The organism is Candidatus Saccharibacteria bacterium oral taxon 488, assembly GCA_013100825.1.
GTDB lineage: Bacteria > Patescibacteriota > Saccharimonadia > Saccharimonadales > Saccharimonadaceae > Nanosynbacter.
This window is the reverse complement of record CP040001.1, coordinates 1-893660: the sequence shown is the minus strand read 5'-3', so window position 1 is coordinate 893660 and position 893660 is coordinate 1. Positions and strand designations below refer to the sequence as shown.

The 893660-nt window shown below is 50.4% G+C and carries 909 protein-coding genes, 43 tRNA genes, 3 rRNA genes, 2 other RNA genes and 6 pseudogenes; 589 read left to right on the top strand and 374 right to left on the bottom strand.

The features are described from left to right. The first annotated feature begins 220 nt into the window (after nt 1-220). From FBF26_04815 to FBF26_04800, 4 genes are read left to right on the top strand one after another with little or no spacing between them, the layout of a single operon-like run. A complete protein-coding gene (locus FBF26_04815) occupies nt 221-358 on the top strand; it encodes a 50S ribosomal protein L34 (protein ID QJU10547.1) in 138 nt (45 codons plus the stop codon). 52 nt (nt 359-410) lie between these two features. Beyond that, nucleotides 411-758: a ribonuclease P protein component gene (gene rnpA / locus FBF26_04810; GenBank protein QJU10546.1), complete on the top strand. Its 348-nt coding sequence runs from the start codon at nt 411-413 to the stop codon at nt 756-758. Nucleotides 759-782: 24 nt separating this feature from the next. After that, nucleotides 783-1733, top strand: coding sequence for a YidC/Oxa1 family membrane protein insertase (locus FBF26_04805; GenBank protein QJU10545.1), 951 nt, complete (start codon nt 783-785; stop codon nt 1731-1733). Nucleotides 1734-1742: 9 nt separating this feature from the next. Further along, complete coding sequence (locus FBF26_04800; protein QJU10544.1) at nt 1743-2204, top strand: KH domain-containing protein; 462 nt, start codon at nt 1743-1745, stop codon at nt 2202-2204. Here FBF26_04800 and FBF26_04795 read toward each other — a convergent pair. After that, entirely contained in the window at nt 2201-2569 is a 369-nt protein-coding gene (locus FBF26_04795; protein QJU10576.1) for a GtrA family protein, read from the bottom strand. The two genes, FBF26_04800 and FBF26_04795, sit on opposite strands and share 4 nt — an antisense overlap. Nucleotides 2570-2628: 59 nt before the next feature. Beyond that, nucleotides 2629-3642, bottom strand: coding sequence for a glycosyltransferase family 2 protein (locus tag FBF26_04790; GenBank protein QJU10543.1), 1014 nt, complete (start codon nt 3640-3642; stop codon nt 2629-2631). Nucleotides 3643-3680: 38 nt separating this feature from the next. On the opposite strand from FBF26_04790, the gene FBF26_04785 reads away from it, so the two are divergent. From FBF26_04785 to FBF26_04775, 3 genes are read left to right on the top strand one after another with little or no spacing between them, the layout of a single operon-like run. Continuing rightward, nucleotides 3681-4490: an ABC transporter permease gene (locus FBF26_04785; protein ID QJU10542.1), complete on the top strand. Its 810-nt coding sequence runs from the start codon at nt 3681-3683 to the stop codon at nt 4488-4490. A gap of 2 nt (nt 4491-4492) precedes the next feature. Beyond that, nucleotides 4493-5653, top strand: a complete 1161-nt coding sequence (locus FBF26_04780) for an ABC transporter ATP-binding protein (GenBank protein QJU10541.1) — start codon at nt 4493-4495, stop codon at nt 5651-5653. Nucleotides 5654-5663: 10 nt separating this feature from the next. After that, nucleotides 5664-7472, top strand: coding sequence for a glycosyltransferase family 2 protein (locus FBF26_04775; protein QJU10540.1), 1809 nt, complete (start codon nt 5664-5666; stop codon nt 7470-7472). A gap of 71 nt (nt 7473-7543) precedes the next feature. Here the strand turns inward: FBF26_04775 and FBF26_04770 are convergent, their stop codons facing one another. From FBF26_04770 to FBF26_04760, 3 genes are all read right to left on the bottom strand, one after another. Then, on the bottom strand, nt 7544-9241 hold the full coding sequence (locus FBF26_04770; GenBank protein ID QJU10539.1) for a VCBS repeat-containing protein: 1698 nt from the start codon (nt 9239-9241) through the stop codon (nt 7544-7546). Next, on the bottom strand, nt 9238-9825 hold the full coding sequence (locus FBF26_04765) for a hypothetical protein (GenBank protein QJU10538.1): 588 nt from the start codon (nt 9823-9825) through the stop codon (nt 9238-9240). The genes FBF26_04770 and FBF26_04765 overlap by 4 nt, the downstream gene beginning before the upstream one ends. A 61-nt stretch (nt 9826-9886) precedes the next feature. Continuing rightward, a complete protein-coding gene (locus tag FBF26_04760) occupies nt 9887-11893 on the bottom strand; it encodes a hypothetical protein (GenBank protein QJU10537.1) in 2007 nt (668 codons plus the stop codon). A gap of 134 nt (nt 11894-12027) precedes the next feature. Between FBF26_04760 and FBF26_04755 the strand changes: the two genes are divergently transcribed. From FBF26_04755 to FBF26_04735, 5 genes are read left to right on the top strand one after another with little or no spacing between them, the layout of a single operon-like run. Beyond that, nucleotides 12028-13125, top strand: a complete 1098-nt coding sequence (locus tag FBF26_04755) for a DegT/DnrJ/EryC1/StrS family aminotransferase (GenBank protein ID QJU10536.1) — start codon at nt 12028-12030, stop codon at nt 13123-13125. Beyond that, the gene (locus FBF26_04750) at nt 13115-14107 is read left to right on the top strand and encodes a Gfo/Idh/MocA family oxidoreductase (protein ID QJU10535.1); all 993 of its coding nucleotides are present in this window, start codon (nt 13115-13117) and stop codon (nt 14105-14107) included. Before FBF26_04755 ends, FBF26_04750 begins: the two co-directional genes overlap by 11 nt. A gap of 21 nt (nt 14108-14128) precedes the next feature. Continuing rightward, nucleotides 14129-15211 (top strand): carboxylate--amine ligase, encoded by a 1083-nt coding sequence (locus FBF26_04745; protein QJU10534.1) that lies wholly within the window; start codon nt 14129-14131, stop codon nt 15209-15211. Beyond that, a complete protein-coding gene (locus FBF26_04740) occupies nt 15211-16095 on the top strand; it encodes an NAD(P)-dependent oxidoreductase (GenBank protein ID QJU10533.1) in 885 nt (294 codons plus the stop codon). The genes FBF26_04745 and FBF26_04740 overlap by 1 nt, the downstream gene beginning before the upstream one ends. Next, complete coding sequence (locus FBF26_04735; protein QJU10532.1) at nt 16088-16738, top strand: HAD family hydrolase; 651 nt, start codon at nt 16088-16090, stop codon at nt 16736-16738. Before FBF26_04740 ends, FBF26_04735 begins: the two co-directional genes overlap by 8 nt. A 1-nt stretch (nt 16739) precedes the next feature. Here the strand turns inward: FBF26_04735 and FBF26_04730 are convergent, their stop codons facing one another. Further along, nucleotides 16740-17720, bottom strand: coding sequence for a glycosyltransferase family 2 protein (locus FBF26_04730; GenBank protein QJU10531.1), 981 nt, complete (start codon nt 17718-17720; stop codon nt 16740-16742). Nucleotides 17721-17740: 20 nt separating this feature from the next. Between FBF26_04730 and FBF26_04725 the strand changes: the two genes are divergently transcribed. After that, nucleotides 17741-18202, top strand: coding sequence for a GtrA family protein (locus FBF26_04725; GenBank protein ID QJU10530.1), 462 nt, complete (start codon nt 17741-17743; stop codon nt 18200-18202). Nucleotides 18203-18283: 81 nt separating this feature from the next. On the opposite strand, the gene rfbA is transcribed toward FBF26_04725, so the two are convergent. After that, nucleotides 18284-19132 (bottom strand): glucose-1-phosphate thymidylyltransferase RfbA, encoded by an 849-nt coding sequence (gene rfbA, locus FBF26_04720; GenBank protein QJU10529.1) that lies wholly within the window; start codon nt 19130-19132, stop codon nt 18284-18286. Between the two features lie 167 nt (nt 19133-19299). On the opposite strand from rfbA, the gene FBF26_04715 reads away from it, so the two are divergent. Next, a complete protein-coding gene (locus tag FBF26_04715; protein QJU10528.1) occupies nt 19300-20538 on the top strand; it encodes a YdcF family protein in 1239 nt (412 codons plus the stop codon). Here FBF26_04715 and FBF26_04710 read toward each other — a convergent pair. The 3 genes and pseudogenes from FBF26_04710 to rfbB form a co-directional block, all read right to left on the bottom strand. Next, nucleotides 20535-21972: pseudogene (locus FBF26_04710) on the bottom strand (NAD-dependent epimerase/dehydratase family protein). The gene FBF26_04715 and the pseudogene FBF26_04710 sit on opposite strands and share 4 nt — an antisense overlap. Next, on the bottom strand, nt 21969-22514 hold the full coding sequence (locus tag FBF26_04705; protein QJU10527.1) for an NUDIX domain-containing protein: 546 nt from the start codon (nt 22512-22514) through the stop codon (nt 21969-21971). The pseudogene FBF26_04710 and the gene FBF26_04705 overlap by 4 nt, the downstream one beginning before the upstream one ends. A 3-nt stretch (nt 22515-22517) precedes the next feature. Next, nucleotides 22518-23522, bottom strand: a complete 1005-nt coding sequence (rfbB, locus tag FBF26_04700; protein ID QJU10575.1) for a dTDP-glucose 4,6-dehydratase — start codon at nt 23520-23522, stop codon at nt 22518-22520. Between the two features lie 44 nt (nt 23523-23566). On the opposite strand from rfbB, the gene FBF26_04695 reads away from it, so the two are divergent. Continuing rightward, nucleotides 23567-24619 carry a mannose-1-phosphate guanyltransferase gene (locus tag FBF26_04695; GenBank protein ID QJU10526.1) on the top strand — a complete coding sequence of 351 codons (1053 nt, stop codon included), beginning with the start codon at nt 23567-23569 and terminating at the stop codon, nt 24617-24619. Nucleotides 24620-24694: 75 nt separating this feature from the next. Here the strand turns inward: FBF26_04695 and FBF26_04690 are convergent, their stop codons facing one another. From FBF26_04690 to FBF26_04675, 4 genes are read right to left on the bottom strand one after another with little or no spacing between them, the layout of a single operon-like run. Beyond that, entirely contained in the window at nt 24695-25801 is a 1107-nt protein-coding gene (locus FBF26_04690; GenBank protein ID QJU10525.1) for a glycosyltransferase family 4 protein, read from the bottom strand. Continuing rightward, the gene (locus tag FBF26_04685; GenBank protein ID QJU10524.1) at nt 25785-26927 is read right to left on the bottom strand and encodes a glycosyltransferase family 4 protein; all 1143 of its coding nucleotides are present in this window, start codon (nt 26925-26927) and stop codon (nt 25785-25787) included. The genes FBF26_04690 and FBF26_04685 overlap by 17 nt, the downstream gene beginning before the upstream one ends. After that, nucleotides 26927-28351 (bottom strand): exopolysaccharide biosynthesis polyprenyl glycosylphosphotransferase, encoded by a 1425-nt coding sequence (locus tag FBF26_04680; GenBank protein ID QJU10523.1) that lies wholly within the window; start codon nt 28349-28351, stop codon nt 26927-26929. The genes FBF26_04685 and FBF26_04680 overlap by 1 nt, the downstream gene beginning before the upstream one ends. Next, a complete protein-coding gene (locus FBF26_04675) occupies nt 28335-29831 on the bottom strand; it encodes a hypothetical protein (protein QJU10522.1) in 1497 nt (498 codons plus the stop codon). Before FBF26_04675 ends, FBF26_04680 begins: the two co-directional genes overlap by 17 nt. Nucleotides 29832-29876: 45 nt before the next feature. Here FBF26_04675 and FBF26_04670 point away from each other — a divergent pair, with 45 nt between their 5' ends. Both FBF26_04670 and FBF26_04665 read left to right on the top strand, forming a co-directional pair. After that, nucleotides 29877-30209 carry a hypothetical protein gene (locus FBF26_04670; protein ID QJU10521.1) on the top strand — a complete coding sequence of 111 codons (333 nt, stop codon included), beginning with the start codon at nt 29877-29879 and terminating at the stop codon, nt 30207-30209. A 41-nt stretch (nt 30210-30250) separates the two neighbouring features. Then, nucleotides 30251-30325, top strand: a tRNA-Asn gene (locus FBF26_04665). Between the two features lie 110 nt (nt 30326-30435). Here FBF26_04665 and FBF26_04660 read toward each other — a convergent pair. Continuing rightward, a complete protein-coding gene (locus FBF26_04660; protein ID QJU10520.1) occupies nt 30436-30735 on the bottom strand; it encodes a GtrA family protein in 300 nt (99 codons plus the stop codon). Nucleotides 30736-30861: 126 nt separating this feature from the next. Between FBF26_04660 and FBF26_04655 the strand changes: the two genes are divergently transcribed. From FBF26_04655 to FBF26_04635, 5 genes are all read left to right on the top strand, one after another. After that, nucleotides 30862-31938 carry a TIGR02391 family protein gene (locus FBF26_04655; GenBank protein ID QJU10519.1) on the top strand — a complete coding sequence of 359 codons (1077 nt, stop codon included), beginning with the start codon at nt 30862-30864 and terminating at the stop codon, nt 31936-31938. A gap of 203 nt (nt 31939-32141) precedes the next feature. Then, complete coding sequence (locus FBF26_04650; GenBank protein QJU10518.1) at nt 32142-32918, top strand: hypothetical protein; 777 nt, start codon at nt 32142-32144, stop codon at nt 32916-32918. A gap of 116 nt (nt 32919-33034) precedes the next feature. Beyond that, nucleotides 33035-35758, top strand: a complete 2724-nt coding sequence (locus FBF26_04645; protein ID QJU10517.1) for a glycosyltransferase — start codon at nt 33035-33037, stop codon at nt 35756-35758. Between the two features lie 19 nt (nt 35759-35777). Continuing rightward, nucleotides 35778-36170: a hypothetical protein gene (locus tag FBF26_04640; protein QJU10516.1), complete on the top strand. Its 393-nt coding sequence runs from the start codon at nt 35778-35780 to the stop codon at nt 36168-36170. A gap of 270 nt (nt 36171-36440) precedes the next feature. Further along, the gene (locus tag FBF26_04635) at nt 36441-36719 is read left to right on the top strand and encodes a winged helix-turn-helix transcriptional regulator (protein QJU10515.1); all 279 of its coding nucleotides are present in this window, start codon (nt 36441-36443) and stop codon (nt 36717-36719) included. Nucleotides 36720-36753: 34 nt separating this feature from the next. Here the strand turns inward: FBF26_04635 and FBF26_04630 are convergent, their stop codons facing one another. Both FBF26_04630 and FBF26_04625 read right to left on the bottom strand, forming a co-directional pair. Further along, nucleotides 36754-37527 (bottom strand): FAD-dependent oxidoreductase, encoded by a 774-nt coding sequence (locus FBF26_04630; protein QJU10514.1) that lies wholly within the window; start codon nt 37525-37527, stop codon nt 36754-36756. After that, a complete protein-coding gene (locus FBF26_04625; GenBank protein QJU10513.1) occupies nt 37524-38090 on the bottom strand; it encodes a TetR/AcrR family transcriptional regulator in 567 nt (188 codons plus the stop codon). The genes FBF26_04630 and FBF26_04625 overlap by 4 nt, the downstream gene beginning before the upstream one ends. Before the next feature lie 378 nt (nt 38091-38468). Here FBF26_04625 and FBF26_04620 point away from each other — a divergent pair, with 378 nt between their 5' ends. The 10 genes from FBF26_04620 (at nt 38469) to FBF26_04575 (ending at nt 47178) form a co-directional block, all read left to right on the top strand. After that, nucleotides 38469-38843 carry an ASCH domain-containing protein gene (locus tag FBF26_04620; GenBank protein ID QJU10512.1) on the top strand — a complete coding sequence of 125 codons (375 nt, stop codon included), beginning with the start codon at nt 38469-38471 and terminating at the stop codon, nt 38841-38843. A gap of 149 nt (nt 38844-38992) precedes the next feature. Continuing rightward, nucleotides 38993-39409, top strand: a complete 417-nt coding sequence (locus tag FBF26_04615) for a hypothetical protein (GenBank protein QJU10511.1) — start codon at nt 38993-38995, stop codon at nt 39407-39409. 116 nt (nt 39410-39525) lie between these two features. Further along, the gene (locus FBF26_04610) at nt 39526-40200 is read left to right on the top strand and encodes a response regulator transcription factor (GenBank protein ID QJU10510.1); all 675 of its coding nucleotides are present in this window, start codon (nt 39526-39528) and stop codon (nt 40198-40200) included. Continuing rightward, the gene (locus tag FBF26_04605) at nt 40197-41165 is read left to right on the top strand and encodes a cell wall metabolism sensor histidine kinase WalK (protein ID QJU10509.1); all 969 of its coding nucleotides are present in this window, start codon (nt 40197-40199) and stop codon (nt 41163-41165) included. The genes FBF26_04610 and FBF26_04605 overlap by 4 nt, the downstream gene beginning before the upstream one ends. Before the next feature lie 117 nt (nt 41166-41282). Next, the gene (locus FBF26_04600) at nt 41283-42188 is read left to right on the top strand and encodes an ABC transporter ATP-binding protein (GenBank protein ID QJU10508.1); all 906 of its coding nucleotides are present in this window, start codon (nt 41283-41285) and stop codon (nt 42186-42188) included. After that, nucleotides 42185-42964 (top strand): hypothetical protein, encoded by a 780-nt coding sequence (locus tag FBF26_04595; GenBank protein ID QJU10507.1) that lies wholly within the window; start codon nt 42185-42187, stop codon nt 42962-42964. Before FBF26_04600 ends, FBF26_04595 begins: the two co-directional genes overlap by 4 nt. Before the next feature lie 42 nt (nt 42965-43006). Beyond that, a complete protein-coding gene (locus FBF26_04590; GenBank protein QJU10506.1) occupies nt 43007-43546 on the top strand; it encodes a uridine kinase in 540 nt (179 codons plus the stop codon). A gap of 158 nt (nt 43547-43704) precedes the next feature. Then, nucleotides 43705-45840, top strand: coding sequence for a ribonucleoside triphosphate reductase (locus tag FBF26_04585; protein QJU10505.1), 2136 nt, complete (start codon nt 43705-43707; stop codon nt 45838-45840). Further along, complete coding sequence (locus FBF26_04580) at nt 45788-46531, top strand: anaerobic ribonucleoside-triphosphate reductase activating protein (GenBank protein ID QJU10504.1); 744 nt, start codon at nt 45788-45790, stop codon at nt 46529-46531. Before FBF26_04585 ends, FBF26_04580 begins: the two co-directional genes overlap by 53 nt. After that, nucleotides 46516-47178, top strand: coding sequence for a hypothetical protein (locus FBF26_04575; protein ID QJU10503.1), 663 nt, complete (start codon nt 46516-46518; stop codon nt 47176-47178). Before FBF26_04580 ends, FBF26_04575 begins: the two co-directional genes overlap by 16 nt. A gap of 502 nt (nt 47179-47680) precedes the next feature. On the opposite strand, the pseudogene FBF26_04570 reads toward FBF26_04575, so the two are convergent. Next, nucleotides 47681-47890, bottom strand: a pseudogene (locus tag FBF26_04570) (type I restriction-modification system subunit M). A 292-nt stretch (nt 47891-48182) separates the two neighbouring features. On the opposite strand from FBF26_04570, the gene FBF26_04565 reads away from it, so the two are divergent. Genes FBF26_04565 through FBF26_04520 form a run of 10 tightly spaced genes read left to right on the top strand, consistent with a single transcriptional unit; the run spans nt 48183 to nt 62857 of the window. Then, the gene (locus FBF26_04565; protein QJU10502.1) at nt 48183-49586 is read left to right on the top strand and encodes a hypothetical protein; all 1404 of its coding nucleotides are present in this window, start codon (nt 48183-48185) and stop codon (nt 49584-49586) included. A gap of 48 nt (nt 49587-49634) precedes the next feature. Further along, the gene (locus FBF26_04560) at nt 49635-51740 is read left to right on the top strand and encodes a DUF262 domain-containing protein (protein QJU10501.1); all 2106 of its coding nucleotides are present in this window, start codon (nt 49635-49637) and stop codon (nt 51738-51740) included. A 56-nt stretch (nt 51741-51796) separates the two neighbouring features. After that, the gene (radC, locus tag FBF26_04555) at nt 51797-52450 is read left to right on the top strand and encodes a DNA repair protein RadC (GenBank protein ID QJU10500.1); all 654 of its coding nucleotides are present in this window, start codon (nt 51797-51799) and stop codon (nt 52448-52450) included. Nucleotides 52451-52480: 30 nt separating this feature from the next. Further along, nucleotides 52481-53968, top strand: a complete 1488-nt coding sequence (locus FBF26_04550) for an SAM-dependent DNA methyltransferase (protein ID QJU10499.1) — start codon at nt 52481-52483, stop codon at nt 53966-53968. Beyond that, complete coding sequence (locus FBF26_04545) at nt 53968-54978, top strand: virulence RhuM family protein (GenBank protein QJU10574.1); 1011 nt, start codon at nt 53968-53970, stop codon at nt 54976-54978. The genes FBF26_04550 and FBF26_04545 overlap by 1 nt, the downstream gene beginning before the upstream one ends. A 36-nt stretch (nt 54979-55014) precedes the next feature. Then, entirely contained in the window at nt 55015-57012 is a 1998-nt protein-coding gene (locus FBF26_04540) for a sensor histidine kinase (protein ID QJU10498.1), read from the top strand. Continuing rightward, nucleotides 57012-58127: a restriction endonuclease subunit S gene (locus FBF26_04535; protein QJU10497.1), complete on the top strand. Its 1116-nt coding sequence runs from the start codon at nt 57012-57014 to the stop codon at nt 58125-58127. Before FBF26_04540 ends, FBF26_04535 begins: the two co-directional genes overlap by 1 nt. Beyond that, nucleotides 58112-58837, top strand: a complete 726-nt coding sequence (locus tag FBF26_04530) for a hypothetical protein (GenBank protein QJU10496.1) — start codon at nt 58112-58114, stop codon at nt 58835-58837. The genes FBF26_04535 and FBF26_04530 overlap by 16 nt, the downstream gene beginning before the upstream one ends. Continuing rightward, complete coding sequence (locus FBF26_04525) at nt 58831-59712, top strand: hypothetical protein (GenBank protein ID QJU10495.1); 882 nt, start codon at nt 58831-58833, stop codon at nt 59710-59712. The genes FBF26_04530 and FBF26_04525 overlap by 7 nt, the downstream gene beginning before the upstream one ends. 10 nt (nt 59713-59722) lie before the next feature. Beyond that, nucleotides 59723-62857 (top strand): type I restriction endonuclease subunit R, encoded by a 3135-nt coding sequence (locus tag FBF26_04520; GenBank protein QJU10494.1) that lies wholly within the window; start codon nt 59723-59725, stop codon nt 62855-62857. A 78-nt stretch (nt 62858-62935) separates the two neighbouring features. Here the strand turns inward: FBF26_04520 and FBF26_04515 are convergent, their stop codons facing one another. Next, nucleotides 62936-63454 (bottom strand): helix-turn-helix transcriptional regulator, encoded by a 519-nt coding sequence (locus tag FBF26_04515; GenBank protein ID QJU10493.1) that lies wholly within the window; start codon nt 63452-63454, stop codon nt 62936-62938. 165 nt (nt 63455-63619) lie between these two features. Between FBF26_04515 and FBF26_04510 the strand changes: the two genes are divergently transcribed. Next, complete coding sequence (locus FBF26_04510) at nt 63620-63850, top strand: DUF167 domain-containing protein (protein ID QJU10492.1); 231 nt, start codon at nt 63620-63622, stop codon at nt 63848-63850. A gap of 37 nt (nt 63851-63887) precedes the next feature. Here the strand turns inward: FBF26_04510 and FBF26_04505 are convergent, their stop codons facing one another. Genes FBF26_04505 through FBF26_04495 form a run of 3 tightly spaced genes read right to left on the bottom strand, consistent with a single transcriptional unit; the run spans nt 63888 to nt 66720 of the window. Then, nucleotides 63888-65399 carry a hypothetical protein gene (locus tag FBF26_04505; protein QJU10491.1) on the bottom strand — a complete coding sequence of 504 codons (1512 nt, stop codon included), beginning with the start codon at nt 65397-65399 and terminating at the stop codon, nt 63888-63890. After that, complete coding sequence (locus tag FBF26_04500) at nt 65399-66115, bottom strand: hypothetical protein (protein ID QJU10490.1); 717 nt, start codon at nt 66113-66115, stop codon at nt 65399-65401. The genes FBF26_04505 and FBF26_04500 overlap by 1 nt, the downstream gene beginning before the upstream one ends. Further along, the gene (locus FBF26_04495) at nt 66112-66720 is read right to left on the bottom strand and encodes a hypothetical protein (protein QJU10489.1); all 609 of its coding nucleotides are present in this window, start codon (nt 66718-66720) and stop codon (nt 66112-66114) included. Before FBF26_04495 ends, FBF26_04500 begins: the two co-directional genes overlap by 4 nt. A 201-nt stretch (nt 66721-66921) precedes the next feature. Here FBF26_04495 and FBF26_04490 point away from each other — a divergent pair, with 201 nt between their 5' ends. Genes FBF26_04490 through FBF26_04480 form a run of 3 tightly spaced genes read left to right on the top strand, consistent with a single transcriptional unit; the run spans nt 66922 to nt 70395 of the window. Beyond that, on the top strand, nt 66922-67464 hold the full coding sequence (locus tag FBF26_04490; GenBank protein ID QJU10488.1) for a PadR family transcriptional regulator: 543 nt from the start codon (nt 66922-66924) through the stop codon (nt 67462-67464). Continuing rightward, nucleotides 67445-68173: an ABC transporter ATP-binding protein gene (locus FBF26_04485; GenBank protein QJU10487.1), complete on the top strand. Its 729-nt coding sequence runs from the start codon at nt 67445-67447 to the stop codon at nt 68171-68173. Before FBF26_04490 ends, FBF26_04485 begins: the two co-directional genes overlap by 20 nt. After that, a complete protein-coding gene (locus FBF26_04480) occupies nt 68170-70395 on the top strand; it encodes an ABC transporter permease (GenBank protein ID QJU10486.1) in 2226 nt (741 codons plus the stop codon). Before FBF26_04485 ends, FBF26_04480 begins: the two co-directional genes overlap by 4 nt. A gap of 167 nt (nt 70396-70562) precedes the next feature. On the opposite strand, the gene FBF26_04475 is transcribed toward FBF26_04480, so the two are convergent. Further along, nucleotides 70563-72797 (bottom strand): AAA family ATPase, encoded by a 2235-nt coding sequence (locus FBF26_04475; protein QJU10485.1) that lies wholly within the window; start codon nt 72795-72797, stop codon nt 70563-70565. Between the two features lie 98 nt (nt 72798-72895). Here FBF26_04475 and FBF26_04470 point away from each other — a divergent pair, with 98 nt between their 5' ends. Further along, complete coding sequence (locus tag FBF26_04470; GenBank protein ID QJU10484.1) at nt 72896-73612, top strand: hypothetical protein; 717 nt, start codon at nt 72896-72898, stop codon at nt 73610-73612. Between the two features lie 89 nt (nt 73613-73701). After that, nucleotides 73702-74715 carry a UDP-glucose 4-epimerase GalE gene (galE, locus tag FBF26_04465; GenBank protein QJU10483.1) on the top strand — a complete coding sequence of 338 codons (1014 nt, stop codon included), beginning with the start codon at nt 73702-73704 and terminating at the stop codon, nt 74713-74715. 67 nt (nt 74716-74782) lie between these two features. Here galE and FBF26_04460 read toward each other — a convergent pair whose 3' ends face one another. Further along, nucleotides 74783-76357 (bottom strand): LTA synthase family protein, encoded by a 1575-nt coding sequence (locus FBF26_04460; GenBank protein QJU10482.1) that lies wholly within the window; start codon nt 76355-76357, stop codon nt 74783-74785. Between the two features lie 30 nt (nt 76358-76387). Between FBF26_04460 and FBF26_04455 the strand changes: the two genes are divergently transcribed. Genes FBF26_04455 through FBF26_04430 form a run of 6 tightly spaced genes read left to right on the top strand, consistent with a single transcriptional unit; the run spans nt 76388 to nt 80230 of the window. Then, complete coding sequence (locus FBF26_04455; GenBank protein QJU10481.1) at nt 76388-77212, top strand: basic amino acid ABC transporter substrate-binding protein; 825 nt, start codon at nt 76388-76390, stop codon at nt 77210-77212. After that, on the top strand, nt 77206-77871 hold the full coding sequence (locus FBF26_04450; protein QJU10480.1) for an amino acid ABC transporter permease: 666 nt from the start codon (nt 77206-77208) through the stop codon (nt 77869-77871). Before FBF26_04455 ends, FBF26_04450 begins: the two co-directional genes overlap by 7 nt. Nucleotides 77872-77911: 40 nt before the next feature. Next, a complete protein-coding gene (locus tag FBF26_04445; GenBank protein ID QJU10573.1) occupies nt 77912-78637 on the top strand; it encodes an amino acid ABC transporter ATP-binding protein in 726 nt (241 codons plus the stop codon). 11 nt (nt 78638-78648) lie between these two features. Continuing rightward, complete coding sequence (locus tag FBF26_04440) at nt 78649-79047, top strand: hypothetical protein (GenBank protein QJU10479.1); 399 nt, start codon at nt 78649-78651, stop codon at nt 79045-79047. Beyond that, nucleotides 79019-79261: a hypothetical protein gene (locus FBF26_04435; protein QJU10478.1), complete on the top strand. Its 243-nt coding sequence runs from the start codon at nt 79019-79021 to the stop codon at nt 79259-79261. The genes FBF26_04440 and FBF26_04435 overlap by 29 nt, the downstream gene beginning before the upstream one ends. Nucleotides 79262-79309: 48 nt before the next feature. After that, nucleotides 79310-80230, top strand: a complete 921-nt coding sequence (locus FBF26_04430; GenBank protein ID QJU10477.1) for a hypothetical protein — start codon at nt 79310-79312, stop codon at nt 80228-80230. 58 nt (nt 80231-80288) lie between these two features. Here FBF26_04430 and FBF26_04425 read toward each other — a convergent pair whose 3' ends face one another. Both FBF26_04425 and FBF26_04420 read right to left on the bottom strand, forming a co-directional pair. Next, entirely contained in the window at nt 80289-80756 is a 468-nt protein-coding gene (locus tag FBF26_04425; GenBank protein ID QJU10476.1) for an NUDIX domain-containing protein, read from the bottom strand. A 68-nt stretch (nt 80757-80824) separates the two neighbouring features. Further along, a tRNA-Pro gene (locus FBF26_04420) sits at nt 80825-80901 on the bottom strand. A 67-nt stretch (nt 80902-80968) separates the two neighbouring features. On the opposite strand from FBF26_04420, the gene FBF26_04415 reads away from it, so the two are divergent. The 5 genes from FBF26_04415 (at nt 80969) to FBF26_04395 (ending at nt 88269) form a co-directional block, all read left to right on the top strand. After that, complete coding sequence (locus tag FBF26_04415; GenBank protein ID QJU10475.1) at nt 80969-82783, top strand: ABC transporter ATP-binding protein; 1815 nt, start codon at nt 80969-80971, stop codon at nt 82781-82783. 179 nt (nt 82784-82962) lie between these two features. After that, the gene (locus tag FBF26_04410) at nt 82963-84780 is read left to right on the top strand and encodes an ABC transporter ATP-binding protein (protein ID QJU10572.1); all 1818 of its coding nucleotides are present in this window, start codon (nt 82963-82965) and stop codon (nt 84778-84780) included. A 122-nt stretch (nt 84781-84902) separates the two neighbouring features. Continuing rightward, nucleotides 84903-85475 carry a DUF1837 domain-containing protein gene (locus tag FBF26_04405; protein ID QJU10474.1) on the top strand — a complete coding sequence of 191 codons (573 nt, stop codon included), beginning with the start codon at nt 84903-84905 and terminating at the stop codon, nt 85473-85475. Between the two features lie 32 nt (nt 85476-85507). Continuing rightward, on the top strand, nt 85508-85723 hold the full coding sequence (locus FBF26_04400) for a hypothetical protein (protein ID QJU10473.1): 216 nt from the start codon (nt 85508-85510) through the stop codon (nt 85721-85723). Further along, nucleotides 85723-88269 carry a DEAD/DEAH box helicase gene (locus FBF26_04395; GenBank protein ID QJU10472.1) on the top strand — a complete coding sequence of 849 codons (2547 nt, stop codon included), beginning with the start codon at nt 85723-85725 and terminating at the stop codon, nt 88267-88269. Before FBF26_04400 ends, FBF26_04395 begins: the two co-directional genes overlap by 1 nt. Nucleotides 88270-88348: 79 nt before the next feature. On the opposite strand, the gene FBF26_04390 is transcribed toward FBF26_04395, so the two are convergent. From FBF26_04390 to FBF26_04380, 3 genes are all read right to left on the bottom strand, one after another. Beyond that, nucleotides 88349-88810, bottom strand: a complete 462-nt coding sequence (locus FBF26_04390) for a YbhB/YbcL family Raf kinase inhibitor-like protein (protein ID QJU10471.1) — start codon at nt 88808-88810, stop codon at nt 88349-88351. Between the two features lie 9 nt (nt 88811-88819). Then, entirely contained in the window at nt 88820-89554 is a 735-nt protein-coding gene (locus tag FBF26_04385; protein ID QJU10470.1) for a hypothetical protein, read from the bottom strand. A 198-nt stretch (nt 89555-89752) separates the two neighbouring features. Next, nucleotides 89753-90739 carry a hypothetical protein gene (locus FBF26_04380; GenBank protein ID QJU10469.1) on the bottom strand — a complete coding sequence of 329 codons (987 nt, stop codon included), beginning with the start codon at nt 90737-90739 and terminating at the stop codon, nt 89753-89755. Between the two features lie 119 nt (nt 90740-90858). Between FBF26_04380 and FBF26_04375 the strand changes: the two genes are divergently transcribed. The 8 genes from FBF26_04375 to FBF26_04340 all read left to right on the top strand — a co-directional run bounded on the left by FBF26_04375 (nt 90859) and on the right by FBF26_04340 (nt 99070). Next, the gene (locus tag FBF26_04375; GenBank protein ID QJU10468.1) at nt 90859-91476 is read left to right on the top strand and encodes a hypothetical protein; all 618 of its coding nucleotides are present in this window, start codon (nt 90859-90861) and stop codon (nt 91474-91476) included. 46 nt (nt 91477-91522) lie between these two features. Further along, nucleotides 91523-92551 carry a VanZ family protein gene (locus FBF26_04370; GenBank protein ID QJU10467.1) on the top strand — a complete coding sequence of 343 codons (1029 nt, stop codon included), beginning with the start codon at nt 91523-91525 and terminating at the stop codon, nt 92549-92551. 88 nt (nt 92552-92639) lie between these two features. Further along, a complete protein-coding gene (gene arcA, locus FBF26_04365; GenBank protein QJU10466.1) occupies nt 92640-93875 on the top strand; it encodes an arginine deiminase in 1236 nt (411 codons plus the stop codon). Further along, nucleotides 93876-94865, top strand: coding sequence for an ornithine carbamoyltransferase (gene argF, locus FBF26_04360; GenBank protein ID QJU10465.1), 990 nt, complete (start codon nt 93876-93878; stop codon nt 94863-94865). A gap of 34 nt (nt 94866-94899) precedes the next feature. Further along, on the top strand, nt 94900-96453 hold the full coding sequence (locus FBF26_04355; GenBank protein ID QJU10464.1) for a YfcC family protein: 1554 nt from the start codon (nt 94900-94902) through the stop codon (nt 96451-96453). Continuing rightward, nucleotides 96453-97406: a carbamate kinase gene (gene arcC / locus FBF26_04350; protein ID QJU10463.1), complete on the top strand. Its 954-nt coding sequence runs from the start codon at nt 96453-96455 to the stop codon at nt 97404-97406. Before FBF26_04355 ends, arcC begins: the two co-directional genes overlap by 1 nt. A 54-nt stretch (nt 97407-97460) precedes the next feature. After that, nucleotides 97461-98438 carry a magnesium transporter CorA family protein gene (locus FBF26_04345; protein ID QJU10462.1) on the top strand — a complete coding sequence of 326 codons (978 nt, stop codon included), beginning with the start codon at nt 97461-97463 and terminating at the stop codon, nt 98436-98438. A gap of 59 nt (nt 98439-98497) precedes the next feature. Further along, entirely contained in the window at nt 98498-99070 is a 573-nt protein-coding gene (locus FBF26_04340; protein QJU10461.1) for a hypothetical protein, read from the top strand. 49 nt (nt 99071-99119) lie between these two features. Here FBF26_04340 and FBF26_04335 read toward each other — a convergent pair whose 3' ends face one another. Beyond that, complete coding sequence (locus tag FBF26_04335; protein QJU10571.1) at nt 99120-99689, bottom strand: CHAP domain-containing protein; 570 nt, start codon at nt 99687-99689, stop codon at nt 99120-99122. Nucleotides 99690-99932: 243 nt separating this feature from the next. Between FBF26_04335 and FBF26_04330 the strand changes: the two genes are divergently transcribed. Next, nucleotides 99933-100697: an ABC transporter ATP-binding protein gene (locus tag FBF26_04330; protein QJU10460.1), complete on the top strand. Its 765-nt coding sequence runs from the start codon at nt 99933-99935 to the stop codon at nt 100695-100697. 1 nt (nt 100698) lies between these two features. Then, nucleotides 100699-101817: an ABC transporter permease gene (locus tag FBF26_04325; GenBank protein ID QJU10459.1), complete on the top strand. Its 1119-nt coding sequence runs from the start codon at nt 100699-100701 to the stop codon at nt 101815-101817. 36 nt (nt 101818-101853) lie between these two features. Here FBF26_04325 and FBF26_04320 read toward each other — a convergent pair whose 3' ends face one another. Further along, nucleotides 101854-102279 (bottom strand): hypothetical protein, encoded by a 426-nt coding sequence (locus tag FBF26_04320; GenBank protein ID QJU10458.1) that lies wholly within the window; start codon nt 102277-102279, stop codon nt 101854-101856. A 106-nt stretch (nt 102280-102385) separates the two neighbouring features. Between FBF26_04320 and lysS the strand changes: the two genes are divergently transcribed. From lysS to FBF26_04305, 3 genes are all read left to right on the top strand, one after another. Continuing rightward, complete coding sequence (gene lysS, locus FBF26_04315) at nt 102386-103963, top strand: lysine--tRNA ligase (protein QJU10457.1); 1578 nt, start codon at nt 102386-102388, stop codon at nt 103961-103963. 178 nt (nt 103964-104141) lie between these two features. After that, the gene (locus FBF26_04310) at nt 104142-105794 is read left to right on the top strand and encodes an MFS transporter (GenBank protein ID QJU10456.1); all 1653 of its coding nucleotides are present in this window, start codon (nt 104142-104144) and stop codon (nt 105792-105794) included. A gap of 36 nt (nt 105795-105830) precedes the next feature. Beyond that, the gene (locus FBF26_04305; protein QJU10455.1) at nt 105831-106751 is read left to right on the top strand and encodes a magnesium transporter CorA family protein; all 921 of its coding nucleotides are present in this window, start codon (nt 105831-105833) and stop codon (nt 106749-106751) included. Nucleotides 106752-107113: 362 nt separating this feature from the next. Here FBF26_04305 and FBF26_04300 read toward each other — a convergent pair whose 3' ends face one another. Further along, nucleotides 107114-107698, bottom strand: coding sequence for a DsbA family protein (locus tag FBF26_04300; GenBank protein QJU10570.1), 585 nt, complete (start codon nt 107696-107698; stop codon nt 107114-107116). 163 nt (nt 107699-107861) lie between these two features. Between FBF26_04300 and FBF26_04295 the strand changes: the two genes are divergently transcribed. Continuing rightward, nucleotides 107862-108896: a CBS domain-containing protein gene (locus FBF26_04295; GenBank protein QJU10454.1), complete on the top strand. Its 1035-nt coding sequence runs from the start codon at nt 107862-107864 to the stop codon at nt 108894-108896. Between the two features lie 27 nt (nt 108897-108923). Further along, nucleotides 108924-109781, top strand: a complete 858-nt coding sequence (locus tag FBF26_04290) for a PH domain-containing protein (protein QJU10453.1) — start codon at nt 108924-108926, stop codon at nt 109779-109781. Between the two features lie 16 nt (nt 109782-109797). Here FBF26_04290 and FBF26_04285 read toward each other — a convergent pair whose 3' ends face one another. Next, nucleotides 109798-110190, bottom strand: coding sequence for a type II secretion system protein (locus FBF26_04285; GenBank protein QJU10452.1), 393 nt, complete (start codon nt 110188-110190; stop codon nt 109798-109800). Nucleotides 110191-110277: 87 nt separating this feature from the next. Between FBF26_04285 and recA the strand changes: the two genes are divergently transcribed. From recA to FBF26_04265, 4 genes are read left to right on the top strand one after another with little or no spacing between them, the layout of a single operon-like run. After that, nucleotides 110278-111348: a recombinase RecA gene (gene recA, locus FBF26_04280; GenBank protein ID QJU10451.1), complete on the top strand. Its 1071-nt coding sequence runs from the start codon at nt 110278-110280 to the stop codon at nt 111346-111348. Beyond that, nucleotides 111348-111650, top strand: coding sequence for a hypothetical protein (locus FBF26_04275; GenBank protein QJU10450.1), 303 nt, complete (start codon nt 111348-111350; stop codon nt 111648-111650). The genes recA and FBF26_04275 overlap by 1 nt, the downstream gene beginning before the upstream one ends. After that, a complete protein-coding gene (locus FBF26_04270) occupies nt 111647-111871 on the top strand; it encodes a hypothetical protein (GenBank protein ID QJU10449.1) in 225 nt (74 codons plus the stop codon). The genes FBF26_04275 and FBF26_04270 overlap by 4 nt, the downstream gene beginning before the upstream one ends. 44 nt (nt 111872-111915) lie before the next feature. Further along, nucleotides 111916-112575, top strand: a complete 660-nt coding sequence (locus tag FBF26_04265; GenBank protein ID QJU10448.1) for a hypothetical protein — start codon at nt 111916-111918, stop codon at nt 112573-112575. Nucleotides 112576-112586: 11 nt separating this feature from the next. On the opposite strand, the gene FBF26_04260 is transcribed toward FBF26_04265, so the two are convergent. Continuing rightward, on the bottom strand, nt 112587-113852 hold the full coding sequence (locus tag FBF26_04260) for a hypothetical protein (GenBank protein ID QJU10447.1): 1266 nt from the start codon (nt 113850-113852) through the stop codon (nt 112587-112589). Between the two features lie 81 nt (nt 113853-113933). On the opposite strand from FBF26_04260, the gene FBF26_04255 reads away from it, so the two are divergent. From FBF26_04255 to FBF26_04210, 10 genes are all read left to right on the top strand, one after another. Further along, nucleotides 113934-114596, top strand: coding sequence for a hypothetical protein (locus tag FBF26_04255; protein QJU10446.1), 663 nt, complete (start codon nt 113934-113936; stop codon nt 114594-114596). A 63-nt stretch (nt 114597-114659) separates the two neighbouring features. Further along, nucleotides 114660-114866: a hypothetical protein gene (locus FBF26_04250; GenBank protein QJU10445.1), complete on the top strand. Its 207-nt coding sequence runs from the start codon at nt 114660-114662 to the stop codon at nt 114864-114866. A gap of 152 nt (nt 114867-115018) precedes the next feature. Continuing rightward, on the top strand, nt 115019-115381 hold the full coding sequence (locus FBF26_04245; GenBank protein QJU10444.1) for a hypothetical protein: 363 nt from the start codon (nt 115019-115021) through the stop codon (nt 115379-115381). 76 nt (nt 115382-115457) lie between these two features. After that, a tRNA-Met gene (locus FBF26_04240) sits at nt 115458-115533 on the top strand. 36 nt (nt 115534-115569) lie between these two features. Next, complete coding sequence (locus FBF26_04235) at nt 115570-115851, top strand: hypothetical protein (protein QJU10443.1); 282 nt, start codon at nt 115570-115572, stop codon at nt 115849-115851. Nucleotides 115852-116031: 180 nt separating this feature from the next. Further along, nucleotides 116032-116805, top strand: a complete 774-nt coding sequence (locus FBF26_04230; protein ID QJU10442.1) for a hypothetical protein — start codon at nt 116032-116034, stop codon at nt 116803-116805. A gap of 97 nt (nt 116806-116902) precedes the next feature. Further along, the gene (locus FBF26_04225) at nt 116903-117370 is read left to right on the top strand and encodes a hypothetical protein (GenBank protein QJU10441.1); all 468 of its coding nucleotides are present in this window, start codon (nt 116903-116905) and stop codon (nt 117368-117370) included. Between the two features lie 96 nt (nt 117371-117466). Beyond that, on the top strand, nt 117467-117907 hold the full coding sequence (locus tag FBF26_04220) for a hypothetical protein (GenBank protein QJU10440.1): 441 nt from the start codon (nt 117467-117469) through the stop codon (nt 117905-117907). Between the two features lie 28 nt (nt 117908-117935). Beyond that, a tRNA-Met gene (locus FBF26_04215) sits at nt 117936-118012 on the top strand. A 131-nt stretch (nt 118013-118143) separates the two neighbouring features. Then, nucleotides 118144-118548, top strand: a complete 405-nt coding sequence (locus tag FBF26_04210) for a hypothetical protein (protein QJU10439.1) — start codon at nt 118144-118146, stop codon at nt 118546-118548. A 40-nt stretch (nt 118549-118588) separates the two neighbouring features. Here the strand turns inward: FBF26_04210 and FBF26_04205 are convergent, their stop codons facing one another. From FBF26_04205 to FBF26_04195, 3 genes are read right to left on the bottom strand one after another with little or no spacing between them, the layout of a single operon-like run. Then, on the bottom strand, nt 118589-119968 hold the full coding sequence (locus tag FBF26_04205) for an FAD-binding protein (GenBank protein ID QJU10438.1): 1380 nt from the start codon (nt 119966-119968) through the stop codon (nt 118589-118591). Nucleotides 119969-119975: 7 nt separating this feature from the next. After that, on the bottom strand, nt 119976-120275 hold the full coding sequence (locus FBF26_04200) for a hypothetical protein (GenBank protein ID QJU10437.1): 300 nt from the start codon (nt 120273-120275) through the stop codon (nt 119976-119978). Further along, complete coding sequence (locus FBF26_04195; protein ID QJU10436.1) at nt 120275-121006, bottom strand: hypothetical protein; 732 nt, start codon at nt 121004-121006, stop codon at nt 120275-120277. The genes FBF26_04200 and FBF26_04195 overlap by 1 nt, the downstream gene beginning before the upstream one ends. A 438-nt stretch (nt 121007-121444) precedes the next feature. Here FBF26_04195 and FBF26_04190 point away from each other — a divergent pair. Both FBF26_04190 and FBF26_04185 read left to right on the top strand, forming a co-directional pair. After that, nucleotides 121445-121521, top strand: a tRNA-Met gene (locus FBF26_04190). A gap of 135 nt (nt 121522-121656) precedes the next feature. After that, nucleotides 121657-121977 carry a hypothetical protein gene (locus FBF26_04185; protein ID QJU10435.1) on the top strand — a complete coding sequence of 107 codons (321 nt, stop codon included), beginning with the start codon at nt 121657-121659 and terminating at the stop codon, nt 121975-121977. A 5-nt stretch (nt 121978-121982) separates the two neighbouring features. Here the strand turns inward: FBF26_04185 and FBF26_04180 are convergent, their stop codons facing one another. Next, entirely contained in the window at nt 121983-122780 is a 798-nt protein-coding gene (locus FBF26_04180) for a hypothetical protein (GenBank protein QJU10434.1), read from the bottom strand. On the opposite strand from FBF26_04180, the gene tilS reads away from it, so the two are divergent. The 18 genes from tilS to dnaK all read left to right on the top strand — a co-directional run bounded on the left by tilS (nt 122658) and on the right by dnaK (nt 142108). Continuing rightward, nucleotides 122658-123521, top strand: a complete 864-nt coding sequence (gene tilS / locus FBF26_04175) for a tRNA lysidine(34) synthetase TilS (GenBank protein QJU10433.1) — start codon at nt 122658-122660, stop codon at nt 123519-123521. The genes FBF26_04180 and tilS overlap by 123 nt on opposite strands. Nucleotides 123522-123548: 27 nt before the next feature. Further along, nucleotides 123549-125417: an ATP-dependent zinc metalloprotease FtsH gene (hflB, locus tag FBF26_04170; GenBank protein ID QJU10432.1), complete on the top strand. Its 1869-nt coding sequence runs from the start codon at nt 123549-123551 to the stop codon at nt 125415-125417. A gap of 36 nt (nt 125418-125453) precedes the next feature. Further along, nucleotides 125454-127085 (top strand): virulence factor MviN, encoded by a 1632-nt coding sequence (locus FBF26_04165; GenBank protein QJU10569.1) that lies wholly within the window; start codon nt 125454-125456, stop codon nt 127083-127085. Then, the gene (locus tag FBF26_04160; GenBank protein QJU10431.1) at nt 127085-128059 is read left to right on the top strand and encodes a GTP-binding protein; all 975 of its coding nucleotides are present in this window, start codon (nt 127085-127087) and stop codon (nt 128057-128059) included. Before FBF26_04165 ends, FBF26_04160 begins: the two co-directional genes overlap by 1 nt. Nucleotides 128060-128063: 4 nt before the next feature. Beyond that, nucleotides 128064-128711, top strand: coding sequence for a hypothetical protein (locus FBF26_04155; protein ID QJU10430.1), 648 nt, complete (start codon nt 128064-128066; stop codon nt 128709-128711). Between the two features lie 238 nt (nt 128712-128949). Beyond that, nucleotides 128950-129426 carry a hypothetical protein gene (locus FBF26_04150; GenBank protein ID QJU10429.1) on the top strand — a complete coding sequence of 159 codons (477 nt, stop codon included), beginning with the start codon at nt 128950-128952 and terminating at the stop codon, nt 129424-129426. Nucleotides 129427-129510: 84 nt separating this feature from the next. Beyond that, a complete protein-coding gene (locus tag FBF26_04145) occupies nt 129511-129822 on the top strand; it encodes a hypothetical protein (GenBank protein ID QJU10428.1) in 312 nt (103 codons plus the stop codon). Nucleotides 129823-130471: 649 nt separating this feature from the next. Then, nucleotides 130472-131461 carry a nitroreductase gene (locus FBF26_04140; GenBank protein ID QJU10427.1) on the top strand — a complete coding sequence of 330 codons (990 nt, stop codon included), beginning with the start codon at nt 130472-130474 and terminating at the stop codon, nt 131459-131461. A gap of 185 nt (nt 131462-131646) precedes the next feature. Further along, nucleotides 131647-133335, top strand: a complete 1689-nt coding sequence (locus tag FBF26_04135; protein ID QJU10426.1) for a hypothetical protein — start codon at nt 131647-131649, stop codon at nt 133333-133335. A 170-nt stretch (nt 133336-133505) separates the two neighbouring features. Next, nucleotides 133506-133982, top strand: a complete 477-nt coding sequence (locus FBF26_04130) for a hypothetical protein (GenBank protein QJU10425.1) — start codon at nt 133506-133508, stop codon at nt 133980-133982. 59 nt (nt 133983-134041) lie between these two features. Continuing rightward, entirely contained in the window at nt 134042-135001 is a 960-nt protein-coding gene (locus FBF26_04125; GenBank protein ID QJU10424.1) for a GTP-binding protein LepA, read from the top strand. 2 nt (nt 135002-135003) lie between these two features. Further along, nucleotides 135004-135462 carry a hypothetical protein gene (locus FBF26_04120; GenBank protein ID QJU10423.1) on the top strand — a complete coding sequence of 153 codons (459 nt, stop codon included), beginning with the start codon at nt 135004-135006 and terminating at the stop codon, nt 135460-135462. Between the two features lie 504 nt (nt 135463-135966). Then, the gene (locus FBF26_04115) at nt 135967-136479 is read left to right on the top strand and encodes a hypothetical protein (protein ID QJU10422.1); all 513 of its coding nucleotides are present in this window, start codon (nt 135967-135969) and stop codon (nt 136477-136479) included. Nucleotides 136480-136529: 50 nt separating this feature from the next. Beyond that, the gene (locus FBF26_04110; protein ID QJU10421.1) at nt 136530-137249 is read left to right on the top strand and encodes a hypothetical protein; all 720 of its coding nucleotides are present in this window, start codon (nt 136530-136532) and stop codon (nt 137247-137249) included. Next, the gene (locus FBF26_04105; GenBank protein QJU10420.1) at nt 137250-138650 is read left to right on the top strand and encodes a hypothetical protein; all 1401 of its coding nucleotides are present in this window, start codon (nt 137250-137252) and stop codon (nt 138648-138650) included. Between the two features lie 43 nt (nt 138651-138693). After that, entirely contained in the window at nt 138694-139404 is a 711-nt protein-coding gene (locus FBF26_04100; protein ID QJU10419.1) for a transcriptional regulator, read from the top strand. Nucleotides 139405-139549: 145 nt separating this feature from the next. Further along, nucleotides 139550-140074, top strand: coding sequence for a nucleotide exchange factor GrpE (locus FBF26_04095; protein ID QJU10418.1), 525 nt, complete (start codon nt 139550-139552; stop codon nt 140072-140074). Between the two features lie 141 nt (nt 140075-140215). Then, a complete protein-coding gene (dnaK, locus tag FBF26_04090) occupies nt 140216-142108 on the top strand; it encodes a molecular chaperone DnaK (protein ID QJU10417.1) in 1893 nt (630 codons plus the stop codon). A gap of 268 nt (nt 142109-142376) precedes the next feature. On the opposite strand, the gene FBF26_04085 is transcribed toward dnaK, so the two are convergent. Together FBF26_04085 and FBF26_04080 are read right to left on the bottom strand one after the other, a co-directional pair. Then, nucleotides 142377-142898, bottom strand: coding sequence for a hypothetical protein (locus FBF26_04085; GenBank protein QJU10416.1), 522 nt, complete (start codon nt 142896-142898; stop codon nt 142377-142379). A 131-nt stretch (nt 142899-143029) separates the two neighbouring features. Further along, nucleotides 143030-143533, bottom strand: coding sequence for a CYTH domain-containing protein (locus FBF26_04080; GenBank protein ID QJU10415.1), 504 nt, complete (start codon nt 143531-143533; stop codon nt 143030-143032). A gap of 82 nt (nt 143534-143615) precedes the next feature. Here FBF26_04080 and dnaJ point away from each other — a divergent pair, with 82 nt between their 5' ends. The 17 genes from dnaJ (at nt 143616) to ruvA (ending at nt 158955) form a co-directional block, all read left to right on the top strand. Continuing rightward, nucleotides 143616-144725 carry a molecular chaperone DnaJ gene (gene dnaJ / locus FBF26_04075; protein QJU10414.1) on the top strand — a complete coding sequence of 370 codons (1110 nt, stop codon included), beginning with the start codon at nt 143616-143618 and terminating at the stop codon, nt 144723-144725. A gap of 41 nt (nt 144726-144766) precedes the next feature. After that, nucleotides 144767-146269 carry a DUF1704 domain-containing protein gene (locus FBF26_04070; GenBank protein ID QJU10413.1) on the top strand — a complete coding sequence of 501 codons (1503 nt, stop codon included), beginning with the start codon at nt 144767-144769 and terminating at the stop codon, nt 146267-146269. A gap of 48 nt (nt 146270-146317) precedes the next feature. After that, a complete protein-coding gene (locus tag FBF26_04065; protein ID QJU10412.1) occupies nt 146318-146632 on the top strand; it encodes a hypothetical protein in 315 nt (104 codons plus the stop codon). A gap of 58 nt (nt 146633-146690) precedes the next feature. Continuing rightward, nucleotides 146691-146963, top strand: a complete 273-nt coding sequence (locus tag FBF26_04060) for a hypothetical protein (protein QJU10411.1) — start codon at nt 146691-146693, stop codon at nt 146961-146963. Then, on the top strand, nt 146960-147298 hold the full coding sequence (locus tag FBF26_04055) for a hypothetical protein (GenBank protein ID QJU10410.1): 339 nt from the start codon (nt 146960-146962) through the stop codon (nt 147296-147298). The genes FBF26_04060 and FBF26_04055 overlap by 4 nt, the downstream gene beginning before the upstream one ends. Before the next feature lie 39 nt (nt 147299-147337). Next, nucleotides 147338-147844, top strand: a complete 507-nt coding sequence (locus FBF26_04050) for a hypothetical protein (GenBank protein QJU10409.1) — start codon at nt 147338-147340, stop codon at nt 147842-147844. Nucleotides 147845-147846: 2 nt separating this feature from the next. Next, on the top strand, nt 147847-148764 hold the full coding sequence (locus tag FBF26_04045; protein ID QJU10408.1) for a RimK family alpha-L-glutamate ligase: 918 nt from the start codon (nt 147847-147849) through the stop codon (nt 148762-148764). Nucleotides 148765-148788: 24 nt separating this feature from the next. After that, entirely contained in the window at nt 148789-149277 is a 489-nt protein-coding gene (locus FBF26_04040) for a DUF192 domain-containing protein (protein ID QJU10407.1), read from the top strand. Next, nucleotides 149274-149765, top strand: a complete 492-nt coding sequence (locus tag FBF26_04035; GenBank protein ID QJU10406.1) for a hypothetical protein — start codon at nt 149274-149276, stop codon at nt 149763-149765. Before FBF26_04040 ends, FBF26_04035 begins: the two co-directional genes overlap by 4 nt. A gap of 69 nt (nt 149766-149834) precedes the next feature. Then, nucleotides 149835-149911, top strand: a tRNA-Lys gene (locus FBF26_04030). A gap of 98 nt (nt 149912-150009) precedes the next feature. After that, complete coding sequence (locus tag FBF26_04025) at nt 150010-151464, top strand: ComEC family competence protein (protein QJU10405.1); 1455 nt, start codon at nt 150010-150012, stop codon at nt 151462-151464. A 160-nt stretch (nt 151465-151624) separates the two neighbouring features. After that, the gene (locus FBF26_04020) at nt 151625-152620 is read left to right on the top strand and encodes a hypothetical protein (protein QJU10404.1); all 996 of its coding nucleotides are present in this window, start codon (nt 151625-151627) and stop codon (nt 152618-152620) included. A gap of 53 nt (nt 152621-152673) precedes the next feature. After that, nucleotides 152674-153390, top strand: coding sequence for a YebC/PmpR family DNA-binding transcriptional regulator (locus FBF26_04015; protein ID QJU10403.1), 717 nt, complete (start codon nt 152674-152676; stop codon nt 153388-153390). Nucleotides 153391-153510: 120 nt separating this feature from the next. Beyond that, on the top strand, nt 153511-155388 hold the full coding sequence (locus tag FBF26_04010; protein ID QJU10402.1) for a hypothetical protein: 1878 nt from the start codon (nt 153511-153513) through the stop codon (nt 155386-155388). Between the two features lie 75 nt (nt 155389-155463). After that, nucleotides 155464-155946, top strand: a complete 483-nt coding sequence (gene ruvC / locus FBF26_04005; GenBank protein QJU10401.1) for a crossover junction endodeoxyribonuclease RuvC — start codon at nt 155464-155466, stop codon at nt 155944-155946. A gap of 7 nt (nt 155947-155953) precedes the next feature. Then, on the top strand, nt 155954-158380 hold the full coding sequence (locus FBF26_04000) for a PBP1A family penicillin-binding protein (GenBank protein QJU10400.1): 2427 nt from the start codon (nt 155954-155956) through the stop codon (nt 158378-158380). Then, entirely contained in the window at nt 158377-158955 is a 579-nt protein-coding gene (gene ruvA, locus FBF26_03995) for a Holliday junction branch migration protein RuvA (protein QJU10399.1), read from the top strand. The genes FBF26_04000 and ruvA overlap by 4 nt, the downstream gene beginning before the upstream one ends. A gap of 5 nt (nt 158956-158960) precedes the next feature. Here the strand turns inward: ruvA and FBF26_03990 are convergent, their stop codons facing one another. After that, on the bottom strand, nt 158961-160298 hold the full coding sequence (locus FBF26_03990) for a hypothetical protein (GenBank protein ID QJU10398.1): 1338 nt from the start codon (nt 160296-160298) through the stop codon (nt 158961-158963). A gap of 203 nt (nt 160299-160501) precedes the next feature. Here FBF26_03990 and FBF26_03985 point away from each other — a divergent pair, with 203 nt between their 5' ends. From FBF26_03985 to aspS, 3 genes are read left to right on the top strand one after another with little or no spacing between them, the layout of a single operon-like run. Continuing rightward, a complete protein-coding gene (locus tag FBF26_03985) occupies nt 160502-160888 on the top strand; it encodes an HIT family protein (protein ID QJU10397.1) in 387 nt (128 codons plus the stop codon). A gap of 31 nt (nt 160889-160919) precedes the next feature. Then, nucleotides 160920-161921, top strand: coding sequence for a Holliday junction branch migration DNA helicase RuvB (ruvB, locus tag FBF26_03980; protein QJU10396.1), 1002 nt, complete (start codon nt 160920-160922; stop codon nt 161919-161921). Between the two features lie 8 nt (nt 161922-161929). Then, entirely contained in the window at nt 161930-163789 is a 1860-nt protein-coding gene (gene aspS / locus FBF26_03975) for an aspartate--tRNA ligase (GenBank protein QJU10395.1), read from the top strand. A 29-nt stretch (nt 163790-163818) separates the two neighbouring features. On the opposite strand, the gene FBF26_03970 is transcribed toward aspS, so the two are convergent. After that, nucleotides 163819-164187: a MerR family transcriptional regulator gene (locus FBF26_03970; GenBank protein QJU10394.1), complete on the bottom strand. Its 369-nt coding sequence runs from the start codon at nt 164185-164187 to the stop codon at nt 163819-163821. 65 nt (nt 164188-164252) lie between these two features. Here FBF26_03970 and FBF26_03965 point away from each other — a divergent pair, with 65 nt between their 5' ends. Continuing rightward, nucleotides 164253-165083 carry an SDR family NAD(P)-dependent oxidoreductase gene (locus tag FBF26_03965; protein ID QJU10393.1) on the top strand — a complete coding sequence of 277 codons (831 nt, stop codon included), beginning with the start codon at nt 164253-164255 and terminating at the stop codon, nt 165081-165083. A 129-nt stretch (nt 165084-165212) separates the two neighbouring features. On the opposite strand, the gene FBF26_03960 is transcribed toward FBF26_03965, so the two are convergent. Continuing rightward, on the bottom strand, nt 165213-165752 hold the full coding sequence (locus FBF26_03960) for a hypothetical protein (GenBank protein QJU10392.1): 540 nt from the start codon (nt 165750-165752) through the stop codon (nt 165213-165215). A gap of 36 nt (nt 165753-165788) precedes the next feature. Continuing rightward, nucleotides 165789-166655 (bottom strand): alpha/beta hydrolase, encoded by an 867-nt coding sequence (locus FBF26_03955; GenBank protein ID QJU10391.1) that lies wholly within the window; start codon nt 166653-166655, stop codon nt 165789-165791. A gap of 212 nt (nt 166656-166867) precedes the next feature. Here FBF26_03955 and FBF26_03950 point away from each other — a divergent pair, with 212 nt between their 5' ends. The 5 genes from FBF26_03950 to FBF26_03930 all read left to right on the top strand — a co-directional run bounded on the left by FBF26_03950 (nt 166868) and on the right by FBF26_03930 (nt 169309). Continuing rightward, on the top strand, nt 166868-167698 hold the full coding sequence (locus FBF26_03950) for an A/G-specific adenine glycosylase (GenBank protein QJU10390.1): 831 nt from the start codon (nt 166868-166870) through the stop codon (nt 167696-167698). Nucleotides 167699-167768: 70 nt separating this feature from the next. Beyond that, a complete protein-coding gene (locus FBF26_03945) occupies nt 167769-167990 on the top strand; it encodes a hypothetical protein (protein QJU10389.1) in 222 nt (73 codons plus the stop codon). 48 nt (nt 167991-168038) lie between these two features. After that, nucleotides 168039-168314, top strand: a complete 276-nt coding sequence (locus FBF26_03940) for a hypothetical protein (GenBank protein ID QJU10388.1) — start codon at nt 168039-168041, stop codon at nt 168312-168314. Between the two features lie 43 nt (nt 168315-168357). Then, nucleotides 168358-168900 (top strand): hypothetical protein, encoded by a 543-nt coding sequence (locus FBF26_03935; GenBank protein ID QJU10387.1) that lies wholly within the window; start codon nt 168358-168360, stop codon nt 168898-168900. Continuing rightward, entirely contained in the window at nt 168893-169309 is a 417-nt protein-coding gene (locus FBF26_03930; protein ID QJU10386.1) for a hypothetical protein, read from the top strand. Before FBF26_03935 ends, FBF26_03930 begins: the two co-directional genes overlap by 8 nt. A gap of 7 nt (nt 169310-169316) precedes the next feature. Here FBF26_03930 and FBF26_03925 read toward each other — a convergent pair whose 3' ends face one another. Further along, nucleotides 169317-170219 (bottom strand): mechanosensitive ion channel family protein, encoded by a 903-nt coding sequence (locus FBF26_03925; GenBank protein QJU10385.1) that lies wholly within the window; start codon nt 170217-170219, stop codon nt 169317-169319. A gap of 12 nt (nt 170220-170231) precedes the next feature. On the opposite strand from FBF26_03925, the gene trmB reads away from it, so the two are divergent. Continuing rightward, nucleotides 170232-170900, top strand: a complete 669-nt coding sequence (trmB, locus tag FBF26_03920) for a tRNA (guanosine(46)-N7)-methyltransferase TrmB (protein QJU10384.1) — start codon at nt 170232-170234, stop codon at nt 170898-170900. 28 nt (nt 170901-170928) lie between these two features. Here trmB and FBF26_03915 read toward each other — a convergent pair whose 3' ends face one another. After that, nucleotides 170929-172080 carry a hypothetical protein gene (locus FBF26_03915; GenBank protein QJU10383.1) on the bottom strand — a complete coding sequence of 384 codons (1152 nt, stop codon included), beginning with the start codon at nt 172078-172080 and terminating at the stop codon, nt 170929-170931. 88 nt (nt 172081-172168) lie between these two features. On the opposite strand from FBF26_03915, the gene FBF26_03910 reads away from it, so the two are divergent. The 15 genes from FBF26_03910 to FBF26_03840 all read left to right on the top strand — a co-directional run bounded on the left by FBF26_03910 (nt 172169) and on the right by FBF26_03840 (nt 183664). Next, complete coding sequence (locus FBF26_03910) at nt 172169-172867, top strand: NUDIX domain-containing protein (protein ID QJU10382.1); 699 nt, start codon at nt 172169-172171, stop codon at nt 172865-172867. Continuing rightward, entirely contained in the window at nt 172864-173205 is a 342-nt protein-coding gene (locus FBF26_03905; protein ID QJU10381.1) for a hypothetical protein, read from the top strand. Before FBF26_03910 ends, FBF26_03905 begins: the two co-directional genes overlap by 4 nt. Nucleotides 173206-173260: 55 nt before the next feature. Further along, nucleotides 173261-175042, top strand: coding sequence for a type II/IV secretion system protein (locus FBF26_03900; GenBank protein ID QJU10380.1), 1782 nt, complete (start codon nt 173261-173263; stop codon nt 175040-175042). Continuing rightward, a complete protein-coding gene (locus tag FBF26_03895; protein QJU10379.1) occupies nt 175043-176269 on the top strand; it encodes a type II secretion system F family protein in 1227 nt (408 codons plus the stop codon). It abuts the gene before it with no gap. Nucleotides 176270-176329: 60 nt separating this feature from the next. Continuing rightward, entirely contained in the window at nt 176330-177379 is a 1050-nt protein-coding gene (locus tag FBF26_03890; GenBank protein QJU10378.1) for a pilus assembly protein PilM, read from the top strand. Next, nucleotides 177372-177932: a hypothetical protein gene (locus tag FBF26_03885; GenBank protein QJU10377.1), complete on the top strand. Its 561-nt coding sequence runs from the start codon at nt 177372-177374 to the stop codon at nt 177930-177932. Before FBF26_03890 ends, FBF26_03885 begins: the two co-directional genes overlap by 8 nt. Further along, nucleotides 177929-178558, top strand: coding sequence for a hypothetical protein (locus FBF26_03880; protein ID QJU10376.1), 630 nt, complete (start codon nt 177929-177931; stop codon nt 178556-178558). The genes FBF26_03885 and FBF26_03880 overlap by 4 nt, the downstream gene beginning before the upstream one ends. Then, nucleotides 178555-178842, top strand: a complete 288-nt coding sequence (locus tag FBF26_03875; GenBank protein ID QJU10375.1) for a hypothetical protein — start codon at nt 178555-178557, stop codon at nt 178840-178842. Before FBF26_03880 ends, FBF26_03875 begins: the two co-directional genes overlap by 4 nt. 27 nt (nt 178843-178869) lie before the next feature. Next, the gene (locus tag FBF26_03870) at nt 178870-179454 is read left to right on the top strand and encodes a hypothetical protein (GenBank protein ID QJU10374.1); all 585 of its coding nucleotides are present in this window, start codon (nt 178870-178872) and stop codon (nt 179452-179454) included. Continuing rightward, nucleotides 179451-179927 carry a tRNA (adenosine(37)-N6)-threonylcarbamoyltransferase complex ATPase subunit type 1 TsaE gene (tsaE, locus tag FBF26_03865; GenBank protein QJU10373.1) on the top strand — a complete coding sequence of 159 codons (477 nt, stop codon included), beginning with the start codon at nt 179451-179453 and terminating at the stop codon, nt 179925-179927. Before FBF26_03870 ends, tsaE begins: the two co-directional genes overlap by 4 nt. A 23-nt stretch (nt 179928-179950) precedes the next feature. Continuing rightward, nucleotides 179951-180298 (top strand): hypothetical protein, encoded by a 348-nt coding sequence (locus FBF26_03860; protein QJU10568.1) that lies wholly within the window; start codon nt 179951-179953, stop codon nt 180296-180298. Between the two features lie 155 nt (nt 180299-180453). After that, entirely contained in the window at nt 180454-181944 is a 1491-nt protein-coding gene (gene rny / locus FBF26_03855) for a ribonuclease Y (GenBank protein QJU10372.1), read from the top strand. Continuing rightward, nucleotides 181944-182468, top strand: coding sequence for an NUDIX hydrolase (locus FBF26_03850; GenBank protein ID QJU10371.1), 525 nt, complete (start codon nt 181944-181946; stop codon nt 182466-182468). The genes rny and FBF26_03850 overlap by 1 nt, the downstream gene beginning before the upstream one ends. A gap of 20 nt (nt 182469-182488) precedes the next feature. Next, nucleotides 182489-183127 (top strand): 2,3-diphosphoglycerate-dependent phosphoglycerate mutase, encoded by a 639-nt coding sequence (locus FBF26_03845; protein QJU10370.1) that lies wholly within the window; start codon nt 182489-182491, stop codon nt 183125-183127. Nucleotides 183128-183130: 3 nt separating this feature from the next. Beyond that, nucleotides 183131-183664 carry an NUDIX domain-containing protein gene (locus tag FBF26_03840; protein ID QJU10369.1) on the top strand — a complete coding sequence of 178 codons (534 nt, stop codon included), beginning with the start codon at nt 183131-183133 and terminating at the stop codon, nt 183662-183664. Here FBF26_03840 and FBF26_03835 read toward each other — a convergent pair. Together FBF26_03835 and FBF26_03830 are read right to left on the bottom strand one after the other, a co-directional pair. Beyond that, entirely contained in the window at nt 183603-184217 is a 615-nt protein-coding gene (locus tag FBF26_03835) for a hypothetical protein (protein QJU10368.1), read from the bottom strand. The two genes, FBF26_03840 and FBF26_03835, sit on opposite strands and share 62 nt — an antisense overlap. 50 nt (nt 184218-184267) lie before the next feature. Then, nucleotides 184268-184894 (bottom strand): CPBP family intramembrane metalloprotease, encoded by a 627-nt coding sequence (locus tag FBF26_03830; GenBank protein QJU10367.1) that lies wholly within the window; start codon nt 184892-184894, stop codon nt 184268-184270. A 105-nt stretch (nt 184895-184999) separates the two neighbouring features. Here FBF26_03830 and FBF26_03825 point away from each other — a divergent pair. Together FBF26_03825 and FBF26_03820 are read left to right on the top strand one after the other, a co-directional pair. Next, nucleotides 185000-185076: transfer RNA gene (locus tag FBF26_03825), tRNA-Pro, on the top strand. Nucleotides 185077-185372: 296 nt separating this feature from the next. Continuing rightward, on the top strand, nt 185373-185771 hold the full coding sequence (locus FBF26_03820) for a hypothetical protein (protein ID QJU10366.1): 399 nt from the start codon (nt 185373-185375) through the stop codon (nt 185769-185771). A gap of 1347 nt (nt 185772-187118) precedes the next feature. On the opposite strand, the gene FBF26_03815 is transcribed toward FBF26_03820, so the two are convergent. After that, on the bottom strand, nt 187119-187763 hold the full coding sequence (locus FBF26_03815; GenBank protein QJU10365.1) for a hypothetical protein: 645 nt from the start codon (nt 187761-187763) through the stop codon (nt 187119-187121). A 147-nt stretch (nt 187764-187910) separates the two neighbouring features. On the opposite strand from FBF26_03815, the gene FBF26_03810 reads away from it, so the two are divergent. Beyond that, a complete protein-coding gene (locus FBF26_03810; protein ID QJU10364.1) occupies nt 187911-188300 on the top strand; it encodes a hypothetical protein in 390 nt (129 codons plus the stop codon). A 13-nt stretch (nt 188301-188313) separates the two neighbouring features. Here FBF26_03810 and FBF26_03805 read toward each other — a convergent pair whose 3' ends face one another. Together FBF26_03805 and FBF26_03800 are read right to left on the bottom strand one after the other, a co-directional pair. Next, on the bottom strand, nt 188314-189033 hold the full coding sequence (locus FBF26_03805) for a glutamine amidotransferase (GenBank protein QJU10363.1): 720 nt from the start codon (nt 189031-189033) through the stop codon (nt 188314-188316). Next, nucleotides 189030-190295 (bottom strand): DUF1727 domain-containing protein, encoded by a 1266-nt coding sequence (locus tag FBF26_03800; GenBank protein QJU10362.1) that lies wholly within the window; start codon nt 190293-190295, stop codon nt 189030-189032. Before FBF26_03800 ends, FBF26_03805 begins: the two co-directional genes overlap by 4 nt. A gap of 44 nt (nt 190296-190339) precedes the next feature. On the opposite strand from FBF26_03800, the gene FBF26_03795 reads away from it, so the two are divergent. The 3 genes from FBF26_03795 to FBF26_03785 are packed head-to-tail and all read left to right on the top strand — an operon-like array spanning nt 190340 to nt 194617. Continuing rightward, nucleotides 190340-190720, top strand: a complete 381-nt coding sequence (locus tag FBF26_03795; GenBank protein QJU10361.1) for a hypothetical protein — start codon at nt 190340-190342, stop codon at nt 190718-190720. Next, on the top strand, nt 190696-193185 hold the full coding sequence (locus FBF26_03790) for an ATP-dependent Clp protease ATP-binding subunit (protein QJU10360.1): 2490 nt from the start codon (nt 190696-190698) through the stop codon (nt 193183-193185). Before FBF26_03795 ends, FBF26_03790 begins: the two co-directional genes overlap by 25 nt. 37 nt (nt 193186-193222) lie before the next feature. Next, on the top strand, nt 193223-194617 hold the full coding sequence (locus tag FBF26_03785; GenBank protein ID QJU10359.1) for a hypothetical protein: 1395 nt from the start codon (nt 193223-193225) through the stop codon (nt 194615-194617). A 5-nt stretch (nt 194618-194622) separates the two neighbouring features. Here FBF26_03785 and FBF26_03780 read toward each other — a convergent pair. Then, a tRNA-Arg gene (locus FBF26_03780) sits at nt 194623-194699 on the bottom strand. A gap of 50 nt (nt 194700-194749) precedes the next feature. Beyond that, nucleotides 194750-194826 (bottom strand) — tRNA-Arg (locus tag FBF26_03775). Nucleotides 194827-194882: 56 nt separating this feature from the next. On the opposite strand from FBF26_03775, the gene murB reads away from it, so the two are divergent. The 5 genes from murB to FBF26_03750 all read left to right on the top strand — a co-directional run bounded on the left by murB (nt 194883) and on the right by FBF26_03750 (nt 198186). Beyond that, on the top strand, nt 194883-195902 hold the full coding sequence (gene murB, locus FBF26_03770; protein QJU10358.1) for a UDP-N-acetylmuramate dehydrogenase: 1020 nt from the start codon (nt 194883-194885) through the stop codon (nt 195900-195902). Between the two features lie 20 nt (nt 195903-195922). Continuing rightward, entirely contained in the window at nt 195923-196537 is a 615-nt protein-coding gene (locus tag FBF26_03765; protein ID QJU10357.1) for a prepilin-type N-terminal cleavage/methylation domain-containing protein, read from the top strand. Continuing rightward, a complete protein-coding gene (locus FBF26_03760; GenBank protein ID QJU10356.1) occupies nt 196507-196929 on the top strand; it encodes a prepilin-type N-terminal cleavage/methylation domain-containing protein in 423 nt (140 codons plus the stop codon). The genes FBF26_03765 and FBF26_03760 overlap by 31 nt, the downstream gene beginning before the upstream one ends. Beyond that, on the top strand, nt 196907-197572 hold the full coding sequence (locus FBF26_03755; GenBank protein ID QJU10355.1) for a hypothetical protein: 666 nt from the start codon (nt 196907-196909) through the stop codon (nt 197570-197572). The genes FBF26_03760 and FBF26_03755 overlap by 23 nt, the downstream gene beginning before the upstream one ends. Before the next feature lie 176 nt (nt 197573-197748). After that, nucleotides 197749-198186: a type II secretion system protein gene (locus tag FBF26_03750; GenBank protein QJU10354.1), complete on the top strand. Its 438-nt coding sequence runs from the start codon at nt 197749-197751 to the stop codon at nt 198184-198186. A gap of 80 nt (nt 198187-198266) precedes the next feature. Here the strand turns inward: FBF26_03750 and FBF26_03745 are convergent, their stop codons facing one another. Together FBF26_03745 and FBF26_03740 are read right to left on the bottom strand one after the other, a co-directional pair. Next, entirely contained in the window at nt 198267-198689 is a 423-nt protein-coding gene (locus FBF26_03745) for a type II secretion system protein (GenBank protein QJU10353.1), read from the bottom strand. A gap of 29 nt (nt 198690-198718) precedes the next feature. After that, nucleotides 198719-199990: a serine hydroxymethyltransferase gene (locus tag FBF26_03740; protein ID QJU10352.1), complete on the bottom strand. Its 1272-nt coding sequence runs from the start codon at nt 199988-199990 to the stop codon at nt 198719-198721. Between the two features lie 67 nt (nt 199991-200057). Between FBF26_03740 and FBF26_03735 the strand changes: the two genes are divergently transcribed. Further along, entirely contained in the window at nt 200058-201581 is a 1524-nt protein-coding gene (locus FBF26_03735; GenBank protein QJU10351.1) for a UDP-N-acetylglucosamine 1-carboxyvinyltransferase, read from the top strand. 24 nt (nt 201582-201605) lie between these two features. Here FBF26_03735 and glgP read toward each other — a convergent pair whose 3' ends face one another. Together glgP and FBF26_03725 are read right to left on the bottom strand one after the other, a co-directional pair. Further along, entirely contained in the window at nt 201606-203375 is a 1770-nt protein-coding gene (gene glgP / locus FBF26_03730) for an alpha-glucan family phosphorylase (protein ID QJU10350.1), read from the bottom strand. Between the two features lie 35 nt (nt 203376-203410). Beyond that, nucleotides 203411-203485 (bottom strand) — tRNA-Gly (locus tag FBF26_03725). 43 nt (nt 203486-203528) lie between these two features. On the opposite strand from FBF26_03725, the gene FBF26_03720 reads away from it, so the two are divergent. Together FBF26_03720 and FBF26_03715 are read left to right on the top strand one after the other, a co-directional pair. Further along, nucleotides 203529-203605: transfer RNA gene (locus FBF26_03720), tRNA-Arg, on the top strand. A 22-nt stretch (nt 203606-203627) separates the two neighbouring features. Further along, complete coding sequence (locus FBF26_03715) at nt 203628-204047, top strand: hypothetical protein (GenBank protein ID QJU10349.1); 420 nt, start codon at nt 203628-203630, stop codon at nt 204045-204047. 58 nt (nt 204048-204105) lie between these two features. On the opposite strand, the gene FBF26_03710 is transcribed toward FBF26_03715, so the two are convergent. Continuing rightward, a tRNA-Lys gene (locus tag FBF26_03710) sits at nt 204106-204182 on the bottom strand. 73 nt (nt 204183-204255) lie between these two features. Further along, a tRNA-His gene (locus FBF26_03705) sits at nt 204256-204332 on the bottom strand. Between the two features lie 56 nt (nt 204333-204388). Here FBF26_03705 and FBF26_03700 point away from each other — a divergent pair. Continuing rightward, nucleotides 204389-205222, top strand: a complete 834-nt coding sequence (locus tag FBF26_03700) for a bifunctional 5,10-methylenetetrahydrofolate dehydrogenase/5,10-methenyltetrahydrofolate cyclohydrolase (GenBank protein QJU10348.1) — start codon at nt 204389-204391, stop codon at nt 205220-205222. A 4-nt stretch (nt 205223-205226) separates the two neighbouring features. Here the strand turns inward: FBF26_03700 and FBF26_03695 are convergent, their stop codons facing one another. Then, nucleotides 205227-205598: a response regulator gene (locus FBF26_03695; protein QJU10347.1), complete on the bottom strand. Its 372-nt coding sequence runs from the start codon at nt 205596-205598 to the stop codon at nt 205227-205229. A gap of 1042 nt (nt 205599-206640) precedes the next feature. On the opposite strand from FBF26_03695, the gene FBF26_03690 reads away from it, so the two are divergent. Then, on the top strand, nt 206641-208995 hold the full coding sequence (locus tag FBF26_03690; GenBank protein ID QJU10346.1) for a hypothetical protein: 2355 nt from the start codon (nt 206641-206643) through the stop codon (nt 208993-208995). A 10-nt stretch (nt 208996-209005) separates the two neighbouring features. Here FBF26_03690 and FBF26_03685 read toward each other — a convergent pair whose 3' ends face one another. Both FBF26_03685 and FBF26_03680 read right to left on the bottom strand, forming a co-directional pair. Next, entirely contained in the window at nt 209006-209221 is a 216-nt protein-coding gene (locus tag FBF26_03685) for a hypothetical protein (GenBank protein ID QJU10345.1), read from the bottom strand. Between the two features lie 65 nt (nt 209222-209286). Further along, nucleotides 209287-210621 carry a DUF11 domain-containing protein gene (locus tag FBF26_03680; GenBank protein ID QJU10344.1) on the bottom strand — a complete coding sequence of 445 codons (1335 nt, stop codon included), beginning with the start codon at nt 210619-210621 and terminating at the stop codon, nt 209287-209289. Nucleotides 210622-210657: 36 nt separating this feature from the next. On the opposite strand from FBF26_03680, the gene FBF26_03675 reads away from it, so the two are divergent. From FBF26_03675 to FBF26_03665, 3 genes are all read left to right on the top strand, one after another. Continuing rightward, nucleotides 210658-210732: transfer RNA gene (locus tag FBF26_03675), tRNA-Glu, on the top strand. Nucleotides 210733-211148: 416 nt separating this feature from the next. Continuing rightward, nucleotides 211149-211715 carry a hypothetical protein gene (locus FBF26_03670; GenBank protein ID QJU10343.1) on the top strand — a complete coding sequence of 189 codons (567 nt, stop codon included), beginning with the start codon at nt 211149-211151 and terminating at the stop codon, nt 211713-211715. A 36-nt stretch (nt 211716-211751) separates the two neighbouring features. After that, nucleotides 211752-212090 carry a hypothetical protein gene (locus FBF26_03665; GenBank protein QJU10342.1) on the top strand — a complete coding sequence of 113 codons (339 nt, stop codon included), beginning with the start codon at nt 211752-211754 and terminating at the stop codon, nt 212088-212090. On the opposite strand, the pseudogene FBF26_03660 reads toward FBF26_03665, so the two are convergent. The 3 genes and pseudogenes from FBF26_03660 to FBF26_03650 form a co-directional block, all read right to left on the bottom strand. Next, a pseudogene (locus tag FBF26_03660) lies at nt 212067-212414 on the bottom strand (hypothetical protein). The gene FBF26_03665 and the pseudogene FBF26_03660 overlap by 24 nt on opposite strands. Continuing rightward, the gene (locus FBF26_03655) at nt 212392-212574 is read right to left on the bottom strand and encodes a hypothetical protein (protein QJU10341.1); all 183 of its coding nucleotides are present in this window, start codon (nt 212572-212574) and stop codon (nt 212392-212394) included. The pseudogene FBF26_03660 and the gene FBF26_03655 overlap by 23 nt, the downstream one beginning before the upstream one ends. A 29-nt stretch (nt 212575-212603) precedes the next feature. Further along, nucleotides 212604-212816, bottom strand: coding sequence for a hypothetical protein (locus FBF26_03650; GenBank protein QJU10340.1), 213 nt, complete (start codon nt 212814-212816; stop codon nt 212604-212606). Nucleotides 212817-213091: 275 nt separating this feature from the next. Here FBF26_03650 and FBF26_03645 point away from each other — a divergent pair, with 275 nt between their 5' ends. Continuing rightward, nucleotides 213092-213898 carry a hypothetical protein gene (locus tag FBF26_03645; GenBank protein QJU10339.1) on the top strand — a complete coding sequence of 269 codons (807 nt, stop codon included), beginning with the start codon at nt 213092-213094 and terminating at the stop codon, nt 213896-213898. Nucleotides 213899-214774: 876 nt separating this feature from the next. On the opposite strand, the gene FBF26_03640 is transcribed toward FBF26_03645, so the two are convergent. The 3 genes from FBF26_03640 to FBF26_03630 are packed head-to-tail and all read right to left on the bottom strand — an operon-like array spanning nt 214775 to nt 217384. Continuing rightward, the gene (locus FBF26_03640; protein QJU10338.1) at nt 214775-215266 is read right to left on the bottom strand and encodes an NUDIX domain-containing protein; all 492 of its coding nucleotides are present in this window, start codon (nt 215264-215266) and stop codon (nt 214775-214777) included. Continuing rightward, nucleotides 215266-216396 (bottom strand): aminotransferase class I/II-fold pyridoxal phosphate-dependent enzyme, encoded by a 1131-nt coding sequence (locus FBF26_03635; protein ID QJU10337.1) that lies wholly within the window; start codon nt 216394-216396, stop codon nt 215266-215268. Before FBF26_03635 ends, FBF26_03640 begins: the two co-directional genes overlap by 1 nt. Beyond that, complete coding sequence (locus FBF26_03630; GenBank protein ID QJU10336.1) at nt 216383-217384, bottom strand: Gfo/Idh/MocA family oxidoreductase; 1002 nt, start codon at nt 217382-217384, stop codon at nt 216383-216385. Before FBF26_03630 ends, FBF26_03635 begins: the two co-directional genes overlap by 14 nt. A 142-nt stretch (nt 217385-217526) precedes the next feature. On the opposite strand from FBF26_03630, the gene FBF26_03625 reads away from it, so the two are divergent. Further along, nucleotides 217527-218372 carry a hypothetical protein gene (locus FBF26_03625; GenBank protein QJU10335.1) on the top strand — a complete coding sequence of 282 codons (846 nt, stop codon included), beginning with the start codon at nt 217527-217529 and terminating at the stop codon, nt 218370-218372. 49 nt (nt 218373-218421) lie between these two features. On the opposite strand, the gene FBF26_03620 is transcribed toward FBF26_03625, so the two are convergent. The 3 genes from FBF26_03620 to FBF26_03610 are packed head-to-tail and all read right to left on the bottom strand — an operon-like array spanning nt 218422 to nt 221583. Beyond that, complete coding sequence (locus FBF26_03620; GenBank protein ID QJU10334.1) at nt 218422-219687, bottom strand: glycosyltransferase family 2 protein; 1266 nt, start codon at nt 219685-219687, stop codon at nt 218422-218424. Then, nucleotides 219680-220414: a hypothetical protein gene (locus tag FBF26_03615; protein QJU10333.1), complete on the bottom strand. Its 735-nt coding sequence runs from the start codon at nt 220412-220414 to the stop codon at nt 219680-219682. Before FBF26_03615 ends, FBF26_03620 begins: the two co-directional genes overlap by 8 nt. Beyond that, on the bottom strand, nt 220411-221583 hold the full coding sequence (locus FBF26_03610) for a glycosyltransferase family 2 protein (GenBank protein QJU10332.1): 1173 nt from the start codon (nt 221581-221583) through the stop codon (nt 220411-220413). Before FBF26_03610 ends, FBF26_03615 begins: the two co-directional genes overlap by 4 nt. Between FBF26_03610 and FBF26_03605 the strand changes: the two genes are divergently transcribed. Continuing rightward, nucleotides 221525-222010: a helix-turn-helix transcriptional regulator gene (locus tag FBF26_03605; protein QJU10331.1), complete on the top strand. Its 486-nt coding sequence runs from the start codon at nt 221525-221527 to the stop codon at nt 222008-222010. The two genes, FBF26_03610 and FBF26_03605, sit on opposite strands and share 59 nt — an antisense overlap. Here the strand turns inward: FBF26_03605 and FBF26_03600 are convergent. Continuing rightward, nucleotides 222005-222313, bottom strand: coding sequence for a hypothetical protein (locus tag FBF26_03600; protein QJU10330.1), 309 nt, complete (start codon nt 222311-222313; stop codon nt 222005-222007). The two genes, FBF26_03605 and FBF26_03600, sit on opposite strands and share 6 nt — an antisense overlap. 258 nt (nt 222314-222571) lie before the next feature. Between FBF26_03600 and FBF26_03595 the strand changes: the two genes are divergently transcribed. Genes FBF26_03595 through FBF26_03550 form a run of 10 tightly spaced genes read left to right on the top strand, consistent with a single transcriptional unit; the run spans nt 222572 to nt 233191 of the window. After that, complete coding sequence (locus FBF26_03595) at nt 222572-222913, top strand: hypothetical protein (GenBank protein QJU10329.1); 342 nt, start codon at nt 222572-222574, stop codon at nt 222911-222913. 7 nt (nt 222914-222920) lie between these two features. Next, nucleotides 222921-224438, top strand: coding sequence for a type IV secretion system protein (locus FBF26_03590; GenBank protein QJU10328.1), 1518 nt, complete (start codon nt 222921-222923; stop codon nt 224436-224438). Further along, nucleotides 224435-224941 carry a PrgI family protein gene (locus FBF26_03585; protein QJU10327.1) on the top strand — a complete coding sequence of 169 codons (507 nt, stop codon included), beginning with the start codon at nt 224435-224437 and terminating at the stop codon, nt 224939-224941. Before FBF26_03590 ends, FBF26_03585 begins: the two co-directional genes overlap by 4 nt. Beyond that, nucleotides 224913-225551: a hypothetical protein gene (locus FBF26_03580; GenBank protein ID QJU10326.1), complete on the top strand. Its 639-nt coding sequence runs from the start codon at nt 224913-224915 to the stop codon at nt 225549-225551. Before FBF26_03585 ends, FBF26_03580 begins: the two co-directional genes overlap by 29 nt. Continuing rightward, a complete protein-coding gene (locus FBF26_03575) occupies nt 225548-227326 on the top strand; it encodes a DUF87 domain-containing protein (GenBank protein QJU10325.1) in 1779 nt (592 codons plus the stop codon). Before FBF26_03580 ends, FBF26_03575 begins: the two co-directional genes overlap by 4 nt. Beyond that, entirely contained in the window at nt 227323-227925 is a 603-nt protein-coding gene (locus FBF26_03570) for a CHAP domain-containing protein (protein QJU10324.1), read from the top strand. The genes FBF26_03575 and FBF26_03570 overlap by 4 nt, the downstream gene beginning before the upstream one ends. Nucleotides 227926-227972: 47 nt before the next feature. After that, entirely contained in the window at nt 227973-230477 is a 2505-nt protein-coding gene (locus FBF26_03565; GenBank protein QJU10323.1) for a hypothetical protein, read from the top strand. A 47-nt stretch (nt 230478-230524) separates the two neighbouring features. Then, a complete protein-coding gene (locus FBF26_03560) occupies nt 230525-231259 on the top strand; it encodes an HNH endonuclease (protein ID QJU10322.1) in 735 nt (244 codons plus the stop codon). After that, entirely contained in the window at nt 231259-231498 is a 240-nt protein-coding gene (locus tag FBF26_03555; protein ID QJU10567.1) for a hypothetical protein, read from the top strand. Before FBF26_03560 ends, FBF26_03555 begins: the two co-directional genes overlap by 1 nt. Continuing rightward, complete coding sequence (locus FBF26_03550) at nt 231485-233191, top strand: DUF2326 domain-containing protein (GenBank protein ID QJU10321.1); 1707 nt, start codon at nt 231485-231487, stop codon at nt 233189-233191. Before FBF26_03555 ends, FBF26_03550 begins: the two co-directional genes overlap by 14 nt. A gap of 20 nt (nt 233192-233211) precedes the next feature. Here FBF26_03550 and FBF26_03545 read toward each other — a convergent pair whose 3' ends face one another. Both FBF26_03545 and FBF26_03540 read right to left on the bottom strand, forming a co-directional pair. After that, the gene (locus tag FBF26_03545) at nt 233212-233439 is read right to left on the bottom strand and encodes a hypothetical protein (protein QJU10320.1); all 228 of its coding nucleotides are present in this window, start codon (nt 233437-233439) and stop codon (nt 233212-233214) included. Nucleotides 233440-233441: 2 nt separating this feature from the next. Next, nucleotides 233442-234011: a hypothetical protein gene (locus tag FBF26_03540; GenBank protein ID QJU10319.1), complete on the bottom strand. Its 570-nt coding sequence runs from the start codon at nt 234009-234011 to the stop codon at nt 233442-233444. Nucleotides 234012-234176: 165 nt separating this feature from the next. Here FBF26_03540 and FBF26_03535 point away from each other — a divergent pair, with 165 nt between their 5' ends. The 10 genes and pseudogenes from FBF26_03535 (at nt 234177) to FBF26_03490 (ending at nt 243641) form a co-directional block, all read left to right on the top strand. After that, the gene (locus tag FBF26_03535; protein QJU10318.1) at nt 234177-234974 is read left to right on the top strand and encodes a hypothetical protein; all 798 of its coding nucleotides are present in this window, start codon (nt 234177-234179) and stop codon (nt 234972-234974) included. A gap of 402 nt (nt 234975-235376) precedes the next feature. Continuing rightward, the gene (locus FBF26_03530) at nt 235377-236330 is read left to right on the top strand and encodes a LysM peptidoglycan-binding domain-containing protein (protein ID QJU10317.1); all 954 of its coding nucleotides are present in this window, start codon (nt 235377-235379) and stop codon (nt 236328-236330) included. 64 nt (nt 236331-236394) lie between these two features. Next, nucleotides 236395-237711: a GTPase ObgE gene (gene obgE, locus FBF26_03525; GenBank protein QJU10316.1), complete on the top strand. Its 1317-nt coding sequence runs from the start codon at nt 236395-236397 to the stop codon at nt 237709-237711. Nucleotides 237712-237752: 41 nt separating this feature from the next. Then, a complete protein-coding gene (sbcB, locus tag FBF26_03520) occupies nt 237753-239168 on the top strand; it encodes an exodeoxyribonuclease I (protein ID QJU10315.1) in 1416 nt (471 codons plus the stop codon). Between the two features lies 1 nt (nt 239169). After that, nucleotides 239170-240114, top strand: coding sequence for a ketopantoate reductase family protein (locus FBF26_03515; GenBank protein QJU10314.1), 945 nt, complete (start codon nt 239170-239172; stop codon nt 240112-240114). A 49-nt stretch (nt 240115-240163) separates the two neighbouring features. Further along, nucleotides 240164-240706: pseudogene (locus FBF26_03510) on the top strand (PadR family transcriptional regulator). After that, nucleotides 240687-241403, top strand: coding sequence for an ABC transporter ATP-binding protein (locus FBF26_03505; GenBank protein QJU10313.1), 717 nt, complete (start codon nt 240687-240689; stop codon nt 241401-241403). The pseudogene FBF26_03510 and the gene FBF26_03505 overlap by 20 nt, the downstream one beginning before the upstream one ends. Then, nucleotides 241403-241984 carry a hypothetical protein gene (locus FBF26_03500; protein ID QJU10312.1) on the top strand — a complete coding sequence of 194 codons (582 nt, stop codon included), beginning with the start codon at nt 241403-241405 and terminating at the stop codon, nt 241982-241984. Before FBF26_03505 ends, FBF26_03500 begins: the two co-directional genes overlap by 1 nt. 99 nt (nt 241985-242083) lie before the next feature. Further along, a complete protein-coding gene (locus tag FBF26_03495; protein ID QJU10311.1) occupies nt 242084-242314 on the top strand; it encodes an ABC transporter permease in 231 nt (76 codons plus the stop codon). Further along, the gene (locus tag FBF26_03490) at nt 242286-243641 is read left to right on the top strand and encodes a hypothetical protein (GenBank protein ID QJU10310.1); all 1356 of its coding nucleotides are present in this window, start codon (nt 242286-242288) and stop codon (nt 243639-243641) included. Before FBF26_03495 ends, FBF26_03490 begins: the two co-directional genes overlap by 29 nt. Nucleotides 243642-243658: 17 nt before the next feature. On the opposite strand, the gene FBF26_03485 is transcribed toward FBF26_03490, so the two are convergent. Continuing rightward, nucleotides 243659-244078 carry a hypothetical protein gene (locus FBF26_03485; GenBank protein QJU10309.1) on the bottom strand — a complete coding sequence of 140 codons (420 nt, stop codon included), beginning with the start codon at nt 244076-244078 and terminating at the stop codon, nt 243659-243661. A 147-nt stretch (nt 244079-244225) separates the two neighbouring features. Between FBF26_03485 and uvrA the strand changes: the two genes are divergently transcribed. Beyond that, the gene (uvrA, locus tag FBF26_03480; GenBank protein QJU10308.1) at nt 244226-247060 is read left to right on the top strand and encodes an excinuclease ABC subunit UvrA; all 2835 of its coding nucleotides are present in this window, start codon (nt 244226-244228) and stop codon (nt 247058-247060) included. 42 nt (nt 247061-247102) lie between these two features. Here uvrA and FBF26_03475 read toward each other — a convergent pair whose 3' ends face one another. Both FBF26_03475 and FBF26_03470 read right to left on the bottom strand, forming a co-directional pair. Continuing rightward, on the bottom strand, nt 247103-247756 hold the full coding sequence (locus tag FBF26_03475; protein ID QJU10566.1) for a DedA family protein: 654 nt from the start codon (nt 247754-247756) through the stop codon (nt 247103-247105). 44 nt (nt 247757-247800) lie between these two features. Beyond that, nucleotides 247801-249564: an ABC transporter ATP-binding protein gene (locus FBF26_03470; GenBank protein ID QJU10307.1), complete on the bottom strand. Its 1764-nt coding sequence runs from the start codon at nt 249562-249564 to the stop codon at nt 247801-247803. 208 nt (nt 249565-249772) lie between these two features. Between FBF26_03470 and FBF26_03465 the strand changes: the two genes are divergently transcribed. The 4 genes from FBF26_03465 to FBF26_03450 all read left to right on the top strand — a co-directional run bounded on the left by FBF26_03465 (nt 249773) and on the right by FBF26_03450 (nt 252357). After that, nucleotides 249773-250360: a peptide deformylase gene (locus tag FBF26_03465; protein QJU10306.1), complete on the top strand. Its 588-nt coding sequence runs from the start codon at nt 249773-249775 to the stop codon at nt 250358-250360. A gap of 132 nt (nt 250361-250492) precedes the next feature. Then, complete coding sequence (locus tag FBF26_03460) at nt 250493-251203, top strand: NUDIX hydrolase (GenBank protein ID QJU10305.1); 711 nt, start codon at nt 250493-250495, stop codon at nt 251201-251203. Beyond that, nucleotides 251190-251606: a hypothetical protein gene (locus FBF26_03455; protein QJU10304.1), complete on the top strand. Its 417-nt coding sequence runs from the start codon at nt 251190-251192 to the stop codon at nt 251604-251606. The genes FBF26_03460 and FBF26_03455 overlap by 14 nt, the downstream gene beginning before the upstream one ends. A gap of 178 nt (nt 251607-251784) precedes the next feature. Continuing rightward, the gene (locus FBF26_03450; protein ID QJU10303.1) at nt 251785-252357 is read left to right on the top strand and encodes a hypothetical protein; all 573 of its coding nucleotides are present in this window, start codon (nt 251785-251787) and stop codon (nt 252355-252357) included. On the opposite strand, the gene FBF26_03445 is transcribed toward FBF26_03450, so the two are convergent. After that, complete coding sequence (locus FBF26_03445; GenBank protein QJU10302.1) at nt 252338-252790, bottom strand: hypothetical protein; 453 nt, start codon at nt 252788-252790, stop codon at nt 252338-252340. The two genes, FBF26_03450 and FBF26_03445, sit on opposite strands and share 20 nt — an antisense overlap. Before the next feature lie 80 nt (nt 252791-252870). Between FBF26_03445 and FBF26_03440 the strand changes: the two genes are divergently transcribed. Then, entirely contained in the window at nt 252871-253449 is a 579-nt protein-coding gene (locus FBF26_03440; protein QJU10301.1) for a uracil-DNA glycosylase family protein, read from the top strand. A 42-nt stretch (nt 253450-253491) separates the two neighbouring features. Here FBF26_03440 and FBF26_03435 read toward each other — a convergent pair whose 3' ends face one another. Beyond that, on the bottom strand, nt 253492-255456 hold the full coding sequence (locus FBF26_03435) for a 1,4-alpha-glucan-branching enzyme (GenBank protein ID QJU10300.1): 1965 nt from the start codon (nt 255454-255456) through the stop codon (nt 253492-253494). 39 nt (nt 255457-255495) lie between these two features. Between FBF26_03435 and tgt the strand changes: the two genes are divergently transcribed. Further along, entirely contained in the window at nt 255496-256698 is a 1203-nt protein-coding gene (gene tgt / locus FBF26_03430; protein QJU10299.1) for a tRNA guanosine(34) transglycosylase Tgt, read from the top strand. A 10-nt stretch (nt 256699-256708) separates the two neighbouring features. On the opposite strand, the gene glmS is transcribed toward tgt, so the two are convergent. Then, nucleotides 256709-258535 (bottom strand): glutamine--fructose-6-phosphate transaminase (isomerizing), encoded by a 1827-nt coding sequence (gene glmS / locus FBF26_03425; protein QJU10298.1) that lies wholly within the window; start codon nt 258533-258535, stop codon nt 256709-256711. Nucleotides 258536-258673: 138 nt separating this feature from the next. Beyond that, nucleotides 258674-259189 carry a hypothetical protein gene (locus tag FBF26_03420; protein QJU10297.1) on the bottom strand — a complete coding sequence of 172 codons (516 nt, stop codon included), beginning with the start codon at nt 259187-259189 and terminating at the stop codon, nt 258674-258676. A gap of 126 nt (nt 259190-259315) precedes the next feature. On the opposite strand from FBF26_03420, the gene tuf reads away from it, so the two are divergent. The 6 genes from tuf to FBF26_03390 all read left to right on the top strand — a co-directional run bounded on the left by tuf (nt 259316) and on the right by FBF26_03390 (nt 264109). Next, nucleotides 259316-260500, top strand: a complete 1185-nt coding sequence (gene tuf / locus FBF26_03415; GenBank protein ID QJU10296.1) for an elongation factor Tu — start codon at nt 259316-259318, stop codon at nt 260498-260500. A 133-nt stretch (nt 260501-260633) separates the two neighbouring features. Further along, nucleotides 260634-261560 carry an L-lactate dehydrogenase gene (locus tag FBF26_03410; protein QJU10295.1) on the top strand — a complete coding sequence of 309 codons (927 nt, stop codon included), beginning with the start codon at nt 260634-260636 and terminating at the stop codon, nt 261558-261560. A gap of 42 nt (nt 261561-261602) precedes the next feature. Next, nucleotides 261603-262217: a hypothetical protein gene (locus FBF26_03405; protein ID QJU10294.1), complete on the top strand. Its 615-nt coding sequence runs from the start codon at nt 261603-261605 to the stop codon at nt 262215-262217. 118 nt (nt 262218-262335) lie between these two features. Continuing rightward, complete coding sequence (rpsJ, locus tag FBF26_03400) at nt 262336-262653, top strand: 30S ribosomal protein S10 (GenBank protein ID QJU10293.1); 318 nt, start codon at nt 262336-262338, stop codon at nt 262651-262653. Nucleotides 262654-262765: 112 nt separating this feature from the next. After that, nucleotides 262766-263683 carry a hypothetical protein gene (locus tag FBF26_03395; GenBank protein QJU10292.1) on the top strand — a complete coding sequence of 306 codons (918 nt, stop codon included), beginning with the start codon at nt 262766-262768 and terminating at the stop codon, nt 263681-263683. A 93-nt stretch (nt 263684-263776) separates the two neighbouring features. After that, complete coding sequence (locus FBF26_03390) at nt 263777-264109, top strand: hypothetical protein (GenBank protein QJU10291.1); 333 nt, start codon at nt 263777-263779, stop codon at nt 264107-264109. Here FBF26_03390 and FBF26_03385 read toward each other — a convergent pair. Beyond that, nucleotides 264106-264639 (bottom strand): RNA methyltransferase, encoded by a 534-nt coding sequence (locus FBF26_03385; protein ID QJU10290.1) that lies wholly within the window; start codon nt 264637-264639, stop codon nt 264106-264108. The genes FBF26_03390 and FBF26_03385 overlap by 4 nt on opposite strands. A gap of 52 nt (nt 264640-264691) precedes the next feature. Here FBF26_03385 and FBF26_03380 point away from each other — a divergent pair, with 52 nt between their 5' ends. Next, nucleotides 264692-266314, top strand: a complete 1623-nt coding sequence (locus tag FBF26_03380; GenBank protein ID QJU10289.1) for a type II/IV secretion system protein — start codon at nt 264692-264694, stop codon at nt 266312-266314. Between the two features lie 74 nt (nt 266315-266388). On the opposite strand, the gene FBF26_03375 is transcribed toward FBF26_03380, so the two are convergent. Beyond that, nucleotides 266389-267522 (bottom strand): NADP-dependent malic enzyme, encoded by a 1134-nt coding sequence (locus FBF26_03375; protein ID QJU10288.1) that lies wholly within the window; start codon nt 267520-267522, stop codon nt 266389-266391. A 176-nt stretch (nt 267523-267698) separates the two neighbouring features. Between FBF26_03375 and FBF26_03370 the strand changes: the two genes are divergently transcribed. The 3 genes from FBF26_03370 (at nt 267699) to FBF26_03360 (ending at nt 269891) form a co-directional block, all read left to right on the top strand. Beyond that, nucleotides 267699-268220, top strand: coding sequence for a 50S ribosomal protein L19 (locus tag FBF26_03370; GenBank protein ID QJU10287.1), 522 nt, complete (start codon nt 267699-267701; stop codon nt 268218-268220). Between the two features lie 62 nt (nt 268221-268282). Continuing rightward, nucleotides 268283-268780 carry a hypothetical protein gene (locus FBF26_03365; protein ID QJU10286.1) on the top strand — a complete coding sequence of 166 codons (498 nt, stop codon included), beginning with the start codon at nt 268283-268285 and terminating at the stop codon, nt 268778-268780. Then, nucleotides 268764-269891 (top strand): ribonuclease HII, encoded by a 1128-nt coding sequence (locus tag FBF26_03360; GenBank protein QJU10285.1) that lies wholly within the window; start codon nt 268764-268766, stop codon nt 269889-269891. The genes FBF26_03365 and FBF26_03360 overlap by 17 nt, the downstream gene beginning before the upstream one ends. A gap of 23 nt (nt 269892-269914) precedes the next feature. On the opposite strand, the gene FBF26_03355 is transcribed toward FBF26_03360, so the two are convergent. Together FBF26_03355 and FBF26_03350 are read right to left on the bottom strand one after the other, a co-directional pair. Next, entirely contained in the window at nt 269915-270430 is a 516-nt protein-coding gene (locus FBF26_03355) for a hypothetical protein (protein QJU10284.1), read from the bottom strand. A gap of 130 nt (nt 270431-270560) precedes the next feature. Next, entirely contained in the window at nt 270561-273077 is a 2517-nt protein-coding gene (locus FBF26_03350) for a M1 family metallopeptidase (protein ID QJU10283.1), read from the bottom strand. A 21-nt stretch (nt 273078-273098) separates the two neighbouring features. Here FBF26_03350 and FBF26_03345 point away from each other — a divergent pair, with 21 nt between their 5' ends. The 8 genes from FBF26_03345 to FBF26_03310 all read left to right on the top strand — a co-directional run bounded on the left by FBF26_03345 (nt 273099) and on the right by FBF26_03310 (nt 279554). Continuing rightward, nucleotides 273099-273788, top strand: coding sequence for an HNH endonuclease (locus FBF26_03345; protein ID QJU10282.1), 690 nt, complete (start codon nt 273099-273101; stop codon nt 273786-273788). A gap of 63 nt (nt 273789-273851) precedes the next feature. Continuing rightward, nucleotides 273852-274304 (top strand): RpiB/LacA/LacB family sugar-phosphate isomerase, encoded by a 453-nt coding sequence (locus tag FBF26_03340; protein QJU10281.1) that lies wholly within the window; start codon nt 273852-273854, stop codon nt 274302-274304. Continuing rightward, on the top strand, nt 274301-274951 hold the full coding sequence (locus FBF26_03335; GenBank protein QJU10280.1) for a hypothetical protein: 651 nt from the start codon (nt 274301-274303) through the stop codon (nt 274949-274951). The genes FBF26_03340 and FBF26_03335 overlap by 4 nt, the downstream gene beginning before the upstream one ends. A gap of 6 nt (nt 274952-274957) precedes the next feature. Continuing rightward, the gene (locus FBF26_03330) at nt 274958-275818 is read left to right on the top strand and encodes a transketolase (protein ID QJU10279.1); all 861 of its coding nucleotides are present in this window, start codon (nt 274958-274960) and stop codon (nt 275816-275818) included. Further along, nucleotides 275815-276777: a transketolase family protein gene (locus FBF26_03325; protein ID QJU10278.1), complete on the top strand. Its 963-nt coding sequence runs from the start codon at nt 275815-275817 to the stop codon at nt 276775-276777. Before FBF26_03330 ends, FBF26_03325 begins: the two co-directional genes overlap by 4 nt. 262 nt (nt 276778-277039) lie before the next feature. Continuing rightward, a complete protein-coding gene (locus FBF26_03320; protein QJU10277.1) occupies nt 277040-277951 on the top strand; it encodes a class II fructose-bisphosphate aldolase in 912 nt (303 codons plus the stop codon). After that, on the top strand, nt 277951-278913 hold the full coding sequence (locus FBF26_03315; GenBank protein ID QJU10276.1) for a sugar kinase: 963 nt from the start codon (nt 277951-277953) through the stop codon (nt 278911-278913). Before FBF26_03320 ends, FBF26_03315 begins: the two co-directional genes overlap by 1 nt. Further along, nucleotides 278913-279554, top strand: a complete 642-nt coding sequence (locus FBF26_03310; GenBank protein QJU10275.1) for a hypothetical protein — start codon at nt 278913-278915, stop codon at nt 279552-279554. The genes FBF26_03315 and FBF26_03310 overlap by 1 nt, the downstream gene beginning before the upstream one ends. Nucleotides 279555-279571: 17 nt before the next feature. On the opposite strand, the gene FBF26_03305 is transcribed toward FBF26_03310, so the two are convergent. Further along, nucleotides 279572-280258, bottom strand: coding sequence for a TIGR00730 family Rossman fold protein (locus FBF26_03305; GenBank protein ID QJU10274.1), 687 nt, complete (start codon nt 280256-280258; stop codon nt 279572-279574). Nucleotides 280259-280347: 89 nt separating this feature from the next. Between FBF26_03305 and uvrB the strand changes: the two genes are divergently transcribed. From uvrB to FBF26_03255, 10 genes are read left to right on the top strand one after another with little or no spacing between them, the layout of a single operon-like run. After that, nucleotides 280348-282318: an excinuclease ABC subunit UvrB gene (gene uvrB, locus FBF26_03300; protein QJU10273.1), complete on the top strand. Its 1971-nt coding sequence runs from the start codon at nt 280348-280350 to the stop codon at nt 282316-282318. 31 nt (nt 282319-282349) lie between these two features. After that, the gene (locus FBF26_03295) at nt 282350-283195 is read left to right on the top strand and encodes a hypothetical protein (protein QJU10272.1); all 846 of its coding nucleotides are present in this window, start codon (nt 282350-282352) and stop codon (nt 283193-283195) included. Then, complete coding sequence (locus tag FBF26_03290) at nt 283188-285035, top strand: hypothetical protein (protein ID QJU10271.1); 1848 nt, start codon at nt 283188-283190, stop codon at nt 285033-285035. Before FBF26_03295 ends, FBF26_03290 begins: the two co-directional genes overlap by 8 nt. A 32-nt stretch (nt 285036-285067) precedes the next feature. Further along, nucleotides 285068-285355: an Asp-tRNA(Asn)/Glu-tRNA(Gln) amidotransferase subunit GatC gene (gene gatC / locus FBF26_03285; GenBank protein ID QJU10270.1), complete on the top strand. Its 288-nt coding sequence runs from the start codon at nt 285068-285070 to the stop codon at nt 285353-285355. After that, nucleotides 285355-286725 carry an Asp-tRNA(Asn)/Glu-tRNA(Gln) amidotransferase subunit GatA gene (gatA, locus tag FBF26_03280; GenBank protein ID QJU10269.1) on the top strand — a complete coding sequence of 457 codons (1371 nt, stop codon included), beginning with the start codon at nt 285355-285357 and terminating at the stop codon, nt 286723-286725. Before gatC ends, gatA begins: the two co-directional genes overlap by 1 nt. Then, nucleotides 286725-287144 (top strand): hypothetical protein, encoded by a 420-nt coding sequence (locus FBF26_03275; protein QJU10268.1) that lies wholly within the window; start codon nt 286725-286727, stop codon nt 287142-287144. Before gatA ends, FBF26_03275 begins: the two co-directional genes overlap by 1 nt. Next, nucleotides 287141-288646: an Asp-tRNA(Asn)/Glu-tRNA(Gln) amidotransferase subunit GatB gene (gene gatB / locus FBF26_03270; protein ID QJU10267.1), complete on the top strand. Its 1506-nt coding sequence runs from the start codon at nt 287141-287143 to the stop codon at nt 288644-288646. Before FBF26_03275 ends, gatB begins: the two co-directional genes overlap by 4 nt. A 55-nt stretch (nt 288647-288701) precedes the next feature. Beyond that, the gene (locus tag FBF26_03265) at nt 288702-289610 is read left to right on the top strand and encodes a UTP--glucose-1-phosphate uridylyltransferase (GenBank protein QJU10266.1); all 909 of its coding nucleotides are present in this window, start codon (nt 288702-288704) and stop codon (nt 289608-289610) included. Continuing rightward, nucleotides 289600-289941, top strand: a complete 342-nt coding sequence (locus FBF26_03260) for a hypothetical protein (protein ID QJU10265.1) — start codon at nt 289600-289602, stop codon at nt 289939-289941. Before FBF26_03265 ends, FBF26_03260 begins: the two co-directional genes overlap by 11 nt. 58 nt (nt 289942-289999) lie before the next feature. Beyond that, a complete protein-coding gene (locus FBF26_03255) occupies nt 290000-293767 on the top strand; it encodes a DNA polymerase III subunit alpha (protein ID QJU10264.1) in 3768 nt (1255 codons plus the stop codon). Nucleotides 293768-293772: 5 nt separating this feature from the next. Here the strand turns inward: FBF26_03255 and FBF26_03250 are convergent, their stop codons facing one another. Next, entirely contained in the window at nt 293773-295188 is a 1416-nt protein-coding gene (locus FBF26_03250; GenBank protein QJU10263.1) for a threonine/serine exporter family protein, read from the bottom strand. A gap of 78 nt (nt 295189-295266) precedes the next feature. Here FBF26_03250 and FBF26_03245 point away from each other — a divergent pair, with 78 nt between their 5' ends. From FBF26_03245 to FBF26_03190, 12 genes are all read left to right on the top strand, one after another. Further along, nucleotides 295267-296004, top strand: a complete 738-nt coding sequence (locus FBF26_03245; protein QJU10262.1) for a phosphohydrolase — start codon at nt 295267-295269, stop codon at nt 296002-296004. A gap of 18 nt (nt 296005-296022) precedes the next feature. Continuing rightward, nucleotides 296023-296376 carry a hypothetical protein gene (locus FBF26_03240; protein QJU10261.1) on the top strand — a complete coding sequence of 118 codons (354 nt, stop codon included), beginning with the start codon at nt 296023-296025 and terminating at the stop codon, nt 296374-296376. Then, entirely contained in the window at nt 296333-296827 is a 495-nt protein-coding gene (locus FBF26_03235; GenBank protein ID QJU10260.1) for a hypothetical protein, read from the top strand. Before FBF26_03240 ends, FBF26_03235 begins: the two co-directional genes overlap by 44 nt. Before the next feature lie 21 nt (nt 296828-296848). Next, a complete protein-coding gene (locus tag FBF26_03230) occupies nt 296849-298432 on the top strand; it encodes an excinuclease ABC subunit UvrC (protein QJU10259.1) in 1584 nt (527 codons plus the stop codon). Between the two features lie 2 nt (nt 298433-298434). Further along, nucleotides 298435-298803: a prepilin-type N-terminal cleavage/methylation domain-containing protein gene (locus FBF26_03225; protein ID QJU10258.1), complete on the top strand. Its 369-nt coding sequence runs from the start codon at nt 298435-298437 to the stop codon at nt 298801-298803. Nucleotides 298804-298828: 25 nt separating this feature from the next. Further along, on the top strand, nt 298829-299200 hold the full coding sequence (locus FBF26_03220; GenBank protein ID QJU10257.1) for a phage holin family protein: 372 nt from the start codon (nt 298829-298831) through the stop codon (nt 299198-299200). Between the two features lie 9 nt (nt 299201-299209). Beyond that, on the top strand, nt 299210-299446 hold the full coding sequence (gene secG, locus FBF26_03215; protein ID QJU10256.1) for a preprotein translocase subunit SecG: 237 nt from the start codon (nt 299210-299212) through the stop codon (nt 299444-299446). 9 nt (nt 299447-299455) lie between these two features. After that, nucleotides 299456-301249, top strand: coding sequence for a peptide ABC transporter substrate-binding protein (locus tag FBF26_03210; protein ID QJU10255.1), 1794 nt, complete (start codon nt 299456-299458; stop codon nt 301247-301249). Nucleotides 301250-301273: 24 nt separating this feature from the next. Next, nucleotides 301274-301361, top strand: a tRNA-Leu gene (locus FBF26_03205). A gap of 13 nt (nt 301362-301374) precedes the next feature. Continuing rightward, nucleotides 301375-301448 (top strand) — tRNA-Cys (locus FBF26_03200). A gap of 115 nt (nt 301449-301563) precedes the next feature. Continuing rightward, the gene (locus FBF26_03195) at nt 301564-301938 is read left to right on the top strand and encodes a hypothetical protein (GenBank protein QJU10254.1); all 375 of its coding nucleotides are present in this window, start codon (nt 301564-301566) and stop codon (nt 301936-301938) included. 401 nt (nt 301939-302339) lie between these two features. Then, a tRNA-Leu gene (locus tag FBF26_03190) sits at nt 302340-302425 on the top strand. Between the two features lie 72 nt (nt 302426-302497). Here FBF26_03190 and FBF26_03185 read toward each other — a convergent pair. From FBF26_03185 to FBF26_03175, 3 genes are read right to left on the bottom strand one after another with little or no spacing between them, the layout of a single operon-like run. Then, on the bottom strand, nt 302498-303247 hold the full coding sequence (locus FBF26_03185) for an ABC transporter permease (GenBank protein ID QJU10253.1): 750 nt from the start codon (nt 303245-303247) through the stop codon (nt 302498-302500). Then, nucleotides 303244-303969 (bottom strand): ABC transporter ATP-binding protein, encoded by a 726-nt coding sequence (locus tag FBF26_03180; protein QJU10252.1) that lies wholly within the window; start codon nt 303967-303969, stop codon nt 303244-303246. Before FBF26_03180 ends, FBF26_03185 begins: the two co-directional genes overlap by 4 nt. Next, on the bottom strand, nt 303966-304181 hold the full coding sequence (locus FBF26_03175; GenBank protein QJU10251.1) for an AbrB/MazE/SpoVT family DNA-binding domain-containing protein: 216 nt from the start codon (nt 304179-304181) through the stop codon (nt 303966-303968). The genes FBF26_03180 and FBF26_03175 overlap by 4 nt, the downstream gene beginning before the upstream one ends. A 158-nt stretch (nt 304182-304339) precedes the next feature. On the opposite strand from FBF26_03175, the gene FBF26_03170 reads away from it, so the two are divergent. The 9 genes from FBF26_03170 to FBF26_03130 all read left to right on the top strand — a co-directional run bounded on the left by FBF26_03170 (nt 304340) and on the right by FBF26_03130 (nt 311633). Then, nucleotides 304340-304909, top strand: coding sequence for a LemA family protein (locus FBF26_03170; GenBank protein QJU10250.1), 570 nt, complete (start codon nt 304340-304342; stop codon nt 304907-304909). Between the two features lie 72 nt (nt 304910-304981). Further along, nucleotides 304982-305857 carry a protease gene (locus tag FBF26_03165; GenBank protein ID QJU10249.1) on the top strand — a complete coding sequence of 292 codons (876 nt, stop codon included), beginning with the start codon at nt 304982-304984 and terminating at the stop codon, nt 305855-305857. A gap of 2 nt (nt 305858-305859) precedes the next feature. Continuing rightward, nucleotides 305860-306975: a hypothetical protein gene (locus FBF26_03160; protein ID QJU10248.1), complete on the top strand. Its 1116-nt coding sequence runs from the start codon at nt 305860-305862 to the stop codon at nt 306973-306975. Further along, complete coding sequence (ligA, locus tag FBF26_03155) at nt 306956-308986, top strand: NAD-dependent DNA ligase LigA (GenBank protein ID QJU10247.1); 2031 nt, start codon at nt 306956-306958, stop codon at nt 308984-308986. Before FBF26_03160 ends, ligA begins: the two co-directional genes overlap by 20 nt. Before the next feature lie 13 nt (nt 308987-308999). Next, a complete protein-coding gene (locus tag FBF26_03150) occupies nt 309000-309407 on the top strand; it encodes a hypothetical protein (protein ID QJU10246.1) in 408 nt (135 codons plus the stop codon). A gap of 432 nt (nt 309408-309839) precedes the next feature. After that, nucleotides 309840-310064, top strand: coding sequence for a DUF1653 domain-containing protein (locus FBF26_03145; protein QJU10565.1), 225 nt, complete (start codon nt 309840-309842; stop codon nt 310062-310064). A 2-nt stretch (nt 310065-310066) separates the two neighbouring features. Then, the gene (locus FBF26_03140) at nt 310067-310624 is read left to right on the top strand and encodes a non-canonical purine NTP pyrophosphatase (protein ID QJU10245.1); all 558 of its coding nucleotides are present in this window, start codon (nt 310067-310069) and stop codon (nt 310622-310624) included. 20 nt (nt 310625-310644) lie between these two features. Further along, on the top strand, nt 310645-310995 hold the full coding sequence (locus tag FBF26_03135) for a hypothetical protein (GenBank protein QJU10244.1): 351 nt from the start codon (nt 310645-310647) through the stop codon (nt 310993-310995). Between the two features lie 68 nt (nt 310996-311063). Beyond that, a complete protein-coding gene (locus FBF26_03130) occupies nt 311064-311633 on the top strand; it encodes a hypothetical protein (GenBank protein ID QJU10243.1) in 570 nt (189 codons plus the stop codon). Between the two features lie 7 nt (nt 311634-311640). Here the strand turns inward: FBF26_03130 and FBF26_03125 are convergent, their stop codons facing one another. Beyond that, nucleotides 311641-312528 (bottom strand): phosphate acetyltransferase, encoded by an 888-nt coding sequence (locus FBF26_03125; protein ID QJU10242.1) that lies wholly within the window; start codon nt 312526-312528, stop codon nt 311641-311643. On the opposite strand from FBF26_03125, the gene FBF26_03120 reads away from it, so the two are divergent. From FBF26_03120 to FBF26_03105, 4 genes are all read left to right on the top strand, one after another. Next, nucleotides 312501-312938, top strand: a complete 438-nt coding sequence (locus FBF26_03120) for a GNAT family N-acetyltransferase (protein ID QJU10241.1) — start codon at nt 312501-312503, stop codon at nt 312936-312938. The genes FBF26_03125 and FBF26_03120 overlap by 28 nt on opposite strands. Before the next feature lie 180 nt (nt 312939-313118). Continuing rightward, nucleotides 313119-314432 (top strand): hypothetical protein, encoded by a 1314-nt coding sequence (locus tag FBF26_03115; GenBank protein QJU10240.1) that lies wholly within the window; start codon nt 313119-313121, stop codon nt 314430-314432. 30 nt (nt 314433-314462) lie between these two features. After that, complete coding sequence (locus FBF26_03110; GenBank protein QJU10239.1) at nt 314463-315794, top strand: hypothetical protein; 1332 nt, start codon at nt 314463-314465, stop codon at nt 315792-315794. A 13-nt stretch (nt 315795-315807) separates the two neighbouring features. Further along, complete coding sequence (locus FBF26_03105; protein ID QJU10238.1) at nt 315808-318402, top strand: leucine--tRNA ligase; 2595 nt, start codon at nt 315808-315810, stop codon at nt 318400-318402. 1 nt (nt 318403) lies between these two features. Here the strand turns inward: FBF26_03105 and FBF26_03100 are convergent, their stop codons facing one another. Continuing rightward, nucleotides 318404-318802 (bottom strand): hypothetical protein, encoded by a 399-nt coding sequence (locus FBF26_03100; protein ID QJU10237.1) that lies wholly within the window; start codon nt 318800-318802, stop codon nt 318404-318406. Between the two features lie 373 nt (nt 318803-319175). Between FBF26_03100 and nusB the strand changes: the two genes are divergently transcribed. From nusB to FBF26_03005, 19 genes are read left to right on the top strand one after another with little or no spacing between them, the layout of a single operon-like run. Continuing rightward, the gene (nusB, locus tag FBF26_03095; GenBank protein QJU10236.1) at nt 319176-319631 is read left to right on the top strand and encodes a transcription antitermination factor NusB; all 456 of its coding nucleotides are present in this window, start codon (nt 319176-319178) and stop codon (nt 319629-319631) included. After that, complete coding sequence (locus FBF26_03090; GenBank protein QJU10235.1) at nt 319606-320109, top strand: NUDIX domain-containing protein; 504 nt, start codon at nt 319606-319608, stop codon at nt 320107-320109. The genes nusB and FBF26_03090 overlap by 26 nt, the downstream gene beginning before the upstream one ends. Next, nucleotides 320110-320826, top strand: a complete 717-nt coding sequence (gene rnc / locus FBF26_03085; GenBank protein QJU10234.1) for a ribonuclease III — start codon at nt 320110-320112, stop codon at nt 320824-320826. A gap of 46 nt (nt 320827-320872) precedes the next feature. Continuing rightward, complete coding sequence (gene pyk, locus FBF26_03080) at nt 320873-322297, top strand: pyruvate kinase (protein ID QJU10233.1); 1425 nt, start codon at nt 320873-320875, stop codon at nt 322295-322297. Nucleotides 322298-322309: 12 nt separating this feature from the next. After that, nucleotides 322310-323545, top strand: a complete 1236-nt coding sequence (locus FBF26_03075; protein ID QJU10232.1) for a phosphoglycerate kinase — start codon at nt 322310-322312, stop codon at nt 323543-323545. A 16-nt stretch (nt 323546-323561) separates the two neighbouring features. Next, entirely contained in the window at nt 323562-324326 is a 765-nt protein-coding gene (locus FBF26_03070; GenBank protein ID QJU10231.1) for a triose-phosphate isomerase, read from the top strand. Between the two features lie 9 nt (nt 324327-324335). After that, on the top strand, nt 324336-326441 hold the full coding sequence (locus FBF26_03065) for a hypothetical protein (protein ID QJU10230.1): 2106 nt from the start codon (nt 324336-324338) through the stop codon (nt 326439-326441). 5 nt (nt 326442-326446) lie between these two features. Then, on the top strand, nt 326447-328540 hold the full coding sequence (locus FBF26_03060; protein ID QJU10564.1) for an ATP-dependent DNA helicase PcrA: 2094 nt from the start codon (nt 326447-326449) through the stop codon (nt 328538-328540). A 42-nt stretch (nt 328541-328582) separates the two neighbouring features. Beyond that, the gene (locus tag FBF26_03055; GenBank protein QJU10229.1) at nt 328583-329782 is read left to right on the top strand and encodes a DUF348 domain-containing protein; all 1200 of its coding nucleotides are present in this window, start codon (nt 328583-328585) and stop codon (nt 329780-329782) included. Nucleotides 329783-329836: 54 nt separating this feature from the next. Continuing rightward, a complete protein-coding gene (locus FBF26_03050) occupies nt 329837-330898 on the top strand; it encodes a hypothetical protein (protein ID QJU10228.1) in 1062 nt (353 codons plus the stop codon). Next, the gene (gene rsmA, locus FBF26_03045; protein ID QJU10227.1) at nt 330899-331687 is read left to right on the top strand and encodes a ribosomal RNA small subunit methyltransferase A; all 789 of its coding nucleotides are present in this window, start codon (nt 330899-330901) and stop codon (nt 331685-331687) included. Then, nucleotides 331684-332424, top strand: a complete 741-nt coding sequence (locus FBF26_03040; protein ID QJU10226.1) for a polyphenol oxidase family protein — start codon at nt 331684-331686, stop codon at nt 332422-332424. The genes rsmA and FBF26_03040 overlap by 4 nt, the downstream gene beginning before the upstream one ends. 57 nt (nt 332425-332481) lie before the next feature. Next, nucleotides 332482-333993 carry a methionine--tRNA ligase gene (locus tag FBF26_03035; GenBank protein QJU10225.1) on the top strand — a complete coding sequence of 504 codons (1512 nt, stop codon included), beginning with the start codon at nt 332482-332484 and terminating at the stop codon, nt 333991-333993. Beyond that, complete coding sequence (locus tag FBF26_03030) at nt 333993-334814, top strand: TatD family deoxyribonuclease (GenBank protein ID QJU10224.1); 822 nt, start codon at nt 333993-333995, stop codon at nt 334812-334814. The genes FBF26_03035 and FBF26_03030 overlap by 1 nt, the downstream gene beginning before the upstream one ends. A 13-nt stretch (nt 334815-334827) precedes the next feature. Further along, the gene (locus tag FBF26_03025; GenBank protein ID QJU10223.1) at nt 334828-335199 is read left to right on the top strand and encodes a hypothetical protein; all 372 of its coding nucleotides are present in this window, start codon (nt 334828-334830) and stop codon (nt 335197-335199) included. Between the two features lie 3 nt (nt 335200-335202). Continuing rightward, the gene (locus FBF26_03020) at nt 335203-335706 is read left to right on the top strand and encodes a hypothetical protein (protein QJU10222.1); all 504 of its coding nucleotides are present in this window, start codon (nt 335203-335205) and stop codon (nt 335704-335706) included. A gap of 24 nt (nt 335707-335730) precedes the next feature. Then, nucleotides 335731-336894: a cysteine desulfurase gene (locus FBF26_03015; GenBank protein QJU10221.1), complete on the top strand. Its 1164-nt coding sequence runs from the start codon at nt 335731-335733 to the stop codon at nt 336892-336894. After that, on the top strand, nt 336891-337487 hold the full coding sequence (locus tag FBF26_03010) for a YdcF family protein (protein ID QJU10220.1): 597 nt from the start codon (nt 336891-336893) through the stop codon (nt 337485-337487). Before FBF26_03015 ends, FBF26_03010 begins: the two co-directional genes overlap by 4 nt. Further along, a complete protein-coding gene (locus tag FBF26_03005) occupies nt 337487-338650 on the top strand; it encodes a tRNA-specific 2-thiouridylase (GenBank protein QJU10219.1) in 1164 nt (387 codons plus the stop codon). The genes FBF26_03010 and FBF26_03005 overlap by 1 nt, the downstream gene beginning before the upstream one ends. Before the next feature lie 158 nt (nt 338651-338808). Here FBF26_03005 and FBF26_03000 read toward each other — a convergent pair whose 3' ends face one another. Together FBF26_03000 and FBF26_02995 are read right to left on the bottom strand one after the other, a co-directional pair. Continuing rightward, nucleotides 338809-339228 carry a hypothetical protein gene (locus FBF26_03000; protein ID QJU10218.1) on the bottom strand — a complete coding sequence of 140 codons (420 nt, stop codon included), beginning with the start codon at nt 339226-339228 and terminating at the stop codon, nt 338809-338811. Nucleotides 339229-339299: 71 nt separating this feature from the next. Beyond that, a complete protein-coding gene (locus tag FBF26_02995; GenBank protein QJU10217.1) occupies nt 339300-339521 on the bottom strand; it encodes a hypothetical protein in 222 nt (73 codons plus the stop codon). 137 nt (nt 339522-339658) lie between these two features. Between FBF26_02995 and rpsP the strand changes: the two genes are divergently transcribed. From rpsP to FBF26_02980, 3 genes are all read left to right on the top strand, one after another. Beyond that, entirely contained in the window at nt 339659-340021 is a 363-nt protein-coding gene (rpsP, locus tag FBF26_02990; GenBank protein QJU10216.1) for a 30S ribosomal protein S16, read from the top strand. A 108-nt stretch (nt 340022-340129) separates the two neighbouring features. Beyond that, nucleotides 340130-341680 (top strand): BspA family leucine-rich repeat surface protein, encoded by a 1551-nt coding sequence (locus tag FBF26_02985; GenBank protein QJU10215.1) that lies wholly within the window; start codon nt 340130-340132, stop codon nt 341678-341680. Nucleotides 341681-341722: 42 nt separating this feature from the next. Then, a complete protein-coding gene (locus FBF26_02980; GenBank protein ID QJU10214.1) occupies nt 341723-343627 on the top strand; it encodes an alanine--tRNA ligase in 1905 nt (634 codons plus the stop codon). A gap of 42 nt (nt 343628-343669) precedes the next feature. Here FBF26_02980 and FBF26_02975 read toward each other — a convergent pair whose 3' ends face one another. Then, entirely contained in the window at nt 343670-344512 is an 843-nt protein-coding gene (locus FBF26_02975; protein ID QJU10213.1) for a hypothetical protein, read from the bottom strand. A gap of 78 nt (nt 344513-344590) precedes the next feature. Between FBF26_02975 and FBF26_02970 the strand changes: the two genes are divergently transcribed. The 6 genes from FBF26_02970 (at nt 344591) to trmD (ending at nt 350208) form a co-directional block, all read left to right on the top strand. Beyond that, nucleotides 344591-345853: a hypothetical protein gene (locus FBF26_02970; GenBank protein ID QJU10212.1), complete on the top strand. Its 1263-nt coding sequence runs from the start codon at nt 344591-344593 to the stop codon at nt 345851-345853. Further along, nucleotides 345854-347467, top strand: coding sequence for a hypothetical protein (locus tag FBF26_02965; GenBank protein QJU10211.1), 1614 nt, complete (start codon nt 345854-345856; stop codon nt 347465-347467). Further along, nucleotides 347457-347861 (top strand): Holliday junction resolvase RuvX, encoded by a 405-nt coding sequence (gene ruvX, locus FBF26_02960; GenBank protein ID QJU10210.1) that lies wholly within the window; start codon nt 347457-347459, stop codon nt 347859-347861. Before FBF26_02965 ends, ruvX begins: the two co-directional genes overlap by 11 nt. Then, entirely contained in the window at nt 347858-348946 is a 1089-nt protein-coding gene (gene mltG / locus FBF26_02955) for an endolytic transglycosylase MltG (protein QJU10209.1), read from the top strand. Before ruvX ends, mltG begins: the two co-directional genes overlap by 4 nt. A gap of 61 nt (nt 348947-349007) precedes the next feature. Then, nucleotides 349008-349400 carry a KH domain-containing protein gene (locus FBF26_02950; protein ID QJU10208.1) on the top strand — a complete coding sequence of 131 codons (393 nt, stop codon included), beginning with the start codon at nt 349008-349010 and terminating at the stop codon, nt 349398-349400. A gap of 136 nt (nt 349401-349536) precedes the next feature. Next, the gene (gene trmD / locus FBF26_02945) at nt 349537-350208 is read left to right on the top strand and encodes a tRNA (guanosine(37)-N1)-methyltransferase TrmD (protein ID QJU10207.1); all 672 of its coding nucleotides are present in this window, start codon (nt 349537-349539) and stop codon (nt 350206-350208) included. Here the strand turns inward: trmD and FBF26_02940 are convergent. Then, on the bottom strand, nt 350205-351329 hold the full coding sequence (locus FBF26_02940) for a hypothetical protein (GenBank protein ID QJU10206.1): 1125 nt from the start codon (nt 351327-351329) through the stop codon (nt 350205-350207). The two genes, trmD and FBF26_02940, sit on opposite strands and share 4 nt — an antisense overlap. A 247-nt stretch (nt 351330-351576) precedes the next feature. On the opposite strand from FBF26_02940, the gene FBF26_02935 reads away from it, so the two are divergent. Continuing rightward, complete coding sequence (locus tag FBF26_02935) at nt 351577-352077, top strand: hypothetical protein (GenBank protein ID QJU10205.1); 501 nt, start codon at nt 351577-351579, stop codon at nt 352075-352077. Nucleotides 352078-352098: 21 nt separating this feature from the next. Here the strand turns inward: FBF26_02935 and FBF26_02930 are convergent. Then, nucleotides 352099-352173: transfer RNA gene (locus tag FBF26_02930), tRNA-Gln, on the bottom strand. Between the two features lie 4 nt (nt 352174-352177). On the opposite strand from FBF26_02930, the gene FBF26_02925 reads away from it, so the two are divergent. Genes FBF26_02925 through FBF26_02915 form a run of 3 tightly spaced genes read left to right on the top strand, consistent with a single transcriptional unit; the run spans nt 352178 to nt 354378 of the window. Further along, nucleotides 352178-352753, top strand: coding sequence for a phosphatase PAP2 family protein (locus tag FBF26_02925; protein ID QJU10204.1), 576 nt, complete (start codon nt 352178-352180; stop codon nt 352751-352753). Between the two features lie 41 nt (nt 352754-352794). Beyond that, complete coding sequence (locus tag FBF26_02920) at nt 352795-353289, top strand: hypothetical protein (GenBank protein ID QJU10203.1); 495 nt, start codon at nt 352795-352797, stop codon at nt 353287-353289. 18 nt (nt 353290-353307) lie between these two features. Continuing rightward, complete coding sequence (locus FBF26_02915) at nt 353308-354378, top strand: DNA recombination protein RmuC (protein ID QJU10202.1); 1071 nt, start codon at nt 353308-353310, stop codon at nt 354376-354378. 54 nt (nt 354379-354432) lie between these two features. Here the strand turns inward: FBF26_02915 and FBF26_02910 are convergent, their stop codons facing one another. Further along, on the bottom strand, nt 354433-355428 hold the full coding sequence (locus tag FBF26_02910; protein QJU10201.1) for a hypothetical protein: 996 nt from the start codon (nt 355426-355428) through the stop codon (nt 354433-354435). A 56-nt stretch (nt 355429-355484) separates the two neighbouring features. Here FBF26_02910 and FBF26_02905 point away from each other — a divergent pair, with 56 nt between their 5' ends. From FBF26_02905 to FBF26_02890, 4 genes are all read left to right on the top strand, one after another. Continuing rightward, entirely contained in the window at nt 355485-355721 is a 237-nt protein-coding gene (locus tag FBF26_02905) for a hypothetical protein (protein ID QJU10200.1), read from the top strand. 1 nt (nt 355722) lies between these two features. Beyond that, nucleotides 355723-356766, top strand: coding sequence for a phenylalanine--tRNA ligase subunit alpha (gene pheS / locus FBF26_02900; GenBank protein ID QJU10199.1), 1044 nt, complete (start codon nt 355723-355725; stop codon nt 356764-356766). A 31-nt stretch (nt 356767-356797) separates the two neighbouring features. Beyond that, nucleotides 356798-357724 carry a hypothetical protein gene (locus FBF26_02895; protein ID QJU10198.1) on the top strand — a complete coding sequence of 309 codons (927 nt, stop codon included), beginning with the start codon at nt 356798-356800 and terminating at the stop codon, nt 357722-357724. A gap of 64 nt (nt 357725-357788) precedes the next feature. Continuing rightward, nucleotides 357789-358184, top strand: coding sequence for a hypothetical protein (locus FBF26_02890; protein ID QJU10197.1), 396 nt, complete (start codon nt 357789-357791; stop codon nt 358182-358184). Here the strand turns inward: FBF26_02890 and cyaB are convergent, their stop codons facing one another. The 3 genes from cyaB to FBF26_02875 all read right to left on the bottom strand — a co-directional run bounded on the left by cyaB (nt 358185) and on the right by FBF26_02875 (nt 359825). Continuing rightward, a complete protein-coding gene (gene cyaB, locus FBF26_02885) occupies nt 358185-358748 on the bottom strand; it encodes a class IV adenylate cyclase (GenBank protein ID QJU10196.1) in 564 nt (187 codons plus the stop codon). 456 nt (nt 358749-359204) lie between these two features. Beyond that, nucleotides 359205-359543: a hypothetical protein gene (locus tag FBF26_02880; protein ID QJU10195.1), complete on the bottom strand. Its 339-nt coding sequence runs from the start codon at nt 359541-359543 to the stop codon at nt 359205-359207. 66 nt (nt 359544-359609) lie between these two features. Beyond that, nucleotides 359610-359825: a hypothetical protein gene (locus FBF26_02875; protein QJU10194.1), complete on the bottom strand. Its 216-nt coding sequence runs from the start codon at nt 359823-359825 to the stop codon at nt 359610-359612. Between the two features lie 304 nt (nt 359826-360129). On the opposite strand from FBF26_02875, the gene FBF26_02870 reads away from it, so the two are divergent. The 7 genes from FBF26_02870 to FBF26_02840 are packed head-to-tail and all read left to right on the top strand — an operon-like array spanning nt 360130 to nt 367615. Further along, nucleotides 360130-360585 carry an HIT family protein gene (locus FBF26_02870; GenBank protein QJU10193.1) on the top strand — a complete coding sequence of 152 codons (456 nt, stop codon included), beginning with the start codon at nt 360130-360132 and terminating at the stop codon, nt 360583-360585. Nucleotides 360586-360607: 22 nt separating this feature from the next. After that, nucleotides 360608-361114 carry a hypothetical protein gene (locus FBF26_02865; GenBank protein ID QJU10192.1) on the top strand — a complete coding sequence of 169 codons (507 nt, stop codon included), beginning with the start codon at nt 360608-360610 and terminating at the stop codon, nt 361112-361114. 18 nt (nt 361115-361132) lie between these two features. Further along, entirely contained in the window at nt 361133-363646 is a 2514-nt protein-coding gene (pheT, locus tag FBF26_02860) for a phenylalanine--tRNA ligase subunit beta (GenBank protein QJU10191.1), read from the top strand. Continuing rightward, the gene (locus tag FBF26_02855; GenBank protein QJU10190.1) at nt 363646-365445 is read left to right on the top strand and encodes an ABC transporter ATP-binding protein; all 1800 of its coding nucleotides are present in this window, start codon (nt 363646-363648) and stop codon (nt 365443-365445) included. The genes pheT and FBF26_02855 overlap by 1 nt, the downstream gene beginning before the upstream one ends. Nucleotides 365446-365475: 30 nt before the next feature. After that, nucleotides 365476-366153, top strand: coding sequence for a hypothetical protein (locus FBF26_02850; protein ID QJU10189.1), 678 nt, complete (start codon nt 365476-365478; stop codon nt 366151-366153). Then, the gene (locus tag FBF26_02845; protein ID QJU10188.1) at nt 366146-367078 is read left to right on the top strand and encodes a thioredoxin reductase; all 933 of its coding nucleotides are present in this window, start codon (nt 366146-366148) and stop codon (nt 367076-367078) included. Before FBF26_02850 ends, FBF26_02845 begins: the two co-directional genes overlap by 8 nt. 3 nt (nt 367079-367081) lie before the next feature. Then, complete coding sequence (locus FBF26_02840) at nt 367082-367615, top strand: inorganic diphosphatase (GenBank protein ID QJU10187.1); 534 nt, start codon at nt 367082-367084, stop codon at nt 367613-367615. A 326-nt stretch (nt 367616-367941) separates the two neighbouring features. On the opposite strand, the gene FBF26_02835 is transcribed toward FBF26_02840, so the two are convergent. After that, complete coding sequence (locus FBF26_02835; GenBank protein ID QJU10186.1) at nt 367942-369465, bottom strand: bifunctional (p)ppGpp synthetase/guanosine-3',5'-bis(diphosphate) 3'-pyrophosphohydrolase; 1524 nt, start codon at nt 369463-369465, stop codon at nt 367942-367944. A gap of 66 nt (nt 369466-369531) precedes the next feature. On the opposite strand from FBF26_02835, the gene gap reads away from it, so the two are divergent. After that, nucleotides 369532-370560, top strand: coding sequence for a type I glyceraldehyde-3-phosphate dehydrogenase (gap, locus tag FBF26_02830; GenBank protein ID QJU10185.1), 1029 nt, complete (start codon nt 369532-369534; stop codon nt 370558-370560). 74 nt (nt 370561-370634) lie between these two features. Here the strand turns inward: gap and FBF26_02825 are convergent, their stop codons facing one another. Further along, nucleotides 370635-370961 carry a hypothetical protein gene (locus FBF26_02825; protein QJU10184.1) on the bottom strand — a complete coding sequence of 109 codons (327 nt, stop codon included), beginning with the start codon at nt 370959-370961 and terminating at the stop codon, nt 370635-370637. 374 nt (nt 370962-371335) lie between these two features. On the opposite strand from FBF26_02825, the gene nusA reads away from it, so the two are divergent. The 5 genes from nusA to FBF26_02800 are packed head-to-tail and all read left to right on the top strand — an operon-like array spanning nt 371336 to nt 378211. Continuing rightward, nucleotides 371336-372457, top strand: a complete 1122-nt coding sequence (nusA, locus tag FBF26_02820; GenBank protein ID QJU10183.1) for a transcription termination/antitermination protein NusA — start codon at nt 371336-371338, stop codon at nt 372455-372457. A gap of 40 nt (nt 372458-372497) precedes the next feature. After that, a complete protein-coding gene (locus tag FBF26_02815; GenBank protein QJU10182.1) occupies nt 372498-374966 on the top strand; it encodes an ATP-dependent Clp protease ATP-binding subunit in 2469 nt (822 codons plus the stop codon). Next, nucleotides 374950-375927 carry a hypothetical protein gene (locus FBF26_02810; protein QJU10181.1) on the top strand — a complete coding sequence of 326 codons (978 nt, stop codon included), beginning with the start codon at nt 374950-374952 and terminating at the stop codon, nt 375925-375927. The genes FBF26_02815 and FBF26_02810 overlap by 17 nt, the downstream gene beginning before the upstream one ends. After that, nucleotides 375924-377276, top strand: coding sequence for a DNA repair protein RadA (radA, locus tag FBF26_02805; GenBank protein QJU10180.1), 1353 nt, complete (start codon nt 375924-375926; stop codon nt 377274-377276). The genes FBF26_02810 and radA overlap by 4 nt, the downstream gene beginning before the upstream one ends. Before the next feature lie 29 nt (nt 377277-377305). Beyond that, nucleotides 377306-378211, top strand: coding sequence for a hypothetical protein (locus FBF26_02800; protein ID QJU10179.1), 906 nt, complete (start codon nt 377306-377308; stop codon nt 378209-378211). Nucleotides 378212-378287: 76 nt separating this feature from the next. Here FBF26_02800 and FBF26_02795 read toward each other — a convergent pair whose 3' ends face one another. Continuing rightward, nucleotides 378288-380996 carry a penicillin-binding protein gene (locus tag FBF26_02795; GenBank protein ID QJU10178.1) on the bottom strand — a complete coding sequence of 903 codons (2709 nt, stop codon included), beginning with the start codon at nt 380994-380996 and terminating at the stop codon, nt 378288-378290. A gap of 73 nt (nt 380997-381069) precedes the next feature. On the opposite strand from FBF26_02795, the gene FBF26_02790 reads away from it, so the two are divergent. The 7 genes from FBF26_02790 (at nt 381070) to FBF26_02760 (ending at nt 387306) form a co-directional block, all read left to right on the top strand. After that, a complete protein-coding gene (locus FBF26_02790; GenBank protein ID QJU10177.1) occupies nt 381070-382299 on the top strand; it encodes a tyrosine--tRNA ligase in 1230 nt (409 codons plus the stop codon). Further along, on the top strand, nt 382299-383054 hold the full coding sequence (locus FBF26_02785) for an HAD-IIB family hydrolase (protein ID QJU10176.1): 756 nt from the start codon (nt 382299-382301) through the stop codon (nt 383052-383054). The genes FBF26_02790 and FBF26_02785 overlap by 1 nt, the downstream gene beginning before the upstream one ends. Beyond that, on the top strand, nt 383055-385097 hold the full coding sequence (recG, locus tag FBF26_02780; protein ID QJU10175.1) for an ATP-dependent DNA helicase RecG: 2043 nt from the start codon (nt 383055-383057) through the stop codon (nt 385095-385097). A gap of 10 nt (nt 385098-385107) precedes the next feature. Then, the gene (locus FBF26_02775; protein ID QJU10174.1) at nt 385108-385926 is read left to right on the top strand and encodes a hypothetical protein; all 819 of its coding nucleotides are present in this window, start codon (nt 385108-385110) and stop codon (nt 385924-385926) included. Then, nucleotides 385904-386467 carry a 16S rRNA (guanine(966)-N(2))-methyltransferase RsmD gene (rsmD, locus tag FBF26_02770; GenBank protein QJU10173.1) on the top strand — a complete coding sequence of 188 codons (564 nt, stop codon included), beginning with the start codon at nt 385904-385906 and terminating at the stop codon, nt 386465-386467. The genes FBF26_02775 and rsmD overlap by 23 nt, the downstream gene beginning before the upstream one ends. Then, the gene (locus tag FBF26_02765; protein ID QJU10172.1) at nt 386460-386837 is read left to right on the top strand and encodes a hypothetical protein; all 378 of its coding nucleotides are present in this window, start codon (nt 386460-386462) and stop codon (nt 386835-386837) included. Before rsmD ends, FBF26_02765 begins: the two co-directional genes overlap by 8 nt. A gap of 205 nt (nt 386838-387042) precedes the next feature. Continuing rightward, on the top strand, nt 387043-387306 hold the full coding sequence (locus FBF26_02760; protein ID QJU10171.1) for a hypothetical protein: 264 nt from the start codon (nt 387043-387045) through the stop codon (nt 387304-387306). Nucleotides 387307-387357: 51 nt separating this feature from the next. On the opposite strand, the gene FBF26_02755 is transcribed toward FBF26_02760, so the two are convergent. From FBF26_02755 to FBF26_02735, 5 genes are all read right to left on the bottom strand, one after another. Next, entirely contained in the window at nt 387358-388014 is a 657-nt protein-coding gene (locus FBF26_02755; GenBank protein ID QJU10170.1) for a hypothetical protein, read from the bottom strand. Nucleotides 388015-388093: 79 nt separating this feature from the next. Further along, on the bottom strand, nt 388094-389686 hold the full coding sequence (locus FBF26_02750) for a DUF3459 domain-containing protein (GenBank protein ID QJU10169.1): 1593 nt from the start codon (nt 389684-389686) through the stop codon (nt 388094-388096). 121 nt (nt 389687-389807) lie between these two features. Continuing rightward, nucleotides 389808-389883 (bottom strand) — tRNA-Gly (locus FBF26_02745). 49 nt (nt 389884-389932) lie between these two features. After that, nucleotides 389933-390008 (bottom strand) — tRNA-Phe (locus tag FBF26_02740). 49 nt (nt 390009-390057) lie between these two features. After that, the gene (locus FBF26_02735) at nt 390058-390957 is read right to left on the bottom strand and encodes a glycosyl hydrolase family protein (protein ID QJU10563.1); all 900 of its coding nucleotides are present in this window, start codon (nt 390955-390957) and stop codon (nt 390058-390060) included. Nucleotides 390958-391346: 389 nt separating this feature from the next. Between FBF26_02735 and FBF26_02730 the strand changes: the two genes are divergently transcribed. Further along, nucleotides 391347-391421: transfer RNA gene (locus FBF26_02730), tRNA-Gly, on the top strand. A gap of 79 nt (nt 391422-391500) precedes the next feature. After that, nucleotides 391501-392703: an alpha/beta hydrolase gene (locus FBF26_02725; protein QJU10168.1), complete on the top strand. Its 1203-nt coding sequence runs from the start codon at nt 391501-391503 to the stop codon at nt 392701-392703. A 62-nt stretch (nt 392704-392765) separates the two neighbouring features. On the opposite strand, the gene FBF26_02720 is transcribed toward FBF26_02725, so the two are convergent. The 4 genes from FBF26_02720 to FBF26_02705 form a co-directional block, all read right to left on the bottom strand. Continuing rightward, complete coding sequence (locus tag FBF26_02720) at nt 392766-393014, bottom strand: DUF4342 domain-containing protein (protein QJU10167.1); 249 nt, start codon at nt 393012-393014, stop codon at nt 392766-392768. 420 nt (nt 393015-393434) lie between these two features. After that, nucleotides 393435-394277, bottom strand: a complete 843-nt coding sequence (locus FBF26_02715; GenBank protein QJU10166.1) for an alpha/beta hydrolase — start codon at nt 394275-394277, stop codon at nt 393435-393437. A gap of 24 nt (nt 394278-394301) precedes the next feature. Further along, nucleotides 394302-395045: a slipin family protein gene (locus FBF26_02710; protein ID QJU10165.1), complete on the bottom strand. Its 744-nt coding sequence runs from the start codon at nt 395043-395045 to the stop codon at nt 394302-394304. A 24-nt stretch (nt 395046-395069) separates the two neighbouring features. Next, a complete protein-coding gene (locus FBF26_02705; GenBank protein ID QJU10164.1) occupies nt 395070-396104 on the bottom strand; it encodes a D-alanine--D-alanine ligase in 1035 nt (344 codons plus the stop codon). Nucleotides 396105-396169: 65 nt separating this feature from the next. Here FBF26_02705 and FBF26_02700 point away from each other — a divergent pair, with 65 nt between their 5' ends. Beyond that, nucleotides 396170-397009, top strand: coding sequence for a hypothetical protein (locus FBF26_02700; GenBank protein ID QJU10163.1), 840 nt, complete (start codon nt 396170-396172; stop codon nt 397007-397009). Continuing rightward, nucleotides 397009-398184 carry a replication-associated recombination protein A gene (locus FBF26_02695; GenBank protein QJU10162.1) on the top strand — a complete coding sequence of 392 codons (1176 nt, stop codon included), beginning with the start codon at nt 397009-397011 and terminating at the stop codon, nt 398182-398184. Before FBF26_02700 ends, FBF26_02695 begins: the two co-directional genes overlap by 1 nt. A gap of 1 nt (nt 398185) precedes the next feature. Here the strand turns inward: FBF26_02695 and treF are convergent, their stop codons facing one another. The 7 genes from treF to FBF26_02660 all read right to left on the bottom strand — a co-directional run bounded on the left by treF (nt 398186) and on the right by FBF26_02660 (nt 403631). Further along, nucleotides 398186-399784 (bottom strand): alpha,alpha-trehalase TreF, encoded by a 1599-nt coding sequence (treF, locus tag FBF26_02690; protein ID QJU10161.1) that lies wholly within the window; start codon nt 399782-399784, stop codon nt 398186-398188. A 94-nt stretch (nt 399785-399878) separates the two neighbouring features. Next, nucleotides 399879-401702, bottom strand: coding sequence for a translational GTPase TypA (gene typA / locus FBF26_02685; GenBank protein ID QJU10160.1), 1824 nt, complete (start codon nt 401700-401702; stop codon nt 399879-399881). Between the two features lie 150 nt (nt 401703-401852). Beyond that, nucleotides 401853-402092 (bottom strand): hypothetical protein, encoded by a 240-nt coding sequence (locus FBF26_02680; protein QJU10159.1) that lies wholly within the window; start codon nt 402090-402092, stop codon nt 401853-401855. A 132-nt stretch (nt 402093-402224) separates the two neighbouring features. Further along, nucleotides 402225-402629: a hypothetical protein gene (locus FBF26_02675; GenBank protein ID QJU10158.1), complete on the bottom strand. Its 405-nt coding sequence runs from the start codon at nt 402627-402629 to the stop codon at nt 402225-402227. Between the two features lie 270 nt (nt 402630-402899). Further along, nucleotides 402900-403436, bottom strand: coding sequence for a hypothetical protein (locus FBF26_02670; protein QJU10157.1), 537 nt, complete (start codon nt 403434-403436; stop codon nt 402900-402902). Between the two features lie 18 nt (nt 403437-403454). Continuing rightward, a tRNA-Val gene (locus tag FBF26_02665) sits at nt 403455-403531 on the bottom strand. A 15-nt stretch (nt 403532-403546) separates the two neighbouring features. Next, nucleotides 403547-403631, bottom strand: a tRNA-Leu gene (locus tag FBF26_02660). Between the two features lie 139 nt (nt 403632-403770). Here FBF26_02660 and FBF26_02655 point away from each other — a divergent pair. The 10 genes from FBF26_02655 (at nt 403771) to FBF26_02610 (ending at nt 413882) form a co-directional block, all read left to right on the top strand. Further along, on the top strand, nt 403771-405375 hold the full coding sequence (locus FBF26_02655) for an FAD-binding oxidoreductase (protein QJU10156.1): 1605 nt from the start codon (nt 403771-403773) through the stop codon (nt 405373-405375). A 60-nt stretch (nt 405376-405435) separates the two neighbouring features. After that, nucleotides 405436-405522 (top strand) — tRNA-Leu (locus FBF26_02650). Between the two features lie 119 nt (nt 405523-405641). Then, nucleotides 405642-406610 (top strand): hypothetical protein, encoded by a 969-nt coding sequence (locus tag FBF26_02645; GenBank protein QJU10155.1) that lies wholly within the window; start codon nt 405642-405644, stop codon nt 406608-406610. A gap of 185 nt (nt 406611-406795) precedes the next feature. After that, nucleotides 406796-407143: a VOC family protein gene (locus FBF26_02640; GenBank protein QJU10154.1), complete on the top strand. Its 348-nt coding sequence runs from the start codon at nt 406796-406798 to the stop codon at nt 407141-407143. A 293-nt stretch (nt 407144-407436) separates the two neighbouring features. Further along, nucleotides 407437-407964 (top strand): RNA methyltransferase, encoded by a 528-nt coding sequence (locus FBF26_02635; protein QJU10153.1) that lies wholly within the window; start codon nt 407437-407439, stop codon nt 407962-407964. Between the two features lie 69 nt (nt 407965-408033). Then, the gene (locus FBF26_02630; GenBank protein QJU10152.1) at nt 408034-409371 is read left to right on the top strand and encodes a histidine--tRNA ligase; all 1338 of its coding nucleotides are present in this window, start codon (nt 408034-408036) and stop codon (nt 409369-409371) included. Nucleotides 409372-409397: 26 nt separating this feature from the next. Further along, nucleotides 409398-410684 carry a trigger factor gene (gene tig / locus FBF26_02625; GenBank protein ID QJU10151.1) on the top strand — a complete coding sequence of 429 codons (1287 nt, stop codon included), beginning with the start codon at nt 409398-409400 and terminating at the stop codon, nt 410682-410684. A 93-nt stretch (nt 410685-410777) separates the two neighbouring features. Then, entirely contained in the window at nt 410778-412160 is a 1383-nt protein-coding gene (locus FBF26_02620) for a twin-arginine translocation signal domain-containing protein (GenBank protein QJU10150.1), read from the top strand. 51 nt (nt 412161-412211) lie between these two features. Then, a complete protein-coding gene (locus FBF26_02615; protein QJU10149.1) occupies nt 412212-412811 on the top strand; it encodes an ATP-dependent Clp protease proteolytic subunit in 600 nt (199 codons plus the stop codon). 132 nt (nt 412812-412943) lie between these two features. Next, complete coding sequence (locus tag FBF26_02610) at nt 412944-413882, top strand: thymidylate synthase (protein QJU10148.1); 939 nt, start codon at nt 412944-412946, stop codon at nt 413880-413882. Between the two features lie 60 nt (nt 413883-413942). Here FBF26_02610 and FBF26_02605 read toward each other — a convergent pair whose 3' ends face one another. Continuing rightward, on the bottom strand, nt 413943-414440 hold the full coding sequence (locus FBF26_02605; protein QJU10147.1) for a dihydrofolate reductase: 498 nt from the start codon (nt 414438-414440) through the stop codon (nt 413943-413945). Between the two features lie 113 nt (nt 414441-414553). On the opposite strand from FBF26_02605, the gene dcd reads away from it, so the two are divergent. From dcd to fusA, 10 genes are all read left to right on the top strand, one after another. After that, nucleotides 414554-415273, top strand: a complete 720-nt coding sequence (gene dcd, locus FBF26_02600; GenBank protein ID QJU10146.1) for a dCTP deaminase — start codon at nt 414554-414556, stop codon at nt 415271-415273. Then, nucleotides 415270-415917: a dTMP kinase gene (gene tmk / locus FBF26_02595; protein ID QJU10145.1), complete on the top strand. Its 648-nt coding sequence runs from the start codon at nt 415270-415272 to the stop codon at nt 415915-415917. The genes dcd and tmk overlap by 4 nt, the downstream gene beginning before the upstream one ends. 24 nt (nt 415918-415941) lie before the next feature. Further along, a complete protein-coding gene (locus FBF26_02590; protein QJU10144.1) occupies nt 415942-416604 on the top strand; it encodes a hypothetical protein in 663 nt (220 codons plus the stop codon). A 169-nt stretch (nt 416605-416773) separates the two neighbouring features. After that, entirely contained in the window at nt 416774-420142 is a 3369-nt protein-coding gene (locus FBF26_02585; protein ID QJU10143.1) for a DNA-directed RNA polymerase subunit beta, read from the top strand. 1 nt (nt 420143) lies between these two features. Further along, nucleotides 420144-423992: a DNA-directed RNA polymerase subunit beta' gene (rpoC, locus tag FBF26_02580; GenBank protein QJU10142.1), complete on the top strand. Its 3849-nt coding sequence runs from the start codon at nt 420144-420146 to the stop codon at nt 423990-423992. Between the two features lie 301 nt (nt 423993-424293). Then, a complete protein-coding gene (locus FBF26_02575; protein ID QJU10141.1) occupies nt 424294-424707 on the top strand; it encodes a 30S ribosomal protein S12 in 414 nt (137 codons plus the stop codon). Nucleotides 424708-424709: 2 nt separating this feature from the next. After that, on the top strand, nt 424710-425189 hold the full coding sequence (rpsG, locus tag FBF26_02570) for a 30S ribosomal protein S7 (protein QJU10140.1): 480 nt from the start codon (nt 424710-424712) through the stop codon (nt 425187-425189). 80 nt (nt 425190-425269) lie between these two features. Further along, complete coding sequence (locus tag FBF26_02565) at nt 425270-425764, top strand: YajQ family cyclic di-GMP-binding protein (GenBank protein QJU10139.1); 495 nt, start codon at nt 425270-425272, stop codon at nt 425762-425764. A 53-nt stretch (nt 425765-425817) separates the two neighbouring features. Further along, a complete protein-coding gene (locus FBF26_02560) occupies nt 425818-426729 on the top strand; it encodes a hypothetical protein (GenBank protein QJU10138.1) in 912 nt (303 codons plus the stop codon). Nucleotides 426730-426851: 122 nt separating this feature from the next. Then, nucleotides 426852-428939, top strand: coding sequence for an elongation factor G (gene fusA, locus FBF26_02555; protein QJU10137.1), 2088 nt, complete (start codon nt 426852-426854; stop codon nt 428937-428939). Nucleotides 428940-429008: 69 nt separating this feature from the next. Here the strand turns inward: fusA and FBF26_02550 are convergent, their stop codons facing one another. Next, nucleotides 429009-429263, bottom strand: coding sequence for a hypothetical protein (locus FBF26_02550; GenBank protein ID QJU10136.1), 255 nt, complete (start codon nt 429261-429263; stop codon nt 429009-429011). A gap of 270 nt (nt 429264-429533) precedes the next feature. Between FBF26_02550 and FBF26_02545 the strand changes: the two genes are divergently transcribed. From FBF26_02545 to rplO, 23 genes are all read left to right on the top strand, one after another. Further along, nucleotides 429534-430148 (top strand): 50S ribosomal protein L3, encoded by a 615-nt coding sequence (locus FBF26_02545; GenBank protein QJU10135.1) that lies wholly within the window; start codon nt 429534-429536, stop codon nt 430146-430148. After that, complete coding sequence (rplD, locus tag FBF26_02540; GenBank protein ID QJU10134.1) at nt 430148-430753, top strand: 50S ribosomal protein L4; 606 nt, start codon at nt 430148-430150, stop codon at nt 430751-430753. Before FBF26_02545 ends, rplD begins: the two co-directional genes overlap by 1 nt. Nucleotide 430754: 1 nt before the next feature. Continuing rightward, nucleotides 430755-431075: a 50S ribosomal protein L23 gene (locus FBF26_02535; GenBank protein ID QJU10133.1), complete on the top strand. Its 321-nt coding sequence runs from the start codon at nt 430755-430757 to the stop codon at nt 431073-431075. After that, the gene (gene rplB / locus FBF26_02530) at nt 431075-431914 is read left to right on the top strand and encodes a 50S ribosomal protein L2 (GenBank protein QJU10132.1); all 840 of its coding nucleotides are present in this window, start codon (nt 431075-431077) and stop codon (nt 431912-431914) included. The genes FBF26_02535 and rplB overlap by 1 nt, the downstream gene beginning before the upstream one ends. A gap of 6 nt (nt 431915-431920) precedes the next feature. Next, nucleotides 431921-432187: a 30S ribosomal protein S19 gene (rpsS, locus tag FBF26_02525; protein QJU10131.1), complete on the top strand. Its 267-nt coding sequence runs from the start codon at nt 431921-431923 to the stop codon at nt 432185-432187. A 2-nt stretch (nt 432188-432189) separates the two neighbouring features. After that, entirely contained in the window at nt 432190-432654 is a 465-nt protein-coding gene (locus tag FBF26_02520; protein QJU10130.1) for a 50S ribosomal protein L22, read from the top strand. Continuing rightward, on the top strand, nt 432655-433290 hold the full coding sequence (gene rpsC / locus FBF26_02515) for a 30S ribosomal protein S3 (protein ID QJU10129.1): 636 nt from the start codon (nt 432655-432657) through the stop codon (nt 433288-433290). After that, nucleotides 433291-433704, top strand: a complete 414-nt coding sequence (gene rplP / locus FBF26_02510; GenBank protein QJU10128.1) for a 50S ribosomal protein L16 — start codon at nt 433291-433293, stop codon at nt 433702-433704. Beyond that, nucleotides 433704-433910, top strand: a complete 207-nt coding sequence (gene rpmC, locus FBF26_02505; protein ID QJU10127.1) for a 50S ribosomal protein L29 — start codon at nt 433704-433706, stop codon at nt 433908-433910. Before rplP ends, rpmC begins: the two co-directional genes overlap by 1 nt. After that, nucleotides 433910-434221: a 30S ribosomal protein S17 gene (gene rpsQ, locus FBF26_02500; protein QJU10126.1), complete on the top strand. Its 312-nt coding sequence runs from the start codon at nt 433910-433912 to the stop codon at nt 434219-434221. The genes rpmC and rpsQ overlap by 1 nt, the downstream gene beginning before the upstream one ends. Continuing rightward, complete coding sequence (rplN, locus tag FBF26_02495; protein QJU10125.1) at nt 434218-434586, top strand: 50S ribosomal protein L14; 369 nt, start codon at nt 434218-434220, stop codon at nt 434584-434586. The genes rpsQ and rplN overlap by 4 nt, the downstream gene beginning before the upstream one ends. Then, a complete protein-coding gene (rplX, locus tag FBF26_02490; protein ID QJU10124.1) occupies nt 434586-434906 on the top strand; it encodes a 50S ribosomal protein L24 in 321 nt (106 codons plus the stop codon). Before rplN ends, rplX begins: the two co-directional genes overlap by 1 nt. Beyond that, the gene (rplE, locus tag FBF26_02485; GenBank protein QJU10123.1) at nt 434906-435490 is read left to right on the top strand and encodes a 50S ribosomal protein L5; all 585 of its coding nucleotides are present in this window, start codon (nt 434906-434908) and stop codon (nt 435488-435490) included. The genes rplX and rplE overlap by 1 nt, the downstream gene beginning before the upstream one ends. 163 nt (nt 435491-435653) lie before the next feature. Beyond that, entirely contained in the window at nt 435654-435923 is a 270-nt protein-coding gene (gene rpsN, locus FBF26_02480) for a 30S ribosomal protein S14 (GenBank protein QJU10122.1), read from the top strand. 20 nt (nt 435924-435943) lie between these two features. Further along, the gene (gene rpsH / locus FBF26_02475; GenBank protein QJU10121.1) at nt 435944-436345 is read left to right on the top strand and encodes a 30S ribosomal protein S8; all 402 of its coding nucleotides are present in this window, start codon (nt 435944-435946) and stop codon (nt 436343-436345) included. Between the two features lie 85 nt (nt 436346-436430). Then, nucleotides 436431-436949: an RDD family protein gene (locus FBF26_02470; GenBank protein ID QJU10120.1), complete on the top strand. Its 519-nt coding sequence runs from the start codon at nt 436431-436433 to the stop codon at nt 436947-436949. Nucleotides 436950-437141: 192 nt separating this feature from the next. After that, a complete protein-coding gene (locus FBF26_02465) occupies nt 437142-437639 on the top strand; it encodes a hypothetical protein (GenBank protein ID QJU10119.1) in 498 nt (165 codons plus the stop codon). Next, entirely contained in the window at nt 437629-438234 is a 606-nt protein-coding gene (locus FBF26_02460; GenBank protein QJU10118.1) for a hypothetical protein, read from the top strand. The genes FBF26_02465 and FBF26_02460 overlap by 11 nt, the downstream gene beginning before the upstream one ends. A 96-nt stretch (nt 438235-438330) precedes the next feature. After that, complete coding sequence (locus FBF26_02455) at nt 438331-439296, top strand: hypothetical protein (GenBank protein ID QJU10117.1); 966 nt, start codon at nt 438331-438333, stop codon at nt 439294-439296. Nucleotides 439297-439402: 106 nt separating this feature from the next. Continuing rightward, complete coding sequence (locus FBF26_02450) at nt 439403-439936, top strand: 50S ribosomal protein L6 (GenBank protein QJU10562.1); 534 nt, start codon at nt 439403-439405, stop codon at nt 439934-439936. A gap of 2 nt (nt 439937-439938) precedes the next feature. Continuing rightward, nucleotides 439939-440289, top strand: a complete 351-nt coding sequence (locus FBF26_02445; protein ID QJU10116.1) for a 50S ribosomal protein L18 — start codon at nt 439939-439941, stop codon at nt 440287-440289. A gap of 1 nt (nt 440290) precedes the next feature. Continuing rightward, nucleotides 440291-440881 carry a 30S ribosomal protein S5 gene (locus FBF26_02440; protein ID QJU10115.1) on the top strand — a complete coding sequence of 197 codons (591 nt, stop codon included), beginning with the start codon at nt 440291-440293 and terminating at the stop codon, nt 440879-440881. Further along, complete coding sequence (gene rplO / locus FBF26_02435; protein QJU10114.1) at nt 440881-441354, top strand: 50S ribosomal protein L15; 474 nt, start codon at nt 440881-440883, stop codon at nt 441352-441354. Before FBF26_02440 ends, rplO begins: the two co-directional genes overlap by 1 nt. A gap of 68 nt (nt 441355-441422) precedes the next feature. Here rplO and FBF26_02430 read toward each other — a convergent pair whose 3' ends face one another. Then, entirely contained in the window at nt 441423-442127 is a 705-nt protein-coding gene (locus FBF26_02430) for a hypothetical protein (GenBank protein QJU10113.1), read from the bottom strand. A gap of 138 nt (nt 442128-442265) precedes the next feature. Here FBF26_02430 and secY point away from each other — a divergent pair, with 138 nt between their 5' ends. The 20 genes from secY to FBF26_02330 all read left to right on the top strand — a co-directional run bounded on the left by secY (nt 442266) and on the right by FBF26_02330 (nt 455859). Beyond that, nucleotides 442266-443729, top strand: a complete 1464-nt coding sequence (gene secY / locus FBF26_02425) for a preprotein translocase subunit SecY (GenBank protein ID QJU10112.1) — start codon at nt 442266-442268, stop codon at nt 443727-443729. 38 nt (nt 443730-443767) lie between these two features. Then, nucleotides 443768-444034, top strand: a complete 267-nt coding sequence (gene infA / locus FBF26_02420; GenBank protein QJU10111.1) for a translation initiation factor IF-1 — start codon at nt 443768-443770, stop codon at nt 444032-444034. Nucleotides 444035-444085: 51 nt separating this feature from the next. Then, on the top strand, nt 444086-444214 hold the full coding sequence (locus tag FBF26_02415) for a 50S ribosomal protein L36 (protein QJU10110.1): 129 nt from the start codon (nt 444086-444088) through the stop codon (nt 444212-444214). Nucleotides 444215-444216: 2 nt separating this feature from the next. Further along, nucleotides 444217-444603 carry a 30S ribosomal protein S13 gene (gene rpsM, locus FBF26_02410; protein ID QJU10109.1) on the top strand — a complete coding sequence of 129 codons (387 nt, stop codon included), beginning with the start codon at nt 444217-444219 and terminating at the stop codon, nt 444601-444603. A 15-nt stretch (nt 444604-444618) separates the two neighbouring features. Then, nucleotides 444619-445008 (top strand): 30S ribosomal protein S11, encoded by a 390-nt coding sequence (rpsK, locus tag FBF26_02405; GenBank protein QJU10108.1) that lies wholly within the window; start codon nt 444619-444621, stop codon nt 445006-445008. A gap of 2 nt (nt 445009-445010) precedes the next feature. Then, nucleotides 445011-445631: a 30S ribosomal protein S4 gene (rpsD, locus tag FBF26_02400; GenBank protein ID QJU10107.1), complete on the top strand. Its 621-nt coding sequence runs from the start codon at nt 445011-445013 to the stop codon at nt 445629-445631. A gap of 21 nt (nt 445632-445652) precedes the next feature. Then, nucleotides 445653-446570 carry a DNA-directed RNA polymerase subunit alpha gene (locus FBF26_02395; protein QJU10106.1) on the top strand — a complete coding sequence of 306 codons (918 nt, stop codon included), beginning with the start codon at nt 445653-445655 and terminating at the stop codon, nt 446568-446570. 2 nt (nt 446571-446572) lie between these two features. After that, nucleotides 446573-446959, top strand: coding sequence for a 50S ribosomal protein L17 (locus FBF26_02390; GenBank protein QJU10105.1), 387 nt, complete (start codon nt 446573-446575; stop codon nt 446957-446959). A 1-nt stretch (nt 446960) separates the two neighbouring features. Next, nucleotides 446961-447392 (top strand): 50S ribosomal protein L13, encoded by a 432-nt coding sequence (gene rplM / locus FBF26_02385; protein QJU10104.1) that lies wholly within the window; start codon nt 446961-446963, stop codon nt 447390-447392. A 1-nt stretch (nt 447393) separates the two neighbouring features. Beyond that, complete coding sequence (gene rpsI / locus FBF26_02380; protein ID QJU10103.1) at nt 447394-447792, top strand: 30S ribosomal protein S9; 399 nt, start codon at nt 447394-447396, stop codon at nt 447790-447792. Between the two features lie 151 nt (nt 447793-447943). Continuing rightward, nucleotides 447944-448921, top strand: a complete 978-nt coding sequence (locus FBF26_02375) for an alpha/beta hydrolase (GenBank protein QJU10561.1) — start codon at nt 447944-447946, stop codon at nt 448919-448921. Further along, nucleotides 448851-449747, top strand: a complete 897-nt coding sequence (locus FBF26_02370; protein ID QJU10102.1) for an alpha/beta hydrolase — start codon at nt 448851-448853, stop codon at nt 449745-449747. The genes FBF26_02375 and FBF26_02370 overlap by 71 nt, the downstream gene beginning before the upstream one ends. Then, the gene (locus tag FBF26_02365) at nt 449665-450696 is read left to right on the top strand and encodes an RsmB/NOP family class I SAM-dependent RNA methyltransferase (protein ID QJU10101.1); all 1032 of its coding nucleotides are present in this window, start codon (nt 449665-449667) and stop codon (nt 450694-450696) included. The genes FBF26_02370 and FBF26_02365 overlap by 83 nt, the downstream gene beginning before the upstream one ends. 7 nt (nt 450697-450703) lie before the next feature. Further along, nucleotides 450704-451858 (top strand): tryptophan--tRNA ligase, encoded by a 1155-nt coding sequence (gene trpS / locus FBF26_02360; GenBank protein QJU10100.1) that lies wholly within the window; start codon nt 450704-450706, stop codon nt 451856-451858. Between the two features lie 93 nt (nt 451859-451951). Beyond that, entirely contained in the window at nt 451952-453133 is a 1182-nt protein-coding gene (locus FBF26_02355; protein QJU10099.1) for an RluA family pseudouridine synthase, read from the top strand. Continuing rightward, a complete protein-coding gene (locus FBF26_02350; protein ID QJU10098.1) occupies nt 453126-453956 on the top strand; it encodes a hypothetical protein in 831 nt (276 codons plus the stop codon). The genes FBF26_02355 and FBF26_02350 overlap by 8 nt, the downstream gene beginning before the upstream one ends. Nucleotides 453957-453959: 3 nt before the next feature. Beyond that, nucleotides 453960-454664 carry a tetratricopeptide repeat protein gene (locus FBF26_02345; GenBank protein ID QJU10097.1) on the top strand — a complete coding sequence of 235 codons (705 nt, stop codon included), beginning with the start codon at nt 453960-453962 and terminating at the stop codon, nt 454662-454664. Nucleotides 454665-454706: 42 nt separating this feature from the next. Next, nucleotides 454707-454783: transfer RNA gene (locus FBF26_02340), tRNA-Thr, on the top strand. A gap of 63 nt (nt 454784-454846) precedes the next feature. Next, nucleotides 454847-454931, top strand: a tRNA-Tyr gene (locus FBF26_02335). Between the two features lie 67 nt (nt 454932-454998). After that, the gene (locus FBF26_02330) at nt 454999-455859 is read left to right on the top strand and encodes a CPBP family intramembrane metalloprotease (protein QJU10096.1); all 861 of its coding nucleotides are present in this window, start codon (nt 454999-455001) and stop codon (nt 455857-455859) included. A 3-nt stretch (nt 455860-455862) separates the two neighbouring features. On the opposite strand, the gene FBF26_02325 is transcribed toward FBF26_02330, so the two are convergent. Beyond that, on the bottom strand, nt 455863-456390 hold the full coding sequence (locus FBF26_02325) for a TfoX/Sxy family protein (GenBank protein QJU10095.1): 528 nt from the start codon (nt 456388-456390) through the stop codon (nt 455863-455865). Here FBF26_02325 and FBF26_02320 point away from each other — a divergent pair. From FBF26_02320 to rpmG, 9 genes are all read left to right on the top strand, one after another. Beyond that, nucleotides 456239-456622 carry a hypothetical protein gene (locus FBF26_02320; protein ID QJU10094.1) on the top strand — a complete coding sequence of 128 codons (384 nt, stop codon included), beginning with the start codon at nt 456239-456241 and terminating at the stop codon, nt 456620-456622. The two genes, FBF26_02325 and FBF26_02320, sit on opposite strands and share 152 nt — an antisense overlap. 51 nt (nt 456623-456673) lie before the next feature. After that, nucleotides 456674-456973 carry a hypothetical protein gene (locus FBF26_02315; GenBank protein QJU10093.1) on the top strand — a complete coding sequence of 100 codons (300 nt, stop codon included), beginning with the start codon at nt 456674-456676 and terminating at the stop codon, nt 456971-456973. A gap of 36 nt (nt 456974-457009) precedes the next feature. Then, nucleotides 457010-457585, top strand: a complete 576-nt coding sequence (locus tag FBF26_02310; GenBank protein QJU10092.1) for a hypothetical protein — start codon at nt 457010-457012, stop codon at nt 457583-457585. Nucleotides 457586-457670: 85 nt separating this feature from the next. Continuing rightward, nucleotides 457671-457746: transfer RNA gene (locus FBF26_02305), tRNA-Thr, on the top strand. Nucleotides 457747-458008: 262 nt separating this feature from the next. Continuing rightward, nucleotides 458009-458821 (top strand): restriction endonuclease, encoded by an 813-nt coding sequence (locus FBF26_02300; protein ID QJU10091.1) that lies wholly within the window; start codon nt 458009-458011, stop codon nt 458819-458821. Between the two features lie 2 nt (nt 458822-458823). Beyond that, the gene (locus tag FBF26_02295) at nt 458824-459930 is read left to right on the top strand and encodes a DNA methyltransferase (protein ID QJU10090.1); all 1107 of its coding nucleotides are present in this window, start codon (nt 458824-458826) and stop codon (nt 459928-459930) included. A 141-nt stretch (nt 459931-460071) separates the two neighbouring features. Next, nucleotides 460072-460770, top strand: a complete 699-nt coding sequence (locus tag FBF26_02290; GenBank protein QJU10089.1) for a DNA alkylation repair protein — start codon at nt 460072-460074, stop codon at nt 460768-460770. Next, nucleotides 460767-461438, top strand: a complete 672-nt coding sequence (locus FBF26_02285) for an NAD(P)H-dependent oxidoreductase (GenBank protein ID QJU10088.1) — start codon at nt 460767-460769, stop codon at nt 461436-461438. Before FBF26_02290 ends, FBF26_02285 begins: the two co-directional genes overlap by 4 nt. Nucleotides 461439-461539: 101 nt before the next feature. After that, nucleotides 461540-461758, top strand: coding sequence for a 50S ribosomal protein L33 (gene rpmG, locus FBF26_02280; GenBank protein QJU10087.1), 219 nt, complete (start codon nt 461540-461542; stop codon nt 461756-461758). A gap of 97 nt (nt 461759-461855) precedes the next feature. Here rpmG and FBF26_02275 read toward each other — a convergent pair whose 3' ends face one another. The 4 genes from FBF26_02275 to FBF26_02260 all read right to left on the bottom strand — a co-directional run bounded on the left by FBF26_02275 (nt 461856) and on the right by FBF26_02260 (nt 466237). Continuing rightward, nucleotides 461856-463580: a hypothetical protein gene (locus FBF26_02275; GenBank protein ID QJU10086.1), complete on the bottom strand. Its 1725-nt coding sequence runs from the start codon at nt 463578-463580 to the stop codon at nt 461856-461858. Beyond that, nucleotides 463580-464797 carry an alpha-amylase gene (locus FBF26_02270; protein QJU10085.1) on the bottom strand — a complete coding sequence of 406 codons (1218 nt, stop codon included), beginning with the start codon at nt 464795-464797 and terminating at the stop codon, nt 463580-463582. Before FBF26_02270 ends, FBF26_02275 begins: the two co-directional genes overlap by 1 nt. After that, the gene (locus FBF26_02265) at nt 464788-465999 is read right to left on the bottom strand and encodes a glycosyltransferase family 4 protein (protein ID QJU10084.1); all 1212 of its coding nucleotides are present in this window, start codon (nt 465997-465999) and stop codon (nt 464788-464790) included. Before FBF26_02265 ends, FBF26_02270 begins: the two co-directional genes overlap by 10 nt. Nucleotides 466000-466162: 163 nt before the next feature. After that, nucleotides 466163-466237 (bottom strand) — tRNA-Trp (locus FBF26_02260). 145 nt (nt 466238-466382) lie between these two features. Here FBF26_02260 and FBF26_02255 point away from each other — a divergent pair. The 6 genes from FBF26_02255 to nusG all read left to right on the top strand — a co-directional run bounded on the left by FBF26_02255 (nt 466383) and on the right by nusG (nt 471502). After that, nucleotides 466383-467918 (top strand): DUF11 domain-containing protein, encoded by a 1536-nt coding sequence (locus FBF26_02255; GenBank protein ID QJU10083.1) that lies wholly within the window; start codon nt 466383-466385, stop codon nt 467916-467918. 96 nt (nt 467919-468014) lie between these two features. After that, the gene (locus FBF26_02250) at nt 468015-468608 is read left to right on the top strand and encodes an ATP-binding protein (protein QJU10082.1); all 594 of its coding nucleotides are present in this window, start codon (nt 468015-468017) and stop codon (nt 468606-468608) included. A gap of 9 nt (nt 468609-468617) precedes the next feature. Beyond that, a complete protein-coding gene (locus tag FBF26_02245; protein ID QJU10081.1) occupies nt 468618-469316 on the top strand; it encodes a M48 family metallopeptidase in 699 nt (232 codons plus the stop codon). A gap of 20 nt (nt 469317-469336) precedes the next feature. After that, entirely contained in the window at nt 469337-470470 is a 1134-nt protein-coding gene (locus FBF26_02240) for a hypothetical protein (GenBank protein QJU10080.1), read from the top strand. Nucleotides 470471-470554: 84 nt separating this feature from the next. Further along, a complete protein-coding gene (secE, locus tag FBF26_02235; GenBank protein ID QJU10079.1) occupies nt 470555-470944 on the top strand; it encodes a preprotein translocase subunit SecE in 390 nt (129 codons plus the stop codon). A 12-nt stretch (nt 470945-470956) separates the two neighbouring features. Then, nucleotides 470957-471502 carry a transcription termination/antitermination protein NusG gene (gene nusG, locus FBF26_02230; GenBank protein ID QJU10078.1) on the top strand — a complete coding sequence of 182 codons (546 nt, stop codon included), beginning with the start codon at nt 470957-470959 and terminating at the stop codon, nt 471500-471502. A gap of 39 nt (nt 471503-471541) precedes the next feature. On the opposite strand, the gene FBF26_02225 is transcribed toward nusG, so the two are convergent. After that, the gene (locus tag FBF26_02225; protein ID QJU10077.1) at nt 471542-472111 is read right to left on the bottom strand and encodes a hypothetical protein; all 570 of its coding nucleotides are present in this window, start codon (nt 472109-472111) and stop codon (nt 471542-471544) included. Nucleotides 472112-472176: 65 nt separating this feature from the next. Here FBF26_02225 and rplK point away from each other — a divergent pair, with 65 nt between their 5' ends. After that, complete coding sequence (rplK, locus tag FBF26_02220; GenBank protein QJU10076.1) at nt 472177-472602, top strand: 50S ribosomal protein L11; 426 nt, start codon at nt 472177-472179, stop codon at nt 472600-472602. Between the two features lie 24 nt (nt 472603-472626). Then, entirely contained in the window at nt 472627-473232 is a 606-nt protein-coding gene (locus FBF26_02215; GenBank protein ID QJU10075.1) for an L-threonylcarbamoyladenylate synthase, read from the top strand. Between the two features lie 52 nt (nt 473233-473284). Here the strand turns inward: FBF26_02215 and FBF26_02210 are convergent, their stop codons facing one another. Continuing rightward, nucleotides 473285-474574: a phosphopyruvate hydratase gene (locus tag FBF26_02210; GenBank protein ID QJU10074.1), complete on the bottom strand. Its 1290-nt coding sequence runs from the start codon at nt 474572-474574 to the stop codon at nt 473285-473287. A 159-nt stretch (nt 474575-474733) separates the two neighbouring features. Further along, a complete protein-coding gene (locus FBF26_02205) occupies nt 474734-475051 on the bottom strand; it encodes a hypothetical protein (protein ID QJU10073.1) in 318 nt (105 codons plus the stop codon). Nucleotides 475052-475134: 83 nt separating this feature from the next. Here FBF26_02205 and FBF26_02200 point away from each other — a divergent pair, with 83 nt between their 5' ends. Together FBF26_02200 and FBF26_02195 are read left to right on the top strand one after the other, a co-directional pair. After that, a complete protein-coding gene (locus tag FBF26_02200; GenBank protein ID QJU10072.1) occupies nt 475135-475968 on the top strand; it encodes a hypothetical protein in 834 nt (277 codons plus the stop codon). 466 nt (nt 475969-476434) lie between these two features. Then, the gene (locus FBF26_02195) at nt 476435-477121 is read left to right on the top strand and encodes a 50S ribosomal protein L1 (GenBank protein ID QJU10560.1); all 687 of its coding nucleotides are present in this window, start codon (nt 476435-476437) and stop codon (nt 477119-477121) included. A gap of 13 nt (nt 477122-477134) precedes the next feature. Here the strand turns inward: FBF26_02195 and FBF26_02190 are convergent, their stop codons facing one another. Continuing rightward, on the bottom strand, nt 477135-477395 hold the full coding sequence (locus FBF26_02190) for a hypothetical protein (GenBank protein ID QJU10071.1): 261 nt from the start codon (nt 477393-477395) through the stop codon (nt 477135-477137). A 58-nt stretch (nt 477396-477453) separates the two neighbouring features. Between FBF26_02190 and FBF26_02185 the strand changes: the two genes are divergently transcribed. The 13 genes from FBF26_02185 to FBF26_02125 all read left to right on the top strand — a co-directional run bounded on the left by FBF26_02185 (nt 477454) and on the right by FBF26_02125 (nt 489935). Further along, nucleotides 477454-477978 carry a 50S ribosomal protein L10 gene (locus tag FBF26_02185; GenBank protein QJU10070.1) on the top strand — a complete coding sequence of 175 codons (525 nt, stop codon included), beginning with the start codon at nt 477454-477456 and terminating at the stop codon, nt 477976-477978. Between the two features lie 160 nt (nt 477979-478138). Further along, nucleotides 478139-478516 carry a 50S ribosomal protein L7/L12 gene (locus FBF26_02180; protein ID QJU10069.1) on the top strand — a complete coding sequence of 126 codons (378 nt, stop codon included), beginning with the start codon at nt 478139-478141 and terminating at the stop codon, nt 478514-478516. A gap of 234 nt (nt 478517-478750) precedes the next feature. Next, nucleotides 478751-479266 (top strand): hypothetical protein, encoded by a 516-nt coding sequence (locus tag FBF26_02175; protein QJU10068.1) that lies wholly within the window; start codon nt 478751-478753, stop codon nt 479264-479266. 362 nt (nt 479267-479628) lie between these two features. Continuing rightward, entirely contained in the window at nt 479629-480198 is a 570-nt protein-coding gene (locus FBF26_02170) for a DUF2797 domain-containing protein (protein QJU10067.1), read from the top strand. 85 nt (nt 480199-480283) lie between these two features. Beyond that, entirely contained in the window at nt 480284-481816 is a 1533-nt protein-coding gene (gene dnaX, locus FBF26_02165; GenBank protein QJU10066.1) for a DNA polymerase III subunit gamma/tau, read from the top strand. Further along, nucleotides 481813-483171: a replicative DNA helicase gene (gene dnaB / locus FBF26_02160; protein QJU10065.1), complete on the top strand. Its 1359-nt coding sequence runs from the start codon at nt 481813-481815 to the stop codon at nt 483169-483171. The genes dnaX and dnaB overlap by 4 nt, the downstream gene beginning before the upstream one ends. Before the next feature lie 22 nt (nt 483172-483193). Beyond that, nucleotides 483194-484654: a glycosyltransferase family 39 protein gene (locus FBF26_02155; protein QJU10064.1), complete on the top strand. Its 1461-nt coding sequence runs from the start codon at nt 483194-483196 to the stop codon at nt 484652-484654. A gap of 40 nt (nt 484655-484694) precedes the next feature. After that, on the top strand, nt 484695-484985 hold the full coding sequence (locus FBF26_02150; protein ID QJU10063.1) for a YbaB/EbfC family nucleoid-associated protein: 291 nt from the start codon (nt 484695-484697) through the stop codon (nt 484983-484985). Continuing rightward, nucleotides 484985-485602, top strand: a complete 618-nt coding sequence (recR, locus tag FBF26_02145) for a recombination protein RecR (GenBank protein ID QJU10062.1) — start codon at nt 484985-484987, stop codon at nt 485600-485602. Before FBF26_02150 ends, recR begins: the two co-directional genes overlap by 1 nt. A 37-nt stretch (nt 485603-485639) precedes the next feature. After that, nucleotides 485640-486521: an ABC transporter ATP-binding protein gene (locus FBF26_02140; protein QJU10061.1), complete on the top strand. Its 882-nt coding sequence runs from the start codon at nt 485640-485642 to the stop codon at nt 486519-486521. After that, the gene (locus tag FBF26_02135) at nt 486514-488460 is read left to right on the top strand and encodes an ABC transporter permease (GenBank protein QJU10060.1); all 1947 of its coding nucleotides are present in this window, start codon (nt 486514-486516) and stop codon (nt 488458-488460) included. The genes FBF26_02140 and FBF26_02135 overlap by 8 nt, the downstream gene beginning before the upstream one ends. 42 nt (nt 488461-488502) lie before the next feature. Then, nucleotides 488503-489489 (top strand): hypothetical protein, encoded by a 987-nt coding sequence (locus tag FBF26_02130; GenBank protein QJU10059.1) that lies wholly within the window; start codon nt 488503-488505, stop codon nt 489487-489489. A 62-nt stretch (nt 489490-489551) separates the two neighbouring features. After that, on the top strand, nt 489552-489935 hold the full coding sequence (locus tag FBF26_02125) for a hypothetical protein (protein QJU10058.1): 384 nt from the start codon (nt 489552-489554) through the stop codon (nt 489933-489935). A 553-nt stretch (nt 489936-490488) separates the two neighbouring features. Here FBF26_02125 and FBF26_02120 read toward each other — a convergent pair. Beyond that, nucleotides 490489-492918 carry an HAD family hydrolase gene (locus FBF26_02120; GenBank protein ID QJU10057.1) on the bottom strand — a complete coding sequence of 810 codons (2430 nt, stop codon included), beginning with the start codon at nt 492916-492918 and terminating at the stop codon, nt 490489-490491. Beyond that, nucleotides 492918-493394 carry a hypothetical protein gene (locus FBF26_02115; GenBank protein QJU10056.1) on the bottom strand — a complete coding sequence of 159 codons (477 nt, stop codon included), beginning with the start codon at nt 493392-493394 and terminating at the stop codon, nt 492918-492920. Before FBF26_02115 ends, FBF26_02120 begins: the two co-directional genes overlap by 1 nt. A 55-nt stretch (nt 493395-493449) precedes the next feature. Here FBF26_02115 and FBF26_02110 point away from each other — a divergent pair, with 55 nt between their 5' ends. The 3 genes from FBF26_02110 to FBF26_02100 all read left to right on the top strand — a co-directional run bounded on the left by FBF26_02110 (nt 493450) and on the right by FBF26_02100 (nt 499961). Further along, on the top strand, nt 493450-496866 hold the full coding sequence (locus FBF26_02110) for an ATP-dependent helicase (protein QJU10055.1): 3417 nt from the start codon (nt 493450-493452) through the stop codon (nt 496864-496866). A 1089-nt stretch (nt 496867-497955) separates the two neighbouring features. Then, entirely contained in the window at nt 497956-498876 is a 921-nt protein-coding gene (locus FBF26_02105) for a hypothetical protein (GenBank protein ID QJU10054.1), read from the top strand. Between the two features lie 2 nt (nt 498877-498878). After that, the gene (locus FBF26_02100; GenBank protein QJU10053.1) at nt 498879-499961 is read left to right on the top strand and encodes a tRNA-dihydrouridine synthase family protein; all 1083 of its coding nucleotides are present in this window, start codon (nt 498879-498881) and stop codon (nt 499959-499961) included. A gap of 75 nt (nt 499962-500036) precedes the next feature. On the opposite strand, the gene atpC is transcribed toward FBF26_02100, so the two are convergent. The 10 genes from atpC to FBF26_02050 form a co-directional block, all read right to left on the bottom strand. Beyond that, nucleotides 500037-500462, bottom strand: coding sequence for an ATP synthase F1 subunit epsilon (gene atpC / locus FBF26_02095; GenBank protein QJU10052.1), 426 nt, complete (start codon nt 500460-500462; stop codon nt 500037-500039). 4 nt (nt 500463-500466) lie between these two features. After that, nucleotides 500467-501885, bottom strand: coding sequence for a F0F1 ATP synthase subunit beta (atpD, locus tag FBF26_02090; protein QJU10051.1), 1419 nt, complete (start codon nt 501883-501885; stop codon nt 500467-500469). Further along, nucleotides 501878-502387, bottom strand: coding sequence for a hypothetical protein (locus FBF26_02085; GenBank protein QJU10050.1), 510 nt, complete (start codon nt 502385-502387; stop codon nt 501878-501880). Before FBF26_02085 ends, atpD begins: the two co-directional genes overlap by 8 nt. Continuing rightward, nucleotides 502384-503265, bottom strand: coding sequence for an ATP synthase F1 subunit gamma (atpG, locus tag FBF26_02080; protein QJU10049.1), 882 nt, complete (start codon nt 503263-503265; stop codon nt 502384-502386). Before atpG ends, FBF26_02085 begins: the two co-directional genes overlap by 4 nt. Before the next feature lie 3 nt (nt 503266-503268). Then, entirely contained in the window at nt 503269-504795 is a 1527-nt protein-coding gene (locus FBF26_02075; protein ID QJU10048.1) for a F0F1 ATP synthase subunit alpha, read from the bottom strand. 8 nt (nt 504796-504803) lie between these two features. Continuing rightward, the gene (locus tag FBF26_02070; protein ID QJU10047.1) at nt 504804-505310 is read right to left on the bottom strand and encodes a F0F1 ATP synthase subunit delta; all 507 of its coding nucleotides are present in this window, start codon (nt 505308-505310) and stop codon (nt 504804-504806) included. A 2-nt stretch (nt 505311-505312) separates the two neighbouring features. Continuing rightward, on the bottom strand, nt 505313-505864 hold the full coding sequence (gene atpF, locus FBF26_02065) for a F0F1 ATP synthase subunit B (GenBank protein ID QJU10046.1): 552 nt from the start codon (nt 505862-505864) through the stop codon (nt 505313-505315). A gap of 12 nt (nt 505865-505876) precedes the next feature. Next, entirely contained in the window at nt 505877-506089 is a 213-nt protein-coding gene (locus tag FBF26_02060) for an ATP synthase F0 subunit C (protein QJU10045.1), read from the bottom strand. A 32-nt stretch (nt 506090-506121) separates the two neighbouring features. Further along, nucleotides 506122-506862, bottom strand: a complete 741-nt coding sequence (locus tag FBF26_02055) for a F0F1 ATP synthase subunit A (protein ID QJU10559.1) — start codon at nt 506860-506862, stop codon at nt 506122-506124. Between the two features lie 89 nt (nt 506863-506951). Next, the gene (locus FBF26_02050) at nt 506952-507224 is read right to left on the bottom strand and encodes an AtpZ/AtpI family protein (protein ID QJU10044.1); all 273 of its coding nucleotides are present in this window, start codon (nt 507222-507224) and stop codon (nt 506952-506954) included. Between the two features lie 39 nt (nt 507225-507263). Here FBF26_02050 and FBF26_02045 point away from each other — a divergent pair, with 39 nt between their 5' ends. Further along, nucleotides 507264-507500 (top strand): hypothetical protein, encoded by a 237-nt coding sequence (locus tag FBF26_02045; GenBank protein ID QJU10043.1) that lies wholly within the window; start codon nt 507264-507266, stop codon nt 507498-507500. Between the two features lie 62 nt (nt 507501-507562). Continuing rightward, complete coding sequence (locus tag FBF26_02040; protein ID QJU10042.1) at nt 507563-507850, top strand: NrdH-redoxin; 288 nt, start codon at nt 507563-507565, stop codon at nt 507848-507850. A 75-nt stretch (nt 507851-507925) separates the two neighbouring features. Here the strand turns inward: FBF26_02040 and FBF26_02035 are convergent, their stop codons facing one another. Then, the gene (locus FBF26_02035) at nt 507926-509797 is read right to left on the bottom strand and encodes an ATP-binding cassette domain-containing protein (GenBank protein QJU10041.1); all 1872 of its coding nucleotides are present in this window, start codon (nt 509795-509797) and stop codon (nt 507926-507928) included. A gap of 96 nt (nt 509798-509893) precedes the next feature. Here FBF26_02035 and FBF26_02030 point away from each other — a divergent pair, with 96 nt between their 5' ends. Genes FBF26_02030 through smpB form a run of 3 tightly spaced genes read left to right on the top strand, consistent with a single transcriptional unit; the run spans nt 509894 to nt 511258 of the window. Further along, nucleotides 509894-510139, top strand: coding sequence for a hypothetical protein (locus FBF26_02030; protein ID QJU10040.1), 246 nt, complete (start codon nt 509894-509896; stop codon nt 510137-510139). A 52-nt stretch (nt 510140-510191) separates the two neighbouring features. Next, nucleotides 510192-510770: a hypothetical protein gene (locus FBF26_02025; GenBank protein ID QJU10039.1), complete on the top strand. Its 579-nt coding sequence runs from the start codon at nt 510192-510194 to the stop codon at nt 510768-510770. Between the two features lie 8 nt (nt 510771-510778). Further along, nucleotides 510779-511258 carry an SsrA-binding protein SmpB gene (gene smpB, locus FBF26_02020; GenBank protein ID QJU10038.1) on the top strand — a complete coding sequence of 160 codons (480 nt, stop codon included), beginning with the start codon at nt 510779-510781 and terminating at the stop codon, nt 511256-511258. Here the strand turns inward: smpB and FBF26_02015 are convergent. Further along, entirely contained in the window at nt 511206-512528 is a 1323-nt protein-coding gene (locus FBF26_02015; GenBank protein ID QJU10037.1) for a glycosyltransferase family 4 protein, read from the bottom strand. The two genes, smpB and FBF26_02015, sit on opposite strands and share 53 nt — an antisense overlap. Further along, entirely contained in the window at nt 512519-513559 is a 1041-nt protein-coding gene (locus tag FBF26_02010) for a glycosyltransferase family 4 protein (GenBank protein QJU10036.1), read from the bottom strand. Before FBF26_02010 ends, FBF26_02015 begins: the two co-directional genes overlap by 10 nt. Before the next feature lie 42 nt (nt 513560-513601). On the opposite strand from FBF26_02010, the gene xth reads away from it, so the two are divergent. From xth to FBF26_01980, 6 genes are all read left to right on the top strand, one after another. Beyond that, complete coding sequence (gene xth / locus FBF26_02005; protein ID QJU10035.1) at nt 513602-514402, top strand: exodeoxyribonuclease III; 801 nt, start codon at nt 513602-513604, stop codon at nt 514400-514402. Next, nucleotides 514399-515283, top strand: a complete 885-nt coding sequence (locus tag FBF26_02000) for a D-alanyl-D-alanine carboxypeptidase family protein (GenBank protein ID QJU10034.1) — start codon at nt 514399-514401, stop codon at nt 515281-515283. The genes xth and FBF26_02000 overlap by 4 nt, the downstream gene beginning before the upstream one ends. Beyond that, entirely contained in the window at nt 515284-516102 is an 819-nt protein-coding gene (locus FBF26_01995; protein ID QJU10033.1) for a D-alanyl-D-alanine carboxypeptidase family protein, read from the top strand. Nucleotides 516103-516149: 47 nt separating this feature from the next. After that, nucleotides 516150-516884, top strand: a complete 735-nt coding sequence (locus FBF26_01990; protein QJU10032.1) for an HAD-IB family hydrolase — start codon at nt 516150-516152, stop codon at nt 516882-516884. Then, nucleotides 516850-517641, top strand: a complete 792-nt coding sequence (locus tag FBF26_01985) for a hypothetical protein (protein QJU10031.1) — start codon at nt 516850-516852, stop codon at nt 517639-517641. Before FBF26_01990 ends, FBF26_01985 begins: the two co-directional genes overlap by 35 nt. A 62-nt stretch (nt 517642-517703) precedes the next feature. Further along, a complete protein-coding gene (locus FBF26_01980; protein QJU10030.1) occupies nt 517704-518363 on the top strand; it encodes a hypothetical protein in 660 nt (219 codons plus the stop codon). Between the two features lie 82 nt (nt 518364-518445). Here FBF26_01980 and FBF26_01975 read toward each other — a convergent pair. After that, nucleotides 518446-518533 (bottom strand) — tRNA-Leu (locus FBF26_01975). 110 nt (nt 518534-518643) lie between these two features. Between FBF26_01975 and FBF26_01970 the strand changes: the two genes are divergently transcribed. Beyond that, complete coding sequence (locus FBF26_01970; GenBank protein ID QJU10029.1) at nt 518644-520080, top strand: sortase; 1437 nt, start codon at nt 518644-518646, stop codon at nt 520078-520080. A gap of 36 nt (nt 520081-520116) precedes the next feature. Here the strand turns inward: FBF26_01970 and FBF26_01965 are convergent, their stop codons facing one another. Next, complete coding sequence (locus FBF26_01965) at nt 520117-521604, bottom strand: PEGA domain-containing protein (GenBank protein QJU10028.1); 1488 nt, start codon at nt 521602-521604, stop codon at nt 520117-520119. 88 nt (nt 521605-521692) lie between these two features. Between FBF26_01965 and FBF26_01960 the strand changes: the two genes are divergently transcribed. The 6 genes from FBF26_01960 (at nt 521693) to FBF26_01935 (ending at nt 527378) form a co-directional block, all read left to right on the top strand. Then, entirely contained in the window at nt 521693-522637 is a 945-nt protein-coding gene (locus FBF26_01960) for a DUF4367 domain-containing protein (protein ID QJU10027.1), read from the top strand. Nucleotides 522638-522703: 66 nt separating this feature from the next. Then, nucleotides 522704-524137: a glutamate--tRNA ligase gene (locus tag FBF26_01955; GenBank protein ID QJU10026.1), complete on the top strand. Its 1434-nt coding sequence runs from the start codon at nt 522704-522706 to the stop codon at nt 524135-524137. Nucleotides 524138-524224: 87 nt separating this feature from the next. Further along, a complete protein-coding gene (locus FBF26_01950) occupies nt 524225-525364 on the top strand; it encodes a DUF3048 domain-containing protein (protein QJU10025.1) in 1140 nt (379 codons plus the stop codon). Then, a complete protein-coding gene (locus FBF26_01945; GenBank protein ID QJU10024.1) occupies nt 525316-526872 on the top strand; it encodes a HAMP domain-containing histidine kinase in 1557 nt (518 codons plus the stop codon). Before FBF26_01950 ends, FBF26_01945 begins: the two co-directional genes overlap by 49 nt. A 12-nt stretch (nt 526873-526884) precedes the next feature. Continuing rightward, nucleotides 526885-527259 carry a response regulator gene (locus FBF26_01940; protein QJU10023.1) on the top strand — a complete coding sequence of 125 codons (375 nt, stop codon included), beginning with the start codon at nt 526885-526887 and terminating at the stop codon, nt 527257-527259. A 44-nt stretch (nt 527260-527303) separates the two neighbouring features. Next, nucleotides 527304-527378 (top strand) — tRNA-Glu (locus FBF26_01935). A gap of 2011 nt (nt 527379-529389) precedes the next feature. On the opposite strand, the gene FBF26_01930 is transcribed toward FBF26_01935, so the two are convergent. Then, complete coding sequence (locus FBF26_01930) at nt 529390-529821, bottom strand: NUDIX domain-containing protein (protein ID QJU10022.1); 432 nt, start codon at nt 529819-529821, stop codon at nt 529390-529392. Nucleotides 529822-530032: 211 nt separating this feature from the next. On the opposite strand from FBF26_01930, the gene FBF26_01925 reads away from it, so the two are divergent. Continuing rightward, on the top strand, nt 530033-530308 hold the full coding sequence (locus FBF26_01925; protein QJU10021.1) for a hypothetical protein: 276 nt from the start codon (nt 530033-530035) through the stop codon (nt 530306-530308). A 17-nt stretch (nt 530309-530325) separates the two neighbouring features. On the opposite strand, the gene FBF26_01920 is transcribed toward FBF26_01925, so the two are convergent. Both FBF26_01920 and FBF26_01915 read right to left on the bottom strand, forming a co-directional pair. Beyond that, nucleotides 530326-530550, bottom strand: coding sequence for a hypothetical protein (locus FBF26_01920; GenBank protein ID QJU10020.1), 225 nt, complete (start codon nt 530548-530550; stop codon nt 530326-530328). A gap of 2 nt (nt 530551-530552) precedes the next feature. After that, nucleotides 530553-531122 carry a hypothetical protein gene (locus tag FBF26_01915; protein QJU10019.1) on the bottom strand — a complete coding sequence of 190 codons (570 nt, stop codon included), beginning with the start codon at nt 531120-531122 and terminating at the stop codon, nt 530553-530555. A gap of 149 nt (nt 531123-531271) precedes the next feature. Here FBF26_01915 and FBF26_01910 point away from each other — a divergent pair, with 149 nt between their 5' ends. The 11 genes from FBF26_01910 (at nt 531272) to FBF26_01860 (ending at nt 541713) form a co-directional block, all read left to right on the top strand. Further along, a complete protein-coding gene (locus FBF26_01910) occupies nt 531272-531661 on the top strand; it encodes a nuclear transport factor 2 family protein (GenBank protein ID QJU10018.1) in 390 nt (129 codons plus the stop codon). 159 nt (nt 531662-531820) lie between these two features. Beyond that, a complete protein-coding gene (locus tag FBF26_01905; protein QJU10017.1) occupies nt 531821-532324 on the top strand; it encodes a GNAT family N-acetyltransferase in 504 nt (167 codons plus the stop codon). A gap of 54 nt (nt 532325-532378) precedes the next feature. Then, nucleotides 532379-533101, top strand: a complete 723-nt coding sequence (locus tag FBF26_01900; protein ID QJU10016.1) for an ABC transporter ATP-binding protein — start codon at nt 532379-532381, stop codon at nt 533099-533101. Next, nucleotides 533098-534357, top strand: a complete 1260-nt coding sequence (locus tag FBF26_01895) for an ABC transporter permease (protein QJU10015.1) — start codon at nt 533098-533100, stop codon at nt 534355-534357. Before FBF26_01900 ends, FBF26_01895 begins: the two co-directional genes overlap by 4 nt. A 57-nt stretch (nt 534358-534414) precedes the next feature. Beyond that, nucleotides 534415-536424, top strand: a complete 2010-nt coding sequence (locus FBF26_01890; protein QJU10014.1) for a PAS domain-containing protein — start codon at nt 534415-534417, stop codon at nt 536422-536424. A gap of 45 nt (nt 536425-536469) precedes the next feature. Beyond that, the gene (locus tag FBF26_01885; protein ID QJU10013.1) at nt 536470-537684 is read left to right on the top strand and encodes a response regulator; all 1215 of its coding nucleotides are present in this window, start codon (nt 536470-536472) and stop codon (nt 537682-537684) included. Nucleotide 537685: 1 nt separating this feature from the next. Then, nucleotides 537686-538405: an rRNA pseudouridine synthase gene (locus FBF26_01880; protein ID QJU10012.1), complete on the top strand. Its 720-nt coding sequence runs from the start codon at nt 537686-537688 to the stop codon at nt 538403-538405. A 163-nt stretch (nt 538406-538568) separates the two neighbouring features. After that, nucleotides 538569-538766, top strand: a complete 198-nt coding sequence (locus tag FBF26_01875; protein QJU10011.1) for a hypothetical protein — start codon at nt 538569-538571, stop codon at nt 538764-538766. 151 nt (nt 538767-538917) lie between these two features. Next, a complete protein-coding gene (locus tag FBF26_01870; GenBank protein QJU10010.1) occupies nt 538918-539352 on the top strand; it encodes a hypothetical protein in 435 nt (144 codons plus the stop codon). A 48-nt stretch (nt 539353-539400) separates the two neighbouring features. Beyond that, on the top strand, nt 539401-541080 hold the full coding sequence (gene der, locus FBF26_01865) for a ribosome biogenesis GTPase Der (protein QJU10009.1): 1680 nt from the start codon (nt 539401-539403) through the stop codon (nt 541078-541080). 336 nt (nt 541081-541416) lie between these two features. Beyond that, nucleotides 541417-541713, top strand: coding sequence for a hypothetical protein (locus tag FBF26_01860; GenBank protein QJU10008.1), 297 nt, complete (start codon nt 541417-541419; stop codon nt 541711-541713). Nucleotides 541714-541904: 191 nt separating this feature from the next. Here FBF26_01860 and FBF26_01855 read toward each other — a convergent pair whose 3' ends face one another. Next, nucleotides 541905-542402 (bottom strand): NUDIX domain-containing protein, encoded by a 498-nt coding sequence (locus FBF26_01855; GenBank protein ID QJU10007.1) that lies wholly within the window; start codon nt 542400-542402, stop codon nt 541905-541907. 222 nt (nt 542403-542624) lie between these two features. Between FBF26_01855 and FBF26_01850 the strand changes: the two genes are divergently transcribed. From FBF26_01850 to FBF26_01840, 3 genes are read left to right on the top strand one after another with little or no spacing between them, the layout of a single operon-like run. Beyond that, the gene (locus FBF26_01850; GenBank protein QJU10006.1) at nt 542625-542870 is read left to right on the top strand and encodes a hypothetical protein; all 246 of its coding nucleotides are present in this window, start codon (nt 542625-542627) and stop codon (nt 542868-542870) included. A gap of 8 nt (nt 542871-542878) precedes the next feature. Then, nucleotides 542879-543580 carry a hypothetical protein gene (locus tag FBF26_01845; GenBank protein QJU10005.1) on the top strand — a complete coding sequence of 234 codons (702 nt, stop codon included), beginning with the start codon at nt 542879-542881 and terminating at the stop codon, nt 543578-543580. Between the two features lie 59 nt (nt 543581-543639). Beyond that, nucleotides 543640-545076 (top strand): cysteine--tRNA ligase, encoded by a 1437-nt coding sequence (locus FBF26_01840; protein QJU10558.1) that lies wholly within the window; start codon nt 543640-543642, stop codon nt 545074-545076. A gap of 11 nt (nt 545077-545087) precedes the next feature. Here the strand turns inward: FBF26_01840 and FBF26_01835 are convergent, their stop codons facing one another. The 4 genes from FBF26_01835 to FBF26_01820 all read right to left on the bottom strand — a co-directional run bounded on the left by FBF26_01835 (nt 545088) and on the right by FBF26_01820 (nt 548610). Beyond that, nucleotides 545088-546233, bottom strand: coding sequence for an AI-2E family transporter (locus FBF26_01835; GenBank protein QJU10004.1), 1146 nt, complete (start codon nt 546231-546233; stop codon nt 545088-545090). A gap of 3 nt (nt 546234-546236) precedes the next feature. Next, the gene (locus FBF26_01830; protein ID QJU10003.1) at nt 546237-547496 is read right to left on the bottom strand and encodes an ABC transporter permease; all 1260 of its coding nucleotides are present in this window, start codon (nt 547494-547496) and stop codon (nt 546237-546239) included. Next, nucleotides 547462-548169 carry an ATP-binding cassette domain-containing protein gene (locus tag FBF26_01825; GenBank protein QJU10557.1) on the bottom strand — a complete coding sequence of 236 codons (708 nt, stop codon included), beginning with the start codon at nt 548167-548169 and terminating at the stop codon, nt 547462-547464. Before FBF26_01825 ends, FBF26_01830 begins: the two co-directional genes overlap by 35 nt. Before the next feature lie 123 nt (nt 548170-548292). Then, nucleotides 548293-548610 carry a hypothetical protein gene (locus FBF26_01820; GenBank protein QJU10002.1) on the bottom strand — a complete coding sequence of 106 codons (318 nt, stop codon included), beginning with the start codon at nt 548608-548610 and terminating at the stop codon, nt 548293-548295. A 94-nt stretch (nt 548611-548704) separates the two neighbouring features. Here FBF26_01820 and FBF26_01815 point away from each other — a divergent pair, with 94 nt between their 5' ends. The 8 genes from FBF26_01815 (at nt 548705) to FBF26_01780 (ending at nt 554818) form a co-directional block, all read left to right on the top strand. Further along, the gene (locus tag FBF26_01815; protein ID QJU10001.1) at nt 548705-549379 is read left to right on the top strand and encodes a response regulator transcription factor; all 675 of its coding nucleotides are present in this window, start codon (nt 548705-548707) and stop codon (nt 549377-549379) included. Further along, the gene (locus FBF26_01810; GenBank protein QJU10000.1) at nt 549376-550335 is read left to right on the top strand and encodes a HAMP domain-containing histidine kinase; all 960 of its coding nucleotides are present in this window, start codon (nt 549376-549378) and stop codon (nt 550333-550335) included. Before FBF26_01815 ends, FBF26_01810 begins: the two co-directional genes overlap by 4 nt. A 114-nt stretch (nt 550336-550449) precedes the next feature. After that, nucleotides 550450-550911, top strand: a complete 462-nt coding sequence (locus FBF26_01805; GenBank protein ID QJU09999.1) for a hypothetical protein — start codon at nt 550450-550452, stop codon at nt 550909-550911. Nucleotides 550912-550997: 86 nt separating this feature from the next. Beyond that, complete coding sequence (locus FBF26_01800; protein ID QJU09998.1) at nt 550998-551654, top strand: response regulator transcription factor; 657 nt, start codon at nt 550998-551000, stop codon at nt 551652-551654. Beyond that, on the top strand, nt 551641-553026 hold the full coding sequence (locus FBF26_01795) for a HAMP domain-containing histidine kinase (protein QJU09997.1): 1386 nt from the start codon (nt 551641-551643) through the stop codon (nt 553024-553026). Before FBF26_01800 ends, FBF26_01795 begins: the two co-directional genes overlap by 14 nt. A 9-nt stretch (nt 553027-553035) precedes the next feature. Continuing rightward, on the top strand, nt 553036-553611 hold the full coding sequence (locus tag FBF26_01790; GenBank protein ID QJU09996.1) for a GrpB family protein: 576 nt from the start codon (nt 553036-553038) through the stop codon (nt 553609-553611). A 121-nt stretch (nt 553612-553732) separates the two neighbouring features. Next, on the top strand, nt 553733-554350 hold the full coding sequence (locus FBF26_01785; GenBank protein QJU09995.1) for a DUF421 domain-containing protein: 618 nt from the start codon (nt 553733-553735) through the stop codon (nt 554348-554350). Between the two features lie 93 nt (nt 554351-554443). Beyond that, the gene (locus FBF26_01780; protein ID QJU09994.1) at nt 554444-554818 is read left to right on the top strand and encodes a hypothetical protein; all 375 of its coding nucleotides are present in this window, start codon (nt 554444-554446) and stop codon (nt 554816-554818) included. A 41-nt stretch (nt 554819-554859) separates the two neighbouring features. On the opposite strand, the gene FBF26_01775 is transcribed toward FBF26_01780, so the two are convergent. Beyond that, nucleotides 554860-555135, bottom strand: a complete 276-nt coding sequence (locus FBF26_01775; protein ID QJU09993.1) for a hypothetical protein — start codon at nt 555133-555135, stop codon at nt 554860-554862. A gap of 525 nt (nt 555136-555660) precedes the next feature. Between FBF26_01775 and FBF26_01770 the strand changes: the two genes are divergently transcribed. After that, nucleotides 555661-555933: a DUF3850 domain-containing protein gene (locus FBF26_01770; protein QJU09992.1), complete on the top strand. Its 273-nt coding sequence runs from the start codon at nt 555661-555663 to the stop codon at nt 555931-555933. A 36-nt stretch (nt 555934-555969) separates the two neighbouring features. After that, nucleotides 555970-556455, top strand: coding sequence for an NUDIX hydrolase (locus FBF26_01765; protein ID QJU09991.1), 486 nt, complete (start codon nt 555970-555972; stop codon nt 556453-556455). 99 nt (nt 556456-556554) lie between these two features. On the opposite strand, the gene FBF26_01760 is transcribed toward FBF26_01765, so the two are convergent. After that, nucleotides 556555-557010 carry an NUDIX hydrolase gene (locus FBF26_01760; protein ID QJU09990.1) on the bottom strand — a complete coding sequence of 152 codons (456 nt, stop codon included), beginning with the start codon at nt 557008-557010 and terminating at the stop codon, nt 556555-556557. Between the two features lie 90 nt (nt 557011-557100). Between FBF26_01760 and folE the strand changes: the two genes are divergently transcribed. The 12 genes from folE (at nt 557101) to FBF26_01700 (ending at nt 569833) form a co-directional block, all read left to right on the top strand. After that, the gene (gene folE, locus FBF26_01755) at nt 557101-557667 is read left to right on the top strand and encodes a GTP cyclohydrolase I FolE (GenBank protein QJU09989.1); all 567 of its coding nucleotides are present in this window, start codon (nt 557101-557103) and stop codon (nt 557665-557667) included. Beyond that, the gene (locus tag FBF26_01750) at nt 557615-558400 is read left to right on the top strand and encodes a hypothetical protein (protein ID QJU09988.1); all 786 of its coding nucleotides are present in this window, start codon (nt 557615-557617) and stop codon (nt 558398-558400) included. The genes folE and FBF26_01750 overlap by 53 nt, the downstream gene beginning before the upstream one ends. Beyond that, nucleotides 558387-559316 (top strand): DUF2797 domain-containing protein, encoded by a 930-nt coding sequence (locus tag FBF26_01745; protein ID QJU09987.1) that lies wholly within the window; start codon nt 558387-558389, stop codon nt 559314-559316. Before FBF26_01750 ends, FBF26_01745 begins: the two co-directional genes overlap by 14 nt. Continuing rightward, nucleotides 559316-559918, top strand: a complete 603-nt coding sequence (locus tag FBF26_01740) for a hypothetical protein (protein ID QJU09986.1) — start codon at nt 559316-559318, stop codon at nt 559916-559918. Before FBF26_01745 ends, FBF26_01740 begins: the two co-directional genes overlap by 1 nt. Continuing rightward, on the top strand, nt 559893-561158 hold the full coding sequence (locus FBF26_01735) for a glycosyltransferase family 4 protein (protein ID QJU09985.1): 1266 nt from the start codon (nt 559893-559895) through the stop codon (nt 561156-561158). Before FBF26_01740 ends, FBF26_01735 begins: the two co-directional genes overlap by 26 nt. Nucleotides 561159-561180: 22 nt before the next feature. Continuing rightward, nucleotides 561181-561771, top strand: coding sequence for a hypothetical protein (locus FBF26_01730; protein ID QJU09984.1), 591 nt, complete (start codon nt 561181-561183; stop codon nt 561769-561771). A gap of 305 nt (nt 561772-562076) precedes the next feature. Continuing rightward, entirely contained in the window at nt 562077-563201 is a 1125-nt protein-coding gene (locus FBF26_01725; GenBank protein QJU09983.1) for a GNAT family N-acetyltransferase, read from the top strand. Nucleotides 563202-563407: 206 nt separating this feature from the next. Next, on the top strand, nt 563408-564790 hold the full coding sequence (locus tag FBF26_01720) for an ABC transporter permease (GenBank protein ID QJU09982.1): 1383 nt from the start codon (nt 563408-563410) through the stop codon (nt 564788-564790). A 9-nt stretch (nt 564791-564799) separates the two neighbouring features. Next, on the top strand, nt 564800-566038 hold the full coding sequence (locus FBF26_01715) for an FtsX-like permease family protein (protein ID QJU09981.1): 1239 nt from the start codon (nt 564800-564802) through the stop codon (nt 566036-566038). Between the two features lie 8 nt (nt 566039-566046). Beyond that, nucleotides 566047-566676, top strand: coding sequence for an ABC transporter ATP-binding protein (locus tag FBF26_01710; protein QJU09980.1), 630 nt, complete (start codon nt 566047-566049; stop codon nt 566674-566676). A gap of 255 nt (nt 566677-566931) precedes the next feature. After that, nucleotides 566932-569436: a cation-transporting P-type ATPase gene (locus FBF26_01705; protein QJU09979.1), complete on the top strand. Its 2505-nt coding sequence runs from the start codon at nt 566932-566934 to the stop codon at nt 569434-569436. After that, nucleotides 569423-569833: an NUDIX hydrolase gene (locus FBF26_01700; GenBank protein QJU09978.1), complete on the top strand. Its 411-nt coding sequence runs from the start codon at nt 569423-569425 to the stop codon at nt 569831-569833. Before FBF26_01705 ends, FBF26_01700 begins: the two co-directional genes overlap by 14 nt. A gap of 117 nt (nt 569834-569950) precedes the next feature. Here the strand turns inward: FBF26_01700 and FBF26_01695 are convergent. Further along, nucleotides 569951-570025: transfer RNA gene (locus FBF26_01695), tRNA-Gln, on the bottom strand. 79 nt (nt 570026-570104) lie between these two features. Between FBF26_01695 and FBF26_01690 the strand changes: the two genes are divergently transcribed. The 4 genes from FBF26_01690 (at nt 570105) to FBF26_01675 (ending at nt 573531) form a co-directional block, all read left to right on the top strand. Continuing rightward, complete coding sequence (locus FBF26_01690) at nt 570105-570578, top strand: hypothetical protein (GenBank protein ID QJU09977.1); 474 nt, start codon at nt 570105-570107, stop codon at nt 570576-570578. A gap of 19 nt (nt 570579-570597) precedes the next feature. Beyond that, nucleotides 570598-572142, top strand: coding sequence for a class I SAM-dependent RNA methyltransferase (locus FBF26_01685; GenBank protein ID QJU09976.1), 1545 nt, complete (start codon nt 570598-570600; stop codon nt 572140-572142). 168 nt (nt 572143-572310) lie between these two features. Further along, nucleotides 572311-572550, top strand: a complete 240-nt coding sequence (locus FBF26_01680) for a hypothetical protein (protein ID QJU09975.1) — start codon at nt 572311-572313, stop codon at nt 572548-572550. Nucleotides 572551-572619: 69 nt separating this feature from the next. Continuing rightward, nucleotides 572620-573531 (top strand): hypothetical protein, encoded by a 912-nt coding sequence (locus FBF26_01675; GenBank protein QJU09974.1) that lies wholly within the window; start codon nt 572620-572622, stop codon nt 573529-573531. A 631-nt stretch (nt 573532-574162) separates the two neighbouring features. Here FBF26_01675 and FBF26_01670 read toward each other — a convergent pair. Next, entirely contained in the window at nt 574163-575131 is a 969-nt protein-coding gene (locus FBF26_01670; protein ID QJU09973.1) for a hypothetical protein, read from the bottom strand. Between the two features lie 44 nt (nt 575132-575175). Here FBF26_01670 and FBF26_01665 point away from each other — a divergent pair, with 44 nt between their 5' ends. Then, the gene (locus FBF26_01665; GenBank protein QJU09972.1) at nt 575176-575781 is read left to right on the top strand and encodes an aminoacyl-tRNA hydrolase; all 606 of its coding nucleotides are present in this window, start codon (nt 575176-575178) and stop codon (nt 575779-575781) included. Between the two features lie 109 nt (nt 575782-575890). Here the strand turns inward: FBF26_01665 and FBF26_01660 are convergent, their stop codons facing one another. After that, nucleotides 575891-577012, bottom strand: a complete 1122-nt coding sequence (locus tag FBF26_01660) for a DUF475 domain-containing protein (protein QJU09971.1) — start codon at nt 577010-577012, stop codon at nt 575891-575893. A 49-nt stretch (nt 577013-577061) separates the two neighbouring features. Between FBF26_01660 and FBF26_01655 the strand changes: the two genes are divergently transcribed. Next, entirely contained in the window at nt 577062-578105 is a 1044-nt protein-coding gene (locus FBF26_01655) for a permease (protein QJU09970.1), read from the top strand. Beyond that, on the top strand, nt 578095-578868 hold the full coding sequence (locus tag FBF26_01650; protein QJU09969.1) for a TIGR03943 family protein: 774 nt from the start codon (nt 578095-578097) through the stop codon (nt 578866-578868). The genes FBF26_01655 and FBF26_01650 overlap by 11 nt, the downstream gene beginning before the upstream one ends. A 46-nt stretch (nt 578869-578914) precedes the next feature. On the opposite strand, the gene FBF26_01645 is transcribed toward FBF26_01650, so the two are convergent. Next, nucleotides 578915-579682: a hypothetical protein gene (locus tag FBF26_01645; protein QJU09968.1), complete on the bottom strand. Its 768-nt coding sequence runs from the start codon at nt 579680-579682 to the stop codon at nt 578915-578917. Nucleotides 579683-579749: 67 nt separating this feature from the next. Between FBF26_01645 and FBF26_01640 the strand changes: the two genes are divergently transcribed. Then, on the top strand, nt 579750-580199 hold the full coding sequence (locus FBF26_01640; GenBank protein QJU09967.1) for a transcriptional repressor: 450 nt from the start codon (nt 579750-579752) through the stop codon (nt 580197-580199). A 64-nt stretch (nt 580200-580263) separates the two neighbouring features. On the opposite strand, the gene FBF26_01635 is transcribed toward FBF26_01640, so the two are convergent. Next, nucleotides 580264-581247: a hypothetical protein gene (locus FBF26_01635; GenBank protein QJU09966.1), complete on the bottom strand. Its 984-nt coding sequence runs from the start codon at nt 581245-581247 to the stop codon at nt 580264-580266. A gap of 489 nt (nt 581248-581736) precedes the next feature. Here FBF26_01635 and dprA point away from each other — a divergent pair, with 489 nt between their 5' ends. From dprA to FBF26_01485, 30 genes are all read left to right on the top strand, one after another. Next, on the top strand, nt 581737-582636 hold the full coding sequence (gene dprA / locus FBF26_01630) for a DNA-protecting protein DprA (GenBank protein ID QJU09965.1): 900 nt from the start codon (nt 581737-581739) through the stop codon (nt 582634-582636). Nucleotides 582637-582683: 47 nt separating this feature from the next. After that, on the top strand, nt 582684-583028 hold the full coding sequence (locus tag FBF26_01625) for a hypothetical protein (protein QJU09964.1): 345 nt from the start codon (nt 582684-582686) through the stop codon (nt 583026-583028). Between the two features lie 687 nt (nt 583029-583715). Beyond that, on the top strand, nt 583716-584507 hold the full coding sequence (locus tag FBF26_01620) for a hypothetical protein (protein ID QJU09963.1): 792 nt from the start codon (nt 583716-583718) through the stop codon (nt 584505-584507). A 13-nt stretch (nt 584508-584520) separates the two neighbouring features. Next, on the top strand, nt 584521-585348 hold the full coding sequence (locus FBF26_01615; protein QJU09962.1) for an ATP-binding protein: 828 nt from the start codon (nt 584521-584523) through the stop codon (nt 585346-585348). Between the two features lie 10 nt (nt 585349-585358). Further along, nucleotides 585359-586165, top strand: coding sequence for a hypothetical protein (locus tag FBF26_01610; protein QJU09961.1), 807 nt, complete (start codon nt 585359-585361; stop codon nt 586163-586165). A 2-nt stretch (nt 586166-586167) separates the two neighbouring features. Beyond that, nucleotides 586168-586626, top strand: a complete 459-nt coding sequence (locus FBF26_01605) for a single-stranded DNA-binding protein (protein QJU09960.1) — start codon at nt 586168-586170, stop codon at nt 586624-586626. A 9-nt stretch (nt 586627-586635) separates the two neighbouring features. After that, nucleotides 586636-586923 (top strand): hypothetical protein, encoded by a 288-nt coding sequence (locus FBF26_01600; protein QJU09959.1) that lies wholly within the window; start codon nt 586636-586638, stop codon nt 586921-586923. Further along, on the top strand, nt 586920-587231 hold the full coding sequence (locus tag FBF26_01595) for a hypothetical protein (protein QJU09958.1): 312 nt from the start codon (nt 586920-586922) through the stop codon (nt 587229-587231). The genes FBF26_01600 and FBF26_01595 overlap by 4 nt, the downstream gene beginning before the upstream one ends. 844 nt (nt 587232-588075) lie before the next feature. After that, on the top strand, nt 588076-588333 hold the full coding sequence (locus tag FBF26_01590; GenBank protein ID QJU09957.1) for a hypothetical protein: 258 nt from the start codon (nt 588076-588078) through the stop codon (nt 588331-588333). A gap of 63 nt (nt 588334-588396) precedes the next feature. After that, nucleotides 588397-588624 carry a hypothetical protein gene (locus FBF26_01585; GenBank protein QJU09956.1) on the top strand — a complete coding sequence of 76 codons (228 nt, stop codon included), beginning with the start codon at nt 588397-588399 and terminating at the stop codon, nt 588622-588624. Then, nucleotides 588621-589265: a hypothetical protein gene (locus tag FBF26_01580; GenBank protein ID QJU09955.1), complete on the top strand. Its 645-nt coding sequence runs from the start codon at nt 588621-588623 to the stop codon at nt 589263-589265. Before FBF26_01585 ends, FBF26_01580 begins: the two co-directional genes overlap by 4 nt. 76 nt (nt 589266-589341) lie before the next feature. Next, the gene (locus FBF26_01575; protein QJU09954.1) at nt 589342-589821 is read left to right on the top strand and encodes a hypothetical protein; all 480 of its coding nucleotides are present in this window, start codon (nt 589342-589344) and stop codon (nt 589819-589821) included. 915 nt (nt 589822-590736) lie between these two features. Continuing rightward, nucleotides 590737-591120, top strand: a complete 384-nt coding sequence (locus FBF26_01570; GenBank protein QJU09953.1) for a hypothetical protein — start codon at nt 590737-590739, stop codon at nt 591118-591120. A 429-nt stretch (nt 591121-591549) separates the two neighbouring features. Further along, entirely contained in the window at nt 591550-591891 is a 342-nt protein-coding gene (locus FBF26_01565; GenBank protein ID QJU09952.1) for a hypothetical protein, read from the top strand. Continuing rightward, nucleotides 591884-592351 carry a hypothetical protein gene (locus tag FBF26_01560; protein ID QJU09951.1) on the top strand — a complete coding sequence of 156 codons (468 nt, stop codon included), beginning with the start codon at nt 591884-591886 and terminating at the stop codon, nt 592349-592351. Before FBF26_01565 ends, FBF26_01560 begins: the two co-directional genes overlap by 8 nt. Beyond that, nucleotides 592348-592785 carry a hypothetical protein gene (locus FBF26_01555; GenBank protein QJU09950.1) on the top strand — a complete coding sequence of 146 codons (438 nt, stop codon included), beginning with the start codon at nt 592348-592350 and terminating at the stop codon, nt 592783-592785. Before FBF26_01560 ends, FBF26_01555 begins: the two co-directional genes overlap by 4 nt. Continuing rightward, nucleotides 592782-593276 (top strand): class I SAM-dependent methyltransferase, encoded by a 495-nt coding sequence (locus FBF26_01550; protein ID QJU09949.1) that lies wholly within the window; start codon nt 592782-592784, stop codon nt 593274-593276. The genes FBF26_01555 and FBF26_01550 overlap by 4 nt, the downstream gene beginning before the upstream one ends. A 154-nt stretch (nt 593277-593430) precedes the next feature. Beyond that, entirely contained in the window at nt 593431-593715 is a 285-nt protein-coding gene (locus tag FBF26_01545) for an HNH endonuclease (GenBank protein ID QJU09948.1), read from the top strand. Next, on the top strand, nt 593702-593980 hold the full coding sequence (locus FBF26_01540; GenBank protein ID QJU09947.1) for a hypothetical protein: 279 nt from the start codon (nt 593702-593704) through the stop codon (nt 593978-593980). Before FBF26_01545 ends, FBF26_01540 begins: the two co-directional genes overlap by 14 nt. Before the next feature lie 150 nt (nt 593981-594130). After that, nucleotides 594131-594709, top strand: coding sequence for a hypothetical protein (locus tag FBF26_01535; protein QJU09946.1), 579 nt, complete (start codon nt 594131-594133; stop codon nt 594707-594709). Then, on the top strand, nt 594675-596234 hold the full coding sequence (locus tag FBF26_01530) for a hypothetical protein (GenBank protein QJU09945.1): 1560 nt from the start codon (nt 594675-594677) through the stop codon (nt 596232-596234). The genes FBF26_01535 and FBF26_01530 overlap by 35 nt, the downstream gene beginning before the upstream one ends. 78 nt (nt 596235-596312) lie before the next feature. Then, complete coding sequence (locus tag FBF26_01525; GenBank protein QJU09944.1) at nt 596313-599282, top strand: hypothetical protein; 2970 nt, start codon at nt 596313-596315, stop codon at nt 599280-599282. Nucleotides 599283-599482: 200 nt separating this feature from the next. After that, nucleotides 599483-600616 carry a hypothetical protein gene (locus FBF26_01520; GenBank protein ID QJU09943.1) on the top strand — a complete coding sequence of 378 codons (1134 nt, stop codon included), beginning with the start codon at nt 599483-599485 and terminating at the stop codon, nt 600614-600616. Nucleotides 600617-600619: 3 nt separating this feature from the next. Continuing rightward, nucleotides 600620-600997, top strand: a complete 378-nt coding sequence (locus FBF26_01515) for a DUF2190 family protein (protein QJU09942.1) — start codon at nt 600620-600622, stop codon at nt 600995-600997. A 13-nt stretch (nt 600998-601010) separates the two neighbouring features. Next, nucleotides 601011-601865, top strand: coding sequence for a hypothetical protein (locus FBF26_01510; protein ID QJU09941.1), 855 nt, complete (start codon nt 601011-601013; stop codon nt 601863-601865). Between the two features lie 9 nt (nt 601866-601874). Next, nucleotides 601875-602054, top strand: coding sequence for a hypothetical protein (locus tag FBF26_01505; GenBank protein QJU09940.1), 180 nt, complete (start codon nt 601875-601877; stop codon nt 602052-602054). Nucleotides 602055-602118: 64 nt separating this feature from the next. Next, on the top strand, nt 602119-602820 hold the full coding sequence (locus FBF26_01500; GenBank protein QJU09939.1) for a hypothetical protein: 702 nt from the start codon (nt 602119-602121) through the stop codon (nt 602818-602820). A gap of 3 nt (nt 602821-602823) precedes the next feature. Beyond that, nucleotides 602824-603231 carry a hypothetical protein gene (locus FBF26_01495; protein ID QJU09938.1) on the top strand — a complete coding sequence of 136 codons (408 nt, stop codon included), beginning with the start codon at nt 602824-602826 and terminating at the stop codon, nt 603229-603231. A gap of 12 nt (nt 603232-603243) precedes the next feature. Beyond that, nucleotides 603244-603753 (top strand): hypothetical protein, encoded by a 510-nt coding sequence (locus FBF26_01490; protein ID QJU09937.1) that lies wholly within the window; start codon nt 603244-603246, stop codon nt 603751-603753. Nucleotides 603754-603867: 114 nt separating this feature from the next. After that, nucleotides 603868-604863, top strand: a complete 996-nt coding sequence (locus FBF26_01485) for a hypothetical protein (GenBank protein ID QJU09936.1) — start codon at nt 603868-603870, stop codon at nt 604861-604863. 43 nt (nt 604864-604906) lie between these two features. Here the strand turns inward: FBF26_01485 and FBF26_01480 are convergent, their stop codons facing one another. Beyond that, a complete protein-coding gene (locus FBF26_01480; GenBank protein QJU09935.1) occupies nt 604907-606034 on the bottom strand; it encodes a hypothetical protein in 1128 nt (375 codons plus the stop codon). Nucleotides 606035-606141: 107 nt separating this feature from the next. On the opposite strand from FBF26_01480, the gene FBF26_01475 reads away from it, so the two are divergent. The 19 genes from FBF26_01475 to FBF26_01385 all read left to right on the top strand — a co-directional run bounded on the left by FBF26_01475 (nt 606142) and on the right by FBF26_01385 (nt 624979). After that, a complete protein-coding gene (locus tag FBF26_01475; protein QJU09934.1) occupies nt 606142-606420 on the top strand; it encodes a hypothetical protein in 279 nt (92 codons plus the stop codon). 217 nt (nt 606421-606637) lie between these two features. After that, nucleotides 606638-608581 (top strand): tape measure protein, encoded by a 1944-nt coding sequence (locus FBF26_01470; GenBank protein QJU09933.1) that lies wholly within the window; start codon nt 606638-606640, stop codon nt 608579-608581. A 9-nt stretch (nt 608582-608590) separates the two neighbouring features. Further along, complete coding sequence (locus FBF26_01465) at nt 608591-609430, top strand: hypothetical protein (protein ID QJU09932.1); 840 nt, start codon at nt 608591-608593, stop codon at nt 609428-609430. A gap of 3 nt (nt 609431-609433) precedes the next feature. Next, the gene (locus tag FBF26_01460) at nt 609434-610519 is read left to right on the top strand and encodes a hypothetical protein (GenBank protein ID QJU09931.1); all 1086 of its coding nucleotides are present in this window, start codon (nt 609434-609436) and stop codon (nt 610517-610519) included. Beyond that, on the top strand, nt 610512-611108 hold the full coding sequence (locus FBF26_01455; GenBank protein ID QJU09930.1) for a hypothetical protein: 597 nt from the start codon (nt 610512-610514) through the stop codon (nt 611106-611108). Before FBF26_01460 ends, FBF26_01455 begins: the two co-directional genes overlap by 8 nt. Further along, nucleotides 611101-611538 carry a hypothetical protein gene (locus FBF26_01450; GenBank protein QJU09929.1) on the top strand — a complete coding sequence of 146 codons (438 nt, stop codon included), beginning with the start codon at nt 611101-611103 and terminating at the stop codon, nt 611536-611538. The genes FBF26_01455 and FBF26_01450 overlap by 8 nt, the downstream gene beginning before the upstream one ends. After that, nucleotides 611535-611960, top strand: a complete 426-nt coding sequence (locus FBF26_01445; GenBank protein ID QJU09928.1) for a hypothetical protein — start codon at nt 611535-611537, stop codon at nt 611958-611960. Before FBF26_01450 ends, FBF26_01445 begins: the two co-directional genes overlap by 4 nt. 77 nt (nt 611961-612037) lie before the next feature. Further along, entirely contained in the window at nt 612038-612946 is a 909-nt protein-coding gene (locus FBF26_01440) for a hypothetical protein (protein QJU09927.1), read from the top strand. Between the two features lie 542 nt (nt 612947-613488). Beyond that, a complete protein-coding gene (locus FBF26_01435; GenBank protein ID QJU09926.1) occupies nt 613489-613875 on the top strand; it encodes a hypothetical protein in 387 nt (128 codons plus the stop codon). 14 nt (nt 613876-613889) lie between these two features. Further along, complete coding sequence (locus tag FBF26_01430) at nt 613890-614108, top strand: hypothetical protein (protein ID QJU09925.1); 219 nt, start codon at nt 613890-613892, stop codon at nt 614106-614108. Further along, the gene (locus tag FBF26_01425) at nt 614105-615223 is read left to right on the top strand and encodes a LysM peptidoglycan-binding domain-containing protein (protein QJU09924.1); all 1119 of its coding nucleotides are present in this window, start codon (nt 614105-614107) and stop codon (nt 615221-615223) included. The genes FBF26_01430 and FBF26_01425 overlap by 4 nt, the downstream gene beginning before the upstream one ends. Then, the gene (locus FBF26_01420) at nt 615220-615468 is read left to right on the top strand and encodes a hypothetical protein (GenBank protein ID QJU09923.1); all 249 of its coding nucleotides are present in this window, start codon (nt 615220-615222) and stop codon (nt 615466-615468) included. The genes FBF26_01425 and FBF26_01420 overlap by 4 nt, the downstream gene beginning before the upstream one ends. A 292-nt stretch (nt 615469-615760) precedes the next feature. After that, nucleotides 615761-616138: a hypothetical protein gene (locus FBF26_01415; GenBank protein QJU09922.1), complete on the top strand. Its 378-nt coding sequence runs from the start codon at nt 615761-615763 to the stop codon at nt 616136-616138. Nucleotides 616139-616424: 286 nt separating this feature from the next. Continuing rightward, complete coding sequence (locus FBF26_01410; protein ID QJU09921.1) at nt 616425-617294, top strand: site-specific integrase; 870 nt, start codon at nt 616425-616427, stop codon at nt 617292-617294. A 143-nt stretch (nt 617295-617437) separates the two neighbouring features. Next, nucleotides 617438-617815 carry a hypothetical protein gene (locus tag FBF26_01405; GenBank protein QJU09920.1) on the top strand — a complete coding sequence of 126 codons (378 nt, stop codon included), beginning with the start codon at nt 617438-617440 and terminating at the stop codon, nt 617813-617815. Nucleotides 617816-617924: 109 nt separating this feature from the next. Then, nucleotides 617925-618326: a hypothetical protein gene (locus tag FBF26_01400; protein QJU09919.1), complete on the top strand. Its 402-nt coding sequence runs from the start codon at nt 617925-617927 to the stop codon at nt 618324-618326. A 104-nt stretch (nt 618327-618430) separates the two neighbouring features. Next, on the top strand, nt 618431-620944 hold the full coding sequence (topA, locus tag FBF26_01395; protein QJU09918.1) for a type I DNA topoisomerase: 2514 nt from the start codon (nt 618431-618433) through the stop codon (nt 620942-620944). Nucleotides 620945-621184: 240 nt separating this feature from the next. After that, nucleotides 621185-622240, top strand: a complete 1056-nt coding sequence (locus FBF26_01390) for a hypothetical protein (GenBank protein QJU09917.1) — start codon at nt 621185-621187, stop codon at nt 622238-622240. Nucleotides 622241-622279: 39 nt separating this feature from the next. After that, nucleotides 622280-624979: a hypothetical protein gene (locus FBF26_01385; protein ID QJU09916.1), complete on the top strand. Its 2700-nt coding sequence runs from the start codon at nt 622280-622282 to the stop codon at nt 624977-624979. Nucleotides 624980-625040: 61 nt separating this feature from the next. On the opposite strand, the gene FBF26_01380 is transcribed toward FBF26_01385, so the two are convergent. The 23 genes from FBF26_01380 to FBF26_01270 all read right to left on the bottom strand — a co-directional run bounded on the left by FBF26_01380 (nt 625041) and on the right by FBF26_01270 (nt 648356). Then, the gene (locus FBF26_01380; GenBank protein QJU09915.1) at nt 625041-625331 is read right to left on the bottom strand and encodes a hypothetical protein; all 291 of its coding nucleotides are present in this window, start codon (nt 625329-625331) and stop codon (nt 625041-625043) included. A 1149-nt stretch (nt 625332-626480) separates the two neighbouring features. Next, complete coding sequence (locus FBF26_01375; protein ID QJU09914.1) at nt 626481-627398, bottom strand: hypothetical protein; 918 nt, start codon at nt 627396-627398, stop codon at nt 626481-626483. Next, nucleotides 627395-628558 carry a hypothetical protein gene (locus FBF26_01370; GenBank protein ID QJU09913.1) on the bottom strand — a complete coding sequence of 388 codons (1164 nt, stop codon included), beginning with the start codon at nt 628556-628558 and terminating at the stop codon, nt 627395-627397. Before FBF26_01370 ends, FBF26_01375 begins: the two co-directional genes overlap by 4 nt. After that, on the bottom strand, nt 628491-629774 hold the full coding sequence (locus FBF26_01365; GenBank protein ID QJU09912.1) for an FtsW/RodA/SpoVE family cell cycle protein: 1284 nt from the start codon (nt 629772-629774) through the stop codon (nt 628491-628493). Before FBF26_01365 ends, FBF26_01370 begins: the two co-directional genes overlap by 68 nt. Then, complete coding sequence (mraY, locus tag FBF26_01360) at nt 629767-630804, bottom strand: phospho-N-acetylmuramoyl-pentapeptide-transferase (GenBank protein QJU09911.1); 1038 nt, start codon at nt 630802-630804, stop codon at nt 629767-629769. The genes FBF26_01365 and mraY overlap by 8 nt, the downstream gene beginning before the upstream one ends. A 2-nt stretch (nt 630805-630806) precedes the next feature. Further along, nucleotides 630807-632555 carry a penicillin-binding protein 2 gene (locus FBF26_01355; protein QJU09910.1) on the bottom strand — a complete coding sequence of 583 codons (1749 nt, stop codon included), beginning with the start codon at nt 632553-632555 and terminating at the stop codon, nt 630807-630809. Nucleotides 632556-632590: 35 nt separating this feature from the next. After that, entirely contained in the window at nt 632591-632941 is a 351-nt protein-coding gene (locus FBF26_01350; protein ID QJU09909.1) for a hypothetical protein, read from the bottom strand. A 255-nt stretch (nt 632942-633196) separates the two neighbouring features. Then, nucleotides 633197-634114, bottom strand: coding sequence for a 16S rRNA (cytosine(1402)-N(4))-methyltransferase RsmH (rsmH, locus tag FBF26_01345; protein QJU10556.1), 918 nt, complete (start codon nt 634112-634114; stop codon nt 633197-633199). Between the two features lie 415 nt (nt 634115-634529). Further along, on the bottom strand, nt 634530-634943 hold the full coding sequence (locus tag FBF26_01340; GenBank protein QJU09908.1) for a hypothetical protein: 414 nt from the start codon (nt 634941-634943) through the stop codon (nt 634530-634532). A 221-nt stretch (nt 634944-635164) separates the two neighbouring features. Further along, nucleotides 635165-636424, bottom strand: coding sequence for a glycoside hydrolase family 1 protein (locus tag FBF26_01335; GenBank protein QJU09907.1), 1260 nt, complete (start codon nt 636422-636424; stop codon nt 635165-635167). 45 nt (nt 636425-636469) lie between these two features. Next, a complete protein-coding gene (locus FBF26_01330) occupies nt 636470-637990 on the bottom strand; it encodes an ATP-dependent endonuclease (GenBank protein ID QJU09906.1) in 1521 nt (506 codons plus the stop codon). 2 nt (nt 637991-637992) lie between these two features. Next, on the bottom strand, nt 637993-638970 hold the full coding sequence (locus FBF26_01325) for a DUF4868 domain-containing protein (protein ID QJU09905.1): 978 nt from the start codon (nt 638968-638970) through the stop codon (nt 637993-637995). A gap of 40 nt (nt 638971-639010) precedes the next feature. Then, on the bottom strand, nt 639011-639436 hold the full coding sequence (locus FBF26_01320) for a ribonuclease HI (protein QJU09904.1): 426 nt from the start codon (nt 639434-639436) through the stop codon (nt 639011-639013). 27 nt (nt 639437-639463) lie between these two features. After that, complete coding sequence (locus FBF26_01315) at nt 639464-641167, bottom strand: hypothetical protein (GenBank protein ID QJU09903.1); 1704 nt, start codon at nt 641165-641167, stop codon at nt 639464-639466. Between the two features lie 47 nt (nt 641168-641214). After that, nucleotides 641215-642375, bottom strand: a complete 1161-nt coding sequence (locus FBF26_01310) for a diaminopimelate decarboxylase (GenBank protein ID QJU09902.1) — start codon at nt 642373-642375, stop codon at nt 641215-641217. After that, the gene (locus tag FBF26_01305) at nt 642356-642970 is read right to left on the bottom strand and encodes a hypothetical protein (protein QJU09901.1); all 615 of its coding nucleotides are present in this window, start codon (nt 642968-642970) and stop codon (nt 642356-642358) included. Before FBF26_01305 ends, FBF26_01310 begins: the two co-directional genes overlap by 20 nt. Next, entirely contained in the window at nt 642967-643980 is a 1014-nt protein-coding gene (locus tag FBF26_01300; protein QJU09900.1) for a YvcK family protein, read from the bottom strand. Before FBF26_01300 ends, FBF26_01305 begins: the two co-directional genes overlap by 4 nt. Nucleotides 643981-644006: 26 nt before the next feature. Then, nucleotides 644007-644672 (bottom strand): SDR family oxidoreductase, encoded by a 666-nt coding sequence (locus tag FBF26_01295; protein ID QJU09899.1) that lies wholly within the window; start codon nt 644670-644672, stop codon nt 644007-644009. Nucleotides 644673-644767: 95 nt separating this feature from the next. After that, complete coding sequence (locus FBF26_01290) at nt 644768-645154, bottom strand: type II toxin-antitoxin system death-on-curing family toxin (protein ID QJU09898.1); 387 nt, start codon at nt 645152-645154, stop codon at nt 644768-644770. Further along, nucleotides 645154-645375 carry an AbrB/MazE/SpoVT family DNA-binding domain-containing protein gene (locus FBF26_01285; GenBank protein QJU09897.1) on the bottom strand — a complete coding sequence of 74 codons (222 nt, stop codon included), beginning with the start codon at nt 645373-645375 and terminating at the stop codon, nt 645154-645156. The genes FBF26_01290 and FBF26_01285 overlap by 1 nt, the downstream gene beginning before the upstream one ends. A 58-nt stretch (nt 645376-645433) precedes the next feature. Further along, a complete protein-coding gene (locus tag FBF26_01280) occupies nt 645434-645928 on the bottom strand; it encodes an NUDIX hydrolase (GenBank protein ID QJU09896.1) in 495 nt (164 codons plus the stop codon). A 110-nt stretch (nt 645929-646038) separates the two neighbouring features. Further along, entirely contained in the window at nt 646039-646656 is a 618-nt protein-coding gene (locus tag FBF26_01275; protein ID QJU09895.1) for a hypothetical protein, read from the bottom strand. A gap of 44 nt (nt 646657-646700) precedes the next feature. Then, on the bottom strand, nt 646701-648356 hold the full coding sequence (locus FBF26_01270) for a glycine--tRNA ligase (protein QJU09894.1): 1656 nt from the start codon (nt 648354-648356) through the stop codon (nt 646701-646703). Between the two features lie 54 nt (nt 648357-648410). Between FBF26_01270 and FBF26_01265 the strand changes: the two genes are divergently transcribed. Beyond that, nucleotides 648411-649421 carry a hypothetical protein gene (locus FBF26_01265; GenBank protein ID QJU09893.1) on the top strand — a complete coding sequence of 337 codons (1011 nt, stop codon included), beginning with the start codon at nt 648411-648413 and terminating at the stop codon, nt 649419-649421. Here the strand turns inward: FBF26_01265 and recO are convergent. The 8 genes from recO to FBF26_01225 all read right to left on the bottom strand — a co-directional run bounded on the left by recO (nt 649399) and on the right by FBF26_01225 (nt 654807). Then, nucleotides 649399-650076: a DNA repair protein RecO gene (gene recO / locus FBF26_01260; GenBank protein ID QJU09892.1), complete on the bottom strand. Its 678-nt coding sequence runs from the start codon at nt 650074-650076 to the stop codon at nt 649399-649401. The genes FBF26_01265 and recO overlap by 23 nt on opposite strands. Beyond that, nucleotides 650073-650444, bottom strand: a complete 372-nt coding sequence (locus FBF26_01255) for a response regulator (GenBank protein QJU09891.1) — start codon at nt 650442-650444, stop codon at nt 650073-650075. The genes recO and FBF26_01255 overlap by 4 nt, the downstream gene beginning before the upstream one ends. Beyond that, nucleotides 650438-651151: a HAMP domain-containing histidine kinase gene (locus FBF26_01250; GenBank protein QJU09890.1), complete on the bottom strand. Its 714-nt coding sequence runs from the start codon at nt 651149-651151 to the stop codon at nt 650438-650440. The genes FBF26_01255 and FBF26_01250 overlap by 7 nt, the downstream gene beginning before the upstream one ends. A gap of 85 nt (nt 651152-651236) precedes the next feature. Further along, the gene (locus tag FBF26_01245; GenBank protein QJU09889.1) at nt 651237-651905 is read right to left on the bottom strand and encodes a hypothetical protein; all 669 of its coding nucleotides are present in this window, start codon (nt 651903-651905) and stop codon (nt 651237-651239) included. A gap of 15 nt (nt 651906-651920) precedes the next feature. Beyond that, a complete protein-coding gene (locus FBF26_01240; protein QJU09888.1) occupies nt 651921-652445 on the bottom strand; it encodes a hypothetical protein in 525 nt (174 codons plus the stop codon). After that, nucleotides 652442-652651 carry a hypothetical protein gene (locus FBF26_01235; protein ID QJU09887.1) on the bottom strand — a complete coding sequence of 70 codons (210 nt, stop codon included), beginning with the start codon at nt 652649-652651 and terminating at the stop codon, nt 652442-652444. Before FBF26_01235 ends, FBF26_01240 begins: the two co-directional genes overlap by 4 nt. Beyond that, nucleotides 652638-653747: an exodeoxyribonuclease VII large subunit gene (gene xseA / locus FBF26_01230; GenBank protein QJU09886.1), complete on the bottom strand. Its 1110-nt coding sequence runs from the start codon at nt 653745-653747 to the stop codon at nt 652638-652640. Before xseA ends, FBF26_01235 begins: the two co-directional genes overlap by 14 nt. Continuing rightward, entirely contained in the window at nt 653710-654807 is a 1098-nt protein-coding gene (locus FBF26_01225) for a flippase-like domain-containing protein (GenBank protein ID QJU09885.1), read from the bottom strand. Before FBF26_01225 ends, xseA begins: the two co-directional genes overlap by 38 nt. A gap of 31 nt (nt 654808-654838) precedes the next feature. On the opposite strand from FBF26_01225, the gene FBF26_01220 reads away from it, so the two are divergent. Then, complete coding sequence (locus FBF26_01220) at nt 654839-656167, top strand: hypothetical protein (GenBank protein QJU09884.1); 1329 nt, start codon at nt 654839-654841, stop codon at nt 656165-656167. Here the strand turns inward: FBF26_01220 and FBF26_01215 are convergent. After that, nucleotides 656160-656843: a hypothetical protein gene (locus FBF26_01215; GenBank protein QJU09883.1), complete on the bottom strand. Its 684-nt coding sequence runs from the start codon at nt 656841-656843 to the stop codon at nt 656160-656162. The genes FBF26_01220 and FBF26_01215 overlap by 8 nt on opposite strands. A 106-nt stretch (nt 656844-656949) precedes the next feature. On the opposite strand from FBF26_01215, the gene FBF26_01210 reads away from it, so the two are divergent. Further along, complete coding sequence (locus FBF26_01210; protein ID QJU09882.1) at nt 656950-657222, top strand: 50S ribosomal protein L27; 273 nt, start codon at nt 656950-656952, stop codon at nt 657220-657222. A gap of 122 nt (nt 657223-657344) precedes the next feature. On the opposite strand, the gene FBF26_01205 is transcribed toward FBF26_01210, so the two are convergent. From FBF26_01205 to FBF26_01180, 6 genes are all read right to left on the bottom strand, one after another. Then, nucleotides 657345-657725, bottom strand: a complete 381-nt coding sequence (locus FBF26_01205; protein QJU09881.1) for a response regulator — start codon at nt 657723-657725, stop codon at nt 657345-657347. A 23-nt stretch (nt 657726-657748) separates the two neighbouring features. Then, nucleotides 657749-658927: a S41 family peptidase gene (locus tag FBF26_01200; GenBank protein QJU09880.1), complete on the bottom strand. Its 1179-nt coding sequence runs from the start codon at nt 658925-658927 to the stop codon at nt 657749-657751. 59 nt (nt 658928-658986) lie between these two features. Then, complete coding sequence (locus FBF26_01195; GenBank protein ID QJU09879.1) at nt 658987-660120, bottom strand: CHAP domain-containing protein; 1134 nt, start codon at nt 660118-660120, stop codon at nt 658987-658989. 82 nt (nt 660121-660202) lie between these two features. Next, nucleotides 660203-661204, bottom strand: a complete 1002-nt coding sequence (locus FBF26_01190) for an FtsX-like permease family protein (GenBank protein QJU09878.1) — start codon at nt 661202-661204, stop codon at nt 660203-660205. Continuing rightward, nucleotides 661201-661884 (bottom strand): cell division ATP-binding protein FtsE, encoded by a 684-nt coding sequence (gene ftsE, locus FBF26_01185; protein QJU09877.1) that lies wholly within the window; start codon nt 661882-661884, stop codon nt 661201-661203. The genes FBF26_01190 and ftsE overlap by 4 nt, the downstream gene beginning before the upstream one ends. Nucleotides 661885-661943: 59 nt before the next feature. Continuing rightward, nucleotides 661944-663023, bottom strand: coding sequence for a peptide chain release factor 2 (locus tag FBF26_01180; GenBank protein ID QJU09876.1), 1080 nt, complete (start codon nt 663021-663023; stop codon nt 661944-661946). Between the two features lie 35 nt (nt 663024-663058). Between FBF26_01180 and FBF26_01175 the strand changes: the two genes are divergently transcribed. Next, on the top strand, nt 663059-663688 hold the full coding sequence (locus FBF26_01175) for a hypothetical protein (protein QJU09875.1): 630 nt from the start codon (nt 663059-663061) through the stop codon (nt 663686-663688). A gap of 16 nt (nt 663689-663704) precedes the next feature. Then, the gene (gene hpt, locus FBF26_01170; GenBank protein QJU09874.1) at nt 663705-664244 is read left to right on the top strand and encodes a hypoxanthine phosphoribosyltransferase; all 540 of its coding nucleotides are present in this window, start codon (nt 663705-663707) and stop codon (nt 664242-664244) included. Here the strand turns inward: hpt and murD are convergent. From murD to FBF26_01105, 13 genes are all read right to left on the bottom strand, one after another. Next, the gene (gene murD / locus FBF26_01165; protein QJU09873.1) at nt 664235-665605 is read right to left on the bottom strand and encodes a UDP-N-acetylmuramoyl-L-alanine--D-glutamate ligase; all 1371 of its coding nucleotides are present in this window, start codon (nt 665603-665605) and stop codon (nt 664235-664237) included. The genes hpt and murD overlap by 10 nt on opposite strands. A 25-nt stretch (nt 665606-665630) precedes the next feature. Beyond that, nucleotides 665631-666908, bottom strand: a complete 1278-nt coding sequence (locus FBF26_01160; protein QJU09872.1) for an insulinase family protein — start codon at nt 666906-666908, stop codon at nt 665631-665633. A gap of 33 nt (nt 666909-666941) precedes the next feature. Then, a complete protein-coding gene (secA, locus tag FBF26_01155; GenBank protein QJU10555.1) occupies nt 666942-669566 on the bottom strand; it encodes a preprotein translocase subunit SecA in 2625 nt (874 codons plus the stop codon). Between the two features lie 191 nt (nt 669567-669757). After that, a complete protein-coding gene (gene raiA / locus FBF26_01150) occupies nt 669758-670132 on the bottom strand; it encodes a ribosome-associated translation inhibitor RaiA (GenBank protein ID QJU09871.1) in 375 nt (124 codons plus the stop codon). Nucleotides 670133-670347: 215 nt separating this feature from the next. Then, the gene (gene serS / locus FBF26_01145) at nt 670348-671643 is read right to left on the bottom strand and encodes a serine--tRNA ligase (GenBank protein ID QJU09870.1); all 1296 of its coding nucleotides are present in this window, start codon (nt 671641-671643) and stop codon (nt 670348-670350) included. Nucleotides 671644-671700: 57 nt separating this feature from the next. Then, nucleotides 671701-673755, bottom strand: a complete 2055-nt coding sequence (locus FBF26_01140; GenBank protein ID QJU09869.1) for a collagen-like protein — start codon at nt 673753-673755, stop codon at nt 671701-671703. Between the two features lie 141 nt (nt 673756-673896). Further along, nucleotides 673897-675255: an ABC transporter permease gene (locus FBF26_01135; protein ID QJU09868.1), complete on the bottom strand. Its 1359-nt coding sequence runs from the start codon at nt 675253-675255 to the stop codon at nt 673897-673899. After that, a complete protein-coding gene (locus tag FBF26_01130; protein QJU09867.1) occupies nt 675252-676097 on the bottom strand; it encodes an ABC transporter ATP-binding protein in 846 nt (281 codons plus the stop codon). Before FBF26_01130 ends, FBF26_01135 begins: the two co-directional genes overlap by 4 nt. 198 nt (nt 676098-676295) lie before the next feature. Next, nucleotides 676296-677138 (bottom strand): undecaprenyl-diphosphate phosphatase, encoded by an 843-nt coding sequence (locus tag FBF26_01125; protein QJU09866.1) that lies wholly within the window; start codon nt 677136-677138, stop codon nt 676296-676298. 69 nt (nt 677139-677207) lie between these two features. Continuing rightward, nucleotides 677208-678491, bottom strand: coding sequence for a PspC domain-containing protein (locus tag FBF26_01120; protein QJU09865.1), 1284 nt, complete (start codon nt 678489-678491; stop codon nt 677208-677210). Next, nucleotides 678491-678835 carry a PadR family transcriptional regulator gene (locus FBF26_01115; GenBank protein QJU09864.1) on the bottom strand — a complete coding sequence of 115 codons (345 nt, stop codon included), beginning with the start codon at nt 678833-678835 and terminating at the stop codon, nt 678491-678493. Before FBF26_01115 ends, FBF26_01120 begins: the two co-directional genes overlap by 1 nt. Continuing rightward, nucleotides 678825-679523 (bottom strand): ABC transporter ATP-binding protein, encoded by a 699-nt coding sequence (locus tag FBF26_01110; protein ID QJU09863.1) that lies wholly within the window; start codon nt 679521-679523, stop codon nt 678825-678827. Before FBF26_01110 ends, FBF26_01115 begins: the two co-directional genes overlap by 11 nt. 10 nt (nt 679524-679533) lie before the next feature. Further along, complete coding sequence (locus FBF26_01105; protein QJU09862.1) at nt 679534-680823, bottom strand: ABC transporter permease; 1290 nt, start codon at nt 680821-680823, stop codon at nt 679534-679536. A 148-nt stretch (nt 680824-680971) separates the two neighbouring features. On the opposite strand from FBF26_01105, the gene FBF26_01100 reads away from it, so the two are divergent. Further along, the gene (locus FBF26_01100) at nt 680972-681250 is read left to right on the top strand and encodes a hypothetical protein (protein QJU09861.1); all 279 of its coding nucleotides are present in this window, start codon (nt 680972-680974) and stop codon (nt 681248-681250) included. A gap of 385 nt (nt 681251-681635) precedes the next feature. On the opposite strand, the gene FBF26_01095 is transcribed toward FBF26_01100, so the two are convergent. After that, on the bottom strand, nt 681636-682592 hold the full coding sequence (locus FBF26_01095; GenBank protein ID QJU09860.1) for a DUF21 domain-containing protein: 957 nt from the start codon (nt 682590-682592) through the stop codon (nt 681636-681638). Between the two features lie 2 nt (nt 682593-682594). Continuing rightward, the gene (locus tag FBF26_01090; protein ID QJU09859.1) at nt 682595-684334 is read right to left on the bottom strand and encodes a DUF2207 domain-containing protein; all 1740 of its coding nucleotides are present in this window, start codon (nt 684332-684334) and stop codon (nt 682595-682597) included. Between the two features lie 108 nt (nt 684335-684442). Between FBF26_01090 and FBF26_01085 the strand changes: the two genes are divergently transcribed. Continuing rightward, nucleotides 684443-684850 (top strand): hypothetical protein, encoded by a 408-nt coding sequence (locus tag FBF26_01085; protein ID QJU09858.1) that lies wholly within the window; start codon nt 684443-684445, stop codon nt 684848-684850. A 178-nt stretch (nt 684851-685028) separates the two neighbouring features. Here the strand turns inward: FBF26_01085 and greA are convergent, their stop codons facing one another. The 7 genes from greA to FBF26_01050 form a co-directional block, all read right to left on the bottom strand. Continuing rightward, nucleotides 685029-685484, bottom strand: a complete 456-nt coding sequence (gene greA / locus FBF26_01080; protein QJU09857.1) for a transcription elongation factor GreA — start codon at nt 685482-685484, stop codon at nt 685029-685031. A gap of 174 nt (nt 685485-685658) precedes the next feature. Continuing rightward, complete coding sequence (locus tag FBF26_01075) at nt 685659-686909, bottom strand: prolyl-tRNA synthetase (GenBank protein QJU09856.1); 1251 nt, start codon at nt 686907-686909, stop codon at nt 685659-685661. A 1-nt stretch (nt 686910) separates the two neighbouring features. Continuing rightward, complete coding sequence (locus FBF26_01070) at nt 686911-687744, bottom strand: CPBP family intramembrane metalloprotease (protein QJU09855.1); 834 nt, start codon at nt 687742-687744, stop codon at nt 686911-686913. A 3-nt stretch (nt 687745-687747) separates the two neighbouring features. Next, nucleotides 687748-688914, bottom strand: a complete 1167-nt coding sequence (locus FBF26_01065; protein ID QJU09854.1) for a PDZ domain-containing protein — start codon at nt 688912-688914, stop codon at nt 687748-687750. A 2-nt stretch (nt 688915-688916) separates the two neighbouring features. Further along, nucleotides 688917-689612, bottom strand: coding sequence for a di-trans,poly-cis-decaprenylcistransferase (gene uppS, locus FBF26_01060; protein ID QJU09853.1), 696 nt, complete (start codon nt 689610-689612; stop codon nt 688917-688919). After that, on the bottom strand, nt 689605-690021 hold the full coding sequence (locus FBF26_01055; GenBank protein QJU09852.1) for a hypothetical protein: 417 nt from the start codon (nt 690019-690021) through the stop codon (nt 689605-689607). Before FBF26_01055 ends, uppS begins: the two co-directional genes overlap by 8 nt. Next, nucleotides 690021-690575 carry a ribosome recycling factor gene (locus tag FBF26_01050; protein ID QJU09851.1) on the bottom strand — a complete coding sequence of 185 codons (555 nt, stop codon included), beginning with the start codon at nt 690573-690575 and terminating at the stop codon, nt 690021-690023. Before FBF26_01050 ends, FBF26_01055 begins: the two co-directional genes overlap by 1 nt. A 267-nt stretch (nt 690576-690842) precedes the next feature. Here FBF26_01050 and FBF26_01045 point away from each other — a divergent pair, with 267 nt between their 5' ends. Both FBF26_01045 and recF read left to right on the top strand, forming a co-directional pair. After that, on the top strand, nt 690843-691352 hold the full coding sequence (locus tag FBF26_01045) for a hypothetical protein (GenBank protein QJU09850.1): 510 nt from the start codon (nt 690843-690845) through the stop codon (nt 691350-691352). Nucleotides 691353-691366: 14 nt separating this feature from the next. Then, nucleotides 691367-692422 carry a DNA replication and repair protein RecF gene (gene recF / locus FBF26_01040; GenBank protein QJU09849.1) on the top strand — a complete coding sequence of 352 codons (1056 nt, stop codon included), beginning with the start codon at nt 691367-691369 and terminating at the stop codon, nt 692420-692422. 54 nt (nt 692423-692476) lie between these two features. Here recF and FBF26_01035 read toward each other — a convergent pair whose 3' ends face one another. Together FBF26_01035 and FBF26_01030 are read right to left on the bottom strand one after the other, a co-directional pair. Continuing rightward, a complete protein-coding gene (locus FBF26_01035; protein ID QJU09848.1) occupies nt 692477-692839 on the bottom strand; it encodes a hypothetical protein in 363 nt (120 codons plus the stop codon). An 85-nt stretch (nt 692840-692924) separates the two neighbouring features. Next, entirely contained in the window at nt 692925-694283 is a 1359-nt protein-coding gene (locus tag FBF26_01030; GenBank protein ID QJU09847.1) for a hypothetical protein, read from the bottom strand. Here FBF26_01030 and FBF26_01025 point away from each other — a divergent pair. After that, a complete protein-coding gene (locus tag FBF26_01025) occupies nt 694244-694363 on the top strand; it encodes a hypothetical protein (protein QJU10554.1) in 120 nt (39 codons plus the stop codon). The genes FBF26_01030 and FBF26_01025 overlap by 40 nt on opposite strands. Nucleotides 694364-694505: 142 nt before the next feature. On the opposite strand, the gene tsf is transcribed toward FBF26_01025, so the two are convergent. From tsf to FBF26_01010, 3 genes are all read right to left on the bottom strand, one after another. Beyond that, the gene (gene tsf / locus FBF26_01020; GenBank protein ID QJU09846.1) at nt 694506-695102 is read right to left on the bottom strand and encodes a translation elongation factor Ts; all 597 of its coding nucleotides are present in this window, start codon (nt 695100-695102) and stop codon (nt 694506-694508) included. Between the two features lies 1 nt (nt 695103). Then, nucleotides 695104-695832 carry a 30S ribosomal protein S2 gene (rpsB, locus tag FBF26_01015; GenBank protein QJU09845.1) on the bottom strand — a complete coding sequence of 243 codons (729 nt, stop codon included), beginning with the start codon at nt 695830-695832 and terminating at the stop codon, nt 695104-695106. Between the two features lie 108 nt (nt 695833-695940). Continuing rightward, nucleotides 695941-696657 carry a hypothetical protein gene (locus tag FBF26_01010; GenBank protein ID QJU09844.1) on the bottom strand — a complete coding sequence of 239 codons (717 nt, stop codon included), beginning with the start codon at nt 696655-696657 and terminating at the stop codon, nt 695941-695943. 208 nt (nt 696658-696865) lie between these two features. On the opposite strand from FBF26_01010, the gene FBF26_01005 reads away from it, so the two are divergent. Beyond that, a complete protein-coding gene (locus FBF26_01005; protein QJU09843.1) occupies nt 696866-697252 on the top strand; it encodes a type B 50S ribosomal protein L31 in 387 nt (128 codons plus the stop codon). A gap of 84 nt (nt 697253-697336) precedes the next feature. Here FBF26_01005 and FBF26_01000 read toward each other — a convergent pair whose 3' ends face one another. Further along, nucleotides 697337-698107 carry a hypothetical protein gene (locus FBF26_01000; GenBank protein QJU09842.1) on the bottom strand — a complete coding sequence of 257 codons (771 nt, stop codon included), beginning with the start codon at nt 698105-698107 and terminating at the stop codon, nt 697337-697339. 186 nt (nt 698108-698293) lie between these two features. Here FBF26_01000 and FBF26_00995 point away from each other — a divergent pair, with 186 nt between their 5' ends. Continuing rightward, the gene (locus FBF26_00995) at nt 698294-699361 is read left to right on the top strand and encodes a peptide chain release factor 1 (GenBank protein QJU09841.1); all 1068 of its coding nucleotides are present in this window, start codon (nt 698294-698296) and stop codon (nt 699359-699361) included. A 21-nt stretch (nt 699362-699382) separates the two neighbouring features. Here the strand turns inward: FBF26_00995 and FBF26_00990 are convergent, their stop codons facing one another. Continuing rightward, nucleotides 699383-699802 (bottom strand): hypothetical protein, encoded by a 420-nt coding sequence (locus tag FBF26_00990; GenBank protein QJU09840.1) that lies wholly within the window; start codon nt 699800-699802, stop codon nt 699383-699385. Nucleotides 699803-699953: 151 nt separating this feature from the next. Here FBF26_00990 and prmC point away from each other — a divergent pair, with 151 nt between their 5' ends. Further along, nucleotides 699954-700778: a peptide chain release factor N(5)-glutamine methyltransferase gene (gene prmC, locus FBF26_00985; GenBank protein ID QJU09839.1), complete on the top strand. Its 825-nt coding sequence runs from the start codon at nt 699954-699956 to the stop codon at nt 700776-700778. Here prmC and FBF26_00980 read toward each other — a convergent pair. The 3 genes from FBF26_00980 to FBF26_00970 are packed head-to-tail and all read right to left on the bottom strand — an operon-like array spanning nt 700752 to nt 704388. Further along, entirely contained in the window at nt 700752-701921 is a 1170-nt protein-coding gene (locus tag FBF26_00980) for a PDZ domain-containing protein (protein QJU09838.1), read from the bottom strand. The two genes, prmC and FBF26_00980, sit on opposite strands and share 27 nt — an antisense overlap. Next, nucleotides 701921-702694, bottom strand: a complete 774-nt coding sequence (locus FBF26_00975) for a hypothetical protein (protein QJU09837.1) — start codon at nt 702692-702694, stop codon at nt 701921-701923. The genes FBF26_00980 and FBF26_00975 overlap by 1 nt, the downstream gene beginning before the upstream one ends. A gap of 20 nt (nt 702695-702714) precedes the next feature. Then, a complete protein-coding gene (locus FBF26_00970) occupies nt 702715-704388 on the bottom strand; it encodes a LytR family transcriptional regulator (GenBank protein ID QJU09836.1) in 1674 nt (557 codons plus the stop codon). Between the two features lie 75 nt (nt 704389-704463). Here FBF26_00970 and lepB point away from each other — a divergent pair, with 75 nt between their 5' ends. After that, a complete protein-coding gene (gene lepB, locus FBF26_00965) occupies nt 704464-705069 on the top strand; it encodes a signal peptidase I (GenBank protein QJU09835.1) in 606 nt (201 codons plus the stop codon). Between the two features lie 3 nt (nt 705070-705072). Here the strand turns inward: lepB and FBF26_00960 are convergent, their stop codons facing one another. The 24 genes from FBF26_00960 to FBF26_00845 all read right to left on the bottom strand — a co-directional run bounded on the left by FBF26_00960 (nt 705073) and on the right by FBF26_00845 (nt 725840). After that, nucleotides 705073-705951, bottom strand: coding sequence for a ParB/RepB/Spo0J family partition protein (locus FBF26_00960; protein QJU09834.1), 879 nt, complete (start codon nt 705949-705951; stop codon nt 705073-705075). Then, nucleotides 705948-706712, bottom strand: coding sequence for a ParA family protein (locus tag FBF26_00955; protein ID QJU09833.1), 765 nt, complete (start codon nt 706710-706712; stop codon nt 705948-705950). The genes FBF26_00960 and FBF26_00955 overlap by 4 nt, the downstream gene beginning before the upstream one ends. Nucleotides 706713-706799: 87 nt before the next feature. Further along, a complete protein-coding gene (rplU, locus tag FBF26_00950) occupies nt 706800-707105 on the bottom strand; it encodes a 50S ribosomal protein L21 (GenBank protein ID QJU09832.1) in 306 nt (101 codons plus the stop codon). Between the two features lie 119 nt (nt 707106-707224). Continuing rightward, complete coding sequence (locus tag FBF26_00945) at nt 707225-708049, bottom strand: hypothetical protein (GenBank protein QJU09831.1); 825 nt, start codon at nt 708047-708049, stop codon at nt 707225-707227. Nucleotides 708050-708058: 9 nt separating this feature from the next. Then, nucleotides 708059-709402 (bottom strand): DUF3137 domain-containing protein, encoded by a 1344-nt coding sequence (locus tag FBF26_00940; GenBank protein QJU09830.1) that lies wholly within the window; start codon nt 709400-709402, stop codon nt 708059-708061. Nucleotides 709403-709519: 117 nt separating this feature from the next. Then, on the bottom strand, nt 709520-713158 hold the full coding sequence (locus FBF26_00935) for an isoleucine--tRNA ligase (GenBank protein QJU09829.1): 3639 nt from the start codon (nt 713156-713158) through the stop codon (nt 709520-709522). Beyond that, a complete protein-coding gene (locus tag FBF26_00930) occupies nt 713155-713328 on the bottom strand; it encodes a DUF1768 domain-containing protein (protein QJU10553.1) in 174 nt (57 codons plus the stop codon). Before FBF26_00930 ends, FBF26_00935 begins: the two co-directional genes overlap by 4 nt. Nucleotides 713329-713440: 112 nt before the next feature. After that, a complete protein-coding gene (locus tag FBF26_00925) occupies nt 713441-714280 on the bottom strand; it encodes a hypothetical protein (protein QJU09828.1) in 840 nt (279 codons plus the stop codon). Beyond that, nucleotides 714277-715068, bottom strand: coding sequence for an inositol monophosphatase (locus tag FBF26_00920; GenBank protein ID QJU09827.1), 792 nt, complete (start codon nt 715066-715068; stop codon nt 714277-714279). Before FBF26_00920 ends, FBF26_00925 begins: the two co-directional genes overlap by 4 nt. Then, nucleotides 715062-715586 carry a hypothetical protein gene (locus FBF26_00915; protein QJU09826.1) on the bottom strand — a complete coding sequence of 175 codons (525 nt, stop codon included), beginning with the start codon at nt 715584-715586 and terminating at the stop codon, nt 715062-715064. The genes FBF26_00920 and FBF26_00915 overlap by 7 nt, the downstream gene beginning before the upstream one ends. Beyond that, nucleotides 715583-716092, bottom strand: a complete 510-nt coding sequence (locus FBF26_00910) for a ClbS/DfsB family four-helix bundle protein (GenBank protein ID QJU09825.1) — start codon at nt 716090-716092, stop codon at nt 715583-715585. The genes FBF26_00915 and FBF26_00910 overlap by 4 nt, the downstream gene beginning before the upstream one ends. 337 nt (nt 716093-716429) lie before the next feature. Next, the gene (locus FBF26_00905) at nt 716430-717107 is read right to left on the bottom strand and encodes a hypothetical protein (protein ID QJU09824.1); all 678 of its coding nucleotides are present in this window, start codon (nt 717105-717107) and stop codon (nt 716430-716432) included. Nucleotides 717108-717158: 51 nt separating this feature from the next. After that, complete coding sequence (locus tag FBF26_00900) at nt 717159-717770, bottom strand: vitamin K epoxide reductase family protein (protein QJU09823.1); 612 nt, start codon at nt 717768-717770, stop codon at nt 717159-717161. After that, nucleotides 717763-718020, bottom strand: a complete 258-nt coding sequence (locus FBF26_00895) for a hypothetical protein (protein ID QJU09822.1) — start codon at nt 718018-718020, stop codon at nt 717763-717765. Before FBF26_00895 ends, FBF26_00900 begins: the two co-directional genes overlap by 8 nt. Then, complete coding sequence (gene nrdR / locus FBF26_00890; protein ID QJU09821.1) at nt 718020-718472, bottom strand: transcriptional repressor NrdR; 453 nt, start codon at nt 718470-718472, stop codon at nt 718020-718022. Before nrdR ends, FBF26_00895 begins: the two co-directional genes overlap by 1 nt. Then, nucleotides 718473-719663, bottom strand: coding sequence for a cell division protein FtsZ (ftsZ, locus tag FBF26_00885; GenBank protein ID QJU09820.1), 1191 nt, complete (start codon nt 719661-719663; stop codon nt 718473-718475). A gap of 53 nt (nt 719664-719716) precedes the next feature. Next, nucleotides 719717-720940 (bottom strand): cell division protein FtsA, encoded by a 1224-nt coding sequence (gene ftsA, locus FBF26_00880; GenBank protein QJU09819.1) that lies wholly within the window; start codon nt 720938-720940, stop codon nt 719717-719719. 21 nt (nt 720941-720961) lie between these two features. Next, complete coding sequence (gene map / locus FBF26_00875) at nt 720962-721729, bottom strand: type I methionyl aminopeptidase (GenBank protein QJU09818.1); 768 nt, start codon at nt 721727-721729, stop codon at nt 720962-720964. Further along, on the bottom strand, nt 721717-722268 hold the full coding sequence (locus FBF26_00870) for an oxidoreductase (GenBank protein QJU09817.1): 552 nt from the start codon (nt 722266-722268) through the stop codon (nt 721717-721719). The genes map and FBF26_00870 overlap by 13 nt, the downstream gene beginning before the upstream one ends. Before the next feature lie 23 nt (nt 722269-722291). Further along, nucleotides 722292-722750 carry a GatB/YqeY gene (locus tag FBF26_00865; GenBank protein QJU09816.1) on the bottom strand — a complete coding sequence of 153 codons (459 nt, stop codon included), beginning with the start codon at nt 722748-722750 and terminating at the stop codon, nt 722292-722294. Continuing rightward, nucleotides 722750-722968 carry a hypothetical protein gene (locus tag FBF26_00860; GenBank protein ID QJU09815.1) on the bottom strand — a complete coding sequence of 73 codons (219 nt, stop codon included), beginning with the start codon at nt 722966-722968 and terminating at the stop codon, nt 722750-722752. Before FBF26_00860 ends, FBF26_00865 begins: the two co-directional genes overlap by 1 nt. A gap of 137 nt (nt 722969-723105) precedes the next feature. Then, nucleotides 723106-723702 (bottom strand): hypothetical protein, encoded by a 597-nt coding sequence (locus FBF26_00855; protein ID QJU09814.1) that lies wholly within the window; start codon nt 723700-723702, stop codon nt 723106-723108. Nucleotides 723703-723900: 198 nt separating this feature from the next. Next, on the bottom strand, nt 723901-725538 hold the full coding sequence (gene recJ, locus FBF26_00850) for a single-stranded-DNA-specific exonuclease RecJ (protein QJU09813.1): 1638 nt from the start codon (nt 725536-725538) through the stop codon (nt 723901-723903). Continuing rightward, a complete protein-coding gene (locus FBF26_00845; GenBank protein QJU09812.1) occupies nt 725538-725840 on the bottom strand; it encodes an ArsR family transcriptional regulator in 303 nt (100 codons plus the stop codon). The genes recJ and FBF26_00845 overlap by 1 nt, the downstream gene beginning before the upstream one ends. A gap of 166 nt (nt 725841-726006) precedes the next feature. Here FBF26_00845 and priA point away from each other — a divergent pair, with 166 nt between their 5' ends. Genes priA through fmt form a run of 3 tightly spaced genes read left to right on the top strand, consistent with a single transcriptional unit; the run spans nt 726007 to nt 729426 of the window. Then, nucleotides 726007-727950, top strand: coding sequence for a primosomal protein N' (gene priA / locus FBF26_00840; protein ID QJU09811.1), 1944 nt, complete (start codon nt 726007-726009; stop codon nt 727948-727950). A gap of 23 nt (nt 727951-727973) precedes the next feature. Beyond that, the gene (gene def / locus FBF26_00835) at nt 727974-728549 is read left to right on the top strand and encodes a peptide deformylase (protein QJU09810.1); all 576 of its coding nucleotides are present in this window, start codon (nt 727974-727976) and stop codon (nt 728547-728549) included. Between the two features lies 1 nt (nt 728550). Further along, nucleotides 728551-729426: a methionyl-tRNA formyltransferase gene (gene fmt, locus FBF26_00830; GenBank protein QJU09809.1), complete on the top strand. Its 876-nt coding sequence runs from the start codon at nt 728551-728553 to the stop codon at nt 729424-729426. A gap of 33 nt (nt 729427-729459) precedes the next feature. Here fmt and FBF26_00825 read toward each other — a convergent pair whose 3' ends face one another. The 5 genes from FBF26_00825 to FBF26_00805 form a co-directional block, all read right to left on the bottom strand. Continuing rightward, nucleotides 729460-729909, bottom strand: a complete 450-nt coding sequence (locus tag FBF26_00825) for a hypothetical protein (protein ID QJU09808.1) — start codon at nt 729907-729909, stop codon at nt 729460-729462. A gap of 220 nt (nt 729910-730129) precedes the next feature. Beyond that, on the bottom strand, nt 730130-731704 hold the full coding sequence (locus FBF26_00820) for a hypothetical protein (GenBank protein ID QJU09807.1): 1575 nt from the start codon (nt 731702-731704) through the stop codon (nt 730130-730132). Between the two features lie 245 nt (nt 731705-731949). Beyond that, nucleotides 731950-733716, bottom strand: coding sequence for a translation initiation factor IF-2 (locus FBF26_00815; GenBank protein ID QJU09806.1), 1767 nt, complete (start codon nt 733714-733716; stop codon nt 731950-731952). A gap of 69 nt (nt 733717-733785) precedes the next feature. Continuing rightward, nucleotides 733786-734856 carry a S1 RNA-binding domain-containing protein gene (locus FBF26_00810; GenBank protein QJU09805.1) on the bottom strand — a complete coding sequence of 357 codons (1071 nt, stop codon included), beginning with the start codon at nt 734854-734856 and terminating at the stop codon, nt 733786-733788. A 122-nt stretch (nt 734857-734978) separates the two neighbouring features. Continuing rightward, on the bottom strand, nt 734979-735419 hold the full coding sequence (locus FBF26_00805; GenBank protein ID QJU09804.1) for a hypothetical protein: 441 nt from the start codon (nt 735417-735419) through the stop codon (nt 734979-734981). 76 nt (nt 735420-735495) lie between these two features. Between FBF26_00805 and FBF26_00800 the strand changes: the two genes are divergently transcribed. Both FBF26_00800 and FBF26_00795 read left to right on the top strand, forming a co-directional pair. Beyond that, a complete protein-coding gene (locus FBF26_00800) occupies nt 735496-736299 on the top strand; it encodes an ROK family protein (GenBank protein QJU09803.1) in 804 nt (267 codons plus the stop codon). Then, nucleotides 736265-736741, top strand: a complete 477-nt coding sequence (locus FBF26_00795; protein ID QJU09802.1) for a hypothetical protein — start codon at nt 736265-736267, stop codon at nt 736739-736741. The genes FBF26_00800 and FBF26_00795 overlap by 35 nt, the downstream gene beginning before the upstream one ends. Before the next feature lie 44 nt (nt 736742-736785). Here FBF26_00795 and FBF26_00790 read toward each other — a convergent pair whose 3' ends face one another. From FBF26_00790 to FBF26_00750, 9 genes are all read right to left on the bottom strand, one after another. Next, on the bottom strand, nt 736786-737061 hold the full coding sequence (locus FBF26_00790; GenBank protein QJU09801.1) for a hypothetical protein: 276 nt from the start codon (nt 737059-737061) through the stop codon (nt 736786-736788). Between the two features lie 458 nt (nt 737062-737519). Further along, entirely contained in the window at nt 737520-739412 is a 1893-nt protein-coding gene (locus FBF26_00785; GenBank protein QJU09800.1) for a hypothetical protein, read from the bottom strand. A gap of 88 nt (nt 739413-739500) precedes the next feature. Continuing rightward, nucleotides 739501-739609, bottom strand: a 5S ribosomal RNA gene (gene rrf / locus FBF26_00780). Between the two features lie 191 nt (nt 739610-739800). Further along, nucleotides 739801-742911 (bottom strand): 23S ribosomal RNA (locus tag FBF26_00775). A 272-nt stretch (nt 742912-743183) separates the two neighbouring features. Then, a complete protein-coding gene (gene pyrD, locus FBF26_00770) occupies nt 743184-744323 on the bottom strand; it encodes a dihydroorotate dehydrogenase (quinone) (GenBank protein QJU09799.1) in 1140 nt (379 codons plus the stop codon). A gap of 20 nt (nt 744324-744343) precedes the next feature. Continuing rightward, the gene (locus FBF26_00765; GenBank protein QJU09798.1) at nt 744344-745192 is read right to left on the bottom strand and encodes a hypothetical protein; all 849 of its coding nucleotides are present in this window, start codon (nt 745190-745192) and stop codon (nt 744344-744346) included. Nucleotides 745193-745458: 266 nt separating this feature from the next. Then, nucleotides 745459-745535 (bottom strand) — tRNA-Val (locus FBF26_00760). A 78-nt stretch (nt 745536-745613) separates the two neighbouring features. Beyond that, nucleotides 745614-745690 (bottom strand) — tRNA-Ile (locus FBF26_00755). A 51-nt stretch (nt 745691-745741) separates the two neighbouring features. After that, nucleotides 745742-745818, bottom strand: a tRNA-Ala gene (locus FBF26_00750). A 64-nt stretch (nt 745819-745882) separates the two neighbouring features. Between FBF26_00750 and FBF26_00745 the strand changes: the two genes are divergently transcribed. Then, nucleotides 745883-746119, top strand: coding sequence for a hypothetical protein (locus tag FBF26_00745; protein QJU09797.1), 237 nt, complete (start codon nt 745883-745885; stop codon nt 746117-746119). A gap of 278 nt (nt 746120-746397) precedes the next feature. Here the strand turns inward: FBF26_00745 and FBF26_00740 are convergent. The 4 genes from FBF26_00740 to gyrB form a co-directional block, all read right to left on the bottom strand. Next, a 16S ribosomal RNA gene (locus tag FBF26_00740) occupies nt 746398-747878 on the bottom strand. 210 nt (nt 747879-748088) lie between these two features. After that, entirely contained in the window at nt 748089-748526 is a 438-nt protein-coding gene (locus FBF26_00735) for a divergent PAP2 family protein (protein ID QJU09796.1), read from the bottom strand. Nucleotides 748527-748530: 4 nt separating this feature from the next. After that, nucleotides 748531-751029, bottom strand: coding sequence for a DNA gyrase subunit A (gyrA, locus tag FBF26_00730; protein ID QJU10552.1), 2499 nt, complete (start codon nt 751027-751029; stop codon nt 748531-748533). A gap of 23 nt (nt 751030-751052) precedes the next feature. Beyond that, nucleotides 751053-753029 (bottom strand): DNA topoisomerase (ATP-hydrolyzing) subunit B, encoded by a 1977-nt coding sequence (gene gyrB / locus FBF26_00725; protein ID QJU09795.1) that lies wholly within the window; start codon nt 753027-753029, stop codon nt 751053-751055. A gap of 159 nt (nt 753030-753188) precedes the next feature. Between gyrB and FBF26_00720 the strand changes: the two genes are divergently transcribed. Both FBF26_00720 and FBF26_00715 read left to right on the top strand, forming a co-directional pair. Continuing rightward, a complete protein-coding gene (locus FBF26_00720) occupies nt 753189-754754 on the top strand; it encodes a hypothetical protein (GenBank protein ID QJU09794.1) in 1566 nt (521 codons plus the stop codon). A gap of 18 nt (nt 754755-754772) precedes the next feature. Next, a complete protein-coding gene (locus FBF26_00715) occupies nt 754773-755336 on the top strand; it encodes a hypothetical protein (protein QJU09793.1) in 564 nt (187 codons plus the stop codon). A 489-nt stretch (nt 755337-755825) separates the two neighbouring features. On the opposite strand, the pseudogene FBF26_00710 reads toward FBF26_00715, so the two are convergent. The 4 genes and pseudogenes from FBF26_00710 to ssrA all read right to left on the bottom strand — a co-directional run bounded on the left by FBF26_00710 (nt 755826) and on the right by ssrA (nt 760830). After that, nucleotides 755826-758408: pseudogene (locus tag FBF26_00710) on the bottom strand (ATP-binding protein). Nucleotides 758409-758412: 4 nt separating this feature from the next. Further along, nucleotides 758413-758823 (bottom strand): hypothetical protein, encoded by a 411-nt coding sequence (locus tag FBF26_00705; GenBank protein QJU09792.1) that lies wholly within the window; start codon nt 758821-758823, stop codon nt 758413-758415. 39 nt (nt 758824-758862) lie between these two features. Next, a complete protein-coding gene (locus tag FBF26_00700; GenBank protein QJU09791.1) occupies nt 758863-759243 on the bottom strand; it encodes a hypothetical protein in 381 nt (126 codons plus the stop codon). A gap of 1189 nt (nt 759244-760432) precedes the next feature. Beyond that, nucleotides 760433-760830, bottom strand: a transfer-messenger RNA (tmRNA) gene (gene ssrA, locus FBF26_00695). Between the two features lie 66 nt (nt 760831-760896). Here ssrA and FBF26_00690 point away from each other — a divergent pair. From FBF26_00690 to rplT, 4 genes are all read left to right on the top strand, one after another. Continuing rightward, on the top strand, nt 760897-762414 hold the full coding sequence (locus FBF26_00690) for an ATP-binding protein (GenBank protein ID QJU09790.1): 1518 nt from the start codon (nt 760897-760899) through the stop codon (nt 762412-762414). 90 nt (nt 762415-762504) lie between these two features. Further along, a complete protein-coding gene (locus FBF26_00685) occupies nt 762505-762999 on the top strand; it encodes a translation initiation factor IF-3 (GenBank protein ID QJU09789.1) in 495 nt (164 codons plus the stop codon). Beyond that, entirely contained in the window at nt 762999-763193 is a 195-nt protein-coding gene (gene rpmI, locus FBF26_00680; GenBank protein QJU09788.1) for a 50S ribosomal protein L35, read from the top strand. Before FBF26_00685 ends, rpmI begins: the two co-directional genes overlap by 1 nt. 3 nt (nt 763194-763196) lie before the next feature. After that, complete coding sequence (gene rplT, locus FBF26_00675; GenBank protein QJU09787.1) at nt 763197-763538, top strand: 50S ribosomal protein L20; 342 nt, start codon at nt 763197-763199, stop codon at nt 763536-763538. 49 nt (nt 763539-763587) lie between these two features. On the opposite strand, the gene rnpB is transcribed toward rplT, so the two are convergent. Beyond that, nucleotides 763588-763931: RNase P RNA component class A (gene rnpB / locus FBF26_00670), an RNA gene on the bottom strand. A gap of 170 nt (nt 763932-764101) precedes the next feature. Continuing rightward, complete coding sequence (locus FBF26_00665; protein QJU09786.1) at nt 764102-764749, bottom strand: site-2 protease family protein; 648 nt, start codon at nt 764747-764749, stop codon at nt 764102-764104. 85 nt (nt 764750-764834) lie between these two features. On the opposite strand from FBF26_00665, the gene rpmB reads away from it, so the two are divergent. Then, complete coding sequence (gene rpmB, locus FBF26_00660) at nt 764835-765050, top strand: 50S ribosomal protein L28 (protein QJU09785.1); 216 nt, start codon at nt 764835-764837, stop codon at nt 765048-765050. 54 nt (nt 765051-765104) lie between these two features. Here the strand turns inward: rpmB and FBF26_00655 are convergent, their stop codons facing one another. The 6 genes from FBF26_00655 to FBF26_00630 all read right to left on the bottom strand — a co-directional run bounded on the left by FBF26_00655 (nt 765105) and on the right by FBF26_00630 (nt 769967). Beyond that, a complete protein-coding gene (locus tag FBF26_00655) occupies nt 765105-765743 on the bottom strand; it encodes a Zn-dependent hydrolase (GenBank protein QJU09784.1) in 639 nt (212 codons plus the stop codon). A 10-nt stretch (nt 765744-765753) separates the two neighbouring features. Then, nucleotides 765754-766344 carry a transcriptional regulator gene (locus FBF26_00650; protein ID QJU09783.1) on the bottom strand — a complete coding sequence of 197 codons (591 nt, stop codon included), beginning with the start codon at nt 766342-766344 and terminating at the stop codon, nt 765754-765756. 24 nt (nt 766345-766368) lie between these two features. Continuing rightward, entirely contained in the window at nt 766369-767253 is an 885-nt protein-coding gene (miaA, locus tag FBF26_00645) for a tRNA (adenosine(37)-N6)-dimethylallyltransferase MiaA (protein ID QJU09782.1), read from the bottom strand. Next, on the bottom strand, nt 767235-767654 hold the full coding sequence (locus tag FBF26_00640; GenBank protein QJU09781.1) for a cysteine methyltransferase: 420 nt from the start codon (nt 767652-767654) through the stop codon (nt 767235-767237). Before FBF26_00640 ends, miaA begins: the two co-directional genes overlap by 19 nt. Next, nucleotides 767536-767907 carry a hypothetical protein gene (locus tag FBF26_00635; GenBank protein QJU09780.1) on the bottom strand — a complete coding sequence of 124 codons (372 nt, stop codon included), beginning with the start codon at nt 767905-767907 and terminating at the stop codon, nt 767536-767538. Before FBF26_00635 ends, FBF26_00640 begins: the two co-directional genes overlap by 119 nt. 248 nt (nt 767908-768155) lie before the next feature. Next, nucleotides 768156-769967 (bottom strand): threonine--tRNA ligase, encoded by a 1812-nt coding sequence (locus FBF26_00630; protein QJU09779.1) that lies wholly within the window; start codon nt 769965-769967, stop codon nt 768156-768158. A gap of 338 nt (nt 769968-770305) precedes the next feature. Here FBF26_00630 and FBF26_00625 point away from each other — a divergent pair. Beyond that, a tRNA-Val gene (locus FBF26_00625) sits at nt 770306-770382 on the top strand. Nucleotides 770383-770892: 510 nt separating this feature from the next. Here FBF26_00625 and FBF26_00620 read toward each other — a convergent pair. The 7 genes from FBF26_00620 to FBF26_00590 all read right to left on the bottom strand — a co-directional run bounded on the left by FBF26_00620 (nt 770893) and on the right by FBF26_00590 (nt 775290). Further along, nucleotides 770893-772575, bottom strand: a complete 1683-nt coding sequence (locus tag FBF26_00620) for a hypothetical protein (protein QJU09778.1) — start codon at nt 772573-772575, stop codon at nt 770893-770895. A 4-nt stretch (nt 772576-772579) separates the two neighbouring features. Then, a complete protein-coding gene (locus tag FBF26_00615; GenBank protein QJU09777.1) occupies nt 772580-772921 on the bottom strand; it encodes a hypothetical protein in 342 nt (113 codons plus the stop codon). A gap of 43 nt (nt 772922-772964) precedes the next feature. Then, nucleotides 772965-773040, bottom strand: a tRNA-Thr gene (locus FBF26_00610). Between the two features lie 73 nt (nt 773041-773113). Continuing rightward, nucleotides 773114-774136, bottom strand: a complete 1023-nt coding sequence (locus tag FBF26_00605; GenBank protein QJU09776.1) for a hypothetical protein — start codon at nt 774134-774136, stop codon at nt 773114-773116. Further along, on the bottom strand, nt 774111-774644 hold the full coding sequence (locus FBF26_00600) for a PH domain-containing protein (GenBank protein QJU09775.1): 534 nt from the start codon (nt 774642-774644) through the stop codon (nt 774111-774113). Before FBF26_00600 ends, FBF26_00605 begins: the two co-directional genes overlap by 26 nt. A gap of 7 nt (nt 774645-774651) precedes the next feature. Next, a tRNA-Arg gene (locus FBF26_00595) sits at nt 774652-774728 on the bottom strand. Between the two features lie 58 nt (nt 774729-774786). Further along, on the bottom strand, nt 774787-775290 hold the full coding sequence (locus tag FBF26_00590) for a nucleoside-diphosphate kinase (protein ID QJU10551.1): 504 nt from the start codon (nt 775288-775290) through the stop codon (nt 774787-774789). Nucleotides 775291-775397: 107 nt separating this feature from the next. On the opposite strand from FBF26_00590, the gene FBF26_00585 reads away from it, so the two are divergent. Further along, complete coding sequence (locus FBF26_00585) at nt 775398-776318, top strand: hypothetical protein (GenBank protein ID QJU09774.1); 921 nt, start codon at nt 775398-775400, stop codon at nt 776316-776318. A 12-nt stretch (nt 776319-776330) separates the two neighbouring features. Here FBF26_00585 and FBF26_00580 read toward each other — a convergent pair whose 3' ends face one another. From FBF26_00580 to FBF26_00505, 16 genes are all read right to left on the bottom strand, one after another. Then, nucleotides 776331-777485, bottom strand: coding sequence for a hypothetical protein (locus FBF26_00580; protein QJU09773.1), 1155 nt, complete (start codon nt 777483-777485; stop codon nt 776331-776333). Beyond that, nucleotides 777478-778212, bottom strand: a complete 735-nt coding sequence (locus FBF26_00575; protein QJU09772.1) for a prepilin-type N-terminal cleavage/methylation domain-containing protein — start codon at nt 778210-778212, stop codon at nt 777478-777480. The genes FBF26_00580 and FBF26_00575 overlap by 8 nt, the downstream gene beginning before the upstream one ends. Then, on the bottom strand, nt 778196-778756 hold the full coding sequence (locus tag FBF26_00570; protein QJU09771.1) for a hypothetical protein: 561 nt from the start codon (nt 778754-778756) through the stop codon (nt 778196-778198). The genes FBF26_00575 and FBF26_00570 overlap by 17 nt, the downstream gene beginning before the upstream one ends. Continuing rightward, a complete protein-coding gene (locus FBF26_00565) occupies nt 778740-779477 on the bottom strand; it encodes a type II secretion system protein (GenBank protein QJU09770.1) in 738 nt (245 codons plus the stop codon). The genes FBF26_00570 and FBF26_00565 overlap by 17 nt, the downstream gene beginning before the upstream one ends. A gap of 27 nt (nt 779478-779504) precedes the next feature. Beyond that, nucleotides 779505-780371, bottom strand: coding sequence for a hypothetical protein (locus FBF26_00560; protein QJU09769.1), 867 nt, complete (start codon nt 780369-780371; stop codon nt 779505-779507). A gap of 78 nt (nt 780372-780449) precedes the next feature. Beyond that, complete coding sequence (locus FBF26_00555) at nt 780450-780923, bottom strand: type II secretion system protein (GenBank protein ID QJU09768.1); 474 nt, start codon at nt 780921-780923, stop codon at nt 780450-780452. A gap of 65 nt (nt 780924-780988) precedes the next feature. Then, nucleotides 780989-782200, bottom strand: coding sequence for a type II secretion system F family protein (locus FBF26_00550; protein QJU09767.1), 1212 nt, complete (start codon nt 782198-782200; stop codon nt 780989-780991). A gap of 3 nt (nt 782201-782203) precedes the next feature. Beyond that, nucleotides 782204-783274 carry a type IV pilus twitching motility protein PilT gene (locus FBF26_00545; protein QJU09766.1) on the bottom strand — a complete coding sequence of 357 codons (1071 nt, stop codon included), beginning with the start codon at nt 783272-783274 and terminating at the stop codon, nt 782204-782206. Nucleotides 783275-783292: 18 nt separating this feature from the next. After that, complete coding sequence (locus tag FBF26_00540; protein ID QJU09765.1) at nt 783293-785056, bottom strand: type II/IV secretion system protein; 1764 nt, start codon at nt 785054-785056, stop codon at nt 783293-783295. Between the two features lie 12 nt (nt 785057-785068). After that, nucleotides 785069-785299, bottom strand: coding sequence for a hypothetical protein (locus FBF26_00535; GenBank protein QJU09764.1), 231 nt, complete (start codon nt 785297-785299; stop codon nt 785069-785071). Continuing rightward, on the bottom strand, nt 785296-785973 hold the full coding sequence (locus FBF26_00530) for a hypothetical protein (protein QJU09763.1): 678 nt from the start codon (nt 785971-785973) through the stop codon (nt 785296-785298). The genes FBF26_00535 and FBF26_00530 overlap by 4 nt, the downstream gene beginning before the upstream one ends. Further along, complete coding sequence (locus FBF26_00525; GenBank protein QJU09762.1) at nt 785973-786704, bottom strand: hypothetical protein; 732 nt, start codon at nt 786702-786704, stop codon at nt 785973-785975. Before FBF26_00525 ends, FBF26_00530 begins: the two co-directional genes overlap by 1 nt. Next, nucleotides 786701-787747, bottom strand: a complete 1047-nt coding sequence (gene pilM, locus FBF26_00520; GenBank protein QJU09761.1) for a type IV pilus assembly protein PilM — start codon at nt 787745-787747, stop codon at nt 786701-786703. The genes FBF26_00525 and pilM overlap by 4 nt, the downstream gene beginning before the upstream one ends. 40 nt (nt 787748-787787) lie before the next feature. Further along, nucleotides 787788-789797, bottom strand: coding sequence for a hypothetical protein (locus FBF26_00515; GenBank protein ID QJU09760.1), 2010 nt, complete (start codon nt 789795-789797; stop codon nt 787788-787790). Next, nucleotides 789798-791456, bottom strand: coding sequence for a hypothetical protein (locus tag FBF26_00510; GenBank protein QJU09759.1), 1659 nt, complete (start codon nt 791454-791456; stop codon nt 789798-789800). Further along, on the bottom strand, nt 791434-791928 hold the full coding sequence (locus tag FBF26_00505) for a hypothetical protein (GenBank protein ID QJU09758.1): 495 nt from the start codon (nt 791926-791928) through the stop codon (nt 791434-791436). The genes FBF26_00510 and FBF26_00505 overlap by 23 nt, the downstream gene beginning before the upstream one ends. Nucleotides 791929-791992: 64 nt before the next feature. Between FBF26_00505 and ychF the strand changes: the two genes are divergently transcribed. Continuing rightward, nucleotides 791993-793072, top strand: coding sequence for a redox-regulated ATPase YchF (gene ychF, locus FBF26_00500; GenBank protein QJU09757.1), 1080 nt, complete (start codon nt 791993-791995; stop codon nt 793070-793072). A gap of 69 nt (nt 793073-793141) precedes the next feature. On the opposite strand, the gene FBF26_00495 is transcribed toward ychF, so the two are convergent. The 5 genes from FBF26_00495 to rpsF all read right to left on the bottom strand — a co-directional run bounded on the left by FBF26_00495 (nt 793142) and on the right by rpsF (nt 796206). After that, a complete protein-coding gene (locus FBF26_00495) occupies nt 793142-793873 on the bottom strand; it encodes a TlyA family RNA methyltransferase (protein ID QJU09756.1) in 732 nt (243 codons plus the stop codon). A gap of 432 nt (nt 793874-794305) precedes the next feature. Next, on the bottom strand, nt 794306-794866 hold the full coding sequence (gene efp / locus FBF26_00490) for an elongation factor P (protein ID QJU09755.1): 561 nt from the start codon (nt 794864-794866) through the stop codon (nt 794306-794308). Between the two features lie 278 nt (nt 794867-795144). Beyond that, a complete protein-coding gene (gene rpsR / locus FBF26_00485; protein ID QJU09754.1) occupies nt 795145-795348 on the bottom strand; it encodes a 30S ribosomal protein S18 in 204 nt (67 codons plus the stop codon). 11 nt (nt 795349-795359) lie between these two features. Next, complete coding sequence (locus FBF26_00480) at nt 795360-795788, bottom strand: single-stranded DNA-binding protein (protein ID QJU09753.1); 429 nt, start codon at nt 795786-795788, stop codon at nt 795360-795362. A gap of 37 nt (nt 795789-795825) precedes the next feature. After that, entirely contained in the window at nt 795826-796206 is a 381-nt protein-coding gene (rpsF, locus tag FBF26_00475) for a 30S ribosomal protein S6 (GenBank protein ID QJU09752.1), read from the bottom strand. 115 nt (nt 796207-796321) lie between these two features. Here rpsF and FBF26_00470 point away from each other — a divergent pair, with 115 nt between their 5' ends. Beyond that, nucleotides 796322-797131 carry a prephenate dehydratase gene (locus FBF26_00470; protein ID QJU09751.1) on the top strand — a complete coding sequence of 270 codons (810 nt, stop codon included), beginning with the start codon at nt 796322-796324 and terminating at the stop codon, nt 797129-797131. Nucleotide 797132: 1 nt separating this feature from the next. On the opposite strand, the gene FBF26_00465 is transcribed toward FBF26_00470, so the two are convergent. The 9 genes from FBF26_00465 to FBF26_00425 all read right to left on the bottom strand — a co-directional run bounded on the left by FBF26_00465 (nt 797133) and on the right by FBF26_00425 (nt 807967). Then, nucleotides 797133-797594 carry a hypothetical protein gene (locus FBF26_00465; protein QJU09750.1) on the bottom strand — a complete coding sequence of 154 codons (462 nt, stop codon included), beginning with the start codon at nt 797592-797594 and terminating at the stop codon, nt 797133-797135. Beyond that, a complete protein-coding gene (locus FBF26_00460) occupies nt 797578-797964 on the bottom strand; it encodes a hypothetical protein (protein ID QJU09749.1) in 387 nt (128 codons plus the stop codon). Before FBF26_00460 ends, FBF26_00465 begins: the two co-directional genes overlap by 17 nt. Before the next feature lie 147 nt (nt 797965-798111). Continuing rightward, nucleotides 798112-800334 (bottom strand): hypothetical protein, encoded by a 2223-nt coding sequence (locus FBF26_00455; GenBank protein QJU09748.1) that lies wholly within the window; start codon nt 800332-800334, stop codon nt 798112-798114. A 71-nt stretch (nt 800335-800405) separates the two neighbouring features. Continuing rightward, nucleotides 800406-802574 carry a ribonuclease J gene (locus tag FBF26_00450; protein ID QJU09747.1) on the bottom strand — a complete coding sequence of 723 codons (2169 nt, stop codon included), beginning with the start codon at nt 802572-802574 and terminating at the stop codon, nt 800406-800408. Nucleotides 802575-802717: 143 nt separating this feature from the next. Beyond that, on the bottom strand, nt 802718-803296 hold the full coding sequence (locus tag FBF26_00445) for a uracil-DNA glycosylase (protein ID QJU09746.1): 579 nt from the start codon (nt 803294-803296) through the stop codon (nt 802718-802720). Nucleotides 803297-803359: 63 nt separating this feature from the next. Further along, nucleotides 803360-804238, bottom strand: a complete 879-nt coding sequence (locus tag FBF26_00440) for a hypothetical protein (protein QJU09745.1) — start codon at nt 804236-804238, stop codon at nt 803360-803362. A gap of 60 nt (nt 804239-804298) precedes the next feature. After that, the gene (gene pnp / locus FBF26_00435; protein ID QJU09744.1) at nt 804299-806416 is read right to left on the bottom strand and encodes a polyribonucleotide nucleotidyltransferase; all 2118 of its coding nucleotides are present in this window, start codon (nt 806414-806416) and stop codon (nt 804299-804301) included. Nucleotides 806417-806522: 106 nt separating this feature from the next. Continuing rightward, nucleotides 806523-807323, bottom strand: coding sequence for a hypothetical protein (locus FBF26_00430; protein ID QJU09743.1), 801 nt, complete (start codon nt 807321-807323; stop codon nt 806523-806525). Nucleotides 807324-807604: 281 nt separating this feature from the next. Continuing rightward, the gene (locus tag FBF26_00425; protein QJU09742.1) at nt 807605-807967 is read right to left on the bottom strand and encodes a hypothetical protein; all 363 of its coding nucleotides are present in this window, start codon (nt 807965-807967) and stop codon (nt 807605-807607) included. Nucleotides 807968-808088: 121 nt separating this feature from the next. Between FBF26_00425 and FBF26_00420 the strand changes: the two genes are divergently transcribed. Beyond that, entirely contained in the window at nt 808089-808682 is a 594-nt protein-coding gene (locus tag FBF26_00420; GenBank protein QJU09741.1) for a sortase, read from the top strand. Between the two features lie 60 nt (nt 808683-808742). On the opposite strand, the gene rpsO is transcribed toward FBF26_00420, so the two are convergent. The 4 genes from rpsO to FBF26_00400 are packed head-to-tail and all read right to left on the bottom strand — an operon-like array spanning nt 808743 to nt 812002. After that, nucleotides 808743-809009, bottom strand: a complete 267-nt coding sequence (gene rpsO / locus FBF26_00415) for a 30S ribosomal protein S15 (protein ID QJU09740.1) — start codon at nt 809007-809009, stop codon at nt 808743-808745. 51 nt (nt 809010-809060) lie between these two features. Further along, nucleotides 809061-809555: a prepilin-type N-terminal cleavage/methylation domain-containing protein gene (locus tag FBF26_00410; protein ID QJU09739.1), complete on the bottom strand. Its 495-nt coding sequence runs from the start codon at nt 809553-809555 to the stop codon at nt 809061-809063. A gap of 17 nt (nt 809556-809572) precedes the next feature. Continuing rightward, entirely contained in the window at nt 809573-810229 is a 657-nt protein-coding gene (gene truB, locus FBF26_00405; protein QJU09738.1) for a tRNA pseudouridine(55) synthase TruB, read from the bottom strand. A gap of 3 nt (nt 810230-810232) precedes the next feature. Next, nucleotides 810233-812002 (bottom strand): hypothetical protein, encoded by a 1770-nt coding sequence (locus FBF26_00400; protein QJU09737.1) that lies wholly within the window; start codon nt 812000-812002, stop codon nt 810233-810235. 170 nt (nt 812003-812172) lie between these two features. Between FBF26_00400 and rpsT the strand changes: the two genes are divergently transcribed. Further along, the gene (gene rpsT / locus FBF26_00395) at nt 812173-812541 is read left to right on the top strand and encodes a 30S ribosomal protein S20 (GenBank protein ID QJU09736.1); all 369 of its coding nucleotides are present in this window, start codon (nt 812173-812175) and stop codon (nt 812539-812541) included. Between the two features lie 51 nt (nt 812542-812592). Here the strand turns inward: rpsT and FBF26_00390 are convergent, their stop codons facing one another. From FBF26_00390 to polA, 6 genes are all read right to left on the bottom strand, one after another. Continuing rightward, a complete protein-coding gene (locus tag FBF26_00390; protein QJU09735.1) occupies nt 812593-813504 on the bottom strand; it encodes a hypothetical protein in 912 nt (303 codons plus the stop codon). A gap of 50 nt (nt 813505-813554) precedes the next feature. Next, nucleotides 813555-814436, bottom strand: a complete 882-nt coding sequence (locus tag FBF26_00385; protein QJU09734.1) for a hypothetical protein — start codon at nt 814434-814436, stop codon at nt 813555-813557. Between the two features lie 26 nt (nt 814437-814462). After that, nucleotides 814463-815440 carry a bifunctional DNA-formamidopyrimidine glycosylase/DNA-(apurinic or apyrimidinic site) lyase gene (gene mutM / locus FBF26_00380; GenBank protein QJU09733.1) on the bottom strand — a complete coding sequence of 326 codons (978 nt, stop codon included), beginning with the start codon at nt 815438-815440 and terminating at the stop codon, nt 814463-814465. 9 nt (nt 815441-815449) lie between these two features. Next, entirely contained in the window at nt 815450-816097 is a 648-nt protein-coding gene (locus tag FBF26_00375; protein ID QJU09732.1) for a hypothetical protein, read from the bottom strand. Between the two features lie 117 nt (nt 816098-816214). Then, on the bottom strand, nt 816215-817984 hold the full coding sequence (locus tag FBF26_00370; protein ID QJU09731.1) for a DUF262 domain-containing protein: 1770 nt from the start codon (nt 817982-817984) through the stop codon (nt 816215-816217). A 17-nt stretch (nt 817985-818001) separates the two neighbouring features. After that, nucleotides 818002-820536, bottom strand: a complete 2535-nt coding sequence (gene polA, locus FBF26_00365; protein ID QJU09730.1) for a DNA polymerase I — start codon at nt 820534-820536, stop codon at nt 818002-818004. Between the two features lie 34 nt (nt 820537-820570). Here polA and FBF26_00360 point away from each other — a divergent pair, with 34 nt between their 5' ends. Further along, a complete protein-coding gene (locus tag FBF26_00360; protein QJU09729.1) occupies nt 820571-821158 on the top strand; it encodes a dephospho-CoA kinase in 588 nt (195 codons plus the stop codon). Nucleotides 821159-821219: 61 nt separating this feature from the next. Here FBF26_00360 and rpoD read toward each other — a convergent pair whose 3' ends face one another. Together rpoD and dnaG are read right to left on the bottom strand one after the other, a co-directional pair. After that, entirely contained in the window at nt 821220-822185 is a 966-nt protein-coding gene (gene rpoD / locus FBF26_00355; GenBank protein QJU09728.1) for an RNA polymerase sigma factor RpoD, read from the bottom strand. Beyond that, on the bottom strand, nt 822182-823915 hold the full coding sequence (dnaG, locus tag FBF26_00350) for a DNA primase (GenBank protein ID QJU09727.1): 1734 nt from the start codon (nt 823913-823915) through the stop codon (nt 822182-822184). Before dnaG ends, rpoD begins: the two co-directional genes overlap by 4 nt. A 54-nt stretch (nt 823916-823969) precedes the next feature. Here dnaG and FBF26_00345 point away from each other — a divergent pair, with 54 nt between their 5' ends. Beyond that, nucleotides 823970-824590 carry a hypothetical protein gene (locus FBF26_00345; GenBank protein ID QJU09726.1) on the top strand — a complete coding sequence of 207 codons (621 nt, stop codon included), beginning with the start codon at nt 823970-823972 and terminating at the stop codon, nt 824588-824590. Nucleotides 824591-824661: 71 nt separating this feature from the next. Here FBF26_00345 and FBF26_00340 read toward each other — a convergent pair whose 3' ends face one another. The 3 genes from FBF26_00340 to FBF26_00330 form a co-directional block, all read right to left on the bottom strand. Then, complete coding sequence (locus tag FBF26_00340) at nt 824662-824997, bottom strand: MmcQ/YjbR family DNA-binding protein (GenBank protein QJU09725.1); 336 nt, start codon at nt 824995-824997, stop codon at nt 824662-824664. 15 nt (nt 824998-825012) lie between these two features. Next, nucleotides 825013-825717, bottom strand: coding sequence for a hypothetical protein (locus FBF26_00335; protein QJU09724.1), 705 nt, complete (start codon nt 825715-825717; stop codon nt 825013-825015). A 97-nt stretch (nt 825718-825814) separates the two neighbouring features. Beyond that, a complete protein-coding gene (locus tag FBF26_00330) occupies nt 825815-826369 on the bottom strand; it encodes an oligoribonuclease (GenBank protein ID QJU09723.1) in 555 nt (184 codons plus the stop codon). A gap of 43 nt (nt 826370-826412) precedes the next feature. Between FBF26_00330 and pyrH the strand changes: the two genes are divergently transcribed. Further along, nucleotides 826413-827117 (top strand): UMP kinase, encoded by a 705-nt coding sequence (pyrH, locus tag FBF26_00325; protein QJU09722.1) that lies wholly within the window; start codon nt 826413-826415, stop codon nt 827115-827117. Between the two features lie 112 nt (nt 827118-827229). Here pyrH and FBF26_00320 read toward each other — a convergent pair whose 3' ends face one another. The 10 genes from FBF26_00320 to FBF26_00275 form a co-directional block, all read right to left on the bottom strand. Further along, nucleotides 827230-827664 carry a hypothetical protein gene (locus FBF26_00320; GenBank protein ID QJU09721.1) on the bottom strand — a complete coding sequence of 145 codons (435 nt, stop codon included), beginning with the start codon at nt 827662-827664 and terminating at the stop codon, nt 827230-827232. A gap of 46 nt (nt 827665-827710) precedes the next feature. Further along, nucleotides 827711-828754 (bottom strand): hypothetical protein, encoded by a 1044-nt coding sequence (locus FBF26_00315; protein QJU09720.1) that lies wholly within the window; start codon nt 828752-828754, stop codon nt 827711-827713. A gap of 59 nt (nt 828755-828813) precedes the next feature. Continuing rightward, nucleotides 828814-830445, bottom strand: a complete 1632-nt coding sequence (gene argS, locus FBF26_00310) for an arginine--tRNA ligase (GenBank protein ID QJU09719.1) — start codon at nt 830443-830445, stop codon at nt 828814-828816. 239 nt (nt 830446-830684) lie between these two features. After that, nucleotides 830685-832286 (bottom strand): CTP synthase, encoded by a 1602-nt coding sequence (locus FBF26_00305; protein QJU09718.1) that lies wholly within the window; start codon nt 832284-832286, stop codon nt 830685-830687. Between the two features lie 49 nt (nt 832287-832335). Beyond that, complete coding sequence (locus tag FBF26_00300; GenBank protein QJU09717.1) at nt 832336-832737, bottom strand: hypothetical protein; 402 nt, start codon at nt 832735-832737, stop codon at nt 832336-832338. After that, nucleotides 832706-835153, bottom strand: a complete 2448-nt coding sequence (locus FBF26_00295; GenBank protein QJU09716.1) for an SGNH/GDSL hydrolase family protein — start codon at nt 835151-835153, stop codon at nt 832706-832708. The genes FBF26_00300 and FBF26_00295 overlap by 32 nt, the downstream gene beginning before the upstream one ends. Before the next feature lie 348 nt (nt 835154-835501). Beyond that, complete coding sequence (locus tag FBF26_00290) at nt 835502-835900, bottom strand: pyridoxamine 5'-phosphate oxidase family protein (protein ID QJU09715.1); 399 nt, start codon at nt 835898-835900, stop codon at nt 835502-835504. Continuing rightward, complete coding sequence (locus FBF26_00285) at nt 835897-836766, bottom strand: DUF84 family protein (protein QJU09714.1); 870 nt, start codon at nt 836764-836766, stop codon at nt 835897-835899. The genes FBF26_00290 and FBF26_00285 overlap by 4 nt, the downstream gene beginning before the upstream one ends. A gap of 9 nt (nt 836767-836775) precedes the next feature. Next, complete coding sequence (locus FBF26_00280) at nt 836776-837753, bottom strand: ribonucleotide-diphosphate reductase subunit beta (GenBank protein QJU09713.1); 978 nt, start codon at nt 837751-837753, stop codon at nt 836776-836778. 124 nt (nt 837754-837877) lie between these two features. After that, nucleotides 837878-840262, bottom strand: a complete 2385-nt coding sequence (locus FBF26_00275) for a ribonucleoside-diphosphate reductase subunit alpha (protein ID QJU10550.1) — start codon at nt 840260-840262, stop codon at nt 837878-837880. A gap of 216 nt (nt 840263-840478) precedes the next feature. On the opposite strand from FBF26_00275, the gene FBF26_00270 reads away from it, so the two are divergent. Together FBF26_00270 and FBF26_00265 are read left to right on the top strand one after the other, a co-directional pair. Continuing rightward, complete coding sequence (locus FBF26_00270) at nt 840479-840670, top strand: hypothetical protein (protein ID QJU09712.1); 192 nt, start codon at nt 840479-840481, stop codon at nt 840668-840670. 2 nt (nt 840671-840672) lie between these two features. Beyond that, nucleotides 840673-841596: a hypothetical protein gene (locus FBF26_00265; protein ID QJU09711.1), complete on the top strand. Its 924-nt coding sequence runs from the start codon at nt 840673-840675 to the stop codon at nt 841594-841596. 106 nt (nt 841597-841702) lie between these two features. On the opposite strand, the gene FBF26_00260 is transcribed toward FBF26_00265, so the two are convergent. Beyond that, nucleotides 841703-841794: transfer RNA gene (locus tag FBF26_00260), tRNA-Ser, on the bottom strand. A 74-nt stretch (nt 841795-841868) separates the two neighbouring features. Between FBF26_00260 and FBF26_00255 the strand changes: the two genes are divergently transcribed. Both FBF26_00255 and FBF26_00250 read left to right on the top strand, forming a co-directional pair. Continuing rightward, nucleotides 841869-843032, top strand: a complete 1164-nt coding sequence (locus tag FBF26_00255) for an ATP-binding cassette domain-containing protein (protein ID QJU10549.1) — start codon at nt 841869-841871, stop codon at nt 843030-843032. Continuing rightward, nucleotides 843029-844246: an ABC transporter permease gene (locus tag FBF26_00250; protein ID QJU09710.1), complete on the top strand. Its 1218-nt coding sequence runs from the start codon at nt 843029-843031 to the stop codon at nt 844244-844246. The genes FBF26_00255 and FBF26_00250 overlap by 4 nt, the downstream gene beginning before the upstream one ends. Nucleotides 844247-844341: 95 nt before the next feature. On the opposite strand, the gene FBF26_00245 is transcribed toward FBF26_00250, so the two are convergent. Beyond that, nucleotides 844342-845379 carry an SIS domain-containing protein gene (locus FBF26_00245; protein ID QJU09709.1) on the bottom strand — a complete coding sequence of 346 codons (1038 nt, stop codon included), beginning with the start codon at nt 845377-845379 and terminating at the stop codon, nt 844342-844344. A gap of 77 nt (nt 845380-845456) precedes the next feature. Between FBF26_00245 and FBF26_00240 the strand changes: the two genes are divergently transcribed. Together FBF26_00240 and FBF26_00235 are read left to right on the top strand one after the other, a co-directional pair. Continuing rightward, a complete protein-coding gene (locus FBF26_00240; protein QJU09708.1) occupies nt 845457-845927 on the top strand; it encodes a hypothetical protein in 471 nt (156 codons plus the stop codon). Nucleotides 845928-845983: 56 nt separating this feature from the next. Continuing rightward, nucleotides 845984-847909 carry a hypothetical protein gene (locus FBF26_00235; GenBank protein QJU09707.1) on the top strand — a complete coding sequence of 642 codons (1926 nt, stop codon included), beginning with the start codon at nt 845984-845986 and terminating at the stop codon, nt 847907-847909. An 87-nt stretch (nt 847910-847996) separates the two neighbouring features. Here FBF26_00235 and groL read toward each other — a convergent pair whose 3' ends face one another. The 4 genes from groL to FBF26_00215 all read right to left on the bottom strand — a co-directional run bounded on the left by groL (nt 847997) and on the right by FBF26_00215 (nt 851313). Continuing rightward, on the bottom strand, nt 847997-849640 hold the full coding sequence (gene groL, locus FBF26_00230) for a chaperonin GroEL (GenBank protein QJU09706.1): 1644 nt from the start codon (nt 849638-849640) through the stop codon (nt 847997-847999). A 20-nt stretch (nt 849641-849660) separates the two neighbouring features. After that, nucleotides 849661-849927: a co-chaperone GroES gene (locus tag FBF26_00225; protein ID QJU09705.1), complete on the bottom strand. Its 267-nt coding sequence runs from the start codon at nt 849925-849927 to the stop codon at nt 849661-849663. A gap of 74 nt (nt 849928-850001) precedes the next feature. Then, nucleotides 850002-850424, bottom strand: a complete 423-nt coding sequence (locus tag FBF26_00220; protein ID QJU09704.1) for a hypothetical protein — start codon at nt 850422-850424, stop codon at nt 850002-850004. A 28-nt stretch (nt 850425-850452) separates the two neighbouring features. Beyond that, nucleotides 850453-851313, bottom strand: coding sequence for a hypothetical protein (locus FBF26_00215; GenBank protein ID QJU09703.1), 861 nt, complete (start codon nt 851311-851313; stop codon nt 850453-850455). A gap of 141 nt (nt 851314-851454) precedes the next feature. Here FBF26_00215 and FBF26_00210 point away from each other — a divergent pair, with 141 nt between their 5' ends. Further along, the gene (locus FBF26_00210; protein QJU09702.1) at nt 851455-852741 is read left to right on the top strand and encodes a UDP-N-acetylmuramoyl-tripeptide--D-alanyl-D-alanine ligase; all 1287 of its coding nucleotides are present in this window, start codon (nt 851455-851457) and stop codon (nt 852739-852741) included. Next, the gene (locus FBF26_00205; protein QJU09701.1) at nt 852741-853271 is read left to right on the top strand and encodes a hypothetical protein; all 531 of its coding nucleotides are present in this window, start codon (nt 852741-852743) and stop codon (nt 853269-853271) included. Before FBF26_00210 ends, FBF26_00205 begins: the two co-directional genes overlap by 1 nt. On the opposite strand, the gene FBF26_00200 is transcribed toward FBF26_00205, so the two are convergent. From FBF26_00200 to FBF26_00175, 6 genes are all read right to left on the bottom strand, one after another. Further along, nucleotides 853260-853559 carry a hypothetical protein gene (locus FBF26_00200; protein QJU09700.1) on the bottom strand — a complete coding sequence of 100 codons (300 nt, stop codon included), beginning with the start codon at nt 853557-853559 and terminating at the stop codon, nt 853260-853262. The two genes, FBF26_00205 and FBF26_00200, sit on opposite strands and share 12 nt — an antisense overlap. Nucleotides 853560-853711: 152 nt before the next feature. Beyond that, a complete protein-coding gene (locus tag FBF26_00195; protein QJU09699.1) occupies nt 853712-854065 on the bottom strand; it encodes a hypothetical protein in 354 nt (117 codons plus the stop codon). 415 nt (nt 854066-854480) lie between these two features. After that, nucleotides 854481-854765 (bottom strand): hypothetical protein, encoded by a 285-nt coding sequence (locus FBF26_00190; protein QJU09698.1) that lies wholly within the window; start codon nt 854763-854765, stop codon nt 854481-854483. Next, entirely contained in the window at nt 854755-857946 is a 3192-nt protein-coding gene (locus FBF26_00185) for an SGNH/GDSL hydrolase family protein (GenBank protein ID QJU09697.1), read from the bottom strand. Before FBF26_00185 ends, FBF26_00190 begins: the two co-directional genes overlap by 11 nt. A 76-nt stretch (nt 857947-858022) precedes the next feature. Beyond that, the gene (locus FBF26_00180; GenBank protein ID QJU09696.1) at nt 858023-860179 is read right to left on the bottom strand and encodes a hypothetical protein; all 2157 of its coding nucleotides are present in this window, start codon (nt 860177-860179) and stop codon (nt 858023-858025) included. Nucleotides 860180-860182: 3 nt separating this feature from the next. Continuing rightward, complete coding sequence (locus tag FBF26_00175) at nt 860183-861481, bottom strand: UDP-N-acetylmuramoyl-L-alanyl-D-glutamate--2,6-diaminopimelate ligase (protein ID QJU09695.1); 1299 nt, start codon at nt 861479-861481, stop codon at nt 860183-860185. Nucleotides 861482-861521: 40 nt separating this feature from the next. Between FBF26_00175 and FBF26_00170 the strand changes: the two genes are divergently transcribed. The 3 genes from FBF26_00170 to FBF26_00160 all read left to right on the top strand — a co-directional run bounded on the left by FBF26_00170 (nt 861522) and on the right by FBF26_00160 (nt 866436). Next, a complete protein-coding gene (locus tag FBF26_00170; protein ID QJU09694.1) occupies nt 861522-862766 on the top strand; it encodes a tRNA (adenosine(37)-N6)-threonylcarbamoyltransferase complex transferase subunit TsaD in 1245 nt (414 codons plus the stop codon). 18 nt (nt 862767-862784) lie between these two features. After that, nucleotides 862785-863708 (top strand): peptidoglycan bridge formation glycyltransferase FemA/FemB family protein, encoded by a 924-nt coding sequence (locus FBF26_00165; GenBank protein QJU09693.1) that lies wholly within the window; start codon nt 862785-862787, stop codon nt 863706-863708. 172 nt (nt 863709-863880) lie between these two features. Next, nucleotides 863881-866436, top strand: a complete 2556-nt coding sequence (locus FBF26_00160; GenBank protein ID QJU09692.1) for a valine--tRNA ligase — start codon at nt 863881-863883, stop codon at nt 866434-866436. Here FBF26_00160 and FBF26_00155 read toward each other — a convergent pair. Further along, a complete protein-coding gene (locus FBF26_00155; protein ID QJU09691.1) occupies nt 866423-866776 on the bottom strand; it encodes a hypothetical protein in 354 nt (117 codons plus the stop codon). The two genes, FBF26_00160 and FBF26_00155, sit on opposite strands and share 14 nt — an antisense overlap. A gap of 195 nt (nt 866777-866971) precedes the next feature. Next, nucleotides 866972-867064: transfer RNA gene (locus tag FBF26_00150), tRNA-Ser, on the bottom strand. Between the two features lie 108 nt (nt 867065-867172). Between FBF26_00150 and FBF26_00145 the strand changes: the two genes are divergently transcribed. From FBF26_00145 to FBF26_00115, 7 genes are all read left to right on the top strand, one after another. Then, entirely contained in the window at nt 867173-867580 is a 408-nt protein-coding gene (locus FBF26_00145) for a hypothetical protein (protein ID QJU09690.1), read from the top strand. A gap of 31 nt (nt 867581-867611) precedes the next feature. Then, a complete protein-coding gene (locus FBF26_00140) occupies nt 867612-868142 on the top strand; it encodes a hypothetical protein (protein ID QJU09689.1) in 531 nt (176 codons plus the stop codon). Between the two features lie 107 nt (nt 868143-868249). Beyond that, a tRNA-Arg gene (locus tag FBF26_00135) sits at nt 868250-868326 on the top strand. A gap of 9 nt (nt 868327-868335) precedes the next feature. Next, nucleotides 868336-868423 (top strand) — tRNA-Ser (locus tag FBF26_00130). Between the two features lie 23 nt (nt 868424-868446). Then, nucleotides 868447-868536, top strand: a tRNA-Ser gene (locus FBF26_00125). Nucleotides 868537-868547: 11 nt separating this feature from the next. Next, entirely contained in the window at nt 868548-869420 is an 873-nt protein-coding gene (locus FBF26_00120; protein QJU09688.1) for a hypothetical protein, read from the top strand. Beyond that, nucleotides 869417-869872, top strand: a complete 456-nt coding sequence (locus tag FBF26_00115; protein QJU09687.1) for a 23S rRNA (pseudouridine(1915)-N(3))-methyltransferase RlmH — start codon at nt 869417-869419, stop codon at nt 869870-869872. Before FBF26_00120 ends, FBF26_00115 begins: the two co-directional genes overlap by 4 nt. Here the strand turns inward: FBF26_00115 and FBF26_00110 are convergent. Further along, nucleotides 869805-870569 (bottom strand): ComF family protein, encoded by a 765-nt coding sequence (locus FBF26_00110; protein ID QJU09686.1) that lies wholly within the window; start codon nt 870567-870569, stop codon nt 869805-869807. The genes FBF26_00115 and FBF26_00110 overlap by 68 nt on opposite strands. A 95-nt stretch (nt 870570-870664) precedes the next feature. Between FBF26_00110 and FBF26_00105 the strand changes: the two genes are divergently transcribed. After that, nucleotides 870665-871153 (top strand): Hsp20/alpha crystallin family protein, encoded by a 489-nt coding sequence (locus FBF26_00105; protein ID QJU09685.1) that lies wholly within the window; start codon nt 870665-870667, stop codon nt 871151-871153. Between the two features lie 107 nt (nt 871154-871260). On the opposite strand, the gene FBF26_00100 is transcribed toward FBF26_00105, so the two are convergent. The 6 genes from FBF26_00100 to FBF26_00075 are packed head-to-tail and all read right to left on the bottom strand — an operon-like array spanning nt 871261 to nt 873585. Next, nucleotides 871261-871641 (bottom strand): hypothetical protein, encoded by a 381-nt coding sequence (locus FBF26_00100; GenBank protein ID QJU09684.1) that lies wholly within the window; start codon nt 871639-871641, stop codon nt 871261-871263. 58 nt (nt 871642-871699) lie between these two features. After that, nucleotides 871700-872074, bottom strand: a complete 375-nt coding sequence (locus tag FBF26_00095; GenBank protein QJU09683.1) for a hypothetical protein — start codon at nt 872072-872074, stop codon at nt 871700-871702. 17 nt (nt 872075-872091) lie between these two features. Then, the gene (locus FBF26_00090; GenBank protein ID QJU09682.1) at nt 872092-872457 is read right to left on the bottom strand and encodes a hypothetical protein; all 366 of its coding nucleotides are present in this window, start codon (nt 872455-872457) and stop codon (nt 872092-872094) included. Further along, nucleotides 872454-872753: a hypothetical protein gene (locus FBF26_00085; protein ID QJU09681.1), complete on the bottom strand. Its 300-nt coding sequence runs from the start codon at nt 872751-872753 to the stop codon at nt 872454-872456. Before FBF26_00085 ends, FBF26_00090 begins: the two co-directional genes overlap by 4 nt. After that, nucleotides 872750-873208: a hypothetical protein gene (locus FBF26_00080; GenBank protein QJU09680.1), complete on the bottom strand. Its 459-nt coding sequence runs from the start codon at nt 873206-873208 to the stop codon at nt 872750-872752. Before FBF26_00080 ends, FBF26_00085 begins: the two co-directional genes overlap by 4 nt. Then, a complete protein-coding gene (locus tag FBF26_00075; GenBank protein ID QJU09679.1) occupies nt 873208-873585 on the bottom strand; it encodes a hypothetical protein in 378 nt (125 codons plus the stop codon). The genes FBF26_00080 and FBF26_00075 overlap by 1 nt, the downstream gene beginning before the upstream one ends. Nucleotides 873586-873683: 98 nt before the next feature. Here FBF26_00075 and FBF26_00070 point away from each other — a divergent pair. The 12 genes and pseudogenes from FBF26_00070 (at nt 873684) to FBF26_00015 (ending at nt 890951) form a co-directional block, all read left to right on the top strand. Next, nucleotides 873684-873761 (top strand) — tRNA-Asp (locus FBF26_00070). A 198-nt stretch (nt 873762-873959) separates the two neighbouring features. Then, nucleotides 873960-874880, top strand: a complete 921-nt coding sequence (locus FBF26_00065; GenBank protein ID QJU09678.1) for a hypothetical protein — start codon at nt 873960-873962, stop codon at nt 874878-874880. A 1730-nt stretch (nt 874881-876610) separates the two neighbouring features. Next, nucleotides 876611-876880: pseudogene (locus FBF26_00060) on the top strand (hypothetical protein). Between the two features lie 1290 nt (nt 876881-878170). Continuing rightward, nucleotides 878171-880786, top strand: a complete 2616-nt coding sequence (locus FBF26_00055) for a hypothetical protein (protein ID QJU09677.1) — start codon at nt 878171-878173, stop codon at nt 880784-880786. A gap of 9 nt (nt 880787-880795) precedes the next feature. Further along, the gene (locus tag FBF26_00050; protein ID QJU09676.1) at nt 880796-881686 is read left to right on the top strand and encodes a PrgI family protein; all 891 of its coding nucleotides are present in this window, start codon (nt 880796-880798) and stop codon (nt 881684-881686) included. A gap of 230 nt (nt 881687-881916) precedes the next feature. Continuing rightward, on the top strand, nt 881917-882771 hold the full coding sequence (locus FBF26_00045) for a hypothetical protein (GenBank protein QJU10548.1): 855 nt from the start codon (nt 881917-881919) through the stop codon (nt 882769-882771). Continuing rightward, nucleotides 882764-884626, top strand: a complete 1863-nt coding sequence (locus FBF26_00040; protein ID QJU09675.1) for a DUF87 domain-containing protein — start codon at nt 882764-882766, stop codon at nt 884624-884626. The genes FBF26_00045 and FBF26_00040 overlap by 8 nt, the downstream gene beginning before the upstream one ends. 15 nt (nt 884627-884641) lie before the next feature. Further along, nucleotides 884642-887857, top strand: a complete 3216-nt coding sequence (locus tag FBF26_00035) for a hypothetical protein (GenBank protein ID QJU09674.1) — start codon at nt 884642-884644, stop codon at nt 887855-887857. Continuing rightward, the gene (locus tag FBF26_00030; protein ID QJU09673.1) at nt 887854-888348 is read left to right on the top strand and encodes a hypothetical protein; all 495 of its coding nucleotides are present in this window, start codon (nt 887854-887856) and stop codon (nt 888346-888348) included. Before FBF26_00035 ends, FBF26_00030 begins: the two co-directional genes overlap by 4 nt. 8 nt (nt 888349-888356) lie before the next feature. Continuing rightward, entirely contained in the window at nt 888357-888824 is a 468-nt protein-coding gene (locus FBF26_00025) for a hypothetical protein (protein QJU09672.1), read from the top strand. Then, nucleotides 888809-890155: a CHAP domain-containing protein gene (locus FBF26_00020; protein ID QJU09671.1), complete on the top strand. Its 1347-nt coding sequence runs from the start codon at nt 888809-888811 to the stop codon at nt 890153-890155. Before FBF26_00025 ends, FBF26_00020 begins: the two co-directional genes overlap by 16 nt. Beyond that, nucleotides 890142-890951, top strand: a complete 810-nt coding sequence (locus tag FBF26_00015) for a hypothetical protein (GenBank protein ID QJU09670.1) — start codon at nt 890142-890144, stop codon at nt 890949-890951. Before FBF26_00020 ends, FBF26_00015 begins: the two co-directional genes overlap by 14 nt. 1 nt (nt 890952) lies before the next feature. Here FBF26_00015 and dnaN read toward each other — a convergent pair whose 3' ends face one another. Both dnaN and dnaA read right to left on the bottom strand, forming a co-directional pair. Then, complete coding sequence (gene dnaN / locus FBF26_00010) at nt 890953-892053, bottom strand: DNA polymerase III subunit beta (protein QJU09669.1); 1101 nt, start codon at nt 892051-892053, stop codon at nt 890953-890955. Between the two features lie 260 nt (nt 892054-892313). After that, on the bottom strand, nt 892314-893660 hold the full coding sequence (gene dnaA, locus FBF26_00005; GenBank protein QJU09668.1) for a chromosomal replication initiator protein DnaA: 1347 nt from the start codon (nt 893658-893660) through the stop codon (nt 892314-892316).

The window sequence follows — 893660 nt, the reverse complement described above, 5'->3', positions numbered from 1 at the left end:
AATACCTTCCCCCTCGGAACTACGTTGATAACCCTACTATAGCAAAAAATCAGACTTTTCCACAAGCACAGGCGCCATCATAAAATTCAGGGACTCTCGAGGTGATTTTTCCACAGCAATGAACCACCTCTGATAAATATGTGGAAAAAACAGCAGAAACGGTGGAAAGTTTATCCATGGCTTGCAAAAAATGTCAAAAAAGGCTACACTAAATGACGATATGCCAAAGCGAACATTTCAACCACACAAGCGACATCGCGCCAAGACGCACGGTTTTCGAGCTCGTGTTTCGACCAAGGCTGGCCGCGCTGTTCTGAAGCGTCGTCGCCTCAAGGGTCGCGCTAAAATCGCTATCTAGAACGCAAACTCCCGCCTCGCCTAACAGGGCGGGATTTTGCTATACTGGACCTATGTTACGTTACGTCAACCGATTTCATGGCCATGGTAGCCTGCGCTATGTCTATGCACGCGGGCGGGCAATTCGTTCATCGCAGCTCACCATGAAATATATTGCCAATCCGCGCCGTCGCCATGGTCGGTTTTCGGTAGTGATTAGTAAAAAGGTGCTTAAATCCGCCGTCAAACGCAACCGCGTACGTCGCCGAATTTACGAAATTATCCGACTCGAGTTGCCACATATTCGGGGCGGGTTTGATGTTGTTATTATGGTGTTTTCGCCGGAGGTGCTGGTGATGCCACATAGCGACCTAAGGACGGCAGTAAAACAACTCTTTTCACAGGCGGGGCTGTATAAATAGCGCCACCTCTGGTATAATGAGGACATGAACATGTTTGATGTGGTTATTGTGCAACCAATTTTTAACTTGCTGATGGCAATTTATGCGCTAATTCCAGGCGGTGACTTTGGGGTTAGCGTTGTACTGTTTACAATAATTGTGCGTTTTCTGTTGTGGCCGCTGGTTAAGAAGCAGCTCCATCAAGCCAAAGCGATGCGTAAGATACAGCCCGAACTTGCCAAGCTGAACAAAAAATATAAGAATAATCCACAGATGCGGGCGATGGCGATGATGGATGTGTATAAAAAGCATAACATCAAGCCGATGAGCTCTATCCTAGTACTCCTTATCCAGCTGCCAGTACTGATCGCGATTTACCGTGTGGTGCAGATATTCGTACTGCAGCGCTCAGAGCTCGCCAAGTACACATACGATGTAATGGAGCAGTGGGGGCCGGTCAAGCACTTGATCGCCAATCCAGATCACTTTAACCAGAATTTCTTGGGGCTGATGGACCTGACGAAGCAGGCGTTATCATCAAGTGGTGTATCAATTGGGTTGCTCATCCTTGCCTTGGTAGCCGCTGTTTTGCAATATTTATTATCAAAGCAGATGTCGCCAAGTTCGGACAACAAGAAGCGGTTGCGTGATGTGCTGATGGAGGCGGGCGAGGGTAAGAACGCTGACCAAACTGAGGTTAACGCCATTGTCACGCGCAAAATGATGAAGGTTATGCCGGTGTTTATGTTCCTTATTATGATCAGTTTGCCAGGGGCGCTGGCGCTCTACATGGCAACCTCAAACATCGCTGCTTATATCCAAAACGCCATTATTCTCAAGCAAGACGGAACGGAAATGCAACAAATTGCCGGCGAAAAGCGTTCGCCAAAATCTACGAGCAAGTCTGCCGCATCAGCAAAAAAATCAAAAGCCGCTTCGCAACGAGCGGCCACAGCGACTGAGGCGAACATCACGCGGATAAAAGCGAAAGACTAAGGAGGATGTATGGATCAAATCGCGACCATTGAATTTGTCAAGAAATATCTGGAGGACTTTCTGGCGTTCTTTGATCTCAATCTGGATGTCGAGGTTAGCGTTGAAGACGATGTTATCAAGGCTGTTGTGCCGTCGAGTGAGCGTAATAGCTTGCTGATCGGGCGAAATGCTGAGACACTGCGGAGTCTACAAACGGTGGTGTCAGCAATTTTGCGTAACCGTCAGGCGGCGCTGGTGCGAGTGAATGTTGATATCGCTGATTATAAGAAGCAGCATGCCGAAAAGATTGCTGACAAGGCGCGCGGCTGGATCGAAGAGGTGCGGCGGACGGGTGAGACGAAGATTATTGAACTAAATTCGGCTGATCGTTGGGTAGTGCACCATGTGGCGAGTGACTATAGCGATATTGAGACCCACTCTGAGGGCGAAGGCCGTGCGCGGCACTTAGTAATCTCGCAGAAGAGTTCTTAATCTTTGAAGACAACATTGGTGTAGAGCAGGTAGTTCCAGATGAGGCTGGCGACCGTGGCGATGAGCTTACTGGCGAATAGTGCTGTCGGCTGACTGAAATTAAAGCTAATGAAAATTGGCGCGAGTAGCGCAATAATGATCGTCTGAATTACCCAGAGACCAAACAGGGTGACGAGGGCAAAGAGGAGTAGCTGACGGCGAACATTGCCGGTGCGTGAGCGAAAGGTGAATGATCGATTGGCGACAAAGCTGAAACTAAAGGCGATGGTTGTCGAGATAATGTTGGCTAATTCTTTCGGCGTGCTGATAAACCAGGTCAACATAAACAACACACCAAAATCAATGGCGGTGTTGATGGTGCCGATGAGGAGGTAGCGGAACTTGGTGGCGTGTTTGGTTAACATGGTCGCATACTGCCATGATATTATCTCATTCTGAAAAACCGCTTAAATTTTAATAGCCCGGTTTGATTAGGTAACGGTCCATCATGAATAATGCCATGGATGTAGTCGACGGAAACCTTGCGGCTTCTCTGAATTGATACGCGTTTGTAGTAAGCGGCAGGCTTGTGAATGATTGAAACCAGCACACCTTTAAGCGCGGGCCAGCCGTTACCGTGGCGGACAGCGCTAGCGAAAATTAGCCAATATGCCAGGAAAAAGCGCAGACCAATATACCAAAATAACTTTCCTGGAACGTTTTTAATAAAGACCAACGGTAGGTTTTTGAAGGTGTTGTAAACGGCGAGACCTGGTACTTTCTTGCTGCTAGCGCCAACCTTGTGGTAGGCAACGGCTTCAGGTGTAAAGCGGACTTTCCAGCCAGCCAGCTGGGCGCGAAAACTAAGATCGACATCTTCGTAATACATGAAGAAGTCCTCGTCAAACATGTCAATGTCGTTAAAAATTGCTGCGCGGTAAATTGCCCCGCCGCCAGTTGCGCCAAAAACCTCGCCAGGTTTGTCCGGTGCATTTTTGATAGGTTCATCACGACCACGTGGACCAGGCAGGCCCCAGGTGGTATAAAAATCACCTGAAGAGTCAATAGTTTTTCCGTCTCGTCTGGCTAACAACCCAGTCACGATACCGCAACCATCATGACCAGACAGCTCGCTTAACAGGGATTTACACCAATTAGTATCAGCAACTGCATCAGGGTTAAGAACACCCACAAACTCAAACTTTTGGGTAAGTGCGTACCTCAGGCCAGTATTAATACCGCCGGCAAACCCTAGATTTCGTGGGTTTTTAATTAAAGTGATATCTTCTTTTTGATGAGATGCGATATAGCTTTCAAATATATCAACAGAATTATCACTCGAATTGTTGTCCACTATGATAATAGCAGGCTTTAGCGTCTGGCTCGTTAGTGACTTAATACACTCTATGGCATCATCTGAACCATTCCAATTAAGAACGATAATCGCAAGTCTATTCATAATACTCCTCTCGTATTGTATAATAAGTGATACAGATTATGAAATGGTTGGAAATTTTTAGTAGAAAAAACAGAATTCTCCTAAGGGAATTGGTTGTTACAGATTTTAAGTTGCGCTACCAGGGTTCTATGCTCGGATATGTGTGGAGTATCCTCAAGCCGCTTTTTCTTTTTTCCATATTATACATAGTGTTTGATAAGTTCCTCGGTGTTGGAAGAAATATCCAACATTTTCCGGTATATCTATTATTGGGTATAATCTTGTGGAATTTTTTTGTAGAAGCAACTAATCAAGGCCTGAATTCTATAGTAAGCCGGGGTGATCTGCTTAGAAAAATTAATTTTCCAAAGTACATCGTTGTTATCTCTGGGACAGTCTCCTCTCTGATAAATCTGTTTTTTAATATGATTGTTGTGCTATTATTCATTTTTGTTAGTGGTGTACAGCTGTCTTGGATGTCACTGCTTATTCTACCGCTTATCATTGAGCTATACATATTTGCGTTAGGTATCGCTTTTTTCTTGTCAGCTCTCAACGTTAAATCACGAGATACGGGTTATTTGTGGGAGGTGATTACTCAGGCTGCATTTTATGCAACGCCTGTTATCTATCCACTTCAAATGGTTTTACAAAAGAGTAGTGTTGCGGTTGATCTGCTTTTTCTTAATCCGGTTACGCAGATTATTCAGGACAGTAGATATATCCTCATTACTAAAGATACGATGGTGATGTGGGATCGGCTAAACATATGGATGTTATCAATACCGTTTCTCGTGATAGTGATAGTCGGTGTGTTTGCGATATGGTATTTTAAGAAGCGTTCAAGAACATTTGCGGAGGAGATTTAACGATGGACGATATTGCGGTGGCCGTTAACACGCTGACAAAAACATTCAAAATACCAACAGAAGCCAGTAACGGTATCAAGCAAAAAACAATCAATTATCTTAAAGGCAAAAAAGGGTATCGAGAGTTTACTCCCCTAAAAGATATTTCATTTGAGATTAAAAAAGGCGAGTTCTTTGGTATAGTTGGTAAAAATGGGTCAGGAAAGAGTACACTACTAAAATCAATCGCTCAAATTTATACGCCAACAGGGGGTTCGGTGCAGGTAAACGGATCTCTCGTTCCGTTTATTGAGCTTGGGGTTGGTTTTAACCCCGAGTTGACCGGTCGAGAAAATATATTTCTAAACGGTGCCCTATTAGGATTTAGCCATAAAGAGATGGAATTGATGTACGATGATATTGTCGAATTTTCCGAGTTGGCAGATTTTATGGAAGAAAAACTAAAAAACTATTCATCAGGAATGCAGGTTAGATTGGCGTTTTCAGTGGCGATTAAAGCCCGTGGTGACATCCTGATGCTCGATGAGGTGCTGGCTGTTGGTGACGCGGCATTTCAGCAGAAATGCTTTGATTATTTTGAAAAGGTTAAGCGAAGTGGTCAAACAGTAGTTTTTGTCACGCATGACATGAATGCTGTGCGGCGATTTTGTTCAAGAGCTATGTATATAGAGAGTGGTCGCATTAAGCATATCGGGTCTCCTCAAGAGATCGCTGACCTATATACCGAGATAAATATCGAGACCATCACCAAGGCGGAGGAGGAATCTCAAGACGATTCAGTGGAGATGATTGTTGATTTACCGGATAAAAAGTCTTTTACCCAAAAAGAAACACTTGATATTGGCGTTATTGTTGACGGTATCTCTGAGGACTTGTTTGTCAATATTTCTTTTGTATATGGTGGATTTGTGTTTGCTGATCGTAATTGCAGAGATACGCCGCAGCACTTTATCAAAAATGGAAGGGAGATTAATTTTAAGCAGCAGCTAGACTGTTTTAATCCTGGAAGATATGATATTCACATATCACTACATCGTCGGATTGACGACGGTATTGTCAAACATTTGCCACGCGCTTTCTCGTTTGTTATAAAAGGAAAGGACAAATTTCGTGATGGGCCGATGAAGTTGTTGGGAGAATGGAAATTATATGAAGGGAGATGAGTAAAGCAACATGAAAAATATGATTATCAATAGCGCAAAATTTGCTGTCCGCGCAACATTACATCCGTCATACGGTCGAAAACAAATTCGTCTGTATCGCGATCGTAAAATTGTAAATAAAAAGAGATACGATGAATACATTGAGTGGTTTGGCAAGCACACACTGACGGCCGAGCAACTTAGTGAACAAAAAGAGCAGTCTAAAAAGTTTCGTTACCGTCCGCTGATTAGCATTTTGCTACCAACATACAATACAAATCCAGAGTACCTTCGTATTTGTATTGATTCAGTGCTGGCCCAGAGTTATGATAATTGGGAATTATGTATTTCTGATGATAATTCTACGAACGAGCAGACGAAGCATGTTGTTAGGGAATATGTAAAAAAATATGACAACATTACAGCAACTTTCCGTAAAAAAAATGGTCATATAGCCGAGTCATCAAACACCGCCCTCGCTATGGCAAAAGGAGAATACATATCGCTTCTTGATCACGATGATATATTAGCGCCCAATGCACTGTTTGAGGCTGTTAATGTGATCAATAAGTATCCTGAGGTGGAGCTTATATACACTGATGAAGATAAAATTGATCAGGAGAACAATCATATAGAGCCGTTCTTTAAGCCGGACTGGAGCCCCGACTTTATGAATTCATGCAATATGGTCACTCATTTTGCAACAATGAAAACCAGCACCATGAAAAAGGTTGGCGGCTTTACGCCGGGTACACAAGGAGCGCAAGACTGGGATTTATTCTTGAAGATTGCCGCTCAAACAGATAACATTTATCATATTCCGAAGATCCTATATCATTGGCGCAAGTCGGAAACCTCAACCGCTATGAATGCCGGTAGCAAGCCGTATGCCTATGTAAATCAAAAGCGGGTAATTCGTGATAGTGTCAAGCAGAGAAAAGAAAATGCATCCATTGACGCTCATATTGCATTGGGTTTTTGGCGCAAGAAGTACGTCATACCGAATAATCCGCTCGTGTCAATTATTATTCCGACTAAGGATAACTTTACCTATATCAAGAACTGCGTCGAATCAATTATTGAAGACACAACGTATCCGTATTTTGAAATCGTCATTGTTGATACGGGGTCGACAGATAAGCAGGTTAAAGATTTTTACAAAAAGCTAACCAGTGGTCTTGAAAGCGTAACCATCGTTAATTATAAAAAGAAATTTAATTTTTCAGATGCTTGCAACCAGGGGGCAAAAGCTTCTCGTGGAGAATATCTTTTATTCTTAAATAATGACACCAAAGTTATTACGCACGACTGGATACAGGCACTGTTGGAACATGCTCAAAGGTCGGAAATTGGTATGGTTGGGCCAAAGCTATTGTTCGAAGATAAGACCATTCAGCATGCCGGGATTGTCCTGTCGGAACGAGATATAGCGTTTCATCCATTTTATGGCGAGGATCAGCGGGTTGATATATTTACCTATATTTACACGGCTAATATTCGCAATGTATCGGCCGTAACCGCTGCGTGTAGTATGGTGAGTCGGAAGAAGTTTGATGAGGTTGGCGGCTTTGACCCAAAGCTGCGGGTTACCTATAATGATGTTGATCTAAACCTTAAGCTGCGTAAAAAGGGTTACTACAATCTGTACACTCCTTATGCTGAACTATTTCATTATGAATCAAAGAGTGTTGGGCGCATCAATACGAGCGAAAGAGACAGCACCGAGCTACAAGAAGCGCAAAACGAGATGCGTAAAAGGTGGGGCGATTATTTAAAGCGTGACCCGTTCTATAACGATAATTTTGAGCAATTTGGACCGGGCTATCGCTTACCCAAATAAAACACATACCGCAATAGCCATCATCCCCGCCTTACTGGCGGGGATATTTGAAATACCTACACCCGAGAGACTTAGTATGTACCCGATGAGGTCGATATGTGGCTGTCCCACGATTGCTGATTATCGCCCCACCCATGAACCTCAATTTTATTATGAGGGGTGTCTCGGTATTTAATGTAATAGATCGTGTCTCTACCTCTACCAAACAGATCAGCTGCCACTATATCATTTGTAGCTACCACATAGCCGGCTTGCGGGTAATTGCTGGCGGTATGACGTACCCAGTTCTTTAATGATGAATCCCAAACATGAAACTCAACTCGTCCGCTCGAAGTGTTGCTGTATTTAACGTAGATAAACTCGTCCTTCTTGTCGCCATCAAGATCGGCAGCGATGACTCGACCTGTATTCATGCTGGCGGCGGGATGACTTGTCGCGGTATGTCGGAACCAACTTGTACCGTTATTACTCCAGCCGTGCACCTCAATCATTCCGGTGTTGGTCTGCTCGTAGTTAATTAAATAGTATTCATCCACCCCGTCGCCGTTAGTGTCAGCGGTAATAACCTCTGATAATCGTGGGTCTATCGGTCCGGCGGTTGTTGCGGTATGTGCTAGCCAGCGCAACCCGTCTTGAGTCCAGGTATGAAACTCAACTCGTCCACTTGCCGTACCATTATAGTCGACTTTCGTTAATACTGTATTCCTGTGATTTACTTTTTGCGAGATAACTTTACTGTATTGTTGATTGAATGTGTATGAATTTGTGGCGACATGTTGTGACCATGTTTGTAGGTGAGCATCTGCCCACGTGTGCATCTCCGCGCATTTACTGCCAGTGTTATTTGGTACGGTGATCGTTAATGTATCTCGGTTACCATTTATTCTGGTTGGTGCAATTCGAGCACCGGTTGCAACGCCGGGTAGATTTTGACCGTCTCGACAGGCGAAGGAGCTGCTTGAACGAGTACCGCCAAACCAATCAGTAAAATAATTGTAGAAATTACGATTTCCGTAGGCACTACAACCGTTCCCCGTGCCATAGCCGGCAGCTAAAGCTGCGGCGTTTGGTTGATATGGTGTATAGCTATAGAGTGCGGCAGTTGTCCAGTTTTGAATATTTACATGCGATCCACCGCAGGCTGCATTTGGACTCCAGCGGACAAAATTAACGCCGGTCGTATATGGGGAATACCAATTCGGATTACGAGTAATGATGTAATGGAAGTGTTTTGCGGCCCACTCTAGTTGGTTTTCTAAGCCAAAATATTTACTATCACAGGCGGCCGTGTCTGGACAGCCGTAGCCGGTTGCACTTCTAAATTGACCGCGCGTTGGCCAAACATCAGTCACTAACGCCTGCTCCTTTTGTAGAAGAACTATAAGAAGTTGAGGGTTGACGTGATATTTTTGGGCGGCATCAAAAATTAATTGAGCAGCACTTCTTCTATCTCCCGATCGGTAATCACGTAGACAGGTATACGGTGGACCATGCCAGCCGCGCAAAGAAGCATACTGAGCACGGCTAATGTCGGGCCTTCCGAACTCTCTTGCCGGTTGAGATCCGTTAGTGTCGCATTGGGGAACTTTGCTGTTGAGAAAAGCTTGAATTTGCTGCGCATTCATAGATCCATAATTGGTGGCAACTGTATCATCCATGATGTTGCCTGGATCAAAATCATTCAAGGTAGCCGACACTGGTAATGAAGTAAACAATACTCCCAGGCAGATTGATATCGACAGTCCTACGCTGAGTAGAAACTTTTTCATATAGTTACCTCCCCCTCGGCGCTACCAGTAACGGTAGCATCCTCATAGTGAATTGTTATTGTCCATTTTCCCGGGGTCAGTTGAGAAAGGGGTACATTAAAGCCCTTACAGCTGGAGGTGCTCGGTCCTGCCTGTGACCCGGCGCTACTTGAATATGTTCGTCCACTGCTGTGACGCATCGACAGGGTGCAGGTGCTGTTTGAAGAAATGGTTTGGATAAGACCGCGTACGTAAAGGGTAGCAGTAGACTTATCGACTGTTGCGGCGGTTATGCTCACTCCAACCGTCGACTTACCACCGTTTGGCGACGGAGTTGGCGCCGGGGAGGGGTCGCTACCTCGCGGTGTTTTGGGTTGCGGCGAAGATTTTTTATCTCCTGCTCCCTCGGTTGTGTTTTCTAATGACTTTTCTTTTATATTGTTGCCAGCTGTTTTTTGTTCCTCTGTTGCTTCAGTAAATTGATTTTTCGTAAAAGGCCAAAATTTAAACCCATAGGCCATTAAAGCGTACCCGGTTAATAGCAAAAACAACACAACCAATACCAAGACTATTTTTTTATGGTTTCGTTTTTTCTGTATTCTCATAATTAGTAGATTATTCCCTTTATGGTTAATCATAGCAAGTACTAATGATATAGTAAAGACTTTACGGGGTTCTTTTATAAAACATGATAGTACCACCACCCACCGTGGTTTGATCAATTAATTTGTAGCAGGGAAGTTGGAGGGGAGTCGTTGCGAGAACGTGAGTAATAGTTCTACCGAGATGGTTGTTGCAACTCAAGCGCGCAATGAACACATCTGGCTGCGTTAGCTTTAAGTCGTCCGTGATTGTGTCAGACAGCAGTACGTGAGCATATCTATTGTAAATAGTTTTGTCCTTGGATACTTTCGACCAAAAATCTTTATCAGGATACGTGTGAACCCCGGTAATTGATTTGCGATTGGCCATTTGTGGAAAATTCTCCAAAACAACCGTGCCAGATAGTCCCCATGCGTCATCAGGTGATGACAGCGAAGCTATTTTGTTGGTAATTATATTACTATTATAGCCACTGCCGAGGCCTTTGTAGAGGGGTTGGATGGTTATGGTTGACATAATGCAGAGAGCTGATAGCAGCAGTAAGCCAAGCTTTTCTTTGCCAATAAAAACAAGAGCTAGGCCACCAGAAAAGCTGATCGCGGCTATACCTAATATACGTAAGTCTCCGGCAAAATTACGATTAAATTTTATAATAAATACTATCGTTAGAATATACACAATAATCATGAGACCTGAATAGAGATATACCCATGGACGGTATTTTGACACAAGCTGTTTACTGTTGGCGATAACATAAAGTAACGAAAGAGTACCCACAAAGCCCAAGCCAAGCTGAAGCCTCGTTATTGGCACAAGATGCAGCATAAAGGGCTTTGCTATTGTGGAAAACCCCGGCAAGAATAGATGTGCAGCGAAGACTAGACAGGTAGTAACGATTGCTACACCCACCCAATCTACCATTCTTTTTTTGCGCCATTGATAAAGAAGTATAAGTAATATAGGAATAATAAAGGCAAAAGGTATGATGATAGACGCTGATAGTTCGCTCTGATTGATGCTACCCTTACTTGGATCAATCGAGCCAATGGACGAATTATCCTGTAGACGATACTGACTATAGCCTGCTAATCCAATGAGGTCGGCCTGTGACGGTGTGCCTGAGTGTACAAAGCGTGCTCCGGGATAGTCTGTGCCAGAGATGGCTCGCACCGCATCCAGCCTAGTGATTAAAAATACGCCGATGATACCAATGGCCACTAAGGTAGAGCCAGCCAGAACAACTGTGTTGATATACAGTCTCTTGCGTGTCTTTTTGGTAAGTTTCTTCCAGGTGTTTATGTAATAACCAAGAAAAACTAGACCTACCGTAATTACGACGGGAATCTGAAAAGCAGGGTATAGCAATAGAGCAAATCCTACTAGTGAATAAATGAGCGAACCAGACAGTATGAGCTGCGATATGATATTGCCACGCTTATAGTTAGCGAGAAATGAAAGAGGCCTATGTTCTATCAAGCGCATGGCTGTAAGCAGTATGACAATTCCCCAGACGATGCTCATGATGGTGATTGTTTGATACCACCAGAATATAAAAGGAGTAAATGAACCGACGATAGACAGCAGGCTCGCGAGCGAGTATTTGCCGGGAAGGAATTTTAAGGCTAGAAAATATATGCTCAGCAATAATGATGCGAGCAAAAACCACCATTTAAAGGCAAGGGCAAACTCAAATGGTATAATGAAAAAAGCGAGATTCTGAGGGCGGAATATAGTCGACCACTCTTTATAGGGCGCGTCGGAGACGAGGCTCATATTTTTTCCAGAATCACCGAAGTTCTTGTTGATGAGCGGATAACCGGCTGCTTTTTGTGCAATTGTAAACTGCGTAACAACCAGCCACTCATCGCTACGAATATGTCGGGTCTCACCAGCTATGAGATTTGACGACGGTTTCCCTTGAAGAAATAGATCGTAGTACGGGCCAAACGAAGACCCGGAAATTTTTAAGCCAGTTGCAAAAAGCAAACAAATGATAATCGCCGATGGAAACAGCCATTTTTTACACGAGTCGTTTTTAAGCCTTGTGAGTATAGATCGTAGTGATTGCATGGTATTAGTATACAATAAAAACAGGAAGCATAATGCTACTTCATGAAGCACATCTCTCAGAAACAAAAAATAAAAAACGAGTAGTATGCTATACTATTAAATATAGAATAGGAGTAAGAGAGGAGATTATATACATGATAAGTATAGCAGCGCCAGTTATCGAAGAGGAAGAGCGTCGGGCGGTAAATGAAGTTATAGAATCAGGCATGTTGGCTCAGGGGCCAAAGGTTGCCGAGCTAGAAAAGAACTGGGCGGAGTATTGCGGGGTAAAACATGCGTTAGCAGTAAACAGTGGTACGGCAGCTATTCACTGTGCCTTGTATGCTACTGGTGTGAGAGAAGGCGATGAGGTCATTACTACGCCGTATAGCTTTATTGCTACTATTAACCCGATAGTAATGTTGGGTGCTCGACCAGTCCTTGTAGATATTGATGAAGAAACGTTCAATATCGATGTTTCTAAGATAGAAGCTGCTATTACTGAAAAAACAAAAGCCATCGTGCCAGTTGACTTGTATGGTCAGCCATGTAATTGGGCCAAGCTACAGGAAATTGCCAAAAAGTACGACTTAAAAATTGTTGAGGATGCGTGCCAGGCCATTGGTGCAGAATATCAAGGAGTAAAAGCTGGCGCGTTGGGTGATTTCGGTTGTTTCTCTCTGTATGCCACCAAGAATATTATGTGTGGCGAAGGTGGTATCGTAACGACAAATAGTGATGAGGCTGCAGCAGCGATTCGTTCGTTTAGGCAACACGGTATGGTTGCGCCATACGAATACGCAGATTTGGGATATAACTATCGTATGTCAGATTTGCACGGTGCTATTGCTATTGAACAGTTGAAGAAGGTAGAATACTTCACAAAGAAACGTCAAGAAAATGCTCACAAATTAAATGATGCCTTAGCAGGCGTTGCGGGCATTAAAACGCCGACCGTTAGCGACAATCGAAACCATGTATATCATCAATACACCATTTTACTAGACAAAAACATACAACGAGATCAATTTATTGCCACCTTGAGGGACAAGGGTGTTGGGGCTGGTATTTACTATCCAAAGCCTTTGCACGTATATCCACATATCGCAAAGCTTGGCTATAAGGTCGGTGATTTCCCAGTGGCTGAAGACTTGGCGGCACGAGTTGTGTCTCTGCCGGTTCATCCAAAGGTTACAGATGAAGATATTGAGGTAATCGTTGCGGCGATCAAGGAGTCTATCAATGGCCAATAAACAAGAGGGGAAATTGAGGGTCGCCGTCATTGGTACTGGTAACATGGGCAGAAACCACGTTCGTAACTATTTCATGCTTCCAGAGTCAGAGCTAGTAGCAATTGCCGACGTAAATCCTGAGGCAAAATCTCTCGCTGAGGATTATAAGGCGAAATTCTTTACTGACTACAAAGAGATGCTTGAAGAGGCGCGACCTGATGCGGTTTCTGTGGTGGTGCCAACACCATTTCATCTTGAGGTGGCTACGGAAGTTATGTCGCGAGGTATTCACTGTATGCTTGAGAAGCCGATTGCCTCGTCGGTGGAAGAGGCTGACAAGTTGATTGCTTGTGCTAAGAAGAATAACGTTACCTTTACGGTTGGTCACATTGAGCGATTTAATCCAGTCATCAAGAAGTTGAAACAGATGGTTGACGACGATGCCATTGGCGAGATCACCTCGGTGGTATGTAAACGCGTTGGTGGATTTCCAGCGGTGGAGCCAAAAACTGATGTCATCATTGACTTAGCAGTACACGATGTTGATATAGCGAACTACCTTTTGGGCCAAAAACCAAAATCTATTTCTAGTCACGGCTCACGCACTCGCCACAGTAGAAAGATTGATTCGGCGGAGATACTAATGGATTACGGTCGGGCTTCTGGGTTTATTCAGGCCAATTGGCTCACACCAGTGAAGATTCGCAAAATTGCTTTGACCGGATCGCTCGGTTATCTGGAGGCAAATTATATTACTCAGGAACTTGTCTACTACAAACACAATATGAAAAAGATCGAAAAAGAAGGTTTCACAGAGTTTGTGTTGCAGGTTGGCGATCCAGAAAAGCGAATTATTAAGGTTGATTTTGAAGAGCCGCTCGCCGCTGAGCTAAAAGCTTTTCTGGCGAAGGCAATGGGCCGTACCGCCGCGATAGTTGATCCAAGTGATGCTCGTGAGGCGCTAAGGGTGTCGCTAGAGGCTATTGCACCATTTGAAAAATAGTAAGGAAAGGAGTTAAGTATTATGAAACGAATTTTAGTCACAGGAGCTGGCGGCTCGCCATCAGCAAACTTTATTCGTTCGCTAAGGGCGGCTGATGAAGAATATTATATTGTTGGCACAGATGCAGATAAGTATTATTTGCAGCGTGCTGAAGTTGATGCCAGGTACCTGGCGCCACTTGCGAGCGACCCAAAATATACTGATTTCTTGAACTACGTTATCGAAAAAGAAAAGATTGAATTTGTCCACGCACAGAATGATGTCGAGGTCGGTTTCTTGAGTGAAAATCGAGAAAAGATCAATGCCAAGACATTTTTCCCGGCTAAGGAAACGGTGAAAATTTTGCAAGATAAGTTTGAGTCATTTAAGCTCTGGGAAAAGGCTGGCATTAAGGTGCCAAAGACTAAGCTGATAGAAGGCCGAGATACTGACTTGGCTGCGCTCCTCGAGGAGATGGGCGGCTCGATGTGGATTCGGGCTATATCGGGCGCTGGTGGGCGTGGGTCGCTTCCGGTTCACGATGTTAAGAGCGCTAAAAACTGGCTTGATTTTCAAGAAAAAAATGGCTCATGGGATGGTAACTTTACTGTGTCTGAGTTACTTGAGCCAGAAACGGTTACGTGGATGTCTCTCTGGAAAGATGGCGAATTGGTCGTGGCGCAGGGCCGTAAGCGGCTATATTGGGAATTGGCAAAGATTTCACCGTCTGGCGTGACCGGCGCCACTGGTACGGGCGTTACGTATTCAAGTGACGAACTGGATGATATTGCACGTCGAGCAGTGTTGGCAGTTGATGATAAACCAGATGGTTTGTTTGGCGTTGATATGGCGTATGACAAAAATGGTATACCAAACCCAACAGAGATTAACATCGGTCGCTTCTTTACAACACACGAATTCTTTACTCAAGCGGGCCTAAATATGCCAGAAATGTTTGTGAAGCTTGGGTATGGCGAAGATGTACCAAAGCTAGACAAGAACACTAACCCGCTACCTGATGATCTAGTATGGATACGCGGTATGGACTTTAAGCCGGTTTTGTCAGATATGAAAACAGTTGAAGAGGGTGTTGCCGAGCGCGACCGTATTCTTCAGGAGTTGTAATGAAACTTCTTGTTACGGGAGCCTCGGGCTTCGTTGGTAGACGTTTCTTAGAAATGGCGCCGGCTGATTGGGGGATTGTTTGTTTGGGCCGGTCTCAACCAGCCAAGCTCACTGAGCGCTGGATCCAGTGTGATTTAGCAGATCAAAAAAGTGTAGAGTCAGCGGTCAAGCAGGTGAGCGATGAGGCATTTGATGCCATTGTCCATTTGGCGGCATTTGTACCAAAAACAGCTGCTGATGACACACTTGAGAATGCAAGACTGGGCAATATAGATGCAACAATTAATCTATTAACTTATTTTGGTGAGAAATCTGAGAAGATTATTATCGGTAGCACAGCAGAGGTATATGATCAATCAAAAATCCACGGCCCAATCACAGAGGATAATGTCGTCGCCGGCGGCTCGTACTACGGCTCTACTAAAATGGCTAGCGAGCTCATCGCTCAGTCGTACGCAAAAAAAATGAATAAAGAGTTAACCATTTTGCGGTTTTCGGTGATGTATGGTGGGTATGATCCTATCGCCCGAGCGATACCAAACTTTATTCGAGCAGCGAAAGCTGGTGATGATTTGACGATTCGTGGCGCAAATGTACTGCGTGATTATGTACATACTGATGATGTTGCCCGCAGCATTATCTGTGCGGTGAATGCGAACGGTGCTGGAGTTGTTAATATTGGTACGGGTCGGGGTATTTCTATTCGGGAGACGGCTCAGGCGATTGTTGATAGTACGCAGTCAACAAGCCGCATCACTGTTTTATCTGAAGACGGTGGTACTGATATAGTCATTGATATATCTCGAGCGGAGAAGTTGCTCGATTATCATCCCGAAGTATTTTTCCCAGATAAACTTAAAGAGATGGAGGAATTGTATGAATAATAAAAATACCTTTGTTGACTTTGACGGTACGTTGGTTGATATTGCCCCGCGACACTATCGGGTTTATGAAAAATGTGTTAAGGCGCTGGGCGGGACTCCGCTTAACAAAGAAGAATATTGGAAAATGAAGCGCGCTAACGTGTCTTGGGACAAGCTACTACCACTGAGCGGCCTGAGCATTAATGAAAAAGATGCATATCTCAAGCTGTTTATTGACCGGATCGAGTCGCAAGAAGAATTGGGTGCGGATGAACTCTTTAAGGATAGTTTGCGCATGCTAGAGCAGTTACGGGCAAACGGTAACAAGTTGTATCTATTAAGCTTGAGAAGAAATGCAGCTGCCCTTGATTGGCAGATTGAACATTTGGGAATTCGGCATTTGTTTGAAAAGATTTTGTCGGGTCATAGTGACACAAAAGAGGGAACGCTGCTGAAAAAGGCGGATATCGTCAGACAAACAGTGGACAAGCCAAGTGAAGTCGTTATCATTGGCGACACCGAAGCAGACATCGCGGCGGCTCAGCAGCTCGGTGCAACCAGCATCGCCCTTATGAGCGGTATTCGTAACGAGGAATTTTTATCAGCCATGCATCCAAACCATCTCGTTGATGGTATCGGCGATGTAAACAATATCAAGCTGTAGTTTATTTCTTAAAATTGTTGTTCTCATTAGAGACATCAATGGTGAGCGCCGTTAAAACTAGCTGTACGCTTAAGATGAATGGTAGTACAGCTAGCATAACGCTGCCAGCGGTCGGTGATTGATGAGCGAATAATTTAACATACAACAAGAAACCTGCAATCAGCAATGAGATGATCAAAAAGAACATGCCAGTAAACAAAAACAGTGCTACTGGATGGAAACCGTACAGAACGTACTTGTAGTAAATTCGTCGCCAAAAACCCTTCCATACAGCCTTGAGGTTACGCCAAGCGGTTGGGATTAGTTTAATAGTTGATTTCTCATCACCGTAATGAGCTGGTACGGCGTGGTCAATAACTTTAGCATTGACTATGGATAAGGCGGTCAGCATGCTGGTTTCATAGTCGTAGCGCTTTTCAACTATGGAGAAATCGACCTTTTCAATTATGTCGCGGCGTAGCCAACCGCAGCCATTAGTGATGTCTGTGATGGAATAATATCCAGTTGAGAATTTTGTCAGCAATGATATGAAAATATTGCCGAATTGGCGGTATTTTGGCATAGTCTTAAAGGCTTCTCGGTGGAAGAAGCGGCTAGCTTTCACGTAATCTGCCGATTGATCGATAAAATCGTCTAGCATCGCTTGCAAATATGAGGAATCGAATTGGTCATCTCCTGCCACGATGCCTATAGCGGTCGCTTTGGTCTGCTCGATAGCGTAATTATATCCTGAGATGAGAGCGCCGCCGACACCTTGATTTGTTTTGTTGTCAACGACAATCAGTCGATCATTTTGCTTTTTTAATTTATTTAGAACGCCAATGGTGTCATCAGTGCTGGCATCATTAACGGCTATAACATGATCAATGTACTTTGGTAATTTCTTGATCGTTTGAGTGATCATTTTTTCTTCGTTATAACAAGGTATAACAACTGCGGTCTCTAATTTTCTATACATACCTTTCATTATACTATAAAACATGTATCGTTGTTGAGTGTGCTATGATTAATAAAGGCAGTATGAAAAATATTAGTTTCCAGATATTTTTGTTTGGTGTTGTTGGCGGTGTAACGTTACTGATTGATACGTTGGTGACGTACATTCTTTATCACGGCGCTCACTTGCCGGTGTTTTTAGCAAGTGGTATTGGTTTTTTGTCTGGATTTTTCTTTAATTTCCCCATGAATCGTAAACAGGTTTTTCGCCACAACGAACATGACCGTTTCTCGCTAAAAACACAAATTATCCTCTATGTGCTGCTGAGCGTATTTAACCTGTTCGCTACTTCGGCGGCAGTTGATGCGCTCGTTAACTTCCATATATTAGAGATTCAGTGGGCAAAGGTTGTCATAACGGCAATTTTTGCGGTTTGGAACTTTCTAGTGTTTCGATTAGTTATTTTTACCAAGAGAAAAATATCGAAGAAAAGTAGCGGCACTGTTCCAGACTTGTTTATAGACTAAGCAGCCGTAAATAGTATGGCTGCTTAGTATACGATAAATCAATTTTACAGTAGTGAGTTACCAAAAATAGGGTAGAACATCCTAGACCAAGTATGTTCCATACCCTGATTTTTTGAGCGGTTTGGCAAGTTTCTCGAGCTGCTCGCGAGTAATCCAACCATTTTGAAAGGCAGTTTTTTCTGGACTACCAACGATTTGCCCAGTACGGGTTTGAACGACACGAACGAAGTCCTCGGCGTCGGTTAGGCTGCTGATAGTTCCTGTATCAAGCCAGACATCACCGTTATCAAGTGCTTGCACTTTTAATTTGCCACGGCGTAGGTATTCAGCGTTGACTGAAGTAATCTCTAGCTCGCCACGATCGCTCGGCTGAACGCCTTTGGCAATTTCAATCACATCGTTGTCATAGAAATAAAGTCCAACCACCGCAAAGTTTGACTTTGGCTGGGCGGGTTTTTCTTCAATTGACACTGCTTGATTGTCTTTGTCAAACTCGACGACGCCATAGCGTTCCGGATCAGACACCTCATACGCAAAGACGACACCGCCCTCCGGATCGGTACATGCCCGTAACGAATCATCAAGTGCCGCGCCGTAAAAAATATTGTCACCAAGTACCAAGGCCACCTTATCGTCACCGACAAACTCCTCACCAATGATGAACGCCTGGGCGAGACCGTCTGGGCTTGGTTGCACGGCGTATTGTAAGTTGATACCCCACTGTGAACCATCACCCAGTAGTCGTTGAAAGCCGCTTTGCTCTTCGGGTGTGGTAATAATCAAAATATCACGAATCCCAGCTTGCATCAGTGTTGTGAGGGGGTAGTAGACCATCGGTTTGTCGTAGATCGGCATCAGCTGCTTACTGATTGCCTTGGTAATTGGCCACAATCGTGTACCTGATCCACCCGCTAAGATAATTCCTTTCATAAACCTCCTTCGTGTTACATACCCACTATAACATATATTTCACCAAGTGATACAAGGAATCATCCTTGACTTTTTCCTCTAAATCTGCTAAAGTCTAAATCGTAAAACACGTATTGTATGAGATAGTCTTCAGCGAGAAGCTTCTATCTCTGAAAGGAAACTACTACATGCCGGAAAGAGACACATTTCATCACGGTAACACTGTTCTGTCTGAGGGACAGGCCACCGGCTCTCCGGAACAGACCTCGGTACCTAATACAGCAGTACAAGAGTCTGATCGGCAATATGAGGATTATGCCTTTCATCATCAGCTAATGTGCGAAGTTACCGAGGCGTTGGGCGGCAAACGCGACATTACTTACGTACCATTTGTGCCAGACAGTTTTGGTTATAATAATATTACCAGTGTTGACAGGAATAATGCGGCGGTGAAAGAGGCGCTCAAAACAGCGGGCGCAGTCATTTGTGTTGGTCGTGAAATTGTAGTTGATCCAAATCATGACCCAGCGTTTCCAGAGCGAAACACTACGGACACGGCATCCGCTCGGTCGAATGTTGCCACCTCAAGCGAGTTGTTTCATGAGGCATGTAAGCTAGGCAATGAAGATGTAAAAGTCATTCCTACCGCTTGGATGCACAACCGCTATATTGATATGATGTTTGCATTGCCAGTTCTGGCTGAGGCCGCTGGCGTGAATGTCGAGGACGTTACTCATATATCAGAGGAGCAGATGCTTCGGCTGTTGGCAGACAAGGATCTTGGTATTTTTAATGAAGTTGCCAAACAGATGCAGGTAAAATCCAAACTAGCGCACCAAGCGTTTCATAATATTATGGCCAAGCGTGGGGTCGATGCCGATAATAACTACGAGGTAGCAAAAGCATTTCTTAAAGAGTACAAAAGTTATCCACGAACTGGTGAGTCGGTACTTATGAAAGAGTCAGCCCTAGAACATGGCGTACCAGCGGATCGCGTGATAGAGGAACCCGATTCGGTTGATACGAATACTAACCTCCTCAATGTTGCGACTGCTATTGAGAATGGTGTTTATGGCTTTGAGTTTAGTGAGGAAACTCCGCTCGTGATCGTTGCTGGTCAAGATCACTTGCCGCGCACAATGTGGATTGCTGACAAGATATTTCCTCCGAATGTTCCACTCGTATTTGTTGAAAGTGATGCGGCGCTGCCGGATAAGGAAACTCTCCACGATTCGTGTAATCGTGAGCTTGCATCATTTAGAAAAGGCAGGGAGTGGCTTCGTAATGTCCAAGGTTCAGACTATCAAGATCACCTCGAAAAACTTGAACACGTTATTGGTGGTGGCTATTTTGGTAACGAAGATATACCAAGAAAAAATCTGGCTAAATTAGCAAAAGAGATTCAAGAGGAGGCAGCAGCCCGCTAGGCGTGGGCTGACTGCTGCTCGTTGTTGATATACTGACGAAGGTCTTCGGTCCAGTCGTGGCTAATGAAACCGGTTGCGTGTAGTTTGTCGAGACTCATATCGCTACCGAGCGGTCGAGGAGCAATGCCTTCTTTGCCAGCAAAGTACTCAGCGGTTGTCGTGTCAGTAACGGTGAGGTCGTCACGTCCAGCTAGGTTAAAGATACGGCGGGTGATGTCTGCCCAAGAAGCAAGCGGGCCATCGTTTGTGGCGTTGTATGTGCCGAAGGGTGCCCGTGTAGTTAACAGATGATCAATAATCCGAACGAGTTCGCTCGTGAATGTCAGGCGGCCAATTTGATCGCTAACCACCGTCGGCGAGATGTTCTTCTCGGCGAGTCCCAACATGGTACGAACGAAGTTTTTACCTTCGCCGATAACCCAGGTGGTGCGGAGGAGATAGAATTTTTCTAGCTGTTCAACAACGAGATCACCAGCAGCCTTACTCTCGCCGTAGACATTGAGTGGGCTAAACGGCTCATTTTCAGCGTGGGGTTCTTTCGTGCCGTCAAAGACGTAATCGCTGGAAATATGCACGAGAGTCATGTCGTGCTGGCGGCAGACTCGGGCAAGGTTTGCGACTGCTGATGCGTTTACTTTCCAGGCGGCAACGCGTCCTTCTGAAGCCTCGGCACCATCAACATTGGTGAAAGCGGCAGCATTCATAATGATCGAAATACCTGACCAGTCAAACGATTCAACTGAATTGCGGTCTGCAATATCAAGTTCGCCTACATCAGCAGATCGGCTGCCTGGGTATCGTTGTCGTAGTGCAGTACCAAGCTGACCATTGGCGCCGACGATAAAAATATGACTGTTATCCATGTTAAACCTCCATTGGGATTACGTTTGCAAGTAGCGGATGAGCAGCATCCTTTTCAGAAATAATTGCCTGGTCCTTGTTGATCGGCCAATCAATACCAAGCTCCGGGTCGAACAGATTCACAAAGGTATATTTAGCATCTGGTGACCAGTGAGCGTCAACAAGATAAGTATAAGCAACGTTGTCGTCTAATGTCTGAAAGCCATTCGCGACGCCATTCGGTACGAAGATAGCCGTGCCTGGGTTGATTTCGTGGGTAAAGACCTGACCAAAGCTGTCGCCTTGACGTAGATCACACCAAGCACCAAAGACGCGTCCATTGGCGGTGGAGATAAATTTGTTCCACGGCTCGGCGTGGAGGCCGCGGGTAGCACCGGCTTTATCGTTAAAGCTGATGTTGTTTTGCACAATGTCAAATGACGGCAGTCCCAGTGCTTCCATTTTTTCCTTTTGGTAGTTTTCTTTGAACCAGCCGCGATTATCACCGTGGACAGGCATTGTGATTACAAATAATCCTGGGATTGGTGACTCAGTGACGGTGAGTTCGTTATAATTTGATGGGTCAAAGTTCATACTTCCTCCTCCAAGAACTTTTTAAAACCTTTTCTAATATCATCATTGAACACGATCTCGGGGTTAATTCCGTCAAGCGGTAACGTGACTATTTCAGCAACGTCATCGCCTGGTTTCGGTTGTGCATCGGTATGCAGGATTGCCCAGAATAGACTGGTGAGGACTGGTAGGTCTTCACCCTGGAAATGATAGGTCGCAGGTACTGAGCAGAAGTAGGTGAGCGGGCTATACCATTCTTTCGTTAGCCCTGTTTCTTCGGTGATTTCACGATGTGTAGCATCCTCAATGCTTTCACCCGCTTCTAGGAAACCACCGATACAATCAACCATACCCTTACCGGGATTAATAGCTCGCCGGGACAATACGACATGTTGTCTGTCAGATGTCAAAAAGAATACCCCAGCAGTTGGCAGGGGATTGTTAAAAATACTATGCTGATTATCGCAGACCCAAAACCCGCCAGATGTTTGATTCAGTGCTGTGCCGCATCGTCGGCAAAAGTTCATTTCGCGCTGAGAATATATATCTTTTGTAGCAACCATTCTCTATTGCCCCTGCTTTGCATAAGCTGCCTCAACGGCCTCTTTTTGCGCTTTCCACCAATCTTCGTGATCGCGGTACCATTCAATGGTTTGCAGTAGACCGTCGTGCATGCCAGTTTGGTTATCGGTGTATTCAGGCCGCCAACCTAGTTCGCGGCGTAGTTTGCTGGAGTCCATGGCATAACGCATGTCGTGGCCGGGGCGGTCATTGACGTGCTCGTACCAATCTTTACCTTTACCCATCAGCTCGCAAATCAGTTCAATCACCATCTTGTTGTTGACGTGATCGTTGTCGGCACCAATGATGTAGGTGTCGCCCAGTTTGCCTTTTTCTAGGATGAGATGGACGGCAGCATTATGATCATCGACATGAATCCAGTCGCGAACTTGCTCGCCAGTGCCGTACAGCTTGGGCTTGATATCGCTCAAGATATTGGTGATTTGGCGCGGAATAAATTTTTCGATGTGTTGGTAGGGGCCGTAGTTGTTGGAACAATTGGAAATTGTCGCTTTGACATTGAAGCTGCGAACCCAAGCACGTACCAGCATATCGCTAGATGCTTTGGTGCTGGAGTAGGGGCTGGACGGATTGTACGGCGTATCTTCAGTGAAGCGGTTTGGATCGTCGAGTTCCAAGTCGCCAAACACTTCGTCGGTCGAGATGTGGTGTAGGCGCTTACCGTGCTTGCGGATAGCTTCAAGAATTGTGTAAGTACCGACCACGTTGGTTTCGACAAACGGCCGCGGGTTGCGCAGAGAATTATCATTATGGCTTTCGGCGGCGAAATGCACGATGATATCATTTTCAGCCACTAATTTATCCATCAACTCTGCGTCGCAAATATCACCTTCCACAAAGTCGATCTGGTCAGCCACTGGCTGTAAATTAGCGCGATTACCCGCATACGTTAGTTTGTCGATAACGGTGATGTCGTATTCTGGCTTATGTTTGACGGTATAATGCACAAAATTCGAGCCAATGAACCCCGCGCCTCCCGTGACTAGCATCTTTGTCATAGCCTCATTATACATGAGATGATGAATATTGTATAATGACCATTATGATTATCGTCATTATCGCCGGTGGCTCAGGCACGCGCCTCTGGCCACTCTCAACCTCCACTCAACCCAAACAACTATTAGCTCTCACATCAGAGCGCACCATGGTCCAACAAGCCTATGACCGGGCCAGAAAGCTTGGCGATACTATCTACGTGGTGACCGAGGCGAGCCACGCTGAGGCGCTGCGGGCGCAGCTGCCGGAGCTACCGGACGAGGCCTTTTTGATCGAGCCGGGACGGCGGGGGACGGCGCACTGTATCGTGTTGGCTCTGGATTATATCAATCGCCACCATGACCGGACTGAGCCGATTGCCTTTATTCATTCCGATCATAATGTACGTGACGTCCAGGGGTTTGCCCACTCGTTTGCTACAGCAGCGCGCATTTCTCGCGAGCGTGGTTGTATTACGCTTATTGGCATTGAGCCGACCTTCCCGTCAACTGGCTTTGGTTATATTCAGCGCGATGGGGTGATTGATGTTCAAGCGGGCGTCTATAATGTCGAGTCGTTCAAAGAGAAGCCTGATTACGAGACGGCGAAGCGGTATGTTGAGTCGGGAAATTATCTGTGGAATTGCGGCTACTTCGTTGGCTCAGTCGAGGTGTTTATGCGTGAAATGCAGCAGAGCGCTCCAGATTTGTGGTCGAACTATCAGACGCTGGCGTCAATTGCTGACTTTGGTAGCGAGGCCTATAATCACACATACCTGGCGCTAGATAATCAAGTGATCGATATCGCCCTGATCGAGAAGGCTCATAAACTAGCCATGGTATCGGCCAGCTTTGACTGGATGGACATCGGTAATTTCAAGGATCTACACGACGCGGTCGCCAAGGATGAGTCGGGTAATTACGCATACGGTGACAACATTCATACCATTGACGTCGCTAGTACCTATATTCGCAACGAGCAGCCGGATAAGCCGGTGGCGGTGATCGGCCTTGATAATGTAGTGGTGGTCAACACACCAGACGGTGTGTTGGTGGCGCGGCGAGATGTGGCTGCTAAGTGTGGTGACATCGCGAAGAAATTGCAAAAATAGCCCAGAAGTCCACGCAGCCTAAACGGTTATGACTACAGGCGTACGTGCCTAATGTGGATGGGCTGGGATTATGACCTATGAACTAGTGTCTTGGCGGCCGTACTGCTCATACACCGCCAACGTCTGCTCGGCCATCCGCTGCCACGAGAAAGTTTTGACGTGCTGTTTACCCTTCTTGATGAGGTCACGGCGTCGTTTCTCGTCAGTCAAAAGCTCATCAATTGCCCGCGCTATGTCCTCGACGCTATGCGGATCAAAGTAGTGAGCCGCCTCGCCATGCGTTTCTGGTAGGCAAGTGGCGGTGCTCGAGGCGACCGGTGCGCCGTGCAGCATGGCTTCGAGACCCGGCAGGCCAAAGCCCTCGCTCAGCGACGGGAAGCAATACACAGCCGTATGCTCGTACATCCAGCGCAGTTGCTCGTCCGACACAAAACCAGTGAAGATGACATTTGTCATGCCGCGTTCAGTAACATATGCCTCGTGGCGAGCGTAGTTACCGTCTTTTTTGCCAGCCAACGCCAGTATCAACTCAGGATGCTTCTGCTGTAGTAGTACAAATGCATCAATCAGCCGCCGCAAATTTTTATGCGGTGTCGGTCGGCCGATATACATGATGAACTTTTTTCCAACCAGCTCTTTGACCGGATCATTGCCCTTTGGTAGCTCGTCGGCGGACTCGAGTGTCACGGTAATCTTGTCTGGACTGACTCCGGTAAAATCCACCAAGTCGCGCTTCACAAACTCAGAAATAGTGATGATATGAGCTGATTTTCGAGCAACTTTTTTGTTGACCCATTTATAAATTTGCTGCTTCACCCAAAAGACTACCGGGTTCTTGTCGGGGTTGTTGAACCGAACGGTGGTGAGGTCTTGCATGGTGGTGACGACTGGGCTGGCGTGATAGCACACGGGCTGCTGAACCATTGCAAAATGCACGAGATCTGGGCGTAGCTCCTCCAGCTGTTTCTTAAAACCTCGTTGCTCGGCAAACGAAAATTCAGCAAATGGACAGGCGACTTTCTGAAAGCGCGAGTTATCGGCCTGCCAGCTGTCCATGTCCTTTGGCTTGAGTAAGATAATATAGTCATTTCTGTTGTCAATTTTTTGTAGATAGTGAATCAGCCGTTCGACGTAACGGCCGGTGCTTGTCCGCAATGTCCGAGCATCAATGGCGATGCGCATGAGTACCTCTCCTTTCGTTAGTCACAATTTTCTTTATAGCGAGTGTAAAGGCATGCTCGGCAAATGGTTTGGCGGAGGCGGCGATGGCCCGCGGCGAGACTCGCTGGTCGGGCAGTGTCTGGAGCGTTGCCACCAAGCTCTCAACGGTTTGCTCAGCAAAAAACCAGCCGTTCTTGCCGGGGCTGATATAATCCAGCGCGCCACCAGCTTGGTAGGCCACCACCGGCAGTCCAGCGGCCAAGGCCTCAACTGGTGCGACGCCAAAATCTTCGTGGGCGGTAAAGATAAATAAGTCGGCTTGTTGAATGGCGGCAGCCCGGGCCTCGTCACTGACGTAGCCAAGAAAGCGCGTCGATTCACCCGCCAACTTCTCCAGCCGCTCGCGATCAGGCCCATCGCCCATGATGTCGAGCGGCCAACCAAGCTGCTGGCAGGCCTGAATCACCAAGTCCAGCCGCTTCATCGGCACCAGGCGCCCCCATACCAGGCAGCGCGGTCGGTTAGGTAGCGTCACGGAGCGCGGCCTGGTTTTTGCGAGCGCCATAAACCTGGTTGTCTGCACCGGTGGAAAGACGACGATGCTGTCTCGGTCATAAAACTGCTTGATATCAGCCTGAATGGCGGTGGAATTGGCCAAAAAGACATCAACGTGCTGCGCCGCCTGATAATCACGCCGCCTGAGAGGTCGGACCAGTAGCCGCAGGCCCAGTCGCGCCAGCCACCGCGGTCGAAAGCTCGGCCGACGCAGGTATTCTTGGTAGTGCCGCCAATAAAAATGCGTCGGCGTATGACAATAGCAGATATGTCGTTGATCGGGGCGGGTTTGGATAAACTTGGCCTCACCATTACCAGAGCTGGAAATAATAATATCAAATTGCCCGAGATCCAGCCGCGCAAACCACCGCTGCCTGAGCACTGGCAGTAGTCGCCTGAGCTGGGCAAATGGCCAACGCTGCAAATACCCGGTCACTACCTTGTTATCAAGCTTCTCTCGCCACGTTCTCGAGCAGTACGAGGTATAAATCGGGGCGTCAGGATAGAGCTGATGTAGCGCCAAGACAACCTGCTCGGCGCCACCACCATACAACCAGTCGTGAACGATCGCGATGGTCGGCTGGGCGCGCATCACGACTCCTTCTTAAAGATGACCAGGCAGGTCTTGAGGAGGATGGTGATATCCAGCCACAAACTCCAGTTTTGCACATAATAGAGATCCAGCCGCCGCCGCTCTTCAAAGCCGATACTACGTCGCCCCGACACAACGGCCAGGCCAGTCAGGCCAGATTTGACCGTCAGCAGCGTGTGCTTTTTCTCGTAGTTACTCAGCTCGTGCGGCACCAGCGCCCGCGGCCCAACGAGGCTAATATCGCCCTTGATAACATTAAATAACTGCGGCAGCTCGTCGAGGCTAAACCGGCGAATGAAACGACCAACCGGCGTGACGCGAAAGTCGTGGTTGAGCCTATCACCGTTCTGGCGATACTCGTCGATCAGCTCTGGCTTGCCGATCATGGTGAACACTTCCTCGTCAGTCTTGCCGTCAAACTTGGCGTAGTGCGAGCGAAACTTATACACTTTGAACGGGCGATTAAACTGGGTCAAACGTCGCCGCTGCTGCCCATGCATCAGTACGGGGCCGCGCGGGTCGCCGAGCTTAACGGCGATGGCCACCAGTAGCATAATTGGCGAGGTGATAATAATGCCGATGGTCGCACCGATGAGATCCATCAGTCGTTTGACCACGCGTCCGTAGCCGGTAGCTAGCGGCGTTGGGTGAATGTATGCCAGCGGCACGGAATTGATAATCTCGACCGTATGGCGCGCCGTCATCAGGCCATCGAGGGCCGGTGCTTGATAAAAATCGAGATAGTGCTGCTCGGCCAAGTTATAGTGCGCTTCGCTGCGGGTGGTGTCGGTCTGGATAATGGCGTCAATTTTATCGCGAGTCAGCGCCGATGCCAGTGTCGAGCGCCGCAAACCCTTGAGTCGTGGCGGAATGAGCTCATCTTTGGATACAATAGCACTGAGGTGAAAGCCGGTTGAGGGGTGGGCACTGATAAATTCAGCTAGCGTCCGCGTCGATTCGGCATTGCCAACCAGCGCCACGCGCTTGATGCCAATGTTTTTGCGCAGCAGATGTAGCCTGACGATATTGGCAGCGCTACGCAGAATGAGCAAGATAATAAAGCTGATGATCAGCGCATAAATCACCACCATCTTGGCCGGAAATAGCGGTGTGTTGCTAAAGAAGCTAAAGGAAATCATCATCATAATGCCGCAAACTGCCGCCATGCCCAGCCGCCAAAACTCGCGCAGCGGATGAATGTAGTGCTCACGGTCGTATAGCCCAAAAAATGAGAACAAGACAACCCACAGCGGCAGCATTAGCACAATCGACGTGATAAACTCCAGTGCCCCGATTTGCACATGGAAGGGTCGCGTGTCGAGTGATACGCGCATGATGTATGCCGCCGTGAACGCACCAACTAGCGCCAGTACGTCCAGCCCGATCAACACCAATTTGAAGTAAAAATCAGAGTTCTTCTTCATGACCTTTGGGGTGATTATACAAGAAAATACCAATCCATGCAAGGCAATGTACCGAGTTGATCAAGCTGCCAAAAAACCAAAAGTGGATAGCGATAGCCGTCGTTAACAGTAAGGCAAATCGCCCCCACGGCTTTAGTAGCCATTGGCCGCTGCGCCATAGCGTGACGACGAGCAGCGCTAGTAGTGGTAGTATACCGACAACGCCGATATTACTCAGCAGCAACACGTAGAAAATATACACTGTATGATCGGTCGACACCGGTTGATGCAGCTGATGTTGGATAAAACTGCCGAGATTGCCAAGGCCAGTCCCAAAGAGTATGGTGCGCGGCCTTGACGCCCAGGCTCGGAGCGCCAGTCGAGCGGCGTCGAGTCGGTCATTAGCCGAAGCGGCGACGAAACCCGATGGCTGGAAATTGGCTGATGGTGCGAGCGGGTTTGGCTGGGTGGTGGGCGGTGACGGTGATGATTGCGGTGCCGTGGTCTCGTTGGTTGGTGGTGCTTGCGTGGCGGGTGGGTTGTCTGGCATAGTGGTAGTATTTTTTTGCGGTAATTTAATGCGGCCGAGCGACAGCTGGTCAAGCATGCTCACTGCAGTATTATAGGCAATGTGCGGCGTGTTGTGATAGCGAACCACCGCTGATACCAGCAGTAGAGTGCATCCAACCACAAACCCGGCCGTGATGATGCCGAGTTGACGCCACGTATCACGACGAATAGGCTCCACGGTGTCAATAGAACGAGACCCGCTTCTACACCGCTGCCACCAGCGGACGATACCATACACGATACCCGCACCAATTATCGCGATAAACGCGCCGCGCGAAAACGTCAGGCTGATTGCCACGCTGCTACCAAAAACGCTCCAGTCAGCCGGCCGCCGTCGCTCTCGCCAGCACAGTCCAACGAACAGGGCTGGCAGTAAGCTGCTTGCTAAAAATTGCGGCTCAGCGGCAAACAGATTGATCCTGACAAAGCCAAACACGCCAGCATGACAGCCCGAGCAGAGCGTACCAAACGCCGTTGGCTCAACGTGAGCAAAGATGAGCTGCAGCACCGCTAACACACCAAACACGATGCCGCTCCACAAGCCAATTGTCATGAGGCGCCGCCGATTGCCCGCCGATAGTGACCGGTACATCAGAGCAGCACATACCGCGGCCACCAGCAGCAATAAAAGCGATGCCGTATATAATGCGGTACGCGCTCGGACATAGGATAATAACAGCCCAACGATACTGGTGACAGCCAGCATACCAATACTCAGCCACCACCATCGCCCCCGAGGCCACAGTCGCTGGCGCACCATTATGCCAAGACCGCAGCCAACCACGCCGATCACCGCCACTTGATATAGTCCAATGCGGAATGATGGAAAATCGAGCATTGCCAGGCTGATGCTCGGCTGCAAGGACAGTGCGCCGCCAAACAGCACAATGGCCAGTAGCCACACATATATCGTCGATGATACTCGCTTCACCTCTTTAGTATAGCGCAAATAACTCGGGCGGGTTATACTAAAAGCATGCAACCAACGAAAAAGCAAAAAATACTGCTGGATTTCATCGATGGATTTATCAAGGGCAATGGCTATAGCCCGACGCTACGGGAAATTATGCGGGCGCTGGGGTATAAGTCGGTCTCAACGGTGGCCAAGCATGTCGATAATTTGGTGGCAGCCGGCATGCTCGATAAGCGTGATGGTGAGGTGCGGTCACTGGCGCTGTGCCTGTCGGAAAAAGAGGCGTGGTGGCAAAACTTGGTGAAGGAGATTAAGCAGCGGGAAGCGGTGGATGATGAGAAATCACGCCTGGAGGCAGCAATCTTGAAAAAAGCCCTGGCAATCGTCCGCCGGTAACTTTACAACCGCCATAAAACTCGCTATAATACGACAGGTATTCCGGGGTAGCTCAGCGGTAGAGCGGTTGGCTGTTAACCAATAGGCCGCGGGTTCGAACCCCGCCCCCGGAGCCATGAAAAGGCACTTCTACGGAGGTGTTTTTTCTTTGTTCCTTGAAATACAATTCGGTACCACACGAAATTCCACGCTGGGCTGACGCTAGTGGCGGCTAATTTTGCCACGCTCAAACCAAAGTGCTGGTTATCCCGAGCAGTTGGACGAGCAGCCATATGACGACTGGTTGCAAAACCCACAGGCCAGTGAGGGTGATGCCGATAAACTGAACAATTGGCTGGCGGTCGGTTTTGAAGGTGAAGCGTCTATTTAGAAAATAGCTGCAAATCATTCCTGCAGTGGTTGAAATGATGACGGCCAATAGTAGCGGTGCGGTGAGCCATATCAACAGAGTGTATATTGCGATGTCAATTGCGGTATTAAGAGCGTCGATGGCGGCAAAGGTGATGAGTTGCTTGCGAATAGTCATGTGGTGAGTATAGTGGATGGGGCTGTAAAAAGGCTGTAAAGAACTAAGACCTTCGACTATTTTAAAGTGTAATTCATGCTAAGTTATCGCTTTTCTGATTGATGTATAATCTAGGTGGAGATATGTATGAAAAATAGCGCACAAATACGGCTATTGAAAGCTCAGATTGATAAGATTGATGACCTTGAAAGGGTTGAAAACTATGATAATTATAAATTATGGCACATACAAACTAAGCTTTTGTTAAGAGATATATTAGGTGAAAAAGCTGAAGAAGTTCGGGAGTTCCATCTGCTCAGTGGTGAATATGGAGTTGTTATTAGCCCTAATCCTGATATTAATGCTAAGCGAAGGACCGAAGCTTATTTTAGAAATTTAAATAAGTGCCGCAGTCTCTTAATTGGTATTCTAGAATTTTTAAAGAGTAAAAAGGTGAGTAACACTGAGAAACCTACGAGCACTCAAGCTTTAGGGAATCTGCATAAAAATGTTAAACAAAAGTGCTCTAAACTGTACACAGACGGGCATTATCCAGAAGCTGTCGAAAAAAGTTTTAAGGTTGTTCGTGATAGACTCCGCGAGCTAACTACATACGAAACTGGATCTGAAGCATTTGGTAAAGGTGGTTTGTATATTAAAGGCGCGTCCGCAGAAAATGTTGACAATGATTTCCAGAGTGCCGTCAAATTCTTGACTATGGCTATTGATCGGTTTCGTAATGAAAAGAGCCATACATCAGATGGTAATATAAATGATCCAGTACGTGCCTATGAGTATCTCACGTTGAGCAGCTTAGCAATGCGTCTATTAGATAATAGTGAAGTGAGAAAGAAAAACGAACAGTCAAAAAGGCAAAATTTCAATAAAATTACGACTTTAAATCGTCAGCAAACAATTGCCTTAGATATACTACAAATGTTTATACTTAGGTTATTTGGGTCAATGACTGACCTTAGGGAGTTGGCAGTCGTTCGTCATATGGGCGGAAGCACAATACACCCCCTCGGTAGTGTAAGTAACCCCGAACTACTCAAAGAGCTTAATGATATAGATTCTGGAGAGCTTGAAGCTAACCTTGATGAGATGGTGTCGCTGGGTTTGCTAACACATGAATATAGCAGTCGAGGCACTCCTAAATACAAACTAGCAAAACGGGGGTGTGACATTATAAAACAACATCCCGAGCTAAGTACTGGGAGATGAACGTGCCGATATCTAGTGAAACATATATATGGGTAAAGATTACTACTCAGCCCAGTAATATAAATTTTTCAACGACAGTTTCCCTAAATGGCGAAAAGTGGAATGTTGCGTTTTCTAATAACTACATAAGGGCTGAGTCGCAAAAAACATATCCTCTCCCTCAGAATCATTCAATTAGTGACGATAGGGATATAGAAAATGTTATGAATCGTATTGTTGGACATATCAGGAATTTGGGCTACTTCAGTATGGAATTAGATATGAAATGGGGTTATGAGGGGGGTTATAGTGGGGTGTATGTTCATGCTGAAGGAGTAGATATTTTTCCTTCAATTCATCAGAATAGTTCAGTGAAGTACAGTAAATATAGTCTAGAGTTGGCAGAGCGAATAATAAAGGACATTGGAAGTAGTCGTAAAAAGGGTCTCAAGACAATGCTAAATTACTGGAGGAGAGCAAAAGAATTAGACAGTCTTGGTTTTGATTCAGAAGCTTATCTAAATTATTTTAAAGCCACAGAATGTCTATCTGAGCTTAATAACCCTCAATATAAGAAAATAGCTGAACGGTTTAGTCCTAGAGGAACACCACAGAAATCCTTATGTAAAAAATATAAAGCAAAAACAAAAGCAGACAAGAGGTGTTTAAACCGGCAAATATGTTTTGTTGCTAAAGCGCTCAGTGCCGCTGGAAGTGATTCACGCATAAAAAGAGGGCTTTTTGTGAAAGTGCTTGATATTGTGTACATGCGTCATCATTGGAATGTAGCTCATAAACTACTTCGTTCCAATCCATATGACAGTTATGATGCGATAGGTCAGCATAGTGATGAGTTCAGTCTTGTAATGATTGAAAATACTTATATTAGTATAATCACACAGCTTTTAGTGCTCCTTTATGTTAAACCTGGCCAATACGGGCTTTCCATGGATGGCAATATGCCCGTGATAGTATCCTTACCGGGAAAAGATAGGGTATGATCACTTTCTATACCCTTATCTTATAAGGGTTGGTATTTTTGAGAACCGTTAACGTGTTATTAAGTATAAAGTTTGTTTAAAGCAAAATTACAGACCCCTCATCTATAGTTGCTGGCATGACTATGAAAGCAGCAACCATACCCCAACCGCTGGCTCGGTCGCGACACCTCGCCGCTACTGAGAGCCAGCCGGCGTTTCGGGCGATTGCCCGTCCATTCATTGATGTTGTCGTGCCGGTGCTTAATGAGGAAAAAATCCTCCAGCAAAGTATCACGACGCTTGATGAGTATATGGCGAAACGCTTGCCGTATCGCTACCAAATCACCATCGCTGACAATGGCAGTCAGGACAAGACGCTGGAAATTGCCAAATGTTTGGCGGAAAAACACCAGTCAGTGCGGGTAGTGAGCCTAGCGGAGCGTGGTCGCGGGCGAGCGCTCAAACAGGTCTGGCAGAATAGCCCGGCTGACATTTTGACCTATATGGATGTTGATCTGTCGACTAGTCTAGATGATTTTCTACCGATGATTCAGCCGTTGGTGGCGGGCGAGGCTGGCGTGGCGATTGGCTCGCGACTGGCTCGGGGCGCCAAAACGATGCGTGGGCTGAAGCGGGAGTTCATCTCGCGGTGCTATAACAATATTATCAAATGGACGTCAGGTACTAAGTTTAGCGATGCGCAGTGTGGTTTCAAGGCGATCCGCCGGGATGTCGCTGCAAAATTCTTGCCGAAAATCAAAGACAATGAATGGTTTTTTGACACCGAATTGCTGATCAAAACCGAGCGAGCCGGTGTGCCGATTCACGAGCAACCAGTCACCTGGATTGAAGATACGGATAGCCGCGTGAAAATTGTGAAAACGGCTGTCGATGATCTGAAAGGACTGTACCGCGTCAACAGGGAACTGGACAAACGATCATGGTTGGAGAAGTGGACACTACCGGTGCTGTTGGCGCTGACTGGTGCGCTGTATTTGTTTGGCGCGCTCCATAATGGCATGGCGAATAGTTACTATGCAGCGGCGGTGCAGGCGGCCAGCCGGGATTGGACGGCGTGGCTGTTTGGTAGTTTGGATGCGGCCAATTATGTGTCGGTTGATAAGCCACCACTGGCGACGATGCTGATGGGACTAAGCGCTCGGTTGTTTGGTTTTTCGAGTTTCTCAATGTTGCTGCCAAGTGTGTTGGCGGGAGTTGGTTCGGTGTGGCTGGTGTACGGTGCGGTGAAACGGCAGTTCGGTTTCACCAGTGCTGTGATTGCTGGAGTGACACTGATGCTAACACCAGTGGCGGCGTTGATGTTTGGCTTCAATAACCCCGATGCGATTTTGACATTGATGCTGACCGCCAGTGGCTACGCGTTTTTACGCTCGCTGGAAGGGAAACGACCGCTGTTGTGGCTAGGTCTAGCGGGGCTATTCACGGGGCTGGCGTTTAACGCCAAGATGCTCCAAGGGCTGATGGTATTACCAGCGATGGCGGCGGTCTATTTGGTGTTTGCCAAGCCACCGATTGTGACGCGATTTTTGCATGTGATGTTTGCGGGTGTGATCACCACGATGTCAACGTTGTGGTGGAGCGTGCTGGTGTGGTTGACGCCAGCTGGTAGTCGGCCGTGGGTGGGTAGTACCAATGATAACAATATCTGGAGTTTGATTTTTGGCTATAACGGCTTTGGTCGACTGCTTGGTGGGCGTGGTGGAGGTGGTGGCCCGGGTGGTGGTGCGCCACCAAGTGGTGGAATAGGTGGTACTACAACACTTCAAACTGCTGGTAGTACCACGCAGACTATGGCAGATGGCGCCGGTATGATGCCGGGCGGAATGGGCGGCGGCCCTGGTGGCGGGCATGGTCCGGGTGGTACGGGCTTTGGTGGGCAAACGGGAATTTTCAGGATCTTTAACAATGATTTTGGGCCAAATATTGCTTGGTTGCTGGTCTTGGCGCTGGCGGGTGGTGGGCTGATGTTATGGATTTTGCGAAAAACACCCCGAACCAATCGTGGGCGAGCGGCAGTAATTTTCTGGATGCTGTGGCTGTTAATTCACATCGTGATTTTCAGCATGACTAGTGGTGTGATTCATCCGTACTACGTGGTGGTGATGGCGTCAGCGGTGGCGGCACTCGTCGGTATCAGCCTGCCGTTTCTGTGGGGCGCGTATACCAGACGTAAACCGTATGCGTGGCTACTGCCGGTGCTGGTTGGTGTGACGGCAGTGATAGCGGTGATTATCCTCGGTTACGCTGGCACGATGACGTGGCTGATATGGACGGTTGGGTTGCTGGGTCTTGCGGGGATGATTGGACTACTGGTAAATCTTTATGTGCCGCGGCAGTGGCTGCAAAACTTGGCGATTATCACTGCCATAGCCGCCTGCACGCTCGCCCCGATGGTGTATACATTAGCAACGGTCAATGTCGCGCACACTGGTAGTATCCCAACGGCTGGGCCGAATTCCACAGCGATGCGAGGGAGTAATAATGAAAGATCGCAAGCCGACAGCCAGTTGGTGCAGTATCTCGTAGAGCATCAACATGGAGCAACCTGGCTGGTAGCAGTAGCCAGCGCCAACGAATCAGCGGCAATTCAGCTGACGAGTGGCCAGTCAGTGATGGCGGTCGGTGGATTTAATGGTAGCGATACACCACTGACGCTGGAGCAATTTAAGCAACTAGTGAAGGCCGGCAAAGTTAGGTATTACGCCATCAGCTCACATGGCCGTGGTGGCGGCGGGCCAGGCGGCGGTAACAATGAAATCACGACATGGGTCAAACAGACTGGCACCGTCGTTAATTATGGAGGCAGCGATGTAACATTGTATGAATTATCGAGAGAGTAACGTAACGAAAGGAGAAATTATGGCAATTTCACAAACCAAGCAAGCACAACTCACCACACCAGAAGCGGTCTATGATCAGCCGCCTGCGCCGCGTCCAAACGGCACGAACTCTGGCAAGAACGGTTTAGGTGCCGGGGCAATTGCTGGGCTGACGATTGGCGGTGTGGTGGTCTGCGCGCTGAGCTTCGTCGTCGGTATGCAGGTCGGTGGCTCGCAAAACGGCATGAATAATCAAGCGGGCGGTCCGCCGGGCATGAGTCGAAGTCAAAATAGCCAGCAGGGCGGGCCGGGTGGACAAACGGGCGGCGCACCAGGCGGTAGCCAGAACCAGACTGGTCAAGGCTCCCAAACGCCAGCGACCAAGAATAATAACGGCACCGCGCAAAATAACCAAACCACGCCGTCGGGTTAAACCGACTCACCACAGCCGCCAACCACTAACACCACGCCGCAGACCAATTAGCTGGCGGCGAATAGTCATAAAGCAGCGCCTACTTCCTCGGGCGCTGCTTTTTCGTACGGTAATCTGGAAGGTGACCGCGGGCGCTACCTGGGTGATAGCAAGTTCTTGGCCTCGGCGCGCGGGTGAAACTAGCTATTGAGCAATATCCGCGCCGCAACCTTTTACAGCGAAATTACAGACCGTCTGGCTATCATATACTCACGATAACCATAAGAAAGGATGAGTATGAAGACGAGACAATCACAAGAAGTAACCTTAACCACCAACGAGGCGCTGGTGTTGCAGCAAGTCTACGAAGACGGCGGTGATGAGGCGGCTGTGTTGGCGGCACACATGGGCATGCCACGCCGAACGGCGATGCATGTGCTGGCGGATTTGCGGCGTAAGGGGTTGATGGCAATCGACCAGGTCTATGGCGACGCCTGGGTGCGGCTAACGGCTCGCGGCAAACGATTGGTGCAGCGCATTTGGCCAGAAGCGCAGGTGATGGCTGCCTAAGTATTACCTATCAGCAACCATGCAGTCATATTGACTACTTCAACCCCCGAAAAGTACTTGATTTGACGTTATCATACATCGCGTTGTCTCTAAGGAGTTTCTTCATCGTTTTCACATCGTCGGGCTGTCCTGCCACGAGATATTGAGCCTTGTTGCCATGTCTATCAATCGCCTGCTTGAAGCGTTCCTGGCTTTGAGAGAGGTTAGCACTGGTCTCATAAGTCATATTAGCTGTTTTGTTTGCTAGCTCTGAGAGTTCCTTGTCAAAGACCTTTACCCCCTTGTCTAGGTGATAGAGCATGATAGGACGTTTACCGGCCCACTGCCTGACAATTGGTCGCATTGCTGAGATACCGACATCAGAGGCGAAGCAAACCAGCGGCTCGTTGCCGTCTGTAACTGACAAAGAAGATTCCAGCCAACTCATCTTGACCTGACTACCTGCTGGTAGGCTCGTCAAAGCTTTTTTATAAGGACTACCGCTATTGTGGGTTAGGATAATAATTTCATTATCCTCAGGACTAGAGGCGATACTCAGCCAACGACTTGTCTGTTCGCCCTTATGATCATTCTTTTCACCATCAGATGCCGTACTGGGTAGCGTGATCTTGGCATAAGAGCCTGCCTTCCATGTCATATTATCAGGCTTTGCTAGGCGAATGACATGAAGGTCTCCGCTAGGGTTTTCGATAGATTTGACCAATAACGTTTGACTCCTCCCTAAGTAGGCGATAACACCCCAAGCGATAAGGCCTGTAGCCGCAAGAATAGATATAACGATGATTACCATTTTTTTACTCCTTTTCATGATGTAAAGATACCTTTAACAAAGTTAGTGGCAAGTATTTCCAGCGTCCCACTAATACCTGGAAAATCGCCTTCAGTGATATGCATATCCATGTAGTAAAACAGATTATAAACCTGTAAAATATCCTGAATTTTTTCCTCTGAATATCCTTCTGCTACCATGCGACCGGTAAAGGTTTCGACCAAAAATTGATGGAAGGTATTCGTAGCCTTACCCTTATCCGAAGAATAATAACCACGTAGTGTACGAGAGACGGCTGGATTATGCCATTCCGCTAGAATTTTATTGGACGAAACGAGGCTTCGTGACTGTTCAAAAATCTGTCTCACAAGTTCAACCAAATCCTGCTGCCAATCAATGTCGTCCATCATCGCTTGGCGAATGCGGTTGTTTTCTTCAATGTACACATCCAGAAAGATAGTTTCTTTGCCGTCGTAGTAGTTGTAAAAAGAACCGACTGCTACCCCAGCACGTTTAGCAATTTCTGAGATACCGGTCTCTTTATATCCCTTTTTTGAGAAGACATCATAGGCAGCTATTTTTAATGCTTGTTTTTTATCCAACGCTGGCAACCTCCTTCATGTTAACGATATGAATGAATAACTTTTTGTATTCATTCATATCGTATCGAATTATGACCATCGTGTCAATAGAAGGGTGGCTGTTGGTAGATTCGTGATGTCCAAGGATTGATGGCGATTGACCAAGCTTATGGCGATGCTTGGGTGCGGCTAACCACGCGCGGCAAACGACTAGTGCAGAGAATTTGGCCGGAAGCGCAGGCGATGGCTGTTTAAGATTTGCCTAATCTAAAGATTTTATTGTAGTTTGGTAGGCATGACTAGTAGAAACACTTTTATAGGCTGTGCTATAATTCTATGGCATCGCTGTTGGCAAGAAGTTAAGAAAAACTATAAAAAAGATACAACACTGTAGGAATTATGAAAATCTGGCACTCAGGACGAGAATCAAAATTACTTGACGATATTATCGCCGGGCGGAAGACGGTTGAAGGTCGATTGAATCGCGGAAAATTTGCCGAGTACCGAGTCGGCGATAAGATTCACCTGCGTCGCGATGTTCGCGATGCCGAAGGAATACTACACGACGGCAAACCAGATCAAGCACGCGTGGAGATTATCGCCATCCGCCACTACAATTCCTTTTTAGAAATGGTGCAGGCCGAGGGTTACCACCGTGTTATTCCGCATGCCACCAGTGCCGAAGCTGCCGCTGCCGAATACAACAAATATTATTCCGCTGCCGACCAAAAACATTATGGCGTGCTAGCAGTGGAAATTTGCTTATCGCTTTAATCTTTCAGTAAGGCTATGATATGCTGAAACTATGATGAATTTACTCTCAATCCATCATCATCTCCACGTGTAAGCAGGAGGTGTTTTATTGCTGTTTTATGCCTCCTGCGGGAGGTTTTTTGATTGATTAATTTTAGGAAAGAAAATATATGATACCAGATAAATTAAAGCCAGGCGATGAAGTGAGGGTAGTTGCACCGGCACGTTCAGCGAGCGATATTGATAAAGGGGTTTTGGAGCGAGCTAAAGCAGCACTAGAATCGCTTGGACTAAGGGTTACGTTTAGTAAAAATGCTTTTTCTCGGGATCAGCGAGGCTGCCCGACGGACGACGAAAAGGTTGAAGATTTACACGAAGCATTTATGGACGAAAACGTGAAGTGTGTTTTGGCGGCGATTGGCGGATTCAATTCAAATCAGTTGCTTGGTAAAATTGACTGGCAAATTATTAAAGATAATCCGAAGATCTTTGGTGGCTTTTCTGATATCACCGTTCTCAATCATGCGATTTTGGCCCCACTGACCCGAAGTTCACGTATCCTGTCGGTGGCAAGTGTAGGATTGTAGCGGGAGATGGTACTAGAATTGTCATTCGTTGCGGCGACTAAGCGACTTTTGAGTGGTGAGCTTTAAGCAATTTTTCAGATGCCTGTGCTAAAGTTGAAAAAGAGGATAGTTAGCTAATGAGAATTTTACTAGTAGAAGATGACACGGCGATTGCCCAGTCGCTGAAAGAAGGCTTGGAAGATGAAGCCTATGCGGTTGATGTGGCGCATGATGGCGACGAGGGTTATCGGACGGCGACGGCGGACGAGTACGACGTGATTATTCTTGACGTGATGCTGCCGGAAATGAATGGCTATGAGGTCTGTCGGGCGCTACGCAAAGACGGTAATCAGACGCCGATTTTGATGTTGACAGCGCGTGATGCCGAGCGGGATATTGTCGAAGGCTTGGATATGGGCGCTGATGATTATTTGGCGAAGCCGTTTAGCTTTGAGGTGTTGTTGGCGCGTCTGCGGGCATTGCTGCGTCGTCCGAACGAGAAGTTGGAAGAAGTCTTGCGGGTTGGTGATTTGACGCTTGATCCGAGTCTGAAAAAAGTAATGCGGGCGAATCAGGAAATTAACTTGACCGCCAAAGAGTACGGCGTCTTGGAATATCTGATGCGCAACGCTGGCAAGGTTTTGTCCAAAGAGCAAATCATCTCGCACGTGTGGGATTTTGATGCTGATGTGTTGCCGAACAATGTTGAACTGTTCATCATGTTTTTGCGCCGGAAAATCGACAAACCGTTTAGCTCAAAATTGATTCACACCGTCCCAGGCTTTGGCTATAAACTGGAGGATAAGTCATGAAACAGCAGCGCGTTAGGCGTCTAGCGCTGAGCTACTTGGCGGTGATTATGACGCTGTCGCTAGCCTTTAGTGTGATTATTTATGCCATCACTTCTGTGCAATTAAATCGTCCATTGCCGCCGAGCGAACATGCTCAGCAGCCACCAGAGCTCGTCGAACGTCAGTTTAGTCGCCGCCTGGAGCAGCGCAACCGCGAAACCCGTGGGTCGGTCGTTATGTCATTGATAGTGCTGAACGGCGTGATGTTGTTGATTGGGTATTGGTTGAGTTTGCTGTTGGCGCGGCGAACCTTGACGCCGATTGAGCGAGCAATGCGGGCCCAGGTGCAATTTGTGTCGGATGCTAGTCACGAGCTGCGGACGCCACTGACGGCGCTAATGACCACCAACGAAGTGGCGCTACGCAAAAAAACGCTGGATGAGAAAAAGGCGAGAGCGGTATATCAGCGCAATATTGACGAGGTTGAAAAATTGCGTGAGCTGACGGACAATTTGTTGCAACTTACCCAGGTCGATAATCAGCAGATTGAAAAACAGGCGGTCGATATGGCGAAACTTGTCCGCGACACGGTTGATCGCTATCAGCCGGTGGCTGACAAAAAACAAGTAGTGCTAGATATGCAAGTGCCGTCAGTAACGCACACGGTCGCAGTCGCGGCGGTGACGCAAATTTTGGGTACGCTGATCGATAATGCCATCAAATATTCGCCACTAGGTGGTACAGTAGTCATTCGGCTGGACGGCCAAACTCTCTCAGTTGTCGACCAAGGCATTGGCATCGCCAAACAAGACCAGGCGAAAATTTTCGACAGATTTTATCGTAGTGATGAAGCGCGTACGCGTGGGCATGGTTCGGGCTATGGACTCGGGCTAGCTATCGCTAAGGCGGTGGCTGACAAAAACGGTTATCAATTGAGCGTTAAAAGCGAAGCGGGTCAGGGCTCTACCTTCAGCTTGCATTTCTGAGGGTTGGCTGGCTGATACTACTTGCAATTAAAGAAAGTTACGTTTTGATCTGGTGGCGTAAAAGCCTACCATGCGATATACTGAAACTATAGCAAATGATGACCATAAGGAGTCGCTATGAGTGATACTTCACCGCTGATGTTACACGGGCTGACCAAGCGCTTTGGGCATAAGCTGGCAGTCAACAATGTGTCGCTGGAGCTGCATGAAGGCGAGGTGTTTGGTTTTCTTGGACCGAATGGTGCGGGTAAAAGTACAACGATTCGGTCGGTGATGGATTTCTTGAGGCCGACGGACGGCTGGGTAGAATTGCTGGGCGGCCGGAATTCTAAGGAACGAGCGGCGCTTCATGATCAGGTTGGGTATCTGGCGGGCGATATCGCCCTGTATGAAACTATGACTGGTCGGAAATTGCTGAAGTTTTTGGCGCGGACGGGTCGGAAGGTTGATTGGCACTATGTTGATGAATTGGCTGAGTGTTTTGAGGCGGTGCTGGATCGGCCGATTCGCCAGCTTTCCAAGGGTAATCGTCAGAAAATTGGCCTGATTCAAGCTTTTATACACCGCCCGAAACTATTGATTTTGGATGAGCCGACCAGCGGGCTGGATCCGCTGATGAAGCAGGTGTTTTACGAGTTGGTGCGCGAAGTTTCTGGGCAAGGCGCCACAGTATTTGTCAGTAGTCACGATCTGGCTGAAGTGCAAAAAATTTGCCACCGTGCCGGTTTTATTCGTGATGGAAAATTGATAGCCATTGAACACATCGCGACCATGAAGCACCTGTCAACACACCGCTACATTGTGACCTTTGCCAAAAAACCGTCCCTAGCGGCAGCCAGAAAACTACCGTCCATCACCGACGTTCAGCACCGTGGCGACGAATACGAATTTACCGTCAAGGGCGACGCGACGGAGTTTGTCTCGTTCATAGCCGAATACAAACCAAAACTATTGCGAGAATCAGAGCTAGAACTAGAAGAATTATTCATGCGGTATTATGAAGGCGAGGAGGCAAAGCGATGATGTGGCAGACGGTGCGGCAAAATTATAAGTTGCCGCTGTTTTTGGGTATTGGTATTAGTGTTGTGGCGGTGTTGTTTTCGGCGCTGTTCAATAAATTTAGCGATCAATTAAGCCCGTTTGTCAGCGTGATGCCGGCTGGCATGAAAGCGGTGGTTGGCGACTTGGCGATTGGCACCACGCCAGAAGGCTGGCTGAGCATTGAGCTATTTCCACTGGTGGCGATGGTCGGGGTGGTGATTACGGCGATCATTTTGGGTGCTGGGGTAATTGGCCGGGAAGAAGATTCGGGGACATTGGAGTTGCTGCTCGCTAGTCGACGAACTCGCGTGACGATTGTATTGCAGAAATATGCGGCGATGGCGGGATTGTTGGTGATTCCTCCCGTGCTGTTATGTATGACTATTGCGTTCATCGGTCCGCTGTTTGACTTTCACCCAAATCTCGCGCACGTTGTCGGGGCTTGTGTGAGTTTGTGGTTTTTGGGGCTTAGTTTTGGCAGTCTCACCTTTGTCACTCAGACAGTGACAGGTAGGCGCGGGCTGGCTGTCGGCGTTGGTAGTCTAATTTTTCTAGCAATGTACGCCCTGTCGATTACCGCCAAACTGATCGAAAGTTGGAAAGATTACGACGTTTGGTCGCTCATTCATTACTACAACATCCCAGGTACTTTGATGGACGGGTTGGACTTGGGGAAACTGGTAGTTTTAATTTGTGTGAGTTTGGCGGCACTCGGCGTGGCGGTGATCGGATTTTGTCGGCGAGACACGGGGGTGTAATACGGAGACTGTCGTTATAATCTATGATTTGTTGGAGCGTACATGACGAACTCTCATCCGCTGATAATTCTTCGTGGTAATTCTGGTTGCGGTAAAACCAGCACGGCGCGCCTGCTCCAGTGTCAGCTAGGCTACGGCACGATGCTGGTGTCGCAGGATATGGTGCGGCGAGAAATGCTTCGCGTGAAAGACAGTGAAAGCAACCCGGCGATTCAGCTGATTTATGATCTGTGCATGTACGGCAATAACGTTGGTTATACGGTGATTTTGGAAGGTATTTTGAGTCGTAAAAAATACGGCGCGATGCTGCATCGGCTGCTGAATGATTTTCAGGGCGAAAAATTGATTTATTATTTTGACATATCATTTGAGGAAACGGTGCGCCGCCACGCCACTAAGCCAAACGCTCATGAATTTGGCGAATCGGAGATGCGCCAGTGGTGGAAAGATCAGGACGTTTTGGACGTGCCAGGCGAGCAGCGAATTGGCGAGAAGTTGGCTCAGGCAGAAATTGTTGATATGATTTACCGCGACATTTTGGCGTTACCAGAGGGAACAAATACTTCCGCCTCTCATATGTAAATAATACAATGTATTTTCGTTGACAAACGCTATATATCGCGTGTATATTCTATATTAAGCACTAGATATGGTGTTTTAGAAAATAAATAACGTTTTTTGCAACACGAGCCCCTCGGGGAGGTTGGGGCTGGTTTGTTGTTGCCAGAATAAGGAGGGGTATGTATAAATCAATCAAAAAACGCGACGGTCGCACAGTCAAATTTGACCGTAAAAAAATTGAGAAAGCCATCGAGAAGGCGGGCCTGGAGACTGGCGAATTTGATGCCAAACAGGCCGTTAAATTGACTGACAAGGTGCTGGCGGTACTAGAAACCCGCAACCAAAAACGTCTGCCGGGTGTCGAGGATATCCAGGATGTCGTCGAGGATATTTTGATTGATTCCAAGTTTAAGAAAACTGCCAAAGCCTACATTATCTACCGCGACCAGCACAAAAAGCTGCGTGAAATTACATCCAACGCGCACGTCGATTTGATCGATAAATACGTCAATAACTTGGACTGGAAAGTCAAAGAAAATTCCAATATGGGCTATAGTTTGCAGGGCCTGAATAACTACGTTTCGGCGGAAATTACCAAGACCTACTGGCTGGATAAAATCTATTCGCCGAAAATCGGCCGGGCGCACAAAGAGGGTGATTTGCATATTCACGATCTGAATCTACTGAGCGTCTACTGCGTCGGTTGGGATCTGATGGATTTACTGCGCCAAGGTTTCACTGGCGTTAAAAATAAAGTTGCTTCCAAGCCGGCTAAGCATTTTCGTTCAGCTCTTGGGCAGGTGGTCAATTTCTTTTACACTCTGCAAGGCGAGGCAGCTGGCGCTCAGGCGTTCTCTGACTTTGACACCCTCTTGGCGCCGTTCATTCGCGCTGATAAGCTGAGCTATGACGAGGTTAAGCAAGCGCTGCAAGAATTCGTCTTCAATGTCAATGTGCCAACGCGGGTTGGCTTCCAGACGCCGTTTACCAACATTACGCTTGATTTGGAATGCCCGAAGCACATGGCTGGCAACCCGGTGATTATCGGCGGTGAGATGCAGGATACTAACTACGGCGATTATCAAGAAGAGATGAACATGCTTAATAAGGCGCTACTCGGGGTGTTGTCTGAGGGCGATGCCAACGGCCGAGTCTTTACCTTCCCGATTCCGACAGTCAACATTACCAAGGATTTCAACTGGGATAATCCGGTCATTGAAAATCTTTGGGAAGCCAGCGCCAAATATGGCATTCCGTACTTCTCGAACTTCATCAATTCCGACATGGATCCAGAAGATGCGCGCTCGATGTGCTGTCGCTTGCGGATTGACAATCGCCAGCTGGAGTATCGCGGCGGCGGCTTGTTTGGCAGTAATCCGATGACTGGCTCGATCGGCGTAGTGACGATTAACCTGCCACGCTTGGCACTGAAATCAAAGAACGAGAAAGAATTTTTCAAGGGCTTGGGCGAGCTGATGGATATGGCGCGCGACAGTCTGGAGACCAAGCGCAAGGTGCTGGAGCAGCTGACCGATTCGGATATCAGCCTGTACCCGTACACCAAGTTTTACCTGCGCGATATTAAAAAGCGCTTCAATGAGTATTGGAAAAATCACTTCTCAACCATCGGTTTAATCGGTACAAATGAAGCGGCGTTGAATTTGCTGGGTGTTGATATTGGCACTGAAAAGGGTAAGGCGTTTGCCGAGAAAACGCTTGACTTCATGCGCGACCGCTTGGTGGAGTACCAGAAAGAAACGGGCAATAATTACAACCTGGAGGCGACGCCAGCCGAGGGCACGACCTACCGCTTGGCACAGATTGATAAGGCCAGCTTCCCTGACCGAGCGCACTTTGCCAATGGTCTCGGCGCTGCGGTTAAGCATCCGTTCTATACCAATTCCAGCCATTTGCCGGTCAATTACACTGATGATTTGTTTGAGCTGATGGATTTGCAGGATAATTTGCAGACTAAATACACGGGCGGCACGGTGATTCACTTCTTCCTGGGCGAGCGTATGGATGATCCACAGACGCTGAAGAAACTGGTTAAAACGATTTGCGAAAATTATAGATTGCCGTACTTTACCTTTACGCCAAGTTTCTCAATCTGTGCTAACCACGGCTATATCGTCGGCGAACATCCGGCTTGTCCGAATTGCGGCGAAAGTACTGAGGTCTACTCGCGGGTGGTTGGTTTCTTGCGCCCAGTTTCCCAGTGGAATAACGGTAAGCAAGCTGAATTTGACATGAGGGAGCATTATGACGATGCCGCCGAACACCAGCGAGCTAGCGCCGTCGCTGTCCCAGCTTAAGGTGGCGATTGGCGGGATTCAGAAGCTGTCGCTAGTGGACTATCCAGGGCACGTGGCGGCAGCGCTGTTTCTCTCGGGCTGTAATATGCGCTGCGGTTATTGCCATAATCCGGAGCTGGTGCTGCCCGAACGTTTGGCGCCGAGCATCCCAGTTGAAGAGGCGATGATATTCTTAAAATCGCGTATTGGCCGGCTAGACGGCGTGGTGATTTCTGGCGGCGAGCCGACGGTTAACGAGGATTTGCCGGTACTGTGCCGGATGATCAAGAGCCTCGGCTTTGATGTCAAGCTGGATACCAACGGTACGCACCCTGACATGGTGCGTGGCATGATCGAGGAGGGGACGATTGACTTCATCGCTATGGATGTCAAGGGGCCGCTGGAAAAATACGTGGAGATTGCGGCGCGGCCGATTGATCTAGCGGCGATCAAAGACAATGTGCGGCTGATGATTGATTCGGGAATTGGCCATGAATTTCGGACGACGATCGTTCGCGAGCAGCTGGAGGTAGCGGATTTTGAAAAGATTGGCGAGCTAGTCAAAGGCGCCAAGCGCTTTGCCTTGCAGCATTTTCGCACCGGCACCACCATTAGTCCGAAGTTTGCCAACTATCACACGTTTACTGATGAGGAATTCAGGGCCGCCCAAAACATAATGGAAAGGTATGTCGAAGAATGCGTGATTCACTAACCGTTGAAATTGTGCGGGTGCGCCAGGAAAACCCCGAGGTGACGACGCTGTATTTTGCGCGGCCGTTTGACTTTATGGCGGGGCAATATATCACAGTGTTCATTGAGGGCAGCCAGGTGCGCGAAGGCAAGGCCTATAGTATTTCTTCGCGTCCAGATGAGAAATTGATGTCGATTACCGTGAAAAATGTGGGCGGTGAATTCTCCAGCTATTTGTGTTCGCGTCAAGTTGGCGACACGCTGCAGATTAGCCGGGCGTACGGCGATTTTAATCCGCAGACCAAGCGGCCATTGGTTGGCATCGCGGCGGGGTGCGGGCTGAGTCCAATTTGGAGTATTTTGGCGGACGCCAAGCAGTCGACTTTTCTCTATTTGAGTCAAAAATCGCCGGAATATATGGTTTTCTCGGAGGAGCTAGCAGCGTCGAATATTACGGTCAAAAAGTTTAGTACCCGCCAGCAGGTTGAGGAAACAGACGGCTGGCACAATGGGCGGTTTGAGGTGGCGAAGATTGTGAGCGAAGTGCCGAGTGAGGCGCACTTTCTGGTTTGTGGCAGCTTGCCATTTGTACGCGATGTTTGGCAAAAGCTAACCGCCGCTGGCGTCGATGAATCACATATTTCAACGGAGACATTTTTTGAGCAATGATTGGGGCGACGAGTACAGCAGAAGTATCACCGACAGGAATTGACGGTGATGGTTTTGACGTATTTTCGTCGTTGCGAGATGGTGCTGGTGGTGAGGATTTTTCGTCTGGTGTTGATGATATTGGCGAGGAGGTGAATGCTGATACGGACGAAACGACAAACCTTGATTTGGTGGCGGTGGCTAGTGGTGAAGAAGAACTACCTTCTACTGAGGAAGTATCTGCGTCAATTGGTCAAACGGCATGCGTGACATGTGTTGGCTGCCCATATCTTAGCCAGTGTGTAAAACCTCAGGCATTAGCCATGAAGCAGGAGTCAGAAAAACAGGAGAACATAGCTGCTGATATGAGTTCTGCAGGTGAAGAGGCGGTTCCTAATTTAATGGAAATGACGCCAAAACAAAGCTATCTGGAAAGATTGTTAGCTCCAGATGACTTCGATAGTCTGGATGAAAATGGACGTGGGGAATTGGTGATGGCGGGATATTCAGAACCTATCAATTATCAAGAATCTATTACCAAAAAAGCGCCTAAGCCAGTAGTAGCAGAGGCAAAACCCATAGATTTAACAACTAAGACAAATGAGCCAACCGAGAAAATCATACCGCAGGAACGAGAAGATGAAACTTCGACTAACCAGGCGGTTGAAGCTTCGGGCGAGGATGTGGATACTGAAGCAACAGAAACGCCATTCTTTGAGTTAAAAACAGCCCCAGAAATTGCTGCTGACGATACTACAGATGTCGGGAAAGTTCTGTCAGAAAGTGCTAGTGAAGTGCTCAGCGATACATCTGGCGAGGAGTATTTTACCGAACCAACAGAGGAAAATCGTCCGTCGATAGAAATAAAACAGCAGACTTCTGCTATTATCTCTGACGCAGTAGACAAAGAAAACCAGCAGCCAGCATTCGAATCTTCAGACATACCAACCCAAACGCAAACGAAAACTGTGCCGTCATCGCCAGCGGTAAGCAAGGATACTCAAACCGCTAACGAGAATAATACTTTGCCAAAAAATGAAACTGCTAACTTCTTGTCTGGCGAAGGTAAACCCGTCGATAGTGTTGTGGAAAATACATATGATGGCGATGAAACTACTGCGCCATCAAGTGTAAAAACACCATCAATTGAACGCCAAAAAGAAAAAGTTTTTGTTATAACAGGGTCAGAATCGGCCAATTCTGAGCCGAGCCGAGCAGCAGAAAATGATGAAAGTGCTACGCCAGTTTCCGAGCAGCAACAGTTGGCGGCGCAGTTTGACGCAGTAAAGGCGGATGAACCTGCGGCTACAGATCTAATTGATAATTCTGGCACGAAAGCATCAACAGACGCTCAACCTAGCGAGATTAGTATAGATGCGGCGCCGGATTATAATAATTTTGTCGAATCGACCGATGGCGTTGATGTCGAACAGCCCAAGCATGTAATTCCAACCGCATCTAATGTGTCGCCATATCAGGAGCAAGAGGACGCCGTTAATGTGTCGGCGGAATACGAAACAAACGAGACATCTACTGAAAAGATAGTTAATGCGGCCGAATCAATTCCAGCCAAAGAGCAGCCTGATCAGCCGGTGATTGTGTCATTATCAGCTCAAGATATCGTTGAATATGGCGAGGACAACGAAGCTTGGGCTGAGGAGGATATGGTGTTTTTTGTCGAACAACAAGCGCCGTCATCAGTAGAGTTGAACGTATCTTCGGCTGAAATGGTGACGATTGCGCTATCAATGGAGGCAACTACGGTGCGTGAAGAAGTCGATGATTTGAAACCCTCTGTGGACGACGAGATTAGTGTTGATATGGATTCCGCGGGGCAATTGGACAATTCTAAGGCGGTATCAGTTCCTGAAGTCACCAATGATTATGAGCCAGTAGAGCAGATAGTTATTCCTACCTCGCCGGCTATTGAGCTAATACCTGATGTCGAGCTGGATGAGCCAGTAGTGGAAATTTTAGAGGAGCGCATCATGCCTCGCGAGGAGCGTGACAATATAGTTATGAAAGCATCGGAAAAAAGCGATTTGTTGCGCCTGGATGCTGAAGTTGAAACTATAACTATGGATACTAGCGGCATAGAATCAGTCGTCGATTTGTCTGAAGCGCAAGCAGAACTTGCTGCTACTGAAGTGTCTGAGGCGGTAGAATCTGAAGTGGACGAACAGAATGATTTGGCGGTTGCCAGTTACGGTTATAATAGCGAAATGAGTGCCGTGAGTGACAATGTTTTGGTCGTAAAAAGCCGCCCATCTCCTGGCCTATGGCCGGACGACAGCCAGCTCAATCCGGAGGAAGAATTCACGACAACAACTCAATCAAGTGCAGACGACAGCTCATTAGTATCGCGGCTGGTTGGCATGTTTGTAGTGGCGATGTGCGTGGTGCGCGGCCGACAGTCAGTGAAAGTTTAGTAAACACATAGCCTAAAGAAGCAGCAATGAAGTAGTATAATTAGATATATGAAAGCGCTGCAAACTAACATTAAATTATTCTTATATACGCCAAACAAATTCTTTGAGATACCTAATTTTCAACGCCCTTATTCTTGGACAGCCGATAATGTCCAAATGTTTTTAGACGACCTTGAAGAGGTGAAGCGTGGAGATAAAAAGCATTATTTCGGCAGTATCGTGTATATCAACGACGGCGACCGAAGTATCATTATCGACGGTCAGCAGCGTGCAACGACAGTTTTGCTGATGATCACTGCAATTTACCATTTAGCGTTAGAGTCACCTGAAAAGCTTAGACTGGTAGCCGAGCAAATCAAGGACGAGTATTTATACAATAGATATGCAAAACAATATGGATCAGAGGAAAACCGTATCAAACTGCGGGCGGTAACTACTGACAATAAAATATTTGAGAAAATATTTAGCCAGGCGGAATTGACAGAATATGAGAAGAAAAGTAATTTGTATAAATCCTACCTCCAATTCTACGACTACTTTAGAAATCGTGATCATTTAGAACAATATATTGATACGCTTGATGACTTCGAGATTGTCACGATTATTCTAGACAAAGACGATGATAATCCGCAAAAAGTCTTTGAGAGCATCAATTCGACCGGCAAGCCATTGACAGATGGCGACAAAATCCGAAACTTCTCGTTAATGTTGCGCACCTCCGAAAAACAAGATTATGTTTTGACTAACTATTGGCAGTATATTGAAACATACCTAACCGATCCGCAGCGTGATGATATTACCGACTTCTTCCGCGTCTATTTGATTGCCAAGAACCAATCGGTCGTGAATACCGATAAAGTATATCCGGAATTCAAAAGAGTATTCACTAAAAGTATTTCTAATGACCAGTCATACGAATCGCTTGACGAATTTTACGGCGAGATTTTGAGAATACTAAAATATTATCGCTTTCTAAAGTTTGGCATAGACGAAAATAATGAATTTACAAAACTTAGTTCGGTGGCATTTACAATGCGTTATCTGAGGATTGAAGCGTTCTTCCCGTATGCCGTATCAGTCATGAAATATTGGCAAGCTGGATATTTGTCAGATGATGAAATTACCGAGGTATTTGATGTGCTACGTGTCTACTTTTCACGACGTATAGTCGTTAACTTATCGGCAACAGGCTTAGACAGCTATTTTGCCGGATTGCACAGAAGCATATTGTCAATTGTTGAACAGGACAATGCTGCATATCTCGAAGTACTGAAATACACCGTACTTTCGAAAAACGGGCGGATCCGATTGCCCCGAAATAATGAAATAGAGATGGCAATAAAGGCGAACTTCACCTACAATCAGCGCTCTTCCAATGTCATGTATCTGTTAACTGCGGTTGACGATGAGTCTAAAGACGTGTCGTTGCTAAGGCAGATTTACAACAAAGAGCTACATTTAACGATTGAGCACATTATGCCGCAGACTATAACCAAAGCTTGGCGGAGTGAGCTCGGCGAACGTGCCGATGAGATTCATGGCATTTATTTGCATGGACTAGCAAATTTAACGCTAACCGGTTATAACTCCGAATACTCAAATAAGAGTTTCCAGGAGAAATGTAATATGCCGAATGGGTTTGCCGATAGCCCGCTTAAGATTAATAGGACTGTTGCTAAATATAGTACCTGGAATGAGAAGACTATACTGGAACGTCAGCAGTGGTGGATTGATAGAATAATTAGTATTTGGCCGTTACCAACAAGTACATTTGAACCGCCGGTACTCGACACAAAAGTTAATATCTTCGACGATATTGATTTTACAGGAGCAGTGGTAAAAATATTCTATATCGGTGACGATTCGTATCCGGTAACGAGCTGGTCGCAAATTCTTGGCGTCTATTGCGAGTATCTGTACGACGAGAACTCTGATTTTACTGATCAGATTATGAACAGCGAAAAGACGAAAAATTGGATCAGTAATGATTCTAAAAGATTTTTTAATTCCGTAAAGATTCACGACACAGGGCTTGTGGTTGACGTAGCAACAAATACGAATCAAAAAATACGGCTCATGCGCGAACTAGCGGAGATGTTTAATGTTGATAAAATCTCTATGAATGTTGAATTAACAAAGCCGATTGAACAGTAGGTATGCGTGCGGCTTGGCAACTTTAGTTTAGTTAGGGTGCTTGCTATACTGTCTATATGAGGATCTCTGACCGTCATCCGCTGGACCGGCCGCGTGAAAAGTTGGCGCGTTACGGTACGGCGCGACTGAGTGATTTGGAGCTGTTGATGGCGATTATCGGCAGCGGTAATGCTCGGGCCGATGTCGGTAAAATTGCGCGCGAGGTGCTGAAAATTGTGCGTCAAAAAGGCGGTGATGTTTCGTATGATGATCTGCGTGGCGTGGTCGGTTTGGGCGAGGCGAAAATCCCGGTGGTTCTGGCGAGCTTGGAACTGGCGCGGCGGTATCTGCTGGATAGCGATCAGCCAATTATTGACAGCCCGGAAAAAGCCGTTGAGCTGCTGGCCGATATTCGCGATAAAAAGCAGGAATATTTCGTCTGTCTGACGCTGGATGGTGCGAATCGTTTGATCGCTAAGCGGGTGGTGACTATTGGCACGCTGACTGCCAGCCTGGTGCATCCGCGCGAGGTCTTCGCTGACGCCATCACCGACCGCGCGGCCTCGATCATCGTGGTGCATAATCATCCGAGCGGGAGCTTGGAGGCTAGCCAGGCTGATAAAGATGTCACGAACAGGCTGGCGGAAGCGGGGAAACTACTTGGCATTACGCTTAATGATCATATTATTGTCACGAAAACTAGCTACAAGGGCCTGATACATTCACAGTAAACGACCCCCGAATCTGATATAATTACACGTATGAATATGAGGGATCTTGAAAGGCAGCTATGGGCTGCGGCGGATAAATTACGGGGCAACATCAGCTCGTCGGATTATAAATATGTCGTGTTGGGGCTGATTTTTCTAAAATATGTTTCAGATGCGTTTTCGGTGCGATATCAGGCAGCGATTGATGAGAATTATGATCCTGAGGACCGGGATTGGTATTTGGCGGAGAATGTTTTTTGGATTCCCAAGGAGGCTCGTTGGGAGCACCTGGTGGCGAGTGCCAAGCAGCCAGAAATTGGCGTACTAGTTGACAGCGCCATGGAGGCAATTGAACGCGACAATCCAAGTTTGAAGGGTGTTTTGCCGAAAAATTATGCCCGCGAAGCTCTAGATAAGCGTCGCTTGGGTGAACTCATCGATTTATTTACAAATATCAAATTTGATACTGCCAGTTCCAAAGATTTGCTTGGTCAAGTCTACGAATACTTTATGGGTATGTTTGCTGATAGTGAGGGTAAGCATGGCGGTGAATTCTACACGCCGCGCTCCATCGTTAAGCTGCTGGTAGAAATGCTTGAGCCATACAGCGGGCGTGTGTATGACCCGTGTTGCGGTAGCGGCGGTATGTTCGTCTGGAGTGAGAAGTTTGTCGAGGAGCACGCAGGCCGCGTTAGCGATATCGCGGTGTATGGCCAGGAACTGAACGAAACGACTTGGCGACTCGCTAAAATGAATATGGCAATTCGGGGAATTGACGCGAATATCAAACGCGGCGACACCCTGGTGGATGACCAGCTTCTCGACCTGAAAGCTGATTATATCTTGGCCAATCCGCCATTTAACATCAGCGATTGGGGTCAAGAGCACTTGCAGGCTGACCCGCGCTGGAAGTATGGTCTGCCACCAAAGGGTAACGCTAACTTTGCGTGGATTCAACATATGATTCACCATTTGAGCCCGCGCGGTACTGCAGGCTTTGTGCTGGCAAACGGGAGTATGAGCAGTCAAACTGGCGGTGAAGGTGACATCCGCAAACAGCTGGTTCTTAATGATATGGTTGACGCTATCGTCACGCTGCCGAGCCAGTTGTTTTTTAATGTGGCTATACCATGCTGTCTGTGGTTTGTGTCGCGTGATCGTGCCAATCGTCACGGCAAAGTGCTGTTCATTGATGGGCGTAATTTGGGCAAAATGGTCACCCGTCGTAACCGCGAACTGACTGCGGAAGATATCGCCAGGGTAGCGAAGACATATCATGATTATAAAACCGCCAGCGCGGATTACACTGACCAGCCAGGTTTTTGCAAAGTTGCTGCACTAGGGGAAATCAAGCAGCATGATTACGTGCTGACACCCGGTCGTTACGTTGGTGTCGAAGAGGCCGAGGAAGACGATGAACTGTTTGTCGAGAAATTTGCTAGGTTGACGGCTGAGCTTGAAGGGCAGTTTGCGAAGAGCCGTGAGCTAGAGGTAAAAATAAAAGAAAATCTTGCCAAAATAGAGAAAGAAACCAAATGATGAATGGTAACAACCCGAACAGCGAGATGGTGGTGTATGTTGGCGATGATGGCAGGCCGCAGATTAATGTAAGGTTCCAAGGTAAAACAATATGGCTTACTCAAGCTCAGCTAGCCAATCTATTTGATACCTCGCGACCAAATATTACCATGCATATTAAGAATATTTTTGATGAGGGCGAGCTAGATGAGGCTTCAGTATGTAAGGATTTCTTACTAACTGCTACGGATGGTAAGAAATATACCACGAAGCACTATAACCTAGATATGGTAATAGCGCTTGGTTATCGTGTGAAGTCAAATACTGCCACGAATTTTCGTATCTGGGCCACCGAAAGACTGCGTGAATATATCACCAAAGGCTTTGTCATGGATGACAAGCGTCTCAAGGAAAATAGTGGCGGAAGTTATTGGAAAGAATTGCTTGAGCGCATTCGAGATATTCGTAGTAGCGAAAAAATATTGTATCGGCAAGTGCTAGACTTATTCACCACCAGTCAAGATTACAATCCGAGTTCCAAAGAGCAAATAGAATTTTTCCAGATAGTTCAGAATAAATTGCACTACGCTGTTAATATGTTGACTGCCGCCGAGGTTATTTACTCCAGGGTTGATTCTGACAAGCCATTCTTAGGACTCACGACGTTTCGTGGTCAGCAACCGACCAAAAGCGAAGCGCAAATTGCCAAAAACTATTTGACGGCCGACGAACTTAGCATGCTCAACCGTCTCGTTAGCGCCTTTTTTGACCTTGCTGAGCTCAAGGCTATCAATCATGAACCAATGCGCATGGCTGATTGGGTACGTGAAGTTGACAAATTTGCGGCTACCTACGGTAAGGGCGTCCTTGATAACCCGGGCAAAATATCACACAAAACCATGCTCACCAAAGTTGCCAAAGAGTATGAATCATACAAAGAACGTATGCGTAATCAAGAGCTGAGTAGTATAGAGCAGCAATATCTTGAGGAGTTGAGGGCTGTGCAGAAGAGGGTTGAGGGGAAGAGATGAATGAGATAGTAAAAAATAGGGCTGGGAGCATTTATAATGAGTAAAGTATTTATCCAAGGAGTTATTAATAATATTAGGGCTAAGTCCACCCCGTATACTCCTATTACAGAGGCAATAACTAATGCTATTGATGCTATAGATAAGTCAGGCCGAAATGATGGGGAAATCCGTATTCGGATTATTAGGAATCCGCCATTTGTATCAACGGACGGTGATAAGTTGGCAGATGTAACTTCTGTGGAAGTCTCCGATAATGGTATCGGTTTTAATAAAGAAAATCGCGATTCTTTCGACACCATATATAGCCAATTTAAAAGGTCGATAGGAGGAAAGGGTTTTGGTCGATTTTTTTATCTGCGGCATTTTAACGACGTACACATAGAAAGCACGTTTATTGAAGATAACAAATACAAACATCGTTCATTCGATTTTGGTAAGCAATATGACGTTATAGTTAATGATAAGGTTAGTAATTCACCTAGCGCGTCAGAGACTGGTACGATACTTCGACTTTTAAACATTAAGGGCGTAAAACTTGACAAAGATCCAGAAATTATCTCACATCGCATTCTGGAACAGATCCTTAGTTATTTTTCCGACCCATCATATACATGCCCGCAGATTGTATTTGAAGATGATGCGCTAGATATCCCAATAATCCTAAATGAGCAAATTGGCACAAGAGATGATTCTCTAATTCAGCTCAAGAAAAGTGATACTTTTATTGTTAACGGTATAGAACTAAGATATAAAATGTTTAAAATCCTTAAGCCTCGAAACCAAAAGAGCAAGATTGTTCTAACTGCACGAAACCAAGCAGTTACCGAGAAGAGCTTGGATGTGTATATTCCAGATTTCTACTCTGACTTTACCGAAGACGTACTGGTTGATGGAGAGAAGAGATCTCGTAACTACATAATAAGATTCTACGTTCAAGGAGAATATCTGGAGGATAATGTTACGGTAGAACGTGACAGTTTTAACTTTGGTGAAAAGCATGACCCACTATATCCAGTATCGGGAGAGGATATTGAAAAGGCTATTGCAGAAATCGCAAAAAAGGAATTTGAAGGTGTGGTTAGTCTAAGGTCAAAAGTAAAAAGAGAGAAGTTTGAGAAATATACCCAAAGTAACATTTGGTACAAGCCATATATTGACGACATAGATTTTGAAGCAATAAAGGCAAATCCTACCCAGGATGACATAGAGTTAATTCTACATAAGGCAAAGTATGAACGTGACTTAGAGATAAAGAGAAACATCTCTCAGTTGACTAGTAGAAACAGGAATTATATAGAAGCACAGTCGAATGCTAAAAAGCTGATTAGAGAAGTAAAAGACGCAAGCTATAGTGATTTAGCACAATATATAGCGTTTCGTAAATCTATCCTGGAATTATTTAAAAAGACTTTGGAATGGAATGATTTGGGAGAATACGATACGGAAAAGGCAGTTCATGATATAATATTTCCTACAAAATCAGATTCAAATGATACGATATATGATGGCCATAATTTGTGGATTATAGACGAAGGGTTAAATCTTACTCAGTATCTCAGTTCGGATAAAAACATATTTAATGAAAATAAGGACCGTCCAGATATCGCAGCATTTCATTATAATGTTGCGTATAGAGACGGCTCGGAGGCTTCTAATCCAGTAAGTATCTTTGAATTTAAACGACCTGGTAGAAATGACTTTGTAGATGCGTCTTCTAAAGAAGACCCTATACAACAAATAATTCGTTATGTTAACAGCATGAGAAATGGCGACTATAAGACACCAAAAGGAAGTAGGATTCATATCTCACCCACAACACCCTTCTATGGTTATATAGTAGCGGATGTTGATAATAAGGTTGAAAAATGGTTGATTGAAGAGAAAAACTTAAAATCAATGCCAGACAATAAAGGGTGGTTCTTAATACAGGACAATATTAATCTCAGAATTGAATTCGTAACGTGGGAAAAACTGCTAAATGATGCAGTTGTGCGTCACCGAATATTCTTTGAGAAATTGGGGTTAGAAGGATAATGAGAACAGCTGTTTTAAGTGATATCATCGAGCTCATAGGTGGCGGCACCCCGAAGACAAACAAACCCGAGTTTTGGAGTGGTGACATACCGTGGCTGTCCGTGGTTGATTTTGGGGGTGACAGACGCTGGGTGGATCAAACCGAAAAAGCAATCACTAGTCTTGGGCTGGAGAGCTCTAGTACGAAACTGCTAAACAAAGGAGATATAATCATATCTGCACGCGGTACTGTGGGCGAATTGGCTCAACTGAGGCGACCAATGGCTTTTAATCAATCTTGCTATGGAATTAGGGCAAAAGCAGGGGTTGATCAAAATTTTCTTTATTATCTATTGAAAAAATCTGTTAATGATCTAAGAAGGCAGTCACACGGTGGTGTATTTAATACGATAACTCGTAGCACTTTTGATGTTGTCAGTGTCAGTATACCAAATTTAGAAACCCAAAAGAAAATTGCCAATATCCTCGGCAGTCTTGATGAAAAAATCGAGCTCAATCGCCGCATGAACGAAACCCTCGAGCAGCTCGGTCAAGCTCTCTTTCGTCATTATTTTGTTGATAAAACTAAGCAGAGTAATGGTAATATACGGACCATACCTTTAGGGAAAAAGTTTCATCCAAAAAGAGGTAGAAGTTTGCAAGCTAGAGATATGATTTGTGGTGACACGCCGGTTATTAGCGGTGGACTGAAGCCAGCCGGATTTCACAATGAAGCAAATACGACCGCGCCAGTTATCACGATAAGTGCATCCGGAGCAAATGCTGGTTTTGTATCTGTCTGGGGTGAACCAGTTTGGTCGGCAGACTCTTCGTACATTGACTCAACAATTACCAAATATGTTTATACCTATTATTTGTTCCTCAAGAATAAGCAAAAAGAAATATACGATATGCAAACTGGCTCTGGCCAGCCGCATATTTATCCAAAGCACATAGAGCTTTTGGAGATTGCTGATTTATCAGATTGCGAGTTTAATGATTTCGAGCAGAGAGTGCGACCATTATTTGATATGATACATAAAAACAAGAAGCAAATAGATTATTTATCTAACATTCGTGATTTGCTTTTACCAAAATTAATTTCTGGAGAGATTGAAATATGGCAGCCGAACTAAAAACGAATAAACTATCAGTATATCTTATAAAGGACGGAATTGAAGATATAGCAGACATCTTTGACGATCCGTCGTCAATTAAAAATATATCTATCGATGACAATGCTACGCTTTACTATAGCAACTCCAGACCTAAGCCGCCTAGTTGGCTTTATAACTTTTTTGGCAAAGGTATTGCTGATAATCTGAATTCTGATCTTTATACGGCATATGTTAGCGCGGCGTTGATCATGAATGTGAAAATTGATGATATACAATCTCGTAAGTTTGCAGTAGCTTTTGGGTTGGGTGGTTGGCAGTTATTAAAACCTGGTTGTTATGAAGAGAGATTTGGTTTAATGACCACATTAAACTTAATAAAAGCCGACTCGATTCGCAGTATTGACAAGAGTAGTGTGGGGTTATTCCCAAAACAGGCTCGAGAGCAGGTTATTGTTGCTAGTGAAGCAGCAGATTTTGGAATTGATATAGAGCAGGATTTAGTACGCGCAGTTACTGGAAAATGCTTGAATCAAGACCACGGGTCAACGATAACGGGTAAAGACTCTCTTCATGTATCAGCTAAAGTTAATATATTTAACCTTAACGATAAACTTCGTGATTATTTTCTTGCTTCAAAGCTTAATGTCTATAAAGATAATTTTGATTGGATTGATCAAGTCGCTGAAGTAAAAGACCCTGTAAAAATCAACTCTTTAACGATATTTTAATTAGTAAGTTAAACTCTGAAGAGCATGGTGCTGTATGGTTAGCGGTTCCTGAAATTATTGATTGGAGTGATGTCAAAGGATTTTTATTTATTGGAGATGTGAATTCTTTTGATGATGATTTAGGTCTAGATAATCTACTTAACAGTTTGGATAACCGTGGCAAAGAAGTTAACCTTGATACTCTAAAAAAGCAGAAAATTGTTGCACTCAATGACAGTAATAACCAGGAGTTTAAGAGATGGGCAGCTTGGTCTTGTATTTATGCTGAGGTAAAGGATGAGTATGGTGGAATATATATTCTTAATAATTCAAAATGGTATTGTGTTGAAACAGACTTTGCAAAACTTATTAATCAAGAATATCTATCAATAGTGGAGGAAGAGGAAGTTTTGCCGCCCTTTGCAATAGAGGATTCTTCTGAAAATTCGTACAACGAAAGAGTAGCACGTATTAATGGGTTGACGCTTATGGATGCAAAAAATATACCGTATGGAGGTGGACATAGTAAGATAGAGTTTTGTGATCTATTTGATTACAATAATTCTCGTTTATACCATGTAAAAAATTACGGTGGATCGTCTGTCTTAAGTCATTTATTTAATCAAGGGCTCGTATCTGCGCAACTTATGCTTAGTGATGAGAATTTCAGAAAATCAGTAAATAATATATTGCCGGCTTCGGAACAATTTGATCCAGTAGAACAGAAGCCGGATGCACGGAAATATGAGGTAATATTTAGTGTTATCAGTGAGTCGTCTAACAAGTTAAATATACCTTTTTTCAGTAAAGTTGCCCTTAAAAATGTTAAGAGGAGTCTCGAGCTTTACGGCATTGGCAAAGTAAGGTTGATAAAAATCCAGAAAAGTAAAGGATAGGAATAGGAATATGACCGAATCCCAAATCGAACAATACGCGCTTGATATCCTGGCCAATCTAGGTTGGCAGATTTTACACGGGCCAGATATTGGTCCGGATGGTGCTGCGGCTGAGCGTGAGCTGCGGCAGGTGGTGTTGCTGGAGCGGCTGCGAAGTGCTTTGGCGCGGCTCAATCCGCACATTCCAGAACCGGCCTTGAATGAAGCGATGCGGCGTTTGACGCAGATTAGTAAACCAAGCTTGATCGAGAATAATCACGATTTTCATCAATTGCTGGTAGCAGGCGTGCCGGTGCAATATCGCATGCCAAGTGGCGAAGTGAAACATGATATCGTGCGGGTGGTTGATTTTACCTCGCCAAAAAACAATGATTTTGTGGCGGTCAATCAGCTGACGGTTTTGCAGGGCGACTATAATCGCCGGCCGGATATCGTGCTGTTTGTGAACGGCTTGCCACTGGTGGTAATCGAACTAAAAAATGCGGCTGACACGAAGGCGGATTTGGTAGCGGCGTATCAGCAGATCCAGACGTACAAGCGCGAGATTAGTGATCTGTTCCGCTTTAATGAATTATGTGTAACGAGCGATGGACTAGAGGCGGAGATGGGGACGATAACCAGTCCGCTGGAGCGAATGATGCCGTGGAAAACGATTAATGGCGAGAAAGAAGTTGGCAATGTGCCGATGCTGGAAGTGTTGCTGCGCGGTGCGTGTACGCCTGAACGCTTGCTGGATGTAGTACAGAATTTTATCGTATTTGAGCGAGGTGATGGCGATAAGTTGATCAAGAAAGTTGCTGCTTATCATCAATATTGGGTGGTGAATAAGGCGCTTGATCGAACGCTGACAGCTAGTAGTAAACGTGGCGATCAGCGGGCTGGTGTGGTTTGGCATACGCAAGGGTCGGGTAAGAGCTTGAGCATGGTGTTTTATACTGGCAAGCTGATGAAGTCGCGCGATTTGCATAACCCAACCATCGTGGTGGTGACGGATCGTAATGATCTTGATGGTCAATTATTCGGTACGTTTAGCGCCTGTCGCGAATTATTAGGGGAAGATCCGAAACAAGCTGATTCGCGCAGTGAACTCAGGAAGCTACTGCAGCGCCAAGCGGGTGGAATTATCTTTACGACAATCCAAAAGTTTTCGCCTGAGGATGAGGAGGACAGTCTGCCAGTCCTGACTGATCGACGCAATGTCATCGTGATGGCAGATGAGGCACATCGTAGTCAGTATGGTTTGAAGGCGCATGTTCGAGCCAGTGATGCTCAGCTGGTGTATGGCTATGCTAAGTATATGCGCGACGCTCTGCCGGGTGCGAGCTACATTGGCTTTACGGGTACGCCGATTGAAACGGATGATAAGTCAACGCCAGCAGTGTTTGGCGATTATATCGACATTTATGATGTCGAGCAGGCGGTGAAAGATGGCGCAACGGTGCCGATTTATTATGAGAGTCGGCTGGTTGATTTGAATATGGACGAGGCGACGCGGCAGTGGCTGGATAAGGAAGTTGATGATTTGCTGGAGGGTGAAGAATTGAGTCGTCAGGATGCGCTGAAGGCTGAGTATGCGCAAAAAGAAGCCATCGTCGGTAATAGCGAGCGGCTGAATACTATCGCTTTGGACGTCATTGAGCACTTTGAGGCTCGGCAAAGTGTCCTGAGTGGTAAAGGTATGATCGTGACGATGAGTCGCGGTATTGCGGCTGATTTGTATGAAAAAATTGTGGCGTATCGGCCGGATTGGCACAGTGACGATGACGCACGCGGTGTGATAAAGGTGATTATTACTGGTAGTGCTAGTGACCCCGACTACTTGCAGCCGCACATTCGTAACAAACAGCGAGTAAAAGCGATCGAAAAGCGCATCAAAGATCCAAATGACCCGCTTGAATTGGTGATTGTGTGCGACATGTGGCTGACGGGGTTTGATGTGCCAAACATGCACACTATGTATCTGGATAAGCCGCTTAAAGGCCATAATTTGATGCAAGCGATTGCCAGGGTAAATCGAGTGTTTCCTGGAAAAACCGGTGGTTTGGTGGTTGACTATCTGGGTGTGGCAGGGGCGCTGCGCGATGCTATTTCTGACTATACGCAAAGCGGTGGTCAAGGCGCACCGCAGCTTGATATTACTGAGGCAGTGGCACAGATGCAGATGCGTTACGAAGTGGTACGCGATCTGTTTGGCAACTTTGACTACCAGCGATATTTTACTGCACCAACCGACCAACAGCTGCAAATTATCTTGGATGCTGAGGAATATATTTTGGGGTTGGAAGACGGCGAGAAACGGTTGAAGCAGCATGTTTTAGAACTGAGTAAAGCATTCGCGCTGGCCATGCCCAGGCCCGAAGCGCTAGAAATTCGCGAAGAAGTGGCGCTGTTTCAGGCAGTGAAATCTCGGCTGGAGAAAGTATCGAGTTCGGTGGTGGTGACTGATGCTGAGTATCGTAGTGCGCTGAAACAAATTGTCGATAAAGCAATTGCGCCAGTTGGTGTAGTCGATGTGTTTGAGGCGGCAGGCCTGGAAAAGCCGGAATTGTCGATTTTAAGCGATGAGTTTTTGGCAGAAATTCGTAACATGGAGCGCAAGAATTTGTCAGTGGAAGCCCTGCAAAAACTGCTTGCTGATGAAATCAAGTTACGATTTTCGCGAAACTATGCCAAGGACACCAAGTTCTCTGACTTGCTTAATCAAGCCTTGACGCGCTATAGAAACGGGACGATTGAGGCAGCGCAGGTAATTGAAGAACTAATCAATATCGGACAGCAAGTGCGCCAGACTGTTGAGAATGGAGCGGTCGATGGTCTAAGTGAAGATGAGATTATCTTTTATGATGCGCTGGTTGAAAATGGCAGTGCTCGTGAAGTACTGGGTGACGCACAACTGCGCGATATCGCAAAAGTATTGTTGGAACAAGTTCGTCGAGATGCCACGATTGACTGGGCGGAGCGCAGGAATGTTCAGGCAAAACTGAAAGTTAACGTCAAAAAGACTTTGGCAAAATATGGCTACCCGCCAGACCAGCAGGCGTTGGCAACTGACATGGTATTGGAGCAGGCCAAGCGCTATGGTAACGAGTGGAGTCATAAGCGCGCGACGTATGACGCTGGCGGCGGAGCGAGCTTGCTCGATTAATTTATGGTTTTACAATAAACCCGCTTCGTCGATAGATAAAATCACCAACAGACAGCTGTTGACGCGGGAACGGTTTGGTTAACTCACGACGTTCAACGTATGTTTTGTAACTTCGACGATCCATGAGCGACCGGACTTTTCAACCAGATAATAGCGTCTATCGCCTTTAAGTTGTCCAATGGCTTCGCCGGAAAAAGCGACATCAAGCGTTCCAGCTCCTACGAAAAAGTCGATGATTTGTTGCCACCACGTTAGTCGTCTGTGGCGATTTAGTGATTCAATTTGATCGGCGTCGGCAAATTTGTCTGCAACTGCCAGGTCGGATGCTGAAAATCCTTTCGTATCTGTCGGGTAGGCGTCAAGATCAAGTGGTTCGCGTATGGCCGAAGCTAATCCTGCTCGTGTGTAGTCGAGTAGCTCATCCACACTAGTGTTAAATAATTTTGCTAGCGCTTGCACGTTGTCTATGTCTGGAAAGCCAGCACCTCGTTCCCATTTAGCAACTGCTTGTCGCGTAACGTTGAGTCGATCGGCTAGTTGCTCTTGTGACCAACCAGTTTGTTGACGTAATTGTTTAAGCTTTTTGGCAAAAATCATTTGGCGTCCTTTCGTTTATTTTCTAACAGCATAGCGTAATCTTAGTGTCTTGGCGAGCAACTTTGCGTTGCCTATCATGGGGTAATACAATACGCAAAGTTTGTTTTAAGGGGGTATAATAGGGCTAAGGAAAGGTAATATGATAAAGCCGGTAGGATGTTAACCATGAAAATCTCCGTCCACCTCAAACCCAACTCCCGTCACCGCGAAGAAGTGGTGGTTGGTGACGATGGTGTGCTGACAATTTACACCAAGGCGCCAGCCATTGAGGGGCGAGCGAATATGGCGGCGGCGAAGCTACTAGCGAAACATTTTGATGTGGCGCCGTCAAAGGTAAAATTACTGCGCGGTGCGACTTCGAAATATAAGGTGTTTGAGATAGATAAGGCAGGATAGTCGTTGTAACGAGCACCCGTAACACCCAGCTATAATTCTACGGATATCCAGCTCCTGGTGTCGTGGTGCCGAGTAATCCCTGCACGGTCACAAACGAATACCCTTGCTGTTTCAGTGCGTTGAGGATGCACGGTACGGCATTGACGGAGGTTTGGTGAATATCGTGCATCAAAATAATTGCTCCAGGGCGGGCACCAGCAACTGCGCGCGAGCAGACGATGTCGCTATTGCGATCAGCCCAGTCGCGGGTGTCGACCGACCACAAGATTGATGACATACTACGCAGGCGAAGTTGCTCTAGGACAACGCCGTTAACTGCACCATAAGGCGGGCGCAAGATGCTCGGCGTGACGCCGGTGGCTTGTTTAATGGCGTCGTTGGTACGGTCGATTTCGCTGGCAATTTGGTGAACCGGTAGCTTGGGTAGTTCTGGGTGCGACCACGAGTGGTTACCCAGTTGGTGGCCACGCGCATGCATACGCCGTAGCACATCGGCTTGCGCGGAAACCTTGCTGCCGATCAAGAAAAAGGTGGCTTTAGCGCCGTGCTGATCCAAGATGTCCAGTAGGTGTGCAGTGTATGGTCCCGGCCCGTCATCAAACGTCAAGGCGATCACTTTACCTGGGTTTACGGGTGTTGGCGCCGCAGGCGCTGGCTTTGGCTCGGGCGGCTTGGGGATGTTAGCCAGCTTCCGGGCTGTCGGATTTTGCAGATATTTGGCAACGGCGGCGATCGGCACTTTGATCGTCATTTCGCCGTAGGCTGACGGTAAGAGCGAAGCCTGTCCAATTGGCCAAGCCAAGGTGTTACCATCATCAGTGATGGTAAAGTTCGATAACGCCTCCTTGGTGATCATCTCATCAAGATTCGCTTCTGGTTGCTGGCGCTGCTTGATGGTTTGCGCGACGTCGTGCCGGGCAGCCGCCACGATTGCCTTGATGGCTTCCTCCGATTTCTCGGTCAAATTATCCAAGCCAATCACCTTGCCAGACTTCTTGTCAAACGTCCAAAAATGCGTCAGCGACACCGGATGCGCGCCGTGCATATCTTGTTTAATATTGACAATGATCGACAGAGCGGTCGAATTATTATGCGTAACTTGATAACTAATCGTCTCTGTCATTGGTCGGTCGAATGTCGGAGCGTTAGTGGCGGTGTGGCGGAAATCACCGTCAGCACGGTCGATTACTCGGGCGATGAGTTTGTTGATTTTGGAATTGCTGGTGATTGGATATTCAATTGAAACTTTCTCGTGTTTGGTGTCGCGCGTTACGAACTTGGAGCGGATGCCAGCATAGCGTGAGTCGGTGAAGTAATATTTTTCATCTTCCAGAACGGTTGGGCGCTGGACGGGTGGTTGTATGGATTGGAGATAAAATAACGCCGCCATGGCGACTACCGCCAACAAAAGTAGTATGGCGAATAAGACACCGCTTAGTTTTGATGTGCTTTGGGGAGCTGTGCTGGTTTTTGGCTCACGACGAGGCTGAGTTGACGGTCGTTCTTTTGATAATTTTTGAGATTTCGTTTGCGTTTTTTTGGCAGACATTAGTTCACTCCGCCAGCTTTCAAAATTGCTTTTAGGCCACTTTCACCACCAGCAAATCCACTGGCGACATAGTCATTGACTACCATGTATGGTAGACCGCTCACGCCAAGCGAAAGGGCTTTTTGGGTGCTGTCATCAATCTCTTTTTGGTGAGGTTTTTTGGTCATACAATCAGTAAATGTTGCCTCATCCATACCAACATGTTTGGCAGAAGCCAGGAAGTAGCCTAACGGCAGTGGTGGAATTTTTTGCGGTACGGCAACGTTTTTCACACCAATGCCTTTGTCAAAATAATCACGTTTGATGCGTGGCACGATGTCGTGTGTATATTGCCAATATTTGTCTTGGTCAGCGGCGCAAAAAGCAGCGTGAGCGCCAGTTTCTGTGTTGTCGGTAACTTCTTTGAGCAGCGTCACCACGCGGTGTTCGTAGCGAACTTTGCCTGATTTGAGATACTCATTTTTGAAGAAATCAGCGTTGGTGGCCGCTTCAACTTCGGCACAGAATGAGCAGAAATAATCAGTATAGTCAACGAATACGTGCTTGGCCTCAGTAGAGCCTTGCGACATCTTTTCGTTCCACGGCTTGCCGTCACCAATGTGGCGATTTGGCGGGCGATTGACAATACCATAAATAAATAGTGCTACAATTCCCGTGATCATAATCCCCAAGATGACCCAAATGAGTGCTATGCCGGCTGTTTTTTGTCGATTCATATGTCCCCCTGTTTTGCTAATTCGGTATACATAAAGGCGATTTGTCCAGACTTGTAGAGTGAAAAGAGGCTTAATAGCAGGGCTAGGATCAGCACGAGGGTGCTGGCGACAGTGGCGGCAGTGGCTGTGGCGGCGCCTGAGAAGAACACGGCAACGAGCGGCAGGATGAGTGACGTGCCGCAAGGAACGCAGCCCAAACCGATGGCGGCAGCCACGGAGGCCAAGCCGCTGAGTCCGACTTGTCGAGTGACCGACTGTTCATTACGCTTATTTTTCTTGGCAGTGAAAATGACGACGGTAATTGACAGTCCTTGGAGGAGTGACACCATGAGCAGTAGCGCGCCGTTTAGCGAGCTGAAGCCCTGTTTGAATATATCAATGAACATGGTTCCAAGAAGGGAGATTTTGTCTAATATTGGTAGTCGCGACATCATCAGCGGGCCATAAAAATTGGCGTTGATGGCAAAGAAAATAATGAGTGCAAACAGCACGAATAAGACAATTGCCAGTAGCAAGTAGGGTGGTAAGCTGAGAATTTTACTAACCCCCAACGCGGCCGACTTGACAGAGCGCCGTTTATTATACACTCGGCAAAATTGAACCATGCATCCATTATACGTCAAAATTGCATAATAGTATGCATTCTGGTGCAGTCTACTCGCGTTTGGGTGGCGGGCTACGGAATGAGGTGGCTGTGATGGGGTAGATCGTATAGCAAGAGAGCGGGTAGTTGGTCGCCAACACAAACTATACACTGAGTGTATAAAACTCTTGCAATAACTAAACATAGGGTGTATAGTAAGAGTATGAGCGTTCAATATACCCTGTTAGGTTTTTTAGCGGAAGAGTCAAATTATGGCTATGAGTTAAAGAAAAAATATGACGGCTATTTTGGTAAGGACAAGCCAATTTTAACCGGTCAGATATATTCAACTCTGGCGCGGCTCAAACGCGACAACAAGGTCAAAGAAATTACTGATACCAGCGAATCGGGCGGGCCGGATCGGGTTCGGTATGAAATTACCGACGAGGGTAAGCAAGATTTGCAGGCTTGGCTGGAATCACCAGAGGCGCCGTCGCCGCAACTGCAAGCGACGATGTATGTCAAAGCAGTGCTAGCTATTCTGAAGGATGGCGATGCGTCACCGTATTTGGATAACCAACGGCAGGCGCACATCCAACGGATGCGTGAGCTGACAGCTCAGCGGCGTGACAGCAATTTATCGGATATGCTGCTGATCGACCACGCGCTGTATCATTTGGAGGCGGATTTACGCTGGATTGAATTAACTATTTCGCGGTTAACGCGGCTAAAGGAGGAAATTTTGCATGAGCAAACCAATAATTAGCGCTAAAAATATTACAAAGTCGTTCGGGCAAACGCAGGCGCTGCGCGGTGTTAGCTTGGATGTCGAGGCGGGCGAAGTACTGGCGATTATGGGTCCGTCGGGTTCTGGTAAGTCAACACTGCTACACAGCTTGGCAGCGATTACCAAAGTTGATGGCGGCGAGATCGACTTCGACGGCCAGCGGATTGATAAGATGGGTGACGATAAGCGCAGTCTGCTAAGGCGCACCAGCTTTGGTTTTGTCTTTCAGTTTGGACAGCTAGTGCCGGAGCTAACGGCGCTGGACAATGTAGCGTTGCCATTGCTGCTCAACGGCGTCAAGCGAAACGAGGCCTATCAAAAGGCGAAATCATGGCTGAATAAGGTTGAGTTGGCGAGTAAAGCCGACAGTATGCTTGGCGAGTTGTCGGGCGGACAAATGCAGCGGGTGGCGATCGCCCGGGCCATGGTGATTGAGCCAAAAGTGTTGTTTGCTGATGAGCCAACTGGTTCATTAGATAGCCTGAACTCAGAAAAGGTCATGGAGTTATTCATTAAAACTGCCAAAGAGCACGGCACGACAGTCATTATGGTGACGCACGAGCCGACGATTGCCGCCTATGCTGATCGGGAAATCATCGTCCGTGATGGGCAGATTTCTGGCGCCGAGGCGGCGGTAAATCCAATGCGGGTGAGGCTTAATAAAACTAATGCGAGGATTATCCGATGAGCGTTAGTTGGATGTTATTGCAAAAGTCTGGCCGCCAGTCGTTCGCGCGTCTGGGTCTGACCACGGCGGCGGTGGCGCTGGGGATCGTGCTGGTGTGCTGCTTTACGGCTGGTATCAACGGGATAAAGGGGCGCGCTAGTGGGCTAGCAATTAATACGGCGACATATCAGGCGGCTCGCGGTGCGGCTGAACAAAAACCGATTGAGGGTGTTGAACCGCTGAAAATTGGTGGTACCTGGCGTGGTGATGCATCGAAATGGCGTGGTCAGTCCATCCAGTCTTATTCAATGTACGGCACGGCTAAATCGCCGCAATTTGCCAAGCTAAAAACGCCGCATCCTGGTGAATACTACTTATCAAAAGCGTTGGCCGATGCGGTTGCTCAGCATCCAGAGGACAATATCTTGGCACGTTTTGGTAAAAATACCAAATACCTTGGTGTAATTCCTAGCGAATATGTTGCTAGCCCGGATGCATTGATGATGGTACGTGGCGCGAGCGCCGAGGAAGTGGCCGAGAGCGATGCTTTTACCAAATCTCAGGGGCAGCCATCATACTTTGCTGATGTTTATCGGACGGACGCTAACGGATTAAAATCGGATGCTAAAATAGACCCAGTTGCCGTCATTGTATTTGGTGTCGGCGGGACGATCTTGCTGTTTCCAATCGTCATTTTCGTGTCAGTGGCGACACAGCTAGGTGCAGCACAGCGGGAAAAACGCTATGCTGCTTTGCGGCTGATCGGCGCGACTAAGCGGCAGGTGGGACGGGTGTTGATGTTGGAATCGCTATTGGCGTCGGTTGTGGGTGTACTAATTGGGCTGGGCGCGTTCTGGCTGCTGCAAGCGCCGCTGCAGGATTTCAGGATGGACGGCATGCGGTTTAATCCTGGCGATTTGGTGCTAACTGGCACGCAATATGCGTTGATTATCGGTTTGACGCTGGGACTAACGATGTTTGTCAACTGGCGGCGGATGCGCCGGGCGCAGATTTCGCCGCTGGGTGTGTCGCGTTCGGTTGAAAAGGTAAAGAAATTGCGCGCTTGGCGGGCGCTGGTGCCAGCACTTGGTATCGCGTTCTTTGCTTGGCTGTCGTCGAAGCCAGGGCGGGATTGGCTGGCGGCTAATAAAGAATCAGCTCTGCCGTCGGTACTATTGATGGCGGCGCTGCTGCTGGTGATGTTCGGCTTGATTCTGGCTGGCGGCTGGCTGACTAATAAGCTGTCGCTGTTGGCAGCGCGCTGGGCTAATAACGCTTCGATGTTGATCGCTGGTAAGCGTACGGCGGTGCATTCGCGGACAATTTTCCGCAGTGTCAGCGGCGTGGTATTGGCGCTGTTTGCGGGCAGCTTTTACTTGACAGCGACCAGCGGTATCGAGGGCTTAAATGCTCAGGCTGTCAAAGATAACGGTTTTTCACAGTTAAAGCGCGGCACAGCAATCGTCATCGGCCGCTCGCTGCCCGGCGATATGGCGGAGCAGCTGCAGCAAAAATCTTACATCACGTCGGTGGCGACGATCTATCCGCGCGAGGACGGTGACGCGATTCGCTGCCAGGATTTGGCGAAGTATACCGAGCACGCTTGCCCGAATAACGCCCGACCCGACCAATTTGCACTGCTGAATTTTGACGCGCCAGTGGTCAAAAACGTATCGTTGATTAACGACAAGGTTGATACGAACGGCGCCAAGGAATATTTGGTGACATTGAAGTCAGATAATGATATCGAGAAATTGCGTACCTTGGTGACGGCGAAAGCCAATCAGTACGATTTGACCTATGCCGTGAGCGGCACTGACTCTAAAAAGCCGCATATCAATCCGACGATTCGCGAATTTGCCGACTTAGCCTATGTCGGTATCGGCGTGACGCTGTTCGTGGCGGTGGCAAGCTTGATTGTCTCGACGATTGGCGGGCTGATGGAACGCCGCCGCTCGCTATACACGCTGCGGCTGAGCGGTATGCGCCTTGCTCAGTTGAAACGTTTGGTGATGGTTGAATCGGTGGCGCCGCTACTCACCACCTCGATTCTGTCGTGCGGTTTTGGCGTGTGGACGGGTGCAGTATTTACTAGCACGTTCTCGACGACGCTGAAGCCGGTGTTAACGCCAACTTACTTCGCCATCGTTGGTGTTGGCTTGGCGGCAGCGATTATCGGTATCTATCTAATTCTGCCGATGGTTGACAAGTTAACGCGGGCAGAGGCTAATCAAACCGAGTAGTGCGCCTCGGTCCGAGGATAATCTACCGAAAAGCGTTCCAGTTGGCGGCTGGGACGCTTTTTCTTGCGCTGCATTGATTCAGTCAAGACGAGACTTCCGGACGTTTGCAGTCAAATGCGGCTGTACGACGATGGAAGGTGTTAATCAGGGAAATAGGTGAAACTTAATTATTGTTTTTGGAACTTCACGCGGTCGTTAATTATATTCACTTTTACTGTCTCGCCGTCATGAATTCGCCCGTCGATCAGCTCCAGCGCCAGCGGGTCAAGCACCCGCTTTTGTACCAAGCGCTTCAGCGGCCGGGCGCCAAAGGCCGGGTCGTAGCCGTCGCGGGCCAGCATGTCGCGGACGCTATCGTCAAACTCTAGCGTGATGTCGCGGCTATCTTTGACTTGGCGGGCGACGCGTTTCAGCTGGACATCGACAATTGCTCGCATGGCCTCTGGTCGAATGCGGTCGAAGATAACGATGTCATCGATGCGGTTGAGAAATTCCGGACGGAAGTGTTGCCTGAGCACCTCAAACATTTGATTATCCAGTGCCGATAAATCGTCGCCAGAAAAATCCATGATTGTCTGCGAGCCGACATTGCTGGTCATGATAATTACCGTGTTAGAAAAATCGACTGTTCGCCCCTGGCCATCGGTCAGGCGGCCGTCGTCGAGCACCTGGAGGAGCACGTTAAAGACGTCGGGATGGGCCTTCTCAATTTCATCAAACAACACCACGCTGTAGGGGCGGCGGCGCACCGCTTCGGTGAGTTGTCCCCCTTGGTCGTAGCCGACGTAGCCTGGCGGCGAGCCAATCAGGCGGGCCACGGCGTGCCGCTCCATGTATTCACTCATGTCGATGCGGATCATGGCGTGTTCGTCGTCAAATAATTCACGGCACAGGCTGCGGGCCACTTCTGTTTTTCCGACCCCAGTTGGGCCAAGGAAGAGGAAGGAGCCGATCGGCCGGTTGGTATCACTGAGGCCAGCACGCGAACGGCGAATAGCACTGGCCACGGCGGCGATGGCCTTGTCTTGACCAATCACTTGCGTGCTAATATGCTCCTCCAATTTGGCTAGTTTGCTCGATTCGGTCTCCATCAGTCGCTCCACGGGAATGCCCGTCCAGCGCGCCACCACACTGGCGATGTCGTCGGGAGTGACTTCTTCACGTAGTAAGCGGTCGGCCGGTGGAATGGCAGCCAGTTCCTGGCGGGCGGCAGCCAGCTTTTTCTCCAGATCTGGCAGGTCGCCGTATTTGATGCGGCTGGCGGTGGCCAGGTCGGCGTCGCGCTCGGCGATTTCCAGTTGCGAGCGCAAACTATCCATGGTTTCGGTAGCGGTATTGACGGTCTGGAGGATATCCTTTTCGTGCTGCCATTTATTGTCAATCACCTCGGCCTGAGTCCGAAGGTCAGCGATTTGCTGATTAATCTCCTCTTTTCGGGCCTTGGCGTGCTCGGATTTGTCTTTTTTCAGCGCTGCTTCTTCAATTTCCAGCTGCAAGCGGCGGTTATTCAGCCGATCTAGCGCAATTGGCACGCTCTCCAGCTGCATCTTCAGAGCGCTGGTCGCTTCATCCAGGAGGTCAACGGCCTTATCAGGCAAAAAGCGATCGGGCAGATAGCGGGTGGACAGCCGCGCCGCCGCCACGATGGCATCATCAGAGATTTTAACGCCGTGATGCACCTCGTATTTTTCTTTCAGACCGCGCAAAATTGCCACGGTGTCGTCAAAACTCGGCTCGCCAACATAGACTGGCTGAAAGCGCCGCTCTAGGGCCGCGTCTTTCTCGACATGCTGGCGATATTCCGCCAAGGTTGTCGCGCCGATCATGTGTAGTTTACCGCGCGCCAGGGCGGGTTTGAGCATATTGCCGGCGTCCATGCTGCCTTCGGTTTTGCCGGCGCCGACCATGGTGTGAATTTCATCAACGAACAAAATAATTTCGCCGGCAGCTTCTTCAACTTCTTTCAAAATTGCTTTCAGGCGCTCTTCGAATTGGCCGCGAAAGCTCGCTCCGGCCAGCAAGCTAGAAATCTCCAAGCTAATCAGCCGCTTATCTTTCAGCGACGCCGGTACGTCGCCCTTGACGATACGCTGCGCTAGGGCCTCGACGATGGCGGTTTTACCGACGCCCGGCTCGCCGATGAGAACGGGGTTGTTCTTGGTACGTCGGCTGAGGATTTGCATGGTGCGGCGAATTTCTTCGTCGCGCCCGATGACCGGATCAAGTTTATGTTCCCTGGCGAGCGCCGTGATATCGGTGCCGAATTTCTCCAGCGGCTGCTCAAGCTCTTCTTGCATATTTGGTGGCATAGGTCCTCCTTTGATTTTTTGGGCTTTTCTGAGTCCGTATTTATGATGCGCCGCGGCGAGAGACAGAGCGGGGATAATTGATATGATTATCATAGCAAATTGGCACTCTCAGTGCAAGAGTGCTAGAAATATCATTTAAGATTTAACGATGATCTTGCGCGCCCCCAGCGGCTTATGTCATTATTAACCATATGAAATCATTACGATTTTTTACAGTAATGTGGCTGGCTTTTTTATGCGGAATAGTCTGGCAAATATTGCAGTTTATGCCACAGGAATGGAGTTTCGCTAAACAGCTGACAGATCCGTTGACAACAGTATTTATTCTGATTGGCGCTTGGCGCTACAATCGGCTACACGGTGCTGAAGCGAAAACATTGCTGGCAGCGTTAGTTCTATTTGTGATTGCCGGAGCAATTTTTGCGTTTTTGCCGTTTAGTTATTTTATCGCCGGCTTGGCGGTGTTTTTGCTGGCGCATGTGGTGCTTTGCGCCATCAATTTTAATCGGCTGCGTGCAGCTTGGCGGTCAGGCTGCCGACCGCGTCTGTTCATGGTTATTTTAGCAGCAATCTGTTATATAGGATTAGTAGGATTTGTATTGCAAACAGTATTACCGCAAGTTCGCGATGCCGTGCTCGCCAATGCGATCGCCGCGTATACCGCAGTAATTACCGTGATGGCGATTAGCGCGGCGGCAGCTGCAGCGGCACGCTATCAATCGCGCTGGTGGTGGGCGGCAATCGGCGGCGGCATGATGGCGATATCTGATGCTTGTCTGGCGCTGCGCATGTTTGGCGGCGTATCTGAAGCATGGGTTGGTTATGTCATCATGCCGTTATATTGGGGCGGCATCATATGCTATGTTGCTTCTGCTGCGCCGGCACGCCAAGAAAATAAAGCTAGCTGATCTTATTGAGGGTTTATTCACAAGCCAGTTTTATGGAAATAGCAGTGATATAATGGTGTTATTAGGAATCATAGCGAAAGGGGTACTTCATGAACATTCTCGTTACTGGCGGTGCTGGGTATATCGGCAGCCACACCATCATTGAACTGCTGGCGTCGGGTCACGGCGTGGTGGTGGTTGATAATTTGTCAAATTCATCCGCCGAGAGTTTGCACCGAGTTGAGGAAATTACCGGCCAAGCGGTGCCGTTTCGTGAGTTTGATCTACGTGATCGAGTGCAGCTGGCGGAGTTATTTAGATCTGAGGCAATTGATGCAGCGATTCATTTTGCGGGCCTGAAGGCCGTCGGAGAGTCGGTGGAAAAGGCGCTGCTCTATTATCAGAACAATCTGGAAAGCACATTGACGCTGCTGGATGTCATGCAGGAATTTGATGTAAAGAAGCTGGTCTTTTCCAGCTCAGCAACGGTGTACGGCGACCCGGCGCGGCTGCCGATTACCGAGGATATGCCGCTGTCGGCGACTAATCCGTACGGTCAAACCAAATTGATGATTGAGCAAATATTACGCGATGTGGCGGCGACCAAGCAGGGCTGGCAGTTTACCTCGCTGCGCTATTTCAATCCCGTTGGCGCTCATTCGAGCGGCCGCATCGGCGAGGATCCGTCGGGCATTCCAAACAATTTGCTGCCGTTCGTATCGCAAGTGGCAGTCGGCAAGCGCGATCACCTGAGCGTGTTTGGCAATGATTATGACACGCCGGATGGCACGGGCGTGCGCGATTATATTCACGTGGTTGATTTGGCGCGGGCGCATGTGGCGGCATTGGAACATTTGGGCGAGCCGGATGAGTATAAGGTGTATAACATCGGTACTGGTCGCGGTACGTCGGTGTTGGAATTAGTAAAAGCATTTGAAAAAGCGTCGGGCCGGGACGTTCCGTATCAAATCACGCCGCGCCGGCCGGGCGACATTGCCGCGTGTTACGCTGATCCGGGATTGGCAGAGGCAGAACTGGGTTGGCGAGCGGAATTGACAATTGAGGACGCCTGCCGCGACGCCTGGAATTGGCAGAGCAATAATCCGAATGGCTACGGCGCATAAGGTGCGTCGTACATAGCTCAATCCGGCGGGGTGACTCGTCGGATTTTTATGGGCAAGACGTGCTTATTTATGAATTGCTCAAGATCCGCCGTTCGTAGTAGGTTGAGCGTTTGCTGAGCTCAGTGTTAAGCTGATCGATACCACCAAATTGTTCAACCAATGTCTGGCGATTTGAGAACAAATTAGTACCCAGCCCCATACGGTCACCATCTACCGTCACGCCCAGTGCCGCCAGGGTCGATGGATACATGTCAAAGGTGGCAAATTGGCGGTTAGTGGCGCGAGTTGGCTGGATGGCGGGGTTGATAAAGGCGTTGTAAATGGTTCGTTGGTAAGGGGTACCCGCAATTTTCTCTTCATAATATGGTGTCTGCATGCCGAGGTGGTCGCCACTGATGATGATAGTGGTGTTGGCGTAAAATGGCTGTTGCTTGACCCACTCGACGAAGGACGCGATTTGTTTAGAGGCGCAGGCATGAACATTGTCGTATTTCGCTTCAAATTGCTCCTTGCAAACATCTTTATCCATCCAGCCATCGGTGAAGTGAGTATCAACAGTCAGCATCTGCAGGTTGAATGGCTTGTCGGATTTACTGAGGCGGGTGGCTTCATCGCGGGCAAATTGGAAAAGCTTTTTGTCTTCATAGCCCCACCATACTTTATAGTCCTGAGGAATCAAACCGTGCTTTTGGGCGTAGGTAAAGTCGATGATATTATAATTGCCGTGTTGCTCCAGTAGCTTATCGCGCCCACCAAAGGTTTTGTCTGAACCCATGACGAATGATTGGTTATAGCCAGCCTTTTCGAGCACCTGCCCGAGGGTGTAAGCGCCCGGCAAGAATTGATTAAAATCACCCATGCCGTTGCGGTCGCGGTCACCGAACACCCCGCCGTCTTTGAGCGGCACGCCAGCGGATTGAGCGGTCATGCCGGCTACCGTCCAGGTGGTGCCGTGTGCAGGCAGGGCGCCGCCAAGACCTGAGGCTTGGTGTGAGAATGAGGTGTTGGTCAGGGCTAATTTCTCCAACTCCGGGATGACTGATTTGTCGCTCATGCCGCCGTTGGCTTTGGAGGCCGGTGTATTTTCCAGCGACTCGACGTAGATATAAATTAAATTGCGTTTGGTACTAGGAAATGTCAATTTGACGCCGCGCGGATCGACATAATGCTGATCATAGATCTTTGACGATTGAGCAAGAGCGATGACGTAGGCGGGGATGCTGAAACTTTGAACTAACAGCGCTAGGCTGATCATGAATAGGCCGCCCGCGTAATACGCTTGGTGGCGTAAGCGGAGCGGTTGTTTTTTCCAACGTAGTTTGAGGATGATTGGTAGTAGTAAAATGATGAGCAGCCCAATGACGTAGGGGATATTTTCCCAGATGGCCGAGGTGAAACTGCTAGACTGCCCACCCGCCAGGCCGTTCTTGAAATAAAATAAAATCTCGTCAATTTTGGCGTCACGAAATTGCACAATTTTATAACGGCTAGCGACAAAGAAAACAGCGCTACATAGTAATAGCAAGACGATAGCCACGCGAATGATAATGCGGTTGTTGGCGCCGCGGCCAGACGGAGAGGTGCTCATAATGATATTATACAACGTTTGTCTGGGTACGTGGGCTGTTTGGGGGCTTATCATTTCTTTTCAAAGCGCGTATACTAAATAAGCATGAACAGAACGAAAGCGCATCATCGGGGGTTTGGTGTTAGTTGGTGGATAGGCCTGGGGCTGTTTGTGGCGTTGATTGGCTTTATGGCGTTTGACATTTTGCAGCGCGAAGGCGGGTTTGGCAAGAGTGATGACGTATTGGTGATGGGTACCAATGCCGGGTTCAAGCCGTTTGAGTACAAGCAGGGTAATGAAGTTGTTGGTTTTGATGTTGATTTGGCGAAGGAAATTGCCCGCAGTATGAACAAGAAGCTAAAGATTGAAGACATGTCGTTTGACGGATTGCTGCCAGCGTTAGAGTCGGGGCAAATTGACATGGCGGTGGCTGGTATGTCGGTGACACCGGAGCGCGCCAAAAATGCGCTGTTTTCCGAGCCGTATTATTCCGCCTCGCAGCGGATCATTGTCAAAAAAGGTAGCCCCATTCGCAATAGGTATCAGCTGACGGGCAAGAAGATTGGTGTGCAGTTGGGTACGACGGGTGATACGCTGGCCAGGAAGATTGTCGGCGCTAAGGTGTCGCAATTTCCAACCGCACCAAGTGTATTGACGGAGTTAAATGCTGGTGGCGTCGAGGCGGTTATTTTGGATGATGCGCCGGCTGCTCAGTACACGGCGGGCTTTCCGAACTTAGAGATTTTGCCGGGTGAGTTATCAAGCGAGCACTATGCGATTGCCATCAAAAATAATAATCACGACTTGCTGGAAAAGATTAACCGAGTGTTGGCGGAGATGAAAAAGGACGGCCGATATGACAATCTCGTCCGCAAGCATTTTGGTGTCGCAGCGCTTGAATCGATGAAGAAAAAGGAGCTTGAATCGTGAATTTCCTGGAAGTAATTTTCGGCGATGGCCGGTGGCTGTATTTGTGGCACGGCCTAGAGGTGACCTTGGTGCTAACAGTTCTATCATTGCTCCTCGGTACAATCATTGGCCTCGTGGTAGCGCTGCTTCGTACCTCGACGATCAAACCGCTCAACTGGATTGGCAAGATTTATGTCGACATCATTCGGGGCACACCGCTGCTGGTCCAGCTGTTAATCATGTACTACGTCGTCTTTGGCTCATATCAATTCATGCCGAAGATTTTTGTGGCAGCGATTGCCTTTGGTATCAATAGCGGCGCATACATCGGTGAGATTATCCGTGGTGGCATCGAAAGCGTTGACAAGGGGCAAATGGAAGCGGCTCGTTCGCTCGGTTTTAGCCGGTGGCAGGCTATGCGTTTGGTGATTTTGCCACAAGCGCTTAAAAATTCTTTGCCAGCGCTGATCAGCGAATTTATCGCTCTGTTGAAAGAGACCTCAGTCGTCGGTTGGATTGGGCTGAATGACATCATGCGTGGCGCTGACAATATTCGGTTTCAAACGGCCACGGCATTTCAGTCATTGTTTGCTGCAGCGGTGATGTACTTGGCGTTGACCGCCATATTTACCCGTGTGATGACCCGAGTAGAGAGGAGACTAAAAGATGGCAGTGAATAAGGTGAAGGAAGTGGCGCAACCGAGCATTGAGCACCCAGCAATTATCACGGTGGCTAACCTCAAAAAACAGTTTGGTAGTAACCGCGTGCTCAGGGATATTGATGTTGAAATTTATGAAGGCGAAGTGGTGGTGGTCGTTGGCTCGAGTGGCTCAGGCAAATCAACCTTTTTGCGCTGCTTGAATTTACTGGAGACGCCGACCGGCGGGCGCATTGTCATCGACGGCGTGGAAACGACAGCGCCAAAAGTCGATCTGAACGCTTTGCGCCAAAAAGTTGGCATGGTGTTTCAATCGTTCAATCTGTTCCCAAACTTGAGTGTGCTGGATAACATCAAACTAGCGCTGCGGAAACTGCGCAAACTGTCTGATCGGGCGGCGACGCGCCTGGCAAAGAAATTGCTCGCGGACGTGGGGCTGGCGGACAAAGCCAACGCCTTTCCTTCGCAGCTCTCAGGCGGGCAAAAGCAGCGCGTGGCTATCGCGAGAGCCCTCGCTATGGAGCCGGACATCATGTTGTTTGACGAGCCAACCTCAGCGCTTGATCCAGAGATGATTGGCGAAGTGTTGGACGTGATTCGTGAGGTTGCCGCCAAAGGTATGACCATGGTCATCGTCACGCATGAAATGAAGTTTGCGCGCGAAGTGGCTACGCGGATGATTTTCCTGGACAAGGGCGAGATTATCGAAAATGGTCCGCCAGAGCAGGTGATGGATCATCCGGTGACTGAGCGGGCGCGGAAGTTTTTTGGCGTCAAAGGGAAGTGAGGGAGGTTCGGATGAAACATACCAAGCTAGCCAAACGCCAGAACAAACGGCTGTGTTTGGCCATCGGTTTTGTTGGTATCATTGCTATCGTCATATGCGGTTGGTATATGTGGTCGCACCCGCAGACACCTCCGTCACCGCAGTCCTCAGACGCTGCTCGCTTCAAGGCCGCTTACTCCCGGGTGGCTAATGACAATCGCTTCGTCTTTGCTTCGGCTGGCGAGGTTTTGGAGAAATTTGAATCAGGCAGTGGCTTGATTTTCCTTGGCTTTCAGCAGTGCCCGTGGTGTCAGCAGCTGGCGCCAATTGTCGACACCGCCGCCAAGGCTGAGGGCTTGGACAAGATTTACTATCTCGACATTCGCCATGCCCGCGAAACCAATGACGATACCTACAAAAAAATTAGTTGAAAAGTTGAAGCCACATCTTCGCACCGACGAGAGCGGCCAACCGCGAGTCTATGTTCCTGATGTGACGGCACTAAAAGACGGCCGTGTCGTCGGTCATTTCCTACAGGAAACCACGGTTGATGGCGAGAAGGCCACCGCTGATACCTATTGGACACGTGAGCGCCGCGCTCGGGCGGTCGAGCAGCTGAGGCAGATGATTCGGGCTATGCGGTAGTACGATATAGCTATTTTCAAAATAATAATTTTATGTTATAACACAAATATGGATACCGAGCGTGGAGCAGCATGTCGCCTTTTGGTTGAGACAACTAGAAGGCCGTCTTTGCCTGACATGTCAGAGCAAGTTGATCATATGTCCAGGGAGTTTTATCCAGAGCTTGATTTAGACAATAAACCATTGCTGTATGTTACACCGAACTTTCCCCCTGTCACTACAGCTGAGCCACACAGAGATTTATCACGTGAAGGCTCGTCTCGTAACGGAGCATTTACCGTAGATGTGAAAACAGTTAGTGGCTCCAAGGAAGAGTTTGCTATTAAGCGGCTTCCACTGACAACTGCTCTTGCCGAGGTCGCCATGACCCAGTATGTTAGTACGCAGGGACTGGCCCCCTTCTCAATTCAAGCACTTATGATAGCAGGGAAGCCCATTAGTTCCAAGTACCGTTCGGCATGGATCATGACTCGATTCGATGAAAAAGCGGTCAACTTTGAGGGTCTTGCATGGCGTGAAATGAGCTCAGAGAATATCAAACAGCATTTAATGGATGCTCTTCTGGCATTATCTGCGTTGCATAAAATACATATTGCTCACAAGGATGCTTTTATGCGTAATCTTGTCCGGCTGTCGGGTTCTGACGGTGATAATTCTGCGACTCGCTATATTGACTTTGAATATGCGAGAAGTTTTCGTGGTTATGTTGAGCAAGTTGATCACGGTGAGGATATTCCTCGCGCGCAAGGATATATCAATAGATCAGTTCAGGGTGACCTCCGGTCGTTACTTATTGACGCTATATCAGTTTTGGCGAATCAGCTCAACCAGTCTCCAGCCGATAGGTGGAAGCTATTAGAAAAATGTCTGGGCAGTTACCGAGAGGTGGTGTCTGCGAGTGAAAATTCACCCGCACTTAAGGGGGCGGCCGTTCATGCAATAACCACCCTACAGCGTGACTATATGTAGCAAATTATCCAAAAACTGACTATAGCAAAATCTTTGGTAAATAGTCTTGGTAGGATTGTTACAATTCGCTCATCATCTGAACATCAGTCGATTCATTAACCAGCCAGTTTAGGTCAACCTCTGTTAGGTAGCTCGGCAAAATCCGTGTGGTTTTCGAATCGACAAAGCCGCACTCTGCTACTTCCTCGACGCCGTGCGATGTTTGCTCCAGGTCAATGTGCTGGTAATCACGCCAGTTGGTGATGGAGAAGAAAAACTCGAGCTGCTCAGTAACGCCGTGTTTAGACGAGGGGTTGGTGTCGGTAAATTGTTGGATGAATAATAGCTTGCCAATGGTTGGCTTGACGCCAGTTTCCTCAATCATCTCTCGGCGTAAACCGTCCAGTAAACTTTCACCCAACTCCAAACCACCGCCCGGTGCACACCAAAACTCTCGCCCCGTGCCGTTATTTGCGGTTAATTTCTGGCAAAAAATTTTGCCCTGATCGTTGATAATAATTCCGCGTACGTTAACTCGTCGCTGCATAGAGCCTCCTTTACTTTTATAGTTGCCAGAGGTTCTCGTTAGTGAACATACGCGTTAGATAATTCCCGTGGTCGGGGTGACTGGATTTGAACCAGCGACCTCACCGTCCCGAACGGTGCGCGCTACCAAACTGCGCCACACCCCGACGCTAAAAATAGTATAAGCCGAGCGGGTGATTTTGTCCAATCACCGTCCGCCAGGGTGGGGTTGGGATGTCGCTTCATGCTATAATAGAGGTTGGCTTTAGGTGGCAAAGGAATAAAATGAAACATATTTTACGGATTTTTAGTGGCTACTGGCTGATGTTTATCATCTTGGTCGGTTTTACCTACGCTATGGTCATGGCGAATTTGTGGCTGCCCGACAAGATGTCGGAAATCGTCAATAACGGCATCATCAAGCAAGATATGCCAGCGATTTGGCGCAACGGACTAGCGATGATTTTGGTGACGGCGGCGGGCGGACTGTGCTCAATTATCATAGGATTTTTGGCCTCCCGGATTGCCACTGGTGTGGCGCAGAAACTACGAATGGAACTATTTGAGCGGGTCGAGAGTTTTGCGCTGGCGGATTTTAATAAATTTTCGACCGCCTCGCTAATTACCCGATCGACCAATGATATTCAGCAAATTCAAATGACGTCAATTCTGCTGCTGCGCATGGCTTTACTGGCGCCAATTATGGCGGTCGGCGGTCTGCAAAAAGCCGTTCATAACGCGCCAAATTTGAGCTGGATTATCGCGCTGGCGGTGTCGGTGCTGCTGGTGGTCATTGCTGTGTTGTTTGTCATTGCTGTGCCTCGGTTCAAGAAATTGCAAACGCTGGTGGACAAACTAAATCTGGTGACGCGCGAAAACCTGGTCGGCTTGAAAGTCATTCGGGCGTTTCATAATGAAAAAATTGAGCAGAAAAAATTCCAGCAAGCCAACACCGAGCTGAATAAAATGAATTTATTTGTCAATCGGCTGATGATGCTGCTTGACCCAATCATGACGCTGGTGATGAACTTTTCTAGCGTGGCGATTGTCTGGTTCGGCGCCCATTTGATCAGTAGCGGCAATCTACAAATTGGTAATATGATGGCGTTTTTGGAATACGCCATGCAGGTGATTATTTCTTTCTTGCTGCTGTCGATGGTGTTTATCATGGTGCCGCGGGCGGCCGTGTCGGTGAAGCGCGTCGGCGAGGTGTTGGACACGCTGCCGTCAATTGTTGATCCATCGTCGCCGCAGCAATTGCCGAGCGGCGCTACCGGCAAAATTGAATTCAAAGATGTCACTTTCAGCTATCCGGATGCTGATCTGCCAGTGCTCTCTAATATCAATTTTACAGCCGAACCAGGGCAAACCACAGCGTTCATTGGCAGCACTGGCTCCGGCAAATCAACGTTGATTAATTTGATTCCGCGCTTTTATGATGTGTCGGCGGGACAAATTTTGCTGGATGGCGTGGATATTCGCCAGCTCAAACTAGAGGAATTGTACGATCAAATCGGCTACGTACCGCAAAAAGGCGTGCTGTTTAGCGGGACGATTGCCAGTAATATCAAGTACGGTAACGCCAAAGCCAGCCAAAAATTGGTCGAAAAATCCGCTAAAATCGCCCAAGCCACCGAGTTCGTCAGCGAGCTAAAAAACGGTTACAAAAATGAAATCGCTCAAGGCGGTAGCAATGTTTCCGGCGGGCAGCGGCAGCGTTTGTCGATTGCCCGGGCGATTGCTGTCGAGCCGAACGTCTACATTTTTGACGATTCATTCTCGGCGCTGGATTTCAAAACTGACGCCAAATTGCGTTTGGCGCTTGCCAAAGAAACCAAGCATAAAACTGTGCTCATCGTCGGTCAGCGCATCAATACCATCATGAACGCTGACAAAATCATTGTGCTGGACGAGGGTAAAATTGTCGGTCAAGGCACGCACCAGGAATTGATGAAAAATTGCGAAGTCTATCAAGAAATTGCCGCCTCCCAGCTTTCAGAAGACGATTTGCAGAAAATGTCGGCGACGACCGCGAAAGGAGCGGCGTAATGGCTCAGCAAAGCATGAAAAAACGCCAGCCAGTGAAGATGGGCGGTCCAATGGGCGGCGGTATGGGCGCCGGCGAAAAAGCCAAAGATTTCAAAGGTACGGTCAAGAAGTTAGCCAAATATTTGGCAGAATTCCGCTGGCAAATGCTCATGGTGGCGATTTTTGCGGTCGGTAGCACGATGTTTGCGATTATCAGTCCGAAGATTTTGGGCGGCGCCACCAACCAAATTGTCGAAGATTATGTCAGTATGAAGGCTTACGAAACCATCACCAGTAAGCTGCCAAATGGTGCTTCGTTGCCGGCGGGCACGACTGGTGCCGATGTCTTGCAAAAATTGCCCAACAAAGCCGAAATTGAGCGCCAAATTCCGTCGAGCCAGCTCGATACGATCAAAAAACTTGACCTCAGCCAGCGTCCGGAATTTCATTTTGATGCCATTTGGCGGATTGTGCTATTACTGGCCGGTTTGTACGTGCTTAGCGCCATTTTCCGATACATCCAAACCTGGCTGATGACCCAAGTCACGCAAACGGTCACCTTCAGAATGCGCCGGCAATTGTCCGAGAAAATCAACCGCCTGCCGCTGAGTTATTTTGACAAGCAAACTTACGGCGAAGTGCTCAGCCGCGTCACCAACGATGTCGATACCATCAGCCAAACACTCAATCAGAGCCTATCGCAAATCGTCTCCTCGACGGTGATGGTGCTGGGGATTTTGGCGATGATGTTTTCCATCAGCTGGCAAATGTCGCTGGTGGCGCTGCTGGTGCTGCCGTTGGCTGGCGGCGTAATCACGTTGATCGCCAAAAGCTCGCAAAAGCAATTCCTTCGCCAACAGACGCAGTTGGGAGAATTGAACGGTCACATTGAAGAAATGTACGGCGGCCATCAGGTGATGCGCGTGTTTAATGGCCAGAAAAAGTCGCTGGCTAAGTTTTCACGGATTAACAACCAGTTGCAGGAAAGCGCCTGGAAAGCTCAATTTTTGTCGGGGCTGATTTATCCGATCATGAATTTCATCGGCAATATCGGTTACGTCATTATGGCGATTTTGGGCGGTTGGCTGGCGATTAACGGCCGGCTGAAAATTGGTGACATTCAGGCGTTCATCCAATACATCGATCAGTTCAATCAGCCGCTGGTGCAAGTTGCTAACATCGCCAATGTGCTGCAATCGACCGCCGCCGCTGCCGAGCGCGTGTTTGAATTTTTGGACGAGCCGGAGGAAAAGGCGGAGGGTAGGGATTTGGTGAAATTGGCGCACGTCAAGGGCGAAGTCGAATTTGACAACGTCGTCTTTGGCTACCAGCCCGACCAAACCATCATCAAAGGTTTGTCGGCGCACATCAAGCCAGGTCAGCGCGTGGCGATCGTCGGCCCGACGGGCGCGGGCAAAACCACCTTGGTCAATTTACTGATGCGATTTTACGAAATTAACAGCGGCGCGATCAAAATCGACGGCGTTAATATCGCTGACATGAAGCGCAGCGACGTGCGGCAAATGTTTGGCATTGTGCTGCAGGACACCTGGTTGTTTAACGGCACGATTCGCCAAAATTTGCTCTATGGCAATCCAACAGCCAGCGAAGAAGAGATGGTCGCCACCGCCAAGGAAGCGCACGTTGACCATTTCGTGCGGTCGCTGCCGGGCGGTTATGACATGATGCTGGGCGAGGAAGCCACGAACATTTCACAAGGCGAGAAGCAGCTGCTGACGATTGCCCGAGCGATGCTGGCGCGTACGCCGATGCTGATTTTGGACGAAGCCACTAGCTCGGTTGACACCCGCACTGAAGTGCTCATCCAAAAAGCCATGGACAAGTTGATGCAGGGTAAAACTAGCTTCGTCATCGCCCATCGTCTGAGTACTATTCGCGACGCCGACCTAATCTTGGTCGTCCGCGACGGCAACATCATCGAGCAAGGCAAGCATGACGAACTGCTGAAACAGAACGGCTTTTACGCTGAGCTTTATAATAGCCAGTTTGCTGAGTGAGTGTGCGCTGACAAAGTTAGCATTCGGTTGTACTAATCACTAAAATGATATAATAAGTCATATAATTGAATTAAATCTTTTATTTTAGATAAAAAGATTATATATGGAGTATATTCAGTAGAATGTCTTTATCTGACGATATATTGTGTGTGAAAGGTGAATACGGTCATGTGAAGTATAGAATACTAAAGATTGATGACCATCATTTTGAGGACCTCAAAGAAATGATAAAGAATCAATTGGCAGAGGTTTGTTATGGTGTAGAGCCTATTGCTATTGAGCCTGATGAGTATACCTATCATGCCGCTTGTAGACAAATACACAAAAATCTATTGAGATATAAAGACGAGGCTAAATACGGGCTTATTGGTGAATTATTGATGCATATTCTAGCTCCAAACTATCTAGACTTTTCAGCTGAAAGCATAAGTAGAATATTTGCACTTCAAAATCAGAATATAAAGCAGGGTTTTGATTTAAATTTCTATGACAAGGGCTGTAGAAAAATATGGTATGGTGAGGTAAAATCTGGTTTAGTTGAAAAAAGTAATCGTAGAGGGTTAATTAATAAGGCACACAAGGGTCTCAAGAATTATTTTGATAACATTATGTCGAAAAAAGAGATCTCCACGCGGTACAGGTGGGAAGCTGCTAAAGCAGAGGTGGCGGTAATGTTTGCGTCTGAGAAAAAATAGAGCTAACTAAATTGCTGTCTAGTAGTAGAAATATGATCAGCCAACGAAAGGGGTCTAATCGTAACGCAATTCTTATGGCAGTTAATTTTGGGGATTTTGCTTATGATATAACAGATACAAAAGATATTATTAGGAAAATTGATGACATAAAGAAGACAGAGTGTTTTGATAATTTTATAATTATCTGTATTCATCGTAAGATGTTTGATGATATTATCGATTTCTTAGGGGTCGAAGGAGGGGTTTGATGCACAAGATTACTCTTAGTTCTTTAAGATCAGCATTAACAAGGAAAGCTGAGGATCATAATTTCTTATTTGCTAAAGTATACAAAAAAATAATATTGAGACAACGTCTAACTTGGGATGAGATGCAATTTACGTATAGAATCCTAAACTATTTTTCACTTTATGGTGATGAGGATGTGCAAAAAATGGCATATTCAATGGCCCTAAACTACGGGCTTCTTAGCAAGGATTTTTATGTGTTATCTGATTTTGCTAGCTTATTACGATACTATCCTGTTCTTATGCTCATAAAAGCTACGCAGCATAATTACATAACAGAATCGGAGACTATAGATGATATGGATAGCCTATTCAATAAGTCGCTAGCAGAATCGTACAAGGAAGAATATTACAAATCAGAGCAACAATTTAGACTGGGTCGTAGCGTTAGAAACTTCTCTAATCTTGCTGTTGTTGCGCCAACTTCTTATGGCAAATCTCATTTGATGGTGTCTAAATCTGTTGAAAAATTCAATGATGGTTTGTCTGTTTGTATAGTTGTGCCTACTAAATCATTGATAAATCAAACGGTATCGATGGTGTTAAATATAAAAGGAAATCGAACCGATGTTATAACTCATCCTGATATGTATGTTGAAAAATACAAACATAGCCGATTCATTGCTGTGTTAACGCAGGAGCGACTAATGGCATTATTGGCGAAACATGATGAGTTAATAATAGACTATCTATTTATTGATGAATCTCATAATTTATTTAAAGATGATGATAGATTCTTAACTCTCTCAAGGGCGATTATTATTGCTAGTAATAGAAAATCAAGCGTGGATATCGATTACTATTCTCCTTTTATTGTAGATCCAATATCAAGTCTACGCCTTGTAGGCGATGGGCAGAATTCAGAAGAAATACAGTCAAGAAAAATTACTGAGTATATGAAAATACCACGTTATTTTCTTTGGGATAATAATAGTCAACGGTTGGCTCTATTTGATCAGTTTACGGCAAATTTTTACGAAGTAACTGAATCGTCTACAGACTATTACCAAATATTATTTAGTAGAGGTGGGGATAAAAATATTATTTATGTTAATAAGCCAAGTGGAGTTGAAAAACTCGCCGATGCGCTAGCTGCTAGGGCGCCAGAAATTAAATACAGCCCCGAAAGTCAAATTATAATTGATGATGCATGTAATATATTATCAAGTTATGTCCATCCTTCCTATAATCTAATAAAGCTCGTTAAACACGGCATAGTTATCAGTCACGGTAAGATACCGGACACTATTAAGGAATATGTGGAGTTCTTGTATCGTAATATTCCTGAGATTAGATTCATTGTTACTACGAGCACGTTACTCGAAGGTGTGAATATTCCTGCAAGTAAATTATTCTTAATGAACTATTCCAAGGGGGCTAAATGCTTGGATATTCCTGACCTCAGAAATTTAGTAGGCAGAGTGGGTCGTTATAACATAATCTTTGATTTGACAAACCCAAGAATGGAATTATTAACACCAGAAATATATATAATTAAGAATGACGATTATATGGCGAAGAAGGCAAATGCTAGTAAATTCTTATCGGAGCATGCCAAGGAGGGAGTCATGGTTGAGGACAGTATCAATAACCCGCTCCTTGCTTCTTATAAAGGAAGCGATAAGGAATCTAGAATTGTTGATGAAGTTAACATACTTGCAAATATAGACAAAACAAGAGGAGACATGTATTCGCAAATTAACAACTCAAAGCCATTATTGGCGCAGACTGAGCTAGGTGCTAAGTGTTATGCCCATAACGTGAAAATATTTGATATTGTGAAATATGAACAAATCATCTCTAAAAAGATGGAGCATCTCTTGAACACTCAAATAATTGATGATGGTAATAAGTTATTAAATACGATTATTAGTGTTTTTCTTGAGGTGACATATCAGACAGGTCTCAGGATCGATAAGCATAAGTATGGGAATTGGATATATTTACTATACACAAAGCCGTCTATAAGGGATATTTATATAAGAATTATTGACGAAAAAGCTGATAATGAATCCAGCTTTTCTGCACTAATTGCAAGGTACGTTTCTATATGGCGTGGTGAAATCGGAAATCCAGTATATGTTGGCGATATAGGAAGTTGTGGTATTGATGGTAAAACCGGATTGTGGAATAAATATCATATATTTCAGCAGCAGACCCAAAACTTAATGCCAAGCTATGCGGCTGCTTTAGCTAAGGAGAATCTTGATAATGTTGACCATTATATTATTCCATTTCTTGAGATATTAAATGATTTTGGTGTAGTCGATGAATCGTTTTATAAACGTATAAAGTATGGCACTGATAATGACTTTAAAATTGCTCTTATTAGAGCGGGGATTGATTGTAGTTTAGCAAAAATAATTCACGAAAATAGTAATCTGAGAGCGCTTATCTTAATTGATCAAGAAAGTCCTGTGTGCACTGATAAGACTTCTTTCTTAAAAATCATGCACGAAGAAAGTATCTCGTTAATGTATATTAACCTAGTGCTTGAACTGTTATAAATTAAAAAATATAGATGACAGAATAGGATTGGCGGTGTCGTTTAATAGTCTGTAGACTTTCGCCCAGAGAAAGTGGTGCTTAATCCCGCCGCAAAATATCCAACACGCCAAACTTTCCAGTCAATACGGCCTGATCGATGATATGCGGCGTGAGAGCGGCGATGAGCTCTCTGGGCTTGGTGCTGTCTGGTAAATCTAACGTCGTGTCCAGCGCGTACACATAAAATTGGTAGCGGTGCGTGCCAAACGGTGGTTGCGGCCCGCCCCAGCCAGGCCGACCCCAACTGGTCATCCCTTCGACGGCGCCCGCGGGTAGTGATTCGCTGGTGATTTCAGTGGTTTTGGTTGGTAAATTCCAAACCGTCCAATGGTAAAATCCATCGCGCCCAGGCGCATCAGGGTCGTGGCAAATGATCACCAGGCTTTTGGTATTTGCCGGTACGTCGCTGATCTCGAGCGGCGGGCGTTGATTACCGCCGAGCTTGGAATAAATTTTTGGTATTTTAGCGTTTTCAGTGAAGGCTGGGCTGGTTATTTTCATGCTATGATTTTAGCATAGTGATATTTTTGTCGCTTCGGGTACGTGAAGGTCAAAATCAATATCGGTTTTCTGGACAATCTCGTAACAAGACGACACTGCTGAGTTGTCTGGTAATTCAATTATTTTTCCATCATTAAATAGCTGTCCTTGTCGGTAGATGTTGTGAATAAACGGCACATTTGGTTTTGTTTTTCTCAAGCGATATAACGCTGATTCATGCCGTGTTTCGCCATCTGTAACAACTTTGGGCTGCGTATGCCATTGTCCCATAATACATAATGTTGGTAGAGAGCCGTCAATTCCGAGGATATTTTTAGCTAGCTGCTCTTCTCGTTCTTGCGGGCTTGGTGGTATGATGGCATCCTCATCTAAATTGTCAAAAAATGTATCAATAAAAACGAGCTCTTTAAGTTGATTTTGCTGCAGAAGAATTGCTATCGTTTTTATCATCTCAAGAGATAGAACGCTTAAGTCAAAAAGGTCTTCATCAACTAAGGAAAAATCATAAGAATTGATCTTTACTGAATTGATGAAGTCAAACACAGTAGGGCTAGCTTCAATGGCCAATCGTTGTATGCAAGTTTTTTTAACCAAGGTATAGACGATATTGGCATTTTCTTTTATGCCGTGAATTTCACCATAAACAATTAGGTTTGACTTTTGTAAGGCAGGTAGCAGGAGATCGAGGTGTTTTATGTCTAATTGTTTCGGCAAGAATGTTTTGATGATTTTGTGCTTGTTCATAATATACTCTTTGATAGGTTACCCCGTGCCCTTGCAAAAACACAAGGGCACGGGGTGTGACGTGGGACTAGTCGTCCGTCGTCTTGGGCTTGCCGGATCGGGTCAGGAAGGTCGACGAGTCGACCTCCGAATCAACGATCGTGGCAACTTTCGCGGAAAAGATCTCGGCGTTGTTCATGCTTCACCTCCTTTCGATTGTCAGAGTAGACTTTTTTCCACCAGGCAGCACGCCATGTGTGCGGCTGCCGGTAGGCCTATTTCATCGGTGTAACCGAGCCACTGGCCATTTGGGTTTGCTTCAAGGAAATGCAGATCTCCGATTTCGTCTATCGCGAAATCAATTGCAGCAAAACCAAGACCTAGCGAAGTCAGCAGAGAACGAACCTTCCGCTCAATGTCTTCGGGAAGGACGTAGTCGATCACGTATCGACTGCCAGAATCTTGTAGAGATCTCCAGTCTACCGTGCTGGAGGTTTTCTCTTGTGGAATCTGACGGGCAACGAAGATCTGTTTTCCGATACAAGTGACCCGTAACTCACTTGTTTTTCTGATAAACCTTTGCAGAATGATCGGTTGTGATTTGATCAATCCCAAGGAGTCTATCAGCTCATCTGTCATGAGCGTGGTTTCTATCATGTAGCCTGTATCGTCAAGATCTAGGCTAGATACAGATACCGGTTTGAATACGGTTGGCGCTTCTAGACAGAACTGGCGAGCTGCGTCTGGATCTGATGTAATCAGTGTGTCGGGCATTGGCAGCCCAATACGCTTTGCAATCGACAATTGGTATGGCTTAATCCTAGCTGTATGAATGGAGCTAGGGTGATTAATCCAAAACTTGTCGCGTAGCAGAAAACACAGACCATTCAATACATCATGTATCTCTTTGTCTACGATAGACCTTTGAACTGGATCCTGGATACTCTCAAGGAATCCGTAGGTTTGACTGAACCCGAACGGCTTTCTGTACCATACGCTATCAATACTACGAAGATCTGTAATTTCTCCCAGTTGCTTGTATAGTATACTACCATTTGAATAGTCAAAAGAGATACTACATTGCCCTTGGATTAAAAGATCTGTATCAATCCGTATGATCCGATTGCTTTCTGAGTCAATATATTGGCTCACTGCCTCAACATGAGGGTTGTCCAGAGAATTGGTCAGTATGATAATTGTAGTCATGGTCTACTCCTGAACGAATAGATGATGGTAAAGAACGCGTTTAGAAATTCTCGACGCTTGTTTCAGCATATATATATCGATTATTTGTCAATACTCCGGAGGTTATTTATAATGACGTTATGAATAAAGTTGACCAACTCCTCGCCAGACATCCCATCATTTCCGACCAAGTTGATACCAAAGAACTCGGCATCTTGTTGCGAGAATTGGAAAAGGTGCTGCGAAGCAGCGCGACAGGAAACATTGTGGAGCTTGGCTGTTACGTCGGCACGACGAGTTTGTTCATTCGGCGACTGCTGGACGCCTATGATTTTACCGGTGAGTTTCATGTTTACGATTCGTTTATGGGCTTGCCAGAAAAAACTCAAGCAGACAGCAGCACTGCGGGCGAGCAGTTCAAGGCTGGCGAGCTGCTGGCGCCACGTAAAACCTTCGTTCAGAATTTCAAAAAGGCTGGCCTGAAACCGCCAATTGTTCACAAAGGTTGGTTTGCTGATTTCATTCCTGACGATGTACCGGAAAGTATCATCTTTGCATTTTTTGACGGCGATTTTTATGAGTCAATTGCCGATTCATTTCGCGTGTGTGACGGCAAATTTCAGGAAACGGCGACCATCATTGTTGATGATTACACCAATGAAGCTTTGCCAGGTGCCGCACGGGCGGTCGATGCATGGCTGAAGCGCCATCCGGCTCGGCTGATAGTCGAGGCATCCTTGGCGATCATTCGAGAATGAGGCATATTTGACGATAGCTAATTTTTCCTGCATAATAATTAAGGCTATGATGGCATTTTTTACTACATTCTCCTCGTCATTCCAGCTGGCGATATCATTCTGGCCATTTGCCGCACTGCTCTTGACATTTCCGCTGCTCGTTGTACAGTATATGCGATTACGACGGCTAGTAGTCGGCAGGATGGTCATGGTGTATCTGGTTGTATTGTATGCACTGGGACTCGTGGCGTTTACGCTCTATCCGATGCCAGATAATCCAGCATGGTTCTGTGCGCATCATGCAGTCTCACCACAACTACATCCGCTCGCATCAATTATGGACATACAGGCTGAAGGGTTGCGGGCTGTTCTACAGGTAGTGATGAATATAGTCTTTTTTATGCCGTTCGGTATGTTTTTACGAGTGATGTACCCTGTACGCTGGTACATGGTTGTACTATTAGGACTCGTTCTATCACTAACGATTGAAGTGACCCAGCTAACGGGTGCGTTTGGCTTGTATCCATGTAGTTATAGGCTGTTTGATGTTGATGACTTGTTGCTCAATACCGGAGGTGCTTTGGTCGGCTATTGGTGTGGTCGGTTGCTGCCGGATCTGCGCAATGTAAAGCATGGCGAGACCGTGACAACACAGCCGGGCCTAGTGCGGCGATTAGTGGCGTTTATACTTGATGTGGTTGTGGTGCTTGTAGTGAGGACGTGTATCGGTATTATATTGTATATCACGATGCCGGGTTTAGCGGGAAATACTGTTGCGGGACTGTCATATGGTATTCTCGCTGGCGGTGAGTTAGTAGTCCAGCTGATCATGCCGCTCATGATGAGTGGGCAAACAATTGGCGGCTGGATGACGGGAATATCATTGGATGATCGTGAACGTTCTTGGCCTCATCGATTGACAATGTATCTGCTGCGATTGGGGTATATTGGCTTGTTCATGTATGGCATTATACTGGGGCCTAGGGCCGGTATGCCTATTGTCATTGGCTGGCTTGGGGTGACATTAGTTAGCTGGTGGCGATACCGGCGTTTGCCGTATACGATTATTGATGCAGTTTGGCCTCGTAGGCGGTAATTCACACGGCTCGCTAAGCGATACTTGTGTTCTTGGGCGTATATGCTACTATTGTTAGTATAACCATAAACAAAAAGGGGATGGGGGTATGGATCCATTACATATTACATCAGAAATTGGCCGACTCAAGGCGGTGCTGTTGCATCGTCCGGGCGAAGAATTAGAAAACTTAACACCAGACTACTTGACTGATCTGCTGTTTGACGACATTCCGTATTTGCAGGTCGCCCAAAAGGAGCATGATGCGTTTGCTCAGGTGCTGCGTGATCACGGTGTCGAGGTGTTGTATCTTGATCAGCTGGTGACCGAGGCGCTACACACTGATCAATTACGTGAGCAGTTTGTTGATGAAATGTTGGCAAATTCGAAGCAAGGGTCACGCCGTGTTACCAGGGTGCTGCGCCAGTTCCTGCTAGACCTACCAACGAACGCGATGGTGCGTAAAATCATGGCCGGTGTGCGCAAGGACGAGATCACACTGCCGCCAGACCAGCACCAGCAGCTACACAATATGATCGAGAAAAATCACTATCCATTCTACCTCGATCCGATGCCGAACTTGTACTTTACGCGTGACCCGGCTGCAGCCATTGGTCATGGCCTGACAATTAACAAGATGCACTGGCCAGCGCGTCGTCGTGAGTCGCTGTTCATGCGCTATATCATTGATCATCATCCACGGTTTGCTGGTAAGAATGTGCCGGTGTGGTATGATCGCCATGAAAAATTCTCGATCGAAGGTGGCGATGAGCTAGTGTTGAGCAGTGAAGTGATGGCCATCGGCGTATCGGAGCGCACCACGGCTGAGGCGATTGAAAAGATGGCGACGAAACTGTTTGCTGGTTCTGGCTTTAAGAAGGTCGTTGCCATGGAAATTCCAAAGTCGCACGCCTTTATGCACCTGGACACGGTGTTTACTATGATTGATCGGGACAAGTTTACTATTCATCCGGAAATCCGCGATCGCGGCGGCAAGATGAATTGTTTCGTATTGGAAAAGGTCGAGGGACAGCCGTTCCCACGCATTACGCACGAGACGGATCTCGAGCATGTCTTGCGGGTGGCCTTGGGGCTGCCGAGTGTTACCCTGATCGAATGTGGCGGCGGTGATCCAATTGCGGCGGCTCGTGAGCAGTGGAATGACGGCTCGAATACCTTGGCGATTGCGCCGGGCGTGGTGGTAACCTATGACCGCAACTATGTGACCAACCAAAAATTGCGCGAACATGGCGTTGAAGTTATAGAAGTCAGTGGTGCTGAGCTTGGCCGCGGCCGCGGCGGTCCGCGCTGTATGAGTATGCCGCTGGTACGGGAGGATGTATAAATGGCACAAAGTTTGAAGGGGCGATCATTCCTAACACTGGGTGATTTTACCGCGGGTGACATTCGGTTGCTACTAACGACGGCGAATGAATATAAGCGGATGAAGTACGCTGGTACGCCGCATCGGATTCACGAGGGCAAGAACATTGCGCTACTATTTGAGAAAACCTCGACGCGGACGCGCTGTGCCTTTACGGTGGCAGCCAATGACCTCGGTATTGCGCCGGAATATCTCGGTAAAGACGATATTCAGCTTGGCAAGAAAGAGACGGTCGAAGACACCGCCAAGGTGCTGGGCCGGATGTTTGATGGCATTGAGTTTCGCGGTTTTGCGCACAAAACGGTAGAAGATTTGGCGAAGCACGCCGGCGTGCCAGTGTGGAACGGATTAACTGATAAGTTCCACCCGACGCAGATTCTAGCCGACTTTATGACTATCGAGGAGCACCTCGGTCGGCTGCACGGCGTCAAGCTGGTGTTTGTCGGCGACGGCCGCAATAACATGGCCAATAGTTTGCTGCTCGGCTCGGCCATCATGGGGCTGGATTTCCGGATTTTGGCGCCGCGTGAATTGTTCCCTGAAGAGGGCCTTGTCCATCGTGCGCACGAATTAGCGCATCAGAGTCATGGGCGGATTACTATCACTGATAATTTTGAGGAAGCCCTGCGCGGTGCCGATGCCATCTATACCGATGTTTGGGTATCGATGGGTGAAGAAGATAAGTTCGCTGAGCGCATCAATCAGCTGCGTCACTTCCAGGTTAATCGTGACATGCTGAACCTCACCGGTAATCCTGAGGTCAAGTTCATGCACTGCCTGCCGGCCTTTCATGATGCATTGACCACGACCGGTCAGCACATCAGGGACGACTTCGGACTGGAGTCAATGGAGGTGACGGATGATGTCTTCCGCTCGCCAAATTCGATTGTCTTTGACCAGGCGGAAAATCGTATGCATACCATCAAGGCGGTTATCGCTTTGACGCTGTAGATGTCGTAATACAGGAGTAAAGGAGGCTCCGGACATGGTAGAAAAAATGAAAAAAATTAAGAAAAAGCTGCGCTCGCCCTCAGCCTTTACCGTGCTGTTTGTGGTGATTGCCTTGATGGCAGTCCTGACGTGGATTATCCCGTCTGGTGTGTACAACACAAAACCAGATCCAAATGATGCGGAAAAGACAGTGCGCATCGCTGGTACGTATAAACAGACCGATAAAGTCACTACTAAAAAAGCCGATGACGGCACCGAGACAACCACCGACTCCCGCCAGGGTTTGTGGGATGCAGCACTTGCGCCGATCAAGGGCATGAGTGAGAAGCTCGACGTCATCGTCTTTGTGTTGATCCTCGGCGGCTTCCTCGGGGTGACGATGAAAACTGGTGCGCTGGATGCGACGCTCGGTGCCATGCTGCGCAAGATGAAGGGCAAGGAGAAATGGCTTATCCCAATTCTCATGACGTTCTTCGCTATCGGTGGTACCACCTACGGCATGCAAGAAGAGGCGGTGGCCTTTTATGCGCTGGTGGTGCCGATCATGATGGCGGCTGGCTACAACGCTATGACCGCGGTGATGGTGATCGTGCTCGGTGGTGGTGTTGGTGTGCTTGGCTCGACCTTGAATCCATTTTCGACTGGTATTGCTGCCAAGTCGGCTGACGTGCCGCTCGGTAATGTGTTGGGTCTTCAATCAATAATTTTGCTGCTCTGTTTGGTCGCAGCTATCGTGTTCACCATGCGATACGCGTCAAAGGTAAAGGCCGGTAAGTATAAAGATGATGTTCGGTATAAGCCAGCCACCACCGCACTTGATATGAGCAACGTGCCAGAGTTTACCGGTCCGCGTAAAGCAGTGATGGCGGTCTTTGGCGTCACCTTCCTATTGATGATCATCTCGCTGATCCCGTGGGGCAACTGGGGGATCACGCTGTTCGCTGATATCCATAAGTGGTTTGCGGGGCTACCGGTCGTTGGTGCTATCTTGGGTCTTGATCATGTCTTACCATTTGGTGAGTGGTACTTCAACGAGATCTCGACCCTGTTCCTGTTATCAACCTTAGTCATCGCAGCGATTTATTATCGCCAATTCAAAAAAGAGGAAGTCTTCGTTGTTGACACCTTCCTGAAAGGTACAGCCGATCTACTGAGTGTGGCACTGATCATCGCAGTAGCAGCTGGTGTTGGCGTGGTGATGCAGAATGGTGCCATCCAAGACACGATCATTAGCTGGGGTGAATCTGCACTGAAGGGCGCGGGTAGTTTCGTCGGTGTTCTCGCCTACATCTTCTACTTGCCGATGAGCTTTATCATTCCGTCGTCATCAGGTCTAGCGGCAGCGACTATGCCAGTTATCGCGCCGGTGGCTGACCTAGTCGGCTCCAGCAAGGAGATCATCGTTGTCGCATTTGCAACAGCATCGGGTCTGTTGAATATGATGGCGCCAACCATTGCTTCGTTGATGGGCGGTCTGGCCCTAGCCGGCGTGTCGTACCGTGCATGGTTGAAGCGCTCAATGCCAATCATGGTGGTCTTTGCGATCATTAGCCTCGTAGCTATCATGGTATACGGAGCCATCGCCTAATGAATCAGCAGCGAACCATTGTCGTCGCACTGGGAGGTAACGCCCTGCAACGTCAGGGCGAGGCCTCGTCCCAAGCGCAGCAGCGAGTGGCCGACGAAACAATCGCTCAGCTCCTGCCGCTGATTCAAGCTGGCCACCGCGTAGCCATTGTCCACGGCAATGGCCCGCAGGTCGGCAACATCGTCCTACACGAGGAAGCGATTAACACTGAGGCGGTGCCGAGCTTACCGCTGGAGGATTCTGGTGCGATGAGCCAGGGCCTCATTGGTTTTTGGCTGCAGCAAGCGATCCACGATGCGCTGGCGACTCGTGGTGTGCATGATAAGTATGCAGTGAGTATCGTTACCCAGACGGTGGTTGATCAAGCTGATCCGGCATTTCAAAATCCGACCAAGCCAATCGGGCCATTCTATTCAGAAGAAGAGGCCAAGAAGGTACAGGCCGAGCGCGGTTATACGGTGCGCGAGGACTCGGGTCGTGGCTGGCGGCGCGTTGTGCCATCACCAAAGCCTCAGGAGATTGTCGAGGCTCCCGTCATCAAGGCGCTGGTTGATGCCGGCGTGTTGGTGGTCTCGACTGGTGGTGGCGGCATTCCGGTGCTGCGTGACGCATCGGGCCAGTTAAGCGGCGTGGCGGCGGTGATCGACAAGGATTTTGGAGCTGCCAAGCTGGCGGACACACTCAGAGCGGATACACTATTGATCCTAACTTCGGTTGATGCAGCCAAGATCAACTTTGGTCAGCCAACAGAGCAGTCGCTCGGCGAGGTATCGGTCGAGGAGCTGCAGCAGCACATTGATGCTGGGCAATTTGCGGCCGGCTCAATGCTACCGAAAACCCAAGCGGCACTGAGTTTTGTGGCTGGTGCTTCGGGGCGCACGGCGATCATTACCTCGCTCGAAAAAACTGCTGATGCCATTAACGGTGCCGCCGGTACGCGCATCAAGAGTTAGCTCTCATATGAACACTCAAAACCACCAGTCGGATAGCTCGGCTGGTGGTTTTTGATGATGGCCTCCGAAGCTTATTGTCATCTAACCGGTACCAAAATATCTCAAATGAGCTATACTAAGAACATGATAGAATACCTGCATTCAACAGGCGAGGTGATCGCACCGATTCAGACATTGCGTAGCGGCAGTTGGCTGCGCTGCGAACGGCCAACCGAAGAGGAAGTGTCCGAGCTGCTGACGCTGGGGATGGATGAGGACATGATTAGCGACGCGCTTGACCCGCATGAGGTACCGCGTATTGAGTTTGATGATGAGTGGACGTACTTGATCGCCCGGCTGCCGGATACCGACGATGATTTTAATGATTTTACTACGCCAATTTTGTTCGGCATTCACAAAGAGTATGTGGTGACATTGTCGCGCGATAGTCTGGGTCGGCTGTGGCAGCCGTTTATTGATAAGACACGGGTACGGACGTCGCGGCGGATTGAACTGGTGGTGGCGATGATCGAGGCGGTGTCGGGTCAGTACCAGCGGCGGGTGGCGACCATCAATCGCCAGATGAGAGCGGCGACTGACGATATTCACACCTTGCGGGCGCGTGATATCGTCACCCTGACCGAGTATGAGCGCAAGTTAAATGACTACCTGGATGCCTTGCTGCCGATGAACTGGGCAATTGAGCGGTTGATCGCCAATCGCAGCTTGCGACTCAAGGACGACGACAAGGATGACGTCGAAGATATTTCCATCGACCTCGAGCAGGTGATTAGCCGGTGTAAATCGCTGCTGCGAACCATCACCAATGTGCGTGATAGCTACCGGGCGGTGATGGATACCCGACTGAATGAGACGATTCGGTTGCTGACGGTGATCACGGTGGCGCTGACTATCCCGACGATGGTGGCCGGGCTGTATGGCATGAATGTGCCCTTGCCGGCCGCGGAGAGCCCGGTGACCTTTTGGGTGGTTATTGGCGGTAGCGCGCTAGCGGCGCTGGCGATTGGCTATTATTTTTTGAAGCGGCGCTGAGATCCCTCGGGCGGGATGGCGCTTGTGCTTACCATTGTTTTTGGGTATAATAAAGCAACATGGACATCAAGAAACTAATTCACTTTTTTAAGGATAAATTAGCGCAGCTACCGGCTATGCGCGAGCTGCATGATCCTGAAAATTCGCGGTTCGTTGCCTGGTGGAGTGAGGTGATGGCGACCGGCGAGGAAATGGGCGACGCGTATATGCACCGAGTGATGCGGATCGAGTTTTTGCCGGCGATCGTTTCCGAAGGTGGGGATAATTCCGAGGAATTTGCTCAGGCCTATCAGCGTGGTATGGATGAGGCGGAAACGTTGATGCGGGCGACGATTGAAGGCCTGGAAAACCTCCAACGCAAGGCTGAAGCCGCCAAGCGCAGCCCCAAGCATGCGCACGAAGTGGTCTCGCCTTACGTTGCTCTTAGCGACGAGCAGGTCAAGCAAGTCACTCAGGCGATGCGCCTCGATCGGTATGATGGCCAGACGCAGCGGACGGTCAAGCGCCTCCTCGAGGAGCTCAAAAATGGTGGCACAAACAAGGATGCTATCGTTGACGCCGTAACGTGGCTGGCTGAGCAGCAGCCCGATGCATTGGTGGCGTTTCTGCTAGCGGCAAGTCACGCGGCGTAATGCGGCCACTCGGTTAGGCGTGGGCGATCCCGCATCAGACGGGCTAGGCTTATTCTGCTAGCACGCCATATCCCAGTAGTCCATCGTAGCGCTTATCGTGGTTGATGAATACGCGAATGCGGTTCATCTCATTACCGCCAACCGTCGTGAGAACGCCACTGTCATTTTTCAGTACAATATTAGTATGGTCACCAAACACCGGCGAATTGCGGTAAATTGCCACGTCACCGGGACGCGGTTGATAGCCAGAGCCAGCAGGTTTGAATCGACTGTCCGCTTCGTAATATTCACGCAGGGTAAATGTTCCCGGAATGCGCCAGCCGCCAGTGTGCGGATTCTTTAATGGCGCGCCCGCCTGCTGCATGATCCAGCTCACAAAATCGGCGCACCAGGCTTCACTGACGCCTTGGCTGAACTTGGTGCCGGCGGATTGTGCTTCGAACTCGGTTTTGGCGAGGCTGATAATTTTTTGCCGGGTCGGATGTAAATTTGTGGTATCAAGCTGCGGGAACGTCGCCTCGCCGCGTGATGAATCAATGCTGCCAGCGGCTGCTAGCGAATGAAGTTTATGAGTAATTTTTGGCCAATACAGCGCACCGAGACTGATACAAACAGCCATTAGCGGTACTAGTACCAACGCGAACACGTACCGTTTCTTGAGGCGACTGTGCGGCCGCGTGATAGAGAGGTGGGGCTTCTTTGGCATGTGGTTAGTATAACGGCATCGTGTCGGTTTGGCTAGCCCTCTCGGGTTGCATACCCCACGCAGAGTGCTATAATAACTAACTAAAGATAGGCTGGCAGGGAGTCGTTCTATCACTAAGGTATGCAGTGCTGAAACAGAGCGCGGAAAGGAGTTTGTATGGCTCAACCCGAACCAATCATAACAGTTGACCAACTCGTCAAGACGTACGATGGCAAGAATGTCGTCGACAGCGTGTCGTTTGAGGTCAAGAAAGGCGAGATCTTCGGCATCCTCGGCCCGAATGGCGCTGGTAAGACGACGACGCTAGAAATGCTCGAGGCACTGAGGACAATTGATGGCGGCACGGCGACCATCGACGGGATTAACGTTGCCAAGCAGCCGAAGCATATTAAAAACATCATCGGTATCCAGCTGCAATCGACGACGTTTTACGACAAGCTAACCTTGCGCGAACAACTGAAAATGTTTGCCAGCTTGTACGGACAAATGGTCGACGCCGATGCGCTGCTGGCCAAGGTGCAATTGACCGACAAAGCCAAAAGCTATGTCGAGCAGCTCTCAGGCGGGCAAAAGCAACGCTTCGCTATCGCTTCGACGCTGGTTAACAATCCGACGGTGCTGTTCCTCGACGAGCCGACCACTGGGCTGGATCCGCAGGCTCGCCGCAATCTCTGGGATTTAATCAAAGAGATTCGCGATGAAGGCATCACTATCGTGCTGACCACGCATTATATGGACGAGGCTGAGCTGCTGTGCGACCGCTTGGCGATTATGGATAATGGTAAAATCATCACCATTGACACGCCGCACAATCTGATCCAGCAGCTATTGGCGCGCGGTTTCAAGAAAAAGCAAGTTGTCGAGCAGGCCAATTTGGAAGACGTATTTATTGACTTAACAGGAAAGGCGATTCGGGATTAGTATGAAAAAATATTGGACTGGTGTATTCGGGCAAGTACGCGCCCAGCAAAAACGCTTTATCCGCGATAAAATGTCGCTGTTCTTTACCTTCCTGTTTCCGTTGCTATTCTTGTTTATATTTGGCTCAATCTTTAAGGATCAATCAACCAGCTTTAATGTGGCGATTATCAATAATTCACAAACAGAATTTGCGAAAAATTTTGTCGATAGCGCCAAGGGAAACGCTAAAGATTCGGTTCTCAAGATCAAAGATGTCAAGGATATGGACGATGCCCGTGAGAAGCTCAAGCGCTCGGAGCTGAACGGCATCATTGAACTACCGAGTAGTTTTGGCGAAGTAAAGGGAGAGGGCAATAATGCCAAGCCAGCCGGTACGATCAATGTGCTGTACGGCAAGGGATCGGAGCAGACTGGTAGTGCGCTGACGGCAGTGATGGGTCAGGTTGCTGATGAGATCAATAAGCACCTGGGCCAGCCGGAAGCACCAATTAAAGCCGCCGGTAAAGCAGTTGGCGATGAGCAGCTAAAATCGTTTGACTATACCTTTACGGGACTGCTCGCCTTTAGCTTGATGAGCATGGGTATCTTTGGCCTGGCTAATCAAATGCCGGCTGAAAAGCAGCGCGGCTCTTACCGTCGGCTACGGGCGGCACCATTTACCTCGGGTCAGCTGATTATCTCGATGGCGATTCATTATGTCATCATCTCGCTGTTGAGCCTCGTCATGATGGTGATTGTCGGTACATTCGTATTCCAATTTAATATGCGTGGCGATTGGGGGCTCTTCGTCCTTATGGCGGTGCTGGCGGCCTTTATGATGGTGGGCCTAGGTCTATTAATTGGTGGCTGGGCAAAGAATGAAAACCAGTCGGCACCGTTAACCAACCTCGTGTCCTTCCCGATGATGTTCTTGTCTGGTGCATTTTTCCCGCTCTACATGTTCCCAGAATGGTTACGCGGTGCTTCTCAGTTCATCCCGATGACCCCGATTACAGAAGGATTTCGCTTGATCATGACTGAGCACGCCAGTTTGATCGAGGTCCTACCGCAACTTGGTGCTGTGACTGCGTGGATTCTCGTTGTTTACATTGCGGCGATCAAGCTATTTCGGTGGGAATAATCGAGTTAGGTAGTTTGAGGGTGGATGGTAGGATAGCTACCGCTCCTGCTCTTGTCCTGTTAATCCAGACTTAATTCTATGTGCTGCTAGCCACGCATCGAGTTCGGTGTAAAACTTCTCAGGATTACAACCAAAGAATTGATGTCGCAATCGCGACGAAATACGCTCATGTAGGGAATGCGGTTGGTAGATTCGCAGACGCTTGAGCGGTGCCATAGCTATCGTACTCGAAATTCCATCCCATTGAGCTATTGGTAAAATTGATACGAGTTTGTTATCAATTGATGGATCAATATTACAGACTGATCCATCAATAAATACACGAAGCATAATGTGTCGCTCGTTTCGACATTGACGTAGTTTAAGAATACGATCAGGTATTGGTAAATCCTGCCAATTAAATACGCCAATCAACAACTGGCTTGCTATGTCAACTTTTTGTAATTCTCGCTGTAAATACACGCATTTTTGGTAGCAGGACCACATCCCACTATTACCACTTGTTCCGTATGGCAAGTCGCGGATCTTCTCGAATAAGATAATTGCTTTTTGAATATTCATAAGGCGAATGGTTGGGCTAATGCGCAGAGTAATATTTTCATGGTGTATAATAACACATATGAAGTGGCTTGATGATATCGTAGATCAGTTTCGAAGTGTAGATAAAGAAGTACTCGTTTCCTCGGGTGCATCGCCGTCGGGCGTGTATCATGTGGGGCATTTGCGTGAAATTGTTATCGCTGATGCCGTAGTGCGGGCACTGAAGCGGGCAGGCATCCGGGCGCGCCACGTTCACGTTTCGGATAACCTGGACGCCTTTCGTAAAGTGCCGGTTAATCTGCCGGCCAGTTACGAGCAGTACCTCGGCATGCCGCTCTGCACGGTGCCATCACCAGATGATCGGTATGATTCGTGGGGAGATTTTTGTCTGAAGCCATTCCTCGACAGTGCTGATAAAATTGGCATCACCATGGACGTGGTCTATGCCAGCGATAAGTATCGGAGCGGGTTTTTTGTGCCGGCCATCGAGCGCTCGCTGCGCCGCATTGACAAAGCTAAGTCAGCCATCCAGGAGGTATCTGGCCGTCAGCTGGATGATCAATGGTCGCCAATTCAGATCATGGAGCATGGTCGGCTAAAAAATCGCCGGTTTATCAGCATGGATAGCGATGCTAAAACGATCACCTATCGCAGCCACGATGACTCGGAGCACACGGTTCGGTACGATGACGGGCAGGTAAAGCTGGACTGGCGGCTGGACTGGCCGGGGCGGTGGTGGCTGCTCGGCGTTGATGTTGAGCCGTTTGGCCGTGATCACGCCACGAAGGGCGGCTCGTATGATACTGGCAAGCGGATCGCTCGCGAGGTTTATGACATTGAGGCGCCAGTACCGGTACCGTATGACTTTATCAATCGCACTGGCGATACCAAAAAGATGAGTGCCAGCAAAGGCACTGGCGTGAACGCGCACGATGTTATTGATATGTTGCCGCCTGAAGTGGTGCGCTATTTCATGCTCCGGTATTCGCCGGCCAAGCGACTGTATTTTGATGAGACCGATAGCCTGGTGCGGCTGGTTGACGACTTCGCGGCGATGAAGCAGCATCCACAAAATGAGCTTGATAAACAGCTATTATTCCTATGTACTGATGGGCTGAATCATCCAGCGGTCAGCTCAATTCCATTCTCGCATCTGGTCATTTCATACCAAGCAGCGCTGTGCGACACGGCAAAAACGGTGGAAATTTTGCGGCGCAGTCCGGAATACGCTCGCATCGTCGACGAGGAAGAGACGGTGATTATCACGGAATTAGGCTATGTCAGCCAGTGGCTGGAGCGATGGGCGCCTGAGTCATTGAAGTTTCGCCTAGCAGACGAGGTACATCCCGATGAGTTTTCGCCAGAGCAAAAAGAATACCTGCGGCAATTAGCTGACGATATCGCCGGGGCGCCGGCTGAGGCTGATGGTAATTGGTTTCATCAAGCAATTTACGCCTACAAGGAAAGCGGCCTGCTGCCGCCGCGGGAACTCTTCACCGCCATCTACCGCGTGCTCATTGGCAAAGATTCCGGCCCGCGCGCTGGCTGGTTCTTGTCGATCCTGCCAAGAGACTGGCTGGTTGAGCGACTACAGCTGGTGAAGTAAGAGTTTTGGCAAGGCCGGGTTGGGGCGGATTCTGTCCGTCTGGTATTTCTTGACACCAACCGCCCATCCAGTGTAAAATATTACACTTGGGCGCAGGATGTAATCGTACTAGGTAGGTGAGTTGGAGAGTTCTTACACTTTATGGGCTACTGATACTTGAATAACGTGAAAGGTAACAATGCTACACGAATTATCAATCAGAAATAAATTAATTGTCATGAGCGCGGTGATGAGCGCGCTGTTTTTGGTGGCGCTGGATCAAACGATTGTCTCGACGGCGCTGGCGGCGATTGTCAAGGAATTTAATAGCTTTTCGTCGCTTGGCTTCATCGTGACTGCTTACATGTTGACCACCACGGTGACCGTGCCGCTGGCTGGTAAGTTGAGCGACATGTACGGCCGCAAGCCGCTGTTGCTCGCCGGAGTGAGTATCTTTACCATCGGCTCGCTACTGAGCGGCCTGGCGCCGACAGTCGAGTGGCTGATTGCGTGGCGGGCGCTGCAGGGCATCGGTGGTGGTATCATCACTGCGAACGCCTTTACCATTGTCGGTGACCTCTTTCCGCCAAAGGAACGTAGTAAATGGCAAGGACTGTTTGGTGCAGTCTTTGGGATGAGTTCAGTAGCCGGGCCGTTAATCGGTGGTTGGCTGACAGATGGTGTGTCGCTGTTTGGCATGGTGAGTAACTGGCGCTGGACATTCTTGATCAATGTGCCGATCGGGGTGATCGCTACCATACTCATCATTCGCTACTGCCCGCAGATCAAGCACGACCGCACGCACAAGCCCGATTACCTCGGTGCACTGTTTATCACCATCGCTCTGGCGACGCTGGTGCTGGCGGTAGACAATACAGAGATGATCTTTAAGGGACTAATCGAGCGCGGTGTCAGCCTAATGCTGATTCAGGGCGTGCTGCTGACGATATCAGTACTGGCGGCGCTGGGCTTTATTGTGATTGAGCGGCGAGCCAAACAGCCGATTCTGCCACTACGGTTCTTTGCCAATCGGACATATCGTTTGATCATGGCGGCGGCTGGCTTGTTTGGCGCGGCCTTTATGGGGGCAATTTTGTATCTAACACAGTTCAATCAGCAGGTGTTTGGCGCCACTGCCTCGCAGGCTGGGCTGATGCTGCTACCGATGGTAGCAGGCAGTATAACAAGCTCGATAACTATTGGTCGGCTGGTTGCTAAAACCGGTGCATATAAACGCTGGATAGTGGCTGGTTTTGGGCTAACGGCGGTCGGTGTCGCCGTGCTAACAATTCTACAGCCAGAATCGCCATATTGGCACGAAGCTATCGTGGCGGTATTTGTTGGGCTTGGATTCGGCGCGGCGATGCCGATCTTGACCTTGGCGGTGCAGAATGAGTTTACGCAAAAAGACCTCGGTGCGGCGACCTCCAGCGTGCAGCTATTTCGTGGGCTGGGCTCGACGATTGGTGCGGCAGTGTTATCGGGCGTACTGACCGCCGGCATCCTAGCACATGTTGGCGATCCGCATCAGCTGTCATATATTCAGAGTTTACAGCGCTCACCGGCTGCCCAGCAGATGCTGTCCGGTGAGCTGAACGCTGACGTACTGCTGCGGCTGAATGCTCAAAAAGAGACGATCGCTCGGGCTGCAGCTCAAGGGTTTGAGCGACTACCGGCACCGGCCCGGGCCCAGGCAAAACAGCAATTCGGCCAGCAGCAGGACGAATTTACCAATGTCATCCTCCATGCGTTTACCGATGGGCTGCATCAGGTATTCTTGATCAGTTCGGGGCTGATGGTTGTTGCGATGATTGCGGTAATGCCGGTCAGGGAAAAGCGACTGCGCGGCTAATTGCCAGAGAGGTGTTTTCTGGGGTATAATTTTTGCATGACGGTGGGCTACTTTGAGCGGCGATGTGCGAGTGATTCGTTAGGGCGAACGCATCAGTTTCATCGTGGCGTGTGGGCGCATGTTGGCGGCACGCTGCGCCCAAGCGAACTCGCCGAGCAGTTCGGCCTCGATGAAAATATCGTCCGTGACGCGGCTGATGTGCGCGAGCTGCCGCGAATGGAATATAGCGGCGGCATTGAGTATGTCTTTGTGCGGCTACCGCTGGTTCGGGATGATATGGTCAAGACTGCGCCCCTACTGGCTGCGGTGTCAAAAACCCAGTTTGTAACGATTAATCCTGCCAATAATTTCTCGCCGCAAGCCGCCGAGCCGTTTCTCACGACCACGACCGACAAGCCTGGTGCGCTCCTCGCAGCGACTATCGCTTGTGTGGTGGCTGCGTATGAGCAGCAGATCCATGACCTTGCTGGTAATATCGCTGCGGCCCGGCATCGGCTGGCGCGCCACGAGGTAAAAAATGCTGACTTTATCGAGTTTGTGGCTATTGAAGATAGCCTCAACGAATTTCATTCGAGCCTCGAGGGGTTAGCGAGCGTGCTCGGCCAATTAGCGCTCAATCGTCGCGGTCTGTTCACACTACGCGACCTCGAGGCGCTGGGTGATCTGGTGCTGCACGTCAAGCAATTACTGGTCATGGTCGCCGCCAACAGCCAGACCATTACCAGCATCCAGAACGCCTATTCAACCATCGCCAATAATGTCCTCAACCAGCGGATGAAAGTCTTGACCGCCATCACCATTCTCCTAGCGATCCCGAATGTGTTTTATGGTATGTATGGCATGAATATTACCTTGCCGTTTCAGGGCGAGGCGTGGGCCTATCCGGTGATTACCGGGTTTACGGTGCTGCTCATCGGCATTGTATATATCTTCGCCAAGCGGCTGCGCTTGTTTTGAGGCTGGTATCAGGGGTCAGATCAGGGGTAGACCTGGCTTGACGTTCGTATCAGTCTTTGTTATCATGGCTGATGTGTCTCGCGCCGAAGCATGTCGCTGCTTATCATAAAGTGGGCAATAAAGGTCGAAGCGCGTGAGGCTGCACTAGTACAAAGGAGTACGAAACACATGCCAATAGCAATCAATGTTGTGTCGACCAGTCGACGCAAAAAGGTCGCAGTGGATGTGGTGCCTGCCAAATGGCAAACATACATAGCACAATAAGTGCGCCTGTCCTACAAAGGGACGGCATAAAAATCACCCCACAGGCACCGGGGTGATTTTTGCTTAGGCACTGGTTAGCGCTTTTGATTGATTTGATGTTATTTTTTTGTTTCATCAACTGCGACGCCGGCTTTTTTCAGGGCGTCTTTGACGGCGTTTTCGATAGAGCTAGCGTCGGTTAGGTTGAGCTTATTGCTATTAACAAAAAAGGTTGGTGTGCCGTCAATCTGTAGCTGTCGCCCGATCGCCACGTCAAAGTCAATTTTCTTTGTGACAGCACCGGAGGCTAGGTCAGCATTGAATTTATCGACATTCAGGCCCAGCTGCTTGGCGTAGCCACTGAAGACGTCGGTGCGTTCTTTGGCGCGGGCATTACTCCATGCGCCTTGGTTGGTGTAGAGTAGATCGTGCATTTCCCAGAACTTACCCTGCAGCCCAGCTGCTTCGGCGACCGCCGCCGCCGCTCGGGCGTTTGGATGGAGCGACGGGATCGGATAATTACGAAAGACCAGCGCGACGTGATCCTTGTATTTCTCGGCTACGCGCTTGGCTTCTGGTGCAGCGGTGCGGCAGCCCGGGCACTGGTAGTCACCGTATTCGATCATCACAACTTTGCCATTGGTGTTGCCGATAGTGTGCTCGCTAATGTCACCAGTGCGTGCTTCGGCCGGTATGATGCGCATAGCTGCATCATTTGAGATATCACTAACGTTCAAACGATTTTGTGTTGACAAATAAATCATACCGCCGACGACAGCCGCGACAACGATTGCAAAGATAGCCCAGGTTTTTCCGTTCATACTTCCTCCAAATTAACTCTGGCTATTATAGCATAAGAAGTATACAATGAACAGCATGAGCGATATTTTGCTAGGAATCCTGTATGTGGTGGTGCTGATATTGCTCGTAATGGTCATGGGCGTCCATCCGCAGGCCTCGTCACACAGTAAGTTCGAGCTGCAGCGGCGAGCACGTCGTGGTGATCAGGATGCGCAGCATCTGTTAAAGCGGCATGCGCTGATGCGGGATATTTTCTCATTGCAGCGGGTGATCGCAGCGGTGCTGCTGGTGACACTCAGTGTCATCGGTGTGGAGTTGTTTCATTGGCTACTGGGTATTATTATCTCGCTAGTGATCGCATTGGAGATAGGAGCAGTGGCGCGGATTTCATTATGGCAGCAATATTCTCAGCGGCTTTACGAGCGGTATGAGGGGCGAATTTTGGTGCTGATCGAGAAGTTTCCGACGTTATTTGCGATGATTCGCTCGGTGGCGCCAATGCCCAATGACGGCTATGATATTGAGTCGAAAGAAGAGCTCGTCACTATGGTCGAGCAGGCAGGTGAGGCGCTCAGTCGGGATGAGAAAAAGATGGTCATCGGCGTGCTATCGTTTGATACGGTGCCGGTCAAGGAAGTGATGACGCCGCGTAGCGTGATTGATACGGTGGATCAGGACGAGGTATTGGGCCCACTGGTGCTGGACGCGCTGCACAAGACTGGGCATAGCCGCTTTCCGGTGACCAAGGGCGATATTGATCATGTGGTAGGGGTGCTATACATTCAGGATCTACTGACAATTAACCGTTCGTCGACGAGCAAGCGGGCACGAACCGTCATGGAGAAAAAGGTGTATTATATCCGCGAGGATCAGACATTGCAGCACGCGCTGGCGGCGTTTTTGCGAGTGCGGCATCACTTGTTCATCGTGGTGAATGAGTTTCGCGAGACGGTTGGTATCGTCAGCCTGGAGGATGTGATTGAGCGGATGCTGGGGCATAAGATCATTGACGAGTTTGATGCGCACGAGGATCTGCGGCGGGTGGCGCAGCGTAATCCACGCCATAACAATCGGACAAAACATGCCCGTGACGTCGCATAATCCGGCCGATATGCTATACTAGAACTAATGAATCCGAACCAGACTAACCCCGAGCCTGATTATACCCAGCCTGTTGCCTATGATTCTGACGGTCGGCCGCTGTATCACCATCCGCCAGCTGACGTGACACCGCCACCGGTGACGACTGCGCCGCCTATTGAGCCACAGCCAGCCTCGCACGTCACCGTCCAGCCAGAGATGATCGAGGGGCAAAATTTCAATCCACAGATTCGTGCCCAATACGCTAACGAACCAAATGTTGTTCATGCGGCGCGGCCGCTTGAGCCGACCGTTCCCGCGGTCAGCCCAGAGACTAAGGCGCGTCACGACCAGTCCGTTCGTGACTATCCGCAGCTCAATCTCAGCGAGGGCGAGTATGTCATCCTCGACATCAAGCGCCATCCGATCGGCATGGTCATCCCGACGGCCATCACCCTCCTGCTGGTTGTCGTACTGCTGGTATTTGCGGCCTCGTTCTCGTCGCTCACCGCTAATATTCCGCTGTTTCCGGCGGTGAATCCGGGGGCAGTGCTGGGTATTGCGCTGCTGCTCGTTGCCTTGGTGGTGCTGGGCGGCGCGATCACCCTGTGGGTGTATCTACAGAATCATTTTTTCATGACCAATGAAAGCGTCATCCAGGAAATTCAACAGAGCCTCTTCGTTCGGCACGAGCAGACAGTCAGCCTCGGTAGTATCGAGGACGCCAGCTTTTTCCAGGCCGGCATCGCCCAGACGATCTTTAACTACGGCACCATTCGTCTCAGTACTGAGGGCGAAGAGACGACTTACATTTTTCACTATGTGGCCAATCCCAAGCATCAAGTGGCCATCCTCAACAACGCCATTGAAGCCTTCAAAAACGGCCGGCCAGTCTGTTACGATTAGTTTGGCTATGATTTAGCTATTTGTGGCGGCTGTCTTTGACGAAATCTGCCTCACCATCAAGCATGGCCCTGAGCGAATATGATTTACATTTACCGCTTTGGCAATTAGTCGGCTCGTAGCGATAGGCGCTGCCATTGTCGCCAAGCTTTTTACCACTTGGATCTGTGAGTAGCTCCTTATCCATGGTTGGTAGTGTCTCGTCGGTAATCTTTTCTGGATAAAAGCCGTGTCGTTTGTAATAGGCTTCCTCGAGGCTGTAATGCATGGCATTAATAGCGGTTTTTTTCCGGTCATTTTGGTGCTCGCGCTGGATTGTCACCAGCTGAGTGAATGCCACTGCGGTAGCCACGCCGAGAAATATAATTGCTACCAGCACCTCAATCACCGTAAAGCCTGCTTGTCGTTTCATGCGGTCTATTATAGCAAAGTTTCACCGCTCGCGGTAGGCGCTTGATTTATGGTATACTATACAGCATAAGATAACGGAGGGAGAGGTATGGCTAGCACAGCGAAAACCGATGACAAACATCAAACAGACGCCGCGACTGGTACGGCTCGGGTGACAGAGAAAAAAGTTGATGATGGGAAGTTAAAAGCGCTGGGCTTGGCTATGGATCAAATCACCAAGCAGTTTGGTGATGGCTCAATCATGAAACTCGGTGAGGCACATAAAGTTGATGTTGAAGTGATTCCGTCAGGCTCGCTAAGCCTCGATTTGGCGCTGGGCGGCGGTTACCCGAAAGGCCGTATCATTGAGATTTATGGCCCAGAAAGTTCGGGTAAGACAACTCTAACGCTCCACGCCATTGCCGAAATCCAAAAGCAGGGCGGTACGGCAGCATTCATCGACGCTGAGCATGCGCTTGACCCGAGCTACGCCAAGCGGTTGGGCGTCGACACCGAAAACCTGCTGGTATCGCAGCCAGACAACGGTGAGCAGGCACTGGAAATTACCGAAACCTTGGTGCGTTCAAACGCGGTGGACCTGATTGTGGTGGACTCGGTGGCAGCATTGACCCCGCAAGCGGAAATTGACGGCGACATGGGTGATTCGCACATGGGGCTGCAGGCGCGGCTGATGAGCCAGGCACTGCGCAAATTGACTGGTATCATCAACAAGTCGAAAGCGACGGTAATTTTCATCAACCAAATTCGCATGAAGATTGGTGTGATGTTTGGCAATCCTGAGACCACAACGGGCGGTAACGCGCTGAAGTTTTACGCTTCGCAGCGGGTGGATATCCGCCGGATTGGGCAGATCAAGGTTGGTGATGATATCCGCGGTAACCGCACCAAGATCAAGGTGGTGAAGAATAAGATTGCGCCGCCATTCCGCATCGCTGAGTTTGACATTATGTATAATGAAGGTATTTCTAAAACTGGCGATATTCTGGATTTGGCAGCCACGCACGGCATTGTCGAAAAATCTGGCGCCTTTTACAAATATAACGGCGAAACTATTGGTCAAGGTCGCGATAAAACCAAATTGTACCTGAAAGAAAACCCTGAGGTTCTGGCGGAAATTGATCAGAAGGTTCGCGACAAGACCAAAGAAGCAGACAGCTGATGCGCGCAGCAGAAACCGCATATCCAGTCAAGAAACATATGGTGTCAGTCAGTCTCGTCTTTGATGATGAACAGAATGCGTATCTTCGAGAATTGTCAGAAAAAATGAACCTTGACTTTGGTGAGTTTATCCCGCACGTGACACTGATTAACGTGACTGATCAGGATGTGCCACGCCTCAAATCAGCCGCTGCGGCACTACCTATCCTAAGTAAGTTGGTGCTTGATGGTGTTAGTTTCTTGCCAGACGAGGCCGGTAACTGTGTTTGGGTTGAGCTACGCACGCAGAAAATGCTTGGATGATTGAGGCGCGTCAGCAATTACTCGCGGCACTGGATGGTATTCACCCAGGGCTGGATGTTGATGGGTTCCGCCCGCACATTACGCTTGGTTGTGTCGAGGCCGGTACGCTTGACGACGTTAATATGAGCGCTATTCCAGGGCAACTGCCAGTTATCACTGAGCCGCGTGCCGCTGCTTGCTATAACGGAGTATACGGCAAGGTTGTCGAGATGGTCGAGTAGTCACTATAGTAGCCGGCCGGTTATCTTCGCGTTATAATAGTTTTATGAAAATCACTGACATCTCTCTTCAGGCTCGCGATAAAAACTGTGTTAATGTGAGTGTTGACGGCAAGTACCGCTTCAGTCTTGATATCTTTCAGGTGGGTGAGTTGGGGATTAAAGTTGGGCGCGAATACACTGATGAAGAATTGGCGGCGCTGGAGGACGAAAGCCAATTTGGTAAGCTGTACGCCCGCGCTATGGAGTATTGCTTGACGCGGCCGCGCTCGGCTAAAGAGATGCGCGATTATTTGTGGCGTAAAACTAGGCCAACCAAAAAGCGCTCGCCAAAGACTGGTGAGATTACCGAGCGTCCGGGCGTGAAGCCGGAAATTACCGAGCGGGTGCTCGCACGGCTGATTGAAAAAAAATACCTCGACGATGAAAAGTTTGCCCGTTTTTGGCTGGAACATCGTTTTTTACAGAAAGGCACTAGTGCCAGGCGGCTAAAATTAGAATTGGCGCAAAAGGGAATTGATCGCGAGACGATAGAGCAATTAATCAGCGAAAATATCCGCTCCGATGACGAAGAATTACAAAAAATTATCGCCAAAAAACACCATAAATACGCTGGCGATCAGCAAAAGTTCATGGCGTATCTAGCCCGTCAGGGATTTTCGTATGACGATATCCGGGCGGCGCTTGGTGGCGAGTCTGACGAGTAGGCGAACCATGATCAAGCGCTGTGGCCCAACTGCTCACGCAGCCACCCGTCGATTGTCCCGGCACCCATACCGAGTACCAACGCACCGCGCGCTCGCCATTCGCAAATCGCCTGCCATAGAGTGTCGTCCAATTGAGCGATATGTACCTTGTCCGTCGTCAGCTGGCGCGTCAATTCCTCTGGCGCCAGCACCGGCAGGTTTGGATCTTCGCGGGTCAAGTACGTCGGCAGCCAATATATCTCGTCAGCATGCATAAAAATCTCATCAGTGTAGCGTTCACGAACCTCGTGCTGGCGAATGTTTTGGTGTGGCTGATAAACGAGTACTACGCGGTCATTCAGCTCATGAGCCAGCTGCAACGTGGCGGCAATCTCCGACGGATGATGGCCATAGTCGGTGTAGAGATTGTCAGCTAGCTTTTCGAAGCGCCGGCCAGTACCCGGAAAGGCATTGAGCGCCGTGATAATCGCCTCATCCTCAATCTCGAGGGCAGCTGCCCCTCGCACCAGCATCGCTGCTCGTGCTGCCAGCGTGCCATTACGCCGGTTGTGTTCGCCAGCCAGCGTTATTTGTGGATCGGTCTGTTCAAGCACCGTTACATTGGTCGGAGTAAATACGTCAGCGTCCTCTCGCCAAGCGATCACCTGCGTTGACTGCTCACCAAATTGCCGAAACGCCGCCCGGTAATCGTCTGGCGTCGGAAAGGTGTCGGGGTGGTCGTAGTCAACTGAAGTAATGAGGCTCAGCCACGGCGAAAAGTGGAGGAAATTGCGGTCAAATTCATCGCATTCATACACCAAAAACTGGCTAGCTGGATCAAACCGACCGCTCGGGCCAAAACTAAGTGTCGAGCCAACTAGGTAGCTCACTGGCACGCCGAGCTGCTGCAGCGTCCACACCAGCATGCCGGTCGTCGTCGTCTTGCCGTGCGTACCGGTGACGGCAATGAGCTTGAGCTGCTTGTCGGCGATAATCTGAGCGAGTAGCTCGTCACGCTTGCTGGTGCGAATCCCTAGCTGCCTCGCCAGTACCAGCTCTGGATGATCCGCCGGCAGGGCCGCCGTATAGACGAACCAGTCAAAGGGCTCTCGCTGATGTTCGCTACGTAAAAACTCGCCTGACTGATCAAACGACACCGTGATGCCGGCTCGCCTGAGCGCCTCCGTCATCAAGCCGGCCGCTCGGTCAGAGCCACAGACCTCGTGTCCAGCGCCGATGGCCATTTCTGCTAGTGGTCCAATCGCCACGCCACCAATTCCCGAAAAATAAATTCTCATAGCGTCATTATACCACTGACGCTAGCCCCGTGTCGCATTCACCCAGTATCTTTGGTATAATGGACTTGAGAAAGGTGGGGAATGGCAGATAAGCGAGGCACGCGTCGGGCAATTCGGCGACTAGAAGAAATCAAGACATGGCAGCTAGTCATTTTGCTGGTGATGGCGTCATTTATCAGTGCGACATTCCTCAGGCTGAATAATATTGGCATGATCGAGCGCCGTGACGCCGTGATCAACGCTGACAAGGAGGGTGACGAGGGCGCGTTGGAGCGGCGGGTGTACGACTTGCAGCGCTACGTGGTTGCACACATGAACGCCGACCCGGGACGCATCGCGCTGGAGCACTCGTACAAGCGGGCCTACGAGGCGGCCTGGAAAGCGTTTGAGTCAAAGTCAGCTTCTCGTTCCAGCAACGACACGGTCGCCAAGGTCCGCCAAGTCTGTGACGCCCGAGCACAGGCTGGCGGCTGGGGGCGATTTTATGCTACAGCCGACCCGCGCTACGTCAGCTGCATCAATGACGAATGGGCGAAGTACCCGGCCGCTTCGTCGCTTGATCTCAAATTTACGCCGCCATCCACCGCGCCATATTATCAGACATTTGTGCCGCCGCTCTGGTCATCAGACTTGGCGGGCTGGTCATTGGCGGTAACAGGGGTAATTATGCTGATTATCATTGCTCGACTGGTAGCGTTGGTGGTATTGAAACTGCTGCTTCGGTATCGTCAAAAACCGCTCTAGGCTTGACAGGGGTTAACAGAGGCGCTAATCTAGAATAGTATAGTACTAACAGGAGGTATACGAATGGCTTATAAGCACACAAACTCAAAAGGCATTACATACTACTTGCATAAAACGGAAGTCACGCTGCGCGGTGGCAAAACGCAGACGATTTATTTTTTCGCCAAGGTTGAAAAGAACACCAAGGGCGAGCCATGCGACTTGCCAGATGATCGGATCGTTACCGAAAATCCACGCAACGGCTTTTTGACGATTAAAAAGAAGAAATAAGCACTTGCATTATACACCTGGTTGTCGGTACAATAGTATCAAACAAACAGGTGCCTCAAAGACTCTCGCTCATGCGGGAGTCTTTTTTGTGGTAGGGGCTGTGGAGTTGAGGTAGCCTTGCTTTTATAGGCAAAATGTGATATTTACTAATTATGAATGAACTGTTGCAGGTTGGTGATGAGTGGGACTGTGAATTGACCGCGGAGGAGTGGGAGAAGGTTGATGAACTTGTCGATAAAACAGGCTGTTCATATTATGGAGCGCGATGGGCACTTGGGCTTAAGCCGCCGTCTCGTCAGGATGTTCATGCGAATAGTCAGCCATTGTCTGGTCAAAATATCTCTGCGGATGAGAAGCCGCGACCTCGTCGGCGCAGTGATCTTGCAGCGTTTGATACACGTACTGGGGATGCTATGTTGGCCTATGCATCAGAGCAAGAGCCGTCGGATGATAAATGGGGAGAAATTAGTAGGCGTGGAGCTGCGATGGCGCGCGCTGCGCTCAGGAGTGCATGAGTAGCTTGACGGCCAGCAGTAGGGTAAATTGACGGCACTTCTCACTCGGCTGCTTTTACGGTATAATATCGCTCATGGGGGTGTAGCTCAGCGGTTAGAGCAGCGGGCTCATAACCTGTTGGTCGCTGGTTCGATCCCAGCCACCCCCACCACGAATATAACCCAAGCGAACGGAGATAGGAGATAATATGGAGGATTCGGAGCTTCCAGAGCAAAAATATGCCATGGCTTTTGGTGCTATTCCCGACAAAGCAGAGGAAAGAACCGTAATGCGGAATATCGAGGACATGTTGTACGAGGAGAATAAGCTTTATGCTAGCCTGTTTCAGGCTGCAACTAGGCTGTTGGATCAGAACCCCGGTATGCACTACAATGATTTGACTGCCGAACTCAAAAGAGAATTTCCAGAAGCGAGTATGTACCCGATCCGCTTCGCCGCTGATGATGCGCAGGAGTCTTTGAGGAGATAATTTCTGTGCTAGTCTAGTCGGCTGAGCTCTGACCAGATACAGGAATCATATATTCAGCGATCCAAGCTACCAAAAGTGTTGCGTCATGCCCTCGGCCTGGCGCTCTTCTTTCGACTGTAATAGTATCTTGGTAAAAGCATCTATGTGAGTTAAAATCATCCTAGGAGAATAAACACGACGATGCACCTGAGAACAAACTTGCAATGGGCAGAACGCCCGTTTGGTGACCCAGAGCGCCCGTTTAGTCGGGAACGAAGTCTCGTGGCTGCGCTTGATGTTGAGTGGACAAAGAATTTCCGGGTTCGGGGAGCGTCAAAACCGTTTTGCTACTCATGGGCCATCATTGACCTTGCACATCTTGACTCACTGGAGGATCAAAGTCTGCTTGAATTTGGATTCAAGTCAGTCTATCTGGAATCAGAAGACGAGGTACCGCGGCTTCTGGAAATGATCGAGTTAGATATCGCTTCCTCGCGGACATTGTCCAGCGTGACCTTTGCGGGTCACCAACTCTGTGCCGATTTGTCAGTGCTGAAACGGTCGTCGCCAATTGCAACGGAACAAGTGGATTGGCTGTACAACAAGTGGAGAGAGCGGCGGCAAAATCAAGCGGTCATTGACACGAGGTACGATATTGATCGTCTGACGCCGATAGCTAGCCGGCGCCTCGTCGATGTGGCTGAGGATCTTGGGCTTGACGTGACGCAGCCAGAGCTCGCGAAAGGTTCGATGACTAGGCTACACAAAACCTACCTCGAAACACATCAAGCGGATATTTTTGAAAAGCTTGCCGTGCTCAATCTTCGCCACAGCTTATCGACGGCGCTCATTGCCGCCATATATCTTGGCGCTGCGGTGCCGCGCCCCTTGAATGTTAACAACCTCCTGAGCGACCATCTGGCATGTGATTTTGACTATGTGAATTCTTCTGAGTTTGCGGAACTGGTGCACTGAGATCGTTTCAGGCCGTCGGAATGGACTGGTAATTTTGCCAGATTGCTACGAGCTGGTCTCTCCTAATTTTTAACCATCCATGCTACAATCAAGTATTATGACGGAGCATTTACAGCCAAATCAGTCAGCAGAACAAGTAGTCGATGATACAGGTGATCGATCTAGTCACGGCATCAAGACTCATGTCTATCATGTTGGACGGGTAGTTGTATGTTTGTCTAATCGTATTTGTTCCTCAGAGCAAGGTGTTTTAACGTGTGACGGAGGTAGCTCTCTACATTCTGGGGAAGCTGATACAGAAGAAGATTCACAGCACTCCCTAAAGGAGCAAGTGAAACGCATGTCTTATTCTGAAGATCCTAAAGGGGCGGTTCGTACTGTATTAGGCGTATTGACGCATGTCGCTCCAATGACCCTTGACGAGATTGCGGGGCTTACGCTTGATGATATTAATTGGGTCAGGCGAGATTTAGAGGTGTTAATCGCCGAGGGTCTTGTAGCTAAGAGGCAGTTCAAAGATTGTATTGCTTACCAAATGATACCTCCCGCTGATTCTACTACCTAGTAAGGTAATGAGTCTTTAGGGTTGCTTTGGTTATCTCATCTTGACTAACCCCACCCGACCCCTCATAATATAGCCATACCTTCTGATAAAACCAACATGAACATGCTGAAACTCAAACGATTTTGGTACCACGTGCGTCACGATTATTTGACGCTGAATAATGTTGTGGTTGCGGCGGCGGCGCTGATCGCGCTGAGTTGGGCGTGGGGGTCGATCGAGTCGATGCAGCGCAATTATGAACTGCAACAGATGGTCGATCAAAAAAAGTACCAGCTGACGGTCGAGAAATTGCGCACCGAGCTGCTGGCATATGAATCGAAATATTATGAAAGTGACGAATACCTCGATCTCGCGGTGCGCCAGCGTCTGGGCCGTGGCTCGCCCGGCGAAAAGCTGCTGATCGTGCCGTCAACCGACGCGGCCAAGCAGCAACCGACCGCTCACAATGCGCCGCAAAAACAACCGACCAGTAACTTCCAACAGTGGATTAATTTCCTCTTTGGCGCGCGGCGGACGAGTCAGAACTTGCAAAAATAATTCGTGTTTGCTAAGATGGACAATGTGCCGCGGGGTAGAGCAGCCTGGTAGCTCGTTTGGCTCATAACCAAAAGGTCGTAGGTTCAAATCCTACCCCCGCAACCATGTTTACTGATTTTTCGGCCTTATGAGTTGAGGTCGTTTTTATTTTTGATACATGTGAAGCTATGACGTAAATTGACCGCAGTGGCCTAGTTTCTGGCCTTTTTGACCTGGTCATGCTATATTAGAACATTATGACAGAGCACTTTAATCCAGCGTCTCAACCTACCGATAAGTTGCCAGTAGACCACCAGTCGGAGGATAAGACGAATAGAGAGATGGGCTCAAAAGAAAACACACGAGATGCAGTATGTAGGGGGGGTCAGTGGTGCACGTGTGCAAAGGAGCTTGAGGAACTAGCAAGAGAGGCGGTCGAACAGCACACCCCGCCCGATATGCGGGATGACTCGCTGCTAGACCTGAAACAACCGTTAGCAATTCCGCCAGAAACAAGGTTTTGGTCACAAGATACTCCCGAAAAGAAACTGCGAGATGGCATGCGCGGTAAAGACGGCGAATTTATGGTTGCCAGAATGCACTGGATACTTAGCGGTCTCCATGATGCGCTTGAGGCACGTCGTAATGATGGCGAGCGGTAGCCATCAGAAGTTTCATGGAAACGTAAAATCTCGGGAGCGCCTAATCAGCTGCCAATTTCCCCGCCGCAATGCGCACGGCCTCTGACCAGGCAATGAAGCAGTTTGGTGTGCTCATCAGTTGTTTGGCGGTCAGGCCGTGGCGGATGGCGAGGCTGAGGCCGGTCATCAAGTCGCTGGCGCCTGGTGCAACGATGGTGGCGCCGAGCAGGACACCTTTTTTGTCGCTGATCAATTTGACAAACCCACTGCGCCGGTCGGTGATGTTGCTGCGAGCGGTCAAAGTCAGCGGCGCTAAGGCGACATTTATCTTCAAGTCACGGCGCAGACAGTCGTCCTCGTCCAGTCCCGTCCGAGCAATCTGTGGATCGGTGAAGGCGATCGTCAAGCGCGGCGTATCGTCAAGTGCGATGAAATTACGGTGTAGTAAGTTGTGTGCAGCGGTGCGGCTGTGGCTGAGGATGGTGTGTGTCTGTGCCTGAAGGTCAACGACGCTGCCAGCCGCAAAGATGTGCCGCGCCGAAGTCTGCATCGCTTCACTGACTTGAATGCCATGTTCAGTATACGCTACGCCCGCATTTTCTAGCCCAATGTCGGTCGTTGGTAGGCGGTCGTCGGCGATGAGGATTTCATCAACGCGCACTGAATGCTGCTGGCCGCCACGAGCGTAGGTGACGCGCTTTGCGATACCGTCTTTCTGGACGGCGACCAGCTTTGTCTGGGTGAGGATGTTCATGCCGCGCTGTGCCTTGGCGTCAGCGGCGATCAGCTCGCCAACTTCTTGGTCAAACTCGGGCAAGATACGCCCAGCGGTTTCGGCGACGTACACCTTGCTGCCAAAAGTCGAGAACAAATATGCCAGCTCCATCGCCGTTGTGCCAGAGCCGACAACGAACAGCGTTTTGGGTGGGCGCTTGAGCGAGAGGATGGTTTGCGGCGTGTGATGAGCTACTTCGTCGAGTCCTGGGATGTGATCATCGCGCCAGGTTGAGCCGCTGGCGATCAGGAATTTGCGTGCTGATAAGTGGCGGCGATTAACGGTGATCTCGTTGGGACTGAGAAAGTGGGCGCTGCCGGTAAAGACGCTAATGCCTTGTTTCTCGTAGTAACTGCGATTGCCACCGGTGCCGGTGCGCTTGATGGCGGTGTCCTTCCAGGCGAGGAGCGACGGATAATTATAGCCGACCGTGCTGGTGCGCAGGCCGAACTTGGCCGCTGTTTTGGCCTCGTGGTAGACGTCGGCAGTGTAGAGTAGGGCGCCCGTCGGAATGTCGCCCCAGTTTGGGGATTCGCCGCCAAAGGTACCGCGCTCAATGATGGCGACCTTCTTGCCAGCGCGCGCCAAGACAGTTGCGGCCGGTGAACCGCCAGCGCCGCTGCCGATAACAATTACATCATAATCAAAAGTTGGTTTTTGTGCCATGTGCCCCCTACATTATCGTCTTATGGTGTTGATAAACAAATGCTGCGTCAGTGTGCAGTTTCTGCAGCAGCTGCGTCGCGCGGTGTCGGATGTCGTTTGTGGTAATTTCTGGTCGGGCCTCGCACCAGCTCATCACGCCGAGGGTGACTGACTTGGCGATATCATCAGCTTGGCCTTCGGGTGTGCGGATACTCAGGCAGGTCGCCATGATAGAGAGGTGGAGTTTTGTCGGATCAAATTCTTCGCTCGGTCGTTTGCCGCGCTTGATGACATCGATGATTGGTCGGTTTGGGTGCCCTTCTGACATCAAAAACCTCCGTAGCTGACGATGCCGAGCACTCGATCAACGAACAAAAAGCCACCCAAGATGATCAAGCTGCCGCCAGCTGCAAATTGCAAGAAACGTTTATGTGCCATCCGCCACTGTTGTAGGTGGGCGAGGGAATGGCCGCTACCGACCAGCACTAATACGACGACCAGTGATAGCAGCGATATGACGACGTAAAGGGTGATGGCGATGAGGCGCCACTCGGTTGATGGTAGTAGGACCGTCGCCAGCCCCGCCGCCGCCATCGGCCCGATGATGAACAGTAATTCAGCCACCACGCTGGCCATCCCGAGACTAAAGGCCTCGGCGCTGTGGCGTGTCGCTTTTGAGCGTTTTGATAGATAGGTCGCGAAGCTGCGCGGTAGCCACAAGGCTGTACCTTCGCCCCGTCGGTAGTACACCGCCCAAGTCGCCACACCCAGCCCGACCATCAGCCCACAGACGATGGCCGCCACTAGTTGCTCGGCCTGAGTAGCGTGATGAATGACCAGCGACAGATAGTAGACGATCGCCGATATTAGCAGCGCGGTCAGCACCAACACTCCACACACGAATCCATTCATCAGTCGCAATACTTTCCGGCGGGCGGTTTGCTTGCCGAGGGAATGGCCACTGAGCAAGGTCAAGACGCTGACGCTGAGCTGAAAACTAGCGTGGATCAGTGCCGAGAAGGCGATGATGGCAAGTGATGAGATAATAGCTGGGGTCATGTTTGTGTAAAATCCTCTCCCTCCAGTTTATCACAAGCGGTTTGGCGAGGGAAGCCGGTGGGAGCATTGGGCGGGTAATGATGCGAACTGTCATACTATTGCACTTATGTCAAATGTGTGCTATAGTAAAGCCACGGTTTAACAAACACAGAAAGGCAACAACATGGATATCACTGAGCACGAGCTTGGGCAATTTTTAGATGCGGTCAATAACGACCAGCTACGGACATGGCAGCGCCGGCGGACGTGCGAGGAGTTGCGTTCACTAGTGATGCGGCGACTGGAACTGCTGGACGAAGAAGGCGTGGAGCTAGCAGCTTAGTTGCCGGGGCGAAATCTGCTTGGCCTTATTTGATTAGCAGTTGAGGCCTCGCCTGATGAGTAGGCTTTCGAGGCGGTTGAGATTTTCTGATTCGTTTGGTACAATTGGTGACGTGTGGCACCGTAGCTCAGCTGGTTAGAGCGCAGGACTCATAAGCCTGAGGTCGGTGGTTCGGGTCCACCCGGTGCTACCAAAATTGTTTTTTATCCGCGGTCTGCATGGGCCGCGGTATTTTCATATGTGGATGACATATTACGTACTCTATTGCAAGAGTTGACGATAGGATGATATACTTGTGAAAATAATATTGAGGAGGATATAGATAGCTATGAGCGAGATACCACTAACTACACCAAGGAAGGAATTACCGCCTCAGGGACGTGAGGAATGGGATGCTCTACGAGAGGTTAGAGTTTCGCCGGAAGAGGCTAAAATTATTAGCAAAGTGGCAGAGTATATTCTACGTCGTGCCAGTGATGCCGGTATGGAAAAAGCTGATTTTTTCAAAAACCTAGCCTTTAAGGAGTTAACAGAGAAACAAATTTCCTCAGCACTGGAGACTGCGGCGACACCTATTTTTGAGGTTGGTGATCGAGTTTATTGGTTGGGGCCCAGCGAAATCGAAGACATCAAACTAACTGACGTTTGAGTATTCTATGCTATTTCGTGTATCATCTGGGCGATTGCTCGGGCAAATCGCTCGTGACCTGCTGCTGTCCAGTGCAACCCGTCTACACCGGCCTCGGCATATGTGTTGGCGTCGAAAAACGCAACACCATGCTTGGCGGCATAAGTTCGGATTTTTTCAGGCAGTGCAGTTAGTGTCGCCACGGCTGTATCATCAAAGTGCCACGCCGATCGCGGTACGATTGCCTCGTTGAACAGCCCAGTAGGGTCTGGAATGAGCGGCGCAACCAGCAGTGGTGTGACATCTGATTCGTGACAATACGTGATGTAGCGCGCTAGTGCCGTCACGATCGCCTCAACTGGTCGCTGGTGGCAAATCTGGGCATCGTTTGTTCCCAGCATGATGATGGCGATGTCGGGCTGATGACTGGCCAGGCACGGCGGAAAGTACATCCAGCCATTTCTCGATGGTTTGGCTGGGTCGGGATGATCAAGGTCGGTTCGCCGACCGCCCAGCCCCTCCTCAACAATATAATATTGGCGTGCCTCGTTCGCTAGCAGCGCCCCCAGTCGCCGCGGCCAGCGCACCGACTCGTCATATCGCGCGTTCACATCGGGTCGCTGTCCAAAGGTGTTGGAATCACCAAAGCAGAGGATGGTTATCTCGTGCATAGTGAGTATTGTATCACGTAGCCCCGCAGTATGTGTCATAATATCCTCATGAGACGACTGATTGCGGTATCGGGTGGGGTGGACAGCGTGGTACTCCTCGACAGCGTATTGCGGCATGGGCAGGACGAGGTAGTGGTGGCTCACTTTGATCATGGCATTCGGGCAGAATCGGCGGCTGATGCGCGGTTCGTGGCGGGGCTAGCGCGCCGGTGTAATGTGCCATATGTTATCAGGCGTGAGGAATTGGGGCCGGCAGCCAGCGAAGATGTGGCACGTCAGCGGCGGTATCAATTTCTCTTTGATGCGGCAGCACGCTGGGGTGGGCGGGTGACGACGGCCCATCACCAGGATGACGTGATTGAGACGATAGCACTCAATTTGCGGCGTGGTACGCGCTGGCGAGGCTTGGCGGCTATGGGCGATCAGCGGATTGAGCGGCCGCTATTGGAATGGACAAAGCAAGACATATATGATTATGCACTGTGCCACCGGCTGGAATGGGTAGAGGACGCGACAAATCAATCGAGCGCCTATCTACGTAATCAGCTGCGCCGACAGCTGCAGGCAAGGTTGACTGATCAGCAGCGGGCGGCGCTTGGTCGGTTATGGCGTCAGCAATGGCGGCTGCGCCAAGAGATTGACCAAGAAATAATGCGGTTGTCACCACGCCTCAGTAGTCGTTATTTTTGGGCGCATATCCCAATTGAGCCGGCGCGCGAGCTACTGCACCGAGAAGTGCAGCGACTGACTGGCGTGTCGCTACTCTCAGCACAGCTGGATCGACTGCTGATCGCCATCAAAACTGGCCGAGCAGGAACGGTGTGGCAGCCGGCCGCTAATGTGCGGGTGAAATTATCCGTAAAAAGTGTTACAATAAAACGAGTGACTCGCTAGGACGAAAGAGAAAGGATTATGTGACGTATGGCAGGAAAGACGCCAAAGAATACTAAGAAAGGGATCGGGCAGGTTGCTCGGCTGGGGTTGTTTTGGGCAATCATTGTGTTTCTTGGGCTGGCAGTGTACGCGGCGCTGTCACCAAATAGCAACTTGAAGAATGTGGCATTGACCGATGTAGTGCGACGGGCAAATGCCGGGGAAATTGCCAAGATTGATATCCAGGGCAATGATCTGAAAATTACTCCCAAAGGCCAAAAACAGCCGACCGAGAAATCAGTCAAGGAATCTGGCAGTACGATCTATGAGCAGGGCTTGAACAAGGACGCCAAGGTTGAGATTAACGTTCTGCCGCCATCACAGACCGGTGAAGTGCTGTGGAATCTGACGGTGATGATTGTGCCGGTGGTGATCATCGTGATCTTTTTCATGTTCATGATGCGCCAGGCCCAAGGGCAGAATAATCAAGCGATGGGCTTTGGCAAGTCAAAGGCGCGGCTGTATGGCGAGGACAAAGAGAAGGTGCTGTTTGAGGATATCGCTGGTAATGATAATGCCAAGCAGGATCTGCAGGAGGTTGTCGATTTCCTGAAGCATCCAAAGAAGTACAAGGAACTCGGTGCCAAGATTCCGAAAGGCGTCTTGCTGGTCGGTAATCCGGGTACTGGTAAAACCATGCTGGCTCGGGCAGTAGCTGGCGAGGCGGGCGTGCCGTTCTTCTCAATTTCTGGCTCGGAGTTCGTCGAGATGTTCGTCGGTGTTGGTGCTAGCCGGGTACGCGATCTCTTTTCAAAGGCCAAGAAAAATGCGCCGTGCATCATTTTCATCGACGAGATTGACGCGGTGGGCCGCAAGCGCGGTTCGGGCATGGGTGGCGGCCACGATGAGCGTGAGCAGACCTTGAACCAGATTTTGGTGGAAATGGATGGGTTTGACGGTGACACGAACGTGATCGTGCTGGCGGCGACCAACCGGGCGGATGTGCTTGATCCTGCGTTGCTGCGGCCGGGACGGTTTGATCGGCGAGTGACGATTACTCTGCCGGAGCGCAAAGATCGCGAGGCAATTCTGAAAGTTCATTTCAAGAAAAAGCCAACCGACGAAACGGTTGACCTCGATAAATTGGCCGCCAAGACAGCTGGCTCATCGGGGGCAGATCTCGCTAATATCGCCAATGAAGCAGCAATTATCGCCGCACGGCGTAATAAGAAGAAAATTACTAATGAAGAATTAACCGAGGCATTTGAGCGAGTGGCCATCGGCCCAGAGCGCAAGGCCAAGGTGATGAACGACCACGAGAAGGAGCTGACAGCGTACCACGAGGCGGGCCACGCCATTGTTGGTCACGTCTTGCCAGATTCTGATCCAGTTCACAAAGTGACGATTATTCCGCGCGGCGGCACTGGCGGTGTAACCTGGTTCCTACCGCCAGAGGATAAGAGCTACACCAACGTCTATGAGTTCAAGGATATCTTGGCTCGGGCCATGGGCGGCCGAATTGCCGAGCAAATTATTTACGGTGATGATGGTATCACCACCGGCGCTGGCTCAGACCTGCGTAAAGCCACCGAGATTGCCCGTGATATGATCATCGAGCAGGGTATGGGTAAGGGCCTACGCGACCAAGTATTTCACGAAGACAACGGCGGGCTGATGTTTGATAAGATGACCCGCGAGCGGCCGTACTCGGATGAGACTGCTAAACTGATCGACCAGGAAGTGTCGCAGCTGATCACCGAGGCTAAACAACGGGCAATGCTGGTGCTCAAAGCCAACCGTCCGTTCCTCGATAAATTGGCCGAGGCACTGCTCAAAGACGAAACCTTGGAGGAAGCGGCGGTGGATGAGATTCTTTCGGGAACGAAACTGCCAAAGGAGGCAAAGCTGCACGCATAAATTGTTATGGGGCGCGTTCGTAATGTTGTCAACAAGATCAATCAGCGGCTGACAGTCAAGTTAGCCGCCACGATTTTAGCGAGCTCGATGTTGCTGTCAAGCCTGCTGGGGCTGCTGCGCGATCGCTTTTTGAACGCGGCGTATTTTCCCAATGAGAAGGCTCACTTGGCTGGTTATCCGGTTGGGCTGGACGCTTATACGGCGGCGTTCATGGTGCCAGATTTTATGTTTGCGATTCTAGTGTCGGGGGCGCTGAGCGTCACTTTCATCCCGGTATTTAACGAGCGGTGGGTCAAAGGCAACAAGCAGTCAGCCTGGCAAATTAGTTCGAGCATGATCAATCTCATGGCGCTGGTGACGCTGGTGACGAGCGTTCTAATCATCATTTTTGCTGATCCGCTGATGAAATATCTGATCGCGCCGGGGCTAAGCGAGGCTGGTCACGCATTGGCGGTCAGTATGATGCGAGTGATCGCGGTAAATCCGCTGATCTTTGCGGTGGCAGCGGTGATTGCTAGCATCCAGCAAGCGGTCGGTCGCTTCACCTTCTATGCGCTGGCGCCGATGCTGTACAATGTCGGGATTATCATCGGTACGTTGTGGTTCACCAACGGCATCAACCTGTTCGGCTGGCAAATTTTTGACGGCGGCATTATGGGCGTGGCGCTTGGTGTGGTACTTGGGTCGGTGTTGCAGCTCATCGTCAGTGCGGTCGGGCTAATCGGACTCGGCTTTGATTATGATTTCAAGATTTATTGGCGCAATCGCGGCTTTCGTAAAGTTTTGTCGCTGCTGCCGGCGCGCTCGATTGATCAGGGAATGGATTATGTGGTCAGCCTGGCCGAAGTCAACTTGGCGTCGCGGATGGGTGATGGTATTATTCGTCGTTATAATCAAGCATTGACACTACACATGATGCCGATCAACCTCATCGGCGTTGCTATTTCCAACGCTGCCTTTCCACAACTAACTGAGCGCCTCGCCTCGGAGCGGCCGGATCTATTTCGTAGAGATCTGCGGTCATTTCTCAGGACGGTGATTTGGATGATTATCCCGATTTGTGTGGTGACGTTTTTCGCGCGTGGCTACGTGGTGCACTTTATCAATAATAATGGCGATCCGGTTATGGCGAACATTCTCGGTTGTCTGGTAATGGCAATTTTATTCAGGACGGTGTATCACATGGTGGCGCGCGGATTTTATGCACAGCAGGATACCAAGACACCGATGTATGTGTCGATTTTTGCGATTGTGTTGAATGTGGCGCTGGCCGTGATACTTGGCTACTATGCGAAGCTTGGCCCGTATGGCCTGGCATGGGCGCAGTCAATTGTCGCCTTTGTTGAGGTGGTGATTTTGTGCGTCATTTTAGGTCGGCGCATGCCACAGCTGTTTGACGCAACGTTTGTCAAAGCGGTCGCCAAGATGGCGTTAGCCGCGGTGCCACTAGCAGTGACGTGCTACGTCAGCGTATTGGTAATTCCATTTCGGGCGTCGGATGACAGCTTTTTGGGGGCGCTGCCCAAGTTTGGGGCGATTACGATTTTCAATTTTGTCGTGTATGGCGCGCTGTCCAAGTGGCTAAAGTTGCCAGAGATCGACCCGGTCTTGGCGCGAATGAAACGTCTGCTGTTTTCGCGATTTGATATGAGTAAGTTGAGGCGCTGATGAAACCGCTGACCAGTATTCGTAATTTTTGCATCATTGCCCACATCGACCACGGTAAGTCGACGCTGGCTGACCGGATGATGGAGATGACGGGGACGGTGGAGAAGCGCGAGATGAAGTCGCAGCTGCTGGATAGTATGGATCTCGAGCGTGAGAAAGGGATCACGATCAAGCTCGCGCCGGTGCGGATGAAGTATCACTATCGCCAGCCAGCGGCAATCGCTTCCTCTCAATCGAATGTCGCAGGCAACGCCAGCGACAGGGCTATCGATTCATCGGAAGGATTGCCGCTGGCTGGACCTTACGATCTCAACCTCATCGACACGCCCGGTCACGTTGATTTTAGCTACGAAGTTAGTCGCTCGTTGCAGGCCTGCGAGGGTGCGGTATTGGTGGTTGACGCCAGCCAAGGCATTCAGGCGCAGACGTTAGCGAATGTGTACCTGGCAATGGAACAGGACCTCACGATTATTCCTGTGCTCAATAAAGTTGATTTACCAGCTGCCGATGTGCCACGGGTGTCCAAGCAGGTGATTAATTTGCTGGGCTGCGATGAAAGCGAGATTATTCATATTTCCGCCAAAACCGGGCAGAATGTCGATCAAGTTTTGGCGGCGATCGTTGAGCGAATCCCGGCGCCGACTTCGCCACTGGCGGTCGAGCATCCTGATGTTGCGTTGGCTGATCTCCCAACTCGGGCGCTAATTTTTGATAGTTATTATGATGATTATCGCGGCGTGATTTTGTACGTCAGGGTGGTTGACGGTCAGATCAAAAAGGGTGAAGCGATTCATATGATGGCGACCAGTGCGAATGGGTTGGCATTGGAGGTTGGCCATCTCAGTCCCGGTATGATCCCCGACCCATCGCTCGATACTGGTGAAATTGGCTACATTGTCACCAACCTAAAAACCACCCGTGAAGCGCGGGTGGGTGATACGGTGACGCTAAAGAAATATATGACGAAGGAGTGAGAGGGTGGTAAAACAAAGTAGTCGGCATATTTCGTATATCGGTAATATTATATGGCTGATGAGCTTTGGTTTGCTTGCCACGGCTTGCATTAGTATCGCAGTGTCACTGCCGATACCCTCAGCAAACGCTCCAGGTGTGCTAGCGTGGGTGCAGCAACATCAGGTCGCCTTGCAGGCGGCAAGTGAAATGCTAGCATGTGGAGCGTCGATATTGTTAGCTGTCGTCGTGGTTTTGTACTCTAAACTGAGGGGGCGATATCCTGTTGGCATGGGTATCGTGCTTGCTCTAGGTATCGTTGTGGCAATTGGTGCATTTCATGCGATGATGGCGCTCGGACGCCTCGTTTATCCGGTGAATGGATTGCCGATTACTCCAGAAATAAGTGTATTATCTGCGAGTCAACTGTTCGCAGGACTGCACTGGATGGCACTGGCGTTGGCTGCATTTGTTGCTGCGGTAGGGATCATTACGAAATCTTGGATAGTTATATTAACGAGCGTGTGTGTTGCATTTCTAAAGATGGTCGGTACATACTATGCAGGTGAAGTCTCGGTACCGCTGACGGTGGTGTCGGAGGTGGCATTGTTTGGCTGGTCTATTGTGATGGTGGTGTGGCAGTTGAGTAAATTAGTGATAAGGAGTAAGCCATGAATCCACAAACAATTGGCCTAACTGAATTGCAAAAGCACCCCGCGGATACGTGTTGCGAAAAGGGCTGGGATAAAGTTTGGTCAATGTGGTCAGGTGGCCCATTTGACAAAAAGTAAGTGCTATCCCATAATTAAGTTTACTATGATGCTGGCAGGTTTTTGTATGGGCTTTCTCAGTTTTAAGATCCAGAAGGATTGGCGGCGTGTCATCTAGCGAGGTGCTTGTTCTACCAGAAAGAATGGCGCAATATGTTGATGCCGGTCGATTGCGCGATAATTTTCATAACCATCCGGAGAGTCAGAGAGATTTATCAGAGGGTGAGCAGTTAGCCGTTCGGGAGATACGAGCACGTCTTGAGCGATTGCCACTTTTGCACTATACTAACTCAGGTGATTTCCCTGGGCGGTTCATGGAGATGGGGATACTGCCGAGCAGTCAGTTATCAGGCCGTAGAACTAATACATACGGGCTTGATCGCCACTTTGGTCTTGACCAGTTCGTATTTTCGAGCCTTTATCCGAGCAATGCCTGTTACTATGGCGCAAAAATGGTATTTATAGATCCACGGCTAAAAACAATCGACATCATGCTCGTCACGCCTCATGACTTAAACGATACGGTGCTTACTGCCAAAACCGACCCAAATAACCTCAGTAAAGAAGATTGTAGAAAAATTGACGAGTATTTCGACTCGATGATGTTTGGGGCGGATTGACTCGATATTCTTGCTCGTCAAGCGCTGGATTCATTTGTAGAGGAGATGCGGACATCTAGAGATAAGGGGGGAGAGGGTGTGGAAATGGCTCTTCTGCCACTAGGTTTTGATTTTTGCTATGGGGAGTGGAAGCATTATGGAGCAATTGATCCAGGGAATATTGTTGATACATATGATTGCTCTTTTCCTATATTGGAATATCCATGTGCCAACGATGATGTCATAAGCATGGCATGGCTGCCGCATGGTTTTGTGTTCAGCAAGTACCGTCTACTAGATAAGGGCGCTGTGCCCAGCACGTGGCATGGTGTGCTTTCAAACTACGATATTGAAGGCGTAGACGTTAAGGATCTGCGTCAGTTTTGGAGGCATATTGGCGAGCTGGCGCTCTCATAAGTAATTTGTCGGTGAACCGTGATAATGTAAGCTATGGCGTGGCCTGATCGCTGAAAGAGAGTTGTAAAGCTTGCGGCCAACTAAGCTTTGCTTGACAATAATAGCTTATTTTGTGTAGTCGGTGCTGTCGTATAATATCAGAAAGAAGGGATATGAAAAAGGCAGGATTATTTATGGTAGGTATCGTGATGGCTATTGTGCTGTCTTTTGGATGACAATGGTGAAGTCAAGTACGACACACGCAAATCCAGCAAACTATAGCAGAATATACAGGTCACGGGGCCGGTGTAAGATAGCCAGGACAAAGATGAACCGGTATACGGCGGTGTTAAAATGTGTTCGGGTACAGATTGGGACTCCAGACGTGACATTTTGGACGTTCTACCTCCGTTCACCAATGGAGATATGATATAAGCGTATGTGTCACTACTAAGCGTATGATCCTTGGCTTTTCTCCCCTCGTCGTTGCTAGCTTCGGACGGGGGAGTTTTTTGTTTCCCCCGGTGCTGATAAGGTTTTCAAAGCGCTGAGCCTTGGCAGTGCGGATAGTAGAGAGTATCTTGGTCATAGGGGCTTTTATTTGACACCATTTTTTTGGTAAGTATACTGGGTTCAACAGTAACAATATGAGAGGGTATTTGAGAAGATTATGACGAAGAAAACAGGAAACATTATATCATTAGACGATTTTAAGTTTCTAGTTAAGCAGGCAGTCAAAGCACCGTCAGGGCACAATACCCAACCTTGGAAATTCCATCGCGACGGGTCGGTGGTAGAAATTCATCCTGATTTTGACAGGAAGCTGCCAGTAGTCGACCCTGACAATAGGGAGTTATTCGTGAGTCTGGGTTGTGCGGCCGAGAACTTCTGCTTGGCAGCGCAAACCAAGGGCTATGAGTCTACCGTTTCGGTTGGTGATACGGGAGTTATCACGATTTTACTTACAGAAGATTCTGGCGTCAAGCCGAGTCCATTGTTTGAACAGATAGATATGCGGCAGATTAATCGCAGCATTTACACTGGTGAGGAAATTGCTCCAGATGCACTAAAGAAATTACAATTTGTCCATAGTGAAAAGGGCGTCTCAGTTCATTATTACGCACATCAAACAGAGCAATTCAATGATATCGAGCAATGTGTCTTTCAGGGGAATATACGTCAAATGCAAAATGAGGCGTTTAAGGCTGAATTGAAAAGCTGGATGCGATTTAATAAGAAGCATCAAGATCAAACACTTGACGGGCTGAGTTATGCCGTGTTTGGTGCACCTAACGTGCCGCGCTGGATGGCTGAGCCAATCATGTCGATGGCTGTCAATACCAAGGCTCAAAATAGGGCCGACCGCAAGAAGATAGAATCAGCGTCTCATCTGGTTCTCTTTACAACAAGAGAAAATAGTCGGCGCGAATGGGTGGATCTAGGTCGGACGCTGCAGCGTTTCTTGCTGACTGCCACGGAGCTCGGGATCGCTCATGCCTATCTAAATCAACCAAACGAGCAGCCAGAAATTGCCGCAGAAATGGCAAAAACTCTTGATCTTGATGGGGAATATCCAACTATTTTGCTGCGCATTGGTTATGGCAAGCAGCAGGCCTATTCTAAACGTCGACCTGTTGAAGACGTTATTATAGAGGATTGAGCGCCCTCATTGACCCGATAATCCACCAATGAGAACTAAATTTTCAATTTGATAAAGACATAAGTGTGTTGTTATGGGGTTTAGTAAAGAATAAAGAATATGTGACCGGATTAGAGTGATTATTTGTAATTGAGAGGAAGAGTTTACCATTTACAATAATAGTATAAAATGCTATAATATAGGTCATGGAGCGACTCGGTAGTATTGATCATGGCAAGGACTTTGCAGGCAGCGTAGAGGAAATTATTAATCAACCGTTGACGGTCGAAAATATTGATACCTACGCTGAGGCTGCCTTGGATAAATTGATCCAGCTAATTGATGATATGGTGCAAGCATACGACCATCAGCCAACGATTTGGCTAGACAATCCTGCCCAAAGGGAGAACGCGACGTTTGCTTACTACGGCATAGAGGAAATCAATGAGCTGCTTGACCATATTGCTGCCAAAGCGGAGCAACTCATAGCTATTGATACGGCTATTGGCCAAATCGAATCGATTGGTGACGTCTTTGTGCCACCCGATGATCGGCCCGGGCCTACCACCAGTGCGTCTGAGGCGCCAAACCGTGAGAGCGTGACTCGCCAACCGCGGCTGAAAACATTGCTATTCGTGTTGGCGAATGAATTTGGTATTGAGCTGAGCAGCGAAGCATTACGGATTCGTCGCGGGGAAGTAGAGACAGCGATGATGCGCCAAGAGCCATACCATGAGGTGAATATCCCACCGCTCGAGCGGACGGTACTGATCTGTGACGCCTACGGTAATAGTACCTTTGTATTTGATACAACGCGGCTGCCAGAAGAAGAGCGGGCAAAGCTGACCGCATATACGAAAACACAGCTTATGGAGGTGATGGCACAGTATCCGGGCTGTGGTGCGATGGTGCGTTGTGATGATTACTTTGTTCCACACTTAGTGGGGGTATTAGCAGATGATCTGCGGCAACCAGTTGAGATGGGTAGGCAACGTCAAGGTAATTATTTGAGCCCTCGTCGAATGATTGAGGCAATGGGAGGCCTGACGATCAATGGGCTAGCAGATAAGCTCGGTGTGAAGTATCGTGTCGTTGCGACCATTGCCACCCAGTTGGAGCGGGATGGCTTCCTGGGGGAGGTGGCCAAGCGGGATTGGTGTGGCAAGCAGAAACCGGTTTTTACTAGAGAGCAGGCCGAATTGATAGAAGAATCGCTTAAGCAAAAAGGTATGTTTAATCTACCGCCACCAGAAGGGTATCTGACGCTCAAAGCTCTCGCCAATGTTCTGGGTGTAAGTGATATGACGATAGCAAAGATAGCGAGGAGTCTTAAAGAAGACGGTATCCTGTCTGAGGGTGCATGGCATCGTTCTCCTCAGGTTCGCGAGTTCTTTAGTCCAGAGCAGCAAGCGGTGATCATAGAAAAAGCACATGACAGGGGGTTGTTTGCGCCTCCGCCCCCGGAAGGATGTATTATGGTAAGTGCGGCAATGAAGCGCTTTGGGGTGTGTCGAAAGACAATTAAAAATGCCATGCACTCATTGGGCTTACAACCTTCAATCTACAGGTTTTCTTGTCAAAAGGGTCGGGTAAAAATTTGTGAAGGCCTTTTGCGGGAGCAAGTAGAGGCTATAGGTGACTATTTCTTAAAAAGAGGCTATATGCGCCCAGCTCCCGAAGACTATCTAGCAACGTCAGACCTTATGAACGCTTTGCACTGTGGATCACCAGCGTTTCAGAAGGCGATTAAGGTTTTGAATAAGGTTGATCCTGACTTCGGGGAACCACTGGCATGTCGTGGCAGAGGGTCGAATGGTGTGAATAGCTCAATAGGTTACTTTTACAGCCCCAAGCAACAGGCGAAGATTGCTGCGATACTGAAGAAAACTCGCTAGGGTGCTAGTGATAAGATTACTGAGTTATATCAGAATCAATCGCTGTCCAGCCCAGTACTGATTGCTCAGTGAGTTTGACAAACGGCGAAGCACTTACTATCAAATTAGCCACTAAATCACCAAAATGGCTGTGATTGACAAATCAATAATATTATGATAAAATTCAGACTATGAGTCAACTGAATTTTAATCGCTTGAGGAATGATATTGGGGAGCCTGTTGTCTATGATGTAGTCCCAGATTCAGAGAGAGAGAGTTATAGGTACTGGCGCGGCTTGAGCTTGGCGCGATTAGCGCTGGAGCTTTCACGAGGTAATCGTACCTTTCAGTTTGGTACGGATGGCGTCCATTTCGCAGATTTTCATTTATATGCGTACAATGTAGCGCGTGACATTGCTGCTGGTGCAAGTCCTTTGCAGACTCAGCCAGAAGATTGTTCCGCCATTCAGCAGGCTATTGGCGAACGGTTTACTAGTAAAACACCCCATCCAGCATTAGTTGTCGCATACGCGCGACCAAATGCTTATGTGGTGCCGTCCGATAGAGGACTGTGTCATGGTGTTACATTGTACGGTCAACTGACCGACTTGGATAAGCATTCCCAAGAGTTTGTTCAAGATTATTTTGGTCTCAGCTCGCTTACGTAGGAAACGAGCGAGCGGCGGTATTATATCACCTAGCAATTGATGGTATAATCATCAAATAGATGCCTAAAATTACCGTCCAACCCCTCCCTGGCTACAAAGAAGTCAAGCCCTTCGTCTACGCGGGCTTCTTTCCGGTGTCTAATGAAGATTACAATGACCTGAAAGAGGCTATTGAAAAGCTGAGCTTGAGTGATTCAGCGCTGCAGTTTGAGCCGGAGAATTCACCGGTGTTAGGTTATGGCGTACGGATTGGTTTTTTGGGATTGCTTCATATGGACATCATTCGCGAGCGGCTGGAGCGCGAGTATAATTTGGATCTCATCGTCACCAACCCGAGCACGGATTACCAAGTCAGCCTCACTAATGGCGAGGAACTGGACATCAAATCAGCCAGCGAACTGCCCGACCCGGCGCAGATCACCGAGGTCCGCGAGCCGTGGATCGACGGTGAAATTGTGGTGCCGCAAGACTACATCGGTGCGGTGATTCAGCTGATTGTCGCCAAGCGCGGCCGGCAGAAAAACCTTAGTTACATTGATGAGCGGGCGCTGATTTCGTTTACGGCGCCGCTGGCAAATCTGCTGACGGATTTTTATGATCAACTGAAGTCGGTCACCAGCGGCTACGGTTCGTTTAACTATGAGCTGGCGGGTTATCAGCCGGAAGATTTGGTACGGGTGGATTTTTATGTGGCGGGCGAAATGGTTGATGCGCTCAGTGTGATGTGCCACCGTTCGGAGGCGCCAGGCTTGGGTCGCGAAATCGTCAAAAAATTGAAAGAAGTCGTGCCGCGCCAGAGCTTTGAGGTGGCACTGCAGGCGGCGATTGGCGGCAGATTCATCGCCCGCGAAAACATCGGTGCTTACCGCAAAGATGTCACCGGCTATCTGTATGGTGGTGACGTCAGCCGTAAAAAGAAGCTCCTCGCCAAACAGGCTCGCGGTAAAAAGCGTATGAAACGCTTCGGTAAAGTTGACATTCCGTCAGAAGCGTTTACGGTGATGTTAAAGAGAGATTGATTATGAAGAAACCAATTATTTATCTTGACATGGACGGCGTGCTGGTCGATTTCATGTCGGCCACGACGAAGGTTCCGCCCGAGATGCTCGAGAAGTTTGCGGGTGAGTATGACAATATCCCGGGCGTTTTTGCGCTGATGGATCCGATGCCGGGCGCCCTCGAGGCGGTCGACAGACTAAAGGAAAAGTATGATCTATATATTCTCTCATCATCGCCATGGGAAAATCCGACGGCGCTGGGTGATAAGCTGGCGTGGGTGAAGAAGTATTTTGGCGGCGAGGGTCAGGAAAATATTTTCTTTCGCAAAGTTATTTTTTCGTCGATCAAACAGCTGAGCCGCGGTGATATCTTGATTGATGATCGGACGGCCAGGGGTGCTGCTGAGTTTGTTGGCTGGCACATCCATTTCGGTACTCCGCAGTTTCCTGATTGGCAATCGGTGCTGGATGAGTTGCTCTAGCGGCTCCGGCGGTTGGCCGCTTGAAATCACTGAGCATAACCAGTATAATGGTAACAGAATCAATCAGAGGAAGGAGGGTCATATCGACCAGCTGACCGTAATCATTTTCGGTATCGACATCTCCCGAGGGATGAGGTGGCGTTGATGAAGTTGACAAAGCTATTCAAAAAAGCCCGGCTCGGCAAACGCCGTAAGGGCGAGGTATCAGATGTTGATACTGAAGCCCCAGTGCCGCGTCAGCGCCCGGTGGCTACTTCAGTACCCGCCGCATCTCCCACATCACCCGCGCCACGTTCTCCTCACTCCGCTCCGGCTCGGCGTCATAGTATTCAACGGCAAACTGTAGCCGCGCAGCCAGCTCATCCTTCGGCTGCGTCTCGCGTTGTGCCGCCACAACCTTCTACTCAGTTACCTTGCTCGCGTTCTGCCGCTCCTCAAAAAACTCCCGCTCCCAATCCGCCGGCTAAACCCCACCCTAAAAAGCCGGCAGTCTTTCATGACATTATGCCGCCGCGTGGCGTCCAGCGCTCGCGAAGCACATCATTTACCAAGCCGTCCGTCAAGCCCCAGCCGCCAAAGCACGCCCTCTCGCCGTCACGCGCTTCACTGATCAAGCCCACTGCTTCGGCGCCAGCCCCGGCCAAGCGTCCGCTCAACAAACTTTCTTCCGTCAAGGCTCAGCCAGTCAAGCCGCTCTCATCACATCCGCCACACCCGCCGCTGACGAAGCCGCCGCTTTCATCTCAGCCTTCGAGTCCGACTCGTCCGCTCAATCCTGCGGCGGCCGCACCTCGTGCTAATGCACCACGCACCGATACGCAATCGACTGTCAAGCGCCCGCTATCCCAGCCACACCAACTGCCGACCCAGCCAAACTTACCGCCGCAGCCAAAGGAGCTGACCCACCCGCAAGTCACTGCTCATTCCCGCGCTCACATCGCCGTGCCGTCTCGCCGCCATCCTCAGCTAGCGCATCGTCCGCCGCATATTCGAGCGATGGACATGGTGCATAGGTAGGAAGTCGTAACTGCCCGGAAGCTTAGTCAATAATCTGGTATAATACTCATATGTCAGATCTTGAACGTGTCATCAGGGAGTACCAGCCGACCGAAGCGGCCGTAGCGCTGGTCCGAGATACTAAAATTGCGCTGCTAACCGGTATTTCCGGCGCGGGCAAGGATACCATCAAAAGGCGGTTATTGCGATCGCCGTCATTTCGTGATATCGTGTCGCACACCACGCGGGAGCCGCGGGCAAATAACGGTCAGCCAGAGCGCGACGGCATCGATTATCATTTTATTGATCAAGCAACCGCACTGACCATGCTCAGAAATCATCAGTTCATTGAGGCCAAGTTCGTTCACGGCAAGGTGTATGGTACCTCGACAGCCGAGCTGCAATTGGCGCATGACCATCAGCAAACGGCGATCACCGACATTGACGTACAGGGCGTGGCTGAGTATGAGCAATTGGCGCCGGGCTGTATCGCTATCTTTATCGTACCGCCGGATTATCCGACATGGCTGGAGCGATTGAAGCAGCGGTACGTAACGGAAGCAGAGTTTCAAGCGGCCTGGCCGAAACGCCGCCAGTCGGCCATCGCTGAGCTCAGTCATGCGCTGGAAGTGCCGTATTACCACGTGATTATCAATGATGATTTGACCCGAGCGGTGCGGGTTTGCGGCGAGATTATCGAGCGTGGTGACGTGTTTAATCGGCGTGATGACGAGGCGCGGTTGATAGCGCGGGACCTCCTTGATTATTTGATGGGTGAGGACGCGGCCTAGATGGCGACGAAGAAGTCGTCGTTTTCGCTCAGGCGACCGTTTTGGTCGTTGTCGGGGTTGCTTGACCAGATCTTTTTCTTATTAGCCGGTGCGGCGTCGTTCTGGCTGGCGTGGCTGGTGTGGCGTGAGGGCTGGCATTCGGGTGGCTGGTGGATGGTTGGGCTGTTTGTGGTAGTGTGGCTGATTACGGCTTACTTGGCACTGCCGCGGCTGCATCGTATCCTGAGCAGCTTGTATGTGCCGAATTATTTCATCGGGCGAACGCGGACGGCGGACGGGCTGCTCGGTGATCCTGTCAATCTGGCTTTGCGCGGCTCGGAGGCGCAGGTCCACCGGGCGATGACCGCGGCTGGCTGGACGTTAGCGGAGGAAATAACCGTGCGTTCATCGTGGCGGATGATGGTGGCAATATTGACGCGGCGTAGTTATCCGCAAGCGCCGGTTTCGTCACTATTTCTATTTGGGCGGCGGCAAGATTTTGCCTACCAGCAGGAGGTTGACGGTAATCCCGGCAAGCGCCATCACGTACGTTTCTGGCGTTGCCCACAGGGCTGGCTGCTGCCGGGTGGTCATCAGGTGGATTGGCTGGCGGCGGGAACATACGACAAGAGTGTCGGTCTTAGCTTGTTTACCCTACAAATCACCCATAAGGTTGATGAGAATACTGACATCGAGCGGGACTATATTGTCCAGTCGGCGCTCAAGGCACGCGCTTCAATCGAGGTGACTACTCTGAAAGATTTTTCCACCGGGTATCATTCGCGCAACGGCGGCGGCGATACCATCCAGACAGACGGTGATTTGCCGGTACTGGAGGTTGGGCGCGTGCGCGCCAACCAGTCCTTGATAGAGGAGCGCGACGAGGTGATTCTCGATGCTACTTCGCACGAGGTGATGCCAGTGGCGCACGATACATTGATACAACAATTTTGGAGTCGGCGGCCGCCACAGATCGCGTTTGGCGTGGTGGCAATGTTTGCGGCGCTGGCGGTCAGTATCATCAATACCGTTGTTGAATTACTTGCGATTGACCAATTTCATAGCCAGACGGTGGCTGAACTGATGGTGGACGGTCAGGTGAATGACGCGGCGGTGATTGCTAATTGGCTGATTGGTTCGTCAATTGTCCTCGGCGCAGTGTGGGTGATCACGACTATCGTGCTGGTGAATCGGACATTTAGCGGTAGCAATCGATTGCGGCTGGTATTGATGATGATATCCGGGCTGGCAGTTATCGCTAATTCATTCACCTTGACCATCGGCAAGATAACCTGGTCGACAGCCAGTACGCTGCTGTTCATCGGGCTGAATATTGTAGCGGTGCTAATGTTTTCGTCAGACGCCGCCCGGCGATTTACGCGGGCGCGTAGCCAGGCCAGGCGCGCGGCAAGGTCGCATTAGCACTCGCTTGCGATGAGTGCTAGATTCATGCTACAATGAGCCTATGACCGAACGTCAACAGGCTATCTTGGCCGCCATCATTGAACAGTACGCTGAAATTGCGGCGCCAGTTGGCAGCGTGACGCTAGCCAAGTTGTTTGGCGTATCCAGCGCCACCATTCGCAGCGAAATGGCTAAGCTTGAGGAAATGGGTTTTATTGAGGCGCCGCACACCAGCGCTGGGCGAATTCCTACCGACAAAGGGTACCGCGTGTATGTCAATGGCATCACCGACGCGCAGATGACCGAGCTGCCGAGCGGTATCGATCGCAGTGCGAGAGCGATCGAAGCGCATGTCAATTCGCACGTTGATACGTCCGACCGAGCAATTCGTAGCGCCGTTGACAGCTTGGTGGAGTTGACGGGTAACTTTGGTTTTGCGTCGTTTGGTACGCACTTGTATATGAATGGCATGACGCAGCTGTTTTCTCAGCCAGAGTTTGTCGAGGGCGGACACGTGCAGGCGATTGCCGGGTTGATTGATAATATCGAGCCGTGGCTGCATGAAGCAGCGCCGAACCAGCCGCTGAATGTGTTTATTGGCAGTGAAAACCCGATTGGTAAAAGTAGTGGCGCTACGCTGATTATTAGTAAATTCCGCTCGCAGTTTAGTGATGATAGCTATATCGGTGTCATCGGCCCGACGCGGCAAAATTACCGCCGAACGATGGAGCTGGTTAGGCGAACCGGTGCGATGTTAGAGGAGGTATTGTAATGGCTGAATGGATTGGCGGACTACTGAGCGGCTTGCCAACGTGGCTAGTAGTGATTATTTTGATTATTATTTTCATGGCTATGGTAGTGTCTTTTCCCTGTACGTATGGCGACGAGCCGTTTTGGCCGTTTAGAAGGAGGAAAAAATGACGAAGAGTAAGGCTAAAAAAACTGAAGATTTGGAGCAGCAGTTGGGCGAGTTGACGTTGGATTTGCAGCGGACGCGGGCGGATTTTGAGAACTACCGCAAGCGTGTCGAGGCGGAAAAACAGTCAGCGCATCAAATGGGTCAGGCTAAGTCAGTGATGAAGCTGCTGCCAGTGATCGACACGATTGAGCGAGCGATTGCCAATGTGCCGGAGGAACTAGCGGATAACGCCTGGGCGAAAGGTGTGGCTGGCCTGAATAAACAGCTTGATAAGCAACTGAAAGAAATCGGCCTCGAGCAAATCGACGCTAAACCCGGCACAGTATTTAATCCTGAACTACACCAAGCTATTCAATTTGACGAATCAGCAGAAGGCGACAAAGAAGTGATTGCTGAGGAACTACGTGCTGGCTATACACTAGACGGCGTAGTAATTCGCGACGCGATGGTTAAAGTGACGCGCCAGTCATCGGAATCACCGCAGGCGGATGTCAAAGTAAACGCTGACGTATCAGAGAAATAATTGGTCGTCACAAAATAATTAGCACTCTTGACACGGGAGTGCTAATTATTTATACTGAAATAGTTGGCACTCGTTAATAAAGAGTGCTAAAATGAATATAAGCAAAAACCAGATGTGATCAAAACAAGAAAGGGGAATCATATGGGTAAAATTATCGGAATCGACCTCGGTACAACCAACAGCGCCTTTGCGTACATGCTGGCGGGTAAGCCAGAAGTTATCGCTAACGCTGAGGGCAATCGTACGACGCCATCAGTGGTAGCGATTAATAAAAAGGGCGAACGCTTGGTTGGGCAAGTAGCGCAGCGTCAGCGTGTGACTAATCCAAAGAACACAATTTATGGTGTCAAGCGCTTTATTGGCCGTAAGTTTGATGACAAAGAAGTCCAAAAAGACCGTGGCCTCATGCCGTTTAAGATCGTCAAGAAAGGTGCGGGTGTGGCCGTGGAAATGGGTGGCAAGGAATACACGCCAGAAGAAGTTTCAGCCATGATCCTCGGCAAAATCAAGGCCGACGCCGAGGCGTTCCTGGGCGAAAAAGTCACCGAAGCCGTCATCACCGTGCCAGCCTACTTTGACGATTCGCAGCGTCAGGCGACCAAGGATGCTGGTAAAATTGCCGGTCTGGAGGTCAAACGTATCATCAATGAGCCAACGGCAGCTGCTCTGGCGTACGGCTTGGAGAAGGGTAAAAATGATGAAACCATCGTGGTGTTTGACCTCGGTGGTGGTACCTTTGACGTTTCCATTCTGGAACTTGGCGATGGCGTGTTTGAGGTGAAAGCGACCAATGGTGACACCCACCTGGGCGGTGAGGACTTTGACAATGTTATCGTTAATTACTTCCTGGATGACTTTAAGTCTAAAGAAGGCATTGATCTGCGTAAAGACAATGCAGCCATGCAGCGCCTGAAGGACGAAGCCGAAAAGGCTAAGAAGGAGCTATCAACGGTTACTGAATATGAAGTCAATATTCCGTTCATTACCGCTGACGCTGACGGGCCAAAGCACTTTGAGCTGAGCCTGACGCGGGCCAAGCTGGAAGATTTGGTGAAAGATCTGTTGGCGCGCCTTGACGGTCCAGTCGAAAAAGCGCTCAAAGACGCCAAACTCTCTAAATCAGACATCCAAAACGTGGTGATGGTTGGCGGTATGACTCGTATGCCAGCAGTGGTTGAGCGGGTGAAGAAGCTGTTCGGCAAAGACCCAATGCAAGGCGTTAACCCAGACGAAGTGGTGGCAGTTGGTGCAGCTATTCAGGGTGGTGTGCTAGCTGGTGATGTTAAGGATGTGCTGCTTCTGGACGTAACACCATTGAGCCTCGGTATCGAGACGATGGGTGGTGTGTCAACCAAGCTGATTGAGCGTAATACCACAGTGCCAACCAGTAAGTCAGAAGTATTCTCGACCGCCGCTGACAATCAGCCGCAAGTGGAGATCCACGTCTTGCAGGGCGAGCGTGAATTCGCCAATGACAATAAGAGCTTGGGTCGCTTTGTGCTTGATGGTATCGCACCAGCACCACGTGGTGTGCCACAGATTGAAGTGACGTTCAATATTGACGCGAATGGCATCCTCAACGTCACCGCCAAAGATAAAGGCACCGGCAAGGAGCAATCGATTACCATCCAAAACTCTGGCAACATGAGTAAGGAAGATATCGAAAAGGCGCAAAAAGAAGCCGAGCTGCACGCTGACGAGGACAAGAAAAAGCGTGAGACTGTTGACGCTAAAAACCAGCTAGAAAACGCCATTTATCAGGCAAAGAAAATGCCAGATGAGTTCAAGGATAAAATTTCTGACGACGACAAGAAGGCGATTGACGAAGCGGTCAAGGAAGCAGAAAAGCACAAAGACGCTGACGACAAGGACGAACTAGAAGCGGCAGCCAAAGCACTACAGGACGCTATCATGCCAATTGGCGCCAAAATGTACCAGCAAGCCGCTGAGGACAACAAGGCTGGCGAGTCGAAGGACGACAAAAAGTCTGACAAAGACGAGCCAGTCGAAGGCGAGGTGGTTGACGAGAAATAACAGAGTCTGATGTAGGCTAATATAATACCCCAAGTCTCCGGGGTATTATATTTTTCGCTGGACGATACAGTTGAGTGGTGGAATTTTGGTAGTCGGCGGCGTACGATCAACTACGACAAGATCTCGGACAAGGTGAGCGGTAAAAAGTTGATTAATCGCATAGATCATTGCATCTGTATAGCGCTTCTCATCTGGCGGCGGTTGGTAGTTAGGATGGCTAAAACCAGGCGTTGCCCAACAGGCGCTAACCTGCACATGACGAGTATCTTCACGCAGAAGAGATGGTGCTACGACCATGTCGGCGCAGATTTGATTGAGTTGAATATGGCTGCTGGAGTGTCTGAGTGGTTAGGGCGGGCCGAAAATTACCCTCTTCACTGAGCGTAAGAAGCCATTTTCGCGACTTTGTTTCACATTGGCCATTGGTGATCTTCACGAGAGTGTTATACGGCAATTCCGTATCACCACAAAAACTGGGTGTGCCGACCATGAAGTCGGCATTGGGTAGATCGTGTGAAATCTCACATAGCTGCAAAATCCTCTCGCCAATTTCTTGTCGAAATCTTGCCACTTTCTCAAATGGTATATCAGTAATGGTTATCAATTCTGGACTAATGACTTGTCCTGAAACTTTGCTTGGCAAATTTTCGATATGATCTAGATAATCTTCCCATGTCTGGGCTGATACACCCGTCACTGGCTCGTCGTCTGAGTTGGTGAAATTAAACAACCCATTCTGACGATACCAGGTGACTTCAAGATCGGGACGAGGCATTGTGCGGAAGATCATAGTAACTTAAATATAACAATAATATATAGTATGTCAAATCACAACTATACTAAATACAGACTGGGCTAAAGAAAGGTCAGCGTAGAAGGGCCCTATGTCGCTTGAATATCGTCACCATGCTCCAATAATCACTATACGAGCCAACCACTAAATCCATAGCCTTGATTACCAAGCTCACGCATGTAGTATGAGCATTGTTGCTCCAGCTGCTCGGCGTTTCGTTTACCGTCGGTATCAATAGCTTCAATTTCGACAAAATTCCCGAGGCCCTGAACAGTGTCGATATGAAACTTGACATTGTCGATGAAGTAAATCTCGCGCTGCTTATCGACAACCACACGTACACCGAGTGCCGCCGTTAGCACCTCACCAATAGTTGAGTCTGGCGCCACGGGTGATAAGTTGATAGTCGATTGTTTTGGCCCGTCGGTGTCCGCCCGCTGATAAAAGATAAGGTTATTTTCGATCGGCCCCTGGCGCAATTTCAGGCGCCCCTCGGGTACATGAAAATACGTGTCAATTTGATGGTCAGTCCCCTTAAAGTCTGCGCCATGCTCACGTAGATAGTGGCGCACTGCCTCTTGATCGGTACACCGAGCCTTAATTTCTGAATTGATAATTGCTGTCTGTTTCATAACACCTCCTCTGTGCTCAGTATAGTACGGTCAAGGCTAGCACTCTTGCATGTCGAGTGCTAAAAGCGTATAATGAATACATATGAGTAAGCGCGATTATTATGAAGTGTTAGGTGTGTCGAAAACCGCCTCTGAGGATGAGATCAAGAAGGCTTTTCGTAAGGCAGCGGTCAAGTACCACCCCGACAAAGAAGGCGGCGATGAAGCCAAATTCAAGGAGGTCAATGAGGCGTATGAAGTCCTAAGAGACAAACAAAAGCGCCAGCGCTACGATCAGTTTGGTCATGCTGGCGTTGGCGGCGCGGCAGGCGGTGGCTTTGGTGGTAATCCGTTCGAAGGCTTTGGCGGGTTTGGCGGCCAAGATATCCACTTTGATTTTGGTGGCGGCGGTTTTGGCGACATTTTCAGTCAATTTTTCGGTGGCGGCGCGACTAGTTCACAGGGTGGTGCGCGGCGTGGTCGTGATGTTGAAACTAATGTGACTCTGAGTTTTGAAGAGGCGGTGTTTGGCGCAGAAAAGAATCTCAATGTGACCTTGGACACCGAGTGCGAACATTGTCATGGCGATGGCGTCGAGCCAGGCCATAGTCTAAAAACCTGCGATGACTGCAAGGGTTCTGGTCAGCAGACTCGCGTCATGAACTCGATTTTTGGACAAATTCAGCAGGCGGTCACCTGTCCAACCTGTCATGGCCGCGGCAAGGTCCCAGAGCAAAACTGTTCAGTCTGTGGCGGCAAGGGTACAACTCGCCAGCGCCAGGAGATTACGGTCAAGATCCCAGCCGGCATTGATGATGGCGCGACGATCCGCCTGCGTGATCGCGGTGAAGCAGTTCAGGGCGGCCCGCGCGGCGATCTATACGTTCACATTCGTGTCAAGGCGCATAAGAAGTTCACTCGTGAAGGCGACATTATCCTGTCGGAAGAGCATATCTCGATGGTTGAGGCAGCGCTGGGAACGGAAATTGATGTCGAAACTGTGGACGGCACGGTGCGAATGAAAATCCCAGCCGGCACCCAGTCGGGGACTGATTTTAAGTTATCAGGCCACGGCGTGCCACACTTACGCGATGACTCGCGCGGCCCGCACATTGTTGGCGTCATCGTTGATACGCCAACCAAACTGAGCAAGAAGCAGCGTGAACTACTGGAACAGTTTGATGGTGCGAGGAGGCGCGGACTGTTTTCGTAATGCGTACTTGCTTTTTTACATAAATATGCTATCATGAAAAAATGAGTATAGCGTCTGAAATAGCACCGCGCCAACCGCGAACGATTGAAGAGATTATTAATCCTCACAATCTTCCTGAAGCCGGGTTTCAGTCGTATACAGAACTTGTTAATAATGCGCTCGATCAGCGAGAGGACTTTATCGCTGGGAAGTTTCGTAATCCTCGCTTTGAACACCGGCGTCTTCGCGATATGTCGGCACTAGATAAGGGTGTTATAGCACTTGGTCGAGCTCGTGAAGAGGCGACTGATCGTGAGCCTGACTCAGTATTCCGTGAGGCGATTGGTTCGTCGCTTGCGTTTCGCATGGCGGAAATGGAATATGTGAAGTTGCTCGGTCAGCTAGAGTTTTTACATCATGAAGGGGGAAATCAAGAAGAGTTGAGTGAGGTGCAGGAGCAAGCTCGACAGCTTGGTCATGAATTATACGGTCAGCCGCAGCCAGAGATTCGTGATGCGGCGCTTAATGAGCTGTGGAATATACTAGATAGCAAAACCTATCACCCGACCGCACAGGTTTTGTACGATGAGTTAGCGAATGGCTTTACCTGGCAGGGTCAAGAGATGTCGGCGATGCTCCGTGCTGAAGATGATGAAGCACGACTTCCTCGCTTTGAGGATAATCAGGCATTGGAGTGGGCTGGTGAGCAGATTATTGAGCACAATGCTGATATTCAGGCGCTGGTGCAGGAGTTATGGGGCCAGAAAGTCAAAGAATGTGGTGAAGAATATGTATGCGGTCCAGCTGATATCGTCGAAGCGTTTCAAGCAGTGATCAATCTGCGCGACCCTGATCATACCAGCGGCGTAACGGTGAAGCTAGTAGAAAATAAGACTGCGCTATCTTGGGAATCTCCAGAGATGGCAGTGGTGGTTGGTGGGAAGCGAGCGCCGATCAAGACAAGTGATGAGCTGTTTCGTAAGGTACTACACGAATTTGGAGTACATGGGCAGCGTTCAATCAATGGACTGAAGACAAAGCTACCGGTCCTCGGGATGGGTTTGTTCACTGATACTCCACGACCAGATTACCTGACCTTTGAAGAGGGGCTGGCGACGACGGTTGAGGAAATGATTGGTGATACTGTGCCGAAATGGACAGCTGCAAAACTTGGCCACTACATTAATATCTCGCTGGCGGAGCAGGGTGCAGATTTTCGCACGGTGTTCGAGACAGCGTGGCGATATCGTCTACTTGGGAAGTTAAAGGATAATCAAGAGGTGACGCAGGAGATGATAGATAAAGAGCAGCGAATGGCATATGGGTCCTGTGTAAGGATCTTCCGTGGCACGCAGCCTGATATGGCGGACCGCCAGCCTGGGGTAGCGCTGCTAACCTTTAATAAAGACCTCGCTTATCTTGAGGGGCGTGTTCTGGCAATGCGACATTTGGAGAGTCTATACGCTAATCAGGACGTTGATGGAGCTACTCGTCTCTTTGCTGGTAAATATGATCCGACTAACCCCGAGCAGCAAGAGTTGATGATGAGGGCGCTTGCGGCGTAGGTACAAGAAGAGTATTCTCATATAAGATAATAGAGGTACTATCACTGTATGACAAATCAACTACAAGGGACATCACTTGCAATCTATAATGAACTAAAGAAGCGCAGTATCCCGGTAGCCGGCTATAAATCCGGGGGGACGTCGTGTATCGCGTTTCGTTACGCAGGCCGCATGCGATTTATAATGGGCAGCTCACCAGATATGTCTAATGGTACTAGCCGATCAATTTCTGATAACAAAGAGCTGACTGGTAAGCTTTTGGTGCAATCGGGTGAATTTGATCAATGGTTAGCGCCTTCAATGGTAGTGGGCGACGCGGCTGCTGCTGAGCAGTTTTTAAAAGAGCAGAGTGTGGTATGGTGAAGCCTATTGATGCCGCACATGGTAATGGGGTAACGACAAATACCGCCATATAGATGAATTGCAACAGGCAGTCAAGAGAGCGCAACAATACGCAAGGAAAGAGGGTGTACTGCTGCAGCGTCACATTGAGGGAAATGATTATCGGCTTATCGTGATAGATAGTGAGGTGGTTGCGGCAATTCAGCGCTGTCCCGCAGAAGTCTGGGGCGATGGGGTGCATATAACTCGTGAGCTGATTGACCTGGATAATATGACAAATCCTCGTTGCGGTCAGCTACCTCATGAAAAGTCCATGAATCTAATTGACCCAGAGGCCGTGCGGGCTTTTTGAGCGATGTTGAGTTGCGATGTATTCCATCCGATGGGACACGAGTACAAGTAACTGGTGTAGCGAATATTTCTAGTGGTGGCTATGCGCTAGAGTGCCTCAATAAAGTACCGAATGAAGTGAAGCAGATGGCTGTGCGAGTTACTGAATACTTCGGCCTGTTTATCTGCGGTGTTGACATTATGGCTCCCGATAATTTCCAAGGGGCGAAGTTAATTGAAATAAATGCATCCCCGGGCCTTATGCCGTACTATGATCCACTTGTCGGCATGCCTGCTAATGTTCCGGCTGTCTACGTCGACAAGCTTCTGGCTGCCTACAAACGAGCAGCTTCGTAGCTTGACTGATGTAGGTTTTTAGATTATAGTATATGGTGCATGACAGCACAAAAAACCATCATTGGTCGAAATGTGAAGGTGGACTTTGGTCGGCGGGCGGTTAATGTGCCAGCTAAAGTTGACACAGGTGCAGACGGCTCATCAGTGTGGGCAAGTAATATCCGCGTTGATAAAGACGGTGTCTTGAAGTTCTCGCTATTTGGTAAAGGCTCACCGTATTATAACGGCAAGGTGTTTCGGCGTACCGATTATTCGGTAGCGATGGTTAAGAGCGCCTCTGGCCATGAAATTATAAAATATCGGACACATTTTACCATTATATTGGCTGGCAAGAAGATTAAAGCGTTATTTAGCCTGTCTGATAGGGCTGTGCATAATTTTCCAGTGCTAATTGGACGACGGACATTAAGCGGTAAGTTTTTGGTTGACGTAAGTATGAATGAAGTAAGGAACCAGAAGAAATCACAGACTATAAGGCTAAATAAAGAACTAGCTAAAAATCCTCACAAGTTTTATAAAAAATACCATAAACCAAAGGATACGTAGTTATGAATATTGCGATTCTATCTAACGGTAACATCAACTACTCCACCCTTCGCCTCAAGGAAGAAGCTGAAAAGCGTGGTCATCGAGTTAAAGTTATCAAGTATAAAAATTGTTATGTGTCAATTGATGAGCGGCATCCAAAGGTTATTTATCGCGGCAGGGAAATCGGTAACTTTGACGTGTTCATCCCGCGAATTGCTAGCTATATGACGCGCTACGGGACGGCAGTGCTGCGGCAATTGGAAATGGCGAATCCGCAAGCATTTTTTATGAATCGGTCTATCGCCATCAGTCGTTCGCGCGATAAACTACGATCGGTGCAGCTGCTGGCCCGGGCTGGGGTGTCGATCCCAAAGACGGTGTTCTCGCGCAATGAAACGGATATCGATGTACTGCTGGATGAGATTGGCGGTACGCCGGCGATCATCAAGTTGGCGCGCGGCACCCACGGCAATGGCGTGGTACTGGCGGAGACAATTAAAGCCGCTAAGTCGGTTATGCAAGCGTTTTACCTCAGTGATTCTGACGGCACAAACGTGCTATTGCAGGAATTTATCAAGGAGTCGGCCGGCACCGATATTCGGGCATTTGTGGTCGGTAGTCAAGTGGTGGCTAGTATGAAGCGGCAGAGTTTGGATGATGATTTTCGCAGCAATTTGCATAAAGGCGGCGAGGGGACGGTCGTCAAGTTGACGCCCGATGAGCGAAAAATGTGCGTCAAGGCCGCCAAGGCGATGGGGCTGGTAGTGGCCGGCGTCGACTTTATGCGCTCGAACCGCGGCGCGCTGGTATTGGAGGTGAACGCCAGTCCAGGATTTGGCATCGAAAAAGTCACGGGCCGCAATGTGGCTGGTCGAATCATCGACTATATTGATCGCAACGCCAAGCGTGGTAACAAAAAAGATAAAGTCGGCGCCTGAAGCTAAACTTGCTATAATGGGAGTATGAATGCGAAGTCGGCGTCGATAGTGCAGCGGATCATCGTTTGGGTGATCGTGCTCGGCGTGTTGGCCGGGATCGGCTACGGCGTATGGGCGGTGACGCGCCAGATGAATAAAACGTACACGACGGTTGATATTGGCAAGGGTACATTTCGAGTAGAGGTCGCTGATACGGACGAGACGCGGGCGCGAGGCTTGGGTGGTCGGCAGGAGCTGGGCAAGAGCGAGGGGATGTTGTTCGTGGCCGAGAAAGATGGTGATATACCAATGTGGATGAAGGATATGCGTGTCCCGATTGATATCATTTGGCTGGATGCCAAGAAAAAGGTCGTGCATGTCAAGCGTGATGTCTGGCCCGATAATGAGCCGCACGAAGTGTATCACACGCCAGTTCCGGCGCGGTACGTGTTGGAGCTGCCGGCAGGTAGTGCCAAGGAACACAGCATCAAACCGGGCGTGACTGCGCGGTTTACGACGGAGGGGAAGCGATGAGTGTAGTGTTGTTATTTGGTGGCGTGGCCGTGGTGGTGACGGCCTTGGCTTTTGTGTTAAATCGGCGATTTGGCGTGTTGGCGTTGGCGCTGGCGGCTGGCGCATTGCTGGCGGAGTTGTGGGCGGAGTGGCTGGCCGGGGTGATCGGTGGGCTGGGCATCAGTAACGTAGCAGGGCTACCGAATGGTGTCGTGGCGACGATTATCCTCACGGTGGGGCCGCTGGTGCTATTATTAATCACTGGGCCAAAGGGACCTGGCAAGTTGCTACGGCTGATCTCGGCGGTGCTGGTCGGTGTCTTAGTAGCGGCGGTGCTGGTGCGGCCGCTGGGCAAATTTATGACCTTGAACGCGGAGGCGATGCAGACGTACAAATTGCTGAGCGACTGGTGGTACTATGCGGCGACCGTTGGACTAGTGGCGGGGCTGCTTGACATGAGCTTGCCGCTTCATACCAAGGCGCCCGCTGCCAAGAAAACAAAGCGTTGAAAACGGAGTTCCTCTGTGATAAAATGTGAAAAGTCGCGTTCTCGCTTCGTTGCGCTGCGCGTCATGTGCGGGCCCATAGCTCAGTTGGTTAGAGCACCTGCCTTTTAAGCAGGGTGTCCCGGGTTCAAGCCCCGGTGGGCCCTCCAAGTGGAGTACAATCCTAGTTCATGAACTAGGATTTTTTATTGTATCCATTTCAGGTGATTTGATGTAAGTCTGGCCGCACTTCGCGTATACTAACTATATGAAGTCTCTCGGCCTCACCCAGCGTTTGCATGTGTCGTGGCTGTTGGCGGCAGCTGGTGTCGGCATCGTCATCGGCGTTATCAGCGTAATGCGAGCGCCATACGGGCTGTTTGCTGGCTGGATGTGGTTGGTGGCGGGAATGGTATTGACTGCGGCGTCGTTCATCGGGGCGCGGCGCTGGCTGATCATAGTGGCTCTAGTCGGCGGAGTGCTCATTGGGCTGTGGCGAGGTAGTTTTGGGCAGATTGGCCTGGAGCACTATCAAACACTGATCGGTCAAACGGCGCGGCTGAGCGGGCGGGTGCTGGAAGATCCTGATGTTGATAAAAAGGGGCAGACAGTGCTGCGCCTGGGCAATATTGTAAGCAATGATCGACGGCTGCCGGGTAGTGTCTGGGTGGTGACGAGGCATAGCCAGGCCATAAAACGCAGCGATGTGGTCACCGTGCGGGGTATGCTGAGCGATGGGTTCGGGGCGTTTGCGGCGCGGATGTCCAGGGCAGCGGTTGAACGAGTGACGCGCGAGCAACCGGGCGACGTGGCGGTGGGCGTGCGTGATTGGTTTGCGGAGCGGGTGCGACGGTACGTCCCGGAGTCGGAGGCGGCGCTGGGTCTCGGGTTCTTGATGGGGTTACGGCGGGCATTGCCGCTGGAATTGATGACGGCGCTGCAGGTCGCAGGCTTGACGCACGTCATCGTGGCGAGTGGGTATAACTTAACAATTTTGGTGCGGCTGGCGCGGCGACTGTTTGTTCGGGTGTCAAAATATCTGGCAGCACTGAGCGCTGGTGTGATGATCATCGGCTTTATGGCGATGACTGGTCTCAGTCCGAGCATGTCGCGGGCCGGGTTGGTGGCGGGCCTGAGCCTGGCCGCGTGGTATTATGGCCGGACGATTCATCCGCTGGTGCTGCTACCGGTCGCTGCGGCGATGACGCTACTCATCAATCCGCAGTTTGGCTGGAATGACCTCGGCTGGCAATTGAGCTTTGCGGCGTTTAGTGGGGTGATTATCCTGGCGCCGCTGCTGCAGCGATACTTTTTTGGCACGAAGTCGCCCGGGGTGATCCGGCAGATTATCGGCGAGACGGTGTCAGCCCAGATCATGACATTACCGCTGCTCGTAGCGTCATTTGGTGTGATCAGCAACGTGGCGCTGATCGCGAATGTGCTAATCTTGCCATTGGTGCCGCTGGCGATGCTGCTGACCTTTGTGGTTGGCGTGTGCGCGGATGTGCCGCTGGTGGCTGGACTCGTTGCCGCGCCGACGACGTGGCTGCTCCAGTATATGGTCGGCGTCGCCAGGTGGCTGGCCGGGCTGGACTGGGCGCAGCTGGAAGTAAACTTGAGCTGGCTGTGGGTGGTCATGGCCTACCTCGTTATTATCGGGGCGATGTGGTGGATGCGGCGACAGACCGGGCTGCGGCTACGCGAAAGTAATGTGGTTGAGTAGCGTGGACGATTGTGATAGGCTATCCCGCTCATGCTTGAGGAAACCTGATGGATGTACTACTATGGGTTCATTCAGCTAATCCCTCGGGGTGAGTGAGCGCGGGTTCGGCCCTCGGGCGGCTGGTGAGGCAACTATATATTACTTAGTTCGGAGGAGTGAAATGGGCAAAGAAAGAGTAGGTGGAAGTAACGGTAATCAAGGCTCAATGGATTCATGGAAGGGGCTAGCAGCCGCATCAAATAATGATGGTGAGCAACAGCCTGATGGGACTGAAGTCCATGAGGATGTACAGGGTGGTGATGAGGTGCAGAGAGAACAGGAGGTGGCTGCTCCGATGACGTTTGATGATCTTTGCCGAACAGTTACTGCAATGAACGACGTATATCGGGAATACAACAACAAGAAAGGCAACACCAAGCCGGGTACTCAACGGCAACGTGAGGAAATTTTGGCTGACCAAGCAGAACGAATCGAACAAGCTCAGAGAGAGTTTGACGAGCGGCGCAGGATAATTAGAAAGGCAACATCTGCGCGGCTGCAGCAAATTGAGGAATCGACGGAGGCTGCCCGGGCGTATGCCCAGGAGCTAGACCTGGTTCAAAAAGAGAGCTCGGCGCTCATGAATGAGGCGATAGCACCCCTCGCTGCAGCCGATAAGGCTAGCGATGAGAAATTACGTCAATTTATTCATGACTTTGATGAGCAGCGGGAGCGAGGCGAGCTAACACTTGATGACGTAGAGTTATGGTATTTTGTGGTGGCTATTGCCGAAAGGAACTCTTGGCAGCGAAAAAATGTCCTGCGAACCAGTGCAGACCTTGAGAGTGAAGAGGCCGCCCCCTGGGAAGTGAAGGTAGGTGAGAAATCTCCTGTAGCATACGCAACAAATGATCGTGAAGCTTTATCAGGGAGCCGCCGGCGTGCTGCTCTACAATTGCCGCTGGGTATTTTGAGGCGGAACAAGGACGTGATTGAGGGGTATATAAGAGGGGTCTTGGAGCCGTATGCTCGTGAGGGCATTATCTCTTCTCGATATAGTGTACATGTCGATGAAGAAAGCTATTACGACGGGGTACATATCAGGGAGGTACGCATAGAATCAAATTGTGGTGGCTTCGTTCTCTCAGAAGGCACTACCAACCAGCCTGATAGTTAACCCCTCGCCCGTTTTCTGCTATACTAAAAGAAACGAATTTTCTGGAGGCATACATGTCAGGACACAGTAAATGGGCGACGACGCACCGGCAGAAAGCGATTGTTGACGCGAAGCGTGGCGCAATTTTCACCAAGTTGGGTAATCAAATTGCCATTGCGGCACGCGGCGGCACTGACCCAGCGCTCAATTCGAGCTTGGCAATGGCGATTGAGAAGGCTAAGGCCGCTAACATGCCAAGTGCTAACATTCAGCGGGCGATCGACCGCGTGGCGGATAAGAGCGCGGCGGCGCTGGAGGAAATTACCTATGAAGGCTACGGCCCGGGTGGCGTCGGCATCATCATCGAGACGGCGACTGACAACCGCAACCGCACCTTGCCAGAGGTGAAAACGGCGTTGGTGAAGAACGGCGGGCGAATTGCTGACGCTGGTAGCGTGGCGTTTCAGTTTACCCGCAAGGGTGTGATCACCGTGGCGGGTACGGGCGAGGAATTGCTGCTCCAGATTTTGGATGCTGGCGCTGAGGATGCGGTTGAGGAAGACGGCGAGATTATTGTCTATACCGAACTGAAGGATCTGGCGAGTGTTAGAAATCAGCTGGTTGAGCAGGGTTTGAAGGTGAAAGACGCCGAGCTGCGCTACATCGCCAACACACCGGTTGAGATTGCCGATTCAGAAACTGCACAGAAATTGATGAAGGTGGTTGATGCGCTGGACGACCTGGACGACGTGGTGAATGTGCATACCAATGCCGATATCACTGCGGAGTGACCTGCGTTTAGGCCATGTATTGACGGTATATCGAGCGCCTCCGACGGCGCTCTTTTTGCGTTTCGGAGGAATTTCTTTTACAATATAATCAGTCAACATAAGCCGAGCAGGGAGTTCACAATGAAGGTTTTGACCCGCCTACTACTTATGTCAACGATAATTGCGCTGGTGTTTCAGCCGGTGGTGGCGTTTGCGAGCGACTCCCCGCCAGAGGCTGCACCTCCTGCTGGTGGCTCGACATCGGTTGCGCCAACGGACACGCCTGCGCCGCGTCCAGCCAATCCAGTGCCCAGCCCGGCAGCTCCGACCAGGCCATTAGCCCCAGCAGCGGCCACGCCGGACACAGCTTCTGGCAGTACGTCTACGTCTACGTCTACACCCGCTCCGTCAACACCCACACCAGTCAAGCCAACGCCTTCTGAACCTCCTGCACCGTCAGCTACGGCTCGCACATCGGCCAAACTCTTGATCACCAAAGTCGGCCTCGATACAGCGCGCGGCACCTACGTCGAACTCTATAATCCGTCATCGCAACCTGTCAATCTGACGGGCTGGACGCTGCAGTATGTTAATCAGAAGGGACAGGTGACGACGCTCAAAATAATCTCGACCGACCTAATAGTGCCGGCGGGCGGGGTATTGGTGATCGGTGATAGCCGGCTAACCGATGAGCAGACCGACCTGCGGTTTGATAGCCAGAAAGTGCTGGCAAAAACCGGCGGCTCTGTCAAATTGGTGAGGAGTGATGGGCAGGTGTCGGATCTGGTCGGCTGGGGCGCGGCGTCAGCGCGTGAGGGTAGCCCGATTACGCTGGGTGGCAAGCTACACGCCTGGCGCTGCCAAACAAATGGCGTGGTGACTGATACGGATAATAACGCCAGCGATTTTTCGGTCGGCGAGGCGCCGCGTCTACGTGAACTGCCAGCGTGCAGTGAGCCTGACGAGCCACGTCCGCCAGTTGATCCGACACCACCGAGTAATCGTTGCAGCGGCTTGAAGTTGCATGAGATTGCGACCAATGTTGACACACCGTTTATCGAGATCATTAACGCCGGGACCAGTGACCTCGACCTCACTGGCTGCACCATTCTCGTCAAAGGTCGGGGTAAGCACAAGGACACGACACATACGTTCAAGAATATTGAGCTGGCAGCCGGGGCGCTGCATGTCGTTCGGCTGGCAGAGACAAATCTCAAACTGACAAAAACCGGTGGCGGCGAGGTGTACGCGCTGGATGCTAGTGGCAATAAGATCGACCAGACGTTATTTGCTGGTCTGGCTAAAGACTCGTCGTGGAGTTTGCTTGACGGGGAATGGAAGGTGACATTTTCACCGACGCCGGCTCGGCCCAACGAATTCAAGCAGTGGCCAGATTGCAAGGCGGGCTATGTGCGTCACGAGCTCACGGGTCGTTGCGTCAAGGAGCCGGTGGAGCCAGTGCCGACGCCGTGCCGTCCGGGGCAGTACCGTTCGCCGGAGACGGGCCGCTGTCGTAATATCGTACGCGAGCCGGAACTCGCGCCGTGTAAGCCCGGCCAATATCGTTCACCAGAAACCGGTCGGTGCCGCAACATCAGCAAGCTCAAAACCCAAACGCCGTGTCGTGAAGGGTACTATCGGAGCGAGATAACCGGTCGGTGTCGGTCGATTGCAGCCGCAGCCGCCAAAACTCTGAAGCCATGTCCCGACGGTAAGTTTCGTAATCCCGCCACCGGGCGCTGTAAGAAAATTGCCGCTGATAGTGACGTGTTGAAGGAGTGTGCCGAAGGCTTTGAGCGCAATCCAAAGACAAAGCGCTGCCGCAAGGTCGCGCTGGCTACTGCACCAAAAACTGGCTTTGCGCCGGAGCAGGTCAAGCAGGTGACGGGCGCGATGTGGGGCTGGTGGGTGCTCGGCGGCGTCAGTCTGCTGGCGGTTGGTTATGCTGGCTGGCAGTGGCGCTGGGAAATTGGCCGAGCTGCTATGCGGCTGAAACACGCCATCACGCGCGGCAAGTGATAACTCGGCGAGGAGCTCGTCGAGGTGGCCGCCCGCATTAATTATTGTCACTCGGCCGGGTGCTATAATAAACGCATGAGAATTATTGGCATTGATCCAGGGACTGGCATTTTGGGTTTTGGCGTGATTGACACGAAGCAGGGCGGCTACCGGCTGGTAACGGCCGGCGTGATCAAGACGCCCGCCCACACGCCGCTAGACGAGCGGCTGGCGGAGATTTTTGACGGCCTGACGGAGATCATCGCTGAGACCAAACCTGAGGTGATGTCGATTGAAAAGTTGTTTTTTGCCCGCAATGTTACTACTGCTATCTCTGTGGCTCATGCTCGTGGCGTGGCGATGCTGACTGGACACAAGGCGGGTCTCGCGATCAGTGAATACACGCCGCTACAGATCAAACAGACACTAACCGGTTATGGTAAAGCTGACAAAAAACAAATCCAGGAAATGGTGCGCCTTAACTTAGGTCTCAGCCAGCCCCCCAAGCCAGATGACTGCGCCGATGCACTCGCGGCAGCCATCACCCACGCAGCGATGACGCGCCGTGGCGTGGTATAATTGATATATGGTGCAATTAGGCAAGGGAAAACGAGCTCCGATAAAGAAGCAGCCGCCGCACATGGGTCGGTATGCCAATCTCGGTCAAGTCAAGGCGAAATCCGGTAAATTACCGCGTCAACACAAACACTTTTTGTGGTTTTGGCGGCTGAGCCGGCCGAAAAAAATTATGGTGTGTCTGCTGCCGATTCTACTGTTTTTGATCATCGTGCCGATTGCCAGTTATTTTTATTATGCGCACGACATCGGCGATCAAGAGCGGCTGATGAACCGCAATAATACCGGTATCGTGCTGACTGACGCCAAGGATAAGGTGATTTATAGTGTTGGTAATGCCGAGCGGCGGAACTTGGTGCAGCTCAACGATATCTCCGAGAGTATGAAAAAGGCGCTGATCGCCAGTGAGGATAAAGATTTTTATAAGCACAGCGGCTTTAATGTCTTCAGTATTTTCCGGGCGGCGATCACGCGGCACGGCGGTGGCTCAACCCTGACACAGCAGCTGGTCAAGAATAACTTGCTCAGCAATGAACATAGCTTTATGCGCAAATACCAAGAGCTATTTATGGCCATCGCCATTGAGCAAAATTACAGCAAAGAGCAGATCTTGATGATGTACCTCAACTCAGTGTACTTTGGTGAAAACGCCTTTGGTATCGAGGAGGCGGCCAAGGTGTATTTCAATAAGTCGCCGAAGGATTTGACACTGGCCGAGAGCAGTATGCTGGTTGGTGTGCTGCCGGCACCTAGCCGCTATTCACCGATCAGCGGCAACGCCGAATACGCCAAGCAGCGCCAAAGGACGGTGCTCGGTCGGATGCAGACCGAAGGCTTTATCACCGAGGAACAGAAGCAGCAGGCGGAAGCTACACAGCTAGCATATACTGGTGGTGGCGCGGCTCACACAAATTCCGCAGCGCCGCATTTTGCCGAGATGGTCATCAAACAGCTCAGCGACAAATATGGCTACGAAAAAGTCATGCGCTCGGGCTACCGCGTCAAGACCTCGCTGAATCTCGACACCCAACAGCTCCTTCAAGAGAATATCGCTAAACAAATGAAGCAGATCAATCGCCTGGGCGGTACCAACGCCAGCGGTATCGTTATTGATCCAAAAACCGGCGAGGTGCGGGCACTGGTTGGCAGTGCTGATTACAATAACGCCGAGTGGGGCAAGGTCAATATGGTGACCACGCCGCGCCAGCCTGGTTCGAGCTTCAAGCCGCTGTATTATGCGCAAGCGATGGCTGATGGCGCCATCACGCCGGCGACAGTTTTTGATGATAAATTAACTGACTTCAATGGTTATGTGCCCTACAACGCTACTCGCCGCTGGAACGGCAAGGTGACGACGCGCAAGTCGCTCAGCTGGTCGCTGAATATCCCGAGCGTTTTGATCATGCAAAAGTATGGCATCAATCGCTCCATCCAAGCTGTCAAGAAACTCGGTATCAGCACGCTGGACGAAAACAAAAATTACGGATTGTCACTGGCGCTTGGCTCGGCCGAGGTGCGCCTAAGCGAGATGACAAACGCCTACGCGGCCTTTGCCAATGGCGGTACGCAGTACGAATCGCTCAATCTCATCACTGAAGTCAAGGACAAGTTCAACAAAAACGCGTCGTGGAAAACAGCCAGTACGCGCCAAGCGATTAGCCAAGGTGGCGCCTATCTTATCTCCAGCATTCTGTCGGATAACGCCGCGCGGGCGGGGATGTTTGGTAGCAGCCTGACGGTGGGCGGTAAAACGGTCGCGGTCAAGACGGGTACCACCAATGATAACCGCGATGCCTGGACGATTGGCTACACGCCGCAATACGCTGTCGGCGTGTGGGTTGGTAATAACAACAATAAGGTCATGAACAGCGGTGGATCGGATGTGGCAGCACCAATTTGGCGGGCGACGATGACCAAGCTGCTGGCAGGCGCAAAAACTGGCTTCGACGTGCCAAGCAGTGTTGTTCAGCGAAGTGTGTGCAGTAGTAATGGTGGCCTGGCTGATGATTCCAGCCCCGGTGCTTACAAAGAATATTTTCTCTCGAGCGCCATTCCGACCGAGAAATGTGATCAGACCAAGCCAAAGATCGAGGTCTGTAACCTCGCGATCAAGCAAATGGAGTCAATTTTTGAAGATCAATTTGACGCCGCTAAATATTCCAAGAACGCTGCTGATTGTCGGCAAACGCCCACCACTAAGCAGATCACCGTCTGTGACCTAGCTACCAGGCGGCTCATCACCATCAGCGAAGACAAATTTGATGCGACGAAACATTCGCGAAAGACTGCGTCGTGTGGTAGTACCGGCGATGACGACCAGAACCCGGGCGGCGGTAATGGCAGTGGTGGTGGCAGCGGTGGCGGTTCGGGTGGTGGCAGTGGCGGCACTTCGCCCGGCCCGACCAATCCTCCGGGCGGCGGAGACAGACGACCGTGATCGCCCATCTCTCAGGTACAATCGCTGAAAAATTTGGTGCCGGCAGCATCGTGATTGACGTTCACGGCGTCGGTTATGAAGTGAGCGTGTCGGCTGGTGATTTCGAGGCGGTGGCGCTCAGTCAAGACGCTAAGTTTTACACCTATCATCATGTGCGTGAGCAGACGGAAGAGCTATTCGGTTTTTCTAGTTTGGCTGCAAAAAAGCTGTTTGAAATGCTGATTACTGTTCAGGGCGTCGGGCCAAAGGCGGCGCTAGCCATCCTCAGCCTGGGCGATGCGGAGCACGTCCGTAACGCCATCGCTAACGCTGATCATGCGTTTGTGCAACAAGCTGCTGGCGTCGGTAAAAAAACCGCCGAACGCGTGGTGGTTGATTTGAGTGATAAAGTTGGCTTGCCAACGCAATATGGTCGAGCAGCCGCGCCAGTCCAGACTGAATTGAATACTTCCGACGAAGCGTTAGAGGCACTGATGGCGCTGGGCTATACCTTGGCTGACGCCACTAAGGCGCTGGAAAATATCGATGTCAATCTGCCGACGGCCCAGCGGGTAACTGAGGCACTGAAGAAATGATTTTATCACTTAAACGCTGTCATACGCAGCACAGCCTGCTTATTGACAAGCCGTGCGGTAACGCTGATGCCTAGCATACTATCATTGTAGATATATTGCGGTTTTTCACCAAATAATCCATCTGGTACTGTTGGCGAGTACGCCAACTCTTCAAATTTCGGTGCGTCTATCTCGATGAGGTTATTGTCCTGATCAACTGCAACTACATACGTTGTGAAGCCCGGGCTACCATTGATGGCCGAATAATATAAGTGATCAACACCAATGATAATACGGGTGACTGACTCGCAGCCACGAATGTGGCGGATTGGATGATCTTCTGGCACAGGAACGCGGATACCTTGAATATTGCGCACCTCAGGAGACACTACGAGGTTAACGGGAGTCTCTCGCAATGTTGCTGGGTCAACGTCACGGATCGGGAATTTTTCACTGTCGAGCCTGTTTCTTTCGGGCCCATTATAGACGTGAGTACAACTTTCATGCGTAAGACACCAGCTGTTAATTTCGTAATGATAGCCCATGACACTTGTTTTCCCGGATGCTGGATCGATGCTGCCATTTGCTTGCATGGGGAATTGACCGTAACCATTTCGCAAATCATTGGTGATATCGTAATCTTCTGGTTTGATATTATGCCATTCCTCATTTTTTAGGTCTGGGTGCTCAATTCTCAACCTTCTTACGTGTGGCAGTCCAAACAAATGTCCGGCTTCGTGCATGATAACGCCAGAGTTGATGATACTCATATTGTCTGATCTTGTGACGATGTCTCGTGTGTGATATTGGGCGTAGGCGCTGAACCGATTGTTGTTGCATAAATGAGGTGGCAGGATAAAATAGCGAATCGCTGTACCGCCGAGGGAGGGGATTTTATCGGCTACTTCTCGTATCTTTTCGACAGAGGGGCAGGGCTTTTTTGTTTCTGGATCAATTGGCTGTTCATCCATTGGCATGGTCACTGCTTCATAAACGGTGCTCTTGGAAACGTCCATGGTGGTAGCTAGGATGTTTTCAGCTCTATCAAGTTCTGCTCTTGCGCGTTTGTTTACTTCGGCAACATGTTGTTCTGTTGTTAAGGCGTCGGTGATGATAACAGGTTGAATATCAGGTAGGCTAAATGGCCCTTGTGCCTCTAGTGGCTCAGCCGGCTGAACGGTTTCGGTTATTATTGCAGTTGCAGTTGCAGGTTGAGGTTTAGGGCTACGATGAGCTATATGGTTATAACCCACAAAGCCCGTCACTCCTCCTATTATCCCGCCTAGTATTACACATGGAACTCTTACTCGTAATGGCAGTTCTTTCGGTTTATCACTAGTCGACACGCTGCTCTTTTCGCTCATGGTGATACCAATTCTACAATATAATTTATAATTATGCAATAATATGGTACTGAATGTAAACAGGTATTCCTTGTCGAGTGGTATAATCCATACCAGGAGGTATCATGAATACATGCACGACACAGAAGGAATGTGAAATCTGTCCGTTGCTCGTTGGCCAGACAACAGCCGACAACAATGTCATACTATAAACCGAACGTTGGGTGGCGGTGCTTGACAAGAATCAGTGCTATTTGGGTAAGTCATTTATCACCCTGCGTCAGCACAAGGAAACATTGTCGGATCTGGACGAGGTGGATTGGGCGGAGCTGTATCAGGTGATTCGTCAACTTGAGCAGGCAGTTAAAGAAGCGTTTGGCGCTGATGTCTGTAACTGGGAATGCCTGATGAATAATGCGGTTAAGGCTGGTCAGCCAACACATGTGCACTGGCATTTGTATCCGCGCTATCTCGGCGGTGCCACCTTTGCTGGCGAGGAATTTCCTGATCCAAAATGGCCACGGCACCTAGAGGATGCGGTACATATGGTGGGTGATGAGATCTTTCGTGAAATTATGCAGGCATTGCGTAGCCGGCTTGCAGGAGATTAGTTCGCTCCGCTGTGGATGATATAATGAATGTATGGCAATTGAGAGAATAGTCGATACCAGTTCGCATAGTGATGACGCCGAGGAGCAGCGGATTGAAGTCAGCCTGCGTCCGCAGAGTTTTAGTGAGTATGTCGGCCAGGAACGATTGAAGCGCAATTTACGCTTGGCAATTGACGCGGCCAAGAAGCGCGGTGAGCCACTGGATCATGTGCTGCTCTACGGCCCACCAGGGCTGGGCAAGACCACCATGGCGACAGTGATCGCTAATGAGATGGGGACGAACTTGCGTATCACCAGTGGCCCGGCGATTGAAAAGGCGGGTGATCTGGCATCGATTTTGACGAATTTGGCGGACGGCGATATTTTGTTCATCGATGAGATTCATCGGCTCGGTCGGGCGGTGGAGGAGATTTTATACTCGGCCATGGAAGATTTCAAACTGGACATCGTCATCGGCAAAGGCCCGGCTGCCCGGTCGATTCGGCTGGACTTGCCGCGGTTTACGGTCATCGGCGCGACGACGCGGACGGGTAGCTTGGCAGCGCCGCTGCGCGACCGCTTTGGGCATATTTATCGATTGGAGTTTTATGAGCCAGAGGACATCGCTAAAATCGTAACGCGGAGTGCGGCCATCTTGGAGTCGTCGATTCGGCATGAAGCAGCGAATTTACTATCGACGCGGGCTCGCTTGACGCCGCGCATCGCTAACCGCCTACTCAAGCGCGTGCGTGACTACGCCGACGTGAACGGTGATGGCATAATTGATGTGAAAACCACAACGAGTGCTTTGGAGATGCTGGAAGTGGATGAGCTGGGCTTGGATCCGGCTGACCGTAATTTACTACAATCAATTCTGGAAAATTACGGCGACAATCCGGTGGGACTAACGACCATTGCTGCCCTGACTGGCGATGAAGCGACGACGATAGAGGATTTCTATGAGCCGTATTTACTGCAAATTGGCTTCATCGAGCGCACGCCGCGCGGCCGTCGGGTGACGCCAAAGGCGAAAAAACACATCAATATGCTATAATAACAGATATGAAAAAGAGAGTTTTGGCGATACATACCCCTGATGACGTTGGAAAAAATATTACGGTGGCTGGCTGGGTGCACTCGCGGCGCGATCATGGCGGGCTGATTTTTATTGATTTGCGCGATCATACTGGCTTGGTGCAGCTGGTGATTAATCCTGATAGGGCGGAGGCCTTTCGTTTGGCGGAAAGCCTGCGCGACGAGTTTGTGATTCGTGCCAGCGGCGTGGTGACGGAGCGCGGCGAAGGCCTGAAAAATCCAAATATTGCCAGCGGTAATGTGGAAATTGTGGTGGAAAATTTGGAAATTCTCAATCACGCTGAAACCTTGCCAATCCAGCCGTTTGCCGAAGAAAATCAGGCAGGTGAGGACTTGCGTTTTAAATATCGTTACCTCGATCTGCGTCGTCCAAAGATGCAACAGATGCTGAAAAAACGCGCTGAAATGTACCGCCGGATGCATCAATATATGGACGACCGCGACTTCATCGAAATTCAGACGCCAATTTTGGCAAATTCTAGTCCCGAGGGCGCGCGTGATTTTCTGATCCCGAGTCGTTTGCAGGAAAATAAGTTTTACGCGCTGCCGCAAGCACCGCAGCAGTTCAAGCAGCTGCTGATGGTTGGCGGTGTGCCGCGGTATTATCAGCTGGCGGCGTGTTTTCGTGATGAAGATCCGCGAGCCGATCGACTGTACGGGGAGTTTTACCAGCTGGATTTGGAGATGAGCTTCGTTGAAGACGGCGAGGAAGTCCGCCAGGAAGTTGAGCCGTTGATGCGCCAGCTAGCGACTGAGTTTGCGGGCAAGGAATTGCTGGATTTGAGTGACCTGCCTGTTGGTGATGGCAGTTCAATTCCGCGCATTTCCTACCGCGACGCCATGGAGACGTACGGCTCGGACAAACCAGACCTACGTTTTGGCATGGAGCTGGTTGAGCTGACCGATGTGTTTACTAACACCGAATTTGGCGTGTTCAAAAATGCTGAATGCATCAAGGCAATTTGTGTGAAACATGGCGCTAGTCTCAGCCGTAAGCAAATTGATCAGTTCACTGACATTGCTAAAAGTGAAGGGGGCGGTTTGGCTCCCGTCAAGATATTGGACAGGTTGGTTAGAACGATTGACGGAGAGATTGTAGAAGAAACAGAAATTAGCGAAGAAAAGTTCCTTCAATCTGAAAATATAGACAGAATATTCTTTTCTCCGATAGCGAAATATTTATCTAAAAATGAGAAGGTAGACAGCATTAAAAGAACTAATGTGAAGCCTGGTGATGCGATTTTCTTCTGTGCCGACACACGCCCAGTCGTCAACGCCGTGCTTGGTCGCTTGCGAAACGAATTTGCTACTCATTTCAACCTGAAAGACCCGAGCGTGGTGGCCTTTGCCTGGATTATCGATTTTCCGTTCTACGAATGGGACGACCACGGCAAGAAGCTTGATTTTGGACACAATCCATTTGGTATGCCAAAGGGCGGTATAGAGGCACTGGAGTCGGCGACGACCGATGCCGAAAAACTGGCCATCGTGGCTGATCAATTCGACATGGTGATGAACGGCTACGAAATCTGCTCCGGCGGTGTGCGTAACCACAACCCAGCGGTGCTATATAAAGTATTCGATCTACTTGGCTTTAGCGAAAGCTACGTCGAGGAAAAGTTCGGTGCCATGCTGGGCGCCTTCAAATACGGTGCACCTCCACACGCTGGCTGTGCCTTTGGCATCGACCGCATCCTCATGGAACTTATTGACGAAACTAATGTTCGCGAGACTTTAGCCTTTCCAAAGAACGGCTCGGGTGTCGATGTGATGATGGACTCGCCGTCAATGGTTGATTCAGCACAATTGCGAGAATTAGGGCTGTAGAATCTACTCAAAAGTAGCTAGCAGAGTGCTCAATTACGGCAATGTAGCTGGGGGCGTAGCTGTGTTATCTTACTTTTTAATATCGCTTCTATTGCATCAAGTTCAGACTTTTTCTTTCGTACCATCGCAATCTTTTTGCGCAATATATCGATAGCTGTATCCGGTGTAATCTGTCCGTCGTTCCATTCCTTGATGTATTGCTTAATCTCCATCAGTGTAAATCCCGCCGACTTAGCGAGGCGTATTTCCGTGAGGTATTCGAGCGCACTCTCGTCGTAGTCTGAATAACTGCGGCTTCCAGCGGGACGTTGTGTTACCGGTAAAATACCGATTTTTGTATAGTAACGAATGGTGTCGATAGAAACACCAGATTTCTCGGAAAGTTGATGAATTAGCATGGTAAAACCTCCCTCGTTATGGCCTATTGACTATGGAGTATACTCCATAGATTATACTACTATTTATGAGTAGAAAAAAGTATAATTCAAATCATAAAGTAGTGTTAATTACTGGAGCGTCCAGCGGTATCGGAAGAGCGACCGCTGAGCTGCTTTTGCAGAAAGGTTACATAGTGTACGGACTTGCTCGAAACAGTGAGGCGCTTCAAAAAATTAAAGGCCTTCGGCTAATACCGGGTGATATGAAAGATGAAAAATCACTTGAGTCTGCGGTAAAAAAGATTTGTGATGAGCAGGGAAGAATAGATGTACTTATTAATAATGCCGGCTATGGATTACTGGGGGCGGTAGAGGATATTCCAATTGAACAGGCCCGCAGGCAGTTTGAGGTGAATGTATTCGGGCTGGCTAGACTGACGCAGCTTGTGCTGCCTAGTATGAGAGAGGCGGGCTCGGGCTTGATTATTAATATGTCATCGGTTGGAGGCAGAGTGTATTTTCCGCTCGGTGCCTGGTATCATGCTTCAAAGCACGCTATCGAGGGGTTTTCCGACAGCTTGCGGCTAGAGCTGCAGGAATACAACATCAAGCTTGTGATAATTGAGCCTGGCTTGATCGCTACAAATTTCTACAAATTAGCTGAAGAGCCACTTACTCGTTATTCGTCAAACGGCGCCTATAGCGGTATGGCAAAGGCAATATCGCACAACCTATCTCAGTCATACAGGACTATGTCACCGCCTAGCGTGGTCGCGCACAAAGTGGCGACAATTATCGAGAGTAAGCACCCACGACGTCGGTATCTTGTTGGTAAATTAGCGAGAGTTCTCTTCTACACACGGTACCTCTTGGGCGACGGCGTCTTTGAACAAATAGCTAAAAAACAGACGAGGTAAGTGAAGTTACTTGCTCGCTGGGGTCTAGGTTTGATGTAGCGATATTGATGTACGTAGCATCTAAACGACGATGGTTTTAGCTTATTGGGCAGGATAGTAATGCTGGCAAGATAGGGGCCTACAGGAAGGCTATAACCGAACACCCAGCCATGCCGCCAATATATCGCCGGCAAAGTACGCCAGTCCAGCGGCGACTGCGCCGAGGAGCAGAGTGATGATTGCTTCTCGCCATGGTGACTGCTTGCCAACTTTACCCTTGGTGAAGCCAATTGCTAGGAAGGTGACCGCCGTCAGTGCGGAGCTGACGTAAAACAGAGTAGTGCCTGGTACTTTTGAGCTTGCAATGACGTCGACTAGGTAGGGCAATACCGGTACGCTACCGACTACGACGAAGGCTAAAAAGGTGACTGCACCAATGATTTTGGGAGAGGCTCGCTTTTGGGTGTCGCGGGCCGACTCTTCATGTTCGGCACTGGCTGCGAGGTAAGCGCTGGAGCCCATTGAAAATCCATCAGCAATGAGGTTTGCAACGCCCAAAATGAGGATAACCGCGCTGGAAATACCGGCTCCGGCTGAAGCCGCCACTACGGCAAAGGTCGTGACTGTGCCGTCAACTGCACCATACACAAATTCTGAAATGTATCGTCTAAAAAATATTTTCATAGCCATACCAGTGTACCATACATGGTGCGATAAACAGAATAATTATTCAATATTGCGTACCTGGACATCCTGCCAGTCGCTGTTATGGCGTAGTTCTGCATTGGCGCCAGCAAAGACTATCTTCGCCTTGGTGTCATCTGTCAGCGTCCACAAGAACCAGGCAGTCATATATGCATCACCGTATTCTAGCACATCTTTATGACCAACTGATTTACGCCGTGCGATAACCCCCGGCTTATTTCCTTGCAATGCGTCAAAATTTTGTTTCAGATCATCAAGTGGACTGATGGCGATACTGTCGCTGGCACCGGTTCCTGCTATCATGAACACCGCTGTGTTAAGGCGTGAGACGTCGTATGTCCATCGATTGTTATTAGCAGTGCTGCGACTCACACCGCTAGCGGTGTAGAGCGAAGAATACTTATTGCTATTACTATACTTAGTAGCGGCATTGATCGCTCCTGCGCCACCTTGCGAATGTCCAGCGATCCCAATTTTATTAGTGTTGATTAGCCCGCGCACTGGACTCTCGTGGGTTGTATTGTACTGCAGAGCAGCATCAAGCATAGCTGCGGTCGATGCACCAGTACCAGCCCAGCCATCCTCATTGCCGATTACAACGAAGCCCCAGCTGGCGAGGTGCTCAAGAATTGGTGTGTAGGTGCTAGCTGGTGTTGCCGTGCCATTTACCACTACAATCAGTGGAAAAGTCTGGTTAGCATTCTGGCGCTCAGGGTAATAGAGACGATAGGCCTTAGAACCATCGGTATTATTTTGAATGTAGTGTGCTACTTTGTAGGGTCCGGTCTTGGTGTAATGTTGTTCGAGGTTGCCACTAGGGCTAAGCTTATCAGCGTAGCCAGTCGCTACACCATCATCTCCGGTAATACTTTGATTGAGATATTGCATGACTAACAGTAGAATCCCAAGGCAGATAATAAGAATGATAGTGATAATTCCGAAAACCTTGAATATTTTTCTCACAATTGCCCTTTCGCTAGGTAAATTATTATAAACAAGGCTTATTATACATCAAGTGTATAGTCACAGCAAACTAGCTGTACACTTGGTGTATGTAAGGATAGCAATTCAATCAGGCTGTCGTTCGGACCGATTATGCAATGATAACTAGTTCGAAATTAGGTATACTGGGGAGAATGAATGATAAAGACTCTCGCTTTCAGGCGCTGATCCACCAAAAAGGCCGCGAACTGTACCGGCCGATGCCGTGGCGTGATCAGCCGACCTTGTACTATGTGCTGGTGAGTGAGCTAATGCTGCAGCAAACCCAGGTCGCTCGCGTCTTGACGAAGTTCGGAGAGTTTACTGCGAAATTTCCAGATATTGAGTCACTGGCAGCGGCCGAGCTGACCGAGGTGCTCCGCGCGTGGCAGGGGCTGGGCTATAACCGCCGCGCTCAGTATCTTCACCGGGTGTCACAAGCCATTGTCGCTGGTGCCCCGGTGGCCACGCTAGATGACCTCGTTGAGTTACCAGGCATCGGCATCAATACCGCTGGCGCCATCATGAACTATGCTTATCAAGTGCCAACACCGTTCATTGAGACCAATATTCGTACCGTCTATCTCAATCATTTCTTTGCGAACCAGACGGCGGTAGCGGATCGTGACATCTTGCCTATTGTCGAGCGGACGATGGACCAGGCAAATCCGCGCCAGTGGTTCTGGGCACTGATGGACTATGGTAGTGAGCTCAAATCTCAGGGCAAGGGTAAATTATCCGCCAGTCGTCATTACACCAAGCAATCACAATTCACCGGCAGTCTCCGTCAGATGCGTGGCGAGATTTTGCGTCGGTATGTTGGCGAGCAGCCACTCGCTGAAATCACCACTGAATTACAGGACGATCCACGATTTGCGGCGGCACTGGATGGTCTGCAACGGGACGGTCTCATTGCTGCAAAGTGGCAGAATAGAGCGCTAAGCTATTGACATTTCAAACTGCCTATGCTATCATAGCCACAGTCAATACGACAAACATAAACAGTAACAAAGGAAGGGTATGGAAGACATGCAAACAGTTATTATACTGATGACCGTAGTGATCATTATTCACTCGGTGACGATTATTGTCTTGTTCGGTGTAATAATTTCACTGCTGACGAAGCTCAAGCGCCTCGTCAACCAGGCTGAAGCGGCGGTGTCTAACATCGCGCAAGCAACTGAGTGGCTGTCTCCAGTAAAGTTATTTACTGAAGTCGTGCAACTCTTTCGCAAAAAATAATTATCTGTTCCATATATCAATTTAATAAAAACAAACAAGGAGATATATATGAAAAAAGTATTAACAGTTCTCGGCGCGGCAGCGGCTGGTTTCGCGGCTGGTATTTTGACCGCACCAAAAAGCGGCAAAGAAACTCGCGCTGACATCAAGAAAAAAGCTGGTGAGCTAAAAACTGCCACTGTCAAAACTGCCAAAAAAGCCCAGGCTGCCGCCAAGGATGGTGCTGAGGCAGTCAAGGTCGGCGCTCAAAAAGTTGGCGATGTCGTTACTGGAACCGCTCGTACGGTCAAGGCCGACACCGAGAAACATTTCAAGAAGTCGTAGCAGCAGTTTGACCTAAACGCAAAAACGCGAGATAATAAGAAAGATGAAACATCTTCGTAGTCTCGCGTTTTTTGTGTGCAGTATTGGCTTGGCTGGCGCAACGGTGTGGTCAAGCCTTGCCGTGGCACAGACTGCACCAAGTTCGCCGCCACTCCATCTGATCCGCAGCCAGTGTCAGTCTATTCGTTCGACATTACAGCGGATTCAGCATAACGACGCCTTGCTGCGGGTTAACGCCGGCCAAGCATACAACACAATCTCGACTAATCTCATCGCCAAACTAAATAGCCGTTTGGCATTGGCGCAGGTTGACAGCTCGCGAATGGTGATGATCGCTCGCGACTACGAGGAGGCGCGCAAGGCGTTTGCCCAGCAGTACAATGAGTATGAGTCCAATTTGACGGCGCTGGTCAAGACAGATTGTGGTGACAAGCCGGGCGAGTTTTATGCACAGCTGATCAAGACGCGCGACGCACGTCGACAGGTTAGTGAATCGGTGACGACGATGAGCAAACTGGCGGCGGATTACCGCGTGGCGGTGGAGCAGCTCAAGGTGAAGCTTTCGGGCGGAGGTGGTCGTGGATAAGCTCAAGCAACTTAGTTGCCGGTTGACCAAGCTGGCTATGCAACACAAATTACTGACGATGGTAATTAGCGTAATTGTGGTGTCGATTGTGCTCGTTGGTATCTCGATGCACTTATACTATTCGTCAGATGCCTTCCGAGTGGATTTAAGCCGACCGGATTATGTGCCGTATCGGGCGCAGATTGATAACTCCAACGATCATAATCGGGATATGTTTGAAGCACAGGGCGAAGTTACGGGCAAGGTATTGAATGATTTCCTGCAAAAATACAAGCAAGAAGAAAAAAAGGCCGACGGTGCGCGGGCGTTTGCTAGCAATGTGTTGAGTGATGATCAGCTGGGCGTCAATGGTAGCGGTAATGGCACGGGTGGTGCGACGACACAAGGTCAAGACAGTTCGTCAGAGTGAGTTATGATTACTTTTTATGCGTTATCGCCGTTGGGATAACAGCTAGCTCGATTTCTTGTTTTTCAAATTCTTTGAGGAGTCGGCGGCGCATCTCTGAGGTAACCGCCCATTGATCTGATGGCTGGACCTTACCAGCAACGATCAATTCGACCGAGCGGCCGGTGATATCGCCGACGGAGACAAATTTTGGCGGTTCAATGATTTTCTTGTCCCAAGATTTTTCCTTGCTCAGTTGCTGGCCGGTCTCGTTGATGATATCAGCGGCGCGGCTAATGTCGCTGCTCGGATCAAGCTGTAAGGTAAAGCGCGACATGCTATACCCCATCGTTTTGTTGATGACATGCTGGATGGTGCCATTTGGTAAGTAGTGTACATTACCATCAGCATCGCGGAGTACCGTTGACCGGGTGCCGACACGCTCAACAGTACCGCTCGCTCCCATGACGTCAACCACGTCGCCGACGCGATATTGATTTTCAGCGATGATAAAAATACCAGCCAGAAAATCTTTGACAAGTGACTGCGCACCGAATCCGAGCGCCACACCGATGATGCCGGCGCTGGCAAATAGTGGCGACAAGTCAAAGTAGAATAACTTGCTGGCGACCATGGCGGCAATATAGGCAATAATGGTGATGCGCCAAAAACTACGAATCAGCTGCGTCAGCGTATTTTCGCGCTTTTCGATATCTTTGCGGTGCCACGAGCGGTGCTTGGCAGTGGAGTGGATCGCGTAACGGATTGCCCAGGTGATAAACATGCGGCCAAAATAATAAACGATAATCGCGCCGATGACGATGCTGACCGTTTCAACCATCCGCTCGCTCACCAGCCAGCCCAGTCCGTGTTCAATCATCCACTCGTCAACGCGCGACGAATTTAACAGTTGTTTGATAAGCGTATCCATCATGAGTTTAGTATAATGAAAAGTATGAGTTTTGTCGATCCAAATCAATTTGTCATTACCCGGCGACGCAAGAAGTATAAATTTGCATTATTTAATAATTCGCCACTTTGTTTTGAGTATGATGAGTGGACGCCGCGGCCGATTGACGTACTGGAGATTGGTGCGGGAACGGGACTGTTTAGCGTCGAACTAGCGACGCGCCGTCCCGAGCAGCGGTTTTTGGCGGTTGACGTCAAGGCCGATCGATTGCAAAAAGGGGCACGCGCGGCCGAGCGGTGCGGCCTCACGAACATCTGGTTTGTGCGGGCACGAGCAGATCAGCTGGGTGAGCTGTGTGAAGCTGGATCGCTTAGCCAGTTGTGGATCACCTTTCCCGATCCGTTTCCACGCCAGCGCTCCAGCGGCAGGCGCTTAACACACCCACATTTTTTAACGCAGTACGCAAAGTTGCTTGATGAGGGCGGTGAGCTACTGCTCAAGCATGATGATCACGACTTTTTCTGTTGGAGCTTGGAGCAGCTGGTGGTGACTGGCTGGCGGCTTCGGGAGCTAACGTTTGATCTGCACGAATCGGAGCGATTTAGCGAGCAGAGCGGTGCCCGGATCATGACAACCTACGAGCAGCGGTGGGTTGGTGAGGGGAAGGTGATTGGGTTTGTTCGTGCAGTCAGACCATCGGGTTAACGAAAGCCAAAGTGAGCCCTAATCCTCCTCAGGTATTGGTTGGTTGCTGTTGAGCACGATATGCTGGCTCGGCCTCACTCAATAAATAGAGTAGATTTTCCGAGGGGTCGCAAAATTGTGGACGTTCATTGAGGTCGCGCAGAATACGCCGACCGATACAGGTGGTGAGCGGGGTCGGTATCTCGTAGACGAGGCTATTGTCAGTGATAATGTCAGGTGATTTGGCGTAGATTCCCTCAACGATGATTATTTCTGCTGGGCTAAGTGTACCCGCTATATATGGCTCCGCAGTTTGCCAATTCATGTGGCGATGATAGATATCATTGCCGTTAATGAGGTTTTGTAGGTCGATGGCCATCGTTTCGGTGTCATATACAAACGGGTCATCCCAGTGCTGCCATTCCTGACGGTTGTTGTGATAATAGAGGTAGGTTGCGCCGCGGTGGTAGTCATCGGTTGACATAGTAATTGAGTTAATGTTGAGCTCCTCCAGCTGCTCACGGAGCTTTTTGACGACGGTTGACTTACCGGAGCCACTGCGGCCAGCGATATGGATGATGCGTGGAGAATCTGCGGTAGAGGTAAGAATATCAGAAACAATAGTATCAATGTCAAGTTCCGGCTGAACCGACAGCGCCTCGCGGCCTTCGTGTTCCCGCCGGAAGTTGTAGTGTGCTTGCCACTCGCTGGTGGCCATTATTTCACCGGTTATTTCCATGAAGGTATTACTAAACTGGTTAATGAACTCTTGCAGTGACCCATCATCTTCTACTTCAGCTTGCACTAGGTCGTCGTTTTCGAAAAAATCAATGATGACACCCGGCAGCGGTTTGGCACGTAGTTTGCGGATAATCGGCGTTTCGTCATTACGGTAGTATTCATATAGCTCGGGGCTAATCTCAGTCGTCACCTCTAGTCGACGCAAGCCATCATTGCCCTGGATGCCGTTGTCTTTGAGAGTTGCTTCGTAATGCAGCTCGCCGGTATCACGAGTTAAGGTTGAGCGGAGGCGTAGGCTGAATGGTTCGTCTGGGTGTGACAGATAAAACTGCTCAATCGGCTCAGCTTCTTCGCGCAGATCGGTGAGTTTTTCCGGAAAGATAGCCATGAATTTGCGCTCAGTTTCCACGGGCAATCTCCCTTCAAATTCGGGTGTGTGGATGAGTGATTCGATTGACATAAGCGTCGCTCCTTTAGTTGTGTTGATGACACTAGTGATTGTAGTGTAGAATTACTTGTATGAATAGCAAGTATAATTTGACTCAACTATGATTGACCAATTTATCCCCGAACATCACATTCAAAAGCATATCCTCGGTGTGTTGATGCATATGAAATATGCACGGTTTCGGGATATGCGGCCGCCAAAAGTCGATACTAATCTCTATACCTACCACTTAAATATATTGAAGAAGCGAGGATTCATCATCAAGACGGATGATGGATACTGTCTCGGGCGGGAGGGGTTGTCGTACGTCGATAGAGTTAGTATTAAATCGCTCAAAATTCGTACCCAACCAAAAATTATTACTATGATTGTCGTCCAAAATGCTAATGGCGATGTGCTGCTCCAGCGGCGCACCAAACAGCCGCATATCGATACCTGGACGCTGCCGTACGGCAAGTTACACATTGATGACGAGTCGGTACTCAGCGCTGCCCGGCGGGAGGCGCGCGAGAAATTGGCGGTGGAGCAGCTGCCACTGGTGCATGCAGGTGATTGCTATATTCGTGTACTTGTGGGGAAGGAAATATTATCATCAACGTTGGCGCACGTGTTTTATGGTGAGACTGATGAAGTCGTGGCGGGTGAAGAATTCGTATGGGCCCGCCCGCATCGACTGTCCGACTATGACCTGGCACCAGCAGTTGAGCAAATCGTAGCGCGGACATTCTTCCGCGACCCGTTCTTTTTTGAGGAATTTGTGGCAGAATTAAATGAGGTAATTGAAAGGAGAAATATATGACAATTGATGAGTACGCCAAGAAAGCCATCGCGACACTGATTGGTACGCATGAGTATGGGGAGGTTGATGCGCGACTGATGGCACAAGTGCTTGGACTGGTTGGCGAATCGGGCGAAGTGGCTGAAAAGTTCAAAAAGCTGGTTCGCGACAAGCAGGGAATACTGACAGACGATGACCGCACAGAAATTCTCAAAGAATTAGGCGATGTGCTGTGGTATGTTAATGCAGTGGCGCACCTGCTCGGTTCTAGCCTCGAGGAAGTTGCTCGGATGAACAACCAAAAACTGGCCAGTCGCCAAGCCCGCCAGCAGCTGCACGGGCAGGGCGATAATCGCTAATATTTCTCATTGAACTCCCATACGATATGCGCTATACTCAAGCATAAGGGTAATTATGCGCATTTCTGACAGTAGTATTGAGAAGATTTTGCGCCAGGGTGAGGTAATTTCTGAGTCACAGCTGGCTGAGTTAAAAATGGAGGCGGAACGTACGCACCATTCATTGCAGACGATTATCTTGGAGCACAGGGTTCTGAGTGAGGCGCAGCTTGGGCAAAAAATTGGTGAATATATCAATGTGCCGTTTGTGACCATCGAGCCAAAGGATATTCCTGATGACGTTCTCAAGCGCATCCCCGAGCACATCGCTCGCCAGTACAATGTCGTATTGTTTGCAGCTGATGATAATGGCGTCTTGAGCCTGGCGATGGAAGATCCGGATGATGTGCAGGCGCTGAACTTCATCCAGAAAGAGATTGGCTACAACATCAAGGTGTTCCTGGCGACAAAAAACAACATTCTTGACTGCCTGGAGAATTATCGCGGTAATATTACCGATGAGCTGGATGAGGTGGTGTCAATCCAGAGCGGTGCTGAGTCGGACTCACAAAACGTCTCTGAGGAGGAGATTTCTGAGAATTCGCCGATCGCCCAGACGGTTAACTTGCTGCTCGAGTATGCTATCAAGTCGGGTGCTTCAGACATCCACATTGAGCCGCGCGAGGATTTCGTCCAGGTACGCTATCGAATTGATGGTGTGCTCAAGGAAGTGAATAAATTGCCGCGCAATGTCCAAGGCGCGCTGGTTAGTCGTATCAAGATTTTGTCAAATCTAAAAATTGACGAACGCCGCGTGCCGCAAGATGGTCGCTTTAAGATCAAGGTTTCTGGTAAGCAATACGCGCTGCGTGTATCGACGCTGCCGATCGCTGATGGCGAGAAAATCGTCATGCGTATTTTGGACGAATCCAACCAGGCGGTTGCCCTCGATAGCCTCGGCTATTGGGGGTTGTCGTTGAGTACGCTCAAGGACGCCATGGCACAACCAAATGGTATGATCTTGGTGACCGGGCCAACTGGTTCGGGAAAATCGACCTCCTTGTTTAGTGTGCTGTCAGAGCTTAATACGCCGGATGTGAATATCTCAACTATCGAAGATCCGGTTGAATACAAAATCCCCGGGGTCAACCAGACCCAGACTAACGCCAAAGCCGGCATGACCTTCGCTTCAGGACTGCGCGCCCTGCTGCGTCAAGACCCGAACATCATCATGGTCGGAGAGATCCGTGACGGTGAGACCGCTAACCTGGGTGTGCAGGCAGCGCTGACCGGACACTTGGTGTTCTCAACCCTCCACACCAACAACGCCGCGACTTGTTTGCCGCGTCTATTGGACATGGGAATTGAGCCGTTCCTGATCGCTTCGACGGTCAAGGCGGTGATCGGCCAGCGCCTGGTGCGGCGATTGTGTATGCATTGTCGTCAGCAATATGTGCCGGACGCTGGGGAGCTCGCCTACATCGTTCAGATGTTTAATCTCAAGCAGGGCTCGATGCAGCGGCTGCACGCACTGGAGCAGCAGGCGGCGGCTGATAAGATTGGCGGCAATACACCGCTCGGCTCGACTGACGTGACGATTCAATATTTGTGGCGACCAAATCCTGAGGGCTGTGACGAGTGCGGCCATAATGGCTTCAAGGGGCGCGTTGGTATCTACGAGGTTCTCGGTATTTCGATTCCAATCCAAAAAATGATCACTGCCAATGCCACCAGTAATGAGATTCAGCAGCAGGCGATTACTGAAGGAATGGTAACGATGCAGACGGATGGTTTCGTTAAGTCGCTGCGTGGCGTGACAACGCTAGAGGAAGTTTTGAGAGCAACAAGGGAGCAATAAATGACAAAATTTAAATATATCGCAACTAAAAATAACAATCAGCCGATCAATGGTGAGCTAGAAGCTAGTAGTCGCGCCAGTGCCATCCAGCTCATTCAAGCTCAGGGTATGAAGTTGGTCGATCTCAAGGAAGCTGGCGATGAAAAGAAGGGCTTTCGCTTTGGGGGTGGCAAGAAGTCAGTGCCGACCGAGGAGCTGGTTAGCTTTACCAGACAGCTGAGCACCATGGTGTCTGCCGGCGTACCAATCCTCAGGTCACTCAACTCAATGGCGCAGCATGCCGAGAGTCCGCATTTTCGTGAGATTTTGAATGCAGTATCTAAGGAGATTGAAGGCGGTACCTCGTTCGCTGATGCGCTGAGTAAGCATCCTGAGGCGTTTAGTGATGTGTACGTGAACATGGTGCGTGCTGGTGAAACAGGTGGTATTTTGGACGATATTTTGAAGCGCCTGGCCCTGCAGCAGGAAAAGAACTCATCAATGAAAAAGAAGATCAAGAGCGCCATGACCTATCCAATGGTGCTGATCGTCATCACTATCGGGGCGTTCTTTGGTTTGATGATTTTTGTCTTGCCAATGATTGGCAAGACAATTAAGGATCTGGCGGGCGAGGACGCGGAGCTACCAGCCCTGACGCAGATACTGATGAGTATCAGCCAGTTTATGGTAAGTTTTTGGTATATTATTTTTCCGCTGTTATTTGGCGGTGTGTACGTCCTTCTTCGCTATATCAAGTCGCCAAAAGGCAAGGTTAAGTTCCATCATTTTGTCTTGAAAGCGCCGATCATCAGTAAGATTATTCGTAAGGTGGCAGTGGCGCGGTTTACCCGTACCTTCTCGGCGCTGATCGGTGCGGGTGTGTCGGTGCTCGAGGCACTGGAAGTGACGGCCCGGGCAGTCGGTAACACGGTGTATCAAGAGTCGCTGCTTGACGCGGCCAAGCGCATTAAGAATGGCGAGGTTTTGTCGCGGATTATCAATGAGCGCGAAGATCTCTACCCGCCAATCGTTGGTCAGATGCTGGCGGTCGGTGAGGAAACGGGGCAGACGGATAAGGTGCTGGTCAAGGTGGCGGATTTTTATGAGGAAGAGGTCGATGCGGCGATTAGCGGTTTGAGTTCGACGATTGAGCCGGTGATGATCGTCTTTATGGGTGGTATGGTCGGCTTGATCGCGGCGGCGGTGATGATGCCGATTACTGGATTAGCAAATCAAATTAAGGGGTAGTTGGTTTTTCAAAATGCTTATGCTATACTTAACAAAAAGAAGAGATGTGGGCAAACGATAGTGGCAAATATTTTCTACAAGTCAAAGCCGATCATCGGGCTTGATATTAACAAGGCAGGCGTTCGGGTAATGTCAGTCGATATGGCACGGATGACGGTGCATGGATACGGCGCAATTGAGCTGGATCCGGCGAAGGACGAGAGCGATGACCGGGCAGAGTATCTCTGCGGCAAGATCAATCAAATGTTTGAAAAAAATATTGTCGGACGGCTTGGCAGTAACCGCGTGGTACTGGGGTTGCCGACGACCAAGACGTACGCGCGCACCTTTGCGCTGCCGATCAAGCAGGAGAATAAGATTGAAGAGGCGGTGAATCTCGAGGTTGAGCAGTATGTGCCGATGCCGCTTGATTCGCTCTACGTCGATCATCAGATTATCAAGCGCGGCAAAGAGAATTTATCGGTATTGATGTGCGCGGTGCCGCAAAAGATCGTTGACGAGCAGCTAGCGATTGTTGAATCGTGCGGTATTGAGGTGGCGATGATTGAGCCAAGTATCAATGCGGTGGCGCGACTGCTTGAGCGAACCAAAGAGGGGGCGCTGCCAACGGTTATTGTCGATATTGGTCCAGCAACAACTGACATTGCTATTCTTGATGCAGCAATTCGCGTGACCGGTGGTCTAAACATTGGTGGCAATACATTGACGCTTGACATCGCGAAAAAATTGAACGTACCACTTGAGACGGCGCACCAATTCAAGGTGCTTAATGGCCTTAATACCGGCCCTCGCCAGGAAAAGATTACCGAGGCACTAAAGCCGAGCCTGCAGCGGATCATCGGTGAAATCCAGAAAGTTATTCGCTACTACACCGATCGCTTCCCGGATGAATCCCGCCTTGAACAGGTGTTGATCGTTGGTAGCGGTAGTAGTGTGCCAGGGCTTGGTGAGTACTTTACGGGCGAGCTGACCCTGCCAGCGCGGGTGGCCAGTCCATGGCAGTCGCTGAACTTTAATAATTTAGCGCCACCAGCCAAGCAACTGCGGCCGCGGTTTATGACAGCAGCTGGCTTATCACTGGTGCGAGCGGAGGAGATTTGGCATGATTAATCTATTACCGCCGAAAGTTAAACGTGAGATTGTCGCCGGCCGGTCAAATGTAATATTGTGGCGCTACTGTGTGGTGTCGTTAATCCTCGGCTTCTTACTCATTGTGGCGACAGTAGGTATTTATTTGATCATGGAGCATGCAAAAACGACTGCTCAACAGACGATTGAGACGGGTAACCGTCGGGCGTTGCAGTATCAAAAAGTCCAGCAGGATTATGACTCGTTTAGTGCAAACCTCAAGATTGCTAAAGCAATCCTTGATAAAGACGTGCGATATTCAAAGGTGGCACTCAAGATTGCCCAGGCGATGCCATCCGGAACAATTTTGCAAACGTTGACACTGGATAGCAAGAAGCTCGGCACGCCGATGACTATCAACGCACGCGGTAAAACGTATGGCGATGCACTGCGGCTCAAGGACAGTTTTCAGCAGTCAAACCTCTTTAAGGATGTTAATCTCGCCTCGGCGGTGGCCGAAAAAGAAAACAAGGACGGTTACCCGATCAATATTACAATTAATGTGACGATGGTGCCGGAGGTCGCGAAGCAATGAGTGAGAGAAAACGAGAAAAAATGACACCGGCGGTGACCATGCGGATCGTCTTTGCGCTGTCGCTGGTACTGATCTTGGTCGGCATGGGAGGGATCGTTTATTTCGGCTACACCATGCTGCAGGGTACCGCTGAGGAAGTCTCTAAGATTCAGACTGAGGCAAAAGCGGTTGATGCTAAGGTGCAAAATCTAGCGCGACTGGAAAAAGAGATGGAGAAATATAAGGATAGTGTTGCCAAGGCTCGGCAGCTAGTAGCAGAAACTCAGCAATATCAATATCAGAATCAGATCATCAATGACCTCACTACTTACGCCAATCAATCAGGCGTTGGCATTGCTGGGTTCACCTTCACATCAGGCTCGGCTGGAGCCAAGTCAAACTCGGGTTCATCAGGAACCTCGGGTACGAATAATAGCTCCGGTTCAAACAGCGCTGCCGGGCCAAAAAGCATGAAAGTGTCGGTCCGCCTCAACGAAAAAACAGATTACATGGCGCTGCTTCGATTTATGCATTTGATTGAGCAGAACTTGACGCGGATGCAGATCGCTAGTGTCAGCATGTCCAAGGCTGAGGGGGTAGGCCAAGTGAGTACGCAAACTCTGGATGTGGAGGTATATGTTCGATGAAAAATTCACCTGATATTTCACAAATTGGTACACTGGTGTCGCGGTTTTTCCATCGCTACCACGTTATCCTCTATACATTGACAGTGGTGGTTGGTGTGTCGGTGGCAATTTTCCTGCTCTACAGTCTACTCGCCTCGTCGAATCCAAAAGAAGATACCATCCAACAACAGACGACGCGATTTGACCAGAAGACGATTGACCAGATCAACAGTTTCCGCACGCGCGATACCGCCAACGCCAATTTTAGTCTGCCGGCGGGGCGGACGAACCTGTTTGCCGAATAGCGTGGATATCGCTATAATGTGAGAAGTATGCTAATTTCTGCTGAACGATTTGATAACGCACCGGTGATGAGCCTGCAGACTGGCTCGGAACTGGCACGGACATCGCGGGCGGTGATCGACCCGCGCAATTTATCGATCGTGGCGTATGAGCTAGAAGGGCCGACGCTTGATCAATCGCCGAGTTTACTGCGGATCGCCGATGTGCGGGAAATTGGGCCGCTGGGTCTGATCATTGATTCGGCGGACGAGCTGATTATGCCGAGCGACGTCCTGAAGATCAAGGAAGTGTATGAGTTTCAGTTCGCACTAGTTGGTAAGCGGGTCATTGATGAAAAAAATCATAAGGTTGGCAAGGTCATCGGCTACACGTTGGAGGCCGGTAATTTTGTCATTCAGCAGCTCCGAGTGCGGCGACCGCTACTCAAGAGTTTTGGCGATACTGAACTGCTGATTCATCGTTCGCAGATCGTTCGTGTGACTGATGAACACATCGTTGTCAAGACGCCAGAGATCCGCCACAAGGAGCCGGTTGTGCAGCCACAGGCAACGTTCGAAAATCCATTCCGAAAGGCGCATCCTGCGGCCGAAGCTGACGGCAGCGACGGCAAATGAGCCAGATTATTACCAGTATCACAGCGATGCAGCAGCTAGGTCAAACAATTGGGCGCAGTCTCAGGGGCGGGGAAGTCATCGAGTTAATTGGGGACATCGGCGCTGGCAAGACAACGCTAACGAAAGGTGTTGCCGAGGGGCTCGACATTACTGAACCGGTGCAAAGCCCAACATTTACTATTTCCCGCGTGTACCAGTCGCCGGGCGGCTTGACACTGGCTCACTATGATTTTTATCGATTGGGTGAGGCGGGTATCATGGCGGAGGAAATTCGGGAGGTAACCATGCAACCACAGACCGTAACAGTGGTTGAGTGGGCGGATGCCGTCGAGCAGGTGCTGCCGGCCGATCGACTGACAGTGAGGATTCTAGCAATTGACGAACAGTCGCGGCGTGTCACGTTGAGTGCTGGCGGGCCGACGAGCCAGGCACTCCTCGCGGCAATTAGTGCGGCGGACGAGGAGTTAGCGTGATTATTCTGCTCGATACATCGACGATGACGTGCCGTTTAACGATTGTTCAGGGTGATACCTGGCGAGACGTGGCTTGGGAAGCGGGTCGTGGTTTAGCCCGAGGGCTGCTACGATTTTTGGACGAGCAGACCGGCGGCATTCACCACATCAGTGGTATCGGCATCATGCGTGGGCCGGGTAGCTTTACGGGACTGAGGATTGGCTGTGCGGTGGCAAACACGTTGGCGGAGGGACTCGGCATTCCGATCGTTGGCAGTAGTGGCGATCACTGGCGAGATGACTGCCTGGAGCGGCTGAAGCGCGCCGAAAACGACACGATTATTCTCCCCGAATATGGCGGCGAGGCTCACATCACGACTCCGCGCAAATAGTGGTATTTTCATTCGCAATATCGTACAATAAAAGTAAGGCGGCTTTAGATTAGTGGCTCGGGCCGTTTTATTGCATCAGTTGAATATGGTCGGTCGTTGATACATTTCTCGGGGTGTATACCCGGGGCGACTGGTCAGAAAAGAAAGGAAATCATATGGTAGGAATAGTTATTGGCGGCTTGGTTGGCGCGGCACTTGGCGTGGGCGGTTTTTACGCCTATCAGCGAACACGGCAAGCTAATGGCAAGTCGCAAATTGAGCGTGACATTGCCGAGGCAAAAAGTAAGGCTAGCGACATTGTCCTGAAAGCTAAGGACGAAGCCTTAAAAATCGAAAATGAGCGCCGGCGCGAATGGCAAAAGACCGAGAACCGGTTGGCGGATCGCGAGCAGACGCTGGATCGGAAATTGGACGAACTAGACAAGCGGGCGGAGAAGCTGCGCACGCACGAAGATGAGGTTGACAATCTCAAGGAAGAGATTCGCACTATTCGCACGCGTCAGCAGGAGAAGCTCGAGAAGATTGCGGGCCTAAAGAAAAAGGATGCCGCTGACAAGCTCATGCAAATGACCGAGCGCGATATCAAGAACGACCTGGTCGGATTGGTGTCAAAATTACAACACGAGGCTATGGATGATGCCGAAGAGCGGGCGCAGATGATCTTGCTCACGGCGATGGAGCGGATGAGCAGCGAGGTGACGGCTGAGCGAACAGTCACGGCCGTCAAGCTGACTGATGATGAGATGAAAGGTCGGATTATCGGCAAAGAAGGCCGCAACATTCAGGCGTTGCAGCGCGAGACTGGTGTCGATATTTTGGTGGATGACACGCCGGGTATGATCGTGCTCTCGAGCTTTGATCCGATTCGCCGGCAGGTGGCTCGCCTTGCCTTGGAGATGCTGATGAAAGATGGTCGCATCCATCCAGCGCGCATCGAAGAAGTTGTCGCCAAGGCGAAAAAACAGATCGATAAAGAAGTCAAGCAGGCCGGCGAGGACGCCATGCGCGAAACTGGCGTCGTCGGCATCCCGAAGGAAATGCAGCGACTGCTCGGTGAGCTGAAATTCCGGACGAGTTACGGGCAGAACGTGTTGAAGCACTCGACTGAGATGGCCCAGATGGCTGGTATGGTTGCTGAGGAAATTGGCGCTGATGTGCGCATCACGAAAATCGCGACACTGCTGCATGACGTCGGCAAGGCGGTGACGCACAAGATCGAGGGCAAGCATCACCACATCGGCGCTGAGCTAGCGCGCAAATACGGCATGGACGAGCGGATCGTTCACGCCATCGAAGCGCATCACGATGATATCGAGGCGACGACGCCGGAGGCATTGATCGTACGAGTGTGCGACGCCGCCAGTGCTGCTCGGCCAGGAGCACGTAACATTTCGGCTGAGAACTTTGCCGAGCGGATGCGCGATCTAGAAAATGTGGCGACCAGCTTTAATGGTGTTGATAAAGCCTATGCAATTTCTGCGGGGCGCGAAGTGCGGGTGATTGTCCGGTCAGAGGATATTGATGATCTGAGCGCATTCAAACTGTCGCGCGATATCGCTACTAAAATTGAATCAACCATGCAGTACCCAGGCACTATCAAGGTTAATGTCATCCGTGAAACGCGGGCGATCGAGTACGCAAAATAATGAGAAGTGGTTGGTTGCCGCATGAGGAGTGGCTAAAGACGCAGGACACTCGGATCGCCAGTGCTGCGCTGCTGATCGAAAATTCAGCGGGTGAGCTGCTCACAGTCAAGGCGTATTACAAGACGCATTGGAGTCTGCCTGGTGGTATGGTTGACGCTGGCGAAACGCCGCTACAGGCAGCACTTCGCGAAACCCAGGAAGAGGTCGGGCTAGTGGTTACCGAGGAGGAAGTTTCGTTTTTCGCGGTGGCGTCACGCTCCAGCGACAAAGGACTGGCGCATCAATACATCTTTCGGGCGGTTTTGGATGATGCGCGGCTGGAACGAATTGTTTTGCAGCAGTCGGAAATTGATGCCTATCAGTTCCTGAGTCGCGACGCAGTGCTGGCAAGCAATGAAGGATTCGCGTGGTCGATACCACATTGGGCTCATCATCGGCCAGGCGGTTATGTCGAGACGCGAATCGTTGACGGCGATGACGAACGTCAAGAGGCGGTTACGCAATTCGTGGGATTTGGTTCGTAGGAAAAATAAACGGAGGAGGAATGATGGGAACATTGGTTATCAGTCGACACGGCGAGAGTGAATGGAATCTGCTCGGCAAGTGGACGGGCTGGACGGACGTGGGGCTCACGGAAAAGGGGCGGGCCGACACAGTACGACTGGGCGCGCTACTCAAAGACATCAGGTTTGATGAGGCGTATACGTCGGCGCTGCAGCGGACACACCAAACGCTGGACGCATTGCTTGAGGGGCGCGGTGAGGGCAGTTTACCGACGACACAGGCGGCCGAGCTGAACGAACGTGATTATGGTGATCTGACCGGTAAAAATAAGTGGGAAGTCAAGGCTGAGATCGGCGAGGAGGCATTCAATGGTATCCGACGCGGCTGGGACTATCCGGTGCCGGGCGGTGAAACGCTCAAAGATGTTTATGCGCGGGTCGTGCCATATTTCGAGCGGGAGATACTACCGAAATTACAGGCGGGTGAGAACATTCTATTGGTGGCGCATGGTAATTCTATCCGCGCGCTAATGAAGCACCTCGACCACGTGCCAGAAGCAGATATGGCCCATGTGGAAATGCCGTTTGGCCAGTTACTGGTTTATACCTTTGAGCCGACGTCTGATCTACCGACGAATAAAGACGTATTGTCGGTGGAGATTGAGGCGGTGAACGCGTAATTTATGTTCAAGGCTTGGCAAAAGGAAACGATTGAAGTTAAGTCGCTCGCCCAGCCTTATTTGGTCAAGCGGGATATTGATTATTTTGAATATCAATTGCCAATTTCTGTTAAGGCTGTCATCTCTCTTAACGGTCAGATTCCGCTCTTGCGAAATGAGCGTAACGAATGGGAGCTGCCGGGAGGAAAATTAGATCTCGGGGAAAGCCCAACAGCGTGCGTGCAACGTGAAGTTCATGAAGAATTGAACATTGATATATCAGTTGGGATGAATGTTCACAATTGGGTGTATACAATTTTTCCGTATCGTCACGTTTTTGTGGTTACATATTTTGCGAAAGCGGTCGAGGGTGCAACACCGCACTTTAGTCATGAACATAAAGAATTGATGCTTGTTTCTCCGGATGAGGTTAATGACCTCAACATGCCCGAGGGATACAAGGTTGCCATTGGTCGGGCTTTGGAGCTTGGTCTGTTCAAGCAAAAATACTATCTGCGCTCCAACGTGCATGAGGGACGTATCGGTCTGTGTGGATGAGTTCGTCGACGCGATCTCGCTCTTCGAGGACGAAGGTGCAGACTTTTAGCAAATCTTGATACTTTTCTTCTAGTAGATCATACTCGCTTTTTGACATTCTCTTGGTAGTGCGCTCCTCGTATGCCAAAGTCATCGCTTTGATGGTTCCAAGCTGCTCGATTAAATGAAAATACAAATCATTCCAAGCATCTCTCCGTTCTTCCATCTCTTTGCGAGTTGTTTCCGATTGCTTTAGTCCTGGAAGCAATTCCGCCGGGAAAGGGTACCGATAGAGCGAATCATCGAGATTGATATACGGGTATTGAATATCCTCTTCTGGCGAATTTGAATCTTGCCCAACCGCATTATCAGCTGGATTTTTGACCCTCCCGAGTAGGGCACACTTCACCGCTTCGGGGGAAAACTCGGATATCTGCCTGCGCTTTTCCCTCCTGCACCCAAGCAGGCTACCCATTGCTCGTGCCGCCCATCGTGCTAGTCCCGGTGCTTGATCTTGCTGCGCTTCGCAATCTGGCTGTGGTTCTTTTGTTCCTGGTCTTGATCCTTGTTCCATCCCTCTCATCTTGTTTACCATTAAACAAAATGGGGGGTAACTTGTCAATGTTAATCAATAATCCCCAGGGCAATCGTCATCACACCAAGCACCACGTGACTTATCGTTACACCGATGAGGTTTGATGAGCGCTGGTACGCTCGGTACCAGACAAGGCCAACAATGCTCATGATAACAACGGTGAGTACGTCGCCGTAGATGATATGTACATAACCAAAAAGGGCGGCTGCTACGCCAAGCTCCAGCACTCGGTGTAGCCGTAGTTCTTGTAGTATACGGCTGAGGATGCCGCGGAATAACAGTTCTTGCGCCGGACACGAGATGAGAATATAAAATACATAGAATCCTATTCCTTCGGTTGGTGAGAATCGAGGTTTTTCGAGGAGTAGAAACAGTCCAGCCGCGATAATGAGGGCTATGGTTATCGGTAGCACGGTTTTGAGTGAATAGATGGTACGCTGCCTCGTAATACCGATGTCACCATGCGTATTGCCGAGTATTCGCATCACTATGTACATCATCACTGCGCCGACAACGAGTGCCACGAACTTCATATTCCAGGGGATGACACCGATACAAATCAGGATGGGCGGCACGAGATACACGCAGACAATGGTGCAGAGATATATCATTTGTCGGCGGTGAGCTGTGAGGGTGATGCGATTAGTGCTGGCCATAATTTGAGAGTGTGTCTATATATTAACTCAAATCACTAATTATTGCTGTATTTAATGTGTAAAGTGTGGTAGAATGGAGCGGAGTGAGTAACGAGATTAGCTTCTCGGGGTGTGGCGCAGTTGGCTAGCGCGCGCGGTTTGGGACCGTGAGGTCGAAGGTTCGAGTCCTTTCACCCCGACCACACTCATCTTGTTCGAACACGTGCCCTCGGGGTTCCGCTCCGGGGGCGTTTTTGTCGATGTAGCAGGGGTGAGATAAATCGTCTTAATGAAATCCTTAAAGACAGGATTCTTGCTAAAGGAGAGGGCGTGTCGCCCCTTTGTCATCAGATTTCTGAGGGGACGAAGTCCAGTGTTCGGAGTGACCAGGGGTGAAGTGAGCGGAGAGAGGGAGCGGGGGTGGGTGAAACGGATCCGGAAACTACCCCCTTGTTTGCTAGTAACAGCCATGATTTAATAGATATAAGGAGGATATTACATGGACGAAATATTAGCGAAGATTGATACATTAACGGAACAGATGAATAAACAGTTTGAGAGTGTCGACAAACGCTTTGAAGCTATGGACAAGCGCCTGAACGATCTCGAGAAAGGCCAGGCCTCCGTCAGCGAAGACATCAAGGCCATCCGCGAAGACATCAAGAACAGCGACGACATCTTCCAGCTGTTTGAGCTGAAGACCGATCATAATTTCAAGAAGGTCATGGCCACCCAGAGTGACCTCAAGGCCGAACTGGCTTCGCTGCGCACCCGCTTATTCCTCGAGGAAGGCTCTCGCGAGCACGCCGACACAGTTGGCTGGGACACCCAGGACAAGAAATGGCGCGCGCTAGACAAGCGGCTGCACGCGGTTGAGGCTCACCTGGGGCTTGGGTAGGTAGCTTAGGGACTCTGTGAGGCCTGGTTCATAGGCAGTGTGTCGATCACGAAACTCCTAGTCAGGGTACGTTTGAGGGTGGCTGTGGGTAAGTCTCAGCATTGAATCCGAAGATCGGTTCCAGCGAGTACCCAAGAAGAGAAAGCACTCAGCAAGAGAGTATGTGTCCAGTCTTATCTACCGCTTAGTCCACCCGTCCTTTATATCAATGACATGCTTACTAGGAGGCCTTCCTACTCCAAACTCCACTCGCGCTGCGGGCTCCACATAAACGTCCATACGGACACTGTCGGGCTTGGTTTTCTCATGCACAAGACTCGAAGAGTCACCAACTCTGAAGGTATTTTCATACTTAACCGCCCCCCAAATGATACGGATAGTATGTTGTTTCCCTTCATTTGCTGAAGTTGGAATAATATTGATCCATACTCTACCAGTATACTCTTTATCATGCATATAGTAGTGGGGATTTTTTAGTTCATCAACGATCGGTGGTACCGAAGTCTCTGAGGGGACCGAACTAGGAGCATCAGTCGCCCTGTCTAACGAAGTTGTTGTTTCGGTTTCGGTGGGCTGTAAAGTTGTTGCCGAGGGCTCAACGGTCGCCGGAGAGCTAGTTGGCGTTCCGCCCCCTTCTTTACCGGGAGATAACGGCGAAGGAACTGCGACGGGTCCCTGACATTTATCAGGTTTATCCAATCCGAGAAAACATCGACCCTCTGGCACGACAAAGGTTGCGAGTATGCCAATAACGGTTACAACTACGCTTAGCACAGCGGCCACTGTGCTAATTTTCATATGCCGCGCATTATCCATCATTTACCACCTTTTTGTATAGACTTTTCGCAAAAATAGTGTATAATAACAGTCAGGAACATCTTCTCGCGTCGGGCTACTGGCTGCTTACAGATCAGGCCATCAGTAGCCCGACACAAGAGTGTCGAGTATCGCACCAGAGATTGGGGCTACTCATGTTCCTCCGCGTAATCTACTTCTTTTCTCTTCTCGCACTCCTGGTTGGAGTCTACGTCGGACTCCTCCTGTCAGATTTTGGCCGCGGGGAGTGCATTGCCATCGGCTGTCTCGGTTTCATGATTTTTTTGACAGGCAGCTGGGTAATCATCTTTGGAGATAGGAAGTGATTCCTCGCCCCGGACTAAGTCCGGGGCTTATTCACAAGCAGCACGTCGACCGATGAAGACTTTGATTAAAGCACGCTCGAGAATAACTATACATAATCCCAACTAGTTTCCTACCTCCTCCTTGAGATGTCAGCCAGCAACAAAACCTGCTACATCTTCCGTCACGTGTCCGCCGTAAGTTTGACGTCACTCCGATAAATATACCTCACACCCCGACCCCCATCTTCTGGAAGTTCCGCCTGAGTGCGGTACGCGAGACGCCCAGCTGCTCCGACACCTGACGCATCGACATGCCACGCTCGTGCAGACGCTTGGCCTGAGTGACGACCGCAGTTGGCAGAGATTTGGCACGAATCTGCACCCCTTGCTCACGCAGCAGCTTGAGCATGCCGTTCTTCGACACACCATGCTCAGCACCAAGCTCCGCCGCCGTCGCCCCCGTCTGGTAGCATTCCACAACCTGGGCAATGGCCTCAGGCGAAAGCCGGCGCCGCACCCGACGGGAATCCGAGGCACCGTCCCGCCGCCCAGACTTGACGCAGCAAGGATATTCATCCATAGCAGCTATTACCGGCTTGGACGTCACAGCAACATCATTCGGTACGCGCACAGCATCACGCTCCGCCTCATGGGGTGCCAGCTGAGCCACCTCCTCGATCATCAGGGCAGCGTTAGCCGATGCGTTCGTCGGCAGCTGTTCCGCTACCTCGATCATCGCTGCGATACCAGCTGGTGCGTCCGTCGGCAGCGACCCCATCACCTCAGCCAACCGCTGCAGCTCCGGCAGGGTCGGCTGGATGAGGAACGAGGACTCATTCAAGGGGTAGGGGACGTAGCCGACCACACTCATCTTGTTCGAACACACGCCCTCGGAGTTCCGCTTCGGGGGCGTTTTCAGTCTGTTGTGGTTATAATACACGCCCGTTCCTGTAATCTTACGCTACTAACCAGCTTCTGGTATAATCAAAACAGTGACTATAATGGAAGGAGCGTAAGAATGAGTGGAGGTCATGAGCAGATTTCTAAAAACCCCAATTTTAAGCGACTTGTCCCGATGGATGAATCACGCGCTGAACTCACTGAATTAGGCACCTCTGAAGAAGAGCAAGATAAGCGGCTGGGCCGTGAGGCAGCAGAGAAAGTTTTAGGCGAGGTCGCAGTTGGGGAATCAAAAAATACTGTATGTAAACACAGAGAGCGCCAAGCGACTGTTCGAGAAATATTACAGACTAACGGTGGAAGCATGTATTGGCCAGATCTTATAGACGTAATGACTAAGCCTCCCCACAGCTTTCTTGAAGGAGAAGCTGTTATGGCACTCCTTGATGACCCTAAGGGTTTTGAGGTTGATCATTTTAACCTCATCGTCTCCATCAGCGACCGCTAGATCACACTGAGATTTACCGCCCTCGCTCCATCGCCACCCGCTGTGCATGTTCTGCGGTGCGGTCGATTGGTAGAGCGCTGAGCTTATCGGTATAGCCTTTTCGTGTGAGCGCCGCGGTGATCAAAAAATCAGCAAGCCGTGGATTCTTTGGCAAGATCGGCCCGTGCAGGTACGTCGCTACGATGTTGTGCAGCCTCGCACCTTCGATTTGGCCAGTCTCGTCATTACCAGCGCCCCGCACCACGCGCCCGAGCGGCAACACTCCGTCGTCGAGCAGTGTCTGGCCGCTATGATTTTCATAACCGACGATCTGTCCGAATTCCTCGCTCTCGAGCGTGATATTGCCGATCAGTCGTTCTGCCTTGGCGTATGTTTCTAGCGGCAAGATCCCCGCACCGCGAATCACGCGTCCATCATGTGTGGTGAACGCTCGGCCAAATAATTGATACATACCACAGATCATCAGCATTGGCACGCCACTCTCTGCTAAGCGCCGTAGCTCATCCGCTCGCGCCAGCAAATCGTCCTGGATAATTTCTTGCCCGGCATCCTGGCCACCACCGCCGATGAAAATATCTCCCGCCGCAAAATCAGTCGTATCACCCGGATTATGATCGATAATACGGACCGTAAAACCGCGCCACTCCAGCCGCTTTTTCAGCGCCAGCGTATTGCCCCAGTCGCCATAGAGATTCATATCGCGCGGATACAATTGAATAATCGTGATCGTCATCGGATGGCCTCCACATCGGTTTTGATTGCTAATAATTTGCGCAGTCGCAGCATCGCCGTGTAGGTGCAGTAAATGTGTTTTGGTCTGCGTGGATGATGGGCCAGCAATTTCTCCAGCGCCGCCGCCAAATCTGGCTCAATTATTTCTGGCGTAATATCGTCGTACTCCAGCCGCAGTGCCATATCATGAGCGCGCACACCACTGACCACCGCCACCTGCTCGAGGCGCGAAACGTTCACGTCCCACAGCCAACTAACGTCGCGCCCGTCGGCATAGTTGTCGTTGATAGCAATCATCGTATCGGCTGTCCCGTCGGCAAATGACAGCAGGCTGAGCCGAAAGCCGCTCGGATTTTTCACGAGAATCAGTTCAATCGGCGTGCCGTCAATCACGATGGTCTCGCCTCGGCCAAATGCTGGCGCTACGTCTGACAGGGCGCCCAGTAGCGTCGTCAGCTCGGCTTTCTCCCCCATAATTTGCCGCACCAAACTCAGCGCCGCCGCCGCGTTCAGTAAGTTATACACGCCATTCAGCCGCATCCGTACCGCATGCTTGGCATTGTTGATCTGAAAGGTCGCCGTCTGCTTGTCGATGTCGGTGAGCAGCACGTCAGCTGGGGCCGTGTCATTTGCCTGAGCATGGCCAGTCTTGAGCGCATCGTCGGTTGGCATCAGCTCCAGTAGCTGGTCGGTCGTGCCAAAAAACGCTACGTTGGCCGCCGTCTGCTGGTGCAGGCGATAGATGCGCGGGTCGTCGCGATTGAGTACCACGGTATCAGTGGTTGCCTGGGCGATTTTTGCCAAGAAACCAGCTGCCGTGTCGATCTCGCCAAACCGATCTAGTTGATCACGCATGACGTTGAGTAGCAGGCTGTAGCGCGGTGGTACTAGCTGGACAAACTTGACTGCCCAGGCTTCGTCAAGCTCCAGCACCCCGATGTCGGCATCCAGCCGCCCGCGCATGTCCACTTCGCCGAGCAGCGCTGCCGCCACGCCGCGCGAGAAATTACTGCCCGTGCGATTGGTAAAAACCTTGAGGCCGGCCGCCTCGAGCAGTTCAACGACGATTTTAGTGGTAGTGGTCTTGCCGTTCGTGCCACTGATAACCACCACGCCGCGCGGTATTTGCGCCAGGGTACGAGCGATAAAGCCTGGATCAATCTTTTCGATAACTAACCCCGGGAGCGCCGAGCCACCGCCGCGCAGGCGAGCAGCTTGTTTGACGGTTTTGCCGATAAGTGTACTGAGAATCTGTCGTGACATATTTCGTATTATACCGCGCCCAAGCAGTGTGCTACAATAGAACTATGTTTTTGGTGGGTATTTTCCAGTGGTGGTATGGCGCAGGCTGGCGGCGGCATATCAAGCGAGTTGGTCTTGGCGTGCTGCGGACAGCTGATGTTTTCTCAATCGGCCTGTTGGTGCGGACGCTGTTCGATCCATTTCGCCAAATTTCTGCAGGGCAAATTCGTGCTCAAGCACCACTTACCGTGAAAATGCAAGCCTTTTTTGACCGGCTGTTCTCGCGGGCAGTTGGTGCGGTGGTGCGGCTTTTGGTGCTGCTTGCGGGACTGGTGGTTATCAGCCTGCGGGCGGTGTGGGCGGTCGGCAGCATCGTGGTGTGGGCGCTGTTACCCGTAACACCGGTGATAGGAATTATCTTGTGGCAGATGAGGGTGTTGGCATGAACGAGGTGCGGCCGGAGTTTCGCTATCACAGCTTGCGGGCGCAAAAGGCGCGGTTCACGGCACGGTTTGGTGCGGTCTGGCATGTCTTGGTGGTGCTCGTCGCTGTTGCATTGGGTCTGGGTGGCGTTTGGCTATTGATCAAGCACGGGCCGGTTGGCTGGTTGATGATTGGTCTGGTGGGGCCATTAGCGATGCTCAGCGTGTGGTGGCAGGGCGATCTCAAGACGATGGCAGTGAGCGCGCGGGCGGAGACGATTGATGATGTGACGGCGGCGGATGTGCTGGGCCGTTTGAGCCAGCGACCGTCGCCGAAAGAAATCGCCCTGGCGGTCGGTCAGTCGCGGGCCGGGCAATTCCTCGGAGTGCGGTTGGGTCTCACGCCGAACTTTTTGGCGAATATCGCCTCGGATGATCCAAATAACACGCCGGCCGTGTGGCAGTCAGCACTGCGAATTTGGCGTGATACCAATAGCCCAAAGGTAACAGGTGCGGTGTTGGCGGCGGCGATTGTTGAACAATTTCCGAATCATGACGCTCTGCTAGCAAATCTAAAAATTGATTTTCGCGATGTATTGGGCGGTATCATGTGGTATGAGCGCCTCAAGTCGTTGATCGAGCAGTTCAAGCAAAAGCCGCTTCACACCGGCGGTATCGCCCGCGACTGGTCGTTTGGCTATACGCCGCTCTTGAGCCGGTTCGCCCAAAACCTTAGCCTGCAGGTATCGGGCGGGACAATGATCGCGCAGCTGGACGCTCATCAGGCGGCGCTGGATCAATTGATGACAATTTTTGGCTCAAATGGCCGGCAAAATGCAGCGCTGGTCGGGCTCAATGGGGCTGGCAAAAGTACGGTCGTGGCGGCGTTCGCCGAGATGCTCATTGATGGACATAAAACCGTGCCGTCGTCGCTGCTCTATCGGCAGATTTTCCTGCTGGATGCCTCGTCGCTGATCTCGGCGGCGGCTGGTCGGGGCGAGCTGGAGGCGCTGGTGACGCAGATCCTCAACGAAGCATTTTTATCAAAGAATGTCATTTTGTGTCTCGATAATGCTCAGCTGTTTTTCGAGGAGGGCGTTGGTTCGGTTGATCTGAGTAATTTGCTGCTACCAATCTTAGAGGCGGGTAGGCTACGAATTATCTTGACCATGGATAGCCAGCGCTACTTGCAGATTTCTCAGCGTAATGCCCAGCTGGCGACGGTGCTCAATACCATCGTTATCGAGCCATCATCGCCGGAGGAGACGGTGCGAATTATGCGCGATCAGCTGCTTGGTCTTGAACATCGCCATAAAGTGACCTACATGTATCAAGCCATCGCTGAAGCCTACCGCGTCGGCGAGCGCTATGTCCAAGACGTGGCGATGCCGGGTCGGGCGCTCAAGGTGCTGGAGGCAGCAGCTCATTATGCGTCGTCCGGGCTGGTGACAGCTCAGTCGGTCGATGATGCGGTCGAAAAAACCATGGGCATCAAGATCGCGACTGCCTCGACTGATGATGAACGAGAGAAGCTCTTGAACCTCGAAGACCTGATCCATCAGCGCATGATCAATCAAACGCGTGCCGTCAGCGTCATCTCTGATGCCATCCGGCGAGCGCGTGCCGGCGTGCGCAACCCTGATCGGCCGATTGGTACGTTTCTGTTCCTTGGTCCGACTGGAGTTGGTAAAACTGAGCTGTCCAAAGCGCTGGCGGATATCTATTTTGGCGGCGAGGGCAATCTCATTCGGCTGGATCTCAATGAGTTTGTGCGGGCCGAGGACGTGGCGCGGCTGATCGCTGATGGGGCGAATGATCCGATGAGCCTGACTGCCCAGGTACAGAAGCGGCCGTTTTCGGTGGTGTTGCTCGACGAAATTGAGAAGGCGCATCCGCAGGTGCTCACGACGCTTTTGCAGTTACTAGACGAGGGAATTTTACGTGACGAGAAGAACCGCGATATTAGTTTTCGTGACGCCATTATTATCGCCACATCGAATGCTGGGGCCGAGAGAATTCGCGAATATATCGAGCGTGGCTACCAACTGGAGCAGTTTGAGCAAACATTTATCAACGAGCTGATTAATGCCAATCTGTTTCGTCCGGAGTTTCTCAACCGGTTTGATGAAATCGTGCTATTTCGTCCCTTGGGCAAAGAAGAGCTGCTGCAGGTCGTTGATCTCATCTTGGCTGGTATCAATCGAACGCTGGCGCCACAAAAAATCCAAGTTGCTGTCGAAGAGGCGGGCAAAAAATTATTGGTTGATGCTGGCTATGACCCGCGCCTCGGCGCTCGTCCGATGCGCCGCGTGGTGCAACGAGCTGTCGAGAATACCGTCGCCAAACAATTGTTGGCTGGCTCTGTCGCGCCGGGCTCAACGACGATTATCACGGTGGAGCAGATACGGGCGGTGGTCGGCGAGGCGGCTAATGGTAGCAGTATGGTGTCCCCAGGCCCGGGCGTGCCGCCGATGTCGCTTGAACAGTAGGGTTGCAAGTATATTTGTATTATTGTATAATAGCCACGTGGCTAAGAGTAGTATGGAGTTTTCCGGTCGTGGAAATGAGATTAAAAAGCAGTCACCTCATTCAATTGAGGGGCTTGTGGCGAGTGGTTTTATTGATGAAAGTGGACAACTAACCGAGCGGACACGTCGTGCCATACCGCGAGGGGGCGTGGAGGTATTGACTCCTGTTCGAATACAAAGATCAGGGGAGTCGACATATCTAGACCTGAATCACTCAAAAGAAATGCAAGAACCCTATCGTGTTGTTGCTGACAGGGTACTTCTAGGAGGATGTTTCACCTCTGACTTGTATTTACAAGCTGAGTGTAATGATCGTATCTTCAAACAAGGCTATATTACTATATGTCAGGATCCAGTACTTGTGGATATCATGAGGCAACTTGAGGGTACGACTCAGAATGACCGCCATACTAAACCGACACTGCGGGATATAGGTACCCTTGGTACTATTGGTCTTGGTAGTTTTATTACTGGCAGTGGCGCGTCACTGCTCAGCTCTGGTGAGCCACTTTTATCAGCAGCTGGGATTATGGTAGGTGGCGCAGTGAGTATATTAGGTACTCAACTGGCAGAGGCAAAGTGGCTTGAGAAACAGGTGATGTGCTTTAGTCAGGCAGTACACAGCTGTCCTGATAATATCATCATCGACCTTGATCGTATTAATGAGGAGCTGGAAAGGAGAACATTATGGTGGGCTGCCGGTTCGGATTGGTCTTCTCTTATAAGAAAAATCAATCCGAACCACACCGATCTAGATTATTGGGATCTTGACCTACGAAAGATAAATGTCAGAGATATTTGGTTTATGTTTAGTACGCCGCAATATAGTCCTGCTGCGCTTACGTTTGCTGACAAGTACCAAGAATATCAAAAGACATGTGATGCGATACAGTACGAACGGGTGGCGCGAGGAGTGCGCCGTAATATGGGTATGACAACTGACTTCAGCGAGCTAGAAACGCAGCAGGCTCATACCGATAGATTTTTGTCAACGGCTCTATTGCAGCTCTTTGATGACGTGCGGGAATTAGGACAAAAAGAGCAATCGCAGCGCGAGTTTGATGCCACGATAGAACGCCTCACGACCGTTACCGAAGAAGAAATTAAGTGTCAATCAGCGAAAGTATTTCATGATGAGTTGATGCGGTCTCTGAGCGGAGAAACGCTGATAGGTTTTAGTGGAGGCGAACAAGGCGTCTATACACCAGCAATAATATGGGCAATGGACTTCATCCATAAATTACCGCGGATGATAACCCCCAGCCTGTCGGTATATAAGGCGTATGATCATTTTCAAAGTAAAATCAAAGTCATGACAGACGGCAAGTTGACATTGCCAACAACTGATGAATTCCAACAAAAATACCCCGTTATCGACCAGGGTATCGTCTAGTATAGTGGTACCCCGCACAGGAATCGAACCTGCAACCTTTGGTACCGGAAACCAACGCTCTATCCAGTTGAGCTAACGGGGCATAACTAACGCGCTGATAGGAAAAGGTCCGGTAGGAAAGCGCGAAAATCATGGTACACCCGGCAAGATTCGAACTTGCGACCCCTTGGTTCGAAGCCAAGTACTCTAATCCACTGAGCTACGGGTGCACACGAGGGTATTATACCACGCGCCGCGCCTAAATAGAAATGATATAATGTATCATATGGAGATACGAACAGAGATTCCGTTGCAACAATATACGACGATGCGCCTCGGCGGCACAGCACGCTTTATGGCATCGGCGACGTCGGTGAATGAGGTTAGGGAGCTATATAAAAGTGCCAAGGTGCAGGGCATACCGATCTTTGTCCTCGGCGGCGGCAGTAATGTCATCGCTCGCGATGAAGGGTTTGAGGGGGCGGTGTTGCTCAATCGGATCAAGGGATTTGCAGTGCTGACTGATGATGGCCAGACAGCAACGATCAAGGTTGGTGCGGGTGAAATATGGGACGAGGTGGTTAAGCGCACAGTTGCCATGGGCCTGAGCGGCATTGAGGCGATGTCGGCCATCCCTGGTACAGCCGGCGCCGCGCCGGTGCAGAATGTCGGGGCGTATGGCCAGGAAGTTGCTGATGTGCTCACCGAGCTAGAGGCGTACGATTCGCTGACCGACCGAGTGGTAACCCTAGGCGCGGCGGAGTGCGGGTTTTCATATCGGCACAGTATTTTTCGCGGTGAAGCGAGCGGCCGCTACTGCATTCTCTCGATTACCATCAAGCTCCATCACGCAGCGCCAAAACCGCCGTTCTATGCCGGCTTACAGCGGTATTTGACCAACATGAACATCACGACCTTTACGCCGCAGGTGATCCGTGACGCGGTGATGGCGATTCGGTTTGATAAGCTACCCAATCCGACCAAGCGACCCAATGCTGGTTCATTCTTCAAGAACGCGCTGATCGAATCATGGCAGCTCGATGAACTTCGTGAACGGTATCCGGATGCGCCGTCCTATGACATGCCGGACGGCCGACACAAGGTGCCGACGGGCTGGCTGATTGAACAGGCTGGACTCAAGGGGGCACTGCTACACGGCATGCGGGTGCACGACAAGAATGCGCTGGTATTGATCAATGAGTCGGCGACTAGCTACCACGATCTGGCGGCAGCACGTAACGCCATTATCCAGGCAGTCTACGACAAATTCCACATCCAGATCCAGCAAGAACCGTTGGAAATTTGAGCCTCAAAACGCTTGCGCTTATGCATATTTCCGAGTATGATGGGGGTATGAAGGGACGGGGGTTTACGCTAGTCGAGCTGATCATTGCTATTGCCGTCATGGCGATTCTATTGGTGCTCGCGACATTAAGTTTTCGTAATTATCAGGCGGCGGCACGCGATAAGGAGCGTGAGGCCGATGTGCTAGCCTTGCAGAACTATCTCGAGAGCGTCTATCCACGGGAAATTCGTGACAGTGCCGGTAACGTCATCAAGCCTGCCGGCGGCTATCCGGCGTACGTTTCTGGTGCTAGTGGCGCTGGCAAGATGACTGCGGCGCAGTTTGCGGCAGCATTTGACGAACTGGGTGGTGCCGCCAAGACCGGCCCACTGGATCGAGAACGCCTCATTTCGGCGATTAACGGTACATTCGGGGTCAATCCAATAACTAATATTAGTCAACTGCTTGCCAAAAAAGACGATTACGAAAACACCAAGATCACGAACTATCCAAATGGTGCGTACATTTACGTTGCCGGCGCTAAGGATGGTGTATGTGATGAGGCGGGCGCAGCCTGTCGGCGCTATACGATTTTTTATCATTTAGAAACGAAGGAGCCGGGTAAATGGCAAGTACTCAACAGCAAACGCCTCTAAGGCATAAAGGTCATAAAAACGGCTTTACCGTCATTGAATTGATGATCACCTTGATTATTGCCGGGATCTTTTTAATGAGTGGCTACCAGTTGTACGGGGCGGTATTGGCACGTAATACCGAGGCTCGCCGCACCTCAGAAGCTGCCAATCTCGGCTACGGCATCCTACGTGAACGTGGCTTGTATAAAACAGTATCTGAGGTTTGTGGCAGCGGTGCGGTCAAGACTGAACACGTGACACCACCGACCACGCCAACATTGCCGGATCCAGTACGTGCTCGAGTCGAATATTGTAAAGTACCAAATAGCATCGCGGTCATTCGTGTTGCGGTAATTATTACTTATGGAACGCCAGCGCAGGAGGTGGTGCATGCGACGTATATTTCGGGCTAACGCTAATCGGCAGCAGAATAGCCAAGGATTTACACTCATTGAGATCTTGGCGATTGCGCCAGTCATTATTTTGGTGCTGGCGGGTATTATTGGCCTAATCATCAATCTCACTGGCTCGTCAATGGTCACCAGTGCCAAGTCACAGCTACAGAGTGATGTGCTAACGGCACTTGATCGAATTGAGGCAGATGTACGGCTCAGTACTACGCTTGAGGGAACAACATCCTCGTATGTGCGCATACATAGTCTCGCCACCAGCGACAACCCCTATAGCCCGACGCGACGGCTGATCCAGAAAAGTGATTGTGGCGTAGCGTGGGGAGCAGTTGCTATCGCCGACGCCAAGACATATACGACCGAATATTTCCAAAGTGGTTCAGAGCTCAAGCGCAAGACGATGTACGATGGCTCATGTCCGAGTGCCACCGACCGTATTTGGCAGTTGGACGGGGCAGTCGAAACGATCATCGACACCAGTACGGTGCTTAATTTCAATGTTTGCAAGATCAACGACGGTACACTTAAAGTCAGCCTCGGGGTAACTAAAACCGTTGCTGGTGAAAACATTCAGTACTCCAGCCAGCGCCTCGTCAAGTCAATCAATGTTCCTGTAAACGGCACTGCCGGCGCCTCGTGTCCATAGTGAATTTGGGCAGGTTTTCGAGGCTAAAGTGCCCTGGGCGGGAAACATCACCCCTGTTTTCACGGGCTATAGGGGCCGAATCGGGGAATTATTCGTAAAATGCTTGCGCTTTTATAATCGCTTTGCTACAATCAAGTTACAATAATAACTAACTAAAAATAGGGGGCAAATCAGAAATGATTTCTTCAAACAAAACTAAAGGTTTCACATTGGTTGAGCTCTTGATCGTTATCGTGGTCATCGCTATCTTGGCTGCTATTTCGATTGTGGCGTACAATGGTGTGACACAAAAAGCACGTGACGATGAGCGTCAATCAAATGCGCGTAACCTTGTGAATGCGGCTGCATCGTATAACTCTGAGAAAGACAAGTGGCCAACCGTCTCTGAGATTGGTTCATTTAATACCATTAAAGTTCCAAGCACCGTAATCTCGGCAACTGACGGGAACGATCCAACGGACGGCAATAAAAACCACTATGCATATCAATTCTGCAAGGATGGCGGCACTACTACTGTCCAGGATGAAGCAACAGGTGTCAAGGTGCGCTACTGGAAGGACATTGATGCGGGCACAAACCACGTCCAAGAAGTAACGAGCGGCAAGTGTTCATAGTATTCCTGTACTAAGAAGCAGTATCTAGTATAAAATAAATCCCGGCTAGTTCCGGGATTTATTTTATACTGCATTATCTTTCAACAACCGCTACCACTGCTGACTATCTTCTCATGAGGCTCATATCCATCAATAGCTTCTTTCCAATAGGTAACTTTTGCTCCAGTAGCGTTCGGACCAGTTCCGCACAACTCATATAGATACTTGCTTTTATCAGTTGGACTTGGTGTAGTGGTTCCGAGATTATTTTTGATTTGATCGGATAGCCTTATTGTATTAAATGACTCCAGCTCTGCTATTGTTGGCCAGTGGCCCTTTTCTGAGTTGTACACGGCGGCAGCGTTGATGATGTCGCGTGCACTGGCTAACCTTTCGCTATCCCGAGCTTTGTTGGATACACCATTGTACGCCACAATCGAAATAGCAGCCAAGATAGCGATGACCACGATAACGATCAAGAGCTCAACCAATGTGAAACCTTTAGTTTTGTTTGAAGAAATCATTTCTGATTTGCCCCCCAAGTTATTTAGTATTAGTTATATGGTAGCGGAAAACGCGCCGCAAGGCTAGTGGTTTGTTGCTTAATTTTTGCGTATTCTGCCGGGTCCTCCGTGGTTATCGCTGTAATAATCCACTCGGCAATCTGTTTGACTTCCGCCTCCGTCATGCCGCGCGTCGTCACCGCTGGCGTGCCGAGGCGCAGGCCGCTTGGACGGAATGGTGGTAGGGTATCGTTCGGTATAGCATTGGCGTTGGCGGTGATACCGCTGGCCTCCAGCCGTTCCTGAGCGGTTTTGCCGTCGATATTAAAGCTGCCGTAGACGTCCGCCAACACCAAGTGGTTACTGGTGCCGCCCGTCACTAACTTTAGACCGCCGCGCTTCAGCTCATCCGCCAGAACGGCCGCATTCTTTACGATTTGCTGGGCGTATTCCGTGAATTCTGGACGTAACGCCTCGCCAAAGGCCACTGCTTTGGCAGCGATGGTGTGCATGTGTGGGCCGCCTTGGGTGCCGGGGAAGACCGCCCGGTCAATCAATGTTGGCAAGTTTTCCAAGGTCTTTTCTGGTCGTTTCAAAGGATTGCCGACGACGCCTTTTGACAAAATCAGGCCGCCGCGCGGCCCGCGCAAGGTTTTGTGCGTGGTAGTGGTGATAACATGAAAGCCATAGTCAAACGGATTTTTGGCTACGCCACCGACAATTAGTCCAGCAATGTGGCTCATGTCTGCCATCAGCATAGCACCGACTTCGCGTCCAATCTCGGCAAACTTGGCATAATCTAGCTCGCGTGGATAGGCCGAAAATCCCGCCAAGATGATCTTTGGTCGATGTTTCAGCGCCAACTCGCGAATTGCTTCATAGTCAATCTCACCCGTCTCGACATCTTTGATGCCGTAGCGGACAAAGTTGTACTCACGGGCTGAGCGGGTGACTGGCGCGCCGTGTGTCAGGTGTCCGCCGTGTGCCAAATCCATCGCCAAAATGGTATCGCCCGGCTCGCACCACGCATAATACACCGCCTCATTCGCCTGGGCGCCGGAGTGCGGCTGGACATTGGTGTGATCAGCGCCGAATAGCTTTTTAGCGCGGTCAATCGCCAGCTGCTCAACTTGGTCGGTATTATCCTGACCACCGTAGTAGCGTCGGCCGGGGTAGCCCTCAGAGTATTTATTAGTAAAGACACTGCCCAGTGCTTTGAGTACGTCTGGTGAGACGTAATTTTCACTTGGGATCAGCTCAATTCCTCGTTGCTGTCGTTTTATTTCCGCCGCAATTAAATCGGCAATTTGTGTATCTTGCATAACACTCCCTCCTTTTCCTTTATTATAGCACTTTACATCATATATCATGTGTGATATATTGTACGCTATGAGCATGAATGACTATCTCCAAAAAATCGGCGTTATTATCAATGAAAATCGTAATCGTAAAGGCCTCACGCAGACGCAACTAGCGGAGGCTATTGGTACATCACAAAGTGCCATCAACCGTATCGAGAACGGCGGTCAAAATATCAGTGTCGAGATGCTAATGAGGATTAGTGATGTACTCAACTGTAACATCGTTACGCTCAATCACTCGGGCAAGATGAACTTTCGGGTGCATGGCGGTAAAAAACTTTCTGGTGATATATCGGTCAAAACGAGCAAGAATGCGGCCGTGGGGCTGCTCTGCGCCAGCTTGCTCAACAGGGGAAAAACGACGCTACGTCATGTGGCGCGTATCGAAGAGGTTAACCGGATCATTGAGGTGCTCAACTCGATTGGCGTTAAAACCCGTTGGCTGCGAAAGAACGACCTGGAGATTATACCACCGGCGCGGCTGAGGCTGGAGGATATGGATATCGCTGCCGCTAAACGCACGCGTACCGTGATCATGTTCCTTGGCCCGCTGCTTCATCAATACCATGATTTTCGGTTGCCGTTTGCTGGCGGCTGCAACCTCGGTAAGCGCACGGTAGAGCCGCACCTGTCAGGCCTGAAGCATTTTGGTATGCAGGTAGAGGCCGAGGGTGGGTACTATCATGCGCGCGTCGAGCCAACAACGGGCGATCGGATAATTTTATTGACTGAACGCGGCGACACGGTGACGGAAAACGTTATCATGGCGGCGGCGCTGTCACCAGACACCACCATCATCCGCAACGCCAGCCCGAACTACATGGTGCAGGATGTGTGTTTCTTCTTGCAGAAATTGGGCGTGACCATCGAAGGAATTGGTACGACAACGCTGAAAATCACGGGCCGGTCGCACGTCAATACAGCAGTTGATTATTGTCCGTCTGAAGACCCGATCGAGGCGATGAGCTTTATCGCGGCGGCCGTGGTGACTGATTCAGAAATCACGGTGCGCCGGGCGCCGATTGAGTTTTTGGAAATTGAGCTCGCAACATTGGCTGAAATGGGTTTGCAATATGAGTTAAGTGAGGAATATGCAGCCGATAATGGCCGAACTCGTTTAGTGGACATTACACTGAAACATTCCGAGCTGGTTGCGCCAAAAGACAAGATTCACGCGCTGCCGTTTCCGGGGATTAATATGGATAACTTGCCGTTCTTGGGGCTGATTGCGACCGTCGCTAAAGGTCGGACATTGGTGCACGATTGGAGTTATGAGAATCGAGCAATTTATTTCACCGAGCTGAGTAAACTGAATGCGCAGATTGAGCTGGTTGATCCGCATCGGGTGTATATCACTGGCCCGACCAGGTGGAAGTCCGCTGATGTTGTGGCACCACCAGCGCTGCGGCCGTCGGTTGTGGTACTGCTCGCTATGTTAGCGGCACCGGGCGTGTCAATCTTGCGTGATGTGTATTCAATTAATCGCGGCTACGAGGAACTAGCGCAGCGGCTTAATTCGCTGGGTGCAGAGATTGAAGTTATTACCGAATAGTTACGGAGTATGTTGCTGCCGGCCCTATTTGGTTGTATGCCGGGCGGGAAACAGAAACTTGAGGTAATCCTTGAGCATCCGTGCACCCGATATGATCGGTAGATAGGCCGTGAGCTGGCGATGAATGTACTGCATCAGTAGCTCATCGCTGGCGATAATTTGTGCCGCCCGCCGCATATTAGCGTAGAGCGAGGTGGTCTCGTCCTCTGGACTTACACCGCTCACCTCGAGACAGGCAATTGGCTTGATATCGGCAACGCCACCGTCGCTGGTGGAGATAAGCAGCTTGAGATTGGCAATGTCTTTTTCCCATGATGTACCGCAGGCCTCGAGGCCAATGATCGGCACGTTGATAGCAACATCTGAGCCAATCGCCAGCGCTCGTCCCAGGGTCTCGTCGTAATCTTGAATGTAGTGGACACGCTCACGCAGTGCAGGGTCGCTATCGACGAGTTTGAGGATGGTCAGGAGCTGCTGATACATATCATGATCGCCCTGATGAACTTTACCAGCAAGAATGTAGTGAGCGTTGCTATCGAGTAGAATCTGCTTGAGCACCTCTGGGCGCTCAAATGGTAGATGTGGTCGCTTGTAATTGGCAAATCGCCGCTTGAAGTCAAACACCAGCGCGTCTTCGGGTAGGTGAACTGGATTGTTGTATTGATCCTTGCGCTCCATAAGGACTCGGTTTAGCTCCAGCCGGCCCACGCGTTTGAGCGAGTGAATGGTGCTAGCGGGTAGCGTGGCGATCGCCTCTTGATACTGCTCTGTTGGCAAGCCAAATTTATCAAGGATGGTATGCTCACGATAGGCTTGCAAGATTTCCGGCAGCACCCATGTCTCGAGGTCAATGCCGTTGGTGATGGCGTGAAATTTGACTTTGTCGTTGTTGCGGTCGCGGAAATTTGCCACACGGGCGTGTAGTTTACTGACGCCATTTTTGGCTTCGGTCAGCTCAATTGCTAGCAAGTTTGGCCGCAAGCGGTCTCCCCGAAATTGCTCCATCAGCCAGCAGCGCACAGCATTGCTTTTGAGGTTTGGCAGTACCAATTTTTCAAATTGCGAGCGGTGGAATTCTGGTTCAGCTGCCTGGAGCAGGGTGTGGTTGGTGTAGAGCGTGTGTTTACGCACGTAGACGATTGCTTCATACAGATTCATGCCGTTGGCGCATAGCTCGTCCAGCCGAGCCAGTGCCGCAAAAATTGTTGCGGTTTCATTGAGCTGAATGACAGCTGGCTTAATGCCCAGTAGCTTCAAGGCCTTATAGCCGCCAAACCCAAGCGCCACTTCTTGGTAGAGCCGGTGATCACCCGAGCCTTCGCCTTCGTACAATTGCCCAAAGTTTGGCTCTGAGATGGTGACAAATTGCGTTGAGCCGAGTGTCTTGCGAAAGACGCTGAGGCTAGCGTCGGGAAAGCCGGCGGAGCTAACCGAAACCTCATCAATATAATGAAAGCCATACTCCTGGGGTGAGACCTTCTCAACGTATTCAGTTTGTGCGAGGTCGGTAATTTTTTGGTGTGACTCACTGCGGTAAAACGGTGTCACTACCACAAACGGCACTTCTAATTTTTCAGCCACCCGTCGAGTATCTGCCGCCAATACGCCCAGGCCGCCGCCGCCTTTGATGCCGTTGGCTTTGTCATAAATTTCCATTGTCCAGTAGACATACGGCCGCGACTCAGACAGTTGATGTGTTAGGCTGCTGCGCTCAATCACGTCATAAAATTCGGAGGCGTCTTCGATGTCCTGTGGCTGGTATGGTGAAGTGTTTGTGTATGAATATGAATCCATGATGCCCTTTTTCGCGGATTGAAATTATCTTGCATTGGTGCGGGTGGGGAGAATCGAACTCCCATCTCAAGTTTGGAAAACTTGCATACTAGCCGCTGTACTACACCCGCGAGCTTGCACTATTGTACCAGAAAGATGCTATAATGTGAACATGCCCTGATAGCTCAGCTGGATAGAGCAGAGGACTTCTAAGCCTAAGGTCGTAGGTTCGAATCCTACTCGGGGCGCCAGGAATGATCGAAGGAGGGTCGTATGGATGCTAGCGGTAAGCCACGAATGTCGCGTCGGTTGATTCAGCGCCTGACGGCACATCAGCCGCGAACACAGGCGGCATTTGGTAATACCGGTCGAAGTCGTCGAGTAAGCGACCGCAACTGCGATCGCCAGCGAATCGGGAATTATCAGTCATCAGCGCTGGGTGCGCGCGGCTATGTACCATCAGCAAGCACCGACGATATAGCGGAAGACCATGACACGACTAGCGACGTTCCGCTCTCTAATCGTACCTTTGTGGGTAATTCGCTGCGCCAAACAGAGCCGTCGTCGCCATCACAAAATATCCCAGGCGGTGCACCGCTGGGCGGTCCAACCGGTGGCAATAATACTACTCGCTCACAATCATCGCCTCGATTTCAAGAACCGCCTTCGCGTGGCCATGATCCATTTTCATAAACAGTATAATTTACCAGGCATACTAAAACCCCAGGCAAACTGGGGTTTAATAATTCCTTGGAGGGCCAGGAGGGGCTCGAACCCTCGACACCCTGCTTAAGAGGCAGGTGCTCTAACCAGCTGAGCTACTGGCCCAATCAGTCCAGATTATAGCATAATGAGCGTTAAAGGTAAACATAACGTCGCACCTTTTGCTACGGACAATGCTTGGGGCGAATGATGGGGCTCGAACCCACGGCCTCCGGAGCCACAATCCAGCGCTCTAACCAACTGAGCTACATCCGCCAAGCTTCCCGATTATACCACAGGCGGCTACCATCCTCAAGGCGCTCGACGTGCTCATGCTGATTTGCTACAATCAAACAATGAAATCTCTCAATGGTGCAGAACTCGCGTCGTTTATCAAGCAGCGTCAGGCCAAGCAAGTGCGCATGCTCCGTCAAGCGCACCACATTCAGCCGCGCCTCGCCATCGTCACCGATTCGGACAATCCGGTCATCGCCACCTACATGCGCCTCAAGCAGCGCTACGGTGCGGATATTTTGATTGAGGTAGAAATTTGTCGTGTGGCGACTCGTCAGCTACCGGAGACAATCGCGGCGCTGAACCAACGCGATGACGTCCAGGGAATCATCGTCCAACTGCCGCTTGCTGAACCAGAGCGGACTGATCAAATTGTGCGGCTGGTGGCACCGGAAAAAGACGTCGATGGCCTCAATTCTGAGCGAACGCTGTTTGACCCGGCGACACCGATGGCCATCAATTGGCTGTTAGCGGGCTATAGTGTGGAGCTAGCCGGTAAAAGGTTGGCTATTGTCGGGCGTGGGCGGCTGGTTGGTGCGCCGCTCGAGCGGATGTGGCGAGCGTCGGGGCTGGACGTAACGGTATTTAGTAGGGGTGATGATTTATCGCGACTACACGAATATGATGTCATCGTCACGGCAACTGGTGTGGCAGGACTGATTCAGCCGAATATGATCCGGCCGGGTGCAGTGGTGGTTGACGCAGGAACCGCCTCGGAGGATGGCAAGATTGTTGGTGACGTGGCACCGGCGAATCGGACGCGCACCGACATTCACTTGACACCAGAAAAAGGCGGCGTCGGCCCGCTGACAGTGAGCGCATTGTTTGATAATGTCATCACGGCGTGCCTGCGCCGGGTTAATATCCGGTAGAAACTCACGGCTTTGTAATGACTGATTTGACCTGGGCGACAACTTGGCGCGGGGTGAGGTTGGCCTTGACAATGTAGCCTTGGATGCCAAGTGAACGCATCTCGCGCGGGGCTTCTTCTTCGCCGAGGTTGGTCAGTACGATAACCGGTATGGTCTTGCCCCACGCATGTGAGCGAATATGTCGCAAGGCCTCGGCTCCATTCATCTCTGGCATCTGGATATCAAGCAAAATAACATCTGGACGAAACGATTCGACGAGCGCCACGCCAATTGTACCATTACTCGCTAGCCGCACGTCAAACCCATCAGCCTCGAACTTCATTCGGTACATCTGACTGATCGTCGCGTCATCTTCAACGATAGCAATTTTAACCATAATTGTATTATAGCAGGCAGTGGTGTATTGTAAAACTAGCACTAAAAGGTGGGCAAGATGACAATAGAGCAGCGTGAAAGCGTAACTATTCAGCCAGAGCGGTATGGTCAGGTTGAGTTGTCAGAGCGCAGGGCGGAACTTGAGATGGATCGGTGGCGGATTCATCCAGTGCCGACGTGTGACCGATATCAGACGCAATCCCACGAGAAGGTAGTGGTGGAGCTAGAAGAGCTGACTGGTATGGGCTTTCATGGTGATTGTGATCTTAACGCAGCGATTGGGCGTCAGCGAATGAGGATTGATGATACCAATCCAGCGACACGTGAGTTGATCGCTCGGGTTCCTGGCGTCGAGGATTGGCTGGAACTGATACCGACGGCGGCAGCACTGGACTTGTTATATGATCCGAGTATTGAGCAATTAGCGAATGGCAAGCCGGTTTCATCAGTGGTGCGCGACTGGGCTTGTAACATTTTGGATGCGCACGGTATTCGTAGTCGCGGTAAAATTGTTCAGGATATTCTTGCCGGGCATGTTATTGATCAAGCGTCTCTAGGCGCCACAGAGCAGCGGTGGGTTAGTCTAGCTTGCGGCGCTGCTCAGCCAGTTTGTCAGGCGCTCCGGCACATCAAAGAGAATGGTCATGCTGTGCCGCGAGTCACACTGGTTGATCTTGACCGGTCGGCACTTAGGGCTGCGCAAATGTATGCTCAGACAGCAGAGGTTGAGCAGTTCATTGATATTCTCCGTATGAATATTCTGCACCCTCAGGGTTTAGCCTTGCCCGCAGTAGACGCGCAAACGAACGTGGCAGCTCGAGCACTGCGGCGACGGGTTGGCCTTGAGGCAGCCGCATATGATGCAGTCGATGCTGTTGGAATTTTGGAGTATGTGCCCGAGGCGCTTTCAGATGAAAGTCCGACGGCGTTGCGGGTTAATGCCGCAACTTTCCTAGCTAATGCTGCCCAACTGGTGAAATCCGGCGGACTGCTGCTAGTCGGCAATATGCGCGATACGCATCCACAGCTAGGCTTTACGCTTAATGTTGTGCAGTGGCCACATATCCAGCCTCGGTCAATCGAAACAATGCAGCGGATTGTGGAGGTGGCGGGTCTGGGTGATTGGCGGGTTGATGTGTATTGTCCTGATGATGGTGTCTACGCAGTATATGCTATGCGTAGACCGGAGTTTGGTGATACACTATAGACATGATAGGGGAGTGGGCATGGAAATAGCGGGGCTGATCATTGCCGGGGTAATGTCGCTGATATTCGGTATTATGGTTGTAGCTAATCAACCACAACAGCCGGCAACCCGGTTCTTTTTTGTGCTGACGGTTGGCATTGCCCTGTGGGCACTAGGTGTTGCGGCATTTTTGGTGACCAATGATCTGGCGGCGGCACTGATATACCTGAGGATATATTACATCGGAGCAGCGCTAATTGCGGCAGCCATGATCTCGGTGGCGGCTCACATCGGTGCACGGCGAACAACGAAATACGTGCCAATCATCGCCTGGGTGCTATTTGGCATTGTTGCTTCGGTGATTATTGTGCGAGTTGACTGGCTGATAGTGCAGGTGGCGCTGAATGACCATACGGTTGTGATCCATCCGATCGGCTATTTCATCTATATGGCATATTTCATGCTGCTGTTTTTGGTAGCACTCATCATCCTCGCTCATCAAGCTCGTCGTCGCAGCGCCCTCTTGGTGCGCTCTCAGCTACGACTTATTTCCTATGCCTATGGCATTGCTGGCAGCGTAGGCATGGTATTTAATTTACTGCTGCCGGCTGTCGGTTGCTATGACCTCATCTGGATTGGGCCACTGAGCACCTTTATTTTTATACCGTTGGCGTACCTGACGATTGTCAAGCATCGTCTCTTCGGTCTGAAAGATGCAGCGGTACGAACAATTGCGTACGCCATGCTGCTAAGCTTACTAACGATCGTATACTACGTGGTAACCTACAGTATTTCGGCAATTGTCAGCGCATTGAGTGGTCATGATACCGGCGGAATATCGGGATTTTGGGGTGTACTGGCAGCATTATTTTTAGGATTCCTATTTCAGCCAACCAAGCAGTTTTTTGACCGGCTAACCGACAAGCTATTTTATCGGCAAGGTTATACTATCGAAAGCTTCGTTGATGAAATTGGTCAAATCTTACTCCATACGATGGGACTGCGGCTGCTGACGACTCGACTGGCAGCGTGTTTGACGCGACTTATCAAGGCGCGTCAGGTGATTTTTGCGGTGTATGATGATGGCCGGTTTCGGATATTTGGCTCGCATGGACATACCCGTCCGCCGCAGGTAGATCTAACGGAGTTAGCGGTGCAGTATCAGCTTGAGCAACTTGATGACGTAGCGGTCGTTGAGTCACTACCAGATCGCTTGCGACGGACGATGAAGCTACAAAAAATTGCTATTATCATGACACTATCATTGCAGGATGACATAGTTGGTTTTGTGTTGATCGGTGAGAGTCAAAAGAAGAACTACGTCGAGCGTGACCTCTCGATGCTTCGGGCAGTTCGTGGTGAGCTAGCGATTGCCATTAAAAATGCTCAGTCGATGGAGGAAGTGAACGAATTGAATACCGAGCTGCAGCAGCGTATCGAGGCAGCGACGCAGGAGCTGCGGATGAGCAACCAGCAGCTACAGCGGCTGGACGAGGCAAAAAATGAGTTTATTTCTATGGCATCACATCAGCTGCGGACACCATTAACCAGCATCAAAGGCTATCTCGACATGCTACTCCAAGGTGATCTCGGCCCAGTTCGTCCGACGCAAAAAGCTGTTCTGCGCGAAGCCTTTTCCTCGAGTGAGCGCATGGTGCAGCTGATCAATGACTTTCTCAGCATCTCTCGCTTACAGACTGGGACATTCACAATGAATCGTCAGCTGGCTAGTCTCAGCGATATTGTACAAAGTGAAATAGCCTTATTGAAGGTTGTCGCCAAGCAGCACACTATTACTCTATCGGTCCACATTGATGAGGATGTTCCGACCCTAGACATTGATGCTGAAAAACTCCGTCAGGTTGTCATGAACATGGTTGATAATGCGATCTTTTATTCTAAAGAACGAACAACTGTCAAGGTGTCGCTTTGCTGTGATACGCAGGAGGTAGTGTTTACCGTTGAAGACCAGGGTATTGGTGTGCCAAAAGCCGAGCAGTCTGGTGTGTTTGGTAAATTCTTTCGTGCCTCAAATGCTCGCAAGCGTCGTCCTGATGGCACGGGTGTGGGCTTGTTTCTGGCGCGTAAAGTTGTGTTGGAGCACGGCGGCTCAATGATCTTTACCTCGAAAGAAAATAAGGGCAGCACGTTTGGTTTTCGTCTGCCACTTGATAGGTCGGCCGCTAACAAGAAAAAGGTGACAAGTCGCTAAGAAATATTGATTATCGGAACAGACTAATAATACCCGTGATGATCACAATAACGATGATGACTATTACTACGCCGATGCCGACACCACGCAGTAATTTTTTGCGTTCGTATAGCCACTGACCGGCCGACGAGCGGCTGACCGCCTGGATGCGCGTGACACTGGGTCGAGTTGTTGCGGCGTCAACGCCAGAGTATTTCTTAGAGCGCTTTTTCTTCTGCTTTGCCATAATAATATTGTACCATGAAATACCCCTCGGGGTGCGAGGGGTATCCACGTTAACCAGAGTTATGATTACACATGACGTCGACTAATGAGGTAAGCAACCCCAGCAGTGAGCAGGGCGCCAAGACCCAGTCCACCAACGAGCGTGTCGGTGGCGTTACCAGTCCGTGGCAGTTCGCCAACGGTTGTCGGTGCAGCAGGTGGGTTGGTGGTTTGTGCGCTGCCTGATGTTGATGGTGACTGCTGATTGTTGTTGGCTGATGGCTGTTTCGGTTGGTCTGGTGTTTTTGGTTCAGGCACCGGTGTAGCCGGCCGAGTTGGATTTACTGGTTGGGTCGGTGTCGGCTGTTTCGGATCGGTCGGCGCTGGTTTTGGTTGCGGCGTTGGCTGTGGTTTTGGCTGCGGAGCTGGGGCCTGCGGCTTGGCCACCTCTATAGTAACACCACTGCAGTTGTTATGGCCCTCGAGCGAAATTTGATCACTCTTGATGCAGGTTGTACTAGTCAGTGTGCCCGCGACATATTGCTTGACAATAGCGTCGACAGTAAATGTTTTTGACTCATTTGGCTTGAGCTCACCAATCAGCGTCTGCCAGGTATTATTTTGAATTGTACCAGCGGATGCCTTTAGGTAGGCTACCCCTTGTGGTGCGGTATTGGTAACATACGTGTCATGTATAGTGGCGGTCCCTGTGTTGGTAACGGTTACTCGGTAGGTAAAGGTCTTATTGACGGTGACTTTTTTGTGCTGCGCGCCATCAACAGTAGTTCTGACGGCAAACCCCAGTGTAATTTTTGGTGGTTTATCTGGGATTGGTTCAGGTTTCGGATCAACTGGTTTCGGAATTGGCGTTGGCTTTGGTTTTGGATCCGGTGTTTCGCCAGGGACTGTGGCCTGCTTAGCGCAGGCATCGCTGGTCACCATTTCTTCTTTACCATTCACATCAACGACAATAAAGGCTTTGACCGTGTATGTGCCCGGTGTGAAGCCCTTGAATTCGTTACCAGTTTGATACACCTCTTTACCCTTAGCATCGTAGACCTTGTAGATCGTCGTTTTATATGTCGCACCATCACGGGCAGCGTACTTGACTGAAAACTTGAAATTAGTAGCTGAAAACTGATCAATACTGAGCGCATTACAACGATAAACTGGCGTAGGTTTCGTATTCGTCGGTGTTTGCGTATTGGTATTAGTCGAATGATTGGAATCTAGTGCCCATAATGTGGTTGGCACTACTGTCGCTACCGCAACCATCGCTAGAACTGCATAGTGGCGCAGTGACAATGAGCGGAATAGTGATGACAAATTTCGCATAACTTCCTCCTTTATCCTCGTAACTCTACGTAGAATACACCAAAATGATGAAAAAGTCAATTTTCGCATGACTGGATAGCTAGACATAATATTATCAATCTGCTACAATACGATCTGTTTAATGGCCTCATCGTCTAACGGTTAGGACACCAGGTTTTCATCCTGGCAATCGGAGTTCGATTCTCCGTGAGGTCACCATCAAAGGATTTATCATCCATCAGGATGCGAAACAGCTCGTTTACCTCTGGTAGCGGGCTGTTTTTGTGAGTTCCAAACTTTATTTCGTCGTAGGTTGGTGTTTTATTGAAAATGGTGGCGAAAAAGGCGGCTTTTCGCAGTGGATTACAGAGGTCAAGCAGTAGATCTGGCAGGTGTTCCAAAATATATTTGGCGTATTGCAAGACTTGGTCAAATTCGGCTTGTAGGTTGGGCTGATTGGCGATTTCTTTGTCTAGGTTTGCTAATTCGTTTTCGGCGCTAATAATATCCTCTTCCAGGTACGCAAGCGCCGTTTCGCTCGTAACAACGCGCATTCTGTCCACGGTCGCCCGAATTTGGTTTTGCAGGCTCTGGCGGTGCTCTAGGCGCTGCTGATTGGCTTCTAGCTGCTTTGCTTGGCGTTCGCGCCACAGCTCGGCAATAGCAGCGATAATGTCATCAACATACTCTGGTTTTACAGTAATAGTCCGCACAAAATCCTCAAGCGTCTTGTCGAACTCGGGCTTGGGTACGCGAAAATAATGCCCGTTGCGACTACAATGATACGCCGGATAATACGCGCCCATCTTGCCACGCGAAGCGCTGCCAGAAAGAGTTTTGCCGCACCTCGGACAAGCAACGACCTGTTTATACGGATATTCTGGATTGTAAATTTGTTTATTTTTCAAATACTCCGGCACGGCTCTACGCTTGATGGTTATCATGTCGCGACTGTCAATCTCCACAAAAATCCGCCCGCGATTCGCTTCATTAAAAAGCTCGACGCTAACCAATCCATCAAACTGCGCTTTGACCGGCTGGTCATGTGTCCATTTTTCTTTAATGATACCGCAATAAACCAGTTTACTGGCGTACTGGTCGATCATTTTGGCGGTCATTTGCTTGCCGCCAATTTGCCGCTTAATTTTCGTTCGGTCGTATTTGTCGCGCACAATCGTAACACGCGAGCGAAAGCCCATTGAATTTAGCTCGTCGGCGATTTGCTGATTGGTATAAATATGAGCGGCGCGCATTTCAAAAAGTTTGATGATAAATTTTGCCTCGTTCTCATCAGGCTTCAAAATCGTGTGCCGACCATTTTTCGTATCCACCTTGACACTGCGAAAACCATAGTGCGGACGGCGCATCCAATAACCGAGCTGCGTGTAACGAATCTCCGCACCAATCATCCGACTCATAATGTCGCGCATCTCATCTTTGGCGCGTTCCGCTTCCAAATACTCCGACTTTTGCGTCGGGTTAAACTCGCTCCAATAATACTTAAATCCAGTGTGCTCCAGCGTGTTTATTTGCTGCTTGCCAATCACGCCATACATATCCTCAAGGGCGATGCCTAGACGCGTCAACTGTCGTTTCAACGGCGAATAATAATCGCCGCCGCCGCGCGTAAAACGGTCGATTGACTTAATCAGCACAACTTGAAAACCTTTGCTTTTGTCCTTGCAAACGTCGATTACTTTTTGCATCGGCTGCGTTTCGTGCGACGCCGATTCAAGCAAAATAATCGTCTCGGTAATTATGATATTGTGTGCCTTGGCGTAAGCTTCGCCTTGCTCGCGCTGGGCTTCGGGCGAGTCACCATCAAGACCTTGCTTGTCAGAAGAAACGCGTATCGCCAACAAACCAATTCGCGGCTGATTATTTGGAGACATTTTTATCATCCTCCAGTATCGTAATTAACTTCTTGGCAAAAGCGCCGTCTTCGATGATTTTCTCGACGATTAAATTTGCCACCAGCCTAATCCGCTGCTCAATCGTGAACGAAAATTGCTCCACTAGCGGGGCTTTTGGTTTATTTTTACTTCCTTTTGGTCGCGCCATAATCCCTCCTGTCGCGACTCGTCATAACATCAACTAGACTTGGACTGCTGCGGACGTCCGCGCCCGGAACGCTCCTGCAAATCCTTTTCAATCAGCTGCTTCAGCTCTTTATCGCCAACCGTCGCTAGCGCTTTTAACACCAATTCTGTCAGACTCATGCCTTGGCTATAAGCAACGGCTTTGGCTCGGTTGCGCACTTCTTTTGACGTGTCGATTTGTAGTTGAACTCTTGATTGACTCATTAATCCTAGTATACTACACGGGATGATAACCAAAAAGCGCTACTGTTTGAAGCCTAGTTTTTCGTGTTATTAACGAGCCAGTTTTATGATTAAACCTCTACTTAAATTGTACTATTTGTACTACAAATATTCAATAGTTTTTAGCAATTTTATGATGTAAAATATACCGAATATCGATATACAGTATAATTCATCTATAAAACTACTGTTATATATTGCTATTTTTCTCTTCTTTCTATATAAATATACTAGAAAGGAATCGTGAAAGGCTGATAATGAAAATAGACAAACGTTCAGCGCTCAAGCAGGGACAGATAGACATCCTGGAAACGCTATACAAATATCGGTTCGGTAGTCGTCAATTGTTGGCAGATAGTCTGGGTATTAAGTCGGGTTCAAATTTGTTTGAAAAGTTGAATGTACTGATGAAACATGGTTTTGTGGCTAGACGATATGACAAAAGCTATAAATTGCGGGGTGTGCCGGCAGCGTATTATTTGACACCAAAAGGACTTAAGCAACTGCAATTGATTTACGGCAGCGAACGCGTTACTAACGCCATCATCAAGGCGAGCTACCGCGACAAAGTCGTTGGTCAATCATTCGTTAATCATGTAGTTAATGTGTATTCGTGCACCAATAAACTACAGCACCAATATCCACCGCTAAAAGTATTTTTGCGGCGCGAAATGGCGCTTTATAGCTATTTTCCGGCTAATCCGCCCGACGCATTTTTGTCGCTCAAAACAGCCGATGGGTTGCGGCGATTTTTCTTTGATGTCGTACCTAAAGACATGCCGCCTAGCGCCATCAATCGCCGTCTGGTAAATTATATGGAATTTTTCGATGATGGCGGCTGGGACGCGACGAACAGCAACCTACCGAGGTTCTTATTTTTGCTGGAAAATCCAGCCACAGAAAACCGCTTGCGGCGCGCTGCTCATGCCGTGCGCAGTCGGTTTGACTTGGATGATGAAGTTGAGGTATATACAGCGACGGCTGAGAACTTGGTGCGTGAGAGTTCTGCTATTTGGTCGAATATTGACGAGCCTGGTGAGCTTCTTTCCTTAGATGAGTTGTAAAATAATCTAAGGATACGTATATGTCAATCGGCCGTGCGATGATTGCAAGGCGCGCCCTCCGGCGAGCTTGCAATGGTCGCACGAAAGCCGCCGCATAACTTTCGGGGCGAGGCTTATTTCGCAAATGACAGACAGATGGCGCGTTTTGTGCGTCAGCGCAGTACGCGCTAGTTGGCTTGTCTTTTTGTGAAATAAGATAACGATTCATCAACTAATATTGCCAGCCTCCGACCTAGACTCGTTCATTCTTACCTCCGCTCATCTTGACTGCACCAGCAAGGCGCATGTCGAGTGAGCGAGGTAAGTATGGACGTTGTTGGTGATGTAAATTGAGTGTGAAATTAATAACTAAACTGTCTTTTTTCCTGGGCAGTTTCTCGTCGTGTCCAGGGACGGTGAAGCTAGCGATTATTCTCTATAATCTCTTGCCAACTGACACGACCGAGAGAGGTTGCAAGTAAGTCACCTAGTAAACTCGACTATTCTAGACTGCCTTTAAGCTCGTCTCGAATCAACGGCTCAAGTCGCTCGGCTTGTTCATATTCATCGTATGTTTTGATGATGCGGCGCGCCGTATCGCAAGTACATTTCGCCGTTCGCTAGCCGCAGATTCATTACCTACATCTCGCGATTACTCCACCCACTATAAGTGGCGATAGTTCCTACTTGCTTTGCTAAGATCGGCATACTTCCTCCTTTACTTTACGTAACGGAGTCTACGTACAGGCTCGCACGGCAAACCTGTCACGGGTGGAGGTTCCCCTGAAAATGCCACTTTAAAAGACGAAATGATTTTCATGGGCGAATACGACCTTGATAGGTTTGTACGAGCTGTATAATTGGGCGGTACGTGAAGTGAATGTGTATATGGGCTTATCACTTGAGCATGCTTCTAGCAAAACTCCTTACTGAGTCAAATGTGTCATATTCATCTATTAAACTCTTCCTTGTCACCCATCTAACATCGTGAACTTCCTTATACTGTGCGGTAATCTTGTCAGAATCATCAGCCTCAAGAGCAAATACCATATCAAGATGGATATGTTCAACATCTTTCTTGCTTTTTGGTATAATTTGATACATCAAAGCGTACGGTCGTGGAATTTGCGCCTCTTTTATACCTTTTAGGACTAGATCGTTTTCATCATCTTTTATCGGTATGGCCATTACGCCAGTTTCCTCGTAAACTTCGCGTATAGCTGCCTCATGCGGAACTTCGTTGTCTTCAATATGACCACCAGGGGGCAGCCACTTATTTAAGCCTTTATGATGGATAAGTAGCATTTTGGTACGGTTTTTATTAACAGTATATCCTGTCGCGGTAAAATGTTTTTTATGATCTTTAGTATTTTTGAAAATTGCTTTCATTATACGTTTGCCTCCATACTTTTTACTGATTTGACTATTAATGCTAAGTCGTCGCTCGTTAAACCTTCGTGAGTTGGTAGCGTAATAATTTTGCGTAGCAGACTTTCACTGTTAGGACAATCTGACGCAAATTTTTTAAATATTGGCATTTTATATAGAGGTTTAATTTTGAAACGGTATGTATCGGAGACAATACCACTATCAAATAGTCTTTTGCCAACACTACTATTATTGTAGTCCTCTGACGTAATCATCAATAGCATCGCATAGTAATTTGGTTGCGACTCATTTTTTATAGCGACCTCTCTTAACCAACCAATGTCACTGATACTTTCTTTAATTCTATTTGCATTCTTAGTTCTAGATTCTATCTTTTTATTTAATTTATCAATTTGAGCAATACCTATGGCGGCAGATAGAGCAGTAATTCGAAAATTCAAACCAAACAAATAGCCATATTCACCAATATGGTCTGGAAAACGCGACAATTCAGACACAGGTTTTCCAAAATCCCTAACCTCTATTAGGCGGTTTGCGACTTTGTCATCATTAGTAATGACAAAGCCTCCCTCTCCAGTTGAGATAAGTTTACGTTCTTGTGTGCTAAAAAAGCCCGCATCACAGAACGTCCCCATATATTTACCCTCGTCTATAGACCCATGGCAATGAGATACGTCCTCAATAAAAGGTATGTTTTGACTTTTGGCATAATCACGTATCTCGCCTGAATTGATTGCGTATCCCCACATAGGGACGGAAACTATCATCTTCGTCCTCTTTGTAGTCTTATTTTTCAAATCATCAATATCAAATCCAAAAGACTCTTTTGTGTTATCAACGAATACAATTTGTGCACCCACTGCCAATATAGGCAATGCTGACATGACGGGTGCGGATGGCGATAAAATAACCTCGTCACCTGGACCTATGTTATATGCATACAAAAGAGCATGTAGGGACGATGTTCCGCTTGAAAGAGCTATAGCATGCTTCACTTTGAAGAAAGCAGCCAACTTATACTCATATTGAGTGACTACTTCAGAGGTTCCGGCAAGTTTACGTGTCTTAAAAGTTTTTTGTATTTCGAACATCTCATATTTGTCGAAATTAATATACTTATTCTCCAACATACATATCCTCTAGCTGGTCAATTATTTTATAAATGGGGAGCATATCATGTAACTTATTATAATGCTCCGTCTCGCCTTCCTTGATTAATTTCACAAAGTCTCTAATCTCCTGCTCAAAGCCGGATCTTCTTCCGCCGCTCATCACCGGACTGCTGTTCCACGTTTTTTCCCACCATTTATCGTATAGAGTAGACCTTATGTGTAACTCGTTTAGTGAGTCTATGTCTGCAACGCCTTTACTTCCAAATACATTAACACTCCAGTTAAAGTAAGGGGCAGACGATCCCGTAACGATATTAGCCGTAAAAGGTTCTCCGTCCTTATTTTGCATGCTTATAATTATATTAAGAAATAGGCCATTGTCTTTTTTGAGTAACTGCGCATCAATCAGGCTTACGATTTTCCCAATTTCTAGTAATAAGCCTAACGGGTGTATAGCCTGCGCTAATAATATCGAACGTATAGTATTTAGCCCCCATAAAGGTTCTTTTGGTTTATCTGCGTAATGAGTCACGTTGACCAAAAGAGGGTCGCCAATCTTGCCTTGCTGTATGAGGCTATTTAGTTTTTGAAAGGATTCAGAAAAGCCAAAATTTAAGCCAACGACAACGGAGGATACTTCATGCTTATACTCCCTCAGAAGAGTTTCCAGTTGCTGAGTTGATTCGACTGGCGGCTTCTCTACTAACACAGGTAATTTCTTCTCTGCTGATAGCTTGATTACTTCATAGTGTACGCTAGGGTACGATACAGCGATAACCCCGTCAAGAGATTCTTTTGAAATCATCTCTTCAAATCTAGAATATCCTATGGCGTTTAGTCTATGAGATTGAAATGATAACCTATCACTATTTGTGTCACAAACCGATTTTATGCAAATATCTCCCACCGAAGATATAGCAGGCATTATGTTGTCTGCAAATTGTTCCCCAAGACCTATTACCCCTATATTTAATATCTGATTATGGTTTGAGCGATTAACCGACACAGCAACTACACCTTTCTACCAAAGTGTTATTTTTTAAGTTATGATCGAAGAACTTCATGTTCACCATTTTATCATGATTCTATTGTTCATAACTATTTGTTTTATCTGATGACAGCACCTAAAACTATGCTATACTTTTATCATGAAATCAGCAATCGCTATAATAGGCAATGGATATGTAGGCAGGGCTTACAGTAAGATGTTTCCAGATGCTATTATCTATGACGAACCTAGAGAAGAATTGTTACAAAATAAAGTGAACTACTGGGCTAATAAACAGAAATCACGGGATATTGTAAACTCTTGCCATATTGCAATAGTTTGCGTTCCAACGGAATTGGGCAGTGATGGTAAGTTGAATATGTCTATCGTTAACGATGTAGTGGATTGGCTGCAGACAGACCTTATATTGATTAAGTCGGCACTTCAGCCAGGTACAGCCGATAGGCTAGTAAAAACTACGGGTAAAAATATAGCAGTATCGGTTGAGCTTATTGGCATGGGCAATTACTATGTTGATCCTAGTGAATTCCCAGATCCCACTAATCCATCTAAACACAAAACTTTAGTGATTGGTGGAGATGAGGACACTGCAACTAGATGTGCTGAATTTCTATGGAACAAAATGCAACCAAATATAAAAATACATTTAGTTAGTGCTCTTGAAGCTGAGATTACAAAACTTGTAGAAAATTCATACCCAGCTCTAAAGGTTAGTTTTATAAACGCTCTTTATGAACTATGTAAAAGTGCCGATGCTAATTTTATCAAGGTACAACAAGCATGGTCGTCAGACTCCAGAGTAGATGGTTTTCATATGAGAACTCTCTCATGGAACAGGGGATGGTCATCTCACTGTTGGTCAAAAGATGTACCCGCCTTAGCCACTTATGCAGAAGAAGTGGGTGCAAAAACTATGTCATCAATTTTACGCACAATAATAGATGTCAACCAAGTTCATAGAAACCAGAATGTTGATATTAACTAGCTTTGTTCGTATATTTGGTTATTCGACGTGAGAACGGAGAGGCTTGTCTTTATCTTAGTTCGTATGGACTGACGCTTGTGTTATAAGACTTCAATTCCTTTATTCTTTTATACGTACTAGGTGTCGTTAGTCTATTTATAAAATTACGTAAATGAGGATTCTGTCTTTGACAGTCTGGTAATAGTTTACTTAAGTTGTTCGCCTCTGCCATATCCTCGCAGCTTTCGCTTTCTCGAATTAACCTAGCGACGCCAATTAAGTATTCTACTATTCGCTCTGCTACACCCTCATTTACTTTGAGTAGGCTTACAATAGCCGCTTTATTAAATCTGCTCAGCAAATTGTCTGGGTGGGCTGTAACCTGATCTATCTCTCTGTAGAAAAGCAACGTTAAAGACTTTAGATTCTCTTCAATTCTCAAGGGGATGTCTTTACTCATAGACACACCGTCTTTGGATAAATCATGGAAAGCAATTGCGTGCCTATTTATAACGTAAGCCATATTTTTACCCATCTCATTTGCTGTCATGCAGGTTGGTACATTAGACCAAACAGTAAAATCTCTAAGAAATAGATCTTTTTCGGAGTGCTTAGCGCTTACATTTTCTGCGAACGACCTTGTAAATAGATAGGCTCCTCGCATCATAGTGCTTAAGATGGCGTCATCTCGTCTGCAGCCAATCTCATCACCCAGCCTTCCGGGCATATCAAGTTTGGCTCGATCGCTCTGATTTTTTTCAATATTACCAATTGACTCAGACTCGTATGTCGGTCTAAGTGTGTTATGTGAATTGTATGTAGCTAGCGGCGGTGCACAAGCATCAATATCTGGATTGTTTTTCCAATAGTCAAAAAGTATTTCAAGAGCATCTGGGGAACAGTAAATATCAGAATCCCAGCTAGCGAGATACTGAGATGATTCGCTCGCTAAATCAATACCAATATTTCTTGCAACAGGAAAGGTTAGAGTTCGATCATAACAATACCTTAAGGCTATGGATCCAAGTACTCTATCTGTACTAAGTGTCCTTTCTAACACTTCGTGTAAGCCAGGATTGAAGCTGTTGTCCATAACTACTACCTCTGTAGGCATATGAGCATTAATTGCAGATTGCGCTAGCGAACGAAGCGTATTTATTGTTTTTGATGGACGCTCCATGGTGGGCATTATGATTGACAATTCTGTAGGACATTCAAGGACGGAGAGTTCTTTGTTTAGTGTGTTCGTGTCGCTGCTACAATCATTAAATACTTTTCTGCCATCAACATAGTCTACTATAGGCCAGTTAAGTGCTTTTTTATTGATTTCAGCCATCTAGATAATTTTCCCAAATTTCCTGTAAGTCCCTGCTAAACCCCGGCAAAAGCCGCTCGTTTTCGGCGCGGTTTTTGATAAATTCGTAGTATTTTCGCTCTTTTTCGTGGATGTCGCCCGCAAAAAATAGCTTTAGAATTTCATCATTGCCTTGTATGTCTAGCTCTTTATATATACTGTGCGGTGAGTTACTCGCCGCGTGTGCATTCGCCAGCTGCTCAATAAAGCCGCGGTAGCATTTGTACGCCTGCCAATTTTCGCCGCGACGGCGGTGCTTGATGTAGCGCAACGAGCCCATCATCACGTCGAAATAATCGTGCTCGGCGCGTGGTTCTGTCCATTTTTTGAATTCAATGCTAGGCTTCTGTGGTTGGTCGTTTTTTAAAATGAGTCTAGAGTTTGGAAAAAACTTGACCTCGCTAGGTAGCGAAAACCCAATGTCAATTTTATGAAACGGGCTCATACCGCTCAGACAAAAAGTTCGGGCAATTTCATGTTCATCATTCTTAATCGTGTAGACCGCGCTCAAGCCAAATTTATCCGCCAAACTTTTACGAGCGTAGGCTTCGGCGGCGGCTGGGTGCGGCGAGGTAGCGGTTAAGTCAATGTCAGAAAGTCCATCACTCTTTTCTATTGCTCGTGAGCCAAAAAGATGCAGTTCGGAAATGTGGGGGTTGTCGGTAAGCACTTTTATAACTTCATCTAATGATGTATGGCTATCTCTCATAGACCCTCTCTAACGTAATAGTCTCTCAGTTTGCTTAAATAAGTTACTATCTGAGCTCTGATGCCACTAACCTCGTGTCCGATGCCGATCGTTGCTCTCATAGAAGGATCTCCTACAAGATTGTTTCTACTAATCATAGAGTCGTCACCTCCGCCCTTTAAAATTATTGGGTAGTTTGTGTGCAGCCATCTATCTCCTCGTTTTAAGGCGTTGAGCATTATTTTTTGCGTTATTGCGTCGTCCTCAAAACTAAACTCCGCAGAGTAGCGAATATCCGGAATCATACCTCTTGACATTGCGGAAGCCAGAAAAATCAACCCTCTTTCATGAATATCTTTCATTCTTTCTACGCGAGGAAAATCAGAGCCCACATTAGCAGGGCAACTACTCATGTCAACACTACCGTCAGGGTTAATCATCTCCCATACCGCAAACCCATGTATTAAGGTCGCCGTTTGTCCGAGCTTTTCAGCTACAGAATTCAGTTTATTAAGCTCTCTAAGGCTTGATTTGTCATAGAGCTGATCATCTGAATCTATGTTCATAATCCATTTAGTCTTAGAACTGGACTTCTTAACAGCCAATGCTGCAACATCAAAACCGTAGTTGCGAACAGGGTAAGCACAGCCCGTTATTGCGGTATAGCTCAGCGCATGCACCCGTCTATCGCCCAGGCTATTTAGGCGTTCAATAGTATTGTCGCTTGATCCATTATCAACCACGATCCATGACCAGTCTCCATTATAGTCTTGTTCGCACAATTTATTGTAGGATGATATTATCTTATCTTCACGATTTTTTGTCGAGGTTACTATAACATATCCCGGAGAGAAGGAGGATATTTGTTCTATAGCATCACCCACTCTGCCCAGCTCTTCTTTTGGAGTTTGACTTTCTATGCGGCTCGCAATTTGTGATTCTTGACTCCCGCTCCCTGTATTCTTGTAGTAATTCATACGTGCAGCATGAAACGAATCATAGTTGCGCAGATAATTTGGAACTTTCATTTTAATATTATTGCAGGTGCTAGGCGGATGGTCAAGTACGGTCTGGTTTGATGCATTAAACGAAATAGTTGACTTAGCAGCTATCTTGTTGTATCTTGTAGGCATGAGGTTGTTGAGCGGTATCTCTGGAGGGCATCTCCAGAGATATTTTATATCAGCCATTTTTGCGCCAAATATACATTTACATCAACGGGAGGTAACCATGACAAAAACTACTGTATCTAAAAATCAGTACGCCGATTCGCGCGATTTCATGACAAGCCTGCTGTTTCGAAAATGGACTATCGCAATCATTCTTTCTCTCGGAGCTGAGACTAAGCGCTATTCTGCGCTGCACCGCTCCCTTCCGGGGGTGACTCAAAAAGTACTCACCGAGCACCTCAAGCAACTAGAACGCGCCGGCATCGTCCGGCGCTTTTTCTATCCGACGATTCCGCCGCGGGTTGAATATGAATTGACGAAAACCGGTCTTGAATTATTGAAGCTAACGGGCGACATAACCATGTGGTTTGATTCTCATTCTGAAGCCCTGCACAAATCCCAGAAAACTTACGACAAGAAACGCGTAACCGTGTTGCGGCGATTATAAGTTACGATTTTTCTCTATCGCGTCCAGTACTTCACGGTGCCGCAATTTTGCTTGTTTTTGCTTACGGCTACTCCGTCGCAGCAGCCGATATGGAATGAACAAAATTCCAAAAACAACATAAATCAGCACATACCAAAGCGCCACAAAAATCCAAGCAAACAAAATGAGCACGGCAGCCACCAAACCAAGCAGCGTCTTCACCGCTGGACTATCCACGTCTGTGATTTTCCAAATACGTTTTGCCGAACCACTAAACGATAGCGGCGAAGATATAACAACCTTTTCGGATTTTAGTTTGCTCATGTTTTTAGTTTACTTGTAATTTTTATTAGTGTAAAGTTAGCAGTCAAATATCATTTTTAGTAAGTTCGTTAATTTAATTTTTAGCTCAAAATAAAACATAGCTACACCTCTATAAATTCAACAAACCTCTCTAGAAACTAACATACTAATATCGCCGTAATAGACTTTTAAGTGCCGTCTTGCCAAGTAAAATGATGCCTGCTAACGTAAAAATAACAGAGGTAAACACAAAGTTCACGCTCTGGTGAAAGGGAGTTTATGGTGTCAAGAAAAACATATTGTTTGGCGGCAATATTTATCGCGGTTGGAGCGCCATTTGTGTTGGCGAACGTAGCCCTAGCTGCACCAGCGGGTGTCAGTAATGTCGAGAATTTTATACGAAGCGTCATCCAGGTGGTGGCGGGGCTAGCCGGTCTAGTAGCGACCGGCTTTTTTGTTGCTGGCGGTTTTACATATATCACTAGCTCGGGAAATCCTGAGCAGCTCGACAAAGCAAAGCGCACTATCACGTGGTCGGCTATTGGTTTGGCTATTGTCATCGCGGCGTTTGTATTGGCGAACATCGTAACGACCTTAGCGCGACAAGCTTTCGGAGGATAACCCGTCCATGTTCGACTTTGTCGATATTTTCACTAGTAATTTAGTGTTATTTGCCGATACGGCTGGCGCCATAAAAACCGTGCGCGACTATGTTTTGCCGACAGCCAAAATCTTATCGGGCATCGCGTCGCTGGCTTGCGCTTTCTTTTTGGCGCATGCTGGCTATATTTACATAACCAGCAGCGGCAAACCAGACCGCATGGAGCACGCTAAAAGTATCGCCAAGAAAGCGGTGATCGGGCTGGTCATCGTACTGGCTGCCGTGACAATAGTTTCTATCCTTAATGGTTCGTATCAAGCGGTGCAAAATCCAAATGACGCAAACCTACCGAACCTACAGGCAGTCACACCCAAATCAGAAAATAACGGCTTGATCGAAATGATCATCAAAGCCGTGACGGGGCTATTGTCATCAATCATCAACGCCATAGCCTCGCCATTTCTGAGCGCGTTAGAATTTTTCACCAAATCAACGCCGCTGATGGCGAGTAATAAAACCGTGTTTAATCTATGGCTGGTGATGGTTGGCATCGCTGATGTGCTGCTGATTTTAATCGTGGCGTTAGTTGGATTTCAAGTCATGAGTGCGTCAAGTTTTGGCTTTGATGAAGTTGAAGTTAAGCACTTGCTGCCACGCATAGCACTGATATTTTTACTAATGAACACTTCAATATTTTTGATTGACGGCATCATTAGTTTGTCTAATGTCCTCATCTCAGCCGTCAATCAAGTTTCGGGTGCATCGACCGTTTGGAGTACGCTCATCAAAGTTGTCGAAAAAACGTCTGGTCAGGGTGTGGCGGCACTGCTGATCATGGTGGTGTTTTTGATTTGCTCGGTCATATTATTGGTGTATTATGTTATGCGTTTAATTACTTTATTCATCGGCACTGTCTTATCGCCGCTAGTGAGTATGCTGTGGCTGGTGCCGGGGTTTCGTGATTTTGCCGAAACTTCGATGAAGACGTTCCTGTCAACAATTTTCGTTTTGTTTGTTCATGTGGTTATTTTGCAACTAGCATCTTCACTATTTTCTGGCATGGCGACCACTGGCGGCAACAATGCTCTGCCCGATACCTTGATGGCGATGGTAGCAGGCATAGCAACTATTCTGACTTTATTAAAAGTTCAAGGCGTGATGATGCAATTTAGTTTCGTTAGCATGGGCGCGCGTAATCTAAAGAAATTGGGTGGTCAGTTTATGAACGGCGTCAGCTACATGACGGGCACTGGCTCGAAAGTGGTACACAAAACTACCCAGCGCGTTAGGGATACTACTCACGCCGCCAAAAAAGCCCGGGTTCACTCGACTCTCGAAACGGTGGCGCGTCAAACAAAGTCGCCGATGAAAGTGAGTTATCTAAACAAAAAAGGCGACGCGGAAATCACCTACGCCGTAAATCCGCGCAGCAAAAATAATCCAACCGTTGTTAATATGCCCGAGTCAAAGCCACTCAAAACCGGCACAACTTACCGTGCCGGATCAAAAATAAAATCGACTAAACAGCGAGGTAAAAAATCATGAAAACGACAGTCGTTCCCGCGCAGGTTACCACCGTAGAAGATCGGATTATCGGCAAGCTCGGTTTTTCACAAATCGTGCTCTTGATGATTCCTGTTTTCTTTAGCGCGGGAGTTTTCGCGCTGCTGCCGCCGGTCATGAACGGTGCACTTTATAAATACGTTTTGATGGCGTTAAGTTTGATGATTTGTGGGATTTTGTCGGTTCGCATTAAGGGTAAAATCATCGCACTTTGGTTGGTGACGGTACTACGTTACAATTTACGACCAAAATATTATTTGTTCAATAAAAACACTACTGCGTTTCGTGATGAGTATAAAAGTACTCCGCGCGAGGATGAAGAACCCATAAATAAACCAGCCGAAAAGCCGCAAAAGCCAGAAAAATTAGACAACATATCAACCATCAAAACCCGCCAAATTATAGATGATCCAACCGCTAATGTTCGTTTTGAAACTGACAAGAAAGGAGGTTTGCATGTTCGGTTTACGAAAGTCAAACGCTAAATCTAGTGCTAGGCGACAGATTGTACTAAAGGGTGTGCGCGACGGAATTTTGTTATTACCGCAGAATAATTATCGGGCAATCTTGTCCGTTTCGGCGCTGAATTTTGAACTGCGTAGCGAGGATGAGCAAGACGCAATTATTGATACCTACGAAAGTTTTCTCAATTCAATTGGTTGGCCGATTCAAATTTTAGTACGTACGCGCGAAATTGATATGGACGGATATTTAGAAGATCTGAACTATCGACTGCAAAGCGAGACGATTCCTGTCTATAAAATTCAACTGAAAAATTACGATGAATTTATTCGTTCGCTCATCACCGACAACAAGATTTTGACGCGACATTTTTATATCATCATTCCTTTTCGACCGACCGACAACAAAGCTGATTTTGATTTAATTCGCGAACAACTCAAACTCCGCATCGATATTATCGCCAAAGGTATGGCGCGGCTCGGCATGCGCGCCGACCAGCTTGATAGCCTCGAATTGCTTGATTTGTTCTACAGTTTTTACAGCCCAGCGCAGGCAAAAATTCAACCGCTAACTGAACGCGCTTTGCAAACAATTCACACCGCGCTCATGCGAGACGGGAGCGAAATTAAATGATTAGAAAATCACGTACACCAATATTTATCAAAAGAATCAGCAACGCAATTAGCGCCCCGAAACGCCGTCGTGACCGCCAGCGCGAAGAGCGGCAAAAAGAACTCAATATCACGTTTGGCGAACAAGACACTCTGGATATTTTATCCTACGCTGGGCTGGAAGAAAATGTTGATTATCTTTGCATTGATGGCGTGTACATGCGCACGCTATTCATTTCTGGATATCCGTTCGTAGCGAGTTCGGATTGGATGGACAGCTTGATTCATTTTAATCACGACATCGACATTAGTTATCATCTACACGAAGTAGATGCCCGAGCGGCACTGCCAAAACTAAATCGTAAAATTACCGAACTTGAATCCATGCGCCGGGCGATGATGCGCGAAGGACGGATTGTTGGCTCGGAAATTACCGACCCACTTGAATCGGCGATTGATTTGCGTGATAAAATTCAGCGCGGTCAAGAAAAATTATTCCAAATGGCGATATACATTTGCATCCGCTCTGAGACTAAAGAAGAACTTGATAAAACCACCAAGTTGCTTGAAGCGAATCTATCGGCACGGTTGTTTTACTCAAAGGTAGCGCACTATCAGCAACTGGAGGCACTGCAATCAATTTTGCCGCGCGGCGAAGATCAGCTGGCGCAAAAGCGTAATCTTGATAGTTCCAGCGCCTCCCTGACTTTTCCGTTTATGTCATCAGAATTAGTCCAGGAATCGGGCATCCTTTACGGTGTCAACAAATCAAACAACTCGCTGGTTATTTTGGATAGGTTTAGTTTACATAATGCTAACTCAATCACATTTGCGCAGTCGGGTGCTGGCAAAAGTTACACCACCAAAGTCGAGATTTTACGCCAACTCATGCAAGGCACGCGTGTCATCGTCATCGACCCAGAGCGTGAATACAAGCGCCTCGCCGAATCAGTAAAAGGCACGTATATAAAATTATCCGCCAAGAGTAAGCAGAAAATTAACCCTTTTGACCTAGCGACGACTGTTCACGAAATTAGTGATTTGTCTGAACATACGCAAGATCTAATGGATGTAATTGGTTTGATGGCTGAAAGTTTAACGGCGCGCGAAAAAGCCGCCATCGACAAGGCGGTTTTGAAAATCTACAAAAAGTCAAAAACCAAACAGCCACTTTTAGAAGATTTATACGCGGAACTTAGGAAATTGGGTCAACTAAAATTATGTGAAAAGTTAGAAAAATATATTTCTGGCTCGTTGGCAGATGTATTCAACGCGCAAACAAATGTTAAATTAGACAACCGCCTGGTCATTTTCGACATCAAAGATTTGCCAGAAAATTTGCGCCAAATTATGATGCTGATTATCTCTAATTTTGTGAAAAATCAAGTCATGGCTAAGCCAGAAAAGCAGCTGTTGATTATCGACGAAGGCTGGATTTTGTTGCAGCACGAGGAATCGGCGCGATTCGTGGCGGGGCTGGTGCGTCGAGCTCGCAAATACTACCTCGGAGTGTCGATCATCTCGCAACAAGCCAATGACTTTCTCAAAAGTGAATATGGCCGCGCCATCGCTTCGCAGAGTGCGCTGCGAATTTTAATGCGCCAGGACACAACGACTATCAAGGGCGTGGTTAACGAATTCAACCTCAGTGAATACGAACAAAGTTTTCTGCTCACCTGTGAACGAGGCGATGCTTTGCTTATCGCCGACCAAAACCATGTTGCCGTTAAAGTTGTGGCAGCCAAGAAAGAGCATCCGCTCATCACTACCAATCCCGCGGAGTTATATTCATCATGAACGGCGCGGCAGTTTTGTTTACAAATTTCGGCTTCAGCATTAAGAAAATTATAGCTATAATCATCGCCACTTTACTGCTTATTTTGATGTTTCCGATTTTAGCTATTTCATCGCTTGGCTTACCGGCAATGAGCTTTTTAGCAAACGCGCCGAGCGCTAAAGCGGCGGAAGAGAGCGGCTTTTATAATGGCGGCGTGATGCCTGGAAACACTTACGCCTGGGGCAACTGTACGTGGTGGGCGTATGCGATGCGCCGGTGGGCAAACAGTCCGATTCCGAACACTTGGGGCAATGCTAATACCTGGGATGATAACGCCAAGCGTGATGGCTACATCGTCAACGATACACCAGCGGCTGGTGCAGTTTTTCAGACTGATGAAGGCCCTTATGGACATGTTGCGTATGTGATAGAAGTTAATCAAATCAGCGGTGATTGGAAAATTTCTGAAATGAACGCGCGCGGTTTGAACGTGGTGTCGCAGCGCACTTTTTCCAAAGAAGTCGCCAAATCGTATAAATTTATTCATAATAAACCAGGAGCACAGCCGTGGAATCCACAGCCGATTACCTCGCCACCGCCTTATGGCTTGGGTCGATAGTTTTAATCGTAATCACGCTTACGATTAGCGCGGTCATTTTGTGGTTGGTGATTCGTTTTGTTTTGAATCGTCGATATTTGCGAACACGAGGCATGGTTTGGCTGGAAATTACACCGCCTGCCACGATCGCCAAAACACCTGAAGCAACCGAGCAACTATTTTCGGTAATTCATGGACATCGGGCGGCGCGCTCACTCAAAGAAAAATTGCTCGGTCGGTCGCCAGTTATGAGTTTTGAAATTATATCAACTAAAGAGCATGGTGTGCGGTATTTGGTGCAGGTCGAACGGCGTCACGCTGCGAACATGCAAAAAGTGATTACCTCCTACATCGCCGACTCAAAGGTTCGCACAGTTGAGCGGAAGAGCGGTGATGATTATCAAGTTATTGAATTTCGAGAAACTGGGCATTACGTCTTGCCGTTAGCTATAAATTCGACGCTAGAGCAACGCGATCCACTCAGTTATGTGATTGGTGCGATGACCAGGTTGGATGACGAAGAGGAAATTATTTTGCAGCTTATAGCAACACCAGCGCGCTTACGTGAAGCAGAAATTTTGTCGCATAAAATTCTCGGCAATGAAAATATTTTGCAATATGTTAGCAGCAAAAATCTATCGATTATCGGCAAGCTGGCTAACTTCTTTGGTAAAATTTCTTCTGGCGTAACCGACCTCGTCAGCGAAATTCATGCTAGCATGACAACCAGTCATCGTAATTATTACGATTCAAAAACTACACCCTCACGGCAACAAACTAGAACGCCGCGAGACGACCGCCCGGCGCGCATGCTCAGCGCTTTTGAATTAGAACTAATGGGAACTATGCATCAAAAAGTGACTCGTTCGCTATTTCGCGTCAACCTCCGCGTCATGGTAAATAGCCCGGAGTCGAAGAGACATATCGCCGCGCTTAAGTCCGCGCTGGACGGTTTTAGTACGCCGCCATACCAATCACTCAAGGCGAAGTATCGTCTGCCGATTTTGAATAACCTGCTAATTCTTGCATCCATAAAGCGCCTGCCATCGCTGCATAAAAATAGCTCCATGATCCTCGCTTCAAGCGAACTTGCTAGCTTGTTTCATTTTCCTTCAAGTTATCATAGTAAAACCGACAATTTGATAACTTCGCTCAGCCGCACGCTGCCTGTGCCAATTTCACTCAAGCAGTCAGAAAAGTTCGATGTAATTATTGGTGAAAATCATCACCACAATACGGTGACGCCGATTGGCTTGACGGAAGCTGAGCGCGAACGCCACCAGTATATCATCGGCGGTACGGGCAGCGGCAAAACTACGATGTTACAATATCAAATCGTGCAAGATATTTGTAGCGACAAAGGCGTGGCTGTGATTGACCCGCATGGCGATATGGCAGAGACGGTTTTGCGGCAGGTTCCTCCGGAGCGTCTTGGCGACGTGATTTATTTCAATCCCGATGATTTGGATTATCCGATTGGTTTGAATTTATTGGAGCTAACGCCCGGGCTAGATGGCAGCGAGTTGATGCGCGAAAAAGATCTTATCACTGAGTCGGTCGTGTCGATTTTTCGGAAAATCTTTAGCGACGAGGACTCGGGTGGGCATCGTATCGAATACATTTTGCGCAACACCATTCAAACCGCACTCACGCAGGAAAATCCCACGCTTTTCACTGTGTTTGATTTGCTAAATGACCCGAAATATCGCCGCAGTGTTGTCAAAAATCTTGACGATACAAACTTGATAAATTTCTGGAAAAACGAGTTTGGTAAAGCTGGCGACATGCAGAAAGTGAAAATGTCGGCGGGAATTACGGCGAAAATTGGGCGGTTTTTATTTTCGGCGTCAGCTCGACAAATTCTCGAGCAACCAAAATCGACGATTGACTTTGACGATATTATCAACTCGGGGAAAATACTTATTTGCAATTTGTCCAAAGGTTTGCTCGGCGAAGACACATCTGAGCTATTTGGAATCACCGTACTTGCGAAGCTCCAGCTCGCAAGTCTCCGTCGCGCCCGCATCAAACAGGCGGAGCGGCGGACGTTCTACTTGTATGTCGATGAGTTTCAGAATTTCGCCACGACGTCATTTGTGCAAATGCTATCCGAGAGCCGCAAATATCACGTCTTTATGATTATGGCTGAGCAGTCCACTTCGCAGCAAAGCGACCAGCAAACGGTGAATATAATTTTGGCAAATGTCGGCACAATTATCTGCTTCCGAACTGGAAACCCGCAGGATGAACAGCGCTTGCTGCCGATGTTTAGTCCATACATTGAGCCGGGCGAGATCAGCAACCTGCCTGCATATAATTATTACGCTAGGCTGGCGGCGGTGTACGCGCAAGAGCCGCTATCTGGGCAGACTTTACTACTGGAAAATGAGGGCGATGAGTCGGTGCGAGATGAAATTGTTAAACACTCACGAAAGGAATTTGCCAGGAAGCGAGAAGAGATTTCTGGGGGAAAAAGTTCTAGCGGGTATCTTTCAAGAAAAGCAATCAAAACTAACAAGCGCCCGAAGAAGAGATCACAGATTAAGGCGGAGCCGATGATAGATGAAATCTGAGGCTTTAGCTAGGCACAAGCAGTATAGAGTGATACAATAATAGACAAATGAGCATTCCTCCATCAAGCGTGAAAATTCTATGGGCAAAAAGCGGTAATTGCTGTGCAATGTGTAACAATCCAGTGGTTGAGCGTCAAACTGACACCCTGATTCCTGTAGGAGAAATGGCTCATATTAAGGGACATAAGCCGAATTCTGCACGCTATGACGACGGTCAGAGTGATATCGAACGTCATTCCTATAATAATCTTGTCCTTCTCTGTCCAGCGTGCCACACTATTATTGATAAGAGTGTGGCAAAATACTCTGTTGACTATCTTCATGAAATCAAATCTTTGCATGAGGAGCGCATTGAGCGAGCCATAAAGAGAAGCTTACCGACAATCACATTTAGAGAACTCGAGGAAACTCTTCGGCACATAATAGATAACCCTCCTTTGAAATACGATAGCGAAGACTTTGGACTGATACCTATAAAGGATAAAGTGCACAAAAATAGTCTAAGTCCGCAGACAGAGCAAATGTTAAAAATGGGCATGGCTTCTGTATCGCTGATTGATGATTTTTTAAACAAAAATGCTAGCGAAGACTATCCAGAAAAATTAAGGATATTTTTTGTACAAAAGTATAAAAATTTAAGAAGAGATACTGATAACGGGGATGCTATATTTTACTCTCTAGTGCAAGCAGCCTCTAGCGACAGTAGCGACCCTCGTCATATGGCTGCAGCTTACGGAATAGTGGCCTACTATTTTCAGCTATGTGAGGTGTTTGAAAAATGATAATACTTCCAGATAAAACTATTCGCGTGGGGTTTTCGGTTGTTGGAGTTGGCGCAATACTTCTTCAAAACATAGATTCAGTTGAAACAGTGAGTTCGTTATGGAGCAAAGTGAAGGTATATGAAGAAATAGGTACGTTTGAGAAGTTTATTGCAGCTCTGGTGTTACTGTACTCCTCCGGAGCTATACTGTATAATAATGGAGTAATCGAAAAAAATAAAAAACATGAAATTAGTTAAATTAAGCGCAAACAAAAGCAGTTTTAAAACCATACAATTTCGTAGAGGTTTTAATATAATCATAGCCGACCGCGACCAAGACTCCAGCGACAAGCATTCCACTAATGGCTTAGGTAAAACGCTATTGCTTGAAATTGTAAATTATTGCCTAGGAGGTAAGCCGTCAAAAACTCTTAAAAAAGAAGAGATGAAAGATTGGGTATTCAGCTTGACTATTGAGATAGACGGAGAAGAGGTTGTTCTCAAGCGAGCAGTAAATGATCACAAAAAATACATAGTGGCGCTAGGAGTTGAAGATATTAGCGCAGATGAAGTTTGTCTAACCTTAGGAGAGAAATTGTTTGGTGTTAGTGTACGTGAAGTAAAAGACAAAAGCAATCACCCTACGTATCGCACATTAGCGTCGTACTTCATGAGAACTGATGATGGCGCATTCTCTGATCCTTTCTTATGCTTTGCTCGGCAGAAAGCACTATCTAGAGATAACAATACCGCTTTTCTGCTAGGATTAAATTGGCAGCTATCTGTCAAATTCTCGCAACTCAAATCTGAATTTAAAAAATTAGATAGTGCAAACAAAGCTATTGAAACGGGTGCTTTTGATGCGTTTGGAGGTACGGTGGGCGATTTGAACTCAGAGAAAATAGACGTTGAGTTGCAACTTGCGGAGAAGATGAAAAGACTAGAAAATTTTCAAGTTCACGAAGACTATAGAGATATACAGGCTAAAGCAGACACTTTAACTAAAGAAATCCACGATATTATCAATGAAATCACTATAAACTCTCAAATAGTAGAGAGATACAAAGACAGTTTAAAAAATGAAAACGGTGATGATATAAAAATAGAGCAAATATACGAAGCAGCGGGCGCCGTCTTTGAAAAATCCTCTCTACGCACACTCGATGAGGTGATTAATTTTCACAGAGACGTAGTACTTAACAGGAAAAATTATCTAGAAAGCGAGATCGAGCTATATGTAACAAAAAACAGAGCTTTGGATAACAAAATGGAAAAACTCTCAAATGAGAGAGCTGGCTATTTGAATATACTAAAGACACATGGAGCTCTTGATGAATATACAAAACTTCAAGATGAAGTCAACAAAAGCAAGGCCAAGATAGCAGACATAGAGAGCAGAATTTCTCGACTCACGGAGATTAAGTCAAGGATTGATGACATACGAATAGAGATTAGCGATGTTATATCAAAGATGTGGCAGGAATATAACGGAGACCAGCCGCTAATATCAACAGCTATACGTTTATTTAATTCAAACTCTCGATTTTTGTACGAACAGCCCGGGACACTCTCTATCGATGTAGATAAAGAAGGCTATAAGTTTAAAATTGATATTAAAAAAGCTGGCAGCGACGGCGTTAGTAGTATGAAGGTGTTCTGCTACGATCTTATGCTAGCTGAATATTGGTCTACTATACGTCACAGAGAATTTCCCTTATTCCACGATTCAAAAATATTTGCAGACGTAGATCCTAGACAGGTAGCAAAAGCTCTAGAAATTTCTAGTAGCAAAGCCGAGTCGTTAGACTTTCAGTATATTTGCTCCATGAATTCTGGGTATATGCCGTATGACTCTCTACCGGAAGAATTTACCGATAACCTTAACAAATACATTATCGCAAGGTTTAACGACAAAGACGAGCACGGCACATTACTGGGTGTAACTTTTTAGCACCGCCGCGTTGAAGTCTATTAAGAGGCACTGTCCTGTTTCTTGTACTTCTTCAAAAACCCCTCAAGATCAAAGTCCTCACTCCTGCTAGCGACATGCGCAAATCGCTGCATGAATTTCAGAAATCCGACCGCGTATTCGCGATTGGCATTGTCTGGGTCGTGAAGCTCCAGGTAGTGGATCGTTTTCTGAATCGTTTCTTCGTCTTCGTATAGATGAAGATCCTTGATTGTATCCTCGTCGTTCATGATTATTTCACCTCCATAAATTTATTTAAGCCGATAAAATCTATCAACATCTCCGCCTCCAGCGCGGATGCCGTCCTTCTCATTATCTCACAACTGTCGCGATATGAGAGAATATTTAGGCTACCTTCGTAAATAATTTCTCTGTCGATGATGGCTAATTTGCGGTGATGCTTGACTGTAAAAAGCACTTCGACGCCTGCTGATTGTAGTAAATTCAGAGATTTTTGGGCTTGTAGTTTGTATATTTCGTCGTGTTCTTCAAGTGGTTTGGTGTTAAGTAATATTGCAACGCCACGCTTTTTGAGTCGGTGGAATATTGGAATAAATTTTTCGACTCGGACAGTTCTGAGAAACGGACTTTCGATGATAATGCTTTTTCGGCCTTTTCGTAAATCGCGCATAAATTGGTCGTCGAAAGTATTTTGGTCATAGAGATTTGAGCCTGATTTTCGCAAATTAAACATCACGCTCCTCCAAATCCGGCAAATACACCTCGCCATTTTTAATAACCATGCCCAGCTCCTTGAAGCGATCCCGCAGCGCAAACAAATCGCGAAAAAGGAGTTCCACATTTATATTTGTAGGGTCACCAATACTTATAAGGATAGTTATCCCGTTTGAATTTGCAGTAGCTCGCTCAGTTTTGATAGCGAGCTATTTTTGTTGACGTCAAAACGAAAAATACTCTGGTATAATAGACAGTAGGATACTTCAAAAAGAAAGGGGAAAATCCTCGAATGACAAAGACGACGGCCATAAAGAATAAACCCAAGAAACAAGCTGCATCTTCACCAGAGCGTAACATTCGATGTGAGGCGGTCATTATTATCGAGGCGGCAATACTTGTTTGTTCAGCAGGGGTGTTCATAGGTCAGCTGCCGCTATTCTTTCGAAACCTTCAGGATATGCCGTTAGTACTGACTGTCATTGGCGTAGCTATCGCATCACTCCTCGTTCAAGGTCTCATTGTCTTGAAGCAGTCCCGTCGAACTGACCAGTACCGACAACGAATCGCTGCGCTCGCTATGACTGTGGTGTATCCGGTGGTGCAATTTATTGTGTTAGCACAATTTTATGTCTTTCAGGTTGGCCCATTTAGCTCAGCGCTTCGAGAAGCTACCCGTGCGATATTTAGTGCTACACTGGCCTTTAATAACTCGCTCCCGGCTATCTTGTTTATGGTGGCGTGTACGACTATTGGTTCACTGTGGCTATGGAAGATTATCATAACACCTGAGGGGGTATCATATTGGCAGCCACGTCCAGCCGACCAGCTATCTGAGGCGGAGAAAATTAAGCAGGAGCGGGGCCTGCGTTATCGCAAGATTGGCGTGACCTTGATGGTGCGAGTGCCGTTCGCACTCATATGTGCGTTCATGTTTGTCATAACACTTTTGTATATTGTTCGTGCTACCATTCTCTTTGCTGTAATGATGGCGATGTCTGCGGTGCTGCCATATGCAGTCATTTTGAGCTTTGTTGTTGGGCTGGTGTATATGCTAAAGGGTGAGGTGTATTACAGGGTAAAGCATTGACAAATTATGAGAGGATCGCGTATAATGGAAATAAGCTTGCGTTCATACAGGGTATACGCCGTGTAAGCGCGCGGGCCTACCAGAACGGTCGCACGGATGCGGAAAACTAATCGTTTAGCAATATCAACTAATTATTAGGTCGACAATGCATCCTGTTCTTGTGCGAGAAGAAAGACTCAGTACGGTAGTCAGCGTTGATGGAGACATTGACACGGGAGAAGCGTTATTCGTAACCAAGCATCTGCCCATCGGGGCAAAAAACTCAAGCTAAGCGCAATATCGGCGTATGGCGGAATCTTTCTATTAGTTATTTCATTTCTGGCACTAAGTTATCAGACAGGTGGCGTCGCTAGTCAGCAGGGCTCAGTCTCGGCCTCTCAGCCAGTCGCACCGTCTACTGGTGTGACACATGAGACAAATAAGGTTTCAGTAGATCAACTGGCGGCTGCTAATGCGGTAACCGATCTGGCTGAGACGGTCAATCTGCCAACTGCCGGTGATTTACGTGAAGCGACGGCAACGCTGTCAATCAAAAAAGAGTTGGCTCAGGGTGATACGGAGGTTATTTCTAAGCCACAGATTATCCAGCCTGAGAAATCAGCTCAGCGCGGCATCAAGACTTATGTCACTAAGCAGGGCGATACAATTGACTCGATTGCTAAGAAGTTTAATGTGACGGCCCAGACGGTGCGCTGGGCAAACAATACGACATCTGATGCGGTTGAAGCTGGCAAAACATTGATTATCCCGATGGTTGACGGCGTGGTCTACACTGTTAAGGACGGCGACACCGTCGAAAAATTGGCAGAAAAGTATAAAGCAAATCCTGAACGAGTGGCATTGTATAACGACTTGGCAAATGGGGCGGCACTAGCCAAAGATACACGAATTGTTCTGCCGGGTGGCGTATTGCCAGAAAATGAGCAGCCAGGTTACGTGGCGTCCCGCTCTGGCCGTCGGGGCTATGCAGGGCGGACAACGGGCGGCGCAGTCAGTGGTATCAGCTATGGTTACGCTCGAGCATCAGTTGGCAACCGATACGCTCTTGGCAACTGTACATGGTACGTGTACGAGCGGCGGGCAGCACTTGGTCGACCAATTGGTAGCTTCTGGGGCAACGCGACGTCGTGGGCAGCAAGTGCTCGGGCAGCCGGTTTTGTCGTTAATCATACGCCGGCACCAGGGGCAATCTTCCAGACAACATGGGGCGGTGGTGGTCTTGGTCACGTCGGTATGGTCGAGCGGGTTGAAGGTGGCACGATCTACGTTAGCGATATGAATTACGCTGGGTATAACGTCGTGACGCATCGAACGATCCCGATGTCTGAGGTTGGTCGATATAACTTTATTCACTAGGATGCTCTAAGGCAATAAAGCGCCTCCGCTATCTCTCGGGGGTGCTTTTTGATATACTAAAATTATGTTTGTAGATACAGCGAAAGTATTAGTGCGAGCTGGCAAGGGTGGTAACGGCGCAGTCAGTTTTCGGCATGAGAAGTATGTTGACAAAGGCGGTCCTGATGGCGGTGATGGTGGACGTGGTGGTGATGTGGTGTTTTTGGCGACCAAAGACCTTAATACACTGCTGAATTTTCGCCACAGGCCAGAACTAAAAGCAGAGAATGGCGGTGACGGCAGTAAGCGTAATAAGCGTGGCAAAAGTGGCTCGCCGCTGGTTATCAAAGTACCAATGGGTACATTGGTCAAGCGCGACGGCAAGGTAGTTGCAGATTTGACGGCAGACCAGCAACAAGCAGTTGTTGCCCGGGGCGGTGATGGCGGCTTTGGTAACGCGCACTTTACGTCCAGTACGCGCCAAGCACCAAAGATGGCTGAGCTTGGCGAGGCGGGTGAAGAATTTGAGGCTGAGCTGGAATTGAAATTATTGGCCGACGTTGGCTTGGTTGGTTTCCCTAATGCTGGTAAATCGACATTCTTGAGCGTGGTTTCTAATGCTCGGCCGGAAATTGCCAATTATGAATTTACGACCTTGACGCCAAATTTGGGCGTAGCGGATGTTGATGATGGTTCAGTGTTGATTGCTGACATCCCGGGGTTGATTGAAGGCGCTTCGGAAGGTAAGGGTTTGGGCGATCAGTTCCTGCGCCACGTTGAGCGGACAGCCGTGTTGCTCCACATGATTGATGCGTATAGTGACGACCCAGCGGAAAAATACCAGACTATTCGCCGTGAGCTGGAAAAATATTCCGAGGAATTGGCGACGCGCCCAGAGATTATCGCTTTGACGAAATGTGAAGGATTGGATGAAGAAATCATTGCCATGCAGTCGACAGCGTTACACAATGTAGCCAATGGTTCGTCAGTGGTGGTGATCTCCTCTCAGACGCATGCCGGCGTGACTGAGCTGCTACGCCTACTGCGTCGTGAGGTCACGAATTATCGAGTACGGGAAGCTGAGCGGACTGAAGAAGAGGGAGACGATTTGCCGGTAATCGCGCTGGACGCACAAGCAGCATCTGATGCCTGGACGGTAGAGCGGGTGGTCGGTGCGGAGCCTGAAAATGTAGACGATGAAGAGATGATTAGTTTTATTATCCACGGTGCTAAAATTGAAAAGTTTGCTCGCCGTACTAACTTTGATCAATTTGAATCGGTCAATCGCCTGCGCGACATCATGCGAAAAATGGGTATCACTCACGAGCTAATCCGTCAGGGTGCAGTCGGCGAGACCGTGGTGCAGATTGGCGAATCGAAGCCGTTTACGTTGGTTGAGTAGTAGGTTTGGGTGTCATCTCGTAGCTTTGCTATACTATAGGTATGGCACAGACATTCTTCTTCTACGACCTAGAAACCAGCGGACTGAATCCGCGGCAAGACCGCATCATGCAGTTTGCTGGGCAGCGGACGGACATGAATCTCGAGCCGATTGGTGAGCCGTATAATCTATTGGTGACGCTGAATGATGATACGTTGCCGAGTCCTGATGCACTAATGGTGACGGGTATCACGCCGCAAAAAACGGTTGAAGAAGGTTACACCGAGGCGCAGTTTGCCCGGATGTTGAGCGAGGAGATTTTTACGCCGGACACCATCGCGGTTGGCTTTAATAATATTCGGTTTGACGACGAATTTATTCGTCATTTGTTGTGGCGCAATTTCCATGATCCGTACGAATGGAGCTGGAAGGATGGTCGCTCGCGTTGGGATTTGCTGGATGTGGTGCGATTGACGCGGGCACTGAGGCCGGAAGGAATAAATTGGCCGCTTGATGCTAAGGGTGAGCCCAGCAATCGTTTGGAATTAATCACTAGTGCCAATGGTATTGCTCATGAAAATGCTCATGATGCCTTGGCGGACGTGACAGCGCTGATTGCCGTGACGAAATTGATTAAGCAAAAGCAGCCACAGCTGTATGATTACTTGCTAAAAATGCGTGACAAAAAAGCAGTCCAACAGCTGGTCAACGTGGATGACAAAAAACCGTTTGTTTACGCCAGCGGGCGTTACGACAAAGAGTTCGCCAAAACCACGGTGGCCTTTCCACTGACGACCAGTCGAAACGGCGGTGTGGTCGTCTATGACTTGCGGTATGATCCGATACCGTTTGTTGGGCTGAGTGCGGAGGAATTAACAAAGAAAATCTTTGCGTCGTGGGAGGAGCGGCAGGCTGAGGATTTTGTCAAATTGCCAGTCAAAGAGTTGCAGTACAATCGCTGTCCGGCGGTGGCACCGCTGGGTGTGCTGGAGCAGGGCGATGGCTGGCAGAAAATTTCGCTTAGCACAGAAATTGTCCAACAGCATCAAAATATTTTGCTGAATCACCCAGATTTTGCCGAAAAATTGCGCAGTATTTTTGAAAACAAGCCAGCCTTCAAAAAATTGCCCGATCCAGAAGCACAACTGTACGATGGCTTTTTGCATGACCGCGATCGTATCCGTGTCGAAGCGGTGCGCAATGCCGATGAGCGCGAGCTGGCTGATTTTCATCCAGAGTTCCAAGATGAGCGTTTGGCGCCGCTGCTACTACACTACAAAGCGCGCAACTTTCCGCGCTCGCTCAGCGAAGATGATTTAGTGCAATGGGAAACATGGCGGGCGCAGCACTTGCAGGCGCAACTACCACAATTTATGGCGTCTCTGCAGCGTCTAGCGCCGACGGCGACTGACGAACAGCAGTTTATCTTGCAGGAATTACAGCTATGGGCGGAGGCGATACTGCCCACTGAGGACTAAGATGCGGTACTTAATTTATGGTGCGGGAACAATCGGTCTGACGTATGCACATTTATTAGCGGTACACCATGATGTGGATGTGCTCGTATTGCCTGAGCGGTATGAAGAGGTGTCGCAAGGCGTGCCACTTGCTATAAAGGATTTGCGTCAGCGTGACAATACGTATCAGTCGACGGTATTTTACCCACAGTGTGTCACATCGCCAGTAGGTTATTACGACGTTATATTAGTAACGGTTAATCGCTGTCAACTTCAATCGGTACTGCCGATACTAGCAAAGTATCAGCCTAAGGCTAGGTGGATTGGATTTATGCAAAATAATTGGAATCTGGCCAGTGAGGTTGATCAATATATATCGCCTGATGATTATTTTATTGCCTTCCCTTCCAGTATTGGCGGTGGGCGAGATAATAATGGCGTGAAGGTTATTATATTTCCAACACCGACGCGGGTTGGTGGTGCAAGGGCGGGAGCAAAGTTATTCATGCAGCATTTAAAAGAAGCTGGGGTAGCGAGCAGCTATGATGCTCGTCTGCTTGATTGGATGAAAGTTCATTATCTCCAGCAATCAGCAACTGCTGGCGCCATAGCTAGTAGTGGCAGTTTTTCGGCATTAACGCATGATCCAGGGGCGATTCGTCAGCTAATTATGGCACTTCGTGACGGTATGTCTCTATGTCGTCACCAAGGTGTTGCGGTGTGGCGAGTTTTCCCTTTCAATGTACTATCAATGATGCCGCTAGGGGTAGCTACTGCAATAATGCGGCATGCACTTCAACAGCCCGATGTAGTCGATATGGTAACGGGTCATATGAAGCACGGATTTAACGAATGGCTAGCTGGGTATGATGAAGTATTGGCTGACGGCAGGCGGTTAGGGGTTTTGATGCCGGCATGGCAGGCATATAATCCGGCTGTTCAGCGCTATAAGACAACTATACACTAAGTTTATAATAACTCTTGCGATAGCTAGTCACGTGGTGTATAGTAAGAGTATGAATGCACAGTACACACTTCTTGGGTTTTTAGCGTAAGGATCAAACTATGGATATGAGTTAAAGAAGAAGTACGATGACTACTTTGGTAAAGATAAGCCAATTCTAGCCGGGTAGGTATATTCAATATTGGCGCGGTTAAAACGTGATGGCAAGGTTAAAGAAATTGTCGATACTGGCACCTCAGGTGGTCCAGATAGAGTTCGTTATGCTATCACTAAAAAAGGACATTATGAGCTACAAGAATGGTTGGAGACTCCCGAAGCGCCATCACCCCAACTACAGGCAACGATGTATATTAAGTCGGTACTCGCCATTCTCAAGGAGGGAGACGCCGCACCATACCTTGATAATCAGCGCACCGCACATATCCAACGCATGCGTGAGTTAACCACTCAGCGGCGTGATAGCGACTTGTCAAATATGCTACTGATTGATCATGCGTTGTTTCATTTGGAGGCAGATTTACGATGGATTGAACTAACTATCTCACGCTTAACAAAGTTAAAGGAGGAATTATTACATGGGCAAGCCAATTATTAGTGCGAGGAATATCAAGAAATCATTTGGACAGGCGCAAGCGCTGCGTGGTGTATCGCTTGATGTTATGGCCGGCGAGGTGCTAGCAATTATGGGGCCAAGTGGCTCGGGCAAATCAACATTATTGCACAGTCTAGCAGCGATTATCGGTGTTGATAGTGGCGAGATTCATTTTGATGGTCACCGTATTGATGTAATGAATGATGATAAACGTAGTATCTTGCGGCGGACTCGCTTTGGTTTCGTTTTTCAGTTTGGACAGCTCGTACCAGAATTGACCAGTCTCGATAATGTAGCCCTGCCTCTGCTGCTCAATGGTGCTAAGCGACAGGAGGCTTACAAGCAAGCTGAGCACTGGCTCAAAGCGGTCGGGCTCAGCGACAAGGCTGGCAGCATGCTTGGTGAATTATCGGGTGGTCAGATGCAACGTGTAGCGATTGCTCGTGCTATGGTGACCAATCCAACCGTACTGTTTGCCGACGAGCCAACCGGATCGTTGGATAGCCTTAACTCGGAGAAGATTACGGAGTTATTTATTGCAACCGCTAAAGAGCATGGAACAACGGTTATCATGGTGACCCATGAACCGACGATTGCTGCGTATGCAGACCGTGAGATCATTGTTCGTGATGGTCAAATTGCAAGCGCTGGACATGTACAATCAGTGAGCTCTGATGCTCATAGCAGGAGGGTTATATAATGAGCATTAGTTGGATGCTTCTTCGTAAATCTGGTCGCCAATCGATGGCCCGCCTCGTGCTGACATCGGCAGCTATCGCACTTGGTATAGTGTTGGTTTGTTATTTTGTAGCCGGTGTAAACGGTCTACTGAAACGGACCGACCGTGCGATTATTAATACGGCTATACTTCAAGCAAAGAATGCTGCACCGCAGCAGCGACAACGAGACACCACCGTCAAGCCGCTAAAGGCGTCAAACGTACAGCTAGGTAATTTGACGAAATGGCGCGATAAAAAAATTAATGTACTGTCACTCTATGGCGTAGAAGGGTCGGTCCAGTTTGCTCAATTACCAACACCAGCATCTGGTGAATATTATATGTCAAAAGCTCTGGCCGAGAAGGTCGCCCAGCATCCCGAGGATAAGATTATTGATAGATTTGGCAAGCATACAAAGTATCTTGGTACGATCCCTGATGCGTACCTACAAAGTCCAGACGCACTGATGCTTATTCGAGAGGTGAGTACTGAGGAAGTTGCCGCCACGGATAAGGCCGCTCAGTCTCGTGGGCAATCATCATACTTTACCGATATATACTAAACTGATGCAACGGCTGGTCATCGCCAAACAATTGGTCTTGATCCAATATCGGTTATTGTGCTTGGGGTTGGTGGAACAATTCTACTATTTCCAATTGTTATGTTTGTCGCGGTTGCGACCCAGCTAGGTGGCGTACAGCGTGAGAAACGCTATGCGGCATTGCGGTTGATTGGCGCCACAAAAAAGCAAGTGACACGAGTGATTCTCCTCGAGTCACTTATAGCTTCAATTGTCGGAGTTGTTATTGGTCTCGTAGCGTTTTGGCTGTTTCAGGCACCGCTACAGAATTTTGAGATGGGTGATGGGTGGTGCACGATTCTGGCCGGCTGATTTGCAGCTAAACTGGCTACAGTATCTGTTAATCATTGCATTGACACTGGCGTTAACTATTGGTGTGAGCTGGTGGCGGATGCGGCGAGCACAGATTTCACCACTTGGCGTAGCCCGGACGCAAGAAAAAGTAAAGAAGTTGCGTATTTGGCGAGTACTACCACTAGCAATAGGTCTTGGTATCTTTGCCTGGGCCTGGACTCCTGCGGGACATCAGTGGCTTCATGGGCAGGCAGATAGTTCATTAGGAGCAATGATGGTGCTCGCGGCGGGAGTGATGCTTGTTATGTTTGGCCTGGTATTGGCCGGTGGCTGGCTGACGAATTGTATCGCACGATGGTGCGCTCGGTGGGCGCGTAGCGGTCTGGTGCTGATCGCAAGTAAGCGTATCGCGGTACATTCGCGAGCTGTATTCCGCAGTGTCAGTGGTGTCGTCTTGGCACTATTTGCAGGGAGTTTTTATCTGACGGCAGTTAGTGGCATTGAGATGCTGAGTGCATCATCAGTTAATAATAATGGCTACTCACAGCGTAAGGGTAACTCTGCGATAATTATTGGTGATTCACTGCCGCAGTCAATGCGGCAAACTCTTAATAGGCAGCAATATATTGTAAATAGTGCAGCAATATATCCTCTCGAAAAAGGCCATGCTATGCGTTGTAGCGATCTAGCATCATACACTGAGCATACGTGCCCAAGCGGTGCTCGTCCGGATCAATTTGCACTCATCAATTTTGATGCGCCAGTTACGCAGTCGGTGACATTGATGGATACTGTTGAAACAAAGGGCAACGTTAATTATCTCGTGACTCTACAAAATGCAGTTGATGTTGATCAATTGCGAGGCCTAGTTGGTGAGCGACTACAATCAGCCAATCCAATGTGGGTCGTTGGTGGTGCTGATTCTAAGCGGCCAGCCATTAATCCAGTCATCAAAAACTTCGCCGATCTTGCCTATGTTGGTATGGGCGTGACATTGTTTGTCGCCGTAGCAAGTTTAATTGTATCGACGATTGGTGGACTCTTGGAGCGACGGAGGTCACTGTTTACGTTACGGCTCGGCGGGATGAAACTCAGTCAGCTAAAGCGCCTCGTTGGCTTTGAATCGCTAGTGCCGTTAGTGAGTGTCTCCCTACTCTCGTGTGCTATCGGTGTGTGGACAGGATTGGTATTTATCAGCATCCTTCCAACCTCCCTAAAGCCAGTTATTACACCACTATATTGCTTGATTATTGGTGCTGGATTGGCAATGGCTATTGTTGATATCTATATCATATTGCCAATGATCAAGAAGCTGACGTCACCAGAAGCAAATCAGACTGAGTAAGCGGGGCGGGGATATCTTTAGTTTGTTGCAACGGCCAATCGTGCTGTAGATTGGTCGTCAACCTTGGGAGTGGCATCAGCTTGTGCTAGATGACGTTGCGTCATTACGAGCCACGCTGCAACCATAGCTAGACTGACGTGCTGTGTTGTTGCGTGACGAGAATTTGCCGCTAGACGGAGTTGTCGATTAATGCGACGCTGATCAAACTCTCCGATAACCTCGATACTACTCCAAAATGCAGCACTAATCGATTTTGCCCAGATAATACATACCGGCACAATGATCATCCAGAAGCCCATCATCACAGCTGCTGGCAGAATGATACCAGTGAATGGAAGTCTACCGATAACCATGAATGAAAACCACTCTTCGCGGGTCAGGTAAAATAAGGTTGCGACGGCAACGGCAATTCCACAGATGATCACAAACCTCTTCATGTGTTTTACTATAACAGCCGATTATCATATTTGCAATCATAAGCTTAATATGTTTTTATGAATATATTTATAGTGTGGCGACAGGGGAAATTATCTCGCCCGCTGCAACTGGAAAAATGAATGTCTATTCGGTATAATAGACCAGATATGGTAGAGTTTATTCGCGTCAAGGGCGCCCGTGAACATAATCTGAAAAATATTGACGTGGAAATTCCGCGCGATAAACTAGTGGTGATCACTGGTCTCAGTGGTAGCGGTAAGTCGTCGCTAGCGTTTGATACGATTTACGCCGAGGGACAGCGCCGCTACGTCGAGAGTTTGTCGAGTTATGCGCGGCAATTTTTAGGCATTATGGATAAACCAGATGTTGATAGTATCGAGGGCCTGAGTCCGGCGATTTCAATTGACCAGAAATCAACCAGCCGTAACCCGCGTTCAACGGTAGCGACGGTGACCGAGATTTATGATTATCTGCGCCTCCTATTTGCGCGGATTGGCACGCCGCATTGTCCGGCTCTCAAACCAGACGGCACGCGTTGCCATAAGCCAGTGTCGCGCCGCACGGCCGAGGCGATTATCCAGGAGATTATCAAGCAATATGAGGGTAAGCGATTGCTGCTACTTGCGCCAATTGTTAAAAATAAGAAGGGTGAGTTTGCGCACATTCCAGAGCAGTATCGGCGGTTAGGTTACGCCCGGGTGCGCGTGGATAGCGTGGTGTACGCGCTGGATGAGTTTCCGCAGCTACAGAAGAACTACAAGCACAGCATTGAGTTAGTGGTTGATCGCCTAGTGGTGAACAATGACCTAACTAGCCGGCTGAGCCAGAGCGTCGAGCAGGCGCTGGAGCTTGGCCAGGGTGTGGTTGAGGTGCTGGATGCTGATACGGATGAACTGAAGACGTTCTCGCAGCGATATGCCTGTGTTGATCATCCGGATGAGGAGATCCCAGAGCTTGAACCGCGTCTGTTTAGTTTTAACGCGCCGCAGGGGGCCTGTCCGAGCTGTACTGGGCTCGGCAGCCGGCTGGAGGTCGATCCTAATTTAGTACTGAACGAGAATCTGACGATTGCCGAGGGTGCAATTCGGCCATACAACCGGATTAATGTTGATAACTTTTACATGCGCAAGATTTCGGCGGTAGCTGAGGCGCATGGTTTCAGTATCCGGACGCCGGTTGGGCAGTTGTCTGATGAGGCGCGCCAGAAAGTACTCTACGGCACGGGCGATCAGAAATATCCAGTGCAGCTTGGCAATGGGCGGCATTATGATACAACCTATGAAGGGGTGATTCCCAATTTGGAGCGGCGCTGGAAAGAAACCGATAGCGAATTTATGCGCAAGGACATTGAGCGGTTTATGCGCCAGAGGGATTGTTATGTTTGCGGCGGCGCGCGGCTGAAGCCGGTTGTCCTAGCAGTAACGGTGCAGGGTCTGAATATCATGGATATTTGCGACCTTGGCGTTGATGATGCGCTTGACTTGTTCACTCACAAGTTAACACTAAATGAGCAGCAGGCGATGATCGCCCGGCTTATTTTGAAAGAGATTACAGCACGGCTCGGGTTTATGAGTAATGTCGGGCTGAATTATTTGGAGTTAGGGCGCGCCGCCAATACACTGAGCGGCGGCGAGGCGCAGCGAATTCGGCTGGCAACGCAAATTGGCAGCGGTTTGCAGGGTGTGCTGTACGTGCTGGATGAGCCGTCGATTGGTTTGCACCAGCGTGATAATGACCGGCTAATTGCTACGCTGAAGCGTCTGCGCGATTTAGGTAACACGGTGCTAGTAGTCGAACACGACGAGGATACAATTCGGCAGAGCGACTTTTTGATTGACATGGGGCCGGGTGCTGGTGTTCATGGCGGCACGGTGGTGGCGCTGGGTGCGCCAAATGAGGTGGCTAAATGCACGGATAGTATAACCGGGCAGTATCTGTCGGGTGTAGAAAAAATTGCCGTACCAAAACACCGCCGCCAGGTTGATGCGAGCCATCAACTAATCGTCCGCGGCGCTCGTGAGAATAATTTGAAACAAATTGATGTGGCATTTCCGTTGGGCCTGATGACAGTGGTGTCGGGTGTCTCAGGCAGCGGTAAGTCGACGCTAGTTAATGATATTGTCGCCAAGGAATTAGCGGCACGACTCAACCGGGCTAGTGACGTACCTGGCGCACACGATAAAATTGAGGGAATAAAGCAGTTGGATAAGGCTATCGTCATCGATCAGTCACCAATTGGCCGCACACCGCGCTCTAATCCAGCGACCTACACTGGTATTTTTACGCCAATTCGCGAGCTGTTTGCTAGTACGCCTGAGGCTAATGTCCGCGGTTATAAAGCTGGTCGGTTCAGTTTTAATGTCAAGGGCGGTCGCTGCGAAAATTGTCAAGGCGACGGTATGATCAAGATTGAAATGCATTTCTTACCGGATGTCTACGTCCAGTGCGACGAATGCCACGGTAAGCGTTACAATCGTGAGGCGCTGGAAATTAAGTATAAAAATAAGACGATTGCTGATGTACTCGATATGACGGTTGAGCAAGCAGCGGACTTCTTTGATAGCGTGCCTAATATCGCTCGGAAATTACAGACGTTGGTCGAGGTTGGTCTTGGTTATATTAAGCTCGGTCAGCCAGCAACCACCTTTTCGGGCGGTGAGGCGCAGCGTATCAAGCTGGCGACGGAGCTTTCAAAGCGTTCGACGGGCAAGACGATGTACATTCTGGATGAGCCGACAACTGGGCTACATTCTGCCGATGTTAAGCGATTGCTGGGGATTTTGCAGCAGCTGGTTGACGGCGGTAACAGCATGATTATTATTGAGCACAATCTGGATGTGATTAAATCGGCCGACTGGATTATCGATATGGGGCCTGAGGGTGGTCTCGGCGGCGGTACGGTGGTAGCGAGCGGCACGCCAGAAGAAGTCGCCAACGTGCCAGAATCATTTACCGGTACGTATCTGAAAAGTTTGCTGTAGTTGGACGTATAGCTACTAACGAGCAGGCTTCATCATGAATGCTTATTGCTTTTTGCGGCGAGTCTTGCCGAGCAGGGCTAATACTTGTTGGCGCAACGCCGCGCGAGTATGCTCCTGCTTGAGGGCGTGAATGATCATTGGCAGCACTGACAAGAAGATGATAATTAGTGCAGCGACCTCAATATTAATACCAGCGTCGGTGAGCGCCTTGCCAGCAAAGAATCCGAGGTAGGTGAAAAGCGTGGCCCAAATAACGCCGCCAATGATATTAAAGACGATAAAGGTTCGGTAGTGCATCTTGCTAGCGCCAGCCACGATTGGCGCAAACGTACGCACGATCGGTACAAATCGCGCCAGCACCACGGTAAGTGAGCCATGCTTTTCGTAAAACTTTTCGGCTTGCACGAGATATTTCTTCTTAAAGAAGCGAGAGTTTTTGCGTTCAAATAATTTACGGCCAACTTTATGTCCAAATGCGTAGCCAACGCTATCGCCAAGGATAGCCATGAGCGAGAGTAGTAGTGCAAAGAAATGAATATCAATTGGCAGAATATGTTGCTGTACCATATAGCCAGCCGTAAACAGCAGGCTGTCACCCGGGAAAATGAAACCAAAGAGTAGGCCTGATTCGGCAAAGACAACCAGCAAAATCGCGACAACACCAAAATGAACAATAAAATCAATAAACGCGTGCATCATATCATTATGCATTATAGCATACTACCTAGAGACTGTGCTGGTTAGGCGTCAATAAAGCCGCCAGATTGATGCTGCCACAGTTTCGCGTAGTGGCCGCCGTGCTTAAGGAGCTGGTCATGCGATCCATCCTCGACTATCTTGCCATCATGCATCACGATGATTCGATCAAGCTTTGCAATCGTTGAAAGTCGATGAGCGATGACGATTGAGGTACGGTTTTTCATCAGCGTCTTGAGCGATTTTTGGATCAGAACTTCTGACTCAGAATCAAGCGCCGAGGTCGCCTCGTCGAGGACTAAGATTGGCGCATCTTTCACGATGGCTCGAGCGATAGCGATGCGCTGGCGCTGTCCACCCGACAACTTGACGCCGCGCTCACCAACCAGTGTGTCAAAACCATCCTGCAGCTTGATGATAAAATCATAAGCCCCCGCCTTTTTGGCTGCCTGTTCAATCTCAGCGTCGGTGGCATTAGCCTTGCCGTAGGCAATGTTCTCGCGCACCGAACGGTGAAATAGTAGCGGCTCTTGTGGCACGTAAGCGATCTGCGAACGGAGGCTGGATTGTGTAACCTCGGCAATATCCTGCCCGTCAATCGTGATTGTGCCCGAGTCAATGTCGGCAAATCTCAGCAGTAATTTCGTCAGAGTCGTCTTGCCCGAACCACTAGAACCAACCAGCCCGACTTTTTCGCCTGGTGTAATATGCAGTGAAAAGTTGCGAAATAGCATCGCCCCCTTGCCTTCGTCATGCGTAAAGGTCACGGCATCAAAATCAATGACACCGCGATCAACATGAAGCTTTTTATCACTCTTATCAACAAGTGATGTTGGTGTGTGTAATATCTCGACCATCTCATGGGCGTCACCAATGATACGGTTATAATTGCGCATAATACTATTCATATTCCACAGCTCACGGGCGACACTGCTAGTGTAGGTAATGATTAAGTACACCGCTGCGACCGAAACGATATTATGCTGTGCTGCATAAATAGCGAACACGATGGCACCGATTCGGATGCTGGTGTTTATCGTTGAGTAAACACTGCTGACAGTGAGGAATCCTCGCATGGTGGCCAGGCTAGCCTTGCGCCATGCACGATTCGTTGTATCAAATCGCTGCTGCTCGATTTTTTCAGCGCCAGATGATTTAACGGCAAGCACATTTGACACCATGTCAGCGAGGTTGCCGCTTACCTTGTTGCTAGCCTCCGCTTCGCGCCTACTTAATTTAGCCATCGGACGCGATCCAAAGAAGACGGCTACACCAAAGATGATTGAGAACATGAATAGAAAGAGTGCGTATTGCCAGAGTAACATCGACAGAATGACAATTGATCCGGTGAGTGAGATGACTAGCGGCAGCACTGCCCACACTAGCTCATCCCAAAACCGCTCAACACAGCTACTGAGCTTGCTGTTTTGGCTGACGAGCGAGCCGCCAAATTTGTTGGAGTGGAAAAACATGGTCTCGCCAGATAGCTTAGCGAATACCTTGTTTGCGATGTCGCGCTGCATAATGGTTTCTAGCGTCCACATCAAATATAGTACTATCCGCCACCCAATAATCTCTGACCATAGCTGACTTATGCCATAGAAAATTACCAATGTCCACACAGAGTCAGTCTGCAGCTGACCATGTTGAATCATATCCAGGAGCTGTGCGATAATCAGTGGCCCGACAATTGTGCCTACTGCTAAGGTTAGTGTCGCTGTGATGAGAGCAAGGTTGCGCCGCCATTTGTATGGACGTGATGCTCGCCATAGTAATTGTAATGTTGTTTTTGCGTGTTGTTGTCGCAAGGTAAAACTCCTATAATTTATATTTTAATACAAAGATAAGTCATCTACAGTCCACTATGGTGTATGGTGGACTTGGGTGACCAAGACTCACGGTAATGATGTATCTCATTGTATAACAGAGGTGTGTCGACTGTCAACTGATGGAAGAACCGTCAATGTTGCGACGGTCTTACCATTTATTACCCAATAAATATGGTATAATAAAGACATGAAACGCGAAATTGTAAATTTTTTTACTGAAGGTGGCCGTAAAATACTAACGCAAGAAGCCGTACCCGTCAAACATGAGGACATAGGGAGCGATCATGTGCAACAGACCATAGACGATATGCTCGAGACGCTGCGTTCACAGGGTCCCAGAGGCGTAGGTATCGCCGCTAATCAAATTGGGAGCGATCTCGCAATCTTTATCATTGATGTGCGGCCGCCTGAGGATGCCAAAGTCGAGCCATTTCGGCTCGTGGCAATTAACCCCAAGATCGTTGAATACAGCGGTGAACCTGTGAAGAGCTTGAATCCAGAGGGCTGCCTGAGCGGAGTGACGGGTGATTCTGAAACGACACCAATGGGTTTTACCACGCGTTACCCTGAGGTTACGTTGCGCTGGACAGATGAGCAGGGCGAGACGCATGAACAGGCCTTTGATAGTATGTATGCTTGGGTTATCCAGCACGAAACAGATCATTTGAACGGTATCTTTTTTACAGACAGAATAAAAAGTGGGCCGCGGACAGAGAAGGCCGCCCTGGCTGAGTTGGCGATCCGCAGAGCGTCAACTAACAGTACTCAGGAATGACGTAGCTATTGAGATTATCTAATCTCTGATTCTATGAGAGGAGCGTGACACGTCTACGCCTCTACACTAGGGAAGTCGACTTCCCTAGTTTTTCTAATCCGATCGCGCTACACTAAAGCCAAAGGAGGCGATATGAGTTTTGAAGCAAAGATCCATGAGGCACAGACGAAAATTTTGCGGGAATTGTTATTTTTGCCAGCGGCCAATTTCGCAACACTACAAAAAGCAAGCGGTCTGGAAAGCGATCATATTAAATTTCATATCAAACGGCTCGTTGAGCTAGGTTATGTGCAGAAAGTCGACGGCGGGTACTGTCTCTCGATCAAGGGCAAGGAGTACGCGAATAAGCTTGATACTGATGCCGGTGTTATTGAGCGGCAGCCAAAGGTGGCGGTTATGCTCGTTATCGAGCGTGAGCGTAATGGAGAAAAACAGTATTTATTGCAGCAGCGGCTCAAGCACCCCTACTATGGGTTTTGGGGTGCGCCTACTGGCAAAGTGCGGTGGGCCGAGTCAATCGTCGATGCGGCCTCGCGTGAATTGACGGAGGAGACGGGCTTACGGGGTGAATTTGTTCATCGCGGGGTGTACCATGAATGTGTGCGCCATGCGCAAACAGGTGAAATTATCGAAGATAAGATCTTTCACCTGATGTTTTGCAAGGTATTTTCAGGCAAATTGGCCGTACAGTTTGAGGGCGGCAGAAATGCCTGGCGTACGCTCGACGAGATGCGTGATGAGCCAAAAAAGTACAAGAGTTTTTTGCGAGAAATCACGGCGTGTATCAACGGGTGCGGCGAGTTGACTGAAATAATATATGAATATGGTAATGCGGAGTTCTAAACCACGGGCAGTACGTGCGGTATTGTGCGGGTCTTACAGGCGCGATATTGACGGGTTACAGCGAGCTTACGACGAGCTAGCCGCAACCGGCTGTCAGGTATTGTCACCGCGACGAGTGGACTTTATGGACGGTGAATTTGTTGTTGATGCTGCAGAAGTTGGCCTGTCGCCTCGAGAGATAGAAAACTGGCATTTACGGGCTATTGAGCAGTCTGATTTTATTTTACTGCATGCCCCCAAAGGCTATGTTGGCATAAGTGCTGCGATGGAGATCGGTTATGCTCTCGCATTAAAGAAACCAATCTTTTCACGAACAGCACCGGTTGATATTATGCTGCGTGAACTAGTTTACGTTGTTCCGAGCGTGTATGATGCATTATACATCTTGGGATTTCGGAGCTAATAAATAGATTTACGTCCATAACTTGCATGGGGGTGTATAATAAAGTCTATGAACAAATCAATGACAATAGTAAGGCAGGAAGTCTGCCGACTGCTTGGCGGCGATACGTCAGGCCATAGCGACGAATGTGGCACGGCTAGCAGAGCGATTCGCGAATGAGCATAAAGAAGCGGCTTCAATGGACGAAGTGCTGCTGACGGCATGGCTACACGACGTTGATGATTATAAATTAGTTGGCAAAAAGCAAGCGGATGAACTCAATAATGCCACGTCAATTATGACGAAGGCTGGTGTTGCGGCTGATTTGCAGGATGCGGTGCGTTATAATATTGCTCGGATTGGCTATAGTCGTTATCTACATGGTGTGCGGCCAGAGCGTTTGGCTGGTCAGCTGGTATCTGACGCTGATATGTGTGATGCGATTGGGGCATGCGGTATCGAGCGGGCACTTATTTATGCGGTGAATCACGGTAGTTGTCGGATATTTGATCCAACTGTTTGGCCTGATGTGAACATTGATGCATATCGATATAACGCCAACGGCGGCACGCATGATGGCGATAGCTTCATTAATTATTTCTTTGAGAAGTTGTTGAAGCTAGCAAAGATTATGATGACCGACCCGGGCCGAGACGAAGCATTAATTCGTCAACAAACTATGGTTACCTTTCTTCGTGCCTATTTTCGAGAAAAGAATGTACCGGAGTGGAGCGATTTCCTGGAAGAATATCTTACTTCAATGGATGAGTAGAGGTATATTGCTCTTCCCAGGTCGTTATAGCCTGCCAAATTGTTTCGTTGATTGCGCTATACAGCTCAGCTACCATGGCGATATCCGATGAAAACTCACTGTCTACTTGCTCGGCCGATGCTGCGTGTAATTCGTCAGCCAGTTTGTCGAACAGCAGCATACGTTGTTGAGTGTAGGTGACTAGCGGCTTGATATCAAGAGCGATATGCTGCCGTCGTGAACTGTCTGTTTGATAGGAGATCATATCAAGTGCTTCCAGGTAGCGTAGTCCACCGGTAACGGCCGCCTTGCTGAGGCCAGTTTGCTCATGGAGGCTCGTGTGACTATGATGATATGGCGGGGCGATCAGGAGGCAATGTATGATCGTTGCTGAGGCCGGTGGGATGCCGAGCGAGATCAAGGTAGCTATGATATTTTTTGAGTTTATATCCATGTGAACAATATATCACATAATATTGATGAAGGATAGCCTGTAGCATGAACAGTATAGAATGGTTGTGATATACTAACGTAATGACTAGGCCGTTGCTGTATGATGAAATCGATCAAGATAGTATGAATGCTTCGTTTCATGCTCGTGGTTGGCCGCCAGTCTATACCGCTTCGCCCTGCTCACGTATCGTGCTGGTTGGTCAGGCGCCGGGACGAATAGCGCAGGAAACACGCACGCCATGGAATGATGCCAGTGGTCGCACATTGCGTCAGTGGCTGGGGGTTACCGATGAACAATTTTATGATCCTAGTTTGTTTGCTCTAATGCCAATGGATTTTTATTATCCAGGTAAGGCTGCGCATGGTGATTTACCGCCGCGACCGGAGTTTGCCAAAAAGTGGCATCCACGGCTGCTAGCACAGATGCCGGATGTGAGGCTGACGATTTTAGTCGGTGCTCATGCTCAGCAATACTATCTCAACAAACAGGCGAAGCGCAACCTGACCGAAACAGTCGCGCATTATATGGAGTATCTGCCTCATTATTTTCCACTTGTCCATCCATCACCGCTTAACTTCCGCTGGCGGGCGCGCAATCCATGGTTCGAAATGAACGTCATTCCGATTCTGTCTAAGATGGTCAAAGAATTAGCACAGTAGTCAAGATCATGGTAGGGTATTCATACTAACATAGCTTCGCGGTCAATCTTTTTGTAGCACGAGGCCACTTCGTGTCGGTATGTATACACGTATAATATGCTCGTTGCCATGTGGCGTCGTAAAGTAGCGGCCGTTAGGATTAACCCGGCCCTGCCCGCCAAATTGCTTGTCGTCGCTGTCCAAAATTACGCTGTATGACCCAGCCGCCGCCGGCACGCCGTAATCCGTCCACGACTGGTTGGGTGAGAAGTTCATAATAAACAGCAGATCGCCGCGTATGAAACTAACCACATGGTCGTGTTGGCGAACGGTGAGGTAGTGAATGCCCGAGTCGTCAACGGTTTTAATGAGCTTCATCAGGCTCGCGTCAAATTCGCCCAGCCATTGGTATTTGAGAAAACCATTGTCGCGTAAACTCCATTGTCTGCGAGCGTGCTTGAACGACCAATGATTACCCTGGCGCGGAAAGTCGATCCACTCGGGATGTCCAAATTCATTGCCCATGAAATTAAGGTAGCCGCCGCCGTGCAGTCCGGCGGTCATTAGCCGAATTAGTTTGTGCAGCGCCACGCCGCGCTCTACTGTCAGGTCGGGGTTGGCTTTGTCCATGTGCCAATACATGGCTTTGTCGATCAGTCGAAAAATCAGTGTCTTGTCGCCAACCAAGGCCTGGTCGTGACTTTCGGCGTACGTGATGACTTTTTCCTCTGGGCGGTGCGAACTCAGCGTATGCACCAGCTCGCCCAAATCCCAATCTTCATCGCGCTTTTCTTTCAATGTCTTGATCCAGAGGTCGGGCGCACCCATCGCCAATCGATAATCAAAGCCTAGGCCGCCGTGTTCTGTCGGTGCCGCCAAGCCCGGTAGTCCGCTCATTTCCTCAGCAATGGTCGTGGCATCGGGGCGAACAGCGTGAATGACGTCATTTGCCAGTCTGAGATAGACCAGGGTGTCCTTGTCGACGTCATCAGTAAAATAATCATCATAGCTGGTGAAACTTTTGCCTAGACCGTGGTCGTGATATAGCATGCTGGTCACGCCATCAAACCGAAAACCGTCAACGTGGTATTCATCCAACCACCAGCGGCAATTGCTGGCCAAAAAGTGCAGTACTTCCGGCTTACCATAATCAAACAGCCGCGAATCCCACGCTGGATGGTCGAGAGCTTTGAAATACTGCGTCAGGCTGCCCGCAAAATTACCGAGGCCTTCGACTTCATTTTTAGCGGCATGAGCATGGACGATATCAATGATGACGCGCAGCCCCAAACCATGTGCTGTGTCAACCAGCCGTTTGAAATCATCGGGCGTGCCAAACCGTGATGACACCGCAAAAAAGTTGCTGACGTGATAGCCGAAACTGCCATAGTACGGGTGCTCGGCGATGGCCATCAGTTGGATGGTGTTGTAGCCGGCTTGTTTGATGCGCGGTAGGACGCCCGCGGTAAATTCATTGAAAGTGGCGACCTTTTCCTCCTCGCTGCTCATACCAACATGGGCCTCATAGATTAGCGGTACGTTTGGCACAGGCGGAATGTCATGCTGCCACCGATATGGCTCATCAGGCTGCCAAATTACAGCCGAAAAGTCCACCGAATCATCATCTTGAACAACATAGGTGGCGTATGATGGTAGACGCCATCCGTCGCCATTTGGCCAATAGACGCGTAGTTTATAGCTCTGGCCGTGGTGCAGCGCGTCTTTCGGCAAATCAATGCTCCATTCACCATGCGCACCAGGCTGCAGGGTAAATTCCTCACGCTCCTGCCAATCGGAAAATTCGCCAACCATCACTATGCGCGTAGCATTCGGTGCCCATTCGCGAAACGTCCAGCCTGCCGCCGTCTGATGTAAGCCAAAATGATGAAAACCTAGCGCAAAATCCGCCGGCGATTTGCCGTCCAACACTCTCCGTAGCGTCGACGAAACATAAGCCTCACGTGACTTGATGATAGGTCCATGCGGCGCCAGCCACGGATCAAGCTCAACCAGCGTTTTCTTGCTCATGCTTCTAGTGTAGCGGAAAAAACTGATATAATCTATCAAATGAAACCGTTTTCTTTTGAGATCACTTCTAGGCTTGACGACACGCTGGCGCGCACTGGCATTATTCACACGCCGCACGGGGATATTAAAACGCCGGCGTTTATCGTGGTTGGAACTAAGGCTAATGTCAAGGCGATGGTGCCAGAAATGGTGGCGGATGTCAGCGCGCAGGCAGTGCTGGCAAATGCCTATCATCTATATTTGCAGCCGGGTCATGAACTGATTGAAAAGGCTGGTTATTTGGGCAAGTTTATGCACTGGGATGGGCCGACGTTCACTGATAGCGGCGGCTTTCAGGTGCTGAGTCTGGGTTCGGGCTTTAAGAAAGTACTGGCGATGAGTACTGATGTCGATGAGGAAATTGCCATCGCTAAAAAATCGTCGCGCCACGCTTGGGTGGACGAAAACGGCGTAATGTTCAAATCGCATCTGGACGGCTCGTACCATAAATTTACGCCGGAATTATCCATGCAAATTCAGTCGGGCATTGGTGCGGATATTACCTTCGCCTTTGACGAACTGACCTCGCTGATTGATCCGTATGACTATCAAGTCGAGGCCTTGGCGCGAACGCATGCCTGGGCGGAGCGGAGTTTAGCGGAGGTTAAGCGCCTCCGTGAAGCTCGTCCCGACAAGCCGTATCAAGCGTTGTTTGGCGTGCTGCAGGGTGCGAATTATGAAGATTTACGCAAGCAAACGGCTGCGTTTTTAGGTGCGATGGATTTTGACGGCTATGGTATCGGCGGTGCGCTGGAAAAGGAAACTATGGCCCAGACGATTCAGTGGGTCAATCAAATCTTGCCCGAGAACAAGCCGCGGCATTTACTCGGCATTTCTGAGCCGGACGACATCTTTGCGGCAATTGAGCAGGGAATCGACACCTTTGACTGTGTCAGCCCAACGCGCGTGGCCAGAAACGGTGCCGCCTATACGCCATTTGGCCGGGCTAATGTCCGCGGGAGAAAATACCGCGAAATGTTTGAGCCAATTATGGAAGATTGCGACTGCTATACGTGCCGCCACTACACCGCCGCCTATCTCTGTCATCTGCTACACGCCCGCGAATCTCTGGCTGGCACGCTATTATCAATCCATAACGAGCGATTTATCGTTAAACTGGTTGATGATATCCGCGCCAGCCTAGAGGATGGGACATTTTACGAGTTTCGTGAAGAGTTTTTGGCGACGTACTATCGCCGCTAAGGTGAGTAGCCTATTCGACCGTCACGCTCTTTGCGAGGTTGCGTGGCTGATCGACGTCATGACCGCGCTTGACAGCCACGTGATAGGCTAGGAGTTGCGACACGACATTGAACAGAAGTGGCGTGAGGTGCGATAGCTTCGTTACGACACGGATCACCGTTTCGCCCGGCACCTTTTTCGTCGTGTCGGTGATGACAATGGCGTGAGCACCGCGAGTATTCATCTCGATCAAGTTGCTCTGGGATTTTTCGTATAACCAATTGTCTTGGATATAGCAGACTTCAAAGAAATGGTCATCAATCAGGGCGATCGGACCGTGTTTCAGCTCACCGGCGGCATACGCTTCGGCGTGAATGTAACTTACTTCTTTAAGTTTCAGTGCACCCTCCATGGCAATCGGATAAAGCGTATCGCGGCCGATGTAGAGTGCGTGATTGTAATCAGCATATGCCCTAGCGATGGAAGGTATCTCGGCACCTTGTTTATCAAGGACTTTTTGGATCTCACTTGGTAGTATCGCTAATTCTTGCACAAATTCATCAATAAATTGTGGGTTGGTACCCTTGGCATTGGCGAGCATAATACCAAAGATCGTCAGAGCAGCAACCTGTGAGGTAAAGGCCTTGGTGCTGGCGACACTAATCTCGGCGCCAACGTGCAAGTACACGCCGCCATCAACCGCTCGGGCGATTGTACTGCCGACGGCATTGACGACGCCGAGGCATTTAACGCCACGTCGCTTCAATTCATTCAGGCAGGCAAGGGTGTCGGCCGTTTCGCCACTCTGGCTAACAATCATAGCGACCGAGTGTTCAGGTACGTTGAATGCGCGGTAGCGTAGCTCACTGGCAATCTCGACACTGATGGTTACGTCATCAGTTAGCTGCTCGATAAAGTAGCTGGCTTGCACACCAGCAAAGTAGGCAGTGCCGCAGCCAACGATGATGACATGTTTAACGTGGCGCAGTTCATCATCGCTCATGTTGAGACCGCCGAGGCGCGCATATTTCTGTTCAGGCAGTACGCGGCCAGCCAGGGTGGAGGTGAGGCTGGTTGGCTGTTCGTAAATTTCTTTGGCGAGGAAATGGTCAAAGCCTTGCTTCTGAATCGCCTGCATATCCATGTCGAGCATTTCGATCTTGACATCAAGCTTTCGTGATTCAATCGTTTGTAACTCTAACCCATCGCGAGTACAGCGGCCAATTTCACCATCGTGTAGATACACTACTTGATTGGTGTAGCCAACCAGCGCCGAAGCATCACTAGCGATATACGTTTCGCCGTCTCCGACACCAATGATTAGCGGGCTACCTTGGCGAGCCACAATAATTTCTTCGGGGTTCATGGTATCAAGCACTGCGATGCCATATGCTCCAACGACCATTTTCAATGCACCAGTGACCGCTGTCAGTAAATCTGGTGAGTCGCGCCGCAGATAGTCAATCAGGGCTGCCAGTACCTCGCTATCAGTATCACTCTTAAATTCGTACTCATGACCAGAAAGCATCGTTTTAAGGTCTTGGTAGTTCTCGATAATACCATTATGTACCAAGTAAATATCACCGACGTGGTGTGGATGGGCATTGCGTTTACTTGGTTCACCATGCGTTGCCCAGCGGGTGTGTCCGATGCCGACCGTATCACTCGTCTTATGTTGTCCGACGAGCTCTTCCAGTGCTGCTACCTTGCCTTTGGTACGCAGCAGGGTTGGTGTAGCAGAATCCGACAGGGTGATAATTCCGGCGCTGTCATAGCCGCGGTACTCGAGCCGCTTTAGTTCAGCGACAAGGATATTCTGCGCCTCGCGCTCACCGATATAGCCAACAATTCCACACATAAATTATTTCTCCTTTAGTATTAATTGATACACATTCTTTAGTATACGGTATCATAGAGAAAAAATGAACAAAAAGTAATAATTACAACAACCTACCCCTGTAAGAAAGTGTTGTATATAATACAATTATTAATATCACTATTCAAAATGGATGCAGCATTTGGCGAGTACACTCGTCGCAACGTAGTGTCCACCAGTAGCGATTAACAAAGTTGGAAGCGGTAATGACAGAAGTGTATGAAAGGTGGCGACACCGAGTTGGTGACAGCACCCGAGTACGATACTGATGAGTGCGACGTAAACGATAACAAATTTTGTACCACTAACGCTGAGCCTATCAAGGGTGCGCTTGACGTAGAAAAATGTGACACCGTAGCAGATCGCGATGAAGATAAATAGAAAGAATAATAGAAAGACGGCAGACTGTCCGCTGGCTTTGATAAATAAGGTGGTGAGCTTGATGAACATCCAGGTTACTGCAAGTGCTATGGTCAAAATGAGAGCGATACTTAACGAAGGTAGTTTTGGTAAGCTGGTTTGATGGCGACGATCGTACTCGGCATTTAGCTTCTGACGCTCGTCATATGATAATCGTTTTGGGTACACGCCGGCGCGGGCTGCCTCGGGTGTTACTTTTTTAGAAAAGATACTCATGCTCATAGTATAAACCCTATTTACAACAGTTTGCAAACCAGTTATAATTAAGAACATACGCCGTGAGGTCTGTTTAATGGACTGTACCCGCGTGAAATATAATTAAATAAAGGAGAACTTCTACAAATGGCAGATGCATTTGACCGAAGCAAGCCGCACGTTAACGTGGGTACAATGGGCCACGTTGACCACGGTAAGACGACACTGACCGCCGCAATTACGGCAGTGCTCGCAAAGCGCCTCCCAAGCGCAGTGAACAAGCCAGTTGCGTACGACCAGATCGATAACGCACCAGAAGAGCGCCAGCGTGGTATTACTATCGCCAGCTCACACCAAGAATACGAGTCACCGAACCGTCACTACGCGCACGTTGATATGCCAGGCCACGCTGACTACGTCAAGAACATGATCACCGGTGCTGCCCAGGTTGATGGCGCGATCCTCGTGATTGCTGCAACCGACGGTCCGATGCCGCAAACCCGCGAGCACGTGCTGCTGGCAAAGCAGGTTGGCGTGCCAAAGATCGTTGTCTTCCTCAACAAGATGGACATGGCTGACGCAGATATGGTCGAGCTGATCGAAGAAGAAGTTCGTGAGCTGCTTGCTAAGAACGGCTTTGACGAGAATGCTCCAATTATCAAGGGTTCGGCTCTTAAGGCATTGGAGGGCGATGAGAAGTACGAAGACGCCATCATGGAGCTGGTTGATGCTATGGATAGCTATATCCCAGAGCCACCACGTGACATGGACAAGCCATTCATTATGCCAATTGAGGACGTCTTCTCGATCAAGGGTCGCGGTACTGTGGCAACTGGTCGTATCGAGCAGGGTGTTGTTAAGCTGAACGACGAGGTTGAAATCGTTGGTATCCGCCCAACTCAGAAATCAGTAGTCACTGGTATTGAGGCGTTTAAGAAGTCTCTGGATCAGGGTCAAGCAGGTGACAATGCCGGCGTTTTGCTACGCGGTATTGAGCGCAGCGACATTGAGCGCGGTCAGGTTTTGGCTAAGCCAGGTACGATTACACCACACACCGAGTTTGAAGCTGAGGTGTACATCCTGAAGAAGGAAGAAGGCGGTCGCCACACTCCATTCTCCAAGGGTTACAAGCCACAGTTCTACTTCCGCACCACTGACGTGACGGGTGAAGTTGAGCTGCCAGCTGACAAAGAAATGGTCATGCCAGGCGACACCGTAACCTTCAAGGTTAAGTTGCTCGCCCCAATCGCTATGGAGCAAGGTTTGAACTTTGCCATCCGCGAAGGTGGCCGTACCGTTGGTGCTGGTGTGGTGACAAAGATTAACAAATAGTCTTTACACTGCAGCCCAAAAATCCCCCGGTTTCCGGGGGATTTTTAATGATATATTACTATGAGTATCTTGACAAAACAACAAGATAGCGTTACAGTAGAGAAGTTATCGCAATAAAAATTAGGAGACAAACATGAATAAACAGAAGTTGGTGATCGTCGGTGCGGGTGGCATGGTCGGTGCGACGGCGGCGTACGCCTGTGCACTGCGGAGTGTAGTTGAGGAAATTGTGTTGATCGACCGCAACCCTGACTTGGCGTGGGGGCAGGCGGCTGATATCAATGACGCAATGGGAATTGATCGGTGTGTTGTGGTGCGGCCAGGCAGTTATGACGATATCAAGACTGATGATATCGTGGTTATCACCGCTGGTGCGCCGCAGCAGCCGGGGCAGACACGATTGGAGTTACTTGGCGTGAACGCTGAGATTATGCGTGGGACAGTGAGAAATATTATGAGAAACGGTGCCCGTCCGTATATCCTTGTAGTGTCGAATCCGGTCGATGCATTAACGTATGTGGCGCTGAAGGAATCGGGCTTGCCAAAGGGTCGGGTGTTTGGTACCGGAACGACGCTCGATACGTCGCGGCTTAAGTCGTATATCGCGGATCAGCTAGATGTACATAGTCGAGAGGTTGATGCCTATATTTTAGGGGAGCATGGTGATTCATCATTTGCGACAATTGAATCAGCGCAAGTCGGTGAGGTACCACTTGCTGATTATCCGGGATTTAAGCCAGCGATGGTCGACGGTATTGAGGAGAAAATTCGTCAGCGGGCATACCGGGTGATCGAGACCAAGCGGTCGACGTATTATGCAATTGGTTTCGTTATTTCCAAGATTGTCTCGGCACTACGCTCATCGTCGCGTTCAGTATATCCAGTTTGCTCACTGGTTGAGGGCGAGTATGGACTGCACGATGTAGTGCTTGGCCTACCGTCAACGATTTGTGCAGATGGTGTGAAGATCTTGACTGGATATCCGCTTAATGAGCGCGAGCAGGCGGCGCTACGTCATTCGGCCGAAGTGGTAACGGAGGCAATTCGTAGTTTAGAGTAATGCTTGACGGAATAAATATTATATGTTACAGTATAGATTACTATGGAAGAGTTGTCGCACAAAAAAGCGCAAAAATTAAGAGTCGAAACACTTGGTGAGTATATCAATCCGCTAGCAGGTGATATTTACGAGACCGCCTTGAATTTGTTTCCGGCTCGGACACTAGAGGAGATGCAAATTGTTATTGATGAGAACAGTGGTGACTTCAGAGGTGGTGAGGGTGAAGTATGGGATGGTGAGAAAATTCCAATGATTGTCATCGGCACGAGGGAGACGCTGTCTAGTCCGAATCTCATAGCGCGGATGTCGTCTCGATTGGGTGTGCCACGTGAGCGACTTGAGGATACAGAAATAGGTCGTCAAATCGTCGGGTTGATAGCGTTTTGTCATGAGTTAGGGCACGTAATCCAGCTTGACGAAAAGGTAATGCAGGTTTTTGGTGAGATAGATAATACCATCGTACCTCTACCGGTGGACTATACTAGTGAACAATACCAAGAATATGTCCGGTCTGACCACGAAGCTAATGCCGATTATATTGCAGCCTGTATTTTGGCGGCGAGCCAGTTAGGTGAAGCTATGGGTTATCGGCCACCGATTGAAGATGTCGCGCAGTGGCGCCAGTGGGTGGCAGCAAATCCGGTGGTTCTTGACTAGCCATACTTCAGGTATTGTGATATAATTGCCGGGCAGTATTAATTTACTCCGAGAACTCGGCCGTCCGCGAGGCATGGACGTGAGCAGAGGTTACGGAGTCGCACATAAAGGAGGAGCTATGGCTCAAGACACTGGTATCAAGATTCGTATTCGCCTGAAAGCGTACGACCATAAAGTCATCGACCAGTCAGCAAAACAAATTATCGATACGGCAATTCGCACCGGCGCGAGCGTAGCTGGCCCTGTGCCGCTGCCGACTCGTCGCAGTACCTACACGGTAGTAAAAAGCCCGCACGTCTACAAAATGGGCGGCGAGAGTTACGAGATGCGCACCCATAAGCGCCTTATTGACATTACTAATGCCACACCAAAAACGATTGATAGCCTGCAGAATCTGAGCTTACCGGCTGGTGTTGACGCTGAGATTCGGATGTAATTTCCCTAATCGTACAGCAGAATTTACCACGATCCCGCTTGATAAGCATAAGCGGGATTGTTTTTATGTAGAAAACGTAGTACGGTAGGAGTGTACTAAATAAATACCGTCTATGACGGTGGAGGGATGTATGGGAATACTAAAGAAAACAGTAACGGTGCTCGGACTGTCGGCGACGGTGTTTGGCTTGGTGCTGAGTGGTGCACCGGTTGCGAATGCTATCGAGAATGTCGCTGCTTTCAGTGATGCGATTGGCCTGAATAAGGACGGCTCGTTATGGCTGTATCAGAATAACGCTATTCCAGGCTGGCCATTTAGCGGCGGTTCAACAAAGATCGGTCAGGGATTTGACGGGTACACAAACATTACATTCGCCGATATGGACGGTGATGGTCGTCCGGATATTGTTGCCTACCCAAAAAATCAAAAGGCTCAAGTGTTCCGCAATAATGGCTCCACGACGACACCATTTGCTGACAAGCCAGTCGCCAGCGATATTGACTATCAGGGTGATGCAGTGTTCGCCAAGCTGCACGGTAAAGACAGCCCGGCCTCACATGTTTATGTTGATAACAACGGTAACTTGATGGCAGGCAAAGTCTATCTACGCTACAAGAAGCTTGAAGGAGTGTATGATTTTGTGTCAGATGAGGCTCGTCAGATTGGTCATGGCTGGAAGAATTTTCGATCAATTGTCGCTGGTGACTTAAATGGGGATGGCTATGATGACATCGTCGCGGTACACCGGGACGGTACGATGTGGGCATATCTCAATCGTGGACGCGACAACAAGACAACAATGTTTGAGAGTGGTCGTCAAATCGGTCACGGCTGGAATGGATTTGATACGATTATGCTCGGTAATATGAATGCCGATAGCTTGGCGGATATTGTTGGCCGGACGAAAGATGGACGGTTGCTGCAATATACAAATAGCGGCAATATGAATTGGCCGTTTAGTAGTGGTTCAATAGAAGTTGGTCACGGTTGGAATGGATTTAAGTCGGTCCACCTGACAAATATGTGGTAATTTATTTCTCGTAACCTAAACTTAGGGCAGCCTCGCTTTGTGTGCGGGGCTGCTTTGCTATGGTGCGCCTGGTATGATATGATAAAAAAGCTTATGGCAAAACAAAAATCACGAACGTACGCTCGTAATCGCTCAAAGGCAAGTATCATTACCAACCGCAAAGGTCGGGAGCGGCTGTATGAAAATGACAGCACCTTTTTCGTAAAGTTGGTGGTGTGTGTCGTGCTGGCGGCATTGTGGTTGCGACTGAAGCAGCCGATTGAGCTGGGTGTGGTAGCGATCCAGGCGCTGCCGGTTGGACTGATTGTCGGCCTGCTTTTAGTGGTGTCGGTCGAGAAGTATCAATTTAATCGCAAGATTTGGTACGTGACGCTGATTTTAATGGCAATTGTGACATCATTTACGCCCGTAGGGATTATGATCTAGCCCGGGGTTATATTTAGCGAAAAACAGAGGCCGTAGAGTGCGATACCGGCCGCAACTGAGACATTAAATGACTCTTTAGCACCCTGCATGGGGATTTCGACAATGTGATCGCACCGCGCTAGAATGTCCGGCTCAATGCCATAGACCTCCTCGCCGAGGAGTAGGGCAAAGCGGGTTGGTGGCCGGAACGTATTGAGCTCTGTACTCGACGCTGACTGCTCTAGGGCAATCACAGGTAAGCGTTCCCTGCTGGCATTCTCCGCCAACCACTGGTGAATATCAACTACGTAGCTAAAGGGCAGCATTGTTTCTGCGCCTAGCGCAGTCTTGTGAATCTGGGCGGTCAACCTTTCGGTAATGTGCGGCAGCCTTGGATCGATAGACCGGGGATCGGCTAATCGTAAATCGGGGTACGGCGTATAGCCGCTAAAGATAATTTGTCTGACGCCAAAGCCTTCGGCTGTTCTCATAATTGCACCGACATTGTACGTCGAGCGAATATTGTGCATGAGGAGGGTAATTTCTGGCATGATATCATTATAGCACTCGCCCAAGGATAAGCTTTTTGCTATAATAAGGTTGATGGATGAAGATCGAATTCAACAACAACGTCGCGATCAAGATGAAGACGCGACCCGGAAACGAGCGGCGATTTTAGGCCTGCAGTATCTGGATGCTCGCGAGTTTGAGCAGACAATTCCGCTGATTCGTGATATTTTGACGATTGAAGAGATGTATAACGGACACGTTGTGCCGCTGGCGATAAACCCTGACGAGCAGTCATATCGGTTTGGCATTACGTCACAGACACCACAATCATTAGTAGCAACGATGACTAATAACTACCGCGAGCAGGGTATTATTGCTAAGTTCTTTCTAATATCGGCCTCGGGCTTTAGGTCGTTAATGCTGCGATTTGATCCGCCAAAGAAAGTGATTTATGATAATATCGAAATTGCCAAAGAGGGTGATAGTGACACACTCCAGCAGGTCAGCCAGACATTAGCGACCGTCGGCACGAACGACGTGTTTAACTATTTGATCGATCAGGCGGATCGGCTGAATGCGTCGGATATTCATATTGAGAATCAGCGCGATACTATTCGGGTGCGGATGCGCGTTGATGGCGCGCTGCACTCGGTGGCGGAGCTGGGCCGTGATCGTTATCGAGTTATCATGGCGGCGCTGGCTTCGCGAGCAAATATTTCGACGGCGTCCAATGAGCCGCAGTCGGGGCACATGCAGCAAGAAATCCATCGTGACGGTATATCACACCTCCTTAACCTCCGTGTCGAAGCAGTGCCAACCATGTATGGTCAAGACGTAGTGCTGCGCTTATTTAATTTTGACACCTCGATGTTGAACCTAGACTTGCTCAGTATCGGTGCGGCTGAGCGGGCGCAAATTGATGAGATCATTTCCCATCCGCGTGGTCTGGTGCTGTTAGTTGGGCCAACTGGCTCGGGTAAGTCAACGACTTTGTACAGCATTCTCAATGCGCTCAATACGCCGGATCGTAAAGTGATTACACTGGAAGACCCAGTAGAAAATACCATTCCCGGCATTACGCAGATCCCGATTGATACGACGGCTGGCCAGCGGTTTGATGATGGGCTGCGTAGTGTGCTGCGCCTCGACCCGGACGTGGTGATGGTTGGCGAGATCCGTGATCAGGAAACGGCCAAGACAGCAATTCAGGCGTCGATTACCGGGCATCTGGTGCTGTCAAGCTTTCATGCTAACTCGACGTCAGCGGCATTTAGTCGAATTATTGATATGATCGGGCAGAATCCAATTTTTAGTTCAGCGGTGCGCCTATTGATCGCTCAGCGGCTGGTGCGGCGCCTGCATGATGAGAGCAAGGAAGAGTATGAACCAGATGAGGCAACACGCAACTGGGTAAAGGAGGTCTTGCGGGATCTACCGTCACATGTTGATTGTCCTGATCTTGATACGTTCAAGCTGTGGCGACCCGTGGCGACCGACGAGGTGCCGTTTGGCTACAAGGGGCGTATCCCAGTGATGGAGCAATTGGTGGTGACTGAGGAAATTCAGAAGTTTCTACGTGGCGATATTGCTGATGTGCACACCGAGGCGATTGAGGCTACAGCCAAGAAACATGGCATGGTGACGCTGCTGCAGGCGGGCGTGCTAGCGGCTTTGCGCGGCGAGACGACACTTGAGGAAGTTAATCGAGTTATCTAGTGGACATCAAAAAGCCACGCTAAGGCCATCACTCCGACGGTTTCCATTATGATTGTTAGCATATGCGAATAGGGTTATGTGATAACACGAGCGACGGTTGACGGCACTCGCTCATCAAATGGCGAAGGAATGACTTCATCGGCCGTTGGGTTTTCAACTAGTGCCGCCAGTGCTTTGGCTGCTGCGAGTTTGTGCTGGTCGGTGATTTTTTTCACACCATGATCGAGCGCCCCGCGGAAGATACCTGGGAAGGCCAGGGAATTATTAATTTGGTTTGGAAAATCGCTGCGGCCAGTAGCGATGACTGCTACGCCCGCCTCTCGGGCGACGTCTGGCATGATTTCTGGTACCGGGTTTGCCAGGGCAAAGATGATTGGATCCTCGGCCATTTTCTGTACCAATTCAGGTGTGAGCAGCCCAGCGCGCGACACACCAATAAACACGTCAGCATCGGTGATGGCGTCGTCAATGGAGCCGGATTGTGAAGCGTCGACGTATTCTAACAGTGCAGTTTTTTCCGCATTCAAATCAGTGCGAGACGCACCAACAATGCCGCGGCTATCTACTGCCATGATGTTCCTCGCGCCGTATAAGTGCAATAATTTGATGATGGCCGTACCGGCTGCGCCCGCGCCAATGACTACAAATTTACAGTCTGCCAAATTTCGTCTCGTCAATTTCGCGGCATTGATCAGCCCCGCCAACACCACTATCGCTGTACCATGTTGGTCGTCATGAAACACGGGGATGTCCAGCTCAGCCTTCAGGCGCTCTTCAATCTCAAAACATTTTGGTGCGGCGATGTCTTCCAGGTTAATCGCCCCAAAGCTCGGTGCGATTGCCTTGATCGTGGCAATAATTTCTTCTGGTTGGTGAACGTCCAGTACAACCGGCACAGCGTCGACATTAGCGAAATGCTTGAACAGCAGCGCCTTGCCTTCCATCACCGGCATGGCGGCTTTCGGTCCCAAATCGCCCAAGCCTAAAATCGCTGAGCCGTCAGAAATCACGCCGACTAGATTATTCGTCCAGGTGTACTTTGGTAAATCCGCTGGGTTTTCGGCAATCGCCTGGCTGACCGCACCCACGCCTGGGCTGTAATAGGCGCTTAATTTGTCACGGTCCAGTTTCTCCTGGTCGCGCAAGCTGGTAGTAATTTTACCCTTATATTTCTTGTGTAATTCAAGTGCTAGTGTATTGTAATCCATGCGGTCAATTATAGCGCAGTTTGGTGAAGTTTTCAGGAGTTGCTATCTTTGGGTAATTGTGCTAGAATTGATAACTAATTGTATCGGTGACATTAAATATCGAGTCTTTCAGTGTGGAGCTATAGGGATACAACTATATGGCCAGCTGTTAAGATCCCGAAACAGAGGAAAACAGTATGAGTTTTGAACTAATCAACAAAGTCAATCAAGCACAGAAAAAGCAAGCAGTTGTTGATGTCCGCAGTGGTGACACCGTGCGTGTGTACCAGAAAATTAAGGAAGGCAACAAAGAGCGTATCCAGATGTTTGAAGGTGTGGTTATTCGCACCGACAACAAACAGTCACACACCTCACGCATCACCGTTCGTAAAATTGCTTCAGGTGTTGGTGTGGAAAAATCATTCTTGCTGCACAGCCCGCTGATCGAGAAAGTGGAAATTGTCCGCCGCGCTAAGGTTCGCCGCAAGTTCCTCAGCTTCTTGCGTAAGCGCTCTGGTAAATCAGCTCGCTTGACTGCCAAAAACTTTGACCGCGTAGCTGTCAACAACGTGCATGACGCCAAGGCTGAAGCAGAAGCTGAACGCTTGAAAGAGGAGGCCGCACAGGCTGCCGCTGCCAAGCAAGCCGAAAAAGACGCTGCTCAGGCAGAACTTGACGCCAAGGCTGCCGAGGTCGCAGCTCGCCACAAAGAAGCGTAATTAGTTTTGAGACACATAGGCCGCTCTCTCTGGGGGCGGTTTTCTCATGGTATAATGCCAATATGTCGATCTTTCACTATATCTCTGTGTTTGTTCCGGTGGCTTTGGCGTGTGCAGTGCCATATGTGTTGCGCCGCCATGGCTTCACCAACGAAAAGAAGTATCGCTGGTTGTTATACCTTGCCTGTGTGTTATTCTTCATCTCGTGGTATTTGCCGTCGCCGCTCATTGAGGGGCGAGACACCAGTTTTACGACGCATTTCGTGGGCGGCGGGTTGTTTACGGGACTAGTGTGGGTATATTTGGTGCTGGCGACACGCTGGCGGGCGCACTGGTTGGTGATGGCGTTCTCGGTGTTTGCGTTGGTGTCGGCGCTGGGCTGTATCAATGAACTGGCGGAATTATTTATGGTCAAGGTTGGTTTGGCGCACATCACGTTAGACGATACCAATTGGGATATCTTGGCGAACACATTGGGCACGGCGGCGGTGTGGCTTGGTTGGGTGGTCGTAAGATTAGCGGCAAAAAAGGGCCAGCACGCGCATGATTCTCGGCATTGATGAAGTTGGACGCGGGCCATGGGCGGGGCCGCTGGTGGTCGGTGCGGTGATTTTGGGCGGTGCCGAGATTGAGGGTTTGGATGATAGTAAAAAGTTGACTAAAAAACGCCGCGAGACGCTGGACGAGGTAATTCGTGAGCAGGCGGCTGCCTGGGCGCTAGGCTGGGTGAGTGCCAGTGAATTGGACGACGTTGGCATGAGCCAGGCATTACGGCTGGCGACGCGGCGGGCGGTGAAGCAAATTCAGTCGCAGTGTAAAGCGAATAATGTGGCGTTTGATGAAATTATCATTGACGGGACGGTTAATTTTTTGGCGGATACGGCACTGGAGCGATACGTGACGGTGATGGCCAAGGCCGATGGTTTGATCCCCGGCGTGTCGGCGGCGTCGATTATCGCCAAAGTAGCGCGTGACCAGTTTATGGCTGAGCAAGACGTGGTCTATCCGGGGTATGGCTTCGCGTCAAATGCTGGCTATGGCGTGGCCAAGCACCAGGCGGCGATTGAGCGGCTGGGTGTGACGCCGCTGCATCGGTTGAGCTTTGCGCCGCTACAAAAGTATGTGGGTAGCATGAAGTCACAGAATCTGCACCAGAAAAAGTCAAGTGCTCTACCGAATGAGTCGCCTGTCGGATATCCTCAGAAAATAATTCGGGACCCACGTAAAGTTGCCCAAATTTTTTCCGAGGATATCACTCCAGTCGATTTTGTAGACACCGAAGATGTTATGCAAATCGATGTACCAAATACCGCTCCAGAAACGGAAAAATTAGCAACAACTCGCCAAATTGGGGATAGGGGTGAGCAAGCCGCCGCAGATTGGCTGACGACTGATGGTCATGAGATTATTGCCCGCAACTGGCGGACGCGGTACTGCGAGATTGACATCGTCAGCATAAAAGACGATGTGCTGTATTTCACCGAAGTCAAATATCGCAAGAATTCCAGATATGGTGATGGCTTGGCGGCGATTACCAACAAAAAACAGCGACAAATGCGCTTTGCAGCTGAGCTATTTATGATAAAACATCCGCAACACGAGGGGCGTGATATGCGGATGTTAGCTATAGCTGTCGACAGGGATTACAACGCCGAATGCCTAGTGGTGTAGGGTATAAATTTGGCGATGTGTCGTTAGTTAGGGTCTCGGTTGATTACTGCACTTTCGATGGAACAGTCTTCTATGGTGGCTTCAAATATATTGTTGCCGGCTGGCGTGTCGATAACGCGTGTTTTGAAGCCTGTGTCGCCTCGTGAGCAAAGGGCGGTTATCTCAAGAGTATGTGGAAATAGCTCACCCCTTGGCGTAGGATTACTGCTTGGTTCATTTATACCAGTAACTATGACATTGCCGCCGCCGGGGCAACCAACAGTAACTACTCCGAGCCTTGGCTCTCTAGTTATATTATATTCGTAAGTTTCAGCACTCTCAATCTGCGGTACTGCTAACGAATCGTGGCCGCAAGCCACGGAGACAGTCTTGTGTTCGGTGGTTCTCTTCCCTGAGCAGCCTACGACTCCAAATGCGGCTGTGCCAGCCATTAAAGCCCAAGCCACGGCCTTTTGCCCCAGCCTACGCGCGGTGTCAGCTATTTGGTGTAGTGTATCTCTCCGGTCTCCCTGGCTACCAATAGTGTTGTGATTTCCCATAGAATCTCCTTAAATTGAGTTAATTTATTACCTCAAACACGTGCCAACTCCACTCAGTGTGACTAAATGTTTATCCGTGATTATACCACTTGATATTACATAAGTCAATAGTAAAAGCGTATAACTCACATTACTTATTAAGCGCATCAATAACCGCGGCCTGATCCCGCTCAATCAGTGCTACTCTGCCAGCGATTTCGCGGATGCCCAGATCAATGGTGCGGGTCAGGGCTGGTTCGGCGCGCAGCGGCGTGGTAAATTCGGTGAAATCGTTTAGCTCATCACGGGTCAACAGAGCGCTGGCGGCGTAGCGGATAAAAGTATCGTAGCTTTTATCGCCGCCAAAGGTATCTTTCACCCACGACCAATTTTCTTTCAGCCAATTCCAAGCAATTTGCCGGTTTTCCCGCGTACGGATCAGATAAATAAACCAGCGGCTGGCATCTTGTGGACGTATGATAGTAGTATCCTTGATCGCTGTTAAAATTTGCTCGGTAGTTGCTGGATTCTTCGTCGAGGTCAAGCTTAGTGCGATATCAACCTGCAGGTCGGCTGACGGCGTATTCTGATATATCGTAAAAAGCTTGTCAATCATTTCTGGCGTCTCAAACTGTCTGACATTGGCGTTGATGATCAGCGGGCGAATCTCAGCTGGTAAATCATCTGGGTCGGTTTCGTCAAAGCGTCGTTTGGCCTCCGTGAGCGCTACTGAATCCTCACCATATAACATCAAACCCAGCGCTGCCGTGCGCCGCTCGTGATCATCATCAGACTCGCCGCTCCGTTTATCCCAGCCAAGTTCCATGAAGGTATCGTGGGCAAATTCAGCAGAAATCTGCTTTAGCCGAGCACGTCCTGCTTCGTTATCGTCAACAAATTTCCGTAATTCCGCCAGCGCACCGGCCGCCATACTAAAAACCTTCTCATTGGTCTCGTGCTGAAAAACGCGTGCCAGCGGTAGCAGCGCCGCCGAACTTTCTCGTCCAGCCCGTGTTAGCAGTGTCATGTCTTGCAGTAAGCAAATTTTATCTAATGTCGGTAATTCTGCCGCCTTTTCGATCAATCGGTCTCGCATTACTGAGTCGTAATGCGTTACGAAATGTCCGTTCAGTCCGCAGTTCAGTCGAACGTCGCTATTTATCGTAAATGTTTTCTCGCGCTCGGTCAGAATATCATCAAGCGGCTGATTGGCGAACAGCGGAATCGGCCACAGGACGTCGGACGGCTGATGATCACCGATGAAAAAGCGTTCCTGGCGCAGGGTGGCGGTAGGTTGTCTATCAGAACTATCTTGCTCGACCTGTACAATCGGCAAACCTGGCTGCGAAATCCAAGTGTTCATCAAGTCAACAATCGGCTGTTCGCTGGCGGTTTCTAGCTCCTGCCATAAATCATTACCAACAGTGTTTTGGTAAGCAAATTTTTCAAAATATGACTTCAGCCCTGCACGAAACGCCTCCTCGCCGATCAGCCGCCGTACCATCACCAGTAGACGCCCGCCCTTTGCATAGACAATTGCTGGGTCAAACAACGTGCTGATCTCATCCGGATGATTAACGTCGGCCTGCACTGGCTGGACACCGTCCAGGCTATCGCGCCGCAGTGCCGCGGTGACCTCGCTTGTCGCAAATTCCTCCCACATCCGCCACTCAGGGTGTAGTGCGTCGATCGCCACGTATTCCATCATGTTAGCGAAACTTTCGTTCAGCCACAGGTCATTCCACCACTGCATGGTCACCAAATTACCAAACCACTGGTGGCTGAGTTCGTGAGAGATGACGGTGGCGATAAAGCGTTTGGACGATTCCGGCGTTAATTTCGGATCAGCCAGCAGGCAACTTTCGCGGTAGGTGATGAGTCCCCAGTTTTCCATGGCGCCCGAAGAGAAATCTGGCAGCGCTACGTGATCGGATTTTGGCAGCGGATATGGCACGCCAAAATATTCATCGTAAAAATCAATGGAGCGCGTGGCGATATCTAGCGCAAAATCTAGGGTCTCCTCGCTCTGAGCTGGTGTGGCCCAGACATTTACCTCGACGCCAGATTTAGTGCGGGCAGTTTTCTTGTGTAGTTCGCCGACAACGAAAGCCAGTAAGTAGCTGCTCATCCGTGGTGTGGTGGCGAAGGTGGTTGTTAGCACGCCGTCGTCTTTAGAAGATTTGGCGACGGGCATGTTGCCTAGGACGGTTAGTTCCGGAGCAGTCACAAGCGTGACGTCATAGGTGGCTTTGGCAGCTGGCTCATCAACACACGGAAAGACTTCGCGGGCATGGTGCGATTCAAATTGGGTGGCAAACAATTGCTTTTTCACGCCGTCGTGGGTAAAGTAGCACGGATACAGTCCATGCATGGCGTCGGTGATAGTGCCAGAAAACTCAACACGAACGGTGCGCTGGCCGCTGGATAAATCTGGGCGCGATAGGCGCAGCTCATCAAATTCATCATGGGAAAACTCAGCTGGCTGATCGTCAATTAACGCTGAATGAATGGTCAAGTCTTTGGTGTGTAGCGAAATTAATTCATTAGTTGACTCGCCAGAAATGATTACCGTGCCAGAAAACGCTTTTTCTTCAGCGTGCGTCAGATCGAGAGTTAATGTGTAATGATGTGGTATAAAGGTGTCGAGTAGGCGTGGAACTGTTTTCATACTTTCATTATAATATAGATTATGGCAACGGGGAAAATAAGGCGTCGGCAAATCATGGTACTGCTTGTCATGGCGGTGGTGGGTGCAGTAGTGTGGGCGGTGCAACTGCAGCAGCCGCGGGTCGCGCCGACTTCGCCGTCCATGCAGCGGAAATTATTTGGTGATTCAAACGCTCAAGCGGAGTTAGCTAAACTAGAGGTTAAAGGTCGCGCACCTAAAACGGGCTACAGCCGCAAACAATTTAGTGATGGTTGGGGTAAAATGAGTGGCTGCTCGGTGCGTGAAGTAATTTTGGCGCGGGATCTAACGGAAACAAAAATTGACGATAAATGTCGCGTGTTGGCCGGGACACTACGTGACCCGTATACCGGCCGAACGATCAAGTTTCAGCGCGGGCCAGAGACCTCGTCGAAAGTACAAATCGATCACGTGGTGGCGTTGAGTGATGCGTGGCAGAAAGGTGCACAGCAACTACCACGTGAGGAACGAGAAAAATTGGCAAACGACCCGCTGAATTTGTTGGCTGCTGACGGTCCGGCCAACCAAGCCAAAGGCGATGGCGACGCGGCAACCTGGCTGCCTCCTAACAAACCGTTTCGCTGTCAGTACATTGAACGGCAGGTAGCGGTTAAGCGTAAATATCGTCTGTGGGTAACAAATGCAGAAAAAGAGGCGATGGGCAAGGTGTTGGCCAGCTGCGGCTCGACGTGATGAGTTGAGCTTCCAAGGACTTGATTAGTTGCAAATATCGCCCAAACCGCTTATACTAAACCCATGAAGATTTATCTTGGCTCAGATCATCGAGGGTTTGCATTGAAAGAAAAAGTATTTGCGTATTTGGCAAAGAATGGTTACGTGGTCGAAGATGTCGGTGGTCGTGAGCTTAATCCTGATGACGACTTTCCGCAGTTTGCGGCAGCGGCAGCGCTGCGAGTGATTGGTGATGGCGAGGATGAGCCACGGGCAATTTTAATTTGCGGCGGCGGTCAGGGCATGTGCATGGCGGCGAATCGTTTCAAGGGGATCCGCGCCAGTGTGATTTGGGATGCACATGAAGCGAGGATGACACGGCGTGACAATAATTCGAATGTACTATGTCTGCCGGCTAGGGTTCTCGAGGATAACGAAGTTGCCTGGAAGGGCATTGTTGAAACGTGGCTCAATACTGCATACGCGGATGCCCCGCGGTATAATCGGCGCAATGCGCAACTGGATGAAATCGTATGAGTAGTGTTATCGCCCCGGCAATTTTGGCAGAAAATGCCCAGCAATACAAAGAGCAGGTTGATAGAATCACTGGCTTTGCCGAGCGGGTACATATTGATTTGACTGATGGTGAATTTGCGCCAACCGTTACGATTGGTATTCCAGAGTTATGGGCACCAGAAGGTTGGACGATTGATATTCATGCCATGGTGAACAAACTGGATGAGTATGTGCCGAAGTTGATCACGCTGAGACCGCACTTGATTATCATTCATGCTGAGGCCGAAGGCGACGTGTTGGGGGCACTCAAGGAAATTAAACGTTCAGGTATCATGGCTGGATTGGCACTATTGAGACCAACGGTGCCGCAAACTGTTGAAGAACTTATTAAGGAAGCAGAGCATGTCTTGATTTTCAGCGGTGAGCTAGGCAAATTTGGCGGAACAGCCAGCCTGATGCAGCTGGAAAAAATTCGGCTCGTCAAGATGATTAATCCGAACGTTGAAATTGGCTGGGATGGTGGTGTGATGGTCGACAATGCTTATAGCCTTGTTCAGGGCGGTGTGAACATACTGAATGTTGGCGGGACAATTCAAAAAGCGACTGATCCGCCGGCAATGTTCGCTAAACTCCAGCAGGAAATTAGCAAGACGGGTGTGCTCGGGTAGTTTGCTATGAGCGAACTCACGATTAGCCGGCTAGAAGAGAGGGCGCGAGAACTACGACAGCTGGTTATTCGTCAAGTAGCAGCCGCCGGCAGCGGTCATGTGGCGGGACCGCTGGGGTTTGCTGATGTGATGGCGGTGTTGTATTTTCAGATGCTTAGATTGCGGCCAGAAGAGCCGGATTGGTCTGATTGCGATCTGTTCGTCATGAGTAACGGCCATTATGCGCCACTGCTATACGCAGCGATGGCGATGCGCGGATTTTTATCGGAATCAGAGTTAATGAGTTTGCGGCAGTTGGGCTCGCGGCTACAAGGGCATCCGGAGCGAGTGAAATTACCAGGGCTAGAGACGACCAGTGGGCCGTTAGGCTGCGGTCTCAGCCAGGCTGCTGGCATGGCGTACTATCTGCAGCACTTACAGAGCTCAGATCGCCTTGTATATTGTAGTTTAGGTGACGGTGAACTTAATGAAGGCAATATTTGGGAGGCAGCGATGTTTGCAGCTAAGTATAAATTAGGCCAGCTGATCGCCATCATTGACCGTAATACTATTCAAATTGGCGGCAGTACTGAGCAGGTCATGCCGCTGGATGATTTGGGCGAGAAATGGCGCAGTTTCGGCTGGCAGGTGCAGGAAATTGACGGGCATGACATGGCGCGAATTATCGCGGCAATTGAAGCAGCACAGGCAGTGCGCGAGCAGCCGAGCATTATCATCGCGCATACGATACCCGGGCGCGGCGTTGATTTTATGGAGGGTGATTATCGGTGGCACGGCAAGGCGCCGAATGCTGAGCAGGCCGCCGCAGCGCTGGCGCAATTAGATCTATCAGCCAAGAAACGGCCAGAAGAAGGGATGGGCGTATGAGCGTATTGCGGGACGATTGGCGCACGGGAAATACCGCGTCGATGCGGCTTGGTTTTGGTCGTGGGTTAGTTCACGCGGCATTGAACAATTCCCAAATTGTGGCCTTAAGCGCTGACCTGGCAGATAGCGTCGGCTTTGGCGAATTTGCTGAGCAAATCGGTGCACCGCGGTTTATCGAGGTTGGTGTGGCAGAGCAAAATTTGGTAACAGTAGCGTCAGGGTTAGCAGCGATGGGTAATATCCCGTTTGCGGCCAGTTATGCGGCGTTCAGCCCGGGGCGGAATTGGGAGCAAATTCGGACGACGATTTGCCTGAATGATCAGCCGGTCAAGCTGGTCGGTTCACATGCCGGGCTGAATGTTGGTGCGGATGGTGCGACGCACCAGATGTTAGAGGACATCGCGCTGATGCGGAGTTTACCAAACATGGTAGTCTTGGCACCGGGCGATGCCTACGAGGCCGAAATGATGGCAGCAGTGATGGCAGCTGATCCGCGGCCAAATTACGTGCGATTGCCGCGAGCTGACATGCCGCTGTTTTTGGATGGCACAGTGGCGATTGGCCGAGCGTCTGTACTGCGGCAGGGTACCGATGTGGCGCTGCTGGGTACTGGCACGATGACGTATCAGCTGCTCATGGCGGCAGAACAATTGGCGTACGCCGGCGTTCGGGCAGAAGTCGTGCATTTTAACACTATCAAGCCGCTGGACGAAGCAGCGGTCGTTGCCGCCGCCCAAAAATGCGGCCGTGTGGTGACAGCAGAAGAAGGGCAAATCACCGGCGGATTTGGCAGTGCGGTGGCGGAAGTACTCAGTGAAAAATTACCGGTGAAAATAAAGCGCATCGGCGTCCGCGACCAGTTCGGCGAAAGCGGCTCGGTAGCTGAATTATGGCAAAAGCATGGACTAGATGTCGAAGCAGTTGTCCGGCACGTAAAAGATGACCTTTCATTTATTTAAGGCTTGCGCAGACGCCAGGGAATTTCTCGAGCGTCCACAGCTATACAGGAAATTGTCACGAGTGTCGCGATCTCCCATGCTGCTGCATAAGTAAAAATACCAAGTTCCCTCATCAGGATTGACCCCATGATGAACCAAAAGATAAGGCCAGCATTTTGACGAAAGCCGTACAAAAATAAATCGTAAAACCCCTTCGCCTCTTTTCATTTTCCGTCACCGCTGCTATAATAACCATAAGTAATATGGAGGATAAAGCGAGGTTATGGGACTGACAATTTCTGACATTCGGCGCAATACCACGCATGCACGCCATTTGATGCAGCGGACACGGGCGCAGCACTTTGCGGTCGGTGCGTTTAATATTGATAATCAAGAAACGCTGATCGCGGTGGCGCGAGCGGCGCAGAAGCTCCAATCACCGGTGCTGGTCGAAGTGTCGGATGCCGAGGTGCGGGCTATGGGCCTGGAAAATGTCCGCGATCTGGTAGATAATTATAAGGCCGAGTACGGCATTGAGATGTATTTGAACTTGGATCACGGGCCGACAGTGGAGGGCTGTAAACGGGCGATTGACGCGGGCTATGAGTTTGTGCATATCGATATTTCCCAGGCAAATCACGATGCTTCGGATGAGGAAATCATCGCCAAAACTCGCGAAGTTGTCGAGTACGCCAAGTTTACCGGCGCGTTAGTGGAATCGGAGCCGCATTATTTTTGGGGTTCGTCAAACGTCCATACTGAGGCGATTGACTATGAAGAAATTAAGAAAACTTTCTCTACGCCAGAAGGCGCGCGTGATTTCGTAGAGGCAACGGGAATTGACACCTTTGCGGCGGCAGTTGGTAATTTGCATGGGCTGTATCCGGTGCCGAAAGTGTTGGATTTGGAATTATTAGGACGCATCCGCGAGGCGCTGCACTGTCAGATTTCGCTTCATGGCGGATCAGGCACACCACTGCATTATTTTAAGGATGCGGCGAAAATTGGCGTTTCTAAGATTAATATCAATTCCGATATGCGTTACGCTTTCCGCACGACGCTGGAAAAGACCTTGCGTGAAAATCCGAACGAATACGCCATCGTCAAACTGATGCCACCGGTATATGCTGCTGTTCAGGAAGTAGTTGAGGCGAAAATTCAAGCCTTTGGCTCAGCCGGAAAGGCAGTGGTGTAGTGGCAAAAATTATTACTGTTGGTGCTGGTGTGCAAGATGTTTTTTTAAGTCAGTCGGACGCATTGAAACCGGTGTGTGAGAGCCCAGAACGTTGTTTTGCTAAGTTAGAACTTGGTGCCAAGGCAGACGTCAACCAGATCCATTTTTCGACGGGTGGTGGTGCGACGAATGCCGCCGTGACCTTTGCCAGGCAGGGCCACGAAGTGATGTTTTTGGGCGTTGTCGGCCGTGATCCGGCTGGCCAGGCGGTGTTGGATGATCTGGACGCCGAGAATGTTGATACACGATATGTTCGATTTTCCCAGCAATATAATACGGGCTACTCAGTCTTGCTGTTGGCACCAAACGGTGAACGGACAATCTTGACGTATCGTGGTGCATCGACGCATTATCACGTGGCTGATTTTACCGTGGCGGATATTGAGGCTGATTGGCTATATGTGTCAACGCTGGCGGGTCAGATGACAGTTTTGGATAAGGTATTTCGTGAGGCGCGAGCAGCTGGTATGAAAATTTGCTTTAATCCAGGTAAGCGAGAGCTAGTACAGCGCGATAAGTTAATGGGACTGCTGGATGATGTGGAGGTATTGGCGCTGAATAAAGAAGAGATGCAACAGTTAGTGCCGGGTGATGATCTGGAACAGCTGGTGCGGCGAGCGAAAGAGCTCGTACCGGTAGTGTTGCTGACAGACGGTGTGAACGGTTCGATGGCGTCTGATGGCGTAACGATTGTCAGAGCGGCGATGTACGAGGACGTGCCAGCAATTGATCGGACTGGTGCAGGTGATGCATTTGCCAGTGGTTTTTTGAGTCAGTGGGCTTATGGCGCTCAGTTAAAGGACGCAGTAGTATTTGCCAGCGCAAATTCAAGCTCGGTCGTCAATCATATTGGTGCCAAAACCGGTATCTTATATCAAGGTGCACGACTACATACCATGCCACTAAGCGAAAAGGAGTTTTAATGTCAAGAAACTTAACAAAATTATTGGGTGATTCAGTGCAGACACGAGTCGCCGTCAGTGAGCTCAGGCGAATGGCTGGTGATGACAGTGATGTCAGGCTAATCACTGAGATTCTAGCTCGAGCCCACTCAATTATTCGTGCGCTTGGGCTTGATCCAGCAGATACGACGGGTAGAGAAGTGTACCAGGCGCTAATGGCTGCTGCGCCGCGGCTTGATCAGACAGCCTGGGCGAGAGCCAGCGACTGGGTGATGATGGATTTTGACGGGCAGGTTATCTCGTTTCATCCAGTGGATATCGTCGAAAATTATCATCATCAGTTACCGTACGGCCAGCACTGTATCGAATCTGGTAAGCGCGGGCTTGGCTATGAAATAACTCGTCGTTTTTCAGCTCATCCACGCACGCACACGCCGACTGTTGAGCGTGTCGTCTGCGAGGGCGGGATTTGCTATGTTGCCTCGGCTGTCAGTGAGCCAGTCAAGTCAGCGTCGCCGTTCCAGCTACCGGTAGCTAACGCTAAACCAAAACGTCGCAAGTCAGCTGCCGTGCCCGTAAAATCTAAAAAATCTGCTAGCAAAAAACCTCATAAAAAGTCCCAGCAAAACGCAAATACCCTGAAGAAATCCCAAAAAGTCTGAATTGACACAATAGGTGATCAGCAATAGGTCTTATTTGCTTGTACCAGTTCAATAATCTCATCAACACTATCGGTGATAGTATAAATATCCAGGTCTTTCTCGACGATAGCCCCCTCGGCCAGCATATGGTTGCGGAAAAAGGCGTCCAAATCGCTCCAAAACGCTGTGTCGAACAAGATCACCGGTGCACGGTTGGCTTTTTCAGTCTGGATCAGCGTCAATATTTCCGCTAGCTCGTCCAACGTACCGAAGCCGCCTGGAAAATAAATATAGGCATTAGCAAACATGGTCATGACGATCTTTCGCGGCGCAAAGTGCTGAAACTCAAACACCTCGGTGGCGTATTTATTGACCTCCTGTTCGTGCGGCAGCCGGATATTAAAAGCGATCGACTCACCGCCAGCAGCCCGCGCACCCTCTTGGACAGCCTTGTTGGCGCCTTCATTGGCAGCGCCCATAATGCCGTGTCCGCCGCCGGAAACGATGGCGTAGCCAAGTTTAGCTAGCCGCTCAGCTGTTTCTTTCGCGGCATGGTAATAAGTGCTGTTCGGGTCGGTGCGTGCTGAACCAAATATCGTTACTGTTTTCTGATATTTCCGAAGAATCTCGTAGCCGCTCTGGATTTCGTCTTCCATCTTGCCGAGGCGGAACATCGCAGCCTGCAGCTGTACATCACGCGGAATACATGTATGTTGTGAAGTCATGAGGTGTCCTTTTTGTTTTTATCACTGATAACTGGTTAACTATATCATGAAAAGTTGCTATTTGTCAACAATGCTACAATAGTAATAATATGAACGCCTTTAATCTCGTCTCCAACTATCAGCCGACCGGTGACCAGCCGACGGCGATTGCTCAGTTAATGGCTGGGTTGGAGCGGGGCGAACGCGAGCAAACTCTATTGGGCGTGACGGGGTCGGGCAAGACATTTACTATGGCGAATATCATTGCCCGAGCCAATGTGCCGACGCTGGTGCTGGCACATAACAAGACTTTGGCGGCGCAGCTGTTTTCTGAGTTTAAGGAGTTTTTTCCGGACAATGAGGTGCATTATTTTGTCAGCTATTTTGATTATTATCAGCCGGAGGCCTACATTGCCTCGAGCGACACCTACATTGAGAAAGATTCGAAGATTAATGATGAAATCGATCGGCTCAGGCACGCGGCAACGTCGGCGCTACTAACACGGCGCGATGTGATCATTGTGGCCAGTGTGTCTTGTATTTACGGCATCGGTTCGCCGGAGACGTATGCTGATATGGCCATTCAATTGACGGTCGGCGAGCGGCGGGTGCAGGATAAGTTTATTCGCCTGCTAACTGACATTCAGTATAAGCGTAATGACGTTGACTTTGTGCGCGGGACTTTCAGGGTACGCGGCGATGTGGTAGATATTTTCCCGGCTGGACAGGATACGGCGGTGCGAGTGGAGTTTTTTGGCGATGAAGTTGAGAGACTCACGCGAATCGATCCGCTAACTGGCGAGATTTTGGAGCAGCCAGCTAGCCTGACGATTTTCCCGTCTAGCCACTATTCGACGCCGCGTGAACGAATTGAAAAAGCCATCATGGGCATTGAGAAAGAATTTGACGAGCGGCTGAAATGGCTTGAATCGCACGACAAATTGCTGGAGGCACAGCGCCTCAGTCAACGCACCAAATATGACCTGGAGATGCTCAAAGAAACTGGTTTTGTCAAAGGCATTGAGAATTATTCGCGCTATCTGACTGACCGTGAACCGGGCGAGCAGCCAGCGACCTTGATTGATTATTTCCCTGATGATTGGCTACTGCTGGTCGATGAGTCGCATATGACCTTGCCGCAAGTTCGCGGTATGTATAATGGCGACCGGGCGCGCAAGGAAGTATTGGTAGAGCATGGGTTTCGTCTACCGAGTGCGCTGGATAACCGCCCGCTGAGGTTTGATGAATTTGATCAGCATATTCACCAGGCGATTTATGTGTCGGCTACACCGGGCGACTATGAAATTGCTCATTCGCCAAAGCCGGCTGAGCAGTTGATTCGGCCGACGGGGCTACTTGATCCGCCGATTGAGGTGCGGCCAACTAAGGGGCAGGTTGATGATTTGATGGAGGAGATTCGCCAGACCATCGCTAGCGGCCACCGCGTATTGGTAACGACCTTGACCAAGCGTATGGCTGAGGATTTGAGTGCCTACCTGACCGATAATGGTGTGAAAACGGCGTATCTACACAGTGAAATTGACACGTTGGAACGCGGCGATATCTTGAAGGACTTGCGGCTGGGAACGTACGACGTCTTGGTTGGTATCAATTTGCTGCGTGAGGGGCTGGATCTGCCAGAAGTCAGCCTGGTGGCGATTATGGACGCTGATAAGGAAGGGTTCCTCCGCTCTGAACAGGCACTGATTCAGACGATTGGCCGGGCAGCGCGGCACGTGGACGGGCGGGTGCTGATGTACGGCGATAACGTAACTGACAGCATGCGCCGAGCGATTGATGAGACCAATCGTCGGCGGCACATTCAGCAGCAATATAACGAAGCGCACGGCATCACGCCGCAAACCATCCAGAAGAAGATTGACGATGGCCTGCGCTCCATCATCCCGCAAAAAGAATCGGACAAAAAGCCAAAGCTAGACTTAAAGAAGATTCCAAGGGACGAATATCCAACGCTGATCAAGGAGCTGACTGGTCAAATGGAGCTGCATAGTGCTAATCTGGAGTTTGAAAAAGCCGCTCAGCTGCGTGATTTGATTGCAGAAATTCGCCAGACCATGTAGAATGAGGTTAGCATAAGCGGAGGTAATAATTATGACACAAAAGAAAACAGCATCAACACCAGAGATGGTGCAGCCGGTACAGGACGCGGGCGCTCCACCAGTTCCACAATATGCTCCACAACCGACAGCGTACTATCCCCAGGCTGCTACCGATCCGGGTCGCGGTAAGGCAAAATGGCTGACATTTGAGTATTTACTAGCAATGGTATCGACGGTCGTATCGGCGGTATTGTTTGCGCAAGTACTGGGGTCGTTGTTTACTGCTTGGGCAAAGGTTAATGGTGCAACGACAACGACGATAACTTCGATTGGCGGTTGGCTGGCCGATATATTATCGATAAACATGGTAACGCCGGGAACGGGTATAGTGATGGCGGGTGTATTGGCAACACTGTTTGCAATCGTTGCGCTCATCACATTTGGTCGCGTCTCACGGGCTATTCCAGATCGTGACAGCTACACCAGTAGTACGGCGTATAAAGTAGTAACATATGGTGCATTTGGTGCTTTGGTAATTCCAGCAATTGTACTGACGGCAAAGTTAGTAACAGTCCTCATCAGCTCGCTACTATTTGTCGGCGCTGGTGACGCTGGTACAGTGTATGGCGCGCTGTATCTCGGTGAGTTTGTACCATATCTCCTAGGGCTAGGAGTAATCGGTGCGACGCTGTGGATGCTTAAGGGGATTATCTCTGGCCGCAACACATCTAAGACGATGTCTCTGATCCTGTTGGGCGCAACAGGGGTGGTGCTGATTGCTGGAGCTATCACGGTAGCCGTTCAGGTGCACGATACTGGGTCCACATACACTAAAACCAATGTACAGCGCAATGTCCGTTCGACGATGTGCGATAAATACGGAGTCGGATGTGACTAATAAGACATCTGGGTGGGATAAGGACGGTGGGTTTGTGTTGCCGACCGTCCTTGTGGCGAGCATTATGCTGCTGCTGATCTTGCTAGCTGGTCTCCAGCTGGCGTCAGCAGCGGCTAATGCTTTGGTAGAGCAGTACTATAATCAGTTAGCACGTGAAGCGGCCGAGGCTGGCGTAGTACGAATGAATGAATGTATCAGCCGTGGTTATGATAGTGCCATTGCTTCGGGTGTGCGCCCGGGCACTGACTGTCGCGGCAATGGCACAGCAATTGACGTATTTCGCAATGACAAATTACGTTCATATTTTGTCGGTGAGTATACGTCGACAACCAATCCCCGGCGTGCTGATGTCAAAGGTTATCTTGAGTTGATCCGAAAATCTGACGGTCGTGCGTATAAAACCTATATTTATAATTCACGTCAGCAAGCTATTCCAGAAGTTGACTTTACTGGGACGCGCGCCAGTAAGCGCTGGTGGTGTATCGGCGGGTCAGTCTGCCTTGATTTTGGTGTGGGCGGGTCAAATAAACCGACGCCACATCCTTATCCAACACACTCAAGTGGCCCATCCCATGAGGGTCTAACGACAATTTCCGATCGTAATGGTAATTTGAAATTCTACTCTGACGGACTTCGTATCTGGAACTCGGCACGGAATATTATGCAGGTTGATAGCTCGGCTCCCGACGGTAATCCAACATGTGACGATGGCCAAACGGCGTACTATAGTGAATCGCCACAGGGATTATGCGGTTCGCGTACTGGTACGCAGGCAGTGGTTGCCTTCCCAATCAACAAAGAGGAGTCTAAGTATCTCGTGGTATCAAACTCGGCAAATGGTCGTGAGCGGGCAAAGTTCGGCACGCTGTATTATCACGTCGTTGATTTTACTGGCGATCCACTCGGACGAGTGACGAAAAAGAACATGTCTATCGGTATGGCGGGTAGCTTCTCGCGTAACTATTCTGGCGAGGCGATGAATGCCGTGCCGAATAATGCGGGAAATGGTGCGGTGGTGTATACTTATCGGCCGGGTTCACCAAATCAAATATACGCTTTCAATATCTTCTCGACTGACAACGGGGCAACTATTCAAACGCCAAATGCAGCAGTGTATAATGTGCCGTCTGGTCCAGCTCAGCCATGTATCGTGCAGCCAAATCCATCAAGCCCTTCGCGAACGGGATTCGGCTCGATCAACTTTAACAACGAGGCTACCAAAATGCTGGTGTTTATGGGTGGTAGTGTCTGTCCAAATCGTAACGGTAACGCCGGAGTATTGCATGTATTTGATATATCTGGGGCTGATACCAATATGACGCCAATTGCCCATTGGTCGGTCGGTGTATATAATAATGATCCACTTGATAATAGCCTAGGGTACGCTGCTGATTTTTCACCCAACGGCGACCATGTCTATGTATCGAAAATATATACCGGTGAACTGTTCCGGTATGACATTACTAGTCGCAATAGTAGTGCTATCAAAACAAGTGAGCGGTTTATCGGGTTTACCGGCTGCGAGCATTTCAGGGATTGTGTAATATCTGATTCGCTCCCTCACTCATCAACGCCGAACCACCCTGACTGGAAAGGGCTTGGTGGTGATGGTGGTGGACAAGTTTTGCGCGGCCCAGATGGACGAGTGTACGTAGCGGATCGTGGGGCCAACAAGATTAGCTACATCGAACGACCAGACGCACCAAATGCGGCAACCGATGCGGCAACAGCGGCGGCTATCGGCTGGAACCGCGGTGGGTTATCACTTGGTTCAGGAATGAGTATGTACGGCTTGCCGCAGATGGTGACACTTCATTCGCCGCGGCTGCTGAGTTATTAGGTTTTCCTCGAGACAGTGCTATAATAGACTGCATGACAACTATTTCTACCAGTGACATTCAGCACCTGGCAAGTTTGAGTAGTCTGGCATTAGCCGATGATGAAGTTGATGGACTGCGCCAGGATTTGGAAAACATAATTAGCTACATTGAGCAGCTGAGTAAGCTTGACACAGCTGGCGTAGAGCCGACCTATCAAGTAACGGGGCTGGCGAATGTCTGGCGCGAAGATGAGGTCCAGTCAGGGATTTCTCGAGACGAGTTGCTTGAGCTGGCGCCTGAAAAGCAGAACAATCAAGTGAAAGTGCCGCAGGTGCTGTGATGAGCCAGATTAGTGATTTTGCCGGAAAAAGCGCGGTCGAAAATGTTAAAGAAGCACTGCGGCGGGCGCGCGACATTGAAGAATACCATGCACTACTCAGTTTAGCGGAAGAGCGGGCGCTGGAGCGTGCCGAACTGGTGGATAAGGGTGAGATTTCTGGCCGGCTGGCTGGCGTGCCGTTTGTGGTGAAAGACAATTTCTTGGCCTTTGGAGCGCCGACGACTGCTGCCTCGAAGATGCTCGAGAATTTTAACGCACCATTGCAGGCCACGGCCGTTGAAAAACTAGAGGCTGAAGGCGCAATTTGTATCGGTAAGGCGAACTTGGACGCCTTTGCTCACGGTGGTTCGACGGAAAACTCAGCCTTTGGTCCAACCAAAAACGCCGCGGATAAAACGCGCGTAGCCGGTGGTTCGTCAGGCGGCTCGGCGGTGGTGACGGCGCTTGACGTGGTGCCGTTTGCGTTGGGAACAGACACTGGCGGCTCGATTCGTCAGCCCGCCAGCTTTAATGGCGTGGTCGGTGTCAAGCCAACCTACGGCGCAGTCAGTCGCTACGGCGTGGTAGCCATGGCATCGAGTACGGACACGGTTGGTTGTTTCGCCACGAATGCTGATGATGCTAATTTGGTGATGGAAATTATGGCGGGTCCTGATGACAAGGATATGACGACACTGCCTGACTTTTGGCGGAACCAGTCAGGCTTTACTAAGAAAAAGATTGGTTTGGTTAAGCAGTGTATGACTGACGATGTGGACGCGGCAGTTCGCCAGAAAACGCTTGATTATGCTGAAAAACTGAAGCAGTTGGGCTATGAAATTGAAGAAGTAGATCTGAGCATGATGCAATATTCGCTGGCGATGTACTATATTATTGTGCCGGCAGAATTATCATCAAATCTGGCGCGCTATGACGGCGTGCGTTATGGCCACCGAGCGGCCGAAGTGAAAACGCTGGCGGAATTGTACGGCCGCAGCCGCAACGAAGGTTTTATGACTGAGAATAAACGGCGAATTATGATCGGTAGTTTTGTGCTCTCGAGCGGCTTCTTTGACGCTTACTACATGCAGGCACAAAAAGCGCGCACGCTGCTTATCAATGAGTTCAATCAGTTGTTCGCTGAGTACGACGCACTGCTGATGCCAGTCGCACCAACGCCAGCCTTCAAACTTGATGAAAACACCAATGATCCGATCAAAATGTATTTGTCTGACATCATGACTGTGCCGGCCAGTCTGGCTGGACTGCCAGCAATTTCCGTACCAGCTGGAAGCAACGACGAAGGCTTGCCGATCGGCGTGCAGCTGATTGGTAATTACCGTTCGGACGGAAGCCTGCTGAAACTGGCGGCGGAAGTGGAGGTCATCTGATGGATGGATTGTTGATCGCGCTAGTGGTGGCGGCGCTGGTGATCGGTGGCCTATTGATGCTATTCATTCAGCTGACGTCGAAGCGAACGGAGAAACTTGACCGGGAACTATACCGAAAGGTCTGGCAGGCAGTGCAGCGGGTGGCTGATACAAATAACCCCGATAGCCTGCAGATGGCGATTATCAAAGCTGACAAGCTGCTCGACCGGGCGATGCGCGAATATGGCGTTAGTGGCACGACGATGGGTGAACGACTCAAGGCGCGGCGTGGTCTGTGGACACATGAGGACGCGATTTGGTCGGCACATAAACTACGTAATCAAATTGCCCACGAAAGTCGAGTCACCATCACCACCCAGACATTCAAGCGGGCAATGGCCGCATTTGAACAAGCACTAAAAGATTTGGGAGCGTTATGATGAGTGTATATGATGAGTATGAAATGACCATTGGCATCGAGTGTCACGTCCAGTTGGCGACTAAAACCAAGTTATTCAGCCCGGCTGATAACGACGCTCGTGATGCTGAGCCGAACGAAAAAACGCATGAAATTGACTTTGGCCTACCCGGGATGCTGCCGGTGCTCAACAAGCACGCTGTCGAGCTGGCGGTGCGTGCCGGCAAGGCGTTGAACGCGCCAATTGCTCGTGTCAGTCGGTTTGATCGCAAGCATTATTTCTACCCTGATTTACCAAAGGGTTATCAGACCTCGCAGATGTACCAGCCGATTATCTTGGCTGGCTATGTTGACGCGCCGCTGGAAGACGGTTCGCTCAAACGAGTGCGGATTCATCATGCGCACATGGAGGAGGATGCTGGCAAGTTGACGCACCACGACGGCTATTCACTGGTTGACCTCAACCGCGCTGGTACGCCGCTGATTGAAATCGTTTCTGAGCCGGACATGCATTCTGCTGAGGAGGCTAAGGCATACGCTTCGGAGCTGCACAAATTGATGGTCTATGCAGGTGTGACGCACGGCGATTTGTATCACGGCAACATGCGTTTTGATGTCAACATCTCGGTGGCTAAAAAGGGCGCGACTGAGCTTGGTAAACGTGCAGAAGTCAAAAACCTCAACTCGTTCCGCAGCGTCGAGCGTGCCGCTGAATACGAGTTCAAGCGCCAAGTTGACCTACTGGAGCGCGGCGAACCAGTAGTTCAGGAGACCCGCGGCTGGAGTGATGACCAGCAAATTACCACGTCACAGCGCTCGAAAGAGGATGCTCAAGATTACCGCTACATACCCGATCCGGACATTCCACCGATTGTGTTGACCGACGAGGAAATTGCACGCATGCAGCAGTACATGCCGTTGATGCCAAGCCAGTGCCGAGAGCGGTGGGCTGATCTGGAGTTGGATCATTCGGTGATTACGACGATCCTCGGCCATCAGCCGCTCGCGATATTGCTTGATGCTATCAAGACGCTGACGGTACATAACGAGCAAGCTGTCCTTGATGAGCTGGGAGTTGATAAGATAAAATATCAGCGGCTGGTCAAGCGGATCTTTAACTGGTTTGCCTCGACGCCGGAGGAGTTGATTGATATGGATCTCATCGGAGAGGGCTATGTTGGACCGCGTCGGTTGACAGAGTTGTCACTACTCGTCGAGGATAACGAGGTGAGTTCGACTGGCGGCAAAGAGATTTTCCTTAGTCTATTCGACCGACAATATCTCAAACAGGGGCCGCGCGAGATTGCCGAGAGTAAGAATTTACTGCAGGTGTCTGACGAGAGGGTCATCACAGTCATCGTTGACGAAGTATTACATGACCCAGCCTCGGCGGCATCCATCGCTGACATTCGCTCGGGCAAAGACAAAGCTATCGGCTACCTCGTTGGTCAAGTCATGAAGCGCTCTAAGGGCCAGGCCAACCCAAGCCTCGCCCAGAAACTAATCCGAGAGCGACTGCAATGAAAACATTCACGCGATTATTTGATTATCTAGATAACCTACGACAGGAGGAACTATCATGAAAAAACCAACCAAAGCTATCATCGCTGCCGCCGGCTTCGGTACGCGGTTCTTGCCGCAAACCAAGGCTATGCCAAAAGAAATGATGCCGCTGATCGACAAGCCGATTATCCAATACGTCGTCGAGGAATTGGTCGAGGCCGGTATCAAAGATATCATTATCATCGGCAGTGCTAACAAACGAGCAATTGAGGATCATTTCGACAGGCCGAACGAGGAACTGCTGATTAATTTGCGGGCGGGCGGCGCCAAGAAACAGCCGCTGATTGACATCGTGAATAATTTGTCGGAAATGGCAAACTTTGTTTACATTCGCCAGAAAGGCCCGTACGGTAACGCCACGCCATTGACTTGCGCCGCACATTTGATCAATGGTGATGAGCCGGTTATCTATACGTTTGCGGATGACTTTATCGCTGCTAGTCCCAGCCGGTTTCGCCAAATGATCGCGGCGGCGCAAAAATTAGACGGCGCGGTGCTATCGTGCAAGAAGATTGTTGATGACGCTGAATTTGATCGCTACGGTGTGGTTAACGGCGAGCAGGTTGCCGACGGTGTAATTAAGATGACGAATATCGTTGAAAAGCCGGGCAAAGCCAATGCCCCGTCCGATCTCGCGAGTGTCAGTAGCTATTTGCTGCCGGGCGAGTTCTTTACTTATCTCGAGAAAGCCAAACATGCGTTTGATGGTCACGGCGAATTTACGGTGCAGCCGATTATGCAGAGCATGATTGATGACGGCCATAGTTTTTATGGCGTGGAAATTACCAATGGCAGGTACTATGACACTGGCGACAAGCTAGAGTATCTCAAGACAGTGATTGATTTTGGCATGCGTGATCCGAAGCTTGGTGCGAGCCTTCGTGAATACCTAGTCAAGCGGCTTGAGGAAAATAGTGCCAGCTAAATCGTCAAAAGAACGTGGCCATAAGGATGCTAAGGCCGCCGACCCACGCCCATCGGTAGCCCGCCGCGCCATTGACCGGGTTAAGCGCGATAATGAAAACGGCGCTCGGCAGGCAATGATCGAAGACCTGTTTTTTGATTTTCATCGATCGCGCCGGCAGGTTTATTGGATGAACTTTTGGCGCGGCTTTTTCTTTGGTATGGGTAGCCTCGTGGGCGTGACGGTGCTGATCATGGTGTCAGCCTGGCTGCTGGGGCGGTTTGCTGATATCTTTCCGGCACTGGCGGATTTTCTCAATCAGCTGATTGATACCATGCAGCGACGACGCTAGCATGTTATACTGGGTGGAGAAAGAGGAGGTGGCGCCCGCAAGGGAGGCGCAATGAATAATGGCTACCAAACATACGACAGCTTCAGCCAAAGTTGCGGCCACGTTGCAGCCGTCTGATTACGTGCACCTACACAACCACACTCACCATTCGCTCCTAGACGGATTGACTAAAATTCCTGACATGGTTGCCCGAGTGAAGGAGCTGGGTATGGAGGCTTGTGCTATTACTGACCACGGCACGATGTCGGGCGCGATTGAGTTTTATAAAGCGGCCAAGAATGTTGGCATCAAGCCAATCATCGGCATCGAAACCTACGTAGCAGCCCGCACTCGTCATGACCGCGACCCCGCCAAGGACAAGGCGCGTTATCACCTGACGCTGCTGGCCATGAACCACAAGGGCTATCAAAACCTGATGCAGCTCAGCACTGTCGCCAACCTCGAAGGTGTCTATTACAAGCCGCGCATTGACCACGAACTATTGGAACAATACAACGAAGGCATCATCTGTATGTCTGGCTGTATCGGTGGTGAGCTGGGCGAGAATTTGCGTAATGATGATTATGAAAAGGCCAAGGAAATCGCTGGCTGGTACAAGTCAGTGTTTGGCGACCGGTACTACATGGAGCTCCAAGACCATGGTCACCCGGAAGCGCGCAGTCACTGGCCGGAGCAGAAAAAGGTCAATGATTATATTGAGCGCATTAGCGAGGAACTAGACATTCCGTGTGTGGTGACCAGCGACGGCCATTACCTTAATCACGAAGACCAAGAGGCGCATGAGATTTTGCTATGCGTCGGTACTGGTGCGTATTTGAGTGATGAAAAGCGGATGAGCTTGAAGGATTTTGAGTTGCATTTGACCACACCGGAAGACATCATTTCGCGGTGGCAAACAACCAATCCTCAGGCAATCGCCAATACTAAGGCCATCGCCGATCGGTGTGACGTAGAAATTAAACTTGGCGATATTCTCATCCCGAAATTTCCAACGCCAAACGGTGAATCCGAAAAGGAATATCTGGATCATCTGGTGTATAGCGGTATGGCAGCGCGGTACGCTGGCATGAAGTTAGAGGATGCAAAGAAACTACCAAATGACCAACTGCGAGCCAAGTTATCAGAGGCACAGCTAGAGCGACTGGACATGGAGTTTGGCGTGCTTGACAACATGGGCTATAACGGCTATTTTTTGATCGTCCAGGATTTCATCAACTGGGGCAAATCTCAAGGGATTATCTTTGGGCCGGGGCGTGGTTCGGCAGCTGGTTCAATCATCGCCTATGCGCTGAACATCACCGACCTTGACCCGCTGCATTACGACCTGCTGTTCGAGCGATTTCTCAACCCCGACCGTATCTCCATGCCCGACATCGATATCGACATTCAAGATACTCGCCGCGGTGAGGTGATTGAATATTGTGCCAAGAAATATGGCTCAGAACGAGTGGCTAACATTTGTACCTTTGGCACCATGGCAGCGCGCGCTTCGGTGCGTGATGTGGCGCGGGTGCTGCAGGTGCCATATGGCGAGTCCGACCGGCTGGCCAAGCTCATTCCGCCGCCTGTGCAGGGTCGTCATGTCCCGATCAAAAAGTCGCTCGAGGAAGACCCTGATCTCAAGAAAGAATATGAAAGCAACCCGACCGCCAAAACTGTCTACGACTTTGCTTCGCGGCTGGAGGGAACGATTCGTTCACACGGTGTGCATGCTGCCGGCGTGGTGATTGCACCGGATGACTTGGTGAAATATGTGCCGCTCGAGATGGCGCAAAAGGGCGTGGTGGCAACGCAGTACCCCATGGGTCCGGTTGAGGAACTCGGGCTACTGAAGATGGACTTTTTGGGTCTGTCTAACTTGTCCATTATCAACAACGCCCTGCGTATTATTCGTAAGGTCTACAAAACGGATATTGATTTATCAACGCTGCCACTGGATGACGAAGCAACCTATAAATTATTCCAGCGCGGTGACACCACCGGCGTGTTCCAGTTGGAATCGGCTGGCATGAAGCGGTACCTGCGCGAGCTAAAGCCGAGCGTCTTTGAAGACATCATCGCCATGGTGGCCCTGTACCGGCCGGGGCCGATGCAGTTTATCGACTCGTTCATCAAACGCAAGCACGGCGAAGAAGAAATTACCTACTTGCACCCCGGTATGGAAAACTCGCTGAAGAATACGTACGGCATTTTGGTTTATCAAGAGCAATTTATGCAGATTTCCAAAGAGTGGTGTGGCTTTACCGGCGGCCAAGCTGACACCCTGCGTAAGGCGGTGGGCAAAAAGAAAATCGACTTGATGAAAAAGGTTAAACCGGAGTTCGTTGAGGGTGCGGTTAAGGTCGGTGGCGCGACCAAGGAAATTGCTGAGCAATTCTGGGATGCGCTGGAAGAATTTGCTAACTATTGTTTCAATAAGTCACACGCGGCGTGTTACGGCCTGATCGCCTACTGGACGGCGTATCTCAAGGCGCACTATCCTGACGCATTTATGGCAGCGCTGATGACCAGTGATCAGGATGATACTGAGCGCCTGGCCATCGAGATGACCGAGTGTAAGCACATGGGCATTGAAGTGCTCAACCCGGATGTTAATGAGTCATTCGTCGAGTTCGCGGTGGTGCCTAATGAAAAGAAGATTCGTTTCGGTATGGCGGCGGTCAAGGGTGTTGGCGTTGGCGCAGTCGAAGAAATTATCCGTGCTCGTGAGGCTGATGGCCCGTTTAAGTCAGTCGAAGATTTTGCCAAGCGCGTGTCGACCAGTAGGTTTAATCGCAAGGCCTGGGAGTCGCTGATCAAAACTGGTGCCTTTGATAGCTTTGGTGATCGGTCTGATTTATTGTTTAATCTTGATACCATTGTCGCTTTTGCCCAAAAGACTCAGAAAGAAGCCGCATCAGGGCAGACTGACCTGTTTGGTATGCTCGGTGATGAGTCGGCTGATGTTCAGCCAACGATGCAATTGCAGCCAGCGCCGGCCAAGCACACCAACAAAGAACGGCTGATGTGGGAGCGTGAGCTGATGGGGCTGTATATTTCGGCGCATCCGCTGGATGCCTACGAGATATATCTCAGTGAGCAGGCGCAACCATTAACGCAGCTGGTGCCAGAATATGATGGCCGGCTGATGACAATTGGCGGTATTATCACGACGGTGCGCACCATCGTTACCAAGTCAGGTAGCAAGATGGCGTTCGTCGGGATCGAAGACAAATTTGGCGAGGGCGAGGTTATCGTCTTTCCAAATTTGTATGAGCAAGTCGGTGCCAAGCTCGTCCAGGACGCCGTCATTCGGGTGACCGGCAAAAACTCAGCCCGTGATCGGGACGGTAATTTGGGCTTAGAGAGCAAGATGATTGCTGATGAAATTGAACTGATTTCCGATGATGACCTCCAAAAGTATCAGGCAACTGGTCGTAAAATGGAAGCGCCAAAGATGAGTAACAAGGTTAAGCAAGAGCGGCGTACGGCATTTCGAACTCAAACGACTCAGCGAGCGGGCGCAACCCGAGCATCAACAGCGAGCGGAACAAACGTGAGGTCGACATCGACTGACACAACAAATACGCCGCCGCGTCCAGTAGCTACGCACGCCGTGCCCGAGACAGAAAAGCTGTTTCTTCATATCAAAAACCCGAGTGATCATGACAAGTTGGTGGCACTCAAGTCACTCTGCTCCGAATACGCTGGCGTGACTGATGTAGTACTAGTGCTGGGTGAGGCTAATAAATCCGCCATGCGCATGCCGTTTCGTGTTGAGGCCGGTGACCAGCTCATGAGCCAGCTGCGCCAGGTGCTGGGCGACGAGTGTGTGATCTTGAAATAATTTTCTTAATTACTACCTTCTCGTTGTCGTACCAATTTGCTGTACCAGCGGATTAAGCCGCGCCGCATCTGGCGACCGATCATATTACCAAGTGATGCACCGATCGCGATGGCCACACCAATCATAATTGCTCGCGCTAATACTGCTAGCGACAATAAGAAGTCAGGGTCGGTTGGTGGATTTTCTATTATGCCCATTAGGCCATTGTAGAGCGATAAGCCCGGCACCAGTGGTACGATACCGGCAGCGATGGTAGCCACCGAAGGAAAACGCCATAGTCGGGATAATAGCACCGACATCAGTCCAACGACTGTTGCAGCAACGCCACTTGCGATAACGACTCCGAGTGGCCCAACGAGTGCACTCGATATCCACCACCCCAAGACGCCGATACCACCAGCGATCAGCATCCCGAATAGGCGCGCATGATTGCCTGCTGCAAAAGCAGCGGCAATGATCAATGCTCCTAAGTATTGCGCTCGTATATCGGCAGCTAGTCCTAGTCGATCTGGTGTGGTCGGAAAGCTAATCCCAAATCGCTGAATAATGTATAGCCCGGTCATTACGCCGACAACGATACCCATCGTCGCCATAGTTACCCGCAGTAGTCGGGCGTTTGCTGTTACATAATACTCATCAATCGCATCCTGAAAAGCACCGACGATCATCAGCCCTGCTACCAGCAACACGATACCGCTGATCACCAGCATTGTCGTATCAACTTGCCAGCCCAGCCAGCCATTTAGCCATTGAGCGGCGCCTGCTGCCAGGGTGATTAGGAGTGCGGTAATGATTTGCAGGTAAAATGTTGCGAGACCCCATTTATCTAGAATTCTCATCGTTGCTGTTGCTGCAAATCCCATCACAAACGCTAGTCCGCTCATCAAGATCGAGCCGTTAAATAAAATCACCACACCCATCGATACACCACCGCCCGCCAAACAGGTGACCCAGCGTGAGTACTCGCGTGGGTTAGCGAGGATTTCTTCGACACGTTGCTCTGCCTCGGCTAATGGCAAATGAGTGTCACGAATTAATAGCGCAAGGTTTTGCAATGCTTGGATCGTTTGGTAATTGACATACTTCAATGTGATCGTCCGCACCAAGGTGAGTGGTTCGCGTTCGGTACCGCGGTCTTGGGACATGGTGATGAGTGTTGAGCTGACATCAATGTGAACTCGTCGCCTGCAGTAGGTATTAGTAATTCCCAGGGCCATGTGCACGACGTCTCGTGCGGTCACTCCCATTGCGAGCAGCTCCTCGGCGATTACCATGGTCATACGTAGCGCACGCATATTTGGCGTTAAGCTCTCGTCGATTTTATCCAATTGCCAAACGGGTGCTGGCACTGGCAGTCGTGGTATGCGTCCTAATGATCGTTTGATAAATTCAGGTACTTTTCTTTTCACAGCTGTTTTCACATCACTACTATAGCGCCTCTTGGGTAAAATGAAAATAGTTTAGTGGGTTGAGGCCTGCATGGGTGATACAATAACCCTATGGACGAACGGCAGATAGCTCAACTTGAGACAATAAAAAATAAAGTGCGTGGTATATTAGGCGGCGACCCATCGGGTCATGCTGATGATCACGTTGAGCGGGTGGCCTTTCTGGCGGAGCGTTTTGCGAGCGAATGTAATGAGCCGGTAGATCTGTACGAAGTGCTGTTGACGGCTTGGTTGCATGACATTGACGATTACAAATTAGTTGGCAAAGCGCAGGCAGAGAAATTGACGAACGCGGTCAATAGTATGGTGGATGCAGGAGTGGATACTGACCTATGTCAGGCGGTATTAGAAAATATTGCGGCGATTGGTTATAGTAAACGGCTGGACGGCCAGCAGCCGCGGCGGCTGGCGGGGCAGCTAGTGTCTGACGCTGACATGTGCGATGCTATTGGCGCGGTTGGGATTGAGCGAGGATTGATGTACGCCTGCCATCACGGTGGGCGGATTTTTGACCCCGCGGTTTGGCCAAATGTTGATCTAGCGGCGGAAGAATACGACATTAACGGCAACACGCATGATACCGACGGCTTTATTAATCACTTTTTTGAGAAGTTGCTGAAATTGAAAGGCTTGATGCTGACGGAGCCGGGGCGAATAGAAGCGAGGAAGCGTCAGCACGTTATGGTTGATTTCCTTCATGCCTATTTCCGCGAAAAGAATGTGCCGGAGTGGAGTCAGTTTTTGGAAGGGTATTTACTTGATATAACTAAGACAAATGATTTACAATAGGCGGACAAGGACTATAGTATGAGTGAAGTTTCAGGAAATATGTACTCGCTGCTTGCAGAACGCAGCATTCATGACAGAATGAAAGATCGCGAAGTTCCGTATAATGTTGTCGGCGGGCTGGGTCTACATGCAGTTACCAACGCTGCCAAAATTGATTGGGATAATCGTGTTGTTTGTCTGCCCAATGGTGTGGATTTACCGCGTCTACGTAAAAACGGTACGGTGCGAGACCTTGATACATTAGTGCAAAGCACAGATAAGACTGTTGTGAAGAGTTGTCGGCAGGAAATTACCGATGCTATCGGTGATAAGTTGGTAGTTTCGGCATTTGGACTTAATCCATACGAAAAAAAATCGTCGTGGTATATTTGATTTCGTCGGCGATCGTTATGTTGATGATGAAGGTCGTTTATACTGGCGCCTCGGCGGTATTGAGACGGAAATTCCCCCAGCTAGTCTTGATCAGTGGCTTGTGAAGAGAGATGGCGAGACAGTATGCGCTATCCTTAATCCAATTGCTCAATTAGGAGCGTACGGATGTCGTTCAATTACCGGCTGGCGTCCAAAAGACACAGAAAAAGTCGAGGAACTAATAAATGCTATAATGCCAAACCGCAAAATTTCAGATATTCCGCAAGAGTGTCGCGACCAGTATTATACATTTAGAGAACAATCGAGAAAAGTTGCCGAAGCTAGACAAAAGTTAGGCTGGTTTGGGCTAAAGGCTGGATTGTTGTCATTCTTTGAGCATCAAGAGTGGGCGGTACGACTTGCTCAGGGCGAGCTGGATGGTGTGCTCAGTGGTTTTGTCGGCAAGACGTGATCACTTGATATAATGGTAGCTGTGAATCAACGGTTGCAGCAAAAACTCAAGACCCTACCGCGCACTCCTGGCGTCTATTTTCATAAGTCAGCCAGCGGCGAGATTATTTATGTGGGCAAGGCGGCGGTGTTACGTAACCGCGTGCGCCAGTATTTTCAAGATTCGCGCGGGCGGGACAATAAAACCATGGCGTTGGTGGCGGAAATTGCTGATACTGATTGGATTGAGACCGAGAGCGAGGTTGACGCGTTGTTTTTGGAGAGCGAGATGGTCAAACGCTACATGCCGCGCTACAACGTGCTGCTGCGTGATGATAAATCGCAGATGTATGTACGCATCGACATGAAAAGTGAGTGGCCGACCGTCAGTTTTACGCGCAATCCTGCGGATGACGGCGCGGAATATGTTGGCCCGTTTTATAATGGCTTTGCCTTGAAAAAAGCCTTGCGCTATCTGCGGCGAGTGTTTCCGTATTTAACCAGGCAGCGGCGACCAGGGCAGTCGAAATTGGATGAAGATTTGGGTCTCAGCCCGCGACTAAGCGATGGGCCAGCTGCCTACAAAGCTAATCTACACAAACTCATCAGTTACATCAAGGGTAATCGTAAAGCCATCGCCGCCGAGCTGGAGCGCGACATGAAAACGGCAGCTGGGCTGCATGATTTTGAGCGGGCGGCCGACCTTCGCAATAAACTACGCGCCATGCAGGAATTGCAGCGGCGAGTTTGTTTCGGCGACAAAGAGTTTTTGGATATTTCTAAGGACAAGGCATTGGCTGATTTGGCGAAATTATTGGGCCTAAAAGATATCCCAGCACGCATCGAGGGTTATGATATTTCACACATGAGCGGGCAGCAAGTCGTCGCTAGTATGGTGGTATTTACCAATGGCGCGAGCGACCGGGCGGAATACCGCAAGTTTAAAGTTAGTGAGAAAAATGATGATACGGGTAATATGCATGAGACGGTTTTTCGCCGGTTGAGTGAGCGTCATTTAAAAAGCTGGGGTCGTCCTGATCTGCTGCTGATTGATGGCGGTAAGGGTCAGCTAGCGGCAGCCATCAAAGCGCGTGATGAGCGTGGCGTCACCGTGCCGATTATCAGCATTGCCAAGCGCGAGGAAGAGCTGCTAGTACATAAGATTGGTTCACAGATTGATATAGCGTTCATTGAGCAAATGCGGTCACAGCCGCGGTCGGATATTACTATTCACGAAGATGGCGATGTCTATGTGGTGAATTTACACCCAAGTCAGCGTAACGCCAGTTCGCACTCAAAAAACTTACGAGCTAGCATGGAGCAAACTCGCAACGAACGTCCAACGGCGGACGAGAATACCCTTGCGACAACCGACATCGTCAAACTGTTCCAGCGCATCCGCGACGAGTCGCACCGCTTTGCGGTGAGCTACCACACGGCCCTCAAACGCCAGCAGCAAACGAAAAACCAGCTGGAGGAAATTCCTGGCATTGGGCCAAAAACCCGCGCCAAATTATTGAAAAAGTTTGGCAGCATCAGCCGTATACGGAATGCCTTACTCACCGACCTGGAAAAAATCGTGGATAAAGAGCTAGCGAAAAAGATTAAGCTTATGCTATCATCATAAGTATGAGTCGCAAGTATGGATTTACCGTCATAGAAATACTAATTGTCGTTGTGGTTATTGGTATCTTGGCGGGCATCGGTCTCGTCAGTTATAACGGGTGGCGCAAAGAAACGGTGCGTAAAGCTATAACGTCGGATCTTCAGAATGCATTATCAGCCGCAGAGCAGGAAAAAAACTTCAAAGGGTCATACCCAACGACATTGCCGCAGTCGTTCAAGAGTGGCTCGCCAGATATCGTAATCACTGTACGAACAATCCCGCCGTCTGGTTCGACGCCAGCCGCGATCTGCATTGAGGGGACGAGTAGTCGCCAGCAGCTCCAGATGCACATCAAGAGCACTGAGCGCAAGGTAGTCGACGGCGCTTGCTAGCGTTATGATATAATGAAATGTAGTCATGAGACGACAATTTGCAATATTTTTTGTTAGGTGGGTACTTAATTCTGTTGGTATCTGGGTGGCGGTGCGGCTTCTCGGGACGAGTGAGCCAGTGGTTGAGACGACGGCAACGTTTGTCATCGCCGGTTTAATCTTTTCGATCGTCAACTCTATCTTAAAACCGATCGTTGTCATCTTGTCGCTACCGGCGATCTTACTGACGCTCGGTTTATTTACGCTGGTGGTTAATGGCATCATGGTGTATATATCGTTGGCACTGGCGCCGGGATTATCCATGAGTTTTGGCTCGTCAATTCTTGCCGGAATCATACTCAGTCTGGTAAACTATATAGTAAGTAGCGCCTTCGTTATCAAGCCGGCGCCAGAATAAGGAGAAAGCATGTCACTTGATACTATTTTGCCGTATGTCACATTAGGATCAGCCGTTTTGATGATCATTGCCATATTGTTGCAGCAGCGTGGTGCTAGCCTGGGTGCAGGATTTGGCTCGTCGGGCGAACTGTTCACCACGCGGCGAGGTTTTGACAAGAACTTGTTTGATGTGACTATTGTGTTTGCTGTTGTGTTCGTGCTGTCGATCTTGGCGAGTTTGGTGTTGCCGAGTCTGAAGGGCTAGGGGTATATCTTGGACACAAAAAAATCATCTTGGAAAAAATTTCTGCGGCTGGACTTCACAACGAAAGACCTCGATGGACGGGCGCAGAAACTAACCAAGACGACCCTGCGTCACGCGCATACGTTTATCTCCTTGCGCCTCGAACATTTGGCTGGAGTCAAGCGGCATGTCCTGGGGTGGATCTTTCTGGTTATTCTATTGATTACCATCAGTATGGTGCAGTGGCTGTCATTTCGTGAATTGTATGCTCATAACGCACCGGCCAGGGGTGGGTCGTACTCAGAGGGTGTATTGGGGCCGTTAGAGACGCTTAATCCGATCTTTGCTCGTAGTAGTGCCGAAAAGTCAGCGGCCCGACTGATGTTTGCGAGTCTTTATAATTATGATACGACCGGACATATCAAAGGGGACCTCGCTGAGTCGGTCACAGTCAATGAGGCCGAGACTGAGTACACGGTCAAATTGCGCCGTAATCTCAAGTGGTCAGATGGAGCGCCACTGGATGCTCGCGACGTGGTGTTTACGGTTAATTTACTCAAGGATGCACGGACACAAGCAGCGATTACCGGCTGGCAGTCGATCAACGTCAAGCAGGTTGACGAGCGGACAGTGCAATTTACCCTGCCGGCCCCGTACGCACCATTTATGCATGCGCTCACCTTTCCGATTTTGCCTCAACACAGTCTCAGTGAAGTTAATCCGGCCGAGCTCCGCGAGCATGGTTATGGTAAGTCGCCCGTGACCTCTGGGCCGTTTGCTATGCGGATTCTACAGAATGCCAATGCTGATGGGTCGAAAAAAGTGCTTCACCTCGTGGCTAACTCGCAGTATCATCATGGCGAGCCAAAGCTGGATCGCTTTCAGCTGTATGTATACCCGACGCGGGACGAGATCACCAAGGGCCTCAAGACAAGCGAAATTATGGCAACACCGGAATTATCTTATACGGCACAGTCGGAGCAGATTCGCCACATGTACGCATCGCAGTCGTATGCGATTAACGATGGTGTCTACGCACTGTTTAATACCCAAAGCGAAGTAGTGAGCTCGCGCAAAGTTCGGCAAGCACTGGTCCAATCGATTAATACCCAGGCGCTGCGCGAGAAGTTTGCCTTTGCGAGGAAGCCGCTACATGGCCCAATTTTTGACGACCAAGTGGACGGGCAACTAGCTGGCCGTCTGCCGTATGACACAGAAGCAGCGAAAAAATTACTGGATGAAGAAGGATGGAAGGTAGTCGGTAATCAACGTAAAAAGGGTGAGCAAGTTTTGCAATTGTCGTTCGTGACGCTCAAGGGCTCTGATTTTGAAACTATTGCGCGTGAACTCGTAAAAGTCTGGCAGGAAACGCTGCATATCACCGTTGACTTGCGGGTGGTTGATCCAAATGATGCCTCGCAGAACGTTTTGCAGTCCGTCCTGCGGCCGCGCGGTTTTGATGTGCTATTGTACGAGTTGGTGCTGGGCGGTGACGCCGATGTCTTTGCCTACTGGCATTCGTCACAGGCCAATCAAGGCGGCCTCAATTTTGCTAACTATAACAGCGCGGTGGCCGATGATGCCCTCGCGGCTGGTCGCACCAAACAAAGCGCCAAGCAACGAGTTAGCAAATACCAAGCGTTTACCAGGCATTGGCAGTCCGATGTGCCGGCCCTCGCACTATATCAAGTACAACTGGATTACATTCATTTGCGTTCCGTGTCGGCGCTTGATAAGTCAATGCGGTTGGTATATCCCACCGATCGGTTTGCCGACGTGATCTACTGGACAGTTCGCCGTGAATCCGTTTACAAAACACCGTAATCAGGTATAATGGTAAGTGGTCATGCGGGCGTGGCGGAATTGGTAGACGCGCTAGCTTGAGGGGCTAGTGAGCATTATGCTCGTGGAAGTTCAAGTCTTCTCGCTCGCACCAAATGTAACAGAGCGGCGCGTTGGCGGAGCGGTTACGCAGAGGTCTGCAAAACCTTTTAGACGAGTTCGACTCTCGTACGTGCCTCCAGGATTGTCGATAAAAGCTCTCTTGGAGAGCTATAATTATAAATAAAAATATTGAGTGAAATAAAGTTGAATTTGCAACTGAATTTTTGTATTTTGCGAAGGGAGAATATTGATTTATGTTTTCAATATCAGGTGCAGTATTATTTGGAATTATAGCAATTATGACAGTTCTTGTTGCTTGCGGTTTGCCCTTGGGAGAATTTACCATGGGTGGACAACATAAAATCTTACCTAAGAAATTGAGAGTTATGGCAGTCATTTCGATGGCTATCCAAATTTTTGCCATGATAATTATTTTGCAAGCTGGAGGTTTTATCCCTTTGTGGTTGTCTTTTGAGGTTACTAAATATATTTGTTTCTTCTTTGCTGCTTACCTAACTTTGAATACGATTATGAACATGATTTCAAAAAGTAAGAAGGAAAAATATGTTATGACCCCGCTTTCACTGATAGCCGGAATATGTTTTTGGATAACAGCATTTCAGATGTAGTATGTAAAATGAGGGTAAGCTACAGCGCGTCACAGTGGAATTTGACAGCAACATTTATATAAATGATTGTCAATGATATTATTGTGGTATTGATGGATACAGGAGGCACAAAGATGATGAAACATAACAGATTGCTTCATTGAATAGAACAATTTTTGAGATAGTAAATCGAGAAAAGTTTACTGTTTTTCTTGCTTAGTTTTCAAAATAAAAGCGTCAATAAAGTAAAAAAGTACAGTCGTCTTTATTATGTAGTAGGTGAATTTCTTTGGCAGACTTTTCGTTTGGTATACTGGGCAGCAAGATGCCAGTGTCATCTCGTTCTTAGGCCAACTATCTACACCATATTGGCGCGTAGGATGTACATTTTACTTTATAAATATAGTATACTATGGAGGTATGCGCGAGTGGCGGAATTGGTAGACGCGAGGGACTTAAAATCCCTTGACCAAAAGTCGTGCGGGTTCGATTCCCGCCTCGCGCACCATAATCGTTACAAAAGCCGCCGGTAAGAGGCGGCTTTCGCGATGGATAGTTGAGTTCTAGTGTGCCAGGTAAATCAGGTGTTTCGCCCGGTCATCTTTCGCCGAAAGATATAGATAGCGAGTGTAAAGATAACGGTGGTATAACACAAAACAATCAGTAGATGTGGTGTGATGACTTGCCAATTCCCCTCAATGCTGCCTTTAATGGCGGCAACACTGTGGTAAAATGGCAGTGCTTCCGCAACCATTTTAAAGCCACCGCCGATGAGATCGACCGGGACAAATACGCCCGACAGCCAGCCAGCGACATTGGTGAGCAGGGCGCCGCATATGCCGCCAACTGCTCGTTCGTTAATGAGACTGCCGAAGAATAACCCACATCCAACAAACAGAAGCGACGTTACCGTTGTAATAACGATTGCCCCAAGAATGTGTACTGAAAAGTCGAGCCCGATAAAGCAGGCGATAACGAGGGTAATCACTGCCTGCATGGTAGCAATGATAATCATCGGAATTGTGTATCCAATGATAAAATCTCGGGCTGTCATAGGCGAGGTAAACAGACGCATCAGGAATGATGACGTTCGGTCTTTTGCTAGGAGCATACCTGAGAATAGTGCTAGGAATGCCGTACCGAACATTGCGATACCTGGTGCCAAATTTTTGATAGCAAACATAGTATTATTGGCTTTGGCGGGAATGCTGGCGTTTATAATAGAGAGCAGTCCAAGTAAAACGAGCGGAAAGACCAATCCAAAGAATAGATTGATCGGATCGCGTACAGCTTCTTTTGTACAGCGTTTAGCAAATAGTAATGATCTCATCGAATATCTCCTACAAGTGCTACGAACGCATCCTCGAGAGTGCGCGTATTGGTTTGTTTTTGCAGTTCTGCCACTGTACCGATTGCCACGAGCTTGCCGCGTGCCATGACGCCAACACGATCAGACAACGCTTCAATTTCCTCGAGATAGTGGGTTGTTAGTAGTGTCGTCACTGTACCTTTGAGCAACTTGATCGCCTCCCATAGCTCATGGCGCGAAAAAATATCAAGACCTAGCGTTGGTTCGTCAATGAATAATATTTTTGGATTTGAGATGAGCGCCATGGCGATCGACAGGCGTCGCTGCATGCCGCCAGACAAATGCTTAGCTTTTTTATGTTCGACAGTTTCGAGCTTGAATTGGCTTGCCATACGCGAGGCGCTCTCACTGGCGTTATGAGCAGATTGTCCGTAGAGTCCAGCGATCAGTTCGAGATTCTCGCGGACTGATAAATTACCAGCTACAGCAGTTTCTTGCGGTGAAACGTTGATCATCTGTTTGACTGCCTGAGGTTTTTCGGTAATACTATTGCCGAGTAAAATAGCATCACCTTGTGTTGGCTGGCTTAAGCAAGATAACATTTTAATCAGTGTCGTCTTACCCGCACCATTGACACCGAGTAGTGAAAATAACTCACCCTTTTCAATTGATAGATTAAGGCTGTCGACTGCGACAAAGTCACCGTAGCGTTTTGTTAAGTTGGTCGCAGTGATTGCATTCATGATTTCATCTCCGTATCATTGAGTACGGCGGTGATTGTATCAATGACTTTATTCTTAGTCGGAATAGCAATTCCTTGCTGCTTGTCGCCGAGCATGATAAGTGTATCGCCAGGCTTGATATTAAAAATATCTCGCGCCTCTTTGGGTATCACAATTTGCCCGCGTTCGCCAACCTTGACTGTCCAAGCATGTCTACTCTTTGGTTTTGTCATATAATTCCTTTCTTTCATATAAATATGATTTATATGAATAAGTATACGACTATGATGAGCTGCGTGTCAACAATGAGTTGGTATGATTTTGCTGCTATACGACCCGTGTGTATGGTATAATTATGTGTATAAGGTACTAACCATAAGGAGAATAGAACATGGATGCAGTAATAATAACCTTAATTATCGTCGGTGTCGTTATCGTTCTGATTGTGGCGTTTTTGATCGGTACATACAACGGTCTAGTAACGCTGCGCAACCGCGTAGAGGAAGCATGGAGTGATATCACTGTCCAGCTCAAACGCCGGACTGACTTGATTCCAAACCTGGTTAACTCAGTCAAGGGCTACGCCACGCACGAGAAAGAAGTATTTGAAAAGGTTACTGAAGCGCGATCGGCCATTATGGACGCTAAAGGTGTGAAGGATACTGCCGAAGCAGAGAACATGCTCGAAGGTGCGCTGAAGAGCCTGTTCGCGGTAGCCGAGGCTTATCCAGACTTGAAGGCTAACCAAAACTTCATGCAACTGCAGCAGGAACTGGTCGATACCGAAGACAAGATCCAGGCATCGCGTCGCTTTTATAATGGCGGTGTTCGTGATCTGAACACAAGGATTCAAAGGTTCCCAGCTAACATGGTTGCCGGTATGTTCGGCTTCCAGGCCAAGGAGTTCTTTGAGGTTGCTGATCGAGCAAGTGTTGAGAATCCAGTCGAGGTGAAATTCTAAGGCAGGATAATCTTTGCCTGAACTAAGCCGCTCGCCTATTTTCGGCGGGCGGTTTTTGGTATAATATCTAATATGTATAGTGCAATTTCTCATAATAAGCGAAACACTGTGCTGATCATGGCAGTGTTTGTGGCGATTATCGGCGTGATTGGTGTACTGGTCGGTATGTATCTACGGAACTATTCATTGTCGTTGATCATTGTCGGTTGTGCACTGCTTTATGCGTGGTTACAATATTATATTGCTGGTAAATTGGCCATGGCGATGAGCGGTGCGCAGCAGATTGAAAAGAAGGATGCGCCGGAGCTGTGGCGAGTAGTAGAAAACCTGGCGATTACCTCCGGTATGCCGATGCCAAAAGTCTACATTATTGATGATCCAGCGCCGAACGCGTTTGCGACGGGCCGCGATCCAAAGCACGCTATCGTCGGTGCGACTACTGGGCTGTTAGAAATTATGGACAAGCGCGAGCTCGAGGCGGTGATGGCGCACGAGATGAGCCATGTGCGCAACTACGATATTCGCGTTAGTATGATTGCCTTTGGGTTGGTGAGTGCTATTGGGTTGCTTGCTGATATCGCACTCCGGATGATGATTTATGGTGATGATGATGACGGGGATACCAGTCCGGTTGTCTACGTCGTGGGTATCATAGTAGTAATATTGGCACCGATTTTAGCAACGATTACGCAACTGGCGGTGAGCCGCCAGCGCGAGTATCTCGCGGATGCCTCGGGCGCGCTATTGACTCGCGACTCGGAGGGGCTGGCGATGGCACTGGAGAAGTTACAAAGTTATGGTCGGCCAATGCGCAAGCAGAGTACCTCAACGGCGAACTTGTTTATGAATAATCCGCTGCGCCCTGGCTTTTTCTCAAAGTTATTTAGCACCCACCCGCCACTAGAAGATCGAATCGCACGTCTGCGAAGTAATGCAACGAAGATGTAATCATGACGAAGCCAACTAAAAAACAACACACCACGCGGCGTAAACGAGCAACCTCAAGAGCGGATAGTCGCGCCGCGACAAAGAAAACAGTATCGTTAAAAGAGAGGCTTATTAAAGCTTGGCAGCGGCTGATACAGCGCCGTCAAGCTTTTCTCCGCCGTCGGCCGCACCGTAGTTTTCGAGTGACCAAGCGGCGTGACTATCGTCGTTCGCTCAAACTGCCAGGCTACTTTGCGCTGACCAAACAAGCATGGCAACTGATACGAAAGCACTGGCGGATCTTCGTTGGATTGGCGGCAATATATGCGGTATTGGGCGTATTGTTATCGGGGTTAATGTCACAAGATACGTACCAGCAACTCAAAGATACAATTAATGAAGCGAACCAAGAAGGAGCCCTGGGTGCTGTGATGCCGACACTGGCGCTATTTGCCGGCGTGGTTACCAATCAGCTTGGCGGTTCGACGGGTGGTGTGGGATCATCCCAGCAGCTAGTTGGTGCGTTAATTGGGCTATATATATGGCTGACGACAATCTGGCTGATTCGTGGCGTGACCGCTGATAAGCGCCTAAAGGTTCGTGATGGGCTGTATAACGCGGGTGCGCCAGTCATCGCCCTGGCGGTTCTGGTGTTTATTGCGCTCATTCAATTATTACCAGCGGCGATAGCGGCTATCATCTATGGCGCGGCGGATACGTCAGGTATGTTACAACAAACGGTTGTGTTGATGTTGGCGGCCGGTGCCACCATATTAATTGTTACCTTGTCGATATATTGGCTAACGAGTACGTTGTTTGCTATGGTGATCGTCACGCTACCGGGAATGTATCCACTAGAAGCAGCGCGACTGGCTTCGGACGTTGTCTTGGGGCGGCGGATGCGAATCTTGCTGCGATTGATGTGGCTGCTGGTGGTGCTCGCCGTGGTTTGGGCGGCGGTGCTTATTCCGGTCATTACGATTGATGGTGCACTCAAAACGGTGATACCGGCGTTGAACTGGCTGCCGCTGGTGCCGCTCGTGGCGTTGATGTTGGTGGCGTTCTCGATTGTTGCCTCGGCGTGCTATATTTATCTATTCTACCGAAAGGTCGTCGCCGATGACAGCGCGCCAGCTTGACCGGCAGGCGGCCGAGCAACGAATTGTCAAACTGCGAGATCTGATCAATGATTATCGCTATCATTATCATGTCCTCGACGAATCGATCATGAGCGAGGCGGCGGCTGATAGCCTGAAACATGAATTGTCGCAGCTAGAAGAGCAGTTTCCTGAACTCATCACACCAGACAGCCCAACCCAGCGGGTGGCAGGAAAAGCGCTCGGTAAATTTACCAAGGTCCAGCATCAAACGCGGATGATTTCACTGCAGGACGTGTTTGACCGAGAAGAAGTTGCGGCGTGGATACAGCGCATGAAAAAAGTGCGCCGGGACATCACTGAAGAATTTTTGTGTGATATCAAGATGGATGGCCTGGCCTGTGCGCTGATTTATGAAGACGGTGTGCTGACGCGGGCCGTGACGCGCGGCGACGGATTGGTTGGTGAAGATGTGACCATGAATGTGCGGACGATTCAGAATGTGCCGCTGACACTGCGCGCCAACCAGCGATTTGCTCATTTTTTGCGTGGTCGGACGGAGATTCGTGGTGAAATCGTGATGCACAAAGAGGACTTTGCAGCCTTAAATCAGCGTCGGCGAGCGGCCGGTCAGCCAGAATTTGCCAATCCGCGTAATTTAGCAGCCGGGACGATTCGTCAGCTTGACCCAAAACTGGTGGCAGAGCGTCCATTGCACTTCGTTGGTTATGACATCATTCGCGATAACCTCGAGGATACGCCGACAATTGCCTTTGGCTATCAGATGATGAACGAGCTGGGTATCACCACTAGTCGGCAGACGCAAATTGTCTATGGCCTGGACGAGGTGATGAGCTATGTTAATCATCTCGATGAAGTGCGTCAGTCACTGCAGTTTAACACCGACGGAGCGGTCATCAAGCTCAATGACCGGCGACAGTTTGCCGAGCTGGGCATCGTTGGCAAGACACCGCGAGCCGCAGTGGCCTATAAATTTGCTGCCGAAGAAGCCACGACCATCGTCCGCGATATCGTTATCTCCATCGGTCGAACCGGTGCGGCCACACCAGTGGCGGTGTTTGACCCGGTGGTGGTGGCTGGGACAACGGTGCAGCACGCTAGTCTGCATAACGCTGACGAAATTGCTCGGCTGGATGTGCAGCGTGGTGACACGGTGGTGATTTTCAAGGCGGGCGACATCATCCCGCAGGTGCAAACCGTACTGAAAGAATTGCGGCCAGCAGATGCTAAGCCAATTGATTATCCAGCAGAGCTGGCGCGCCAATACCCAGAGCTAGCATTTGTACGGCCAGCAGGCGAGGCGGTGTACCGCGTTAAAGGCTTGAGCGGTCCGCTGATTTTGAAGCGATCTCTGACGCATTTTGCGTCCAAAGGTGCCCTAGATATCGACACGCTGGGCGAGAAAAATGTCGAGGCACTGGTCGAGGCTGGGCTAGTTAATGATTTGGCAGATATTTACCGGTTGACGAAAGATAATTTGCTGCAGCTGGAGCGCTTTGCTGAGATTTCCGCACAAAAGCTCATTGATGCCATTGCTGCTAAAAAACAGCCAGCGTTGGAGCGATTTTTGTTCGGCCTCGGTATTCGTCATGTTGGCGCGCAGACGGCGATTGACCTCGCCAATAGGTTTGAGAGTATCGAAAAGTTACTGGCGGCGACTATTGATGAGCTGCGTGAAGTAGACGGCGTGGGCGAAATTGTTGCCGAGTCGATCGTGGCGTGGTTTGCTGATGAAGATAATGTGACGCTGCTCGAGAAATTTACTGACTTAGGTGTGACACCGCAGTTTAGTCAAAAATCCGACCACCTGGCTGGCCAAAGTTTCGTCATCACTGGCACCCTGCAGTCGATGGGGCGTGACGCCGCTGCTGAAAGAATCCGTAATCTGGGCGGCACCTTCCAAACCACTGTTGCAAAAGATACAACATATTTGGTAGCTGGCGGTAAAGTCGGCGCCAGCAAATTGAAAAAAGCCGAACAATACGGCACGAAAATTATTGATGAACAAGCATTGTTAGAGATTATACAATAAGGAGGTAATAACCATGACTCAGCAACTACATCGCGCTCTCGCCATCAAACCTGCCGACACAGTTGTGTTTACGGCGATGTCGAAGAAGTATTTTTACATGAGATTTTTCGTCACGAAATTTGCGCTTGAGCAAGGCGTTGTGCCAATTAATCCGTTTACCAGTTTTGACTATTTTTTGCTCGACGTAGTAGAGCGTGACACGGTGCGGCGCGCCAATAATACGCTGGTGGCGCGCGCTGATGAGCTGTGGGTATTTGGCGATATTGCTGATGGTGTACGCGCGGAAGTAATCCAAGCCTGGCAGCAACATAAAACCGTCCGATTTTTTGCGTTTCGTAATGATAAACATATTTACGAAGTTGAGATTGGCGACTTAGTGTATGAGGATGGTGTTGAAACATTAACCAACGGAGGTAACTAGATGATCCGATTTTACTTGCAAAAATTAGTGCGTGACAAAGTGGTGAAAAAGTGCCTGGATGATCCAGAATTTTTGCATACGGAGTACCGGACATTAGACAAGCAAGAATTTCGCCGCGAGCTGCTCCGCAAGGTTCACGAGGAGGTGGACGAAATTCCACTGGATGATACGCAGCGTGATGAATCGCTCAAAGAACTGGCTGATTTGCAAGAAGTCGTTGACGCGCTGCGTCGAGATTTTGGCTTTTCTATAGAGCAAGTCCAGGAAGCGATGGCGCATAAAAAGCAGGATAATGGCGGCTTTGATAATCGGCACTATATTGAATACAATGATTTTACGGATGACAGTAGATGGGTGGAAATACTGCGTGCCCAGCCAGAGAAGTATCGCGAAGAAACGGCGGGTAGTAAAGAACGGAGCCGTTACGCGAAAATCAGCAAGGGTATGTACAGGCACAGCAAATCAGGCAAATTATACGAGGTGATCGGTCTAGCGTTAGAAACTGAGGCAGAAGACTTCCTAGTAATTTACCGACCTCTATATGAAAATGAATATGAGTTATTTGCTCGCCCTGCCAACATGTTTACGGAAACAGTAGTACTGGATGGGAAATCTGTGCCGCGATTTCAGAAAGTAAACTCTGAAACTCAGGTGTAAGCGTGATGAAGACGATTACGTTTATTACCGGCAATCAACACAAAGCAGATTATTTATCGCGCATGCTGGGTTTACCACTGAAGCATCGGGCGGTTGATTTAACGGAAATTCAATCGACTAGCTTGGAGGAGGTTGTTGAACATAAGGTGCGTCAGGCGTATACAATCGCCAAATGTCCGGTTTTGGTTGAGGATGTGGCGCTCGGGTTTACTGCGCTGGGTGGACTGCCGAGTCCGTTTATCAAGTTTTTTGTCGAGTCGCCAAACGGCTTAGAGAATCTCTGCCGGATGCTTGATGGCTTTGATGATCGATCGGCGGTGGCGGCATGCGTGTTTGGCTACTATGACGGCCAGCGGGTCAGGTTGTTTCGCGCTGAACTTCATGGCGCTATCTCTGAGTATCCCATAGGCGATGGCGGTTTTGGCTGGGATAAAATATTTTGCCCGGATGGCTACGAGGGCAAAACGCGCGCCGAATTAACGCCAGATGAGGACGCTGAGACGTACCGCTTATTCAAGCCAATCGATGCCGTCCGTCAATTTCTCACCACACTTGAATAAACATATGCTATTATTTATATATGAAAGTGATCTACCTAGCTGGCAAAAATCTCGACAGGGCGAATCGCGTGGCAAAAATCCTAGAGGATTCCGGCTATAGTATTCCGTGTAATTGGTACTATAATTACAAAGACGACGAGACAAATTTCAGTCCAGAAGATGAAGTTCAGGCTGTCCGTTCTGCCGATGTTTTGGTATATCTATGGGAATCCGACCAGGAGAGTGCGCGCTACGAAGTTGGCATGGCGATAGCGCTTGGTAAACCAGTGGTCGTTGTTCATGATACCCCAAAATGGTTTCTACAACTGTCAAATATTCATGCGGTCTCACGGGATGAGGATATTATAAAGGCGCTGAGTGAGGTTGGTTGACGAAGGATACCCTATGGTAAAACCAGTGCTACAGCCATACTAAAATAAGAGGTGCTATAATAGACCCCATGACAAAACACATCAATCTCGTCACTGGTAATCCGCGTAAAATTGAGGAGGCAACGGCTACGCTGAGCCAATACGACATAGCGGTGGAGATTATTAATCTCGATATTGATGAGATCCAGCACCGTGATCCATTGAAAATTACCGAAGCTAAGGTTCGGACAGCGTACGAGAAGGTTGGCGAGCCGGTTGTTGTTAATGATAGTAATTGGGAAGTGCCCGCGCTCGGCGGCTTTCCCGGTGGTTACATGAAGGATGTTGCGCACTGGTTGGCGCCCGAGGATTTTTTGGCACTGCTCCGCGACAAAGACGATTGGCAAATTGTCCTCCATGATATTGTCGTCTATTACGACGGGCGTAATCTACAGACATTTATCTTTGATCAACCGGGGAAGTTTGTCGCTCCGCCGCGTGGCAAGAGTGGCGCATCGGTCAACAAGATTATTACGATGGATGGTAGTAACGGCCTGACGATATCCGAGGTGTTTGATCGGCGCGATCAAGGCTTGGCGGTTGAGACTGATACACTGCAGCAATGGCATCAATTTGCGCAGTGGTATATCACGCAGTAGCTGGTTTCTATGAAGTTCGCGCCATACCGGCAGTAATAAGCGTAGCGCCGATCACATCATCAACGCTAGAGCCGCGAGATAGGTCGCTGATCGGCCGGGCAAAACCTTGCAAGATTGGCCCGTATGCATGGCCGCTGGCCAGATGTTCGGCTAACTTATACGCGATATTACCAGAATCAAGATCAGGGAAAATAAGGACATTGGCCCTGCCAGCAACCGGACTGCTTGGTGATTTTTTCTGGCCGATAGCAGGGACGATTGCCGCGTCTAATTGTAGTTCGCCATCAATGAGTATATCGGGTCGCCCTGTCTTGACGAGTTGTAGTGCCTGGGTGACGAGCTCGACACTATCACCGCCAGCGCTGCCTTTCGTTGAATATGACAGCATAGCCACGCGTGGCTGCCAGCCAAGCGACGCCGCACTATCCGCTGAGGACATGGCAATCGCCGCCAGCTGCTCGGCGTTTGGCTGAATATTCATACCGCAGTCGGCAAAGAGCAATAAACCTTGTTCGCCGCCCTGAAACTGTGGGACGTCTATCACGAAAAAACTGGATGCATATCGAACATCGGGCGCCAGTCCAACAATTTTCAGCCCAGCCCGCAGCACGTCTTTCGTTGGGTGATCAATTCCAGCCACCATAACGTCGGCCTCGCCGCTCGTTAGCATCGTTGCACCGCGACTGATGGCGTCCTCTTCCCCATCAAGCAATACTGGCTGCACTGCGCCGCTTTCTTCTAGTGCGCGCGCCGCCTGCTGGATGATGTGATTATTGCCCTCAGGAAATACCACGCGTGGCGGATTTGAAGCTAAAATTTTTGCTAGGTCTCGTATGTGCTGATTCATGGGTATAGTATAATGGAAGCATGGACGAATTGACAATTGAACGAGCATCCCACATCACTGAATCTGATGTGGCAGACATTACCAACCTTATCGCGGCGCTTACCAGCAAGCCACATCCAGCTGACACCAAGCTGTTGCAGCAGATTATCGACTCGCCGAGTCATGTGTTGCTGTTGGCACGGTTATCAGGCAAAGTCGTTGGCATGGCAACGGTGGCGTTATTACTGGGGCCAGCTGCTGGGCGCAAGATCTACCTCGACGATTTCGTTGCTGATCCGACTATCCAGGGCAGGGGCGTCGGCTCTCAACTCTGGGACGCTATCATCGACTGGGGTCGCGAGCAGGGCGCTTTGAAATTAGAATTCACATCACGCCCAGAACGTGAAGCGGCGCAGCAATTCTACTTGAAAAAGGGCGCAGTCGTACGTAGCACTAACGCTTTTGCTAAGGAATTGTAGATAAATATCAGGCAAACCCCTTGTGCTTTTTAATAAAAAAGCGCATAATATCATTAGAGCTGGTACGCATAGGGGCGTTTCCTATGCTGCCATCCAAAACAAACACATGAAATTGCCCCGGGTGGGCGCGTAACAGCTCTTTTTTGTTCGTCAAGTGGCGCGTTTGACGGCGCTTATGGTATGATAAAGGGGATGTTCAAGAAGTCGTTTGAGAAAAAAATGATACGCTATGTCCGGCAATTTTTTGCCGACCATGCTGACGTCAAGTTGATCGCAGTGACCGGGAGCGCCGGTAAAACGAGTGCCAAAACGGCGATCGCCACTGTGCTATCGCAGCAATTTGCTGTCGCCATGCACGCTGCTGAGCCAACGTCGCACTTACAAACCCTTCTGCAGATCATGGGTGTGCGCTACCCCGAGAATCGTCCGGAGGAGAAGTGGGGATTTTGGCATCGCCGTAAGCTGATGCGAGCTGTCAAAAAGCGTGCTCGCGCTGAACATCCCGAAGCCCAGATTATCGTTCAGGAGTTCAGCCCAATGCAACCTGGTTTTAATGCATGGTTTCAGCAGGTTATTTTGCCGGATATGGCCGTTGTGACGTCAGTAACCTCTGGCCGCATGCGGGTTGAACATACCGTCGAAGAGGTGGCCGGCGAGATGCTCATATTGGCGAATAATGCTCGCTTTGCGGCCATTAACCGCGATGATATCGACGGTCGATTTGCCGCATTTTTGGCAAATCCCCAGATGACGACATACGGCACCAGCGAAGTCGCTGAGTATTATTTTGAGCAGCATGATTTCTCGCTGGAGCATGGTTATGTCGGCAAGATTATCGGCCCGGAATATCCTGATGGCATCGCAGTGACGCTGCCCCTGCTTGGTGAACATAATCTGCGGCCAGCCGTCGTGGCGATGCTCGCCGGGGTGCGGATGGGTATGACGAAAGAATTGATTGAAAAGGGTTTGAGCCAGTTAGGCCCGCTGCCGGGTCGGATGCAAGTGCTTCGTGGTGCGGATCAGACGATTTTGATTGACGATAGCTATAGCTCGTCGCCGCTGACGGCGCTATCAGCACTACAAACGCTATACAGTCTCGAGGTGCCGCAGCGTATCGTGGTGTTTGGTAATATGAATGGGCTACGCAAGGATACGCAGGCCGGTCATGCCAAGCTCGGCGCTCAGTGTTCGCCAGACGAGCTGGATTGGGTAGTGACCGTCGGTGAGATGGCTAATCAATACCTGGCGCCGGTAGCACGTCGTCGCGGCTGTCAGGTCAAGGAGTGTCGTGATGCGCTGATGGCCGGCGGATTTGTGCGCGAAAAACTTCATGCGGGCGGCGTGGCTCTCTTCAAAGGTTCGAGCGGGGGTGTTTGGCTCGAGGAAGCGATTAAAATTAATCTACACAGCACTGAGGATGAGAAAAAATTAGTGCGCCAGTCACCTGACTGGATTAAGCGAAAAAATGAATTTTTCTCGCACTTTCGCGGATAGTGATACAATGAAAGTATAACGAGGAGGAATATGGACGACAAGGGTACGAATAGCAAGAAAATACCAGCGGATAAAACCGCTGCGTCAACACCGCCGGCAGTGTCACAGTCGACGGTCACATCAAGCTCATCACAGTCGACAACGACTCCGCCTGCACAGACTGATCAGCCTGTATCGACGCCGGCGCAACCAGCACCGCCGACGTCGCAACCGCCGATCATGAATTCGGTTATGCCGCCAAAAAAGAAAACCGGCCTCATCATCGGTATTATTACCGGTTCGGTCGTATTGCTGCTAGCTATCGCTGCGGTACTGTTATACTTTTTCTGGTGGCAAGATCCGCAGAGGATGGTAACTGATGCGATGGTCAGTTCGTTCCAGACTAAAAAGGTGGTTTCCTCAGGTAAACTCGTCATGGATCTTGGTAGCGGCAATCGGGCTGACATTAAGATTAAAGCCGTTGCTGACTCACCAAAATCAAAAACCGAGGCCACCGTCAAATTAGCGATCAATGGCATAGAAACCCAACAGGATATCGTGCTTACGGTGGTGGCTGACGGCAAGGGCGCGGTTTATATTAAGGGTGAACACTTAAAAGATATTGTACGCCAGATGGCAGAGACGATCATTAAGGATCGGGGCCAGGGAGCACTACCGGACGCGCAGCCAACAGTTATACATATACGTGACCAGATCCTCAAACAGCTTGATGAGAAACTTAACAAGATTGAAGGCAAGTGGCTTAAGGTGTCATTTGATGAGCTTGGCGCGTCATATGCGGATAAAGATACATGTTCCCAAGAAATCTTTGATTTGATCAATGCTGACCAGCAGGTGCGTAGCGAACTGATCAATGCGTATCGCAAAAACAGCTTTGTGACGGTCAAAAAGGACGCTAAGGTCGAGCCGCGTGATGGTGCGCCTGGCTTTGAAATTGATCTAGCTTCGGATGGTAAAATGTCAGACAAACTACGCGCATTTGTCGATTCTCTGGGGGATACGAAACTTGGCAAGAAAATTAAAGAGTGCTATGGCGACAAAGTATTCAATACAGCAAATAAAACTACGTCATCAAAGAAATTGCCTACTATACGCATCTGGGTCAATCCGTGGTCGCATCAACTGAAAGCGATTGAGATTAAGACACACAGTTCAGATGACGACAAGGATCGGAATATCACTATGGATATGACATTTGATTACAGCAAGTCAGAACAGATTGACATACCATCAAATGCCGATAATCTTAAGTCGGTGCTTCAGGATTTTGCCGGCTCATCGCCAATACCGCCGCCGTTTGCTAGGGGTGGTGTGTCTGTAGACGAGAATGACGAAGACACGAACGTTAGCGTCGAGAGATGATATACTAAGGAGTATGAAACGCTACAATCCGACGGAAATTGAGAAAAAATGGCAAGATAAGTGGGAGGCTGATGGTACCTATGTCACTGACCTTGGTGATACGACGCGCCCTAAGTACTATAGTCTAAGCATGCTTCCTGGTATTACTGGCGCGGGTATTCACATCGGTCACGGTCGGACGTTTCAGTTTGCCGATATTAAAGCGCGCCTCAAGCGTCAGCAGGGCTATAATACTTATCATCCAATTGGCTGGGATAGCTTTGGCCTCCCCGTAGAAAATTACGCCATCAAGGTCGGTAAAACGCCGCGAGTGGCGCACGACGAAGCCAAGGCGCATTTCATCGCTCAGCTGAAGCGCCTCGGCTTTAGCTACGATTGGTCAAAGGAGATTTCCACCGCCGACCCCGAGTACTACAAATGGACCCAGTGGATTTTTACGCAGCTGTACAAACACGATTTGGCGTACCAGAAGGAGCAGCCGCAGTGGTGGTGCGATACCGACAATACGGTGCTAGCTAACGAGCAAGTTGAGGGCGGCAAATGTTGGCGTTGCGGTAACCCCGTCACCAAGCGCAACCTCAAACAGTGGTTTTTCCGCATCACCGCCTATGCTGATGAAATTCTAGAGGCGACTGACGACCTAGACTGGACGGACATGGTCAAGACCATGCAGAAAAATTGGATTGGCCGGTCGGTTGGCGCGGAGGTTGAGTTTGTAGTTGAAGGCCGCGACGACGTCATAACTGTTTTCACCACGCGTCCTGACACGCTGTTTGGCGCGACGTATGTGGCGCTGGCGCCAGAACATCCATTGGTTTCTCAGCTAGTCAATGCCGACACGCGTGCCAAGGTTGAAGCATACATTCAAGCAGCACAGAAAAAATCCGACGTTGAACGCCAGGAAAATAAAGATAAAACCGGCGTCTTTACTGGCAGCTATGCCATCAATCCAGTCAACGGTCAGAAGCTGCCAATTTGGGTGGCGGACTACATACTCGGCGGTTACGGTACTGGCGCGATTATGGCGGTGCCGGCGCATGATGAGCGCGATTTGGAGTTTGCCGAAAAATTTGATTTGCCAGTAGTGCAAGTGATTGAAAAGCCAGAAAACTCGGCGGATGCTGGCTGCTACACGGGCGAAGGCGAATTGATTAACTCGGGCGATTTTGACGGCCTGCGCAGCGAAGAGGCTCGCGAACAGGTGGTAGCCTGGCTGGAGCAACAGGGCTTGGGCCGGAGTAAGACTACCTATAAAATGCGCGATTGGTTGATTTCTCGCCAGCGGTACTGGGGTGCGCCGATTCCGATGGTTCATGTTGATGGCTTCAATCCAATTGCGGTGGCAGATGAGTGCTTGCCAGTGATTTTGCCAGAGGTCGGGAACTTCAAACCGACGGGCGGTAATACGTCAGTCCTGGCACAAGTTGATGATTGGGTGCGCGTGTGGGTTGATGTTGAAACAGGTAAAACGGTACCGATCACCGAACCAAAGCCAGCGGGCGACAATTGGCATGAAGGGCGGCGCGAAACTGACACGCTGGACGGCTATGCCTGTTCCAGCTGGTACTTCCTGCGCTATCTTGACCCGCACAATGACGCCGAGGCGTGGAATCCGACGCGCATTAATCACTGGATGCCGGTTGATTATTACAATGGCGCCGATCACGCGGTAGCACATCTGCTGTATAGTCGTTTTTGGATGCGCTTTTTCTACAAACTCGGTTTAGTGCCGACACCGGAGCCGTTCAAGCGGATGATGTACAACGCTTACATCATGGCGCCAGATGGGCAAAAGATGAGTAAGTCCAAGGGCAACGTCATCGATCCGATGGAAATCATGGACAGTGGTTATGGCGCTGATGCGCTGCGTGTGTATGAGATGTTTATCGCACCGTACGATATGGATGCGCCGTGGGATCCGCGCGGGGTGCCGGGGACATATCGGTTCTTAAACCGAGTGTGGAATGTGGTGCAGGAATTTGTTGAGGCGGTTACATTACCTCCTCTGACAGAGGCTGTGAAGTGTTCGCGAATAGCGGACGCTTCAGCCGAACGCTCGCGAGAAATCTCCAGTGGAGATTTGAGCGAAGAGTGTACTCTGGCGGAGGATGGTGATGTAGCCGCGGAGCTGTTGCGCCTCACTCACCTTACTATCAAAAAAGTCACTCGTGACATCGAGGATGAAAAGTTCAACACGGCCGTAGCGGCGATGATGGAAATGGTCAATGGCCTATACAAGTTCAAAGAATCACACGGTATGCAAGCGTCAGAAGCGTGGCAGTTTGCTCTGGAGAGTCTGCTACAGATTTTGGCGCCATTTGCACCGCACATCACCGAAGAATTGTGGCATGAATTGGGTCACGCTGATACCATTCACGTCAATCACTGGCCAAAGTGGGATGAAAAATATCTGGTGAGCGATGTGATGACCATCATCGTTCAGGTCAATGGCAAGCTTCGATCACGGCTGGAGCTGCCGGCTGACGCTGATAAAGAGACGATTGAGCAACGAGCGCTGGATGACGAGAAGGTTCGCGCCTATCTCGACGCCCGGACACCGAAAAAGGTGATTTATGTGCCGGGGAAGTTGGTGAATATTGTTGTCTAGGTTAGTTGCCGAGGGGCTTAGTCGTCACCGAGCCATCCCGGTGTACTTCGACTCGTACGCGTGTTCCCTGTGGAAGACCAGCGAGCTTTTTGGATTCCGTAGCACAGCCCACTATATCAATTTGGGTAGTAGTATTGGCATCCCTTACAACGGAATGTGCTGCTGCACATACATCTGAATCATTTGTGGCATTAGCTTCCGTGGGGTCATAATGCATCATATAAGAGCCAACTAGAGGTGATTCCGCCGGTTCTTTATCGGCGTTGGCGATACCGTTAATGCCGATGCCGAGACCCGCCCCCATTACCGCTAGCATCGCTCCTGATCCGATGGCCAGTTTCAGCTCACCTAGTCGACTTAGTGTTTCCCCGGATTGAGGGGGTAAGTTTTTCTTATCCATAATTAGTAGGATGTATCCTTTCTATTGTAAGTGATGTTTACGATATTACCATAAATATTATATAAAGTCAATAATACCCCCTGACAGCGTATCGCCATCGCCCTGCATCATCTCTGCATCCCCTTGAGAAATCTATCAAAAACCGGTATAATGAAGCCCAAGTGTTACGATAAACTGAAATAAAGGAGATTTTTCTATGGCACAACCAAAAAAGCAGAGCAGCCCGCGCAAGACCGGTCTGCGTCGCAGCCACTTGGTACTGAAATTAGCACGCCGCGTCAACGGGACGTCACCGGTGAAAGTCAAGACGACCAAGCGTGAGACTGGTAATAAGAGCGCAAAATAAACTAACACGAACAGGAACGTTTTTGTCATGGCTTCAAACCGTCACTTGGGACGAATCGTCGCATTGCAGACGCTATACGAGATCGAGTTTCGCCAGGAAGTTGGCGACAGCGAGGTTGACGTGACTGATATATTGACGCGCAATCTCGAGAAGTACAAATCATCAGTCGATGATGTCGAGTTTGTGCGAAGTCTGATCGATGGCGTCACTGCGCACAAGACAGCGCTTGATGCTAAGCTTCGTCCACTAGCGCCAGAATGGCCGATTGAGCAGATATCGCGAATTGACCGGACGGTGTTGCGGCTCGGGCTGTATGAATTATTGTTTTCTCGGGCAGTGGTGCCGCCAAAGGTGGCCATCAATGAAGCAGTGGAACTGGCAAAAACGTTTGGTTCGGATAACTCAGGGAAATTTGTGAACGGTGTGCTCGGCACAGCGTATCGCTCCCTTCAAGAGGATGCCGATGAAGACAAGCAGCTTTGATCATATTAAGAAATATTTTGGCGGTCGCAAAAAACCGTCGATCCAAGAAATAGTTCGCGAGCCAACCGCCGGTGGTGTGGTGTTTCGACGCAATAAAAAAGGTGATGTTGAGTTTCTACTCTACCAAGACGCGCGGGATCGCTGGACAATTCCCAAGGGCCACGTTGAGCCGGGCGAGACGGCACAGGCCGCCGCCAAGCGTGAGGTTGGCGAAGAGGCTGGCCTCAAGAATATCGAGGTATGTGGCTGGCTGGGTAAAATTAATTTTCGCTATCGCCGGCTTGATAAGTTAGTGCTGATTTCGCAGCAAGTGTACCTGATGAAGGCGCTTGATCCGGACGAAAAACTGCAAAAAGAAGACTGGATGAATGGCCTGGCGTGGTTTACCTTTCATGAGGCGCTGGATGAGATCGAGTATGAGGATATTGGCAAGCTGATTCTGCTCGCTATGAAACGAATCAGGCAGGAGAATCTATAGATGAGCGGGATGAATACGGCGCCGTATCAGGAGTTTGCGCGTGAGAAGTTGGGGTTTGAGTTTAATAATTTGGATCTGTTGATTACGGCTTTGACGCATCGTAGCTACGTTAATGAACACAGAAAATCAGTCCACGAGCATAACGAGCGGTTGGAATTCCTCGGTGATGCGGTGTTGGAGCTAGCGGTAACGGAATATTTGTTTACGCATTTTTCTGAGCCGGAAGGAGTTTTGACTGCGTGGCGGGCGGCACTGGTGCGGACGGAAAGTATCGGCGATGCGGGTGATACCTTGGGTTACGGGCCGCTGATTCGCATGTCAAAGGGTGAGAAAAATGGTTCGGATCGGGCACACTTGCAGATTTTGGCCAACGCGTTTGAGGCAGTCATTGGCGCGATTTACCTGGAGCGTGGCTTTGACGATGCGCGCGATTTTATTCATAAACATATCATCGTTAAGCTGGACGGGATTTTGGAATCAGGCAGCTGGCGCGATCCGAAGTCGTATTTGCAGGAAATTTCTCAGCGCGTTGATGGCCAGACGCCGGTGTATAAAGTTTTGGGCGAGGAAGGCCCAGATCATGATAAGGTTTTCACGCTTGGGGTGTTCGTCGGTGAAACGCTGATGGGACGCGGCGTGGGTCCGTCCAAGCAGGTAGCTCAACAGCAAGCCGCCCGTCAAGCGATCGCTCGATATCGGGCAGCGGATTTTGAATAGCGATTATATCTTTTCTCAGCGCCTAGCCGGTGTTATAATCAAAAGGATGAGTAACACAATTTTTAAACGTACCAAGATCCTAGCGACTATCGGTCCGGCAACGATGAGTCAGGATAAAATTAGTCAACTTATGCAGGCCGGTGTCAATGGCTTTCGTCTGAATTTCAGCCACGGTAGTTATGATGAGCGGCGTGAGCAAATCGACTGGATTCGCACGGCCAGTCATGAGCAGGGCAAACCAGTTGCCATTCTCCAAGACCTTCAAGGTCCAAAAATCCGCCTCGGTGTTCTCAAAGACAACATGCTGACGGTGCGGGCTGGTGATATGCTGACGCTTGATTCGTCAATCACAGAACATGACGGAAGCTTTAATCTGCCTGTCCAGTATAACCTCGCTGAAAAAATGAAAGTTGGCGAGCCGCTGTATATGTTTGATGGCAAGATCAAGTCGATCGTTCGTGAAATTGCTGGTCCAACGGCCATCAAGGTTGAGGTGCAGAATGACGGATTTTTGATGAGCCGTAAAGGGTTGAATCTGCCAGATACCGATTTTGGTGGTGATATCTTGACGCCAAAAGATATCGCCGATATTGAGTGGGCGGCTGGTCAAGATTTTGATTATGTGGCACTCAGTTTTGTACAAACGGAGGACGATATTATCGATCTGCGCTCGCGACTGACGGCGCTGGGCTCGGATGCGTATATCATTGCCAAAATCGAGACCAAGTCAGCGATCTCTGATGAGCATCTGGAGGAGATCGTCAAGGCGAGTGACGGCATTATGGTGGCGCGTGGTGACTTGGCGGTTGAAGCCGGGGCGGAGATCGTGCCAGTTATCCAACGGCGTATTATCGCTCTTTGTCGTAAATATTCTAAGCTCAGTATCGTCGCGACACAGATGATGGGCAGTATGGTTGACAATCCTGAGCCATCTCGCGCCGAAGTGAGCGACGTTGCCAATGCAGTCATCCAGGGTGCCGACACGGTGATGTTGTCGGATGAAACGGCCAACGGTAAATATCCGATCGAGACAGTGCAGGCGATGCGCCGAACGATTATGTACACCCAGGAGCACAGTGATGTCATGGCGGTTGAGTCGGGCGAAAAGCGCCGTAAGCATGATGCGCTGCTCAGCTACACGGCGGCGCGGTTGGCTACTGAACTTAAGGCGGGAGCAATCATTGCTGAGACCAGCACCGGTGTAACCGCGGTGAATGTCGGTGCCTTTCGGCCGAATATGCCGATTATTAGCGTCACCGATAGCCAAAAAACGGCCCAGAAATTAGCGTTAAGTTATGCTACGCGCTCATACGTTCGCCCAAGTGGTCTGGGGTCGGCGAATAAGTTAGCAGAGGAATTGAAAGCCGAAGGTTACTTTGGCGAGGATCCAGTGACGCTGGTATTGGTCAGCGGCCATCAACCGGGCCGGCCGGGCAAGACTGACAATATCCAGATCCGGACAATGGACTAGGACGAGAAAAGGGTGGGCAGATTTTTCAAGCAAACAATTCGTGACGTTAATCTCCGCGGGCTGACCGTCCTGGTGCGGGTTGATTATAATGTGCCTCTGACAGTGAACGGCGGGATTGCCAGTGACTTACGAATTCGCGCTAGTTTATCGACCCTGCGCTATTTACTAGAGCAACGTTGCAAGATTGTTCTGATGAGTCACCTCGGGCGGCCAAAGGGGGTCGATCCGGCATACAGCCTGCGTCCGGTGGCGCGTCGACTGGCTGAACTACTCGGGCGGCCGGTGCAGTTTATTGATAGTTGCGTCGGTGATCAGCTTCGTCAGGCGGTGCGACATATGGCGGCTGGCGACGTACTGATGTTAGAAAATTTGCGGTTTTATGACGAGGAGTCGCGTGATGATACGGTGTTTGCCAAGGCAATTGCTCGGGCGGTGCGGCCGGATTATTTTGTGCAGGATGGTTTTGCGGTGGTACATCGAGCTCACGCCAGTACCCATGCGATTACGCTATACGTGCCGGGGCTAGCCGGTGATCTATTGGTGCATGAATATACCGTGCTAACTGCAGTGATGTCGCATCCAGCGCGACCACTGGTGGCGATTATCGGCGGTGTGAAGATTGCTGATAAGATTGCGCTAATTGAGCGGCTGATTGATAAAGCCGACACGATTCTCATCGGTGGGGCGATGGCCAATACCTTCCTCGCCTATCGTGGCCATAGGATGGGCCACAGTACGGTTGAGCCGGATCAAGAGCAAGTGCTTGCGGCCATCTACCGCCGCGCTGCTGAGAAAGTTGGCAATGAGCGGGTCGATCAGTTCTTGCGGCTACCGAGTGATGTAGCAGTGGCGTCGTCTCCAGAAGTATCAGGCGATCGTCATGAAGTATTGGTTAATGAGATCAGCGATGATGAGATGGCGCTAGATATTGGTACTGAGACGATGGCACAATTTGCCTCAGTGATTGCCTCGGCAAAAACAGTCATCTGGAATGGGCCGTTGGGGTATTCGACTAATCGGTTGTTTGCTCGGGGGTCGGCCCGGATTGCTGAAGCTATCGTACAAAATCACGGTGTTACCTCAATTATTGGCGGTGGCGATACGGCGGAATTTGTCCTTGGGTGGGATAGACATGACGGCAGGCAATTTTCGCATATTTCTACTGGTGGCGGAGCAAGCCTCGAGCTGATGAGCGGCAAAAAATTACCGGGTGTGGAAAGTTTACTAGACGCGCACGGACTAAAATGATACACTAGGCATAAGCATTATGACGCGAAAAACACTCATTATCGGCAACTGGAAGATGAACCTCACTATGCACGAGGCGAGTTTGTATTTGTATAAGCTCATGGAGCAGCTACCAGTGCGTCGTGACGTCGAGGTGGTGGTGGCGCCGACGATGTTGACACTGCAGAGTTTGAGCTTGCAAATTAAGCGTCGGATCGTCAAGCTCGCCGCCCAGAATTGTTACTGGCGCGACCACGGTCCATACACCGGCGAGGTGCCAGCGTCGCATTTACATGGCATGGTCGATTATGTCATCATCGGCCACTCTGAGCGGCGGTATGTTTTTATGGAGAGCGACAAGGATATTCGTTTCAAGGTACAGGCAGCGCTGCGCAATCGGCTTCAACCAATCCTTTGTATTGGTGAAACGGCGCACGAGCGGACGCTGGGCGAAACGCGCGAGGTGCTCCAGGATCAGATTGTAAACGGCCTGGCGAATATCACGGCCGAGGAGATAGATCATGTGGTGATTGCCTACGAGCCAGTCTGGGCGATCGGCAGTGGTGAGTATGCGCAGCCTGACGATCTCACAGAAGCTCTAAAAATAATTCGCCAGCAAATCACCCATTTGTTTGGCAAGGCAGCAGCAGAGACGGTGCGCGTGGTGTATGGTGGCAGTGTTTCAGTCGATAACGCCGGTGATTATCTCGCGGTGGCGGGGCTTGATGGACTGTTGATCGGCGGAGCGAGTCTGGACGCATATCAATTTACGGAGATAGTAAAAAAGGCGCATAAAGAATAAGGGGGGCTTATGTCAGACATTGATTTTGACGAACTTGATCGGGCAGTGACATCACTGATGCAGAAACGGGCAGAGAAAGAAGCGGCTCAGCAGACGACTGATGTTGATACGGACGTGGCGACGTCGGCAACACCCGCGGCTAGCCCTGCTGAAGATACGGTGAAGGTATCATCGCCTGAATCTGTTCAATCTAGCGCCCCCGCTTCTCAGCCTGAGCCAGTAGCGACACCTCCGGTCACGCCGCCAAGCCCTCAACCCAAGCCAGTTGCGCCGCAACCTGCGGTGTCATTGTCAACGCCACCGAGCGCGCCAGTGGCTACTGCGCCGCAGCCGATTGAGAAGCCGGAATTAACGTCGACGCCATCGTCACCACTCACGTCGCCGTCTTCGTCGGTAACCCCAGCGACTCCTGCTCCGTCAGCCCCACCGTCGCCTGCCACCACGCCATCAACGCCGATTCCGCCATTGACCATCAAGCCGCTAACGCCTCCGTCGCCGACCGCTGCACCAACAGCGACGCCAGCACCGCCGTCGACGCCCGTGTCTGTGCCTCCAACCCCAACCCCAACCCCAACCATATCAACCGTACCCGCATTTGAGTCAACGAGTACCAATACAAGCAAGCCACCAGCCCCGGCCAAGACAACGCAATCATCAGTCTCGTCGGACACTCCAAGTGCGCCGCCAGCGGCTGCAGCAACACCAGTACCGACTGCTGTCCCGATTTCTGTTACAGAGCCAAAGCCTGTCTCGAAGCTGACGCTTGAGCCGATACCATCGTTCAAGACAACCTCGTCGTCTGTCTCGTCATCGACTGCCTCGACACCAGCACCGTCGACCCAGTCAATAACCCCGGAGTCTAGTCATGATGAGCCACACAGTGAGCCACAGGGCGAGCCACCGACCTCACTACAAAAATCATCTACCGAGGAGACGACTTCACCGTCGACGGCGGAGGCCAACGGCTTTCCACACGCTGCCTCAGAAACTAAACCGGCTGTGGTATTTCCAGATATCAAAACACCAGATAAAAAGGCGGATGGCCAACCCGCCTCAGACGCGCCGCAGGATAAAGTGGCCGATACGTCAGCAGCAAAACCAACTGATGATTCTTCAGATACAAAACATGATGACGAGCCGGCTGTCGCTCCCTCACCAGCTATTTCGCGTCGACCGTCTGGCCGTTTCATGGACGTTGTACATCCGTCATCTGTCATGCGCGGGCATAGCGTTTCTCAGCCGCGCACTGGCGTAAAGCTTCAGCCGACTGGTTCGTATCTCTCCAGTCGGGCTGGTAATGACGGCCAGCAGGGTGTTAACATGGCTGAAACTACTGAGGACGTGTCAAGTGATATGATGGCAGATGATAGCACCGCTCATTCATCGGCAGCTGATCGCGAGATCAAGCGTCGACCACCACGCCTCGTTCTGCAGCCCGATCCATCGCACGTAGCTGAAGGTCTGACGTCAGACAATGTGTCGCTCAATACCAAGGACGTGCCTGATTATGAATCAATGGCCAGTGAAGCCGAGGCTAGTACTGACAGCGCCTTTATCGAGGAGGGCTTGCTGGCAGAGGACGCTCCGGCTAAGGCAGCTGATAGTGAAGGGCTGACCATGGATGAGTTGACGGCCGATGATGATCATCTGGTGACGGATGAGGCGGCTGATACTGACATTACTGCTGATCGTACGAGCCTTGAAGCAACCATTGATGAAATTGAAGCCAGCGAGGTCGGTGAACAGCTCGACACAGATGCCACATCAGTAGATGCTTCGTCCAAGCAGCCCGCCGCTGATACATCAGAGCTGGACAGTGAGCTCATGGCGATCGAGTCGATGGACGAGAGTGGCGCTGAGATAGCTGATGATGAGACGCCACGTCGACCGCACACTCCGGGCGACATTCCTCAGCAGTACACCGCCGGTGACGAGATCGCACCAGATCCAGAGCCGATGTTTGATGCGGCAGCCAGCCAGCCAGCCACCGGGGAAGCGCTCCAGCCTGATAAGAAAAAATCCGGCATCGGGACGATTCTATTGATCATTCTTTTTGCCCTTATCGGCGTTGGCGGCGGTGCAGCGGCGTACTTTTTCCTGTTATACTATAAGTAATGGACATCCTATCTGAACTCAACCCCGAACAGCGGCGAGCCGTCCAGCATGATGGCGGGCCGTTGCTTATTTTAGCGGGAGCGGGGAGTGGTAAGACAAAAACCTTGACGTACCGCATCGCCTATCTGATCAGGGAGCGAGGAATTTTTCCCAGCCGCATCTTGGCGGTAACCTTCACCAACAAGGCTGCTCGAGAGATGCGCCAGCGCTTGGCTGACATGCTGGGTGAAGACGCCTCGGATCGACGCTTCATGCCGTGGATGGGGACATTTCATAGCATATGTGTGCGGCTACTGAGGATAGACGGGATGTCAATTGGCCTCGGTCGTAATTTTATTATTTATGATGAAGATGATCGGCTGGGCCTCATCAAACAGTTGATGAAATCGCGCGGGCTGACTGATCGCGATATCAAGCCGCGCCGTATCGCTGCGGCTATTTCTGCGGCAAAAAATGACATGCTTTCACCCGATGAGTATATGATGCAGGCGGTCGGCCCCGTTAAACAGCAAATTGCCGAATTGCTTGCTGCATACGAGGCCGCTATGCACCGGGCTGGGGCGCTCGATTTTGATGATTTATTGCTCAAGACGGTGGAGCTACTGCGCCATTCGCTTGACATTCGCCACAAATGGCAGCAGCAATTTCGCCACATTCTCATCGACGAGTATCAGGATACCAACGCGGTGCAGTACGCGCTGATCAAGCTGCTAGTCGGTCCAGAGCGCAACCTCTGTGTGGTCGGTGATGATGCGCAATCAATTTATAGTTTTCGCGGCGCGGATTATACCAATATTCTTCATTTTGAGCGTGACTTTCCGGGCGCGGCAGTGATTAAACTAGAGCAAAATTATCGTTCAACGGGCGCGATTTTAACGGTGGCAAATAACTTAATCCAACATAACACCCAGCGCACCGACAAGAACCTGTGGACAGAAGCAGTTGGCGGGATGACACCGCAATTATGGCAACTGTACAGCGAGGCTGAGGAGGCGCAAGCAGTGGCCGATGAAATTTACCGCCAGGCTGGGATGGGCCGAGCCTATAGCGACATAGCGGTACTGTACCGCACCAATGCCCAGAGCTACGCCATAGAGCGCGCGCTGCGTCAACGGCACATCCCCTACAAAATTGTGGGTGGTCTGCGGTTTCTGGATCGAGCAGTCGTCAAGGATGTACTGGCTTATCTCAGGTTGCTATATCAACCCAGTGACCGCGTTAGCTTCACGCGAATCGTCAATCTACCAAAGCGTGGCATCGGCGCGGTGAGCGTGGCGAAATTTCTCGACTGGGCCGATCAATCGGGTCGGAATATTATTGAAGGGCTGGTGGCGGTTGATGAGGCCGAAAGTTTGACTGCTCGCGCCAAGCAGTCACTGCGGGCATTCGGTCAATTGCTGCAAAAATTACAACAATTACTGAATGGCGCACCGGCCGAGGTTATCGAACAAATTATTGAGCAGACTGGCTACAGTGAGGCGGTAAATGATGGCAGTGTGCAGGCCGAAGAGCGGCTGGAAAACCTCGGTGTTTTAGTAGCTGAGGCGCGCGCCTATGCTGATGTATCGACATTCCTCGAAGACATGGCGTTGATGTCATCAAGCGATGGCCAAGCGGATCAGCAGGTTACCTTGATGACGCTGCACGCTGCGAAGGGCCTGGAGTTTCCGGTGGTGTTTATGACTGGCTTGGAGGAGGGGATCTTGCCGCACGCGCGGGTATTTGACAGTGGCAAAGCGGATGACGTTGAGGAGGAGCGTCGCCTCTGCTACGTGGGGATTACGCGGGCCCGAGAGGTGCTGTTTGTGACCTGTGCTAGTTCACGGACGCAGTTTGGTCAGATCGGCTATAATCTACCGTCGCGATTTCTCGATGAGATGGGGCTGATGATCGGTGGCCTGGATACGCCTGCTGCGCCGCCAGCTGATGACGTGTTTTATGCTGATGATATAGGTCTAGAGATGGGTGACCGCGTGCGAAGCCCACAATTTGGTGCGGGCGAAGTGGTGGACGTTGACGGGATGGCGGTGACGGTGCAATTTGATGATGGTAATACGAAGAAGCTTAATATAGAATTCGCCAGATTAGAGAAAATTTGATATAATACATAGCAGTTTGTGGCGCTGTCCACGAGCGAGATTATGGAAAAGAGTTTATCTATTCGCTACCACTCAAAGAAGATTTTTCTATTGATCGGTTTGCTCGTGCTTGGAGTGACATTGATCCACCTAGCGGATGCTGCACTGGCGCAGGGTACCGAGCGTCCATCACGGAGCGACGGCCAGCGTCTGATGAGCGTCTATGATAAGGGAGTCGAGAAAACAATTATCACTCGGGCAAAAACGGTGCGCGGGGCACTGAAGGCGGCGCGGATTGAGGTTGACGAGCGGCGAGATGTAGTGGAGCCAGCACTTGATGAAGAGCTGGTCGCTAGTTCATATAACGTTAATATTTTTCGGGCTCGACCGGTGACGGTAGTCGATGGCCAGGCGCGTATTCGCCTAACTACGGCGGAGCAAACCCCGGCGGCGATTGCCAAAGCGGCGGGGATTAAACTCTATAGCGAGGATATCGTCGATATTCATGCCGCCGAAAACGTGGTTGCTAGCGGCACGAATGCAGTCTTGACCATCAAGCGGGCCACGCCACTCCAGCTCAATCTCTACGGGTCTCTGGCTGAAGTGCGCACCCACGCGAAAACCGTTGGCGCACTGCTCAAGGAAAAGCATGTCCAGCTGGCCAGTAACGATACCGTATCAATGCCGCTCGAGGCGCCGATTACTAGTGGCATGCGGCTGGATGTTTGGCGCAACGGTAAGCAGACAATTACAACTGATGAAGATGTCGCTTTTCCGATTGAGACAGTACGGGATGCCAATCGCGAGACGGGCCACAAGGAGGTGAAAGAAGCGGGCGAAAAGGGCCGGCGGATGGTGACTTATGAGATTGAGGTGCAAAATGGTAAGGAGGTGAGTCGTCGGGAGCTTGCTAGTCAGGTAACAAAACAGCCTAAAAAACAAATTGAAATTATCGGCACAAAGAATGCCGCTATGCCATATACTGGTGGCGGCAACAAAGATCAGTGGCTATCTTCGTCAAACGTCCCGCGTGACCAATGGGGTTATGCCGAGTGGCTGGTGCAGAAAGAAAGCGGCTGGAATCCAAATGCTCGCAGCCGGAGTGGCGCCTGCGGTCTCGCACAGGCGTTGCCATGTAGTAAAGTGCCAGGAAATCCGCTTAACCCAGTCGATTCGCTGAATTGGATGCATGGTTACGTGATGGGGCGATATGGTTCATGGGAGAAAGCGGTAGCGCATAGCAAGGCCAGAGGGTGGTACTAGTAATTATTAGATAAATATGGTATAATACGTCCGTTAATTAGGTATTAGAGCAGAATGATGAACTGGTGGAAATGGCACATGGAGAAAGGCTGGCGGCCGGTCGTTTTGCTAAGTTGTCTCATGGTTCTTGTGACTGGTGTAGTTGGTTTATTAGTGGCCCAGCCTGCCCAAGCACAAGATAATCATGCCCAATCGTCAGCGGAGCGGCTTGTAACAATTCGTGACCGTGGTCGTGAGCAGACGATCATGACTCGAGCGCGTACGGTACGCCAGGCGTTACAGTTGGCGCGGGTGACGGTCGATGAAACGCGTGACGCAGTTGAGCCAAATATTGACCTCGAGCTAACAGGGACGACATTTACAGTAACGATTTTCCGGGCCCGGCCGGTGACGATCATTGATGGGTCGCGGCGTTCACATATTACCACAGCGGAGCAGACGCCGCAGCGAATTGCCAAAGCGGCGGGGATCACGCTATATGTCGAGGACAAGGTTGAATTTATGACGAGCGATAATATGCTGCTGGATGGGACAAACGTGCTGATGAACATTACCCGTGCGCCGCTGCGAACAGTGACCGAGGAGGTTGACATTGACTTCCCAGTGGAGCAGATCAAGGATGCGAATCAGCCAATTGGTTTCAAGGAGATTAAGCAGTTGGGCGAAAAGGGTATTCGTACCGTGACTTACCAGGCTCAGGCCGAGCGCGGTGTTGAGATTAGCCGTAAGGAAATAAGTAGCCGTATCAGCAAACAGCCCAAAAAGCAAATCGAAGTGATCGGCACCAAGCTAAAAAATCCATTGACGAAGTCAAAGGGTGCGCATATCTTTACTGATTCACGCGGCGTGGCACACCGCGAGACCTACTACGATTTACCGATGAATGTTGTCATCAATGCGTGCGGCGGCGGTGGCTACACGGTGCGGGCGGATGGTGCCAAGGTGGATAAGGACGGTTATATTTTAGTAGCGGCAAATTACGGTAATTATCCGCGCTGCTCAGTGGTAGAAACTAGCATGGGCCCTGGCAAAGTGTATGATACTGGCGGTTTTGCGACGCGGCATCCGCATGGGTTTGATTTGGCGACTGACTGGACGAATGGGGACGGACGTTAGATGGCGTCAGCTCGTGGGCCGAAAAAAGAATTAGGCCAGCATTGGCTGCGCGACCCAGAGATTTTGGCGGAGATCGCCGAGGCGGCGGAACTTGGTGGGGATGATGTGGTGTTGGAAATTGGGCCGGGACTTGGCACGTTGACTAGTCGATTGTTAGCGCGAGCCGGGCGCGTGGTGGCGGTGGAGTTTGACGCGGATTTGGCACGCAAGTTGCCGGGGCAATTTCCTGGTAAAAACCTGGAAGTGATCAATGAAGATATTTTGCAATTTGATTTGAACCAACTACCAGCTGGTTATAAAGCGGTCGCTAATGTGCCCTACTATATCACTAGTAAAATTGTCGAGAAGTTGATGACGGCGGAAAATAAACCAAGTTTGGCGGTACTGTTGGTACAGAAAGAAGTCGCCCAGCGCATCGCGGCGGAGCCTGGTGAGATGAGTATTTTGGCAGTGAGTGCCCAGATTTTTGCCGAGGCAGAACTCGACATTGAAGTGCCGCGGCAATTTTTCACGCCGCCGCCAAAAGTTGATTCACAGGTGGTGATATTGAGAACCCGCACCGAACCACTAGTCGATTCTGAAGACCAAAAAGATTTTTTCCGCATCGTCAAAGCCGGTTTTTCGGCCAAGCGTAAGAAGCTACGTTCCAGTCTGAGCGGTGGACTGGGTGTTAGTAAAGACACCGCCGAACAGTTGCTGAAAACGGCTAGTATTTCACCTGGTGTCCGTGCCGAAGATTTGGCGATTGACGATTGGCGGCGGCTACTGAGTGAGTGGCGGACGCAATGATTACAGCAGATCAGCCGACGTGTTTTCCCTCTAATCTGCTCATTGCGGTTTCATCGAAAGACGACGGCACCATGCTCAACCGTATTCGCGGTCGCCACGTAGCTGAGGTGCTGGAAAATCGGCGGCGGTTTTGCGATCAAATCGGTGTTAAGTATGACGACGTTGTTTATCAAGTGGTTTCATATGACCAAGGACAAACGTTTGATAATATCGCCGAAGTTGCTGAGTCTGATACGGTCAAATATAACAGCGAGGGGATTTTTGCTGACGCATTATATACCGAAGCGACTGGTGTCGGTTTATTTTTGCCAGTGGCGGACTGTATCGCTACGGTCATTTATGACCCAAAACGTCGGGCGCTGATGTTGGCGCATCTGGGTCGACATTCAACGGTCGCACAGTTGATGACAAGGGCAGTCCAGTATTTTGCCGAGCGTGGTAGTCAGGCAAAAGATTTGCAAATTTGGATGTCGCCAAGTATCACCCAGAAAAATTACCGTATGGATTATTTTAATCATACAAATGATACGAATTGGCAAAATTTCTGCCGTCAAACGGCTGACGGAATTTATCTGGACATGCAAGGATTCAATCGTTCGTTGGCCGTCCAGGCAGGCGTTCCGGCTAATAATATTGTCATTTCGCCAATTGATACAGCGGACAATCCAAATTATTTTTCGCACTCATCGGGTGATACGGCGGGGCGAATTGCAGTAGTAGCAATGATGCGCGGGTGAGCCCTCGGCGAACGCATATCGGTGAAAATTGTTCCAGATGATGATACAATGAGTATCATGACTAAACAACACGCCTACATTACTACTGCTATTCCTTATGTCAACGGTTTGCCGCACATTGGGCACGCCATGGACTATATGTTGGCAGATGTCTGGACGCGGTATCAGCGGCAAAACGGTCGCGAGGTGCGTTTTCAGACGGGTGTGGATGAGCATGGCAATAAGATTGCTGCCAAGGCTGCCAGCCAAAACCAGACGCCGCAAGCTTACGTCGATCAAATGCACGGCAATTTCCAGAACATGATCGCTGAGTTGAATATTTCGGCGACCGATTTTATCCGCACGACTGACCCGCATCACGTTAGCGCGGTGCAGTATATTTGGCAGAAGCTGGCTGCGGCTGGCTATATTTACAAAGACACGTATGAGGGCTGGTACTGCCAAGGTTGTGAGGCATTCGTCACTGACAAGGAGGCGGCTGAAAATAATGGCATTTGTCCTGATCACCAGGCGCCATATCAGCGGCTGCGTGAGGAAAATTATTATTTCAAAACCAGTGCATTTTCGGAGAACATTCGTCAGGCTATTGCATCAAACAAGATGAAAATTGTGCCTGAATTCCGTAAAAAAGAGTTTTTGGAATTGATGAAAGATGGACTGAAAGATGTGTCGGTTTCGCGTCCGCGTAAGAACCTGAGCTGGGGTGTGCCAGTACCAGGCGATGACACGCAGGTGATGTATGTCTGGCTGGATGCGCTAAGCAATTACATCACGGTCATCGGCTATCCTGATCGAGCTGAGGAATGGCAGGCGTTTTGGCCGGCAGATGTACAGGTGATCGGCAAGGATATCCTTCGTTTTCATGCCGGGATTTGGCCGGCGATGTTAATGGCGCTGGACTTGCCACTGCCAAAGGTGCTGTTGGTACACGGATTTATCAACGTTGGCGGCACTAAAATGAGCAAGAGTCTCGGTAATGGCATTGGTCCAGCTGACATCATCCCGCACTACGGCGTTGAGGCCTTTCGCTATTATTTCCTGCGTCATGTGCCGACGCAAGATGACGGTGACTTTACCTGGGAGAAATTTGAAGCGGCCTACAACGGCGAGCTGGGCAATGACCTGGGTAATTTGGTGCAGCGGGTGGCAAAGATGGTGCAGAGTTATCAAGCCGGCGTTATTGGCGATGCGCCGCAGTCTGAACACGATATGGGGCCGTACCGTGCTGATATGGAATCTTTGAACTTTAATCTAGCAATTGATGAGATTTGGCAGATTATCCGTTCATTGAATCAATATATTGAGCGCGTGCAACCATGGCAAGTTGCCAAAAAGCGCGCCAAGGATCCAGAGGCGGAAGCACATTTGGGCGAGATTTTGGCGCATGCTTGCGGAACATTACTGCAAGTGTCTGATATGCTTCGTCCATTTATGCCGCAAACCGCCGAGAAAATTCACGACATGTTTGCCAGCGGTGTCGTGCCATCACAGCTGACGCCATTGTTCCCGCGTCTCCATCTCCATACGCCTGATCCGCGCGCACCAAAAGCAGAAACTCAAGGTAAGTAATGGTAAGTCCAGTAACGGAGAGTAATATAGCGGCAAATTTGCGCTTGATTGATTCGCATTGTCATCTGCACGATACCGAATTTTTCACGGACAATCGCGAGGAATTATACCAGCAGTCAATTGCAGCGGGTATCGGCATGATTTGTGTTGGTACCGACCAGCGCAGCAGCCGACAAGCAGTGGAGTTTGCCGCAAGTCGCGACTATACTTGGGCGGCAGTTGGCGTTCATCCGCACGACAGCAAAGATGGCTGGGGCGACGTTGAGCGGCTACTGAAGGCCAGAGCGGAGGATTCACCAATTGTGGCGATTGGCGAGATTGGGCTTGATTATTATTACAACCACAGTCCGCGCGATGTGCAGATCCAGGCACTGGAGGCGCAGCTGCAGCTGGCAATAGATTATGATTTGCCAGTTAGCTTTCACATTCGTGATGGTGCAGCTGGCCAAGTATCAGTGTGGGATGATTTTTGGCCAATTTTTGATAATTTTCATGGCGTGCGCGGCGTGCTGCACAGTTTTACTGATACGTGCCTCAATTTGGAGAAGGGATTTGCGCGCGGGTTGTATGTTGGCCTGAATGGCATTAGCACGTTCACCAAAGACCAAGCGCAGCAGGAATTATTCGCCTCCATTCCGTTGGAACGATTATTGCTAGAAACCGACGCGCCGTTCTTGACACCGAAGCCATTTCGTGGTAAGCTGAATAAGCCAGAATATGTGGAGTTGGTGGCAAAGTATTGGGCGGCGGAGCGCAAGCTAGTGCTTCGTGACCTCGAAAAGGCAGCGACCGATAACACGGTAAAGCTTTTTGGCTTGTAAACGTGGAGAGATAATGAATCAGCAGCCAAGACCAATCACAGAAATGATGTCGATTCAAAAGGCGCGGGCCGAAGCGCTGGATTTGGCGACGCAAGCACACCCAGAGCGATCACAGCGAGTGGCGCCGCGTCTATCCGAAGCGGCGGTGCGCGGTAGTGCCGAGGTGGTGGCTGATACGGCCGAGCCGGCAAAGATATCGCTAGAGGAGCGACGAAGACTGGAGAGCTGGGTTGAGGAATGTTTGCAAACTGTTACAGCAATTGGTCGGCTCATTGGGGAGTATCGAGTGGGTTATAATACAGATGCAGCAAGAACACTCAGAGCGTCTGACGTCATGCCAAAGGATTATAGAAATATTATAGACGAGCAGCCTGAAAGGAGGTGATTTATGCCAACGATTCTCAAAAAAGCCCTTGGTCTCGTCTTGGCGGATAACACACGCCTTTCACGCTCATCTCAATCGGTAAAGCCGGCTCACGCCGCCTCGGCGCCAAAAGTCCCGAAATCGACGCGCTCGCTACTGCGACTTACCCGTAAGGACCGGCCACTGAAGAAATTAACTGAGCGCGAACTGATTCAACTGGAGAGTGAAATTGGGGCAACGATTTTTGGTGAAAAGCCTGACCACGTTGTCCGGCGGACATTCTTTAACCTCGATAAAACGACGTGGATTTGGCACGAAGAAGTGATGAGTAAGGACGGCAAGCGCCACGAACTGACGACGCGCTACGAGGTGCAGCCGAAGGGCATCTTGAAAATTCAGCCTAATTATCAGTATAACTACCTCGAAGGGCAGGAATTACAAAACTTTGTGCTGGCAGTCAATGAATATCATGAACGAGTGGCGCGCCAACTATATAATCGTGATCCGAAAACTGGACAGCTGGTGTAGTCGCCGTCTGGGCTGCTTGGTATAATGGTATGTGTGGAATCTTCTATGATATATCTTGATCACGCTGCTGCTACGCCGATGGATCCGTTGGTGGTTGAGGCAATGCAGCCGTATTTTTCTGAAAAGTTTTTTAATCCGTCCAGTCCATATGCACCAGCGGTCACTGTCAAGCGCGACTACCGCGAGGCAAAGTCGCGTATTGCGCGAGTGCTGGGTGTGGGCGCGGATGAGTTAGTGATGACGGCTGGCGCCACGGAGTCTATCAATTTGGCGTTTACCGCGGCATCTGGCGTGAGTTTAGTCTCGGCGATTGAGCATAGCTCGGTTGTCAATTCTGCAAAAGCGCGCTCGGACGTTCGGCTTATCCCACCGATGAAAAATGGACGCATCGATCCGCAGGCTGTTAAAAAACTGCTGACGCCAGACGTTAGTTTTATGAGCATCGCGCTGGCGAATCATGAACTCGGGTATATTCAGCCCATTGAAGAGATCGCGGAGGTTGTAAGGCTCGAGCGCGTGCGGCGCCAGGAAAATGGCGAATCAACGCCGCTCATGTTTCATACCGATGCCTCGCAGACTGCGGCGCTGATGGATATAAAAATTAAGCGGCTGGGGGTTGATTTGTTGACGCTATCGGCGGCAAAAGTTTACGGGCCGAAACAGGTTGGTTTGCTATGGATACGGCCGGGCGTCAAGCTACAGCCAAATATCGTTGGCGGCGGGCAGGAGGCGGGTCTGCGTAGCGGCACGGAAAATGTGGCTGGTGTGGTCGGCTTTGCTACGGCGCTGGAACTAGCCGCCAAGCGTCGAAGCGGTGAAGCAAAACGGCTGCGAGGACTGTGTGATACGTTAGTAAAAAAGCTATTAGAGGCTTTCCCTGACATGATTATTTCTTCTGATCAGAAAAAATCGCTAGTTAATTTTCTCAATATTTCATTTCCTGGTGTTGACGCCGAACGATTAGTGTTTTTACTGGAAGCGCGCGGCGTGCTGGTGGCGACGGGTAGTGCTTGTGCGGCTAATGCCGGTACAAAATCACACGCTTTGGCGGCGATTGGACTGAGTGATGCGGTGATTGATGGTAGTCTGCGGCTGACGTTAGGGCGGTTGAACGATGAGACTAATGTGTGTCAGGCGGCAGAGTTAATTATTGAGGCGGTGCGGCGCGAGAAGGCGAGGATGCAGTGATTCATCGGTTAATCGGCTTGGTATTAATTGCGATCGCAGTCATTGTCGGCCTGAGCTATTATTTGTCGCCGGATGACTTGAAAGATTGTCCACGCCCGGGCTCGGGGCAATGTCAAAAAGCGGGCGCCATCATTGTCATCAGCGGCGGTGACACGGAAGCGCGCACGGCTGAGGCAGTCAAATTATATCAAGCTGGCTGGGCGCCGACTATTATCTTGTCCGGTGCTGCAGCCGATAAATCCGGCCCGTCTAACGCCGCCGCCATGAGAAAACAAGCCGAAGCGGCGGGTGTGTCAGCTGCGGCCTTGGTGATGGATGAACGTTCAGAAACCACCAAGCAGAATGCCCAAGAAGTGGCAAACATCATAGCGCAGCGTGGCATCAAGCGTGTCATTCTGGTCACCAGCGGCTATCACATGCGGCGGGCACTGGCCGAGTTTTCAGCACAACTGCCGAACGTTGAACTGCGGGCGCATCCGGCGGCGCAGGATAAGCATTGGAGTGCATGGTGGTGGCTGACACCGTGGGGCTGGTGGCTGGCGGTCGGCGAATTGCTGCGGATCGGTTTATTTGCCTTAGGAGTGTCGCGCTGATGGCTCGGGTATTCGTCGGTATGTCAGGCGGCGTTGATTCGTCGGTAGCGGCAGCGCTATTGGTCGAGCAAGGTAACGACGTCACTGGCGTCTATATGAAAAATTGGTCAGAGGATTTGCCGGGTATGCACTGTCCATGGGCGGAAGATGTGGCTGATGCCAAGCGCGTGGCAGTGGGGCTGGGAATTGATTTTCAAGTGTTTGATTTTCAGAAAGAGTACAAGCAAAATGTCGTTGACTATATGATCCGCGAATACCAAGCGGGTCGCACGCCAAACCCTGATGTAATGTGTAATCAAGAGGTGAAGTTTAAGTTATTTTTGGAAGCGTCGTTGGCAGCGGGTGCGGAGTATATTGCGACGGGGCATTATGCACGCACTTTTTCTCCCGCGGGTACTGTCGCTCGGTCCGCCCCTGAAAATTTTTCGGGTGAGCTGAAAACATTTTCGGGCGCTACCCCGCCTCGCGCCACCCGCAGAGCAGATTCTTGTTTGAGCGAGGGTCGACTATTCCGGGCTCACGATGACAATAAAGACCAAACCTATTTTCTGTACCGCGTGACGTCCGAGGCGCTAGCAAAAACCATGTTTCCGCTGGGTGATTTTACCAAGGCTGAGGTGCGCCAGATGGCCAAAGAGCGGGGCTTGTGGACGGCCAGCAAAAAGGAGTCGATGGGGATTTGCTTTGTTGGGCAAGTGGGAATTCGTGAGTTTTTGTCAGAATATGTCGAGACGAGCCCTGGCGATATCATCGACCAGCCAACGGGCGCGGTTGTCGGCCGGCATGATGGCGCAATTTTCTATACCCTGGGGCAGCGGCATGGCCTGAATGTTGGTGGCGGCTTGCCGTACTATGTCGTCGGCAAAGATATGGCCAAGAATGAAGTTTACGTGTCCCGCTCAATTGATGATGATAATTTGTGGCGGAAAGGATTGACACTGGCTGACGTTCACTGGATTAACCAGCCGCCAAAAGACGGCACCTACCACATCCGAGTGCGACACCGAGCGCCATTGATCAAGGCGGAAGTTACACGTGTGAATAATAATGATGGCGAGAAAATAACGATTGCCCTGTCTGAACCGCAGCGCGCCGTCGCCCCAGGTCAGTCAGCCGTAATATATGACGGCGAGGAATGTTTGGGTGGCGGGATTATTTGCTAAGTCATTTAATAGATTACTGTTGCTATCGCTCCGTCTCTGGATTGATCATGATGGCAATTAATACCGGGTGCCTCAAGATGGCGTTCCTCTTTTTCTGCTCTGTTGGCTACGGCTTTTGTTGGGTAAATTATACACTTTGCGTCAAGAATGATAAAAAGTTAATTAGCGATTACTTGAAGTTTCTGTGATAGATTCATGCGCTTACGAAAATCGTAGCCCTGCGCTTCAAAACGCATCAACTGCTGGTAGTCGAATATGTTGTCTAACATATAGACGACTAGTTTTGAATAATCCTCTCTAAGCTCATCTTTATTAACCGAGTCATCATTAATTGTCATACCCTGTAAATCGTAGAAGAATAAGCGCATTGATCCATCGGGCAAAGCGGCAAACGATATGCTGTCTCGTGACAGGACGATTCCCGATTGTGTGAGCGTGGCGATATCGGCGCCAAAACCAGTGATATAGGAAGAAATATCTGAAAAATGTTCAATATGAGAAAGTGGACCGTGTGTATATGTCTGTGTTCCATCCTTGCCGCCAAAGACCTTAAAAGGAAGGTTAGAAAATGGTGTCATGCTTAGTGCTGGTAATTCCCGACCGTTTATAGTAGTGGTTATTATTTCGTATTCAGGAACAGTGAGAAGTCCTAATTCAGATAGTAGTTTCGCGTTTTCGGGTTCTTGTAATACACTGTTCCATTTCTCTGCCTGTGTATCGGGATCGTCAATACTATTCGGTATCGCCAGCGCCCTTCTTTTCCATTAATGATTGCGTCAAATACTGTTTTTGAGCCGCCTTCGCCAAGCAGACCCGAAATAATAAAATCTGTATCATCGATTTCTCTTGGTTGGATATGTTCATGTGGCATATTTGGATATTATAACAGATAGACATAAAAAGTCAATAGCAGACTCAAGACAGAATTGACGTACATAGCGAAATAGTGTACACTCTCTAGGAGTAATACATTAATCAAAGAGTTGTAAGAAAAGGAAGAAATCACACATGCTAGCAATTCGTTTGCAACGGTTGGGTCGCAAGGGCTATCCGGTGTACCGCCTGGCAGTACAAGAGGCGCAGCGCCATCCATCAAGCGGTCGCGTGGTCGCGTATGTCGGCAGCTACAATCCACACACTAAAGCAGCAAATATTCAGGCTGAATTAGCACAGAAATATTTGGACAATGGTGCCCAGCCAACACCGCGTGTTGTTAAGTTATTGAAAGAAGCTGGCGTCGCCTTGCCAAAGTGGGTTAAAGAGCCAGCTGCTGATAGGCGCAAAGCCATCCGCAATCCAGAGAAGCTTCGTAAAAACCAGCCAAAAGAAGAGCCAGTTCAGTCAGATACTGATGAGTCAGGCGCTGAATAATACGACGTGATAAACTGAGACATTTCCCGCCCGCGATGAGGGCGGGATTTTCTTGACGATGGAGGGCTTAGTCGCGTATTATTTGAGGTAATAGTACAACGAAGTAACATGAACATGATAGGGGGTTTTATGAAATATTTACAACGACGCGGGCGCTTGCTGCCGACGCTAACAACAGGGGTTATGATGCTTGGTGTTGGTGGCGCGACGCTACTGGCGATGACGCAGCCAGCGAAAGCTGATCCAATTAACAATACTGATTTTGTCGTGACGATTGACACCATGAAGCCGGGCGTATCAAATACCGATCAATTTACCATACCGGTAACGGGTGGGGGATACAATTATACGGTCGACTGTAACAATGACGGCATTCCTGACGCTGTGGGCGTGACAGGTAGTCACACCTGTACATACAGCGACGAGGGTCGTCACACGATTCGTATCGGCGGTACATTCCCGCAGATTTATGTAAATAATGCCGGTGATCGTTTGAAAATTATGTCAGTTGACCAGTGGGGAACGGGCGCGTGGCGCAGCATGGACTCGGCGTTTCGGGGCGCTGAGAATATGGACGTCAAGGCGACTGATGTGCCAAATCTCACGAACGTAACGAGCTTACAGAGCATGTTCGACACGGCTCACTCGCTCAAGGGTGAGGGTGCCAACTGGCAATGGAATACATCAAATGTGACAACAACTGCTAATATGTTCCATGGCGCCGGACAGTTTAACCAAAACATCGGTTCGTGGAATGTGGGAAATGTGACGAGTGCTGGCCATATGTTTGCGTATGCGGGGGCGTTCAATAACGGTGGCAGTTCGTCGATTGCCAGCTGGAATACTGCAAAACTTGAATACGCTGATAGCATGTTCGAGTGGGCAAATTCGTTCAATCAGCCGATCGGGCTGTGGAATATGACGAAGGCACATGCTATGGTGCGGATGTTGGCTAATGCGCGGGCATTCAACCAGTCGCTGGCTGGCTGGCAACTGACCTCGCTGCAGGATGTTACGGGTAATCCGTATGCTGGCGGGGCGAATATGCTTGATAATACGGCGCTATCGGTGCAAAATTACGATGCAACACTGACTGCCTGGAATAATGCAGTACTCAAGTCACCAGTGACGCTGGGTGCGGCTGGCCTGAAATATTGTACGGCGGAGGCGGCGCATGCAGCACTGCAAAAGGCAGTGGCCGATGGTGGTCACGGCTGGACGATCAATGGCGATGCCAAGCAGTGCCCGACCTACACGCTGACGTTTGATACCGGCTCAGGCTCACCGGTACCATCCCAAACGGTCGCCTACACTGCCAAAGCGGTGCGGCCGGCTGATCCGACGCGAGCTGGCTATACCTTTGCTGGGTGGTACGCTGATCCAACTTATCTGATGCGGTGGGACTTTAACGTCCATACGATGCCAAATTCTAACTTCACGCTATACGCTAAGTGGAACGCTGTGCCAACGGCGCCGGGTAATCCAGGTGCTCCTAGCCAGCCGGGTCAGCCGAGTCAACCAGGGCAGCCGGGCGCTTCGCAAGGCCGAGCGGGCAGTCAACTAGCTGATACTGGTACGAGTTTGCTGGTAGCGATCGGGGCTGGTGTTGCTGCCATCATCAGCGGTGCAGTGCTGCTGATGCGGAAAAAACGCTCATAAAGATCCAGAGTATCTGAGGCGACTTGTGCTATAATTGCTCCTATGAACGCTCAAGAAATTCGCCTCAAATACCTCGACTTTTACAGCAAACAGGCTCATGCAGTCATTAGGCGCGCGCCGCTGATTCTAACCGATGACCCGACAACACTATTTACCGGTGCGGGCATGCAGCCAATGATCCCGTACCTGCTGGGTGAGCCACACCCTGAGGGCAAGCGAATCGCTGATTCGCAGACATGTTTACGGGCGCAGGATATTGATGATATCGGTGATAACCGCCACACGACATTTTTTGAAATGCTTGGCAACTGGAGCTTGGGCGATTATTTCAAGAAAGAGCAGATCAATTGGATGTGGACGTTCTTGACCGAAGAAATTGGGCTTGACCCGCAGCGGCTATACGTGACATGTTTCATTGGTGCGCCGGAATATAATATCGCCAGGGATACTGAAGCGGCCGAGTTATGGCAGCAGAAGTTTGTCGAAAAAGGCATCGAGGCTGGACTAGCCGATATTGGTAGCGAGGAGCAGGGCGCAGCGCGCGGTATTCATCCGGGTGAGCGGATTTTCTTTTATGATAGCAGCAAGAACTGGTGGAGTCGTAATGGTGGGCCGGAAACTACGCCGATTGGTGATCCGTGTGGGCCGGATAGCGAGATGTTTTATGAGTTTGACTTTATCGAGCATGATCCGAAGTTTGGCGAGTATTGTCATCCGAACTGCGATTGTGGTCGTTTTATGGAGATTGGCAACAATGTCTTTATGGCTTACAAAAAGGTGGCGGACGGTGTGTTTGAGCCACTAGAAAAGCCAAACATTGATCATGGCTCAGGCCTGGAGCGAATTGCGGCAGCAGCTAATAACGACCCGGACGTTTTCAAGATTAGCTTGCTATGGCCAATCATCGAGAAATTGCAGGATTTGAGCGGCAAACAGTACGCTTCACATACCGAAAGTATGCGGGTGATCGCTGATCATCTGAGGGCTGCTACCTTTATGGCGGTCGATGGCTGCGTGCCGAGCAATAAGGAGCAGGGTTATGTGATGCGCCGCTTACTGCGCCGGGCGATTCGCTATAGTTTCGATCTGGGAATTGAGCAGAATTTCCTCGAGGAAATCGTGCCGGTGATTGCTGATTTGTATGAAGCAGATTTCCCAGAGGTTAAGGAAAACCGCGAGAGTATCATCGCTGTGCTGGTCAAGGAAGAAAAAGCCTTCCGCCAAACGCTGCGCAAAGGCTTAAAGCAGATGCAGCATTATATCGACGATGGCTTAACTGGCGAAGAGCTATTTACGCTATATGATACGTTTGGCTTTCCGGTGGAGCTGAGTACCGAGGAGGCCTATAAACAAGGCATCAAGCTTTCTGATAATTGGCGCGCTGAATTTGATGCGCGAATGGCTGAGCAGCGCCAACGCTCCAAGACAGCACGCAAGGGGCAATTTAGCGGCGGCCTGGAGGGTCACGATCCGATTCATTTGAAATATCATACGGCGACGCACTTGTTGGGAGCAGCGCTACGCAAAGTCCTCGATGCACCGGATTTGCAACAGCACGGCAGCAATATCACTGCTGAGCGCCTACGCTTTGATTTCAATCACGATAAATTGACGCCAGAGGAAAAACAGGCAGTAGAAGATCAAGTCAATGCTTGGATCGACGCTGATTTACCAGTCAGCTTTGCCGTCTATCCGACTGACGAGGCGCTGAATATGGGCGCAATCGGCGCCTTTGGCGAGCGCTACGGTGATGAAGTGAAAGTTTATTCTATCGGCGAGGGCGATAATGTCGTTAGTTTCGAAGTTTGCGGCGGCCCACACGTCGAACACACTGGCGTCTTGGCTGAGGGCGGTAAGCGCTTCACCATCACTAAAGAAGAGGCGAGTGCTGCTGGGATTCGGCGGATTAAGGCTGTTCTTAGTGAGGGCGCTGCAGACGCTTCTTGATTGTAGTTTTGTATAGAGGTAGGATATCGTGGGCTAAAGGCGTTATCTATCAAGCTGCTCCAATATAGCAAACGGGTCGTTGTCTGTACGAATTGTCTCGCTGAGCCGTTTGCAGGCTTGAACTGCGCGATCAGTTATTGTGTCTGGATTAGTCTGGAGAAGGTGTCCGTGCGTCGTTGATGGACTAATTATTGTCTGGGCATCAACTACACCGGTATACGGGTTTACGACAACGGTGAGGGTATCTTTGATTGCTTGCTGTCCGACTTCCCCTAGAATTTTACTATTGCGCAGTACATATCGCTCTTTGGTGCGTGGTTTTGAGGTGGATTTTGACCGCGTCCTTTTATATATAGCATCAATCGCGACCACATCGGTCATTCCAAGCCCAACAGCTGGTTCAAAAAATTCACTACAAAAACGAGTAAGACGATCTTTCTCTATCATGGGGATTTCATCAAGCAACTGCCACATGGTGTTGTCACTAACCTTACGTGTGGGGTTTGTATAGTATTCGCTTGTGCGGATGGAGTCGACTCCGCCAAGGGCGGCCACGATATCTTCATTACTAAGGAGGTCTGTCCAGGTTGGTGTATGCTTTGGCCGAACGAGCCGTCTTCCGAATTGACCTTCCCGTAGCTCAAGGTCAGCGGCAAAGGCTAGGCCGCTGGCGATAAGTTCTCTCAGAGCAGCTAGGTGCAGTATCGTATCCTTTTCGCGATATGTGCCTGTGATGTGTACAGCACTGGGTGTACAGGTATTGTTAACAGTATCAGCATGTAATCCGATAATTTCACGTTTTAAGGTATCACGCTGCTCGGCGGACAGTTTGCGTGACGCAGTGTATGATAAAGTGTCACCATCATGACGGAATGCAGAATACATAATATGTATTATACAACTAAATAATATTTTGTCAAAACTAGCCAATCCACACCCAAATGGTATATAATCATAAAGACTATGGTGTTAGATAGGCTTTTCAAGAAGACAGACAAAGATGAACACCAGTACCTGGTCGGTCTCGACATTGGTACGGAGTATATTAAGGCGCTGATCGCCGAGATCAAGGATGATGATATCGAGATCATCGGAGTTGGTCGGGCGCAGCAGAATCTGGGCGACATGCACCAAGGCGCGATCGCTGATATCGCTGGTGTGGTGACCAATTGCGAGGCGGCACTGACCGAGGCTGAGGATAAGGCCGGTGTTCAGGCCAAGCGGGTGATCATCGGTATTGCCGGTGAGCTGGTCAAGGGCGTGACCAACACAATTCGCTATCGCCGGCCGCAGCCCGATAAACCACTGGATGTTGCCGAGATGGAATTCATCATTGAGAAGGTACAGGAACGAGCACAGGGCAAGGCGCAGGCGCAGATTGCACTGGAAACTGGCAACGAGGACGTCGAGGTGAAGCTGGTTAATTCAGCACTGGTCAGCATTCATATTGATGGCTACAAGGTGTCAAACCCGATCGGTTTTCAGGGGCGGGACGTCGCGGTACAGATTTATACGGCATTTGCACCAATGGTACATATCGGGGCGCTGGAAAAGGTGGCCGACGAGTTAGCGCTGGAGCTAATCGCCGTGGCGGCCGAACCGTTTGCAGTCAGCCGAAGTGTGCTCGGTACAGATGCGAATTCTAATTTTACGGCGATCTTGATCGACTGCGGTGGTGGCACGACTGACATTGCGGTCGTCAATGACGGCGGCGTTGAGGGCACCAAGATGTTCGGCATCGGTGGGCGGAGCTTTACGCGGATGATTGCGACGGATCTGGACCTGGGCTACAAAGAGGCGGAAAAGCTGAAGGTAAATACTGATAATGGCTACATCAAACCAACACTCAAGCGCAAACTTGACGGGGCGATTGACAAAACCCTTGAGGTATGGCTGTCGGGCGTTGAGTTGGCGCTCGGTGATTTTGATAGCGTTGATCATTTGCCGAACCGAATTTTGTTGTGCGGCGGTGGTGCGAGCTTGCAGCAGCTCGTCGATGCACTGGCCAATCAGCCGTGGTACAAGGAACTACCATTTACGAAAAAGCCAACCATTCAACATATCAAGCCATCCGATGTCATCGGTATCACTGACACAACCGGCGATATCACCGACCATACATTTATCACGGTGATGGGCCTGCTGCGAGTTGGATATGATACAATGGTAAGTAATCAAGACGCTCATGGCTTGATGGATAAAGTTAACCGATTACTTAAAATATAGATGAATAAAGATGTTATTTACATTGACGTCGAAGATGATATCACTGCCATTGTTGGCAAGATAAAGACGTCAAAGGAGCGAATTATTGCGCTGGTGCCACCCAAGCGAGTCGGCGTGTTGCGTAGCGCAGTTAATATGCGGCTGATTGCTCGGACAGCCGCGTCGGTTAATAAGCGAGTCGTACTGATTACTGGTGATACGATTCTGTCTGGTCTCGCGGCGGCAGCCAAAATTCCGGTGGCCAAGACGCTCCAGAGCAAGCCAGAAATGGCCGAGGTGCCGGTACTGAAGGTGGACGACGAAAATGACGTCATCGACGGGCGCGAGCTACCGGTTGGCGAGCTAGAAAAGAGCGCGCAACCTGTTGATGAAACGGATAAAGCGATTGATTCAGCCATCGCTGATTCATCCAAAAAGCAAGACGACGAGACCTCAAAACCGGCGGATAACGCCAACAAGAGCAAGACAGCGCCAAAAGTCCCGAACTTTAATCTATTTCGTAAAAAGTTTCTGCTGATCGGCGGCGGTGCGCTGCTACTTATTGGATTTTTGGTATGGGCGATTTGGTTTGCGCCGCATGCACGAGTGATTATCACGGCCAAGACAACAACGGTGACGGTAAATAAGAAAGTAACACTCAGGACTGACGGGGTGACTGACCCGACCGCTGACGTGATTAAAGCGCGCCAGCAGGAGCAAAAAGTAGAACTATCCGTTGAGTTTTCGGCGACTGGCAAGAAGAAAGTCGGTGAGCGGGCTAAGGGTAAGTTGCGTATCGCGACCGACTCGATCAGCCTGCTGGACAAGACCGTTCCGGCTGGCACCTCGATTCGTACGAGCGGTGGGATGACCTTTACGACCGATAGCGCGGTGACGTTTAGTCGCTCCAATGCCTCAGGCTCAACGGTCATGGTGACAGCTGCAAATATCGGGGCGGAATATAACGGTGAAAGCGGCTCAGTATCGGGAATGCCATCAGGGGTCAATGCTGCCCTCGTTGGCGAGACCTCAGGGGGCAGCAGTCGTGAGGTGACGGTGGTCAGTAGCGATGACGTTAAGCGCGCCAGTGATTTATTGAACGAAAAAAAGGCCGACTCTCTTCGCGCTAAGGTCGAGCAGTCATTTGGCGGATCAACCACCATTATTAAGGGAAGCTACCAGGAGCAGCGTAGCACGCCAACTCCAAGTGTTGCTGTTGACAGTGAAGCGACCGGCGCGGTGACACTCAAAACGGTGGTGACTGCCTCAATGGTTGGTATCGAAAAATCAGAGCTAAGCACCTACCTCAAGGCGACCGCCAACAAGGAGCTAGAGGGCAAGCAGTCGCAAAAGATCTATAAAGATGGTGTTGATAGCGCGCAGTTTGCGCAGTTCAGTGGCCGGGGCGGTAACTTCATCGCTCATATCACCGCCAATGCCGTCGTCGGTCCAACCATTGATGAAGAAAAGGTCAAAGAGCAGTCACGCGGTAAAAGTTATGGCGACATTCAGTCGGCGCTCGAAGCCATCAAAGGTATCGAAAATGTTGATGTGAAATTCTCTCCGTTCTGGGTGCGCACCGTACCAAATGATACCAAACGAATAAGCATCGAATTTAAGCTCAATGAAAGCTAAAAACTTTCTAGCGCTAGATGTGGGCGAGAAGCGGATCGGTCTGGCGATGGCCGATTCACAGGTGCGGATTGCGGTACCGTTTGGCTGGGTGGCTAATGACGAGCGGGTCATGGAGGAACTGGCAGAGATTATGCTGCGGCACGATATTTCGCTGGTAGTGGTCGGCTATCCGCGTAATCAATCCGGCGAACCAACGCAGCAAACAGAGTTCGTGGTCGATTTCGTTAGGCGGCTGGGTCAGCTGGACATTGATGCCGAGATTGCTTATCAGGATGAGTCGCTAACCAGCGTTCAGGCCGAACAGCGCCTGGCTGGCAAGATCAAAGATAAGGGTGACATTGACGCTGAGGCGGCGAGTATTATTTTGCAAGATTATTTGGAGGTGCACGGATGAAGAAGTTGAAGATTAAAAAACGGCGGTTGTGGCTCATTATCGTATCGGCAGTTGTCGCGGTGGCGGGTGTGGTGCTGCTTAGCGGCGTCATTTGGTACAAACAAATGCTTCGTCCGGTCGATGCCGGGGCGCGGCAAAAAATCAGTGTCGAAATCGCCAGTGGCGACACAGCGCAGGTTATCGCCAAAAAACTTGAAGATAAAAAAATTATTCGTAGTGCCTTTGCTATGACGATTTACCTCAAGTTAAATAATGTTACCGGCACCTTCAATAAAGGCGTGTATAGTTTTACGCAAGATCAAGATGTGGCGTCGGTGCTTAAGCATCTACTCGGTGGCAAACCGGATCGGCGCTCGGTATTGTTTTATCCAGGGGCAACACTGCGCGATAAGACCTCGACGCCTGCCGCTCAAAAGACCGATGTTGCCAGCGCCCTCAAGCGGGCTGGCTACAATGATGAGCAGATCACGGCCGCTTTTGCTGCTACCTATACCGGTACGGTACTAAAAAGTAAGCCAGCGACCGCCGATCTCGAGGGTTATATCTATGGTGATACGTACTTCTTGCCGTCAGACGCCACTGCCCAGCAAGCCTTGCAGCGGGCCATCAGTGAGCTAGATCGGGTGGTAACTGAGAATAATCTCGAGAAGAAATTTGCAGCTCGGGGCCTGTCGCTGTATCAGGGGTTGACGCTGGCCTCAATTATTCAGCGTGAGTCAATTGGCTGCCCGGGTAAAGCGACCTGCGAGGACATGCGGCGGATCGCTAGCGTATTTTATAATCGCCTGAAAAAGGATATACCGCTCGGGTCAGACGTGACGTATCATTATGCCGCCGACAAGGCTGGCGTGGCTCGCTCGCATACGCTCAATTCACCGTACAATACGCGCATTCACAAGGGGCTGCCACCTGGGCCAATTGCCGCACCCGGTCTCGCGGCATTGAATGCTGTGGCCGATCCGGCTCAGGAGGATTACCTTTACTTCTTGAGCGGCGACGACAATGTAACCTATTTTGCGAAGACCGAAGCTGAGCACAAAGCGAACATTACTGCCCACTGCGCCAAAAAGTGCCAATTGCCATAGTTGCCCTCGGCAAATCGCCTATGCTATACTAGGAGTACAGTTAATTCCAAGGAGGGGCAGTATGTCAACGATAGATCAGCAATTTGTAGAATACGTGGTAAAGGCGCTGGTTGGACATCCAGAAGATGTCATCGTCGAGCGTTTGATTGACGAAAAGGGAGTGTTACTCACACTGACGGTCAACCCAGAAGATCTCGGTCGGGTCATCGGTAAGCGTGGCGGTACAGCGCAAAGTCTGCGGACGCTGCTCAGGGCATTGGGGACGAAAAATGATGCGCGCTACAACCTGAAAATCGTCAATAATGATGGCTTTACAAGCGCCAAGCAAGCTACGACTGCCGCTTCAGATGATAACACTGTGGACAACTCAACAGATGAAACTGTGGAAAATAGCTCTTCTTATGCAGAAAATGCTCGAAAAGAGCTTGCAGAACTGGACGACCTTGATATATAATCATAACTAGTTCAAGCACAGACAATATGCGAGAACAGCTCTATGCGAGCAATGGGTAACCATTGAGAGCCTTATTTGTGCTAAAAAACCGCCTAGCTAAAGGGCGGTTTTTTGGTGGTTTTTATGTGGGCGCGGTATAATGAAGGGTATGCGAAAATTTCAAGTCATTACCCTGTTTCCCGAAATGTTCTCTGGGGTGTTTGAAAATTCTATGATGTGGAAGGCGCAAAAAGATGGTATCGTTTCACTCGAGACAGTGAACTTGCGTGAATTTGGTCTGGGCCCGCGCCGCCAGGTGGATGATACGCCATATGGCGGCGGCGATGGGATGCTACTGATGATTGAGCCGTTATGGCGGGCGGTGGAGTTTGCGAGGTCGCGAGATGAGAGCGCAAAGGTTGTCTTGATGAGCCCGCGCGGTCGACGCTGGCGGCAGACGATGGCGCATGTGGCGGCGGATGATGGCCGGGGGCTCATTATCATCTGCGGGCGATATGAGGGTGTTGACGAGCGCATTATGGAATTGGTTGATGAGCAGTGGAGTATCGGTGATTTTGTGCTGACTGGTGGCGAGCTGCCGGCGATGACCATTATTGATTCAATCGTACGGCTGCTGCCAGGTGTACTGGGCGGTGCAATGTCAGCGGAGATTGAGAGCTTCTCGGACGGCGAGACGCTCGAGTATCCGCAGTATACTCGGCCAGAGGTATTTAATGGCTTGCGAGTACCGGAAGTCTTACTGAGTGGGCATCACGGCAAAATCACTGAGTGGCGCAAACAGCAGTCGCAAAAAGCAACTGTTGATTAGGCGGATAGCAGCGACTCTTGTTCGTAGCCATTGACAGCAGGAGTCGCTAATGCCTTGGCTTTTGCGACGAACTCCTCGAGTTCAGCTAGCTGTTCGGGCGGCATATTTCTTGGATCGTCTCGACAGGCATGCCGCATGGCCGATACGGCTGTCTTACCGAGGCGGGTCTCTGATGCCTTTCGCTGAGCTCCAGAGCTGGTTTCTGCTATAAGGTCAAAGCTGGGCTGGGCATTGATAATTCGTAGTTCTAGGTCTCTAATCTGCTGTTCAATATAGTGATTGCGCTTCTTGGCGCCAAGGAGGTCTTCAACAATGGTATTCGCCACGATATGAAGGTGATTCTCGACATAGGTCTCACAGTCTTCCCCGTCCATGGTTTGCCCGAGCGAGAGCAACTTCTTATACAGCTCACCTCGTTTGCGCATTAGCGGCTCGAGTTTGACGAGAGTCGAGTAGGGGAGGATATCACCATGAGTGGTAGCAAGTTTTTGGATACTTTCCGGTAAGCGTTGAAACCGTAGCGCAGTACTAATGATACCCTCGCTAATACCGGTCATCATAGACAGTCGCCTGTAGGTCGGCTGTGCCCCTTCTTTATTCTCGAGGTAGGCGTGTAGTTGCTCGATATATTTGGCGGTTTCAGTAGGCGACACTTTCTCGTGCGTATTCTCGCGCACTTGAGCAACGAGTGCTTCCTCAAAGGTAATGCCACGGCGAAGATTGACATTTACTAGGGTGCACTCCGGCGCAATGCCATGTTGGCTCAGTAACTGCTCGATAGCGCGTTTACGACGATGCCCAGAGATTAGGATGATGTAGTTACCATCATGGTCCGGCGTGAGACTATCAATTGATTGAGATCCTTCATGAAACGCAGCGTGTTCCTTGAGGTATTGCTCCGCCTCCTCTGGTGTGAGGTAGGCGGCTAGGAGAGGATTGTACATATCGAACCAAGTATTACTGTCTTCCTCGTGAACGATTGAAGTCGCGAGCTCGGTAATTGCCTGCTCGTCATATGTCTTGCGAATCTGCTCAATTTCGTTAATGGCAGGTAATGGCACTGGCGCGGTATTTTTTGGACCAAACTCAATAAACCCTCGCGACTCACAATATTCTTTCATATTGTTACTATAGCACGTATACGCTATATATAGCGTTGTGATTTATCCAACAACGGAAAATACCGCTACACACTCGTAACGGTATTTTGTTGTGGTGGATGTCGTAGAGCGAAAGAAACGTCAGTAGTGTTTGTTTTTGTATCGTTCGCTTGTTGTCACTGTACGTGTTTTTTATCAAAAAAGCAAGCATTTTGGTAAATAATACAACAAGCTTGAGCTTTTTAAGAGAGGGCGGTATACTGTATCTATGAAGAAAACAGTGACCAAGCAGCCAATGTCAGTTGTGCAGATCGTGCGGCGAATTATTGCTGGATACATTCTCGTCATCGTCTTGAGCCAGCTATTCTCGTTTGATAAGTTTCCATCAATGCTCGCTGGACTGCCGGGCATGCTGGCGGCAGTGTGCGCTATCGTTCTCGTTGTCACAGAGGTTGGGGCGCTACCATTTCTACTCGCCATGGATATATCGGCTAGACTGAGAAAAGTAAGTGCCGTGATGGGCGTCGTGGCGCTACTGCTGTTGACGCTGCTAGAAAGCATGGCGTTCTGTCACGGAGTATCAATGATATTTGGGGCGACGTTTGACCTACCGGGCGGTAGCTGGTCGCTCCTGTTTCTGGCCGGCGTGTGGATTTTGGCAATATGGGCAAGTGGTTTCGGCCAGGGTGCGATGACCACGGTAAAATCTCAAGAAACATCAACTGACCATCAGGCTCATACCAAACCAAAGCGTAAGAAAAAAGATTGACAAAACGTCAATCCTTTTTCTTGGCTGGGGATGAGGGATTCGAACCCCCGAATGCCGGGACCAGAACCCGGTGCCTTACCACTTGGCGAATCCCCAACGCGTGTCTGATTATACTACGGATGGTAAAGCGGCGCAAGCCAGCGGGTCGAGCGCAGGGTTTGACGCCGACGCCCAGCAGGGTATAATGGGGCTTATGGATATTTCATGGATGGTGAAAATTGTTGCCGACGGGCTGGTGATCCCGGTGGTGTTGATCGGGATGTATACGCTCATCCGACACGTACCGCGAGATCGGCGCCATCAAGTGTATACACGAGTGCTAATGGCGGGGCTGACGGCGTTCGTCGCAGCAAAAATTATCGGGTTGCTATATCAGCCATCAGGCCTCCGTCCGTTTGAACTGGCGGGCGTGAGTGCTGGCGCCTCGTTTTTGGATAATCCGGGCTTCCCGTCTGATCACGCCCTGTTCACTATGGCCATCACGCTGGCGGTGTGGTTCGGCGCGAAGTGTCGAGGGTGGGCCGTGGCCTGTTTAGTGATGACGCTACTGGTTGGTATAGGGCGGGTGGTGGCATTGGTGCATACGCCGCTTGATGTGGCTGGGGGGCTCATTATCGCTTGGGTGGGCATATTCTGGTACATGCCGTTGCGACAGGCGTCACGCACTGCAAAATAGGGTTGATATTTTATCAAATTATTGGTATAGTTGTATCTATTGTGAAGTGGTTTGAGAAAGTTTTTCACGAGGAAGAATCAGGCTATATGTTTCCCGTGACGCCGGCGGTGTTCTGGCGAGTTGTCATCAGCGGTATGGTTGGCGGTGTCGTGACATGGCTGATTGCCCTGGCGCTTGATCGCTTTATCCTAAAGCAGATTATTTGTGGCCCGACGGCCGACCCATCAATGTGTACGAACAGTGCGCAAATTGGTGCCTACGTTGCGCTGGTATTGGTCAGCGTTATGCTCGTACCGATTATCGCCCTCAATCGAGTCAGGCGGCCGCTGCTCGTGGTACTCGCTGCGGTTGGCGCACTGTGGGGTGTCGGCGTCTCGACTGCTGAGGTATGGTGGTTGTCGCTGATGGTAACAACTGTGGCGTTTGGCTTCGTATACGCAACCGCGATGTGGCTGAACCGGACCCGCGGCAACGTGGCGGCGATTATCGTTTTGGCTATATTCGTCCTGTTGGCGCGAGTTGTCTTGTCTCTGTAATCCCTGTACACTAAGAGTATGGAAATCATTATCATTATTCTCTTAGCTATTATCGTTATGGGTTTGGGTGCGATGCTGTTTGTGCTACAGTCGAAGTTAAGCGAGCTGAAACAGCAATCATCAGTCGAGCTCATCAAAACTGACGTGGTGGAGCTGGGGCGAACTATCGCCAAGCTGAATGAATCGGTCAGTGATAAATTGGAGCGCAGCAATGCTCAGGTGCAAACATCGGTGCAAAAGCAGCTGTCGGAAAGTGCCAAGTTGGTGGCTGACGTAATACAGCGGCTGGCCAAGTTGGATGAAACGAATAAGCGGGTGGTCGACGTGGCGACTGACCTAAAAACTTTGCAGAACGTTTTAAAAAACCCGAAGCAGCGTGGTGTGTTCGGCGAATTCTACCTGGAAAGCGTGTTGGATAATGTACTGCCTGCCAAGCAGTTCCAGATGCAATACCGCTTCAAGGATGGCGAGACTGTTGATGCAGTTATTTTTCTAGACAAGGGGCAGATTTTGCCAGTAGACAGTAAGTTTAGTCTGGAAAATTACAACCGGATGATTAACGCCGAGACCAAGGCTGAGCGCGAGTTGTGGCTGAATAAGGTGAAGGCTGATCTGAAGGGGCGTATCGACGAAACCAGCAAATATATTCGCCCGCGTGAGAACACCATGGACTTTGCCTTTATGTTCATCCCGAGTGAGTCGCTGTATTATGACCTGCTCATCAACAATGTTGGTGCGGGCGGTTCGAGTCGCGATTTGATCGAATATGCCTTTCGTGACAAGCGGGTGATTATCGTCAGTCCGACCAGCTTTTTGGCGTATTTGCAGACGGTGCTACAGGGCCTGAGGAGCCTGCAGATAGAAGAGCAAGCCAAGGACATCCAGGTGCGTGTCGGCCAGCTGGGTGTGCACATCAAAAAGTTTGACGATCTGATGACCAAGATGGGCAAGAGCCTCAGCACCACTGTCGGGCATTATAATAATTCGTACAAAGAGCTGGGCAAGATTGATAAAGACGTGGTGCGGATCGCTGGCGGCGACCACCAAACACAGCCAGAGTTAATCGACCGACCGGCGCAGGAAGACTAACGCAAAAAATATCCCGCCAAAAGAGGCGGGATATCGTTATGGTAGAACTATGATTTACTCTTCTTCCTTATTGCGGTAGTTGATGAGCAAGAACAAGTTACCGCCGAGTGCTGCACCAACGAGCGTCGCAGCGATTACTTCAAGGCTGAGGCGGGTATACATTTTCTCTGTTTTTTGTGCTGGTGCTGAGGCGTTTTGTAGCTGTGAGTTAGTCTTTTCAGTCACTGCCAGGGCGACTGCCGGGTTCAGTGTCGCACCGCTGATATATACTTCGCGTGGGTAGGTGCGCTGATCCTTTAGCTGCTGAGTTTGCCGAGTCGCATTTGCTTGCTCTTCTTGGTACTTTTGGACAGCAGCATTTTGGGCGAGTGGTAGCAATGCACCGCTAACCACCAAGCCAAGTGTCAATGACATACCAATGACCACGGCTTTACTGGTGTTCTTGAGATCAGTGCGTGATAGGGCTGCGCTGATGCCAAACATAAAGACCGCCATACCGACGAGCTCAACGGCAAAGATTGCCCACGAGAAGGTGGTGAATTGGTCAAAGTTAATGACGAAGCTACCTGATGAAATTGCTCCCATCAAGACAACGGCAGCCATTGCGCCAAGGAATTGTGCTGCCCAGTAGAACGGTACGAGTATAGCTCGAAGCTTACGCATCGTCCAGAGACCGAACGTGACGGCTGGGTTAATGTGCGCACCGGAGATTGCACCAATACTGAGCACTAATACTACCAGTGCTAGACCAACGTAAAACGGCGTCATCATGTATGCCGAGAACAAGGCGACTAGTGTCAAGATGAACGTGCCAGCAACTTCGGCTAGTACAATGTTGACGAGATTGCGCGGTAGCTTGGCTTCTATTTTTTTACGTGGTGAGCTAGTCTTGACGGGTTTAGCAGCAGTCGATTTGACCTCTGGCTTTTTCGTCTCAGCCTTGCTGGTGACACGCGTTACGGTTGTTTTCGATGTAGCAGCTGCAGCAGTCGTCTTCTTTGGACTGGATTTTGCAGTCGCGGCCTTTTTAGTAGTCTTCTTCGTGGCCATAGTCCCTCCTTACTGTACTATTACTGCCATTATAACATATCTGCTATACTAAGGTTATGGGATTATTTGTAAATCAACAAGATAGTCGTAGTGAGCTCCAAGAACGCATTGCGGCGGAGCTGCGCGAGAAGGCCAAAGCGTCGGGTCTGCAGGAAAAAGCTAGCTTGGACGGCGTAGAAGATGTGAAATATTTGGAAGATACGAAGCAGACGACGACGCTGGCGCCAGCTTGGATTATAATTGTGATCATGGCGGCCGTGGTTGTTGGGATGTTTTTGATGCAGGGGCGATGACATGGAAAAATTGGATGAAGTTCGAGCACTATTATTATCGCGCGTAGCCGAGGCGGCTGAACCGCGCAGCGTGTTGCGGAGCGCGGAGCTGCGGGAACTATACGGCGTTATCGCGACGCTACCGAGTGAGGAGCGCGGGCCGTTTGGTAAAAAGGTTAATGACTTGAAGCAGGAATTGGAGCGGGTGATCGCGGCTCGTGAAGCTGAATTATCAAAAGTTGATTTACCGCCAATTGACGTAACGGCGCCGATGGATGTCAATGCTCCACGGCCTGAATTGCTGCCGAGTGAGCGCGGCACGGTTCACCCGCTGAGCGCCGAGATTGAGCGTATTTCTGACATTTTTAACCGCATGGGTTTTGTGACGGAAGAGTCGCGTGAAATTGACGATCAATTCCATATGTTCGAGAGTCTGAACTTCCCGAAAGGCCACCCGGCGCGTGATGATTATGACACGTTCATGACCGAGGAAACTGACGCCAATGGCGACCGCTTGATCGCGCCGGCGCACACCTCGACCATGCAAAACCGCGTGTTGAAGAAATATCATGACAATTTGGCGAGTGGCGAGGCGATTGCTGCTATTGTACCCGACCGAGTGTTTCGTAACGAAGATCTGGACGCGCGGCATGAGCACACGTTCTATCAAGTCGAGGGCGTGTATGTCGCTAAGGGGGTTAACGTTGGCAATCTCATTGCCACCTTGCAGGAGTTTTTACAGGAATATTACGGCAAGCAACTTGACGTGCGCGTCAATCCATTTTATTTTCCGTTCACCGAACCGAGCTTTGAATTTGCGCTGAGCTGTCCGTTTTGCGAAGGCAAAAATCCGGACTGTAAAGTCTGTTCGGGCGAAGGCTGGATCGAACTCTTGGGCTGCGGCATGATTCACCCGAATGTACTGAAAGCTGCTAACATCGATCCGAATGAATACACCGGCTTTGCCTTTGGCTGCGGCATCGACCGCTTGGTGATGATGAAATACGGCATCGAGGACGTGCGGCATTTTGAGAGCGGACGATTAGACTTTTTGGAGCAGTTTTAATTCAGTCAATTAGTCCATTCGGAGATATGAGATGATTAAGCGCAATGTCTTTCTCTACAATATCACCAATCGCGACGATGAGGGATACGGCAGCTATCCGTTTGAGGATGTTCTTCGTGATTTGATGAAGCTCGAAGAAGACGATAGGAATTGGCAGTATAATCCAAATGACGATGAGTCATTCATGCGGCTCTTGCAGTTTGATAAGCTGCATAAAACCAGCGAACTATCCAAATGCTATGCTGGCATCGTTGCCGTGTACGGATCGAACGTGATTACCATAGGCAGGGACGATGACGATCTTGTCAAACGTTATCCGCTTCCTGATGGGCAGCTGCCGGTGCAGGTGGTGCATTTCCTCTACTATGCAGACAAAGGAATTATGGCGTTAGAGTACAACCGAAATGTTGCTACGAATGTAAAGATTTTAGCCTATATAAATAACCGCATCACAAAGCTCTCGCTCTCTGAAAAGACAGCATTTATCGGGACGGTGATTTGTCATCCAGACGCCATCGAGTTAATCAGGCGGGCGCATCGTATAAAATCCGCGAAGATATTTGTTCCTCGCGAAGCCATAGAACACAATAATAAAATCAGCCAGCTAGCGAAAAGTTTATTCTCCGCACCTTTGATCGATAATCGTACTGATACACTTGGTACTATCGTCATTGATTTTCGGCCGAGTAGAGGTAAGTTCCTGTCTCCTGGCGCGTACATTGATCACTATGTAAAGGAGTTTCCGGGTATCGAAAAGCAGGTCTACGACGTTGAAATTGAAGAGGGTATGGAAGTGACATCGGTTAATATCATGCAGCCGCAGTTCAAGAATACAATTGAACTGCCAGACAGCAGCATTGAAGATCGAGAAGAATATGACAACCAGGTTTTTGGCAAAATCCACGAGGTGTATCAAGCAGCCACCAATGTCATAACGGGAGCCAACAATGTGGACTAGGCGATGGAGTTCTATTGGACTAGTACTGATTATACTGGTGTTATTCTTCGGGGTGTCCTTGGGTATGCAAGAAATCGTAAAGGTAGTGAAGCCTGATATCATGAAAGTGAACCCGTGGGATGTGTTCGAGGGTATAATAACCATCCCATCATATATCGTTATAGTGTTACTAGTGTTGTTGCCATCAGACGCTCGATATAACCTGAGGCTATCACTATTTCAGCGCTCCAGCTACGTGCGTGAAATTGTCATTTCCGGACTCTTGATCATTCTCGTGATGGCCGTAGTGGGATTTGTGGCATACGACCCGACAGACAGCCCGGCTCGCAATCCTTGGAATGATTTTAATTGGGGTAATTATCTGAGTGTTATTTTTTGGGGAGTTATCATGTTTTTGTATAATGTACTGCTGCGGTTGGGCGGTGGGGCGAGGCGTGGATTTGATAAAAACGTAGCTTGATTATCCCATACAAATGTCTCGATAAGGCCGCGTAACAATTTCTGCCGAGTCAAGGTCGAGCTTGGTCTCAATGTCATTAATCATCGCCAGCGCGCCAGTTTCATCGCTTGACAAAACCTCAACTTCCACAAACGTTCCGGCGTTTTTAATTTCATCAATAGCTACTGTTGCTTTTGGAAAGTTTGGTGATTGGAACGATCGCCGGTATTTGTTGACCTCGACCAGTTTTACCATGCCAAGGTTAGCAAACAGTTGTTTGGCAGCCGTTGCGCTCTCGGGCTGAATTGGCAGGTTTGTCTCGGGCTTAATGATCACATCGTTTTTCGTATGTGTCGCAGTCGTCGTCGCAGGCTTATATGTCACCTCGGCAAAACCATCGCGCTGACGAATCCGCAAACATTCAACCGTCTGCATGAAATCGACATCAGGACGAGAATAATATGTATCAATCTCGTGGAGATTACTCTTTGGCTCAAAACCGAGGTCTTGCAATTGCTTGATTAATTCTTTTGCGCCACTGGTTAATTGACGTTTGCGTTCGATTTCTAGAAGTTTGGTTGTCATAGGTTTTTCGTCTTTCAGCTTATCATTATATCTTTAGTTATCTATAAACTCCACACCTTGCTGCGCCAAAAACTTCCGCCCTTCCTTGTCCAACTGGCAATTCACAAAGTGTGATCGTGCTGCCAACTTGCCGCTACCATAAATAAATTGTGTTTCCTCGTCGTATTTCATACCGCGAAAGGCACAGCCCCCCTGCCTCGATAATAGCTTTGACGCCGCGAAAATCTACGCTCTGAACTGATGAATTCTTAAAACAGACTGGTTGCCCGTAAATATGCTTTGCGTAATCCAGGTTGCAATTCTCAAACACGAAAAATCCCATGACAAACTGGCCAAAATCAACGAATGAGCAAGTATTTGAAGACTATCATTCTGAAATCATGAGTAGCTGGGCGACAGCTTCCGCTGATGAAGATGGTTTGGTCTATGTTCCTGAAAAATGAAAAAGCATTAAGCTTACGGTGTTAGCTTATATAAGCAATAGTTGAAGTCTCCGTCGAAGAATATAAAATTATCTGGTTGACTATACAACGAGAAGCAAGAGTCTACAATTTTACCAGATCCATCTTCTACGCCAACTATCGGAGAAGCTTCACTTGAGCGGCTCATTGGGTCATACAACACAGACCGCGTCTTAAAAAGACATACTTCACCAGCAAAGCATCTATCTTCAGTCACGATGTAAAAGAAATCATATGACCCCATAGGCAGATTAGTAAATTCAAAATGACCACGTGAGGCGCACTCATGAAGCTTGCCGGTAAATTTCTCAATAATAGTATGATGATTATCCATAATCAATGACATATTATAAAGGAAAAGTGGCTTTTTGTACGGAAGCCACAAACCGCTTAGTAGGAATCAGCCGTGGTAGTCGCGGTAGTCATTGATGACCTCGCCGTCGACGCGCATATACTCGACACCACCGTCCTCATTCACGACGATGTGGTCGTGCGGCCGTGCGCCGGGCATGCCACCGGGGAAGATGTTGGTAGTACCGTCATCGTTCTTGTCCCAGTACATGACCTCTCCACCGATGCGGCCCATACCACTCTCGTACTGGCTGTTAGTTCCCATAATAACTCCTCTTGGAGTCAGGCGAGATAATTATCTCGCGAAGTGGAGCGTCTCAAGCCCAATGGCTTTGGGCGAAACGCCGACCCTTGCGGACGCAAAGGCTGATATATATCAATAATAGAACAAAACGTCAATGGATTTTGTCAAAATTATGGCATAAAATAATAGATTACCTCTGCAGCAATAGTTTAACCATTAGGACTAAACCTGATAGGAAGTTGTGGACATAACGCGGGATGTAGCCTTACGTTGTATTTTGCTTTAGCTTAAAATTATTTGCTATAATTATTTGAAAGGAGTAACTATGAACCATACAATTTTCGACGACATTGTATCAGGCACCGTAAAATCATGGAGGGTTTGGGAGGACGAGCAGTTCCTGGCGTTTCTCACGCCGTTTCCAAATACCCCGGGGGTGACAGTGGTCATTCCAAAGCATAATCCGGGTGATTATATTTTTGCGATTGACGAGACGCTATATCTCGAGTTTATGCGAGCAGTGCGTCAAGTGGCGCGGCTACTAGAACGAGCGTTTAATACGCCGCGGGTAGCGCTGGTGTTCGAGGGAACGGGCGTAGCGCATGTGCACGCCAAACTGTATCCGCTACATGGTGATTTGGCGGGGCGGACTGACGTCTGGGCGGAGAATGCAGAGTTCCACGAGAGCTATCGCGGCTGGCTGACGACGACCGAGGGGCCAAAGATGGATGAGGCGGAGCTTGACCGGATTCAGGCGCAGATCATTGCCGCTCAAGGGTGATATCTAGTCAACGGGGCAAACTATGAAGTGGCTCGGAGTTGTCGGTACGCGCGAAGTGAATGACACGATTCGCCGTGACATTGAGCAGTGTGTTGGACAAAAGATTACTGAAGGCGGCGGGATTGTGTCGGGCGGCGCTACTGGTGCTGATCACGAAGCGGCGCGGCTGGCGTATGAATATGGTCTGGAGGCGGCACGGTTTCGGGTATTTCTGCCGGTAGAGTTGGGTCTGTATTGCAAAGCGCTGTATGATCGCGCTGCCGCTGGCAAATGCCGACCGGACGACGTAGTTGCTACGGTCGCTCTGTTGCAAAAAATTGCCAAAAATAGGCCGGGCGTCATATATGATACCACCGATTTTACCGAAGTCAACGCCGAGTCGTTTCATGCGCGTAATTGCCAAATTGTTGACTTGGCAGATGAGTTGGTAGCATTTCGGGTCAATAATAGCCCTGGCACGACGTTTACGATTGATCAAGCCAGGGAAAAAGGTATTCCCATCAAGGTGTTTGACTATACCATTGATTAGAATGGTATACTGATATATATGAAAGTCAGCCTAAACATTATCAAACAATTGATTAATTTTGAATTGCCGCCAGTGGACGAGTTGGTGGCGCGGGTCAATCAGCAGCTTGGCGGCGTCGAAGCAGTGATTGACCTCAAGGCCAAGTATGGCGGCGCGCGAATCGTTCGGGTGGTTGAATGCGTCAAGCATCCTGATGCTGATCGGTTGAGTGTGACCAAGATCGATGATGGCGGCGTGGCGGCGGATGTGCCGCGTGACGACAACGGGCTGGTGCAGGTGGTCTGCGGCGCGCCGAATGTGCATGCGGATATGTGGGCGATTTGGTTGCCGCCAGAAAGCACGGTGCCGGCGAGTTTTGATGACGATGAACCGTTCGTGTTGGATGCGCGACCACTGCGCGGCGTGCTCAGCCAAGGTATGTTGGCGGCGGCGGACGAGCTGGCGATTGGTACGGATCACGAGGGAATTATTGAAATTCATGAACACGACGTACCGGCGGGTGTTGAGCTAACCGCGGGAGCTGGTTTCGCTGAAACGTTTGGTTTGGATGACTATGTGCTGGACATTGAGAACAAGATGTTTACGCACCGGCCGGACTGCTTCGGGCAGCTCGGTGTGGCGCGCGAGATTGCCGGGATTTTTCATCAGCAGTTTACCAGTCCCGAGTGGTACAATGTGATTCAAGAATTTGCTGGTGGCGACGGTCTCGAGCTCGAGATATTCAATGAGGTGACTGAAGTAGTGCCGGTGTTTTCAGCGGTAGCTATCAAAAATATCGAGGTGCGTCCGAGTCCGCTATGGCTGCAGTGTCAGCTGGTGGCGATGGGCGGTAAACCAATTAACAATATTGTTGACGCGACAAATTACATGATGCTCATGACGGCGCAGCCAACGCATGCATATGATTATGATAAATTACGCGGGTCTACACTCGGGGCGCGGCTGGCTCGTGCTGGTGAGAAAGTTAGCTTGCTGAATGGCAAGGAGTATGAGCTGACGACGGACGACATTGTCATCGCTGATGGCGAGGGTGTGATAGGTCTCGCGGGAATTATGGGTGGTGTTAACACTGAAGTTTCGGATAGCACGAAAAACATCGTTTTGGAATGCGCTAATTTTGATATGTATGCACTGCGCCGCACCGCTATGCGACACGGTATTTTTACCGATGCGTTGACACGGTTTAATAAGGGTCAGTCATCGGCACAAACTGACCCGGTACTCAAGCGCCTCATGGACATGGTTGGCGGTGAGCAAGCCAGCCCTGTATTATTCAAGAATCATCAATCCCTCCGGTCTATGTTAACTGACGGTATGCGCTGGTGGGGCGGGTTAGTAGTACCGAGCGGCTTTATTGAAGAGCGGCTCGGCGTAAATTTTGCCGATGGTGAAATGAATACGCTGCTAGGAAACGTTGAGTTTTTCGTTGATGAAGGGCATGAGTATGGTGAGGATGGCATGCTGGTCTACAGCCCGTTTTGGCGCACCGATATTGAGCTGCCTGAGGATATCGTCGAGGAGGTTGGGCGGCTTTATGGCTTTGATAAACTGCCGCGTCAATTGCCGCGTCGTAGTATTAAACCAGCGCCAAAAAATGTGCGCCGCGAATTGAAAAACGCCGTTCGCCGTAGTCTATCGCGTGCTGGTGCCAATGAAGTCTTGACCTACAGCTTCGTTCATGAACGCATCCTGAAAAACGCCGAGCAGGACGTCACTCAGGCATATAAATTATCAAACGCCCTTAGTCCTGATTTGCAATATTATCGCTTGACGGTGTTACCAAGTTTGCTCGACAAGGTTCACGCCAACATCAAGGCCGGGCATGATGAATTTGCCTTGTTTGAAATGGGTAAGGGCCACGGCAAAATGCACGGCCTAGGCGAAGATGGTTTGCCAGAAGCCAGCCAGTTCACCGACATCGTCTACGCCGCCAAAAAGCCGGCAGCAGGCGCGCCATTTTACAAAATTCGTTGCTTGGTTGAGCAGTTGGCGCGTGAGCTTGGTGCTGATCTGGTATTCAAGCCAATTGAACAAGAACTTACGCTTCCAGTCGCGGCACCGTTTGACCAATCACGCAGTGCACTGGTCGAGACAACCGATGGAATGTTCATTGGCATAGTCGGCGAATTGAAGCAGTCAGTCATCAAGAGCTTCAAATTACCAACGTACGTGGCGGCAGCGAGCTTGGACATGGCTGGCCTGGAGACCGTTTACGCCAAGCGTGACAGTCATTATCAGCCGCTCAGCCGCTATCCATCAACCAGCCGCGACATTTCGCTCAAACTACCGACCACCATCAGATATCAGCAACTGTTGCAGACACTGGATGAGGCCGTGCGGGACGTTGGTATGGAGGTGCGAATTGAGCCACTCACCATTTATCAATCTGAGCATGAAGCGGCGCAGAAAACGATGACGTGGCGGCTGACGTTTACTTCACTTGCACGGACATTGGTGGATAATGATATCACGCCGGTGATGCAGCGGATTGAACAGACAACTAAAGACAGATGGGGCGCTGAAACAGTCTGATGAAGCCGCTAATCCACATGCTCCGGTATGCGCGCGGTATGGGCAGATACTACGTCGGGGTTAGTATCAGCTCGGTTGTCGTGGCACTGACCGGCATCGCGGTGCCGTTCGTGATTTCGCTGGCAACCAACTTGATGGTTGACGTGGTTGAGGGCGGCAAGGTGGGAATTGAGCAGGCGATTTTCTTGGCGCTGGTGCTGCTGGCGCTTGACGTGACGAATACGATGGTGCGAAACCTTGGCGGTTACTGGGGCGACGTGATGGCCACGCGGCTCAAACAGCAGCTGTCGACGCGGTACTATCATCACTTGCTTGGCTTGCCACAAAGTTATTTTGATGGCGAGCTGACTGGGACGATTATCAATCGCCTCAACCGCGCGATTACCGAAACGACGAATTTCCTGAACATGTTTGCCAATAACTTTTTCCAGATGCTGCTCACGACAGGTATCACCATCGGCATCGTTCTGGTGTACAGCCTGGAGTTGGCGGTAATGGTGGTCATTATGTATCCGCTATTTATGTGGCTGACGGCGCTGACCAGCAAGAAATGGCAGGCCTTTCAGAACCGTAAAAATCATGAGACGGATATGGCCAGCGGCCGGTTCGCCGAAGTCATTGCTCAGATCAAAGTCGTCAAAAGCTACGTCCGTGAGTCGCTCGAATATCGTCATTTTGCCAAGCGTTACCGCAAAACAATCGCCATCACACGCAAGCAATCGCGCTATTGGCACAGCATGGACATCGTGCGCGGCGTGGTGTTGTCGGTCATTTTCTTTATGATTTTTGCCTACATTTTTGTGCAGACGACCGAGCGGCGTTTTTCGATCGGCGATATGGTGCTGTTGATCACGCTGATTAATAATTTGCGGATGCCGCTGTTTAACATGAGTTTCATCGTTGATAATTTCCAGAAAGCTCTGGCTGGGAGTCGGGATTTTGTTGGTGTGATGACGCTACGCCCAGCAATTGAAGATGTGCCTCACGCGCCGGAATTAGTCGTGAGCCGCGGGGCAGTCGAGTTTCGCAACGTCTCGTTTCGCTACGCCTCTGCTCCGCAAAAACCAGTGTTGACCGACATCTCGTTCACGCTTCGTCCCGGTGAGCATGTTGCTCTCGTCAGCGAGTCGGGTGGCGGCAAGACTACCTTGACGAATTTACTGATGCGCCTATATCAGCCAGATAGTGGCGAGATTACCATTGACGATATGGCCATTGACGCGGTGCAGCAAAAGAGTTTGCGCCGTCATATCGCCACGGTATTTCAGGAGCCAGCGCTCTTTTCTGGCACAATTCGTGAAAATATCGCTTATGGCGCCGACGAGCCGACGGATGAGCAGGTGATCGCCGCTGCCAAGGCCGCCAACGCGCACGACTTTATCAGCGGGCTTGATAAAGGGTACGATACACAAATTGGCGAGCGTGGCCTCAAGCTGTCTGGCGGTCAAAAACAGCGCATCGCCATCGCGCGGGCGGTACTCAAGGATGCGCCGATTCTCATTCTCGACGAGGCAACAAGCAACCTTGACAGTAAGAGCGAGCACCTAGTGCAGCAGGCGCTGGAGCGACTGATGAAGGGGCGAACGACGCTGATTATCGCTCACCGGCTGAGTACCATCGCTACGGTGGATCGGATCGTGACGCTAAAACATGGCCGGGTCGACGAGATCGGTACGCCGAAACAGCTGGCGAAATCGGGTGGCATTTATGCTGATTTACTCAAGCTACAGCGGACAGCCGGTTTGGGGATTGATGACGAACTCGCGCGGTATGACATTGCGGCCGAGAAGAAACATTGATATAATTTCAAGGTAAGATAAAGGAGGATTATGGCGACGACGAGGGGACAGCGACTCGGTATATGGATCATCACGGGGACATTAGCGGTTGGGACAATTGGCGGGTTCATCGCCATGATGGTGCAGCCAAGCAATGACGCCAAAGATCAGGCCGAGCTAAAGCAAGCGCAAGAAGATTATAAAAAAGCAACCACGGAGTGGCAAAAGAAAGTTGATGCTCAGACGGCGGAATTGAACAAAAAATATTACGCTAAATTTGCTGAGTTTAGCGCGCGAGTTGGTGCGTTTGAGGCTGGTGACATCAAAGAGCTCGGCAAAGAAGACTTGGTGGAGGGCGGCGGCGCAGAAGTTAAGGGTGATACCAAATTTGCGGCTTATTACATTGGCTGGAATGCCAAGGGTGAGATTTTTGATCAGTCGATCAATAGCGGTAAATTGAAAGCACCATTTGTAGTGAACGGTCCGGCGAATACGTCGGTGATTCAGGGCTGGAAAGAGGGGCTGATTGGTATGAAAATTGGCGGCGTGCGTGAATTGACAATTCCAGCTGACAAAGCCTACGGCGACAAGGGTCAGGGTGATAAAATTCCTGCTAATGCGCCACTCAAATTTGTGGTCATGGCTATCGAGAAACCAACGGAGATTCCACGGCCGGAGATGCCAGAAGTTATCAAGCGATATTATAGATCAAGGGGGTTGAATGTCTAAAGAGATTATCATTGTCGGTGCCGGTCCAAGCGCACTCACTGCAGCAATTTACCTATCGCGCGAAGACGTGCCGACAACACTATACGAACGCGGCGTGGTTGGCGGTATGGCGGCCATCACTGATCAAATCGATAATTATCCAGGCTTTGCTGAGGGCGTGACCGGCATGAAATTAGCCTCCGAATTGCAGCAGCAGGCTGAGCGGTTTGGTGCGGATATTGAGTATGGCGATGTCACGGAACTCAAGCAAGTTGACGGCGAATTGGAATTGACGATTGATGGTCAACCAGTGCGAGCCAAAGCAGTGCTGCTAGCGACCGGCTCAAATCACCGCAAGCTGGGCGTGCCGGGCGAAGATGAATTGTATGGCCGCGGCGTGCATTACTGTGCAACGTGCGACGGTGCATTTTACCGCGATAAGCGCTTGATCGTCGTTGGCGGCGGCAACTCGGCGGTGCAGGAAGCGATATTTCTAACTCGCTATGCCAGCCACATCGACCTACTGGTACGCAGTAAATTGCGCGCCAGCGATGTCCTGCAAAAAGAATTACAAAAGTATGTTGATGAGGGTAAAATTACCGTCCATATCGGTGCGACGACTGATGAAATTATCGTCAAAGACGACAAATTCTACGGCGTCAAATCGACCCAAAACGGTGAACAAAAAGAATTTACTGCAGACGGTTTGTTCGTCTTCATCGGCCTCATCCCGAACACGCAGTTCTTGAAGGAATCAGATGTTGAGCTGGACCTCGGCGGGCACATCGTTACCGACGAACATTTGCATACCAACATTCCTGGTGTCTTTGCTTCGGGCGATGTACGTTCGGGTGCGACCATGCAAATCGCTTCGGCGGTTGGCGAGGGCGCGGTCGCGGCGTTGCAGATTCGTGAATATTTACAAGAAAAAGCCAGAGAGGAGTAGATCATGGCGGATTTTAACCAAGTAGTAACCCCGGGAAACTATCAGGACGGCGAAATCACCGTTGTCGTAGAGATTCCGGCTGGGTCAAATCATAAAATTGAATGGGATCGGAAGGCCGGCGTCATGCGGCTAGATCGGGTTGATCCGGCGATCTTTGCCAAGCCGACTAATTATGGTTTCATTCCGCAGACACTGGATGAGGACGGCGATGAGTTGGACGTGCTGTTGGTGACGGATACGCCACTGACGACCGGGTTGGTGGTCGAGGCGCGGATCCTTGGCGTGATGAAGTTTATCGATGACGATGAGGTTGATGATAAGATTATCGCGGTGCCAAGCGACGATCGCCATAATGGTAACGCCATTCAGTCGTTGGAGGATCTGCCAGTACAGCTGATTAAGCAAATTGAATTCCACTTCAATCACTATAAGGATCTGAAGAAGCCAGGCTCGACCATTGTCAAGGAATTTGCTGGCGTTGATGCTGCTAAGCAGGTTGTGGCGGCGGCGATCGAGCGCTGGAACGAGCAGGCGTAATACTACATATCTTGTAAAGCAAAGCGATATCACATCTTACTAAGAATCTGGTATGCGTGTTTGTCGCGGAATTATCAGCCTCTCCGACACGTCGATAGCTCTGCGGACGGCGCCCGCCGGATGCATTCGACGTGGAGGAGACGGCTGGAATCCAAGCCGTGGCAGCCACTCCACCGTCCGCCGCCAGAGCACACTCTTCGCTCAAATCTCCGCTGGAGATTTCTCGCGAGCGTTCGGCTGAAACGTCCGTTACTCACGAACGTTTCACAGTCTCTGGCGGAGGAGGTGTCGTGTCTGCCGCAGCCTCTGAGGTGTGAGTGCTTTGCTTACCGTCGAAACAACGACGAAACGCCGTCGGTTAAACCGGTCAGGTGTGCGAGCACGCCGCCGCTTTTTGACAGCTGCATGCGTAATTTGGTTTTGGCGTGCGGCGTGATGACCATATTGCGCCAGGCTGGTTTGGGTTTGGCAGATTTGCTGGTCAAAACTTCGACGACGTCGCCATGTTGTAATTCATAGGTGAACGGCTTCATGGCGCCATTGACCTTAAAGCCGCTGGCGTGCGCTGCGATGTCGGAGTGAATGCGATAGGCGTAATCCAGCGGAAAGGCGCCGCGCGGCAAGTCATAAATATCACCTTTGGGCGAATAGACGAAGATGCGATCCTCAAACAACTTCATGCGGAATTTTTCTGAATCAAATGATTTACCCTCGCGTGCTCGGGCCGCCGTTTCCTGTAGGTCACGAATCCATGCCAAATCCGTCGGCAGCGCGGCGATTCGCCCCTGGCGGTAGGCATCGGACATCTTTTGTTCGTTATAATGAAAGCTGGCTGCCAGGCCGCGCTCGGCGTATTCATGCATGTCTTGGGTACGAATTTGGAATTCGACAATTTGTCCGGTCGGCGTTTGTACCGTCGTGTGCAAGCTCTGGTAGCCGTTCGGTTTAGGATTGGCGACATAATCTTTGATGCGCTCATAGAATGGCTGGTACATTTCGTGCAGCACGCCCAGCACCAGATAGCCGGTCGCTAAATCATCAACGATGATCCGTAGGGCGATCAGGTCGTAAATCTTATCAATATCACCAACACGGTCGAGCTTCTTGAACAAGCTATATACGCTTTTCACCCGGCCGTCCATCTCAAACTGCAGACTCTCATTCTTGAGGCGCGCCGTAACGTCGCGGCGGACTTTGGCGAGTTTGCGCTGGCTTTTCTTTAGGCGGCTATCCATCAGGCTCTTAGTACGCTGAAAATCCTTGGGCATCAAAAATCGAAAACTGAGCTCTTCCAGCTGCACGCGCACCCGCCCCATATTCAGTCGATCCGCCAACGGCGCAAACACCTCAATCGTCTCGCGGGCGATTTTCTTCTGCTTGTCGCGCGGCATATATTGAAGCGTACGCATATTATGCAGTCGATCCGCCAGCTTGATAATAATCACTCGGATGTCCTCGCCGACCGCGATCATCAGTTTGGCGAGGTTGTCCTTGGTGTGCGGCAGGTAGCTATCGAGGCTACGCATGCCAGCGCGCGCCTGCGATACCTTGGTCACACCATCAACCAAAAAGGCAATGTCGCGCCCAAACAAACTCTCCAGTTCATCCAATGTCGCATCGGTATCCTCGACCGTATCATGCAGCACACCAGCGATTACCGTGTCGATATCCATGCCCCATTCCACCAAAATCCCAGCCACCGCCAGCGGGTGCGTGATGTAGGGTTCGCCACTCTTGCGTTTTTGCCCGGCATGTTTTTTAGTAGCGTAGTCAATAGCGCTATCTAACACCAGTACCGGCACTTCATCGTACTGCGGCGCCGCTAGATGTAGTAATTCCTCGCGCGTCATGGTTTCATTATACAACTTTGTAGTATAATTAGGAAAAAGCTAATGCTACTCGGGAGGGATACTTGTATGGCGATAACGAAAATAGCGATTAATGGTTTCGGGCGGATCGGGCGCAGCGCCTTTAAAATTGCCTGGGAGCGCAGCGATCTGGAGATTGTGGCGATCAATGACTTGACGGATACTAAGACGCTAGCGTACCTACTCAAACACGATAGTAATTACGGGGAATACGGCCGCCAAGTTGATTTTACAGAAAACGAATTGGTCGTTGATGGAAAACATGTCAAAGTGCTGGCGGAAAAAGATCCAATGAACTTGCCGTGGGGCGAGATGGATGTTGACGTGGTGATAGAATCGACGGGACTCTTTACAGATAAAGATGGTGCGGGTAAGCACTTGACTGCTGGCGCTAAACGTGTGGTTATCAGCGGGCCGACCAAGTCCGACAGCGTCGATACAATTGTCCTGGGCACCAATGACAGCAAGATCAAGGACGCTACGCCGATAGTTTCTAATGCCAGCTGTACGACCAATAGCTTGGGCGCGGTGATGGCGATTTTGGATGCGGAGTTTGGCGTCGAGAAATCGATGCTGACAACGGTGCATAGCTACACTGCCAGCCAGCGCCTGCAAGACGCGCCGGCCAAGGACCTTCGCGAGGGTCGCAACGCGGCCGAGAATATCGTGCCGACAACGACCGGTGCGGCCATCGCCGTGACCAAAACCCTGCCGCAGCTAACCGGTAAGTTCGACGGCCTCAGTGTGCGCGTACCGACGCCGGTGGTGTCTCTCAGTGACGTGACGGCCTTGCTGCGGCGTGACGTGACGGTCGAGCAGGTGAATGAGGTGTTCAAGAAAGCTGCCGCCGATAGTTTCTATCAAGGGATCTTGGGTGTGTCTGAAGAGCCGCTGGTCAGCCGCGACTTTATCGGTAATTCGCATTCTGGTATCGTTGATCTGCCGCTGACCAAGGTCGTTGGTGGCAACATGGTGAAAATCATGGTCTGGTACGATAACGAGTGGGGGTACTCCAACCGCCTGGTTGAGTTGGTAGCGGACGTCGGCCACTACCTCCAACAGCCAGCAATGTCATAAGTTCTATAACATAAGTTCAGTGATGTGAGTGGGGCGGGAGATACGAAAAGTTGTATCAAATCCCGCCCCGCACCTCAGCGGCGATTTCTTCTCCACCAACAGAGGAGATCGGCAAGACAATCCATCACGACAATAAGTGCCGTGATGAACAGTGCGGCAGTTACAACCACGCCTACGATGAGGACCCAGTTGGGCAAGGCAGTGAGTGACCCATAGAGCCACTCAAGGCTTCGATGTTGTGCGGCTGCTGTCATTTTTGCTGTGGCGAGGAGGGCTGATACCCCGAACAGCAGTAGCATCACTCCGTTCAGACCTATGACCAGATCCCTTTCGGAAAATAGGATCATCATGGTTCCAGTGACGATAATAGCGACAAGGAGAACGGTCAAAATCTCGAGCATTTTTACGCCTTTCCACTTTTTGAGGTGCGGCCGTTCCGCGCCTCAAGCCACCGTAGATATCTGATCTACGATAGCGAAGCGCAGTTGACAAATCCGTATAAGATTGTCAAAAGGCTGATATATATATATCACTATTAGTAGAAAATGTCAATGCTTTTTGTCAAAGGATGCATGAATAGTCATGCGCCGCTACCGCTCCCAGGGTCGCATACCCATTCGCAGGCTGACATGGGTGAATGGGGCGGCTGAACTTGACGCCGCTTGGCTGGGTATGCTACACTACGAACATATCCGGCCGATCAGGTCGGAGTTTTTCGTCTCTTGGGCGTTTGCAATGAAACGTAGTATAATAACATAGCGTAAAGGAGCTAATAATGGAAGATTTGAATATCAAGCAGTTGACGTTGGCGGTGCGGACGATTGCCGAGGAAAAGAACCTGCCAGAAGAAACCGTTTTAGAGGTGATCGAGCAGGCTATCGCGTCAGCGTGGCGGCGTGACAACGGTACCCGTGAGCAGTTGGTGCGCGCCAGCCTAAACATCAACAGTGGCACGGCTGTAGTGTCGGTCGTCAAAACGGTGGTTGAAGAAGTCGAAAATGACGTCAATCAAATGAGTCTGGACGAAGCTAAAACCGTTGACTCGGCGGCTGAGCTAGGGAGTGAAGTAACGGTCGAGACCCACAACGTGACGACGTTTGGCCGCGTGGCAGCCCAGACCGCCAAGCAAGTGATTTTGCAGCGGCTGCGTGAGGCAGAGCGTGAGGTGGTGCTGGCAGAGTTTGAGGATAAAATCGGCACGGTGGTGACTGGTACGATTCAGCGGGTTGAGCCGCGCGTGGTGCGGATCGAGCTGGGCAAGGCAGTCGGTATCATGCCGCAGTCTGAGCAGATTCCTGGCGAATACTACGGTGTTGGTCGCCGCGTCAAAGTATATATCAAGGACATCGAGCGTGAAGGTCGCGGTCCGCAGCTGATTTTGAGCCGTGGCAATGAAGAATTTGTGCGCTTCTTGTTCAGCCAGGAAGTGCCAGAGATGGAAACGGGCGCTGTGGAAATCAAAGCCATTGCCCGTGAGGCTGGCCGTCGTACTAAATTGGCGGTTGCATCAGCGCTGCCAGGCGTTGACCCAGTCGGTACCTTTGTCGGTGGTCATGGTACGCGTGTTCAGGCGGTGATGAACGAAATTGGCGAGCAGGAAAAAATTGATATCATTCCGTTCGAAGAAGACGCGGCTGGCTTCATCGCCAATGCCATGAGCCCAGCGGAAGTGCTGAGTGTGACGGTTAATGAAGACGAAAAGCGAGCAACCGTCTACGTCAGCGAAGATCAGCAATCAGTGGCTATCGGCCGGGCTGGGCAGAATGTTCGCTTGGCGTCACGACTGACTGGCTATGAACTAGACATCGAGGCAAAGGCGGCTGCTAAACCTGAGACAAAACCTCGTAAGAACATTGAGGATAGCTTGATGAGTGCGGTTGAGGAGGTGGCGGAATAGGCTGCTTCCTGATAATCGCCGAAAACGAAAGGAGGGCGATATGCCGGAAGATTTTTCCGAGTTGGAATCTCGGCTGACTGATACCGCTAGGGCCAGTTTAGAGCGCGCCGGGCTGCTGGCGCATAATAGCGGCAGTCCGTATGTCGGCACTGAGCATGTGCTACTCGGCGTACTGGCGCAAAACTCATCGCTGGGCGCAAAGATTTTGGCGGAGAATGGCGTAACCTTGGATCGGGCGGAGCTAGCGCTGGGCTTAACGGCGCAGTCGTTCGTGGTGGTGGTTGTTCACAAAGGGATGAACGCCGAGGTGCTGGAGACGATACGGACGGCTTGGCAGCTAGCGACGGAGTTTGGACAGGAGCGCATCGGTACTGAGCACATCGTCTATAGCATGCTGCTGCAGTACAAGGCTCGGGCGACGAAGTTGCTCAGCGATATGAATGTAGATCTGGAGGAGCTGCGCGGTACATTGGAGGACGTATTTGATCGGCAGCAGCTGGAGGCGATGCAGGATGAGTCGAAGGAAGGTACGGCGCCGCATACTCGTCGGTCGGCCGATCTCAAGCTGCTTGACCAGTACGGAGTTGACATGACCGAGCGCGCGCGGAGCGGACTGCTCGATCCGGTGGTTGGTCGGGAAGCCGAGACGGAGCGGCTGATCACGGTGCTCGGGCGGCGCGGTAAAAACAATCCAGCGCTGATCGGCGAGCCGGGTGTCGGTAAAACTGCAGTGGTCGAGGGCCTGGCGCAGCGCATTGCGGCGGGGACGGTGCCAGAGTTTTTAGTCGGCAAGCGGCTGATTCAGCTCGATCTGACGGCCATGGTCGCCGGTACGAAATTTCGCGGTCAGTTTGAGGAGCGCCTGCAAAAAGTGGTGACGGCAGCGCGTAATCATCAGGAGATTATGTTGTTCATTGATGAGCTACATTTGCTGGTCGGTGCTGGCTCGGCCGAGGGGTCGATGGACGCGGCGAACGTCCTAAAGCCGGCGTTGGCGCGTGGCGAAGTGCGAGTGATCGGCGCGACGACGTTTGACGAGTACCGCAAGCACATCGAAAAAGATGCGGCCCTCAGTCGGCGGTTTCAGGCGGTAACGGTGGCGGAGCCGGATGAGCAGGCGGCCGTAGCCATGGTACGGGCGCTAGCGGGTCGGCTGGCGACCCATCATCGGCTGCGGATTTCTGATGAGATGATCGAGCTGAGCGTAGCCCTCAGTCAGCGCTACGTGACGGAGCGTCATTTGCCGGACAAGGCGATTGACGTACTTGATGAGGCGGCGGCACTGGTTAGTACGCGGCGGCCAGCCAAGCCAACCAAACAGCAACAGCTGGCGCGGCGGATCAAACAACTAGTGGGCAAGCTCGATGCGGCGGTCGAAGCTGAGCAATATCAGCGTGCAGCTGAACTAAAGGTTCGCATCAAACAACTGGAGCAGCAGGCCGAGCAGCTGCCGGCTGACAATCCAGCATTACCGGGACTGACCGAGGATGACGTGCGGCGAGCGGTGGCGGCGATGGCTGGCGTGCCAGCGGAAAAAGTGACGGTGAATGAGCGTAAAGATCTGGTGGCGCTGGAGCAGCGGCTGGGCCGGTCGGTGCTTGGTCAAGAGAAGGCCGTGGCGACCTTGGCGCGAACCATTCGCCGGGCGCGAGCTGGGCTGAGTCGGCGGTCGGGGCCGCTTGGGTCGTTCATTTTCCTCGGGCCGACTGGTGTGGGCAAGACGGAGCTGGCTCGCGTACTGGCACGGGAAGTGTTTGGCGGCGACAATAGTTTGATCAAGATCGACATGAGTGAGTTTTCGGAGCGGCATACGGCCAGTCAGCTGATTGGCGCGCCGGCTGGTTATGTCGGCTATGATGATGGCGGCAAGTTGACCGACAAGGTTCGCCGGCAGCCGTACAGCGTGGTGTTGTTTGACGAGATCGAAAAGGCGCATCCAGATGTACTGAACTTGCTGCTGCAGATTTTGGAAGACGGCAAGCTCAGCGATTCGCACGGGCGGACGGTGAGCTTTCGGCAGACGATCGTGATCTTGACTAGCAATGTCGGCGCTGAGGCGATGGTGCGTGACGGTGAGCTGGGCTTTGGCTCGCATGGTGAACATACTTCACGGGCGGACGATATGAATGAGCGCAATGCCCGAGCGGCGCGGCGCGAGCTGGAGGAGCTACTGCGGCCGGAGTTGATCGGGCGATTTGATGCGGTGGTGAATTTCAAGAGCTTGACTCGGCCGGTGGTGGGTAAGATTTTTGATAATCTCGTGAGTGAGCTTAAAGAAGCAGTGCAGGCGCAGCAGATGACGCTGGTCATCACGCCGAGCACTAAGCGTTGTATCATAGACAACGGATTTGATGAGCAGCGCGGCGCGCGGGTGCTCAGGCAGACGATTCAGACGATGTTGGCTGATCCGCTCAGTGATGTCTTATTGTCTCGTCAGGCCCGTCCCGGTGCGGTCTTGACAGCGAGTACAAAAAATCGTGAGGTAGTGATCAATGTTCAGGCTGCGTAATTTCCTCGGTGTCGTGGTGTTTGTGGGGCTGGTGGCCGGCGGTAGCTGGCTGGTACTCAATCGCCAGCTAGTGCTGGATCATATCAGGGTCTGGCAGTATCAACCGAGCCAGGACATAGCAACATTGGCGCAACGGGCAACGATGACTGATAAGGCTAAATTTAGCTTTTATCTCGCCCAGCCGCGACTAGAAAACGCTACGCAGTTTAATCAAGATTGCCGTCGTGTCGAACAGGCCAGCCCGATCGTCGGCTGTTACGCCCACGCCAAAGAGACCATTCACATTTATAACGTGCAGAACGCGGAGCTAGACGGTATCAAAGAGGTAACGGCGGCGCACGAAATGCTGCACGTAGCCTGGTCGCGCTATTCGGCGGAGCAGCATCGGCGGCTGGGCGAGCTGCTAGAGGCGGCTTATACCAAGGTCAAGACCAAAAAGCTCGAAGAGCGGATGGCATATTATGAGCGTGCTCAGCCAGGTACGCGTGCCAATGAGCTGCATTCGATTTTGGGTACAGAGTTTGCCGATCTCGGGTCGGAGCTGGAGGCGCACTATGCCGAGTACTTTAGTAATCGAGCGGCGCTGTTAAAACTGCACGCTCAGTATAATCAGAAGTTCACCAGTGCCGAGGCCGAGGCTGACGCTCTCACGGCCAGTCTCGATAAGCGAAAGCGTGAAATTGAGCAGCTGACGACGTCGTACAGTGCACGCGTTAGTGCTTATAACCAAGATGTAGCGGCATTTAATCAGCGGGCGACGACGGGCGGTTTTCAGACGCAAGCTGAGTTTCAGGCTGAGCGAACCCGGCTGAGTCAGCGCGGTCTGGCGCTTCGTCGTGAGCGGCAGACTATTGAGGGTAAGGTCGATGCCTATAACACTGATGTGGAAAAATTAAACGCACTGGGGCGCAAGATTGATCAGCTCAATCAAAGCCTCGACAGTCAAAAGGCGGTCAAATGATGGCGCGAGCAAAATCGCAATTCATCTGCCAGCAGTGTGGCGCCAGCTATCCGAAATGGGTCGGCAAGTGCGACAATTGCGGCGAGTGGAATTCACTGGTTGAACAACTACCAGTTGATACTGGCGCCTCGGCGGTAGCCCGCAGTAGCGGTAAGGGTAAAGCGCTCGCTACGCTCAAGCTCAGCGAGACGGCCGCTGAAACTAAACAGGCGCGGTTGGCAACCGGCATCGCCGACCTCGACGCGGTGCTCGGCGGCGGCTTTTTGCCAGGCGGCGTAGTGCTGGTGGCGGGGCAGCCGGGAATTGGTAAAAGCACCCTGCTAGCACAAGTCGCGGCCTTTGTTGCTCGGCAGCAACCGGTACTATATGTCAGCGGCGAGGAGTCGGTGTCGCAGGTCAAGTTGCGGGCTGAGCGGTTGGGCGCGGTTGATTTAGAAAGCCTGCAGCTGGCGTCCAGTAACAGCGCCGAAGACATCGCCGCCTCCATTCAGACTGGCCAGTACAATCTGGTGATTGTCGATTCCATTCAGACGCTGTCGTTGGCGGAGATTAGTTCAGCGCCAGGCTCAGTCAGTCAAATCACCAACTCATCCAACGTCATCATTCGCGCTGCCAAGGCCGCCAACACTGCGGTGATTTTGGTCGGTCACGTCACTAAAGAAGGTTCAATTGCCGGGCCGAAAGTCCTGGAACATTTGGTTGACGTGGTGCTGAATTTTGAGGGCGATCGCTACGGCGGCTTCCGGGTGGTGCGGGCACAGAAAAATCGCTATGGCTCGACTAATGAGGCGGCAATTTTTGAGATGCATGAGGATGGCTTACGGATTGTAGCTAATCCGTCGGCGAGTTTGCTAGCTGAGCGGCAAAATCTCGACGGCTCAATCGTCCTGGCGACCATGGAAGGTGCGCGACCGCTGCTGGTGGAAATTCAGGCGTTGGTTAATCCGACGAATTTCGGTTATCCCAAACGCGCGGCCAGCGGTTTTGATCTCAACCGCTTGAACTTGTTGGTGGCGGTGCTGGAAAAGCGCACCAAACTCAATCTCTCCGACAAAGATATTTACATCAATGTGGTCGGCGGCTTGAAGCTCAGCGATCCAGCGGCGGACTTGGCGGTCGCCATGGCCATCGCCTCAGCTTCAGCTGGTCGCAAGCTCAGCGACGAAGCGGTGGTGTTTGGCGAAGTCGGTTTGGGCGGCGAAGTGCGCTCGGCTCAAGGCTGGCACGCCCGCGTCAAAGAGGCCAAGAGGCTCGGTTTCACTTATGCCATTGCGCCAAAAACCCACAAGGACGCATTCGTACGTGGCGTCGGTGATTTACGCCAGGCACTGATTGATTATTTACAATAACATTATCATTATTATAAAAGGAAATTAATATGGAAAAAACAATTGAACTTATCATCATTATCATGCTGCTGGCTATCATGGCGGAAATATATCTACTGGTCAAGCCGCGGCGGCACGCAGGCAGCGGTACGCAAAAGCCAATTTTGGTTGACACCTCGGTGCTGATGGACGGCCGGGTGGTTGATTTGGCAAAGACTGGGTTCTTACTGGGGCAGATTATCGTGCCGCGCAGTGTGCTGATCGAACTGCAACTACTGGCTGACGGCGCTGATCACGCCAAGCGCGAACGTGCTCGCTTTGGCATGGACGCCATGAAAGAACTCAAAGATGTGTTGGGTGGCTCGTTCGCGTTGCTTGACGATGCGACGCGCATTCCTGAGGGTGTTGATAACCGGCTGTTGCAACTTGCCAAGGAAATGAACGCTGCTATTTTGACACTGGATTACAACCTGAACAAGGTGGCGCAAGTCGAAGGAATTCAGATCCTCAATATCAATGAGCTAGCCAAGAGTTTGCGGATGAGCTATCTGCCTGGCGATGAGCTGGTGCTTGAATTGACGCAAAAAGGTCAGGATTCTCATCAGGCCGTCGGCTACTTGCATGACGGCACCATGGTGGTCGTTGAACAGGCGAAGAAGTTCCTAGGCCAGAAAAAGCGCATTGAAATCATTCGTAGCCTACAAACTGACGCTGGCAAGATGATGTTTGCGAAGGTTTGCGCCGAGCCAAAAGAAGCAAAAGAAGCGGCGCAACAGTCACCAGTTCAAGCTGCCCCCAAACAACCCAAGCAGCGCTCCACTGGTCGTCGGCCGCAAACCAGCAAGGCAGCGAAACCTGATGTCCCACGCGCCGCAGCTCAAAGTCACCGTTCGACTCGCCCCAAGACCCAGGCGCAGCGTGAGGCTGACTTGATCCGGATGGTTAATGAGCAATAGGCGCTAAGACTAAGAAGAAGTAAAAACCAGACTAAAGCGGTCTGGTTTTTATGTGTCACAGGGGAAGGGGCGTGAGTTAGTCGGAGCTTGAGCCACTGCCTACCGAGAAGCTACCGCTGTCTGATGCAGTATAGTAGCCTTCGTCGCGGGCGATCGCCTGAATGGTGTGCCGACCTGGGCTACTGACCCTGATATCGACCGAAACGCTGCCACCACTACCGGAGATCGACTCGCTTTTGACGCTGCGACCATCAACGAGGATGTCAATTGAGGTGAGCGGGAATGTGCCGTTGGTGGCGCGGGCGGTGATGGTGCGGCTGGAGCCAGAGCCAGAAAGCGATAGGCTAACACTTGGCTTGGCGTCGTCACACTTGTGCTTATCATCATCGGCGTTGGCGTCGTAACCCTCGGGTGCTGAGTACGATGGTTTTTTGGTGAGAGGGTCGATGGTTTTGGTGACTTCAATTTCCTCGATGGCGTCGGCTGGCGTACAATTTGTCGCCTTTTTCTTGGAGACACGGTCAAACTTAATCTTTTCAGTAGTCTCGCCCTGTTTTTTATTCCACCACGATGGATAGAGCTCTTTGCCTTGCTGTTGGATACCATTTGGTCGCTTGAACCAATCATTTGGCTTCCATTTGCCCTGTTTGGCATAGACTTCGTTGTGAGCAAATGACATGACGTTACGCACCACCGGCATACCAAAGGCCGAGTTCGGGGTGTTGATGGTACTGGTGTCGGAATTACCGAGCCACATACCCATGACCAGCGCCGGGCTATAGTTAACGATCCAGACATCCTTGGCGTGGCCGTTTTTGTCGGTAGTACCGGTCTTGGCGGCGGTTCTAACACCAGGCACATTCATCGCGCCATAACCGTGCAGGTCGCGCGCCGCGTCCGCGTCACCCAAGATGTCATTGATGATGTAGGCGACTTGCGGGTCGGTTGCCTGTTTGCTCTCGTCTTTCCATTTCTTTAGCGTATCGCCCTGGCTGTTGGTTACCTCGAGGACGTTGGTGCTTGGTTTGGCGACACCCATGCGGGCAAAGGTACCATAAGCATTCACTAACTCGGTCTGCTTCGTACCGCAGGCGCCAATGGCTGCTGACAAGCCGTAGCCGCCGGCCGCTTCTTCTTGTTGGCAATAATTGGTATTGCCCATGTTGTGAATATAGTCAACAGTTGGTTTTGGCGAGCCGTTGCCTGCGATATACATTGCCTTGACCGCTGGGATATTACGGGAAAGCGCTAGCGAGCGGCGAATAGAAATACTTCCCATAAATCGTCGATCCCAGTTGTTCAGCTTGGCGCCATAAATCTTGTCAATGTTCTCGTCGCTGAGGATTGAGCCCGAACCATAATTTTGCTGATTACTGCCGCGATTCTCAAACAGTTTGGCATAGTCGAAAGCCTTGATGGTTGAGCCCGGCTGGATAAAGGCGGTAGCGGCATTATCCTGCCCAAAGCCAGCATAATTGAAATCACGACTACCAGCGAGGGCGACAATCTGTCCAGTCTGTACATCTTCAACGGTTGCTGCACCGTTACTGATGCTCACGCGGCCCGGGCGACCTGAGTCGAAGAAAGCTTTCATCTCTGTCTCGAGTTTTTCTTGGATCTTCCAGTCCAGTGTCGTCTTGACGGTTAGTCCACCGCGGCCAACGACCGCCTTGCCAAGTTCACGCTCCAGTTGATTGCGCACCATGAGCACGAAATGCGGTGCCTTGAGGCCGGCTAGCTGTTCGGTTTCGGGCTTGATCTTGTCAAGAATTGGATACTGCTTGGCCTCTTTGGCCTGCGCTTCGGTGATATAGCCTTGTTCCAGCATGTAGTCTAGTGTTGTATGCTGGCGTGACAGGAGCATCTTGCGCCCAGTGATGTTGTACGGATTAAATGTACTCGGGTTTTGCGGAATTGAAGCCAGCAGGGCTGCTTCGGCCAAGGTGAGATCCTTGGCGGATTTACCAAAGTACGTCTGAGCGGCCGACTCTGCGCCGTTACGCCGACCGCCATATGGCGCTTGGTTGAGGTAGAGCGCGAGAATCTGATCCTTGTTGTACATGCGTTCAACTTCAATTGCCAGGATAATTTCCTTGATTTTGCGTGGAATACCGCTGAGGCCGCGTTTGTCGGCATCCTCGGCAAAGAAAACTTGCTTGACGAGCTGTTGTGTCAACGTCGAGCCACCCTGAACTTGTCGACCTGATGCTGTACTAAACATAGCGCGAGTCAGGCCACTAATACTGATACCGTGATGCTTATAGAAATCACGATCCTCAATGGCAATGGTTGCTTTCTTGAGGTAATCACTAATCTTGTCGGCCTCGACCACCAGCTTATAATTATCGGTACCCTTATCTTCCCACAGGAGCTCGCCATTGCGGTCATAATACTTGGTGACCGTTGTCTGGACACGCTTGGCGAGTTCGCCCGGGCGGATCTTGTCGAGATCTTTGCGGAAGTAGGCAAACAGACCGCCGATCAGGATAATCATTGCAACAATGGCGACGCCAAGGATCTTGAGCGCCATCAAGCCGCCGCGCTTGGAGAACCAATAGCGAAAGACGCGCTTGGGGTGGAGGCGGTAAAAGAACCGCTTGACGGGGTGCTTTGGTAAACTCGCCAGATACTCTGCTTTTTCGCGGGAGCGCTTATCCTTCTTGAGCCGACGCTTATTCGCCAAGTTTGCATAGACACTCAGCCGTTTTGCCGGCTTTGGATGCGGACGTGACGGCGCTGATTTTGCGCTGGCGTCCGACTGCTTATCTGAGGGTTTCTTGTTCACACTATCATTATATCACGCCTATGTTTCGCTTCAATCATAAAATTGCTATACTATTATCCAGAAAAGGAGGAATATGCAATTATCAGAGGAGCTAAAGTGGCGCGGGTTTTGGAATCAAGCGACATTCACCGATGATGAGCGTATTGATTCGGGAAATTTTACGCTCTATTTGGGGACAGACCCGTCGGCTGACAGTTTGCATGTCGGGCATCTGGCGGTCTATATGATGGTGCGGCATTTTTTGGAGCGCGGTCACAGGGTGTTTTTGCTGGTTGGTGGCGGCACGGGCATGATTGGTGATATGCGCGACACCGAGGAGCGGAGCCTGCTTTCATATGCGGAAATTGAGCACAACAAGCGAGCCTTGAAGGCACAAGTGTCACAAATTTTTGCGGGACGCGATTTTACCTTGGTGGACAATGCGGATTGGCTGGGCAATTTGGAACTACTACCGTTCCTCCGCGACATTGGCAAGAATTTTAACATGGCAGAGTTAACGACGCGGGAATTTTTTAAGGCGCGTATCGCTAATGGCAAGGGGCTGAGTTTTGCGGAGTTTACCTACACCTTGCTGCAGGGCTATGATTTCTGGCATTTGTTCAAACACCACGGTGTCAATTTACAAATCGGCGGTTCTGATCAGTGGGGTAATTTGGTTTCAGGTGTGGAATTGATTCGTAAAAAAGAAAATGCCGAAGTTTACGCCATGACCGCGCCGCTGCTCATCAACAAATCAACTGGGCGCAAGTTTGGCAAGTCCGAAGGTGGTGCCGTGTGGCTGAATGAAACCAAAACCAGCGTCTACAAATTCTATCAATTTTGGCTGAACGTTGATGACGAAAGCGCCATCGAGTATATGAAGATCTTCACCATGCTTGATCGTGACACCATTGAGGCCATCGCCGAAAACCACGCCGTCAATCCAGGTGCGCGCTCAGCCCAAAAAGTCTTGGCGCGCGAAGTTACCGACATCGTCCACGGTGTTAATCGGCGCGAATCAGTGGAGCGGGTGACGGAAGTATTGTTTGGCGGCGGCGATTTTCGGCAACTGTCGGACGATGATTTGGACACCCTGGCCAAAGAAATTCCACGTGTTGATGTCGGCGTCGGCGTGATTGAAGCGTTGGTGGTCTCTGGTGCGGTCAGTTCTAACGGCGAGGCCAGACGCCTGCTCAAATCTGGCGCCATCAGCCTTAACGGCGAAAAACTGGCTAATGACCGAGCCATCAACAATCAATCTTTGTTGAAAAAAGGTAAAAATACGTTTATTCTAGTTGCAGAAAATATGGAAGGAGAGGAATAATGAAAAAAATTATCGGGTTTGATTTGGATGACACGCTAGCTATTACCAAGTCACCAATTAGCGATCGGATGGCAGATATCCTTGGTCGGTTGCTTGAAAACTATGAGATGTGTGTCATCACGGGCGGCACATTCCACCAGATCAAAAAGCAAGTGATTGACCGACTTGATGTTCAGCCCGAACTACTCCAAAAATTCCACGCAATGCCGACGTGTGGCACGAGGTATTATCGATTTGATGCTGCTGATGATGAATGGAAGATGCAGTACGCGAATGATTTATCTGATGAACAAAAAGCTCAGATAACTACGGCGCTGGAGGAGGTTGCTCGAGAGATGGGCATTTGGTGTGATAATCCTGCGGGTGAAATTATTGAGGATCGCCACAGTCAAATTACTATGTCGGCACTGGGTCAGCAGGCGACTCCAGAAGATAAGTATGCCTGGGCGGAAAAGTATAAAGATATTCGCCCGGTATATCGCGACAAGGTGGCGGAGAAATTGCCTGGTTTGGAGGTGAGGATTGGCGGTACGACCAGCACTGATATTACGCTGCCAGGAATTGATAAAGCCTACGGTATTGGTAAGCTGCTTGAGCTGAACGGCTGGTCAAAGGAAGAAGCACTATTCTTTGGTGACAAGCTACAGGAAGGCGGTAATGATTTTCCAGTTAAGCAAATGGGCGTTGACTCGATTGAGGTGAAGGGCTGGGAAGACACCGCCTACGCGCTGGAAGGTATCAACGCCGTTTCGTAGATGAGGCTAACAACTCCACTGGAACACCTCAAAGGCGTCGGTCCCAAAACCGCCCAGGCGCTGGCGGCGGCGGGTCTAGAGACGGTGGCGGATGCCCTAGATTTTTTGCCGCGGGCGTACGATGATTATTCGGCGGCGGTCAATATCGCTGATCTTCAGCCAGGCAAGGTGACGGTGCGGGCGCGCTGCGAGTCGATTTCCACGCGGATTGCTCGCCGGGGTCTGAGGATCACCACGGCGGTGCTAGCGGATGATTCTGGCAAGGTCAAGGCCGTTTGGTTCAATCAGCCCTACCGCGAATCGCAGCTGAGATCCGACGCCGAATTCATGTTCTCTGGTCAATTTGGTATGCAATATAACAGCTATCAGATCAGCAATCCGTCGGTCGAGCTCGCCAAGTCAACTGATACATCCGACGTCCACCATACGTTGGGCATTCATCCGGTCTATAAATCCATCAAAAATCTCCGCCCAAAAACTGTGCAGGATTTGCTGAAGAATCTGCGCCCCATCATGGAGTTTTTGCCCGAGACGCTGCCGGAGCACATTGTCCAGCGGCAAAAACTAGTCAGCTGCGCGGAAGCTATCAAGTCTCTCCACGCGCCGAAAAACCATGAGGAAATTGCCCGCGGTCGTGAGCGCTTGGCCTTTGAAGAATTGTTTGAAATGATCTTGGCGGCGCAGTTGAATAAGCAGGAACAAACCAAATTGACTGGTTGGCGTATCCCGTTCAATCAGCCGGTCGTTAAGCAATTTGTTGAGAAATTGCCATTTCCCTTGACTAACGCGCAGCGCCGCGCCGCCTGGCAGATTTTGCAAGATTTGGAGTCCGAACATCCGATGAACCGCTTGTTACAGGGCGACGTTGGCTCGGGTAAAACGGTGGTCGCTGGGTTGGTGGCGGCGGAGGTGGCGCAGGCTGGTTTTCAGACGGCCATCATGGCACCGACGGAGATTTTGGCGACTCAGCATGCTAAGACGCTGGATGAATTATTGGCGCCGTTCGGCGTGTCGGTGGCGCTGCTAACGGGATATGTCAAGGGCGCTCAGCGGCGGCATCTGCTGGATAATTTAGCCAACGGCCATATCAACGTGGTGGTTGGCACGCACGCGCTGATTCAGGAAAAAGTGGCGTACCATAAACTGGGGTTTGTGGTGATCGACGAGCAGCATCGGTTCGGTGTCAAGCAGCGGCAGGCGTTGCTGCAAAAGTCAGACTACATGCCGCACCTGCTCAGCATGACCGCCACGCCGATTCCGCGGAGTTTGGCGTTGACCTTGTATGGCGAGCTGGACATCTCGATTTTGGACGAGCTGCCGGCCGGCCGTCAGCCGATTGTAACAAAAATTTGGTCGCCAGCTTCAGCGCCGAAGCTCTACGAAGCGATTGACCATGAGCTATCTCAGGGTCGCCAAGCCTACGTCATTTGTCCGTTGATTGATGATAATCCTGACAATGACAAAAAATCGGTCGAGGCGGAATATCACAAATTGGCAAAAACGATTTTTCATCATCGTCGCCTTGGGTTATTACACGGTAAATTGCCGCCAGAGGAGAAAGCAGTGGTCATGCAGCGGTTTGCGGACGGTGACATTGACATGTTGGTGAGTACCACGGTGGTGGAAGTCGGTGTTAATGTGCCGAATGCCACGGTCATGCTTATCGAAAATGCCGATCATTTTGGGCTCAGCCAGCTTCATCAGCTACGCGGGCGGGTTGGACGTGGCGAGCACCAGAGCTTTTGTCATCTGATGATGTCGGGTCATGATAAACCGAGTCAGCGCCTCAGGGAAATTGAGAAATCCCAAAATGGCTTTTACCTGGCGGAAGTTGATTTGAAACTACGCGGTCCTGGCGAGATTTACGGGCGAGCGCAGCATGGCACGCTCAACCTAAAAATTGCCTCGCTGAGCGATACGCCGCTGATTGCCCGTGCGCAAACGGAGGCCGAGCGCTTTGTCAAAGAGGGGCAGGATTTGCTACAATATAACCATCTGGCGCGTGCCGTCAGTCGCTATCAGCGATTAACCACGCTAAATTAGTGAGATAAGTATGTATTCAGGAACCACATTTCACACCAAATCAGGCAATCTGATGGGTGTTCATCAAAAAATTGATCGGGTCGCGCGGCGACACATCGTGCAGCTGTTGCCGTCATGGTGCAACTTTCCGTCGAGCAAGGAGATTTTGCACTTCGAGGGTAATAATGGCCCCGATGGTATCAAGCGGAAAAGTCCGGCCGTTGATGAGCCGTGGCACTTCATTGACCCGCATGATCCGAATGATGTGGCGCTCCTCGAGATGATTGATCAACACATTACTAATCTGGCAGCGGCGCTCAGTGCTGATAACTGTGAGCGAGCGGCGTTTGAGGCGGCGTGGATGGCGCACGCGATCACTGATGGCTTGACGCCACCGCATCATTTTCCGCTGGAGGAAAAATTGGCCCAGCTGCGCGGTGAGGGTATGGAGACCCGTAATTCGCTGATCAAAAAGAGCCTCATACCGGGCGAAACGGTGCTAAAAGCCCTGCGCAATAACTGGGAATTTTGGGGCGCAAAGGGCGTGATGACTATGCATCTGGCGTTTGAGGCGGGTGTTGCTAGTGTGGTGGCCTATCAACGATTTGCCACTGGCCTGCCGCAGCAGCGCGACATTGAGGAGGTGCGCCGAGCGGGCTTTCGGGCGTTTTATCTCGGCTGCGTTCATGAGGTGGCGGATATGGCTATGTATGAAAAGTTCGCCAAGACTGGCTGGACGACGGAACTAGCGCGGCAGACCAACCGTCAACTGATGCCGCTGATCATTCGTGCGGTGGTGTTGGGTTGGCTGAGCGCAGTGTGGCTGGCTGAGGAACAGCGTGCGCGTTAAGCTCATCGCTGGTAAATTTGGTGGGCGGTTTATCCAGGCGCCGCCAGGCTCGACGACGCATCCCATGGGCGAGCGAGTGCGCTTAGCCATGTTTAATTCACTAGGCGAAACAGTCCGCGGTGCGCGGGTGCTGGATGCTTTTGCGGGCTCTGGCGCTATTGGTTTGGAGGCACTCAGCCGCGGCGCCGAGTCGGTGGTTTTCGTGGAGCGAGACCGCGTCGCCCAGCGTGTGATTGCTGAAAATATTAGCACCGTGGGCGCCAGTGAAAACTCTATTGTAATAAAAACAACGGTAGCAAATTGGCTAGAAAGCATGAGCGTAACAGAGGAGTTTAATATTATTTTTGTCGATCCACCGTACCACAACCCGCAGTTTTCCACAGTCTCACGACTGATGGGACTTCTCAAACCGGGTGGACATATGGTATTATCACACTCAGGAATAGGTGAGGTGCCAATTCAGAACGGAATTGTTGTGGTGGACAATCGTAGTTATGGGGGTGCGCACCTCACTTACTTCCGTAAGGAGATAAGTGACTAACACCAGTGAGGTGATGATGGAGAAGCAGCGAGACAGCCACAATCACTCAGCTCTTCGCCCCGAGCCTCTACCTATGTGGACGAAAATAGCGGACGTAGCGATGCGGCCGCTGATGTTTATGTTGGGCGGTTTTCGCCGAGACAGTATACAGGAGACACATCCGTGGCACTGCCGGCGTGATATTGATCCGTCGCTGATAGATCCAGCGCTGACGGTGACGACGAATGGCGAGACAGACGAACTACTACCGGGCCGCTTTTCATTTCTGTTTCATGCGCCAGGGCTCGTTGGCTGGCGGCATTATTCCGTGTTGCGGGCTGAGCCGCCATTCCATATTGGCTGGGTAGTGCGTGAACGCGAGAGTGGTTAGGTAAAGCAATCAATAGTCCATCGTCTGCCAATCGATGATCAATACGTGCGAATGTTGAGTGGTCCAGCGCACCTAGAGACAGAGTTTTTTGCGGTACATCCTGACGGAACGCAGATCGGACTGGAGATTATGGACACCGGTATGCTCGGTGATAATAACTATCCAAAGGTGCGCTTATTATAAGAAGGAGATAAGTGAATATGGGGTGCTGCAGCCTCAGTTTGAGGGTAGTGGTGATGAGCTTGATAAGTTGCTATTCTATATCGGCTGGGTGTCGGTAGCCGGTAAGGCTGAGTTAAATGATCGGCCAATTGAGGGGGCGGTACGAGTGCTGCGTGGTCCTGATCCAACAGCGTTCTTTGCGGTCAATGGCTTGGGTCAGCAGTTGAGGTTGAAGTGTATCGGTGCAGGGCGGCTCGGCCCAAATGGACTTAATAGATATATTGCGGCGTGGGCGCAGCTATATTAGCAGGGGATTGTTGGCGGGGTGACAGGTCTAGCCTTGGTGAAAGCACGGTAATTAACTGATTAGTTTGTCAATCGCCTTGGCAACCTCGGCATCGGTAAAGTTGATAGTCGACTTTTTCTTGATGAACAGTCTCAAGCTACGAATAACATCGGGTGACTTGATAGCCTTTCTCATGTTGTCTTCGGTTAGCGCATCAAAACGCTTCCAGTATTTATCCAAATCACCTCTTAGCACAGATTTCTTGGTGAGGTTCACTAGGTGCTTTGCTGCAGTTCTAATTGTTGATAAATTGGTTAAATCATAGGCAAAAATACGCTGTGAGCGAATCGGCTTTTCAAAGATAACACGGTGAAGCTCGACGCAGCGACCATTAGTTAAGATCACCCAGTCAACGCCTTCGTTTGAGGCATAGTCAACAGCCTGTTTGAGGTGGCGCTCATTGAGGTCAATAGAGGTGGCCTTTGCTTCAACAATAAAATGAATTTTCTTATTTAACTGCACAACGTAGTCAACATATGTACCACGAATCATATGTTCTGTTTTAATCTCGTCAATGAGAGTATATCCAAGCACCATACTGAGCAGGCTATTGACCATCAGGCGTGCCGTTGACTCATCAGCATTGAGGTTTTCTTTCTTTGTTAAATATTTTTTACGATACTCACGTAAAGCCTTCTCACAAGCTTTTTCCTGGAAGTCTGTAGCCATAGTTACCCTTCGTTATTAACTAAACTTGCAGATATTGTAGAACAGTATACTCAAACTGTAAAGACATAAGCAATAGCTACTACCCATTATTCTGTGGCAATAATAAAACCCCACAATATTTCTGAATTGTTAGCTGCTGATTATTGTCGATGGTAGAGCAATAGGGGTGGGTTGAGGCGATGATCTCGGTATGTTCTGGGATAAAAAAATGTTGTGGTGCATCAGCGAAGTTAATATAAATATAAGCCCGCTCATCATCCAGCTCTCGTTTGATACCGAGCACGAACCCATTACCGGTGTTAATCACTTCGAGCGTGCCGTGCTGCAATACTGGCATACTCCGCCGCAGGTGAAGCAGCCGTCGGTGCAGGTGCAGGAGTGAGTCAGGGTGCATGGCCTGCGTCAGGACATTGGTTCTTATCGCGTTGGTGTGAACGGGCAGCCACGGCTGTACGCTTGAGAATCCAGCGAACCGCGTATCGTCCCATTGCATCGGCGTACGCTCCAGGTCGCGGCTGTCGATGATAGAATGAGCAGGGCTAAAATTATCCTGAATGTCATCAGCGGTCAGCTCGCCATTGGTCATACCAATTTCATCACCATAATACATCACGCTGACGCCCGGCGTGAGCAGGTTGAGAAAGTGCAAGGCTCGCGCTCGCTCCGCCCCGAGCCGCGAGGCAATGCGCGGCTGATCGTGATTGCCGACGCAGAAAAATGGCTTGGCTGAATCTGCCGCCTGCAGATAATTCTCAATCTTCTGTCCAGTGTGTTCCGCGTGCCACTCGTCCTGACGATACTCCATAAAGAATGCCGACGCCTTCGGATGAGCCGTCAGTACCTTGTGATACTGCTGGTAAATATCGCCCAACTTCTCGTCCGGATAAAATTCAAACACCATCTGCTTATCGTCATATTCATCACAAACCGCCGCCAGCTCACGCAGGTATTCTTGAAAATACGGCCCCATTTTACAGTGGTCGTGGATAAACGCGCCGTAAGCTTCAGGATTGCCGTGAAAATCAGGATTCACAGTGTCATCACGCAGCTCTGGGTCTTTCGAAATGCCCCAAATCGCGTCAACCCGCATACCGTCCACGCCCATATCAAACCAAAATCGCACCACGTTTTTTATCTCGTTCCGAACCGCAGGATTATCCCAATTCAAATCCGGCTGTGTCTTCAGGAATGAATGGAGATAAAATTGACCGGTTTGCTCATCAAACTCCCACGAACTACCGCCCGACAGACTTCGCCAATTGTTCGGCTCATTGCCGTCCCGCCCGTCACGCCAGACGTAATAGTTACGCTTAGGATTGTCGCGCGATGACCGCGCTTCCTGAAACCACGGATGCTGATCAGACGTGTGGCAGGGAACGAGGTCGATCATGACTTTGATGTCCAGGGTGTGGGCTTTTTCTAGTAATTTTTGAAAATCCTCTAGCCCGCCAAATGTCGGATCGATCGCTCGGTAGTCAGCAATATCATAGCCAAAGTCGATCAGCGGCGAGACGAAAAACGGCGAAATCCAAATCGCGTCAACGCCCAGCCACGCCAAATAATCCAGCTTTTCGGTAATGCCATTCAAATCGCCAATTCCATCGCCATTAGTATCCCGGAAACTACGCGGATAAATCTGATACAGAGAAGCGACATCGTGCCAAGTCTTCATAGTTTAAGTATAAGCGAGATGGGGGATTTGGGCAAATGAAACAGTATAAACTCAAGTTTACTCTTTGCAACATTATAAAAAGCCGCCCGTTCGGGCGACCAAATCTCAGGAAGTTCCATTGTGGTGCGGGTAAGGAGACTCTAACTCCTGGCCTCTTCCATGGCAAGGAAGCGCTCTAACAACTGAGCTATACCCGCATGTGGTTCACGGTTTATTGTAACAAAGCCGCAAATAAAATGCAATGTTTGGTGGCTCCTCCCAGACTCGAACTGGGGACACAAGGCTCTTCAGGCCTCTGCTCTACCAACTGAGCTAAAGAGCCACAAACTTGCTATTTCATTGTACTAAAGTTACCGTTATCTGGCAAGTCGCTATTTCCGCACATAGTGTGCTACATAATCAACTTCGATATCAGCTACTGCTGGCGTGAGTGGATTAGGCACGCTACCATCAACGGTTTCGGTATGTTTATTAATGCCGTTTGGATCCATTGCTCCAGCCTGCACACCGAGGAACATCTGTTTGTCGGTCACATCTGGGTGATTAATGCGGCCCCATTCTTTGCCATCCAAGGTGAAAATCATATAATCTTTCTCAACGATAACACCGTAGGTGTGCCAGCCATGCATGTCGTGATTATCAAGGAATGCTTGCTTTTGCTTGTTATCCGGATCCCAGTGGTACGTTGCCTCAATGCGAGGACCATTGACGCGTCCTTCGGCAAAGTCAACTTCTGGTGGCCAGCCCTCGTCCTTTGGCCAGAGAAGGAATGCATAACCAACGCCTTTGGCTTTCGGGAATTTGGCACGAATTTCCCAGCGACCACGTGAAGCGGTAAATACATCGCCCGAGCCGGCGCCGCCAGTGCTCCACTGGCCGTTCTCGTGCTGAGTACGAATGACCAATTTACCGTCTTGAGTAAACGAATTACGCTGCGACATCACGCCCATGCAGCCGTGGCCAACCGCCGGATCACCCCAGCCGTACTGTACCCACTTAGTTTGCTTGATCGACGAATCAAAGCCTTCAAAGTAATCAATCTGCCAACCATCAATTGCTGCCTGATTCTGGTCATGGTTTGCGTGGTTTGCTGAGTCACCGGACTTGACCGGTTGTGGTTGACTTGGGGAGCCGGAATTTTTATTGCCCGAATTATTGTTTGACGAGTTGTTGCGTGGGGATTGGTTAGCTCGCTGAGTCGAATCTTGAGAGCCACGTTGGCGTTCAGGTTGCTGTTTTACTGCTTGGGCTTGGTCGTGATTGTGACGCATGGTCTGCGTTACCCAATTGTGTCCGGCTGGTGTTGGTTTATTGTCGGTATTTTGGTTAGATTTGCTTGGTTGCTGATTATCGCTCGTAGAGTTGGTGTCGGCGAGGGGGCGATTGCCAGTATTGAGCGAGCCAGTCGGTGACCCAGTTCGATCGGCATACTTTGTCGCTTGGGGCGGGGCGTTATTTACCTGCGACAAGAAGTGCAGTGCGCCAAGCGACAAGCCGCCGATAACGATAAGAGTTGCTATGCTAGTTGTAACCAGTTTTCGCTTCGTCATGTGTCTATTATAGCGCACTAACATTATATGTCAAACTTTTAGCGTAAGCGTCAAGAAAATGCTGCAATACTCTAGTAGTTTGGCGGAGAATCAGGTATAATATTCTCGTCGCGGGTGTCGTATAACGGCTATTATGTGACCTTCCCAAGGTTGAGACGGGAGTTCGACTCTCCCCATCCGCACCACGTCGATGAAGGATTGTTTGCCTGATCACGATACTGTATAAAATTATTCGTTTCAAAAAACGTCCAAAGGAGTTATATCATGCAAAAAAACGAAAAGATCCTCAAACGGCAATCGACTAAAATCTTCTTTGACAATGACGATACCGATTTCTTTTTCAACTGGATGCTCGGCGTGGCGGAACTGTTCGGTATGTCGCATGGAGAGTTGTTTTATCTGGCGCATAAGATCGGGCGTGACGGGAAACCGAGTAAGTGGCGAGCCTGTTTTACGGACCATGCCGATTATCTCGTTCGCTTGGCAAAGGCAGCCACCGGTGAACAAATGGCCGCCGACTGCTATTTTGGTGCAACCTATGCCTATCGGGCAGTACTGCAGTTCATTGATCCGTTTTCTCCGGAATATCCGAAGCTTGTTTGCGCTATGGAAAACGCTTTCGCCGGTGCGGTCAGGGCGATAAATATACCGATCAAACCTGTGCGCGTTCCGTATCAAACTGGCTATTTACCCGTCTATTATCTTTACTGCGACAATAACCGTCCAACCGTGGTCATGGTCGGCGGCGGTGATACGTACCGGGAGGATTTGTTCTATTTTGCCGGCTGGCCGGGATGGCGGCGGAACTATAATGTACTGATGGTCGATTTACCCGGTCAAGGCTCTAATCCCGCCAGAGGTCTCACTTTTACCGTCGACGCCGGCGAGCCGATTGCCGCGTGCCTTGACTGGCTGCAAACCGAAAATCCCGACGCGCGTCACATTGTGCTATACGGCGTTAGCGGCGGCGGGTATTTTACTGCTCAAGCGGCCGCAAAAGACGCGAGGATTAGCGCATGGATTGCCAGCACGCCTATTTTTGACGTGGCAGAACTGTTCCGCCGTGAGTTCGGCGCAGCGCTCAAAGCGCCCGGCTGGCTGATGAATCTCGCCTTAAAATTAGCGGGGAACATCAATGAAGCCGCCGATATCAATTTGAAAAAATACGCTTGGCAGTTCGGCACGAGCGACTTCCGCTCGGCGATCGATGAAGTTTTCGAACAGGCAAAGGTTGTTGACCACCAAGCTATTACTTGTCCGTCGCTGTTTCTCATGGGGGAAAGCGAAGGTGCTGAACTCCAGCGGCAAACGCGATGTCTCTACGATGAATTTATCCGGCGCGAACTTGATACGACGCTGCATGAGTTCGATTCGCAAAGCGGCGCCGACGCTCATTGTCAGCTGAATAATTTACGTTTGGCGCATAGCGTAGTCTTTGATTGGCTGGACAGTCGGCTGGTTGATTAACAAGGTTTTCGGACTGAAGGGTTGCGCTGCGGAGCCCAGTAGGTTATTTATAAAGATTGGCGCTAATCCCATCGCTCCACCGCGATCGTGCACTGCGCCATCAACGCCACTGCCGCGCCGAGAGCCGCGAGGGTTGGTAGCAGCAGTACGCCAACGACGCCGGCAGTGACGGGGAATTCCATGATACTTTCGCCCTTTTCGTTTTTGATGATGACGCGGCGGACGTTACCTTCTTTGATGAGTTGTTTGACCTTCTTGACAACTTGATCGCTGTTGACACTAAATTCTTCGGTATAGTTTTGTTTACTCATAATTGCTCTCCTTACGTTTTACTGCTCTTAGATAGTTTATTTATGATGACTTAGCTTTTTTGGGCTATATCTAGTATCTTGCGCCACAACTTTCGTGATTTATTAAGACTTGCTTGTAATGCGGTCTTATCTTCGGTTGAACCAAACTCTAACATATTTGTAATATTATGACACTGCCAAGCCATTATTTTCAAGTAGCGATAGCCACTTTGAATACATAGTCTGCTGATCGTGTATATCTATCGTACCACCTCACCACCTCACCACCTCTGCAACATCTCAACAGGCGTCCGCAGCTGTATGTCTAAGTGTATCCTTTCGTTGCTCGACCAGCCCCCGAAATGTCGCGACCGCCTCGTGCAACGAAGAAGCCAGGCAATCGCTGAACTTGGCAGAATAATGATTTAAGCGGCGCCCTTATCACTTTGAAGCGAGAAACTCATCGAGCGTATTTTCGACTTCCATCCACCTAGGACTCAGCCACATCACGTGCGATTCGGTATTATTGATGGAAAGTACGGCGTGCTTGATCTGCTTCGCGGTGTGAAGCGGATGGTCGAGCGGAACCGAACCATCATACTTACTATGCAGTATAAGCGTCGGTTGTGTGATAGTTTCGGGATTACCCTTCATCAAACGCCGACTAATGTCATTCATGAACCCACTGCCAGAGCGAAATTGCATAAACATCGACGCGATTGCATCGATAGACGACGGCGGGTAGCTAGCAAGCACGTCACGCGCGTCCAATGTCGTGAGTTGTTGAAACAAATAACTGACTATTTTTCGCGACCATCTGCGGAGCAGCCAGCGCATCACTGCCCACGTTACATGTTCGAGCACAGGATTAAACGCGATACGGGCTGCCATACGAGTACTTTGACTAGGCCATTTCTTGAAACTCACCGCGCTCATCAGGACGAGTTTATCAACGCTGTCGGGGTGAAGCTCGGCGAACCGCATCGCCGCTCTGCCGCCAGCCGATATGCCGACCAGGATGACACGCTCAATCCCGAGCTGCTCTAGCAACTCGTTTGTCGCCTGTTCGAATTCGCCATAGGTTTCGCTAAGCGCTGTATCTGTCCCACCATAGCCGGGTCGGCTGACGCTGAGGATTGAATAGTCGCGACTAACGAAGTAATCCTCACCCGTACGCATGGCGGCAGTCGTGTGACCGCCGTTCAAAATGAGAACCGTTAACGAGCCGTGCATGTCATGTCGATATTCGATCGTACCGCGGGACGTTTGAAGCAGCTCCATCATGTGCAATCAACCGTGCGAGGCGTGCTATTTCTTACCGCCGCGAATCGCATCAATCAGTTCAATCGGGAAGAGCATCATTGTCTTTTGTGATGGTTCGGTGGAGATGCGCTCCAGTGTATTCAAGGTGCGCAGGTTAATCGCGCCTTGGGTTTTTGCCAGGATCTCTGCTGCCTGCGCCAGCGTTTCAGCAGCAGCTTTTTCGCCGTCGGCGTTGATGATGTTAGCGCGGCGTTCGCGCTCGGCTTCGGCTTGCTTGGCCATGGCGCGCTTCATGTCGCCAGGCAATTCAATATTCTGAATCTTAACATTCTCGACATCGATACCCCATTTATCCGTCTCGGCATCAACAATTTCCTTGATCTGCTGTGAAATCTCCTCGCGCTTGGCAAGCAAATCATCCATATCGACATTACCGGTGACATCGCGCAGGGCAGCTTGGGCAAACTGGCTGGTGGCATAAATATAATTGGTCGTCTCCAGTACCGCTTTTGGGGCGTTAATTACTCGGAAATAAACTACCGCGTCAACGCCGACAGTGACGTTGTCTTTGGTGATGACTTCTTGTTTTGGCACATCAATTGGCGTGGAACGCACATCGACCATCATCATTGTTTGAAAAATCGGTATCACAACCCTTAGACCCGGCTCGCGTACGCCAGTAAATTTACCGAGCGTCAACACCACGCCGCGCTGGTATTGATTGACCACTTTTATGCCGCTCAGCACAAACATCAGTACGATGACTAAAATTACTGCTACTATTTCCATATCTACCTCCTGTTTATAAGGAGATTATACGCCACATATAGAATGGCTGGCAAGCGCCTCCTCAATCAACTCGTCAACCAGCGCCCGTGGGCTGAGGCCTGAAGTTTCCCATAGCTTTGGATACATACTGATGTTGGTGAAGCCGGGGATGCTGTTAATTTCGTTGAGAAAAATCTGGCCCGTCGGATCAAGGAAAAAATCAACTCGCGCCATGCCGTGTCCACCGGTCGCGTGGTAGGCGGCCAGCGCGAGGCGCTGTAGTTTTGTCGCCACTGACTCGTCAACGTCCGCGGGGATAACGACGCGCGAAGTGCTAGCGGTGCTGTACTTATCGTCGTAGCTATAAAACTCTTCGCCGGGAAGAATCTCGCCGGGAATACTGACGCGGGCGGATGTGCCGCGGCCGAGGACGGCCAGCTCAATCTCGCGGGCGGTGATCGCTTGTTCTATCAATACGGTGTCGTCGTGGCGAAAGGCTTCATCAAGCGCGGCGGTGAATGCTTCGGCCGAGTGGACTTTGCTGACACCGACGGACGAGCCGGCGCGGGATGGCTTGATGAAAACAGGCGTACCAAGCTCATCAGCTATCTCGGCAAAGGTCGGTCGCGGTGCATCACTCGCTAGCGTTCGCCACGGCACAACCGGGACATGAGCGCCGATCGCCAGCCGCTTGGTCATGTCTTTGTCCATGGTGACGGCCGCCGAAAGGAGACTCGGGCCGACATAGGGAATATGAAGTAGCTGCGCCAGGCCCTGCACGCTGCCGTCCTCGCCGTTTTTGCCGTGAAGCACCGGAATTATCACGTCAATCGGTAGCGGGTCAGTGCCGTCGATGAGCAGCGACCGCTGGCCGAGCTGCGGCGTTAGGCGTGGGCTTGGTTGGTTGCGCGCCTCGATCGTCTCGACGAGTCGCCACTCACCAGCCCGGTCGATGTAGCACAACTTGATATCGTAGCGTGTCATGTCCAGCGCCGCTAGCACATTAGTAGCGGAATTGATTGAGACCTCATGCTCGGATGACTCGCCGCCAAATATGAGGAGAACGCGTAATCTATCCATTACCCTAGTATAGCGCATCGTACCTTGGCGGGGCGAATTTATGGCATGATATAATAAAAATGATGATGGCGGACAACAGGAACAAGAGGCTTAATAGATCGCTGACACCTGAGATTATCGGCGGTGGCGACTCGGCGGCTGAGTGTGATAAGCGTGAGGTCAGTGGTACCATGGGTGTGATTACTGGCATGCTGATAGCTCTGCCAAGCGAGGCGTGGCATAATGCCTTGCCAGAAGTTGGCCAGCAGCCGATAATTCTTGGTGGCATGGCGGTGGCAATAGGGGGGTTGTGGCGGATATCTCAAGCTGTCCGATTGCGCGAATATAGCAAGCGTAGACCTGAGCTGCTTAGGGAGGCAGTCGACAATCTGCCACCACTAGTCGATACTATCAAAGATAGCAGCGAGCGGCTAGATGAGCTGCTTAGGGAGCTCGACCAAAAGCTATTGGCACATGAGATGGCGGTTAAAACTGGTCGTACATCGGCCATACCGCTCACCACTGATGAGGCGGAACGTCACGCGGCACTTGTGCGACTGACTAGTCACTGCTCTGGCGGCTCCGGTCTCGTCAATAGAGCAGCGGCGCAGGTTTTACACTGGGCTGGCTGCGCGTTGCCACCGGAAATGACGGCGGCTGAGCGGCGCTGGTCTGGTCGCAAGGCTGGTCAAGCGGAGGCAAACAGCATGCATCAAACGACGCTGAATATGTTGGAGCAATATGTGCCGTTGGATGGGATGACGTGGCGAGAGTACGTGGCGTCACCGGAGTTTGCGGCAGTCTGCGGAAGTGCTCAGCAGATTGATCGAGGGTTACGCTGGCGGGCAAAACCGCTCGGGCGGCGACCGGCTGATTGTTTCTCGCACTTTTCGCAGTATCGGCCGCGAGAGGATAATTGGTGGTAATGGATGCGCGACAACCCCTGGCGGAGCAGATGCGGCCGCAAACCCTGGATGAAGTAATCGGGCAGAGTCATTTGCTGGGCGAGGGCGAGTTGCTTCGCCAAATTGTTAAGCGTGGCGAGCCGGTCAGTTTGATTTTGTGGGGGCCGCCAGGCACGGGCAAAACGACGCTGGCGCGGATTATTGCTCGTGAAGTCAATGCGGAGTTTGTTGAGCTATCGGCCGTGACCAGCGGCAAAAAAGATGTTGAACAGGTGATTGAGCACGCCAGGCAAAATTGGAACTTGAACCTCAGGACGATTCTGTTCGTTGATGAAATCCACCGCTTTAACAAGGCGCAGCAGGACGCTTTTTTACCGCATGTCGAGAGTGGGCTGATCACCTTGATTGGCGCGACCACCGAGAATCCGAGCTTTGAGGTGATCACGCCGCTGCTCAGTCGGACGCGAGTGCTGGTGCTCCATCAACTGACCAAAGATGAAATTGTGTTGGTGCTGAAGCGGGCGCTCAAAGTTTTGAAACAAACCAAGCGGGTGTCGCCAAAAGCTTTGGACTATCTGGCGGAACTGGCGGACGGCGACGCGCGGGTGGCCTTAGGTAATTTGGAATTGGCGCTGAGTTTTGGCGAGAAAGTCACGCCCGAGGTGGTCAAGGCAGCGGCCCAGCGGCGATTGCCGGGCTATGACAAAAAGGGTGACGCGCATTATGACATCATCTCGGCGTTCATCAAGTCGCTGCGCGGCAGCGACCAGGTAGCTGTGGCGTATTATTTGGCGCGGATGATTGATGCTGGCGAAGACCCGAAGTTCATCGCTCGGCGGATGGTGATTTTTGCGTCAGAAGACATTGGGCTGGCTGGCAATGGTGCGCTGAGTCTGGCGGTGGCGACTTTTGAAGCGGTCGAGCGTGTTGGTCTACCGGAAGCCAAATACAATTTATTTCACTGCGCCATCGCTCTGGCGCGCAGCCAGAAATCGCGCGAAATTACTGATCTGATGAATGACGCCTTTTCTCTGGCGCACAAGTACCCAAACTCATCGGTGCCACTCCACCTTCGTAACGCCCCAACCAAGCTGATGAAAGAGCTAGGCTACAATAAAGATTACCAATGGCAGGCTGGCTTCCAGCACGAAAAGGGATTTCTCCCAGAAGATATTCCGCGTCCGCCGAAACGTTAGATTATCTCGGGCAGCGTTCATCAAACCGATCATACAGCGCCGCGTACACGCCGTTAGTCCAGCCAAAGCCATCTTGCAACGGATATTCACCGCCACCGCCAATGCGGGACTCGCTATCGACGTCATATTTCTCGATCATCTTGCCCTTGTCGGCAAACACGCGCTCAGTCGAAGCCAGCCAGCGCTTTCTAATTTCCTCTGCTAGCTCATCCAGCCCATATCGCTTCAAACCGCAAACCGCCACCCACTGCAGTGGCGCCCAGCCATTTGGCGCGTCCCATTGCTGGCCATTGTCAATCAGCGTCATCCGCAGTCCACCATCGCGCAAAAACTCGCGTTCTAATTTCTCGGCCACGTGCTTGGCTTGTTTTTTGGTGGCAATGCCACTGTAGAGCGGGAAGACGCCGGCCAGCGTGGCGTGGCTCGTCTGGTGACCGGTGCGGAAATTATAATCATAGAAAAAGCCGTCGGCTTCATTCCAGCAATACTGGCGGATGCTCTCGGCGCGGCGCTCGGCCAGGCGAATGAAGCGTTTCTTGAGCGGCGCCTGACGCAGTACGCCGTAACAATGCGCGATCGTCATCTCGAGTTCATACAACAAACAGTTCAGATCTACCGGTACAATATCGGTCGTCATAATTGTCTCAATGTCGTGCGGATCATCAAACCAGCGCGAGCTAAAGTCCCAACCGCTCTCAGCCCCGGCCCGCAGGTCGAGATAGACCTTGGCCTTGTTGGCGGAGCGGCTGTTCCTGGCGGTTTCGATATCTTCGCGGCGACTCTCTGGGCGTGGCGTGGCCTTGTCGTCGTAGTAGCGATTCAGCACCTGACCATCAGGCATAGCGACCACGCGGTTGGTGGCGATAAAATCAATGCTCGAAAGTTTGCGTTGGCCTTTCATCCAGAACTTATATTCGGCGAGTAGCGACGGAAAGTACTCGAGGTACGTCAAGCTCGGGGCGCGCCGGCCAGGCTTGCTAGCCAGGAGCTTGACCATCGCCGCAAAAAACGGTGGCTGACTGCGACTGAGAAAATAAGTCCGGTTAGCAGTCGGAATGAAACCAAAGCGCTGAATCATGTACACATAATTTTTCATCATGCCGTCGATCAGCTTCCACTTGTTATCCACCGCCAGACCCAGCATGATAAAATATGTGTCCCAATAAAATTGTTCGGCAAACCGACCACCCGGCACCACGTAGTCGTGCGGCAGGGCAATCAGCGAACCTTTCGACTTGTGGGCGTGGCGGATGAGCAGTGGCCAAAGGCTAGTGACATGCTGCCTGGCGGAATCCGCTTGAACAAAACTCACCTTTTTGATCGGTGATTCAAATTCATAAAAGTGCAGCTTTACAAATTCATCCAGCCGAAAGTTCGGATCGCGCCGGGCTAGACGATACTCTTGGAGGATGCGGGTGGCTCGCTTTCGCGGCACGAGATCGACAAATGTTTTGCCATCAGCAAACACGCGGCGCGACTGCACCTCGTGAAATAACTGCCCGAGCTTTTCATCGGGATCTTTGCGGTTGATCGGCGTAATACGTTGGGCGGTACGCGCGAGGGTTCGTTTGATAATTGTTGTCGTTTTTTTGGGAAGCATATGCTCAAGTATAGCGTGTTACTGCGGGATAATCCACCGTAATATCATGGTTTTCATACGTTTTATTAATCAGTAGTTTGTCGGGGCGGGGGATCTATCGCTTGGCGGCGCGCTTTCGCTCATTGGCATCGAGGTAGCGTTTACGCAGGCGCAAGGATTTTGGCGTCACTTCCAGCAGTTCGTCGTCCTCGATAAAGTCGATGCATTGCTCCAGACTAAACTGCGTAAATGGCGTCAGCTGCACCGTACCATCGGACGATTTGGAGCGCATGTTGGTCAGGTGCTTGGCCTTACAGACGTTAATTTCAATATCTTCTTGGCGGTTATACATACCGACGATCATCCCGGCGTAGACTTCCGTGCCCGGCCCGACCAGAAGTTCGCCGCGCGCCTCAGCCGCCTGCAATGCATACGGCGTTGTCGTGCCAGCTTCAAAAGCGATGAGCACGCCGCCGCGGGTCTTTGGCAATTTACCGCCCAGCGGTTGATAGCCATACGGCAGGGAATTCATAATTACCGTGCCTTTAGTGGCGGTCAAGAGTACGTTTCGCAGGCCGATCAACGCCCTCGTCGGCAGCACGTAGGTGATGCGGGTAGCGCCGCTGGCGGTGGTTTCCTGCGATTTCATCTCAGCGTGGCGGGCACCTAATTCTTGGCTGATCGCGCCGATGAATTCGCTGCTAATTTCTATTTGTAGTTCCTCAATCGGCTCTTTTTCGACGCCGTCCTCGGTGATGGTCACCACTTGCGGGCGGCCGACTTCGAACTCAAAGCCTTCGCGCCGCATGGTCTCGATCAGGACGCTGAGGTGCAATTCACCGCGGCCAGACACCGTAAAGCCGATGCCGTTTTCTTCGACGCGCAGCGCCACGTTAGTTTCCAGTTCTCGCCGCAATCGGTCGCCAATTTGCCGCGAGGTGGTAAATTCGCCCTCACGCCCCTTCATCGGGCTGGTATTTGGGCCCAGATACATGCTCAGCGTCGGTGCTTCGATGGCAATTGCCGGCAAGGCTTCCGGCTGTTCTTTATCAGCAATCGTATCGCCAATGTGTGCCTCACTGACGCCCACTAGCGCCACGATGTCACCGGCAAACGCCTCGTCAAGCTCTTCGCGGTTCAGTCCGCGGTAGCCAAAGACTTTCTCGATTCGCGCTGAACCTGACACTTCGCCGTGCTTCAGCAAGCTAACTGCCAGGCCACGCTTGACCGACCCGCGAGCGATCCGCCCAATGGCGTATTTACCTTGAAAGGTGTCGTACTGCAAACTGGTCACCAGCATCTGAAACCCGCCGTCAGCCGTGACGCTCGGTGCCGGGATGTCATTGATAATTGCCTCAAAAATTGGCGTGAGATCAGCGTTGTCGCTTGGGTCGGTAGGAATCTCTCGCCACGCCTTGCCATCGCGCCCAACGGCATAATAAATCGGATAATGCAGTTGACTATCATCGGTCGCTAGCTCCAAAAACAGATCGCTCAGCTCGTCTTCGACCTCGGCAATTCGCCGCGCCGGCTTATCAATTTTATTGATCACCACCACCGGCTTCAAGCCCAGTTCCAGCGCCTTTGAAAGCACAAACTTCGTCTGCGGCATTGGCCCTTCCTGCGCATCGACGATCAGTAGCACGCCGTCCGCCATCTGCAGTGTTCGCTCGACTTCGCCCGAGAAATCAGCGTGCCCCGGTGTGTCGATGATGTTGATTTTATAATCACCGTAAAAAATTGAAGTCTGTTTGGCGGTGATGGTGATACCGCGTTCGTGCTCCTGATCGCCCGAATCCATGATCAGTTCTTGGCTCATCTCGGCCTGGTTGTCGCGAAATGTGCGCGACTGTTTGAGCAGCCCATCAACCATGGTCGTCTTGCCGTGGTCGACGTGGGCAATAATGGCAATATTTCGAATCTTGCTAGCGTCCTTCATAAAAATATGGTCTGATGTTAATCGCAGACCTTCCTCTACGCCATTATAGCATAATTTTGTGACCTCATGACACAAGACTAAAAGCGCATATAATTGAGCGTGTAGCTATTAAAATTTAAGGTAATGGAATAAGTGGTGACGAATTATACTCTATTCGGACTTTTGTGTTAAGTATCGATATCCTAGTAAAATCGTCTCGCGATCGACGCCCTCACGGGAAGCGACTTCACCCAAAGCACGAGGAATGCTCGGATCTTTCTCAAGCTCCTCCTCTATTAATTTTGCGAGCCTATTCATTTCAGCGGGACGATCCACGGGCTCAATGTCCTCAATTGACTTTAGTGTATGGATATCAAACAAAGCCCCTGCTTTTGGACTACCTTCTTTCACATCACCTCCTCCTCGATTAATTACACAACCATTATGCAACACTCGAGTATATAAAACAATCCCTTTGTCGACCGTGGTGCATGAAGTACTCCTTTTTTATTAGGGTGACGTGATGCTACGATTATCTGCTACTTAGTTGTGGCGACGAGTCTTTGATTTATTGCGGTTTGACTTCTTAGACTTTCTAGTTTTCTTAGGGTTGATATAGATCACATCTACTCTTGCTCGCCCTTCAATAGCCACAAAATCTGGCCCTTCAAATCTACCGGCCATTCTCAACAACGGAGTGGTATCTTCCGGCGTCTTCTCTGTGGCTGGCTCATATATAGCCCACCCTAGTCCGCTCTGAACTGTTTCTTCTCCTAATGCTCTCTGATCCTCTTTTGTCGCTATTTCTCCAAGCTTCCTATCGCGCGCTGTCTTCTTGTGAAACATCTCTTCCGGAGTTGCGTCTGCCCTTGTCTCGCCCTTCAGCTGCTGATCTTCCAGCCATTCTTGCTCTAGTGATTGTGGTGATGAACGCCATTGTTTCTCCATACTGCTCTTTAATATAGCATAGGTATTCAAAAACTAGTAGGATGAGCTGGATTTGACCTACTCCGCAGAGATGGTATCATATGACTATGTGGGGGATGCTCTCTGGGAGTATGTAATTTCGAATACCTTGATTGATAAGACGGTTATATTGTAGCACTAGGCCGATCACGAGTATAGTTATCCTCTTAAATATAAAATTTACCATGAGTGAGAGAAAATAAAAAGAGTAGGGGGGATTGTATTTAATAGCTAGTTTTGACCATAGGACCTTTAATAGATGGTCACAGACTGTTCATTAAGCTGATCTTCGGAAAAATGCATTAATCTGGTCTTGTCGTCGGTCCTATGTAAAATATCTGGATTTTCCATCACTATACCTAGGGCTTGAATTGCCATCTTAATGTGTATCGGGTCTATGCTCAGTCTTTGATGAGCTAATTCTGGTACTCTTTTGTTTCTTGTTTCAGCTATTAGCAGGGTGGGGCAATCAGGTATATTGTCGGATGGGGGTATACATATTCCATAGGCAGGTTCTACTCGTGTAAAATAATTTGGAACTACGCCGCTTTGGCTGGAGCTTTGATTAAAACTTATCCCCCAGCTCTTACGCTCTAATGGTAGCGGCTTGTTTTCCTCAAGATACTTACAGTATATATCCGTGTGATGGTTTTCAGGAGACACTATTATGTGTCCTATTGGCTCTCCGTTGGGCGATAGCTTTCGTGAAAATATAACCAAACCAGACGGATGAGGTTCGGTTTCCATTTCTATGTCAAGATGGGTCGATGTAACGTAGAAAGATTCCATATTCATATCAATATTAAATGGTGGGAAATACAGGGCTCGAACCTGTGACCTCACGAATGTGAATCGTGCGCTCTAGCCAACTGAGCTAATCTCCCGTAAAAATAAAACCTTGGTGCGGATGAAAGGACTTGAACCTTCACGCCGTGAGGCACATGCTCCTAAGGCATGCGTGTCTACCAATTCCACCACATCCGCATAGCTAATTGTCAAAGACGCGCACGGTACTTTCAGGCGCATCTACCCCTCAATTATACACAACCCGTCGCCCTCGAGCAATACACTTTACGCCCCACTTCGACCGTGCTATCATGAAACTAACAGAAAAAGGGGGACTATGAATAAGGTTGCGACGTATTTGAATGAACATCTGACGGGTGAAGTAGTGACGCATGACGGTGCTTTGGCGGATGCGCAGCGGGATGGGAGTGTGCTGGCGCGGCAGCCGGAGTTGATCGCACGAGTGGCGGACACCAGTGATGTGCGCAAGATTTTGCGGTTTTGTTCGCAACTGGCGGAGAAGGGTCACGTCCTACCGGTGTATGCGCGCGGATGCGGCACGGATAGTACGGGCGCGGCGATCGGGCGCGGTATCGCCATCGACATGGCGGCACACATGCATAATGTCGTCGGAATTGATGCTAAGCAGCAGCTAGTCCACCTCCAGTCGGGTATTTCTCATAGAGCAGCGCAAGCGGTGCTGTCAACGCACAAGGGTTTGGGTCTGCCGGAGATTTCATTGACAGGTGAGGATGGCACGATTGGTGGTGCGATTAGTACTGAAGCAGCTGGCATGTTGTCCTCGGCGTACGGCCTGTTGAGTCAGTCGATTCACCAAATGGAAGTCGTCCTGTCAAGTGGCGATATTGTACAGACCGGTCGGCTGTCGAAGCGTGAACTGAGCAAGAAGAAAGGCTTGGCGACGTTTGAGGGCGAATTGTACCGGCAGCTGGATAATTTGATAACCGATAATGAAGCGCTGATTGCTCGGATTGATGCTAGCGCGCCAGAGATGGCCGGCTTTTCGAGTATCGCCCAGGTGCGGCAGCGCGATGGTTCGTTTGACCTCACGCCGCTGTTTGTCGGCGCTCAAGGCAGCCTCGGTATTATCGGCGAGCTAATTATGAAGGCTGACTTCATCCATCCAGAACTGACCGTAGTGAGCGCCGCGTATAGTTCAATGAATGCAGCGCAGGCGGCGGTTGACACGGCGCTGCAAGCGGGTGCCTCGACGGTCGAGCTGATCGACGGGCGGCTCTTTTCGCGGGCGGCAGCCCAGGGCAAGAAACTAGCATGGGCGCCGAAAGAATGCTATCGCGGCGGTGTGGTGGTGGCGCTCTTTCACGCATTTTCAGACCGAGCGCGCAACAAGGCTGCCAAGAAGTTACTGCGCGCGCTTCGCGGTGGTACGGCCGCGCAGGTTGAGCTACGCGATATGGAAATGAAAGAGGCATTTACGCTGCATTCAGTGCTGACTCTGGCGGAGCATCCCGCCGATGAGCACGGTATTATGCCGCAGGTATTCTCTGGGATGTGGCTGCCGGGCGTGCAGCTGGACGGCTTTATTAAGTCGATGCGCGCGCTCGAGAAAGAATACGGCGTGACCATGCCGCTGTTTATCGACGCGACGACTGGTATGATCAATAGCTATCCGGTGTTCTCGAGCAAAAAGGTCAGTGACCGCCAACGTATCCTCAAACTCTGCTCAGACATGGTGCGGATCGTGACCAGTCACGAGGGGTCATTTGCGGGCTTTGGTGGCGAGGGCCGGCTCAAGGCGGCGTTTGTCCAGCCGACCCTGACAACTGAGGAGCGTGATCTGTATGCAAAAATCAAGCACATCTTTGATCCAAAGGGTATTCTCGCGCCGGGTATCAAGACTGCCGTGCCGATGAAGCAGCTGGCAGAAGAGTTAAACGCTTGGTGTCGGTTGGCAGGCTGAAACAGCTAGGCAAACTCCTTGCAGAGGGACAGCCGGTCGTGTATAATACTCGGTAGTCACGCGGATGTGGCGGAATTGGTAGACGCGCTAGCTTCAGGTGCTAGTGTACGCAAGTACGTGAAGGTTCAAGTCCTTTCATCCGCACCAGTATACGGATTTTTTCGGAGTTGTCGCTTGAAAGAGCGATTTTTTCATTTACATTTCTTAGTTTCTGCATCTATTTTAGTAATTGGTACAATACAAACGGGTTGTGATACAATATTGATATGAGATTAAGGGAGGTTAAGAAGAGGCTGTCTGAGCTTGGTGTAGCGGGTGAGATCGTCATTGAAATTAAACAAAACTACGGTAACTACTATGTAATTAGTAACAGTCAAAAATTATTTTCTGTCTTGGAATTCTTATCAAATCAAGCGTGGAACGATCTTGATTTTACAGCTGTCCAAAGTATTATTGACTCACATAATGCTCTTGTCGCCACCGATATTACTCTTGACTATGACCAATACACTCAACTTAACCAATACGTAAATCAACTCAATACAAAACTGCCAATTTTTATGGGTCTAATTGATGCTTTGTACGATGATCAAAGCGAGTTTGATATAAACATTAAACTGTCAGACAATATTGACAACATAGAAAAATTAAAAAAATTGATTGATGAATTAAATGAACTTGAAAAGTTCGCCAACTTGGACGGTAGTAAATTAAGTTTCGCAGGTTTTGATACTGGTAGCGACTGGATAACGATAGCTGCTAGATGTTCGGTAGTTTATGGTTTTATTATGGCTTGCGTAAAACTCGCCCAACAAGTTCTAAAAACCAAAGAACAATACTATAAGACTGAAGAGGCTAAAATACACTATCAAATGACACTCAAAGAAGACGAGGCGATGGAAGAGAAAGCCCTCAAAGATTATTGTGATAGGTTTGCTAAAAAACAACTTGATAACGGAGCAGATGTAATATCGCAGAGCATTGGTGAGTATAACGGAAGCCCTGAAAGCGAAATTAAGAAAAAAGCAACTGAAACAACAAAAAGTTTAATCAATATTATAGGCGATGGCAACGAAGTTCATGTTTCATTAAGTTCGCCAAAAGGCATCTCGGAAAATTTGGACGGCGAGATTGAACTAAATTATCAAGACCTGAAAAAACTAATTCCAAAAGAAAGCACAAAAAAACTTGAAGCACCAAAAGAAGCTAAGTCGGCCGCCGAAGCTAACCAATAAAATCTTGTTATCTACTGCTAAGCCAATTTTGAAGCGCTTCGGCTTCCCGTGGTTTTAACGTTGTATCGCGGCCCATTCATACCAGTGCTAAAATAGATTTGAGTGTGAGCGTCAAAATCCCGCCAAAGCAGAATTACGAAAATCACCGCTCATTTGGGCGGTTTTTCTCGTGATATAATACCAGTATGAGTAAGGTGAACAATCATATCGACTACATAGAGTTTCCAGCAAAGAGCGTGAAGGAGTTGAGCGCAGCAAAAGACTTCTTTACCGAGGTATTTGGTTGGTCATATCAACAATGGGGTGATGACTATGCGGACACAAACGACAGCGGCGTGGGTAGTGGTATCAATGCCGAGGATCCAGCAACGGCTCCACTTCCAGTGATCTATGTTTCGGATATTCAGGCGACCTACGACAAAGTAAAGGCAGCTGGCGCTTCGATTACTAAAGAGATATTTAATTTTCCTGGCGGTAAACGCTTTCATTTTCAAGACCCGGCGGGCAATGAGCTGGCTGTTTGGTCGGAGTAGGTTGATATGGATAAAAATGGTGGAATTGGAAAGACAAAAGATAAAGCTACAAAACATTCGTAATAGTTGACATGGCAGAGGAGGGGAGATAGCCATGCCAAAGCCATACACATTTACAGCCGAAGTGCACTTATTTCCGTAGGCGGGCGGCTGGTATTATGTTGCTGCACCTCAAGAATTCACTGACGAACTCAAGCCGCTTGCAGAGAGAGGTTTGGTGGCAGTAGAAGCCACGGTTGGCTGATGATAAGATTTTTTGTCTCTTTTTCCTGACGTTTGCTACAATAACAGAGATGCAAGACACACGAAATGTGATTGACAAATTTAAAGGTCGGAGCGAGGCGGAGATCATGAAAGAACTAGACGCCAAGGACCACGGCCTGGTGATTGCTCTGGAGAATACCGAGCGGGATTTTAACATGGGGACGATTGTCCGCAGCGCCAACGCTTTTGGTGTGCGGCAGATTTACGTCATCGGCAGGCGGCAGTGGAACAAGCGCGGCGCCATGATGACGGATAAGTATCTGCACGTGCAGTATGTTGGTTCGACAGTGGAGTTTATCGAGCTAATGCGGTCTGAAGACAGGACGATTATCGCGATTGACAATATCCCGGGCAGCGTCAGTATGTCAGAGACGACCTTGCCGAAGCGCGCGGTGCTGGTGTTCGGTCAAGAAGGGCCGGGGATTTCCGAGGAGATGGCGCAGGCGGCGGACAAAATTATTGCCATTGAGCAATTCGGCTCGACCCGCTCCATCAATGTCGGCGCGGCAGCGACCGTGGCGATGTATTGCTGGCTGCAGCAGCATGTGCTCGGTTGATACACTTCAAGCTCTCATTCGTCTTTATCATTGAAAAATTTGCCCCATTGTGCCACAATAAAAGCAACCATGAGCAATTTATCAACTCAGAGTTACAAGGGCGCGCGCGATTATTTCCCGGAGGACAAGCGCCTGCAGAATTATATCTTCAAGGTGTGGCACGCCACGGCGCAGAGTTTTGGGTACGAGGAGTACGGTGCACCGCTCGTCGAGCCGCTGGATATTTACACCGCCAAGTCGGGGCAGGAGTTAGCGGGCGAGCAGACGTACTTGTTCACCGATCGTGGTGGTCGTCAGGTGGCAATTCGCCCGGAGATGACGCCGTCGATTTCTCGCATGGTGGCCAGTCGGCGTCAGGAACTGGCCATGCCGGCGAGGCTCTATTCTATCGCTAATTTTATGCGCTACGAACGGCCGCAGCGCGGACGGGAGCGCGAGTTTTGGCAATTGAACGCCGACCTGTTTGGTGCGGAGGGGCCGTGGGCGGACGCGGAGATTATCGAGTTTGGCTACCATAGCATCATCAACTTTGGCGCGCGCGAAGACATGTTTACGGTGCGGGTGAATAATCGCCAGCTGATCAATCAGTTGATGAGCGGGTTTCTCGGCCTCGATGTGATCGGCGCCCAGATGATGACGCGGCTACTTGATCGCAAGAATAAGATTTCGCCGGAAGCTTTCCGCGAGCAAGCCATCGAGATTTTTGGCTCAGAAGAAGCCAAGGCGGGCCTGCCAAAGTTGGCGCAGCTGATTAGCATGCGCAGCGTCGACGATCTGCCGGAGGGGCTAGCCGATAGTCCGAGTGTTCAGCAGCTTCGCCAGGTGATGACCCTGCTGCGTCAGAAAGGCATCGGTAATGCGATGTTCGACGTGACACTAATGCGCGGGCTGGATTATTATACTGGTACGGTGTTTGAGTTTTTTGATAATTCGCCGGAGAACAATCGAGCGCTATTCGGTGGCGGGCGCTATGATGGGCTGGTCGGACTATTTGGTGTCGAGCCGGTCGCTACAGTTGGCGTAGGGCTCGGTGCAACGACCATGCAGCAGTTCCTTGAGGTGCACGAGCTACTACCAAAACTAACGACGCATACGGATGTGTATATCATCGCGGTGGATCCGGCGCTGCTGGAGGGGGCCGATGCTTTGGCGCGCGCGCTGCGCAGCGAGGGAGTGTGGGCGGAGCTAGATTTCAGCGGGCGTAAGTTAGACAAGCAGCTGAAAACCGCACTCAAAAAGAATATCCCATTCGTAGCGTTTGTCGGTGAAGAAGAGATCAATTCGGGCGTCTACACGATCAAAAACCTCATTGAGTCAACCGAGCAAAAAGTCAGCCTCGAGCGCATGATCAGCGTGGTCAAGGATCGGCGCTACGACGGCGATGACGACGCAGCGTTTGAGATTTAGCGTTACCCCTGTTATAATATATAGTCATGAAGACGACTGTAAAGAAACTATCAGATACCAAGGTTTGTTTAACAATTACGCTGGGGGCGGACGAGCTAAATGCGGCTGAGCAGGTGGCGCTGACCAAGATGGCGCGTGACCTCAAGGTGCCGGGATTTCGTAAGGGTAAAGTACCGGTCAGCGTGGCTGCCAAGCACGTCAATCCGATGGCGCTCCAGGAGCAGGTGCTCGATAACGCCCTGTCCAAGGCGGTGGCTGAGGCCTTTATGAACGAGAAGCTGCAGGCGCTGGAGCGACCGAGTGTTGAGGTCAAAAAATTTGTCCCAAATCAAGAAGTCGAGTTCACCGCCGAGGCGACCGTTGTGCCGCCAGTCAAATTAGGCGACTACAAAAAGCTCAAGGCCAAGGCCCAGACGGTCAAGGTTGAGGCCAAAGACGTCAATGAGATCATCGAGCGGATGCAGCAGAATTTTGTCGACAAGAGCGAGGTCACGCGTGCAGCTCGAGAAGGTGACGAAGCGATTATCGATTTTGTTGGCAAGAAAGACGGTGTGGCGTTTGACGGTGGTTCGGCCAAGGACTTTGCCCTGAAGCTGGGCGGTGGTCAGTTTATCCCCGGCTTTGAAGAAGGTGTGGTTGGTCACAAGGCCGGCGAGACATTTGATCTTGATCTTGAATTTCCAAAGGATTACCATGCTGAAAATCTAGCCGGCGCCAAGGTGGTGTTTAGCGTGACGCTGCACAAAGTAAATGAGCTGAAGTTACCGGAACTCAATGATGAATTTGCCGCTAAATGTGGCCCGTTCACCGATGTCAAAGAGCTCAAGGCTGACATCAAGCGCGAGATTACCGCCCAAAAAGAGCGCGAGGCCAAGGAAAAGCTCAAGGACGAGTTGGTGGCGGAATTGGCGGATAGCTCCAAGGTGGCGCTGCCAGAGCTGTTGATCGACGATCAGCTGCGGTCAATTGAACAAGATCTGATGCAGAATTTGTCATATCGCGGTCTGACGATGGACTCGTATCTAAAGACGCAAGGTTTCAAAGATAAAGCCGATTGGCAGAAAAAAGAGGCTCGCCCAGCGGCTGAAAAGCGGGTCAAGGCTGGCCTGGTGCTGGCTGAGCTATCAAAGGAGCTGGGTTTAGAGGTTAGCCGCGAGGAGCTTGATAGGCAAATTTCCACCTTCAAGCAGCAGTATGGCAAGGACGCCAAGCTGGCCGCCCGGTTCGATGATCCGAATGTCCACCGTGACATCGCAAACCGGATGATCACTGACAAGACGATCGACAAGCTGGTCGAATTGAATAGTAAATAGCGACGGTATAGCAACAGTCTGAAGCAGGGGATGGCGGAAGGGCCGCCCCTGCTTTATTGACAAACTTACAACTAGTTGGTATAATGGCAAAATATGTGTGAATCCTCAAAGTCTGAGCGTCCAGAGTTGGAGTCTGGGCATCCCCAAGAGACAGACGATAGCGGCGAGAAGGTTAGTCGTCGCAGTTTTTTGCGGGGTATGGCGGCTGGTGCTGCATGTTTGGGCTCTGGAATTCTTATCGGTGAGGCTATAAAAGGCCTAGGATCAGAACGAAGTCGAAATATACCGATACAGCACAATAACGAGCGAAAAGCTCCGCCGCCGGGCTCGCGAAGTGTTGTCGCCGTGCAATTATTGCCAGAAAACGCCGAGCCTCATCAAGGTATTGAAAAAATTAGCTCTGGGGTACGAGATGCTCTTGGGCGTATCGCGCTAACGACTAGCCATCTATACCTTAATGTGCGGTTCACGCGAGATGGTCACTCGCCTGATACAACACGAACAACTGAGAATGGTAAACAGCCTGCTTATAGTCAGCGTCTGCTTCAACTGATTGGTCAGGCTCATGCTCGTGAAACGGAAAGTGATATGGCGCTGGTTATCGTCGATTCTGCTGATACAGAAAAGGACCACTACGCTGGTCTAACCGTGTACGACGATAAACAGCCTCCAGTTGCGCTTGTGCGCGATTTGGGTGGCGTGTCCATTGGTACGATTGCACACGAGTTAGGGCATATGCTTGCTCCGGAGGGCGTCGAGCGCGGTCTTGGTCATGCCTGGGCCCTGCGTCCATGGGTGAAGCAAGATGGTGATAAGGAGGTAAAAGATTGGCGCCATAGTCCTCATGTTGCTTCCATTCAGGACATTATCGCCGCAGGGTATGATCTGGAGAAAGATGACAGTGGAAAACCAAATCCCTATGCTTCACGATATAGCGTCATGGGAAATAGTGCATCATTTGATTCCATGATAGATCCAACGATACCAATGTTCTCTTCCCCTGAGCTTGCCTTTCTCGATCCAACGCGGTCAATTCGTCACATCACAATGCCGTCGACGGGCGCAGGCCGGATACCCATTAGCTATGGCGGGCCTGACCGAGCCGGTATTACTATAGACATTCCAAAGGATCATGCACTACGCCAAATAGTTCCGGAGGCAGATACACTTTTCATTGGCCCAATAGTTCGCTCAAAGCAGTGGAGTAACCTTATTGACCGGATGGGTGTCTTTGCGACATGGTCAGGAGGGCGTGATAGCGCCATATTAAATCCAAGCATATGGGATGAGAGTATTAAATATAGCGAGAATAGCTTTGAACACGTTGCGTATATTGATGAACAGCTTGGTATACTGGTCGCTGCTGGACAGCAATCGGGTCAGGTCTACGTCCGCTTAGTGCAGCTCCATACCGAGGAGGCCCAGGAACTAATACATGCGGGGCAAGAGCGGTTGATAAAAAGTCTCAATGTATAGAGTAGCGGGCGATCCTTTACAGTAGCAAGCTAGGCTTATATAATATTGTGTATGCAGAAAACAACATCGTATCTCATTCCCACCGTTATCGAAAAGTCGGCCGACGGCGAGCGGGCGTTTGATATTTATTCGCGGCTGCTCAATGAACGGATCATTTTCCTCGGCGAGGAGGTTAACGAGCATACCGCTAACAGCGTGGTGGCGCAGCTGCTGCACCTGGCATACGTTGATCCAGGGGCGGACATCTCGCTCTATATCAATAGCCCGGGCGGCAGCGTCTATGATGGCATGGCGATATATGACACCATGAATTTTATTAAGCCGGACGTGGCGACGTATGGCATTGGTTTACAGGCCAGCATGGGTGCATTTCTGCTCAGTTCGGGCGCCAAAGGCAAGCGGTTTTGCCTGCCACACGCCAAGGTGATGATCCATCAGCCGTCCTCCGGCACACGCGGCAAGGTGACCGACATGGAAATCGACCTGAAGGAAACGCTAGAGGTGAAGGAAATGCTGGCGAAAATTATGGCCAAAAACACCGGCCAGAAGCTCTCTAAGGTCAAGGCCGACATGGAGCGCGACTACTGGATGAGCCCTCAGGAGGCGGTACAGTATGGGCTGGTGGATAAGGTGCTGAGCAAGCTGGCGTAGGCCGCAAAAAGCCTCGTGTCCGCGAGCCGTAAATACATCGAACACGGCCGTAACGTTGTTAAAACTACCGCCATTTTCGCTTGTGGTTATGCTGGGATATTGTCATAATTAAGGAAAAGACGAGGAGGGGTTATGAGACAATATCTGGACACACTGCGGCAGGTTCGCGACAACGGCGTGAAAAAAGGTGACCGCACCGGCACGGGCACGACGGAAGTGTTTGGTGTACAAACTCGGTATGATTTAGCGGACGGGTTTCCGGCCGTGACCACCAAGAAGTTGTATTTTACCAGCGTGGCGCATGAGCTGCTGTGGTTTCTCAAAGGCACCGGTAATATTGAATATCTAGCGCAAAACGGCGTGCATATTTGGGACGAGTGGCCGTACAAGAATTATTTGGAAAAAACCGGACAGGACATTCCAGAGATCAACGGCGACGAGTGGCGTGCCGGCCTGAAAGAATTTATCGGTAAAATCGCGACTGATCACACGTTTGCTGAAGCGTGGGGTAATTTGGGGCCGGTCTACGGCGTGCAGTGGCGCAAATGGCCAGACGGCAAGGGCGGGACGATTGACCAAATCCAAAATGCCATCGACATGATACAGAATAATCCGACATCGCGGCGCAACATCGTCAGCGCCTGGAACGTGGCGGAAATTGACGACATCGTACAGTCAGGCGGACTACCACCGTGCCACACCATGTTCCAATTCAATGTTCGGCCAGGCGGGGGCGGTGAGAAAGATAAGTTGGACTTGGCGCTGACCCAGCGTTCGGCGGACATGTTCCTTGGCGTGCCATTTAATATCGCCAGCTACTCCCTGCTGCTGTCGATGATCGCCCAGGTAACTGACAAGCAGCCCGGCGAATTCATCCACACCCTGAATAGCGCGCATATTTATACCAATCACCGCACGCAGGTTGACGAGCAGTTATCGCGCCGTCCGCTGCCGCTGCCGAAACTATGGCTCAATCCAGATATCAAGAATATCGACGATTTCACCATTGACGATATTCGTCTGGAGAATTACGAGCATCATCCGCCTATCAAGGCGCCGATTGCGGTGTAGTGTGTTCGGACAATTTGTTGGCGTACTAAATTATCCAAAGGTGTTGGGAATTGAGCTCAGCTAAATTATCCGACGATACATCACAAAATCAAAGTCGTACTTATTCTCGATGTCCGCGGGATGATGGACGCGGTTCACTTCCTGCCAGGTGGTCATGTCAATTTCTGGGAAAAAGGTGTCGGCGTCTGGGAATGCAGCGTTGACCTCGGTGGCGTAAATAGTGTCAATCTCTGGTGTGTTCAGCGCATCGTCATACACCCGTGCGCCGCCGATGATGAAGGTTTTGTAACGAGCTAGCGCCAGGGCGCTTTCTAGGTTTACCGCTGTGAGCACACCTTTAACGCCGGTTGGCCGCGAGGAAATAACGATGTTTTCGCGCTCCGGCAGCGGACGACGGCCAATTGACTCAAAGGTTTTTCGGCCCATGATGACGTCGCTACCTTTGGTTAGCCGCTTGAAGTGCGCCAAATCTGCTGGCAAGCTCCGTCCCCACGGCAAATCGCCACCTCGTCCGATGGCGCGGTTTTTGTCATAGGCGACGACAATGGCTTTCTCCATACCTTCAGTCTAGCATGATGTAAAATTTACGAAAAGCTTGCCCGAGCGGGTAAATGTTGTCATAATAGAATCACTCGGGGGAGTGAGGTAAGATAAACAAGAGGAGGCGCGGCATGAGCGTGTATTCAAACCGGGAAATTTTGGCAGCAATCGAGGAGGGGACGATCGTCTGTACGCCATTTGATCCGGACAATGTGTCAGAAGCCAGCCTAGATTTTACGCTGGGGCATTATTTTTATAAACAGGAATTTGACGATCAGTCAAGTGTCTATAATCCATTTGACGAAGCGGAGGTGGCGCGGTATTTTAAGGGGCCGCTGATGGCGATACCGCACGCCGAGTGGTGCGAACATAACGGCTTTAGGCGGTTTCGTAATATTCCGGACGATCATCCAATCATTGTACTGCGCCCTGGCGAGCGGATCTTGGCGCATACCCACGAGTTTGTGGGGATTCGGGCGCACGGCGGCGCGGCTGAGGTGAAAAGCCGCAGCTCGTGGGGCCGTAACGGCGTGGCGGTGTGTTTTGATGCCGGCTGGATCGATCCGGGCTATATCAATCGGATTACGCTCGAGATTTACAATTTGAACAAGCACGAAAGCGTGGTACTGCCAGTCGGCGAGCGCATCGGGCAATTAATTTTTCACCAGACCGGGCCGGTGGATGGTGGCTACGCTGACGGGCGTGGCGGCATCAGCGGCAAATATCAGCATACTGACGACCTTGCTGAGCTCATCCATAGCTGGCGTCCAGAAACGATGCTGCCGCGGGCGTTCAAGGATCGGCGTCATGCACCGGTGACTATCGTCGGGCTAAGCGAGGGTATCAAATGAACCGTCCCGGTCGATACATCGTCATCGAAGGCAACGACGGCACGGGCAAGTCAACCCAAGTAGCCATGCTGGCGGATTATTTTCAGGCGCGCGGCCGCGTCGTGTGTGTGGTCGAAGAGCCAGGCAGCGACGATCCAGAAAAGTCGACGCCGGTAGCCAATGAACTGAGGCGCATTGTCAAAAATGGCAATCTGGTGCGCTCTAGCGAAATTAACCTAGCGTTGTTTTCGGCGGCGCGGCGCGAGTTGTGGCGCGAAAAGATTCAGCCAGCCCTACAGCGCGGCGAGATCGTTCTGAGTGCGCGTAATTACATCTCAACACTGGCTTATCAGGGCTATGGCGACGGGCTAGATGCGGAGGAGATTATGCGGATGACAAAGCTATTTACCGACGAGCGATACCTGCAGCCGGATGCGATGATCATTTTAACGCTCAGCGACACCCAGCGCCAGCAGCGCATCGCGGAGCGCGGACATATCGCTCAGCCTGATACGTTTGAGTCGCGTGAGCAGTCGTTCCAGGACAGAGTTAACCACGCCTATGGGGCCATCGCCGCCGAGCGAAATATCCCGGTATTGTCAGCTGCCGGAGTTCCAGAGGAAGTGCACGCGTGGATTCTTGACAGCATTGCTCGATATTTATAGTATATTTCATAAACAGGAGAGGATATGATTGAGACAGTTCGATTAAGTGGTGGTGATATTACTGATTCATTGTGTGATGATCTGCGCTGCTTGTGGGTTGAGTCTCTCGTACATGTGAAGCCAGATATCAGCGCCTCCGAGATAAGGCGATTGTATCAATCTGAACAGTTTACGCCCGAAGTACTTCGGAGGCAAGCCGATCTTGTCGAGGGTGGTATTTATGTTGCGCTCGCAGATGCATCAATCAAGGCGGCAGTAAGTGTAGGTCGAACCGATGCCTTAGGCTTGGTCTCAGATATTCCGGATGTACAGGATAATAATCTGATATATCTCGAGCGGTATGGGGCTAGAAATATGAAACGCTGGGATCTGTTTCGGGGACTGGTAAATGCGGTACTTAATCATGAGACTGGGCCAAATAATCGGCCAGCATATCTTGGTATGTATATTGACGAGCGGGCTCTACTACTACCGGGTCACGTCAAAGATATTAATCCGCAAAATCACCAAGTTAGCCGTATTGTCAAACGTGACTCGGTTGGCGGTGTCGCTGGTAATTATCGACTACATACGGCGCAACTTCAAACCGATGGAAGCTGGGAATGGTTAGCGACGATCACTGACGGTGAGCGTGCGGCTAGATTACTGGGTGAAGTGTGCCTTCGTTTAGAACTAGCCGCTGCTTAACAATAGTCAATTTTTCTTTATTTTCTCTTGCAATTCATCGCCTCATGCGTCATAATGTGTCACAGTGAAGTAGTGTAGTTTTAGCGAGGGGCGAGCTTGATGGGCGGGCAAACCTCGGGCTCGTGCTGAGACTAAGAGATCTTCCGGCCGTGATCACCAATTATAATCAATGCGAGGAGTAACGCCTGTGGCTCAACAGACCACTCGTGGCGCGCGCGTCTTTTTCACTGGAACAGACAGTGCGATCGCCATGCCAAATCTCATCGCTCACCAAGAGGACTCGTGGCGCTGGTTCGTCGAGGATGGTTTGAGCGAAATCTTTTCAGAAATTAATCCAATTGACGACTACACTGGTCAGAAGTTGGCACTGCGGTTCGGCAGTTATCATTTTGACGAACCAAAGACCACCGACCAGTTCGCCAAGGAAAACAATTTGACGTTTGAAGCGCCACTGCACGCAACCGTCGAACTAACCAACAAAGTCACGGGCGAAGTCAAGGAGCAGGAGATCTACCTCGGTGATTATCCATGGATGACCGAGCGCGGCACCTTCATCATCAATGGTACGGAGCGCGTAGTGGTCAGTCAGCTGATTCGCTCGGCTGGTGTGTTCTTTACCGCCGACACGGTAGCTGGCCGTAATTACTACGGTGCCAAGATGATCCCAGGCCGCGGCGCATGGCTGGAATTTGAAACGGCGACTAATGGCACGATTTATGTCAAGATTGACCGTCGTCGCAAATTGCCGGTGACGACTTTGCTGCGGGCTTTGGGCCATCCAAAAACATCAGAAATTCGTGAATTATTTGCTGACATTGACACGGGCGAGACCAGCTACATTCAGGAAACGCTTGAAAAAGATACCGCGCGTGGCGCTAATGAAGCGCTGATCGAAGTCTATCGTCGCCTGCGGCCGGGCGATCTGGCGACAGTTGATAATGCGCGCCAGATGATCGAGCGAATGTTCTTTGATTTCAAGCGCTTTGATTATAGTCGGGTCGGCCGGTATAAGATGAACCAGCGCCTGGGTCTGGACGTTGCTAATACCGCTGAAAACCGTATCTTCCAGATGAGCGACCTGGTGGCCATCATCCGCGAGATTATTCGCCTCAACAATACCCAAGAGCCAGCTGATGACATTGATGCCCTGAGTAATCGCCGCGTCAAGCTGGTCGGCGAGCTGATTGCCCGTCAGTTCCGCGTCGGTATGCTCAGAATGCAGCGCAACGCCATGGACCGGATGAGTGTGGCTGATATGGAGAACGTCACGCCGAGCCAGTTGATCAATGCACGACCAGTGGTGGCAGCAGTGCGCGAGTTCTTTACTAGTTCGCAGCTCAGTCAGCTCCTCGATGAGGTCAATCCACTGTCCGAACTGAGCCACAAGCGCCGATTGAGCTCGATGGGGCCGGGCGGTTTGAGCCGCGAGCGCGCCGGTTTTGACGTGCGCGACGCTCACCCAACGCATTACGGCCGTATCTGCTCGGTGGAGACGCCAGAGGGCGCTAACGTTGGTCTGGTGCTGAACCTCGCTACCTACGCGCGTGTCAATGAGTATGGCTTTATCGAGACGCCATACCTGCGCGTCACCGATGGTCGGGTGACAGACGAAGTGGTCTATCTGGATGCTGCCCAGGAAGCCAGCGAAGTCATCGCCGACGCCGGAGCACGCTTGAATGACGACAAGTCGTTCACCGACAGCCGTGTCAGCGCCCGTAAATTCCTCCAGCCAGGTCAGGTTGACGTCGAAGAAGTTACCTTTATGGACGCTGCTCACAAGCAGATCCTCGGCTCGACGGCGGCGCTAGTGCCGTTTATCGAAAAAACCCGCGTCGACCGCGCCTTGACTGGCTCGAACATGCAGCGCCAAGCAGTGCCGCTGCTCACGCCAGAGCCAGCGGTTGTCGGTACCGGTATTGAGCAGGCGGTGGCCGAGAATAGTGGCCACCTGATCCAGGCCGAGGCTGATGGCGAAGTAGTGCGGGCTGACGCTGATGAAATTCATGTCAAGTACGCTGATGGCGTCAAGGTCTATACGCTACGGCACTTTGTCAAGAATAATGACGATCGCTGCTACAACCAAAAGGTTCGCGTGGCGCGTGGCGATAGGGTCAAGCAGGGCGACATCCTCGTCGAGGGCGCATCAATTGCCGAGGGCGAGATCGCGCTGGGGCGAAACCTGACGGTGGCCTTTATGCCGTGGGGTGGTTACAACATGGAGGACGCGATTATCCTCAGTCGCCGCTTGGTGGAGGACGATCGCTTGACCAGCATTAATATCAAGGATTATAACGTGGAGGTTCGCGAGACCAAGCTCGGCCCAGAGATCGTCACTCGCGACATTCCGAATGTGTCAGAAGACAGTCTGCGCCACTTAGACGAAAACGGTATCGTGCAAATTGGTTCTGAGGTCAAGGCTGGCGACGTCTTGGTTGGTAAGATTACGCCGAAAGGCGAGCAGGAGCTTAGCTCTGAGGAGCGTCTGCTGCGCGCTATCTTTGGTGAAAAAGCCAAGGATGTCCGTGACACTTCACAGCGCATGAACAATGCTGGCGGCGGCAAGGTCGTCGGTGTCAAGATCTTTAGCCGCGAGAATGGCCACGAGCTCAAGGCTGGCGTATTGATGCAAATCCAGATCTTTGTGGCGCAGATGCGCAAGATCGGTGTCGGCGACAAGATGGCTGGTCGCTTCGGTAACAAGGGTGTGGTCGCACGAGTACTGCCGGTCGAGGATATGCCATTCATGGAGGATGGTACGCCAGTTGACGTGATCTTGAACCCGCTGGGTGTGCCGAGCCGCATGAACCTCGGTCAGCTGTTTGAAACGCACCTTGGTATGGCGGCACGAGCGTTGGGCTACCGTGTGGCGACGCCGTCGTTTGATGGTGTGCCATCAGCAACGATTTCTGATGAATTAGAAAAAGCAGGCTTTGCCCGCGATGGTAAATCACAACTCTTTGATGGTCGGACCGGTGAAGCATTTGAAGAGCGCACCACAGTTGGCGTGATGCATATGATTAAGCTACACCACATGGTCTCTGACAAGATTCACGCCCGCTCAACTGGTCCATACACCATGGTTACTCAGCAGCCGCTCGGCGGTAAAGCACAGAACGGTGGTCAGCGCTTCGGCGAGATGGAGGTCTGGGCACTAGAAGCCTACGGTGCCGCTGCAACCTTGCAGGAAATGCTAACCATCAAGTCTGACGACGTCTATGGCCGGGCTAAGGCTTACGAGTCCATCATCAAGGACGAGCCAATCGTCGGGCCGAAACTGCCAGAATCCTTCAACGTGCTTGTCAAGGAGCTCCAGGGATTGGGCCTTCGGGTTGATCTGCTTGACGAGGGCGGCGTGGTTGACGCTGAGCATGTCATCGCCTCCAGTGGCCCAGCTGACAAGACCGTGCCACAAGCCGCGAGCGACGACGATGACGATGACCAAGTTTACTTAGATGAATCAGACGACATCGGCGACATCGAGGCCGGTATGAGCGTACAAGATATTGACGAAGTAGAAGAAATAAAGGAGGAGGCGTAAGATGGCGCAATATTCATTTAACGCGACCGGAATTAGCGATTTTGATGCGGTGCGCCTAGCGGTGGCCAGCGCCGAGGACATCCTAAAGTGGAGTCACGGCGAGGTTCTCAAGCCAGAGACGATCAATTATCGCACCCAAAAGCCAGAGCGCGATGGCTTGTTCTGCGAGCGGATCTTCGGTCCGGTCAAGGATATCAATCCGCATGATTCCAAGCTCAAGGGCGTGCGTTCACGCGAGGCTGCAGTCGATAAAAACGGCGAGCTCGTCACCAAGTCAATCGTCCGCCGCGAGCGCATGGGCCACATTCAGCTGGCCGCACCAGTAGCGCACATTTGGTTTATGCGCGGCACGCCGAGCGCCATGAGCTTGCTACTGGGGATGACGGTGCGTAATATTGAGCGGATCGCCTACTTTGCGACCTATGTCATTCTCAAGGTTGATGAGATCACCCGCGACCAATACCTGGCGGATCTAGAAGCTGAAACCGAAGCTGGTCGGATGGCGATTAAGATGCGCTACGAGCAGCTTGCGGAAGCTGACAATGCTGATATCAAGCAGCTGGCGAAGGAACAGAGCCGTGAGGTTGACGAGCTTAACGACAAGTACGCGACGAAGAAAACGCAGCTCGAGGGCCTCGTCAAGGGCGCACTGATCTCGGAGACGGATTATCGCAACTTGCCAGAGGAGTACGACGAGCTGATCGAGGTCGGCATGGGTGCCAGTGCGCTCAAGGCGCTGCTGGATGAAATTGATCTGTCAGAACTGATCGCCCAGCTAAGTGAGGAGGCTGAACATGCCAAGGGTCAGCGCGAGAAGAAACTGCTCAAGCGCCTGAAGATGCTTGAGAGCATGCAGGCTGCTGGTATCAAGCCGTCCAGTCTCTGTCTGACGGTACTGCCAGTCATCCCACCAGACTTACGTCCAATGGTCGCCCTCAGTGGTGGTCGGTTTGCCACGTCTGACCTGAACGACTTGTATCGCCGTATCATCAACCGCAACAACCGTCTGAAGAAACTGGTCGAGCTCAATGCTCCAGAAGTGATTCAGCGCAATGAACGACGCATGCTGCAAGAGGCCGTCGATGCCCTGATCGACAACGCAGCGGCGCGCGGTGGTCGGGCAGTCAGCTCGACTGGCAGCCGTCGTCGCCTCAAATCAATTAGCGATATGCTTAAAGGTAAGCAAGGCCGCTTCCGTCAGAACCTGCTCGGTAAACGCGTCGATTACTCTGGTCGCTCGGTCATCGTCGTTGGCCCGAAGCTAAAGATCAATCAGTGCGGCCTGCCAAAACAAATGGCGCTCGAACTATTCAAGCCGTTCGTCATCAGCTGGCTGATCAAGGGCGAATTCGCCCATAACATCCGCTCGGCGACTCGCCTGATCGAGTCGGGTGAGGCGGTTGTGTGGGACGCGCTGGACGAGGCGATCAAGGGCAAGTACGTGCTGCTCAACCGCGCACCGAGCTTGCACCGCCTGTCAATTCAATCCTTCCAGCCAGTCCTGGTCGAGGGTAAAGCCATTCAGCTGCATCCGCTGGTCTGCGCTGGTTTTAACGCCGACTTTGACGGTGACCAGATGGCTGTCCACCTGCCGCTTTCCAAGGAAGCGCAGGCCGAGGCACGCGAGCTGATGAGCGCTACTAACAACCTGTTGAAGCCTGCCGACGGTGCGCCAGTGCTGCACATCTCGCAGGATATCGTGCTCGGTAACTACTACTTGACGTATGACAAGCCGCAGGCCCAGACTGACGATGTCAAGTCATTTAGCTCAGTCTACGAGGCAGAACTGGCGTACGACAAGGGTGCTATCCAACTGCAAACGCCAATTCGCATCTATGCCAAGGGTAAATTACGCCAGACGACCTTGGGCCGCGTCTTCTTTAACGAGATTCTGCCAGAGGACTTCCCATATGACAACAATGTTCAGACGAAGAAGCAGCTGAAGAAGGTCTTGGCACAAATTTTCAACAAGTACGGTGCCGAGGAAACTGCCAAGATTGCCGACCGCATGAAGGGTCAGGCCTTCCGCTTCGCGACAACCGCGGCCGTGTCAACTGGTATGACCGACTACGTGCACTTTGACGAGATCGCTGAGTTCGTGGCTGAGGGCGACGCCAAGGCGGCCTTGATTTCCGAGCAATTCGACCAAGGTTTGATCACCGAGGACGAGCGTTACAACTTGACGGTGAATGCCTGGCGAAATGTGGATAATAAGATTACGGCCTTCCTCCAGGATCAGCTGGCGCACATGGACACCAGTATCTCGATGATGGTCAACTCTGGTGCTCGTGGTGATATCTCCAATGTCAAGCTGGCCAGCGCCATGATCGGTATCCAGGTTGACGCGGCTAACCGCGAGATCGAGCTGCCAATCCGTAGTTCCTACACCGGTGGTTTGTCCAGCCTGGAGGCCTTCGTGGCGACCCGTGGTGCGCGTAAGGGTCTGATCGACACCGCTTTGAAGACTGCCGACTCAGGCTACCTGACGCGACGTTTAGTTGATGTGGCACAGGACGTCTTTACGGTTGAGGACGTTGAAGGTGACGATGAAGGTTACGCGATCTACCGCTCAGAAACTGAGGAAACGATGATCGACTTCTCGAACCGCTTGGCTGGTCGGTATGCCGCTGAGACGATTCCAGGTCACGTCAACAAGGACGAATTGATCACTCGGGAAATTGCTGACTCAATTGATGACGATGAAAGTATCCAGAGTGTCAAGATTCAATCAGTCCTGTCAACCAACAACCTCAACGGTATTCCACAGCGCAGCTACGGCGTTGACATGTCAACCGGTAAACTGGTTGGCAATCATCAGCCAGTCGGTGTCATCGCTGCCCAGTCAGTCGGTGAGCCAGGTACTCAGCTGACCTTGCGCACCTTCCACAACTCCGGTGTGGCCGGTGGTGACATCACCCAGGGTCTGCCGCGCGTTGAAGAATTGTTTGAAGCGCGCACACCAAAGGGCCAGGCATATGTCACGGAAATTGCCGGGTTAGTTGATGTTTGGGAAGACGGCAAAAAGTACATCGTCCAAGTTACCCCAGAATCCGGCAAGGTTGAGCGCTTGCCGCTGGATGGCCGAACCATCGTGGTCAAGGCTGGTTCAAGTGTTAAGGCTGGCGATGTACTAGCAACTGGCGAAGGCGACACTCGTCCGCTCATCGCACCGTTTGACGGTGTGGTCGAGGCAGCCGAAGACACGCTAGTGATCGCTGCTGAAGCTGGAGCACCAGCTCGCTACGAAATCCCAGGCACCATGCAGTTGGTTGTTAAGGCTAATGACGTTGTCGAGGCTGGCGACCGCTTGACGGCTGGTTCATTGAACCTGCATGACTTGATGCGCCTCAAGGGCGTCGAGGCAACTCAGCGCTACATCATCAACGAAGTGCTGCGCATTTACGCCGCTCAGGGTCAAGACGTGGCCGACAAGCACCTGGAGATCATCGTTCGCCAGATGTTTAGTCGCGTCCAGATCGAAGACGCGGGCGACAGTGACTTTGTGACGGGCGACATCGTTTCTAAGGCTGCGGTGGTAAACACCAACAAGCAACTAGCGGCTGAGGGCAAAAACCTCATCAGCTACACCCAGTTGCTACTCGGTATCACCAAGGTGTCAATCTGGAGCGACTCATGGCTATCTGCTGCGTCCTTCCAGGACACCACTCGCGTGCTGATCAACGCTGCCGTATCTGGCCGCGCTGATCACTTGCATGGTCTCAAAGAAAACGTCATCATCGGCCGCAAGATTCCAGTAGGAACGGGTGCTGTCGAAGAGACGGAAACCGACGAGCCAAGCGAGGACGAGTTCGCTGACAATCAGGAGGAGGAACTAGCTGTAGCAGTATAAGCCAACTGGCTTTCTTTCTCGGAAAACCGCTCCGATGGATACGGGGCGGTTTTTCTATAGCAATTGCACGCAATCTATGCTATAATCTCTCCCAGAGTTTCCTCTTTTCGGAGCAAGCGGTGGTTTGAATGTGTACAGACCGCATGCTCGGCAGGAAAGGTATAGACACGGGGCGGAGTTGCTGAGTCCAAGCCGTAGGCGCTAAGAGAAGCTAGTTTTTGCGTGCAAAATCGCGCGCCAGCCCACTTTGTGCCACCAGGCGAATCGCCATAAGTCACTAAATCAACCAAGGAGAAATTGGATGCCAACAATCAACCAATTGGTGCGCAAGCCGCGCCAAACGGCTAAGAAAAAGTCCAAGTCGCCAGCACTGGGTCGCATTCACAACGCCCTGAAAACGCGTTACTACGACCAGAATGCACCGCTCAAGCGTGGTGTGTGTGTGCGTGTGACGACCAAGACGCCAAAGAAACCAAACTCAGCTTTGCGTAAAGTTGCCCGCGTGAAACTAAACAACGGCTACGAAGTCTGGGCCTACATCGGTGGTGAAGGTCACAACTTGCAGGAGCACGCTGTGGTCTTGATCCGCGGTGGTCGTGTGCCTGACCTTCCAGGTGTGCGTTATCACATCGTCCGTGGCGCGTTGGACCTTCAAGGTGTCAACAACCGCAAGCGGGGCCGTTCGAAGTACGGTACCAAGAAAGGGGATAAGTAATCATGCCTCGTAAAGTTACCAAGAAATTACAACGCCAACTACAGCCTGACCGCCGCTACCAAAGCGTGCTGGTACAGCGCCTGATCAACAAGTCAATGCTGGATGGCAAGAAATTGGCGGCTGAACGTGCTGTCTACACCGCACTGGAAACTGCTGCTAAAAAATTGGATTCAGAAGATCCACTGGCAGTGTTCGAGAAAGCCTTGAAAAACGTCAGTCCAAACTTTGAGGTGAAAAGCCGCCGTGTCGGTGGTGCCAACTACCAGATCCCATTCCCAGTTCAGGGACACCGTCAGTTGCACTACGCGTTTAGCTGGCTAGTCCAGTCAGCTCGCGCTCGTAGTGGCATGCCATATTCACAGCGTTTGGCGCTGGAAATCGTCGATGCGTATAACGAAGCTGGTGCCGCCTTCAAGAAGAAGGAAGACACCCACAAGATGGCCGAAGCCAACCGTGCCTTTGCACACTTTGCTCGCGGCTAATTGTCGGGAAAATGTAAACTCAGAAATCGCTCTGAAAAACGGGCGATTTTTGTTATAATGAGGAAAATGAGGAGGGGTAAATGGCAAGTTTTTCATTTGATATTGTGTCAGAAATTGACAAAGCCGAGCTGAATAATGTTTTCATGCAGGCGGAAAAAGAGATCCAAGGGCGGTACGATTTTAAGGGGACGAGTGCTGGGATTGACTGGCTGGATGATAAAAAAGGATTCAAGCTCACTGGTGATAACGACTGGCAGGTTGATGCGGTGCTGGACATTGTGCGCAAGAAACTGGCGGCTCGGGGTCAGTCGAGCAAAGTCCTCGATCTCACCAAAGAAAAGATCACCTCAAATCTCAAAACCACCTGGGAAATTCCTTTCAAACAAGGCCTCGACCAGCCGACCGCCAAGCGCATCGCTGCCGACATTCGCGCTGCGGCGCCCAAAGCCAAGCCGCAAATCCAAGGCGACCTCGTCCGTGTCACCTCCGCCTCGAAAGATGAGTTACAGAAAGTCGTTGGCTTGGTGCGTGAAAATGATTATGACACGCCGCTGCAGTGCGTGAATTATCGCTAAGAGCTTTATGGTTATGGTTGCGTCAGTCGGCTTTTACGCCGTATGATTAAGAGATGACGACTGAGTCTACCCCATCTGCCACCCCGCTGCCCGAGAACCTTGCGTTACTTGATAAGGCTGTTTTCAATCAGCAAGTCGCCACTGTCCTCCGCCTGGCTCGAGAACGAATGGCCGACGTTCGAAAGCTCAATCCTCATCAGTATCTAGAAGCCACTGTGCGGATTAACCAAGAACTATTTGCCGGGCTTATCGGTCAGCTGATGGCGGTAAGCGGATGGGTGCAACAACATACCAAAAACGGAGAAGAATACGTATATATTGAAGATCATAAACTCCAGTGCGCCGGTTGCCTGATTGTCGCGAACAAGTCTGATCCAGAAATCGTACTTGGTGGTCTTGGCGTAACACCAGAGGGCACCACGGCCCAGTATGTCGTTCCGCTGGATGTCCTTATCCAGTTTCCGCAGCTGATGGATATTGAACAGGCCAAGGCTATTTTACAGCTGTACACGCCTGAGGTCCTTGATTATTTGAATAATATACGACCAGTTGATCCAAACAATAATTGTATCGACTCAGCTCGAATGATCAAGGAGCTGGTAGATATTCCGATTAATGAAATTCCTTTTAGGCGATTGTCGAATAGAGACCTTAATCGAGTCATTAAGGCGATAAACATTCACTGCAAGGTACTGGCTTCACTTGATCCGTATATGCCATACGATATTATGTATAAGGGCCTCGCGCTTCATAATAGGGAATGGGTTGAATTGAATACGGCGGGTGCGATGTATGTGCAATCTGTCTCCGTGGAAACCCTCGCCACCACGAGAGTCTGTGATTCTCTAGTGATGATGGTGCGTGCAACGCTCCTTGGTCGGTCTGATGCTCAAAACAAAGATTATTTACTCATGGCCAAGGGTATACAACAAATCCAATCAGGTCGTAGCCAAATTCCGCGCTAAGACAGGGCTCATTCACAAAACGCCAATCGTCTGCTATAATACAGCTCAAGCGTAGTTTTTTGGTGCGTCAAAATAGCTCCGGAGAATCTCGAACAATAACTATTTTTAACAAAGGAAAGACAATGGCAGCAAACGTTCCATTACAAAACTTTAGAAACATTGGTATCATTGCCCATATTGACGCCGGTAAAACGACGACCACTGAGGGTATCTTGTACCGCACTGGCTTGACACATAAAATTGGTGTAGTTAAGGGTGACGGCGACGGTGCGACCACCGACTGGATGGCGCAGGAAAAGGAGCGGGGCATTACCATTACCTCGGCGGCGGTGACCTGCTTCTGGAAAGACCATAAGATTAACATTATCGACACGCCAGGGCACATCGACTTTACTGCTGAGGTGGAGCGTTCGCTACGCGTGCTCGACGGCGCAGTGACCGTGTTTGACGGCAAGATGGGTGTTGAGGCGCAGTCTGAGACCGTCTGGCGCCAGGCTAACAAATACGGCGTGCCGCGCATTTGCTTCGTTAACAAGATCAACCAGACCGGTGGTGACTTCTGGAAATCTTTGGAATCAATTCACAATCGCTTGAGCAAACAAGCCTTTCCAATTCACATCCCAATTGGTTTTGAAAAGACGATTAACGGCGTGGTCGACCTCGTCGACATGAAAGCCTACACCTACGATGATTACACCGACCACGAGTTGAAAGTTGGCGAAATCCCGGCTGATATGCTGGAGAAGGCGAAGAATGCTCGCGCCCTGCTGGTGGAAAATGCCGTTGAGGCTGATGATGAATTGATGATGAAGTTCCTCGACCAGGGTGAGGAAGCGATTACTATCGACGAACTGAAAATGGCGCTGCGTAAGCGAGTGCTGGCTGGTGACTTCTTCTTAGTCACTGGTGGTGACGGCCGTGGTGTCATCGTGGAGAAGCTGCTTGACCTGATGGTTGACTACTTGCCAAGCCCGCTGGACGTTGACGAAATTTGGGGTAAAAATCCAAAGACTGGCGATGAAGTGAGCCGCAAGCCAGACGAAAAAGAGCCGATGAGCGCTCTCGCGTTCAAGATCGCTACTGACCCATTCGTTGGTAAATTGATCTTTATCCGCGTCTATTCCGGTGTCTTGAGCTCGGGCAGCTACGTCCTGAATACCACCACTGGCGACAAAGAGCGTATCGGCCGTATCGTGCGCATGCACGCCGACAAGCGCGAGGAAATCGACAAAATCGGTGCTGGCGACATCGCGGCAGTGGTTGGTTTGAAGAGCACCGGTACTGGTAATACCTTGACTGATCCAGCGCACCCAATTGCCCTGGAAAGTATCGAGTTCCCAGAGCCACCAGTATCCATCGCCGTTGAGCCAAAATCAAAGGCCGACCAAGAGAAGATGGCATTGGCCTTGCAGCGTCTGGCTGAGGAAGACCCAACCTTCCGCATCCACACTGACGAAGAAACTGGCCAGACGATTATGTCCGGCATGGGTGAGTTGCACCTCGATATCTTGATCGACCGTATGAAGCGCGAGTTCAAGGTTGAAGCGAACATTGGCGAGCCGCAGGTGGCCTTCCGCGAGTCAATCAAGGGCCGCGCCGAAGTCCAGGGTAAGCACGCCAAGCAGTCTGGTGGTCGCGGTCAGTACGGTGACGTTTGGGTACGCTTTGAGCCAAACGAAGCTGGCAAAGGCTTTGAATTTATCGACGAGATTAAGGGTGGCGTGGTTCCTCAGGAATATCGCCCGGCTGTGATGAAGGGTATCAAGGAAACCTTGGAAGGTGGTGTCATCGCTGGCTATCCAGTGGTTGACGTCAAGGCAACGCTGTATGATGGTTCGTACCACGATGTCGACTCCTCGGAACTAGCTTTCTCGCTAGCAGGTTCATTGGCAGCCCGCGAAGGTATCAAGCAAGCAACCCCAATCCTGCTCGAGCCAGTCATGAAAGTTGAAGTTACCACTCCAGAAGAGTTCATGGGCGACATCATCGGCGACCTGAACTCACGCCGCGGCCGCATCGACGCCATGGAAGATCTGATGGGCGGCGCCAAATTGGTCAAGGCCTTTGTGCCGCTGGCTAATATGTTTGGCTACACCTCAGACATCCGCTCGATGAGCCAGGGTCGCGCAGCCAGCACCATGGAGCTCGCGCAGTACGAGGAAGTTCCACCAAACGTAGCGCAGGAGATTATCGAAAAGCGCAACGCCTAGGGTGTGATGATAATGAATAATACCGCTCCTTACGGGGCGGTATTATTATTGGCTAACGGAACTCAGCGGTTATTGTGTCTCAGTAACTTCTCGTGCTGCTTCCTGCTGTGATTCCGCATATAAATTGAGAGCAATCTCTACAGCTTGTTGTATGGTTGGGTCCAGTGTCTCTAGATCCTCATACGATAGTTCACCATTTTCAACTTTTTCATATGTTAGTTGCCCGAACCATTCGAAGAACTTTCTCCTGTCTTTGTCGGTTTCTGGATTTCTTGTGACCTTGTCATAATCTGTCCAGGCCTTAGCTTCTGATGTTGCAGTCATGCTTTACTCCTCTTGCTATTTTATTCAAACTGTCAAATTATAGCAGGTAATCAACATCGTGTCAATAGTCCAGACCAACATTCTACCACTGTTGACGCCACAGACCAATGTGTGTTACAATCACAAAGTAATTTCTATTACGCGTAATATCAACTGTTCTCCTTGATGAATGAGCAGGTCTGGCTATGATTGAAGTGTTTATTATGAACGCCTCACGCAGAACCCAGAAACCGCACGTCATCAGGAGTATTTAAGTGGGAGTGAGGAAAAGTGAAAACACTTCTCGGTACCAAACTTGGTATGACCCAGCTCTTGGCTGAAGACGGCAAAGCCATTCCGGTGACGCTGATCCAAGCCGGCCCTGTCACCGTGACTCAGGTGAAAACTGTCGAAACCGACGGTTACAATGCGGTACAGGTCGCTTATGGAGAGGGTAAGAACCTGAGCAAGGCCGTGGCTGGACACGTCAAGCCAGCCCAAGTGACCCCGAAGCACATTCGGGAATTCCGCGTCGACGAGATCCCTGAAGGTCTCAAAGTTGGCGACGAAATCAACGTTTCCGCGTTCGAAGTCGGCGATTCTGTCGATGCGACCGGAACCAGCAAAGGTAAAGGTTTCGCTGGAACCATTAAACGCCACAACTTTAAGCGTCACCGCAAGACGCACGGTGGTAAAGGTAATACTCGTAAGCCAGGTTCAATTGGCTCGATGTATCCACAAAAAGTGTTCAAGGGTAAGACGATGGCTGGCCACATGGGTCACGAGCGTGTTACGGTCAAGAACCTGGAAGTGGCATATGTTGATCCAGAGACCAATCTGATCGGGGTAAAGGGCGCTGTGCCTGGGCCGCGAAAAGGGCTGATCATTTTAGGAGGTAACAAGTAATGGCTGAATCAACCAAACTTCCTAAAGACATTTTCGCTGTTGACGTGCCAAATCACGAATTGTTGAAATTGGCATATGACGGCTATCTAGCCAACGCTCGTTTGGCGAGCGCAACCACCAAGCAGCGCGGTGAAGTTTCCGGTGGTGGTAAAAAACCATGGAAGCAAAAGGGAACTGGTCGGGCACGTTTCGGCTCAACCCGTAACCCAATCTGGCGCGGTGGTGGTGTGGTCTTTGGCCCACGCGGCAACGAAAACTACACTAAAAAATTGTCTAAAACCGCCAAGAAAGTGGCAATTCGCCAAGCCTTGACGGTAGCACATGAGGCGAAGAAGATTAGCGTATTGCCGTATGAAGAAAAGGTTACTGGCAAGACTCGCGATGCTGTCGCCTTTTTGAAGCAGTTCAAGCTTGATAGAAAAGTACTGCTTGTCACGAGTGAAAAGACGCCAGAGTTGATGCGCGCAACTAACAACTTGCAAGAGGTATTGGTGATCCGTGCCAATTACCTTAGCGTGTATCATATCCTGAACGCTGATCATATTGTTATCTCACCACAAGCCCTCGACATCATCACCGCATGGCTCGGTAAGGAGGAAGCGTAATATGAAACAGATGACAATTATCCCACGCATTAGCGAGAAAGCATATGCACAGAGCGCCAATGGCGTGTACGTGTTCCGCGTTCCGCTCAACCTGAATAAAAACGAGATCAAAGCAGCAGTTGAAGCGCAATTTGACGTTACTGTCCTGAAGGTGAAAACCTTGGTACAAGACGGCAAAGCTGTGCGTTTCTCACGAGGTAAGAACCGCTATCCTGGCACGACTACGCGCAAGGATTGGAAGAAGGCTTACGTGACGCTGAAAGATGGCGATAAGCTCGATGTGTTTGACGCAGTAGAGCAGCAGATGGAGGAGACCAAGTAATGCCAGTGAAAGCTTACAATCCAACCACTCCTGCTCGTCGCGGCATGACGAGCCAGGACTTGTCGGATATCACGACGAAGAAACCGCTCAAAAGTCTGACCAAAGCCAAAAAGCAAAATGCCGGCCGCAACAACCAAGGCCGCATCACCGTGCGTCATCGCGGCGGTGGCGTTCGCCGTCACTACCGTTTGGTGAACCACAATCTGCCGAGCGGCTTGACTCTGACGGTTAAAGAAATTGAGTACGATCCAAACCGCTCAGCACGCATTGCTCGAGTGAAAGATCAGTACAATCTGTACCACTACGTATTGGCCGACACCTCAATGGTCAAGGGCAAGACGATTCAGACTGGCGAGGAAGCGCCAATCGAGGCATCAAACCGCCTGCCGCTGTCTGCTATCCCTGTTGGTACGATGATTTATGCTGTTGAACTGACTGCCGGCAAAGGTGCGCAAATGGTTCGCGCCGCTGGTGCCAAAGCTCAGTTGATGGCCAAAGAAGGCAATTACGCAACCATCAAATTGCCGTCTGGTGAAGTTCGCAAAGTTCGCCTGGAAGCAACCGCTGCCATCGGTACAGTCGGTAACGTCCAGCACCAGAACGTCAAAATCGGTTCAGCTGGTCGCCGCCGCCGCAAGGGTATTCGCCCAACCGTCCGCGGTGTCGTCATGAACGCCGCAGATCACCCACATGGTGGTGGTGACGGTGGTCGCCACGGTACTGGTAAAGCACCACGTACGCCATGGGGTCAATTGACGCTGGGTTATCGAACTCGCCGCCGCAAAGGCTCAAATAAATTAATCGTACGCACGCGTCACGACGCGAAGAGGAAGAGGTAAATCACGATGAGTCGTTCATTAAAGAAAGGTCCATTCGTCGATGTGAAGCTTGCGAAAAAAGTCGCTGCTCTCAGCCTTGACGATCGAACCGTTATCAAAACGTGGGCGCGCGCTTCGACCATCACCCCAGAAATGGTCGGTCGAACCATCGCCGTCTACAACGGTAAGATGCACGTGCCTGTGCTGATTACTGAAAACATGGTTGGCCACAAACTCGGTGAGTTTAGTCCAACTCGTAAGTTCCGTAAGCACGGCGGAAAGGATAAGAAGTAATCATGGCTGATACAACTTATACTGTTCGCGCTTACGCCAAAGGTGTTGATCAAACACCACGCAAGGTTAGCTTGGTGGCTGCCCTAGTACGCGGCCGCACCGTCGCTGATGCATTGGTTATCTTGGAGCACGTGCCAAAACGCGCTGCTTTGCCTGTCAAAAAGGCAATCGACAGCGCCAAGGCAAATGCCATCAACAACCACGGCTTGGACGCTAAAAGCTTGGTAATTACCACCTTGAGCGTTACCACTGGTACGCGTCTACGCCGCTTTAAGCCAGCGTCACGCGGCCGTGCGTTGCCATTCCAGAAAAAGACGTCAAACATTTTGGTTGAAGTAACTGGCACCGAGAAGCCAAAGAAAGCGCCTGCGAAGAAACCAGAGACCAAGGCAAAGGCAGAGACCAAACCTGCCAAGCCTGCAGCGAAAAAAGCCGCCGAAACCACGGCAAAAAAGGAGGAGAAGTAAATGGGTCAAAAAGTGAATCCAATCAACTTCCGCCTACAAGTTCACAAGAACTGGAGCTCTCGTTGGTTTACGGCCAATAAGAAAGAGTTTGCGGAGGCAATTCGCCAGGATCACGAAATCCGCGAATTGATTGAGAAGAAATTTGCCTCACGCCCAACCATCAATCGCATTGAGATTGAGCGGAGTGCCAACTTGATCACGGTAACCATTCACACAGCGAAAGCTGGTGTGGTGATCGGCCGTGGTGGTGCAGGCGTGAATGAATTGAAAAAGCAAGTTGAGAAAATCGTCGGTCAGGCAGTTCGCATCAACATCGAGGAAGTCCGCCGACCGGAACTAGCAGCCAAATTGGTGGCTGAAAACATCGCCCGCCAGTTGGAGCGCCGCATCAACTTCCGCCGCGCAACCAAAATGACCGCACAAAACACCATGAGTGCTGGCGCCAAAGGTATCCGCATCGAGGTGGCTGGTCGTTTGAACGGTGCTGAAATGGCACGCCGCGAAAAGGTGATCGAGGGCTCAGTGCCGCTACACACCCTTCGCGCTGATATTGACTTCCACTGTGCTCGCGCCCAGACACCAGCTGGTATCATCGGCGTGAAAGTGTGGATTTATAAGGGAGAAAGGAGTCGCTAAATGCTGTTACCGAAAAAGACTAAATATCGCAAAGTTCGCATCGGTAAAAACCGTGGTCAAGCAACCCGTGGTAATTACATCGCGTTCGGCGACTTTGCACTGCAATCACAATCAAACGAGCGCATCAACTCCCGCCAAATCGAGTCCGCTCGTCAGGCAATGACCCGCTACATCAAGCGTGGCGGTAAGATTTGGATCCGGATTTTCCCACACACTCCAGTTACTCGCAAGCCACTCGGTTTGAAGATGGGTGGTGGTAAGGGTAATCCAGAGTTCTTTGTTGCCAAGGTGAAGGCCGGCACGGTGATGTTTGAAATGCAGGGCGTTTCCGAGGAGACGGCCCGCGAGGCAATGCGCCTGGCAAGCCACAAACTACCAGTCAAATGTAAGTTCATCAAGCGGGAGGACGCATAATGACTGAGACAAAGAAAACCGCAAAAGCAGCAGTTGTAAAGACCGTTGACGATTTGAAGAAGGAACTCGCCGAAAAGCGAAATGACCTGCTTCAAGCAAAGCGTTCTCACGCTGCTGGCGAATTAGTTAATCCAAAAGCGTTGCGTTCACTCCGCAAGGACATCGCGCGCCTGCTGACACAACTTAACGAAAAGGAGAGCAAGTAATGGCCCGACGAACACTGATTGGCGTCGTAACGAGTGCCAAGCGCGACAAGACCATCACTGTGACGGTCACCAGCCGCGAAACGCATCCGCTCTACGGCAAACAGTACACCGTGACTCGCAAGTACACTGCTCATGATGAGACCAATCAAGCAGGCGAAGGCGACAAGGTGCAAATCGAAGAGACTCGCCCAATTTCCAAGACCAAGAGCTTTACCCTGGTCAAGGTGATTGAAAAGTCTCGCGGTTCTATCAAACTAAAGGCTGAAGTTTCTGGCGAAACTGAGGAAGAGGCCAAGGAGGATAACAAATGATCCAACAAGAATCTCGCCTCAAGGTAGCTGACAACTCGGGTGCCAAAGAAGTATTGTGCATTCGCGTTCTCGGCGGTACCCGTCGCCGCTACGCTCGCGTTGGTGACGTGATCGTCTGTTCAGTCAAAGATGCCAGCCCAACCGGCAACGTCAAAAAGAAATCTGTCGTCAAGGCTGTGGTGGTTCGCACCCGCGACCAAATCCACCGCAAAGACGGCTCAACCATTTGCTTTGATGACAACGCCGTGGTGATTATCAACGATGACAAGCAGCCAAAGGCTACCCGTGTCTTCGGCCCAGTGCCACGCGAACTACGCGACATGGGCTACATGAAGATTATCAGCTTGGCTCCGGAGGTACTCTAATGGCTCGTATTCACAAAGATGACACCGTAAAAATAATTGCTGGTAAGAACAAGGGTACGACTGGTAAAGTCCTGAAAGTTAACACCAAAGATCAGACTGTTCTGGTCGAAGGTGTTGGCGTCGGGCACCGCCACGTCAAGCCAAGCCAGTACAACCCAAAAGGCGGCAAGAAAGATATCCACGTACCGATGGACATCAGCAAAGTCGCGCTGGTTGTTGACGAAAAGTCAGGCAAAACCAGCCGGGTTGGTTTAGTAAAGAACGCTGACGGCGGCAAAACTCGCGTCGCTCGCCAAGCAAAAAATAAGGAGATTAAATAATGGCAGAGAAGAAAACCGTCGTGCCAGCTCCTCGCTTGAAAGCCTTGTACCAGGAAAAATACCTGAAGGAACTGCAAGCCGAACTAGATCTAAAGAACGTGCACCAAGTGCCAGCTTTGGAAAAGATCATCGTGAGCGTTGGCACCGGCAAAAAGAAAGATGACAAGCGTCATTTTGAAATTGTCAAAAACACCGTTGAGAAAATCACCGGTCAGGCACCAGTTGCCCGCCAAGCAAAGAAGTCAATCGCTGGTTTTAGTATTCGTAAAGGCATGGGTGCGCCAATCGGCGTTAGCGTCACGTTGCGCGGCAGCAGGATGTACGAGTTCATGGATCGTTTGATCAACGTGGCACTGCCACGCGTCCGCGACTTCCACGGCGTCGGTCTGAAATTTGACAAAGGCGGTAACTACAACCTGGGTATCATCGAGCAGTCAATATTCCCGGAACTGACGTTCGAGGAAACACAGATTTTGCACGGCTTGCAGGTAACATTTGTCATCAAGAACGGCAGCAAGGAAGCGTCAAGAGCCTTGCTCGAGAAGTTCGGCATGCCGTTTGAGAAGAAAGGAGGCGTTAAGTAATGAGTGAAACTATTAATAGCCTCAATCGTGAACACTACGCAGATTGGACACCTGAACAGGAAGGTTGGGGTGCGATTGATCCAGAGGACTGGACACCCGAGCAAGAAGGCTGGGGTATCCCAGATGATGAGCGTACAGTTGAGTTAGACGGAGGTAATGATTAATGGCTAAGAAATCAATGGTCGCTCGCGACAAAAAGCGTCTGAAGATGATTGCAAAATACGCTGCGAAGCGCGCTGAGCTCAAAGAACTTGGCGACCTCGACGGTTTGCAGAAATTGCCTCGCAACTCGAGCCCGACTCGGCACAAGAACCGCGACAGCATTTCCGGCCGTCCACGCGGCTACATGCGCCAGTTTGGCCTGAGCCGCATCAATTTCCGCGAAAAAGCAGCCAAGGGCGAAATCCCAGGCATAACAAAGAGTAGTTGGTAAGAAGGAAAGGAGATTCGACAATGTCTATGCAAACTACAGACCCAATCGCCGACCTTCTGACGCGCATTCGCAATGCGAAACTGGTTGGCAAGACGGAAGTTCGTGTTCCGTCCAGCAAGATGAAAAAAGTCATCGCTGAGCAATTAGTCAAAAACGGCTACCTTGCAGATGTTAAACTAGAGGACGCCAAGCCTCGCGGTGTGCTGGTCGTGACCATCAACGAAGCAGGTACCAACAGCACCATCAACGAGATCACCCGCGTATCAAAGCCAGGCCGTCGTGTCTACGTCGGCGCTAGCGAGATTCCAAAGGTGAAAAGCGGCCGCGGTTTGGTACTCATCTCAACCTCAAAAGGTGTCATGACTGGCGCTGAAGCAGCCAAGGCTAAGCTTGGTGGTGAGTTGTTGTTGAAGGTGTATTAATCTAACACTGCTAGCTGGAAGGAAAGCGCTCGGGGAAGTCCTGGGCGCTTTTGCATGCTCAAATTACTTCCGTTATAATACAGCTATGCGCGACGATAACCCCATCCCATTTGCCACTCGTATTAAAGAACTATGTATTGATTGGCTAGTCATCAGCGCTTATCTGCTCTGTCTTTTTGCCGTGTCAATGGCCTGTTACTTTATGACGCTTGGTGGTATCCCGACCTTTTCTGAGTTGCACAGTCAACTCATCGCTACGTTTGCGTCAGTTTTGGTTGTCGTCGCACTATTTACCCATCTTGACTTCAAGAGCGGTAGCATCGGCAAGCGCACCGCCGGGCTAGAGATTTATTTTGTACATAAAAGCGTTAGCCGCAGCTTCGTTCGTAATGGTATCAAATTTCTCCCTTGGCAAATTGGCCATATGGCTGTCATTCACGGAGTGTACACTGAGTTCGACACAATGAGTATCGTATTGTCACTTATCTCCTGTATTCTGTTGGTCATTATGTTCTTGATGGGTACCATACGCCGCGACCGGCGACACCTCGGGGATATGCTGGCTGGGACACAGGTGCAATTAGCAAAGCGCGAGCAGGAGTAGTGTATGTTATACTCGCCGCTGTTTTATGCGGACGAGTTACGATCTCAGCAACGTAGACAGCAGGGCAACCGAGAGTATACAGGTGAGTAATGCGGCCGGCATCAATGTTGGTCATTGTCTCGTTGAGATCCATTGCCTTAGGAGAGTGTTTTGCTTGCTAGCAAAGTACTTTTATGGTATAATGCCAAAGTAATGACAGAGAAGGTATGCGACACAGGGGAATACACTCCTAGTAGTTCATCATCAATTAATGTATTACTTGACGAGGTGAATAGGGAGAGGACAATACGGCGGGAGATAGATGATATTGCCCGTGAGATGCGTGAGATTGACGATAGTATTGCTAGACTAAAAACAATACGCCGTGGACTAGAGTCTACTCATGAGATGGACGGCATTGATCAGACGATAGATAGACTAAATGCAAAACGTGCTGGGCTAGTACAAAAACAAAAAGTAGGGCAGTTGAAGCTTCAGCAGACCAGGAATACCGGTCAGAAGAGGCTAGGGCGTAGGGTCGGAAAAAGGTTAGAGCAGGAAATTCGTAATATATATAAACAGGGTCACGAATATAGTGGAGATACACTTGTTGAGGTTGCTGCGGCCGGTCTTGCAGAGCATGTTTATAGCGTAATAATATCGGACGATCCAGATAATCAACCACAAGAAAGGAATAACCATGACTCATGAATCCCCAGAATCCACTATCAGCGGAAAAATTGGTAACGTTTTACGCCGACCGCTAGCTAGCCTTATGGGCGTAGTGGCACTGTTTGCCTCTGGCTGTGGCCTGTCGGGATTGGACGCCAAGCCAGCCCCAGCGACTGTTACCGTGACCACGACGAACAGGCATCCGCAAACGACCGAGACGCCACGAGCAACACAAACCGTACGCGTCACCGAAACTGTGACGCCGTCCCCGTCAGAACCAACCTCGCGTCCGACAAAGACTACGCCTAAAGAGGGAGACATCATCACCGTCGGCGGGCAAATTACCTGTGCCAACGGCGAGAAGTTTGTCGGTGCGTGGGTAGAGAGAACAAACGGGAAAATAAAATCGGACTGGGTGGAGACTAATCCAACTAGCGACCAGTCGGTCGTTGACACTAAAGACATGGTGGGTGTGATCGGCGAAAAAATAAAAGTTTCCGTTGGTTGTGCTGGAACGAAGAAGGATTGGGGTACAGTAAGCTATTCTGGCTTTACAAAATTTACCGGTAAGGATCTTGATATCACCTGCTATCCTAATGGTAACAACGGCTGGTGCGAGGTGAAAGAGAAGTAGCGTTGTATATGTTGACATACGGCACAACTATAGTATAATTTAGAAACTATATGATTTGTATTAAAAGAGGAGTTTTACTCTTTGGGAGCGTAAAATATGCACGAGTTAGCACAACCAAACAACAAAGGCAGCCGTCTTGAGATAAATCAAAGACCAATTGATCATACTGATACGACAAATCGTCTCAGTGCCGCTGCTATCGTGAATACATTGGGTCCAGGATTAAACATCAAGATGCTGACGCCAGATCAAATGAATGCCATCCATGGCTATTATGATGATCTTTTCCAGAAACGGACTGAATTATGGCAAACGGTATTTGACTCCAAGAAAATTCGACCATACGGCCTTTCGGAGGATTTTTCAACCATAGGCGAAGCTTATCGTGAGCTGGATGTGATCAATGGTGATCCGACGGAGCATATGCTATCACTTCAGAATACCTTCGCCCATTATTGTGCAGATGGTCAGCATGATCTTGTATTCAAAGGCTTAGATGCTAAGCAATATGACCTATACAGGCTTCTCAAAGAAGAACTCAAGGAGGTGCGCGAATTTAATCTAGTAGCAGGTTCGTCAGCAGATGTGAGTCACGATAGAGATAGCGCTACATATGATTTAACCTTCGGCACCTATCTGGAGGGAATGCCTCTCAGTCAGTTCAAATGTAAGGGAATGGGGCGCAGCTACGAGCATGGAATTGTCGGCTACAATGACGCACAGCCCGCTACCGCCAAAACAATTGACGGACTTAGGAGGGCTGCACGTGTATTATCGGGTCTAACAGAATCTGTGAACGAGGAACTCTCCGATCAGCTGAATGAAGCGGGTATCCAGATTACAACTGATACAATATCTATCCAGGAAATTGGCGGTTTGGAAGAAAAGGTATTGGAAAGCTTTTACGGGCTAGAGGCAGATATGAAAGAGCGTCAGCAAATATGGCGCGATGAACTGATGGGTGCCGGAGGAAAAATTGAAACCGTCTCGAGACTCAGCACTAAGGCCATCCGTATGTTCGACCTCTTGAAAAACGCCGCTGGGACTGATCCTCAAAAGTAGGCAAAGTCCCCGAGAGTTGAATCGTGCTTATACCTTGCATTTCACCCCTAATCTATGCTAAAATACCAGAGTTAATATCAAATCACACGAAAGGTGAGTAATGAGTCTGAGTCGAATCGGAAAACTGCCGGTGGTTATTCCGGCCGGTGTGACAATCACGGTTGACTCTGGTGACGTGGTCGTAAAGGGCCCGAAAGGTGAATTGACACAATTCATCACGCCAGCGGTTGAGGTGAAAGTCGAAGACGGACAAGTCACGGTTCATCCGAAGGATGAGTCCAAAACTGCTCGCGCCCAGCACGGTCTGATGCGCGCGCTAATCAACAACATGGTAATCGGCGTGACTAAAGGTTACGAAAAGCGCCTCGAGGTCAATGGTGTCGGTTTCCGCGTGAGTTCCAGCAACAACGAGCTGGAAATGGCGCTCGGATTTTCACACCCAGTCAAATACAAAGCCCCAGAAGGCATAACCGTTACCAATGAAAAGATGACTATCATCGTCAGCGGTATCAATAAACAGCAAGTCGGCCAAGTCGCTGCGGAAATCCGCGCGCTGAAGAAGCCTGAGCCATACAAGGGCAAGGGTATCAAGTACGCCGACGAGCAAATTTTGCGCAAAGCAGGAAAGACAGGTAAGTAATCATGACTGAGAACAAGAAATTACTCAACCAAGCTCTTCGCAAAAACCGCGTTCGCGCGAAAGTTTCAGGCACTGCAGAGCGCCCACGCCTGACGGTCACCATCAGCAATATGCACGTTAGTGTTCAGCTGATCGACGACGTCGCAGGCAAGACATTGGCTGCCGCAACCACCGTTGGCACCAAAGCAAAAGGTACGATGAGCGAAAAATGTGCTGCCATCGGTACTGAAATTGCCAAGAAAGCAAAGAAGAGTAACATTAGCGCAGTAGTCTTTGACCGCAATGGCCGCCAGTACGCTGGTCGCTTGAAAGCATTGGCTGATGCTGCGCGCCAAGAAGGATTGGAGTTCTAGTATGGCAGAACAAGCTGCAAATACTACCCCACGCGCAGAAGGCCGCCGGCCTCGCAGTCCGCGTGGTGGTCGCCGCGATGACCGGCGAAATGTGCGCGATGACGCACCAAAAGAGTTTGAAGAATTGGTCATCAACATTGACCGCGTCAGCCGCGTGGTGAAAGGTGGCCGCCGTTTCCGCTTTAAGGCGTTGGTGGTTGTCGGTAACCGCAAGGATAAGGTTGGTGTCGGTGTGGCCAAAGGTGCCGACGTGCAAGCTGCTGTTGCCAAGGCAACCTCAGTTGCCAAGAAGCACTTGATCACTTTGCCACTGAGCGGCGAAACCATTCCACACGACAGCGAAGTTAAGTTCTCAGGCGCCCGAGTGCTAATCAAGCCGGCTGCTCCTGGTACTGGTATCATCGCTGGTGGTGTTGTCCGACAAATCATCGGTGTAACTGGTGTTCGCAACCTATTGACCAAGTCGCTTGGTTCAACCAACAAGGTGAACATCGCCTATGCAACTATTGAAGCATTAAAATCATTGGTTCCACGCGAAGAATGGCTCAATGCTCAGCCAGTCAAAAAGACTGCTAAAAAGGAGGCTAAGTAATGAAATACAACGATCTCCAAGTCTCAGCAAACAAGAATAAAAAGCGCGTTGGTCGCGGTATCGCTGCTGGTCAAGGTAAAACCGCTGGTCGTGGTACCAAAGGTCAGAACGCCCGCACTGGTAAAAAGCTTCGCGCCATGTTCCAGGGTGGTCAGCGCCCACTGGCTCAGGCCGTACCAAAGGCTCGCGGTTTCAAGAGTCTGCGCACACCAGCTCAGGTAGTCTATCTCGACCACTTGAACACCTTTGACGGCAAAACTGTTGACAACGCGCTGTTGTTTACCGAAGGCTACATCGCCACGCCGTTCCATACGGTCAAGGTGATCGCTCGCGGTGAATTGAAAGCTAAGGTTGACTTGAAAGTACAAGCTGCTTCCGCTTCGGTTGTTACAGCGATTGAAAAAGCTGGCGGCTCATTTGAGAAAGTCGCTACACCTTTGCGCCAAAGCATGAAAGAAGCCAAGGAAAAATAATTTCCTTTAGCGACTAGAAAATCCCCTTTGTAAGAGAAGGGGATTTTCCTTTATCTTGGTGAGTCGGACTACTTTTCGCTACATTTCTGCGGTGCAACGAAATAAATCGTTACACGCCTGTTGGCCGTATCGTCACTATTGTCATGATCGGCGACCGTTAGCTCAGAAACAGTAATCTTACGCTCTGGAATTCCATTAGATACCAAATCGTGCTTAATCTTATTGGCACGCTCCAAAGCCAGCTTTGAGCCCTCACCCGTCTCATTAGGGACCAGCTCAATCGAAAATTGCTTGTCAGTATTAAATTTGTAAAGCACCCCTAGCTTAGCCATTTCAACGTTGGAAGTTCCACGTTGGTACTGCGTTGAATCTGGCTTAAAGAGAATGCTACGAAACTTAAACCTACCGTCCTCTAACACAAAATAGCCATCCTTTACGTGCGTATAGCCAGATCTTCGAAAATCCGCAGACGTTAGGCATTTTGTGGCCTTTGTAGCTGAGCCTTGCTGATTGTCTTTATCCTCCTCATTGTCATTATTCTTATCGGGCCTGGTCGCTCGCTGACGTGAAGTTGTTGTATCAGCTGAAGAAGTGGAGTTATTCGACACAATAATAATTGTTATGATAACCCCAACTATCACCAACACGCCGACAATCGCCAGCATAATCCATAGCCATAGCTTACTTTTCTTTGGCGGATAATGTGGCGGTAATTCTGGGCTTAGCTGCGGCATTGGCGATGGAGTTACTGGAGTTTCGGGCTGCTGTTGCATATGACACCTCAATCTTGCGTTATGTTAATTATTTCAATTATAGCGCATGTGCTTTATGTTTTTAGTATGGAAATATCGGCCGCGGTCATGTATAATTGACAGAGTTAAGAATTGTTAGTGACTATGAGGGGCTAAAACATGAATTGGAGAATAATTTTCCGGTCGCTGAAAAATAAAGATATGCAGAAACGCCTGGCCATTGTGGTGGGGATTATTGTGGTGTATCGAATGCTGGCGCATATTCCGGTGCCGCTAGCGAATCCGACACAGATGAAGACGGCACTGGCGGCCGCACTGGGGCAGACCGACCTCGGTGGATTCTTGAACTTGCTTTCGGGTGGCGCGCTGGCGAGCTTTTCACTCGTGCTGGTTGGGCTCAGTCCATTCATTACCGCTAGTATCATCACCCAGCTTCTCACCAAGGCCATTCCAAAGCTCGAGGAGCTACACAAGGACGGCGAATCAGGCAGGCGCAAGATCCAGCAGTGGACGCGGCGGCTAACCATCCCACTGGCTATCGTCCAGTCAACCGCCTTTATATTCCTCTTGCGCCAGACAGTGCTAGCTGGTGGTACGACCACACTGAGCGATCCAACGATGCTCGAGTGGACAGTTGGCGTGACAGCAATGACGGCCGGTTCGGTGTTACTCATGTGGCTGGGTGAATTGATTACCGAGCAGGGTATCGGTAATGGTATCTCTATCTTGATTTTCGCTGGTATCATCAGCCAGATCCCGCAGATGCTTGGTTCGCTCATTTCGTCGCTCGGCAACACCTCGACTGGCGGCCTGAATGTCTTTAACTGGTTTACCTTGCCGGTGAATCCAACTGTCTTTTGGCTGGTGGTGATCATGGCTATCGCCTCGCTCATCGTTCTCTACTTCTTGGTAAAAATTAACGAAGCCCAGCGCGTCATCACCATCAATTACGCCAAGCGTATCCACGGCAACTCCAGCTACGGCGGCATCAAGAGCATCCTGCCGGTCAAGCTCATCGCTGCCGGCGTCATCCCGGTCATCTTTGCCGTCGCCTTCCTCAGCTTGCCGCAATTTATCGGCCAGGTCATGAAGGCCTCGGGCAATCCAAACCTGCAAAACACTGCTAACACCCTGATCACGTGGTTTCAGGCACCCAACCCGGGCTCCTTTACCGGCAGCACCTGGGAGGCATTCATTTACCCGACGCTGTATTTCCTCCTGGTTATTGCCTTTACCTATTTCTACACCGGGATCGTCTTTAACGCCAACGAAATTGCTGAGAATCTGCAAAAGCAGGGCGGCTTTATCGAGGGTGTTCGGCCCGGTGAACAAACCGAAAAGTATCTGATGCGCACCGTCAATCGCTTGATTTTGTTCGGCTCAATCGTCCTTGGCATAATTGCCATCTTGCCGTTTGTCGCTGAATATTTGATGTATCACCTGGCGGCGATTAGCGGCTCACGCCTGTCGATCGGTGGTACCGGGCTGCTCATCGTGGTCTCGGTCGGCCTTGAGTCACTGCGCCAGCTCAACTCGCGCGCTCTGATGGTTACCTATGACGACTTTGACCCAGACGAACTGACCAAGAAAAAGTCGAAAAAACGACGCTCGTCCCTCTTGTAATCGCCGAGGCGATACGGTATAATTGACAACTGTAACTTATGGCGAGTCAAAAGGAAGTCATCAAGATGATTGGTAAGGTGGTGGAAGCACTGCCTAATACCCAATTTCGGGTGGAACTGGAGAATGGCCATAGTATCATCGCGCACATTTCGGGACGGATGCGCAAGAATTATATCCGCCTGGTGCCTGGTGATAGGGTGGAAGTCGAGATGACTCCTTACGATCTCACAAAGGGTCGCATCGTCTTTCGCCTCAAGGAGGAGCGACCAGCGCACGTGGCTCGAAACACGCGGCGCTCGTCATAATACTAACGATAATCTCGGGTTTACTCGGGAAGGGAGATTTCAGAGCACTTTATGAAAGTTCGTGCAAGTGTCAAGAAGATCGACAAAGATCCCAAGAAAGGTGACAAGCTAGTGCGCCGCAAAGGCCGACTGTATGTCATCAACAAACGAAAACCTAAGAACAAGCAAAGGCAGGGTTAAGCATGGCTCGAATTGCTGGGGTAGTTATCCCAACAGAGAAGCAGGTGCAAATCGCGCTCACCTATATTTATGGGATTGGGCCGAAGCACGCTTCGAGCATCCTTGCGGCGGCTAAAATTGAGCCGACCACTCGGGTGAAAGATCTCACCGAGGCTGAAGAAAACAAGATTCGCGAAATTATCGACAGCGAATACACCGTGGAAGGTGATCTCCAGCGCTTGGTGACAAATAATATTAAGCGCTTGAAGGATATCAACGCCTATCGCGGTCTTCGCCATAAAGCAGGACTGCCGACACGCGGACAGCGGACTCGTACGAATGCACGAACTCGCAAGGGTCGCGCCATCGCCGTGGGCGGTACACAACCAAAAGCAGCAAGTAAGACCTAAAGAAAGGACTAAGAAATGGCAGACGCAAAATCTACCAAGAAGAAGCAGCGCCGATCAGTCCCAGCTGGTCAGCTGCATATTCAAGCAACATTTAACAACACCATCGTTACTTTTTCCGACAAGAAAGGTAACGTGTTGACCGCTTCATCAGCTGGTGCATGTGGTTTCCGTGGTAGCAAAAAAGGCACCGCCTATGCTTCACAGGTTGCTGCTGAGAAAGCTGCTGAAGCTGCGAAAACTCAGTATGGTTTGAAATCAGTTGACGTTTTCGTCAAAGGTGTCGGTTTGGGCCGTGACGCCGCTATTCGTGCGATTGGCGCCTTCGACATCTCAGTAGAAAGTATTAAGGACGTAACTGGCGTGCCTCACGGCGGTGTCCGTCCACGAAAGGCACGGAGGGCATAATTATGGCACGAGATAATTCACCGATTGTCAAGCAAAGCCGCCGCGAAGGTTATGCGCTTCATCCAAAAGCACATAAAGTTTTGGCACGAAAATCTGGCATTCCAGGTCAGCACGCACACAGCCGACATAGCAAGCCAAGCTTGTACGCCACGCAGCTGCGCGAAAAGCAAAAAGTTCGCCGCCTGTATGGTTTAGTGGAAAAGCAATTTGCTCGGCTGATGAACGAAGCAACTCGCGCCCAAGAAGGTTTGGCAGGCGAAAATCTGCTCAAGTTGCTGGAGCGCCGCTTGGATAATGTCGTTTATCGTTCTGGATTCGCTGTTAGCCGCCGCGCTGCTCGCCAACTAGTCAGCCACGGCCACTTTGAGCTAAACGGCCGCCGCGTCGATATTCCATCGATTCGCGTTAAAGCTGGCGACGTCATCACCGTTCGCCCAAAGAGCACCAAATCTGAGTACTTTACGCAAATTGACAACGTGATCAACAATTCAATCCAAGGCCCGCTGAGCTGGCTAAAGAGCGATAGCAAGAAGTTGAAGATTGAAGTGACTGGTTTGCCAAAGCGCGAGGAAGCAGAAGCTGATATCAACGAGCAATTAATTGTTGAGTATTACTCACGATAAAAGAAGGGTTAGGGAAGAATTATGGCAAAAGCAATTTACAATCCAGCACTCGCGAGCGTTGATGATGTTTCCGCGACCAGTGCAACCTTTCTGATCGAGCCGATGCACGCCGGCTATGGCAATACGCTGGGTAACTCAATGCGCCGCGTCTTGCTCTCGAGCATTCGCGGTGGCGCGATCGTTGCCTTTCGTATCGAGGGTGCGACACACGAGTTCACCACTGTCGAGGGCGTCAAAGAAGATGTCGTTGACATCATGCTGAACCTAAAGGGTGTGCGACTCCGCGTTCACACTGACGAGCCAGTTGAGTTGCGTCTGGAGAAAACTGGTGGTGTTATCACCGCTGGCGACATCCAAGCAAACGGCGAAGTAGAAGTTGTTAACCCAGACCACATCATCGCTACCATTGATGATCCGAACAAGACCGTCATCATGGACTTGGTGGCAGAAGCTGGCCGTGGCTATCAGACGATTGAAGAGTCGAGTGCCAATCGGTTGCACTCCGACATGATCGCGCTCGACGCTATCTTTACACCAGTGCTGCGCGTTCGCTACAAGGTTGACTCGACACGCGTTGGCGACGAGACCAACCTCGAGAAGCTCGCCCTGACGGTGGAGACCGACGGCACATTGACACCGCGCGAAGCCTTTGAGGAAGCAGCGGCTATCCTCGTCAGCCAATATAGCGCGCTGGCAGGCTCGACTGTGGTAACTGGTGCGCCAGCGCTGGGTAACGACGAGGCAGATGATTCGGAACTTGACATGTCAATTGAAGAATTAAACCTCAGTGCCCGCACCACCAACGCGCTGATTAACAATGAAATCCGCACGATTCGCGACCTGGTGACGTTGACCGAGCAAGATTTGCGAGAATTGAAAGGCTTTGGTTCAAAGGCGCTGGATGAAGTACGCGACAAGATGGCGGAGTTGGAGTTTTAACTATGCATAGACACGGATATCAAGGGCGCAAGTTCGGCCGTGAGCGTGATCAACGGCGAGCCTTGCTCAAGGGCCTGGCAACCAGCCTGGTCGAGCACGGCAAAATCGAGACCACCTTGCCGAAAGCCAAAGAGCTGAAGCGCCACATTGAAAAAATCATCACCAAGGCGAAGAAAGGCGATTTGGCAAGCCGCCGCCAGGTGATCGCAGCACTCAGCACTCGCGCTGCTGCCTACAAGCTCGTTGATGAAATTGCCCCACAGCTGAGCGGTCGCACCAGCGGACACGTTCGCGTTGAACGAACACGCCTACGTGTTGGCGACGGCGCGCAAATGGCAATCATCGAGTTTGTCGACGATATCAAACCAATGCCAAAGAAGGAGAAATAAGATGAAGACTTATTCACAAAAACCATCTGACGTTTCTCGCCGCTGGGTATTGTTTGACGCGAGCGAATTGCCACTGGGACGTTTGGCAACTGAAATTGCCAAGCACTTGACTGGTAAATACAAGCCAACTTACACGCCGCACGTTGACGGCGGCGACTACGTCGTGGTTATCAACGCTGCAAACACCGTCGTTACTGGCTACAAGGAAACCGACAAGTACTACTACCGTCACAGTGGTTTCCCAGGCGGCATCAAAGAAACGCAGTTCAAAGAAATGCGTGAACGCCACCCAGAACGAATTATTGAAGAAGCTGTCAAAGGTATGTTGCCAAAGAACAAATTGCAAGCAGAACGCCTCAAGCGCCTGCGCGTATTTGCTGGCAGCGAGCATGCTCACACAGCACAAACCCCAGAGAAAGTTGAGGTAAAGTAATATGGCTACTGATACCTATTTCTACGGCTTGGGACGACGCAAAAGCGCTTCAGCAAGTGTTCGCTTGCTTCCTGGCAAGGGTACCATCACCATCAACGGTAAAGCAGCCGCTGAGTACTTGGATGGCAACAAAACCTTGCTCGCCGAAGTAACCGATCCACTAGCTGTCGTCAGCAAGCAAAAGGAATACGATGTTACCATCTTGGTCAAAGGCGGCGGTCTCGCTGGTCAAGTTGACGCCATCAAGCTTGGCATCGCCAAAGCATTGACGGCCGCTCACGCTGATCTGCGCCCAGTCTTGAAGAAGGCTGAGCTGCTCAAGCGCGACCCGCGCGAGAAAGAGCGCAAGAAGTACGGTTTGCGTTCCGCCCGCAAGCGCGAACAATTCTCTAAGCGTTAAGCTTCGTTTGCGATACACAGACACCTCGCCACCAACCCTGGCGAGGTGTTTTGTTATTCCATAGGAAAAGTATATAATAAGCAATATGAAAGATAAGCGGGTCAGTCTCAAACACAACTATGCCAATCCGTATCTACATAAGCCACTAGCCATGTCTAAACGTATTCGCACGGCAGGTTTTGCGGAAAAGCAGGCGGAGCTGAGCCACATAACTATGAACTATGTTGAAGGCCCTAAAAACGGTCCTCCATTAGTGTTAATACCCGCTCAAATGGGAACCTGGCAAAGCTATCATAAGGTCTTACCCATACTTGCCAAGCAATTTTGGGTATTTGCCATTGATGTTCGCGGACACGGACGCAGCAGCTGGACGCCCGGTGATTATACCTGGGACACTGTTAGCGAAGACGTAGCGGAATTCATCAGCACAGTTATCAAGCAGCCAGCTATCCTGTCAGGCAATTCATCTGGCGGCATCATTGCGTTATGGTGCGCAGCTCATGCTAGTCAATGGGTGTCGGCTGCTGTCTTAGAGGATGCGCCAGTGTTCTCGACCGAGATGCCACGTTTTCGTGATCAAGATAAATTTGTATATAATGGCATCAAACATACGGTTGAAGCCATCGGAGACATCCACCATCGTGATCTGGCCAACTACTATGCTAATCAAGTCATGCCCATTAACGAACGCCGCGTGAAAAGAATGCCACAGTGGTTTGTCCGTTGGCTTTCAAAGAAGCTCAAACAAACTGAAAAACGTCATCCTGGTGACCCAATTGCTCTTGATCAGTGGTATATACCATATATATTGAAGCTGCAATTCACCTCACTCAAGATGTACGATCCAGATTTTGGTCGGGCCTTTGTTGATGGTCGTATGTACGGTAATTTTGATCACGCTCAAGCGCTAAAAGCTGTCCGCTGTCCACTCCTGGTATTGCATGCCGACTGGCAGCGACTGCCACAGTACGGCTTGGTGGGTGCTATGGATTATGACGATGCGAAACATATCCAGCAGTTAGCGCCGCAAATGCACTATCAAAAAATCGCCGCCAAACATGTCATCCACGTCTTTAATCCACGACGGTTTATCGAAGCTATTGTTAATTTCACCAACCAGGTACTATAGAACTATGTTCGACCGACTCATCCATCGCTGGCTGCGCGTACCGTATAAACTATACGTGCATGATTTTCAAACACCGAAACAGCCTCGCGCCACTGTCGTGTTGATTCATGGCATCGGGAGCTCGTCGGCGATGTGGCAGCGAGTCGTAGGGCGTTGTAGGATTGATAAAACGACTCGCGTACTAGCGGTCGACTTGCTCGGTTTTGGCAATTCGCCGCGACCCCACTGGAAAACCTATGATGTCAAAACGCAGGTCGATTCACTAGTCGCAACCTTGGCACAGCAGAAAGTCGATGGACGAATCATCTTGGTTGGCCATAGCTTAGGGGCGCTCGTGGCGGTACACGCCGCCCGATATTATCCTTCATTGATCGATTCGCTCATCCTGTGCAGCCCGCCGCTGTATCATCCACAAGGCAAAGATCGCCCGGCTGAACGCCAACTGCGTGCACTGTACCAAAAAATTATCGATAAACCAGCGCTCGGCAAGGTGATCGCCAGCGATTTTGCCAAGAAATACAAGCTATTCAATCCTGGCTTTCTCGTCGATGAGTCAAATCTGCCAATCTTTCTCGACACCTTAGACGCGGCCATCATCAACCAAAAGGCGCTAACGGAAATTGCCGAATTGACGATGCCGGTTGAAATATTTTACGGGCAATTTGACCCAGTCATTATCAATAAGAACCTACGAAAATTAGCAAAGCAAAAGCACATCGCCGTCACTAAAATGTTAGCAAGTCATGAGATCGACAAACGCTATGGCCAAGTTGTTGCTCAAGCGATCAATCGGCACGCCATCGGAGACGACTATGGCCAAGCGTAAAGATCCAGCCCAGGAGCGCCAGAAAAAGCGTGAGCTCTGGATCAATCGCACGATACAGTGGAGCGGTCTGCCTAGCGCCGAGGTCGAGGCAAGGCTGTCACAAACCCGCACCCAGAGTTTTCGGCTCAATCCATTGGTCGATAGGGAAGTCGCCCCCAAACTGCTGAGCCGCCAGGTTGCCCGGTGTCCGGATGGCTACGAAATTATCCCGGAGTACCTCGCTGAATATCAGCAGCTGGCTGACGGCGGACGCGGCTATATCCAAAATGCCGCCAGCTGGCTGCCGGTCCTGGCGCTTGCACCTGCGGCGGGTGAACGCATCCTCGACCTGTGCGCTGCGCCCGGCGGTAAATCCAGCCATATACAGGCCATAGCCAGCGGTCAAGCCGACCTGGTCTGTAATGACAATTCCAAGCCGCGCCTGATGAAGCTCCAGGCCAATCTCAAACGGCTCAATGTTTCAGCCGAATATATGCTAGCTGATGCTAGAAATCTCTCCCGTCGTCAGCTGGAGGCCTTTGACAAAATTCTACTTGACGCTCCATGTTCTGGCGAAGGGCTGATGAGCCTGAACGCCAGCGATACTCCGTTGTTTGACAGCTGGTCGGTGGCGCATATCCGGAGACTGAGTGACCTGCAAAAACGCCTCATCCTCGAGGCTTGGCGACTGCTGAAACCTGACGGCACGCTTGTCTACAGCACCTGCACCATGGCGCCAGAAGAAAACGAAGTAGTCGTCGACTGGCTATTGCGTCGTCAGCCTGACGCCAGCCTTGTGCCAATCGACATCGCGCCGCTGCCACATCGCGTGCCTGTCGTCCGGTCGTGGAATGACCGCGCTTTTACGCATGACCTAAGCGGTTGCTTGCGCCTGATGCCGGGCAGGCTAACTGAGGCGTTTTTTGTTGCGGTATTTCGTAAAACACCTCTCGCCGAATCAATGGTATAATAGGACTATGAGTAAACCCGTCATCCTCACTGGCGTGCGCGCCAACAACGATATTCACATTGGCAATTATTTTGGCGCGATTTTGCCGATTGTCGATATGGCGAAGCGCCGCTCGACCGATTTTGATATCAATCTGTTCATCCCGGATCTACACAGCTTCACTACACCGATTGATCACAGTAAATTGTACGACAGCATCCTCAACAACGCCCGGATTTATACGGCCGCAGGGTTGCCGCTGGACAACCAGGCGATTCACCTGTACCGCCAAAGCCGCGTGCCGGCACACAGCGAGCTGGCGTGGATTTTGGATTGCTTCACTGGTTTTGGCGAGATGAGCCGGATGACGCAGTTTAAGGATAAGGGTGGTAAGGTAGATATTCGCAGTGTCGCCGAGAGAATCAAAAAAGCTCTTGATGCGCAAAAAAACGATGATAACATTTCGGGAAGAACGGAACTTATGCAGCTATACAACGAGCTGGCTTTTGAAAAAGAAGTTTCCGTCGGCCTCTTCAACTACCCAGTCCTGATGGCGGCCGACATTTTGCTTTACAACGCCGCTTATGTGCCAGTCGGCGACGACCAAACCCAGCACTTGGAATTCACCCGCGACATCGCCGAGCGCATGAACCGCAAATTCGGCGAATTATTAACCGTACCCAAACCAGTTGCTGAGCAACACCAATTCTTCGGCAAAGACCAGGGTCTGCGCATCAAGGACTTGGCGAACCCGACTAAAAAAATGAGCAAGTCCGACGACACTGGCAAGGGCGTGATTTTCCTAGGCGACGACCCGCAGGCAGCTCACAAAAAGATCATGAGCGCCACCACCGATTCGCTGGGCACGGTACAGTACGACCGTGACAACCAGCCAGGCATTTCCAATCTGCTGGAGATTTTGACGCTGGTGCGCCAAGACGCTGGACGAGACGTGAGTTTGGAACAGACCATCAGCCAGTACGCTGGCATGGAGCGCTACGGCGATTTCAAGCGAATTGTGGCTGATGAAGTAGCGGAATTCTTGGCGAATTTCCAGGCGCGTCTGGCGGCAGTTGATGAACAGGCAATCGAACACAAACTAGAGTCCAGCGAGCGCGACATGAACGTCATCGCTAATGCAACCTTGCACCGCGTCCAAAAAGCTGTGGGGCTACGGAGATAGCATAGTGCTGGCAAGTTGTCTCACCAAGCGGGGAACGCCGCCACATCAAGCGCCGCAGATGTCTAGCCGCCCAAACCATAGAGGACACGCCGCGTGAAAATTTCGCCGCGCACCGTCCTCAAGATCGCCAGATTGTACCAGCTGGCAGACGACAACACGCCCGTCAAGGCCTTGCGCCACCTGAAGGTTCAGACGGACGAGTCGCACGTGCTGGCAGAATTCATCCTGAACAAACAGCATTTTGCTGTGTTATATGGTTCGATTGTTGACGAGGAATCAATTGACGAATTATGGCCTGGTAAGCCCGCCAACGCTGAGATGTTGCCAAATCCGCTTGACCCGAATTTCACCGAGACGCCGTTTCAGGGCAAGTTTGTCATGATGTTTCGAATTGTACCGACCAAGCAGCGCCTGGACATCCACTTGTCCACAATATTTGACCCATCAATTTCGCGCAGCCTCTGGCAAAAATACATCAAAGCTGGGCGTGTTTCGGTCAATCAGCGAGTGGTGACGACGCCGAAGTTTGAGGTTGACGAGACCGATGAAATTGCCGTCAAGTTGCCAGAGCAGGAGCAGGCAAGTGCAGAGCTGCCAGTGTTGTACGAAGACGATGACGTGATGGTGGTGAATAAACCCAGCGGTCTCCTGACGCATGCCAAAGGCGGATTATCGACCGAGCCGACGGTAGCGGAAATTATTCGTCCCAAGACTTCGTTTGCCTCGGACACCGACCGGCCGGGCATCGTCCATCGGCTCGACCGCGACACCTCGGGCGTACTGATTATCGCGAAAAACGCTGACGCTGCCGCCCACCTGCAAGGGCAATTCGCCCAGCGTACTGCCAAAAAAACCTACCTCGCGGTGACCGACGGCATACCAAAACTAGCCGCCGCAAAAATCGACCTGCCAATTGGCCGCAACCCATCCGCGCCCAGCACCTTCCGTGTTGACCCAAACGGCAAACCCGCCCAGACGACCTACCGCGTACTGACAGCAACCAGTACCCAAGCACTGATTGAACTTAAACCCACCACCGGCCGCACTCACCAGCTGCGTGTCCATATGGCGCACCTAGCCACACCAATTCTCGGCGACCGCGTCTACGGCAAACCGAACGCCAGCCGCCTGATGCTCCACGCCCACAAACTGGAAATCACGTTGCCATCAGGTGAACGAAAAACCTTTGAAGCGGCCGCTCCAGCGGAGTTTCGACAATTATTCCCGGAGGCTGCCGCGACCCAAGACAAAACGGACGAGACCGCTCATGACTAGCGCCCGCCCACCGCGCACACCAGTGGTAGCGCATCGCGACCGCGCTCCACTGCGCCAACTCGCCGAGCGACTGCCGCAGGCGGTGATCATCAGCGCCGAGCATGGACTGGACGGCAGTGGCACTGCTGAATATCTGGCAACCCTCACACCATCAGAGGTGATTCGGTTGCAGCCGCTGGAGGCAAAAACCACTATTACAACCGAGCAGATCCGCACCATGATCGCCATGCTGCGCACGCACGCCACGGTTCGCCGTGTTATCATTATCAATCCAGCCGACCAGATGAGCGAGGCGGCACAGAATGCGCTTCTCAAATCCTTGGAGGAGCCGAACGCCAACACACATTTTTTGCTCGTGGCCGAGAACGAACAGCAGCTGCTAGCCACCATCCGTTCGCGCTGCCACGTGCTGACCTTGCACCGCACCTCGCAGGTGCAGGACGAAACGCTACTTGACGGCACCTCGCTCACCGCCAGCGAGCGGCGCCAAATCCTGTTCCTAGCCGCCGGACGGCCGCTGCTTATCCGCCAATTAGCACGCACGCCGAAATTACTGTCCGAATATCAAGCCATCGCCGCTGACGCCAAATGCATCCTCTCTACGCCAGGCTCATACGAAGCACTACGCACGCTGCCATCCTATTTCACCGACCGCGCCAAAGCCCTCCAATTGATCGACATCCTCCTCACCATGGTGGCGTTTCAGATGAAAACTCAGCCGAGCCCCGCGCACCAGCCTCTCCTTGATCGGATCATCACCGCCGAGACGCGACTGACGCATAATGGCAATGTGCGGCTGGCGCTACTCAATATTGTGGTATAATGGATGCATATGTCTGGATTATTAGTTATCCTGCTGGTTATGGTGTGGGCAGTTTGGTATCAGCCATCAGTCGGCGAAGCGCAAAACTTACCAGTTAAATTGTCAGAGAAACTCGATAAGCTCTGGGCCATCGCTCAAGAGTCGCTGCGCGAAAACAAATATCTGCGTGCCGAGAAGGCACTCCTAACCATCCTGCGCGTCGATGAGAAAAATGCCACGGCCTACAACCGCCTGGGGATTTTATACGCCAAGCAGCGCGCCTACAAGGACGCCATCGAATGTTTTGAAATCGCCCAGAGCCTCGAGCCGAGCGCCTCGAGCCTGCACAATGTCGGCCTCATTTACTACGAGACGCAAGATTATGTCAAGGCGGCGCTGGCATTTGAGCAGGCGCTTGATATGGAAGCCAATCATGCCGCCCGGCACATCGCCTACGCCAAGGTTCAGGAGAAATTAGGCAACACCAAGAAAATGCTGGCGGCGCTGGAGAAGGCCGCCGAGCTTGAACCGACGCCGCACACACTGAACACACTCGCTCAAGCCTACGACAGCGCCAAGCAGCCCGAACTGGCCGCCAAACTTCGCGAGCGCGCCACGGCCATGCTTACGCCCGACAAGCCAGCCACCACCTCACGCCGTTCGCAACACCCAGCTCACCCTCAGCAGCCACGCCAGCCGCGGCAATCATCACGAAAAGTAATCATGTAGATCTTGTCTTGAACCACAAAACTTGCTACAATCATTCAAGATGCCGATTTAGCTCAGCTGGTTAGAGCAGCTGTTTTGTAAACAGCAGGTCCTGGGTTCGAATCCCTGAATCGGCTCCATTTGCATCGCCCTCGCACCAAGCGCGTAGAGACGTACGGGCTCCGCGGTGCAATAAGTTTCATGCCGGAATCGTGTAGTGGCAATCACAGGAGACTGTAAATCTCCCGCCGTCAGGCTTCGTAGGTTCGAGTCCTACTTCCGGCACCAAAACAGGACAAAACTGTGAGTCGCGTCGCTGGTCGCAATAACATCACCAGCAAGGTATAATAGCTCCATGAGCCAGCTATCTATAAAAAACAAGTTCATTAGCACTGTTCGTGCCTATCCCCTAGCGTCATTTTTTATTCTCGCATATCTTGGGTCGTGGATTGGGTGGAGTCCGTGGTGGTTGTCGCAGACAGGTGTCGGGTTGCTACCGTATGAGCTGCCACGTTCTGCGGCTGCCGGCATCAATCAGCTCGGGCTTATTGCGGGGCCACTGGTTGCGGTGTTTGTTGTTACTCGCATTGTGAGTGGACGCGAAGGAGTAAAGCAACTACAAAAGAGCTTTACACAGTGGCGAGCGCACCCACTGGCATATATTCTCGCATTCGCGGCAATTCCTCTCGCGATTTGTGCGGCGTATTTCCTCTTTGGTGGTGTCGGGATTTCGTCCGACATGTCGCCTGCGATTATCACGACACTGCTCGTCACATTTGTTACATATCTTGCTGGCGGTCCGCTACAAGAAGAGGGCGGCTGGCGAGGCTTCGCCCTTCATCGTTTGCAGCAGCGGTATCACCCGCTAGTTGCGGCGGTTATTTTGGGCGTCGTGCACTGTCTATGGCATATACCATTATTCTTTACTTCCGAATGGGACACGGCACGCAGCGGTGTTTCGCAGTTATGGGCGTACCTTGTACTAGTGGTGAGTATGTCGGTGGTGATGTCATGGCTCGTCAACAAGGCACGCGGTAGTGTGTTTCTTGCTATACTCGCACACAATAGCGTCAACTGGTCGCTCTTTGTTGTCGCAACGCTCAGCGGCGCTGCTGTCACCAACAACTGGCCTGCTGCACTCAGTCTGACAGTGCTAGCAATCGTGGCGATTGTTGCGACACGTGGGCGACTTGCTTTTGAACAGAGCAATAAGTAATAGCTACGCTCGCCCCTCGCTGTCGAGGTCGATATAACCTTTGATCGGACGATCTTTCATGATTGTCGGGCGCGGGCCCTTTCGTTTCAGTGCGTCCTCGTATGCGTCCGCACCGACACGCACCATGATATTGTCTGCTTTACTACCACCAACGCAAACGCACATTTTGTTGTTGACCATAAAGGCAATACCACCATACATCTTGATTTCGTGCGTGTCGGGCAAATGTGTGAGTTCTGTCCGCACCTGGTCGGCGATGGCTTCATTATACATCAGCCCGATCACCAGTGCCATACCGATGAATACGCCGAACGCACTCGCAGTAATGGCGATAGCCGTCTCAGAGTTCTTTCTGGCTTTCTTTTGATATAATGAAACTATGGAAAAGAAAAGGGTAACGCCAGAGGAAAGAAAAACGCCTATTGGTAGGGTTGGATACCTTATCATAAACTCAACAGACAGCAAAGAATCGGCAAAGTTCTGGAGCGCCGTAACCGGCAGAGAACTGGGTGATGTCTCACCGCCATACATTGATCTACCATCGACTAATAATGAGGATGGGGTAACAATTAGTATCCAACAGGTTCCCAATCAAGAATCTCTCGGGATGCATATCGATATTGTTGTCGATGATATTGACGAGGCTATTCAACAAATAATCGACCTTGGTGGAAAGCTCGTAGAAGAAAAGTCAGAAGGCAACTGGCGCTGGGTAGTTATGCAAGACCCTGATGGAAATAGGTTTTGCCTAGTGACTAACTAGCGACTATAGGTAACGTTGACTTTACTCATAAACAATGCTATAATTTCGAGCATGTTAGAGCTTATCAAGCGAGGGCTGATTACCTGGAACGAGCAGAAAAATCAGCGCCTCAAGTTACAGCAGGCCTACGTCGCCCTAGCCATCATCAGCTTAACGATCGGCGGCGGGCTGATCTTGATCAGTAATTCAGCCGCACATCTGGCCGCCTCAATCGCCGGTATCGTCGGCGTGGTCTTCTTGGTCAATAGCGTCGCCTGGACGGTACTGGACGCCATCATTGCGCCGCGCTTGCCACGGCCAGCCAAGCCGACCCGAGCGCGCACCACAAAATCTACCCGTACTTCACGCTGAGTTGCTCGCCGCCGCCCGACATGCTATTATCAAATCATGAAACGATTTCCATTTGCCAAAACACTCAAAGCACTCTATAAACCATTACCGCGCATGTCCAAGCAATCGCGCCAAGCGGTCGCCGACAACCTCTGGATTGTCGCCGCGATGTTGGCGGTGGTAGCTGCCTTGTCACTAACCTCAGCCCTGTCATTACTATCACAAGCTGATCACATCTCGCTCTTTGGCGTCGCCATATTTGTACCAAATATCGCCATCATCCGCTTGCAGCAGATCATCACGCTGATCTTTGCGATCACCGAAATTGTCCTCTTCGGACTGGCCATCTCACCGCTACGACGCAAGCAAACCCGAGGCTGGCTCTTTACTACCGCTGGCATTGTCGTTACGTTCCTTGCCACCGTTGTCACCTTTATCCTCAGCTTCTTCACCCATTACTACGACGTTACGAGCGGAGTTGTTGCTATCGCCTTGGTCGCCGCTATGGGCTACGTGCTCAGCGAAATCGAATCTGAGTTTGACTCAGCCAAAGCAGATAAGCCAACAACCCCTAAAGCTACTGATACACAAGACCAGGCTAAAACGGAAGCCAAAGCAAAGGCTAAGAAATAGTCTCGACTCGCCATCATCTTTGCACGACCATGCGAGTGTGATACAATAACAACTGTTACTGCGCCGTTTTTAGACGTAGTAATATGCCGCGATAGCTCAGTTGGTAGAGCGCATCCATGGTAAGGATGAGGTCTCGGGTTCAAGCCCCGATCGTGGCTCCATTTTGATTTTTAGATTACTAGTAAATTTTTAGCCAGTTTTTTTGTTTTGGCGCCTTGATGTCAGTAAGGCCATAACTCCAAGATCCACAATGGTAGGTAAATTGTCGGGTATATTATTATCGCTAGGTAAAGCATTCTCAGAAATGCAAGCAATAAACAAAGATACCTCCGATAACATCGACGACAGTCTACAGAATTATTTCCATGTATACAAGTGAGCACCGAGTGTTATTTTGTGGTATACTACTATTAGTCTATTAGCATGAAAGTACAAGAATTTAAGAACAAATTAGAAAATACCTTAAGGGGTGACCTTAAAGTCTTGCAAGACAAGAATAATGATTGGGTAGTTAAGGGCTTTATAGACATTTACAAAAATATCTATACTATCTCAATAGATACAAAGGTCATATCTAAGATAATAGAGCTTATGTTGTTCCCTACGATTTCGAAGTTTGCGAGAAGCAATAAGCTAAAAATGGTGCTAGCTGAGCATCAAAATTTCTATCCTGACATTACGTTTATTGATGAGAGAGACGGGACTGTGTTTGCAGTAGATGTGAAATCTACCTATCGAGTCAGCAATACTCGAGTAAACGGTTTTACCTTGGGTGCTTTTACTGGATATTTCCGCAATCGTTCCAGTGGTAAAAATATAACTATGCCATATTCAAATTATACTTGCCACCTTGTTCTTGGGGTCATTTATACGCAGCAGCCCAATAAAATTGATGAAGAAAAAATATATACGATTGATGATTTACCGGAGATAGTCTCTGTTGTCTCTGATTTTGATTATATTGTTCAGGAAAAATATAAGATTGCCAACTCAAGGCCAGGTTCAGGAAATACAAAAAATATTGGCTCGATCACAGAGATAGAAAAGCTACATAATGGTAACGGGCCGTTCGCTAAACTTGGTGCAGATATTTTTGACGACTATTGGATGTATTACCAAACTCGTGATATGGCTGATGGTGGAAATACGCCATATTCAAATCTAAAGCAATACGTAGCATACAAGAAAAAGCTGCCGGATGCTAAATTATTAAACACCATCGACGAAGAGTTGTAGCTATGAGAGATCTGAACGTCGCAATTCAGCCATCCTTCTTACCGTATTTAGCAGAAGAAAAAATCATTACTGTATTTGACGAAATGCACCCTTTTCCAGCTACACGCTATCAGGGTTCAAAGAACAAATTAACAGATTGGATTTGGGAAAATATATATGATATAAATTTTACAACCGCACTTGATGCTTTTGGTGGAACCGGTTCTGTATCGCATATGCTGAAGCGCAAGGGAAAGGAAGTTATCTATAACGACATTCTTAGGTTCAACTCGATAATAGGAACTGCACTTATAGAAAATGATTCCATATTATTAACCGAGGAAGATATTGAATTCATATTAAACAATGACAGCGGTTCATTTAATTTTATTCAAAAAACGTTTAAGGGAATTTTCTATACTGACGAGGAAAATGCTTGGCTTGATAAAACGATTTTTAATATTGAGCTCTTGGGGGATAGGTATAAGAGGGCAATTGCTTATTTTTCTTTATTTCAATCGTGTATTATTAAAAGGCCGTATAATTTATTTCATAGAGCAAACTTGTACTTACGACTATCGACAGTAAAGCGCAGTTTTGGCAACAAAGCGACATGGGACAAGTCTTTCGAAAGTTGTTTTCGACATTTCGCAGCAGAAGCCAATAGCTCAATATTCTCAAACGGTAAAAATTGTGTTGCCCTAAATAAAGACGTAGCAACTTTTGATTCAAAAAACATTGACCTAGTATATCTTGACCCACCGTACATCTCTAGCAACGGTGTAGGCACGGACTACTTAGATTTCTATCACTTTCTAGAGGGAATAGCCAACTACAAAACTTGGAACAATAAGATTAATCATAGATATAAGCATTTACCTATAAAAAATAAGAAAAAGAACCCGTGGACTAATAAAAATCAGATAGAAAGAGAGTTCCATAAAATAATAAGTAAGTTTTCTGATTCCACAATAGTCATTTCTTATAGAAGCGACGGTATCCCGAGCATTGAACAGATATGTGATATACTTTCACAATATGGTAAAAAAATGTGCGTGGTATCTAATAGGGACTACAAGTACGCTTTGTCACACTCGAAAACAAAAGAGGTGCTAATCATTAGCAAATAACTTAAGCTAAGTCGTTTTGGTTTTGTTTTAGGCTACCTGGTTTGATATAAAAGAAGTGACTACGATGAAGCTCGTGCCGGGTTTCACCGAAACAGTGGGAGCAGCGTTAGCAATGCGCCGCTTATAGGTTATAATAAACATATGCTTCACAACCTCACGCGCCAACTCGAAACGCTCGCTCAAGGCAACGAATCCTACGCCGCCTTTAACAAGCGCATCGTCAACACCAAAATGCCGGTCATCGGTGTGCGCATACCGGATTTGCGGCGATTGGCGAGGGAATTAGCGCCCGACATGAGCGCAGCGGACATTAGCAAATTGCTAACGGCCAAGAACAAGTCATTTGACTACGTGCTGCTATGCGGGCTGCTGATCACACACGCTCGGCTCGATGACCAAACGGCGATTGATCTAGCCAAGCGCTACCTGCCGCGCGTTGATTCGTGGGCGCACATTGATGTGTTCATCGAGAAAAAGCGGCGCTTTGCTGGCGAAGTGTGGTGGGGCTTTGCGCTGGAATGTTTGCGGAGCGAAGCCGAGTTCACGGTGCGCTACGGCGTGATTTCTTTGATGACTAATTTCCTAGACAAAGCACATATTGACCAGGTTTTCGCGGCGCTGCAAAACGTCAGGCACGATGGCTATTACGTCAAGATGGGGCTAGCTTGGCTATACGCGACGGCGGCAGTTAACTTCTTTGAGTTAACACTGGCTGAACTAGAAAGCAGACACATCGACGCTTGGACGCGCAACAAAGCTTACCAAAAAATGCGCGAATCGCGGCGATTCACACCCGAAGAGCAACATATCATTAGGCAACAAAAAGGAGGACGCCAATGACCAGCAAACCAACCATTTCAGCAGCGGAAATTACCAAAGCGCTGGATTTTCGCCATGCCTGCAAGAAATTTGATGCTGATAAAAAGATCTCTGACCAAGATATGAAGCTGATCCTTGAGGCAATTCGCCTCACGCCAACCTCGTACGGTTTTGAACAATTCGACGTCATTGTCACCCAAGATCAGCAGCTGCGCCAGGGTCTGAAAAAATGCGCGCCGATTAACAAGCCGCGCTTTGATGCCAGTCATTTCCTGATTTTTACCGCCAAGACGGCCGAGGCGCTTAGTGATCACATTGATCACATACTCCAGGACGTAAAACAAATGAACCTGGTCGAGCGCACCGCCTATAAGACCTTCTGGAAGCAGTGGGCCAAGAAAGATTTCAAGCTGATGGACACACCTGATGGGCTACATCAGTGGTCGGCGCACCAGGCGTACATCGCCCTTGGCTTTGCCATGCTGGTGGCAGCCCAGCGGGGGATTGACTCGTGTCCGATTGAGGGATTTTCGATTGATCAGGCGACAGAGGTACTGACAACCCACCAGCTCATTGACCCGGATAAAGACCTGCCAGTTCTCATGCTGGCGCTCGGATACGCCAGCCGGAGTGACCAGCCACACCCGCGCAGCCGCCGGCCACTTGATGAGGTGGTTCGCTGGTATTAGTCCGAGAGCAAGAGCAATTTTCCTTAACAAGCGCCCTAGCGTTTCCCAATTATCTGTGCTATAATCGGTCAAGATTGTAAATAAACGTAACGAGTAAAGAGATGGCAAAGAAGAATACGAAGCGAAAGTTGATTGGTTTAGTCAGTGATTTGAGCGGTCACCGCACGTACTACACCACGGTCAACACCCAAAACCGCACCACCAAAGGGCAGGGCAAATTGACACTCCGAAAATACGACCCGGTAGCTCGCCAGCACGCAACCTACACCGAGACCAAGAAAAACCTCGGCCGCAACGAAGTCAAACCACGTAAGGGCTAATGACATCGAGCGAGAATCACCCCCTCAGACAGGGGTGATTTTTTATTTGCGACAAACGACCAAATCAGTAGGCCGGCTTAATTCCCCTACGCTAACCTCAGCGCTGAGCCACGATCATATCGAGCAGGGTATTGACGTATTCAGCCGAAGCCACCACCGACGATACGCTTTGTTCATTCACTGCGCCAGTTTTCATAATGCGCCGCTCGCGGATCAAGTCAACGATTCGCTCTGCTCGCGCCATCTCTCCTGTCTCGATGTAGTATTGCGCCAGCCACAGGCTAGCAACCACGCTGCTATTGGGGTCATCCGCCCGTCGCTTAAACAGACCATCAACTGCCGCTAAGGTTTGCACCGCCTCAGTGACCAGCTGCTTTGTCCGCTCAGCCTCGCCCTCAACGCCAAACATATAGGCAGCATACACCGCATCCATCGTTACCTCATCAGCACCACGTCCCGCCAGTTGCGTGCTAATATCATCAGCGCAGGTTCGCCACTGCACCGCATTGGCTGGGTCGTCATGTTGCTGCGCGAGTTCACTCGCCTGTTCCAGCGCCGCGCGCGACAACTGCCAAACGAACGCTGTGTCGTCGTCCGCTGCTGGATTGTCCCAATTATCCGTCAAAAATGTCGCTACCTTGGCGGCCACCGATTGATATAGCTGCCGCGAGCGCTCCATGCCAACTCGCGACGTCGCAAATTGACAGAAGATAAATAGTACCGCCGCCGCATCCGCCAGTCGCATTGGCGGCCGGTCTTGACGCCACGCAGTATCAGTCGCCACCGGCTCACCATCCGTATAATACGCCGGTGCAAAGTAACCATCGGTCTCAAATATCCGCCGGCAAGCTTCGAAAAACATCGCTGCCTCATTGCCATACCCCAGCCGGATCAGCGGCCACAGCGCGAATGCCGCGTCGCGCAGACGACAACTACCCGCCGAGTCGTCAGTGAGTACCAGCCCGGATTCATCCGCGTGAGCCCGCAGTGTCAGCAGGGAATTAACGAAAGTCTGGCGGTGGGCTGGCGGCAATTTCTGCGCTGCGCGAAAACCTGGACTCAGCCACTTGTGCCAGGCACCCGTCGTCCGTGCCAGGCCCCGCACCAGACCGACACTACGCGTCTTTTCGTGCAGCCCCAACGCTTCCTTGATCGACGTCCCGGCCGCGAGCCAGTAAGTGCAGCGATCCGACGCTAGCGCCGCCAGCCGCAGCGAGCAGCCCAGCACCGAGTCGGTCATGCCATACTCATGCGGACAGCCCGCCAGTTCGCCATCCTCCGCATCACGCCACGCTCCATCCAGCCCAGCACCAAATCGCCCGACCGTCCACCGATCAAAATCACGCCCAGCAAACGTCCGTAGGCCAGCGGCAAACGCCCGCCGTCCACGATAATGTAGCAGCGCCTGCGAAGCCTCGACATACTGCGCCGTATCAATCGCTTGACCATCATCGTATAGCCGAAACGCCTGATGCAAAAACAACCGCACCTGGCGCGTCTCAGTCCGCAGATTGACCACGTGAATATTACGACCAAATACATTGACCTTGCTATCAACGAAATCATCGCACTCCAGTACCAACCCCAGCCGCTCATGCTTGAGCACCGTGTGTGCCACCAGCGCCCCCTGCGGCAGCCGCATCGTCATCCGCCACGCGCCATCATCAATCCACGAAAACTCGCCATCCACCCACACGCCGAGACGATGCACGGATTGATGGTTCTGTACTTCGCGGCCAACGTGCGGGAACGACAGTGAACTCACTCGACCAAACTGGTCAAGCTCAACCGCCAACGTGCCATTTGCCAGCAGTACCGACATCAAAACCTTTCGTACCGATGCGCACTCAGCCGCCAGCGCACATCGCGAATTGCGTTAACATAATAGAGGAAGGCCTCGTACGGCGAATCGTACGGACTGAAATACGCGTGGACGTCGCCGTCAGTAAACCACTTGGTACACATATAATAGAAATGATCAGACGACTGCAATCGCCGCCAATCAGCGATCAGCTGCTCGTCACCACTCCTCAGTACATCGGCCTCCAGCTCATATAGGTACCGCAGCGCTTCTTTCTGTAAATCATTGCCGTTCCACGCTGTCAAATCGCGCTCACTATCCGCCCAGGTCACCGTCTCTGGCATACTGATCTCGCCAACCGGCCGATGCGCCGCCAGCGCTTCAGACACCGTATAAAAGGCATTACCACTAACCTCGAGCCACGAGGCAACAAACTGATCAAAAAAGCTAAAAATACCGCTATCCGACCACTGGTGCTCGCCAAAGGTTTCATAATCCATGAACAAATTAACCAGCGGCGCCTCGGCCGTCGCCTCCATCAGCCACGTCCGATATTTTTCTGCCGTCAGTGGCCAACCCGCCCACGACCGATTACTAAACCGAAAAGCGATATCGTCACTCAGGCGATAATTCTTGAGCAGCAGTCCAATCTTGTCCGTGCCAACCGGCCGATACACATAATTCGGACTGCGCCACTCCAGCACCTCATCCCAACCCTCGGCTAACACACCACTAAAGCCAGCCGCCTCCGCCCACTTGGCGAGGTCGTTGTTATACGCCAGTTCAGTATTTGCGAGCACCCTGGTCTCGACGCCAAACAGCTGACGTAGCTTCTGCTGGTGACGACGAATCTGCTCCTCAAACTCCTGCCGCGAATAAAAGAACGCCAGGCTGTGATGATACGGGCTTGATACCAATTCAACCTTGCCGGTGCCAACCAGCCGCTTAAAGCTCTCGATCACCGCTAGGTTAAAGCGCTCCGCTTGTTCAAGGAACACACCGCTGATGCTCAGCGACAACTTGAAATCATGATGTCGCCCGAGTAGCTCCTCCAATAGAGCATTCATCCGTAGATACGACTTCTCGGCGACTTTATGAAAAATTAACTCGTTGTTTTGAGCCGGATCATTCGTCTCGAAATAATCGTGCCGCGCTGCCACGTCAAAAATACTATATCGCCGCACCCGCCACGGCTGATGCACGTGGAGATAGAGGGTGATACCCCGGCTCATGCCCACCTCCTTTGAGCCGATGCTTGATACAGCGCGACGCACCGCTCCGCAGCATCCCGCCACGACAGCCGAGCGTATTCATCCTTGACATTACGCTTTAATGCCGACTGAAGGCCCGGCGAGCGCGCAATATTGACGATCTCGTCCGCCAGCTTATCAACATCCCAGTAGTCAAACCGCATGATGTTATGAAGTACCTCGCCAACACCTGACTGCTTGCTGATGAGTAGCGCCGTATCGTGATGGGCTGCCTCCAGCGCCGTCAGCCCAAACGGTTCTGATACCGAACTCATGATAAATATATCGATCAGATAGTAGGCATCACGCCACTGTTTGCCACGAACAAAACCAGTGAAAATCACCCGGTCACTCACGCCCAGCCGCGCGGCTAAGGCTACCAATTCATCCCGCTGCTCGCCATCGCCCGATAGCAAAAAGGCGATCTTGTCGTAGCGCTCTAGCGCTCTGGCCGCTGCCCGCACAAAGTAGGTCAGCCCTTTCTGTACCGTCAGTCGCGTCAACGCACCAACGATGGTATAGCCATCAGTCTTGAGATCCTCGAGGTATTTATATGTCGCTACGTCGTACTCATGTGGCGGCAGGTCAGCCAGGTCGATCGCATTGTATACCACCTCCACTTTATCTGGCGGGATATGATAATTCTTGACAATCATATCCTTGGTAATACGGCTAACCGCAATAATTCGATCCGCCATCATCAGACCCTGCTGTTCAATCTCATGCACCAACGGATTACCCGAATGTTCGCCCGAGCGGTCAAACTCAGTGGCATGCACGTGAACAATCAGCGGTGCACCCGACACTTCCTTAGCGATCACGCCAGCCTCCATCGTCAACCAGTCATGAGCGTGGATGGCATCTGGTGGACGTGACTGAGCAAACTGCCTGACAAACGTACCATAGCGACGCTGCAGTCGGCGCATCGGTTCAAGTCCGTGCTCATCGCTATCCTCAGTATCTGGCGTGACACCATGATCGTACGCCCCAAGGTCATGATAGCCCGGCGGCAGCGGCGAGGCCGCATGAATGTTCATATGGGTAATATTCGGATGCTCGGCCGTGTAGGGCACAACAAAATCAATAGCAATACCATGCGCTGCCAGCGCCTTTGACATCTGGTAACACGCCACACCGAGGCCGCCACAATTGTGCGGAGGAAGCTCCCACCCTAGCATCAAAATTCTCATCTTATTTACAGTATAGACCGCCGCTTATGCTTTTTCAAGCACATCTGGCAATTTTTCACGAGATCAAGGTATTATTTTCACAAGAGACGAATTGATATGCGCCGTCAATTCTACAGCAAGCCATTAAAAAACGACTTTCATCAAGTCGTCACGCCATAAATTGTGGCAGGGGCAGTAGGAGTCGAACCTACCTCTGCGGTTTTGGAGACCGCCATTCTAGCCGATGAACTATGCCCCTATCGTCCCGCTAACGGGTTAGCGTATCTATTATAACAGAAAAAAATATTCTGCAAACTAACCATTTTGAAAAAATATGATATAAGTTATTGACAAAATAATGCTTGTGTGATAATATTGGAGAAACAACCAGTGAGGAGGATGTTATGAAATTAAGTACAAAGCTTAAGATCGTGGCGCTGTCGCTGGTCGCTGCTTTCGGAGCAGGACTGGTCTACTACGCCAACGCAGAAACAATTGACAATACCCGCGACTGTGACAAGTACGCCGTGGTGTATTGTGGTACCATGTCGGTACAAGAGATGCGCGAACGATATTTCAACAAAGGCGTATCAACAATTTATGGCGCGTTCGGTATTTCCTACGAGATGCTGAGCGGCAACTACGCTAATGGCGCAGTCTACCGTAACGGCGAGGTTCGCCTCGACAACGGCACCGTTGTCGCCACCAACGCTCGGACAGCCATCCGCAACATCAGCGGCGGCACACCGATCTCAGGCACCAACGCCAAGGTCGTCCCAGCCAGCCGCATGGGTAGCGCACAGCAGGCATTTATCCGACTTGATGAGCAGGGCCGCTTTAAGTTCGCCATCATGACACCGTGCGGTAACCCGGTTGTCGCCACCAACGTTGTTGTGCCACCAAAACCGAAACCACAGCCAGTGGCTACTTGTAAAGCACTTGACCAGCCAGTCATTAATCGTCAGACTAACACGGTCGCCCTGAAGGCTCACGCAACAGTCGAGAATGGCGCAACTGTCAAGTCATACACCTTTAGCATCACCGATGCTTCGGGCAAGGAAGTCTTCTCACGCAGTAACACTACTTCAGCGCTGACCAGCGAGACCAGCGCTACCATCAAGGAAGCGGGCACTTATACCGCTCGCGTCAAGGTCACAACCAGCCTTGGTGATCGCACCAGCAACGACTGTGTCAAGCAGTTCACCATCCAGCCAGAAACGCCAAAGGCTAACCCTGGCATCAAAATCGAGAAAAAGGTTGATGGCCTCAAGCACAAGACCGTCCAAGTTGGCAACGAATTCCCATACCAGGTAACCGTCACCAACACCGGTAACGTTGACCTAAAGAACGCTGTTGTCACCGACAATGCGCCACAAGGTGTTACCTTCCTGAAAGCATCTGAGGGCACGCTCCAGAACAATACCTGGAAAGCAACAATTGCTGAACTCAAGCAGGGTGCATCAAAGACCTTTACCATCACGGCAACCATCAAAGAACAAGTTACCGGCAAGGTCGTCAACACCGCCTGCGTTGATACCCCAGAAATTCCTGGCGACAAAGATAGCTGTGACAACGCAACCGTCGATGTACCAGAAAAAGTCGAGGCCTGCAACGTTCAAACTGGCGTCATCGAAAAAGTCGAAAAGGGCAAAGAGAACACGCCACCATACACCACTGATCTGAGCAAGTGTGAAAAGATCAAGGTCTGTGACGTCACTACCAAGACAATCCGCGAAGTTACCAAGAAAGAAGCTGAAGACACCAAGCGGTTCGTTGGTATCGACAGCGAAGAGTGTAATCCAAAGCCAACCACCCCAACCCCACCAACACCAACCGCACTACCACGAACTGGTATGACCGACATAGTACTCGGCGGCCTGGGTCTGGGCGCACTGGTTACCTCAGCCCTGGCATACGTCGCCAGCCGACGCCACCTGTAAGAGACTGACCGCTCCGAGAATCTATATTCTGAAGCGCGAGGTTTCAGGCGAGAATCCCCCTTGGATAAGGGGGATTTTTTGTGTATACTAACATATATGAAACCTTTGCAACTTTCTTCTCCTCACATCATTGCCATGGTGGGCGTGCCGGGGGCGGGCAAGTCGCAATTCGCGGCTGAGTTTTCTGAGATGTTTCATGCACCGCATTTAGACTCCAGTATCTTGGTGGCATTATCTGATGACGAGGCGGCTGTTAATTATGCGAGCGGTGCACTACTCAAAGAATTGATGAAGACCCATCAAACCATCGTATTTGAAGGAGCAACGGAGAAGCGAGCCTGGCGGGTTGAGCTCGCCAAGACAGCCCGCGCTGCTGGCTATAAGATTCTCTTTGTCTGGGTACAGACTGACCTAGCGACCGCCAAGATGCGCTGGCTCAAGGCCAACGATAATGACGAAGCAACATTTGATGCCAAGATCAAACAATTCTCATCGCCACACCCCAGCGAGCCATGCGTCGTCATCAGTGGTCGTCACACCTATAACACCCAAGCGCGCACCTTGCTCAAGCGCCTGGCCGACGTTCGCCCGAATACTACAGCTGCTCCGACCCAGCCGCAAGCCGCCCAAGCTGATACTCACAAACGCCGTCCGCAGCGTCCGGTACTCAGCCGCGTTCGCGTTAGCTAGGAGCTATACATGCCAACGATTACTGACGCTGAGTTTGGCGAAATCACGGTGAGGCGCTCGCACTTGGCGCGTCAGGTATCACTAAAGGTCGCGCCAAACGGGCAGCTGCGGATTAGCTTGCCGACGTATGCACCGCTGCTCGCAGCAAAACTGCTCATCAGATCCTCCCGGCCGCGTATTCGCGAGCTCCTGGCTGAGCATCAACAAGGTCGCTACTACACGCGCGACCAATCAATTGGTAAAAGCCACCACCTGATTATCGAGACCCAGTCCGCGCTCGCCGAACCCACCATCAAGCGCTCCGGCACCCGCATCCTCGTCAAGCTGCCATCCGGCACCGACATTACTACTCCAGCCATCCAGCAGCGCATTCGCGAAGTCGTCATCACAGCGCTACGCAAGGAAGCCAGAAGTTACCTGCCACGGCGGCTGAAATTCCTGGCTGAGGAACATGGCTTTTCCTATCAAACCATCAAGCTGACGCACGCCTCCAGCCGCTGGGGTAGCTGCTCGTCGCGCGGCACGATTAGCCTGAACATCGCGCTGATGAACCTGCCGTTTGAGTTGCTTGATTATGTGCTGATTCACGAGCTGTCTCACACCCGCCAGATGAATCACTCCGACGCCTTTTGGCGAGAGGTTGCAGCCATCGACCCAGCTTACAAAACGCACCGAGCGGCACTGAAAAACCATACACCGCACGTGTAGCATGTGCTATACTAAATCATATGAAACAAGGGATGGGCACGTGGCGCACGAGGCGCAGTCAGCAGCAGCATGCACACGAGAACATGGATGCCGCGCCAGAACATAGCCAGATGATGACGTTGGTAAACAGCTTGACCGATGCGGTGCTGAGTACTGATGCTCACGGCGTGATCACGATTTATAATGCGGCGATGATCGGCCTGCTGGACACCAACGCCACACTCCATGGCCACCACATTAACGAGATATTTCAATTACAGACTCTCAGCGGTACACCGATCGACGTGTTTGAGGAGCTCAGTAAGTCACCCTCAATCCGCACCCGTGACGACCTGATCATGCCGCTCAGCGATGGCGATCATTTGCGACTGGAGGCGACCTTTGCGCCGATTTTGGGCGGCAGCTCCAGCACTGACGGTTATGTGCTGATTCTGCGTGACGTCACCAAGATAAAAAGCCTCGAACAGGAGCGTGATGAGTTCATCAGCGTTGTTAGTCACGAACTACGCACACCGGTGGCCATTGCCGAGGGAGCGCTTGACAATGCTCGACTGCTCGCCGAGAAAGGCTACACCCAAAAGGTACACGAAGCGCTAGTGGCAGCGCATGATCAAGTGATGTTCCTCGCTAAAATGATCAACGACCTTGGCACCTTATCGCGCGCTGAACGTGGGGCGGCGGACGAGACGGAGACGATTAATTTGATGGAGCTGGCTAGCACGTTACACAGTGAGTTTGCACCGCGAGCGGCCGAGAAGGGGCTACGGTTCGACCTCGATGTGAGTGCGCAGATTGGCGTGATCAAGGTTTCGCGGCTGTACTTGACCGAGCTACTGCAAAACTTTATCATCAACGCCATCAAATACACGCCTCGTGGCGGGGTGACGCTGCGGATGCACCGGCGTAACGGCGTTGTACAATTTGCGGTAATTGATACTGGGATAGGCATCGGCAAGACTGACCAAAAAAAGATTTTCCAGCGATTTTACCGGGCCGAGGATTATCGTACCCGCGAGACCAGCGGCACCGGACTGGGACTGTACGTTGCGGGCAAATTGGCGCACAAACTCGGCTGCACCATCTCTGTCAAAAGCCGACTCAATCACGGTTCAACCTTTAGCTTTGAGCTGGCCGACCCGCCCACGTCCGCGTGAAACCGCCCTTGCAATCACAGCCCAGACACGCTACAATAGACTTGACAGTCTGCTAAGAAGCAGACTTTTAAATTGGGAGAAACTATGGCACAAAAAAACGCAGCAGGATCAAAGACGAAGGTTCGCCGCATCACCGCGAAAGATGACGAGACGAAGCAGCCGTCACCACATAAGTCAAAAGCAAGTACAACCGTCAAAAAAACCGCCAGTAAAACTACGAAAAAGATAGCGACAGAGACGGCCACCACATCACCAAAACAGCCAAAAACCACGGCCAAAAAATCCGCCAAAAAATCAGGCGACGTTGGTTATTTCAAGGGTGCATGGCAAGAGCTCAAGCTGGTGCGCTGGCCGACTCGCTCAGCAACCTGGAGCATGACGGCGGCGGTGTTGGTATTTACGTTGATCTTTGTGGTGCTGATCTTGCTGCTTGACGCCGGATTCAACTGGGGCTTTAATCAAATTTTGAAATAGGAAAGGGAATTTATGTCATCAAATCGCTACGATTCAACTCGCTCGTGGTACGCCATTCACACCTACTCGGGCTATGAGGAAAAGGTTGCTGAATCCATCCGCCAGCGCATCAACGGCGTCGACATGGCCGACAAAATCTTTGACGTCATGGTGCCGAAAGAAAAGCAAATTCAGATCAAAAACGGCAAGCGCAAGGTTGTCGATGCCAAGATCTTTCAGGGCTACGTGCTGGTCGAGATGAAGCTGACCGACGAGACGTGGTACATCGTCCGCAACACGCCGGGCGTGACTGGCTTCGTTGGTGCTGACACCACGCCAACACCGGTGTCGGACAAAGAAATTGCCAAGATCAAAAAGCGCATGGGCGTCGAAGAGCCAAAGCATCAGATTGATTTCTCGGTCGGTGAAGTGGTCTCCATCATTGACGGGCCGTTCAAGGGCTTTGATGGCTCAATCGCAGAAATTGACGCCGTCAAGGGCAAGATCAAGGTCATGGTCAGTATGTTTGGCCGTGATACACCAGTCGAGCTGGACGCGCTGCAGGTCAAGAAAGTCTAGCTGCCTGATCATCTAGCCGCGCAGCGATACACCACCAAGCTACCAAACATCTTTGGCTTCAACTACCTCGCTACTTTTGGCGAGGTAGTGTTGCGTGGCAAAGAGGACCAGCGCCACCGTAATTACTCCCAGTAGCACCGCCGCGATCGGCCACTGCCTAGCATCATACATCGCCATGATCAGCACTGGCACCGTACCGATGCCGCACGCCAATATCTTGCCAAATAACAAGGTCGCCAGCGTCACTTGGCTGTGACATAATCGAATGCTGCGCTTCAACAGATACGAGCCGCAGCGCCCCAGCCAATACGGTAGCATCACCACCACACCCAAAACCGCCACCGTCATTACCGACATCAACACCAGCTGCACCACCTGAAGGAGAAACGGTACCGCACGAGGCGTCGTGTCGCTCGGCGTAGTCGGCGGGGTGGGTGCCGGCTGGACTGTCTCTGGCGATACACCGAGCTGCATGAGTAGGCCACTACGCGCCAGCCACAACAACCCAGCACCGACGATAACCGCATAAGTAAAAATCAACAGGCTGTAAGCGAGCGCCCCAAACATGTTGATTAGGCGACGAACCGGCTTGATGCTGCGAGCGTTCATGCTTGTATTCTAGCACAATTTTCGTTATAATACAGTGGTTACGCACGGAAAAATAAGAGGAAACTATGGCAAAGAAAGTTATCGGTAATCTAAAATTACGCATCCCTGCCGGACGAGCAACCGCCGGGCCACCAGTCGGTTCAACCCTCGGTCAGTGGGGGCTGAACATGATGGATTTCATCAATCCATTCAACGACGCTACCAAAGATATGATGGGCAAGGACGTTATCGTCCACATTCAGGTGTTTGAAGACCGCACCTTTACGTGGAAGAGTCTGGGGCAGCCAGTCGATGACATGATCCGCGAAAAAGCCGGCATCCAAAAGGGTTCAGGCAAGCCACACGCCGAAAAGGTCGGCACCATCACTCGCGCACAGCTTCAGGAAATTGCCGAAGCAAAAATGGATCAGCTAAACGCCATCGATATCGAAGGCGCGATGAAAGTCGTTGCTGGTTCCGCTCGCTCAATGGGCGTAGAAGTCGCCGACTAATTTACGTCTGTTCATTCAAACAAAATTGCTCCCTGCCGTGGGGCAATTTTATTGTGGTATAATCATTTGGTGATCACCAAAAACTTACTTGACACTGCCGTCATCGAGGCGCTGCGAGCTGACAAACTCGTCGTGGCGCCAACTGACACTATTTATGGTCTGCTCGCTCGAGCTGATAGCCCGAAGGCAGTTGATGAGCTGTACCGCGTACGCCAGCGTGATCGCACTAAATCCTGCATCATCCTGCTCAGCAGCGCCGACAACATTCCCGAACTCACCACCAAGCAGCGGTATATCTATGACCAGCTACGCCACGAACGGTCGACCACTATTGCTGCCAGGGTCAGCCCCGACGTTATGCCGCACCTAGTACGTACTGACGCGACCTTGGCATTTCGCGTTGTACCACCAGACACAGCATTGTCTGAGCTGATTCAGCTGGTCGGTCCACTGCTGGCACCAAGCGCTAACCCCAGCGAGCAACTACCGGCCACCACAGTCAATGAGGCAACCGCGTATTTTGGTGATGAGGTGGCTGTCTACGTTGACGGCGGGGAAGTTGCAGAAGCAGCACCTTCACGGATCATCACATGTACCGACGGCGACGAAGTGATCACTCTGCGGCAATAATTTCCACTGCAGCCGACCAAGCGCCCGGCGTCTTATCCCCGTAGCCTATGAACTACGACTGCTTGAATGGCCGCACCAGCTCTAGCTCTGGCCGAATCTCGGCGATGCGCATCAGCTCGTTGTACTTGGCGATGCGCTCTGAACGCGACATCGAGCCGGTCTTGATCTGGCCCGTACCGAGCCCGACCGCCAGATGAGCAATGGTCACGTCCTCGGTCTCGCCCGAGCGATGGCTCATCACCGTATTCCAGCCAGCCTTTTTCGCCATCATCACCGCCTGAATGGTCTCGCTCAGTGTGCCAATTTGATTTGGCTTGATCAAAATCGCGTTGCCAGCCTTTTCAGCGATCGCTCGGTCTAGCCGCATCACATTCGTCACCAACAAATCATCACCGACCAGCTGCGTCGTCGAACCAAGCTCCGTCGTCAGCGTCTGCCAGTCATGCCACGCTTCCTCGTCCAGTCCATCCTCGATCGACACCACCGGATACTCAGCCCGCAGCTGCTTATACATCTTGATCATACCATTCACGTCAAGCGTGCGATGTTCCGTCTCCAGCCGATACTGGCCATCGCCCTCATGGAATTCGCTCGAGGCCACATCAAGAGCAAAGGCAAAGTCCTGCTCCAACTTGTAGCCAGCCTGCTGAATCGCCCGTGCTAGCAGCTTGACCGGCTCCATATTGCCACCGCGCACATGTGGCGCGTAGCCACCTTCATCGCCAACAGTCGTCGGGTAACCCTCAGCCTCGAGCACCTTTGCCAGCGCATGAAACACCTCGGCGCTCATCCGCATCGCATCCTCAAACGTTGACGCACCGACTGGGATGATCATGTATTCCTGAATATCCGTCGCACCCAGCGCATGCTGCCCACCGTTCATCACATTAATCATCGGCATCGGCAGGCTCATCGTGCCAGCATTCGCCAGCTGATTAACATAGACAAAAAATTCAATACCCTTGGACTCGGCCGCCGCCTTGGCAACCGCCAGGCTGACCGCTAGGATGGCATTCGCCCCAAGCCGCCCCTTGTTTGGCGTGCCGTCCAGCTGCCGCATCCGCTCGTCAACCCGATGTTGCGCAAATGGATCCATGCCGCGCAGCGCCCGCGCGATCTCGACATTAACATGCTCGACCGCCTTGAGCACGCCCTTGCCGCCATACGCCAAGTCACCATCACGCAGTTCGACTGCCTCGTGCGAACCAGTACTGGCACCTGACGGCACTGCCGCCCGCCCGAACGAGCCATCGCTCAACCGAACATCGGCCTCCACCGTCGGATTGCCCCGAGAATCTAAAATTTGTCGTGCGTGAATGTCTGTGATTGTGATATTGTTCATACCTGCTATTGTAGCAGAGACGAAAGAGCAGGGGCAAGCGGGTTACGACCTTCGCCTCACTCGTACAGGCTCTATGTTTCCCTCTCCGCTACTTTGCCGAGGCAGTACAGGGCTATCACACACCCTCACTCGTACTAAACGACCCGTCTTTGTCTGAAATTAAGCCGTTGTCGGACCGGGACAATTCTCGGCAAACTGCAGTACGTGATTTCCAGATTCATCAATCTCATCAAGAAGGCCCGCTGCTTGGCTACGTAGATCTTTATTAAGTTCTCCTAGTACCTCAGGATCCAGACCTGCAACATCAACCTGCACGCCGTCACCTCGAAAAAGTTGAATATTTGGATTATCTCTCAACCCCCTCAGGGCTAACTCTGCAGCCTCTTGGGCAGCCCGCCGTCTATTCTCCACATTCTCGCAAGCTGGCCCAGCAATCGGACAGTCCTTGCATTTACCTAAAAATTCCGCCTTATTCATAGTTACATAATTGTACCGCTACATTGCAAATATGTCAAACTACTTGCAAAATAACGTTTTACCATCTATGCTTGTAGTTAATTATGAGAGAAAGACGTTATCATTCACCAATAGCCGACGGACTATCTATACTGAGTAGCCCAAACTTTCAGCGAGGGGTTGATGAGGCTAATCATGCACTCGCCGCCAAAACAGAAGTGACGAAGAGAGGAGAGCGCCTCCCACGGGATAGGGATCCCGAAAACATAATCAAGCAGCACATCACCCCACACTTTCCGGACGACTACATCGGCTCGCTGGTCACGATCACAAATGTTACTGAGAGCGATAAGCTAGCTGTCTGCCAACTGAGAGGAGAGCTCCTGTTACCAGAGGCTAAAAGATGTATGGTTAATAAGTGCTCGCGAATACTAGCGGCGCTGGCCATTCGCTCCCAGGGAGATACGCATCACTTTCCACTCTCCCAAGAGACAATCAGCAATATTCTCCAATTTGATGTTCATCTGCCAACTGACCTACTAGCGGGTTACTTTTCGGCTCAAGCGACAAATCCCGAGATACACAAGACGATACTCAACATAGAAAATGCCGCCAAATATGCCGGCTCACCCGCCGACCGTGCTGCAATAATCGCTTGGGGCGTCCAAACATTGACTCAGCAATTGGGCGAAGATTTCTGTAAGGGTGGGTCGTTTTCCGGTGAAGGGTCTACATTCACGAGTGAAGGGGTTAGGCTTCCGTATAGCAAATTTAACGACATGAGATCCACCGGCTTTAGTGTAATCACTGACTACACTAATGACGAGCCAACTCCACGGGTTGCCCTTTCACTGGAAGATAGTGACGGTACTATTCAGGTTATCCCAGACCGTCGTTTCCTCTCTAGGCTAATGCGCCGTAACATCAGCGATGGGTAATATCTCGTAGTATAACCCTCGGTTGCTTTCCTGTACTATTTCAGGTATAATTTCACCATCATCAAATCAATGCTGGGAGGCAAATTCGCTCGAGAAGTCGCGAGTCGCCGCTTGTACCACAGAAAGGATTAGTATGGCCAAGAAAGCCGAGCTGCTAGAAAAAGCAGCAGAACTACAACTAGCAGTCAGCGACAAGAATACCATCGCTGAGATTGAAGCGGCAATTGCCGAAGCTGAATCAGGCACGCCTGAAAATAGCAAGCCGCACGAAACTAAAGATAAGGACGTCATCGCCGAGCGCGAAGCCATCGTCGCCAAGGCCGGCAAGCGCAGCCAAAAAGCCCTTGACGAGGCTGCCGAGAAAGCCGAAAAGGAAGCCCGCAAAGAAGCCGGCGACACCACGCCGCAATCTGACGACGCCGAAGCACATGTCAAGAAAGGCCCGAAGCCGATCACGCGTCCGCGCCTGGAGCGCCGCGGCAAAAAATATCAGGAAGCTGCAAAGAAGATTGAGAAAAATAAGCTGTACAGCCTTGACGAAGCACTGAAATTGGCTGCTGAGACCAGCCCCGTCAAGTTCGATGCCAGCGTTGAAATTCACGTTCGCCTGGGTGTTGATCCGCGCCAAGCCGATCAGAACGTCCGCTCGACCGTAGCGCTGCCGCACGGCACCGGCAAGGACGTCCGCGTAGCAGTGTTCGCACCAGAGTCAGAGCATGCTGCCGCTAAGAAAGCCGGCGCTGACATCATCGGTGACGAGGAGTTCCTGAAGCAGCTGGACAAGGAAGAATTGAACTTTGATATCTTAGTCGCAACGCCGCAATATATGCCGAAGCTTGGCAAGTACGCCCGGCTGCTCGGTCCGCGCGGTTTGATGCCAAATCCAAAGTCCGGCACCGTTGCCACCGACGTCGCTAAAGCGGTGTCCGAGGCCAAGGCCGGCAAGGTCGAGTACCGCGTCGACAAGCAGGCCATCGTCCACTTATCAATCGGCAAGGTTTCGTTTGGCGCCGACAAACTGGCAGAGAATACCCGCGCCTTCCTCGCCAGTCTGAACGCCCAAAAGCCATCCAGCCTTAAGGGCATTTATGTCAAATCTATCGCTATCGCCACCACCATGGGGCCGAGCGTAAAGGTTGAGACTTCACTGTAGGGTGGGTCTCCTCTCATAAGCGCGCTTCATACTCGAGGCGCGTTTTCATATTCCTGAAAATTAAAGCCAACATTGTCTTGCATCCCGTTGTCATTTCTGCTACAATTCTAAGGAACATTACCAAAGACAGCGTGCGACCGAAGGGAACTGAGGTATAAAAATGCCGCCGAGGGATGAAACGAGCAGTTTTATTTGACGTCTTTGGTAGTGCGAGAATCAAAGACGTTTTTGTTTGCTCGGCTAATCCCCAGAAAACGAGAACCAGATTTTCCATTACCGCACGTTAACAAATCGGTCGAATCACACAAGAACCAATCAAAGAAAGGATTTTTATGGCAATTTCACGCGATAAAAAACAAACTTTGGTTGCTGAACTAACCGAGCTTCTGAAAGACGCCAAAGGTACGGCATTTGCGCGGTACCAGGGGCTGAGTGTGGCTGAATTGCAAGAACTGCGCAAGGCCGCCCGCGAAGCAAACGTCGTCATCAAGGTGGTCAAAAACCGCTTGGTACGCGTAGCATTGCAGGGCGTTGACGGTTACAAAGAAGCCGAGACTGACTTATTGGTTGGCCAATTGGTTTACGCCATGAGCGCCGAAGATGAGGTCATGCCAGCCAAAGTTCTGGACACGTTTGCAAAGACGCATCCAGCACTGCAGTTGGCCGGCGGCTTCTCAGGTGAAGGCTTGAGTATCAACGAAGCTGACATCAAAGCGCTGGCTGGCTTGCCAAGCAAAGACCAGCTTATCGCCGAAGTGGTGGCACAATTGCTCTCACCAGTCCACGACACCGTGGGCGCACTTGGCGGCAACTTGCACGGACTTTTGGACGGCATCGAAGCCAAAGCTACGGCTTAAGTTTAGCAATCAATCATCTCGAGTTATTTGATCTTCATAAGTCTCCGTACAGCGATTGCAGCCCGAGCGCCCCCTGAAGGCGCGCCCGGCGCGAAAAGAGGAGGCGTTGAAGATTGGATAACTCGAGATGATAAATAATCAATAATCTAAGGAGAATACCATGGCTGATATTAAAAAATTGGCTGATGAACTGGTCAAACTGACAGTTCTGGAAGTTAATGAATTGAAGAACTACCTGAAAGAAGAATACGGCATCGAGCCAGCTGCAGCCGCAGTTGCGGTGGCTGGTCCAGCTGCTAGCGGCGATGCTGCTGCAGAAGATGAAAAAACTGAGTTCACCGTCACCCTAAAGGACGCGGGCGCTCAAAAAGTCGCTGTCATCAAGGCAGTCAAGGAAATCACTGGCTTGGGCCTCGGTGAGTCAAAGGCCATCGTCGACGGCGCTCCAGCACCAGTCAAGGAAAAGGTGTCAAAGGACGAAGCCGAAGCTGCCAAGAAGACGCTCGAGGACGCCGGCGCTAGCGTTGAGTTAAGCTAATTTGAGTGAAACGACCGATTGTTTTCGTAGAGAAATGCCGCCCGGAGCTTATACCACGGGCGGTGTTTTATTGGCAAGGGTAAAAATTACCACGGTTTTGCCTGACTATCTGTTATCCTTGTGGAAAGATGAGCTGTTAGCCGATGCGAATAGGCTGACGGGGCTTGCACACTCACATAATTAGTGCTATATTACACTCACGTACTATCAAAATAGACAAGGAATGCGAGCCATATGTCTGATTTACCGGAAAAGCAAGTGAAGCGCCTCAGGACGCTCATCCAAGAAGCAGAAACTAACTTAGCAGCAGCCAAGGAGCTGCTGATCAGCATCGTTGGTGACGATGGACAAGTCGTCACGCCGAAAACCTCGTCGGACGATGTTGCCGGCAAGATAATCGAGGGTGTGTTTGATGGTCAAATGATGATGGGGCCTGATGGCAAGAATTATCCAATCCCGGCGAACTACGCCTCAAAGTCCAAGCTCGTCGAGGGCGACATCTTGAAATTAACCATCGCCGAAGACGGCAGCTTTATCTACAAACAAATCGGCCCGGTCTCGCGCAAACAAGTCATCGGTACGCTCGTCCAACATGACGGCGTTTACTACGTCGAAGCCAATGGCCGTGAATATCGCATCCTGCTCGCCAGCGTCACCTTCTTCCGCATCGAAGTCGGCGACCAAGTCACCATCATCATCCCTGATGACAATCCGGACGCCACCTGGGCAGCTGTCGAAGCGCCACTATAGACCGTTTTTGACATTTGAAGCCGTCCCGGGCGGTTACCGGGCGGCTTTTGATATAATGGTGCTATGTCTGGGGAGTTTTTGCTAAGCTACGCCAGCTTTGATACCGAAAACCGGCCATTTCTGGAATGGCAGATTGACGGCAAGACTGAGCGTGGTGATGTTTTGGGACAGGAGCCGTCACTGGCGTTTGATTTTTCGACCAAATATTGTACCGGCTGGGTGGATTTTGACAATCATTGCAGCCAGGTTTGTCCTGACAGCGCCACGGTTGACGGTAAATATGAAAACTGCCTGAAATGTCGTAATCGGACTGGTTTTAATCCTGCGTTTTATAACGCCGATTCGGTGTCGGCCCAGCAAAAATTAATCAAAACCCGCACTTCGTCTATCTGGCATATTTCGCGCCGGAAGTTATCAAAGTCGGCATCTCGCAGGAAGAGCGCGGCATTCGGCGGCTGCTGGAGCAGGGAGCGCGCCTGGCGGTGAAGCTGGAAACGTTTGCTTCGGCGTTGATCGCCCGGCAGTATGAGGCGAAAATAGCCGGCCTGGACGGCATCATAGAAATGGTGGCTGCCAGCAAAAAGCTAGGGATGATCAAGCAGCCGCTCGATACTGCAGCGGCGGAGCAGGCCCTAGCTGACACGCTGATACGCATTCAGCAAAAACTGGGGCTGGATTTTCCAAATCGGACGCTCATCATGTGCGACGAGTATTTTCACACGGACGGTCGAGACCTCAGTAGTGTGATTGATATGACGGGGCATAAAACCATGGCTGGCGTCGTCATCAGCGTCATCGGCTCGGTACTCATCACCGACTACGATGGACAGCTGCTGGCATACAACGTGAAAAAATTCATCGGCTACCAGGCGCAAACAATTGACGGCGCCATTAACATCGAAATACCCAGCACACAGTTGGCGCTGTTTTAAGGAGTGCTCGTGTGGGGCGTGCTGTCTTTTAATCAACCACCAAACAGCTTACTAATCCCATACTTTGCGTTATAATACATAAGTAATGAGTCAAGCACTGTACCGCAAATATCGCAGTCGCAGCTTGGACGAGGTGTTGGGACAAGATCATGTGACCAACATTTTGCGCCGAGCGCTGGAGCAGGGTAAAATCGCCCATGCGTATTTACTGACGGGTCCGCGCGGCGTGGGCAAGACCAGCGTAGCGCGAATTTTAGCGCATGAAATCAATCAGTTACCGTACGATGAGGATGCCTCGCACCTGGATATTATTGAAATTGACGCCGCCAGCAACAACGGTGTCGACGACATCCGCACCCTGCGCGAAAAAGCCCAAGTCGCGCCCGTTTCCGCACCGAAAAAAATTTACATCATCGACGAAGTTCACATGTTGTCCAAGCCTGCCTTTAACGCACTGCTAAAGACCCTAGAGGAACCGCCAGCGCACGTGGTGTTTATCCTGGCGACCACCGACGCCGACAAGCTGCCCGCCACCATCCTCAGCCGCGTCCAGCAATTTTTCTTCCGCCCCATTCCGACAGACATCATGGCGCGCCAGTTGATGACTATTGCCGAAAAAGAGGGCTTTAGTATCGAGGAAGACGCTGCACGGTTGATCGCTGAGCGTTCGCGCGGCGGGTTTCGCGACGGCATCAGCATGCTTGATCAATTGTCAGCATTGGCGGACGCTAACAAACCACTGAACTCAGCCAATGTAGCTCAGTATCTGGGACTGAGCGCCGCTGAAACGCTGGAAAATCTGCTGGAGTTGTACCAGCAGCGCGACGCTTCTGGGGCGCTGAGTTTGCTGGATGAACTAGAGCAAGCTGGCACCGATCCGGTCGTCCTGTCCCGTCAATTATTGTCGCTACTGCGAGCACGCTTACATCAGCGGCCAGAGTTAATTACATTAGTCAAGCAGCTAATCGAGATCGACCGCCATCCGCATCCGGACTTGAAATTATTGACGATATTTATGGACAATAGGGAACAGGTGACCGACACATCGCCCGAGCTGATATCGCCGTCGATCACCAGTCCCAAAACCACAGCCAAACCGCCACTCACCATTTCCAAATCGCCAATAGATAAGCCAGAGTCATCGGCAGCTGATACAGAAACACCAGCCGCGCAGCCAGCAGAAAATTTGCCAAAAACTACCCCAAAGAATCAGCAAACTAATGACTCTAAGAGTAAGGAAGCCGTAGGCGCCGCCACCCCGGCAGACAATCAACCAACGTCGGACAATCCGCCGACCTCCGCCACAGACATCGACTGGGATAAAATCATCGCCCTGGCCAAAGAACAGTCGTTCGCTATTGCGACATTGTTGCAACACTGCAGTTGGCAACGAAACGGCAACACCTTGACCCTGTACGTCGGTAATGCCTTTAATAAAAAGAAACTAGATGATGCCAAGAATCGCCCGCTTATTGCGACAATTGTGCAACAAGTCACCGGCACTGAACTGGATATTGCGACAATCGGACAAAAAGCCCCGCCCAAAGACGCCGAGCTTGCGAAAATTGCCGAGCTAATGGGCGGCGGCGAAGAAGTTAACCTGGAGGAATTATCATGAGCGAAACAACCCAAACCGAGACCATAGCGGGCAAATTGCCGCCCCAAAACCTGGACGCTGAAAAAAGCCTGCTCGGCGCAATTCTCATCGACGAGGAAGTCCTAGCCGACGCCGCGGAAATAGTCAAACCGAACGACTTTTATGATAAAAACCACGGGCTAATTTTCGCTGGTATGATGCGGCTATTTGAAAAACATAAGCCAGTTGACCTCTTGACCTTGACCGATGAACTCAAGCGCAAGGACGAGCTGGAACTCATCGGTGGCTCGGCGTATTTGACGGAGCTCACCAACTACGTGCCGACAGCAGCGCACGCAGCGGCGTACGCCGAAATGGTGGCGCAAACAGCGGTGCGGCGGCGCTTAATCAAGGCCAGCAGCGGCATCACCGAACTCGGCTATGACGAATCGACGACGACCCAGGAATTATTAGAAAAAGCCGAGGCCGAATTATTCAGCGTCTCCGACCAGTCATTGAAACAGGATCTGGTCAGCCTGGAAAGTATCTTGACCGACAGCTTTGACCGTATCGAGGAGCTTCACCGCAACAAGGGCAGCCTGCGCGGTATGCGGACTGGCTACCGCGATCTGGACACCATGACAGCGGGCCTGCAGAAGTCGGATTTGATTATCCTGGCCGCCCGTCCAGCCATGGGTAAGACGACGTTGGTGACTAACCTAGCCTACAACGTAGCGACGATCGAGAAAAAGCCGGTGCTGTTTTTCAGCCTCGAGATGAGCAAGGAGCAGCTGACCGATCGTATGTTGGCGGATGCGGCCGGCGTTGATAGCTGGAATATTCGTACCGGTAATTTGAGCGGCGATGATTTTGAGAAATTATCCGAAGCCATGGGCGAGATGGCAGAAGCGCCGATTTACATTGACGATACGCCGGGCCTCAGCATTCTGGAAATGCGCACCAAAGCTCGCCGTTTAGCGCACGAAGGCGAAATTGGCCTGATCATCGTCGACTACCTGCAGCTGATGCAGGCCACCAACAATCACAACGGTAACCGCGTCCAGGAAGTGTCGGAAATTTCCCGCGGCCTAAAGTTGATCGCCCGTGAGCTCAACGTGCCGCTGATTGCCCTCAGTCAGCTGAGCCGTTCGGTCGAGTCGCGCACGCCGCCAATTCCGCAGCTGGCCGACCTGCGCGAGTCTGGCTCCATCGAGCAGGACGCCGATATCGTTAGCTTTATTTACCGCCCAGGCTATTACGAACCGGACAATCCGGAAGTGCAAAACATCACCGATCTGATCATCGCCAAGCACCGTAACGGCCCAGTCGGCAAGATTCAACTCTACTTCCACCCAGAGCGCCTGCGTTTTATGAGCCTCGATCGCAAGCATGACTAGAATTGTGCTATAATCAATACCAATGAAAAAGCGGAAACTTGCCGACTCGGCTGTCTATCGTTGGCGCTATTGGCTAGGCTACATGGCGCTGATCGTGCTATTTTGTGCGGCCATCACCGCCGCTAGTTTGTATGCCCCGGGCGGCGTGAGCGAGGCGGAAATTGAAGCGCTTAGCACCACCAATGCCATCTCGCCAACTAACCTCGGCTCGTTCGCCCAAACCAACTTACCATTTCACCTCTTGCAGCGCGGATTATTCAGCATATTTGGCGTCACCATCTATACCATCAAGTTGCCGTCGCTTATCCTGTCATTCATCGCAGCCGTTGCCATATTTTTCCTATTGCGGCGCTGGTTCAAGCCCAATGTCACCATCCTGTCGCTCGTCATCATGATCGTCACCGGCCAGCTGATCTTCTTTGCCCAAAGCTTCACGCCGCACATCCTCTACATCACCTATGCTGCGCTCATCCTCCTCTTTGCCAGCCTGATCGTTCAGCGCGCTAAGGGCTCGGCCTTGTGGCGGCTGCTGCTGGCGGCGACGGTCGGCCTGAGTCTGTTTACGCCGTATTTTTGGTATATTCATCTGATGCTGCTGTTGGTAGCGCTGATCCACCCGCATACCCGCTACGCGCTACTCGCCAAACGCAATCGCTTCAAATGGCTACCAGCGATCGTCGTTCTCGCGCTCACGAGCGCGCTGGCAATTTTCCTCGCCGCGACGCATCACGATCTACTCAAATCACTGGTCGGTATTCACAGCCTCAGCTGGGCGTTAGTCGATAATTTGCGGTTGCTGCTCTATCATTATCTCTGGGTCAAGCCAACCGTTGTCGGCGGTCAGATCACACCGGTGCTCGACTTTTCGGCGCTGTTTCTGATCGCTCTCGGATTTTTCAAAACCGTCCAACAGCACCACACCGCACGTTCGTACATGATCGGCGTCTGGCTGCTACTAAGTTTGCCGCTGCTGGCGCTGCAGCCATCAATGACCAGCATTATTATCTTGCCGCTATTTATCCTGCTGGCGGTTGGCGTCGAGGCACTGCTCAATCAATGGTATTCGCTGTTCCCGCGCAATCCTTATGCCCGTATCACTGGCTTATTGATGCTGATGGCGCTCATCGGCGTGATGGTGCTCTCGGGCCTCGACCGCTTTACCAATGGGTATCGTCATTTCTCGGGCGCGGTGCATGAATTTAGCACTGACTTGCCACTGCTACAAAAAGCCATCGCCGGCCGGCAAAACGTCGTTCTCGTCGCCAACCCGCACGAGGCGCCGCTCTACGAAACCGTCGCTCGCTATAGCAAGCACAAACTCGCCGTCAATCAGCCGGCCGCGGAGGGTGCTACGCTCGTCATCACCCGCGCTGAACAAATGGCACACCCCAACACTGACGGCTGGACACTCGAGCGCATCGTCACCAATAGCCACACCGAGCGGGCTGACCGCTTTTACCTCTACAAATTGGCGAAAAAATAGCGTATAATGAAAAAGTAAATTCAAGGAGGAATCAATAATTATGGCGTTTGACCAAGTCAAGATGTTGCAGCAACTGCGCAAGGCCCAGAAACAACTCGGCAAGGAAATCATTGAAGTAGAAGCCGGCGATGGCGCAGTGGTCGTCCAGATCACCGGCGAGCTGAAAATTAAGTCGATCAAGATTAATCCAAAAATGGTTGACCTCGATAATATCGAGCAGCTGGAACACTGGATCCAGATTGCAATTCGCGACGGTTTAGCCAAAGCGCAGGAAGTTGCTGCCGAGACGATGAAGCCGCTGATGGGCGGGCTGGGCAACTTGCCGTTCTAATGAAACCGACGATTTTACCAGCGGCGCTGACGACGCTGATTGATGAATTTGGTGGACTACCTGGGGTTGGGCCGCGAACTGCTGAGCGCTATGCCTACGCTGTACTTCGGCGTGACGCCAGACGGGCTGAGCAGCTAGCACGGGCGCTAGATCGGCTGCACACACGTGTTAAAACCTGTCCGGTCACGTTCGCGCTGATCGATCATGATCAAGAGGTGTCGCCGCTATATCAAGACGAGTCGCGCAATCGCCGCTTGATTTGCGTAGTCGAAGAGCCGCTGGACATCGTGGCGCTGGAGCGGACGGGGCAGTATAGTGGCACCTATCACGTGCTGGGCGGGGCGATTTCACCAATTGATGGCATCGGCCCGGAGCAGCTACACATCCCCGAGCTCATTGAGCGCATCAAGCATGATGACGCCGAGGAATTAATCATCGCCACCAACGCGTCGGTCGAGGGCGAATCAACCGCGCTCTTTTTACAGCGCTACCTCCAGGAGGCCGGTCTCACCATCACCATCTCGCGCCTGGCTCGCGGCATCCCCGTCGGCGTCGACCTCGAATATGCCGACCAAATCACCCTGACGCATGCGCTGGAAGGACGACGAACGCTATAGCTTGCTAAGGCCATCCTGCTTTTGCTACAATACAACCATGAAACCAGAGGTGGGAAGGGCACGCGACGAGGATATCGCGGCATTTTTAGCGAAATTTGACGACGTCGAGGAAGCAATCGACGCAATCCGTAATTTCGCCCAGCCAGCTGTTTCGGCTGGTTTGGTTGACTTACCTCCAGCCGCCAAATCCGATTCAGCCGCTAAGGTTATGACGCCGTCCGCTGCTGCGCCAGAATGTTCCGGCCGCTGCCACATCGCCGTAACCGACCTCGCCAAATCTTACCGCGTCGGCCGCCAGACCATTCCAGCGCTCGGCGGCGTTAGCCTTGATATTTTCGCTGGCGAATTCGTAGCCATCACTGGCGCTAGCGGCTCGGGCAAAAGTACTTTACTGCAACTCATCGGCGGACTCGACAAGCCGTCCGCCGGTCAAATCCTCATTAACGACCAGCCGCTCAGCCGCTTGTCCGACCGGCAACTGTCACGGTTTCGATCGCGTGAAATCGGCTTTGTTTTTCAATCATTTTATCTGCAGCCATTCCTAACCCTGTCCGCCAATCTGGAAATTCCTGCCATGTTTGCCCGCGTCAAGCCCAAGCAGCGCCGCGCCCGCGCCCAGGAGCTCGCCGAATTGGTCGGGCTAGCAGACCGGATGCACCATTTGCCGCGCGAACTTTCCGGCGGTCAAATTCAGCGCGCTGCCATCGCCCGTGCCTTATTCAATCGCCCGAATATTTTACTCGCCGACGAGCCGACAGGCAATCTGGACAGCGCCAATTCCGACCGCATCATCGACCTATTTCATCAAATTCGCCGCGAACTCGGCACCACGGTCGTTATCGTTACACACAATCCAGACATCGCCGCAGCAGCCGATCGTGAAATCCGCCTGAAGGACGGGAGGGTAACCGATGCTTAGAATCACCGATTCGCTGCGGCTGGCTGGCACCAAACTCCGAGTGCGGCGTATTCGCTTGTCCATCACCGTGGTCGTGTCCGGGCTGCTTTTCGCGGCGCTGCTGGCGGGACTGACTATGCTAATGGGCGCTCAGCGGAGCGTCGAGGAATTTGATCGGGGCAGCCTGAATAATCGCTACTTGGTGGCGCAAACCGCCATTCGGCCAAATAATATTGAATTTACCTCAAATCTAACCGCCCGCGCCGAAGCCGAACGCACGCAAATGATCAAGGACAAGCAGGCGCTGGCTGCCCGCCTCGGCCTGCCATACGACCCCAAATCCGAACCGCCAATCATGCAGTCATTTCCTGACAGCCCGCCGTACCCGAACAACCAAAGCATCATCGTCCAGCGGCTTATTCGCCAGGAGACCGCCAAATTGCCGCGCCTCACAGCAGACGCGCAGTGGCAATTTGCCCGCACCCACGGTGCCATCCGGCAGTTTAGTATTCAGTCAATCGCCGCCAATGGCATGCTGAATTATATGGAGCGGGGAATTGAGTCGTTTGACGACAAGCGCCAGCAAAACAACCAGCCGACACCATTGGAAGAATTTAAGCAGCAATTCGGCAGTATAACCGCCATTGACCAATCGCTACTGGGCGGCTATCTGCTGGCTGGCGCCAGCGCCAAACCCAGCGAGATCCCGCTGATCATCCGCTACCAGGACGCCGAGGTGCTGCTCGGTCTCAAGCCGCTGGATAAAAATGCCGGCAATGATATGCAACTAGCCCGGCTCAAAGAATTGCGCCAAAAAGCCGGGCAGCTAACATTCAGCGCTTGTTATCGTAACCCGGCTTCGCAAGAATTACTGCAAACCGCCAAACAGCAAATCCAAGCTGCCGCCAATCAAGCTAAAAAACCATCCGCCGATTATGTCAAACCAGACCGCGAATACGCCATACCACCTGCCGATTCCTGCGCTGCGCCGACCGTCGTTAAGGATAATCGTTCAGCCGAAGCCAAGCGCACCGAAGCTAACCAGCGCCAATTTGATCAAACTTTCGGCTCAACCCAGTCCGAACCCGCCCAAGCCAAATTTACTTTCCGCGTCGTCGGTCTAATGCCGGACGACATGAAAGCCACCCAGAGTGACATCGGCAGCTTCTTGCAGCAGTTTTTAAGCACCCGCCTGTCACACACCTGGATCATGCCGCGTGGCTCAATGACCACCGCGGCGCAAACGGCACTTGAATCGACCATTCAAACTGCCACCAACAATGATCAAGGTGGCGCCAACAGGGACGAAACGCTAGCCATCTATGAATTCAGCGACCCCAACAAAGCTCGCAGCTACCTGGCAGCCGCCTCTTGCGGCGAAGGAGCCGCCCAACCCGAACCCGCTGAAGCTTCCAAAACCCAAAAATCTAATAAATCAATCTGCCTGCCGCACTACGTAGTATTCGCGTCGCCCACCGGCAGCAACTCGCTCGTCAATTACGACGCCATGGAACGCCTCAAGCCAATCATCATGTGGACGTTCATCGGCGTGACGATCATCGCCGCCTTTATCTTGCTGATTATCATTTCCCGCACCATCGCCGACAGCCGCAAAGAATCCGCAGTTTTTCGAGCGCTCGGAGCAACACGGCTTGATATTAGCCAAATTTATTTCGTCTACACCATGATCGTGGCGCTGCTTACCGCGCTGTTCAGCATCACCGCCGGACTGATCGTCGTATATATCGCCGACAATATGTTCGCTAGTCAAATCACCGCGACGCTGCGCATCGCCATGACGCCGAAAGACTTGGCGACGACCTTCCATTTCTGGACGATGGACTGGATGGTCATCGGCGCGGTCGCACTTAGCATCATCGCCGCGGCTGTACTGGCATGCCTGATACCACTCATCCGCAACACCCGCCGCAACCCGATCAAAGACATGCGTGATGAATAGCCTCGCCACACCACCGAAACTCCCATCTGCTATAATAAGACTATGTTTGATACCGCCCAGCAACTCATCCAATCTGCCAACAACATCGTCATCATCCAGGCCGAAAATCCTGATGGCGACAGTCTGGGTTCTAGCTTGGCGCTGGAGGAGGTGCTGAGCGATTTGGGTAAAACTGTGACGTTGTATTGCCCAGTCGATATCCCCAAATATCTGCGGTATATTCGCGGCTGGGACAGGGTAGTTGGCGATTTTCCAGCCCACGCCGACCTAGCCATCATCGTTGATACCAGCGCTGATATTTTGCTTAGCAAAGTCTTAGAAACACCCGGCGCGCGGCATTTTTTGGAAACGCATCCGGTACTAGTTATCGACCATCACACCGCCGAGTCGACGCTGAGTTTTGAGCATACCATGCTCTCTGACACGGTGGTGGCTACCGGGGAATTACTATACCAATTGTTCACGCACGCCGGCTGGACTATCAACCAGCAGGCGGCTGAAGATTTGCTGATTGCCATCATGTCCGACAGCCTGGGCCTCACCACACCAAACACTGCCGCGTCGACCTTTCACGTGGCTGGCGAATTGACCGCGCTAGGCGCCTCCAATGCCGAAATTGAAGAACGGCGGCGCGAATTTATGAAGAAATCGCCGGAGATCTTGGCGTACAAAGGCAGACTAATTGAGCGAATCGAATATTTACTGGACGGACAATTGGCGCTGGTGCACGTGCCATTTGAGGAAATTCAAGCCTACAGCGACGCCTACAACCCCGGCGCACTAATCGGCGACGAACTGCGGTTGGTCGAGGGCGTGGCGCTCAGCTGCGTCATCAAAACCTATCCCGACGGCAAACTAACCGCCCGCCTACGCGGCAACTTACCGATCGCCGACACCGTGGCTGGCTACTTCGGCGGCGGCGGCCATCCGTACGCGGCCGGCTTCCGCGTGTACGAGAATTATGACGAGGCCGTGCGGGAATTGGTGACGGCGACGGATAAGGCTTTACGAGAAGCGGGGCAAGAGTAGGCGTTCCATTATGGATACGTCGTAAAACTATTCACTTTTCTTGATATAATCAAAGTTACCACATGAACAACTACTGCAATATCCTATTTCCAGAAATAGTCAACAAAGCATTCCCAATTCTCGACGGCGCATCATACATTCGCCAGCTGGCGTCGCTTGTGCCACTCTGTCCCGACACAGCGTTTCATTTGTTTGACGATAAAAATGGAGGCTTATTCGCGCTAGTAATGACAGATTATCCCGACCCGCTTTATCATAGCGAGGAGCTCAAGCAGATTTCTGGCGAATACGAGTTTGAGTTTACGTACCTCATCAAGCCATACGCCAACGATCAGCATATTGAAATTCGTCCGAACGATGATATCGATAACAGCTTTTTCGTGCCAGACCCAAAGAGTTATTATCGGTATTATTTGGCGGCGACCAAGCAAAAGCTGGATCAGTGATTTTCGCGTACATAGCGCGGAAAGCGGCCACCGATAGCGAATGCGAGCCATCATTGCTACCCAAATTTATTTATAATCATAACAGAGGTGAGAGAAATATTACACCACATTTTTGACAAAATCCATTGACATTTTATTCTATTAGTGATATATAATATACCAGCTTTCAGCTCAGAGTTTAGTCTAAGGGCGAAAGTCGCCCTTTAGCTTTGAGCGAATCTCTTTAGGAAGGAGGCACACATAATGTGCGCCCATGATATCTCCTACGTTGCATTTACAATATTGATGGCAGCGGCGGTGATTAGCACCGCCCTAATTGGAGCAGCGCTGATAGTCGCCTCCTCCCTCGCTCCAAGGAGTAGAGAACAAGAGGACAAAGAGGACAAAGAGGGCTAACAGCCCACCGAAAATAGCTCACCGACTGGGCTCAAACTGGTTGATATGCGTTACTTGCATTTCCTGGGTTGAGATATATCCAGTTCTGGTTTGAGCTCGTTCGGTGGGCTATTTTCATTGGAGATAGTTGTTACTAATTAGAGACCTATTCGCCCGCTCATTCTGGGCGGTTCGTCTTCATCCGCTCATTAGCCGCTTCTACCATATCAGCGAACTTCCGACCAGCACGGCGAGCCAGCCACCACTGGGCCAGGGCGACGGGAACGACTACGGCGATGCCCGGCCAGAGCAGAGCAACGTTTGGCATAGTAAAGTCAAAGAACTGCCTGAGTGGCTCAATGCCAAAGCTCACCAAGGTAACGAACAGCACCCCCGCCAGATACAACGTCCGCGCCAGGTGCGCCCGCTTATCCAGAACCACACCGAGCATCGGCCCGACCAAAAACACCAGATAAATCCCAAAGAACGTTGCCGTCAGAACCGTCATCGTCGCCGCCTCGGCCGCTTGATGTGGATGTAGTGTCACGCCCGACCAGTAGGTAAAGGCCACGGTGAGGCCCGTCAGCAGCGCGATCGGCGCCACCGCCTGCAAGGTGTCGCGCCAAAAATACACCGGATTGACCCGATGACGCGGCCGTGGCGGAAACAGCGTCCACATGATCGTCGGCATAGTCACCAGGAAAATATTGAGAAAGGTGATGTGCCGCGGCGCGTACGGATAATTCAGCCCAACCAGCATGGTACTGAGTAGCAGCACCACACCGTAAATAATCTTATGAAAGAACAGGGTGGCGATGACTTCGATCGCTTGCATGATCCGATTACCCAGCTTCATGCCAATCGGCAGGGACGTAAACGAGTTATTCAATAAAATGATGTCCGCCACCCGCCGCGACGCCGGAGCACCGGCGTACATCGCCACGCCGAGGTCAGATTTTTTCAGCGCCAGCGCGTCGTTGACACCGTCGCCGACCATGCCGGTGAACTTGCCGGACTGCTTGAAATGAGCGATCAGCCGCTCCTTTTGCTCTGGCAGCACGCGAGCAAAAATTGTGTGTTCATCAGCGGCCTTGTCGAAGGCTTTGTCGCTGAGACCCGCCAATGCCGAGCCGAGGATGGCCTTGTCCGGATTAGCGATGCCCGCCTGGCGCGCGATGTGCTGCACGGTGCGCGGATTATCGCCGGAAATCACCCGGATGACCACGCCTTGCTCCTGGAGGAACTTGACCGTATCAATCACGCCGTCGCGCAGGGAATTACGCAAAATCACCGCGCCGATCGCCCGCCCAGAACCGTCCGGCAGATCCTTGAGTTTCGTCGTTTCACCGTCAAATTCCGCCAGCATCAGCACTCGTAGGCCGCTGTCCGCCCACTCGTCCAGCTGCCGCTGCAACATGGTGTCAACCGGCGCCAATTTAGCCACAAACTCCGGCGCTCCCATCATCAATGTCCGCGTTTGACCGTCAATTTTCGCCCGGACGCCCGCCATCTTGCGCGCCGAGGAAAAGGCCATCACCTCGATGATGTCTGCGTGCTTGGGCGGCGTGAGTTCTGCGAGGATCGCTTGCCCGGTGATATTACCGCCGCTGGTTTCATGGGCGATGAGAGCAGCGAAAGAGGCAACAGCTGACTCAGAAAAATCCGGAACCCGAGCGACCACTGGGCGCGCGGCGTGTAGCTTTTCTGAGTCAGCTATTGCCGAGCTCATCAGTACACCCGACTCATCAAACGCCACCACTCGCTCCAGCGTCACCTCGTCGCTAGTCAGCGTGCCAGTCTTGTCCACAGCCAACAGATTGAGCAGCGCCATCGCCTCGATCGCCGCCAATTTTTGCGGCAGCACCTTGGCCTGCGCCAGCCGCAGCGAGCCGAACGCCAGCAGCAGGGAACTAGCCAGCAGCAGCCCCTCCGGCACTACTGTCACCGCCGCCGAAGTAATCGTCTTTAAGATAATCACCACGTTATCACCCGACAAATAATACACGATAAAAATCAGGGCAGCCAACACGATCGCGCCGTATGTCAAGAAGGAAATCGCTCGCCAAATCGCTCGCTGCAGCGGTGTCAGCTCTGGCTTGTAGCGCTTGAGAACTTGGCTGATAGCGCCGGCCTTCGTTTGGTCGCCGACCGCCGCGACCCGCGCCGTACCTTCGCCCGCCAGCACCGTGGTCGCCGCCAGTACCGTATCGCCAGCCGCTTTCTCGACTGCCGCCGACTCGCCCGTGAGCATACTTTCATTCAACTCCAAGCCCTTCGACGCTATCACTGTCGCGTCCGCCGGCAGCTCATCACCAGCCTGTAGGATAATCTCATCGCCAACAACCAGCGAATCATACGGCACTTCCACCGCCTGGCCGTCACGCAGCACCCGCGCCCTGGGCGCACTCATCAGCTCCAGCCGGTGCAGCACCCGCTTGGCACGAATCTCCTGCACGATGCCGATCAGCGAATTGACCACGATCACCACCGAAATAAACCAAGCGTCCCGGTACTCGCGCACATAAATCAGCGCCCCGGCCAGCAGGAAAATCGCCAGCACAATTGGCGATAGTAAATTTCTCTTGATAATGTCTAGATAATCTCGCATTATATTGCCTCGCTCCTTTTGTAATGTAATCGCGCGCCGACGCGATACCCGCCGCGCGCGTCCGGGTCAAATTGGTATATCTCACCGCGCTTGACCTCTGATATGACGACCAGGGCTGGATTATACGGCACCAACGTCCGATAATATATCAAGTCATCCGGCGAAGTGACATTCATCCCCGGGAAGACCGCCTGGAACTTCTCGGTCGCCACGTCGTCAAAGTAGTTCGGCTGGTGCTTTGGCGGCACGAACCGCTCTGGCCGCAAGCCCATTCGCCGCACCAATCGCTTGACATCGCCTAGCGTCATGATGGCCCGCGCTGTGATGTAAGCCAACAATTCACCCGTCACGTCAAGCACCACCGTCGCCTGCGCCGTGCGGCTAACATCGCTCATCGGTAGCACGACTGACTGGATTTTGACCGTCAGTCCAAACTGATCATCAATCAGCGCCGCGAGTGCCCGTTCATCATGCATACCTACTATTTTACCATTGTTACCGGTGCTTGTGCCAGCGTGCTACAATTGACTCATGGACTTTGACACGCGCTACGCCAAACTGAACGCCAATCAGCGCCAAGCGGTCGATTACATTCACGGCTCGCTCCTGGTGATCGCCGGGCCGGGCACGGGCAAGACCGAGCTGCTGAGCATGCGTACCGCCCAGATTTTGCGCCAGACTGACACGCTGCCGGATAGTATTTTGTGCCTGACGTTTACCGAGAGCGGCGCCGCCAACATGCGCCAGCGCCTGCGCCAGATCATCGGCGAGGATGCGTATAAAATCGCCATTCACACCTTTCACAGCTTCGGTACGGAGATTATCAATCAGCACCGCCAGTATTTCTTCCGCGGCGCCGATGCCCAGCCGGCGGATGAACTGATGCAGCACCAAATTGTGACGGGGATTCTCGAGGGGCTTGATTGGCGTAATCCGCTGAGCGTTAAAAACAACGGTGAGTTCGTCTACACCAGTGAGTTAATCCGAGTTATTTCCGAGTTCAAACAGAGCGGCCTCACGCCGGCGGAGCTGCGGCTAGTGATGGCGGATAACCAGCGCATTATCGCCGACATTGCCCCTGATATCCAGCAGGTATTTGCCAGTAAAATTTCTAAAAAAACCATTGAATTATTTGCGCCATTAGCAGAGAAGATTATCGAGAGAATCGGCGAGGGAAATTCTGTTACAATCACCAATCTACCGTCCTCCATCACCCCGTACGCCCACGTTCTGGCACTCAGCATCGCTCACGCGGCCCAAGAGGCCATCGACGCTAGCTCCACCAAACCGCTGACCACCTGGAAAAACAAGTGGTGTGAAAAGAACGCCAGCGGCGAATTCGTCCTCAAAGACGCCACTGCCAGCGAGAAACTATCCGCCGCCATTGACGTCTACGAAGCATATGGCAACGTGCTGGCCGAGCGCTCGCTGTTTGACTACGACGACATGATTTTGTCGGTCATTCAAGCCTGCGAGACCCATCCAGAACTGCGCGCCAATCTCCAAGAACAATATCAATTCATCATGGTCGATGAATTTCAGGACACCAACCTGGCGCAGCTGCGGCTGCTGTTCGACCTGACTGGCGATGAGGATAATCCCAACATCATGGCGGTCGGCGACGATGATCAGGCGATTTTCAGTTTTCAGGGCGCCGATGTTGGCAATATCCAGCGTTTCCGCCAGCAATATCATGACCCGAAAATTGTCGTGCTGACGGACAATTACCGCTCGGCGACTGACATCTTGACGGCAGCGCGCGGAGTGATCACCCAAGGAACGGATCGCCTGGAGAACACCATTGACGGCTTGTCAAAACAATTGACGGCGCACGCGTCTGGTAGCGGCGCGCGGGTCGAAATCCAGGAATTTACCTCGGTGAGCGAGGAGCGGGCAGGGGTAGCACAGCAAATTGCCGAGCTGATCAAACGCGGCGAAAACCCAGCGCACATCACCGTCATCGCCCGCCATCACAAGGAGCTGATCAAGCTGCTGCCGCACCTGTATCGCCAGAATCTGACGGTCAATTACGAGCGGCACGATGATATTTTAGAGCAGGATATTATTCAAGCGCTGGACAAGCTGGCGCGGGTGGTCATGGCGATTCATCAGAATAATCTCGACGCCGCCAACAGTCTGCTGCCAGAGGTCATCGCCCATCCGGCGTTTGGCTTTTCGGCGCTGGATATCTGGCGGCTCAGCCTCCATGCCTATAACCATCGGCAGCTATGGCTGGAGAGTATGCTGTCAAGCAGCACTTTTCAGCCGTTTGGCGAGTGGCTGCTGGAGCGAGCCAGGGACGTACCAAATTTGCCGCTGGAGGAGCAGTTGGATAAGTTACTAGGGCTAGAGATGAGTGCTGGAATTACTCCAATCGACTCCGTACAGCGATTGCAACCAACCGGCGAGGAGCTTTCCTTAAAGCTCCGTACAGCGATTGCAGCCCGAGCGTCCTCAGACGCCCGGCGCGAAAAGAGGAGTCCCAGTAAAGGCTCTTCGCTTAATTCTCTCGCTGCCCACTACTTTTCGCCTGAAGCCCTTGCCAAACACCCCGACGCCTACCTAGCCACGCTCGAGAGTCTGCGCACGCTGCGCCAAAAATTACGCGACCGTTCTACCGACGAAGTCCCGACGCTGGCGGACTTCCTGGAATTCATCGACCTACACCGCTCGACCAAAACCCGCCTGACGCACATCCGCCCCCAGGCCAGCACCCTCGGCGGCGCCATCAACCTGATGACCGCCCACAAATCCAAGGGCCTAGAATTCCCACGCGTCTTCGTCATCGGGGCAATCGACAGTGTCTGGGGCGAAAAAGTCCGCTCGCGCTCGCGACTGATTCACTATCCCGCCAATCTCCAGCTCCAGCCTGCTGGCGCCAGTTACGACGAGCGGCTGCGGCTATTCTTCGTGGCGATGACCCGCGCCAAAACCACCTTGACTATAACCTATTCCCAGACCAACGACGCCGGCAGCGACACCATGATCGCCAGCTTTCTGACCGACCACGCACCGACGATTATCCCCGCCGCCGATACGCCCGCGACGCAACTGACCGTGGCGCAAACCGACTGGAGCTCGCGGCTGAGCGCGCCGATGACTACGGAGCTCAAGGATGTGCTGGCACCGACACTCGAAACCTACAAACTTTCCATCACGCATCTCAATAATTTTCTCGACGTCTCGCGCGGCGGCCCGCAGAACTTTTTGTTGAATAATCTCCTGCGCTTTCCGTCCGCCAAAAGCCCCGCCGCCAGCTACGGCACCGCCATTCACACCAGTCTGCAGCAGCTGCACAACCTGCTACGCGCCGACCACCGCCTGCCGCCTGCCGAGCGCATCCTCCAACATTTCCGCACGTCGCTTGAGGCCCAGCACCTGCCGCCCGACGATTTCGAGCTGTATCTGGACAAGGGCACGGCGGCGCTGATGGCGTTTCTGGACGCCAAATCGTCCGATTTTCGTGACACAGAGCTCGCGGAGTTCGACTTCGCTCATCAAGGTATCGTCGTTGGCGGCGCACGCCTGACCGGCAAGCTGGACGTCGCCGACATTGATAAGCATAATAAGACCATCTTCGTGACCGATTACAAGACTGGCAAGCCGTCGCACTCCTGGAAGGGCACGTCTGATTACGAAAAAATCAAGCTCCACAAATACCGCCAACAACTGATGTTTTATCAACTCCTGGTCACGTCATCACGTGATTATGGCAATTTCAGCTTCACCGGCGCCCGCCTACAATTCGTCGAGCCAGATACGAAAACCGGCGACATCCTCAGCTTGGAAGACACGTTCTCTGAGGAAGAACTAGCTGAATTCGCCCGGCTGATCAGCGTCGTCTGGCAGAAAATCACCACCCTGGAACTACCGGATATTTCTGGGTATTCAGCGGATTATAAGGGGATGGTGCAGTTTGAGCAGGATTTATTGACAGAGGAGTGGTAATCCCTCCGCGGGGCATAGCGAGAATAAGGACACGACTCTCTGCCCAGATTCACTCCCGCTAGAACCTTATGCTGTATTGAAATAGATCACTGGGGGTTGTTGACTTTTTGAGTTATGTATGATATAAACGTACTTGACTCTTCGTCGAAGAGTTGTTGGGTGAGTGCGCTCAGACGCCTATCACTCTGCATCCGCAGAGTAGTGTCTGGTGGAAAGCGCTTCACTCACTGCAACCCGCCAAGTCCCGTGAGAGGAGGTGAAACTCATGGGACTATTCGGTTATGACTATGTCCGAACAAGTAAGGAGTCTCGTGGTAACGACACCACGAGATCAACCTGCTCGTGTTGCCATCAGACCATCTGGTATGATGGCAACGCCCTGCAAAAGCAGCACGGGTATCGGTGCTGCCACTGTGGTAGCACCGTCCTGAAATAGCCTGGCCGTTTGCAGGCGGGACACGAAAAGTCCCGGGGGTGATCCCCCGCCGAGATCCGTTAAGTCTCGGAAAAACAGATCATAGGGTGTGCTAGGTCAGGAGGCGAGGTCTTAAAAAACCGCCGAGCCTCGCGGGTTCGACTCCCGCCACATCCGCTGGGGTGCGTGCTATAGCTCAGCGTTGAGCTGCAAACAGTACGCATGATAGGCCAATAACCTCCACTCTGGTCTATCACGAAAACAGCATTGTTTTCGCCCATCTAGCAACCGCTACAAGCGGTTCGTTACTGTCATCATCAAGCAGTAACTTGAGCCAGCGGTATGGATAGGCTAAAGGGACCTTCGCCTTTCAAGGTCTCGCCTGTTCATCGGAACGGAATCTGCGTGCTTGTGACGCTACCGTTCTTAAATCCTCAGGACTCGCGAGTTCACTCGTAGCAGTTTTTCTCAGCGATGAGATCAACTCCGAGCAGAACCGCTTGAGTCCACCACCCCCGCGTCAACGATGACGCGGGGATTTCACCTTTTGGCGGTGATTGTCGGGCAGGGGTAGCCACTTGTATATCCAAAAGACTCCCGCCACCATACCATCAGATTCCTAGAAAACATCGTGCTATTTGACAAACATCATGATGTTTTGGTAATATCACGACATGAATGCTGCGCAATTACTCCAAGAAATTCTGATGCGGACAGGCCTTACCCAAGAACAACTGGCGCGTCGCTTAGATGTGCCGGTGCGTACGCTCAATGCCTGGGTACACCAACACATGTCGCCGCGCGCCAAAAACCTGGCGAATATTCAGCTATTACATCAAGAGATGATCGGGCAGGACACCATCGACGAGGCGAAGCGCCTCGCTACTGAACGTGCCGCCCAGGCCAGCCGCATGACGATCCGGACACTCCTGGCGAATCAAGAACTACTTGACATCCTGACGCTCCACTTGACCTACCACACGAACACGATCGAGGGTAGCACAATGACCCTAGCAGACGTCGCAGAGGTGCTGAACGATGATAATCGCGTCCTCGCCAACAAGACAGCGCGCGAACAGATAGAGGCCCGTAACCACCGTACTGCGCTCTACTTTCTGCTGGATGCCCTACACAAAGAAGGGACGCATTTTACGTGGAGCGAAGAGCTGATCTTGCAAACGCACGTCCGACTAATGAATACGCTGGTGTCTGACGCCGGACTCTACCGCCGACACGGTGTGCGCATCATGGGTAATCGCGTCACAACAGTAAACCATCTGCGCATCACTGAAGCGATGTCCGAGTGTATTGACGAAATGAACAAATCGCCCAAAACAGAGTCGATAGAATGGCTCGCCCGTACTCATGCAACATTTGAAAAAATCCATCCATTTAGCGATGGCAACGGTCGCACCGGGCGACTCTTGCTCTTTGTCCAGGCCCTGCAATTAGGACTGGTGCCACCCCTCGTTGCCAAAGAGCGCAAGCGAGCGTACTATACCTATCTGGAGCGAGCGCAGGTTCGCGGCGAGCTGGAGGCGCTACGTCTATTTATCGCGGAAAGTATATTGTTTAGTAAAGGGCTGACGACGTGAACATGACCTTTTGGGACAATCTGCCGCAGCCATTTTTCATCTTGGCACCCATGGAGGCCGTCACCGACGTCGTCTTTCGCCATGTCGTGAAAAAGGCGGGCGCGCCCGACGTGTTTTTCACCGAATTCGCCAATGCCACCGGTTGGGTGCACGCTGGTGACAAGGCCATCGCCGGGCGACTCATCAAAACCGATGACGAACATCCACTGGTCGCCCAAATCTGGGGTGGCGAGCCGGGTGACATGGAACAATTTGCTGCCCACTGCGCTCAATTAGGCTTTGATGGCATTGGCATCAACATGGGCTGCCCCGCCAAATCAGCCATCAAATCGGGTGGAGCAGCGCTGATCCGCCGTCCAGAAGTCGCCGTAGCTGCCATCCAAGCCGCCAAAACCGCTGGGTTGCCAGTCAGCGTCAAAACCCGCTTGGGTTACAGCCGCGTCGACGAGTGGCATGACTGGATTGCAACATTGTTGCAACAAGATCTCGCCAACCTAACCATCCACCTGCGCACCAAAAAGGAAATGAGCAAAGTCCCAGCGCATTACGAGCTCATCGATGACATTATCGCCCTTCGTAATGAAATTGCCCCGCAAACTCTCTTGACTATAAACGGCGACATCCGCGACCGCACCCACGGCTTGGAACTCACCCGCCAGCACCCCGGCGTCAACGGCATTATGATTGGGCGGGGGATTTTCAGCGATCCGTTTTGTTTTGTCAGAAGCAAGGTGAGCGAAGCATCTTCTGATGAGAAGACTGTGGATTGTTCGCGAATAGCGGACAATCCAGCCGAACGCTCGCGCCAAATCTCCAGTGGAGATTTAAGCGAAAAGTGTGCTTCGAATCAGAACGATGCGCCGTTCACCAATGCTTTAGAACACAAATCTGAACTGATCGCCTTACTACACTACCACCTCGACCTCTTTGACCACTACCAGCCAACCCTCGGCCGCCCCTTTGAAACCCTCAAACGCTTCTTCAAAATCTACATCCGCGACTTCGACGGCGCCAAGGAACTGCGCGAGCAATTGATGCACACCACCAGCACCGACGAAGTCCGCCAATTACTGGATGATCAATAAAACTGAGCGCCCATAACCGACCGCAAGACACATCGTAATCAAACGTGCGCCTAAAATGACACTGTAAACAATCTACTACCGTCGTCGCTTGCGCCGATGCAAGTCCGCCACCTTCAACCGCACCATATGCCGGTCGATGAGCTGTTTGGCTTTCTCGCGCTCGACTTGGTCGCCGGCCTCGTCGCGGGCTTTGATGGCGCGCTCCAGGGCCGCCTGAGTCTCCGCCTCGATGATGTCGTCGCCATGGTCGGCCTCGTCCACCAGGATTTGCACCGATGAATAATCGATTTTCACCACGCCGCCAGAGATTGCGAAATATTCCAATTGATTGTCGGGGTCTTCTTGATGCCGGCGCACGGTGATCACGCCGTCCCTCGCCACCGTCACCAGCGGTTCGTGGCTCGGCAGCACCGAAATCTCACCGTCAATCGTCGGAATAGTTACCGAGTAGACCATCTCATCCAGCTTGACACCACCGAGCGTTACCAGCTTTAGATCCATCAGGCTAGTCCTTCTTTGCTTCTGGTTGCTTTGCGCTTTCAGCGTCACGGGCGACTTGATCGCTCAAAGTTCCTTGCACCATGTAGAACCAGCTTTCTGGCTTGTCGTCGTATTTACCGGCCAAGATGTCAGCGGCGTCGCGAATAGTGTCCTCTAACTTGACGTACACGCCTGGATTACCAGTAAATTTCTCAGCCACATGGAATGGCTGCGCCAGGAAACGCTGGATGCGACGAGCCCGAGCGACGATTTGCTTCTGGTCGTCTGACAATTCTTCCATACCGAGGATGGCGATGATGTCCTGCAATTCTTTGTACTGCTGCAGCACTCGCTGCACCTCGCGCGCCACGCGGTAATGCTCCTCGCCAACGATTTCTGGATCAAGTGAATTAGAGCTGGAATCCAGCACATCGACAGCCGGGTAGATACCAATTTCCGTCAAAGCACGGTTCATCACGATGGTCGCGTCCAGGTGAGCGAAGGTCGTCGCTGGCGCTGGGTCAGTCAAGTCATCGGCTGGCACGTACACCGCCTGAACAGAGGTAATCGAACCCTTTTTCGTCGAAGTAATGCGCTCCTGGAGAGCACCCATTTCTTGCTGCAAGTTTGGCTGATAACCCACAGCGCTTGGCAAACGACCAAGCAACGCCGACACCTCGGCACCAGCCTGGGTGTAGCGATAAATATTGTCGATAAACAGCAGCACGTCTTTGCCCTCGTCACGGAAGGCTTCAGCCATCGCCAGACCCGACAGTGCCACGCGCAAACGTGCTCCAGGCGGCTCATTCATCTGACCAAACACCAGCGAGGTCTTGTCCAGCACGCCGGCTTCTTCCATTTCGTAGTACAAGTCATTTCCTTCACGAGTACGCTCACCAACGCCGGCAAAGACCGAGTTACCAGAGTGGAACTTAGCGATATTGTTGATTAGCTCGGTGATCAGAACGGTTTTACCGACACCAGCACCGGCGAACAGACCAGCTTTACCACCTTTGGCCAGCGGGGCGATCAGGTCGACAACCTTAATTCCAGTTTCCAAAATCTCCGTCTTGTTTGACTGCTCGCTCAGGTCCGGAGCAGGGCGGTGAATCGGTGCGGTTTTACCCTTTGGCTGCGGCTTTTCGTCAATCGCTTCACCGACCACGTTAAACATGCGCCCTTGGGTCTCGGCACCCACTGGCACGGAAATCGGCGCGCCAGTCGCCACCACTTCTGCGCCGCGAGCCAAGCCGTCAGTCGACGACAGCGCAATCGTTCGCACCGTGTGCTCGTCGAGGTGCTGCGCTACTTCCAAAACCAGCGTCTCTTTGCCATTCTTGACATGCAACGCATCATAAATTGCCGGCAATTTAACGTCACGTGGAAACTCCACATCGACCACCACGCCAACGATTTGAATAATTTTTCCTAGTGTTTTACTCATCAATTCCTCCTTTTACTATCTCGATTATCTCGCCATTCTTAATACCTTTTAGCGATGCCACTTCATCAATAGATAATCTCTGTATATATGCTTGCAAAAATTTATATACCTCGCTATTGCTAATGATGAGAGTAACTCCAGGCAAACGAACTGCGTCCTCATAAGCAGATGCGATAGTTGTTAATATCTTATCTAGCGGCCTGAGCTCACGCTCTGGTCTCGGAGATTTACCGTGCCACCCATTTCTCAACCAGTACATTAGTGCGTCGATATCAAAATCCAGCCATCGCTCATCAACACCAATTTGTACATCATCGGATCCAGCCGTTTGAGCTATTTCCTTAGCGGCAGCCCTTGCAACAAGAAGCGGTGAAGTAATGATCCTATCAATTATTAAATTTTTATCCAAAATACCCCGTTTAGTTCGCTGGATAGCTTCAGTGCGCAAGGATACTTTTCCTGAGAGCTGATCTTCATCGTAGCAAGCAAAATACACGCTCATTGTCCCATCGCCTCCACACCGCCAGAAATTTCTGCCAGCTCTTGGGTGATCGCACCCTGGCGGGCTTTATTCATCGCCAGTGTCAGATCATCCACCAGGTCAGAAGCATTATCCGTCGCATTCTTCATAGCCATCATCCGCATGGAATGCTCACTGGCACGAGCGTCCAGCAGCGCTTGAAACAGCCGCGCGCCCGTCAGACGATAAACCACCGCGTCCAGCACTTCTGGAATGCTCGGCTCGTACTTGGCATCAGAAACCGTGTTCGAAACTTCACTCGGGTCAATTAACGCTTTGGTACCCGCCGGCAGCAAGCGCGACAGCTCCGCCGTCTGCACCATGCTATTAACAAATCGCGTATACACCAATGTCACCGCGTCAACCTCGCCATTCTCAAACATGCTAATAGCAGTGTTCAAAATCGTATGAAAGGTCAATCCTGACGGCTGATCTGGCAAATCTTCGTACGTACCGATAATCTTCGTATCCTTCAAACGCGAGGCAAACTGTGAAGCCCGACGGCCAATGGTCAAGGTCAAGTTCTCAATGCCGCGTTCGTCATCACGCTTCAGCAGCTCCAGATATTTCTTTAAGACATTGGTGTTATATGCGCCGGCCAGACCTTTGTCGCTGGCAATGACGATGATCAAGCGCTTAGTAATTTTGCGGCGCTTGAACAGCGGGTGATTATCAGTCGCACCCTGGCTAGCTAGGTACGCCAGGAGTTCCTCAGCCGCCATGGTGTAGGGAGCTGAAGCCTTGTCCGCCTCTTGCGAACGGCGCATTTTACTGGCGGCCACCAATTGCATTGCCTTGGTGATTTGCTTGGTCGAATCCACCGAGCGAATGCGATTTTTCAGCGCACGAGTACTCGGCATGGATTACTCCTCAAATCCTTTCGCCGCCACTTGGGTTGCCTCGTCGATAACCTGGAGCTGCTCATCAGTCGGTTTGGCGCCCTTGTTTAGTTCGCGCATGGTGTCTTTGGCGTTGCTCCAAAGTTGCGTCAACAGGCCAGCTTGCGCCTCCTTAATCTTGACAACTGGCACATTGTCAAACGCACCGCTGGTTACTGCGTGAATGCTGACAAATTGCTCCCACACGCTCATCGGCTGGTACTGCGGCTGCTTGAGCAGTTCAGTCAAACGTTGACCGCGGTCAATTTGCGCCTTGGTCGCATCATCTAGATCCGAGCCAAATTGCGCGAAACTAGCCAATTCACGGAACTGCGAAAGACCGAGCTTCAAGTTACCGCCGACTGACTTAACCGCCTTAGTCTGAGCGGCACCACCGACACGGGAGACCGATAGACCAGCGGAGATAGCTGGGCGAATACCTTGGTAGAACAGGTCAGTCTCCAGGAAAATCTGACCGTCGGTGATGGAAATCACGTTGGTTGGAATGTAGGCCGAGATATCGCCAGCCTGCGTCTCGATGATCGGCAGGGCAGTCAGTGAACCAGCGCCCAATTCGTCTGACAACTTGGCTGAACGTTCCAGCAGGCGAGAGTGAAGATAGAAGACGTCACCAGGATACGCCTCGCGTCCCGGTGGACGGCGCAGCAGCAATGACATCTGGCGGTAGGCCACGGCGTGCTTGGTCAAATCATCATAAATCATCAGTGCGTGGCCGCCGTTGTCGCGGAAATATTCACCCATGGCGGTACCAGCATATGGCGCGAGGTACAGCAGGGAAGCCGCGTCTGACGGACTGGTCGCCACCACGATGGTCTGTTCCATCACACCTTCTTCTTTTAGGCGGTCAACCAGCCGGGCAATCTTTGATAATTTCTGTCCAATCGCCACGTAGACGTTCACCACGCCAGTCTTTTGCCGCGCCTGGTTGATCATGGTGTCGATGGCAATGGCGGTCTTACCCGTCTGGCGGTCACCAATGATCAGCTCGCGCTGCCCGCGGCCGATTGGGAACATGGCATCAATTGACATGATGCCGGTCATCAGCGGCTCGTGCACCGACTTACGGCCCATCACGCCAATGGCTGGGCGTTCAATCAGCCCACGCTGCTTGGTCTTGATGACTGGTCCGCCATCCAGCGGCCGACCTAACGGGTCAACCACCCGGCCGAGCAGCTCCTCGCCAACTGGCACATCCAGCACCGCACCCTTACGGCGAACGCTGGCGCCAGCCTTGACTTTCTCTTCACCGCCAAGGATCACCGCACCAATTTCATCTTCCATCAAGTTCAGCGCAAAGGCTTCTACCACGCCGCCATCAGTTTCAATTTCTAGCACTTCGCTGTAGCCAGCTTTACTGAGGCCGTGCACCCACGCCACGCCGTCGCCGACGCGGATAACCACACCAGTATCCTCTAGTCCTTCCGTCGCCTCCAGCTGCGCGATTTTTTCCCGCAGGCTTTTGGCTAGTTCTGTCACATCAATCTTGCTCATTTTTCCTCCTAGATTTTCTTCGCCCGCAAGTCGTTTAGTTTCTTGGCAATTGTCGCGTCCATCACTTGAGTCGGCGTGGTAATCTTCACCCCGCCGATCAACTCGGAACGGATGATTTCGCGCAGGCGTACCTGAGCGATGCGGTCGCTCGGAACTTCCGCATCAGAAAGTTCGACATGCTGAGCAGCGCGGTCGTCTGAGGGCGCTCTGCAGCCCGAGTTTCCGCTACGGAAACCCGGAGCGAAGCCCGCGTCCCGATGACGAGCCGCGCTGCTCAGCAGCCCCTTGACTTCTTGCCGCACCACATCATCCAGCGGTGTTGCACTCTCCACCGTCGCCACAACCGTGCCACGTTCGGCTAATTCTGCCTCGATATCCTGCACCAATAAATCAATCTCTCGCTCGCGCCGCTCGGCTATGATCAGCGCCGCTAATTCATCAATCACTGCTGCGTCACCCTTGAGCAACCGCTCGGCCGCGTGTCGTGCCAACTTTCGCCGAAGCGTCCGCGCCATGACTAGGCAACCTCCTTGACCGCAGTCGCAATCAGCGTGGCGTCTGTCTTAGCATCAACTTTCTCATGCAAAACCTTGCCAGTCGCCTCAGCCACCAATTCCAGCGTCTCATTGTGCAATGCTTTCTTGGCTTGTTCGACTTCCTTGGCGATTTCCGCCTGCGCTGCACTAACGATGGTCTCGGATTTGGCAGTCGCCTTAGCCGCAGCTTGCTCGACGACCGAGGCCGCCTCCTCACGCGCTGCCGCCACGATATCACTGGCCTCCGCCCGAGCTTTTCGCATCAACTCGTTGGTCATTTTTTCGGCTTTATCAGCGTTGTCGCGCGCCGATTGCGCCGCCTTTTCGGCTGTGCGCATGTCTTTTTCGCGCTTGTCGAGCATCGCTGCCAACGGCGGATACACCCACTTGCGTAGAATGACCAGCAAGATCAGAAACGCCACCGTTTGCAAGATCAGCAGCTTCCAATCAATACCGAGCGAACTGAACAGGTCAGCCTTTTCGGCCGCGTGCGCTTCGGCACTCGCAAATTGTGTCAATATAGTCTCCACAATTTACCCCTCAAATTACATAACTTTGCCGACGATAGCCGCCACGAAACCGATGATCGCTAGGGCGTCGATGAACGAAATACCGAGGATCATCATGGTGCGCAGGTCGTTAATTTTCTCTGGATTACGGCCAGCCGCGTTCATCGCTGCCGCGCCGACGATACCAGCGCCGATCGCTGCCAGTGCAGCTGGGATGGCGTAGGTGAGTGCAAATGCTAATTCTTTCATATAATTTCTCCTTTATTTAATACTTTACTTTTCTAATCATTCGCCGCCGCGAGTTTCGTCGTATCAGCAGGTGAATGAGCATGATCAGTCGGCTCGTGCGTGTCGTGGTGAGCCAGCCCCAGCGAAATAAATACCGTTGACAGCATAAAGAAAATGTACGCCTGAATACCGCCGATGAACAGCTCGAACAGATAAAACGGCTGCAAGGCCACCGGCGAGATATATTGCGTCAAAAAGGCGATCATGATCAACAGCACCTCGCCCGCCAATACGTTGCCAAACAGGCGGAAACTCAGACCGAGCAGGCGCGAGAACTCCGCCACCAACTCCAAAATACCGACAAACGCCATGATCGGATCACGCAGCGGATTGACAAAGTAGCGGCCCATATTGCCCTTGAAGCCAAGGTATTTGAAGGCATAAATTTGCGCGGCGACAATGGTCACGATAGCCAGGCCAAACGTCATATTCAGATCAGCCACACCGCCGCGAAACAGCGGCGTACCGTGACTTCCCACGGTGATCGGCCCGACAATCGGTAGCAGCCCTAGCCAATACTGCGCCACCACGAAAAAGAATATAGTGATACACAGCGGCGCCACTCGACGCGCCCACGTCTGGTCCGGGATGACTTGGCGAACCGTATTGTACAGCCCATCAAATGTCCAGTGAATCAACTTCGTTGCGAAAGTATGCTTTTTCTTGCCCAGCACTGCCGCCCGTGTCCGAAACATCAACCACACCAAAACGACCAGCCCGAGCGCGCCAAGCATGTGCGAATTGGTGATCGACACGCCCACGATATTCGCTACTTCATCAGCCTTGACTGAAATGTGTGGACCGGCACTGGCAAATAATTGTATCATATATTTTTACGCTCCTTTTTTCGTTTCACACGCCCCAGCTGCTTATTCACCAGTAGATACGCGCCCACAAAACCAAGTACCACGCCAGCAAACATCAGCCACGGCTTCAAACCAAACACGCTATCCAGCCACACACCCAGCAGCGTACAGCCGATGCTCGGCACAAACATCCGCCACGTTGTGTCGCCGATCGTCCCGAGAATAACCCGAGCCGCCGCCACTTCTGTCGCTGTCGTCACGCCATTCTCAACATCTGGTCTCTCAGCCATTACTCTGTAACTATAGCAACATGCTATACTCTTGACAAGATGCCACGGCGAAATTACCCAAAAAACCAACCAAAATCGGCCCGAACGCTCGTCAAGTCAACGCTGACAACTGCCGATCACGACGCTTGCCGGCGCAAGCGCCGCTTCGCCACCGAGCAAATCGCCAGGCGAGCAGCCGATACGCAGGAGCTGGTGTCACCAAAGCTGGAGTTAGACGTGTATTATTGCCGGGGGTGTGACGGCTGGCACTTAACGAGTCGGGCGTCCCGAGACTAGATGGCATTGCCGAGGCACCGATGCTTATGCTACAATAGAGAAAAGCCATAAGGAGGGAAGTTATGAGCGAAGATAACACGGCCAATCACCAAGACGCCAAAGTCACTGTCTATAGCACCAGCTGGTGTGCATTTTGTCACACCGAGATGGAGTGGTTGAAAAAACTCGGCATTGATTTTGTCGCCAAGGACATCGAGGCTGATCCAAGCGCCAAGGAAGAATTGCTCAGTAAAAACGGCGGCAATTTCCAGGGCGTGCCAGTAACCGATGTTTGCGGCGAGGTCATCCTCGGCTTTGACCGGCCGAAACTACAGGATGCGCTGAAGAAGAATGGTTTGATGAGCGAATAACTATCGCTAATTGACATATTAAAAACCTGCTACTTGAGGGCTCTACTAGTAGCAGGTTTTTCATTAGCACACCCCTTATGCTGCACCGATTTGCACAACTTCGCCACCGATTTCTTGGCGGAAATAATTGTCGTGACTGACGTAGAGGATGGCGCCAGAATATTTTGCCAGTGCCGTCTCTAATTCCTCAATGCTCGGTAGGTCAAGGTGGTTGGTTGGCTCGTCCAAAATCAGCAGCTGCGGGTCATTCGCCAGCATAGCAATAATCTGAAAGCGCGCCTTCTGACCGCCCGACAGGCGCGCTAGTGGCGTCATCCGATCGGCTTCGGCGAACAGATAATCGGCTAGCAATTGGCGAATTTTCGTATCAGAAATCGGCAGGTCACGGCTAAGATATAATTTCTCGATCGCCGCCTCCAACGGATCCGCCAAATACCGCTCATCAATCTCTTGCTCATACACGCCCACCCGCACCTGTGGATCGAGGAAGAGATTGCCGGAGTAGAGGATAGGGGTGACGGCTGCGCCACGCTCCTGCGCTGGAGTACTCTTTTCGCTTGCATCTCCACTGGAGATACTACGCGAGCGTTCGGCTGAAACGTCCGCTCCTCGCGAACGTTCCACAGCCTCCAGCGCAGGAGGTGTCGCTGGCGCTGGTTCATCTGGCGCGAGCGGCGTCTCAGAAAAAATCTGGGATTGTCTCGGGTCCCGGATTATTTTATGAGACGCCCGGGCAACCGCACCACCGCTTGCCAGCAACATCCGAATCAGCGTCGTCTTGCCAGCGCCATTGCAGCCGCGTAGCTCCACCGCCTCGCCCTCACGTAGATCAATATTCACCCCCTCACACAATATCCGCTCGCCAACCCCAACTGCCGCATCCTCAACTCGCACCAGCACGTGCTGACTACGACTGGCCGCATCCTTCATCGATAGCCGAATATTGCGCGCCTTGAACTTGCCATAGCGCTCGGCTGACTTGTAATCAAGCTGCCCAGCCGACTCCTTGTCGATCCAAAACGTCGGCTTGTCCATCTCTGATAATTCCGCTAGCTCGGCCCGCGCTTCATTTTCCAGCCGCTTAAACTTTTGGATAGTGCCCGGGTTGCGCGACTTTTCCTTTAGCCGCTGATAATCCAGCGCTTTTTGCTGAAGGTTAGTCATCCGCTTCTCGACCTGCTCAAAATTATTCATGCCCGCCGCCGTCGCCTGAGCGTTTTGCTTGAGGTAGGCGTCATAGTTACCGCGGTAACTGACCGCCCGGCCGTCTTTGAGCTCGACAATTCGATCCACCCGACCCAGCACATCGCGATCATGCGTGATGATCAACATAGCCTGGCGCGGCTGCGAGTTCATCCAGTCGATGAACTGCTGCTTGGCCACATAATCCATATGATTAGTCGGCTCGTCAATCAGCGCCAAATGCGCCTCCGCATGCATAATCTTCACGATCTCCACCAGCCGCTTCTGACCGCCCGATAGAGAACCAAGCGACCGCTCGCCGCACCCGCTCAGCTGGAAATTATCGAGCTCCCGGGCAATCTTCTCCTCAATCTGGTAAAACCCTTTCTGATCAAATCGTTCCAGCGCCTGGGTATACTCCTCGATCTTACGCATATTATCGCCCATGGTTTCGGGATATTCATCGATAATTTTCTTCAAACGCGAATATTCTGGTAGCCCCGCTAGGATGTAGCTCAGCACCGTCTGATCGCCCAAACCATGATGCTCCTGCGCCGTACTGGCCACGGTGATGCCACGGCGAAAAATCACCTCGCCGGTGTAGTCGGTATCCGTGCCCGCCAAGATGCCAAACAACGTTGACTTGCCGACGCCATTGCGGCCGACCACGCCGACCTTTTCGCCATCATCCACACTAAACTTGACGTCGCACATCAATGTCTTGTCGCCAAAACTCTTCTCAGTGATGTGGATGTCGGCTATCATGCTTGGGATATTGTAGCATATCACCCTTATGGCCAGGGCCGACTGACTGTTTTTTGACGGCGAGACCGCACCCCAACGGATGAAATTACCAAGAATATGAACGAGGCAATCAAGGGCTTCGTTTGCGATCGTGATGCTGACGGCGAGCTAATCGAAGGCACGCTTAACAACACGATGCTGCAGCTGATTGTTGATATACATGAGGCCAAAGACAAGGCCAAGAGAAAGAATCAACATTGGAAAGATCAGTGGTCAAATGATATCAAACAACTAGGAATGGTAGCCGCCGTGCGAGTCAGCGCTCTGACGGATGAACCACCTCTAACGGTTGATGATCACTAAAATTCCTCATACTACTTGCATTTATAGATAAACAATGTTATAGTATGAAACCATGAGTATAGAGATAACACCACCAGCACTACATACTACGATTACCCCCTCCGAAGAGGAGGCAACCCCTGACCATGAAGATACTAAGTACATCAGCATCTTTGATCTTTGCCAGAACGTAGATATTAACGCTTACTCCACGGCTAATGCACAATCTATTGAGACGGCCAAAATGACCCTGTCTAACCTTGGTATTCTCACAGAAGTAGTAAGCTGGACTGAGCAAAGAATTATCGCACGGGGCATTGCTGAAGCTGCTGGACAGGAATTTGCTAGCGATAGAGTTGGTTCAGATAATGCATACGATGCACTCCGTAACTATGAGCATAGCAAGAAACCCCAAGATCAGCTATATGCTCTCGTTGACACGCAAATGAGAGAAATTCTATCTAGCACTAGTACTGACGAGGAGCGTCGTGAGCAGCTTCACGACCTAACCAACTTGCTACTTGATTGCAAGGGTCGCATTCGGCATACATTAGACGAATTATCAAAGAAAACGCTTAACGATTCTGAAAATGGCCCTATTGAGCCATACACAGACTGGGACCTCATTGAAGCCCCAGCTCACGTGCTATAATAATTCACGTGACCAAGCCCGCCAAGACCAAAAAACCATCCACTCACGCCGTCGTGAATCGCCGAGCGCGATTTGACTATGAGTTGGGCGAGGAGGTTGTGGCCGGGCTGGTGCTGGCGGGCATGGAAGTGCGCGCTGCCAGGGAAGGGCACGTGCAGCTGAAGGGGGCGTTTGTTAGCATGCGAAATGGTGAATTGTGGCTGAATAATGCTAGTTTTTCGCTGCGATTGAACGTTCGCGGCCAGGCAAATACTCGCAGCGTTGATACTTCGGCGCGGAAATTATTAGTCAGTAAACGCCAATTAGCGCGCTTTACCGAAGCAAAAAAGCAGGGCATGACCATCGTGCCGACCAAATTACTGACCAGCGGCAAATTTATCAAGGTAGTCATCGCCCTCGCCAAGGGTAAAAAAACCTACGACAAGCGCGAGACTATCAAGCGGCGCGATCAAGATCGCGAGACGCGGCGGCAGCTTTCTGGGCGATAACCCGGCGATATAATTTCTCTAATTTGCGAACTTGGCGGCGCTCGGTGAACGTGGCCGCTATTTTTTTACTCTCAGCGCCAAACCTCGCTCGGCGCGCTGGCGAACGGAGCAGCGTGATAATGGCATCTGCCATACTCTTGGGCCGATTTTTCACGAAGATACCATTTACGCCGTCACGCACTACTTCGGATACTTGCGTGTCAATGATGACGATTGGCTTACGGGCGTGCGCCGCTTCGTGTAGCACCCAGCCCTGCGTATCCTTGAGCGACGGGAAGCAAAACACATCCAGCACCTGATACGCTACGCCTAATTCCTCGCGCGGCAGAGCGCCGGTAAAGATGATCCGATCAGCGTACTTACTCTCGGCCGCCATCGCCTCGAGTTTTTTGCGGTACTCGAAATCGCCAACGAACAGTAATTTTGATTTAGGGCGAGCCTTGGCGACATACTTGTCAAAGGCTTTGATCAGAATCGGTAAGTTTTTCTCTTCGCCCAGCCGCCCAATGAAACCAAATACTTCATCAGACGCCCTGAGACCCCACTCTGCCCGAAAGGCCTTGAGCTGAGCCGCTGACGGTCGCGGCAGAGCATTGACACCATTTGGCAGTAATGTCAAATCATACAGATGATCGTCATCCTGCCAACCGCTGAGCTGAGCCACGCTTTTGCGACTGAGGGCAATGACAGCGTCGGCTTTGCTGTAGAGGATAGTGATGACGCACTCGATGATGGCCCGGTTCCATTTGGTGATACCACGCGGCCGATATAGCTTGACCAATTCAAATAAATCACGGCCCCTTAACTTAATCGACAGTGGCAGCACCACGCCAGCCAGCGTCAAGATCCCCGGCAGCACCGCCGGATAATGCTCGGCAAATTCGTACATATCGGTGCAGTGCTGGATGACCAAAGGGATCTGCTGCTTGTGCGCCGCGCTAACACCCACCAGCCCGATTTGCGACGGCGTAAAGATATGCACGATGTCGAGCTCTAGCTCTTTGATGCGACGCTGCACCACTGGCGGGAAGAACACCGACGTATCGTAATCATCAAAAAACGCGCCCTTGATCGAGGGAAAGCGGACGATGTGCGAATCCGGGTCTTCGTTGAGCAGCTCGGCTTGCTTGGCGGGATTCATCGACTTGGCGGGACAGAACACGTAGACATCGTGACCCAGCGCTTCGAGCTCGCGCTTGAGCGATTCGACCACAAAAACGATGCCGTTAATCGACGGCCGATAGGTATCGGTGAATAAACCTACGCGCATACCTCATCTTCTTTTAGCAACTCTTGATACATCGCGACTAAGCGCTTGGCGCCAGCACCGCTATCAAATCGTTCAGCAATTTTTTTAGCACCATGAATTGCTGACTGGCGAAAAGACGCATCTGTTCTGAGACGGGTTACTAATTGAATAAACTGCTCATCAGTATCCGCCATAACTGCCGAACCACGAAATGTATCGTCATACTGCGGGATATCACGCAATACTATCGGCAATCCAGCACCAGCTGCCTCCAGTACACACACAGGATGATTTTCCTGAGTAGCCGGCAATACAAACACATCAGCCGCCATATAATACTGACGCACATCTTCGAGCGGTATAACACCGGTTACCGTAAGGTTAGGAGGAACTGAATTAATAAGTTTTTGCATTGACTCGTATTTAGCCCCAAGATGTTTAAATGGAATACCACCAATCCAATAAAACGTAACATCCGGCATTGCACGAGCGATTGATATAAAGGTGTCAAGTCGTTTGCGAGGCTGCACTTGGCCATTACCGATGACGACAAAATCACGTTCTGTCAGATGTAACGCTTGACGTGCAACATGGCGATCATCAGCAGTGACCTGATATCGCGCCATGTCAACGGTATTATATAGCACCTTGACGTTAGACAATTTCATGTCATGGACCAGCTCATCATGTACCATCTTGGAACAGGCCAGCACAAGGTCGGCCCGGCTGTAGAAGAACTTTAGCCACAATTTACCAACTGGCTTCCAGTATTTGGCCGCCCTCAATGATCCAATGAAACTATCTGGTACCAAGTGTGCTGAAACAATTTTTTTACCGTTTTTGCGCAGCAACCGTCCCAATGCATACATACCCACTGTCTGTACATGAACTATATCTGCCGATCGATTAGTGTTAATGGCAATATCAATAGCAGGCTGTTTTTCCAAGGCACCAGTAATCTCCTTATAAGCTGTATGTACACCATGTCCTTGGACCGTAAACTCACTTTCCGAAATCATATTGACCACGATTCGGGATGTCTTTTTAGTCATATTTAGCAATTATACCATGATAATTCGTTGTATAATACAAGAATGCGATTATTTTCCTGGAACGTCAATGGCATCCGCGCCGTCATTAACAAGGGTGAGTTTGCCCACTTTATGCAAACCTACGATCCAGACATTGTATGCCTGCAAGAGACCAAGGCCGCACGCAACCAGGTAGAAATTGACCTGCCAGAGTACCACGAGCATTTTTATTCGGCTGCCAAGAAGGGCTATTCTGGCACGGCGATTTTCTCGAAAATCCGGCCGCTGCATTGGCGCGACGGGCTGCCGCCGGCCATCATCGAGCGGTTTAATTTGACCGGCGATCAGTATGGCAACCCAGCGGACGAAGGGCGCATCATCACTGCCGAGTTCGATGATTTTTGGGTGGTGACATGTTATACGCCAAATTCGAAAGGGGATCTGGCCCGGCTGCAATTACGCCATAAACAGTGGGATCCAGCGGTGCTGGCCTATCTGGAGGAATTGGAGCTAGTCAAGCCAGTATTATACTGCGGCGATATGAACGTGGCGCATCAAGAAATTGACCTGGCAAATCCAAAGCCTAATGTTGGCAAACACGGTTTCACCGACGAGGAGCGGGAAGGCTTTCAGAATTACCTAGACGCTGGATTTGTCGATACCTTTCGGGCAGCTTTCCCTGAGAAAACCGGCGCCTATACCTGGTGGACGCACTGGGCTAACGCCCGGGCGCGCAATGTCGGCTGGCGGATCGACTATTGGCTGGCGTCACGCGAAATCGCTAACCGCGTCATTAACTCTGAGATTCACGCCGAACAAATGGGTAGCGATCACTGCCCGGTAAGCATTGAGGTTGAGGTATGAAAATTACCAAGCGCTTGAGGGAACGTAAGCTGCTCCTTGGCCTGGGTGCCGTGCTGATCATCGCCAGTAGTGCTGTAGCGACTTATTTCACCCTCCGTCATTTCAACCCGCCGCGTACCACTGCCCAGCAGCCTATCAGCCAAGAGCAGCCCGCGCCGACACCCAAAGAAAAAGATCCCGACAGCCCGAAAACTCCAGCGCCAGCTGCACCAATTACCATCGCTCTGCCAAACGCTACACCGATCCCTGCGCGCATCGTTAATGATGCAGATGATGCTGACATCTGGAAAATTGTCAACAAATCCCGAGCCTTTGCCAATCCTCGTTACCAACCCAACGACCTCCACCTCGTCAGCGTGCCGACACTACCCGGCCGCGGCCAGGACGAGCGCTCGCTCCGCGCCGTGCTCATGCCTGACCTCGAGAAATTAGTCGCCGCTGCTGGTAATGCCGGTGTCACCATCTACGTCGGATCAGGCTACCGCAGCTATGCTACTCAGGCTTCACTTTTTGCTAGCAACGTTCGTCAGCACGGCGAGGCTAAGGCCAACCGGTTTAGTTCACGCCCCGGTCATAGTGAGCATCAATCGGGCTTGGCCGTTGACTTTGGCAGCACCGACCAAGCTTGCTGGGTGGAGGACTGTTTCGAACGAACCGCCGCCGGCAAATGGCTGGCTGCCCACGCCCATGAATACGGCTTCATTTTACGCTATCCGAAGGGCAAGGAACCGATCACCGGCTATCAGTACGAGCCATGGCATTTTCGCTACGTTGGGCGGGAACTAGCGGGCGCTCTACATCAGTCGGGCTTGACGATGGAGGAGGCTTGGTCGTATATTGAAAAGGCAATGACTGAACTCAAGCAGCGAGGGACACAATAGATGAAGCACAGGGTGGGACGCGCGGTCGTGGCCATGGTTTTGGCGGCATGGACGACACTGACACTGCTGATGATCAATGGTGGCACGCAGCTCGTCAATCGAACCTCAGAGTCGGTCGCTCATTCGCCGCTGTATAATTTCCAGCCGATCACCATCCGTCTCGACCGGACCAATCGCGACTTGACCTTTCCGTCGTGGAAATATTTACAAACTGGGAAAATCTGGTCGTACGTTTCGGGCAAGCAGGGCATCGACCCAGCCTTTGAGCCGCCGCTGACTGATATTACTGATGGTACGCCGAGCTGGATAGAGGATAAGCGCGTGCAGCCGATGGTCAAAGAGCCACTGGAGCAACTGCGCCAAGCCACGGCTGAGGCCAAGCTACCGGTCCTCGTCTCTAGCGCCTACCGCTCCGGCACCGCCCAAGCCAAAGTCCGCACTGAAACCACCGCCAAAAACGGCGCCGCCCACACCGATGAATACGTCGCCAAACCCGGCCACAGCGAACACCAGCTCGGCCTAGCGGTTGACTTGACCAGCTTTTCTGAGAAATGCAAGGCCCGCTTTAGCGACTGCGCGCTTGATCCAAAAACTGCCAGCTGGCTGGCCGCTCATGCCCACGAATACGGCTTTATTCTGCGCTATCCGAAGGGTAAGGAAAAAATCACCGGCGTCGCGAGCGAAGCTTGGCACTTCCGCTATGTCGGTAAAGACCTGGCTAGCCTCATCCACAAATCGGGGCTGACCTTTGACGAAGTGTACCAAAACATGGTCAAATTACGCGACAATGCATCAGTTGCTAAGTCATCTCCTTCATGATGCAGTAAGCTATTGCGAGAAAACTAAAAATACGAGATAATCAAGCGATGAAGCAGCAGAAATTCGCGGTTTTTGACATCGACGGCACGCTCATTCGCGGCGGGCTGTACCGGCAATTGGTGCTTGGGCTGATTGATGCTGGAGCCATCCCCGAAGTCCACGCCTCGATCATTCAGCAAAAATTACTCAGCTGGAAACGGCGAGAGTCAAAAGACGCCTACGACGAGTACGAACTGAGTTTGGTCAATGCTATCTCTCGTTCGCTGGCTGACATCCCGACCGCGGTGTTCGACGAGGTGGCAAGCAGTATCGCCGAGAGGGAGCTCGACCACGTCTACACCTACACGCGACATCGCCTGCGCGAGCTAAAGCAAGCGGGCTACTTCCTAATCGCTATCTCTGGCTCGCAGCAGGAGCTGGTCGAGCCATTTGCTAAAAAATACGGCTTTGATGCCTGGGCGGCCCAGGTGTATGAACGGCAGGGCGATACCTTTACCGGTACAATTACCACCAAGACGTATACCAATAAAGACAAGATCCTCCAGGGAATCATTGATAAGCACGGGCTAACGCTTGCTGGCAGTTATGCGTTTGGCGACAGCGAGGGCGACCGGCACCTCCTGGCGATGGTTGAACATCCCGTCGTGTTTAATCCCACGGAAAAGCTCCTTGAAATTGCCAAAACCAACAGCTGGCCAATTGTCCTGGAGCGTAAAAGCGTAGTATTTGAACTCGAGAAAGGCGAACGTGGATACCTTTTGGCGCAGGCAGGAAAAATCTAAGCCGCTGTTTCCTGACGTCGAATGGAATCGACCAGAGCGCCGCGACCAGGCCGGGCGACTGGGGATCGTTGGCGGTAACAAGCTTGGGTTTGCGGCGGTGGCGACCAGCTACCAGGCAGCACGTGACGCCGGGGCAGGCGAAGTACGAGTTGTGCTACCCGACACGCTGCGTCGCACCGTGCCAACAGCGATGACCGACGTTCTATTTGCACCGACCAATCCGTCCGGCGGCCTCAGCGGCGCGGCGGCAGGCGAATTGGCTGTGCTCGGCGAGTGGGCTAGCGTCATGCTGCTGATCGGCGACGCCGGCAAAAATAGTGAAACAGCCGCGTTGTACGAGCAATTTGTGCGCCAGTACCACCGGCCGGTCGTACTGAGCCGCGACGCCATCGACCTGGTGCAAAACAGCTTTTCCGCCATCCTCGACAATCCCCACGTCGTCTTTGTCGCCTCGTTCGCCCAAGTACAGAAACTCTTTCGCAGCGTCTACTATCCAAAAATCCTGACATTCAGCATGCAGCTGGCGCAGTTCGTCGAGGCGCTGCACAAATTCACCATCACCTATCCGGTCACATTAGTAGTTTTTCATGCCGATCAACTCGTCATCGCACGGGGCGGAGAAGTCGTCACCCAAGCCTGGACCGAGCCGATGCAGCTGTGGCGCGGACAAACCGCTGCGCACGCCGCCAGCTACCTCTTGTGGTCACCCGAAGCACCGTTAGCCGCCATCAGCACCAGCATTGCCGCTAGCGTATAAACCGGGGCAGTTCCCACCAGCTCTTGACGATTTATAGACTACGCGGTATAACAAGGATAGCTATGTCACGAAAATGCCTGATTTACCATCCTGTGGCTGAATTTCCTCTGTCAGATCCAGATTTTGCTCAAGAGATACAGGAACGATTTAGTAGACTGAATGACAACCCCATAAAACCAACGCAATCCGGGGAGCGTCATCTTACTATCCTAGGTGCACGAGAATACCCAAAGATTCTACATCCGTCTAGACTGCAGGTCCGCCTACCGGAACAATCACAAAAGAGCCTTGAGCTCAATGTAGTTGGCGCTCGTATATTAGGAGAGTGTGCACTCACTCTGGTATTCAATGACCTCAGCCAAACTTTACCGCGGGAAGAAAGACGACGTATCAAGCAAGCATTTATAGAAGCAGGGGCTACCACTCCTCACCATAAAAAATTCAAGCCACACGTCACCATTGCCAAGATTCCCAGGGGAATTAGTAGACGGCATGTGATTCGCTGGACAGAAAATATGCTGCCGACAGACCCAACCGTCATCGTTGGCGGTATCACGCAGAACAATCTCTCGGGGAGAGAATTTAACGAACAGTCCCTCATCGAGTTTGACTTTAGTAATGAGGGTCATTCTCTCGATCTACAGGTTGCTGACTGTATGCTTCTGCCGCCACTAAAACAAAAGCCAGAGAAGAAAGGGTGCGGACATCATTCTCATTCTTAACATTAGCTTCTCATAAGGTATTGCCACCAATAAAACTCCCGCTACAAAACGGGAATAAAATTAAACAAACTGAGGCGACCTCTGGTACCGCGGGCCGGACTTGAACCGGCACGAGCGATTGCTCACCAGATTTTGAGTCTAGCGCGTCTACCAATTTCCGCCACCGCGGCACGAGAGAACGCCCCAAGTCATCCGAGGGTAATTATACCACGGCCGCTACCACATCAGCAAGAGCCCGGATACTTTATCTTTCCGACGTTTTCCCGTATAATAAGGGGTGATGAATCCACATGACGATCAGTTTGGCAGGCGAGTGGGAGCGCCAATCTCGAGTCAACCTCGTCCACTGACGCCGCCACCACGTGATTATTCTGGCTCGCAAGCTGCTGCCGCTAATGTTATTCGTGATCAAATTAATGCTATATATGGCGGTCGCAGCACCGAGTCCACGCCACACACCACACCGGTGGTTCAGCCGCGGCCCACGGAGCAGCCACATCCAGAACCGACCGAGCGCACCACTGTCACGCCGCCACCGCGCACGCCAAGCCCACACGCCCTGAACACCGCGCCACCGGCAGCACAACCGACCCAGCCAGCCACAGCGCCATCTCCTGCTCATCCCGCTCACATCACCGAGTCACCTCAGCCCCAGCCAGCGAACAAGTCAACGGACAAGCCCACCGCCGCGCCACCAACCACACAGCCGCAACCAACCGCTCCAGCAAAAACCCCCACTCATCAGCCGCAAATCACCGCCGACCAGTGGAAGCAGTACCACAGCTCGTGGCAAAAATACTACCAGATGTACTACGAGCGCTATTATGCCTCGCACCTCGATCAAAAGCAACAGGAATTTGACCGGCTGGTCCAGTCTGCTCGCGACGCTAACACCGCCGCCGCGCCGGCCATGACTGATATGTTGTCCACCCAAAACCCCATCAAGCGCCTCCGTGCCCAGATCCAGCAGACCGTCCGTGACAAGGCCAAAAAAGTCACCAAGTCACGCCACTTCATCCCGGCACTGGCGGGTGTATTGGTGCTGCTAGCGTTCGTCTTTTTGCAGTACAACCGCGTTCTATTTGGCATCGCCGCCGCCTACACCACCCCAGGCAATGTTGATCCACAAAACATCATCGTCAATCCAGCAAGTAGCACCACTGTCAGCCCCGACCCACGGCTGATCATTCCTAAACTCAACGTTGATGTGCCGGTCATTTACGGTGTTAACGCGGCCGACCATAACGCTCAGATGAAAGCGATGGAGAAGGGTGCTGCCCACTTCGCGATCGCTGGCGCTAATGCCGTGCCTGGCCAAGTTGGTAATGCTGTATTCTCGGCGCATTCGTCTAACGATGCCTTTGCGCCCGGTGACCACAAGTTTGTCTTTGCTCAAAACGAAAAGCTGGTCAAAGACGACATCATCTACATGCACTACCAGGGCAAGCGCTACACCTACGCCGTCACCAAGAAAGAAGTCGTTATGCCAAACGAGGTCAGCCGTGTCCAAATTCAAACCGATAAGCCGATGCTCACTTTGATCAGCTGTGTACCGCTTGGCACTGCTGAAAAACGCCTGCTGGTCTTTGCCGAGCAAATTAGCCCCGATCCATCTGGCGCTGCCAAATCAACCGAGCCAGTCACCACTCGATCCGCCGCTATCCCGGGTAAGCCATCGCCGACATTACTCGAACGATTATTCGGTGCCAAAGACTAGAGCGAGAATAGCAATAAGAGAGTTAGCCTGGTGTGCTTAGCGCTTGATCGTCATCCGTAGCCGTGACATCGTCACCGTGCCGTTATCAGCTCGGCGGAAAGCATACAGCCAGTCGCCGTCGTGCGACAGTGACGCATCAAACCCTTCGCTGGCCTCCAGCATCGTCGATTGATTAGCGCCGTCGAACTCGCGCATCACCAGCTTGCCGCCCTCAACACTCCACACGTGATAATCATCCAGCCAGTCAAGCACCGTTCCCGTCGGCAGCGCCGTATCATGCGACATCGATTGCCGCTCAATATCATAACTCATAAAGCCAGCCGTCGTTCGCATCAAGACGAACCGCCCAGTACCGCTCAGATCCAGCTCGGTCAGTGGTTTACCGGCAGCGATCGACTTGACGCGACCAAGTAATTTTGACGCCGACGAGCTCGACCCGTCTAGCGCCGCACCCATGTGCAGCGTCACCGCCGAGCCGACGCCAACCACCAGCACGTCTTTATTATCATAGCGCGAAAACTTGATCATCAACGGCGTCGAGGCCTCCGCCTCAGTCTGTCGCCGCACGACCACTGGCTCAGTCCAGTCCTTGCGCCAAATTCCCGCCAGCTGCAACTTGCTCGTACCATTTGTCCCGACGTAGGTGATATAATCCGCACCATACACCGAGAACGATTGCACATGACTGATCAGCGGCGCAGAAATCGTCGCTGCGTTTAAGTCCGCTCGCCGCAGTTCGCCGCTCGACTGTAGTATGTATAGTTCGTTGCCGCTCTCACCGAGGAAGCGCACATCTTTTAGTTCCAGCCCGATCACTTTCGCGATGTCAACCACTGTCTTATTCTCGCGGTCGACTTTCAGCCACTGGACTTTTTCACCTTGGCCTTCGACCGCGTAGGTGTGTTTGAGAATGGCGTAGCGATTACCCGAATCCCACTCAACAATCTTAAACGTGTGCGCCGTCGCCTGGCCGCCGTAACCCGCCACCACCGACGTATCCAATGTCACCTCATTAAACTTTGGCTTATCCGAATCGCGCAAATCGCCCCAGACGATCTTCGGCGCATCGGTCGCTTGCATCACGCCCAACATGAACCGCCAATTTGGCGAAAATCGCACCGAGGCCAGCGACGAAAATTCCTTGACCGAACTCACCACCCGCTCACTCGGCACCAGCCGCGCATATGATAGCCAGGTCAGTGTCCCGGCCTTAACCTCGACGACCTTGCGCCACTCGTCATAGCCATCCAGGCGCATGGAAAATTGATGCTGCCCCTCAGGAAGCATGCCCTTGATATGTGTCTTGCCGAGCTCCATGCCATCGACAAACACCCGTGCGCCTTGCGGCCGCGAATCATACTGCACCAGCGCCCGCTGCTCAACCGTCTGCGTCTTAAGATTCAGCTGATAGCCAAGCGTATGAAAAATCAAAATGAACGCCAATATACACACCGTCAGCACCATAATGGTATAAATCAGTGTCCTGCGAGCAAGTTCTAGACCACGCTTTTGTTTTCGATACATAATGAGAGATTATACCACATTTCGCCCCTTGCAAAAAGCATGTCCTCTTTGTACAATAAAATATAAGCATTAGGAATACGAGGGGTTCATGAACAAACAAATCATCCATAAAACCGTCCACAAAACTGCCGGCCAAAAATCAACGACACTCAGTCGCCGCCATGTCGCCGCGCCGTCACATGCCAAGCGTCGCCTGGCCAGTCGCCTCGACATCACGCGCAACACCTCCGTCCCGATGAGTGTTCATGTCAATAAATTTGCGCCGAGCATGCCGAGTGTCCAGCCGCAGCCAACCAGGCGTGACCGTCCTGCCGAACCGCACCCGACCATGGTGCGCGCTCAAGCTCGTGCTGCCCAACAGCCTCATCGGACCACCCGAACTGCAACTCGCCGCAGTCCAGCCACGCCGCATCATCACTCAACTCGTATCGTTAAACCAAACCAAGCTCCAGCCAAGCAGCATCCAGTGGCCCTCGCGCCCAAGCCAGCCGCTGTTCTCAAAAACGAAGCCATCACCGAAGCCCTGCAGCGCGCCACTGTCCCGCAAAAAGCGCCGCGCCGCGCCAAAAAACCAAAGAGTCGCATGGGTCGCTGGCTGCAAGTCGCCTCCGTCGGCCTGGCCATCATGCTGATCGGTGGCTATTTCACCTACCTCGGTATGCCCAATATCTCCACCCGCATCGCCGCTATCCAATCTGGTATCAACGCCAAATACCCCGGCTACCGCCCAAGTGGCTATGCGCTGAGTGGCCCAATTACCTTCAAGAGCGGGGAAGTCCGCATGAAATTTGCCTACGCTGACGGCGGCCAATCCTACACCATCACCCAGCAAAAAAGCTCACTCAACTCCGCCGCCCTCAAAGAGACCCTGACCGCCGACGGCGGTGAGGTCCAAACCACCACCGCTGGCGGTCTGACTATTTACAGCACCGACCGGACGGCCAGCTGGATCAATGGCGGCGTCCTCTACCAAATCACCCTCGGCGGGGCATTGTCAAGCGAGCAAGTCACCAAAATCGCCACTAGTTTATAATCAGCCCCGTAAGCACGCACACCCATCACGTTTACCAGCGCCGCGCCCGCGTGCTATAATCACCCCATGACTACACGCACTCGTTTCGCACCCTCACCAACAGGGTTTTTGCATGTTGGCGGCATTCGCACGGCATTGTTTGCTTTTCTCGTCGCCCGGCAGGCCGGCGGCCAATTTATCCTACGCCTCGAAGACACTGACAAGGTCCGCGAAGTTGCCGGCAGCAGCGAGCATCTGATCGCCAGCCTCAAGGCACTGCACCTCGATTACGACGAAGGCCCGGACATTGGTGGGCCACACGGACCATACATCCAAAGCCAGCGGCTCGAACATTACCGCCAGTGGGCGCAGAAACTAATCGACGCCGGCCGCGCCTACGCTGATCCCTACACACCTGAGCAAATCCAAGCATTTCGCGACGCCGCCCAGGCCGAGAAGCGCGCCTTTCGCTACCGTGATCATCGCCCTGACAATCCACCGGAGTGGGACGGCACGATGCCGCTGCGCTTCAAGACTGAGCCCAAAAGCTACACCTACCACGACGAGGTCATGGGTGACGTCACCACCAGCCCCGAGGTAGTTGACGACTTCATCCTCATCAAGTCTGACGGCTACCCGACCTACAATTTTGCCCACATCATCGACGACACCGAGATGAATATCACCCACGTTATTCGCGGCCAAGAGTTCATCTCGAGCATGCCAAATTATCTGGCACTCTACGAGGCATTAGGATTGCCGCGGCCTGTTTTCGCGCATCTGCCGCATATCATGAACGAGCAGGGCAACAAGAAATTAGGCAAGCGCGACGGCGCCAAAGACGTGCTAGATTATATCCGCGACGGCTATCTGCCAGAGGCGCTGGATAGTTTCATCGCCACCATGGGCTGGAACGACGGCACCGAGCAAGAGACCTTCACCATGAGTGAGCTAACCGCCAAATTCAGCCTCGACCGCGTGCAGCGCTCCGGCGCTCGCTTTGACGAAAAACGACTATTGTGGGCTAATGGGCAATTTATCCGTTCGCTAGCACTAGACGATTTAGTCCGGCGGGCCAACGATTTTTGGCCAGATAGTGCAGCTGCGGCAGATGAGGATTATCGCCAGCGCGTTCTGGCCCTGGCGCAAGACCGCTTAAAAACCCTGCGTGACCTCGGCGGATTTGGCTACTTCTTTGCGGAGCCCGAGATTAACATGGAGCTCATCGACAGCAACAAACAACTCAAGAAATTGTCTGAGCATGAGCGGCGCGAATTGCTAGAGACTGCCCACCAGGAGCTCGCTAACCTCACCGACTGGACACCAGAGTTAGTCCAGACTCGGCTGAACGAATTGCTAGAAATTACCGGCCAAAAGCCCGGCATTCTCTTTAGCCTCATCCGTATCGCCATCACCTGGGCGCCGTTTAGCCCGCAGCTGAATGATACACTAGCGCTGATTGGCCGCGAGCGCACGCTGGCGCGGCTTGAGCGGGGAATTACCGCGTTCTCGGCGGCGTAATTCGGGGCAGGTTGTATACCGAAATACGCCGATCAGTCACTGCATTGTTCCGTTTACCGGATATGTCGCTTATGCTATACTAAACCCATGCATATCAAGAATCCTCGCCCAGCCACCGCGGCCCAAAAACCGACGGTAAAATCAGCTAAACTTGAGCCGGCATCACCAAACGCCCCGGCCAAAAAACGCTCGTTTGCCCAGTGGTGCAAAAAGCATTTGTGGGCGATCGTCCTCATCACCGCCTCGCTGGTTATCGCTGGTATTTTCATCGTCGCTATCAATTCTGTCCAGCACGACGGTGGTCTGCCGTTTTTCGCCGCTAAGAAAAAGCCAACCAAATTCTACTCACCGCTCACCGGCCTCGAGGTCGCTGACGAAGCAGCCACCAAGCAGCCCGTCACCGCCGTCATGATCGAGAACAGCCCTGATGCTCGCCCACAGTCCGGCCTCTCCGGAGCCGGTATCGTCTATGAGGCCGTCGCCGAGGGTGGCATCACGCGCTTCCTCGCTGTTTATCAGGGCGCTAAGCCCGGCCTCATCGGCCCAGTTCGTAGCCTCCGCCTTTACTATCTCAGCTGGGGCGCGCAGTACCAAGCCTCCATCGCCCACGTCGGCGGCAGCCCGAACGCTCTCGATACCGTCCGCAGCAGCGGCTACCGCGACATCGACCAGTTCTTTAATGGCGGCAGTTATTGGCGAGCCAGCGACCGCCGCGCCCCACACAATGTCTACACATCCGGTGAGAAACTTGACGCCCTGAATGCTAGTAAAGGTTTCAAAGAATCATCATTTACCGGTTTCAAGCGTGGTGATGGCAAGCCGGTCGAGACACCAAATGCCACCACTATCCAGCTCAACTTTAGCGGCAGCACTTACAATACCGCCTATGCTTATGACAAAGCGACCAACACCTACAAACGCTCACTAGCTGGCGCACCGCACGCCGACCGGGAAGGTGGCCAGATCGCCCCACGCGTGGTCATCGCTCTCGAAGCACCGCTCGAGCGACGCGTCGGGCCAGATGGCTACGAGGACACCGTCACCATTGGCTCGGGCAAGGCGACCGTCTTCCAGAACGGCACCGCTACCGCCATCACCTGGAAGAAAGATAGCCTCACCGCACCGCTCAAATTGCTTGATGAGAATGGCAAAGACTTTACCCTGGGTCGCGGCCAAACATGGATCGGCGTGTTTACGCCCGGGCGGGGATCCGTCACGTGGCGATGACAGCTGGCGGCATGTCAATTCGCAGCTTTCGACGATACCACCGGCGCATGTTGTTCGCCTGTGCACTGGCCGGGCAGGCAGCCGTAGCGCTCATCGGTGGTGTGATTCTCAGTGTCACCGGCGTCACCTCGTGGAGTCACCCGACGTTCTGGCTAATCACTGGCACGATTTTTATTGTCGGCAGTCTTTTTTCGGTTGCCTTGATTATCATTGCTGGTCGGCCGCTAGATAATATCTTGACTGCGCTGATCCATAAACGCGGCGAGCGCACCACCACACCTCTACCAAATCCGAACGCCGAGCAACACGCCAAGACCGGCTTCAAGACCGTCCTTGAACTCATCTATGATGAGCCGACTCAACCCGCACCGCCACCAAGTCCCGACGCGCTGCTAACCCAAGCGCTCAATCACACCAGCTGCGGCATCGTTGTCCTCGATCCCGCCAAGCGTATCATCTCCGCCAACAAGGCTGCACCAATTGCCACTGACGCCGACGGCCAGCCGTATCTGGCGCTGGATTTTCTCAACGAGCAGTCGCTCACAGCCTGGCTCAGCGACGCCGATGCCCGCCAAGTCTCCGCCGAGCGTACCTGGCGCCGCGTCGCTACCACCAACGGTGCCTTCAAAAAAACTCGCTTCTTTGACATCATTGCCTCCTACCAAAAAGACGCACCCGGCGAGACCGTCATCGTCCTCATCGACCGCTCGGCCCAATACCTACCCGAGGAAGAAGACCTCAATTTCATCTCCTTCGCTGCCCACGAACTCCGCGGCCCGATCACCATCATTCGTGGTTATCTCGACGTCCTCGCCGAGGAGCTAGCCGGCCGCCTGAAAGGTGACGAGCCGCAGCTACTAGCACGGCTGACGGTGTCTGCCAACCGCTTGTCTGGTTATATCAACAATATCCTCAACGTCGCTAAGTTCGACCGCCACCATCTCAGTATCCACCTCACTGAGGACTCGCTGTCTGACATCTATGGCTCGATCGCCGACGACATGCAGCTGCGCGCGTCAACGCAGCACCGCTTGCTCAATATCAGCATCCCAAGCGACCTGCCGACCATCGCCGCCGACCGCTCCAGCATCAGCGAGGTCATCTCCAACCTCATCGACAACGCCATCAAATACAGTTTCGAGGGCGGCACTGTCTCGGTCAGTGCCGAACAAAAGGGCGATGTTATCGAAGTCTCCGTCGCCGATAACGGCGTCGGCATGCCACCGAGCGTCGTCAAAAATCTATTTCACAAATTCTACCGCTCGCACCGCAGCCGCGAGACCGTTTCTGGCACCGGCATCGGCCTCTACATCTGCAAGGCCTTTATTGAGAGTCACGGCGGCCACATCACCGCGCGCTCCAAAGAGAACGAAGGCTCGGTCTTTTCGTTTACCGTGCCGGTGTACGCCGCCGTCAAGGACAAGCTGCTCGAGGACGGACAGCTCAATCGCAATCTGATTCGCCAGGGCGGTGGCTGGATAAAAAATCACGCTATGTATCGAGGATAAGAGGAGGGAAGTATGGCGATCAAAACAATCTTGTGCGTTGAGGACGACCGCTTTATCGGCGAGATGTATGTGCGCAGCCTGCAAAAAGCTGGCTATGACGTGACCTGGGTGGTTGATGGTAATGATGGGCTGGTTATGGCCCGGAGTCAGCCGTTTGACTTGATCATCCTTGATTTAATGCTGCCCGAACAGCGCGGCGACCAAATTTTGGACGCTCTGCGCTCTGATGATACTGACTTGATTCCAGAGAGCAAAATCCTCATTATGACGAACTTTGAGCAGGACGATGCCACCAAATCCGCCATCATGAACCGCGTCGACGGCTACCTCATCAAGGCCGACATCACACCCCGCAAGCTGATCGACGTCGTCAACAAGATGGGCTAGACGCCCCCAGCTAACCATGCTATAATGACCCGGTAGCTTAACACGGCCCTATCGTCTAGCGGTTAGGACACTGGGTTCTCATCCCAGCAACCCGGGTTCGATTCCCGGTAGGGTCACCATACAGGGATTTATATTCCGTTCGGATTTGAAACAGCTCGTTTACCTCTGGTGGTGGGCTGTTTTTATGGGTTCCAAAGTTTATTTGTTCGTAGGTTGGAAGCTTGTTGAATATAGCACCGAAAAAGGCAGCTTTTCGCAGTGGATTACAGAGGTCAAGTAGCAGCTCTGAAAGGTGTTCCAAAATATATTTTACATATTGCAAAACTTGGTCAAATTCAGCTTGTAAATTCGGCTGCCTAGCAATTTCTTCATCCAGCTCTGCTAATTCTTTTTCGACGCTAACAATATCCTCTTCAAGGTATTTTAGGGCCGTCTCGCTTGTGACAATACGCATCCGATTAACGGTTGCCTTGATTTGACCTTGCAGGCTCTCGCGGTGCTCTAGGCGCTGCCGATTAGCATCAATTTGCCTAGTCTGACGTTCACGCCACAATTCAGCGATGGCGGCGATAACATCGTCAATGTATTCTGGCTTGATAGTAATAGCCCTCACAAAGTCTTCTATCGTCTTATCAAATTCAGGCTTCGACACACGGAAGTAATGGCCATCGCGACTGCAGTGATAAGCTGGATAGTGTTTACCGAGCTTGCCACGAGCGCTACCAGATAGTGTCTTACCGCATTTAGGACAGGCAACTACCTGCTTATATGGATAATCTAGGTTATAAACTTGTTTACTTTTCAAATGATTCGGAACAGCCTTACGTTTAACGGTGATATTATCATGGCTATCAACCTCCACGAAAACTCGGCCGCGATTAGCTTCGTTGAATAAATCCACGCTAACGAGCCCATCAAACTGCGCTTTAACTGGCTTATCATACGTCCATTTTTCCTTAATAATACCGCAATATACCAATTTACTAGTGTATTGATCAATCATTTTGGCAGTCATTTTTCGGCCACCAATCTGTCGTTTAATTTTTGTTCGGTCGTATTTGTCGCGCACAATCGTCACGCGAGAGCGAAAGCCCATGGAATTAAGCTCATCGGCAATTTGCTGGTTTGTATAAACATGCGCAGCGCGCATCTCGTCCTTGGCGCGCTCAGCCTCCAGATACTCAGATTTTTGTGTTGGATTAAACTCACTCCAGTAATATTTGAACCCGGTATGCTCAAGAGTGTTAATTTGCTGCTTACCAATAACTCCGTACATATCCTCAAGTGCAATACCAAGCTTAGTCAACTGCCGCTTGAGCGGAGAATAGTAATCACCACCACCTCGTGTAAAGCGATCAATCGATTTGATACACATTCTTTGTAGTGACGCGGACATAGATATGTCTGAGTTTTTCAGAGACCTGTCTAGCCTTGCAAACACAATGGGTATTTGGTCTCATATTAAAGCTGGAGGCACGAAAAGCTTTTATATTAATCGATTGCATATGATAGAATCGCCGCAACTTTTGAGACAATACGAGGAATTTTGTGCGGATGAGTCGCTAAAAAGCGTGAACGGCTTAATCGTCTATATACCTAGACGACCTGCTTTATGCGGTAAAGAAATATGTTAAAGATATGCAAAAAAACATGAATAATACATATGTCATACCCTCTCAAGGGGATGTTCATGATATGAATATCTTCAGAATGGCTACCTTGTTGATTTTGAGGCGGCTGGATGGAACAGGCTATCTACTGACATATCAACATTCATCCATCATATTATATGTGGAGGAATTGGACCATCGTATGCGAAATGGGCAGAGTCTAAACCTAATCCGCTAGGCAGATCTAAAGAGATCACTCATGCTGACGGTAGAGTATGGGTAAACCTCAATACCTCGCGCCAAAGAATAGTTCATGATTATATGAAGTACTATATCAAAGGTATAGACAAGAATATCCTTAGCAAAATTAATAGAGAGATATGCGTAATGATATCTCTAAGGCTACTAACTGTCTTTAATGTTGCTGCTATGTCTCCAGATGATAGAAATATTATATTCATCCTAGCAAATTACTTTTTCTCACACCGCACCGTAGAGGAGTCTGTAGGTAGTTGTTGCTTCAATGACGGTACATTTTAATTGCCTTAGCAAGAAGTTGTCTCGTGTTTTTGTGGGTGAGGAGCTGAAAAGCTTTTGGCAAGCTGACCCATAAGGGGCGTATATCTTCTCCTGGTTGAAGCTGTTGCTGCTGTCGAGGTACTGAGTCATTAATAGACACAGCATAGTACGAAACCTCTTTTACTACGTGGCTATCATCTGTTGAGAATTCATATATTAGAGTATCAATAAACCCTAGAATCGTTGTGTAGTATCCAGTCTCCTCAAGTATTTCTCGCACTGCGGTGTCACGGTGATGTTCTCCGGGTTCTATAGAGCCTTTAGGAAAAGAATATTCCTTGATTGGTTGCAATGATTCAATTATAAGAACCCTGTTATCTTTAAGGATAACCCCTCCTGAACTATAACGGTGAATAATATTTTTTGAAGCCATGCGTGTCTAAGTATAGCACAGGGTTGTTAGTATTTTCTTAAACACAGCATAAATTTCACGAGGTACTTTAAATGACTTACGCTTAGGGCGTTTATCCGGGCAATGTTTTGACATTCAACTAAAACTCTGCTAATATTTACCTAGGGCTAAGTCAATTAGTCAAAATCCAGACAAATCTCGTACGATCAGTGAGCTAGACGAAGGCCCTTTAATGATGAAAGTGTTTAGCGAAAACCCACAAGAGGCCATGCTACACATTGCGCAATCAGCAACCCGTTCAGACGGAACTCCCTTTGATAACAAAACCAAGAAAAGTCTCGAGGCTGCACAGAGGTACTTGTCTGCGGGAATCGTTAGCGGCTATCGAAATCCCCTATCTCACGAAACACACAATGGCTTGTCTGCGACAGGTGTCATTACCGAGCAACACTGTTTGGATGCTTTAAGCGTGCTATCCTTATTGCATACAAGGTTAGATGATTGCTAGGTAGTAGCAAAAGGCTATTACTCTTTTTTGGTGCCTTTATACTTTTCCAAAAACCCCTCAAAATCAAAGTCCTCACTCCTGCTAGCGACATGCGCAAATCGCTGCATGAATTTCAGAAATCCGACCGCGTATTCGCGATTGGCATTGTCTGGGTCGTGAAGCTCCAGGTAGTGGATCGTTTTCTGAATCGTTTCTTCGTCTTCGTATAGATGAAGATCCTTGATTGTATCCTCGTCGTTCATGATTATTTCACCTCCATAAATTTATTTAAGCCGATAAAATCTATCAACATCTCCGCCTCCAGCGCGGATGCCGTCCTTCTCATTATCTCACAACTGTCGCGATATGAGAGAATATTTAGGCTACCTTCGTAAATAATTTCTCTGTCGATGATGGCTAATTTGCGGTGATGCTTGACTGTAAAAAGCACTTCGACGCCTGCTGATTGTAGTAAATTCAGAGATTTTTGGGCTTGTAGTTTGTATATTTCGTCGTGTTCTTCAAGTGGTTTGGTGTTAAGTAATATTGCAACGCCACGCTTTTTGAGTCGGTGGAATATTGGAATAAATTTTTCGACTCGGACAGTTCTGAGAAACGGACTTTCGATGATAATGCTTTTTCGGCCTTTTCGTAAATCGCGCATAAATTGGTCGTCGAAAGTATTTTGGTCATAGAGATTTGAGCCTGATTTTCGCAAATTAAACATCACGCTCCTCCAAATCCGGCAAATACACCTCGCCATTTTTAATAACCATGCCCAGCTCCTTGAAGCGATCCCGCAGCGCAAACAAATCGCGAAAAAGGAGTTCCACATTTATATTTGTAGGGTCACCAAACCTTTTCATACCTGCGCTTAGGTGATATAAGATTATAATCGCCCGTTTTCCTTGTAAAAGTTTCTGAGTCGCAATGTATAATGACAGTAAGAGAAAATCATTTCTCAAAAAAGAAAGGAGAACAGCTATGAAAAATGAGGTCATGAAAGTATTTAATGCTTATACAGAAGCATTATCAAAGGGAAATGTTGAAGCAGTTTTTGAAACGATGTCTGATGATATTGTATGGCACATGGGAGGAGGGGGCCCACTTTCAGGAATTGTTAAAGGAAAGCAGGCGTTGGGAGAGCGTTTAGGGGAATTTATCAAAAGAAGTAATGGCACATTTAGAGTAATTACAAACTGGGCTGCAAGTAATGACTGTTTTGTGGCCGCCAGTGTCGTTTCTTTAGCTGAAAAAGAAGGTGAAAAACTAAATGATCCCGGTATTGATTTATTTAGAATAGAGGATGGCAAGATACAGGAAGTATGGACTTTTGCAGAACAACAAGACGAAGAAGATAAGTTTTGGGAATAAGTCAAATTCATCCCTAGTAAAACAATTAAAAAATTATGTACAATGATACAACAATTGATTTTTGCTAAAGAATAAAAATCAAATCGTTCTATTTAGGTAAGCCTTTTTAGCGACAGCATGAGCTTTACCATTGATACTCCACCATAGTATGATTTCATTATGACAATCCGCCCCTTCCACCCCAAAGACCGCGCCGCAATCGACAAGCTAGCGATTAAATTACACGCGCATTTCGCGCAGGTTGATAACACGGCGGAATCGCTGCCGTTCGCTAACCTGCGAGACGCGCATGGCTACATGCAGCGGATGATCGACGATAGTGAGGATATGGACGGCGCGATGTATGTTGCCGAGGAGAACGGCCAGGTGGTCGGCTTTATTCAAGGTGTGATTATTGATCATCAGCCTGGTCAGGACGCCGTTTTCGATGCAGTGCATGCACCGCGAAAAGACGGCTGGATCGGGCTGCTCTATGTCGAGCCAGAGCAGCGCGGCAGCGGTATCGGACGAGCCTTGCTGGACGAAATAAAGTGCTATTTCCAGAGTAAAAATTGCGATACCTTGCGGCTAAAAGTGCTAAGCGGCAACCAGCGCGCTATAACGTTCTATGAAAAATATGGTCTTACGGCCCGCGAAGTAGAAATGATAACAAAACTACGGTAGGTTTTTCGGAATCTCGGCTTGAAGCGGCGCCCCACCGCGCGCTATACTGATACTATGGCCCGCGAAATTCTTACCATTGAGCATCTCAGCAAGACGTACGGCTCGGGTGATAGCGCCACGCGTGCGCTCAAGGACGTCAGTTTTTCGATTCGTCACGGTGATTTTCTGATGATCACAGGGCGCAACGGTTCGGGCAAATCGACCTTTATGCATCAGGTGGCGATGTTGGATCGCCCTGATAGCGGCACGATTTGGTTTGATAGTAGGGGCGACGAGACACCGGCGATAGAGATCACTCAGCTGCCAGAAAAACAGCGGATTGAACTGCGCCTGCGCCAAGTTGGCTATATTTTTCAAGAGTACGCCCTGATCCGTGAACTCACCGCTCTAGAAAACGTCATGTTGCCGCGGCTGATGTGGTGCTCGGCGAAGATTGCTCGACAAAAAGCCTTGCACGAACTGGATCGTGTTGGTTTGAAGGACAGAGCGCGCCACCTGCCATCGCAATTATCCGGCGGCGAACAGCAGCGCGTGGCGATCGCCCGGGCGCTGGTCAATGAGCCGCACATTATCTTTGCCGATGAGCCAACGGCTAACCTAGATACGGTTGCCTCAACAAATATCATGGAAACATTGAAGGAAATTAATGCCAGTGGCATAACCTTGGTGATGATCTCGCACGAAGCTGATGAATTAGCTTACGCCAAGCGGCAAATCGTGTTTGAAAACGGCAAACTAAAAGGCGAGCGTCGGCCTGCAGCCGGGAGACTACTATGATCCAGACTCGCAAAACGCAGGAAACGCAAACGCCGCGCCAGCCCAAGAACAATCTGTGGCGCGAGTTCTTGCTAGGCTGGCGGTTGATGCGGCAGTACATCGTGCGCGGCCGCAAGTGGACACTGGGCCTAACGACGCTGCTGGTGGCGGTGGCATTCATTAATCTAGCCTTCATATCGTCGCTACTAGCTGGCGTCACCTCGGCGATTGAATCGCAGATCAAGAATTTAATGGTCGGCGAGGCCTATATTGATGTCAAAAAGCCCGGCGAGTACATCACCAATGTCGATGACAAGCTGGCCGAGATCAAACGCATCGACGGCGTGACGGCGGCTGACAAAATCCTGGCTGTGCCGGCGGTATTAGGATATAACGATGACAAGCAAGTGCAGGCCCGGATCAATGTCGTTAATCCGCAAGCCTTTCGCCAAACCCTGGAGGTCGCTAACCGCGTGTCGGATGGAACGTTTTTGGCGAGCGACGACGAGATCGTGCTGGGTAGCCGGCTGCTCGAGAGAGGTTCTCTTGAAGGGGTTAAAGTTGGCGATCGGGTAACGATAAATGTTAACGGTAAAAAGGTCGACGTCAAGGTCGGCGGCATCACCTCGACGAAGTTCTATAATGCAGATATTCAGGCGTACATCTCGCGCGGTTTATGGCGCAAGCTCACCAGCGCTATATCGAGCCATTTGACGGCTGGCGAGAACGATGCCAGCATGATCGTCGTGCGCACCAGCCGCGGCAAGGAAGCGTCGGTACAACGAGCACTTACTGACCTGAACTATCCGGGCCTGCGGGTTCACGATTGGCGTGACGGAGCGACGGTTATGGATACGATTACCGGTAGCTTTCAGTCGCTCAACGCTATTATGCTGATAGTCGGCATTATCATTGCGGCGGTGACAATCTTCATCGTGATTTATGTTGACATCATCAACAAGCGGCGGCAAATCGGCATTCAGCGGGCAATTGGCGTCAAGCCGCGAGTGATCGTCTTTAGCTACGTTCTACTAGCGCTATTTTATGCGGTGTGCGGTATAGCGGTCGGCTTGGTAATTTTCCTCGGCGGGCTAGTGCCGTATGTAGTGGCGCATCCGTTCAGTCTGCCAATTGCCGACGTGACACTCAACATATCGTGGTGGGAATTGCTATTCCGTGCCGAGGTTGTGCTGGTGGTCGCCATCATCAGCGGTGCTATCCCCGCCATCATGGCCTCGCGAATGAAGATGCTCGAGGCGATTTTAGGGAAGGGCTGAGCGGCCCCTCAGGGCAGCCAAATACGTACCATGCTTGACTTGCCATGACGTGGCTCAATGTGGGTATCATTTTTGCTCGTCTCGGTCTATAATACAAGCATGAAGTGGGCGGGGGATGTTTCGCAAGTCGGTGAATTATCGCGATTTTGGCTGCGGCGACTATGCGAGGCGGCCTTGTTCGTCGGGCTGGTTATCGTCCTCCTCTATGCTTGGGCGCGTTTTATCCCGACCGGTTACCGGCTACCCATCGGCGAAGCCATCACCGACCTCGCCGCCGCCATCAGCGCTCTCGTCAGCCTCGCTGCTCTCATCCTCTGTCTGTGGCTACCGCGCCGAGCCATCACCGCCGCATCCATCGCCGTCTACGGCCTAATCATCCTCGCCGTCGGCTCGCTGGTTGCCACCAGCGGGTTTCTCGCCTCGCCATTCGCCGCCGCCTGGCTCAGCGCTGCGGTGTTCGCTGGTTTCTTCGGTGGACCCGTCGTCATCGGTACTGGCCTCCTTGTCATCATCGCCATTACCACCGCCGCCATCACTCAGCACGCTAGCCTGGTCGCCACAGTTGGCGCCCTATTTTTTGGCCTAGCGCCACTAGTGCTTGGCTTTATCATCTGGCGCCATCAGCCACGCGTCAGCAAGCTCGGCGACATCTCTGAACTCCGCACCAAACTATCCACCGCCGAGGGCACCTCTGACATTGTCATCAATACTATCGACGACGGCGTGCTGGCCATCTCGCGCGAGGGCAATATCGAGCTGATCAACCCCTCAGCCCAGCGGATCATTGGCTGGAACCAAGGCGATGCCCTCGGCCTCAAGTGGCAAAGCGTCATCCAACTCGTCACCGCTGACGGCAAAGACGTCACCGTCACCGAAAACCCGGTCATGCAATCACTGATCAATAATCGGCCGGCACACTCCGACAAATTACTCCTCCGCACTGCCTCGGACAAGCAAATCCTCGTCTCCATCGTCGCCTCGCCAGTCGGCAAAGATAACGAAGGCATCATCGTCGTCTTTCGCGATATTACCAAAGAAAAAGCCGAGGAGCGCCAGCAAGCCGAATTCATCTCTACCGCCAGCCACGAAATGCGCACCCCGGTCGCCTCTATCGAAGGCTACCTCGGCCTGGCGCTCAATCCAGCCACCGCCCACATCGACGACAAGGCGCGCGATTTCATCACCAAGGCCCACGCCTCGGCCCAGCACCTCGGTCGGTTATTCCAAGATCTGCTTGATATCAGCCGCGCCGAGGACGGCCGCCTCAAGAATGAGCCACGGATTATCAATATCACCACCTTTGTTGGCGAGATTTTTGAGGGCCTGGCACCGCGTGCCGCCGAAAAAGGCCTCGTCTGCACCTTCCGCCCGGACACCGCCGCCACTATCCAGCCAGCCTACTACGCTAACGTCGACGCCGATCACCTCCGCGAAGTTGTCGCCAACTTGATCGAAAACGCCATCAAATACACGCCCGACGGGGAAGTGGTCGTGGACATCACTGGTGACGACAAAACGATCACCATCAGCGTCCAAGATAGCGGCATCGGCATCCCCGCCGAAGACCTGCCGCACCTCTTTCAAAAGTTCTACCGCGTCGATAATTCCGACACTCGCGAGATCGGCGGCACTGGCCTCGGCCTGTATCTCAGCCGCCGTCTGACCGAGGCAATGTCTGGCCGCTTATTCGTCATCAGCGAATACCGCAAGGGCAGCACCTTCTTTCTCGAGATTCCTCGCACCCGCACCGACGAGGCCATGCGCCAATTACCAACCCCTCCCGCGCCGGCTGCTCCACCACTGACCACCGAGCCGCCAACCGCCGTCGCTGTCCAGCCGACCGTCCCGATCAACGCCACGCAACCAGACGCCACTGCCACTGTCCTCACTAAATCAGCCACGCCTCCCGTACCGCCGCCAAACTTTACTCCGCTGCCACTGATGCCTATAGCACCATCTGAACAAACCGCTACCAAATCCGCCATACCTTCCGCACCGCCCGAACAAGCCGCTACACCCGCACCGCTTACCACTCCGGAGCCGCCAACCGCTGAACAAAAACCATAACCACTATAGTATTTTGGCGCAAACTTCGGTATAGTAGGGGTAGTTATGACAAAGATTTTACTAGTAGAAGACGACAAAAGCCTGCGCGAGATTTACGGCGTCAGGTTACTAGCTGAGGGCTACGACATCGTTTCGGCGGGCGACGGTGAAGAGGCTTTGGCTATGGCTATCAAAGAACGCCCGGCCTTGATCGTCAGCGACGTGATGATGCCCAAGATTTCTGGCTTTGACATGCTGGATATCTTGCGCTCGACCACTGAGACACGCGACGTGAAAGTCATCATGATGACCGCGCTGTCATCCGAAGACCAACGGCAACGTGGCGAAGCTCTCGGTGCTGATCGCTACCTCGTCAAGTCGCAAGTCGGCATCGAAGACGTGGTGCGCACCGTCCACGAAGTACTCGGCGACGCGCCAGAACCAGCTCCCGTCGCGCCAACTCCAGCCATGGAATCCGTAGTAGCTAACTCACCGACGGCGTCAGCCGCACCACAGCAGGATACTCCGGCGGTCACCTTGCCGTCACCGACAGAGATAGTTGTCACCCCGGCACCGACCGCACCGATAACTCCGACGGTCCACGATGATTCAGCCATCGCACCCGCTCAAGCTAATCCAGATAATTCAACCCCTCCAGCAACCGACCCAGCACCGTTCGTCCTACCGAGCACCGCGCCGACGCCGGCAGCTCCGTCCGCATCGACTGAGCAAACCACCGACCCGGCCGCCACCTTGCCACAGCCAACAGCACCGACCTCATCACCATCGCCGCAGCCGACCAGCCACGGTGGCGAACGAGTAATCCAGCCACTGAGCCAAGAACCACAGCCAGACATGTCCAAGATGATGGAGCAGGAGCTCAGCGACCAACTCGAGTCTATGCAGGCCTCGCCGCAGCCAGCGCCAGATTCAGACGACTTCACACTGCCAACGCCTGATGTCATGGCGGGGCCACACGGTGACCTGACACTGGATGCGCTTGAGCCGCTACCGACGCCAGCCGATGATCAGCCGCTTGATACTGGTACCGCGATCAATGCCGAGCTCGCCAACGCGGCATCATCACAACCACAAGGCGACGATACACCATTCGTCCTGCCCACCCCAGCACCGATGCCGACCGACCCAGCTCCAACGCCTGAGGCAGAGCAGACCTCAACTCCTGGAGGAGAGCCATCCCCCGTGACAGAGCCAGCACAGCCAACGACACCCCAGTCGCCGACCAACGCCTTTCCGCCGCAGCCACCGGTAGCCTCCTAGTATGACGACACCAACGCAAACATCCGATTCTACCGATTCATCCGCCCAGCGCCTCAACAAATTCGTGGCGCTGGCATTTGGCGTGTCGCGCCGTCAGGCTGACGAACTGATCGAGCAGGGCACGGTCACCGTGAACGACCAGCCCGCCAAGCTCGGCCAACGCATCACCACCACCGACATCGTTCGCCACGGCAATAAACGACTCACCGCCCAAGCCCACCAGCTCATCCTCCTCCATAAACCCATCGGCTACCTCTGTTCGCGCGCCTCTCAGGGCGGCGTACCGACCATTTACGAATTATTGCCAAAAAACCTTCATCACCTCAAGCCCGTCGGTCGCCTGGACAAAGATAGCTCAGGACTGATTCTCCTCACCAATGACGGGGACTTCGCCCACCAGATGACACACCCGTCGTTTTATAAAATGAAGCGCTATCTGGTCACGCTCGACCAACCGCTCCAGCCGCTCCACCGGCAAATGATCAATGACTTTGGCGTGCAGCTACCTGACGGGCCCAGCCGCTTGACACTCGAACGTCAGCACGACGGCGACGACCGCCGCTGGATTGTTCAGATGAGCGAAGGCCGCAACCGCCAAATCCGCCGCACCTTCGCTGCCCTCGGCTACACCGTCACTAAACTCCACCGGACAGACTTCGGTAACTACACCCTCGGTGGCATCAAGCACGGGGAATTTACCGAAAGGCCACTAACTAGCTAGACCTCCTCAGGCGCCAAAAAACGCATATTACACCACATTTTTGACAAAATCCATTGACATTTTATTCTATTAGTGATATATATATATATCAGCTTTTGCTCAAGGTTACGTCTAGGGCGGAAGTCGCCCTTTAGCTTTGAGCTTTTTCAAGAAAGGCGTAATCATGGTCGTCATCGCCCTCGTGGTATTCATGCTTAACCTAATAACTGCGATACACTATCTAACTCTAGCGATCAAGGTCAGCCTCATAGCTGACGCATGGATAATCGCCATCTTTGTTGGCGTGGCGACGCTGAACCTCGTCAGTGCCATAATTATGGCTATGGTCGCCAAGGAGGGATTTGAGAAGAGGAAGGGCTAAGCCCACCGGAAAATAGCCCGCCGTATGCGCTCAATCTGATTGAGACAATGTGATGTTGTCTCTCGGGTTGAATAAACCCGCATGCAGCTTGAGCTCATTCGGTGGGCTATTTTCATTGCCTTTCGCCAAAACCCCGTGCTATACTACCACCATGTGTATGCCCGCTGTTAATCCATTTTCACCCGGTGTTCCATATCACTGGAAGGAAAGCTACGTAGATTTCGATCACCCGTTCGCTCATCCACAGGATTTCGCGATGTTCATCGTCACGCCGGTTCGTGAGCGTGACATCTGCCTGCTTGATAAAACACAAGCCTATATCGCCGAGCCGCACGTCATCCCGCTGGGGCACGAGCCAAAGTTCGGGCTGAATTTGTATGCATTAGGCATTGAAGTCGTCATCTTGGCCGGGCTCATACTATTCACCATCCTCGCCCGGCGTCAGGCAAAACGCACCGAGAAATCCTCCACCAAACACGCCTGGCGCGGCAGCAGCTACCTGGCATTCGTTCTGGCGGCCCTCTTCGTCGGCTGCATCATCTATTACTCGCTATACCGCCTCGGCTTGCTTGGCTCCAGCATATAACGCCCATCCTCGCCAAATCCCCACGCCTCTGGTATAATAGGCGTAATTATGTCTAGTAAACTACCTACCGTCGCCATCATCGGCCAAGCTAACGTTGGCAAAAGTTCGCTGTTCAACCGCCTGACGCGCGCCCGCACCGCCATCGTTGCCCGCGAAGCCGGCACCACCCGCGACAACGTCGTCGGCAAAGTTTCGTATAAGCCGTATAAGCGCCGCGCTTCATCTCCTCATGAGAATGCGGCACTCGCGACACCTCCTGCGCTGGAGGCTGTGGAACGTTCGCGAGGAGCGGACGTTTCAGCCGAACGCTCGCGTAGTATCTCCAGTGGAGATGCAAGCGAAAAGAGTACTCCAGCGCAGGAGCGTGGCGCGAACACGCCCGCTAGCCTCTCCGACAAGTCGATAGCTCTGCGGACGGCATTGCCGGATGCATTCGACGTGGAGGAGACGGCTAGCGGGCGCGCTGCAACAGACACTCACGCCGAATTCTGGCTCATCGACACCGCAGGCCTCAAACCTGCCGAAGACGAATTCGAAGCCACCATCCAAGACCAAATCGCCGACGCTTCCGCCGCGGCCGACGTCATCCTCGTCATGGTCGATTCCACCGTCTATCCATCAGATGCTGACCGCCAACTCGCCAAAAAAGCCCTCAAAAGTGGCAAGCCCGTCCTCCTCGTTGCCAACAAAGCTGACCTCAAAGGCTCACTCCACATCGACGAATTCAAGCGCCTCGGTATCAAAACCATCATCAAAACCTCCGCCGAGCACAACATCGGCATCTCCGAGCTGCTCGACAACATCGCCGAACTTATCCCGCCAGCCACCGACACCGCGCCTGATGACATCATCCGCGTTGCCTTGATCGGCCGTCCAAACGTCGGTAAAAGCAACCTGTTCAACACCCTGGCAGGCAAACAGCAAGCCATCGTCGCCAACGTTGCCGGCACCACCCGCGACGTCAACCGCATCCAAGTCCGCTACCACGGCCAGACCATTGAGCTACTCGACACCGCCGGCATCCGCCGCCAAGGCAAGCAAGAAACCGGCATCGAAAAGTTTTCGGTCCTGCGCACCATGCAGGCCATCAACGAAGCCGACATCTGTTTTCTGCTGATGGACGTCAACGAATTGAATGTCGGGTTAGACCAACGCCTGGCTGGCATCATCGACGAAGCAGGCAAGGGATTAGTGCTGGTGGTCAGCAAGTGGGACTCCGTCGAAGGCAAAGACGCCTACACCCGCGACGAGCTAGCGCCGCAAATTAGTTATCATTTCAAATTCACGCCCTACGCACCACTGATCTTCACCTCATCAGTCACTGGGCAGAATGTCGCCAAATTGTTCGGCCTAGCCCTCGATATCCACACCCGCCGCCGCCAAGAGTGCAAAACCCGCGTCCTCAACGACCTCTTACAAAAAGCCGTCGCCGCTCATCCGCCAGCTGGCCTGAAAAACTCGCACCCAAAACTCCGCTACATCGTCCAGACCGACACAGCCCCGCCGTGGTTCGTCATCTACGGCAGTAACCTGAAATTCGTCCACTGGAGCTACAAACGCTACCTGGAGCGGACTTTACGCGAAGCTTTTAATTTCGCTGGCACGCCAATCAAACTCAGTTTCCGCGACGAAAAACAGCTGAAAGCCAACCGCGAACGCGTCGCCCGCGGCCTGGCGCCTGTCACTAAAGCCTACAAACAAGCCAAAAACGCCGAAAAAGACATATAATACCACATTTTTGACAAAATCCATTGACATTTTATTCTATTAGTGATATATATATATCAGCTTTTGTTGACGAGTTGAGTAAATCCTTGTCCGAAAGTGTATTTTGACAAGCAGAAGAATAACTAGGTACGAGGTGAGTTCTCGTAACACCATAAGAAGTGCTACGATATCTCATCTCGTACCAACCGGGTGCGAGAGAAGATAGTCGAGAGGAAAACAGTGTCTAACAACATCACCATTAATTTTGAAAAACTTCCAGCCTTCAAGGCAAGGCCGGGCATCGATTGGACGAGAAGGATGGGAGACGCACAAGACGACTGGCTCACGGCGGCCGTCGTGAAGTATGCGGATCGATGGGCCCGCCTCATGCAGGCGGTCATTGACCATACTGGAGCAAGTGTTGCCAAGGTGGCAACATGGGCAAGCCATCAGGCTGATGATGTGCATAATAGTATCAGCGGTGGTGGACTCTATGGAGCCGCAAGCGAGCTGTCAATCTACTGGATCTACGGTGAAGAACTCGCCGACTGGTACGAAAGAGGCGACTCCCCGTTGGTCTTCAAGGCTAGTAAGGAATTGGTAGACATGTTGCGTGATCCGTCTGAATGGGCTTTCACTGCAACTAGGCCATAGCGAATCACCAAACTGACAAGCCGCCGAATTTTTGGCGGTCTCTCTCCGCCTATATTATTCTCCTGCTTGTCAGTTCGCTCCATAGATGCGTGTCTATGCTGATGAGTCGGAAACGACGAAAGCGAACTTACTATAGAAAATACCGTAAATCTAGGCCGGCATTTAAGCGCGCGGGGACGGCCAATGCATGTCTATATCTCTCGATAATCCGCCTCGGTGGCGACTCGCATAATTTTTTGGACAGCCTCAACCGTAGGGGCAACTGTCTCAATCTTTGGTTCAAACTGATCTAACTCACGCAGGTTCACCCACCGATACTCAGAATACTCATCATTGAGCATAATTTCACCGCCAATAAACCGGGCATAATAATGTGGCAGCACCATGGCCTGTCCATTAGTTTTGACAAAATATTCATTAACACTGATACTCGTTACCACCGCAATTTTAGCGGCCGAGCCAATTTCCTCGTTTTTCTCCCGCCGAAGACCATTTACCAGGCCACCATCCGTCGACTCCAACTTGCCGCCAATAAACGAGAACACGCCATCATAATCAGCCTCCCCGCGGCGCCTAGCGAGCAGCACGGCAGAGCCGTCTTGACTGAATAGCACTATTTTTTGACAGTACTGAAACAAGGTTGTATCCATATATTGCCTTTCTCGCCTTACACTTCCTAGAGTTATCATACCATAGGTACGGGCAGATCTTACAGCCGCCTAGATAACGACTGGGATACGGGGGGGTAGCGTTCAACTGCGACAGGACAGGGTCACCCACCGAAAATAGCTCGCCGAACTGACCTCAAACTGGTTGAGATGCATCATTTGTATTTCCTGGGTTGAGACATATCCAGTTCTGGTTTGAGCTCGTTCGGTGGGCTATTTTCATTAATGTATTATACTGGATATATGGGTGACCCAACCGTGCAACAATTATGCCACCTCTTCAGCGAGCTTCGCGAGGAGAACAAGACACACCCTGCCGAACTTAACCGAAAAATTGATAACATTTACATCACCTTCGACTACCAGACCAGTATGTTCAACACTAACCAAACCGAGCGTCTGGAGCTTTCGAAACAAGTTGATCGTCATGGCGATTGGATTGAACGCGCCACACCGGAAATCGGTGTAACGTACACAACGAAGGGATAGGGGGTTCTATGCGCGTCAGCACCTTCAACGTTCTAGCGGATAAATATCTTCACTACGGAGATTCACTGCCGCCTGACCCTGAACTTCAGGCACCTGGCAGTCGAACTGAACTGCTGAAGATACTTATCAGCTCTCTCGGCGTCGATGTCCTTGCACTCCAAGAGGTTGATGATGTACTCGCCAAGTCAATCAATCGGGATGGAGCATGGCAAACCTTTTGGCGACAAAAGGACAATAACAAGCTAGATGGCTGCCTAACCTTGGTACACCCCGATATTGCTGTCGATTCATCTGAGATGCTTGCGTTTGGTGATAAGTCTGGTCATGTCGCGCAAATTATACAACTTGGTGGTATTGCCGTCGTTAATACTCACCTTAAATGGTCGCCGGCTGATGACCCGCAACACAAAGGCCTCGGACAGGTGCGCGAGCTTCTCGAGCATCTCGGTGAACAGCCCGCGATTATCCTGGCTGATTGCAATGATCAACCGGGCGGGCCAGTCCGACGGCATCTTGCGGAGGCAGGTTTTGGCGACCTAGTTGGGAAAATGCCGACTGCCTGGGTTAGCGGCGAGGTTGTTTCAATTGATACGATCGCTCTCAGGGGGGTCGCCGGGCGCCTGGTACCGACACTATATTCCCCAGCCAAGCCAAATCACCGGGTGCCGTCTGACCATATTCCAGTTATCGCTGATATAGAGTGGCCCTAGTGGCCCTAGTCGCCTAAGCGACGAAGTAACTCGCCAACCCACCCGTTTTGCGCTACAATATTTCTATGAAGCTCCACAACACCCTCACTCGCCGTAAAGACAAACTCCAGCCGCTCGACGGACAGGCGGTTCGTATGTATACCTGCGGACTGACGGTGTATTCGCAGCCGCACATTGGCAATTGGGTTGGTTACATCTATTGGGATGTGTTGGTGCGGCTATTGCGCTGGCAAGATATATCAGTGATTCGTACGCAAAATATCACTGACGTTGGGCATCTAACCAGCGATGACGACAATGGCGAGGACAAGATGGAGAAGGGGGCACGCCGCGAGGGTAAAACTGCTTGGGATGTAGCCGAACAGTACATTGCCATCGCCGAGCACGAGGCCTACGAGGTGTTGAAACTAGTACGACCCGACCATCTGGTGCGGGCAACAGATTATATTCAGCAGCAGATTGACTTTGCTCGCGGGCTAGATGAGAAGGGATTGTTATACAAAATCGACGGCGACGGCATGTATTTTGATACGTCGCGGCTAGCAGATTACGGCAAATTAGCGCGACTAGACGTAGCCGGACTGGAGGCTGGCGCGCGGGTCAGCGTCGAGGGCAAGCGCAACATCACCGACTTCGCCGTCTGGAAATTTTCACCGACCAACACCAAGCGTGACATGGAGTGGGACAGCCCGTGGGGCGTTGGCTTTCCGGGTTGGCACCTAGAATGTTCGACGATTGCTCGAGAGACGCTGGGTGATACAATTGACATTCACACCGGCGGCATCGACCACATTCCGGTACATCACACCAACGAGATTGCCCAGAGCGAGAGTTTGACCGGACAGCAATTCTCTCAAATATGGCTACACAACAATCACATCAAGGTCGATGGCCGCAAGATGAGTAAGTCCTTGGGCAACATCATCACCCTCACTGACATCACCGCCCGCGGTTTCAACCCGATGGCTTTCAAGCTGGCGATTCTCAGCAAACATTACCAAACCGAGGGCAATTTCACCTGGGAAATTTTGGAAGCGGCCCAGGCGCGGCTGGACCATTGGCGCGGCTATGCGGCGCTGCGGCACCAGACGCACGACACGCTGGATGATGACGATGACAAAGACGAGCAGGAGGGCACCGTGTCGCTGCTGGCGGCTCGGCAGGCACTCGTCGAAAAACTGAATGATAATTTGGATACGCCAGGGGCGTTGGCGCTGATTGACGAGGCGTTTTCACGACTGGATCATGCGCCGCTGGAGAAGATTCACCGCGGCGGCTTATTGCAGCTACTTGAGGTGGTCGACGAGGTGCTGGGCCTAGAGCTAATGGACAGCACGCCAGACATTGACGATGAGGCCAAGCGACTCATCCTCGAGCGCCAGCAAGCTCGCCGCGCCAAAAACTGGCAGACCGCCGACGACATTCGCGCTCAACTCGACGAAAAGGGCATCGCCCTACGCGACACCCCATCTGGTCAAGTTTGGTCGTACCGATAATCTCTCGGCCGTTACTCAGCTGGCTTCGTCTCAGCAGCTTTTTTGAGCGCCTTTTTTAGCGGCGAGCGGCGAGGCGGCGCCTGCGGCTCGCGATTATGCGCCAGATAATCGTCCATCAGCACCTTGAGCGATCCAGCGATCGGAATAGCCACCACGCCACCGACCAAGCCGCCAACGTACAGCCCGACCGTCACCGCCACCAAAATCGCCAGTGCCGACAGCTCGACTTTCTTGCCCTGAATGACTGGCGCGATAAAATTATTCTCAATCTGCTGGTAGATCACGAAATAGATGAGATAGATGACGCCCGCCGACACGCTATTGAGCATCAGCATCAGTCCCACCACCACACCGGCGATCGTTGCCCCAAACATCGGGATCAGGCTGAGTAGGAACACCAGCAGAATCGTCGGCATCGCCAAGTTGGCTGCGATCTCCGGAATGAACCAGCTCATGCCAAACACAAACGCTCCGGCGCACAGCGAACCGATTCCTGACACCGTCAGCTGCCCAACAATGTAGCCAGTCACCACGTTATAAATCTTGCCAACCAGCATCTTGTGATGATCGCGCCGCTGCTCATCCCGATACAGCCGCCACAGCCGCTCCATCCATTCCTGACCCTCCAGCAGCATCAAGAATGTCAGCACCAGCACCAGAAAGGCCGATGCCAAAAATGACGCCAGCGAGCCGATGCTGCCGATGATATTCGCGCCAAAACTCGCCGCCCAACTGGATGCCTGTCCGCGAATATTATTCATCAGCGAATCAATCTGCGGCTGCAAGCCATTTTGCTCGACAAAGCTCTTCAGCCCGTGCCACTGCTCATTAACACCATTGACCAGCCCCGGCAGCGTCTCGGCAAACTTGGCCGATTGTTGCACCAGCGGCGGCACCACAAACCAAATTACACTAGTCAAGATAATGATCAGCAGCGCAAAGGCCAGCGCCGTCCCGCCCAGCCGACTTTTGCCGGGCAGCCACGATGCCAACTTACGCACCGGCGCGTTCAGCGCCAGCGCCAGAAACAACGCCGTCCCGAGCACCATCAGCGCATCCCGCGCCGAATAAATCATCAACCCCGCCAGCCCAAAGCCAATCACCACCAGCCAAAACCGCACAAATGTTTTGGTGTCTATTTCAATGCGTACTTTCATAGTCTAAACTTTATCAGCTTTTCGCTTCATCCGCAACGCCGACAGAGATAACTTGCTGTCATAGGACATCGCACCGTAGCGGAAAATCCGCACCGCCAGCATCATAATCAACGCCGCAGACACCACCAAGACCGCTACGCCGATCAAGGCCTCAATGAGCGACAAATTGCCAACCGTATTCCTAATCATCAGCGGAATCGGCGCCGTAAGCGGGAAGTACGACATGACCATTGAGAACGTTGACTCTGGGTATGAGACAAATACTGACGCGGCATACAGCGGCCCAAATAGCAGTATCATCACCAGGCCAACCCACGAACCTGCCTCCTTGGCAGTCGGCATCATTGCCCCCATAGCCACCAACAAACCGGTCAGCATGGTAAAGCTCGCGCCGAATAACGCGACAGCAATAGCAATCCTGGTCGGATCAAATACAATTTGCGACAGGTCAAAGCTAGCCAAATGTAGCTGCGAACCAAATCCGAAGTAGGCAGCTAACACCGGCACAACGATAACCATTCCCTGAATCAGCGATAGAGCGATCAACGCCCAGATCTTACCAACGATCAGTGTCTTGGCTTGCACTGTTGTTAGCAACATCTCCACAGTGCGGTTTTCTTTCTCCTCGACAGTACTGGTCAGCATCTGATTACTAAAGAAGGCAACGAGCATATAAAATAGCACCAGGAAGAACCCTGGCACGACCATCTCGTTCACACCGCCGCTTTCTTTACCGTCTTTATAGGTCTTGAGTGACGAATTAACCTTCTGCTTGATCACCGCCGCTTCCGATCCTGTAACCTTGCCAACGACCGACTGACTCAATAATGTACGGACAACTGCCTCGTACTTATTATTCTCGAAAACTCCTGTATCTTGGCCGTATATCCTGATCGTGTCCTTCTCAAGATTCTTCGGTATATAGAAATAAGCATCCGTCTGACGGCGTTTGACTTTTTCAACACCTTCAGCTTCGGAGTCAACTGACTGGACTTTCATCACCGCCGCGACTTCCGGCTTGATTAGCTTTGAATGATCTGTCATAGTAATGCTGAATTTTTGCTCTTGAAGCTTATCGGCCGCCTCTTTGGTCGCCTGATTTGACCAAATAACAATACCGAAAACCAGCCCGATCATGACCGGAAAACCTAGCGCTATCAGCCAAAAAGTTGGCTTCTTCAAGGTACGCAGCACCTCAAATTTAAACACCATTCCGAAATTATGCATCTTACTCATGACGTACCTCCTGCTTCTCACCGCCATAAACCTTCACAAAAATATCATCCATTGACGCGCCGCCGAACTGCTTTTTCACCCCTGCTAGCGTACCGTACGCCGCTGATCGACCATCTTTTAGTAGAATCAGCCGGTCGCATAGTCGTTCGACCTCTTCCATCTGATGGGTCACAAATACCACCGTTGCGCCGGCCTTGCGCCGCTCCTCAATAATGTTCATCAACAGGCGACGGTTCACTGGGTCAAAACCCTTGGTTGGCTCGTCCAAAATGAGTAATTCTGGGTCACCCATGATGGTCACACCGAGCTGAATTTTTTGCTGCTGACCGCCTGATAATTTGTCCAGCCGAGTCTTTGCCTTGTCGCTTAAACCAACTCGCTCCAGATAATTCATGGAGAAATTGCGAGCTTCTTCTTTGCTGAGCCCCTTCAGCCGGCCAAAATAAATCATAGTGTCGATGACTTTTTCTTTTTTGTACAGGCCACGCTCCTCCGGGAGATAGCCTAGCTTGACGCTATCCTCAACCGTATACGGTTTGCCGTCAACTAGCAGCTCGCCACCCGCCGGCTCATATAGTCCCAGTAGTGCCCTGAGTGTCGTTGTTTTTCCCGAGCCGTTGCTGCCTAAGAATCCAAACACCTCACCGCGTCGCACCTCAAAACTGAGGTCCTGGATGACCATTTTGTCGCCAAACGCCATCCGAAAATGACGAATCTCGACAATCGGCTGCTGCTGTTTCACTGTGTCTCGTCCCATACGTCTCCCTTCTTTCTGCTTATTATACACTATGTGGGTGGAGCAGGGGGCATAAGGCACTATATCTTATTTTCGCTCTACTCCCTCGGCGCTCCGAGCTATCGCCGCTACAACTTCACGCTCTACTCCGTAATGCATAGCTATACCAACCGCGCAGCGCATGACGTCCTGAATCTCTTTGATGAGATTATCATACTGCGGCTGGCCGTGTTTGCGGCGCTTGACGCCCATACCTTCAAGGTGGTTAACAGCACTAGCGAGCTCGCCACTCTCCTCGCACAACCGCGATACGTGCTGGAATATGTCAGCACCATGAGGGAACTTCGCATCAAGAGCCTGACAAATGATTAGTAGATTGGTAAATGTTTTATCGTCCAGATGCATTGATTATAATTATAAGCCTATATACTGTGTTGAGCAACTCCAGGTATGAGATGCTCACTATACACACCAGCAAAATATTTTATATAATATACTTATGCGCCTCCTCATCATCGAAGACGAACGAAAGATCGCCCGGATTATCGCCGAGGCCTTGCGGCGTGAGCATCACGCCGTGGACGTGACGCATGACGGAGACGAGGGGCTGAATATGGCGATGAGCGAGCCGTACGATCTGCTGGTCGTTGATCGGATGCTACCGGGGCTGAGTGGTACGGACATCGTGCAGAATCTGCGCGGGCAGGGCAAAGATATGCCGATTCTGCTGTTGACAGCGCTAGGGACGACCGAAGATAAGACGTTCGGCCTGGACAGCGGCGCTGATGATTATCTCGTCAAACCATTTGCCATCGCCGAACTCACCGCCCGCGTGCGAGCGCTCCTCAGGCGCCCACCAATTCAGCAACCGGACACGCTCCAGATCGCCGACCTCGTGATCAACCAGACAACGCAATCTGTCACTCGTGCTGATACCTCAATTGACCTGACCAGCAAGGAGTACGCGCTCCTCGAATACCTGGCGCGCCACCCCGGCCAGACGCTTAGCAAAGACACATTGATCGCCCACGTGTGGGATTTTGATGCCGACATTTTGCCCAACAACGTCGAGGCCTACATCAAGCAGCTGCGCAAGAAAATCGACAGGCCGTTTCGCCGGCCGCTGATTCACACCGTGCGCGGCTTTGGGTATAAATTGGAGGCTGGTGAGTGAAATTATTTTTCTCAGCAACGCTCAAGCTCGCCGGCTGGTACTTACTCATTCTGATGACCGTCAGCTTGCTATTTAGCGGCATCATTTTTCAAGTTGCCAGCTTCGAGCTCGACGTCCAGCTGAATAACTGGAGTAAGCATCACAAAACCGACGGCCACACCGAAACCACCATCATCCGCGACCATCCATCAATTTCAACCACCAATTTGCTGATCAGCCTCGGCTATCTCAACCTCATCGTACTGCTCGGCGGCGGTGTATGTGCCTATATATTGGCCCGGCGGACGCTTGAGCCGATTGAGGCAGCACATGACGCTCAGTCTCGCTTTACCGCCAACGCTAGTCATCAGCTGCGTACACCGCTGGCTGTCATCAAGGCCGAGGCCGAGCTGGCATTGTCCGACCAGCGCGCCAGCAAGGCATCGCTTCGCCAGACACTCCAGAGTACGCTCGAAGAGACCGACCGCCTGACGCAGCTGACCGAGACGCTGCTCAAACTATCGTCTGCCAATCGACAATTAGAAACCACGACTGAGACATTCGACATCACCGACCTCACCAAAAAGCTGATCACTGAACGCAAGGCCGATGCGCGCACCACGCTAATCACCGACGAGGCCATCACCCTGACCAGCCATCGCCTCATCGTCCGCGAACTGATCGCTATCATCCTCGACAACGCTCTGCGCCACAGCCCGCGTAAGTCCCGTGTCCAGGTTGACATCAAGGCTGCCCATCACCGCATCACCGTCTGCCTGACGAACGATGGCCAAATCGCGGCGCGCGACTTGCCGCATATTTTTGAGCGATTTTTCTCTGGCGATCAGCGAACCGGCGGCTACGGCCTCGGTCTCAGTCTCGCCAAGCAACTAGCCGGCGCCCTCGGCGGCCAACTCACCGCCGCCAGCCGCAAAGGCACGACAACGTTCACGATTTCGCTGCCAAAAACCCTGTAATTTACCTCTGGTGGTATGGCTTTTCTTATGCTTTTTTGTAATTTTCAGCTAATTTTCAGAATACCATGGTGTAATAGATCGCAGGTGAGGTGAGCTTCACCGGAAAGGGTAAGAATGAATACGACAACATATCTCAGTAAAAAAGGCTTCAAAGAATTACACAAGCAGATCAACGAACTCGAAATCCGCGAAAAAGCACTCTCAGCTGAACTGCGTGACATCGGCCGCGCCAAGTCTCGCGACGACAAACTCCGCCGCAGTGACATTATTATGAATCTCGAAAACGTCCATGGTAAACTCGCCGAGAAACGCACTGCACTCAAGACCGCCAAGCCGCTGCCGCGCAAGCGTGATCGGCTACGCATCGCCATTGGCTCGGTGGTTGATCTTATCGATCAGCAAGGTCAGCTCTTTCGCTACACCCTCGTTGACAGCCTCGAGGCTGATCCGTCTGACGGCCGCATCTCGGTCGATAGCCCCCTCGGACAAAGCCTCCTCAACCGCCACGCCACCGAAACCATCTCTCTCGGTCTCGGTCGCACCACCCGGCGCCTGCAAGTGGTCGGCGTCCGCTAATACGACCCAAGCGTCCCAATTTGACGCTGACCACGCGCCCCCTGCCGCCCGTTTACCACGGGCGGCACTTTCGGTATACTACTTATATGACATCAACGATTCTTATTGTTGAAGACGAGCCCACCCTCCGGACTGGCACCGAGCAATTCCTCCGCCAGCAGGGTTTTACAGTACTAACGGCAACCAGCGGCGAGGAGGCTCTGGAGAAATATACCAAAGCAGATGTCATCATCCTCGATATCATGCTGCCAAAGATGAGTGGCATTGAAGTGCTGCGGCATATTCGCCAGACTAGCGACGTACCGGTGCTGATGCTGACGGCGCTGCATGACGAGCCGACGCAAATTGCCAGTTTTGACGAACTGGCGGATGATTATATGAGCAAGCCGTTTTCGCTGGTAATTTTGGAGAAGCGAATTAGGGCGCTACTTCGCCGCCAGCAGTCTGTCAAAAAAACCTTGTGGCAGCGCAGCCTGGCTTCGGTGGATTTTATGGCTTATCAGGGATTTTATGATGGTAGTGATGCGCACCTCAAGCCCAAGGAGGTCCAACTGCTCAAGCTGTTGGTCGATAATCCAAATATGGTCTGGAGCCGGCAGGCTATCATTGATAAGTTATGGCGCGACGATGAGGTGCCGTTTGACCGGGTGATTGACGTCTACATCAAAAACCTGCGCAAGAAATTGCACCTGGACTGCATTATCACAGTGAAGGGAGTGGGCTACCGCTATGAAGAATCTTAAATTATTTCCCAAAACATTTTTGGTGTCAATTGGCTTATTTGCGGCGTTGATCATCCTGGTGCACGCGCTGGTCTACACCTTAATGCCACAATTTTATCTGCAGCAAAAAGAGCGCGAGGCGGCGGACAATCTCACGGCGCTCGTGGCTGAACTGCGCGGTAAATCGACTGAGGAAATGCGCCGCCTCAGCCAGGAATTTGCGAGTATGAAAAACGTCAACATCACGCTAACGATTGACGGGCGTGATCAGTATTTTCAAGGCTTTCAATCCGTCAATATCGTGACAGACAGCGGTAAACCAGTCGATACCAGCGTGGTGAAAATCGCTGATGGACAAACGGTCGATCCGCGCTCGGTGATTTTGCGGCAGGGCAGTGTGACGGATAAACAGGGGCGAGCGATTACAGTCAAGCTGCTGGCCGACGTTGCACCCGTTACTCAGGCTAAGCTCGCTACCTTGCACGTATTACCATATACCATGCTGGGCTCGCTGCTCGTGGCGCTGCTATTTTCTTACATTTATAGCCGTTTTGTGACGCGGCCGATTCGCCAGATGGCAGCGGTGACCACGACCATGCAGCGACTGGAAAAGGACGCACATTACCCGGTAAATAGCAGTGATGAGATTGGCGTACTGGGGCGAAATATTAATGAGCTCTATCAAAATCTGTGGCAAACGATTCGCTCGCTGGAGCATGAAAATAAGCGGATCACGCAGCTGGAGAAGGAAAAAATCGCCTTCCTCCGAGCGGCCTCGCACGAGCTAAAAACACCGCTAGCAGCCCTCCGGATTATGCTCGAAAACATGCAACTCAACATTGGCGAATATAAAAATCGCGATCGGTACCTGGCAGAATCGGTGGCGCAGGTTGACCGCTTGGCGGCAATGGTAAATGATGTGTTGCGCTCTGGAAGCGTGGCCGAGCAAGCTCTGCGCCAGGAAAAACGGCTGAGGATTGATAAGCTACTTACTGAAGTGGTTGATGATTATGTGTTGCTGGCGAAAACGCGCGGCATGACTTTCACGGTTGATGCGCGTCCAACAACCATTCGTGCCAACCGCGACATGATGCGCCACGTCATCTCGAACCTGGTGTCAAACGCGGTGCGCCACGGCGACGCCAGCAGTGTCATAAAAATTACTTGTGACCAGTGCGAACTAGCCATCGAAAACGCCTGCAAGCCGCTCACCAAGCGGCAACTCCAGCACGTCTTTGATCCGTTTTATCGAAGCAACAGCGACAAGAAGCAGCACGGCGACAGTAGCGGCATCGGCCTCTACACCGTGAAAATGTTGCTCGACGCTAAGGGTCTAGACCATGAGTTCGTGCCGCACGGGCGGGGCATGCGGTTTGTGGTGAAGTTTGAGTAGGAGAATGTAATGGACAGAGAGCTAGAGAAAATGAGTTTGGAAGAATTGTGGCAATTATTCCCCATATTTCTTGTAGAACACAATAGAGAATGGGCACGCTGGTATGATGAGGAAGTAAAAGCCATCTCTTCATTGGTGCCAGAAAAATACATAACACAACTATCTCACATTGGTAGCACGGCCATCCCAAATATACAGGCAAAGAATATAGTAGATATATTGCTTGAAGTCCCGTCGGAAGAAGAATTAGAGCCTGTAAAAAATATTCTTGTTGAAAATAATTGGTTGTGCATGAGTGAGAAAGCAAAACGAATCTCATTGAATAAGGGATATACCAAACAGGGCTTTGCGGATAAGGTATTTCATCTCCACATTAGGGTTATGGGGGATAATGATGAGATCTACTTTAGGGATTATCTAATTGAGAATGGAGACATTGCCAAACAGTACGAGAAATTGAAACTACAACTTTGGAAGGAATTTGAGCATGACAGAGATGGATATACTGATGCAAAAAGCGATTTTATCAGAAAGTATACTAAAATAGCTAGAGAAAAATACGGGTCCAAGAATAGGTCTTCCTAAATTGTGCATATTAAAGTCGTCAAACAGACTCCCAGCCCCTGCTTTACATAAAGCTTCCGCCGCCAAGCATATCATACTGAAGCACTAGCTGTCTGTACTAAAATTAAACCATGGATGATTCATTTTAGTAGCAATAAAATTGTTGATCGGCTTTTTCGTGCTGACGATAATCATCAACGTTTCTGGAAAGGGTAATTTGTCGCCGTCGTCTGCCAGCGATCAGGTACAGAACTATGTGCTGGGTGGCATCATTGGAGGCGTGATTTATAACAATGACATTCAGATTTTGGATTACATCGGTATTTTGTGTATATGGTGCGCGCTGGTGCTGACATTGAAATGGATAAAGCAGTATAACGTGAAAGCAAAGCAGCTGATCGACGGCAGGGCGTTGATAATCATTGATAATGGAAAAATCAACATTGAAAATTGCAAGAAAGTTGGCTTGAGCGCTCATGATGTATCCTTCAAACTGCGGACTCATCATATCTACTCAACGAGAAAAGTGAAAAGAGCCGTGGTGGAGCAAGACGGCGAATTGATCATCACTCACGAAGGGGAAGAGAATCCGAAATTCCCATTGATAACCGACGGGCAACTGCAAACTGATATTTTGCATGTAATTGGCAAGGATGAGAAATGGCTGCTCAAAGAGATGAAAAAACAGGGGTTGAAGTCTTATAGCGATGTATTTTTGGGAGAGTATGTGGATGGGAAGCTGAATTTGACGGCTTATTGATAATAATATTTACGCTATCAATTGCTGAGTGGGAGTATGCCACGGCATAGTAGACACAATCACCATCCCGCCTATTCGTGCTACAATTAAATCATGAAGATTGTTGATGACTCGACCCAACAGTGCGCCAGCAAATTATCGATATCATCGCCGGAGTCGTCCGTGAGTGAACATGTCTTTGATCGGCAAAAGTGGCAGAGCTTAACGATTTTCGAGCAAATGGGCAACATCGGCTCAGAGGTCGGGCGAGCGTTTGCCGCCCGGCGTCGCGGCGATACGGCTGCAATGACTGGCGCCTGGCAGCGCGGCTTGGACCTATTAGACGCCACCGCCGAGCAGCTTGCCCGCCAAAAATCACCAAAACTTCGCGAAGTCCTGCGCGCTCGCGAACTATTCGCCGGCATGGAGGATGAATCGTTGGAGGATTACTTTATGTGGTTTGCGGTGGCGGCGCGGAGAGGGAAGTAAAACAGTAATTAGCACTACTGATCTATTATTCTATCGACCCCCTATGATTTAGATGAACTATGTAAATCTTCTTCTATCCTCTTGCGTAAACCATTGTAAATAGTTGGTTCTTTACCAGCTTCAAGCTCATCAATTAGATCATAAATATAATCATCTATGATAACAAAGTCCGCCCGAGGATCATAAATAGGTTTACCAATAAACTCATGAACTATGCCATAAATACTAGTCAATTGCTTAATATCTCTTTTTTCTATGGCGCTATCTATTAGGAACAATAATTCCTCGGCAACTGATATCTCAATTGGATCATTCATTAATTTTAACCCTCTTTGAAAGTGAGCAGTTTATAGACTTGCTCAGGTCTATCGTGTCACTCCTCTCTCTCAGGACCGGCAGCAGGATCCCTCCCTCCTGTTGATTATCACCGTGTTACGCGATGGTACTTTATAGAACAGGTAACAATCATATGCACACCTGCACCAGCTATCATCAATCACATCATCAGGGATTGAGATAGTATGCTCGCCATTAGGCAGCTTCCTCAGGATGCAATCAGGACCACATTTGACTTCGCATCTCTCTGAGTAACTCATGGGAGACCTTTCTCGAGTAGAAGGAACAGCGCAGGATTATTCCAAGACGCTGATATATATATCAATAATAGGAGCCTAAGTCAAGCAATCTTACAAAAATCGCAACAAACCATGGTAATTTCCTGCTCACTCACACTAGAATAAAGCTACAACCAATACCTAACTCCCAATAAATCAAGATAGTATTCGCCGCACAACTTTATCATCAGCTTGTAACCTAAGTTAAGTAACTTTATAATAAAACGTATGAAAATCGTCGCCAAAAAATCTTATCCCGATTTATTCGAAAAAGTCCTAGCGGGCGAGAAAACATTTGATATGAGAGTGTCCGATTTTGATATCCAACCCGGCGACATTCTGGAGCAGATTGAGATAAATTATGACGGAACACCAACTGGCCGCAAAGTCCGTCACATAGTCGGCGAAGTTTTACGCACGAAAGAAATCGATTTTTGGAAACAAGAAGACATTGATCAATACGGCTATCAGGTGATGTCGCTTGCCGAGCGGGTTGATTGACATAATTTTAGAAAGTTACTGCAATAAGAAGCAAAGATGACCAAACCCATCATCTGCAAAGACGTCTTCGGCAATCAATACACCGTTCCCGTTGACGAACTAAATATTCGCGTCGGCGTGTACGCAGTTATTATTGAGGATAATAAGATTCTTTTGACTCGGCAATGGGACGGATATAGTTTGATTGGCGGTGGTGTCGAGAAAGGCGAAACGATCGAGGAATCAATTGTCCGTGAAGTCAAGGAAGAGACTGGACTGACCATCATGCCGGATAAAATCATTCACCAGGCAACTACTTTCTTCAAGCGCAACGCTGAGGCGCAAGCTAACCAGTCAATCCAGCTGTACTTCACCCATAGCCAGCTGCACGGGCAAATCAATAACGACAACATAACTGACAGCGAAAAAACTTACACCAACGGCACGCCGGAGTGGGTTGATCTGGATAAAATTGACGACATAAACTTCCGGCATAGCGTGAGTTTGAGGACGATTCTACGGGCGTATCGCGAGGGTAAATGAATAGTAGTGTTTTGCGATAAATTCATTACCGCCGCGCTGGATTAGGGTATTAATCAAGCTACTATGATTTGAGTCGTTTGTTGGGAGATGATATCAATATCAAAACTCATCATAAAAGTCTACGCTACATAGTTTAAAATTATTATCAGTAAGAGTATTTTTATCCGTATTGGACACCCATTTTGGAATTATAGATTCATTTTCTCGCGAAATAAACTTAAATTCTGCGATTTCCGCCACGCCATGTGATGTTTTAGCTAAATCTATGTCTATGAAATCTGCGTAGTTAGTGATTAAAAACAAGAAAGCAACTACATTCGTATCATTTTTACTATCAAAAAACTGATTAATACAAACCAATCTGCCAACCTGCGCTTCAATTCCGCACTCTTCAAATATCTCTCTTTTTAATGCCGAAATAAGAGATTCTTTATCTTCAACTTTTCCGCCTGGTAAATACCAATTATTATCTTGTAATTTCTTCAATTTCTGAACAAACACACTATCAGTTTGCGGATTATAAATTATACCTCGCACAGTAAGTCTAGTTGTCATACATTTATGATACACGATTTATAAATTTATTGCATGGTGGTATGATAGTAGTATTCAATTTTAATTAAGAAAGGTACGGTACATTCCATAATGGCCAATAATAAAGAAATAGAAAGTATTATAGAGAAGCTTTTGAAAGAGTTGGTAGAAGACTGCAATAGGGCGGGGCTTAAAGAAACCCCAATGCGCGTAGCTAAATCTTGGAGTAGATTACTTGAAGGATATGAGCGTAAATTTGAAGACGAGGCAAAAACCTTTGACAATACACACAACTATTCCGATATAGTTTTATCGGGTAAAATAAACTTCACCTCTGTTTGTGAGCATCATTTACTACCATTTTGGGGCGAAGCTTATATTGCATATATACCTAAAGATCGTATTATAGGTTTAAGCAAATTAGCGCGAGCGGTTGATATTTATTCTCGTAGATTACAGGATCAAGAACGCATTACACAGCAAGTCGCTCAAGCCATTAACGGCTACCTTAAACCTCGCGGAGTTGCAGTTCTTTTGAAAGCTCAGCATTTTTGTAATATAGCTCGCGGGGTTGAAAAAATCCAATCAAATATGGTGACATCTGCCTTTAGTGGTGAGTTTACTAATGATAATACGAGGAAACGATTTTACGAAATGGTTGCATTTGCAAATGACTAATGAGAGATTTAGACAGAGCCTAGGCTTAAAGCAGTACGTAGAGGCAATAGCTGAGAGCATTTGGGTCGGCAAGTCTATAGATACCTATAGACTACAATCAATAGACAACCCTTGGGCTCTTTATGAAATAGCAAATAAAACACGATTCACTAATAAAGAAAGAATTTTAAATGCACTAAGCAGTAGCAATAGGTGCTTAACATGCACTAAGTGTTGTGAGCATCTTATACAAGACGAAAGTCGAATGCCCTATGATATATTTGCAAGCGATGAATGCTGCCTATTAAAATGGAAGCAGGAAATGCGAAGCAATCATAATTTTTATCAGCTTCCACGCCATCAGCTAGACGTGACGATTTCCATTCTTAAACCAAAAAGAGATGTTTATACTGAGCAACTTTTGATAGATAAAACCGGCGAAGAGGCTATTATTTCTTCAAGGGAAATATTTCTAGATAAAGAAGACATAGCCTATATTTACACGACAGCTTACGGCAAAGAGTTTATTGGACGTTTGGTTGACTATATGACATCAGATCCAGTTAAATTATTAATGATAAACAGTGTAAATATAGGTGAATATCAAAACGAACTAAAGAAAGACGTGCGAAACTCCCTATCTACTACCAACACCTTAAGAAATAATATTCATTTTCCAGATTCTTTTTATGAGACTATGTCGCAACTAAGTTATTTTTTTCCGGAGGAATCTAGAAACTATGGCAGAATATGAAACTTTTACTGGTCTATATTGGCATAGCAATAAGCCAACTATTACAAGTTTTGATACAGATGGCAGTGAAATCAAGCGTTCTCTTATAGATAAATATTTTTCAATAGAAACTACTGGTAATAAATTTTGTATAGGTTACTTTGACCCAGAAACAGGGTCGAGAGCGCGCTGTCCAAATACGGCAATCATATTACAACACGAAAGTCAAATTTCACAATGCGCTGTCTGTACACAGAAAAACAGAGGAACGTTTATAGCGAAAACTGGCAGAGTAACTACAGAACGCGATCGTAACTTGCTTAAATATAAGCATGTAGTCTACCTTGCTTCTTTCGGCGATCAATCTGATATCAAAGTTGGAGTAGCAAGACAGTCAAGATACTCAGATAGAATACATGAACAGGGTGCTGCTGCGGCCGTAGTTATAGCATATGCCCCAGAGGGGGTTGCAGCTCGCGGTATTGAAAGGATAGTGTCGGAACGCTTAAGTATAAGACAATCTATACGTTATCAAGAAAAGTTGAGAAACATTTTAGATAATGATAATAAAGAGGCTGTATATAATCAACTGAGGTTATATCAAAAAAGAATAGCACAGGCGCTTCCTAGCCAAAATATTGTATATGATGACTTTATATTCACAAGCCCCGACTACAGAATACAGAAGTCTGCTATTGATAAAGTTATTCATTTTATCGACAAGCTTGATTATATTTCCTATATTAGCGGTTGGACCATAGGTGTACTTGGTAAAATTGCGCTTTTTTACACCAGCGGTGCGTGTTATGCAATTAATACAAAAATACTGGAGGGCAGAGAAATGAGAATTCAAACCCGCACCGACGCAACAGCAGAGAAAGTGTTTGGTATACACACTAAGAAAGTAGCCATAAACCGACAACAAGGATTATTTTGATGATGTACATTTCATTAGAAGGCATACCCGGAGGAGGCAAAACAAGTCTATTGAATGAACTGGACGCAGTTCTTGGAGACAAGGCATATTGCCTAGCAGAACACATTCTAAGAGAAGAAGATCTAAATCGCTATATTAAAGATGTTCCTGACAGCGAAGATGCATATAGACTAAATTGGTTAATCAAGAGTTCTATCGTAGATCTTTTTAGCTACAAAGACTACGTTATCTCAGACAGGTGTTTTATTACCGCTTTAGCTTATGCTTATTCATCCGACAAATATAAATATAACAAGCCTAGAATATTGTTTCCCAATACAGTTCAGTGGTGCAGACATGAAATAAGAGCTGGCAGATTACGAAAGCCAGACGATGTTTATATTCTAGACGTTAACCCTTATCAATCCAATCTGCGAAAGCATAGAGAAGAATCAGTTGATATGTTATGGTCAATCATATCCTGTATAGAATTTGCCAATGAATTCTATACCGAGATTCTTCCTTTGTATGATGAATTTTATAAAAATATTACGGTTATTAAAACTGATAATAGACCAAAGGGTGAGGTAGCAAAAGATGTTAGCAAGAGGATACTATCATAAGATATTCTTACTGATTCATGATGGCTTCTACTGTGCTCATACTGGAGCGGGTGTACATAACTTTCGTGTAATTAAATTACTAAGAAATTTATTTCCATTCTCAGATATTGAGATTTGTCCAATCTATACATCAAAGTTAAACAATGATTATCAGCCGCATTGGCACAGCAAAGTCCTCGATATTATTAATAAAGATAATCTGAAATTTTATCCTATAGATAATAATTCTAACGGCATGAATAGATATGGTGGGCTTAGAGAGTGGTGTATAGAATCTCAAAATGCAGCCCATCATATCCTAAATTATGTGAAAAATGATAAAAATATATTATGCATTAGCATAGACACTCCATTCATCCAGACCATTCCTATTTTAGCAAATGCAAACAACGTGCACCACTTACATATACCTAAAAGTTCGGGCATTATTCATTCGCCAGAAAACCAAAGTAGAATCTTATTAGAGAGAAAAATCTATAATCATATTCCTGATAATACTCGAATAGGAGAAATTGGTAGATACATGAAAAAGCACTTAATCACTGAGTATGGTCTAGATAAAGATAAGATAGTACCAGCACATAATGGATGTATAGCCGAAGACTGTAGTTCGCTGGAAAAATCTCTGACAAAATATCTTGAAAAGAAATGGCATTTAGATACCGATGATAGGAAAGTCATTTGTGCATATGGTCGTTCAATAAAATATAAGGGATTCCATACCCTTGTTAACGCTATGTCAGCTCTCCCAAATAATCATTATAGATTGCTACTGAATGCAAATACAGACTCAATTGAGTCAGAAAAATACAAAGCCAGTCTCATAGAATTAGCAAAAAGAAAAAATGTTAGCCTTGAAATTCATACAAAGTTTGATCCATATTTCCCAAAATTTATTAGAAGACACAATAAAACTATTGCAATAGTAGTACCGTCTTTAAGTGAGCCTTTTGGCTTAATTCCAAGCGAAACCTTTTTTGATCCAAAAGCTAAAGCTATAATTATATGTAGTAATGCTGGCGGCTTACCGTATCAGGTATCTAACAGAATAACTGGTTTAATATTTGAAAGAAGTTCGCCTGAATCACTAATGTCAACTTTAGTTAATGTATGTAGTATGAGCCTAAACGACCGTAATCGTATGCTGACATCTGCACATAACTTTGCTTTGAAAAATTTTGACCTAGAAAATAACCTATTAAGGTGTTTTGATAAGTTCTTACAAAGTATAAATTCCTAAAATCTTATCGTATACTTATATCATGACGAGTCAGTCCCACCCAATTTACTTCATCACCTCCAACCAGCGCAAGTTCACTAGCCTCCAGAAGCTCCTCCAGCCACTTGGCGTTGACTTACAGCAGCTCGACTACGATTTTGACGAGGGGCGGGGGCTGGATATTCAAATGATTGCCAAGAGTAAACTGGCGCAAGCTAAGAAAGCTTTTCCAAACAAGCGCCTAATCGTTGATGATCGCGGCTTTTTCATTCCAGCACTGAAAGGATTTCCGGGGCCGTTTGTTAAATTGCTACTGGACAGTTTTAGTTATCCCGGCATCATCAAGTTAATGCAAGGTGAAACTGATCGCCGGGCTATATTTTCTTTTGCAGTTGGTTATTTTGACGGCAAAAAAGACCATATTTTCGTGGCCGATGAAGAGGGGTTTATCATTGATGAGCCGCGCGGTGATAATCTCCATGGCTGGACGGAATTGTTATATATTTATGGACACCCGAGCTTTCCTGGGCGTAGTTTGGCAGAGCTGAATGATGAGGAGTGGAAAGCGTACTTGGCGGCAATTGAGGCGGTTGATGAATTTGTGATGCTGAGAGATTATTTGGCGGCAATATAAAACGCCCCGATACCAAAACAGGAACATAAACCGCCCAAAAGTAATGAGTGGCCTATGAGGCGCGAAGCGGAATGTCTCGCGCCTTAGTAGTGGTTACGGTCTGTGTTTGCACCAATTTGACTAGCTATAGCCATAAATTACGCATGTATAGCAATGATGACTTGTATTATTGTATAGGGTATAAGACAATAAGCTCATGCATCGATGTAAGAAATCGTTAGCCGCTGTGACTATCCGTAAGGCTAAAACAGGCGATTTTGATTTCGTTTTTCGCCTGATGACAGAAGCGCTTGAACCATTTTACGATGGCGATCATCAAGCTCATGCACAGCGGATTTTTACTACGCATATCAATAATAACATTGATTCTGTCGGGCAGTTTTCACTCGGGCAATACATGTTTATTGCAGAAGTTGATTTATCATCCTGCTGGAATGATTCATCTAGTTGTCAAGAAGCAGGGGACAGTTAAAATTAGTCCGCTCATCGTTGCGCCAGAATATCGCGGCCAATTTGGCATTGGCAGTAAGTTGCTTCGTCATGCCGAGGATTTTGCTCGCAAACACCACGCTCGGCAACTCTACTGTACAGTGGCTACCCAAAACCAAGACACGCTCAAGTTTCTATTGCGCAAAGGCTTTCATCTGGCTGGCAAGGCGCAAGATCATTATAAACCTGGCATCGACGAATGTATGCTGTACAAGCCGCTGAATCAGAGTGCAGCTCCCGATCTGTCAGATATTTCAATCGTCCCGTTTGACGAGAAAAAGCACGCCGCGGCGGCGCGCCAACTGATCCTATCGCGAATGGGCAGTAACTTTAATGGTGTGGATGATGCATGGATAGATGCGCTATTCGCCAGTTATCAGCGGCGTGATAGTCGAGATGTCAATGCTAAATATAAGCTCATTTTCATCGCTGAGCAGGATGGAAAGGTCGTTGGCGTTGTCAGCGCAACTCCAAAGAAAGGCCAGCCGATTAAAATCATGCCATTGGTAGCGAAATCAGAGACTGTTTTCGAAGTACTGGTAGCTAACTTGCCACAATTATTAGCTGGTTATAGTCGTAAGCTATATGTCCATCTCATTCCTGAGCCGTGGCAGATAGCTTGTTTGCAGCGACACGGCTGGACGATTGAAGGCTTATTTCCCGAAGGCTATGCGCTAGACGTCACTGTTCAGCAGTGGGGATTTAGTCTCAACAAGGAAGGAGTGTCTATGCGTAAGATGCGTATCAAGCGGCCGTACTACGACGCAATCATGTCGGGCCGCAAGACTTTAGAAGTCCGCATCGGCTACAATAGCATCAAGCGCCTTAAGGAGGGTCAGCTATTGCAGCTGGAAAACGGACATGCGTTCGGTGTAGTGCGAATCAAGTCAATTCGAATTTATGATACATTTGCTGATATGCTGGCGACCGAGCCATGGTGAGAGATTGTGCCACAGGCAAAAAGCAAAGAAGAGGCGCTTCGCCTCCTTCACAAGATCTACCCGCCACACAAAGAGCGTCTCGGTGTTCACGTCATCAAGATTGAGAAGCAGGACAGCAAGTTAGAGAAACTCATCTGAACACTATCCATTTCACATTCCCTTCACATTCGCTTGTTACACTGGCATAGAATCAAGAAAGGAGATCTATGTCATTCATGCAACGTGCCTGGTTGTATATCACCAGGAAAAAACTTAAAACGCTGATTTTGTTGGCGATTTTGCTGTGTATGTCGACGATTATGCTGAGTGGATTTGCCATCAAGCATTCGACCGACGCGGCGGCGCAGTCGCTAGACAAAACGCTCAAGGCCGGCTTCACGCTGGGCAATAATCCGCGCACCAATCCAGGAACCGCTCGCGGTTCGGGAACGGTATCGAACAAAGACATCGATGCAGTGAAGAACCTGGAGGGTGTGACGGACTATGTCAAACGCCAGAACGCCACGGTCGATTTTATCAATACCAAGCTAGTGCCACTACCGAGCGGCGGCAGCGGCTATGACGCCCAAAAAGACAAGCAATTTGGCAACGCCGCCACCATCATCGGTGTCAATAAATCTGAGTCCGAGAAGAAGTTCCGGGCTGAGTCGCTCAAGCTCATCGCTGGCCGGCACATCACCGAGAACGATTCGCACAAGATTTTGGTGCACGAAGACTTTGCCAAGGCCAACAACCTTAAGCTGGGCAGTAAAATTAAGTTAAAGACTAATCAATACGACACCGACAACGAGCATCCATCTAAGGACGAGGTGGAAGTAGAAATCGTCGGTATATTTAATGGCAAAAACCCAAAGCAGGCGACTTATCAGGTGGAGTTGTTTGAGAATTTGTTCTTGACTGATCTCACGACAACTCGCCGATTGAACGCGTATACAGAGCAAAATGAGATTTACCAGGATGCTACGTTCTTCACCAAAGGCACCAAGCAGCTGGATGAGGTAATGGCGCGGGCGAATAAATTGCCGGTCAATTGGCAAAAGTATCAATTGAATAAGAATAGCCAGGAACTGGCTGGCGTGACTGGTGCGGTGAACGGCGTGTACGGCTTGATCGACGGTATGTTGTGGGCAACGGCGCTGGTCAGTGTCGCAGTGATCGGCATGGTGCTGTATTTGTGGATGAATGAGCGCAAGCGCGAAGCGGGCGTGCTCTTGGCAACGGGCGTACCGCAGTCAAAGATTGTGCTGCAATATATCGCTGAGCTGGTGATGATCGCAGTGCTGAGCTTCGGTGCGTCGTACTTTACCGCAGGGCTGATCGCACAACAACTGGGCGATCATGTGGTGTCGCAGGCGGCACAGAATGCCACGCGTCAAGCCGGCAGTTCCCTCAACGGTGCATCGCTCGGTGCTGACGCTGACTCGGTGACGTCATCGCGGACGCTCGACAAGGTGACGGTTGGTGTACAACCGACGGATCTGCTGGCGGTGTGGGGCGCTGGACTGGCGGTGATCATCATTGCGGTACTCCTGGCTTCGCGGCCGATTACCCAGTCAACGCCAAAAGAATTACTTACCGAAGTGGATTAGGGGCGAACGATGACGATTATCAAACGAGCCTGGACGGCTGTGGCGCGGCGGCGGCGTCGCAGCCTGACCATCGCCCTGATCATGACGCTGATTTTCACGCTGCTGATCGGCACGCTGACGGTACAGCAGACGATGGCGCAGCTGAAGCAATCGGTCGAGCGGAACATCCGCGCCGGCTTTAGTATCGCCAGCAAGCAACCATCCGGCGAGGTGCCGATGGAAATGGCACGACAGGTGCAGCGTGCACATGGCGTCAAAGCACACAATTTCCAATCAGAGACTACCGCGGAATTGCCGGGCAAGCAATTGGTTGACGTAGCGGGTAGCGGCGTGCAGCTGGACTCTGGGATCGCTGGCGAAGCGAAGGTAACGGGCGCCACACAAAGTGATCTGCTGAGCGAATTTACTGGTCGGTTCTACCAACTGGAGCAGGGTAAGCACCTGACCAAGCGCGATCAAAACGCGGCTCTGGTTCATAAAACATTTGCCGAGAAAAATGGCATCAAGCCAGGCGACAAGCTGGACATCACCAAAGACGGGCGGCGGGTGACGGTGACTGTCTCTGGTATCTTCAGCGGCAAAGGCGAGAAGCCAGCGGTCTTGCAGTCCGACATGGCGGAGAACCATCTCATCACCAACTTGGCTACGGCGCAGCAGCTGACGGGTAGTCAGCAGTTGACGCGGGCGACGTATTTCGCCGAACACCCACACCAGCTGAAGTTGCTAACGGACCGCGCTAAAAGCCTACCTAACGTCGATTGGAAAAAATTCAGTCTGACTGACAACGGGGCGGTATTCGCTGGCGTCCTCCAAAACATCGCTGGCATTCAAAACATTTTGACGATTGCCACCATCGGCGCAGCCGCGGCGGGGCTGGCAGTACTGTCACTGGTACTGGTGTTCTGGGTGCGCGGCCGCTTGCATGAAATTGGCATCTTGCTGTCCATCGGCACGTCGAAGCGGCAGATTATCGGGCAGTTCTTGGCAGAGCTGGCGATCATTGCTCTAGTTAGCTCGGTGTTCGCGCTCGCCATCGGCTCGGTTACCTCATCGCAAATTTCTACTGCCCTGACGGCACAAACCGACCAAAACCAGCGCACAGAAAAGACCGTAGTGCAAGCCACGCCAATAGCAACTTATCTGCAGGCTTTAACCTTCGGTTACATGGTCGTTCTGCTATCAGCCATCGCTGCCACCGCGCCAATCATGCGCCAATCACCAAAGCAAATTTTAGCAAAACTAAGTTAGGAGTTATTATGTCAATACTTACGCTACGCGATATCATTTACTCATACGCTGACGGCACCAGTAATGTGCTCAACGGCATCAATTATCAATTTGAAAAAGGCAAGTTCTACGCCATCGTCGGTAGTTCTGGCGCCGGTAAGTCGACACTGCTGGGGCTACTAGCGGGACTGGATACGCCGACTGGCGGGCAGATTTTGTTCGACGATGAAGATATCGCCGAGCAGGGCTATTCGCATCACCGCAAGCACAATATCTCGCTGGTATTTCAGAATTATAACCTGATCGATTATCTGACGCCACTGGAAAACTTGAAATTAGTTAATCCCAAAGCCACCAACGAAACCTTGCACGCCATGGGTCTGGATGACGATCACATTCACCGTAATGTCATGAAACTTTCTGGCGGACAGCAACAGCGCGTAGCGATCGGCCGAGCCCTCGTCTCACATGCACCGATCATCTTGGCGGACGAGCCGACCGGCAACCTGGACGAAACCACCGCCGCCGACATCATCGACATCCTGCGCCGGGCCGCCCACGAAAACGACAAGTGTGTCATCGTCGTTACCCACAGCAAACAGCTGGCCAAACAGGCCGATGTGGTGTTGAAGCTGAAGGATAAGAAGCTACGGGCATAGCGTCGGGCGTGGTACGGCCCACGTCACTTGCTATACGTGAAGCGACCGGGTCGACCGACGATGATCAACTCATACAACCCCCATTTCAAACAAGAGGTGCGCGAGGCAGAAGCCGGAGGCGCACCTTTTTGCCTGTAATTAACTATTGCAGAATAGCGACCTCAGCTATACCGGGTACAATGACTACCTACTATTTCAAGCTACGTCCCGAACCCCAAATTTCCTCCAAGCCGCACTTCACGCTATAATAACCATATGCATTTTTATCAATCATCAAGCGACGAGACGCTGCGGCGACTTAGTTCCTCGGATAGCGGCCTGAGTGTGGCCGAAGTCCAGCGCCGCCAAAAACGCTATGGCCTCAACATCATCAAAGTCCAATCCGAACCGCTCTGGCGCATCATTCTCGAGCCATTCCTTGATATTTTTATGCTCGTCCTGCTCATCGCCGCCATCATCAGCCTCTGGCACGGCGAGGCCATTGACGCCATCATCATCTTTGTCATCGCCGCCATCTCGGCCGTTATTTTCTATATTCAGCGATTCTCGACCGACCGCGTGCTACGCAGCCTGTCGCGCCACGATGCCCAAAAAGTTGATGTCCACCGAGTCAATCGTACCACCCGCGTCGACGCCAGTCAGCTAGTTCCGGGCGACGTCGTTTCGCTAGCCGAGGGCGAGAAAGTCCCCGCCGACATCCGCCTCATTCGTAGCGCCAATTTGCGGGTGGACGAGGCGCAACTGACCGGCGAATCGCTGCCAATCTCCAAACAAACCGACGCCCTCACCGGCACCAAAGAAATGTACGAGCAAACCAACATGCTATTTCAAGGCTCATTCGTCGTTAGCGGCACCGGCACCGGCGTGGTCGTTGCCACCGGCAATCAGACCGAGTTCGGTAATCTCGCCATGCTCTCGAAGCGCGAATCGACCCAAAGCCCAGTCCAGCGAAAAATCGACACCCTGATCACCAGAGTCATCGCCGCTGTCTCGGCCATCGCCCTCGTCGCCTTTGGGCTGAGCTTGCTACGCGGCATGGATGTACTCGAGAGTCTGCGCTTCGTCATGGCCCTCGCGGTGAGCGCCGTGCCGGAGAGTTTGCCGATTGCGATTTCCGTGGTGCTAGTCTTGGGGATGCGGCGGATGGCCACCAAAAAGGCACTGGTGCATCAGATGCGCGCCATCGAGACCATCGGTGTCATCACCACCATCGCTACTGACAAGACAGGCACGCTAACCAAGAACAAGCTGACCGTACAGCAAACCTGGACGCCGGACGAGGCGACAGAGAATATCGACCGCATCATCGGGCTGGCGGTCAACCGCGCTCACGCCAAGAGCCACGATCCGCTGGACATCGCCCTCAATGAATACGCCCGCAAGCAGAGCGCCGCCCCGCGCCACGCGCCAGTTCGTGACCTGCCATTCAGTCAGGCCCACGCCATGTCCGCCACCATCTGGCATCACGGCCGGCAGTTTCGCTTGTACGTCAAGGGTGCGCCCGAAGCCATCCTGGCAGCGTGCCGCGTCTCGACCCGCACCAAAAAGCGCGCCCAGCAAATGCTTGATGAGATGACCGCCCGCGGCTACCGAGTGATTGGGCTGGCGACGGGCGAGCTGGACGAGGCAATTGATAGCTTTGATCAGCTCGGCAAGCTGACGTTCGCCGGCTTCGTGGCCGTGGCTGATGTGCTGCGACCAGAGGCACCGCGGGCCATCGGGGCTGCTCTGAAAGCGGGTGTGTCGGTGCGGATGATCACCGGCGATCATTTCGAGACGGCCTATCAGATTGGCCGGGAACTTGGCATGGTCGAGAGCCGCGATGAGGTGTTTGACTGCCGTGATATGGCCAAGCTGTCCGATGAGCAGCTGGACGCCATCGTCACTAAAACCAAAGTATTCTCCCGCGTCATCCCCGAGCAAAAATACCGTCTACTGACCATTCTCAAAAAGCACCACATCACCGCCATGACCGGCGACGGCGTCAACGACGTGCCGGCACTGACTAACGCTCATGTCGGCGTGGCTATGGGTTCGGGCTCACACATCGCCAAAGACGCTGGCGATATCATTCTGCTCAACGATAATTTCAAGACCATCATCGACGCCATGCGCGAGGGGCGCACCATCATCGCCAACATCCGCCGGATGCTGTTTTATCTACTGTCGACTAATACTGGCGAGCTGATCACCATGCTCGGCGCGCTGCTCATCGGCATCAAGACGCCGCTGGAGCCGGTGCAAATCCTCTGGGTTAATCTGGTGACTGACACCTCGATGGTCATTCCGCTTGGCCTGGAACCGGGTGAAAAGCAAGCCATGAATCGCCCACCGGAACACCCCGACGCACCGATTCTCAGCCGTCAAATGATCTGGCGGATGGTCATCGTCGCCGCTACCATGTCGGTCATGGCGCTGGCCGTCTATATCTTTTTCGAGAAGCATTACGGCCACGACTACGCGCAGACGCTGGCCTTTATCTCGCTAGTGGTCAGCCAGTGGGCCAATGCCTTCAACGCCCGCTCCGACAGTGAATCGATCTTCACCCGCCTCAAGGTTATGAACGCCAGTTTTTACGCTGGCATCGGCCTGTCGGTACTGTTACAGCTACTCGTCTTCTTTGGCCCGCTTGGCACAATCCTCCACATCACGCCGATCAACTTCTGGCACGGCGCACTCATCGGCCTCGCCTCGTTCGTCATCCCGATCATCACCTGCGAGATACACAAGTGGTGGGGCAGGAGGAATGACTATGCCTGAGCTCAAACATATCCGAGCCGCCTATCGCGTGTCAGTCAAGGGACTGATTCATGATAATAATGGAAAGTTACTATTTGTCCGCGAGAGGAGCGATACATGGGATTTACCCGGTGGCGGGCTAGAGCACGGCGAGGGCATAGCCGAGGCCTTGCGGCGCGAGTGCCGAGAAGAGCTGGGCACCGAGATAGAAATTGCAAGCGCAGCGCCGATCATCATCCCAACATGGAGCAAAAAGTTCGACACCCCAGTGCTCATTATCGCCTACCAAGTTCGCCTCGCGTCGCTACCCACAACCACGACAGATGTCAGTGAGCTGCGGTATATTGGGGTCGATGAGCTAGGGCAGGTTGAGCTTGACTCGACACTGTCGGCCAATATAGATCAGTTTTATATATAGGAACTACCTGTGACAGCCGGCGTAACAATACGCGGCGTCGATTGAACCGGAAACCGGAGGAGATTTAGAATAATTACGCGTCTTTGCCTATCTCACTTTTACGAGTCTACTCGTAAATGGCTGGGCCGGAGGGATTCGAACCCCCGAATGCCAGGACCAAAACCTGGTGCCTTACCACTTGGCGACGGCCCAATACCAAGGATTAGTGTAGCATAATAATCACCTAATTACCAGCCTTGCGATCAAGCCAAAAACGCGCTACAATCGTCATATGCATAAACAGTATGGCTTTACTATCGTCGAAATTATCATTATCATCGTGGTCATCGCGATCCTCGCTACCTTAGGCGGCCTCGTCTGGCGCAATGCCTACAACACCGCTCGCGACAACGAGACCAAGTCAAATATTTCAATGCTCAAGGAGGCGATCGAGAAATATCGTTCGGATAACGGCGAATACCCGTGGCCGACGAGCGCCTGCACCATTTATAACACCGCTAATATGAAGATTTGTAATGGCGGCGAGCTCGGCGCACTTCTCATTCCACGCTACATCAAGCAGCTGCCGAAAGACCACGAAGGCCGCGATTATTGGTATCTCGCAGCCACTGACACGACCCACGCTTCCAGCGTCGTGCCGACCCGCTACGCCATAAAGGTGCCGCTCTCAGATGGCACCACCTGCCGCACTGGCCGCAATATGCAGAACGGTTGGTTTGGCGGCGTGCCGGAGTGCAATTTCTAATCTGTTATAATAACTCTTGATGAGACGGCAGAGTTTCGAGACGCTGACACTAGAGAAAATTGTTGGTGGCGGGCAAGCACTAGGAACGCTGGCTGATGGCCGCAAATGTTTTGTATGGGGTGGACTGCCTGGCGAGACCGTCACCGTTCGCATTACCAAAAAGAAGTCGCACTTCGTCGAGGCGGTCGTCGAGGAAGTAATCTCGCCAATCCCCGACCGCGTCCAGCCACGTGACCCAGATAGTTACCTGTCGACCAGCCCGTGGCAGATTATGCCGCTTGAGGTTGAGCAGACGTATAAGACGCAATTGATTGACGATGCCTTTACACTACATAACGTGACGCTACCAGGGGAAATTGAAGTTTATTGCGACAATGTTGCATATGGCTATCGCAACAAAGTTGAATTTAGCTGGTATAGCGAATCGGTAGTATCCCGAGCGGTATCTCAGAAAAAATCTGGGATTGTCTCGGGTCCCGGATTATCCTCTGATGATACCCGGGGGATAGACGCGGATAGCGACCGTGAAGAATCATCGATTGACACGCTTGACTTGGCGTTTTTCCGTCGCGGCAGCAAGGGCAAGATTGTTGTTGATGGCACAAGTTTGGCACGCCCAGAAATCAACAACTTGGCGCGTGCGATCCGCGATTTGCTGCGCCATAAACGCGTCGCGGCTCGTCAGCTCAAAACCTTGCTCGTCCGCTGCGATCAGTCAGGAAGTTGTGTGTGGCAGTTGTATGTTAAAGATCGCTTGCTTGAGATTATCACTGCTGATGAAGCCGCCAAATTACCGGCTCAGGGCGGGGAAATTATCTATTCCGATCCGCGCTCCCCAGCCAGCCGCATCACCGAACGCTTGGCAAGTTTCGGTAACACCACCTTGACTGACACCATCCTTGGCATACCATTCCGCTACGCCTGCGAAGGCTTTTTCCAAGTCAACATCCCGGTTTACGAGCAGGCGCTGCGCGATATGCGGGAATGGGTACCGTACAATAAGGCGCGCCAAGAGCGCCAGCTGGATCAGTTGGCGGCACATGACAACACCGATAGTCAACAGCGAGCAATATCTCAGAAAAAATCTGGGCAACTTCACGTGGGTCCCGGATTATTTTCTGATGATATTCGAGCTGTCAAATTATCAACCATCGACCTCTATACTGGCGTCGGCACCATTGGTCTGACCATTGCTGATAGCAACGTCACGCTGGTGGAAATTAACGCCGATGCTGTCCGCGAAATGCAGCGCAACATCACCGAACTTGGTCGCACCGACGCCCGCGCCGTTCTCGCCCCCAGCGAACAAGCCCTCGACCACATTACAGGCAAGGAAATCGTCATCGTCGACCCGCCGCGCGCCGGCCTGCATACCGACGTTATTGCGACATTGTTGCAACAACTGCCACCACGCATCCTTTATCTCAGCTGCAATCCCGTCACCCAAGCCCGCGACGTCGCCTTGCTCCAGCAACACTACCGCATCGCTTGGCACCGTGGCTACAACTTTTTCCCGCGCACACCGCATAGTGAACACTTAGTTGTTCTTGACAAAATTTCATAATATTATTGCATTATTGACAAAAACCCTTGACGTTTTGTTCTCGTATTGATATATATATATCAGCCTTTCGTGCAGTTTCGCACTGGGTTCGCATTTGACTCATGCCATGTGTCAAATGTGCCGTTTGCGAGAAGGTCCATTCTCGCCCGACTCCAAAAGGAGTTTACTATGGCAACTGGACGTCCCCAAAAGGGATTGAACAGCAACAAGAACCATCACGACAGCCTGAGCCAGAGCGGCAGCCAGCGGTTCGGCTTCGGTGGTTCTCCCAGCACGTTGCCGAAGACCACTATCAGCAGCGTGCTCACCCCCAAGTCGTCGACCCCGAAGGCCGACGCTCCTAGGTCGCTGACCAACCGTAGCGACTCAGGAACCTCGAACAACAAGGCTCCGTTCAAGAGCTTCTGAGTTCGAGAAGACTCCACCCTGGCAGTACAATCTGTTGGGGCGGGGTACTCACCCTGTTACAATAAACCTATGATTCACAAGCTATATTCCGCTTACAACTTGCCAGCCGAACATAATGTCTGCCATTTGTTTGAGCATTTGGTTATTCGGCGGTTCTTACGAGCGGCAGAAAAATCTGGTAATGAGCGTGCGTTCGTCGGCGAATTACACGGCACGACATCCGAATCAAGCGTCTTTTTTGACGTCGCGTTCTTTACTCACGAATCAATTACGTTATTTGAAAAAGTTATCGCCGGTATAAGACCATTTGATTCATCCACCATCCACGAATCCATTGCCCATATTGAGGCGGAAATGAGATCAAACGTCGTCATCTGGGATGAAGCGGAATTACGCAGACAGCTGGCTCGCTGCCAAAAGGCTTTCGCCAGCCGCCGCTCCGCTAGACCTGGAGAAATTACCGAACCAGCCACAAACTCGCCGCTGGAAATTGACTATCAGCCGGAGGATTTTATAGATATTACGCTGACGATTGAAATCCCCGGTGCCAGCGAGCAGATAACTGCCGCCTTTTTCTGCATGTACCCGATACTACTCGACTTGGTGCGCAGCGCCTGCTTTGACAGAGCGCCAGTCTATCCGTCCAGCCATAGCGAATTCACCGCCTATCATGACGGCAATTCGGTCAGCCAAACCTACACCGTGAAAAAATCTTTCGATTGGCAAAATACAGGCAAAGTAGCGCAAAACTATTTACAAACATTTGACCCTGCGCCGCACGCCAGTCGCCTAAATGATCTCGCCAAAGCGTTCACGACCAACCCATTCTACAATTCCGCGCCAATTCATTTTTACCAGAAAACCGCCGCACCGCTGACAAAACATGAGCTAGCGAAGGCCATCACCGCTGCAAATTTGTGGACGATTTTGAGAGCGGCAACGGTGACCATCTCCGCTGCGAAAGATCTAGGCGAGTCATAATTAGCGACCCGGCATAGCGCGGGGAGAGCGGAACAGCCACTCACAGAAAACACCGGCTACTATTTTCTATAAAAAGTTGTCCATGATCATACCAGGAGTGAGAAAAAATATTACACCACATTTTTGACAAAATCCATTGACATTTTGTTCTATTAGTGATATATATCAGCTTCTAGCTCAAAGTTTTCGATAAGGGGCAGAAGTCGCCCTTTAGCTTTGAGCTTTTTATTGGAAGGAAAGCGTCATGTTTACTATCGAGATCGCATCGCCCGAAATCGGTAACATCAGGTTCGCCCTCCCTACGAACATCGGGACCGAGATAATGCTGCGTCTTTCAAAGGAGGAGCAGCAAATCATCCGAGAGAAAATTGCACAGTAACTTCAGCTACTCTGCGCTACCCAGTGCGGAGCTCTCAGCGCAGGAGCGCTGGGTATCTTCATCCTCGAGGGCATTGATGCTGCGTTGGAAGAGCAAGCAAAACTAGCGGCATCGCTACTGGGCTAGCGCCCACCGAAAATAGCTCGCCGACTGAACTCAAACTGGTTGAGATGCATCACTTGCATCTCCTGGGTTGAGATATATCCAGTTCCGGCTTGAGCTCGTTCGGTGGGCTATTTTCATTGGAATAATTTATTCAAACATCATCAGCTGCATCTGCAGCACGTCGCGCGTAATCTCATCCGCTCGCTCGCCGATGAGTACGATCTTCGCCGCTTCCTCGGGCCTGGCACTAGTTAACTGAATCTGCTGCTCGGTCGCCTCCACGTGCTGGCGCGCACCGTTGTCGTTGATAAAGCACCCCTTCATTCGCCGTAGGCCATACGCCCTGAACAATTCCGGCCACATGTTTTCTAGTGCCGACGCCGCGATATTCATACCCGACACATCCAGCACCGCGTACGTCGGATTATCCGGCACTGCCAGTTCGCCGTCATACGTATCAAAAAACGCCAATAGTCCCGACGGCGTAGTTATTTTACTGAAGTCAAACTGGCCGTGCGGGGCGCTGAGCACCTTGGCGTAGGGCAGGGCGCGGCGTTTCATGTCGTATCCAGCTCGCTCGCTATCGTTCAATAAATCTTCCTTAGTCACCAAAATCACGTCTGCGGCTTGCAGTTCAACTTCGTGCGCCGGCTCAATCCCGCGCAAAATCTCGTGCGCATCGATCACGTAAAAACTCTGCATCAGCTCGTACTTATTGAAGATTTGTGCATTAATGAGTTTTTCGACCAAGTTCATCGTTCGCGCCACTCCCGTCGCCTCAATAAACACCGGCGCCGGCGAATTCCGGCAAAAGTCCAGCAACATCCGCGTCAGCGCATGTTTCGACGAGCAGCAGACACAATCGCCAGCCAGCGTCGTCACCATCTCCGCCAATCCCTCCAGCCGATAGCCGTCGACATTTTCATTAGCATACTCATTTTCAATCACCCGCGCGCCCTTATAATCAATTTGTTGCAATAAGAATTCCAACACACTGGTCTTGCCGGCACCCAGCGAGCCGTTCACCAAATAAAGCGGTACTTTGTCAACAACCGCCCGCGCTTCGTCAAACGCCGCATTAACACTAAATTCCAAATCATTATCTCGCTGTGCCATCTTTCTATTATACGTTATCAGCGCAAAATGGTATACTTATTGTTATGAAACTTATCTTAGCGTTGGGAAATCCTGGCGAAAAGTATGCTTGCACGCGGCATAATGCTGGCTTTTTAGTAATTGACCAGTTGGCGGCAGGACAGAATGCACAATTTAGCAATAAGCCGAAATTCTTTGCGGATATTGCCGAATTGAACAGCTTTACGGTCGATTCAGCCGCTAGTGCAAAACCACCTGTTACTATTCCACGAGAAAAAATCCTCCTCGTCAAGCCGACCACCTACTATAACGAGGTTGGCATTGCCGCGCGGGCGATCTTAGATTTCTATAAATTGACGCTTGATGATATACTGATTATTCATGATGATACAGCGCTTGATTTTGGCAAAATCCGCGTCCGCAAGGGTGGTGAAAGCGCTGGCAATAATGGCCTAAAGTCGCTGCATCAGCATGTTGGCAGTGACTTTTGGCATATTCGTATCGGTACAGACAACTTACTGCGCCGGCAAATCGGCGATGTTGATTTCGTCCTCAGCAAATTTAACGCCGACGAGCAAAAAATCCTCCGCGATTGGACAATTCCCGAATCCATCAAGCTGATCGGCACATTTCTTGATGATACTATCAAACCGCTCAGCGTCAAGCTCTAACCCCCGGCACATCACTACACCATTGCGCCTGCGAAATTAAAAATGCTTATTGCAATAATGTCGCAATAAGCAAACGCTTCCGCCCGAAACGAAAAATCCCGAATACTAACTACCGTCGCCTCCGCGGCACAATTCTCGCCGCGCTGTGCTTCAGCCGTCGCTCAGCGCTATGCAATTTCGCCGCGGCTGCTTCCTGCAAATTAATCGCTCGCGCCTCCAGCATACTGCTACCTACCGCCAAGCTCACAAACAGCAGTCCCAAGCCACCCGTCGCCCATTCCGGCAACTCCAGATGAAACAGCTTGGCAATCATCATCATACCCAGCGCCATGATCGCCCAGTGCGCACCGTTTTCCAGATATTTATACTTGCCAAGCACGCCCGTCCGCAGCAAATACACCGTCAGCGACCGCACCCAAATCGCTCCAGCACCCAGGCCCGCCACGATCAGCAGCACACTGCTAGTAATAGCAAACGCGCCGATAACGCCGTCGAAGCTAAAACTAGCGTCCAGCACTTCCAGGTAGAGTAGGCTAGCGAAGGCCGCCCAGCCAACCTTAACCTTGGCTGATTTAGCGTCATCCTCATGAAAGAACGAGCCGAACAACTCCAGCCCGATATGCAGCAAAATCCCCAGCACCGAAGAAATCAGAATCAGCGACCGATGTTGCGGCTCGACCGTGAAATATAACACCGCCGCCACACCGAGCATCAAACAAACCTTGAAATTCTCGAACCGGCCAGCCTTGGACAACCACGGCTCGACATGCCGCATCCAGTGCACGCGCTTGTTGTAATCAATGAAATAACTGAGGCCGATCATAATCAAAAACGCTCCGCCAAACGCGTCGATCATCGGCGACGCCTCATGCAAAATATGCCCGTACTCGACCGGCTTGTTCAGTGACAAATCGACCACCTCCATGAAGCCGCGGCCGCTGGCCACCATCACGATAACAATCGGCAGCACGAACCGCACCACGAACACCGCCACGAAAATCCCAACTGTCAAAAACACTTTCTGCCAAACCTGGCTCATGCCGGCTAGCACCTTACTGTTAATCACCGCGTTATCAAAGCTAAATGTCACTTCCAGCACCACCAAAATAGCGAACAGCCACAAGCCGCTCGCGCCGAAATGACCGAAAATCAACCCGCCCAACGCCAGCGTCAATAGCGCCGAAAACCAAAAAATCCGAAATGGGTGATGCGAATGTAGCCAATGTTTCATACTAAGTTTCAGTATACCACGCTGGGCGGGGAGTAGTATAATAGAGATCATGTCGTCACTACAGACAATATATCAGCGCGCTGGCGCCTGGTTCAAAAACCATAGCGACGCGATCCGATGGAGTATCGTCGGCTTGTTTGGCATCGTTGTGATGCAGTATGGTTTACAAATTGACCTCTGGCTGATCGCTCATCCGCCGCAGACATGGGCCGAGACGCTGGCGCCATTGGCACAGGATTTCCTGACGCTAACCTGCAGCGTCATTGTTGAAGCCACGCCATTTCTCATCATCGGTATCATCGTTTCTGCTCTCATTCGCCGTTTCCTACCACCAGACCGATTGCTGAAAATCCTACCCAAACACGTGCTCATCCGCCGCTTCCTCCTCTCGCTCGTCGGCATCGCGCTGCCAGTCTGCGAGTGCGGCAATGTGCCAGTCGCCCGCAGCCTCCTGGCGCACGGCCTCAAGCCCGCCGACGTCATCAGCTTTCTCTTAGCCGCGCCGATCCTCAATCCGATCACCATCATCGCCACCATAACCGCCTTTAGTTTCGAGCCGCGCATGGTCTGGTGGCGCATCGGCTTTGGCTTTTTGATCGTCCAGCTGACCGCTCTGATCGTCAGCTTCATTCACCCAAAGCACGTCCTCCAGCCGTCATTTGCTGCTTCTTGCACCGACCGTCATCCAACGACTTTTCGCCACATTCTCGCTGATTCTCGCAACGAATTTTGGCAGCTGACCACCATGCTGGTCCTCGGCGCCATGATCGCTGCCGCCACCCAGGTGTTCGTTCCGCGCTCCATCATTAACGCCGTCGGCGGTGACATCATTCTATCGGTCATCGCCATGATTGGTCTCGGCTTCGTCGTCTCTATCTGCTCCAGCGTCGATGCGTTTTTCGCGCTGGCTTACGCCCGTATCTTCACCAATGGCTCCGTCCTCGCTTTTCTGCTGACTGGCCCGATGATCGACATCAAGCTGATTCTCCTCATGAGAAGCACCTTCCGTCCGCGATTTATCCTGCTGGTCATGCTCATTATTTTCAGCCTGTCGCTGGCGGCAGGGATCGGAGTCAATCTCTATGCGCGCTAAACTCGGCCCGCTACTACGCGCTAGCGGCGGGTTACTGGCCTGTGGCTACATCATCCTCATCGCCGTCCGCGGCCAGCTCGGCTTTTACATTCATCCGCGCTACCATCTGCTCGCCGTCGTGGCGACGGTGGCTGGCAGCATGTTGCTGCTCCTCGATATCGTTCTAGAGCTACGCCATAACCTAGCAGGGAAGCGGTGCACCTCCGCTGGCGTAACGACCACGGAGCGTCCAAAAAAACCGCGGCGCACCATCCCCATACTCTCAATCGTCACCGCTGGTATCCTCATCCTGGCCATCATCCTGCCACCGCGTCCACTGTCCTCGTCCAGCGCTGCCAACCGCGCCACGTCTGGGCCGACCAGCACGACTGGCCGCTGTGACAAGCCGGAGCCACTTGACGGCAAGCCCGTTTCCATGAACCGCTGGCGTAGCGCCTTTGATGACTGCCCGAATGACAGCTTTTTTGACGGCGTAACCATTGACGTCACCGGTTTCGTGGCGCGCGACCCGAGCGGCTTTTACGACAACCACTACTTCGAGCTCTCACGCTTCGTCATCAGCTGCTGCGCCGTCGACAGCACCCCGATCAGCATCCTTGTCAAGACCCCAGACGCCGAGCGCTACCGCGATAATCAATGGCTACAAGTGCGCGGTCAGATCAAACGTGAACTATCCGGCGGCAAAGCCGTCTACGTCCTCACTAACTCCACCATCACCCCAACCACCGAACCAGCCAATCCATACGAATTCCTCGGCGTCTAGCTATGTATCATTATTGCGACAATGTCTCAATTACTGGTAAGCCCTCTCACTGCGCAGGCTTGTACACAAAGACCGAATTAATCACCCCATCTGTCGGATGGTATTCCTCCATCAGCTGCACACCCTCAAAAGCGTGAGCATCAAATCCTGGATAGAGCAGGGTGCGCGCCCCATACGCCCCGCGCGCGAGCAGTCGCCCATCTGGTGTAAGTGCTGGCAGCACGTGATCAACAATTGCTTGCTTTACCGCCAGCGTCTCACCGGCCAGCCCCGCTACATATATCACATCATATCGCCCCTCATCCAGCGCCACCGACTGACCCAGACTAGTCACAAATTTACCCGGCCAATCAAGCGCCGCCGCAAGACCCCGTGATAACTTAATCGCCTCGTCCGACGCATCAATATGCGTAATCCGCGCTCCCGTTAGCTGATGTAGCCACCATCCCGTCAGCGGCAACGGCCCGCTACCGATCATCGCAACCTCCGAGGAGTCACACAGCCACAGCCCAGCTCGCCCCAGTAGTCCAATCTCACGCCGCGTCAACTCTTTATAATTCTCATGATACGGAAACTCTTCCAGCTTTGCCCACGGGTTATCCGCCTTCGTGATACGCCTCGACCAGTGTCGTTCCAGCTCTCCCTCGGCTACCGCGCAGCGCTGCTGCACCTGATGGCGCCTATTCTCATCACACAGCAGTGGCTCTTCACCGTGCGCCACCACCGCATCAACTAATTCGGTAAACGCCGCATTAACTTCCTCAGAAGGTGTGAGCTGCGGCAAGCTCAGCACTCGTTCAATACATTCTTTCATAGCTCATCAGTATGGCGTATTGTGTGGCTTATTGCAATTTTGTCGCAATAAGTGCTACAATTGCGACATGGATACCTTACGCGACATCTTTCGCCAAGCCGACCTTCGCCTGACCAAATCACGCTGCGAAGTCTTTACGGCACTCGAATCCATCGACGTGCCACTGACCATCGCCGAAATCGCCAAGCGCTGCCCGAACACTAACCGCACCAGCATCTATCGCATCCTCGAAACCTTTCACGAGCTCCACGTCATTAACACCATCCACATCGGCTGGAAAGTCCGCTATGAGCTCGCCGAGCCATTTATCACGCATCATCACCACCTCTACTGCACGCGCTGTCATAACGCCGAACCGCTAGAAACGCCAGAGCTAGAACGGCTCATCGCCTTGATCGGCCAGCGCCATCACTTCCGTGTCGAGCGCCACCACTTTGAACTCGAAGGAGTGTGCCAGACCTGCATGGCAGCTGGTGATACGCAGCCTGGCTCAACCAAGACGACGAGCCAAGCCTAATCAGCCGCCGGCAGCAGCTATCTCAATTCCAACGAACCACACGGCCCGATATCTCTCTTACAAACTACATCTCAAGCTTTGCCCGTAGCATGTCCCGCTCGCGCGTCAGTGTCCGGTAGCGCTTGAATGCACCCATCAGCTCGTTGCGCGCGGTCGCATCCAGGTCAAAAATCGCTAGCAGCACCGAATCAATTTCCTTGACCGCCCGCTGCGCCTCTGACAAATTCGCCACGCCCGGCACCGTATCGAGGTACTCCTCGCGAATCGCTTCGGTCTTTTTCTCATATAGCGCCAGCCGCTTGGCCGGGCTCTCGGCCGCTTTTTTACTCAGCCGGCCCAGCGCCTTTTCGTACTCCTGTCGCGCTGCCAGCACCGTCACATAATCAATATTCAGCCCGAACAGCCGCGCCGCCAAGCCGCCGCGCTCCTGCTCAATCGCCGCCATTTCTCGCTCAATCGCCGCCAAGCGCCTCGTTACCTCGCGCCGCAGTTTCTTGACCTGACGACCGGCCCGCAGCCGCTGCCAGCATCGCACCAGCCCCCGGGCCCGCTTGTCCACCACGGTCACGCCCACCTCAGAGAGCACCGCCCGGTACAGTTCGTACCTCATAAAATCTTCAACCTGCTGCCGACAGACATCAATTGGCTGCTGGGCAAACGCCAGCGTTCGTCGATACGGCTTTTTTTCTCGCCTTGACGTAAACTGCGACCCCGCAAAGGCCAGTCGCTCCTCCTCGAGCCGCACCGGTATCATCATGGCAATCAGCTGTTGCTGCGACGACGTCTCGGCCAGCAAATCCTCCTGTAACGCTTGTTGCAACATTGTCGCATTATGCGCCGAGGTGATCGTCTCTAACCTCGGCAAACATTCGTCCCGCCACGCCGTCAACATGTCGTGCATTGTGCGCTTGCTATGATTCAGCACCCGCGCGTCTCGTCGAAATCGTCGCGGTACGCGTGCCAAGACAGTAGCTGCCTGCGCTCGAAACACCAACGGGCGCTCTTGACTTAATTTGACTAAGGTATCGTGCTCAATTGTCTGCGTCATATGTATTCACTATACTATTTTAGAGACAAAAAGTCAATATTATGCTCAGGCATATCCAACCAAAATTTTACTTTCTAGCAAACCGTCCCACGCCAATTCGCACCCAATTCTCTCACATAATGCAAGATTACACCAAAAACCCAACTAAAAAAGCGCCAGGTAAGGGTGGGCATCACCTGGCGCTTTGTTACCCTTCAACCCACCCGAGCTCCCGTCTCAGTGAAGCGTCGTGACTAAAACTCCAAAAGTCCGCGCCTGATTATAATATCAACACCATCCAGTGCTCACCTTAACAGAGGTCGCCTTCAAAAAAGGGCAGTTAAAGGGGTTAGTATGCGCGTAACGTTGAATCGCAAAAAGTGGAGGGTAAGAATACTTAATGCCATTGCGCGCAACCTAACATATAGTTAGAATAGGGGGGTATAAGGTGCTTTTGATTAGCGCGTTTGGCTAACCAATCGCTCCTGATTATAGCAAGCATTTGACAACATGTCAATACTTTTTATCACAAAAGTCATGGAAATCAATAGAATCCGTCCAGATGAGCATATTTTTACCCAGAGGTTGGCAAGTATTGCCAATCCACCGAAAAGCTTGTGTTTTATGGGAACATTGCCCACGAGCGGCGCGCCGGTCGTGGCCATCGTTGGTTCGCGCAAACCCTCGGCGTACGGCCGGGAGGTAACCGAGCAGCTGGCAAGTGACCTGGCAAAAGCCGGCTGTATCATCGTCAGCGGCCTGGCGCTCGGTATCGACGGCATCGCCCAAAAAGCCGCCCTCAAGGCTGGCGGTACGGTCATCGGCGTCATCCCCAATGAACTACCTGACATCTCGCCACAAACCAATTACAAACTAGCCATGAACATCATAAAAAACGGCGGCGCTATTCTATCTGAATGGAAAAAAGGTGACGGCAAAGTTGTCAATCGCTGGAGCTTTTTGGAGCGCAACCGCTTAGTCTCCGGCCTGGCTGACGCCGTCATCATCACCGAGGCCGCCGAGCGTAGCGGCACGCTGAACACCGCCGCCCACGCCTTATCCCAAGGCCGCGACGTCTTTGCCGTGCCGGGCAATATCACCAGCCCGCTATCTGCTGGCTGCAACGCGCTGCTCAAACAAGGCGCCCTCGTCGCCACCACTGCCACAGACATTCTCAACGTCATCGCCCCGTCAACCACTCAATCTGCCACCGACCAAGCCGTCATCCCCCTCGGTGAAACCCCAGCCGAAAACACTATCATCGACTTACTCCGGACCGGCCTCAGAGACGGCGACCAACTACAGCAACAGTCCGGCCTCAACCCAGCCGACTTCGCCACAGCGCTAACCATGCTAGAGATCAACGGCGTGATCAAGCCGCTCGGGGCGAATAATTGGGCACTGCGATAATTGCGATAATATTGCCAATTTGACAAATTGATGATAGGCTACAGCTTATGAAGGCAGGTCGGGAACTGGTATCCAACAGTGAGACGGTCAATGACGGTGACATCACCACCTTTATTAGGGACGCCTTGACCATTCCTAATGCGATGAGTCTAGCGGGTGGAAAGTTGACATGGGACGGTGCGGAAAACCTTGAGGAGGTTTCTGGATTGGTACGGGTAATTATCGGACGATCAATCGATGTGGCTGACGGGGCGGTCGCCCGCGCAACAGGACAGACAAGTAATGTCGGCGCAGCCGTTGACGCAATCACCGATAAAGTGGTCACGCTCTACCAACTGAGCTATCGCGGCGTCATACTCACAGCTGATTATACCAAATTATCCTGTCGGTGAAAAGCATTTGCTCCGCGAAAGTTGGCATTGCGTACACTTATTGATGCTCGGGCATAATAGTTAAATTTTAGATGCCACGCAAGCCATTAATAAATCAATACAGGCGTAGATTCACATAAGGTGGATCTTTTATTTTGCTTCATGAGGCTATCTGTCCTGTAGGTAACTTCATGTAGGCAAAATAATCGACATAGAGCACTGAAGCTTAACAATTTGGATTTATATAAACGTTAATCTAAGTTGCCAGTGTTTTGCCGAACGCTGGGTAAAGGCGCAGAGGTTATGAGCGACTGCGAGCGCTCATAACCAGAAGCTGGCGGTGGAAGTCCGCTGGGTGCTCGAGCACCGACAACCTTGAGGGTCGGCAGATCTCTGGTAATTTGGAGAAAGTGAGAGAAGTAATGACAGGGAAAAACTGTCATAAAACAACAGATTACAATAACCGTTTGTGTTTTGCCACCGTAATGTTAGTAGCGATCACAATAATAATCAATATATTGACTACATCGGTAGTTATTATGTCAACAAAACAACCAGCCAAAGATCTATCATCATGCCGACTGGTCTCTGAGCAAGGCTCACGGATTGTTTCTAGTGACGGCGTCATCACTGATGACGCAATTATGACAATGAACGGTCGTAACGTTGCTTACAATGCCGCGATAAAAAAGTGCTTGGAGGTGGTGGGTGAGTAAAACCGAAACAGGTGTGATAACAGACGCTTACTATAGCCGACCAGAGTGGTCATATTCGTCAATGAAGTTGATTCTCGATCACGGCATCGATTATGCAGTTGCCGCTAAACGTGGAGACCTGCCAGACCTAGACAGCAAGGCTATCGACTTAGGACAGCTAGTTCACATGCTGGTACTCGGCGGCGAGGATCAATTCGCCATCAGCCCGTTTGAAAACTTCTATTCGAAAGAATCCAAGATGTGGCGCGATGAGCAGAAAGCCGACGGCAAACACATTATCACTCTAGGCATGTTCAAGGCTGCTGATCAGATTTTGAAAAATATCGAGAATCATCCGTTGGCGAAGCAATACATTTTTGCCAAAGGCGCAACCTTTGAGCACGAAATGTATGCTCGAACGGCCGATGGCGTAGATATGAAAGGTAAGGCTGATGTACTGATTCGCACTAATGAATCGGCCATGATAACCGATCTGAAGACTACCGCAAAGTTCGACAAGTTTTTCAAAACTGCGCAGTCAATGCACTACGATTTGCAGTCAGCGGTTTACACGCTAGTGACGGCATCAAGCCTAGAGCTAGACCCGGCCCTAGTCAAGTTTGCCTACTGCGTGGTTGAAACCGTCGCACCATACCGCGTGCAGTTCATGATTGCCGGCATCGACTTTGTTGAAGCTGGCGAACGCAAGCTGCGTACGTGTGTTGACGAAATCATAAAGTTTGGCGACAGCGAGCCGAATTTTCTCATCGAGGAGGTGAGGGAGCTGGGCGACTGGAGCCTGTAAAAGAAAGGAGAATATGAAAGTCTTTAATAGTTTAGACCCGACCGAAAAACCATCAATCCTGATGGTTGTGTATGGCGAGGGCGGCGTTGGTAAAACAACGTTTGCAGCCACCGCACCACGACCGATTATCGCTGACTGCGAAAACGGTAGTAAATACTTCGGACTTCGCGGCATCGCGGCCGACGTGGCGCTGATCGAAAAGTGGGACGATATGCAGGAGTTCATGCAAATTGCACTCACTGAAGACTACGACACGGTAATCATCGACCCGATTGGCGAGCTGATGGAGAAGTTGATCGCCTACATGCGAAATAGAGCCGACAGCAAATTAGTACAGCGTGACGGCAATCCGACAATGGCGGGCTGGGGTTGGCTGAAGTCAACCATGCGGACGTTTTTGAAAACCATGCGAGATAGCGGTAAGCACATCGTTATCGTGGCTCACGTTCAGGAGAAAGACGACGACGGCCGCATCATTAAACGTCCGATGGTCGCCACAAGGCTATCTGAGGAGCTGGTCAATCTGGTAGATATCGTCGGCTACATGACGACGATCAATGATACCGAAACTGGCGATACCAAGCGATTGATTATCGTTGATCCGGCCAGCGACAAATACGTCGCAAAAGACCGCACCGGCCGACTGGGACGTTACATCGAACCAGACTTCACGAAAATCGTTGATGGCGTAAGAGGCGACGCTGAGTACGTGTGGATTGCACCAGCGCCGACATTGGCAAGCCGAGAGCAGATTGAAGCGGCTGCCAAACCAACCATTCCAAGCTCACGCGTCGAAATGACAGACGCTCGCTTGGGTAAATCTGAAGCAGACAGGAAATAAAGGAGGACACATGTCACAACTACAAGAATACGTCGCTTCGCAGGTCGCTACGATATCGCCGTTCAAAATCAAATCGCAAGAGCTTTTGGAACAAGCCAAAGCTAAAGAAGTAACCGACGACGCCACCGCCAAAGAGGCAGTTGCAATTCGCAAGTCAATCACCTCGCACCGTACTGAAGTTAAAAACGTACGGTTGGCGATCACTCGCAACTTTGACAGCGTCAAGTCACAATTCATCGACGCTGAAAAGGATGTACTCGCGCCAGCTGAAGAGGCGCTGGAGAACATCAGCCAAAAGATTCTGGCTTATCAGGAAGAACAGGAGCGATTGGCAAAAGAAGAGGCGGCACGCGTTGACGCTATTTGCGCCAAGTTTGCCACCAACGCTAAATCACTACGCAGCCAGAAAGCCTGCGACGAGCGAGGCGCTGAATTGAAGCAGACATTCGCTGAGTTACCTGAAGCTGATCAGAACCACGCTGAAATCAAGCTGGCATTCACCAAAGCCATTAACGAGTTGCTGACACGCAAAGACGAATTGACGACCGCTGAGCGCGACGAAGCCGAGGCTGCGAAACTGGCAGCACAGCGTAAACGCGAGCAAGAGATTGCTGAGGCTGAAGCAGCCAAAGCTGCTAAGACGCAGAAGCCGGCCGTCAAATCTGGCATTAAAACCAAAACGGTATTCACGGTCACTAATCCTGAATTAGTGCCGCGCTATCTCTGCGAGCCGAGCGACAAGCTAATCCGCGAAGCCATCGCTAATGGATTGCGTGAAATCCCAGGCGTGGAGATTCGCGAGGAAAAGAGTTTCTAAACATGGCAGCAATCAACACAGTAACTCTAATCGGTCGCGTTGTCCGAGATGTTGAAGTCAAAACGACGAATAGCGGCAAGTCCGTAGCCTCATTCGCACTAGCGGTTGACGGCTACGGCAAAGATGCCGACGCTAGTTTCATCGATTGCGTAGCCTGGAATAAAGCGGCCGAATTGCTAGCAGAGTACGCACCGAAAGGCAAGCAAATTGGTATAACTGGACGCTTGCAAACCAGAATCTGGGAGAAAGACGACATCAAGCGTAAAGCCACTGAAGTCATCATCGACCAGTTCCAGTTTTTGAGCGACGCAAAGGGTAGCGGCAATAACGCCGCGCCAGCCACAGAGCGATACGCCGAAGACGACGCTAAAGCGGCAGGCACAACGACCAACCAAGCGGCTAAACCAGTCGAGGATGTCGACCTCGGCACGCCGATTGATCTCAGCGAAATACCATTTTAGGAGGGCTGCATGGATCAAAAATTAGCAACACGAATTATCTGCGAAGTTCTTTTCGAAAAATCTTCAGAAGATCTGGATGAGCTAATGCTCGACCTTCAAATTAACGACGAACCGCTCGTAAGATTTTGCGAACAATTCGATCTTGGGAATTGGTTCTACGATCAGATGACATTGCTAGATATCGACATTGTTGATGAGGTGTCTGTCATTGCTGATGAGCACCGCAGAGCTGAGCAAGACGAATTGCAAGAAATCGAGATACTCCACAGGGGACTACAAAGTCAGGGTACATTATGAGTAGTTTAGATGATTATGAGCTCAAATATGAAAAGCCTAGGTGGCGTAGATTCAATACTAAAGCCAACCGAACTAAATTAGCGAAAGCTAAAGAGCAAGAAAAACAATTAAAAAAGGAGAAGCAAATGAAAACTTCAAAAATTGAAACAATTAAAACAATCGTAATCACCGCGCTGGTCACAGGCATAATCACCTTTATCGCCGGCACCATCTACGCGAACAATGTCCACAACCAGGTTAAAAACGAGGCTACGAATATTGTTCGAAACGTCAAGGTTGAAACGCAAGTCCAACCGTCAAAACAGTAGCGACGGTCAAGCAGCAGCCGTCGCTAGAACAAAGTGCTGTACACATTAACAATCAGGCAGGACAGGTATTACCAACTTCCGATCGCTACCCTCAAGGATGCGAGATTTACCGGAAGTTGGTAGCACAACACGACTGGGATGTTCGTATTATGTTGGCGATTATGCAAGCAGAGAGCGGCTGCAATCCAGCCGCTACTGGTGACAAGTCGCTAACATTTCAACACAACGGTCGCACTTATGGCTATTCAGTGTCGCTATTGCAGGTAAGGATTTTACCTGGACGTGAACACTGTGATAGCCACGACCCGACTACAAATATCTCTTGTGCTTACCAAATTTGGAAGAAGCAAGGTTATGAGGCGTGGTCAGTTTATACAAATGGAAAGTATTTAAGATACTTATGAAACTAAAGTTGGTTCCTCAAAGCTGCGGGTAGTATCGCAATTTTAGGATAGCTTTATCAAAGCGCCTAGTACCTTTTTGACGCTATCCGCACCTCTGGTGGGTGTAAATAGTAAGAGCCCGCAGCTTTGAGGAACCAACGATAACAATAATTCAGGAGAGAAGCGTGAAACTGTTAGAATTTTTAGTTAGTAAAATACGCGATTGGCGGGCTCGGCAATCGCACGAAAAGTTAGCAGATGAAGCTATGTGCAGGCAGCTGGACAGGCTGACCGAAGATGGGTATTTAGATAAATTCTCAGGAGGCAGCCGTGGATAGCAAAATGAAAAAAGCGGCAGATGCTATAGGTTATCTGATCGGCGGAATATTGGTTTCACTAGCTGGAATCGCTATCATAGCTAGCTTTGTCAGATTAATAATGTGGATCGTGGGGCTGTAAAAATGGGAATACTTACATCATTCACAATTCCGCATATGGTCTGGATTAGTGAGCAGGCGTATAGATTGGTCAACGCTGACATTGACGGTAAACGATTCAATCTTCGGTATGAGAGCATACCTGGCCTAAACAAAAGCGAGCTTGAGTTTAGTATTGGATTTGAAACATTTGGTCTTACACCTCGAGCTGAAGATGTTGAACGAGAATTCACCGAGCGGCTTGAGTTGCTTGGCGGTACGATCGAGGATCCAAATGACTAAAAAAGCACTTCGTAAAAAACAGCGTCGCAAGCGCAAGAAACTGGAGGCTACATAATGTCTCTGATGAATTGCACATTTACCGTTCGCTGGAGCGACGAGAAGAATAAGCCGCACGCGAAAACCTACGCTACCGAACCAGCCGCCAAGAAGGCCAAGAAATGGCTGCTCGAGCACGGCATTCGGAACGTAGACATTGCGGTCAAGATAAATAATAAGTCAGCTGGCAGTCTAAAAGACGACAAACCGTCTGAGACTGAGGCTGAGCAGAAAGGATTTTGGTGGGAGAAGTGAGCAGTATCGTTTCGCTAACCAAGCAGCAGATCGCTGTATATAAAATGGCGCAGAAGCCAACACCACAAAATAAGGTTCTGGAGAATGTCAGACTGGAGGTTGTCGAGCAGGAGAAGGGTGTATATAAAGCCACGCTCATCGCTACAGACGGCTATAAGCTGATCCACCGCGAGGTCGATGCAGAGCCTGGCGCAAAAGCCTGCTCAATGAACATTCCGCAGAGTGTGCTCGTTGCCGCTGATAAAGTCATGAAGACTGACTTTGACCGAGCGTATGTTCATGACGGCAAAATTATTGTTCGCACAAATCCGTACGGCGAAATGGTGCCAATCGATGAGAGTTTTCCGATTAAAGCCGAGATTCCATTCCAAGAGCAAACCGAGCTGCGCTTTCCAGAGACACGCCCGTTCGTTGAGCAAAAAAGTTCAGAGGCGTTTCCCATAAAGTCTGTTGTGGTCAATCCTAAACTGCTTATCGAGGCACTGCGACAGTTCAAGCAGAGCGATGGCATGATGGGCGGCGTAGTCATTCACGTCGGCAAATATGATGAGCCAATCTTGATAAAGTCCTCGCCAGATTATGCTTGGGACGGAAACGAGATTGTGGCTGGCGTTGCGCCGATAAAATCTGACGACGCATAAACGCAGCTTGCCATTGACTCGTCAGGCATAGATAAAAGCTAAATATGTATCTACAGGAAGTAGAAGGCGGATAAAGATGTCAGTAACAAGATTTAAGGTTGGCGATAAAGTCAGGGTTCGTGAAGGTGCTGTCACTCATAAGTATTGCGACAACGTGTATATCGGCACTGATATAGCAAAACCAGGCAGTGAAGTATCCACGGTCGTCTTTGCAGGCAAAGATATTTATAAACTTGAAGGTGACAATAATTCGTGGTGGAAAGGTGAAATGCTCGAGCTAATAGAAAAAACCCTGCACGATCTTTGTGCTGGTGACTTTGTTAGGGACATGATTGGTACCAAAAAGATTTTAGCGAAGGTAGATGGTTGTTATTTGTTGAGCGCTTATGAAGAGTATACCAACGCAGGCTCCTGGTATACAGTTAGTGACCTTAAAAACCTTGGCTATAGTTTTGTCGAACTGAACACTCCAGAGCCTACCATCGAAATCGATGGCAAAAAGTATAAAAAGGCTGATGTTGAGAAGGCAATCAAAGACCTAGAGCCGATTGAATAGGCAACCACCATTGACCTAAGCAAGTCATTAAACTACTCAATCGGGTACAAATCGTACCCAGTAGAACATTAACAATTCAACCGCATAACTGGATAGACAATTGTAAATCAGATGGTAGAGCCGTGTTGCAACACGTACGCGTCGGTGGTTCGAGCCCACCCAATTGTCTATTCAACTGGACAGATGATATGCACAGGAAGACCTTGCTGTTTATGAGCTAGCCCACCCAGCGTATAAACAGAGAGCAAATAGTGAAACGTTGTGAGTCGGTTCTTCAATATTCGCACCGCAGTGCAACGTGTATCGTCTGTTCAACTGGTAGCATAAAAATCGGGTGCTAAAGTATTGTCGGGTTAGTAGCGGAATAAACCGCGAATTGCCTTTAAGACTAACGCTAAGAGCGGGGATCGAAGGTCCATTATGCTATCAACTGGCAACATCATCAAGAACAAATTAACCATATTAGTGCTTTACGAATGGTGTTGTCAATTGGCTGTATAAGCAGTGAACTAGCAGTCGCTAGTCGCTCATCGCAGTAAGTGTTTTCTAGTAGCATTAGCTGGTAACGGGCAGATGTTGGCTAAGTCCCGTGTGAGTTTTTCCTAGCTGCTTATATGGCCAACCAGTTATGCGGTTGAGTTAAATTAAAAGGAGAATTATATGTTAGGACCGCTAGGGACTTTATGGAATGTAGCCCCAACAAGAATGAGGTTAGAGTTGGCTCTTAGCCTTATGGTAGAAATACTTAAGGTTGCAAAAAATCATCGTATGGAGGTTACCTTTGATGATGGCAAATATGAAATTATACTTAATAAATTGGATTAACTTGCGTATCTATAAATAAGCGAGAATAAAACAACAGGGGTGACGTCACTAAATATTTTGCCTTGTATAAATAAAGAAAGGAGTTAAAAAATGGTTACACTGTACACGTTCGATCTTTGCAAGCAGTTGCACGAGCTCAAGCCTTGGTGGACACCAGAGGATAGATTGTTCATCAGGCGAGAGGGTGAGCTGCCAGGGGTTGTTAAAGGCGTCAGTTTTGCTAGGTCTCTTGATCAAGCGCCGAGATTTACGATTGACTATTTGCTAGAGAAGCTACCGAACCGCATTCTTGATGGATTCGACTACGGCATGTTGACGCTCTCCGCTCGGCAAGGATCGTTCAGATATGGTTGGGTGGCGTCTTACGACAACGACGCAGGCTATCCGATAGGCGACATATGCGGCGTTGCAGAAACTGCACTGGACGCGTTGCTAGAGCTGGCTATCGAGATGATCAAGAGAGAGGAGATCTAACCATGTGGCCGTCATGCGAAAAATGCGGCAGGCTCTGCGTGAGGTTTGACGACAAGCTGTGTGTATTCCATAAAGCTGATCGCGGCGACTACAGCAGGTCAAGACGCGGCACTCGCCGTAAAAAAGCCAAGCGGGTCGAGGCGGAGGACGTGTTGGGGAAAAGACCCGATCAACCAACGATCAACGAAAATAGCAGAGGTGAAAATGATGAAAAGCAGTAATAAATCAATCAACAGTCAACGAAAGTCGATTTCCAAAGACGCTGTCGTTGCTTTTCTGAGTCTGCTAGTTTTTACCCTACTGCTTGGCTTTAGCTCCAGTATAAGCAACTACGATTTTGACAAGCACTCTGAGTTGTCGGCTCGTTGTAGGTCTATGGGTGGAGAAATGGGCAATGGTAAATGTTTTAAGGACGGAAAGGAAATCTAAATGAAAATCATAGCAGAAAATCCAGCTGAAGAAGCCCTGTTGTGGCGCATTAAAGCCCTGAGTGACGAGCTGGTCAATCAAGACAATCGATCCACTGATATGCCGATGTGGACGATCCTAGATAATAACAAAGCCGGCAAAGATTATGGCGCGGTCATGTACTTTACTGGCAAAGCCGCCGAGCAGCACATCGAGGAAAACGATCATCATTACGAGAATCCAACGACATGCATTCGTAGCGCTCACGACAACCGAGAGCTGAAAGATGTTATTCACCTACTTATTCTAGCTGGCGGCAATGAAATACCAAGTAACCATTATGGGGTTTTGAGAGATGCGTGAAATAAAGTTCAGAGTCTGGGATAACCTAGAAAAGGCTTATCTTAAAGAAGAAGACATAGGTATAGACAATCTGGGCAATGTATTTATATTTGAGGGATATGATAACAATGACGCTGACTTGTGGTATGCGCGAATTTTGTTAGACCCAGACAATGAGCGATATGTCATTGAGCAGGCTACAGGAATGAAAGACGAAAATGGCAACGAAATATTCGTTAATGACATCGTTGAGATGCATTATTTTGAACAGTATGCTGGTCCCGGTGAAGTCGAGAAAACTGTTACGGGAGTGGTTAGCAAAGACTCTATTGGTTGTTTCACTCGGGTAGGAGACAAAAAGTATTATTGGCTTCATTACCTAGAGGACGCTGAATATTATGGAGATACCAAATACAATGAAGAGCTTGAATTATTAGGCAATATCCACGAAAACCCTGAGTTACTGGAGGAGGAGAAATGAATGACCTAAAGCTACCAGGCGACCCTCGCTCGCTGTCATGCAACGACGGACACGACCTGTGCTATTGCGCTGGCCGTCCAGAGTGCCACAATTGCGGCCAACCGCTATGGGACGGCTACATTAAAGAGCCGCTAGACCACAGCGACTACAACCACAACCACACAGCATGCTGCGACCTAGTTTTAAGCCATTTTACCTACGACGACTGGGAAGTAGGCGACGATGACAAGTTGCGGATGCACGATTATGTTTTGGTTATCTATCCAGATGTGGAGACTGGCAACAAAATTAACATCGTCTGCCAGATTGTAGAGATGTGTGGCGTGGGACTACCGGCGCTTAGAGTCTTAGAGACTGGCGATAGGACAAGCATCATGGGGGTATATATTACAAAATGCCGCCTGGTGCGAATTAAGAAGCCGGAGGAAAAATGAAAACTACCCCAACAACCATACTTGACGCTTGTTGCGGCGGCCGCATGTTTTACTTTGAAAAAGACCATCCAAATATTCTGTACATAGATCGCCGCCGCGAAACTATCGAGATGAAAGATAGAGACAAAATCAGGACACTAGAAATCAACCCAGACTTTGTTTTGGATTTTACAGACATGAAGTTTCCCGATGAGTGTTTTAATTTCGTTGTCTTCGATCCGCCCCACCTCATCAACTGCGGCAAGAATAGCTGGCTTGCCAAGAAATACGGCAAATTAGACAAAGACACCTGGCAAGAAACTTTAAGTAAAGGCTTGAGCGAATGCCTGCGCGTCGTAAAGCCTGGTTGCGTCGTCGCTATGAAATGGAGCGAGCACGACATTAAAACCACTGAATTACTAAAGATATTACCTCAAAAACCAGCCTTCGGCGATAAATCTGGAATGACGCGGTGGCTGTTTTTTGTGAAAGGAGTTGAAAATGACAGATAAAGAATTAGAAAAAAGCCTAGGACGCATTAATCATATAGCTAATATATGTTACACGGTAATCATAATTTTGTTTACAGCGGCTATGGTGGCAATATTCTTAATAGGCAGTAAGTTAATATAGCAATGTCTATTCCTATATCGAGGAGCGTGACTGATGAAGCGTAAGATCAAAGGGCGCAACTACAAAACGCCAACACCTAGAGTTTACAGGTTGAAAGAAACTCGCACTACACAATTTATCCGCAAACAGCTGATAAATAAGAATGGAGCAATCTGTTCACTCTGCGACAAGCCGATTGAGACAATGAAAGATTGTACGATTGATCATATCATTCCAATTAGTAAAGGTGGCTTGACAACAATCGAGAATTGCCAGTTGGCACATAGAAGTTGCAATATAAGTAAAGGTAATAGGGAGGCTTGGAATGGGGCTAGTTAGAAATATCAAGGAGGCGGCTGACGTACGTAAGCGAGAGCGAGACATATTGACGTCGAAATGCACAATAAAAATCGGCGACAGAGTGGCGTTCGCTCGAAATATTGATAAAGATGGCAGAGTAGTAGTGGGTGTAGTTGTTGGATATAAGAATGGTGTGTTCGTGGTTAAATACGATCCGCAACTCATCGTCGGCAATACTATTCAGTATTTTACTAGAAAATCTTATGAGCTGACTTTAGTTCATGACATGGATAAATCAAGCTAGCTAAAACATAATGGGCGTAAACGTCAATAATATGTGTGCGCCTAAAAGGTTGACTGAGGCGGTGGCGAATTACGTGCCGCCTCTTTTATGTTATAATAGCCCTAGGAATTGCGGATCGAAAGAGCCGCTTTTTTATTTGGAGAAATTATCATGGCAACCAGAAAAATGATGCGCAGGAACAGGCGAAGTAGCAAGCAGGCTAATCGCAAAAACTCGAAGCAGCAGCTGCGCGGGATTGTTAAGGATAAGCAAAAAAAGCCACCTGTCAAGCTGTCAAAACAGCCTGAACAACCAGAACCAGGACAGCCAACGAAATATAAGCCAGAGTATTGTCAGCAACTCATTGACTATTTTTCAATCGAGCCACTAGAAATTATTAGAGAACAGGAGATAGTCGGCACCGAGGGCGGCAAATACGTCTCGCGCCGCCTGCCGCAACGTTTCCCATGGTTTGAAGGCTTTGCCAGAAAAATTGGCGTTCACCGCAATACACTGAAGAACTGGTGTGCTGAACATCCAGAATTCGCTGAAGCCTACGAAACTGCCAAGGATTTACAGCGCGAGTTCATCGTTGACGTGGCTTTGAGCGGTGCTGCGCCACCAAGTTTTGCTATCTTTACTATGAAAAATGTCTGCGGCTGGCGGGACGAGCGAGACTTGAAGCTGAAAAAAGCGAAAGAGGAAGGCGATATTGATGACGACGAGCTCAAGGCAGCCATCTTTGAATAATCTCACCAGAGCGGATATTCTGCGGCTTTGCGACAAGTATTGGGATACTGACCGCGACAAGCTACGCCGCTATCTACTGGCGATATTCAAGCGGCGGGAGAATATTCACCTTTTCGGCTGGTTCATCGCACGGCCGTATTTTCCACTAGAAACGCCGCCGTTTCACAAAGAGATATTAGACCTGATCAGCAACAAGGACAATCGGCGAGTTGGCGTTATTGCACCCCGTGGTCATGCTAAATCAACCACAGTAGATATGACATACCCGTTGTGGGCTGGTTGTTTTAAGCAGGAAGAGTTCGTGGTGATAATCAGCGATACCTACACTCAGGCAGCTGAGTTCATCAACGCATTGAAAGATGAGTTTGAACACAATCCGAAAATCAAGTGGCTATTCGGCGACATGAAGGGTGACGATTGGCAAGATGGTGAGTTTGTGTTGAGCAACGGCATTAAATATGCTGCCAAAGGTTCTGGTATGAAAATCCGTGGTATTCGCCATCGACACACCCGACCGACGCTGATGATATTTGACGACATTGAGAACGACGAGAATATTAAGAGTGCTGAGCAACGTCAAAAGCTCTATCATTGGTTTACCAAGGCGGCCATACCAGCACTGGCAAGAGGCGGGCGGGCTGTTATAATCGGTACGATTCTTCACTTTGACAGCCTCGTAAATAAGGTGATGAAACAGCAAGACGTGTTTAAGAGTTGGCAAACGCGGGTGTTTTACGCAATCACCACGGAAGAGGACGGTACAGAGCGGGCTTTGTGGCCAGAGCACCGCAGCCTGGAAAAGCTGAGGGCTATGCGAGATGACCCGAGCGATCAAGAGTTCGTTGGCAGCATTGCTTTTGCGCAGGAGTATCAGCACAAGCCGTTCAGCGAAGAGGATGCTATCATCAAGCCTGATTGGATTAAAGAATGTGAGCCGAGCCAGGTGCCAGATAAGCATGCACGGCTGGCGAGGGTGCTGACAATCGACCCTGCCGCCAGTGAACGCCAGACGGCCGACCCAACCGCTATGGGTGTCGCTGACCTGTACACTGATGGAAATGTCTACATACGTGCGATACGCAACCAACGAACCTCGCCGAGTGTTACTGCTGATACGGTAAGGGAGCTTGATGAAATATACAAACCGCAGGTGGTTGGTATAGAGGAGGGCGCGCTGGGGCTGGTGTTTCGGGATTTGCTGGCGGGACTACCTGTTATTGGCTTGAAGCCCGACAAAGACAAGGTACGGCGACTGCTGGCCGTGAGCCGATTCTTTGAGGCTGGTAGGATATACATCGTCAAGGATATTCAGAATGGGCAGGCGTTACGCGAGCAGCTGATTGAATTCCCGAAAGGTACTCATGATGATATGGTGGACATGGTGGTTTATGCGATACGGTTGCTGCTGGTGGAGGGAGCAGGTCAGGACTCTGACGGGTTTGATGAGAGCGGGGCGTATCATGAAAAAAGAAGCGCAGACGACGATGACAAAGAAGATTGGTCAGATGATGATTATGTGGTATAATCAAGCTAGAAATTGCGGTTATCACAGCCGCATTTTTCTTTTGGTCTAGGGTAGCCGCCTATTGCGAGGAGCAAAGTAGTGGCATTTTTTAGTAAAAACAACCCAGAACCGACACCGAAAAATCTAACAAGCGAAATCGGCTTTGCCGGCGACATTGTATTTGAGGGCTTTGATAGCGAGGAGTCACGAGTTGACGACATCAAAATTGAAGATTACCGCAAAATGCTCGACAACGACACGACCGTTGAAGCGCTGTATAACATCTTTACTATGAGTATTCTGGCGGCAACGTATCATATTGACGCCGACAGTAACGATGAGGGGGAAGTGCAAGCTGAGCTGGTGCGGCGCAATTTACTAGAGCCACCACACAAGGGCGGAATGCAAACGCCAATGAGTCTGTTTATTGATCAATCTCTAGCGGCGATTTACGAGGGGTTTGCGCTGTTTGAAAAGGTTTACGAAGTGCGAGACGGCAAATTAGTACTCAAGAGGCTAGCGCACCGCGACGCCACCACGCTCACACTCATTCGTGACACGGATGGTGGTTTTGGCGGAACAAAACAGCGCGCTGCTGACTCCGATGGTGTTTATCACGAGATAATTATTCCAGCACACAAATGCTTCTTGTTCACTTATGGCAAGAGTCGCAGTTACCTTTACGGACGCAGTGCGTTCAAGCCGCTGTATCCACGCTACGACAAGAAACGTCGACTAGAATACCTGGATAGTATTGCTTTGCAAGCTGACGCAATTAAACCGAAAGTTTTGCGGCGTACCGCTGACGGCGTCGTCTCTGATCAGCTAAAAAAAGCACGCAATAAGGCGCTTGAGGTGTTGGGCAGGTTGGGCAAGCGTAACTCAGTAGCGTCACTGCCATATGGTTACGAGCTCGACGTACTAAACACGGAGGGTCGTGATCCACACCAATCGATTGAGCGGCAAAACTCTGAGATGGCGCGAGCATTTCATGCGAGCGTTATTCTTACCGCAACACAAGGCTCGGCAAGTAATGTTGGTTCGTACAGCCTGAGCACCAATCAAAAAGATCTGTTGCAAACGGCTATCACCGGTGTCATGCGGTTACTGGAAGCGCATATCAACCAATACCTCATCGCTAACCTCATTGACTTGAATTTTGCCGAACGACACTATCCAGAATTTCATTTCGATACACCGGACGAATCGATTATCTCGGCGGTGTTTGAGGCGTTCAAGTTGCTTGTGCAAAAAGACAAGGTGTCGGATGATATTGCTGCTGGAATCGAGGAATCAACAGCGACACGCCTTGGTATTGACTTAGAAGCGATTAAAAAGCGACGACAGGAAGACGCGGAAGACGACAAGCCCACTGGTAAAGAGAATAAAAACGCGGAAGATGACAAAGATGGAGGTTCTGGCGGCGACGCCGGCAAATTTCTAGGCGAAGATGACAAACTTGGCGAAGTTGCTCTACCTGAGCCGCACGAGCACGTCGCGATCGACCGAGATTTGACCGACGCCGAAAAACGCGTCAAGTTCAAGGCAATCGAAAAGTGGATGGCTGATCAGGAGGTAAGTTTTGAAACCGCAGCGACCGAGGAACTGCGTAAAGCGGTGGCTGATATCTCGCTCGATGAGGAGTTCACGCTGCCGGCTAGCTATTCTGCGCTGCTGGCAAAACAATATCGCACAGCTTACAACTACGGCAAGCTATCCGCGGCAGATGAGCAGAAGCTGCCAGCACCAGTTCTGAAAAAGGAGCTGAGGGCGCGAGAAAAACAATACGTGGATTTCATTATCAATATGCAGACTGAAGACGTGCGTAATATTATTGCTGGCGAGAAGTTGAAGCAGCCTATTAACTTGGCTGATGGTGACGACGAGGACATTGATGAAGAAGCTGGAATATCTAATACTGGCGGCAGACAGGACGAAGCTGCCCGCAATGCGATGTTAGAATCAATTGGCTTATTGACCAGCGCCTGGATAACGCAAGCGGTGCTCGGTACAAAAGGCACGATTGTTACGCAGGGTATGAATGATGGGCGTGATGATAGTTTTTCATTCTTTGATGAAGATGACGACACGGCTGTCTATCAGTGGTCGGCGCGGATGGAGAAAAACACCTGTCCAATTTGCGCCGAGCTAGACGGCAAGGTGATTTCTGCCAACGAACGCAGAACTACGTTCCAGCGGCCGCCAAAGCACATCAACTGTGGTTGCATTTGGGTGAGGGTGTCGGCGCTAAACAAGGACTATAAGTTGCCGGCGGTAACAGGGATTGATAATAAGCTCATTGAGCAGCTGGAATATATTCAGAGAACAACCAAAGCTGAGCTGGCAAATACGATACCTGGAGCATTGAAATACACAAAGGCGGAGCTGTCGAGCATTGAGGCGTATAAAGGGAATGGGTACATCAACATTAACCAGGCGCTGTTGGGTAAACATCCTATGAATCCGTATGCTGAAAATGACATAAAGCAGTTAGATAAAGCGATTAAGAGGACGACTCTGGAAAATGACGTATTGCTGTACCGCGGCGTAGGATTTAAGAAACCTTTGAAGGTAGGTGAGGAGATAAACAACCCTAATTTTCTGTCAACATCGACAAGCCGCGACATATCAATGGAATTTGCAGAGAAAGCTGATTGGCAAAAATACATCCTGGTATTTCGTGCACCCAAGAATATGCCATATTTGGACATTGAGAAAACATTGGCAGATAATAATGTCAATTCAACAATTAATGAACGAGAATACCTACTATCTCGAGGCAAGAAGTTTGTTGTAAAAAATCTCTCAAAGAGGGATAATGGAGTTATAGTAGCGGAGGTGGAGATGACGGACGATACAAAATACTTGGATAATAGCAACGATAGTATCCTCACTGAGGATTTACTGAGGGAGATTGACGAATCGTACGAGCGCTCCAAAAAGCGCCTTGCTGATCCAGGCTACAAGCCGAGCCAAACAACCAGGCGCCTACACCACATCTGGCAAATGGACTCTGACTACTTTAATGAGCACCCTGAAGCTATCAAATCCAAAGATAACGATGAATAGTTGTTGCTAATATAGCCTTTGTGGTATAATAGCCGTAATGAATTGCGATCGCATGTAGGTCGCAATTTTTCTTTTTGGCATCGGAAGTTACCCTCTGTGAATTACTCTTGAATAATTGCAACACAAACATTTTACAGTTGATATTGTAAAACTCCACTTTCTCGCCTGCGTGCGGTCGCGGTTCAGCCAGGAGAAATCATATGAGTATGCATGTTTTTATCAATCGAGACACAAAGGTAGAGCTAGCCGACAGTGAGGGCGGTAAATATAAGCGTTTCAAGAAGCAGATTTGTCAGTTCGGTGAGTATGTTGATCCAAACAACACCTCAAAAAGGATGGTGCTTGATAAGCTATTCGGCAAGCGGCTGAAAGAGAACTTTGACAATGGTAAATACGGCGTTGTGGCAGTACCGCTGGGTCATCCTAGGAATTCATCTGAGCTGGCGGCTTGGAATAGGGGTGAAATGGTCGATATGGAGTTGACCGACGATGGAATCAACGCTGTCATCGAAATACGAGACGATGAAACCGCAAAAAGCATTGAGAATCGCAATATTCCTGACGTGTCAATGGGTTTTGAAGACAATTACCTCGACAAAAAGACCGGCAAGTTTGTTGGGCCGCTGTTGAAGCATGTCGGGCTAGTTGTTGACCCGTATATCAAAGGTATGCGGCGATTTGTGCCGCTTGCCGATGAAGTACCGGCAATATTGTTTAGTGATAGTCAAGATTATGAAAAGGAGGACAAGACTATGACAGTAAAAGTTAAGAATGACCGCGAGTTTGACGTTGAAGTAACCTACGCGGTTGACGGCGAAAACAAAACCGAAACGGTTGCTGCTGGTGCTGAGATTGAAGTGCCAGAAGACCAAGCAGAAGCTGTGAAGCAACAAATCGCTGACGCTGAGGCGCCAAAAGATAATGACAAAGAGGATGAGCTGTCCAAACGCGAGAAAGCATTGGCCGATCGCGAAGCTGCGCTGGCAGAAAAGGAAGCTGCAGCAGCAAAGCGCGACGCTGAGGCGAAGTTTAACAAGTTGTTGAGTGATGGCAAGGTGGTGCCAGCTCAAAAAGATGCATTTATGGCGCTATCCGAGGCATCAAGCACTGAAATCCACCTATCTGATGATGAAACCAAGACTGTTGATACGTTATTAAGCGAGTTTATCGAGGCAAGTCCAAAACTGAACTTGACCGACGAGAAAGGAACTGACGGCGAAGGCAACGGTGGCGGCGATGAAGTTCAGCTAAGCGAGGATGAACAAAGCCTGACAGACCTCGGCTTGAGCGAAGAAGATTTGAAAGAAACTAAACGTCAGGAAAAGGGAGAATAGCAAATGGCTAATCTAACAGCTCCGCGAGACGACAGCCGACAAACCGGTGATTTGGTTGAAGTTGATGCGGGAACAAATAAGATTTTTCACGGCGCTGCTGTGACAATCGCAAGCAACGGCTATGCACATGCTGGCGCTCCAAAAGAGCCTTTTGTAGGCGTCGCCCAGGAATCCGTAACCGGTGGACTAGTGCGCGTATACACTGAGGGCGTGGTGAGCTTTAACTGTGCGGCTACTGTCGGTATTCAAGCGAACGTAGGCAAAAATGTCGCGCTCGTTGATGACAATACTGTCGGTTTGGCAACAGGCAATGACGCTGTAGTCATCGGGATTATTACTAAAATTGAATCGACTACATCGGTTCGAGTTAAATTACGATAGAAAGGAATAGAAAATGAGTTTGAATCCTACACAGCTCGGTCGCGCGGACCTGTACGTCAAGACAATTTTCCGCAAAGCAATGAGCGAAGAGTCGAACGACATAGCTAAAGATTTGTATGCCATTACTCCAAACAAATCTGGTTTTGCGCGGATTTTGAACCTAACCGCCGTACCAGGCATGAGGCGTTGGGAGAGTGAGCGTCGACCAGGCACGTTCTCGTTCAACGTGGAGATGCAGAAAATTGGTAAATGGGAGCAGTCTGTTGCCATTGACGGTGCAGATATCGAAGACGACGAGCTTGGCATTTACAAATCAGGTATTGAAGAAATGGCTCTTGAAAACAAGTTGATGTACTCGGCCTTGGCTATCGAGGCTATCAACAAGGGCTTCGTCACGAAGTCTGGCGATGGACACAACTTCTTCTCTACTGAGCACGGCAACCTACAAACTGGCGACCTGACAGCTGCTAATTACGAAGCTGCTCGCCTGAAAGTCCAGACTCAGAAAGCTGAAAACGGCAAATCGTTTGGCTATCTCGTCGACACTTTGATCGTTGGACCAAACATGGAAAGCAAGGCGCGTGCTGTTGTCGAGAAAGAGAATCTTGCTGGCGGGGAAAGTAACACTAACTACCACACCGCAAAGATTTTGGTTATTCCGCAAATTACAGATAATAGCTGGTATGTTGCCTGCCTGAGTCGAAAGGTCAAGCCAGTTGAAGTGTGTGAACGCCGCCCAATTGGAAAGCTGCGCCAAATCCTGAAAGATCGCCAGGAAGACCAGGACGTCTACACTTGGGGTACTGACGGTCGCTTTGACGCTGCGTATGCAAATTATCGATTAATTGCCGGTTCGGTGGGTTCTTAGGAGGAAGTCATGGAAGATCAGCCAAAATCTGAAAACAAGAAAGCTCCAGAGCAGACCAGCCAGCCAAAATCTGAAAACAAGAAAGCTGAAAAAGCCTTCTGGGTTGACGGATTTGGCGTAACAATGGCTAAATCGCAAGAGGCAGCCGAGAAGAAAGTTAAAAACATTCTTTCTGAGCAAAGCGAATAGCTTTCTGACATGGCAGCGGATAGGAGTATTTCCGCTGCCAGAATGAGAAAGGTATAAATTGCAAATGACAGCGTATTACACAACACTACAAGATATACTCGAGGAAGCAGGGCTACACCATGTTGAAAATGGCGTAGCTTTGAGTGGCGTGGTTGATGGAATAAATACAACATTTACAACCGACCGCAAGCCTATCACCGATCGTAATTTCGACGATACAGTCACGGTTGATGATTTCGTGGTGTTCGTCGATGGTGTACCCGTTAAGGCTGTTAGCGTAAATGAAGCATTCGGCGTGATTGAACTAGAAAAAGCGCCAAAACACAATTCGGTAGTTACAATCGACTATTCATACGCTTCCGTGCCACTGCGTGTAGTTGGACTGGCACGCAAGGCAGCGATAGCTTGGATTGATAAGAGCATGGAAGGAGTTGACCCCTGTGCGCCGTATGGTAAATATGGTCGCGAAATCCCAGGCAGGGTAGTGGAGCTGTGTACGAACTACGCGGCCGCTCGGTTGTTGATCCGCGAGTATGGTTTTAATCAAGACATTGAGGGCACGAGCAAGGACGGCTATAAGCGGCTAGAGGTCGTAAAACAAGATATGCAAGAGTTTGTGAAATCTGGCGGCGTTTGCGGTGATGGCAGTGATGGCCTGAGCGCTGGATTTGGCGCTGTTGGTGCGCGATGCGACGGTGATTTATTCGGCGATTTTCCGGATAGGCGGCATCCGCGCAATGACGACTACTATGAGCGCGAGGATTAAGCTATGGGCTTGCAGCTGGTATTCTCTGTCGAGGGACGCAAAGAAGTTTTGCGGGATTTAGATACGCGTGGGCGTAAAGCTAAAAACCTGCAAGCACCGCTCAAAGAATCCGCAGATTACATGATGAAAGTCATCGACCAGAACTTTGGCTCGCACGGTGGCGTGTGGGGCAAGTGGAAGCGACGCAAAAAGGCATATCCGTGGCGGATGCTCGAGAAAACTGGCGCAATGCGGCGTGGTTTTCGCAGCAGGATATACACGAAAAAAGCAGAAATATCTAACTTGCGTCCATATTTTAAGTATCATCAGTCGCGCCAGCCGCGTAAATATCTGCCGCGCCGCGTAATGATGGCGATTGAGGAACAGCAAGCAAGAGAAGTAACGCGCATATTCCAGCGCCACATAATGTAACAGGAGGAAACCATGGCTAAATATGTTGACCCAATACTCAAGCAAATCAAGGACATTCTAGAAAAGGACGGCCCGGCAATTCTGCGTGGTCGGTATGGTTATGGCGACCCTGTTGTCATAAACAAAAGCCAGCTGACACAGCCGATGGCGTTTATCAGTTTTGACAACGGCTACGAGATTCATGATTCAGCTGGCGGCGAAGTCGAGAGTAATATGGCGATCGTCTTGTGTGTGGTTGTAGATATGACTAAAGATTTCAATCAAGGAACAGACGCGCGCAGCCATCTCGAGCTGGTGGAATTGGTGGCGGCACGGCACGATGATATGACACTACGAAAAGGCAGTATTATCGGCGCGCTGAGAGCTAATCAAGACCCAGGTGAGCGTGTATGGATTGATGCCGGTGAGGAGACGACGGTGGAGTTTGACGCCACGCCACGCGATAAGGGGCTGTTTACCGCCGAGGCCATTGTACGGTTTAAGGTTAAACATGCGCAATTCCGTCCAGACTTATTATCGTGATTGTGATATAATTAGAGTAACAAATTGCGGTCTCCGAAGGTCGCAATTTTCTTTTTTTGCCTCTTTATAGGAGGCGCTTTTTTGTTACCTAGGTAATAATAAAAGGAGCAAGAAATGCCAACATTTTCAGGACGAAAAGTTGCTGTCGGTATCGGGCTGGAAGATCCGAACGACAAAGGCAAGGCGGTCGCGCCAACGTACGGTGCGCCACATCTCGATATTAGCTTTAAGGATTCGCCAACCAGCAAGATGAACGAGTCAGCGCTCGGCACGATCATCAAAAACAACGGTAAAACCGACGTGCTGGTAGAGGGCGACGGCTCGATATCAACAAAGCTGTGGGCCAAGGGGCTGTACTACTGGCTGGCGCTAGTATTTGGACAGAAACCAACCACCACTGGCGTCCAGGGCGACACCAACGCTAAAGAGCACCTGTTTACACTGAGGGACGACAATAACCATATCTCAGCAACTATGACGATCAAGGAACCAAACCTATCGGCGCAATTTGCCTACGCCATGGCAGATTCTGTGACGTTTACGTGGACACCTGACGACTTTCCAAAGGTGGAGGTAGTGTTTAAGTCGCATAAGAGCAAGGAAATCAGTGGTGGTAACGTGGCATATACCATCGATGACACTGAATTCCTAGCGAAGCACGCGATGTTTAAGATTGCTGACGATTTGGCAGGGCTTGACGCCGCACCTGAAGCAAAAGATATCAAGAGCTTGACGCTAACGATCACCAAAAATCTCCAGCCACAGCAGACTATGGATTCCAAGGATACCTACGGCGAGATTCTAAACGGCGAGTTTGAGGTGTCCGTGTCCATCGAGAAGCTATACCGCGACAAAACCTACCGTGCGATGAGCTATAATGACGAGCACAAGGCATTGCGAGTAGCGTTCATCGATGACAAGAACAAGGCTGGCACGAAAACCGACACCAGTTTGACCTTCGACATCGCTGTCGCAGTATTTAGCGGCTACGAGCCAAGTTATGGCGTGAGCGACATTGCCACCGAGAAGATCGATGCAGTCATGTTGCTCAACACGGCTGATTTTAACAAATCGATTACTGCGAAGTTGGTGAATAAATACACCTATTAACATCGCGTATCAGAAAAAGCCCGCAATCGCGCGGGCTTTTCATCTAGCGGTGCTTGTCGCAAGCGATGCCGTCGCCGTCTCTATCAAGGTGCGGTGAATATCCTGGCTCGCCACGTCGCATATGACTATAGCCAGCAGCACGTGCCTCTTTACAACTGCTGAAGCTAACACCTGAGGGTGCTGGTGCCGCTTGGCTTTGAGCCTGTTGCTGACGTTGTCTCTCTGCTGCGGCCGCTTCAGCGGACTGACGCTGAGCCTCAGCCTGAGCCCTCTTTTCTGCGGCTGACGTTTTACTGCCAGCACACGTGTTATCACTCCAAAGTCCTCGCTTGTTGTTGCGAGCATCATCCTGAGCGGCCTTGAATTGAGACTGCCATTTGTGAGGGTTTGATCTGTAGGTATATTCATGTCCGTAGCCATCTTTAATCATTTGGTACGCAACATTGGTGCCGTCCTCTAAGTAAACATAAAACAGCTTGCGTCCATATTTATCAACTGAATCTTGCGTCGGATCCGATACAAGGTAGACTGTTTTGCCGTTGACTAGTTCGTTCATTTTATTCGAAGCTTCTACACCAAAACATTCAACTGGCTTGCTTGGGTGCTTCGTCTCGGGGGTGTCAAGCCCAATGAGGCGGACTTTATAACCGCCAGCTTGGATAGTGTCACCGTCAATCACCCTTGTGATAGTGATCTTCTCCCCATCTTTGAATTTAGGGTCTTGCGCCAAGTTCTCGTCTATTTTGGGTGTTTCTGGCTGCGCCATCTTTTGCTCAGCGGCCGGTCTTGCATCGCTATGAGTATTTGATGATTCTTTATTCGAATTTGTGAATGAGCCACCAACAACAGAGACTACGAACATCACAGCTAAAATGACTATAAATCCCTTAGCTGTATCCCGGGCTTGTCTGTCTATCCTTTTGCGCTTGGCGGCGTAAAACCCTGCGTAAACCGGCAACCCAATTAGTGTACCAACAAACATAAAGATGAAAAAGTTTTTAGCGTGTACACCTAGCAATATTGAGACAGACCATATGATGATATGCACCCATTTTGGCATGACGTGCGGCATAGGATCATCTGCCGCCGGTTTTTTTAGTTTAGTTTTTTGCCCGGATTGGCTACCTTCAATACCAAGGCTTTTTTCGCAATTCTTTTTTACCCTACGCATACTACAAATATACACCCTGTGCTATAATAAAGACAACAAATTGCGATCACCTAGGTCGCAATTTTCTTTTGCCACAAGAGTGGTCGCTTTTAATTAAGGAGGCACTCATGCAAGACACGAAAACTATTCAACTACCAAGCGGAGGTGAGGCGGTTTTACGAACGGCAATCACTAACCGTACACGTAAAGAATTTGCTAAAGCGAAAGACGACGTTGATTTAGCAATCGAGCTAGGCATCAAGTCTGTTCTTGTCCGATATAAAGACGCTGACGGTCCTGAGGCAGCATACGAAGCGTTAATGGACTCGACCAGCGGTGAAGACTTCAATGTAATTTCTGAATCTTTGCAAGAAATTCTAGATCCTAAATCAAGCCCAAAAGGATAACCGCGCTTGCGCAAGACTACGAGCGGGCGTATCGAGCAAAGACTGCAGTTCCAGAACCGATAGTCATCGCAGGAATCCTCAGAGACTACGGTTGGACATACGAAGAATATCTAGATACACCCGAATGGATTATAGAGGCGATTATGGCGAAGCGTGCTGTTGAGAATAAGTTGGAAGCTGAGTCCTACGATAAATTATCGAAAGGGCGTAGTTAGTTATGGCTAGCAGTGAACTCACCCTAACGATTAAGGGCAACAGCTCACAGCTTATTGCGGCCCTGAACAAGGCTGGCGCGGCTGTTGATGGCTTTGCTAATAAATCTAGCAGCTCTGGCAACAAATCTAAAAATGCGTTCAGCGGTTTGAGCGGTGCAGTTTCGGTCGCGGCTGGTAATTTGATTTCTGCTGGCGTCCACAAAGCCTTTGATATGATCAACAGCTCTGTTGATGGTGCTATCCGTCGCGTGGACATTTTGAATAACTTTCCTAAGGTAATGAGTAACCTCGGCATATCTGCCGATGATTCAAAAAAGGCTATCACACGAATGGCCGATGCGCTGAAGGGTCTGCCAACCTCGCTAGATAGTGCAGCTGCGTCGGTTCAACGTCTGACATCGAAGAATGGTGACGTTGGCAAATCTACTGAAATGTTTCTGGCGCTCAACAATGCTATTCTAGCCGGCGGTGCGCCAATGGATATCCAGGCCACAGCAATTGAGCAGATTTCACAGGCATATGCTAAAGGCAAGCCAGATATGATGGAGTGGCGCGCGCTACAGAGCGCCATGCCAGCACAGTTGAAGCAGATTGCACAGGCGTTCTTTCAAAACGGTTCGGCACTGGACGTCTACCTCAAAAAAGCCCAGGAATACGCCAAGAAAAACCCAATGTCATCAACTGGTAAGGAGCTTGTCGACCAATTAACCGCAGTCAAGAATGGCACTGGAGACATGACAACGGCACTGGGCACGGCAATGCGCACCGGTATCATCTCAATGGATGATTTCATGGACACGATTACTAAGCTGAACAAGGAGGGCGCCAATGGGTTCCAGAGTTTTGAGAAGCAGGCGCGCAATAGCACTGGCGGAATCCAGACAGCAATAGAGAATTCAAAGACGGCAGTGATTCGTGGTATAGGGAAGATTATTGAGGCTTTTGGAAGCGGCAACCTAGCCGAAACTGTTAGCGGATTAGGATCTGGGTTTGAGAGCGCCCTTGCCTCAGTGGCCGGTCTAATAAAATTTGTGAAAGATAATAGTGCAGTATTCACAGTAATAGCAGTTGGGGTTGGGGTATTCACTGGCGCAGTAGTCGCATACAATACCGCTGTATGGCTAGCTAGCGCAGCCTCTAAAGCATGGACTGTTGCAACACAAACGGCAACTGCCGTACAATGGTTATTCAATGCTGCCTTGAACGCTAATCCATTGGCTCTATTGGCCGTAGCTCTTGCAGCAGTTGTAGCTGGGCTGGTTTGGTTCTTTACTCAGACAGAGACAGGTAAGAATATCTGGAATGGGTTCGTGGAGTTCTTATCATCGACAATTACGTCGATCGGGCAATGGTTTCAAGGGCTTTGGGACGGGATCGTGAACACCTTTGGCGGTGTTGCTGGCTGGTTTGGTGGCATATTTCAAGGTGCATGGAATGCAATCACTGGTGTGTTTGGAAGGCTTGGCGGGTTCTTTGGCGGTGTCTGGAATAGTATCACTGGCATGTTTGGACAGCTGGGTGGTTTTGTTGGCAATGCTATTGGCGGCGCAGTTAGAGGTGCAGTTAATGGCGCACTAAGTATGGTTGAGAGTATGGCAAATGGGTTCATTGGTATGATTAATGGTGCCATTGGAGTTATTAATAAGATACCAGGGGTCCACATTGGCAACATTGGCATGCTTCGTGTCCCGCGGTTGGCGACTGGTGGTATCGTTACTCCACAGGGCGGCGGTTCAATTATTTACGCCGGCGATGGCGGGCAGAATGAATGGGTTGTGCCAGAGAGCAAAATGGCAAGCTTGGTGGCGCAAATTAATAGGCGAACAGGAGACGAGGGTGGCGGCATGACAAAACATATTACCGTCAACAACACCTACAACGTGCGTGATAAGGTCGATGCGCAGATGGTGGCAAGCGATTTGGGGTATTTGTTAAGTCAGGCATAGGAGGCAGGTATGTGGCAAGTATTTTTGAACGACTTTCAGATAAACAATCAGCTCATCGGCATGCACTTGGATGAGCCGATTGAGGGTTTGGCTGGGTTGCCTGCGATTCGCACATCGCAGGGGATTAATTTGGGGCGGAATGGCGGCTGGACGACAAAACAGCTGTACGAGGCGCGATTTATTTCGTTTAGTGGGCGGATTTTCGGCAGAACGGTACGTGAAACTGAGGAACGGCGGCGTGAGTTTGCCACGATTTTGGCAAAGTTGGTGAAAGACAGGGGTACACTTCGCGTGATTACGCCTGGTGGACAGGTTTATTCGACAGAGGTGGTACTAATCGGTGTGGAGATGCCGATAGAAAAACTGCTAAATCTGGTGAAATGGAAAATCAACCTAAAAGCAGACGACCCTCTACTATATGACAACAGCGATGGCGAAATGCTAGCGACTATTCGCAAGACACGCCAAGGCGGATTTACGATACCGTTCACACTACCGCTGTATATTAGTCCGGACGAGCAGCCAGTGACGGTTAATAACTCGGGAAACGAGACGATATTACCAAATATAATCATCCACACCAAAGCCACTAATCCAAAGCTGATAAATCGTACGACAAATCAAACGATGGGGCTTATTCTGACGGTCGGCGCGAGTGGCAAGTTGGAAATTGACATGAAAAACAAGACGATTTTGCTAGATGGAATGAATGTATATGATTCGCAGGCTGTCGGCTCGAGCTTCTGGGGACTAGCGCCTGGCGACAACATGATCGAGCTGCAAACTGATGAGCAAGACGAGCAGACAGAAGCAGAGCTGCGATTTAGAAGTGGATACATAGGGATTTGAGCTATGGCAGAATATAAGATCGAAGTTTACAGCAAGAATGGAAAATGCCTCGGCGATATTCGCCATTTAGCACAGGGACTAAAATGGACTGAGCAGCGCAACGCCGCCGAGACGGTTAGTTTTCGGATGGATTTGGCGCGATATGAGGAATATGTCAAAAAAACCGGCATGCGGCCGTATGATTTTATGGATGCCGGCACGACAGATATTCGGATTGTTCGAAATGGCAAAGATAGGATTGGCGCACACCTTATTAAAATAGACTTCTCACCAAATGATCCATCAGTAGATATTGAGCTGAGTTTTACTGGCTACCTCAATTATTTTAAGGACGCTTATGTTGATGCTGATTATGACAAAACTAGGCAAGGCGATATCGCTTGGGGTGTAATAAATCAGTACCAGGAAAAGCAGGATGGAGATTTCGGTATTCGGCGTGGTAGGTTCACGTCGCTTGGCAAAAATCCGCGTCAGCGTCATCAGAAACGCGCCAACGTGAAGGATTTTCTGGTACGACTAAGTAATGTCATCGGCGGACCAGACTTTCAGTTCACGCCTGATAAAAAGTTCAATACGTTTGATGCGATGGGGAGCTATCGCCCAGATATTAAATTGATTTACCCAGAGAATGTTGCCGGTTTTGGATTTGAGAGGAGTGTAGATAGTCTGGCTAATTATGTAATTGGTATCGGTAGTGGTAATGGTGACGATGCAATCGTAGCGACGGCAACCGATCCATTCTCTCGTCAAGCACTATATCGCCGTGAGAAGATTGTCACGTTTAGTTCTGTAGAGCGCGAAGAGACTTTGCAAGAAAACACAAATGGCGTATTAGAGATGCTGAAGGATGTTCGTGAACTGCCAAGCTTTACACTAGCTGATGGAATAATCGATCTTAATGACATAGGGCTTGGTGATACCATCTACGCAGAAATGAATGGCTACGTCATGTTTGAACATATCCGCGGATTTTATCGTATCGAAAAAATCGAGGTCGATGTGGATGAGAATGATGCTGAAGAGGTCAAGTTAACATTCGACAATTTAAGTGTTGATGATGTCATCGCGCAGCAGGAAGAAAATGAGTAGACTAATTGAGCTAGAGGAGCGAGGCTTGGTTGGCATGTTAGCGAGAATTAAAGCGCAACATACTGACCTGAAAAGCACTCCACAGCCAACAAGCGTTAAGTCCGGTGTCAGGACATATCAGATTCCAGAAGGCAATCTATGGAATGAGTTTGAGGTATACAGAAAGATAAATGGCACGGAGGTGTTTATCGGTAAGCATAGACATTATATGCTGCCAGGCACGGGAGGGGTAAACACTCCTGATACTTTCAATATAATCACTGAATTTTTTCCAGAAAATCAAAAGAGCCCGGTAGTCTATCCCTACTTGGTAGTGTCGGTTGACGGACATTCCTGGGAGCCCATATACGATCCATCCATAGGATTAGCTTTTGCGGTGAAGGACCCTCACGCAAGATCTCATGTGTTTTCTGGTTGGTATTTAAAGGATTCAACGAATTATCGGAGCCGTGATGCTCTAAAGTTTTTGTACGTGACAAACGGCTATTATGATACACCAGATTACGCAAATGTTGAGTTGAAAATTCGATTTATGGTTCGCAGTACGGACAAGGGTAAAATAAAAATAAAGGTAGTGCTAGATGATTAGCAGGATTGACAAGGATAGTTTGATAACTCAAATAGCTGACATACAGCGCGAGATGCATGACGAAAAGACCAGGCAGTTTGTTGGTAGTAATCAGATAGTCATGAAATTATCTGAGATGTCCTCTAGTACATGGGATTTTAGTATACATCCGCACAGAGCTGAGCAGTCTTTTAGCGAGGCTGGATGGAACGTGGTATTAGTTACGGCTAAGGCTAAAAATTCAAATAATCTCGTGGCCGACCTTGCGATTCGAACCAGCACAAAAGATGCGCTCACTAGGATTATCGACATACCACTGCCGCCCGCACAATCAAATACGAAGAAATGGTTTGTTCCTGTCTTTGGAAAAAGAGTGGTGCCCATCTTGTTCAAGTTGCAGATTATAGCTAATGACGAGTGTGATGTCTCGTGGGAGGAGTATCAGGGATGAGTATTAACCGTTCAAGCCAATTTCCAGATATTGTTCGAACAATGAAAGACATTGAAAAATGGCAGCGTGAGAAAAAAGAGAACCAGATAGTAGGTGCTGATGCCGTGAAAACGTTTTTAACTCAGACCGACCGCGAGTGGGACTGGACTGGCACGACATCTTTTGAAGGGTCTGCGAAGGTTAAACGGCTTCGGGTGTCTTTTATTCCAGAAAAAAGTACGACTGCTGGATTAAAACTGCAGACAGCTCATGAAATTGTTGGCTATCCAACTGCACCACTAACCATTAATAGCATGCGCGAGCCTATAGAGATTGGTCAGCCTCAAAATTGGGACGTAACGATAATTTGGTTCGGCGATGAAGAAATTAGAGTCAAATTTTTTGTTTCATCAACGGGTAAAGGATCACTACATGTGGTATAATACAAGTAATAAATTGCGACCGCTTGGTGGCAATTTTTCTTTAGCTTTTCTGGCGGCGCGCGGAAAGGAATTGAAATATGACAAGACGAGTTTTCAACTACGGCGGCGGGATGCATAGCCCGGCAGCGCTAACACAGTTTATACGTGACGCACTGGACGGCGAAGTAGCAAATGGTATGGAAGTGGTGGCTGGCAGTGGGATGAATGTTACTGTTAAGTCCGGGACTGCTTCCGTTGGAAAAGACCCGTCATACGACATCAACATTATAGGCACTGAGTCGGTTAGCGTGGGTGCAGCATCGCCATCAAATCCAACGAATACACTAATCGTTGCCTACGTGGATCGTAATGTCGCCGGGAGCACAGCTGTCACAGACAATACTAATGATGTGTTCAAGCTGAAGGCGGTCTCTGGTGCAGCTGCCGCAACACCATCAGACCCTACAACGTCGGCGATTCAGGCGGCGATTGGCGCAGCAAACCCATATATTATACTAGCGAGAGTCCTCAAACGATCTGGAGCAACATCAATTATTAGTAGTGATATTACCGACTTGCGAAAGATGATTACACTGAGAGACGGCAGAATCAACCGATCGGAGATTATCTCTAGCGGTACAGTCCTACCACAAAACCTATCACCGTCTGCTCGTGGTGACCGCAGCACCTCAGAAGTCGACACTGGCATGAGATGGATCGATGGACGCACTATTTACCAGAAGACGTTTTCAATGGGTGGCTTGAAGGTTTCTGGTAAAACAACGAAGCCGCATGGTATTAATAACCTAGATATGGTTATTAATATCCGCGGTATTGCGAAAGAGGACAGTGTTGGCGCGACTATCAATTTACCGCATGCTGCCGACCAACAAGCCTACACGGTGACGGTCAATATTGCGGCTGGTCCAGTTACAGGTATGGGCACAACACTTAATGCATCGACGACAGGGTCATTGGTGGAGCCTGGCATGGGGTATCATGGGTAGCGATAGGTATTGCTTAGGCTTTTTTCATGTATGAATAGTGACAAATGAGGTCTTGTATCCAGACTGATCAGTATAGGTTTGGATGTTAATGTTATCATTGTCAGCATAGACCGTCACCGTGTAGGCTTGTGGTCGGCAGCATGCGGTAAATTGATAGTCGCGCCCAACACTGTCCTCTTTCGCAATACCGCGGATATTAATAACCCATATCTAGGTTATTAATACCATGCGGCTTCGTTGTTTTACCAGAAACCTTCAAGCACCCATTGAAAACGTCTTCTGGTAAATAGTGCGTCATCGATCCATCTCATGCCAGTGTCGACTTCTGAGGTGCTGCCGGTCACCACGAGCGAGACGGTGATAGGTTTTGTGGTAGACTGTATCATGGTATAATCATAAGTAGATATGCGAGTAGTCATGCGAGAGTTTTCAAGGGCGCTTTATCTTGCATGTTTGCTCGGATTTTCAGACTAATCTGTGTTATAATATGGATGTAGGAAATTGCGATCACAAAACGTGGTCGCTTTTTTAATGGAAAAATTATGAGCAATCAGACAGACGTATCAGCAAAAGAATTTGGAGCCTTGCAGGCGAATGTTGAACATATTAAAGAAGATGTTATCGAAATTAAAGATATTGTGCGCAATCAAGACTCTGTTAGCCGGCGAGAATATCAAAAGTTGGCTGATCTCGTTGAGCAGCAATCTGGACGACTCAATACAATCGAGAAAAACCTAGGTATTAATGAGGCCACTTTTACCGGTCAAATGAAACGGTTTATGGATAAGCATGTTGCAGCTGCATTTAGTAGCGCATTGATGCTTGTCGTTATCTGGGCGTTATATGTAACACAATCATCGCAGATCGAGCGGTTGAAAACCGATTTGAACATAACAAACGAAACTGTTCGGTCAAGAGAAAATAGATGACAAGGAGGTCAAATATGAAATCTAAAAAGAAAATTAAATATCAGCTGTCAATACTTGCTGCTACCTGTACAGCACTTGCATATGGCGCAACGTCCTTAGGCAAGATATGGGGATTTGAGCAGTTTGGCGAGCAAATAGCCTCAACACTGGTTGTCGGTGCCGCCATTATTAGCATGATCCTCGGAGGCACGACTGTTCAAAAAAGAATTGACGAAAGCGAGGTCCAGAAGTGAAATCTTTTCGTAAAAATGTAGCAGCATTCTTGGCTGACTATCTAATTGTAGTCTGTTTAGCGTTCATTTTCGCTGTCATTGTGCTGTTCGCTGTATTTGGCAAGAAAGCACCTGATGGCAGTATTACATTTGATGGCAATAAAGCTCAGTACTCAGAAACTCAGAAGAAAGCCTTGTGTAAGGTTAAGGAGCAAGGCGATAGAGCTGTAGCAAGTATGCTTGGCTTTGACGCGCCGCAAGATAAAGGCTCTGGATGTGAGCCGACCGACAAAGAGCTAGCGCAGATGGGTTCTGGTGTCTACTACAAGACCGACCTCTCAAGCCCTGCAGCATTCATAAACGCCATGAACGGTCGTGGCTTCAATGAGGGCTACGGCTTACAGTGTGTGGCAGGCTTCAAGCAGTTTATGTTTAGCTTGAGTGGACGTGTCGTTGCTACCAGAACAGGCGGTGCGAGTGGATACGCAAATCAAGTCGGCGAAATCCAAGCACTCGGCTTTACCTGGCACGGCGGGCAGGCTGGTATGAAAGATGGTGACTGGGCGATTTTTGGTGGTGGAACGTATGGACACGTCGCTATGTACTACCAAGGCAAGTTCTTCGGACAAAACCAAGGCAGTGGCAATATCTATGTTGGTAACGCGTTTAATCTGATGGATTTGGGCGGCTACCGCAATTCAATCATCGGCTACTACCGACCGAATATCTGGAATGGCACTGCTAGCGCGCCAGCCGCTCCAGCAGCCAGCTCAAAAGCAGTGAATGACCAAGTAGTGGCAGATGTCTTGCGTGGCGCGTACGGCAGCGGCAATGACCGCGTAGTACGGCTACAAGCCGCAGGCTACAATCCAGCCGAAGTGCAAGCAGTAGTAAACTCACGCGTAGCGGCTCAAGCTCCACGAGTTAGCGCGCCGGCTTCGACAGGCTACGTTCAGCGAAGTGCTGGCGGTTACGTTGTGCGGCGGGGTGATACGCTCGGCGATATCGCTCTCAGGAACGGCTGGCATGGCACGAGCGGGCTGTTCGGTAATTCTGGCTATACACAAGCCTTGGCAAATAAGAATGGCATTGCTAACCGTGGATTGATTTATCCGGGACAGAGGATAAATCCATGAATCTACAGAAAATAACTATCACTAAATCAAGCCTGTACTTCCGCGAGTGCAAGGCTTGCGGCTGCGTTACGCTGCACATCAGTAAAGCTACGCCAGAAATGCCGGCAGGCTCGACATACAACGATTGCCTGCAATGTCTAGTGGACGCGCACAGCGTACCAGGATTGAGCAGGTGGCACGATCCAAAAACGGGCGCACTACTCAAAGAGCCACGCGGTAAGACACCGCCAACTCTGAGAAGCTGAGGACGCACATGGAAGACTTGACAACATTGAGTGACGCCGAGCTTATTGATGAGTATCGTCAGGCGCTAAAGATGCAAGAGGAGGCAACGGAGCGAATTCTCCAGCTCGAAGACGAACATTTTACTAGAGACCTTGGCAAGACTGCTTTACGATGGATTATCGAAACTAATGCTGTTGACAGTTAAATGCATATCATGGTAAGATAGTCTTATCAGGACAGATCAATCATAGCCTCAAACTATTATTAGTTAATGGGGCTATTTTTGTTTTCAAAGTAGCTCAGCGAGGGTATATGGGGACCATCATCATAGACGAGCGACGAGTTCAGAAAATGCAGCAGAGGCTTGGGAAAGCAACAAAACTCATTGCTGACGATAAGTATCTGCCGATGTTCAGAAACCGACAGATCAACTACGTGAAAGAGTTTGACTATTCTGTAAAGTTAGCAAAACGTAAGAAAAACCCACGTAAATATTTTGCATTCATCTGGTCAAGTAAGAATTTAGCAAAAACAGTAGATTGGTTACGCAAATTAATTGCTCAAGCGAAAGCCAGGGCAGCAGAGGAACGTCACAAACAGAAAATGCAAAAGCAGGCAACACTGCCGATAAGTATTGACGGATTAGAGAAGTTAGCACAGATGAAGCGCAACTATAACCTTATCGCGTAGCAATCATTGCTGTTATTTTGATGTCGCTCGCGGAGCGGCTTGTTTGCGTTTGATTACGCATTTGAAATGTGCAATAATCCTGGGTGTATGCAAAAAATCAGGACTTTTACACAGTGAAAACGGCCGTTTGGCCGCTTTTTTATTGCATCATCTCGCTCACGAGACCGCCGCCATATTAAGTTGATATTAAAATAGTAATTTTACGTTCTATATACAATAGCTTTGAAGAGATTGATTATAAAGAAATTCTATATAGAACTGTTTTTTGAAGTGGAGATTTACGGGAATGGAAAAGCCTATTTATGCACAGATCGAAGAATATTTAGATTACTGTCGAGCGCGTCAGTTTACTAAACAGACAATGGACACAAAGACCAGAGTACTTACTAAGTTTGCGGAGCTAGAGCTTGTTGACGATATGCAGGAGCTAACCAATAGAGATATTAATAAATGGATGTCTATGCAATCATCTGGCGTAGCTACGGGAAATATTGTTTCAGGCAGAACGATCAATAGTAGGTTAAACCACATTGTTGCTTTTATAAAATATCTAAGAGACATGGATTATGATATATCAGTCAAAACACGTCTAATTGAGCCTGCGAAAGAAAAACCACCACGACGAAGTTGGTTTACGCGAGAACAGATCGAAAGAGTCCTTAAAAACGCCAAGCCAATGGAAAAACTACTGATATCACTGACCTTTGATTCTGGGCTGCGAGCTACAGAATTGAGGAATCTGAGACTAAAGAATATTAATGGGCGCGAGATGAATATAGTTGGCAAAGGGAATAAAGCTGGTACGGTGTTTATGACACCACGTACAAGACTGTGGATGAACGAATGGATTGATAATAAAGGAATTACCGATTATTTGTGGCCGTCACCAGCTTATGGAGATGGGCGTCCATATAGTATTGACGAGCTAAGATATAGAATGCGCCGAGAGTTTGAGAGGGCAGGGATAGAAGGCTTTTATCTACATGCGATGCGACACAGCTTTGCTACGGATATCCAGACACGAGGGGCATCAATCTCTCAAGCGCAGAGACTACTAAGGCATTCTAATTCAGCCACAACCGAAGTTTATTTGCATGCTTTGGACAACGGAATGATAGGTGTATATGATCAATTGAAGTTAGGGCATACACTCTAAAGATCTGTAAGGCGCCTGCGATATTTTGCTTAAGCTATTGACAAAATGGCTTCAGTTTGCTAGTATAGTAGTATGTGATTGCGATGTGCACAAAAGCCTTCGCAATGTGTACATTGAAACCTCTACTCCTGATAGAATCTACCATGGTAACGCTCAAACTACTCTATGAAATGTTGAAAAAAGGCGCAGCGCCAAAGTCGGTTATCGGCACCATCGCCGTGTTAAACACGATAAACGCCGCCGCAACAGGCATCGCCAATTATCGTAGTAAACACAAAGGTGAAACGCGCCCAACTAAATCTGGCAAACTAGGCATGGCTGGTGAGATGCTGGCGTTGTCTGCCTACGCGGGCGCCCACACCGCCGAACAGAACGGTAAACCAAGGCTAGCCAAAACCCTCCGCAAGATTGGCCGCGCTGCATTTATTGGCTCGTTGCCGCTTGCTGCTCATGCCTCATGGACCTATATCAAACGAGCTATTTTTGGCGGCAATAGCGATGAGGATACGCCAGAGGCTTGACTTTTTCTCCAATAATTGATATATATATCAGGTTTTCGTTGAAAAACGGAGATTCGTCCACTCAGGAAGTCTGAGTGTTGATAATCCGGACAGAGAGAGAAGGTCTGACATGGCGAACTATGATGATTTCTTCGTCATCAAGGCTATGAATGGTGACATCACCATCCGTACCAACAGGGAGCTCTATAATGAGCACCTGTGGCAAATAATCCAAATCAACGGCGTGGAAGCCGCATGGGCCATTGATGAGTCTACTTTTGGCTTTAGGGCTAGCTATAGCGACCCCTTGGTTGTGGCCAATGTTCTGCTCGACTGTTTCGGCACTGGCGCCTGGCGAATCACTGGTGATCTCGCCGATGAAGTCAGGAAGTGGTGCTATACTATGCGCAAAGCACAGTACGAACAACTCCTCCACGAGGCCGTTATTGCAGAGGATGAAGATAAGTTTCTGAGATACCATGATCTCCTAGAGGAGTTGCTCGAGGAAGAGAGTATCGTTAGACTCATCTAGCGCCTCCGCGAGGACAGACCCATCTCTCTGTCCTCGCAACCAGAGCCACCGAGAAACACCCTCGGCGGTTGTGGTTGCGAGGTGATTTGATATAATATAGAGTTATGAAAAATCTCGTCATCGTCGAGTCGCCAGCCAAAGCTAAGACTATTGAGAAATACTTGGGCAAGGATTTTCACGTTTTGTCAAGCGTGGGACACATCCGCTCAATCGTCAAAAAAACCAAGGACGGTACGCCGCCAATTGATGTGGCAAATGATTTTTTTGCCGTCTACGAAGTCGATCCCGAAAAAAAGAAAGTCATCACCGAGCTAAAGAAGAACGTCAAGGCTGTCGGCAAAGATAACGTCTGGCTGGCCACCGATGAAGACCGCGAAGGGGAGGCTATCGCTTGGCACCTCTGTAAAGTGTTGGATTTGCCGGTTGAGACGACCAAGCGCATCGTCTTTCATGAAATCACCAAGGATGCCATCACCAATGCCATCCAGAACCCGCGCACTGTTGACATGAACTTGGTGCAGGCGCAGCAAGCCCGGCAGATCCTTGATCGGCTGGTTGGTTTTGAACTCAGCCCGGTAGTCTGGCAAAAAGTGCCAGGCGGTAAGTCAGCTGGCCGCGTCCAGAGCCCAGCGGTGCGGCTGCTGGTCGAGCGCGAACGAGAAATCATGAAATTTGAGGGCAGCTCACAATTCAAGGTGACCGCCATATTCATCCACGACAATCAAGAACTCAAGGCCGAGCTCAACCAAAAATTTGATTCCGAAGCAGCCGCTTACGAATTCTTGAACAGTCTCAAGCCAGCCACATTCACCGTCAGCGATATCTCGAAAACGCCTGGCACCCGCAACCCAGCCGCGCCGTTTACGACCTCAACCTTGCAGCAAGAGGCCAACGCCAAGCTTGGCTTCAGCTCCAAGGCCACCATGGCCTCGGCCCAGCGGCTCTACCAAGACGGTAAAATCACCTACATGCGTACCGATTCGGTCAATTTGAGCGGGCAGGCTATCGCCAGCGCCACTGATTTTATCAAGCGATTGTACGGCCCGGATTATTCAACTGTGCGCAAATTCAAAACCAAATCCGCCTCAGCCCAGGAAGCCCACGAAGCCATCCGCCCGACCGACATCACCCGCGAAACCGTCACCTCAGATGAACGCGACCAAAAACTCTACGACCTCATCCGCCGCCGCACCCTAGCGTCACAAATGTCGGCAGCGAAATTGGAGAAGACGACGGTAACGATTAACATTAAGGGCAGAGAATTATCTGCTCACGACAAAACATCTGCACAAACCCGAGAATTGAACGACGATGAGGCGCGGCGCGGCGAGGACTGTCTGAGCGAAGCGAGTTCCGCAGCTGCCCGAGACGAATCGGAGAGAGAATCTCGGCGTGCGGAAGCCGTTTTGAAGGGAGTAGGTAATTCTTTCAGTCATTTATACTTTGAAGCCAAGGGCGAAGTCATCACCTTTGACGGCTTCCTACGCGTCTACGGCGGCGGCAAAGATGAGATTTTACCAAAGCTCCACACCGGCGACATCCTTGAAACCCACGACATCACTGCCCGCCAGACCTTTGCCAAGCCGCCAGCTCGTTATACCGAAGGTTCACTAGTCAAAAAACTCGAAGATCTCGGCATCGGCCGCCCGAGTACTTATGCTACCATCATCGACACCGTGCAAACCCGCGGCTATGTCGAAAAAGGCGACAGCGAAGGCCAACCACGAGATGTCATCATCCTCAGCTACAACGGCGAAGAAGTCAGACGCGCCGTCATCCAGGAAAAAACTGGCTCCACCCGCGGCAAACTTATCCCGACGCCGAGCGGAGAATTGATCGCTGACTTTTTGACAGACCATTTCACGCAAATCGTTGATTATGATTTCACCGCCAATGTCGAAACCGAATTTGACAAAATTGCCGCTGCCGACCTGGCTAAAAGTGCCATGCTACACGGATTTTACACGCCGTTTCACAAATTGATCGAACAGTCAGGCGGTATCGACCGCAGTAAAGTCGGTGCTAACCGCGAAGTCGGCATCGATCCAAAATCCGGCAAACCAATCTTGGCACGCTTCGGCCGCTTTGGCCCGATGTTGCAACTGGGCGCCACTGACGACGACGATAAACCACGCTTTGCACCGCTGCCAAAAGGCGCAAAAATCGAAACCGTCACCTTGGAGCAAGCACTAGAAATGTTCAAATTACCGCGTGTCGTCGGTCAAACCGAAGACGGGCAAGACATCAAGGCCAATATCGGCCGCTTTGGCCCATACATCCAAGTCGGCAAGCTCTTCGTCTCCATCAAGCCCGAAGACCCGCACACCATCACCCTAGAAAAAGCCCGCGAACTCTACGCCGCCAAACTCCAGGCCGAAGCCGAGAAAAATATCACTGATTTCGGCGACGGCGTCAAAGTCCTCAACGGCCGCTTTGGTCCATACATCACTGATGGCACGAAAAACGCCAAAATCCCCAAAGACACCGACCCAAAAACCATTACTCACGAGCAAGCCTTGGAGCTTCTGAAGGTCGCACCCGTGAAGCCCGCCCGCCGCGGCCGCACCTCAACCAAACCATCCAAATCCCCGAGAAAAAGCAGCCGCTCAAAGAAGTAATTGACCCATAAAATAACCCAATCAAGCCACATTTCATTAGGGCTGTATAGACCACATCCCCATAATTCACAAAATCAAAAACTATCACACCATTTCATTGCAAAAATTGTTAAATACATGCTATAATTACGGCGTACTACACGACTTGCTTGACACGAAAATATTTTATTGTATAATAGCAATATCGTCATATATCAACATAACTTCTGAGGTGAGGCAGAGAGGATTTAACATAAAGCCATGAGCGACATACAAGAACAGAGCGCACCAGACAGGCAGCTTCGGCAAGCAGCCGAGGATGTTTTGGCGCAGATTCCGCAAGAGCGCGAGAAAGAGATTATTAGCCGTCGCTTTGGCCTATACGGCAATAAAGAGACGCTGGAACAGATCGGCGACATGCTCGGGATCACTCGTGAGCGTGTCCGACAGCTAGAGAAGGCCATCCTCGTTCGCCTGCGCCTGTTGGTGGCTGACGGCGGTATACCAAGTGCCTCGGCTGCTGAAAAGATGGTTACCTCACACCTGTCAGAAATGGGCCGGGCGGCGCCACTACATAATCTCGCCAAGCACGTCCTCGGCCGTGATGTTACCGATAGCGAACGATCACATGTTGCCTTTATCGCTGAGCTCAATCCATCAATCAACATCATCACCGAGAACGATGACTATTACCACTCAGCCATCATCGGCACGCCGAACGACGAGAAGAATATCAAGAAGCAAGTCGAAGAAATCGTCAAAGCCATCAAACAGCACGGCCAGCCAGTCACCGCTGAGGAACTACACAAAACGCTCAATTACGAGCACCCATCCAACATCGCCGCGCTCGCCTCAATCAGCAAGAAACTAGCCCATCTCCGAGGGCTGTGGGGCCTGATCAAGTGGCCGCTCGTCAACCCAAAGACCATCCGCGACAAGATTTTCGTCATTCTCGACAGCAACGGCCAGCCAATGCACTTCTCGGACATCGCTAAGGCCATCAAGGACAGCGACTTCAAACGCAAAGATGTCACCATTCAAGCCATCCACAACGAACTCATCAAGGACAAGCGCTTCGTTCTGATCGGCCGCGGCATTTATGCCCTCGAATCGTGGGGCTACGCCCGTGGCACCGTCGCTGACATCATCGCCAGTGTCCTCCGCGAGGCCGGCGAGCCGCTGCACCGCGATGAAATCGTGAAGCGCGTCCTCGACAAGCGTCAAGTCAAAGAAACCACTATTCTGCTCAACTTGCAAGCCAAGCCGCAATTCCAACGCTCCGCCAAGGCCACCTACATTCTGGTCAGCGAAGCCTAGGTTTGCATTTATCTATAAGGGGTGAGATAATGAAATAGCATGGAAATTATCTCTTCGATGATTAGCTTTTTAACGCAGTGGTACGTTTGGATACCCATCACAGCCGTGCTGTCATTTTTGACGTGGCGCAACTATCAGCGAGCTGACGAGTTTGAGCCAACCGACAGCGTGTTATTAGTACTGGAAATCCCCAAAGCCAACGACAAGAAAGAGCTAGCCGCCGAGCAATTATTTGCCAGCCTGCACGGTATCTTGCGCGACAAACGCGAACTCAAATTATCAGGCGGCAGACAGGAGCATATCAGCTTTGAAATCGCCTCGGTCAACGGTCAAATTCGTTTTTATGTCTGGGTGCCCCGAACGCTGCAAAGTTTCGTCGAGGGACAAATTTACGCCCAGTACCCAACCGTTCAAATCCACGTTGCTGGCGAAGATTACACCGAGCATGAGCACGAGCACTCCACCGTGTACACCACCGAGCTAACCTTGACGGCGCCAGAATTCTTGCCAATTCGCACCTTTCAGACCTTTGAAGTCGACCCACTGGCGGGAATTACCGGTACACTGGCCAAACTAGAATTGACCGGCGAGGAACTCTGGGTGCAGGTGCTCATCAGGCCGATCGCCGACAGCTGGCAACAGTCCGCCGATCGCTGGATCACCGGTGTTAAGAGTGGACATAAACTCATTCCCGGACTCGGTGGCGGCGGTCTGCAGTGGATTGGTACACTGCTCGAGGCTCTCTGGAAACCACCAGGCCAGGGAAGTGATGGCAAAAAAGCGCCCGAGCTATCTGAGCGTGACAAGACGCGCGTCTCTGAGGCGGAGAAGAAGGCCACCAAATTAGGCTACGACGTCAAGATCCGCCTGGCGTACCTTGGCGAAGATCAAACCAGCGCCAAGCTACATATGCAGGCGCTGGTCGGTGCTTTTAAGCAATTCAATTCAACCAACCTCAACGGCTTTCGTGCTGTCAAGGGTGCGTTCGGCAAGGAGTTTCTCGACAAGTACCGCAAGCGCGCGTTTTACGGCGATGGCTACATCCTGAATATCGAAGAACTGGCCTCTGTCTTTCACTTGCCGCACACCAATGTCGAGACGCCCAACATCGTCTGGGCCAGCGCCAAAACCGCCGAACCGCCGTCCAAGCTACCCGTCCTGACCGGCAGCGACGCCAACGACGACCAAATTTCCGCCTTTGGCGTCACCAATTTCCGCGGCATCAACCACCAGTTCGGCATGCTGCGCTACGACCGCTCGCGCCACGTCTACATCATCGGCCAGACGGGAGCGGGGAAATCAGGATTACTGGAATTATTCGCCCTCAGCGATATCTTTCACAGCCAAGGCTACGCCATCATCGATCCGCACGGCGACTTCGCCATCAACAACATGAAATTCATCCCCGGCTCACGGCTGAACGACGTTGTCTATTTCAACCCGGCCGACACCGCCTATCCGCTCGGCTTCAACCCGCTGGAAGTTACTAACCCGAACCAAAAAACCAACATTTCATCAGAGGTCATCGGCGTTCTGAAACGCATGTTTGGCGAAAGCTGGGGCCCGCGGCTAGAGTACATCCTGCGCTACACCATCCTGGCGCTGCTCGACCGACCAGAGACGACCATGCTCGACATCACTCGCATGCTGACTGATAAAAACTTTCGCAAAGAAACGCTGGGCTATTGCCGCGACACCGTAGTCTTGCAATTCTGGAACGTCGAATTCGCCAGCTGGAATGACAAGTTCGTCGCTGAGGCCGTCGCGCCAGTCCTCAATAAAGTCGGCGCCTTTACCGCCAACCCCATCATCCGCAACATCATCGGCCAGCCCAAATCCACCTTCAACATCCGCCAAATCATGGACGAGGGCAGAATTCTTATCGTCAATCTATCCAAGGGTCTCATCGGTGAAGACAACGCCGCCATCCTCGGCTCGTTCCTAGTCACCAAGATTCAGCTGGCTGCCATGTCGCGCTCTGACATTCCCGATATCCGCGACCGCCGCCCATTCTATCTTTACGTCGATGAGTTTCAGAACTTTGCCACCGACTCATTTGCCACCATTCTGTCTGAGGCCCGCAAGTACGGCCTCAATCTGACCGTTGCCAACCAGTACATTTCACAGATGAATGAAACCGTGCGCGACGCAGTCTTTGGCAACGTCGGCACCATGATCTCATTCCGCGTGTCTGCTGATGACGCGCCGATCCTAGCTAAACAATTTGAGCCGAATTTTGAAGCCGTCGACCTCTTACAAATGCATAATCGTAACTTCGTCATCAACATGGTCATCGGGGGAGAGAAGACCCCGGCCTTTTCCGCACGCACCCTCGAACTCCCGCCGAGCCAAGCCGACAACACGCCGCACATCATCGAACATTCGCGGCGCATGTACTCACGGAGCAGGGAAGACGTCGAGCGAGAAATTGCCGCCGTCATCATGCCGCCGCGCCCGCACAAGCAGCCCGCCCAACCGCGCCCACAAGCCGTCGCCGCAGCTGCACTAGCCCAGCCCGTTCAAATTAATCAAATAGCCGCCGCTCAACCGACTCAAGAAAAGGCTAGCGCCACCACTAGCGCCCAACACCCCGCACCACAACCCCAACCCGTCGCACCCGTCACAGACAGCGGCGAAGTCATCTTGCAAATTCGCGGCAACAGCGCATTTGAATCAGCAGCTACCGACACCGCCACACCGAAGAAACGCCGACGACGACGGAAGAAGAGTACGACATAAGCAAGTATGGCTTATGCACCCCAGGGATTCCTCTAGATTATCTCATTATGAAAAACATCAGCTACCTGTAGTATCCTGATCGTCCTGGGTTTTTGTTTATAGAAGCACGAATAAGCTCGATGAGTTCTTGATGCCTTTTATAATCTTCTCCCTCCTCAACACAGTGCATGCTTTCCGCAAATAGTTTATCGTGGAGATCACGACTTTCTTCACTTAGCTCTCGTTCAGCAGGAGTATCATCTAGATCCCATTCGCGTAGTGCTGAATCAACAAAAAGATCCGCCCCGCCGTCTGGAGCATAGACCCTTGTTTTATCAATTTTTTTTATTCCGAAAAACTCCGATAGTTCCATATTATCTCCCTTTACCATTATTACGGTAGGTATTCTTTATTTAGTAACACTTATAATTATAGCGCATACGAAACGATAGGGAAGTAACCATAACTTAACGATAAACCCCCTTCTCAAACTAGAATTCAAGTTACTTGGAAATATATAGAACAAAAAGAGAACTTATCGCATTAGCGGTTCAAGCGGCTTTAGGCTGCCAAGATTACGCACATACAGGCTGTATCGTTGTATCGCAGTCCATATATAGCAAGCCTGGGTGAATACGGCAACGGGTACGATACCGATCAGAAGCGCTCAATCACCATAAAACATAAAACGCCGAGGTAATAAAACAAATCTAAGTTTTCAATAAATTCCGCAAAACCGCATTTGGTAGATTTATCCGTCAGTCACGATATGGGGGCGTCCAGTAAAGGGCAGTCAAAGCTAAGCTAACATTACATACAAAACAAAAAAATATTATCGCGAAGAGACGATAGAGCATGCGTCTTTTCGTAGATAATTTAATGTCGCACAAGGTAGCTTTTACGTATTATAGTTATTTTGATACGCTAAACTTCGTATGCATACACTTAATATACCATTTATAACTTTTTCGCCTAGCATCTCTTACGAGCGGGGGATCTCCTCCGGACTTTCACCATACTACGGTGAGTGCTAATACGGGATACGTTCAAGCTACCATAAACAAAACAGACCCCCATACTAATCACTTTCGACTTTCAATCGGGGGAGTTTGGGATACCTCCAGCGCCAGCGTCGTCTCCGCCTCTCAAATAAATATCGAGCCAGGCCTTACCAAACTTGAACGTCGTTACGGTCTAAAAAGCAACTCGTAGACTTTTCCACATCATAAGGCACCACCTAGCATGGGCATATGCGCTTGTGTACGAGGCCGCGCACGACAAACACAGCAATCCCACACTGGTTAAGCCTACAAACATTTGACTTTTTCCTATTTTATTCCCCTGCTCTATTTTTCCACAAGCACCCTATTTGATTTTTTGCTATTTTGATATTATAACTATGTTTTTCTTAATCCTCTGATAAACGAACAAAAAGCGAACTAACGGAGTAATAGGCTCCGTCTCTACCCTGTTAGCAGTGCAGCCCCGTATACCCCGGTGAGACATAGGTCGCCCCTATCCGCTACTTATAAAATACTCGCTGATCGACGCGCACATCGATATACGCAGGAGCCGCGCCACTACTCTGGAAGAATGTCATGGCCTTGACCGCTTGCGCTACCTGCGCTGCTGCCTCCCTGTCGGTGGTCATTTTAATACTGTATGGACGGCCCTTGATTGATAGAAGCGCCTGGCGAACGGTGTTTTGCGGCAGGATAATTTCTGTGACTTCTAACCGGTGCTCGCGAAAGCCGGCGACAGCTTGACCGAGAAAGCTGAGAAAGTGGCGATTGATAACCTCCTGGCCGGCGGCAGTCGGCACGCCGCTCTGGTCTTTGACGATAACTGATGGCGAGCCCATGTAGGTGGTCGAGAATGTCACGCCTGCGTCGTCAACAAAATAGCTCTTATCACCAGAAGTCCACTGGACGACTGGCTGGCGAAAGGTAAGCTTGAGGCGCGGCCTGGCGAGTTGGTCGGCCTCGAGGCGAACCGTCTTGACCTCCGGGGCTTTCTCGAGGAAAAAACTAGCTAGCGACTGGTGATTCAGTACAAACAAGAATCGCTCGACCGGACGTGCACTGAGATATTCATCAATGAGGTGGTGGTAGCGATCGGCCTCTTTGGCGCTCGCTGCGTCTGGCGTTTGCACCGATACCGTGACGGTACATTGCCATGCGAGTAGACCAATGACAATAAGCACCAGCGCACTGCTGAGCAACATAATCCATCGCGTCCGGCGACGCCGAGATTTCGCATGCTGAACTGTGCGCTCCGAGGTCTCAACTGGCGAGGCAGTGTGGCGGGTGTTGAGATTGCGATTGCGGCGATAGGCTGTTTCAAATGAACTATCCTCGTTAATGAGCGCCGCTTGACGACGAGCCGCAATTTCGCGGCGTGTGGCCAGCGTAGATTTTGCCCGAGAAAAGGGTAATTTCACCGACGTCTCCCCTGCCGACGAATGACAGTGAGGAGCATCGCTGCCATGTCTTTAGCGGCGTTGGGCTTCGCAAACGTACCGATGTTTCGCCCGAGGCCGGCCAAGATCCGCGGCGACTTAACGAGGCCAATGACCTTCTTGCTCAGTACCTCTGGCGTCTGCTCCAGCGTCGACTCCTCAACGATCACTGCCGCCAGCGCGTCCTGATACACCTTGGCATTCTTGAGCTGATGACCGGCCGTCAACATGCCATTCGGCACGATCACCGCTGGTTTATGCAGCGCCGCCAGCTCCAGCAGCGTCGTCGCACCAGCCCGCGCCACCACCACATCCGCTGCCGCCAGCACTTCAGCCATACCGTGGTTAACAAACGCTTCTAATCGCCAGCCCGCCCGGCTATCAACGCGCTCTTTCAGCTCGTTAAACTGATGCTTACCAGAGATCAAGAATACCGACGTCTCAGCCAGCAGCTGCTCGCGCGTGGCTACCACCGCCTCATTGAGGCGCGCTGCTCCCAGTCCACCGCCAGTCACCACCACCAGCGGCCGTGCCGGATCAAAGCCAAACTTGGCCTTTAGCTGCCGCCGTTCAGCCGCGCTGTATGGTCGAAATTCCTCAGCCACCGGGATGCCGACGTACTCCGCCTTGACGTCAGGATAATTATAGTGCTCCAGCGGCGCCCCGGTGCCGATCTTGGCAGCAAATGGCGCTAGCAACCGATTGGTCAGTCCCGGATGCGCGTCCGAATCATGCAGCACCAGCGGAATTTTCAGCAGCCGCGCTGCATAGCCAACCGGCAGGCACACGTAGCCGCCCTTGATAAAAATCACATCTGGCCGCCACCTCAGCAACTTACAAAAGCTCTGAATAAACCCAACCCCCACTAGAAAGATATCGCGCAGATTCGGTAGTAAAATTGACGGTCGAAGATGAAACGCCATATTTTTACCGTGGTAGCGACGGATCTTGCCAGCGATAATCAGCTCAACCGGGACCGTCTCGTCAAATTTACCAAAAATACCGCGAGCGCTAGCGCCAAATTTCCGATCACACCAAAACCGCAATTCGTGATCACCCGATGATCGCAACTCCTTACACACTGCTACGACTGGCGTAACGTGTCCGCCCGAGCCGCCGCCGACCGCCAAGATCTTTGCCACTTCCCTCTCCTTCCATTAATGGTTTGTGCGCCGTGTAGGCTGACAGTTGAAATGCCAGACCCAGCGCCGCTGCGATAAATAACATGCTGGTGCCGCCATAACTGAGCAGCGGCAGCGAGATACCAGTCATCGGAATAATCCCCGTCATCGAGCCAATATTCATCAGCACATGCGACGCCACCCAGCCAAACACGCCTGCCACTACCAGCCGTAGATGTATATCAGCCAGCCGCGATGTCACCTTGAGCAGGCTCAGCAGCAATGCCGAAAACAACGCCAAGATAACCAACAGGCCAACAAAACCAAACGTCTCGCCCATCACTGCAAAAATCGAGTCATTAATCGCCTCTGGCAGGTAGCCCGTCGCCTGCACGCTTTTACCGATGCCCAGACCCAATAGGCCGCCCGAGCCGAGGGCGATGCGCGCCTGCTGGATGTGATAATTATTTTCATCCCGGCTGGCTGATTGATGCGTATCACCCTGAATAAAGGTCATCACCCGCTCGATGCGATGCGGCGACGAGAACGTCAGCACTAACGCTGCAGCCGCGATCACCAGCACGATGCGTCGCAGTAGCCGAGCGTCCATCCCCGACACCGCTAACACCGACAGTACCAGCGCCACGAGTGACACACCCGTCCCCAAATCTTTCTGTAGTACCACCACCACAAACATCGACACCGCCATAATAATACCCAGCGGGATCAGCGTCTCGTTGATATCGTTGAGTTTGCCTTGGCGCACCCGCTTGGCCAAAAACCCAGCCACAAACAATAGCAAGCCAAATTTCAATAACTCCGCCGGCTGAAAGCTACCCAGTCCACCCAGATAAAACCAGCGGTACGCGCCGTTGGTGTCCGATGCAAATGGCAGATGCAGCAGCGCCCCGCAAACCACCAACAAGAAACACGCCGCCAAGCCCGCGATGAATAGTCGCTTGGCCCACGCCTCGGTCAACCACCGATACGGCGATATCGCCGCCGCCCCAAATGCCACCACAGCGGTGATGACGCTGGCCAGCTGCTTATTGAAAAAGAAGGTGTCGCTATAATTCGCGCCGTGCGTATGATTTAATACATTCGCCCGCTGCGGTCCCAGCGCATACATCACCACCAACCCCAACATCAATAACAACCCCATATATAGCACGATCTGATACATCGGCCGGTGGCGACGCACCGCCTTGGCGGTTGAGGTGGCAGTGCGGTTACGCAATATGACCCCCCGCCAGGGCCAGCATCACGCCGATAAACGCCATCACGCAGCCAATCACCCAAAACCGCATCGTCACTTTAGTTTCCGGCCAGCCGCTGGCTTCTAGGTGATGATGGATTGGCGCTGATAAGAAAATTTTGCGCCTAAAAAGTTTCTTGCTCACAATCTGGATCAAGCTCGAGCCCGCCTCAACCACAAACAACAACCCAATCACCGGCAGCAGCAGCAACGAATTAGTCAGCATCGCCACCACTCCCAAGCTCACTCCATAGGCGAAACTACCAACATCGCCCATGAAAAACCGTGCTGGATAGATGTTAAACCAGAGATAACTCAGTAGCACACCAACTACCGTGAAGCAAAACCCCGCCAGCAATACTTGTTGCTGCAGCAAGGCAATCACTCCGAACGCCCCAAAGCTAATCCCCAGTAGCCCGCCGGCCAGCCCGTCCATGCCATCAGAAATATTAACCGCATTACCAGTCGCCACCACCGCAAAGGCAAACAGCGGGATGATCAGCCAGCCAATAGACACATCCCCCATGAACGGCACATGGAAGCTGGCCACGCCCAGCTTGATATAGAAAAACCAGCCAAGGACGATGCCGATAAGCATAATCAGCGCAAATTTCACCGGACTACGTAAGCCGGCCGCACCACCGCCCAGCCCGCGTAGATTAATAACATCATCAATAAGCCCAACCGCGGCACCGCCGATCAACGCCGCGAGCGGCAGCCATGTCTGCGCTCGATCTAAATTACAAAAGAACGTCACCACGAAAATCGAAATAACACCGATAACTCCGGCCATTGTTGGAATATTTCGCCGCAATTTTGCCGCTTGGAATTTAGCAAAAACCTTCAACTCTTTGCCGTCGGTACTCTCCGAGCGCTGCCGCTTCCAAAACCGATACCGATAGGCAAAAAACGTATAAATTGGCGTCAGAAACATCGCCAATAAGAACGCCCCGACACTGAGCAAAAATACGTGTGTCAATTCGTTGGTCATTGTTTGTAAAGCAGTTGCCATGGCTATCCCTTCGGTGCTAATTTCATATAATCAATCATCCAGTTGGAGATATCAGTAAAAATTGGTGCAGCGTGAATGTTACCCTGTAAGTTCTTGCGCTTGCCAGGCGCCGCGACACGTACCATTATGACATACTCGGGGCGATTTGCGCCACCATAGCCGATATACGTCGCTACTGTTTCGTCCATGGTATAGCTACCATTGATCAGCGTCTCTGAGGTACCAGTCTTGCCGCCGACATCATAGCCCGGCCTGTCTTTATCGGGCATACGCTGATTGAGGACCGCCCGCGCCGTCGACAACATGCCCCGCATCGTGGCTGATGACTGCTCAGAAATAGTCCTGCGCAGTGGTGAAGCAGCCGAAAATCTCAAACCACCATTCGCATCCACCGTTCCAGCTACCACCGTTGGCCGAAAATACTGCCCGCCATTCACCACCGAACAAAACGCACTGGCTGCCTGCACCATCGTCGCATTCATACCCTGCCCAAACGTAATATTCGCGTAATTCACCTCCGCCCCCGGCCGATTCGGCGTATAGAGTAGCCCCGGCGCCTCCGCTAGCTCAATCCCCGTCGCCTCACCAAACCCAAATTTGTCGTGATAATACTCATACAGCGTCTGCCGCGCACTCGGGGTGATCGTCGATCCATCGCCCAGCCGCCGCGCAATCGTGATCATGCCGACATTGAGCGAATTATTAAACGCACTCTGCATGCTCGTCGTGCCGCCAAGCCCCCTTAGAGCATTACACATTTTCCGATCCCCCACCTCAGTACAATCAGTGTTCGAGTACGTTGACTGCGGCGTCACCACACCCTTATCAATCCCCGTCGCCATGCTGAACGTCTTGACAATGGACCCCGGCTCAAACGGCAGCATCGTCGTCGCATTGCTAAACACCGCTGCGTCTTTTTGCTTGGTGTACTCGGCTGGATTATACGTTGGATAATTAGCCATCGCCAGCACCTGACCATTATTCGGATTCATCACCATCACGCTACCTTCGGTCGCGCCGGCCTTGTCGATCCCTCGTTTGAGCGCTTCTTCGGCGTAACTCTGCACATTTCGATCAATCGACAACGCCACATTCTCGCCCGACTTCGCCTCGACGCGCACGTTATCCTTACTCAGCGTCAGCGGCACATTACGCACATCCGCCACCGTTTTGAGGAGGCCATCGCGACCCTTCAGCTTATCATTCAGCGCCCCTTCAGCCCCGTACTGCCCCTTGCCCTCGGCATTAACAAAGCCCAGCACCTGCGCCGCCAGCTGCCCCTCCGGATAGTTGCGAATCGACCCCTTTTGATACAAGATACCGACAAAATCCTTGGCCTTTAGCTTCTCGGCTTGCGTGCGCGTGATGTTGCGCGCCAGCACTTCGTAGCGAGAGGCAGTGCGCTCCAGCCGCTTGGCCGCGTCACTCACTACCTCGCCGCCCGCGACTTCTTGCAATGCTGCGATAATCTGCTGACGCTGCTCCTGCTTGACCGTCTGCGGATCAGCAATAACCGTATAGACCGTCTGGTTAAGCACTACAGGGGCAGCCACGCCGCCATCCATCATATATAGCTTGCCCCGCTCGGCTGGAATGATGAAATGCCGCTGCTGACTAGCCTGTGCCAGCGACACGTATTCGCTGTGTTTAATGATCTGTAGATAAAACAGCCGCATCACAAAAATCGCCATCATCCCCAACAGAATGATAGCGAGTACGCCGGTTCGAGATTGCGTTAAGTGACGTTTCATACCGCTTGTCCTATTGTACCACTTTTACCCCCAGGCTAGCGAGCATAGTTCGTCTGCGTCGGTGTTTTCATCGCCGATGCAACATTGCTGTGCTTGACCTTTTCGAGCGCCGTCAGCCGCGCATTCTGCACCTCTAACTCTGACTTTTTCGTCGCCAGCTCATTCAACTGCGAATCCAGCCCCTCCGCCTCGTAACCATAGGCCGTCGTCTTGGTCGCCTGTGTCAAGTACACCAGCCCCAGCACCATAATCATCAGCGCCACCAGCACCGTATGCGCCACCGGCCCGAGCTTGGTCTGTGATCGAAAACGGGTGGCGTTCTGGTTACGGCGAAGCTGCGGCCCAGGACGACGCGGAGTAAATGTGGTGGATGAGCGTGTGTGCATAAATAATTTCTGTGTGTGTTTAATTTGTTACGGTTTAATGCTTTTGGTAGCGCGTCATAAAGACACGGGAAAACGCAGCCGGCCGGCCCGCCCTCACCCTAGGAGAACGAGCCGCCGAGCTTGCATACTTTTTCCGGGAAAACTATCAAGCGAGCTTACTTAGCCGCGGCGTACTGCAACGGTCTCAGCTGCTTCTGCGTCCTGGAATTGTACTTTGATGTGGATTGGCATGGTGTCGCCCTCCTTCTTTTTGTTTTATGTTTTCACGGCGTAGCGAAACTGAGCGCTTCGACTGCGCGGATTGTGAACATCTTCTGTTCCAGACACCGGTTTTTTCTCTGGAACGCTCAGCTCGGCCTCGTAGCCGGCAGCTACTTGCTCCCAGAAATATCGCTTGACCAATCGATCCTCCAAACTATGAAAACTAATTATTCCAACTCGCCCGCCCCTAGTAAGGAGACGTGGCAGCAGCGGCAATAATTCTTCAACCAGCCAAAGTTCGTGATTGACTTCAATGCGCAGTGCCTGAAAGGTGCGAGTCGCCGGATGATGTTTCATCCCGCCGCGACCGACAGTGTGCTTGATCAGATCAGCCAGCTCAGTCGTTCTCCGAATCGGCCTGGCGCCAACAATTGCCTGCGCAATCCGCCTAGCCCGCCCGGGACTTTCCTCGCCGTAACGAGTTATCAGCCGCGTCAGCTCATCAACCGAATACGAATTGACGATATCCGCCGCTGTCATTTCCGTCCGATTATCCATCCGCATATCCAGCGGTCCGTCAAACCGAAACGAAAAACCTCTCTCTGCTCTGTCAAGCTGCGGTGACGACACCCCCAAATCAGCCAAAATCACGTCAAATGTACGTCCCTGCTTGACCAAATCCTGCGCTGCGCTCACAAAATCCTTGTGAACTAGCGTCGCGCCTTTTTTAGCCAAATCGCCCAGCGTGTTAATCGCGTTATCATCGCGATCAACCAACACTGCGCCCAAGTAATTATCCGTCCTCTGTAAGAATTCCCTGGCATGGCCGCCGTAACCAGCCGTCAGATCGAGATAGCTCTCGCCTCTGGCTGGTCGCAACCTGTCCAAGGTCACCTCAAGGAGCACGGGAACATGAATCGGTTCGCCTACCTGAAGCGCTTCCGACTGTGGTGGATGTTCTTTAATACTCATCATTGCTTTATTATTGTATCATCGGTCGCGGCGATTCTTCGAGATTTACTCCTCTTTACGCGCCAGGCGACATTCGTCACTTGGGCTGCAATCGCTGTACGGAGATAAATCTCGAAAATCTTGCGACCAGATACAATAGCAACGCTCGAGATCACCTAACTGGATATTTAATTCTGGCCGTTTTGTATTTGTGTTTTGTTTGTTTTTTGTCTTAAGAGTGGAAAATGGATGATTGTCGGTGACAACCATAGTTTCCAAAAGAGACTTATGTGTGAGGTGGAGTTTTTTGGGAGGTGTTTTGAGGAAAGAACGTTGCCGTTTTTATCGTGGAGCAAAGTGCCACCTGCCATCTTCAAATACCCAGATAGTTGATCTCGAGAGGTTTTCAAATTGTTAAAGTACTGACCCCAGCTAATCAATCTGCATTCTCAGTCGCCATCAGCCGAAAATACGCGCCCGCCCGCACCGCCACGACTTCCCGGTCAATGCCAGCATAGTCGAGCAAATGCTGCTCAATCGTCACCCGACCCTGTTTCTGGTCGAGTGCCGAGGCGGTTTTACCGCGGCGAAACTTGACGTTCAGGTCGGCCACGCGCTCATCCAGAATACTTCCGGTCAGCGCGCCCTCAACTTCCCGATCCCAGACTTGCTGCGGATATAAGTGAAGGTAGTTGCCAAACCCGCGGGTCAATACGACGCCGGATGCAAACTCTGCCCTGAGCTCAGCTGGGATCGTCAAGCGCCGCTTGTCGTCCAACTTCCGCTCAAAGTAATCTGTCTGCACGTCGTCCTTCCTCCGTGGTAGATTAGTTGGTTTTTCGTAGTGGATGTTTGTTTTGGTTGGTGATTTCCATCAACTTTCGTTCCACTGACTCCACTATACTACCCACAACTACCCACATGCAAGCCTTTTTACCCACTTTCTACCCATTTCCCTACTAAACAAAAACTTTTCCACGATTCTGTGGAAAAGTCTAGTGGTATAACACGATAGCAGAACACCATCTCACCAGTGCCCCTCAGCCCCAGAGTCAGCTTATGCGAGACAAATCACTTCCGCAGCTTCTTGATCACCGCCGCAAACCAGCGCGCGCTTGGCCGCACCGTCCGGGCCATGGTCTGCCGGTTGACTGCCACCAGGCCAAACTTTGGCCAATAGCCCTTGTCCCATTCAAAATTGTCAAGCAGGCTCCAGTGCAAATAACCGATTAGCTTGACGTCATGTTTGAGCGCCTCGTGCATGGCCTTGATCGTCTCGGTCAGCCACCATTGCCGCTGACTATCAGTGCCGTCCGCCAGCCCATTCTCGGTAATCATAATCGGCAACCGATAGCGCTCGGCTACGTCCTCCAGTAGATACTGCAATTTATCCGGCTGCATATCCCAGCCAAGATCACTGACCTTCAGGTACGGGTCATGTGCCCGATAGCCATAAATCCGGCGGGCAAAGTAATAATTGATCGCCAAGAAATCACTGTGCCGCCGCACTCGACGCAGTACCCATGTGTTCAGGAGATAATTTGCCACCCGCGCACTAGCACGACTGAGAATCGCGTCATCGCCAGGATAGCAATAGATCAGATGGTGCGCCATCGACACCTTCCATTTTTTGCGAGCACGCGTCAATTTATACACTTTTTTATGCGCCGTAACGAGGTTATAGAGCACGCGCAGCATATCACGCTTGCGAGTTTTATTTGGCGGCCAATGCCCCTCGAGATAACTCTCGCCAGCATACACGGTCGGCTCGTTAATCGTCACGATCCACTCAATGTCGCGCCCCAGCTCGCTCAAAACTTTCTCAACATAATACACGAAATATTTGATGTTGCGCCGCTTTTCAAAGCCGCCCTTAGCTGCAAACCACTCTGGTAGTGTAAAATGAAACAGCGTCACCACCGGTGTAATACCCATCTTTTTCAGCGTCCGTAGATACGTCCGATAGTGGGCGATCGCCGCCGCGTCCCACGCGCCCTCTTGCGGCTCAATTCGCGCCCATTCGATACAGAACCGAAAGGCATTCATGTTGAAGCTTTTGAGAATCGCGAAATCTTCCTCATAGCGATGGTAATGATCGACACCCCGCCCCGATACGTAGTTGTCAGGCCTGGTCGCCTCTTTTTTGATGCGCGGCCAGCTGTCAATATCACCAAATTGATGCGGCGCCTGCACGGACAGCCGCTTGGCATGCTCAAGCTCCCACGTCGTCCACTGATTCACCAAGCCGCCCTCGACCTGATGTGCCGACGTCGCTGCACCCCATAAAAACTTCTTTGGAAACACGATGCGTTCAGATTGCTTCGTTGTCATCAAAGTATATTATACCAAGTTATCAGCTCATCTGCCAGCCTGGGGCTACTGCACCACATCCTCCCCAAAATGTTTCTGCAGTCGCATGCGAATTGAGCCTTCATGCCGGCCAAGTTTTTGACTGAGCTGCTGGATGGTCGCGCCTTGTAGAAACTCCTGTTTGAGGATGTCGTCGTCGGCTTTTTCCCACGGCATATACGCTTTCGGATGTGTCTCGCGCATTTTGGCAATTTTTTGCTGCCAGCTAGCGGACTGAGACTTCTTGGCGGATTTTTTCGGCATTGACTGTTTCCGCTTCATCTCCTCCAGTATCGGACGATAGTGCTTGGCTGCTTCATTACTTGCTCGCTGCAACACCTCATCAATCGCCAGTGCATCCGGTGAAATTTCCAGCGCCTTACGATTAATTCCATATAGATACAGATTGTCAAGATCCCGCACCCGGCTCAAGGCCACATAACCCATACCTTCGACAAAGGCCTTTTTCAGATCAATTTTTGCCGCGTCCAGCGTCATACCCTGGCTTTTATGCACGGTGATAGCCCACGCTAGACGCAAGGGTATCTGCGAAATACTCGCCCGCTTGCGCTCACCGTCACGCAGCTCCCAGACATCCGGTACCATGGTCACCTGCTGGCCACCACGAAACTTCACGATCGGATAATCGGTCAGCGGCTCAAAATCCACCACCGTACCGATACTACCGTTAGCGTACAATTTCTGCGGCGAATTTTTCACGGCCATCACCAACGCACCCGGTTTCAACACGAGTTCGCTCGGCGCCAGCACCGACCGTTGCAGACTCTCAACATAAATTTTCGAGCCCGTCGTCGTCTGCTGATATGTTCGCTCCTCGCCCGCCAGCTCCGCCAGCTTCTGGCTGTTGATAGCATCAACATCAACATTGACGGTATGTAGTTCAGTGATATTACCGTCAGGCAGTTCGACCTCTGTCCGCGCCAGCAACGTCTCGGCATGATGCCGCCTGATATCGTCATGTCTCAGCGCCGTCAAAATCTCCAGCAGCTGCTCGTCATTTTGCCGGTATTGCCGCTCCAGATATAGCACCGCCGGCTGTAATTCCTGCCAGGCCTCTGAATATACCACGAAACCACCACTCTGCTCGCCCGGACGATTGATCGGCGGTAATTGGAAAAAATCACCACTCATCACCAGCTGCACGCCACCAAACGGCTGGTCATTTTCCCGGACACCGCGCAGCACCCGATCAACCATGTCCAACCGAAAATCATGCAACATGGAAATTTCGTCAATCACCAACACATCAGTCTTGGTAATCACCTCACGCCGCGTTTTTGACAGCCGATCAAAAAAGTTGTTCGCGAGATAATCACTGACACCAATACCACTCCAACTGTGAATTGTATTGCCGCCCAAATGCGTCGCCGCCAAGCCCGTCGTCGCTGTTACCGACACCTTTTTACCCTGGTCACGCGCCTGCATAATAAACGTGTTCAACAGATGCGTCTTACCTGTCCCAGCCGCGCCCGTCAGTAGCGCCGACCGACCGCTCATCAAAATCGCCAGCGCCAATTCTTGATCCATACTTAACCTCGCGGCGGTTCGCCCTCTGGCTCGCCCAGCAGTTTTTTCGATTTAATTTCGTAGCGCTTGCCAGTAATTTTACTCTCGATATAATCCTCATTGATCAAGTTCACAAACATATCCAGATCATTACCGTCCATAATGATAATCGCGCCGTTATCATCACTCATCAGCTCTAGTTGCATCTCGTCGGCATAGTCCAGCACCTGCTCTTGCTTAACCTCGCCGATCTCCAATTTCTGCAACTTATTGATGGTCTTTTTGCGCTCCTTGACCAGCGCATTGAGGTCCAAGCCTTCTGGAAAACTCAATTTATATTCCTTTTCGATCTCCGCCACCTTCTTATCGGCAATCACTTGCTTCTTGTACTCATAGCCAAACATGCGCTCAAACTTGCCTGGATTAAAGGCAAAAATATCCTGACCGATGATCAGCACCTGGTTGTCATCCGGCACCTTAAAACCAACTTCCGCCTTAAATGCGCCAAACTTGCCGTCAGAAAACTCCCACGCCAGCGCGCTTTTCAGCGTCTGTCCCTGCTGGATTAGCTTCACCGTGTAAAAGACTTTTTCTGGATCGTTCGGATCAGTAAATCGCGCTATCAGCCCTTTCATCCGCTTGAACTCATGCTCGGTTTCCGAAAACTCCACGATGTCGCCGCGCTCATGCTCAATCAAATGAATCAAGGTTTCCGCCCGGCCAACCCTGGCGAGATCCGTCCGCAGTAGTACGTTGTCTTCTGCTTCGCTCAGTTCATAATCCCGCACACTAAGGCCAGTACCGGCGCCCAAATTAACTTGATTGATATAATCAAACAAAAATAGCGGCCGGAGCTGCTGCTCGACATCGCCCTTCAGGGGCATGAAATACGGCGTGTAATTTTTATTAAACAAAAACAGCTCAATCGATAGATTATTCTTTTTTGCGTCAGTTTGATTGGCCCACAAAAAAATATCAGTCGTTTCCCTCACTTCTTCCATGAGGGTAATTATAGCAGTTTTTGTCAGATGTCGCCAGCTGCTATTTAGTTAATCGCTCGCCTTCACGCGCTCGGTTGGCCCACTCATCCGCCAGCTCATTGCCCTCGTCGCCCTCGTGGCCACGCACCCAGCGCAGATCCGCCTGCGAATTTGAGTATAGCTCATACAGTTCACGCACGATATCCAGATTCTTGATCTCACCACCCTTCTTTGTCCAGCCGCGCTGCTGCCAGCCTGGCGCCCACTTGGTCACCACATTGATCCAAAATTCGCTGTCAGTGTAGATCACGCACGGTGCCTCGTCCGCGTCCCGCAGCGCCGCAATCAGCGCCTTGCCCTCCATACGGATGTTAGTCGTCTCGCCGTCCTCCGAGCCCAAAATCCACGGCTGAAGATCGCGAATGACCGCAAAGCCACCCGGGCCAGGATTGGGGCTAGCTGAACCGTCAGTGTAGTAGATTGTCATACCCTGATTATACATAGTTTGCCGAACCTAGGCGATTTCATACTGCAGGAAATACCACAAATCCTCTAAAAATGCATCACGCGCCGGAGTTGAACGCTCGTTTACCATGAGATCATGGCTGGCATAGTCGCGCCGCTGATGGATTTGCCTAAGCAGCTGAGACATCGTTTGAGCAATGGAATGTTTATCTTTATCAGAGACTGAGTTCTGCTGCTCTAATTTATCCTTAGCAGAGACTGAGCGCTGCTGCTCTAACTGGCGAATATATTTATAGATGATGTGCGCCACCTCTCCCGTTCGCGAGCGTTGCCGCTCGGCCTTGGTGACAAACTGCACTTCGACCGGCACGCCCTTGTCTACTCCTGGATGATCCATCAAAAAGGTCACTTTAGAAACCTGATATTTCTGACCGCGCTGCTTTACACTTTCATCATCCTGAACCACAAACTCGCAGCGCCCTATATCAAACCCGCATTGCTCCATCTCCTGGCGCACGGTAGTAACATAATCCACCGTACCATGGACACAAATGGCACTGGACTTACTGGCGGCCTTTTTCAGCTGAAACGCTGGGTTCATATCAATTCGCCGCTGTAAAAACTCCACGAAATCACGTGCCTGATCCTTTACCGTACCTGATATAACGGTCAGGCCGAGTACGTCCATCGGCGTATACTCCAGTTTGTCATTCTGGCGAGCTTCATGCACCTTGGCTGCCCACGACCCCACGGTTTTCAGGCGATATTTTCCCTCTACTTCCTTACCGTTTTGTGCCAAAAAATCCCCAATATGAATCGACCGATTCGGGCATGATTCTTCGCTACGCGGACCGACCACTGCTTCGGTCTCAACTTGCTCAGTACCAAAAATTGTATTAACTAAATTGCGGACACCAACGTGGCGAATTGTCTCATACTGCCCACGAATCTCCTTAACGAGATCATGCTTGCCCTGCCCCTTCAGCCGAATGATATGTGCCTGTGAACGCAGGCTTGCCGCCAGCCCATCAAACCCCATCACTTCACACAGCGGTGCATAGAACGACTCCGCCTCCAAGACATCCTGCAGTTTGGCAGATTCACGTGATGATGACGGATAGCGCATATTGTCGAGTAGCTCACAGGCCTTGATGATCACCGCCTCGATATTGGTCTTATCCAAAAACTCAGCCATCTGCTCCACATCAACAAATGGCTCGATCTGCCGCCATGCTTCAGCTGGCACCGAACCGTTATAACGATCCGTGATAATCTCTCTGATATTTTCAGGAATAGTATTAGCCACCTGTAGTCGGTGCCGGCCAGAAGCCTTTTCCGTCTCAATAAGGTCCGCTAGGAGCGATGCTACATATGCACCCTGCTCGCGCGTCATCCCAGTTTTAGGATTCGTAAATACATCGGCCAGAGCCAAGCCGGCGGCCTGTCGACGCTCCGGCGTGCACTTCTGGCTATCTCTGTTGTGAAAGCGGTCAACCACGTCATGCAGTAGCACGGCATGAATTGCCTCAGGCGGCAGTTTCAAACCGGCAAACTCCTCCACCAGTTTCATCGTTCGCTCAGCATGCTCCACCAGATCCTTTCGTTCATTCACACCTTCACCTTGAAAATACCCCTCAAGTGTCAACTGAAAAGGAAACTCAAGAGATGGACGTTCAAGATTGATCTCAAATTTCTTTTGTGGCGTGCCCAGCTGCTCTAGCTGCTCACTGCACGAAGAACATAATTCACTCATAATCCAGTTCGTTATCAAACTGGGCTATTATAACAGATGATGTATATTTAGTCAATAAAATAGGTGCCGGCGTCAGGATACGCATTGTACTGTTTCAGCGACATACTCTGGCAATACGCCCCCGCATCAAAGATCACTAGCTTATCGCCAATTTCCGCCCGGGCCAGCTGCCGCGATGCGAGATTCTCTGGGTTGCTGGGCGCTGGTGTCAAGATATCGCCCGTCTCACAGCAGTGCCCCACCACGATGTACTCTCGCTGCTCCTCGCGACCCGCGAGTACCATCATCTCGTGCTGCGCGCCATACATCCCTGGCCGCGTGATGTCATTCATACCGGTATTAAGGCGCAAAAATGTGTGACCATCCGCACCAGTATCAACGATATCCACCACCTCCGCAACCAACACGCCAGCATGTGCTACCAGCCAGGTTCCGGGCTCAATTTCTAGATGCAGTCGCCGCCCAGTTTCCTCAGCGAACTGAGATAATTTCCGAGAAAACACCTCGCAAATTACCGCCAGATCCGCCTCCTGCTCATCGCCAAACCGATGCACTTTGAAGCCACCGCCAATATCTAGAGTGGTCACCTTCGGCAGTCGCCCAACCAGCGCCAGCGCTGCGTCCATCGCCTCGCCCCACAACCGCGGATCAGCACCCGAACCAATGTGAATATGCAGCCGATCAATCGTCATGCCATGACGCCTCGCTAACTCCAGCGCCTGCTCGGCATAGGCATGCCACAGCCCAAAGCTGGAATTAACCCCACCGGTCATCGTCCGGTTATTGTGCCCCGAGCCCATACCAGGATTGAGCCGCAGACCGACCGTATTTGGGCGGTGTGGACTCGCCGCAAACAGCTCTAATTGACGAAGCGATGTCGCCACGTAACGCACGCCAGCCTGGAGCAGTTCATTGAGGTTGTGCGCCGGCTGCTGGCTGGAGAGACTAATCGTTGGGCCGCTCACTCCTCGTTCGAGTAGCAGCACCGCCTCGTAGCTTGAGCTGGCATCAAATTGCAGCCCCAGCTCATCAAACAGCCGTATAATCTCGGGGTGCGAATTCGCCTTGACGGCGTAACGGACGGTCAAGCCAAACGGCACTCGGCACGCCAGCGCCCGCCGGGCCCGCTCCTTCAACATCCGCCTTGAATATACAAAGCTCGGCGTATCAAGCACTTCAGGCAGTTGATCAATTGGAAAGTTCATCATCGCCAATTATACCAGGAATCTGGCTCAATGCTGTCGCTACTGGCCACTCTGGATTCTCTGGCGCCGTAATATCATTGTACTCAACTGTCTGGATAAACCGCACGCCATCAGGCAGATCGCTGCCGATTGGCTTATCATCAACCATCCATACCTCGCCAGTCGGACACTGCTCGCGGAAATACTCGCCTTTCGACTGCAGTGTGGTAATAATCTCTGCCTCCTTAAGCGACGGACATAGCGCCGCCTTGAACCGCTGGTAGTTCGCTGGACCATAGGTCAAGACATGCACGGTTCCGCGCTGCTTGGCCCAGGCTACCACCTCAGCCACCCCGTCGTACTCCATTCGCCCATCAGCCAACGTCGACTGAAGCAGGAACGAGAACGCCTCCTTTTCATCCAGTCCCGCCGCCCGTACGTGCGCCGCAAAATCATAATAGTACGCTTTCTCAGTGCGCACATGAAAGTCAGTCCGCCGCGCCAGCTCTACCTCGCTATCAATGCCAAACTGCCGCCCAAGCAGCCCCCACTCTGCCGCATCCAATTCGCTCGTCCGAAACAAGGTGCGATCAAGATCAAGAAACAGATTCAAACTCATGAAAAGTAAATCCTCATGAGTTCTCGCGCGATTTTATCGCTGTCGTGACGGATCAAACTACGCAGCGCCGCCAGCGGATCGGCCTTTTTATTATGCTGGCGGACGCCATGAGCGATCAGGTGCTTACCCGAGGCGTAGTAATGCTTTTTCTTGAGCTCCGCCTCGTCCCATTCCACCAAATACTCACCATTGTGCGCGTATTTATCAAGCAGCTCCTTTGGTGGACGATAATTGTTATACAGCACATAATCCATGCCCACCCCAGCAAACCGCTCGATCTCGTCAACAAAATCCGCCACCGTAAAGCCATCGGTCTGCGTCGGCTTGGTCACCAGGTTACAGACATAGACTTTCTTGGCCTTGGTCTCAGCCAAAGCCCGCGTCACGCCGCGCACCAGCAGTGCTGGCGCCAAACTACCGTACAACAACCCCGGCGCTACCACCACGAGGTCGGCATCCAGAATTGCTTGCCGAGCATGTGGATTAATCGTTGCCGGCGGGCTGAGTTCCAGCCACGGCCGCTCATCACCCGGAATATTCGTCACCTCGATGGCGTGCTCGCCCTCGACGACTGTACCGTCACGCAGCTTCAACGATAGCTTGGTATCGTCCAGCGTAATCGGAAATACTCGTCCGTTCACGCCGAGCACCTCGCTGGCCGTCTCGACTGCTTGCGAAAAGCTCCCCGTCATCTTTTCCAGCGCCGCCATGAACAAATTACCAAACGCATGCCCCTTCATACTACCCTCGTCAAACCGGTAATTGAACAAGTCGCGCACCTTTGGCGAACTACTCAGCGCCACCAGGCACTGCCGCACATCACCCGCCGGCAGCACACCCAGCTCATCGCGCAGCATACCTGTCGAGCCACCGTCGTCAACCATGTTAACCAGTGCCGTGATACTATGGGTATATTTTTTCAGACCCGACAGCAGCGTGAAACTACCAGTTCCGCCGCCGATTACTACAATTTTTACTCCGAAATATTCTCTATTCAATTCGTATGTCATGCCCGCATTATAGCACTTCAGCGAGGTTAGACCAACGTGCCCTTTGGTAGCGGCCACTCTAAGAACGTCTGGTACTGCGTGTTGACAGCGGTCAATATATGGTCAGCCACCTTGGCCGGGTCATTGAAGAAAGTATAATCATCTGGCCGATTCCCGCGCCAAAATGGTGTTTTCATCGCCCCGGGCAAGAACAGCGCTACGCGAATCGGTAAATGCTGCTCATCTGCCTGCAACGCCAAGCTACGAGCCAGCCCTGCCTGGGCGTGCTTGGTTGCCACATACACCACTTCATCCCCGCGAGCTTTGATACTGCTGGTTGAGCCAATCACCGTCAGTGTGGAGCGTATCTGTTGCTGCGCCATCCTATGCCATGCCCACTGCACCAACGGCAACGGGCCAGCAAAATTCACCTCCGCCATGGAGCGCGCATCAGGCTGATCCTCGAAGTTACCGCGCCAACCATAGCCTGCCGCCCAGACAAATTGTTCAATAGTATCACCGCCCAACATCTGCTCAATCCGCGCCGGCGCTGCCTCAACCTGCTCGGGATAGTACACATCCAACGGGAACCCCTCGCCGTGCTCCTGAACGTTATGCGTCTTCCCCAACACCAGCACGCGCTTACCATTTTTCCTGAGCTGCCTGGCCATCTCCAGTCCAAGCCCACTCGTCCCACCAAGAATAATATGCATGTGGTTATTATAGCAGGAGGAGTGATGGACTGTAAAATGTCGGGCGGGTACCCCAAATATCAAAACAGCGTCCAAGCCGACAAGTCCAGATATATTTATTGACACACCTGCGAATGACGCTTCAGCCAATCAGCAATCGCATCAATATCGAGATGATCGGTCGCGACGCGGACAGCAAAATCTTCTAGTTCACCTCGCTGTGCTGTAAAATTATACCCATTCACCTCCAGCAAAGTCAGTCCAGTGAGTATTGCCGTCCGCTTATTACCATCAGCGAACGGATGGTCGCCAATAATCCCGCGCATCAACGCCGCTGCCTTGGCAAATACTGTTGCATATAATTCCTCGCCAAATACTACTTGATGCTGTGTTGACACCGCAGCCTCCAGCCGTCCAACGTCACGCACGCCACCTGCACCGCCGTCTTTGACAAGCACCAGCGCATGAAGTTGCAGAATCTGCTCGAGAGTCAAACTAACCATTAGCGCTTCGCCAAGTGAGAAAAGTCCTCTTTGTATCGCCTAAGGAGCGAATTTGCAGTTTTGAGAACTTGATTATCGTCAGCCACCTCCGAACGCTTACGTACCGTGACTTCAATTTCATCGCCATCGCGAATCCCCAGCGCCCGCAAATCCCGCGCTGGCAGCGTCACGCCACGACTCGAACCAATCTTGATAACCTTCTGAATAGTAGTGATTGTCATGCAGATATTATAACAAAATTATAATTTTATTGCAATATTAGCGAAACCAAATCAATATTTACCGCACGATTTCGCTATGCAGTTCCTGCCATTTCATATGCGCCCCATACGCTCGAGCTGGCGCGTCAACCTCGCTCTTCTGAAGCAATAATTCCTCAGGATTAATAAACATTATTTCATCACCCTCTTCGCCCGGCATAAAATCAAAATTCTCTGGCCAGACGCGGCAATAAAAACAGATTTGATTAGCATCAATCCGCTCAATGTACATCTCGTCCGACGCATCAAAAAGCTGATAACGCAGACCACCCTTGTAACCAACTTCTTCAAACAGCTCACGTTTCAGCGACGATTCAATCGTCTCGCCAAAATCCATACCACCACCCGGCAAATCCCAATACGTCCGATCAATTTCCTTGACGACCAAAACCTGCCCAGCGTCGTTATAAATCAATGCTTTGAGCGAGATACGGTACAGGCAGTCCAGATGGTCCGTTCCATCTAAATTCTGCGTGATGATATGTCCGTTGGTGATTTTTGACATGAAAATCATTATACTACACCCGAACGCTAGATAGCTGATACCATTTCGCCTACAGTATATTCTGTCTTTCCAATATCCATTACTAACTACTCATTAGGTGTTAACAAGTTGGTAATTACCTAATTGTGATATTCTTTTATTTTACTGGCATATTCAGTCAAAAGATTCTTTGAATAAATTTTTTCATTTTTTGAATTTCTAACTTCTTTCCAAAGAATAGAAGCTACTTTTAATTTGTTCGAATAGTTGCGACTATTTTCGTCTGCACTAAAATCCTTTAAAAATTGATTCCATTGACAAACCGAATTATCATACTTGGCATAATCCGACTCTCCATAATACACCTTCAGCATATCTTTGATTGTAAATTTGCCATCCTTTTCTCTTTTTACTTTCCGCCAAGCAGTAGCCATATCAGCAGTAAATTTAAAAGGTGTAATACCTGTTACGGCGGAGAAATATTCTCTGAATTTTGCATTAAAAGAAAAACCACATTCAAGTAACGGCGTGTCTAATGTAATATTTTCAACTTGCTTTGTTTCGTTTTTTATTAGTGATTTTTTAATCAGATTACCCTTAAAGTACTGCTCAATAATATAATTGAGTTCTTGTTTTGTACCTCTATATTCTAATCCTAATGACTTGCAAATCTGTGAAAGTTCTTCACGATACCAATAATATTTATTAAACTCGTCAAACGATGTAATTTTATCAAACTCAGGTCTACTTTCTATCAATATTTTAGCTCCTCAAAACTAATTTATTTTTTCATATCTAGTATCTACAGCTCTCCGACCCTCACCCGCCGCTGCTCCGTCGTATCCCGCTCGCGCACGGTGACGGTGCCGTCCTCTAGTGTTTGGAAGTCGATCACCACGCAGTGCGGCGTGCCGATTTCGTCTTGGCGGCGGTAGCGCTTGCCGATGTTGCCGTTATCGTCCCACATCACTCGGCCGGGGTTGGCTTTGGCGAGGCTCGCGTAGACTTCGCGGGCTTTTTCCACCAATTCTGGCTTGTTTTTGAGTAGTGGCGAGACGGCAAATCTAACTGGTGCCAAGTGTTCTGGCAGCGCCAAATACACCCGCTTTTCACCGTTTTGCTCGTCCTCGCGGTACGCACCCGACAGCACCGCCATCAGCGCCCGCTCCACACCGAAGCTCGGCTCAATGACGTGCGGAACAAATTTTGTGTTCGTCCCCTTGACAGTGTATTCCATGCTCTTGCCGCTGGCGCGCTGAATGTTCATCAGGTCAAAATCGGTGCGATACGCGATACCCATCAACTCCTCACGACCAATCGGATAATCGTACTCAATGTCGATCGTCTTTTTGCTATAGTGCGCCCGATCCTCCGCCGGCACGTCCAGCTCGTGGATATGCTCTGGTTTCAGACCCAGCTCTGTCAAAAACTCATGCGTCGCCGCCAGCAGCTCATCAAACGCCTCCTGCCAATGCTCAGGGTCGACAAAATACTCAATCTCCATCTGCTCAAACTCCCGAGAGCGGAAGACGAAATCACGCGGCGCAATTTCATTACGAAAGGCCTTGCCCTGCTGAGCGATGCCAAATGGCAGGCTTGGGTAGAAACTATCAACGATGTTTTTGAAATTAGTGAAGATACCTTGGGCGGTTTCTGGACGGAGATAAGAAATCGACTGTGGATCGTAGGTAATCGCTTTCATGCCACTAGAGCCACGCTTACCATCGACGCCCCCCGTCAACCCATCAATCGCCAGCTCATTTTGCCCGCTAGCACCGACAAATGTCTTGAACATCATGTTAAACTGTCGCGGCTCACTAAAATTACCTCGCGTACCACAGTTAGGACATTTAATCACTCTGAGTACATGCGACCACTCTTTCAGCCCAAAATCACTGGCCTCCTCGAGGTCAATCTCACTTGGGCCAAGCTCCATGTCCAGTATTTTCTTGAACAACTCGGGCTCTTTTTCTTTGATCTCGTCATAAAAATTCGGCGCCGTGGTATGCTCGCGATACCATTGGATCTTGTCGGTGAGAGCCTCGTACTCGTCCAACTTTTCCTGTTGATCTTTGAGCAGATGATCTTCACGAAAGCGCGCCTTGCAGTGATTGCACTCCACCAATGGGTCAGAGAACGTATCCACATGTCCACTCGCCTGCCAGACTTTCTGATTCATCAAAATCGCCGCATCAACGCCGTACATATCGTCGCGCTCATCAACAAACCGTCGCCACCATAAATTCATGATATTACGCTTCAGCTGCACGCCCAGCGGACCGTAATCCCAGGTACCGCTCAAGCCGCCATACACGTCCGACCCCTGATAAATAAAGCCGCGACGCTTACACAGGCTGATAATATCTTCCATTTTTGTAGTACTCACAGTCTTCCCTTTCTCCGCGTTGGCAACGCGACGATTGTCATCATTATTGCTCCAGTATAGCACATTTGACATATCTTTAATTATCGTGGTACGCTTAAAAAATAAGAGCCGAGGGAAGCAGGTGATATGGGTGAAAAATACGCACAACCACATAATACTATTGGCGAGAGTCCAACCAATAACCCTGACTTGACCTTTCCTAAAGTATCCACGGGTGATCTCGTTCAGCAACTGGAGATGCTCATCGGTAACCCAGAACTCACCCCCGAACAAAAGCTGACTGAGTTTTGGCAGAATTTTAATACTCTCACTGACTACCCACCAGATCTAGATAATCGTATTTACTGGCTAATGGACATCCAAAAGCTACTAATTGGCGCTAGTTATCTTGAAAAACTCCTTGAGACTAATACCGATAAGAGTATCATTGGAGACGCCACGCCAGAAACACTACGAGAGCGCGCTGCTGTCGCTTTCGAGCAATATCGCACATCCTTTGATAGCATCACTCCCGGCAATACTCCTGGTTTGCCTTCCTCTCGGTTATTTGATAACGTATGGCATGCAACAAAGAACCAACAGTGCCCCACCGCACCTGAAATATGTATTGCACCAGCATTACGAGAGATAGTCAATGAAAAGGAAGCTAGCTCCTTGGCTAGACTATGGCTCCAGAAATCATCACGCCTCTCAGATATTCAGGCGGTTTTCGATTATGCTCATCAACAAATCGACAAGGAACAGAAAGTGGCGCTTCTGTCAGTCGTCGGCGAGCGTATTGCCGAGATGTTAGTTGACGCTAAGACAGCCCTTTTCACCGGCTTTCTCAGACTGCGAGCCGCCCAGATTACGCATGACCTGGCCGAGCTTGGCCATTATAGCGAGGAGGAAAGCACTAACCGGCGAGCCGACGCTATCATGAAGTTATCAGAACTTGCCACTAGTCTTGAGAACGATACGCGATATAGCATCATGAAACCCGGTATAGCGAAAAACCTATACGAAAAAGCGAAGTATTTTTGTTCATTGTACAGCAAGGAACAAGAAGTACTAACCGGTGATATGTTGCCCACTAAATTAGCAGATTACCTAGGTGCAGTTGCCGTCGAACACACTACACCGCCGCATGCTGCCTAGCCACCAGCCAGCAGCTAGCGATGACTGGGCCGAGGCCGCCGATGTGGGTGAGATTTTCTAGCGGCTTGGCCTGGATGAGGCGCAGCAGCTTGATGTGATCGGCCGTTAGGTCACCTTGCTCGCTTGGCCTTAGGGCTTTTTCGCTTGGATCGTACATGTATGATTTATCGCTCGCGAGCGTCCGCCCGGCCACGTCAGTGCGTAGATTCAGCTCATCGCCCAGCAGCCCAGCGTACTGCATATAAAACCACGTCTCGACCAGTAGCCGATCAACCGCCGGCCGATCAAGCCACGCCAGCACCTGACTCAGCACCGCGAACCACTCCGGCCCATCAACGGTCTCGGTCGCCTGTGCCACCAGCTTGAGCGCTTGGTAAGCAAACTGCATCCGCTCATAATCCTCGAGGATATGCCGATAAAACGCGCTGAGCCTGGCACTGGTCAGTAGCCCCAGCTCACCACGGCCCGAACGAATCACCACGTCACACAGCGCCAGTAGCTCAATACCGCCGGCCAGCTTGCTCCGCTCGCGGCGCACCCCCTTGGCGATCACCGCCCGCCGCCCCTGGGGCGTTAGTAACTGCAATACCCGATCAGCTTCCGCATAATCCGTCCGCCGGAGCACAATCGCCTTAAGTCGCTCGCCGTCTTTCATTCAGTCTCCTCACCTAGCACGCTGAGGGCAGCCCGTACGTCATCGGGCGTCATTCGCGCCTTATCAAGCACCGCCCACACGCCAAATGGCCGCAGCTGATCAGGGTCAAGCACTACATTACTACACACTACCACCGGCAACCGTACCAGATCCTCATGGCTTTGCAGTTCATTCAGTAGCGCCATCCCTGTCTCACCCGCCAGCAGCATATCGAGCACCAAGCCATCCGGCCGCCACTCATCAAGCATCGCTATCGCCTGTCCAGCCGCCACCACTGTCCGGGCCGTATACCCCGCCTCCAGCGCATACCGCTCCAGCACCGCCGCCCACTGCGGATCATCCTCGATGATCAGGAGTTTTTTCACAATAAGCTCATCTGCTCGCTGAGCGGCACATCAACATAAAACGTCAGTCCGTCTCGGTGGCGTATCAGCCCGATCTGCCCGCCCATCGCCCGCGCGAACGTTGCAGCGATATACACTCCGAGGCCACTACTGTCCGGTCGGGTTCTGACTGATTTACGCGTAGTCATCTCATCCACCAGCCGCCGATACTCAGCCAGGCTCATCATCGGCCCAAAATCCCGTACACCCAGCCGCACCATCGTCCCTGCCTGATGCATGGTCACGCGAATTACTGCCCCAGCCTCGCTGTAGCGCATCGCATTATCGAGAAAATTCGTCATGATCCGCCCAAGCAGCAATGGATTGGCCACCACCAGCCGCTTCTTGCCCGCCCGCGGCCACGTCACCCGTCGGTCATACAGCCGCAGCATATCGCGCGACTGGTGCGCCAATTGGGTCAGTAGCGCCAGTGGATTAACCGGCTCCAGCGGAAACAGCGTTGGCTGCACATTCACGGTACGCGCTAAGTCCTGTACCAAGGCCAGCGAGCGCTCCGCCGTTAGCGTCAGCCGTCGCTGCATCAACTGTGCCTCGGCTGGACTAAGCCGACCATCCTCGATCAGTAAACTCATCTGCCGAATCAACGCCAGCGGTGCCTTCAGCTCATGCGCCGCCACCGCTATGCTCGGCATCGCGGTAAACTCCTTATCACTCCACTGTGGCTGCACCATATATCTCTAGTATAGCAAATCGAGGCGCCAAAAAGAACCGCTGCCGCTCTGTATCATTTCATGCACCAGCCGCGACCGAGAGAGATTACTGTACAAATTTCACTGTCTTGAGAATAGCCTCAAAATCTGGCTTGAACGTATCAGCGTCGGTTGAAAAACGCAGCGTCTTGTCGCGCACCTTCATCAGCACCACCGAGCCGCGCAGATCCTTACTAAACGCACCGTCAATGCGCGTGGCGGTATTACCGTTATATTCGACGCTACTCGAGGTCAAATCACCCTTTTTCAGCAAGCTGGCGTACTGATCTAGTGTCTTATTAAAGTCACTATTGAGGATTTCGAGGCGCAGCGCAAACTTGTTTTGGTTGCTACTATGTGTATTTGTCGGCGGTACGATAACCGGATGGAGATACGCTTTATAGTCGCCGCGATCACCGCCGTCAGCCGCTACGTAAACACTCCAGGTCTTTGGGTACATAAACGACACGCGTCCGTACTGCTCGGGGCCGACGAATTCAATACGCGGGTTTTTGGCCTCTTCATTAAATTTCTCGCGGTCAGCCTTTGATTGCTCTTCGCGCGCCTTGGCCGAAGCTACCGCCATCCGGCTCTCGACCGCAGTTTTTTCCTGTGAATATGCGAGGTACGCCCAGATCGCCGCACTACCAGCCGCCACGAACAGCACAATCGCACTAATCGCCACAATCATCCAGCTATTGACATATCCCTGTTCCATCTCTGTTTTTCTACTCATATGCATCAGTATAGCTTATGCTTCGGGCGATGTAAAGCCTCCCGGCAGCCGATAGAAAAAATAGCCGTGGTATTCTTTTGTCGGCTGCGTGCCGGGGATAGCAAATCCGTAGCTCACGAAAGTCAACGGCTCGGTCTGGGCGGCCGCTTGACGCTCAGCCAGCTGAAACATCTTTGCGATATCGCGGCCATCGCCAAAGGTGTACATCACCGTCACCTTGTCGAGCACCGGCTGCCGCCAGATGTTCGCCCAGCGCACCTGCGCGCCCGGTAATTTCCGCAGCCGCCAGCGCGATATCAACACCAGGAATGGATTAATCTCATAGCCAATCGCCCGCGCACCCTGCTGAGCTGCCGCCATCAGCACCACACCGTCGCCCGATCCGATATCAAGCACCACGTCGCCTTTACCGAGCGGCAGCGCCTCAGCAAACAGCCGCTGTACTTCGCGCGACCGTGACGGCACATACGGCGCACCGATCAATGCTGGCAGCGCAAAGATCATCAGAATCGCGCCACCAAGCCACAGCAGCCATATCACGCGCTAAAATCCTCGCTAAGCACTGTAATGTCGTGCTGCATATTGTCCAGCGCCGCCGTAATGTCTTGCGCCAGCTGCCGCGCCTCAACAAAACGCTGTTTGGCCTCGTCCAGATTAAAGTCATCGCCCTGAAACCACGCAATTCTCTCGTTCAGCTCCGCCATCATCTGCTCAATCGTTTTCTCATTCGTCTTATCGTTTTTCACTACTCTCAATCCTCGCTTTCATGATCTTATCTTTTGTTGTAATCTTTACAATACTACCAATTTGACGGTCGCCGCTGATCATCGCGTAACCGCGCCGCAGCGCCATCTCTGGGTCGTACTCAGCAATCATCCGTTGTTGCGACAATGCCCTATTTATAGCGATCTCGACGCGGTGAGACCACTGTTCGAGCGCCGCTTGTTGCAACATTGTTACGTGAAGGCGCCGCTCCTGAATCTGCTGCCGAATCACTTCCGTCACGCCACCCAGCCGCAACGCTAACTGCCGCCCCACCTCGTGTTTGTCCGGAAATAATAGCTGCGCCGCATTGCTCGGCGTGGCCGCCCACACATCGGCCGCCAGATCGCACAAACTCTCGTCAACCTCGTGCCCGATACCAGTCAGCACTGGCACGCGGCTGCCAGCCACCGCTCGCACCAAGCATTCATCATTGAAACTCGCCAGGTCCTCCGCGCTACCGCCGCCACGAATCAGCACAATCACCTCCGGCGGCTCCGCCAGTTGATTACAATGGGCAATCGCCCGCACCGCCTGATCAGCCGCGCCCTCGCCCTGAACCTTAACGTTAGCGACAATAAATTTCACTCCACCCCAGCGCTCACCAGCAATTTTCATAAAATCGGCGTAGCCTGCCGCCTGCGTACTAGAAATAACGGCTACGCGAGCAGGATATGGCGGTAAGGGGCGCTTGCGTTCCGCATCAAACAGCCCTTCGGCTGCTAATTTCGCCTTGAGTAACTCAGCGCTGCGTTTGAGGTGACCCGCGCCCAGCGGCTTGATCTCTTGTACCGTTAGGCTAAACTTACCCTTGGCAGTGAGCTTGGCCGAAGCTCGCACCACCACGCGCATCCCTTCCTCGATCGGCGTCCTGAGCTGCCAGGCCATCATGAAACAATTGACCGCACTCTCACTGTCCTTGAGCGTAAAAAAGACAAACTTCTGCTGACGCATGGTGAACTCGGCGATCTCGCCTTCAACCTCGACGACTGGGACAGCCGTCTCCAGCACCTGATTGACGACCGCTACAAAATCGCTAACGCTAAACCGCGGCGCCATCGTCATCATCTGGCTGCCCATATTTGATCAGCGCGTGCTGATAGAACATATACCCAAAGATAATCGTTCCCGCGAGCAAGATCACCCGCGTCAGCACAATCCCAGCGATGGCAACGTCCGGCGCCACACCGGTCATACTCAAGAAAACGATCATAATTGCTTCGTACACGCCCGCACCACCCGGCGTAAAGGCCACCAGGCTCGCTAGCCCCGCCACGCCGTAGCCGATGATCAGCACCGCCGGATTGACCGACACGCCCAGCGCCCAAAAGGCCACGATGAACATCAACACATCAAAAATGGCATAAATCGCGCCCCAGACCAGCGGCTTGATGAGTAGGCGCCGATGTTCTGACAGTTCCACGAAATCATCATGCATCTCAGCAAAAAATGCCTCAATTTTCGTCGAAACCAGCAGCCGCTTGATCTTGCCCAGCGTCGCCCAACGCACCACTGCATTCACGACTCGCGACACCCGCACCGCCGTATTGTGCATCCGCTTGCGTGACGAGAACATAAAAATCAGCCCAAATGTTAGCGCCAGCACCACCAGCACTAAAAAGAAACTTGACGTTACGATGTAGCGGTTGACCTGCCCATCAATTGACAAGATCAGCACCGCCAATATCAGCAGCACCATCAGCGACAAAAAGCCCGTCACGTAACGGATCACCTGGGCAAAGGTCGAGCGCGCCGAGCTGACGCCGAGCTTGTGCATCCGCCACGTCGTGTAGGAGATGCCGCTGACGCCACCTGACGGAAAAATGTGATTGACCAGATTCAGTTCCAGTGCAATCCGCGTCTGCTCAAACCGCGAGATATGCCCGATCAGTTTTTTGTCGCGAAGATAGGCAAAAATCATCTCGCCGCCCGCGAAATACACGATAATCTGAAACGGCACCAGTAGCATCAATAGCCAGATATTCGCCCGGCCAAGTAATTCCCATGCCCGCGCTAGCTCGGCGCGCGACAGAAAAATGATCAGCACCAGCACCGCCAGCGTCACAAGGCTCATGATCGTCCGCGGTGATTTACATGCCTCCAGAAACTTCCGTATCCTTTTCGATACCATATCTCCCATTATATCACGCAGTTTTTGCTATAATCAAACCATGCACATCGCCCTGCTTGGCCGCCAGCCAGAGATCTCACTCGCCGAACTTGCAGCGGTGTTTGGTATGGATAATGTCAATCGTATCAGCCAGCAATTCGCCGAGGTTCAAACGTCTCAATTCGACATTACCACATTGGGCGGCACCATCAAATGCGCCAAAGTGATCACCGACCTGCCGGCCAGCCGCACTGATAAAGCCTCGCTCCTCGCCGCTTCGCGCTTCATCACCCGGCATTATCAAGCCAAGTGGGCACACTCGCCGCATAAAATCACCCTCGGCCTCAGCGCCTATGGCCTGGCTATCGCCGCCCGCGATGTCCAAAAAACCGGTCTGATCCTCAAATCATCCCTCAAAAAATTGGGTACCAGCCTCCGTCTCATCCCGAATGACCAGCCCGCTCTCTCCACTGCTACCGCACACAATAACAAGCTTGGTGGGTCACCCTATAAAGTCGAGCTGCTGCTCATCAAAACGACCGACCGCCGCCTCGTCATCGCCGAGAGCCGCGGCGTCCAGAATATCACCGCCTACACCCGCCGCGACCGCCATCGTCCCAAGCGCGACGCCTTCGTTGGCATGCTGCCGCCCAAATTAGCGCAGATTATGCTGAATTTGGCACTGGGTGCCGGACCGCTGACCGGTCAAAAATCGTGCACGGGTCGGATTCCAGCCATCTCCTCCAAGTCGAATGCATCCGGCAACGCCGTCCGCAGAACTATCGACTTGTCGGAGAGACTGGAATCCGACCTCGCAACAGAGGTTGACAGACGGCATCCCCTAATCCTTGACCCGTTCTGCGGCACCGGCACCGTTCTGCAAGAAGCGCTGCTCGCGGGTTACGACGTCGTCGGCACCGACCTCAGCCAGAAAATGGTTGATTACACCACCGAGAACCTGTCGTGGTTGCAATCGACGTTCACCGCGCCCAGCCACCCTATTGGCCGCGTTATTGACATTCATCAAGCCGATGCCACCACGCACCACTGGTCAAACAGCACGCACCTCACTGCCGTCGTCTGCGAGACCTACCTTGGCCAGCCCTTTTCCGCACCGCCCGCGCCTCAAAAACTAGCAGAAGTTGCCGGCAACTGTAATCACATTATCACCGGCTTCCTCACTAATATCCGCCCTCAACTAGCGCCAAACACACCGCTGTGTATCGCCGTGCCAGCGTGGTACGACGCGTCCGGTCACGCCACTCATCTGCCGCTAATAAAGCACCTCCAAAAGCTCGATTATCACCATCTCAACCGTCGTACACCGCTCATCTATCGCCGCCCCGACCAGGTCGTCGCCCGCGAGCTACTGATCCTACAGACTACCTAAGCACCGGACGATTAAGCCGTAACGCCGGATCATAGTCTGCGAGCTGTCCCAAACGACCCACCAATTCCTTTTCCAAAAGATCAAGCTGCACTTGACGCGCCTCTGCCATTTGCTTGGCCGCAGAAGGAGTGATCGCCTCCTGATGATACTGCTGACACATCGCCAGTAGATCCCTAGCGCCCAGACCGATCCGCCGCTGATTCAACGCCACAAGCAAAAATGCCAATGTCGGCCGCGCCTGCTCGGTCATTTCCGTCGTCATCTGTTGATCGGTACCAGCAAACACCTCCCGCCCGATCTGACCCAGCAGTCCGTCCACCATATTTGCCCCGGCTGACGCATACGGCCCCTCGTCCGCAGCATAGTGCGCCAGCGGCTCGGAAAGCGCCACCTCAATCTTTACCATTGCACCACTCTCACGCTGCAGCATCGCTGCGATCGTCTCTTCTGAGGTTGTCTGGCCATTGACGCCGCGCTCAGCAATTTCCGCCGTCGCCACCTCTATCGCGTGCAATGCTTGGAGCGCCTCTCCATCGCGAGGCTTCTCTTGAGATTCGTACAAGGCACCCCCTAATGCCCCTACCGCACCAGCACCCAAGAGACCCAGCAGTAGCGTTCTTCTATTTACCGGCTCGCCCAACCGAGCCTCTATTTCCGTCATATTCTGCTCGTTCATAGCACCTAGTTATATAACACCCGCCTAATCATGTAAAGCCCTTGACTTTTTATCAGCCGTCACTTATACTGGTACGGATTAGGTTTAGAAAATTTAAGGAGTTTCAATGTCAAAAGTCAAAGCTGGTGGCTCAAGTAAAAACATCCACAACAACCCCGGCCAACGCCTCGGCGTCAAGCGCTTCGGCGGCCAAAAAGTTAATGCTGGCGAAGTACTCGTCCGCCAAACAGGCGCTACCAAGGTCGCTGGTGAGGGCGCATACATGAGCCGCAACTACACCATCCACGCTGCCAAGTCTGGTGTCGTTACCTTCAAGCAGGTCAAGAAAACCAAATTCACCGGCAAAACCGAGCGACGCACTCAGGTTTGCGTCGGCTAGCCAGTACTATTCTATGACCTGCTATCCCGGCGTCCAGATTGCACCCATTTGATTACACCCGTTCATTTAGCTGCCTATCCCGCTACGCTAGTAGTATTTGAGCGGCTAGTTTCTCCAGGCAGCTACGACACACCCAAATGATGCTTTACTCGCGCTACCACGTCGCCGATCACCACTTGTGACTTGACGAGGTATTCGTCTACGCCCAGCGCTTCTGCCCGCTCCCGGTCTTTCTGCTGACTGAGCGCCGTCAGCATGATCACCCGCACGTTGGTCGTTTCTGGCGTATTGCGCAGGATATCGAGCACGTCAAAGCCACTAATTTTCGGCATCATGGCATCCAGCACGATCAGATCCGGCCGAAACGCCACCGTTGCCGACAGCGCATCCTCGCCATTATGCACCTCACGAATCTCAAAGCCCTCCAGCTCCAGCCGTGACCGATAGACTGCCGCCAGTGCCGTGTCATCTTCGACTAATAGTATTTTTTTTCTGTGTTGCATATCTTTACCCTCCCTTTTTGAGTCTAGACACTCTTTGCTTTCTCTAACTGTGGGTCACGCCCATTATCTGCCGCCCCAGCCGTCATCTCGACCTTGACATCCGGCTCGATGCCCGACTTATCAATATTCTTGCCATACGGCGTATACCAGCGCGCCTCAGTCACTTTCAGAACCGAGCCATCCGCCAGATCAATCGGCCGCTGCACGCTGCCCTTGCCATAGGTTTTTTCGCCAACCAGCGTCGCCTTGCCATGATCCTTGAGCGCCCCCGCCACAATCTCACTAGCGCTAGCACTACCACCGTTAATCAACACAACCGTCTTGATATCACCGAGGAGCGGCTGGCCGGTTGATTTCTCGGTCGAGATAACCTGCTCACCGCGCCGTTGGATCATTACCACCTCATGATTGAGCCACAACCCCGCTAACGCCTGTGCGGCCGCCACCGTACCGCCAGGATTTCCTCGGAGGTCAAGGATGACTTTCTTGACACCTGCCGAACGGAATTCCTCGGCGGCTTGGCGCGCTTGCTTGCCGGTATCGTCATTGAAACGGCTCACCGTCAAAATACCGATCTCACCGTCGATCTTCCACTCGGCAGCCGGCGCGACAACCTCCTCGCGTGTCACCGTTACATCTTTACGCTCGCCGCCACGCGACAGTACCAACTTGACCGTCGTGCCGACATCGCCACGAATGCGCTGCACCACTTGATCAACCGGCATATCAGTTACCACTGTATCATTCACCTTGACGATAGCATCGCCGGCTTTAATGCCCGCCTTTTCAGCTGGACTATTTTTGAGCGGTCGGATGATTGTCGGCACATTATGTTTCTTAGCGATTTCCGCCCCGATACCGCCGCCAATATTGCCCGACAAGCTCTTCTCGAACTCCTTGGCCTCATCCGGATCCATATACGCCGTATGCGGATCATCCGTTGCTGCCACCATGCCGCGCGCCGCCCCACGAGCAAGCGCCTGCTCGTCCAACTTGCCATCATAGTGAGCCTTGAGCTCACGATATACGTTCTGCATCGTTGATACATCCAGCGACCCCGTCGCTGTCCTGAGGCCAAATAATGACCCGACCTGCGCCATAATTAAATCCGACCGTGTCCCGGCCACAAAACTCACAATCGCGATCAGCAGCCCGCCCAAAAACAAGCGAGCCCGCCTTCCTACCCTCCGTTGCTCTGTCATATATCTATTGTACACAAAAACCCCCGCTGATGCGAGGGTTTTATTGACCCATCGTGCTATTAAAAATATACGTAGGTTAGACCCGAGGCTAAACGCGTATACTTCCGATACAGACCGTCCCACGCCAAGTTATAGTCACTGACCGTAATTGTGCCGTCACCATTAACCGACTCGACGTACATCACGTGTCCATAATAGCCAACATTCATGACCGCTGCCGCGCCAGCCTTTGGTGTCGAACCGCTCTGGATGCCGTATCGCGCCGCTGTTGATGGCCACTGATTAGCGTTACCAGCCCCACCAAAGTGTGGCACAAACCGACCGGTACTGTGGATCTTCCACGCCACGTAGCTCACGCATTCGCGCGTGTATAGGCCCCATGGATCGACGTAAGCATCTAGTGGTGCATTCGCCCAGACGCCTGGATAGCCACCACCGCCCGGGATACCACCCGGAATTGACACCCCGCCAAGTGCTCGTCGGTTAGCCGCCGCCTGCTCTTCGCGCAGTTTCGCTGCTTGGTTATTCCGCTGCGTCGCCAGGGCTGCGTAAGCATTTTGGTCATTCTTGGTGTCATTAACCAGCTTGGCCTGCTCTGCCTGCTTGGACGCTAGTTGCGTCTGCTGAGCTTTCTGGTCTTTGAGCACATTCTCGACTGACTTTTTATTCTCTTCTAACTTAGCCTGCAGCGCCTTAATTTCCTTGATCTTATCATTCAGTGAGGATCGCAAACTACTACGTTGCTCCTGCTTATCAACATAATCGCCGATTGATTTGGAGCTCGCCAACATCTCGAGTGGCGAAATCTGATCATCGAGGTAAATATCTGAGAGGATTTTACCCATGACCTTGCGGCTCTTTTCAATCGCTAGCTTATTTTTAGCAATCTCCGCAACCAATGCGTCGTGCTTTTGTTGGCTCTTGGCAATCTCTGCCCGGATCGAATCAATCTGGGCGTTAATGCGCCCGAGCTCTTCCTCCAGCGTCGCTGCCATCGTCCCGAGACGATTAGCCTCGTTCTGCGCCTGCTGTGCCTGTCGGTTGAGGGCATCAATTTCTGCATCATAGTCACGCGCGAACACGTGTGGGCCGAGCTGGAACACGCCAGCGCCCAAAACAACAGCACTAACCGCCACGAGAGCTGCCCGTGTGGCTCGTGATGTCGAAACTGGTGTGGTGGACCGTATCTTCATTACCTTTTATTTTAGCACAAGCGACATACCAGCGTCAAGCATCTTTGCCTCGTGGATCTTCAGGGGTCAGCAGCAAAATAACTTATAATTTTAAGTATTTGCGCGTCGCGATCAATGATGAGACGATACCGATCACCGCACCGATCATAATCATCACCAGCACCACCAGTCCAGCATACGTGGTACTAATATTCATCAAGTTATCCATCGGCAGCCGCACCGCCAGCTTATCATGCGCTGAGAACAGCAGTAGATACCCAACCCCTGACGCCACCAGTGCCGCGATAAATCCATACATAACCGCCTCAACGATAAACGGCCCACGAATAAATCCGCGATCGGCACCGATCAGCTTCATCATCTGGATCTCGTCTTTACGGTTAAAAATTGCCATCCTGATGGTGTTAAACACCACCAGCGACGAAATCACCACGAACACCACGGTGGCGATTGAGCCAGCGATACTGGCAAACCGCACCCAATCACCAATGGCATTGATCGCATCACGCCGATCGCCAATGAACGACGGCTCTTTGGCGGGGTCTTTGTGTTTTTTGTACAGCTCGTCGTGTTTCGTAAACTCAATCAGTGGTCGCTGATCATTCAAATCCCTGAGCGAGGCCCGGAGTGACGCTGGCATCTCGTTGCTCGATTCTTTGATCGCCTCAAGAAACGCCGGGTCATTCTTGTGCTGCTCAATCTGTTCTTGTCGTGCCTGCTCTGCTGAAATATACGTTACCTTTTCGACATTATGGAGCTTACTGAGGCGTGACATTAGCTCGTCAACTACCTTTTGCTCGGTCGAGCCTTTGAGGAAGATCGACATATCAGCCTTACGCGAAATCGTATCCACCGAGTCAACCAGCACCTGCCGAGCGGCCATAGTGATGGCAATGATCAAGAGTGTCACCGCCATCACCGCAGTCGCTGCAATCGTCAGCCAGGTGTTACGGCTAAAATTATTGATACCATATCGGCACATCCGCCAGAACGTCAGCACCCGGCGGCGGCGTTGTCGCGTGCGCTTGAGGACTTTGGGATCGACGCGCGCCTTGGCGGCGGCTTTACGTGAAATATCGGTCATTGCTTGTAACTCCCCTTGGCTTGATCAGAGGTAATTTTACCGTGATCAATGGTGATCACCCGGCGCTTGAGCTTATTGACAATATCGACATTGTGCGTGGTCAGCAGCACCGTGGTGCCGTATTTGTTAATTTTTTCCAGCAAGCGCACAATATCCCAGCTATGCTTTGGGTCAAGGTTACCAGTCGGCTCGTCAGCGATCAAGATCTTTGGCTGCCGAACCACTGCCCGGGCAATCGCCACCCGTTGGCGCTCACCGCCAGACAGTTGGTTTGGGAAATTCTTTTCCTTGCCTTTCAGGCCCACCAGCTCGATCACCTTTGGCACTGTTGATTTGATCTCGCGGTTGGTCATGCCAGCAATCTCCAGCGCAAAGGCCACATTTTCAAACACCGTCCGGTTCGGCAAAAGTTTGAAATCCTGAAACACCACGCCAATCTTGCGGCGGAGCAGCGGAATATGCTTGTCCTTGAGCGTGTCATAATCAATCCCACCGACGACAATCTTGCCGCCAGTCGGCTTTTCCTCGCGGGTCAGCAGTTTGAGCAGCGTCGACTTCCCCGCACCGGACGTCCCGACCAAAATCACAAACTCGCCCGGCTTGACATGAACACTCACCCGGTTCAAGGCCGGCTTGTTATCCTTGCCATACGTTTTGGTAACCCTATCTAACAAAATCATTGCCATTAGTATAGCAGATTTTTTAGGATGGTGCGAATAGGCATATACTGGCTCTTTATTTAGCCGCGCGACTCACGCAAATAAGCCGCCATAAACTCATCGATATCGCCATCCAGCACTCCTTGGGCATTGCGATTCTCGTGCTTGGTGCGGGTGTCCTTGACCAGTGTATACGGATGTAATACATAATTTCTAATCTGGCTACCCCAGTTGGCTGACTCGCCAGCCCTGAGATCAGACAGCGTTTCGGCGTGCTGCTCCAGCTTCATCGCCAGCAACTTGGAGCGCAAAATCTTCAGCGCCGTCTCTTTATTCTGGATCTGCGAGCGCTCGTTCTGAATCGCCACCGTGATTCCCGTCGGCACGTGCGTCACCCGCACCGCCGAATCAGTGGTATTGACGCCCTGGCCGCCCTTACCGCCCGAGCGATACACATCAATCCTCAGATCATTCGGGTCAATCGCAATTTCATCCGGCGTATCAATCTTTGGCAGCACCTCCACCAGCGCGAAGCTGGTCTGGCGCAAATTATCAGCATTAAACGGACTGAGGCGCACCAGCCGATGCACGCCGTTCTCTGAGCGCAATTTTCCATACGCAAACGGCCCAGCAATCTCCAGCACCGCCGTCTTTATCCCGGCATCATCATTGGTCGAACGCTCCAGCGTGTCAGCTTTCATCCCGGACTTCTCCGCCCAGCGCAGATACATCCGCTCCAGCATGGCCGCAAAGTCCTGAGCGTCCAGCCCGCCCACGCCCGCCGAAATTCGTACTACCGCCTCGCGGTTGTCGTACGGGCCACTGAATAATAAATCAGTCTTGCGCCGGGTAAATTCTTGCTCTAATGCCGCCACCTGCGCCTCAAACTCCGGCAATAAATCATCGTCGCCCAGCTCCATCAACTCAGCAATATCCGCTAGCTGCACCCCCAGCGTCTGCCACGGCTCAACCGTCTGACGCACACTAGCCGCCTTTTTGGCCAGTGTCTGCGCCTCGTCTGGATTGTGCCAAATCTCTGGCTGGTTAAGTCGCTCATCCAGCGCCGCCAGCTCCTGCTCCAGTGCCGCAAAATCCAGCGCCGCCTTGGCCTGTTCTACTTCTGATCGCAGGGTTTGGATGTGTTTTTTGAGTGGCTGCATGGATACCATTGTAACAATTTTGCTATACTTTTTGTATGAAGATCGGTATATTTGATACGGGAACTGGCGGCAAATTAGTAGCAAAGAGGCTGAAAAAATTACTGCCGCAGCATTTGTACATCACGGCGATCGACCGCGAGCACGCACCGTACGGCAATCGTTCACCGGAAGAGATTATCGCGCTAACCGATGCCGCCATTCAGCCGCTGCTATCATGCGATATCATCGTTCTCGCATGCAATACCGCAACAACAATCGCCATCCAGCCGCTACGACAATGCTATCCCAATGTCCGCTTCATTGGTTTTGAACCGATGATTAAACCAGCGGCAACGCTAACTAAATCGCATCACATTACCCTGCTAGCAACAGACACCACTAGACAAAGTCAGCGTCTGCATGCGCTTATCGGTGAATATGCTGCTGGTATTCATATTGACACACCAGATACTCGCACGTGGGCGCGCATGATCGATCAGGGTTTGACTGATGACATCGCACTTGGTGAAGTAGCAACCAGTGTCGCACATGGCAGTGATATTATCATTCTCGGCTGTACACATTATTTGGCACTTGAGAAACGATTGAGTCATCAGTTTCCTCACTGCCTCATTATTGAACCTACCGTAAACATCGCTAAACGTATTAGTGATTTCGCCAATTAACTGTTATACTACCCCTATGAATCAAGCTATCGCTACCATCCTCGTAACTACTGAACAAATTAATGACGCGGTGGCGCGGCTGGGCCGAGAGCTGACTAACGAATACCGGGACAAGAATCCGCTCGTCATCGGCGTCCTGCGCGGTGCGGCGCCATTCATGATCGATCTAGTGCGCGCCATGGATTGCTATATGGAAATCGATTTCATTGACGTCTCTAGCTACGGCGACGCGACCGAATCATCCGGCACGGTCACCATTCTCAAAGACATTGATAGCGACGTTACTGGGCGGCATGTTTTGTTGGTCGAAGACATCGTCGATACCGGCCGAACGTTGGAAAAGTTACTAGAATTATTCTCTGGTCGCGGTGCCGCCTCGGTCAAAGTCTGCTCACTACTCGACAAACCCGAACGGCGTATCGCCAATGTTGCCGCCGATTACGTCGGCCTGTCCGTCCCCAACGAATTCGTCGTCGGCTACGGCCTAGATTTCCGCCAACAATACCGGAATCTACCATATATCGGGGTGTTGAAACCTGAGGTGTATCAGGGATAAAGCTTCTCCACCGCCGCCACAAATTGCTCACCGCGGTCGACGTAATTTTTGAACATCCCAAAGCTAGCGGCCGCCGGGCTGAGGATGACAACATCACCTGGGCGAGATAATTGATTGGCTTGAGCGACGACATCCACCATCGTTGTCTGGCCGAGCGCTACCATCGTCGCCGTGACCGATGCTTGACGCAGTGACTGCTCAATCTTTGCCGCATTTGCCCCGATAATGATCACCGCCCGCACCGCTTGTCTGGTAATCTCCACAGCCATTTCATCATAATCCGCCCCCTTGTCGTACCCGCCGACGACCAGCACTTTCGGCGCCTCAAACGCCCGCAGCGCCGCGATGGCACTGCCCGGCGTGGTAGCGATACTGTCATCGTAATACTTCACACCGTTTTTCTCAGCAACGAATTTTAATCGATGTGGCAATCCCGTAAAACTCTCTAGTCCAGCCGCGTACTGCTCGTCGGTCACTGTGATCGGCAATTCTGTCACCGCGCTCATCGCCGCACAGGCGTTCTCAAGGTTGTGTGCGCCCGGTAGCCGCAAGTGATCAGTGCGACAAATCCGCCGATCTTGCACGCAGAAGTAACCATCTCGGACATATACTTGACCATCATCGGGAACGGCGTAGCGCTGCGCGAAATTTAACGCATCACCTCCGCAATATTCACTACATGTCTCGCAGTCACACCCATACAACGGCCTATCAAGCGGCGTGGTGGCTACCTCCCGTGAGTATTTATTCGTTGGATGATATAAACATGTATCAACAACACTCTGATGACGACGAATATTTTTCTTGGCATCAAGGTACTCGGCAAAACCCGCATGCACCTCCAAATGGTCCGGCTCGATCATCAATACCACGGCAATGGTTGGCGATTTCTCGAGATCCCACAGCTGAAAACTCGATAGTTCATAGACAACGAAATCGTCCTTTGTGATCTTCGGTAGCGCGTCCAGTGCCGGCACACCAATATTCCCCACCAAATGCACCGTCTGACCCGCCGCCCGCAAGATCGCCGCGATCAGACTACAGGTCGTACCCTTGCCTTTCGTCCCTGTCACACCGATAATTGGCGCTGGACATTTGTCGAAAAACTCATTGGTCGCCGACCATATTTTACCCGACGTTTTGAGTAGCCGCGGCGGCACACCCGGTGCTCGCACCACCATGTCGGCATCCTGCAGCTGCTCGGCGAACACTGACTCGCCAGTCCGCACCACCACATCATCCGGCGCACTCTCAACCGCTTTCTGATCAGCAATCACAAACTCAGCATCAGGAAAAGCCTGCTGAAAATATCTCAAACTTGATATACCCTCAAGACCATAGCCAGCGATAATGATCTTCATAATTTCATTATAGCATTGAGCACTACTAAAACAGCCCTTCGAGTTTCTCCTGTAGTCGCCCGAGCAGTTCTTTATCGCCGCTACTCACGCCAGCAAGCACCCAGGTATTCGCTGCAAAAAACTCTCGTGCCACCCGAACGATCTGATCAGCGGTCACCGCCAAAATTGCTGTCGGTACGCCCTCGTAATCCTTGACGAAATCATCGGCAAAATAACGCCCGGTATAAAAATTGCTGACCTGTGCCACCGTTTGTGCCCCCATCTGATAGCGGCCCAGCGCATACGACTTGGCATTCTCGATGTCCTCCGAGGTGATCGTCCCGTTCAGCACTCGGCGCAGTTCGCGCACGATGATATCGAACAGTGCCTCTGCTGTCTCGAGGTTGACCTGGCCGCCAAAGTCCCACGCCGAATCATAAAACCCGACCGAAGTGTCGCTGAACACGCCGTAAGCCAGCCCTTTCTTGCGCGCCGCCCCGAAAATCCGCGAGCTCATCGTCCCGGTCAAAATATGATTCAAGCAGCCCATAGCGTCAGAATCCTCATCGCTCAGCTCACGTGGCAGATTCATCGACCAGCCAAATGTTAGATTCGAAGCCTCCTTGCGGCGGATAAAAATCGGTGCGGCACTCGACAGGTTATCGTGCGGGATGGTAAACCGCTCGCCCGGCTCTAGCTGCCACTGCTCCAGCGATTCACGAATTGTCGCCATCCGCCCAATCAACTTACCAGCCACCACAAACCGCATATTATTGAGCGTATGCGTCCGCCGATGGTGCTCCTTGATGTCTTTTAGGGTAATCGCGTCAATCGTTTTCAGTCGCTGATTATACGTCAAAATATCCTCGCCCAGTGCTTGCTGCACCCGCGGCCACATCACGCGGTTGTGATTATTAAGATAACCGGTCAGCTCGCTCCGAACGTTACCTTTCTCGGCCTCTAGCTCTTCAGCATTAAAGCGCGGTGTAGTGATTGCCAGCCGCTGTAATTCCAAAATCCGATCCCATTCAAAATCCGCGCAGGCCGCCTCGTATACCATTGAATAATCAGAGGTGAACGCATTATGATAGGCACCATTCTTGGTAAACTCCTGCTCATAGGCGTGCTCCGAACGAAACTTCTCATTCGCCCCAAACGCCATGTGCTCCATGATGTGCGCCGTCTCGTAGATATCCTTGCCGCGAACGTAGCGATTGCCCGCCCGAAACTGCACCTGAAAGCTCATCACCGTCGCGTCCGGCACATCAATGAGCAGGCCTCTCGCGCCATTTTTTAATTTTATTTCTTTGACCGTATGTTTCATCTGTCTGTCGCTCTCTGCCCACCGGTTTTAGATTTATTTGCGGTTCTTTTTGCGGTTTTGGCGCTGCGCTTTTTTCTTCTTGCGTGCTTGGTTTTTGGCGCGGTTCGACTCGGCGTTTGATTTGCCCTTTTTCACCGAAAAGTCACCGTCACGATTTTCCTCGCCCGCACCAACTTCATTAACACCACGCTCAACTGCACTTTCGGCCAGGCGCGTTAGCTCGGTATCATACTCATCATCCTGCGACTGGCGAATCACTGCGTCAGATTTATGAATATGAAAAATTGTGTTCAGAACTTCGTTACGCAGATTTTCCTGGAGGCTGGTGAACAATTTTTGTGACTCCGCCCGGTATTCTACCAATGGATCGCGCTGGCCAACGCTGCGCCAGTGGATCCCTTCGCGTAGGTGTTGCATATTCTCTAGGTGCTGCATCCACAGGGTGTCGAGCACCGCCATATACACCTCGCGCTCCACACCGCGCAACTCTTCAGTACCGATTTCTTCGTCTTTTTCCCGGTAGGCCTGGCGTGCTAATTTCAGGGCTTTTTGGAGACGTGGACGGTCTTTTTTCTCGCGGCCAACCTTGCGCACGGCCGCTTCATCGACCGGAAAGGCCGACGTAAATTCCTCGATAAACTTCGGGTTATTTTTGGTTGGTAGCGTCACTAATTCTTTGACTCTGTCACGCAACAGCCGCTCAATTTCCGGCTGGATATTGTCGCCTTCAAGGATTTTTCGCCGCATCGTGTAGACCACGCGGCGATGACGATTAATGACGTTGTCGTACTGAACAACATTTTTGCGCGTATCAAAGTTATAGCCCTCGACGCGCTTCTGGGCTGCTTCCAAGGTCTTTGACACCGCGCGGTTTTGAATTGGCGTATCTTCGTCGACGCCCAGCCGGTCCATCAGCGCCGCGATGCGCTCCCCCTGGAAAATTCGCATCAAATCATCTTCGGTCGATACGTAAAACTGCGTCTCGCCTGGGTCGCCCTGACGACCGCCACGACCGCGCAGCTGATTGTCAATGCGGCGCGACTCGTGCCGCTCCGAGCCGATCACTACCAGGCCGCCCAATTCCTTGACGCCCCTGCCCAATTTAATGTCGGTACCGCGTCCGGCAATGTTTGTCGCTAGTGTAATCGCACCCTTTTCACCAGCCTTCTCAATGATAGCCGCCTCACGCTCATTATTCTTGGCGTTTAGAATCTCAAACTTGATGCCTTCTTTTTCCAGATATTTGGCGATCTGCTCGTTCTTGGCAATCGAGCCAGAGCCAACCAACACCGGCCGGCCTTGCTTATGATAATCTTTGATAGCTTCAGCCACCGCCTTCAGCTTGCCCTTTTCGGTCTTGAAAATCAGGTCTTCTTTGTCGTCGCGAATCACTGGCTTGTTCGGCGGAATTTGGATGACGTCCAGTGAATAAATTTGTTGAAACTCTTCCGCCTCGGTGAATGCCGTACCGGTCATGCCGCTCAGTTTATTGTACAAACGGAAATAATTCTGGAACGACACGGTGGCCAGCGTCATGCTTTCTTCTAGCACCGGCACATTCTCTTTGGCCTCAATGGCCTGGTGCAGACCTTCGTTGTAGCGGCGTCCTTGCATCAAACGACCGGTGTGTTCATCAACGATGATCACCTCGCCGTCATTAGTTACCACGTAATCTTTATCGCGCTTGAACAATGTTTGTGCTCGCAGTGCCTGATCCATGTGGTACACACTGCGCACGTGGTCTGGCGTGTACAAATTTTTTATACCCAACAGCTTTTGGACTTTTTCCACGCCCTCGTCGGTCAAGGCGACGCTGCGGCGCTTTTCGTCCAAAACATAGTCCTCTGGCACTAATTTACTGGCAACTTTAGCGAACGTGTAGTAATTATCTGGGTTCTCGGCTGCTGGCGCCGAGATGATCAGCGGCGTCCGCGCCTCGTCGATCAGAATGGAGTCCACCTCGTCAACGATGGCGAAGTTCAGCTCGCGTTGTCTGAGTAAATCAACGTCGTTAACCATGTTGTCACGCAGATAGTCAAAGCCAAACTCGTTGTTTGTACCGTAAGTGATATCCGCCGCGTAGGCTTCCTTACGAGTGACCGGGCGGAGCTTGCGCATGCGTGGATCGTCGTGGTGTTCATTGTCATAGTCTTTGTCGTACACAAATGATGCTTCGTTGATGATCACACCAGTCGTCAGGCCCAAAAAGTCATACACCTGGCCCATCCAGCCAGCATCGCGCTGCGCCAGATAGTCGTTGACAGTCACCACGTGAACACCCTTGCCTTCCAGCGCATTGAGGTACGTCGGCAGCGTCGCCACCAGGGTCTTGCCTTCACCAGTCTTCATCTCAGCCACATTACCCTCATGAAGGACCATGCCGCCGATTAGCTGAACATCATACGGGCGCTCGCCGATGACGCGCTTGGCGGCTTCGCGCACCACCGCAAAGGCATCCGGTAAAATCGTGTCCAGCGTTACATTTTTCTTCGTCAGACGCTTTTTCAGCGCCTCCGTCTGCGCCTGCAGCTCTTTGTCCGACAGTTTTTCATATTTTTCGGACAGACCGTTAATTACGTCAACTTGCTTCTGCAGCCGCTTCAAAATCTTCTTCTGCGGATCGCCAAAAATCTTACTCAGCGCCTTTTGTTGTGTCATTGCCATAACCTTAAAACTCCCTCACTTTCAGGCATTTTCAAAAACTGTATACAATTATACCGTGCAGGGCTGGAAAATTAAAGGGTGTTTAGCTATACAATTGACCGTATTGTATTCACTATGTACTTAGTCCAATGCCAAAGACCGGACTTACTAAAACTCCGTAACACGTACCGCGCACTAGTGAGGTACTACTGCTCGCGCTGGAAACCGCGCTTGAACCGCGCCAGTACGCCGCGGCTGCTGCCAACGTGCGCCAACACATCATCCTTGTATTTGCGTAGCTGCCCGTTCAGCTTCGCTTCAACGATATCGACTGCCGCCAGCACGTTCATTGTCGAATCTTTAGCGGTGATCTTCTTGTCTGGCACATTAATGATCACCTCGACCTCGTACTTGTTGCCGCCAGGATTGTCAATCTGCTTGATTTTTACATCAGCGGTCGCACTTTTGCGGGCATGCCGCGGCAAGTACTTACCCAGTGCACCGATTTTGCGCTCGACGTATTTCTTTGTGGTATCTGTCAATTCGTATTTGACGCCAGTAATGGTAATATCTTTGATCATAGTTCCTCCTTTTATGTATACGTTAGCGCGGCAAGACAACGCCCACGTCCTTCGCCATTTTTAGTAATTCTTCGTTAATCACGAGCAGCTTTTCTTTCGATGACATTTTGGCAAAGCTGGCGCTCATAAATGATCTGTTCGGCTTGCCGTAAGATCGCGCCCTTGATCCATTGCTTGTCATCGTTCGTCAGTGCCATATACCCTCCTAGACTCCATTATATCATCTCGCGGCCGTTCATATATGGACGCAGAACTTCCGGCACCACGACATCACCCTCTGCGGTCTGGTAATTCTCGATAATTGCCACCATGCAGCGCCCCAGTGCAAAGGCCGTCGCATCATTTGTGTGGACAAGCGAAACACCTTCTGTATTTCGTACACGAGTCTGTAGACGGCGTGCCTGATAATCCGTCATGTAATCAGCGGTATGCGTCTCGCGGTACTTGCCCTGACCCGGTAACCATACTTCCATATCAACACCGCGCGCATTTGGTTTACCAATATCAGCGGTGCATTTCATCAGGACATGATACGGTAGCTTGAGCTGAGCCAAAAGCCACTCTTGAATCGCGATAAATAGCAGGTGCTCGTTATAACTATCCTTCGCCTCAGTGAAGCTCTCCATCTCGAGCTTATCAAACTGGTGCATCCGGATCAGCCCCTCCATATCCTTGCCGTACGTCCCCGCCTCTTTCCGGAAACTGGTCGCAAAGCCCAAGTATCGAAGTGGCAACTGTTTCGCATCAAAAATCTCACCCGCGTGCATGCTGCCGAGCACATGCTCAGCGCTCCCCTGTAGCCACAGTTCCTCGCCTTCGATTTTGTATCGATCATCACTCGGCTGGAGACGATCCATCTGATCATAGGGCTCGGTCCGGATCATCAATGGCGGCAGCACTGGGATGAATGGTTTTGTATTGACACCAAGGCCAGCCTTTTCGGCGATCTCCTTGATCACCGCTGGGTTGGTGAGAGATGTGATCACAAACTGGATAATCGCCTGTTGCAACAACACCAAATCACCCATGATATAGGCAAAGCGAGCGCCAGCAACCTTGGCAGCACGCTCTTTGTCAAGCCAGCCCTTCGCCTCGGCAATTTCGTAGTGATTTTTCGGCGCAAAATCAAAGGCTGGAATATCACCGACAACCTTTACCTCAACGTTTTCATCCTCACTCAGACCAACTGGTACGTCGACGTGCGGCATATTAGGAACCTGCTTTAGTAGCGTTATGTAGCGTTCCTCAACCTCGCTCAGCTGAGCCTCAAGCCCGCTCAACTTGGCCTTGATGGCCTTGCCCTGCTCAATCAGACCCGGCTCGGGCTTGCCGCCCTTCATTTTGGCAGCAATCTCATTACGCTGCTGGCGCAACTCATCAACCTGCCGCTGCACCTCACGACGCTCGTCATCTAATTGCAACAATGTCGCAATAGACACGTCGCACCCCTTGTGTTTCGCCGCAGCCTGCACTGCCTCGGCGTTATCTCGAATAAAGCGAATATCTAACATGGTTTCATTGTAGCAGATATACGATAATTTATCTCGCTAACTTGACCGCTAACTTCACTAGTTTGAAAGCTTGGTAATTGTCAGGCTTGCATCGCTGAGTTGCACACTCTGGAGGTCTGATACAACGATTAATTTCAGCTTGGTACCAGCCGTGGCTCGCATCATCCGTGAATACGGCAGTGTCGAACGACGAACACCGGCTTGGTTAGATGACCATGCGCCCTCTGGACGATCACCGTTCACATCATTAACAATTTGGTAAATATTACGCACTGGCGAGTTGTCAACGGTACGAATACTGGAACGAATGAAGTACACACCATCACTTGGAATAGTATACGTGTGATTCACCGGATCCCAGGTACCACCGCCGGTATTCGTGGTGATCGTTGTCATCGGAATAGCTGTATAAGTGTCAGCGTTAACATTTACCGCCACGATATTACCATTACCGACACCGATCGAGCCGGCAAACATCGTTTCTTGCGGCAAGCTCCTCCACGCAACATCACAATCTGCCGCCGACTTTTTCATCAGTACCTGACCAATTGACCCACCGGCCGGAATATTTGATCCGGTAAATGTCAGTCCAATATTCGGCGTACCACTGCCCGTGACAGTAAGGCCGGTCGAACATGGCTGAGTACTATTCGTCACATTAACTGTTGCATTTGCACCAGCTTCGCCCTTTTCACCTTTATCACCTTTTTGTCCTTGAGGACCAGCGTCGCCCTTCGGGCCTTTAGCTCCAGGTGCACCGGCATCTCCCTTAGCTCCTTGCGGGCCGGCAGGGCCAGTGTCGCCCTTGGCTCCTGGCTCGCCTTTCTCACCCTTAGCGCCCTGTGGACCCGCTGGGCCAGTCTCACCTTTAGCGCCCTGTGGACCGATAGGACCTTTATCCCCCTTGACACCTGGTATACCCTGGGGGCCGGGCAGGCCCTGAGGACCTACTGGGCCAGTGTCACCTTTGTCGCCTTTTTGGCCTTGAGCACCTGTCGCTCCGGTATCACCTTTAGCGCCTTTGAGTCCTTGCGGGCCAGCGGGACCGACTGGACCTACCGGACCGGTATCACCTTTGGCTCCCTGAGGACCTGCAGGACCTTGTGGACCATCATTACCTTTTTCACCCTTCTCACCTTTTTGGCCTTGAGGACCAGCTGGGCCCTGTGGGCCGGCAGGGCCAGTGTCGCCCTTCGGGCCTTGTGGACCAGCAGGCCCCTGAGAACCTTGTGCACCGGTTGCACCTTGAGACCCTGCTGCACCTTGCGGGCCAGCGGGACCTTGTGGACCGGTATCACCCTTATCGCCCTTCGGACCCTTCAAATCAGATAATGCAATGAGGTTGTTCCACGTAGCATCACCCCTGTAGCGCCACTGGATATACAACGCGGTTTTCTGTAACTCAATCTCTCGCCCATCGTTACCAGCATCACCCTTTTGGCCTTGTGCGCCCGTCGCTCCAGTATCACCTTTAGCGCCCTGTTGGCCGGCATCGCCCTTCTCGCCCTTGTCGCCTTTTTGGCCCCGTGGACCAGCTGGACCCTGAGCACCGGTATCGCCTTTGTCGCCCTTATCACCTTTTTGACCCTGTTGGCCAGTATCGCCTTTGTCGCCTTTGGGACCCTGTGGGCCAGCCGGACCGACGACACCATTGGCATCGCCCTTCTCGCCCTTGTCGCCTTTTTGGCCCCGTGGACCAGCTGGACCCTGAGCACCGGTATCGCCCTTTGGCCCGGTCGCACCGTTTTTACCATTCGCTCCATCCCGACCGTTAGCTCCACGCTGTCCTGTACTTACGCCGTTTTTACCGTCTTTACCAGCAGCTCCGGCCTCACCAGTGTCACCTTTGTCACCCTTGTCGCCTTTCTCACCCTTATCACCTCGCAACTCAGAAAGAGAGACAATATCCTGCCAGTCGCCATCCATAAACTGCCACTGTACCTTGCCATTGCTTTGGCGTAGGCTAATCTGATCTGGACGAACCCCCTTGTAAAAGCGATTACCGCCGCCCCACGGCCACCACCACAGCAGTAGAATAATCAGTATCGTGACGATAAATAAACATATTACCAGTTTACGACTCGCATATGTTTTATCTGAGCGCTCGTTCATATTGTATTATATCCCCTATTTGATCTTGCTATACGCCTATTTAGCACGATTATAGCATGAGCACATTCTAAAAGCCATAATTTTTATCAAAAATCGCGGGTAATTACGACAGGTCAGCTATAATTAAGTAGTATGAGCCAGTCATTCCGTACGCAGCGCCTCAATTGGGTCAAGCTTCGCCGCTTTGCGGCTCGGCAAGAATCCCGCAATAATTGCTACTAACATCAACCCGACGACAATGACGAGACCGCTAATTGGTACAAATATCAGGAGTGAATGTTCCCCCAAATTAAGCGCCCCGGAGATCATTGGGTTACACAACTCACCAATTCCCCACGCGCCGAGCACTCCGAGTGCACCACCCAGGAAGCCAACCCATGCTGCTTCGTAACGGAACAGCCTGGCAATATCACGCCGACTAGCACCAAGCGCCTTCATTAGTCCAATCTGTTGCGTTCGCTCCAACACCGAAATGTATTGAGTATTGACGATGCCAAATATACTCACCACCAAGGCCAACACACCAAACCCAAACACAATCCACTGCAGCAAGTTTACGAACGTAAAGAGCAGCTCCTGGATATCTTTCGAAGTTACCACTGACAGGTTCAATTCATCTTTAAGAGCTTTCTTGACGTCTTCGGGCTTTTTACCATCAGCCACCGTTGCTGAAGCGGTAATATACTTTTGGTACTGCGGCGTACCGAGCGTTGCAAATTCAGTCAGCTCCTTGGCAGTCTCTGGGCTGACATAGGTATTTGGTGTATTCGTCGCTTGCTCCGGCGATTTCTTTGATACCGCTACAATGGTCAGCTCTTTGTGCTTCAACTTACTACTTGTTAGTTCACGCACGCCAGCCTCGCCGCGCTGCCGATACGCCTTGGCAATGTCCTCTTCACTGACTTTCTGCGGCGCTTGCTCAACGGTGAGCGTCAACTTGCTACCGATGATCTTGTCCGCAGAGATTCCCAATTCCTCAAGGTAGGACTCTGGTATTATCACTTCATTATCCCCCAACTGAGTACCCTTAGACATCGCCTTGCCCGCTACTGTCTCAACACGAATACCGCTATCGCGCATCGCTACCTCGCCCGTGTACTTTTTATCAGACTTGGTACTAAACGTCAGGTATTTTGGGTTCAATTGATATAGCGGCGTCACATCTTTCAAGTCACTGCGCGCCTTCAGTTTGGCTATATCATCAAGAGTCAATAGCTCAACTTCTGCGCCACGATGTGTACCAGTGTCCGGCTTATACTCCTTAAGTGGCTTATTGCTGCGACCGGTAAACGCCTCACTCGCCTTGCCAATCATCAATCCTTGAGGATTAATATTACTGCTGATGATCCTGTCAATATATTGCCGCGCACCCTCGCCAGCCATCAAACTGGCGGTAATCGCAAAGCCACCCACCGCGATGGCGATACTAGTGAGCAAGGTGCGCATCTTAGCTCGCCGCAGATTCCGCCCAGCCCGACGCACGATATCTAGCGTTTTCATTTCTTCGCCTCCTTCTTGATAGCTTTCGTGGTTCTTGACTGTTTCGTCTGGCGACGAGGCTTCTTTGGCTCAGGTAGAGGAGCTGCGGCAGCAATTGTCACCGTGGCGGCATGACGATGAGCCCTCGAGGCCACCGTTTTACCTTGAGCGATCCGAATTGCGTCTTCAATCGCCGAATCAGATTCAACTCGACCATCTTTGATACGAACAATCCGCTCACATCGTTTCGCCAAATCTTCATCATGCGTCACGATAATCAAGGTTGCGCCGTGCTGTTTTTGATACTCAAATAACAGATCTTCAATCATCGCCGACGTTACCGAGTCAAGATTGCCGGTCGGCTCATCGGCGAACAAGATCGCTGGTTCACCGGCAATAGCCCGGGCGATCGCCAGGCGCTGCTTTTGCCCACCAGAGAGATGTTTAGCACGCACCCTGGTCTTATCAGTCAAATCAACCGCTTTTAATGCCGACTCGATGCGCCGCTTGCGCCGAGCACGAGGGACGCCAGCAGTTTCCAGCGACAAACTGACATTGTCATAACACGTTTCACCACCTTCGACGAAAAAACTCTGAAAAATAAAGCCTATCTTCTCGGCGCGAAATCTATCTATTGCCCGCGTCTTGAGGCACAAAATATCCTCGCCATCAATCAACACTTCGCCCCGCTCAGGCTTATCCAACCCCGAGATGGCGTGCATCAGCGTCGACTTGCCCGAACCAGATTTGCCTAAAATCGCCAGACTCGCCCCATCTGCGATCTCAATATTAACATCATCTAACGCCACGAAAGCATTTTTCTTACTACCGTACGTCTTGGTAATATGTTTGACCTCTATCATTCTCCCTCCTAACTCCTGCAGTTTATCGTCGTAACAAGGACAAGATGTCATAACCAAGCCTGACCTCTATATTACAATCGTATCATAGAATGAAGAATGTGATCAAAACTCATAATTTCCTAGTCGCGTCCGTAGTCGCCCAATCCAAAGAATACGAGGTGGCAGCATGAAAAGTGATCATACGCTTTTAACGGCGAACTAAACCGCACCGATCGCACCGCTCATCAGCAAAACAATGATCAGGCCACCTAGCCCGACTCGATACCAAATAAATAACGAGAAGTCATTCCGCGCCACAAACTTGAGTAGCCACGATATCGCAATGTAGCCAACCACAAACGACACAATTGTCGCAAGTCCCGTCGCCGTCCAGCCGACGCCGCCAGCAATGTGCTTTGAGGCGGTTAGCACCTCCAGCAGCCCCGCCGCCACCAGCGCCGGAATACCGAGGAAAAAGCTCAACTTCGTCACCGTCACTCGGTCAAATCCCCGCAGCAGCCCCACCGAGATCGTTGCTCCCGACCGACTGATACCCGGTATCAAGGCCAGACACTGCCCCACACCAATCGCCAGCGTATCTCGCCACGTCGTTTGCTGCTCGCTGCGGTGACTGGCTTTCTCTGAACGCCTATCGGCCCACCACATCACCAGGCTCCAGCCGATCAACGCCACCGCCACAAACCACAAACTACGCAGCACCGTCTCGACCTGATCCTTAAACAGTAGTCCAATCACTGCGATCGGCACCGAACCGATAATAATCGCCCAGCCATACACATAATCAAACTGTCGCCGCGCCCGCTTCCACCACAGCCCACGCCACCAGGCGCTTAGCACCCGCCAAATATCGCCCCAGAAATAGATGATCGCTGCCAAGATCGCGCCGATCTGAATTACTGCCGTGAACGCCGTCAGGCTCGGATCATCAATTCTCATCCCCATCAACTTCTCGACAATCGTCAAGTGCCCCGTCGAAGAAACTGGCAGAAACTCTGTCACGCCTTCAATGATGCCGAGGATAATCGCCTGCCACCACGCCACTTGCTTAATAGCTCCTTCTCATCCCTTCAGTGTAGCAGCTCAGTAAGCATTCGCCAACCTTCACGCTCACTATGCGTTGCTTGATTGTGGTACGGGCGATGGCGATAGCGGCCCAGACACATGCAGCCGCACAAACCCGAAGCAGTCGACGTCAAGCTCTGGCGAGAGGCCAAACCACGTTGTGCGACAGCGACTACGCTGATTTTCAACTCTGAGTACAAGCTTATCACCGTCACGTACCGCCGACACCTTTGGCTGCTGGCGCTTGCCCTTGAGGTCTATATAGCGCAGTTCAATCTTGATATCACCTCGGGTCGTATCCCCAAAATGTAACGGGACACTTCCACCCTCGACGTGGACATACTTCACGCCCTTCATATCACTTGGCAGTTCAACCGGCACGATTTTTGTCAAGCGCTCCTCGTCACGTGCTAGCTCATTCGCCATACCGACACCAAACAGCGTCATTCCCGAAACCGATAGTGCTCCCACAACTAGCGCCACCACCGTCATAACCACCGATAGCCGCTTTAATGTCCACGTAAAGGCGCTGTGGCTCAATATCGCGCCCAGCCATACCGCCGCCATGCCACCAACGAGTAAGGATGCCCACAGACCCCACGCCCACGGCTGTGCATAGAATCCATCAAGCAAACCAATCACCGCGATGCCACTGATCGCCCCCACGATCAGCGCCACCAACAGCCCCAGCGTTACCATGAGAATACCAACACCAAGAATAAATCGAAACACTTTTGCTGCCGTATGACCCGTGTTATTATTCCGCCCTACGGATGACTCATTCCGACTGGCCTGACGCTTCAGCGAATCAAACGTTACCGCCTTGCCGCGCATCTGGAGCTTATCAGAGGCAGTCCGCGCTTCTGGAACTGACAGCCACATCACGATATAAATCAGTACCGCTGCACCAAAGGTAATAAATGGCGAAAAAATGAACAACAACCGTACCCACAAAGGATTGGTTCCCCAATAGGCAGCGATGCCTGCACACACGCCACCAATCAGCGCATGTTCCGTATCACGCATCAGCCGTCGCTCTGAACGCTCGGGCTCGTCATCGGTCTCCACCGCCTCGTCATCATCCGAAAAATCGCGCGGTTCGCCCATTTGTTTTTGCACTGCCAAAACGTCGTCGTGACTGATCACGCCGTCCTTCGACACGCCGCGCTCCGCCAAAAGCTCCACCATTCGCGCTTCAATTTCGCGCATAGCTTCTGGCTCGGCATGCATGTTTTTCTGGATTAAATTCAGGTATTTTTCCAATGATTTTTTAGCATCAACTTCCACACTAAACGGCGTTTTTGCCAAATGGATTCTGGTTATTTCTTTCATCACTTTGCTCCTTTCTCAAGATTTTTTAGCGAAGTATTCAACATTTTGATACGATTTTTCAGTTCATCCACCAGCTGCGCGCCCACGTCAGTGAGCGAATAATATTTGCGCGGCGGCCCCTGCTCGCTCTCTTGCCATTCGTGCTTGAGATAGCCATATTTTTGTAAACGGCTGAGTAGCGGATAAATCGTCCCCTCCACCACCATCAAGTCTGACTCGCTCATTTGCTTGACAATATCGCCAGTATATTGCGGCTGCTTAGCGCACACCAGCAACACACAGTACACCAGGAAACCTTTGCGCAGCTGAATCGCCAAACTTTCGGCATAAGCACTAACGTCCATGCTTCATCCCTCCTGGCACGGTTGATTTTTCAATCCGACCGTCTTTAATGATAATTTGATGATCACATTTTTTCGCCAAATCAGCGTCATGCGTCACCACAATTAACGTCACACCCTTTTGCTTATTATAGCCAAATAGCAATCCTTCCACCTTAGCGCCAGTTTCGCTGTCCAGGTTGCCGGTCGGCTCGTCGGCAAAGATGATTTGCGGATCGCCGACAATCGCCCGGGCAATCGCCAAGCGCTGCTTCTGCCCGCCCGACAAGTCCTTAGCGCGGTTTTTGCGCTTATCGTACAAATCCACCGCTTTAAGCGCCGCATTGATCTTGTGCGCCCGCTTTTTGCGCGGCAGCCGGGCGATCTCCAACGGCAAACTGACATTGTCAATCACACTCTCATTGCCCTGGACGAAGAAACTTTGGAAAATAAAGCCAATTTTTTTAGCACGGAATTCATCGACATGCTTTGACTTCAGCTGCAAAATATCTTGTCCATCAATAATCACTTGACCTTTCTGCGGCTTATCCAAACCTGAAATAGCATGCATTAGCGTCGATTTACCCGAACCAGATTTGCCTAAGATAGCCACGCTGGCTCCTGTCGGAATGGTCAAGCTGATATTTTTTAGTGCCGTAAATTGGTTTTTCTTTTTGCCATAAATTTTCGTCACGTTCTTTAGTTCAATCATAATCTCTCTCCTATTCCGTCCTTAATGCCTCAATTGGGTCTAGCTTTGTTGCTTTGCGGCTTGGCAGCCAGCCGGAAATAACCGCCATCACCACCAGACCAACCACCAGCAAACCAATGTGTAGCGGATTAATCACCAGCAAATTCGTTCCCGCGCCCAACTTCAGCGCACTAGTAATCACTGGATTCAGCAACGTCACCAAACTCGCCAAGCCAACGCCAATCAGTCCCCCCAGCAAACCAACCCACGCTGCTTCATAGCGGAATAATTTACCGATATCACGGCCGCGCATCCCCAGCGCCTTCATTAAACCAATTTGGCTGGTACGCTCCAACACCGAAATATACATAGTGTTAATAATCCCAAATACGCTCGCCAGCAATGCTAATCCACCAAATGACGCCAGTGCCGCTTGAGCCACATTGACCATTGTCAGCAACGTTTTTCGAATATCCTGAATCGAATACGCACTGTAATCTTTATTGATTTCGTCTTTAGCAACATCAATATTCTTCTCGTCATCTACCAAAGTAATCGCCGTTGAATACTGATGTGGTTGGCTCTTGTCGTGGCTAAATTCATAGATAGCCTTAGCGTCAGCTGTTGAAATTCTCAACATTGGTTCATAAAACAAAACAGTGTCTGACTTTTTATCCACCGCCGCGATCTTGAACGACACCTCTTTGGCAACGTCTCCACCCTGCGCCGCACTGCGCACACCCAAGGTTATCGTCTGACCAATTGCCGACTGCGCATCCTTAAAGCCCAACTGCTTCACATAATCATCCGGGATGATAATCTCACCCGGCTTTGGCATGAAATCTTCCAGTGACCCCGCCGCCAATTCTGCCCGAGTTCTGTCCATTTTAACAGCCACCGTTAACGCAAATTTTTTATTATTCGCCGAGCTTTTAGCATACGCCACGCCATCAGTTGAATACGCCGGTGTTACCGTTTTTACATGCGGTGTTCGTCGGATCTTTTCCAAATCCTTGTCGTTGAGCAAATATCTGCTGCGCGCCGCCGATTCTTTATTCTTGTCAGCCTCTTCTGCCGAACTACCATACTCTGGCAATTCCTCCTTCTTTTCCGATTCCACCTTTTTACCGACCATGATCACTTTTTTATCGCCAGCCGCGTCGACTATGCTATTGGTATACAAACGGCCGCCCTCGCCAGCCATCAGCGCCAGACCAATTGTAAACGCCCCGACAGAAATCGCCAATGACGTCAAAATAGTCCGACCCTTTGACTGGCGAAGATTCCGTCCCGCCCGCTTAATGATATCGATTCTTCTCATGCCTTACTCCTTATAGTTTTATTGTACATAGTACTATGTTATACAAGGTACTATAAAAATTCAAGTAGTTTTGAGAAAATAAATTATTTAGATTAGAAATATGTATTCTTATCATTTAATAGAAGATACAGTATGCTACACTAATATCATGGATAGTACTCAGAACCATCAGATACACCAGGCAATCATTGCTCGTGAGATTATTGATATCTACAGATTCGCACCAAACAAAACAGATGTCGCAGAATCGTTAGACGTACTTTGTTTTGCCATGGCTCGCCTCACTGAAAAACACTCCGTAATTGATTGGGATTTTTTAGCGACACTATTTGATCAGCTTGCACACACTAATAACCACACATCCTTTAGCGATATAGAAAAATTATATCAAAGAATAACATCTCTAATTCCAGATCCAAACTCATAAATTCAAGAGTCGAGTGGGGAGGTGTGTTGTACTTAACACACCTCCCCGTTAGCGACTACCGCGCGTCGCTAGGCGGGTTGTGGCGCGAGGGCGAACCCTTTGCCACTCTCTGGCTAGTCCAGTGGACGTCCCTGTCGCCGCCCTGTCCAGTGTCTCGCGAGAGACGGTATCCGTCAGAGTAGTACTGGGTACTGTGCTCACGACCGCCGTCACGACGAGCGAAGATTCCGCTAGCCCCAGCAGGCTCAGAGCCAGTCCTAGGTAGTCGATCTTATGCGGATGTATTCTCAATCCACATACTACCGCGGTTTCGGTAGTCAAAAATCGTTGTAATTCCACCCCCCTCGTTTGTCAAGCATAGGCAGCAAAAACAATTAAAATCAGCTTATCGTACTTCGTCGTACTCGTCCTCAATTTCCTGGTCCAAAATCTCTTCAATCACGTCCTCTAGCGTGATGATACCCAGCTCCCTCTCGTCATCCATCACCACAAACAAATGATTGCGGGTTTGAATAAATCGGCTGAGTACTGTATCCAGACGCGACCGCGCGTCGATATCATGAATCTTGTCTCGATACAGTTGACTAACTGGCAGCGGCAGCTCGCGCCCCACCACATCTTTGACATATAAAATCCCCGCCAGCCGCCCATCAGCCCGCACTGGGATCCGCGAATGTCCAGCGTGTTTGATCTGGGCCAGCAGCGTTGCGTCCAGCTCATCACCCAAATCCACGGTAAATACCTCATCCATCGGCGTCACCAAATCACCAGCTGTCTTTTTACTAAATTGTAGCGCACCCGCCGCGATCCGGCTTTCATCGTAATCGACTGGGCTATCCGACCGCGCGGCATGCTCGTGAATAATCTGTTCCAACTCCTGATGTGAATACAGCTGCGGCGTTTCCTTGCCTAGCCAGCGGTTCAGTAGCTTCGACATCGGCCGAGCCAGCGGCCAAAATAGCACATAAATCACATCCAGTAGCCAAAAGAAATGCCGTACAAAACGATAGCCGCGCTGAGTAAAAATCGCCTGCGGTAAAATCTCGCCAAACATCGTGATCAGCAGTGTGGCAATCAGCCCGCCGATCACGCCGTTCGTCATATTACCCAGCAAAATCGACATCGCGGTATTCACGCCAACATTACCCAGCAAAATACAAAAGATCAGATAATAGCCATCCTTGCGGTAGCGGTATACCCGGGCAGCGATCGCATCACCCTGCCGAGCTTTACGCCGCAAATCATCCGGCCGCGCCATCATTAATCCAATATTAAGACCTGAAAACGACCCCGACAGCACCAACAGCACTGCCGCCATCATTAATAATAAAGCATCAGACACGATTACCAGCCGCCGCCTCCGCCGCCGCCTCCGCCGCCGCCAGCAAAGCCGCCGCCAGTTGAGCCGCCAGAGGTCGACGAATAATCACTGGCGCTACTAGCCACGCTTGACAAACTGTTCATTCCAGTCGCAAATGCCGTCGCATTAAACGCACCCTGGCCGCTGTACCAATCCGGCTGCTCGCCAACCTGCTCATAGTACTTACCCAGCTGCGCACTCCACTCTTTTTCCTGCCCAAACAACACCGCGTACGGCAGTACCCGCTCGTACAATTTCACTAATTGTTTCTCATCAGCCGCGTCAATCTTCACTTTTTCCGCGCCCTCAGGACTCTGAAGCATCTGCAAACGCTCGACCTCAGCCACGCCAATGTACCTCTTCAGGCCCGCCAGATGCCGCCTGAGCGCCAGGCCCTTGTCGGTCAGCACCTTACCAAACGACAGATAAAACACCGTCCCCGCCAGCACCAAGAGCACCGGCGACAACAATAGCACCGCAAAAATACTGATAATTATCGCGTACCGTCGAAATCGTCGGGTATGCTGCGGCTCGCGCGCTTGCAAACCATAGTCGTCAATGAGCCGACCCTTCATTTGCTTTGCGCTGTAGCGTACTCGCGCCGCGTATCGCGCATCGTTACGCAGCGTTTTTAGATTTAACCGCTTACCGACTTTCAGCGAGGAGCCAAATATATTCCTCAGCATTTCTTGCTCCTCGGCCAGGAGTTTACCCGGAGCTTGTATCACTTTCACTTCGTACTCAGCTATTCGCCATGTCGTACGCGGCTTCACTTCGATAACCTGAATGTAATGACGCACCGCTAGGTCTATCATTTGTGCCGCCATCACCGACCCCTTGACCATATGAAACGGCTGCACCAGCTTGGCCGACGTCGTCACGCTCGTACCTCGCGGTGGCAAATACTCCGGCGGAATTGGCTCCAGTTCTTTACGGCGACCAATCGACCGATAATAAGCCACGATGATCACCCCCGCCAATATCAGCGCCACCGCCAGCAACACCAATTGCAATTTCGCCCACCAATCAATCAGCTGTTCCATGAATGACATCTGATATGCCGCAAATGTCCCCGGCATAAATCCGACCGCGACCGTCACGCCAGCCATCTTTGGCAGTGCGCGGGCTGTCGCCGTCAACGTATCGCCCTGTTCACGTACCTCGCAGCGCTGATTACTACCAAACCGACCCTGATAGCACTGGAGGTTCGTTTGTTTAGCGGCCACCAGCTCGGGACTCAGCTTGAGCGTCACTGATGCCGACTGAATTGGCACCTGCCAAGCAGTGCCAATCGCATCCCAGTAAAACTCCTGTTTACCCGTATCGTGATATAATTTCGTCACGTCCCGCTGCGTATAGGTAATGACATAGGTCTTTTTACCCTTGACGTAGGTGTCTTTGTTGCCAATTCTCAACTCATTATCACGCCACGTATGCTCCAGCGGTGTGCCCTGCTCGTCTGCCACTGATTCCAGCGTAAAGTGAGTCGGATGTTTATCATACTGCTTGACGAACACCGGTGCAATGCCATGATTCTGCCGCGGCGGAAAATCCGCAGTAATGGTCAATTTGGTACGCAGTGTCGAACGCTGTTCGCTATCGCGCCCCAGCTCCATGTCGACAGTATACTTACTAATCGTAAAATTATTTGTCGCCTGTGCCGTTGACCCGAATCCGACCAACAGCGCCATCACCGCAACTATCCCAAAGAAAAACCGCTTCATATGTTAATTATATCACTTATTACCAACGCGCTTTTAATAAACATTATCCAATAGTCTTGCAAAAACGAAACATTTATTGGATAATGGAGAACGATGCTCAAAACTGGTATGGATACGCTGCTAACAAGGGATAAAACCCCGACGCCGTCCTCATGGGAAATGAACTTGCCCGATCGCTGTGACGATCCAAATCAAGCAAAGGGGCTCTACCATAATGCTCATTCGTGGATAGAAGAACTAAGGGGCAGAACAGAGCCCCCAGCCTATCCACTCCGTACACTAATGAATGTGGTTAATGCGACTGATTTACTCCGTGAGGAATATCCAGAGGAAGCATACGCTCTCGAGGATGCGCTCAAGGAATTGGAGCTTGAACCTGGTGAGCTTTCTAAAGAAATGCAAAAGTGTCTCGGCCGAGTAACTCTAGCAATACACAACTTTTATCATCCAAAAACCGACGCTGCACCAGCAGAAATAATCATGAAGCAGTTCAATCAGCAGAACTTGCCGATATGAGATGACATCATACTTCAACGGTTATCTGGAAGTGGTTCTCGGCAACTGACACTGGAAGAAGTACGACAGCAGGCGCGTCAAGCTGTGGAAACCAAGCTAGATCCCAAGACGATTCAAACGATCTACCACCAACCAACAGACATTGACAAGTAGCAGATCCTTCAATTGTCCCACCTAGCTACCGCAGTGCCACGACCGTATATGCCAACTCACCCTTTGGCGTGCTGATCGTTACCGTATCACCAACCGCCTTGCCCATCAGCGCCTGGCCAATCGGCGATTCATTCGAGACCTTCCCCTCTAGCGGATCTGCCTCGACCGGTCCAACGACGGTATAGACCACTGTCTTGCCATTGGCCTCCAGTTCTACTGTACTACCTAGCACCACCGTCGAACTGCTGCCGGCCTGAATGATACTCGCATTCTGCAAAATTGTTTCAATCTCGGTGATGCGCGTTTCTAGCAACCCTTGGGCCTCACGCGCTGCATCGTACTCTGCATTTTCGCTCAAATCACCAAAATCCCGCGCCGCCGCGATTTTATCAGCGATCTCACCGCGCCGACTTTTCAGCTCCTCCAGCTCTCGTTCTAGTTCACGTTGACCACTCTCGGTAATCTGATATACCTTATTCATGTTACTCTCCTCACTCCATATATAGCGTCTACAAAAACAAAAAGTGCTATATATAGCGCTTATCCATATGGTTATTTAAGTCTTTACGAGTATAGCAATCACCCCAAACCATGTCAATACGTGACGGAGCCCCTGGTGTAATCTGGCCTCCGTCGCATATGCCAGACAACGTGATCACCCGCGCTCCAAACAAAAGGCGACGAGTTGCTGATAATCCAGCTTCTTCGTCTCGCCAGTCGCCCGCTCAGTTAATTCGAACAGTCCGTCACCATCAATTGCCCGCTCACCAATCGTAATCCGCCACGGCAGCCCCATCAACTCCGCATCGGCGAACTTGACGCCCGGCCGCTCAGCCCGATCATCCAGTAGCACCTCCACACCCTTTTCCGCTAGCTCGGTATATAATGTACTCGCTAGCTCCTGACCCTTGTCACCAATTGCTACCACATGGATCTTGAACGGCGCGATATTCTCCGGCCAGACCAGCCCCTTATCATCCGACATTTTCTCGGCAATCACACCCATCACCCGCGTGATGCCAATGCCATAGCTTGCAAGGTAAATCGGATGCTGCCTGCCATCTTCACCGGTGTACATGATGCCCATTTGTTCAGCTTTTTCGGTACCAAATTTAAAGATATTACCCACCTCCGCACTGACAACTGGCAGCAGATCATCTCTACTGATACCCAATTCCTTAGTAGCATCATCTAGCACTTCTTCGTTAACAGCTACCGTCTGGTCAGTATTGACGTACAGTGTATCCTCACCAGCTTCACATATCGTCTGGAACTCGTGACTAAACTTGGTGAACGCCCCGCCACCAGCAAACGTCACAAATGTACTGTCACCAATGCCAAACCGTGCATAACAGCGCTTATACGCCTCGATAACCCGCTCATAATACTGATCCATGTCCTCCTGTGTGGCGTGCAGACTGTACATATCCTTCATGACAAATTCGCGGCCACGCATAATACCACTCTTTGATCGGAGTTCATTGCGCAGCTTGGTCTGAAACTGATACACGCTGACCGGTAGATCCTTATAGCTTTTGACATATTGCTGCATCATTTCCATAATCGCTTCTTCGTGACTCCATGCCAACCCCAGCTCAGTATCGTCTTGCAAGCGAGTTTTAAACCACACATCGACCACCTCATCACTCCAGCGACCAGTCGCCTCCCAAGTCTCGCGGCGCTGCAAATTCGTCATGATCAGCTCTTGGCCACCAATCGCATTCATTTCCTCGCGGACAATTTGTTTGATGTTTTCCAGCACACGCAGCCCCAGCGGCGTATAGGCGTACACCCCAGCCATCACCTTATACACAAATCCCGCCCGGATGAGGAGCTGGGCATTTTTCGAGACTTCGTCCGCTGGTGCGGTCTTGGCTGTCCTCGTAAATAGTTGACTCATTCGCATCTTATATTCCTCCGATGAGCGGCAGTAGCGCTGACTTTAGTTGCTCTAAAAGATTTGGATTAACGTACAGCGCATAAAAGGCGACGCTATTCTTCGCAATATGCATCAAAACTGGCACCCAGATCGCGCCGGTATACTCACGTGCCAGGCTCATCACGATACTCAGTACAAAGGTGTCTGCCGCGACCGCCCACTGCAGTGACCCGCTGCCTCCCCACAAATGCGCCGCCCCAAACGTCAGGCTGGTGATCAAAACCGCCATCCAAACTGGTGCCGTCCGTCGTAATTTACCATACAAATAACCGCGAAATAGTAGCTCCTCCGCCACTGGCGCCAACACTGCTATCGTCATAAATGCCGCGATATATTGCCACTGAGTACCAAGCATTGACTGCGAGAATGGCAGTGCCTGCGGCTGATGAATATCAATTGCTATCAGTTTAGTCACCACTGTTAAAAACACCGCTGAACAAATCGTGTATACAATAAAGGCTGCCGGTGTAATCACCACGTCCCACCACGACGGCCAATCGGTCACTCCCATTTCCTTCAGCGTCGTCCGGCGACGACGAATATAAAACGGCAGGCCCACCACCAAGGTCACCGCCAGTACATACACAACAACCGATCCCGTCGCGTTCAGCAGCACCTCATTCACCGAACCAAGCGGCACGCCAACATGACTAAGCGCCCACACTAGGCCGAGCACAATTAACTGCGCCATCCAGAACGCCGCATACGTCCACACTGGCAGCACAATAAGCAGCCACCAATTATGTTTATTCAACCGCCCCTTTGTCGACTGGGTTTTTTCACTTCTCGCCCGCTTTCTCATATTTTATCCCCTTAATACCTTCGCAATATCACTCCACGTCACTAAAACCGTCAGCGCCATTAGCACCAAGAAACCGATGCCCTGAATCGTTTCCTCGCGCTCTTTGGTCAATTTTTTCTTGAATAATTTAAAGCCCGCCATCGTAAACCACCGCCCGCCGTCCAGCGCTGGAATTGGCAGTACGTTCATCACCGCCAGCGTCAGTGAAATGATTGCCGCCAGTAGTAAAATTTGCGTCAAGCCAGAACTCAGCACTGACGGAAACAGCACACCCAAGATGCCGACCGGCCCGGCCACGCTTTCGCCAACTGCCGCCAGATCAGCCTTGGCCGCCTGGCGAGATTCTGATGAGCCAACTAATTGTCCGATCGTCCCGTTGACCGTTTTTATGAGGATCGAGCCGACACCTGCCACCGTCTCGTATGTCAATTGCCCCGTGGTCACCACTGCTGCGATTGGCGCCGACCAGGTACTGTGAATTGTTTCTGTCTGTTGCGGGCCAACACCGAGGTAGCCGCCATTTTTTGCTTGCTCAGCAGTTTGTAGCCGGACTTGCTTGGTGAGCGTCTGACCGCCGCGCGCCAGCTCAATCGTCACCTCGCGGCCAGCCTGCGCTTTCGTGGCTGCCGACAGCTCCGCCGGCGTTGTCACGCCGTGGTCGCCGATCTTTCGCACCTCATCACCACGCTGAAGGCCAACTTTCTCCGCTGGCGAACCTGGCGTCACTCGCGCCACCGTCAGTGCTGAACGCTCCACCCGTGAATCAAATGGCAGCACCGCTTGCTGTGGTAAAATTTTTGGCATCCCCACCAACGCCAATATCATAAACAGCAGGACGGCCGTCAGCCAATTCATCATCACGCCGGCTAGCAAAATCTTGGTCTTTACCCAAAAGGTAGCGCCGCCATACGTCCCCGCACCTTCGGCCGAATCGTATTCGCCCTTCAGCTTGACGAACCCGCCGAGCGGCAGCCAGTTTAGACTAAACACCACATTCTTGCCGAGAAAGCTCGTTTTAGGCCGCCATTTTTTTGCAGCTGGCGGAAAGCCGATACCAAATTCTTCAACCACCACACCGTTACGCCGCGCCACGATCGCGTGACCCAATTCGTGCACCACCACCAGCAAAACTAATATGATCAGCCCAACCAAAATTCCAATGAACACCATTATTACCCTCCAAAGCGCCGATTACGTTTTTTGTACTCCTCCAGAATGAACTCCACATCTTTTGTTGTCATATCTGGCCAGTTTTTCTCGATGAACATTAGCTCGCTATATGCCGCTCGCCACAACATGAAATTACTCAATCGCTGTTCGCCGCTTGTTCGCACAATGAGGTCACACGGCGGCACTTCTGGCGCATATAAGTTCTGAGCGATCAGTTCTGGCGTCACGGCTTCGGCCGCCACACCCGACTGAACAATTTTTTTAACCGCGTCGGCAATTTCCAAATGTCCGCCATAATTGAGACACAAAAGCAGCTCGCCGCCCGTCAAATTCCGCGTTCGCTCCTCGGCCCGCTCAATCGCTTTTCGTAAGGTCTCTGACAACCCCTCGCGCGAACCGATCACCCGCATCCGTACATTGTGCTCCAAAAATATCGGCACGTCCGACTCCAGCACCTTGAGCAGCAGGCCCATCAGATGTCCGACCTCTTCCTCGGAACGCTTCCAATTTTCTGTACTGAACACATACGCACTCGCATACTTCACGCCGCGACGTAACGTCTCCAGTAGCACATCCTTCAGACTATTGTATCCCGCCAAATGTCCCTCATAGGCCGGCAGTCCGTGCTGCTTTGCCCAGCGACGATTACCGTCAACGATAAAGCCAACGTGCCTCGGCAATTCTGTTTTTTCACTCATGTTTCGCCCTCCACTCATTAATCAACCTCACATCCTGGATATCTTTTTCGCGCCCGCGCCAGTTTTTCCAGCGCCGCAGAAAATCTAGATTGACGAACTTCACACCGTCATATTCCACCGCGTAGTCCAGCAGCTCGTCATACTCAACAATTCGCCCGTCAATTTCCCAGCCATCCCAAACTTCCACCGATCCGTCATTCTTCACCAAATACTGGCGTTGGTTTGTATCAAGCTTTCTGACCCAGCCATTGTTACGAGCAATTTCTTCTAATACCACTCGACCAGCCGCCACATCAATATCAGTGGACTGACGAATTCCTAATTGATCCAAAATACCACTGCCAATGATAATAATCTGATCCAGTGGCAGCCCTAATTCTTTCACGCGCTCAGCAAACGTCTGATTCATCAAACCGTTAACACATCCTTTTCTTTAGCTTTAAACGCCTCGTCAATTTGTGCCTGCACCTTACTCATCAGCGCATCAATTTCCTTCTCGACTCGCTTATAATCATCCTCACCGAGATCCTTGGCGTCCTTCATCCGCTTGGCCTCCTTCAGGGCATCCTGGCGAATCGTTCGCATAGCGATCCGCGCCTCTTCGACCTTTTCGCTCACTTGCTTGACTAGTTGCTTACGGCGCTCCTCAGTCAATGCTGGCACCGGCACGCGCACCACCCGGCCGTCATCGGACGGATTAAAGCCCAAGCTCTGATTATCGCGAATCGCTGCCGAAATTGCCGTAATATTACTCGGATCAAATGGCGTCACCAGCAGCATCTGTGCCTCCGGTGCCGTCACATTCGCCACCTGGTTCAGCGGCATCCGCGTCCCGTACGCCTCCACCATCACGCCGTCCAGCATCCCGGCGTGCGCCCGGCCTGTCCGCACCTTTTTCAGCTCGTCCTGAAAATGACTAAACGCCTGCGCCATTTTATCCTCATATGGTTGTGTGTCAAACATATTTCCTCCCGTTATCTGTCATCCATTATAGCAGACTGTTGACGGGGTTGTCTGCTTGACTTATCCAAATATTCATGCTAAAATCAAAACGTTAACGTATAATTAAACAGAAACTTAGAAGATGGCCTACGATATTGAGCGACTAAAGCGAACTGAGAGACGAAAGAGCCGCCGCTTAACCCCGAGGAAATTGCAGCACGCAACAGTGGCTATAATGCAGACCTTTACGGTAATCTCCCGGATGGTATCAACGAGCCTACTGGCGACGTGAAAACACCAGGCGACCAAGACGAGAGTAATCAATTCTTTGATGAGGCTACCGCGATCGCCGCTGAAAACAACGACACTCTTGATGCCGACAAAGAACGCTCCGACGGCTTCAAGACCGTAAAAGTTAGATACGAGGGACAGGAATTCACCATCCGCCGTGCGGAAGTCTGGTATATGGAGGAGCACCCCGAAACACCACGAGCAACCATTGAATTTCCGCCAATGCCTATTGATTACCTGGGCGTCACCGGCACTCACCATGTCAAGCTCATCGAGAGCGCGCCCGACACATGGGAATGTGTCATCAAAAACGATATTACTAGTGGCAGCGAGCAAGACCTACCGCCCGAATATAGAGACATGCAACGTCCCCTTTCGCTGCGTGAAACCCACATCAAACATAGCATTCTCTCTCATCCAGAACTCATCGATCCAGAAGACCAAAAAAATCTCCGACGGGTCGCCGATCCTTATGCAGAACTAACCTCGCCAGAAGAAGCCGCGTGATATAATTATCATCAGTGATAACACACATTAAACTATATCATTTTCGCTCCTACGGCCTTTATGAGACGACACTGGCGCCAGGCGGCACCGTCATCGTTGGACCAAACGGTACGGGCAAGACAAACTTGCTCGAAGCGATATACGTCGCCCTCCGCGGCAGTAGCTTTCGCGGCAGCCTTGCTGATTGCATGCAGCACGACCAAACGCAAACCATCATCCACCTCGAAACCGACAACACCTCTCGACGCCTCCAGCTGCTCCGCACAGCCGACGGCACGATAACCAAAGAATTTACGATTAACGATAGCCACAGCAAACTCCTTCCCCGTAAACATCGCCTGCCGGTCGTTCTGTTTGAGCCAAGCGAGCTACGACTCATCTCTTCCTCACCATCGCGGCGACGGGATTTTCTGGACGGTATATTATCTCGGCTGAATGCTCAATACGAAGCCACACTCCGTGCCTTTCACCGAACCTTGCTCCAGCGCAATGAACTGCTCAAACATCCCCACGAGACGACCCAAAACTGGCGCGATCATCTCTTTGCCTGGGATATTAAGTTCGTCCAGCTAGCGACTCACATCGCCCAAGCCCGCGCTGAATTCTTGGCTAAGCACGAGGTGGCGCTGAGTAGTTTATATGCAGCGCTGGCGGGACACGAAACAGCTTTTGCAGCCACCTATCAAGCCAGTACATCGCTTGATCGATACGAACAAGCACTTCTCGACCGCCTACAGCGTGCTCGCGACTATGAGATCGCTACAGGCCATACTTCGGCCGGCCCACACCGCGAGGATTTTACGATTTTCCTCCACAGCCAGCCGGCCATCAAAGTCGCCTCGCGCGGCGAAATGCGCACCATTATGCTGGCTTTCAAGCTGCTCGAGCTGGAACTGCAAACGAAAATCAGTCAATCACGGCCGCTCATCCTCCTGGATGATGTGTTTTCTGAACTAGATGCCACTCGCGAAAAACTCCTCCAAGAGACCATCCAACATCATCAATTCATCGTCACCACCACTGACGCCCGCCACCAGAGGGATGATTGTTTGATAGTCTCAACGCGCTAAAATCCCGCCATTTTGGCGGGATGTATCATGCTAAGCTAAGCGTGACGATATTATTCACTCTCGCTCGGCTTCAGGTTTTGGTTGTTGAATTGCATCAATGTCATCGGCGACTTCGCCAAGTACAATGATCGTATTGTCTTCAACTATTTGTTCATAATCCGGTACTCGTGCGCGCAACCACTCACTAATCTGATCGCCCGGTGCACCATTATCCTGTATTGTGATTAATTCTTCCAGCTGTTCACCTGTTAGAGACTCTACAGCCTCCTCGCCAATCCGCTCATTAATCGTATCTTGCACGTGAACAGCCAACTCTTGCAATTGCTGTTCTGGCAGATTAATACCCATCTCTCGCAGCTGATCGACCGTGATCAACGCCTCATCAAGATTAACCCGTGGTGTATTGTCGTTATTCATAAACTATCCTTTTTTTATTTTATTAGTTATCTCAACCGTCGTATCAATTTCCTCAACAAGTTGCCTACTATTTATCTCGTTAGGATTAGACTCTATCACCTACATTAGAATTCGGGTTTTGCATCTCCTGTGTGAACGCTATATGACCTGCAACCGCTGCCCTGCCGAACCGTCGGGTGAAGTCACCTGTTGCCGTGAGCGTTTCTTTTGTCTTACGCCCCATGAAAGCAACCGGACGTGATAGGTAGCTACCGATATCCCGCAGTCGCTGCGCTACGGTAGTGCGCATCTCACCGATTCGCTCGGTTGCACGGCCAGCCGCCCTACCTAACCGATCGGCAGTGGCGCTGACCCGCTCGCTAGCGGACTGAAAACCATCACCGATCGCCTCCTTTACACCCGCCAGCTTTTCCTGGCGCGCCTCGCGGCGTGCTTCCCGCCTTGCTTTGGCAGTCGTTATACGCTCACCTCGCCGCTCATTTATCTCACGAATCTTATCGAGAGCCTCTTGGCGCTGACGCTCAAGACCTTGACGTTTCATCTCAAGTTCTTGCAAGCCAAGCTTGAGCATCTCGACTTGACCGCTGGCGACTTGCCATGCACCTTCCGCTATACTCACTGCTAACGCCAGTCGTTGACCTTCAGTAGAATCAGCCGGGTGTTCGCTATCCCTATACGCTTCACGCGCCGTTGTCAGTTGCTCAAACGCAGCCGCCAGTTCGCCACTCGACATTGCCTCAATCTCTGCCTTTGTTCCAGCGATTTCTGTATCAGTACCCCTCTGCTTACCTTCTACGGCCACGGTCTCTTCTCTGAGTCCAGCCCTTTTTCGCAAATCCTCAACTTCAGCATTTCTGTCATTCCTGGCTGCCTTGCGGCGTTCGCCTGCTGCATCCTTGCGCTTCTGGGCCCTCTCCTGACGCTCCTGCCTTTTTGCAGCTAACTTACTTTCACGGTTCTCGCGAGCCTCCTCGCGTTGCTGGCGGCGCTCAGCACGACGCTCCTTAGCACTCTGAGCAGCCTGACCGATAGTCTCTTTTAGACTCTTCCCAGTCTCAGCTGCCTTATTGAATACTTCACCAATCTTTCTCTTTGCCGCTCCGCCATGACTTGATAGTTTTTCTCCTAAGCCTTTCAGGCCACCAACAATTCGTTTTGCCAAAGACTCTCGACGACCACCTGGTGTTTGCTCAAACGGATCAACCCATCCTTGAGTCTCGTTCTCTGGTGACACAGCAGCGCTCCAGCCGTCCGTTTCCCCTGAATGAGATACATTACTATCAATAATCTGTCGGCGGATCTCTTCATACCCAGGAATTTCTGCAAACTTTCGATTATTTTTATCGGTGGTTGTCTCGATAGCCATCACCCCATTACGGCCATCCTGTTCAGGAGTAGTAGAGTCTGCCCCTTTTTCAGAGAGGCTCCCCCACCCATCAATCATGTGGCCAGTGTAGGATGTTCTTACACTTGATTCGGGGCTCATTTTATGCATACAGACCTCATATTCTTCATATATTTTAATATCACTGTAGTTAATCTTATGCTCTATACTATCACAGATTTAATATATTGTCAACACATAAAATCTTAACACCCTTACGGATCAATATGCTAGCACCGGGGGGTCTAGCTAGATATGAACGACACCCGAATAAGCTCAGAGCTACTCGCTCACACCCAGCTCAATTCGCCTAAACTGGCGCACCACGATATTCTCGCCAAGCTTAGCGATCGCCTCCTTAATATGCTGCTCAACTGTCTTAGAATCGTCCAAAATGTATGCCTGGCTCATCAACACTTGCTCAACAAAATGCTTTTTCAATTGACCTTCAACGATTTTTTCGCGCATTTCTTCAGGCTTGCTTGCCAATGCCTCGCTAGCCATTAGTTCTGTCCTAACCCGCTCCATTTCCTCAGCCGGAATGTCCGCCTCAGAAACATACTTCGGACTCATGGCTGCAATTTGCATGGCAATTTCATGCGCCAACGTCTTGAAATCATCCAGCCGCGCCACGAAGTCGGTCTCACAGTTCACTTCAACCACCACGCCAATTCGGCCCGAGTGTACATAACCCTCGATCAGGCCTTCACGCGCTTCGCGGTCACCCTTTTTCTCAGCCTTGGTCAAGCCTTTTTTACGCATCGCCTCCAGCGCCTTGTCAAAATCGCCATCAGTTTCGACTAGCGCCTTCTTTGCGTCAGTCAAGCCCACGCCAGTTAATTCGCGCAGTTTTTTAATATCGTCAACAGAAACGTTCATCCTATTTATCTCCCTTTTTTACTGACTTGTCTTCCTTTTTTGCTGCGCCAGCTCCCTCGGCTACTGCTTTAGTAAAGTAGCTTAATAGCAATTGGATGCTCTTAATTGCATCGTCATTGCCTGGGATAACGTAATTGATGCCAGTTGGATTGACATTAGTATCAACCACCGCAAACACTGGTATACCCAGAGATTCCGCTTCGCGTACCGCATTCGCATCAGTCAGCGCGTCAACCACGACCACTGCGCCTGGCTTGCCCATCAAGTTCTTAATACCGCCGTATTTGAAATTCAGGTTGTCAATTTCCTCCTGGAAACGCTGCACCTCTAGCTTGTTGTAGCGCTTCTCCAGATCGCCCGACGCCATCCGCTTCTCGAGGTTCTTCAGTTTCTTGATCTGCTGAGCGATTGTTGCGCCGTTGGTCAGCATACCGCCGATCCAGCGCTCAACCACGTACGGCTGATTGATGCTCTCGGCCGCCTGGCGCACCACGTCCTTAGCTTGCTTTTTCGTACCGACGAACAGTACCTTCTTACCGCTAGCGGCGATTTTTGTCAGCTCCGGCAGCGCCTTCTCTAGCGCCTCAGCTGTCTTTGCCAAATCAATGATATGGCTATCCTGGCGTTTTGAATGGATGTATGGCGCCATCTTTGGGTGCCAGCGGCTGGTTTTGTGTCCGAAATGAACACCAGCTTCAAACAAAGCTTTCATGTCTACTGTTACAGACATTAGATTACTCCTTTTTCCTCGCCCGCCACTTTTGGAGCTGCGACGGGCTGTGTCGTTATATTTAGTTACCTCGTCATTTTAACACAAGTCGACACCAAAAGCAATCCGTTACTGAGCAGAGCGAGACACTATGAACTTATCTAACTCTTGCTCGAGTTCAAGTGCCTCATTACTTGAAGAGGAAAGCTCGTTAACAATAAGTCTATCCTGCCCCGGCGTCACGACTTGCGCCTCGACAGATTGACCATTCTCCTCTGTTGGATCCTTACGGCGCAGCTCTGACTGAACGACATCGCCACTCGTTTGAACAATCTCAAAATAGTCAATTGCGCTATCGCCCACAAGAACACCATACGTACAATTATCACCCCACGCTAAGTCCTTTGCCGTCATATCCGGCACCGGCTCATTAATGAGGTTTGCCGACAGCTTAAATAATAAAATCGAACCAACCTTTGCCCCGTCTCGTCCAACAGAGCCAGGCCCATAAGCATCAAGTGCTACAACTGAAGTATTTACTTCCATTGGCACGACAAGAGAGTTGTCGACGACACGTTCGTGGGGATTAAACAGCTTTACCTTCACAGTATCGCAAGAACCAGAAGCGAAGTTCACTTCAAAAACCTTGCTAAGTGCCCAGCTAAGGCGCGACAATGTGTTCTCAGATAGAAAACCTATAGTATTTGCCTCATTACGGTCGGGGTAATTTAGTATTTCACCAACAGCCTGCGCCTTCTCTTTTTCCTCATTGCGCCGAAACGCTTCCTCTGCCAACCGGTTGAGATTATGCCCACCCCAAATATTTGGCTGCCTTTCCTTATCCATGTCGTGTAACTCCTTGGTTTTTAGCTATCGGAGTCAACTATACTCTCTCTCTCTCTTGATTTGTCAAGTACATAACAATATTTTTTAATAATTTACAAGCATAATTGTTGAACGGCCCTTACCAAACAGCGGGGGGCAGCTCCATCATGCGACTACGCTGACGGCGGTATTTGCAATACCTATACTTTTTTGCTAAAATACCAAGGTTATGAAAAGCAGTATTCACCCACAGAACTATCGCCCGGTCGTATTTAGCGACGATCAAGCGGGCTTCGCGTTCTTGACTCAGTCAACGGCGCAAACCACAGACACCATCGTCTGGGAGGATGGCAAAACTTATCCACTCGTCAAGGTGCACATCTCTAGTGCCTCGCACCCATTCTTCACCGGCGAAGAAAAGATCATCGACACCGAGGGTCGCGTTGACCGGTTCAAGGCACGCCAAGCAGCCGCCCAGGCTCGCAAGGCAGCCCTAGCCAACAAAGCCAAGAAAGCTACCGCCAAAAAAGCCACCAAGGCAACAGACGATGACGCAGACGACACAAAGAAGAAAGCGGCTACGCCTAAGGCAAAAACTAAGAAGGTTAAGAAATAGCCCCAACTTATCAATATTTTTGACATTAACGTAATAGCTCCGTCGAGGCGGAGCTATTACGATGAGACTACATTGAATTTTACACTAACCCTTACTAGGTGCTTCGGGTTTGGTATCAAAATGCTCCATCATGCACTCGAGTCTCCGTAGATACGCCAGCTCTCCCACATCCCTCCGATACAACGTACCTGGTTGCCGCACGCCATTTTCATCAGTATCAACACATTCGACGGTACCATCGGGCAAAATCCATCGTATCTTACCGTCAGTTTTTATCACCTCATAATCACCGGTATACCTGCGACCATTCTTTTCCCTTTTTAGGTGATTTGTGAGTTCAACTTCCTTTATCAAGCCCGTCGTAGGATCATAAGCGGTTGAGGTGCGAACGCGCCGAGCATCATGATCCGTACCCCCAACGCTACGCTCCTCAACCATACCGATAATCGGTCCACCGTTGGGTCCCCTAGCAATAAAATCACCGTAACACGAAACCTGATTCACTGTCATCTCTTCAGCTAGAGACGGAAGGTCGTACATCATTGGTAGCCACTTCTCTGTCGAGGTACCACCCTCCTTGTCTGACATGTACTCACCGGCCTTTTCAAACATCTTAGCAATGAACTCAGGAGACCCCACCTTTGTCTCCGGGAGACCTGAGCCATTTTTTAGTTCTGCTATGCGCGGCTCGTCAAGGGCTAAACTCGCTAACTTCCTTTCTGTCTGCCGGCGTGCATGTTCAGCATTTTCTTCTTGTGCCATCTCCCAGGCCTTCTCGACATTACGAACCCGCCCAAAGTTTGTCCCGAAAGCTTCGTTGACCATACGTCGTGTTGCTTGTAATAATTTGCCCATACTTTTTATTTTCCTTCTCTTTGCTACTGCAATATGTAATGTATTTAATAGTCTACACTTTACTTTACTTTACTTTACTTTACTTTATTTTATTTTATTTTTCTTTATTTGTCAAGTATCCCTACGCCATTATCAGTATTTTACTAGTAGGCCCGCCACCCCCACCAATATGCTATAATAATCCATATGACAAAAATCTCTCTCGACCTCGAGGCGTTGAAGGCGGAGCGGGCGGCGCTGGGTGATTTTTTGGCGCATCCCGACGCGTATGGCTCGCCGGATTTCACAAGTAAAAATAAGCGGTTCTCAGAACTGGAGACGCTTATTATCAAGGGCGACGAGCGAGTGGCATTAGAGCAAAATCTGCGTGACGCCAAAGAATTAGCGAATGACGGCGGCGAATTGGCAGAATTAGCAAAAGCCGAAATCACTGAAACTGAAGCGCGCCTGTCAGAGCTGGAGGAAGAATTATTTATCCTACTAACACCAAAAGACCCGAATGATGAGAAGAATATCATCATAGAAATCCGGGCTGGCGCTGGCGGCGACGAAGCCTCGCTGTTTGCAGCGGAACTGTACCGCATGTATTTACGTTGGTGTGAAGCAAATGGCTACAAAACTGAGCTCATCAGTGAATCTGCCAACGACTCCGGCGGGTACAAAGAAGTCATTTTCATGGTCAAGGGCGACGCGCCATACGCCAAATTGAAATTTGAAGGCGGCGTCCACCGCGTCCAGCGTGTGCCAGTCACCGAAAGCCAAGGCCGCATCCACACCTCCACCGTCACCGTGGCGGTACTGCCAGAGGCCGAGGAAGCCGACGTTGAAATTAATCCAAGCGACCTACGCGTTGACATCTACCGCTCCAGCGGCCATGGCGGCCAAAGCGTCAACACCACCGACTCGGCGGTGCGCATCACTCACCTACCAACTGGTATCGTCGTCACTAACCAAGACGAGAAATCACAGATTAAGAACCGCGAAAAAGCCATGAGCGTGCTGCGCTCGCGGCTGCTGCAAATGAAAATTGACGAAGAAAACGCCAAATTAAGCGCTGAACGGCGTTCGCTAGTCGGCACTGGCGACCGCTCCGAAAAAATCCGCACCTACAACTTCCCACAGGACCGCATCACCGACCACCGCATTCATTATAGCCGCAGCAATATCCCCGCTGCGATGAACGGGGATATTGACGATTTGATTGAACAATTACAGCGGTATGAGCGGGAGTTGAAGGCGAAGAACACTACCTAGCATGACCCGCCTACCCGTTAATTATTGATTGTCATCTGCACGGCGTAATAGGGCAATTCTTGCGAGTATCTGCCGTTCCCGCTCAGGGTACATTATTCCCTCGGCATCTTCTCTATCATGAATCTCTTTCAATTCCGCTATAATCTCTTCCCGTACCTGCTGAGAAGCGTAGTAGGGTAGTTCAGGCAGACCAGCAGCAGCATGATCTTTGCTGTCTGATTCTTTCACTAGGCGGGCCCTACGCCTCGCGTCCAACTCGGGACCATCAAACCCAGGAGGGGCTGAGATGGGGAGCTCAGTAAAGCCTGTATCTACTCCTTCGAGATACTTCTCTCCTTTTTCAAAGAAAAGATCCTGTTTAAGCTCAAAATCATTTGGGTCGTCAGTAAGATAGAGACTACTGTCATAGCCATTATAGTAGTCAGGATTATAATGTGCCACGTGTTCACATCCTCTCGTTTAAAAATATAATTTGTTGCACGAATCGTATATTACTCTCTCTCGTGATTTGTCAATACTTTATACAACTTTATAGCTATTTTACAACCATAATCACTTTACTCATTCCTGGACCTGTGGTATAATTAACAACATGAATATAGCGACCTGGCTAAAGAGCGCCGCTAAACAGTTAAAGGCTATCGGTATCGCGTCAGCGCGACTTGATGCGGAGTTGATACTAGCTAACACCCTGCGAAAAAGTCGGACGTACCTGCATGCGCATTTGGATGAGGAGATTGATCCGCGACGGGTTGATATCGCCGATGCTAGGTTGAGCCTGCGGCTTGATCGAGTACCGCTGGCGTATATTTTGGGCTGTAAGGAATTTTACGGTCGGAAATTTACTGTTTCGCCAGCTGTCCTCGTGCCGCGGCCGGAGTCGGAGGAGATGATTACCCTGTTCCTGGCGCTGACAGCCAGCGAGATCACACCAAAGACACTGATTGATGTTGGCACTGGTTCGGGCTGCCTCGGCATTACAGCGGCGTTAGAACGGCCGTCCCTGCGGGTTATCCTGTCGGATATTAGTCCACGAGCCATCAAAATCGCCGAGAAAAACGCGGGCAATTTGCATGCACAGGTGACATTGCAGCAACAGTCACTCCTTTCTGGGCAGATTGAGCCGGTGGATTATATCTTTGCTAATTTGCCGTATGTTGACCGAGACTGGGATGTTTCGCCAGAACTGCGTCACGAACCCGCCGAAGCGTTATTCGCAGCGGATAATGGACTGAGGTTGATTGAGACACTGATTGAGCAAGCGCCGCGCCGCTTGACGGCAGATGGTCTGCTCTTTTTGGAGGCTGATCCGAGGCAGCACCAGGCAATTCTCCATCAAGCAAGGCATCACGGCTTTCACGAGGTAGAGACACGCGGCTTTATCATCGTCCTACGCCTTGTAGGCGCCAAGCGTTAGCTTGACCTTCCGTTCCTCGCCGTCACGCAGGATAGTCAGTTCTACCGTCTCGCCCGGCAAGAACTCAGAGATGAGACTGCCGAGGCCACCCTGCTCGCCGATCAGCTTGTCATTTACTTTAGTAATGATATCGCCGTCCTTGATGCCTGCTTTATCTGCCGGCCCGCCAGCGACGACCGCCGATTTGCGACGCGAGCCGCCGACATATGCACCGCTTTTGACTGGTAATTTATACTCAGCACGGACTTCAGGGGTAATCGCAACATATTGCACGCCGATGTATGATTTCTGGACTTTGCCAGAACCAAGCACACTGCGTACCAACCCCTTGGTGGCGGCAATCGGAATTGCAAAACCCACACTCTGCGCATCCGAGACGATCGCTGTGTTGATACCAATAACTTGGCCCGACATATTGAGGAGCGGCCCGCCAGAGTTACCCGGATTGATCGCAGCATCAGTCTGAAGTAGATCAGTCAGACTCTCGGCTTCGTCGCTATATTCACTAGTAGAGGCCTGAACTGGTCGGCCCTTCCCCGAGATAATGCCCGTTGTGACGGTGTTCTGGTAGCGACCCAGTGAATTACCGATAGCAATTACTTTCTGACCAACATGCACAGTGCTTGAGTCACCCAGCGTGGCTGCCGGCAGGTCATTCACACCATTGATCTTGAGAAACGCCACATCGTTGAGTGGATCAACGCCAACAAGCTTGACATCCGTATACTGCGTACCGTCACTACCCATAATCTCGATGGTTTCAGCGTCCTTGACGACATGTTTATTCGTCAAAATATAACCGTCTTTACTGATGATGATCCCTGTACCAGCACCTTGCTGCACTGTCGCACGCGACAATGTCCGGCCATTCTTAGTGGTTACGATCGAAACCACGCTCTTAGACACACGCTGCACAACTTCGCTGATATCTGCTTCGTCGCGCGACATGACGAGGTTGCCGTCAGGAGTAGACTGGATGGACTGTTTATTAAACTGCGTCGTTAGCCACGAACCCAGCACTGCCGAGCCAACCATCAGCCATAGCATCGTGATGACACAAGCACTAATCAGCGCTAGCTTCCTGCGACGCGGCACACCCGGTCGAGATTGGAGTTGCTGAGCTGAACGAGATTCTTGCTCCATTATAGTGTCACCGAGTTAAAGAATAGTAAAATGGTCAGGATAAGCGCCGACGCCAAGATAGCCGGGCCGGCAACTTCAGCAATAACAATCGTCTTATGCTTATGCCAAGAAGTATAAATACGTTCGGCTACGAATGATAGCAGCGTAAAGATAATCGTCACCTGCGGTAGTTGCAGCGCATTCACCCCAAGCAGCGCATAGCCAAACGTCCAGTAATGCGCCAGCCAGCCAATCTCCGCAAATACCAGCCCCCAGGCTAGACTGAGTACAGTAATCTGCTCCTCACGAAACGTCGATAGGAAATGCCGAGCCGTGCCATACCCAATGACTAGCGCACACAGCACAACCACCGCGGCTGGCCATTCGTGTGACACTGCAAACAGTGCTGCCGTGCCGATAAATACCGCGAGACCCGCCTGCAATGTCATCTGCCAGCGCTTTGATAGCGGCTTGATAGCGACAAGCCATATCGCATAAAATACCGCTAGCGCAATTCGTAGCACCAGCGTCGCCTGCGGCGCATACATCAGCGCCACCACACCGAGACCAACCACCACGTCAACCAGGCTTCCTTGAATATTCGTTAGCCAAAACTTAGGGCGCACCGACAATGTCCGCCACTTGCTTAAGAGTACCAGCACAATCGCCGCCAACGGATAATGAATCTCCTGCGACATCCAGAACAAGACTGCCACCATCCCTAAATTGAGTGCATAATAAGCGATATTACTGAGAAGCGACCGTCGCCTGGCTGTTTTTTTCAGAAACTCCATTGCCACCCTATTATACCAAATTACGGCCCGATTATCACCACGAAGTCAGCCTCAGCTGGCAGGTTGAATGGCGGTTTGCCTTCGGTTAATGTTACACCATACAGTTCTTTAATCTTGTTGGCAGAAGCCTGCTTGGACTTGCCTGACTCCAGCTGATAAACCCTGTACTTTTCGGTAATTTTCTGTGGTGAATTGCCAACGCTCACCACGTTGAGTGATGCCGCCTTTAGGCGATCAGCTTCGGATTTGGCGGCTCCGACCACGCCACTGCCATTGAGCACCAGGACGCGCGCCTTTTCCTTGGCAAGTGCATCACCGTATATTTCCACCTTGATAAACGATCGAATTTGCGAATAATCAAACTGGCCAGCTGTCGGCACGACCACACTGGCGCCACCAACACTACTCGTGCCAAGCAGGACATTATCTTTTTCAATAAAGCTGAGGCGGTGAATGTCCGTATCCTTGATCTTGGAAGCAACATCCATCACCGTACGGACTTCCTTGGCATCAACGTTAGTGCGCAGATTCTTGCCCATGGCGTCCATCAGCGCCGTCACCTTGCCAAGATCAGTCAGCGTACCGGTCGAGGCTGCCTTATTCTTGAGCGCCATCAATACCAACTGTTGATTTTTCTCGCGGTCAAAATTCGACTTATCCAGCCCATATGAACCACCCAGCGCGCCACGCGCTCGCGAGAAATACAGCGCCTTGTCGCCGTCCATCTCATTTGGCCCATTCTTGAAATGGATGTAGTGTCCCGTTGGGCAGCGCCGTTTCCGCTGCTCCGCTGACAGTCCCTTCTCCCGACACATCCAGTCGACGCTCGGGTCAAACACACCTCGTGGATCGTCGCTCTGAACATTCACCGTCACACCACCAACCGCATTAACCGCGTCCTTGATTACCTGAGCATTAACGTGTGCTACGTACTGTATATCCATATCAAAAATCTTGCCAACAAACTCGCGGCTGGCATCTATCCGCTTCTTTTCAGCCTGTTCATCATTACCCTTGGCAACACAGTCAAAATATTCGTTAATCTTGCCGGCACGACCAGAATTACAAACTCGCCCAAACTGCACGTATAAGTCGCGCGGAATACTAAACATGTAGGCATCGTGCTTCTTTTGATCAACACTCAGTACCATCATCGAGTCGGTTAATGTTGCGCCCGGATGGTCTGGATCATCATCCGTCGTACCGAGGATCAGCATATTGCTCCGCCCGTGTGCATCCATTTTCAGCGGTTGATTCTGAAACAAGTCAATCAGATTACCGCTACCAAACACTCGCCCCGCATTGACCCACGCCTTGTACAGCAAAAATCCACCCACCAGAATTATCAGCGCCACAATCACCAGAATAACAATCTTCAGCTTGCGACGTTTTTTATGCGATTTCTTGCGCTTTTCACGGGGTGCTTCGGGCTTTTGGATGTCAAGATCTTTGAGCGAATTGCTAATATCTTCGTCGATATCAGCAGTTGACGAAGCCGCGAGGCGTACCCGATCAGCTTGTGACAGTGACTGGCGCGGTAATTGGATCGGCTGCCGGCCAAGTATCTGCGGGGTAGGCTGCTCCGCCTGACGAGGATGAGCAGCTACCTGCTCCGGCGATACACCACCCAAACGAGACCGCTGAGCCCTCCGCGGTACAAATCCATCGACCGAATTCCTATTTGAAATTTTCACTGCTCCTTATTATAGCACACTTCTCTATCGATCAAGCTTTTGGTTTTCGCCGCCAAACCATGTATAATAAGGCGGATGGATGCTCACTTTCTCGATCGACACCCGCGCCTGAGGGACAGTCTGGGACTGATTATTTTTGTAATCGGGGTAATCATCGGAACAATTTTGATCAATACCTTTGTTTTTCGTAGCTTTGGTGTGCAGGGACCAAGTATGGAAAACACCATGCACACCAATGACCGCTTGATCGTTGACCGACTGTCGGTCACGATTAAACAGCTTCAAAATCAGCAGTATATCCCCAAGCGCGGCCAGATCATCGTCTTTAAAAATCCTAATTACAATCCAACCCTCGGTCACGATGAATATATCGTTAAACGGGTCATCGCTTTCGCGGGTGAGCGCGTCACCGTCAAGGATGGCGTCGTCACCGTTTATAACACCGAGCATCCAAACGGCTTTAACCCCGATACAACCGTCAATAAAAACGAACCAAAGTCACCCACCTCCGGCGATGTCGATACCAAAGTATCTGAGGGGACGGTTTTCGTGATGGGTGATAATCGTGAGGGTAATTTTTCGTGTGACTCGCGTAACTGCATGGGCAACATTCCGCTATACGACATTGTTGGGCCGGTCATCGTCCGCATTTTTCCCTTCACACAGATCAGAGGATTTTAATAATCAGCCAATCAAGTCGCGGATCCGCTCAAAATCCGCTTGGTCTTTGAACGGGATGATAATCTGACCGGCACCGCGCTTACTGGTGCGAACCGTGATGTCAGCACGGAGTTTTTTCGACAGGCGCGCCACCGACGAGGCGTGCGGCGAGCGGGCTGACTTTGGAGTTGACGCGAGGCCCGACGACTGCTGCGACCGCTTCCAGGCGGCGATCATCTGCTCGAGCTTGCGCACACTCCAGCCCTGATGAATCGTCTGCCGCAGCAAATCCTCCGCCACGTCATCTGGCAGCCCCACCAATGTTCGCGCTTGCCCTTCAGAAATCTTATTTTCAAACAGCGCCGTCCGCACCACGCTCGGTAATTTCAAGAGGCGCAGCGTATTACTAATGGCGCTGACCGATTTACCACCAACGTGCTGACCGATTTGCTCCAGTGTCATATTGAACTGGTCGCGTAGCTTCATGTAGGCCGTCGCCGTCTCGAGTGGATTGAGGTCGCGTCGCTGCAGGTTCTCGATCAGTGACACCTCCAATCGATGCTGATCGCTCAGGCTACGAATAATGCTTGGTATTTCTACTAATCCAGCCAACTGCGCCGCTCGCCAGCGCCGCTCGCCAGCCACGATCATGAATTGTGCCCCGCGTGGCGTCACGACGATCGGCTGCACCACGCCATGCCGACGAATCGAATCGGCCAGTTCACGCAGTGCCTCCTCATCAAAGAACCGCCGCGGCTGGTCTGGATCTGGAGTAATATCGGTAATCGGTATCTGGCGTAATTGCGACATTGTCGCATCTTGACCAGCCGTCGGGTCAAAAGCCTCGTCAAACAAATTTGTCGGTATCAGCGAATCAAACCCCCGCCCAAGTCCCTTTTTCATCCTTCAATCCTCTCGATAATTTCTTTGGTCAGCGCATGGTAAGCCCGTGAACCCTTCGAGAAACGATCGTACACACCAACCGGCACGCCGTGGCTTGGCGCCTCAGCGAGGCGAATATTGCGCGGGATCGTCGTCTTGAAAATCGTATCGGCAAAATGCTTTTTAATTTCATCGTACACCTGGCTTGATAGAGTCGTTCGCGAATCAACCATGGTGGTCACCACGCCGAGCAAGCGCAGGTGCGGATTGAGCCCCTTGCGAACCAACTTCATCGTCTCCATCAGTTGCCCCAGCCCCTCGAGTGCATAAAACTCTGCCTGCACCGGCAATAGGACGTACTGCGCTGCGATCAGCCCATTCACGGTCAGCAGACTCAGACTCGGCGGACTATCAATGATCACATAATCATACCCAGCGAGGCTCGCCAGCGCCTGGCGCAGCCGCACAAACCGCCCCTCGGCTTGGGCCAACTCAACCTCGGTATTTGCTAGGTGCGACGTGGCCGGTGCGATCGATAGATTCTTGATGTCGGTCTGAATAATTATATTATTCAAGGCTGCCTGACCAGTCACCACCTCAGTCATCGTTATGCCCAACTCTTGCTTATCAATGCCAAGGCCGCTGGTGGCATTACCCTGCGGATCAAAGTCAACGATCAGCGTCCGCTTACCGGCTTTTGCCAAAAAATATGCCACATTGATTGAAGTCGTCGTCTTGCCGACGCCGCCCTTTTGATTTGTCACCGCAATAATCTTCGTCATCGATACCCCTTCTGCTTACCTCATTGTACCATAGTTTCGGCCATAAAAATACCGCCCTCATCACGGGGCGGTATGCTAATTCATCGGTTATTTGATCGAGGTAATCTCAATCCTAGTGTACTTCTGGCGATGACCAGTTTCTTTGTGAACGCGTTTTTTGCTCTTGTAGCGGATGACGCGAATTTTGTCGCCCTTGACTTCTGCTTCAGCAACTTTTGCCTTCACTACCACACCTTTTACGGTTGGTGTGCCAACTGTTGTTTTATCACCATCAATCACTAAAAGTGCGTCGAGAGTGAGTTCTTTTGTGCCTTCAGGGAGGAGATCCACCAAGAGGGACTCTTTTTCGCTGACAATGTATTGCTTGCCAGAGATTTTTACGACTGCTTTCATTTCGTTCCTTAAAAATTAGTTTTCAATCCGTTCCATTGTACCAGAGACACAGTGGTAAATCAAGGCTACCGCCAGTTTCAATTACCCCACCGACAACTACACCGTCCGGAGTATCAATGTCAACTCGAACACGACCCCGACCGACCGCACACCACATTGTTTGCGTGCAGCCAACCATCGACATTACCGCCGTCCAAGTGCATACCCACCGCCGGCACAACCTTGACGACGCCACCAGCTCGAGCATAATTACTGATCGCATCGGTCAACTCATACTCGCCGCGCGGCGATATTGCAACATCAGCACAGGACTGGATAACTTGTTTGGTGAGGACGTATTTACCGATGTTGGCAAAGTGACTCGGCGCCTCTTCTGGCTTCGGTTTTTCAACAATCTCTACAAAATTACCAGCCTCGTCTATCACAATCGCCCCGTACCGACTAATGTCATCGCCCGGCACTTCCTGGGCCAGCAGGCTACATTGACCGTCTGGCGTCGCCGCCAACAGCCGCGCCACTTCGCTTGAGCCATCAGCATTATACATAAAGTCATCACCCATCAGCACCACTGCCGACTCACCATCCTCGAGATAATCAGCCGCCAAAGCCACCGGCACCGCTGATCCATACTTGCCGTAGCTCGGTTGCGTCACAAAATGAAGCTTCGCATCAATCGGCGCCACCAGAGCCAACTTGTCGTCCTTACCCTTGCTCCGCAAATAATCGTTGAGCAAAATATTGCTCCGATAATAGCTCTCCAGCTGTGAACTCTGCTCGCCAACCACAAAAATCAGCTCGCGCACGCCGGCCGCCAAACAGTCCTGCACCACGTAATCAATCAGCGGTCGATTACCAATCGGCAGCATACATTTTTCAATCGATTTAGTGATTGGCAGCATCCGTGTACCCCAACCAGCGACCGGAATAATAGCTTTGGTAATCATATTTCCTCCTTACATCTTGAGTTCTTTATGTGATTTCTGCAAAATATCCATCATCTCCCCGTAGCGCATCTCGCCAGTGGAAATTTTGGCATAGAGATAAACAATATTATCTACCACCTCAATATTAACCTTAATGTCTTGATCGTACAACCAGGCCATGAAACTTGGATTGAGCAGCTCAAAGCTCGTCACCTGGTTCTCATCGGTGGCGTAGACTTGGTAGCGCTTGTTAAAGTCACCCCACTCCAGTTCTACTTTTTTATAACCCGACGGCGCTCTGAACCGCTTCAGGAAGCGCGAATCCCGACGCTCCACCAAAATCCCGCCATACGACTTTGGCAGATTGACCTGTCCAATGATATACGTAGCCGCCGAATCGGTATTTGAGGCGTCAGCCACATAGGTATATAGCTGCACCAATAAATTGCCCGTCCAGAATCCAATGATATGATTATTGATGTCGGTACCCTTAAAGCCGCCCTTGAATAATTCACCGCGAGTTGGTAGCAGTAACCGCCCCCAATCCGGACTGAAATACATGTCGTATTGCGCTGCAAACTGCTGCATAGAGGCAACAAGCTGGGCGGGATCTTCTGTTTCCTGATCAATACTATCAAGTAACCAGCCATCACCCGAGCGCACAAAGTTCCACTGCTCACCAAACTCGTCTGTGTCACGATGCAGCACCACACCGCTCGCCGTGTCAACCAGCTCATCATTTGCCGAGGCAACAAAACTCACACTTACTCGGTCATTCTGATCATTCGCATCATCATACGCCCGGGTGATAATCGCTTCACTGATCGCCACATTCTTCATGCGATTGACTCGCCCCATCTGTTGTAGGGCATACAACATTAGTCCGATGTGCCGCGCATAATTCGGCGTGACGTACTGCTGAATTGACGGCAAATCCATCCGCTCCCAATCATATTGAAACCGATTGAACACCGTTGTTGCATAATTGACAATACCCTGTTCGTTCCAGGCGCTGTCCTGAGCCGCCGCTTGCCGGACGGCTTGCTGCGCAGCCTCACTGCCTTTGCGAAAACGGCTGATCTTATCTGTAAATGCCCCGATAATCGCACCGACCAATGCCGAGATGGCCACCAGGATAAAAATAACAACACCGCCGAGTAGGTAGAACAAGCTGGCAAGTAGGCCGGCCAAAAACCCGACCGCTATGGCGGCCATCTTTGACTGGGTAGTTTTTTTCACAAAACCACTTGCCGAAATTGCAATTACCATCGGTATCCCGAAAAGGACAACGCCACCACCACCGCCAGAACTTGACCCGCCGCCACCAGCTCGCGCGAAAAAGAGTAATGGACTGAGAGCTGCTAAACCATACATAGACCCATTGTACCGCGTTGTATGGCGATCGCCAAGGTCATGAGTGTCCGATCGGCGCGCAGCCGAGCAAACGCTTGCCACGCATCAATTTTGAGGTCGCAACTTTTATCATGATGACTATTTTACAACAGCAAGGGCAATCTCGAGCTCAGCCCCTTCAACCGTCACTGTCGACTGATTGTCATGTACCTCGCCAAACACCGCCAGCGTCTCAGTAGCAATCGCCTCAGCATGCTCATCGATCGCTTGGCGGAGCTGCTCGTCATTCGTCGTCAGCTGCAGCGTAATTCGATCGTCCACTTGCAATCCCGCCTTCTTGCGCGCACTCTGCACGTGACGAATGACCTCACGCATCAGGCCCTCGCGTTTGAGTTCGGGCGTCAAGTGCTTGCTAATTTCGATCCAATTCTCTGGCTTGATCACGCCCTCGGTTACATCATAGTCCGCCAGGTGTTCGTCTAGATTCTCAATCCAGCGAATTTCCTTAACATTTAGCTCCTCAGCCATGATCTGCTCGTAGTACTCAGCCAGCTTTGCACCCGCATACGCCGCACATTGCAGCGGTTGGCGAACCTTGATCGACACCTGATGCTCATCCTGCTTCATCCGCAAACTAAGGCCGTTGTTGATCAATTCACGTGTCCGGGACATATCGGCTAGAACCTGCTCGTTCACCGCACCCGCTGGCAACCAATCCTTCAAATGAATCGACTCATCATCACCCGTCAAATTATGATACAATTCCTCAGCCAAAAACGGTGTAAACGGTGCCAAAATATAGCTCAGGCGCACCAGCACATAATGTAGCGTGCGATAAGCATCGTTCTTGTCGCCATCGTCTTCCGACTTCCAGAAGCGGCGGCGACTGCGACGAACATACCAGTTGGACGCGTCATCAAGGAATGGCAAAATCGGGCTCAGCACATCAGGGATATTGTAGGTATCCATGTGACGCTCGACTTCTGCCACCAGCTCATGCAAGCGACTGATAATCCAGATATCGAGAGGGTTAGATAATTTATCAATATCGACGCTAATCTGGAACGAGTTCTCAGTTCCAGTGCGAGACAAGGATTCGGGAGTATCGGAGTGAGCCGTATTGGTGATACGGTGAACGAGAAACGCATCCGAAGACGCCGTATCGTACGGAAATGTGAACTCGTCAACTTCTGCATACATGGTGAAGAAATCATACATATTCCAAATCATACTGAGCTTGCGTGCCACGTCACCAACGTCCTTATCGTGCAAAGCAAAGTCTTCACCGTTCAATAGCGGACTACTCAGCAGCAGGAAGCGTAAGGAATCCGCACTAAACTTATCCATCAGCTCGTTCGGGTCGGTAAAGTTACCGAGGGATTTACTCATCTTGCGGCCGTCATTACCCGCCACCACACCGGTGGTGATGACGTTGCTGTAGGCGTTTTTATGCTGCTCACCCGCCTCGCCAAAGGCACCAATCTCCGCCAAAGCAGTGTTGACGGCATGCACATAGTAGAACCACGCCCGCACCTGGCCGATGTACTCAACGATGAAGTCCGCCGGATAATTCTGCTCAAACTTAGCCTGGTTTTCAAACGGATAATGCAGTTGTGCAAACGGCATACTGCCGCTCTCAAACCAGCAGTCGAGCACCTTATCGATGCGGGTAAATGTCTCACCGTCAATTTCAAAGGTGATGTCATCCACCCACGGACGATGATAATCATCCAGCTCCACGCCGCTGAGCTCCTTCAGCTCCGCATACGACCCGACCACTTTGACCGTACCCCGGTCGCCCTTCCACACCGGCATGGCCGTCGCCCAGAAGCGGTCGCGGCTGAGATTCCAATCTGGTGCTTGCTCGATATTCTTGGCAAAGCGGCCATGCTTCAGGTGGGCTGGGAACCAATTGATATGCTCATTTTGCTCCAGCATCAGCGGCTTTTGCCCCTGGATGTCAAAGAACCAGCTTGGAATCGCCCGGTACATGATGCGCTGCTTGCTGCGCGGATTGAATGGATATTCGTGGCGAATGTACTCAATCTTCCACACCACACCCTTTTCTTTCAGGTCTTTGGCGATGAACTTGTTATTGTCCCACACCTCCAGGCCCTTGTAATTGCTATCGGTGTAGTAACCGTTGTCGTCAATCACATGGAAGGCGCTAACGCCATAGCGTTTAGCTAACTCAAAGTCGTCCTCACCATAGGCCGGCGCAATGTGCACGATGCCCGTACCCGACTCGTGCGAGACGAAATCCGCCGCGTAAATGGTGTGAATCTTGTCATTTTCTGGCCAGTCCGAGCCGGTATCCAGCGGCTGGTATGCTTTGCCGACCAATTCGCCGCCAGGAAATTTCCGTAAAACTTCGTAATCCAGTGGCTGGTGCTTGTCGTCCTGCAAGGTGCGCTCCAGCGCTTCTTCCGCAATGATCAGTTTTTCGCCGTCGACCAATACTTCGCAGTAGGTCATATCTGGGTTGACGGCTAGCATTAGGTTGGCTGGCAGTGTCCATGGGGTGGTCGTCCAAGCCAAAACAGCAACGTCTTCATCAGACAGCTGAAACTTCACATACACACTCGGGTCAGTCACCGTTTGGTAGGCGTCGTTGTCCATGGTCACTTCGGCCTTACTCACGGGGGTGGCAAACTTGGTGTCGTACATCAGCACCTTTTCGCCTTCGTAGATCTTGCCCGCTTCGTACAGCTGCTTAAAGGCCCACCACACGCTCTCCATAAAGTCCTTATCCATGGTGCGATAAGCGCCCGCAAAGTCCACCCAGCGGCCGATGCGGTCGATCACGCCCTGCCAGGTTTCACTGTTTGCCACCATGCTTTCACGTGCCTTGGTGATGTATTTTTCCAGGCTGATGGTTGGCAAAGGATTACCGTCTTTGTCCGGCAGTAATGGTTGACCATACATAGGATCCGGAGAACTACTCACTTCGAGACTATATAGCAACCAGTTGGCCCCTGTTTCGGTAGACATATGCTCACCAACTCTTTGAAATCCATTGCGCTCATACAAATTCACCAATTTAGGTTGATGCTCGCCAACCTCTATGCGAATCTCTTTGACCCCTTCCTGCTTACTTAAGCGAAAAGCTTCTTTTAACACTGCATCCGCATAACCTTGCCCTTGGAATTCCGGTAGTACCGCCATTTTATAAAGATAACCAACCGACGTGTCATTATCCTTTTTGCCAGCAAAAAACTTATAAATATCCTTATTACTTATAACGACACCCCCCACTAACTTATCGTCATCGTAAGCTACATAAAAATTATCTCTCCCAAATTCCTCTTTTAATTTATCTGGCGTTAGGTTGTCGGCATCCCAGCTGCTGCTACCATAGCCTCGCTGCTCCATCCAGCCAGCAACTTTAGTAATAACTTTCGTTGCGTTATCGAAATCATTTACCAGCTTGACTCGCTTAACGCTACTCGTCACAATCTGCCGCCGATCCACGATATTCAGCTGCTTTTCGACGAAATTCTCTGCCGGCAGGCCATGGCAGTCCCAGCCCCAGCGGCGCTCCACGCGCTTACCTTTCATCGTCCAGTAGCGCGGCACCGCGTCCTTGACGATTGAGCTCAGTAACGTTCCGTGGTGCGGCACACCAGTGATAAACGGCGGCCCATCATAAAAGACGTAGGCGTTATCCGCTGACCGTTGCGCCACCGACTTTTCAAACGTCTGATCGTCCTTCCAGCGCTGTACCCAATCCTTTTCATATTCTGCCGCTCGGCGGCGTGTTCCGTGTTTGAATTTCATTGGTTTCCTCCTTGATTTGTATTCATTACATGCTTTTCACTATTCAGCTCGTTTCGTAATTTCATCCGTATTTTGCCCAGCTCATTGCAACCATCACGGTTCTCACCCCAGCCCCACAGAGCATCTTTTGGCGAATCCTCAACAATCTCTTCGTCCAGTATTTCAAGCAGTTTTTGCTCATTATACTTCCTCCCATATTTTACGTTGTATCATCTCAAAAATCGGCACATTATCCTTGTATCCACGCGGCGATATTGGTGACGGATGAAAGATCGGTATAACTCACGTCCCATGAACAGAAAAACTCTTCCCTGCAACGTCGGTTAGTCTCTGAAACGGCCGATCGATCAGCATCTGCGTTGGGATAGCTCCCATCGTTAGCACTAGTTTTGGACGTAGGATCTTAATTTGCCGCTCGAGAGTCGGCTGGTAAAGCTGAGCCAGCTTCTTCAGGTGACGACGATCTGACGGAAAGCATTTGATCGCCTCTAAAAAGGTCACCGACAGGAGCTCCTTATCAAGGATAGAAAGGAGTTTTTGCATTATCACACCACTTGGCAGCAGCTTTCCGTCTGTATTGTGCCAGGCAACACCACTTTTCACCCAGCCGGTTCGTGCCGGTGCTTCGCCAATAATGACAATGTCATTATTGTCCCCAAACCAAATAGTCTGTTCCTGCAGACAATCATCACCCATACATCCATAATCCACGCTAGCTATCTCGTCAGCCACCTGATCTAATTCCGCTAGAAATTGCACCACCCTCATGTGCAACAACTCATATCGCTGAAGAGTATCTGCATGTCTCAGAATCCGCCCCTTTTCACGTACCGCCGATGTATGATATTCAATTTCACCCCCATCAAATTGCCCCGCCGTACTATCGACTACCTGGTCATTAATAATATTGAAATAATGAGGCGCGCCAGCCACCATGCACTTTCGTATCTCACCACCACAATGGTCTTGCAATATAAGTGCTGAGACCGCACACTGTCCAGCACTTGGATTATTTGGCGACCAATTATCAAAATAGGACGTCTCGCGCGACCAGCCAACAGAGAGAGTGTTACGGATTTTTGCAATAGAGCTCATGCGCTGCCGTTTCAAGCTATCAATCATAGTTCCCTCATCGCCTCCACTATCTCCTCATGAACGATTCCATTACTTAATACCGCCCCGCAAATATCCTGATCATACCGCTGCTCCCGGCCGAAGAGGTCAGTCACCTTACCGCCAGCTTCCTCGACGATGACTTTCGCCGCCGCAATGTCAACATTTTTGCCCTTCGTGCCAGCAAAGACCGACGCAACAAACCCACCACGCGCTACTAAGGCTGCCGCGTGCGTCGTGCTTCCTAGCGCCGTGACATATGCACCCTTCTCATACGCTAACTTGTGAATCACCCGCATAACATCCCACTCTGCACTCGGCCACCAATCCACGTTCATCCCAGTCATCCCACCAAAAGTCTTCTTATTCACGTAAATCTGTTTACTATTCATAAACGCACCCTGGCCACGCACCGCCCAATACAAATGATCGCTAAACGGCGCATAAATCACACCGACTTCCGGCTGGCCATTAATCACCAACGCTAACGAGAATACCGATACTGGTAACTCCATCGCAAAAGGTGCCGTACCGTCAATCGGGTCACATACCCACACATAGTCCGAACCGCGGCGAGCACTCGCTTCTTCACCGTCAATATCATGGGATGGGTATCGCTCAGCTACTCGCTTGATCACAAGCTGGTTGATTTCCTCATCAGCAATAGTCACAATTGTGTTGTCCGCCTTGAGATGAGCGTCCGGTTTTTTACCGAAATATTTTTGCATAATATCGCCCGCTTCGTGCGCTACACTTTTTGCAAAATCAAGCCATTCTTGTTGTTGGTTGGTCACAATTTACTCCTTAACAATATATTTCTTAGTGTCATCACCACTGCATCATCCAGCACTCGCACTCGATCCCTATGCCGATCACTATACCCAAGCGCACCCTTCTGATTTGTATAGAGTGTTATATGTGGAATGATAAACTCCGCCTGCGGGATCAGCTCACGAATTGCATCACGCCAAGTTTCTAGTTCATCCCATTGAGCAAGCGCGATAATCGTTTCACGGTCAGTCGTATCATCCTTTAGCTTAAGAAAATCACCGGTCAATTCTGGCTCTGTGGTCATTGCTGCACCAGCTTGACACGACACCTGTTCCAGTCGTCCATAGCCGGCCTCATCGAACCCGTACTCCTCACGCACCGCAAATAACGACGAATGGAATTCATCATCTTTGAGCAACAACCCCGCCACTTGACGCGGAAAGTCTATCGCACGCACCAAATCAGTCGTATCATACATGATATAATCATGCGTCCGATCAATGACAAAACTCGTAATGCGATTATCCTGCGGTATAATGCTCATCCTCTCTCCTCCATAGCCTTGCGCAACCTACCGTGTGCATTTCGCAATGGCGCGACTGTGTTGAGCTCAATTATCCGTGCCATAGTATACTCTCGTCCGCTCGTCTTCGTCCGATACCATACGACGCGGTAGAGGTCGTCTTCTGATGTCTGCTCGATCAGTTGGTCAATCGCTGCCACCGTTTCATCAAGCTTTGTCAGTACGGCACTATACGCTATATCAGCATATTGCATATAGAACTTTTGCGCTACCGCACCATAGCCAGTGGTAATAATCGTCGGCACCATATGAGTCTGATGATATGCACTGCCCCACTCTAGCACCGTGGTAGCCCACCCTAGTAGGTAGCTGGCTAGCTGGTGAGGATTCATCATCGTGCCTTTTATCTGCCCCGGAAGCACCAGCTCATCCGCCCAGGGAGCGGCTGCCTCGAGCAGTGGCCACAGCGCCGCACACTCGTGGCGAATGGCGTGCTGCAAGGCTGACTTGTGGGCTGGTATTGGCATGGCTACTCCTTATACAAACAAAAATCACCTCTTCTGACTTCGAGAATCCGCTGGAGGTGCTTCAAGCGGACGGTACCATCTCGATTCCAAAAGAAGTGATTCTTCCGTGGGTTTTGCCAAGTTGACCGGCATCCACGCACTCTTTTAGCGCTCAATCGTCACTTTGTCGCAGCGAGTCGCGGCGGGGTCTAATCTCAGCTGATAAAAAGCCAATTTCTTCCCGCAGGCTTCGCGGTTGATAGCCGCTCATTTCGCGCTGATGTCGCCAAGGCTACTACCCAGCACACGAAAACGCCCTACGACAATTGTAGCGCGTTTTCGTTAAAATCCCAAGGAATTATTTAACTTCCAAGCCGCCCAAAATACACTCACCCCTCAGGTGGATTGTCTTTTTGGCAGAAGACTTCGGCGCAGTTTTATTCTCACTGCCACCCAAAACACCACGCACCTCATTTTTGACAATCACGTCGTCAGGCAAACTAATACTGGCGCCGCCACAAAAGGTAAAGACGTCGATGACTGCACCATCCTTGATCTTCGCCTGGCGCAAATCCAAATCTACGCCGCCAAATACCGCTGTCACCGAGCCGCCAGTATAATCGCCTTTCACCCGCGATTCTTCACCGTAAAAAATTGCAACTTTTTCACTATCACCATCATCAGCCACCCGCTTTTTAGGCTGCCGACGGCCTGAACCAATACCAAACACGACCGACAAACCAATAGCAATCAGTATTACCGGCCAGAATGATTTCCACGTACCAATATTAATTACACCATAAGCACTCAGCCCGATCAACACGCCAACAGCTATCAATAACAGCCCCCACACCCAGTCTATCGGTCTGCGATAACTGAATAATAGTATCAATAAGCCAGCAAAGGCCCAAAAAGCGCCCCAAAACAGGGGCCAGCTATTAAAGGTAATAACTCCGAGATTCCGCAGCAGCAAAATCCCGCCGAGCGACACAATGGTAACACCCAAAAACGCTCTAATGAGAAAATTTTTCTTCATATGCCCAGTATACGGATACCAGCACCATTATTCAATACGCCTACTCTTAATTTATGCAAATAGCTCACGCCCAAATGTTGCTAGGATAACAACAACTATCACAACAGCTACCAGCGCCAAGAGGAATGTATCAAATCCTCGATCGACAAATTTCCTCATACGCCTACCGCCAACCGCGCCAGTCACCACATTATATCTCGTCAGTCCGTAACAGACCAGCAGCATACCCGCGTCCAGCGTCAAACACCACGGACACAACGCACCGATCTCGACATAACTCATATAAAACATCCAACCAGCAAACAGCAGGCCCGCCACCGCACCCAGCTGCGCACCCCACATAAACCATTTCGGAAACTTCGCACCCGCTAGCAACGCCACCGCAATTGTCACCATCACTGGTAGCGTTATCATGCCGATAAAACTATTAGGAAAGCCGAGGAGTGTCGCCGACCAATGGTTTGCCACCGCCGAACAGCTTATCACCGAATTCAAGTCGCAGTTCAATGCAGCATACGAATTTTTAGCAAGCGTCAGTGCCTCGATCGACAGCACAAACGAGGCCAACAAGCCCAAACCGCTGCCGAGCAGCAGCGCTAATGCTGCGAACTGCCGGCGTTTTGAATCTTTGTTTGAGAGCCACTTGCGCAGCATATCAAACATAAAAACTCACCTCACTAATCGTCGGTAGCGGTAATCCGCGCCACATATTCTGCATCTGACTATCAGCGCTCAATGCGATAACGGTCGGGTATTCAACGATGTCGTATGTCCGGCAAAAATCGCTGCCCTCGGCCGAATCTGGGTCAAGCTCCTCAATCGTGTGCCCCGTCTGCCGACTAAAGTCATGCAGAAAACTAGTGACTTGGCGTGCGTAATCACTTTCTGCCCGATATACGACAACGACTCGCATTATTCTTGTCCTTTCTGGCGACGTTGTTCTAGTATCTTGACGAAATCATCCAGCGTTTCAAACTTCTGAAATACGCTGGCAAAACGTACGTACGCCACTTCGTTACGCTTGGCTAATTCATCCAGCACGAACTCGCCGATCTGCCGCGACGGCACTTCTGAGGCACCCAGCGCATATAATTTATCTTCAACCGCCGTGATAATCGACTCGACTTCCTCGTCAGATTTAAGGAATTTGCCGACCGACTGGCGCACCGCATGCGCTAGCTTGACCCTATCAAATAATTCACGACTGCCGTTTTTTTTAATCACAATGAGGTTTGGCTTTTCTACTCGTTCATACGTAGTAAAACGCCGTCCATCTGGTGTCTCGCGGCGGCGGCGAATCGCTACACCATCAGAAACCTCTCGCGACTCAATCACGCGGCTATCACCAATGTTAAATCCGCTCATTTATTCCTCCTTGTTCTTTTTGCGGCGGCGAAGGAAGGCTGGCGTATCATCTTCGTCCGCCTCATCCTCAGCTGGCTGATCCCAGATGTTATTTTCCTGCTCAGACGTAAAGTCCGTCGCTCCGCTCTGCTCACTGAGCTCCAGATCAATCCCTTCAACCACCTCATCATCAACTTCAGTCTCTGATTCATGCGACGTTTCACCCGTCAAACTCACCTCGTGATCATGATAGGTCTCACTATCGAACCCAGTGGCGATAACCGTGATGATCACCTCGTCTTCAAGTTCTGGCTTGAGCGTCGCTCCAAAGATAATATTGGCATCAGGACTGACCGCGCTGGTAATTACCTCAGCCGCCTCCTGAATCTCCGCCATGCTCATGTCATAGCCACCAGTCACGTTAAACAGCACACCCTTCGCGCCATCAATCGACACCTCGATCAGTGGACTCTCGATCGCTTGCTGAGCGGCCTGCACCGCCCGATTCTCGCCATCAGCTCGACCGATCCCCATCAGCGCCGAACCAGCCCGACTCATCACCGCCTTGACGTCAGCAAAGTCGAGATTAATCAAACCATGCTCGGTAATCAGCTCAGAAATACCCTGCACACCTTGGCGCAGCACGTCATCAGCGATTTTGAACGTCTCGAGCAGCGGCGTCCGCCGATCAATCGTCTGCAGCAATCGGTCATTCGGAATAGTAATCAAAGTATCAACCTGTCGGCCCAAGTGAGTAATTGCCCAATCAGCATTCACTCGACGCTTTTCGCCTTCAAAACTAAATGGTCGCGTCGCCACACCAACCACCAAGATGTCCATCTCGCGAGCAATTTCCGCCACGATATGCCCAGCGCCCGATCCAGTGCCACCACCAGCACCAATCGTCACAAACACCATGTCCGCACCCTCGAGTGCCTGGCGAATCTCCTCGCGCGACTCATTAGCCGCCGCCTCACCAACCATCGGATCAGCACCGGCACCCAGCCCATTAGTCGTGGTATGCCCAAGGTGAATCTTGACATCCGCCTTGGAATTATGCAGCGCCTGAGCATCAGTATTCATAGCGATAAACTGCACGCCAGCGAGCCCCGCATCTTTCATCCGATTGATGGCCGAACCACCAGCTCCACCGACACCGACAACTTTGATACTGGCAAACGTTTGAACTTCACTTGGTGTAATCTGCGGCATTTTCCTCTCCCTATCTTTCTCTTATCAAGTATACCATCTTTGTCTACTAGCTTCTACTTAAACCTCGCTAGCAATCGACTAATCATTCCGCCGGCTTTCTTGGTCACCGAACCTACCTTGCTCTGCGCGTGCTCGGCCCGCTCAGCTCCCGCCCCATCAATAAGCATCAGACCAATTGCCGCCGCAAACTCCGGCCCATTCGCCTCGTCACTCACGCCCGCATACCCTGCTGGCACGCCTAGTTTAGCCGCCACGCCGAGGCTATTTTTGGCAAATTCGACCAGATCCTTAGCCTTGGCGCCACCACCAACCAGCACCACACCGCTCGGCAGCCGTCCGATGCCACCGGCCCGCTTCAACTCTTTGGCAACGAGCTCGAAAATCTCCTCATAGCGCGCCTCAACAATCTCATCAATCTCGCTTTGTTCAAACGTATACACCTGTTTGTCGTATTTGGTATCAACGCGACCAGCCTTGCCGCCGCCCAGCCGGGCATGCGCCAATTTAACCGCCTCAGCGATCTCCGGGTCGGTCTTGAGCCCAATCGCCACATCATTTGTCACGTTCTGCGCCCCCATAGGGATCACCGCCACATGCTGCAAATCGCCCTCTTCAAATACCGCCACTCCCGTTGTACTGCCGCCAATGTCGATAACCGCCACGCCGTTCTCAATCTGCGACTCGCTGAGCACCGCTCGCGCTGCCGCCAACACGCTTGGTGTTAGGCTCGAGGCAGTGACATTCGCCATCTCGGCCGACCGGCGTAAATTCGCCACATACGGCGTCAAGCCCGAGACCACATTGGCTCGTAGCTCCAGGCGCGTCCCACTCATCCCCACCGGATCCTTGATGTTGTCCTGCCCATCCAGCCGATAGGCATGCGGCACAATCTCCAAAATCTCTCGATTAGCCGGCACCTTCCCGGTCGTCGCCACTTCCTCGATCCGCAGCACGTCCTCGTCTGTCACTTCGCCGCCGCTCATCCCCACCGCGATCATGCCATCGGCCTTGGTGCTCAAGATATGTGACCCATTGACGCTCAGTGCCGCTGCATTGATATGATGGCCGCTCATGCGTTCGGCCGCCTCGAGCGCCTTGTCAATCGCCGCCGCCGGCCCCGTCAAGTTCGATACCGCACCTTTACGCATGCCGCTATTCTCACTCACACCAACACCAACGATGTTCGGCAGTCCCGACTCCCCGATATGTCCAACCACGCAGCGCACGGTCTTCGTACCAACATCAATTCCTACCACATATCGAGATTGTTCTTGCATATGCTTAGTATACCAGATAGCCTAGAGTATCGTCAAAATCTCCGCACCCGTCTCAGTAATCAATACGGTGTGTTCAAAATGTGCACCCAAACTGCCGTCTTTCATGCTAATCGTCCAGCCGTCGTCCTCGGTCACAATTTTCTCGCTGCCGAGGCTAGCCATCGGCTCGATGGCAATTGTGTCGCCTGCGTGCAGCACCAGCCCGGTACCGCGCCGACCATAATTTGGAATCTCTGGACTCATGTGCATTTCTAGCCCCACACCGTGGCCAACCAGCTCGCGAATGATACCCAATTTGGCTTTCTTCAACACCGCTTCCACGGCTGCCGAGATATCGCCAACGCGCGTTCCCTCGCCAGAAATCGCATCAATTCCCGCATACAAACTCTGTTCCGTTGCGTGCAGCAAATGCTTCTTAGCGCCGCGCGGCTCTTCGTCAATCACCATAGTAAACGCGCTATCGGTTTTCATACCGCGGTAGCCGATCACCAGGTCAAAACTCACCACGTCGCCTTTCTCAAACACATAGTCTGTCGGGAACGAGTGCACCAATTGCTCATTAGTCGATACGCAGATCACTCCTGGAAATTTCACTTCATCCGTCAAATACGTTGCTTCCGCACCAAAATCCTTGATTCGCCCGGCCGCAAACTCATTGACATCCAATTCACTCATACCAGCCGTTACCCGCTGGCGCAACTCGTCATAAATCGTCGCCAACATCCGCCCGCATTCGCGCATATCCTTCATCTGCTGCGGCGTTTTCTCACCCGTAATTAAAGTTGGCATGCGTACGCCACCTCTTCATAAATCCGGTCATGTACTTCACCAGCCGTCCCGACGCCGTCCAGATGGACAATCCTAACGCCTGCCTCAGCAAAAATCCCCAACACCGGATACATTTTTTGCCGATAAATCGTCATTCGCCGGGCAATCGCCTCTGGCGTATCCTCCAACCGGCCACGCTTTTCTAGCCGCCGCATAATTTCCGCCTCCGGCACTTCCAGTGAAATCACCGTATCAATCTTCTCACTCATCCGTGCCATATACTCATCCAGCCATGCCGCCTGTTCTTTCGTCCGCGGAAAGCCATCCACAATGATATTTGGATATTTTTTATCGCGCGCATCCTGCACCGCCTGCTCAAACACTTGGTAAATCAACGCATCGCTCACCAGCTCGCCCGAGCGTAAAATATCAATCACCGCCGGATCATTACTTCGGCGCAACATCTCGCCGGTCGATAGCCATTTCCAACCCTGGCGCGCTGCCAACATCTGCCCCTGCATACTTTTACCAGCCCCCGGCGGCCCAAACAATAAGATCATCCTTTGCTCCTTTTTCTGTGTTGTTATTGTTTTGCTAGCGTTTCTTTGGTAATTTTCGCAATCAAGGCGCCGTCAGCCGCATTGCCAGCCTTAGCCTTCACCGCACCGATCACCTGACCCATCTGCTGCATCGTCGCACCCAAATCAGCAACCGCTGCCTCGACCATTACCCGAATCTCATCCTCGCTCAGCTGTTTGGGCAGATACTCCTGTAAAATAGCTGCCTCCTTCTCCTCTGGCTCAGCTAGTTCCGCTCGGCCATTTGCCCGGTATAATTCGGCACTTTCTTTGCGTTTTTTAACTTCGCGGGCAATAACCTTCTCGACTTCTGTATCGTTTAGGCCCTCGTCGCGCTTACCGAGCGATACCTCCTCATTAAGAATTGCCGCCTTCAAACTACGTAGGACGTCACCCCGAAAACGATGCCGCCCTAGAAGAGCGGCTTTCATCTCATCAGCAATACGCGCTTTTAGCGCCGACATTAACGCGTTGCTCCCATACGCATCCTGGCTGTTTTCTCGGCCCGGCGCTCGCGGCGAATAATCGCTTTCTTGCGGCGCTCAACCTTGGAAATCGGCTTGGCAAATCGCATCACCGATTTTGCCCGTGCAAGGACACCGCTCTGCAGCACCTTGCGATTAAAGCGACGAATCACATTCTCGTTCGCTTCCTTCTGATCTTTACGTGTTACTTGTACCATACTTCCTGCATTATAACAGATGAGAAAATATTTGACAAATTAGCATCTAAGATCGGTTAGACTGAGCACGAAAAGACGCCACCCGATATTTATCCATGCGGCGTCCGGCAACTATATTTTAGCCCAGCCAACTAAAGCTACTCTTCTCCAGCGGTTTGGCTATCTTTTTTGTATGTTGCCTCAAACGCACCTCTTTCAATAATATATCTCTCTTTTTTACCATCACTGTTCTCAATTTGACTTTCTACAATTATGCAATTAGCCCCACCTGTCTGTCTACCACCCCACGGCGCATCAATGACAATCTCTTTACCCTCTGGGTTCTCCATGCACTTCACAACATTTTTAGGCAAATACTTGCCATTAGCGGCTACACCATTCTCTTCCGTAAGTGGCTCATAGAGGTTACGAAAATCTTCGGCATTTATGACATAACGCTCGCCTTTCTTGCCCGTAACGATTGCATCACCAGGATTCGCTGTATTAACCGTCTCAACTCGCTCTGTTCCGTCTTCTTCTGTGATAACTGTTTCTACCTTCTGAGTGGTTTCTGAAATCTCAACCTCAATAGCCTTATTGGGATCTTTGATCTTACTGTAAGTCTCTTCTACTTTAGAAAAATCTAATGTAGATAGGTCCAGATAAACTGGTCCATCCTCCCTACCGATCTCGGCCCAATTAGCAGCGTTTGGATTTGGACTTCCATTGCCATTATGTTCATAACTTTGTGTCATGTTTGTTTCCTTCTTGCATTTAGCAATTTTATATTATGAGTTCATGCTACTCTCTTTTTTGTGATTTGTCAAGTTACTGACATTGCCCGAAGGGGATACACGGCCTCAATGCATAACGTCGTTGCTAATTTAACAACAAAAAACTGCTGCGCCCAAGCAACTGGTGATCACCCTCAAACAAAAGTTGTAATTACCACATCAATCCAACAAAGCCATGTGAACGAGCCGCCCCTCAACCGTCCGCACCCCCTGCCATTCGTTGATAGTTGGCTGAAACCACGCTACCACCTCGTCGCCTGGCTCGCAGAAAAACGCCTCGGGCGCATTGAACGCCAGCATTTGCAGCGCCTTGCCATTTTGGTCGCGCAAAGTCAGTTTAACGTGCTGCCCATCCGCGCCCATCCGTCGCGCGCTCAACACGCTCGCTGTAGTGATTTTTACCACAGGATCGGGATTACCGTTACCAAATGGCTCCATTTTCGCCAGATTTGCCACTAACTCCTCATCAATTTCCGAAAAATCATCGATTTCCACGTCAGCTCGCGGCAACAAATATCGCTCTTGGTGTGTGAGCTGTAATGAATCATAAAACTCATTCACCCGCCGGCGAAAATCGCTAATTTTTTCGGTCGCCAGCGTCACGCCAGCCGCCGCCCCATGCCCGCCGCCTTTGATGATAATATCATCCGCTGCCCGTACGGCATCCGCCGCTGAAAAATCACCAAAGCTGCGCGCCGAACCCGTTGCCTCCTCGCCACGCTCACCGATGATAAACACCGGCTTGTTATATTTCTCCACCAATTTCGACGCCACAATGCCGATGACGCCGTGATTCCAGCCACCACTACTGACCACCAGCACACGATCATTCGCCAACTCCTCAGCCTGCATGCACGCTTCCTCAAAGATCGTATCCTGAATACCGCGCCGCTTAGTATTTAACTCCTCTAACTTCTCACTCGCCTCCAGTGCCGCCAGCCCATCACGCGCCACCAACATGTCCAACGCGTGCTGCGCCGTCTCCAGCCGACCCGCTGCATTCATTCGCGGTCCCAAACCGAACCCCAAATGCCTGGCATTAACCTGCTCTGGCTCAATACCCGCCACCGCCATCAACGCTTTCAATCCTGGACGTTGTTGTTTTTTCAACACTTCTAAGCCCCAATAGACATTCGCCCGATTTTCATCAGCCAACGTCACAATGTCGCAGACTGTCCCCAGCGCCACCAAATCGAGCAGCCATTTTTCATAGCCATCAGGCAGCCCGTCCAATTCAGTCTGCAGCGCCTGCACCAACTTAAACGCCACGCCCGCCCCACACAAATCACGAAACGGATACGTATGGCCAGGAAACTTCGGATTCACCGCTGCCACGCTCGGCGGCGGCGTCTCGGCCACATTATGATGATCCGTCACCACCGTATCAATCCCCAAGCTAGCAGCATATGCAATCTCCGCATGGCACAAGCTACCGGTATCTACCGTCACGATCAAATCCGCGCCCATATCGCACACCTTGTCCACCGCACCCATGGTCATGCCATAACCCTCAACAAACCGGTTCGGGATGAAAGCGTCAACGCCCTCAAAACCAAACTTACCAAACGCATCCAGGAGCAGCGCTGTGGCGCTCAGTCCGTCAATATCATAATCACCGTAAATGACAATTTTTTCGCCCTGCTCCCGCGCTTGTTTCAGACGCGCTACCGCCTTTTTCATGTCCGGCAGCAAAAATGGATCATGTTTCACCGCTGCATAATCCGGCTGCAAAAAAGCCTCGCGTGCTGACCGCGTCGCGAGACCCCGCGCCGTCAAAATCCGCTCAAATAAGGTCATCAATCTCTATCAACCGAGCCGCGCTTCGGCCGGGCCGCATGTTGCTGCGACTTAATCACCATACTCTGTAATTCCTTGAAAATCGGGAACTGCTTGTTCGTAAAGTATGCCCGCGAATTACCCTGCTTCTCACTCCTCAGGAAACCAACCTTCTCTAGCCGCTTGAGCTCGCGCTGAATGTTACCGGGATCTTCCTTGATCAACTTCGCCAGACCACGGACATGCGTATGAAAATCAGGATACTTGGCATACACAACTACGATTTTGCGTCTCACTCGTGATGTAATAAAAATGTCAAGCATTCTCTCCCCATATTCCCTTTAGCTACCGCTCAGTGTATCACAATTTTACAACATCCGACAAGCTTTTTTCGACAATTATACGCCCTACACCCTCAGCATACGTGCTTACACCCTAAAACGCTCATGATTATATTCAACCAGCCAGCGCGGTATAATAAGGCAAGACATGTACTACTATTTGGTATCACCGATCAAGATCATTCGTGCCGATGCGCATTCGTTTACCTATGCACACCCCGAGCGGCTGCCAGTCGGTGCGCTGGTCGTTATAGAAGTTGGCTCAGCTCAGTGCGTCGGCATCATTATGTCGGCAGTCGTCAAGCCCGAGTTTACGGTTAAAGAAATTGTCCAGATTTTAGATGACGCTCCCGTGCCGCTACCGCTCATCCAGACGGCTCTGTGGATGAGCAGCTATTATCATACGCATCTCGCAACCGTCTGGCAAACCATCCTGCCACGCGGTTTAACGAAGAAGCGCCGCCACATACCCGCACGCGCCGCCAGTCCGCAGGCCTCACAACCACCGACAACAGCACTCACGCCCGACCAGAGAGCCGCCATCACCGCCATTGACGACATGCTCCCTGGTAGCGCGCTGCTACATGGCGTGACCGGATCTGGCAAGACGCGTGTCTATATTGAACTCGCCCGGCGGCTGATGGACGAGGGCTTATCATCAATTATTCTCGTGCCAGAAATTGCCCTTACCTCACAGCTCGTTACCGAATTTGCGAGGTATTTCGACAATATCGTCCTCACCCACTCGCGCCAGACCGAAGCCGAGCGGCACGTGACTTGGCAACATGTTATCAATTCACGCGACCCGCTCATCGTCATCGGCCCTCGATCGGCCCTGTTCATGCCCGTCCAGCAGCTGGGCCTCGTCGTCATTGATGAATGTCACGAACCCAGCTTCAAACAGGAGCAGTCGCCCCGCTACTCGGCGCTGCGTACTGCGGCCATTCTCGCTCGCCAGCATGAAGCCAAGCTCGTCCTCGGCAGTGCCACCCCTACGATCAGCGATTATTTTCTGGCAAAAACCGCTGGCCGGCCCATCATAACCATGCCCACACCCGCCCGTTCAGACGCCGTTAAACCGCGCGTCTCGCTGATCGACATGACCAAGCGTGCGAACTTTACTCAGCATTTTTTTCTCTCTGATCAACTACTCTCGGCTATCACTGGCTCGCTGAATGATGGTAATCAAGCCCTCGTTTTTCACAATCGCCGCGGCACCGCCGCTATCACCCTATGCGAACAATGCGGCTGGAACGCCGGCTGTCCGCGCTGTTTTGTGCCACTCACCCTCCACGCCGACCAGCACCAGCTCCTCTGTCATATCTGCGGCTTCAGGGCGTCCGTCCCTACCAGCTGTCCCGAGTGTCATCATGCCGATATCATTCATAAAGGCCTCGGCACCAAGCGCATCGAAGCGGAATTACGCAAGCTCTTTCCCACAAGCACCATCGCCCGCTTTGATGCCGACACGACCGCCGACGATGCGGCCGACAAGCGCTACAACGAGCTCAAAAACGGTTCAATTGACATCATCATCGGCACCCAGGTTATCGCCAAGGGCCTCGACCTACCACACCTACGCACTGTTGGTGTCGTCCAAGCCGACGCCGGGTTGACATTGCCTGACTTTTCCTCAAGCGAGCGCACCTTTCAACTGCTGGCCCAAGTCGTTGGCCGCGTTGGCCGCTCTCATCACGCCACCGACGTCATCGTCCAGACCTTTCAGCCGGATCATCCTGCCATCCGCGACGGACTCGCTCAAAACTACACCGATTTTTACACCCGCACTATCGCGCGGCGACGCGCCACCGACTTTCCGCCATTTGCCTATCTGCTCAAATTAACCTGCGTCTACAAAACCGAAGCCGCCGCTATCCGTAACGCCAAAAAGCTCGCCCAGACACTGCAAGCGGCTGCCCCGGCCGATGTACGCATCCTTGGCCCAACACCGGCATTTTATGAGCGCATCCGCGACACGTACCGCTGGCAGCTCATTATTAAAAGTCCCCGCCGCAGCGACCTTGTCAGCCTCCTTGATCTCGTACCACCCGCTCATTGGCAGGCTGAGCTCGACCCGACCAGCCTCCTCTAGTCACCTGTGGTATAATAATCACAATGACTAAAGACGATATCATTGCCCTACCAAATCCGCATCTCCGCCAAAAATCAGCTAAAATTCACGTCATCACCGACGAGGTGCGCCAGTTATCAGCCAATATGATCGCGGCCGCTCTTGACTGGGAGGATTCTCGCCCCCACGAGATCAGTGCTGCCCTCGCCGCCATCCAGGTTGATCATCTCGAGCGCGTCATCATCGTCCGCAGCGACTTTGACGACAAAGCTACTCGCGAATTCACCACCCTGATCAACCCCGAGATTGTCAAATACGAGGGAGAAATTGTCGCCGATTTCGAAGGTTGCCTCAGCGTCAAGCACGTCTACGGCAAAGTTCCCCGCCACTCCAAAATCCGCGTCAAAGCTCTTGACCTCGATGGCAACGAAATTCGCCTCAAGGCCGAAGGCTTCCTGGCCCGTGTTATCCAGCACGAGATTGATCACACCAATGGCATCGTTTTTATCGACCATATCCGCGACCAGCACGATGCTTTTTACACGCTTGATGATTCTGGTGAATTACAGCCGCTTGATTACGAAGTCGACATCAAAGATAATTCTCAGCTGTGGGACTAACATGCCACCAATCATCTTTTTCGGCACCGAAGCGTACAGTCTAATCGCCCTTAAGGCACTCTACGAGGCAGGATTTGCCATTCGCGCCGTTATTACCAAACCCGATATGCGTAGCGGCCGCGGCCATAAGCTCACCGAGCCACCAGTCAAAACCTTTGCCCGCCAACATGGCATCCTCGTCTGGCAACCCACCAAACTCCGTGACCTAATCCCCGATATCACTGCCCTCCAGCCTGTCGCCGGCGTCCTCGTCGCTTACGGCAAAATCATCCCCCAGTCAATCATCGACCTCTTCACTCCCGGCATTATCAATCTCCACCCTTCGCTACTACCAACATGGCGTGGCCCTTCACCGATCGAGGCGGCCATTGCACACCAAGACTCAGAAACTGGCATCTCCATTATGCAACTTGACGCCCAGATGGACGCTGGCCCAATTTACACCCAACACCGTCACCCGCTCACCGGCACTGAAACCAAACCACAGCTGTATGATGAGCTGTTTGCTGCCGGCAGCGACCTACTCGTGCGCACGCTGCCAAGCATCCTTACCGGTACGCTTCAGCCGACCCCGCAAAACGATGCCGAGGCCACATATTGCCAGTTGCTATCCAAGGAGATGTCACTTATTGACCCGACCGTAATGACCGCAGCCACCGTCGATGCCCATGTGCGGGCGTATCTCGGCTTTCCACGTAGTCGTCTGCGTATTCATGACCATGAACTCATTATCACTAAAACTCGCGCCTCAGACGCCCCAGAATCGCCGCTGAGCGTCAAGTGCTGTGATGGACGATACGTAACCATCCTCGAACTGATCGCCCCAAGCGGCAAACAAATGACCGCAGAGGCGTTTCTCCGCGGCCATCAAAACTAAGTTCATAGACCAAGCAGCCAAATCAAAATCGCTCTAAGCTTGCCCCGGCGCCGAGGATGCACCCATGCCGCCTAAAATAGCCTCGCGGTTAGTTATGATCTCCTTCTTCAGTTCGTCCATTGTCGCCGCTACCACATCGCGATAATCAGGCCGATTTACCTCTAGCCACTTCGTCGCCGCAAACTCGTCTTTTAGACCCGGATTATTCGGATCAGCCTTGGTCGCCTGCACCAGCCGCCGAAACATCGGCTCCTGCTGGTAATTTGGCGCATGTTTGGCGAGAAACTCATCTACCGCACCCGGTGCCTTATCGATAATGTTCGCAAACTCATCCAGCTGCGCGTCGCTCATCCCCTGACTCAGCCGCTCGCCGACCCGTAGCTCCAACTCACTATAAATATGCTGCAAAAACGGCTTCTTCTGCTCATCCGGCAGCTGATCTAGTCCTAATTCTTTCAAAAAATTATCGTCTAGTTGGAACATATCGTCTCCTTTGCTTCACTGCTCTTCATTCTATTATATCAATTCTTCATATTTATACCAACTCACTAGCGATTGCAGCCAAGAGACCCGACCCATAGCCGCTAAAGATCTCACTCGATATGCCTACCTCTCTACAAAACCTGCGCTTTTGCCCTGCGGCACTCTCACCTCTTTCCTGCGTTTGTTTTATTTGTTAGATAGCTCGTTATTATACGGCTCATTAATGCCGTACCGGATGGCCCCCCCAGCCAAATATCTTCCTTATACTGGCTGCTCCCTTTTTTTCCGAGCCATTTTTCAACTCAAGGTCACTCCCCTGTTGCTTCTGCTTTGGGTCATCGCCTTCTCGCCCTGGATCTAGTTTGGCTGCTTCACCATCTCTATCAACAGTCAGGCGCGGTGGCTTATTATTCTGCCACCATGCAAACTCATCAAGTAACTTCTTTTCTTTTGATAGATGAAACTTTCTCACTTGCTCTGACAAGGAGGGCTTGTCAAGTTTCTCCTCCGCCTCCTCGAGGGCAGTAATAACATCACGCACTTTACTGAACCACGAGATCAGATCATATTTAGAGGCATCTTCTTCATAGCTATTCAGAAATTCTTTATGCTTTTCATACTCCTGCTCGTAAGCCTCTCTCAGTTTCTTGACCTCGGCAACTGTTGTCAAGCGATTCTCTCTAGCACTATCATTCAAAGATACTTCTGGCTTCACAGCGCTAGACCGTCGTGATTGCTCACTATTATCCGGTCCGCCTGAAGCACCGCCGCCAAATATATCAAGCTGCTTATTAATCTTATCAATCATACCGTCTACTATTCCAATACGATGTAGCAGCCGACGCCCCTTTTCACTTTTCTTATCTTTAAGATCATCATACTCTTTCTGCAAAGCACGTCGCCGGGCCTCTAATCGACCGCGGTGATCCTTCAGCATCTTGATTCTCTGCTCCTCCTCGGATGGCTCACCTGCGCTCTCCGGCCCGCCTTGACCACCGCCGCTCTCACTGGTCGCCGGTGCTGGTCGTCCGCCAGCTTTCAATGGATCAGTAGCCGAACTGTCGAGAGCGTCGTTTAGACCCTTCATCAGCTGTCGCACTTCACGCATCAGTGCAGCTTTGCTTACGGGATCAATATTTGGGTTGCTAATAACTGCTTGCGCGTCGCGCATAAAGCCAACGGCTTCATTCATCAACTCTTTTTTTCCAGACCCTTCCCCTTCACTACCTGAAGCCCCCTCTGGCCCCCGCACCGGCCTCACTGGAGCTGTTGGCACGGTCTGGGTTGGCTCGGACTGTGCTGCTGGTGCAGACTCTGGGGCTTGAGGTGTAGCTGGGAAAGAAAGGGTTCGCCGGCTGGCTGCTTTGGTGGCTTTTTCTTTAGCGATATTTTCGGCGTTATCCATGATCTTAGTAAGCTGACGGATACGTTGGTCGATGGCTTCTTGGCTCAGATCGTAGGTTTCGGCTCGTTCAATGAGTCTTTGGAGGATCTCGTCTTGGAGATCATCAGCCATGGTCTTGTCGCCACGAGCAAGGGCTTCTCCGGCAGCGGTTGCGAGGTCAGTGAGACTCGTGGCCTCACGCTCACGGCGTGCTTCGTTGAGGGTTCGGTCGTAGAGGTCTTCTTCGGGTGGAAGTAGGTTGCCATTTGGATCTTTGCCGTATTCGTCGGGGCGTTGGTTGAGGTAGGCTTCCAAGTCATCTTGTGCGAGTTGAGCTTCTTCCAGTTGCTTTCGTCGGGCTGGGTCAAAGAGTGCTTTGGCGTCGAGATTGTAGGCGTCAAGTTTTCCCATAAAGCGAGGGTCTGAGTCTACGTCTAGGGTATATGACGAGGAGGTTGCGGCCTCTGGGCCGAGAGACTCAGGGGAGGATGTTGGCAAGCGGTTTGGGTTTTGAGGCATTGTGGTGGTTCCTTTCTGGGGGGATACGATGGTCGGCATTTTTGCTACCGACTAGCTTATGTTTTGAATGGTAGCAGATTTAGGGGGGAAAGTCAATAGATTGCTGCCCGTCGGACAGAAATATGATAGATATTGTCCTACAGCGTCTTCTTCACCAACTCCCGCGTAAAGAACTCCAGCGTGTCACCTTCCTCGACAACAACTTTTCGCGTAGTTTTGAGGCTGAGCCCGCACATTTCACCTTCAAACACTTCTTTGGCTTCCTGATGTTGACGCTGAACGGATGATACTTCAACCTCGGCGATGTGCTCATCGCCGCGCTTCAGACGTGCCAACAGACCCTTATAAACCTTACCCGTCATCATTTCACCACCAGCGATCACCTCTTCGCGCACCGTTCGGAACACGCCCTTAACACTCAGCTGGCCGACCTCGGTCTCGACGACCTCTGGGGCCAGCAGTGCTTCCATGGATTGCTTGGCATTATCAAGTAGTTCATAAATCACCCGGTATAGTCGCACCTCAACGTGCTCACGCGCCGCCAGACGCTTCACTGCCGGCGGCAACTCGACATTAAAACCATAAATGACTGTGTTTTCGCCAACCGCCAGGTGAATGTCATTTTCTGAAATATTACCAACCCCGCTACCGATGACATGTAGATCCACCAAGCCGCCCGTATCAATCAATTTCAGACTATCAATTACTGATGTTAATGACCCCTGAACATCAGCCTTGATGAGAACATTGAACGACTCAGCGTCATGCTGCTGACTCATCATTTTCAAAATATCCGAGCTGGTGACATTGGTGCTGGCAGCCATTTTTTCCTGCTCTAAGCGCGCCGCCTGCGCCAAATGCCGTGCTTCTTTCTCGTTTTTGGCCAACCGAAAACTATCCCCAAACTGCGGCAGCTCCTTAAATCCAGTTACATTAACCGGTGTGCTTGGGCCCGCCATTTTCATTGTCTGACCACGAAAATCCGACATTGTCCGTACTCGACCGTACGCCGTACCAGCCACCAAATAATACGCTGGTTTCAGCCGACCGTGCTCGACGAGTAGCCCGACCACCGCGCCGCGCCCGGTTTCCATATGTGCCTCAATCACCAAGCCCTCGGCTGGTACGTCCTCATCCGCCCGCAGATCTTCCATGTCTGCCACCAGTAGCACCATATCCAGTAGCTTATCTAAATTCTGGCCAGTTTTAGCGCTGACTTCTACCATCACCGTATCGCCGCCCCACTCCTCAGGGTTGAGGCCATGCTCAGATGCCAGCTGGGTTTTTACCAGCTGCGGATTGGCGGTATCTTTGTCAATTTTGTTGATCGCCACCACAATTTTGGCATTAGCCGAACGGGCAAATCGAATCGCCTCGACTGTCTGCGGCTTGACACCGTCGTCCGCCGCCACCACGATGATCACCACGTCGGTCAGCACCGCGCCGTGCTGCCGCAATGCTGCAAATGCCTCGTGCCCCGGTGTATCCAGCAGCGTAATCATCCGCTCGTTATGCCTCGTTTGGTAGGCGCTAATGTGCTGCGTAATGCCACCGGCCTCGCCTGCGGCGGTCTTGTTACCCAAAACGGCATCCAGCAAGCTCGTCTTGCCGTGATCAACATGCCCCATCACTGCCACAATCGGTGGACGCGGCACTGCCCGTTCCGACAGCGTATGCTCCACACGCGCATGACCAACGGCCGCTTCCTTTTTCTTGAGCGTCACCTCGAGACCCAGCTCCTCAACAATAATCGACGCCGTCTCGAAGTCCAGTCGCTGATTAATCGTCGCCGCGATACCATTCTTAAACAGCTCGCCGATGAGCGTCGTGACCGGTAGATTCAAGGTAGTAGCGAGCTCTCCGACGGTTACTGAATCTGCAATTGCGACAATCTTTTCTGTCATCTGCTCGTGCTCCTTTCATCGCCCGCGTGACACCTCGGCGAACTGTTTACATTACTCTTTTTCTATAGGCTATTTTTTCTTGCCGCCAGCCAGCGACAGTGAAATCTTGCGATTATCTTTATCAATTTCGAGCACGGTAAAGGTCTTGCGCTCATTTAATGTAAAGACTTTCTCTGGGTCAGTCCCATCGCCACCCAGCTCCGAAACATGAACGAGAGCCTCGACGGCCGGACTCAACTGCACAAACGCGCCAAACGGCGTAATCCGCGTGACCGTACCTTCGACGTCCTCACCCGACTTGAACTGCTCCACCTCATCAAGCCACGGATCTTTCGTCAGCTGCTTCATACTCAAGCTGAGGCGCTCCTTGTCGATGGCGATAATCTTTGCCTCCACGGTCTGGCCAACCTTGACGTAATCGCTCGGATTGTTGACCCGCTCCCAGCTAATTTCTGAGATGTGAATCAGGCCTTCAATTCCCTCAACATTCACGAATACACCAAAATCTACCACGCCAGTTACGATACCCTTGACGGTATCACCAACTGACAACTTCTCAAACCGCTCCGCCAAGCCCTCTTTGATGGCCTCTTTTTCGGAAAAGATGAGCTTGTTCGCCTTGCGATCAGCGTCCAAAATCCGGACGCGAATTTCCTTGTTCACCAGCGTATTCAGCCGCTGCAAGATCTCATCCTTATCGCTTGAACCAACTCGCGGGTAATGCTCAGCTGACAGCTGCGATACCGGCAAGAAACCGCGCACCCCTTCATATTCAGCCAACAGGCCGCCACGATTGGCGTCGTACGGCGTCACCGTTACAATTTCACCGCTCTCCAATTTGGCGGCGACCTCGTCCCAGCCACGATCGCGCGCCGCTTTACGCATGCTCAAAAGTGAATAACCGTTGTCCAGCTCAACCTCGACAACACTCGCAGTTACCTCGTCACCTTCGGCGTAATTGTTCGACATGCTCACCTCGCGGCGCGGCACCAAGCCAACGCCCAAAGGCCCCAGATCAATCAGAACTTCGTGTTTCTTTATTGATAAAATAGTTCCGTGCACAACCTCGCCCGCGGTCAGCTGTTTCACGGAGTCGCTCGCCTGAGCAAGCAGATCGTCCATGGTCAATGGATTTGCCATACGTCCAAATAGACTCCCATATTACGTTAATATTCTTATCCAAGCGGCCTGCCAAAACAGTCACCTCTTGGAGGTCTCGCTTTATTATATCGTAGATAACGCCTCGAGTAAAGAGAAGGAGGCTAAACTACCAACATTGACCGACGATAAGCAAAGCCCGCAGCCACAATCAGTCCCAGCACAAAGCCAACTGCCAACGAGTCAGCCGGCCCAGTTGCTGGTAAGCGGGATGACCCTCGGCTATTGTTTTGAGCTGGCGGCGTTGGTTGATTCTGCGCGTGTTGTTGAGGCTGCTGCGCGGACTTGTTTGACTCAGCTGAAGAAGTGTCTTTTTTCTCATCGCTCTTCTCGTTCTTCTTTTTGTCGGCCGATTTATCGTCAGGCTTCGTGTTGTTCGTCTCTTTTTGCTGCTCACTCGTCGCAGCATTTTCCGTCGATGAGGCGGCCTGGTTCTGTGCTGATAACTGTCGCAACCCGTATAACGTTGCCAAAGCGATCGCCACCAAAATAACCCCTACGATCACGTAGATTACAACATATCCTCGCTGGCGGTTCTGCTTCATACTATTATCTCCCTGACGTTACTAATACTTACTGTACCATATTGTCACCACTCTCGTAAAGGGGTATACTAGTTTCATGATTATTGCGATTGATACTGGAGGCACAAAAACATTGGTCGGACGATTTACCGACAACGGCACGCTAGAGACAACAACTCGGTTTGCCACCCCAACAGATATTACAGCATATATCAAACAAGTCGTTGAAACCATTACCGTAATTGCCGAGGGCGCACCTGTTACAGACATCTCGATCGGTCTACCCGGCACCGTCACTGACGGTGTCGCTACATATTGCATTAACCTCGGCTGGTGCGAGGTGCCCATCCGCAACCTCCTGGCCGAGCACTTTCCCGACGCCCAAATCATCCTCGAAAATGATGCCAACCTCGCTGGCCTCGCCAGTATACGTCGCCTTGAGCCACAGCCAGCCTGCGGCCTCTACGTCACTATCGGCACAGGCATCGGCACCAGCATTATCCTCAACGGCACACTCCACCCCAGCCTACGTAGCAGTGAAGCCGGTCATATGCAAGTTGCGTATCAGTCAACCATCGATTCGTGGGAAAACCTCACTTCCGGACGAGCGCTCAGTCAACAGTTTGGTGAACTATCGGACGCAACACCGCCCGAAGCTTGGTTTGAGGCTGCCAAGAGACTCAGCTTAGGACTGCAGGCACTGATCGCTGCTATTCAGCCAAACGTTATCGTTATCGGCGGCGGTATCGGCCGCTACACCGATAAATTCTCTGCATCACTAGCCGGACTTATCACCGAGAAACTACCGTCATTTATCACCTGCCCGCACATCGTTGGTGCAGCACACCCCGAGGAATCTGTGCTCTATGGTTGCTACGATAACGCTATCGCCCATCGTTAAGCAGCTGGCCAGCGACTACCCAGAGTATCAGTTCCAGGCTGGCGATGTTTTTTCGTGGTCGCACCATTCACGGACTATCACTTATATCAACGAGGCGTCACCAGCCGCTATCGCCCAGCTGCTCCACGAAACTGCCCACGCCATCCTAGACCATCATCACTATACTCGTGACATTGACCTCATCGCCATGGAGCGCCAGGCCTGGGAGCTAGCTGTCCATCAGTTAGCCCCGCGCTATAACATTACTCTAACTATGAATGACGACGTCGTTCAGGATGCGCTCGATAGCTACCGCAAGTGGCTACATGCCCGCAGCACGTGCCCGACATGTAGCGCTGTCGGCATAGAAATCGTCAAGCACCACTATCGCTGTCTCCACTGCGCTAGCAACTGGCGCGTCAACGAAGCTCGATCCTGCGAACTCCGCCGCTACCGCAAATAGCCCTCTATGGAAAGAGGGCTACCGCATCATTTTAAGCAGTGTGGCTACGCGGCCAGTGTCACGTCGTCTTGAGCCGTTGCCTGCACTGTTGATACTGTCGTTGTCGGATTAACGGTTGTCGTGGCCGTCGTCGTTACCTTACGCCGACGAGAAATGCGACCACCTTTAGCACCAGCGATCCGTGCCAGAGCTGGGTTTGCCGCAAAGCCACCGGTCCGTCCGTTCCGACCGCCCTTCGCGCCGATCTTGGCATAAAAGTCTGGGTCACGCGCTAAGTTTTTCGCTGCCGCTTTCATACCGCCAATTTTTGTACCTGCCATGTGAGTTTTCCTCCCGAATTAAAAAGATTTCCACATCATCTACTATGGAAACCCTCGCCTTTATATATCACACATGATATGTGTTATGTATGCATATTATCATACTGCTCATACTTTGTCAACATTTACATAAGCCGTTTTTATTGTGAATAAAATATTGCAATCAGCGATTTACTTCGCTATAATGAGATCTGTCACACCTTGTGACGGCACCTGTTGGAGCTTAGAAATGATGAGTTCCACCACTCAAAAACCACCCTTTCTGCGAGATGGGTGGTTTTTGATTGTGAAAGGAATTTCGCCAATAGCTAAAATTATCTAGGTCAAAATTACTCCGACGACGAGAAAAATACATATACCCACCTTCAACTTTCCGACCACAAAGCCCGCGTCTATAGAGCTATCTCAATAACAAAGACGCGGGGCCCCCGACTATACCATCCTCACTTCAGTACCGATTAATGCACCGCCAACAGCTGCGCCGCCGGCCCAGCACCAGCTGTCATCGCCACAAACTGTGCTCTTGTCCAATAGAGTCGTCCCGAGATCGGGTCATTAACATAAAATCCAAGTGGATCGTGCGGTTCACCCCGAACCCCAACAATGAGACGCACATGCATCGGTATCGGCCCACTGACCGTCCGACCTGACGGCGTCCTCCAACTATCAATTTTTGCGCCAATCCGCCATACGCCCCACGCAATGACTGGATTACCATTGTGAATTTGCTGTGCTACGAAATTCGCATTGGCGCCATATGCCACTGACGTTCCGCGGCCATATTGACCGGCCGCCCGCGCCACCGGACCGGCATATACACCCCAGCCCGTTCCCGCACCTTGGTTGCCGTTTACGTCGCCCACAAACTGCACATTCGGATCGTCCCACTCATTTGTCGCCTTGTCTCGCGAGCGCGGACGATACCCAAAACGCTGCAAGATATTCCAATCACTATCATGCACACCACGATATGCCAAGGCCATACGCAGTGAGGCCGCTTCGCAGCTTTGGGCGTACGCCTGACGATAGAATGGTACGTTATTGAGTTTGACGACCCGTGAATTAGTTGTGAACGATGTCGCAATTCGCTCCACACTCGGCAGTCCAAACACTGGCTGTACGCCTGGCTCTGCCCAAACCTGAACTTGCCGCTGGAAGCCCATATTGACCACCCGAGCAACCATCGTATTACCACGCCAGGAAATACTCTGAACTGTACCAGATGAAGTCCTGAGACGGTCCTGGGCGCTCTTGTGGTCAACTGCCTGATCAAAGGTTATCCGTACATCCTGCGCCGCTTGATCAACAGTGGTTCGCCACGGGGACGCCCCTGCACCACGCACATGCCCATTAGTGGTAAATGTCTTTTTTACTTCCTCGACGAGAACACCTCCACGAGCTGTCCGCAAGCCTTTAGGAATGGTGTATGTGTACGTTTTGCCCGGCTCCAATTTATCTGCCTTAAACACGTACTCGGTATCGCTCCGCCACGAACCATTACCAGCCGTGTCAACCGCTATATTTGACCGATCCTTTGCATCAATTGCTTCCTGAAATGTCAACTTCAATTCGTCTGATGGCGTCACTGAATGCTCTTTAATCGGTGAACCAATCGCTGGTAGCGGCGCACTTTTCACCGTAAAACGTTTTAACTCTTCCTTCTGGGCTTTATCGTATAACTTGAAGGTATACTGCGTGTCAGGTGCTAGTAGGCCAGCGTATTTCCATGAAAATGTTTGATCATCCGACGACTCACGCTTCAGCTCAAGCGCTGGCTCAGTCGTCAATTCTAGATCACGCAATTTACCCGCCCGTGAGCCTAAACGCACCGTCAACGCCTGATCCATCGCGATCACTTCTTTACCATCCAGTGACGCCGTGTCCACTCGTGGTGCTTTTTGCGTCTTGAACGATACATCATGGATCGTTGCATGACCAAACAGCGAACGTCTCACCCCCGGGAACGCCACGGTGTAATTTGTATCAGCTGTCAGTGGCTGGTCGGGCGTAAACTCCATCTCAAAAACGCCGAACAGCTGTCGCTTTTCGCGCCACACGCCACGCACTTCTGGTGTAATCTTCGGTTTTACTTCGCCCAGTTGCTGACTAAACTTTAGGCGAACTGGACGGTCGACTTCCTGTAGGGCTTCATCGGACACACGCTCGACGCTGACATTACCACGTGTTGTAATAACAAATAACGTCCCAACTACTATCACCGCCAAGGCAACGATACCGCTACTAATAATAACCCACGATTTTGGCCGCCTTAACCAAGACGCGCATATCGCCACAACCCCCCTACGTTCCGGCCTAAGGGACTCTGGCTGTTCTGTTTGTTTTTTATCCATTTCCCCATTATTATATCATACTTATGCTACTCGCAAGCACCTCTGGCAAAACTGAAAAAAGACCCCCTATTCGGAAGTCTTTTTTATAATTCGGCACCGTGCTAGTTTCCCACTTTCGCAGTATAATCGCCGCTGAGGAGCTTAACTTCTGTGTTCGGGATGAGAACAGGTGTTTCCTCCTCGCCATGGGCACCGAAGGAGGGGGTTACGACGCTTGGTTCCGCATATACTCCGCGGTGGGCCAAACCCCTTTCTTCGATGTCCAGTTTACTGCACGGAATTGAATTGTTAATTGACTGGCACTCGTTGAAAAGCACCAATTACTAGTCAAGTCTACCTTATCCGCGAGCGTTATGCAAGCATAAACGCTAGCAGACAAGGACATAAAAAGGCAATGGGACTATTAGTACGCTTTAGCTCCATGCATTGCTGCACTTCCACCTTGCGCCTATCAAACAGATAGTCTTTCTGTGTCCTCATAGGGAAACCTTATCTTGAGGTTAGTTTCGCGCTTAATATGCTTTCAGCGCTTATCTAGTCCGCACATAGCTACTCGACAATGCAGCAGGTGGCCACAATCGATACACCAGAGGTGCGTCCGCCCCGGTCCTCTCGTACTAGGGGTAGATCCTCTCAAGTTTCCTATCGTCCATACCGGATATAAACCGAACTGTCTCACGACGTTCTGAACCCAGCTCGCGTACCACTTTAATCGGCGAACAGCCGAACCCTTGGAAGGTGCTCCCCCTCCAGGATGTGATGAGCCGACATCGAGGTGCCAAACAGCGCCGTCTATGTGAACTATTGGGCGCTATAAGCCTGTTATCCCCAGGGTAACTTTTATCCGTTTGCGCTGTCGATCCCACATTCATGTACAAATGTACGTACAGCGGATCACTTGCTCCGACTTTCGTCTCTGATTGGAATGTACTCCTCACAGTCAAGCTGGCTTATGCGCATACACTATCACTTCGATTTCCATCCGAAGTTAGCCAACCTTTGAACGCCTCCGCTACTCTTTAGGAGGCAACCGCCCCAGTTAAACTACCCACCATACACGGTCCGCTAACCGGATAACGGTCAGCGTGAGAACACAATCACAACAAGGGTGGTATTTCACTTGGTGACTCCACAAATACTAGCGTATCTGCTTCAACGTCTCCCACCTATGCTACACATGTTGAAACCGTATTCAATGTAAAGCTGTAGTAAAGCTCCATGGGGTCTTTTCGTCCTGGTACGGACAGACGGCATCTTTACCGCCAATGCACTTTCACCGAGTCCTTCGCTGAGACAGTGCCCACATGATTACTCCATTCGTGCGGGTCAGAACTTACCTGACAAGGAATTTCGCTACCTTAGGACGGTTATAGTTACCGCCGCCATTGACTAGGGCTTCAGTTCGCACCGTGAAGCGCTCCCCTTAACCTTCCAGCATTGGGCAGGAGTCAGCCCCTATACATCCACTTTCGTGTTAGCAGAGACCTGTGTTTTTGATAAACAGTTCCGTGGGCTCTTTTGCTGCGGCCCCCACATCGTTAGATACAAGAGATTCGCGTTCAAAAGAGCAATTCGTTTGCTCGTGTCTCAGAAAATTCGTTTTGTGATTAAAAATGTACTCTTTAACCTATTATTCACTGAGTGAACGCGGCTGATATCCACCGAAGTGGGGGCAGACCTTATCCCGAAGTTACGGTCGCTGTATTGCCGAGTTCCTTAGCGAAGGTTCGCTCGTAAGCCTGAGTCTACTCGACTCGAGCACCTGTGTTGGTTTGCGGTACGGGCGGCTAAGTCCACGCGTACACCTGCTTTTCTAGCCAGGGCTTTCACCAAAATCGCGACTCCGAAGAATCACTTTCACTCCCTTTGCGTTCCCGCTCGGTTGGACGGATAAACCATGAATCCGCTTCGATTACTTCCCCGTGAACAGTGTACAAAACTTAACCGGTTCAGGAATATTAACCTGATGTCCATCGCCTACGCTCTGCGCCTCGGCTTAGGCCCGACTAACCCTGAGATGATTACCATGGCTCAGGAAACCTTGCTCTTACGGCCGAGAGGATTCTCACCTCTCTTATGGTTACTCATTCCAGCATTCTCACTTCCTACCGCTCCACCGAACCTTCCGATTCGACTTCACCGCTGATAGGAACGCTCCTCTACCACGCCAGATAAATCTGACATCCATATCTTCGGTATAACGTTTTAGCCCCGTTACATTTTCCACGCAAGATCTCTTGACTAGTGAGCTGTTACGCACTCTTTAAATGAATGGCTGCTTCTAAGCCAACATCCTAGCTGTTTAAGAAATCTCACCTTGTTTCCCACTGAACGTTAATTTAGGGACCTTAGATGATGGTCTGGGCTGTTTCCCTTTCGAGCACCGATCTTAGCACCGATGTTCTAACTGCCGTGGTTACACACATGGTATTCGTAGTTTGTTAAGGGTGGGTACAGTTGCCCGCCCCAGTCCTTTACAGAGCTCTACCCCCATGTGCTACTAACACGACGCTAGCCCTAAAGCTATTTCGAGGAGAACCAGCTATCTCCGAGTTCGATTGGCATTTCACCGCTAACCACAAGTCATCCAAACACTTTGCTGCGTATCCTGGTTCGGTCCTCCACCACCTGTTACAGTGGCTTCAACCTGCTCATGGTTAGGTCACCCGGTTTCGGGTCTAATCCTTACAACTAAACGCCCTATTCAGGCTCGCTTTCACTGTGGCTCCGTCAATTGACTTAACCTCGCTGTAAAAATTAACTCGCTGGATCGTTCTACAAAAAGCACGCCGTCACCGGACAAGCCGGCTCCGACTCCTTGTAGGCACTAAATTTCAGGATCTATTTCACTCCCCTCCCGGGGTTCTTTTCACCTTTCCATCGCTGTACTAGTTCACTATCGATCGTATATTATATTTAGCCTTGGCTGGTGGTCCAGCCAGATTCAAACAGGGTTTCTCGTGCCCCGTCCTACTCGATAAAACATACATAAGGTCAGCGTCGTTTTCGCGTACACGGCTTTCACGTTCTTTGGCTAGTCATTCAAACTATTCTGCTAACCACGCAATTTCTTACCTTACTACCAGTTGATAGCCTGGTATCGCAAATCAGATACCTTCAAATTGTTCTGAAGTTCTCTGACTTGGTCATATGTAATATCACAACCCCTTATTAAGTATTCGTCTATCAACTTATTTGCCTAAATAAATAGGCAAAAACTTAAAAGGTTTGGGCTGTTGCGATTTCGCTCGCCACTACTTTCGCAATCGTTATTTACTTTCTCTTCCTCATCCTACTAAGATGTTTCAGTTCAGATGGTTCCCGCTCGCTTGCCTATGTGTTCAGCAAGTGGCAACATGACATGACTCATGCTGGGTTTCCCCATTCGGAAATCCCCGGATCAAAGCTTGTTGACAGCTTCCCGAGGCTTATCGCAGTCTTCCACGTCCTTCATCGGTAATATACGTCTAGGCATCCATTTAGTGCCCTTGAGTACCTTTTTATGCATTGACTTAACTAGTAGTTGCTACCTTGCAATTACTGTTACCGTCAATTAAAAACTCAATTTCTTCTCTTCAAATTGTTAATGATCATGCCTCACGCTTGAGTGCACATCTCGACCCGTCAAAATAACGTCATCTAATCTACACTCAACGATACTATCACCACTGCCCTCGCACATTTTGCAGTGTATTGCCAGAGGTTCTCCTGAACATTCGCGTAACTAGTAATCAACTATACAGCAGCCGAAGTTGTTTTGCAAGAGTTTTTTCAAAGTTTTTTCGTCTTTTTTGACCGGCTGCGAAAATCCGCGCCAACTGCCTCGGAGATATGAGAAAAACCGTCTTTTTTCAATAGCTCCACCAATCCGCGATTGATTTGCCCAACCAGCTGCGGTCCTTCAAAAAACAGACCGGTAATCAGCCCTACTAGGCTGGCGCCAGCCTTAATCTTGGCGTACGCATCCTCAGCCGAAAACACTCCACCAACGCCAATGATCGTCAACCGGTCGCCATATTTCTTATACGCATGGCGAATCAGCTCTAAGCTGTGTTCGCGCGTTGGCGCACCACTCAGCCCACCGCGAATTTCATCAGTCAGCGAATCTTTGATGTTAATTTTACTACGGTCTTTGATCAGATTTGCCACCGTCACACCTTGGATATTATGCCGAACAATAACCCCTAGCAGCGCATCAAACTGCTTTATGTCATATAGATGTGGCATTTTCACCCAGAACGGTACGTCACGCGGCACGATATCAAGTGTTGTTAATAATGCATCGAGCGACTCCGCCTCAATAAACGGCTCCTTGCCGGCATTAGGGCATGATATGTTAATTTCTACAACACTCGCCAATTTGTTGTGAATAATATATTCTGTTGCTTTTTTTACGTCATTAATGATCGCCTGTTCGGCTGGATAGCCACCAGCCTGCTCAATCGTTGTTTTATTTGCAATAACCGCCACAGAGATCACACTGACTGCGTTGCTTGACCGACGGGTGTTTCGTTCGATATAGTTACGGATCTTTCGCAAACCTTTATTCGGCATACCCGCAAAAACTACGACTGACTTCGTCCTCGGCAAGCGATGAAACCACGGCCGTCGATTCCCCTTCCTCGGCTCTAGTGTCACCGACCCACCCGAAGCAAACCCAAAACCAATGTCTTCCATTAGTGACAACAGCTGAATATTTTTATCAAATCCTGCCGATAAGCCGATCGGGTTACGAAAAGTGATGCCGCTCACTTCCTGCTGAAGCGAGTTGTCTTGAAAACCCCACGACTTACGGATACCCCACCGAACAGGCGGTAGAGCCTGCGCCACGCGACCGCAAAAAACAATCAGCTTATGCGTAAAGTCTGGCGTTAACAAAAATAATAGGGGTTTTATAACATACTTATACATCTACTTACAGTATAGGGTAATTATTTATTAAAAGCGATATTATCCGGGTTTATATTCCATGAGGCAGCATTCATCCGAAACTTATTGGCATCGTAATCAGCCTCCTTAATGACTCGCTGTCTATGATCTGTTAATGACTCTTCACCATCCAACCCTACTGGATTTTCCCCAACCGCAAAACCAGGAGCGATGGCTAATGGGATAGCTCCCGTTTCCCTGCCTTCAAAAGCACTCTCATACTGAAAGTAAACCTCTTCAACTATCCTCAGTAACTTGTCTTTAGACTCCTCAAATCCATAAAATACTATCGGATCTCGTCTTGTTTCCAGCCGCCCAGCGGCTAGTCCGGCGCAATAGTCAACCGCCTTGTCTACAAGGTGCTTGGTGTAACCACTTGGCGCCATAATCTTTGCCTGAAAGCGAAGCCTCTCTCTTGTAGCTTTCGCAAAAATCTTTTTATAGATATCAAGACTATCTTGTAACTGAGGATTAAGATATATTCTTACCGTTGGGTATTTGTTGAGGGTTTTACCATTTTCCCGCAGAAACTCCAAAGAGTTATGTTGTATCCAAAGTAGGCTGCATTCATCTGCCAACATTTTTTCCTTTATTTGATTACCCCCGCCGTACCTCTGTCGATATTTGTCAGAAAAAGCATAGAGCCCTTCGATATGCTGACGCACTCCTGTCCTATAAAACTCGACATCATCGGGGTTGTTCACTGACGTGTCGGTATCAAGCCGCCCCAACACCTCTTCTATAGAATTACCTGGCATCTTTCTTGCCTCATCAAACGATTGAGGAAGTCTAGTATATCGCTCCGCAGAAGACGCATTGAGTGCAGCGCCCCCCCATCGCCCGTTTTTCATGGATAATCTCATGTGCTAACTTATAAAAACCTGCATCTTCAAGGTCCTTATCAAACGCAAGGTGCGCAATAGTCTCTTGTTAATGTCGTCAAGATCATCGTAGGCAGAAAACTGCCGCACAAAACTCAAGCGTTCACCATATGGATTATTTTCTAAATTACGTTTGTTCTTTACCATATACGCCTAGCATAATAGCATAGTTTACTGCATATGTCAATCTCGACACCTCTAAATAAAAACACCCCCAAACGGGATGACTATTTATTTGGTGGGCGACAAGGGACTCGAACCCCTGACCCTCTCGGTGTAAACGAGATGCTCTAGCCAACTGAGCTAGTCGCCCTTATCAAAAACGTGATGGGTAATAGGATTACCCATCAAAAGGTCATTATACCTCGCTCTGTTCAACACAATGACGTTATGGTGGGCGATGAGGGACTTGAACCTCCGACCTCGTCATTATCAGTGACGCGCTCTAACCAGCTGAGCTAATCGCCCTCATTGCAGTCTTGGTGGAGTGTCGTAGACGTAAGCCTACTTCACCCCATATGGTGGAGGCACAGGGACTCGAACCCTGGACCCCCTGCTTGCAAAGCAGGTGCTCTAGCCAACTGAGCTATGCCCCCATCTCGCCAAGACTTTATTCATTGTACCGTATCTTTTTTATTCTGGCAAGTGTATAATGGAGATATGTATTATAAATTTACCTTTGGATCTTTTTTTGTCGGGCTCATCGTTTTGATTATCGGTGCCGTCATGACCGTATATCATCAAAAACTGGCAGACAATCTCGCGAGCGGTATCAGTAGTTACGAGCGCTTTAAGTTCTGGGGTCTGGTCGTCTGTGGAGTTGGCTTTGGGATTATGCTGTGTCTCCACACTATCCCGCTGGGCTGGCTGGCAGAGTCGCTATTTGGTCGCCGATAGTTCCGCAGACCACACTGTACTGATTCCTGCCTATATTCAAGGGTACTACGCAGAGAGTCCCGTCATTAGCTATAGACGGACAAAACACCCTCCACATAGGAGGGTATTTCCATATTAACAACTTGATTGTGCAATTCATCAATCGGCTTATCGTAGAGAAGGTTTTGAACTTTGTCTCGTCCCTAGAAGGACTATTGTAAATATGTAAGCTCAGCATATTTACGAGACCGACCTAGCTCAATTTGTGATTGCTCGACAAATTGGCATCTATTCTCCCTAGAAAGGAGGTAATCCATCCGCACCTTCCGGTACGGATACCTTGTTACGACTTAACCCCAATCATGCCCCCCACCTTAGGCCGACGAATCGGACTTCGGGTGTTGGTCACTTTCATGGTTTGACGGGCGGTGTGTACAAGACCCGGGAACGTATTCACCGCAACTTGCTGATTTGCGATTACTAGCGATTCCGACTTCATGCAGGCGAGTTTCAGCCTGCAATCCGAACTGGGACTAGCTTTGATGCGATTTGCTTCACCTCGCGGCTTCGCTGCGCATTGTACTAGCCATTGTATTACGTTTCTAGCCCAGGACGTAAGGGAAATACTGACCTGACATCATCCCCTCCTTCCTCCCCGTTACCGGGGCAGTCCAAGTAGAAAAATACAACTACTTGCAAGGGTTGCGCTCGTTGAAGGACTTAACCTAACATCTCACGACACGAGCTGACGACGGCCATGCATCACCTGTCACAGGGTTCCAAAAGGCACAGTCTACTTTCATAGACCTTCCCTGGATGTCAAGCCCTGGTAAGGTTCTTCGGTTATCATCGAATTAAAGAACATAATCCACCGCTTGTGCGGGTCCCCGTCAATTCCTTTATGTTTTAGCCTTGCGGCCGTACTCCACAGGCGGGATACTTAACGCGTTAGCTTCGCTACTGAAGGGGTCGATACCTCCAACAGCTAGTATCCATCGTTTACGGCGTGGACTACCCGGGTATCTAATCCGGTTCGCTCCCCACGCTTTCGTGCCTTAGCGTCAGAAATGGTCCAGTCACCTGCCTACGCCATCGGTGTTCCTTCTTATATCTACGGATTTCACTCCTACACAAGAAATTCCAGTGACCTCTACCACTCTCGAGTAAGCCAGTTTGAATAATAGTCTGTATGGTTGAGCCACCAGGTTTCACTATTCACTTGACTTACCGCCTACGCAACTCTTTACGCCCAGTCACTCCGGATAATGCTCGCACCCTACGTATGACCGCGGCTGCTGGCACGTAGTTAGCCGGTGCTTATTCATGAGTTACCGTCATATTCTTCACTCATAAAAGAAGTTTACAACCCGAAGGCCTTCATCCTTCACGCGGCGTTGCTCCATCAGGCTTTCGCCCATTGTGGAAGATTCCTCACTGCTGCCTCCCGTAGGAGTCTGGACCGTGTCTCAGTTCCAGTCTGGCTGATCATCCTCTCAGACCAGCTATGGATCGTCGGCTTGGTAGGCCATTACCCTACCAACAACCTAATCCAACGCAGGCTTCTCCCAAAGCGGATAAATCCTTTAATCCGAAGACCATATGCGGCATTAGCTACCCTTTCGGGCAGTTATTCCTCACTTTGGGGCAAATTCCTACGCGTTACTCAGCCGTTCGCCGCTCGCCGACAGGGTGCAAGCACCCCTCGCTGCCGCTCGACTTGCATGTGTTAGGCACGCCGCCAGCATTCATCCTGAGCCAGGATCAAACTCTCCGTTAAAAATCTACTTTGTATCAAAGTATTAAGGCTCTACAAAAATATAAACTGACGATGATATTGCACAATCAAATTGTTAAAGACCATAGTCGGGTTTGTGTACCGCTCTCGCTTCACCTAACACATTAGTGTGATTGTCGCTTGGCTCGCACTCCAGCAACCAGACTGATATTCATCTTACCTAATCTTAGTGGTCAGGTCAAGGGTTATTAGCAATTATCTTGTAGCGAAAATTACAACAAATGTTACAACCACGCCCAGAACTGCTCCGACAAGCATTTCTGGAAGCGTATGACCATGTGCTACCCTGATTGTCGACAGCTTTGGATAGTCTTTTTGCACGACTCTATTTAGCAAGTCACCTTGTTGCCCGGAAGAAAATCGCACCATCACCGCATCGTACAACACAATTGCCGCAAACCACGCAGCCAGGCCAAACAGCGGACTTTCCCACCCCTGGTAGTAGCCGATGGTCAGCGCAAGCGACACTACCGTTGCACTGTGAGCACTCGGCATACCGCCCGAAAACAATACCGGCGAACGAGGGTTCGACTGCGTAACTCGACGATTACGGCCAAACAGCCGGGCCAGATGCTTTGATGACTGCGCTACAAACCACGCGATGCCCGGTATCAGGATGTATTGCATCGGCACTTGGCTAGTCCTCCTCGTCTGGACGTTTCTCCATTAGGCCAATCGACGACACCGCGTCACCATCACTCAACCGCATAATCGTCACACCCTGGGTTGTTCGACCGAGCAACTTGATGTCACTCAAGCCCAGACGAATTGTTTGACCATTTTGCGACACCAACAATGCTTCGTTCATCGTCGGATCAATCGTCTGTACTGAAATAATTGGGCCCGTCTTTGCTGTCACGATTGCCGCCTTTATCCCGACACCACCGCGCTTATGACTTGGGAAGTTAGTCACCTTTGTACGCTTGCCAAAGCCTTTTTCGCTAATGACCAGTAGTGTCTGCTCATCGCTGGTAACAACATCCATGCCAACAACGCAATCGTTCGGACGTAGACGCACGCCGCGTACGCCACGAGCCGCTCGACCCATCGGCCGGGCATCCTGCTCGTTGAAACGAATCGCCTGGCCAGCTGATGTTGAAATAATTACATCACTTTTGCCATCTGTTTTCTTGATCCAGCGCAGCTCGTCACCATCATCTAACTTAATGGCAATAAGCCCGTTCGTCCGGATATTGGCGTAGTCGCCAAGCGGAGTCTTTTTCACCGTACCATGCTTAGTCGCCATAAATAGGTAGCCCTGGTCACTAGCGTTCTTCTCGTGTTTAATGATAGCAGTGATCTTCTCTTCTGGCTGCAGCTGGAGCAGGTTCACCGCCGCCACACCTTTGGCACTGAGACTGGCAGCTGGTACTTCATACGCTTTCAGACGGAAAATCCGACCTCGATTCGTAAAGAACAACAAATAGTCATGGGTATTTGCTGGCACCACCTGGTCAATAATATCCTCCTCTTTGGTGGTCATGCCGCGCTTACCCTTGCCGCCACGGTTTTGCTTGCGATAATCACTAAGCAGGGTCCGCTTGATGTAATTCTCGCCGGTTAGCAAAATGACCGCTTCCTCATCTGGAATTAGCTCCTCATCAGAGAACTTACCCAGTTCGTGGTTGATAATTTTACTACGCCGCTCGTCGCCATACTTTTCCTTCATCTCCAGGAGCTCAGTCTTGATGATATTCAAGATCTCTTGTTCGTCAGCCAAGATGGCCTCTAGCCTTGCGATCAGCTTCAGGAGCTCACGAAGCTCATTCTCGATCGCTTCACGTTCAAGCCCAGTCAGGCGTCGCAACTGCATCGCCAGGATAGCCTTGGCTTGAATCTCACTTAGTCCAAACTTAGCGCGCAGGTTCTTCTCTGCCTCATCCTGAGTTTTTGAAGCACGAATTGTCTTGATCACCTCGTCGATGTGATCCAGGGCAATCTTGTAGCCCTCTAGGATATGCGCCCGTGCCTTGGCCTTTTTCAGTTCAAATTCTGTACGACGACGCACTACAGATTGACGGTGCTTGATAAACTCGCTCAAGATATCATGCAAGCCTAAAATCCGGGGCTGCATGGTATTGACCAGTGCCAGCATGTTGTAATTAAAACTCGTCTGTAAAGCTGTTAATTTATACAGCTGATTCAATACCTTTTTTGGATAGGCATCCTTTTTCAGCTCAATGACAATGCGGACCTTACCTCGAGAGCTTTCATCACGTAGGTCAGCCAGCATCACTCGTTTTTCTTTATGAAGTTCACCGATTTTTTCGATTAGTGTTGCTTTATTTACACCATATGGTATCTCCGTAACAACAATCTGGTGTCGGCCTCGTTTTGTCTCCTGAATCTCCGCCACTGCCCGCATCATTACACTACCGCGACCAGTCGCATATGCCTGACGCATTGGCGCGCCACCGTAGACAATCGCGCCTGTCGGAAAATCTGGACCCTTGACGTGTTTGAGCAAGTCATCCACTGTTGCTTCAGGATTATCAATTAATTCAATCGTCGCATCTACCAACTCACCTAGGTTGTGTGTCGGGATGCTGGTTGCCATACCGACAGCAATACCAATCTGGCCGTTCAATAGCAAGTTCGGTAATTTTGCCGGCAGCACAATCGGCTCACGCTCTGAACCATCAAAGTTATCCTTAAAATCAACTGTTTCCTTCTCGATGTCAGTTAGTAGTTCTTCAGCTGGCTTGTCGAGTCGCGCCTCAGTATAACGGTGGGCGGCCGGTGGATCTCCGTCCATCGAGCCAAAGTTTCCCTGGCCCTGCACCAAGGTATAGCGCATCGCCCAATCTTGCGCCAGACGCACCATTGAATCATAGATGGCTGAGTCACCGTGCGGGTGATATTTACCCATCACGTCACCGATGATACGCGCCGACTTGACGAACTTTGCAGTACTACGATTGCCGTTTTGGTTCATTGAATACAAAATACGGCGATGTACGGGCTTTAGACCATCGCGCACATCCGGTAATGCCCGATCAACAATGACACTCATTGAATAGCGGAAGAAATTATCCTGCATCACATGTTCGAGCCGACGTCGCTCCAAGCCTGTTGGCGTCTCGGTTACCATGTCTGGCGTCGCCTCAATTGACTCATGTTCACTGGTTGGTTGCATCTGTTTGTCCTGATCACTCATGATTAAATATCCAAATCCTCCAAGTTAGCATTTTTTGCCCAACTTTGAATAAAGTTTTTGCGCAAACTCACGTCATCGCCCATCAACCGCGTAAAGATCGCATCTGCTTCCTCGGCGTCTTCCACACTGACCTGAATCAGTACACGGTTCTCTGGATTCATCGTCGTCTCCCACAGCTGGTCGGCGTCCATCTCACCAAGACCCTTAAACCGAGAGATTGTTACGCCAGCCTGCTTGGTGACGTCTTGTTCATCGTCGATTGTTGTACCACGATTCTTCTTATCGGCAATCAGGCTCGCCAATACTTTGTCTTTTTCATCCTCATCATACGCATAAATCTTCTTCTGCCCACGGTTGATTGAGTATAGTGGTGGTTTGGCAAGATACACGTAGCCACCCTCAACCACCTCCTTCATATAGCGGAATAGGAAGGTCAGAAGCAACGTCGCGATGTGACTACCGTCAACATCGGCATCGGTCATGATGATAATTTTGTGATAGCGCAAGCCATTGATGTCAAACTGATCGCCAATACCAACACCAAACGCCTGGATCATTGCCACAATCTCTTTGTTAGCGAACATTTTATCAAGTCGCGCCCGCTCAGTATTCAACACCTTACCGCGGAGTGGCAAAATTGCCTGTGTTTTGCTGTCACGACCCTCTTTGGCCGACCCAGCCGCCGAATTACCCTCGACGATGTAAATTTCACTATCGCTCGGACTTTTGCTCGAGCAATCCCATAACTTACCTGGTAATCCCATGCCGTCAAGCGCACCCTTACGGATCACATTGTCGCGGGCTGCTCGCGCTGCCTTACGCGCCCGTGCCGCCAAGGTCGCCTTGCCGACAATTTTCTTAGCAATACTCGGATTTTCCTCGAGGTAATACGCAAAATACTCGTTCATCACCTGCTCAACATAGCGGCGCATTTCTGGATTGCCGAGCTTATTTTTGGTCTGACCTTCAAACTGTGGATCAGGCAATTTAACCAAGATAATCGCCGTCAAGCCCTCGCGAATGTCGTCACCAGTCAGGTTATCTTCCTTTTCCTTCAATAAGCCATTCTTACGCGCATAGTCGTTGATGACCCTGGTTAGCGCTGAACGAAAACCAACTAGGTGCGTACCGCCATCTGGTGTCAGCACATTGTTGGCGAACGGCTTCACCGTCTCAATGTAGGTATCGTTATATTGCACGGCAATTTCCACCATGCAATCTTCAACCTGCTTCTCAACATAAAAGACATCGTTTGATAAAACATCTTTGCCAATGTTGAGGTGTCTCACGTAGCTCTGAATACCACCCTCAAAGTAAAATGACTGTCGCTCACCTGTTCGATTGTCAATAACTGAGGTGTGCACGCCTTTGGTGAGGTATGCCTGATGGCGCAAATAACTAACCACCCACTTGTAGTCAAATTCCACTGTCTCCTTAAAAATCGTTGGATCTGGGTAGAATGTTATGCGCGTCCCGGTTGGCCGATCAGTTTTACCAACCTTCTTCAGTGGTTCAACGATACCACCAGTCGCAAACACCACACGGTACAGCTGCCCGTCTCGCACCACTTCAGCGATCATTTTGGTTGAAAGCGCGTTTACCACGCTTGAGCCTACGCCGTGGAGTCCAGATGACACTTTGTAGCCACCGCCGCCAAACTTACCGCCAGCATGCAGCACGGTCAGCACCGTTTCTAGAGTAGACAAGCCAGTTTTTGGATGTTTATCAACCGGAATACCGCGCCCATCATCGGTCACCTGCACACCACCGTCTTCTAGCAGCACCACCTCTACTCTCGTCGCATGGCCCGCAATTGCCTCGTCGATTGAGTTATCGGCAATCTCCTTGATCAAATGGTGAATACCATCATATCCCGTGCTACCAATGTACATTCCCGGCCGCTTACGCACCGGTTCGAGACCCTCCAAAACCTGGATTTGCGAGCCATCGTAGGCTTGCTTATCTGTTTGTTTAGCCATGCTTCCCTCACTATTTCTGATTTGTCAGCTATTTACAACTCCCCCATTATACCGCAAAAAAAGTGTTCACTCAAGCTATTTGCGTAAAAGCGATCGCTGTGCTATAGTGGAGACGGAATTTTTACGAAAACATAAAACTAATGGAAAATAAGGAACGGCATGTTTAAGAAAATCGTCTCCCACCTCGCGTTTAGCCCAAGCCTCATCCAAGAGCTCGGCTTTTACGCGAAACGCCTCCACAAAGAGGAAATCACTCGCAAAACCGGTCTCATTCTGACCGCCCTAGCGCTCATCGTGCAGTCATTTGCCGTTTTCCAACCACCTGAATCTGCCAATGCCGCCAATGCTTCAGACCTCGTTTATGGCGGTATTCATACGAAATCACAGCTACTCGCCGCGTGGGACAATAACTCGCAAAATTATCGTGACATGCTGCAGCACGCTGGCATCACACGCGAGAACTTGGCGAGTGCTCGCGACTCTGAGATCAGTACTCGCAGCAGCGGCCGCGATAATGGCTGGCAGTCATGGAGCCGAGTTTCACGCTTCGGCCTTCAGCGCGGAGAAGTCCAGTTTCAGGTTGGTAGCTTAACGCTGTATTCACGACCAATGGCTGAATTTGACACCGGGCACAACCGCAGCGGCTCAGGCTCATGGTATAAATCATTCGTCGGCACGACTAGCGAGGGCAAACCGTTTGCTATCATGAAGGCCTGCGCTAACATCATGCTCAAAGAGTTGCCAAAACAAAAACCGAAACCAACCGCCGCTTGTAAATTACTCGAGCGACCCGTCGTCACCGACCGTACCAAAGTCTCGATGACAGCGTATGGTGATGTCCAAAACGGTGCAACGATCGCTGGCTATACCTTCATCATTAAAAACTCAGCCGGCACAGAGGTGCTCCGCAAACGTGTCAATACCACCGCTACGAGCACGTCATTACAGCACACACTCGACAAGGACGGCACGTATACCGTGTCCGTTATCGTCCACACCAGCCTTGGTGACCAGACGAACAGTGCCTGTGCTTCAACCTTTACGATCAGTCCAAAACCACGCTGTCCACTTAACCCAAGCCTGCCGATAGACCATCCCGACTGCCAGCCGTGCCCAGGCGACGCCACAATTTGGGTCAAAGACACAACCTGTAAAGCCCAGGTTACCCGCACCAAGGCGGCGCACAACCTGACCTCTGGCGGCGATGCCACCAAGAAAAAAGCCAACGCCAGCGACCGCATTGAGTATAAGCTAACCGCTAAGAACGAAGGCAAAGCTCCAGCAACAGTCGATCTGAAGGACGAGCTATCCGATGTACTAGAATATGCCGATATCTATGATAATGGTGGTGGCACCTTTGATAAGGAAAAGCGCACCCTTTCTTGGCCACGAGTCACCCTCAAACCAGGCGAACAAAAGGTTATGACCTACGTCGTCCAGCTCAAGGGTCAACTTTCGGCTAAACCACGCGGCACCAGCGACCCGTCATCGTATGACTGCCGTATGACAAACGTCTTTGGTACCAGTGTCGAAATTGTTGTTAACTGTCCAACGCCAAAGGTCGTCGAGCAGACCGTCGCTACCCTGCCGCGAACCGGCCCTGGAGAAAACATGTTATTCGCCGGTATCATTGCAGCTGTTGTCACCTTCTTCTATTGCCGCTCGCGACAACTGAGTAAAGAGGTCCGCATCATTCGCCGTGATATTACGGCGGGAACGTTATAACATAGGGAGGGTAATACAATGTCAGAAAAACTGCACAGAGCTAATCCAGAGCTAACAAAGAATGCTGGCGAACTTGAGCAGTCAGCCAGCGAAGTAGAACGATCAGCGGCTGAACAACTGGAGCGGCGGGCTGAACAAGTTGCCGGACGACAACATGAAAAGCTCGACGATGCTCGTCACGAAGCATTAGAGCAAGCCGAGGCAAGCCAAACCGCTGAAACGGAGAAGCCAGTAGTCTCAGAGGCACCTCGCCAGATCACCAAAGCCGACCGTACCGACAGCTACCGGAAAACCATGAAAAAAATGCAGAGCGAATTATCGCCAGCTTCACGCACCTTTAGCAAGGTCATCCACAACCCAGCCGTTGAAAAAGCCAGTGAAGCTATCGGCAGCACCGTCGCACGCCCGAACCTCATTATTGCTGGCGCACTTGGCGCAATTTCCTCAGTCATCGTCTACTTTATCGCCCGCCACTACGGCTACGTTCTCTCTGGATCAGAAACGATCATTCTCTTTGGTTGTGGTTGGGTTATCGGCGCCATTATTGAGTACGCTCGCGTTGGCTTCCTCAATAAAAGATAGCCTGGCCCACGCCTAGCGTAGCTTGATCGATATCTCGCCATTATCGTTATTATCACCGCGCAGGTCGAGGCGGTTTTGCGACTCTGCCTGCTGCAGTTCTGTCGCCATCCTATCGGCAATTGATAGCGGTGCGACCTGCGCAGCCACATCCGAACCAGCCACTGTCGGCGCAGGCGCCGGATGCTGATCTGGTGATCGTAAACTATCATGAGGCGCACTCGCTGGCTGCCCCAATGGCCCGTTCGGCGAAGCACCAACCCCCTGCGACATCTGGCCAGCCATCTGGGCGGGCATAGCGACACCTTGTGACACAGCGTCTTGCCCAATCTGTGGCGGTCGCATAGAAGCCAACGGTGGTTGCGCACCCGCCAAGCCTGAGGTCGGCGACGCTAGTCGCGACGTAGCTGGACGGCCTGACTGCGGAGCTAGCGGCGATGGCGTACCCAACCGAGACTGCCCCGCACCCGGAGCAGCAGCGCCCATGGCCCCCGGCTTACCACCACCAAGTTGTTGACGTTTTGACAACCACTCGTCCAGGAAAGACGAACCACTCTTTGCAGTCGGCCGATTGAGTGATGGGCCAGTCGACGAAGTCGCTGGCTTTTTATTGCGACCAAGCCGCTCAAATATCTCCTTCTCAACCACCGCGCGTGGTTTGCCATATTTTGCTGCCGATAGTCGCACCAACGCATCGCGGAGCTGATTGTTAACCTGCCCCATCGGTGGCACCCAGTTCATACTAAACGGCGCCGACGGTACATTATTGATCATCACCGAAGCGATCGACTGGAAATTTGGTAGCTTTGATAAGTCATCAATGTCAAACACTGGCTGAAACTTCTTGACCATCAATTCCGCGTCGGTGATACCAATACGCCCCGAGATAACCGTACCAATGTTACCAATAATAGCCTCACGAATCTTCTCCGTTAGCTGTGTCATAAATTGGTTACCCATGATCAGGCTCAGCTTATATTTTCGCGCCTCAGACAAAATTGATTCAAAACTATCAGTCGCAAAGTTCTGCACCTCGTCAACATATAGTGAAAAGTCTTCACGCTGCTCTTCCGGGATATCAGCCCGCGACATAGCCGCCGCCTGGAACTTCATGATAAAGATAATTCCTAGTAGCTTGGCATTGAGTTCACCAAGCTTACCCTTCGACAGATTAACTAACAAAATCTTTTTATTATCCATAATCTCACGGATGTTAAATCCTGACTTCGTCTGGCCGATGATGTTACGCATCGAATCATTAGAGATAAATGGGCCAAACTTCGAGACCACCCACGATATCACTTCACCGGCCTCATTCGATCGCTGTGAGGCCGGGAACTCCTTTGTCCAGAAATCAATCACCTGCGGATCAGTGACGTACTTCAGCTTGCTCTTCACAAATTCTGGGTCAATGAGACACTTTGGCACATCAATAAATGTTCCACCAGCTGGATCCGCCATTAACAGCAGCGCACAGTTACGGAAAATATGCTCAAGCCGTGGCCCCACAATACCGGTATGCCCCGGATCGTACAGCCCATACAGCATGTTAATCGCTTCCTGCACCAGAAAGTCCTTTTGATCCGGACTATCGAATTCAAACATGTTGAGGCCAATCGGATTTTCCATATCGGCAGGGTTGAAATAGATAATATCCTCCACCCGCTCTTTCGGCACCTTCCCCATGAGCGACTCGACCAAATCACCGTGCGGATCGATCAGCGCAAATCCTCGGCCGTCCATCATGTCTTGATACGCCATATTTTCCTGCAATACCGACTTACCAACACCAGTCTGACCGATGATGTAAACGTGGCGACGGCGATCCTTCGTACCGATACGAATTGGCTTTTTCGTACCACGAAATTCATTGTAACCAATCAATAATCCTTCATCCAAAACGTCAGTCGGCCCATCAACCTGCTTGGACATCTGCCGCTTAACCTGTGAGGTTGGAATAGCAGTTGCGCTTGGTAAATGGAATAAGGTTGCCATCTCAACACTATTAAGGATATTACTGCGAATATGCTGTGGGAAAAACCGCATAATATACGCCGTGGTCATTTCCTCAATATTATTTGTCAGCGAAAAGCGAAAACCGTTATTGCGCGGCGAGTCAAACATCGCAAACGCAGCGATAATATTTTTAAGCAGCACCTGTGAGCGAGCAGCAGTGTTTGATGAAATTACCACCCGCACCAATACCTCATACGCCGGATAACGCGTCTTCTCGCTAATAGCATCAACCTCTGCCTGCTCTAGTGACGATAGCTGTTTATCCTCAGGCTTGATCTCACCTTCTTTTTCTTTTGCCGACTGTGGTGGTTTCCACAACGCCTCAAAAATGTCCCCGACCATCGAGATATCAACGCCCGCCACCTTCGTTGATTTCTTGCCCTTGTTCTTCTTCATTTTCTCAACATGCTCTTCTGAAGCGCGCGACCAGCCCTCCCGCGCCGGCCGAACCAAGAACTGCAAACCGATACCATCGTCTTTTGTCGCCGCCGACATGGCATTCAGTAGCGCCCGCGACGCGTCTCGCTTTGACTCTTGGTAGGTTGCGATAGGATAGACGAACGACTTACGGAGCGAGAATTCGCCGCCAATTGTCCCGCTCATCTTGCCAATTTTACTAAACACATTCGTATCAGCCACTTCTTCCAACCGCGCCGCCGGATAAGCTGCCGCGATCGCTTGGCGAATTACATCAACCAATACTGTCGGTACCACGGCATAATAATGCACCAAACCGCCACGCGCAATAATCTCAAACGATAAATGGCGCTGTCCGTAGAGTCGACTCTTAAATCCTTTCGTTGCCGTACTTGATATAATGTTATACATCACCTGCGCCTGGCTCAGAATCTCTTCCGTTAGATCACGCTGGTCACGACTTGCCCCATCAATATCTTCACTCGATGGCGGTAAATGAATTAGCAGTGGCACCATTTTTAGCCCACGTTCATAATTTTTTGCTTCACGTAGCATCTTGCGATACTGCAGCGTGACAATCGTCACACCGATCGCCAACACTACGACGACGATAAAACCAGTAATTAACGGCCCGCTATCCATATTCCTATCCGTTTGATTGGCCCATCTCCCTGTTGTATCTCTTTTTGAGATAATCGGCCTGCAACTGCGCAATTACCCGCGCTCGCTCGTACGGATCATCCCTTGTCAAAGTAATAATCCGCTTCAATTTGTCAACCCACTCCTTCTCAATCAAATCATCATCACCAGCTATCAGCGGCGTATCGTCAGTTGACGTCGTCGATGCAGGAGCCTGTACCGCTGGAGGCGCTGGCGCTGGAATAGTCGGTAGTGCTGTTGCTGGCATCTGTGAGTTCGCCACATTTACCGCTGGGCGTTCGGCGGAGCGTTTCTCAGTCTCTACCTGATTTACATCGTCATCCAGCCGAAGCTCGCCGCTTGAAGCGGGCGGTAAACTCTCAACCGGTGGACGCACCTGAGGCAACTCTGGATTCATACCTATATTGTACCACGTTACCAGTAGAGTTCCTACGCCCTAAAATCGTTTGTGTACATAAAAACAACCAAGGCCCAAAAAAAGTGTCAGAAGCAAGATATCCCATGCCGTAACGCCGCCAATTGATTGCATACCAAGTAAGATAACCGGTATAAGCCCGATAATACTCGCATAATAATATAATTTCAACGGCGTTACCGAGGCCAAGCCACGATACATATTATGTTGAACAACACGCATCGCTATACGCTTCACCGCAACCATCACTAAATAGCAGCACGACGCAGTTGCTATATACAGACATACGAAAAACGCTAGGATACCCAACGGACCAACGCTCATTGGCGTCACCGTGTGCACCAATACGACATCTGCCGTCGCAGCCAGCGCCGCGACCATAGCAACATACCGACACTTCATACTCACACTATATCATAGACTAAGGGAGCCCAGGCGACGAACCATTATATGGTCAGGTGAACCATCCGCCGCACTCAATAACTATTAGGGCGCGGTCACCTGTTCAAAATCCGCCGCTCAGGGCAACTGACCGCTCCGAATTTCGGAGCATGTCCTTGCGCAACGTTCCTCTTTCTGCACATCCAGTAGTCTCATTGTTAATCACCTAACAAGGATTAACTGGATGCGCAGTGGTACTTATACGCGCGCTCAACGCGTTACATTGCAACTATTAACTACAGGTTAACAATCACAAGTTCGGCGGAGCATCGGCAACACTATGGCGGAATAATCTTTTGTTATTCTGGCTTCATACTGCTGCCGACTATACGCCAAACGATATGCGTTACTGTGAATTCGGTCACGTAAATTGTTAATGTTGTTATTGTTATTGTTATTTATTATTGTTATTTATTATTGTTATTTATTATTGTACTGATTTTTGCTTTTTATTCTCTTAAAAGCTTGTACTAATACTATCATGCATACGCTTATCGGTCAATACTTCACATAAAAAATATGTTGTATTTATAACTTTTTTGTAACAATCTTTACATATTTTCATCTGTTATGTTCTATGAAATGTTTTATACACAACATTGTAATATAAACATATGCTTACTATACCGCCCGCTAATCCATAGTTCTTGTATAGCCACTCCATCCGACATCATAAATCTGACAAATAATCTAGCAATTAATGCGGCTCGCTGAACGTTTCCACAAATAAAACACCAAAACAACCAAGCCCTTAGCGTATCCCGTTTCGCCATCTCGCAGGTAAAACACCGGCCGTGCGGGGCACCGACCAGGAACCATCAGGGTTCAACCGTCTCGTCCAGCAACAACCTATATTTTCATCAAACCACTTCACTGACCCTCTAAATTATGTGGTATTTTTTACCTAGATTTTTTCTCAAAGATTATTGACATAACCATTTTTATCATTTACTATAGGGGTAGCTTCTGAATAAAAAAGTTATACACAACTTGTCGGGAGCCAAAAATAAACAGCACACGTAAAACTCCACTTTTTGAAAACAACCACTACTCGCAGGTGGTTGTTTTCATTTCATAGCAACACACATAGTCACATTATCACCTGTTTCACGATAAAAAATCGACCTCTTTAGGTCGATACATAGCTGTCTGGTGGAGCTGCCGGGTACTGCCCCCGGGTCCAACTGGTATCATGATATCCGTCTACGAGCATAGGTTCTTTTAATTTATTTTATAACGTTGCTCGGCTTAAAAACGAACCAAAAAACCAAGCTTCGTTACGCGGAGAAAGTCCCACATGTCCGCCGCTTCCGAACATGCAGCCAGCAACATATATATGACACCCTAGGCTTTGCCTGTTGCCGCAAAGCAAGGACGGTCGCTTAAATTAAGCAGCGACTGGCGCAGCAGCCATCGGAGTGAAAACACTCTTCAGGCTAGCAAATGCACCTGCAAGTTTAGACTTTGCAACTAAAACATACGTTACGCGTATCGTCGGCTCGCAGAATATCTTGATAAAGTCCAATTGTCGAAAGCTATATCAGCCCCATTAACCCACCTTAATTATAGCAACCTTCCCTTTTCAAGTCTAGCCATCTATGCTTTACTAGGTATATGGTTAGCAAGGTAGTTTCAGCGACGCCATATGGCTTTCACGGTCAGCTTATTGAAATTGAAGGCGACATATCACGAGGACTACCTGGACTACAAATCGTCGGACTTGGCAACAAAGCAATCGATGAATCGCGTGATCGCGTTCGCAGCGCCATCAAGAACTCGCTACTTGATTTTCCAAAAGGTAAAATTACCATCAATCTCGCCCCGGCGGAACTACCAAAAGACGGTACGCAATTTGACCTACCAATAGCCCTCGCAATTCTCTGTCTCGGCAAACAACTTCCTCAAACCGCCCTAGAGGGAGCGCTATTTGCTGGTGAATTGGCACTCGATGGTAGTCTTCGCCCCATTCGCTCGGCCATCACCATCGCCGAAACCGCCAAACAACACGGTATCTCAACCATATACCTACCGGCCTCCAACAGCGAACAAGCCCTGCTCATCCCCGACATTACTATTATCACCATCAATAATCTAACGGAATTATTCCTCCACCTCAAACAAGAAAAACTCATCCAACCCGCAGTAAAAACAAAGCAGCAATATCGCCAAAAGAAACGCGGCATCATCATTGATGACATCCGCGGACAAGAGCAGGCCAAGCGAGCTGTCGCCATTGCCGTCGCGGGTAGGCACAATATTTTGCTGTCCGGACCACCGGGATCCGGCAAGACCATGCTAGCACGCGCACTCAATTCACTCCTGCCGCCGCTATCTGACGTTGAGATTATCGAAGTAACGAAACTCCACAATCTTGACGGCAATCAAGTTAGTCATGATATCGTTACCGACCGACCGTTTCGCACACCACACCACACCGCAAGCCGCATATCAATGATTGGTGGTGGCGCAAAGGCCACGCCCGGCGAAATTAGCCTCGCGCACCACGGCACACTGTTCTTAGACGAATTATTAGAATATCCACGAACGACATTGGAATCGCTTCGTCAGCCGCTTGAGGATAAGCAGATCACAATTTCCCGCGCCCAAGGTAAATACTACTACCCCGCCAATTTTATGTTAGTTGCCACGATGAACCCTTGTCCATGTGGTTATCTGGGCGATCCAGAAAAAAGTTGCCGTTGCTCATCGACCCAAATCTTGAACTATCAGAAACGATTATCCGGCCCGCTCCTTGATCGTATTGATCTAACAATCAACGTTTCCCGCGTCGCACATGAAGATTTGTTGTCCCGTAAGTCATCGTCGGATTCACAACAAAAACAGTTTGAAACTATGATTAAGGTAGCTCGTACACTACAAACTAACAGATACGGTAATAGTAATAAATACAACGCTGATATAGATGGCAGTAGTGTTGATAAAATAACTGCCCTAACGATTGAGGCCAAGCAATTTCTCCTTACAGCCGCCAAAAAGCTTGACCTAAGCGCTCGTGGCTATTTCAAAGTTATCAAGGTTGCTCGCACTATCGCTGATCTTGAGTCATCACTAGAAATAACCATTCCTCATGTCGCCGAAAGCCTACAATACCGACAGATTATCCCGACCTAGTGCTTGAAATCGACCCCTATACCTGATACAATGACTGATGAAATTAATCTAAAATTGCTTCAAAAGGAGAGCTAGGAGATTAATAAATCAATTCGTATCAACGGAGCGATCCGTGCTCGGGAACTGCGCGTTGTTGGTTCTGACGGTGAACAGCTGGGGATAATGCCCCTGCGCGACGCCCTTCAAGCGGCGGAGGATGCGGGACTTGATCTCGTTGAAATATCACCAAATGCCAATCCACCAGTCGCCAAGATTATTGACTGGGGCAAGTTCCAATATCAGAAGATCAAAGACCAGCAGCGCAACAAGCGCGCGGCAAAAGTCGGCGATCTCAAGCAAATGCGCTTTGGCCTGAAGATTGGCGCTGGCGATCTCGAAGTCAAGCTGCGCAAAATACGAGATTTTCTCGCCAATGGACACAAGGTCCGTATCCAAGTCGTCTATAAAGGTCGCGAGATGGCGCATAAAGAAATCGGTTACGAATTGATCCAAAAAATCACTGATCAGCTTGAGGAAGAGGCAATTCTAGAACAAAAACCTCAGATGGCTGGTCGCAATCTGAGTGTGGTAATAAGGAGTAAATAATGCCAAAACTAAAGACCCACAAAGGTACCGCAAAGCGCATTAAGTTAACGAGCTCTGGCAAGTTAACTCGTCAACGTGCATTTGGCGGTCACTTCTTAGCCAAGAAGTCAAAAAGCCGTAAGCGGGCGATTAATACAACAGCGAAAGTAACAGGCTCGATGGCAAAGAATGCCCGACGGGCAATGGGAGTTTAATCTATGAGGGTAAAACGAGGCGTCCCTGGACACGCAAAGCACAAGAAAATTCTGAAAGCCGCTAAAGGCATGCAGCACAATCGAACTCGTAGCTTTCGCTTAGCGAAGCAGGGGGTAATTAGAGCTCTGCAATATGCCTATCGTGATCGACGCAATAAAAAACGAGACCTCCGCAGCCTGTGGATTACCCGGATTAACGCAGCCGCTCGCCAAGAGGGCACGACGTACGGCAGGCTCATGGCTGCTCTCAAGGCAAAGAATATTGAGCTTGACCGAAAAGTGTTGGCAGAGTTAGCCGTTAACGAACCTACGGCCTTTACCGCAATTGTTAAAGCAGCACTATAAGAAAGCGACTTCAGCAAACTAAAACCTTCTCCGCTGAGAGAAGGTTTTAGTTTACAGCCTACCGATAAGCCGGGTTCTGTCGCGAGCGATCATCTATCTAGTTTACCTGTTGCCAGATAAATCAAGCGGTTATCGGCCTACGAGCGGACAACTCATTTGTAGACCTCCTTGCAGTCGACAGGGTTTACCTCTCCTCTGTGTCACCACCGAGGACTGTAAGCTCTTACCTTACTCGTTTCACCTTTTCCTTTGTGTCTATCGCCACAAAGGTAGTTTTGTTTCTGTGGCACTTTCCCTAGGGTTGCCCCCGGTCGCCGTTAGCGACTGTCGGTGTCCTTTACTGCCCGGACTTTCCTCTTGGCTTCACCGCCAAGCGATCGCTTAATAGGCTGCCCTATTATTATACATCATAAAAGCCCCAAGCAGTGCAAGCGCGTGATATTCCCCCGCATAAATGCAAGGTGGGTATCCGCAACCAGTCACCACGATGACTGACCATTAGGACTCCCTATCATATGATGTTAGGAAAATCATATGCGCCCGCCTACCTGAGGCTATCTCTATTATACACCAAAAATCATGCAAAAGAATTGGATAATACCGTTCGTAGCGAACGTCATAATTCGCCCAATTGCCGCCTGTCCGATCATAATGATAATGAACACCACCATTACCCCGTAGCGCTCAATCCACTCCATGCCACGGCGCACACTCTCTGGAGCGAGCGCATACAGCACTCGCGATCCATCGAGTGGTGGCAGCGGCAACATATTAAACACGAAAAAGCCTAAATTAACCAACACGACGAGGCTAGTAATTTGCCCCGCTAACGTATTTTGAATCAGCCCACCGCTGGTGATAACGCCGCTGACAGCACCCATGCCAAACGCTAAAAACGCTAAAAACAAATTAGTCAGTGGCCCAGCAAGCGCTACGAACGCTGCACCCCATTCACCGTGTCGCACGCGTTGAGGATTAAATGGCACCGGTCGAGCACCACCAAAAATTGGCAGCCCTAGCATAGCCAGTAATAATGGCAGCAAAAGCGTCATGAATGGATCAATATGCTTCAGCGGGTTTAACGTCAGCCGCCCCTCCGCCTTGGCCGTATCATCTCCGAGAAAATAGCCCATAAACGCATGCATCGCCTCGTGTAGCGTCATTGAGACGAGAATGACCACCAAGACCATACCTAAATATGCCAAATCCATAATTACCATTATAACACCTTGACTAATTATAGAAATACCGCTACAATACGATAGATTGTTTAGTTAATATAAAGCGAGGTTGGAAATGGCATCACGATGCGAACTAACCGGCAAAGGCAAGCAATACGGTCACAACGTTAGCTTTTCCCTTCGCCGTACCAAGCGCACTTTTAAGCCAAACCTACAGAAGAAAACTCTTGTAGTAGATGGTCAAAAAGTCACGTTGGTTCTGAGTACTCAAGCAATTCGTACTCTTAAAAAGAAAGGGTTGTTACGCCCGATACAGACAAAAACCGTCTAGGCTCAACCCCCTCCAGACAAGGAGGGGGTTTATTAGTGCAACGTATCGACTGGCCTAGCTCCGCGCGACAGTAATGATTGATAGTTGTTCAGGTAAAGACGCCGTCCCCTTCACTTTCCATTTTGACCCAGCATCAATAGTCTCCACGCCCATTTCGCCAACAAACACCGACAGGTCGTCTTGCGGCACTTCGTAGTGTAATGCACCATCAGCATAATGCACCGGGATAACCACTTTCGGCTCCAGCTGGCGTACCATATGAGCCGCAGATGTCGCGTCAAGCGTGTAACCACCACCGCCAACCGGTATCACAACAACGTCAACAACACCGATATCCTCCAGCTGAGACTCTGACAATTTTGGAGCAACATTACCTATAATCACAACACGCACACCACCAATTGTTAAACGGTAAATCGTTGATTTTTTGACATCAGTTTCCGTATCAATGTGTCGCCAGGCTGCCACCCCCTTCAGAGACACATCGCCGACCTCATATTCACCCGGGCCACTAAAGAGCAGCCGTGGTACTACATTGCTTGCGGCGAATCTACCCTCCGACAATATCTCAACGTCCTGTACCCCAAGGTTATCCTTAAGTCCAACCAGCGATAGCGCTGGATCAAACGCGATTTTTACCATTTTCGTTGTAAAAATAACGTTATTTGCACCTTTGTATTCTACTTCAAACATATACGTCTCCTTATACTAGTATACTCTCTGCGTCTACCACAACCGAGTGCTTACTATTCATTATTTCCATCACAAACTTATCTCTAACGCTCAGACGATAGTAAAAATCATCATAGCTCATTACAGCATAATTCAGCTCTCTCCCCTCGGCTTTTTCAATTTTCTTAATGGCGACACCAACTCTCGACTCCGATAGCCGACCGACCAACAGTATATCAACCCGACTCGTCGATCCACGCACTAACGCACCGGCGACTATAGCGATCTTTAGCCCGGACAGCCGAGCGATATCGCCCACCCACGGTATACTGTTCTTTTTGTTATGGTCGGTTTGCTCACTCGGTCGCTCATCGGCAAAAATCATCTTTAGTGGCGTGAAGTATGCATACTGCTGATTCGCAGCATAATACAATTTATTGTCATAATTATTCGAAACAATGACTCCGACCCTGAGCATATTTGATAGTTCACGCCGTACCGAGTTAATTTGCTCGCCGATCAATCGCGTAATCTCTCTAACATAAAACGATTTTTCAGGGTTCGCTAAAAACAGGTGCAGTAACTTCACCCTCGTTTTTGAGCCGAACAGCGCATCAATCATGTATTAAAAATTGTACCATAAATTTTACGCCCGAGCCAAAAGTTGTGACAAATAGTGTTCAGCAGAGTCAAGCGTCGCCCACATGATAAACGGGTTACGCCGCAACCACGTCATCTGTCGCTTCGCCAACCGCCAATCAGCTATAACAAATTGCCGCTTTAATTCATTTTCGGTAATATTTTTATTCAAAAACTCTCGGACCAACGGATAGACATTACCCGTCATAGCCTCATTATCCCAGCCATATTTTCGGGCTAACAACATTGCTTCACTCACAACATTATTTAAAAATAATTGTTCAGACCTGAGCACAATTCTTGTTCGCAATATATCTTTATTCGTAGCAATTCCTACAACGACACTATTATCTCTAATTCCTGTACTACACCTGTTAATATTATTTTTTTGTTCAATAGCATGTATAAGATAGCGCTTATTCTTGTTATTCTCTGGTAATTTTCTGTTGTATTTATAACAATAATATTGTAGTTCGGCTACTGTCCTTTTTTCTAGCTCATGCCGTAAACTAGGATCAGGAGGAGCTCCAAATTGAAAATCAAAAATTACTGCATCGATATAGAGACCCGTGCCGCCAACAAGAAATGGTAAACGCCCCCGAGAGCGAATTTCACTTATTTTTTGCAGAGCATACTCCTTAAACTGTGCGGCGCTAAATGTCTCGCCCGGGCTGACCAAATCAAGGCCCCAATGGGGCACGGCTTCTCGCTCAGCCATAGTTGGCTTTGCCGTACCAATATCCATGTCTCGATATATTGTTCTGCTATCGGCACAAATTATTTCGCCATTATACTGTTTTGCCAGGCGAATCGCTAGCGAGGTCTTACCACTAGCAGTCGGCCCCGCGATAACAACTAGGGGTAATTTTGCTTTTACAGTTTCGGCCGCCATCGTCGTTCCTCAAAATCAATTATCCGCCACCTCTCATCGCAATAAATACCATCTTGCTCAAGTAGCTGCCTTTGCACACCTTGCCCACCCGGAAAACCTACCGCCAAGCCACCTTTCGCATTCACTAGGCGATGCCACGGCAAATTCTCTGGGCCACCATGCGCTATTCCGCCCACAATTCGTGCTGCGTGCGGGTGTCCAGACAGTGCTGCCAAGTCACCGTACGTCGTCACTTTGTCGTCAGGTAGCTGCGCCATGAGAGTATAGATCCGGTCTCGCAAGCTAGCTATTGGCAATTCGCTCAATTTCCACCTCCACTTCTGACCACGAATGGCATCGCACCACTCTATCCGGCAAACTATCTGCTCTATTCCAAGTATAATCACCAAATAAGATGGCATTACGACCAGTCTCGGAAACAGCTAAACAGTGTTTCAACTGATCATCAATTAAAACATCAGCATTAATTTGCGTGATTAACTCTGTTTTTGTCAGTTTATGAGAGTCCTCGTGCACCGTATCCCATAGGCCAGAGAAGTAGACCGCAGAACTGGCGAAAACCCCTGGAAAATGCTCCTCGATCCAAAGCAGTGTATCGCTTTGCACCTGCAAGCGACGCGAAGTAGCCACCATGAGATGATGCACCTGCGACATGTTTCTAAGCACCTCCTCCGCCCCCCCCTATATGAGCATATCCCTTTATCGCACCAGAGTCGTGAAAGACATGAGCACGCCGTTCTGCCTCCTCGCTATCAACATGCCACATCTCTGACCAATGTTCGCTATAGTCATCAACCCTCAATCGTGTGCCCCACCGTTCATTACTAAATGCCACGAACCCGATTGCGTTTTCTGCTAAAACATCGTCAATATCAATTGCAATTCTTAGCCTACGCACAAGATTACAGTCCCCGTATATATTCAGCTAGCTGTTCAAGCGGAATTTGCTCTTCACCCGCATGCGTCCTGATACTTACGACACGTGCTATCTGATCCTTTGGCCCAACAATAATCTGTATTGGTATTTTTACAACAGTCGCCTCACGAATCTTTTTCCCAAGGGATTCATTACGACTATCTATTGTAAATCTTACATCGTTGTATTTTATTGGTTTCATTAAGGTCACCTCTGATAAAATCGATGTAATTTCATCAACGTAGTCTGAGACGGTGTCATTAATCGTTAGAATACGTACTTGTTCTGGCGCCGCCCAAAACGGGAACCAACCACCCGTGTGTTCAATGAAGACGCTCAAGAATCGTTCAATCGACCCGAGCAGCGCACAGTGAATCATCACAGGTGTTGTAAAATTACCATCACTATCTGTGTATTCCAAACCAAACCGTTGCGGCTGCACGAAGTCTAGCTGCACTGTCGCGACTTGGTGCTCACGACCGATAGCGTCAGTTGCCATGAAATCAATTTTTGGTCCGTAAAAAGCAGCCTCACCTTCCTGCTCAAAATAGTCCAAGCCAACTTTTTCAACTGCTGATTTCAACTGATTTTGTGCAGAAGCCCACAATTCACGTTCACCCAAGTATGCATCAGAGTCATCACGGTAACTGAGCCGAACCCGCAGCTTCATATCAATAGTACCGTACAGTTCCTGGGCAGCAGACAATAAATTATTGATTTCTTGTTCAATTTGGTCTGGGCGACAAAAGACATGGCTGTCATCCTGGGTCAGCGAGCGCACACGATTCAGACCGCCAAGCTCACCGGTTTTCTCGTCACGATAATCAGTGGTTGTCTCTAAATAGCGCACCGGCATATCGCGGTAGCTACGAGGTTGTGAAGCAAAAATCTGCGTATGGTGCGGGCAGTTCATCGGCTTTAACGCCATTTCATCACTGGTTTCCTGGCTTTTAACCAAAAACAGCTCTTCGCCAAATTTGGCCCAGTGGCCTGACGTTTCATACAAATCCTTTTTGGTAATATGCGGCGTCCAGACTTTTTCAAAACCAAACCTCTGACGCAGCTGATTTGAGTATTGGGCCACGGTATCGCGCAAGATAGTTCCACGAGGTGTAAATAATGGCAAACCAACCCCCACGAGCGGCGAGGTGGTATACAGATCAAGCTCCTTGCCTAACTTGCGGTGATCACGCTGTTTGGCCAGCTCTAATTTCTCCAAATATTTATCCAGCTCTTCCTGCGTAGCAAAAGCTACACCGTATAGTCGCTGCATTTGAGGATTCTTTTCATTGCCCCGCCAATAGGCGCCCGCAACCCGCATCAACTTAAATGCACCAACCTGACTGGTATTTACAGCATGCGGTCCACGACACAGATCCTTAAACGACCCGTTGGTATAAAACGAAACTTCATCGAGCGCGCTATCACCTTCGGCAATTGTACCCATTTCTGCAGCGTCCAGATCTTTTGCTACCGTTGTCCCGGCACGTTTTAGGTCATTAAGAAGTTCTTCTTTATATGGCTGATGGCTATCTTTGGCCCATTGAATTGCTTCATCAATTGGGCATTTTGTGCACACAAAGTCTTGCTTTTCGGCAATGATTCGTCGCATTACCTTTTCAATTTTATTAAACTGCTGCTCACTGATCTTCGTTTCACCAAGATCAATATCGTAATAAAACCCATGTTCAATAACCGGACCAACTCCAAACTTGGCGTCTGGCCATACCCGCTGCACAGCCGCCGCCATAATATGCGCCAGGCTGTGTCGCATTGCATAGAGTTTATCTTCGCTCATAAAACCTCCTTTAAGTAATTATAAAAGCACGCCCAACGCGTATAGCGTGCGTGCCTCGGTCCTGGGGACGAGCCAGGAGGTTCCACCTTGGCGATGACTCTTGCTCCGGCTGGTTTCGTGCGCCGCAACCGCTTTCACGTTGCTCGAGAGGTGGTTAGTCTCTGTCCTTGCTATTCTCACCGTATCATAGTTAAAAGTTCCGGGCAACCCTTACGACGCATGGACTAGGTAGCGGATCCGTAATACTACACCAAGAAACGACATGACGGCCAACCCCTACGCTCTCCGCAAGAGGTAATTGCATTCACCACTAATTCCTGCTATTATTGACAATAGTCGGGCGATTAGCTCATTTGGCTAGAGCGCTTCATTGACGTTGAAGAGGTGAGAGGTTCGAATCCTCTATTGCCCACCATTATTGCATACAACCCTCGCAGTGCGGAGGGTTTTTAGTTTTTTCTATTTTACACATTTTTATATACTTTTCCACTAGTATTTTTTATAGCGATATGTCAATATATTGATATGATTTGTATAAATTGTTTTCACGATAAAACTACTACAAAAAACTCCCGCAAGCACACGAAACACCCCAGCGTCTGGCGGCGACGGGCCTGTCCAGAATGTGGCGCAGTCTTTACGACATACGAACAGGCTACGCTAGACGGGCGCATGGTGCTAACACACGACGGGTCAACCATCCCTTTCAATTTAGGAAAGCTCATCATAAGCATTAGCCGTAGCTTTCAACATAATAAGCATGCTGCAGCACATGATAGCTACTTCCTTGCACAAACTGTGCAGCAACAGATTATCAAGCAAGGTAAGCCGCTATCTACGCAAATCATCACTCAAATAACACACATGATTCTCCAACGCTACGATCCAATAGCGGCACTCCAGTATGCCGCTCAGCACCGCCTCATCACTTCTCGACGACGCGGGAGGTCTTCGACCGTTTACGTGCAGCCGCCCTCTGGCGAGCGTTAATCGCCGCTGTGGCTTTTTCGGTGACGTCAAACTTATCGAGATATCGCCCGACTAACAGGCGAGTCTGCGCGGCAAACGCCGCAGCAGAGCTATAGACAATAGACGTCACTGGCATTAGTACCCATTGTAAAAGCATCCAGACACTTCGACGTCGCGTGTAGCGAACTGGACGCGGTGGTAAAATCTTGAAAGCACTAAAAATCGCTATCGCCATACCAATCAACGCAATTTGCTGCAGCGTACTCACCGTATCAGGCAATTGATGCGCGGCGACACTACGAGCTGCTTCGGCATTAACAATAAGCGGCACCCAGCCACCAAAAGCAACTAGAACCGAATTGCAGGCTAACGTCACATTTCCATCAAGTAGCCGCACAAACCGTGAGAAACCAGCCCAAAATGGTACATTACGCTGCTTAGTAAAGACCCGTTCACCAACATACGCAACATCAGATGCCCCATACGCCCAACGACGAAACTGGATAAACTGCGCTTTGAGCGTTTTTATATACGTAGCTGACAATACCGCGTCTTGATAAATCGGTACATGGAGTGGCACGACCCCGTAGTTACCACCAAAATAGAAGTAGCTGCGCCAATACTGGTGGCCGTCTTCGACGATCGTTCGAACACTCCAGAAGTCCATCTCAACGAGCGCATCCATCGGCTGAGCATGTGAAGCAAAATTACGTAGCGAATGAGGGCGCATTGAGCTAATAATATTCCAGAATGAGTTACCCGTCGCGACCACACGCATCGGCGCCGGCACATCCCAAATATTACTAGTAAATAGGCAAACCGGTTGATACGAGTAGTGCTTACGGTCCTCGCGGACGATATATTCGTATGTCAGGTAGTCAAAGTAGGTTTCATGTGGCTTATTATCACAGTCCATCGTCGTGACAATAACATTACCGTACGGAATATGCTGCTTCTCAAGCCACCCCTTCAGCCAGCGCCCGGCATGTGTAATATTGCCACCCTTGCCGATCACCTCATTCGGAATGTCTTTTGGATGCTTGACGATATGAAAGGCGTGAAAATACTTGCCATAGCGTTTTTGCAGTGTCTTGGCGGTCGTGTCGATATCCTTACCACCTCGCTCTTCATACGCAAATACCATAATCATACGCTTTTTATCATACGTAGTAGCGATTACTGCTTGAATGGCTGGTTCGATTACCTCAATGCTCTCATTATAGGCTGGCATGATGACTGCATTATAAATTTCAGATGGTTTCGGGAAAAACCCTGGCTGTGCAGAAGCAATGAGACGTAAGTTTTCTTTGTGCTCTGCAAAGCCGACCTCCTTCTGTCGCTGGTCACGAATACGTGCATATACCGCCTGCGGATCTTCGAGATCTTCAAGACGCGCATGCCAATTGATCAGACACGCCTTATCCATCCTGGCACGGCCAGCGACCATATGATAGGTAATGCCAACCACGCGCACCATCATCGACAGGATGATAATAAGCAGATAGAGTGACGCAAGCAGTGGACTAAAAATCGACAATATGACAAGAAGAATAATTGCACCATAGCTCAACAGACCCGGCAGAATCTCTAGAAATCGATAGAGCGGCTTTCGTTTACCAAGTGGTATTTCTATATCCATAATTCTACACCACCGACGCGATTACGATTATTGAGTAAGCAAACAGTGCTAGTATAACTGATATAGCGATTGTGAGCCAAAGAAGTGCCAGTGCTAAGTCTCGACGCTGTACCACAGCAAGCTTAGCGCTCAATATGATGTGCCCAACCGTAATCATAAGCTGCAACACGCCATACGTCCAAAGCGAATACCAGTGACCACGATAAAGCCCCGTCACACTAAATGCACTATGCTGAACAATAACTTGGGTTTCTTTAGGCTTGATAGTAACAGCAAAGGAGATAATAATTATTGACGCTAGTAAGATATTAACAATAACAAGACCAAGTAGCCAGCGGTCTTTCATTATCTGTCGTAATGTGTTTGTAATATGGTTCTTCATGCTGTTCTGGAGCCGCTGACCGGATTCGAACCGGTGACCTACGCTTTACGAAAGCGCCGCTCTACCAACTGAGCTACAGCGGCATGTCTCCCCAAGAATTATAGCAGATGAGTGAGGCTTTCGCAAAGATGATGACGAGCAGGCCGGAGGCTATTTCTACTCACCAGACTTTTGTTCGGCTGGCTGATCAAGATGAACGTAATAGGTAACTTTCTTGTCATTGATCAACTTATCAAAATTAGCTTTAAATGTCGTCAATGGAATCTTGAGGTATGAGTAGGTGATTGAACCGTTATCCCGTGAGCGTGGCTGAACAAAGTAGTAGCCATCGCCACCGAGCGGCTTAATAACCCCAGAGATCGTGCCATCTGCGGTTCTAATCGCCGCCTCGGTCAAGCCACCGTCTTTGTTGGTCTTCGGAACAACAGTCTCTGGCATTACTTGTACTCGTTCGCCTAACGCCGCCGCGACATCGGTCAACGATTTACCGGCCTTGAGCTGTGCTTCAACTTCCTTAACAAGGTTGGCCGCCGCTTCATCAACGGCAAACGATACTTCCCAGCGCAGCAGCGATGCCCTAATGCCATCACGCGCCTCATCAAGCGACCAGCCAATCATATCTTTTACCGCCGAACGGTAGGCTTCTTTTGACAGGCCGGCATCCTTTTGCTGGCGGTCCATCTCTTCATCAACTTTTCGATCATCAACTGATATACCCCTTTCTCTCGCTAGCTTACGCACATATGCATCCTGCACCGCTTGGTTCATGGCCCGCTGCCGCTGAAAAGCGACTTTATCACCAGCCTGATCTTGACCCTGAGTCTTAAGCACCGCCATATTACCGCGGTTATATAGTAAATAATCACTATAGCGCACAAATTCCCCTTCAACTGAACCGGCCGGTAGCGGCAAAATTTTGGTAATACGATATGCTAAATCGCTTGTGTCCTTCCAGACATAGAGTTGCAGATACAATAGGACAATCACCGTCACGAGTCCAGCAATACTAATAAATACCGTGTTCCAGACTAGTTTATGTTTGGAGTATTGTATCGGGTATTTGTGTTTGCGCCCACCAGCCAGCACCTTTTCGCGATGCTCCGCGACCGTGTCATTGGTAATCCGTGACGGCAGTGAGCGTTTGTCCTTTTTCTTACCCTTCGTTGTCTTCTTTAGCATGATCACTCCTTTCAGCAGCGAGGTCCACCGCATCTTGCAGCTTATTATAAATCTTATCTGGGTGCTCGACATTTTTAATGACAAGGTCCCCGACAAACGTCTGAATAACTATTGTACCAAATTTGAACATTTCGCCCGTAAAACCAGGCACGACATAACTGATATTCTGGACTTTCGCTAGTTTAAGTTCAATTACATCCTTACCAAAAAAACCATGCTGCGTTATCTGGCGAAGTCGCTGATTTGTCACAATGTAATATGTATAAAACCACATTAAAAAATGATAACCAAACAGAACGAGTCCAAAGATGAAGCTGCCGAGAAATACCCATAAAAGATTGAGATTATCCTGCCAAATAAGATACGGCAGCGCGCCAATCGTCATCGGGATGAGTAATAGATAAAAACCCTTACGCATAGCAATAATATGCCGGCGAAACACAAACAGCAACTCCTCGCCATCGCGCTGGCCATCAAATGATTTATCTAATTTGGCTTTCTTCGTCATAATTCTTTGGTACCCCGGGCAGGAGTCGAACCTACAACCTTATCCTTAGGACGGATCTGCTCTATCCAGTTGAGCTACCGAGGCACACATAAAAAACCACCCGTGTTAATTATAACACGGGTGGTCGTCGGTCGCGACAATGCTACCGAGTAAACTTTTCGTTTAACGTCGCATAATCCATCAACTCTTCGGGTTTAAACCAGTGGGCGACTTCTTGCGCCGCCTCGTCAGGATCACCCGATGCGTGAATCAAGTTCGGCACACCCTTCTGGCACTCGTTGGCGTAGCCAAAGCTAACATGCGAATAGTCACCACGAATCGTACCCATATCGGCAGACTTTGGCTCGGTTGGGCCAACAATTTTACGCACCACGGCAACCGCTTCAACTCCTTCAAGAACCATAGCGATAACCGGCCCGTCCATCATCATATCAAGCGTCATGTCAAAAATTTCTTCACCACGACGGGTCACCATCTTGCCAATCGTTTCGTAGTGCGCAAAGTAATGCTCACGACCCGGAGCTACCATCTTGACACCGATAATCTTGAGACCAACACGCTCAAACCGCTGCAAGATTTCGCCGACGATCCCCCGCTGTACTGCATCAGGCTTGAACACAATCAGTGTTCGTTCAATGCCACACATGTTCTTCTCTTTTGATTCGGTCATACGCCTCCTTCGTGTATTATTTTCTTCATCATAACAAAAACTAGCCATTTGATAAACGGTATAGATGTTGTTAAAATTAAATCATGTATCTTTCTGAAGCATTAGCAGATTTCCTGGAGCACCTAGAAGTTGAGGGCGGACGCAGCCCTCGCACCATTGAGAACTACAAATTATACCTTGAACGCTTCATTGATTTTGCTGGTGATATTGATGTTGCAAAAATAACATCAGAGACAATTCGTAAATATCGCCTCTGGTTAAACCGTTATAAAAATAGCAACACCGGTGAAGAATTGTTGTTAATCACACAAAACTATCACTTGATCGCCCTGCGTGGATTATTGACGTATTTATCACAACGAGACATCTCATCACTGGCAGCCGACAAGATTACCCTACCAAAAACCATTCGCAAACAAGTCACATTTCTTCACTACGACGAGGTGGTACGACTAATTGAGCAGATCCCGCTGGACAATGAACCGGGCCTTCGCGACCGAGCAATCATTGAGCTTTTGTTTTCGAGCGGACTGCGCGTGTCGGAGCTTGTTAACTTGAATCGTGACCACATCAATCTCGCTCGACGCGAGTTTATGGTACGCGGCAAGGGCCAGAAAGACCGGCCGGTATTCGTTTCAATGTCCGCTGCCGAGCACGTCAAAAACTACCTTGATGCGCGAAGTGACAGCTTGCCGGCTCTATTCATCAGCTATAGCAGGCGCCCAACAAAACCATCAGTTTCTGGCGATTATCGTCGGCTGGGTGCTCGCTCGATCCAGCGAATGGTGTCGCACTACGCCCGACTTGCTGGCATCACCAAGCACGTTAGCCCGCACACTATGCGTCATAGCTTTGCCACCGACCTTCTGATGAATGGAGCGGACCTACGGGCGGTACAATCGATGCTCGGTCATAGCAATATCGCCACGACCCAGATTTACACACACGTCACCGACCAGCACCTCAAAGACGTCCACGAGCGCTTTCACAGTGATACGAGATAGACCCCTAAGACACTACGGCCGACAGCTACCCGGCGTTACACTACCCTCAGTCACCGAAAAGTCTTTACAGAGGCTATTCTCAAGATCGATAGCATTTTCAGGATACGGGAAATCGTCACCTATCTGAAGGCGCGCCTCAACCCGCCGAAACACATTACTAGCACGACCAGTTGCATCAACCGCTGGCTGAACGCCATCAAACTTGACCGGTTCTGCACCATTATATAGGGCAATTCGCACGTGTGACATGCGATATAGCGGCGTCAGACGCAAGAATGAATTAACGCTGGCGGCAGCCGTAACAGGTGATATATCAATTGTGGCTCGGCACGAATAACCACTATTAGCAAAATCCGGAGAACAGCTCACCGGCGTCGGAGCATTGTTAAATTGCCCTCCACCGCCCGCTCGCGGTAGATTAATTGCCGATACACCTCCGTTCGTCGGCCCGGGGACACTCAGCGTCCGTGGATAAAGGAACATCGTCGCAACACGAGAGCTATCAAGACTAGCAAGGTCAAATGTATCGCCTGGAAAAATCATCTGAGTGCGCAGTAGCGCGGGTGCAGGACGAGACGGCGACTCATCCCAGTCACTGTACGCCGGCAGCGAAGTTGATACGGAGGCAGCATTTTTTACTCGTCCAGCAGCCACGTTGCCGTTCGCGTCCTCTTTAGTAAACCACTCGAGGACAATTTTATTAAATTCAGATTTGGCTTTCAGCGGCACCAAACGAGATGATCCTTCGGGTATGTTTACCAAGAAATCTTCCGTGTCCATCGTGATGTTGACGCAGGTATAGGCTTGGTTGAACTCTTTACCATCCCCCGAGCGACGTGACTGAATCAGCGTCTCGTTAGCGGCCACATTACCGGCAACGCCCGCACGTGCGACCACTTTACAGTCATCAGGCAGTCGTAACTGTTCGCAAGCCTTGCCACCGTTATCTCCTTTTTGACAGGCACGCACGACTCGCTTGGCGTCTTCAACACCGGACAGTGCCGCATCATACGCACTTTGTGACAGCTCATTGTTCAGGGCCTGTCGCTGATCAACCATTATGAGCCGCATGAAGCCGAGCATCAAAACCGTTAGTAACAGTGTCGCAAAGATCACTGCAAATAACGACACCGCACCTAATTGATTATTTCTCGCTATTTTATCCATTTGTCCTCACAATCATCTCAAAGCTATTTATTGCGCAAAAGTCGAGATTCTCACTGTTATCCGCCGGTGGCTTACAGGTGCCATTAGCTGTATTGACCGCCTCAAGCTGACTGGTTCCAAGGACAAATTCCAAACGATACAGACTGTCTGCCCCGCTATCACCCGCCACTCGCGCTGCTTTCATTTGATGAATTGCCAGCACCACATCATTCGACCCGGCTGGCTTGAGAAGATGTGTCACTTTATCCGTCGCGACTGTTGACATGTACGCCCCCGTTGTTTCATTTTTCTGGCACAGCATACCATCTGGGTCAATCACTCGAGCAAAATTAATCGGACGACCAGAATGCGGCCCACCAACTTCGGTAATAATACCCGCACCGGCCTTCACTTCTCCAGAGACAACCTTTGGCACATTCCAGACATATGAATAGTCACCGAGGCAGAGTCGGCCGCTCCGATCAGCACCACCCGCCTGCACCATGACAACGGCCAAATTAGCATTACCACTTATCTTGCCGGCATTAGCCTGCAAAAAGTCGCGCCGCAAGCTATCGCTAATTTCGCGGCCGGACTGATTGATACTTTTGAGCGTGAGGCCTCGATTATACAGCTTGCCGGCCTGGATTGCTATCGTAGCAATCGCCAGTAGCAACACCGACACAAATGCCATCGCCAGCATCAGTTCAACCAAGGTAAATCCATATTGTCTATACCGCCGTGTCATACATCCTCACAATCGTCCCCGTGGTCATCGGCCGGTCAGTCCCCACACTCATCCAGCAGGCCTGAATGTACGCATCATAGGCGCGGCCGCCTTCAACACGTACCAGCTGAATTGAAATGCCCTGAGAAATTGGATTTCGAGCAGTTGAAATCTTGGCATATGTCGGCGATAATTCATACTTATTGGTAATCAACTGAAAGGTATTTTTGCTGGGTGCTAGTGCGAATCCCCCACTCGGCATTGCCTCTGGACATCGATTAACATTCAGTAGCGAATTGGCGTGGTCAATAGTCCGACCTTTCATCGCGTCCCAGAGGGTAGCAAATGAGCTGCCGGCCTGAGATGACTTGTCGTGAATGTAGCGCAGCATTTCTGCTTGACTATCAATCTGTTGCCGCACAAGCGTCAACTCTAATGATCGCTGCGCCATAGCAATACCGCTGTTCATGAGTGCCATGATACCGATCGCCAGCATGCTAAACATTGCTACCGCCATTACCACTTCAATGATCGTGTCGCCCCGCGCGCTATGCCGTCGCTTCATTATCGCACCCCTTTGTCGCATGACCGACCGTCACTGCCTCGCTCGAGCCAGCCTTTGCCCCCAAAAAGACTGACAGTCTCTGGCCAACTGACCAGCCAGTATCATAGATACAAAACTCTCGCTGCCGCAGCTGTAAATCGGCCGTATACATACCGCCATTCGGCTGCATATTGCGAATAAAATTATTAATATTAGCTGGTGAATACGGCGCATCATTCGTGCGTACGATAACCTGCCCGCTATCTGGATCGCGGTATATTAATAAAGCCAGTTCTCTACCAATGGTATTGGTTGCCGTGAGCGAGCGTACCTGCGCACCCCAGCCAACCGTATAGGTATTTGCCTCGCTCTCACTGTAACTATACGTCCACACTCCCGAGCGTTTCAGAGCGTACAGCGGATAGGCGGTAAATGAACGTGCCTCGGAATTCGTTGACTTGATATAACGACCAACGACAACGCAATTCGACTGGCCCCGAGCTCCGTCGTTTGTTGCACCCTTAACAGGACATGTGTCGCGATCGCCCCGATCATTCTCGATACTAATCACTCGGCTATACTGATCACGAATAAAGCCGGCGAACGATTGAACAGCGTCATGATACTGCTGTTGACGCAGCGCAGCGCTCACGCCAGCTAACAAGCCAACGGTCAATAGGCCGGTGATCGCCAAGAACAACACCACTTCAACGATTGTAAACCCGGATTGCCACCGCTTCATATGCTCATTATTATAGCATAAGCACTATCAAATCACGATAAGCCAATCCACGATCCTCACGCCGAAAAACCACGAAATAAGAAAGCCGACGATTAGTAGCGGCCCAAATGGGATTCGCGCTCCACGCTGCACTGTACCCCGAAGCATCCCCGGTAGTACCAGTAGCGTGCCGAGTAAATTCGCTAAAAAGAGCGCGAGAAATGCTAGCCGCCAATCCATCAAAAAGAGGGCGAGGCCGAGTGTCAGCTTGACATCACCGAACCCTATCCAGCGACCACTCGACACAACGTAGAGCAATGCATACATGCCACTGAGGATAACAACCGCCGCTATCAACCCCAGCACTCCGCCCGGCAGCTGGCCAGTTGCTACGTGAATCCCAGCAAATAGCGCCCCTAACATCACGAACGGCCAATTCGCCACGTCCGGAAGCAAAAACCACCGCTTGTCATACACGAACAGGAACGCTAGATACGATAGCCCCATCAACATAATCGCAACCTTCGTTATCACTAGTGGCGCCGTAAACGTCATCATGCCATGCCACGTCACTGCGACAAACAACCCGGCCATCGCCATCTCGAGCCCCAGCTCCATCCAGCCAATCGGTGCCTGGCAGTACCGACAGCGACCCCTAGCAACCAGCCAGCTCACCACTGGCAGCAAATCATACCAGCGTAGCTCGTGCCCGCAGGAAAGACACTGCGATCGATCGTCCTTGAGAGGCTTAAGCAGCGGCTTCAGGCGGCGGAGCTCCAGCGTATCAACTGGTTCGCCGGCCTGCTTGTCTTCAACGAGCTGCCGAGCACGGACTCGCCACACCTGAGCACCGATAAAACTTCCCGCCACCGCGCCAAGGATCGCCACGCCCACCAGTATTGTCACTATCATCATACTGTTAATGGTAACAAGAAATCATGAAAAAAGCAGCCCCCTGATAGTAGGAGGCTACCAATAATTCGTTGTCTCTGGTTAGTTTTGGTTGTCTTTACAAAACGCACCGCTTCCTTCCAATTGCACCTTGACGGCGAACGAGCGCGGCGAACCACTTTTGGCAACAATATTTTCGCCATCACATTGAGCGCTCGTGGCATAGACCATCTTCTCGGTCGTTGCCGAACCTTGTTGGGCGACGCCAGTTACCACGCTGTAATTATTGCCTGTCTGCGGATCCTTGAATTCACCATTGCCACGCTTCATATACGAATCAAGGAAACTATTAATCGACCCCGTATCGGTTTTCGGGATACTTCCTTTGTTGTTCGTCGCGTAACTATTCACCTGCGAGACAAACCTGGTCACATCGCTCCGTCGTTGTGTATCGCGCTGACTGCGCTGCAGGGCCGGCCATGCCAAGAATACCATCAAGAATATCAGCCCAGCGATTGCCAGCACCAACACGACCTCGATGATTGTGAATCCTTTATTTGCTTTTTGCTGAGCCATGAAGTTGCCCACCTTTCTGTGACTTAACTTTCTCTTACTATTATACTGTACTGCTTATGGATTGTCTAGAGGCTAATGTCTCCGACCAGATTATAAATTGGAAAGATTATCGCACCCACCATCACGCCGGCCACGACCGCCAAGACCACCATCAGCACCGGTTCAATGGTCGTCGTGATCGCCTTGATCTCTTCATCCAGCTCATCTTCGTAAATCTGCGCACACTTGCCCATCATCTCATCAATCTTACCCGACTGTTCGCCAATCTTGATCATCTGCGGCACCATTGGCAAGATATAGTCCTCATTTTTTAAGGACACCGACAGCGCCTTGCCGCCCTTCACCTTCTCGCTAGCATGCTCAATGCCTTGACGGATAACTGAATTATTGACTGCCCGAGCGGTGATGCGCAGCATGTCCAGCATCGCCACCCCGCTATTGAGAAGCGTTTGACCAGTACGGGTAAAGCGAGCCATGTACAGCTTGCGGAACATGGCGTCAAACACTGGTATGTTCAGCTTGAACGTATCTTTAGCGCGAATACCAGCCTCGGTTTTGAGATACTGCTGAAAGAAATACAAACCGATACCAAGTAAAATCACCAGCGCCCACCAAAACTGCGCCAAAAAACCAGCGACGCTGACCATGGCCTTCGTTGTAAACGGTAGCTCTTTATGTAAGCTACCATACAGCCCTTCGACCTGCGGCACTACCATCACGAGCATGAATACCACCACTGCGATGATCACTAACAGCACAATCGCCGGATAGACCATGGCGCCACGCACTTTGCTAAGCATCGCTGTATCTTTTTCTTGTTGTGACGCGATGCGCTTAAGCGCTTCATCCAACGTTCCTGATACCTCACCGGCCGCCACCAATGCTACATACACATTGTCAAATACTTCTGGATGCTTCTCGAACGCACTTGATAATTGCCGACCGCCCTCAATATCGGAAATTATCTCCTGAATGATACTCTGCATCCGCTTGTTTTGCGTCTGCTCCAGTACCGTATGCATGCTCTGCGCCAGCGGCAACCCCGCACCAATCAACGTCGCTAGCTGCCGCGTAAAGACGATCTTGTCCTTGGACGATATTTTATTTGACAATCGCTGAAAGAAGCCCTCACGCTCATCTTGAAGCTCAATTTTCAGCGGCACGAAACCCTGAGCGCTCAGCAATTTCGCCGCGGCGACCTCGCTCTCAGCCTGCACAACCGACTTGGTAATCTTTTGCGTGGCCGAATCCCTGGCTTCATAGTAATATTTTTTCATGTGCTATCCCCTGATAAGCCGCTCAAACTCCGCTAGATCAACCGCAAACTCACGGGCACTATCATAGGTAATCGTACCGTTTTGTACCAGATTTACCAGCGTCCGATCCATGGTCTGCATACCCTGATCAGCACCCGTCTGAATGACGGCATCCAGCTGATGGCTCTTGCCTTCGCGAATAATGTTACGCACCGCTGGATTAGCAATCATGATCTCGGCCGCCACCACCCGACCACCACCGATAGACGGCACCAGCCGCTGCGAACAAATTGCCATCAGGATGTTTGATAGCTGCGCCCGGATTTGCGGCTGTTGATGCGGCGGGAAGACGTCGATCATACGGTCAATCGACTGCGCCGCCGAGTTGGTGTGTAGCGTCGCAAACACCAAGTGCCCGGTCTCGGCAATGGTAATCGCCGCCGAGATTGTCTCGAGGTCGCGCATCTCACCGATCAGCACCACGTCTGGGTCTTGGCGCAGGCTCGAGCGCAGCGCCGCTGAGAACGAATAGGTGTCATAATGAACCTCACGCTGCACCACCACTGATTTTTTTGACTTGTGCGTGAACTCAATCGGGTCTTCGATAGTAATGATGTGCTGCGACTTTTCGGCGTTAATTTTGTCGACCAGCGCCGCCAGCGTCGTCGATTTACCAGAACCAGTCGGCCCCGTCACCAACACCAAACCGCGTGGGAAATCGGCAAATGTATTGACAATTGGCGGCATGCCCAGCTCCTGCGCAGTCTTGATCTCGTTTGGAATTAAGCGCAGCGCCGCCGCCAAGTTACCCCTCTCATGAAAGGCATTCACCCGGAATCGTCCTAGTGTACCGAACGCAAACGAAAAGTCAAACTCCTTATCTTTGAGCAAAATTTGCCGCTGATCCTCATCAAGAATCTGAAATACCAGCCGCTCCACGGTCGCCTCATCAAGTGGCTGCGTGCCCGTTGCTGCGACCAATGTTCCGTCAATACGCAGCATCGGTGGCAGGCCCACTTGAATGTGAAGGTCTGAGGCCCGCTTTTTAACCACCTCTTCGAGTAAAATTTCGATGCGTAATTCTTGATTGTTCATAATCGTCCCCCTTTTCTTTTATGCTGTATCGGCTGCTACCCGATTTACTTCTTCTAATGTTGTCACACCACTGAGCGCCTTGAGATAACCATCTTGACGCATCGTTATCATGCCTTGCTGAATGGCAAGCCGCTGAATCTCGGCGCTGGTTGCCCGCTTGACGATCAGGTTTTGAACTTCCTCAGTGACGTCCATAACCTCGTACAAACCGCACCGGCCAGAGTAACCTTGCGGCGTCTGCGGCATATCGCGGCCCCTGACTAAAGTATAAGCGGCTTGACCAGATAATGGCAAGGCCTTGTAGCCCAAATCCTGCGAAACAGTCGATATGTCAGCCTGGGTTTTTGGCAGGAGATGGCCAACCGTTGACTGAATGGTCTCCGTTTCAAGTGGTGACGATTGATATGAATCATACTTTGGTGCCACCCGCCTGACTAGCCGCTGGCCAATAATGGTGTTCACGGTACTAGCAATCAAGAACGGTTCAATCCCCATATCCAGCAACCGCGGTAGCACACCCGCCGCCGAATTAGTGTGCAGCGTCGAAAATACCAAGTGTCCGGTCAATGCCGCTTGCACCGCCAAGTTCGCCGTCTCAGTATCGCGGATCTCACCGACCATCACCACGTCGGGATCCTGCCGGAGGATTGACCGTAAGCCCGACGCAAACGTCAGTCCAACATCAGCGTGCACCTGAATCTGATTGACGCCGTCAATCTTGTACTCCACCGGATCCTCCAGCGTCACAATATTGATCGAGTCGTCCTTGATTTCCTTGATCAGCGCATATAGACTGGTTGATTTACCTGAACCGGTCGGCCCAGATGTCAAGATCATTCCGCTCGGCCGCTTGATGCCTTTTTGGATGGCTCTCAGTGCGCGCCCGGCGTATCCCATATCAGTCAGATCAAACGAGTTACCTGTCTTATCAAGCAGACGAATCACCACCTGCTCTCCCCATACCACCGGCGAAATCGCGATACGTAGGTCGACGTCCTTGCCAGCCACATTGACTGCAAACTGGCCATCCTGCGGAATTCGATGCTCATCAATTTTGAGATTTGATAGAATTTTAATACGGCTAACCAGCGCTGGTTCAATACTTTTTGGTAGCTGCATAATTTCCCGCAACACGCCATCAACACGGCAGCGAATTTTCAACGCCTTTTCTAACGGCTCAATGTGCACGTCCGAGGCATGGCTCTTTACTGCATACTCTAGGATTGTACTAAGCGCCCGCGAGATCGGCGAATCTTGAACGATCGTCACAATGTTCTGCGACGACTCATCCAGTGCTTCGCGCTGTGAGTCCTCCGCTGCCTCATTGACCGATGATAAGTCTGTTCTGTACTGGCCAAGGACATGACGGATGCTTTCTTCGGAGGCCATAAATACCTTCAGCGGCCGCTGAATACGATTTGCTAGGTAGTCAACCGCCTGGACATTATTGGCGTCAATCATCGCCACCGCCAAGCGCCCCTGCACCTCGGCCAGCGGTACCGCCATAAATCGCTCGGCAACATCCTCCGGCAGCAGGTTCAAGATGTGCTGCTCAATCACGCTGCTTGCGAGATTAACATACGGCACACCAGACAATTGCGCCACCGCATGCACCAATAATTCATTCTCCAAAAGGTGCTCCTCGGTCAACAGCGACAGTAACGGCTTACCCGACTCGCTGGCACGCTTTTGCGCCTCCTTAACAACCGACCGCTCAATCAAGCCCTCGCTCGTCAGCAAGCCAATCAATTTTCCCTGCATATCATCCGTCAGTAGCGCCATATCACCTCCGCGCTAACTACCAGTCGCTTTACCAACAATTGCTTCCACCGTTGGGTTAATAGCATCGCGATGAAACACTGCCTTATCCGGCTGCTCAATATCTGGACTAATTTTTGATATCGTCTGTACCTCTACACCTGATGACGGTACGCGCAAGAACGGAATACTACTGGCAACGAAATATGCCACTACAACGCCGAGACTGGCTATCAACACAATCATCGCTATATCGCTCTTCTTCATGGCTTGATCACCTTCTTTCCTAATCCAACTTTTTGCGCCGGCTCAAAATAAGCCTTGCCAGAGATATCCATCGTCATCTTGCCGTCCTCGCTGGCCTGCATCTCGATCTCGGTAATATTGATAACCCGAATTGATTTTTCAAAGCGCGTCAATAGCTCCTTGAGGCTCGATGACGTGCCGCTCACTGTCATGGTAAAACTCACCGCCGAGCGACCATCACCAGCGTCCTCTTGCTCCGCACCCGACTCATTCGCCGTATAGTGGACCGAGATACTTTCTAGTGACAGACCGGCGATGCCATTAACGAACTTCTTCTGGATGGACGCACCAAGCGCATCGGCATTCGCACTAGCCGGCAGTGCATCAAGAATCGTCTGCAATGGACTACTACTATCCTTTAACTTCACTGAGTTAAGCGCCTCATTCGCCTCTAGTGAACGCACATTATCTTTGAGCGACTCGGCCGCCTTTTTATTATTCTCCAGTGTGTTGATGGTGTCTTGCTTCGCAAGGACAACTGCGCCATGAAACAAAATCTGCCGCACGAGGAAGAACGACACCACAATTGCCACGCCACTCACAAATGCCGCACCCGCCACGAACAGAAACATGGTTTTCTTTGATGAATCAATCTGCTGGCGTTTACGGATGGCAACGTCTTTGTTTTCAGGCATTAGTTTTTCTCCTTATTTGAAGCGTCTTTTGGCTTCTTGGCAAATAGGCTCTCTGGTACCCCCAGCCGCGAATCAGTCACATCAACTTTACCGTTTGGCGTCGCAATCACCACTGAGCCACTCGTTTTCGAAAACAATTCTGCCGGATAGGTAAACGTGAACGAGAAGCGCAACACCTTCTTACCGTTGGCATCTTCACCAAAGCTGGCCTCACCCGCCTGCAGATTCTCAGCCAGCGGCTGTTTAACCTCTTGCCCATTTTGTGTTGTCTGCACAGTCGTATTAGTAATCGTCTTCTTAAATATCTCCAGCGCAATATAGCCATTCTCAGCTGATCCCTCAATAGTAATTGTCCGTGACTCTGGCTTGAGTTTTAGCGTCGCAATTTTAATACTATTTGGCGCCACCGGATTGACCGCCGTCATCACGTCAAATAGCCGCGAATCGGCCTGACGCTCACTTGATAGTTTGTTAATTGTCGCCAGCTGATGCTGAATGGTCACTAACTTATCGAGATCTTCAATCGACGTCAGCTCGCGCGTCTTACTCTTAATTGTTCCATCATGCAGCGCCTCCAAGGCTATCTGACCACCAAAGATTAAGCCGAGAGCAACCGCCACTCCGACCGCGATCATGCTGACGGTTATCGACATCGCTGTCACGGTGTTGCGCATCATTTTTGCCCGAAGCAGCTCGCGCTTGACATCGGGAATCAAGTTAATCTCAATCACGACCCACTCCTCCGCTGCGCTAGACCAACAACCGTCGCAAACTCCGAGGCAATTGGTGCTAATTTTTGCTGATCGGCCTGCCCAAGACTAACATGCTGCCACGGATCGGCCGTAGTCGCCGGTATACCAGTCTTGTTAGTAATATAATTATCCATCATCGGTATCGCCGCGCCAAAGCCCGATAGTAAAATTCCTGACACGGAAATACTCGGATAGCGCGTCTGAAAGAACTTAATTGATTTGGTCAGCTCGGTCGCAAAGTTATCCAGCACGCCATCAATCGCCCTGAGGACTTGCCCTTCAAGCCGGTCAGGCGCCAAACCAAACTTGATAATAAACTGGCGAGCCTGATCATCCTGCACGTTGAGATTTTGCACCGCCGCTCGCACCAGCGCCTGCAATCCGCTCGGCACCGTGCGCACTAACCGCGGCATATCGCCATAAATGACCGCCAAATCGGTCGAGTGTTCGCCCATATCTAGTACTAACTTTGCGGTCGCTCCATCAGTCGGTGCTAATGCCCGAAGCATCGCGATCGGATCCGGCTCCTCAGCAACCACATTAAAGCCAAGACCTTCGATGAACTCAAGCCGCTCCTCGACATAGCTAATCGCTGCACTCGTCAATAACACCTCATACTGGCCTTGCTCGCGCAAACTGTCGCCGAGCAGTGCCCAATCAACCTTGGCATCCTCAATCGCCATAGGAATGTACTGATCAACCTGGTATTTCATAGTCGCCTTTAGCTCTTGGTCTGACACTTTTGGCACATCAATAATCGCCGTAAAGGTCTTGCTCGACGGTAGCCCAATCGCTACATTTTGCGTCTTGATACCGCTCTGTCCGACAGCAGTCATGATCACTTCACCAAGCTTACGCTGCGCCTCTGGCGAATCACTACCCGTAACCTTCGGGTCAACAGGTGCATAACCATAGTGCAGCAGATTCCATCCGTTGCTCGTTCGTGCCAACTGAACGACACGCACCGCATTCGTCCCGATGTCTAATCCGAAAAAGTCGCCCAGCCCTTTAGCTAATTTCATACTATTCTATTATACATAAGCATATTGAAATGTAAAACCCTTAAAATCGTGGCGGTAGCTCTTTTAGATGCATCGTTTTGATAGCCCCCGATTCTTTCGACCGCTCATTTCCCCACAAATATGCATCAGCACGCAAATTCAATATTTCCGCCGGCTCGCCCGGATTATTGCCAGAGGTATCGCCACCCTTGGTAAAGGTACGACGCAAAAAGAGGTGCTTCGCGATAATCGGACCGTTGATCCGCAGCTGTTTTTCACACGTTTTCGCATCCAGCCCCGACAGCCACTGACGACTATCACGAACTATGGTATCACAGGTATTGATTGTACCATTCTTGGCCACCAGCCAAGCATCAAGCTGCGTGACATTCGGCTCAATGATAATATGCCGAGCGCTGATAATCAACTGCGGCAGATCCCGAGCCGCCGAATAGTTACCGCCCTCCTGCTTTACGTCACCCTTGATAGTCACCACGCCGCCCGATTTGATAACAATTTGCCGGCCACGCTTAATTTCTCCACCGGTAATCGTCAGGTTGCCAGCCTGATACACACCACCGGCCACGTCACTCATAGACACCGCCCCGGATAAATTTCCCGTGTTCGTAAAATAGGCATCAGGTGTGCGTACGGTCGGCATCTTGTCGCGAAAATTACCAAACGGGATGTTAGTGTTCTGAAACGTCAGATCATTATATTGCCGTGCCTCAATCGCCCCCGTTCGCCCTGTCGGCGTAGACGATAGTCCTGCTCCCGAAGAGGAAATAATTTGTCCAGGTGCACTAATGGCATATTCCGCCCACGATCCGTACAGCCGCGGCTCCCCCGGCACCGGCTGCCACCCCTTTGGCGCATACACACCGAGCAGCCACCGAGCAGCCGCATTAGCATTGGCGAGGCTAGTTGGAGCAATCGCATCTTGCACCTCTAGGGCAATCACATTATCACCAGCCCGTAAATAATCCGCGATGATTCTCTTCATCTCGACACCAGACGACGCTTTCGGATTAGCGAAGACTGGCTTGCCATTAACGTACACCGCAGCATAATCATCAACCGCCAAACGCAAGTATAGCCCTGAGCGCCCATCGTTCAACAAATCCAGCTGACGAATCTCTTCGAGCTGCTGGCTCGTCAGCCGGAATTTCTGCCGAAATAGCGTCACGCCAGACGACTTCACGTAATTTCCACCATTAGTATCAGTTTGCGGCGCATTATGGCGTCGAGTTAAGAACTCCTTTAACTTCGTCTCATCCTTGCAACGCGCACCCCAGAGCGGCTTTGATTGGCCGCCTTGATCATACATTGACTGCCGAAAAGCCCCGTCAGTCGCCCACGCCGATGTCCCCGATTCCTTGGCAACCCCGCCGCATTCGGCAAACTCGGCCGCCCCAGCCGCGCCCGATCGCTGGGCGGGTACACCAAACGGCACTTTCGTCGTGGTATTAGCGTCCGTCGCCCAGCCACCATACGCTCGTGGATTAACATATGCTCCACCCGCTAGACCACCGCTATTAGCCGCTACCACATCGTCAAACCAACTCGGCGCTGGCGTCGCCGAAGACGTGCTATTTTCACCATCCGGTGCCGTCCATGCTGACACCGATCCACTACACTTATCCTGACCAGCCGTCCGATTACCAGACATCGGTAATGGCATCATCATAAACCCACCATAATTAAACGTCCCGCCAATACCATCGACCACTGTCGTGGCATTTGCGTTCACACGACAGTCAGACCCACCATCCCCAGCCGTTGGCCAATTGCTAATCCGTTCTGGTGTCCCGCCGATCTGCTCTCTCTCGCCAACCGGATATTTCTCCCATGGCATGTGATATGACGTGGCTGGGCCATAACTACTGCCGCCCGGTGGCGTTGTCGTGCTTGCTGCTAGCACCGCCCTCTCGACGTGAGTTACGTCAGGCGCTACTTGCGCCGTCACGCTGATATAATGACGCCAGATATACACTCCAAGGCTTCCGAATACCACTAGCCCAACAACACCGACTCCGATCCACCACCTTTGGGTTTTTAACTGCAGCGCCATCTATCGCCTCACTCTCGTCAGTGATGTCCTGACTTCCGCATTATTATTACCCGCACTACCGTCTATTCCGATACCAACTCGCACATCCGCCCCCCAAAACTGAACTTTTGGCCGTCCGGCAACCTTTGCACAATCTACCGCATAGCGAAACGTACTGGTATTCACATGTTGGTTATATGTACTCACAATAGTCATATAGCACAACTGGTCGCCAGTCGTCATCGTCACTCCGCTCAAATTATCCTTACCGAGCGGAATTTCCAGCCCACCTCGCTGGATAATTGTTCCCGCGCCATTACGCGCCAAATTATTTGATGTACAATCTGCCACCTGTAAACCCGGTCGACTATTTTTAATCGTGTTCTTGGCGATATAACAATCCCAATCGCCCACTAAATTACCCGGCGAACGTCTATCATACGGTACGACAACCCCCTCACCGCCTGGCACAGTATAATTTCCACCGCCCCTTAACACAAACCGCACCACAGCATAATTCGCCCGATTTGACCGTGTCGATCCTGTATGATTAATTCGCGCGGTCACGCCACTCACCTCAATCGTTCCTTCATTAATATAATCTGGCGCCTGCACTTCAGGTCGCAACTCATAGTCATACGGCACCGACGCACAGGCATTCGATGAGACCCCCCAGCCATCAGTATTCCACGCGCCCGGCAGCCATAAAATCTTTTGACACACTGTTTTACCGACATCATCCTGCGTCACGATCCCCTCAGCCCCAAAGACATTATTATATGGCTTAACATCGCTCGGCTCATAAAACGTATTCCACGGGCTAGCACTATGCGTATACGGCGACACCCACGCGTGATGCGTTGTCGTACCATTAACATCCTGATTAATTCCTATGCGCTTTAGGGTATAGGGAGGAATCGTGTACGAAGAATTATTCCGTAGATAATGAAAAAAACGTACGCGCTGTCCTGGCGCAGCGGTCGCGTTTTGCACTAAACTGCCACCATTGATTGACACTCGCGATTGCCCTTCAACAGTCCATTGGTTTGGCGCCTGCTCACGCTTAATCCACACCTCGACATCTTGTGTCGCACAAGCACCGCTACCGCCTGGACTACTATAGAAACAGCGCCGCACCTGCAAAATGATACGGCCGGAACTTCCTGGCGCAACTACACCAGATATGTCAATTCCATTTACTCGAATACTACTACCGCCATCAACCCAGTGGTACGCGCCCGATGGATGCGTCCCACGATCAAGCGTACCGCCAGATAGTAATGTCCGACCATTCTGACTAACCGTTACATTTGTCGCCCACACCCGTGCTCGCGACTGACCGTTGCCGTTCACCGACCCCCTCAAGTCAAGTGATAATGACGTCGCATTCCAGCTAACGGTGTTAATAACATCATTCGTATACGACGCCCCAGGCGACGACATCCACATCGCACCGCACCGCGTTCCGCCGCCCTTACAGATATATTGCACCGCAAACCGTTCACCATCATTGCGCGCATTAATACACATCAAATGTCGTCGACCGCTCAAACCGCTACAGTCCACCGCCTCTGCTTTATCCGCACCAATAATCACCAACGTCGATGCGACAACCACAAGTGCCAGCATATAGCCAATAATGAGCCGCAGTCCGACCCTAGCCCTGACCCGGTGTACCATCCTTATTCCCCGCACCCGCATCAGCCTTACCGATCTCGACCAGTGCTTTTACCGTATCCTGATTAATACCCAGTCGATAAAATGGCTCGACCGCCTGGCGCATCTTCATTGAGTTGATCAACCCTTGATGAATCTGATCAATCCGCTGGCGATCATTCCGTAGTGATGCATCGTGAAGCACAACATAGTGACACACCGTATCGTCACCCGGGCCGCCACGCTCTGAAATCTTCTTCACCAGCCCCTCAAGCGCTGTCGGACCATACCCATTCGGTGCAGCGATAATTGATTGATATTCTTTTATCATATCCTCGCCACATATCATCTTAGCGGTTGGCGCGATATCTTGGCTCGGCTCTTTTAATCCAACATGCAATCGCCCCATCACCATCATGATAACGGCGACTATCGCCCCGACACTCAACACGATACCCACTATCATAAATATTCGCGAGACAATAACCTTATTCATACTGCTTATTCTAATACATATTATATACTGAGGCAAGTTTGTATAATTTGTTATAATACACGATATGAGTCTATCAATCGGAATCGTCGGCCTGCCAAATGTCGGTAAGTCGACCATATTTAATGCACTTACTAACAATAATATTCTAGCGGCTAATTACCCGTTTGCCACCATTGAACCGAATACTGGCATCGTACCGGTTCCCGATGAGCGGCTCGATGTACTCGCAAAACTGTATGATACGCAAAAAATTATCCCCGCGACCGTAACGTTCGTCGACATCGCTGGATTGGTAGCTGGCGCCTCAAAAGGAGAAGGACTTGGCAATAAATTCCTGCACAATATTCGCGAATGCGACGCCATTATCCACATCGTTCGCGCCTTTGAAAACTCAGATATATTACGACACGACAATACCCCGATTAACCCTCAAGCCGACATTGATATCATCAATACCGAACTTATCCTTGCCGACATCCAAACCATAGAACATCGTCTGCCTCGTCTCCAAAAAGAAGCCAAAGCCAAGCCGGAGGCACGACAGGTCGCTACACACCTTGAAACACTCCTGACATCACTTAATTCAGGTACGCCGATAGTATCCATAGAAAATATCAAATATGAGATAATTAATGATCTTCATTTACTCACTGCCAAGCCAATTATTTATACATTTAATGTTGACGAGGCGGGGCTCGGCGACCATGCCCTGCAGGAAAAGCTTACCAAACTCGTCGCGCCAGCCCGAGTATTATTTATTTGTGCCAAGCTTGAAGAAGAGCTCAGAGAATTATCAAATAATGACGCCTTGGAACTGCTTGATAGCTACGGAGCTTCCGAAACTGGATTGTCGCAGCTTATCCATGCCGCGTACGACACACTTGGTCTACAGAGCTATCTCACGGCAGGTCAGAAGGAAGTTAGAGCATGGACAATACATAAAGGCTGGACGGCGCCACAGGCTGCTGGCGTCATCCACTCAGACTTTGAGCGCGGATTCATCGCTGCACAAGTCATTAGCTACCACGACCTTGTTGCCGCAGGTTCAGAAGCTAAGGCCCGTGAAGCGGGTAAAATACGTACTGAGGGTAAAAATTACATCATGCAACCTAACGATGTCGTCGAATTTCGGTTCAATGTCTAACCTTATTGTATAGTATACTACGTTGCCATAAATACAACGATGCTATTTTTACTACAGTTATTACCTCTGTTATTTTTTCAGTTGTAGCTTATAGAAGCGCTCAACGTTACCCTTACTGCCAGCGACGGTGCTATCCTTTTTATCAAGAACTACAAAATACTGTTTTGCCCATTGCTCAAAATCGGTCAGGATCTTTCGTCGTATAGCAGTATTTTTTACAACACCCTTTTGTACCAAATGACGCCCTGCCTCAAACTGCGGTTTTACCATTGCTACAAGCACCGTCGCACTGCCCATCAGCCGTTTTGCAACGTGTGGTAGAATGTCGCGCAGACTAATAAATGACACGTCTCCCACGATAATGTCTGGTGGACAATCAAGCTCAAAGTCACGAATGTCTGTCTTTTCGTGTAATATTATACGCCGATCGTCACGCAGTCGATGATGCAACTGATTCGTGCCCACATCAACAGCATACACGCGTCGGGCGCCATGACGCAGCGCAAAATCAGTAAATCCACCAGTACTCGACCCTATGTCCAGCACTGTTTTCCCCTGAAAGTCCAACCGAAAACTATCCGCCACACTCGCTAGTTTGAGGCCTGCACGCGAAACGTACCGCTCACGAGTCAGCAATGTAATGTCTGCTGTATCATTAACGAAACATCCGGGACGCGTCGCCACCCTACCATTGACCATGACTTGCCCTAAGCCTATCCAATTCTCTGCTTCTGAACGCGATTCAACCAACCCACGTTCTAGTATCATTTTATCTAATCGCTGCTTCATGTCACTTCTCATTGTAGCCTGAATACATATTTTTCTCAATCACTAGTGGCCTATTGTGATAGTAGAACTGCTGTTATAAATACATCAATAATTATTCTTACTTTTACCTATAGGCCGATCTTCGCTATCGTTAATTCTACGTTAACTAAAATACAACGTTGTATACTACACACCAGTGTAATTTATACATCAATAGTTATATTTACCTCTGTAGTGGCCAAGGATACTCTCACCATTATCGCAAATAGACCCATAATTTTCATGAAAACAGTTGTCGTATGTATCACCAAAAACACCCCACCAGCTATACATATATTACGTTGTATTTTTAGCATCAATACCTAAACTCTTGCTCCACTCTTTATCGTTATTTGATGTATTAACAACAACAAAAAGCATCGCCCGAACACCCTGGGCGACGCTTCCGACAAGAAGACCCCTTTGTTATTTTTTGCGCTCTCGATATTCACCCGTCGCTGTGTCAACACTGACAATATCGCCCTGTTTAATGAATGCTGGTACCTTAATAATAAGGCCCGTCTCAAGCGTTGCATCCTTAAGTACGCTTGAGGTTGTATCGCCCTTTACGACATCTTCAGTATATGTAACTTCGAGATAGAGATTTTTTGGTAATTCAACATTAATCACTCGCCCATCAAACACCTGGAGATTCAGCTCACAACCCTCTTTCAAATAATCTTTCGCCTCATCTACCACATCATTAGACAATTCAAATTGTTCAAAATTTTCTGGATCCATGAAGCAGAACATATCTCCGTCATGATATAAATATTGAACAGTCTTGCTAGCCACTTCAGCTGGCTCAATTTTGTCTTGACCCTTAAAGGTCTTCGGGATGACACTTCCATCCAGTAAGTTTTTCAATTTAACGTTCACAATAGAACCTCCACGCCCCATAACCTTCTGTCCATATTCAATGACGCGATATGGCTTACCGTCAATCTGACAAACCGTACCCTTTTTAAGATCTGTCGGCTGATACATATTGTTTTTCCTTTCCTATAACTATTAAGCTACCGTACCTAATTCTAACATTCTTTCGGGCGGCAGAGTATTTCTCGCTGACTGAACATATTTTTTACTCAAATACCCCACGGTGGTCTTAGTAACATCATAATACTATCTTGTATCAAAAATAAAAATACGCTGTACAGCCGCCCACAAACAACAGTGGCCCGTGCCTTACCCTGCACAGACCACTCGACTCTCTTTCTTATCTATAAATACGTTCGGGGGCTAGAGAGTTCCCTCAATGTATACTTTTATTGCCCTTGCGATACAAACGGCAGCAATGCTAAGTGCCGAGCACGCTTGATTGCCACTGCCAAGCTACGCTGCTGCTTGACACTGAGACCCGTCTTCGCTATCGGCTCAATTTGACCATACGCATTAACATAGCGCATTAATGTTTTAACATCCTTATAGTCAAAAACCGTTGGGGTGTCCTTCTTTAATCGTTTTGCCATTTTGTTCTCCTTTAGAACGGTATCTCGCTAAGATCGATCGGCTTATCGTCAATATCCGCTACGGTCTCAGCCTGCTTAGTATTAGTATTACGTGGTGCGGTTGTATTCGCGCTATCGCCGCTCGGAGCGTCAAGGAATGTTACATCGGTCGCCGTCACTTCAATACGCGAGCGGCGCTTGCCGGTTTCTTTATCATCCCAGCTGTCCTGTCGCAACCGACCCTGGACCAACACGCGGCGGCCTTTTGACAGGTACTGCATCACCAGTTCGCCCAATTTTTCCCACGCGGTAACGTCGAAAAAATCAGCTTGATCATCCTGTCCGGCACGATCAACCGCGATACTAAAGCTAACAACTGTCCGACCTGATGGCGTTGTCCGCTGCTCTGGATCGCGCGTTAACCGCCCTAGTAAAATAACTTGGTTGATACTTCGTGCCATGATGACCCTCCTTTTTTATTATGTATCGCGTCGAATATTAGGCTTCTTTATCAGCCGCCTCGGTAGCGACCTTAGCTTCGCGCTCTTTCTGCTCAGCAAGCGCTCGACGTGTCTTCTCGTCGGTCTTAACCAACAAATAACGAAGCACCTCGTCGGTGATATTCAGAACATTTGATATCTTGAGCGGCGCACTGCTTGGCAACTTCACCTCAAAGTAAACATACACCGCAAAGTCTTCACGACGAATTGCATAGGCTAGCTTTTTCTTGCCCCAATTGTCTTCTTTAGTAATTTCGCCACCATTGGTAGTGACAAGCGACCGGACCTTGTCTAGGGCCGTATCCAAATTTGCTTCCAAATCTGGGTGAATAAGAACAGTCAGTTCGTATTCGTTCATGTTTCCTCCTTTGGAATCCATTACGGATGGTTATGTTATCGCACATAACCTTAGGTTATTATTCCTCCGTATTATACGGTAATCTAATGCAAAAGTCCAGTGATGCACCCCGCCAGACCATGCTACAATAGGGTCCATGCGTATCGCCATTCAAGGACAAGCTGGGTCATTTCACGAACAAGCGGCAAAACAATGGTATGGATCTGACATCACCATTGTTCCGTGCATGACCTTTGGCGATGTCTTTCAAACCTATGCTCGCAGTAAGGCCGACGCCGTTGTCGTGGCAGTGGAAAATACCATTTACGGCACCGTCAACGAAACTTACCGTCACATTGAATCCTGCAGTGCTCCCATCGTCGGGGAAGTAACACTTACCATTCAACAAACACTCATCACCAATCTGGGCACAAAACTTGAAGACATTACCGCTGTCTATTCACATCCTGTCGCCTTGTCACAATGTCAGCGTTTTCTCCAAGAACGCCTACCGCAAGCTGCACAAATTGAATATTTTGATACCGCTGGCGCTGTCGAATTCATCAAGCAACAGGGTTCACCACACCTGGCAGCCATCGCCGGTGAAACCGCTGCCCAACTATACAATATGCCAATTCTCAGGCGACACATCCAAGACGGTCAGGACAATATCACTCGTTTCCTGGTCCTCGACCAGACAACGACAGTAACTGACGCCAATCGAGCAACACTTGTGGTGACCACTGCCCATCAACCAGGCAGCCTCCTTGAAATACTCCGCACATTCGCCGATCAGTCCATTAACCTCACCAGCCTCCAGTCCCAACCCATCATCGGCCAACCATGGAACTACAAATTCTTCATGACCGTTGACGCTGCCGGCCCGTCATTGCATCACGCCATCAATAAAATTACCTCAACTGGTCACAAAGTAACATTACTCGGTGAATATCTGGCGGCACGTTAGTTTACTGAGAAGGCAAGATATCGGATATATCACCATCGGTCGCGAGCCGATCAAATAGGCTTTTTGCCGCATCATATACCTTAGCACTCTTCACGGCCCGACCGTTAATCTCTCCCTTAGCCGGTACCGCCGCTATGCTTTCATAATCTGGTCTCGATGGCGAGACAGACTTTGGTGAAACGATTGTAATTGCCTTAGTCTCCGACCAACCATCAGTGATCTGTCTGTGCGACCATTCCACTTTCGTCAGTAACACGCCTTCGAGGGCCGGTAGTAGTGCTTCTGGAGATTCAATATGCTGATGTGCCACAGGTTCTGGAGACAAAAAATCTAACCGCCACGTTATCCGGTCCGTCTGTCTACTCTTTGCGCCGACCTCAATCATATCAGTGGCAACTTCTACTGCGATCTCACTTCCACCAAGCCTTTTGTCGCCTTGAGTAACATCAACCCGATACCACATTTCCCCTATCATCTGTAATCGCTATTGACTGCTGTTTAAGCCTATTGTGATCATCATGATAATCTTGGCGAGTAAGTCGAGCGGCCTTACTATCAACCAACTTCCCCGCAGCAGTAAGCACTCGTCCGGCAATACCGCGTGCCTGTCGAAGCATATCAGGATTCTTTAAAAAGACCTCTGCCTCTTGACGGCCTTCGGTGTCTGGTAGCGTAAATGTAATTTCTTCCGCTCTCGAACTATCATTGGACTCTTTGAATGTTCCACCATCGGTATTTTCTACTGATGGTGCGGGCGGAACATTGTGTGACCGGCCAAGACTATACCCAAGTATACCCGATACGGCTAACGTGACCGCAGCAACCCCCAGCACAAGAGGCTTCCTTAATCTGTCGCCTCTACTATTAGGGGATAATTCTCCATTATTTCTACAACTTATGCGCGCCACGTAGCCATCCTTCCACATACAAATCAATTTCTCACTTAGCGTATTATAACCTATAAAAATAATTATGTCAAGCTAGCTATTACCCAGCTCGTCTATGCTTGAGACCAAAACATCACGAGCTTTTGAGCCGTTCGCTGGGCCGACGATGCCACGCTCTTCCATCTCTTCAATCAGTCGCGCTGCCTTGCCGTAGCCAATCCGTAGCCGCCGCTGCAAATAGCTGGTAGAGGCCTTGCCGCCCTCAATCACCACTCGCACCGCGTCCATAAATGCTTCGTCTTCACCGCCGCCGCTAAAGTCAACTGCCAGGCCGCCCTTGCCATTTAGTTGTACTGGCTGCGCCACCACCTCATCATTATACTGCGGTGCTGACTGCATCCGCAAATGGTCAGTAATTTTATTGACCTCGTCATCGGTCACCCACGCGCCCTGGATACGTTTTGGCTTACTCATGCTCGGCGTATACAGCAGCATATCACCCTGGCCAAGCAGTTTCTCGGCACCAATTTGGTCAAGAATGGTCCGCGAGTCAACCTGCGACGCCACGGTAAAGCCGATACGCGCTGGCACGTTCGCCTTGATCAATCCGGTAATTACGTCAACACTTGGCCGCTGCGTTGCCAGGACCAAGTGAATACCCACCGCTCGGGCTTTCTGCGCCAAGCGAACAATCAGCGCCTCGACGTCGCGTGCTGCCACCATCATCAAATCGGCTAGCTCATCAATTACAATAACGATGTACGGCATCGCCCCGTCTTCGTGCTGTTGAATATTGCCATCGGCGTCCGCTACCGGGATTTTTTTAGCTCGCGTGGCTAGCCGTTGATTATACCCTTTAATATCGCGGATCTTCTCCGCCGCCAGTAATTTATAGCGCCGCTCCATCTCATTGACCGCCCATTTCAAGGCCGAAATGGTCTTTTCTGGCTCGGTAATCACTGGGGTTAACAGATGCGGGATATCTTCGTACGGCGCCATTTCCACCTGCTTTGGGTCAACTAAAATCAATTTCATATCGCTCGGGCTGTTGCGATATAGCAAACTGGTCAGTAGGGTATTAATCATCACCGACTTACCAGAACCAGTCTGTCCAGCGATCAACATATGTGGCATTTTGTTGAGCTCACCGACCACTGCTTCACCAGAGATGTCCTTACCAATCGCAAAGCTCAGCGGCTCGCGAGCATGCTTCCACTGCTTAGAATCCAACACGCCATACAGCCGCACATCAGCCGCTCGGCGATTTGGCACCTCAATACCAACGGCTTTTTGCCCAGGAATTGGCGCTTCAATCCGCAAGCTCTGCGCCGCCAGATTCAAAGCAATATTCGTCTCCAGTGCCGTGATGCGTGTCAACTTCACACCACTCGGCGGCCGCAAGGTATACTGCGTCACCTTTGGTCCAATATTTGCGTCTTCCATCTCCACATCAATGTTAAATTCTGCCAAGGTATCATGAATAATCTGCGCATTCTGCCGAATATCACCAGCATCAGCTGGACTTTGCTTCTTCTCCAATAGATCAAGGCTCGGTGCCTGCCAATTCGGGTCGTGTGCCGCCACCAGTGCTGCCTGCTCCTCAGCTGCCTTATCCCGCGCTACACTACCACGCAGACTGCTCAACGGCGATGCCTTTTTATCCTTTGGCGTAACCGGATCGACGGTTGGGACGCCGGCATTCAACTTGATGTCGCTCGATGATTTGGCGCTGGCCGCATCTTCACGAGCCGCCTTCTTCATCACCGCCGCATTGTTATCCTCCTCAGAGTGGTCACGCTTGAACGCCTCGGCTACTTTCTTGATCACTGTGAACGGCGACGTCTGGGTGATAAATAGCGCGGTGATGACGATGAGCACTACATATATCAACGCAGCGATGCCCGGGTCAACCATGGCACTCATCGCCCGATTGGCCGTATCACCGATAAATCCACCAGCATTTGGGCGGGTTGGTGTCTTTAATAATCCAAACAAACCAGACAACCACACCACCTCGAGGATGGCTGCTAATTTCATCGCCAGCGGCAACCGATTATTCTCCGCGCGGAAAATCTCCACAGCAATATATATCAGCAAAACTGGCAGTCCATACATCGCGTAACCAAGCATGCTCAGGGTCGCCTTATGTAGCCACTCCAGCACCGGACCACCAACACCAAACCACGCCACCACCAGAAGAAGCGACAACACGACGAGCAGTACCGCGCCGACTTGCGCCCAAAAGCCGCTCGGCACATCATGTTTTGGAGCGGTGGAAACTGATTTCTTGCGGGTAGATTTTCGTTTTTTTGGCATACCTGTTTTTATTATATCACTTTACCGACGTTCACATTGTAGCATATTTTACAACAAATAGCAAGTGTTGGCTAGTATGCGCGCACTCGGCCGACCTCTCGCGCCTTGGTGTCATTTGCCTCGGTGTCTGGCACCTGGCGGCGCGGGAAGCGGCGGCGCGGCATAGTTGGCAGAGTCATTTTTGGCTCCGCCGCCGAGTTAGTCACAACCTTTTTACTGCGTGCCGGTGCTTTTGCGGTAGAAGTACTCGAGGTAGCGGCTGATTTTACTGTCTTCAAGCCACCCACTTCGTTAATCACCGGGATAACAATCGGTGTCCGACGCGTCTGGTCATACAAAATATGCGTAACTTCGTCCTTGATTTCCTTTTTCACCACGTCAAGGTCGTACTTACCAGCAAAACTGCGCGCTGCCTTCTGTTTCAAATACTGACGAATCATATTCATCAATTCCTCGGAATCACGCAGATAGATGAAACCGCGGGAAATAATGTCTGGGCTGGTCAGTAACCGACCGGTGCCGCGTTGCACCGTCAATACCACCACGAACATTCCCTCTTGAGACATATGAATGCGGTCTTTCAGTACCACCTCGGATACAATAGCACCCGTATCATCATACATCACGCCGCCAACTTGAATTCGACCGGCTTTCTTGGCTTGGCGTTCAATATCAATTTCAATAATGTCACCAGCGTCACACACAAAGATATTCTTCCTCGGAATACCACACTCTTTCTCTGCCAGCCGCGCATTGTGCACCAGCATGTGGAATTCACCGTGAATTGGCATATAGTATGTTGGGTTCAAGGCATTAATCAGCTTAATGTGATCGTCGTAGTAACCATGACCCGACAAGTGCAGCGGCCCAATCCCCGTCAAGTGCGTCTTGCCATTCTGAATCACATCAGAGCCCTCGCGCATTAAGCCATCGACTGTTCGCACCACGTTTTTCTCATTGCCCGGAATCGGATTAGAGCTAAACACCACCACGTCAGAGCCTTTGATCTTCATGTATTTATGCGCGCCAGTCGCCATACGGCTTAGCACGGCATTAAACTCACCCTGCGAGCCAGTACAAACCACGGTAATCTGGCTATCCGGCAGCTTGATGATATCTTCCATCTTCATGACGGTATTTTTCGGGATCTTAATGGTTCCTGAGCGCAGCGCCACTTCCAAGTTCTGAATCATCGAAAATCCGGCAAACGCCACCTTACGCCCATGCTTATGCGCTTCTTCCAAAATTAATTGCAAACGGTGCACCTGCGAAGAGAAACAACTTAAAATCACTCGGCTATTACTGAATTTATCCATCACCTGGCCGATGGAATATTGAATATCAAACTCAGTGTGAGTGTGCGTACCGGCCGATTCACAGTTGGTCGATTCGTTCATGAACATCAACACGCCTTCTTTGGACGCCACTTCAGTCATCCGTTTGAGGTCGAACTTCTGACCATCAACCGGACTTTCCTCAAATCGCCAGTCACCAGAGTCAATCACCACGCCCAGCGGCGTCCGAATCACCACCGCCGTTGAATCTGGAATCGAGTGATTCACCCGCACCAATTCTACCGAAAAGTGCTTCGACACCTGAACAACTTCGTGGCTCAATGGGTCCATCACCCGAAAGTCCGGCTGGAAATCAGTATCCGCGTCAGCCAGCGACTTATCTAGCATGCCGATGGTAAATTTCGATGCATAGACCGGTGCTGGAATCCGGTGGATAAAGTGCCGGAATGAACCAATGTGATCAAGGTGCCCGTGGGTGAACACATGCGCCTTGATTTTATGTTTATTTTCCTCCAGCCAGGTGATATCTGGCGTGATGTAATTAATACCTGGATAATCGCTGCCCGGAAACAGGAAACCCATGTCCACAATGATAATCTCATCGTCATACTCAATGGCGTTCATGTTTTTACCAATACCCATTTCGCCGACACCGCCGATTGGGATAATCCTCAACTTCGGTTTGCCGCCGCGAGTGCGTTTTGGCTGCATTTTGGCGCTAAATTGCTCGCCGCCATAGCCGTTGTAAACTGATTTGTTGACCGGAATATCGATCACGTGCTGCGATGCCCTGAGATTAACGTTCTCACTCGTGCGCCGCTGCGCCCGAAACACCTCACCCTTGCGAGTAGTAGTGCTATTCATCACCGCTGTGTTACTTTTTTTTGTAGCTGGTCGTTTTGACTGATCATCGCCCTTCGGCGTCGCAAGTCGTCTCTGGCCCATGCGTATTGTTCTCCTTTTATAAAAATAAATACCTTGCAAAATTAGAATGACAGGCGATAGACATGGGGGCAACGTACGACAAATCTATCCCCTAACAATTGCGTTCATTATAGCACGGGGCGCCAGCTCTTGTCAAAAATAGCTCAGGCGCTCGCCTGGACGGCCAATTGCGCCGCCCGCACAAAATCGTCAATTAACGTCTGCCGCAACGCCCCGTTATACAGCGCCGCTGCCGGATGATACAGCGGAATCACCAAGAACTTCAAACCGTTGAACTGTGCCCAGCGCGGATTGCCATGATCACGCGAGATCGCCAAGTCAGGAATAAATGCCATGCCGCTATGCCGACCCAATGTGATGACTACCTTTGGTTGAATAATTTGCAATTGGCGCATCAAATACGGCCAAAAAGCGCGCTTCTCCTCCGGCAGCGGGTCACGATTGTTTGGCGGCCGATATTTAACGATATTGGTGATATAGACATCTTGACGACGTAACTGGGCTGCGGCTAACATCTCGTCAAGAAATGTACCAGCTGCCCCAACGAATGGTTTGCCCTGAAGATCTTCGTTTTTTCCTGGCGCTTCACCGATAAATACAATGTCTGCGTCAGCTCGGCCATCACCCATCACCAGCTGTGTCGCCTGCTCTGCTAGATCATGACAAACATCATGAGTGATAATCTCTGCCGCCAAAACCTCCAGTTGCGCTGCCTCATCCATATTTCTATTATACAAAACACCTCGTCACTATGCGAGGTGTTTTGCTTGATGCTGAGGCGAAAATTACTTTTCAGCTTTTTCTTTCACTAAGTTGATGAATTCTCGCTCGTGTTTCTGTAGGTTTGACTCTTGAATCTTTTTAGCAAAGCCGGCCAGTGGATTTGAGCTACCCGACGGTAGACGCGGTACCCGAGTAGTGTAGTCTTTATTAGCGCGTGCCACGAAGTAATCACCCAGCAACTTGTAATACTCTTTCATTTGCTTGCCAAAGTCCTGTGCTTCTTTCTGTTCTGATTTGGCAACGTTATCGAGCAGCTTATAGCAGTCGCTCATCTTTTCATCGTAGAGCTTCTTTACTTCGTCTCCTGACTTACCGACATAGCCGAAGAAGCTTGGTGCGCACTTCTTAGAAAAGTCCTTCATATCTCCTATCAGACTGGCAATGGCAAGCAAATTCGGGCGTACTTTTTCGTAGGCAGTCTTATATTCACCGAAAGATTTTTTGGTCTCCTCGTCGCGCATAATCTTTGATGCATCAAGTTTTTTCATCATTGTATCAGCACGCTCCACCGCCTCTTCAATCAGCTTCTTTGCGTTATCAGCATTCGACGACTTGAGTGCCGAGTTGAGGCTGTTGCCGTCAAACTCTTTCATGGCCTTAGCAGCTTCTTGGTAATCAGCCTTTGATGGCCCACCAAGGAATATAACTGCCAACACGATACCAACGACAATGACTATCAAACCAATTGAGCCACCGATGATACCCCATAGCGCACCCTTGCTCAAGCCCTTTTTGGGCTGCATTGGCACACCCTGCTGCAGCGGCTGCTGCGATTGTGGAGCCGATGGTACTGGCTGTGGTACTACTGGAGCAGCCTGCTCATTTGCTGCTGGCGGTGTTGCTGTCGGTTGTGGTACGTTTTTATTATTCTTATCGTCCATAATCCCCCTCAATTAGTCTTATATTCTCCTATTGTAGCGTACTTTGCTAAAAAGCAAAAGTTACAACCCGATCATCGTCAAGTTAATCTTACCGCGCTCATCGATGCCAGTGATTTTCACGCGAACGGTTTGTCCTTCCTTGACCACATCAGTCACCTTAGCCACGCGATGATCGGCCAGCTTCGAGATGTGCACCATCCCGTCAACTCCCGGCAGAATATTCACGAAGGCTCCGAAATCTTTGATGCTGACCACCTTGCCCTCATAGATTTTGCCAACTTCCGGCTCCTCAACCAGGCTCTTGATCCAATTGAGAGCTTTCTCGATCGATTCGCCATTCGGGCTGGCGATGGTGATCAAGCCGTCTTCCTTAATATCAACCTCGGCGCCAGTCTCGCTGGTGATCTTGTTAATCACCTCGCCGCCCTTGCCAATGACCGCGCCGATTTTATCTGGGTCAATTTTTAGCTTTTCAATCCGCGGCGCGTATGGGCTGAGTGCTTCGCGCGGCGCTGGCAAAATACTTAGCATATGGTCAAGGATAAATGCCCGGCCAGCCTTACTCTGCTCAATCGCTTGGCGCAGCACTGCCACCGGCAAACCATGCACCTTCATATCCATCTGCAGCGCCGTGATGCCCTTGGCTGTACCAGTCACCTTGAAGTCCATGTCACCGGCAAAGTCCTCGGCATCGGCAATATCGCTCAATACGTACGGTATATCACCGTCCATCATCAGACCCATGGCGATACCGCTAACTGGTGCCGAGAGAGGCACGCCAGCATCCATCAACGCCAGACAGCTCGAACAGGTCGCTGCCATCGACGTCGAACCGTTCTGGCTCATAATTTCGGTAACGCTGCGAATGGCGTACGGGAAGTCTTCTTCGCTCGGCAACACCGGCGTCAAGGCTCGCTCCGCGAGATATCCGTGGCCAATTTCGCGCCGGCCCGGGCTGCCCATCCGCTTAACCTCGCCAACCGTATAGCCCGGCGCATTGTAATGATGCATGTAGCGCCGTTCGCCGTCGTTGACCTCCATAGTATCAACCAGCTGCGCGTAACTCAACGGCGCTAAAGTCACGATATTCATACCTTGAGTCACGCCGCGGGTAAACAGGCTCGAGCCGTGTGCTCGCGGCAGCAAACCAACTTCTGAGCTGAGCGGGCGAATTTCCGTCAAAGCGCGGCCGTCTGGGCGCTTACTGTCCTCAACGACACCGCGGCGAACGTCTTTGTGCAATGCCAGCGTGAACGCCTCGTCATAATCATTGCGAACTTCGTTATATTCTTCTTCGCCTATGCCAAGTTTTTCGGCCATCGCTTCATGAAATTCAGCACGAATATCGCGAATCATTTCGTTGCGCTCCGGATATGGTCGGCGAATTTTCTCGCCCAGCTTGCCATCAACCCACGCATCAGCCGTCTGCTGAATTGCTTCATCAGGTAAAACTAATTCATATTCTTGTGCGGCTGGCGCCACTTTGGCTGCCAACTCTCGCTGCACCTGAATCGCTGGCTGCATCATCTGGTGCGCCCACGCCATCGCGTCGACGATCACCTCTTCTGATACTTCCTTGGCGCCGGCCTCCACCATGGTGATGCCACTCTCGATGCCAGCCACTACCAGGTCAAGATCAGACTGCTCGCGCTCTTCCGGTGTCAAAAAGGCCTTAAACTCGCCGTTCACACGACCCACCCGCAGGCCCGCCACCGGCCCGTCAAACGGCGTGCCGGTCAGCATCAAGGCACTCGACGCTGCAATCATCGCCACCACGTCCGGGCGGAAATCCGGATCCATGCTTAAGACTGTCGCCACTACTTGCACTTCTTGGCGGTAGCCCTTTGGAAACAGCGGCCGAATCGGACGGTCGATCAACCGGCCGATCAGCACCGCCTCGTCGCTCGGCCGACCCTCGCGCTTAATAAACCGCGAGCCAGAAATTTTACCCGCCGCATAAAACCGCTCTTCATAATCAATCGACAGCGGGAAATAATCTAGCTGCACCGGCCGGCTGCCCACCTGAGCACTGCCCAAAACCACCGTATCGCCGTAACGCACCAGCACACTACCGGTCGTCCGGAAGCCGACCCGGTTGACCTCCAGCGTCAACGGCCGCCCGCATAATTCCGTCGTAACCGAAAAAATCTCCTTACCACTTGGATTAATAATTGCCATAGATCCTCTCTTTCTCGCAAAGACAGTAACAGGTGTACGCATGCTGGTTTACTATCAACACACCACACATCCATCACCGTCTGCGGGTTATACTTCGTACTATTTATTATATCACAGCGCCGCACGCTTTAGAGGAAGCCAGCCTGGTGAAACTCGCTCTGAATACTACCAAAAACTTCACTGACACCAGAGAGCGCTTCATCTGTCGGCAAAAGCCACTGTAACCCATGCCCCCCTCGATGACTAATAGCAAAGCCTCCACACCCGGTGCTAGCGTATATCTCTCATAGTTCTGCTCGCTACCATGCGAAACGTGTGGTGGCCGTTCCAACTCTGGCACGAAAGACAAAGCAATTACGCCTGGAGCACACTGCTCGATATATTTCAAAAAATTATTATCCGTTCGCATAGCTACAGCCACCCGCGCTACAGTCCACGTCGCATTCATTTCAGCTACCGTGAGACTTGGCTGGCCAGTTTGGAGCGAGAGATGAATTCCCACTTCAACTTGTGAATCATCACCACGGACCGGCACCATCCCAGATCCCATATAAAAATTGGCCTTACCATTTTTCACCACTGCTTCTCCGGTCATAAATCCATACCCCTTCCCACCAGTACGCGATGCTGAGGCTGGCGGTGGTAGCGCTAATGGCTCACGACCAGTAAATACAGGAGTCGTAGGTACTTCTCTGATACATCGCAGGAACATACCGTACACCGCATCATATATCTCATACGCCCCATCAAGGTCAAGCTTCGGAGCATTCGTCTCTACCGATGGCTTCGGCTGATTTTTATCACTACCGTCACTCGCTAGCAGCTCGCCACCTATCAGCACAGCCGACGCACCAACCGCACCACATAACAGACCACGCCGGCTTATCTTTGGTGGCTCTGTATTCATATTTCTTACCATACCGAACTCCTATTTGCACAAATACTCATGCGCACTTGAGCACTCAGCCGCAATAACATCTTGTTGAGTAACCGTACGCAGTGCCAGCTCATAGAGTATAAACATTGCCTCCTTAAGATCGTTAAGGTGCTCCTCACCAGCTGCTGACTCCAAGGCAGCAAGTTTGTGACTATCAATCATGGTATCCTCAAATAACATCCCGAATAGCTGCTGAACCGATGCGAGGAGTTCTCCTCCTGTTTCTTTGAGCAGTTTTCGCGGTGGTTTATTCAGGACCGTTGGCCCCAGCAAGTCACCCTTAAACATTTCATCCGGAAAAAGTACTGCCAAAAATTATTAACAAATTTACTCGGCAGTTTTTCAGGCGTATCAGAGTCGTCTTGCGACGGATTTACTCGCGGTGGATCCATGCCGTTTTTCCAAAAGTCATCCGCATCTGTAAATCTTGAGTTATGATCATTAGCGCGTAACTCTGATTCTAGCTGCCCCTCGATATGCACTAAGTCACTGCTCAACCATTCACCAGACGGACCAATCTGCTCCCTAACAGCAATCATAATATCGCTAATATTCGCAACTTGGTCAGCCACATCTGGCGGTAATTTATCAGCCCGCGGTGCGTATTCACTCATAATCTGTAATTTAGCATAAAAACTATAAAAAGTCAATTTAATACCCCTAAATAGATCAACCCACTCCGATAAGGCAACAACCCATACTGCCAGAAAAACCCGCCCATGCTACAATTAACAAGTGAAGCAGATAACCCACGCCAGAAACCGCCGCCGATGGCTCAGTATAAATCTGGCTATTATCATGCTCGCCGGTGGCGGCTACACACTCATCACGGCGTTTAGTCCATTCTTTCGCGCTCAGCTCATTAACCCAACGCGCAACGAAACCACCCAGCTTCTCGCCGCTACGCCAGAAACCAGCATCACCGAGGATCGTCTCTATATTCCCAAAATTGATATTAATGTGCCGTACGCTACTGGCGGCGCCGAAACTATGGAGCGAGGTGCATGGTGGCGTCGGCCAGAGAATGGCAATCCAGTCGACGGCGGCAACTTCGTCTTGTCGGCCCATCGATTTATCATGGGCCTGACGCCGCAGCAAACCATCCAAAAATCACCATTCTACAATATTGATAAACTACGCATTGGCGATGAAATAATCATTGACTACCGTGGCAGGCGCTATACCTACGTCATATCCCGGCTATTTGATGTCAAGCCGGATGCCGTTCACATCGAAAACCGAACCAACAAGCCACAGCTTACCCTCTATTCATGCACGCTTGGCGGCGCAGCCGACGGCCGGACGGTTTTTGTAGCTACGCCACGTTAAATCAAAATATCCACCTCGTGATATATCAAGGTGGATATCCGTACAACTACCGAGGCGCGACTATTTACGCAGACCCAGGGCAGCCACAACCGCTTTATAACTCTCAAAATCAGTTCGCTCCAGGTATTTGAGCAGGCGCTTACGCTTGCCAACCATCTGGATTAAGCCACGGCGTGCCATGAAGTCGTGCTTATTCGCCTTCAGGTGCTTTGTGACCTCTTTGATACGAGCCGTCAAGATCGACACCTGCGCCTGCGGGCTGCCAACGTCGTCCTTGTTGACCTGAGTCAAAGCAATTGCTTTCGCTTTATCGTCTTTGCTAATCATAGCCTCGTCATTATACCAATGCTACGCTAAAAACGCAAATCAGCTGCACTACTAAAAGGTCTGCACGTAGTTATAAGCTGGTCTACCCGTAGTCGGCACAGCTGCACCCGGAATGTTGCAGGTCGCCTTGACCGCATTAACCTGAGCCGACTCCTGCGGCTTGGCGGAATTAAGGGCCGCAAATACCGCAATACCTGTTATCTTACCAGAGGTATCTTTGCATGGATACCAGACAAAAATATCGTCTGGACTAGACGCGTTCTTGCTGCTGACACCCTCACGATACCCCGGCTGGATATACTGTGGTACAAGCGAGTCAACGCTATTAGCGTTGTTGAACGTCCCCTGTCCTGACGGCAGCGTTCGCTTCTGTGTATCATATATCTGCAGCGCGTCCCCAGCGATCTTGACGATGGAACGGATCTTGGTATCGGTAGCGTCCTGGCGCACGCCCGAATACGCCACAATACCGATGGTTGCCAAAATCGCGATCACGACCATCACAATTAATAGTTCAACGATTGTAAAACCTGTCTGCCTACCCATGCTTTGATAATAGCACTTCAAGACGAAATCCCAAAATCCGCTAATGGTTTTGCCTGAGCGACGTCATATTCAGCGATAGCCTGGCGGCGCAGCTGGTGGCAGTAGGCCCCTGTTCCCAGCTTCTGACCAATATCAACCGCTAGGCTCCGAATGTACGTACCGCTCGAAACATGCGCTCGAATCACCAGACGAGGATACTCATACGCGACAAGCTCCAGGGCATAGATCGACACGGTGCGCTCTGGCATATCGACCGACTGACCCTGACGTGCCAGCTGATAGGCCCGACGGCCATTGATCTTGATGGCGCTAAATATCGGTGGGCGCTGTTTAATTTCACCCACTAATGTACTGAGTACCGCTTCAACCTCACTGCGAGGCGGCTGCCGCTCCGACACGCGAGTCAGTTCACCCTCAGGATCACCGGTCGTCGACGTCTCGCCAAGCATGATTTCTGCTTCATACCACTTATCAAGCTTCGTAAAGGTATCAGCCTCACGGCACTTCTTGCCCGTCACGATAATCATCAGTCCCGTAGCGAACGGATCGAGCGTACCAGTATGGCCAACTTTCACTTTCTTGCCCGCCGCCTGGCTGAGCACTCGCCGCAACCGCGCTACTACCCCAAAACTCGTCATGCCAGCCGGCTTATCAATGAGCAGCACCTCGTCCATGGGCTATTTTTGCCCCGGGATCTGGAACTGGGACGGATTAAAGGTGCGCGGCGGCGCCGGGGCGGATGGCGCTGAAGGCGATGTGTTCAACGCTGGCAGTCCACCATCGGCAGCACCGACCGGAGCTGGTGGCAGCGGTGGCAAGCCTGATCCTGAAAAGTCAGAGAAATCAGGCAGCGGTGGCAAGCCATGCATCACATTAGACTCAATATCAGCGAGCGTAGCCGGAGCAGACGACACTGTCGGTAGCGGCGAAGATGAAACTACCGGAGCGGGCGAAGCCGCAGATTCAAGCGGCGGTGCAGCAGCCAGCGCCTCGGTAATTGCCGCGCGGGCGTCGCGCTCAGAATCTGGTAGCGATGGCAGCGAGGTAGATTGAGTCTGCTTGTCAGCCAGCGCCTGCGTCTCCTCTTTTAGCGCGGCAATGACCGCTTCGTCTTTATTGGTGGTCGCAAACGGGTCAACGCTCGGCGGTTCATCAGACTTCCCCATGGCGGCATTCAACGGCGATTCGCCGAGGGCCGGCCGCGACGCACCGACGTAGGTGCCGTGATGCAAGATAGTCTTGTTTTGATCAGTGTCAAGATCGCGGCGCTTATCCTCAGCCGCCCGCTCCGTCGTTGCGTTCAACGTTCCACCTAGTAGTGGCGTGGCCGTTTCTGGCTCAGCCGACACCGACGCACTGATTGGTTGCGATGTCGATGGCGCACTGCTCCGTCCGCTCGTCACTGACGCCGCTCGAAGGCGATCAAGCTGCGCCGTAGCCACACGAGCCGCTGCATCCTGCTCTTCGGCCCGAGTCTGCTTGGCCACATCATCAAGGCTACCCCGCCGCTCATGGCTGATTGACAACGCGCCATCATCTCTTTTTGACTCAGCCGGCTTTGAGCGTTTTCCCCGCTCGACCTTAAAATTAGCACCATCCTGGCCGTCATTATCGTGCATCTCATCATCAGCTGCATCGGCCGCTTGCTTTGATTGCTCTAGCTCTGAGTGCTCCTCGGCTTTAATCGCCTGCCCCTCGGCCAACTTAGTAGCAATCAATTGCTGGTTCGCGCCAACCGCCATCAGCTCTGCCGCCAACGTCATCACCCGCGACGAGGTTAGGTTATTACTGAACCGCTCCGTCGCCGCCACAACACCGGTCAGCAGTGCTGTTGCGATCTGCTCATCCATGGTCACTTTCGGTGTTCGTAACTCATCAATCAGGTCAACCAGCATCTCGCTCACGCCTGATGCCTTATCATCATGCCAATCAACCGTCCCGAGACTACTCCTCACCATACCAGCAGTCACCGTCGACACCACCGCATCATGCAAAATCTTGCCATGGGCCGTCAGCGCCTTGTCGAGATGATCCTGACTCTCAACGTTCAATGCGAGCACCAATTCAATGTTATAATCGCCCTGCGAAAACTCTAAATCAGCCTCGGTAATTGTCGCCCGGTACGGCGTGATAAAAATCTTCACCGCATCATCAACCACCTTGTAGCGCAGATGATCAGCCTTTTCCTTATCAAGCGCGATGATAAAATCACGCAGGCTGTCCGCCGTGGCCTCAAACGTCTCATCCGGCTCGAGGAATGAAATCGCCGGCGGAATTTTACCACTAAAAACAGCCGTAGCATGCTTGCCCAGTTTATTTAGGAAAATTGTCAGCCCCAGCGCTGCCGACAGCTCGTCCACCGATGGGTCAGCGCTCACCGTCACCAAGATATTAGTCACATCTTTGATGCTCTGAATGATCTGCTGCTTTTGTGACTGGCTCGCCATTGTTGTGTCCCTGTTTATTTTTGTTTATACCGTTGAATCACATTATACATAAGCATTTCAGGAAAGTCAATAGATTATCGTCAATACGAACCACTCTTTACTTTTATTGGGTTTTTCTGTATAATCCATCCTTGATTAGCGAAACAAATTTATAGAGGTAAAGGAAATCTATGCCAATCATCAAATCCGCCATCAAACGGGCCAAACAAACCCTAAAGCGCCGCGAACGCAATATCGGCATCAAGCGCGACATCAAGTCAGCCGTCAAAGCTTTCATGGCTGAGCCGAGTACTGAGGCGCTAGCCGCTGCTCACAGTGAGCTTGACACCGCTGTCAAGAAGAACCTGCTCAAGAAAAATACTGCTGCCCGACGCAAGAGCGCTCTCTCAGCTATCGCTAAAAAGGCCGGCGTGAAGCTTGAAGCGACCAAAAAATCAACTGCCAAAGCCCCAGTAAAGACGGCGGCAAAAACCACCGCGAAATCAACCACCGTCAAAAAGCCAGCTGCGAAAAAGCCAGCTGCCAAAGAGGCTAACTAGCTATTCACGTCTGCATAAATAACACTCCCGTCGGTTGGCGGGAGTATTTTACTATGTTATATGCCTGGCAATATCAATCAGCGCCGCCTCAACCAACAGCCACGGCGACACGCGGGTCGTTTTCATATGTTCATCAGCCTGCGCCAAGGCAGGGTTAATTACCGCGAGCTGCGCCGGTGTCGTCCGCGCTGCATACGGCGCTACCTTTCGCAGTGCATACGGATGGGCCGCAAAATCACGAGCCACCGCCCCCATGTCACCGCCAGATAGCACCAGCGCGTTCAGCTGCACCAATTGTGAAACCAATAGCCCCAGCGTCTGGTACGCCCCATCATCACCGCTCTCCGCCTCGAGATAGGCAATGATCGCGTGCACTTTTCCCCGGTCGCCATCCAGCATTGCCGCAAACAACTCAAACGCACTTTCAACCGGAGCCAGCGGCACCAGTGCATCGATTAGCTCATCATTCAATTCACCGGCCAACGCCAACTGCTGCAACACCAGATCAAGTCGCAGTTGATCAAACCCCAGCCGATCGATCAACGTTGTTGCCTGTGCCGCTGTCAACACTGCCCCATGCACCTTGGCTCGCTCAATACACCACGCACTTAGCTGCGGCTTTTGACGTTCAGTGAAATGAGCGCATTTCCTTACCTCGGCATGGCTTTGCAGCCACTTATACGTCTTTGTGCGCTTGTCGAGTTTTGTCTCCAGAAGGACAACCGTGGTTGCCGTATCACCCAGTAGCTCCGGCAAATCACGCCACAGAGCCACATTCTGACTCGCATCAGTAATGACCACTGCTTGCTTGACGGCGAACAAACTTTGCCCCATCACCACCTCACAGACCTCGGTGGCCGTCAGCTCTTCACCGTCGCGCCGCACCACCTCCATATCACCAACCAGCGCCGCAAGCGCCGCCCGTTTCTCAAATTCGTTGTCGCCGTAGAGGAGATAGATCACGACCTAATTATACCAAATACCCCCTAGGCAATAGCTTTTGGTATACTGATTTATTCTTCCGCGTTATTCGGCTTTTGCATAATCTCTTTATATATAGCTATCAGCGTAGTTATTTGCTCATCAGATAAGCCAATTCTTTTCAAGTCCGCCATATAATTTGAGTATAAGAACCCCTCTTTGTGATCCTGACCGCCCATCTCTTCTATTATTGCAAGGCTGGACACATTGTTTGCCACAGACACCATCTGATCATCAGAGAGTCCACCACCAGTCTCCATAAATATGCCGTCAAGAAGCTCGAGAAATTCAGCATCCTGATCACGTGTCTTATTGGCGGCAGCTTGAGCATTCATTGCCCGCTCTACCTGTTCTGGTGAAACATCCTCACCACCAAGTGCTTCATTGAGAAAACTAAACCAAGGCGAGCGGACCGTCTCCTTAAGGTCAAGCAGACGCTCTGTGATCACGGCTATTTTCCTCATTGGTTCAATCGTATCACCTGTTATTGTACGAGGGGCCATTTCAACTAACGACACGCCTATCGCGGATCTCTCCATCAAGACACGCTCAAGAATTTGATACATTATTACTTGTCGAGCGGTTGTCCTCTTTAGTTCTGGATCACCATTGCAATGGCCTTCATAATCTGATAAATCCAACGTGCTAAAATCATTACTTTCTAGGCGTCGTAGACCAATATTAAGAACGCCCCTCCCTCGCTCAAGCAGCTCTTCTCCACTCAATCCTGGCCGATAAATTGTGTCCACTTCATGCTTGTCTAGCATGCCATTGACCTTCAGCCGAGCCTCTCTAAGTCCGGAGACTGTCTCTTCTCCTTCCCCCATCGCTATCAGGTATTTTACCCACTCTTGATCTAAATTAGCCCTTGGCCGATCAAATTCACCATGTAATGGAGGCTCTCCTCTTGTCATAATAATGCATTTTACACTATAAACCACTATTTGTCAAATATCGGTGGTTTCTGGCAGACCGGACACACATGCGTGCCGCGGCCGCCGACTTTTAGCTTGATGATTTCTTGGTCGGGGTGGCGATGGCAGGCTTGACCTTCGCGGCGAAACACATGAGCAAATGTTAGATAATTCCCTTTTCGGCCCTCGGCATCAACATAATTTTTATCGGTTGAGCCGCCTTGATCAATACTGAGCTGCAAGACGCGCCGCAGCTCAGTAAATAATGTGTTCAACTGCTGATCGCTAACATTTTTTACCCGCGTTTGCGGATGAATCTGTGCTGCCCACAGCGCCTCGTCAGCATAAATATTACCAACCCCGGCGATCACCGCTTGGTCAAGCAATGCTGGCTTAATCATCGAATTCTGGCGGCGGCGAATCCGCTGGATAAAATCCTCGGCACGCGTCTGAGGATCAAGCGGTTCCGGCCCAACTTTTTGCATGAACGGCAGGTTTTTTACTTCATCAGTCGGCAGCAATTTTACCCAACCAAACTTGCGCTGATCGTTAAAAAACAGCCGCGACCCATCGGTAAACTCAATTTGCACCCGCGTTGACCGATCTGGCAGCTCACCAATTAAACTGTCGCTTGGATGCCCGCCAGCAAAGTCGTCGATCTCGCGAGCGGTATCCGCAGAAAAATTGCGGGCAAGGTTACGTGGGTCCCGAGATCCTTTTGGGGATACCCGAGCGCCATGACGAGAGCTTTGACGAAACACCAACTGCCCCGTCATCTTCAAATGCACCACCAGCGAGTAGCGAGTGTCCAGATCAATCATCAGCACCTTTGCCCGCCGCCGTACCGCCGTCACGCGCGCGCCATATAAAAATTGTTTAACATCAGCCGGCGCATTCGGAAAGCTTTTTGGCGAATCAAATACTGCCGTTCGCGCCACCACTCGGCCCGGCAGTAGCTCCGCCAACCCGCGGCGAACTGTTTCGACTTCGGGAAGTTCCGGCATCAGACGCCCCTAAAATTTGAACAGCGTATCCCGCTGGTACAGCCCGATAGAGGTGGCCATTTTGCTGCCATCAGGGATTTGCTTGATAAACATATCGACAATTTCCTCGACATTGGCAACCGCTGAACCCTTAGAGCCACTGCAATCTGACGTCCATAGTGCCTTGATCGCTGTTCCATTCATCAACAATTCAAATTTGTACACCTTGCCAGTTGCACAAATGCCGCGCAAGTCATTCTGCTCATCGCTCAGCTGTCGCCCCTCCATCATCTTGCGCTTGTCCAGCGCGTACACCAACTCTTCATAGGCCTTGGCGTTATTATTCAGCTGCTTGGTGTTCAGCTGCTTCTCAACATACCCCTCATACGTCGTCATCACCCGCGACGACGGCGCAATGGTTATTTGATACGAACGGAATTTCTCATCAGCGACAATCGGGCCACGCACTGTCAGCCTGACCGCTCGGCTCTCGTCGGTTTGTAGCAAGTCGCTTTTTTTCTGCTCAGTTGTCTCCTGCTGCTGCTTTTGCTCATCGCCACCAAATATCGACCGGCTGATGCTGATAATCGCGACGATTGTCACGATGGTGATAATAATGACTAGTAAAATCGGCACAAACCGAGAAAAGGAATTAAAAGAATTATACGTACGCCTCATGGGGTGATTATACCATAATATTAGATTTTTGCACTAGTCACCAGGAATATCCTACATTATTTAGTACAGTCAGATTAGCATACTAATACCTTAATATTACCTTACTTAGGGCAGTATTTATCTTTTATCTACAGACCAGATACCATCGGATGCTTCTGCAAAAGCATTTTGTCTTTCTATTATTTCGTCTTTACCCCAATCGCTTTTTTTATTTATTAGATCAACTAGATCACCATTCATCTTTAAGTCTGAATCTTTAAAATGACGAATCTTTTCGTTAATTGCTTTATTGCTTGCAGATGAGTTTAACGCACCTTTTAGGATTGTCAAATTACCAAGCATATTAACACAGTTTTTATGATCGGTTTGCGATATATTCCACCCCTTGTTTAACCTCTGGGGCATAATATGCTCAATTGTAACAACTTCTTGAGTAACGCCCTTCTCGCCGCTACTTAACTGATTTTCTATTTGAGTTAAAATGTACCGAACAAGATTTTTATTATTAGATTTTAGGCACAATAAACCAAAATCAGCAATAAACTGCTCTCGTGGAGGTAGAAGTTTATCTTGTTCAATTCTATTCAAAAGCTCCTTATCTAATAAAGTTGCTATTCTTTGTTTATCCCGAGTATCGGACAATTTAAATAGTTCGTTTGAAAATTTAGCATACATTTTTTCAACACGATTTGCTGGTAATTTTGAAACTACAAAATACCTAAATGAAAACCTTTCTATCTGACCAAGCGATCGAGCAAACATCTTAAGACTAATAAATTCTTTATTTCGCTTAGCTGCTATAGACATCAGCCAAACCATATAGCTCTGAGTATTCATAACCCTCAAAGCACGTAATGAATCACTGATAGATTTTGCATATTCTGCTTTTGCTTCTGGGTGCCCAAGAAAATCCCTTATCTCATAAGGCGATCCATTAAATAATACCCGTAAAGATTCCGCGATCTGATACATATCAGAAAGCAATTCCCTATAATTCTTTGTTTCTTTCTTAATTTTCTTGTAAAGCTGACGCTCGCCTATAAACGAGTGGTTTCTTATCCAATAATACCTAATAAACGTATTAATCGTAAACTTTGGAATCCGCAATTCTGTAACTATCTGAATAATATTATCCCACTCTTCAAGTGCTCTTGCTTTTTCTTCTTCTGTTCCTTTTATCTTTTGTAGAAAAAGGTTTTTAAACAAGTCCGAGATAGAAAGATCTACACCACGAGCATTGAACCCCTCAAACACTTCGTAAGCATCGTCCTCATCGTCAAGAATAACCAGCACTAGATTAGTGTCTAGAAGATTCTCAAGTTTTTGTAGCAGCAACTTTTTTCGTTGATTATCATTAGCTTTATTTGCATCGTACGAGTCACGTAACTTATCTTTGAAGTAATCATATGCACGATGAAGATTTTTCTGATCTTCGTTCTTATATTCCTTTTTGATACTTCCTGAAATAATCATGTCAATATAGCATTGCTTCAGACTGCCCGCAACATCTATCTTAAAGATGGCATTATTGCTACCTAATACCTTCTTTTTAATAAATCTTTCCAAAGAAAAATATTCCTCATCACGACCAAACTTTTCGCTCCAAACATCTTTCAAGGCTGTTATAAACACCGAGCTTGTAATAAGACGTTGTTGACCATCCACAACCCCAAAAGAACGTTTTTGTTTTGTCCTACTAACAATGACTGAGCCAAGTAAATAAAGCTGTCCTACTTCTTTACGTTCAATAAAATCATTCCAGAAATTCTCCAATTCGTCTTGACCCCACACATAACTACGTTGATAATGCGGGATCACAAACTGATCATAGTCGCCACTATCGAATAAATTTTGTAATGTTGCTTCACGAGCCTTAAATCCCGACACTAGTCTAACCCTCCCTTTTACAGATTACCCCAATTATACCCCAATTCAACATCAACCTTCAATCGAATTGGCAGTTCTGGGCAAACGCCTTCCATCTCCGCACACATGATGTCGCCAACTCGCTCGGCATCTTCCGGTCGGCACTCCACCAAAATTGAGTCGTGAACCTGCAGGACCGGCTCGGCCAGCCCAGCCAATTTATCCTCCAGCCGAATCATCGCCAGCTTCATCAAATCCGCTTCCGTACCCTGAATCGGCATGTTCATGGCTGCCCGCTCGGCCGCCGAACGCACCATAAAATTGCTCGACTTAACGTCGGGCGTTGGTCGGCGCCGACCAAAATAGGTCTCGACAAAACCCTGTTCACGCGCTTGAACTAAAATTGTGTCCAAATACTGGCGGATTGGCTGGCGTACCGCAAAATAGTGTTCAATAAACTGTTTCGCCTCAGTAAAGGTCATGCCAGTAGCTGCCGCCAGCCCATGCGGACTCATACCATACAGCACGCCAAAGTTGATCACCTTAGCCGCCCGCCGCTGCAATTTTGTCACCTCAGCCATCGGCACACCGTAAGTCTCGGCTGCCGTCTTGGTATGAATATCCACGTCGCTATTAAAATCGTCAATCAATCCCGTGTCACCCGCCAGCACTGCCGCCAGTCGCAGCTCAAATTGTGAATAATCCGCGCCAACAAATACCTTGCCCTGACTGGGCACAAACGCCTGACGAATCTTCCGGCCCAGTTCTGTGCGCACCGGAATATTCTGTAGGTTGGGATTGGTACTACTCAACCGCCCGGTGCTGGTGACGTCTTGATTAAAGGTGGTATGAATCCGCCCGTCCTCTGCCACCAACTTCGGCAGCGCTTCAATGTAGGTACTGATTAGTTTAGTCAGCTCCCGGTACCGCTCAATCAGCTCGATGATTGGGTGCTGGCCGCGCAGTTTATCCAGCTCTTTCTGTCCTGTCGAATAGCCAGTTTTACCTTTTTTGATGCCAGCCGTCGGCAGCTGCAACTTGGTAAATAGCACCTCGGACAGCTGTGCTGGGCTAGCAGCGTTGAATTCACGCCCGGCCATCGTATACATTTGTTGTTCAAGCTGGCTCACCTCCGCCCTCAGCTCCTGGCCCATCTGTTCAAGCAGCGCCGTGTCCAGCTTCATGCCGCGCTTTTCCATCTGAAACAGCGGCCAAATCACCGGAAAATCAAACTCGCGAAGCACCCCGGCAATCTGCTGATGGGTCGCCATATAATCCTGCTGCTGATGGTAAATCTGGCGGAGTCGCGCCAACTGTCGCAACGCGGAATTATCCTCAGAAAAATCGCCCGCCAGTGCCGCCAAACGACGGTCGCGCCTCAGCGGATCGATCAAAAACGCCGCCTGCCCAACATCCCAGACCTCATGAAAACGCACCGCCACGTCATGGGTGTCCAGTGCATGATACAACTCCTTGACATCCACCGCGATCACCACACCCTGCGCCAGCAATTGCCAAACATGTTGACCAATCTCAATCATCTTCGCCCGCCACGCCACGCCAGGCTTGGAATTGATATAGACCGTGTCCGGCTCTGATGGATCAATATAGATAATATTTTCTGACTCAAACAGCGGCTCAGCCGGCAAATTTTCAACACGTGGTAACTCCAGCTCCGCCGTCTCCACTGCCTCATCCGCCACCTGCATTGTCTTTGGCAACCGCCCGATCAGCGAATGAAACTCCAATTTCCGCAAAATCTCCGCCACCCGCGCAAAGTCACAGTCATTGACATCCGCCACTTCCCAATCCAGCTCTACTGGCGCGTCTGTCCAAATTTCCGCCACTTGCTTGGTCAAATACGCCGACTCGCGGCCCGCTTCTAGCTTTGCCCGCAGAGCGCCTGTTTGCTCATCCACGTGCGCGTACACGCCGTCCAGCGTGTCATATGCTTGCAATAATTTCACCGCAGTTTTTTCACCAACGCCCGGCACACCCGGCAAATTATCACTGGAGTCACCCTTCAGCGCCTTCAAATCCAAAAACTGATCTGTCCGAATGCCATATTTTTGTTCAAAATATTCCGCCGTAAATTCCTCGATGTTCCTCAGACCATTTTTCATGGCGTAGACTTTAGTCAGCGGCGACACCAATTGCAACGCATCCAAATCCGACGTCAGCAGACAGGTTTGCACGCCGCGCGCCTCCGCTTGCCTGGCAAACGCACCCATGATATCGTCCGCCTCATAATCATCCAGTTCATACAGCGGCCAGCCAAAGGCATCCAAAAGTTCCATCAAAATCGGAATTTGCTGATAAAAATCATCGGGCGCTGGCTTGCGACCCGCCTTGTACTCTGGGTATAATTCCCGCCGCTTACGGATGTTAGTGCCGCGCTTGTCCCATGCCACCGCCACGTAGTCCGGCTCCAATTTCTTGATCAGCTCAATTGCCAAACTCACAAATCCATACACGCCACCGGTCGGCGTACCATTCGCCGTACTGAGACCTGGCATGGCATAATACCCTCGGTAAAACACTGATTTTCCGTCGATGACCGCCAAACGCTTCATATACTCAGTATAGCAAATTTGCTATACTAACAACATGACACAACCACATGCAAACATTATCGCCCTCGTCGGTCTGGCTGGTAGCGGCAAAAGTTCGGCGGTCGAATATTTCACCAAAAAGGGTATTCCGAAAATCTATTTTGGCGGCATCATCTACAAGGCCATGGAAGAGGCCGGCATTGAACCAACGTGGGATAATCAGCAAAAATTCCGTGAGGAAATTCGCCGACGCGAAGGCAAAGATTTCGTGGTCAAGCGCGTCGTTAAATCCGCGCATGACTTGATTGACGCTGGCCAAAAACTGATCGTCCTGGACGGCTTGTATACCTGGAGTGAATATAAAATTCTCAAGCACGAATTCCCTGGCCAAATGTCCGTCATCGCCGTTGTCACGCCAAAACACCTGCGTTATCAACGTATGGCCAAACGCCCTGAGCGACCGATGCAACCACGCGAAGTTGACCAACGCGATTGGTCGGAAATTGAAAACCTGGAAAAAGGCGGACCAATTGCCATCGCCGATTATTTTGTGATGAACGACCACGGACTGGACGAGCTATACGCGCAGCTAGAAGCCGTCACTCACCACGAACATTTTTGTAAGGCGCCTGAGCAGTGCTGAGTCACAACGCATCAAAAAAGCCAGACATATCCGCCTGGCCTTTTTATTATCGCCCGTCAATCTAACTCAGATATTCGTACAATTTCTTGGCGTCTTTGTGCTTCCGCAGTTTCGCCAAAGCCTTCGCTTCAATCTGGCGAATTCGTTCGCGCGTCACAGCAAATTGCTGGCCGACTTCCTCGAGCGTATGGCTTTTGCCACCATTATCCAGCCCAAACCGCATGCGCACAATTTTTTGCTCGCGATCAGACAGGCTCGACAGCACCTCGGCGACCTTTTCTTTCAGCAGCTGATTGGTCGCTGACTCTTCTGGCGAAATTGTATCTTCATCCTCGATGAAATCACCCAACACCGAATCTTCCTCATCACCATCACGCCCGATACCGGCATCCAAACTCGACGTCTCTTGCCGAATTTTATTGATGTACTCAATTTTTTCCGGCTCCATGTCCATTTCCTTGGACAATTCTTCCATCGTCGGCTCGCGGTTCAGCTCCTGGGTAAGCCGTCGCTGCGTCCGCACCAGCTTGTTAATCGTCTCGATCATGTGCACGGGAATGCGAATCGTCCGCGCCTGATCAGCGATCGCCCGGGTAATCGCCTGGCGAATCCACCACGTCGCGTAGGTCGAAAACTTAAAGCCCTTGTCCGGATCAAACTTCTCCACGGCGCGCAACAAGCCGGTATTACCTTCCTGGATCAAGTCCAGAAAATCCAACCCACGGCCCGAATACCGCTTGGCAATCGACACCACCAAACGCATGTTCGCCTCGGCCATCTTGTCCTTAGCCTTCTTATCGCCCTCGATGATTCGCCGCGCCAGCTCCATTTCCTCATCCGAACTTAACAGCGGGATCTTACCGATCTCACGCAAATACAACCGCACCGAATCGTCCGAAATATCATCCAGATACTGGCCAGCGTTCAACGCCTCGAGATCTTCTATCTCCTCGTCATCATGTACCGCCGTCAAATCTGGCTCGAGTGGATCGTCATTGGTCGGGGTGTATTGCTGGTCGTTGTTCACGCATTCTCCTTAATCAGTGCGTTCAGCTGCTGCCGCAAGGTGCGCGCCTGCGCCTCATCGCTAAGCTCCTCAGCCTCACGCAAATTGTCTAATAGTTGTTGTTTTTTTGTGTCGCGGTGTTTACGTATCAATTGCTTTACCAAACGCGCCATTTCACTGTCCAGAGCCTCCGGCTCCCAGTCCATGTAGCGGCGTTCACTTTTTAACTGTACTATTTTCACATACTGCTCAAATTTTTGCAAGGGACGGGGTAATTTTTCTATGTCAAGTAGCGGCTCAGCCTGCAGCGACGTCACCACTGCTCGAGCTGGCTCGTCCAAGCTTGCCGCCTCGAGCGCCCCAACCCAGCGCCGCGTCGACGGCTGACTAAGCGCTAGACCGACGATGATGTCCGCTAATTCGTCACGAGGTTTACTGGGAGTCGCCTTTTCAATCTTTGGTTGTTTGAGCTGAGCGGGCGGCGTTGATCTCTCAGCGCCGAGCTTTGCCCGCAAGGCCGCGAGACTAGCGCCAGTTTCTTTAGAAATCACCGCCAAATAATGCTCTTGCTCCACCGGATCTTTCAGACTGCGCACAATTCTGAGTGCAGTTGTCGAAAATCGCCGCTTGCCTTCGGCCGTCGCCAAATCTTCCATCTCGGCGTGCCGAGCAATTACCCAATCCACCGCCGGCTGCGCCTGCTCAACCGCCAGCTGCCATAATGCCGCATCCTTTTGGATCAATTCGTCTGGATCTTTCACACCATCCGGCAAGCTCACCACCTCTAGTTCCACACCAATTTCTTGCGCCAAATTGATCGCCCGCTCCGTCGCGCTGACGCCCGCCCGGTCGCCGTCAAACGCCACACGAATCCGCCCTGCCAACCGACTCAACGCCTTCAGATGTTGCAGTGTCATCGCTGTCCCCGCCGTCGCCACCACGTTTTTGACGCCGGCTTGGTGGCTGCTAACCACGTCCAAATTCCCCTCGACAATCACCGCGGCGTCGCTCCTACGAATCGCCTCTTTCGCCTGATACAGCCCAAAAATATGGCGCGATTTATCAAATAGCAATGTCTGCGGCGTATTCAAATATTTCGGCGCACGCGGATCGTCGCGGATAATCCGCCCCGTAAAGCCAACCACCTCGCCGCTGCTATCGCTCAAGACCACCATCATCCGCCCCCGAAACAAGTCGCCGCCAAACCGATTCACCAGCCCCGCGTCAGCCAGTTCCCGGCGCGAAAATCCCCGCTTCTCCAGCGCTTTCGTCAGCGCATCACTCTGATCCGGCGCATAGCCGATGATAAAATCACCGATCGTCTGCCGATTCAGCCGCCGTTTTTTCACCGCGTATTCTCGTGCTGCCGAATTTTTCACCAAATTTTGCTGATAGAAATTCGCGGCCAATTTCAGCGCCTCCCCTGCCCGCGCCCGCCGCTTGGCCGTGCGCCCATCACCACCAGAAAACAAACTCAAATCCACGCCTGCCTTGCGCGCCAAATGTTCCAACGCCTGCCGGAAATCCATCCCCTCCACCAGCATCACGAACGTAAAAATATCGCCTCCCTTGCCCGAAGAAAAATCATGCCAAATCTGCTTTTCCGGACTGACCATAAAACTCGGCGTCCGCTCATCGGTAAACGGACTCAGTCCCTTCAGATTACGACCCGCCCGCTTCAGCTGAACATATTCGCCGATCACGTCCTCGATATTTAGCCGCGCCCGCACTTCTTCCTTGGCATCTTGCATGGTTTTTATTATATCACTCTTTACCTCTGTTGTTGTTTATGCTTTAATGGGTATATGCAGCCACACAATGACTATGACGTGCCAACCGGTATTGATTATCTTAATCAGATTTCTGCACCACCAGCGCCGCAAGGCTTTGATAAAAAATCAAAGATTATCTTGCTCGTTCTCGGTATCGTCGGACTACTCGGCCTGGTATTCATCATCAACGCCGCCCAAAATGCCTCCCGCGGCCCTTCATTAAATAACCTCATCGCTCGTCTACAAAAACTCCAAACTGTCTCCGAGAAATTTACTTCCCGCCTCAAATCCAGCCAGCTCCAAGACGCTAATAGCTCGCTTACCGCCGTTCTCACCACTGCCAATAAGTCTATCGAGACACCAGCCGCCGCCCAGAACATCGACGTCAAAAAAGACCTCAAAAACATCACCGCGCTCGACCCACCGACAAAACTCGAGGAAAAATTTGAGGAGGCCTATCTCAATGCCGACCTCGACAACACCTATGCCTACACCATGAATACCGAACTGGCTGATACGCTCTTGATGATGAATCGTATCAAAGAGGGTTCGCGCAGCAAAAGCACAATTGACTTTCTTGAGAAAACCATTTCCGACCTCACCAACGTACGCAAGCAGCTCATGGCGATCACCGGTGATTCGGACAAGTCATAACCACGCACGACGCGGCACAAGTCGGTCGGAGCAGCACTATTTCTCCCAGCACTCAGTTTACGCTGCCTTACTCACTCCGCCACCAGCTGATAACTTAGCCGCGCCAAGTCAAAAATTTCCTCATCACTCAGTTGCCCCGAGCAGATAATCGTATTCCAATGCTTCTTATTCAGATGATACCCCGGCAGCACCGTCTCGTACTTCTCGCGGAGATTCTCAGCTAGTAGTGGGTCGCACTTCAGACTAACCCTGAGCGGCTTCGAGCCCTCTGTCACTAGTGCCACCATCTTCCCCGCGCCGTTATTACTCTTGCCAAACTTATACACCGCAACATCCTCGCCAAACGGATAATCCAGCCACACGCCGGGCAAACTCAGGATAAATTCTTCAAATTGTTTATGGGTCATGCTCTCAGTATACAATCACAGCGTCTTGAGAGCAATTTTCTCAGCCATACCCCGCATCGCGCCAAATCGACTTGCGGCATTTACCGCCACGGCCGCCATACCGCGAAGCGCCGCTCGTGTTCGCGCCCTGAGAACATCTCGCTTTGTCAAACCCTTTTGCTGATCTCGCTCTGATTGCCACGCTAATTGGATTGCCCGGCCCGCCAACGCCAAGCCTCGCTGCTTGTCACCCACTAGACTTTCAATCATACTCCAGCGAGATGCCATATTTATCTCGTACTGGTCAGCATTCTCTTCTTTAGAAAGCTGATTTACTTTTGCCATGTCCAGCGCAGCTTGCCGCGTCATGAGTCGTGCCTTGTCTGCCAATGCTTCATCCCTACCGTCTGTCAATAGATACGCCTTTAATGCAAATATACCAACATATGATGCCGTGGCAGACCGCTCTCGTAACGTCTCAGCTTCAGAATTCTTATTGACCGCTATATCATGAACATCATATGCTCGATCAATATATTCAAGTGCCTCATCAGTTCGGCCCAAACGATCGCTCGCGGCGGCCATGTTGCGATACACCTCCCCTAGCAGTGACTCGTTACCCTCACCATGCAGCTCCTCCATTATCAGCGCATTCTCGCCAAGCCGTACAGCCTCATCAAAATGGCCGCGCGAAATCTCATTCGTTAGCCCGGTCATATATTGCTGTAACTCAGAACTCATTGCACACATTTCCGTCAACTCCTTTTACCAAGAGAGTATCAGATAAGTACACTCTTGTCAAATAACTCAGCGACCATGAATATGCCAGCTGGTAGACCTAGCGTTTCACCTTTTTCAAATAATATTGTAGTTCCATGATACTGCCGCGGATATCCTCCAGCGCCCGATGATCCTCTGGTTTGGCAAATTTTTTGCCATATTTACCTTCAAATACCACCTTCCAGGCACTAACATCCAGCATTCGGTAGTGGAGGCGTTTTGAAAATTTCTTGAACCAATGATCGATAAAGCGCCGGTCTTGATGAATTGAATTACCCGCCAATAAAATTGGTGCATCATCAAAATACTCATCCAAAAATGCCAAGATATCGCGCTCGAGCTGCGCCTTAGTTGTCTTGGTGATCTTGTTTTGCGCTATCAGCTGCTCTCGCGCAGCCGCACCATCGCCATACCAAAATGATTTATTCTTATCAAATCGTGCTTGCATTTTCTTGCTACACCAGTGCGCTGCACCCTCAAAATGAGCAATTTCCGTAAACCCCCAGTCGGTCACAATCATCGCCACCTCAATCGGAAAATCCTCCACCGGATCTAGCCCGGTCATTTCCATATCCAGCCATAAAATTCGCTGCGGCTTGAATTTCGCTTTCATGTTTCTATTTTACCACTTCCTTGCAGCATGCTACACTAAAGTTATGGCAAAACGTATCCTTCTCAAATTATCCGGCGAGCAGCTCCAGGGCGAGTTCGCCAGCGGCTTCGATCCTAAGCGGGCTCGTTGGATCGCCGAACAAATCAAACCGGCCTTGAGCAGCGGCGCCGAAGTCGTCATCATGGTCGGCGGCGGCAATTACGTCCGCGGCAACCAAATCATTGGCCACGGTATCCAGCCCGTCTCGGCCCACAATATCGGCATGCTCTCTACTCTGATGAACGCCATCGCTCTGGCCGATGTGTTCAACGACGCTGCCCTACCGACCCGCGCCCTGTCCACCGTCGAGATTAATCAATTCATCGACCAATACACCTTCCGCCGCGCCCTTAGTCATATCAAGAAGGGCCGCATCGTCATCGTTGCCTGCGGCACTGGCCGGCCCTTCCTGACTACCGACACCGCCGCTCTCAACCTCGCCCTCGAGATGCAGTGCGACGTTGTGATCAAAACGACGAAAGTCGACGGTGTATACGACAAAGACCCAGCTAAATTCCCTGACGCCGTTAAATTTGACCATCTTAACTACGACCAAATCCTCACCAATCCTGACATCACTGTTATGGACAAGGCCGCCATTGGACTGGCCGCCGAGGAGAACAAACCGGTCATCATCTGCGACCTGCTCACCGACGGCAACATCGCCCGGGCCGCTCGCGGCGAGACGGTCGGCACGCTAATTTCCTAGCCCACTAAGCACCATACTCTCGCGCTAGGAGCGGTACGCCTTGTTCTAGCATAAACCGTTTCATATAAAAATCCGCCGTCATTTATCCGGCGGATCTGTTTTTAAGGCCCAATTAGTCTTTTTTCTTGTCTAATTTATCCAGCTTCAAGAAGTGAATAATCGCATACACCACAAAGGCCACCGCTAACAAAGTGATGAGCGAGCTAACAAACGCGCCGTACAGAAACTCACCCTTACGACCGGCAATTTCAACAGAGAATGATGCCGCTTGCAGACCTTCCTGCGAGCCGACAATCAACTGCACCAGCGGGTCGATAAACGCTGTCACCAACTTTTTCACGGTATCGCCAGCCGCTGTACCGATCGCCAGACCGACAGCCAAGCCAACCACGCCCTGCTCACGGATAAATGTCATAAAACCGCCGCCATGGCCCTTGACTGCTGCCGCTTTTTCTTTCAGTGCCGCCACACTTGGTTTTTTCACAATTGATTTCTTAGCAGTCGTCTGTTTAGTAGTCGCCTTTTTGGCTACTTTTTTCTCTGCCATAAAAACTCCTTTATGTTAAGTGGTGTCTTGATTGTAGCATAAAACTTTACAAATTATTTAAAAGTTTTCTGGCTGCAGCAAGCTTGCCGTTGCGCAGGCTATTTGGCGGTTTCGCCTCATATAGTGCAATGGCTTCTTGGGCAAGTCTCTTGTCGCCCTTCTGTTTGGCAATTTTTCGCATGACATCTGGCAAAAATAGCTTATTTTTCGATTTGTCGTCTGGAACCAAGCTCTCGTCCACCATAGTCGCCAAATCAATTGCTTCGTCATATTTTCCCGCCGATATTAGCCGACGGCACAACTCATCAACTTCTTTCAGGCCATTTCGCGAATCAACATCAAGATATATCCCTGATAATTCTGACAGCTCTTCACTTGCTGCTTCAATGTCGCCCGACCCCGCTCGTCGGGCAGCATTATACTGCTGAATCAACAACATACGCCCCGGTACTGAGGGTAATGTTAAGAACTGTAATATCCGATTTCGGGGCTTATATTCGTGAGATTGTGCCGCATCAATAGCATCAAATGACAGCCATGGCCTTGAGCTCATAAACTTTTGCCTATCAATCGACGGCGGTAGTCGTTTCAAGAGTTCCTCTGAAAAAAACGCATTCACTGCCCGCAACTCACCCATCGCCAACTGGTCAAGCGGGTTGGACGCGCCGCTGCCAATTACGCCAGTCATATCACAGCACAACTCCTCCGTCGCTACATCCAGCAAAAAAGCTCGCTCGCTGCTCCGATCAAATAGTGTCACCATGGCGTGCTGATTCGCATAACTGACAAAATGCTCAATGCCGAGCTGCTCCAGACACTCTGACGCAATAATGACATGGCCAAAACAATTTGTGGCCTCACGATTGGCAACTTCAATTGCATCGAGTAGCGGTGAGTTAGCCAAAGTCGGAGCAAAATCCACCGTTTGTCGTACCACCCGTGCTATGTCAACCGCTGCTTTCGTTGCATCATCAAACATCTGCGGAGACTGTTCATACACCGCACAAATCAACTTCAGCTGCTGCGAGTCTAATAAAAACTCACGCCGTAGTCCTGGACCAGCCTCAACTAATCGCCATTTAGGTGTCATCAAATTAGCAGAAAGATACTCGTCCATCTCTGCTGTATCATACAATATTTACTAATATTTTACAATTTATCAGGGGCACTGATACCAAGAATGGTGAGTCCCGCCTTCAAGATATCAGCATACACTGCCACCAAACCGACGCGGTGTGCTTCTTTATCGCTGCCAACAACTTGATTTTTCTCGTAATAGCGGTTGAACTCCTGCGCCAATTCAAACAAATAGGTGCAAATATGATGCGGCTCCAAACTTTCGGTGGCGCGGTTAACCGCCTCCGTATATTCACTCAATTTCCTGACCAATAGCCGATCTTCGTCGAACAATTCCGTCGGGAACGTGACTGCCTGTTCAGACTTTGCCAAGATGCCCCGCGCCCGAGCGTGCGCGTATTGCAGATAACTACCGGTGTTACCTGTTAGACTGACCGCATCATTGATATCAAACACCACGTCGCTACCAATTTTCACTTTCAGGAATTGATAGCGCAGTGCGCCCGCCACTACTTCGTCGGTCGGCTCGCCGCCAGCTTGCTTGATGGCCTTTTTGAACTCGTTAAACAGCCAATCGATAGTGATTACCTCACCAGTGCGCGAGCTCATCTTGCCGGTCGTTAGTTTGACGAGGCCAGTCGCATAATTAAACAATTTACCTTTCAGCTCTGAAATCGCCAATTCGCTGGCGGCGATCACCCCACGGAAATACGCCGCCTGCTCCTCACCGTTGACCGTAATCGACAAGTCCAAATTTGGATAATCTTGATGTTTCAGCTGAATCAGCCCCATATCGTGTGCGCCGTACAACCCGTTGCCGTGCGAACCGATAAACACATTATCAAACGCACCGTATTGACTACCTTTGAATATATATGCACCGTCTGATTCGGTAAAGACCTCTGGGGTTTTTGCTTTGATCAAGGCTTTGCCTGGCACTTCGGTTTCGCTCTCGACATAGCGCCGCTCAATTGGCACATTGCCCAGTCGCGCCACATTGGCGTCAATTTCATCAAAACTCCAGGCCTTACAAATCTCGTACACTTGCTTGTACAGCGGATCGTCTAGCACAAACGATTGCTTGGCTAGCTCGTCGATTTCTGCCCGTGCCTCTGGCGATTCCTTGGCCGCCCGCGTTCCTTCAACATACATACGGCTCATAAACTCGTTGCGCTTATCAGCCGGGATAGCATCTAACTTGCTGACATCGCCATCAATCTCGCGAAGAATCGCCCACATACTCTTGCCGACATGCGTACCGACATCGCCGTGATAACTCACCCGGTGTACCGCCGCGCCGTCCACTGCCAGCAAATTCGCCATCGTGTCCGCCAGAATTGAATTCAAGGCGTGGCCAATGTGCATGGCCTTAAACGGATTTGGGCAATTAGTCTCAATGACCACTGTTTTTCCTGCACGATTAGTCGCTGGGCGCACTTTCAGCGACTCCAACACCGCTTGGTCGCTTAATTTCACATTGATAAACCCCGGACCAGCCACGCTAACCTCGCTAAAATCCTGGTGACCGCGCAACTCTTCGGCAATCGCCTCAGCAATCTCACGCGGATTTTTGCCCAAGGGTTTTGCTAGTTGCAGCGCCACATTCGTCGCAAAGTCGCCGAACTTCGGGTCGGGGCGCGTCAATTGCACCGATACATCTTGATCAAAAAGTTGTTTCACCGCCTGAGAAATAATCTGTTCCATACCTTCCAGTATAACAGACGGCGAGCGGTTTTAGTCCTGGCTCAGTTCTTCCAGCTGCAGCAGCGTCACCGAACTCGGACTCGAACCCTTGACGTGACGCAAAACATACCCAAGCGCCGAGGCATCGTCATGACTTAACGTCGTCCCATCAAGCGGATCATGTGTTTCAATTGTTTCTTCAGCCATTTTTATTCCTTTTTATGTTAGGTACTATCTGGCCGTATGTTAGCATAAGTTTTTTACTTTGTCAAGGCAGCTCGAATCAGCCCGTCAAATAATGGATGCGGGCGGAACGGGCGCGACTTAAATTCAGGATGAGCTTGCGTGGCCACGAAATACCGATGATGCGGCGCTTCGATAAATTCCACCAGCTGACCGTTCGGCGACGTGCCAGAAATCACCAGGCCGCCCCTCTCAATCGCTTGAACAAAATCTTGATTCACTTCGTAGCGATGGCGATGCCGCTCAATTACCTCTGTTTTACCATAAATTTTAGCAACGAGCGAACCAGATTTCAGTACCGCCAGATAATCACCGAGGCGCATCGTGCCGCCGGTCAACTGCTTGCCCTGCTGGCCGTCCATGATGTACACCACATTCGCGCCAGGCTCAGCACCGAACTCTTCACTGTTAGCATTCGCCACGCCGCCCAAACGCGCTGCCGCAATGACCGCCGCCTGCAAACCCAGGCAAATTCCTAGATACGGCTTGTTGTTTTTTATACAATATTCAGCCGCCTTGATCTTGCCCTCCACGCCGCGCGTACCAAAACCGCCCGGCACCACGATAGCGTCAACGCTGGCAAAATCAGCTTCACTGGCTGTCTCAGCGTTAATCCACTTGATAGAAATCTCGCTTTTGTTCGCCCAAGCGGCAGACTTTAGCGCCTCGGTTACCGACAAGTAGGTATCAGAATTATCAATGTATTTAGCCACCAAGCCAACGGTTACCCGCTTGTCATACTCAGTTTTATCACGCTTTGCCAAACGTTTCCATCGCTGCAAATTCGGCTCCACTGAATTGTCGGTAAATTCGCCCAATAACTTACCCAAATCACGGTACACCGTCAATGGCACTTCATACACGGTGTCAACATTTGGCATCATAATAATTCCCTCGCGGCGCACGCCAGACGAAATAGCAATTTTTTCGCCGATACTGCGCGGCGGCTTGTCATGACCCTCAGTCCGCACCGCCACCACGTCCGGCATAATACCAAAACCGCGAAGATCCGCCAGTGCATTCTGAGCCGGCTTGGTCTTGTACTCGTGCGACGCCTCCAAAAACGGCACGTACACCACGTGCACGAACAGGCAATTGTCTCGTCCCACATCCAGCGCAAAACCGCGAATCGCCTCGATAAAACTCAGGCCTTCGTAGTCGCCAACTGTGCCGCCAATTTCCACAATATGAACGTCGCCCTCGGCCGCCTCGCGGATAGCCGCCTTGATAGAGTTAGTCAAATGCGGCACCATCTGTACCGTCTGGCCGCCAAATTTGCCGGCCCGCTCATCGGCGATCAAATCACGCAGCAGCCGGCCCGACAGCGTGGTGTTTTTTCGCGTCAATTCCAAATCTAAAAATCGCTCGTAGTGGCCCAAATCCAAATCAGTCTCGGCACCGTCCTTGGTCACAAAGCACTCGCCGTGTTCTTTCGGGTTCAATAGTCCAGCATCAACATTCAGATACGGATCACACTTTTGTGCCGACACGGCGATGCCTTTGGCCTGCAGCACTGCGCCGATACTTGCCGCCGTGATACCCTTGCCAACGCCTGACAGCACACCGCCGGTTACGAAAATAAATTTTTGTTTTTTCCTCACAGTTTTATTCGCCTCCATGAGGCCCTATTGTAACACTTTTTGGTATAAAGCAGAAGATATTTAGCCATCACCGCTGCTGGCGCCGCCGCCACATATCAGCTTTTTCTTCCGGAGTTAAATGCGGAAAATCTGGCTTATTTGGATTCGCCGAATAGCCGGCCAGTTCAGCTTCATGGGGTGTACAGAAAAATTCAATAGAATTCAACAGAGATTTACTCCCGATAAAAGGGCCGCTGACGGTATAATAATCAACCTTTGTGGTAACGTAAAAAGACTGTCCTACGTACGGTCGCCTTCCGCACTGAACCCATTTCGTGTACAACTGAACATTGTTTGCGCCGAAAGGAGAAGCATCCACGAGCAAGATGATAAACAGAAGTATACCAAATCCTAAGCATATCTTTTTCTTGTGCTTAGCTAGGTTTTTGAATAGTTGTTTATCTTTTTCTGAGATAATTTTGAAATGCATATAACAATCCCCCGATTACCATTATTATCAACACTATGATTGAGCCATAGAAATATACTGCGCCCCGATAACCGCCCTTCGTGATGACCGCAGCCCGTGACCTTGTCTCAAGCCCGTCTCTGGAGCTATCCTTGTTTGTCTTACTTTGGACTGCGCCACTGTCGGTTTGTCGCTCAACTGTAACAAAATCATAGTATGTAACTCTCTTTCCATCAGGAAGCATCCCCACAAGCACCAGTGTATGTCTTCCCGGCTGCACTCCATTAGGCAAATTCATTGTCATGTCCAACTGACCACTCGCACTAACCATATGAGCGCCTAGGTCGGTAGGCGTGGAATAAAGCGTCGCGCGTACGGTACTGTGCGGCATGAGTTGATCGTCCACTGAAGATATGCGCAACTTCTCGCCTAACTTTACACGTACAGGCGAAGCATTATTGATACGCCGCGTTATCGGTGCCGCCTGATAAAAACTTCCTTCCTTGGCAGCATTAACCACGTCTCCCCCAAAAGCTTTTTTCACACCTCCGACCTTTTCAGATATTTGTCTGGCAATTCTTAGATGTCCATTTGGATTCGGGTGATAGAGATTTTGCTTTTGCTCATTAAGACGCGATAAAGAAATATTGTGAAGACCCGTCATATACTTATCACCACCACATAACCGACCACCAGATAGAGCATTTGTAATATCAACAAAGGGCACTCCGCTATCTGTCGCCGCCCTCCAAAGTACTTCGTTCATTTCTTTCGTCATATCAAATATGGCTGCTCGTTCACGCTGGTTAAGAAGACCGCCATTAAGAAAACAGTTCTGCTCCCCTTTTTCAATAAACTGCGGGTATCCAACAACGTAAATCTTACTCCCCGGTGAAGCCTCCTTTAACTTTTTAACCAATAGCTTCGTGACACCATACTGATTATGAATGCTGTCTTTCAGTAGTTGCTTCACACGATCATCCGCCGCGTATGAGCAAGTATCCGTGTCATTACACGTCGCTAGTATATCGCCAAACCCCACATCGTTACCACCACCAGTCAACGTGATAACTTTGGGCTTGTATTCTCTAACAAACTCTATCTGCGGTATATAGCCTGGCAGGAAGTTACTTTTTGCATTTTTAATAATTTCATCTCTATTTCCCTCGGTAAACTTCTTCTTTGTAATAGTATTCTGCCCAGAATAGTACTTTAACCGAAAAATATAGTCGTGTATTACCCTTGCGCCGCTACATGCTATCGTATTAAATTTACCGTCCGGAACGTTCCAAGCCTTGGCGAGCAGGAATGGATATGAGCGATTGCTGAGATGACAGTCCTCCTTGCCTCCAGTTTCGCGAATATAATGACTTGACACCCCATTCTGAATATCCCCCTCCCCACTCGAATACGAATCGCCCATTGCGAGATAGTCGAGCCGAGAGGCTTGAGGTTCATCCTTGGCTATAGATATCGTCACCACTTCGTTAATCGCCTGACCACGTAACGCCCGATGTTGATACGTTAATTCTGTAAAGTCATCGTTCGCAGATATTCGCTCATGCGACGCCTCAATATTTTTCCATTGATCACCATAAAACTTCGGGCATATCATCCTCGTCGGACACGGGTCGCGAAATTCATCCTTCATTTTTTCACGATCAACGAGGCACTCAGGCGTAATCCGCCATACTTTAAATATCGCCGTTCCGCCAATAATCACCTGTGTTCCGTCATTTGACACCGCCACACTTGGCTGTGGCTCTACATTATGCGTGTGATCATAATATCCTCTGCCGAATACCTTTCGCTTGCCCGTCTCTAGATCAATGCGCGAGAATATATCATAGGCATTAATGTGTCTTACACTACCAGAATAGACGAGATACCGCCCATTATTAGAAATTCCCCAACTGATAGCATACATGGGCTTTCCGTTGTGGTCGAGTGAAAACGCTGGATTTGACGTATCAAAGTCAAACGATTTTTTACTACTACTCATCGTGAAGCGCTTGGTGAAATTATGGTATTTCTTTAGATGAGAGATTTCATCATAACCAAACGCGTGTCCACGATGCATGCCGATGACCGTATCCGTTCCCTTGAACCAATAAACTGCACTGAGATTATTCACCTTATAAAAGAGACCACCATTTGAAGCATACACATCGTGCCACCCATTTGCCTGCCCAAACCGCCAACCGTTAAACTCATTCAAACAGAGCGTCAACTTCATTGTCGGCTCTTTGTCGTCATACGTCTTTGCCACCGTTACTGTCTCCAATTTACAATGGCCGCGGACATTCACGTTTGGATCAACCGCCGAATCAAGCGGCCGCACATGCTTCACCACCGGATCATTATCCATCCAATTAGCCCCGGCGGCAGAAGCTGTCACCTGGTGTAATAAAAACGACACTCCAATGAGTGCCGTCATAGCTACCAAGCCGATAGTTTGCAAATTACCGTGTCGCTTTTGATTGTTAACCCCATGCGCCCCCTTACGTTGTCTTAAGTATAACACATCAACAACAAAGTATATTTTTGATCGCTTTATTCGCAACCATCGCAAATCGTCAGACTTGCCGGATCAATCGGCGCAGCGACGCCCCCGCTCGCCTTAGCCTGCTCATCAGCCACCGCTTGCGCTGCCTGCATCGCCGCATCAATAGCACTCAGCTTTTCTTCCAGAGACATGTCATCAGTAATAATTTGGGCTGCATTCATTCTTATTTTCCCCTATATTTAGTATAACCTTATGGTTATTGTACGCTAGTGATAGCGCTTACGCAATAAAATGCAGCCAATTTTCCGTTGTAGTTTTTTCATCAAGCTGGCCAATCGGCATAGCGTAAAACTGCGGCCTGTCAACTTGGGGCATAAAGTCTCCGAGCTTCTTGGCGTACGCCTTCTGGGCCGCCATCAGCTCTGTTTCCTCAACAATCTCCCGAACAGTTGTCGTCAAAAATACTGCGTTTTTCTGCTCATCCCAAACCACAAACTCTGCCTTACCGGTACGAAAGGCGTTGTGCGCATGACGTGACGTCGGGTCTGACACCCAAATGAGCATGTCATCCAGCCGCGCAAAATGCAGCGCCGTCACCAACGGTGTACGGTCACGATTGACCGTCGCAAGCGCCCCCACCTCTACCGTATCTAAAATATCTGTTGCCAATTTGTTCATCGGTCAGACCTCGCCTGAGCTACCGCTTTATATATTGCATCTTCTACCAGTTGCTGATCCGCACGATGAAGCATCGTCGAATTAACTTGCTTAGCCATGCTGCTGTCGCCATCATACAAAGTCGCACCCGTACTAAACCCAACACGCTGTACACCATCTTTACCTTCGACCAACGCCACCTCGCATGGGTACGCTATACTATCCTCAAATGGTCGAAACAGCCCACTTTCCACGTCCACGACATAGTCCGCCGCTGTTTTCCCGAGCTTTTTGAGATTGCTCAGACAGCTTGCCGCGCGCTGGCGTGTCAGCTCGAGACTCATCGATAATTCAGTCCCCGAAGGCGAGACCTCCACTACTTCAGTTCGTACCGGCAAACCAGCTCGACGAAAACCGCGCTCTATTGCCAGTCGCTTAACCAGACTTACTGCACCAATACATACCAACGGCAGACCGGTAATGTGAGACTCCACTTTCTCTAAATCACCGTCAAGTACAATTGGATTCATACCGCATAGCTCATCAATATACCCTATCTCCTTTGGCAACGGATACAGAGTAAAGATATCGAGACCGTGCTTAAAGGCGTAGGCCATCTCAAGAAATGAGTTACCGCCAATATAGCCATCAATGCCATTTTTTGGCGGATTCACCACCACAATCCCTCCGGCCAAATCAATTTTATCAAAGCGCTTATTCATATAACCCCGTTTGAGCTGAGCATTGGCGTGCGATTGCTCACGATCATAAGCCGTTCCCTCAGCTCGATCCGGTTTATACACTGTATGACCGCGCGCCTCCAGCTGAGCAGCAACCTTGTCCATCTTGTCGATAAATTTCATTGATCCACATAGCGTAATATTCATGTTACTCTCCTATTTCGTAGTATTAACTTCATAGCTGGTATTAGTACTCTCAAAGAAATTCACCAATTCCAAAGTGTCATTTGCCGTAGCCATCCATTTGGCTGGGTTGGCCACATTGTACTCTGGCTCAAAGCCAAGCTCAACCAAGCGGCGGTCGGTCATGTGCATGACGTATTGATTGACATAATCAGCGTTTAGGCCCAAGATTCCCTTTGGTAGCATGTCCTTGTTGTACTCTTTTTCTAGTTCAACCGCCTGCAGGATAAGCCCGCGGATTTCCTCGGCAAATTCCTGGGTTTGCAGTTCTGGGTTTTCGTCCAAAATAGTCAGCAGCAAATTGATACCAAAGGTCAAGTGTAAATTCTCATCCTTAGTGATCCAGTCTAGCAGCGTGCCGACATTGCGCAACAAGTTACGCTGGCGGAAGCTCATACCAACCATAAAGCCCGAGTAAAACCAGATGCCTTCCAATACGATGTTATACGCCACCAATGAGCGGACAAAATCTTTCTTACCCTCCAAAGAGTAAATATCCAAATTTGGATCGAGCATGACATCCAGGTGCTTGTTCTGGAAGTTCGCCTTGTCGGCCAACGACTTTTTACCAAAGCCCGCCGCATAAATTTCCTCGCGATCAAACGGAAAGGTCTCGATGATATACTCAAAGGTCATGAAGTGGTTAGCCTCTTCCCACATCTGCTTCGACAGATACAGCTGCGCTTCAGCAGCGTTAACGTACGGATAAATGCCAAATGCCAGCGACTTGTTGATTAGTAGCTCGTTCGGATTAAGGTAGCTGATGACGGTCTTTAGCGCATGCTTTTCCTCATCACTAAGTTTTTCAAAATCCGCCAAATCCTGTACCAACTGCACCTCGTTTGGGAACCAGGTGTTAGCCACTGCTTGGTTATATAAGTCGTATGCCCATGGGTAGCGAATTGGATGCAGTGATAAACCGTCGCGTAGTCCTGAACCTAAAATGCCCATTTAATTGTCCCCTTCTATGATGATGGCAAACAGTGCCTCCTGCCCGATAGCTCGCTGCACCACTTCCTCTGCCAACAAATCAATTCCCGGTAATGTATCTTGATATTCCATATCGTTCCTCCTTTTATTTATTAACCTTGGCAAATCCAAACCCGCGCGTTTTAGCGCCAGTTCGAATCTTCTGTTCTGCTAATTTTTCCACCGACACGGTGGTCTGCTCTGATTGATGACGCGGCTTGACGTGCAGGTAGTAGGTGGTTTTCAAACCACGCCGCCAGGCTTCAGAATAAATCTCCACATACTCATCGATGTCACGAGTTTCCAGGTACATATTGCGACTAATCGCCTGGTCAACCCACTTTTGTGCCCGAGCCGCCACCTCGATAAAGGCATACGGGCTGAGCTGGAAGCTAGTCTTGTAGACGTCGCGCAGTTTTTGCGGAATAGCGTCGATGTGCTGAATGTCACCCTGCGCTGCAAATATTTCATCCTTCAGACGATCCCACAGGTTCAGCTCTTTCAAGTCACGAACCAGATTATGGTTCACCTCCAAAAACTTACCATTCAAGGTCGAGCGACTAAAAATCTGGGCAAACTGCGGATCAATCCCCGGCGTTGTCCCCGCCACATGACCGATGTTAGCGGTCGGAGCGATAGCCATCAGCGTGGCATTACGCATGCCTTTTTTAACTTTCTTACGTAGTTTATCCCAATCTAGACGGGTTTTGCTGTCAATTTTCACCTTAACCTTGCGATTATTCGACAATTCCGCCACCGTATCAATCGGCAAAACACCCTTACTCCAGCCACTACCGTTATACGTCGGATAACTGCCTAGCTCGGCCGCCAAATCCGCCGACTGGTCGATGGCGTGATAACTAATAAACTCCGTCAATTGGTCGATCAATTCATAGGCTTCGTTCGACTCATAGCAGTAACCGAGCTTTTCCAACACATCAGTAAAGCCCATGACGCCGATACCAATTGCCCGCGTCTGCTGGTTCGAGTGCATCGCCTCTGGAATTGGCGTCTGAGTGATGTCTACCAAGTTATCAAGCTGGCGTGTTGCTGCCCGTGCTGCCTCTTGTAGCCGCTGCCAATCCCACGTCTTATCCTCACGCAAGAACGCCGACAGATTGATGCTGATGAGGTTGCAGGTAGCGATATTCTTCTCATCCTGCGGCAGGGTAATTTCCGTACAAAGATTAGACAAATGAATTGTACCAGTGTTGTTATTTAGAGCGCGGACGTTGATGGTGTCTTTCCAGGTCAGCCATGGATGGCTAGTGGCTTGCAGACTGGTCAGGATTTGCTTGAACTGCTGACGGGCCGGTACTTTGTCAAAGACACGCAGCTTACCAGCCTCCACCAGCTTGATGTACTCTTTGTAGCGCGCCGAGAACTCCTCACCATATAGCTCGGGCAGATCCGACGTTTCCGCCGGGTCAAACAGATACCAATCTTGGTCTTTCTGCACTCGCTTCATAAATTCATCAGAGATAAATACTGCGGTATTAGCAAAGCGCGTCCGCATGTACGGGTCACCGGAGTTGGAGCGCAGGTCGATGAACTCCTTGAAATCAATGTGCCAGTTTTCCATATATACCGCCGCGGCACCCATCTTTTTACCCTTGCGCGATACGGCAAACAACGCCGTATCGATCATCTTGATAAATGGGATGGGCCCGGTGCTTGTTGTGTTGGTTGTCTTGACTGGACTGCCCGATGCTCGTAGCTTAGTAAAGCTAATGCCGATGCCGCCCGTGCCTTTGGCGATCCACATGGTGTCGCGAATCGATTTAGCAATTGACTCCATATCGTCTTGCACTTCCAATAAGAAACAGTTGCTAAGTTGCGGGAAGGAGCAGCCGGCATTAACTCGAGTTGAGCCACCTGGTACGTACTCCAGATTGCTCATATAATGATAGAACTCAATTGCTGCCGCAGTCGGATCCTTCTCGTTATAGCTCAGCCCCATGGCGATGCGCATGTGAGTAAACTGCGGTGGTTCAATCGGCTCACTACCATGTTTACGCAGAGCGTAGCGGTTACGGTTAGTGATGACACCGAGGTACTTACTAAGGTCGTCTTTAGTAGGATCAAGTGCTTCACCAAGCTTTTTCAAGTCAAACCGACCGTCACCCATCCGCTTATCGAGCAGACCGTCCTTGACCGCCGCTGTAACAAACTTTGGAAATTCCCGGGCGTGCAATTTCTTTAACTCGTCGGCCGTCTCGTAATCGCCTAGCGTATTCTTGTAAATATTTTTCAGCAGCAGCCGCGCCGCGATCTTGTCATAATCTGGATCATCCTTAACATTCTGTAAAACCGTCTGAATCACCGCCTCGTCCAGCTGCTCGGTGGTAATCCCGTCAAATAGCGTCAGCTGCAGCTCGGTCGCCACCTGCACTACCTTAGAAACCTGATCTGGCAGCCCGTCGCAGGCCTTCAAAATCGCCGCGTTAATTTTATTGGCATCAAACGGCTCTTTCGTCCCGTCGCGTTTGATGACGTTAATTTGTTGCATGTACCCTCCTTAATTTGCCCTGCTAAAAATCAGCCGCCAGCACCTCATCTGGTGGCTTGATAGAATAATTTGCCTTTTTGTTTATTTATGGGTTCGCTACATATATAGCGTACAACACTAACTATAGCCGCTACATATAGTGTTTTTCAAGACATTTGGTAAATTTTACAACCTATTTTTGCTATAATCAGATATGGTATGAAATTTGCCTCAATGCGCGACGCCACTTATTTTTTGGACAAGTTAATCGCCCATCCGCCCGAAAAGCATGATCGGCTGGCGTATGTAGCGCATATTCTGGAAATTCTTGGTAGTCCGCAAAGCAAATTCCCGCCATCCACATCGCTGGCTCTATATTGTCGCCAACTCATTATCTATAATATAATGTAAACATGTCCAAAGTGGCAGATATCAATAAAGAATATTTCGGCGAAGATAAAAAGAAAACCTATATAAAAGACGATTTTACTAATGTGCTTCATTCTGCCATTCAGCGCGAAGTATTTCTTAATATCCTCAATGAAGTTTCAAAAGCACAACATACCGAAGAAGAGCATGAAAACGGCAGCGTATCATTTGGCTATTTTGATCCAGACAATGCGGGTCTCTTAATAAGCATATTTGAAACCTATGAAAAGGGATTCATGCTGGACGTTCGCCAGCTATTAACGCCAAAAGAAACTGGTGCTGGCGGAAAATTTATAAAAGATATCCAAGCGCTAAAGGTGGAAGATTTTATAGATTTCTATAAAAATAGCAAACCCGACAGCATCCGCATACCGCCCATATTACTGGATGACCGGATAAACACCCGCGCTAAAAATAAATCTATAAAGGACGTAGACTTTATAGATAACAACCATATAAAAATCGAGCGAGCAGTTAATTATCTAGTAGAAAAAGCTCGAACATTTCAGAGCGAAGGATACTACAATAAAATAGTTGACGAGTATCAGGCACTAGAGTTTCACAAGGACCGTCAACCAGAAAAATATGATGTCTACGAAGAATCCTTAGATCTTCCTTATGCCATTATAAAAAAGACCACAAGAAATCGTAAATCCAAGGTCGAGACCAGTATTATATCTGATTGTCTAAATGATTTTGCAGAAATCGTAACTGCTTACCAGAGCCTGATAGTCAACAATACGAGCTTTCTTAGTTCAAATTGGCCACTGGATATCTATATAGAAAGAACTTTTGCTTTATTTTCTAAAGAAATTCCCAACGACGTCAAGGAAAAAGTCGTCCAAGATATCGCTAAATATTTTCAGAGATCTATAGAAATTGTTGGCTGGAATCACAAAAATGACTAAGACAATCAAAGAAACTATCTTCTTATCTTTTTAACAACATCAGATAAACAATATTTACTGCACGAACAAAACATTAGATACATTCAAACACACTAGAGACTCCTCTTGGCGGAAGGACGGGGATTCGAACCCCGGAGGCCCCGTGAAGAGCCTACACACTTTCCAGGCGTGCCAGTTCAACCACTCCTGCATCCTTCCGTGATGCATATTATAACAGAAAGTCCGCTAGCGGTTGCAACCGGAGCGGCTTTTTGTCTATAATAAAGGCAATGATGAACGATCCTTCAACGCGAATTAAACTTACTAATGTAACGAAACGATTTGGCTTTGGTGACGCCGAGCAGGTGGCGCTGGACAATGTCAATCTCGAGGTCAAAAAGGGCGAGTTCATTGCCATCGTCGGCCCGTCCGGCTGCGGCAAGACGACCCTGCTGAATATCCTCGGGCTGCTCGACCACCCGTCAGAGGGCGAGTATTACCTTGACAATAAACCGGTCGAGGATCTGACGGCGACCCATCACGCCACGATTCGTTCGCGCGATATTGGCTTTATTTTTCAACATTTCAATCTCATCCCACGCCTGACGGTGATCGATAATGTTGCCCTGCCGCTCACCTATAAAGGCATCAGCAAGACCAAGCGCCTCCAGGAAGCCAGCCGGATTTTACGCAACTTCCATCTGGGCGAGCGCGAGTATTATCTGCCGCATCAGCTATCCGGCGGCCAGGTTCAGCGCGTAGCAATCGCCCGGGCACTGGTCAACAGCCCATCAATTATCCTAGCCGACGAGCCGACCGGCAACCTTGATTCCAAGTCCAGCCACATCATCATGGAGGAGCTGTCCGACATTCACCGCCGAGGCAATACGATTATTATGGTGACGCATAATCCAGAGCTGCTGTCATATGCCAGCCGGGTGATTTCTATACTCGATGGGCGTATTGATACCGATACGCACCACATCAAGAAGATCTTTAAGCAAAAGCTGGGCGGCGATGACCAACCAGCAACCCCAGTGAGTTCAACGCCGACGCACACAGTAGCCGCCAAAGACACAAAAGACGAGTCAGAGGAAAAGGGCGAGAAAGTAGAGAAAGCCGAGCCAACCAAAACCACTCCTGAAAAACCAACGACCGAGAAGGCAGCCCCATCTGCTACTCCCAACAAGCCAGCTGATCTAGTGAAATCGCCGGATGATCTCCCACCAAAGCGGCCGCTTGGCGCTGCTTCAGCCAAAGCAACCACAAAGACTGTTAAAGCTGACAGCGATCATAGTAAAAAATCAATAGATTCTGACGCCGCAAAAACCGCTGCTCCGTCGACCGAAAAGAAGCCCACCCCTAAGTCCGATAAAGCCGACGACGCAGAAACCGATGCCGCCAAATCAACCAAGAAACCAGTCAAAAAAGAACGGAAAGCTACGAAAAAGTCATGAAAATGCTCCTCAATAATCACTTCGAGAACGCGACTGAATCGCTCAAGTCAAATAGAGTCCGCACCTACCTATCGATTTTTGGCATCATGGTCGGCATCGCCAGCATTACTATTATCTTGTCGCTGCTGACCGGCACGAGCCGCCTATTTGGTGATCAATCCGCCAAGATCTCTGACACCACCGCACTAATCCGGTCTGGCAGCGAGGCGCGGCCGGATTCATTGCTGTCACTCAGCTCCGGACACGCCGCCCAGATGGTGAACACACTGACCGAACAGGACGCCCGAGAAATTGCCAAGGCGACCAACAACAGCGCCGCACCGCTGGCAACGTTTCGCACTAACGTATCGACACCGGACGGTAAGACGAAGCTAGAGCACATCACTGTTACCGGTAGCTCAGGCGAACTGGCAAAGCTCGCCGGCCTCAAGTTACGCGAGGGACAATTCATCGACGAAGCCAACGGCGTCGTGATTGGTAAGCAGCTATCAATTGACCTATTCGGCACTGAAAAATCCCTCGGCAGCGTCCTCAAGCTCCGCGGCGAGACACTGACAGTCATTGGCGTGCTCGACGAGCCGGAAACTGCGCCTAGTTACCTCGGTGTTGATTTTAATCGCTCCATCATCCTGCCGCTGGCCGTCAGCAAAAAATTCACCCAAAACACCGCCCAGATCCAGCAAATCCTCATCACCGCCGACAATGGTGCGGCGCTGCAAACTAAAATTGATGCCGCCAAAAAAGTCCTTGCCCAGCAGCATCAGGGCGATACCGACTACCACACCTTGGTCGGCCAAGCCATCACCGCACCGAATTCACACCTAGTGAACGCGCTCTCAACCGCCATGGCGGTCATCGCCGGTATCTCGCTACTGGTTGGCGGTATCGGCATCACCAACATCATGCTGGTTTCGGTCGCCGAACGCCAGCGCGAAGTCGGTATCCGCAAAGCCGTTGGCGCCACCAACCGCACCATCGTCGCCCAATTCCTCATCGAATCAGCCATCATCGGCCTATTTGGCGGTATTCTTGGCTACGTTATCGGCCTCGGCGCGTCGTTCCTCCTCGGCATGTACCTACCATTCACCCCAGTTCTCGAATGGCAAGCAGCCGCTCTGACTATCGGCGGAGCGCTGATCATCGGTATGCTCTTTGGCATCTATCCAGCCAGCCGCGCTGCCGGCAAAGACCCGATCGAGAGCTTGCGCCACTAATTCACACGAGTCCATCATGGCCCTCAATGGGCTCTAAAATAAAAGCGACGCCCCACTCCCCGGGCGCCGCTTTTTATTCTCCGGCTCAAATGAGCCTACGACAATTCTCTCTTTAGCTGCTCCACCAGCGCCACTGGCTCTGGATTAACACCGTTGAGAATGCCCGCATAGATACTGACAATCTCGCCCAGCGCCAGCCCCCACAGCAGCTGCTCGAGCAGCGTCTCGCCCTGTAGCTCGACTACTTCGGCCTTCGGGCGCATACCCGACAGCAACCGATCGGTCAGCTCCATCCGCTCCCGAATTCGCGGACGCTCAAGGCTGCTCCGAAAATCCACGACCTTATATGGTTTATCGACCGGATGTGATGACCAGCCGATGAATTCATTGTGGCTGAACTCCGGATATTGATTCCAAAACGCCACGTTTTTCGCTGACTCGTTAAAGCTAATCTTCCACTTATACGCCAGCGGCCATGTCAGCTCGCCCGCATAAAACACCTGGGTCGAACCAACGAGCTTAAGCGCCAGTTGCTTGGCATAATTATCCGCCGTCGGTACATCCTCGGCCCACTGGCTCAGCTGATCTTTCAGCCACACACCACTGGCTGCAACCGCGTGGTACAGGCTATCGTCAATCACCTCAAACTGGCTGAGCAGCTTTAGCAGCCCGCGCAAATGATACATCGTTGACATCCGCGGCTGGCCACCCGACGGAACGCGCACCCGCGGCAGATTATCTGCCTCGGCCGCCATAAACAATTTCCCGCCCGTCGCCATCACCGCCAACTGGCAGCCATGCTCACGAGCCTGCTGGTAACAGCTCATCGTCTCCTCGGTGTTGCCCGAGTGGCTGATAGCAACAACCAGTGTTTTTTCATTCACAAAATGTGGCAGCTGGTAGCCTTTCACTACCTCAAGCGGCACCGTGACCCGATCCGCCGTCAGCACCTTGACCATATCCGCCGCCAGCGCCGAGCCACCCATACCCGCCAGCACCACATTCGCCACCTCACTAGGGGTCGCCGGTGACTCCACTTCAGCTGCAAAGTCCGTCTGCATCGTTACCGCCACCGCACTCGTTCGTGTATTACCCGGGTCGCGCTGCGCTAAAAGATTTTTGTCGTCAAGCATCTTGAAATTCCTCCTTTTCCTGTGTTACAGTATAACATAGGAAGCAAGCGTAACCGTAATGTGAAAAGAGGTGGGGTATGACAATTCAAGACAGCGGACAAGTCAACAGCGATCAAGATCTAGCTAGCGTGTTAGCGGGCGTCTCTGGTGGCAATGATGATAATCTACGATTTGAAGAAACCGGCGCCCAGGACGCTGACACAACTAGCCGCCCGACCAAGCCACAAACCAACACCACGCCCGGATTGGTCACGCCAGCACCGCGGCCAACCACCGACAGCACTAGTCGGCCATATGCCACGCCGACCGATCTGTCACTTGATGATATCAAGCAAAATGCTCTAAATGAGCTTCGACCACTGGTCAACAAGCTCAACGTCTCGCCCGAGGAAAAGTTCGACACCTACCTCCTATTGCTGCGCTCAACTGACGACACCTCGCTAATCGCCCCAGCACACGAAGCGGCCGTCGCCATCCCCGACGAGACCCGCAAAGCCCAGGCGCTGCTCGATATTATCAAGGAAATTGATTTCTTGTCGCAGAGCTGAGACCTGCTATTTATGTATAATTTGCTAATTTAGTAGTTTTATTGTACAATTCAGACATGTCTTTAGTTGCATCGGAGCGTAGCGACAGGTATTGTCCTATTTCTGAAACATCAAGCGTCAGTCCAGAAACTGTGCGGGATGTCGCTGCGGCAAAACTCCAGCTCTACAAAGAAACACTTCACGGCCTCCTCAACCAGCAATCCCTAGACCAATTAGCAGGCCTGTATGATATACCAAGTTACGACGCCCCCTTTGTTCACGACATACTAGGATTACGCGGCGGCGGCATCAAAGATTTTTCAGATATTGCTAAAACCTCCGCTGATCATACAGCCATCCGCGATACAGCTCTCAACCTGGGCTTTCTTCACGAAGAGCTTGACCAAAAGCTAGAACATGATGGCAGACAACTCGATGTTGCTCTACCCCGCAATATGCAACCTATTGGCGATGTATCTGCGATCATTGTACCGGGTGGAGCTGGTGCCACTAATGGTATCCGCCTACTCGGTGCCCTCACGGCAATACAAGAAGGTAAAATCAACACCTCAGAAATTATCCTCACCACCTGTGACCGTCCAACCACTGAAGCAGAGCGTAAGCGAGCCGAAGCACAAGGTTTCGAAGGAAGCACAACCGAATTTGAACTATGTCTTGACGCTGCAGCATCCCTTTTAGGGGACATTTCTTGGGAAGAGAGCACACTCCCAACTCCATACGAAAGTAATGATTTGACAAAAGTGCGTCAGGGGTGGGCAAAAATAGCGACACCACACGGCACACAAATTATCAGTCTCAGCGTATTGTCAGCTCCAATTGACAGCAACCGTACCATGCCCGACGGCAGTAAACCGCGTCGTGCCAATACCCAAGAAACCTTTAGGGCTACCTTTCCTCTGCTTGACGAGGGCAGCAAGGTGGCAATTGTCTCGCACGATACTTGGATACCATATCAAGAACTAGCAGGACTCGATACCTTTCTGCTCGAAAACAACACGAATGTCGTTGCATTTGGCCCACAAAAAACCGATCGCCTCGCAGGTGGTGCTATACAGCAGCCCGAGCAAGTCATCGATGAAATCGTCAAAGTATACGCCTATTACGTGAATCTTTTAGTCAAGGCCGAGACCCGTATCGAGAACCAGCGCCGTATACAGCAGTACGCCGAAACCGCCATCCCAGACATGACCGAACTACGCGACGCTAAAATGCGTATCGGCTATCGCGATATTCCATTTGCAGCGAGCAGTGGCTTACTTCATGAACTGCGCCAAGAACCGTTGGTTGACCTAGCCAGCCATGGTATTGCCGGCCAATCTTATTATTCTCGGCGCAATGCTACGACTGGTGCACGTATTTCTGGCGTCGATAAGCCGATCTATGTCCGAGAATCGGTTGCGAGAAAACTGGCAGACATTAACGCCTTTCTCCAAAGCCCTGAAGTTACCAAATTTTTTGATGGCACCGTGGAAGTATATGTTGAGGAGGGGCTACGCTCCACCGATATGCAGTCATCATTATATCACCAACTCATACCAAATAGCATTCGACGCAGCAAGCCGAATCTCCAAGAAGGGGATATCTATAAACGGCGCGACGAGATCATCGCCAAACCCTCGACTACCGATAATCCATCACCGCACGCAACGGGCGGAGCGATTGACATCCGCCTACGCGTCAAGCCAAGCCCCTGGACACCAGACTTTGTAGCAGACAGCTTTATTGACATGGGGCATATGGATGGCGACACCGGGCCGCGCAATAATCCTGATTATTTTGAGCAAGCAACGCCACTGGCGGACGAGGATATAACCGCTCAGCGAAATCGTCGCTTTCTGTATAATCTGCTGACCGCCTATGGGTTTACGGTCAATCCCCATGAATGGTGGCACTTCGACTACGGCAACCAGCTGTGGGTATTTGTGCGGAATTATCAGCTGGGTGAAAAAGCCATGCAGGCGCTATTTGGGGCTGCCAAATAGCAGAGATAAAGACATCCTCATTTACACACTAAAACTCCCCGCCGTTTCCAGCGAGGAGTTCCCTTCTTAACGATGTACCTGGAGCCGCTACATCATCCCCATACCCGGCATGCCACCAGGCGCAGCTGGAGCTTCTGGCTCTGGTACGTCGACGACCAGTGCGCCCATGGTTGCTGCGGTTGAGGCGATAGATACCGCGTTCTGCACCGCTTCCTTGGTGACGCGCGCTGGGTCGATAACGCCAGCTTTTTTAACGTCCACCAGGCCTGCTTCCGGATCCATGACATTAACGCCACAGCCAGCCTTGCCCGCCTCGACTTGCGCCAGCAGCGCGTCGGCATTCAAGCCAGCGTTACGCATAATCTGTAGGAATGGCTGCTTCAGGGCGTCCTTTAGAATCTGCCGACCAGCCGCGATGCTGTCTGCACCGCCCACTTTCAGGCCGCCAGCCAAATTCACCAAGGTGACGCCACCACCAGCGACAATTCCCTCAGCCAAGGCTGCCTTGGTCGCTGCCACTGCGTCGTCCACGCGGAATTTCTTTTCATCAATCTCTGTCTCGGTCGCGCCGCCAACCTTGATGACAGCAACTTTGCCAGATAGCGCCGCTGCTCGCTTATCAAATTGCTCTTTTTCGTATTCGCTGGAAGCATTGTCGGACAGCACCTTGATCTGAGCGATCTGCTCCTTCACGGCTGACGGCTTGCCCGCACCCTCAACGATGGTGGTTTCGTCTTTGCCGACAATCACCTTGCGCGCTGAACCCAAGACCTCCAGGCCAGCATTCTCAAATGTCAAACCGTGATCCTCAGAAATCACCGTTGCACCAGTCAACACCGCGATGTCGCGCAAAATCTCCTTACGACGGTCGCCAAAGCTTGGTGCCTTGACCGCCACAGTGTTAAACACGCCCTTGAGCTTGTTCAGTACCAAAATACTCAGCGCCTCGCCTTCAACTTCATCAGCGATCAGTACGACATCCTTTTTCCCACTTTGTGCCAATTTTTCCAGCATCGGCAAGAACTCCTGCACGCTGGAAATCTTCTTATCGGTGATCAAAATCGCTGGCTTTTCATAAACCGCCTCTTGCCGACCGGTGTCGGTGACAAAGAACGGACTGACCCAGCCTTTGTCCAGGCTGAAGCCTTCAACAACCTCAGCCTCCAGCTCCAAACCTTGGCCAGCCTCAACCGTTACCACGCCGTCTTTACCAACTTTCTCGATGACACCAGCGATTAGTTTACCAATTTCCGCGTCGCCCGCCGAAATAGTTGCCACTTCCGCCACGCGCTCAGACTTGCCCTCAATTGGCTCAGCTAATTTGTTCAGCTCTTTGACAATTTCCGCGCCAGCCTGCTCGATGCCTTTGCGTAGCTCCATCGGGTTGTGACCCGCTGCGATCAGCCGGTTGGCCTCCTTCAAAATCGAATAGGTCAGCACCGTCACCGTCGTGGTACCGTCACCAGCCTGCTTGTTCAAGTTCTTGGCTGCTTGCTTGATCAGATCAGCACCAACCTTGTAGCCCAACGTCTCATCATCATTTTCTGGCAGCTCAATGCCTTCCGCTACTGTCACGCCATCGTGCGTCACCGTCGGCCCGCCAAACCCCTTGGCGATCACCACATTACGGCCCTTTGGCCCATAGGTTACTTTGACTGCGTCATATAATGCCTGAGCCCCGCCCAACACACGGCTGCGCGCATCATCATCGTAAAAAACTTTTTTTGCCATAGTTGTATTCCCCTTCCTTTTTATGCAACTGTCGCTAATACATCTTCTTCGCGGACGATCAAATAGTCAACACCGTCAACTTTCAGTTCAGTAGTTGTATATTCCTTATACACGATCTTATCGCCAACCGCCACATGCTTGACATCACTACCGACTGCTTTCACCTGAGCAATCACTGGCTTTTCTTTCGAGCTATCAGGCAGGTAGATGCCACTGGCTGTTTGTGTTTTTGCCTCTTCACGGACTGCAACAACGCGGTCGCCAAGAGGTTTGATAGGTGTACTCATTGCAATTCCTCCATTTTTTCTTGCATCGCTTCATCAGTATATCGTATCTTATTAGCACTCGTCAAGGGTGAGTGCTAGAAATTGAACTCGATATTCGCCTCACCCGGCTCCTCCGGATTTACCTCCTTTTCACTAACAAGTAGCTTTAGCCGATTATCCTCATCCTTTTCAATCCTCCCCGAGCCACAAACTGCCTCTTCTGCCTCAATAGTAACTTCTCCCATCGTTCGAATAGGGAATTCATCGAAACCTATTTCACTAAGCTTCATAACCGCCCTCAGCGCAGTCGCTCCAATATCACCCCCTCGCTTACGTCGCCGCGCAGCCAACTCATCGCCATCAAGACTGGGGGCCACAAGCAACTGCAACAGGACCGCACTCGTCTCGCTAGACCCCGTAATACTATCCTTAATCGCCTTTGCATATTTTTTCCTGAGGAACACTTCCGAGTCTAGACCTGGATCCGAGCTAATAATATCATATGAACGTATAGGCATCTTTGATATTATAAACTATTCTGATATATTATGCAACATTATGTCCAGCTTGCTGAATTACTACATCCATAACGGAGCGGTAATAGCCTTGCTTATTTCTAAGTTGCCAATTCTCCAAAATGAGCTTGTTACCAAAATCACGACCAGTAAACCCAGACCATACTGCCATGTACTCAGTATCTCCATGTTCTCTAGCGATTTTATTTGCTTTATCAGCGGCAGTTTGGCTTGATTTAATATCAATCCCAACCTCAATACCCTTATAAGTCACGACAATAATATCTATACCGTCCAGTTCTTCCTCGTCGTTTGCACCCCTGATGCCGTACACTTCCTGCATTGAACTTAGGACGCTCTCTGCCGCAATTTCCTGTCTCATACCAATGAGGATTATTTGTGCCGCATTTTCTGCATATTGAACAACCTCCTTGCTCTCACCCATCATCAAAACAATGTCAGTAACAAAATTAATCAACTGTTGCATCCCTGAACATTGTTCCGCGTCGATTATCTTACGAAGAGCATGGTTAAATGTTATTACTGGACCAAGTAATTTCTTTTTCTCGCAACGTTCCATCGTTTTACCATATTTGTCAAGCTGTCGCTGCGCTAACAGCCAATTTGGTATCGCTGCCATAAGCGCTAATTGACGAGTTTGGTCGCTCTCATATTTATGGGTTCGCCCCACTCGCTCCGATAGGGCTTGTGCAGCCATAATAGCAACTGCTTTTCCGCGCAGCACACTAGGCAAGCTTTCGATGAGGTGTACGCCCCACTCTTCGGTATTACTCTCTTGTGCTGGCTGTCGCTCAGCTCTTTGAGACTTCACCTCATTGATTGTTTTTTGGTATTCTGGTGTTTTTGTGACAGCATACAATAAGTCGTTCACCCTGCCCCAACGAGGTGGCGCCAACCTTCGTGCTGGTGTCCGTTCATGATTAAGCATAACTACAATGCATACTAGCATAAAATTGATAAAAAATCAAGTTTCTGATTCACTACCCTTATCAAAAGATGCTATACTATACTCATGAGACTCTTCAAAACCCTCATCTCGCGCATTCTCGCCCGCTCTGTCACTACGTTCTTCCTGCATAATCCGCACATCAAGCTCGTTGCCGTCGTCGGTAGTGTCGGCAAAACCACCACCAAATCAACCCTCGTCAGTGTCCTAAACTCCAGTTATAAAGTCCGCACTAACCGCGGCAACTTCAATGCCGAGTTTAGCGCGCCACTAGAAATCCTCGGTGTTGACTCACCGCAGAATCCCCGCTCGGTATGGAATTGGTTATCGGTCTTGGGCCGAGCCCGCCGTGCTGCCCGCCGCCAGCACGACCTCGACGTTATCGTCCAAGAATTCGGCATTGATCACCCCGGTGAAATGACCGCGTTCGGCCGCTATATTCGCCCTGACGTCACCATCGTCACCGCCATCGCACCCGAGCACATGGAGTTTTTCGGCTCACTAGAAACCGTTGCCCGCGAGGAATTTGCGCTCGCTGAATGTAGCGAAAAAGTGATCTACAACCGCGATGATATTCGCCCCGAATTCGTGGACTTCGCCGATTGCGGCCAAATCATTTCCTACGGCACCGAGCCGGGCGCCGACTACCGGATAGCTATCGGCAAATTTACTGAGGGCAAGGGCTACCGTTGCCGGCTCATCCACGCCGACCAAACCTCGCGTCCATTCATCATCCCCGTTGTCGGCGTGCATCAACTCCGCGTTGCCGGCGGCGCGGCGGCGGTGGCGTTAGAGCTTGGACTTGACATTGAATGTGTGATGACCATGCTCGAGAATTTCACACCAGTCAGCGGCCGCATGAATATTCTGCCCGGCATCAACGATGCGACCATCATCGACGACTCATATAATGCCAGCCCCCTCGCCGTAAAGTCTGCCCTGACGACACTTTACCAGCTACCCGCCAAAACCAAGATCGCCGTCCTTGGCGACATGAACGAGCTGGGCCAGACCGCAGCCGATGAACACGCTGCCATCGGCGCGCTGTGTGACCCGAAACAGCTTGACCACGTCATCACCGTTGGCCGCTTGGCCGAGCGATTCCTCGCTCCAGTTGCTCGGCAAAATGGCTGCACCGTCACCTCGTTCGCCAAGGCCACCGACGCTGCCAAGCTCCTCGCTCGCTTAGCCAATAAAGACACTACTTTCCTGTTTAAGGGATCGCAGGGCGGCATCTACCTCGAGGAGGCCATCAAGCCACTCCTCAAAAATCCCGCCGACAGCCAAAAACTCGTCCGCCAATCAGACGCGTGGCTCGAAAAGAAACGGCGATTTTTTGAAAGTGACCATTGATGAGCGAAAATGCCACATCAAAAAAATCAATTGCCACCCGCATTGTGCGCTGGCTTATTTACGGTCTGACAATTCTCGTTTTTGTGCTTGCAACTACCCACAATGACCATCTACACAAGCTCAACTCCGACCAATTTGGCCCGCCTGACTATTATTATGATTACTATCTGCACGACTCGATGTGGTTCATTGTGGCCATGCTTATCACCTTGCTGATGATAGGGATAACAGACCGGTCAATCACCGCCGCCCGCCACCAGAATCTGCGCAATCGATGGCCACTGGTTATAACAGGCGTCCTGTTTTACCTCGCAATACTGATACTGCTTCTCGATGTGACAATCGGCGGGTGGGGTATTCCTGGACGCTGCGGCAGCGGATTTTCTACAGGTAACTGCTTTCTGGCTGATGGACTCGGGGAATTTGTATACCTGTTCTGTATGCCGCCGCTTTTCATCTGCGGAACATCTCTTATGATTATCAATCGCCGCACCAAGTACCGCGAGAGCCGTAAAAAATCACTGCGATAAATTATAAAGGAACGCCAGCCAGAACAATGCCGCTACCGCGAGGCTGCTCAGCGCACAGAGTTTATATATACCCTTCAGCCACACCACCATCCACACTCCCGCCGCCGACAATAGCATTGGCAGCGCCATTGCCGCTATCTCAGTAACATGATATTCACGAATCCACCACGCATCCCACCTCGCCACAACAAAGAGCAGCACGCACAGGGCCACCGGTGCGACCACTAGCAAGATTACCACCGTATCGCTTAAATATGGTTTGTCCATCGTCGCTACATCATCTTTCATAACCTACCCCTCATGATAAATCGGCTGCGTTAGTTAATCAACCTGTCACTGCGACCAAATAGCTACCAAATGTAATGAACTTTCCTGGTCGTGTCCTTGATGCCTTGACGTACCTATTGACTATTCTTCACAATTAACCCCGTCAAACTCCATCAACGATTCACTCTGAACAGCTGAATACTCGTCAATACTACAGCAACGATACCAACTATGAGTCCGGTTCTCGCCCAATTAGAAAGCCCCTCAAAACCGCCCCCAAACAAAGATGTCTGTAGTAGGAGTAAAAACGACACAGGGATAAATAGCCATAAAATAGCCGCCAGATGTGAAAGTGGAAAATTCTTTCTTCTATTCGCAGAAGTAAACAATAATAACAGACTGATCACAGCTGCAATACATTCTATAATCAGCCCTATCTGATATGTATTACCTCGCACCACGAGTAGCGGCATGGTAGCCATAACGGCCGTCAATACTATATTCTGCGTTATCTTTTTATTCTTCACAACCAACCTCCTTCGGTAGCTTGTTTAGTTTTATTAATCTTCATAGGGTGATTAGCCATGTGCTACCTCACCGTCCCCCTGCGAATGGCTGTGAAAACCAAAAATAATGAAAACATCCTTCTGCCAGTGCAAATGTGCATACGACGAGCAGCACTACGGCAATGGAGCGTAGACTTTTATAAAAATTACCGTGAGCAGGTTTATAGCTATACCGATCACACTTGCCCACACAAGAATGATCCCTAACAATGAGTTAACTTGCCTCGGATTCATGTCTAGATTCGGTATTCCCGCGAATAGGCAAAATGCCATTACCGCCAATAGACACGTATAAGTTGTCGTGGCGTATTTTACAATCTTATTTTTCTTCACAGCCCACCCTGTTGAACATAACACATTTTACTTTCCAAGCTCACTAGAACCGTATCTCTTTTACAGCCTCGGACAAAAAATATCCAAAAACGAGTAATAAGCTGGCGACGATACTGGGCACACAACAAAATTTATAACCCCCAGAAGCTCTCACTAAAATGACAATGCCCGCTATCATAAATATAGCACTCAAAGCTAGCAACGAGCATTGTGCAACAAATATACTGACACCATCAGCCAATAGCGGACCGATTATGTAGTATTCTAGCAACAATATTAACATTGGGACAATAATTGATAATCCTACAATTATTTTCTTATTCTTCACAACTAACCTCCTTCGGTAATGTATTTAATTTTATTAATCCTCGTAGCTTATAATCTTTTGATCCTGGTTTGAGTGCTGGCGATAGGTAGTCTTCTGGTTTTAGGGCGTAGCATTTTTCGCTTACGTCTTTGGCGAGGATAATCGGTGTTCCTTTTTTGATGTCACCGTCAGCTTCTTTCATAACGACCAGTTTATTGAATGCAAGTCCGCGCGTCTCTTCGCTTAAAGTATGCCCAACCAGTGCATCAGCGTTATTCTGGTTTTTTGACTTGTCAACGTAATCGTTTGTGACGCCAGTCAGGTTGGCTGCTCGCGTATTGCGAAAGAGATAAATCCGATCCTCATCTTCGCCAAGTGATGACTTGCCGTTGCGAGCAGTATACAGGATGGGATCGGTGATCTCAGGGTCGCAGGCGTCGTCGATGCCGTCAAGGTCTTCGTCTTTATTAGCGGCTTGAGCGAAGACTCCGCAGGGTTGAAGTTTGTCCGGCGTGCCATTTTCGTCGATATCGTCCAGGTTTGGACCTTTGATGAGAATGGTTTGGTACAGTTCCTGCTTCTTACCATCTGGAACCTCGCCAGACACCACCAGCGTGTGATATCCAGCGGGCAAATCCTCAGGCAGTGCCACAGATCCATTAATTTCACCATTCTTATCAGCTTCAATCTCGCCCAAATCTCTTGGCTCAGAGTAAATCTTTACGTATACCTTTTTCCATGGCTTATACGGGCGTCTGGATGTTTTGATCTCTATATATTTTTCTTGAACTTTTGTTGCTGTCCCATTAGATAGTTTATAATAAGTAAACTTTATGTCTTCCTGTTCATTAGCAACATTAAAATAGGGAGGTGCTGGTATATTATCCTTTGTCGCAGAGTTGTCGGGACAAGTTGTCGCGTCATTTTTACAGATTTTATAGTCCGCAGGATTAACGCCACCTAGCTCTTTCCTAAAAGCACGAGCAATATCGGCGTGACCTTTGGCGTTTGGATGAAAACTCTCTTGAAACTCTACCCAAGGAAGTCGAAGATCTGGAATTCTACTAACAATCATCTCATTCAGCAAGAATGGGTTAACATGTCTGTCACTATTACCACAAAGCCAGTGATCTCCAAAAGCGCTTTCTATATCAACGTATTTGACGCCGGCTGCTTTCGCAGCCTGTTTAATAGTGTTATTAAGGTAGGTTATAGAATTTGTAATCATCTCTCGCTCCCTTGCACTCAAAGAAAGAAGGCCACGCCCAAAACATGGTGCATCAGGAGCGCCATTTACAAACTGAGGATAACCCAACACATAGATCTTTGTCTTATTGTTTGTGGCAGTTTTTAATTCTTCGTACAAAGATTTTAGCCGCTCAAATTGTTCAAGTATCTCGCTCTTAATGCGATTACGCATTTCAGGTTTTGCATACACACAATCACCTAGCGTAGACTCCGGCCCTACGCATGATACGAGCTTTTTACCAAACCCCACATCATTCCCGCCCGCCGTCAGCGTGATCACCTTTGGTTGATATTTCTTTACGAACTCGATTTGCTTGACGCGTCCTGGGATCATCTCATTGAGCGCCATCTTCTGCAATACTCCTTTGTTGTCATAACCGTGCAACCGCCCGAGCGGGCTGTCCTGGCCTTCGTAGCCACCCGAATTATCCCAATTCATGTCGTACACCGTCGCCCCACTACACGCAACCGACGCCCACGCCGCCGACGGGCCGCTCCCCAGCCCCATCCAGTTCGCCAGTTTGTACGGATACGAACGCGTGCTGACATGGCACTTTTCCTTTGGCGCGCCCTTCGCCTTATCTTCATTCACATCCGTCCACTGGCGATAATACTTCCGGTCAGTCGCTGGATTTTTATCAGTATCACCCTCGCCGCTGGAGAAGGAGTCGCCAAGGGCGAGATACTTGATATTGCGTCGATCGCCAGGAATTGGCTTACCCTTATAGCCGTCTGGATATTCGACGTCAAAGGTTGAGGTGAAAAGCTTTCTGTGCCGATCCTCGCGTATATGAACCTCCGACACTTGATACTGTGAATATCCCCATAAAAAAGCGGGGTCACACTGATTAGTAAAATTTTGAATAAGTCGCGGACTAGCAATAACTGCCGAATGTAGTCTTTCTGAGATGTTAATTCCCTTAGAGCGAACTATACTAAATGACCTCCAAGAGTCCTCCCCAAGGAAGAGCCCTCTGAAAGCTCCCTTGGTTTCTGTCCAATACACACTTATCAAATATGGTGATAACGGTTTCGTATTATTTTTCTGGTCGTAAACGACCGCATAATCACCGTAAGCCATTGCCCTACGTAGGCTGGCAACTGCATCTTGATGATAGGGGCGCTCATAGTAACGGCTCTGGCGTTCAAACAAGGTTAGCCATTGGCTAGAGTAATCACTTCCAAAAGAGCCACATGATTTGCCATAATAATTATTAATATAGTTGACCAGTTTCTTCGTTGTTATTTTATCTAATAAATCTTCATATCCGGACTTCTCAGGATACCACTTCGCGCCCGGATCATCCGAATTTATTTGAGGACCACTGTAGTTTTCAGGATAAACCGTCCGAAAATTAGATGAGAGGAGCTTGTTGTGACCAATTTCATCTATTGCAAATTGACTAGTACTGCCGCTAGTGTAACCTAAGAAAAATTCGGGTATACGATAATTTGAATTAATTTGCTGCAGTGCTGGGCTCGCTATGCTTGCAAAATATAGTTGTTTGTGCGACCCCGCCTTCCGCTGGACTACGAGTCGACGAACCTTGTTGACTTGCTGAAAACTAAGTTCAAAATCATCCCTACCATCTTCGGTCCAATATACAGCAGCCAGCGAGGCACTAGAATTGTTATTGTGATTATTCTTTTGTGTATAAATCACCGCGTACGCACCAGCTGGTGAATTGATGGCTTTTTCAAGACTTGCAACAGCTTCAAGGTGATGCGGATTTGCAAAAGATTTTTGTCTTTTAAAAGAATAAAACCACTTCTTCGCATAATCATCAGTCGGTGAGCCGCACGTCTTGCTATGATAATTGTCCACATAGTTAATCAAGGTCTTCGTCGTCACTTTCTCGACCAGATCACCATACTCAGAAGCCGCTCCAGCCGTCGCCGGCACCGCGATGCACACCGCTAACGTAGCCCCAATAACACTAATAATAAATTCCACATAAGCACCCCCTCCGTTATGCGTATGTCAAAATTGTACCAGACCGCCTCGCGCGCGACAAGAAACCAGCTACCGTCTACTCAAACCGTCGCCGCAGCGCGATGATGTCCAGCCGCGCTAATTCCTCGACGGGCAGCTGCCGCATATATGCAATTACTCGTGACGCCAGCGCCGGATCGGGACAATCGGGCCTCGTTGATAGCTGCCGACCAGCCTGCAGCGCCGCCAGTGCCGTCCGCATCTGCCGCCAAAAGGTATAATAATCAAGCTTGACCTTAACCTGATAGCCACCAGCATCTTCAATTACAAAACCCTCAATCCACTCGCCCTGCCACTGATACGCCATACCGTGAAGTTGATCAAGCCACGCCGCAAACTCGCTCCACGATGAAAACTCCGCCGCCAGACGTTTGCTGTCCGCCCCAATCTCGCGCGCAAATCGCTCCCGCTCCTGCCGGTCGACCGCCTCGTATGCAACCTGCCGCTTGACGATATCGAGCAGCACCAGCTGATCCGACTCATAGGCGATAATATGCGGGTCAAATCGCGGCAACATGACCTCAAACAATAGACACAGGTTATGACGGCGCAGATAATCAGTGATATACGGCAGTCTGTCTCGAAATTGCTCCAAAAATTCTCGCCGAAAGGCCGCCGCATAGTCACCCTCGGTCGTTGACTTTGACGCCATCACCAGCCCGCCCGCCGCCGAATTGTACCCGACTAATCCTAAAAATCCATTCTCTTTCACCCACGCCCGCGCCGGAAAGACCATCGTCTGCTCCAGCGCCGCTAGCTCAGTATCGCGCCGCTCGCCAATGTTAAAAAACTTGTCATAGGCCCGAATCACGATCTCGTTTGTCAGCGTATTGAGAAACAGTCCGCGCGCCCGCATCGTTTGCGTCGTCCATGTTTGACGATAAAATGCCTCGGGCTTGAAATTAAACGAGCTGATATCACCCGGCAGGATTGATTCGCGAATGTAACGATTCTGCCGCAGCTGGCTTAGGAACGCTGCGTTTTCCGGATACAGCCGCGCTGTTGCCTGTTGGTTTCGAATAGTGATTGGCGTCATGCCGTTCTCGTCCAGCCGCACTGTTCGCAGCTCGCCGCCAAACTCAACCTTTCCCTCTAAGTTATAGCACCGTTCGTTATAGCGCGTGGGATAATTTTGCCTGTTGCGATGTCCATGAATCTGAAACGTCGCGTCATCAGTCCGCGCCATAAATGCATCATCCACCGCCCCAACCTCATCATATGCCCCCACGCCGTGGATCAGCTGGCTAGTCGCCACCAATGGTAACTGCTCTGGCAGCGCACTGAGCCCGCCGTGTGTCACCAAAACCGTTTGCCCCCGAAACTGATACAAAACATATTGATCCATCCGCCGCAGCAGCCGCGCTACCTTGCGCTTATCGATGCCCGCTGCTTCCAGCTGCGGCTGGGTTTGTTCGCTAAATACCCGCGCTGCAACTGGCTGATCAGTCGCCCACTGCCAGAGGTATAGCTCATGATTGCCCTCCACAAACCGCACGTTTGGTCGGTCAAGTAACTCGTCACAAACAAATCGCATTACCGCATCATTCTCCGCACCGCGATCTAATAGGTCGCCGACAAAAATATACAGTTCATCGTCCCGAAGCGGATACCGCTCAAAATATTCCTTGAGCGGTGTATAGCACCCCTGCACATCGCCGATGTGATGAATTGCCTGATACCTATCAACGTTCTCTGGCTGATTGGTAAGCAGTTGACTCACCTCCTCAGCCGTCCGTACCACCGTCACCCATTTCGGCGGTGAACTCCGCTGCAGCCGCCGATGCATACGCTCAAGTACGCTACTCGGCACCACCTTATGGCTCGGCCGCTCTTTATTACGCTGCTGACATACCGCCAGCGGCACATCGGCAAAATCAATCACCACCAGCCGGTAGCGATATTTCCGGCACAGCTCGCCGTACGTCTTGAAATAATTTGGCGTCGTGTGTGTTGCATCAACCACCGTCGTCTCACCCCGCGTCATCCGCTGCTCCAGCATCTCGTGTAGCAACCGCCACACCATTGCGTCTTGACGCGACGGCATAGTCGTTTGCCCGTCAAGCGTCAACTGCGGCGACGCCAGCATCAGCCGTATCGCATCCGGCGACAAGGTATACATATCAAGCCCCTGCTCCGCGAGAAACGTCGACTTACCAGAGCCGGGAATCCCTCTGGTTACCAATAGTAGCCGCATACCTCACGCCGCCCGTTCCCGACCAACGATCTCGCGCACCACCTGGCCATCATTCCACGGCAGCCGCTGACCATTGACGATCCGATATTGCTCGTGGCCCATACCGGTGATCAGCACCATATCGCCCTTCTTGGCGCAGCCAAGCGCCCGCTCAATCGCCTGGCGCCGGTCGGCAATTTCCGTCGTTTTCGCGTCGCCGCGACCGCGCTCAATTCCCTCCTTCAACATTCGCCGGATTTGCTCCGGATCTTCGTTATAGCTTTCCTCGTCAGTCAGGAAAATCCGATCCGCTCCACGCGCCGCGATCTCGCCCATAATCGGTCGCTTGCCCTGATCACGATCGCCACACGCTCCGAACACCAAGATCACCCGCTGCTTGGTGATGCCGCGTGCCGCCGCCAACAGCTTTTCCAGCGCATCTGGCGTATGAGCATAATCAACGATCACGTCATAGCCCAGACCCTCAACCGCCCGCTCAAACCGCCCCGGCACAGCCTCGACATTGGCTACGCCTTCCTGGATATCCTCCAGCTTGACACCCAACAGATACGCCAGCGTCGTCGCAGCCGTCATATTCATCACGTTGAACTCGCCCGGCAGATTCGTCGCCAACTCCAAGTGCGTCTGATGATCCAGCACCACATCGGCCTCGGTGCCCTTGCGATACAACTTGACATGGGTAATTTTTGCCTCAGCCTCCACGCTTCGGCCGTACGTCATCTTTTGCTCGCTGGCGACAAACTGATTGAAATAGTCGTACCACTCATCGTCGCGGTTGAGCACGATAAATCGCGGGCGCAATTGAAACAGCTTGCTCTTGGCCGCCGCGTACTCTTCCATCGTTTTGTGATAATCGAGGTGATCCTGCGTCAAATTCGTCATCACCGCCGCCTCGATCGGCACGCCGTCCAGCTTGTGCTGATCCAGCGCATGACTCGTCACTTCCAGCACCACATAGTCAGCATTCGCCCGCTTGGCATCGCGGAAAAACCGCTGCATCCGCGCCGTACTCGCCACCGTAGCATTGAGGTCGTTGAGTTTTCGCTCGCCCGCCACCTCGATCACCGCTGTGGTAAACATCGCCGTCGTGAAGTGAGCTTCTTTCAAAATCTCATTGATATAGCATGACGTCGTCGTCTTGCCATTCGTCCCCGTCACCGCGATCACCCTGAGGTGCTTTGACGGATTGCCATACCGCGCGCTAACCAGCTTGACGCGCAGCCGCCGATACCCATTCTCTAACCGCCGGAGCATCCCGACAGGCAGCACTTTCCTCACAAACTTCACCAACATGGCTTTCATATCCCTATTTTACCACTTATATTTGCTATAATAAAAGCAAATGAGGATTTTGGGAATCGAGTCCAGCTGCGACGAAACAGCGGCGGCGATCGTTGAAGACGGCGAACGCTTACTTTCTAATGTGGTCAATTCCCAGATTGACATCCACGCCGAATACGGCGGCGTCATCCCAGAAATTGCCGCCCGCAGCCACCTGGAAGTTATCAACCCGGTCATTAAAAAAGCTTTGTCTGATGCTGGCTGCACCTGGGATGATATCGACGCCGTCGCCGTTACCTATGCGCCCGGCCTGATCGGCTCGCTGCTCATCGGCACGCTCGCCGCCCGTACCCTCGCCGTCATTCATAATAAGCGGCTCTACAAGATACACCATGTCGAGGCGCATGTGTATGCTAATTTCATCACCGAACAGAGAAAGAGAGGCTCAAAACATACCAAATTGCTGGAATTAACAACATCTGCACAAACCCGAGAGGCGAGCTTGTCAGATTCCTTGCGAGACGAGGACTGTTTGAGCAAAGCGAGTCCCGCAGTCGCCAAAGAATCTGACGAGAAAGCATCTCGGCGTGCGGAAGCCGTTGTTAATTCTAGCGATTTGGAGCTGTCTTTACCACATCATCAACCCGCCTTTCCCCTCCTCGCCCTCATCGTCTCTGGCGGTCACTCGCAGCTCGTCCTATTCCAAAATCACGGCGACTACCGACTCATCGGCCAAACCCAAGACGACGCCGTCGGCGAGGCGTTCGACAAGGTCGCTAAAATCATCGGCTTGCCCTACCCTGGCGGCCCTGCCATCGCCAAAGCAGCCGAGCTCGGCGATCCCCGCGCCTTTCACCTACCTATCGCCAAGCTCGCCGGCGAGTACGATTTTTCCTTCTCCGGCCTCAAGACAGCCGTTCTGAGGACCGTTCAGCGCGAAGTGGGCAAAGACTTCACCTTTCCGTCGCACGAGCTCCCTGCCCTAGTAGACGATGAACTGAGGCATAATATGGCAGCCAGTTTCCAGTACACCGCCGTTAAAACCTTGGTCGATAAGACTAAAAAAGCCTATGATAATTTCCAGCCCGCCTCCGTCGTCATCGCCGGTGGCGTCGCCGCCAATCAAGAATTACGCCGCCAACTGCGTGAGGCCTTACCAATCGGCATCGAATACGCGCCCATCCAACTCTGCACCGACAACGCCGCCATGATCGCCGCGCTCGGCTATTTCCGCGCCCGCATTGACCAACCCGCCGACCCGTACGACCTGGAGGTCCAACCAAGTTTATCAATGACAGTAAGCTAACGTTGTGAGGATTACAACATGAATCAACATTTTTTACAATCAACTGCCTGGCAAGCTTTTCAAGAGTCGCTCGGCCGCACCACCTTTCGCGATAGCGGCCCGGGTTGGGAATATTTGGCTATCCTGGAGCGCAGCACCGGTAATTCCCGTCTGTATTGCCCGTACGGCCCGACCGCCAATGACGAACATTCGCTAGCGGCAGCGCTTAACTCTCTAGCTCAGCTCGGCAAAAAACACCACATTACCTTCCTGCGCGTTGAGCCAACCAACCTCGACTCTGCTGCCCATCTCCAAGCTCACGGCTGGAAAAAGGTCACCTACCAAAAACTCCAGCCGGAGCATTCGCACGTCATTGACTTGACCCAGCCGCAAGACCAGCTGATCGCCCACATGGCGCAGCCAGTTCGCAATGTGTACCGCAATTATCATAAAAAAGGCGTCGCCGTTCACCGCTCGACCGACCCGCACGACATTGATATCTTGCTGAAATTTGTCCACCAAGTCGCCCGGCAGCGCGGCATTACGCCGCATCCTGATAGTTATTTTTGCCAACAAGCCACCACCCTCTTCCCACTCGGCGCCGCCACGCTGTACTACGCCACGCTTGATGATCAGCCCATCGCCGCCGCCTTGTTTTATCACAACAACGACACGCTATATTACGCCCACGCTGGCGCCTCGTCAGACCCGGCTCACCGCAAACTCAACGCTGGCACCGCCCTGCTGGCCGAGGCAATCATTGACGCCCAGCAGCGCGGACTAACCACCGCTGATCTTTATGGCATTGCCCCGGATGGCGCCGACAAGAACCATCCGTGGGCCGGCTTTACCAAGTTCAAACGCTCATTTGGCGGACGCGACGTTACTTTTGCTGGGGCTTGGGATTTGCCATTACAGCGCAGCCGCTACTGGCTGTACCGCGCCTACCAAACGCTGCATTAAAACGCCCCTAGCCAGGCATCATCTACGGTTTTGCCGCCCCTTTTTCTGTGGTATAATTGGCTTGGTAATATAACCGCGTGGAGAGATTATTTACGCCTATTGTCCGAGTTTTCACGTGAAAAATCTTGACGGTAGCGATGCTCGCTTTTCACGTGAAAAGTAGGAATTATTCATGCAACTAGCCAAACAATATACCCCAAACGATTACGAACCAAACATTTACGCCATGTGGGAAACCAGCGGCGCATTAGAGCCGACTGGCGTCGGCAAACCGTATTCTATCGTCATGCCGCCGCCCAACGCCAATGGTAACTTGCACATTGGCCATGCCCTGGACATGAATTTGAAGGATATTATGATTCGCTATCACCGCATGAAGGGTGATGATGCGGTATTTATTCCTGGGGCAGATCATGCTGGCTTTGAGACCTGGGTAGTTTATGAAAAAGAGCTAGCCAAACAGGGAAAAAGCCGCTTCGACTTTTCACGTGAACAACTATACGACCAAGTTTGGAAGTTTGTGGAAGAAAAACGCGGCAATATGGAGTTGCAGCTGCGAGCTCTGGGCGTCAGCGCTTCTTGGCAGCATTTGACCTTTACGCTGGACGATAAAGTCATCGCTACGGTGTACGAGACGTTCAAAAAAATGTGGGACGACGGGCTAGTATACCGCGGTGAGCGGATTGTCAATTATTGTACCAAACACCAAACCAGCTTCGCCGACATCGAGGTTGAACATAAAAATGAAACAGGGAAGTTGTGGCAAATCGCTTACCCGACGCTGGATAAAATCGGCGAAATTGTCATCGCCACCACGCGGCCGGAGACCATGCTGGGCGACGTAGCAGTAGCTGTCCACCCGGACGATGAGCGCTACAAGCACCTTATCGGCACACGGATTCTCCTGCCAATCACCGACGAGGAAATCCCGATTATCGCCGACGAGTACGTCGATATGAACTACGGTACTGGCGCGGTGAAAATTACGCCAGCGCACGACCCGAACGACTTTGAGATGGCCCAGCGCCACAATCTGCCGCTCAAGCAAATCATCAGCCAAGAAGGTAAGATGATTAATGTACCGCCGCAATTCCTAGGCCTGACGCCAGCAGAAGCCCGCACTCGCGTGTTGGCGGCTTTAGAATCGTTGGAACTGCGCCGCGGCGAAACAGACATTGAACACGCCGTCGGACATTGTTATAAATGCGGCAGCGTGATTGAGCCGATGGTTAAGGAACAGTGGTTTATTAAAATGCAGCCGCTGGCTCAGCCAGCCATTGAAGCCTTAGAGAGGGAAGAGATTACCTTTTATCCAGCCGCCAAACGCAAAGAGCTCATCGCTTATCTTAAACAACTGAAAGATTGGAATATCTCCCGGCAAATCCCGTGGGGCATCCCGATCCCGGCGTTTGTCAATGAGAACGATCCGCGCGATTGGATATTTGATATTCGTACCAGTGAACAAAAGATTGTTGTAAATGGCACAACATACATGAGGGAAGAGGACACCTTTGACACGTGGTTCTCATCCGGCCAATGGCCGTACATTGTCACTGATTATCTAACCAGTGGGGAACTAGCCAAATATTTCCCAACCAGCCTGATGGAAACTGGCATGGACATTATGCGGGCATGGGTGGCGCGTATGATTATGCTCAGTCTGTACCGTACTGGCAAACTGCCGTTCAAGGACGTTTACCTGCACGGTATGGTCAACGACGAGCACAATCAAAAAATGTCCAAATCCAAGGGCAATGTCATCAATCCAATGGAATTAGTCTCAGAATTTGGCTCAGACGCCACCCGCATGGGCATCATCGCTGGCCGCGCGCCAGCTCAGCATCAAGCCTTCAACAAGGGCGCGGTCATCGCTGCTCGTAATTTCTGTAATAAGCTGTGGAATATCGCTCGTTTCGTCGAGGCGCAAATCGGCGATGAACACCAAATCGTTGACCTGGAGCCGCAGACACCGGCCGACCACTGGATTATCCGCCAGCTGAACGACGCCGCCAATAACGTCGCCGTCCGCCTGGAGCAGTACCGCTTTTCTGAAGCCGCGGATACGGTCTATCACGCTATTTGGGACGACCTAGCCGATTGGTACATCGAATCATCAAAAACCGCTATCAACCGCCCATTACTGTCATGGGCGCTGGCAACTAGCCTGAAAATCGCTCATCCATTCGCGCCATTTGTCACCGAAACGATTTGGCAGACGCTTAATTACACCGATGGCATTTTAATGCGCGACCACTGGCCAACCCCAGAAAAGTTTGATCCTATCGCCGCCGAGCAGTTTGAACAGCTGAAGACGCTGGTCGCGGAAGGCCGCTGGGTAATCGCCGAACTGCCGGGCAATAAGAAATACCGCTTGTTATACGGTAATGACAGCCTCATCGCCGATAATCAAGACACCATCAAACACCTCATGCGCCTGGAGTCAATTGCACACACCGATCAACCGCGAGGCCTTAGGTTGGCGGCGGCAAACAGGGAAGCGTGGTTGGATATTGACGAGGAGACACTCTATCAGCACCAGACCGATCTGGAAGTGCGGCTAAGTGAAGCGCGGCGAACCCTGTCAAGCCTCCAAGCACGGCTGGATAATCCAACTTATGTTGAAAAGGCGCCAGCCCATCTCGTCGAGGAAACTCGCCAGCAGCTGGCCGAGCAAGAAAAGCTCATCCAGCGCTTCATCGGCGAGCTCGAAGTCATCAGCTCACGCTAATCGGATCGACTATCAGTCGATGCCCATCAATGTCACCATCGCCACCACGACTGACAAGCTTGGTGTGTAGGTGTTTGCGATCAGCGCTGCGCGGCGTCGTCCGCGGATGAGTTTGTCCGTCCTTTAGCACCCCTGAAAAATCATGATGGTCAGAGTGAGTGTGCGGTGAGGAATGCGGCTTGCTGTGATGGTCGTCATCAACCTGGCGCGCATCACTCATGAGTTGCCAAGCAGAAACAATCGCTTTATCAATATTCGTATCGTGTAGAAACACGCCGAGGCTGGTCGACAGGCCCAGTGCCATCGTGGTAGTAGTAATAATGTGTGATAAATATTTCATATTCTTTTTATGTTTATCTCTATGGATCTGGCCATAGCAATGTTAGGATAATAGCATAAGGTTTTTAATTTGTCAATAATATTTCCTGATTTAGATGGTGCCGTCGGCCCAAAATTCTATTCGATACCCACTCCGCGTACTAAACAAAACAATAAAATAAGTCCCGGATAAACCGAGACGAGAGCGGCATAACTCTGGCGGAGGAGGGGAGATTCGAACTCCCGCTACAGGTCTCCCCGTACTAACGATTTAGCAAACCGTCCCCTTCAGCCACTTGGGTACTCCTCCATGAGCCAAAAATAGTGTATCATAGAAGCAATGGTCTGGCTAGCCCCGCGGCTAGCAGGCGGGCCGCAAAACTTGACAATAAACCTAAGAGGGAGGATAATAACGCGCATGAAGAGGTTTTTCGCAGGTATCGTTAGCATCATGCTGACCATCGGTGTCGGCACGGTAGTTTTGAGCACTCCAGCGTTCGCGCTCGGCGAGGGCGGCGTCACTCGTGGCATCAATGATGCGCGTGGCGACGGCGTGCCAACCAACTTAACTAACGGTGACAGCTCGTTGGTGAAAAAAATTATCAACATCATGCTCTATTTCATCGGTATCCTCGCTGTGGTGATGCTGATTTTTGGTGGTTTTCGCTACGTTGTTTCTAGCGGCAACAAAGACGCCGTCACCTCGGCAAAGAACACCATTCTCTATGCCGTCATTGGTCTGCTCGTCGCCCTATTTGCTTACGCCATCATTCAATTTGTCCTCAATACCGTAATTGGTCTTGGCGGTAATTCTACCGACGTATAGCAGATCATACCGCTCGTGGTATACTAGACATATGGAAGAGCAGCCACACGCAACCGACACCGAAAACACCCAACAAGACGCGGCCCAGCCGATGACTGACTTATCGCAGCCCATCGCCTGGCAAGCTCCTGAGGGCGTGCAGGCCCACCGCACGACTGGCTGGTATATTGCTGTTGGTTTCGTAGTGCTTGCCCTGATGGCGCTGGCGATCTTTGTTTTTAATAGCTGGACATTCGCGATTTTGCTGCCGATTATGGCGGTGGCGCTCGTACTACTTCGATCCAAGCCATCAGCGATGGTCAATTACGCCATCAGTCCCAAGGGGGTTTACGTCGCCGACCGCTTGTATGATTTTAGTGAATTTCGAGCCTTTGGGCTGGGGCAAGACGGTGATCAGCACTCGGCAATTTTACTGCCGGTCAAGCGGTTCTCACCGGCACTGACCATCTATTTTTCTGAGGCCGAGGGCGAGACCATCGTCGACATGCTGGGGGCACGACTACCGATGCAAGAAATCGCGCCAGATGCACTGGAGAAGCTCATTCGGATCATCAGGCTATAGCTTGCCCCGAGTTAACAGGTGTGCTAGAATACAAAAGTTCATTGCCGCTGGCATTGAAAGTTCTTTATATTTTTGTTATAGCCAATCGGATTTCCGAAAGGCTGTATGCACCCGTAGCTCAGCTGGATAGAGCGTTGGCTTGCGGAGCCAAAGGTCGTACGTTCGAATCGTGCCGGGTGTACCATTTTTATTTGGAGAGGTGCAGGAGTGGTTGAACTGGCCGCTCTCGAAAAGCGGTATGGGGCAACCCATCGAGGGTTCGAATCCCTCTCTCTCCGCCAGAATCCAGTCGCTACGATTAATTGGAAGGGTGACCGAGTGGTTGAAGGTACCGGTCTTGAAAACCGGCGTGCGGTAACACGTACCGAGGGTTCGAATCCCTCCCCTTCCGCCAGACACGACATCATGAGAGAAAGATTAGAAACATTGGCCAAACGGGGGGTCGCTACGATAGCGGCCCTCGCTTCATTAGCGCTATCAGCGTCCAGCCGCCCAAACATCTCGCCCGAGCAGGCCAGGCACACCTACGTCGTCGGCATGGGTGATTCGGTCGCCAGCGGGGCAGGGCTGGGGGGTTACGACGACACAACAACAGAGTGCCGGCGCTCACCCGAAGCTTACGCGCGGCGACTCGAAGCGTCTGGCATTCCTTCAGATAACATTACCCTCGTGGCCTGCCGTGGCGCCGGGCCAGAGCATATCTCCGGCCAGCAGTTTGACGACCAGCCGCCGCAAATCAACGCCCTTAGCCCCGAAACTGATATTGTCACACTGTCGCTTGGCGCCAATATGATTGACCTTAACGCGGTGTTCGACGCCTGCCTGCACGAACGGTGTGACACGCGCAGCGAGATGTATATCGATGTCTTTCGCCGACTGTACTCAGACGAATATCGTCAGTCGCTCGAGCAAGCCTACCGCGCCATCCTTGAACATGCCCCCAACGCCCAGCTATACATCAACCTCTATACCACGCCCATCCAGCCACGCGACATCTGTCCAACGATTATCAATAACGATACCGATCACTTTGTCGCCAGCTTTATCGAGACGGTCAATCAAGCTATCCGCGACGTTGTCGCCAGCATGCACGAACCGCGCATCACCTTGGTCGAGCCGCCAAAGAACGTCGATGCTTGCGCCACGTTTGGTCTTGGTGTGGTAACTGGAGGTGACGACGTGGGCCATCCGACCGCTTATATCCATCACCAAATCGCCAAGGCAACCGCCGAAGCCATCTTACATGATAATAACGCCCCGCCGAAAGCCCGCACGTGAAAATCACCATTCTCACCATCGGCAAGCGGCACGAGCCCTGGGTGGAACCAGGCATTAAGCGCTTTTTAGAGCGCCTCAGAGCGCCATTCGTCGCAGAAATGATCATCACAATCCCACATTCCGGCCAAATCGGCGACAGAGCGCGCCAGGATGAGTCAGAGCGCCTGATGTCTCGCCTCAAGCCGCACGATTTCATCATCCTCCTCGACGAGCGCGGCCGCAACCTGAGCTCACCGGAGCTATCGCGGCTCATTCTTGATCACACCGATCAGCACATCGTTATCATCATTGGCGGGGCCTATGGCGTCACCGAGACGCTTCACCGGCGAGCCGACATCGTTTGGTCGCTATCACGCCTGGTGTTTCCACACCAGTTGGTACGGCTCATTCTCGCCGAGCAGCTGTACCGCGCCCAAGAGATCGCTCGGGGCGGTGCGTATCATCACGACTAGGATGTGGCGACGTTTTTACAGTAGCCTTTTTATCGTTCCCCTGGCGAGCGACAATCCCCACGCGAATGTCCCGCGCACCAGCCGCTCGTAGCGTTTGGGCTGCCGCTGTAATCGTTGAGCCAGTGGTAAAAATATCATCCAAAATCAGATAGGGAACATCGGCCCGAACGCCACATGCGCGGAAAAACTGCTGCGCCTGCTTTCGACGCTCAGCCGCCGAGCGAGCATAATGCTGCGTCACATTCGTCTGTCTGACCAAGGGTCGCTCGACTCTCAATCCCCGCCGCCGAGCAAACTGCCGAGCAACCAGCAACATATGATCATAACCGCGCTTACGAATATTGGCAGGGGCCGTCGGCACCGGTACAACCACCGTCGAGACCTCGTATTCTGGGAGCAGTTCGTCTAGGAGCCTAGCCAACACCCCACTGGCGGCACGTACGCGGTGAAACTTATAATCATCAATCAGCCGCGCCACCGCACCTCGCCGCCACAGCACACAGTCGAGCGCCTCGTAGGGCAGGGCATGTCGCCGACAGGCATTGCCATTAGCGCACGGCTGTCCACAAATAACGCAGACCTGACAATGATGCCGCTTTACCGCCTCAAGACACGACCGACACAAAAGCGAGCCAGTTGCACCACAACCATAACAATAATGTGGCGCGATATATGATAATAGCGTATCAATAGGCATTTTTCGCTTTTTCGCCTTTCACTCTTGATTATAGCGCACATAACCGTTATACTAATAGATGATATTGTCAATCAGCCTATAAAGGCGGAGGAAACATGGCACGCAAAAATGACGATTTGTTAATTGAGGATGAGCTAACTGCAGCTTTCTTGAATGATGATCTGGCTAATGACGCGCCGCAACCAGCCGCACCCGCAGCAGCACCGGCTACCGCAGCGCCCACCCCTGATGATGATTGGGAGGATGAGGCCGATGATTTGATGGGGCAGCTGGCAGTCGATGTATTTGAATCAGAAACCGAACTTATTATCAAAGCCCGGACGGCTGGTGTTGATCGTAACGACCTAGATGTCAGCATCTCGGACGGCATCCTCACGATCAGCGGCACCCTATCAAGCGGCGACGAGACCGATGTCAAGAACTGGCATATCCAAGAATGCTACTGGGGCGAATTTAGTCGTACCCTGGCGCTGCCCGTCGCGGTCAACGAAGAAGGCGTCAAGGCCGAACTCAAAGACGGCGTGCTCACCATCACTTTTGAGAAAATTAAACAAGAACGTGCCAAGAAGATCCAAGTCTTGTAGTCCTTCGCCAGACCCGTTGACGTCATAGTGTTTGACGCCGCCAGACAACCAGAATAAAACACCCTCGCCATAAACGAGGGTGAATTTGTCGTAGACAGGACGCGGTCTTATGAACTTACACCGCGCGACGTTGTGAGAACAAAGTTAACGATCGCATAGGCAAAGATCGCCACCACCAGACCAATCACCGCGTACATGATGGTGTTTTTAGCAGTGGTCACCTTATTCGAGTCACCAGATGAAGTCGTGTAAAGGATACCGCCCCAGATCAACATAATCACCGACAAGATACCGACGAAGTAGAGAATACCGTTGACAATACCCTTGACTAGTTGCTGTGGATCGTCAACCTTCTCGGCAACCCGATCACCCTTTGAGTCGCTGATGCCCTTGTCCAGGTTGTATTGTGCCTGGGCCACTGGTACTGTCGCGAACGCCAACGCTAGCGTAGCCACAATACCAACAACGATGAGTTTTAATTTGTTCATTCTTGATTCCTTGTTTACCAGTTAATATAGTTTCAGCTGTTATTCTATCATCATTTAGCTACTTAAACAAGCCAAAGACCCAGTTAACGATAGCGTACGACATGACCACCACAACGATACCGATCACCGCGTACATGATGGTGTTTTTAGCAGTGGTCGCTTTCTGGCTATCGCCTGACGAGGTAATGTACTGAAAACCGCCCCAGATCACAACGATAACCGCCACCGCACCGACAAAGTAAAGAAAGATATTAACCACCTCGCCAATGGTTGTACCGATAGGCTTCGTGCTCATCTCCTGTGTTCGAGCTGCGTCCAAACCGCTCTTAAATTGGGCCGACGCGGACGGCAGGGCGATCGGCATGACGACGGCCACGGCAGCAACCGCTACTGACAAAACGGCGGCTACGAGGGTTTTTCTATATCGTTTCATACATTTCTCCTTTTTTCTTATATTTTGCCAAACACAAAGTCAACGATAGCATACGATAGAAGCGCGACGGCGACACCGATCACCGCGTACATGATGGTCGATTTGGCGGTTTTGACCTTGTTAGAGTCGCCGGCCGAGGTTACATACTGAAAGCCACCGATGATGATCATGATGACAGAGATGGCGCCGAGGATGAGCAAGATAGCATTGATGAGGTTCTTGAACAGTGGCTGCACCGTTGCGCCACGGTTTTTACAGACTTCACCACTGGAGCCCGAGCAGGCGCCGTAAATATCGACACTCTGGGCGGATACACTTGAGGCGACTACCAACGGGACAATAAGCGCCGCTATCATGCCGATAATGACTACGAGTTTTTTCATATTGCCGATCCTTTCATGCCACTAATGACAAAGTTAGTAATGAGAAATGCGGAGAGGATGATAATGATGCCGATAACGGTACCGAGAATGGTGTTTTTCGCCTTGGTAAGCTTGTTGGTGTCGCCGCCCGAATTAGCATAATTGATACCGGCCAGCACCAACATCAAAATCGCGATCGCCCCGGCAAAGAAATACACCGTATTGAGAATGTTACCCAGTGCATCCGCCGAGGCACTGTTCGTCGGAATACCCAGCGAATCTGGCGACCCCAATACACCGGCTACAAATCGCATCATGATCGCGGCAACCCCAATCCGTCAGCTACGACATTCACCAGCGCCACCGAGGCGATAGCGATCACTAGGCCGATCGCCGCATTAATCACCGTTTTCATGCCATTGGCCATCTGTCCCGGCTCACCATTGCTCGTCAAGTACAAAAAGCCGCCGTATATCACAAAGCCGACCGTCACAAAGCCCGCCAGCTGCAACAGATCCTCGACAACATTCAGTATCGCCCGCCAGATAAAGCCGTTGAGCGTGGCGTAATTACCCGGGTCGTTTTGGGCGCGCTTATCGTTATTATCGACAATCGCTTTGAGATTACAATCCGACTTGGTCAGCCCGTCATACCACGGCTTGAGCGTCAAGATGTTACCGCCACAGGCCGCGCTGGCCGGCGTTGCCTGAACCACCGACAGCATCAGCGACCCCGCGATCATCAGCCCCAGCGCGATCACAATGTGCTTCATCAGAACACCCCCCCAGGGATCAGGAAGTTGGTGATAGCTACAAAAAACGCGAATATGATGAGGCCGATGGCGGTATTGACCCAGAGCTCTTTGGCCTTTTTGATATTGTCCGGACTACCGCCAGATGCAGAATAGAGAATACCGCCGTATATCACCGTACCGACCGCCAAGATGCCGATACCAGCAGTCATGATCTGGATAACCATTTTGATGATACCGAGAATAGCAGTATCGCCAGTCGCACCGCCACAGTTAATGATTGAGGTCTTTGTGCCGCCGCATTCAATATCAGCGAACGCAGACATACCAGACAGCACGACGCCACAGATAATGGTTGCGAGAAAGATGGCGATGATAAAAATATTTCTTTTTGTCATATACGAATCTCTTACCCTAAATTGTAAAATAGTGGCGGGAAAAATGCAAACGATTTCTTGAAAAAGCCATAAAAGTTTGCTATCATACGAAAAGTTATGCGCCCGTAGTGAAGTTGGCCTATCACGCCTCCCTGTCACGGAGGAGATCGCCGGTTCGAATCCGGTCGGGCGCGCCAGAATCAGAATATTGTTGCCGAGCAGCCCATTTCTTTGTAGAGTTAAGGGCTGTTTTTGTTTACTTTATTGCCGTTAGGGTATTGCTAAATTTACAGAATGTGTTACAATGATGCTATTCAGAGTTTCATTATCTACTCTGAGGTGGATTAAAACTACTCTATGACTGGCCACCGGCCAGAGAAAGGACTCCAAGCGTTATGGCACGTTCACATGAGAGCTATGACCCAAGTAGTTCAGATAAATTAACTCGTCGCGGGATACTAGCCGGACTGGTTGGCGGAGCAACTATGCTGCTTGCCGGTTGTGGCGAAAGAGATCGGATAGCCGTTCCCCCAGATTACTCTACACAAAGCGCCTCACCATCAGAGTCACCATCCGCCTCACCATCACCGACTGAGACTGTTGATCCAAAAGACTTGGCCGAGAAAAGATATGAGCAAGTTAGAAAAAAGTATGCGGACATAACCCCCGAAGGGTTTGCTAGACTTACGGACGAAGAGCGCTTGTTACCATGTAGGGAAGAGCTTCTTCTTGCAGAGGCGTGGGGAATCATACATAACCCAAACAATAGTTTATATAATCCATCAACGGGGGTTAAACCTGGTGAATTTTACGGAATACCCGCATCACCAACAGATTCCCCCGAAGAGGTCGCGGGCAAGCTATTTCTTCCTGTGGTCGCGGCTTTCGATGTTGGTCCGTGGGACCCTAACTTTGCAAGATATGTAGCATCTGCGGCAATCTATGGCAATCCTGAGTTAAGAATATCCGTCCTAAACGATATGTTGCGCAATGGAAAGATACCAGGCCCAGAGTACGACGGCAAAAAGGCCATAGCGACACTTCTAGAAGCTAAGGACGAGAAAGAAAAATCGAGCTACAAACATAAGGTGCCCGGCTCAAATATGTTTCCGATCCTTAAGCCAAGGTTTTGTAGTGCCAAACCCGTTGTGGATACAAAGACTGGCAAATCACTACCAACGGAAGGGCTCCAGATTTTTACCGAGGCAGAAACCACCGGCACAATTCTTGGTATGGCCTGGAGGGTTGTAATAGACAATGGATTGTGGCGAATCGTTGATAACGAGGTTAGCGATCTTAAGTCTACTCTTGATTAATTAAAAGGCATGGCCGTATCGCCACAATAAATAATACCTCAAAAGAGAGGCCACTCGGGGTTTCTCTTTTGAAATTATAGCATAAGCATGATACTATATTACACATAATGCTTGCGCAAAAGAAAACCTCGCATAAACGTATTCGCGCCATTCTAATCGGACTTGCCGCACTATTGGTCGTTCCGATGCTCATGACGTTTTTCGCGCTGTCGCCGACCGCTAACGCGGCTCGGGCGCGCCTTGATTATTCGCCATACCTCACTCAAGTCAAACAGCGCTCTCTCGCGTTGGCCATGAGCAACTGTATTAGTCATCGTCAAGGATTTGATGGCGGACTCACTCCAGCAAGAATCGCCAGCGGCGATTGGGGCGGCAGCTTCACTACTGTCACTACCGTCGGTCCAGTTGCTGACGGTGACGATGGGCAGTTTAGCTGTAAAGAACTAGTGTCCGCCACACGAGATACATTTGGCTACAGTTCTTTTACCGACATGTTCTGCGCGCTAAAGGGTGAGTGGCGAGATGACGCCGGCCTTGACTGTATTAGCAATATAACCAAGGGCGAGTACAGCGGTGGTAGGTGGAATATACCAAGGGACAGGGGCACGTACGCAATTCAGGTTCTTGAAAAAAAGGCTGGTAAAAGCCTAAAATTCGACTCGGCATTGGTTAATTATTCCACGGCGATGGCAGCACTCTTGTCGGCCCAAAACGCTGGTTGTAAGGCCGAGTGGCGAGGATATGATAGCGGGGATGACGCCGCAAGTAATGACATAAAGGCCGATCAGCGCAATAAAAAAATAGCGGTTGCTTTAACTGACAGTACGGCAGCTTATGGATATTTTTATCTCCCGGATGCAGGTAAAAGAGTTCGTATGTTTCATGGAGCTGACTCGCCTTATGGTCCTTCTGGTGGTGCAAAAACAGAGATGTCATGTGCGGAGATTGCACAGTGGGCATCAAACAACGCTGAAGCAGCCGCAAAATCAGCAAAAACCGACTCTACTGAAAGTACCCGTAAGGCTATCCGTAGCGCCCTCATAAAGAGGTGTGTCCAGTCACGAGGCGGAGGGCCTGCACAACAAATTTGCGAAAGCCAGGTTGATGGCTGGATGAACGCCTGTAAGGATAAGATGCCATCAAGTGGCAACGTGGCAAACTCTAGTGAATATGTTGATTGTCTGAAAAAACAATCAGGGTATTCTGAAGACGACATAAAAAGCTCTCTTTCTAATATAACCGCCGACACCCCATCCGGTCAAAGCGATAATGGTAATGACGACAGACCCGACTGCGCCGTTAAGGAACTCGGCTGGCTCGTCTGCCCGGTGATTAATTTTATGGCACGTATAGCAGACGCGGCTTTCGCCATGATCGCCGACAACTTCCTAAAGATTGAGCCAGGCCTTGCTTCTGGAGGTGAGGTACAGGCAGCCTGGGGGATCATGCGCAACATTGCCAATGGTGCGTTTATCATTATGTTCTTAGCAATCATCATCTCACAGCTCACTGGCTTTGGCATCTCAAACTACGGCATCAAAAAGATGCTGCCACGGCTCATCATCGCCGCAATCTTGGTGAACTTATCAATTTACATCTGTCAAATTGCCGTTGACTTATCTAATATCCTTGGCTACGGCCTGCGAGCAGGCCTGGGTGGTATCGGTGACGGTATTAGTGCTGCTAATAGTGTCCTAAAGTCAGGACAGGGAGGCGAAACCTGGGGAGGCATAGCATTAACTGTCCTCGCTGGGGCTACGGCCGCAGTTCTCGCTCTTGCGGTTCTAATCGGAGCGCTTGTTTCCGGACTGGTCGTAATGGTGACTATTGCCGCCCTATTGATCGCCCGCAAGGCACTCATCGTCATCCTTATCGTTATCTCACCGCTGGCTTTTGTTGCCTTTCTATTGCCGAATACCGAAAAATTCTTTAGTAAATGGCGCTCAACCTTTGTGGGGCTACTCATGGTCTTTCCAATCGTTGGATTGCTATTCGGCGGTGGTATCTTGGCAGGATCAATTGTTAAAGCGGGAGCTACAGATGCCGATAATATGGTCATGCAGATTGTCGGTGAGCTAATCAAAGTCCTGCCACTCATCGCCGTGTGGAGTGTCCTCAAGAAAGCTATCGACGTTGCTGGGGCGATCGGTCAGCACATCAACAACGCTGGCGGTAGTCTCGGTGGCAGCGCCAGAAACTGGGCAAAAGATAGGTATGATAGTTCACGGCTTGGCGAGATGCAAAAATTCCGCAAGCAGCGACGACAGCGCCGCAAGGCCCTCATGCGGGCCGGGGCATGGGAGGGTACCGGAGCCCTAGATAAATTCTGGAGAAATCGAAAATCTCGGTTCAGCAAAAGATTTAACGAGAGCGCCTTAGCAAATAACCGCTTCCTCGGAGGAGATTATGGTATTCGCAGTGCTGCCGAAGGTCAGGATGCGGTTGATGACGAAGAGCGCAAGACAGCAGAGCGTATGCTTGATTATCGGTACAACGGCGATGCGGCCGCTGCACTGAGGGGTGCTGGAGACAATGAGATACTTAAACACATTGCCTTTAAGAAATTAGAGTCAACTGGTAAGCGCGGTGCCGAACAGATGTACGAGTATCTCCAGGGTGGTGGAACCATCAGCAACCGCCGCATGGCGGAAACCCTCACCAGAATGAAAGATGACCATGCCGGCCTGTTTGAAATGGGTAGAACGGCCATTGACCAAATGGAACAGAACGGGGCAACCTCGGTCAGCTTTAGCCAGCAACAAATGGCCGAACTGACCGCCAAGGGAGTCAGCGGATTAAGTGATGAAAAATTGGCACGACAGACATCCAGTGCAATTAAGATCGCTGGTGAAACTGAATTCACCAAGGGCGACCATAAAATGGTCGGTGTCTCCGCCGAGAGGGCAGCCTCAGTGCTTGACAATAAACGTATTAATACCTCGATATCAGGTAGTGCGCGCAAAGAGCTTGAAAACATACGAAACAGCGATAGAGCAGCCGAACCCCAGGAGCTGCGGGTACCACATGACATGAGCGGCGTAACAGCAGATGACGTCAAAAATGCGATTAATTCTACGGTAGAAATTAACAATATCACCGAGGCAGTCCCGTCAGACACCCCGACGGGGAGAACATTCGTCGCCGGAACAGGCAGAGGGCCAGCTCCACCGCAATCCCCACCTTCAGCACTGCCAGATAATCAAAGTAACCGCGATAATCGAAACAATAATCCACCTGCCGCCAGCTAAAACTATTGACTTTTCTCTGTAAAAATGCTACCATTACCGGTAATGGAGTGGTTACGTTCACGAGAGCGATCATCAATGCGATGGTTGCAGTGGTTTATATTGCTGGCAGCAGGCCTCCTAGTCAGTATTTTTTTGAGTACGGTCGTAACCTCGGGCCAGGCGCTAGCGGCGGACGCGAAATGGGATAGTAGCAAAATATCCTACGACAACGAGACGTTTGAACGGGTTTCTGATGCCGACAAACTAAAAGCCCTTGATTTAGGGGCAGACCAGATGGTCTACATGCCGAAGAAAACCGTGGCCAATAACCAAGATATTCGGGTTGTCCACTTTCCGTCAACAGGCGACCTCGGATCAATGACCTCGGTGTCCCTAACGACATTCACGTACACTGCGCCAAACACTTACACAAAGAAAGAATCGACCACACTATCAATTGACCCACCGAGCCAAAACTCCGCATCTTCGTGCGAGGTTGCTGGCGGCATCGGCTGGATCCTTTGTCCCGTTTCGGCGTGGTTAGCTAGTTCCATCGACTGGATGTTTGGGGTGCTTAAAAGCTTTCTCGTGGTGCCGCCGCTTCAGACGGGTAATCAGACTAGCGGTATCTTTCTGGCCTGGAACATCGTTCGCAACATCGCCAACAGTATCTTTATCGTCATGTTCATAGTCATTATTTATTCACAAGTTACTTCTATGGGCATCTCCAATTATGGCATCAAAAAGATGTTGCCTCGGTTGATTGTCGCGGCGATACTGGTTAATTTGTCGTTCCACGTCTGCGCCATCCTCCTTGACCTGTCAAACATCGCCGGAAGTGCGCTCCAGGACATGTTCATGAATATTCGTAACACAGTCGCCACCCTAGGTGGATCTGCGCCAGCGTCTGAACCAATGACCTGGCAAGAGGTCACCTTCCAGATTTTGGGAGGTGCCGCTGGCGGTGCGGCGTTGGCTGCGGGGCTCCATATGCGAGCCGAGCTACTTCCTTTTGTTGTGCCGCTTTTGTGTGGCATTGGACTCGTTATTCTTCTCGTTGTTATCATTATGGCCGCCCGTCAGGCGTTGATCGTTATTTTGATTATCATTTCGCCGTTGGCTTTTGTGGCTTACTTGTTGCCGGGTACGGAGAAGTGGTTTGACAAGTGGAAGGACGTCTTCTTGACGATGCTGATATTCTTCCCGGGGTTTGCGGCAGCCTTCGGTGGAGCGCAGCTGGCAGGCTCAGTCATTATGCAAAACGCCGCAGGCCCGAACGGGGCAGTGATGTATATCCTCGGTATGGCAGTCCAGATCGCGCCACTCGCCCTGACACCACTAATGATCAAGTTGGGCGGCGGACTCCTTGGCAAATTCACCGGCCTCGTCAACGACCGCAGTAAGGGCTTATTCGACCGATCTAAGAACTGGGCAAAAGAGCAGAGTGAGATTACGAAACATAAAAAACTCAACAAACGTCCAAATAGTAAATTCACCCCAACGGCGTGGCGACGCAGGCTGGCGCAGTCATCGCAAAACCGTAAGGATATGCTAGAGGAGCTGCGTAATCAGTCAAACGTACAGCGCACCGAAACTGCTAACTACAGGAAGCTTGACCAGTTTAGGCGCTCTGTTGGAGAAGATAAAAATATCGCCGAAGGAAGACTACAGTCAGCATGGAACGCACATCAAAGCACCAATCAGGCGGCCATCGTTCAGGATTTCCAATCACGGTCCATTCGTCAGATGGTTGATGCTGAGAAGCAGGTGCTCGACAATCGCTTTACGGCGCTTCAGACTGGACATGGGGAATTGCCAGAAAATGTTGCCGATAATACCGCAGTCCAAGAGGCTGTACAACGAGCACGCGATTCACATCAAACTCTAGCGGTTCAAGGTTTGCGCAAGAGCGGTATCGATCGTGTCCTTAATGATCAGTTCGCCCGCGCCATGCGTGATGACAATACCGGCGCAGCACTTCGATCAGCTGCTGGTGGTATTGAGGACGCTTACTATGCATCAATTCCAGGTATGAGTGATGACCTTGGGTCGCGGCGCGCCGCTGCCGCTGCCGCTCAAACGGTGAGTGCTGCCTATGAGGAATCAGTCAAGAATGCCACCGCTATCCTCAACGGCAGCAACGTGAGCGATGCCGACACAGTAAGTCTCATTGGTGGCAACGCTGTCGGCAATATACCAGCAACCGACGATATCAGGAATGCAGCTGGTCGCAAGATCGCAAGCAGTCGTGGTGCTAAACCGCTACTCGATATGCTCAGCAAGGTACAGATGAACAATTTGACAGACGACCTCGCTCAGGAGCTTGGTGTTGCGCTGAAAAACAATAGTGCACGACCATGGTGGCTAGGTGGATCGGAGTGTGTTGATATACAGGCCAATGCCATCAAGGATACTGGTGACGCCTTCAAGGTGCGCAATATGATAAAGGCTTTTGAGAAGGGTAAGTTGAGTGCTGACAAAGCCCTGGCAAGTGACGCGGTGTTCCTTGAGGATACGCTTGATATGATGCAGAAGCATAATATTGCCGCACAACTGACACCAGAGGCGAAGAAATTCCTTAACAAGAGCATTACAACTGTTTTAACTGATAAGCTATACAGGGGCCGATATAGTCGTGAGCAGGGAGACGCCCTCAAAGGCATTCAAAATCTGCTATAATAGTACCCAATGGCTGTCTACAAAGTTCCCCAGGATGTGGAAGCTGAAGACAAGCTGCTCGGGCCGTTTAGTTTCAAGCAGTTTATTTTCTTGATCGTCGCGATCGGCATGATTGCGCTGGCGTGGGGGCTATTCTCGGTGCTGCCGCCGCTGGCGATTATCCCGGTGCCGGTTGCGCTATTTTTCGGGGCGTTAGCCTTGCCGCTGCGCAAGGATCAGCCGATGGAGGTGTACCTCGCGGCGGTTATTTCGTTCATTCTTAAGCCCAAGCAGCGATTGTGGCGAGCCGATGGTATTGAGCGAATGGTCGAGGTGATCGCCCCGCGGGTTGAGGAAAAGCAATACGGCAAGGGGTATGACCAGGCCGAGGTCAATCGCCGGCTGTCGTATCTGGCGACGCTGGTGGACACACACGGTTGGTCGGTGCGCGGCGTCGATAATCCAAACAGCTCGGTGATGAACAGCTCGATGCAGGCGGATTGGTACAATGAGGCTCAGACCGCCCAAGACCCGCTCGACCCAAGTAGCAAGACAGCCCGCGCCTTTGAAACACTCATTGAGCGAGCCGACGAAAGGCGCCATGACGAAATTGTCCAGCAGATGCAACGATCTCAAGCCACCCAGACAACCACACCTGTCCAAGACGACCAAGCCTACTCGCTACAAACCTCGACCTTCAACCCCTATCCAACTATGCAGCAGTCTATCATCACGCCCATCAGCGAGCAGACGACCGCGACGGCCCACACCGACCAGGCGCCCCCTAGCACAGCACCCGTCTCGCCTGCTATAATGGATCTAGCGCGTAATCACAGCGATCTGTCGGTCGCCTCACTGCAACGAGAGGCCGGTCGCATCCAAAAAGAACATGATAAGGAAGTCGTGATTTCGCTTCACTAGGTGGGATGTCTATGCAACCAGATCAGCAACAGCAACCATATCACTATCCACCAGATGCAGCCGCTGCACCACCGTTTGGTGCACCATCAAATCCGCCAACCATGCCGGGGGTCATTGCCTCTGGGCCTGACCCAGTCTCTACGGAACCAACCTCACCGTATGCTCAGTACCCTGATCAGTTCAGCCCGCTGCCACAGCAATTACCGCAGGCGCCAGCCCAGCCACAGCCGATGCCAAGCGCACAACCCGCGGCACAACCAGCCCCCAGCCCACCGTCCGCACCCGAGCCCAACCAACCACAGCAAACCCCGCAACAGCCCGCCAAGCAGCCGGCCAGTCAGGCAAAACCTCAACAAAAAGGCCCGACCAGCACCCAGAACACGCTGCTATTTTCTGAGATGCGCGAGAACATGATTATCATGAATGACGGCAGCTTTCGGGCAGTCATCCAGTGTCAGTCGATTAACTTTGACTTGATGAGTGGCCGCGAGCGTGAGGGAATTGAATTTAGCTACCAAAACTTCCTTAACTCGTTGTATTTTCCGGTTCAAGTGCTCATTCGCTCACGGCGCGTTGACATCGGGCCGTATATTGACCGCCTGATTGACATTCGCCGCAACCAAGACAATATGCTCCTAAACGTGCTGATGGATGACTATATTAACTTTATCGATGTCCTCGCCCAAGAGGCTAATATTATGGACAAGGATTTTTATATCGTTGTGCCGTATTATCAGAGCGGCGATATGCAAGTTATCAAACAGCAGGCCAAGGGTCTGTTCGATAGCTTTTTTGGTGGCAAGAAAGACAATGTCGTCACCAAGATCGAGCAGACCGCCTACGAGAAGGCCAAGGATGAAATTAAGAACCGAGTTGATTCAGTAATGAGTGGGCTGTTTCAGATGGGCGTAAAGAGTTCGCAGCTTAATACCAAACAGCTGGGCGAATTATTCTACAGTTCATACAACCCTGACGTGGCACCGCAACAACCGTTGAGTGTCGGCGCCGATGAACTAGCAACGACCTATGTTCGCAAGGGACGAGGCGAATCGCCACATGGATATGGAGGAGTACGACATGGCTAGGAAAAAGAAGCTAGACGCCATTGATATCGCCGCCCAACAGCGGGCCCGCGAGCAGGCCGAGGTTGAGCAAGCCTTTCTCACTGGCGTGAGAACCTTGCGCGACTTTATCGCCCCGAGCAGCCTCGAGCTCAAATCCGACCACTTCCGCCTCGGTTCAAAATACGGCCGTACCATGTACGTCTACGGGTATCCGCGCGAGTTATACACTGGTTGGCTCAGCTCGGTGATCAATATCGACGAGGTGCTGGATATTAGCATGTTCATTTATCCAGTTGACACCCAGGTGGTGCTCAACAACCTACGCAAGAAAGTGACGCAGCTCGAGGCTAGCCTCAGTATCAACTCTGAGAAGGGCAAGGTGCGCGACCCAGCGATGGAAGCGGCATTACAGGACGCCGAGGAACTACGTAATCAGCTACAGATTGGCTCGGAAAAGTTCTTCCGCTTTGGCCTTTACATTACGATTTATGCCGACAGCATTGATGAGCTCAACTTTATCCAACACAAGATCGAGACAATTTTTGGCCAGCAGCTGGTGTTCTCTAAAGTTGCCTCGGCCCAACAAGAGCAGGGTCTCAACAGCACTATTCCACAGCTGACCGACCAGCTTCAGGTTCGCCGCAACATGAATACTGGCGCTATTTCCACCAGCTTTCCGTTTACCTCAGCTGACCTGACCGACGGCAAGGGCGTGCTCTATGGTATCAATATGCATAATAACGGCTTGGTGATTTTTGACCGCTTCTCCCTCGAGAATGCTAATATGGTGGTGTTCGCGAAATCTGGTGCTGGTAAGTCATTCACCGTCAAGCTGGAGGCGCTGCGCAGCATGATGCTTGGTTCAGACATCGTGATTATCGACCCAGAAAACGAATACCAGAAACTGTCCGACGCCGTTGGTGGTAGCTACATTCGACTCAGCCTCAACAGCGACACCCGCATCAATCCGTTTGATCTACCGCGAGTAATTGATACCGATGAGGCAGACGATGCGCTGAGGGCGAACTTGGTGACGCTGCATGGCCTGTTGCGGCAGATGCTGGGCGGCTCGCAGACGACAGCGGGCGGGCAGATTATCGCTGGACTGACAGCCGCTGAAGAGGCTGATATTGACCAGGCACTGATTGACACCTACGCCCGCGTCGGCATCACCGCTGACCCGTTGACCCACCATTCGACACCGCCAACTATCGCCGACCTCTACGATACACTGCTTCATATGGGCGGCACCGGGCCAAGCCTCGCCCAACGGCTCCGCAAGTTTACCTCGGGTACTTTCGCTGGTATCTTTAGTCAGCAATCAAACATCGATATCAATAACACCATGGTGGTCTTTAATATCCGCGACCTCGAGGACGAATTGCGGCCGATCGCCATGTATATTGTCCTCAATCACATTTGGAATATTACACGCACCGACCAAAAGCGGCGCATGCTGATCGTCGATGAGGCGTGGCAGCTGATGCGCTACGACGACTCGGCCAACTTCCTGTTTTCTCTCGCCAAGCGCGCCCGCAAATACCAGCTCGGCCTCACGACCATCACCCAGGACGTCGAGGACTTTATGGGTAGCAAGATGGGTCGGGCCATCGTCGCTAACTCGTCGATGCAGCTATTGCTCAAGCAATCAACCAGCGCCGTTGATGTCCTTTCCAGTGTCTTCAAGCTAACCGAGGAAGAGCAAAAACGCCTCGCCAATTTCCCGGTGGGGCAGGGGCTATTCTTTGCCGGACAAAACCACGTTCACATCCAGATTCAGGCCAGCGACACCGAATACGAACTCATCAACACCTCGCCGATCTCTCGACACCAACTACCATCAGAAACACCACTCGGCGGGTACGGAGCAGTGTAGTATAATTGGAGGCATATGGCAACAGCAACAAAACCGCCGCGATTTGACACCACGACCGATCCCGATGCTGATGGGCGAGCAAATCCGTTTGAGCTACACGATGATTCATCGGAGCGACTGAATGCTAGTGAACAGGCAGCGCTTGACCAGATAGAGGCTGGTCTACGAGATGATGGCCTTGAAAATGACCCGTTCGGCTACCAGGCGAATCGAGATACCAACATTGAAGCTGCCGCGCAAAAAATAACAGACGAAGAGAACAGTGCTGCAAATCAAGGACCACAAAGTGGTTTTTATCAGCCGGGAGGCTCCAAGCGGAACAAGCCTAAGGGTCGAGGTGCCAAGCTCATTGCTCTTGCTAAAAAACGCGGCGGTATTGTTGGTTTAATGATATTATTTGGTGTTGGCGGTGGTCTGCTGGCTTCAATATTTGGTCCGGCATCAATGCTCATCAACCTCATGGAAAACCTAACCCTTGGCAACGATTCTAGTTCAGTTGTCTCTGAACGGCGTCTCGCAAAAAACTTGGCGAATATGATCACAAAGCCCGGCGTTTGCAATAGTAAAAAGATGAAGTGCAAGGCCGGCACGATTTCAAACAAAGGCTTACGCCGTCTCGCAAAGCACGGCGTTGTAGCGGCCGATGCTAAAGGCAATCCGCTTAATCTAAAAAGGCTTGGCTACCCCAGTGGTAACCCAGAAAAGTTCATCGTTGACGGTAAACATATCAAGGCTCAAGACTTGCCCGGTTTTTTAAGTGCTAAAGAAAACCGTGGTCTTGCCGCCAAAGTCCTTGGTCGATCCGGTGCATTTAACATGCGGTTTCGTGTCTGGTCAAGTAAGTATCTCGCCAAAAAGTTCTTTAGTAAGTTTAAGCGCATAAAGCGAAACGGGGGAGCGGCCACGTGGGCCGAAGAAAACAAAAAGAATAACCGACAAAATCAAGGCCCAACCGGCTCTGACGGTGAAAAAAAGAAGACCCCATCTGAAGAATATCGTGCTGACGATAAAGTAAACCAAGCAGACATCGAAGAGTCTGGCAACAAAGCCAAAACGCATGCCGACAAAAAACTGAAGCGTGCGCGGCGTGCTGGCTCAGCCTATACCCTCGCAACAGGTGCCTGTATCGCTGGACATGTGCCCGACTTTATCGTTGGCGGTGTCGCTGGAGCGCAAATGGCGGCACTTATCCCACCGATAGCTAATATCGTTCTCTCACCAGGATCACAACAAAAGGCTTCAGGCCTTGATCCGCGCTTCGCAATGACTGCTGCTGGTATGGAGTTTGTTGGCACAATGTTAACCGCTCGCCACAAAGGCAGTAATGGCAAAGCCGAGTCAGCCCTTGATTCACCACTCCTGCTTTCTGCTATGGGCGTCAATAAAAATAAAGTTCCGCTATCTGAAAAATTTGCACCCGGACTTAAAGTTCGTCGTCATCCAGCCATCCAAGCGATGTATCAATATAAAGATGCCACCAAGGGCGCCTGCAACGTCATCATGAGCGACCAGGCTATGTACACAGCCATGGCCGTCGATGCAGCAGTGACAGTCGTGGCAGCAAAGACGCTTATAGGTGGTATTGTCAAGGCAGTAGGTGATTTTGCAATCTCTCAAATTACCTCTGTCATTATAGGCGAAATAACCAAAGCGGCCACAAGTGCAGCTGTTCAGGCGATATTCAAAGCCATCGTTGGCGATAATGACATTGCGAATGCTAAGGGTAAGGAGTTTGGTGATATGCTCGGAACATCGGCTGGTGCATTTTTTGCAGCAGCAAATTCAGCAAAACATCTGCCGGTATTGTCTAAAAAAGGCCTCTCTAGTTTTAATCAAGTTCGTCTCGCTAACGAGCGACAACAACGTGAATACGACATCGCCTCACTCAGCCCATTCGACACCTCTAGTCGCCACACATTCCTTGGCAGCCTCACCTTTAACCTGCGTCAGATGATGCTCCAGTCTGGTAGTTACAATAATTCATTCGCATCAATCTTCTCTAATATCATCCACCTCCCAGCAATGGCGCTTTCATTTGGAGCCACCGCCAATGCGAGCGATAACTACTCGGCAAATTACTGTGGTTACGCCGAAGACTTTGGCTTAAAGTCCGAGGTTAATGGCCGCGATGTTACTCCAGCAGTAAACTTTGCTGGCACTGGGTGTACCGGCTTTACTAGGCAGCAGGACGATATGGGTGTTGAGGAGGCACGAGAGATCCTGGCAAAGGCTGGGTGGATCGATGAAAGTGTTGATATAGAAAAAGAAGACGACATTGAGGCATTGGTCAGTAAAGGATATATAAAAGACAATACCCCACTAAAGTCGTTTATTGAGTCTTGTAGTGATGTCAGTTCGGCAGAATACTCAACCAATATGGCCGGCTGCGTCCTTGATGAATCTAGTACCAGGCAAAGTACTGGCAAGATCTCCAGTGGCGGCTATCGCCCTGTTGTCGAAGGTGAAAATGGCAAGACAAGCGCTGACACCGACTTTGGCTCCGTTGATACTGCTGACGGCAAAGCCCTTGCTGCCATCTCCGTCTTCTTGATGGATTATCAGATCCAAAATTCCATTAACGGCGAAGACGACGAAGAGCTTGTCGGCAGCAACCAGTCTAATAGCGCCTCAAACTCCCAAACCGGCGAAAATCTCGACCAAATTAAGATGTACTATCAGTCAGAAGAGCCATGGAAGAATAAAAAATACGGCATTGGTAATATTGGTGATTGTGGCTGCGCGCCAACCTCTATGGCTGCTATCGTCTCGACTGTCGGCAATACAACCGTTGATCCAGAAAAAATGGCTGAGTTTTTCTATCAAAACGATGGCCAGAGGGGTGGTGAGCATTGTGGTTCGAATTGGATATGGGAAAGTAAAGCTCAGCTATTTAAGGATAAGTTCGGTATTACGATCAAGAAAGTACAGCCAAGCGCCGAGAATGCCTCAAGAGGTCTGTCCGAGGGTGGCCTAGTTCTTATATCAGTTGGCGGGAAAACACCGTTTATCCAGGGTGGTCACATTATGTTTATTCGCGGAAAAACTGCTGACGGTAAGTTCCTCGTTGGTGACCCGAATAAGCGCTCCAACACCGAAAATAAAGCCGGCTTTGCGGCGAGCGAATTTCACTTTGGTGAAAAGGCAGACAAGGGTAAAAATGAAGAGAATGATGGCACAACAGGTATGTGGGTGATCACTGGACCGAAAAAAGTTGGAGGACGGTCATCGTGAGAGAGTTTCTTTTAGCACACAAAACAGCAATTATTGCTACGTTATCATTCATCATACTCTCCGCCTCAGTCGTTGTCGTCATTCTGCTGCTACCACCCGCCAACCCATCGACCCCACCGCAATCGCCTAGTAACAACCAATCAGAGGGTAAACAGTACGAGGGACCAACCGGCGGCAGTGGCCAGCCAACAGCGCAGCAGCTGATCCTCAGCGGGTGGGATACGAAGAATAGCGCCAATAAAACACTGGCCGCATTCATCAATGATGACACCCAAAATTCACTCGTTGCAGCGATTCTTCGCCACTACGTAAGTAAACATGCGACCTCTGATACCCTTGTGTCTGGAGCGATCACTAATGTAGTTTTTGACGAAAAGGTAATATCATTCACCGTGACTGTTAACAACACCGCCGCGTATGTCGTGCAGTTTACTATCGCGGATAACGCCGTCACCATTCGAACCGCAAGTGGGGAGCCAGTAGCGTTATGATAGATAGCATGAATTATTACTCCCAGCAGCCACGTGACGATAGGCGATCGTTGATGATTATGGCCGGACTGTGCGTCGCGGCGATTGCGCTGATAATCGTCATTATTCTAGTTGTTATCCGCAACAACACTCCATTAAATCCAGGACCAACTAAAAATCTTATAATCCCAGAAAAAATATTGCGCGAATCAGCCTCCGCTGCTTTTACCAACCTGCGAGTTGCGACAACACCGCGACAAATATTTATCGAAAAAATTGACTTCGAAAATGAGTGGATCTTTCTGAAAGCAATTGCCGCCAATGTTGCGACCACCAATCCATCGCGCACATTATATGTCATATTAAAGAAAGATGATCGCGGCAATTTACAGCTCATCGCATACTCAACCGGCAGAGAGGCGTGGCGGACAACTGACGGTAACATACTACCGGATAACGCGAGAGAGCGAGCGAGGAAATTATGGAACGAAAATTAGTCTTGCAAAGGGTTGTTATCGTTATATCAATTATTTCGCTGCTTTTTGGGAGCTCACCGGTATTTGCCGAACTAAATACCGACCAACTGCGCGCGACATTTGAAGACAATAGTATCCTTTTTAGTAATAATTCTGAAGATACAAACTGTTCACCAAATGCCGCACAGCGGGCGGGCGATGCCGCAGGAGAGTTGGTCGGTGAAGATAATCTAAAGAAAGCATTTAATTATTTTATATCCAAAGGTGCACCAAAGTTTGTTGCAGCAGCAATCGTTGGTAATTTATATCAGGAGTCAAAAGGTAACCCAATTCTTCGTCAAAATAAAGGCTCCGAGCCAAATCCGCTCAAGGCCGGCGGTAAGTATCACCCGTGGAACCCGAGTAAACCGGCTGGTATGGGCGATGCCTGGGGAATCGCCCAATGGGACCCGGGTGTAGCCGTCCTTTACTGGCAACAGCAGGCTGGCGTCCAGGGTGATGTTACCAGTCTCGAGGTGCAACTAGCTATCGTCTGGTGGCAACTCCAGAACCTTGCACCAACTTCACGTAAAAACGTTCTTGCCGAAATGACGGCCTCGGGCAACGTAAACGAGGCAACCTCTATTATGGTAAAGAAGTTCTTTGGTGCTGGTATTCCACGAACCGATATTCGCGCGGCTTATGCTAACAAAGCCATGAGCTGGGAGCCAGATCCTTCTATCGCAGCCGCAGCGGCTTCTGGTGCCGCTACTAACTGCAGTGATGATAGTGGAGGTGGAGGCGGCACCATCTCCGAAGGTGGCCTCAACGAAGAGCAGGCAAAGAAATTCATGATGAATTACGGCGAAAATAAGAACAATGAAAGCCAGAAGGCTATGGGTGGTTACCTGTGGAATAATTGTAATGGTGGCGGCTCGAATTGTGTGTCGTTCTCTGTATTCTTTTTAAACAAGTTCACTTCTACAAAAGGCGTCTATACACCCGGAAATGGAGAGGCGGTTGTGTCATACTTAAGGAGCAACAGGCGCGTGCCAACCGGCAAAACACCAAAGGTTGGAGCAATATTTAGCTGGAACGGTGGGCGGTATGGACATACTGGTGTCGTCCTCGGCATTCACGGTGATACTGTTATCGTTGGCCAAGCAAGCTGTAGTGGTCCCGGTAAGGGGCGCGGTGATGGTACACAATCGGGTGGCGGATCTGGTTTCATTCGCGTAGGTAAGATCAACGAGACAAAGGCGTGGCTCGGTCGCCTACCAGATGAGTTTGCCTACCCAGAAGTTGACATGTCGGCAGTAGCAAGTTATGTTGGAGCAAGTACAAGTGGAGGCGGTGGCAATGTTGCACTATAATAAAAAACTACTTTTCATTATCTCGGGGTTTATCGGCGTTGTTATTATCGCTACGATTGCCTATACGCTGCTGCTACGCAACCCTCTTGGCGGAGAAATGCATATTGAAAACCTCAGTACATATACGAATGGTAAACCGACCGACACTAAAACCCTCGAAACAATCCGTCACGCATTATATACCACCATCCGTAACAATTACGCTGGCAATTTGCCGGACAATTCCATTAAAGACATCCTTATTCGTGATGGGTCATTCAAGCAGACTCGTGATCAAGCGAAAGACATCCACACCGTTAACTTCATTGTTGATATTAAAAGCCTACAGCAGTCGTATCTCGTTGAATATACGTGGTCACAAAAAACCAATCTTGACGAGGATGCCCAGTATCAATATGGTACAACCGTTTCATGCCTACCAACTGATCAGCTAATATACGGTTATTTTGGCTGTAATGATGACTTTTCACGAATGCGTGGACTACGAAGCCCGTATCTAGTTGTCAACTGGAGCGGCCAAAATGATCAGTACGGCAATTCATTATCTAACCAACTAACCGGCAATGACACTGACTACATTGAGAAGCTAATCATGAGCGATTATTCTTATGACCACAAACTATCACGTATCGCTACACAAACAACGATAAAAGATATCGTACGTGATACATCATCAGGAAAAAATACGCTATCATTTACTATTACTGTTGAGGATAAATTAGCCTACAATATCACTATTGATTACGATAATAGTCGACGAATTGCCATTACTCAAGACGGTCGATCACTCAACTAGCCTAGCGCTTCAACGGCATAACAATATGCATACAATCTGGCGTGGGGGTCTGCTCGCGGATGACGCATGGCGACAGTTTGCCGTTAAACGAGAAGGTGACAGTCTCGCCATCAGTGGCGCCAAGTGACTCGATCAGATAACGAGAATTGAGCGTAATCTCGCCGTCGCTCGACACCTCGGCACTAGCCTCAGAGGTATTCTCACCGAGCTCCGAAGCAATTGAATGGATTGATAGTAGCGCTTGCTCGTGACTAGCCTTGAGGGTAATGCCGCCACCCGATTCGCGCGCAAAGAGACTGGCAACCTTGGTGATGCGCAGGAAATCGGCTTTTCTAATTACCACCTCGGTCTCGGCGAGTTTAGGAATCAGTTGACGATAGTCGGGAAATTTGCCATCGATCAGCCGACTCACGATCTCTAGATGATCCGTCCGAAACCCGACCTGTGTTTCATCAAAAAACAAACTTACGTCACTTGTTTCGGTATCGAGACTCCGCAGCACCTCCTGGAGTGTCGATGCTGGCACGATGGCGGTAATTTCACCGTCAAATCTCATCAGCCGTTTCTCCGCCAACCGATAACCGTCCGTGGCCGCTAGATACAACTCACCATTATAGGTATGCCAGTACACACCAGTTAACACCGCCCGCGTGGCATCACTAGACGTCGCGATAATGGTTTGCGAAACTGCCTTTTTTAGCTCATCGGCACTCATATCCAGTCGCACCGCCGTCTGCTCATCCACTGTCGGTAGCTCCGGAAACTCATCCGCCACGACACCATTAATAACGGATGAAAACTTGTCTGCGGTCAGATGTAGATGCTCGTCCTTAACCTCCAACTCGACCGTACCACTTGGCAGGCTGGCGACAAACTCGCTCACTAGTCGGGCTGGGATAGTTATCGAGCCGGGCCTCTCGACCTTGGCGCCAACATACTGGGTAGAGGCGATCTCCAGATTCGTCGCCGCTACGACCAGCCGAGAGCCATCGGTTCGTAATAAAATGTTATTCAGTATCGCCAGTTCGTTACGACTGGCGGCGATGCGCCCGACATTAGCGAGGGCTCTGGCGAGGTTTTCTTGGGTGACGGTGAGCTTCATATTCTTATTATAATCCTTTTCTTATTTTTATTCAGTGGTTAGTAATAATAGGTGCTGTGGAAACTGGGTAAATATTGTGTTCAAACAGGGGTGGTAACAGTGCTGTGCCGGTGGAAAAAGTAGTGGATTGGCTGTGTATCATGTCGTGGATAATATGCTGATTATCCATGCGGTGGTGTGAGGTTTGTCTGCGCACGGCCAAGGTGGTGGATAGTCGTTCACAAGTTTGTCGCTGGTTATGCGCACGTTTTACCCAGGTTTTACACATAGAGTTTGTCTCGGATGTCATTAATTTGTTCACGAATGTTGACGCTGATAAGCATCTCCTTGCTAATTTTGTCAACCGAATGAATGGCGGTGGTGTGGTCTTTGCGGCCAAGCTCTTGGGCAATTTTTGGAAAGCTCATCTTGAGCTCGCTGCGCAGCAGGTACATGGCAATTTGGCGTGGCTGCATGATGTATTTATCGCGCTTTGGTGAACACACATCCTTGACCTCAACGCCAAAGTGGCGAGCAGTTTTGTCGATAATTTGCTTGGCGGTGATATGTTGCGGGCGAGAGCGCTTGATATTACCGAGCAGCCCCTCGGCGGTTTCGGCATCGGGCGTGATGTTCTGCATCTCGGCGTAGGCGAGGAGTTGATTGAGCGCCCCCTCAAGTTCGCGAATATTGGTCTTGAAATTGGTGGCGAGATATTCAACGACATCAGCGGATAATTCGACATTGCTCAGGCCGGCCTTGGCAGTAACGATAGCGCAGCGAGTTTCATAATCGGGCATCTGCACGTCAATCGTCATGCCCCACTCAAAGCGACTGCGCAGGCGGTCGGTCAGGGTAGGGATGCTTTTGGGCGGCTTGTCAGAGCTGATGATAATTTGCTTGTCGTTTTGGTGTAGGTCGTTAAAGGTGTGAAAGAACTCGTCCTGAGTTTTTTCCTTATTGGCGATAAACTGCATATCGTCAACGATCAGGACATCGACGTTACGATATTTATCGGAAAATCCTTTTTTCTTGAAGCGAATCGAGTCGAGAAATTCACTCACAAAGGTCTCGGTGGTGGTATATAGTACGCGGGCGGAGGGTTGGCGCTTAATAATCTCGTTACCAACGGCCTGCATTAAATGGGTCTTGCCAAGCCCCGAACCGCCATAGAGATAAAGCGGGTTATATTTGGTGCCAGGACTAGCGGCAATTGCTTGACAGGCGGCGTGCGCCAAGTCATTACTCGAGCCAACGATGAAGTTGTCAAAGGTATAGCGCGGGTTGAGGTTGGTTGCTGATTTTTTAGACTGCTTGATGATCGGTTGGGTGGCGGCCGCTGAATTTGGTTCATCACGGCTGAGGCGCTGCTTTCGAGCAGCTGTTTTTTTGGGTCGAAAATGAATCGTCGAGACCGCAAGGCCGCTTCGCTTCAAGCCGTCAGCGATGCGCTGATAGTAGCGTTTTTCCAGCTGTGTCAACACGAAGGGGTTGGGTGATAGGACGGCCACCTCATTAGCAGATATAATGTCAAGCTCGGTCGACTTAAACCAGGTCGAAAATGACGATGGCGGAATTGAAACCTCAATTTCACCCAGCACTCCCTGCCAAATAGCTTGACTATTCAC

What these genes read in the sequence shown, in the direction of transcription:
- secE (QJU10079.1), top strand. Translation starts at nt 470,555, where the DNA reads ATGGCACAAAAAAACGCAGCAGGATCAAAGACGAAGGTTCGCCGCATC.
- FBF26_04235 (QJU10443.1), top strand. Translation starts at nt 115,570, where the DNA reads ATGGAGGATTCGGAGCTTCCAGAGCAAAAATATGCCATGGCTTTTGGT.
- FBF26_03645 (QJU10339.1), top strand. Translation starts at nt 213,092, where the DNA reads ATGAAAATAGACAAACGTTCAGCGCTCAAGCAGGGACAGATAGACATC.
- FBF26_03225 (QJU10258.1), top strand. Translation starts at nt 298,435, where the DNA reads ATGAGTCGCAAGTATGGATTTACCGTCATAGAAATACTAATTGTCGTT.
- FBF26_04455 (QJU10481.1), top strand. Translation starts at nt 76,388, where the DNA reads ATGAACAGAACGAAAGCGCATCATCGGGGGTTTGGTGTTAGTTGGTGG.
- FBF26_00040 (QJU09675.1), top strand. Translation starts at nt 882,764, where the DNA reads ATGGCTAGGAAAAAGAAGCTAGACGCCATTGATATCGCCGCCCAACAG.
- FBF26_02395 (QJU10106.1), top strand. Translation starts at nt 445,653, where the DNA reads ATGGCAAAAGCAATTTACAATCCAGCACTCGCGAGCGTTGATGATGTT.
- FBF26_03460 (QJU10305.1), top strand. Translation starts at nt 250,493, where the DNA reads ATGAGTTTTGAAGCAAAGATCCATGAGGCACAGACGAAAATTTTGCGG.
- pnp (QJU09744.1), bottom strand. Translation starts at nt 806,416, where the DNA reads ATGGCAATTATTAATCCAAGTGGTAAGGAGATTTTTTCGGTTACGACG.
- FBF26_02975 (QJU10213.1), bottom strand. Translation starts at nt 344,512, where the DNA reads ATGTATTCTGCATTCCGTCATGATGGTGACACTTTATCATACACTGCG.
- FBF26_04460 (QJU10482.1), bottom strand. Translation starts at nt 76,357, where the DNA reads ATGATAAGCCCCCAAACAGCCCACGTACCCAGACAAACGTTGTATAAT.
- FBF26_03000 (QJU10218.1), bottom strand. Translation starts at nt 339,228, where the DNA reads ATGACACCATTTTCTAACCTTCCTTTTAAGGTCTTTGGCGGCAAGGAT.
- FBF26_02750 (QJU10169.1), bottom strand. Translation starts at nt 389,686, where the DNA reads ATGAAGACTTGGCACGATGTCGCTTCTCTGTATCAGATTTATCCGCGT.
- FBF26_03570 (QJU10324.1), top strand. Translation starts at nt 227,323, where the DNA reads ATGAACGGCGCGGCAGTTTTGTTTACAAATTTCGGCTTCAGCATTAAG.
- FBF26_03815 (QJU10365.1), bottom strand. Translation starts at nt 187,763, where the DNA reads ATGAGTGTGGTCGGCTACGTCCCCTACCCCTTGAATGAGTCCTCGTTC.
- FBF26_01105 (QJU09862.1), bottom strand. Translation starts at nt 680,823, where the DNA reads ATGAGAAGAATCGATATCATTAAGCGGGCGGGACGGAATCTTCGCCAG.
- FBF26_04310 (QJU10456.1), top strand. Translation starts at nt 104,142, where the DNA reads ATGCTACACGAATTATCAATCAGAAATAAATTAATTGTCATGAGCGCG.
- FBF26_01645 (QJU09968.1), bottom strand. Translation starts at nt 579,682, where the DNA reads ATGAAAGAATGTATTGAACGAGTGCTGAGCTTGCCGCAGCTCACACCT.
- FBF26_01780 (QJU09994.1), top strand. Translation starts at nt 554,444, where the DNA reads ATGAAGATTGTTGATGACTCGACCCAACAGTGCGCCAGCAAATTATCG.
- argF (QJU10465.1), top strand. Translation starts at nt 93,876, where the DNA reads ATGGCACAAAGTTTGAAGGGGCGATCATTCCTAACACTGGGTGATTTT.
- FBF26_01610 (QJU09961.1), top strand. Translation starts at nt 585,359, where the DNA reads ATGTCACAACTACAAGAATACGTCGCTTCGCAGGTCGCTACGATATCG.
- FBF26_02985 (QJU10215.1), top strand. Translation starts at nt 340,130, where the DNA reads ATGAACATGATAGGGGGTTTTATGAAATATTTACAACGACGCGGGCGC.
- FBF26_01545 (QJU09948.1), top strand. Translation starts at nt 593,431, where the DNA reads ATGAAGCGTAAGATCAAAGGGCGCAACTACAAAACGCCAACACCTAGA.
- FBF26_02390 (QJU10105.1), top strand. Translation starts at nt 446,573, where the DNA reads ATGCATAGACACGGATATCAAGGGCGCAAGTTCGGCCGTGAGCGTGAT.
- FBF26_01440 (QJU09927.1), top strand. Translation starts at nt 612,038, where the DNA reads ATGACAAGACGAGTTTTCAACTACGGCGGCGGGATGCATAGCCCGGCA.
- FBF26_03355 (QJU10284.1), bottom strand. Translation starts at nt 270,430, where the DNA reads ATGGGAAATCACAACACTATTGGTAGCCAGGGAGACCGGAGAGATACA.
- FBF26_04080 (QJU10415.1), bottom strand. Translation starts at nt 143,533, where the DNA reads ATGAAACAGACAGCAATTATCAATTCAGAAATTAAGGCTCGGTGTACC.
- FBF26_01315 (QJU09903.1), bottom strand. Translation starts at nt 641,167, where the DNA reads ATGAGTGAATTATGTTCTTCGTGCAGTGAGCAGCTAGAGCAGCTGGGC.
- FBF26_03295 (QJU10272.1), top strand. Translation starts at nt 282,350, where the DNA reads ATGACACAAAAGAAAACAGCATCAACACCAGAGATGGTGCAGCCGGTA.
- FBF26_04635 (QJU10515.1), top strand. Translation starts at nt 36,441, where the DNA reads ATGAGTATGAAGACGAGACAATCACAAGAAGTAACCTTAACCACCAAC.
- FBF26_00975 (QJU09837.1), bottom strand. Translation starts at nt 702,694, where the DNA reads ATGGAGTTTCTGAAAAAAACAGCCAGGCGACGGTCGCTTCTCAGTAAT.
- FBF26_00305 (QJU09718.1), bottom strand. Translation starts at nt 832,286, where the DNA reads ATGGAGGCGAATAAAACTGTGAGGAAAAAACAAAAATTTATTTTCGTA.
- FBF26_00795 (QJU09802.1), top strand. Translation starts at nt 736,265, where the DNA reads ATGGTTGCTACGATAACGCTATCGCCCATCGTTAAGCAGCTGGCCAGC.
- FBF26_00045 (QJU10548.1), top strand. Translation starts at nt 881,917, where the DNA reads ATGCCAAGCGCACAACCCGCGGCACAACCAGCCCCCAGCCCACCGTCC.
- FBF26_02710 (QJU10165.1), bottom strand. Translation starts at nt 395,045, where the DNA reads ATGGAAATAGTAGCAGTAATTTTAGTCATCGTACTGATGTTTGTGCTG.
- FBF26_01050 (QJU09851.1), bottom strand. Translation starts at nt 690,575, where the DNA reads ATGTTTGACACACAACCATATGAGGATAAAATGGCGCAGGCGTTTAGT.
- FBF26_00810 (QJU09805.1), bottom strand. Translation starts at nt 734,856, where the DNA reads ATGGCAAATCCATTGACCATGGACGATCTGCTTGCTCAGGCGAGCGAC.
- FBF26_02565 (QJU10139.1), top strand. Translation starts at nt 425,270, where the DNA reads ATGGCAAGTTTTTCATTTGATATTGTGTCAGAAATTGACAAAGCCGAG.
- FBF26_01690 (QJU09977.1), top strand. Translation starts at nt 570,105, where the DNA reads ATGCATAAACAGTATGGCTTTACTATCGTCGAAATTATCATTATCATC.
- FBF26_02635 (QJU10153.1), top strand. Translation starts at nt 407,437, where the DNA reads ATGCAAGACACACGAAATGTGATTGACAAATTTAAAGGTCGGAGCGAG.
- FBF26_03015 (QJU10221.1), top strand. Translation starts at nt 335,731, where the DNA reads ATGGTATGTGTGGAATCTTCTATGATATATCTTGATCACGCTGCTGCT.
- FBF26_03955 (QJU10391.1), bottom strand. Translation starts at nt 166,655, where the DNA reads ATGCAATATCTCAATCAAAGTATTACCGGAGATGATGGTGTAGCGACT.
- FBF26_01195 (QJU09879.1), bottom strand. Translation starts at nt 660,120, where the DNA reads ATGAAGATACGGTCCACCACACCAGTTTCGACATCACGAGCCACACGG.
- FBF26_01600 (QJU09959.1), top strand. Translation starts at nt 586,636, where the DNA reads ATGGATCAAAAATTAGCAACACGAATTATCTGCGAAGTTCTTTTCGAA.
- rnc (QJU10234.1), top strand. Translation starts at nt 320,110, where the DNA reads ATGAGCGGGATGAATACGGCGCCGTATCAGGAGTTTGCGCGTGAGAAG.
- FBF26_02415 (QJU10110.1), top strand. Translation starts at nt 444,086, where the DNA reads ATGAAAGTTCGTGCAAGTGTCAAGAAGATCGACAAAGATCCCAAGAAA.
- rpsI (QJU10103.1), top strand. Translation starts at nt 447,394, where the DNA reads ATGGCTACTGATACCTATTTCTACGGCTTGGGACGACGCAAAAGCGCT.
- FBF26_02520 (QJU10130.1), top strand. Translation starts at nt 432,190, where the DNA reads ATGGCTGATACAACTTATACTGTTCGCGCTTACGCCAAAGGTGTTGAT.
- FBF26_01670 (QJU09973.1), bottom strand. Translation starts at nt 575,131, where the DNA reads ATGGCACAGCGAGATAATGATTTGGAATTTAGTGTTAATGCGGCGTTT.
- FBF26_01120 (QJU09865.1), bottom strand. Translation starts at nt 678,491, where the DNA reads ATGAAAGAAATAACCAGAATCCATTTGGCAAAAACGCCGTTTAGTGTG.
- rpsG (QJU10140.1), top strand. Translation starts at nt 424,710, where the DNA reads ATGCCTCGTAAAGTTACCAAGAAATTACAACGCCAACTACAGCCTGAC.
- FBF26_04425 (QJU10476.1), bottom strand. Translation starts at nt 80,756, where the DNA reads ATGCAGCGACGAGTTAACGTACGCGGAATTATTATCAACGATCAGGGC.
- FBF26_04085 (QJU10416.1), bottom strand. Translation starts at nt 142,898, where the DNA reads ATGATCTTCCGCACAATGCCTCGTCCCGATCTTGAAGTCACCTGGTAT.
- FBF26_03715 (QJU10349.1), top strand. Translation starts at nt 203,628, where the DNA reads ATGGATGCTAGCGGTAAGCCACGAATGTCGCGTCGGTTGATTCAGCGC.
- FBF26_03265 (QJU10266.1), top strand. Translation starts at nt 288,702, where the DNA reads ATGAAAAAACCAACCAAAGCTATCATCGCTGCCGCCGGCTTCGGTACG.
- FBF26_04655 (QJU10519.1), top strand. Translation starts at nt 30,862, where the DNA reads ATGAAAAATAGCGCACAAATACGGCTATTGAAAGCTCAGATTGATAAG.
- FBF26_02705 (QJU10164.1), bottom strand. Translation starts at nt 396,104, where the DNA reads ATGGATAGATTACGCGTTCTCCTCATATTTGGCGGCGAGTCATCCGAG.
- rnpA (QJU10546.1), top strand. Translation starts at nt 411, where the DNA reads ATGTTACGTTACGTCAACCGATTTCATGGCCATGGTAGCCTGCGCTAT.
- FBF26_03245 (QJU10262.1), top strand. Translation starts at nt 295,267, where the DNA reads ATGGACGAACGGCAGATAGCTCAACTTGAGACAATAAAAAATAAAGTG.
- dnaB (QJU10065.1), top strand. Translation starts at nt 481,813, where the DNA reads ATGAGCGAAACAACCCAAACCGAGACCATAGCGGGCAAATTGCCGCCC.
- FBF26_02880 (QJU10195.1), bottom strand. Translation starts at nt 359,543, where the DNA reads ATGGATAATCATCATACTATTATTGAGAAATTTACCGGCAAGCTTCAT.
- FBF26_03970 (QJU10394.1), bottom strand. Translation starts at nt 164,187, where the DNA reads ATGCTAATTCATCAACTTTCCGAGAAATCTGGTGTTTCTATCGACACC.
- FBF26_01715 (QJU09981.1), top strand. Translation starts at nt 564,800, where the DNA reads ATGACGATTATCAAACGAGCCTGGACGGCTGTGGCGCGGCGGCGGCGT.
- FBF26_04040 (QJU10407.1), top strand. Translation starts at nt 148,789, where the DNA reads ATGAATGCGAAGTCGGCGTCGATAGTGCAGCGGATCATCGTTTGGGTG.
- FBF26_04065 (QJU10412.1), top strand. Translation starts at nt 146,318, where the DNA reads ATGACAAATCAACTACAAGGGACATCACTTGCAATCTATAATGAACTA.
- FBF26_03830 (QJU10367.1), bottom strand. Translation starts at nt 184,894, where the DNA reads ATGGCCAGCACTAATCGCATCACCCTCACAGCTCACCGCCGACAAATG.
- FBF26_02550 (QJU10136.1), bottom strand. Translation starts at nt 429,263, where the DNA reads ATGACTGCAACATCAGAAGCTAAGGCCTGGACAGATTATGACAAGGTC.
- FBF26_02585 (QJU10143.1), top strand. Translation starts at nt 416,774, where the DNA reads ATGCGAGGAGTAACGCCTGTGGCTCAACAGACCACTCGTGGCGCGCGC.
- FBF26_01520 (QJU09943.1), top strand. Translation starts at nt 599,483, where the DNA reads ATGAGTATGCATGTTTTTATCAATCGAGACACAAAGGTAGAGCTAGCC.
- glgP (QJU10350.1), bottom strand. Translation starts at nt 203,375, where the DNA reads ATGGATTCATATTCATACACAAACACTTCACCATACCAGCCACAGGAC.
- FBF26_04730 (QJU10531.1), bottom strand. Translation starts at nt 17,720, where the DNA reads ATGTTTTATAGTATAATGAAAGGTATGTATAGAAAATTAGAGACCGCA.
- FBF26_01310 (QJU09902.1), bottom strand. Translation starts at nt 642,375, where the DNA reads ATGATGAACTTTCCAATTGATCAACTGCCTGAAGTGCTTGATACGCCG.
- radA (QJU10180.1), top strand. Translation starts at nt 375,924, where the DNA reads ATGATGGCGCGAGCAAAATCGCAATTCATCTGCCAGCAGTGTGGCGCC.
- gatB (QJU10267.1), top strand. Translation starts at nt 287,141, where the DNA reads ATGATGAGTGTATATGATGAGTATGAAATGACCATTGGCATCGAGTGT.
- pilM (QJU09761.1), bottom strand. Translation starts at nt 787,747, where the DNA reads ATGAAATTAGCTAAAGGGCTGGGCGACTTTTTCGGATTAGACATCGGG.
- FBF26_02535 (QJU10133.1), top strand. Translation starts at nt 430,755, where the DNA reads ATGAAACAGATGACAATTATCCCACGCATTAGCGAGAAAGCATATGCA.
- FBF26_03195 (QJU10254.1), top strand. Translation starts at nt 301,564, where the DNA reads ATGTTTTCAATATCAGGTGCAGTATTATTTGGAATTATAGCAATTATG.
- FBF26_04470 (QJU10484.1), top strand. Translation starts at nt 72,896, where the DNA reads ATGAAATCATTACGATTTTTTACAGTAATGTGGCTGGCTTTTTTATGC.
- FBF26_02325 (QJU10095.1), bottom strand. Translation starts at nt 456,390, where the DNA reads ATGTATGGCGGTGAGACATCACCCAGTTCTCTGCCGGTTACGGCGCTC.
- FBF26_01685 (QJU09976.1), top strand. Translation starts at nt 570,598, where the DNA reads ATGAGACGGCAGAGTTTCGAGACGCTGACACTAGAGAAAATTGTTGGT.
- FBF26_00430 (QJU09743.1), bottom strand. Translation starts at nt 807,323, where the DNA reads ATGAATACAGAGCCACCAAAGATAAGCCGGCGTGGTCTGTTATGTGGT.
- FBF26_01675 (QJU09974.1), top strand. Translation starts at nt 572,620, where the DNA reads ATGATTCACAAGCTATATTCCGCTTACAACTTGCCAGCCGAACATAAT.
- FBF26_03375 (QJU10288.1), bottom strand. Translation starts at nt 267,522, where the DNA reads ATGGATTACAATACACTAGCACTTGAATTACACAAGAAATATAAGGGT.
- FBF26_02310 (QJU10092.1), top strand. Translation starts at nt 457,010, where the DNA reads ATGAAACGATTTCCATTTGCCAAAACACTCAAAGCACTCTATAAACCA.
- nrdR (QJU09821.1), bottom strand. Translation starts at nt 718,472, where the DNA reads ATGAGCGGATTTAACATTGGTGATAGCCGCGTGATTGAGTCGCGAGAG.
- FBF26_00290 (QJU09715.1), bottom strand. Translation starts at nt 835,900, where the DNA reads ATGAACAAATTGGCAACAGATATTTTAGATACGGTAGAGGTGGGGGCG.
- FBF26_04160 (QJU10431.1), top strand. Translation starts at nt 127,085, where the DNA reads ATGAAACCGCTGACCAGTATTCGTAATTTTTGCATCATTGCCCACATC.
- FBF26_00945 (QJU09831.1), bottom strand. Translation starts at nt 708,049, where the DNA reads ATGATTACCAAAGCTATTATTCCGGTCGCTGGTTGGGGTACACGGATG.
- FBF26_04640 (QJU10516.1), top strand. Translation starts at nt 35,778, where the DNA reads ATGGCAATTTCACAAACCAAGCAAGCACAACTCACCACACCAGAAGCG.
- FBF26_03185 (QJU10253.1), bottom strand. Translation starts at nt 303,247, where the DNA reads ATGAGATCATTACTATTTGCTAAACGCTGTACAAAAGAAGCTGTACGC.
- FBF26_03170 (QJU10250.1), top strand. Translation starts at nt 304,340, where the DNA reads ATGGATGCAGTAATAATAACCTTAATTATCGTCGGTGTCGTTATCGTT.
- FBF26_04115 (QJU10422.1), top strand. Translation starts at nt 135,967, where the DNA reads ATGCCGCCGCGTGGCGTCCAGCGCTCGCGAAGCACATCATTTACCAAG.
- FBF26_02700 (QJU10163.1), top strand. Translation starts at nt 396,170, where the DNA reads ATGGCGGACAACAGGAACAAGAGGCTTAATAGATCGCTGACACCTGAG.
- FBF26_03750 (QJU10354.1), top strand. Translation starts at nt 197,749, where the DNA reads ATGATTTCTTCAAACAAAACTAAAGGTTTCACATTGGTTGAGCTCTTG.
- FBF26_00705 (QJU09792.1), bottom strand. Translation starts at nt 758,823, where the DNA reads ATGAATCCAGAGTTGCCTCAGGTGCGTCCACCGGTTGAGAGTTTACCG.
- dnaJ (QJU10414.1), top strand. Translation starts at nt 143,616, where the DNA reads ATGAGTAAGCGCGATTATTATGAAGTGTTAGGTGTGTCGAAAACCGCC.
- FBF26_01540 (QJU09947.1), top strand. Translation starts at nt 593,702, where the DNA reads ATGGGGCTAGTTAGAAATATCAAGGAGGCGGCTGACGTACGTAAGCGA.
- FBF26_00330 (QJU09723.1), bottom strand. Translation starts at nt 826,369, where the DNA reads ATGAAAGCGAAATTCAAGCCGCAGCGAATTTTATGGCTGGATATGGAA.
- ftsZ (QJU09820.1), bottom strand. Translation starts at nt 719,663, where the DNA reads ATGCCGCAGATTACACCAAGTGAAGTTCAAACGTTTGCCAGTATCAAA.
- FBF26_04400 (QJU10473.1), top strand. Translation starts at nt 85,508, where the DNA reads ATGATCAGCCAACGAAAGGGGTCTAATCGTAACGCAATTCTTATGGCA.
- FBF26_02720 (QJU10167.1), bottom strand. Translation starts at nt 393,014, where the DNA reads ATGAGTAAACAAAACTATACCGAAGAATTTAGTGTCAACAGCGATCAA.
- FBF26_00895 (QJU09822.1), bottom strand. Translation starts at nt 718,020, where the DNA reads ATGCGAGTCGTTGTCGTATATCGGGCAGAAAGTGATTACGCACGCCAA.
- FBF26_00600 (QJU09775.1), bottom strand. Translation starts at nt 774,644, where the DNA reads ATGACGAAGAAAGCCAAATTAGATAAATCATTTGATGGCCAGCGCGAT.
- FBF26_00235 (QJU09707.1), top strand. Translation starts at nt 845,984, where the DNA reads ATGTCTTTAGTTGCATCGGAGCGTAGCGACAGGTATTGTCCTATTTCT.
- FBF26_01320 (QJU09904.1), bottom strand. Translation starts at nt 639,436, where the DNA reads ATGACAATCTACTACACTGACGGTTCAGCTAGCCCCAATCCTGGCCCG.
- FBF26_00245 (QJU09709.1), bottom strand. Translation starts at nt 845,379, where the DNA reads ATGCTTGACGACAAAAATCTTTTAGCGCAGCGCGACCCGGGTAATACA.
- FBF26_04140 (QJU10427.1), top strand. Translation starts at nt 130,472, where the DNA reads ATGACGAAGAAAACAGGAAACATTATATCATTAGACGATTTTAAGTTT.
- FBF26_01225 (QJU09885.1), bottom strand. Translation starts at nt 654,807, where the DNA reads ATGGGAGATATGGTATCGAAAAGGATACGGAAGTTTCTGGAGGCATGT.
- FBF26_01200 (QJU09880.1), bottom strand. Translation starts at nt 658,927, where the DNA reads ATGACAGAGCAACGGAGGGTAGGAAGGCGGGCTCGCTTGTTTTTGGGC.
- FBF26_02350 (QJU10098.1), top strand. Translation starts at nt 453,126, where the DNA reads ATGACTAGCGCCCGCCCACCGCGCACACCAGTGGTAGCGCATCGCGAC.
- FBF26_04745 (QJU10534.1), top strand. Translation starts at nt 14,129, where the DNA reads ATGAAACGAATTTTAGTCACAGGAGCTGGCGGCTCGCCATCAGCAAAC.
- FBF26_04800 (QJU10544.1), top strand. Translation starts at nt 1,743, where the DNA reads ATGGATCAAATCGCGACCATTGAATTTGTCAAGAAATATCTGGAGGAC.
- FBF26_04340 (QJU10461.1), top strand. Translation starts at nt 98,498, where the DNA reads ATGGACATCAAGAAACTAATTCACTTTTTTAAGGATAAATTAGCGCAG.
- FBF26_04530 (QJU10496.1), top strand. Translation starts at nt 58,112, where the DNA reads ATGGCAGCCGAACTAAAAACGAATAAACTATCAGTATATCTTATAAAG.
- FBF26_03305 (QJU10274.1), bottom strand. Translation starts at nt 280,258, where the DNA reads ATGACTTCACAACATACATGTATTCCGCGTGATGTACAGCTGCAGGCT.
- atpG (QJU10049.1), bottom strand. Translation starts at nt 503,265, where the DNA reads ATGCCGAGTACTCGTGCGCTGAAAAATCGCATTCGCTCGGTGGATTCG.
- FBF26_01535 (QJU09946.1), top strand. Translation starts at nt 594,131, where the DNA reads ATGGCAACCAGAAAAATGATGCGCAGGAACAGGCGAAGTAGCAAGCAG.
- FBF26_02085 (QJU10050.1), bottom strand. Translation starts at nt 502,387, where the DNA reads ATGAGCGTGTATTTTGCTTGCTACGATGAAGATCAGCTCTCAGGAAAA.
- FBF26_03745 (QJU10353.1), bottom strand. Translation starts at nt 198,689, where the DNA reads ATGATTTCTTCAAACAAAACTAAAGGTTTCACATTGGTTGAGCTCTTG.
- FBF26_02850 (QJU10189.1), top strand. Translation starts at nt 365,476, where the DNA reads ATGGCGACGACGAGGGGACAGCGACTCGGTATATGGATCATCACGGGG.
- FBF26_04260 (QJU10447.1), bottom strand. Translation starts at nt 113,852, where the DNA reads ATGAGAATTTATTTTTCGGGAATTGGTGGCGTGGCGATTGGACCACTA.
- FBF26_01295 (QJU09899.1), bottom strand. Translation starts at nt 644,672, where the DNA reads ATGCATATTATTCTTGGTGGGACGAGTGGGCTTGGACTGGAGATGGCC.
- FBF26_03925 (QJU10385.1), bottom strand. Translation starts at nt 170,219, where the DNA reads ATGATGGATACGCTTATCAAACAACTGTTAAATTCGTCGCGCGTTGAC.
- FBF26_04120 (QJU10423.1), top strand. Translation starts at nt 135,004, where the DNA reads ATGAAGAAACCAATTATTTATCTTGACATGGACGGCGTGCTGGTCGAT.
- FBF26_03395 (QJU10292.1), top strand. Translation starts at nt 262,766, where the DNA reads ATGACGGTGGAGGGATGTATGGGAATACTAAAGAAAACAGTAACGGTG.
- FBF26_03860 (QJU10568.1), top strand. Translation starts at nt 179,951, where the DNA reads ATGACGTGCCGTTTAACGATTGTTCAGGGTGATACCTGGCGAGACGTG.
- FBF26_00995 (QJU09841.1), top strand. Translation starts at nt 698,294, where the DNA reads ATGACAAAAATCTCTCTCGACCTCGAGGCGTTGAAGGCGGAGCGGGCG.
- FBF26_00300 (QJU09717.1), bottom strand. Translation starts at nt 832,737, where the DNA reads ATGCATTTCAAAATTATCTCAGAAAAAGATAAACAACTATTCAAAAAC.
- FBF26_03585 (QJU10327.1), top strand. Translation starts at nt 224,435, where the DNA reads ATGAAAACGACAGTCGTTCCCGCGCAGGTTACCACCGTAGAAGATCGG.
- FBF26_01905 (QJU10017.1), top strand. Translation starts at nt 531,821, where the DNA reads ATGACAATCCGCCCCTTCCACCCCAAAGACCGCGCCGCAATCGACAAG.
- FBF26_02180 (QJU10069.1), top strand. Translation starts at nt 478,139, where the DNA reads ATGGCTGATATTAAAAAATTGGCTGATGAACTGGTCAAACTGACAGTT.
- FBF26_00055 (QJU09677.1), top strand. Translation starts at nt 878,171, where the DNA reads ATGGAGTGGTTACGTTCACGAGAGCGATCATCAATGCGATGGTTGCAG.
- FBF26_02265 (QJU10084.1), bottom strand. Translation starts at nt 465,999, where the DNA reads ATGAGAATTTTGATGCTAGGGTGGGAGCTTCCTCCGCACAATTGTGGC.
- FBF26_00340 (QJU09725.1), bottom strand. Translation starts at nt 824,997, where the DNA reads ATGACCCATAAACAATTTGAAGAATTTATCCTGAGTTTGCCCGGCGTG.
- FBF26_04325 (QJU10459.1), top strand. Translation starts at nt 100,699, where the DNA reads ATGAAAAAATATTGGACTGGTGTATTCGGGCAAGTACGCGCCCAGCAA.
- secY (QJU10112.1), top strand. Translation starts at nt 442,266, where the DNA reads ATGAATTGGAGAATAATTTTCCGGTCGCTGAAAAATAAAGATATGCAG.
- tsaE (QJU10373.1), top strand. Translation starts at nt 179,451, where the DNA reads ATGAGCCAGATTATTACCAGTATCACAGCGATGCAGCAGCTAGGTCAA.
- FBF26_04605 (QJU10509.1), top strand. Translation starts at nt 40,197, where the DNA reads ATGAAACAGCAGCGCGTTAGGCGTCTAGCGCTGAGCTACTTGGCGGTG.
- FBF26_02810 (QJU10181.1), top strand. Translation starts at nt 374,950, where the DNA reads ATGTTCAGGCTGCGTAATTTCCTCGGTGTCGTGGTGTTTGTGGGGCTG.
- FBF26_01970 (QJU10029.1), top strand. Translation starts at nt 518,644, where the DNA reads ATGAATCCACATGACGATCAGTTTGGCAGGCGAGTGGGAGCGCCAATC.
- FBF26_04805 (QJU10545.1), top strand. Translation starts at nt 783, where the DNA reads ATGAACATGTTTGATGTGGTTATTGTGCAACCAATTTTTAACTTGCTG.
- FBF26_02865 (QJU10192.1), top strand. Translation starts at nt 360,608, where the DNA reads ATGAAGTGGCTCGGAGTTGTCGGTACGCGCGAAGTGAATGACACGATT.
- FBF26_01210 (QJU09882.1), top strand. Translation starts at nt 656,950, where the DNA reads ATGTCAAAAGTCAAAGCTGGTGGCTCAAGTAAAAACATCCACAACAAC.
- FBF26_02675 (QJU10158.1), bottom strand. Translation starts at nt 402,629, where the DNA reads ATGGAGAAACAATGGCGTTCATCACCACAATCACTAGAGCAAGAATGG.
- FBF26_01380 (QJU09915.1), bottom strand. Translation starts at nt 625,331, where the DNA reads ATGGAACTATCGGAGTTTTTCGGAATAAAAAAAATTGATAAAACAAGG.
- gatC (QJU10270.1), top strand. Translation starts at nt 285,068, where the DNA reads ATGACAACTATTTCTACCAGTGACATTCAGCACCTGGCAAGTTTGAGT.
- FBF26_03380 (QJU10289.1), top strand. Translation starts at nt 264,692, where the DNA reads ATGGATGAAGATCGAATTCAACAACAACGTCGCGATCAAGATGAAGAC.
- FBF26_03895 (QJU10379.1), top strand. Translation starts at nt 175,043, where the DNA reads ATGACAAAATTTAAATATATCGCAACTAAAAATAACAATCAGCCGATC.
- FBF26_01560 (QJU09951.1), top strand. Translation starts at nt 591,884, where the DNA reads ATGCGTGAAATAAAGTTCAGAGTCTGGGATAACCTAGAAAAGGCTTAT.
- FBF26_01280 (QJU09896.1), bottom strand. Translation starts at nt 645,928, where the DNA reads ATGATTTTCATGTCAAAAATCACCAACGGACATATCATCACGCAGAAT.
- FBF26_04185 (QJU10435.1), top strand. Translation starts at nt 121,657, where the DNA reads ATGAGCGAGATACCACTAACTACACCAAGGAAGGAATTACCGCCTCAG.
- FBF26_00560 (QJU09769.1), bottom strand. Translation starts at nt 780,371, where the DNA reads ATGATGATAGTGACAATACTGGTGGGCGTGGCGATCCTTGGCGCGGTG.
- FBF26_02445 (QJU10116.1), top strand. Translation starts at nt 439,939, where the DNA reads ATGACTGAGAACAAGAAATTACTCAACCAAGCTCTTCGCAAAAACCGC.
- FBF26_03505 (QJU10313.1), top strand. Translation starts at nt 240,687, where the DNA reads ATGGGCAAGCCAATTATTAGTGCGAGGAATATCAAGAAATCATTTGGA.
- FBF26_04135 (QJU10426.1), top strand. Translation starts at nt 131,647, where the DNA reads ATGGAGCGACTCGGTAGTATTGATCATGGCAAGGACTTTGCAGGCAGC.
- FBF26_02045 (QJU10043.1), top strand. Translation starts at nt 507,264, where the DNA reads ATGCCACGGCGAAATTACCCAAAAAACCAACCAAAATCGGCCCGAACG.
- FBF26_03640 (QJU10338.1), bottom strand. Translation starts at nt 215,266, where the DNA reads ATGAAAGCAATTTTCAAAAATACTAAAGATCATAAAAAACATTTTACC.
- FBF26_04295 (QJU10454.1), top strand. Translation starts at nt 107,862, where the DNA reads ATGAACAGCATGAGCGATATTTTGCTAGGAATCCTGTATGTGGTGGTG.
- FBF26_04105 (QJU10420.1), top strand. Translation starts at nt 137,250, where the DNA reads ATGGCGACGAAGAAGTCGTCGTTTTCGCTCAGGCGACCGTTTTGGTCG.
- pyk (QJU10233.1), top strand. Translation starts at nt 320,873, where the DNA reads ATGAGTAACACAATTTTTAAACGTACCAAGATCCTAGCGACTATCGGT.
- FBF26_00550 (QJU09767.1), bottom strand. Translation starts at nt 782,200, where the DNA reads ATGAAAAAATATTACTATGAAGCCAGGGATTCGGCCACGCAAAAGATT.
- FBF26_00615 (QJU09777.1), bottom strand. Translation starts at nt 772,921, where the DNA reads ATGAAAGACCGCTGGCTACTTGGTCTTGTTATTGTTAATATCTTACTA.
- FBF26_01110 (QJU09863.1), bottom strand. Translation starts at nt 679,523, where the DNA reads ATGATTGAACTAAAGAACGTGACGAAAATTTATGGCAAAAAGAAAAAC.
- FBF26_00200 (QJU09700.1), bottom strand. Translation starts at nt 853,559, where the DNA reads ATGAAAGATGATGTAGCGACGATGGACAAACCATATTTAAGCGATACG.
- FBF26_02895 (QJU10198.1), top strand. Translation starts at nt 356,798, where the DNA reads ATGATTAAGCGCAATGTCTTTCTCTACAATATCACCAATCGCGACGAT.
- FBF26_01770 (QJU09992.1), top strand. Translation starts at nt 555,661, where the DNA reads ATGAAAATCGTCGCCAAAAAATCTTATCCCGATTTATTCGAAAAAGTC.
- FBF26_03345 (QJU10282.1), top strand. Translation starts at nt 273,099, where the DNA reads ATGGCAACGGGGAAAATAAGGCGTCGGCAAATCATGGTACTGCTTGTC.
- FBF26_01030 (QJU09847.1), bottom strand. Translation starts at nt 694,283, where the DNA reads ATGATTGATGGGTGGGGGAGCCTCTCTGAAAAAGGGGCAGACTCTACT.
- topA (QJU09918.1), top strand. Translation starts at nt 618,431, where the DNA reads ATGAAAAATCTCGTCATCGTCGAGTCGCCAGCCAAAGCTAAGACTATT.
- gap (QJU10185.1), top strand. Translation starts at nt 369,532, where the DNA reads ATGGCGATAACGAAAATAGCGATTAATGGTTTCGGGCGGATCGGGCGC.
- FBF26_01995 (QJU10033.1), top strand. Translation starts at nt 515,284, where the DNA reads ATGAAGCACAGGGTGGGACGCGCGGTCGTGGCCATGGTTTTGGCGGCA.
- FBF26_02255 (QJU10083.1), top strand. Translation starts at nt 466,383, where the DNA reads ATGAAATTAAGTACAAAGCTTAAGATCGTGGCGCTGTCGCTGGTCGCT.
- FBF26_00650 (QJU09783.1), bottom strand. Translation starts at nt 766,344, where the DNA reads ATGATTGATGCGCTGTTCGGCTCAAAAACGAGGGTGAAGTTACTGCAC.
- FBF26_01575 (QJU09954.1), top strand. Translation starts at nt 589,342, where the DNA reads ATGTCAGTAACAAGATTTAAGGTTGGCGATAAAGTCAGGGTTCGTGAA.
- FBF26_01835 (QJU10004.1), bottom strand. Translation starts at nt 546,233, where the DNA reads ATGAAAGTACGCATTGAAATAGACACCAAAACATTTGTGCGGTTTTGG.
- FBF26_03135 (QJU10244.1), top strand. Translation starts at nt 310,645, where the DNA reads ATGAAAGTGATCTACCTAGCTGGCAAAAATCTCGACAGGGCGAATCGC.
- FBF26_01570 (QJU09953.1), top strand. Translation starts at nt 590,737, where the DNA reads ATGGTTACACTGTACACGTTCGATCTTTGCAAGCAGTTGCACGAGCTC.
- FBF26_00865 (QJU09816.1), bottom strand. Translation starts at nt 722,750, where the DNA reads ATGTCGGCGCTAAAAGCGCGTATTGCTGATGAGATGAAAGCCGCTCTT.
- FBF26_02175 (QJU10068.1), top strand. Translation starts at nt 478,751, where the DNA reads ATGTCTGATTTACCGGAAAAGCAAGTGAAGCGCCTCAGGACGCTCATC.
- FBF26_00360 (QJU09729.1), top strand. Translation starts at nt 820,571, where the DNA reads ATGACACAACCACATGCAAACATTATCGCCCTCGTCGGTCTGGCTGGT.
- FBF26_02965 (QJU10211.1), top strand. Translation starts at nt 345,854, where the DNA reads ATGAATAAAGATGTTATTTACATTGACGTCGAAGATGATATCACTGCC.
- FBF26_04250 (QJU10445.1), top strand. Translation starts at nt 114,660, where the DNA reads ATGGCTTATAAGCACACAAACTCAAAAGGCATTACATACTACTTGCAT.
- FBF26_00095 (QJU09683.1), bottom strand. Translation starts at nt 872,074, where the DNA reads ATGAAACGATATAGAAAAACCCTCGTAGCCGCCGTTTTGTCAGTAGCG.
- FBF26_02630 (QJU10152.1), top strand. Translation starts at nt 408,034, where the DNA reads ATGAGCAATTTATCAACTCAGAGTTACAAGGGCGCGCGCGATTATTTC.
- FBF26_03410 (QJU10295.1), top strand. Translation starts at nt 260,634, where the DNA reads ATGAATAAACAGAAGTTGGTGATCGTCGGTGCGGGTGGCATGGTCGGT.
- FBF26_00870 (QJU09817.1), bottom strand. Translation starts at nt 722,268, where the DNA reads ATGATCTTATTGTTTGGGCCGCCGGGGGCTGGTAAAAGTATGCAGGGG.
- FBF26_02890 (QJU10197.1), top strand. Translation starts at nt 357,789, where the DNA reads ATGCAAGAAATCGTAAAGGTAGTGAAGCCTGATATCATGAAAGTGAAC.
- FBF26_02035 (QJU10041.1), bottom strand. Translation starts at nt 509,797, where the DNA reads ATGATAGCCGACATCCACATCACTGAGAAGAGTTTTGGCGACAAGACA.
- FBF26_03550 (QJU10321.1), top strand. Translation starts at nt 231,485, where the DNA reads ATGAAATTAGTTAAATTAAGCGCAAACAAAAGCAGTTTTAAAACCATA.
- FBF26_01300 (QJU09900.1), bottom strand. Translation starts at nt 643,980, where the DNA reads ATGACATACGAATTGAATAGAGAATATTTCGGAGTAAAAATTGTAGTA.
- FBF26_03335 (QJU10280.1), top strand. Translation starts at nt 274,301, where the DNA reads ATGAGTAGTGTTATCGCCCCGGCAATTTTGGCAGAAAATGCCCAGCAA.
- FBF26_03805 (QJU10363.1), bottom strand. Translation starts at nt 189,033, where the DNA reads ATGACGATCACGATTATTCAATTGTATCCGCGCGATATGAATCTCTAT.
- FBF26_02100 (QJU10053.1), top strand. Translation starts at nt 498,879, where the DNA reads ATGACCTTTTGGGACAATCTGCCGCAGCCATTTTTCATCTTGGCACCC.
- FBF26_04095 (QJU10418.1), top strand. Translation starts at nt 139,550, where the DNA reads ATGACGAAGAGTAAGGCTAAAAAAACTGAAGATTTGGAGCAGCAGTTG.
- FBF26_04205 (QJU10438.1), bottom strand. Translation starts at nt 119,968, where the DNA reads ATGGCACAAAAACCAACTTTTGATTATGATGTAATTGTTATCGGCAGC.
- FBF26_02695 (QJU10162.1), top strand. Translation starts at nt 397,009, where the DNA reads ATGGATGCGCGACAACCCCTGGCGGAGCAGATGCGGCCGCAAACCCTG.
- gatA (QJU10269.1), top strand. Translation starts at nt 285,355, where the DNA reads ATGAGCCAGATTAGTGATTTTGCCGGAAAAAGCGCGGTCGAAAATGTT.
- FBF26_00620 (QJU09778.1), bottom strand. Translation starts at nt 772,575, where the DNA reads ATGGATATAGAAATACCACTTGGTAAACGAAAGCCGCTCTATCGATTT.
- FBF26_04210 (QJU10439.1), top strand. Translation starts at nt 118,144, where the DNA reads ATGACAGAGCACTTTAATCCAGCGTCTCAACCTACCGATAAGTTGCCA.
- FBF26_01795 (QJU09997.1), top strand. Translation starts at nt 551,641, where the DNA reads ATGAAGAATCTTAAATTATTTCCCAAAACATTTTTGGTGTCAATTGGC.
- rsmA (QJU10227.1), top strand. Translation starts at nt 330,899, where the DNA reads ATGGCGTCAGCTCGTGGGCCGAAAAAAGAATTAGGCCAGCATTGGCTG.
- FBF26_04645 (QJU10517.1), top strand. Translation starts at nt 33,035, where the DNA reads ATGACTATGAAAGCAGCAACCATACCCCAACCGCTGGCTCGGTCGCGA.
- FBF26_03685 (QJU10345.1), bottom strand. Translation starts at nt 209,221, where the DNA reads ATGGCAAAGCAGAAGAAAAAGCGCTCTAAGAAATACTCTGGCGTTGAC.
- FBF26_00855 (QJU09814.1), bottom strand. Translation starts at nt 723,702, where the DNA reads ATGACACAAAGTTATGAACATAATGGCAATGGAAGTCCAAATCCAAAC.
- FBF26_01390 (QJU09917.1), top strand. Translation starts at nt 621,185, where the DNA reads ATGAGCGACATACAAGAACAGAGCGCACCAGACAGGCAGCTTCGGCAA.
- FBF26_04150 (QJU10429.1), top strand. Translation starts at nt 128,950, where the DNA reads ATGGCGCAATATGTTGATGCCGGTCGATTGCGCGATAATTTTCATAAC.
- arcC (QJU10463.1), top strand. Translation starts at nt 96,453, where the DNA reads ATGAATCAGCAGCGAACCATTGTCGTCGCACTGGGAGGTAACGCCCTG.
- FBF26_00450 (QJU09747.1), bottom strand. Translation starts at nt 802,574, where the DNA reads ATGGGCCAGAGACGACTTGCGACGCCGAAGGGCGATGATCAGTCAAAA.
- fmt (QJU09809.1), top strand. Translation starts at nt 728,551, where the DNA reads ATGCCACCAATCATCTTTTTCGGCACCGAAGCGTACAGTCTAATCGCC.
- FBF26_00640 (QJU09781.1), bottom strand. Translation starts at nt 767,654, where the DNA reads ATGCCATCTTATTTGGTGATTATACTTGGAATAGAGCAGATAGTTTGC.
- FBF26_01615 (QJU09962.1), top strand. Translation starts at nt 584,521, where the DNA reads ATGAAAGTCTTTAATAGTTTAGACCCGACCGAAAAACCATCAATCCTG.
- FBF26_04540 (QJU10498.1), top strand. Translation starts at nt 55,015, where the DNA reads ATGAGTAAAGTATTTATCCAAGGAGTTATTAATAATATTAGGGCTAAG.
- FBF26_00065 (QJU09678.1), top strand. Translation starts at nt 873,960, where the DNA reads ATGGCACGTTCACATGAGAGCTATGACCCAAGTAGTTCAGATAAATTA.
- FBF26_02825 (QJU10184.1), bottom strand. Translation starts at nt 370,961, where the DNA reads ATGCTCGAGATTTTGACCGTTCTCCTTGTCGCTATTATCGTCACTGGA.
- FBF26_04560 (QJU10501.1), top strand. Translation starts at nt 49,635, where the DNA reads ATGAAAGCGCTGCAAACTAACATTAAATTATTCTTATATACGCCAAAC.
- FBF26_01130 (QJU09867.1), bottom strand. Translation starts at nt 676,097, where the DNA reads ATGATAGAGGTCAAACATATTACCAAGACGTACGGTAGTAAGAAAAAT.
- FBF26_03850 (QJU10371.1), top strand. Translation starts at nt 181,944, where the DNA reads ATGAGAAGTGGTTGGTTGCCGCATGAGGAGTGGCTAAAGACGCAGGAC.
- FBF26_04760 (QJU10537.1), bottom strand. Translation starts at nt 11,893, where the DNA reads ATGCAATCACTACGATCTATACTCACAAGGCTTAAAAACGACTCGTGT.
- FBF26_00345 (QJU09726.1), top strand. Translation starts at nt 823,970, where the DNA reads ATGCAGCCACACAATGACTATGACGTGCCAACCGGTATTGATTATCTT.
- FBF26_03030 (QJU10224.1), top strand. Translation starts at nt 333,993, where the DNA reads ATGGTAAGTCCAGTAACGGAGAGTAATATAGCGGCAAATTTGCGCTTG.
- FBF26_01055 (QJU09852.1), bottom strand. Translation starts at nt 690,021, where the DNA reads ATGAATCAGACGTTTGCTGAGCGCGTGAAAGAATTAGGGCTGCCACTG.
- rplB (QJU10132.1), top strand. Translation starts at nt 431,075, where the DNA reads ATGCCAGTGAAAGCTTACAATCCAACCACTCCTGCTCGTCGCGGCATG.
- FBF26_04735 (QJU10532.1), top strand. Translation starts at nt 16,088, where the DNA reads ATGAATAATAAAAATACCTTTGTTGACTTTGACGGTACGTTGGTTGAT.
- atpD (QJU10051.1), bottom strand. Translation starts at nt 501,885, where the DNA reads ATGAGTAAAACACTAGGAAAAATTATTCAAATCGTTGGCGTGGTGGTC.
- FBF26_03515 (QJU10314.1), top strand. Translation starts at nt 239,170, where the DNA reads ATGCGGTACTTAATTTATGGTGCGGGAACAATCGGTCTGACGTATGCA.
- FBF26_01595 (QJU09958.1), top strand. Translation starts at nt 586,920, where the DNA reads ATGAGTAGTTTAGATGATTATGAGCTCAAATATGAAAAGCCTAGGTGG.
- FBF26_00035 (QJU09674.1), top strand. Translation starts at nt 884,642, where the DNA reads ATGGCAACAGCAACAAAACCGCCGCGATTTGACACCACGACCGATCCC.
- FBF26_01405 (QJU09920.1), top strand. Translation starts at nt 617,438, where the DNA reads ATGGTAACGCTCAAACTACTCTATGAAATGTTGAAAAAAGGCGCAGCG.
- FBF26_03680 (QJU10344.1), bottom strand. Translation starts at nt 210,621, where the DNA reads ATGTCTAGCTATCCAGTCATGCGAAAATTGACTTTTTCATCATTTTGG.
- FBF26_02855 (QJU10190.1), top strand. Translation starts at nt 363,646, where the DNA reads ATGAAGCCGCTAATCCACATGCTCCGGTATGCGCGCGGTATGGGCAGA.
- prmC (QJU09839.1), top strand. Translation starts at nt 699,954, where the DNA reads ATGAATATAGCGACCTGGCTAAAGAGCGCCGCTAAACAGTTAAAGGCT.
- FBF26_01035 (QJU09848.1), bottom strand. Translation starts at nt 692,839, where the DNA reads ATGAATAACGACAATACACCACGGGTTAATCTTGATGAGGCGTTGATC.
- nusB (QJU10236.1), top strand. Translation starts at nt 319,176, where the DNA reads ATGGCTTCAAACCGTCACTTGGGACGAATCGTCGCATTGCAGACGCTA.
- FBF26_04035 (QJU10406.1), top strand. Translation starts at nt 149,274, where the DNA reads ATGAGTGTAGTGTTGTTATTTGGTGGCGTGGCCGTGGTGGTGACGGCC.
- FBF26_03845 (QJU10370.1), top strand. Translation starts at nt 182,489, where the DNA reads ATGATGGGAACATTGGTTATCAGTCGACACGGCGAGAGTGAATGGAAT.
- FBF26_02115 (QJU10056.1), bottom strand. Translation starts at nt 493,394, where the DNA reads ATGCATGATGAACGGGCACTCGCGGCGCTGATTGATGATCAGTTTGGA.
- FBF26_02615 (QJU10149.1), top strand. Translation starts at nt 412,212, where the DNA reads ATGCAGAAAACAACATCGTATCTCATTCCCACCGTTATCGAAAAGTCG.
- gyrA (QJU10552.1), bottom strand. Translation starts at nt 751,029, where the DNA reads ATGCAACCAACCAGTGAACATGAGTCAATTGAGGCGACGCCAGACATG.
- FBF26_02980 (QJU10214.1), top strand. Translation starts at nt 341,723, where the DNA reads ATGAACGCTCAAGAAATTCGCCTCAAATACCTCGACTTTTACAGCAAA.
- FBF26_00105 (QJU09685.1), top strand. Translation starts at nt 870,665, where the DNA reads ATGGCACGCAAAAATGACGATTTGTTAATTGAGGATGAGCTAACTGCA.
- FBF26_03040 (QJU10226.1), top strand. Translation starts at nt 331,684, where the DNA reads ATGATTACAGCAGATCAGCCGACGTGTTTTCCCTCTAATCTGCTCATT.
- FBF26_04600 (QJU10508.1), top strand. Translation starts at nt 41,283, where the DNA reads ATGAGTGATACTTCACCGCTGATGTTACACGGGCTGACCAAGCGCTTT.
- FBF26_03490 (QJU10310.1), top strand. Translation starts at nt 242,286, where the DNA reads ATGGGTGGTGCACGATTCTGGCCGGCTGATTTGCAGCTAAACTGGCTA.
- FBF26_00515 (QJU09760.1), bottom strand. Translation starts at nt 789,797, where the DNA reads ATGGCGCTGCAGTTAAAAACCCAAAGGTGGTGGATCGGAGTCGGTGTT.
- FBF26_04610 (QJU10510.1), top strand. Translation starts at nt 39,526, where the DNA reads ATGAGAATTTTACTAGTAGAAGATGACACGGCGATTGCCCAGTCGCTG.
- murB (QJU10358.1), top strand. Translation starts at nt 194,883, where the DNA reads ATGGAGATACGAACAGAGATTCCGTTGCAACAATATACGACGATGCGC.
- rpsJ (QJU10293.1), top strand. Translation starts at nt 262,336, where the DNA reads ATGGCTCAAGACACTGGTATCAAGATTCGTATTCGCCTGAAAGCGTAC.
- rpsK (QJU10108.1), top strand. Translation starts at nt 444,619, where the DNA reads ATGGCAGACGCAAAATCTACCAAGAAGAAGCAGCGCCGATCAGTCCCA.
- FBF26_00845 (QJU09812.1), bottom strand. Translation starts at nt 725,840, where the DNA reads ATGCTTGACATTTTTATTACATCACGAGTGAGACGCAAAATCGTAGTT.
- FBF26_00385 (QJU09734.1), bottom strand. Translation starts at nt 814,436, where the DNA reads ATGACAAGAGGAGAGCCTCCATTACATGGTGAATTTGATCGGCCAAGG.
- FBF26_01005 (QJU09843.1), top strand. Translation starts at nt 696,866, where the DNA reads ATGAAAAGCAGTATTCACCCACAGAACTATCGCCCGGTCGTATTTAGC.
- FBF26_04355 (QJU10464.1), top strand. Translation starts at nt 94,900, where the DNA reads ATGGTAGAAAAAATGAAAAAAATTAAGAAAAAGCTGCGCTCGCCCTCA.
- FBF26_04405 (QJU10474.1), top strand. Translation starts at nt 84,903, where the DNA reads ATGTCTTTATCTGACGATATATTGTGTGTGAAAGGTGAATACGGTCAT.
- FBF26_04285 (QJU10452.1), bottom strand. Translation starts at nt 110,190, where the DNA reads ATGAAACGACAAGCAGGCTTTACGGTGATTGAGGTGCTGGTAGCAATT.
- FBF26_04615 (QJU10511.1), top strand. Translation starts at nt 38,993, where the DNA reads ATGATACCAGATAAATTAAAGCCAGGCGATGAAGTGAGGGTAGTTGCA.
- FBF26_04505 (QJU10491.1), bottom strand. Translation starts at nt 65,399, where the DNA reads ATGTCTGCCAAAAAAACGCAAACGAAATCTCAAAAATTATCAAAAGAA.
- galE (QJU10483.1), top strand. Translation starts at nt 73,702, where the DNA reads ATGAACATTCTCGTTACTGGCGGTGCTGGGTATATCGGCAGCCACACC.
- FBF26_00050 (QJU09676.1), top strand. Translation starts at nt 880,796, where the DNA reads ATGGCTGTCTACAAAGTTCCCCAGGATGTGGAAGCTGAAGACAAGCTG.
- FBF26_01725 (QJU09983.1), top strand. Translation starts at nt 562,077, where the DNA reads ATGGCGATCATCAAGCTCATGCACAGCGGATTTTTACTACGCATATCA.
- FBF26_03655 (QJU10341.1), bottom strand. Translation starts at nt 212,574, where the DNA reads ATGGCGCGACCAAAAGGAAGTAAAAATAAACCAAAAGCCCCGCTAGTG.
- gyrB (QJU09795.1), bottom strand. Translation starts at nt 753,029, where the DNA reads ATGGCTAAACAAACAGATAAGCAAGCCTACGATGGCTCGCAAATCCAG.
- FBF26_00255 (QJU10549.1), top strand. Translation starts at nt 841,869, where the DNA reads ATGAACGATCCTTCAACGCGAATTAAACTTACTAATGTAACGAAACGA.
- FBF26_01890 (QJU10014.1), top strand. Translation starts at nt 534,415, where the DNA reads ATGTGGGTATCATTTTTGCTCGTCTCGGTCTATAATACAAGCATGAAG.
- FBF26_01655 (QJU09970.1), top strand. Translation starts at nt 577,062, where the DNA reads ATGTCGTCACTACAGACAATATATCAGCGCGCTGGCGCCTGGTTCAAA.
- FBF26_04545 (QJU10574.1), top strand. Translation starts at nt 53,968, where the DNA reads ATGAATGGTAACAACCCGAACAGCGAGATGGTGGTGTATGTTGGCGAT.
- FBF26_02250 (QJU10082.1), top strand. Translation starts at nt 468,015, where the DNA reads ATGAAACCTTTGCAACTTTCTTCTCCTCACATCATTGCCATGGTGGGC.
- FBF26_01960 (QJU10027.1), top strand. Translation starts at nt 521,693, where the DNA reads ATGAACAAACAAATCATCCATAAAACCGTCCACAAAACTGCCGGCCAA.
- FBF26_00805 (QJU09804.1), bottom strand. Translation starts at nt 735,419, where the DNA reads ATGAAGCAGAACCGCCAGCGAGGATATGTTGTAATCTACGTGATCGTA.
- FBF26_01135 (QJU09868.1), bottom strand. Translation starts at nt 675,255, where the DNA reads ATGAAAACGCTAGATATCGTGCGTCGGGCTGGGCGGAATCTGCGGCGA.
- FBF26_01190 (QJU09878.1), bottom strand. Translation starts at nt 661,204, where the DNA reads ATGACCGATATTTCACGTAAAGCCGCCGCCAAGGCGCGCGTCGATCCC.
- FBF26_02790 (QJU10177.1), top strand. Translation starts at nt 381,070, where the DNA reads ATGCAATTATCAGAGGAGCTAAAGTGGCGCGGGTTTTGGAATCAAGCG.
- FBF26_02815 (QJU10182.1), top strand. Translation starts at nt 372,498, where the DNA reads ATGCCGGAAGATTTTTCCGAGTTGGAATCTCGGCTGACTGATACCGCT.
- glmS (QJU10298.1), bottom strand. Translation starts at nt 258,535, where the DNA reads ATGTGTGGAATTGTTGGCTATATCGGTGAGCGCGAGGCGCAGAATATC.
- FBF26_04255 (QJU10446.1), top strand. Translation starts at nt 113,934, where the DNA reads ATGGCAGATAAGCGAGGCACGCGTCGGGCAATTCGGCGACTAGAAGAA.
- FBF26_00900 (QJU09823.1), bottom strand. Translation starts at nt 717,770, where the DNA reads ATGTTTGATATGCTGCGCAAGTGGCTCTCAAACAAAGATTCAAAACGC.
- FBF26_03165 (QJU10249.1), top strand. Translation starts at nt 304,982, where the DNA reads ATGTATAGTGCAATTTCTCATAATAAGCGAAACACTGTGCTGATCATG.
- FBF26_03820 (QJU10366.1), top strand. Translation starts at nt 185,373, where the DNA reads ATGGACGAAATATTAGCGAAGATTGATACATTAACGGAACAGATGAAT.
- FBF26_02120 (QJU10057.1), bottom strand. Translation starts at nt 492,918, where the DNA reads ATGCGAGATTATCTAGACATTATCAAGAGAAATTTACTATCGCCAATT.
- FBF26_00015 (QJU09670.1), top strand. Translation starts at nt 890,142, where the DNA reads ATGTTGCACTATAATAAAAAACTACTTTTCATTATCTCGGGGTTTATC.
- FBF26_01220 (QJU09884.1), top strand. Translation starts at nt 654,839, where the DNA reads ATGCACATCGCCCTGCTTGGCCGCCAGCCAGAGATCTCACTCGCCGAA.
- FBF26_04385 (QJU10470.1), bottom strand. Translation starts at nt 89,554, where the DNA reads ATGAACAAGCACAAAATCATCAAAACATTCTTGCCGAAACAATTAGAC.
- FBF26_02190 (QJU10071.1), bottom strand. Translation starts at nt 477,395, where the DNA reads ATGGAAAATCTGGTTCTCGTTTTCTGGGGATTAGCCGAGCAAACAAAA.
- uvrA (QJU10308.1), top strand. Translation starts at nt 244,226, where the DNA reads ATGGTAGAGTTTATTCGCGTCAAGGGCGCCCGTGAACATAATCTGAAA.
- FBF26_03370 (QJU10287.1), top strand. Translation starts at nt 267,699, where the DNA reads ATGAGTTTTGAACTAATCAACAAAGTCAATCAAGCACAGAAAAAGCAA.
- FBF26_04180 (QJU10434.1), bottom strand. Translation starts at nt 122,780, where the DNA reads ATGATCAAAGTGAGCCACCACTACCTCGTCCTGCCCATGCCGCAATAC.
- FBF26_00565 (QJU09770.1), bottom strand. Translation starts at nt 779,477, where the DNA reads ATGAAGCGGTGGCAATCCGGGTTTACAATCGTTGAAGTGGTGTTGTTC.
- FBF26_00270 (QJU09712.1), top strand. Translation starts at nt 840,479, where the DNA reads ATGAAATTTGCCTCAATGCGCGACGCCACTTATTTTTTGGACAAGTTA.
- FBF26_02275 (QJU10086.1), bottom strand. Translation starts at nt 463,580, where the DNA reads ATGTCGGTACTGCTGGCAAATGGCACGTTGGCGGTTGAGCTTGACCAG.
- FBF26_01705 (QJU09979.1), top strand. Translation starts at nt 566,932, where the DNA reads ATGCATTTTTATCAATCATCAAGCGACGAGACGCTGCGGCGACTTAGT.
- rplD (QJU10134.1), top strand. Translation starts at nt 430,148, where the DNA reads ATGGCTGAATCAACCAAACTTCCTAAAGACATTTTCGCTGTTGACGTG.
- FBF26_03255 (QJU10264.1), top strand. Translation starts at nt 290,000, where the DNA reads ATGGCTACCAAACATACGACAGCTTCAGCCAAAGTTGCGGCCACGTTG.
- FBF26_04815 (QJU10547.1), top strand. Translation starts at nt 221, where the DNA reads ATGCCAAAGCGAACATTTCAACCACACAAGCGACATCGCGCCAAGACG.
- dnaX (QJU10066.1), top strand. Translation starts at nt 480,284, where the DNA reads ATGAGTCAAGCACTGTACCGCAAATATCGCAGTCGCAGCTTGGACGAG.
- FBF26_00800 (QJU09803.1), top strand. Translation starts at nt 735,496, where the DNA reads ATGATTATTGCGATTGATACTGGAGGCACAAAAACATTGGTCGGACGA.
- FBF26_00295 (QJU09716.1), bottom strand. Translation starts at nt 835,153, where the DNA reads ATGACGGCACTCATTGGAGTGTCGTTTTTATTACACCAGGTGACAGCT.
- FBF26_04100 (QJU10419.1), top strand. Translation starts at nt 138,694, where the DNA reads ATGACCGAACGTCAACAGGCTATCTTGGCCGCCATCATTGAACAGTAC.
- FBF26_01085 (QJU09858.1), top strand. Translation starts at nt 684,443, where the DNA reads ATGGATACGCTGCTAACAAGGGATAAAACCCCGACGCCGTCCTCATGG.
- FBF26_03420 (QJU10297.1), bottom strand. Translation starts at nt 259,189, where the DNA reads ATGAGTATCTTTTCTAAAAAAGTAACACCCGAGGCAGCCCGCGCCGGC.
- FBF26_03115 (QJU10240.1), top strand. Translation starts at nt 313,119, where the DNA reads ATGATAAAGGGGATGTTCAAGAAGTCGTTTGAGAAAAAAATGATACGC.
- FBF26_00555 (QJU09768.1), bottom strand. Translation starts at nt 780,923, where the DNA reads ATGGCTCAGCAAAAAGCAAATAAAGGATTCACAATCATCGAGGTCGTG.
- FBF26_01885 (QJU10013.1), top strand. Translation starts at nt 536,470, where the DNA reads ATGACAAAGATTTTACTAGTAGAAGACGACAAAAGCCTGCGCGAGATT.
- FBF26_01400 (QJU09919.1), top strand. Translation starts at nt 617,925, where the DNA reads ATGGCGAACTATGATGATTTCTTCGTCATCAAGGCTATGAATGGTGAC.
- FBF26_00665 (QJU09786.1), bottom strand. Translation starts at nt 764,749, where the DNA reads ATGGATTTGGCATATTTAGGTATGGTCTTGGTGGTCATTCTCGTCTCA.
- FBF26_01855 (QJU10007.1), bottom strand. Translation starts at nt 542,402, where the DNA reads ATGATAACTCTAGGAAGTGTAAGGCGAGAAAGGCAATATATGGATACA.
- rfbA (QJU10529.1), bottom strand. Translation starts at nt 19,132, where the DNA reads ATGAAAGGAATTATCTTAGCGGGTGGATCAGGTACACGATTGTGGCCA.
- FBF26_01825 (QJU10557.1), bottom strand. Translation starts at nt 548,169, where the DNA reads ATGGCGTTTGGCGACAAAATGGTCATCCAGGACCTCAGTTTTGAGGTG.
- rpoC (QJU10142.1), top strand. Translation starts at nt 420,144, where the DNA reads ATGGCGCAATATTCATTTAACGCGACCGGAATTAGCGATTTTGATGCG.
- ftsE (QJU09877.1), bottom strand. Translation starts at nt 661,884, where the DNA reads ATGATTTTGTTAGATAGGGTTACCAAAACGTATGGCAAGGATAACAAG.
- rplK (QJU10076.1), top strand. Translation starts at nt 472,177, where the DNA reads ATGGCAAAGAAAGTTATCGGTAATCTAAAATTACGCATCCCTGCCGGA.
- FBF26_01530 (QJU09945.1), top strand. Translation starts at nt 594,675, where the DNA reads ATGACGACGAGCTCAAGGCAGCCATCTTTGAATAATCTCACCAGAGCG.
- rpmI (QJU09788.1), top strand. Translation starts at nt 762,999, where the DNA reads ATGCCAAAACTAAAGACCCACAAAGGTACCGCAAAGCGCATTAAGTTA.
- FBF26_02125 (QJU10058.1), top strand. Translation starts at nt 489,552, where the DNA reads ATGAACAACTACTGCAATATCCTATTTCCAGAAATAGTCAACAAAGCA.
- FBF26_03440 (QJU10301.1), top strand. Translation starts at nt 252,871, where the DNA reads ATGACTAGGCCGTTGCTGTATGATGAAATCGATCAAGATAGTATGAAT.
- FBF26_04725 (QJU10530.1), top strand. Translation starts at nt 17,741, where the DNA reads ATGATTAATAAAGGCAGTATGAAAAATATTAGTTTCCAGATATTTTTG.
- truB (QJU09738.1), bottom strand. Translation starts at nt 810,229, where the DNA reads ATGGACGAGGTGCTGCTCATTGATAAGCCGGCTGGCATGACGAGTTTT.
- hflB (QJU10432.1), top strand. Translation starts at nt 123,549, where the DNA reads ATGGCAGGAAAGACGCCAAAGAATACTAAGAAAGGGATCGGGCAGGTT.
- FBF26_02025 (QJU10039.1), top strand. Translation starts at nt 510,192, where the DNA reads ATGAGTATAGAGATAACACCACCAGCACTACATACTACGATTACCCCC.
- FBF26_01710 (QJU09980.1), top strand. Translation starts at nt 566,047, where the DNA reads ATGTCAATACTTACGCTACGCGATATCATTTACTCATACGCTGACGGC.
- FBF26_02610 (QJU10148.1), top strand. Translation starts at nt 412,944, where the DNA reads ATGAGACAATATCTGGACACACTGCGGCAGGTTCGCGACAACGGCGTG.
- FBF26_01625 (QJU09964.1), top strand. Translation starts at nt 582,684, where the DNA reads ATGAAGGCAGGTCGGGAACTGGTATCCAACAGTGAGACGGTCAATGAC.
- FBF26_03900 (QJU10380.1), top strand. Translation starts at nt 173,261, where the DNA reads ATGCGCATTTCTGACAGTAGTATTGAGAAGATTTTGCGCCAGGGTGAG.
- FBF26_03105 (QJU10238.1), top strand. Translation starts at nt 315,808, where the DNA reads ATGAAACGCTACAATCCGACGGAAATTGAGAAAAAATGGCAAGATAAG.
- FBF26_03560 (QJU10322.1), top strand. Translation starts at nt 230,525, where the DNA reads ATGAGCATTCCTCCATCAAGCGTGAAAATTCTATGGGCAAAAAGCGGT.
- FBF26_00655 (QJU09784.1), bottom strand. Translation starts at nt 765,743, where the DNA reads ATGTTTGAAGTAGAATACAAAGGTGCAAATAACGTTATTTTTACAACG.
- FBF26_01355 (QJU09910.1), bottom strand. Translation starts at nt 632,555, where the DNA reads ATGAAACGTCACTTAACGCAATCTCGAACCGGCGTACTCGCTATCATT.
- recO (QJU09892.1), bottom strand. Translation starts at nt 650,076, where the DNA reads ATGAAAGACGGCGAGCGACTTAAGGCGATTGTGCTCCGGCGGACGGAT.
- FBF26_02370 (QJU10102.1), top strand. Translation starts at nt 448,851, where the DNA reads ATGTCATCCACGTCTTTAATCCACGACGGTTTATCGAAGCTATTGTTA.
- FBF26_04790 (QJU10543.1), bottom strand. Translation starts at nt 3,642, where the DNA reads ATGAATAGACTTGCGATTATCGTTCTTAATTGGAATGGTTCAGATGAT.
- FBF26_01660 (QJU09971.1), bottom strand. Translation starts at nt 577,012, where the DNA reads ATGAAACATTGGCTACATTCGCATCACCCATTTCGGATTTTTTGGTTT.
- FBF26_03240 (QJU10261.1), top strand. Translation starts at nt 296,023, where the DNA reads ATGAGTGAAGTTTCAGGAAATATGTACTCGCTGCTTGCAGAACGCAGC.
- FBF26_04770 (QJU10539.1), bottom strand. Translation starts at nt 9,241, where the DNA reads ATGAAAAAGTTTCTACTCAGCGTAGGACTGTCGATATCAATCTGCCTG.
- xth (QJU10035.1), top strand. Translation starts at nt 513,602, where the DNA reads ATGCGATTATTTTCCTGGAACGTCAATGGCATCCGCGCCGTCATTAAC.
- rpmG (QJU10087.1), top strand. Translation starts at nt 461,540, where the DNA reads ATGGCAAAGAAGAATACGAAGCGAAAGTTGATTGGTTTAGTCAGTGAT.
- FBF26_04230 (QJU10442.1), top strand. Translation starts at nt 116,032, where the DNA reads ATGCACCTGAGAACAAACTTGCAATGGGCAGAACGCCCGTTTGGTGAC.
- FBF26_04690 (QJU10525.1), bottom strand. Translation starts at nt 25,801, where the DNA reads ATGCGCATCGCCATTGATGCTCGGACATTGCGGACAAGCACCGGCCGT.
- FBF26_04430 (QJU10477.1), top strand. Translation starts at nt 79,310, where the DNA reads ATGGATACCGAGCGTGGAGCAGCATGTCGCCTTTTGGTTGAGACAACT.
- tmk (QJU10145.1), top strand. Translation starts at nt 415,270, where the DNA reads ATGAACCGTCCCGGTCGATACATCGTCATCGAAGGCAACGACGGCACG.
- FBF26_04395 (QJU10472.1), top strand. Translation starts at nt 85,723, where the DNA reads ATGCACAAGATTACTCTTAGTTCTTTAAGATCAGCATTAACAAGGAAA.
- FBF26_04390 (QJU10471.1), bottom strand. Translation starts at nt 88,810, where the DNA reads ATGAAAATAACCAGCCCAGCCTTCACTGAAAACGCTAAAATACCAAAA.
- FBF26_01950 (QJU10025.1), top strand. Translation starts at nt 524,225, where the DNA reads ATGCATATCAAGAATCCTCGCCCAGCCACCGCGGCCCAAAAACCGACG.
- FBF26_01140 (QJU09869.1), bottom strand. Translation starts at nt 673,755, where the DNA reads ATGAACGAGCGCTCAGATAAAACATATGCGAGTCGTAAACTGGTAATA.
- FBF26_03390 (QJU10291.1), top strand. Translation starts at nt 263,777, where the DNA reads ATGGCAAAACAAAAATCACGAACGTACGCTCGTAATCGCTCAAAGGCA.
- FBF26_02640 (QJU10154.1), top strand. Translation starts at nt 406,796, where the DNA reads ATGAGTAAGGTGAACAATCATATCGACTACATAGAGTTTCCAGCAAAG.
- FBF26_03765 (QJU10357.1), top strand. Translation starts at nt 195,923, where the DNA reads ATGCATATTTCCGAGTATGATGGGGGTATGAAGGGACGGGGGTTTACG.
- FBF26_03665 (QJU10342.1), top strand. Translation starts at nt 211,752, where the DNA reads ATGAGCGGCGCGCATTTCAAAAAGTTTGATGATAAATTTTGCCTCGTT.
- FBF26_01485 (QJU09936.1), top strand. Translation starts at nt 603,868, where the DNA reads ATGCCAACATTTTCAGGACGAAAAGTTGCTGTCGGTATCGGGCTGGAA.
- FBF26_04475 (QJU10485.1), bottom strand. Translation starts at nt 72,797, where the DNA reads ATGATAATCATATCAATTATCCCCGCTCTGTCTCTCGCCGCGGCGCAT.
- FBF26_01665 (QJU09972.1), top strand. Translation starts at nt 575,176, where the DNA reads ATGAAACTTATCTTAGCGTTGGGAAATCCTGGCGAAAAGTATGCTTGC.
- FBF26_02135 (QJU10060.1), top strand. Translation starts at nt 486,514, where the DNA reads ATGCTTAGAATCACCGATTCGCTGCGGCTGGCTGGCACCAAACTCCGA.
- FBF26_02910 (QJU10201.1), bottom strand. Translation starts at nt 355,428, where the DNA reads ATGGCCACGAAGAAGACTACTAAAAAGGCCGCGACTGCAAAATCCAGT.
- FBF26_04345 (QJU10462.1), top strand. Translation starts at nt 97,461, where the DNA reads ATGATGGCCTCCGAAGCTTATTGTCATCTAACCGGTACCAAAATATCT.
- FBF26_00915 (QJU09826.1), bottom strand. Translation starts at nt 715,586, where the DNA reads ATGAGCATTATACCGCAGGATAATCGCATTACGAGTTTTGTCATTGAT.
- FBF26_01555 (QJU09950.1), top strand. Translation starts at nt 592,348, where the DNA reads ATGAATGACCTAAAGCTACCAGGCGACCCTCGCTCGCTGTCATGCAAC.
- FBF26_03885 (QJU10377.1), top strand. Translation starts at nt 177,372, where the DNA reads ATGATTAATCTATTACCGCCGAAAGTTAAACGTGAGATTGTCGCCGGC.
- recJ (QJU09813.1), bottom strand. Translation starts at nt 725,538, where the DNA reads ATGACCTTATTTGAGCGGATTTTGACGGCGCGGGGTCTCGCGACGCGG.
- rpsO (QJU09740.1), bottom strand. Translation starts at nt 809,009, where the DNA reads ATGATTAGCAAAGACGATAAAGCGAAAGCAATTGCTTTGACTCAGGTC.
- rny (QJU10372.1), top strand. Translation starts at nt 180,454, where the DNA reads ATGGTAGGAATAGTTATTGGCGGCTTGGTTGGCGCGGCACTTGGCGTG.
- FBF26_02995 (QJU10217.1), bottom strand. Translation starts at nt 339,521, where the DNA reads ATGCCACATGAACATATCCAACCAAGAGAAATCGATGATACAGATTTT.
- FBF26_02470 (QJU10120.1), top strand. Translation starts at nt 436,431, where the DNA reads ATGCGCGACGATAACCCCATCCCATTTGCCACTCGTATTAAAGAACTA.
- FBF26_00940 (QJU09830.1), bottom strand. Translation starts at nt 709,402, where the DNA reads ATGTATGGTTTAGCAGCTCTCAGTCCATTACTCTTTTTCGCGCGAGCT.
- FBF26_00505 (QJU09758.1), bottom strand. Translation starts at nt 791,928, where the DNA reads ATGAATAAGGTTATTGTCTCGCGAATATTTATGATAGTGGGTATCGTG.
- trmB (QJU10384.1), top strand. Translation starts at nt 170,232, where the DNA reads ATGAAAAGTATGAGTTTTGTCGATCCAAATCAATTTGTCATTACCCGG.
- FBF26_01290 (QJU09898.1), bottom strand. Translation starts at nt 645,154, where the DNA reads ATGGTTAGTTTGACTCTCGAGCAGATTCTGCAACTTCATGCGCTGGTG.
- FBF26_02365 (QJU10101.1), top strand. Translation starts at nt 449,665, where the DNA reads ATGAGATCGACAAACGCTATGGCCAAGTTGTTGCTCAAGCGATCAATC.
- FBF26_04535 (QJU10497.1), top strand. Translation starts at nt 57,012, where the DNA reads ATGAGAACAGCTGTTTTAAGTGATATCATCGAGCTCATAGGTGGCGGC.
- FBF26_03180 (QJU10252.1), bottom strand. Translation starts at nt 303,969, where the DNA reads ATGAATGCAATCACTGCGACCAACTTAACAAAACGCTACGGTGACTTT.
- FBF26_03590 (QJU10328.1), top strand. Translation starts at nt 222,921, where the DNA reads ATGTTCGACTTTGTCGATATTTTCACTAGTAATTTAGTGTTATTTGCC.
- FBF26_02845 (QJU10188.1), top strand. Translation starts at nt 366,146, where the DNA reads ATGTCTAAAGAGATTATCATTGTCGGTGCCGGTCCAAGCGCACTCACT.
- FBF26_00745 (QJU09797.1), top strand. Translation starts at nt 745,883, where the DNA reads ATGTATTATAAATTTACCTTTGGATCTTTTTTTGTCGGGCTCATCGTT.
- FBF26_03735 (QJU10351.1), top strand. Translation starts at nt 200,058, where the DNA reads ATGAGCATGAATGACTATCTCCAAAAAATCGGCGTTATTATCAATGAA.
- FBF26_04000 (QJU10400.1), top strand. Translation starts at nt 155,954, where the DNA reads ATGGTGCAATTAGGCAAGGGAAAACGAGCTCCGATAAAGAAGCAGCCG.
- FBF26_01830 (QJU10003.1), bottom strand. Translation starts at nt 547,496, where the DNA reads ATGGCGGTGAGAAGCAGGAGGTACGTCATGAGTAAGATGCATAATTTC.
- tilS (QJU10433.1), top strand. Translation starts at nt 122,658, where the DNA reads ATGTGTCATAATATCCTCATGAGACGACTGATTGCGGTATCGGGTGGG.
- FBF26_00455 (QJU09748.1), bottom strand. Translation starts at nt 800,334, where the DNA reads ATGCCAAAAAAACGAAAATCTACCCGCAAGAAATCAGTTTCCACCGCT.
- FBF26_00375 (QJU09732.1), bottom strand. Translation starts at nt 816,097, where the DNA reads ATGAGGCGTACGTATAATTCTTTTAATTCCTTTTCTCGGTTTGTGCCG.
- FBF26_03160 (QJU10248.1), top strand. Translation starts at nt 305,860, where the DNA reads ATGACGAAGCCAACTAAAAAACAACACACCACGCGGCGTAAACGAGCA.
- fusA (QJU10137.1), top strand. Translation starts at nt 426,852, where the DNA reads ATGGCAGCAAACGTTCCATTACAAAACTTTAGAAACATTGGTATCATT.
- FBF26_00925 (QJU09828.1), bottom strand. Translation starts at nt 714,280, where the DNA reads ATGATTGATAGCTTGAAACGGCAGCGCATGAGCTCTATTGCAAAAATC.
- FBF26_04370 (QJU10467.1), top strand. Translation starts at nt 91,523, where the DNA reads ATGATGGCATTTTTTACTACATTCTCCTCGTCATTCCAGCTGGCGATA.
- FBF26_02010 (QJU10036.1), bottom strand. Translation starts at nt 513,559, where the DNA reads ATGACTAAAAAGACATCCCGAATCGTGGTCAATATGATTTCGGAAAGT.
- secA (QJU10555.1), bottom strand. Translation starts at nt 669,566, where the DNA reads ATGACACAACAAAAGGCGCTGAGTAAGATTTTTGGCGATCCGCAGAAG.
- FBF26_03760 (QJU10356.1), top strand. Translation starts at nt 196,507, where the DNA reads ATGGCAAGTACTCAACAGCAAACGCCTCTAAGGCATAAAGGTCATAAA.
- lepB (QJU09835.1), top strand. Translation starts at nt 704,464, where the DNA reads ATGGATGCTCACTTTCTCGATCGACACCCGCGCCTGAGGGACAGTCTG.
- FBF26_00155 (QJU09691.1), bottom strand. Translation starts at nt 866,776, where the DNA reads ATGAAATATTTATCACACATTATTACTACTACCACGATGGCACTGGGC.
- FBF26_01430 (QJU09925.1), top strand. Translation starts at nt 613,890, where the DNA reads ATGAAATCTAAAAAGAAAATTAAATATCAGCTGTCAATACTTGCTGCT.
- FBF26_03005 (QJU10219.1), top strand. Translation starts at nt 337,487, where the DNA reads ATGGCTCGGGTATTCGTCGGTATGTCAGGCGGCGTTGATTCGTCGGTA.
- FBF26_02460 (QJU10118.1), top strand. Translation starts at nt 437,629, where the DNA reads ATGACTCATGAATCCCCAGAATCCACTATCAGCGGAAAAATTGGTAAC.
- FBF26_03405 (QJU10294.1), top strand. Translation starts at nt 261,603, where the DNA reads ATGGAAGAGTTGTCGCACAAAAAAGCGCAAAAATTAAGAGTCGAAACA.
- FBF26_04010 (QJU10402.1), top strand. Translation starts at nt 153,511, where the DNA reads ATGAAGGTTTTGACCCGCCTACTACTTATGTCAACGATAATTGCGCTG.
- FBF26_01735 (QJU09985.1), top strand. Translation starts at nt 559,893, where the DNA reads ATGTTAGCAAGAGGATACTATCATAAGATATTCTTACTGATTCATGAT.
- FBF26_00510 (QJU09759.1), bottom strand. Translation starts at nt 791,456, where the DNA reads ATGGTACACCGGGTCAGGGCTAGGGTCGGACTGCGGCTCATTATTGGC.
- uppS (QJU09853.1), bottom strand. Translation starts at nt 689,612, where the DNA reads ATGAGTGAAAAAACAGAATTGCCGAGGCACGTTGGCTTTATCGTTGAC.
- rpsQ (QJU10126.1), top strand. Translation starts at nt 433,910, where the DNA reads ATGGCCCGACGAACACTGATTGGCGTCGTAACGAGTGCCAAGCGCGAC.
- FBF26_01730 (QJU09984.1), top strand. Translation starts at nt 561,181, where the DNA reads ATGACGAGTCAGTCCCACCCAATTTACTTCATCACCTCCAACCAGCGC.
- FBF26_01700 (QJU09978.1), top strand. Translation starts at nt 569,423, where the DNA reads ATGACTATGCCTGAGCTCAAACATATCCGAGCCGCCTATCGCGTGTCA.
- FBF26_01750 (QJU09988.1), top strand. Translation starts at nt 557,615, where the DNA reads ATGATAATACGAGGAAACGATTTTACGAAATGGTTGCATTTGCAAATG.
- FBF26_02905 (QJU10200.1), top strand. Translation starts at nt 355,485, where the DNA reads ATGGGATTATTTGTAAATCAACAAGATAGTCGTAGTGAGCTCCAAGAA.
- FBF26_01510 (QJU09941.1), top strand. Translation starts at nt 601,011, where the DNA reads ATGAGTTTGAATCCTACACAGCTCGGTCGCGCGGACCTGTACGTCAAG.
- nusG (QJU10078.1), top strand. Translation starts at nt 470,957, where the DNA reads ATGTCATCAAATCGCTACGATTCAACTCGCTCGTGGTACGCCATTCAC.
- FBF26_01100 (QJU09861.1), top strand. Translation starts at nt 680,972, where the DNA reads ATGGATAGTACTCAGAACCATCAGATACACCAGGCAATCATTGCTCGT.
- def (QJU09810.1), top strand. Translation starts at nt 727,974, where the DNA reads ATGACTAAAGACGATATCATTGCCCTACCAAATCCGCATCTCCGCCAA.
- FBF26_04130 (QJU10425.1), top strand. Translation starts at nt 133,506, where the DNA reads ATGAGTCAACTGAATTTTAATCGCTTGAGGAATGATATTGGGGAGCCT.
- FBF26_02290 (QJU10089.1), top strand. Translation starts at nt 460,072, where the DNA reads ATGCTTCACAACCTCACGCGCCAACTCGAAACGCTCGCTCAAGGCAAC.
- FBF26_02345 (QJU10097.1), top strand. Translation starts at nt 453,960, where the DNA reads ATGCATATGTCTGGATTATTAGTTATCCTGCTGGTTATGGTGTGGGCA.
- FBF26_03695 (QJU10347.1), bottom strand. Translation starts at nt 205,598, where the DNA reads ATGGTTAAAATTGCTATCGTTGAAGATGACGCGACGATCAGTCAGATG.
- FBF26_00110 (QJU09686.1), bottom strand. Translation starts at nt 870,569, where the DNA reads ATGCCTATTGATACGCTATTATCATATATCGCGCCACATTATTGTTAT.
- FBF26_01565 (QJU09952.1), top strand. Translation starts at nt 591,550, where the DNA reads ATGAAAATCATAGCAGAAAATCCAGCTGAAGAAGCCCTGTTGTGGCGC.
- FBF26_02240 (QJU10080.1), top strand. Translation starts at nt 469,337, where the DNA reads ATGAAACAAGGGATGGGCACGTGGCGCACGAGGCGCAGTCAGCAGCAG.
- FBF26_01740 (QJU09986.1), top strand. Translation starts at nt 559,316, where the DNA reads ATGATGTACATTTCATTAGAAGGCATACCCGGAGGAGGCAAAACAAGT.
- FBF26_00285 (QJU09714.1), bottom strand. Translation starts at nt 836,766, where the DNA reads ATGAATATTACGCTATGTGGATCAATGAAATTTATCGACAAGATGGAC.
- FBF26_04670 (QJU10521.1), top strand. Translation starts at nt 29,877, where the DNA reads ATGCAACCAACGAAAAAGCAAAAAATACTGCTGGATTTCATCGATGGA.
- FBF26_03945 (QJU10389.1), top strand. Translation starts at nt 167,769, where the DNA reads ATGGAAGACATGCAAACAGTTATTATACTGATGACCGTAGTGATCATT.
- ftsA (QJU09819.1), bottom strand. Translation starts at nt 720,940, where the DNA reads ATGCAAGAACAATCTCGATATGTGGTAGGAATTGATGTTGGTACGAAG.
- FBF26_04780 (QJU10541.1), top strand. Translation starts at nt 4,493, where the DNA reads ATGGACGATATTGCGGTGGCCGTTAACACGCTGACAAAAACATTCAAA.
- FBF26_01850 (QJU10006.1), top strand. Translation starts at nt 542,625, where the DNA reads ATGGGTGACCCAACCGTGCAACAATTATGCCACCTCTTCAGCGAGCTT.
- FBF26_01955 (QJU10026.1), top strand. Translation starts at nt 522,704, where the DNA reads ATGACTACACGCACTCGTTTCGCACCCTCACCAACAGGGTTTTTGCAT.
- FBF26_04485 (QJU10487.1), top strand. Translation starts at nt 67,445, where the DNA reads ATGAGCAAACCAATAATTAGCGCTAAAAATATTACAAAGTCGTTCGGG.
- FBF26_03935 (QJU10387.1), top strand. Translation starts at nt 168,358, where the DNA reads ATGAAACATCTTCGTAGTCTCGCGTTTTTTGTGTGCAGTATTGGCTTG.
- FBF26_01920 (QJU10020.1), bottom strand. Translation starts at nt 530,550, where the DNA reads ATGAACGACGAGGATACAATCAAGGATCTTCATCTATACGAAGACGAA.
- FBF26_03475 (QJU10566.1), bottom strand. Translation starts at nt 247,756, where the DNA reads ATGCACGCGTTTATTGATTTTATTGTTCATTTTGGTGTTGTCGCGATT.
- rpsF (QJU09752.1), bottom strand. Translation starts at nt 796,206, where the DNA reads ATGGATTCCAAAGGAGGAAACATGAACGAATACGAACTGACTGTTCTT.
- FBF26_01585 (QJU09956.1), top strand. Translation starts at nt 588,397, where the DNA reads ATGAATTGCACATTTACCGTTCGCTGGAGCGACGAGAAGAATAAGCCG.
- FBF26_03100 (QJU10237.1), bottom strand. Translation starts at nt 318,802, where the DNA reads ATGGATAAGAAAAACTTACCCCCTCAATCCGGGGAAACACTAAGTCGA.
- FBF26_03120 (QJU10241.1), top strand. Translation starts at nt 312,501, where the DNA reads ATGGACGAATTGACAATTGAACGAGCATCCCACATCACTGAATCTGAT.
- FBF26_01160 (QJU09872.1), bottom strand. Translation starts at nt 666,908, where the DNA reads ATGAAACATACGGTCAAAGAAATAAAATTAAAAAATGGCGCGAGAGGC.
- FBF26_04050 (QJU10409.1), top strand. Translation starts at nt 147,338, where the DNA reads ATGACAGCACAAAAAACCATCATTGGTCGAAATGTGAAGGTGGACTTT.
- FBF26_02315 (QJU10093.1), top strand. Translation starts at nt 456,674, where the DNA reads ATGTTAGAGCTTATCAAGCGAGGGCTGATTACCTGGAACGAGCAGAAA.
- der (QJU10009.1), top strand. Translation starts at nt 539,401, where the DNA reads ATGTCTAGTAAACTACCTACCGTCGCCATCATCGGCCAAGCTAACGTT.
- FBF26_03320 (QJU10277.1), top strand. Translation starts at nt 277,040, where the DNA reads ATGGGACTGACAATTTCTGACATTCGGCGCAATACCACGCATGCACGC.
- FBF26_02320 (QJU10094.1), top strand. Translation starts at nt 456,239, where the DNA reads ATGGAAAAGAAAAGGGTAACGCCAGAGGAAAGAAAAACGCCTATTGGT.
- FBF26_04775 (QJU10540.1), top strand. Translation starts at nt 5,664, where the DNA reads ATGAAAAATATGATTATCAATAGCGCAAAATTTGCTGTCCGCGCAACA.
- FBF26_03835 (QJU10368.1), bottom strand. Translation starts at nt 184,217, where the DNA reads ATGGAACAAGGATCAAGACCAGGAACAAAAGAACCACAGCCAGATTGC.
- FBF26_03755 (QJU10355.1), top strand. Translation starts at nt 196,907, where the DNA reads ATGCGACGTATATTTCGGGCTAACGCTAATCGGCAGCAGAATAGCCAA.
- pheS (QJU10199.1), top strand. Translation starts at nt 355,723, where the DNA reads ATGGAAAAATTGGATGAAGTTCGAGCACTATTATTATCGCGCGTAGCC.
- treF (QJU10161.1), bottom strand. Translation starts at nt 399,784, where the DNA reads ATGCTTCCCAAAAAAACGACAACAATTATCAAACGAACCCTCGCGCGT.
- FBF26_02130 (QJU10059.1), top strand. Translation starts at nt 488,503, where the DNA reads ATGTTTGATACCGCCCAGCAACTCATCCAATCTGCCAACAACATCGTC.
- FBF26_03990 (QJU10398.1), bottom strand. Translation starts at nt 160,298, where the DNA reads ATGAGCGAAAAGAGCAGCGTGTCGACTAGTGATAAACCGAAAGAACTG.
- FBF26_01090 (QJU09859.1), bottom strand. Translation starts at nt 684,334, where the DNA reads ATGAAGCGGTTTTTCTTTGGGATAGTTGCGGTGATGGCGCTGTTGGTC.
- FBF26_02590 (QJU10144.1), top strand. Translation starts at nt 415,942, where the DNA reads ATGATTGAGACAGTTCGATTAAGTGGTGGTGATATTACTGATTCATTG.
- FBF26_04750 (QJU10535.1), top strand. Translation starts at nt 13,115, where the DNA reads ATGGCCAATAAACAAGAGGGGAAATTGAGGGTCGCCGTCATTGGTACT.
- FBF26_00335 (QJU09724.1), bottom strand. Translation starts at nt 825,717, where the DNA reads ATGAGTTCTGAGTTACAGCAATATATGACCGGGCTAACGAATGAGATT.
- greA (QJU09857.1), bottom strand. Translation starts at nt 685,484, where the DNA reads ATGAATAAGGTATATCAGATTACCGAGAGTGGTCAACGTGAACTAGAA.
- FBF26_04070 (QJU10413.1), top strand. Translation starts at nt 144,767, where the DNA reads ATGAGTATAGCGTCTGAAATAGCACCGCGCCAACCGCGAACGATTGAA.
- FBF26_00075 (QJU09679.1), bottom strand. Translation starts at nt 873,585, where the DNA reads ATGACAAAAAGAAATATTTTTATCATCGCCATCTTTCTCGCAACCATT.
- FBF26_04755 (QJU10536.1), top strand. Translation starts at nt 12,028, where the DNA reads ATGATAAGTATAGCAGCGCCAGTTATCGAAGAGGAAGAGCGTCGGGCG.
- FBF26_03650 (QJU10340.1), bottom strand. Translation starts at nt 212,816, where the DNA reads ATGAGTCAATCAAGAGTTCAACTACAAATCGACACGTCAAAAGAAGTG.
- FBF26_01605 (QJU09960.1), top strand. Translation starts at nt 586,168, where the DNA reads ATGGCAGCAATCAACACAGTAACTCTAATCGGTCGCGTTGTCCGAGAT.
- FBF26_02060 (QJU10045.1), bottom strand. Translation starts at nt 506,089, where the DNA reads ATGAAAGAATTAGCATTTGCACTCACCTACGCCATCCCAGCTGCACTG.
- FBF26_02835 (QJU10186.1), bottom strand. Translation starts at nt 369,465, where the DNA reads ATGACGCGCGAGGAATTACTACATCTAGCGGCGCCGCAGTACGATGAA.
- FBF26_04415 (QJU10475.1), top strand. Translation starts at nt 80,969, where the DNA reads ATGTCGCTTCATGCTATAATAGAGGTTGGCTTTAGGTGGCAAAGGAAT.
- FBF26_02840 (QJU10187.1), top strand. Translation starts at nt 367,082, where the DNA reads ATGGCGGATTTTAACCAAGTAGTAACCCCGGGAAACTATCAGGACGGC.
- FBF26_01305 (QJU09901.1), bottom strand. Translation starts at nt 642,970, where the DNA reads ATGAGTTTGAATCTGTTTCTTGATCTTGATCGCACCTTGTTTCGGACG.
- FBF26_03940 (QJU10388.1), top strand. Translation starts at nt 168,039, where the DNA reads ATGAAAAAAGTATTAACAGTTCTCGGCGCGGCAGCGGCTGGTTTCGCG.
- FBF26_04195 (QJU10436.1), bottom strand. Translation starts at nt 121,006, where the DNA reads ATGACCCCAGCTATTATCTCATCACTTGCCATCATCGCCTTCTCGGCA.
- FBF26_01180 (QJU09876.1), bottom strand. Translation starts at nt 663,023, where the DNA reads ATGCAGCCACTCAAAAAACACATCCAAACCCTGCGATCAGAAGTAGAA.
- FBF26_03090 (QJU10235.1), top strand. Translation starts at nt 319,606, where the DNA reads ATGCCGATGAAGACAAGCAGCTTTGATCATATTAAGAAATATTTTGGC.
- tsf (QJU09846.1), bottom strand. Translation starts at nt 695,102, where the DNA reads ATGAACGTTTCTGTTGACGATATTAAAAAACTGCGCGAATTAACTGGC.
- FBF26_03450 (QJU10303.1), top strand. Translation starts at nt 251,785, where the DNA reads ATGGACGAAGTGCTGCTGACGGCATGGCTACACGACGTTGATGATTAT.
- FBF26_00790 (QJU09801.1), bottom strand. Translation starts at nt 737,061, where the DNA reads ATGGCAGGTACAAAAATTGGCGGTATGAAAGCGGCAGCGAAAAACTTA.
- FBF26_01745 (QJU09987.1), top strand. Translation starts at nt 558,387, where the DNA reads ATGGCAGAATATGAAACTTTTACTGGTCTATATTGGCATAGCAATAAG.
- FBF26_02075 (QJU10048.1), bottom strand. Translation starts at nt 504,795, where the DNA reads ATGAGCAAGATTGATGTGACAGAACTAGCCAAAAGCCTGCGGGAAAAA.
- FBF26_03035 (QJU10225.1), top strand. Translation starts at nt 332,482, where the DNA reads ATGACTAAACAACACGCCTACATTACTACTGCTATTCCTTATGTCAAC.
- FBF26_04515 (QJU10493.1), bottom strand. Translation starts at nt 63,454, where the DNA reads ATGATTTTTGCCAAAAAGCTTAAACAATTACGTCAACAAACTGGTTGG.
- FBF26_03915 (QJU10383.1), bottom strand. Translation starts at nt 172,080, where the DNA reads ATGTCAATCGAATCACTCATCCACACACCCGAATTTGAAGGGAGATTG.
- rpsD (QJU10107.1), top strand. Translation starts at nt 445,011, where the DNA reads ATGGCACGAGATAATTCACCGATTGTCAAGCAAAGCCGCCGCGAAGGT.
- FBF26_03960 (QJU10392.1), bottom strand. Translation starts at nt 165,752, where the DNA reads ATGGCTATGAAAATATTTTTTAGACGATACATTTCAGAATTTGTGTAT.
- FBF26_02225 (QJU10077.1), bottom strand. Translation starts at nt 472,111, where the DNA reads ATGAACGCTCGCAGCATCAAGCCGGTTCGTCGCCTAATCAACATGTTT.
- FBF26_01450 (QJU09929.1), top strand. Translation starts at nt 611,101, where the DNA reads ATGATTAGCAGGATTGACAAGGATAGTTTGATAACTCAAATAGCTGAC.
- FBF26_02205 (QJU10073.1), bottom strand. Translation starts at nt 475,051, where the DNA reads ATGAATAAGGCGGAATTTTTAGGTAAATGCAAGGACTGTCCGATTGCT.
- FBF26_01945 (QJU10024.1), top strand. Translation starts at nt 525,316, where the DNA reads ATGGATCGGCGTGTTTACGCCCGGGCGGGGATCCGTCACGTGGCGATG.
- FBF26_04200 (QJU10437.1), bottom strand. Translation starts at nt 120,275, where the DNA reads ATGTCAGAAGGGCACCCAAACCGACCAATCATCGATGTCATCAAGCGC.
- FBF26_03025 (QJU10223.1), top strand. Translation starts at nt 334,828, where the DNA reads ATGAATCAGCAGCCAAGACCAATCACAGAAATGATGTCGATTCAAAAG.
- FBF26_01480 (QJU09935.1), bottom strand. Translation starts at nt 606,034, where the DNA reads ATGCGTAGGGTAAAAAAGAATTGCGAAAAAAGCCTTGGTATTGAAGGT.
- groL (QJU09706.1), bottom strand. Translation starts at nt 849,640, where the DNA reads ATGGCAAAAAAAGTTTTTTACGATGATGATGCGCGCAGCCGTGTGTTG.
- FBF26_04590 (QJU10506.1), top strand. Translation starts at nt 43,007, where the DNA reads ATGACGAACTCTCATCCGCTGATAATTCTTCGTGGTAATTCTGGTTGC.
- FBF26_03600 (QJU10330.1), bottom strand. Translation starts at nt 222,313, where the DNA reads ATGAGCAAACTAAAATCCGAAAAGGTTGTTATATCTTCGCCGCTATCG.
- FBF26_01420 (QJU09923.1), top strand. Translation starts at nt 615,220, where the DNA reads ATGAATCTACAGAAAATAACTATCACTAAATCAAGCCTGTACTTCCGC.
- FBF26_01880 (QJU10012.1), top strand. Translation starts at nt 537,686, where the DNA reads ATGACGACACCAACGCAAACATCCGATTCTACCGATTCATCCGCCCAG.
- miaA (QJU09782.1), bottom strand. Translation starts at nt 767,253, where the DNA reads ATGGCGGCCGAAACTGTAAAAGCAAAATTACCCCTAGTTGTTATCGCG.
- FBF26_00530 (QJU09763.1), bottom strand. Translation starts at nt 785,973, where the DNA reads ATGCCTGAAAACAAAGACGTTGCCATCCGTAAACGCCAGCAGATTGAT.
- FBF26_00540 (QJU09765.1), bottom strand. Translation starts at nt 785,056, where the DNA reads ATGGCGCTACTGACGGATGATATGCAGGGAAAATTGATTGGCTTGCTG.
- FBF26_00025 (QJU09672.1), top strand. Translation starts at nt 888,357, where the DNA reads ATGAATTATTACTCCCAGCAGCCACGTGACGATAGGCGATCGTTGATG.
- FBF26_00910 (QJU09825.1), bottom strand. Translation starts at nt 716,092, where the DNA reads ATGCCAATACCAGCCCACAAGTCAGCCTTGCAGCACGCCATTCGCCAC.
- secG (QJU10256.1), top strand. Translation starts at nt 299,210, where the DNA reads ATGTCACTTGATACTATTTTGCCGTATGTCACATTAGGATCAGCCGTT.
- dprA (QJU09965.1), top strand. Translation starts at nt 581,737, where the DNA reads ATGTCAATACTTTTTATCACAAAAGTCATGGAAATCAATAGAATCCGT.
- FBF26_01875 (QJU10011.1), top strand. Translation starts at nt 538,569, where the DNA reads ATGGTCGTCATCGCCCTCGTGGTATTCATGCTTAACCTAATAACTGCG.
- FBF26_04015 (QJU10403.1), top strand. Translation starts at nt 152,674, where the DNA reads ATGTCAGGACACAGTAAATGGGCGACGACGCACCGGCAGAAAGCGATT.
- FBF26_00935 (QJU09829.1), bottom strand. Translation starts at nt 713,158, where the DNA reads ATGAAATTCAAACACGGAACACGCCGCCGAGCGGCAGAATATGAAAAG.
- mutM (QJU09733.1), bottom strand. Translation starts at nt 815,440, where the DNA reads ATGCCGGAACTTCCCGAAGTCGAAACAGTTCGCCGCGGGTTGGCGGAG.
- infA (QJU10111.1), top strand. Translation starts at nt 443,768, where the DNA reads ATGGCGAGTCAAAAGGAAGTCATCAAGATGATTGGTAAGGTGGTGGAA.
- FBF26_03360 (QJU10285.1), top strand. Translation starts at nt 268,764, where the DNA reads ATGATTCTCGGCATTGATGAAGTTGGACGCGGGCCATGGGCGGGGCCG.
- FBF26_00250 (QJU09710.1), top strand. Translation starts at nt 843,029, where the DNA reads ATGAAAATGCTCCTCAATAATCACTTCGAGAACGCGACTGAATCGCTC.
- FBF26_02140 (QJU10061.1), top strand. Translation starts at nt 485,640, where the DNA reads ATGAAACCAGAGGTGGGAAGGGCACGCGACGAGGATATCGCGGCATTT.
- rpsH (QJU10121.1), top strand. Translation starts at nt 435,944, where the DNA reads ATGTCTATGCAAACTACAGACCCAATCGCCGACCTTCTGACGCGCATT.
- FBF26_00265 (QJU09711.1), top strand. Translation starts at nt 840,673, where the DNA reads ATGTCCAAAGTGGCAGATATCAATAAAGAATATTTCGGCGAAGATAAA.
- tgt (QJU10299.1), top strand. Translation starts at nt 255,496, where the DNA reads ATGAAACCGTTTTCTTTTGAGATCACTTCTAGGCTTGACGACACGCTG.
- FBF26_02735 (QJU10563.1), bottom strand. Translation starts at nt 390,957, where the DNA reads ATGCGTCACAATCACGACCAAGCCCAAGCAGTAAAACAGCAACCTGAA.
- FBF26_03875 (QJU10375.1), top strand. Translation starts at nt 178,555, where the DNA reads ATGAAAAATTCACCTGATATTTCACAAATTGGTACACTGGTGTCGCGG.
- FBF26_00635 (QJU09780.1), bottom strand. Translation starts at nt 767,907, where the DNA reads ATGTCGCAGGTGCATCATCTCATGGTGGCTACTTCGCGTCGCTTGCAG.
- hpt (QJU09874.1), top strand. Translation starts at nt 663,705, where the DNA reads ATGAATCAAGCTATCGCTACCATCCTCGTAACTACTGAACAAATTAAT.
- FBF26_04630 (QJU10514.1), bottom strand. Translation starts at nt 37,527, where the DNA reads ATGAAAAGGAGTAAAAAAATGGTAATCATCGTTATATCTATTCTTGCG.
- FBF26_00480 (QJU09753.1), bottom strand. Translation starts at nt 795,788, where the DNA reads ATGGCACGAAGTATCAACCAAGTTATTTTACTAGGGCGGTTAACGCGC.
- recG (QJU10175.1), top strand. Translation starts at nt 383,055, where the DNA reads ATGAGGCTAACAACTCCACTGGAACACCTCAAAGGCGTCGGTCCCAAA.
- FBF26_01245 (QJU09889.1), bottom strand. Translation starts at nt 651,905, where the DNA reads ATGAGTAGAAAAACAGAGATGGAACAGGGATATGTCAATAGCTGGATG.
- rplM (QJU10104.1), top strand. Translation starts at nt 446,961, where the DNA reads ATGAAGACTTATTCACAAAAACCATCTGACGTTTCTCGCCGCTGGGTA.
- ligA (QJU10247.1), top strand. Translation starts at nt 306,956, where the DNA reads ATGACAGCGCGCCAGCTTGACCGGCAGGCGGCCGAGCAACGAATTGTC.
- FBF26_00175 (QJU09695.1), bottom strand. Translation starts at nt 861,481, where the DNA reads ATGAAAGCCATGTTGGTGAAGTTTGTGAGGAAAGTGCTGCCTGTCGGG.
- FBF26_01845 (QJU10005.1), top strand. Translation starts at nt 542,879, where the DNA reads ATGCGCGTCAGCACCTTCAACGTTCTAGCGGATAAATATCTTCACTAC.
- FBF26_01505 (QJU09940.1), top strand. Translation starts at nt 601,875, where the DNA reads ATGGAAGATCAGCCAAAATCTGAAAACAAGAAAGCTCCAGAGCAGACC.
- FBF26_02655 (QJU10156.1), top strand. Translation starts at nt 403,771, where the DNA reads ATGAATAAGGTTGCGACGTATTTGAATGAACATCTGACGGGTGAAGTA.
- FBF26_01000 (QJU09842.1), bottom strand. Translation starts at nt 698,107, where the DNA reads ATGGGCAAATTATTACAAGCAACACGACGTATGGTCAACGAAGCTTTC.
- recA (QJU10451.1), top strand. Translation starts at nt 110,278, where the DNA reads ATGGCTAGCACAGCGAAAACCGATGACAAACATCAAACAGACGCCGCG.
- FBF26_00720 (QJU09794.1), top strand. Translation starts at nt 753,189, where the DNA reads ATGTTTAAGAAAATCGTCTCCCACCTCGCGTTTAGCCCAAGCCTCATC.
- FBF26_01285 (QJU09897.1), bottom strand. Translation starts at nt 645,375, where the DNA reads ATGACAATCACTACTATTCAGAAGGTTATCAAGATTGGTTCGAGTCGT.
- FBF26_02300 (QJU10091.1), top strand. Translation starts at nt 458,009, where the DNA reads ATGAAAGTACAAGAATTTAAGAACAAATTAGAAAATACCTTAAGGGGT.
- FBF26_00225 (QJU09705.1), bottom strand. Translation starts at nt 849,927, where the DNA reads ATGAGTACACCTATCAAACCTCTTGGCGACCGCGTTGTTGCAGTCCGT.
- FBF26_01990 (QJU10032.1), top strand. Translation starts at nt 516,150, where the DNA reads ATGAAGCAGCAGAAATTCGCGGTTTTTGACATCGACGGCACGCTCATT.
- FBF26_03125 (QJU10242.1), bottom strand. Translation starts at nt 312,528, where the DNA reads ATGCTCGTTCAATTGTCAATTCGTCCATGCTTCCATTATACTATACCC.
- FBF26_03110 (QJU10239.1), top strand. Translation starts at nt 314,463, where the DNA reads ATGGACGACAAGGGTACGAATAGCAAGAAAATACCAGCGGATAAAACC.
- FBF26_04245 (QJU10444.1), top strand. Translation starts at nt 115,019, where the DNA reads ATGAATGAACTGTTGCAGGTTGGTGATGAGTGGGACTGTGAATTGACC.
- rplO (QJU10114.1), top strand. Translation starts at nt 440,881, where the DNA reads ATGAAATACAACGATCTCCAAGTCTCAGCAAACAAGAATAAAAAGCGC.
- FBF26_01325 (QJU09905.1), bottom strand. Translation starts at nt 638,970, where the DNA reads ATGGAAGAAGTGAGGGAAACGACTGATATTTTTTTGTGGGCCAATCAA.
- FBF26_04225 (QJU10441.1), top strand. Translation starts at nt 116,903, where the DNA reads ATGACGGAGCATTTACAGCCAAATCAGTCAGCAGAACAAGTAGTCGAT.
- FBF26_02725 (QJU10168.1), top strand. Translation starts at nt 391,501, where the DNA reads ATGCAAAAAAACGAAAAGATCCTCAAACGGCAATCGACTAAAATCTTC.
- FBF26_03580 (QJU10326.1), top strand. Translation starts at nt 224,913, where the DNA reads ATGTTCGGTTTACGAAAGTCAAACGCTAAATCTAGTGCTAGGCGACAG.
- recR (QJU10062.1), top strand. Translation starts at nt 484,985, where the DNA reads ATGAAACCGACGATTTTACCAGCGGCGCTGACGACGCTGATTGATGAA.
- ychF (QJU09757.1), top strand. Translation starts at nt 791,993, where the DNA reads ATGAGTCTATCAATCGGAATCGTCGGCCTGCCAAATGTCGGTAAGTCG.
- FBF26_04110 (QJU10421.1), top strand. Translation starts at nt 136,530, where the DNA reads ATGTCAGATCTTGAACGTGTCATCAGGGAGTACCAGCCGACCGAAGCG.
- FBF26_01965 (QJU10028.1), bottom strand. Translation starts at nt 521,604, where the DNA reads ATGTATCGAAAACAAAAGCGTGGTCTAGAACTTGCTCGCAGGACACTG.
- FBF26_04380 (QJU10469.1), bottom strand. Translation starts at nt 90,739, where the DNA reads ATGACTACAATTATCATACTGACCAATTCTCTGGACAACCCTCATGTT.
- FBF26_03330 (QJU10279.1), top strand. Translation starts at nt 274,958, where the DNA reads ATGAGCGAACTCACGATTAGCCGGCTAGAAGAGAGGGCGCGAGAACTA.
- FBF26_00960 (QJU09834.1), bottom strand. Translation starts at nt 705,951, where the DNA reads ATGAAAAAGGGACTTGGGCGGGGGTTTGATTCGCTGATACCGACAAAT.
- FBF26_04785 (QJU10542.1), top strand. Translation starts at nt 3,681, where the DNA reads ATGAAATGGTTGGAAATTTTTAGTAGAAAAAACAGAATTCTCCTAAGG.
- FBF26_02915 (QJU10202.1), top strand. Translation starts at nt 353,308, where the DNA reads ATGGAAATCATTATCATTATTCTCTTAGCTATTATCGTTATGGGTTTG.
- FBF26_03175 (QJU10251.1), bottom strand. Translation starts at nt 304,181, where the DNA reads ATGACAAAACCAAAGAGTAGACATGCTTGGACAGTCAAGGTTGGCGAA.
- FBF26_01385 (QJU09916.1), top strand. Translation starts at nt 622,280, where the DNA reads ATGGAAATTATCTCTTCGATGATTAGCTTTTTAACGCAGTGGTACGTT.
- rplP (QJU10128.1), top strand. Translation starts at nt 433,291, where the DNA reads ATGCTGTTACCGAAAAAGACTAAATATCGCAAAGTTCGCATCGGTAAA.
- FBF26_01925 (QJU10021.1), top strand. Translation starts at nt 530,033, where the DNA reads ATGATGAAAGTGTTTAGCGAAAACCCACAAGAGGCCATGCTACACATT.
- FBF26_03325 (QJU10278.1), top strand. Translation starts at nt 275,815, where the DNA reads ATGAGCGTATTGCGGGACGATTGGCGCACGGGAAATACCGCGTCGATG.
- FBF26_00765 (QJU09798.1), bottom strand. Translation starts at nt 745,192, where the DNA reads ATGAAAAACGGGCGATGGGGGGGCGCTGCACTCAATGCGTCTTCTGCG.
- FBF26_03275 (QJU10268.1), top strand. Translation starts at nt 286,725, where the DNA reads ATGGATGGATTGTTGATCGCGCTAGTGGTGGCGGCGCTGGTGATCGGT.
- FBF26_00410 (QJU09739.1), bottom strand. Translation starts at nt 809,555, where the DNA reads ATGGGTAGGCAGACAGGTTTTACAATCGTTGAACTATTAATTGTGATG.
- FBF26_01250 (QJU09890.1), bottom strand. Translation starts at nt 651,151, where the DNA reads ATGGTGCAGCCACAGTGGAGTGATAAGGAGTTTACCGCGATGCCGAGC.
- FBF26_02605 (QJU10147.1), bottom strand. Translation starts at nt 414,440, where the DNA reads ATGGAGAAAGCCATTGTCGTCGCCTATGACAAAAACCGCGCCATCGGA.
- dnaK (QJU10417.1), top strand. Translation starts at nt 140,216, where the DNA reads ATGGGTAAAATTATCGGAATCGACCTCGGTACAACCAACAGCGCCTTT.
- FBF26_03445 (QJU10302.1), bottom strand. Translation starts at nt 252,790, where the DNA reads ATGGATATAAACTCAAAAAATATCATAGCTACCTTGATCTCGCTCGGC.
- FBF26_00820 (QJU09807.1), bottom strand. Translation starts at nt 731,704, where the DNA reads ATGGGAAAACTTGACGCCTACAATCTCGACGCCAAAGCACTCTTTGAC.
- rpsN (QJU10122.1), top strand. Translation starts at nt 435,654, where the DNA reads ATGGCTAAGAAATCAATGGTCGCTCGCGACAAAAAGCGTCTGAAGATG.
- FBF26_03905 (QJU10381.1), top strand. Translation starts at nt 172,864, where the DNA reads ATGACAATTGATGAGTACGCCAAGAAAGCCATCGCGACACTGATTGGT.
- rsmH (QJU10556.1), bottom strand. Translation starts at nt 634,114, where the DNA reads ATGAGTATTAAAGAACATCCACCACAGTCGGAAGCGCTTCAGGTAGGC.
- FBF26_01775 (QJU09993.1), bottom strand. Translation starts at nt 555,135, where the DNA reads ATGAATGATCCAATTGAGATATCAGTTGCCGAGGAATTATTGTTCCTA.
- FBF26_02870 (QJU10193.1), top strand. Translation starts at nt 360,130, where the DNA reads ATGAACCATACAATTTTCGACGACATTGTATCAGGCACCGTAAAATCA.
- FBF26_02105 (QJU10054.1), top strand. Translation starts at nt 497,956, where the DNA reads ATGAATGCTGCGCAATTACTCCAAGAAATTCTGATGCGGACAGGCCTT.
- FBF26_02015 (QJU10037.1), bottom strand. Translation starts at nt 512,528, where the DNA reads ATGCGCGTAGGTTTATTCACCGATACCTATCGGCCGTCGATTAACGGC.
- FBF26_02800 (QJU10179.1), top strand. Translation starts at nt 377,306, where the DNA reads ATGGAAAAAACAATTGAACTTATCATCATTATCATGCTGCTGGCTATC.
- xseA (QJU09886.1), bottom strand. Translation starts at nt 653,747, where the DNA reads ATGGGCAGCCAGATGATGACGATGGCGCCGCGGTTTAGCGTTAGCGAT.
- ruvX (QJU10210.1), top strand. Translation starts at nt 347,457, where the DNA reads ATGAAAGCTAAAAACTTTCTAGCGCTAGATGTGGGCGAGAAGCGGATC.
- ruvB (QJU10396.1), top strand. Translation starts at nt 160,920, where the DNA reads ATGGCAATTGAGAGAATAGTCGATACCAGTTCGCATAGTGATGACGCC.
- FBF26_01265 (QJU09893.1), top strand. Translation starts at nt 648,411, where the DNA reads ATGGGTGAAAAATACGCACAACCACATAATACTATTGGCGAGAGTCCA.
- FBF26_03700 (QJU10348.1), top strand. Translation starts at nt 204,389, where the DNA reads ATGCTGATTTGCTACAATCAAACAATGAAATCTCTCAATGGTGCAGAA.
- FBF26_00120 (QJU09688.1), top strand. Translation starts at nt 868,548, where the DNA reads ATGAGAGAAAGATTAGAAACATTGGCCAAACGGGGGGTCGCTACGATA.
- FBF26_02210 (QJU10074.1), bottom strand. Translation starts at nt 474,574, where the DNA reads ATGAACAATATCACAATCACAGACATTCACGCACGACAAATTTTAGAT.
- uvrB (QJU10273.1), top strand. Translation starts at nt 280,348, where the DNA reads ATGAACGCCTTTAATCTCGTCTCCAACTATCAGCCGACCGGTGACCAG.
- FBF26_02455 (QJU10117.1), top strand. Translation starts at nt 438,331, where the DNA reads ATGCACGAGTTAGCACAACCAAACAACAAAGGCAGCCGTCTTGAGATA.
- FBF26_01680 (QJU09975.1), top strand. Translation starts at nt 572,311, where the DNA reads ATGGCAACTGGACGTCCCCAAAAGGGATTGAACAGCAACAAGAACCAT.
- FBF26_03540 (QJU10319.1), bottom strand. Translation starts at nt 234,011, where the DNA reads ATGTGGAACTCCTTTTTCGCGATTTGTTTGCGCTGCGGGATCGCTTCA.
- FBF26_01490 (QJU09937.1), top strand. Translation starts at nt 603,244, where the DNA reads ATGGCTAAATATGTTGACCCAATACTCAAGCAAATCAAGGACATTCTA.
- FBF26_01465 (QJU09932.1), top strand. Translation starts at nt 608,591, where the DNA reads ATGTGGCAAGTATTTTTGAACGACTTTCAGATAAACAATCAGCTCATC.
- FBF26_04765 (QJU10538.1), bottom strand. Translation starts at nt 9,825, where the DNA reads ATGAGAATACAGAAAAAACGAAACCATAAAAAAATAGTCTTGGTATTG.
- FBF26_01650 (QJU09969.1), top strand. Translation starts at nt 578,095, where the DNA reads ATGCGCGCTAAACTCGGCCCGCTACTACGCGCTAGCGGCGGGTTACTG.
- FBF26_04620 (QJU10512.1), top strand. Translation starts at nt 38,469, where the DNA reads ATGAAAATCTGGCACTCAGGACGAGAATCAAAATTACTTGACGATATT.
- FBF26_00020 (QJU09671.1), top strand. Translation starts at nt 888,809, where the DNA reads ATGGAACGAAAATTAGTCTTGCAAAGGGTTGTTATCGTTATATCAATT.
- FBF26_03150 (QJU10246.1), top strand. Translation starts at nt 309,000, where the DNA reads ATGACTCAGCAACTACATCGCGCTCTCGCCATCAAACCTGCCGACACA.
- FBF26_00785 (QJU09800.1), bottom strand. Translation starts at nt 739,412, where the DNA reads ATGGATAAAAAACAAACAGAACAGCCAGAGTCCCTTAGGCCGGAACGT.
- FBF26_03810 (QJU10364.1), top strand. Translation starts at nt 187,911, where the DNA reads ATGAGTGGAGGTCATGAGCAGATTTCTAAAAACCCCAATTTTAAGCGA.
- FBF26_02295 (QJU10090.1), top strand. Translation starts at nt 458,824, where the DNA reads ATGAGAGATCTGAACGTCGCAATTCAGCCATCCTTCTTACCGTATTTA.
- FBF26_03385 (QJU10290.1), bottom strand. Translation starts at nt 264,639, where the DNA reads ATGCCAGAAATTACCCTCCTCATGCACAATATTCGCTCGACGTACAAT.
- FBF26_04680 (QJU10523.1), bottom strand. Translation starts at nt 28,351, where the DNA reads ATGAAGAAGAACTCTGATTTTTACTTCAAATTGGTGTTGATCGGGCTG.
- FBF26_03740 (QJU10352.1), bottom strand. Translation starts at nt 199,990, where the DNA reads ATGCAAGATACACAAATTGCCGATTTAATTGCGGCGGAAATAAAACGA.
- FBF26_04265 (QJU10448.1), top strand. Translation starts at nt 111,916, where the DNA reads ATGAAAATCACTGACATCTCTCTTCAGGCTCGCGATAAAAACTGTGTT.
- FBF26_04145 (QJU10428.1), top strand. Translation starts at nt 129,511, where the DNA reads ATGGCTCTTCTGCCACTAGGTTTTGATTTTTGCTATGGGGAGTGGAAG.
- FBF26_03795 (QJU10361.1), top strand. Translation starts at nt 190,340, where the DNA reads ATGTTTTTGGTGGGTATTTTCCAGTGGTGGTATGGCGCAGGCTGGCGG.
- FBF26_04660 (QJU10520.1), bottom strand. Translation starts at nt 30,735, where the DNA reads ATGACTATTCGCAAGCAACTCATCACCTTTGCCGCCATCGACGCTCTT.
- FBF26_00585 (QJU09774.1), top strand. Translation starts at nt 775,398, where the DNA reads ATGTATCTTTCTGAAGCATTAGCAGATTTCCTGGAGCACCTAGAAGTT.
- FBF26_04580 (QJU10504.1), top strand. Translation starts at nt 45,788, where the DNA reads ATGACGATGCCGCCGAACACCAGCGAGCTAGCGCCGTCGCTGTCCCAG.
- FBF26_04495 (QJU10489.1), bottom strand. Translation starts at nt 66,720, where the DNA reads ATGGTTCAATTTTGCCGAGTGTATAATAAACGGCGCTCTGTCAAGTCG.
- FBF26_02185 (QJU10070.1), top strand. Translation starts at nt 477,454, where the DNA reads ATGGCAATTTCACGCGATAAAAAACAAACTTTGGTTGCTGAACTAACC.
- mraY (QJU09911.1), bottom strand. Translation starts at nt 630,804, where the DNA reads ATGGCAACTGCTTTACAAACAATGACCAACGAATTGACACACGTATTT.
- FBF26_04440 (QJU10479.1), top strand. Translation starts at nt 78,649, where the DNA reads ATGAAACATACCAAGCTAGCCAAACGCCAGAACAAACGGCTGTGTTTG.
- FBF26_02070 (QJU10047.1), bottom strand. Translation starts at nt 505,310, where the DNA reads ATGGCGCGGACGCTTCGGCGAAAGTTGGCACGACACGCGGCCGAGCGG.
- rpsP (QJU10216.1), top strand. Translation starts at nt 339,659, where the DNA reads ATGCTAGCAATTCGTTTGCAACGGTTGGGTCGCAAGGGCTATCCGGTG.
- FBF26_00590 (QJU10551.1), bottom strand. Translation starts at nt 775,290, where the DNA reads ATGTGTGGCATTGAACGAACACTGATTGTGTTCAAGCCTGATGCAGTA.
- FBF26_04410 (QJU10572.1), top strand. Translation starts at nt 82,963, where the DNA reads ATGTTTGCGATTATCAGTCCGAAGATTTTGGGCGGCGCCACCAACCAA.
- FBF26_02620 (QJU10150.1), top strand. Translation starts at nt 410,778, where the DNA reads ATGTGTGAATCCTCAAAGTCTGAGCGTCCAGAGTTGGAGTCTGGGCAT.
- FBF26_01870 (QJU10010.1), top strand. Translation starts at nt 538,918, where the DNA reads ATGTGTATGCCCGCTGTTAATCCATTTTCACCCGGTGTTCCATATCAC.
- FBF26_03910 (QJU10382.1), top strand. Translation starts at nt 172,169, where the DNA reads ATGATTGACCAATTTATCCCCGAACATCACATTCAAAAGCATATCCTC.
- FBF26_00690 (QJU09790.1), top strand. Translation starts at nt 760,897, where the DNA reads ATGGTTAGCAAGGTAGTTTCAGCGACGCCATATGGCTTTCACGGTCAG.
- FBF26_01410 (QJU09921.1), top strand. Translation starts at nt 616,425, where the DNA reads ATGGAAAAGCCTATTTATGCACAGATCGAAGAATATTTAGATTACTGT.
- FBF26_03485 (QJU10309.1), bottom strand. Translation starts at nt 244,078, where the DNA reads ATGAAGAGGTTTGTGATCATCTGTGGAATTGCCGTTGCCGTCGCAACC.
- rpmB (QJU09785.1), top strand. Translation starts at nt 764,835, where the DNA reads ATGGCATCACGATGCGAACTAACCGGCAAAGGCAAGCAATACGGTCAC.
- FBF26_04300 (QJU10570.1), bottom strand. Translation starts at nt 107,698, where the DNA reads ATGCGCATCATACCGGCCGAAGCACGCACTGGTGACATTAGCGAGCAC.
- FBF26_00180 (QJU09696.1), bottom strand. Translation starts at nt 860,179, where the DNA reads ATGCGGCTACTATTGGTAACCAGAGGGATTCCCGGCTCTGGTAAGTCG.
- FBF26_01470 (QJU09933.1), top strand. Translation starts at nt 606,638, where the DNA reads ATGGCTAGCAGTGAACTCACCCTAACGATTAAGGGCAACAGCTCACAG.
- FBF26_02000 (QJU10034.1), top strand. Translation starts at nt 514,399, where the DNA reads ATGAAAATTACCAAGCGCTTGAGGGAACGTAAGCTGCTCCTTGGCCTG.
- FBF26_00140 (QJU09689.1), top strand. Translation starts at nt 867,612, where the DNA reads ATGGAAGAGCAGCCACACGCAACCGACACCGAAAACACCCAACAAGAC.
- rpmC (QJU10127.1), top strand. Translation starts at nt 433,704, where the DNA reads ATGACTGAGACAAAGAAAACCGCAAAAGCAGCAGTTGTAAAGACCGTT.
- FBF26_00815 (QJU09806.1), bottom strand. Translation starts at nt 733,716, where the DNA reads ATGACAGAAAAGATTGTCGCAATTGCAGATTCAGTAACCGTCGGAGAG.
- FBF26_02285 (QJU10088.1), top strand. Translation starts at nt 460,767, where the DNA reads ATGACCAGCAAACCAACCATTTCAGCAGCGGAAATTACCAAAGCGCTG.
- FBF26_00535 (QJU09764.1), bottom strand. Translation starts at nt 785,299, where the DNA reads ATGAAGAAGAGCGATATAGCGATGATTGTGTTGATAGCCAGTCTCGGC.
- FBF26_02465 (QJU10119.1), top strand. Translation starts at nt 437,142, where the DNA reads ATGACAGAGAAGGTATGCGACACAGGGGAATACACTCCTAGTAGTTCA.
- tig (QJU10151.1), top strand. Translation starts at nt 409,398, where the DNA reads ATGAAGACGACTGTAAAGAAACTATCAGATACCAAGGTTTGTTTAACA.
- FBF26_01205 (QJU09881.1), bottom strand. Translation starts at nt 657,725, where the DNA reads ATGCAACACAGAAAAAAAATACTATTAGTCGAAGATGACACGGCACTG.
- FBF26_01495 (QJU09938.1), top strand. Translation starts at nt 602,824, where the DNA reads ATGGGCTTGCAGCTGGTATTCTCTGTCGAGGGACGCAAAGAAGTTTTG.
- FBF26_01350 (QJU09909.1), bottom strand. Translation starts at nt 632,941, where the DNA reads ATGCACACACGCTCATCCACCACATTTACTCCGCGTCGTCCTGGGCCG.
- FBF26_02150 (QJU10063.1), top strand. Translation starts at nt 484,695, where the DNA reads ATGGCGTTTGACCAAGTCAAGATGTTGCAGCAACTGCGCAAGGCCCAG.
- FBF26_02040 (QJU10042.1), top strand. Translation starts at nt 507,563, where the DNA reads ATGAGCGAAGATAACACGGCCAATCACCAAGACGCCAAAGTCACTGTC.
- FBF26_00860 (QJU09815.1), bottom strand. Translation starts at nt 722,968, where the DNA reads ATGGTACAAGTAACACGTAAAGATCAGAAGGAAGCGAACGAGAATGTG.
- rpsM (QJU10109.1), top strand. Translation starts at nt 444,217, where the DNA reads ATGGCTCGAATTGCTGGGGTAGTTATCCCAACAGAGAAGCAGGTGCAA.
- atpC (QJU10052.1), bottom strand. Translation starts at nt 500,462, where the DNA reads ATGGATCTAAAGCTGGTAACGCTCGGTGGTGTCAAGCTGGATGAGATG.
- FBF26_04585 (QJU10505.1), top strand. Translation starts at nt 43,705, where the DNA reads ATGTATAAATCAATCAAAAAACGCGACGGTCGCACAGTCAAATTTGAC.
- FBF26_01895 (QJU10015.1), top strand. Translation starts at nt 533,098, where the DNA reads ATGATCCAGACTCGCAAAACGCAGGAAACGCAAACGCCGCGCCAGCCC.
- FBF26_04335 (QJU10571.1), bottom strand. Translation starts at nt 99,689, where the DNA reads ATGGCTGTTTGTATCAGTCTCGGTGCGCTGTATTGGCCAAAAATTACT.
- FBF26_04650 (QJU10518.1), top strand. Translation starts at nt 32,142, where the DNA reads ATGAATCGTATTGTTGGACATATCAGGAATTTGGGCTACTTCAGTATG.
- FBF26_03130 (QJU10243.1), top strand. Translation starts at nt 311,064, where the DNA reads ATGACAAAACACATCAATCTCGTCACTGGTAATCCGCGTAAAATTGAG.
- sbcB (QJU10315.1), top strand. Translation starts at nt 237,753, where the DNA reads ATGGCACAGACATTCTTCTTCTACGACCTAGAAACCAGCGGACTGAAT.
- FBF26_03020 (QJU10222.1), top strand. Translation starts at nt 335,203, where the DNA reads ATGCCAACGATTCTCAAAAAAGCCCTTGGTCTCGTCTTGGCGGATAAC.
- rfbB (QJU10575.1), bottom strand. Translation starts at nt 23,522, where the DNA reads ATGCTAGTCACGGGAGGCGCGGGGTTCATTGGCTCGAATTTTGTGCAT.
- FBF26_03635 (QJU10337.1), bottom strand. Translation starts at nt 216,396, where the DNA reads ATGTTGGAGAATAAGTATATTAATTTCGACAAATATGAGATGTTCGAA.
- FBF26_01475 (QJU09934.1), top strand. Translation starts at nt 606,142, where the DNA reads ATGCAAGACACGAAAACTATTCAACTACCAAGCGGAGGTGAGGCGGTT.
- FBF26_03545 (QJU10320.1), bottom strand. Translation starts at nt 233,439, where the DNA reads ATGAACGACGAGGATACAATCAAGGATCTTCATCTATACGAAGACGAA.
- FBF26_00400 (QJU09737.1), bottom strand. Translation starts at nt 812,002, where the DNA reads ATGGCGAGCCAGTCACAAAAGCAGCAGATCATTCAGAGCATCAAAGAT.
- FBF26_03435 (QJU10300.1), bottom strand. Translation starts at nt 255,456, where the DNA reads ATGAGCAAGAAAACGCTGGTTGAGCTTGATCCGTGGCTGGCGCCGCAT.
- FBF26_01550 (QJU09949.1), top strand. Translation starts at nt 592,782, where the DNA reads ATGAAAACTACCCCAACAACCATACTTGACGCTTGTTGCGGCGGCCGC.
- cyaB (QJU10196.1), bottom strand. Translation starts at nt 358,748, where the DNA reads ATGACAACCAAACTTCTAGAAATCGAACGCAAACGTCAATTAACCAGT.
- FBF26_01070 (QJU09855.1), bottom strand. Translation starts at nt 687,744, where the DNA reads ATGAGAAAGCGGGCGAGAAGTGAAAAAACCCAGTCGACAAAGGGGCGG.
- FBF26_04575 (QJU10503.1), top strand. Translation starts at nt 46,516, where the DNA reads ATGCGTGATTCACTAACCGTTGAAATTGTGCGGGTGCGCCAGGAAAAC.
- FBF26_01980 (QJU10030.1), top strand. Translation starts at nt 517,704, where the DNA reads ATGTCACGAAAATGCCTGATTTACCATCCTGTGGCTGAATTTCCTCTG.
- FBF26_03800 (QJU10362.1), bottom strand. Translation starts at nt 190,295, where the DNA reads ATGTCACGACAGATTCTCAGTACACTTATCGGCAAAACCGTCAAACAA.
- map (QJU09818.1), bottom strand. Translation starts at nt 721,729, where the DNA reads ATGCCAACTTTAATTACGGGTGAGAAAACGCCGCAGCAGATGAAGGAT.
- FBF26_02940 (QJU10206.1), bottom strand. Translation starts at nt 351,329, where the DNA reads ATGAAAGAATATTGTGAGTCGCGAGGGTTTATTGAGTTTGGTCCAAAA.
- priA (QJU09811.1), top strand. Translation starts at nt 726,007, where the DNA reads ATGTACTACTATTTGGTATCACCGATCAAGATCATTCGTGCCGATGCG.
- FBF26_00085 (QJU09681.1), bottom strand. Translation starts at nt 872,753, where the DNA reads ATGATGCGATTTGTAGCCGGTGTATTGGGGTCGCCAGATTCGCTGGGT.
- FBF26_04125 (QJU10424.1), top strand. Translation starts at nt 134,042, where the DNA reads ATGCCTAAAATTACCGTCCAACCCCTCCCTGGCTACAAAGAAGTCAAG.
- dnaG (QJU09727.1), bottom strand. Translation starts at nt 823,915, where the DNA reads ATGCAAGATGCCAAGGAAGAAGTGCGGGCGCGGCTAAATATCGAGGAC.
- FBF26_04045 (QJU10408.1), top strand. Translation starts at nt 147,847, where the DNA reads ATGAATATTGCGATTCTATCTAACGGTAACATCAACTACTCCACCCTT.
- FBF26_03220 (QJU10257.1), top strand. Translation starts at nt 298,829, where the DNA reads ATGAGACGACAATTTGCAATATTTTTTGTTAGGTGGGTACTTAATTCT.
- folE (QJU09989.1), top strand. Translation starts at nt 557,101, where the DNA reads ATGGCCAATAATAAAGAAATAGAAAGTATTATAGAGAAGCTTTTGAAA.
- rpsS (QJU10131.1), top strand. Translation starts at nt 431,921, where the DNA reads ATGAGTCGTTCATTAAAGAAAGGTCCATTCGTCGATGTGAAGCTTGCG.
- FBF26_03615 (QJU10333.1), bottom strand. Translation starts at nt 220,414, where the DNA reads ATGAGAGATAGCCATACATCATTAGATGAAGTTATAAAAGTGCTTACC.
- FBF26_04695 (QJU10526.1), top strand. Translation starts at nt 23,567, where the DNA reads ATGACCATTATGATTATCGTCATTATCGCCGGTGGCTCAGGCACGCGC.
- FBF26_03575 (QJU10325.1), top strand. Translation starts at nt 225,548, where the DNA reads ATGATTAGAAAATCACGTACACCAATATTTATCAAAAGAATCAGCAAC.
- FBF26_00100 (QJU09684.1), bottom strand. Translation starts at nt 871,641, where the DNA reads ATGAACAAATTAAAACTCATCGTTGTTGGTATTGTGGCTACGCTAGCG.
- FBF26_04330 (QJU10460.1), top strand. Translation starts at nt 99,933, where the DNA reads ATGGCTCAACCCGAACCAATCATAACAGTTGACCAACTCGTCAAGACG.
- FBF26_04305 (QJU10455.1), top strand. Translation starts at nt 105,831, where the DNA reads ATGACGGTGGGCTACTTTGAGCGGCGATGTGCGAGTGATTCGTTAGGG.
- FBF26_00220 (QJU09704.1), bottom strand. Translation starts at nt 850,424, where the DNA reads ATGCCTATACGTTCATATGATATTATTAGCTCGGATCCAGGTCTAGAC.
- FBF26_00715 (QJU09793.1), top strand. Translation starts at nt 754,773, where the DNA reads ATGTCAGAAAAACTGCACAGAGCTAATCCAGAGCTAACAAAGAATGCT.
- FBF26_04275 (QJU10450.1), top strand. Translation starts at nt 111,348, where the DNA reads ATGCGCGCAGCAGAAACCGCATATCCAGTCAAGAAACATATGGTGTCA.
- rpsC (QJU10129.1), top strand. Translation starts at nt 432,655, where the DNA reads ATGGGTCAAAAAGTGAATCCAATCAACTTCCGCCTACAAGTTCACAAG.
- FBF26_02375 (QJU10561.1), top strand. Translation starts at nt 447,944, where the DNA reads ATGTCTAAACGTATTCGCACGGCAGGTTTTGCGGAAAAGCAGGCGGAG.
- FBF26_00980 (QJU09838.1), bottom strand. Translation starts at nt 701,921, where the DNA reads ATGGAGCAAGAATCTCGTTCAGCTCAGCAACTCCAATCTCGACCGGGT.
- rpsR (QJU09754.1), bottom strand. Translation starts at nt 795,348, where the DNA reads ATGGCAAAACGATTAAAGAAGGACACCCCAACGGTTTTTGACTATAAG.
- FBF26_04500 (QJU10490.1), bottom strand. Translation starts at nt 66,115, where the DNA reads ATGAATCGACAAAAAACAGCCGGCATAGCACTCATTTGGGTCATCTTG.
- FBF26_00570 (QJU09771.1), bottom strand. Translation starts at nt 778,756, where the DNA reads ATGAAGCGACGGCATAGCGCGCGGGGCGACACGATCATTGAAGTGGTA.
- FBF26_01815 (QJU10001.1), top strand. Translation starts at nt 548,705, where the DNA reads ATGCGCCTCCTCATCATCGAAGACGAACGAAAGATCGCCCGGATTATC.
- rplN (QJU10125.1), top strand. Translation starts at nt 434,218, where the DNA reads ATGATCCAACAAGAATCTCGCCTCAAGGTAGCTGACAACTCGGGTGCC.
- argS (QJU09719.1), bottom strand. Translation starts at nt 830,445, where the DNA reads ATGGAACAGATTATTTCTCAGGCGGTGAAACAACTTTTTGATCAAGAT.
- FBF26_01940 (QJU10023.1), top strand. Translation starts at nt 526,885, where the DNA reads ATGGCGATCAAAACAATCTTGTGCGTTGAGGACGACCGCTTTATCGGC.
- FBF26_01720 (QJU09982.1), top strand. Translation starts at nt 563,408, where the DNA reads ATGTCATTCATGCAACGTGCCTGGTTGTATATCACCAGGAAAAAACTT.
- radC (QJU10500.1), top strand. Translation starts at nt 51,797, where the DNA reads ATGAGGATCTCTGACCGTCATCCGCTGGACCGGCCGCGTGAAAAGTTG.
- rplE (QJU10123.1), top strand. Translation starts at nt 434,906, where the DNA reads ATGGCAGAGAAGAAAACCGTCGTGCCAGCTCCTCGCTTGAAAGCCTTG.
- FBF26_00465 (QJU09750.1), bottom strand. Translation starts at nt 797,594, where the DNA reads ATGTGGTATCGGGTTGATGTTACTCAAGGCGACAAAAGGCTTGGTGGA.
- FBF26_01800 (QJU09998.1), top strand. Translation starts at nt 550,998, where the DNA reads ATGACATCAACGATTCTTATTGTTGAAGACGAGCCCACCCTCCGGACT.
- dcd (QJU10146.1), top strand. Translation starts at nt 414,554, where the DNA reads ATGAGCGTGTATTCAAACCGGGAAATTTTGGCAGCAATCGAGGAGGGG.
- FBF26_04510 (QJU10492.1), top strand. Translation starts at nt 63,620, where the DNA reads ATGAAAATCTCCGTCCACCTCAAACCCAACTCCCGTCACCGCGAAGAA.
- rpsB (QJU09845.1), bottom strand. Translation starts at nt 695,832, where the DNA reads ATGTCTGTAACAGTAGACATGAAAGCTTTGTTTGAAGCTGGTGTTCAT.
- dnaN (QJU09669.1), bottom strand. Translation starts at nt 892,053, where the DNA reads ATGAAGCTCACCGTCACCCAAGAAAACCTCGCCAGAGCCCTCGCTAAT.
- FBF26_03880 (QJU10376.1), top strand. Translation starts at nt 177,929, where the DNA reads ATGAGTGAGAGAAAACGAGAAAAAATGACACCGGCGGTGACCATGCGG.
- FBF26_04520 (QJU10494.1), top strand. Translation starts at nt 59,723, where the DNA reads ATGACCGAATCCCAAATCGAACAATACGCGCTTGATATCCTGGCCAAT.
- FBF26_01915 (QJU10019.1), bottom strand. Translation starts at nt 531,122, where the DNA reads ATGTGGAACTCCTTTTTCGCGATTTGTTTGCGCTGCGGGATCGCTTCA.
- FBF26_02715 (QJU10166.1), bottom strand. Translation starts at nt 394,277, where the DNA reads ATGATGGAGCTGCTTCAAACGTCCCGCGGTACGATCGAATATCGACAT.
- FBF26_01010 (QJU09844.1), bottom strand. Translation starts at nt 696,657, where the DNA reads ATGGATAAGGAAAGGCAGCCAAATATTTGGGGTGGGCATAATCTCAAC.
- FBF26_00630 (QJU09779.1), bottom strand. Translation starts at nt 769,967, where the DNA reads ATGAGCGAAGATAAACTCTATGCAATGCGACACAGCCTGGCGCATATT.
- FBF26_04595 (QJU10507.1), top strand. Translation starts at nt 42,185, where the DNA reads ATGATGTGGCAGACGGTGCGGCAAAATTATAAGTTGCCGCTGTTTTTG.
- FBF26_02200 (QJU10072.1), top strand. Translation starts at nt 475,135, where the DNA reads ATGAGAGAAAGACGTTATCATTCACCAATAGCCGACGGACTATCTATA.
- rplU (QJU09832.1), bottom strand. Translation starts at nt 707,105, where the DNA reads ATGAAAGCAGTCGTAAAAATCTCTGGCAAGCAATACATTGTCAGCGAA.
- FBF26_03595 (QJU10329.1), top strand. Translation starts at nt 222,572, where the DNA reads ATGGTGTCAAGAAAAACATATTGTTTGGCGGCAATATTTATCGCGGTT.
- FBF26_00470 (QJU09751.1), top strand. Translation starts at nt 796,322, where the DNA reads ATGCGTATCGCCATTCAAGGACAAGCTGGGTCATTTCACGAACAAGCG.
- FBF26_02050 (QJU10044.1), bottom strand. Translation starts at nt 507,224, where the DNA reads ATGGCTGAGAGACCAGATGTTGAGAATGGCGTGACGACAGCGACAGAA.
- FBF26_02245 (QJU10081.1), top strand. Translation starts at nt 468,618, where the DNA reads ATGCCAACGATTACTGACGCTGAGTTTGGCGAAATCACGGTGAGGCGC.
- typA (QJU10160.1), bottom strand. Translation starts at nt 401,702, where the DNA reads ATGAAGGACGCTAGCAAGATTCGAAATATTGCCATTATTGCCCACGTC.
- FBF26_00605 (QJU09776.1), bottom strand. Translation starts at nt 774,136, where the DNA reads ATGCTAAAGAAGACAACGAAGGGTAAGAAAAAGGACAAACGCTCACTG.
- FBF26_03965 (QJU10393.1), top strand. Translation starts at nt 164,253, where the DNA reads ATGAGTAGAAAAAAGTATAATTCAAATCATAAAGTAGTGTTAATTACT.
- FBF26_00495 (QJU09756.1), bottom strand. Translation starts at nt 793,873, where the DNA reads ATGAGAAGTGACATGAAGCAGCGATTAGATAAAATGATACTAGAACGT.
- FBF26_02030 (QJU10040.1), top strand. Translation starts at nt 509,894, where the DNA reads ATGAACGAGGCAATCAAGGGCTTCGTTTGCGATCGTGATGCTGACGGC.
- FBF26_00440 (QJU09745.1), bottom strand. Translation starts at nt 804,238, where the DNA reads ATGGACGATAAGAATAATAAAAACGTACCACAACCGACAGCAACACCG.
- FBF26_03870 (QJU10374.1), top strand. Translation starts at nt 178,870, where the DNA reads ATGCTAATTTCTGCTGAACGATTTGATAACGCACCGGTGATGAGCCTG.
- FBF26_01270 (QJU09894.1), bottom strand. Translation starts at nt 648,356, where the DNA reads ATGTCAAATGTGCTATACTGGAGCAATAATGATGACAATCGTCGCGTT.
- FBF26_00575 (QJU09772.1), bottom strand. Translation starts at nt 778,212, where the DNA reads ATGACACGGCGGTATAGACAATATGGATTTACCTTGGTTGAACTGATG.
- FBF26_01790 (QJU09996.1), top strand. Translation starts at nt 553,036, where the DNA reads ATGGACAGAGAGCTAGAGAAAATGAGTTTGGAAGAATTGTGGCAATTA.
- rplT (QJU09787.1), top strand. Translation starts at nt 763,197, where the DNA reads ATGAGGGTAAAACGAGGCGTCCCTGGACACGCAAAGCACAAGAAAATT.
- nusA (QJU10183.1), top strand. Translation starts at nt 371,336, where the DNA reads ATGGAAGATTTGAATATCAAGCAGTTGACGTTGGCGGTGCGGACGATT.
- FBF26_02645 (QJU10155.1), top strand. Translation starts at nt 405,642, where the DNA reads ATGAGATTAAGGGAGGTTAAGAAGAGGCTGTCTGAGCTTGGTGTAGCG.
- FBF26_00825 (QJU09808.1), bottom strand. Translation starts at nt 729,909, where the DNA reads ATGTTCCAACTAGACGATAATTTTTTGAAAGAATTAGGACTAGATCAG.
- serS (QJU09870.1), bottom strand. Translation starts at nt 671,643, where the DNA reads ATGTTAGATATTCGCTTTATTCGAGATAACGCCGAGGCAGTGCAGGCT.
- lysS (QJU10457.1), top strand. Translation starts at nt 102,386, where the DNA reads ATGGTTGGGCTAATGCGCAGAGTAATATTTTCATGGTGTATAATAACA.
- FBF26_00080 (QJU09680.1), bottom strand. Translation starts at nt 873,208, where the DNA reads ATGAAGCACATTGTGATCGCGCTGGGGCTGATGATCGCGGGGTCGCTG.
- FBF26_01075 (QJU09856.1), bottom strand. Translation starts at nt 686,909, where the DNA reads ATGCGAATGAGTCAACTATTTACGAGGACAGCCAAGACCGCACCAGCG.
- FBF26_03065 (QJU10230.1), top strand. Translation starts at nt 324,336, where the DNA reads ATGTCAGACATTGATTTTGACGAACTTGATCGGGCAGTGACATCACTG.
- FBF26_01640 (QJU09967.1), top strand. Translation starts at nt 579,750, where the DNA reads ATGGATACCTTACGCGACATCTTTCGCCAAGCCGACCTTCGCCTGACC.
- FBF26_00955 (QJU09833.1), bottom strand. Translation starts at nt 706,712, where the DNA reads ATGACGAAGATTATTGCGGTGACAAATCAAAAGGGCGGCGTCGGCAAG.
- FBF26_00205 (QJU09701.1), top strand. Translation starts at nt 852,741, where the DNA reads ATGAGCGAAAATGCCACATCAAAAAAATCAATTGCCACCCGCATTGTG.
- FBF26_01335 (QJU09907.1), bottom strand. Translation starts at nt 636,424, where the DNA reads ATGACAACGAAGCAATCTGAACGCATCGTGTTTCCAAAGAAGTTTTTA.
- FBF26_02785 (QJU10176.1), top strand. Translation starts at nt 382,299, where the DNA reads ATGAAAAAAATTATCGGGTTTGATTTGGATGACACGCTAGCTATTACC.
- FBF26_02110 (QJU10055.1), top strand. Translation starts at nt 493,450, where the DNA reads ATGGACTTTGACACGCGCTACGCCAAACTGAACGCCAATCAGCGCCAA.
- pyrD (QJU09799.1), bottom strand. Translation starts at nt 744,323, where the DNA reads ATGTATAAGTATGTTATAAAACCCCTATTATTTTTGTTAACGCCAGAC.
- FBF26_00165 (QJU09693.1), top strand. Translation starts at nt 862,785, where the DNA reads ATGAATCAACATTTTTTACAATCAACTGCCTGGCAAGCTTTTCAAGAG.
- polA (QJU09730.1), bottom strand. Translation starts at nt 820,536, where the DNA reads ATGAAGCGTTTGGCGGTCATCGACGGAAAATCAGTGTTTTACCGAGGG.
- FBF26_01515 (QJU09942.1), top strand. Translation starts at nt 600,620, where the DNA reads ATGGCTAATCTAACAGCTCCGCGAGACGACAGCCGACAAACCGGTGAT.
- FBF26_03625 (QJU10335.1), top strand. Translation starts at nt 217,527, where the DNA reads ATGAAATCAGCAATCGCTATAATAGGCAATGGATATGTAGGCAGGGCT.
- FBF26_00445 (QJU09746.1), bottom strand. Translation starts at nt 803,296, where the DNA reads ATGGATGAGGCAGCGCAACTGGAGGTTTTGGCGGCAGAGATTATCACT.
- FBF26_01460 (QJU09931.1), top strand. Translation starts at nt 609,434, where the DNA reads ATGGCAGAATATAAGATCGAAGTTTACAGCAAGAATGGAAAATGCCTC.
- FBF26_04270 (QJU10449.1), top strand. Translation starts at nt 111,647, where the DNA reads ATGATTGAGGCGCGTCAGCAATTACTCGCGGCACTGGATGGTATTCAC.
- FBF26_02330 (QJU10096.1), top strand. Translation starts at nt 454,999, where the DNA reads ATGAGCCAGCTATCTATAAAAAACAAGTTCATTAGCACTGTTCGTGCC.
- FBF26_04715 (QJU10528.1), top strand. Translation starts at nt 19,300, where the DNA reads ATGCCGGAAAGAGACACATTTCATCACGGTAACACTGTTCTGTCTGAG.
- FBF26_04290 (QJU10453.1), top strand. Translation starts at nt 108,924, where the DNA reads ATGAATCCGAACCAGACTAACCCCGAGCCTGATTATACCCAGCCTGTT.
- FBF26_01590 (QJU09957.1), top strand. Translation starts at nt 588,076, where the DNA reads ATGGGAATACTTACATCATTCACAATTCCGCATATGGTCTGGATTAGT.
- FBF26_01330 (QJU09906.1), bottom strand. Translation starts at nt 637,990, where the DNA reads ATGGATCAAGAATTGGCGCTGGCGATTTTGATGAGCGGTCGGTCGGCG.
- FBF26_00160 (QJU09692.1), top strand. Translation starts at nt 863,881, where the DNA reads ATGCAACTAGCCAAACAATATACCCCAAACGATTACGAACCAAACATT.
- obgE (QJU10316.1), top strand. Translation starts at nt 236,395, where the DNA reads ATGTTTGTAGATACAGCGAAAGTATTAGTGCGAGCTGGCAAGGGTGGT.
- FBF26_02155 (QJU10064.1), top strand. Translation starts at nt 483,194, where the DNA reads ATGAAAAAGCGGAAACTTGCCGACTCGGCTGTCTATCGTTGGCGCTAT.
- pyrH (QJU09722.1), top strand. Translation starts at nt 826,413, where the DNA reads ATGGCAAAACGTATCCTTCTCAAATTATCCGGCGAGCAGCTCCAGGGC.
- FBF26_04435 (QJU10478.1), top strand. Translation starts at nt 79,019, where the DNA reads ATGACGATACCTACAAAAAAATTAGTTGAAAAGTTGAAGCCACATCTT.
- FBF26_01215 (QJU09883.1), bottom strand. Translation starts at nt 656,843, where the DNA reads ATGAACGAGCAGAATATGACGGAAATAGAGGCTCGGTTGGGCGAGCCG.
- FBF26_03950 (QJU10390.1), top strand. Translation starts at nt 166,868, where the DNA reads ATGATAACTAGTTCGAAATTAGGTATACTGGGGAGAATGAATGATAAA.
- FBF26_00315 (QJU09720.1), bottom strand. Translation starts at nt 828,754, where the DNA reads ATGACACCTAAATGGCGATTAGTTGAGGCTGGTCCAGGACTACGGCGT.
- pheT (QJU10191.1), top strand. Translation starts at nt 361,133, where the DNA reads ATGAAAGTCAGCCTAAACATTATCAAACAATTGATTAATTTTGAATTG.
- FBF26_03365 (QJU10286.1), top strand. Translation starts at nt 268,283, where the DNA reads ATGTCGATCTTTCACTATATCTCTGTGTTTGTTCCGGTGGCTTTGGCG.
- FBF26_01115 (QJU09864.1), bottom strand. Translation starts at nt 678,835, where the DNA reads ATGGACGTTAGTGCTTATGCCGAAAGTTTGGCGATTCAGCTGCGCAAA.
- FBF26_04025 (QJU10405.1), top strand. Translation starts at nt 150,010, where the DNA reads ATGAAGTCTCTCGGCCTCACCCAGCGTTTGCATGTGTCGTGGCTGTTG.
- FBF26_03535 (QJU10318.1), top strand. Translation starts at nt 234,177, where the DNA reads ATGACAAAGACGACGGCCATAAAGAATAAACCCAAGAAACAAGCTGCA.
- FBF26_01500 (QJU09939.1), top strand. Translation starts at nt 602,119, where the DNA reads ATGACAGCGTATTACACAACACTACAAGATATACTCGAGGAAGCAGGG.
- FBF26_02970 (QJU10212.1), top strand. Translation starts at nt 344,591, where the DNA reads ATGGTGTTAGATAGGCTTTTCAAGAAGACAGACAAAGATGAACACCAG.
- trpS (QJU10100.1), top strand. Translation starts at nt 450,704, where the DNA reads ATGAGTAAACCCGTCATCCTCACTGGCGTGCGCGCCAACAACGATATT.
- FBF26_03465 (QJU10306.1), top strand. Translation starts at nt 249,773, where the DNA reads ATGAAACGCGAAATTGTAAATTTTTTTACTGAAGGTGGCCGTAAAATA.
- rpsT (QJU09736.1), top strand. Translation starts at nt 812,173, where the DNA reads ATGCCAATCATCAAATCCGCCATCAAACGGGCCAAACAAACCCTAAAG.
- FBF26_01900 (QJU10016.1), top strand. Translation starts at nt 532,379, where the DNA reads ATGGCCCGCGAAATTCTTACCATTGAGCATCTCAGCAAGACGTACGGC.
- FBF26_04020 (QJU10404.1), top strand. Translation starts at nt 151,625, where the DNA reads ATGGGCAAAGAAAGAGTAGGTGGAAGTAACGGTAATCAAGGCTCAATG.
- efp (QJU09755.1), bottom strand. Translation starts at nt 794,866, where the DNA reads ATGTATCAGCCGACAGATCTTAAAAAGGGTACGGTTTGTCAGATTGAC.
- FBF26_04480 (QJU10486.1), top strand. Translation starts at nt 68,170, where the DNA reads ATGAGCGTTAGTTGGATGTTATTGCAAAAGTCTGGCCGCCAGTCGTTC.
- FBF26_01765 (QJU09991.1), top strand. Translation starts at nt 555,970, where the DNA reads ATGACCAAACCCATCATCTGCAAAGACGTCTTCGGCAATCAATACACC.
- rplX (QJU10124.1), top strand. Translation starts at nt 434,586, where the DNA reads ATGGCTCGTATTCACAAAGATGACACCGTAAAAATAATTGCTGGTAAG.
- FBF26_03610 (QJU10332.1), bottom strand. Translation starts at nt 221,583, where the DNA reads ATGGCTGATATAAAATATCTCTGGAGATGCCCTCCAGAGATACCGCTC.
- FBF26_03690 (QJU10346.1), top strand. Translation starts at nt 206,641, where the DNA reads ATGTTGTGCAGTGGCCACATATCCAGCCTCGGTCAATCGAAACAATGC.
- FBF26_03050 (QJU10228.1), top strand. Translation starts at nt 329,837, where the DNA reads ATGATGAACTGGTGGAAATGGCACATGGAGAAAGGCTGGCGGCCGGTC.
- FBF26_00240 (QJU09708.1), top strand. Translation starts at nt 845,457, where the DNA reads ATGACAATTCAAGACAGCGGACAAGTCAACAGCGATCAAGATCTAGCT.
- FBF26_01820 (QJU10002.1), bottom strand. Translation starts at nt 548,610, where the DNA reads ATGCATCTGGACGATAAAACATTTACCAATCTACTAATCATTTGTCAG.
- FBF26_01445 (QJU09928.1), top strand. Translation starts at nt 611,535, where the DNA reads ATGAGTATTAACCGTTCAAGCCAATTTCCAGATATTGTTCGAACAATG.
- FBF26_04550 (QJU10499.1), top strand. Translation starts at nt 52,481, where the DNA reads ATGAATATGAGGGATCTTGAAAGGCAGCTATGGGCTGCGGCGGATAAA.
- FBF26_00700 (QJU09791.1), bottom strand. Translation starts at nt 759,243, where the DNA reads ATGAAGTGTCGGTATGTTGCTATGGTCGCGGCGCTGGCTGCGACGGCA.
- FBF26_04490 (QJU10488.1), top strand. Translation starts at nt 66,922, where the DNA reads ATGAGCGTTCAATATACCCTGTTAGGTTTTTTAGCGGAAGAGTCAAAT.
- FBF26_02440 (QJU10115.1), top strand. Translation starts at nt 440,291, where the DNA reads ATGGCAGAACAAGCTGCAAATACTACCCCACGCGCAGAAGGCCGCCGG.
- FBF26_04705 (QJU10527.1), bottom strand. Translation starts at nt 22,514, where the DNA reads ATGGTTGCTACAAAAGATATATATTCTCAGCGCGAAATGAACTTTTGC.
- mltG (QJU10209.1), top strand. Translation starts at nt 347,858, where the DNA reads ATGAAGAAGTTGAAGATTAAAAAACGGCGGTTGTGGCTCATTATCGTA.
- FBF26_01910 (QJU10018.1), top strand. Translation starts at nt 531,272, where the DNA reads ATGAAAAATGAGGTCATGAAAGTATTTAATGCTTATACAGAAGCATTA.
- FBF26_01635 (QJU09966.1), bottom strand. Translation starts at nt 581,247, where the DNA reads ATGACGCAGACAATTGAGCACGATACCTTAGTCAAATTAAGTCAAGAG.
- FBF26_03350 (QJU10283.1), bottom strand. Translation starts at nt 273,077, where the DNA reads ATGAAAACAGTTCCACGCCTACTCGACACCTTTATACCACATCATTAC.
- tuf (QJU10296.1), top strand. Translation starts at nt 259,316, where the DNA reads ATGGCAGATGCATTTGACCGAAGCAAGCCGCACGTTAACGTGGGTACA.
- FBF26_00090 (QJU09682.1), bottom strand. Translation starts at nt 872,457, where the DNA reads ATGAAAAAACTCGTAGTCATTATCGGCATGATAGCGGCGCTTATTGTC.
- FBF26_01175 (QJU09875.1), top strand. Translation starts at nt 663,059, where the DNA reads ATGAAGATCGGTATATTTGATACGGGAACTGGCGGCAAATTAGTAGCA.
- FBF26_00425 (QJU09742.1), bottom strand. Translation starts at nt 807,967, where the DNA reads ATGAGTGAATACGCACCGCGGGCTGATAAATTACCGCCAGATGTGGCT.
- FBF26_01805 (QJU09999.1), top strand. Translation starts at nt 550,450, where the DNA reads ATGAATACGACAACATATCTCAGTAAAAAAGGCTTCAAAGAATTACAC.
- FBF26_03495 (QJU10311.1), top strand. Translation starts at nt 242,084, where the DNA reads ATGTTTGTCGCGGTTGCGACCCAGCTAGGTGGCGTACAGCGTGAGAAA.
- FBF26_01415 (QJU09922.1), top strand. Translation starts at nt 615,761, where the DNA reads ATGGGGACCATCATCATAGACGAGCGACGAGTTCAGAAAATGCAGCAG.
- FBF26_02575 (QJU10141.1), top strand. Translation starts at nt 424,294, where the DNA reads ATGCCAACAATCAACCAATTGGTGCGCAAGCCGCGCCAAACGGCTAAG.
- FBF26_03455 (QJU10304.1), top strand. Translation starts at nt 251,190, where the DNA reads ATGCGGAGTTCTAAACCACGGGCAGTACGTGCGGTATTGTGCGGGTCT.
- FBF26_02755 (QJU10170.1), bottom strand. Translation starts at nt 388,014, where the DNA reads ATGGCTACAGACTTCCAGGAAAAAGCTTGTGAGAAGGCTTTACGTGAG.
- raiA (QJU09871.1), bottom strand. Translation starts at nt 670,132, where the DNA reads ATGATCAAAGATATTACCATTACTGGCGTCAAATACGAATTGACAGAT.
- FBF26_00280 (QJU09713.1), bottom strand. Translation starts at nt 837,753, where the DNA reads ATGGGCATTTTAGGTTCAGGACTACGCGACGGTTTATCACTGCATCCA.
- FBF26_00170 (QJU09694.1), top strand. Translation starts at nt 861,522, where the DNA reads ATGAGGATTTTGGGAATCGAGTCCAGCTGCGACGAAACAGCGGCGGCG.
- FBF26_02935 (QJU10205.1), top strand. Translation starts at nt 351,577, where the DNA reads ATGAAGAAAACAGTGACCAAGCAGCCAATGTCAGTTGTGCAGATCGTG.
- FBF26_01435 (QJU09926.1), top strand. Translation starts at nt 613,489, where the DNA reads ATGAGCAATCAGACAGACGTATCAGCAAAAGAATTTGGAGCCTTGCAG.
- murD (QJU09873.1), bottom strand. Translation starts at nt 665,605, where the DNA reads ATGAAGATCATTATCGCTGGCTATGGTCTTGAGGGTATATCAAGTTTG.
- FBF26_04220 (QJU10440.1), top strand. Translation starts at nt 117,467, where the DNA reads ATGAACATGCTGAAACTCAAACGATTTTGGTACCACGTGCGTCACGAT.
- FBF26_00905 (QJU09824.1), bottom strand. Translation starts at nt 717,107, where the DNA reads ATGAAGAAAAATTTTCTCATTAGAGCGTTTTTGGGTGTTACCATTGTG.
- FBF26_04375 (QJU10468.1), top strand. Translation starts at nt 90,859, where the DNA reads ATGAATAAAGTTGACCAACTCCTCGCCAGACATCCCATCATTTCCGAC.
- aspS (QJU10395.1), top strand. Translation starts at nt 161,930, where the DNA reads ATGAAAAAGAGAGTTTTGGCGATACATACCCCTGATGACGTTGGAAAA.
- FBF26_03310 (QJU10275.1), top strand. Translation starts at nt 278,913, where the DNA reads ATGTCAAGAAACTTAACAAAATTATTGGGTGATTCAGTGCAGACACGA.
- FBF26_03840 (QJU10369.1), top strand. Translation starts at nt 183,131, where the DNA reads ATGTTCAAGGCTTGGCAAAAGGAAACGATTGAAGTTAAGTCGCTCGCC.
- FBF26_03340 (QJU10281.1), top strand. Translation starts at nt 273,852, where the DNA reads ATGAAGATTTATCTTGGCTCAGATCATCGAGGGTTTGCATTGAAAGAA.
- arcA (QJU10466.1), top strand. Translation starts at nt 92,640, where the DNA reads ATGGATCCATTACATATTACATCAGAAATTGGCCGACTCAAGGCGGTG.
- FBF26_04740 (QJU10533.1), top strand. Translation starts at nt 15,211, where the DNA reads ATGAAACTTCTTGTTACGGGAGCCTCGGGCTTCGTTGGTAGACGTTTC.
- FBF26_04685 (QJU10524.1), bottom strand. Translation starts at nt 26,927, where the DNA reads ATGCGCGCCCAGCCGACCATCGCGATCGTTCACGACTGGTTGTATGGT.
- ruvC (QJU10401.1), top strand. Translation starts at nt 155,464, where the DNA reads ATGAGAATTATTGGCATTGATCCAGGGACTGGCATTTTGGGTTTTGGC.
- FBF26_03500 (QJU10312.1), top strand. Translation starts at nt 241,403, where the DNA reads ATGAGCATTAGTTGGATGCTTCTTCGTAAATCTGGTCGCCAATCGATG.
- FBF26_02055 (QJU10559.1), bottom strand. Translation starts at nt 506,862, where the DNA reads ATGCTTGGCGCGCTCGGGCTGGTCGTTTTGGTGTGGTTGATGTTTCGG.
- FBF26_02430 (QJU10113.1), bottom strand. Translation starts at nt 442,127, where the DNA reads ATGCAACAGCAGCCCGAAACTCCAGTAACTCCATCGCCAATGCCGCAG.
- FBF26_00210 (QJU09702.1), top strand. Translation starts at nt 851,455, where the DNA reads ATGAGACTCTTCAAAACCCTCATCTCGCGCATTCTCGCCCGCTCTGTC.
- FBF26_02670 (QJU10157.1), bottom strand. Translation starts at nt 403,436, where the DNA reads ATGGAATCTTTCTACGTTACATCGACCCATCTTGACATAGAAATGGAA.
- FBF26_03620 (QJU10334.1), bottom strand. Translation starts at nt 219,687, where the DNA reads ATGGCTGAAATCAATAAAAAAGCACTTAACTGGCCTATAGTAGACTAT.
- FBF26_01455 (QJU09930.1), top strand. Translation starts at nt 610,512, where the DNA reads ATGAGTAGACTAATTGAGCTAGAGGAGCGAGGCTTGGTTGGCATGTTA.
- FBF26_00320 (QJU09721.1), bottom strand. Translation starts at nt 827,664, where the DNA reads ATGGCAGAGAAAAAAGTAGCCAAAAAGGCGACTACTAAACAGACGACT.
- FBF26_03055 (QJU10229.1), top strand. Translation starts at nt 328,583, where the DNA reads ATGGAAAAGAGTTTATCTATTCGCTACCACTCAAAGAAGATTTTTCTA.
- FBF26_01065 (QJU09854.1), bottom strand. Translation starts at nt 688,914, where the DNA reads ATGGTGTTCATTGGAATTTTGGTTGGGCTGATCATATTAGTTTTGCTG.
- FBF26_02560 (QJU10138.1), top strand. Translation starts at nt 425,818, where the DNA reads ATGACGACTGAGTCTACCCCATCTGCCACCCCGCTGCCCGAGAACCTT.
- FBF26_00145 (QJU09690.1), top strand. Translation starts at nt 867,173, where the DNA reads ATGAAGAGGTTTTTCGCAGGTATCGTTAGCATCATGCTGACCATCGGT.
- FBF26_02875 (QJU10194.1), bottom strand. Translation starts at nt 359,825, where the DNA reads ATGGGAACTAACAGCCAGTACGAGAGTGGTATGGGCCGCATCGGTGGA.
- FBF26_00580 (QJU09773.1), bottom strand. Translation starts at nt 777,485, where the DNA reads ATGGATAAAATAGCGAGAAATAATCAATTAGGTGCGGTGTCGTTATTT.
- FBF26_03605 (QJU10331.1), top strand. Translation starts at nt 221,525, where the DNA reads ATGAGGTTGTTGAGCGGTATCTCTGGAGGGCATCTCCAGAGATATTTT.
- FBF26_02775 (QJU10174.1), top strand. Translation starts at nt 385,108, where the DNA reads ATGTATTCAGGAACCACATTTCACACCAAATCAGGCAATCTGATGGGT.
- FBF26_01760 (QJU09990.1), bottom strand. Translation starts at nt 557,010, where the DNA reads ATGACAACTAGACTTACTGTGCGAGGTATAATTTATAATCCGCAAACT.
- FBF26_01930 (QJU10022.1), bottom strand. Translation starts at nt 529,821, where the DNA reads ATGGCTTCAAAAAATATTATTCACCGTTATAGTTCAGGAGGGGTTATC.
- FBF26_00545 (QJU09766.1), bottom strand. Translation starts at nt 783,274, where the DNA reads ATGAACAATCAAGAATTACGCATCGAAATTTTACTCGAAGAGGTGGTT.
- FBF26_02950 (QJU10208.1), top strand. Translation starts at nt 349,008, where the DNA reads ATGTCAACGATAGATCAGCAATTTGTAGAATACGTGGTAAAGGCGCTG.